The following is a 904,119-nucleotide window of genomic DNA, read 5'->3' on the forward strand; positions in this document are numbered from 1 at the left end:
AGCAGCTCCTTGGAGCTGCGGATGCGCGAGAGGTTGAGGCCGGCGCCGGAGCCGCCCTGGAAGATCTTCCCCTCCTCGCGGTACCAGTTGAGGATCGAGTCCATCGAGTCGTCGACCGAGAGGATGAAGCAGGCCGAGACCTGCTGCGGGCTCTTCGTGCCGACGTTGAACCACACCGGCGAGTTGAACGAGAAGACCTGGTGCAGCAGCGCGTAGGTCAGTTCGTGCTCGAACAGCTCGGCGTCGTCGTCGGAGGCGAAGTACCCGTGCTCCTTGCCGGCCTTGACGTAGGTGAGGACGACGCGGTCGATGAGCTGCTTCAGGCCCGTCTCACGCTGCGGGGTGCCGACGGCGCCACGGAAGTACTTCGTCGTGACGATCGTCGAGGCGTTGACCGACCAGAAGTCGGGGAACTCCACACCGCGCTGCTCGAAGATCGTCTCGCCGGTCTTCCAGTTCTGCTGGACGACGTCGCGCTTCTCCCAGGTCACCTCGTCGTACGGGTGCACACCGGGAGTGGTGTAGATGCGCTCGATCTTCACGCCCTTGCCCCGCGGGCCCTTGCGGGTGGAGGCGCGGTTCGCGGTCTCGGTCATGGTGTGCCCCTTCCCCGGGTCAGGCCGGGTGTCGTGGTGTGTGGTCAGTCTTGCGGGAGGGTCTGACAGCGCTCAGTCGGCTGTCGGAGCGTGCTGGGGCTCGCGGCCCGTGGCCTCGCGCTCGGCGCGCAGGAGGGTGATGGCGGCCTCGAAGTCCTCGAGGGTGTCGAAGGCCTGGTAGACGGAGGCGAAGCGCAGGTAGGCGACCTCGTCGAGCTCGCGCAGCGGCTCGAGGACGGCCAGACCCACCTCGTGGGCCTCGACCTCTGGGCTGCCCTGCTGGCGCACCGTCTCCTCGACCCGCTGGGCGAGGACGGCGAGCTGGTCCTCGCTGACCGGGCGGCCCTGGCAGGCCTTCCGGACCCCGACGAGGACCTTGGCGCGGGAGAACGGCTCCGTCGCACCCGAGCGCTTGACGACGCTGAGGCTCGCGCTCTCGAGCGTCGTGAAGCGGCGGCCGCACTCCGGGCACTGCCGGCGGCGGCGGATCGCGGTGCCGTCGTCGGTGGTGCGGGAGTCGATGACGCGGGAGTCGGTGTGGCGGCAGAACGGGCAGTGCATGGTGACTCCTCTCAGCGTGCGGCAGGGTGGGCGTGACGAGATCGAGGCCGCCTCTCGAGGCGCCTCTGTGGAGAACTCTCGGGACAACAGGTGAACAACCTGTGGAGAACCGGACTTCCCGTGTGGACTAGATGTGGACGACTTACAGCCGTGTAACTACTAGATGTAGGGGTGACAGTACGCCGGGTGTGACGGGCGACGCAAGCGACCCGGCGTGTCCAAAACGGACCAGTGGGGGTACGGCGCGTTGTCGCAGGTCAGGGCGCTGAGGTGGTCCGACGGCCGGGCACGGCGGCGACGAGCGCCTTCGTGTAGCCCTCCTGCGGGTCGGAGAAGATCTGCTCGGGGACCCCGCTCTCGACGACCCGCCCCTCCCGCATGACGTACACCCGGTGGGCCACGAGCCGCACCACGGCGAGGTCGTGGCTGATGAAGAGGAACGACAAGCCGAGGTCGCGCTGGAGCGACACCATGAGGTCGAGGATCTGCTCCTGGACGATGACGTCGAGGGCGCTGACCGCCTCGTCCATGACGACGAGCTCGGGGCGCAGCGCGAGGGCCCGGGCGATGGCGACGCGCTGGCGCTGGCCTCCGGACAGCTCGTGCGGGTGGCGGTCGGCCAGCGTCGCCGGCAGCGCCACCTGCTCGAGCAGGTCGGCGACGGCCTGGCGGCGGGAGGCCGCGTCGCCGATCTTGTGGACGCGGAGCGGCTCGGCGACGACCTGCCCGATGGTGTACCGCGGGTCGAGCGAGGCGTACGGGTTCTGGAAGACCGGCTGGACCGCGCGGCGGAAGGCCAGGACGTCCCGGCCGCGCAGCGCCGTCACGTCCTGCCCCCGGAAGTGCACCGACCCGCCGTCCGGCGTCTCGAGCCGCAGCGCGAGCCGGGCGGTCGTCGACTTGCCCGACCCCGACTCCCCCACGATGGCCACCGTCTCGCCCGGGCCGACGACGAGGTCGACCTCGTCGACGGCGCGGAAGCCCTCGGGCCGGCCGCGCAGGGCGTACCGCTTGACGGCGCGCCGTACCTCCAGCAGTGGAGCGGCCGGCGTCCCGCCGTCCGCGCCCTCGGCGAGCGCGCGAGGCGTGGCGAGGATCTTCGGGTCGGCGAACCCGGGAGCCGCGGCCAGCAGCCGCCTCGTGTAGTCGTGTTGGGGACGGCGGACGACCTGCTCCGCCGGCCCGGTCTCGACGACCTCCCCGCGGTACATGACGACGACCCGGTCCGCGCGCTCGGCGGCCAGCGCGAGGTCGTGCGTCACGAGGAGCACGGCGGCACCGACGTCCGCAGCGAGCTCGGCCATCTGGTCGAGGACCAGCCGCTGCACCGTCACGTCGAGCGCCGACGTGGGCTCGTCGGCGAGCAGCACCTCCGGCCGGCACGCGAGGGCCATGGCGATGAGCACCCGCTGCCGCATCCCCCCGGAGAACTCGTGCGGGTACTGGTGGAAGCGGGGCTCGGCGTCGTCGATGCCGGCGGCCTCGAGCAGCCGGACGGCCTCGTCGTGGGCCGCTCGGCCCCGCGACCGGTCGTGCACCTCGAGGGCCTCGACGATCTGGTCGCCGACCGTCATCACTGGGTCGAGGTTGGTCATCGGGTCCTGCGGGACGAGCCCGATCCGGCTGCCGCGCAACGACGTCATCGTCCGCTCACTCGCCGCGGTGAGGTCGAGCTCCCCGAGCCGGACGACGCCCCCGGTGATCCGCCCGTTGTCGGCCAGCAGCCGGTTGACGCAGGCCACGACGGTGGACTTGCCCGAGCCGGACTCCCCCACGATGGCCACCGTCTCACCGGCGGCGACGTCGAGGTCGACGTGCCGCACGGCCTCGACCTCACCGTGGGAGGTGGTGAAGCTCACACTGAGGTCGCGGATGCTGAGGACCGGGTCGGGCCGGGTCGCGTCCGTGGTCACCGGGGCGCTCCTGTCGTCGAGGGGGTGGCGAGCGCCGACGTCAGGGCGCCGAGCAGGACGGCCTGGATCTCGTCGCCGCTCAGGGTCGCCGGGAGGGTGGCGGCCGTGCCGGCGGGTGGGAGAGGACCGACGACGCCGTGCAGCCGGGTCGCGCCGCCGGCGACGACCGCTCGGGCGGCGGGCACGAGCGCGACGAAGGTGCCGGTGAAGCCGCTGTGGTGCAGGACCGTCGTCTCCTCGCCGTCGACGACGACTCCGCGGCGGAAGCCGAGGGCCTGGCTGGGGTCGACCGGGCTGGGTTCGGCGAACCGCGCAAGCACCGGCGCCGGGACGAGCTCCTCGGTGAGCAGCGCCTCCCCGAGCCGCAGCAGGTCACCGACGCTCGCGAGGAGACCGGCGTGACCCGAGACCCCGCCGAGGGCGTGAGCGGCGTTGCCGTCGTTGGCTTCCCCCACCACCGGGCCGGCGCGCCAGCCGCCGAACGAGTGGCGGTCGAACGGGACGTCGTACGGGGTGTTCGTCTCGACCATCGCCAGCTCGTAGGCGTCGCTGTCCGCGCCGGCCGCCGCTGTGGCGGGGTCGACCGGTCCGTAGCGGGCCCTCAGCCCGAGCGGCTCGGCCACCTCGTCGCGGAAGAGCCGGTCGAGACGCACGCCGGTCACCCGCTCGAGGACGTGGCCGAGGACGACCATCCCGAGGTCGGAGTAGACCCGGGCGGTGCCGGGTGTCCGGTCGAGCGGGAGCGCGAGAACTCGGCGGATCGCCGCGTCTCGGTCCGTCGTCTCGGCGTAGAGCGGCCACCACGGCCGCAGCCCGCCGGTGTGGGTGAGCAGCTGCTCGATCGTCACCGCGCCGACGCCCGCGTCGACGTCGCCGACGTAGCGCCCGACGGGATCCTCGAGCGCGATCGCCCCGGCGGCGACCTGCCGCATGGTGAGGACCGTGGTGACGGCGACCTTGGTCACCGACGCCTGGTCGAGCAGCGTGTCGCTCGACATGGGCCGCCCGGGCGTCTCCCCGGGGAGCACCGCCCAGCCCGTCGCGGCGACGTGCGACCCCGCGGGGGTACGGAGCCCTGCGACCGCGCCGGCGGGGTGGGTCCCCGGACCGCCCAGGGCGATGAGCCGCTCGACGGTCCGCTGCAGGTCGACGCCGCTCACGACGCCGACCCGCTCGGCGTCGATAGCTCGATCCGTTTCGGCCACAACGAGATCGGCTCGACAACAGGAAGCGGCCGGCCCGGTGCGGCGGTGAGGGACCCGAGCACCCGAGGACCGGACGCGCCGGTGCAGCTCGGCACGTTGCCGGGCAGCCCCTGCCGGGTCGCCCAGCCGATGAGAGCGAAGGCGACGGCCTCCTTCTCCCCCGCCGGCACCCCGAGGTCGTCGGTCGTCATGACCTCGACGTCGTGAGCGAGCTCGCCGATCCGCGCCATCAGCACGGGGTTGCGGACCCCTCCCCCGGCCGCGACGACGACGTCGAGCCGCGCGTCGCGCAGGGCGTCGGCGACGGTGACGGCGGTCAGCTCGGTGAGGGTGGCGACGAGGTCGGGCAGGGTCGGTGAGACGCCGGCGCGCCGTACGGCGTCGTCGACGTGACCGAGGTGGAACAGCTCCTTGCCGGAGCTCTTGGGCGGGGTGAGCGCGTAGTACGGCTCGGCGAGCAGCTCGCGCAGCAGGTCGGCGTCGACGTGCCCGGCGGCGGCCAGCGCCCCGTCGCGGTCGTACGTCTGCGCCCCGTCGGAGAAACGCGTGACGACGGCGTCGACGAGCGCGCCGGCGGGGCCGATGTCCCAGGCGACCGGCTCGGTGTCGGGGGCGCAGACGGTGAGGTTGGAGATGCCGCCGAGGTTGAGCGCGCCGGCCCAGGAGCCGTTGTCGCGGAACGGTGTTAGCAGGAGCCGGTCGAGGACGGGCACGAGCGGGGCGCCCTGGCCGCCGGCGGCGAGATCGGCGGCGCGCACGTCGGCGACGACGGGCAGACCGGTGGCCTCGGCGATCCACGCCGGCTGCCCGAGCTGCAGCGTGCCGAGCGCCCGACCCTGCTCGACCCAGTGGTAGACGGTCTGCCCGTGCGAGCAGACGAGGTCGACCTCCGGGGCGCCGGGGAGCACACGCACCGTGTCGACGACGTCGGCGGCGACCGCTGCGAAGGCCTGCCCGATGAGGGTGTCGAGGCGGCACACCTCGTCGACGCTCGCGGGGCGCGGCGGGAGGGCGGCGATGATCCGGGCGCGGAGCGCGGCGTCGTACGGGACCGAGGTGGAGTGCTCGACGACGGCGCGCAGCGTGTCCCCGTCGGTGGTGAAGTCGACGACGGCGGCGTCGATCCCGTCGTGCGAGGTGCCGGAGATCATTCCCAGGACACGGGTCACCGTCGGCCTCCCGTGCGGTGTTCGAGGGCGGCGCGCAGCGTGTCACCGAGCAGGTTGAGCCCGACGACGGCGACGACGAGGGCGGCGCCGGGGAAGTAGAGCATCCACGGCGCGACGCTGGACAGGCTCTGCGCGTCGTAGACCATCCCGCCGAGCGAGGCGGCCGGCGGCGGGGTGCCGAAGCCGAGGAAGCTGAGCGCCGCCTCGGTGAGGATCGCCCACGACAGCGACAGCGTCACCTGCACGACGAGGATGCCGCGCATGTTGGGCACGACGTGCTCGACGAGGGTCGACAGCCGGCTGCGGCCGAGCGCGATCGAGGCGAGGACGTAGTCGGCCGAGCGCAGCGTGAGGACGGGCGCGCGCGCCACCCGAGCGAAGATCGGCATGTAGACGACGGCGATCGAGACGGCGACGGTGAACCAGCTGCGCTGCAGCGTCGCCGCCAGCGCGAGCGCGAGCAGCAGCGACGGGAAGGCGAAGAGCACGTTGGTCAGGACACCGACGACGCGGTCGAGGACGCCCTGGTAGTAGCCGGCCAGCACCCCGAGGACGGTGCCGACGAGACCGGCCGCGGCGACCGAGACGAGCGCGATCCGCAGGCTGTTGGCCAGGCCGGAGGCGACGCGGGAGAAGACGTCGCGGCCGAACTGGTCCGTGCCGAACCAGTGCGCGCCGCTCGGCCCGGTGAGGGCCTGCGCGACGTCCTGCCGGCCCGGGTCGTACGGCGTCCTGCCGGCCAGGGCCAGCAGCGCGAACGCGACGACGACGAGGATGAAGACGGCGCCGATGACGCCGGCCGGGCCGGCGACGGCACCGAGACGGCGTGGCGCGCGGGGGGTCGTCGTACCGACGCTGGTGCCCGTCGTCACCTGCTCCGCGGGGGCGCTCACGAGGCCCTCACCCGCGGGTCGATGAGGCGGTAGGCGAGGTCGGTCAGCAGGTTCACCGTGACGAACATCGCGGCGATGATGAGCACGGTGCTCTGGACGACGGCGTACTCCTTCTGGGTGAGGGCGAGCAGCGTCTGCCGGCCGATGCCGGGGATGGCGAAGATCTGCTCGGCGACGAGCGCCCCGCCGAGGAGGAACCCGAACTGCAGACCGGTCATCGTCGTCACGGGGATGAGCGCGTTGCGCAGGATGTGACGGGTCTGCAGGCGTCTCGTCGGGACGCCCTTGGCGCGGGCGGTACGGATGAAGTCCTCGGAACGGATCGCGAGGATCGCCGTCCGCGTGGTCTGCAGGATCGGCGCGGCGATGCTGATGCCGAGGACGAGCGCCGGCTGGAGCATCTGCTGGAGGTTGAGCCCGGGGTCCTGCCACAGGGTGCGGTAGCCCTCGCCGTTGGGGTACCAGCCGAAGGTGTTGGTCAGCCAGCTCGACACGACCGTGGCGAGCAGGAACGACGGCACCGACAGGGCGAGCAGGCTGCCGAGCTGGGTCGTCGTGTCACGCAGCTTGCCGGGTCGGCTGGCCGCGAGGACGCCGAGCGGCACCCCGAGCAGGAGGGCGACGACGATGGAGAGGACGGCGAGCTCGATGGTGTTGGGCAGCGCCTGCGCGGTCATCGTCGTGACGCTGAGGTGCGAGGTGGTGTCGACGCCGAGGTTGCCGGTGAGCACCCCGCCGAGCCAACCGAGGTACTGCGTGACGAGCGGCTTGTCGAGGCCGTAGTACGCACGGAGAGAGGCGATCTGGTCGGGCGAGAGCTCGCCGGCGGCGGTGCCGTACGCGGCGGTGATCTGGTCGCCGGGGACGACCCGCAGCACGAGGAAGGTCAGCAGCGACACCCCGAGGAGGGTGAGGACGACCTCGCCGACCCGGCGGGTGACGGGGTGGGACGCCGTACGGCGCAGGGTGGTCATCGGCGCTCGACCGCGGCGGGCCGGCGGCTCACGAGACCGTCGCCTTCCACATCGTCGCGAGGCTGGCGTCCGAGCGGGCCTCGAAGTTCTGCACGCCCTTGTTGAGGACGATGAACTCCTTAGGGGTGAACAGCCACACCCAGGCGGCGTTGTCGACGAGGTCCTGGCTGACCTGCGAGTAGATGGCCTTGCGCTTGGCGGTGTCGGTCGTCGCGATGCCCTCGGCGAAGAGCTGGGTCAGCTGGTCGGAGCTGTAGCCGGCGACCTCGTTGTAGGTGCCGGTCGGGGTGAAGTAGCGCGCGTACATCGTGTTGGGGTCGGCGCTGCCACCGTTGGAGGCGATGGCGGCGTCGAAGTCGGCGGCGAGCCAGCGCTTGACGTACTCGCCCGAGTCGAGGGACTCGATGGTGACGGTGATGCCGACCTTGCCCAGCTGGGCCTGAACGGCCTGGGCCTCGTCGACGGCGGTGGAGTACAGGCCCTCCGAGGTCATGACCTTGAGGGCGAAGCCGTTCGGCGTGCCGGCCTTGGCGAGGTACTCCTTGGCCTTGGTCAGGTCCTGGGTCGGGCAAGGCTGCTGCTGCGGGTCGCTGGCGAACTGCGGCGAGGTGATCGGGCCGGTCACCTCGCCCGCGCCGAGGGCGGCGGAGTCGATGACGTCCTTGCGGGAGATGGCGCACTGGACGGCCAGGCGGGCGTTGACGTCCTTGAGGACCGGGGACGTCGCCCGCAGCTGGAGGACGTGGTAGCTGAGCGAGCCGACGGACTCCGTCTTGGTGTTGTTGGACGCGGCGGTCTTGGCGGTGACGGGGTTGGTGAAGACGGCGGCGTCGACCGAGCCGGTCTTGAGCGCCGAGACCATCGACTGGTCATCGGGGATGATCCGGAACTCGACCTTGGCCGCGCCGGGCTTGCCGGCGTAGTACTTCTCGTTGCGGGTGAGGGTGATCGACTGGTTCGGGACGCGGCTCGCGAACTGGTAGGGGCCGGAGCCGTCGGGCTGGGTCGCGAGGGTGTCAGCGGTCTTCTCGGACGGGACGATGCCGGTGGTGACCGCGGTGAGGCCGACGGGGAAGGAGGCGTCCGGCTTGCTCAGGGTGACGACGACGGTCTGCGGGTCGGGGGCGGCGACGGACTTGACCGAGGCGAAGTAGGAGCGGGAGCTGGCCTTGGAGGCCTTGTCCATGATCGTGTCGAAGGTGTGCTTGACGTCGGCCGAGTCGAGGGTCGAGCCGTCGGCGAAGGTGACACCCTTCTTGAGGGTGAAGGTGTACGTCAGCCCGTCGTCGGAGACCTTCGGCAGGTCGGCGAGGCCGGCGGTCGGGGCGTTGTCCTTGTCGGTGTCGAGCAGCGGGCTGTAGATCTGGGAGAGCACCTGAATCGACTGCTCGGAGGTCGCGGTCCACGGCACCATCTGGGTCGGGTCGGCGGTGATGCCGAAGACGAGGGTGCCGGCGCCGTTGGCCGTGCTGCCGGCGGAGCCGCCGGAGCCGGAACAGGCGGTGAGCAGGAGCGCCGCGGCGAGACCGGCGGTGGTCCCGGTGACGAGGGCCGGCTTGCGGGAGGTACGGGGCATCGGGGACTCCTGGCGCGCATCGGTGAGGTGGTGGCTGGCCGGTTACTTCTTACCTCAGCGCGGCAGGGTCATGTGTTTTCTTGTCACTCTCCGGTCGTTGTCCGTGTCGTCCCCAGGTGTTTGACCAGGCCGAGCTGGGGGCGGCCCCACTCGGGGAGGGTGGTGGCGCGGCCGTCGGGCTCGTACCCCTGGGCGGCGTAGAACTGACGGGACGGGAGGTTCTCCGCGAACACCCACAGCTGGCTGCGTTCTGCTCCTTCCGTACGGAGTGCCTCCTCGGCTGCGGCGAGAAGGCGGCGACCGACGCCTCGACCCTGGGCAGTCGGGGCGACGTAGAGCGAGGCGACGTCGCCCAGGTTTTGTGTGGCGAGGGTGAAGCCGACGAAGCCGAGAGGCAAGTCCGGGGTGTCGTCGCGGGCGGGGTCCTCGGCCACCAGCACCTGAGCCCGTCCTTCTGCTGAGCGCTCGAGCAGAGCGGCCATCAGGGCGGTGGCACGGTCGGCGGTCATGGCGGAGACGAGCTCGGCCGGCATGACCCGGGCGTAGTTGACGTGCCAGCAGCCGAGGAAGACGTCCGTGAGGGCGGCGAGGTCGTCGGTCGACGCTGGGCGGAGGCGCGGCTCGGGTGTCGGCACTCGGCGACCGTAGACCCGGGTCGTTACGGGTTGTGGAGAACTCGTGGCCCGACGGGACGTGCCTTGCCATACTGAGCCGCTGAGCCGGCCGATAGGGAGGTCGCCGGCCTGACGAGACAGGGGACGATGTGCGCAAGCGCTGGGCACCGGGTCTCACTGTTGCAGTTGTCGTGGTTGCTGGCTGCAGCACAGAGCCACCAGCTCCCGCGGGTCCAACATTTACGAATCAGGAGACCTCCTCCTCCACGTCGCAGCCTCCCACCTCGACCGTGAATACTCCGTCTCCGAGCTCGACAACGAATCAATCGGCTTACCCAAAAACTGCAGCAGGCGCACAGGCATTCGTGGCGCTGTACTTCGCCCGCGTCAATGAGGCGTGGACCAGACCTCAGGCTGGTCTGATTACGCCGCTGTGCGCGACAAGTTCAAAGAGCTGCGCCAGTGTGGAGCAGGTTGCTCGCGACCTCTTGTCCAAGGGACAGAAGTATGACGGTCCGCCAGTTCGACTTGGCTCGGCGACTGTCTTGGGCCGCTTCGACCCGAGCTCAACCGAGGTCGTTAGTCAGGCTCTTCAAGAGCGCAGAAATATCGTGGATGCTGCTGGTTCAGTTGTCTCCACCGATTCACAGAAGCCTGTCTCGAATGTATTTACAATCTCATGGCAAGAGTCAGGGTGGCAGATTCAGAAGATCGAAGACGTCCAATGAATCTTAAGCGCCCTCTCACCCTTGCCGCGGCCGTCGGCGTCGTGTTGATCGTTGTATCTGCGACACCCGCCACGGCCGACTTCACCGGTAGTAACGGACAAGATGGTGGCCGGGTGAAGGCGACCTTGATGCCGCCGGATCTGCGCCAACAAGCGGCTACATACCGCCCCGTCGGTAGGCCAGCGACCGCAGAGTTCACCACCGCCAGTCCCTGCGGTCAGGGACCAGATTCTCCGAGTGAAGCGACGAACTGCAACTGGGCGATCACTGCGTGCGTCAATGCTCGTGGCGGCGGGCCTGGGCCTCTGTCACGGGTTTATCGGCGGCCGGTCGACACAACCGGTGCGGCAACGGGGCCATGGGAGCTCATAGGTCAGACCTGCTACCCAGACGCCGTACCCGGCGCGCAGCAGCCGCAGCTCACCCTCGCCATGATCATCAACGCGTTCCACCTCACTCCATGGGCGAAGACCCAGATCACGACCCAGCCCGTCGGCAACAAGACCCTGGTCGGCCTGGCCACGTACTACCAGGTCAACTGGTCGACGGCCGGCTACCAGCCTGACGAGGTCAACACGGTCAATCTCCTCGGCTACCAGGTCGACATCCGCCCCCGACTCGACCACTTCACCTATGTGTTCGGCGACGGAGACGAGTTCGGGCCGACAAAGGAGTTGGGCGGCGTCTACCCGTCCGGCACGATCACGCACCAGTACCTCAAGGCCGGCACCTTCACCTCGCGTGTGGACACGACGTTCGGCGCGGACTTCCGCGTCAACGGCGGCGCGTGGACGCCCATCCCGGACACCGTCACCGTGCCGGGCCCCGGGACCGCCATCGAGGTCCACACCGCCGAGAACCGGCTCGTCCAGAACTGATCTCGTCCACAACCCCCGCTGCGAGGACGGGCCGCCAACAGGCCTGTGGATGAACGGATCCGGCGCAGGCCCGAGTCGAGCAGGCTGGTCGCATGACGGATCACGACACCTTCCCGACCACCCTCCTTCCGATGGACCAGATGCCGCCGGTGCGCTCGCAGCACGACCTGCAGCGCACCTGGTCCCTGCTCCTCAGCCCGCTCGGCTTCGCGAGCCCGCAGCTGTGGATGCTCGCCCTGAAGGACGACCGCATCGTCCTCCCGGTCAACATCACCGACCTGCCGCTCGAGCCCGTCCCGTCGGACCTCGAGCTGTTCCAGTCGGTCATCGCGCGCACGTGCCCCACCGACGGCGGCCGCCACGAGGTTGCCCTGCTCTTCGCCCGACCCGGGGCGGGGCCCCGCACCGCCGGCGACCGAGCCTGGGCCAGGGCACTGGCCGACCTCTCCCCCACCCGACCCGTCCACCTCGCCAACGACCACGAGGTCACCGTCGTGGCCCCTGACGACCTCGGCGCCACCGGGTGACCGGGGCGCCGAGGCGGCGTCGTACGGGATCGGCGGCAGCGTCAGCTGAGCTTGCCCAGCCAGTCCGTGCCGTTGAGGGCCCACTCGGCGTTCGTGCCGAGGGTGTCGTTCCAGCCGTCGTACAGGGTGTTGCCCGACTGGCCCGTGCCGTCGTCGACCGGCGACGAGTCGCCCCACAGCATCACGCGGCCGCTGCCGAAGGTCGACACCGCCATGAAGCAGCCGGTGCTGCCGGTGTTGGACACCCCCGCCCGGTAGAGCAGGCACTGCGCCGCGGCGTTGTCGGACTTGTTGAGGTTGAACGTCGTCGCGCCGCGCAGGATCGACTTGCTCGCCTGGCCCCAGGCTCCGTTGACCACCGGGTGGGTCGAGGCGCCGGAGCCGAGGTTGGACGTGTTCTCGCTGCTGATGTTCTGGTAGGCCGCGGTCACGCCGAAGGGGTCGGTGTCGTCCACGCCGTTGCTGCTGAAGAGCTGGTTCGCGATGTCGACCGAGTCGACGCCGTCGTTGTTCCGGTCGGACTGGTCGTGGTCGATGATGAGGAAGAGACCGCCACCGTTCTTGACGAAGGTCATCAGCGCCGTGCGCTCCGCCGACGTGAAGGCGGTGTTCGGCTCGTCGATGACGAGGACGTCGTACTTGCTGAGGTCCTGGGCGTTGCTCGTGCTGCCGTAGGTGAACGCGCGACCGCTGGGGTTGGTGGCCAGCGTGTAGTCGGTCGGGTACTGCGCGAGATCGACGCCCCACGACGACAGCGCGCCGGTCCAGTCGGTCTCGCTCGTCGGGGACGCGTTCTGCGCGTAGGGGTTCGGCTGTGACGTCGAGATGATCCAGTCGGCGTTGCCGGCGGTCTCGGCGTGCGCGTTGTCGAAGAGCACCCGCACGGGGGTCGCCGTCGTCGCGGCCTGGCTCTGGGTCGGTGCGAGGCCGACGAGAGTGGCGGCCAGCGCGCCGGAGAGGGCGAGGGCCGCGGCGGCGCGGCGACGGAACGGGTGGGGGTTGACGCGCATGAGCGCACCTTTCGTCAGCGGGCCGCCCCTGCGGCGGCCCGGGCCGGGAAGATCCTGCGCAAGCCTGCGACGGGCCGGTCCAACGCGGGGAGAACACCGTCACCGGAAACCGTCACCTCCCGGTCAAGCCCCGTCCAGGTCGGCAAAGGCCGCGTCATGTCCACCCGGGCGCGGCGACCCGGTGGTGGGCGGCGGGGCGTCGTACGGGCGGGTGGGGCGACTGCCCGTTCGGGTAGGTCCGGCGCCTTCGGGACGCACCTACTGTCGAGCCCATCCCGTCAACGACGACGCAGGAGGACAGTTCGTGAAGACTCGCGGTGCAGTGGTGAAGCAGGCCCCGGGCAAGTACGAGGTCGTCGACCTCGAGGTCGAGGACCCCCGGCAGAACGAGCTCCAGGTGACCATGACCGCCTCCGGTCTGTGCCACTCCGACGACCACATCGCCACCGGGGACATCCCCGTCGGCGTCTACCCGTTCTGCGGGGGGCACGAGGGCTCGGGCGTCGTCTCCGCCGTCGGGCCCAACACGGTCGGGTTCAAGGAGGGCGACCACGTCGTCTTCTCCTTCCTGCCCGCCTGCGGGCACTGCACCTGGTGCGCCCGCGGCATGTCGAACCTGTGCGACCTCGGCGCCGGGCTGCTCGCCGGCTCCCGCTGGGAGGACCCGACGAGCTACCGCCTCAGCATGGACGGGCAGCCCGTCGGCCAGATGTGCGGGATCTCGACGTTCTCGCAGGTGACGACGGTCGCCGTCGACTCGGCCGTGAAGATCCCCGACGACATCCCGCTGGAGAAGGCCTGCCTCGTCGGGTGCGGCGTCGGCACCGGCTGGGGCTCCGCCGTCAACTCGGCCGAGGTCGCCCCCGGCGACACCGTCATCGTCATGGGCATCGGCGGCATCGGCATCAATGCCGTCCAGGGCGCGGCGATGGCCGGCGCGTCGAACGTCATCGCCGTCGACCCGGTCGCGTTCAAGCGCGAGAAGGCGCAGGAGCTCGGCGCGACCCACGCGGTCGAGTCGATGGAGGAGGCCACCGAGCTGGCCAAGTCGTTCACCAACGGCCAGGGCGCGGACTCGGCGATCGTCACCGTCGGCGTCACCAAGGGCGAGCACCTGGGTCAGGCCATGGCCTCGATCCGCAAGGCCGGCACCGTCGTCGTCACCGGTCTCGGCGACATGACCGAGGTCGGCGCGCCGGTCTCGCTGGCCGACATCACCCTCTTCCAGAAGCGGATCCAGGGCTCGCTCTTCGGGGCGTCGAACCCCAAGACCGACATCCTCAAGATGCTCCGGCTCTACACCGACGGCAAGCTCAAGCTCGACGAGCTCGTCACCCGCACCTACACGCTCGACGAGATCGCGCAGGGCTACGAGGACATGCACGCGGGGAAGAACCTGCGCGGCGTGGTCGTCTACTGACCCACGTGACCGCACTCTCCGGCAGCCCGGCTCCCGAGGCCGGGCTGCCGGTGCTGTCCATGGTGCAGTCGGCCGCGGCCCGGGTGGTCGGCCGCGGCCGGGAGGCCCGGGTCGTGGCGGCGGCCCTCGGCGCGGGACGCAACGTCCTGCTCGAGGGCCCGCCGGGGACGGGCAAGACGACGCTGCTGCGGGCCCTCGCTGACGGGGCCGGGGTGCCGCTCGTCCTCGTCGAGGGCAACGCCGACCTCACACCGGCGCGGCTGGTCGGGCACCACGACCCGTCGCGGGTCCTCACCGAGGACTACCGACCGGAGAACTTCGTCCCCGGGCCGCTGCTGCGGGCCATGACGACCGGGGCTCTGCTCTACGTCGAGGAGCTCAACCGGGTCCCCGAGGACACCCTCAACGTCCTGCTCGGGGTGCTGTCCGAGCGGCGCACCCACGTGCCGCGCGTCGGGGCGGTGGACGCCGCGGCGACGTTCCGCCTCGTCGCCGCGATGAATCCGTACGACGCTGTCGGCACCGGCCGCATCTCCCCCGCCCTCTACGACCGGTCGTGCCGGGTGACGATGGGCTACCAGCACGAGGACGCCGAGGTCGCCGTCGTCGCCGGGGAGACCGGCGGGCCGAAGGCGCTGGTACGACGCGCCGTACGGGCGGTACGGCTGAGCCGGGAGCACCGCGACCTGCGCCTCGGGTCGTCCGTGCGTGGCGCGATCGACCTCGTCCTCGTCGCGGGCCAGCTCGAGCTCCTGGGTGACGCACCCGAATCGGATTCGGCGGGCTCGGCTCGGGTCGTGACGGGAGCCGAGCGGGGCGAATCCGATTCGCAAGGGTTCGACCCTGGGCTGGAGGCCGCACTGGCCGCACTGTCGGGGCGGGTCGTGCTCGCCGAAGGGGCCGACCGCAGCGTCGAGGACGTCGTCACCGAGCTGTGGGCGGCCGCTGCGCCGCGCGACGAGGGGGACGACGCGGGAAAAGCGTGACGCCCGAGACGGCCTCGGGCGCGCCGAACCCGTTCTCCCCCAGCCCACCCCGGGTCCTCGAGCACCCCGACGAGGTCGGCGCGGAGCGACAGCGCCAAGCCGCCCGTACGACGTCCCGCGCCGAGCTGACCCTGCGCCACCCGTCGCTCGACCGCGTCTCCCGCGACGTCGGCGACCTCGAAGAGGCCGCGCTCGGCGACCTGCTGCGGGAGGACCCCGACGAGGCGATGGCCCTGCTCGCCGACCTCGCCCGGGCCACCGACGTGAGGCTGCGCGCGGCCGCACGCCGGCTCGCGCGGTCCATCGCGCTGCGGCCGCCGTCGGCCGGGGCCGCCACCCCGAACGGCCGCCCACGCCTGACCACGCTCCCCCAGCCCGACGGCGGCGACCTCGACCTCGACGCCACGCTCGGGCGGCTCGACGCGACGCCGTACCTGCGGGGTGAGGACCTGCACGTGCGCGACTGGCGGCGGCGCGGCACGGCGTACGTGCTCCTCGTCGACGTGTCCGGATCGGTCGCCGGGGCCCGGCTCGCGACGGCGGTGCTCGCCGCCGGAGCGTTGGCCAGCCGGCTGCGGCCGGGCGACGAGCTGGCCGTCGTCGCCTTCGCCCGCGACGCCCTCGTCCTGCGGGCCATCGACGCCGCCGCTCCCCCGGGTGACGTCGTCGACGCCCTGCTCGACCTGCGCGGGCACGGCACCACCGACGTGGCGCACGGGCTGACCGTCGGGCTGCGGCAGGCGGCCCGGGCCCGCTCGCCGCGCCGCGAGGTCGTCGTCCTCGGCGACGGGGTCGCGACCGCTGGCGGTGACGCGAGCGGAGTGGCGTCCGACGCCGGACGGCTGGGGGCGCGCATCCACGTCCTCGCGGTCGACGACGCCGACGAGGCCCGCACCGCGTGCCGCGCGATCGCCGCCGCGGGCGGTGGCCGGGTCGCGCCGCTGCGCCGCCCCTCCGACGCCGCCGACGCGCTGGCCACCGTCCTCGCTTGAGGCTGTGGACAACCGGGCACTCGCCCGCTCGCGCTTGCCTAGGGTGTTCGCATGCGGGACCACGGCGGAGGCGGCCTCACCTACGAGGTCCTCGTCGAGCAGCTGGGGGAGGCGGCGGGTGACGTCCGCGCCGTCACGCAGCTCGCGCAGGCGGGAGAGGTCGAGACGATGGCGCAGGGGATCGACCTCGGCCACTCCCGCCTGACGCACGTGCTGTGGGAGTTCTGCGGCCGGTGGGACCGCGGGCTGTCGCTCCTCGTCGGCGACTCGACCGCGATGGCCGACGCGCTCGAGTCGACCGCGCAGGACTACGCCGAGGGCGAGGCGGCCACGGCGCAGCTCTACCTCGGGGCGGGCGGCTGACATATCGCTGGACGCTCCGAGCAGTGGTGGTCTACGGTCCCGGCATGCGCCACCAGCAGCTCACGACGACGCCGGACCCCTCCGGCGCCGCGCCATGACCTGACCCGCGCACCCACCAGGCCCCGGAGCGATCTGGGGCCTTCGTCGTGTCGGACGAGACCGGTCGCTTCCTGGGCACCCGCCTCCAGCGACAGGACCGCCCACCATGTCCCACCTCGACCACCGGCAGCTCAACCGCGACCTCGCCGTCTTCGCGACCGACCCGCTCGCCGGCTCCGGCCTGCCCCTCTGGCTGCCCGCCGGCGCCGCGATCCGCGACGAGCTCGAACGCCTCGCCAAGGACCTCGCCCACGCCGACGGGTGCGAGGACGTGCGCACCCCTGTGCTCGGCAAGCGCGCCCTCTTCGAACGGTCCGGCCACTGGGCCAAGTTCTCCGCCGACATGTTCCCCGCCATGCGGCTCGGTGAGGAGGACGTCGTCCTGCGCCCCGCTAACTGCCCCCACCACGCGCTGGTCTACGCCTGCGAGCAGCGCTCGTACCGCGACCTGCCCGTCCGACTCAACGAGCTGGCGCCGATGTTCCGCGCCGAGAGATCCGGCGTCGTCTCCGGCCTCTCCCGTGTCCGGCAGATCAGCCTCGACGACACCCACGTCTTCTGCCGCCCCGACCAGGTGCGCGACGAGGTGGCCCGCGCGCTGCGGTCCGCTCTGGAGGCGCAGCGCATCCTCGGCCTGCCGGTCGACGCCGTACGGCTGTCGCTGCGCGACGACTCCGACGCCTGGCTGGGCTCTCGCGAGCAGTGGGAGCAGAGCGAGGGCGAGCTGCGCGCGGCCGCCGAGAAGGTGCTGGCCGACCGCCCGCTCGACCTGGTCGAGGCGGCGGGTGAGGCCGCGTTCTACGGGCCCAAGCTCGACCTGCAGGTCCGCGACGGCCGAGACCACGAGGAGACCATTGCCACCGTCCAGCTCGACGGCAACCTGCCCGAGCGCTTCGACCTGGGCTACCAGGCCGCCGACGGCTCGCGCGCCCGCCCGGTGATGATCCACCGCGGCACCGTCGGGTCGATGGAACGCGTCACCGCCGCGCTGCTCGAGCGCTACCAGGGCCGGCTCCCACTGTGGCTCGCGCCGACCCAGGTGATGCTGCTGCCGGTCGCCGAGGCGCAGGACGCGGCGGTGGACGACGCCGCTGCGGCGCTCCGGCGCCGCGGCCTGCGGGTCGCCGTACGACGTGACGGCAGCCTCGGGGCGCGCATCCGCGAGGCTCGGCGTCGGCGCGCCGCAGTGGTGGGCGTCGTCGGAGCGTCGGAGGCCGCTGCGGGCGTCGTGCAGGTCACCGACGGTGTCGACGGGAGCCGGCGCGAGGTAGCGGTGGACCAGCTCGCGGAGCGGCTCTCGATCGCCCACCGGGAGCGGGCTGCTCGCGTCCTCTGGTGAGCCTGTGGAGAACTTCCGAGGCGTCGATCCCGTTCTCCCTAGGCTGGTTTCGTGGACGGGACGGAGGAGCCGGCGCTGGCGTCGGGAGCGTCCGTCGACGAGCTCGTCGCCGGTTCCGTGACCGGCATCCTCGGCCTCGCCGAGGCGATGGCGTCGCTCGGGGACGGGCTGGACGACAGCGCCACCGCTCTGTCGCGGGTCGAGGTCACGGGGTGGTACGGCGTCGCGTCCGCCGCCGCCCACGACCGGCTCGGGCAGGAGTCGAGCCGCTGGGTCGCCGCGTCCGGTGCGTTCACCACCGCGGGTGAGGCGCTGCGTCGGTACGCCGCCGCGTTGGCTCCGGCGCGGGCCCTGGCGGGGGAGGCAGTGGCCGCGTACCGGCGCTACCTCGCGCTCGTCGACCTCCTCGTGGCCGCCGTGGCCGTCCCGTCGACCGGGGGGACGACGCCGGTGTCGGGATCCGGCAAGGTCGCGGCCTCAGTCCCCGACCGCGCCCAGGTCGGGCACCGGACCGCCGTCCTGCTCGCCGCTGCCCACGGGGAGGACGCGCAGCTGGCGTACGACGCCGACTCGCTGCGCCGCCGGGCCATCTCGTTGCTGGCCGATGCCCGCGCGCAGGCTCTGGCGGCGGGCGATGCGGCCGCCGACCAGATCCAGGCGGCGATAGCCGACGCACCTCGAGCCCGGACGTTCTGGCAGGGCACCATCCGCAGGCCCGGCGCCGAGGACGCCGGCCACACGTCGCTCGACGTCGTCGGCTTCGTGCCGGGGTGGGTCGGCATGGCGGCGACGGCGGTCAACGTCGGGTGGTACGCGCTCGAGGGCGACCGCGAGGACGCCGGGTACGCGGCGATGGGGTTCGCGCCGTTCGGCATGGGCAAGGTCGGCCACGAGATCGCGGCTGGGTCCAGGGTCTTCAGGCTCACTGACAAAGCCGACGTGCTCGCGCTGACCGGACGCGACCTGTCACAACTCGCCCCCTCCTTGGGCTTGACCGAAGTGAGTCCTGGCGTCTTCACCACCCGCGGGGGACTCACTCTGGAGCTCATCGGGGGGCAGCACCGAGTCCCTCACGTGCTGCTGCACCTCTTTCCCGACGCAACCAAGCGGACACACAGCGTCTTCAATGTGCCCGCGGAGGAACTGTTCTCCACCCTGGACGAGGCTTGGGCCCGGCGGGGTGCGCCCGAGGCGAACGACCCTCTCGCCTACGTTATAGACCTGCATCGCGCTGTAGGCGTGAGTGGCGAGACCAAGGTTCGCATCGTGGTGCGCACCATTGGCTCCGTCAACCGAGTCGTCACCGCATTCCCCTGTTGATGAGGAGACCAGGACGTGTCAACGCTTCCAGAGTGCCCCCGGTGCGGGCAGGACTACGTCCGGACTGCACGCCTCGTCGAGACCGGCGAGCTGTTCCAGCTGTGCGACGAATGCCTCGCTACCTGGCCTTTGGGAGCCGAGGTTGTAAAGGCCACGTTCACCCAGCTCGACGACTTCGCGGAGACGCGCGGGCTGCCTTACAACACGGGCGTGGAAGCGGCTGATACACCCGGCCTCAACTGAGTGAGTGCGCAGGAAGTGGCAACACGTGAGGTCCTGTGTCAGGGGCCGAGGACGCGGTCGAGGTAGCGGTTGGCGAAGACACGGTCGGGGTCGAGTCGGTCCCGCACAGCCGTGAAGTCGGCCATCCGCGGGTAGCGCCCAGCCAGCTCGGTCGCGTCCTGGTAGTGGATCTTGCCCCAATGGGGTCGCCCGTCGAAGGAGCACATGAGGGCGTCGACGGCGCGGAAGTACGGCTCGTGGTCCTCCTTCCAGAACCGGTGGACGGCGACGTACCCGCTCGCCCGACCGCTCGCGGTCGACAGCCACACGTCATCACTGGCCGCGACTCGCACCTCGACCGGGAAGCTGATCGCCCACCCCGACGCCTCGACCAGCTGCCGCAACGCACGCACCGCGTCGGGCACCGCCTCGACCGGCAGCGCGTACTCGCACTCGCGGAACCGCACCCACCTCGGGCTGGTGAACACGCGCGGCGAGACGTCGGTGACGGACCGCTCGCCGTACAGGCGCGTGGCGAGCCGGTTCACCGACGGCACGACCGATGACACGCGGTGCCCGAGCTCGCACACCGCCTGGAGCGCGGCGTTCTCGACGACCTCCTTCTCCACCCACGTCCGCACCCGCGACGGTGGCTCGTGCCAAGTCCCGGCGGGCAGCCGGGTGTTCGCCTTCGTCATGACGACGTCGGTGTGCGGCCACCAGTAGAACTCGACGTGGTCGGTCGACGCCATGAACCCTTCGAACCCGTCCAGCACCTCGGCCAGCGGCAGTGGCCGCTCGACCGCGCGCAGCAGGAACGCCGGCACGCACTGCACCGTCACCTCGACGACAACTCCCAGCGCGCCGAGGGACAGCGCCACCGCGGGCAGGAGATCTGCGTCCGCCTCGCCCCCCGGGGTGTCCCCCACGGCCAGCACCTCACCGGTCCCGGTGACGAGCACCGCGCCGACGACGTTCGCCGCCAGCCCCCGGAAGGCCGCCCCCGTGCCGTGCGTGCCCGTCGACACCGCGCCGGCGATCGTCTGGGCGTCGATGTCGCCCATGTTCTCCAGCGCTAGCCCGTACGGCGCGAGCAGCCGCGGCAGCTCGTGCAGGTGCGTCCCCGCGCCGAGCCGCACCCGCCCCGCCGTCCGGTCCACGCCGAGCACCCCCGACAGCGCCGAGACGTCCACGCTCACCCCGTCGGTCATCGCGATCGGCGTGAAGCTGTGCCCCGCACCGACGGCCTTCACCCGCAGCCCCCGCTCGCGCGCCGACTGCACCACCGCCACGACCTCCTCGACCGACCGCGGTCGCGCGACGTGCGCCGGCGCGGCCGACTCGACCCGCCCCCAGTTGCGCCACCGCTCCCCCGGCCGCAGGACCCCGCCGCCCGTCACCGTCGTCGTCACAGGAAGACCTTTCCCTCGCCCCGGTAGGTCGGCAGCTGGCCGACCACCTCCCCTCGGTGCACCACCGCGAACGACGCCAGGTGCTCGCTCAGCTCCCCCGCCTTGGTGTGCCGCAGCCACACCCGGTCCCCGACCGACATCGTGCGAGCGGCCCGACCGCGCAACGGCGTCTGCACCTCACCCGCCATCTCGCGCGGCAGCATCGACAGCCCCTCCGGCCACGCGACGAGCGGCAGCCGGTCGGCCCCCGGCGGCCCCGAGGCGACCCAGCCGCCCCCCATGAGCGTCACCGTGTCGGGCTTCGGCCGCCGCACCACCGACAGCGCGAAGGCCGCCGCCGGCGCGGGCGTGAAGTGCACGTAGTGGTCGAACAGGTGCGGCCCGAACAGCCCCGACCCCGCGGCGATCTCGGTCACCGACGGGTCTGCCGACGTCGACTCGATCGACCCCGTCCCACCGCCGTTGACGAACTCGAGGTCCGCCACCGCGCGCACCGCCGACACCGCCGCGCTGCGCCGCTGTGTCAGCTCCTCCACCGACGCCCGCTGCAGCGCCCGGATGACCCGGCCACGCCCCGCACCCTCGTTGGTGAGCCCGGCGACCTGCGCCTCGTAGGCCATCATCCCGACCAGCCGGAAGCCCGGCCGGCGCACGATCGCCTCCGCCGCCCGCCGTGCCTGCCCGACGTCGTGGACCGGGGAGCGTCGTACGCCGACGTGGCCGGCCACCGGCGAGCGGTACGACGCGTCGAGCTCGAGGCACACCCGTACCTGCGCCCGCGCGCCCGGCGCCGCGACGGCGTCGACGAGGTCGAGCTGCGCGACGTCGTCGACCATGAGGGTCACCCGCGACGCGAGCCGCTCGTCGGCGACGAGCCGCGCGATGGCCGCGCGGTCGGCGCTCGGGTAGCCGACGACGACGTCGTCGTGGTCCTCCGCCAGCCACAGCGCCTCGGGCAGCGTGTAGGCGAGGATCCCCGCCCACCCCGGCAGCGCGAGCACCGCGTCGAGCACGCCGCGCACCCGCACCGACTTGCTCGCGATCCGCAGCGGCTTGCCCGCCGCCCGGTCGAGCAGGTCGAAGGCGTTGTGCGACAACGCGTCCCAGGCCAGGACGCCGTACGGCGGGTCCATCGCCTCGTTCGCGCGGGTGAGCCCCGGCCACCACTGCGCCGGCGCCTCCCACGGCCGGCCCGACGGCCGCACCAGCGGCGGCACGGACGTCGTCTCGATGGTCGTCATCGCACTCCCCTCACCGGCGCGACGGCCGCCGCACCGAGCGCCGCGGTCAGCGCCGCGACGACGAACAGCCCGGAGAACCCGTCGAAGAGGACGACGAGCCCGGCCCCGAGCAGCGGCCCGACCGCCTGCGGAAGGGCGACCGCGATGTTCATGATCCCGAGGTCCTTGCCGCGGCTCGCCGGGTCGGGCAGCACCTGCGTCGCGAGGGCCTGGTCGACCGACAGGAAGCAGCCGTAGCCGAGACCGAGCAGCCCGGCGGCGACGAGAGCGACGCCGTACGACGGCACGAAGGCGAGCAGCAGTGCCGCCACGCCCTGGATCGCCGACGACATCCAGACGAAGGGCTTGCGCCGCCCCACCCGGTCCGACACTCGACCGAGCCAGACCGAGGCGCCGACGACGAAGACCATGTAGACGAGGGTGAGGACGAGCAGGTCGTCCTCCGCGGTCGTGCGGTTCAGTCCGAACTCGAGGAAGTAGAGCAACAGGGTCGTGCCGAGCGCGTTGCTGATGTTGACCAGGACACGACCGGTGAGGGTCCACGCGAAGTCGGGGTGCTCGTGCGGGTCGATCCACAGCGACCGGACGACGTCCGCTACCGACAGCCGCGATCGCTGGTCGCGCGGCAGCACCTCGTCCGGCATGACGAGCAGCAGCGGCACGGCCAGCGCCACGAGGAGGAGGGCGACGACGACGTACCCCGCGACCAGCCCGGTGAAGAGCGTCGTCACGAGCACGAGCCCGAGGATCGTGCCGATCGCCTGCGGCGCCGACACGAGTCCCGACACGAGACCCCGCTGGTCGACCGGCACCTGGTCGGAGATGACCGCCGTCAGCGTCGCCGTCGTGATGCAGAACCCGATGATCGTCACGCACCACCACACCCCGATGCCGAGCATCGTCCGCTGCATTCCCAGGACACCGAGTCCGACCGCGAAGACCGCGGTGCCGGTGGCGATCCACGGACGGCGCCGCCCCCACCGCGACGTGGTCCGGTCCGAGGCGGCCCCCGCGAGCGGGTAGGCCAGCAGCGTGCAGACCCCGGCGGCGCCGGACACGACGCCGTAGGCGACGACGCTGCGCACCCAGTCCGTGTCGTGGCGCAGGCTGTCGACCTGCAGCGGCAGGAGCAGCTGGATCGGCGTCAGCTGGGCCATCCAGATCCCCAGCCACACCGTCGAGAAGGCAGTCAGCCAGCGCGCGGTGACCCGGCGGGTCGGCTCGGCGAGGGCGCTGGTCCACCCCGCCACAGGCGCAGCGGTCGCGTCCGCGGTGCTCACGGGACCACCGCCGCCCCGGCCTGCGCGAGGACCGCGTGCCCGGCCACCGCGCGCGCCGCCAGCCGTGCGGTCCGCTCGGTCGCCTCCGCGTCGCGGTCGGCCAGCCACGCAAGGGTCAACCCGTCGGTGAGCGCCACGACCAGACGCGCGAGGTCGGCCAGGTCAGCGTCCCAGGTGACCCCGAGCCGTGCCCCCAGCTCGTCGAGGAGCTCGGCGACGAGCGCGTGGTAGTGCGCGTACTGCTCGCCCGCCAGGCCGTCGAGGGTCGGCTCGCGCAGCGCGTGCTGGGTCAGCTCGAACATCCCCTGCTCGCGGCCCGGGTCGGCGACGACGAGGGCGAGGTAGCCGCGCAGGCAGCCGAGGAGGACCTCCTCGACCGCGGCTGCGTCGGGCCGCTCCGCGAGGCCGGCGAGGTCGACGTCGGCCAGCCCGGCGAGGGCCCCCTCGCGCTCCCCCTCGACGACGCCCGCGACGAGGTCGCGCAGCAGCTCGGTGCGCGAGTCGTAGACGTAGTGGAAGCTCGCGAGCTTCATCCCCGCCTCGGCGACGACCGCCCGGGTGGTCACGGCCGCCAGCCCGTCGCGGGCGAGCACCCGCAGCGCGGCGGCGGCGAGCAACGGACGGCGCTCGGTCGCGGGGACGCGGGGCACGGGACCTCCGGTGGTCGGCGTGGGTCGGGCTCGCAGTGGGACACCCGTCCCAGTCGTGAGTGGGACGACTGTCCCACACCGCCGCTCCGCCGACAAGGGGTTCCGTGTGCTCCCCCGGGTGCTCGGGTACACCCCGGCCATGGCGCAGAAGAAGTCGAGCGGGACGACCGGCACCGCGACGGACGGCGAGCCGCAGAAGGACCCCTACACGGGCATCCAGGCCGAGCGGGTGCGCACCCTCCAGGACGGCGATCCCGACGGAGGCGGCCGCTACGTCCTCTACTGGATGCAGTCGTCGGTCCGCGCCGACCTCAACCACGCCCTGGAGTACGCGGTGCACCGCGCCAACGACCTGGAGAAGCCGCTGCTCGTCTGCTTCGGCCTCATGGACGACTACCCCGAGGCCAACGCGCGCCACTACCTCTTCCTCCTCCAGGGCCTCGCCGACGTCGCCAAGGCCCTCGAGAAGCGCAAGATCCCCTTCGTCGTCCAGCGCGGGGCGCCGTACGACGTCGCCATCGAGCTGGGGAGGAAGGCCGCCCTCGTCGTCCTCGACCGCGGCTACCTGCGCCACCAGAAGCAGTGGTACGACAAGGTCGTGGGCGCGCTCGACGTCCCCGTCGTCCAGGTCGAGACCGACGTCGTCGTGCCCGTCGAGACCGCCTCGGACAAGCGCGAGTCCGCCGCGCGCACCCTGCGGCCGAAGATCACCAAGCACCTGACGCGCTTCCTCGTCCCCCTGCCGACGACGACCCTGAAGGACACGACCGCCCCGCGGGTCAAGAGCGAGGACGTGTCCGACCCCGAGGCCTACCTGAAGAAGCTCAAGGTCGACGACTCGGCGCCGCCGGTGCGGCTGTGGGAGGGCGGCAACACCGCCGCCCGCAAGCAGCTCAAAGCCTTCCTGAGTAACAGCTTCTCCAGCTACAGCGACCACCGCAACCAGCCGCAGACCGACGACGTGTCGCACATGAGCAAGTACCTGCACTACGGCCACATCTCCCCCGTCGCCATCGCGCTCGAGGTCGGCGACCGGCACGGCAAGAACGCCGACGACCTGCTGGAGGAGCTCATCGTCCGGCGCGAGCTGCCGATGAACTACGTCTTCTACGAGAAGGACTACGACAAGTACTCCGCGCTTCCCGAGTGGGCCCGCACGACCCTCGACGAGCACCGCGACGACAACCGCGAGCACCAGTACACCGCCGGCCAGCTCGAGAAGGGCGAGACGCACGACGAGTACTGGAACGCGGCGATGAAGGAGATGGTCGTCACCGGCTACCTGCACAACTACATGCGGATGTACTGGGGCAAGAAGATCATCGAGTGGTCCACGACCCCCGAGACCGCGTACAAGACGGCGATCACCCTCAACAACAAGTACCTCCTCGACGGCCGCGACCCCAACAGCTGGTCGAACATCTCCTGGCTCTTCGGCAACCAGGACCGCGGCTGGACCGAACGTCCCGTCCTGGGCAAGGTCCGCTGGATGTCCGCCGGCGGGCTCGAGCGCAAGGCCGACCCCAAGGCCTATGTCGAGAAGGTCGACAAGCTGGCCGAGCAGGTGGAGAGGCAGCGCGCGAAGGGCGCCTGACCGCCGCCGTACGGCGCCCGCTGCGCGGCTACGCTTGCACCGCGCCTCATGAGAATGGTTATCATCCTGCCATTCGTCCTGAGGAGGAGCGCATGCGGACCGGACTGGTCGTCGTCACGGGAGTCGATCCCACCGCCATCGACGCCACCCTGGTGGCCTTGGCCTGGGACCTGCCCCGGGCCGTCACGGTGCGGCACCGCATCGACCCCGAGGAGCAGCTGCTCACCCGCGTCGTCAGCGACGCCACCGGCGTGATCGAGCGACAGGTCACGCACCTCGAGCACGCCTGCGTCACCTGCGCGCTGCGCGAGGACGTCCTGCCGACGATCGGTCGGCTCGCCCGTGACCCGCGCTGGGACACCGTCGTGTCGGCGCTGCCCGCCGGCTTCGGCGCGGACCACCTGTGCGCGGTGCTCGGCCGCGACGCGGGCCTGGCCCGGTGGGTCCGGGTGGCCGGCGTCGTCGCCACCCTTGCCGCCGACGACGCCGAGGACGTCCTGCTCGGGAGCGACCTGCTCGCGGAACACGGCTGGCACACCGGTCCGGACGACCGCCGCGGCCTCGGCGAGGTCGCCTGTGCGCAGGTCGAGCTCGCCGACCTCGTCGTCCTGCACGGCCGGCACCGGGCCGCCGCCCGCGACCTCGTCGCCGCCCTCGCCCGCCCGGACACCCTCGTCCTCGCCGGCGTCGACCAGCTCGACGGACCGGCCCTCGCCGCCCGCCGGCACTCCCCGCGCGAGGCGGCCGCCTGGCGCTCACCCGTCGTCGACGCCCCCGTCCCCCCGCTGCGACGCGGCAGCCTGGCCTGGCGCATCGACCTGTCGACGACCCGGCCGTTCCACCCCGACCGGCTCGCCGAGGACGTCGCCCGCCTCGGTGGTGGCCGGCACCGCTCGCGCGGCTGCTTCTGGGTGCCGACGCGCCCCGGCGACGCCCACGAGTGGAGCGGCGCCGGCGGTCAGCTGAGCATCGGTCACCTGCAGCGCTGGGGGGTGCGCCCTCCGCGCACCCGCCTGCTGCTCACGGGGCTCGGCCGCGTCCCCACCAGCCTCGTCGAGGCGTTCGAGGACCTCCTCGTCCGCCCCGAGGACGAGACCGGCCGCGCCCGCCCCTGGGCCGTCGTCGAGGACGGGCTCGAGCCCTGGCTCGGCGACATCCGCGACGTCGCCTGAGGACGGCCACGTCGCTTCGCCGACAGCAGAACGCCGTACGCCGTGCCGTCCCCGCCCCGCTCGTACCGTGGAGCCATGAGCCTGCTCACCGCGCGACGCGTCCCCCGCGAGCCCCTGTGGCGCCACCTCGTCGGTGACGTCCTGCGCCGGGAGCGGCAGCGTCAGGGCCGCACGCTCAGGGAGGTCGCGGACGCGGCGCGGATCTCGGTCCCCTACCTCTCCGAGGTCGAGCGGGGCCTGAAGGAGGCGTCGTCCGAGGTGCTGGCCGCCGCGGCGGCCGCCCTCGGCCTGCGGTTCGCCGACGTCCTCGTCCTCGTCCACGGCGAGCTGCTCGCCGCGGCCGAGCGCCCGGTGGTGCTCACCGCGCTGGCCCCGGCAACGCCGTACGCCGTCGTCGACCACCCGGCCGGCACGTCGGGGACGGTCGTCGCCCTCGCCGCCTGAGCGGCGCCGTACCGAAGCCGTAGCGTCCGCAACCGTGGGGCACCGGTGCCCCACAGCTGCGGACGCAAGGGGTCACGCGAAGGCGGAGTGGCCCGTCAGCGCGCGACCGATGCTCAGCTGGTGCACCTCGGACGTGCCCTCGTAGGTGAGCACCGACTCGAGGTTGGCCGCGTGCCGGATCGGGCTGTACTCCAGCGAGATCCCGTTGCCGCCGAGGATCGTGCGGCACTCGCGCGCGATGGCGATGGCCTCGCGGACGCTGTTGAGCTTGCCCAGGCTGACCTGCTCGGCGCGCAGCTCGCCCTCGTCCTTGAGCCGGCCGAGGTGCAGTGCGAGCAGCAGCCCCTTGCCGAGCTCGAGGGTCATGTCGGCGAGCTTGGCCTGCGTCAGCTGGAAGCTGCTCAGCGGCCGGTCGAAGACGATGCGGTCGGCGGCGTAGGCCAGCGCCGTGTCGAGGCTGTCGCGCGCCGCCCCGAGCGCGCCGAAGACGATCCCGAAGCGCGCCTCGTCGAGGCACGACAGCGGCCCGCGCAGCCCCGCGACCTCCGGCAGCACGGCGGACGACGGCAGCCGCACCGACTCCAGGACGAGCTCGCCGGTCACCGACGCGCGCAGCGACGCCTTGTGGTGCACCTCGTTGGCGGTGAAGCCGGGGGTGTCGGTCGGCACGACGAAGCCGCGGATCTTCTCGTCGGTCTGCGCCCACACGACGGCGACGTCGGCGATGGGGCCGTTGGTGATCCACATCTTCGAGCCGTCGAGGACCCAGTCGTCGCCGTCGCGCTTGGCCCGCGTCCGCATCCCCGCGGGGTTGGAGCCGTGGTCGGCCTCGGTGAGCCCGAAGCAGCCGATCGCCTCCCCCGCGGCCATCCGCGGCAGCCACTCCTCCTTCTGCTCGTCCGAGCCGAACCGGTGGATCGCGAACATCGCCAGCGACCCCTGGACGGAGACGAGCGACCGCAGCCCCGAGTCGCCCGCCTCGAGCTCGAGACAGGCCAGCCCGTACGCCGTCGCCGACGTCCCGGCGCAGCCGTACCCCTCCAGATGCATCCCGAGGACGCCGAGCGAGCCCAGCTCCTTGGCCAGGTCGCGCGCGGGCAGCTGCCCGTCCTCCCACCACCGGCCGATCTCGGGCCGGATCCGGTCGTCGACGAACGCGCGGACCGCGGCCTGCAGGTCGCGCTCCTCCTCGCCGACGAGGGCGTCGGCGCCGAAGAGCTCGAGCGGGGTCTGGGTGCGGGACGACATCGGCCTACCTCGGGTCGCTGGGGGGCGTGACCCCCCGATCGTCCCACCGGCCCACCCCGGCGGCAGCCGCCGGGGTGAGCGGACTCACCGCCGCGTCACGACGAGGTCGGCCAGGCCGTAGTCGACCGCCTCCTGCGCGGTGAAGACCCGGTCGCGGTCCATGTCGGCGCGCAGCCGGTCCACGTCGTGCGGCACGTGCCGGGCGAGGACCTCCTCGACCTGGCCGCGGATCCGCTGCATCTCGGCCGCCTGGAGGGTGAGGTCGGAGACCGTGCCCTGGGTGCCGCCCGACGCCGGCTGCCCGAGCAGCACCCGCGCGTGCTCGAGGACGAACCGGCGCCCCGGGTTCCCCGCCGCGAGCAGCACGGCCGCCGTGGACGCGGCCTGCCCGACGCACCACGTGGAGACCGGCGCGGCGACGAACTGCAGCGTGTCGTAGATCGCCATGAGCGCGGTCGGCGACCCGCCGGGGCTGTTGAGGTAGAGCGAGATCTCCCGGTCGGTCGACTCCGCCTCGAGGTGGAAGAGCTGCGCGATGACGGTGTTGGCCACGTCGTCGTCGATCGGGGTGCCGAGGAAGACGATCCGCTCGGCGAGCAGTCTCGAGAAGACGTCGTACGCCCGCTCGCCCTGCGGGGTGCGCAGGGCGACGGTCGGGATCGTGTACGACGCCATCACAGCCCCGCCCGTCGCTGCATCATCGCCGGGCGCACGTCGGCGAGGGACTCGACGACCCGGTCGACCATGCCGTAGTCGAGGGCCTCCTGGGCGGTGAACCACCGGTCGCGGTCACCGTCGCGGCGGATCGTCTCCGGCGTCTGCCCGGTGTGCTCGGCGATGAGCTCCTCCATCCGCCGCTTGGTGAACTGCAGGTTCTCGGCCTGGATGGCGATGTCGGCGGCGCTGCCGCCGATGCCGGCCGACGGCTGGTGCATCATCACCCGGGCGTTCGGCAGCGCGTAGCGCTTGCCCTTCGCGCCGACGCAGAGCAGGAACTGCCCCATGCTCGCGGCGAACCCCATCGCGAGGGTCGAGACGTCGTTGGGGACGAGCTGCATCGTGTCGTAGATGGCCATGCCGGCGGTCACCGAGCCGCCGGGGCTGTTGATGACGAGCTGGATGTCGGTGCGCGGGTCCTCGGCCGACAGCACGAGCAGCTGCGAGCAGACCCGGTTGGCCGACACCTCGTCGACCTGGCTGCCGAGCAGGATCATCCGCTGGCCGAGCAGCATCGAGGCCAGGTGGTCGTCGAAACGGGTCGGTGCGGTGTCGGGGTCGGTGTCGGTCACGGTCTCTCCTCGAAGGCGGGGCCCGTACGACGCGTCGTCGTACGGCGTCCTGCCACTGTCACCCCGATCCCGTTGCGGCAGAGCCGTTCTTCGCCCGCGGCAGATCTGCCGACAGGAGAACGAGCGCCGCGGGCGCCCACGGACCGGACCTCCGAGCGAAAGTCGCGGACTTTCACTTCTCTTGTGCTCATTGCCTCTGCACTTACGGGGTCTCTACAGTCCCGATCCAACGCCTCCACCGAGGGAGGCCGGCCGCACGACGAGGAGGTCCCGTGGCGTCGCTCAGCGAGTTCGACCGCGAGCAGGCGATCCTCAGCGAGCTCGACGCGAACGGCCGGGTCGAGGTCAGCGACCTCTCGCACCGCTTCGGGGTCTCGACGGTCACCGTGCGCAAGGACCTCGAGGGTCTCGAGCGCCGGGGCATGCTGCGCCGCATCCGGGGCGGGGCGCTCGTCGCCCCCCGCGTCGACGAGGGTGCCTTCGACGTCCGCCACCGGATCGCCGCCGACGCCAAGCGCGCCGTCGCCCGCCAGGCCGCCGCGCTCGTGCGCCCCGGTGACGTCATCGCCGTGGACTCCTCGACGACCTGCTACTACCTCGCCGAGGAGCTCCTGCGGGTGCAGCCGCTCACCGTCATCACCAACGGCCTGCGCACCTCGAGCCTGCTGCTCCAGCAGTCCGAGGCCGCCGTCATCATGCCGGGCGGCGTCCTGCGCCGGGCGAGCGAGTCGATGGTCGGCTTCCTCAGCGACGTCCTCACCGGACGCGGCCGGGTCGACAAGGGCTTCTTCGGTCTCGTCGGGCTCAGCCTGGAGCGCGGCCTGCTCGACCTCACCCCCGAGGAGGCGCACGCGAAAGCCGCTCTGGCGCAAACGTGCCGACAGGTCTACGCCCTCTTCGACAGCAGCAAGATCGAGCGCTTCGGGACCCACTCGTTCGCGACGATCGACCGCGTCACCCGGCTCATCTCCGACGACGGCGTGCCGAAGGAGGTCCACCGCGAGTGGACCCGCGCCGGCGTCGCCTGGGACCTGGTGACCCCGCAGGCCGAGGAGCCCGCCCGCCCGGCCCGGTGGCGCGGGTGAGCGCCCGGACCCACGTCGCCGCCGTCGACCTCGGCGCCGAGAGCGGACGCGTCGCGTCGGTCGCCTTCGACGGCGAGCGGCTCGACCTGCAGGTCGCGCACCGCTTCACCCACCAGCCGCACGAGGTCGACGGCATCGTCCGCTGGGACCTCGACGGGCTGTGGGGCGGGATCCGTCAGGGCCTGGCCCGGCTCGCCGGCGGCGAGCACGACGTCGCCTCGGTCGGCGTGGACGCCTGGGGCGTCGACTACGGCCTGCTCGACGCCGACGGCGAGCTCGTCGACCAGCCCACCTGCTACCGCGACGACCGCCAGCCGCGGGCCCGCGCCGAGGTGCTCGCGGAGGTCGGCGCCGACCGGATCTACTCCGCCACCGGGGTGCAGGTCATCGACATCAACACGATCTTCGCTCTCGTCTCCGACGCCAGGGAGCACCCGCAGCGGCTCGAGCGCGCGGCGACGCTGCTGATGATGCCGGACGTCGTGCACCACCTGCTGTCGGGCTCGCGGGTCACCGAGCACACCGCCGCGTCGACCACCGGGTTCTACGAGACCGGCAGCAGCCGCTGGACGACCGACCTCCTCGACGAGCTGGGCGTGCCGACGCACCTGCTCCCCGAGGTCGTCGCCCCGGGCACGGACGTCGGTGCCCTCCTGCCCGACCTCGCGACCGGCCGGCTGGCGGGGGCCCGCGTCCTCGTCCCGCCGGGCCACGACACCGCCAGCGCCGTCGTCGGCACGCCGCTGCACGACCCGGGCAGCCTCTACATCTCCAGCGGCACCTGGTCGCTCGTCGGGGTCGAGGTCGACGCCCCCGTCGTCTCCGCGGCCACCCGCGCGGCCAACATGACCAACGAGGGCGGGTACGCCGGCACCGTCCGGCTGCTGCGCAACGTCACCGGACTGTGGGTGCTGCAGTCCTGCCGCCGCTGGTGGCAGCGCCAGGGCACCGAGCTGTCCTACCCCGAGCTCGTCGAGCTGGCCGCCGGCGTCCCCGGCCTGCGCGGCATCGTGAACCCCGACGCCCCCGAGTTCCTCGACGGCCGCCGCACCCCGGAGCGCATCGCCGAGTACTGCGAGCGGACCGGCACCCCCGCGCCGCAGGGGATCGCCGAGACGACCCGCGTCGCCCTCGACTCCCTCGCCCTCGCCTACCGGCACGTCGTCGAGGACCTCGCCGTCGTCACCGGGAGCCGCGTCCCCAGCGTCAACGTCGTCGGTGGCGGCTCGAACAACACCCTGCTCTCGCAGCTGACCGCCGACGCCTGCGGGGTCCCGGTCTTCTGCGGCCCCGTCGAGGCGACCGCCCTCGGCAACGCCGCCACCCAGCTCGCCGCGCTCGGCGAGCTCGGCGATCTGCACGACATCCGGCGGGTCGTCGCGGCGACCGAGCCCGTGACGCCGTACGCCCCCCGGGGCGGCGAGGGCTGGGACGCCGCCTACGAGCACTTCACCCGCCTCGTCGCCCGCGACCGCGAGCGGCAGGGGCTGGGCGTCGCCGCCGGCGACTGACCGGCACCACCGCACCACCGCACCACCGCACCACCGCAGCACCGCAGCACGCACCACCGCAGCACGCACCGCCCCATCACTCCGGCACGTACGCCGGCCCACCAAGGAGATTCGCCGATGTCGTCGATGAAGTTCACCACCACCGCGCGGACGGCGGCCCTCGTCGTCGTCGCCGGCGCCCTGGTCCTCAGCGGGTGCACCAAGAAGAACGACACCACCGCCAGCAGCGGCTCCGGTGGTGGCTCCGGCAGCACCGCCGCCGCCGGCGGGTCCGGCGGCGCGAGCGGCATCAAGGTCGCCTTCGTGCCGAAGCTGCAGGGCATCCCCTACTTCGAGGCGATGAACACCGGGGGCCAGGAGGCCGCGAAGGCGCTCGGCTTCACCTGGCTCTACCAGGGCCCGACGACCGCCGACGCCGCCGCGCAGGCCCAGATCGTGCGCTCCTACATCCAGCAGAAGGTCAACACCCTCATCGTCGCGCCGAACGACCCCGACTCGATGGCGCCGGTGCTGCAGCAGGCCCAGGCGGCCGGGATCAAGGTCCTCACCTCCGACACCGACGCGCCGAACTCCGTGCGTCAGGCCTTCGTCTCGCAGGCCACCGCCGAGGGCATCGGCACCGCGCTCGTCGACGACCTGGCCAAGGTCATGGGCGACAAGGGCAAGTACGCCATCGTCTCCTGCGGTGAGACGGCCGAGAACCTCAACAGCTGGATCGCCGTCCAGAAGAAGGTCACCGCGGAGAAGTACCCGAACCTGTCGATCGTCGACATCGTCTACGCGGGCGAGGACCAGAACAAGGCCACCCAGATGGCCACCGACCTCATGAACGCCCACCCCGACCTCACCGGCCTCGTCGGCGAGTGCACCTCGTCCGCGCCGGGCGTCGCCCAGGCCGTCAAGGACGCGGGGAAGATCGGCAAGGTCTTCACCGTCGGCCTCGGCACGCCGAAGTCGATGGCGCCCTACCTGCAGGACGGTTCCTCGTCCGCCTCGGTGCTGTGGAACGTCCAGAACCTCGGCTACCTCACCGGCTGGGCCGGGCTGCAGGCCGCGCAGGGCAAGGAGTTCTCGGCGACCAACAACGTCTCCTCCGACCTGTCCGCCGTCACCTGGGACTCCTCGACCAAGACCCTCCTGCTCGGCCCGCCGCTGACCATCACCAAGGACAACGTCGGCCAGTTCAACTACTGATCGCCAGGCCCTCACGGGCCGGGGAAGGAAGGAGGTCGGCGTGGTGGACGCCCGTCTCGAGCTCAAGGACGTGTCCAAGCGGTACGGCGGCGTGCGCGCCATCCGCCACGCCGACCTCACCGTCGCCCCCGGCACCGTGCACGCGGTCGTCGGGGAGAACGGCGCCGGCAAGTCGACCCTCATCAAGATCGTCTCGGGGGCCGAGTCGGCCGACACCGGCACGATGACCTTCGAGGGTGCGCCGGTCCAGTTCCGCACCACCCAGGACGCGCTGGCCCACGGGATCCAGACCGTCTACCAGGAGCCGCAGCTCTTCGCCGAGCTCACCGTCTCCGAGAACATCTTCGTCGGCCGCGAGGTCGTGCGCGGCGGCCGGGTCGACTGGGCCGCCCAGCACGCCAAGGTCCTCGAGCTGCTCGACCTGCTCGGCCTGCCCGAGCGCTACGCCACCCGCGCCGTCGGCGACCTGTCGATCGCCGAGCAGCAGCAGGTCTCGATCGCCAAGGCCCTGGCCGGCAACGCCAAGGTCCTCATCCTCGACGAGCCGTCGGCGATCCTCACCGACTCCGAGATCGAGGTCCTCTTCGGGGTCGTCCGGCGGCTGCGCGAGTCCGGCGTCAGCGTCATCTACATCTCGCACCGCCTCGACGAGCTGTTCCGCATCTGCGACGAGGTCACGGTCATGCGCGACGGCGAGACCGTCGGCACGTGGCCGATCGGCGAGCTCAATGTCCGCAAGGTCGTCGAGCTCATGGTCGGCGACACCCTCGACGACGAGCACGCCGTCCGACCGCCCGCGACGGGCGAGGCGCGGCTCGTCCTCGAGTCGCTCACGGCCGAGGGCCACTTCCACGACGTCGACGTCCAGGTGCGTCCCGGCGAGATCGTCGGCCTCTACGGCCTCGTCGGCTCGGGCGTCGCGGAGATCGCCGAGACCGTCTACGGCATGCGCCACCCCACCGGCGGCCGCATGGTGCTCGACGGGACGGAGGTCCGGCCCCGGCACCCCCGGGCGGCGCAGCGGCTCGGCATCGCGCTGCTGCCGGCCAACCGCAAGGCGCAGGGGATGTTCTCCTTCCAGCCCATCTCCTTCAACATCTCGGTCTCGCACCTGCCGCTGCTGTCGCGGGCCCGGGTCTGGGTCGACCGTGGGCGGGAGAAGCAGGTGGCCCGCGACATGATCGGGCGGCTCGCCATCAAGACCCCCAGCGAGGCCCAGCCCATCTCCGCCATGTCCGGCGGCAACGCCCAGAAGGTCGTCCTCGCGCGCCAGCTCGTCGAGCGCCCGCAGGTGCTCGTCCTCGCCGAGCCCACCCAGGGCGTCGACGTGGGCGCCAAGGAGGAGATCCACCGGATCATCACCCAGCTCGCCGACGAGGGGACCGCGGTGCTCGTCGCGACCTCGGACCTCAGCGAGGCCCTGCGCCTGTCCGACCGCCTGCTCATCGTCCGCGCCGGGACGACGACCCGCGAGTTCGGTCCCGGCGCCACCCAGGCCGACGTGCTCGCCGCCGCGGCGGGCGCCGACGAGGAGGTCCCGGCATGACCGCCGCCCCCACCACCGACCCCAGCACCGCGCCCGAGGCGCCGCCCACCCGCGCCGTGACCAAGCGCATCCTCCCCTCCCCCGTCACGGGGCAGGAGGGCGTGCTCGTCGCGATCATCCTCGTGCTGTGGGTCGTGCTGTCGTTCACGACCCCCGCCTTCGGGTCGGCCAGCTCGTGGCAGCCGCTGCTCAGCTCGGTCGCCCCCATCGCCCTCATGGGCGTCGGCATGACGATGATCATCATCACGGCCGGCATCGACGTCTCCGTCGGCGGCGCCCTCATGGTGACCGCCGTGACGACGGCCAAGCTGCTCGTCGACCAGGGGGTGAGCCTCGTCGTCGCCGTGCTCGTCGCCGCCGCGCTCGGGCTCGTCCTCGGCCTCGTCAACGGCCTGCTCATCGCCTACGGGCGGGTCCAGGCCATCATCATCACCTTCGGGACGGCGAACATCTTCCAGTTCCTGGGACGCCAGATCTTCGACAACCAGACGGTCAACGGCATCCCGGGCACGTTGGAGTTCTTCGGCCGCGGGGAGACCGGCCGCACCCTCGGTGTCCCGCACAGCTTCGTCCTCACCCTGCTCGTCGCCGCGGCGGCGTGGTTCTGGCTGCGGCACAGCCGACCCGGCCGGCACCTCTACGCGATCGGCGGCGACCCGGTCGCCGCCCGCCTGGCCGGGATCCGCGTGCAGCGCCTGGTCCTCATGACCTACGCCGTCACCGGCCTGCTCGTCGGCGTCGCCGCGGTCTTCACCGTCGCGTCCGGCACCTCGACCCTGGACCAGTCGGTCGGCTCCGGCCGCGAGCTCGCCGTCATCGCCGCCGTCGTCATCGGCGGCACGTCGATCACCGGCGGCCGCGGCTCCGTCCTCGGCACCGTCCTCGGCGCGCTGCTCGTGCAGATCGTCGCGTCGGGCACCACCCAGCTGGGCTGGCCCAGCCAGCTGAGCGACTTCTTCGTCGGCGTCGCGATCGCCATCGCCGTCGGCTCCGACCTCATCCGCCAGCGCGCGAGGGAGCAGCGATGACCCAGACCGCCACCACCCCGCGGCCGCCCGCCGGATCCCCCGCCGACCGCCCCGCGGAGCACGGCCCCAGCCTCGCGCAGCGCGCCCTGCGCGCGCTGCTCACCGAGCGGATCGTCCTGCTCGCCGTCCTCATCGTCGTCGTCGTCGTGTGGATGACCGCCCTCGACGCCGGTGGCTACCTCACCGGTGCCTACGACCCCGACTACCTGGCCGGGTCCCTCGTCGACGCCGTCCCGCTCGCGATGCTCGCGCTCGCCGAGCTGCTCGTCATCGTCTCCGGCCGCGGCGGCATCGACCTGTCCATCGGCGCGGTCGTGTCCTTGACCGGCATGGTCTTCGGCATCGCCTACGGCCAGTGGCACTGGGCCCTGCTGCCCTCGGTGCTGCTCTGCGTCGCGACCGGCGCCGTCCTCGGCGCCGTCAACGGCGTCATGGTCGCCTACCTGCGCTTCCCCGCCCTCATCGCGACGCTGGCCAGCTACTACGCCTGGAAGTCCATCGCCCTCGTCGTCACGAACGCCTCGCCGGTCTCCGACCCCAAGCTCGCCGAGCTCTACTCCATCACCCGGTCGGTGTCGCTGCCGGTGATCGGCGGCGTCATCCCCGACTTCCCCCTCGGCCTGTTCACCTTCCTCGTCCCGACGGTGGTCGTCGTGTGGCTGCTCATCGCGAGGACGACGTACGGGCGGCGGCTCTTCGCGATCGGCACCAACGACGTCGCCGGCGAGTGGTCGGGTCTCGACGTGCGCCGTACCCGCTTCCTCGCCTACGTCCTCGCCGGCGTCGTCGCCGGTCTCGTCGCGGTCTACATCAGCGGCGAGTTCGCCTCCGCCCGCCCCGACGCCGGCACGAGCGGCAACGGCCTCGCCCTGCCCGCCATCACCGTCGCCGTGCTCGGCGGCGTCGCGATCTCCGGCGGCATCGGCCGCGTCGCGGGCGTCGTCCTCGCCACCTTGCTCATCACCTGGCTCAACGCCGGGATCCTGCTCGCCTTCGAGGGCAACGACGGCACCCAGTTCCAGCTGCTCGCCCTCGGCGCCGTGCTCGTCTTCTCCGCCCTGCTCAACGGGCTCACCACCCGCCGCTTCACCGGGAGCCGATGATGCCGACCACCTGGGACCCTGCGCACGTCGGGGACGACCTCGTCGCCCTCACCCGGCTGCTCGGGGAGCCGCACCGCGACCTCGCCGTCCTCGCCGAGGGCAACACCTCCGAGCTGCTCGAGGACGGCCGGCTCGTCGTCAAGGCGTCCGGCGCCGGGCTGGCGTCGGTCACCGCGGACGACTTCGTCGTCGTCGACGTCGGCGAGGTCATGGCCGTCGTCGAGGACCCGGCCGCGACGCAGGCCGACCTCACCGCCGTCCTCGTCGCTGCGGGGACCGAGCGCAGCGACGGCGGTGGACCACGCCGCGGCTCCATCGAGACGGTCGTCCACGCCGCCGTCCACGCGGTGTCGCCGGACTCACGAGCGACCGCCCGCTTCATCGGTCACACCCACCCCACCGACGTCGTGGGCCTGCTCGCGAGCACGGTCGCGGAGGAGGCGTGGGCGCACCTGGTCTACTCCGACGAGGCCGTCGTCGTCGGCCGCCCGCTCTTCGTCCCCTACGCCACCCCCGGCATCGACCTCGGCCGGGTCTACGTCGAGCGCCTGAGGGCGTACGTCGACGCGCACGGCGCCCTCCCGCAGCTCGTCCTGCTCGCCAACCACGGGATCGTCGCGCTCGCCCCGACGCCGGACGGTGTCGAGGCCGTCTCGACGATGGCGGTCAAGGGCGCCCGGGTCCGCGCGACGGCGTACAGCGTCGGTGGCGTCGCGCCGCTCTCCGACGCGGCGGTCGAGAAGTTCTTCGCCCGCGACGACGTCGCCGAGCGGCGGCTCAACCTCACCCGGGGGCGCTGACCCGTGCCGCTGCCCGAACGCGTCGACGCGGTGTTCTGCGACGTCGGCGGACCGGTCTACACCGACGACAACTTCACCGCCGCGGTGCTGCTCGCGCTCGACGAGATCCGCGTCGAGCAGGGCGGGCCGCCGGTCGACCGCGCCCAGTTCTCCCGCCTGTACGACGAGATGCGCGCCGCCCAGAGCGGCGGGTTCCGCCGGACCCTGGCCCGAGAGCTGCTCGGCGACGAGTCGCTGCGCGGCGAGCTGCACGAGCGGACGGCCGCGCACTGGCGGCACCCGGCGGGGACGGCGTACGACGACGCCCTCGCGCTGTTCCGTGCCCTGCACGGCCACGTCGTCGTCGGTGTGCTCGCCAACCAGGAGGCCGCGACCGTCGACGCGCTGCGCCGCGACGGCTTCGGCGACGTCCTCGACGTCTGGGGCATCAGCGCGCTCGTCGGCCACGAGAAGCCGAGCCGCGAGCTGTTCGAGTGGGCGCTGGCCGAGGCCGGGACGACGGCGGAGCACGCCGTGCACATCGGCAACCGCCTGGACACCGACGTGCGTCCGGCGCGCGCCCTCGGCCTCGGCACGGTGTGGGTGACCCGCGGCGAGGCCCCCGCGCACCCGACGCCGGAGCAGGTCGCCGAGGCCGACGTCACCGTCCCCGACCTCACCACCCTCGCCCCGGTCCTCCTCGCCCGCACGGGAGGCTCCCGTGCCGGCTGACGGCGTCGCCCTCGGCGTCGACCTCGCCACCGCCACCGCGCGGTGCGTCGCCGTCGACCTGCGCGACGGCCGCGTCCTCGCGTCGGCGACGTCCGCGCTCGCCACCCCACGGCGGGGGCCCGGCGGCGCGAGCCGCCAGGAGGCGACGTACGCCGTCGTCGTCACCGACCTGCTCGCCCGCGTCGTCCACGAGCTCGGCCCCGCCGCCGCGGGCGTCGACGCCGTCTGCGCGACCGGCACCTCCGGCACCGTCGTCGCCGTGGACGGCGCCGGGCGGCCGCTCGGCGACGCGCTCCTGTACGACGATCTGTCCGGCGCCGACCTCGCGGCGCGGCACGGGCTGCCCACCGGGTCCATGCTCGCCCGGATGGCGGTGGCCCTGCGCGAGCACCCCGACGCCGCCCGGGTCGTCACCGCCGTCGACACGGTGACGGCCGCGCTCGTCGGCCGAGCGGTGGCGAGCGACACCTCGCACCTGCTCAAGGCCGGGCTCGACCCGGTGACCCGCGCGTGGCCGAGCGCGCTCGGGGCGCTGGGGCTCGAGCGACGGGTCCCCGACGTCGTCGCCCCCGCGACCGTGCTCGGCGAGGTCTCGCCCGACGTGGCCCGCCGGGTCGGCCTGCGCGACGGCGTCGTCGTCGTGAGCGGGATGACCGACGGGTGCACCGGTCAGCTCTCGTCCGGCGCCGTCGGGCTCGGCGACTCGGTCGGCGTCCTCGGGACCACCCTCGTCCTCAAGGCCGTCACCGACCAGCGCGTCGACACGCCCGACGGGACCGTCTACAGCCACCACTCCCCCGACCGCACGTGGTGGCCGGGCGGCGCGTCCAACGTCGGCGGCGGCCTGCTCGCGGGTCGCCGCGGGGACGAGCTGGCCCGGCTCGACGAGGCGGCCGCGGCGCGCGGGCCGGCCGGCGTCGTGTGCTACCCGCTGCCCCGCACCGGGGAACGCTTCCCGGTCGCCGACCCGTCGTTCGCCGCCCGCTGGAGCGGCGAGCCCCGCGACGAGGTCGAGGCGCACCGAGCGCTGCTCGAGGGCGTCGCCTTCGTCGAGCGGCTCGGGCTGGAGACGCTCGCCCGCCTCGGCGCGCCGACCCGGCACCACGTGCTGGCCGGGGGCGGCAGCCGCAGCGACGCGTGGAACCGGGTCCGCGCCGGCGTGCTCGCCCCCGTGCTCGCCGGTGGCCCCGTCACCGTCGCACCCCGGGCGAGCAGCGCCGTCGGGGCCACCCTCCTCGCCGCGCTCGCCCTCGACCCGGCGACCGACCTGCCCGCCGTCGCGACGCGGCTGCTGCCGCCCGGTCACCGCGTCGAGCCCGCCGACTGGGAGACCGACGTCCTCGCGGCGTCGTACGACCGCTTCCTGGGACTGCTTCCCGACATTCACGACCCACGACCCCACCCCGCCGAAGGGACCGCCCGCCATGGCTGACCAGACCACGACCACCTCCCCCGCCGACGAGCTGCCGCAGGGGGTCCGCGACCTGCTCGCCCGCAGCAACCGGCTCGGGTCCGACCCCGCCGTGACCAACTACGGCGGCGGCAACACCTCGGCCAAGGTCACCGTGACCAACCCGGCCAGCGGCGACCCCGTCGAGCTGCTCTACGTCAAGGGCTCCGGCGGCGACCTCGGCACGCTCAAGGCCGGTGGCCTCGCGGTCCTCGAGCGGGACCGGCTCGTGGCCCTGGACCGCGTCTACCGGGGCGTCGAGCACGAGGACGAGATGGTCGGGCTGTTCTCGTTCTGCTCGTTCGGCCCCGGCGGGGCGGCGCCCTCCATCGACACCCCCATGCACGGCCTCGTCGACCACGACCACGTCGACCACCTGCACCCCGACTCGGTCATCGCCCTCGCGTGCGCCGCTGACGGCGAGAAGCTCGTCGAGGAGATCTGGGGCGGGGCCGTCGCGTGGGTCCCGTGGAAGCGACCCGGGTGGGAGCTGGGCAAGGCGATGCGCGAGCTGTCCGCGCGAGAGGGCGTCATCGGCGCTGTGCTCGGCGGGCACGGCCTCACCGCGTGGGGGGCGACGAGCGACGAGGTCGAGCAGCGCTCGCTGCGGATCATCCGCGAGGCGCAGGCCTACCTCGACGAGCGCTCGCTCGCCGAGCCGTTCGGTACGCTCGACCCGGCCCGGGCCCCGCTCGAGGCGTCGGCCCGCCGCGAGCGGGCGGCCGCGCTCTTCCCGCACCTGCGTGGCGTCGCCGCCCGCGACTCGGCCGCCGTCGGCCACTTCACCGACAGCGAGGTCGTCCTGGACTTCCTCGCTCGTGAGAAGTGCCACGACCTGGTCCACCTCGGCACGAGCTGCCCGGACCACTTCCTGCGCACCAAGGTGCGCCCGCTGCTGCTCGACACCGCGCCGGACGCCCCGGTCGAGCAGGTCGTCGCCCGCCTCGCCGAGCTGGAGACGGAGTACCGCGAGGAGTACCGCGCCTACTACGAGCGGCACGCCACGCCCGACTCCCCCGCCATGCGGGGCGCCGCCCCAGCCATCGTCCTCGTGCCCGGGGTCGGCATGTTCTCCTTCGGCGGGGACAAGCAGACCGCGCGCGTCGCCGGCGAGTTCTACGTCAACGCCATCAACGTCATGCGCGGCGCCGAGGGCGTGTCGACCTACGCGCCGGTGCCCGAGGCGGAGAAGTTCGCCGTCGAGTACTGGATCCTCGAGGAGCTCAAGCTGCAGCGTCGGCCGAAGCCCAAGGCGCACGCCGGCCGGGTCGCCCTCGTCACCGGTGGGGCGTCCGGGATCGGGCTGGCCACCGCCCGCGCGCTCGTCGACGACGGGGCGACCGTCGTCGTCGCCGACCTGTCGGCCGACGCCGCCACCGGCGTCGCCGCCGAGCTGGGCGGGCCGGACAAGGCGGCCGGGGTGGCGATGGACGTCAGCTCGCCCGCCGCGGTGGCGGCCGCGATGGTCGAGGCGGTCATCGCCTTCGGCGGCATCGACCTCGTCGTCAACAACGCCGGGATCACCCGCGCGGGATCGCTCGGCGACACGACGTACGAGGACTGGGACCTGCAGTACGCGATCATGCCGCGCGGGTCGTTCGTCGTGGCCAAGGCGGTGGAGCCGGTGCTGCGGGCGCAGGGCCTGGGCGGCGACATCGTCAACATCTGCAGCAAGAACGCCGTCTTCGCGGGTCCGAACAACATCGCCTACTCCTCGGCCAAGGCCGCGCAGGCGCACATGGTGCGGCTGCTCGCCGCCGAGCTCGGCGACCTCGGCGTGCGCGTCAACGGGATCAACCCCGACGGGGTCGTGCGCGGGTCCGGCATCTTCTCCGGCGGCTGGGGCGCGTCCCGAGCCAAGACGTACGGCGTCGCCGAGGAGGACCTCGGCAAGTACTACGCCCAGCGGACCGTGCTCAAGGAGGAGGTGCTCCCCGAGCACTGCGCCATGGCGGTCGTCGCCCTCACCGGAGGGCAGCTCCCGGTCACCACCGGGCTCATCGTGCCGGTGGACTCCGGTGTCCCGCAGGCCTTCCTCCGCTGACGACCACATCCCAGGAGACATCATCATGAGCAACAAGATCGGCGTCCACGCCCTCGTCTGGGTCGGTGGGTGGAGCCCCGAGCAGGCCCGCACCGCCATCGAGTCGACCCGCGAGGCGGGCTACGACCTCATCGAGCTGACCATGCCCGACGAGACCTTCGACGCGGCGATGACCGCGAAGCTCCTGCAGGAGAACGGGCTCGACTCGGCGTTCTCGCTCGGGCTGTCACCCGAGACCGACATCTCCAGCGACGACCCGCAGGTCGTCGCCCGGGGGCGCGAGTTCCTCGCCGGCGTGCTGTCGCTGGTCCGGGACACCGGGTCGTCGTACCTCGGCGGGGTGATCTTCTCCAAGCTGGGCCGGTACGACGCCCCGGTGACCGAGCGCGGGCGCGCCCACTCGGTGGAGTCGATCGCCTGGCTCGCCGACCGGGCCGCCGCCAGCGGGATCACGCTGGGCCTGGAGTTCTGCAACCGCTACGAGACCAACGTGCTCAACACGACCGAGCAGACGCTCGCCTTCATCGCCGACGTCGACCGGCCCAACGTCGTGGCGCACCTCGACGTCTACCACATGAACATCGAGGAGGTGTCGTTCTCCGGCGCCGTCCACGCCGCCGCCGACGCCGGTCGGCTCGGCTACGTGCACCTCGGGGAGTCGCACCGGGGCGCCCTCGGCACCGGCTCGGTGCCCTTCGAGGAGTTCTTCGACGCCCTGCACGAGGTGGGGTACGACGGCACGCTGACCTTCGAGTCGTTCTCCTCGCGGGTCGTGCACCCCACCCTGTCCAGCAACCTCGCCATCTGGCGCGACACGTGGGACGACTCCATGGCCCTGGCCGTGGACGCCCGCGAGTTCATCCGCCGGGGATACGGAGCCTGACGTGACCGACCAGCCCAGCGCCCCTGTCACCGGCGGCGACCCGCTCGCCGAGCTCGACGAGTTCTCGATCGAGCTGCCGTCGTGGGCCTTCGGCAACGCCGGCACCCGCTTCAAGGTCTTCTCCTCGCCGGGGGTCCCGCGCGACCCGTTCGAGAAGGTGTCGGACGCGGCGCAGGTGCACCGCCTCACCGGTCTGGCGCCGCGGGTGTCGCTGCACATCCCGTGGGACCTCGTGCCCGACGAGCGGGGCGGGTTCGACGCCCTGGCCGCGCACGCCCGCGAGGAGGGCGTGAGCATCGGCGCGATCAACAGCAACCTGTTCCAGGACGACGACTACCGGCTGGGGTCGCTCGCCCACCCGGAGGAGCGCGTCCGGGACAAGGCGATCGCCCACCACGCGCAGTGCGTCGACGTCATGCGGGCGACCGGGTCCCGCGACCTCAAGCTGTGGCTCCCCGACGGCACGAACTACCCCGGGCAGGACTCGCTGCGCGCCCGCCAGGACCGGCTGGCCGACTCGCTGCAACAGGTCTACGCGCTGCTCGACCCGGGGATGCGGCTGCTCATCGAGTACAAGCTGTTCGAGCCGTCGTTCTACTCGATGGACATCCCGGACTGGGGCACGTCGCTGACCCACTGCCTCGCCCTCGGCGACCAGGCCGTCGTCGTCCTCGACACCGGGCACCACGCCCCGAGCACGAACATCGAGTTCATCGTCATGATGCTGCTGCGCGCGAAGCGGCTCGGTGCCTTCGACTTCAACTCGCGCTTCTACGCCGACGACGACCTCATGGTCGGTGCGGCCGACCCGTTCCAGCTCTTCCGGATCCTCCACGAGATCGTCGAGCAGGACGCCCACCTGCCGTCGTCCGAGGTCAGCTTCATGCTCGACCAGTGCCACAACATCGAGCCGAAGGTCCGCGGGCAGCTGCGGTCGGTGCTCAACGTCGAGGAGGGGCTGGCCAAGGCGCTGCTCGTCGACGAGCCGGCGCTGCGGGCGGCGCACGAGGCGGGCGACGTCCTCGGCGCGAACGACGTCCTCATGGACGCCTACCGCACCGACGTCCGGGAGCGCCTCGCGGACCGTCGCGAGGCCCGCGGTCTGCCGCGGGACCCGGTGGCCGCATTCACGGCGTCCGGCTACCTCGAGCGGGTCAGCGCCGAGCGCGTCGGCGGGACCCAGGCGTCCTGGGGGGCCTGACCGAGGAGTCGTCCGTCCACCCCGTCCGGCCGTTCGCCCGCGGTCTGGCCGCCGGCGGTGACGGGCCGTGGGCAGCTCGCCGTGAACGCGTCGACGAGCACCTGGTTGGCGGCGACCGCGGACTGCGGGGTCGTCGTGCTGTAGTCCCGCCCGTTGTAGGCCACCGACGCCTGCCGGGTGCCGTCGGTGGAGGTGAAGACCACGGTGAGGGTGCCGAAGGTGGCGCCGTCGTGCCCGAAGAGCAGCTGGGGGCTCCCGTCGGCCGCGGGGCACGGGTCACCGACGGCGTAGATGCCCAGTCCGTAGCGCAGCGGGGTGGTGGTCCGGGGCGTGAGCATCTGCTGCAGGGAGCCCTTCGAGGTGAGCCGTCCTGCCATCAACGCACGGTAGAACCGGTCGATGTCGGACGCGTTGGCCACCACCGCGCCGGCGGAGGAGAACGAGGTCGACCCGAGGTCATCGAGGATGCCGGGCGGGTCACCCCACAGCGCGACGTCGGACAGGTGCGCGCCGTCGTACGTCGGCCCGTTCATCGGAAAGCGCGCGGAGCCCATCCCGGCGGGCGCGAACACCCGTTGGGCCAGCAGGCTCCCGACGCTGCGGTGCGTCGCCGCAGCGAGCATCATCCCGACCACGACGTAGTTGGTGTTGGAGTAGGAGAACGAGGTGCCGGGCGTGAACGACCACGGGTCCGCCAGCGCCGCGGCGACGAGCTGCTGGTCCGTACGACGCGTCGCGAGGACCGTCTCGACCTGCTCCGGGGTCTGCGCCGTGCGCAGCAGGGCCGTGAGGTAGTCGGGTAAGCCGGAGCGGTGGCTCAGCAGCTCCTCCAGGGTGACGTCGCCGTGCGCGCCCAGCAGCCCGGGCAGGACGTCGTCGACCGTCGTCGACAGGCTCCAGTGCCGGCGGTCCACCTCCTGCATGGCGAGGGTGGCGACCATCGCCTTCGTCACGCTGCCGACCCGCACGGTGTCGAACGGCTGGGCCGCCGACCCGGTCGACGGGTTCCGCACCCCGGCGGCCCCCTTCCACCAGTCGCCGCCGCGGGTCGTGCTCGCTGCGACCACGCCGACCGCTCCGGCGTCGACGACCGCCTGCAGGTCCTGCTGCAGACGCGCCTGAGCGGCCGGGCGCCGGTCGTGCGCCGTGGCGGTGCTCGCGGGGACAGCAGGCTTCGGGACCGGAGGCGTCGGCGCCGCGGTGGCCGCCGCCGCCGGGACACCCAGCGCCAGGATCGCGAGCACGGTCACGGCAGAACGCCATCCCCGGCCCCAGGTGCGCGCGGGCCGTCCTCCGGGTGTCGCCGTCATCGTCCTTCTCCCCTCCATCACGGACGGCGGGTGAGCACCCCGCCACCTCCCTTCCTACCGACCGAGGGAGTGCGACGGATCCCTCCCGCGGCGGAGGCGGCTCCCCATCACGAGGGAGGAGCGACGGTGCCGCCCGGTGGGCGGGGCGGCACCGTCTCCCTCAGGGACGTCGTGTCACGGGGTCGAGTCGTGACGCGGTCCCGGGACCCGGCCCTCCGCGCGGACGTCGCGGAGCCCGGGATGAACCGCCGGCAGGGCGGTCGGGTCGAGCAGAGGGGTGGACGAGCAGCGGGGGAGGGTGCTCAGGGCAGGGCCGGGATGGCGAGGCGCTGCCCCGCGTGCACCTGGAGCGAGCTGAGCCCGTTGGCCAGCTGAATCTGCGCGACGCCCTCGTCGACGGGCAGGCCCGGCAGCTCGTGGGCGGCGACCTGCGACAGCGTCTGCCCCGAGGAGACCGTCACGGTGTGGTCGATGGTCGCCGCGGCGGACCCGGCGCCCAGCACGCTGACGAGCAGGACCACTCCCAGGGTGACGGCCGAGGCGAGGACGAGCAGCCGGCCGAAGCGGGTGATCCGCAGCGGGGCGGACGCGGCGCGGGCGGCGCGGCCGGTCGGGACGAGCCGGAGCTCGGGGCGACGCGACGGGGCGCCCACCAGGTCGGTGGCGGGGGCGACGGACCAGACGGCTGCTGCGCTCATCGATAGCTCCTCAGGGGCGGGGACGAGGCCGGTCGAACGGGTGTGCGATCGAACGCCTGTCCAATTTGTAGCACGCGTGTGCGAGAAAGTCGAGACACGCGTCGAACAGGTGTTTGGCACGCTCGTTCGAAGGTCGTAGTCTCTGGCCATGGACGAGAGTCCATCACCGACCACCGACAGAGCACCCCCGCCGGCCGCGTGACCCCGCCCTGACCTGCGGGAACGCGCTCCCCGGCACCGCAGACGAGAGACCGAGGAGCAGGGATGGCACAGGTGCACGAGATGCCCGAGCGGGGCCAGGGCGACGGCCTCACGGTCCGTCAGCGGCGTGTGCTCGAGGTCATCCGCAACTCGGTCGACCGTCGGGGCTACCCGCCGAGCCTGCGCGAGATCGGCGAGGCCGTGGGCCTGACCAGCCCGAGCAGCGTCGCCCACCAGCTGTCGACCCTCGAGCGCAAGGGGTACCTGCGCCGCGACCCGAACCGGCCGCGCGCCATCGAGGTCGTCTCCCCCGACGCCGCCCCCGAGGAGCGGGGCTACCGCTCGGGTGACGCCGGCACCCGGCAGATCATCGACAGCCAGGGGCTGCTCGAGACGCCGTCGGACGAGACGGGCTCGGGGGACGCGCGCCCGGCGGCGTCGTACGTGCCCGTGGTGGGGCGGATCGCCGCCGGCGGTCCGATCCTCGCGGAGGAGGTCGTCGAGGACGTCTTCCCGCTGCCCAAGCAGATCGTCGGCGAGGGGTCGCTCTTCCTGCTCAAGGTCGTCGGCGACTCGATGGTCGACGCGGCCATCTGCGACGGCGACTGGGTCGTCGTGCGGCAGCAGCCGACCGCGGACAACGGCGACATCGTCGCGGCCATGCTCGACAACGAGGCGACGGTCAAGACGTTCAAGCGCACCGACGGCCACGTGTGGCTCATGCCGCACAACCCGGCGTACACGCCCATCGACGGCGACCACGCGACGATCCTCGGCAAGGTCACGGCGGTCCTGCGCCGGGTGTGACGCTCAGGCGACGGCGGCGGCCAGCCTTGTGAGCGTCTCCCCCAAGGGGCCGTGGAGCCGGATGGTCGCCTCGCCGTCGCCGCGGCTGGGGCCGGCCGTGACGATGGCCACCGGCTTGCCGTCGCGGTGGGCCCGCCGCACGAAGCGGTAGCCGCTCATCACCGCCAGCGACGAGCCCAGGACCAGCAGGCCGCGGGCCCGGTCGACCGTGTCGAAGGCGTGGGCGACGGTCTCCTTCGGGACCGACTCGCCGAAGAAGACGACGTCGGGCTTGAGGGTGTCGCGCCCGCAGACGAGGCAGGCCTGCAGGTGGAAGGTCGTCACGAGGTCGTCGTCGAGGACGATGTCGCCGTCGGGCCGGATCTGGCTGGTGACGCGCGAGGCGTCCCCCGCGACGGCGAGCACCCGGTCGGCGAACCCGGGGTTGGCCAGCGCCATCCGCTCGTGCAGCGCCACCCGGGAGCTGCGGTCGCCGCAGGTGAGGCAGACGACCCGATCGAGCGTGCCGTGCAGCTCGAGGACGTCGTGGGCACCGGCCTCCTGGTGCAGTCCGTCGACGTTCTGGGTGACGATCCCGGTGAGACGGCCGCTGCGCTGGAGCGCGGTGACGGCGCGGTGACCGGCGTTCGGGTGCGCGCGGGTGAAGCGCTGCCAGCCGATGAAGCTGCGGGCCCAGTAGCGCTGGCGGGCGGCGGAGGAGCCGCTGAACTCGTCGTACTGCATCGGCATGACGCGCCGGGTGCCGTCCGGGCCGCGGTAGTCGGGGATCCCCGACTCGGTGCTGAGCCCGGCCCCGGTGAGGACGGCGACCTCGCCGGCCCGGACGAGGCCGAGGAGCTCGTCGAACGACCCCGGACCCTCGACCGCGCCCCCCTCCGCCGGTCGCAGCACCCAGGAGGGGCGTGCGGAGGCGGGGCGGATCACCCCCTCAGTATCGCCCGGCACCCGACCCGACGAGGGTCGGCCCTACCGGACCCAATCCCTACCTCCATGACGATCTCGTGGCGAACGGACCGTCGGCATAACGCGGCGTTATAGAATCCGCCCATGATCGACGCCGCCGGACTGAGGGTCATGCGCGCCATCGCCGAGGAGGGCAGCTTCACCGGGGCGGCCACCGCCCTGGGCTACTCGCAGCCCGCCGTCTCGCAGATGGTGCGACGGCTCGAGCAGCGCACCGGAACGGTGCTCGTCGAGCGCATCGGCCGTCAGGTGCGGCTCACCGAGGCCGGCCAGGTCCTCGCCCGTCACGCGGTCGGCGTGCTGGCCGCCCTCGACGCGGCCGAGGAGGAGGTCGCCGCGATCGCCGGACTGCGCTCCGGCCGGGTACGGCTCATGGCGTTCCCGTCGTCGTCGGCGACGCTCGTGCCCCGGGCGCTGTCGCTGGTCAGGTCGCGCTTCCCCGACGTGTCGGTGAGCTTCAGCGAGGCGGAGCCGCCCGAGGCGCTCGCCGCGCTCCGCGCGGGTGACTGCGACCTCGCGGTGACGTTCGCCTACGAGCAGGACGAGGTGCCGGCGTCCGAGGACCTCGACCTGTTCGTCTCGACCGTGCTGCTCGAGGACGAGGTCCGCCTCGCCGTCCCCCGCAGCCACCCGCTGGCCGAGACCGGAGAGGTCGACCTGGCCGACGTCGGCTCCGAGTCGTGGATCGCCGGGTGCCCCCGGTGCCGGGGTCACCTGCTGGCCCTCGCCCGCCGGTCCGGCTTCTCCCCCACCGTGTCCTACGAGACCGAGGACTACGTCGCCGTGCTCGGTCTCGTCGGCGAGGGCCTCGGCGTCGCGCTCGTGCCCGACCTCATCCTCGCCGCCGCCAAGCACGACGGGGTGGCGACCCTCCCCCTCAAGCCCGCGTCGCGACGGGTCATCACCGCGGTGACGACCGAGGACCTCCAGCGCGTGCCCGCGGTCAGGGCCACCCTCGAGGCGCTAGACGAGAGCGCGGCCGCGCACCGCCGGGCCCGCCCCGTCGCGGTGCCGTCGCTCATGCCCGCCCCCGCCTACCACATCTGAGAACCGCTCCACCCGAATCGGATTCGGTCCGCTCGGCTCGTGTCACGACCCGAGCCGAGCGGACCGAATCCGATTCGTGTGGGTCGCGCCGGGGTCAGCGGGAAGTGACGTAGCGCAGCCCGCCGTGGTCGCCGAGGACGGCGATGTCACCCGACTGGTCGGTGCGCAGGACCTGGAAGCCGTCGCCGCGGAGGGCCGTGACGGTGGACGGCGCAGGGTGTCCGTAGTCGTTGTCGGCCCCGACGCTGACGAGGGCGAGCGGGGCGTGGGTGGCGGCGTACAGCTCGTCGTCACGGTTGGCCGAGCCGTGGTGGGCGACCTTGACGACGTCGAAGCCGTCGGCGAGGAGCGCCGGCTCGGTCCGCAGAGCCCGCAGCAGCTCCGCCGCCGCCTCGCGCTCGACGTCGCCGAGGAGCAGCAGCCGCAGCCCGTCGACGTCGACGGTGAGGACGACCGACGCGTTGTTCGGCACCGACCCGGCCCGGATGACCCGGGCCGGCCACCACACCCGCGCCTCGATCCCCGGCCACGCGAGCCGGTCGCCGGCCCACACCCGGGTCACCGGGACCCCCGCGGCACGGGCCTCGGCCACCACGTCGCGCGCGCGGTCGGCGGGTTCGTCGACGGGTCGACGAGCAGGGCGCCCACGGACCGCCCGCGCAGCACGCCCGGCAGCCCGTCGACGTGGTCGGCGTGGTCGTGCGTGAGGACCACGGCGTCGACCCGGGTCACCCCGAGCCGCCCGAGGCACCCGTCGACGGCCGCCGGGTCAGGCCCGGTGTCGACGACGACCACCGTGCCGGCGGCGCTGCGCAGGACCATCCCGTCGCCCTGGCCGACGTCGCACATGACGTAGCGCCACCCCGGCGGCGGCCAGGTCAGCCGGGCCGTCGGCGCCCCGGCGGCGAGCCCCAGGAGGGCGCACGCCGCCACGACCGCCGGCCGGCGGCGGCCGTGGTGCAGCAGCCACGGCCCGGTGAGGACGACGACGAGGCTGAGCGCCGCGAGGCTGAGCGCCCCGCCGGCGCCGCTCGGCCACGGGACGCTGCCCCAGGGCAGTCCCGCCCCCGCCCGGGCGACGGCCGCGATCCCCAGGGTGGGCAGGGCGGGCAGCCAGGCCGCCCACGCGGCGAGGGGTGGCACCACGAGCGCGAGGAGCGCGACGGCGACACCGAGGACCGTCGCCGGGGTGACCAGCGGCGACACGACGAGGTTGGTGAGGACGGCGACGAGCGACACCGACCCCTGCAGGACGACGACCACCGGCCCGCAGACGACCTGGGCGGCGAGCGGGAGGGCGACGGCGGGTCCGAGCCACCTCAGCCGGGGCGGCAGGCGCGCGGCGAGCGCCTCGCCCCACGGTCGGGCGAGCACGAGCAGCCCGATCGTGGCCAGCGTCGACAGCGCGAACCCCACCGACCTCGACAGCCACGGGTCCCAGACGAGGAGCCCGACGACGGCGGCGGCGACCGCCGGCAGCCCCTCGCGCCGGCGGTGGGTGCCGAGGCCCAGCAGCCCGACGCACCCCATCGCCGCCGCGCGCAGCACGCTCGGCTCGGGCCGGACGAGGACGACGAAGCCGAGCAGCAGGGCGAGCGCCACGAGGGGTCGTCGTCGGCGCCGGACGCCGAGCCACCCGCACGCCCAGATCCCGGCCGCGAGGACGATGGTGACGTTGCTGCCGCTGACCGCGCTGAGGTGGGTCAGGCCGCTCGCCTGCATCGCGGTGGTGAGGTCCTGCGGGGCCCGGCTCGTGTCGCCGAGGACGAGGCCGGGCAGCAGGCCGCGCGCGTCGGCCGGCAGGTGCTCGGTCGCGGAGGCGAACCGCCCCCGCACGAGCGCCGCCGTCCGCTCGAGCAGCCCCGGCGCGGAGACGACGGTGACGGGACCGCGCGGGGCGAGCATCGCGACGACGTCGTCGGCGGGGTCGTCGGTCGGCCCGAGGCGACCGGTGAGCCGCACCTGAGCGCGCCACGGCAGCGCCAGCAGCGACGGGTCGCCCAGGACGAGCACGGGGTCCTGCACCGCAGTGGTCCTCCCCCGACCCGTCACCTCGCGGACGTCGAGCACGACCGCGACGAGCGGCTGTCCGCCGTGCCCACCGGCCACGAGGTGGGGGTCGCTCGCGACGCCGGCGGTGACGGTGACGACGGCCCGGTCCTGGGCCAGCTCCGCCACGGGTCCGGCGTCACGCACCGCCGTCCACGCTGCGAGCGCCCCCGTGAGGAGGACGACGACGAGACCGGTGAGGGCGAGCAGAGCGCTGTACGACGTCGGTTCGCCGCCGCCGGGCGGTCGGGTCACCCGACCGGCACCCCGTCGGCGGTGACGCGCGAGCGCGCCGGCGGTGGCCACCCCGGCGAGTCCGGCGGTCGTCACCCGCCAACCGCCGCTGGCTCCGAGCAGCAGCGCCTGGACCACCCAGCCGGCGGCCGCCGGCAGCAGCAGCCTCAGGTCGGCCCGGGCCGGCGCCACCTCGTCCGCGCTCACACGGCGACGAGCGGCCGCAGCGTGCCGAGCAGCTTGTCGCCGATCCCGCTCACCTCCCCCAGCTCGTCGACGGTGCTGAACCGGCCGTGCTGGGTGCGCCAGTCGAGGATCCGTTGGGCGAGGACCGGGCCCACGCCGGGGAGCCCGTCGAGGGCCGCGAGGTCGGCGGAGTTGAGGTCGACCGGCCCACCCGCCCCCACCGCGGAGCCGGAGCCCGGCGTCCCCGCGGCCGTCTCCCCTCCCCCGGCGCTCCCCGTCCCTCCACCCGCGACGACCGGGCCGAGCACGGTGGGCGGCACCTCCCCCGGGCGGGGCACGTAGAGGCGCTCGCCGTCGACGAGCGGCCGGGCCAGGTTGAGGACGGTGAGGTCCGCCGCCGAGCCCGCGCCCCCGGCGCGGGCGAGGGCGTCGGCGACCCGAGCGCCGGCCGGCAGCCGCACCAGACCCGGCCGTGCCACCTGCCCCGCCACATCGACCACGAGCAGCACACCCGAGGTCGTCTGGGCGGTCAGGCCAGACGGGGCCGCACTGCGCGAGGCACCGCTCGGTCCCGACGCCCCGGGCGTCGCGAACGCCGGGGGTGTCCCCGTCCGGGTCAGCGGCGGCGGGGAGGCCGCGGTCTGCGGCTGGGCCGACGCCTGAGCCGAGCCCACCCGCACGGCGAGCACCGCTCCCGCGAGCGCGATGAGCACGGCGACCGCCGCCACCGCCCGCCACGAGACCGATCGTCGCGCCTCGCGCAGCGAGGAGGGCAGCGACCACAGCGGCGGCGCGGCCGCCGCGCGGTGCCGCCCCGCCGTACCGCTCCGCCCCGAGCGTCCACCACGCCCGGGCGGTGGCTCGCCCTCCTCCCCGCTCGCCTCGTCCTGCTCGTCCTGCTCGTCCTGCTCGTGCTCGTCGACCGCCTCGAGCATCCCCGCCTGCTCGGCCACGGGCCGACCGCCGGGACCGTCGCCGTACCCCCGCGCGAGCAGCGCCGCCAACCGCTCCTGCGGATCCGTCCCCACCGGCTCGCCGGCTCGCCGACCGGCCCCGCGGGCGGGGCGGTCGGTCGCAGCGGGTCGTCGGGCCATACGACGACGCTACGGAGACAGCGCCGCCCACCACGTGGTCGACGACCCACCCTGTGGACGACGCCCGCACCGCCCGGGGGTTGTGGACGACGTCAGCGCGAGCGCCGCGCCCGCGACCACCCCTGCAGGTTGGGGCGGTGCCGGGCCAGCACGACCCCCGAGAGGACGACGCCGTACGCCGTCGTCGACCAGCCCACCCCACCGAGCGGACCCGTGCGCCCGAGGCCGGCGAGGACCCCGAGGACCACGAGCGTCCCCGCCGCCGCGACGGACGCGCCCGCCACCCACCGCCCCAGGGCCACCACCGCGACGAAGACGACGACCATGACGAGCGCGAACCACGGCAGCACCCCGAGGACGGCGCCCAGCGCCGTCGCCACCCCCTTGCCGCCGTGCCCCCGCAGGAACGGTGACCACACGTGCCCGAGCACCGCCGCCACCCCCACGACGTACGACGCCCCGTGCCCACCCAGGTGCAGCGCCAGCACCGACGGGACGAACCCCTTCGCCACGTCGAGCAGCCCGACGAGCACGCCCCACCGCGCGCCGAGGACCCGTCCGGCGTTGGTGGCCCCGGGGTTGCCGGAGCCCGCGGTGGCGAGGTCGCGCCCGAGCACCCGCGCGACGATCGTCGCCGGGTTGACCGACCCCAGCAGGAACGCCGCGACCGCCCCGAGCGCGACCGCCACCAAGGACCCCGCCCTCACCGCCGGCCCGCCCGGCTCACGGCCGGCCTACCCGGCTCACGGCCGGCCCGCCCGGCTCACGGCCGCGGCGACACGACGACGGCGACCGTCCCCGGACCGACGTGCGCACCGACCACCGCACCGAGCTGCCCGACCACGACCTCCCCGACCCGGTCGGCCGGCAGGTCCGCCCGCAGCTGCTGGGCCAGCCCCTGCGCCCGGGCCTCCCCGTCCAGGTGCTGCACCGCGACGTCGACGACCCCCGGCGCCCGACCGGCCGCCTCGAGCGCCAGCGCGGCCAACCGGGCCAGCGCCCGCGACGAGGTCCGCACCCGCTCCAGCGGCTCGATCGCGCCCTCGCGGATGGTGAGGATGGGCTTGATCGCGAGCGCCGACCCGAGCAGCGCCGACGCCGCGCCGATCCGGCCGCCGCGCCGCAGGTGCTCGAGGGTGTCGACGTAGAACGCCACCGACGACGCGGCCGCCCGGGCCCGGGCGACGGCCGCGACCTCCTCCGGTCCGGCCCCCCGACCGGCCGCCTGCGCGGCGGACAGGACGGCGTACCCCATCGCCATCCCGAGGGTGCGGGCGTCGACGACTGTGACCGGCAGCGGTGCCTGCCCAGCGGCGAGCTGCGCCGACTGCACCGTCCCGGACATGTCCGCCGACAGGTGCACCGACACGACCGACGTCGCGCCCTCGGCGGCCAGCTGCTCGTACGCCCCGAGGAACGCCTGCGGCGTGGGCCGCGACGTGCTGACGGGGGTGAAGGAGCGCAGCGCCGCCGCGAGGTCGTCCGGCTCGACGTCGCTCTCGCGCCGGTCGAGCGACCCGACGACGACGTGCAGCGGCACGATCGTCAACGGCGTCGCCGCCGCCGCGACCAGCTCCCGCGGCAGGTAGGCCGTGGAGTCGGTGACGACGGCGACGCTCACCCGGGCGAACCTACCGGGGGCGGGTCACGCCGGGACGACGTTGACGAGCTTCGGCGCCCGCACGATGACCGTGCGCACCCCGTCCGGCGTCGCCGCGACGACCTTCTCGCGCGCCAGGACCAGCTCGCGCAGCGCGTCCTCGGTGATGTCGGCCGGCACCTCGACCCGGTCGCGGACCTTGCCCTTGACCTGGATGACGCAGGTGACCTGGTCGTCGACGAGCAGCGCCGGGTCGGCGACCGGGAACGCCGCGTGCGCGACCCCTCCGTCGTGCCCGAGGCGGCTCCACAGCTCCTCGCTCACGTGCGGCGCGACCGGCGCGAGCATGAGCACCATGGCCTCGACGACGTCGCGCGGCGGCGACGCCAGCTTGGTCACCGCGTTGTTCAGCTCGATGAGCTTGGCCAGCGCCGTGTTGAACCGCAGCTGCTCGTAGTCCTCGCGCACCCCGGCGATCGTCTTGTGCAGCAGCACCGTCGTCGCGCGGTCGGCGGGCTCGCCGGTGACGACGACCTCGCCGGTCCGCTCGTCGACGACGTTGCGCCACAGGCGCTGCAGGAAGCGCTGCGACCCGACGACCGCGCGGGTCTCCCACGGCTTGCTCAGCTCGAGCGGACCCATCGACATCTCGTAGACGCGGAAGGTGTCGGCGCCGTAGGCGTCGTACATCTCGTCGGGGCTGACCGAGTTCTTCAGCGACTTGCCGATCTTGCCCAGCTCGCGGGTGACCGGCTCGTCCTGCCAGGTGAAGGTGACGTCGTCGCCGGCGCCGTGCTCGACGACCTCCTTGGCCTCGACCGGCTGGCCGCGACCGTCGCGGTAGGCGTACGCCTGGATGTAGCCCTGCGAGAAGTAGCGCCGGAACGGCTCCTCGCTGCTGACGAAGCCGAGGTCGAAGAGCACCTTGTGCCAGAACCGCGCGTAGAGCAGGTGCAGCACGGCGTGCTCGACGCCGCCGACGTAGAGGTCGACGCCGCCCGGGTCGCGCGTCCCCGCGGGCGCGCCGGCGACCGGCTCGTCCTGCGGCCCGACCCAGTAGGCCTCGTTCTGCGGGTCGCAGAACGCCGCGTCGTTGGCCGGGTCGAGGTAGCGCAGGTAGTACCAGCACGACCCCGCCCAGTTGGGCATCGTGTTGGTCTCCCGGCGGTAGCGGCGCACGCCGCGGCCGTCGCCGAGGTCGAGCTCCACCTCGACCCACTCCGGCACCCGCGACAGCGGCGGCTCCGGCGAGGACTGCGCGTCGTCGGCCTCGAACGTCTTGGGCGCGTAGTCCGGCACGTCCGGCAGCTCGACCGGCAGCATCGACTCCGGGACCGCGTGGACGACACCGTCCTCGTCGTAGACGACGGGGAACGGCTCACCCCAGTAGCGCTGCCGGCTGAACAGCCAGTCGCGCAGCCGGTAGGTGACGGTCCCTTCCCCGGAACCCTTCTCCTCGAGCCAGGCGACGATGCGCTCCTTGGCCTCGGCGACGCCGAGCCCGTCCAGCGAGATCTCGTCGTTGGCCGAGTTGACCGCCGGCCCGTCGCCGACGTACGCCCGGTCCTCCGGGTGGCCCTCGGACGGCTGCACCGTCCGCACGATCGGCAGCTCGTACGCCGTCGCGAAGTCCCAGTCGCGCTCGTCCTGCGCCGGGACGGCCATGATCGCGCCGGTGCCGTAGCCCATGAGGACGTAGTCGGCGACGAAGACGGGGACGCGGACGCCGTTGACCGGGTTGGTCGCCCACGCGCCGGTGAAGACGCCGGTCTTGGCCTTGTCCTCCTTCTGCCGCTCGACCTCGCTCTTGCGCGAGGCGGCGAGCCGGTACGACGCCACCGCGGCCTGCGGGCTGCTCGTGTCGACCCCCGCGGCCCCACCCTTCCAGGCCTCGCGGGTCCCGTCGGGCCAGGCCGCCGGCACGAGCGCGTCCACGAGCGGGTGCTCCGGGGCCAGCACCATGAAGGTCGCGCCGAAGAGGGTGTCGGGACGCGTCGTGAAGACCTCGACCTCGGCGCCGTCACCGGCGCGCTCACCGGAGACCGTCGTCACCGGGAAGCGCACGTGCGCGCCCTGTGAGCGCCCGATCCAGTTGCGCTGCATGGTCTTGACCTTCTCGGGCCAGTCCACGCGGTCCAGGTCGTCGGCCAGCCGGTCGGCGTACGCGGTGATCCGCATCATCCACTGGCGCAGGTTGCGCCGGAAGACGGGGTAGTTACCGCGCTCGGAGCGGCCCTCGTTGGTGACCTCCTCGTTGGACAGCACCGTCCCCAGCCCCGGGCACCAGTTGACCGGCGCCTCGGAGGTGTAGGCCAGCCGGTGCGCGTCGACGACCTCGGCCCGCTCGACCGCGTCCAGCTGCGACCAGGAGCGACCGGCCAGCTCGGGCACCCTCCGCGTCCCCGCCTCCAGCGCCGCGACGAGCTCGGCGATCGGCCGCGCCGCGCCGCGGCCGCCGTCGGCGCGCTCGACCTCCGGGTCGTACCAGGCCTCGAAGATCTGCCGGAAGATCCACTGCGTCCACCGGTAGTAGTCCGGGTCGATGGTCGCGTAGCTGCGCCGGTCGTCGAAGCCCAGCCCCAGGCGCCGCAGCTGGCGGCGCATGACGACCATGTTCTCCTCGGTCGTCTTTCGCGGGTGCTGCCCGGTCTGGACGGCGTACTGCTCCGCCGGCAGGCCGAAGGCGTCGAAGCCGAGGCAGTGCATGACGTTGCGCCCCAGCATCCGGTGGAACCGCGCGTAGACGTCGGTAGCGATGTAGCCCAGCGGGTGCCCGACGTGCAGGCCCGCCCCGCTCGGGTAGGGGAACATGTCGAGGACGACGAGCTTCTCCCCCAGCGCGGCGACCTCGTCCGGCTGCGCCCACGGCCCGGCCGGGTTCGGCGCGCGGAACGTGCCGCGCTCCTCCCAGCGGTCCTGCCAGGCGACCTCGATGTCCTGCGCCAGCCGCGCCGTGTAGCGGTACGGCGTCTCGTCGCCGCCCGCGCCGCCGCTGCCGCTGCTGGTGGTGCCGCTCGTGGTGTCGCTCGTCGTGCTCATGCTCATGCTCGTGCTCCTGACCTTCTCTGCCGGCGCCTGCCGCGTCGGCTGCTCGCCCACCGTGCGCGCCCCGCGGACCCGGGGCAAAAGAAAACCCCTCGCAGGGAGGGGTGGCCGCGCCGAGGTCCGTCCGGGTCAGCGCGGCTGGCGAAGGAGGAGCAGCCGGATCACGCTCCGAGGCTACCGCACCCGCACGGGCCGTCTCTCAGCCGACGAGGTCGGGGCGGACCAGCCCGACCGTCACGAGCGCCGCCGCCCCGTGGTAGGTCACCATCACGGCGACGGGCAGCGCCCGGCCGGCGCGCGGGACCACCGCGAACCGGGCGCCGGCGAGCAGCAGGTCGCTGACGGCGAGCAGCGTGAGACCGGCCGCCGGCAGCACCGCCCCGCGCCACCAGGTCGCCGCGGCGACGAGGACGAGCACGACGCCGTACGCCGTCGCGAGGCCGGCGACCGCGGGCTCGCTCGCCACCGCACGGCGCCGGACCGCGACGACCGCGACCGCGCCCAGCGCGACGACGAGGAGGACCGCGGGCCACCACGCCGTCCGGGCCGGCAGGGCGAGGACCCCGAGCAGCACGGCGACGTGGCCGACGAGGAAGGCGAGCGCCCCGGGCGTGAACCGGTCCGGGGCGAGCAGGAGGACGTCGCCGACGAGCCACGCGAGCAGGGCGAGCAGCAGCCAGCGCCCGGGCACGGTCGCCTCGGCGTGCGCGAGCACCGCCCAGAGCGCCAGCAGGACGGGGACGGCGGGCTTGGCCAGCTGCTCGACGCCGGCGGCCCGGCGCGCGACGGCGACCCAGTCGGCGACCGCGGCGACGGCCGCCGCGGCGAGCAGCACCCAGCCGAAGACGTTCACGGCGTCACCCTCCCGCGCGCCGGCCCGTGCCGGTCGGCGACACACGGGACGTCGGCATCTCGCCGGTCGGGCCGGCCGCCGGGTGGTCGGGCGCGTGCGTACGCTGGGCACCCCATGAGCAGCTACCAGCACGCCGTCACCGACGCCGACACCGCCGAGACCCTCGGCAGCGGCGACCTGCCGGTGCTCGCGACCCCCCGCCTCATCAACTGGTGCGAGCGCGCCGCCTTCGCCGAGGCCCGCGAGGCGCTCCAGGAGGGCCAGACCACCGTCGGGACGACGGTGAAGGTCGACCACGTCAAGGCGACCCCGGTCGGCTCGACGGTGACGGTCAGCTGCTCGAAGCCCAAGAACGACGGGCGCCGGCTGATCTTCCACGTCAGCGTCAAGGACGCGGCGGGCGAGGTCGTGGCGCAGGGCGAGGTGCACCGTGCGGTCGTCGACCGCGACCGGTTCCTCGCGCGCTTCGGTGGCGCCCAGGCCTGACCGGCCGTTCCTGCGCCGTACGGCGTCAGGAGGCCGCGGGAGCCACCGTGGTCGCCGGGTCGGTCGCCGGAGCGCTAGCCGGGGTGCTGGTCGCGTCCGTGGCCGGGGCGGGCTCCGCCGCCTTCTCGGTCGTCGAACCCTCGCCCGACCCGGTCGTGACCGGGGCCGGGTCGGCCGGGACGGCCTCGTCGCTCGAACCGGTCGACTCGGTCGACGGACCGCCCGAGGACGGCTCGGTGACGACGACCGGTGCGGAGTCCGTGCCGTCCGTGGTGCCGGTGGTCGGCTGCTGTGCGGTCGATGACTGGGCCGCCTGGGCCGCGGCGGGCGCGTCGGCCCCGGCCGCGGACGACCCGGGCACCGAGGAGTCGGCCGGCGAGGACCCGGCGGCGCCGGTCGGCGTGGAGGCGGGGGTGCTGTCGGTGCCGTTGGTCGCCGTCCCCGTCGGGAGGGTGATGGGGTCCGTCGGGGTGGGCGCCGGGTCGGTCGCGGTCGCCGTGGGGTCGGGCGACGGGTTCGTCGGGCTGTCGGTCGGCGTGCCCGGCGGCGTCGTCGTGGCCGTGCTCGGCGTGTCCGTCGCGGGGGGCGGCGTCGACGTGGTCGTGGTGGTCGCCGGCGTCTCCGAGGCGGCGGTCGTCACCGCGGCGCCAACGGAGCCACCGGAGCCACCGGAGCCACCGGTGGCGCCCGAGGCGTCGGTCGACCCGGCGGTGGATCCCGCGGCGGCTGCGCCGCCACCGGTGCCGCCGGGCGGGGTGGTGGCGGCGGCGTCGACGTTCCCGCCACTGCCGGTGCTGCCGGTGCTGCCGGTGCTGCCGGTGCTGCCGGCGCTGCCGGTGCTGCCGCCGGTCCCGACCGGGGCGAGGTCGATGACGAGCGCGGCCTGGGTGGACGGGAGGCCGGCGAGCATCGTCACCGCGGTAGCCGCCTCGCCGGGGCTCGTGCAGCTGCTCTGGGCCGATGCCGGCAGGCCGGGGCAGCTCAGCGTCGACTTCGCCGCGACGACGAACGAGACCGGCAGGATGACCCCGTCGCCGACCGAGGTGATGGGCTTGAGGGCCAGCAGGTTGGTCTTCCCGGGCTTCTGCACGCCGGTCAGCGTGTAGGACACCGTGACCGTCGTCGCCGCCGCGCCGAGCGCGACGACCTGCTGGCCCTTGAGGGTGGTGAAGTCGAGGACGACGGTGCGGCCGTCGGCGACGATGACGACGTTCTGGATCCGGACGCTGCTCTGGTCGAAGCCCGTCGGCAGCTGCGGCGGGCTGAGGGTGATGCTCGTGATGGGGCGGCCGGGGCGCAGCGTCTCGCTGACCGTGAGGGCGGTGTTGTCCTTGGTCGGGGCGGCCAGCACGGTGATGCCGGGGCCGGACTGCGGCGCCCCGCCGAGGGTCGGGGCCTTGAACCCGGCCGGGAGCTCCACGACGGTCGAGGTGCGACCGCCCCCGAGCGCCCGATCGCCCCCGGCGGCCACCTGGATGGCGGGGTGGGTGGTGAACACCGTGGTGGACGCCACGAAGCCGGCCGCGAGAGCGACGGCCCAGGCCATCCTCTGCCGCTTCGGCACGCGCACGGACGTCCGCACCACGACTGGTCTCCTTCTTCGCCGGGCCGAGGGATTGGCTCCGACGACGTCCCCTCCCCAGGGACATCTCCAGCATAGGAGCCGCCGCGTGCTCCGCGTCCGATTCTGCCGTTTTCGACCCGAACGGACGAGGAGGTGCGACACGGTCGATGGGCGTCTCATCACGAAGGTCACGGTTCGGCCCGGTCTGGGCATCCTTGGCCCACCCGGTCCCGGCTGGACCACCCCTCACCGGGCGCACGACCTCGTACTGTGAGGGTGCGCCGGATGGCCCGGACCGTGCACGTCAGGAGGGCCCGTGAAGCCTGGTCGCATCGCCGTCGGCGCGGGGGTCGTCGTCCTCGGGATCGTGGTCGCATCCGTCAACGCCTGGGCCTTCCGGGCCTACCCCGACTCATGGGGTGGTCCCGACATCGGCGGTGGGTTCATCCAGCTGTGCGCGTACGCGGCCGTGGTCGTCGGCGCGGTCCTCCTGGCCCGTGGGCTCCGCGGACGCCGGCGACGCCGCTGACGCCGCTGACGCTCCGCCGTCCGTAGGACGGTCCCGCACGACGAAGCGCCCCGGCCGCTTCGGCCGGGGCGCTCTCGTGGTCCCGCTGGTGGAGCTGAGGGGATTCGAACCCCTGACCCCCTCCATGCCATGGAGGTGCGCTACCAACTGCGCTACAGCCCCGTACGAGGTCTCCCTCGCGGGTGGCCGCCGGTCTCCCGTGCGGCCTGCGGAAGTCTAGCGGGCCGCTCGCCCGCCGCCCAAATCAGCCCCCGTCGCGGCCCTCGACCACCGGCGCGGGCTCCGGCACGACTCCCGCGTTCCACTCCTCGAGCCGGTACGCCGGCCCCGCCGGCGCCCCCTCGACGAGGCGCGCCTCGGCGACGGTGGCCCAGTGGCAGTTGCCGAGACCCCACAGCATCCGCGCCGCGAGCATCGGCTCGAGCCCGAGCAGGGACGCGGCGAGCGCCCGGGCGGCGACGCCGTGCGAGACGAGCAGGGCGACGGCACCCTCGGGGAGGTCGGCGAGCACCTCGTCGGCGGCGGCCCGGGTCCGGGCGGCCACCTCGGCGACCGTCTCCCCCGTGCCGCCCCGCCGGACGTCGACGCCGCGCGCCATCTCCTCGAGGGTGGCGGCGTCCTCCTTGCGCACCTGCGCGCTCGTGCGACCGGACCACGCGCCCACGTCGATCTCGCGCAGACGCCGGTCCGTGCGCACGGGCAGCCCGGCGACGCGGGCCACCGCCTCGGCGGTCCGGCGGGCGCGCTGCAGGTCGGACGAGACGACGACGTACGGCGTCCTCGCCGCGAGGACGGGGGCGGCGCGCCGCGCCTGCTCCTCCCCCCGCGCGGACAGGGCGGAGTCGCGGTGCCCCTGCCAGATGCCGGCCGCGTTGTCGGCGGTCTCGCCGTGCCGCAGCAGGACCAGCCGCCTCGGGCCGGCCGGACCGGTCACGGCGCCGACGGCGCCTGCACGCCCGACAGGTCGAGCGTCGGGCAGTCCTTCCACAGCCGCTCGAGCTGGTAGTACTCGCGCTCGTCCTCGTGCTGGACGTGGACGACGATGTCGCCGAAGTCGATGAGCACCCAGCGACCCTCGCGCTCCCCCTCGCGGCGGATCGGCTTGGCGCCGATGTCGCGCATCCGGTCCTCCACCTCGTCGACGACGGCGCCGACCTGGCGCTCGCTGCCGGCGGAGGCGATGACGAAGATGTCGGTGAGGGCGAGGTGGTCGCTGACGTCGATGGCGACGACGTCGCGGGCGACCTTGTCCTCGGCCGCGTCGACGGCGACCTTGGCCAGGCTCAGGGCTCGGGGGGTGGCGCTCACGGCGTGGACATGACCTTCTCGTCGGGGATGCGGGTGAGGGGGGCGGTGCGGGTGGGATGGTGCGCGGCGCCGGGCTCCGACGCGTAGAGCGCGTACTTGTTGATGTACTGCACGACGCCGTCCGGCACGAGGTACCAGACCGGTTGCCCGGCGACGACGCGGTCGCGGCAGGCCGTCGAGGAGATCGCCATGGCGGGGACCTCCTGGAGCGAGATCTTGTCGGTGGGCAGGCCCTTGTCGCTCAGCTCGTGCCCGGGCCGGGTGACCCCGACGAAGTGGGCGAGGTCCCACAGCTCGTCGTGGTCCTTCCACGTGAGGATCTGCGCGAGGGCGTCGGCGCCGGTGATGAAGAACAGCTCGTCGTCCGGCCGCTCGCGGCGCAGGTCGCGCAGGGTGTCGATGGTGTACGTCGTCCCGGGCCGCTCGATGTCGACCCGGCTCACGGTGAAGCGCGGGTTGGACGCCGTGGCGATGACCGTCATGAGGTAGCGGTGCTCCGCGGTCGTCACCTCCTGGTCGGCCTTCTGCCAGGGCTGACCGGTGGGGACGAAGACGACCTCGTCGAGGTCGAAGCGCGCCTGGACCTCGCTCGCCGCGACCAGGTGCCCGTGGTGGATGGGGTCGAACGTGCCGCCCATCACGCCCAGGCGACGGCTCAGCGCCGGCCCCCGGGCTGCTGACCGCCGCGGGCCCCGGCGCCCCCGCGGGCGGCCTCCTGCGCGGCGCGCACCCGCGCCTCGCGGTCGGCGACCTTGGCGGCGGTGTTGCGGAAGGACCACAGCACCCCGAGGCCGAGCAGGAACGCCACGAAGGCGATGAGGCCGAAGGCGATCGGCGGCATCGGCAGCTGGCGGGTCTCCTCGGCCGCGACGAGCACCGGGAGCAGCGACGTGGCGGGCATGCCCCCAGCGTAGCGTCCGGGCCCGACCGCTCCGTCACGGTCCGGCTCCGTCACGGCTGCGTCACGGTCCGGCCACGCTCCCAGCGGGGGCCTACGCGCCGCACAGCCCGGGCCGGACCCGCGCCGTACATTGGCAGGCATGAACCCGGACACGGACCCGGAGCTGTCGGTCGTCATCCCGATGTACAACGAGGAGGAGGTCCTCCCGCTGCTCGTCGACCGGCTGCGCCCGACCCTGGAGGCCACCGGGGCGACGTACGAGGTCGTCGCGGTCGACGACGGGAGCACCGACCTGACCCCGGCCCTGCTGCAGCGGATGCACCGCGACTGGGACGCCGTGCGGGTGGTGCGGCTACGCGCCAACGCGGGGCACCAGGCCGCCATCTCGGCCGGGCTGGTCAGCGCGCGCGGCGACTACGTCGTGACGATCGACGCCGACCTGCAGGACCCACCGGAGGTCATCGGCGAGATGCTCTCCCTGGCCCGCACCGACGGCCTCGACGTCGTCTACGGGGTGCGCAACGACCGCTCGACCGACACGGTGTTCAAGCGGGTGACGGCCCGGGCCTTCTACTCGCTCATCCGGCGCATGTCGGGGACCAGCGCGCAGAGCGACGCCGGCGACTTCCGGCTCATGTCGCGCGCGACCGTCGACGCCATCAACGAGCTGCCCGAGCACAACCGGGTGCTGCGCTTCATCGTCCCCGCGCTGGGCTTCCCCTCGGGCACGGTCGAGTACCGCCGCGAGGAGCGCGCCGCGGGGGTCTCGAAGTACCCCCTGCTGAAGATGCTCAAGCTGAGCGTCGACTCGCTCACCGGCTTCTCGATGGCGCCGCTGCGCCTGGCCACCCTGCTCGGCATCGGCGGTGGCGTGCTCGCGGTGCTGCTGGGCATCTTCGCGGTCGTCGAGAGCGTCATGGGCAAGGTCGTCGCCGGCTGGACCTCGACCGTCGTCATCGTCGCCGCCGTCGGCGCCGCGCAGCTGCTCTGCCTCGGGCTGCTCGGCGAGTACATCGGGCGGATGTACACCCAGATGCAGGGCCGGCCGACGTACTTCATCGCCTACGACTCGCTCGCCGCCCCCGCGCGGCGCGGCCCGACCGACACCCCGCTGCCCCCGCGCGGCGCCCCCACCGCCGGGCGGCGCGGGCCGGTGGCCCGCACGCCCGACGAGCGCGAGGTCCCGCCGGCGGACCCCGTGCTGGAGCCGGCGGACCCGGTGCTGGAGCCGGCGGTCAGGGACGCGGCCGGGCGCTGACGAGCAGGCTCACCCCGGGCAACTGCTTGACCGGCAGGTAGCGCTCGGCGGTGATGACGGCGCGCAGGCCGGCGTTGACGACGGGGTGCAGGTCGTCGAGGTCGCTGCCGCTGCTGGAGCGCCGGCGCAGCGCGACGACAGGGCGCAGCAGGACGTTCCAGCTGTCCATCGAGTCGATGGTGAAGCCGCCGTCGGTGAGCACCGCGCCGAGGGTCTCGCGGGTGTAGCGGCGCACGTGGTCGACGGCCTCGTCGTGCGCGGACCACAGCCGCGGGTCGGCGGGGACGGCGACGAGCCAGGTGCCCGTCGGCCGCAGGACACGGCGCACCTCGGCGACCGCGGCGGCGTCGTCCTCGATGTGCTCGAGGACGTCGAAGGCGACGACGAGGTCCAGGCTGCCGTCGGCGACCGGCAGGGCGGTCGCGTCGGCCCGCACCACGTCGAGCCCGCGCTCCCGGGCGACCCTCGCGCCGTCGGCGCCGTACTCCAGGGCGGCGGGCCGCCAGCCGAGGTCGCGCAGGACGCGGGTGTTGCCGCCGCCGGCGGCGCCGATGTCGAGGGCGTCGCCCGGGGTCATCCCGTCCAGCGCCTTCGCGAGCAGGTGACGGCGCTCGCGGTACCACCAGTGGGTGTCCTCGAGCGCGGCGAGCTTGCGGACCTCGGTGCCCTCCATCCGCGTCACCCTGCCAGCGGGCGGGCTGGCAACCCAAATCCGGCGCACCCCCAGCGTGGCGGGGTCGAGCCAGTGTCGCCTCTCCGACAGGGCTGCGCCGGGGACCGGTCAGGTGCGGACCTGGCCGTCGCCGTCGACGAGCCACTTCGTCGTCGTCAGCTCGGGCAGCGCCATCGGCCCCCGGGCGTGCAGCTTCTGCGTCGAGATCCCGATCTCGGCGCCGAAGCCGAACTCGCCGCCGTCGGTGAACCGGCTGCTGGCGTTGACGACGACGACGGCCGCGTCCACCTCGGCCTGGAACCGCCGGGCGACGCCGCGGTCGCGGGTGACGACGACCTCGGTGTGCTGGGTGCCGTGGGTGCGGATGTGCGTCAGCGCCGCGTCGAGGTCGGGCACGACGCGCACGCCGAGGTCGAGGGAGTACCACTCGCGGGTGAAGTCGCCGTCCTGGGCGGGCAGCACGGCCGCCCCTGCGGCGTCGGCGAACTCGAGGACCTCGGGCCCGGCGTGGACGGTGACGCCGGCCCCGCCGAGGGCGGCGAGCACCTTCGGCAGGAAGGCCTCGGCGACCCGCTCGTGGACGAGCAGCGTCTCGGCGGCGTTGCAGACGCTGGGCCGCTGCGCCTTGGAGTTGAGGACGATCGCGGTGGCCTGGTCGAGGTCGGCTGCCTCGTCGACGTACACGTGGTTGACGCCCGTGCCGGTCTCGATGACCGGGACGGTCGACTCGCGCACGACGGTGGCGATGAGGTCGGCGCCGCCGCGCGGGATGACGAGGTCGACGAGGCCGCGGGCGGTCATCAGCGCGCGGGCGGCGTCGCGGCCGCCGTCGTCGAGCGAGGCGACGGCGTGCTCGTCGAGCCCCTGCCCGCGCAGGGCGGTCCGGATCGCCGCGACGAGGACGCGGTTGCTCGACGCGGCCGCCGAGCCGCCGCGCAGCAGGACGGCGTTGCCGCTCTTGAGCGCGAGCGCGGCGGCGTCGACGGTGACGTTGGGGCGCGCCTCGTAGATCATCCCGACGACGCCCATGGGGACGCGGACCTGGCGGATCTGCAGGCCGTTGGCGAGGGTCGAGCCGCGCACGACCTCCCCCACCGGGTCGGGCAGCGCGGCCACGTCGCGGACGGCCGCGGCGATGGCGGCGATCCGCTGCTCGTCGAGCAGCAGCCGGTCGAGCAGCCCGGCGGCCAGGCCGCGCTCGCGGCCGCGGGCGAGGTCCTCGGCGTTGCCGGCGACGATGTCCGGCGTCGCGGCGACGAGGGCGTCGGCGACGGCGTGCAGCAGCTCGTCCTTGCGGGCCCGGGTCAGCAGGGCCAGGCCGCGCGACGCCGTACGGGCGGCGGTCGCGACCTGCGCGACGTGGGCGACGACCGCGGGGTCGATGGGCGCGACCGGCTCGACGGGGCGCGCGGCGGGGGTGTCGGCCATACCTCGCAGGGTACGGCGGCGCCGCGGCGCGCCCCACGCCCTTTCCGAGCGGCGGGACGCGGCCCGTCAGCCGGCGCGCGGGTCGTCGAGGACCTCGCGCCAGCTGTGCTGGGGCTCGAAGCCGACGAGCCGGCGGGCCTTGTCGATGGAGTAGAACGTGTCGTCGCGGCCCAGCTCCTTGCGGACCTCGACGCCGTCGTAGAACCGCTCGACGACCTCGCTGGTCGTCGCGGCGACGGACATGTCCGCGTTGGCGACGTTGAAGACCTCGTACCCCAGACCGTCGGTGAGCAGGCAGCGCTGGACCATGAGGCCGAGGTCGCGCACGTCGATGTAGGCGAAGATGTTGCGGCGGCGCGTGGCGGGGTCCTGCAGGTAGGCGGGGAACTTCTGCTCGTACTCGTGCGGCTCGATGACGTTGTTGATCCGCAGCCCGTAGACGTCGCGGCCGGTGCGCGACTGGATCCCGCGGGCGGTGACCTCGCCCGAGACCTTGGACTGGGCGTAGGCGTCCTCGGGGACCGTCGGGTGCTCCTCGTCGACGGGGACGTAGAGCGGCTTGCGCTCGCCCTGGGCGAAGCAGACGCCGTACGTCGTCTCGGAGGAGGCGAAGACCACCTTGGGGATGCCGAGGCGGGCGGCCGCTTCGAGGACGTTGAAGGTGCTGACGACGTTGGTGGCGTAGGTGCGGGTGTCGGCCATCTTGAGGATGGCGGGGATCGCGGCGAAGTGGACGACGGCGTCGTACGACGGCTTCTCGGGCAGGTCGAGCTCGTCGCCGTTGGCGAGGCCGGCGAGCGCGGAGTACGTCTCCCCCGCGTCGGTGAGGTCGACGGTGAGGTCCTGGACTCCCGTGTGGCCGAGCGGGACGAGGTCGGCGTTGGTGACCTGGTGGCCCTGGGCGGCGAGGTACGGGGCGACGTGGCGACCGGCCTTGCCGCTGCCTCCGGTGAAGAAGATGCGCATGGCGGGGCCTTACCCGCGCACCGGCTCCGTGACCCGTTCGAGGACCCGCAGCGAGCCGGTGACCGAGCGCTCGACGAAGCCGTCCTGCAGCGCGCGCAGGTAGAGGTGGTACGGCGCCTGGCCCCCGTCGGCGGGGTCGGGGAAGACGTCGTGGACGAGCAGGGTGCCGCCGACGCGGACGTGGTGGGCCCAGCCGTCGAAGTCGGCGCGGGCCGACTCCTCGGTGTGGCTGCCGTCGACGAAGAGCAGGTCGAGGGAGGTCGCCCACCACGCGGCCACCTGGCTCGAGGTGCCGACGAGCACCGTGACGACGTCGTCGAGGCCGGCGCGGCGCAGGGTGCGGCGCAGGTGCGGGAGGGTGTCGATCCTCCCGGTCTCGGGGTCGACGAGGGAGGTGTCGTGGTACTCCCAGCCGGGCTGGTGCTCCTCCGAGCCGCGGTGGTGGTCGAGGGTGACGAGCGCGGCGCCGGCCTGCCGGGCGGCGTCGCCGAGCCAGACGGTCGAGCGGCCGCAGTACGACCCGATCTCCAACCCCACCCGCTGCGTCCGCACCGAGGGGGCACCGGTGCGGTCGCGGTGCGGACGCAGGGCGTGGGAGGCGGCGGCGTGCAGCGCCTCCCCCTCGTCGTCCGGCATGAAGCCGGGGACGTCGTCGAGCAGTCTCACGAGGCCAGCCGGCAGCGGCACGGGGTCTCCTTCTCGCTCCGGTACGGCGCCGCGTGGTGGGCTTCGCGGGCCGCGTCGCGGAAGAGCCCGCCCGCGGCGGTGGCCCCGGCGAGGGCGTCGGCGGCGAGCAGCACGGTGGCGGCGGTCCACGTCGTCCGCTCGACGGGCCAGCGCTTGCCGTCGGCGTGGACGAGGCCGGTCCAGTAGGAGCCGTCCTCGTCGCGCAGGTGCTGCAGGTCGCGCAGGACGGCGGCGGCGCGGGCGGGTCGGCCGGCGGCGTCGAGGGCGAGGGCGAGCTCGGCGCTCTCGCCGCCGGTGACCCACGGGTGGTCGCTGACGCAGCGGACGCCGAGGCCGGGCTCGACGAACTCGGCCCAGCGGGCGTCGAGGTGGGCGGCCGCGCGGGCGCCGGTCAGGGCCCCCGTGAGGACCGGGTAGTACCAGTCCATCGCGTGGGTCGGCTTGGGAGAGAACGCCTCCGGGTGGTCGGCGACGGCGTGGGCGAGCCGGCGCGCCGCGCGGAGCCAGCCCGGGTGCGGGTCGCGGACGAGCTCGCCGAGGGTGGCGCTGTGCCGCAGGCTGAGGGCCGTGCTGGCCGACGCGGTGAGCAGCGCGTCGTCGACCGGGCCGCCCGCGCCGACCGCCCACGGGACGGTGCCGTCGTCCCGCTGGTGCGCCACGACGAGGTCGAGCGCGGCCCGCACCGCCGGCCACGTCTCGTCGACGAGACGCCGGTCGCCGGTCGCGAGGTGGTGGTGGCGCACCCCGGTGGCGAGGTAGGCGCCGAAGCCGAGGTCGGCGTGGGGGTCGAGCACGGTGGTGGCGTCCGGGCCGCCGTACGCCATCGGCCAGGTGCCGTCGCGGCGTTGCGCGCCCGCCGACCAGCGCAGCGCGGCGGCCGCCTCGTCGCGTCGGCCGGCGGCGGTGAGGCCCATCGCGGCCTGCACGTGGTCCCACGGGTCGAGCCGGCCGCCGGGGTACCACGGGATCGCTCCGCCGGGCGTCTGCGCGCGAGCGATCGCGTCGGCGGTGCGCGCGGTCTGGGCGGCGGTGAGGACGCCGGGGACCTCGAGGGGCCGCACGGGTCAGGCCGGCTTCTCGAAGTACAGCGCGACGCTCTTGCCGAGGACCGGGTTCAGCGCGCGCTCGGTGACGCGGGTGACGGCCGGGCCGGACATGAGGTCCCAGACCAGCATCCGGTGGTAGGCGCGGACGGCCGGGTGCTCGTCGTCGTGGACGCCGACGGCGCACTTGAGCCACCAGTACGGCGCGTGCAGGGCGTGCGCGTGGTGCCGATGGACCAGGAGCAGCCCGGTCGCCTCGATCGTGCGGACGAGGTCGCTCGCCCGGTAGACGCGTACGTGCCCGCCCTCGTTGGCGTGGTACTCGTCGGACAGCGCCCAGCACACTCGCTCGGGCCACCAGCGCGGGACGGTGACGGCGAGCATCCCCCCGGGCGCGAGGATGCGGACGAGCTCGGCGACCGCGGCGGCGTCCTGCGGGACGTGCTCGAGGATCTCGGACGCGAGGACGACGTCGTACGACGCGTCGTCGAAGGGCATCGCGAGGACGTCGCCGACGACGACCTCCCCGGTGCCGCCGGGCGGCACCTGGCCCTCGAGCTCCATGGCGGCGAACATCCCCTTGACGCCGTCGAGCTCGCCCTCGTCGAGGTCGTACGCCGTCACGTGCGCGCCCCGGCGCAGCGCCTCGTAGGAGTGCCGGCCCGCGCCCGCGCCGACGTCGGCGAAGCGGGTGCCGTGGCCGACCCGCAGGCGGTCGTAGTCGACGGTCAGCACGACGAGCTCCCTTGTGGCGCAGCGGTTCTGGAGGAGGGGCTGGTGTGCAGGGCGCGCTCCTCCTCGTAGGCGGCGACGGTCCGGCGGGCGACCGAGACCCAGCTGAACCGGTCCTCGGCCCGGGCGCGGGCGGCAGCGCCGAGCCGGGCGCGCTCGGCGTCGTCGTCGAGCAGGTCGCGGACGGCCGCGGCGATCGCCTCCGCGTCACCGGGCGGGACGAGGACGCCGGCGTCGCCGAGGACCTCGGGCAGCGCGCCGGCGTCGGAGGCGACCACCGGGGTGCCGCAGGCCATCGCCTCGACGGTCGGGAGGGAGAAGCCTTCGTACAGGCTCGCGACGACGGCGAGCTGCGCCGACGCGAGCAGGCCGGCGAGGGCCTCGTCGGTGATCCCGGTGTGGACGGTGACGGCGTCCTCGAGCCCGAGCTCGGCGATGCGGCGGCGGGCGGGCCCGCCGTCCTCGAGCCGGCCGACGAGGTCGAGGGTGACGTCGCGCTCGGCGCGCAGCTTGGCCACGGCGTCGAGCAGGTGGCTGACGCCCTTGAGCGGCTGGTCGGCGCTGCTCGCGACGGCGACGAGCCGGCCCGCCGTGCGCGGGCCGGCGGACGGGGCGAAGAGGTCGGTGTCGACGCCGAGCGGGACGACCTGGACCGTGCCCGGCCGCAGCCGGAAGTCGCGCTCGGTGTCGTCGGCGGCCGCGCGGGAGACGCCGAGCAGGACCGGCAGGCGGCGGGTGACGGCGGCCTGCATGGGGACGAAGGCGTACCAGCGGCGCAGCTGGACCCGCCGCCCCCGGGTGGGAGCGGCGGCGAGCTCGAGGGCCAGGTCGCGGCTGATCGGGTGGTGCACGGTCGCGACGAGCGGGATCCCGGCGCGGCGCAGCGCGGGCAGGCCCCAGCCGAGGGTCTGGTTGTCGTGGACGACGTCAGGACGCTGCTCGGCCGGACGGTCGCGCAGCAGCCGGCCGACGCGGAGCGAGAACGCGAGCGGTTCGGCGAAGCAGCCGGTGAGCATGGTGAGCCACTCGAGGACGTCGTACCGGGTCCGCAGCTCGGAGGGTCGCGGCGTGCGGAACGGGTCCGGCTCGCGGTAGAGGTCGAGGCTGGGGACCCGGGTCAGGCGCACCCGCGGGTCGAGGAAGTCGGGGTACGGCGGCCCGGACAGCACCTCGACGTCGTGCCCGAGGTCGACGAGGGCGCCCGAGAGGTGGCGGACGTAGACCCCCTGGCCGCCGCAGTGCTCCGCGCTCCGGTAGGACAGCAGGGCGACCCGCACGCGGACCCCTCCTCCCCGTGCACCGGCCCGGTCCGGCCGTTACCGGTGGGTAGCCCTGATCCAACCACGGGCGACCTACTCGAATCGGATTCGGTCCGCTCGGCTCGGGTCGTGACGGGAGCCGAGTGGGCCGACTCCGATTCGGGTCGGCTCCCCGGGCGGACTTGACGCAGCGTCGAGCCGCTTGACGCGGGGTGCACCCTGCGTCAAGCGGCATGACGCTGCGTCAAGTCCCCCGCAGCGCAGCATGACGCTGCGTCGAGCACGCCCGAGCCCGTACGACGTCGCGCGCTACAGCAGGACGAGGTCGTCGCGGTGGACGACCTCCCGCTCGTACTGCTGACCGAGGTCGCGGGCGAGGGCCTTGGTGGAGCGGCCGAGCATCGGCGGCAGCTCGTCGGAGGCGTAGTTGACCAGGCCGCGGGCGACGGCGCGGCCGTCGGCGTCGACGAGGTCGACCGGGTCGCCCTCGCCGAACGAGCCCTCGACGGCCGTGATGCCCGCCGGCAGCAGCGACTTGCGGCGGCCCACGACCGCACCGACGGCGCCGTCGTCGAGGACCAGCCGGCCGCGCGGGGTCGTCGCGTGCGCCAGCCACAGCAGCCGCGACGGCCGGGGCGAGCCGGTCGGGAGGAACACCGTGCCGACCTCGTCGCCGGCCAGGGCCTCCCCCGCCTTCTCGGCGGACGTCAGCACCGTCGTGATGCCGGCCGCCGTCGCGATGCCGGCGGCCTCGATCTTCGTCGTCATGCCGCCGGTGCCGACCTTCGAGCCCGACCCCTTGACGACGACGCCGTCGAGGTCGGCCGGTCCGGCGACGACCTCCAGCCGCCGCGCGCCCGGCCGCGAGGGCGGGCCGTCGTACAGCGCGTCGACGTCGGAGAGGAGCACGAGCGCGTCGGCGTGCACGAGGTGGGCGACGAGCGCGGCCAGTCGGTCGTTGTCGCCGAAGCGGATCTCGTGGGTCGCGACGGTGTCGTTCTCGTTGACGACCGGCACGGTCCCGAGGTCGAGCAGCCGGTCGAGGGTGCGCCGGGCGTTGGCGTAGTGCGCGCGCCGCGTGACGTCGTCCGCGGTGAGCAGCACCTGCCCCACGGTCAGCCCGTGCCCGCCGAACGCGGACTGGTACGCCGCCACGAGCGCCCCCTGCCCGACGCTGGCCGCCGCCTGCTGCGTGGCGAGGTCACGCGGGCGCGTCGCCAGCCCCAGCGGACCCAGCCCGGCGGCGATGGCCCCCGACGAGACGAGCACGACCGAGGTCCCGGCCAGCCGCCGCGCCGCGACGGCGTCGACGAGCGCCACCAGCCGGGCGGCGTCGATCCGGCCGTCCGGGCCGGTCAGCGACGACGAGCCGACCTTGACGACGACCCGCCGGGCCGCGACGACCGCGTCGCGCACCGCTCAGTCCTCGTCGTCGCCGCGCGCCGTGGCCCAGTGACCGGCGCGGCGCTCGGCCTCGAGCTCGGCCTGGGTGGCCTGCCGGGCGACGTAGCGGTCGCGGGCGGCCTCGCGCTTCTCCCGGGCCGTACGACGCTCGTTGGGGTCGACCCGCAGGTCGCTCCCGCGGGGGCCGAGCAGCTCCGCCCCCGCGGCCATCGTCGGCTCCCAGTCGAAGACGACGGCGTCGTCGGCCGCGCCGATGAGGACGGTGTCACCGGCGACGGCGCCCGCCTTGACGAGCGCGTCCTCGATGCCGAGCCGGTTGAGCCGGTCGGCGAGGTAGCCGACGGCCTCGTCGTTGGAGAAGTCGGTCTGGCGGACCCAGCGGGTCGGGCGCTCGCCGACGACGCGGTACGCGACCCCGTCGCCCACCTGCTCCTTGCGGATGACGAAGCCGGAGTCGTCGACCGCGCGGGGGCGCAGGACGATCCGGCGCGGCGCGACCTCGGGGGCCTCGGCCCGGGCCTGGGCGACGAGCCGGGCGAGGGCGAAGGACAGCTCGCGCAGCCCGGTGCGGGCGACGGCGGAGACGACGTGGACCTCGAGCCCGCGCGCCTCGAGGTCGGGGCGGACCATCTCGGCCAGCTCCTGTGCCTCGGGCACGTCGGCCTTGTTGAGGACGACGACGCGGGTGCGCTCGGCGAGCGGCCGACCACCGAGGTCGGCGTCGGGGACGTAGAGCGACAGCTCGTTCTCGATGACGTCGAGGTCGGTCATCGGGTCCCGGCCCGGCTCGAGGGTCGCGCAGTCGACGACGTGGACGAGGACCGAGCAGCGCTCGACGTGGCGCAGGAACTCCAGTCCCAGCCCGCGCCCCTCGTGGGCGCCGGGGATGAGCCCGGGGACGTCGGCGACCGTGTAGCGCTCGTCGCCGGCGGTGACGACGCCGAGGTTCGGCACCAGCGTGGTGAAGGGGTAGTCGGCGATCTTCGGCCGGGCGGCGGACAGCACCGACACGAGGGAGGACTTGCCCGCCGAGGGGAAGCCGATGAGCGCGACGTCGGCGAGCGACTTCAGCTCGAGAGTGACGTCGAGGACGTCGCCGGGCTCGCCGAGGAGGGCGAAGCCGGGCGCCTTGCGGCGCGGCGACGACAGCGCCTTGTTGCCGAGGCCTCCGCGGCCACCGCGGGCGATGACGTGCTCGCTGCCCTCACCGACGAGGTCGACGACGATCCGGCCGTCGGCGTCCTTGACGACGGTGCCGTCGGGCACCGGCAGGACGAGGTCCTCGCCGTCGGCGCCGTTGCGCTCGTCGCCGGCGCCGGGCTTGCCGTTGGGCGCGGAGCGGTGCGGGTGGCGGTGGTAGTCCAGCAGCGTCGTCGACTGCGCGTCGACGCGCAGGACGACCGAGCCACCGCGGCCGCCGTTGCCGCCGTCGGGCCCGCCCAGCGGCTTGAACTTCTCGCGCCGCACCGAGGCGACGCCGTGCCCGCCGTCACCCGCGCTCACGTGGAGGACGACGCGGTCCACGAAGGTGGTGGCCATGTGTCTGCTCCTGCGGTCGGGGGGCGGGTCGCCGTACGGCGTCCTGCGGGTCGTGCTGAGGGGGTGGCTCCCGGTCTCCCGGGACGCCGCGACGGGGCGGGCCGTGTCGGCCCGCCCCGTCGCGTGATGCTGCGTGGTCTCGCTCGCGCGAGGTGGTGTGCGGTGAGGCTCAGGCCTCGACCGGCTCGGCCACCTGCGGCTGCTCGATGTTGACGGTCTTGCGGCCGCGCTTGGAGCCGAACTTCACGGCGCCGGCGACGAGCGCGAACAGCGTGTCGTCCTTGCCGCGGCCGACACCCTCGCCGGGGTGGAAGTGCGTGCCGCGCTGGCGGACGATGATCTCGCCGGCCTTGACGACCTGGCCGCCGAACCGCTTGACGCCGAGGTACTGGGCGTTGGAGTCACGACCGTTGCGGGTCGAGGACGCACCCTTCTTGTGTGCCATGTCTTAGTGCCTGCCTTCGTGACGGGATGGAGAGGGGGAGCCTCAGGCCTCGATGGCCGTGACCTTGACCTGGGTCAGGTGCTGGCGGTGACCCTGGCGCTTGCGGTAGCCGGTCTTGTTCTTGAACTTGAGGATCGTGATCTTCGGGCCCTTGGCGGGCTTGACGACCTCGGCGGTGACCTTGGCCTTGGCCAGCGCGGACGAGTCGGTGGTCACGACGCCCCCGTCGACGAGGAGCAGCGGCGTGAGGTCGACGCTGTCTCCGGCGGCACCGGGCACCTTGTCGATGAGGAGGACGTCACCCACGGAGACCTTCTCCTGGCGTCCACCTGCGCGAACGATCGCGTACACGTCGAGCTCACTCTCTCCAGTCGGTCGCCGTGAAGCGGCCGGTGTTGTCATGGTGGTGCACGCTCTCGTGGACCGTCACGTAGCGCCGGCTCCGGCATCCGCTCGACGTCTCAGGGAGGCGTCGGGCAGGCCGCGAGGACCGGGGCACAGATCGGTGGGCGCACCGAGGGTCAAGAGTACCGGGACCGGTCGCGTGCGACCAAACCGGCGAGGTCACGACGACGTCTCCGCACCGTCCGTCGGCGCCGGCGGCCCGGCCGGGGCGACGACCCGTCCCCGGCGACGACGTGCGCGGGGCTGGGGCTCGGGCTGGGGCTCCGGCTCCGGTGCGGCCGCGGTCTCGACGACCTCGGCGGTCTCGGGGGCCTCGGGAGCCTCGGGAGCCTCGGGCGCCTCGGGAGCCTCGGGGGCCTCGGCCGTCGTGTCGGCCGCCTCGAGCACCTCGGCCACGGCCTGCTCGACCGCGGCGGTCAGCTCGGCGTCGGCGTGGTCGCCGGCGTCGACCGACCCCGCCCCGTCGTCCGGCACTCCCCCGGTCGCCTTGAGGGCGGCGGCGTGCGCCGCGGCGGCGATCTGCGCGGGCGTGGGTCCGCCGGCGGCCTTGGCCGGCTCGGGCGCCGGCTCCTTGCGGCGCGAGCGCGACGAGCGGCTCGTCGTACCGCCGCCGTTGCCGTTGCCCCCGTTGCCGCCGTTGTTGCCGTTGCCGCCGTTCGCGGACCCGCCCTGACCGTGCTGGTGGCCGTCGTGGTCCCCGGAGTGGCCGCGGTCGACGGGCTCGGTGTGGACGATGATGCCGCGCCCGTGGCAGGCGTCGCACGGCTCGGAGAAGACCTCGATGAGCCCCGACCCGACCCGCTTGCGGGTCATCTGGACCAGGCCGAGCGAGGTGACCTCGGCGACCTGGTGCTTGGTCCGGTCGCGCCCGAGGCACTCGAGCAGCCGGCGCACGACGAGATCGCGGTTGGCCTCGAGGACCATGTCGATGAAGTCGACGACGATGATGCCGCCGATGTCGCGCAGCCGGAGCTGGCGGACGATCTCCTCCGCGGCCTCGATGTTGTTCTTGGTGACCGTCTCCTCGAGGTTGCCCCCGGACCCGACGAACTTGCCGGTGTTGACGTCGACGACGGTCATCGCCTCGGTGCGGTCGATGACGAGCGACCCGCCGGACGGCAGCCAGACCTTGCGGTCCATCGCCTTGGCCAGCTGCTCGTCGACGCGGTGGTGCGTGAAGAGATCCTGCTCCCCCGTCCACCGGGTGACCCGGTCGGCGAGGTCGGGCGCGACGGAGCCGACGTAGTCGGACACCTCGTCCCACGCCTGCTGACCCGCGACGACGAGCGAGGTGAAGTCCTCGTTGAACACGTCGCGGATGACCCGGACGGTGAGGTCGGGCTCGCCGTGCAGGAGCAGCGGGGCGGAGCCGCCCTTGCCCTTGCCCCGGCCCTTGCCGTTCCCGGCGGCCTCGGCCTTGGCCTGGATCTCCTCCCAGGTGCGGGTGAGCCGCTCGACGTCGGCGCGCAGCTCCTCCTCGGAGGCGCCCTCGGCGGCGGTGCGCACGATGACGCCCGCCGAGTCCGGCACGACCTCCTTGAGGATCCGCTTGAGGCGCGCCCGCTCGGTGTCGGGCAGCTTGCGCGAGATCCCGGTCATCGAGCTGTCCGGCACGTAGACCAGGTAGCGGCCCGGCAGCGAGATCTGGGAGGTCAGGCGAGCGCCCTTGTGGCCGATCGGGTCCTTGGTCACCTGGACCAGGACGCTCTGGCCGGAGCTGAGCGCGTGCTCGATCCGCTTGGGCTGACCCGAGCCGAGCCCGGCGGCGTCCCAGTTCACCTCGCCGGCGTAGAGCACGGCGTTGCGGCCCTTGCCGATGTCGACGAAGGCGGCCTCCATCGACGGCAGGACGTTCTGGACGCGGCCGAGGTAGATGTTGCCGGCCATCGAGACGTTGGTCTCGCGCGAGATGTAGTGCTCGACGAGGACCCCGTCCTCGAGGACCCCGATCTGGGTGCGCGAGTCGCGCTCGCGGACGACCATGACCCGCTCGACGCTCTCGCGCCGGGCGAGGAACTCGGCCTCGGTGATGACCGTACGACGCCGCCCGGCCTCCCGGCCCTCGCGGCGGCGCTGCTTCTTCGCCTCGAGCCGGGTCGAGCCCTTGACGCCAATCACCTCGTCGCGCGCGGCGCGCGGCTCCCGGACCCGGGTGGTCACGCCTGGCTCGTCGGCCGCGGCGTCGCCCGCGCCCGAGCCACCGCGACGACGACGGCGGGTACGACGCCGGCTGCCGCCCGCGCCCTCGCCCGCCTCGTCGGAGGTCTCGTCGTCCGAGGCCTCGGCGGCGTCGCCGCCGGTCTGGTCCGCGGGCTCGGTCGCCGCCTGCGCAGCCGCCCCGGACGAGCGCGAACCGCGCCGGCGGCGGGAGCGGCCGGTGGTCGGCGCGGGCTCGCCCTCGCCGGCGTCGGCGGTGCCGGGGGTGCCGGGGGTGTCGGAGGCGTCGGAGGTGCCGGAGGCGTCGGCGCTGTCGGCGCTGTCGGCGCTGTCGGCGCCCGTGGCGGTCCGAGCAGTGGCGGTCGTCCCGCCGTCCGTCGAGCCGGGCTCGGTGTCGCCCTGGTCCGCGGCGTCGTCCGCGCCCTGGTCACCGGAGCCGCCACGCCCGCGGCGGCCCTTGCCGCCACGGCGGCGACGGCGCCGCGGCTGGTCGCCGCCGTCGTGGCCCTCGCTGTCGTCCTGGTCGTCCTGGTCGGCCTGCCCGGTGCCCTCGTCCGACGGGGCGGGCGCGCTCTGCGCGGAGTCCGCGGTGCCGGTGGTCGGCGCCGTGGCGGCGACCTCCTCCTCGGCGACGGGCGTCGGCTGGCTCACGGGCGAGGACGCCCGGCGGGAGCGGCGACGGGTCGGCGGGGCCTGGAAGACGACGCCCAGCGACGCGGCCGGCGCCTCGTCGGCGGTCGCCGACTCCTCGACGACCTCCGCGACCGGCTCATCGGCGAGCTCCTCGTCCGGCTCCTCGGGGGCGACCTGCGCCGCGACGTCGTCCGGGACGCCGGCCTCGAGGGTGGCGTCGGCGACGGTGGCCCAGTCCTGCTCCGCGGAGACGACCCCCGCGGCGGTCGTGGGCTCGGGCTGGGTCTCGGGCTGGGGCTCGGGAGCGGCCACCGGGGCGGTCGCCTTGCGGCTCGCGCGCTTGCGCGGCGTGCGCTTGGCGGCGGGCGCGGCCGCCTCGGCGGCCGGCTCGGCCGGGCTCTCGGCCGGGCTCTCGACCGGGCTCCCGACGAGGCTCTCGGCAGGGGCCTGGGCGGGTGCCTCGGCAGCGGCCGTGGCGGCGGCCGGGGCGGCGGCGGCCTTCTTCGCCGCCCGCTTGCGCGGGGCGGCCTTCTTCGCGGGCGCCTCGGCGCCGTCGGCCGCGGCGGCGGCCTTCTTGGTCGCCCGCTTGCGCGGGGCGGCCTTCTTGGCGGGCGCCTCGGCCTGCTCGGCGGGCGGCTGCCACTCCCCCGTCCAGAAGGTCTGCTCCCCGGTGTCGGGGGTTCCCTGCTGGTCCTGCGGGGTCTGCTCGTTCTCGGACGCCATCGGGCGATCCTCTCCGGCGCCACCCGGCGACGGACCCACACCGGGGGCCCGTGGGCCCCGTCCCTCTCCGTGCGTGCCGATCAGGTGCTCGTCCTGCGGCGGGTGCCGGGGACGGAAGTCGTGTGGTGCGGAGGGCCGGCTCGCGGAGTGCGCGGCACCGGTCAGCCGCCGACGGCCTCCTGCGTGGTGGCCAACGGGTCGGTCACCTCGTGGTGCGCGTCCAGCGGACCCTGGGCCAGTCGGGTCACCAGGGGTGACACCGGCGGCTGCAGGGCCGCGACGGTGCGCAGCGCGGTCAGCAGGTCGTCGGGCCGGACGACAGGTGTGGTGTGCCGTACGACCGCCGTCAGTATCGCACACGGCCCCTCACCGACCGGTAGGCCGACCACCGTGTCCCCACCCGCCGTGACGGCCTCCCGCGTCGTCACCTCGAGCCGGACGACGGCCGAGCGGACGTCGAAGGTGCGGTCCCCCGTCTTGACGCGCCGGGTGACGAGCACCTCGTCCCGCTCGAGCAGCCCCGCGACGGCGCTCTCGAGGTCGGCCGCGTCCAGCCCCGGGAAGGCGACGACCCAGTGGCTGGCCTGCAACCGGTCGGCGAGCGCGCCGGGGGCGGCCTCGACGACCCGGACGACGTCGAGGCCGGGCGGGAGCGCCTCGTCGAGCGCCGCGCGCAGCGCCTCCGGGTCGACGCGCGCGGTGACCGCGATCTCGACGTACTCGGCCTCGCTGGCCGTCCCGGTCGGCGCCGCGTTGGCGTAGCTGATCCGCGGGTGCGGGTGGAAGCCGGCGCTGAAGGCCATCGGCACCCCGGCCCGGCGCAGCGCCCGCTCGAGGGCGCGCTGGAAGTCGCGGGTGGAGGAGAATCGCAGCCGGCCGCGCTTGGCGTAGCGGATCCGCAGCTTCTGGACGGCCGGCTCGGGCGCCGGTCCTTCGGGGACGCGCTGTCGAGCCATGGCGGCAGCGTACGGCGCCCCGCGGTGGCGCACGCCGGGCCCCCGCGTGCAACGGCGGGCGGTCGGGGACGCGTTCGGCACCCATGGCGCTCACAGGTTGTTACCGTCTCCCATCCGCTCGGGGGCGACGGCCTCACCGCGCCGCCCGGGACCCGCCGAACGACGAGGCGCCCCGTGACCCTTCCTGTCCCTGCTCGCCCGCACCGCCGCGGACGACGTCGCACCCCCCTGCTCGCCGGTCTGCTCGGCGCGCTCGTCGCCGCCGCCCTGCTCGGGACCACCCCCGCCTCGGCGGCCCCCGCCGCCCCCGCGGACACGACGGCGGCCGCCTGCGGCACCGCCACGGGCCAGGCCACCGTCAAGCACGTCGTGTGGGTCGTGTTCGAGAACAAGAGCCTCGACATCTTCCAGAAGGCCCCGGCGACGTCCGCGCCGTACCTCTCGCGCCTCACCGCCCGCTGCGGCAGCGCGAGCGCGTACTCGGCGACGCCGTACTACGGCGCCAAGCTGGCGATGACGAGCGGCTCGACCTGGGGCAGCACCGGCGACGTCGTCCGGGTGCCGGGCCCCGACCTGTTCAGCCAGCTCGGCGCCGACTGGACCGTCTACATGGGCGACATGCCCGGCGCCTGCGGCCGCAAGGACACGACGACCTACTTCGCGCGGCACAACCCCGCCCTCTGGTACGACGACAACCGCTCGGCCTGCCTGCGCCGCGACCTGCCGCTGCCGGCGGACCCGAGCCAGCTCGACCTCAGCCAGTCGTTCACCTGGGTCGAGGCGAACGTCCCCGACTCCGGCCACGGCTGCAGCACCCGCACCCTGTGCCCGACCAGCCAGCAGAAGCGGCTCGCCCTCAGCGACGCCTGGGCCAGGACGTGGGTCGAGGGGATCCTCGACTCCCCCGCCTACGCCGCCGGGGACATGGCCGTCTTCGTCGTGTGGGACCAGGCCGGGGCGAACCAGGCGATCGCGCCGTTCATCGTCGCCTCGCCGTGGACGACGCCCGGCTACGTCTCGACGACGGCGTTCAACCACTACTCCCTGCTGCGCGGGACCCAGGACCTGCTCGGTCTGCCGCGGCTGCAGAACGCCGCGACCGTCACGACGTCGGTCGCGAAGGACTTCGGCCTGGGCTGAGCCGGCGCCGGCTCAGATGTTCGTGACCTCCTCGGACCCGCCGCGGACCTCGAGGTCGTCGAAGACGGCCGGCGGCTCGCGCCACAGGTCGGGCAGGGTGCCGTCGCCGGCGCGTCGTACGGCCTCGACGACCCGCTGGGGGGTCAGCGGCATGTCGACGTGGCGCACCCCGAGGTGGCTGAGCGCGTCGACGACGGCGTTGTGCACGGCCGGGGTCGAGCCGACCGTCGCCGACTCGCCGATCCCCTTGGCCCCCAACGGGTTGAGGTGGGTCGGCGTCTCGGTGTTGGCCGTCTCGAAGCTCGGCACCTCGGTCGCCGCGGGGATCCCGTAGTCGGCGAACGTCGCCGTCACCGGCTGGCCGGCGTCGTCGTAGCAGAACTCCTCCCACAGCGCCTGGGACATGCCCTGGGCGATGCCGCCGTGCTGCTGGCCCTCGACGAGGAGCGGGTTGAGGATCCGGCCGCAGTCGTCGACCGCGACGTGCCGGGTCGGGGTGACCAGGCCGGTCTCGGTGTCGACCTCGACGACGCTGACGTGCGCGCCGAAGGGGAACGTCGCGTTCTCCGGGGTGAAGTCGTGGTCGGCGCGCAGCGGCTCGCCGTCCTCGCGCGAGCGCGCGGCGACCTCGCCCCAGCCGATGCTCGGCGTCGGCACGCCGGCCACGTGGAAGCGGCCCTCCTCGAGCCGGACGTCGTCGACCGACGCCTCGAGCATCCGGGCGGCGACCTCGCGGGCGAGGGCGACGACGTCGTCGGCCGCGCCGGCGACGGCGCTGCCGCCGATCTGCAGCGAGCGCGAGCCGCCCGTGCCGCCGCCGCGCGGGACGAGCGCGGTGTCGGACTGCTCGAAGCGCACCTGCTCGAGCGGGACGCCGAGCTTGTCGGCGACGATCATCGAGAACGCCGTCGCGTGGCCCTGGCCGTGGCTCGACGTGCCGGCTCGCACGGTGACCGTCCCGTCGTCGGCGACCTCGACCATGCCGATCTCGCTCGACCCGCCGCCGGTGATCTCGGCGTAGACCGACAGCCCGATCCCCAGCTGGCGCACGTCGCCGCGCTCCCGGCGGGCCGCCTGCTCGACGCGCAGGTCGTCGTACCCGGCCAGCTGGAGGGCCTTGGTGAGCGGGGCGTCGTAGTCGCCGTTGTCGTAGGTCATCCCGGCGAGCGTCGTGAAGGGGAAGGCGTCGGGCTCGATGAAGTTGCGCCGGCGCAGCTCGGCCGGGTCGATCCCGGTCTCGTCGGCGGCGAGGTCCACGAGGCGCTCGAGCATCTCGGCGGCCTCGGGGCGCCCGGCGCCGCGGAAGGCCCCGACCGGCGTGGTGTTGGTGAGGACGGCGACGCCGGCGTAGTCGAGCTTGCCGACCCGGTAGACGCCCGGCGCCATGATGTACGTCGTGCTGTAGGCGAACGACCCGCCGAAGCCGGCGTAGGCGCCGCAGTCGCCGAGGACGCGGCAGCGCAGGCCGAGGAAGTGCCCCTCCTCGTCGAGGCCGAGCTCGAGGTAGTCGACCTGGCCGCGGCCCTGCATCGAGAGCATCGCCTCGGAGCGGGTCTCCACCCACTTGACCGGTCGGCCGAGGTGGCGGGCGGCGGCGATGGCGACGTAGTGCTCGGGCCCGACCGCGGCCTTGCCTCCGAAGGCCCCGCCGACGTGGGGGGCGATGACGCGGACCCGCGCCGACTCCAGGCCGAAGGTCTTGCGCACGAGGGTGCGGGCCAGGTGCGGCATCTGGGTGGCGACGTGGACCGTGAGGTCGTACTCGTCCTCGGGCGACCCGGGGACGGCGAGGACGGCGTTGCCCTCCATCGGGGCGACGGCGAGCCGGTTGTTGACCATCCGCAGCCGCACGACGTGCGCGGCGCCGGCGAGGACGTCGTCCTGGTCGGGCGAGCGGTCGCCGCCGGCGATGTTGCGCGGCGCCTCGTCGAACTGCAGGGGCGCCTCGTCGGCGACGGCCGCCTCGACGTCGACGACGACCGGCAGCTCCTCGTAGTCGACGTCGACGAGCTCGGCGGCGTCGACGGCCTGCGCGCGGGTCTCGGCGACGACCACGGCGACGGGCTCCCCGACGAACCGGACCCGGTCGGTCGCCAGCGGCTGGCGCTGCAGGTCGCCGTTGGCGGTGGCGAAGGGGATGACGGGGCCGAGGTCGAGGTCGGCGCCGGTGAGGACGGCGTGCACCCCGGGGGCGCGTCGCGCCTCCTCGACGTCGATCCCGGTGATGCGCGCGTGGGCCAGGTAGCTGCGCACGAACACCGCGTGCAGCACCCCGTCCACCGTGCGGATGTCGTCGACGTAGGTGCTCCGCCCGGTGACGAGGTCGGGGTCCTCGACGCGACGGACGGCGTTGCCCAGCAGTGATCCGGCCATGCCCTGCACTCTAGGCACGCGGGTCAGCGCTGTGCGCGGTGGAGGCGCTCCTTCTCGTCCAGCTCGGCGGCCCGCTCGGGGGTGGGCGCGTCGCCGCCGAGCCGCGCCGGCAGGAAGACCCGCTCGGCGCCGGTGAGCGGCTCGTAGCGCTCCTGCGCGGCGTGCAGCATCCGGGTCATCACCTCGCGCACCCGCGCCGTCGCTGCGTCCGGGTCCTCGTCGGCACCGACGGGAACGGGGGCGCCGACGTCGATGCTGATGGGGGTGCCCGTCCGGCCGAGGCGCTTGGGGTGGTCCTTGGTCCAGACGCGTTGCGAGCCCCAGATGACGGTCGGCAGCAGCGGGACGCCGGCCTCCTTCGCCATCCGGGCGGCGCCGTTCTTGAACTCCTTGAGCTCGAAGGAGCGCGAGATCGTCGCCTCGGGGAAGACCCCGACGATCTCGCCGCGGCGCAGGGCCTCCACGGCGCTCTGGTACGACGCCGCGCCGGCGGACCGGTCGACGGGGATGTGCTTCATGGCGCGCATGAGCGGGCCGCTGACGCGGTGCCGGAAGACGCTGTCCTTGGCCATGAACCGCACCAGCCGGTGCGCCGGGACGGCGGCGAACCCGGCGTAGGTGAAGTCCATGTAGCCGGTGTGGTTGAGGACCATCACCGCGCCGCCGGTGCGCGGGACGTGCTCGGTCCCGGTGATGGTGAACTTCAGGCCCTCGGCGGCGAAGACGAGGCGCGCGAACCCGATGACCGCGCTGTAGACGGGCTCCATGGCGACAACCTAGTGGCCGTCCGGCTCCCCCGGCCCGGGGGTGTCGACGACCTTGCGCAGCAGGCGCACGAGGTCGGCGCGCTCGCCCGCGGTGAGGTGCCCGAAGAGCGCCTCGGCGTCGGCGCCGCGGGCCGCGTCGACCTCGGCGCCGACCTTCTCCCCCTCGGGCGTCGGGCGCACGAGCGTGGCCCGGCGGTCGGCCGGGTCGGCGACCCGCTCGAGCAGCCCGCGCTCGACGAGGCCGTCGACGACCTCGGTCGCCGACCTCGGCGCGATGCGCAGGTGCTCGGCGAGGTCGCCGAGCCGCAGGTCGCCGTACGACGTCACGACGCGCAGCGCCCGGGACTGGTGCGGGCTGAGGCCCCACGGGCTCAGGCCGTGGGCCCAGCGGCGCCGCAGGCGGCGGCTGACGGCGAGGACCAGGTCGTCGAGGCGCTCGGGGCGCAGCTGCGGCAGGTCTCGGGAATGCACGGGACGAGCCTACCGTTGCTGGGGTAGCCTCATAGTGAGGTAACCTCAGCATTAAACCCCAGTCCCCGACCGATGAGGAGGTGGTGCCCGTGACGAGCACCTTCACCGAACCCGTCCGGACCGCGTCGCGCCTCGGCGAGCGCGGTGGCTCCGGCCGCCTCGGTGGTGGCTCGAGCGGTGGCTCGGGCGGCGGGATGGGCGGGGGCCGGCCGGCCCGCCGCGTCGACCCCGCCGACCGCGCCCAGCTGGCCGAGTCCCCCGTCCCGTGGCCGCGCGTCGCGGCCCTCTTCGCGCCGCACCGCTGGTCGATCGCCGCGGTCATGGCGCTCATCGTCGCCTCGAGCGTCGTCGCGCTCGCGACCCCGTTCCTGCTGCGCACCGTCATCGACGACGCCCTCCCCCGGCGCGACACGCGGCTGCTGCTGCTCACCGTCGGCGGGATGCTCGCCGTCACCGTCGTCACCTCCGTCCTCGGGGTCCTGCAGACGTGGCGCTCGACCCTCGTCGGCCAGGCCGTCATGCACCGGCTGCGCACCGACGTCTTCGCGCACCTGCAGCGGCAGTCGCTCGACTTCTTCACCCGCACCCGCGGCGGCGAGGTGCAGTCGCGCCTGACCAACGACGTCGCCGGGATGCAGTCGGTCGTCACGTCCACCGCGACGTCGATCGCCTCCAACCTCACGACCGCGGTCGGCACCGCCGTCGCCATGGTCGCCCTCAGCTGGCGGTTGTCGCTGCTCTCGCTGCTCGTCCTGCCGCCGGCGATCTGGCTCTCGCGCCGGGTCGCCCTGCTGCGCCGGGACATCACCGCCAAGCAGCAGCGCCTGCTCGCCGACATGCTCACCCAGGTCGACGAGGGGCTGTCGGTCAGCGGCGTCCAGCTGAGCAAGTCCCTCGGCGCCGGGGAGCGGATGTCGGCGCGGTTCGCCACGACCTCGCGCGAGCTGGTCGACCTCGAGGTCGCCAGCCAGCTCGCCGGCCGGTGGCGGATGGCGACGATGTCGGTCGTCTTCGCGGCCATCCCGGCGCTGATCTACCTCGCCGCCGGCTTCCCCGCGACCTCCGGCGGGATGACCATCGGCACGCTCGTCGCCTTCACCGCCCTGCAGACCGGGATCTTCCGGCCGGTCATGGGGCTGCTGGACGTCGGGGTCTCCGTCGTCTCCTCGATGGCCCTCTTCAGCCGGATCTTCGGCTACCTCGACCTCGAGGCCTCGGTGCGCGAGCCGGAGCACCCGGTGGCGCTGGACCGCTCCGCCGTGCGCGGGGAGGTGCGGATCGAGGACGTCTCCTTCCGCTACCCCGGCGCCGAGCGGGACGCCCTCACCGGGGTCACCCTCACCGTGCCCGCGGGCGGGTCGCTCGCCCTCGTCGGCGAGACCGGGTCGGGCAAGACGACCCTCGCCTCGCTCGTCTCCCGGCTCGCCGACCCGAGTACCGGCCGGGTGCTGCTCGACGGGACCGACCTGCGCGACCTCGCGCTCGCGGACCTGTCCTCCGTCGTCGGGGCCGTGTCCCAGGACACCTACCTGCTGCACGCATCGGTCCGCGAGAACCTCCTGCACGCCAGGCCGGAGGCGAGCGACGACGAGCTGTGGTCGGTGCTCGAGGCGGCCCAGGTCGCCCGGCTGGTCCGCGGCCTGCCGGACGGGCTCGACACCGTCGTCGGGGCGCGCGGCATGCGCTTCTCCGGCGGTGAGAAGCAGCGGCTGGCCATCGCCCGCACCCTCCTGCGGGACCCACGCGTTCTCGTCCTCGACGAGGCCACGAGCGCGCTCGACAACGACACCGAGCGGGAGGTCCAGGCCGCCCTCGACGCCGCCGCCCGCGGTCGCACGACCGTGACCATCGCCCACCGCCTCTCCACCGTGCGGCACGCCGACACCATCGCCGTCCTCGACCACGGCCGCGTCGTCGAGCAGGGCTCCCACGAGGAGCTCCTCGCCCGCGGCGGCCGGTACGCCGCCCTCCTCGACGCCGCCGAGCTGCCCGGCGCCCCCGTCCCCGCCTGAGGCGGCGGGCGGGGCGCCGTACGGGGCGTCGTACGGGGCGTCGTACGGGGCGTCGTACGGGAGGCATATCGGGTTCTGGGCGGTGCGGGCGGGATGGGAGACTTCCCGCATGACCACCGACTCGCTGCCGCGCACCACGCGCATCCCCGAGAAGCCCTCCGTCGACGGCCTCGAGGAGAAGTGGGAGCAGGTATGGCGCGAGGAGGCCACCTACAGCTTCGACCGGGAGAAGGCGCTGGCCGGCGGGCGCGAGGGGATCTGGTCCGTCGACACCCCGCCGCCGACCGCCAGTGGCGCGCTGCACATCGGGCACGTCTTCGGCTACACCGAGGCCGACTGCCTGGCCCGCTACCGGCGGATGACCGGGCACGAGGTCTTCTACCCGATCGGCTGGGACGACAACGGCCTGCCGACCGAGCGCCGCGTGCAGAACTACTACGGCGTGCGCGGCGACGCGACCCTGCCGTACGACGCCGCGTTCACCCCGCCCCAGGAGGGTGGCGAGGGCAAGTCCGCCAAGGCCGCCGACCAGGTGCCGGTGAGCCGGCGCAACTTCATCGAGCTGTGCGACGTGCTCACCGTGCGCGACGAGGTGACCTTCGAGGAGACCTTCCGCCGACTCGGGCTGTCGGTCGACTGGGACATCTCCTACCGGACCATCGACGACCGCTCGCGCGCGGTGTCGCAGGCCTTCTTCCTGCGCAACCTCGCCCGCGACGAGGCCTACCAGGCCGAGGCGCCGGGGCTGTGGGACGTGACCTTCCAGACGGCCGTGGCGCAGGCCGAGCTCGAGGCGCGGGACTACCCGGGCGCCTACCACCGGGTGGCGTTCCACCGGGCGGGTGGGGAGCCGGTGCACATCGAGACGACGCGCCCCGAGCTGCTGCCGGCGTGCGTGGCGCTCATCGCGCACCCGGACGACGAGCGCTACCAGGGCCTGTTCGGCACGATCGTGACCTCGCCGATCTTCGGGGTCGAGCTGCCGGTGCTCGCGCACCCGGCGGCCGAGATGGACAAGGGCGCCGGCATCGCCATGTGCTGCACCTTCGGTGACCTCACCGACGTGCAGTGGTGGCGCGAGCTGAAGCTGCCGACCCGCTCGGTCATCACGCGCGACGGCCGGATCCAGCGCGACGTGCCCGAGTGGGTGACGAGCGAGGCCGGCCGCGCGCTGTTCTCCGAGATGGCGGGCAAGACGACGTTCTCGGCGCGCACCGCGGTCGTCGACGCGATCCGCGAGTCGGGGGACCTCGACGGCGAGCCGAAGGCCACGCAGCGCAAGGCAAACTTCTTCGAGAAGGGCGACAAGCCGCTCGAGATCGTCACGTCGCGGCAGTGGTACATCCGCAACGGCGGGCGCGACGAGACCGTGCGCGAGCAGATGCTGGAGCGCGGGCGGGAGCTGGCCTTCCACCCGTCGTACATGCGCAGCCGCTACGAGAACTGGGTCGGCGGCCTCAACGGCGACTGGCTCGTGAGCCGCCAGCGGTTCTTCGGCGTGCCGATCCCCGTGTGGTACCCCGTCGACGAGCACGGCGAGACCGACTGGGAGCACCCGATCGTGCCGGACGAGTCGGCGCTGCCGGTGGACCCCGTGGCCGAGGCGCCCGCGGGCTACGAGGAGGCGCAGCGCGGTGAGCCGGGCGGGTTCGTCGGCGACGCCGACATCATGGACACCTGGGCGACGAGCTCGCTCACCCCGCAGATCGCGGGCGGCTGGCTCGACGACCCGGAGCTGTTCGCCGCGGTCTTCCCGATGGACCAGCGTCCGCAGGGGCACGACATCATCCGCACCTGGCTCTTCGCGACGGTCGTGCGCGCGCACTTCGAGCACGGGTCGCTGCCGTGGCGCAACGCGACGGTCAACGGCTGGATCCTCGACCCGGACCGCAAGAAGATGAGCAAGTCCAAGGGCAACGCGACGACGCCCATCGACATGCTCAAGGAGCACGGCACCGACGGGGTGCGCTACTGGGCCGCGGCCGCGCGGCTCGGGACGGACACCGCGCTCGACACCTCGCAGATGAAGGTCGGGCGGCGCCTGGCCATCAAGCTGCTCAACGCGAGCCGGTTCGCGCTCGGGTTCGGCGCGGTCGACGGGGTGGTGGAGCCGGCCGGGTCGCTCGCCGACCTCGCCGCGCAGGTCACCGAGCCGCTCGACCGCTCGGTGCTCGCGACCCTCGCCGACGTCGTCGACAAGGCCACGGCGGCGTACGACGCCATGGACTACACCCGTGCGCTCGAGGTCACCGAGAGCTTCTTCTGGAGCTTCTGCGACGACTACCTCGAGCTGGTCAAGGACCGGGCGTACGGCGGCCGCGACGAGTCCGCGTCCATCTCGCCCGAGGCGTCCGCGTCCGCGCGGGCCACGCTGCGGGTCAGCCTCGACGTCGTGCTGCGGCTGCTCGCGCCCGTGCTCGTCTTCGCGACCGAGGAGGTGTGGTCGTGGTTCCACGAGCGCACCGGTCGCGACGGCTCCGTGCACCGCGCGGCCTGGCCGACCCGCGCCGAGCTCGGCGCCGGGGTCGACGGTGACCTGGCGGTGCTCGCCGCGGTGGGCGCCGCGCTCGCGGGAGTGCGCAAGGCGAAGTCGGAGGCCAAGGTCGGCATGCGGGCGGAGGTGACGTCGCTCGTCATCGCCGGGCCGTCCGCCGCGCTGGAGGCGGTGCGGTCCGCCGAGGCCGACCTGTCCGCCGCCGGCCACCTCGGCGCCGTGTCGTACGCCGAGGCGGACGCCGTCGAAGTGCGTGACGCGGTCATCGTCCCGCCGCCCCCGCGCGGCTGAACGTTCCTGGACATTATCGGGTCGCCCGATAATGTCCGGCCCCGCCGGAGAACCGTTCTCCGGCGGGGCTCACGTTTCTCCGGCGGAGCGCCGTCGGTCCGGGCGCGCTGCTGACATCCATCAATTGATGGGTTTCAGCGCGCGCCGTGCGGGGCCGCCTGCTGACATCCATCAATTGATGGGTTCCAGCACGCGCCGTGCGGGGCCGCCTGCTGACATCCATCAATTGATGGGTCTCAGCGCACGACGACGCGCACGCCCTCCGGAAGTCCGGTGACCTCCTCGACCGACCCGTCCGCACCCGTGCGCACCGTGACCGACGCGCCGCCGACCCGCAGCCCCCGCACCGTCACCGGACCGAACGTCCGCGACGGCCGCAGCCGCAGCTCGCCGGCCGGTACGTCGGCCTCGACGCCGAGCGCGACGCTCGCGAGCACCGCGGCCGACGCGGCGGACCAGGCCTGGGGGCGGCAGGCGGCGGGGTACGGCGTCGGCGCGTCGCCGAACGGCACGCCCGAGTACAGCTCGGGCCAGCGCCGGCCGAACGACTCCCCCGACGCCACCAGGGTCACGGCGACGCGGCCGGCCTCGTCGGCGAACCCGGCCCGGGCCAGGTTCCACGCGCAGACCGCGGTGTCGTGGGTCCAGATCGAACCGGTGTGGTATCCGATGGGGTTGAAGCCGCCGTTGCCGCGGCCGAGGGTGCGCACGCCGAACCCGTCGAGCAGCTCCTCCCCCGTCAGCGTCGCCGCCACCGCCGCCGACTCCGCGTCGTCGAGCGCGCCGGTGCCGAGCACGTGCCCCATGTTCGAGGCCAGCCCGTCGACCGCGCGCCCCTCGCCGTCGACCGCGAGCGCGAGGTGGCGCCCGGCGTCGGTCGTCACCCAGAACCGTTGCCGCACAGCGTCCTCCAGCTCCACGGCGTGCTTCTCCGCGTCCTCGGCACCCGGCTCGCCGAGCGCCCGCAGCAGCCCGGCCGCCCCCCGCAGCGCCTCGACGGCGTAGGCCTGCGCCTCGACGAGCGCGATGGGTCCCGGCGCGAGCGAGCCGTCGCGACGCCGTACGGAGTCGCCGGAGTCCTTCCAGCCCTGGTTGGCCAGGCCGGTGCCGGTCTCGTCGAGGTAGCGCACCAGCCCGTCGGTGTCGCGGCCCGGCCCGGTCAGCCATCCCAGCGCGGCGTGCAGCGGCTCGAGCAGGTCGCGCACGACCGCCTCGTCCAGCCCCCAGCGCCACGCGTCGACGAGCAGGCTGACCCACAGCGCGGTCGCGTCGACGGTGCCGTAGTAGACCTGCGGCAGCACCATGCCGCTCACCTCGTCGCGGTAGACGTGGCGGCGCAGCTCGTGCGGGATCTTGCCCTGCGCCTCGCCCGTGGCGGGGTCCGTACGACGCCCCTGCCGCCGGGCCAGCGCCCGCAGCGTCCCGGCCGCGAGGTCGGTCCCGAAGGGCAGCACCATCCGCGCGGCCCAGAGCGAGTCGCGGCCGAACAGCGTGAGGTACCAAGGTGTTCCGGCGCCGGCGAAGACGTCGCCGCCCTCGGGGTCGCGCAGCAGCAGGTGGCGCAGGTCGGCCAGGGAGGCCGCCACGAGCGGGGCGACCCGGCGGTCCGCGACGTGCTCGAGCGCCGCCGAGGACCAGTCGACCAGCGACGCCCCCGCGTCGGCGTCGAAGGCCGACGCCCGCCGCCGCGTCACCTCGGCCCGCAGGACGAGGGTGACCTCGCCGCCGGCCGGGACCGACACCCGGGTCGTCAGTGCCGTCACACCGTCGCCGCGCAGCTCGACAGCGTCCGGGGCGGGGTCCTGGCGCAGCCGCGTCGCGTGCCAGTCGTCCTGCCACGAGACGCCGTCGGCCTCGACCTGCGCGGGCAGCAGCGCACCGACCGGCTCCCCCGCCTTGACCTGAGCGAGGTCGAGGCCGTCGGCGCCGGCGAGCCACACGACGTCGGTCTCGACGGGGACGGACGCGCGCGAGCGCACCGTCACCCGCTCGACGAGACCGCCGTCGAGCTCGCGGCGGCGCTCGACCTCGACGGTCGGGTCGGGGCCGAGGTCGCCGAGGCCGCGGGCCGCGCCGAGGAACCCGGCCCCCGACCCGACGACGCGCGACGCGACCGGGCTGGCCGGCTCGCCGCCGACCTCGAGCCGCAGCACGGCGAGGACACGTCGGTCGTCGACGAGCAGCCCCTGGGCGCGCGCACCGTCGGCCTGCGCACCGTCGGCGCGGGGGTCGAGGTCGCCGTCCGGCGCCGAGAGCAGCGTCGCGTTGCCGGCCACGACCACGGCCAGCTCGTGCAGCCAGGGCTGGCGCAGCGGGTCGGACGAGGGGGCGGCAGCGGAGGGCACGCGGGGCCTTTCGGTCGTGACGGGGGTCGCCGGGAGGGTCCGGACACACCGGGAGAGGCGCGGGAGGCTTGACGACCTCCACGACCGTAGAGCATGCTCGACCGCGTTGGAACGTTCAAACGTCGGCGATTTGAACGATCACACCGCACCGACGAGCAGCCACCGCGACGACGCGAGAGGAGGTCCGATGTCCGAGCCGAGCCCCGCCTCGACCGCCTCGACCGCCGCCTCGCGCGCGACCATCGTCGACGTCGCCAAGGCCGCCGGGGTGTCGCGCCAGACGGTGAGCAACGCCCTCAACCGCCCGGACCGGGTCGCCGCCCCCACGCTCGAGCGCGTCCTCGATGCCGTCGAACGGCTGCGCTTCACCCCGATGGTCTCGGCCCAGCAGCTGCGCCGGCAGCGGGCCTCGGCCGCGGGTTTCGAGGTCAACCCCTCGCACCAGGGCCGCCTCGGGCACATCCTCGACGAGTTCCTCGTCGAGCTGACCGTCGACGCCCCCCGCCACGGCATCCACGTCGTCGCCTTCGCGCCCGACCCCACCGACGTCGTCGCCGGCTACCGGCAGACCCTGGCCAGCGGCCTCGTCGACGGCTTCGTCCTGGCCGACACCCGGCACGGCGACCCGCGCCCGGACTGGCTGCTCGCCCACGAGGTCCCGTTCGTCTCCTTCGGCCGGGTCTGGGACCGGCCCGAGCTGACCCGGTGGGTCGACGTCGACGGCCGCGCCGGCCTGCGGGCCGCCGTCGCCCACCTCGCCGACCGGGGCTACGTCCACGTCGGCTTCCTCGGCTGGCCGGCCGGCTCCCCCGTCGGCGACGACCGCCGAGCCGGCTGGGTCGACGGCCTCGCGGCCGCCGGCCTCACCACCTCGCCCGACGAGGCCGAGGAGGCGGTGCAGGACCTCGACGAGGCGACCGGCGCCGCCGGCCGCCTGCTCGACCGGCTGGGCGCCGTACGGCGTCCCGCGGGGAGCACCGCCGTCGTCTGCGCCTCCGACCTGCTCGCCCTCGGCGCGCTGCGCGCGGTCCGGGCCCTCGGCCTCGAGCCCGGCCGCGACGTCGGCGTCGTCGGCTTCGACGACACCGATGTGGCCGCGGCCATGCAGCTGACGAGCGTCCACCAGCCGGTCGCGGACGCCGCCCGCGCGGCCTGGCGGATGCTGCTCGCCCCCGCCGGCACCCCGCCCGTCGCGCAGCTGCTCGAGCCCACCCTCACCGTCCGCGCCAGCAGCACCCCCGGCTGACCACCACCCGACCTCCCCCGACCTCCACACCGCAGCACCCCACCCCGATCCCCCGCCACCCCGGCGGGCCACGAAGGAGACACCATGTCGACGAGGACCCCTCGGCCCCGGACCCTGCGGCTGGCGCTCATCGCCTCCACGGCGGGCGCGCTGGCCCTGACCGCCTGCTCCGGCGGCGGTGGCTTCGACTCCGGCAGCGGCGGCGGCCAGACCCAGGCCGCCGCCAAGGGCCCGGTGACGATCACGTTCATGATCACGTCCAACGGCCCCGCCGACGTCAAGCTCCAGCAGGACGTCGTCTCCGGCTGGGAGAAGAAGACCGGCAACAAGGTCAACGTCGTCGCCGCGTCGGACATCAACCAGCAGCTGACCCAGGGCTTCGCCGCCGGCTCCCCGCCGGACCTGTTCTTCACCGACGCCAACGTGTTCCCGACCTACGCCAAGGCCGGCAACCTGGTGGCCTACGGCGACCAGGTCACCGCCAAGGACGACTTCTACCCCGGCCTGGTGAAGACCTTCACGTACGACGGCAAGTTCTACTGCGCGCCCAAGGACTCCTCGAACCTCGCGCTCGTCGTCAACACCGACATGTGGAAGGCCGCCGGCCTCACCGACGCGGACGTGCCGAAGACCTGGGCCGACCTCGAGACCGTCGCGAAGAAGCTCACGCAGGGCGACCGCAAGGGCCTGGTCATCGGCGACACCCGCGACCGCATCGGCGCCTTCATGAAGCAGGCCGGCGGCTGGATCGTCAACGACGACCAGACCCAGATGACGGCGAACAGCGACGCCAACCTCACCGCCCTCAAGGAGGTCCAGAAGCTCCTGCAGAGCGGCTCCACCGCCTTCCCCAAGGGCGTCGACTCCGGCTGGGGCGGCGAGGCGTTCGGCAAGGGTCGCGCCGCGATGACCATCGAGGGCAACTGGATCAAGGGCGCCCTCAAGTCCGACTACCCGAACGTCAAGTACGCCGCCTACGAGCTGCCCGCCGGCCCCGCCGGCAAGGGCACGCTGAGCTTCACCCAGTGCTACGGCGTCGCGTCGGCCAGCAAGAACCAGGCCGCCGCCATCGACCTGGTCAACTACCTCGAGACCGACGCCCCGTCGCTGCAGCTGGCCAAGGGCCTGGGCGTCATCCCGCCGCTGAAGTCGGCCGAGGCCGGTTACAAGGCCGAGTTCCCCGACGACAACGGCTTCCTCGCCGGCTCGTCGTACGCGCAGGGTCCCGTCACCGTCGCCGGCATGGACCCGGTCCTCAAGGACTTCGACTCGCAGATCGGCTCGCTGCAGACCGGCGACCCGAAGGCCATGCTCGACCGCCTGCAGAAGAACGGCGAGGCCGTCCTCAAGTGAGCCGGACCACCAGCGCCCGAGCGGGCGAGACCCGCTCGGGCTGGCTGTTCGTCACGCCCGTCGTCGTCATCCTCGGGCTGTTCCTCGTCGCGCCGATCCTCATGGCGTTCTGGGTCAGCCTGAGCGACTGGGCCGGCCGGGGCTCGCCCCTCTCGGGCGCCGTCACGTTCGTCGGCGGGCAGAACTACACCGACCTGCTCGGCCAGGACTCGTTGGCGCGCAGCGACTTCGCGACGTCGATCCGCAACAACTTCTACTACGTCCTGCTCGTCGTGCCCCTGCAGACGGTGCTCGCCCTCGGGCTGGCGCTGCTGCTCAACCAGCGCCGGCTCAAGGGTCTGAGCTTCTTCCGGACGTCGTACTACTTCCCCACCGTCACCAGCTCGGTGGCGATCGGCTCGGTCTTCCTCTTCCTCTTCGCCGGCAGCGGCTCGGTCAACGCGCTGCTCAAGCTCGTCGGGGTGTCGGGGCCGAACTGGTTCGCCGACCCGCGCGGGCTGCTGCACCTGCTCCTCGGGGCGGTCGGCGTCGGCAACGGCGACGAGCAGGGCCCGGCGGCCCTCACCGACCACGGGTTCCTCAGCCTCAGCTGGTGGGACTGGCTCGCCGGGCCGTCGGTCGCGATGATCACGATCATCGCGCTCGTCATCTGGGTCTCGGCCGGCGCCTACATGCTCATGTTCCTCGCCGCCCTGCAGAACATCCCGGCCGAGGTCTTCGAGGCGGCGGCCATCGACGGGGCGAGCACGTGGCGCCGTACGGTCTCGGTGACCATCCCGCTGCTCAGGCCGACGCTGTTCACCGTCCTCACCCTCGGCCTCATCGGCACGTGGCAGGTCTTCGACCAGATCTACGTCATGAGCAAGGGCAACCCGAGCAAGACGACCCTCACCCCCGCCTACCTCGCCTACGACTCCTCGATCAACCAGGGCGCGTGGGGCCAGGGGACGGCGATCTCGTTCGTGCTGTTCGCGATCATCCTCGTCATGACGGGGATCCAGTCGTGGATCCTGCGCGACCGCGACAAGCCCCGACGACGCCTCGGCCGCGCCCAGCGCGGCGGCGCCGGCACCGGCGGCGACGTCGGTGGGTACCTCGCGACCGCTGGGAGGCAGCAGCGATGAGCCAGACCACCAGCCGCACGACGCCGTACGGCGACCCGCAGGACGCCGGACCCGCGGCCACCCGCGCGGCGGCACCGCCGCCGGACGAGGCCAAGCGCCGCGTCGGCAAGATCGTCGGCTACGTCCTGCTGACCCTCTTCGCCCTGGTCTACCTCTTCCCCTTCGTCATCCAGGTGGGGACGAGCTTCAAGACCGACCCGGACGCGACGAACAGCCCGCTCAACCCCATCCCGTCGGCGTTCACGACGCAGGCCTACCAGCAGCTCTTCCAGCAGGACTTCGGGCTGTGGTTCACCAACTCGGTCATCGTCGCGGTCGTCGTCACCGCCGGGCGCGTCTTCTTCGACTCGCTCGCCGGCTACGCCCTTGCGCGGCTGCGGTTCCGCGGCCGGCAGGCCATCTCGCTCGGCATCATCGCGACGATGGCGGTGCCGGGCGTGGTCCTGCTCATCCCGAAGTTCCTCATCATCAAGCAGCTGGGGATCTACGACACGTACGCCGGGATGATCGTGCCGCTGCTCGCCGACGCGGCCGGCGTCTTCATCATGAAGCAGTTCTTCGAGACGATCCCGGTCAGCCTCGAGGAGGCCGCCAAGCTCGACGGCGCGGGCATCTTCCGCACCTTCTGGTCGGTCGTGCTGCCGGTGGCGCGCCCCGCGCTCATCACCATCACGATCCTGTCCTTCCAGAGCTCGTGGAACGAGCTGCCGCACTTCCTCGTCTCGAGGCAGAGCCCCGACCTCAACACCCTGACGACCGGGGTGGCGGGGCTGCTGACGGGGGCGCTGGGGGCGGGCAACCGCTACCCGCTCAAGCTCGCGGCCGCCGTGCTCATGACGATCCCCGTCGCCGTCCTCTTCTTCGTCTTCCAGAAGCGGATCATCGGCGGGTCGCTCGAGGGCGCCGTCAAGGAGTGACACGCGCGGGCACCGTCCCGTGACGCTCCCCCGGGGCCGCAGGCCCCGGGGGTAGCGTGCCGCCCATGGGGACCGGGGACGGGGTGCGCGGACCGTCGCGGCTCGACGTCCCCCGCCGTACGGCGGTCCTGGCCGGCCTCGGCGCGCTGGCCCTCCTCCTGCTCGTCCTCGCGGTGGCCGGCGGACCGGTCGACGTCGTCACCGGCTCGGGCAGCCTCGGCGGCACGGCCGCCGCACCACCGCCGGTCACCCCGACGAGCACGACGCAGACCCCCACCCCGACGGCGTCCGGTGGCGACCTCGCCCAGCAGCTGCCGTCGACCCCGCCCGCGCTCGGGGCGGCGATCCGAGCCCTGCTGCTCGTCGCGGTGGTCGTCGCCGCCGCCCTGCTGCTGCGCTGGCTGTGGCGGGTGGTGCCGCGCTACCGCTCCCGCGTCCAGACCGGGACCGTCGCCCTCGAGCCGCCCGAGGCCGACCCCGAGGACATCGTCGCCGGGGCGGACCAGCGCCTCGCGCTGCTGCTCGACGGGGAGCCGCGCAACGCCATCGTCGCCTGCTGGGTCGACCTCGAGACGGCGGTCGAGCGGACCGGGCTGGAGCGTCGCCCGTCCGAGACCCCGACCGAGCTGACCCGTCGCGTCCTCGCCACCTGGGAGGTGTCCCCGCGCCACCTCGACCGGCTCGCCGAGCTCTACCGCGAGGCCCGGTTCTCCCGGCACCCGCTCCACGAGGGCCACCGCGAGGCCGCCGTCCACCACCTCACCGCCCTGCACGACGACCTGCGCCGAGTGGCGCAGCGGCTCGCCGACGAGCGCGAGCGCCGACGGGCGACGCAGGCGGGGGTGGCCGGGTGAGCCGCCGCGTCCTGCGCGTGCGCGGGTGGACCGGCGTGCTCGGGTGGTCGGCCCTGGCCTACGTCGCCACCGTCGTCGTCCTCACCCTGCTCGACGTCCAGGTCTCGCTCGTCCTGCTGGCCGGGGTCGTGGGCGCGCTCGTCAGCGTGGTCGTCTGGGTCGACCACGGCGGGTTCACGACAACGGACCCGACGTGGCCGACGGCCACCGTCTCGACGCGCGGGCTCGGGCGCGGGTCCGACCACCGCACGGCGGCGCGGGGGCAGCGACTGGCCGGCGCCCCCGGCGCCGCGCCGGACGTGCGCGCCCACCTCGCCGCCGAGCTGCGCGCCGACCTGCTGCCGGCCATCGCCTCGCGCAGCCTGCGCGTGCACGGCCTCGACGCGACGAGCGACCCGCGGCTGCTGGCGCTGCTGCCGCCGACCCTCGCCGACGTCGTCGCCCTCCCCGCCGACGAGCGCCTGCTCGACCCGGCGCACCTGGACCGGGTGCTCGCCGACCTCGACGCCCTCACCCCGGAGCGCGCCCACCCGCCGACCCGACCCGACCGACCGACGGAGCAGCCGTGAGCACGCCGTACGCCGAGACCCCCACCCCGACGCCGTACGGGGTCGCCGAGACCACCGCCCTCGCGGGCCGCGTCCTCGACGAGGTGGGCCGCGCCGTCGTCGGCAAGCGGCAGCCGCTCACCCTCGTGCTCGCGGCGGTGCTCGCCGGCGGCCACGCGCTGCTCGAGGACTACCCCGGCCTGGGCAAGACGCTGGCCGCCCGGTCGCTGGCGACGACCCTCGGGCTGGGCTTCACCCGCGCGCAGTTCACCCCGGACCTGCTGCCCGGCGACCTCACCGGGTCCTTCGTCTACGACCAGCGCGCGGGCGACTTCGACTTCCGCCCCGGCCCGGTCTTCACGGGGCTGCTGCTCGCCGACGAGATCAACCGGACGCCGCCGAAGACCCAGTCGGCGCTGCTCGAGGCGATGCAGGAGCGGCAGGTCACCGTGGAGGGGCGCACCTTCGCGCTGCCGCGGCCCTTCCACGTGCTGGCCACGGCGAACCCGGTGGAGTACGAGGGCACCTACCCGCTGCCGGAGGCGCAGCTCGACCGGTTCCTGCTGCGGGTCTCCTTCGGCTACCCCACCGAGACCGAGGAGCTCGACGTGCTGCGCGGGCGGATGGCCCGGCGCCGCGAGGAGGTCGCGCTCGAGCCGGTCACCGACCCCGCCGGGCTGCTCGGCATGCAGGCCGCCGTCGAGTCGGTCGAGGTCGACGACAGCATCGCGCGGTACTGCGTGGCCCTCGCCGGCGCGAGCCGCACCCACCCGCAGGCGCTCATGGGCGCCTCGCCGCGCGGGTCGCTCGCGCTGCTGCTCACCGCCCGGGCGTACGCCGTCGTGTCGGGCCGGGACTACGTCACGCCGGAGGACGTCAAGGCCGTCGCGCCGGCCGCCCTCGCGCACCGGATCACCGTGCGGCCCGAGCTGTGGATGAGCAACGTCTCCGGGGCCAGCATCGTGCGCAGCCTGCTGTCGACGGTCACCGCGCCGGCCGCGCTGGAGGCGCGTCGGTGAGCCGGGGGGTGGGGCGGTGAGCGACGTCCCCGCGGGGTCGGGTCCCCAGGAGCTCCGCCGCGAGCTGCCGGCGTGGGTCCCGACCGCCGCCCAGGGGCGCGCGGTCGCCGTGAGCGGCCTGGGGCTGCTCGTGGCCGTCCTCGCCCACCGCGCCGACGTCCTCGTCCTCGTCACCCCGCTGCTGCTCGTCGCCGCCTGGGCCCGGCTGGCGCGGCCGAGCGGGACGCCGACGGTCGTCACCCGGCTCGGTCGCCGCACCGCCCCCGAGGGCACGGTCCTGCGCTGGGACGCCGCCGTCGAGCTGCCCGCGCACGCCGAGGACGCCGTCGTCGGCCTCGCCCCGTCGCTCTTCGTCGAGGACGGGCTGGTGACCGGGAGCCGGGGCCTGGCCCGCGAGGACGCCGTACCGCCGCCGGACGACCCCGAGCCAGGCGACACGAATCGGATTCGGCCCGCTCGGCTCGCGTCAGGACCCGAGCCGAGTGAAGCGAATCCGATTCGGGTCGACGACGGGACCCGCGTGGTGCGGACGGCGGCGGCGGTCCGGCTGACCCGGTGGGGACGCCGCACGGTCGGGCCGGAGGCGGTGCTCGTCCTCGGCCCGTTCGCCGGCTACCGCAGCGGGCCGGTCGAGCTGACCGCCCGCGACGCCGTCGCCCTGCCCGCGTCGTCGACCTTCGACGGGACCGCCCCGCTCCCCCACCCGGAGGGGCTCGTCGGCGTGCACCGCTCGAGCCGGCAGGGCAGCGGAGGCGAGTTCGCGACGCTGCGGCCGTTCCAGCCCGGCGACCGGCTGCGACGGATCCGGTGGCCCGTCTCGCTGCGCACCGGCACGCTGCACGTCGCGACGACCTTCGCCGACCAGGACACCGCCGTGGTCCTCGTCGTCGACGCCTTCAGCGACCTCGGCCCGCGCGAGGGGGTCGACGGCCGGGCGACCAGCCTCGACCTCACCGTCCGGGCGGCCGCCGCCGTCGCCGCCCACCACCTCGGGGCCGGCGACCGCGTGGGGCTGCGGGTCGTCGGCTCCAGCACGGTGCGGCGGCTGCCGACCGCCTCCGGCTCGCGCCAGCTGCGCCGCGTCCTCGACTCGCTCGCCGCGCTCGAGGCGGCGACCGAGCGCGTCGACGACGGCGAGTGGGCGACCGCGGGGATCCCCTCCGGCGCCCTCGTCGTCGTGCTGTCGCCGCTCGTCGACCCGTCGATGGTCGCCGCCGTCGGGCGGCTGGGCTCGCGCGGTCTCACCACCGTCGTCGTCGACACGATGCCCGAGCACCTGTGGGAGCAGCAGGACGACCCGTACGCCGCCCTCGCCTGGCGGCTGCGACGCGTCACCCGGTCGGCCCAGCTCGACCGGCTCTTCGACCTCGGCGTCCCCACCGTGCCGTGGCGCGGGCCGGGCAGCCTCGACGCCGTCCTGCGCGACCTGTCGCGCCGGACCCGCGCGCCCCGGGTGGCCCGCCGGTGAGCGCGTCGACCGCCCCGCGCCGCGCCGGGTCCGTGCGCCTGGCCCGTCTCGGTCGCTCGTCGGAGTACGCCGGCCACGGTCTCGTCCTCGCGGCCCTCGTCGTCCTCGCCCCCGTCGGGCTGCTGCTGTGCGGGATCGCCGCCGGCGGGTCGCTGCCGTGGTGGACGCTGCTGCTCGCCCCGCTGCTGCTGCTCGTCGTGCCGCGGACGGGGACGCTGCTGCCCGGCGGCGTCGCCGCGCTGCTCGTCGCCCTGTGGGTGGTCACCGTCCCGGGGCCGGTGACCTGGTGGGCGCTGCCGGCCGCCGCCTGCCTGCTGCTGCTGCACCTGGCCGCGGCGGCGCTCGCCTCGACCCCGACGACGCTGACCTGGCCCGCCGCGTCGGTGCGGCGGTGGGGGCGTCGTACGGGCGCGGTGGTCGGCGCGACCGCCGTCGTGGCCGCGGCCGTCGACCTCGTGCACCGGGTCGCGGTCCCCGGGTCGGTCGCCGTCGGCGCGCTCGCGCTGGTGGTCGTCGCCGCCTGGCCGTGGGTGGCGCGCACCCCGGGCGGCGACTGACCCCCACAGCGTCCGCACCCGTGGGGCACCGGTGCCTCGTCGGTGCGGACGTCAGGGGGCGGGGAGCACGACGCACCAGGGCCTCGACCAGCCCGCGACCGCGAGCCGGCCGGCGACGAAGCCCGCGGTGTCGAGCGCGGTCACCGTGCCCGCGGCGGGGTCGTAGAGGTCGGGACCCCCGCCCGCACCGGGCAGCAGGAGGGTGACGTGCCGGGGCAGGCTCCGGCTCCCCACGTAGAGCAGCGCCGGACGGTCGGCGGCGAGCCGCTCCCCCAGCCGGGCCAGCAGCGCCCGCCGTCGACCGCGGCCGACGCGGCACCCCACGACGGCGTACGGCGTCCCGGGCCGCGACGCGCCGTGCTCGAGCTCGCGACGGGCGCCCCACGGCGGGGTGCCGAGCGCACGCGGCCACGGCGGCTGGAGCCGGCCGCCCGGCCCGAGCGGACGGGTCGTGCGCCGCAGCGTCAGCTGCTCGGCCTCGGCGAAGCGGGCGTCCTCGCTGCCCAGCTCGGGCAGGAACGCGGCGCCGCGTCGCTCGCCGGTGCGGACCCAGTCGGCGAAGCGGGGGTCGGCGAGCATCCGCGCGACGGTCAGCGACGCCGACCCGCAGGTCGTGCCGCTGTGCTGGACCGGGGCCGGGTCACCCCTCCTGAGCCGGTACGGCGCCCCGTGGTCACCCACCGTCCGCCACCCGCCTCCCGGTCCTGCGCCTCGCGGCTACGCGCTCTCCTTGCGCTGCGTGCGCCGGGGCCGGCTCGGCACCGCGGCGTCGCGTCGCACGATGGTGGGCAGCACGTTGTCCAGGACCACCTCGCGGGAGACGACGACCTTGGCGATGTCGTCCTCGCTCGGCACGTCGAACATCACGGGGAGCAGGACCTCCTCCATGATCGCGCGCAGGCCGCGGGCACCGGTGCCGCGCAGCAGCGCCTGGTCGGCGATGGCCTCGAGCGCGTCGGTGGTGAACTCGAGCTCGACCCCGTCGATCTCGAACATCTTCTGGTACTGCTTGCTCAGCGCGTTGCGCGGCTGGGTGAGGATCTGCACCAGCGCGTCGCGGTCGAGCGGGCTGACCGTCGTGATGACGGGCAGGCGGCCGATGAACTCGGGGATGAGCCCGAACTTCATGAGGTCCTCGGGCATGACGTCGTGGATCGACTCGGCGAGGTCCTTCGGCGTGTGCAGCTGGCTGCCGAAGCCGAGGCCCTTCTGTCCGTTGCGCGACTCGACGAGCTTCTCCAGGCCGGCGAACGCGCCGCCGACGATGAAGAGCACGTTGGTCGTGTCGATCTGGATGAACTCCTGGTGCGGGTGCTTGCGCCCGCCCTGCGGGGGCACCGACGCGGTCGTGCCCTCGAGGATCTTCAGCAGCGCCTGCTGCACGCCCTCGCCGGAGACGTCGCGGGTGATCGACGGGTTCTCGCTCTTGCGGGCGATCTTGTCGACCTCGTCGATGTAGATGATCCCCGTCTCGGCCTTCTTGACGTCGTAGTCGGCGGCCTGGATGAGCTTGAGGAGGATGTTCTCGACGTCCTCGCCGACGTAGCCCGCCTCGGTCAGCGCCGTCGCGTCGGCGATGGCGAAGGGGACGTTGAGCATCTTGGCCAGCGTCTGCGCGAGGTAGGTCTTGCCGCACCCGGTCGGGCCGATGAGCAGGATGTTGCTCTTGGCGATGTCGACGTGGTCGGCGTCCTTGCGACCCGCCGCCGCCTCGCCGGCCTGGATGCGCTTGTAGTGGTTGTAGACCGCGACGGCCAGCGCCTTCTTGGCGACGTCCTGCCCGACGACGTAGTTCTGGAGGAAGTCGAAGATCTCGCGCGGCTTGGGCAGCTCGTCGAGGCCCAGCTCGGACGACTCGGCGAGCTCCTCCTCGATGATCTCGTTGCACAGGTCGATGCACTCGTCGCAGATGTAGACCCCGGGGCCGGCGATGAGCTTCTTGACCTGCTTCTGCGACTTGCCGCAGAAGGAGCACTTGAGCAGGTCGCCGCCGTCTCCGATACGTGCCACGTGCGGGTCCTCCAGTGCTCGGTGCCGCCGGTCGGACCGACGACGGTGGGCGGATGCGCAGACGGTACTCGTCCGCACGGTGCTGCGTTGTCTATTACACGCGCTCCCCCGACGTGGGCGTACACCGGGGGCGCCGGTTCCGCTGACGGCGGAAGCGACGGGGCGCCGTACGGGAGATCGTCCCGTACGGCGCCCCCTTGAGCAGGTTGCCGCGCCCGTCTCGCCGTACGGCGACGGCGACGCGACCGTGGCGCGGGCGGCTCAGCGCTGCAGCGAGGCCTTGCGCGAGGTGAGCACCTCGTCGATGAGGCCGTACTCCTTGGCCTCGGCGGCGGACATGATCTTGTCGCGCTCGATGTCCTCGTTGACCTGCTCGGGCGTGCGCCCGGTGTGCGAGGCCAGCGTCTCCTCGAGCCAGGTGCGCATCCGCAGGACCTCGTTGGCCTGGATCTCGATGTCCGAGGCCTGGCCGTAGTCCCCGCCACCCAGCGCCGGCTGGTGGATGAGGATGCGGGCGTTCGGCAGCGCGAACCGCTTGCCCGGCGCCCCGGCCGCCATGAGCACCGCGGCCGCGGACGCGGCCTGCCCGACGACGAAGGTCTGGATGTCGGGCCGGATGTACTGCATGGTGTCGTAGATCGCCGTCATGGCGGTGAACGAGCCACCCGGGCTGTTGATGTACATGAGGATGTCGCGGTCGGGGTCGAGCGACTCGAGCACGATCAGCTGGGCGATGATGTCGTCCGCCGACGCGTCGTCGACCTGGACGCCGAGGAAGATGATCCGGTCCTCGAACATCTTCGTGTAGGGGTCGAGGCGCTTCATGCCGTACGAGGTGCGCTCCTCGAACTGCGGCAGGATGTAGCGGCTCGAGGGCGCCGGCACGTGCAGGCCGCCCCGGTCGCGGACGTACGGGAAGGTGCTCATGGGGCTCTCCTGGTCGTTGCGGCCGGTCACTTGGACCCCTCACCGGTGAGCGGGGCGTCGGTGGACGGGCGGCCCTCGGCCTGGGCGGCGCGGGTGAAGACCGCGTCGACGAAGCCGTACTCCTTGGCCTCCTCGGCTGTGAACCAGCGGTCGCGGTCGGAGTCGCGCTCGATCTGCGCGAGCTCCTGGCCCGTGTGCTGGGCGATGAGCTCGGCCATCTGCTTCTTGATGTGCAGCATCTGCTCGGCCTGGATCTTGATGTCGCTGGCCGTGCCGCCGATGCCGCCGGACGGCTGGTGCATCATCACGCGGGCGTGCGGGGTCGCGTAGCGCTTGCCCGGGGTGCCGGCGCTGAGCAGGAACTGCCCCATCGAGGCGGCCATGCCCATGGCGACGGTCGCGACGTCGTTCGGCACCCACTGCATGGTGTCGAAGATCGCCATGCCCGCGGTCACCGAGCCGCCGGGGCTGTTGATGTAGAGCCAGATGTCCTTCTCCGGGTCCTCCGCGGCCAGCAGCAGCATCTGCGCGCAGATGGCGTTGGCGTTGTCATCACGGACCTCGGAGCCGAGGAAGATGATCCGCTCCTTGAGCAGACGGTTGTAGATGTGGTCGTCGAGACCACCGGGCATGCCGTCGCCGGCGGCGACGACGTCACTCATGCGGGCCACTGGGCTCTCTTCTCTTTCTCGGGGCGGTGCTTCCAGTGACCCTAACGTCAGGCCCCGACAGCGGAGTCCCCGAGTCCGGCGGTGTTCGCCCTGAGCGCACTGCGCTCAGGACGACGCCCGCCGGGGCCGTACGGCGGCTGTCCTCAGCGGGCGAGGGCCCGCACCTGCCAGCCGGGGACCGCGTCGACCCAGCCGCGGGCGGACGGGTCCGCGACCTCGGGGTAGGCCTCGAAGGAGCCGACGACGTCGAGCACCGCCTGCATGCGCGGTCCGGCGCCGCCGGCGGCGAGGGCCAGGGACCCGTCCGTGCCGACCTCCGGCTGGACCGGCGTGCTCTGCTGGCTGCCCACCGGGACGGGCACCCCGCCCGGGGCGGGCCCGGCGGGCGCCGCGGCGGGGCCCAGCTCGTCGGAGGGCACCGCCCGCACCTGCCCGGCCGCGGTCCCGGCGGCGCTGCGCGCCCCGAGGGTGGTGAGCGTGCCGACGAGCGCGAAGGTGTCGCCGCCGACCACCGAGGTGTCGGGGGTGAGTGTCGTCGCCGCCGTCAGCGGCCCGCTCGCGCCGAGCCCGACGCGGGTGTCGACGACCCGGCCGACCGGCAGGCTGCGGAAGCGCAGGTCCGGGCCGAGACCGCCGTCGTCGTAGAACCCGACGAGGTCCACGCGGACGTCGGCCCGGTCGGTGAGGGTGCTGGCGAGGACGAGGCGCAGCAGCCCGTCGCCGTCGACGACGGCGGGCACGACGGCGAGGTTGGAGGCCGTCGCCCCGGCGGTGAGGGTGAGCGTCGGCGAGGGCGCGGCGGACGACGCCGCGACCCCGGTCGCGGGGGCCACCTGGGTGGGCTCCCCCGCACCCGGGTCCGCCGCGAGGGTGACGGTGCCCGCCGAGGGCACGACCAGGGCGGTCACCCGCAGCAGCAGCGCGGTGACGTGCGGGGCGGTGGCCGCCCCGAGGTCGAGGGCGACGGCGCGGCGCTCGCCCCCGGCCAGCGGCCGCGCGAGCCCCGTGTCGACGGTGGGCTGCGGGGACGGCGTGGTCGTCGCGTCCGTCCCGCCCGGCCCGTCCCCGGCGCCCCCGGCGTCGGTCGCGTCGCTCGTGTCGCTCGCGTCGCTCGCGTCGCTCGAGTCCGGGGCGGCGGCCCCGGCCCCCGGACCCACGACCCGCACCGCGCTCATCGGCTGGTAGCCACCCGAGGCCCCGAGCGCGGCGACGACCGTGTCGTCGGCCGCGTAGAGGCCGACGAGGTCGACGTGCACGCGGGCGGGCGCCGAGGCGACGGCCGAGAACCCCCCGTCGGGGTCGAGCGGGACGGTGGCGAGGGTGGTGGTCGGACGGCCCGGCAGGGCGGTGACCGAGGTGAGGGGGCTGCCGGTCGCGAGCGGTCCCGCCTGGGGGCGCAGCGCGAGCAGGGCGGCGCGACCGCTCGTCGCCTCGAGCGTGACGTTGACGACGACCGCGGAGACCCCGGCCGGGGGCAGCCCGTCGCGGCCGGTGACACCGACCGTGGTGGTCGAGGCCGCCCCGAGCACCGCGGGTCGGGCGGCGGTGCCGAGCAGGGCGGTCGTCGGGACGGGGTAGAACGCCCCGGCCACCGAGCCGGTGGTGGGCACCGGGTCGGCGGTCGCGGCGACGGCTCCGGTCGTCGGCAGGGCCGCGGGGCCGGCGACGCCGAGCAGCAGGGCGGCGGCGAGGCCCGCGAGGGCCCGACGCGGCGGTCGGCGACGGGACACGGGCACCTCCTGCGGGACGGGTCCCCATCGTAGGGACGAGGGGGGACACGGCGCACCCCCCGCTCGGCCGAGGCCGGGCGGGGGGTGCGGGAGGTGGTGCGGGGGCGCCGGACGACGCCGTACGGCGACCGGTGGTCAGCGCGCCTCGGCGCCCTCGGCCTCGGTGTCCTCGGTGGTGGCCTCGGTGGCCTCGGTGGTCGCGTCGCCGTCCTCGACGAGCTCGCCCTCGACGGGGAGCTCCTCGCCGGGCGCGGTGACCTGCTCGAGGTCGACCGGGTTGCCGTCGGTGTCGGTGACCTTCGCCTGCTCGAGGACGTGGGCGAGCGCCTTGCGGCGACCGACCTCGGCGACCATGGCCGGCACCTGGCCCTGGCCGTCGATGGCCTGGGCGAACTGGTTCGGGTCCATGCCATACTGCTGCGCCGACATGACGATGTACTCGATGAGCTCCGGCTGCTGGACCGAGATCTCCTCGGCCTCGACGATGGCGTCGAGCAGGAGCTGGGCGCGCAGCGCCTTGCGGGTGCTCTCCTGGACCTCGGCGCGGTGCTCGTCGTCCTCGAGGCGGTCCTCGCCCTCGAGGTGGCTGTGCACCTCGGCCTCGACGACCGAGTCGGGCACCGGCACGTCGGTGGCCTCGAGCAGCGCGTCGAGGACGCGGTCACGAGCCTGGATGCCCTGCTCGAAGCGCTTGGCCTGCTCGGCCTGCTTCGCGACGTCGCCGCGCAGCTCCTCGAGGGTGTCGAACTCCGAGGCGAGCTGGGCGAAGTCGTCGTCGAGCTCGGGCAGCTCGCGCTCCTTGACGGCCTGGACCGTCACGGTGCAGGTGGCGTCCTCGCCGGCGTGGTCGCCGCCCGCGAGGGGGGCGGTGAAGGTCGCCGACTCCCCGGCGGACAGACCGGTGACGGCCTCGTCGATGCCCTCGATCATGTTGCCGCTGCCGACCTCGTAGGAGACGCCGGTGACCGCGTCGATCTCCTCGTCGCCGATGACGGCCTTGAGGTCGAGCGAGACGAAGTCGCCCTCCTGCGCGGCGCGGTCCACCCCGGTGAGGGTGCCGAAGCGCTGGCGCAGCGTGGTGAGGCGCTCCTCGATGTCGGCGTCGCTCGCGGCGACGGCGTCGACCTCGACGGCGATGTTGGCGTAGTCCGGCAGGGCGATCTCGGGGCGGACGTCGACCTCGACGGTGAACTTCAGCTCCTGGCCGGTCTCGGCCGGGACCTCGGTGACGTCGACCTCGGGCTGGCCGAGCGGGCGCACCGAGTTCTCGTCGAGGGCCTGGCCGTAGAACTTCGGCAGCGCCTCGTTGACCGCCTCCTGCAGAACGGCGCCGCGGCCGACGCGCTGGTCGATGATCCGCGGCGGGACCTTGCCCTTGCGGAAGCCGGGGACCTGGATCTGCGACCCGATCGTCTTGTAGGCCGCGTCGAGGCTGGGCTGCAGCTCCTCGTACGGGACCTCGACGGTGAGCTTCACCCGGGTCGGGTTGAGGGTCTCGACGGCACTCTTCACTGCGGGGATCTCCAGGCGTGGGTGGGCGAAGTGGATCAGGTCGGCGGTCGCGCCCCGGAGCGCGCCGCGCGGCTGCGCGGGCCCCGGACGACGCCGCACCGACCACGGGCGCGGCGGACGGGCACGACCAACGAGCCATGCTAGCCGCTCGCGGGGGGACGCTCCGAATCGCCGGCGGGCGGCGCCCGCGGCGGTGGGGCGTGGCTAGGGTCCTTCCATGAGCCAGCCGGGACCGCCCGTCACCCCGCAGCCCGCCCTGCGCACCGTCCGCCTCGTCGTCGGCGCGATGGGGGTCGCGCTGCTCGTCATCGCGCTGGCCTGGGCCTTCGTCGTCCCGTTCGCGGCGCCCCCGCTCGTCGCGGTGGTCGCCGTGCTGCTGGCCGCGGCGCTGGCCGCGGCGCTGCTCTCCCGCCAGGGCCGCCGGGTCGAGCCGCTGCCGGCCGGGATGCCCGCCGACCGGGCCCGCGACCGGGCGACGGCCGTCTTCCAGTCCTCGCTCATGCTGCGCGCGGCCTTCGCCGAGATCCCGGCCTTCGTCGCCATCGCCCTGTCCGTCGCCCTGCGCCCCGGGTCGTGGTGGACCCTCGCGCTCGGCGTCGCGGTCGGCCTCGTCCTGCTCGGGCTCTTCGTGTGGCCCCGCCCGGAGGGCATCGACCGGCTCGCCAGCGCGCTGGAGGCGCAGGGCACCCCGTCGTCGCTGCGCGAGACGTTCGGGGTCCCCGCCCGGGGCCCGTACGACGCCCCGCCGTCGGGGTAGCCGGATTCGAACCGGCGGCCTTCCGCTCCCAAAGCGGACGCGCTACCAAGCTGCGCCATACCCCGTCGCCCGAGCGGCCGGATTGGGCGGGCCGCGAGCGCGGGCACTACGCTATCCCCCTGGACGGCGGGCCCTTCGCGGGGCCGCACGCCGTCCGCGCGGGCGTAGCTCAATGGTAGAGCCCCAGTCTTCCAAACTGGCTACGCGAGTTCGATTCTCGTCGCCCGCTCCAGCACGCGAGCCGGTCCCTCACGAGGTGACCGGCTCGCGCCCGTTCGCCCGCAGCCGCGGGTCGGCCCACACGATCAGGGCGGCCAGGGCCAGGAACAGGGCCGTGATGACGACGCAGGCGACGACGACGCCGCCGACGCCGACGCGGTCGGGGTTGAGGAACGGGTAGGGCACCCACCCGGTCACCGGCCGCAGGCCGAGGGTGGCGACGACCCAGACCACCGGCCAGGCGAGCGCGGGCAGGACGTCCGCACGGCCGACGTACCCGCGGGGTCCGAAGGCGACCCAGCCGACGACGACGAGGACGGGCACCGCGATGTGCAGCAGGCGGTCGCACAGCAGCTGCGAGGCCGTGTAGCTCGGCGAGGGCTGCAGGGCGATGGCGGCGACGATCCCCGTGACGGTGATCCCGATGAGGGACGCGAGCCGGAGGACCCGGAAGAGGGGGCCCTCGGTGCGCCGGAACACGATTATCCCCGTCGCCACCGCGCAGAGGATGTTCGACTGGATGGTGAAGTAGCAGAAGAACCGTCGCACCTGCTCACCCAGCGGCGCGGCGGCCACGTCGGTGTCGATGATCGTGTGCCCCCGCAGGATGACCGCGAACTGCAGCACCACCGCGACGACCGCGACGACGAAGGTCACCAGGTGCCAGTACCGCCCCAGCCGTGAGCGCTCCATGGCCGGGAGTGTAGGTGCGCCGGAGCCGTCAGCGGCGGACGAGGCGCAGGTCGGTGACGGTCCGCCCCGCAGCGACGCCCTTGGCCTCGAAGCCGGCCATCGGCCGCCACGCCGGCCGCGGGGTCTCCTGCACGACGAACCCGCCGTGCAGGGCGACCTGCTCGCGCACGTGCTGCGCGTACGACGCGATGTCGGTCGCCACGAGCACCGCCCCGCCGGGGGCGAGCCGGTCGCGCAGCAGGTCGAGGGTGTCGTCGCGCACGAAGCGCCGCTTGGCGTGCCGGTTCTTCGGCCACGGGTCGGGGAAGAGCAGGTGGACGGCCGACAGCTGACCCGGCCGCACGCGGTCCTGCAGGAAGGCGACGGCGTCGTCGCGGTCGACCCGCAGGTTGTCCCCCACGCCCTGCTCGTCGGCGACCGCGAGCAGCCGGGCGAGCCCGGGGACGTGGACGTCGATGGCCACGAGGTCGTGCTCGGGGTGGCTGCGCGCGTAGGCGACCGCCGCCGCGCCGTGCCCGCAGCCGACCTCGAGGACCAGGGGGGCCCGGCGGCCGAACGTCGCCACGGGGTCGAGCACCCCGGCGGGCAGCTGCCGACGCGGACCGTGCTCGTCGAGGCGGGCCCGGGTCAGGTCGCTCATCCGCCCCTGCCGACCGCTGAAGGTCCGCACCCGGTGGGGGTCGGTCGGGCGCAGCGGCTCGGCGAGCGTCTGGGCGGGCGGGTCCTGCGGGGCGGTCGACACGGCGGACCAGCCTAGACAACGACCGGACCCGGCTGCGTACGCTGGTCGCTCCAGCGACGTCCGGCCACGGGCGTCCGCGGACGACCGGGAGCTGCGTCATGGGGATGTTCGACAACCTCAAGGGTCTGGCCGACCAGGCCAGGGAGAAGGCGACAGAGCTGGTCGACCAGCACGGCGACAAGGTCGAGCAGGGCCTCGAGAAGGCCGGGCAGCTCGCCGACGAGCGCACCGGTGGGCAGCACTCGGACAAGATCCGGCAGGGCGTCGACAAGGCCCGCGAGGCCCTCGACGGCCTGGACGGGCAGCAGGACGACCTGCACCGCCCCACCACCTCGGGCTGACCCGCCCCGGCCGGTCGCCCCGAGCGGTGGTCAGTCGCGCCAGACGACGACGACCGCGCGGTCGTCGCTCTCGCCCTCGCGCGCGCTCGCGGTCAGGCGCCGCGCGCCGCCCTCGAACCCGGTGGTGACCAGCCGCTCGGCGGCGCCGAGCATCCGGTCGACGCCGGCGCTGAGGTCGCGGCTGCGCGACTCGACGACGCCGTCCGTGTAGAGCACGAGCGCGTCGCCGCGCCCGAGGCGGCCGCCGATCCGCTCGAAGTGCGGACCCTCGACAACGCCGAGGACGGGACCGCTCGTGCCGGACAGGACCGACCAGCGCGCCGACCCGGCGTGGAACTGGACCGCCGCCGGGTGGCCGGCCGTGCCGATGTCGTAGGCGCCGGTGCGCAGGTCCAGCGAGACGTGCACCGCGGTGGCGAAGCCCTCCTCCCACTCGCGCTGCAGGAGGTAGTCGTTGGCCGCGCCGAGGAAGCGCTGCGGGCTGGTCTCCCCCAGCAGCCCGCCGAGGGCGCCGGAGAGCAGCAGCGAGCGGGTGCCGGCCTGCACGCCCTTGCCGGACACGTCGACGAGGACGACCTCGAGCTCGTCCTGGTTCTTCATCGTCGCGACGACGAAGTCGCCGGAGAACGACTGCCCGTACGCCGACTCGACCGCCGCCTCCGCGTGCCACCCCCCGGGCAGCGTCGGCAGCTCCCCGAGCGCCCGCAGCCGGTCGCGCAGGTCGACGAACATCGACTCGCCGCGGTGCCCCTCGACCCCGACGCGGGCGCGGGCGGCGCTGGCGCCCCAGGCGAGGCCGATGACGAGGAGGTTGGCGACGAGCGCGACCCAGGAGGCGATCGACGCGCCGCGCAGCAGGCTGGTGACGGCGGTGAGCATGACGAGCTCGAGCGCGAAGGTGCCGGCGACGAGGGCCATCCAGTAGGGCTGGAGGTAGAGCGCGGCCACGAGCACGACGGGGGCGTACGAGCTGGGGGGCACGGTGGAGGCGCGCAGCAGGCCGAGGACGAGCATCCCCAGACCCAGGGCGAGGAAGGCCATCCCCCGCGCGACGGGGTGGTAGGACAGGCGTCGCCACGTCAGCCCGAGCGTGGGCAGGCGGCGGCGCGCGCGCACGGGGGCGTGCGCGACGGGGACGTCACCCGTGGCCATGGGTCCAACCTAGGGGCGGGGACCGCTCCGCGCCGCCCGGACGGGCGAACCCCGTGCGTCCGCACGGACGGGGCACCGGTGCCTCGTGCGTGCGGACGCTGCGGGGGTCAGGTCGTCGGCTCGGGCGGGAGCGTCCCGTCCTGCTCGTAGGCGGTGACCATGGCCAGCCGCCGGGCGTGGCGCTCGACCCCGGAGAACGGGGTGGCGAGGAACGTGTCGACGATGGCCAGGCCCTCCTCGACCGCGGTGAAGCGGCCGCCGATGGCGACGACGCGGGCGTCGTTGTGCTCCCGGCCGAGCTGGGCCAGCTCGGGCGTCCACGCCAGCGCGGCCCGCACGCCCCTGACCTTGTTCGCGGCGATCTGCTCGCCGTTGCCGGACCCACCGAGGACGACGCCGAGCGACCCCGGGTCGGCCGCGACGGCCTCGGCGGCGCGCAGCACCGCGACCGGGTAGTCGTCCTCGGGGTCGAGCACGTGCGGGCCGTGGTCGGTCACCTCGTGACCGGCCTGCGTCAGGTGGGCGACGATCGCCTGGTGCAGCTCCCACGCGGCGTGGTCGCCGCCGACGTGCACGCGCATCAGTCGAAGACCGGGCCCTGGTCCCGGGTCCGCTTGATCTCGTAGAACCCCGGCGTGGAGGCGACGAGGAGCGTGCCGTCCCACAGCCGGCCGGCGGCCTCGCCCTTCGGGGCCGGCGTGACGACCGGGCCGAAGAAGGCGGTGTCCTTGACGGCGATGACGGGGGTGCCCACGTCCTGGCCGACGAGCGAGATGCCCCGCTTGTGGCTGCGGCGCAGCGCGGCGTCGTACTTCTTCTGGTGCGCGGCCTTGGCCAGGGTCGCCGGGAGCCCGACGTCCTCGAGGGACCGGGCGATCACCTCGTCGAAGTCCTTCTCGCCGCCGGGGTGGATGCGGGTGCCCATCGCCGTGTAGAGCGGCTCGAGCACCTTGTCGCCGTGCTGCTCCTGCGCGGCGATGCAGACCCGGACCGGGCCCCAGGCCTTGTCCATCATCGCCCGGTACTCCGGCGGCAGGTCGCGGCCCTCGTTGAGGACGGCGAGGCTCATCACCGAGAACTGGATCCGCACCGGGCGGACCTTCTCGACCTCGAGGAGCCAGCGGCTGGTCATCCAGGCCCACGGGCACATGGGGTCGAACCACATCTCGACCTTGTCGCGGCGCACGCGACGGGGGGCGGCGGAGGCGTCTCCGGCGGTCTTCGCAGCAGGGCTCATGACCGGATCCTCTCACCGTGCGTGCGAGGATGACGACCAGGCTGCGCCTCCTCACCGGCGCCCCGGCAGTCCCGCTGCCGGCTCACCTGCCCCACATCTGCGAAAGGCTCGACCAGCCGTGCCCGGAACCAACCTCACGCGGGAGGAGGCGGCCACCCGCGCCGACCTCGTCCGCGTCGACAGCTACGACATCGTCCTGGACCTCACCCGCGGTCCGCGCACCTTCGCGACGACCACGACCGTGCGCTTCGACGCGCGCGAGGGCGCCGCGACCTTCCTCGACCTCGTCGCGGACTCGGTGCAGGAGGTCGTGCTCAACGGCCGGTCGCTCGACGCCGCGGGCGTCTACGCCGACTCGCGGATCGCCCTCGACGGGCTGGCCGAGCACAACGAGGTCGTGGTCCGGGCCACCGGGCTCTACACCAACACCGGCGAGGGGCTGCACCGCTTCGTCGACCCGGTCGACGACGAGGTCTACCTCTACTCGCAGTTCGAGGTCGCCGACGCGCGCCGCGTCTTCGCCGTCTTCGAGCAGCCCGACCTCAAGGCCACCTTCACGTGGACCGCGACGGTCCCCTCGCACTGGCAGGTCGTCTCCGTCTCCCTCACCCCGGAGCCCTCGGAGACGTTCGACGCCGACGGCGTCGCCGCCCGCACCTGGACCTTCGACGCGACGCCGCGGCTGTCGCCGTACGTCAACGCGCTCGTCGCCGGCCCGTACGACGTCGTGCGCGACGAGGCCCGCTCGCGCAAGGGCGCGGTGCCGCTGGCCATCTACGCGCGCAAGTCGCTCATGGCCCACGTCGACGCCGACAACATCTTCTCGCTGACCAAACTCGGCTTCGAGTTCTTCGAGAAGGAGTTCGACTCCGAGTACCCGTTCGCGAAGTACGACCAGATCTTCACCCCGGAGTACAACGCCGGCGCGATGGAGAACGCCGGCTGCGTGACCATCACCGAGGTCTACGTCTTCCGCTCCAAGGTCCCGGACTCGCTCGTCGAGCGCCGCGGGCTGACGATCCTGCACGAGCTCGCGCACATGTGGTTCGGCGACCTCGTGACGATGCGGTGGTGGGACGACCTGTGGCTCAACGAGTCCTTCGCCGAGTGGGCCTCCACCGTCGCGCAGGCCGAGGCCACCGACGTGTGGGCCGACGCGTGGACGACGTTCCAGAGCCACGAGAAGACGTGGGCCTACCAGCAGGACCAGCAGCCCTCGACGCACCCGGTCTACGCCGACATCCGCGACCTCGACGACGTCCTGGTCAACTTCGACGGCATCACCTACGCCAAGGGCGGCTCGATCCTCAAGCAGCTCGTCGCCTACGTCGGCCGCGACGCCTTCACCGCGGGCCTGCGCACCTACTTCCGCAAGTACGCCTGGGGCAACACCCGCTTCGCCGACCTGCTCGCCGAGTTCGAGGCCGGCTCCGGCCGCGACCTGTCGGCGTGGAGCGAGCAGTGGCTCAAGACGACCGGCGTCAACACGCTGACCACCGAGCTCACCGACCAGGACGGCACGATCACCTCGGCCGCCGTCCTGCAGAGCGCGCACCCGGACCACCCGACGCTGCGCCCGCACCGGATCGCGGTCGGTCGCTACGAGGTGCAGGACGGCGTGCTGCGCCGCGTCGGCCGCCACGAGGTCGACGTCGACGGCGAGCGCACCGAGCTGACCGAGCTCGTCGGCCTGCCCCGCCCCGACCTGCTGCTGGTCAACGACGAGGACCTCAGCTACGCCAAGCTGCACTTCGACGACCGGTCGCTGGCGACGGCGCTGGAGCACACCGCCCACTTCGAGGACAGCCTGCCCCGCTCGCTGGTCATCGGCGCGCTGTGGGAGATGGTCCGCGACGGCGACCTCGCCGCCAGCCGGCTCGTCGACGTCCTGCTCGAGTGCGCCGCGGTGGAGCACCAGTCGACGGTGCTGCGCACGATCCTGCAGACCACCAAGCAGATCCCGTCGCAGCTGATCACCTCGGCGACGACGTACTCCACCCCGGAGCGCCGACCGGCGCTGGTGCGCAAGGTCGCCGACGGCCTGCGCGAGCTGGCCGAGAGCGCCGAGCCCGGCAGCGACCGGCAGTTCCAGCTCGTCAGCGCCTACTCGCGGGTCGCGCACGGCGAGCAGGACGTCGCGCGGCTGCGCGGGGTGTACGACGGCTCGCAGCCCTACCCCGGGCTCGAGCTCGACCAGGACCTGCGCTGGACGCTGCTCGGGGCGCTGGCCGCCGCCGGCGCCGTCGGCGAGGCCGACGTCGAGTCCGAGCTGCAGCGCGACGCCACCGCCACCGGCCGCGAGCGCGCCTACTACGCCCGGGCGGCGCTGGCGACGCCCGAGGCCAAGGCCGAGGCCTGGCGGCTCGCGGTCGAGGAGGACGGCCTGCCGAACTCCGTGGTCGAGGCGCTGGCCGGCGGCTTCAACCGCGCGACCGACGCGCCGGCGCTGCTCGGCGGCTACGTCGCGAAGTGGCACGAGATGCTGCTGCCGGTGTGGACGTCCCGCTCGGCCGCCATCCGCGAGCGGATCATCACGTTCTTCTACCCGATGGGTCTCGCGGGCCCCGAGCTCGAGGCGACGACGTCGGCCTGGCTCGAGGCCCACCCGGACGCTCCCCCGGCGCTGCGCCGCCTTGTCGTCGAGCGCCTCGACGGCGTGCGCACCGCCGTCCGGGCCCAGCAGGCCGACGCGCGGGAGGCTGACGCCCGGCGTGGTTGACCAGCTCCTGCTGTCGCTGTCCGGCCTGGTGCGCGCGGCCGCCCCCGACACCGGGGGTACCGGCTTCTGGCACTGGGTGCTCGGGACCCCGTTGCTCATCGTCGTCACCCTCGTGGGGGCGGTGGTGCTGCGCTGGGTGCTGCACCGGGTCATCGACCGCATGGTGGCCGGCGCCACCAGCCGCAGCGCCGCCCGGCTGACGACCATCCCCGGTCGCGCCGGGCGGGCGCTGGCGGCGGCCGCCGGCGCCGCCCACGAGCGGCACGTGCAGCGCACCCAGACCATGGGCTCGCTGCTGCGCAGCATCACGACGTTCCTCGTCTACGGGATCGCGCTGCTGACGGTGATGTCGCTCGTCGGCCTGCCCCTCGGGCCGCTGCTCGCGTCCGCCGGCGTCGGCGGGGTGGCCCTGGGCTTCGGCGCGCAGAGCCTGGTCAAGGACTTCCTCTCCGGGATCTTCATGATCGTCGAGGACCAGTACGGCGTCGGTGACGTCGTCGACAGCGGCGAGGTCGTCGGCACCGTCGAGGAGGTCTCGCTGCGGGTGACCCGGCTGCGCGACGCCAACGGCGTCGTCTGGTACGTCCGCAACGGCGAGATCCTCCGGATCGGCAACAAGAGCCAGGGCTGGTCGACGGCGATCGTCGACCTGCCCGTCTCGGCCCGCCAGGACATCCCCCGGGTCCTCGCCGTCGTCACGCAGGCGCTCGCCGGCCTGGAGGACGAGGAGCCCTGGGACGACTCGCTGCTCGAGGCGCCGAACGTCGTCGGCGTCGAGTCGGTCGTCGGCGGCGTGGCCACCGTGCGGGTCATCGCCAAGTGCGCGCCGAACGACAACTTCGGCGTCCAGCGCGAGATCCGCGAGCGGGCCCTGCGCGCCTTCGAGGAGCACGGCGTCGCCGTGCCGGTCACCGTCCTGCCGCCCGCCCCCTGAGGCGCGCGTCGCCGTACGGCGACCCGTCAGGGCTGGACGGGGGCCTCGTCGCCGAAGGCGTTGACCATCGAGTGGGCGGCGCGCACGAGGTAGTCGCGGAGCACGAGCTCGTGCGCGGCGTCGACGAGCCCCTCGGCGACGACCGCGTCGACCGCGTCGGACATGTGGCGCAGCCACCGGTCGCGCTGGTCGGGCGTGACGGCGTACGGCATGTGGCGCATCCGCAGCCGCGGGTGGCCGCGCTCCTGCGAGTACGTCGTCGGCCCGCCCCAGTACTGCTCGAGGAACCCGCGAAGCCGGTCCTCGGCCGGGCCGAGGTCCTCCTCCGGGTAGAGCGCCTTGAGCGGCGGATCGCCGGCGACGCCCTGGTAGAAGACCTGGACCAGCCGGGCGAAGGTCGGGTGCCCGCCGACCTCCTCGTAGAAGCTCACGCGCCCATGCTGCCACCCGCCCTGCCGCCCGCCGCGCGCCATCCCGCGAGACGGGTGCGGGAGCGATTTGCCGCCGCCGCCCGGCAGGCGTCACGCTGGAGTCCGTGACCCTCACCGACCACCGTCCCGTGACCGCCACGAGCCCCGCCGCCGACAGCCCCGACGAGGGCCGCACGTGGTGGCGGCACGCCGTGATCTACCAGGTCTACCCGCGCTCGTGGGCCGACGGCGACGGCGACGGCATCGGCGACCTGCCGGGCATCACCACCCGGCTGCCCTACCTCAAGGACCTCGGCGTCGACGCGGTCTGGTTCAGCCCGTTCTACACCTCGCCCCAGGCCGACGCCGGGTACGACGTCGCGGACTACCGCGACATCGACCCGCTCTTCGGCTCCCTCGCGGACGCCGACGCCATGCTCGCCGAGGCCAAGCGCCTGGGGCTGAAGGTCATCGTCGACCTCGTCCCCAACCACTCCTCCGACGAGCACCCGTGGTTCCAGGCCGCGCTCGCCGCCGCGCCCGGCTCGCCGGAGCGCGCCCGCTACCTCTTCCGCGACGGCAAGGGCACGGACGGGCAGGAGCCGCCGAACAACTGGCAGTCCGTCTTCGGCGGCCCGGCGTGGACCCGCGTCACCGAGGCGGACGGCACCCCCGGCCAGTGGTACCTGCACCTGTTCGACACGAAGCAGCCCGACTTCGACTGGACGAACCCCACGGTGCGCGACGAGTTCGAGTCGGTGCTGCGCTTCTGGCTCGACCGCGGCGTCGCCGGCTTCCGCGTCGACGTCGCCCACGGCCTGGTCAAGGAGGACGGATTGCCCGACTGGGCCGAGCGCACCGAGATGCTGCACAGCGGCGAGGAGGGCGAGGGCGAGCACCGTCGCGCCCCGATGTGGGACCAGGACGGCGTCCACGAGGTCTACGAGGGGTGGCGCCGCGTCCTCGACTCGTACGGCGCCCCAGACCGCATCCTGTGCGCCGAGGCCTGGGTCGAGCCGGCCGAGCGGATGGCGCTCTACGTGCGCCGCACCGAGATGCACCAGGCCTTCAACTTCGCCTTCCTCGAGAGCCTGTGGCACGCGCCGCAGCTGCGCGAGACGATCGCGCACTCGCTCGAGGCGGCCGCGCTCGTCGACGCGCCGACGACGTGGGTGCTGTCCAACCACGACGTCATCCGGCACGCCTCGCGGCTCGGTCTGCGCCAGGACCGCCGCCGCCCCAACGGGATCGGCGCCGACGACCCGCAGCCCGACGCCGAGGTCGGCCTGCGCCGGGCCCGCGCGGCGACGACGCTCATGCTCGGCCTGCCGGGGGCGGCGTACCTCTACCAGGGCGAGGAGCTCGGCCTGCCCGACTCCACCGACATGCCCGACGAGGTCCGCCAGGACCCCGCCTTCGTGCGCACCGGCGGTGCCGAGAAGGGCCGCGACGGCTGCCGCGTCCCCATGCCGTGGGAGAAGGACGCCCCCGCGCTCGGCTTCAACACGACCGGCGCGACGTGGCTGCCGCAGCCGGCGTCGTACGCCGACCTCGCGGTCGACCAGCAGCAGGGCCGGACCGGGTCGACGCTCGAGCTCTACCGCTCGCTGCTCGCCACCCGCCGCGAGCTCGGCCTCGGGTCGGCGCACCTGCGTTGGCTCGAGGGGTACGGCGACACGGTCGTGGCCCTCGCGTCGGTGGGCGCCGACCGCGCCGACGTGGCCGTCCTGACCAACCTCGGGTCCGACCCCGTGACGCTGCCCGAGGGCGAGGTGCTCGTCGTGTCCGGTGACCTGGACGCGGACGGGCGGCTGCCGCTCGACACCAGCGCCTGGGTGCGGCTGGCCGACTGACCCGCCCGTGACGACCCGGGCCGGGGACCGCTCGGACGGGACGACCGTCTGGGCGACCCCGGCCTGGCGCGAGCGCGCGACTGCGTGGGCGGACGACGAGCTCGCCGCCCAAGGGGTACGCCGCACCGGCGCCGTCGAGCAGCCGCACCTGCGGCCGTGGTCGACGGTGCTGCGGCTGCCGACGAGCGCGGGGTCGGTGTGGCTCAAGGCCCCCGGGCCCGGGCTGGCCTCGGAGGTCGGGCTCTACCCCGTCCTCGCCCGCTGGGCGCCCGAGCACGTGCTCGTCCCCTACGCCGTCGACGCCGAGCGACGGTGGCTGCTGCTGCCCGACGGCGGCGAGGTGCTCGGGCGGCGGCTCACGCCCGAGGCCGCGGACCGCTGGCACCTCGCGCTGGCCGGGTACGCGCGGCTCCAGCAGCGGGTGTCCCGCGCCGCCGACCTGCTCGTCGCCGCCGGCGCGCCGGACCACCGCCCGCAGCGGCTGACCGCGCTGCTCGAGGAGGTCGCCGACGACGCGGCCGCCGTCACGGTCACCGACGAGGAGCGCGAGGTCGTCGCCCGGGCCCGCCGCGAGCGCGGCCGGGTCGAGGAGCTCGCCGGGGTGCTCGCCGACGACGGGACGCCGCCGACGGTGCAGCACGACGACCTGCACCGCGACAACGTCTTCGCCCACGGCCCGCGCGTCTTCGACTGGGGCGACGCGGTCGTCGCCCACCCGTACGCCTCGCTGCTCGTCGCGCTGCGCGACACCGCGGCGCCGTACGGGGTCGGGCTGGAGGACCCGCGCGTGCTCGCCGCGCGGGACGCCTACCTCGCGCCGTACGGCGGCCCGACCGCCGCCACCCTGCGCGTCGTCGAGGCCGCCCGCACGGTCGGCATCCTCAGCCGCACCGCCAGCTGGCTGCGGGCGCTGGCGCCGCTGCCGCCGCACGAGGCGGCCGATGTGCGCGAGGCGCCGTACCGGTGGCTGGCGATGCTCGCCGACGGCGAGAGCCTCTGACCCGCCCCGGTCGGCCGCCCGCCCGTCAGGGCAGGACGGCGCCGGTGAGCAGGGTGCGGACGAGGACGTCGTCGGCCCAGGCGCCGTACCACTGCCCCGAGCCGGGCTCTCCCGGGCGGCAGGCGCCGTCGGACTCCCCCGGGTGCTTGACCCACAGGTAGCCGTCGAGGCCGGGCGTCCCGGTCGTCGCCCCGGGCAGGGCGCCGAGCCGGCGGCCGGACGGGTTGCACCAGTCGAGCGGACCGGTCGGGGCGGGGCCGTTGCCGTTGCGCGAGGTGTCGACGACGAAGTGCGGGTCGGCCGTCGGGACGAGGGCCCGGACCGCGGCGACGACCTTCTGCCCGTAGGCGACCTCACCGGCCGTCGCGTAGAAGTTCGAGACGTCGAGGGTGAAGCCGCGGGCCTTCTGCACGTGGGCGGCGACGAGCCGGCTCGCGGCGGTCGCGGCGGACATCCACCACTCGTGCCCGGCGTCGAGGTAGACCGCGGTCGTGGCGTCGCGGGTGAGGATGTCCACCGCCTGGGCCAGGAGCGCGACGCGGGCGGCGGTGTCGGCGGCCCGACCGGAGCAGGAGCCCTGGGCCAGGGCGTCGGGCTCGACGACGACGACGGTGGGCCGGCCGGCGATGGTCTGGCGGACCATGCGGACCCAGGCGAGGTACTGCGCGTCGGTCGTGAAGCCGCCCGCCGAGTAGCTGCCGCAGTCGCGGCCGGGGACGGCGTAGAGGACGAGGCTGGGCAGCCGGCCGGCGGCCTGGGCCCGGCCCAGGTAGTCGGCGATCCAGGCCGGCTGGTCCTCGGGCCCGATCCACTTGGCCTGCGGGACCCGGGCCAGCCGGGCGGCGCTGAGGCTCCCGGTCCGCATCGCCTGCGTCGTGCTCCAGTCCTGGCTGTCCGCGTAGAGCGAGCGTCCGAGCAGGGGGTTGGGGCGCACCGGGGCGGGCGCGACGGCGACGCCGCGCACGCTGCGGACGCCGGCGCCCGTCCGGGCGGCCGCGACGGGCCGGACCCCGGCGGTGGCCCGGACGGCGACGGTGGCCCGGACGGCCGCGGCGGCGGTCGGGCGCGGGGCGGTCGGGGCCGCCGCGACGCTCGGGACGAACGGCAGGCCGAGGGCGGTGGCGAGGACCGCGACGGTCGCGGCGCGCGCGAGGGGACGGTGGGGGCGGTGCAGGAGGACGCGGGACATGTGGGGTGTCCTTCGTGGGGGGCCGCGGGCGCGCCGGATCGGCGGCCGGTGAGCTCGGCCTCGTGTGGGGTGAGGGCGCGCGAGGGTGCGGCTCGCGCGGTGACGGTGCGGGGGCGCCCGGGCACAGGGGTGCGGGACGCGAGGGCGGACGATCCGGCGCGGGGTGCGCGCGGGTCGGGTGACGGCGCCGGACGGTCCGGGCGCGGTGTGGGGGGCAGGTCGCTCGGCGGGGTGGGGACCGTCGGAGCGGGAGCGGGACCGGGGCGGCGGTCGCCGGGTGAGGGACGTCGTACGGGGTGTCGGCGACGACCGGGGTGGGGACCGGCGTCGGTGGCCCGACATCGTCCAGTGTAGGGACAAACCGGACAAGCGGCAAGCACCCCGGAGCGCCGCCGTGGCGCGCGCCGGACCGGGGGGCGTCAGCCGCGGGCGCGCTCGGTGAGGACCGCGGCCGGGACCTCGCCCTGCCAGTCCACCGGGGTCCATTCCTGCGATCGGACCCATTCGGATCCGCAGCCGGCGCAGGCGAACAGCGGCTCCCCGGCGAGCGTGTCCCCCGTCGCCGACCACGCGCACTCGCGCCGGCAGCCGGTGGCCGCCAACGGGCGGGGGGCGAGGTCGCTCACCCCTCCATGGTGCGCCACGCCCCGGGCCGGTCCCGACCCGGGGGGCGTGGCACAGTGACCCCGTGGCCCGGACGACGACCCCCACGACCCGCGCGGACGACTGGCCGTACCTCGCCGCTCCCCCGCTCGCCCTCGCCCACCGCGGCGGGGCCGCCTGGGGGCCGAACCGCGGGATCGAGAACAGCCTGGCCGCCTTCCGCGCCGCGGTGGGGCTCGGCTACCGGTACGTCGAGACCGACGTCCACGTCACCGCCGACGGGCACCTCGTCGCCTTCCACGACGACGTCCTCGACCGGGTCACCGACGGGCACGGGCGGCTGTCGCGGCTGCCGTGGTCGGCCGTGCGGACCGCCCGCATCGACGGCCGTGAGCCGGTGCCGCGGTTCGCCGAGCTGCTCGAGGAGCTGCCGACGACCCGCCTCAACGTCGACCTCAAGTCCGCCGGGGCGGCCCGCCCGCTGTGGGAGACGATCCGCTCGCACGGCGCCGAGGACCGGGTCCTCGTCGCGTCGTTCTCCGACGAGCGGCTCGCGGAGTTCCGGCGCCTCAGCGGCGGGCGGGTCGCGACGGCGGCCGGGCCGCGCGAGGTGGCGCTGCTGCGGTTCGCGCCGCTGCCCGTGCTGCGCCGGGCGGCGTCGTCGCTGCCCGGGATCGCGCTGCAGGTGCCGGAGGTGCACCACCTCGGCGGCGTGCCGGTCCGGGTCGTCACCCCGGGGCTCGTCGAGCGTGCCCACGCGCTCGGCAAGCAGGTGCACGTGTGGACCGTCGACGACGCCGCCGACATGACGAGGCTGCTCGACCTCGGCGTCGACGGGCTCGTCAGCGACCGGGTCGACACCCTCCAGGACGTCCTCCTGGCCCGGGGGCAGTGGCGCTGAGCCGGTGCCGTACGGCGTCGTACGGCGGCGGGGTCAGCGCACGAGGACGTGACCGGACGAGGCCGTGAGGCGCACCCACCGTCCGGCGCTGAGGACCCGCGCCGTGCCGCCGGGGGCGAGGAAGCCGAGCACGTGCGCGCCGAAGGCCGCGCCGGCGGGGACGGGCGGGGTGGTCCGCGTCAGCCGGGACCAGACGGCCTGGCGCAGCGCGGCGAGGGCGGGCGCTCCCCCGGCGGCGGCGCCGTCGGCCGTCCGCGAGCCGACCGCGACCTCCTCGATGCCGGCGGTCGCGACCTCGCGCAGGTCGTCCTCCGGCACCTCGCCGACCGGCTCCCACCCCGAGCGCGGGGCGCCGAGGCTGGCCCACGGGGCGGACACGACCGTCGGCGGCACGGGCAGCTCGACGCCCTCGGGGTGCCGGGCCAGCCGGTCGGTGAGGGCGGTGAGCGGGACGACGACGTCGAGGTCGACGGGCTCGGCGAGCGCGCTGGCGCGCAGCCCGAGGACGGCGCCCTCGGCGAGCAGCCCGCGCCCCGGCAGGACCTGGACGTGGGCGGCGAGGGTGACGCCGACGGCTTGCAGCCGCATCGCCCCGTCGGGGTCGGCGGTGCGGGCGCGGCGCACGAAGGTCGCGAAGTCGGCGTACCCGCGCTCGTCGTCGAACCGCAGGGAGGTCACGGGCGCCGCCACCGGAAGGCGGGCGCGGGTGCGAGCCGGGCGGTGAGGACGTCGCGCTCGTCCGCGGCGAGCCGGCGCGGCGCGGCGCGGGTGAAGTCGTAGACGACGAGCCCGGTCGCGGCGCGCGCGTAGTGCAGGTCACCGACGCCGTCGGGGTCGCGGACGTCGTACGCGAGGTCGAACGCGGCCGCGGTCACCCGCGTGCACCACAGGTCGACGGCGACGGGGGCGTGCCGGAAGGGCAGCGGCGCGAGGTACTCGATCTCGTGGCGGGTGACGAGGACGCCGTGGTCGAGCAGGTCCTTGCCGAACCAGCGCTCGAACGCGGTGACGCGGGCGTCCTCGAGCAGGCGCAGGAACTGGACGTTGTTGACGTGGCCGTAGGCGTCCATGTCGGACCAGCGCAGCGGCACGTCCACGGTGTCCGGCGAGGGGTCGGGGCTGGGGGGCTCGGCCATGGCGTCATCCTCGCAGCCCGCCGAGCCTAGTCGACGCAGAGGCAGAACGGGTGGCCGGCGGGGTCGAGGAAGACCCGGAAGCTGCTGCCCGGCTGGTGCTCCGCCTTCGTCGCACCCAGGGCCAGGGTCTCCTCCTCGGCCGCGTCCAGGTCGTCGACGACGACGTCGAGGTGCAGCTGCTGCGGCGCGTCCTGCCCCGGCCACGACGGGCGGCGGTAGTCGTCGACGTGCTGGAAGTTCAGCGGCGGCCAGTCGCCCAGCTGCAGCTCGGCCCAGTCGCCGTCGTCGCGCACCTCACCGCCGAGCAGGCCGGCGTAGAACGTGGCCAGGGCCAGCGGGTCGGGGCAGTCGAGGACGACGACGGGGCGGCGGGCGATCGGCATGCCGGAACCGTACGACGCAGTGCCGACAGCGGCCAGCGAGCGTGGTCGCGCTTCCGTCGACCGGCCTCGGCGGGCCTGTGGACGGGCGGTCGGGGCTGTCGGCGGGGCGCCGTACGGTGGTCGCGTGACCTCCTCCCCCGCCGCGACCGCCGCCCTCGCCGACGACGCCCGCGCCGCCCTGCGGCGGCTGGTGGGACGCGACGACGTCGTCTTCCGCGACGGGCAGCTCGAGGCCGTCGAGGCCCTCGTGGGCGCTCGCCAGCGGGTGCTCGTCGTGCAGCGGACGGGCTGGGGCAAGTCGGCGGTCTACTTCGTCTCGACCGCGCTGCGCCGGGCGCAGGGGGCCGGGCCGAGCATCATCATCAGCCCGCTGCTCGCCCTCATGCGCGACCAGGTCGCCGCCGCCGCCCGCGCGGGCATCCGCGCCGTGACGATGAACTCGGCCAACGCGCAGGACTGGGGCGAGGTGTCGGCGGCCCTCGCCGCGGACGAGGTCGACGTGCTGCTGGTCAGCCCGGAGAGGCTGAACAACCCGCGCTTCCGCGAGGAGCACCTGCCCGACCTGGCCCGCCGGTGCGGGCTGCTCGTCGTCGACGAGGCGCACTGCGTGAGCGACTGGGGCCACGACTTCCGACCCGACTACCGGCGGATCCGCGACCTGCTGACGACGCTGCCGTCCGACACCCCGGTGCTCGCCACGACCGCGACGGCCAACGCCCGGGTCGTCACCGACGTCGCCGAGCAGCTCGGCGCCGGCGGGCACGACGTGCTGACGCTGCGGGGGCCGCTGGCTCGCGACTCGCTTCGGCTCGGGGTGCTTCCGCTGGCGGCGCCCGAGCAACGGATCGCCTGGCTCGTCGCGCACCTCGGCGACCTGCCGGGCAGCGGCATCGTCTACACGTTGACCGTGTCCGCGGCCGAGGACGTCGCGGCGACGCTGCGCCAGGCCGGCCACGACGTCCGCGCCTACACCGGGCGCACCGACACGGCCGACCGCGAGCAGCTCGAGGCCGACCTGCGCGACAACCGGGTCAAGGCGCTCGTCGCGACGAGTGCGCTCGGGATGGGCTTCGACAAGCCCGACCTCGGCTTCGTCCTGCACCTCGGAGCACCGTCATCCCCGGTCGCCTACTACCAGCAGGTCGGTCGCGCCGGGCGCGCGACCGCGCACGCCGACGTGCTGCTGCTGCCCGGGCCCGAGGACCGCGACATCTGGAAGTACTTCGCCTCCGCGTCGATGCCCCGCCAGGAGCAGGCCGACGCCGTCCTGCGCGCGCTGTCGGCCTCGCCCAAGGCGATGTCGACGGCGGCCCTCGAGACCGCGGTCGACGTCCGACGCACCCGGCTCGAGCTGCTGCTCAAGGTGCTCGACGTCGACGGCGCCGTCCGACGGGTCAGCGGCGGCTGGGTCGCCACCGGCCAGGACTGGGTGTACGACGCCGAGCGGTACGCCCGCGTGTCGCAGGCCCGCGAGCGCGAGCAGCGGCTCATGGTCGAGTTCGAGCGGACCGACGGGTGTCGCATGGCGTTCCTGCAGCGGGCGCTCGACGACGACACCGCCTCACCGTGCGGGAAGTGCGACCGGTGCGCCGGGCCGTGGGTCGACCAGACGATCCCCGAGGCCGCCGTCGGGGTCGCCCGCGAGCGGCTGCGCCAGGTCGGCGTCCCGCTCGAGCCGCGCGCCCAGTGGCCGACGGGGATGGGGCGGCTCGGGGTCGACGTGTCCGGGCGGATCTCGCCGGACGAGGCGATGCAGCCCGGCCGGGTCCTGGCCCGGCTCACCGACCTCGGCTGGGGTCAGCGGCTGCGCGACCTGCTCTACTCGGCGGCACCCGCCCCGGCCCCGAGCGGGCCGGACCCGTGGGGCGAGCCGCCGCCGGACCCGTGGGACCTGCCGCCCGACCCGATGGACCAGAGCGGCGGCGACCCGTGGGCCGACCCGCCGGCGGGCGCGCCCGTCGCGGCGCCCCCGGAGGAGCCTGCGTCGCGACCGGTGTCCGACGTCGTCGCCGACGAGGCGCTCGTGCTCGCCTGCGCCGGGGTGCTGCGCGACTGGGACTGGGCGCAGCGCCCGGTCGCCGTCGTCGCCGTACCGTCCCGGGCGCGGCCCGGGCTGGGCGCCTCGGTGGCGCGGGAGCTGGCCCGGCTGGGCCGGCTCGAGGACCTCGGCGAGCTCGCGCTCGCGCACGGCGGCCCGACCAACGAGGCCGGAGGCAACAGCGCCTTCCGGCTCGCGGGGGTGTGGGAGCGGATCGTCGTCCCGCCGTCGCTCGCCGCCCGGCTGGCGTCGCTGTCCGGTCCGGTGCTGCTCGTCGACGACCTCGTCGACTCGCGCTGGACGCTGACCGTCGCCGCCCGCGCCCTGCGCCGGGCCGGCGCCGACGCCGTCCTGCCCTTCGCGCTCGCCAGCGCCGGCTGACCCACTGCCCGGACTGCTGCGGAGAAGGGACCTCGACGTCCCTCCCCACACCGGACTGCTGCGGAAGAGGGACGTCGAGGTCCCTCCCCCCAACGGGACTGCTGCGGAAGGGGGACGTCGACGTCCCTCCCCGCACCGAACTGCTGCGCACCCGGGACGCCCCTCCTGCGCAATACCCCGGATGCCGCGGTGACGTCGACATCCCTCCCCCGCAGCAGTCCGGATCCCGGGGTGACATCGACATCCCTCCCCCGCAGCAGTCCGGATCCCGGGGTGACATCGACGTCCCATCCCCGCAGCAGTCCGGATCCCGGGGTGACGTCGACGTCACCTCTGCGCAGCAGTCCGGTCAGCGGGTGGGGCGGGAAGGGAGCGACACGGTCACCCACGGCAGGACCAGCTGGACGACGGGGCCGATGAGCAGGGCGTAGGCCACCGTCCCGATCCCCACCGTGCCGCCGAGCAGCCAGCCGACGCCCAGCACCGCGACCTCGATGACCGTCCGGACGAGCCGCAGCGACCACGGGGTGCGCCGCGCCAGCCCGGTCATGAGCCCGTCGCGCGGTCCCGCGCCGAACTGGCTCCCGATGTAGAGGCCACCCGCCACCCCGTTGAGGACGATCCCCGCGAGGAGCAGCACGAGCCTCCCGACCAGCGACCCCGGCGTCGTGAGGACCGACAGCGCCGCGTCGCTCATCAGCCCGATGACGACGACGTTGCTCACCGTCCCGAGGCCCGGCCACTGCCGCAGCGGCCACCACAGCAGCAGCACCACGGCGCCGACGACCATCGTGACCTGCCCGAAGGTCAGCGGCAGCCGCGACTCGAGTCCCACGTGCAGCACGTCCCAGGGCGCGAGCCCGAGGTCGGCCCGGACCATCATCGCCATCGAGATCCCGTAGACCGCCAGCCCTACGACGAGCTGCGGCAGGCGGCGCCCGAGGCGGCCCGCGGTCAGCTGCTGCCGGGTCGTCAACGGGGTCAGCTCGGTGCGGGTCAGCGTCATGGTCCCATCCAACCCCGCGACTGGCCTTTCGTTCCATAGCCACTTATGGTTCAGTGGCCCGCATGAGCCCGTCCGTCTCCGCACCCCGCCTCGCCGGCCTCCTCACCGGCGGGTCGCCCCGCGGCACCGACGACGGCCCGGCGTACCGCTCCCTCGCCGAGGGCGTACGACGCCTCGTCGCCGACGGGCGCCTGCTCGCCGGCACCCGCCTGCCCAGCGAGCGCGAGCTGACCGCCGCCCTCGGGGTGAGCCGCACGACCGTCGCCGCGGCGTACGGCGTCCTGCGCGAGCGCGGCTACCTGCAGTCCCGCCGCGGCTCGGGCAGCGTGGTCAGCCTGCCCACCGGCCCCGTCCCCGGCGGCCCGCTCAGCCCCGTCGACGGCCTGGCCCCCGACGTCCTCGACCTGACGATCGCCGCGCACGCCGCGACGCCCGGGCTGGCCGAGGCCTACGAAGAGGCCATGGCGGCCCTCCCCCATCACCTGCCGGGCACCGGCTACCACCCCTACGGCCTGCCCGAGGTGCGCGAGCTGCTGGCCGAGCGGTACACCGCCCGCGGCCTGCCGACCGACCCGAGCCAGGTGCTCGTCACCACCGGCGCCCTCGCCGGTCTCGGTCTGGCCCTGCGCGCGCTCGGCTCCCCCGGCGACCGGGCCCTCGTCGAGTCGCCGAGCTACCCCAACGCCATGGCGGCGATCCGCGGCGCCGGTCTGCGCACCGTCGGTCTCGCCCTCGACGAGGACGGTCTCGACGCCGACGGCCTCGACGTCACCCTGCGCCAGTCCGCCGCCCGCCTCGCCTACCTCGTCCCCGACTTCCACAACCCCACCGGCACCCTCGTCGGCGACCCGACCCGCGAGCAGGTGGCCCGGGTCCTGCGCCGGCGCCGCACCACCGCCCTCGTCGACGAGACCCCGGTCGACCTCGCCCTCGACCGGCCGGAGAGCGCGATGCCGGCCCCGATGGCGTCGTACGACGACCGCGTCGTCACCCTCGGCAGCGCGGCGAAGTCCTACTGGGGCGGGCTGCGCGTCGGCTGGCTGCGGGTGCCGCTGGCCGACACCGGCCGCTTCCAGCAGGCCCGGCTCACCCTCGACCTCGGCGCCGCCGTCGTCGAGCAGCTCGTCCTCGCCGCCCTGCTGCGCCGTCGCGACGAGCTGCTCGCCCGCCGCCGCGAGCAGCTGCGCGCGTCCCGCGCGGCGATGGTCTCCGCCCTCGCCGAGCACCTGCCCGACTGGCGCTTCACCGTCCCCGAGGGCGGCCTGTGCCTGTGGTGCCGGCTGCCGGAGCCGCGCTCGTCGGCCCTCGCCGACGCCGCGCCCGCCCACGGCCTGCGGCTCGCCCCGGGCAGCGCCTTCGGCGTCGACGGCGGCCTGGAGTCGTTCTGCCGCCTGCCGATGGCGCTCCCGCCCGACCTCGCCACCGAGGCCGTACGACGCGTCGCCCGCGCCTGGGACGACGCCGTCACCGGCACCCCGGCCCGCAGCGCCCGGCCGGTCATCGTCGCCTGAGCGGCGGTCCTCCTAGGGTGGCGAGGGTGCCCACCGACCCGTACGACGACCTGCACCTCGACACCCTCCACGTCGCCGCCACCCCCGACGACGACCCGCGGCTCGCCCAGTGGCTGCAGGGGGTGGCCCGCGGCTTCCACGAGGGCGTGCTGCCCGACGACCGGCTCACGAGCTGGCTCGTCGAGGCGCGCGAGGACGGTCAGCGGCTGCGCGGGGCCTGGGTCCGCGCCCGGGTGCCGGGCGAGTCGCCGTACGCCGTCGCCACGCTCTGCTCGTGGACCGGCCGGGTCAACCTGGGCGCCGGACGGCTGCTGCCGCTGCACATGGTCAGCGACGTCACCGTGGCGGCGACGCACCGCCGCCGCGGCCTGACCCGGCGGCTGCTCACGCAGGACCTCGCCGACGCCGCCGCCCGGGGGCTGCCGCTGGCCGGGCTGACCGTCAGCGAGGGGACGATCTACGGCCGCTTCGGCTTCGGACCGGCCACGCGGCGTCGCGCCCTCGAGGTCGACCTGTCCGACGGCCTGCCGATGCACCCCGGCGCGCTCGGGTCCGCCGACACCGGCCGCGTGGTCCTCGTCGACCCGGGCGAGGGCTGGCCCGCCGTGCAGCGCGTCCACGGGGCGCACCTGGCGCGCACCCGGGGCGAGGTCGGGCGCCACGGCGCGTACACGACCCGGCTCACCGGCCGCCGGGCGCCCGGTGGCGGCCCGGACCGCTCGCTGCGCCTCGCGCTGCACCTGCGCTCGGACGGGGAGCCCGACGGCGCCGTCCACTACCGGGTGCATGCCCAGGAACGCACTCACGAGGTGGAGGTCCTGGCCCTGGAGGCGGCCGACCCGCGAACCACGTTGCGGCTGTGGGCCTTCCTGGCCGGCCTCGACCTCGTCACCCGCGCCCGCCAGGACCGCGCCCCGGTCGACAACCCGCTCGACCACGCCGTCCTCGACCCCCGTGCGGTGCGCACCACCCGCCTGGACGACGGCACCTGGCTGCGGGTGCTCGACCCCCCGGCCGTGCTCGCCGCCCGCCCGTGGGGGGCCGACGCGTCCTTCGTCCTCGACGTCGCCGACGACCTGGGCCACGCGGCGGGACGCTGGCGGGTGGCCACCCGGGACGGCGCGGCCGAGGTGGCGACCACCGACGACGAGCCCGACCTGCGCCTGCCGGTCGACGTCCTCGGCTCGCTCGTCCTCGGAGGGACCGACCTGCGCACCCTGCGTGCGGCGGGCCGCGCGGACGTCGGCGACGCGGCGCTCGAGCGCGTGGCCCGCGCGTTCGACGGCGGTCCGGTCCCGACGTGCTCGCTCGGCTGGTGACCCTGGTCTGCGGCGAGGAGGGCCGACCGGTCGGGTCGATAGGGTCGCGTCCGTGAGCCAGGAGCCCGACGCCCCGCCCAGGACCCCGTACGACGAGTCGCACGCCTCGCCGCTCGCCCCGCCGGACTCCGCCCTCGCGGAGCTGCTCGCGGTGCTCGACCTGCAGCGCCTCGGCGAGGCCCGGGTGCGCCTCGAGGGCGTCGACGGCGACGACGAGTCCGACCTCGGCGAGTCCGTCGCCGAGGTCTTCGTCGGGCAGAGCCAGAAGATGCCGCAGGGGCGCGTCTTCGGCGGGCAGGTGCTCGCGCAGTCCGTCGTCGCCGCCGGGCGCACCGTCGAGGGCGTCGGCGAGGCACCGCGGCCGATCCACTCCCTGCACGGCTACTTCGTCCGGCCCGGCGACGACAGCCACCCCATCCGCTTCGCCGTCGAGCGGGTGCGCGACGGGCGCTCGTTCTCGACGCGTCGGGTGCAGGCGATCCAGTACGGCAAGCCCATCCTGTCGATGATCGCCTCGTTCCAGGAGCCGGCCGAGGGGATGGACCACCAGGACTCGATGCCCGCGGCGCCGGACCCGGAGTCGCTGCCGAGCCTGTGGGAGCTGGCCCAGCGCACCGAGTCCCCGCGGGCGCGGGCCTTCGCGCAGGCCCGCCCCATCGACCTGCGCCACGTCGAGGGCAACCTCTACCTCGAGCCCGGCCGGCAGCGCGCCGCCCACCAGCACGTGTGGCTCAGGGCCGTCGACCGGCTCCCGGACGACCCGCTGCTGCACGCCGCCGTCCTCGCCTACTCCTCGGACTACTCGCTGCTCGAGCCCGTCATCCGCCGCCACGGCATCGCCTGGTCCGACCGCCGGCTGCGCCCGGCCAGCCTCGACCACGCCATGTGGTTCCACCGGCCCGCGCGAGCCGACGAGTGGGTGCTCTACGCCGAGGAGTCGCCGTCCGCGCAGGGCGGTCGGGGTCTCGCGACGGGTCGGATGTTCTCCGCCGACGGGCGGCTCGTCGCCTCCGTCGCCCAGGAGGGGATGCTGCGGCTCAAGGAGGCGTAGCCCACCACCCGGGCGCAGGTAAGCAAGCGCTCAGTACGATCGGCGACGAGCACCGCCGCTCCACCCCGAGCGCCGTACGGCGCAGCGAAGGAGACCACTCGTGAGCACCACCCCCCGGACCGCCATCGTCACCGGAGCCGCGCGCGGCATCGGCGCCGCGGTCGCCCAGCGCCTCGCCGCCGACGGCCACGCGGTCGCCGTCCTCGACCTCGACGAGGCCGCCTGCGCCGGCACCGTCGAGGCCATCACCGCCGCCGGCGGCAAGGCCATCGCGGTCGGCGTCGACGTCAGCCAGGCCGACCAGGTCGAGGCCGCCGTCCAGCGCGTCGCCGACGAGCTCGGCGCGCCGACGATCCTCGTCAACAACGCCGGGATCATCCGCGACAACCTGCTCTTCAAGATGACCGTCGACGACTGGGACGCCGTCCTCGGGGTCCACCTGCGCGGCGCCTTCCTCATGAGCAAGGCCTGCCAGGCCCACATGACGCAGGAGAAGTTCGGCCGCATCGTCAACCTGTCGTCCACGTCGGCGCTGGGCAACCGCGGCCAGGCCAACTACTCGGCCGCCAAGGCGGGCATGCAGGGCTTCACCAAGACCCTGGCCATCGAGCTCGGCAAGTTCGGCGTCACCGCCAACGCCATCGCCCCCGGCTTCATCCAGACCGACATGACCAAGGCCACCGCCGACCGCATCGGCGTCCCCTTCGACGACTTCATCGCGTTCTCCGCCAAGGAGATCCCGGTGCAGCGCGTCGGCCAGCCGGAGGACATCGCCGCGACGACGAGCTTCCTCACCAGCGACGAGGCCGGCTTCGTCAGCGGCCAGGTCATCTACGTCGCCGGCGGCCCCAAGGACTGACGGCCCGCCCAGCCCAGGACGGCCGGACCCGCTCGGGTCCGGCCGTCCTGTCGTGCCCGGGACGCTTCCCGTACGGCGCCCTCAGAGGCCCAGGTCGCGCCCGATGAGCTCCTTCATGATCTCGTTCGATCCGGCCCAGATCTTCGTCACGCGGGCGTCGCGCCAGGCGCGGGCGACGCGGTACTCGTTCATGAACCCGTAGCCGCCGTACAGCTGCACGCAGGCGTCGAGGACCTCGTTCTGCACCTGCGCCGACCACCACTTGGCCTTCGCCGCGTCGACCGCGGTGAGCCGGCCCTGCGAGTGCGCGAGGACGCAGTCGTCGACGTACGCCGTCGTCACCTCGATCTTCGTCACGAGCTCGGCGAGCAGGAACTTGTTGTGCTGGAAGGCGCCGATGGGCTGGCCGAAGGCCTTGCGCTCCTTGGCGTAGCCGATCGTCTCCTGCAGGATCTGCGCGGCGTGCCAGGTGTTGGAGATGGCCGACCCGATCCGCTCCTGCGGCAGGCGCTGCATCATCGCGACGAAGCCCATGCCCTCCTCGCCGATCCGGTTGGCGTCGGGGACGCGGACGTCGGAGAAGAACAGCTCGGCGGTGTCGGACTCCTCCTGGCCGACCTTGTCGAGCTTGCGGCCCCGGGTGAAGCCCTCCATCCCCGTCTCGAGCACGAAGAGGGTGATGCCCTTGGCGCCCTTGCTCGGGTCGGTGCGGGTCGCGACGATGACGAGGTCGGCGCCGTACCCGTTGGTGATGAAGGTCTTGGACCCGTTGACGACCCACTCGTCGCCGTCGCGCACCGCGGTCGTCCTCAGCGCGGCGAGGTCGGAGCCGCCGGACGGCTCGGTCATCGCGATCGCGCAGACCAGCTCGCCCGAGGCGATCCCCGGCAGCCAGCGCTGCTTCTGCTCGTCGGTCCCGAGGTCGACGAGGTAGGGCGGGCAGACGTCGGAGTGGATGCCGAAGCACGAGGACACCGCGGCGTTGACCTTCGCGATCTCCTCGGCCGCCACGGCGTTGAACCGGTAGTCCCCGGCACCGGCGCCGCCGTACTCCTCGGGGATGTCGAGCCCGAGCAGGCCCTGCTTGCCGGCCTCCTGCCAGACGTCGCGCGGGATCGCCTTGAGCTCCAGCATCTCCTGCGCCCGCGGGGCGAGGGTCCGGTCGACGAACTCCTTGACGCTGGCCCGGAAGGCCTCGTGGTCGTCGTCGTACAGGTGGCGGGGCATGCGGTCCTCCCGGTTCGGTCCACTGACTAAGCGCTTGCTTAGTGTCGTGAGGGTCGGGCATGCTGTCAACGTGACGAGCGCGACCGCGCAGCAGCGTCCCGGGGGTCCCGACGAGCCGTCGACGACGGCCGCCCGGCTGCTCGAGGCCGCCGCCGGCGCCTTCGCCGCCAAGGGGTTCCACGCGACGACGACCCGCGACATCGCCTCCCGGGCGGGGCTGTCCCCCGCCGGGGTCTACGTCCACTTCTCCAGCAAGGAGCAGCTGCTGCACGCGCTCAGCGCCCAGGGGCACGGGCAGGCCCTCGCGGTCGTCCGCGACGCGGCCGCCACCTCCGGCTCCCCCACCGACCGCCTGGCCGCCGTCATGCGCGCCTTCAGCGCCTGGCACGCGGAGCACCACGCGGTCGCCAGCGTCGTCCAGTACGAGTTCCCGCACCTCACCCCCGCCCACCGCGACGAGGTGCTCGGGCTGCGCAAGCAGATCGACGAGGTCGTGCGCGACCTGCTGCGCGAGGGTCGCGCCGACGGGTCGATGACCGTCGACGACGTGCGCGACACCGCCCTCGCGCTGATGTCGATGTGCATCGACGTGGCCCGCTGGTACTCCCCCCACATCGCCCGCACCCCGGCCCAGATCGGCGAGACGTACGCCGCCCTCGGGCCGCGCCTCGTCGGCGCACGGCAGCACTGAGCAGCAGGAGAGGCACGTGCTGTTCTGGGGGTGGGGCCGCGGCTCGGTGCACCGGCAGGTGTCCCCGGACACCACGGTGCTGCGGACCTACCGCTACGTGTCCCTTATGGTCGTCTTCACCGTGACGTGGGGCTACGAGTACGCCCTGTCGACGCTGACGCCGCACGGGTGGGCCACCCGACCGGTGTCGGCCGTCGAGGCGCGCGGACTGCTCGGGGGGCAGGACCTGCAGCCGCACTGGTGGCGGCGCTGGAGCCTGGTCGTCGGGCTCGGTGCGGTGGCCCTGCTCGTCGCGTTCGTGCGCTGACCCGCCCGGTCCGCCCCGGCCGCCTCAGTCGGGCTGGTCGAGACCGACGGCGAGCAGCGCCATCGGCTGGCCGGTGCGACCGCGCAGGTCGAGCCGGGTGACGCCGCCGTCGCGGGCGTAGCCGGTCAGCAGGATGGAGCTGCGGTGCATCGCCATCGCGATGGCGGCCAGCTCGCCGCCCTGCGCGCTGCGGGCCAGGACGACGGTGCCGTCGGCGAAGCAGACCCGGCCGGTCCGCACCCCCGGCGCCGGGCGGATGGCCCGGACCGGCACCTGGCGGGCGACGAGGCCGCGCAGCCGCTGCTCGAGCAGGTCGCCGACGAGGCTGCCGTGGGCGTCGAGGACGGCGGTGAGTGCCTCGTCGAGACCGGGGTCGAGGCCGACCCCGGGGCGCCGGACGCCCTGGGCGGGCGGGGTCGGGTCGGGCGCCGCGCCGGCGTCACGACGCCGGCGCCAGCCCAGGGCCCCGAGCACGCCGACGGCCAGGCCGACGACGAGCAGGAGGTGTCCCATGCCTCACAGTGTGGAGGACGGTGCTCGCCCGCGCATCGGGCGAGCGGACGGCGCAGATCCGCCACCCGGGCCGGGGCTCGGGTGGCGGATCTGCGTCCGGCGCGCGCCGGTGGCTCAGTCGCGGGTGAGCTTGCGGTGGGTGACCCGGTGCGGGCGGGCCGCGTCGGGGCCGAGCCGCTCGACCTTGTTGGCCTCGTAGGACTCGTAGTTGCCCTCGAACCAGTACCACGACGACGGGTTCTCCTCGGTGCCCTCGTAGGCGAGGATGTGCGTCGCGACCCGGTCGAGGAACCACCGGTCGTGGCTGATGACGACCGCGCAGCCCGGGAAGTCCAGCAGCGCGTTCTCCAGCGAGCCGAGGGTCTCGACGTCGAGGTCGTTGGTCGGCTCGTCGAGCAGCAGCAGGTTGCCGCCCTGCTTGAGGGTGAGGGCGAGGTTGAGCCGGTTGCGCTCGCCACCGGAGAGCACCCCGGTCGGCTTCTGCTGGTCCGGGCCCTTGAAGCCGAACTGCGAGACGTAGGCCCGCGACGGGATCTCGACGTGGCCGACCTTGATGTAGTCGAGCCCGTCGGAGACGGTCTCCCAGAGGTTCTTCTTCGGGTCCAGGCCCTCACGACCCTGGTCGACGTACGAGATGTCGACCGTCTCGCCGACCTTGACCGACCCGCCGTCCGGCTCCTCGAGCCCGACGATGGTCTTGAACAGCGTGGTCTTGCCGACGCCGTTGGGGCCGATGACGCCGACGATGCCGTTGCGCGGCAGCGAGAAGGACAGCCCGTCGATGAGAACCCGGTCGCCGAAGCCCTTCTTGAGGTCCTTGACCTCGATGACGGTCGAGCCCAGGCGCGGGCCCGGCGGGATCTGGATCTCCTCGAAGTCGAGCTTGCGGGTGCGCTCGGCCTCCGCGGCCATCTCCTCGTAGCGGGCCAGGCGCGCCTTGCTCTTGGCCTGGCGACCCTTGGCGTTCGAGCGCACCCACTCGAGCTCGTCCTTGAGGCGCTTCTGGAGCTTGGCGTCCTTCTTGCCCTGGACCGTCAGGCGCTCGGCCTTCTTCTCCAGGTAGGTCGAGTAATTCCCCTCGTAGGGGTAGAGCCGCCCGCGGTCGACCTCGGCGATCCACTGGGCGACGTTGTCGAGGAAGTACCGGTCGTGGGTGACGGCCAGGACGGCGCCCGGGTACGAGGCGAGGTGCTGCTCGAGCCACTGCACCGACTCGGCGTCCAGGTGGTTGGTCGGCTCGTCGAGCAGCAGCAGGTCGGGCTTCTGCAGGAGCAGCTTGCACAGGGCGACGCGGCGGCGCTCACCACCGGACAGGACGGTGACGTCGGCGTCCGGCGGCGGGCACCGCAGCGCGTCCATCGCCTGCTCGAGCTGGGTGTCGAGGTCCCACGCGTCGGCGTGGTCGATCTCCTCCTGGAGGGTGCCCATCTCGGCGAGCAGGGCGTCGTAGTCGGCGTCCGGCTCCCCCATCTCGACGGAGATCTGGTTGTAGCGGTCGAGCTTGGCCTTGATCTCGCCCGCACCCTCCTCGACGTTGCCGAGGACCGTCTTCTCCTCGTTGAGCGGCGGCTCCTGGAGCAGGATGCCGACGCTGGCGCCGGCCGCGAGACGCGCCTCGCCGTTCGAGGGCTGGTCGAGGCCGGCCATGATCTTGAGGATCGTGGACTTGCCCGCGCCGTTCGGACCGACGACGCCGATCTTCGCCCCCGGGTAGAACGACATCGTCACGTCGTCGAGGATGACCTTCTCGTTGTGCGCCTTGCGCGCCTTGGTCATGACGTAGATGAACTCGGGCATGACGTCAAGGCTATCGACGCGTCGCGGCCCCACCCAATCGCGGGCCTCGCGGGCCCCCGGGCTCAGCCCGGGGTGACGACGTACGCGTCCGTGTCGGCGTCCTCCTCGCGCAGCTCGCCGGACGACGCGGTGCCCGAGCCGGTCGCCCACGGGTCGCCGTCGAGCGCCTCCTCGAGGTCCGCCACGTCCGGCCCCGGGTCCACCGGCTGCGCCGCGTCGTCGTCGAAGCTCCCGGTGATCACCGGGTCCGCGAGCCGGTCGACCGGCTCGCCCTGCGGCCGGCCGAGCCTGGTCAGCGCGCTGAGCCCCCGGGTGAGGTTGTGCCCCACCGCGTGGGCGTCGACCTCGACCGAGGTGCGCGGCGTGCCGTCGGTCGCCTGGTACTGGTTGACCCGCAGCCGCCCGTAGACGATGACCGGGTCACCCTTCTTGAGGCTGCCCATGACGTTGGCGCCGAGGGCGTTGAAGCCCACGACGTTGACGAAGTTGGTGCTGCCGTCGACGAAGGCGCCCAGGCCCTGGTCGTAGCGGCGGGTCGTCGAGGCGACCCGGAAGGACGCGAAGACCTTGCCCTGCTTGGTCGTGCGGCTCTGCGGGTCGGCGACGACGTTGCCGCACACCGTCACGAAGCTCTCGTTCATCTGCTGCTCCTGCTGCTCGTCGTGGTCCGTCACCACCCGTGGTGGTGACGGGACCAGCATCGGCAGCAGCGCCCCCCGGCCGGCGGCCGGCGAACCGACCCCTGTGGACGACCGCCCGACCCCCGGGGGTTGTGGACGACGGCGCCGCTCGACGCGGGTCGCCGCCGGTCAGCGGGGGTCGGGCAGCGCCGAGTCCAGCCGCGTGCGCACCCGGGCGTGCCGGGCCAGGACCGCCCGCACCGGGTCGACGACCTGCTCGACGGCGACCTCGCCCACCGCCTCGTCGAGGCGCCGAGCGACCAGCCGGCGTCGTCGTACGGCGCCCCGCCCGGCCAGCACCCGCCCGAGCGCGGCGAGCCCCAGCCCACCGACGACGCCGACGACGAGCAGCACGAGCCACAGCGGCAGCGGCCCCAGGTCGACGCCCGGGAGGGTGGGGAGCCGGAACCACGCGACGACGAACACGGCCAGCGCCCACAGCAGCCCGAGCACGGCGGCAGCGCCGAGCCCCCACTGCAGCGCGCCGAGCACCCGCCACGAGAGGGGGTCGGGCACCCGCAGCGAGGTCCCCGTCACCGCCCGGTCGAGGCGCTCCTCCAGCCGGGTGCGGTCCGGTGACGCGGTGTCCTGCACCGCCTGCGCCCACCGCAGCGGCAGCCCCTGCGAGGCCCGGTCGGTGAGGTCCGTCGTCGCCAGCCGCACGGCCGAGCGCGCGCCCGCGGACGGGGCGGGCAGCGACGAGCGGCCGAGCAGGGCGCGGACGTCGCCGCGCACGTCCTCCCCGCGCAGCCCGGCGACCCCGGGGATCGCGCCGACACCGAGGCGCAGCCGGGTCAGGGGGTCCGCGGACAGGTGGCGCCGCCACCGGGTGAACAGCCAGCCGGTGCGGGCGAGCGAGGCCCGCCGGTGGTCGGCCTCGACGGCGTCGAGCACGACCGGCACCCCGGCGGCCCGTCCGAGGGCGGTGACGAGGCCGCCGTAGGACGCCTCCCCCTCCAGGGCGGGCTCGGTGTCACCGACCCCACGGCGCAGCGCCCGGGCGGCGCCGCCGAGGTCGGTGGCGAGGCGGTGGTGGACGACGGCGCGGCCGGCGACGGTGTTGGCCAGCCGCTGACGCAGCTCGTCGACGCCCGCGCCGGTCACCGCCGACGTCGTGAGGACCGCGGTCGGCTCGACCGCGTCGTCGGTGAGGAGCCGGCGCAGGTCGTCGCGGCAGGCCCGCACGTCGTCGGTGCCGCCGAGCCGGTCGGCCTGGTTGAGCACGACGAGCATCGAGGCCTCGTGGTCGGCGAGCCGGCGCACGTAGTCGTCGTGCAGCACCGCGTCGGCGTACTTCTGCGGGTCGGTGACCCAGACGAAGACGTCGCACCGCTCGAGCAGGCGGTCGGTCTCGAGCCGGTGCGCGGTCTCGCGCGAGTCGAGGTCGGGCAGGTCGACGAGCAGCAGCCCGTCGAGCGAACCGACCACGCCGCCGAGCCGGTCGGTCGGGTCGACGCCGTGCCGCCGCTCGATGCCCAGCCAGTCGAGCAGCTCCGCGGCGGGGGCGTCGCCCCACACGGCCGCCGCGGGGGTCGACGTCGTCGGTCGGCGCACCCCGACCGGCGAGACGTCGTGGCCGACGAGCGCGTTGAAGAGCGACGACTTGCCGCTGCCGGTCGCCCCGGCCAGGACGGCGACGACGTGTCCGTCTCCGAGCCGGACCCGGTCGCGGACCTTCTCGACGACCTCCTGCGCGGCGCCGGCGTCCTCGGGCGGCAGCTGGGCCCCGCCGTCGACGACGGCCGCGGCGAGGTCACCGGCGCGGGCGAGCAGCACGCCGGGGTCGGGGGCCGGCGCCGTGCGCGAGCCCATGAGCAGCGGACTCACCGCACCTCCCGCACCGCGTCCACGGCGGCGGTCAGCGCCGCGTCCTGGCCGGCGGGGACGGCGAGCGCCGCCACGGCGGCGTCGTACCGGCTCTGCTCCTGCGCGTAGAGCGTCTCGACCCGCGCGACGAGGGCGCGACGGGCGCGCTCGGCGAGGGTGCGCACGGCCTGGTCGCCGAAGATCGCCTCGAGCAGCCGCTGCCCGAGCACCGCCGTCCCGCCAGCGATGCCGACCTCGGCGGTGGTCAGGCCGCCGGTGGTGGCGAGGGTGACGAGGATGAGCACCGTCCCGAGCGCGTTGACGCCGTACGCCGCCACCCGGGCGCGGGTGCGCCGGTCCTGGCCCTCGGTGCGCACGAGGTCGAGGACGTCGCCCTGCCAGTCGTGCACGAGCGACTCGACCCGCCGGGCGAGGTCGTCCGACGGCCGCGACAGAGCGGGGTCGGCCTCGAGGACGTCGGTCCCGCCGGGCAGCGCCCGCCAGCGCGCGGTCGTGCTCGACACCGCCCCCTGGGCCTCGGCCCGCACGAGCGTGGCGACCCCGCCCTGGAGGGCGTCGCCGAGCCCGTCGGCGCGGTCGGCGCGGCCCTTGAGGGCGCCGACGAGCCGGTCGCGCACGCGCGAGACCGTCGACTCGACCTGCTTGAAGAACTCGCCCGTGCCGACGAACTCCTGCCACCGGGCCAGCACCTCGCCGCGCAGCAGCCGCCCGTCGCCCATCCCGTCGGAGACGGACCGGGCGGCGGCCGCGAAGGCGGTGGCGGTGACGTCGTGCAGCTCGGCGGCCGCGGCGTCCTGCTCTCGCGCGGCGGCCGCCAGCGAGGTGACCCGGGCGTCGAGCGAGGCCAGCGCCCCCTGGAGGGTCTGCCGGACGACCTCGTGCCGCGCGTGCTGGTCGTGGGCGAGCGCGACGAGCCAGGAGCGCAGCGGGCCGACCTGCTCCTCGGGCAGCGCCCCATCGTCGCCCAGGCCCTCGACGACGGTGAAGACGGGGGTGCGCTGCAGGCCCTGCTCGGCGAGCATCGCGCCCAGGTGGTCGCGGATCTCGTCGACCGCCTCGGCGGGGACGCGGTCGAGGACGACCGCCACGGCCGTCCCGCGCTCGCGGGCCTGGTGCAGCAGGTCCCACGGCACGGCGTCGGCGTACCGGGCCGCGGTGGTGACGAAGAGCCACAGGTCGGCGGCGGCCAGCAGCTGGCGCGACAGCGCCCGGTTGGCCGCCACGACGGAGTCGATGTCGGGCGCGTCGACGAGGGCGAGGCCGGCCGGCAGGGTCGGCGCCGCGACGAGCCGCAGCGAGTCGGTGCCCTCGACGGCGTCGGCGCCGCTCACCCGGTGCAGCGCGGGCAGCACCCGGTCGTCGGCGAACCAGGCCCGGTCGTCCGGGGCGTGGACGAGGACGGGTGAGCGGGTGGTGGGGCGTAGGACGCCGGGCGTGGTGACCCGCTCCCCCACGACCGAGTTGACGAGGGTCGACTTCCCCGCCCCCGTCGAGCCGCCGACGACGGCCAGCAGCGGCGCGTCGAGCGAGGTCAGTCTCGGCAGGACGTAGTCGTCGAGCTGGTGCACCAGCTCGTCGCGGGTGCGGGTGGCCGCGGCGGCCGAGGCGGTGGGGACCGGGAACGCGGACGCCGCGACGGTCCCCCGCAGGGCGCGGACGGCGGCCAGCAGCGCCTCGGCCTCCCGTGTCGCCGTCGCCGTCCCCGTCATGCCCCGAATCCTCCCAACAGCCGCGCTTCCCCATCAACCGACGCACCGTCGGGGCGGCTCTGGTCGCCCGATCCTCGCATGTCGGGCCCTCTGCCCCGTTGTCCGCCGCGCCACCCGGGTGGGACGATCCGGGCATGCCCGGCCCGGCCGACGTCGACGCGTACGTCGCCGCGCTGCCCGAGCCGCGCCGGACGGTCGCCGAGCAGGTGCGTCGCACGGTCCTCGACGCGGTCCCCGGCGGCGTCGAGACGATCGCCTACGCGATGCCGGCCGTCGCGGTCGACGGCCGGGTTCCCGTGCACTGGGGCGCGTGGGCGAAGCACCTCTCGCTCTACCCCGTCCCCGAGGCGCTCGCCGAGGAGACGGCGCCGTACCGCGCCCGCAAGGGCACCCTCCGCTTCCCGTACGACGACCTGCCGCTGGACCTCGTCGCCCGGGTCGCCGCCGCCCTCGCCGCGGAGCGCACCGGCGCAGACGTCGGCAGCGGGCACGCGGACCCGCCGGGCGCCTAGACTGCGCGGTCGGCGCGACGCGCCACCAGCCCTCGTAGCACAACGGATAGTGCAGCGGCCTTCTAATCCGCAGGTTGCAGGTTCGAGTCCTGCCGGGGGCGCCGTACCCGGGTCCGGGTCAGCGCCGGGCGAAGGCCGCCGTCCCCGTGAAGGCGGCCCGGTGCGCGACGAGCGAGTCGAGCAGCTCGCGCTCGCGGGTCTGCGCCTGCGGCTCGGCGACGCCGCGGACGATCCGCGAGCGCAGCAGGGCCAAGTCTGAGGCGGCGTCCTGGAAGGCCTTCATCGACGCCAGCGCCGGCGCTCCGCCCGTGGCGCGCGCCCAGGTCCGGGCGTTGCGCCGGGCGGGCAGGGACCCGAGCATGGCGACCTCCTGGTGGCCGAGCCAGCCGGCGTCGGCGTACTGGGACAGGTAGAGCCGGATCTGGCGGCCCTCGCGGGTGCGCGCCCAGACCAGCGTGGCGACGTACCCGAGGAAGATCGGCACCTGGACCAGGACGTAGAGACCGAGCAGGTTGCCGGTCGAGGCGCTGAGGTTCCACAGCGCGTGCAGACCCACCGCGGCGAGGTACCCGGCCAGCCCGGCGAGCACCTTCGTCCCGCGGGTGCGCACGAGCGAGACGGCGACGCCGAGCCCGATCCCGGTCATCGACGTGAACAGCGGGTGCGCGAACGGCCCCATGACGCAGCGCAGGAGGAACAGCGCGGTCAGGCCCTGGGTGCCGTACTCGGCGTACATCCGCCCCAGGTAGAGGATGTTCTCGGTGAAGGCGAACCCCGCGCCGACCATCCCCGCGTAGACGATCCCGTCGACGATGCCGTCGAACTGGCGCCGCCGCACCAGGACGATGAGCAGGATGCCGAGGCCCTTGAGGCCCTCCTCGACGATCGGCGCGCTCACCGTCGCGCCGAGCAGGTCGGCCTGCTCCTGCCCCTCCCCCAGCAGGACGAGGGCGATGGAGAAGAACGTGTTGAGGAAGAGCGCACCGACCGTCGCGCACAGCGCCCCCCAGAGGAAGGCGAAGGCGAGGTAGCGGTTGGGCTCGGCCTCGTAGCGGTCGATCCACAGGTAGGTCGGGATGACGACGAGCAGCGGGATGGCCGCGAACAGGGCGGCGAGCACCGTCGTCTGCAGCCCGAACCCGGTGCTGAACACGCGGCCCAGCACGGCCCAGCAGAGCAGGAAGAGGGCGACGACGACGCCGTACAGCAGCACGCGACGCACCGTCGGACGGGAGGTGACGTTGCCGGCGGTGCTCCACCGCGGGTCCCCTGTCGACATGCCCACGGAGCCTAGTGGGACCCCGTACGGCGCGTCCGGCACCGCGGGGCTGCCGGACGCCACCCCCGCCGCGCCCTACTGTGTCCCCGTGAGCCAGTCCACCGACCGCGCCGGCACCGACCGCATCGTCTGGGTCGACTGCGAGATGACCGGCCTGTCCCTCGAGCGCGACGCGCTCGTCGAGGTCGCCGTCCTCGTGACCGACTTCGAGCTGAACCAGCTGGGCGACGGCGTCGACGTCGTCGTCAAGCCGCCCGCGGCGGCGCTGGAGCAGATGGACGACTTCGTCCGCACGATGCACACCACCTCGGGGCTGCTCACCGAGCTCGACAAGGGCGTCACCCTCGCCGAGGCCGAGGACCAGGTGATGGAGTACGTCGCCCAGTGGGCGCCGGAGGCGCGCAAGGCGCCGCTCGGCGGCAACACCGTCGCCACCGACCGCGGGTTCCTCGCGCGCGACATGCCGCGGCTCGAGGGGCACCTGCACTACCGGATCATCGACGTCTCGTCGGTCAAGGAACTGGCCCGGCGCTGGTACCCCCGGGCCTACTTCAACGCGCCGAAGAAGCACGGCGGGCACCGTGCGCTCGCCGACATCCGCGAGTCGATCGCCGAGCTGCGCTACTACCGCGCCGCCGTCTTCGTCCCCCAGCCGGGACCGGACTCGGCGACCGCGCGCGCGCTCGCCGCGCAGCACGCGGTCGGTCCGGCCGAGTCCTGACCTCGGGGTCCTGACGCGGACCCCTGACGCTTTCTCAGAGGTTTCTGGGAGGTCATCCCCCGGGCAGGGGGCCTTCAAAGGAATCGCCAAGACAGCGCGCCCAGCATCGTTCCTGAAGCCGCTCGCACCGCGCGAGCGCCGCCCCCTCAGGAGCCCGCCATGCCCGCCACCCCCCGCGCCCTGCGCAGCACCCGCCGCTGGACCGCCGGCGTGCTGCTGTCCGCCACCCTCGTCGCCGGCGGTGTCGGCCTGCACCTCGCCTCGGACGCGAGCGCCTCGACGGTCGCCTCGTCGGGGACGACCTCCTCGAGCACCACGTCCGGGACGACCGGCGGCACGACGTCCTCCTCGTCCGACCAGTCCTCGAGCTCGTCGAGCTCGAACGGCTCGACTGGCTCCTCGGGGTTCGGCAGCACCGGGTCGCTGGGCTCGTCGTCCTCCTCGTCGGGCCAGTCGCAGACCAGCGGCTCCTGAGCGGGACCAGGACAGGAGCCCTCCCGTGAACGAGATCCTCTGGTACGCCTCGCGGGCGACCGGCGTCGCGAGCATCACGCTGCTGACCGCCGTCGTCGTGCTGGGCATGCTCACCGCCTCCCGGCGCCCGCCGCGCGGGGTGCGCTCGGCCGTCGTCATCGGCCTGCACCGCTCCCTGGCCCTCGGCGCGAGCCTCTTCCTCCTCGTGCACATCGCGACCGCGATCGCCGAGACCTACGTCAACATCGACCTGGTCTCCGCGCTGGTGCCGTTCACGTCCGGCTACGAGACGGCGTGGGTCGGGCTGGGCACGCTCGCCTTCGACATCGTCCTCGCGCTCGTCGCCACCTCGCTGCTGCGCCACCGCCTGCCGGAGCGCGCGTGGCGCACGGTGCACTGGGCGGCGTACGCCTTCTGGCCGATGGCGCTGATCCACGGGCTCGCGCTCGGGACGTCCTCGGAGCCGCTGCTGCGCGGCACGACCATCGCCTGCGCCGTCGTCGGCGCCGCGGCGCTGGTCTGGCGGGTCGGCGCGACCGACCCCGACCGCGAGCGCCGGTCCGCCGTCCTCGCGCAGGAGTGGTCGTGACCGCCACCGCGGGCCTCGCCCGCGCCACCGGCCGCCACGACCGCGCCGCCCTGGCCGACCTGCTCGAGGCCGCCGGGCTGACCGGCCGCGGCGGCGCGTCGTTCAGCACCGCGACCAAGCTGCGCTCCGCGCTGGACTCCGGCGCCGACATGGTCGTCAACTGCTGCGACGGCGAGCTCGGCGCCGGCAAGGACGCGTGGCTCGTCGCCGAACGGCTCGACGAGGTGCGCCGCGGCGCCGCTCTGGTCACCGGCGGGCGTCCCGCCCGCTGGGCCGCGCACCGCGACTCGCGCACCGCCGCCCGGCTGCACGCGGCCGGCCTCGACGTCCTCGAGGTGCCGCACCGCTACGTCTCCTCCGAGGAGAGCTCGCTCGTCGCGCTCGCGCACGGCGGCCTGGCCCGGCCGGTGACCAAGCACCAGCCGGTCTCCTTCGGTGGCCGCGACAGCGAGGGACGCCGGCTGCGGCCCACCCTCGTCCTCAACGCCGAGACGCTGTGGCTCGTCGCGGGGGTCGCCGAGCGCGGTGCTGCATGGTTCCGCTCCGTCGGGACGGTCGCCGAGCCGGGCCCGCGCCTGGTCGCCGTCGGTGGTGACGTCGCCTCCCCCGGTGTCCTCGAGACCTCCGCCGGCATCGGCGTCCGCGACCTCGTCGAGGCGGCGGGCGGTCCGACCGGTCGCGTCGTGGGAATCAACGTCGGTGGCCTCAGCGGGGGGTGGCTGAGCGCGGAGGAGGCCCGGGGAGCCGTGTGGTCCCGGCAGGGCCTGGCGCCGTACGGGATCGGTCCCGGCCCCGGTGTCGTCCACGTCCTCGCCGACGGCGGGTGCCCCGTGCGGCACGTCGCCGCCACCGTGCGCTGGGCGGCCGGCGAGTCCGCCGGCCAGTGCGGGCCGTGCATGTTCGGCCTGCCCGCGGTCGCCGACGACCTGGACGACCTCGCCGCCGGCTGGCTCGACGCGGCGGGGTTGCGCCGGCTGCGCGGGCGGCTCGGCCTGCTGCCGGGCCGCGGCGCCTGCCGCTTCCCCGACGGCGTCGCCGGCTACGCCGCGAGCGCGCTGCGCGTCTTCGCCACCGAGGTCGACGCCCACCGTCAGGGCTCCTGCCGGTACGGCGCCCCAGCGACCGGAGCCCGGTCGTGAGCCCCCGACCCGCCGCCCCGGCCGTCGTCGTGGACCGGGTGGCCTGCACCGGGCACGGGGTCTGCGCCGGGATCCTCGAGGGCGCCGTGACCCTCGACGAGTGGGGCTACCCGATCGTCCACGCCGGCGTCGAGCCCGACCCGTCCCACGTCGCCACCGCGGTGACGCTCTGCCCGGCGCGGGCGCTGCTCGCGCGGAGGTCGTCGTGACCGCCGTCGCAGCGAGGCCGTCGGTCGCGCTCGGTGACACCGGGATCGGTGAGGACCCGGTGGTGGCCTTCGACGCCATCGGCTGCCACCACCGCGTGCACGTCACGCGGGCCGAGGCGCTCGCCGAGGCGGGTCGGGTGGCCCGTGCCCTCGTCGACGACCTCGACCGCGCCGCCTCGCGGTTCCGCGCGGACTCGGAGGTCCGGCGTATCGCGGCGCTGGCGCCGCTGCCCGGGCTGGCCACCGTCACCGTCCGCGTCTCGGCCCTGCTCGCCTCCTGCGTCGCCGCCGCGCTGCACGCCGCCCGGCTCACCGACGGACTCGTCGACCCCACCCTCGGGCGGGCGATGGAGCGCGCCGGCTACGACGACGACCTCGAGTCCGTACGACGTCGCGCGGCACGACCGGCGCTCGCGCCGGCGCCCGCCCGCTCGATGGCCACTGCGCCGCGGACCCGCCCCGTCCGCCACGCGGCCGACCTGCCCCGGCTCGTGCTGGCCCCGCTCGAGCCGCCGGTGACGTGGCGCGACGTCGTCCTGCGCGGCCGCGTCCTCACCGTCCCCGCCGGGACCCTGCTCGACCTCGGCGCCACCGCGAAGGCCCACGCCGCCGACCTGCTCGCGGCCCGGCTGGCCGAGGGCCTCCCCGGTGGGTTCCTGGTCAACCTCGGTGGCGACGTGGCGGTCGGCGGCGAGGTGCCGCCCGGCGGGTGGGAGGTCGGGGTCCGCGACGCCGAGGGCGTCGTACGCCAGGTGGTCACGACGACCGGGCAGGGACTGGCGACCTCCTCGACGCGGCTGCGGACCTGGCAGGTCGGTGCCGAGCTGCGACACCACGTGCTCGACCCGCGCACCGGCGACACCGCGCCGACGACGTGGGCCCAGGTGTCCTGCGCCGGCGCCACGTGCGTCGAGGCCAACGCCGCGTCGACCGCGGCGATCGTGCTCGGCGAGGCCGCGCCCGCGTGGCTGGGCGCCCAAGGCGTGCCCGCCCGGCTCGACGGCGCCGACGGTCGCGTCACGACGACGCACGGCTGGCCCGACCCGGCCTGACCGACCTACTGGTGCCGGGCCCTCACCTCTCGCGGGATGCGGCGTCCGGGTCGTCCTGCTCGGTGACGGGTCGGAGCACGGCCACCGAGTCCGGCAGCTCCAGCCGGTCCAGACGACGGCCGGGCGCCACCCCCCGGACGTTGGCCCGCCGCACCAGCCGTGCCCGAGCGGCGAGCCGGGCGTAGCCGGGCGGCAGGACCGTGCCGCTGATGTGCTCGCGGGGGTCGATCCTCTCGCCCCTGGCGGCTCGACCCCTCAGCCGTGCGTTCTCGTGGTCGACCCGGGCCTCGAACTCGCCGGCGTCGTCGTACGCCGCCACGACCACGTTCCGGCGCTCGGAGCGCTGCGGGTCGTAGCGGTAGTGGTACACGACGAACCGCTCGATCGAGTCGTCCTCGGGATCGACCTCGGCCACGACGACGCTCAGCCGGCCGCCAGCACGCGCGACAGGAACTGCCGCGTCCGCTCCTCGCGCGGGTCGGTGAGCACCTCGGGGCCGCCCCGCTCGGCGATGACGCCCTGGTCGAGGAAGAGCACCTGGTCGGCGACGTCGCGGGCGAAGCGGATCTCGTGGGTGACCACGACGAGGGTCCACCCCTGAGCGGCGAGGTCGCGGATGACGGCGAGGACCTCGCCGACCAGCTCGGGGTCGAGGGCCGAGGTGGGCTCGTCGAGCAGGACGACCTGCGGCTTGAGCGCGAGCGCCCGGGCGATGCCGACCCGCTGCTGCTGGCCTCCGGAGAGCTGGGCCGGGTAGGCGTCCTCGCGGCCGGCGAGCCCGACCTGCTCCAGCAGGGCGCGGGCGTCGGCGGTGGCGGAGTCGACGTCGCGGCGCTGCACCTGCACCGGGCCCTCGAGCAGGTTCTGCAGCACCGTCTTGTGCGGGAACAGGTGGTGGGACTGGAACACCATGCCGCTGCGCGCCCGCAGGGCCCGGACCTCCTCGCGCCGGGTCCTCGCGTCGGCCCGCTCCCCGAAGTCGACGGAGGCGTCCCCGATGCGGACCACGCCGGCGTCCGGGGTCTCGAGCACGTTGAGGGAGCGCAGGACCGTGGTCTTGCCCGAGCCCGACGGCCCGAGCAGGGTCGTCGCCGAGCCCTCGGGCACGGTGAGGTCGATGCCGCGCAGCACCTCGTTGTCGCCGAAGGCCTTGCGCAGCCCCCGGACCTCGATGAGCGGGTCGGTGCTCATACGGCGTACCTCTCCAGTCGGTGCTCGAGTCTCTTCTGGCCCGACGAGACCAGCCAGCACACGACCCAGTAGTAGAGCGCGGCGAAGAGGTAGAGCGGCAGGAACTGCCCGCTCGGCGCGGCGGCGTTCTGCGCCTCGCGGAACAGCTCGGTGACGAGGATGACCGACGCGAGCGAGGTGTCCTTGATCAGCGACAACAACGTGTTGCCCAGCGGCGGTACGGCGATCCGCGCGGCCTGCGGGAGCACGATGCGCCGCATCGCCTGGCCGTAACCCATCCCGATGGTGGTCGCGGCCTCGTACTGGCCGCGGGGCACCGACAGGATCGAGCCGCGGATGATCTCGGCGGCGTAGCCACCGACGTTGAGGCTCAGCGCGATGACGGCCGCGGGGTAGCTGGGGATCTTCACCCCGATCTGGGGCAGGCCGTAGAAGATGATGAACAGCTGGACCAGCAGCGGCGTGCCGCGGATGAGGGAGATGTAGACGCGGGACGGCCCGGACAGCAACGGATTCGGGGACAACCGCGCGAGGGCCGCGGTCAGGGCGAGGACCATCCCGACGACGAAGCTGATGACCGTCAGCGGGATCGTCCCGAGCAGCAGCCCCTTGAGCATCGGCCAGGCGGTGTCCCGCAGGACCTGGAGGGTGCTGCGGGTGTCGGAGCCGCTGAGCGTCGGGCCGGTGCCGCCGCTGCTCTCGACCGAGACGTCGGCCTTGAAGTACTTCTCCGAGATGGCCTTCAGCGTGCCGTCGGCGGCCAGGGTCTTCAGTGCCGCGTCGGCCTGGTCGCGCAGCGCCGACTCGTCCTGGCGGAAGACCAGGGCCTGCTTGCTGACGTCGGCGCCGGTGTTGCCGACGATCTTCACGTCCTTCGACCCGGTGGAGGCGAGGTAGTCGAGGACGGCGATGTTGTCGTTGACGATCGCGTCGACACGGCCCTGCTTGAGCAGCTCGGCGGCCTGGGCGAACCCCTCCACCGACTGGACGTTCGCGCCGGCGTCGCGGGCGACCTGGGCCCAGTTGCTCGTCTCGGACTCGGCTGCGGTCTTCCCCTTGAGGTCGGCCAGGCTCTTGATGCTCGTGTTGCCGGCGGCGACCACGACGACGCCGCGCGAGTAGGTGTAGGGCTGAGTGAAGAGGTAGCGCGCCTGGCGGTCCGCGTTGATCGTGATCTGGTTGGCCACGGCGTCGATCCGCTTGGCGTCGAGCGCCGGGAAGATCGAGTCGAACGTCGTCTGCTGGAACTGCAGCTGCCAGCCGTTCTTCTTGGCGACCGCCTGCATGACCTCGATGTCGTAGCCGGTCAGCTGCTGCGTGCGCGGGTCGACGTAGGTGAAGGGCGGGTACGTGCCCTCGGTCCCGACCCGGACGACCGGCCCGGTCGCCGACGGCGCGGTCTCCACGGCGCCCCGTACGGCGGCCTGCGCGGACGCCGCCGAGGACGTCAGCGCGCCCAGCACCAGGACGAGCAGGACGAGGAGGCGCCGGGGTGGAGTGATCCGCACCTCACGAGCCTAGTTGCGGCGTGCGACCCTCGCGGGGGCGCGGTCACCGGGGGCGTCCGTCGCGATGGACGGAGCAGTCGCGGACGTGGGCCGGGTGGTGGGGGTCAGCGCGCGCGGAGCCAGGAGTTCAGCTGGTCGAGCTGCCGGCTCATCCGGGTCGAGCCGACGCCGAAGGGGGGCGCCTGGCAGACGTCGAGGTTGTAGGCCGTCCCGTCGCGCAGGAGGGCCATGACGCGGCGCTGGCCCAGACGTCGTCCGCCGTCGGTCCCGGTCCGGAACTCCTCGATCTCCCCGCGAGAGAGGTCCCTGCTGGCCCACGGGTTGTGGACGTGCAGGACCCCGTCCTCTCCACTGCTGACGCCCAGGCGCAGGATCCGGTACCCGAGCGCGACGCCGAAGGCGCACATCACCACCCCGACGACGACCGAGGAGCCGTGGGGGTGGACGACCGTCGTCCAGACGATCGCGCCCACCCAGACCGCGAGGAACGCGGCGACGACCACCCGCAGCGCGAGCGGGAGGCGGATGGCGACCTGACCGGACGGCGTCATGGCTCGATCCTGCCAACCCGAGGGAGGTTTCGCCGTCGTCCGCGGGTCGCGCTCGCCGGACGACGAAGCCCCCGACCTCACGCAGGTCGGGGGCTTCGTCGACGTGGGGTGAGTGACGGGACTTGAACCCGCGACCACCGCGACCACAACGCGGTGCTCTACCAGCTGAGCTACACCCACCATCGGCCGCGCACCGGGGTGCTGCGGCGACGACAACTGTACAAGGTCCGACGGGGTGCTCATGACCGCCTTTCCCGGACCGGCCCGCGCGAGTCGGCGGCGCAGGGCTGACAATGGCCGCATGTTCCTGGGGAGGCAGCGGCACGACCGCGCCGTCGCGCTGGGCCTGGCCGCCGCACTGCTCGGCTCGCTGGTGCTCGGCCTGCTCGTCACGCTCGCCGCCGCGCGGGGCTCCGGCGGCGGCGCCGGCGCGTCGGCCCCCGTCTCGACGCCGCGGACGACACCCTCCCCCGCCCAGACGCTCACCGCCGGCCGCGGCGCCGAGCAGCACGAGGACGCGGGCGACGACGGCCCGCTCGGCATCCACCCAGGCCTGCTCGTCGCGAGCCTCGTCGGGGTGGTCCTGCTCGTCGGCACCGGTCTCGTCGTCCAGGTCGGCGCCCGACGGCGGGCCGAGCGCGGGGATGACCCCGAGGCGCCGTACGGCGAGCCGTGGGACGGGCGCTGGGACGAGACCTGAGGCCGACCACCCTCGCGGCAGAGCCGATTTCGTTCCGCTCCCGCCGCTGGTGTAATCTCGTGCCTCGTTGCGCCGCTGGCGCGACGACCACTGCGCCGCTAGCTCAATGGCAGAGCAAGTGACTCTTAATCACTGGGTTCGGGGTTCGAATCCCTGGCGGCGCACCACCCACGACGGCCCCGGCTCCTCGAGCCGGGGCCGTCGTCGTGCGGGGTCGCTCAGAGGTAGAGCCCGGTGCCCTCGTCCTCCACGCGGCGCGCGGCGACGGCGTGCAGGTCGCGCTCGCGCAGCAGGACGTAGTCCTTGCCGTGCAGCTCGACCTCGCTGCGCTCCTCGGGGTCGAACAGGACGCTGTCACCGACCTGGACCTGGCGCACGGCCGGGCCCGCGGCGACGACCTCGGCCCACGACAGGCGCTTGCCCACCGACGCGGTCGCGGGGATGAGGATGCCGCCGCCCGAGCGGCGGTCACCGCCCTCGCGCTCCAGGGAGACCAGGACGCGGTCGTGCAGCATCCGGATCGGCAGGCGGGAGGCGTCCGCCACGGGAGCCGTCCCCGTCAGCCGCGTCGACGGCGCAGCAGCACCGAGGCGACGACGACGGCCACGACGGCAGCCCCCACCGCGACGAGCCGCTCGACGCGCCAGCCGCCGTCCTGCGTGCGCGTCGCGTCGATGAACGCCAGCCGCGCGTTCTCCTTCTGCCGCCGCGCGATCTCCTTCGGCTGCGTGCGCGTGACGAGCTCGTCGACGCTGACCGCGAGGCGCTCGCGCGCGGCGGCCAGCTCGGCCTCGAGCTCGGCCGCGGTCTTGGGTCGCTGCTCGCTGGTCGCGTCGCTCATGTCGTCGTCCTCACGGGGCGGGTGGTGGTCGCGGCCCTCACAGGCCGAGATCCTTCCGGAGCTTGGCCACGTGCCCGGTGGCCTTGACGTTGTAACGGGCGTCGGCGACCTTTCCGTCCTCGTCGACGACGACGGTGGAGCGGATGACGCCCTCGACGGTCTTGCCGTAGAGCTTCTTCTCGCCGAACGCGCCGTACGCCGTGAGCACCTGCTTGTCGGGGTCGGACAGCAGAGTGATGGTCAGGTGGTCGCGTTCGCGGAACGCGGCCAGCTTCTCCGGCTTGTCGGGGCTGATCCCGACGACGTCGTACCCCGACGCCTGGAGCGCGTCGAGCGAGTCGCTGAAGTCGCAGGCCTGCGTCGTGCAGCCGGGCGTCATCGCCGCCGGGTAGAAGTAGACGACGACCTTGCGCCCGGCGAACTGCGCGAGCGAGACCTCGCGACCGGTGTCGTCCGGCAGGGTGAAGGCGGGGGCCTGGTCTCCCGGCTCGAGCCTGGCGGTCACGTCGGTCTCCTTCTCGTGCTGGCCCGGGCGGTGCCCGTACGACGCCCCGTACGGCGTCTCGCCGACCAACCTAGCCGACCCCCCGCCGCCGTGCGGGACGGCGCCGCCCGGCCGGGAAACCGCTGCCGTCCCCGCGCGGGCGGTCGGTAGCATCGCGTCCCGAGCCAGAGTGGTGGAACGGTAGACACGCGGCACTTAGGATGCCGTGCCTTCGGGCGTGGGGGTTCGATTCCCCCCTCTGGCACGCGGACCCGCGATCCGGGGGGTCAGGGCACGAGCACCGGGGCGGGCAGGACGCGGGCGAGCAGGCTGTGCGCCGCACGCGTGACGACGTCCCGGTCGTAGGTCAGCGCGAAGCCGAACCGCCGCTCGCGCTCGGGCCGGTCGTCCTCCGGGCCGCCGAGGTCCTGCGCGAGGAGCGCCGCCGCGAAGTGCGGGGCGATGACGACGACGTCCCACTCGTCGCGCACCGGGTCGTCGGCGCTCAGGTCGGCACCGCGCACCCCCGGCACCGGCTCGACGGGCAGGCCGGCCCCGAGAGCGGCGACGAACCCGACCCGGTCCGCCAGGGCGGCGTACCGGCGGGCCGTCGCGGCCGTGAACTGGTGGGCGTACTGGAAGGTCGAGACGACGACGCACGTGGAGCCGTGCGCGAGGGCCTCCCGCTCGAGGTGCTTGCTCAGCTCGACGAGCAGTAGCTTGGTGGAGGTGCGCACGTCGGCGGTCGGCGGCAGGCACGCGAACGGTGACGCCGGGGTCGGGCGGGCCTCGCCCGGCGGCAGCCGCAGCGCGGCGCGGGCCCGCTCGGCCGCAGCGCCCGTCGGGACCGGCGGGCGCGGGGCCGGGCGGCCGAAGTGCCATCCCTGCCCCAGCCTCGCCCCGAGGGCGCGCGCGACGGAGACGTGCTCGGCCGTCTCGATGCCCTCGGCCAGGAGGATCGCCCCGCTGCGCTCGGCGTAGGCGTTGACGGCGTTCATGATCGAGGCCACGGCCGGGCCCGGGCGCTGCTGGACGAGGCGCAGGTCCAGCTTGACGATGTCGGGGCGCAGCAGCGGCATGAAGGCCAGCGACAGGTCGTCGGCGCCGACGTCGTCCAGGGCGATCCGCCAGCCCGCCTCGCGCAGGGTGCGCACGCAGGCGAGCAGCTCGGCCGGTCGTGCGCCGATGGCCCGCTCGGTGATCTCGAGGACGACGTCCAGGCCGCCCGGCGCCGTGCGGGCGATGTCGATGAGGGCGTCGAGCGCCTCGGAGTCGAGGACCTCCGGCTCGACGTTGACGAAGAGCCCGAGCGGCGCGCGGATGCCCGCCTGCACGGCGGTGCGCAGGGCCGTCGTCCGGCACAGGGCGTCGAGGTCGGCGAGGCGACCGGCGTCGCGGGCGGCGGCGAACAGCAGGTCGGGCCGCTCGAGCGGTCCCTCCGGGCCGCGGGTCAGCGCCTCGTACGCGACGACGGACGCGTCGTCGAGGCGCACGATGGGCTGGAAGACGCTGCGGACCCGGGCGTGGTCGACGATCTCGTGGACGCGGTCCACGGCGGTCCTCCCTCCTCGTCGGCCGTTGCGAGCGGGGTTGGCCACCGACCGACTCGCCCCCTCATCGGCGAGCGCGGCGACGATCCGAGCAGAACCGTCCCGGCCTGCAACCAAGCCGGGGTCAGGCCACCGTCACCTGGATCGAGTGGTAGCCCTGCGCGCCGTCGGGGTCCGGCGGGGCGGGGGTGGCCGGCTGCGGCTGCCCCGCGGCGTCGTACGCCCGGACGGCGAGGGTGTGCTGGCCGCTGGTCGCCGGCCACTCGTAGACCCACTGACGCCAGGCGTCGACGGTCGGCTCGGCCGCGAGCCGGGCGGCCCGCCAGTCGCCGCCGTCGACCTGGAGCTCGACCTTGCTGATCCCGCGGTGCTGCGCCCACGCGACCCCGGCGACGGCGACCGTGCCGGCCGAGACGCGGGTGCCGTCCTGCGGGACGTCGATCCGCGAGGCCGTCTTGATCGGCCCCTTGGCCGACCAGCCCCGGGGGGTCCAGTAGCCCTCGTCCTGCGAGAACCGGGTGACCTTGAGCTCGGTGACCCACTTGGTCGCCGAGACGTAGCCGTAGAGACCGGGGACGACGAGGCGGACCGGGAAGCCGTGCTCGAAGGGCAGCGGCTCACCGTTCATCGCCACCGCGAGCAGCGCGTCGCGCTCGTCGGTCAGCGCCGTGAGCGGCGTGCCGGCGGTCCACCCGTCGGAGCTGGTCGACAGGACCATGTCGGCGCCGTCCTTCGGCCGCGCCATGGCGAGCAGCTCGCGCACCGGCCAGCCGGTCCAGCGGGCGTTGCCGACCAGGTCGCCGCCGACCTCGTTGGAGACGCAGGTGAGGGTGATGTAGCGGTCGACCATCGGCTTCTGAGCGAGGGTGGCCCAGTCGAGGCTCACCTCCTGCTCGACCTCGCCGGTGACCTTGAGCGACCACGACGACGCGTCGAGGTGCGGGACGACGAACGCGGTGTCGATCCGGTAGAAGTCGCCGTTCGGCACGACGTACGGCGAGACGCCCGGCACGTCGAGCTGGGCACCGGTCACCGCCGGGGCGGGGTCCGCGGCCTTCGGCACGGGGGTCGCCGCCCGCGAGGCCGACGCCGAGCCGACCCCGGAGTCGAGGCGGCTGCCGAGCAGCACCCCGAGCAGGCCACCCGCGCCGAGCAGCACCCGACGTCGGGTGAGGCCGCTGGTCCCCCACGGGTCACGCCGTCGGGTGGTCACCAGGCTGCGCAGGACGACGATCCCCGCGAGCACCCCCACGAACGTCGGCACGACGTCGGCGCCGCCGGAGTCCGGGCGGCTGACCACGGCCCCGGCCGCGAGCACCCCGCCGACCACGAGCAGGACCAGCCCGGCGGTCAGCGCGCGGCGGGCCAGGACCCCCGCGGCGGCCGAGACGAGGACGAGCACGACGACCATCCCGACGAGCAGGGCCGTCTTGTCGTGGGTGCCGAAGGTCGAGACGGCGAGGTTCTTCAGCCACGGCGGCGTCCGGTCGATGAAGGCGCCGGCCAGGGCCGAGAGCGGCGACGGCGTGCCCTGGCTGAGCCCGGACCACGTCATCACCCCGCCCAGCAGCGACGCGAGACCGACGGCCACCGCCCCGGCGACGAGCCCGTCGAGCGCCGCCACCCACCAATGCCCCCGGGCGTCGCCGTCCCGCGGGGTGGGCGGGGGCGTCGTGTCGGGGGTCTGCGGGGCCGAGGTGGTCGTGGCCATGGCGGTCTCTCTCAGGTCTGGCGGGTCAGTGCCGGGTGCTCAACGCCTCCCGCAGCAGCGGCACCATCGCCCGGAAGGCGTTGCCGCGGTGCGAGATCGCGTTCTTCTCCTCGTCGGTGTGCTCGGCGAGCGTGCGGCCGCCACCGAGGGGTGCCAGGGGTTCGTCGCCGGCGCCCTCGGGGATGGGCTCGAAGGCGGGGTCGTAGCCGAACCCGTTCGTGCCGCGCGGCTCGCGGACGAGCCGGCCGCGCACCTCGCCGCGGGTGGTGAGGACGCGCCCGTCGGGCATCGCCAGCACCGCCGCGCAGACGAACGCGGCCCCGCGGTGCTCGTCGGCGACGTCGGAGACCTGGTCGAGGACGAGGCGCAGGTTGGCCCGGTCGCGCTCCTGCCGCGTCGCGTCCTGCGGCACGAGGGATCCGGACCAGCGGGCGCTGAAGACGCCCGGCGACCCGCCCAGGACGTCGACGGTCAGGCCGGAGTCGTCGGCGACCGAGGGCAGCCCGGTGGCCCGCGCGAGCGCGACGGCCTTCAGCCGCGCGTTGCCCTCGAAGGTCACCTCGGTCTCGGGCACGTCCGGCGCGCCCTCGACGTCGCCGGCGCCGACGACCTGCAGGCCGAGGTCGTCGACGAGCTCGGCGAGGATCTGGCGCAGCTCGTGCACCTTGTGCTCGTTGCGGGTGGCCAGGACGAGGGTCGGACCCGCGCCCGGGGCGCCGTACGGCGTCATGCGCGCTCCCGCGCGCTCTCGGCGAGCGCCTGCTGCTGACGCTGCGTGAGCGTCGCGCAGCCGGCGGTGGCGAGGTCGAGGAGCCGGCCGAGCAGCTCGCGGTCGAACGGCTCGCCCTCGGCGGTGCCCTGGACCTCGACGAAGCGGCCGTCGCCGGTCATGACGACGTTCATGTCGGTCTCGGCGGTCGAGTCCTCGGGGTAGTCGAGGTCGAGGACGGGACGGCCCTTGACGACGCCGACCGAGATCGCCGCGACGGAGCCGGTCAGCGGCGTGGCCGAGGACGCGATGAGCTTCTTCGCGCGGGCGTCCTCGATGGCGTCGGCGAGGGCGACGTACGCGCCGGTGATGGCGGCGGTGCGGGTGCCGCCGTCGGCCTGCAGGACGTCGCAGTCGAGGACGATCGTGTTCTCCCCCAACGCCTTGGTGTCGATGACGGCGCGCAGGCTGCGCCCGACGAGGCGCGAGATCTCGTGCGTGCGACCCCCGATCTTCCCCTTGACCGACTCGCGGTCCGAGCGGGTGTTCGTCGAGCGCGGGAGCATCGCGTACTCCGCGGTGACCCAGCCGGTGCCCTTGCCCTTGAGCCAGCGCGGCACGCCCTCGGTGAAGGACGCGGCGCACAGCACCCGGGTGCGGCCGAACTCGACGAGGACGCTGCCCTCGGCGTGGTCGAGCCAGTTGCGGGTGATCCGCACCTCGCGCAGCTGGTCGGGGGCGCGGCCGTCGTGGCGCGGGGTGGCGTCGGGGTCGGTCATGCCTCCCAGGCTAACGAGCACCCGGCCGCCTCCCGACCGTCGGACCTCACGGGAGGCTTACCGCCGCGTCACAGCGCGCAGGTCACAGCTCGTACGTCGTCCCCGGCCGCGCCAGCTCGACACCGAGCCCGGCGCCGTGGCCGGCGGGCCAGTGCTCGGCGGCCTGGGCGCGGCACTGCTCGGGGTCGTTCCAGGCCGGGATGTGGGTGAGCATGAGCCGCCCCACTCCCCCGGCCTCGACGGCGGTCCGCGCGCACTGGGCGCCGTTCATGTGCACGCCGCTCGCCGTGTCGCGGCCGGCGACGAAGGCGCTGTCGGCGAGGACGAGGTCGGCGCCGGTCATCAGCGGGGTGAGCGCGTCGCACACGTCGGTGTCGCCGGTGTAGGCGAGCACGACCCCGTCGACCTCGACCCGGACGCCGTACGCCTCGAGGGGGTGCGAGACGGCGTACGGCGTGACGACGAACGGGCCGATGACGACCGGCTGCCGGTCGACGAGGTCGCGGTAGTCGAACTCGGAGTCCATCGCGTGCGGGTCGTCGAGGCCGTAGGCCTCGCTCATCCGCTTTCCGCTGCCCGTCGGACCGTAGACCGGGAGCGGCCGGTTCGGGCCCTCCGGGTGGTATCGCTGGACGACGTACAGGCCGCACAGGTCGATGCAGTGGTCGGGGTGCAGGTGGCTGAGGACGATCGCGTCGAGGTCGCGCGGGTCGAGGTGCTGCTGCAGCGGGCCCAGCGCACCGGCGCCGATGTCGAGCGCGAGGCTCCAGGTGCGACCGGCGTGCTCGGCGCGCAGCAGGTAGCAGGAGGCGGGCGACGACGGCCCGGCGAACGAGCCCGAGCAGCCGACGACGGTGAGCCTCATGCGGCACCGTCCACGGCCGGGGGTACGGCGACCTGCCCGTCACCGAGGTTGCCGAACACCGTCCCCACCTCCGGACCGAGGAAGCGCCGGGCCAGCCGGCGGAACTCCTCCGGGTCGCCGGTGGTCGAGAACGCGACCTGCGGCGGGCCGAGGTCGTCGGGGCGCAGCAGGTCGTGGTCGGCGAGCACCCGGTAGACGTCCTTGGCCGTCTCCTCCGCCGACGAGACGAGGGTGACGTCCTCGCCCATGACGTAGGAGATGACCCCGGTCAGCAGCGGGTAGTGCGTGCAGCCGAGGACGAGGGTGTCGACGCCCTGCGCCGCGACCGGCTCGAGGTACTCCCGCGCCACCTCGAGCAGCTCCTTGCCCCCGGTGACGCCCGCCTCGACGAACTCGACGAACCGCGGGCACGGGTGGCTCGTGACGGTGAGGTGCGGGGCGGCGGCGAACGCGTCGACGTACGCGCCGGACTGGTGCGTCCCGAGGGTGGAGATGACCCCGACCCGGTGGTTGCGGGTCGCGGCGGCGGCCCGCCGCACCGCAGGCCGGATGACCTCGACGACCGGGACGTCGTACCGCTCGCGGGCGTCGTGGAGCATCGCCGCGCTCGCCGTGTTGCAGGCGATGACGAGGAGCTTGACGCCGTGCTCGACGAGCCGGTCGAGGCACTCCAGCGCGAAGGCGCGGGTCTGCGCGATCGGCCGCGGCCCGTACGGCGCGCGGAGCGTGTCGCCGTAGTAGACGACCGGCTCGTGCGGCAGCTGGTCGAGCACCGAGCGGGCCACGGTGAGGCCACCGAAGCCGGAGTCGAAGATGCCGATGGGTGCGTCCACCACCCGGCCAGTCTAGGAACCCCCGGGGTGCGGTCCCGCCGGGCGTCGCGTCGGCCTGGTCACACGGCACGATGGCGTCATGCAGCTGCACGTCGAGACCCGCGGTCACGGCCCGGTCCGGCTCGCCCTCGTGCACGGCTTCCTCGGCTCCGGCCCGCTGTGGACCGACGTCGTCGACGCGCTCGACCCCGACCGGTTCACGGTCCTTCTCGTCGACCTGCGCGGTCACGGGGCCAGCCCCCGCGCGGACACGGCGGCCGGGGAGCGCTACGGCCTCGCGATGATGGCCGCGGACCTCGTCGAGACGTTGCCGACCGGTCTGGACGCGGTCGTCGGGCACTCCCTCGGCGGCCGGGTCGTCGCCGACGCCGTGGGGTCGCTGCAGCCGCGGCGGGCGGTCTACCTCGACCCGGGGTTCGGGCTCCGCCTCCCCCGGGACGGCGTCCTCGGCACGCTCTTCTGGCGCACCCCCGGCCTCCGGGGCGTCGTGGCGTGGGCGTACGACCGCGTCGACCGGCGGCTCGACGCGGCGAACGCCGCGCTCGTCGACGCGGCGCACCGGCAGTGGGACCGCTCGATGGCCGCGGACGTGCTGCAGGACGTCGCCGTGCACCCGGTGCCGCCGGCTGCCCCGGTCGTCCCGTCGACGCTGGTCCTCTCCGACGACGCCCGGCTCGTCGTCCCGCCCGCGGACGTCGACCGGTTCGCCGCCCTCGGGTGGGAGGTGGTCCGGATGCCGGGCATCCACCACGACGTCCTCCTCCTCGACGGACCTCGCACGGCCCGGGTGATCGAGCAGGCCGTCCTGCGCTGACCCACCGCCCCACAGGTCGCGTCAGACGGCGCGGACCGCGGGCACGACCTCGTCGAGGAAGGACCGGGCGAAGCGGGCGTCGTCGGCGTCCCCCTCGTGCTCGGCGTGGAAGCGGACGGCGTACGACGCCGTCTCCCACAGCCACCACTCGAGCTCGAACAGCTCGACGAGGTCGCCGTCGATCGCGTCGGGGTCCAGGCCCGTGACGGCGCAGTAGGCCGAGAGCGGCTCGGCCCCGTCGGCGCCCCACAGGACGACGCGCAGGTCGCGCTCGCGCGGCGCCCGGCGCAGGCTCTCCCAGTCCAGCAGCAACGGCCCGGCCGCGGTCCAGCGGACGTTGGCGGTGTGCGGCTCGCCGTGGGTCGGCACCCAGGTGCCGCGGCGGGCGACGGCGGCCGCGGCGAGGGTGTCGAAACGGGCGAGCAGGTCACGCAGCAGCGGCGCCTCGGCGCGCAGGGCCTCGCGGACGAGGTCGCCGTACGGGCCGCTCTCCCACGGCTCGTCGAGGCGGCCGAGAAGGTCGAGCAGGTCGTCGCGCTGCGGCGGGCCGGGCACCCAGTCGAGCAGGGTCGGCGGGGCCTCGGCGGCGTGCAGCGCGCCGACGGCGCGGGCAACGAGCGCCCGCTGGTCGTCGTCGGCGAACTCGCCCGGGCCGGACTCCCCCTCGAGGTACGGCGTCACGGTGAGCAGCCGGGCGCCGACCAGCACGCCGGTCTCGCCGCCCGCCGTCGGGACGGTCGCCAGCGCACTCGGCAGGCCGTCCTCGACGAGGGTCCGCGCGGAGTCGTACGTCGCCCGGAGCTCGTCCTCGCGGGTCGGCGTGTCGAGGTCGTCGGCGGTGACGAACCACCGCGGCCGGTGCTTGCCGGAGACCGCCCAGTGGTGCGCGCCGGCGCCCTTCGGCACGTGCGCGCAGGCGTGCGCGGCGTCGTCCCAGTGCGCCCGGACGGTCTCCAGGACGGTCTCGGCGCTGAGGTCGTCGGGGGCGACGAGCATGCGCGCGAGCATAGGCCCGCCGCGGAGGCCAGTGGACTTGACGCAGCGTCAAGTCCACCCCGGGCGAGACCGGGCGAGACCGGGCGAGACCGGGCGAGACCGGGCGAGGCGGAGCGGGGCGAGGCCGCCGCGGGCGGTCAGCCGAAGAGGCCGCGACCCATCAGCGCGCCGGTGAGCGACTCCTGGAGCCAGGTGAGGAACTCGTAGACCGAGATCGCGTAGACGGCCGGGTCGTCGGGGTCGAGGCTCGCAGCGCGCTCGTGCAGCTCGGTCGCGTCCTCGTCGGTGCGCAGCCCCATCCGCTCGCCGAGCAGCAGCCGGGTGTCGGTGAGCGCGACGACGGTGGCGTGCGCCTGCTCCTTGGTCAGCTCGAGCCGGTCCCCGGTCGCCGCCCGCAGCGCCCCGACCGCGACGGCGAGGCCCGCGGCCTTGCGGTCGCGCAGGTCGTGCTCGGTCAGCCGGCGGAACTCGGCCGCGACCTGGTCGTCGCCGCGGTGCGCCGTCGGCAGCAGCCGGTCCAGCGCCGGGTCGCGGTCCTCCGGCGCGGCCGGCGCCTCGGGCACCTGGTCCTCGGCGGCGAGCGAGATCCCCAGCCCCGCGACGAGGTCCTCGAACGGGTCGCCGGTCGAGGGCCGCTCCGGCGGGGCGAGCAGGTCGCGGGTCTGCTCCATGAGCCCGGCGACGATGTTCCGCTCGAGCTCGTCCATCCGGGCGACGTACCGCTCGCCCTTGCGCTTGAAGGCCCGCGCCACTACGCGTCCTTCTCGAACGTCGCCCACAGCCCGTAGCCCTGCAGCGCCTCGGCGTCGCGCTCCATCTCCTCGCGCGAGCCGTGCGAGACGGCGGCCTTGCCCTTCTGGTGCACGTCCATCATCAGCTTCTCGGCCTTGCGCCGCGGGTAGGCGAAGTAGGTCTCGAACACCCACGTCACGTAGGACATGAGGTTGACCGGGTCGTTCCACACGAGCGTCACCCACGGCGTCGCCGGCTCGAGCGCCTCGTCGGCCTTCTCGAGGACCGAGGTGGACTCGGCGGGGGCGATCGACACGGCCTCCACCATAGGCTGTCGCGGGTGACCGACGGGACGACACCCACAGGGGCCGGCTCGCCGCCTCGGCCCAGCACGGCCCTGCTCACCGACCACTACGAGCTGACCATGCTCCAGGCCGCGCTGCGCAGCGGCGCCGCGCACCGCCGGTGCGTCTTCGAGGCCTTCTCGCGACGACTGCCCGACGGGCGCCGGTACGGCGTCGTCGGCGGCACCGGCCGCGTCCTCGACGCCCTCACCGACTTCCGCTTCGACGAGGGCGTCGTCGAGGAGCTGCGCCGCAAGCGGGTCATCGACGACGCGACGTGCGACTGGCTCGCGTCGTACCGCTTCACCGGCGACGTGCGCGGCTACGCCGAGGGCGAGTGCTACTTCCCCGGCTCCCCCGTCCTGGTCGTCGAGAGCAGCTTCGCCGAGGGCGTCGTCCTCGAGACCCTCGTCCTGTCGATCCTCAACCACGACACCGCGATCGCGTCGGCCGCGTCGCGGATGACCGCCGCCGCCGGCGACCGCCCGTGCATCGAGATGGGCTCGCGCCGCACCCACGAGGAGGCGGCGGTCGCCGCCGCGCGGGCGGCGTACGTCGCCGGCTTCCGGGCCACGAGCAACCTGCAGGCCGGGCGCCGGTACGACGTCCCGACGACCGGCACCGCGGCGCACGCCTTCACCCTCCTGCACGACGACGAGCGCTCCGCCTTCGCCGCGCAGGTCGAGGCCCTCGGCGTCGGCACGACCCTGCTCGTCGACACGTACGACGTCCCGACGGGCGTCCGCACGGCGGTCGAGGTCGCCGGCCCCGGGCTCGGCGCGGTCCGGATCGACTCCGGCGACCTGCTCCAGCAGGCCCACGCCGTCCGGGCCCAGCTCGACGAGCTCGGCGCGACGGACACCCGGATCATCGTCACGTCCGACCTCGACGAGTACGCCATCGCGTCCCTGGCCGCCGCCCCGGTCGACGGCTACGGCGTCGGCACCCAGCTCGTCACCGGGTCCGGCGCACCGACGGCGAGCATGGTCTACAAGCTCGTCGCGCGCGCCGGCGACGACGGCGTCCTCGTCCCCGTCGAGAAGCGCAGCAGCGGCAAGGCCAGCGTCGGCGGGGACAAGTGGGCGCTGCGCCGGCTCACCGACGGGGTCGCGGTCGCCGAGGTCGTCGGGGTGGGCCGGCCCCCCGCCGACGACGGCGACGACCGCCCGCTCATGGTCGAGCTGGTCCGCGACGGTCAGGTGCTCGCCCCGCAGGACGCCGCGACCGCCCGGGCCCGGCACGCCGCCTCGCGGGCCGAGCTGCCGCCGGTCGCCCTGCGGCTGCAGCGCGGCGAGCCGGCGATCCCCACCGAGTACGTCACGGCGTAGCAGCGGGGGCGCGGGCTAGGGTCGCGCCGTGCCCGCCCTCCCCCTCACCGCACCGGCTCTGCTCACCCTGCCGCCCACGGGGAGCGACGTCCCCGGCTGGCTGTGGAGCGGGGACTTCTGGAGCAACCTCTTCTCGCTCGACACCACGCCGCTGGTGGAGAAGGTCGTGCGGACCGTCCTCGTCTACGCGCTCATCCTCGTCGTCGTGCGCCTCGCCGGGAAGCGCACGCTGGCGCAGTGGAACTCGTTCGACCTCGTCGTCGTGCTCCTGCTGAGCAACGTCGTGCAGAACGCGGTCATCGGCCCCGACACCTCGTTCCTCGGCGGGGCGATCGGGGCGGTCGTCCTCGTCGCCTTCAACTCGGCGATGGACCGTCTCGGCTTCCTCAACGCCCGCACCGAGCGGCTGCTCGAGGGGACGGCCACGACGCTCGTGCACGACGGCCGGTACGACGAGGCCACCCTGCGCCGCCTCGGGCTGCGTCGCCACGAGCTGGCCCGGGCCCTGCACCTGCAGGGCGCCGACCGGATCGACCAGGTCGAGGTCGCCCGGCTCGAGCCGGGCGGCACGTTCACCGTCCGGCTCAAGGCCGAGGCGCAGTCGGCGACGGTGGAGGACCTGCGCCGGGCCGTGGCCGACCTGCAGGCCCACCTCGACGCCCGGCTCGACGCGCTCGGCGCCCCACCGGTGGACGGCGCGCCCGACCGGCCCTGAGCCTGACTAGAGTTCACGCATGGCCCGACGCGCCCTGGTCCTGGTCGACCTGCAGAACGACTTCTGCGAGGGCGGCTCGCTCGCCGTCGCCGGCGGCGCGGAGGTGGCCCGGCGGATCAGCGAGTACGTCGCCGCGCACGCCACCGAGTACGCGACCGTCGTCGCGACCGCCGACTGGCACGTCGACCCGGGCGAGCACTTCTCCGACCACCCCGACTACGTCGACTCGTGGCCGCCGCACTGCCGGGTCGGCACCGACGGCGCCGACTTCCACCCGGCGGCGGGCCCCGCCGTCGGGGTCGCGTCGGCGGTGTTCCGCAAGGGGCGCGACGCGGCGGCGTACAGCGGCTTCGAGGGGCTGGCCGGGCCCGACTCCTCCCCCATCGGGCTGGCGAAGTGGCTGTGGGAGCAGCAGATCGACGAGGTGGACGTCGTCGGCCTCGCCACCGACCACTGCGTGCGCGCCACCGCCCTCGACGCCGCCGACCAGGGCTTCGCCACCCGCGTCCTGCTCACCCTCACCGCCGGCGTGGCCCGGGACACCACGGAGACGGCCCTGGCCCAGCTCCACGCCGCCGGGGTGACCCTCGAGGGCGAGCCGGTCCTCACCGGCTGAGACGTCCTCGAGAGAAAGTCTCCCCGGGGCTGTCGATCCGGGTCGATGCTGTTCGTCGTGGTGGTGTCGAGAGGCCCTCGACGGCCACCACGACCGGCGACCCGGTCCACCCGAAGGAGACACCCATGGCTCAGTACCTGGTCCTCATCTACGAGGCCGAGGACGCGTACACCCAGGCCTCGCCGCAGGTCCTCGACGACGTCTACCAGGCGCACGGCCGCTTCGCCGAGCGCTGGGGCTCGGCGATCGTCGGCGGCAACGCGCTCCAGCCGTCCGGCACGGCGACGACGGTCCGCGGTGACGTCGTCACCGACGGACCGTTCGTCGAGAGCAAGGAGGTGCTCGGCGGCTACTACCTCATCGAGGCGACCGACCTCGACCAGGCGCTGGAGATCGCCAAGGCCGTCCCGGCGCCGTACGGCGGCGTCGAGGTCCGCCCGGTGATGGTCTTCGGCTGAGCGTGGCCGCGTCGCCGGAGGCGGCGTCCGCGCCGGAGCCGGACGCCGTCGCCCGGGCGCTGGACGACGCGCACCGCCGCGAGTGGGCCCGCGTGCTCGCCGCGACGGTGCGCGTCGCCGGTGACCTCGACCTCGCCGAGGAGTGCACGCAGGACGCCTACGTGCGCGCCCTGGAGGCGTGGGGCCGCGAGGGGGTGCCCCGCAACGCGGGCGCCTGGCTGACCACCGCCGCCCGCCGGCTCGCCCTCGACCGGCACCGGCGGGCCACGACGCTGCGCGGCAAGGTGCCGCTGCTCGTCGAGGACGCCCTGCCGGTGCCCGGCGTCGAGGAGGCCGTGCTCGAGCGGCTGGAGCAGGAGGACGTCGTGGCGGCAGGAGGCGAGGTGCCGGACGACCGGCTGCGGCTGGTCTTCACCTGCTGCCACCCGGCCCTGGCCCGCGAGGCCCAGGTCGCCCTCACCCTGCGGCTGGTCTGCGGGCTGAGCACCGCCGAGATCGCCCGGGCCTTCCTCGTCCCCGAGGCGACGATGACCGCCCGGGTGACCCGGGCCAAGAAGAAGATCGCCGCGGCGCGCATCCCCTACCGCGAGCCGCGGGGCCACGAGCTGGCCGAGCGGCTCGACGCCGTCCTCACCGTGCTCCACCTCGTCCTCACCACGGGCCACACCGCACCCTCCGGCGAGGGTCTCGTGCGCGGCGACCTCGTCGACCGGGCGCTGCACCTGACCCGCGAGCTGCTCCGGCTCATGCCGGACGAGCGCGAGCTACGAGCCCTGCTCGGCCTCGGGCTGCTCGCCCGGGCCCGGTCGGTGACCCGCACCGACGCGGGCGGCGCGTTCGTGCCGCTCGAGGAGCAGGACCGCACCCGGTGGGACGCCGCGCTGGTCGCCGAGGGCGAGGCGCAGGTCCGGGCGGCGCTGCGCGGCGGGCTCCCCGGCCGCTTCGCCCTCCAGGCGGCGATCGCCGCGGCGCACACGACCGCACCGTCGTTCGCCGCGACCGACTGGGCCGAGGTGGTCGTGCTCTACGACCTGCTCGGGCGGGCCTGGCCGTCCCCGGTCGTCGCCCTCAACCGGGCGGTGGCGGTCGCCTTCCGCGACGGGCCGCAGGCCGGGCTGGCGGCGGTCGAGGAGGTGGCGACGGCGTACGGCGACGCCCTGGCCGGCTACCACTACCTGCCGGCCGCCCGGGCCGACCTGCTGCGACGGCTCGGCCGGCGCGGCGAGGCCGCGGCGGCGTACGGCGCCGCGCTGGTCCGCTGCGACAACGAGGCCGAGCGGGCCTTCCTGCGCCGGCGGCTCGCCGAGGTGGGCGAGCCGCCGGCGGCGGGAGGTGCCGTCGGCCGGTGACGCTCAGCCGGTGATGGTGATCGGGCTGCCGTTGCTGGTCAGGCGCCAGTCGACCGAGGAGAAGGTCGCCGGGTCGATGGTGCCGTTGGCCGACACCCACGCGATGAGCAGCTCGCGGATCGGCTGCTGCGCGTTGTAGACGACCGGCGCGGTCGCCACGGCGGGGAAGCCGCCGCCGCCGCTCTGGCGGTAGTTGTTGATCGCCACGGTGAAGACCTGCGCGTCGGTGACGGGGGCGCCGTCGTACGCGAGGTCCTTGATGCGCGAGCCGACCGGCTGGGCGAGGTCGATGTCGTAGGTGAGCGGCGCGTCGAGGCCGCCGACGATGTCGTAGTTGTAGTCCGGGGTGCCGCCCGGCGCCTCGGGCGTGACGGCGTTGGTCAGCTGGTCCGGCGTGAACGGGCCGGTGCCGGAGACCTGCTTGAAGTAGGCCGCCGACTTCTCCAGGTAGGCCCTGAGGTCCGCCCCGGTCATCGTGATCCCGACGAGGGTGTTGTCGAAGATGTAGAGGCCGGCGACGTCGCGCACGGTGACCTGACCGGCGGGGATGGCCGCCGCGCGGTTGAACGGCGCCGCGATCGACAGCACCGGGTTGCTCGCCGCGGGCGTGCCGGCGACGGCCGTCTTCACCGCGTCGGCCTGGACGTCGTTGATGAAGTCGATGGCCGGCGTGTCCTCGTAGCGCGAGGTCGCCGCCGACATCGCCGTCGTCGAGGTGCCGACCACGGAGTTGACGTAGGTGAGGACCTTGGTGTGGGCCGGGCGGATGAGCGCCGCGATCTCGGCGTCCTCGGTCGCGGTGTTGGCGTCGAGCAGGGTCGCGCCGGACGACACGACGCCCCAGCGGGCGCCGTCGTACTCCAGGTTGAGGTCCATGACGGTGACCCGCATGCCCCAGTACTTCGGCTCGCTGAGCAGCACCCGCTGCCCGGTCACCTCGTTCTTGACCTTGCGCATCGGGATCTCCGAGTGCGCGTGGCCGACGAGGATCGCGTCGATGCCGGGCACCTGCGCGGCGAGCAGGCTGGAGGCGTTCTCCGGGTAGGGCAGCGCGTCGCCGTACGACGAGCTGGTGTCCATCCCCGAGTGGCAGGAGACGACGACGACGTCGGCCCCGGCCTTCTTCATCCGCGGGACGTAGACCTCGGCCTGCTCGACGATGCCCGGGAAGCGGACCTTGCCCTCGACGTTGGCCTTGTCCCAGATGGCGACGCCGGGCGTGACGAGGCCGAGGATGCCGACCTTGAGCGGCGGACGGCCCGGGCGGGTCGCGACCTCCTTCATCACCCACGGCCGGAAGACCGGCTCGCCGGTGTCCCAGTCGACCGCGTTGGCGCCGAGCAGCGGGTGGTTGAGCTCCTTGCGGAAGCGGTCGAGGTGCTCGAGGCCGTAGTTGAACTCGTGGTTGCCGAGCGCGGCGGCGTCGTACCCGAGGGCGTTCATCGCCATCGCCATCGGGTGCTTGGTGCGGCCGCCGATGGGCTCGATGTTGGCGTAGTAGTAGGCCAACGGGGTGCCCTGGATGGTGTCGCCGGCGTCGAGGGTCAGGCAGCTGCTCGCGCCGCGCTCGGCCCGGACCGCCTTGACGAGGGTGGCCGCCTTGGCCAGGCCGATGTCGTTGTGGGTCGCGTCGTCGTACTCGGCGTTCTTGTAGTAGTCCCAGTTGTAGACGTTGCCGTGCAGGTCGCTCGTGCCGAGGACGGTGAGTCGGAAGCGGTTGCCGGTCGTCGCGGCCGACGCCGGGCCGGCGTTGGCGGCGGCGAACAGGCCGGCGCCTCCGACCGTGGCGAGGGTCAGCAGCTGGCGGCGCGTGGCGGTGTGGTCGAGCGGCGAGGTCATGTGTCTCCCTGGGACGGTGCTCGTGAGGGGCTGGGTACAGCCCGGGAGACCGTATACGGACCGAGGTGGTCTCGGGAAGAACCTGCGGTGACGTGCAGGTGACCGTGAACCGGCGCCGGGGGTGGTCGTTTGTGGAAGATCTTCGAGAAACGACGCCGCCCGGACCACCCCGCACCGTCCTGGCCGAAGATCTTCGAGAAACGACGCCGCCCGGACCACCTCGCGCCGTCCAGGCCGAAGATCTTCGAGAAACGACGCCGCCCGGACCACCTCAGGCCCTCCCAGCCCAGGATGTTCGAGAAGAGGCACCACCCGACCGGTCAGGCGACGCTCTTGCCAGGGAAGTACCGCCGGAACTCCTCCCGGAACATCTTGGTCGGAGCGCATCCCCGGTCCACGCGGGCCTGCTCGATGCGCAGGAGCGTCTCGAGCGGGTCGTCGAAGAGGCCCTCGTTGATGACCTCGACGAACCGCCATGAGTCCCGGCTCAGCTCCTCGCGACGGGTGATGTCACCGACCCAGATCTTGTCCTGACGCCGGTGGTCCCGCCCCTGGTACTCGATCGCGATCTTCGGCTCCTCGTAGGCCAGTTCCATGCGTCGCAGCAGCGTCCCGTCGTCGTCGTGGATCCGGTAGTCGACCGTCGGCTCGGGAAGACCGGCCAGCACGACGAGCAGGCGAAGACGGGTCTCGGGCGGCGAGTCCACCCCTGGTCGGACCAGGCCGGCCGCCCGTCGGACGGTGCCTCGAGCCCACCCGCGCCACTGCGACGCGGCCTCGACCAGCTGATCCGGCGTCACGACCTTGCGTCGGACGAGCTTGTCGCCGACGACGACCAGCTCGACCAGGTCGAGGACGCTGCCGAGGTCGCAGAAGGTCTGGCTCGGGCTGGTCACGAGCACCCCGTGCCGCCTGCTCGTCGGCGGTCGGGCCGTCCGCTGACGAGCCTTGACCCCGGGCAGGAGCACGACCTGCTTGGGCCGCACCGTGATGGTCACGGAGCTGGTGGCGACGCTGGCTCCCCAGAGCTGAGCCGCGGACTCGTGACTGACCACCGCGTCGTCGTACGGGACCGCCTTGAGGGCCGCACGCGCCCGGACGACGTGCGTCCGAGGCACCTCCCGCGAGATGTAGACCCCATGGAAGACTCGCACGAACGCCGTCGAGCCGAGCTCGTACGGCGTCAGCCCCGCCTTGAGCGCCTCCGCCCGGGTGAAGGGCTGACGGACATCGATCTCGCACGATGGAGTGGACATGGCGCGAGCGTGGCGCGTCGACCGACCGCCGCCGGCGGTTCTCCACAGGTCGCGCCGGCCCGGGCGTGGCAAGGGTCGGCTGTGGACGAGCGAGAACGCCGCCCGGCCGGGACCACGTCGCGTTTCTCGAAGATCTTCGCCCCAGAACGCCGCCCGGCCGGGACCGCGTCGCACTTCTCGAAGATCTTCGAGGAACGACAGCGCTACCCCCGCCGGCCCCCCGTCCACGACCACGCGTACACCCCGTCGTCGACGGCGCGGCCGCCCTCGCCGAGCTCGAGCGGCTTGAACGTGTCGACCATGATCGCCAGCTCGTCGAACGCCTCGACCCCGAGCGCCCCCTCGACGGCACCCGGCTGCGGGCCGTGCGGGAAGCCGCCGGGGTGCACCGACACCGACCCCTTCCCGATGCCCGAGCCCTTGCGCGCCTCGTAGTCGCCGTCGACGTAGAACATGATCTCGTCGCTGTCGACGTTCGAGTGGTAGTACGGCACCGGGATCGCCAGCGGGTGGTAGTCGACCTTGCGCGGCACGAACGCGCAGACGACGAAGTTCCACCCCTCGAAGACCTGGTGCACCGGCGGCGGCTGGTGCACGCGCCCGGTGATCGGCTCGAAATCGGAGACGTTGAGCACGTAGGGGTAGAGGCACCCGTCCCAGCCCACGACGTCGAGCGGGTGGAACGGCAGCACGTGCGCCGACCCGACCACCGCTCCCCCGCGGCCGCGGTGCTTGACGAGCACCTCGGTCTCCTCGTCGGCGTCCGCGCCGATGTCCTCGGCGAGCAGCGGGCCCTGCGGCAGGCGCAGGTCGCGCTCGCAGTAGGGCGAGTTCTCCAGCAGCTGCCCGTAGCGCGAGAGGTAGCGCTTCGGTGGCGCGATGTGCCCGGTCGCCTCGATGACGTAGGTGCGGAACGGCTCGCGCGAGCGCTTCGGCAGCCAGCGGTGGGTCGTCGCGCGCGGGACGACGACGAGGTCGCCCTCACCGACCTCGAGCGCACCGAAGACCGTCTCGAGCCGCCCCTTGCCGCGCTCGACGTAGACGATCTCGTCGCCGATCCCGTTGCGGTACCACGGGCTCGGCCTAGCGGAGACGGCGTACGAGATCCGCACGTCGCCGTTGCCGAGGACGAGACGGCGCCCGGTGACGGCGTCGGCGGTGCGCACGGCGGCCGCGTCGAACAGGTCGTGCAGCTTCAGGTGCCGCGGCACCAGCGGGTGGTTGGGCGTCATCGTCTGGTCGGGCAGCGTCCACTCGCGCACGTCGAGCAGCGAGCTGGGGATCGAGCGGTGGTAGAGCAGCGAGCTGTCGGAGGAGAAGCCCTCCTCGCCCATGAGCTCCTCGTGGTAGAGCGCGCCGACCTTGCCGCGACCAGCCGGCCGCCGGTGCTGCGTGTGCCGCTTCGGCGGCACGCTCCCCATCCGCTGGTAGTGCGCCATCGCTCCTCCGTCGCCCCCGCCGGTGGTCCTCCCGCGCGTCGTCGCGCGGGTCGGGCGGGCCGCCGGCCCACGCTACCGCGCAGGTCCCGGACTACCGTGAGGCCCATGCCGACGACGCCGTACGACGCCCCCGACGCCACCGCCGGGGAGCCCCCGGTCAGCTGGCTGGACCTCGCTCCGGACGACCCCTTCGGCGTCGCCACGCTCCCGTACGGCGTCTTCTCGGCACCCGGTCGCGAGGCGCCCCGGGTGGGGGTCCGGATCGGACCGTGGGTCCTCGACGCGGCCGCGGCCGCCGAGCGCGCCGGCATGGAGTCGGGCGCCGTCTGGGCGGCCGACCGCCTCAACCCCTTCCTGGGACAGGGTCCGCACGCGTGGGCGGCGGCCCGGGAGTGGCTGACGACGGTGCTCACCGACGCGTCGTACCGCGACGCCGTGCTCCCGCACCTCGTGCCGCTGGCCGAGGTGACGACGCACCTGCCGATACGGGTCGCCGACTACGTCGACTTCTTCGCCGCCGAGCACCACGCCCGCAACGCCGCCGACATCTTCCGTCCCGGTGTCGGGCTGTCCCCCAACTGGAAGCACCTGCCCGTCGGCTACCACGGCCGCGCCGGGACGGTCGTCGTCAGCGGCACCGACGTCGTGCGCCCCACTGGGCAGCGCGGCCCGGCGCAGGCCGGGGGGTCGCCGACCTTCGGACCGAGCGAGCGGCTCGACGTGGAGACCGAGCTCGGCTTCGTCCTCGGCGGCGCGACGGCCCAGGGGTCCCGGGTGGCGGTCGGCGAGGCGGCCGACCACCTCTTCGGCGTCGTGCTGCTCAACGACTGGAGCGCGCGCGACCTGCAGGCGTGGGAGGCGCAGCCGCTCGGTCCCTTCCTGGGCAAGAGCTTCGCGACGAGCGTCTCCGCGTGGGTCACACCGATGTCGGCCCTCGCCCACGCGCGGGTCCCCGTGCCCGGACAGGACCCGCGGCCGCTGCCCTACCTGCTCGACGGCGCGCCGGCACCGACGACCATCGGCCTGTCGCTCGAGCTGCGGGTCAACGACCGGCTGGTCACGCGGCCGCACGCGTCCGACCTCTACTGGTCACCCGAGCAGCTCGTCGCGCACCTCACGGTGGGCGGCGCCTCGGTGCGCGACGGCGACCTGCTCGGCTCGGGCACGGTCAGCGGCGCGACGCGGGACAGCCTGGGGTGCCTGCTCGAGCTGACCCACGGTGGGCGGGACGCGGTCGTGCTCGACGACGGCAGCACGCGGACGTGGCTCGAGGACGGCGACGTCGTGACGATGACCGCCGTGGCCCCCGGCCCGGGCGGCGGCCGCGTCGGCGTCGCCGAGGTGCGGGGGCGGGTCGTCCCCGCCCGGTGAGGCGAACGGCCTACGACCTCAGCGGTGCTCGCGCGGCGCCATGACGACGTTGGTGCCGGCGAGCTTGTCGTGCAGGGCCTGGTTCTTCTCGTCCCAGAGCGGCCACAGGTAGTCGAGCAGACCGACGATGCCGGTGAGGTAGCTGATGAGCGGGACGACCTGGATGAGGTTGAGCACCCCCGGCAGCGCGATCCGGCGCAGCACGGTGACGGGGTCGAGCCGGCCCGGCCGGTCCCGGCGCCGCACCCGCATGCCGAGCAGCAGCTTGGCCGGCGTCGCGCCCTTCCACAGCAGGAACGCGCCCTGGTAGACGACGAACACCGCCAGCTGGATGAGGACGATGGGCACGATCGCCCCCTGCACCTGCTCGATGAAGGTGGTCGGGTCCGGGGCGGTCGACCCGGCCTCCCCGGCCCGGAAGGCCTGGTCGAAGTACGACAGGTACGCGTCGGTGACCTGACGCAGCCACGGCAGCGCGAGCAGCGAACCGACGATCGAGGTGATGACGCTGTCGATGAGGTACGCGCCGAGCCGGCGACCCCAGCCCGCGAGGACCGCGCCGTCCGGGGTCGTCTTGACGCCGACGCCGACGTACCCCTGACCCGCCGGACCCTGGTACGGCGCGCCGTAGCCGTACGGCGGCGGTGCGGAGGGCGGGTAGCCGTAGCCCTGCTGACCCGGCTGGCCCGGCTGGCCCTGCTGGCCGTAGGGGTTCTGCTGGCCGTACGGGTTCTGCTGCCCGTACGGGTTCTGCTGGCCCGGCTGCCCGTACGGCGCCTGCGGGGCGCCGTACGTCGGCTGCTGCGGCTGCTGCGGCTGCTGCGACGCGGCCGGCGGCTGCGCGTGACCGATGGTCGACCGCTCGGCCGTCGGCGACTTCTTGGGCTGCCGGTGGTCCGTCCACAGGATGCCGTCGAAGTAGCGCAGCTGGGACGCGTCGTCGGGGTCGTCGTACCAGCCCGCACGTTGGCTCATGCCTCGAAGCATAGGTGGCGCGGCCGGGCGCGACCGCGGAGGCAGGATCCGGCCGGGCGCGGTGACGTGCGGAACCCCCCACCCGGCCCTACCGTGCGGGGATGACCACGACCTCCCGGCGCACGGGCGCCCTGCGGACCAAACCGGTCGAGCTCATCCTGGAGCAGCAAGCCGACGAGGCCGAGTTCGCCCAGGAGAACGGCGGCTCCCTCAGGAAGAACCTCACCTCCCGGGACCTCATGGGCTTCGGGATCGGCATCGTCATCGGCACCGGCATCTTCACCCTCACCGGCGTCGAGGCCAAGAACCACGCGGGTCCCGGTGTCGTCGTCTCCTTCGCGATCGCCGGCGTCGTCAGCCTCCTCGCGGCCCTGTGCTACGCCGAGATGGCCTCGACCGTCCCGACCGCGGGCAGCGCCTACACCTACGCCTACGCCACCCTCGGCGAGGTCGTCGCCTGGATCATCGGGTGGGACCTCATCCTCGAGTTCGCCCTGGGGGCAGCGGTGGTCGCGCGCGGCTGGTCGTCGTACCTGGCGAACCTGCTCAACCTGCCCCGCGAGCTGTTCACCGAGGACGCACCGGTCAACGTCGGCGCCATCCTCATCACCGTCGTGCTCGGCATCGTCGCCCTCGTCGGGGTCAAGGAGTCGGCGCGGGTCACCAACGCCCTCGTCGTCATCAAGGTCGCCGTCTGCCTCTTCGTCGTCGTCGCCGGCCTCTTCTTCGTCAAGGCGGCCAACCTCACCCCGTTCGTCCCGCCGGCCCAGCCGGTCACGTCGGGGACGAGCGGCCTGACCCAGCCGCTGAGCCAGGCGCTCTTCGGCATCCAGCCCACCGCGTTCGGCTTCGCCGGCGTCCTCACCGCGGCCGCGGTCGTCTTCTTCGCGTACACCGGCTTCGAGGCCGTGGCGAACATGGGCGAGGAGACCCGCAACCCCAAGAAGGACCTGCCGCTCGGCCTGCTCGGCACCCTCGGCATCTGCACCGTGCTCTACATCGGGGTCAGCTTCGTCGTCACCGGCATGCAGCAGTACTCCCAGATCGACGAGGGCGCCCCGATCGCGGGCGCGTTCAAGAGCGTCGGGCTCGGCTGGGCCAGCGCGCTGATCTCCATCGCCGCCGTCTGCGGGCTGACCTCGGTCATCCTCGTCGACATCGTCGCCATGGGCCGGATCGGCTTCGCCATGGGCCGCGACCACCTGCTGCCCCCGAGCGTCGCCGCCATCCACCCGAAGTGGGGCACGCCGTGGAAGATCACCCTCGCCACGATCGTCCTCGTCGCCCTGCTCGGCGCGTTCGTCCCGCTCAGCGCGCTCGCCGACATGGTGAGCATCGGCACGCTCTTCGCGTTCGTCGTCGTCTCGCTCGCCGTGCCGATCATGCGGCGGCGCCGCCCCGAGATGGAGCGGCCCTTCAAGGTGCCCTTCTCCCCCGTCATCCCGGTGCTGTCGGCGCTGGCCTGCCTCTACCTCATGACCAACCTCAGCCTCGAGACGTGGCTGCGGTTCGTCGTGTGGATGGCGCTCGGCTTCCTCATCTACTTCGGCTACGGCCGCAGGAACGCCAGCGTCGCGACCTGGGACGACCACCACGGGACGCAGGACGCGCGTCCCGCGGACGCCTGACCGGGAAGCCGCTTCCCTCGCAAGGACCGACGAAGGGCGCCGTACGGGGACCCCGTACGGCGCCCTCCGGCGTGCTGTCGCTCAGAGGTTGCCGCGACGCTCCTGCTCGCGCTCGATGGCCTCGAAGAGGGCCTTGAAGTTGCCCTTGCCGAAGCCGAGCGAGCCGTGCCGCTCGATGAGCTCGAAGAACACCGTCGGGCGGTCGCCGAGCGGCTTGCAGAAGATCTGCAGCAGGTAGCCGTCCTCGTCGCGGTCGACGAGGATCTTGCGCTTCTGCAGCTCCTCGACGGGGACCCGGACCTCGCCGATCCGCGAGCGCAGCTCCTCGTCCTCGTAGTACGAGTCCGGGGTGTCGAGGAACTCGACCCCGTTGGCGCGCAACGCGTCCACGCTGGCGAGGATGTCGTTCGTCGCGACGGCGAGGTGCTGCGCACCGGCGCCGCGGTAGAACTCGAGGTACTCGTCGATCTGGCTCTTGCGCTTGCCGACGGCCGGCTCGTTGAGCGGGAACTTCACGCGGTGGTTGCCGTTGGCCACGACCTTGCTCATCAGCGCCGAGTAGTCGGTCGCGATGTCGTCGCCGACGAACTCGGCCATGTTGACGAAGCCCATGACCCGGTTGTAGAACGCGACCCACTCGTCCATGTGACCGAGCTCGACGTTGCCGACGACGTGGTCGAGGGCCTGGAAGATGCGCTTGGGCTGGCCCTGGCGCGGCTGGTACGAGGAGGTGCGCTCGACGTGGCCGGGCAGGTACGGGCCGTCGTACCGCACGCCGTCGACGACGCGCTGGACGAGGCTGTGACGGGTCTCGCCGTACGTCGCGATGGCGGCGACGAGGACCCGGCCGTGCTCGTCGGAGAGCTCCTGGACCTCCTGGACGACGGTGGCGCCGGCCGTGCGGGCCTGCTCGACGCAGCGGTGCACGTCAGGGACCTCGAGGGCGATGTCGACGACGCCGTCGCCGTGGCGGCGGTGGTGGTCGGCCAGCGGGCTGTCGGGGTCGACGGCGCCCTGGAGGACGAAGCGGATCGAGCCGGAGCGCAGCACGAAGGAGACGTGGTCGCGGTTGCCGGTCTCCGGGCCGCTGTAGGCGACCAGCTCCATGCCCCAGGCGGACTGGTAGTAGTGCGCGGCCTGGGTGGCGTTGCCGACGACGAAGACGACGGCGTCCCAGCCCGTCACGGGGAAGACGTCGGTGCTCTCGTCGTACTCGACGAGGCCGACGAGCTGCTTGAGCTGCTCGACGTCGAGGTGGGCGTCGCGCTCCTGCGCGGTGAGGGTGTCGGTCATGAGCCGAGGGTGGAGGGTGGCCCGCGGCTGGTCAACCGTACCCCGACACGGTGGTCAGCCTGCGCACCCTGTCCCCCACAAGGGGGCCGAGGCTGCACAATGTGTCCATGCCCACCGTCGACGCCCTCGACGCCCGTCTGCTCCAGCTGCTCGCCGCCGAGCCCGACGTCGGCGTGCTCGGCGCGTCGCGCCGGCTCGGCGTCGCCCGCGGCACCGTCCAGTCGCGGCTCGACCGGCTCGTCGCGCGCGGGGTCATCGCCTCGTTCGCGCCCCGGCTCGACGCGGCCGCCCTCGGGTACCCCGTGACCGCCTTCTGCACCCTCGAGATCCGCCAGGGCGGCCGCGGTCACGGGCCCGTCGTCGAGCACCTGCTCGCCATCCCCGAGGTCCTCGAGGCGCACACCATCACCGGCACCGGTGACCTGCTCATCCGGGTCGTCGCCCGCGACAACGCCGACCTGCAGCGGGTCATCGACCTCGTCGTCGACGAGCGGCACGTCGTCCGGGCGGCCACTGCGATCTCGCTGTCGGAGCTCATCGGGCTGCGCCACCTGCCCCTGGTGGACGCCGCTCGACAACAGCAGTAGTTCTAGTTAAAGTAGAACTATGTTGTTCCGGGTCGACCCGACCTCCGCGCAGCCGCTCTTCGAGCAGGTCGCCGGGTCCGTGCGTCGCGCGCTGCACGAGGGCGAGCTGGGGGCCGGCGACCGGCTGCCCCCCGCCCGCGAGGTCGCCGGGTCGCTGCAGGTGAACCTGCACACCGTCCTGCGCGCCTACCAGCAGCTGCGCGACGAGGGTCTGGTCGACCTGCGACGCGGCCGCGGGGCGGTGGTGACCGGCGCCGACCCGGCCGCCCACGCCGCCGTACGGCGCGCCGCCCGCACCCTCGTCGAGGCCGCCCGCACCGCCGGGCTCCAGGTCGACGAGGTCCACCACATCGTCTCGCAGGAGTGGTCATGAGCAGTGTCCCCACCGGCCCGTCGACGCCCGCCGCCCCGGGCTACGGGCGCTTCCTCGCCACCGTGGGCGGCGCCGTCGGTCTCGTCCTCGCCGTCGGGTTGATCGTCGTCGCCACCCGCTGGTCCTCCATCCCCGAGGTGGTCGCCAGCCACTGGGGCCGGGACGGCGTCGACGGCACCTCGAGCCGGGGCGCCCACCTGCGGCTCCTGACCGGCCTCACCGTCGGGCTGCCGCTCGGGCTGGCGCTGCTCGCCCGTGCGGTCCCGGCCGACGGGCGCCGGCTGCTCGCGGCGGTCTGCGGCGCCGTGGTCGTGCTGGTCGCCGCCGTCGGCTTCGGGGGCCTGGCCCAGCAGGCCGGTCTCACCGACCCCCGCCGGGCCCCGGACCCGTGGCCGTTGCTGGTCGGCGGTCTCCTGCTCGGGCTCGTCGTCGGCGCGGTGCTGTGGCGGCTCAACCCACCGGCGGAGACGCGGCGCCGGCCCGGCACCCCACCGCCCGCCGACGCCCCGCGCCTGCCCGACGGGGGTGAGGGCCGGCTCGCCTGGGTCGGGCACGCCTCGCCGAGCCCGGCGGTCAGCGCCGTCGTCGGCGGCGCGCTGTTCGTCGTCGCCGCGGTCGTCGGGCTGCTCAACCCCTGGGGCGCGCTCGTCCCCGTCGTCGTCGGGCTCGGTCTGCTCGTGGCCCTGCACGCGACGGTCACCGTCGACGAGCGCGGGCTGCGGGTCGCGTCCGGCTTCAGCACCTGGCTGCACGTCCCGCTCGACCAGGTCACCGGCGCGGACACGACCACCCTGTCGCCGCTGAAGGAGTTCGGCGGCTACGGGCTGCGCTACGGCACGGGCAAGCGCGGCTACGTCGTCTCGGCCGGCGAGGCCCTCGTCGTCCACCAGGCCGACGGGACGACGACGTACGTCACGACGGTCCACGCCGACCGCGCCGCCGCGACCCTCAACACCCTCCTCGCCCGCCTCCCCTGACCTGCGAGAACCCCACGTGTTGCTACTTCTCGACGCGCGAGCGGGGTGCCCGGGCACCCAGTCGGGCGTCGAGAAGTAGCAACACGTGGGGTGTCGGTCAGCGGCGGCCGACGAGCCACCTGCGGATCGTGTCGATCCGCGCGGCGACCTGCTCGCTCGAGGCGGCCTCGAGGGTCGGGCCGCCGCAGGAGCGCCGCAGGTCGGTGTGCACGACCGCGTGCGGGACGGTCTTCTTGCGCGCGTAGGCGGCGACGAGCCCGTTGAGCTCCTTGCGCTGGGCGGCGAGGGCGCGGTGCGCCGACACCGGCGTCTCCCCCACCCGCTTCGGCCCGGACGACTGCTGCTGCTGGCGCTCGCGCAGCAGCGTCGCGACCTGGTCGGGCTCGAGCAGCCCCGGCAGCCCGAGGTAGTCCTGCTCCTCGACCGACCCGGACTCGGCGTGCAGGCCGAACTGCTGCGCGTCGAAGAGGACGTGGTCGAAGTGGGCGTCGGAGCCGAGGGCCTCGAAGGTCGTCTCCTCCTCGCCCGGCTCGTCCTGCTCCCGATTCGCCTCGGCGAGCAGACCCTCCTCCGGCCCGTACGGCGACTCCTCCGCCGTCGCGGCGAGGGGCTTGCTCAGCACGTGGTCGCGCTGCTCCTCCAGCCGCGCGGCGTGGTCGAGGACGACCGGCACGCTGGGCAGGAACACCGACGCGGTCTCCCCGCGGCGTCGGGCCCGCACGAAGCGGCCCACGGCCTGCGCGAAGTACAGCGGGGTCGACGTCGACGTCGCGTAGACCCCGACGCACAGCCGCGGCACGTCGACGCCCTCGGAGACCATCCGGACCGCGACCATCCACCGCGACGTGCTCTGGGCGAACTCCTCGATGCGCTCCGAGGAGCCGGCGTCGTCGGACAGCACGACGGTCGGCCGCTCACCGGTGAGGCTCGCGAGGATGCCGGCGTACGCCCGCGCCTGGGTCTGGTTCGAGGCGATGACGAGCCCGCCGGCGTCCTCGACGTGCCGGCGCACCTCGGTGAGCCGGGTGTTCGCGGCGGCGAGGACCGAGGGGACCCACTCGCCGGCCGGGTCGAGCGCGGTGCGCCACGCGTGGGCGGTGAGGTCCTTGGTCAGCGGCTCCCCGAGCCGCGCCTCGAGCTCGTCGCCGGCCCGGGTGCGCCAGCGCATGTTGCCGCCGTAGGCGAGGAAGATGACCGGTCGCACGACGCCGTCGCGCAGCGCCTCGGCGTAGCCGTAGGAGTAGTCGGAGGCGGAGATGAGCGCCCCGGCGGTGTCGTACTCGTAGCGCACGAACGGGATCGGCGAGGTGTCGCTGCGGAAGGGGGTCCCGGTCAGGGCCAGGCGCCGGGTCGCCGGCTCGTAGGCCTCGCGGATCGCGTCGCCCCAGGACTTGGCGTCGCCGCCGTGGTGGATCTCGTCGAGGATGACCAGGGTGCGCCGGGTCGTCGTCAGCTGCCGGTGCAGCCCCGGCCGGGCGGCGACCTGCGCGTAGGTGAGGGCCAGTCCCTGGTAGTCCTCCGAGGTGCGCCCGGCCGAGTTGCTGAACTTCGGGTCCAGGTGCAGCCCGACCCGCGCGGCGGCGTCGGCCCACTGGGTCTTGAGGTGCTCGGTGGGGGCGACGACGGTCACCCGGTCGACCACCCTGCGCCCGATGAGCTCGGTCGCCACCCGCAGCGCGAACGTCGTCTTGCCCGCCCCCGGGGTCGCGACCGCGAGGAAGTCGCGCGGGTGCTCGGTGAGGTAGCGCTCCAGCGCCGCGGCCTGCCACGCGCGCAGCGCGCCCGCCGTCCCCCACGCCGCCCGCTCCGGGAAGGCCGGGGACAGGTGCGAGGCGGCTGACGTGCTCATAGGGCCACGAGCCTAACCCGCCCGGCGGGCGCTCCCGGACAGGGACACGGCCCGCGGAGCGTCCGTTCTGTCCGGTACGGCGTGTCGCCACCGGCGTGTCGTCGTCCGCCCGATCCCCTTGTCGGAGAGCACGATTCGCCTACCACACGCCGTACGGCGCCGCGAACCCGCAGGTCAGCGGCGTGCCGCCGCCCATGACGTCCCGAGGCGCCGGTCAGGTCAGCCCGGACGGCCACCGCCGGGCCCCCGGACCCTGGGCGGCGAGGGCGTCGTCGGCGTTCCACGCGGGGCAGCTCGTCGTCGACAGGCAGCCGCAGCCGATGCACTGCCCGGTGGCGTCGCGCAGCGCGACGAGGGCCTCGATGCGGGCGTCGAGCGCCGGCCGCCAGGACGCCGTGAGCCGGCCCCAGTCCCGCCGGGTGGGCACCCGGCCCTCCGGCAGGCTCGCCAGGTGCTCCCGGATCTCGGCGAGCGAGAAGCCCACCCGCTGGGCCGCCCGGACGTAGGCCAGCCGCCGCAGCACGTGCCGCGGGAAGCGGCGCTGCCCGCCGGCCGTCCGGGTCGCGGAGACGAGGCCCACCGCCTCGTAGTGCCGCAGCGCGGGCACGGTGAGCCCGGCCCGGCGGGCCACCTCGCCGACCGGCAGCAGGTCGTGGGACTCCACGCGCCCACGCTAGCGGGCTTGATCTCCAGTGCGCTGGAGGTTCTTCGATGGCAGCATGAGGCCGACCCCGACCAGCAGGACGCAGACCGAGACCGTGAGCGACTCCCCGACCGACACCCGACGCGCCCCGGGCCTGCTCGACCGCGCCCACCTGCCCTTCGTCGTCGCCACCCTCGGCCTGGTCACCCTCGGCGCCTTCGAGAACCGCGCCACCGCCACCGTGCTGCCGGTCGCCGCCCGCGAGCTGCACGGCCTCACCCTCTTCGGGGCGGCGACGGCGGCGCCGCTGGCCAGCTACCTCGTCGCGACGACGGTGGCCGGCCTGTGGGCCGACCGCCGCGGCGCGGTCCCCCCGCTGCGCCTGGGCCTGGTGACGTTCGGTCTGGCCCAGGCGGCCACCGGGTTCGCGCCGAGCATGGCCGTCGTCGCGGTCGGCCGGCTCGTCTCGGGGGTCGCCGAGGGGATGCTCGACGTCTCGCTCACCGTCCTCGTCGCCGCCGCCCTGCCCGAGCGGCTGCGCCCACGGATGTTCGCCGCCATCTCGACGGCGTGGATCCTGCCCTCGGTGGTCGGGCCCGGTCTCGCCGGCGCCGTCGCCACCGCGGCCGGCTGGCGCTGGGTGTTCCTGCTCTCGCTGCTCCTGCTCGGGCCCGCGGTCCTCGCGCTGCGCCCGAGCCTGCGCGCGGCCCGCGACCTGCCCGGCCCGCTCGGCGCCGGCGGCGCGGCCGGCCCCGTCGTGCGCGGCGCCGTCGTCGCGGCGCTCGCGCTCACCGCCCTCACCGCGCTGACCCCGCTCGCGGGGCGGCCCGGCGCGACGCCGTACGCCGTCGTGCTGCTCGTCCTCGCCGCGGCCGTCACGCTCGTGGCCGTGCACCCCACCCTGCCCACGGGGACGTTCGCGCTCGCGCCGGGCGTCCCGGCCCTCGTCGCGCAGAGCGCGCTGCTGGCCGCCGCGTTCGGTCTCGCCGGCACGTACATCCCGCTCATGCTGACGACCGTGCGCGACGTCGGCCCCGGGCTGGCGGGGGCCAGCCTCAGCGTCACCGGGGCGTTCTGGTCGCTGGGGTCGTGGCTGCAGAGCCTGCCCGCCGCCCAGGAGCGCACGACGCCGGTGCAGCGGGTGCGGCTCGGCTTCCTGCTCATCGCGGTCGGGGCGGTCGGGCCGCTGCTGCTGGCCGTCACCGGGGTCCCGCTGTGGGCCGGGCTCGCGCTGTGGGCGGTGGCCGGGACGGGCATCGGGATCTGCTCGCCGACGCTGGCGACGACGACGCTCGCCCTCGTGCCCGAGGACGGCCGCGGCCGGGTGACGGCCGCGCGCTCGATCGCCTCGGCCGTCGGCCAGGGCGTCGTCCTCGGTGGGGCGGGCGCGCTCGTGGCCGCGCACGCCGACGACCTCGGCGGGGGCGACTTCGGGCTCGTCGCCGCGGTCGCCGTCGCGCTCGCCGCCGTCGGGGCGCTGACCGCCGGGCGGGTGCGCCCGCCCGGCTGAGCGGTCCTACTCCCCGCCGTCCTGGGGGGCGCGCAGGCCCTCGTAGATCTCCTTGCAGGTCGGGCAGACCGGGAACTTCTGCGGGTCGCGGCCGGGCACCCAGACCTTGCCGCACAGCGCGACGACCGGCTCCCCGGACAGCGCGGACTCGAGGATCTTCTCCTTGCGCACGTAGTGCGCGAAGCGCTCGTGGTCGCCCGGCTCCTGCAGCTGCTCCTCGGGGCTGGTCTCGGTGCGCTCGAGCACGCCCGTCGACGTGCCCGGCCCCTGCGGCTCGCCGTACGCCGGCTGCGGCTGGGGGGCGAACGGGTCCTGCGGGGGCTGCGTGCTCATGGCGAGGAGTCTAGGCACGCGGCGCCCGCCGCCGGGCCCACCAGCGCCACCGGCGCGGGGGCGCGGGCGGTGCCGCGCTCGCCCCCGCGTCCGCCGCCGGCGAGGCCTCCGTACGACGTCGCGCGTCCTCGGCGCGCAGGGCGCGCCACCGCGCGAGCACCTCCTCGACGTCGACCGTCGGGGCGAGCAGCGGCGGGAGCGGGCCGGTGGCCGGGCGCAGCCGGTCCTCGCGCACCCGCCGGTTGAAGTCCTCGAGCACCTCGCGGGCGTCGGCCTCCCGGGACACGTCCCGCAGGCTCTCGGGGAACCCGGCCGCCTCGCGGCGCAGCGCGAGCGGGGCCGGCAGGGCGGCCGACAGGTCGAGGTGCTCGCGCTCGGCGTAGGCGCGCACCCACCAGTCCGGGTCGTGGGGCGAGTGCGGGTCGCCGAGCCCGGTCAGCGGCTTCCCCGCGCCCGGCAGGTCGTCGAACTCGCCCCGCTCCTGGGCCTCGCGGATCTGCCGCTCGACCCAGGTCTCGCCGTACGACTGCGACACGGGCGGCTCCTCTCGGGGACGGCCCGGAGCGCTCGCGGCGCCCCCGGCCGGGAGGCCCAGTCTAGGTCGGGTCACCCGAGGCGGCGGGTGCCGTGGACCTCCTCCGGCGTGGTGCGCAGCGGGCCGCCGTCGCGGCCGGCGACCGGGACGTCGTCCGCACCGGCGGCACCGGCGGCGAGGCCGGCCGCGGCACCCACCTTCGTCGTCATCGAGGAGGGGGTGAGGTACGAGCCCTGGACCCGCACGGTGAACGTCGTCGCGGTCCGGGCGACGACGTCGATCGTCACGCCGTCGACGACCTGGTGGGTGCCGGCGCCGAGCACGTTGTCGAACGAGTACGGCGTCGTGCTGGCCGGCTCCTGGCGGCGGCAGAGGCCGTAGCCGAGGTCGGTCCAGTAGGCCGGGTTCGACGAGGAGTGGTCGTAGCACCCGCTCGGGCTGCCGGCGACGGCCGTCCCGCTCTGGCGCACGCGGGTGACGACGACACCGTCGTGCGCCTGGTCGAGCATCGTCGGGTCGCAGATCGACGAGCTCGGGTCGCCCGGGTCGGTGACGACGTGGCAGTACTGCCCGTGCAGCAGCCCGTCGGCCGGGCCCGCGTCGGTGCCGTTGGGCCCGGTGACGCCGGCGCGGCCCTCGATGGTCAGGACGCTCCACGGGTCGCGCGGGTCGCGCACGACGACCACCTGGGTGCCGGCGGTGTCCGCGTCGTCGTTGTTGGCGACGTCGAGGGTGTACGTCGTCACGCCGCTGTGCACGACCGACTGCCGCGAGGTCATCCAGCCGGCCGCGAGGCGGTCGAAGGCGAGCGCGCTCTGCGGCTTGCAGGCGTACTGGAAGCCCTTGCCGTCGTCGCACCAGCCGTTGTCCGGGCCGCCGGCCGTGCCGCTCATGAGGTCGACCGGGCTGTCGTACTCGTCGGCGGGGCCGCCACCGGTGGCCGAGTGGTAGGAGTGCGGCCAGTGCAGCGTGTGACCGAGCTCGTGGGCGACGAGGGCGATGTTGCGCTGGTCGGTGGCCGGGGTCGGCGACTGGCCGTAGAAGGCCGGCAGCCCGCCGACGAAGAAGCCGCGCCCGCTCGTGGACGGCGGGCCCTGGTGCAGGACGTCCTGGTTCGGCGAGGACGTCGTCGGCAGGTAACCCGGGCCGCCGAACCCGAACGGCGTCAGGCGGTCGTCGACGACCATGACGTTGGTGTAGGCCGACAGGCCGGTCGAGGCGAGGGCCTTGTCGAGGCAGTCGCCCGGGCCGGTGCTCGACGCGCTCGCCGTGAGGGTCACGGTCTGCAGCGCGTTGTAGAAGGTCGGCCGGTAGGCGTTGCCGGAGACGTTGGCGTAGTAGCGGGCCACGGTGTTGTTGGCCCAGCCGGCGAGCGCGCTGACGTCGGTGCTGGCGCCGGGGATCGCGGTCCACGAGGCGTCGTACCCGGGGTAGTTGTCCGGCACGTGGCACTTGACGATGCCGATCGAGTCGGAGCCGACCACCCGCTGCATCGGCGCGCGGTAGACCAGCGCGCCGCGCACGGCGTCGGGGCTGGTGTTGACCGCCAGCGACGGGCAGGGCGCGGTCAGGCCGCTGGGCCGGGGCGCGGTGAGCGAGCCGGCCACGTCGACGACGAGGTCGGTGGAGACGCCCGCGGTCGTGAGGCAGACGCTGCCGTCCGGGGCGAGCGGGGCGACGACCATGTTGGAGACGACCTGGCCCGGGCCGTAGTTGAGGTTGCTCGTGCGCGGCGCCGTCGGGCCCTGCGGGTAGACGGTGGTGTAGCCGGACGCGACGGGTGCGACGGCGGTGACGTTGAGGACGACGGCGGTCGCCGCACCGAGGCCGACTCGGCCCGCGACGGGCAGGGTGAGGGTGGCGCCGGCCGGCTCGGGGCCGACCCCGGACATCCGGCCGTCGGCGGTGGCCCGCGCGCGGGTGTCGAGCAGCCGGGCGGGGCCGGGCAGCGGGACGAACGTCGTGGACGGCAGGGTGGCGGCGACGTCGACGACGACGTCGGTCACGCCCGGGCTGTAGACGCAGACCTTCCCGGCGCCGGCGCCGCTCGTGCCGAGGCCGGTGACGGCGGCGTTCGCGCGGGTCGTCCCCGGCAGGTAGTTGATCGTCGAGGCGGGCGTCGTCGGCTTGGCGCCGCACGGGTAGACCGAGAGGAACCCGGAGGTGCGGGCACCGACGGCGGTGATGTTGAGCACGACCGCGGTCGCGCTGGTGGGGACGCCGCCGCGACCGGCGACCGGGACGGCCAGCTCGGAGCCCCACACCATCGGGCCGCGACCGGTGACGTCGGTGTCGACGGCCGGGCGGCCCGGCCGGGTGTCGACCAGGCGCACCGGGGACGGCAGCGGCGACGCGCCGCCGGTCGGGAACCAGCCGCTGACGTCGACGACGACGTGGCTGCGCCCCTGCACGAGCAGGCAGACGGCGCCGCCGTTGCCGACCCCGACGAGGGCGGCGTTGGCGACGGTCTGGCCGGGCGCGTAGTTGACCGTCGACGAGACGGGCGCCGGGCGACCGCAGGGGAAGACGCTGACGTAGCCGGAGGTCGTCGACCCGACGGAGGTGACGTTGAGCGAGACCGCCCCCACCCCCGAGGTCGGCAGGCCCGCGCGTCCGAGCACGGGCAGGGTGAGCACCTGGCCGAAGGCCGGCATCGCCCCGGTCCGGGTGTCGAGGAGCCGGGAGGCCGACGCGAGCGGCACGAAGCCGGTCGGCGTCGCGCTGGCCGGGAGGGCGACGCCCCCGAGCAGACCGCCGAGGACGGCCGCGACGGCGGCCAGCCCGATCAGGCGCGGTCGCCGCCCGGAGGGGCGGGGGGCGCCGTACGGCGTCCCGGTGGTGGACCGGGGGCGGTGGCCCCCGGGACGGAGGCTGAGCTCGAGCCGACCCATGTCGCGTTCCTCACGTGAGCGTCCGCGGGCACGGCAGGAGGCCCGCGCCCGCACCATCGGCCGGGGCGGCGGGGACCTGAACGCTTCGGTGCGGGAGGCGCGTCAGTTCATCGAGGGGTCGTCCGGGAAGCTCGCGACGAGCCGCAGGCCGTCGCTCTGGCGCAGCAGCACCTGCTCCCACATCCCCGACGGCTCCGGGGAGAAGGCGTCGCGCGGCTCGTGGTCGACGAGGTACCAGTCGCCGCGGGCGATCTCCCCCTCGAGCTGCTCGCCCGACCACCCGGCGTACCCGGCGAACACCCGCATGCCCGCCACCTCGGGCGCCACGAGCGCGGGCGGCGCGTCGAGGTCGACGAGACCGAGCCCGCCGAAGAGGTGCTTGACCCCCAGCGGCTCCGGGTCGTCGCCGGGGACGGTCACGAGGCCGATGGCCGAGTCGGTCTCGACCGGCCCGCCGCGGAACACGCTAGCCGGCCGGGTCGCGACCGCTCCCCACCCGGGCAGCACCGCGTCGACGTCGGCGGACAGCGGCTGGTTGAGGACGACGCCCTGGGCCCCCCGCTCGTCGTGGTGCAGCACGAGCACGACCGAGCGCCGGAAGACGCCCTCGCCGATCTGCGGGGTGGCGACGAGGAGCCGTCCGGCGTGGAACCTGGACGTGGTCGGCACCCGTCCATCATCACCCGCCGTCCCGGCCCGAGCGGCCCCGGACACGATCGGTCGCCCCCGAGAACGTCGGGCTCCACCCGAGAACCGTTGTCCGGCGGAGGCGGACATTATCGGGCGACCCGATAATGTCCGGCCCCGCAGGAGAACCGTTCTCCGGCGGGGCCTCACCATGTCCGGCGAGGTCGGGGAACGCCGCCGCCCCGCCCGCGCAGGGCGGGACGGGGCGACGACGGGGGCCGTACGACGACCCGGGGTGGCTCAGTAGCGCGGCTCGCGGCGCGAGGCCGTGCGGGGGGCCGGACGACGGCCGGGACCGCCACCGCGCGGGCCGCCGGGGCGACCGCCGCGCGGACGCGCCGGGGCCTCGATGAGCCGGCGGTAGACCGCGTCGGGGACGGGGACGCCGGACGGCTCGGTGGCGCCGGCGGCGACGAGCACCTCGTCACCGGGGGCCGCGGCGACGGGGGCCGTGTCGACGCCCGCCTCGCGCAGCTGGCGCTCCATGGTCCGCTTCTGGTGCGGCAGCGCGAGGGTGACGACGGCGCCCTTCTCCCCCGCGCGCGCCGTCCGGCCCGAGCGGTGCAGGTAGTCCTTGTGGTCGGCCGGCGGGTCGACCTGCAGGACCACGGTGACGTCGTCGACGTGGATGCCGCGGGCGGCGACGTCGGTGGCGACGAGGACCGGCAGCGAGCCGTCGCGGAACGCGCCGAGGACGCGGTTGCGCACGCCCTGGCTCAGGCCGCCGTGCAGCGCGGCCGCGAGGACGCCCTGCTCGCGCAGCTCGCCGGCGACGCGGTCGGCGCCGAGCTTGGTGCGCACGAACACGATGGTGCGGCCGGGACGACCGGCCACCTCGGCGGTGATCCGCTTCTTGTGGTGCGGGTGGACGAGCAGGACGTGGTGGTCCATCGTCGACACGCTGGCCTGCGCCTCGTCGGTCGAGTGCACGACCGGGTCGGTGAGGTAGCGCTCGACGAGCCCGTCGATGCCGGAGTCCAGCGTCGCGGAGAAGAGCAGTCGCTGACCGCCGCCGGGGATCTTGTCGAGGATCGCGGTGATCTCCGGCAGGAAGCCCATCTCGGCCATGTGGTCGGCCTCGTCGAGGACGGTGACGACGACGTCGTCGAGCTCCACGGCGCCGCGCTCCAGCAGGTCGGCGAGCCGACCCGGCGTGGCGATGAGCAGGTCGACGCCGCGCTCGAGGGCGGAGATCTGGTTGGTGTAGCTGAGGCCGCCGGCGACGAGCTTGTGCCGCAGACCGACGACGTGCACGAGCGGCTCGAGCACGTCGGAGACCTGCATGGCCAGCTCGCGGGTCGGCACCATGACGAGCGCGCGGGGGCGGCGGGCGGCCGAGCGGCCGCGCTCGTCGGTGAGGGCGAGCAGCCGGGTGACGACCGGGAGGCCGAAGGCCAGCGTCTTGCCCGAGCCGGTGCGGCCGCGGCCGAGGACGTCCTTGCCGGCGAGGGCGTCGGGGACCGTCGCGGACTGGATCGGGAACGGCGTGGTGATGCCGTCGCGGGCGAGGCGCTCGACCAGCCGCTCGGGCAGGCCGAGGGCGGCGAAGCCGTTGTCCTCGGCCACGGTCACCGGACCCGTGACCACGTGCGCGCTCGTCGCCTTGGTCCAGGTGTCCGCGGCGAGCCGCTCCGACTCGGCGTCCTGGCCGGGACGGGTCGGGTGGCCGGCGGTGTGCGCGTGGCCGCCGTGGCGGGGCGCGTCGTCCCGGCGACCGTGGCGCTCGCCGCGCGACGGCTGGCTGTCCCAGGAGCGGGCCGGGCGCTCCTCGCGGGGTCGGTACGGCGCACGGTCGTCGCGGCCGGCGTAGCCGCCGCGCTCGGCGCGCTCGCCACGGTCGTCGCGGCTGCGGAACGGACGGTCCTCACGGGGGCGGTACGGCGCACGGTCGTCGCGGCCGGCGTAGCCGCCGCGCTCGGCGCGCTCGCCACGGTCGTCGCGGCTACGGAACGGACGGTCCTCACGGGGGCGGTACGGCGCACGGTCGTCGCGGCCGGCGTAGCCGCCGCGCTCGGCGCGCTCGCCACGGTCGTCGCGGCTGCGGAACGGACGGTCCTCACGGGCGCGGTACGGCGCACGGTCGCCGCGCTCGCCACGCTCGTCCCGGCCGCGGAACGGACGGTCCTCACGGGGACGGTACGGCGCGCGGTCGCCACCACGGTCGTCGCGGGAGCGGAACGGGCGGTCCTCCCGGGGCCGGAAGCCGCCGCGGTCACCGCGGTCGTCGGAGCGGAACGGGCGCTCGTCGCGCGAGCGGAACGGGCGGTCGCCGCGGTCGGGGCGGTCGTCGCGGTCGGCGCGGGCGGGACGGTCCTCGCGCGGGCGGAAGGAGCGCGGCTCGGCGCCGTCGCGGTGGTCGGGGCGGCCGCGGCCGGCCGGGGCCTTGCGAGCGGCGCTCTTCTTCTCGGTGCTCCAGCGCGGCTTCTTGGCGGAGGACGGGGAGGTGGACGGGGTCATGACAGCAATCAGCTCACTCACGTGACTCGGGGCGGACACGCCTCGAGCCACGCCTGGTGCGTGACCCCAAGAAGACGAGCCCTCGGGACGTCGGCGCTCCACGCGCCGTACGGGCCGGTGCGCAGCAGGGTGCTGGCCGACCTGGTGGCCCTCTCCGTGTCGGGAATGCTCGGTGACCGGGGACGGTCACCAGGGGCGCGGCTGTGCGCCTCGGAGTCAGGGCACCTTCAGTCTACCAGCGCCGCGGCGCGGGTCCGACCGCGCGAGCGCCGGACCCGGGCGACCAGCGCGAGGACGAGCAGCCCGACCACCAACCCGGCCACGTCGGTGAGCGCGTCGAGGACGTCGCCGTCGCGGTGGGGCAGCACGTAGTGCTGGACGAGCTCGCTCACCGGGGCGTGCACGAGCAGCACGAGCAGGACGGGACGCCACCGACCCCACCACAGCGAGACGAGGACGAGCGGCAGCGCGAAGATCGCCGGGTGGACGAGCTTGTCGGTCCACGTCGTCGGGCCCTCGATCGTCACCCGCGGCCAGTAGAGCGCGGCCAGCTGCAGCGCCACCGCCACCAGGGCCAGGACGCCGAGGAGCGGGGACCGCCGCGTGCTGCTCACGCCTCCCAGCCTCGCACGGCCCGCCGGGGCCGGGACGTCAGGAGCGTCCGGACGCCGAGGGCGCCACCGCGGACGTGCCGGTCCCGGACGGCGTCCCCGTGCCGGTGGTCATCGTGCTGGAGGTCGTGCTCGTCGTGCTCGTCGGGTCGGTCGGGCACCCGGTGGGTGCGCCGGTCGAGGTCGAGGTGCCGGTCGAGGTGGTGGTCGTCGTGGACGGCGTCCCCGTGCCGGTCGTGGTGCCGGTCGTGCCGGTCGTGCCGGTCGTGGTGGACGTGGTCCCCGTCGAGCCGGTCGGCGTCGGGCAGCTGCTCGGGGTCGTCGTCGGCGGCGTGGTCGTCGGCGGCGTCGTCGGCGGCGTCGTCGTGCTCGTCGACGTGCTCGGCGGCGGGGTCGTCGTGGTCCCCGAGGTGCCGGTCGACGAGGTCGGCGTCCCCGAGGACGTCGTCGAGGAGGACGAGGGGGTCGACGTCGTCGACGAGGACGACGACGGCGGGGAGCTCGGGGACGGCGTACCGGAGGTCGCCGGCGGCCCCGGCGGCGGCGACGGGGAGCGCGGCGGGGCGGGGACGTCGCCGCCGGCGTCCTGCGTCGGCGTCACGCCGTCGCGGTACGCCAGACCCCAGGTGACGACGGACCGCAGGTAGGACTGCGAGTAGTTGTAGGACAGCACCGCGGAGGCGATCCCGGCGTCGGTCGCGAGGTCGCGGCCACCGGCGCACAGGTAGGCGCCCGCGCCGAGCGCCGCGTCGAAGACGTTGTTCGGGTCGGCGACGCCGTCGCCGTTGCCGTCGCGGCCCCACGAGCGCCACGTGCCGGGCAGGAACTGCATCGGCCCGACCGCGCGGTCGTAGCTCGGGTCGCCGTCGAGCGCCCCGCCGTCGGAGTCGAGGATGACCGAGGTGCCGGCCCACGAGCCGTCGAGGCGGGGTCCGAGGATCCGGCCCCGGGTCGTGCCGTCGGCGGTGACCCGCCCGCCGCTCGCGTGCCCGGACTCGATCCGGCCGATCCCGGCCAGCAGCCACCAGGGCAGGTGGCACGAGGGGTCCAGCCGGGCCATCGTCGACTCGGCGGACCGGTAGGCGGCGAGCACGGTGGTCGGGATGCCGTCGGCGCCGACCGCGCCGGTCGGTCCGGTCGCGCCGTCGGGGTCGACGGCGTCCTGGGCCAGCAGCCCGGCGACGTCGGCGGACGCCGCGCCGGGATCGATGCCCGGGGCGTCCCAGCCGTCGCGCACGTCCTGGGTGTCGCCGTCGGCGACGACGCGACCCTGCTCGTCGTGCGGCACGAGCACCCGGTCGTCGGCCAGGCCGACGTCGTACCCCACGGGGCCGAGCGCGAGGACCTGCGCCGTGTCGGTCTGCGGGGCCGCGAGGTCGGGCCCGAGCTGCACCTGCGGCAGCATGGCGAGCAGCGCCGCGCCGGTCGCGACGACGGGCAGGCCGACGGCGCGCGAGAGCCGCTGGCCGAGGCGGCCGGTCGCGGGCGCACGACGGCTCACCGCGACCTGGCGCTGCCACTCCACGATCGCGTCGTCGTCCCGTACGACGCCGAACCACACCACGACTGCCACGCCCTTCCCTGCGGACCGGCTCCCCGCGCCGGGTCCCTGCGGACCACCATAGGCACACTTGCGTGCGCCCGCCCCTCGATCATCGGAACCTCGTCGGACGGTCCCCCCACCTTCGGGTGACCACTCCCCCAACCCTGGGTGACGAGCCGGTACGACGCCCCCCGGGCGCCGTACCGTGACGGCATGAGCCACCACCACGAGCACGACCACGGGCCCGACGACGACGGGCGCCGCGTCGAGGTCGTCGGGACCGGGGAGGCCAGCGCCACCCCCGACGTCGTGCGGCTGCGGATCGCGCTGACGGCCCGCGCCGGCGACGTCGCCGCCGCGCTGCGGGCGACCGGGGCCCTCGTCACGGCGGTCGGCGCCGCCGTCCGCGCGCAGGCCGTGGACCCGGCCGACGTCGCCTCGACCGGGGCGCACGTGCAGCCGCACTGGGACCGCGACGGCCAGCGGATCACCGGCTACGAAGCGGGGCACCAGCTGACCCTCGTCGTGCGCGACCTCGACCGCCTCGACCCCGTCGTGGACGCCGTCGCGCAGGCCGCCGGCGACGGGCTGCGGATCGACGACATCGGCCTCGAGGTCGCCGACGCGAGCGCGCTGCGCGAGCGGGCGCGGGCCGCCGCGTTCGCCGACGCCCGCGCCAAGGCGGAGCAGTACGCCGTCCTCGCCGGCGCTGCCCTCGGTCCGGTCCTCGCCGTCGCCGAGGGCGGCGCGCGGGTGCCCGGCCCGCGCCCGATGGCCCGGGAGATGGTGGCGGCCGCCAGCGCGTCGATGCCGGTGGAGGCGGGCCAGTACGGCGTCTCCGCCTCGGTCGCCGTCGCCTTCGCGCTCGTCACCGCCCCGACGGACCGGTCGACGACGCCGGAATGATCCCCGGGTGAGGTCCGTTGACCGACACATGGCCACGACCGAGCTCACCGCCCAGACCTTCCAGCAGACCGTGACGGACAACGACATCGTCCTGGTCGACCTGTGGGCGTCGTGGTGCGGACCGTGCCAGCGCTTCGCCCCCGTCTACGACAAGGCCTCCGAGACCAACGACGGCGTCCTCTTCGCCAAGGTCGACACCGAGGCCGAGCAGGCACTGGCCGCCGCCCTCGACATCTCCTCCATCCCGACGCTCATGGCGTTCCGCGAGGGCATCCTCGTCTTCCGCCAGGCCGGCGCGCTGCCCGCCGATGCTCTCCAGCAGGTCATCGACGGCGTCAAGGGTCTCGACATGGACGACGTGCACCGTCAGGTCGAGCAGGCCCGCGCCGCTCAGGAGGCGCCGACCGCCTGAGCGGCCCGCGACGACGTACGGCGACGGCCCCCTCCCGATCGGGAGGGGGCCGTCGTCGTTGCTCGAGGACGATCCGCACGGTGTGATGTGGCACCACGTGGGTGGTGGAGGTGGCGGGAATCGAACCCGCGTCCGATGACGAGTGGCCAGGACTTCTCCGGGCGCAGTGCGCTATGGCTTTTCTCGGCCCCGGGGCTCGCACGCACACGTCCCCCGACAGGCCCAGCCGAGTAGCAGTCCCGTGTCGCCCCTCGGCATGACGACACGGCAAGTCCTCTAGCTGACGCCGGCTACTGAGACGAGGACGAGCTCAGGCCGACGGACTTCGAGGCTCGCTCAGGCGGCGAGGGCGAAGTCGGTGCGCTTGGAATCGGCACCTATGGTTTTGCACGGAGCGTTTGACGAGATGACCGTGCATCCTCGGCCCGCTTCTCCTGGTCAGGCGACCACCGTCGAAACCGATCACCCCCGCGGGGGTGACCACATCACACTGTGCAGTTGTCAACGAGCGACCGAGACGTCCCGGCGTCCCGATGATGTCATGGGAACGCGGGCCGGTGCACACGTGTTCCTGCGCACCCGCTCCCCCGCCGCCCGTACGACGTCCAGGAGGACCGATGCGCCCCGTCCCGATCACCCCCGGTCCCGGCCAGGAGTCGGTGTGGGCCTACCCGCGCCCGCCCCGGGTCGAGCCGGTCACCGTGCGCCTGACCGTCGAGCTCGCGGGGGTCGTCGTCGCCGACACCGACCGGTGCTCCGGCGAGGGGCCCGCCGAGGTCGCGCACCGCGTGCTCGAGACGAGCCACCCGCCGACGTACTACCTGCCCGCGTCCGCCTTCGCGCCGGGCACGCTGCGGCCGGCGAGCGGGTCGTCGTACTGCGAGTGGAAGGGCGTGGCGTCGTACGCCGACCTCGTCGTGACCGACGTGGGTGGCGCGAGCGTCGTCGCGCGGCGCGCCGCGTGGGGCTACCCCGACCCCACCACCGGGTACGACGTGCTGCTCGGCCAGTGGGCGGTCATGCCCGCCGCGGTCGACCGCTGCACGGTCGGCGGCGAGACGGTCGTGCCGCAGGAGGGCGGGTTCTACGGCGGGTGGGTGACCTCGGCGGTCGTCGGGCCGTTCAAGGGTGGGCCGGGCTCGATGGGCTGGTGACCTCCCGGGATGTGACAGCACTGTTACAGTGCTGTCGTGCCCGACGGTGACGACCTCCTCGACTCCTCCTTCGTCCGCGACCTCGTCCGCCTCCTCCAGGCCTTCGACCGCGAGATCCTCGGCCTGTACGACGCCCTCGACCCCGCCGACGACCCCGTCCTCGCCGAGGCGGCGCGCGGGTTCCGGTCGCACTGGGCCGGTCCGCTGGTGCGGCTGCACCGGCACGGCCCGCTCACCGTGCGCGCCCTGGCCGACCACGCCGACGTCACGCACTCGGCGATGAGCCAGACGGTCACCGCGCTGCGGCGGGCCGGGCTCGTCGAGGACGCCCCGGCCTCGGCGACCCGCGACGGGCGCACCCGCGCGGTGGCGCTGACCGCCCGGGGAGCGCGGCTGGCGCCGTACTGCGCCGCCGAGTGGCGGGCGACCGAGCGGACCTGGCTCGAGCTCGACGCCGAGCTGAGCCACCCGCTGTCGGCCGTCGTCGCCGAGCTGCGGGCCGCCGTCGCCCGCCGGCCGCTCGCGCAGCGGCTGCGCGCCCACCTGGAGGAGCCGGGCGAGGCACCGGTGACCGGTCGCTGAGGTGGCACGCCTGCTGCTCGACGTCACCCCGCTGCGCACCGTGCCGGCCTTCCGCCGGCTGTGGCTCGGCGCCACCCTCTCCGGGGTCGGGAGCCAGCTGACGACGTTCGCGGTCACCCTGCAGGTCTTCCGGACCACGGGGTCGTCCGCGGCCGTCGGCCTGCTCGCCGTCACCACCCTCGTCCCGACCCTCGTGGTCGGCCTGCTCGGCGGGGTCGTCGCCGACTCGACCGACCGGCGGCGGCTGCTGCTCGCGACCGGTGCCGCCCAGACGCTGGTCTCCCTCGCCCTCGTCGGGCAGGCCCTGGCGGGCGGCTCGCTGACGGCGGTCTTCGGGCTCAGCGTCGTCTCGGCCGTGCTGTCCGGCCTGCAGGTGCCGGCCCAGCGCACCGTCGCGCCGGCGCTGCTCGGGGCCGCGTTGCTGCCGTCGGGACTGGCGCTGACCCAGACCTCGTTCCAGCTGGCGCTCGTCGGCGGGCCCTCCCTGGCCGGGCTGCTCACCGCGGCGGGCGGGGTGCGGCTGTGCTACCTGCTCGACGCGGCGACCTTCCTCGCGGCGCTCGTCGCCGTGTGGCGGCTGCCCGCGCTCCCGCCGGCGGGCGGCGCGGCCCGGCGCCGCCCGGCGGCGGTCCTCGACGGCCTGCGCTTCGCCCGCGACCGGCCGGCCGTCGGTGGCGCCCTGCTCAGCGACCTGCTCGCGACCGCGCTGGCCATGCCGTTCTCCGTGCTGCCGGCGCTCACCGCGGCCCGCTTCGCCGGCGACCCACGGGTGCTGGGCCTGCTCGGCTCGGCCCCGGCGGTGGGCGGGGTGCTGGCCATGGGGCTCTCGGGCTTCGTGCGCCACCTCGAGCGACCCGGCCGGGCGCTGCTCGTCACGGGGACGGTCTGGGGGCTCGGGCTCGCCGCGGCCGGGGTGGCTCCGGGTCTTCCGCTGGTCCTCGCGGCCCTCGCCGTGGCCGGCGCCGCCGACACCCTGTCCGTCGTCCTGCGCACCACCGTCGTCCAGCTCTCGACCCCGGACCGGCTGCGCGGCCGGCTCTCCTCGCTCGAGTACGTCGTCGGGGTCGGCGGCCCGCAGCTCGGCAACGCCCGCGGCGGCCTCGTCGCCTCGCTCACCTCGCCCGCGACCAGCCTGGTCACCGGCGGGCTCGCCGTCGTGGTCGCCCTCGCGCTGCTCGCGGGCGGGTGCCGGCCGCTGTCCGCCGCCCTCCCCCGCGACCCGGCCGATACGTGAGGGGCGCGCCGGTGGTGGGATGGGGCCATGGACTACCAGGAGTGGCACCTCGTCCGGCGCCCGCAGGGCGCCCCCGTCGACGAGGACTTCGAGCTCGTCGGCGGTGAGCGTCCCCGTCTCGACGACGACACCGTCCTCGTGCGCAACACCTTCCTCTCCGTCGACCCCTACATGCGCGGCCGGATGAACGACGGGCCGTCGTACGTGCCGGCCTTCCGGCTGGGCGCGCCGATGGACGGCGGCGCCGTCGGCGTCGTCCGCGAGGTCTCGGGCGAGGTGAAGGACAGCACCGGCCGGGCGGTGCAGGTCGGCGACACCGTCCTGCACGGGCTCGGCTGGCGCACGCACGCCGTCCTGCCCGGCCGCGCGCTGCGCGTCGTCGACACCGACGTCGCCCCGTCGCAGGCGTGGCTCGGCGTGCTCGGCATGACCGGCCTGACGGCGTACGCCGGTCTGCTGCGGGTCGCCGGGTTCCGCGAGGGCGACGTCGTCTTCGTCTCCGCCGCGGCCGGCTCCGTCGGCTCGCTCGTCGGCCAGATCGCCCACCTCAAGGGCGCCTCGCTCGTCGTCGGCAGCGCCGGCGGCCCGGAGAAGACCCGCTGGCTCGTCGACGACCTCGGCTTCGACCGGGCGATCGACTACAAGGCCGAGCCGATCGGGAAGGCCCTCGAGGAGGCGGCCCCCGACGGCATCGACGTCTACTTCGACAACGTCGGCGGCGACCACCTCGAGGCGGCGCTCAGCTCGTTCAAGCAGCACGGCCGCGCCGCGATCTGCGGGATGATCCAGCGCTACAACGACACCGAGGCCGCCCCGGGGCCGCGCAACCTCGCCCTCGTCATCGGCAAGCGGCTGCGGATCGAGGGCTTCATCCAGAGCGACCACCTCGATCTGCGCGACGACTTCGAGCGCGAGGTCGGCGGCTGGGTCCGCGAGGGCAAGGTGCAGTGGCGCGAGACCGTCGTCGAGGGGATCGAGGAGGCCGTGCACGGGTTCCAGGCCCTGCTCACCGGCGGCAACACGGGCAAGATGCTCGTCCGGCTGTGACGGACGCCCGACACCCCGCCGAGACGAGCCCCGGGGTCACCGGGGGCTCGTTCGCGGTCGTCGCCCTCGCGTTCGCGGTGACGATGCTCGGCGCGACACTGCCGACGCCGATGTACTCGTTCTGGCAGAAGGACTTCGGCTTCGAGGTCGCCACCGTCACGGTGATCTTCGCGATGTACGCCGTCGGGGTCCTGGCCGCCCTCGTCGTCACCGGCCCGTGGTCCGACGCCGTCGGCCGCCGGCCCCTGCTGCTCGCCGGTCTGGGGCTGTCGCTGCTCAGCGACGTCGTCTTCCTGCTCGCCGGGGCCACCTGGGTGCTCCTGCTCGGCCGCCTCGTCTCCGGCCTCTCCGCCGGGGTGTACGTCGGCTCGGGCACCGCCGCCGTCCTCGAGCAGGCGCCGGAGCGGTGGAAGGGGCGCGCCCCCCTGGTCGCGACCGTCGCCAACATCGGCGGGCTCGGGGTCGGCCCGGTCGTCGCGGCCGGGCTCATCTCCCTCTTCGCGTGGCCGACCGGGCTGTCCTTCGCCGTCCACGTCGTCGCCACCCTCGTGCTGCTCGCCCTGACCTGGCGGGTGCCGGAGACGGTCCGCCCCGAGCCGGGGGCGCGGCTGCGGGTGCAGCGGCCGATCGTCCCGTCCGACGCCCGCTCGACGTTCGTCGCCGCGAGCATCGTCGGGTTCGCCGGCTTCGCGGTCCTCGGGCTGATGACCGCCGTGTCACCGAAGCTCGTCGCCCAGGCCGTCCCGGGCGCCGGGCCGCTGCTGTCGGTGTCGGTGGTCGGGGCGCTCATGCTCGCCTCCGTGCTCGCGCAGGTGCTGCTCACCGCGGTGCCGGTCGACACCGCCGCCAACCTCGGCTGCGCCCTCCTGGCGGTCGGGACCGTGCTGCTCGCCGTCGCGCTGGCCCGCGACGCGCTGCCGCTCATGCTCCTCGCCGCCGTCGTCAGCGGCGCCGGTCAGGGGCTGTCGTTCAGCAAGGGCCTCGCCGCGGTGCTCGGCAAGGTCGACGGCGCCCAGCGGGCGGCGACCATGTCGGCCTTCTTCGTCGTCGCGTACGTCGCCATCTCGCTCCCCGTCGTCGGGGACGGGCTGGCGTCGCAGCGCTGGGGCGTGCAACCGGCCGGGGTCGCGTTCTCGGTCGCCGTCGCCGTCCTCGCCGTCGTGGCGCTGGTCGCCCTCGTCGTCGACCAGCGCCGCACGCGCGCGGCCTGACCGACCGCGTGGGAGGCGCCGTACAGGACGCCGTACGGGGCGTCGTACCGGGCGTCGTACCGGCTGGTGGGCAGCGGGCTGCCCGGGTGCGGAGCGGCGACGTAGGGTGCGGCCATGGCGACGCCGACAACGCACAAGATCCTGCTCGACGAGTCGGAGATGCCGACCCGCTGGTACAACATCATCCCCGACCTGCCGGCGCCGCCGCCCCCGCCGCTGCACCCCGGCACGCTGCAGCCGGTCGGCCCGGAGGACCTCGCGCCGCTGTTCCCGATGGACCTCATCGAGCAGGAGGTGACGACCGAGCGGTACGTCGACATCCCGGAGGAGGTCCAGGACGTCTACCGGCTGTGGCGGCCGTCGCCGCTCTTCCGCGCGCACGCGCTGGAGAAGGCGCTCGGCACCCCGGCCCGGATCTACTACAAGTACGAGGGGGTCTCCCCCGCCGGCTCCCACAAGCCGAACACGGCTGTGCCGCAGGCGTACTACAACGCCAAGGCCGGCGTGCGGAAGCTGACGACCGAGACCGGCGCCGGCCAGTGGGGCACGGCGCTCGCGTTCGCCTGCGCGCAGTTCGGCCTCGAGTGCGAGGTGTGGCAGGTCGGCGCGAGCTACGACCAGAAGCCCTACCGCCGCATCATGATCGAGACCTTCGGCGGCACGGTGCACCGCTCGCCGTCGGAGCTGACGGCGGCCGGGCGGGCCATCCGCGCCGACCGCCCGGACCACCCGGGCTCGCTCGGGATCGCCATCTCCGAGGCCGTCGAGGTCGCGGCGCAGCACGACGACATCCGCTACGCGCTCGGCAGCGTCCTCAACCACGTCCTGCTCCACCAGACCGTCATCGGCGAGGAGGCGCTGCTGCAGCTGGCCAAGGTCGGCGAGCAGGCCGACGTCATCGTCGGCTGCACCGGCGGTGGGTCGAACTTCGGGGGGCTGGTCTTCCCGTTCCTGCGGGAGAAGCTCGCCGGGAAGATGTCTCCCGAGATCCGGGCCGTCGAGCCGGCGTCGTGCCCGTCGCTGACCAAGGGCACCTACGCCTACGACTTCGGCGACACCGCCGGCATGACGCCGCTCATGAAGATGCACACCCTGGGACACGACTTCGTGCCGGACCCGATCCACGCGGGCGGGCTGCGCTACCACGGGATGTCGCCGCTGCTGAGCCACGTCTACGAGCTCGGGCTGATGACCGCGACGGCGATCCCGCAGACCGAGTGCTTCACCGCGGCGGTCCAGTTCGCGCGGACCGAGGGCATCGTGCCGGCGCCCGAGCCGACTCACGCGCTGGCCGCCTGCATCCGGGAGGCGCTGGCCTGCAAGGAGTCCGGCGAGGAGAAGGTCATCCTCACGGCGCTCTGCGGGCACGGCCACCTCGACCTCGCGGCGTACGACGCGTTCCTGTCCGGCCGGATGGTCGACGAGGACGCCGACGACGCGCGGTTCGCGGACGCGCTCTCCCGGCTCCCGCAGGTGCCGGCCGGCGCCTGACGGTGGCGGCCCCCACCGGTCCCCCGCCCACCTCACCCGGCCTCGACGTCACCCCCGCCGTCGGCACCTTCCGCTCGGTCCGGGTCGGCATCCCGCTGCTCCTGCTCACCCTGCTCGCCGCCGTGGCGCTGCAGGTCGGGCAGGACGGCGGGTGCTACCTGGGGTCGGTGAGCGCCTACTGGTACACCGCGGCGCGGTCGGTCTTCGTGGCCGTCCTCGTCGCGGTCGGGGTGCTGCTCGTCGTCCACGAGGGCAACAGCACGTGGGAGGACCACGCGCTGGACTTCAGCGGGGCCTTCGCGCTCGTCGTCGGCTTCGTCCCGCTGCGCCCGCTCGTCGCCGGTGAGCCCGGGGCGCGCTGCCCCGGGGCCGACGTGCCGACGGCGCACCGGCTGGCCGACGCCGTGTCCAACAACGTCCTCGCCCTGCTCGTCGGGCTGACCGGGCTCGTCGTCGTGCGCTGGTACGTCCGCCGGCGCACCGAGCACGCCGCGCGTCGCGGTCGCACGGGACGGGCGTCGCTCGTGGTCGGCACCGTCGTCGTCGCGGTGGGCTGGGTCCTGCAGCTCGTCGCGCCGGCGGTGGTCCGCGAGCACGGCCACGTCCCGGCCGCCGTGCTGCTCTTCGCCGGGGTCAGCGGGGTCGTCGCGCTCAACGCCGTCCCGGCGCTGGCGCGGCGGGCGGGCGCGCCCGTGCCCGGGGCGCCGTACCTGCGCCTCTACCAGGGAGTGCTCGCCGAGCTGCTCCTCGCCTTCGTCGTCCTCGGCCCGCTCGCCGCGCTCGGGATCGGCGAGCACGTCGTCTTCTGGCTCGAGGCCCTGCTCATCGCCGGTTTCGCCGTCTTCTGGGTCGTGCAGACCGCCGAGCTGTGGGACGCGCGCGACCGCAGCCAGCTCGCCGCGCGACCGGCCCGGGCCCGCCGGTGACCGCGGGTCGCACCCGGGTGCGCTGGTGGGGCGACCGCGACGCCGGACCCGTGGTGGCGCTCGTGCCCGGCCTCGGCCTGCCGTCGTACGTCGCCCCGACGGCGCGGGCGCTGGCCGCCCGCGGCTGGGCGTGCGCGGTCCTCGACCTGCCGGGGTTCGGCGCGCCGGGCGCGCTGGTCTGCGCGCCACAGGTCGAGCAGGTCGGCGCGGCGACGGCCGAGTGGACGCGGCGCCTCCCGCCGGGCCGTCCCCTGGTCCTGCTGGGGCACTCGACCGGCGCGCAGTCCGCGCTCGCCGCCGCGCTCGCCGTCCAGGACGAGCGACCGGACGCCGCGCTCGCCCTCGCCGGGCCGACGTTCGCGCCCGGGCAGCGGGGGCTGCTGCGGCTGGCCGCCGCCACCGCGACGGCGTACCGGGAGGACTCGCTGCGCGAGGCCGTCGTGCTCCCCGAGCTGCTGCGCGGTCACGCGCGGGTGGCGGCGTACGTCGTCTCCGGGGTGCGGGACCGCCCCGAGGAGCGGATCCGCGACCTGCGCCTGCCGCTGCTGCTCACCGCCGGCCGCGCCGACACCTACGCCCCCGCCTCGTGGCTCGAGCAGCTGGCGTCCGCCGCGAGCGCGTCACCGCAGGTCGTCACCCGGCTGCTGGGCGGCTCGCACAACAACCTCTTCACCCACGGCGACGACCTGGCCGCCACGGTCGTGGGCACCGGACTTTATCGGGCGACCCGATAACCGTGACCTTCGCCGGACAACGGTTCTCCGGCAGAGGCTGACATTATCGGGTCGCCCGATAATGTCCGGTGTCTCGCTGCCAGGACTGGGTGACGTACCGCGTCTGCCACCCCATCGAGCGGTAGAGGCCGTCGGCGGCGGTGGGGCTGTCGGCGTCGACCTCGAGGGCGACGCGGTCGCGGCCGCGCTCGGCGGCGTCGCGGATCATGGTGTGCAGCAACGCCTTCGCGACGCCGAGGCCGCGGGCGCGGCGGTGCACGCCGATGTAGTCGAGGTACGTGCCCTCCACGCCGGCGGCGTCGGCGGGCAGCACCGACGAGACGAGCGCGCCCCCGGCCATCGGGGCGCCGTCGACCTCGACGAGCGCGAGCCACCAGTGGTCCCAGCGGTGCCCGGGGTCCTCGCGCAGCCGCTGCGCGAACTCGGGGAACGACTCCCGGTAGGAGCCCCAGTGGTCCTCGAACGACTCCTCGAGGACGCGGTGCACGGCCTGCAGGTCCTCGGCGACGGGCAGCGTCGTCCCGTCGGGCAGCTCGTGCACCCCGACCCGGCGGACGACGACCCCGGCGCGCGGGCCGGGCGGGTCCTCCCCCGCCGCGACCGGGCGGCCCATGTTGAGCCAGGTGCGCGTGCACGCGTAGCCGGCGGCCTCGAGCCAGCGCCGCTGCCGCTCGTCGCCCTCGTCGAGCAGGGCGTCGAGCCGGGTCCCGGCCAGGCCGCGCGCGGCGGCGTACTCGAGCCCGACGGTCTCCAGCCACGGCACGAGCCCGGCCGCGACCGCGTCGGCGTCAGGGTCCGGCAGGTCCGGGTCGACGGTCAGCTCGACGACGGTGCGGCCGGCGGCCCGGTCGTGCACGGTCGCCCACCCGCGCACCCGCCCGGCGGGGTCGACCGCGACGGCCTGCCGCCGGGTCCACGACCCGCGCCCGAGCACCTCCGCGGTGACGGCGTCCGGGTCGGCGCTGCCGCTGCCGCGGTTCGCCGTACGGCGCGCCGTCCCCAGCGTCACGAGCGCCGGCAGGTCCTCCGGCGTGGGCACCCGCGCGGACCAGCCGTCGGGCAGCGCGGGCACGGGGTCGAGCGGGAGGGAGACCATCGCCCCATTCTCCCCGGTCACCAGGACCCGGAGCTGCTCCCGCCCACGCCGCCGCCGCCGAAGGACCCGCCACCGAAACCGCTGCCCCCGGAGGACCCGGACGTGGCCGTCGCCGCGAAGGTGCCGTTCGCGCTCGAGGCGAAGTCGCCGGCGCCGTCGGCGATGCGGGTGAAGTCGGGGAACCCGCCGCCGCTCCACAGGTACCAGGAGGGCATGAGCAGCGGCTGCCCGGCGGCGGCCGCCGCCTCGGCGACCTGCTGGAAGGTCCGGGCCCAGCGGTCGGCGCAGCCGAAGACGATGGCGTAGGGCAGGTAGCGGCTGAAGACCGACTGGGCCTCCTCGAACCGGATCTGGTCCGCCTCGGCCGTCTCGAGGTACTCCTTGAAGCCGAGGGCCTGCGCGGTGACGGCGGAGCCCTCCGCGGTGCGCGCCGCCATCCGCTTGCCGAGGACCCGGAAGACGACGCCGGCCAGGATCAGACCGACGCCGAGCACGACGCCCGAGGGGACGCCGAGGTCGAACCCACCCGACCGGTCGATGGCGTAGGTGGCGGCGCCGAGGGCGAAGAGCGAGACGACGCCGGCGCCGATGAGCACGAAGCCGAGCGCCTGCCACCCGGCGCGCTGCGACTGCGGCGACCGACGGAACCAGCCCCGTTGGACGACCTCGTCGTACATCTCGCGCTTGGCCGCGCCGAGGGTCGAGGCGAAGTGGTACTTCAGGTCCGAGAGCCGCACCGGGTTCGACGTCGCGAACAGGCCCTCCAGCACGGTCGACTCGTAACGGGTCAGCGGCGGCTGGGCCGGGTCGGGGACGAGCCGGGTCAGCTCCCAGTCGGTGCGCGAGAAGGCCCCGCCCCTGCTCGTCTCCTCGATCCGCAGGTAGCCGCGGACGGCGAGGTCGATGACCGTCGCCGACACGTCGACGGTGTCCGCGCTCTCGTCCCACAGCACGCCGACCATGCCGGGTTGCACCCCGGCCGGCGGCGTGAACTGCACGGCGACGACGGGGGCGGCGCCTCCGCGCACGACGGGTGCCGGCCCGGTCGCGCCGGTCGCCGCCGGCGACCCCGGGGTCAGGCCGGGCGTGAGGCCGGCGTACCGCTCGTCGCGGCCGCGGGTGGCGACGAGGGTGCCCATGAGGCCGAGCGCGAGGAGCGGCACGAGGACGCCGCCGCCGAGCGCGAGACCGCTGAGCACCTTCGCCTGCTGCGGGCTGTACCCGCTCGTGCCCTGGCGCAGGTCCGGCGTGATGGTGCCGAACCCGGTCCGCGGCAGGCTGGTGGCGATCGTGACGTCCTCGCCGGAGGCGACGTCGGTCGCGGCGAACCGGGCGGTCGTCCCGGCGTCCTGCGTCGCGCACGGGGTGCCCTCGCCCTGCCCGAGGGTGCACCGGGCCTGGGTCACGCTCGTCCCGGACGGACCGGAGACGCTGATGCTCAGCCGGTCCTTCGGGACGCTGTCGTCCTTGAAGACGTTGTAGAACAGCTCGACGTGGTCGCTGAACGCGTTCATCACGTGCGCCAGGTGGTAGCGCACGACGTACTGCTGGGTGCCGTCCACCGTCCTGTCCGCGTCGCCGACCCGGATCCGCTGCACCGACCCCTCGTCCTGCACCGCGACGTCGGCGGCCGCTCCGGTCGGGCTGCTGGCCGTGACGTCGGAGAGGTCGTAGTAGCGGTAGGTGTCGACGTCGGAGCCCTCCACCGCCTGCCGGGTGACGACGGAGCGGAAGATCCCGTGGTGCTCGCCCGGGCCGAAGACGTACGTGATCCGCTCGGTGAAGGTCGCGCCGCCCTCGGCGTCGAGGACGATGTCGACGGCCACGTCGCTCATCCGGTCCTCGCCGGAGGCGGCCGAGCCGACCGAGCCGACCGCGGCCGCCGTACCGGTGGCGGGGAGCAGGAGCAGGAGGAGCGCCGCGCCGACCACCGCGAGGAGGGCGCGGGCGCGGGTCACCGGTGCTCCCGCACGCTCATCGCCCTCTCCGCCTCGCGGCGGTCCTGCCGCTCGCGCAGCGCGTGGCGCTTGTCGTAGAGCTTCTTGCCGGTGGCGATGGCGATCTCCACCTTGGCCCGGCCGTCCTTGAAGTAGACCTGCAGCGGCACGATCGTGCGTCCGCTCTCGCGGGTCGCCGCGTCGATCTTGTCGAGCTCGACCTTGTGCAGCAGCAGCTTGCGGCGCCGCCGGGGGGCGTGGTTGGTCCAGGTGCCCTGCGTGTACTCGGGGATGTGCACGCCCTCGAGCCACAGCTCACCGCCGGTGAACTGGGCGAACCCGTCGACGAGCGAGCACCGGCCGGCACGCAGCGCCTTGACCTCGGTGCCCCACAGCGCGAGGCCTGCCTCGTAGGTGTCCCCGATGAGGTAGTCGTGCCGGGCCTTGCGGTTGCTCGCGACGACCTTGCGCCCCTGTTCCTTGACCACCCCCCGAGGTTACCGGTCGGGGTGGCCGCGCCCCGCCTGCGTTTCCGCCGGCGACGCCGACCGGTGGCTCAGGACAGCCACGTCATGGGGTTGACGAACGAGCCGTTCTCGAGGGTCTCGAAGTGCAGGTGGCAGCCGGTGGAGTAGCCCGTCGTGCCCGAGTAGGCGATGAGCTGGCCGCGGCTGACGTGGCCGCCGGTGACGACGAAGCGGCTGAGGTGGTTGTACGTCGACGCGAGGTCGACGCCGCTGACGATGCCGTGGTCGATGACGATCCGGTTGCCGTCGCCGCCGCCCCAGCCGGCGCTGAGGACGGTGCCGTCGGCGGCCGCGTAGACGGGGGTGCCGCAGGCCATCCCGAAGTCGGTGCCGGTGTGCAGCTTCCACACGTGCAGGATCGGGTGGAACCGCAGCCCGAAGGGCGAGGTGATCGGCGCGCTGCCGGGGCGGCTGAGGAAGCCGGTGCCGCCCTGCACGGCGACGTACGCGCCCTTGGCGCGTGCCGCCGCGGCGGCCGCGGCGGCGCGGCGGGCCTGCTCGACGAGCATGGCCTGCAGCCGGGCCTGGTCGGCCTGCGCCGCGGCGAGGCGCCCCTGCTCGGCGGCCTTCTGCGCGTTGAGCGCGGCGAGCTGGCTGCGCTCGGTGGCCACCAGCCGGTCGAGCGACGCCTTCGCCGAGGCGGCGTCCTCGCGCGCGGTCGTCGCCGCCGCGAGCGCCTGCTGGGCCTGCACCTTGAGGGCGGCGATCTGGGCGCGGACGGAGGTGAGGTACGCCTTCTGGGCCGCGTCCTCGGCGCGCGCGTTCTGCAGGTCGGTGATGGCCGAGTTGGTCAGCGACGTCACGGTGTCGGCCATGACGAGCCGGTCGGCGAAGTCGCCGGCCGACTGGGTGCCGAGCGCGACCGCGAGCTGGGAGTCCCCGCCGCCCTGGAAGACGTCGGCGGCGAAGCCGTCGAGGGCGTCCTGGGTCTGCTGGAGCTGCGCGGCGTTCTGCTGCTGCTGCTCGACGGCCCGGGCCTCGTTGGCCTGGGCGACCGACAGCTGCGCCGCGACGGCGTCGTTGCGCTGCTGCGCGGCCCGCTCGAGCGCCGACGCCGTGTCGAGCTTCTTCTGCGCGGCGGGCAGCTGCGCGGCGGTCGCGTTGTACGCCTTCCAGGCCCCGACGAGCTGACCGGAGATGTCCTCCAGCGCGTTCGCGGCGGCGGCGGCGCGCTGGTCGGCCGCCTTCTTGTCGTCGCCGGTGTCGGCCGAGCCGGCCTGCGGGGCGACGACGCCGAGCACCGCCGCGCCGAGCACCGCGGCGGCCACCGCGGCGGTGCGCCGCCGGACCGTCGACCTCACGGACGCCGTGCGTCCCGCGCGCCCCACCGTCAGACCCTCAGGTAGCGACGCAGGGTGGTCCCGGAGGTGAGCACGGCCAGCAGCACCACCCCCGCGACGACGTACGGGGCGATGGACACGACGTCGGCCGTGCCGATGAAGGCGGTGTCGGTGAGCGCCTTGCTGAGGTAGCCCGCGACGCCGTACTGCACCGTCGCCCAGAGCAGCCCGACCGCGAGACCGGCGCCCACGATGGAGGCGACCACCGTCTCCATGATGAACGGCAGCTGGATCGTGAGGTTGCTGGCGCCGACGAGCCGCATGATCCCGGTCTCGCGCCGTCGGCTGAAGGCGTTCTGCCGGATCGTCGTGGCCATGAGCAGCGCGGCGCACAGCACCATGAGGACCGCGAGGGTGATCGCCGCCCACGACACGACGTTCATGAAGGTGAAGAACTTGTTGAGCAGCTGCTTCTGGTCCTGCACCTTGCCCACGCCCGGCGCCCCGTCGAACGAGGACGCGATGACGTCGAACTTGTCCGGGTCGGTGAGCGAGACGCGGTAGGAGTCGGCGAACGCGCGCTCGGTGGCCTGGTCCCCCAGCGGGCTGTTGCGGAACTGTTCCTTGAAGCGCGCGTAGGCCTGCGCCTGCGACTCGTAGTAGACGTCCTTGACCAGCGGCTTCATCTGGTCGAGCTGGGCCTTGATCGCCGCCTTCTGCTGCGGCGTCGTGGCCGTGTCCGCGCAGGAGGGGTAGAGCGACTTGTCGACGCACAGGAAGATCGAGACCTGCACCCGGTCGTACCAGTAGTCCTTCATGGTGTCGACCTGGCGCTGCGCGAGCAGGCCGAGGCCGAGCAGGAACATCGAGATCATCGTCACGAGGACGACCGAGACCGCCATGGAGACGTTGCGGCGCAGGCCGCCGACGATCTCGCCGAGCATGAAGGTGAGGCGCATGAGGGGTTCTCCGGGTGGGGCGGGCGGTCAGCGACGACGCAGGAAGCCGCGGCGGGCGGGGGCGGCGGGCGCGGGGTCCGGCTCGCGCACCTCCTCGAGCCCGTACGACGCCCCGGCGGCGACGGGCACGAGGTCCTCGTCACCGGCCTCGGCGCCGTCGGGCAGCGGCTCCTCGTGCGGCTCGAGCCAGTCGCCGCGGCGGACGGCCTGCTCGGCGGCGCGGGCCGGGACGGGCAGGACCGAGCCGGTGACCTCGTAGGACCCGCCGGCGACGTCGCGCTGGAGCACGCCGGTCTGCAGCTCGACGACGCGCTTGCGGTAGCTGTTGACGATCTCGTGGTCGTGGGTGGCCATGACGACGGTCGTGCCGCGGCGGTTGATCCGCTCGAGCAGCGCGACGATGTCCGCGCTGGTGGCCGGGTCGAGGTTGCCGGTCGGCTCGTCGGCGAGCAGGATCGCCGGCTTGTTGACGACGGCGCGGGCGATGGCCACGCGCTGCTGCTCACCGCCGGACAGCTCGTGCGGCAGCCGCTTCTCCTTGCCCTCGAGGCCGACCATGGCGAGGGTCTCGGGGACGGTCTGGCGGATCGTCGAGCGCGAGGTGCCGATGACCTGCAGGGCGAAGGCGACGTTGGCGTAGACGGTCTTGCCGGGCAGCAGGCGGAAGTCCTGGAAGACGGTGCCGATCTCGCGGCGCAGCCGCGGGACCTTGCGGTCGGGCAGCCGGGCGACGTTGCGGCCGGCGACGAGGATCCGCCCGGACGTGGGCACGTCCTCGCGCAGCACGAGCCGCAGCAGGGTCGACTTGCCCGACCCGGACTGGCCGACGACGAAGACGAACTCGCCGCGCTCGACCTCGAGCGAGACGTCGTCCAGCGCCGGCCGCGTCGTGCGCGGGTAGGTCTTGCTGACGTGGTCGAAGATGATCATCGGCGGCCTCACGGCTTCGAACGGGGGACGGGCGCGCGCGCTCGTCGTCCGTCACAGCGACCACACGCGCCTCAGCAGGCTACGGGCGGACCCTGTGATCGGTGGGCACCGACGCGCGACCGGCGTGGCGGGGCGTCGAACGGGGCGTCGTACGGGCTGGTCGTGCGGGCGGGTCGGACGGGCGCTCGGTCAGCCGCGGGCGGCGGCCTTCTCCTGCTCGATGCGCCAGCGGATGCCAGCCTCGATGAACCCGTCGATGTCGCCGTCGAACACGGCGGTCGGGTTGCCGGTCTCGACCTCGGTGCGCAGGTCCTTGACCATCTGGTACGGCTGCAGGACGTAGGAGCGCATCTGGTCGCCCCAGCTGGCCTTGATGTCGCCGGCCATCTCCTTCTTCGCCGCGTCCTCCTCGGCCTTGCGCACGAGCAGCAGGCGGGACTGGAGGACGCGCAGGGCGGCGGCGCGGTTCTGGATCTGGCTCTTCTCGTTCTGCATCGAGACGACGATCCCGGTGGGGATGTGCGTCATCCGGACCGCGGAGTCGGTCGTGTTGACCGACTGGCCGCCGGGGCCGGAGGAGCGGAAGACGTCGACCTTGATCTCGTTCTCGGGGATCTCGATGGAGTCGTCGGACTCGATGAGCGGGATGACCTCGACCGCGGCGAAGGAGGTCTGCCGGCGGCCCTGGTTGTCGAACGGGCTGATCCGCACGAGGCGGTGCGTGCCGGCCTCCACGGTGAGGTGGCCGAAGGCGTAGGGCACGTTGACCTCGAAGGTGGCCGACTTCAGGCCCGCCTCCTCGGCGTAGGAGGTGTCCATGACCTTGGTCGGGTAGTCGTGCCGCTCGGCCCAGCGCAGGTACATCCGCATGAGCATCTCGGCGAAGTCGGCGGCGTCGACGCCGCCGGCGCCCGCGCGGATCGTCACGACGGCCTCGCGCTCGTCGTACTCCCCCGACAGCAGCGTGCGCACCTCGAGCTCACCGACGGCCTTCTGCAGCGAGGCCAGCTCGCGCTCGGCCTCGGCCATCGTCTCGGCGTCGCCGCCGTCCTCGGTGCCCATCTCGACGAGGACCTCGAGGTCCTCGATGCGCTGGTCCATCCCGAGGACGCGGTCACGCTCGGCGTTGGCGCGCGAGAGGGCGGAGGTGACCTGCTGCGCGTGCTCCGGGTCGTCCCACAGGTCCTGCGCGGAGGCCTGCTGCTCCAGGTCGCCGATCCGGCGCTCGAGCTGCGACAGGTCGGTCACCTGCCGGACCGACTCCATGGTCGCCCGCAGGCTCTTGATCTCTTCGGGGAAGTCGACGGCCACGATCGGTCAGCCTACGGCAGCGTGGACGACCGTCCCGACGGGCAGGATGGCCCGCGTGAGCGACCTCTCCCCCGACCCGGAGCGCTTCGTCACCGCCCAGGACGAGCACGGCACGTACGACGCCGCCCTCGCCGAGCTGCGCCGCGGCCGCAAGACGAGCCACTGGATGTGGTTCGTCCTGCCCCAGCTGCTAGGGCTCGGGCAGAGCGCGATGGCGCAGCGGTACGGCGTCCGCGGGCTCGCCGAGGCGCGCGCCTACCTCGCCCACCCGGTCCTCGGGCCGCGGCTGCGCGAGTGCGGCGAGGCGCTGCTCGCCCTCGGCACCTCGGACGTCGAGTCGGTGCTCGGCGGGATCGACGCGATGAAGCTGCGCTCGTCGATGACGCTCTTCGCGCACGCGGCGGACGGCGAGGCGGACGTGTTCCGTGCGGTGCTCGACCGGTTCTTCGACGGCGACGAGGACGAGGCGACGCTCGCGCTGCTGGATGGTCGGTCCGGCCTCAGTGGACGTGCTGCAACACCATGAGCCCGCGCTCGGCAAGGCTCGTGCTGCGCTCCGCTTCCTCGAGCAAACCTCCGGTCACCTCGAACCGGGACGGGTCGATCCTGCCGAAACGCGCCTCCAGCCCTGCGCCGATGCGGGCCTCGTCGTACTCGGCCACGGTCTGCCCGCAGCCAGCCGCGTCGCGGCCGTCGCCGAGGGCCGTCGAGACCGTCTTCAGCGTGACGCTGGCGTCCTGCTCGCTCACGTCCTTGGCGATCGAGTAGGCGGCCAAACCGCACGTGGCGACGAGCCGGTAGGCGCTCCCTTTCGGCGGGGCTTCGGCTGCGACGTCGAGGGCCTTCTTGGTCAGCTCCTGCGGGTCCAACCGCGTCACCAGTGCCTCGAGCTGGGCCGCGACGACCGTCCAGCGCTCGTCGATGTGCCACGCGACCTTGGACGGGGAGGCCCCGACCAGCGCCCCTTCGTACGGACCGAGCACGTCCGCCACACCTCCGTCGAGCCGCAGCGGGAGGAACACCGCGGGCTCGTCGGTGGCGTAATACGTGGTGACCTTGCCCGGCGCGGACACCGACCAGGCCGTCGTCCCGATGTTGTTCAGGTAGGTGCGCTGGCCGGTGTCATCGACGCAGGCACCGATCTCGTGGCCGAGCTCGGCCTCGGCCTCCACGGTGGTCACCATGGTCAAGGGGGTCCACGAGGTGGATCCCTCCCACCTGTCAGGAGGACACAGGTCCGCTGGCGTGTCGAAGGTGTAGGTCGGTGGGGTGGTCGTTGACGACGTCATCACGCGCGGGCCAAGAGGTGGGGGGCCTGCACCTTCGTCTCGTGCACCTCCACCGCCCGCGTCGTCGTCGCAGGCCGTCAGCAGGCTCGCGAGAACCAGACCGGCGCTGACGAGGACCGCACGACGAAAGCTGCAGCCTGGGGTGGGTCGACGCATGGTGTCCTCCGCCGCGGAGTGGTGATCGCGTCAGCGTGGCACCGTGACCCCACGTGCGGGGCCATGTCGCACGCCCGACCGGCGCGTGCACGGCACCACATCACCGCAGGCCGGGCGAATCGCCCGGCGGACGATGACCACGAGGCTCGCGAGGGTAGGTCCTCGTCATGACCGACACGGACCCCGCACGCGCCGTCGACCTGGCCTTCGACCGCTCCGGGCCGGTGGGCGCGCCCGCCGTCGTGCTGCTGCACGGCTGGCCGGGCGACCGCACCGACTGGGCGTCGGTGAGCGACCTGCTCGCCGCGGATCACGACGTCGTCGTGCCGGACCTGCGCGGGTTCGGGGCGTCGTACGAGCCGGGGCGGGACGACGGCGCCGACCCGGCGGCGTCGTACGGGGCCTCGCCGCAGGCGGGGTACGTCGCCCGGCTCGTCGAGTCGCTGGGGCTGGAGGGGCCGGTCGTCGCGGGGTACGACGTCGGCAGCCGGGTCGCGCAGGCGCTGGCCCGCGAGCACCCGGAGCAGGTGCGCGCCCTCGTGCTCACCCCGCCGGTGCCGGGGGTCGGGCGGCGGGTGCTCGAGCCGGAGCCGCAGCGCGAGTTCTGGTACCAGGCCTTCCACCAGCTCGCGCTCGCCGAGCAGCTGCTCGACGGGGATGAGCGGGCCGTGCGCGCCTACCTGCGGCACTTCTGGTCGCACTGGTCGGGGCCGGCGCTGCCGGACGACCTCGTCGAGGCGCAGCTGGACCACCTCGCGCCGCTCTACGCCCGGCCGGGCGCATTCACCGCGTCGGTCGGGTGGTACCGCGCCGGCTCCGGCACCATCGCCCGGGCCGCCGTCGAGGACTCCGGCCCGCGGCCGGCGCCGATCACCGTCCCCACGACGGTGCAGTGGCCCGAGCACGACCCGCTCTTCCCGCCGGCGTGGTCGGACCGGCTCGGTGAGACGTTCGCCGACCACACCCTCGAGCACGTGCCCGGCGTCGGTCACTTCGCGCCGGTCGAGTACCCCGACCGGCTGGCCGACGCGATCCGCGCCGCCGCCCGCTGAGCGGTGGTCGCCCCAGCAGCGTCGACTGCCGGTCGGGGCGACTAGCGGCTACTATCGAACAGTAGCCACTGCTAGCCGACCGAGGAGGGGCGATGGCCCTCAAGCGACACCGCGTCGACACGGCGGCCTTCCGCTCCGGACCGACCGGTCCCGGCGTCGAGACGGTCGACGTCACGGTCGAGCCCGACACGACCCGCGACGGCGTCGTCCTGCGGGCCAGGACCCCGGACGGCGAGTCGTGGCACGACGTCGCCCCCGAGCTGCTCGAGCAGGGTCTGGCCGCGATCTTCACCCGGCAGTCCCAGCTGGAGCGGACCGCCGCGCGGTTCGGACTCTCCACGGAGGACCTCCTCGCCGCGCTGGCCCGGTCGGCCGTCGACCTCGCCGACCCGAGCGGGGGGCTCCCGGCCGCGGAACGCGAGGCCCTCCGCCGCGCCGGCATCTCGCTCGACGGATCGCCGCAGGACCCGTCAGGTGCGGGTCAGGTGGCACTCGGTCTCGCCCGGGGCCGGCGGCTGCGCGACGAGGCCCTCACCGTCGCGCAGGCGGCGACGGCCCTGGCGGTCACGCCGGGGCGGGTCCGGCAGCTCGTGTCCACGGGCGCGGTGGTGACGCTGCCGGGCGGGGAGAGCGGCCACCTGCTGCCCGCCTGGCAGATCGTCGACGGTCGCCTCCTGCCCGGGCTGGAGTCGGTGGCGACCGCCGCCGCGGGGCTGCACCCGCTGACCCTGGCGGGGTTCATGACGCGGCCCGACGCGGACCTCGTCGCCGACGGCGAGGCCGTCTCCCCCGTCGACTGGCTGCTGACGGGTGGTGACCCCGACGTCGTGGCGCAGCTGGTCGTCGGGCTGCGCGTGGCCGCGTGACCACCCGCTGCCCCGCACCGCCGTGGACGCTCCCGCCGCTCGACCCGGGTGACGTCCTCGACCAGGTCGACCCCGTCCTGCGGATCTACTCCTCCGCCGGCCCGTACGCCGTCGGCTGGTCCACCCTCCGCTCCCACGGTCCGGTCGCCTCGATGCGGTTCGACCACCACCCACCGCCGGCGCGGATGCATCCCACGCTCGCGGTGACGTACGGCACCACGTCGTGGACGGGCCGCGACGGGCGACCGACCGACCCCTTCGAGGTCGCCGTCGTGGAGCGGTTCCGCAGCAGCGGGGTGCTCGACCGCACCACCGACGGCCCCCGCTTCGTGCTGTGGGCGCCGACCCGGCCCCTGCGGCTGCTGCAGCTCAGCGACTCGACCTGGGTGGCGCGAGCCGGGGGCAACGCCGCCCTGACGTCCGGTGCCCGCGGCACGGCCCGCGCGTGGTCGCGCGCGATCCACCGCAGCTACCCCGACGTCGACGGCCTGCTCTGGTCCTCGAGCGTGCTGCCGCCCGGCCGGTCGGTCGTGCTCTACGAGCGGGCGCGGGACGCGGTGCCGTCGGCGCCGGACAGCGACCGGGCCCTGGCGGAACCGTTCCTGCAGCCGGCTCTCGCGCGGATCGCCGGGCGCTACGGCCTGACCCTGCTGTGACCTCGACGGGCCCGTTCGTCACCGCAGATCGGAGCGGGCGCGGCCGACGACGGTGATCGTCACCGACCCGCCGAGGAAGGACAGCACGCCCGACGCGAAGGGCAGGTCGGCGTCGCCCTGGACGACGACGACCGCGGTGCGCCCGTCCGGGGTCCCCGTCCCCGGGCCGATCCGCCACGACGAGACCCCCTGCGGTCGTGGGGTGCTCGCGAGGTTCGCCGCGGCGGCCGAGGCGACAGTGGCGTCACTGACCGTGACCGAGGTGCCGATCCCCTGCATGTAGGCCTGCTGCTCGTCGATCGCGTCCGCCGCGTCGAGGGCGGCCGCGTCGGCGGCGTCGAGCAGACGGGTGCGCGCCAGCTGCGCGGCCGTCGCGTCCATCCCGCCGAGGATGACGACGAGCACCACGACCATCAACCCGACGACGAGGATCGACAGCTGGCCGCCGTCGCGCCGCCGGCTCCGCAGTCCCGCCAGGCGGCGCCGTACCGACCCGAGCACCCCGCGCACCCTCACCGCCCCGCGAACCGCTCGGCCGTGACGACGTGCGTCGCGCTCACCGGCACCGACGTCGGCAGCGACCCGGCGAGGAAGTCGGGCACCCACGGCAGCGCCACCTGCACCGTCTCGGTCACCGCGATCCGCCCCTCGGGCCGCAGGCACGGCGACCCGTCGCAGCGGTACGTCGTCGCCCCCTGCCCCTCGAACCCGAAGTCCCCCAACGGGATCGACGCTGCGACCTGCGCGCGCCCGGGCGCCTGCATCTCCTGGGGCGCGGTGACGAACGCCCGCCCACCCTCGCGGGCCGCCGCCGAGACGGCGTACGACGCCGCCTGCAGCCGACCGACGACGAGCACGAGGTAGACCATCGGCACGAGCAGCAGCACCCCGACGACGACGAACTCGAGGATCGCGCGCCCCGAGTCCGCCCGCCCCAGCCGGACCCGCAGCCGCAACAGCGCTGCTGGACGCAGACGCGGCCTCACCGCTGCGACTCCAGGAACGCGCGCCCGTGCACGGTCAGCGACCCGGACGGACCGAGCAGCCCGAGCACCGGCAGCGGCGCGACGACGGTGACCTCGACGACCTGGACGCCGTCCGGGGTCGTCACCGTCGTCTGGGTGACGTCCTGCGAGTAGGCGGCCGCGAGCGAGCGCTGCGCCAGGTCGCGCGTGCGGGCCGCCCCCTCCCCCGGCTGCGCCCCCAGCCGGGCGCCGAGCAGCGCCCCCTCGGACGCGCACGAGACGAGCGTGTTGCGCACGTGCAGGACGAGCGCGAGCTGCAGCACCCCCATCCCGATGACGACGACGAGCACCGAGACCATGGCGAACTCCGCCACCGCGTTGCCGCGGTCGCGTCGGGCAGCGGCCCAGCGGTGCCGCGCTCGCGCGCACCACCGGGCGCCGTACGGCGTCACGCCGTCAGGGACCCTTGACGGCGCTGACCGCGCTGCTGAAGACGCCCTTGAGGGCGGGCTCGGCGACGAGCCACAGCGCGGTGACGAGACCCGCGGTCATCACGGTGATGAGCACCCAGCCGGGCACGTCACCCCGCTCGGCCCCGCGCAGGGCCAGGGTGCGGCGCGTCCACGCGCGCAGCAGGTGGTCGGTCAGTCGGTTCATGGGTCTCCCTGTCGTGGTGTGGTTCTCGTGCTCGTGCGGTGCGGCGGGTCAGATCTGGAAGTGCAGGGCGGTCACGCCCGGGTAGATCGCGAAGAGGACCGCCACCGGCAGGACGAGGAAGACGACCGGGATCATGGTTGTCAGCCAGATCCTGTTAGATTTCCCCCATGAGGGCAGCCATCTACGTTCGCCAGTCGCTCGACAAGAGCGGTGAGGCGTTGGCCGTCGGGCGGCAGCTCGCGGAGTGCCTGGAGCTCGTCGAATCCCGCGGATGGGAGGTTGCGGACGTCTACCAGGACAACGACGTCAGCGCCTCGAGCGGCAAGATGCGACCTGAGTGGAGCCGGCTCCTCACGGACCTCGCAGACGGACGCCACGACGTCCTCGTCGCCTGGCACACGGACCGCATGTACCGGCGGCTGCGTGACCTCGTCGAGCTGATCGACATCGTGGAGAAGCGACGTAACTTCAAGATCGCAACGGTGCGCTCGTCCGACATCGACCTGTCAACGCCCGCCGGCCGAATGAGTGCGTCCATGCTGGGATCCGTGGCCGCGTATGAGGTTCAGCAGAAGGGCGACCGTCAACGAGCAGCCAACCGGCAGCGCGCGCAGGACGGTGTCGTCCTGTGGTCGCGCCGCCCCTTCGGCTTTGACCGCGACGGGTCGACTGTCACTGTCGTCAAAGCCGAGTCAAAGGAGATCAAGGCAGCCGCGCGCAAGGTCCTCAAGGGCGCCACGCTCTCATCCATCGCGGCGGACCTCAACGCTCGCGGCATTCCGACGACAACCGGAGGTCGGTGGACCGTCACAGCCGTCCGTCGCACGCTGGTCAACCCACGCACTGCAGGCCGAGTCGTGAGTAGGGGTCAGGACTATGGGGCGACTGGCCCCAAAATCCTTGACGCCGAAACTTTCGACCGGGTCGGGGCCTTGCTGCGCGACCCGGCCCGGAAGTCCGCTCCCCCGTCGACCGCGGTTAAGTACCTGCTCTCGGGGCTCGCGTGCTGTGGTCGAGACGACGAGCCGATGTACGCCACCAGCAACCCACAGGGCGTCATGGTCTACCGCTGCCAGAGCTGTTACATGACCCGCCGCATGGACCTCGTCGACGAGGTCGTCATCGCTGTCGTCATGTCGCGCTTGACCCAGCCGGACGGACTCGGACTGTTCGACCAAGGAGGCGACCTAGTCCAAGTAAGAGGACGCCTACTCGACCTGCAAGAGCGCCGCGACGGACTGGCGTCACTGCTCGCGGAAGGACTACTGACGGCGCAGGCAGTGCGCGAGCAGGCGACCAAGCTGACGGCGGAGATCGACGTCCTCGAGCGACGTATCAGCCAGGCCGACTCAACCACCACCGTGGCACGACTCGCCCGCGCCGAGGACGTTGCGGCGGCGTACAGACGGTTGTCGCTCATGGACCAGCGCAAAGTCATCAACACCCTGTTGTCGGTGCGAATTTTGCCGGCTGGCAAGGGCGTCCGCTTTGATCCGAGCCAAGTCGCCGTCCAGTGGAGATAGCGCAAGCAAGCCCTCATTGACTCCCGCCCTGGACCAACACCCAGGCGTGACGCCCCGCCTCGACGCCGGGTTGTCCCGGGACCAGCTAGTACCCCGCAGCGACCAAGCAAGGAGAGCGCGATGATAGGTATCGCGGCAGACGTCCCTGACGAGCACGCCGGGTGCCCCCCATTGTGTGAGTTGATGACCAGGCCGTCCTTCTCCACGCGATCACGGCTCGTCATACGGTGCATGAGCAAGCCGGGACACACGAGGGTGATCGCCCTGGTCTACGGAGCCCACCTGGTGCACCGGTTCGGGTGCGTCACCTACCCGCCAGCCCGCCACGAGGCCCTCGAGGTCCCCTGTGACAAGTGCCCTCAGGTCTGGTTGATCGACGCAAGGCGGTTAATCGAAGGAGTGCAACAAAAGCGGAAAGTGAGCGTTGCTGACATCGCTAGGCCGCCGAAGCCCAGGGGGGTGACCCAGCCGCCCTCAAGCAACTAGGCTTAGGCTCGTCATCAGACCCTGGATGTCTCGGCATCGGTCTCGACTGCCTCGGCCTACGGCCAACCTGCGAGTGGGCATCGCCTCGAGAGAGGTGTGCCCCCATGTCCGAGGTCCGCAGAGCCAGGTCGCGCCTGGCTAACGAGATTCGCCGCGTCCGCGCCTCAGGCGGCGTTGCGAACGACCATCCTGCAGTTCGCGAGCACCGTCGGGATCTGGCAGCGGCGAAGATCGAGCAGTACGCGAGAGCAGTCCTCCAAGACGCACCGCCGCTCACTGCGGCGCAGCTGACCAGGCTGGCGGCCATCTTCCAGACCACACCCCCGGAACGCCGAGCGAGGCTCGTTTACGGCGGGGAGACCACGCGATGACGCGGTCTGGAGACATCCCCAGCCACACCCGGTGGTCCTTTCACGGCGCACGACGAATCTACCTCGGCCAAGAGCCCCGGCCCAGTGAGTTCATAGTCGCGGGACGCGGCCAAGTAAGCCACACGACCCTCGAGTGCCCCGCCCTTCGAACGGGACGGCGTCGCGCTATGAGTCGGCAGTGGGCGAGCGGGGGCTTCTACGCCGTGACTGAGACCCTCGCCGACCGCTTCGTGCCCAGGTGCCCAACGTGCCAGCGGAGCGTGGCTCGGTGAAAGAGCAAAGAGGCCGCCCCGGATCCGACCCCGGGGCGGCGGTGAGCCAAGTGGTTGCGAACCCCAAGCTCGTCAGCACCATAGGCGACCCCGCCGACACCAGGCCGAGCCCCCGTCAGCCGATGGGGGGTGCGAGGTCTAGCCGAACCCGGTTCGCTGCTACCCCGGGTTCTCAAGCAACAGGGAGTGGTTGGCGACAAGCGGACGTGGAGCAGCTTGTTCAGCTCGGTCTTCCTCTCATACCAGTCGGTCCGCACAAGTCGTCTCTCGTCAGATGGCGCCTTGGGGCTCGTGACTACGTTCATGACCCACCGACGCTTGGGGAGGTCGATGAGTGGGCCGACACGTTAGGCCCTGCCGGCTGGGCTGTGCTGTGCGGTGGTCCGGCCGCCATCGTGGTGCTCGACATCGAGGAGCCGGGGTGGTCGGACCGGGGACCTCAGGGTGAGGGCATCCGTGCAGTCGTTTCGTCGCTGCCGAGCACCTGCCTCCGCACCTCCCCCTCGGGTGGTCGGCACGCTTACCTTCGGGTTCTCGATGGGCCCGCTCCGGATGGCCGCGGCGGCCATCTGGTGGAGCGTAAATCCGAGGGTGACAGCGGGGCGACCACTCTGCTGGCCGAACTACGAGCCGAGCGTCAGTACGCGGTGATCTTGGGGCCGGGGCGTGGCTTCCTTCAGCGCACCTTCATGCCGCATGGCGTGACCCGCGCCCAGCTCGACGACATCATGGCCAAACTGCGGGATCTCTCCGACGGGCAACGTCACACCCCTAGTCGCACGGTGTCGGGAGGATCAGACCCGGTGTCAGGCCGGAACTGGCTCGACCTGCTTCCGCCAGCAGAGCCGTGCCGAGTTGTTCTGGCTCAGACCGAAGTCGTGATGAAACTGCTTGCCGCGGACTCGCTGACACCCGCGATCCTGGCCCCTGTCCTTCGTCTCATCGGTCTGGTGCAGGACGGGCACCAAGGCGTTCCCGAGGAATTGTGCATGCTGCGGACGGAGTTCCTGCATCGGGTGAACCTTCGCGGTACACGTCCTGGGGGGCGTGAGGCCGCCGCAGGGCAATGGGAGCGGTCGATCTCTGGAGCCGTCAGAAAGGTCGAGCCACCGCGGTGGCTGAGCGCCCGGGAACGGCGGGTCTGTGCTTGCTGGGTCGAGCACGTGGTGGCCCTGCACCACTCGGCGCGACCACCCTTAACCAGCAAGGGCAGAGCCCGCACAAGCGAGGAGCTGGTGATTCAGCACGTGGCCTCGTGGGCTACGTCGACGGGACGACCCATCGTCAGGCAGTCACAGCGACAGATCTCGCTGGCAGTCGGCATCGGGCTGAAGTCGGTCAACTCGACGATCCGGCGCATCGAGCAGCAGGGCTGGGTGGTGCGCCACAGTAGGCCGGCCGGTTCCATCGACGGACTCGAGCTAGCAGTCCCCGTGGACCTAAGGGGAACAACAAAGTACTTCTCTGCGGAGCTGCCTTCTGTTGTTCCCCTTATGGACCGTGCGCTGCACCCCCTGTTCGGCTCCCGTGGTCTGGGTCCGGGCCCCGCGGAGACGTTCAGCCACTTGGCGGAACACCACCGACGTCTGATGCGCGGCTATCTCGTTCGGGTCAGTCCGGGGACGATCAGCGACCCGCCAGGCAGGCCACCAAGTGCGCGGCCTCTGCCTGCGGCCGGCAAAGGTCCAGGGCGAACGGTTGCTGAGCTCGTAGAGCTCACGGGGAAGACCCGCAGGACAGTGCGCCACCACCTCCGCCGGCTCAACGAGGTAGGTCTCGCGTTCTGCGACAGCTCGGAGAGGTGGTGGCGCTATCGCGCCCATCCTGACTGGGTCGCTGAGCGCTATCGCATCGGCGACGTCACCCCGGTCAGGAGGGACCTCTACGACCGACAGCGTCGCGCCTGGTTCCGACCCCAGCTCGCATCAGGCCGGGTTAAGCGACTCCACGAGGACGGCGTCCACAAGTACGTCGATCGCGTCAGTGGCGAGATCCGCTGGATCGACACGAATCCGCCAGACACGGGTCCGCGAGCCCAAGGCCAAACCACAAGGACACCGGAATGACCGCCTCCACCCACCAAGGAGATTCGCCGACAATGAGCACATTCTACGGTCAGCTGCACTCGTTCCAGACCGAGGGCGTAGATTTCCTCGTCTCCCGCCGGCGAGCACTACTCGCCGATGACGTCGGTCTGGGCAAGACGGTCCAGATTGCTGCCGCTGCAGCGCGCTTATGGCCTGAGCTGACCGGGCATCCCGGCCTACCTCTCCTGTACACGACCGTGGCAGGGTTGGTCGCACAGACCACGAAGGAACTCCGCTCCCGGCTGCCGTCACTGTCGATCATGGAGGCAAGCACTCTGCGGGGGGCGGGTCATGTCCCACTGCCCGACGTCGTCGTCGGCTCCCATGACTTCCTCCACCGCAATCTGCAGATTGTCTTAGGGTGGAGCCCCCAACTCGTCGTCGTGGACGAAGCGAGTGCTCTCAAGGGCGGCGGGGCGAAGTACGAGTCGGTCCTCGGCGTCTGCGAGCAAGCGCCTAATCGGGTCATCGTGGCCACCGCGACCCCGATCGAGAAGGGACTGCTGACGGTTTGGTTGACATCTGATCTGTGGCGACATCGGTCGCCGCTGGAAGGATGTCGAGCATGCCTGCTGCACACCCCAAGGAGTTCCGCGACGACGTCGTCGCGGTCGCTCGCCGCGGTGACGCCCCGATCGCCGAAGTCGCCAAGGACTTCGGGATCAGCGAATCCTGCCTACGCAATTGGCTGAAGACCGCGGACGTCGAGGACGGTGTCCGTCCGGGCATGACCCGGCAGGATTCTGACGAGCTGCGCGAGCTCAAACGTCGAAACCGGTTGCTCGAACAGGAGAACGAGGTTCTGCGCCGAGCGGCGGCCTACCTCTCCCAAGCGAACCTGAGGCTGGGTCACCACCCAAAATGAGGTACCCGCTGGTCCTTGATCTCGCTGCTGACGGGATCCCCGTAGCGGTGACCTGCCGGGTTCTGAAGTTCTCGCGTCAAGCCTTCTATGCCTGGTGCCGGGCACCGGTCAGCGATCACGATCTCGTCGACGCCTACGCCACGAACGCCGCGTTCGACGTCCACGCCGACGACCCCGGCTTTGGGTACCGCTTCATCGCGGATGAGCTCGACGACGCCGGGCACGCCGTCTCGGAGCGGCGGGTGTGGCGGCTGTGCTCGCAGGCCGGAATCGTCTCCCTCCACGCCCGCAAACGGGGAAAGTCCCGCCGGCCAGGGCCACCGGTGCACGACGACCTCGTCGAACGTGACTTCACCGCCGAGCACCCCAACCGGTTGTGGCTGACCGACATCACCGAGCACTCCACCCGTGAGGGCAAGCTCTACCTGTGCGCGGTCAAGGACGCCTGGTCGCGCCGGATCGTCGGCTATGCCATCGACGACCGGATGACCTCCCACCTCGCCGTCGACGCCCTGACCATGGCCGTCACCCGCCGCGGCGGGGACCAGGCCGTGGCCGGCTGCGTGGTCCACAGCGACCGAGGGTCCCAATTCCGGTCGCGGCGATTCGTCCACGAACTCGAGCGTCATCACCTGCTCGGGTCGATGGGACGCGTCGCCTCCAGCGCCGACAACGCCGCGATGGAGAGCTTCTTCGCGCTCCTACAGAAGAACGTCCTCGACAGCCGCCGCTGGACCACCCGCCATGAGCTACGCCTGGCGATCGTCACCTGGATCGAGAGGACCTACCACCGCCGACGTCGACAACGCCCCCTCGGCAAGCTCACGCCCATCGAGTTTGAGACCATCTACGCAGCCGCTCACGCGGCCTGAACCACCACACCCCGAGTGTCAACCGGATCGTCAGCAGTCCCGATCGAGACGACGCCGTCGAACGTTTCCGCGACGATCCGAACCTGCCCCTCCTGCTCGGAAGCCGCGTCCTCGAATACGGCCTCAACCTGCAATTCGCCAACACTCTGATCAGCGTCGGTGTGAGCTACAACCCGGCCCGTGAGCGTCAGCGGGAGGGCCGGTTACGCCGCATTGGCTCACCCCACCGCACCATCCGGCACTGGGTTGTGCTCCCCGACACGCCGCAGACACGGAGCCAACTCGAGACCCTTGATCGCAAGGGGACGGATGCTGCCTACGTGCTAGGGCCGAGTTTGCGGGGGAGGTGGCAGGAGGTGAGCTTGCCCGTCGGCGGCCCCGCACAGAGAGGGTCGCACGATCGTTCACCGACGCTCGCGATCTTGTTCGCTTCCAACTCGACCCGTCGTCGTACCAGCGCAGCCTTCGATCAACGTGCTGACCTCTGCACTGGCGCCACAGCCACCTGCACCAGTCGCGGGGGGCGGCCACGCCGCACCAGCAAGCCACGACCTGGAGGTTGGGCGTGGGCGACCGTGCCGGGCCACAACTGACCCTCGGAGGGATCGCCGGACAGGACGAGGCCGGGTGAGCCGAGTTCCTTCATCCGCTGCAGCAGAGGTTCGTAGATGGCGCGGCCAGCGCCACCAGCGTGGCGGGCGACGATCAAGTGAAAACCGATGTCCCGCGCGCCGGGCAGGTTGCTCCAGCAGCGGCGCGAGCGGGTTGGCGCTCATTGTGGTGATGAGGTCGACGTCGTCGACGACGCACACGATCCGCGGACCGGACCAGGTGTGTGCGGCGAGCTCGGCCGGGTCGGTCGAGGTGGGCTGGCGCCCGGTCAGCTCGGCGTTGAGCGAGTCGGCGAGCCCGGCGGCGGCCGCCACGTTCGGGGCGTACGCGCCGAGGTAGTCGTCGGGGACTGCGTCGAGCATCCGCCGGCGCGGGTCCACGAGCGTGACAACGACCTACGAGTCGTCGTGGGTCGAGACCAGCTGCGTGATGAGCGACCGCAGCACGGTCGTCTTCCCGGCGCCGGTGTCCCCGAACACGATCAGGTGCTGGTCCTCGCCCGCCAGGTCGAGCTCGACCGGCCCGAGGGTGTCCTCGGCCAACCCCAGCGTGACCGACCAACCACTCCCCGCCCCGACCCCCACCTCGCGGCGAGCCTCGGAGCGTGTCGGCGCCAGATCGCGCACGGAGATCCGTGCCGGCAAAAGCCGGATCGGCTCGACCCCGTTCCCCCCTCGTGCTCGAGCGCGATCGTCTCGATGGCGCTGTGCTGCTGGTCGGCCAGGGGCCCGTGCTGCTCCGGGTGGCTCGAGCCCACGGGAGTAGTCGTGCCGCTGACGCCCGGCGCCCGAGTTGGCGTGAGAGAGGGAAGCGCGAGCTGGTCATCCGCCCGGTCGAGGTCCCCGCTCCCGCCGCCCCCGCTCCACCCCCACCTGAGCCGCTCGCCGCAGCGGCCGGGCCGGCGTCGACGAGGGCGCGGCCCGGGGTGCCGGCGTGGATGTTCGCGGCGAGGCGGCGGTCGATAACGGAGTCGGTCGGGTCGTTCAGGCGCAGCTCGAGCCGGCCGCCGATTGAGGTCTGCAGGGCGGGACGCAGGTCGTGCCAGCGTGACGCCGTCAGGACGACGTGCAGGCCGTAGGCGAGGCCGCGGGTGGCGAGGACGACGAGCTGGTCGTGCAAGTCGTCGTGGTCATTGCGGATCGCGGTGTAGTTGTCGAGCAGGAGGAAGACGTCGGCGTTGGCCAGTCCGGGCAGCTGCCCGCGGGCGTACCGGTCACGCATCTCGTCGGGCGCGTTCACCCCGTGGGCGGCGAACAGCCGCTCACGCCGGTCGAGCTCCGTGACGAGATCCGCCAGGACGCGGCGGGGTCGACGTCGTGTGGATGGGGCGCTCATGGCCTCCGCCGACCGGCGATCTGCCCACGGGCCGCTAGCTGGACCCGGCCGCGGCCAGGCCGCCGAGGGCGTCACCTCGGCGGCCGTCGCGTTGCTACACGAATTGCTACGTACGCCTGTGCACGTCGACGGCGGCTCAGGCCAGGTCGTCGGGCTGGCGCAGCGTCTCCATCTCCTTATAGCCCCACGCCGACGTAGGAGTGCCGGCGATGCCCAGCTGCCCGGCGTGCACCGCCGCCCGCAGCACGAGTGCGAGCGCGGCCGGCTCGATGGCGCCGCTGCGGAGCCACGCGGCAGCGCGCAGGGGGTCCGACCCGCTGGTTTCGCGGAGCAGCTGAAGGACCTCAGCTGGGACCGGTCCGACCGCGGCCACCGTGCCGTACAGGGGGCGGGCAGCCCGGGCAGTCAGCATCGCCCGCAGAGCGGTGTCCCGGTTGAGTGTCAGCTGCGTCTGCAGGGCCGCGTCGGTCGTGGCGCTGACTGCCAGGATGGCCCGCTGGTCCGCCGGTGCGACCTCGCCGGTCTCATCGTCCGGATCCACCCAGGCCAGCAGGCATCCTGCTCCTGGCGGCGGTGCCGTAGTGCTCCAGGTGAGCTGCAGCCCGAGCACGGCGAGCAGCCGTGCCGCGCCAGCTGGGTGTAGCTGCACGACGGTGGTGGGCAGGACCGGCGGACCGTTCCGCTTGCGGGCCAGCTCCGCGAGGGCCCATCCGAGGTTGTCATCGGACCGGTGGACTCGAGCTCGTTGTGCTGACAGCTGGTGGTGAGCCCACAGTTCGCGTACCAGGCGATGACCCGGTTCAGCGTGGCCTCGAGAGACTTCACCGCGCCGCTGAACTGCAGGCGTCCCTCGAGCGGGCGCGTGTCCTTCAGGTAGTCGGCCGCGATGTCCGGATGCAGGCCGCGGTGGCGCACGATCGCTCCCGCCCACAGCACCCCGGACTTGCGGGCGAGGGCCAGACCATGGCCATGCAGGTCGCCACGCCACCGCTCCTCCTCGGCGTAGCAGCGGTCGTAGCCGTCCTGGGCGATGCCCGGGTAGAAGGTAAACCCGCAGAGTTCGCAGGCCCAGACGTAGGCCAGGGCGTCCGGCGGGGTGTCCTTGGCGGCAATCTGCTGGAGGTCCCAGTCCCAGCCCCCCGGCGCGACCAGCTCGGGGAGGTGGCGCGGGTGAACGGAGTGCAGCGTGACGGGGGCCCTCAGACGGGCGTCGGGGACGAACGAGCCGACGCCGCACAGGCCTGCGGTGGGCAGCGCGGTGCTCAGGGTCAGCATCAGCCCTCCTCCCCCACGGGCTCGACGTCGATCTCGACGACAGCGCAGCCGCGGCGCAGGTTCGGCATGGCGGCGCGGTACTCGTCGATGACCGGGAGCGGCTCCCCGAGAGACAGGGCGGCACGGGGACGGGTGGACCCGTCGGCCATCGAATAGACCTCTCCGGGGGCCGGGTATGCGCCCCGCAGCACCCAGGCCGCGACCGGTGCCCCGTGGAAGGCGGCCACCACCCGACCGCAGCCGGCGGCCTTACTGACCGTCGTCGGCCAGGCACGTTCCACGGCGAGCTCGAGTTGCGCGATGGTCATGGTCTGCGCGAAGGACTGTGCGACGCTGACAAACAGTACGGACGGCATGCTGCCACTCCTCTCCGGGCGCTGTCGGCGAACGACTGCACCTACGGCGGGCTCGTGGCGGACACGTGCCCTGGGAGGCGAGACGATAGCAGGAATCTGTCGGTCGTCGTCGTCCGCGCAGTCGACGGACCCCGTACGGGTGAGCCGTCGGCAGGCGCGGCACCGACCGCCAGGTGCCCGGGGCCTGGACCGGACTGTTGGCCGGCGGGCCCTTTTCCTCGATGCGGGTCGTCGACGAAACAGGGCTGCACGGGCCGGTCCCTACGCGGCTTGTTCGCCGGCGAGCACCTCGGCCTGCTCGAGGACGAGCTGGGTGGCCGCCGGCTCCTGGTCCGGCGGGTAGCCGTAGCGGAGCAGCAGGCGCTTGATGGTGGCCCGGAGCTTCGCCCGCACCTGCTCTTTGACGCTCCAGTCGGTCTTCGCGTCGCGGCGGACGATTTCGACGAGGTCGTGGGCGATCTTCTTCAGGGTGTCGTCGCCGAGTTCGAGGACGGCTGAGGCGTTGGTGCAGACCGCATCGTAGAACGCGAGCTCGTCCGACGTGAGGCCGAGCAGTTTGCCCCGATCGGCCTCGCCCTTGAGGTGCTGGGCGAGGGCGACGAGCTCGGCGACGACCTGCGCTGCGTCCAGGGTGCGGTTCTGGTACCGAAGGACGGTCTGCTCGAGCATCTCGGAGAACTGCCGGCCGGTGACGACGTTGCGGCGGCCGACCCGGCGGATCTCATCGGAGAGCAGCCGCTTGAGCAGCTCGATCTGCAGGTTCGGGCGGTTGGAGCGGCGCACCTTCTCGACGAACTTCTCGTCGATGAGGGACAGGTCGGGCTTCTCCAGCCCCGCCTCGGCATAGATGTCGATGACGCCGGTGCCGGTCATGGCGTCGGAGACGATCTGCTTGAGCGCGGTGTCGAGAACGGCGCTGGGGTCGCTGCCCTCGCGGTCGCTGCCCTCCAGCTTCGAGATCTGGGAGCGGACGGCTTCGAAAAAGGCGACGTCCTCGCGGATGGCCAGGGCCTCGTCGGCCGGGACACACATCGCGTACAGCTGGACCAGCCGCCGCGTCTGGGCGAGGAACCGGCACTTGGCGCACGGGGTGTCCTTCGTGCACGGGTTCGCGTCGGTGCCCGGGTGCTGCGCGAGCAGGTAGTCCACGGTGGCCGAGAGCGCGTGCAGGAATGCCTTGTCGCCGCCGGCCGTGAGCTGCTTCCGCCAGTCGAAGCCGTGCAGGATGTCGCAGACGATGCCGTGGGTCTCGAGCAGCGCCGGTAGCGCCTTCGCGCGGATGTCCTGGCCGAGCTCCTGGTTCTCCTGGTCGCGCTGCGTGTAGTCGGCGAGGGCGTCCTTGAGGTCCTCGGCGATGCCGAGGTAGTCCACGACCAGCCCGGACGGCTTGTCCTTGAAGGTGCGGTTGACCCGGGCGATGGCCTGCATGAGCGGCGCCCCGCGCATCGGCTTGTCCACGTACATGGTGTGCATCGACGGGCTGTCGAAGCCGGTCAGCCACATGTCGCGGACGATGACAAGCTCGAGCTCGTCGTCGGGGTCCTTCGCCCGGGACTTCAGTGCGCGCAGCGCCTTCTTGCTGCGGATGTGCGGCTGCAGCAGCTCGTCATCGGTGGCGGCGCCGGTGATGACGACCTTCACCTTGCCGGTGGCGTCGTCGTCGGTGACCCACTCAGGGCGCTGCCGGGCGATCTCGGCGTAGAGGGCGGCCGCGATGCGCCGGGACATGGTGACGACCATGGCCTTGCCTGCGAGCACCTCCCGGCGCTTGTCCCAGTGGCTCAGGATGTCGGTGGCCAGCTCGGTGATGCGCTTCTCCGACCCAACGAGGGCTTCGATGCGCGCCCACTTGGTCTTGAGCTGTTCCCGGGCCTCCTCCTCGGTGCCGGAGGTGGCCGCGGCGAAGGCGTCGTCGATCTCTCCGAGCGCCTCGGCGGGCACCTCGATCTTGGCCAGACGGGGCTCGTAGAGAACCTTCACGGTCGCGCCGTCGGTGACGGCCTGGGTGAGGTCGTAGACGTCGATGTAGTCGCCGAACACGCCGCTGGTCGACCTGTCCCCGGCCTCGATGGGGGTGCCGGTGAACCCGATGAACGCGGCGTTCGGGAGGCCGTCGCGCAGGTGGCGGGCGAAGCCGTCGATGAAGTCGTAGTTGGACCGGTGGGCCTCGTCGACCATCACCACGATGTTGCGGCGCGCCGACAGCGTCGGGAATGCGGTGCCGGCGTCCTTCTCGGCCTGGGAGAGCCCGAACTTCTGGATTGTGGAGAAGATGATGCCGCCGGACTCCCGAAGGCTAAGCAACTCCTTCAGGTGCGCGCGGCTTTCGGCCTGAACGGGGAACTCCGGGAGCGGCGCGCCCGGCCGGGACGCGGCGAAGGTGTCGTCGAACAGCTGGTCGTCGAGGTCGTTGCGGTCGGTGAGGACGACGAGGGTGGGGTTGTCCATCGCCGGGTCGCGCATGACCTTCCCGGCATACCACTCCATCTCCAGGCTCTTTCCGGAGCCCTGGGTGTGCCACACGACGCCGGCGCGGCCGTCCCCCGCGACGGCGGCGATGGTGGACTGCACGGCCTTGGTGACCGCCCAGTACTGGTGGTACTTGGCGGCCTTCTTAACGAGCTTGCCGTCGTCGTCGGCGAACACGGTGAACGAGCGCACGAGGTCCAGCAGCACCTCGGGGCGGAGCATGCCGGAAATGAGGACCTCGATCTGCGGCAGCGCGCCGGGCGCGACGTCGTAGCCGTCGATGGTCTTCCAGGGCGCGAAGTGCTCCCAGGCCGCGGTCAGCGTGCCGGCGCGGGCGATGACGCCGTCGGAGATGACGACCAGCTGGTTGAACGTGAAGGCGTCGGGGATCTTCTGCTGGTAGGTGCGGGTCTGGTTGAACGCGCCGCGCAGGGTCGCGTACTCCTTGCCGGGGCGCTTGAGTTCGAAGAGCACCAGCGGGAGGCCGTTGACGAACAGCAGGACGTCGGGCCGCCGGTCGTCGACGCCGATGACGGTGAACTGGTTGATCGCGAGCAGGTCGTTGTTGGCGGGGTCGTCCCAGTCGACCAGCCGCGCACGGACAGCTCTCACGGTGCCGTCGGTGTCCTGGTACTCGACGGGGACGCCCTGGATGAGCAGCTGATAGCCGCGCCAGTTCTCGGCCAGTACCGACTGGGACTCTGGCCGCAGGACGGTCTTCACCACGTCGTCGACCGCGTCGTCGCGCAGGGCCGGGTTCAGCCGCGCCACCGCGCTGCGCAGCCGACCGGCGAGCACGACGTCGCGGTAGTCGGCGCGCTCGGCGTCCGGCTCGCCCGGGGCGATGTCAGGGCCGTAGACCGGGGTCCAGCCGACCGCCGCGAGCTCGGCCTTGACCAGCCGCTCGAGATCGGACTCCTTCACGCTGCCACCTCCTGCGGCAGCAGGCTGCCGGTCATCAACGGGCCGAGGAGCTCGTCGCGGGTGCGCTCGGCGTCGACGACCTCGTCCCACAGCGCCCAGTACTGCTCTCGGAGGACGTCCGCGGTGGTCGCGGCCGATGCCATCTCGGCGGCTCCGGGGACGTGGACGGGCATGCGGGCAACGTGCGCCCAGGCTGCGCGGGGCATCCGGGTCCCTCCGCTGCCCGCCATCGCGAAGGCGGTGAAGTCCTTGCGGGAGACGACCCACTCCACGAAGGAGGCCGGGACTCCGTCGACCGGGCGGATCACCCACACCTCGGTGCTGCACAGTCCTTCGAAGTTGGGGCGTGCCGTCTTGCGGAAGTAGGGGCGGAGCTTGCCGTACAGGGTGTCGCCGGGCACAAAGACGCTCTTGAGGCTGGTGCTGTCGTCGGCACGTCCGACGCCGAGGAGCCCTTCGCCGTTGTCCGCGAAGTGCTCCAAGCCGAGATACGGCATGCTCGGGTCAACCTCGCCGGGGTTGCGGCGCTCACCGCTCAGCGTGGCGAGGTCACCGAAGGACGTGGTCGTGTCTGCCCCGACGGTCGCCCGGCGCCACACCACGTCGGTCGCCGCGGCCAGCTGGCCCATGAGCCGGCGGTCCGTTTCGATGAGTCTGTCGAGCAAAGTGAGGACGTCGACGATGCGCCGCTGCTCCGCCACCGCGGGCACGCGGAGGCGGAGGTTGCGCAGGTCGCTGGCCCGGATCCCCGCAGCCGCGACCTGCTCCACGATCGACTGGATGGCCGCCTTTCCCGCGGGAGACCGGAAGAAGTAGTAGAAGAACGCCGAGTCGGCTATGCCGGGGTCGAGGCGCACACGGATGATGTGGCTCTCGAAGGTCATGGGCGTGTTGACCTCGGTGACCAGGCAGCACTTGCCCGCGCCCTCCAGCGTCAGGGACTGCCGCGCGAACAGCAGATCGCCCTTCTCCAGCAGCCAGTCCTTGACGGTCGCCCCGGCCGGCACGGGCGCGAGCTCCATGTCCTGGTCGGCGATGAAGTCGTAGGCGAAGACCTCGCGCATGTTCACCAGGCGGACGCCGGCTCCCCTGACCCGCTTGGGTGCCATGAGCCCGTTCTTCGAGGGCTCGAGGAACAGGTCGCCGAAGCGGACCGTCTCCCAGTGTTCAGTCATCACTGCTCACCGAGAGCCCGTCGAGCGCCTCGAGGACTCGCTGCTGCAGCTCGGCGCGGTCGGCGAAGCCGCGGCGGATGACGTCCTGGAGCCGTGCGAGCTTCTCGGTGAGGGGTTCCCCGTCTTTGGCGACCGCTTCGCTGCCCACGTACCGTCCCGGCGTCAGCACGTACCGGTGCTCCCGGATCGCTTCGAGGGTGGTCGCGGCACAGAAGCCCGGGACGTCCTCGTACGGCTTGACGTCGGGGTCGCCGCGCCACGCGTGGTAGGTGTCGGCGATGCGGGCGATGTCCTCGTCGGAGAGCTCCCGGTGGACCCGCGAGGTCATGTTGCCGAGCTGGCCGGCGTCGATGAAGAGCACCTCGCCGCGCCGGTCCCGCTGCGCGCGCTCGGACTTCACCTTGCGGTCGGTCTTGTCCTTGGTCAGGAACCACAGGCAGACGGGGATCTGCGTGGTGAAGAACAGCTGTGAGGGCAGCGCCACGATGCACTCGACGAGGTCCTCGTCGACGAGCTTCTGCCGGATCTCCCCCTCCCCACCCTGCTGGGTGGACAGCGACCCGTTCGCGAGGACGGTGACCATCGTGCCGGTCGGCGCGAGGTGGTGGAGCATGTGCTGGATCCAGCCGTAGTTCGCGTTGCCGGCCGGCGGCGTTCCGTACTTCCAGCGGACGTCGTCCCGCAGCCGCTCAGCGCCCCACTCGCTGATGTTGAAAGGCGGGTTCGCCAGGACATAATCCGCCCGAAGATCGGGGTGGAGGTCGTTGTGGAAGCTGTCGCCCCACTGCGGGCCGAGGTTCGCGTCGATGCCGCGCAGTGCGAGATTCATCTTGGCCAGACGCCAGGTGGTCGGGTTCTGCTCCTGCCCGAACACGCTGATGTCGTTGCGGACACCGCCGTGGGCGCGAACGAACCGGTCGGCCTGCACGAACAGCCCGCCGGAGCCCATTGCCGGGTCGTAGACGCGGCCGTTGAACGGCTCGAGCATCTCGACCATCAGCGTGACCACCGAGCGCGGCGTGTAGAACTCCCCGCCGAGCTTGCCCTCAGCGCTGGCGAACGCCGAGACCATGTACTCGAAGACGCGCCCGAGGACGTCGAGGTTGGCGTGCTCGGCCGCGGTGAGGTCGCCGCGGGAGAAGGTGTCGATGAGCCCGCCAAGGGTCTCGGGCGTCAGCTCCCGGCGGGCGTAGTTTTTCGGCAGCACTCCCTTGAGGCTGGGGTTCTCCCGCTCGATCGCCCGCATGGCCTCGTCGACGCGCTCGCCAATGTCGGTCTGCTTGCCAGCGCGGCGGAGGTCCTCCCAGCGGTGCCCCTCGGGTACCCAGAACACACCCTCGGCCGTGTACTCGTCGCGGGACTCGAGGATGGCCTGGCGGGCGGCCTCAGTCGGCATGTAGTACTCCGACTTCCGGTCCTGCACGGCAGCCTCGAGCTCGGCGCGGCGGACGCCGAAGACGTCGGAGACGTACTTGAGGAAGATGAGCCCGAGGACGACGTGCTTGTACTCGGCGGCGTCCATGTTGGAGCGGAGCCGGTTGGCCGCCTCCCACAGCGAGGCTTCTAGGCCGAGTTGCTGGTCCTTCTTCGCTCGCGGCGGCATGGCGTCTCCCTCGTACCAGTGGTCCGGCGGTCACGCTACCCTGGACCGCTGACATCAGACCGTCACCGGACGCGCGCGTGCCGCATCTGGGTGAACGGTGCGGCGGCGGGGCGCGCAGGCACGGGTCGCCGGCCGGGGTGGCGGCCTCGGCGATGGGCATCGCAGTCCGGTCATCGCCGCGGAGTACGACGAGTCACCGTTCGTTGATGGCGGCCACGTGCTCGGCATCCGCGTCGACGATGTTCACCTGGTGGCCCGAGCGGGCGAGGTGGTGGGCCAGGGTGCCGCCGATCGCGCCCGCTCCGACGACGGCGTGGTGATGGGTTGCGCTCTGGTTCACGGTGCTCCTGTCGTGTTGGTCTGCAGCGGGGTCATGGTCGGAAAGTGCGGGGGCAGATCCCGCGTTCCGGCGGTGGCTCCGCCGTAGACGCGGAGAACCGCTCCGGTTACAAAGGAAGCCGCCGCGCATGCGAGCGACAGCACGGCCGCGGCGAGGCACGGCTCGCATGTGTTACCACCCCGAGGGGAAGCGCTCGAAGCGTGTCCCTCCTACTCGGGCTTTCGGAAAAATTACTAAATCTTATCTCCAGAAAGTCTTCTACGCTCCAATCCTGCCATTAGAATTTTCGCTCTCTAAGCACGGTTTCTAGAATATGCTGCGCCTCAACAGACAGCTCACTTAATGCCTGCCGCGCAAGGCCCAGTCGTCTGCCGTCCGGGGTGCCAGCTACGGCGCGACCCTCGGCAGAATACAGTGCGTCGACCAACTCTCGATGCACTGATCGCTTCTCTCGAGTTTCGTCAACAAGGCGCCATCCCGTGTGGATCTTCTGGGTGTGCGTTAGTTGCATTGCCTCGTCATCTGTTCCAAACAGTAGATGTGCAGCCGGCTCTACCGTCACATGTAGCGGAACAGCAACGTCATCTCTAGACTTACCCGTCAGGAGCGAGACACCCTCGGAGGTGAGCTCTGAAACCGTAACCGTACGAAGCCAAGGACCCCAGCGCAGTTCGACTCGAAGTGGTTTGTCACTTCTCCCCGTAGTCGGTCTAACGAGAATCCACACATCGCCGGAGTGTGCATTGGGAAACGTATGCTGCCAGGTGCTGCGAGCGTGCTGCTCTGTCATACGCAACGCTCCTCCGTTGGCGACCCAAGTAGGGTACATAAGACGCCCGTACTTGTCTGTAAGGTGCCCTTCAGCTCCATAAAGAGCATCCAGTGCTCGTATGATCTCTTGGCGTCCCGCCGCGACACCCTGTTCGAGGCGATGGATCGTCGAACTGGAACTCGCGATTGCCTGCGCGACCTGGTTCAGTGACCGGTGCTGCAGGTTCCGGGCTACTCGCAGTTCCGCGCCGAACGCCTGCCACGCTGCCGTCGTCATAACCAGCATGATCCCAGCAGATCACCCCCGCCAGTAGCGGCTTGTCCCAGATTTGTCCCATGGTCTGGGTAGTCGAGTTCAGAGTCCCTAGGCTTGAAAGTGCAGGGAAGAGCGAGCCGCGGTTGCGGCACGGTCGATCACACAACTGGAGGACATCATGGCGAACGACGGAAGCGTCTTCGAGACGCGAGACCCTCGGTACGACGGCAAGACCGACCACTTCTTCAACGAGTCTGGCAGCTTCGACGACAAGCATGGACACGTCGTCGAGGGTCGGGACTCCACTCCGCAGCAGACCACGTACGACTACGTGCGGGACGCCGACGGCAACGTGTACGTCAACCGCTGATTCTGGGCCTCGCGGGGAGGTTGCTCACCTCGCCGTGCTCGAGAGAAGAGCCGGCCGGTCCCCTGGACCGGTCGGCTCTTCCCATGCCCCCGCCCTGCTGCCCGATGGCCCTGCCTATACGTCACCAGTGCACTCCGGGCGTCTGGGGTCCGGACCGTCCGGACGCGGGTCGCTGGTCGGCCTCGGGGCCGGGCCCGTAGGTATCTGTAGTGGCGCCAGATGAGGTTCGTCGCCCAACAGGGGGCGCGTCGACGCCCGGGCGGCGAGTGACGTCGCGGGCGCGTTGGGCTCGTAGGTCTGCGTGACGGGCCGGGTCACTAGCGGCGCTCTATCACTAGCGGCGCTCTGGCGTCAGGAGAGGCCAGTTAGCGAAGCGCGTGTGGCGGCGAGGCGTTGAGCGGTGACGAACTCACCGCGAGCCCTTTGGGCGTCCTCGACGGCCTCGAGGACCTGCCCGAGCTGGCGCAGCACGGCGTCCCACCCGCTGTGTGCACTCGGAGCGTTGACACGGAGCCCCGCCGTAACGTGCCGCGCGATCAGTTGGGCGTTGCTCGGGCCGGTCCGCCCCGTCTGGGGGCGATTCTTCCTCGAGCGGCATCTGCTCGAGGGGCACCGGCCGGTGGTGCGCTGCTATGCGTTGGTCCGGTCGCTGGGGGGTGAGCAGGGCTTACCGGGTCAGGTCCTGCGCGACGGCGGCGAGGTCAGCCTGGTGCGGCCGGGGCTCACGGTTCCTCGCGACCCGCACGACGTCCTCGCGGAACTCCCTTGGATACGGCTTCGGCATGGTGCACATGCTCTCCTGCGGCACCTCTCGGCACCGCAGATCAGGTGTCACCTATCCGTGCAGCATTCCCAGCCCTGGATTCGTGGTCCTTCGTAGGAGCGGCCCGTGGCTCTCCCAGTCAGCGGGCAGGTCGCGAATCTCCGGTGCGGGTTTTCGTCCACGTTTGAAGCAACATTAAGCAGGCAACGTGCTCCCCAGTTTGGGGGCATCTGCATGGGCAAGGCCCATGGCAACTGTTTCTTGCGGCAGCAGAACTACTGTCCGGCCGGTGTAGGTCGGTTGTTGGCCGTGAACGTCGAGGCCCAACAGCTTGACGCGGGCGAGCACCACACTTGTGGCCACAGCAACCGCGTGAACGTCTCCGCCCATCGCCTTGTCCCAGACGCTGCGCAGCAGGGCGTCGAGGCGGTCGCTCTCTAGTTGTCGCAGCTGGGCGGCCGCGTCATCGTTCTGCTCGGCAAGGGAACTACTCACCAACCGCTGCACAGTGCCGCGGTGGCGATACCCCAACTGTTCCGCGATCTGCTGGTACGTCTTGCCTTCCATTCTCAGCCTGATCGCTTCAGCGCGTCGCGCGGACGCGAGGGAACGGTTCCGGTGACGCCCGGTCACCCTAGGCAGGTCAACGTCAGCAAGACTCAGCGCAGCACCCATGCATTCAGTGTGCGCCAGGCACCGCTTCCGCGAGCGGCTGGTAACCGGGATCAAACGTTGCGGCCCCATTCAAGCGGGGTTGGCGCGAGGGGCAGTTGCTTCAGGGCTTGTTGAAGTACTTCGATGGATGGCGCTCAATGTGCTCACGCTTCCATTGTTGTGCTCGCTTTTGCCCCAGTAGCCGCACATACCATGGAGGGGGCTCCAAGAATGCAAAGCGTATTTCTCCAGGTTGCCGGTGTCGATCTGGGGATACATACTTCAAATACTGCTTAACCGTCCATTTTGCCTGCCGGAACGAGCCTTGGATTCTCCTCCATCTCTTAGCGAACTCATGGTCTGCGATCCATTGCCTTGTTCTAGTGAGTTGCTCTAACTTACCTGAGGGATCCCGAAGCCAGGTGTGCCCGGCATTGTCCCTGTAAAGAACCAACAGGAACATCGCGTGGAGAGGCTCAACTCTGATCTGAGTGGACTCCGCCGGCATCAGTGTGCCAACGCGGCGTGGGCCATCGACATAGCCATTGTCGATAATGCTCAACTGCCCCTCATCGGAGTAGCGCGCGAAGCGGACCGCATAGATGGGCTGGTTGCTGAGGTTGTGCAACGTGTAAGTAAATGGTTCTTCGAAAAAGTACTCCGGCAGAAATTCGAAGCTCGGATCGACCGGCTGGCTGTCTGCCTTGAGTCCGACGAGGGCTACGAGCTTGGCCTGGCTGCGGCGCCTATCGTCAACGTCCTTGCGGTACGAGTTGACCGCCACACCGAGCGCTCCGACCGTGCCGGCTCCAGACGCCCACTCGGCGATGCTGCCCCACGTGTTGGGGTCGTATGCCATCGGTCCATCCCCTTGGGCTCGGTTGTTAAGTGGGGCTGTGACGCTATCGGAGCCGGCGGCGTTCCCCCTGGCGAGAAGGTCTCAACCCGGGAGGTGCCGAACTCGCCAGGTCTAGGCCAGACGCAGTCTGTCCGCATGGACGTGACCTGATTGGCCGTCCCTGTCCACGGAGCGCACCGACATACCCGCCGTCGCGTGCTTTATGCGAACCTGAGCCATTCAGTCCTCGTCGGGCCTCTCTTTCGCACGCGCGTCGCGGACCTCGGCCCCAACTAGAGTTACGAATCCTCATGTTTAACAATTGAATTGACGACTTGCGCCTGCTAAGATAAATGAACGCGAAGGAGGGATAACCACGCCCAAACGGGGCTGGAGAAACCCTCTCGCGGTAGCCCGTCACCAACTAGGTGGCGGGCCTTTTTCATGCCCGGAAGCGGCCTGCGGCCGCCCTGCAAGAGGAGATGCATGTCCCCCAACACCATGACGTTGCGCAATTCGAGAGAGCTGTTGGTCGCTGTCCCATACCTGCTCGGGTTTTACCCGCAGAACAGCCTGGTGGTGCTGACCTTGCGGAGGAGCCGACTGGGACTCACGGCCCGAGTCGACCTTCCCGAACGCGAGCAGCCGCGTGCCTTGCAGCTTTCGGTCGAGTCGCTAATGCCGGCCATCCTGCGTGAGGCCCCGGACACCGCGGTTCTCATTGCTTACGAGGACGCCGCTGGTGATGCCGTCCCGGTGCTCGTCAGGCTCTCCGAGGCTCTGCGCGCCCACGGCGTTGACCTCAAGGATCGGATCGTCGTGAGCAACGGCCGCTGGCGATCCCTGGACTGTGACAACCCAGCCTGCTGCCCGACCGAGGGGACGCCGGTGCCGGCCTCTCGCGACGCCGCTGCGGTGACCGCCGAGTTCGTCGGTGCCGGTGTGGCACCGCACGCGACACGGCAGGACCTTGCTCGCATGGTTGAGGCGAGCGACGGCGCCCGCCCCGTCGGTCGCCTGTTGGGCGCGCCACAATTTGCGGCATCGCCTGCCATGTCACCGGAAGAGGTAGCGGCCGTCATAAAGCGCGTCCTTGTTTCTGGCGGCCAGTGCAGGCGACCTTCTTCGGAGGACGTCGCTCGTGCGGCCCTGGCCGTCCGCGATGTGCAGGTGCGTGACGTCGTCGCGGCCTGGGTCTGTCCTGGCACCGTCGATGCGGAGATGTTCGAGCCGGCGGCCCGAGAGCTCCTGGTGGCTCTAGCAGGCATTAGCCCGTCAGCCGAGCTCAGCGGGGAAGCTCTGCGCGAGCGTCGAGACCGGCTGCTGCAGGTCTGCACGATGCTGCCCGACGCCCACGCCACCGCGTGGCTGACGATCCTCGCCTCCTTCTCCTGGTGGCGGGGCGAGGGAGCGTTGACCCGGGTCGCGCTCGACCGTGCCCTGCGGAGCAACCCCGATTACGGACTCGCGCTGCTCCTCGAGCGCATGGTCGACCTCGGTATCCGCCCACCGGAGTAACACCGAGCCCCGCCTCGACGGCGGGCGAGCACGACTTTCACCTTCCAGGCCTACCGCTTCCTGCGGTGGGCCTTTTGCATGCCCAGACCCCCGCGCGCACCCTGCTGCGCGGTCATGGTGCGCGCCGTCCGACGTGCGCCGACGACGTAAGAAGGAGTCACCCATCGTGAGTACGGCACCATCCCATCTCTACGCCGTTCCACCCCCGACGGGTCGGACCGACCCGCGCAACGCGAAAGAGGGCCTCGACCAGCTATCCCGCATGGGCTGGCTGCTGCGGGCCCGTCAGGCCGCGCGCCGCGCGTTCGACCTCGCCCTGGCGCTGCCTCGGGGAGCCGCCCAGTGGGCGCTGCGTCACGTGCAGAGCGCTTCCGGAATGTTTCGCAGCATCGACCTGCCTGGCCTGGCTGGCGGCGCCTTGCGCGCCGCGAAGGTGCTCGGTGAGCAGGTCGGAGCCGTGCCGCTCGGCCTGACCATCGTCACGGCGCCTCCGGTCCAGCGGCTCCTCGCCCACGGCGTCCGGACCGGCCTTCGCTGGGCCGGCGCCCTGCTGCGGCGCACCTGGGCCGCCACTTCCGCTGCCATTGCTCGGACCGGCAGCCCAGGCAGGGCCCTGCTCAACACCCTGGACAGGTGGACCTCCCAAGCGCGGACTGTGGCGTCCCGCGTTGCCGCGCACCCGGCTGTACCCACGGTTGTCGCCACGGTTCGCCGGGCACTGGGCGCCGTGGCGCCTCTGGTCCGAATGGTCAGCCTGCACCGTCTGCTGGCCACGCTGATCCCTACTCGGTGGGCGCGAGCCCTCGTCGAGACCGCTGTCATGCCCGTCCTCGTGACGGCGGTCGTGCCGGCAACCCTGCTCGCCCCTATGACGGCCCGAGGGAAGGGCACCACGATGGCATGTGACCTCGGCAGCCAGGACCTCGCAGGTGAGGGCGTCAGCCACGTCGAGGATGAGTCGCTGCGGGCTGGCGAGCCCATCGAACGAGCCGACGTCATGACGGTCGATACGGATCGCGCGGATGAAGGTCTGTGGCCTGCGTCCGCTCAGCCCACTAACCGGGCCGAGCGACGGGCGATGCAGCGGGAACAGGCACGAGCCCGTCGGGCAGCCCCGGGCCGGCCGAGCGCTTCATGACGACGACCAGTGATCGTGACGCGGTGAGCGCACGATGTTGATAGTCCTGGGCGTGGCCGCAGCGGCCGCGCTCGTCGTGATCGGGTACCACAGGCTCAGCGAGCGGTCACCCGAGGCCGGAGCGGCCAGCCTGCAACTGGTCCGAGAGCTGGCGGCGGTCGTCCTGGTATGCACGAAGGCCGTCGAAGGCGTCGTCAAAGTGCTCGGACGAAGCGACGTCTTCTCCGGGCCGGCGATGACCTGGGGCAGCGAAAGGCGGGGCAGGTACGACCGGGACGACGACTTCGACGACGCCTGAGGCAAATACGCCTCGTTTGCGCTGAGAACCGCTCCCGCTCTTGTGCGCAGATGCCAAATGGCGAAAGCCCCTGGGGCGGTTGCGCTTCTACGCACCCGCCCCCGGGGTGGCACCCCTCTCAACAACCCCAAGCGATCGCTAGGTCCTATACCGACGGCAGCGCGGCTAGGTCCTATCCCGACGGCAGCGCAGGAAGCTTGGCCCTCAGCTCCTCAAGGGGTCCGGCCGAAGAATCGGCGTCGACGCCAACCCGGGCCGCCAACTCCAAGAGGAGACGAGTGCCGGGGTCACACAGCGTGAGTTCCGTTTCAACAGACTTGACGCGTTGGTCCATCTGACGGTCCCAGAGCTTCTTGGCGCCATACCCCACGGCCGCGGCCGGCCCCAGCATGGCTGCTCCCGCCGCGGCCGAGAATCCAGCGGCGACCGCTCCCGCAGCTCCAGCACCTGTCGCTGCCCCTCCTGCACCTGCAGCAGCGGAGGCGACCTTGCTAATACTCCAGGAAGATTTTTGGCGGATCAGCTTGGTCCGAGATGCTCTGAGCCCATCGATGGCGTCGTTCTGCAGTTTGGCGGCGCGCAACGCTGCTCGCCGAGCAAGGTCCGGTTCGTCCAAGTTCCACCAGCAGGATGCAAGGGCAGCCTCCGCCATGGCTTGGACTATGGGCCCAGCGGCATCGCGAGTACCTACATCGGTGAACTTCGCCCGAGCCTCCTCCAACAACGCTACCCGTCGTTCAAGCGTGCCGGCCGTAGCGGCCTGCTCCAAGCGGGCGAAGCCCTCATGCAGTGGCTGAGTCACAAGGCTTGCCACCTTGGCGTCTAGCCCCTCAAGTGCGTGGTCGGCGCGCGATCGAATGATGCCCGTCGCGGTGGCGGTCTTGACGCTCAGGCTCAGAAGGGCCAGACATAAGGACACCGGCTCCATCGGTTAGACGCGTCCTCGCCAGTTGAGCCCGAAGGGAAGCCGCGCAGACGCTCGCCGACGGCCCCGGGACGACTGAACTCGGAACGAGCCCATACCGACAGAAGTGCCAAGCCCGCGACGGCTGGCTGTGAGTCGAAGCGGTCCTACCCGAATGGTCTTGCGAAACGAGAAGCCCATGGCTGTTCAGCCTAGCCGCAGCCGGCCTTGCCGATCAGTGGATTGCAAGCCGCCGATGTCGACCCCCGGCCTCCGGGCGAACCCCTCGCCGGCTCAGAAACGAACCATTCCGAGACGCCCCGCCGGCTGGTCACCGGGGGGGCGTTTGGACGTCCAGAACTCGCGACCGAAATAAACGTCTCACAAGGAGCGGCAACCATGAGTAATGCGAACCCCGTCGACCACGCGCTCATCGGATACGTACGTGTCTCCACCCTCGAACAGCACGAGGCCCTGCAGGTCGACGCCCTGCGCGCGGCCGGCTGCGCACGCCTTTTCACCGATAAGGCATCCGGCAAGCTCGAGCGCCGGCCAGCCCTCGATGCGCTGCTCGAGCAGCTTCGTCCAGGGGACAGTGTTGTCGTGTGGCGACTCGACCGACTCGGCCGCAGCCTGCGCCATCTCATCGACACAGTGCAGACATTGGAGCATCAGGGCGTCGCCTTCCGGAGCCTGACCGAAAGCATCGATACGACCACCCCCGGAGGGAAGCTGATCTTCCACGTCTTCGGGGCCCTCGCCGAGTTCGAACGAGATCTCATTCGAGAGCGGACCATGGCTGGGCTCACTGCCGCTCGCGCCCGTGGACGTACGGGCGGTAGGCCGACAGTCTGGACGCCAGAGAAGCTGCGGGTCGCCAGGCAGTTGCTCGACAGCCAGGAGCACGACATTGCCGCCATTGCTCGAGTCGTCGGGGTCAGTCGGGCGTCCGTCTACAGGGCACTCCGAAGGACCTAGAGCCAACAAGGACTGGCCCCCTCTCGCAAATCGCGAGAGGGGGCCACGTGGCCCTTTCGTCATTTTAGACAAGGATTGCAGGCGCCTGCCGTTCTTGGGCTGGCGGCGTCTGGGTGGGGGCCGAGTGTCATTTGTTTGCGGCACCTGCCATGTCGAGAGCAATGTCAACGATCATGTCCTCCTGTCCTCCGACGAGGTGACGTCGACCCACCTCGACGAGGATGTCGCGGACTTCGAGGTCGTGCTCGTCAGCGGCTCGCTCGGCGTGACGCAGGAAGCTGGAGTAGACGCCGGCGTAACCCAGGGTGAGCGTTTCGCGGTCGACGCGGACGGGTCGGTCCTGCAGGGGGCGCACCAGGTCCTCAGCGGCGTCCTGCACCGCGAACAGGTCGCAGCCGTGTACCCAGCCGGTGAGGTTCGCGACGGCGACGAAAGCCTCCAGCGGGCAGTTGCCGGCGCCGGCTCCGAGCCCGGTGAGGGACGCGTCGACGCGGGTGACACCTTCCTCGACGGCGACGACGGAGTTCGCCACGGACAGTGAGAGGTTCTCGTGGGCGTGGATGCCGATCGCGGTGCCCGCGTCGAGGACCTCGCGGTACGCGCGAACGCGCTCCCGGACGCCGGTCATGGTCAGTCGGCCGCCGGAGTCCGTGACGTACACACAGTGCGCCCCGTAGGACTCCATCAACGCGGCCTGCCGGGCGAACTCGTGGGCGGGGGCCATGTGGCTCATCATGAGGAAGCCGGAGACGTCGAGCCCGAGGTCGCGTGCGGTGGCGATGTGCTGGGCGGAGACGTCGGCTTCGGTGCAGTGGGTCGCGACGCGGACGGAGCGCACGCCGAGGTCGGCGGCGCGACGCAGGTCCTCGATGGTCCCGATGCCGGGCAGGAGCAAGGTGGTGAGTCGGGCGTGCGTCAGGTGTGCGGCGGCGACCTCGAGCCATTTCCAGTCGGTGTGGGAGCCGGGTCCGTAGGTCAGGCTGCCGCCGGCCAGCCCGTCGCCGTGGGCGACCTCGATGGCGTCGACGCCGGCAGCGTTGAGGGCGGCGACGATGCGGCCCAGGTCGCCGGGGGCAAGCCGGTGGCGCAGGGCGTGCATGCCGTCGCGGAACGTGACGTCCTGCACCGATCGGTGGGCGCGGCAGGCATCAGGCGCGCGCCTCCGCCTCGACGACAGACAGTCCCGTAGTCGTAGTAGGTCCCCTCGGGCGCCGCCCACATCACCATGTGAGCGGTTCTTCCATCGCCGCCCACCGCCCACTCCCCGAATCCGATTTCCTCGCCCATGTCTCACAGGATGCATCACACGGGGGGCCTGACTGCGTCCTGCGGCTCCAGTAGAGCGGCAGCTTCGAGGAGCCTGGCAGCGACCCGTCGTGCCTGATCCGCCGTCAGCTGGGCGTCGTCGGCATACAGCAGGACGCCTGGCCTGTCGCGGTCCGGCGGGTTCTCGACGATCACGTCGACGTGGCGCTTTCCCTCGTCCGCCCGCCACGCCAGGACGACGCGAGTGCACCAGCCCTGGTCTTCCCCTGGCAACCCGCCCGCGTGGGCAGTACAGAAGTTCTCGTGAACCGCCTGCGGTATCCGCGGCGGTCAGCGGGTTCGGGTCACTCCTGAGCGACGCAGGCTCGAGGCTCATCGGCGGCCTCATCGACGGCATCCGCTCGCGGCTGCCCGACGTGGGCGGCGCCGTGAGCAGCATCGCCGGGACTATCAAGGGCTTCTTCCCCGGATCCCCGGTGAAGACCGGACCGCTTAGGTCGTGGAACAACGGCGGCGCTGGCAAGAGGCTCATGCAGCAGGGCCTCATCAGCGGGATGCTCGCGCAGTCCAACGCCGTCGCCGACGCCTCCCGTACGGTCGCCTCGCGCGTCACGGCAGGCACGGCCGGCCTCGGTATCGCCGCCGTCAGTCAGACCACCGGACGAGGCGACGTCATTTTCAACGGCAACGTCGGATGGGACCCCGCCACCGTCGCCCAGCAGATCGAGATCAAGCGTCGCGACTCCGTCGTCGCCAACTCGCTCAGGGTCGCGGTGGGCTGACCTGACCCCCGTCTGGGGCCTCGAAAGGGGCCTCAGGCGGGGTGTGGGGCCAAAAGTCCCAGAGTCGTAGGAAGTGGCGGGAGCCGAACTGAACCGCCCCGGGGTGTCCGGAGACTCCAATCGTTGGGAGAGTTGGAGTCATGCCAGGAGAAACCTCGAGGCGGTACCCGCCTGAGCTGAGGGAGCGGGCGGTGCGGATGTACGGCGAGGTCCGCCCGGAGCATCCGACGGACTGGGCGGCGATGGGGCAGGTCGCGGACCTGCTGGGGATCTCGACTCCGGAGACGGTGCGTAAGTGGGTGCGCCGGGCGCAGGTCGACGAGGGCGTCCGGCCGGGGGTGACGAGTGAGGAGTCGGCCGAGGTCAAGCGTCTGAAGCGGGAGGTTGCCGAGCTGCGGCGGGCCAACTCGATCCTGAAGGCGGCGTCGGCTTTCTTTGCGGCCGAGCTCGACCGGCCCTCCCGCTGATCGTGGACTTCGTCCGCGAGCACGCCGACCGGCGCGAGAGCGCCGACCACGGCGGCCTCAGGTGGGGTGTCGAGCCGATCTGCACCGTGCTGAGCGAGCACGGCCTGCGGATCGCCCCGTCCACGTTCTACGAGCACGTGAGCAGGACCCCGAGTGGCCGGGACCGGCGAGACGCCATGCTCATCAACGAGATCCGCCGAGTCCACGCCGGCAACTACGGGGTCTACGGGGCGCGGAAGGTGTGGCTCGCTCTCAACCGCGAGGGCGTGCCGGTGGCCCGGTGCACCGTCGAGCGGCTGATGCGGCAGGAAGGCCTGGCGGGGGCCGTGCGAGGCAAGGTCAAGCGCACCACGATCCCTGATCCTCAGGGACCTCGAGCGCGCGATCTGGTCCGCCGCGACTTCGCGCCACTTGCTCCTGACCGGCTGTGGGTCGCGGACTTCACGTACGTCTCCACCTGGGCCGGGTGGGCCTACGTCGCCTTCGTCATCGACGCGTTCGCACGCCGGATCATCGGCTGGCGCTGCGGGTCGAGCATGTCGACCCAGCTCGTCCTTGACGCTCTCGAGCAGGCGGTGTGGAGCCGTGAGCGTGAGGGACGACCGATCGATGCCGTTGTGGCGCATACGGATCGTGGCAGCCAGTATCTGTCGCTGCGCTACGGCGAACGCCTCGCCGAGGCCGGGATCAGCGCCTCGGTCGGCGAGGTCGGCTCGTCCTACGACAACGCTCTGGCCGAGACGATCAACGGCCTGTTCAAGACCGAGCTCGTCAAGCCCCGAGCACCCTGGCGGACCCTCGACGCTCTGGAGATCGCCACCGCCGAGTGGGTCGACTGGTTCAACCATCGGCGGCTCTACGAGTACTGCGGCGATGTGCCACCAGTCGACCTCGAAGCCGCCTACTACGCTCACCACCAGGCCCAGCTGACTGCTGTGCCGTCAAACCAGTAAGTCTCCGGACTCCCCGGGGCGGTTCAGACTCGACCGCCTCGTAGGCTGGTGCGCTTCGTGAATACGCACGACGACTGCCAATCTCTATGCTCACTGCGTGATGCAAGATTCATTTCGGAGTGCCGGCGATCTTGACGTCGAGGGCTTGCCTCAGATGTGGCATGGAATGGATCTGCTTTGGCAGCGCGTGTTGGAGCTCAGAGACCCCCCGGCTGATCTCAGGTTGTCCGCACGCCGCTTCGACCTCGCACAGACTGCGGGCCATCGGGTCTACATCGGTGCCGACAGGCATCTGCAGTGCGCCATGGACAACCACCGAGCACTCGTCGGGCTCCTTAACGCGCACGGCGCAACCCCGTGGGCGCCGTGGAATCTCTTACGGCCCAGCCTCGAGGCTGCCGTACTGGCGGCGTGGGTCTTGGAATCGAATGATGGGTTGACGCGTAGAACTCGTGGTCTGCAACTAGAGCTCATCGACAACAGTGAGCGCTCAAAGTATTGGCGTGAGCTCGAGCTTCTTCCCGGTGGAACCGGCAGGGAGGTGGCTCGCCAAATGGCCGCAGCCCAAGCACGTGTTGTCCCGATTTACCGCGCCGAGGCCGAGGATCTAGGGGTCAGTTACGAAAAGTTGTGCCATTCGAACGTGGTCATACGCGACATAATCGGGCAGCTGGGTTATATGAAGTCTGACAAGAGTTTCGCTGCTCTCGCACGCGCCACCTGGCGCTCACTCTCGGGATTTCAGCATGGGCATGGTTATGCCCTGCTGACTGGCTCGGATATGACCGTCGTTGCTCCTACTCAGGGAGGGCAGGTCTCTCACTTGGTGATCAACGACGAAAGATTCGTCACCTGCGCCACGGTGGTTGCCCATGTCATGACAGAGGCTATGCAACTGTGGGTCCGGCGGTCTACACAGATCTGATCTGAGGCCAAGTCGGACGGAAACGGCTGCAACATCCTGCCCCACCGAGTCCGCAAATCCACTTGGCCAACTAAGCCAGTTGCACAAGCCGCGCAACACCCTGATCCTGGAGCGATAAGGACATCAAGGCCTCCGGGGCGCTCGAAGGCGCCCCAAAGGCCCACGAGATCTGGATGTCGGAAGTTCCTCGTCCTGCCTCTGTCGGCGCGCGGCCGTCATCTCGCGACGTGTCTTCTCGATCTCCACAGCGACGTCCTTAACCGCCTTGCGTACATAGTCCAATGTTCCCTCCGGAGCGATGGCCGTGTGCCTCCATTCGGACCAGTTGATGTGGGTCACCACCTGTTCGATCGGACCGAAGGGCCCTTCCGCGTCGAGAGTCAGCGTTCGTCTCTCGAGGTCGGCGCCCTCTGCTAGGAGATCCCACGAAACAGCGAAGGACCACTCCAAGGCGCGGCCTGGCGCGAGGGAGCTGAGCCCTGAGGCGAGGATGGCCTCGGTGTCACGGATGCTGGCCGAGATCGGTCCAAACGTATTGGGCAGCGGAGGCTCGATTGTTACGGTGATGTTCTTGGCGACAGTCGGTCCCTCGTTCTTCAGAATCAGCACGACCAGGCCACCCTGTCTGTTGTCGGGCCGGATGTCGGCCCAGACGGTGGGCTGACTCGACTGCCGCAGGAGGTCCATCTGGAGCTGAGCCTGCTGCCTCGCAGTCTCAGCCTGGATCTTTGCGGCCTTTGCCGCTCGCGCCGTGAAGGGCAGCGAGGCGATAGCAGCAACGGCCGCCACCACGGCCGCGACGGTCGGAGTCAGGGACGTAACGGTGGCAAGGTCCACACCTGTGGGGAGCATGCGGGCATGCTCTCGCCCCGCTCGGTCAACCGCATGCCAAAGTGAGCGAGTGCCCTACCCAGGCCGACCAGTCCTTGACGTCCTGCCCCAGTTCCACGGCACCGCCGGCGTCCGGCAGACGCCCGAGCAGCGCCGGCAACTCCTCGAGTTCGTCGCTGCTGAGTACCCCAGGGTTGCTCGCTGCGGGAGCTGGCCGAGTTGACGGGTCGGACACAGACGGCGATCCGGCGAGCGCTCAACGAGGCGAGCGTCCCGCGTCGGGGTCGTGGGGCACCCTCGTCGCACGATCGACGTGTGAGGTGCTCGGTTGAGTCGCTCCGGCTCCGGCTCCGGCTCGACCTATCGCGTACTAGGAGGAACACGGCTCCAAGCACTCCGAAGCCGATGAAAGCGATGGCCACGATCGAGAAGGGGTTGCCTCGCGCCGCTCCACCCGCCGATGTGCAGATCCCTAGCACGCCAAAGATGAGGAGTAGCCACGCACCACGTCGCTCGGTCACGTCATCTCCATAGCGGCCGCGGGTGGATGCCCCGCCGCCGAGCCGTTAATAGGTAGCGGGACTGGATAACAAACCCGACGACGGCGAACGCAGCGAACAGGCCGCCAACGGCGTACCGGAACGTCGAACCGGCCTCGCCGTCATGAGGGGTTAGAGCGAAGTACACGGCGATCAGGAATCCGACGACGGCCGTGGGAAGAGACGACAGGCACTGCTCGACTTCCAACACCGCGACACGTCGGTCCTCTTCGCTGATCGGTTTGCCCAACTGGACAGCCTTGTGTACGCGCCTCATCTCGTACCCGGCGGTCGCTAACTCCTTCCGGTTCCGCCTTCGCCACCGAACCGTCAGGATGGTGTTCACGACGGCCAAAGCGACCGCCACGAACAGCAACGCTGTCACAGGGCTCCGGCTTTCTTGCCGCTCTTGACCGTAACGATGCCCTCGGCGCGAGCGCCGGTCATCGCGCGCCGTAGCTGCACGAAAGCGACGGCAGACAGCCCGACCGCGATCACCATCAGCGCCACCATGAGCCAGGGGGTTGGTTGGTGGTTGACCACTGCGAGCACTAGTGCCCCGACTCCTAGCAGTAGCAGTGGCGCTAGGAAGAATGGAGCGGTGCGCAGTTGGCGTGCCGCTGAGTTCACGTAGGCCTGAGCGATGGGTCGGTCGCTGTCGGCGAGGGGATCGCCGCGACGAGGCGCCTTGACCACTCGACGGATGTCCTGTCGGTCCCCGCTGGCCATCAACGCGCGGGCCGTTGTCGGGCGATGGAAGAAGCGCCGCCGGACAAACCAGTACTCGACCGGCAGGACCAGGATGAGCACCGCAAGCACCACCCACGGCACCCACGTGGGCAACGGGTGGTGGCCCGGGCGTGGGTGTGGAGGGTTCAGCCGGTCGTTCAGCGTGATGACGACGAACATCACCGGCACCATGATGAGCGGCATGAGCCAGATGCGTCGCCATGCTCGCTTGAGCCGAGCGTTCTGCTCCGGCGTCAGGTCGTCGACGTCGTTGCGCTGCCCCACGGCTACCCCCGGATGAGTAGTTGTCAGCCGAAACGTAGCGACAGCCCAAGCGGTTCGCAGCCAATCGCCATTTCTCGCGACTTGGCAACCCCTGACGCCTACTGTCATGCGCATGCGCGAGACGACGACGCGAGGGCGTTGGGGGTGGGTTTGGCTCGTAGCCGGATCCCTGTACGTGCTGCTGGGAGCCGCTGGCCTGGTGGACCTACTCTTGTGCTCGGACCGCCAGTGGACCTCAGCCGGCTGGGGGCTCTTCTTCATCGGACTTGGCGTCCTGTGGCTGTCCAAGTGGCGAAGTAAGCGGCCCTTTCCTCGTGGCTGAGCGGTGGACTGCTCTCAGTCTCGGCCAGTACCGCCCCGACCGACGCCACAAGGTCAGAGCTGAGCCGGCAAGGCCAACGCTGAGCATCACTAGTCCCGCAAGGGCCGGGAGACCAACACCGATGAGCGGCAACGGTCGACCAGATGGATCCTCCAGGTGGTCGCGCCACACGACGGTAGCTGCGACCCCACACAGGCCGAGCAGGATGCAGAGCACCCACGGCCAGAGTCGATTCCGACGGCTTCTACGTGACATCACGAGCGCCTCCGCGCCACGACCCACCACGCGATGAGGCAGCATCCGACCCCGAACAGCGCGCCCATCCAGAAGTCTAAGGTCACTCGCGCTCGCGATCGCGCACGTCGCGTCGGTTGGCCAAGACGTTCAGAATGTTGCCGGCAGCGACCAGGGCGAGGCCGGTCGGCAGGATCCAGGGCAGACGATGCATTCCGCCCCTAGCGATAAGCACCAACGACACCAGCAGCAGGATCACCCCCGCGATCAGCAGAAGGAACACGAGGCCCCGGCCCTGCAGCCTGAGCCTGGGTGTCGCCATGGGGCGAGGCTACGTGGCGCTTGCGACGGCTCACCAGTGTCCGAGCCGGCGCCTACCATCCCGGTCATGGCCCAGCTCGCGTACTACAGCCTCTGCGACTGGCACCCGTCTGCCGGACCCGAGGGAGAGTGGCTGTCCGCCTGGGCTGAGGCTGGCTGGCTCCCTGAGTGGCCGCCGCCCTACGAGGGCGTCTGGTGCTCGGTCGGCGGGGTGGCGCGCAAGCGGTACTCGATGGTCCGGGCTGGGTCTTTCGCCGACCGATACGCCGATCAACGGCCCCGTCACCGGTTACGGTCCGACCGTGACCCATCAAGAACGGCCCGGAAGGGACCTGCGCTGGCTCGCGATCTACGTCGCTTCGTCTTTCCTTGGTCTGGGCACTGCCCAACTCGTGGTGGGTCTCATCACCGCCTTTGAGGATCACGATGACCGCACACGTACGGGCGCGATCTTCATGATGTTGGGGTGGCTGGTGGTTCTGATCGTCCGGTGGAGAAGGTGGCCCCGCGTCGCCCCTGGGAGGGAGATGCAGCCGGCCGAGGCCAGCCGAGTGGTGTCGATCTTGACTGCGGCCTACGGACTGCTCGCCGCCATCGCCCTCATCGAGGGCGTCGTCAGTCACAGAGGCATAGTGGCGGTGCAAGTCGTCGCGTTTGGGGCTCTGGCGTTCACGGGGGGACGCAAGCTGCAAAGCTGGCGGGCGCAGCGTTGATCTGAAATGCGCCGCACTCCCGACCAGATGGCTGTTGACGCCGAGCGCTGGAAGGCAGCTCGCGAGGCCGGCAAAAGCGTGGCTCAGATCGCTGCCGAGGAGGGCGTCGGGACCGGCACCGTCTCTAGGGCCACGTCAGGACCGGACATGCACGGCGCGTTGCGACAGACACAGGACGCTGCAACAGAGCGGGTCGCCGGCTGGGTCGAGGAACGACGTCGAAGGGTGACAGCTCGCGAGATCGCCGAGCGCGACGGGGTCACCGTGGCCTGGGTGCGGGCGAAGGTGCGGCCCTTTGGGCCATTCCCCGTGCCAGCACGACCAGCGCGGTGGACGGATGAGCAGGCTGCCGAGTGGGCTGAGTGGCGGAGGCGGGGCGAGACGCTGGCTGAGGTGGCTGCGGACGCTGGGGTGCCGAGGAAGTGGGTCGTCGAGGCTGCGACGGGGGGCCGAGGGCCGTTCTGGACCGGTCGGCGACGCCAGCGGTGACATCCAACATTCACACAACGTCGACGGCCGTTGAGTCAGATCGCCTGTAGACGACCCGACATAGGTGAGTTAGCCCGCTCCCAAATAGCCCGCCCATCCGGTAGTGGAATGTCACGTGCGATCAACTAAAGAGGGCTGCGTCCACCGTTCCTTGGAATGCCCCCTACGGCATTGCTTTAAAGATGTAGAGAGTGGTGTCCAAGACTGCCTGCCCGGCCAGCTGACGACCGAGGAACATTGGTTCTTGATCATGATCTATCTCGCGACTGCTTGGCACGGCCGAATCCACGGTTGTGTCGGTCATCTGACGGTGCCCGTTCGAAACAGATGTCGTTGAGCTCGTCAGGTGCATAGGAGTCTTAGTCGGACCGGCACCCAGATACCATTCCAAGCGGGTGCGCACCAGGTCGCTCATGCCGAGATCTTCGAATACCTGCTTGGACCAAGCGTTAGGACCTTCGTTGGTCCACACTGTTACAGGAGGCTGCTTGGGCATGGCTGCGGTTGCCACCTTTCGCCCGCTTGGGCTGAGTAGGTCGAGACTAGAAGGAGCCCGTCGTGGCTGCAACTCGAACGAGGTCGCCGTCACTTAATCTCAGGCTTGCCTCAGGCGTAGTGGTAGGCAAATCAATTCTCGCAAGCGTCGCTGACGCTAACTGCCTGGCCTGATGGGCCCCAAAGTCCCAGATCATGTGCCGGGCCCACGGGCCATAGGTGGACAGCAACTCATCGTCCCCTTCTGGCATATCGCTTTGGTCGCGAAAAGTCATGGGGACTACGACGTCAACACGCACCTGTTTGGTCCCATTACTGGCTGTTATAACCCCTAGTAGAGCCCTCTCGGGTCGTTGGGGTTTCGCAACGCCCTTATGACGTATGCCAAGTGTCCGGATCACAAACTCCAACGAGGGCGATCCTCGCTCTTCTGGCGCGGCCGGTCCAACGCGCGCGTTTACAAGCATCAATCCACCCAGCATCACTGCAGGTGCGTCATCAGGCCAAAGCGGAGCGACGGCTGAATCGCTTCTCGACGCCTTAGTCTTCTGTGTCATCATTAAGCAATAACAAAGTCGGGGTCGAAGTCGTCAACAGGTACCCCAGCGTAGTACTCGCTTGGATCCCGATAGTCTTCAATGAAATATACGTTTGAACAGTCGTCCACGGCAGCTCGCTTGCATGAAAGTTCGTGCGCCAGCGCCTCTTCTACCGCAGTTAAAGACGTGCGACTGTTGGCGACGGGGCGCCCATCAATTGTGTGACCCAACACCACGTCGAGACCCATCGCATAGCGGACAAGCGTCGACAGGCGGGGGTCCCGCGCTCCTGACTCCACCTTGGCCACGGCGCTTTGGCTTATCCCAAGGATCTGCGCGAAGGCCTCTTGGGTGTACCCCTGGGCCCTCCTCAACTCGACAAGCCGGCGCAGCAACTCCTGACTCTGCTCGTAGGTCTCAAACGCACGCTTGTCAGAGGCATCGTCGAGATCGAGTCCGACGGACTGAGCGAGGGAGCGAAGGTCCGTAGTCACCCGCTCAGCATGACCTTTGAGTCATGTCGGCACAAGGGGATGCCACAGATCGAGACACGAGTCACTCAGCTCGACCCTGCCGCGTAGTGCGCATCCATGCGGGTCGCAGCCTCGATAGCATGCAGATCCTGCTCGGACTTGCCCTCCTCGCTTGGCCGCTTCCAGTCGACGTGGAGGCCGAGGAGTCGGTCCGGCTCCACGTCCGGCTCCGTGAAGTAGAAGCGTGTGGCCTGCCGTACGCCCTCGGCTGTCACCTGATCATCGAACCGAAGCTCGAGCACGCGGTGGTCGGTGACCCCCAGCGAGCAGACGGGGCCCTTCTTCTTGCTCTTGGCGAAGGTCAGATTGCCCCTCTCCGCCTCAGCCAGGTGGTAGAGGAACTGGGCAAGTAGGAAGCGCCGGGCTACGGGGACCAGGCCCGAGACGACAGCCTTCATCCGGTCCTCACGGCCTCCCTCGGCCTCCAGCGCCTGACAATCTCCCCACTCGCCCCCCGCCCCTGCCGCCCCGCCATCGGCCTTGCAGGACCGAACTCCCGGCGGCTGAGCTGTCCCGACCCGATAGGTCCTAGCCTTCCCCGACATGTCGGCAACGTAGCCGACCAGCACCGATGATTGAAGCGACCGGACCTACACATCCCGGGCCAGGATGGACCACACCCCCCTCCGAAGGTCGGCCTCGACCGATCCGCTCTAGATTCGGACGGCCGCTAGCACGCAACGCCACGAGCACGACCAAACGACGGCCCCGTGCCACTAACTCGGGCACGGCAAGTCCCACGCCCGAACCTGCTCGCTATGACCGAGCAGGTTCGAGACACCGCGAGACCCCGAGGAACTACTGCCTCCCCGGGGTCTCCTTCTGCGCACTCAGGCCCGCGATGCCCCCTCGAGCACGTCCGCGGCCCTCAGAAGCGCCGCAGCCAGCCGGCGGGCCTCGTCCGGGGCGATCTTGTCGTCCGTGTAGACGTCGATCCCGGCGTCAGCGCTGTCGTGCATCCGGGGCTGGATGTTGACGGACGTGCGGTGAGACCCGTCGTCGGCCCGCTCCTCGAGGAAAGTGTGGTGACACCATCCGGGCTGCTCCGGGTGGTCGTCCTCGGTGCAGTGGTCGCGGCACCAGGGCTGGTGCTGGATGGCGGGTGTGGCGATCATCGAGCGGCCTCCTTACGGGACTCGGCGAGGACCGCGACGTCGGACAGCTTTAGCCCGAGCTGGTCCAGCCCGCTCATGAACGTCCGCAAGGTCGGGTGGTCGACGTCAGGGCACAGGGGCTCGACCCGCCGGCTCACACCCAGGAGCGAGAACCCCAGGTCGTTGAGCGCCCAGCCCAGCCGAGAGCGAAGCCGCCCGGTCATCGGTTCGCCTCCATGACGGTCTCCGCGTCGAACCACGTCCGGCTCTTGAGGGTCGTCATCGCGTTCACGTAGCGCGTGAGCTGGTGCAGGAGCACCTTCGCGTCCTCGGCCGTCAGCCACACACGGAACGGCTCGCCCTCGCGCTCCATCAGGCGGAGGGTCAGGTCGAGCAGCGGCTCCATCTTGCCGGACTCGAGCATGACGAGCTGGGACTCGACGCGGAGGGCGTCCCAGTCGAGGTAGAAGCCCCCCGGCATCCCGATGTGCTCACGCTCGGCCGTCTGGCCGTCGTGCTTGCAGGCGGGCGTGGGCATGCACCACGAAGGGTGAAGGTCGGTCGGGGACACGGTGAGTGGCTTTGCGTGAGACATGGTGGCTGTCGCCTTCCCTGTTCTGAACTAGGACAGGGAGAGGTTGGCATTCGTGACCATCATCGCGATCTCCTTGCGCCCGCCCTCCTCCATCACCTGGCGACGCCCGGCCTCGCGGACGTCCTGGGCCTGCGCGCGCAGCACCTCGGCCAGCGGCGTGCCCCGCTCGACGGCGACGACGATGCCGTCGACGAAGCGGGCGAGGCTCGGCAGCCCCGTGCGGTCGGCCAACCCCTGCAGCGCCACCGGCAGGCTGGCGCCGGCCCGGGCGTCGGCCAGGCAGGCGCCGAGCTCGATCGACAGTTCGCCGGTGGACAGCCGGCAGACGCGGTCCAGGGCGCCGGCCGCGCCCTCGCCCGCGGACACGGCGAGCGCGAGCAGCTCGGCCACCGTGGGGAACTCGGTGAGCATGCGCTTCTCGCGCCGGGTCGCTTCCCGGGACAGCAGCTGGTCGCGCAGCAGCGCGCCGCTGAGGGTGAGGCTGACGACGAGGACGAGGACCGGCAGGACCCCGGCGCCGCGGACGACGACGGCCACGACGCCCAGCGCCAGCCCGGCCAGTGCCCCGATGACCCCGCAGACGACCTGCTCGGCCCGGAACCGCTCGACGTCGGGTGGTCGGCCGGCCCGCTGCAGCCGGCGTCGGACGCTGGCCTGGCCGCCCAGCAACCGGTCGGTGCGACCGGCGAGGTCGGTGAGCAGGATGCCGAGGGTGCGGCCGACCCCGAGCCCGGCGACGCCCGACGACGTCCCAGCCAGCAGCCGCGAGGGGCGCGGGGTGTCGCGCAGGTAGGGTTCGAGCCGCTCCTGCAGCCCCGGTCGCCGACCGGCGGGGGCGCCGTACGCGACGAGGACGAGCCCCACGGCGAGCAGGATCCCGAGACCGGCACCCTCCCAGCTCCAGCCGTGCCCCGGCAGCCCGGGGCTCACCGCAGCACCCGCTCGTCCTCGGGAAGCCGTCCGATCCGGATCATCAGGCGGTAGGCCAGGACCGTGACGCCCGCCCCGACGAGGAGCACGACGACGCCGCCGGGTCGGCTGTACGCCTGCAGCGACGTGCGCTGCAGCGAGAGCATCGCGAGGACGATCCAGGGTGCGGCGACGGCGAGGCGCGCGGCGTTGACCGTCCAGCCCTGCCGGGTCTCCAGCTCGGCGCGCGTGCGGGCGTCCTCGCGCAGGAAGCCGGAGAGCGTGCGCAGCAGCCGGCCCAGGTCGGAGCCGCCGACCTCGCGCGCGATCCGCAGCGACTCGACGAGGCGATCCCCCACCGGGTCGGCCAGCCGGTCCTTGAGCGCGTCGAGGCACTCCTGGAACCGCCCGGTCGTGCGGTAGTCCTGGGCGAAGGCGGCGAACGCCGGACGCAGCTCCTCGGGACCGCGGACGGACAGCTGGGCCAGGGCCTCCGGCAGCGCGAGACCGGCGCGCACGCCGGAGGCGATGTTGTCGACGGCGTCCGGCCACAGGTCGCGCAGGTGCGTACGACGCCGCCGGGCCCGCCCCCGCACGAGGGCCAGCGGGAGCCACCCCGCGATCGCGCCGAAGCACAGCGCCACGGGCGCGACCCCGGTCGTCGCGAGCGCGAAGACGGTGACGACGACGAAGGCGATGACGCAGCCGGCGACGACGTTGCCGGCGGACAGCGACGTCAGCCCGGCCTGGAGCGTCTCCTCGCGCAGCCGGGCCATCGGCCCGGGGCGGCGGCTGCGGGGGCCGGCGGGCTCCTGCGGCCAGAAGGACCACCAGACGCAGAACAGACCGGCGCCGAGCAGGAGCCCGATGACCAGGTCACCCACCGCTCACACCGCCTGGGCGAGCAGGTCGGCGACGTCGTACCCGGCGCGCTCGAACCGCTCGACGTGCGGGGGGAACCCGTCGAGACGGCGCAGGACCTCGCCGCCGCGGCGGCCGAAGAGGTCTGCCACCTCGATGACGTCCTCCTCGGCGCGGCCGGGGACGGCGACGATCTCGCGCACGCGCCGGACGCCGTCGCGCTCGAGGGCCTGGTGCACGACGATGTCGACCGCCGACGCGACGGTGGGCACGACGAACCGGGAGCTGACGTTGTCTCCGGCGAGCAGCGGCAGGGTGCACATCTTGAGGACGGCCTCGCGGGCGCTGTTGGCGTGCACCGTGCACAGGCCGGGCAACCCGGAGTTGAGCGCGATGAGCAGGTCGAGCGACTCGGCCTGACGGACCTCGCCCACGATGATCCGCGACGGCCGCATCCGCAGGGCCTCCTTGACCAGCCGGCGCAGCGGCACCTCCCCGGTGCCCTCGAGACTGGGCTGACGGCACTGCATCGACGCGACGTCGCGCAGCGGGATCTTCAGCTCGAAGACCTCCTCGCACGTGACGACCCGCTCCCGCGGCGGGATCGCGGCGGCCAGGCAGTTGAGCATCGTCGTCTTCCCGGCCTGGGTGCCGCCGGCGACGAGGATGTTGAGACCGGAGACGACCGCGGCCTCGAGGAAGGCCGCCGCCTGCCGGGTCAGCGTCCCGAGCCGGACGAGGTCCTCGAGCCGGTCCGCCTTGACGACGAACTTGCGGATGTTGACCTGCCAGTGCTCCTTGGTGATGTCGGGGATGACGACGTGCAGCCGCGACCCGTCCGGGAGCATCGCGTCGACGAACGGGCTCGACAGGTCGACCCGGCGACCGGAGCTGCGCAGCATCCGCTCGACGAGGTCGCGCACCTCGTCGGCGCCGAGGATCGTCGTCGTCAGCTCGGCCACCCCACCGCGGGCGACGAAGACCTTCGACGGCTCGTTGATCCAGATCTCCTCGACCTCGGGGTCGTCGAAGTAGCGCTGAAGCGGGCCGTAGCCCGCGACGGCGTCGAGCACGGACTTCACCGCGTCCCCGAGGTCGCCCAGGGTCGGCATCCCGCCGTGCATCGAGCGCTCGTCGTAGTCGGTGACGGCGTCGCGGACGAGCCGGCCGACCTCGCCCGACTGGCGCGCAGGGTCCAGCCCCGAGCGGCGGATCAGCTCGCGGACCTCGCCCTCGACCAGCCGGACAGCCTCCGACACGTCCCCTGCCCCCTGCTCACAGCCTCGTACCAGGACGGGCACAGGCTAACCGCGGGATCGCCCCCGATCCGGGGATGCCGGACTTGTCCTGTGGAGAAGCATCGACGGCGAGACGACCCCCTGCGTGGCCGGTTCGCGACACAGGCCACAAACGGCCCCGGCGGAAACTCACCCGAACGGACGATGCGACGATATGACGTCCCACGGCACATTCGTCGCACGACGAACTGGCCCCTCGGGGCCATGGCCCGACCTCCCCCTCGCCATCGTCACCGGCGGGGCGGGGCCCGACAGGCCGCATCGCACCGGGGGGTGCAGCGCGGCGGCGGTGACGACACGCCGGCTGAGCCGTTGCCTGGGGAGGTCGACGGCTCGGCCGGCTCGTCGACGTCCCCGAGCGTCGCCCAGCCCCCGTCGCACCGTCGCTGCGCCGACGTCGTCGGCGACCCGACACCTCCAGGTTGCTCCCAGGAATGTGTCACATACCCGCCCGAACGGACGATGTGGGCATCTGACGTCGTACCTCACAGTCGTCGGACGCCGGATCGGGATCCCCAGCCCCCGGCGCTCTCCCCCACCCCCGGCTGCCCCCGGGCGTGCCTCACCCACTCGGAGGATCCGCCATGCCCGCTACCCGTCACCGCCACGACCCGCCCCGCGCCGCGCTGGACCCGGAGATCGTCGCCCAGGCCCGCCGTCGACGCCGGCGGCGCCGGGTCGCCGCCGCACTCGCCACCATGACCCTCGTCTCGAGCATCAGCACCGTCGCCTACTCGTTCTGGACCAACCCCCAGACCACGACCACCGCCGGGAGCATGGGCCTGGGCACGGTGACCGGCGCGGTCGGTGTCGCCCTCACCGGTGCCGGGTCGCTGCTCATCGGCACGAGCCAGCAGGTCACGGGCACCCTGTCCAACTCCGGCACCACGCCGGTGCACATCTCGCAGGTGACCTTCGCCGTCGCCTCGGTCAAGGACTCCGGCGGGGTCGCCCTGCCGTCGTCCTCGTGCGACCCGACCTGGTTCTCCGTCACGTCCGCCACCGTCAACGCCGACGTCCCCGCCGGCGGCAGCCTCCCGCTGACCTCGTCGATGGGCGGCAGCTTCACGCTGACCAACCTGCCGAGCACCAACCAGGACGGCTGCAAGCTCGCCACGGTCATGCTCTCGGCCACCGCGAGCTGAGCCCGTGCCCCGGACAGCCCCGGGGTCGTCCCCGACCGGCCGTCCGGTCGGCGTACGGCGCCCCGCCCGCCTGCTCGCCACCGGCCTCGCCACCGCCGCGCTCACGCTCGTCTCGACGACCGCGTGGGCGTGGTGGAGCGGGCCGGGGGCGGGCACCGTTCCGCGGTCGGTCGGCGGCGCCCCCGTCCTCGTGGTCGGGTCGGCGTCGCTGAGCGGGGTCCTCACCCCCGGGGTCGCCCGCGACCTCACGGTGACCGTGACCAACCCCGGGCCCGCCCCGGTCACGGTCACGGGCCTGGGCGGCTCCGTCACCGGGACGAGCGCGGGCGGCTGCCCCACGTCATCGGTGACCGTCGCCGGTGCCACCCCCGCCGGCCTCGTCGTCGCCGCCGGGGCCTCGACCACGAGGACCCTCACCGGCGTCGTCACCCTGCTCTCGTCGGCGCCCGACGCCTGCCAGGGCGTCGGGGTCACGCTCTCCGTCTCCGTGACGGGTCGGCTGTGACGGGCCGGCTGTGACGAGCCGGTCGTGACGAGCCCACACCGCCGGGGTCGGGCCGTCGTGCCGGGGCTCGCGGTCGCGGCGGCCGCCGTGGCCCTCCTCCTGGCCCTCGTCGTCGCCGCTCGGCCGGCGGCGGCCTACTGGACCTCCTCGGGCACCACCTCGGTGGCCGCGACGGCGGGCACCCTCACCGCGCCCGCCGCCCCGACCGTCGGGGCGGTGACCGCGAGCAGCATCGCGCTGTCCGGCACGCTGCCCGCCAACCCCTCCGGGACGACGTACGTCGTCACCGTGGCCGGCACGACGGTCTGCGCGCCCACGAGCGCGACCTGGAGCTGCACGGCCACCGGGCTGGGCGCCGACACCGTCGTCTCCGCGACCGTCACCGCCTCCGTCGGCGCCAGCTGGACCGCGACCTCGGCCCCCGCGACGACGCGGACCGCCTGCGGCGTTCCCGACCACCTCGCCGTCACGGCCGCCGGCAGCGTGGTGGCCGGGGTCTCCCTCACCGCCACCGTGCAGGCCCTCGACTGCCGCGACGTGCTCGACACGAGCCGGACCGACAGCGTCACCGTCACCGCGACGCTGCTCGGGGTCCCGCTGACCTCGGCCGGCGCGACCCTCGTCGGGGGGCGCGCCACCGTGACCTTCACCCCGACCGCCGTCGGCCTCGTCACGCTGACCGCGACCGCGCCCGGCCTGACCGCCGGGGCGACCTCGACGACCGTCGTCGCTGGCGCCGCCGCCTTCCTCGTCTGGGACACGCCGACCCGCACGGCGGCCGGGGCGACGACCCCGCTGACGATGGCCTGCGGGGCGCTGCTCGGGTCGCTGCGCACCTGCGTGCAGTCCCCCGCACCGGGCGTCGGGACCGCGACGTGGAGCAGCACGGTGGCGCTGGTCGACGCCTACGGCAACCCCGCGACCGCGAGCACGTCGACGACGGTCTCGGTCGCCGTCGGGGTCGCCGCCCCCGCCACCCTGACCATCCCCGCCGGGGCCACGCGGACGTCGGCGGCGTTCTCGACCGGCCTGACGACGGCGGTCGCCGGGGTGGGCGCGACCATCACGGCGAGCAGCGGCCTGCTCTCGTCGGTGAAGGTGACCAACGCCGGCTGACGACCCGGCGTCAGACGGTGAAGACGACCTTGCCGAAGAGCTCGCCCTGCGCCATCCTCGCGAACCCGTCGCGGGCCTGCGCCAGCGGCAGCACCGAGTCGACCGCCGGCTCCAGGCCGTGCAGCGTGACGAACCGCGCCAGCCGCGCCAGCTCGTCGCGCGAGCCCATCGTCGAGCCGACGACGCGCAGCTGCTTGAAGAAGATCTTCGTCAGCTCGGCCTTGCTCGGGGCGTCGCCCGAGGTCGCGCCGGCGATGACGACGGTGCCGCCCGGGTTGAGCGAGTTGACCGAGTGCGACCACGTCGCCGCGCCCACGGTCTCCATCACCGCGTCGACCCGCTCGGGCAGCCGCTCGCCGCTGCCGAACGCTCGGTCCGCGCCGAGCTCGACGGCCTTGGCGCCCTTGGCCTCGTCGCGGCTGGTCACCCACATCCGGTAGCCCGCCGCGGCGCCGAGCTGGACCAGCGCCGTCGACACGCCGCCGCCCGCGCCCTGCACGAGGACCGTCCCACCGGGCTGCACGCCCGAGTTGGTGAAGAGCATCCGGTAGGCCGTCAGCCACGCCGTCGACAGGCACGCCGCGGACTCCCACGACATCCCCTCCGGCTTGGGCACGAGGTTCTGCTCCGGTACGGCGACCTGCTGCGCCAGCGTGCCGTCGTACAGCTCCGACAGCAGCGTCCGCTTCGGGTCGAGCGTCTCGTCGCCGTGCCAGCCGGGCGAGGCGACGACCGCGTGGACGATGACCTCGTGGCCGTCGGGGTCCACCCCGGCGCCGTCGCAGCCGAGGATCATCGGCAGCCGGTCGGCCGGCAGGCCGACGCCCTTGAGCGACCAGACGTCGTGGTGGTTGAGACCGGCGGCCTTGAGCGACACGGTGACCCAGCCCTCGCGGGCCTCGGGCTCCGGGCGCTCCCCCACCTCGAGGGCGGAGAGCGGGTCGTCGGCGTCGGTCCGGGCGGCGTACGCAGCGAGCATGCTCGTCACCCTAGCCGCGGGTGCGGGCCCGTCGCCGGGCCGCCACCCCCGACGCGAGGAGGATCACGAGGACCGCCAGCGCGCCCAGCGACACGAGCGCGCCGACCCGCAGCCCCGGGGCGGCGTACGCGAAGCGCACCTCGTGCCGCCCCGCCGGGACGGCGACCGCCCCGAACGCGCCGTCCGCCGGGCGCAGCGTCGCCGGGCGCCCGTCGACGGTCACCGACCAGCCGGGCGCCTGGAGGTTGTCGGCGACGACGAGCCAGCCCGCACGCGGGTGGTCCACGCTCGCGGCGACGACCCCGGTGTCGTCGGTGGTCACCGTCACCGCCCCCCAGCCGGACGACGCCCCGCCGTCGCCCGTCCCGTCGTCCCCGCCCGGGAGGACGACCGTGTCGTCCGGCACCCCGGCGGCGAGCGCCGCCAGCGCCGCGCGCTCGTCGGCGACCCGGAGGGCCCGGTCGGCCCAGCGCACCCGCGGCAGCGCCGTGGTCCGCTCCCACACCGTGGCGCCGGGCGCCGCCTGCGCGAGCCGCAGCCCGTCCGCGGCCGGGGCGACGGTGCCGCAGCGCACCTGGTCGCCGCCGCCGTCGAGCGCGCCCGCGGCGATCCCGGTGAAGGTCAGCGTGGCGGCGCCCGCCCCGGTGCGGGTCTCGGCGGGGACCGGGACGACGAGGGCCGTCCCGGCCGGCACGTCGTCCGGCAGCGTCCGCCCGCCGGTGGCCCCGTCGAGCGTGACGGTGACCGCCGCGGGCGCCGTACCGGCCCTCGGGTCGCGGCGCAGCGCCGTCGCCGTCGTGACGACGACCGCGCGCACCCCACCGGCGGCGACCCCGCAGGTCACCGGCCGCCCGGCCGCGACCGCGACCCGGCCCGCGGGGCTGGGCGCGCGGGCCGGTCGGACGGTGCCGGGTACCTCGTCCCCGGGCGCCAGCCACCAGCGCACGGCGAGCCGGTCGAGCAGCGGGGAGCGGCCGACGTCGGCGAGCGGCAGGCTGCGCGAGGAGAAGTCGGTGAGGGTCGGCACGAGCTGCACGCGGGGATCGACGGCGAGCAGGTAGGCCCGCCACGGCTCGGAGAGGAACTGGTGCCCGACGGGCGTGCGCAGCCGGTACCACGGCAGCGTCGAGGGGTAGGCGAGGAAGTCGCTCGAGGCCACCCGGTCGGACCCGGCGACCCCCTGGAGGAACGCGTGCGACGCCGTCACCGGGTAGAACGTCCCCTCCGGCGAGGTGCGCAGCGCCCGGGCGGCGTACGCCGTCCCCTGGCCGGCGACGAGGAGGACGACCACCGCCACCGCGGCGAGCCGGACCGGGCGCCGGCCGGTCCGCAGCGCGACGACGACGGCCACCGCGGCGACCAGCCCCACCCCGGCGGCCCACGCGACCTCGGGGGCGAACAGGTCGACGTACCGCTTCGCGACGGCGTCGCGGACCCCGTCGACGAGCGCGGCGACGGTGACGACCGCGGCGAGCGTGGCGACGGCCGCCGTGAAGGCCCACCGCCGCCGGCGGCGCGGCCCCGCCACCCCCGGCGGGGGCCGCAGCAGCCGCTCGAGCCCGAGCGCGGCGAGCGCGACGAGCAGCACCTCGAGGACGGCACGGACCCGGGCGATGGGGTTGGCGGCCAGGCCGGGCAGCTTCTGCACGAGCCACAGCAGCGGCCCGCCGAGCCAGCCCGCGACGACCGTCACGGCGACCGCGACGACGAGGAACCCGACGACACCGCGCCGCGACCGCGGCCGCCGGGGCGCGAGCGCGCCGACGAGGGCGAGGACGAGGGTGGCGGCGCCGACGTAGGTCACGGACTCCACCGGCAGCACGCCGCTGCTGGGGAGCGACCCGACGCACAGCCCCTGGCTGCCCGGCGCGGCCGCCGTGACGAGGGTGCGCAGGGCCTCGTGGGTGCCGGTGTAGGACTCGCGGTAGGCCAGGTCGGTCTCGCGCAGCCGCAGGACGAACGGCAGCATCGTGAACGCGGTGACGGCGGCACCGAGCGCCACCCCCACGCCGCCCCAGGCCAGCCCGCGACCGACCTCGCGCCACGCGCCCGGGCGGCGCGCCCCCACCAGGTGGCGGGCGGCGAGCCGGGCGACGACGTACGCCCCGGCCGCGTAGACGGCGAGCGCCGTCACCGCGGGGAAGCCGCCGAGCAGCAGCCCGGCGACGACGAGCGCGACGGCGACCGCGCTGCCGCGGTCGCGGCGCTGGACCAGCCGCTCGGCCGCCCAGAACAGCGCCGGGACGAGGGCGCCGACGCGGGCCTGGGGCCACTGCGCCCAGCCGACCATCCACCCCGAGGTGGCGACAGCCGAGCCGGCGACGAGCCCGGCCCCCGTCGGCACCCCGAGCCGGCGCAGCCACGCGAGGGTCCCCGCGACGACGGCGGCCAGCTGGGTGAGGACGAGCCAGGCCGGGGCGAGGGTCAGCGGCAGCACCCACAGCGGGAGCGCGAACGGGCTCCACTGGCCGTAGTCGGGCCCGGCGACCGGCGCGCCGCCGACGGGCCACGGGTTCCACTGCGGGTAGCGGCCGCCCGCCACCTGCCGGCGCAGCTCGGCCATCGTCGGCAGGACGCTGTCGACGATGTCGCTGCGGCACAGGTTGGTCGTCGCGACCCGGGTGCCGTCGGCCGCCGACCACGGGGCGAAGCGGGTCAGCAGCGCCGTGTCGGCGAGCACGCCCCGCCCGAGCAGCGCCGGCCCGAGGACGACGAGGACCGGCAGCGCGACCGCGAGGACGCCGAGCAGGGTCGCCGCCGACGGCCGCCGCGACCGTGCCGGCCGGCGGCCCGGCCGCTCAGTCGCGGGTGGGCTCGGCACCGTGCAGGACGCGCGTCACCCGGCGCGAGAGCTGGTACCGCGCCCACAGCCCGACCTTGAGCGCGACCCGCACCGGCAGCCACGCCGGGCCGGGGTAGTGCCGCGACAGGTAGAGGTACGCGCTGTCGTGGTGCGCCTTGGACATCCCGACGAGGTCGCGCGAGGTCGACGCGCCGCCGTGGTGGCGCACCACCGCGGACGGGACGTAGACGACGTCGTACCCGGCTTTCCCGAGCCGCTCGCACAGGTCGGTGTCCTCGAAGTACATGAAGTACGACGTGTCGAACCCGCCGACCGCCTCGAAGGCGTCGCGGCGCAGCACCATGCAGGCGCCCGACAGCCACCCGGCGCGCTCCTCGCGCGGCTCGCCCCGCTCCCGCCGGTAGGACGCGGTCCACGGGTTGCGCGGCCAGACCCACCCGAGCAGCGCGTGGCCGACCCCGCGCCCGAGCGACGGCAGCTCGCGCGCCGACGGGTAGAGCCGGCCCTCGGTCGTGAGGATGCGCGGGCCGAGCACGCCGGCGCGCGGCCACCGCTCGGCCGCGGCGAGCACCTCGTCGAGGGCGCCCTCGTCGAGGGTGAGGTCGCTGTTGGCGACGACGACCCACTCCTCCCCGGCCCGGGCGACACCGACGTTCGCGCCGCCGCCGTAGCCGAGGTTGTCGCCGGTCTCGACCAGCTGCAGCAACGGCCCCTCGTGCTCCCGGACCCACTCGACGGTGCCGTCGGTGCTGCCGTTGTCGACCACCGTGACCGGCACCGGCCCGGCCGAGGAGGACCTGACCGACTCGACGAGCTCGGGCAGGTGGTGTCCTGGGAACCAGGTGACCACGACGACACGGATGCGGGCGTCAGCCACGGGCGGCCTCCTCGAAGACGCGGGCGTGGCCCGCGGCGCTGGCCTCCCAGGTGTAGCCGGCGGCCCGCTCGACCCCGGCGGTGCGCAGCCGCGACCGCTCGTCGCCGTCGTCGAGCAGGGCGCCGAGCGCACGGGCCAGGTCGGCCGCGCGCGGCGTCGCGGCGTAGGCGACCGCGTCGCCGCCGATTTCCGGCAACGACAGCCGCCGGGTCGTCAGCACCGCCGCGCCGCAGGCCATCGCCTCGAGCACGGGCAGGCCGAAGCCCTCCCCCAGCGCCGGGTACGCGACGACCTCGGCGCCACCGAGCAGCGCGGGCAGCAGGTCGTCCTCGACGAAGCCGGGGCGCACGACGCGCAGGTGGGCGGGCACGGCGGCGAGGGCCGGGGCGACGCCGGTGTCCCACCCGCGCCCGCCGGCGAGGACGAGCGCCGGCGGGTCGGTGCGCCCCTCGCACACCCGCACCCACGCGGCGACGAGGGCGGGGACGTTCTTGCGCGGCTCGAGGGTGCCGAGGAAGGCGACGTACGGCGTCCCGTCGGGCAGACCGAGGCGGGCGCGGACCGCCGCGACCTGCTCCGGCGCCGGCGGGCGGAAGCGGGCGTGGTCGACGCCGTGCGGCACGACGGCGAACTTGCGCTCGTCGCCGCCGACGTGGTCGACGACGTCGTGCAGCGTCGCCGCGCTCGGCACGACGAGCCGGTCGGCGAGCCGGACCGACGCCCTCGTCCACGCCGTGAAGAACCGGCGCTTGGCCGGGAGGTGGACGCTGGGGATGGAGAAGAACGTGCCGTCGTGCAGGGTGACGACGGTCGCCGGCCCGCCGGGCGCCGTGAGCGCGAGCGGCAGCGTGTAGTGCGGCGAGTGGACGACGTCGGGGCGCAGGCGCGCCACGAGGGCGGGCAGGCCGACCTGCTCCCAGGCCAGCCGCAGCGGCGTCGGCGCGACCCGCGCGGGGGCGGCGTGCACCCGCTCCGGCGCGAGGAGCCGGGCGAACAGGTCGACGTCGCGCGCGGTCGACGCGACGTGGGTGTCGAGGCCGAGCCCGGGCAGCCGGGCGACCAGCTCGTCGACGTACCGCCCCACGCCGCCGCGGTCGGCGGGCAGGGCGGTGGCGTCGACGAGCACGGTGGTCACGCGGGCAGCTCCTGCGCGCCGCGGTCCCGGGCCTCCCGGGCCAGCAGCGCCAGGGCCAGCACCCCGGTGAGCGCCGGCAGGACGATGACGAGGCCGACGGTCACCCACGGGTCGAACGGCCCCCAGCGCACGAGCTGGCCCGCGCTGTGCGAGAGGGCGTCCCAGCCGAAGGTCTGCGGCGGCGAGTACCACGTGACGAGGATGGTGACCCAGGCCCCGGCCTGCGTGAGCAGCGCCCCGACGAGGACCCACGGGGCGCACCGGCGCAGCGCCCGGGCGGTGAGCACGGCCGCCCAGCCGACGGCGACCGCGCACGCGGTGACGACGACGAGGTGGAAGAGGTAGCGCCCGGAGGTGCCGGTCACGACGAGGTGCCAGCGCTTGTTGGTGGCCCAGCTGCCGGCGGCGCACACGACGAAGGTCAGCGCCAGCGGCGCCACGAGGAGCAGCAGCCGGCGCCGCTCCCCGCCCCCGCGCCGCACGAGCAGCCCGGCGGCGACCCCGACCCAGGCCAGCCCCGTCCAGCCGAACACGACCATGTCGGTGAGGTCGGGGCTGCGGGGCAGGCCGATGCCGCCCCACGACAGCTCGACGAACTGCCGGAAGAAGGTGGGGACGAAGGTCCAGAGGTTCCCCTTGTCGTCCGGCTGGCCGAACTGCGTGAGGGCGAACCTCGGCCCCGCCCCGTCGGTCTGCACGGTGTGGAAGAGCAGGAGGTTGCGCACCCACCACCACGACCCGGCCGCGACGATGACCGCCGCGATGACCAGCGGCACGAGGACCGGGCGCAGCCCGCGCAGCCCCCCCACGCGCTCGCCGCGACGCACCTGCGCGCGCCAGCCCAGGACGTAGGCGAGCGCCACGACCGGGGGCATGACGAGGGCGAAGCCCTTGGTCATGAGGGCCACCGCGAGCGCGACCCCGACCCCGACCGCCGTCCGACGACGCAGGTCGCCCGTCACCACCCGGGCGAGCAGCCAGCACAGCACCGACCCGCTGAGCAGCAGCAGGCTGTCGTTGTTCACCGACGACTCGTCGCGCGGCATGTTGGGGAAGGTCAGCGGCACGATGGCGGCGAGCAGCCCGACCCGGTGCGCGACGCGCAGCCGCTCGGGCGTCGGCCCCCCGACCGCGCGCCCGCCCCACGCCCACAGGCGCCGCGCGGCGGCGTAGGCCAGCGCGGGCACGGGGATGCTCAGCACGACGCTCAGCAGCCGCAGCAGCCACAGCTGCTGGTCCCAGGCCAGCGACTGCACCCCCGGGACGCGCAGGATCACGGCGCCCATCCAGAAGTAGAGGGGCGGGTGCTGGACCATCTGGTTGGGCGGGAAGTCGGAGCTGACGTGGCTGCCGCCGAGGTCCTCCCAGGTCGGTCGGTCGCCGCGGGCCGGCGTCGAGGACACGGCGAGGGTCTTGCGCTCCGGCGGCGGGTAGCCGGGGAAGAACGCGGCCAGCTGCCGGGCGGCGTCGCTCGTGCCGAGGGTGGCCGGGTCGTGGAAGTCGAAGGGGGCGCGGGCGTAGGCCTGGGCCATGTCGAACTGCGCCGTCTCGTCGTACCCCATCGTCATGGGCCACACGAGGCTGGCGCCGAGCAGCAGCGCCGCCCAGGCGAGGGTGAGGGCGCGTACCGACGCCGGCAGCGACGCCAGCCCCGCGCGCAGCCCGGAGCGGCGCGGCGTCCGGCCGGGGGCCGTGGCGACCGGTTCGACCGTGTCGACGGGTTCGACCGGGTCGACCGGGTCGGCCGGGTCGGCCGGGTCGGCCGGGTCGGCCGGGTCGGCCGGGTGGGGGGTCACGCGGGTGGGTCCTCTCGCAGCAGATCGCGGCAGCTCGCAGCAGGTGGGCCGACGCTACCAACTGCGCCCCGCCCGGCCGGGCGCCGTCGGCCGCGGGCGCGCCTGTGCCATGATCGCGACCCCGGCCCGTCGGAGCACCGGCCCGGGCGACGCGACGAGATCGGAGACCCGACGTTGAGCCTGCAGGACGCCCCGACCGGGACGCCGGCGCCGACGGTGAGCATCGTCACCCGCACCCGCGACCGCGCGGTCCTCTTCGAGCGGGCGCTGCGCTCGGTGCGCGACCAGACGTTCACCGACTACGAGCTCGTCGTCGTCGACGACGCCGGGCGTCCCGGCTCGGTGCAGGAGGTCCTCGACCGGGTCGAGGGGCTGCCGGCGGGCCGTGTCCGGATCGTGCGCAACGAGGAGTCCGGGGGCCGCGAGGCGGCGATGAACACCGGGGTGGGGGCCGCCACGGGCGAGCTGCTCGTCCTGCACGACGACGACGACTCCTGGCACCCCGGCTTCCTCGAGGCGACCGTCGCGCACCTGCGGGCCCACCCGGACCACCTCGGTGTCGCGACCCGCACCGAGCTCGTCGTCGAGCGGCTCGAGGACGGTGTCGTCGTCGAGCAGGACTCCGGGGTGCTCGCCCCGGAGCTCGCGGTCCTCGACCTCGCGCACATGGTCCACCGCAACTACGCCCCGCCCATCTCCTTCCTCTACCGGCGCGCCGTGCACGACGCCGTCGGCCCGTACGACGGCTCGCTGCCGGTCCTCGCGGACTGGGAGTTCATGCTGCGGCTGCTCGCGCACGGCCCGGCGGGCTTCCTGCCCGACACCCCCCTCGCCCGGTGGCACCACCGTCCCGACGACCACGCCGAGACCGGCAACAGCGTCATCACCGCGCAGCTGGAGCACCAGCGCTACGAGGTGCTCATCCGCGAGCGCTACCTGCGCGCCGCCGTCGCCTCCCAGCCGGCCGTCCTCGGGCTGCTGCTCGAGCTGGCCCGCCAGGAGGAGCAAGCGGGGGCGCAGGCCGACGGCCGCGCCGAGCTGCTGCGGGCCGAGGTCATCGCGATGGCGCAGTCGGTGCACGCCCGGCTCGACACCGGCCCCTCCAACGAGCCGCTGGGGTTGGTCCTGCAGCGGCTCGAGGCGGACCTCGTCACCCACGGCAACCGGGTCGCCGCCCGCTTCGACGCCCTCGAGCACCGCCTCGACGAGCTGCGCGCGCTGCAGGTCGCGAGCAGCACCCGGGCGCGCCTGTCGCGGGTCGCGCGCCTCGCCGCCCGCCTCGTCCCGGCCTCCGGCCGGCGCGGCTGAGCGCTCCTCCCCCGGCTCGGCAGGCGGGAGTTCACGGTCCGCGTCGGTACCATCGGGGACCGGCGGGCCTGCGGGCCGGTCAGACCGAGTCACCTGCCGGCCCAGGTCACCCCTGGTGAAGGAGCCTTTCCGCGTGCGCCGCATCGCCATCTACCTGTTCCACGACCGCGTGGGCCGCGTGGACGACTACGTCCCGTACAAGCTGCGGTCGCTGCGGCCCTTCGTCGAGGAGATCTTCGTCGTCTCCAACGGGCCGCTCACCCCCGAGGGCCGGGCGACCCTCGAGGAGGTCGCCGACACGGTGTGGGCGCGCGAGAACGTCGGGTTCGACGTCTGGGGCTACAAGGAGGCGCTCGAGCTCATCGGCCCCGAGCACCTGGCCACGTTCGACGAGCTGATCCTGCTCAACTACACGTTCTTCGGCCCCATCCACCCCTGGGGTCCCGTCCTCGAGCGGATGGACCGCGAGCAGGTCGACTTCTGGGGGCTGACCGCGCACGGCGAGGTCGACCCCAACCCGCACCCCGGGCAGGACGGGCCGCTGCCGGAGCACCTGCAGTCGCACTGGCTGGCCGTGCGCCGCCCGATGTTCACCTCGCTCGAGTGGCAGCAGTACTGGTCGACGATGCCGATGATCACGTCGTACGAGCAGTCGGTGCTCCTGCACGAGGCGCGCTTCACCGCCCACTTCGCCGCCAAGGGCTTCCGGTGGACGACGGCGTTCCCGACCGAGGACTACCCCTCGATCCACCCGATCTTCGACAACACCGTGCTCATGCTCGAGGACGGCTGCCCCATCATCAAGCGGCGGCTGTTCTTCCACGACCCGTGGTACCTCGAGCAGATGGCCATCATCGGCCGCCGGGTGATGGAGCACGTCGAGACGACCGGCTACCCGCCGGCGCTGATCTGGCGCAACATCGTCCGCTCCGCGGAGCCCCGCTCGCTCTACACGAACATGTCGCTGCTCTCGGTGCTGCCCGACGGCCCCGAGGGCCGGGCGCCGCAGGGCCTGCGGATCTGCCTCGTCGCGCACGTGTTCTACGAGGACCTGCTGCCCGAGATGGTCACCCGGATGGAGATGGTCCCGGGCGACCCGGACGTCGTCATCACCACCGACACGGACGCCAAGCGCGAGCGCTTCCTCGAGGTCCTCGGCGACCGCCCGGGCTGGGAGGTCCGGGTCCTGGAGTCCAACCGGGGCCGGGAGACCAGCGCCTTCCTCGTCGGCTGCCGCGACCTGCTCGAGCCGGGTCGCTACGACCTGGTCGGCAAGCTGCACTCGAAGAAGTCGGCCCAGGACGGCTTCATGCCGGGCCAGCTCTTCAAGCACCACATGTTCGACAACCTGCTCTCCTCACCGGGCTACGTCGGCGCCCTGCTCGACCTCTTCGCGCAGGACGAGACCCTCGGCATGGTCTTCCCGCCGGTCGTCAACATCAGCTACCCGACGATCGGCCACTCGTGGTTCACCAACCGCGAGAACGCCCGGGCCCTCGCCGACGAGCTCGGCATCGCGGCGCCGTTCGACGCCTCGACCCCCGTGGCGCCGTACGGCGGCATGTTCTGGTGCCGCCCGCAGGCGCTGGCGCCGCTGCTGCGCCGCGACTGGCGCTACGAGGACTTCCCCGACGAGTCCGGCTGGGGCGACGGCGGTCTCGCGCACGTCATCGAGCGGCTCTACGCCTACTCGGCGGCCGAGGCCGGCTTCCACACCCGGATGGTGCTCAACCACGACTGGGCCGAGATCAACTACGCCTTCCTCGAGTACAAGCTGCAGCTCGTGGCCAGCCGCCTGCCGGCCCGGCCGCTGGAGCAGATGAACTACCTCACCAACGTCACGACCGAGGGCCCGCTGTTGCTGCACCTGAAGAACGAGGTCGACCGCCGCTACCCGCGCCTCGGGCGCGGGGCGCGGCCCGCCTACCGGATCGCGCGCGGCGCGGCCCGGGCCGCGCGCACCCTGCGGTCGGGGCGGTGACGGCGTGAGCACGACCACCGCCACGACCGCCGGCTCCGCCACGAAGCCCGCCGCGCTGCACGGCCCGCTGTCCATCGCGCAGGCCTTCGACCCGCGGCGCAACAGCATCGGCTTCCTGCGCTGGTTCCTCGCGTTCGCGGTGATCTTCTCGCACGCGGGCCCGATCGCCGGGTTCTACGGCAGCAAGAACCTCGGGGTGCAGTGGTCGGACGAGCAGTCCTTCGGCGGCGTCGCCGTCTCCGGGTTCTTCTTCCTCAGCGGCTTCCTCATCAGCCGCAGCCGGCAGGGTCGCTCGACCGTCTTCCGGTACTTCTGGCGCCGCATCCTGCGCATCTTCCCCGCCTTCTGGGCCGCGCTGCTGCTCACCGCGTTCGTCTGGGCGCCGCTGGCCTGGTGGCACGTGCACCACACCCTGCGCGGCTACTTCTCGGCCCAGACCGAGTCCCCGCTCACCTACTTCTGGAACAACATGTTCCTCGAGCTGGGCCAGCGCAACCTCGCCGGGATGGGCAACGAGGTGCCGCTCGCGGTCTGCTGCGGGCGCGACTGGAACGGGTCGGCGTGGACGCTGGCCTACGAGTTCAAGGGCTACATCCTCATCGGCGTCCTCGGCCTCATCGGGTTCCTCGCGCACCGGTGGATCATCGCCACGCTCTTCGCGCTGATGATCGCGCTCAACACGGTGACCTTCCTCAACATCCCGGTGAAGGCCGCGGTGCTGCAGCCGCTGCTCAACGACTTCTTCCTCGTCATGCTGCTCACGCCGTTCGTCACCGGCATGCTCTTCTCGGCCTTCGCCGACAAGATCGTCGTCGACGACCGGGTCGCGGTCGGCGCGGCCGCGATCGCCTTCTACACGTACTTCGTCGCGTCCGGCTGGAACGTCTACGGCCAGTTCGCCTTCCTCTACGTGCTCATGTGGTGCGCGATCCGGCTGCCGCTGCGCAACTGGGAGCGGTACGGCGACATGTCGTACGGCATCTACATCTACGCGTGGCCGATCATGTACCTCGCGACCTTCTTCCACCTCGAGACGCGGGGCTGGCTGGCCTACCACCTCGGCGTCGTCGTCGCGTGCCACATCACCGCGTGGCTCAGCTGGCACCTGCTGGAGAAGCGGGCCCTCGCGCTGAAGAACTGGACCCCGGCGTGGATGGCCCTCGGCCTGCAGCGCCTCTCACCGGTGACCCAGCGGGCCCGCGCCACGCTGGTGGACCCGCGCTTCTCCTCCACCCCGTACGCCGCCCGGCTGCGGCACGAGGCGACCCTCGCCGGTGGCGACCTGGTCTCGCACGACCCCGCCTCGCGGGTGGCCCACGCCGGCACCACACCCGGGACCGCCACCCCGCCGCCGGCGACGCGCGCGCGCACCATCGGCCGGTGGACCGCCCTGTCCGGGCTCGCCGTCGTCCTCCTGCTCGCCGCCCTCGTCCTCCCCCGGGTGTACGACGCCCGCTACTCCCCCGCCGCCCGCGGCGTCGCCCCCGCGGCGGCGGCGGGCGCCTCGCCGTCCTCGAGCCTGGCCGCCGCCACCACCCCCGTGACCGCGACCACCGGCGACGGGGCGGATCTCGCCGGGCTCCCGGCGGCCGCCGCCCACGCGGCGCCGGACCCGGCCACGGTGGCGGCGTGGCAGCAGCACCAGGCCCAGTCGCAGGCCGTCGTCCAGGGCAAGGACGGGATGTCCTTCCTCGGCGAGGCCTACCTGCACAACGTCACCCAGGCCCTCGGCCTGCGCAGCTACTCCCCCGCCGAGGTGCAGCGCGCCGCGGCCTCGCTCGACGCGCAGTCGACCTGGCTGACCCGGCACGGGATCGCGTCCCAGTTCGTCGTCGCGCCCGCCAAGTGGGAGGTCTACCCCGAGGACCTGCCGGACTGGGCCTCCCCGCGCGGAGCGAGCATCCTCGACCAGCTCGTGGGCTACCGCCCCTCCGCGCTCGTCGACCTGCGCCCCGAGCTCGTCGCCGCGAAGGCGAGCGGCAAGCCCTTCTCGCTGAAGAACTCGCACTGGAGCGACTACGGCGCCTACGTCGCCTGGGCGGCGATGGCCCGGCACCTCACCGCCGCCTACCCCACCCTCGGACCGGTCGCCGTGCCCACCCTGAGCGGGACCACGACGCAGGACCTCGACAACGAGTTCACCGCCATCGACGGCGACAAGGGCCCCAACGACTGGCAGGTCCCGCAGTACGCCACCCCGCTGCGCACGCCCCGGCTGGTGGGGGCCGACGGTCGCGCGACCCCGCTCGCGGCCGGCACCCGGATCGACGTCGCCAACGCCCCGATGCACCTGGTGACGCCGTCGGCGCCCAACCGGAAGCGGCTGCTGGTGCTCGGTGACTCGACCGTCACCGCGGTCGCGCCGCTGCTGACCAACGCCTTCGCCGACGTCACCATCGTGCGGCACTACCTCGACCAGCCGGACAAGCAGCCGAGCCTGGCCGCCCTCGTCGCGCGGTACCACCCGCAGGTGGTGCTCACGCTGACGACGCAGCGCAACCTCGACGTCCCGCTCGGGCAGGACCTCGGCGCGCTCCAGGCCGGGCTGCAGTGGGACCGCACGACCGCCACCGGCGAGGCCCGGTGGACCGCCGGCGGGGCGGCCCCGACCGGCGGGCTCGCGGTCGACGGGTCCGCCGACGGCCGCGGCACCCGCACCGTCACGCTGCCCTCGGGCCCCGCGTCCGCCGGCGGCGTCGCCGCGCTCGACCTCACCGCGTCCGCCGGCGGCTCCGTCCGGCTGACCGGCACCACCGCGTCCGGCCCGTGGTCGACCACCGTGCGCGTGGCCCCCGGGACGACGTCGACCTGGGCGCTGCTGGCGGCCGGCCTCGAGGGCGGCCGCGTCACCCTCAGCGCCGGGTCCGGCTCGGGGGCCGACCAGACGCTCACCGCGCTCACGGTCAGGCCCCGAGCCGCGTCGTGAGCGCGGCGGCGCCCGCGTCCCGGAGGGACCGGGTCGTCCTCGGCGCCGGGCTCGTCATCGGCGTGGCCGTCCTCCTCGCGCGGCTGGCCCCCCGTCTGACCGACCCCGCCCTCTTCGCCGAGGACGGGACCGTCTTCTCGATCCAGGCCTGGGTCAGCGGGGCCCCGACCCTGTGGCGCCCCTACGCCGGCTACCTGCACCTCGTCCCGCGCCTCGTCGCGCTGGCCGCCTCGCCGCTGCCGTTCCACGCCCTGCCCGCGGTCTACACGTGGACCGCGACCGTGCTCACCGCGCTGGCCTTCCTGCCCGTGCTCAGCCCCCGGATCGCGGCGGTGCTCCCGTCCCCCGCCGCGCGCGCGACGGCGTACGTCGCCCTGTGCCTCACCCCCCACCTCGCCGAGGCCGGCGGGGTCGTCGCCTCGCTGATCTTCGTGCTGGGGACCACCCAGGTCCTGCTCGCGCTGCTCGCCCCACCGAGCGGCCCGCGCGCCCGGCTGGTGCACGTGGGCGAGGTGCTCGTCCTGCTCGCCTGCGTCCTCAGCGGACCGCTCGTGGCCTTCCTGTGGCCGCTCGTCGTGCGCCGCTGGTGGGTGCACCGCGCCCGCGGCGACCTCGTCCTGGTCGGGGTCGCGCTGGCCGGCGCGGTGGTGCAGGTGCTGGTCCTGCTCGCCTCGCCGCGGCAGGTGCGCGGGCACACCCCCGTCGTCGTGCCCGACGTGCTGCTGCGCCGGCTGGGGGCGGAGTGGGTCCTCGACCAGGCTGTGGTGGTGCGCGACGCGCACTCGCTCCCGCTCCTGGTCGCCGCCGGCCTCGTCCTGCTCGGCGTCCTCGTCGTCGCCGTCCTGCGCCTCGGGCTGCTCGGGCTCTGGCTGGGGCTGACCGCACTGCTCACCCCGGCCGCGGCGGTCGTCGCCTACGGCCCGGTCTACGCGCTCCCCGAGGCCGGCGACCGGCACCTGGTCCTGCCCGGCTGCCTCCTGCTCCTCCTGCTCGTCGCGGCGCTCCTCCCGCCCCCCGACCGCGTCCGGGCGACGCGGGGTCGCCGGCGCCGGTGGGCCACCCCCGCGCTCGCCGCGGTCCTGCTCCTCGCCGGGGCGCCGGGGCTCGTCGCCCACTTCGCGCTCTCGCCCCGACCGGTCGTGCCGACCGGGGCCCGCCTGGACGCCTTCGAGCGCTGCCTCGAGCAGCGCGCGCGGACCTGCAGGATCTCCTACAGCCCGCGCGGCTTCGTGCTCGTCGTGCGACCCCCGACGTCCTCGTAGACCTCCCACAGCCGCCGGGCCGTCGCGGTCCAGGTCAGCTCGGCGGCCCGGTCCGCCGCCCGGTGCAGCCGCTCCCGGGCCCCGGGACCGGGCTGGGTCGCCTCGGCCAGCGCCGCCGCCAGCGCCCCCTCGTCCTCGCGGGGCGCGACGAGCGCGCCGCCCGCCCCGACCTCGACGAGGGCGGGGTCGTCGCTGGTGACGACGGGGGCCCCGGCCGCGAAGGCCTCGACGACGGGCAGGCCGAAGCCCTCGGCCCGGCTCGGCATCACCACGACCGCCGCCCCCGCGTAGAGCGCCGCCAGGTCGGCGTCGTCGACGCGGCCGGTCACGAGGACCCGCGCCGCCACCCCGGCCCGCCGGGCCAGGTCGGCGACGTCGACGTCGCCCCAGCCGGCCGGACCGACGACGACGAGCGCGAGCCCACCCGTGTCCGGCCGGGCCAGCGCGGCGAGCAGCACGTCGAGGCCCTTGCGCGGCTCGGCGGTGCCGACGAAGAGGGCGTACCGCGTCGGCACGCCGCGGGCCGTCCGGCGGGCCGCCGCCTCGTCGGGCGGCAGCGGCGGCAGCGTGCTCACGCCGGGCAGGACCGGGACCACCTCGCCACGGGGCGCGAGCACCCGGCGGACCTGCTCGGCGACCGCGGCGGTCGGGGTGACGACGACGTCGGCGTGCGCGGCCGCCCGCTCCCCCATCCGGTGGTGGAAGGCGACCCCGCGCGGTGTCAGCGTCCCCGGGTGCGTCCACGGGACGACGTCGTGGCAGGTGACGACGAGCCCGACGCCCGGCACGGGCGGGGGCACGAGCAGCGTCGGGGCGTGCACGACCCCGGCGCGGGCGGCCCGCGGCCACGGGGAGCGCTCCCACAGCGGCGGCAGGAGGCGGGCGGGCACCGGGAGACGCCGTACGGGGACCTCGAGGTGCTCCCCCGGCGTGCCCTCCCGCGGGGCGAGGGCGCGCAGCGGCCGACCCTCGGCGGTCGCCGCGAGGGCCCGGACGAGCTCACGGGTGTAGCGGCCCGTGCCGCCGGGCACCCGGGCGGCCAGCTGGGCCGCGACGACGGTCACGGGGGTCGCCGTCCGGGCTGGGGACACCCTGCGCCTCCTCGTCTCGCCCGGCGCGGGTGTCGGGGCCCCGACCGCGGCGCGGGTATCGTGACTCTGCCACACGCGTGGCGCCGAGGACCCGCCCGACCCGGGGCCGGGACGCGCCGGGGCGCGAGGACGGCACGGACGGGAAGGACGAGCAACGGCATGAAGGTGGCCACCCTCGGACGGGCGACGCGCCGGTCCGGGCCGCAGACGTCGCTGCGCGGCGAGCTGGTCGCCCAGCTCGTGCGCAAGGACCTCAAGGTCAAGTACCAGGGCTCGACGCTCGGCTTCATGTGGTCGCTGGCCAACCCGCTGCTGACCCTCGTGGTCTACACGTTCGTCTTCACCGTCGTCTTCCCGTCGCGGGTGCCGAAGTTCGGCTTCTTCCTCATGTCCGGGCTGCTCATCTGGAACTTCTTCAGCCTCGGCGTGTCCGGGGCGGCCACCTCGATCCTCGGCAACGCCGGGCTGGTCAAGAAGGTCCCGTTCCCGCACTCGGCCCTGCCGCTCGCGGCGATCGGCTTCGCCGGCGTCCAGGTCGTCCTGCAGTACGTCGTGCTCATCATCGCCCTGAGCGTGGGCGGCATGGCCCCGCTGCGGCCCGAGCTGCTGCTGCTGGTCCCCGCGACGTTCGTGGCGCTCGTCTTCACCGTCGGGCTCGGGATGTTCGTCGCGGCGACGACGGTGCGGCTGCGCGACACCCAGCACATCCTCGAGGTGGCGCTCTTCGCGTGGCTCTACGTCACGCCGATCATCTACCAGGTCAGCCTCGTCCACGACCGCTTCGGCGGCGGCCTCGTGGAGAAGCTGTACTACCTCAACCCGATGACCGGCGTCGTCATCTCGTTCCAGCGCGCGCTCTACGGGCAGGTCTACTACCCGGGCACGGACAAGCTGCTGCTGGCCAGCGCCGACGACCTCTTCTACCTCAAGGCGCTCGCCGTCGGCTTCGTCGTCTCCGCCGTCGTCTTCCTCGTCGGCCGCTGGCAGTTCCGGCGGCTGTCGGCCGACTTCGCGGAGGAGCTGTGAGCACCTCGCCGACCGGTCAGGCGAACCCGGTCACGCCGGCGACGACCGTGCCCGCGCCCGTGGCCCCGCCGGACGACGCCGAGGTCCTCGTGCGCGCCACCGGGGTGAGCAAGCGCTTCGCCAGCTACTCGCGCCGGGCGACCTCGCTCAAGGAGCGCCTGGTCAAGCGCGAGCAGACCGAGGCGGCCGACTTCTGGGCCCTGCAGGGGATCGACCTGCAGGTGCGCCGCGGCGAGACGGTGGGCCTCATGGGCCCCAACGGGTCGGGCAAGAGCACCCTGCTCAAGGTCCTCTCCGGCATCCTGCGCCCGACCGCGGGCGAGGTGCAGGTGACCGGGCGGGTGGCGTCGCTGCTCGAGCTCGGCGCCGGCTTCGACGGCGAGCTGACCGGCCGCGAGAACATCTACCTCAACGCCTCGCTGCTCGGCATCTCCCGGGCGGAGACCGACCGGCTCTTCGACGAGATCGTCGAGTTCAGCGAGCTCGGCGAGTTCATCGAGTTCCCGGTCAAGCACTACTCGTCGGGGATGTACGTGCGGCTCGGCTTCGCCGTCGCCGTGCACATCGACCCCGACATCCTCATCATCGACGAGGTCCTGGCCGTCGGTGACGCCGCCTTCCAGCAGAAGTGCCTCACCCGGATCGCCGACTTCCAGAAGGCCGGCAAGACGATCCTCTTCGTCTCGCACAGCTCCTCGCTCGTGGAGGAGCTGTGCACCCGCGCGGTGCTGCTCAGCCACGGTCACGTGCTCTTCGACGGCCGCCCGGGCGAGAGCACCACCCGTCTCAACGCGCTGCTCGGCATCGACCGGCTCGAGAGCGAGAAGGACGGTCTGGTCACGATCGCGTCGATGGACGTGCGCGACCCCTCGAGCGGCGAGTCGCTCGAGACCTTCGCGTGCGGCGCCTCGGTCGAGGTGCACGCCGAGATCGAGTGGCACCAGCCGCTCGCCGCCGGCGCCGACCTGTCGCTGCACCTCACGGCGCCCGGCATCCCGGACCCGGTGGTCGTCATCGAGCCGGACTGGACGCCGGTCCCCCGCGAGCAGCTGGACGCCGGCCGCACGACGATCCGCTGGGTCGTCGAGGCGCTGCCCGACCTGCCCGGTGACTACTCGCTCGTGCTGGCCGTCTTCAGCCAGGAGATCCTCGTCGGCCACGGCCGCATCGGCGGGATCCGCCTCGAGGGCGCCACCGCCCGCACGGTGCCGGGCCGGCTGGTCTACGGCGAGCCGGGGGCGCGCCCGAGCGCGACCTCGTAGGCGCGCAGCGTCGCCCGCGCCGTCGCCTCCCACGTGAAGCGCGCAGCCCGCTCGCGCCGGGTCCCCGGGTCGCCGACGGGATCGCGCAGCGCCCGCTCCAGGGCGTCCGCCCACGCCTCGACGTCACCCGCGTCGCCGTACGCCGCCGCGTCGCCGAGCACCTCGCGGGTGACCGGCAGGTCGGAGGCGAGCACGGGGACCCCGCACGCGAGGGCCTCCAGCGGCGGCAGGCCGAAGCCCTCGTCGAGCGAGGGGAAGGCGAGCAGGGTCGCGCCGGCGACGAGCGCGCGCAGGTCGGCGTCGTCGAGGTGGCCGGTCAGCCGCACCCGGTCCTCGGGCGTCAGCGCCAGGCTCTCCCCCCAGCCCTCGCCGCCGACGAGGACCAGCGGCGGCACGTCCTCGCGGCGGGCCGAGAGCAGCCGGTGCGCCGCGACGAGGGTGGCGAGGTTCTTGCGCGGCTCGAGGGTGCCCACCGCGAGCAGGTACTCGCCCGGCAGGTCGAGGCGGCGCGCCACCTCGGGGTCCGGCTGCGCGCGGTGCCAGACCGGGTCGACGCCCAGCGGCGTGACGTGCACCCGGTCGGGGTCGACGCGGTAGGCGTCGAGAACCTGCTCGCGGACGGCGGCGCTCGGGGTGCAGACCGCCCCGGCCCGGGCGATCCCGAGCGGGACGAGCTCGCGGTAGGCCAGGGAGGCCGCGGCGACGGTGGAGCGGTGCCGCAGGTAGGCCAGGTCGTGCACCGTGAGGACGCCGGCCGCGCGGCGGGCCGGCGGCAGGACGAAGTTCGTCGCGTGGAAGACGTCGAGCGGTCCGGTGAGCAGCTCGACCGGGACGGCGCCGGCGGGGCCCCAGGCGCGCCGCAGCAGCCGGGCCGGCACCGGCCGCGAGCGCACCGGCACGCCGTCGGGCAGCCGCGCCGGCAGCGCCCCGGCGCCGCGGACGGTGAAGGCGGTCGCGACGAGCGACGGCGCCTCGCCCGTCGGCAGCGCGGCGAGGGCGTGGACGAGCCGGTGCACGTAGGTGCCGACCCCGGTGAGGCGCCCGACGAGCGGCGTCGCGTCGAGCCCGACGGTGGGGCTGACGGTGGGGCCGGTCACGACTCCTGCCCCCACTCGCGGGCGGGGACGCCGCGCCACTCGCGCAGCACGGCCCGGCGCGAGCGCGTGCGCGGGGCGTCGCGGCGGTCGGCGAGGACCGCGGGCAGCCGGCGGGCGAGGCCGGCGAGGACGGCGAGCCGCAGCCGCGGGTCGTGCACCGCCGCCGTCGAGGCGGTGGCCGGTCGCAGGCGTCGTACGGCGAGGCTGGCGGTGGTGACGACGAACCGGACGAGCACGCGCGCCGCGAAGCCGGCCGGCGCCTCGGCGGCGACCATGAGCAGCCGGTTGCGCTCGGTGTGCACGGCGAACATCCGCGACGCCGGGTCCGAGCTCGCCGCGTGCCGGTGCCGCACGACGGCGTCCGGGGCGTAGCCGATCCGCCACCCGGCCAGCCGCAGCCGCCAGGACAGGTCGGTGTCCTCGTAGTACATGAACCAGTCGCGGAACCCGCCCACCGCGCCCGCGGCGAGCGTCCGCAGCACGGCGGCGCCGCCGGAGAAGCCGAACACCTCGACCGGCCGGTCGTACGGCGCCCCGTCGGGCTCACCCAGGCCGCGGTCGGCGCCGTAGCCGTCGCGCAGGAGGACGACGCCGGCGTTGTTGACGACCGCGCCCCCGGGGGCGTCGAGCAGCATCCGCGCGGTGACCGCGGCCAGGTCGTCGCGGGCCTCGAGCACCCGCAGCGACGCCGCGAGCCAGCCGGGGTCGGCGACCGCGTCGTCGTTGAGGACGGCCACCCAGCGGGTGGTGACGCGGGGCAGGGCGACGGCCATCGCGCCGGCGTAGCCGGCGTTGGTGGGCAGGCGCAGGACCTCGTCGGGGTGCGTCTGCTCCTCGAGCACCTGCGCGGTGCCGTCGTCCGAGCCGTTGTCGACGACGAGCAGGCGCGCCGGACGGGTCTGCGCGCGGACCGAGGCCAGGCACCGGGGCAGCAGCTCGCGCTGGCGCCAGGTGACGACGACGACCGTGACGTCCGGTCGGGCGTCCGGTCGGGCGTCGGGTCCGCTCACGCGGACGGGCCGCCGACGACGTCGTGGACCGCCCGGGCCAGGGCGTCGTCCCAGCGCGGCAGCAGCGGCAGGCCCTCGCGGCGCCACCGGTCGTGCCCGAGGACGCTGTAGGCGGGGCGGGGGGCGGGCGTCGGGTACTGGTCGGTGCCGACCGGCCGGACCCGGTCGGGGTCGTGGCCGAGCAGCCGGAAGACCTCGCGGGCGAGGTCGTACCAGGTCGCCTCCCCCGTGCTCGTGCCGTGGTAGATCCCGGGCGCCGCGTCCTCGCGGACGAGCGCGACGACGGCGTCGGCGAGGTCGGCGGTCCAGGTCGGCTGGCCGCGCTGGTCGTCGACGACGTTGACCGTGTCGCGCTCGGTGGCCAGGCGGGCCATGGTGCGCACGAAGCTGGATCCGCCGGCGCCGTACAGCCACGCGGTCCGCACGATGTGGTGGCGCGGGGCGAGCGCGGCGACGGCCCACTCGCCGGCCGCCTTGGTGCGCCCGTAGGCCGAGCGCGGGGCGGGCGGCGCGTCCTCGGCGTAGGGGGTGTCGGCGAGGCCGTCGAAGACGTAGTCGGTCGAGACGTGGACGAGCCGGGCGTCGACGGCGGCGACGGCGCGCGCCACGTTGGCGGCTCCGACGGCGTTGACGGCGAAGGCCTGCGGCTCGGCGTCCTCGGCGGCGTCGACCTGGGTCCAGGCGGCGGTGTTGACGACGAGGTCTCCGGCGCCGACGGCGTCGGCGACGACCCGGGTGCACGCCGCGGGGTCGGTGACGTCGAGACCGGCGCGGTCGACGGCGGTCACCGTCCAGCCCGCCGTCCGACACGCTTCGACGACGTCACGGGCCAGCATCCCGCCGCCTCCGGTCACGAGCACCCGCATGGGGCCCAAGGCTAGCGGTCGCCGTACGGCGTCCCGACGGCGTCCCGACGGCGTCCCGACGGCGTCCTCGGCGCGCGGCGTCAGCGACCGGTGGGGCTGCTGGTTCTCGTGATGCCGATCCGCCCGGTCCGACCTACCCTCGGACGGTGCCCGTCGGCCAGGGCCCGGGCGCACCCCACACGCCCACACCCCTGCCCGGAGGCTCCGATGCCGACCGTCCCTCGTCCCCACCCGAGCGGCCGGCCCGCGGCCGGACCCCGTGCCCGCCGCCCCTGGTGGGTGCACCTGCTCGCCGGCCTGGTCGGCGCGGCGCTCGTCGCCCTGCCCACCGCGCTGCCCGTCATCACGCCCGTGTGGGCGGCGCCGCACCCCGTCGCCCCGCACGTGACCCGGGTCGACCTGGCGGGCGTCGACGCCGCCGCCCTCGCCGCGGCCCCGGCCGCCCTGGCGCCCCGCGCGCTGCTCGCGGCCGACCGGACGCCGGCGGGCGCGCCGGGTGCGTCGGGCTCGGGTGCTGCCGCACCGGCCGTCACTGCACGGGCCGCGGCGGGTGACGTCCCGGCCGTCTTCACCGGCACGCTGTCGACGCCGCGCTTCACCGCGGCCGGGGTCACCTGGTCCGCGACCGGCGCCCCGGCCGACGTCGTGGTCCAGGTGCGGGTCAAGGAGCGGTCGGGCTGGAGCGGGTGGACGCGGCTGGCCGTCGCCGGCGGCCCCGACGCGGGCAGCGCCGACGCGCGGCGCGCGGCCGGCCGGCGGTCGACGGAGCCGGTGAGCACGGCCGGGGCGACCGGCGTCCAGGTGCGGGTCGACAGCCCCGACGGCACCACGCCGCGGGGCCTGCAGCTGGTGTACGTCGACCCCGGCACGTCCGCCGCCGACGCGAACCCGTCCGGCCGGCCGGCCGCGAGCGCCCAGGGGGCCGCGGTCGGGTCCCGCCCGACGATCATCACGCGGGCGCAGTGGGGGGCCGACGAGAGCCTGCGCGACTGCGACCCGACGTACGCGCCGACGGTCCGGGTCGCCTTCGTGCACCACACCGTGACGACCAACTCCTACGCACCCGGCGACTCGGCGGGGATCATCCGCGGCATCTACGCCTTCCACGTGCAGGGCAACGGCTGGTGCGACCTGGGGTACAACGTCGTCGTCGACAAGTACGGGCAGGTGTTCGAGGGCCGCGCGGGAGGGGTGGATCGGCCGGTCCTCGGGGCGCACACCCTGGCCTTCAACTGGGACAGCTTCGGGGTCGCCGCCCTCGGGGACTACTCGGCGGCGAGCCCGTCCTCGGCGATGCTGGGCTCGATCTCGTCCGTCGTCGGCTGGAAGCTCGGCCTCTACGGGCGCAACCCCGGCGGGCAGGACCGGCTGACCTCGGCCGGCGGCGACGGGGCGAGGTGGCCGGCGGGGACCGTCATCACCTTCAACGTCGTCTCCGGGCACCGCGACGCCTGGTCCACCGACTGCCCCGGCGCCCGCCTGTACGGCGCGCTGGCCTCGATCCGGCAGAGCGCCTACGCCCGGCTCGTGTCGACGACGCGCACCGTCGACGACCTCTACGCCGTCTGGGGCACGACCCAGTGGCCGCCGAGCGGCCGCACCGAGCTGCACGTGCAGAGCGGCGCCAGCGGCTTCGCGGCGCGGGCCGCCGACGTCACGACCAAGTGGGGCACGGGCAACCCCGCCCAGTGGCGCTACTTCATCGGCTCGCGCAGCGGCGACACCCGACCCGACCTCATCGGGGTGCAGACGGCCGGGACGCGCTCCGGCCGGCTCGAGGTGCACGAGGCCAGCTGGGCCAGCGGCTACCAGGACACCGACACCGTGACGGCCACCCCGTTCGCGGCCGGCGCGCAGGCGCAGGTCGCGGTCGGCGGGCCGGGCGGCGGCAACCTCTACGTCGTCTACCCCAACCGGTCGACCGGCCGGGTCGAGATCCACGGGCTGTCGGCCTCCAGCGGGTGGAACCAGTGGGTGCTGCACTCCTCGACCGTCGTCCCGGCGGGCTACTTCGCGTCCACGACCCGGTTCCTCGTGTCCGACAACGGCGACCTGTACGTCGTCCTGCACGGCTCGACCGGGTCGGGGCGCAGCGAGATCCACGTCGCCTCCGCGGTCAGCGGCTACGCCGCCTGGAGCCTGCACGTGGCGACGACGTTCGAGCCGACGTCGGACACCTCGAGCCGCTGGGTCCTCGGCTCGGGCGCCCGGCCGGACGTCTACTGGGTGCCGCTGACCGGCACGTCGTCGGGGCGCGCCGAGGTCTGGCGGCTGAGCGCGGCGGCGTCGTACCGCTCGGCGGGGCGCTACGTCACCTCGCTCCCGACGCTGGCGTTCCCCGCCGCGCAGATCGGGGTGGGCTGAGCGGTCGGCCGCCGCCGCTAGGGTGGCGCCCCATGAAGGGAATCATCCTGGCCGGCGGCTCCGGCACCCGCCTGCACCCCATCACGCGGGGCATCAGCAAGCAGATCATGCCGGTCTACGACAAGCCGATGATCTACTACCCGCTGTCGACGCTGATGATGGCGGGCATCCGCGAGATCCTCGTCATCACGACCCCGCAGGACGTCGAGCAGTTCCAGCGGCTGCTCGGCGACGGGCGCTCGTGGGGCATCGAGCTGTCGTACGCCGTCCAGCCCAGCCCGGACGGTCTGGCGCAGGCCTTCATCATCGGCGCCGACTTCATCGGTGACGAGTCGGTCGCCCTCGTCCTCGGCGACAACATCTTCTACGGCATCGGCCTCGGCACCTCGCTGCGGCGCAACGCCGACCTCGTCGGCGGCAAGGTCTTCGCCTACCACGTCACCGACCCGACGGCGTACGGCGTCGTCGAGTTCGACGACGACGGCACGGTCCTCTCGATCGAGGAGAAGCCGGCGCGGCCGAAGTCGAGCTACGCCGTGCCGGGTCTGTACTTCTACGACAACGACGTCGTGCAGATCGCGCGTGAGCTGGAGCCCAGCCCGCGTGGCGAGCTGGAGATCACCGGCGTGAACGACGCCTACCTGCAGCGCGGGTCGCTGTCGGTCGACGTGCTGCCGCGCGGCACGGCGTGGTTCGACACCGGCACCTTCCAGGGGCTGCTCGAGGCGAGCCAGTTCGTCCACGTCGTCGAGGCCCGCCAGGGGCACAAGATCGGGTGCGTCGAGGAGGTGGCCTGGCGCAACGGCTGGCTCACCGACGAGGAGTTCGACGCGCTGGCCGAGCCGCTGGTCAAGAGCGGGTACGGCGCGTACATGAAGGGTCTGCTGCTCGAGGGGAAGGGACGCTGATGGACATCCGGCCGCTGTCGATCGAGGGGGCGTGGGTCGTCACGCCGCGCCAGTTCCCCGACCCCCGTGGGGTGTTCGCGGAGGGCTTCCGCGCCGACCACCTCGCCGAGGCCATCGGGCACACGATGACCGTCAAGCAGACCAACCTCTCGGTCTCCGTCGCGGGCGCCGTGCGCGGCATCCACTACAGCGACGTGCCGCCGTCGCAGGCGAAGTACGTGCAGGCCATGAGCGGCGCGTTCCTCGACGTCGTCGTCGACATCCGGGTCGGCTCGCCGACCTTCGGGCAGCACGAGGTCGTCCACCTCGACACCGTCGACCGCCGCGCGGTCTACCTGTCCGAGGGCCTCGGCCACGCGCTGGTCTGCCTCGAGGACGGGATGTGCGTCTACCTCTGCTCGGAGGTCTACGCCCCCACCCGCGAGCGCGGCATCACCCCGACCGACCCGCAGATCGCCCTCGCGCTCCCCGACGGTCTCGAGGCGATCCTGTCCGAGAAGGACACCGCCGCCCCGACCCTCGCGCAGGCGCAGGAGCAGGGCCTGCTGCCGTCGTACGACGACTGCGTCGCCTACCGCCGCTCCCTCGCCTGACCGACCCGCCCGGACATTATCGGGTGACCCGATAACGTCAGGCTCCGCCGGAGAACCGTTGTCCGGCGGAGCCTGACGTTATCGGGTCACCCGATAATGTCCGCGCCCTGCACCTCGTCGATCCAGGCGCACAGCTCCTCGAGACCCTCCGGGAGCTCGACGGACGGGGACCAGCCCAGCTCGTCGTGGGCGCGGGTGACGTCGGCCCAGGCGGCGCGGACGTCGCCGTCGCGGAACCGCCCGGTCACCTGCGGCGGCGGGGCGTCGTACCGGGCGGCGACCCGGCGCGCCAGGTCGTGGATGCTCGTCGCGGTGCCGGACCCGATGTCGACGGCCCCCGCCGGTACGGCGTCCTGCGTCACGGCCGCGAGGAGCGCCCGTGCGACGTCGCCGACGTGGACGAAGTCGCGCAGGATGGCGCCGTCCTCGTAGACCGGGATCGCCTCGCCAGCGCGCGCGAGGCGCGCGAAGAGCGGGACGATCCCCGTGTAGGGGTTGCTCAGCGACTGGCCCGCACCGTAGACGTTCTGCAGCCGCAGCACGACCGGCTCGACGCCGACGGCGAGCGCCCAGGCCCGCAGGACGTGCTCCTGCGCGAGCTTCGTCGCGCCGTACACGCTCGTCGGGGCCGGGACCATCCGCGGGTCGCCGGCGGGCAGCGGCCGAAGGCCCTCGGGCTGCCACCGCCCCGCCTCGAGCACGGCGTGCGAGCGCTGCCCGGGCTGGACCGCCTGCCCGTCGGCGCCGACCCAGGTGCCCTCGCCGTAGACGGCGCGGCTCGAGGCGAGGACGACGCGGCGCGGGAGGACCTCGTGCCGCACCAGCGCGTCGAGCATCGTCGTCGTGCCGACGACGTTGACGTGGGCGTGCCGGGTCGACTCGGTGAGCGACTGCGCGGTCCCGGTCTCGGCGGCGAGGTGGACGACGACGTCGGGCCGCAGCCGCTCGAGCAGCCGGTCCCACGTGGCCGCGTCGGTGACGTCGGCGACCTCGAGCCGGGCCCGCTCGTCGAGGGCGGCCGGACGCTCCCGCCGCTCGTGGACCTGCGGGTGCAGGACGTCGACCGCGACGACGTCGTACCCCGCGTCGGCCAGCGGCCCGGACAGGGCGCACCCGATGAACCCGGCCCCGCCGGTGACCACGCACGACCCCGCCGACTGCACCATGGCGCCAACCTAGCGTCCGGGGGCGACCCGAATCGGATCCGGCCCGCTCGGCTCGGGTCGTGACCCGAGCCGAGCGGACAGAATCCGATTCGCGACCCTCACACGGCCGAGGTCACCGCCGCCGCGACCGCCGGCGCCACCCGCGGGTCGAACACGCTCGGCACGACGTGGTCGGGCGTGGGCCGCTCGACGAGGCCCGCGATGGCGTGCGCGGCCGCCAGCTTCATCGCCTCCGTGATGGCGGGGGCCCCGCTGTCCAACGCCCCCCGGAAGATTCCCGGGAAGGCGAGCACGTTGTTGATCTGGTTGGGGAAGTCGGAGCGTCCCGTCGCCACGACGCGAGCGTGGCGGTGCGCGACCTCGGGGTGCACCTCGGGGTCGGGGTTGGCGAGCGCGAAGATCATCGCGTCCGGCGACATCCGCGTCAGGTACGCCTCGGGCACCGTCCCGCCCGACACCCCGACGTACACGTCGGCCCCGTCGAGCGCCTGCTCGATCCCGCCGGCCACACCGCGCGGGTTGGTCAGCCGCACCAGCTCGGCCTTGTGCTCGGCCAGGTCCTCGCGGCCCGCGTGGAGCGTGCCGCGGCTGTCCGTGACGACGACGTCGCGCACGCCGGCGAGCAGCAGGATCTTCGCGACGGCCACCCCCGCGGCCCCCGCCCCGGCGACGACGACGCGCAGCGACGCGAGCTCGCGCCCGACGACGCGGGCGGCGTTGAGCAGCCCGGCCAGCGTGACGATCGCGGTGCCGTGCTGGTCGTCGTGGAAGACGGGGATGTCGAGCCGCTCCTTCAGCCGCCGCTCGATCTCGAAGCACCGCGGCGCCGAGATGTCCTCGAGGTTGATCCCGCCGTACGTCGGCGCGACCCGCGCCACCGCCTCGACGAGCTCCTCCACCGTCCCGCTCTCCATGCACAGCGGCACGGCGTCGACGCCGGCGAAGTGCTTGAACAGCACGGCTTTGCCCTCCATCACCGGCATCGCCGCGAGCGGGCCGATGTCGCCGAGCCCGAGGACGGCGGTCCCGTCGCTGACGACGGCGACGGTGTTGCGCCGGGAGGTGTAGGTCTGCGCGAGCTTCGGGTCGGCCGCGATGGCCAGCGACACCTTGGCCACGCCCGGCGTGTAGAGCAGCGACAGGTCGTGGGCGTCGCGCAGCGGCTGGGTCGCGACCCCGGCGAGCTTGCCGCCGAGGTGGGCGCGGAAGACGGGGTCGGCGGGGTCGACGAGCGGGGTGGGGATGGTGGGGTCGGCGGACGGCACGATGAGCACCCTTCACGGGTCGGGGGCGCCGCCCGAGGACGGGCGGCGCGGGGGCGGAGCGGCACACGCATGGGTGTCTGCAGTTCGCAGGCCGAGGTGGTGGCCACGTCAACGCGGGGACGGCCGACGGGCTGGTGGGCCCTGGCCGTTGGGGCTCATGGTGCCACGGGCGGGCACCGCGGCACGAGGCCCCGCGCCGCAGTGTGACGCGGCTCGCTCCCCCCGCGTGGCCCGCGCCCGGACCAGAATGGCCCGATGAGGTCGCTGCGGGTCGGGGTCGTGCGGGTCACCGGGCGCTCGATGGAGCCGAGCCTGCACGAGGGCGACCGCCTCGTCGTCCTGTACGGCGCCCCGCCGGTCCGCGGCCGGCTCGCGGTGGTGCGTCTGCCCGACGGCCCCGACGGCCCGCGCCCCGTGTCGGTGAAGCGGGTCACCGGGCGGGCTCCCGGCGAGCCAGGGTCCTGGTGGGTCGAGCGGGACAACCACGCCGAGGGCCTCGACTCGTGGACCGTCGGCGGGATCCCCCGCAGCGACGTGCTCGGCGTCGTCGTGGGCCGGGTGCCGGACCGCCTCGTGCGGCTCGCCGCCCCCCGGGTCACCCCCCGTGTCCGCGGCGGACGTCGGGGGTAGGTTGGCGAGGACAGCGCTGCCCCGCGCTGGCCGATTGTCACCGTCACGAAGGGAACGCGTCCGATGTTCCGATCGCTGCTCGCCCGTCTGGTCGAGCCCACCGCCGAGGTGTCCGCGCACTGCGACCTCCCCTGCGGCATCTACGACCCGGTCCAGGCCAAGCTCGAGGCCCAGTCGGTCAAGGCCTGCATGGAGAAGGTCAAGGACAACCAGGACCCCGACTTCGTCGCCCGCGCCCGCACCGTCAAGGAGGAGCGCTCCGACCTCGTCAAGCACCACCTCTGGGTGCTGTGGACCGACTACTTCAAGCCGCCGCACTTCGAGAAGTACCCCCAGCTGCACCAGCTGTTCAACGAAGCCACCAAGCTCGCCGGCGCCGGCGGGACCAAGGCGTCGTGGGACGTCGCCGTGGCCGACCAGCTGCTCGCCAAGATCGACGAGATCGGCGACATCTTCTGGGAGACCAAGAAGGCCGCGGCCTGACCCACTGCGGTCACCACGGCGCACGACGCCGTACGACGTCGCGGGGCGGCACCTGAGCGCAGGTGCCGCCCCGTGGCGCGTCCGGGCTCGGACGCCTCAGCGCGCGGTCGGCTCGGCGACGGGCACCGCACCCGAGCCGTCCCGGCGCAGGTCGAGGACGCGCTCGAGCGCCTCGACGACGGCGGGGTCGTACTCGTAGCCCAGCCCGAGGTGGATGCGTTCGACCGCTGCTGCTTTGCTGGCCGACGTCGGGTGCTCGCCGGCGAGATCGTCGTACGCGTTGGCGACCTTGATGATGCGGGCGGCGAGCGGGATGTTCTCCCCCAGCTCGCGCACATGCCGGTACGGCTTGGCCTGCACCTCGAGAATGTCCGCCACATCGGCCAGTACCCCGGTGGTCCGCACGATCTCGGCACCGTCCCGGGCGATCCGGTCCTGGTCGGCCGGGGCGGCCATCATCGTGGCCCCCTGGGGTATCGGGGTCCGCAGCGCCAGCTGGCCGATGTCGTGCAACAGCGCCGCGTACTCGACCGATGACGCCTCTCGGGACGACACGCCCAGCATTCGCGCCATCGCCACGCTGAGATGCGCCACCCGGGTGGGGTGGTCGGGCCTGGTGTAGCCGCCGAGCTCGGTCAATCGGGACAGGGTGCGGATCGTCTGCCCCTGGGTCTCGCGGATCCCCGCGTAGCGACGGAGCGCGAACTGCGTCAACGCCAGCGGGAGGAGGAACACCGGGATGGCCACGATCCCGATGGCGCGCTCCGCCAGCGCGATCAGCGTGCCCGACGCCGCCAGCGCCGCACCCAGACCCACGATGTCCCCCAACCCGTTCGACACCGCCGCATGCCAGGGGACGCGGTGGTCCACCGCCTCCACGGCAGCGGTGAGCAGGCTCTCGGCGACGATGGCCACCCCCGACACCAGCACCATGGCCACGGCGAGGAGCCAGCGCCGCTCCTCCCAGTCCAGCCGCTCCAGCGGCTGACCCCCGACCAGAGGGAGCCAGCGGAAACCCACGGCGACGACCGCCACGGAGAGGAAGCGGATCGCCACCTCCGTGTAGTGCGGCGCGAGATGACGCCGCAGCCGCAGACCGGTAGCGAGGAGCATCGCCACAGCGGTGGTGAGGAGACAGATCGCGGGACCGAAGGTGACGTGCTCCAGGCCGACCATCGTCGTCATGGCCAGACCGAACGTGCCCGCCACGGACATCGGAGCGCTCTCCCGCGCGCCTGGGAGCCTGATCCGGTTGACCTCTCCCAGCACGATGGTGAGGAGGAACGTGACCAGGACCCACCGCTCCGTCGAGGTGGTGACGGGACGCGGCCCGGGTGTCGACGCCGCGACGAGGGTCAGCCACAGGCAGACGACCACGACCGCGCCCGCGGTCGTGGCGAGGACGGTGGCGAGCCGGCCCCGCGCCCACCGGGCCCTCATGACCTGACCTGCTCCGGGGTCACGACCGGCCCCGGCTGGGGGTCGATCCGGGAGGCCATGAGATCGGAGGCCGCCGGGTCGTCGTGGTCGAGGTAGCCGTCCATCATCAACAGCTCGTCCTCGCTCACCTCGGCCGGGACCCACCGGTGACGTTCGAGGGCGTTGCGCAGTGCCTCGACGATCCTCGGGTCGAACTGGGTCCCGGCTCGGGCCGCGACGGCCTCGAAGGCACGCGACGTGCCGAGCGAAGGGCGCTCGGGGCGACGAGTGGTCAACGCGTCGTAGGCGTCGGCGACGGCGATGACCCGACTGCTGAGAGGGATGTCCTCGCCGGCGAGCCCGTCCGGGTAGCCTCGCCCGTCCCAGCGCTCGTGGTGATGTCGGATGGCGGTCAGCGACGTCTCGAGGAAGTCGATCCCCGACAGCAGGAGGACACCCTGCTCGGCGTGCCGCTTGAGCACCTCGAGGTCGTCCCGACCCACGTTGGCCCCGCGGCGGACGACGAGGGTCGGGAGGGCCACCTTCCCGATGTCGTGCAGCTGGGCGGCGAAGCGCAGGGAGGCCGCCTGGCTCGTGGACAGGCTGAGCGTCTCCCCCATCCACTCGGCCAAGCGAGCGACTCGCTCGCTGTGGCCCCGGGAGGCCGGGTCCTTGATCTCCGCGGCGGTGACGAGCCCGGAGAGCGCGCTCTCGTGCGCACGCACCTCCTCGACGTACTGGTTGATGACCCACTGGGCGACGAAGAGCGGCGCCAGGATGAGCACCGCGCTGAAGGGCCCGACGCGGGCGGGGAACCACAGGGTGACGAAGAGGAAGCTGATGGCGCCGTACCCGAAGTAGGCGAGACCGGAGCTGCTGACCATGCTGAAGAACGTGACCCTGACTGGTTGCGCGGCGTCGGCCCTCAGCACGGCCGCGATCAAGAGGGCGTTGACGGTCATCTGGACGATGTCGGCCGCCAGCAGCGGCAGGGCGACGTGCAGCACCAGCGGCCACGCTCCCTGCAAGGGGATGGTGAGCGTGCCGCCCAGCAGCAGGTACGCCGCGCCCCCGACCCACCCCAGCGTGGCGGCCATGGCCGTGTTGAACACGCGTGTGCGCAGTGCAGAACGCTGCGGCTCGACGACGTAGACCAGGGCACCGACCAGGGACGCCCCGACGGGGCCGACGGTGGGGATGCAGGCGAGAAGGATGATGCTGAGGAACGACAGGGTGACGTTGAAGCCGAGTCCCTGCCCGCGGAGGAAGTGGCTGAGGACCGCCAGCGCGGCGAGGACGCCGAGGGCGACCAGGTCCTTGGGTGGCCCCACGACGGCGAGGTTGACGGCGAACCCGACGACCGCGACGAGGCAGGTGAGACCGACGACGACCTGCACCCGGCGTCGGCGCCCGCGGTCGGTGGCGCGGGGGTCGGCGGGCATGTCTCCCACGGTAGCGACCGGTGGCCGGGCTGTCCGTGGCTGTCCGGTCACGTCGGACAGCGTGCGGGGGGAGCCTGGAGGCTCAGCCGCCCCAACCCCAGATCGAGACGGGACCGGTGGTGCTGGTGCCGGAGTGGGCGACGGCGGTGGTGACGGCGGTGCGGATCACGGCGGGACTCCTGAGAACGAGGGGGGGGTGTCGGTCGGTCGACGAGGTCGGGGGGAGCCTGGAGGCTCAGCCGCCCCAACCCCAGATCGAGACGGGACCGGTGGTGCTGGTGCCGGAGTGGGCGACGGCGGTGGTGGCGGCGGTGCGGATCACGGCGGGACTCCTGAGAACGAGGGGGGGTGTCGGTCGGTCGACGAGGTCGGGGGGAGCCTGGAGGCTCAGCCGCCCCAACCCCAGATCGAGACGGGACCGGTGGTGCTGGTGCCGGAGTGGGCGACGGCGGTGGTGGCGGCGGTGCGGATCACGGCGGGACTCCTGAGAACGAGGGGGGGTGTCGGTCGGTCGACGAGGTCGGGGGGAGCCTGGAGGCTCAGCCGCCCCAACCCCAGATCGACACCGGGCCGGCGGCCGGCTGCTGCGGCGCGGGGCGCACGGGGGCGGAGGCGGAGCCCCAGGTCGGCAGCGACGGGGTGGTCAGCATCGAGTCGGCGAGCTTGGCGAGGGTGCTGAAGCGGTTCATGGCGAAGGACCTCTTTCTCGGCCGTGATCGGGGCACGGCGTCATGGACGGGATTCCGTCGGGTCGGAATGTCCGGGGAGTGGGACGATGTCGCGCGTCCGCGCCATCTGCTGCGCTCTCAATTTCGCAGAGCGAAGGCCTGTGCAGCACGAGAGGTTGTCAGCGGGCGGCGAAATTTGCCAAAACTTGAACCGTAACTGGTCTATTCCGAGGCTATTGTCCTGATATACACCAGGCAGCCTCAGGGACCTTGGGCCCTGCCCGTCCCCCGGCCTCGGGGGGACCGGGGCGGCGGGAGCCCTCGCCCGGTCGTGAGACACTGGGCGGCGGACCAGTCCGTCGCGCCCTGCCGGGGGCGCCTGCACCCGAAGGAGCCCAGATGAGCAAGCGTGCCCGCAAGCGTCGTACCCGCAAGAAGAGCGGCGCCAACCACGGCCGTCGGCCCAACGCCTGACGCCTCCGCGCCGCCTCGAGCGACGCAGCGAGAAGCCCCCGCGACCACCGGTCGCGGGGGCTTCGTCGTCGGGCTCGTGGGGCTCTCAGCCGGCGAGGATCCGGACGGGGCTCTCCTCCTGGGCCTCCGCGGCCGCCACCTCGGCCCGGGCGATGCCGAAGCGCATCTTCTTGGTGTGCTCGAGCGAGTCCTCGATGAGCATCCGGTTGGTGCGGATCAGGTCCGAGACCACGCCGAGCATCGCCGAGAGGAACGAGATCATCAGCAGCGCGATGCCGAGCAGCAGCGACTGGATGTGGTTCCCGCCCGAGTCGGTCTGCAGCAGGATCGCGTAGCGCAGGAACGGGGTCAGCCCGAGGACGCCGAAGACGACGGCGAGCAGCCCGAAGATCGCGTACGGCTTGTACATGATGTACGACCGCACGATGGCCATCCCCGACTTCATGACGTGCTCGCGCGTCGAGGAGAACAGCCGCGACTCGCGCGTCTTGGGGTTGGTCGTCACGGGGATGCTGGCGATCCGCAGCTTCTTGTTGCCCGCCTGGATGATCGTCTCCATGCAGTAGCTGAAGCGCGTGATCGTGTTGAGCAGCATGAGCGACTCGCGCGAGTAGGCGCGGAACCCGCTGGCGGCGTCGGGCAGCTCGGTGCCGGCGGCCCGGTTGACCACGCTGCTGCCCAGCTTCTGCAGGGCGATCTTGCCCCGGGAGAAGTGCTCGACCATGTGCACCTGCCGGTCGGCGATGACGATCTCCGCCTCACCACGCAGGATCGGCTGGACGAGGTCGGTGATGCGCTCCTGCGGGTACTGGTTGTCGCCGTCGGTGTTGACGACGATGTCCGCCCCGAGCTCGAGGGCCCGCTGGACGCCGTCGTGGAACGAGCGCCCCAGACCGCGGTTGCGCGCGTGGCGCACGAACTCCGTCACCCCGTGCGCGCGGGCCACCTCGACGGTGCGGTCGCTCGACCCGTCGTCGACGACGAGGACGACGATCTCGTCGATGCCCGGGATCTCGCGCGGGATCGAGGACAGGACGAGAGGGAGGGTCTCCTCCTCGTTCAAGCACGGCACCTGCACCACGAGCTTCACGGATCCACCTTTCTGACGGATCCACGATAGCCGTCTGCACGCCCTCCCCGGACCCGCGCGTGCGTGGGCTCCCGGAAGCGGTTGCCACGGCGTACTACCATGACCACCGCTCAGCCGGGGCTCAGGAGGCTCCCGGACAGGGGTCGGAAGGGACGAGGCGACGGTGGATGTGACAGGACCGCGACGGTCGGGGGGCGCCTCGGCCGTCGTGCGGGACCAGCATCCCTACCGCCTGGCCTGGGCGGCCGTCGACGCGGTGATCTGGTTCGCGGCGGTGCCGTTGGCCCAGTGGCTGCGCTACGACTTCGCCGCCGCGAAGGCGATCACGACCGGCAGCGTCCTGTGCGGGCTGCTCTGCGCCCTGGTCCACCTCGGCTTCGGCCTGGCCCTGGGCCCGTACACGATCTCCCACCTGCGCGCGTCGTTCGAGGAGGTGCTCGACCTCGCCCGCGCCGTCGTGCTCACGACGGTCGTCGTCCTCACCGTCGTCCTCGTCGCCGGCGCCACCTCCGCCGTCGTCCCCCCGACGACGGTGCCGCGCAGCGTCCCGCTGGTGGCCGGTGCCTTCTCGGTCGGCATCATGCTGGCCGCCCGGATGGCGGTGCGCGCGGTGCGGGTCGCCCGCCGCGGTGGGCGGACCGACGTACGGCGCGTCGTCGTCTTCGGGGCCGGCGAGGGCGGCCGGCAGCTGGTGCGGGCCATGCTGCGCGACCCGCAGTCGACGTACCGGCCCGTCGCCCTCATCGACGACAGCCCGCGCAAGGCGCGGCTGACCATCGAGGGGGTCCGGGTCCGCGGCAGCCGCGCGGACCTCGCCCGCGTCGCGGCGCGGTACGACGCCGACGCCCTCGTCGTGGCCGTCCCCTCGGCCGACGCCGGGCTGCTGCGCGACCTCTCCGAGCGGGCCGCCGCCTGCGACCTGCCCGTGCTCGTGCTGCCCGCCGTCCAGGACATCATCGGCCCCCCGACGTCCCGGGACCTGCGCGACGTCAACCTCGAGGACATCCTCGGCCGGCGGCCCATCGACCTCGACGCGACGGCGATCGCCGAGTCCATCGTCGGGCGCCGGGTCCTCGTCACGGGGGCGGGCGGGTCGATCGGCTCGGAGCTGTGCCGCCAGATCGCGCGCTTCTCCCCCGAGCGGCTGATCCTGCTGGACCGCGACGAGTCGGCCCTGCAGGAGGTGCAGCTGTCGCTCACCGGTCACGGCCTGCTCGACAGCGACGACATCGTCCTCGCCGACATCCGCGACGTCCGCACCATCGAGGGCGTCCTCGAGCGCACCCGGCCCGACGTCGTCTTCCACGCGGCGGCGCTCAAGCACCTCCCCCTCCTCGAGCGCTACCCGCACGAGGCCTGGCTGACCAACGTCCTCGGCACCCTCAACGTCCTCACCGCCTGCCAGCGGGCCGGGGTCGGCACCGTCGTGAACATCTCGACCGACAAGGCCGCCGACCCCACCTGCGTCCTCGGCTACAGCAAGCGGGTCGCCGAGCGGCTCACGGCCTCGTTCGCCGCGACCGGCACCGGCCGCTACGTCTCGGTGCGCTTCGGCAACGTCCTCGGCTCGCGCGGCTCGGTCATCCACGCCTTCACGGCCCAGATCCAGGCGGGCGGCCCCGTCACCGTCACCCACCCCGAGGTCGAGCGGTTCTTCATGCTCATCCCGGAGGCCTGCCAGCTCGTCCTCCAGGCCTCGGCCATGGGCGGCGACGGGGAGGTCATGGTCCTCGACATGGGCCGCCCGATGCGCATCCTCGACGTCGCCCGCACGCTCGTCCGGCGCTCGGGCCGTCACGACGTGCGCATCGTGTTCACCGGGCTGCGCCCCGGCGAGAAGCTGGGCGAGGACCTCTTCTCCACCACCGAGGACGCGGCGCTCACGAGCCACCCCCTGGTCAGCGCCGTCGGCGTCCCCCCGCTGGCCCCGGCCGCGGTGCACGGGACCCCGCCCGCCTCGGCGCAGGAGGCCGGCGCCTGGATGCGGCAGGTGGCGCGCGACCACGACGTCCCTGTCCCCGCCGCGGGGAACCGAGGGTGACCCGGGTCCTGCTCTCCCAGGCCGACGTCACCGTCCGCGAGCGCGACGCCGTCGCCGCTGCCGTGATGTCGGGCTGGGTCGCCCCGCTCGGCCCCGAGGTCGACGCCTTCGAGGCGGAGATGGCCGAGCGCAGCGGCGTGCGCCACGCCCTCGCCCTCTCCAGCGGCACCGCCGCGCTGCACCTCGGCCTGCTCGGGCTGGGCGCCGGGCCCGACACGGTCGTCGTGGTGCCCTCCCTCACCTTCGCCGCCTCGGCCAACGCCGTCACCTACACCGGGGCGACGCCGTACTTCGTGGACTCGCGGGAGGACGACGGCACCATCTCGGTCGACCTGCTCGAGCGGGCCCTGTCCGAGCTGAGGGCGCAGGGCCGGCGCGTCGCCGCCGTCATGCCGGTCGACCTGCTCGGACGGACCGTCGAGCACGACGCCCTGCGGGCCGTCGCGGCCTCCTTCGAGGTCCCGGTGATCGTCGACGCGGCCGAGTCGGTCGGGGCGACGTACCACGGCCGGCCCGCGCCCTCCTTCGGCGCGGTGTCCGCGATCTCGTTCAACGGCAACAAGATCATGACCACCTCCGGCGGCGGGATGCTGCTCTCCGACGACGCCGACCTCGTCGCGCGGGCGCGCTACCTGTCGACCCAGGCGCGCCGGCCCGTCCCCTGGTACGAGCACACCGAGACCGGGTACAACTACCGGCTGTCCAACGTCCTCGCGGCCCTCGGACGCGTCCAGCTCTCCCGGCTCGACGAGATGATGGCGCGGCGTCGCGCCATCCGGCAGCGCTACGCGCGGGCCGTGGTCGACCTGCCCGGGGTCCGCGTGCTCGGGCCCGGGCCCGGCGCCCGTGACGACACGGGCGACAACTGCTGGCTGACCGCCCTCGTGCTCGACGACGGGGCGCGGGCCGACCGGCTGGTCGCCGCCCTCGACGAGGCCGACATCGAGGGGCGGGCCCTCTGGAAGCCGATGCACCTGCAGCCGCTCTTCGCGCAGGCGCCCGCGACGCTCGACGGTACGAGCGAGCGGCTGTTCCGCACGGGCGTCACCCTGCCCAGCGGGTCGTCCCTCGACGACGCGGCCGTCGACCGGGTCGTCGTGGTGCTGCGGCACGTCCTGGGGGGCTGACGTGGACCGCTACCGCGTCCGCGACCTCGTCGTCGCCGTCCCGGCGCTCGTGCTGTCGACCCCCGCGCAGCTGGTCGTCGCCGCCGTCGTCGCCGCGCGCCTCGGCCGGCCGGTGCTCTTCCGCCAGACGCGGGCCGGCCGGCACGGCGAACCGTTCCGGCTGCTGAAGTTCCGCACCATGCTCGACGTCGACGAGGCGGCGGGGCTCCTCACGGACGAGCAGCGGCTGACGCCCACGGGCCGGGTCCTGCGGGCCACGAGCCTCGACGAGCTGCCGGGCCTGTGGAACGTCGTCCGCGGCGACATGGCCCTCGTCGGCCCGCGCCCGCTCCTCGTGGACTACCTCCCGCTCTACTCGCCCGAGCAGGCACGGCGGCACGAGGTGCCCCCCGGCCTCACCGGGCTGGCCCAGGTCAGCGGCCGCAACGCGGTCGGCTGGGCCGAGCGCCTGCGGCTCGACGTCGAGTACGTCGACCGGCGCAGCCTCGCGCTGGACCTGCGCCTCCTCTGCCGTACGGTCGCCGTCGTGCTGCGACGCGAGGGCATCAGCGCCGACGGCCAGGCCACCATGAGCCGCTTCACCGGCGACCCGGGACGGACGGCGTGAGCGACCCCGGGGACGCGCCGGCGCCGGCGACCCCCCTCGTGGTCGTGGGCGCCGGGGGGATGGGCCGTGAGGTCCTCGAGGTCGTGGAGGCGGTCGAGGCCTCGCGGTCGGCCGCGGGCCTCCCCCCCGCGTGGCGCCTGCTCGGCGTCGTCGACGACGCGGCCTCCGCGGCGAACGCGGCCCTGCTCGCCCGCCGCGGCGTCACCCTGCTCGGCCCGACCGCGGTGCTGGACGACCTGGCCCCGGACGTGCACGTCGTCCTCGGGGTCGGCAGCGGTGCCGCTCGGGCGTCGCTCGCCCGCGCCACCGCCGGACGACCCGCGGCGACCCTCGTCCACCCGTCGGCGACGGTCGGCGTCCACGTCGCCCTCGGCGAGGGCACCGTCGTGTGCCAGGGGGCCAGGGTCACCACGGACGCGGTCCTCGGGCGGCACGTCATCGTCAACAGCAACGCGGCCGTGGCCCACGACTGCCGGCTGGGCGACTTCGTCACCGTCAACCCGCTGGCCGCCCTCTCCGGTGGCTGCACGGTGGGCGACGGCGCGACCATCGGGGCCCACGCGGTGGTCCTGCAGGGCCTCGAGGTCGGGTCGGGCGCGACGGTGGGGGCGCAGGCGTGCGTGGTGCGCCCGGTCCCGGTCGGCGCCGTCGTCAAGGGGGTCCCGGCGCGATGACGGCGGACCCCACGACCGGGCGACCCACGGCGGTGGTCACCTCGACCATCGCCATGACGGTCGCCACCTTCCACCGCGAGCTGCTGCGCCAGCTCGCCGACGGGGGGTACGACGTCCTCGTCGTCACCTCCCCCGGTGCCGAGCTCGACGACCTGCGCGACACCGCCGGCGTGCGCACGGCCGGGATCCCCATGGCCCGCGAGATCGCCCCGCGCGGCGACCTCGTCGCGGCGCGGGCCTGGTGGTCGCTGCTGCGCCGCGAGCGGCCCGCCCTCGTGGTCTGCGCGACCCCGAAGGCCAGCCTGCTCGGGTGCGTCGTCGCGGCGGTGGCGCGGGTGCCGCAGCGGCTCTACTACTGCGGGGGCCTGCGCCTCGAGGGCGAGCGGGGGGGCCGGCGCGCGCTGCTCGCCGCCACGGAGTGGGTCACCGGGCGGGCCGCCACCCAGGTCGTCGTCAACTCCCCCTCCCTCGCCGCCCGCGCCGCGCGCCTGCGCCTCTTCCGCCGCTCGACGCTGCGCCGGACGGCGCCGGCCAGCAGCCACGGCGTCGACACCGACCACTTCGCGCCGCGCCCTCCCGACGCGGGGCTGCGCGAGCGGCTGGGGCTGGCCCCCGACGTGCCGACCCTCGTCCTCGTCGGCCGGCTCACCCACGACAAGGGCATCGACGCCCTCCTGCGGGCCCTCGCCCGGCTCGAGGGCCGGGCGGTCCGGGCCCAGCTCGTCGTCGTCGGCCCTCAGGACGAGCCCGACTCGGCGCACTACCTCGACGCCCTCACCCGCTGCCGCACCGTCGTCGTCCCCGTGGACCGGGTCGCGGACGTGCGCCCCTACCTCGCCCTGGCCGACCTGCACGTGCTGCCCTCGCTGCGCGAGGGCTTCCCCAACGTCGTCCTGGAGGCGGGGGCCATGGGCGTGGCCACCGTCACGACCGACGCCACCGGGTGCGTCGACAGCGTCCGGCCGGGGGTGACCGGGCTCGTCGTCCCCGCCGGGGACGGGGACGCCCTGGGCGACGCGATCGCCGAGCTGCTCGCCGACCCCGCCCGACGGGCCGCGATGGGCGCGGCCGCCCGCGACTGGGTGACCGCGCGCTTCCGCCCCGCCGACGTCGTCGCCTCCCTGCTGGGAGACCTCGTGCCGGCCCCGGGCCCGACGAGCCCGGTCCGCTCCCGATGAGCCCCCTGCACACCGTCGCGGCCTACGGGCCCGCGGCCGGCTCGACCCGCGTCCGGCTGCTCGACTGGGTGCGCCACCTCGACCTGCCCGCTCAGCACCACGGCTACCGCGGAGGTCGGGACAACGCCCTCGGCGGGCTGGCCCGCGACCCGCTCGCGACGCTGCGCGCCGAGCGCTCGCTGCACGGGCTGCGGCTGCCGGGGCACCGGGTCCTGCTGTCGCGGGAGGCCTCGCCCCTGTCCACGGGCGCGGTCGAGGAGCGCCTGCTGCGGGACGCCGGGCGGGGCACCTACGACCTCGACGACGCCCTCTTCCACGACGACGTCGGCCCCCGCAGGCTGCTCGGCCGCCCGCGGCGGGCCCGGCGCGCGGCGGCGGCCGCGGACGTCGTCCTCGCCGGCAACCCCTACCTCGCCGACTGGGCCTCCCAGCACGCCCGCGACGTGCGGGTGGTGCCGTCCTGCGTCGAGCCCGGGCGCTACCGTCCCGTCACCGGCTGGGCCGTGGGCGACCGGCCCCGCCTGGTCTGGATCGGCAGCCCCAGCACCGAGGCCCACCTGGCCACGGTGGGACCGGCGCTGCGCGAGGTCCACCGGCGCACCGGAGCCGTGACCCTCGTCGTGAGCGGCGCCGCGCCCACCGCGGCGATGGCGCCGTACGAGGACGTCGTGGAGCGGGTGCCCTGGACCCCCGAGGGATTCGCCGCCGCGCTGGCACAGGGGGACGTCGGGCTCGCCCCGCTGCCGGACACCCCGTGGAACCGCGGCAAGTGCGCCTACAAGCTGCTCCAGTACGGCGCCACCGCCCTCCCCGTCGTCGGCTCCCCGGTCGGCGCGAACGCCACGGCGCTGGAGCGCCTCGACGGGTTCGCGGTCGACGGCGTCGACGACTGGGTCGATGCCCTGGTCGTCGCCCTCACCGGGAGCGAGCAGGAGCGGGCGCGCCGCGGCCTGGCGGCCCGGGCCGCGGTCGAGGACCACTACTCGTTCGCGGCCTGGGCCGACCGCTGGCGGGACGCGGTCCTCGGGGGGTCGGCGTGAGCGCGACCGTGCAGCGCGCCCGCACCGCCCTCGCCCACCCCGCGGCGGGAGCGGCGCTGGTCACCGTCGGGGTGTCCGGCACCCAGGGCCTCATCGGCCTGCTCACCGCGCGGTGGCTCGGACCGACGGACCGGGGGGTCGTCGTCACGGGGGTCACCGCCTCCAGCCTGCTCCTCCTCCTGGGGGGCCTGGGCCTGCCGCCGACGCTGCGGATGACGCTCGCCCGGCCGCAGGGTGGGCTGTCCTTCCGCGGCATGGTCGTCCTCGTCGCCCCGCTCGTCGCCCTCGTCTGCCTCCCCCTGGCGCTCCTCGCGGCCGGCGTCCTGCGGGTCTTCGGCGACGTGCACCGTCCGCTCACCCTGCTCGCCTTCGCCGCCTTCTGCGTCGTGGCCGTCTGCGCCACCCTGCTGCGCGAGGGCCTGCACGGCACCGGGCGGCACCGCTGGGCCGTCGGCGGCGACCTCCTCTCCGCCGTCGTCCTGCTCGGCTCGGTCGGCGTGCTCCGCGCGACCGACCGGCTGGGGGTCGAGAGCTACTTCGTGGCGGCGACCCTCGGCGGCCTGTGCGGCATCGCCCTCCTGCTCACCTGCGGGTGGCGCGACCCGGACCCGCCCGGGACCCGACCGCGGCGGGGGGCGCTGCTGCGCCTGAGCCGGGGGTCGCTCGCGTGGGCCCTGCTGGCCGCCTTCGCGTGGAAGGGCGACCGGCTCCTCCTCGGACTGGTGACCGACCCGACCCAGGTCGGCGTCTACGGGACCGCGGCGACGCTGTCCGACGTGGCGTGGCTCGTCCCGGTGGCGATGTCGACGGTCCTCGCCCGCCGTGTGTCCGCCGAGGACAGCGCCGCGATGGTCCCCCGCTGGCGGCGGCGCATGCTCGGGCTCACGGCTCTCGCGGCGGTGCCCGTCGGCGTCCTCGGCACCGTCGTGCTGACGAGGCTGCTCGGCCCGGGCTACGCCGGCGGGGTCCCCGCGCTGTGGCTGCTGCTGCTCGGTACCCTCGCCCTGACCTCGTACCAGGCGGACCTCGCCGGCTGCCAGGGTCTCGGCCGGTTCCGGGCGGGGTGGCAGTCGGCCCTGGCCGGCTCCGTCACCCTCGTGGCCCTCGCTCCGCCGCTCGCCCTCGCGCTCGGCGGGACCGGGTGCGCCCTGGCCAGCGTGGTCGCCTACGCGGCCATGGCGGTGGTGTGCCGCCGCCAGCTCCTCGCCCTGTTGCCGACCCCCCACCCCCGTGGTCCGGAGACTCCATGACCCCCTCCTCGCCCCCTCCCCCCGAGCCGACCCCGGCGGGCTCCCGGCGCCTGCGGGTGCTGCCGGCGCGCGCCGTCGCGGCCGCCCGCGGTGTGCAGCTGGCCGGCCTGGCCTACGTCCTCCTGCTGCCCGTCAGCCGGACCGCGCTCCTCGCGCTCGTCCTCGCCCTCGTGCTCGCCTCCTCGCTCGTCCTGCTGCTCGACGCCCGGGCCGCCGGCGGACGGCTGGTCGCCCGGGAGCTGCGCTGGGCCCTCCTGCTGTACGTCGCGTTCCTCGCCGCCTGGACGCTCTGGTCGGCGCTGCGCCACGCCCCCGGCCTGACGCACCAGCTCGTCGTGTGGGGTGTCGCGCCCGCCGTGTGGGTCGCGTGGGCGCTCACCCTGCGGGGGGAGCACGTGCGCCGGGTGGTGACGACGATCGTCGTGGGGACGCTCGTCTCGGGTCTGCTGCTGGTCTGGTGGATGCTGCACGCGTACGACGTCCTGCCCTTCCCCGCCGCCGTGGCCCGCGTCCAGGGCGGCGGGAGCACCCTGGTCGGGTCCGCGCTGAGCGTGCGGTGGTACGGGCTGTCCGCCGTGGGTCTCGCGACCCCCGTCGTCGTCGCCGCCCTGGCGATGCGGCGCGAGTCGTGGGCGCCGTCCTGGCGGCTGTCCCTGCCGGCCAGCCTCGTCGCGACGACGGTGTGCATCGGCGCCGGCCGGCGGGCCTTCCTGCTGACGCTCGCCCTCACCGTCCTGCTGCTGCTGGTCGTCCGCGCCCTCGGGCTGTGGACCACCCGCCGGGCCCCGTCGTGGCGCAGCGCCCTGCACCAGGTCCTCGCCCTGGCCGCGGTCGCCGCCCTGCTCCTCACCCCCCTCGGGAGCAACACGCTCTACCAGGTGGGCAGCGCGACGGCGATCGCCGCGCACAAGGTCGGGGTGGCCCTGCCCGCCCCGACGCCGCCGGGCCGCAAGGCCACCCCGACCACCCCGAGCACCCCGGGCACCACGGCCGGGGGCACGACGGCGCCCGGCGCAGGGTCCTCGACCCCCGGCGGCGGGACGCCCGGTGGGTCCGGCGGGACGAGCGGCGACGCGCCGCCGTCCGCCTCGACCCCCGAGGAGCCCGCGCCCGCCCCGGCGCTCAACGAGGACGACGCGATCCGCGCCGACGAGGCGGGCGAGCTGGCCGCGGGCTGGCACGGGAGCCCGGTCCTCGGGCGCGGCCTCGGCGCCGTCCTGCCCGACGGGTACCGGCGCAACGAGGCCCGGCCGTGGGACTTCGAGCTGCAGTACGCCGTCGTGCTGATGAACGTCGGCGTCGTCGGCTCGCTCGTCCTGGCCGCGTGCGCGGCCCTGGTGCTCCTCGCGGCCGTCCGGGCGGCCCGCCGTCAGCCGCGCAGCGCCCTCGTCGCCGGCGCCGCCGCCGCGCTGGGGGTCGTCGTCGCCAACGCGACGAACCCGTACCTGCAGGCCCCCGGCCACCAGTGGACGCTGTTCCTCGGGGCCGGGGTGGCCAACGGGATCCTCGTGGCCGGCCACCGGAGGGGCTCCGACCGCCCGGCGTCGGCGGCGGACTGAGCCGCCGGGGTCAGAGGGTCTCGACGCGTGCGGGGTCGGGACCGTCGGTCCCGCCCGCGGGCCCGGCACCGCGCACGACGCCGCGGGTGTCCAGCAGCACCGTGCTCAGCTCGGCGAGCCGGGCCAGGTCGTACTCGCGGTGCGGCTGCAGGAGCACGACGATGTCGGCCTCCCGCAGCGCGGTGTCGAGGTCGGGCTCGCACGTCCGCGCCGTCGACGGGTCGTGCCGGTGGCGGCGCCAGACGGGCACGTGGGGGTCGTGGAAGCGCACGTCGGCCCCCCACGCGGCCAGCTGGTCGGCCAGGGGCTCGGCCGGGCTCTCGCGCAGGTCGGCGATGTCGGGCTTGTAGGTGACGCCGAGCAGGAGCACCCGCGCCCCGTTGACCGCGAGACGGCGGCGGTTGAGGGCCTGCTGGACCCGCCGCGCCACGTAGAGCGGCGCCGCGGTGTTGATCTCCTCGGCGAGCTCGACCATCCGGAAGGCGTAGCCGAGCTTGGCCCGCACCCGGTGCGAGAGGTACGACGGGTCCACGGGGATGCAGTGCCCGCCGACCCCGGGGCCGGGGCGGAAGGCCATGTAGCCGAAGGGCTTGGTGGCCGCGGCGTCGATCGCGTCCCACAGGTCGATGTCGAGCTCGCGCGAGAACCGCACCATCTCGTTGACGAGCGCGATGTTGACGTGCCGGAAGGTGTTCTCCAGCAGCTTGGCCATCTCGGCCTCGCGCGCGCCCTTCGTCGTCACCACGGAGTCGACGAAGCGGGCGTAGAAGTCGCGCGCCGCGAGGGTGCACGCCTCGGTCAGGCCCCCGACCACCTTCGGGGTGTTCTGCACGCCGTACGTCGCGTTGCCCGGGTCGATCCGCTCGGGGGAGAACGCGATCCGCACCTGGGTGCCCAGCTCCCACCGGTCGCGCAGCACGAGCGGGGCGAAGACCTCCTCGGTGGTGCCGGGGTAGGTCGTCGACTCGAGCACGACGAGGGTGTCGGCCGTGAGGTGGTCGCCGATGGCCCGCGCGGCCGACTCGACGGGGCGCAGGTCCGGTCCCCCGTCCTCGCTGAGCGGGGTCGGGACGCACACGAGGACGACGTCGGCGTCGGCGATGACGGCCGGGTCCTGCGTCGCGCGGTAGCCCGCGGCCAGGCCGCGGGCGAGCTCGGCGTCGTCGACGTCGTCGATGTGCGACCGGCCGGCGTTGAGGGCCTCGACCACGGCGCCGTCGGTGTCGAGCCCGGCGACCTGCAGCCCGGCGGCGGCGGCGCGCAGGGCCATCGGCAGGCCGACGTACCCCTGCCCGATGACGACGAGACGGGTGGGGTTCATCGGCGCTCCTCGAACCAGCGGACGGTCTCCACGAGACCGTCGTCCAGGGGGGTCGGCTCGAGGTCGGGCAGCAGCTCGCGCAGCCGGCTGTTGTCGGCCTGCGAGGCCCGGACGTCGCCCGGCCGGGAGGGGTGGTGCTCGACCCGGGCCTCGCGCCCGGTCACCCCCTCCATCCGCCGGACGAGCTCGAGCAGGGTGGTGTTGGTCCCGAAGGCGAGGTTGACCGGCTCCGGGTGGGACACCCGGCGCTCGACGGCCGACATCAGCGCCCGGCAGACCGTGCCGACGTACGTGAAGTCGCGCGACTGCGACCCGTCGCCGTGCACGGGCAGGGGCCGGCCCGAGAGCAGGGCGTCGAGGAAGATCGGGACCACCGCCGCGTACGCGTGGCCCGGCTGCTGGCGGGGGCCGTAGACGTTGAAGAAGCGGAAGGCGAGGGTGTCCAGACCGAAGGACTGCTGGTACGCCAGCACGTACTGCTCGGTGGCGAGCTTGGACACGGCGTACGGGCTCAGCGGCCGGACCCACTGCCGCTCGTCCTTCGGCAGGGCCGGGTTGAGGCCGTAGACCGAGGACGAGGACGCGGCGACGACGTGCCCCACCCCGGCCGCCCGGGCGGCCTCGAGCAGGGCCAGGGTGCCCGTGGCGTTGGCGTGGTGGCTGCGCAGCGGGTTCTCGAGGCTGCGCGGCACCGAGCCGAGCGCGGCGAGGTGGACGACCGAGTCCGCTCCCTGCACCGCGGCCTCGAGGACGGCCGGCTCCAGCAGCGACCCCTCGTGCAGCTCGACCCCCAGACCGTCGAGGTTCTCGCGGCGGCCGTTGGACAGGTCGTCGAGACCGACCACCTGGTGGCCGGCCGCGAGCGCGGCCCGCGCGAGGTTGGACCCGATGAAACCAGCTGCGCCGGTGATGAGCAGGCGCACCCGGCTCCCCCTTCGTGACGTCGACACCGGGTGGTCGTCCCGGTCCGGGCCGTCACTCTAGTCCCGGTCCGCACCCACCCACGCCAACCCCACGCGCGGGCGGACCGGGACCCGCCCGTTAGCATCGGCCCCCCAGCGGGAGAGGAGGCTGAGTGGACTCGCCCGTGGCCGTCGCCGCGGCGGTGACGGCAGGCGTGGTCGTCGTCGTCCTCGGCATGCTCGTCCTGCTCGCGTGGGGCGCCCGCGCCGGCGTCGCCGCCCTCGGCGCCGCCCCGCTGGTGTGCGGGGTGGTCGCGGCGTACGCCTTCTCGGGGCCGGTCACCCGCGCGCCCTTCACCCTCCTCGGGGTCGGCGTGGCCCTCGTCCTCGTGGCGGCGACCGGGTACGCCGCCCGCCGCGCCGCCGGTCTCCTGCGGCGTCGGCGCGCCGCGCCCGACCCCGAGCCGCCCGGCGTTCGGGAGGCGCTGACCGACCCCGTCGCCGTGCTCTACGTGCTGCTGGGCACGCTCCTGCTCGCGACGACCGTGTTCCTCGTCGCCACCCGCGGGGACCTCTCGCTGCCCTCGCAGACCTTCGACTCGCTCAACCACCAGAGCCTGGCCCGGCACATCGTCGAGGGCGGCGCCGCCGACCCCTGGACGGCCAACCGGTTCCTCGACCACCGCGACACGTCGTTCTACCCCACCGCCTTCTCCGCCCTCGCCGCCACCGTCTGCCTGCTGCTGCGGGTCGACGCGGTGGTCGGGTGCAACCTCACCGCCGTGCTGATGGCCGGTCTGGTGTGGCCGAGCGCCATGATGCTGCTCGCGCGACAGCTGCTCGGCCGGTCCGCCGTCGTCGTCGGCGCGGTCGGCGCGCTGTCGATGACGGCGTGGGGCATGCCGTGGGCGCCGCTGGGGTGGGGGGTGCTGTGGCCGACGATGGCCGCGGCGGCGTACGTCCCCGTCGTGCTCCTCGGCCTCGTGCTCGTCCTGGGCATCGGCGAGCGGCGCCCCCGGCGGGCGCTGGGGTCCGCCCTCACCGTCCTCGGCGCCGTCGTCGGCTCCATGTACCACCCCCGGGGGCTGGTGCTCGCCGCGCCGCTGCTGCTCGTCGTCGGCTTCTGCTGGCTGGTCCGCCGCGGCCTGCGCCACCGGGCGCGGCCGTGGTCGATCGCCCTCGGCGGCCTCCTGCTGGCCGCGACCTCGCTCTGGGACCTCGTGGCGGTGGCCACCCTGGCGGGCGTCGACCACCGCGTCCTCGCGGTCGACTGGCCCGTGCGCGAGGACGTGCCCACCGCCGTCGTCTCCGCCCTCACCGGCTCCGGCGACCACACCGTCCCCAGCGTGGTCCTCACGCTGCTGGCCGCCGTCGGGCTCGTCGTCGCCGTCCGCTCACCGCGGCTGGCGTGGCTCCCCGTGGCCCTCGTCGTCCTGGTCGCGCTCGACGTGACGACCGCGTCGGTGCGGACCTCGTGGAGCGGGGACCTGACGCGCTACTGGTACTCCGACCGCTACCGCAGCGCGACGGCGACCCCGGTCGTCCTCGTCCTGCTCGCCGGCGTCGGGGTCCGCTCCCTCGTGCGGCGGGCGTCCCCCCGGACGGCGCCCGAGGCGGATGGGGCGGCTCCGGCGCCCCGCACCCGACGCGAGCGGCGGGTGCGGCGAGCGGCGACGGGCCGACCCCGGCTCGGCTCCACCACGGCGGTCACGACCGCGGTCGCTGTCATCAGCGTCCTCGCCGTCGCGGCGTCGACCCCGATGTCGATGGGCTACCTCACGCGGTGGTACGCGACCCTCGCCGGGCAACCCACCCACGGGCTCGCCAGCGCCGAGGAGGTCGCCGACCTGCGGACCATCGGGACGATCGTGCCCCGCACGGACATCGTGCTCAACAACCCGCTCGACGGGTCGGCCCTGCTCTACCCGGTCGCCGGCGTCCGGGTGAGCAACTACACGAGCTCCAGCGAGGCCACCCCGCACGCCAACGCCCTGCGGTCCACGCTCATCGTCGACGGAGACCACGACCGCATCTGCGGCTGGTTCCGGTCGGACGGCATCCGGTGGGTGGTCAACGGCGGACCGACGTACTCGACCTGGGCCACGGCCCCGAGCCCGGCGCCGTACATGCAGATCCCTGAGGGGTTCTGGGCCACGACCCTCGTGTTCTCGCACGGCGACCTCAAGCTGTACGAGGTCACCGGCTGCCCCGGTCTGTGAGCCCGCCGGGGCCGGTGCTCAGCCCTCGGAGGAGCCGGTCACCCGGATCATCGTCAGCCGCTGCAGGATCGTCGCCCGCAGCTCGACGGGCGCGGCCTCGGCCCGGCAGGACCGCTTGACGACGGCCTTGAGGGCCTCGTCGAGGTGGTACTGCTGCAGGCAGGCGGCGCAGTCGTCCAGGTGGGCCTGGATCTTGGCGCAGTCGGCCGGGCTCATCTCGCCGTCGAGGTACTCGTACACGCGCAGCAGCGCCTCGGAGCAGTCGGTGGCGATCCCGCTGCCGCCGGCCGCGAGCTGACCGCTCGCCCCGGTGGCGTGCTGGTGGCCGCCGTGCTCGTGGGAGTGTCCGGTCGTCATCGTCCGGCTCCTTCCGTCACCGTCTCGCTGGACGTGCCCGCCTGGGGCGCCCTGAACCCGCGCTCGGCCGCGTAGCCGGACAGCCGCTCGCGCAGCTGGCGCCGGCCGCGGTGCAGCCGCGACATCACGGTGCCGATCGGCGTCTGCATGATCTCGGCGATCTCCTTGTAGGCGTAGCCCTCGACGTCGGCGAAGTACACCGCGAGGCGGAACTCCTCCGGGATGTCGAGCAGGGCCCGCTTCACGTCGCTGTCGGGCAGGTGCTCGAGCGCGACGTCCTCGGCGGAGCGCAGCCCCGACGACGAGTGCGACTCGGCCCGGTGCAGCTGGTAGTCCTCGATGTCCGAGGCGTCCGACTGCTGCGGCTCGCGCTGCCGCTTGCGGTACGTGTTGATGTACGTGTTGGTGAGGATGCGGTACATCCACGCCTTGAGGTTGGTGCCCGGCCGGTACTGGTGGAAGGCGCCGTACGCCTTGGCGTAGGTCTCCTGCACCAGGTCGTCGGCGTCGGCCGGGTTGCGCGTCGTGCGCAGAGCGGCGGAGTACATCTGGTCCAGCAGCGGCATGGCCTCGCGCTCGAAACGGGCCCGGCGCTCGGGCTCGCTCTCGCTGGCGACGTCGACGGTGTGGTCCGCCTCGCGCTGGGCGGCCGCCATCGCCTCGTCGAGGTCGAGGACGTCGGCGCTGGTGCCGGCCTGCGCGGCCGTGGTGTCGTCGGTCATCACCCCCCAGCCTAGTCGCGGGGAGCGACCGGCTCCCCCGGCGAGCGGTTCGGCGAGGACGAGCACGGGACCTCCTGGCGGACGGGGCAGTGTACGGCGCGAGGGATGGCGCGTCCCTCGTGGTTCCCTGGCGTGAACGCCCCTCCCCCGACCCCCATTCCCCGCGCCGCCCGGGGACGGCTCAGGCGGTCAGCGACGCCGCGAACCCGGCGACGACCTCGCGCACCCGGCCCGCCGCGCCGCGGGCGACCGTGTGCGTCCCGGCGACCGGCTGGACGCACCCCACGGGCACGTACGGCGCCACGTCGTCCGGCCCGCCGAAGGGGTCCCGCTCCCCCTGCACGACGAGCACGGGGGTGCCGGCGTCGACGACGAGCGCGAGCTCGCCCGCCCGGGATCGGTCCGGGCGCCCCGGCGGGTGCAGCGGGAACGACAGGCACAGCACGGCGTCGGCCCCCAGCGCGGCCGCGGTGCGGCAGGCCACCCGCGCCCCGGCGCTGCGCCCGCCGAGCAGCAGCGGGCCCGGCACCCGCGCCATCCGACCCCGACCGCGGGTCAGCGCGGTGACGACGGGGACCCAGGCGGCGTCGAGCGTCGGGGGCGGCGTCGCGACCCGGCGTCCGGCGACCAGCCACGGCTGCTCGACGAGCACGGTCGCCCACCCGCCGTCGTGCAGCGCGTCGAGGGCCGCGCGCAGGTCGACCGACCCGAGCCCGCCCCCGGCCCCGTGCCCGAGGACGGCGGTGCCGCGGGCCCCGCGGGGGCGCCGGACGTGCGCCCGGGCGACGCCGTACGGCGTGTCGAGCCCGTGCACCTCGGCGCCCGGCACCACGGCGTCGGCAGCGCCCGTCCCGGAGGCCGTCACGACCCGACGACCTCCCCCGTCACCGGGTCCACGACACCGTGCAGCTCCTCGCGCGGGATCGGGAGCAGCAGCTGCTCGCCGTTGTTGCGCGTCGCGCCGACGGCCGGGCCGACCGGGTAGGCGTCGAAGCGGCCGGGCCGCTCGTAGGCCAGCAGCGCGGCGACCTCGTCCTGGCTCGTGCCCTCGGGCGCCAACCAGGTCGCCCAGTCCTCGCGCTCGAGGACCAGCGGCTGCCGGTCGTGGATGCGGTCCAGGCCCGGCTCCGCCGCGGTGGTGACGATGGTGAACGTCGTCAGCCACGCGGCGGGGTCGCCCTCGTCGGCGACGTCCCGGTCGCGCCAGAACTCGTAGAGGCCGGCGAACGCGACGACGTCCCCGTCGACGCGGTGCATGAAGAAGGGCTGCTTGCGCGGCTTGCCCTTGGCGTCGGTCGCGGTCGGCGAGACCTGCCACTCGTACCACCCCTGCGCGGGCACGAGGCAGCGCCGGGACGCGGCCGCCCGGGCGAAGCCCGGCTTCTCGAGGACCGTCTCGGCGCGGGCGTTGACCATCCGCAGCCCGACCTTGGCGTCCTTGGCCCAGGACGGCACCAGGCCCCAGGTCAGCAGCCGCAGCTGCCGCACGGCGGCCGCGTCGGGGCCGGCGCCCCGCGGGGCCCGGGTCAGCACGACCGGGGCCTGCTTGGTCGGGGCCATGTTGAAGTCCGGCTGCCCCGGCGGCGGCACCTGCGGTCGGGCGAGGACGCTGCGCGTCGGCTCGGCCGTCGCGTCGAGCTCGATGTCCAGCTCGAGGACGAGCTCGGCCACGTCCTTGCTCGCCGCGTAGCGCCCGCACATGAGCGCCACCCTAGGGGGGTACGACGACGCCCACCCCATCCCGACCAACTACGGTGGACGCGTCTCGCACCCGCCACGAGAGGACCACCCAGCATGTCGATCGTCCGCCGGATCGCCCGCCCGATGCTCGCCGCCATCTTCGTCTCCGGAGGGATCGAGCAGCTGCGCCACCCCGGCAGCAAGGTGCAGAAGGCCTCCCCGCTGCTGGAGAAGGCGATCCCGGCCCTCGGGCTGCCGGACGACAAGGAGATGCTGGTCCGCGCCAACGGCGCCACCATGGTCGCCGCCGGCGCGCTGCTGGCCACCGGCCGCCTCCCGCGCCTCGGCGGGTTGCTCGCCGCGGCGTCGCTCGCGCCGACCACCGTGGCCGGGCACAACTTCTGGGAGGTCAAGGACCCCAAGGAGAAGGCGCTCCAGCGCACCCAGTTCCTCAAGAACCTCGCCATCGTCGGAGGCGCGCTCCTCGCGGCCGTCGACACCGAGGGTCGCCCCGGCCTGGCCTGGCGGGCCCGCAACGCCGGCCACGTCACCAAGCGCGAGGCCCGCCACGCGGCGAAGTCGGCCCGGCGGGAGGCCAAGCTGGCGGCCAAGCAGGCCCAGCTGCAGGTCCAGGACGCCCTGCACTGAACGACCCCGCACCGAGCATGACTCCCCCCGGCGGTGACTGGCCCGCCCCCACCGCCCCGCGACGGCTGCAGGCCGTCGTCCCGCTGCCCGGCAGCAAGTCGCTGACCAACCGCTTCCTCGTCCTGGCGGCCCTGGCCAACGACCGCTCGCGACTGCGGCTGCCGCTGCGCTCGCGCGACACGCTGCTCATGGCGCAGGCGCTGCGCGCGCTCGGTGTCGGGATCCAGGACGTGCGCGCCGAGGGCGCACCGGTCTCCGCGCCGGCCACCGACTGGCTCGTCACGCCCGGCGAGCTGCGCGGCGACACCCGGCTCGACGTCGGACTGGCCGGGACCGTCATGCGGTTCGTCCCCCCGGTCGCCGCCCTGGCCCACGGCCCGGTCGAGCTCGACGGGGACGCCGGGGCGCGGGTGCGCCCGATGGGGCCGGTCGTCGACGCGCTGCGCGTGCTCGGCGCCGACATCGACGACGGCGGCCGCGGCTGCCTCCCGCTGACCGTCCGCGGTCGGGGCGGACTGCGCGGAGGCCCGGTGACCCTCGACGCCTCGTCCTCCTCGCAGTTCGTGTCCGCACTGCTGCTCGCGGGCGCCCGCTACGACGAGGGCGTCACCGTGCACCACGACGGCAAGCCGGTGCCGAGCGAGCCGCACATCGCGATGACCGTCGAGACCCTGCGCGACGCCGGCGTCGACGTCGACGACGCCGAGCCGAACACCTGGCGGGTCGAGCCCAGCGAGATCAGCGCCCTCGACGTCCAGGTCGAGCCCGACCTGTCCAACGCCGGTCCGTTCCTCGCCGCCGCCCTCGTCGCCGGCGGGTCCGTCCGCGTGCCGGACTGGCCGCAGCACACCACCCAGGCGGGTGACGCGCTGCGCGACATCCTCGACGCGATGGGGGCCGACGTCAGCCTCGACCGCGAGGGCCTGACGGTCAGCGGCGACGGGTCGGTCGGCGGTCTCGACATCGACCTGCACGACGCCAGCGAGCTGACGCCGCTCGTGGCCGCCCTCGCCGCCCTAGCCGACTCCCCCACCTGGATCCGCGGCGTGGCCCACATCCGCTTCCACGAGACCGACCGGCTCGCGGCCCTCGCCAGCGAGCTCAACGCGCTCGGCGGCGACGTCACCGAGACCGAGGACGGGCTGCGGATCCGGCCGGTCCCGTTGCGGGGTGGGCGTTTCCGCACCTACCACGACCACCGGATGGCGACCGCCGGCGCCGTCGTCGGGCTGCGCGTGCCCGGTGTGCAGGTCGAGGACGTCGCGACGACGACCAAGACGCTGCCCGACTTCCCCGGCCTGTGGGCGAGCATGCTCGCGCAGACGCAGGTCGCCGAGCACCCGGCCTCGGGGGACTGACGCCCGTGCCGTCCCGCTGGCGCGACCTCGACGAGTCCGACGTCCGCGTCCGCCCCAACCCGCGCGGCTCGCGGCGGCGCACCAAGGAGCGCCCGGCGTTCGAGGACGCCGTCCCCGGCTTCGTCGTCGCCGTCGACCGCGGTCGCTTCACCGTCCTCGTCGCCGCCGGCGACGGCGGGCACGGGACGCCGGAGCGGACCGTCACCGCCGTCAAGGCGCGCGACCTCGGCCGCAAGGGCGTCGTCGTCGGTGACCACGTCGGCCTCGTCGGCGACGTCACCGGGAGCCCCGACGCGCTGGCCCGCATCGTCACGCAGGAGCCGCGGGTCTCGGTGCTGCGGCGCACCGCCGACGACACCGACCCGGTCGAGCGCGTCCTCGTCGCCAACGCCGACCAGCTCGTCGTCGTCTCCTCGCTGACCAACCCCGAGCCCCGCCCGCGCCTCATCGACCGCTGCCTCGTCGCCGCGTACGACGCCGGGCTCGACCCGCTACTCGTCCTCACCAAGGCCGACCTCACCGACCCGGCGCCCTTCCTGGCGTCGTACGCGCCGCTGCAGGTGCCCCACGTCGTCACCGCCCGCGAGGGCGACGTCGTCGCGCACGCCGAGCAGGTGCGCGAGCGCCTCGCCGGCCGCGTGTCGGTCCTCGTCGGGCACTCGGGGGTCGGCAAGTCGACCCTCGTCAACGCGCTCGTGCCCGACGCGCTGCGCGCCGTCGGACGGGTCAACGACGTCACGGGCCGCGGGCGGCACACCTCGACGTCCGCGGTCGCGCTGCGGCTGCCGTCGGCCGACGGGACGGGCGACGGCTGGGTCGTCGACACCCCGGGGGTGCGCTCCTTCGGCCTGGCCCACGTCGACCCGGCCCGGATCATCACCCACTTCCCCGACCTCGAGCCGGGGACGGAGCAGTGCCCGCGCGGCTGCACCCACGACGAGCCCGAGTGCGGCCTCGACGACTTCGTCGCCTCGGGCGCGGCCGGCCCGGCCGGTCCGTCGCGCCTGGACTCGCTGCGCCGGCTGCTGCGCGCCCGGACCGGTCGTGACGAGCGCGACGAGCGCGGCGAGGACGCCGGCGACGCGTCCGACCCCGCCTGAACCACCCCAGCCCCGGGGGCGTCTCCCCCGGTACCCCCTCCCCCGGACCCGAGGAGACCTGGTGACCATCACCGGACTGCCGCTGCACCCGCTCGTCGTGCACGCCGTCGTCGTCCTGCTCCCGCTCATGGCCCTGCTCACGGTGCTCGTCGCCGTCCGCCCCGCGTGGCGCGTCAAGGCGTGGTGGGTCGTCGTCGGCAACGCCCTCGTCGCCGGCGCGTCGCTGCTGGCCAAGGAGAGCGGCGAGTCGCTGCAGGCCTCCCTCGGCGGTCAGGTCGCCCGCGAGCACGGGGAGCTCGGTGAGGTCCTGCCGTGGTTCGCCGTCGCGCTGCTCGTGACGTCGGCGGCGCTGGCGCTGCTGCGCTCCCGGCGCACCCCCGCGCTGGTCTCCGCGGTCGTCACCGTCGTCGCGGCCGTCGCCGCGGTGTGGTGGACCGTGCGCACCGGCGACTCCGGCGCCCGCGCCGTCTGGCAGCGCTGAGCGGGGCGCTCCCGGACGGGGCACCCCCGGCCCGCTAGCGTGTCGCAGGTGAGCGGCGCGACGACGTACGACGACGACCTGCGCCTCGCGCACGTGCTGGCCGACGCGGCCGAGCGGGTGACCATGCCGCGCTTCCGGGCCGCCGACCTCGTCGTCGAGACCAAGCCGGACCTCACCCCGGTGACCGACGCGGACCGCTCCGCCGAGGAGGCGCTGCGCGCGCAGCTGCACCGCACCCGGCCCCGCGACGCGGTCCACGGCGAGGAGGGTGAGGACACCGGTCACGGCCCCCGGCGCTGGGTCATCGACCCCATCGACGGCACGAAGAACTTCGTCCGCGGCGTCCCGGTCTGGGCCACCCTCATCGCGCTCGTCGACGGCGACCGTCCCGTCGTCGGCCTCGTCGCGGCGCCGGCGCTGGGCCGGCGCTGGTGGGCCGCGGCGGGCTCCGGGTCCTGGAGCGGCCGCTCGCTCACCGGCGCCCGGCGCAACCGGGTCTCGCAGGTCGCCCGCCTCGAGGACGCGTCGATGTCCTACTCGTCGCTGTCGGGCTGGCGCGGCATCGACCGCCAGCGGCAGCTCGTCGACCTGCTCGACACCTGCTGGCGCAGCCGGGCGTACGGCGACTTCTGGTCCTACGTGCTCCTCGCCGAGGGCAGCGTCGACCTCGCCGCCGAACCCGAGCTGGCGCTGCACGACATGGCCGCCCTCGTCCCCGTCGTCACCGAGGCGGGCGGGCGGTTCACGTCCCTGGCCGGCGAGGACGGCTGCTGGGGCGGCAACGCGCTGGCCAGCAACGGCCTCCTGCACGAGGCCGCCCTCGCCCGTCTGGGGACGGGCCCCTCGGGCCAGGAGGCCCCCGCCGTCACGCCGTGACGACGGTGACCTCGCCGAGCCCGAGCCCGCGGATCCCCTCGGCGTGGGCGCTCGCGTCCCCCACCACGACGACGGTCCAGCGCCCGTCGACGGCGGCGCGGTAGGCGGCGTCGAGGTCGTCCACGCCGAGCCCCCGGATGCGGGTGAGGTTCTCGGTGGTGAACTGCGTGTCGAGCCCGTCGAGCGCCATCGTCACGGCCTCGTCGGCGACGGCGTCGGCCGTCGCGTACCGCGCGGGCGCGGTGAGCGAGACGAAGTCGACCCCCGAGCGCACCTCCTGCTCGGTGAAGCCGTCGCGCGCGCCCCCGAGGATCTCCACGAGGGTGCCGAGCGCCTCGACCGTGCTGTCGGCCCGCACGCTGCCGCTGGTGACGAACAGCCCCTCGCGCCGCCGCGGCCGGAAGGCCGAGCGGATCCCGTAGGTGAAGCCCTTCTGCTCGCGCAGCACCGCGTCGATCCGCGCGTTGGGGCCGCCGCCGAGGACGAACGACAGGACGGGGTACGGCGCCCAGCCGCCCGCCACCCGGCGGTCCGGGCCGGGGGCGGCGACGACGAGCTCGGTCTGGACCGAGCCGGGCCGGTCGAGCAGGACCACGCGGGCGCGGTCCTCGGCGTAGGCGGGGGCGGGCGGCGGGGTGGGCTCGCCACCCTCGCCCGACCACGCCCCGAGGGCCTGCTCGACCTCGCCGACGGCGTCGAGGCCGCTCAGGTCACCGGCGAGGACCAGCGTCCCGCCGGCGGGACGCACGTGCGCGGCGTGGAACGCGGCGACGTCGTCGCGGGTGACGCCGGAGACGCCCTCGCGGGTGCCGGCGGTCGGGCGCGACGCGCGGCTGCTGCCGTCGAAGAGCGTCGCGACCAGCTCGATCGCGGCCCGCTGCGCCGGCACCGCCCGCTCCTGCTCGATCTCGGCGAGGCGCTGCTTGCGGTGCCGGTCGACCTCGTCGGGGGGGAAGGCGGGCTCGGTGAGGGCCTGGCGCAGCAGGTCGAGGGCGTAGCCCAGGTGGCGCTTGGCGACGTCGACGTCGACGACGAGCCCGCTCTCGGAGACGCCGGCGCCGAGCGCCACGCCCTTGCGCTCGAGCAGCTCGGCGAACTCGGTCGAGGACCAGCGGGCGGTCCCCTCGTCGAGGGTGCGCGCCATGAGCGTCGCCACGCCCTCCTTGTCGCGCGGCTCCAGCGACAGCGGGACGGGCAGCGCGAGCCGCACGGACAGGACGTACTGCCCGGGGACGTCGTACGCGAGGACGGTCAGCCCGTTGTCGAGGGTGACCCGCCGCGCCGCCGGGAAGGCGTACGGCGCCGGCGGCGCCACCGCCGGCCGGGGCACCGGCACGTCGGTGGTGGGGTCGGTCGTCGTCGTCACGCGCTCTCCTCCTGGACCTCGTCCTGCTCGTCCTGCTCGTCCTGCTCGTCGGCCTGCTCGGCGCGGAACTCGACCACCGCGCGGGCCGACGGGGCCAGCCAGCGGGCCGCGGCCTCGCGCACCTGCTCGGGCGTGACGGCCGCGATCCGGTCGAGGAAGGTGTTGACGAAGGTCGGGTCGTCCGCCAGCAGCGCGTAGTGGCAGATGGCGTCGGCCCGCTCGTCCATGCTCGCGAGCGAGCTGAGCCAGGACCGCTCGGTCTCCGCCAGCGCGGCCTCGGTCTCGGCCGGCGTCGGTCCCTCCTGCGCGAAGCGCTCGAGCTCCTCGACGACGGCCGCCTCGACCGCCTGCGGGTCGGCGCCCTCGGCGACGTCGAGCGAGACCAGCCCCAGCGAGACGCCGTCGACGAGCCCCATCGCGTGGGCGGACAGCCCGGTGACGACCTGCTCGTCGCGCACCAGCCGCTTGGTCAGCCGCGACGTGGCCAGCCCGCCGACCGCGTCGAGGGCGAGGGCGCACGCGTAGTACTCCGGCGTGCCGTCGACCGGCAGCCGGAAGGCCAGGTAGAGCCGCTCGTTGGGCACGGCGGCGCGGCGCACGAGCCGGGCCGGCTCGGTGAGCGGCTCGAGCGCGGCCGGCGGTCGCGGGGTCGGCACCGTCGTGGCCGGCAGCGGCCCGAAGTACCGCTCGACGGCCGCGAACGCCGCCTCCGGCTGGACGTCGCCGACGACGGTGAGGACGGTGTTGCCCGGGCCGTACCAGGTGCGGAAGAAGGCGTGGACGTCGTCGAGGCTGGCGGCGTCGAGGTCCTCCATCGACCCGATCGTCGGGTGGTGGTAGGGGTGGTCGTCGGGGAAGACGGTGGCGTAGACGTCGAGCAGCGCGGTGCCGTAGGGCACGTTGTCGTAGCGCTGGCGCTTCTCCTCCTTGACCACGTCGCGCTGGTTGTCCAGGTTCTCCTGCGTCACCGCGTCGAGCAGGTGCCCGTGCCGGTCGGCCTCGAGCCACAGCGCGAGCTCGAAGGCGCCGGTCGGCACCGTCTCGAAGTAGTTGGTCCGGTCGAACCACGTCGTCGCGTTGAGCCGTCCGCCGTGCGCCATGAGGGCGGTGAAGTGCTCCCCCGAGGCGACCTGGCGCGAGCCCTGGAACATCAGGTGCTCGAAGAGGTGGGCGAAGCCGGTGCGGCCCGGCGACTCGTGCCGCGAACCCACCCCCACCCACAGGTTGACGGTGACGGTCGGGACGGCGTGGTCCTCGGAGACCACGACGCGCAGCCCGTTGGCCAGGGTGCGCGTCGCGATGGGGTAGGCGACCGTGGTCGCGGTGTCGCTCACGCGCCGACCCTACGCGACGCCTCCGACGGCGTCAGGCGCGGCGCGAGTCCCCGAGCCGCTCCGGGTCCTGGCCCATGGACTCCAGCTGCTGGATGGCCTGCCGACCGAAGACCTGCTGCTCGGTGATCGTCCGCTCGGCGCGGCCGCGCCCGACGAAGCTGACCGCCCAGTGCAGGAGCGTCGTCACCCGGTTCTTGAAGCCGATGATGTAGACGATGTGGACCCCGAGCCACAGCAGCCAGGCGACGAACCCGCCGAAGCGCAGCCTCCCGACGCTCGCTACCGCGGAGAACCGCGAGACCGTCGCCATCGACCCCTTGTCGAAGTAGTGGAAGCGCTCCTCGGTCGGCTGCCCGGCCGCGCGGCGCAGGATCTGCTTGGCCGAGAAGCGCGCTCCCTGGATGGCCACCTGCGCCACCCCGGGCAGCTTGTCGAGCGAGATCATGTCGCCGACGACGTGGATCTCCGGGTGGCCGGGCAGGGTGAGGTCGGGCAGCACGGCGATGCGCCCGGAGCGGTCGGTGTCCGCCCCGGTCTGGTCGGCGAGCTGCTTCCCCAGCGGGCTGGCCTGCACGCCCGCCGCCCACACCTTGCAGACGGACTCGACCCGGCGCACGTAGCCGGAGTCGACGTCCTTGAGCTCGATGCCGGTGGCGTCGACGTCGGTGACCATGCTCCCGAGGATCACCTCGACACCCATCTTCTCCAGCCGGCGCTGGGCGATCTCGCCGAGCCGGTCGCCGAAGGCGGGCAGCACCTGCTTCGCGCCGTCGACGAGGGTGACGTGCGCGGTCGAGGGGTCGATGTGCCGGAAGTCGCGGCGCAGCGTGCGCAGCGACAGCTCGGCGATCTGGCCGGCCATCTCGACGCCGGTCGGGCCGGCGCCGACGACGACGAAGCTGAGCAGCCGCGAGGCCTCGTGCTTGTCGCCGCGCAGCATCGCCAGCTCGGCGAGCTCGAAGCAGCCGAGGATGCGCCCGCGCAGCTCGAGGGCGTCGTCGATGCTCTTCATCCCCGGCGCGAACTGCGAGAAGTGGTCGTTCCCGAAGTAGGACTGCCCCGCGCCCGCGGCGACGACGAGGTCGTCGTACGGCGTGACGAGGGTGCGCCCGAGGTGCTCGGAGCTGACCGTGCGGGCCTCGACGTCGATGTGGGTGACGTCGCCGAGGATCGTCGTGACGTTCCTCTGCTTCGCGACGACCTCACGGACCGCCGGCGCGATCTCGCCCTCGGAGAGGATGCCGGTCGCGACCTGGTAGAGCAGCGGCTGGAAGAGGTGGGCCGTCGTCTTCCCGACGAGGGTGATGTCGACGTCCGCGCGGCGCAGTGCCCGCGTGGCGAACAGCCCGCCGAAGCCGGTGCCGACGACGACGACCCGGTGACGACCGCCGGCCTGGGTGGGTGCGCTGCTCATGACACCACTATTCCCCGTCGGCGCCCCCCTCCACCGTCCAGGGTGCTCCCGACCTCGTCACAGCCGGTGGCCAGGGGGTAGGGGGCGTACCGGGGGTCAGGACGGGAAGCGCACCAGCCGCAGGTAGTCGACCACCACGGAGTCGCCGTGGTCGTGGACCCCGTTCGTCACTCGGTCGCGGGCGGCGGGGTCGGGGTCGGTGACCAGGAGGGCGACGGTGTGCGGGCCGGCCGTCAGGTGCACCAGCCCGCCCGAGGCGTACTGCTCGACGTGCTGCGGGGTCGGCGCGTAGAGGTCGACGACCAGCGGGTCCCCCTGCCCGTCGAGCTGGAGGACGCCGTCGACGAGCACCTGCACGCGCCCGCGGTGGTCTCCGGCGAGGGCGCCGAGCTGGAGCCCGTAGTCGGCCTCCGCCGCGACGGGCAGCGTGAGCCGCACCTGCTGGCCCGGACGGGAGGTCGCGACCTCGAGCTGGGCCCCGCCGGAGAGCCGGACGTCGCGCTGGACCCCCGCGGGGGCCGAGGCCGGCGTCCGCGCGACGAGGGACTCCCCCTCCACGCGGTCGGCGCCGGGCCGGTACCCGGCGACGTACGGCGCCAGGGAGAACCTCCGCGTGAGGACCTCGCCGGTGTTGCCCACGGCGTCGACGCCGCGCACCGACACCGTGTGCGGACCGGTCGTCAGCGTGGCCGGGATCGGCAGCACGACGCGGCCCTCGACGACCGGGACGACGCCCGGTCCGTCCACCCCGCAGCCGGTGATCACCGAGAACCAGGGGTCCCACGAGACCTGGACCAGGGAGACGCCGCGCGGTGTCGTCACGACGATCGACCCGGGGCTGCCGAGGACCGGGTCGCTCGCCGACCAGGACGTCGCGGCGGGGGCTCCGTACGGGTCGAAGAAGTCCCCGAGGGGGACGTCGAGGCTGTCGGCCCCCGTCGGGGCCGGCGGGGGCGTCGTGTCGACGGTGAACCGCCCGGACCCCGTCCAGGCGCCCCACGCCCCGAGCCCTCCGGAGGCGTCGAGGCTCGCCTCGCGGACCCGGAAGGAGTAGCTCCCGTCGGTCAGCGCCGCCGGGGTCCAGCGCGACCCGGTCCCCGCGACCGTGTCGACCCGCGCCGTCCCGACCGTCGCGCCGGCGCCGGAGCGCACCTCGAACTGCAGGGCGACCTGGTCACCCGGCGACCCGGTCGCCGTGGCGAGCAGGGTCGGGGTGGCGGAGAAGACGAGGGCGCGGCCCGCGCAGACCTTCTCCTCGACCACGCTCAGCGCTGTCGGCACGGCTCCGGCCGGCGCCGCGGTCGCCGGGGTCGCCGCGGAGGCCGCGCCTCCCGCGAGCCCGGCCGCGAGCGGCGCCACCACGGCGAGCGCCTGGAGCGGACCCGTCACCCGCCCAGCCCGCCGAGCCCACCGAGCCCGTCGCGTGCGCGCGCTTCCCGTCCCCACCATGTCCGCTCCCGTGCCCGTGGTCGGCGCGCCGTCCGCGCCGGGGCGACTCTAGGGGCCGGGGGCGACACCGGGGGCCGGTTCCGGCTCGCCCGCCGTCAGCGGGGTCGGACCGGGCTCGCCCTCGCGGGAGCCACCGGCGACGCGCTCGTCGCGGGCCGTGATGACCGCGGCGGCGTAGGTGGCGGCGAGCAGGGGGACGACGAGGACGAGCAGGGCCGTGAGGACCGGCGGCAGCGGCGAGACGTCGAGCAGGACGCCCCACCCGGCCACCAGGTCCTTCGGGGAGGTCGCGGAGCCGGGGACGAACCACGACGTCAGCAGCATCGTCCACGTCGAGGCGGTGGTGGCGAGCACGGCGCCGAGCAGGCCCAGCAGGCCCGCGCGCACCCGGCGCGGGGCGCGCGGCGCGCGCAGCCGCTCGGGCAACAGGGCCGGCAGCCGCAGCAGGGCGACGGCCACGCCGGCCCCGACGGCGGCGGCCATCCCGTAGAGGTAGCGCCCCTGCGCGCCGGTGATCGTGTCGCCGGAGCGGCGGTACTCGGCCAGCGAGCCGGCGGCGACGACCCCGAGGACGAGGAGCACGGGCAGGACGGCGACGAGGAGCACCCGCCTCCGGCCGCCCCGACGGGCCGCCGGCACGAGCGAGCCGACGAGCAGGGCGACCCCGACGGCGATGGGCCAGCCCCACAGCACGAGCGGCGAGGGCAGCGGCAGGTCGGGCAGGCCGACACCGCCCCAGGTCCGCACGAGCAACAGGTGCCGGAAGCCCTCGAGGAAGTCCAGGACGGTGCCCGGCGGCGCCGGGGTGCGCGGGTCCACGCCCGCGCCGTTGGTGCCGTCGACCTGGACGGTGCCGAAGAGGAGCAGGTTGCGCAGCCACCAGCTGCCGCCGACGACGCAGCCGCCGAGCACCCAGGCGATGGTGCCGGCCCGACGCCGTACGGCGTCCCGCCACCCGCCGGGCCCGCGGTCGGCGGCCACCGCCCACGCCAGCGCCACGAGGACGACGAGCGGCAGGACGAGGGCGAGGCCCTTGGTCCACAGCGCGACGGCGAGGCCGACCCCCACCAGCGCGCCCGTCCGGGTCCCGGGGTCGCGGGTGACGAGCCGGGCGACGCCGAGCAGGACGAGCGAGGTCGACAGGAACAGCAGGGCGTCGTTGCCCGCGGACGAGCCGACGCGGGCGAGGTTGGGCAGTGAGAGCGGCACGAGCGCGGCGACGACGGGGACCCAGGTGGGCACCGCGTGACGGTCGGCGCCGGCGAGGCGCCGCGCCGTGGCGGCTGCGAGGGCGGGCAGCGGCGCGACGAGCAGCACCGAGAGCAACCGCAGCAGCCACACCTGGGCGTCCCAGGTCAACGCCCCGACCCCGGGGGCGCGCAGCACGAGGGCCTCGAGCCAGTAGGCCAGCGGCGGGTGCTGCACCATCTGGTTGAGGTTGGCCGACGGGGCTCCGGGCAGCGCGTCGAGCCGGGCGAAGGAGACCCGCTCGTCGCGCGGGCGCGGCGGGAGCCCCGAGTACGGCGTGATGGCCGGGTCGACGGGGACTCGGGCCACGAGCACCGTCATGGCGTGGCTGATCCGCAGACCACCCGGGTCGTGGAAGGCGAAGGGCGCCGCGGCGTAGGCGCGGGCCATGTCGACGTGCTCGGCCTCGTCGTACCCCTGCAACGGCGGCCAGAGCAGCGACGCGCCGAGCAGGAGCGCCACCCACAGGCCGGTGACCGCCGCCACGGGGCCGGGGCGCCGGCCTCGGTCTCGGGGACGGCGCGGCACCTCTCCAGTATGGCGACGCTGCCTGTGCGACGCGGGCGCGGTCGCCCAGGCGGCGTCGTGGCTGCTGCTGGAGCTACTTCTGGAACGGCGTCTTGTCGTCCGCCGCCTCCGGCGAGGTGTAGGCCTCCTGCTCCACCAGCTCGAGACCGCCCTCGACCTTGGCCGGCTTCATGAGGAAGACGCTGCGGGTCGACGGTGCGCCCGGCTGGGTGACGTCGAGCTCACCCGGGGCCACGCCCCCGGTGTCGACCTTGGTCTTCGCCCGGGCCGCGAGGATGCCGGCGCGGGTGAGGTCGCCCGCGTCGCAGGCGGTCGTGAGCACCTCGCCCCAGGTCTGGCCGAAGGTGTACCCCACGAGCGGGCCGAAGGTCGGGGTGTCCTGGTACGTGGCCCAGTAGCGGCCGGCCAGCGCCTTGACCACCAGCGCTCGTGAGCTGGGTGACGGCCAGCGGCTCGTGAGGTGACGCGCGTCTCGTCCGTCCCCGGGGGTCCGCGGGACTGACCGGCCCTCGACCGGGTAGTCCACCGCCTCGCCCGCCGTCCGAAGGAGCCCCGTGAGCACCACCCACCCCAGTCCATCCTGTTCGCCCGAGGTGGCGGATCTGCCTGTGCGGCAACGCGACTGGGCGCGGTCGGGACTGGCCGAGGCGCCCGACGCAGAGGTCCGGGCGACCCTCGAGGAGATGGTGCTGCACCCGGACTACCCGTGCCTGGGCGCCCGCTCGGTGTTCCGCCGCGAGGGTCTGCGGCACGTCGTCCTCGACGACCTCGACGACCCGGCGGTCGTCCCGGTGCTCACGCGGCAGCTCGCCGCCTTCGAGCGCGAGGTCGTGCCCACCCCCGGCTTCCACAGCTTCATGGCCACCTTCCGCGGCCCGGTGCACACCGACGAGGCCGCGTTCGAGCGCTCGCTCTTCACGCTGCTGCAGCGACTGCACGACAACGACGAGGCACCCTGGGCCCCCGGCGTGGGGTCGGACCCGGCCGACCCGCACTTCGCCTTCAGCGTGGGCGGGGCGGCGTACTTCGTCGTCGGGCTGCACCCGGCGGCGTCGCGCGTGGCCCGCCGCGCCCCGCTGCCGACCGTCGTGCTCAACCCGCACGAGCAGTTCGAGCAGCTGCGTCGCGACGGCCGGTTCGAGGGGATGCGCTCGCGGATCCGCGCCCGGGACGAGAGCCTGCAGGGCAGCGTCAACCCGATGGTCGCCGACCACGGCGACTCGAGCGAGGTGCACCAGTACTCGGGGCGGTTCCACGGCCCGGAGTGGGTACCGCCCCTGGACATCGACGGAAGGACCTCCGCATGACCGACGCACCCGCCGACGGCTTCCGCCGGCTCGCCCCGCAGACCGGGACGGCGTTCCTGCTGCCGCGCGGGGCCCGGCTCACCGTCGTCGACCCGACGGGTGAGCAGGTCGCCGACGTCTTCGCCGTCATGGCCGACGACCGCCGCGAGTGGTTCTCCTCCGGCCGCACCATCGACTACGCGAACTCGACCACGGTGACGACGGGCAGCCTGCTCTACAGCAACCGCAGCCGGGTCATGGCGGTCGTCGAGGAGGACACCTGCGGTCACCACGACCTCCTCCTGACGCCGTGCTCGCAGCAGACCTTCGACCTGCTCTACCCCGACCTGGACGGGGCGGAGCACCCGAGCTGCTTCGCCAACCTCGCCGGTGCCATGGCGGGGTACGACGTCCCGCCGGACACGATCTCGACGACGCTCAACGTCTTCATGAACGTCTGGACCGAGCGCGACGGAACGCTGCACATCGACCCGCCGACGTCGGTCGCCGGCGACCGGCTCGTGCTGCGCGCCGAGGCCGACCTCGTCGTCGGCCTCACGGCGTGCTCGGCGGAGAAGTCGAACAACGGGGTGTGCAAGCCGATCGACTACCGGGTCACCCCGGCGGGCGGCTGAGGCGGGTCGCCGTACGGCGTCACGCCAGGTGCGGGGTGAGGAACCGCACCGCGGTCGGGGCGGTGGCGCGCCAGTACGCCGTCGTGTGACCGCCGGGCGTGAAGCGCGAGGCCGGCGGCGGGGTGGAGCCGTCGACGAAGGCGTGGTCGGCCCTGACGAACGGGTCGCTGTCACCGCACGCGACGAGCAGGGGGACGCGGGCCAGCACCGGTCGCAGGGCGAAGACGTCGTGCGCCCGGAAGTCCTCGGCGTCGTCGAAGGCGCCGGGCGCGCTGTCGCCGGGGGCCGTCCACAGGGCGGCGCTCATCGTCGCGACGGCCCGCACCCGGCCTCGCAGCAGCGTCGCGGCCAGCAGCAGGGCGCCGTACCCGCCCATGGACCAGCCGAGCAGGGCGAGCCGCGAGGGATCGAGGCCGGCGTCGGCGAGCCGCGGCAGCAGCTCGGTCGCGACCATGGTCCCGGCGTCGACCCCGTCGCGGCGGTGGTGGAAGTAGGTCCCTCCCCCGTCGACGGAGACGACGGCCACCGGGAGGTCGCCGCGCGCGCCGGGCAGGTCGAGCGCGTCGAAGGCGTCGGTGTGGTTCCCGCCCTTGCCATGCAGCGCGAGCAGGACCGGCGGGCGCGCCGTCCCCGGCGCGGACGGCCGGCTGACCGCCCAGGTGACGTCGTCCCGCACCGCCGACGAGCGGAAGGTGCGGGTCTCGACGGCGGCCGTACCCCTGGCCCGCAGGGCCACCGCGGCTCCGCCGGCGAGCAGCGCCGCGCCCGCCGACCCGGTGAGGACGGCGCGCCGGGTGGGCCGGGGGGCGGTGGCCACGGGTCAGTCCTGAGCCGGTGCGAACAGCCCGCGCAGGGCCTCGCCGTCACCGCCGGAGGCCGTGACCGCGTGCGTGCCGTAGACCAGCACGAGCAGCCAGTAGCCGAGCAGCGTCAGGGCGAGCAGGACCACGAGCGCCGTGATCCTCCACCGTCGCGTCATCGGGACCTCTCGCCTCGAGCGCGGACGGACCCCTCCGGCCCCCCATCGCCGCGAGGAGCCTAGGGCCGCGGCGGGTCGGTCGTGACCGCTTCCGCTCCGCGCGAACGGAACCCGTCCCGTTGGCCCGTTTCGTCACCGGCGACGGGCGTCGTCACCAGCGTTCGAGGTGCACCACGTCGGCGTAGGCGCGGCGGTCGGGGCGCGTGATGACCGCCAGAGGCCGTCCGGCGGGGTGACCCAGCGACAGCATGAACGCGAGGAACCGGCCGTCGGGGAAGCCCAGGACCTCCTGGGCCGCGGCCTGGTCCTGGGCGGCGGAGTGCGCGGTTCCGATGCCGAGGTCTGCCGCCACCAGGGCCATGAGCATGGTGGCCTGGCCGAGATCGAACGCCAGGATCGAGCGCTGCTCGTCGTCGGCCGGCACCAGCGCGACGAGCGCCACGGCGGCCTGGGCGCCCGCGACGTGCCCGGCCCCCTGCCGGACCGTCGAGAGCGCGCGGAGCCGGTCGCGGTCCCGGACGAGGACGAAGTCCCACGGCTGCAGGTTGCCCGCGGACGGCGCGCGGCGACCGGCCTCCAGGACGCGCTCGAGGTCGGCGTCGTGCAGCGGGGTGTCACGGAACTCGCGGACGTCGCGTCGGGCCCGCACCGCATCCCAGGTCTCCATGGGGCATGGTCCTCCCGTGCACCCCAGCGGCGCCGGAGCCGGGTCGCCCTCGGGTCGAGCGGGGTGCGCCGTCAGGGCACCTGCGGACTGGCGCGTGTTCCAGCTGGTCTCGTCCGCCCAGTTCGGGTCGACCTGCCACCAGTGGGGGCCGTCGTCGGCGGCGACGTGCAGCGTCGTCCCGTGGACCCGCCAGACACGGGTGGGCATGTCGTAGCAGGACGTGGAGATGCCTTGTCCGACAGGAGAAAAGTTCGTTCCCAACACGCGTCACGCTCTACGCGTCATCAGGCGAACGAACCTCTCGTGAGGTGACCTGGTGTTCTCCGTCCTGTCACACCGGCAGCGGGGTTCCATGTCGTCGGCGAGCCCCGTCGTCGACCAGCCGACGGACCAGGGCCGCGAGGACCGCCAGCAAGACCGCCGGCACCTCGACCCCGGACCACGCGAGGAAGACGGTGGGGCTCTGTTCGGGGGCCAGCGCGACCGAGACGGCCACGAAGGCGGCGAGGAGGTAGACCGCCAGCACCGCGAAGGTGTCGCGCAGCATCGTGAGCAGCGCGAGCGTCTCGGCGGAGGATGCCGCTCGCCGGGCGGCCAGCGTCGCGAACCGCCGCAGGGCGACGAGCGCGACGGCCACCGGCACCCCGGCCCCCAGGGCGGCGAGGAAGAACGGCAGCCTCAGGTGAGCCTGGGCGGGGTAGGTCGCGGCGAGGTCCTCGCTGACGACGTACAGAACGCCGTACGCCAGGGCGCCGCCGGCCGCGAGGAGCAGGACGAGGACGCGCAGCGCAGTGCCGAGGAGCCGCATCCTGGGAGGTTACGCGTCGAGCAGCGCCCCGAGGGCGGCGTCGACCTCGGCGACGTACGACGCCTCGAAGCCGAACAGGCCGAAGTGGCCGGCGATGCTGTGCAGCCGCGTCACCGTCGCACCCGGGGTGAGGGCGGCCTCGGCCTCGCAGTCGCGCGGCGGGAAGAACATGTCCTGTTCGATGGGCAGGACGACGACCCGGGCGGTGATCCGGCCGAGCGCGGCCGCGAGGTCGCCGTCGGCGAGGCGCGCCACGTCGCCCCGCTGCCACTTCCAGCCCATGCAGAGCAGGGCGTCGGGGTCCATCGAGCAGAAGAGGAACCGGATGAAGTTCTGCTGGAACTCCTCGTAGGTGGAGAAGGAGAGCGCCGGGTCGAGCGGGGGGATGCCCCGCCAGAACTCGGTCTTCCAGAAGTCGGTCGTCAGGCCCATCACCGCCCAGATGTCGGCGTGACGGGCCAGTCCGTCGCGGACCTGCGTGTGCGACGTGTACTCGCCGCCGTTCCACCCCGGATCGCTCGTGATGGCGTCGAGGAGCGTCCTGGTGAAGAGGGTGTCGTGCGGCGTGTTCTGCGCGGTGCCGGCGATCGGCGCGGCCCGCAGCACCTTGTCGGGGAAGCGGACCGCCCACTCCCAGGTCTGCTGGGCGCCCATCGACCCGCCGACGACGAGGGCCAGCCGCTCGATCCCGAAGACCTCCCGCAGCAGCTGCTCCTGCGCCCGGACGTCGTCGCCGATGCGCACCTTCGGGAAGCGGGACATGGCGATCGACGGGTCGTCGGTCGTGTGCGGCGACGTCGACAGGCCGCCCCCGATCTGGTTGACCACGACGATGAACCAGCGGCTCGGGTCGAGCGCGTGCCCCTCGCCGATGTAGACCTGCCACCACGTGGCGTGGGTGCCGGAGAACCAGGTGGGCACGAGGATCGCGTTGTCCTTGGCCTCGTTGAGCTCGCCGTACGTCGCCACGGCGAGCTGCAGGTCCTCGATGACCCCGCCCTCCTCGAGCTCGAACCGACCGATCGAGAGCAGCGCGTAGTCCCCCTGCGCCTGCGCGGAGTAGAACGGGTTGTCGATCGGCACGGTGACCTCCTCGTCACGGTGGGCCGCGGCGGTCCGGACCCGTGAGCAGGCTAGGACGGCGCCGACGACGCCCGCACCTGCCCGGGTGGGCAGTCACGAGCCCGCCCCGCGCCGGTGCGCCCGACGCGCACTCGGGCGTCGATGCCCGTACGGTGACCTAGCCACACGGGTGAGACGACGGGGGACAGATCGTGACGATGACGTGGAGGACGGCGGCCGCGGCGTCCCTGTCGGCGAGCGTGCTGCTCGCGCTGGGGGCCACGGGAGCGCAGGCCGACGACGGGTCCACCGGGACACCCACCGGCGCGACCGGCGCGACGGCCCCTGCGGCGTCGACCACCCCGGTGCCGTCGTCCACCAGCACCCCTGCCCCCTCGACGACGACTCGGACACCCCGGACACCCCGGACGACACCCGCGACGTCCTCCTCGACGTCGACGTCGTCGACACCGTCGGCGGGCACCACGACCCCCGCGACCACGACCACCACGACCACCACGACCACCACGCCGGCGAAGCAGGGCGCCCCCACCGACGCCGGCGACGCCCCGATCGAGGCCCGGTGGCAGGCCCTCGGCGGGGCGGCCGGGGTCCTGGGCGCCAAGGTCGGCACGGGGGTGGAGGTCGGCGCCGGGCAGTACCAGCAGTACGCCAACGGCCGCATCTGGTGGAGCGCGGCCACGGGGGCGTGGGAGACCCTGGGCACGACGGCCGCGCGCTACCTGGCGCTGGGCGGGGCCGCCGGGACGCTCGGCTTCCCGAGGTCCGCGGCGCAGCCGATCGCCGGCGGGACGTGGCAGTGGTTCACCGGCGGCACCATCTGGGCCAGCGCCGCGACCGGCGCGTGGGAGACGACCGGCGCGACCAACGCGCGGTACCTGGCCATCAGCGGCCCGTGGGCCCTCGGGTTCCCGAAATCCTCCGTGCAGCCGATCGCCGGCGGGACCTGGCAGTGGTTCACCGGCGGCAACATCTGGGCCAGCGCGACGACCGGGGCGTGGGAGACGAAGGGCACCACCAACGCGCGCTACCTCGCGCTGAGCGGCCCGTGGGCGCTGGGCTTCCCGCGGTCCGCGGCGCAGCCGATCGCCGGTGGGACCTGGCAGTGGTTCACCGGGGGCAACATCTGGGCCAGCGCCGCGACCGGCGCGTGGGAGACGACCGGCGCGACCAACGCCCGGTACCTCGCCCTCAGCGGCCCCTGGAAGCTGGGCTTCCCCACCCGCGCGAACGCCGTCATCGCCGCCGGGCGGTGGCAGTGGTTCTCGGCCGGGGTGATCTGGTGGAGCCCCGCGACGGGGGCATGGGAGACCACGGGCGCGATCAAGACCCAGTACACCGCGCAGAGCGGCCCCCTCAGCTGGTACGGCTTCCCCACCGGCGCCCCGCGCAGCTACTACGGCGGCGTCCGGCAGGACTTCGTCGGGGGCTCGCTGCTGGCCGGCGTCCAGGCGGTCCTCGACCCCGTGCGCTCGCCGGTCACCGCCCGTGACGTGTGGGCGACGTGGCGGCCGGGCTGCCCGGTCGGCCCGGAGTCCCTCACCCTCATCCGGCTCAACTTCTGGGGCTTCGACAACCAGGTGCACCGCGGCGAGATCATCGTGCGGTCGGACCTCGCGCCCCGGGTCGAGTCGATCTTCGGCTCGGCGCTCGCCGAGCGGCAGCCCATCCGGTCGATGTGGCGCGTCGACTACTACGGCGGCAGCGACCCCGCGGCGATGGCGGCGGACAACACCTCGGGCTTCAACTGCCGTCAGGTCACGGGCGGCTCGGGGCTCTCGCCGCACTCCTACGGCATCGCCATCGACATCGACACCCTCGAGAACCCGTACTACGCGGGCGGCCGCTGGTGGCCCACCACGCAGTACGTCAACCGCGCCGACCTGCGCTGGGGGATGCTGTATTCCTGGTCACGCACCACGCAGGCGTTCGTCGCCAACGGCTACGAGTGGGGCGGCAGCTACCTCGACTACCAGCACTTCGAGTTCGTCGGCTGAGGCGGCTCAGGCCGCGGGGCGCAGGGTCACCGCGTCCTGCGCCGTGCGCGTGACGGTGAACCGTCCGACGATGGCGACCTTCCCGCCACCCGCGTCGCGCACCGCGGCGCCGTCCGAGACGGTCACCCGCAGGCCCTGACCCCTCGTGGCGCACCGGCACGTGCCCAGGAGGATCTCCGACGGCCGCCCGGCGGTCACGGGTGAGTCGGGCGCAGCGATCACGTCGAGGGTGACGGGCTCCTGGTGCAGCGCCCCGCGCAGCAGCAGGTTGGAGAACGGGTCCTGCCTGGCCTGCTCCACCGTGACGGCTCCGCTGAGGCTGTAGCCGCCGGTGGCCGGCGGCGTGAAGAAGGTCGGCGCGGGAGTGCTCGTGCCGGACGTGGGGGACGTCGTGGGGGTGCCGCTCGTGCTCGTCGGCGCTGAGGACGCCGTCGCCGTCGTCGACGACGTCGGAGCGGATGACGACGAGGCGGACGGCGACGACGTGGTGCACCCGGCGAGGGCGACCGTCACCCCGAGAGCCACGACGCACCCGGATCCGGCGCGGCCGCAGCGGCTGACGAGTCCCCGGGGCTGCCTCATCGCCCCATGCAACCACGACGGTCCGGCCGCGCGCGCGACGAGCCGGTCAAGGGGATGAGGGGGCGATCGCCCCGACCCGTGCCCGGACGGCCGGAGCCAGGGCGGCGGCCACGGCCAGCAGCGCCGCGACGATCCACAGCGCGTCCAGGAGGCCGACGCGGTCGGCGACCAGTCCGACGACCGGGGGCCCGACCAGGCTGGAGGTGTAGCCGATCGCGGCCACGACGCTGACCCGGGCGGCGCTGTTCGGCCCGCTCTCGGCGGCGGCGGACATGCCCAGCGGGAACCCCATCGACACCCCGATCGCCCACAGCACGGTCCCGACGGCGGTCAGCCACCAGGCGTCGGTGGTGATGAAGACGACCATCCCGACCACCCCCGCGCTCGCGGTCACGCGCACGACGGCGACCCGGCCGAAACGGTCGACCAGCGAGCTGCCCAGGAGGCGCGCGCTCATCTCCCCCACCGCGAAGAGCACGAAGTACGACGCCGCGACGGCGTCGCTGTGGTGGTGCTCCGCCCTCGCCGCGAGGGTGAGCCAGCTGTTCGCCGAGCCCTCACCGAACTCGGCCCCGAGCATGACCAGGCCGATGAGCAGCAGCCGGACGCTGGACCAGGTGCGGCACCACGCGAGGAACCGGTCACGGCGGGACCCGATCTCGGCGGGGCGAGCGTCCACCTCGACCGCCACCGCCGGCAGCCCGCGGACCACGTAGACCGCCGCGCCGACGACGGCGGCGCCCTCCAGCGCGAACTGCAGGTGGGCGGCGAGCCCGACCGCCGCGGACAGCGCGCCGAGCGCCCCGCCGATCACCGCGCCGCCCGACCAGGCCGCGTGCAGCAACGGCATCAGCGTACGGCCGGCAGCCCTCTCGAGCGCTGCCCCCTCGACGTTGATGAGGACGTCGAGCGTCCCGGTGCCGAGCCCGACGAGGACGAGCCCCGTGGTCACCCCGACCACGGAGCGCGCCAGATCGGCGCTCATCCCGATGACGCCCAGCCCGAGCGCCGAGACGACGAGGGAGGCCCCGACACCCCGTCGCGCACCGAAGCGCGCGTGGATCCAGGCCGCGGCGCTGAGCCCGGCCAGGGCACCGAGCGTGACCCCGGTGATGGCCGCGCCGAGGACGGCCTTGGAGACGTCGAGCGAGGACTGGATGCTCGGGAGCCGGGAACCGAAGGCGGCCACGACGACGCCCCCGAGGGCGAAGGCGACCAGCTCCGCGTTGCGCCACCGGGTGAGTGCTCCTGGTGCAATCCCCGACTCTCCGGCAATGGACTCGGACGGTGCGCTCACGACCGCACGCTACACACGGCGCCCATCGACCTCCGCCGCACGACGAAGGCCCGGACTCGATGAGTCCGGGCCTTCGTGAACCGAGCGGTTCCTGCGTAGCGGGGGCAGGATTTGAACCTGCGACCTCCGGGTTATGAGCCCGGCGAGCTACCGAGCTGCTCCACCCCGCGTCGGTATGCCTCAACCTTAGACGAGACGACGCCGGGGTCCAAATCGCCTCAGCCGGTGGGGGTCCCGCTCGAGGTCGCCGTCCCGGTCGGGGCGGTGGTCGAGGTGCCACCGGGCGTGAGCGTCGCCGAGCCGGACGGCTCCGCGGCGACGGCCCTGGCGATGGCCGCCTTGAGGGCGTCCTGCGCCTTGCCGTAGGCCGTGAAGTCACCCGCCTTGAGCGCCTCGTCGGCCTGCGTGATCGCCGTCTGCGCCTCGGCCAGCGCCTGCTTCAGCGCCGGGTTGTTCGACGCCGAGCCGCCACCCGTGCTGCCGCTGCCGCCGGTGCTGCCCGACCCGGAGCCCCCCGACCCGGTGCTACCGGTGCTGCCGGTGGTGTCACCGGAGCTCGCCCCGGAGTCCCCGCCGAAGAGCGCGTCGAGCGCCCCGTCGAGCGAGCCGGCCCAGGCCAGCTTGTCGCCGAACGTCACGACGACGGCGCGCAGCAGGGGGTAGGAGGTGTTGCTGACGCCCTGGACGTAGATCGGCTCGACGTTGAGCACGCCCTTGGCGACGGGCAGGGTCAGCAGGTTGCCGAACACCACCGACGACCCGCCGGAGCGCTGCTGGTTGAGGTAGGTCGACAGCGCGAGTCGCTGACCGTCCGGACTGGTGATCGGGGACGAGTTGAGGTCGTTCTGCACCTGTCCCGGGCCCCGGACCCCGTCGGAGGGCAGCTGCAGCAGCCGCAGCGTGCCGTAGCCGGAGGCCTTCTTGCCCTCCTGACTCCCCGCGTTCGAGTCGACGGCGAGGAACCCGGACAGGTTCTCCCGCGAGCCGTAGGGCTTGAACGTCGTCGTCAGCGAGAAGTCCGCCGCGGTCGTGCCCGGCATGGCGATGCTCAGGTAGTACGGCGGCTGGTCGGTCGTCCGGCTCTCCTGCGTCGGGTCGGCGGGCACCGTCCACAGGTCGTTGCTGCGGAAGAAGTCGGACGGGTCGGTCACGTGGTAGCGCGCGAGGACCTTGCGCTGCACCTTGAACAGGTCCTCGGGGTAGCGCAGGTGCGCCATGAGGTCGGCCGAGATGTCCGAGGTCGGCTGCACCGTGCCGGGGAAGACCCCCGACCACGCCTTGAGCATGGGGTCGCTCTCGTCCCACGCGTAGAGGTGCACGCTGCCGTCGAACGCGTCGACCGTCGCCTTGACCGAGTTGCGGATGTAGTTGATCTGCCCCGCGTCGATCGCCTGGACCGAGGTGCGGCTCGTCGTGATCGAGTCCGAGGTCGCCGCGTCGATCGAGGTCAGCGTCGAGTTCGGGTACTGCGCGGTGGTCGTGTAGCCGTCGAGGATCCACTGGATCCGCCCGTCGACGACCGCCGGGTAGGCGTTGCCGTCGAGGGTCAACCAGGGCGCCACCCGCTCGACGCGCTCGCGCGGCGTGCGGTGGTCCAGCAGCCGGGAGTCGGCGTTGACGGCGTCGGAGAGCAGGAAGTTCGGCTCGCGGTAGGTGATGGCGTAGGCCAAGCGGCGCAGCGACGAGCCGATGGCCACGCCCCCGGTGCCCGAGTAGGTGTTCTGCACCTGCTGCTGGCCCGTGCTGTCGGCCGGGTAGTCGAACTCGCGCGGGGACGCGCCCGTGGGAGCCCCCGCGACGGCGTACGTCGTGCTCTGCTCGCCGAAGTAGATGCGCGGCTCGTACTCGCCGAGCTTGCTGTCCTTGGAGACCGGCACCGAGCTCTCGAAGAAGACCGGGCGGCCGTCGGCGTCCTTGCGGTTGCCGTACGCCGCGACGACGCCGTACCCGTGCGTGTAGACGGTGTGGTCGTTGATCCAGTTGCGCTGGCCGGCCGCGATGCCGTCGAGGTCCATCTCGCGGGCCCCGATGACGGTGTCCTGGGTCTGCTTGTCGATCGGGTAGCGGTCGACGTCGAGGATGTCGGGGAACCGGTAGAAGTTCCGGCCCGCCTGCAGCTGCTGGTAGGTCGGCGAGACGACGTTGGGGTCGATGAGCCGGATCCCCGGCACCGAGGCGGCGTCACCGCGCAGCTGGCCCTGGGTGGCGGTCGCCGTCGCCGAGTAGGTCTGGTCCTGGACGCCGGCGACCCCGAAGGCGGCCCGTGTCGCCGCGATGTTGTTCTTGAGGTACGGCGTCTCCAGCGACAGCTCGCTCGGCTTGACCTTGAGCGACTGGATGAGCGCCGGGACGACGCCCCCGGCGACGATGGCCACGACGACGAGCCCGACCAGCCCGATCAGCGGGATCCGCCACGAGCGCAGCCAGATCGTCGTGAGGAAGAGCAGCGCGACGATGATCGAGGCGATGGTGAGGATGATCTTGGTCGGGATGACCGCGGTGGCCTCGGTGTACTGGATGCCCGTCATGAGGTCGCTGGTCTTCGTCGTCAGGTCGTAGCGGTCGAGCCAGTACGTCGCCGCGCGGAGCAGGATGATCACCGCGACGAGGACCGACAGGTGCACGCGCGCCGCGTGCGTCGTCGACCGGTTGCCCGGGGTGAAGTGCAGCGCCCCGAAGACGTAGTGGGTGAACGCCGCGACGACCAGCGCGATGACCAGCGCCGTCGTCAGGAGGCCGACCACGACCTCCAGCCACGGCAGGGTGAAGACGAAGAAGCCGATGTCGAGACCGAACTGCGGGTCCTTGGTGCCGAACGACTGCCGGTTGAGCCACAGCAGCCACGTCTGCCACTGCGAGGAGGCGCCGAGCCCCGTCAGCAGACCGATGACCGCGGGCACCGCCCACGTCGCGACGCGGCGCAGCGGCTCGATGGCTTCGCGGTAGCGCTCGAGCGCGTCGGTCTCCGGGTTCGGCACGTAGATCGGCCGCGACCGGTACGCGATGACGAGGCTCGAGGCGACCAGCGCCGCGGTGAGCACGCCGGTGACGAGGCCGAGCAGCAGCTTGGCCCCCAGCTGGGTCGTGAAGACCGACCGGAAGCCGACCGAGTCGTACCAGAGCACCTCGGTCCACACCTGCGCCGCGATCGTCGCGGCGACGATCAGGGCCAGCAGGGCCAGCACGGTCGGCACGAGCGGACCCCGCCGGCGCTCCCGCGGACCCGCGGCACCGCGCGGACCCCTCGGACCTCGCGGCTCCGCCGGGCCGTCGCCCTCGTCGCCCAGCCACCCTCGTTCGCTCACGCTCGACCTTCTCCGCCGTCTGTCCCTGGTCCGGCCCCGGCACCGGTGGTGGCAGCCGTGAGGCTGCGACGTCCCGCGGGGGCCCTCAATATACGGACGGGCGCTGACACGGGTTCCCCCCGGCCCACCGCCGGGACGGGCGCGGTCGCCGGGATGGGCGAGGATGGCCCCGTGAGCGACCAGCCCTCCCGGCCCTCCGAGCCGACGACCGACCCCCTCGCCATCGCCGCTCTCGACACCGAGCGCCACGTCGCCCGCAGCGGCTGGGACCAGCCGCCTCGGCTCTTCGCGCTCGTCCCCACCGCCGAGCTCGTCGCCCACGAGCCGCAGCTGCGCGCGACGCTCTCCGCCGCCGACCTCACCGACGGGGCGCTGTCGGCCGTCGAGCAGGAGAACCTGCCCCGCTCGGCCGACCTCGAGTCCGTCCTCGGCCGCATCGCCTGGCCCGAGGGCGTCACCGGCTGCGCGTTCGCCGTCGAGCGGATGGTCGTCCCGCCGGACGCCGAGCGCGACCTGCCCCGCGACCCCGACGCCGCGGTCGAGCGCCTCGCCGCCCACCCCGACCGGCGCGACGTGCGGCTGCTCGTCGCCGTCACCCGCGACGGCCGCTCGATCTGCCTGCTGCGCCAGCGCGCCCACGACGCCGACGACCAGGTCGCGACCGGCCCGGACCTCGCGCCCGGCCTCGTCGCCGCCCTGCGGGCGACCTTCGACGCCTAGCCCGTACGGCGCTCCGTACGCGCCTCAGCAGTGCGGCAGCGACGCCACCTCGTTCTCCCCGATCGCCGTGACGGCGGCCTCGGCGTCGTCGAAGGTGTCGACCTTGACGGCGGTCATGCCGTCGGGGACGTGGCCGACGACCTCCGAGCAGTTGTCCTTCGGCGCGAGGAACCACGTCGCGCCGGCCTCCCGGGCGCCGGCCATCTTCTGCCGGATCCCGCCGATGGGTCCCACGGTGCCGTCGGCCGCGATGGTGCCGGTGCCGGCGACCTTCTGCCCCCCGGTCAGCGAGCCGGGCGTGAGCAGGTCGTAGAGCCCGAGCGAGAACATCAGGCCCGCCGAGGGCCCGCCGACGTCGCCGGCGTCGATGGTGACCTTGAACGGGAAGTCGTACGTGACGCCGAGGTTGATGCCGAGGACGGTGCGGCCGTCGCTGGCGCCGGTCCGCGCCTGGACGGTGGTCGGCGTCCCGCCGCGGGTGACGCCGACGGCGAGCACGGCGCCCGGCTTCGCCTTCTGGATGGCCGCCCGCAGGGCGTCGGTGCTCGTCACCTTGACCCCGCCGACGCTCGTGACGACGTCGCCGACCTGCAGGGCGTCGCCGGACGGCGCGTCCTTCGCGACCCGTCCGACGGTCACCTGCTCCGGCACGGTGATGCCGAGGTGACGCAGGGCGACCGCGGTGGCGATCTCCTGGGAGCCGGTCATCTCCGCCTGGTTCTCGGCGGTGACGTCCTGCTGGGACTGCGAGGGCGGGAAGATCGCGTCGACCGGGTACACGTCCTGGGTCGGGCTGAGCCAGGCCTGGACGACGTCCCAGACCGAGACGGGGTAGCCGGGCCCGCCCTGAACCCGGACGGTGGTGAAGTCGAGCGCTCCCCCGTCGGCGTAGGTCTGGCGGCCCGCCACGGTGATGAGCCGCGCCTTGCCGTCCTCCCCGCCGCCGGTCGCCCCGAGGACGTTGGTCGCCGGCCCCGGCGACATGACGGCGTACGGCAGGTGCACGAGGTTGGCGGCGGCACCGACGAGCAGCCCGATGAAGACCGCCACGAGCAGCGCCACCGCTCCGCGGGAGGCCTTGGGGGTCGGCGGCGGCGCCCCGGCCGGGTCGTCGTACGGCGACACCGGCTCGCCCGGCGGGACCGGCGGCGGGGGCGTCGTCGACGTCGTCACGGCAGCCCCACCCACTCGTCGGACCCGTCGGTGAAGGTCTGGTGCTTCCAGATCGGCACCGTCGCCTTGAACTCGTCGACCAGCGCCCGGCACACCTCGAACGCCTCGGCCCGGTGCGCCGCGCTCACGGCGGCGACGACGGCGAGGTCGCCGACCTCGAGGTGTCCGTAGCGGTGCACGACCGCGATCCGCAGCACCCGGCCGTCGGCCGCCATCCGTGCCGCGAGGTCGGTCGCGACCTGCGCGGCGCTCGGGTGCACCTCGTAGTCGAGGACCTCGACGGGCTCGCCGTGGTCGTGGTCGCGCACGTGACCGACGAACAGGCACGTCGCCCCCGCCCGGCGGTCGCGCACCGCGGCGAGCAGCTCGTCGACCGAGAGCGGCGTGTCGCGCACCTCGGCGAGGACGACCTGGCCGGGGTCGGTCATGGGCTGCTCCATCGGGTCGGGACCGGGGTGCCTCCGGGCGCCCCGCGCAGACATTGTCGCCCGCCCCTCGCGTGCGCGCACGGGGTGGGTCGCGGGAACTCGCCGCGACGTGGTTCGGTTGACCGGGAGAGCGCACGCCCGAGCCGGGCGTGCCGGCGCGAGGAGAGCGACACCATGGCACCGACGACCGACGACCCGGACGAGCGCCCCGAGGACGACACCCCGCAGGACGCCGCGCCCGACGCCCCCGAGGACACCCCGCACGACACCCCGAGCGACACCCCCCGCGACACCCCCCACGAGCCGCCGTACGGCGCCCGCGCCCCCATGGGCTTCTCGAGCCCGGGGGCGCCGCCCCCCGCCCGCCGCGACCCCGCCCAGGACGAGGAGGACGGGCTGCCCGACCTGTCGGCGCTCCTCGGCGCCCTCGGCGGCTCCGGCCCGATGCCCGACATGGCGCAGCTCGAGGCGATGATGCGCCGGCTCGGCGGCGCCGGCGGGATGCCCGACCTCGGCCAGCTCGAGGCGATGATGCGCCAGCTCGGCGTCACCCCGCCCGCACCCGGGCAGGCGCCGATGGGCGCCTTCGCCGTGCTCCAGCAGCAGCTCCAGCAGATGTTCACCCCGCAGACCAGCGAGTCACGGGCGGCGATGGCGACCGACGTGGCCCGCAAGACCGTCGCCGCGGCCGGCAGCGACGCCGCCGTCACCGACGCGCAGCGCCGCGAGGTGTCCGAGGCGGTCCAGGTGGCCCACCTGTGGGTCGACCCGATGACCGCGTTCGACGCGCCGACCGGCCAGGGGGTGGCGTGGAGCCGCGCCCAGTGGGTCGAGGCGACGATGCCGACGTGGACCGAGCTCGTCGAGCCGGTCTCGGCCGGCGTCACCCGCGCGGTCACCGCCGCGCTCCAGGAGCAGCTGGGCAAGCTCGGCGAGCAGCTCGGCGACTCCCCCGAGGGGCTGGCCGGGCTGCCCGGTCTCGAGGGCCTGCAGGGCCTGGGCGGGCTGCAGAACCTCGACCTGGACGCCCTCATGGGCCAGGTCGCCCCGGCGATGGAGCAGATGGCGGGCACGATGTTCTCCGCGCAGCTCGGCCACGGGGTCGGCGCGCTCGCCGACGACGTCCTGTCCGGCACCGAGGTCGGCCTGCCGCTCGTGCGCTCCGAGGACGTCGCGCTGCTGCCGGCCAACGTCGACGCCTTCACCGAGGGCCTCGGCATAGACCGCGGCGAGGTGCGGCTCTACCTCGCCGTTCGCGAGGCCGCCCGCGCCCGGCTGTTCGCCGAGGTCCCGTGGCTCGGGCCGCAGCTCGAGGCCGCCGTGCGCGACTACGCCTCCGCGATCCGCATCGACACCGACGCGATCGAGGAGGAGATCCGCGGGATGGAGCCGCAGCAGGGGATGCAGGGCTTCGCCGAGCTGCAGGACAAGCTGCGCGACCGGCTCTTCTCCCCCACCCCGACCCCGCAGCAGCAGGCCGCGCTGGCCCGCCTCGAGACCTCGCTCGCCCTCGTGGAGGGCTGGGTCGACCTCGTCACCGACCAGGCCGTCGCCGGTCACCTCCCGCAGGCCGCCGCCCTCGGCGAGGCCGTACGACGCCGCCGCGCCGGTGGCCCGGCGCAGAAGGCGTTCGCCGGGATGGTCGGCCTGGAGCTGCGCCCGCGGCGGCTGCGCGACGCCCGCAACCTGTGGGCCGCACTGGAGGACGCCGGTGGCCTCGGCCTGCGCGACGGCGCCTGGTCGCACCCGGACATCGCCCCGACCGCCGCCGACCTCGACGACCCGCTGGGGTACGTCGAGAAGCGCCAGGGCCGCGGCGCCGCGCAGCAGCGCGACGAGATGGACGAGGCGCTCGAGCAGCTCCTGCGCGAGTCCGAGGGCGGCTCCGAGGGCGGCTCGGAGGGCGGCTCGGAGGGCGGCTCGGGAAACGGCTCCGACAGCGGGCGCGGGTGACCGACGACGGCGCTCCCCCCGGCACGCCGTACGGCGTCCTGCACGCGGACGCGGTGCGCGTCCTCACCGCCTGGGAGCCACCGGCGGCGGCGCGCGGGCCCCAGGAGCTGCTGCGCCGGGACTTCCTCGACCACCTGGCCCGGCACCCCGACGGGGTGGCCAAGGCCGGCCCGCCCGCGCACCTGACCGCGAGTTGCGTCGTCCTCGACGCCGACCTCGCCCACGTCCTGCTCACGCACCACCGCAAGGCGAGGCAGTGGTACCAGCTCGGCGGCCACGTCGAGCCGCTCGACCGGTCGCTGCGCGCCGCCGCCGAGCGCGAGGCGCGCGAGGAGGGCGGCATCGAGGGCCTGCGGGTCACCCTCGCCCCCGTCCAGCTCGACCGGCACCGGCTCGTCGGCGCGTTCGGCCGCTGCGCCGAGCACCTCGACGTGCGCTACGCCGCCGTGGCCCCCGCCGGCGCCCGGCCGGTCGTCAGCGCGGAGTCGCACGACGTGCGGTGGTGGCCGGTCGACGACCTGCCGCCCGGCACCGCGGCCGAGCTGCGTGCCCCGGTCGACCTGGCCCGGGCCGCGCTCGCCGCGGACCCGGCGCGTGGACGGTAGGTGACGCTAGAGGGCGATCGCGTCGTCGGCGGCGTCGTCCGGCACGACGTCCTCCGGGGTGTCCGCGGTGTCGTCGAGGTCGAGGCCGGCGGTGGCCGACACCCCCTCGAGGTAGCCGCGGGCCCGCTCGAGCCGCGGGTAGCCCTCGATGAGCCGCCAGAAGGCGCGGTCGTGGCCGGGGTGCAGCAGGTGCGCGAGCTCGTGCAGGAGCACGTAGTCCAGGACGTAGCCCGGCATCCCCTTGACCCGGTCGCTGATCCGGATCGTGCCGTCGGCCGGGGTGCACGAGCCCCAGCGGGTGGTCTGGTTCGCGACCCAGCGCACCGACGTCGGCCGCGCCAGACCGCCGAGGTAGCGGGTGGACAGGTCGGCAGCGCGGGCGGCCAGCTGGGTGTCGCTCGGGCGACGACGGCGGTCGCCGTCGGCGAGGCGCACGAGCATGGCGTCGACCCACTGCCGCTCCTGCGCCGGGCTGAAGCCGGCGGGGATGAGCACGACGGTCCGACCGCCCTCGCGGTAGGCGCTGACGGTGCGCCGCCGCCGTCGGCTGCGACGGACCTCGACGGCCTCGTGCGCGCCGTGGTCCTCGAGTCCGCTGCGTCGCGCCTCGACCATTCCTCGAGGGTACGACGCCCCGTCCGCCCGGGCGGGGACGCGCGCCGCCGCGCGCCGATGTGCGGTCCGTCCCCCCTGCTGGTCTAGGGTTGAGCGAGTCCTGCGCCGCCCCTTGCGGCGCAGCCGGACGCAGATGGACAAGGAGACAACCCCATGGCTGACCAGAAGACTGCCACCGAGACGGGTGAGACCTACTCGGGCGAGTTCTACTGCGTGAAGTGCAAGGAGAAGCGACAGGCCGAGGGGAAGGTCGTCGTCAGCGAGAACGGCCGCCGCATGGCCAAGGGCCAGTGCCCGGTGTGCGGGACCAACCTCAACCGCATCCTCGGCAAGAGCTGACTCCCCGGCGCCCGGCGCACCACCCCACGGCGGGCGGTCGCGCCGCGCCCGGCACCGACGCGTGCCACACGACGGGCGGGACCCCTCGGGGTCCCGCCCGTCCTGCGTCCCCAGCCCCCCGCCGCTCGCCGCTCCCCGTGCGGGGCTGTGGATGGCCGCGTGCGCGGTCGACGCCCTGTGACAGCCTCGCTGGGACGGGCCCGGGTGGCGGAGCGCGGGTCGGCGGAGGAGGCGACGGTGGACGAGCAGGAGGTCGCCCGCGGAGCGTGGCGCCGCGGGCGGGACGTCGTGCAGGTCGGCTGGTCCGGCGCGGACGGCCTGGTCCTGCACGGGCTCGAGCCCCGCGAGGTCATCGCGCTCACCACTCCGCAGACGCTGCAGGCGGGCCGGCTCGACGCCGCCGCCCTGGCCGGCACGGCCCGCACCGTCGGCATCCCCCGACGCCGGCTCGGGCTGCTCGTCGAGGTGCTCCGGGCCCACGACCTCGTCGGACCGGGCGAGCGGGGTGCGGCCGGTCGAGGGCCGTCCGGCCTCGGAGACCGGTGGGTCGTCGTCGGCGGGTCCGGCAGCCTGCCGTGGCAGACGGCGAGCCTGCTGCGCACGGCGGGGGTCGGTCGCGTCGACCTCGGCCACGAGGCCGTCGACGACCTCGACCACCGCCTCGGTCCCCCCGCTCCCCCGGCTCCACCGGCCACGGGAGCGGCCCGCCCCGACCTCGTCGTCCTCGCCGCCCAGCACCTCGTGCCCGCCCGGTGGGGCGACCCGTGGCGGCGGCGCGGGATCGCGGTGCTGCCCGTCACCCTCGAGCGGCGCCGGGTGCTCGTCGGCCCGCTCGTGCTCGACCCGGCCGGCCCCTGCCTGCACTGCCTCGACCTCGTGCGCACCGACCTCGACGGGGGCTGGCCGGCCCTCGTCGCCCAGGCCGACGACGGCGTGGACGCCCCGCGGGCGGGGCGGTCGCTCACCCCGCCGCCGGAGCCCGACGACACCGACCAGACCCTCACCGCGCTCGCGGCCGCCGTGGTGGCCCTGCTCGTGCGGTGTCACCTCGAGGGGCGCCCGCCCCCGGCGGGGGTGTCGGTCGAGGCCACGCTGCCCTGGCCACGGCTCGACCACCGGCGCTGGCCCCGCCACCCGGACTGCCCGCACCATGAGGACCGCTCGCACCACGGCGAGCGGGTCGCGGCGCCCACGTGCGCCACCCCACACCCGCGAACCGCGGCCGGCCGAGGGACAATGGAGGCGTGAGTGACCTCCCCCGCAACGCCGTGACGAGGGCCGCCAAGCTGGCGACCCTGCCCGCCGGGATCGCCGGCCGGGCCGCGTGGGGTCTGGGCAAGCGGATCGGGGGCAGACCCGCCGAGGTCGTCGCCGCCGAGCTGCAGGCCCGCACCGCCGAGCAGCTGTTCAAGGTGCTCGGTGAGCTCAAGGGCGGGGCGATGAAGTTCGGCCAGGCCCTGTCGGTGTTCGAGTCGGCGCTGCCGGAGGAGTTCGCGGCGCCGTACCGCGCCATGCTGACCAAGCTGCAGGACTCCGCTCCCCCGCTGCCCGCCGCGACCGTCCACGAGGTGCTGGCCGCCGAGCTCGGCCCCCGCTGGCGGCGCAGCTTCACCGAGTTCGGCGACACCCCGGTCGCCGCCGCCTCGATCGGCCAGGTGCACAAGGGCGTCTGGCGCGACGGCCGCGAGGTCGCGGTGAAGATCCAGTACCCCGGCGCCGGCAAGGCGCTGCTGTCCGACCTCAACCAGATCTCCCGGGTCGCCCGGGTGGCGACGGTGTGGGTGCCGGGCATCGAGATCGGCCCGCTCCTCGACGAGCTGAAGAGCCGGATGACCGAGGAGCTCGACTACGACCTCGAGGCCAAGGCCCAGGCCAAGTTCGCCAAGGGCTTCGACGGCGACGAGCGGTTCGCGCTGCCCAAGGTGATCAAGCACAGCGAGCACGTCATCGTCAGCGAGTGGCTCGAGGGCACCCCGCTCTCGCGCATCATCGACAAGGGGACGAAGAAGCAGCGCGACCACGCCGCCGCGCTCTACATGGACTTCCTCCTCGAGGGCCCGGACCGGGTGGGGCTGCTGCACGCCGACCCGCACCCCGGCAACTTCCGGATCACCCCCGACGGGCGGCTGGGCGTCATCGACTTCGGCGCCGTCAACCGCCTGCCGGGCGGCCTCCCGCCGGAGATGGGCCGGTTCCTCATGTGGGCGCTCGCCGGCGACGCGCAGGGCACCCTCGACGGGCTGCGCGACATCGGCTTCGTCCGCCCGTCGGTCGACCTCGACCCCGACCGGCTGCTGGAGTACCTCCAGCCCTTCGTCGACCCGCTGCGCACCGACCGGTTCCGCTTCACCCGGCCGTGGATCCGCGACGTCTTCAGCCACATCAACGACCCGCGCAAGCCCAACTACACGGTCGGGATGAAGCTCAACCTCCCGCCGGACTACCTGCTCATCCACCGTGTGTGGATCGGCGGCATCGCCGTGCTGTGCCAGCTCGGCGGGGAGGTCGAGGCCCGCGCGATCGTCTCGCGCCACCTCGTCGAGGCCGAGCTCCCGCCCGTCGGGAGCTGACGGCCCGCGAGGAGGGGCCTCACCACCAGGCGCTGTCGAGCTTTCCCTCGATGCTGCGCAGGTGGGTGCGGCTGCACGTGTCGCAGGTCCACACGGCCCGTCCGTTCTCCACGCTGCGCACCCAGGTCAGCCGGGCACCCGCGACGTCGTCGCCCACGACGGTCCGCCCGCACACCCCGCACGTGAGGGCCTGGTCGGCCACGCTCAGGCCTTCGCCTTCGCCGCCGCCTTGGCCTCCTTCTTGAAGGCCCGCACCTTCTCCAGCGACTCCCCGTCGACGACGTCGGCGACCGAGCGGAACGACCCCGTCTCGCCGTACGGCGTCGTCGCCGCCTCCCACCCGTCGGGCCGCACGCCGAGCTGCTTGGCCAGCAGCGCGACGAAGATCCGCGCCTTCTGGTCGCCGAAGCCGGGCAGCGCCTTGACGCGGGCGACGAGCTCACGGCCGGAGCCGACCCCGGTCCAGATCCGCTCGGCGTCACCGTCGTACTCGTCGCGGACGACGGCGGCGACGGCCTGGATCCGGGCCGCCATCGAGCGGCCGTAGCGGTGGATGGCCGGCGGGGTCGCGCAGAGGTCGGCGAACGCGTCCGGTTCCGCGGCGGCGATGCGGCCCGGGTCGAGGGTGCCGAAGCGCTCGAGCACCTTCGCCGGCCCGGCGAAGGCCCGCTCCATCGGGAACTGCTGGTCCAGCAGCATCCCGACGAGCAGGCCGAACGGGTCGGTCCCGAGGACCTCGTCGGCGGCCGGGTCCTGCGCGATGGTGAGCGACGCCTTCATGGCGCCAGCCTAGGCCGACCCGACCGGCCGGCGACCCGGACGCTATCCTCGGTGGCCGATGTCCCGGTGGGGGCCTCGTGCCAGCCGAGAGGAGAGCCCAGGTGACGACCGTCCTCGTGACCGGTGCCGCCGGGTACGTCGGACGACACGTCGTCACCGCCCTGCTCGAGCGTGGGGTGGCGGTGCGCGCCGTCGTCCGGCCCGGGTCGCGCTCGGACGTCGACCCCCGCGCCGACGTCGTCGCCCTCGACGTCCTCGCGCCCGACGCCGACCTCGACGCGCTGCTCCCCGACCCGGTCGACGCGGTCGTGCACCTGGCCTGGCAGGACGGCTTCAACCACCAGGCCCCCAGTCACGTCGCGCGCCTGTCCGACCACTACCGCCTGCTCACCGCGCTCGTCGACCGGGGCGTCCCCCGGGTCGCCATCCTCGGCACGATGCACGAGGTCGGCTACTGGGAGGGGGCGATCGACGAGCACACCCCGACCGACCCGCGCTCGCTGTACGGCGTCGCGAAGGACGCGCTGCGCCGCGCCACCCTCCTCGGGCTCGCCGACCGCGCCGAGGTCCAGTGGCTGCGCTGCTTCTACATCACCGGGGACGACCGACGGAACCAGTCGATCTTCACCCGCCTGCTCGAGGCGGCCGACCGCGGCCAGCGCGAGTTCCCCTTCACCTCGGGCGTCAACCGCTACGACTTCATCGACGTCGCCGACCTCGGGCGGCAGATCGCGGTCGTCGTCACGACCCCCGGGGTCACCGGGGTGGTCAACTGCTGCAGCGGCGACCCGCGCAGCCTCGGCGAGATGGTCGAGGACTTCATCGCCCGGCACGACCTCGGGATCACGCTCCAGTACGGTGCCTTCCCCGACCGGCCCTACGACTCCCCCGGGGTCTGGGGCGACGCGACCCGCATCCACGAGATCCTCGCCGCCGACGCCCGCTGAAGCACGGCCGGCGTCAGCGGACCCGACCCGGACCCGAACGCCCTCCGGACACGGACGAGGGCGGGGAGGCCGTCGCCCTCCCCGCCCTCGTGAACCCGGCGGTGCTGGTCGTGCTGGTCGTGCTGGTCCTGCTCCGGCGCTCGGCCGTCACTGCCGGTGGCCGGCCTCGCGCGAGCGGTGGATCTCGAGCTGGATCAGCCGAGCCCCCCGCCGGATGCCGCGGACGCGCTGCGTCCGCTGTCGCTGCGCGACGGTGTGCCGCGCGATCTCGTAGTGCTGGGCCTGGTACATGCCCGGTCTCCTTCTGCTGGTGTCGCTGACGATGTGGTGATGAGGGTGTCGGCTCAGGCCGCGTAGACCGCGTCCTTGCGCGGCCGGCCCCGGGGCCGCTTGCGGGCCACGACGACGCCCTGGACGAGCAGCTGCCCGCCCCAGACGCCCCACGGCTCGCGCCGCTCGAGGGCCCCCTCCAGGCACGAGGCCCGGAACGGGCAGTCCTGGCAGAGCGCCTTGGCGTACTCGACGTCGCTCGGGCGCTCCGCGAACCAGAGCTCCGCGTCGTAGTCCCGGCACGGGATGCCGCTCTCCTGCGCCGGCCGGCTCGCGACGGCGCTCGTGAGCGTGCTCAACGTCATCGGTGTCACCTCCCCTTCTCCTGCGGCGCCGCGGTGGCGGTGCCGCTCCTGTGGTCCTGTCCCTGGTGCGGGTCGTGCGGGTCGTGCTCCTCCGGGCCGGCGGGTGGCCGGTGACCGGTGGTCTCGTGGGTGCTGCGGTGGTGCTGAGGCGTGCTGCTGCGTGACGGTCATGTCTTCCTCGGCGTCGACCGCGGCCCCTCCCGCCCCGGCACCTGCCGGGGGATACAGAAAGGCCGCGGATCCCGTTGATCGGGTTCCGCGGCCTGGAGTGGAGGACCGGTTGTCTGGAGAGTCAGACAGGCGGTCTGCCGGCGCGGAACCGGTGCTGCGCGATGGACTTGTGAGCGGACGTGCCGACGAGGGCGGAGCCGAAGCCCAGGCCCCCGGCGACGGGCAGGGTCATCCCCTGGACCGGACCGGCGATCGGCGCGAGGAGGCGCAGACCCGGGCACGGACGCACGACGACGTCGTACCGACGACGCGTCGGGACGACGTTCCAGGTGGTGGTCATCTCCATGGGGGCTGCCCTCCTCTCGGGCTCGTGGGTGGCCGACGGTTCCGTCGGCTGACGAGGAGTCAGACTACGCGGGTGCCCGCGAGGCCGACAACTTCTTTTACGGGAAATTTCCAGAATTCACCGCGGGGGCCGCGGGTCAGGCGGATCCCGTTGCGGCAGAGGCGTTCTCGACGACCTCCTCGGGCGCCGCACCCCCCAGGACCTGCAGGACGGAGGCGCCGTACGTGTCGAGCTTGACCGCCCCGACCCCCACGATCCGGCTCAGCTCGGGCAGCGACGTCGGCGCGGCCTCGGCCATCGCGGTGAGCGTCGCGTCGGTGAAGACGACGTACGCCGGCACCGCCGCGGCCTGCGCGACGAGGCGGCGCCAGGTGCGCAGCGCCTCGAACACCGCCTCGTCGTAGGTGGGCGGGCAGTCGTCGCAGCGGCCGGTCTTGCGCTGCGCGGCGGAGACGAGGTCGGTCCCGCAGCCGCGGCACCGCACGGGCGCCTTCGGGACGACGGCCTCCTGGCGCCCGCGACCGCCGGAGCGCCCGCCGGCGCGCTTGGGCTGCGACCGGGCCCCGTCGCCCAGCACGCTGGCCGTGGCGTCGAGGAACCGAGAGGGCCGGCGCGAGGCGCGACCCCCGGGAGTGCGCGACGCCGACCACGACAGGTGCAGGGCGCGGCGCGCGCGCGTCATCCCGACGTAGAGCAGCCGCCGCTCCTCCTCGATCGCCTCGGCGCCCTCGGCCATGGTGATGGGGATCAGCCCGTCGCTGCAGCCGACGAGGAAGACGGTGTCCCACTCCAGACCCTTCGCCGCGTGCAGCGAGGCGAGGGTGACGCCCTCGACGACCGGCGCGTGCTGCGCGCTCGCCCGCTCCTCGAGCTCGCGGACCAGGTCGGGCAGCCGCGCCCCGGGGGTCGTCGCGACGAGGTCCGCGGCGAGCTGCACCAGCGCCTGCAGCGACTCCCACCGCTCCCGTACGGCGCCCCCCGACGACGGCGGCTGGGGGGTCCAGCCCGCCCCGCCGATGACGTCCCCCACGACGTCGACGAGCGGCCGGTCGAGGTCGTCGCTGCGCGCGGCCCCGCGCAGGAGGAGCACCGCCTGGCGCACCTCGGAGCGGGAGAAGAACCGCTCGCCGCCGCGCACGAGGTAGGGCACCCCGGCGTCGGCGAGCGCCGCCTCGAGCCCCTCGGACTGCGCGTTGGTGCGGAACAGGACGGCGATCTCCGAGGCCGGGTGGCCCTCGGCGACGAGCCGGGCCACCTGCGCGGCGACCGCGGCCGACTCGGCCGGGGCGTCGGCGTGCGCGGTCAGCTGCGGGCGGGGACCGGCCTCGCCCTGGGCGACGAGCTCGACGTACCCGCTCGCCGACGGGCCGGTCGCCGCGCGGGCGGCGGCCTTGACGACGAGGTTGGCCAGCCCGACGATCTGCGGCGAGCTGCGGTAGTTGCGCACGAGGCGCACGGTGCGCGCCTGCGGGTGCCGCCGCGGGAAGTCGAGCAGGTGCCGCGGCGTCGCCCCGGTGAACGAGTAGATCGTCTGGGCCGGGTCCCCGACGACGCAGACGTCGCTGCGCTCCCCCACCCACAGCTCGAGCAGCCGCTGCTGGAGGGCGTTGACGTCCTGGTACTCGTCGACGACGAAGTGGCGGTACTGCGCGCGCACCGTCCGGGCGACGTCCTCGTGCTCGTCGAGGATGCCCGCCATGACGAGCAGGACGTCCTCGAAGTCGATGACGCCCCGGTCGGTCTTGGCCGACTCGTAGGTGTCGAAGAGGCGGGCCATCGCCGTCGCGTCGACGCCGGCGGGGTCCCGGCCGAGGCGGCGCGCGGCGGCGGCGTACGTCTCCGGGGTGAGGAGGTTGACCTTGGCCCACTCGACCTCGGCGGCGAGGTCGCGCACCGCGGTGCGGTCGAACTGCATCCGCAGCCGCGAGGCGGCCTCGGCGACGACCGACGCCTTGTGCGGCAGGATCTCCGGCGCCGCGCCGCCGATGGCCTGCGGCCAGAAGAAGTGCAGCTGGCGCAGCGCGGCGGCGTGGAAGGTGCGCGCCTGCACGCCGGGGACGCCGAGCCCGCGCAGCCGGGTGCGCATCTCCCCCGCGGCGCGGGCGGTGAAGGTCACCGCGAGGACCCGCTGCGCCTGGTAGGCGCCGGAGTGGACGCCGTACGCGATGCGGTGGGTGATGGCGCGGGTCTTGCCCGTGCCCGCGCCGGCGAGCACGCACATCGGGCCGAGCGGGCTGGCGGCGACCTCGCGCTGCTCAGGGTCGAGGGCCTCGAGGATGGCGTCGGGCGAGACGGGGGCCCCGGGGGTCGGGGGGAGGACGGCCGCGCTCATGACCGGTCCACTCTAGGTCGCCGAGGCGACGGGAAGGTTCGCCGGCCGGGCGGGGTTGTGGACGGCATGACGTCCTCCACCGCCCCCGCCAAGCCCGAGGCCGGCTCGGTCACGATGTACACGACGAGCTGGTGCGGCTACTGCGCCCGCCTGAAGTCCCAGCTCGGCCGGGAGGGCATCCCGTTCGCCGAGATCGACATCGAGCGCCAGCCCGGTGCGGCGGACTACGTCGAGTCGGTGAACCGCGGCAACCAGACGGTGCCGACCGTCGTCTTCCCGGACGGCTCCGCGGCGACCAACCCGAGCGTGGCCGAGGTCAAGGTGCGCCTGGGCCTCTGAGGGGCGCCCGGGCCGGCGTCACCACTCGACGCGGCGCCATGCTGCTCCGGCGGCGGCGACGGCGTCCTCGATGCGCGCCCCGAGCCAGTGCTCGATGATCCGCTGCGCGATCGAGATCCCGCCCGGGACCCGCAGCTCGCCGGTGACCAGCGCGTCGACGTACTGCTGCCTGGAGAACCAGCGGGCCTCGGCCATCTCGACGGGGTCGAGCGTCAGCTCGGTCGAGCGGGCGTGGGCCGAGAAGCCGATCATCCCCGAGCAGGGGAACGGCCACGGCTGGTTGCCGAGGTAGGTCACCTCGTCGACGTCGATGCCGACCTCCTCGCGCACCTCGCGCGCGACGGCGGCCTCGAACGACTCCCCCGGCTCGACGAACCCGGCGAGCACCGAGAAGCGGCCCTCGGGCCAGGCCGGTGATCGGCCGACGAGCAGCCGCTCGTCGTCGTCGAGGACGCCCATGATGACGGCGGGGTCGGTGCGCGGGTAGTGCTCGCTGCCGTCGGCCGTGCAGCGGCGCACCCAGCCCGCCGAGTGCGGCTCGGTCCGCGCCCCGCAACGGGGGCAGTGCGGGTGGGCGCGGTGCCAGTTGGCCAGGGCCTGCGCGGTGGTGAAGACGCCGGCGTCGCGGGGCGCGAGGGTCAGGCCCGCGTCGCGCAGGGTCGGCCAGCCGTCCTCGGCGCGCGGCTGCGGGTCGACGACGGCGACGTACGACGTCCCGCCCTCCTCGCCGAGGAACACGGCCAGCGTGCCGGCGGCGCGGTCGGCGTCGACGGGCGCCCGGTAGGCCAGACCGCGGCCCGTCGGCGACGTCGGGTCGTCCTCGAGGGCGATGCGCTGGTCGGCCGAGATCACCGCGACGCGGGTCGCGGGGTCGCCGAGCAGCCGGGGCAGCAGCCCGTCGTCGGCGCGGCGGTGGGCGGCCCGGTCGAGGGTGCCCCGGGAGAGCGCGAGGTCGGTGAGCACGTCGTTGGCGAGGGCCACCTCGCCACCCTAGAGGCGGCGTGCGGGCCCGTCCCGGGTGGCCGGGTCCGTCGCCGGCCGTGGCGGTCCCCCGGTGGCGGGGCCGGACGTCCTACCGTGGGGCGGGTGACCCGGACCGCCATGCAGCTGGCCGCCCTCGCGAGCTCGGCCGTCCCGGGCCTGGACCCGGTGTCGGTGCGGGCCGTCGCGACGCACCCCGAGTCGTCGTACGACGTCGCGTTCGTCACCGACGCGCAGCACCGCGAGTGGGTGGTGCGGGCGCCGCGGACCGCGGCCGCCGGCGCGCAGGCCGACGCCGTCGCGCCGTTCCTCGCCCTCGCCGCGCGGCGGCTGCCGTTCTCGGTGCCGACGGCGCGCGGGCACGTCGCCGTCGCCGAGGGGCGCGTCGGGGTGCACCCGTACGTCGCCGGGCGGGCGCTCGACCTGGGGTCGGTCCCGGCCGGTCCGGGTCTCGCGGCCGACCTCGGCGCCGTCGTCGCGGCGGTGCACGACCTCGACCGCGGCCTCGCCGAGGAGGCCGGGCTGCCGATGTACGACGCCGAGGCCCACCGGGCGCGCAAGCTCGCCGACCTCGACCGCGCGGCCGCCACCGGTCACGTGCCGACGACGCTGCTGGCGCGGTGGGAGCGGCGCCTGGAGAACGTGTCGCTGTGGCGCTTCGCCCCCGCGACGGTGCACGGCTCGCTCGAGGGCCGGCACCTGCTCGTCGCCTTCGAGGACGAGGAGGACGCCGCGACCGGTCGCGTCCGTGCGGTCACCGGGTGGGAGGCGGCCAAGGTGGCCGACCCGGCCGAGGACCTCGCGGCGCTCGTCGCCGAGTGCGACCCGGCGACGCTCGAGACGGTGCTCGAGGCCTACGCGCACCACCGGGTCGAGCGGCCGGACCCGCACCTCGTCGCCCGGGCCCGGCTGGCCGCCGAGATGCGGCTGCTGAGCCGGCTGCTGGCCGCGGGCAGCGCGGGCCGACGCGACCTCGTGCGGGCGCTGGCCTCGGAGCTGCGGGCCCTCGACGAGCGCACGGCCGACGAGGACGACGACGAGACCACCAGCCCCGACCCGCTCGCCGGCGGCCGGGCGCAACGGTGGGCCGCCGAGCACCAGGCGACCGCGGGCGCCACGGTGGCCGGCACGGCGACCGTGGCGGCCACCATGGCGGATGCGGAGCCCGGCGAGGAGGTCCGCGACGAGGAGGGTCACGACGGCGAGACCGACGAGCCGGAGCCGGCGGACGACGACACGGTGGCCGTGCCCGCCGAGCACCTGCTCGACGACAGCGCCCACACCGAGGTGCTCAGCGAGGCCGACCTGGCGCAGGCGCGCGCGTCCTTGCCGTCCCGTCCCGAGCCGGAGGACCACGACGCGGACGACCTCGGCGCGACCCAGCCCGTCGCCGTGACGCCCGTCGACGAGGAGGACGACGGCCGGGCGGCGGACGAGCAGCGCTGACCGGCGCCGCCGCCGTCTCTCGAAGATCTTCGCCCCCGACGCGCCCGGGCTCAGTCCTCGGCGTCCGCCTCCGGGACGCCTCGGAGCAGGGCGACGAGGTCCTTCTCGCGCGGCAGCCGGGGGCGGACCGTCCGGCCGGTGCCGGCGTAGTAGAACGCGGCGTCGACCTTGCTCGCGGGCAGGCCGCGCAGCCGGGCCAGTGCGAGCGCGTACGTCGCCAGCTGGAGCGCCCGCGTCCTCGCCTCCTTGCCGCTGGGCTCGGCCCCGGTCTTCCAGTCGACGACGGTGACGCCGCCGTCGTCGCGGGGGAAGACCGCGTCGACGCGCCCGCGGACGGCGATGCCGTCGACGATCGTCTCGACGGAGGTCTCGATGGCCTCCGGCACGCGGTCGGCCCACTCGGAGGCGAGGAACAGCTCGCGCATCCGCGGGAGCGCGTCGTCCTCCCTCGCGTCCTCGTCGGCGCTGCCCGGCAGGTCGAGCAGATCGACGAGCCCGGCGCGGGCGTAGTGCTGCTCGACCCACGCGTGGAACGCGGTGCCGCGGCGGGCGGCCAGCGCGGGCTCGCTCGGCATCGGCCGGCGCAGCTGGGCGGCGAACCGCTCGGGGTCGCTGGCCAGCTGCACGACGGCGGACGCCGACAGGTGGCGCGGGAGCAGCGCGACCTGCTCGGTGCGGGCCGACTGCCGCTCGCGCTCGGTGAGCAGCAGCCGCAGCTGGCGCTCGGTCTCCGGCTCGAGCGGACCGGGGGCGAGGCCGGCCCCGACCCGGGCCATCGCCTCGGTGACCTGGCGGCGTCGCGACTCCAGGGGGTCGGCCGGCCACTCGTGCTGCTCGGGCTCGGCCGTGCGCGGGTTCTGCGGCTTCTCGCCGTCGGTCGGCGGCAGGTCGACCCACGGACCGGTCACCACCGGCAGCGAGCCGGCCCCGGCCGCGTCCAGCAGCTCGTGCAGGAACGCCGAGGTGACCTTGGGCGTCTGCCCCTCCCCCCACACGCACGCGGTGAGCAGGGCGCAGCGTCGGGCGCGGGTGAGGGCCACGTACGCGAGCCGTCGCTCCTCGGCGAGGGCGTGCCGCCCGCCGTCCTCCTGGAACCGGGTGAAGGCGTCGCGCACGTCGACCCAGTCGCCGTCCGACGGCCAGGTGAGCGCGGGCAGACCCTCGCGGTCGCCCCGCAGCGGGTAGGGCAGACCGTCGGCGCCGACGAGCCAGCCCTTGTCGAGGTGGGGGCCGACGACCCACTCCCCGTTCGCGACCTTGCTCTGGACCCCGCCCTCCCGCGCGGGGAAACCGCCCTCGACGAGCCCCGGCACGGCGACGTGGTCCCACTCCAGGCCCTTGGCCGCGTGGACGGTGAGGACCTGCACCGCGTCGACGTTGGCCTCGACGGTCGGCAGGTCCAGGCCGCGCTCCTCGACCAGGGCCGCGTCGACCCAGGACAGGAAGCCCAGCAGGCTGGGCCGGTCGGCCTGGACGGCGAACTGCGCGGCCACCTCGGCGAAGGCGTCGAGGTGCGCCCGCGCCGTCGTCGGCGTGTGCTCCGGCCGGGCCAGCACCTCGACGTCGAGCCCGATGGCGCGCTCGGCCTCGCCGACGAGGTCGGCCAGCGGCAGCCCGGTCAGCCCGCGCAGCTCCGCGAGCACCAGCCCGAGCGCGCGCAGCCGCTCCAGCCCCGCCTCGGACACCCCCTGGCCCTCGGGGCCCCGCCAGTCGGGGGTCGGCAGGTCGTCGAGCGCCTCGACGATGCTGGCCCGTTCCGAGCTCTCGGGCGCCTGGTCGCGGGCGACGTCACGAGGGGGCACGACGGCCATGCCGGACTCGTCGGCGTCGCGGCTGTCGACGGCGTCCTCGCGCGGGTCGTCCCACTGCGGCGTCGCCTCCTCGAACCCGGGGAGGGCGACGACCGACATGCCCCGCGGGGCCTGCTGGCGGGCCCGCGCCCACGCGGCCAGGCCGTCGAGGTCGGCCGCGCCCAGCCGGCACAGCGGACCGGTGAGCAGCCGCATGAGCCGGTCGCCCCGCGACGGGTCCTGCACCACCCACAGCAGGCTGACCAGGTCGCTCACCTCGGGGGTGAGCAGCAGCCCGCCGAGACCGACGACCTCCACCGGCAGCCCGCGCTCGCGCAGCGCCGCGACGACGGTCGGGAACTGGGCGCGCTTGCGGCACAGCACCGCCGCGCTGTCGCCGGTGCGGCGACCGCTCGGGCTCCACCACCGTCCGGCCACCCAGCCGGCGACGTACGACGCCTCGTCCTCGAGCCGCTCCAGCCGCGCCGCCTCGAGGTGCCCGGGTCCGGCGCCGGCTCGCGGGGCGAGCGGCTCGGCGTCGACGCTCGCGCCCGCCCGGAGCGGACCGGCGACGAGGTTCGCGGCGTCGAGGATCGTCACGTCGTTGCGCCAGCTCGTCGACAGCGGCACCTGCCGGGCGAGCCCGTCCGGCGAGCCCGGGTCGGCGAACTCGCGGCGGAACTGGGCCAGCCCGGTCGCGCTCGCCCCGCGCCACCCGTAGATCGACTGGTGCGGGTCGCCGACCGCGGTGACGCCCGGCCGGTCGTCCCCCGTGCCGAAGAGCCGCGACAGCAGCACCATCTGCGCGGTCGAGGTGTCCTGGAACTCGTCGAGCAGGACGGCCCGGAACCGCTGCCGCTCCAGCTCGCCCACCGCCGGCACCTCGCGGGCCAGCCGCGCCGCGAGCGCCATCTGGTCGGCGAAGTCGAGCGAGTCGCGCGAGCGCTTGAGGTCGAGGTAGGCCCGGACCATCGGCAGGATCGCGCGGCGGTTGCGCAGCACGCCCCGCTGCGCCTTGAGCGGGTGGACCTTGAGCCGGTTCTGCCCCTGCGGGACGGCGTCCCACCGCACGAGCTCGGTGTCGATGAGGTCCACGACCTCCTCGGGCGTGCGCAGGTGCTCGGCCAGCTCACCGGCCAGCGACGTGACGGCCCCGACGATGGTCGACTCGGCCGACGTGACGTCGGTGACGTCGCCGTCGTAGCGGGCGACGGCCTCCGCGGCGAGCTGCCAGGCCGCCGCCTCCGAGAGCAGCCGGGACTCGGGCTCGTGCCCCAGCCGCAGGGCGTGCTCGCGCACGAGCCGGCCGGCGTAGGAGTGGTACGTCGACACGACGGGGATCCCCCCGAGCGCCTCGGCGCCCTCGTCGTCGAACGCCCGCGGGGTCCACAGCCCGCTGCCCTCCAGCGTCGCCAGCCGGCGCGCGATCCGCTCGGCCAGCTCGGACGCGGCCTTGCGGGTGAAGGTCAGGCCGAGCACCTGGTCGGGGTCGACGTGCCCGTTCGCGACGAGCCACACCACCCGGGAGGCCATCGTCTCGGTCTTGCCCGAGCCGGCGCCGGCGACGACGAGCAGCGGACGGTCCGGGGCCGCCTCGATGACGACGGTCTGCTCGTCGGTCGGCGGCGGGTTGCCGAGCGCGGCGGCGATCTCCGCGGCGGTCAGGGTCCGCGTCGTGGTCGTGGGCGCGGTCACGACAGCACCCGCCCCTCGGGCTGCAGCGGGCAGGACGTGCGGACCGGGCAGAACTGGCAGTGCTGGCCTGCGGTCGCGAGCACGCTCGCGCCGGCCATGCCGTCGGCGACGCGGTGCACGACCTCCTCGGCCCAGCCCGGGTCGTCGTGCTCGGCGAGCGGCCGCTGGACGATGGGCGGGTTGTCGGCCGGTGCGTTGCGGCCCAGCCGCAGGATGGCCGCGCCGGCGGACTCGGTGCCGTGCTCCTCGAACCCGCCCTGCTCGACGGCGAGCTGGTAGACCGCGAGCTGGAGGTGGTCGTCGATGGTGCGCTGCGACGGGGTGGTCGACCCGGTCTTGTAGTCCAGCACCCGCAGCCGGCCCTCGCCGTCGCGCTCGAGCCGGTCCACGCGCCCGGCGACGACGGCGCGGCCGACCTCGGCGCGCATCCCGACCTCGGCGCCGGCCAGCGTCCACCCCTCGCGGTCCGCCCGGTCGTAGTAGTCGACGAGCCGGGTGACCATGCCGTGGGCCTCCTCGCGCAGTCGCTCGGTCGCCCACCCCGAGGGCAACCCGAGCCGGCCCCAGCGGCGGTCGACCTCGGCGACGAGGGTGGTGACGTCGACCTCGTCGCCGAGCTCGGCGGCGATGTCGTGGACGAGGGTGCCGAGGTTGGCCCGGCCCTGGCTCGGGCTGTCGCCCCCCGCGGTGGTCAGGAGCCAGCGCAGCGCGCACGTCTCGAAGCTCTCGACCTTGGACGGCGAGACCCGCACGGGTTGCTCCGGCGCGCGCAGGGGGCGGTCGTCGCTCAGCCCGCGCAGCGCCCACCAGTCGCGCGGGTCGGCTCCGGGCACCCCGGCCTCGACGAGCCGCTCGAGCCCCGCCCGTGCGGAGCGCGCCTGCGCCACCGTGCCGACCAGCAGCTCGCGACGCAGCCGGGCCACGAGGGCGGGCAGGGTGAGCGGGGCCCGGACGTCGCTGATCCGGCGCACCTCCCGCTCGACCGCGCCGCCGACGTCGCCGTCGGGCGCCTCGGGGGGCGGGTCGACGACGTCGAGGTAGGGCGACGGCTGCTCGTCCTCGCTGCGCACGGCCGTGACGAGCACGCGCCGTCGGGCGCGGGACACGGCGACGTGCAGGAGCCGGGTCTCGTCGTACCGGACCGCGGCCTGGGCCGCCCGGGTCGACGCGCCGCGCCCGGTGACCACCGCGACGAGGTCCTCCGAGCCGAGCAGCGAGCCGCGCAGCCGCAGGTCGGGCCACACCCCCTCCTGGACCCCGGCGACGACGACGAGGTCCCACTCCAGCCCGGCGGCGGACGCGGGGGTGAGCACCGAGACCGCCTGCCCCTGCGGCGCCCGCGGGACGAGGGTGTCTCCGGGGACGTCCTGCCCGCGCACGTGCTCGAGGAACGCGTCGGGCCCGGCGGCCGGCAGCCGGTCGACGAACGCGCCGACCGCCCCGAAGAGCGCGACGACGGCGTCGAGGTCGCGGTCGGCCCGCTGGCCGCGCGGCCCCCCGCGCAGCGCCCGCCGGCGCCAGGGGTCGGCGACGTCGAGGCCCTGCCACACCGCCCAGAGGATCGTCTCGGCCGTCACGCCCGGGGCCCACCCCGGCCGTCCGGTCACCGGGTCGACCGCCGTCCGCGCGGCGTCGACCCCGGCCGCGACCCCGGCCGCGAGCCGCCGCAACGGCGCCCCGTCGAGCCCGAGCGCGACCGCGCCGCCGAGGTCGAGCACGCCGTCGGCCAGCAGCTCGTCGCTCGTGCGCGTCCCGCCCTCGTCGAGCTCGGCCCGGCGCAGCAGCCGGCGCAGCCGCCGCAGCCGGACGGCGTCGCACTCCCCCAGCGGCGAGAGCAGCAGGTCGACCGCCTGCTCCGGCGTGGGCCGGGCCCCCGGGTCGCGGGCGACCCGCAGGACGAGGTCGAGCAGCTCGAGCAGCGGCCGGACGGCGACCTCGTCGCGCACCGGGATCTCCGCCGCCCCCGACGCGACCGGGACACCCTGTGCGGTGAGGGCCCGCCGCAGCGCCGCGTCGCGCGAGCGACCGCGGACGATGACCGCCATCCGGTCCCACGGGACGCCCTCGAGCAGGTGGGCGGCCCGCAGCTCGGCCGCGACGTGCGCCGCCTCCTGCGTCCCCGCCCGCAGCAGGGCCACGTCGAGCCGCCCGTCCGCGGGCCCCGCGGCCAGCGCCGAGCGCTGCGCCCCGCCGCCGAGGGCGCCGATCCGCCGGGCGACCGCCGCGGTCGCCGTCCGCAGCGCGGGCCCCTGCCGGTGCACGGTGCCGAGGACGACGGTCGGCGCCGGGTCGCCCGCCGGCGCGAGCGCGGCCCACCCGGTGGCGACCAGCCGCGGGTCGGCCCCGCGGAAGGTCTGCACGGCGCTGTCCGGGTCGCCGAGCAGGACCAGCGACACCCCCGCGCGGGCGAGGACGCGCAGCACCCGGGCGGCGGCCGGGGTGAGCTCCTGGGCGTCGTCGACGACGACGAGCCGCACCTGCTCCACCGTGCGGGCCAGCGCCTGCGGGTCGTCCTCCAGCCGGTCCGCCGCCGCCGTGAGGATCCACGCCGGGTCGTAACCGCCGGGGCGCGAGAGGGCGGTCACCTCGTCGTACTCGCGCAGCACGTCGGCAGCGGCGACCCACTCGGGCCGCGCGTGCTCGCGCCCGAGCCGCGCCAGGTCGGGCGGCTCGAGACCGAGCTCGACGGCGCGCATGAGCAGGTCGCGCAGCTCGGCCCGGAAGCCGCGGCGGTTGACGGCGGCCTGCACGTGCGGCGGCCAGACCGGCCCCGTCACGTCGCCGGAGGCGTGCCCGGCGAGCAGGTCGCGCAGCACGACGTCCTGCTCGGGCCCGCTGAGCAGCCGCGGAGCGGGCTCCCCCCTCAGCGCCGCCTCGCGGCGCAGGACCCCGAACCCGAAGGCCTGGTGGGTGCGCGCGAGCGGCTCCGTCGTCGTCCCCCCGACGCGGGCCGTCACCCGGTCGCGCAGCCGCGCGGCTGCGGTGCGGCTGGCCGTCAGCAGCAGGCAGGCGTCGGGCGACAGCCCGTCGCGCGCGACCCGGTCGACGACGACCTCGACGGCGGTCGTCGTCTTGCCGGTGCCGGGGGCGCCGAGCACGCGCAGCAGCGCTCCACGGTGCTCGACGGCCCGTCGCTGGTCGCCGTCGAGCACCGGCGCCCCCACAGCGGGGGCCGGAGCGCGGCGCAGGTCGACCATGCGCGTCATCCCATCACGCAGGGGTGACAGCGCCCCCGCGCAGCCGCTCGAGGCGCGCGGCGAGCAGGTCCACGCGGTGCGCGTTGCCGCGCAGGGCGACGTACCGCTCGCCGTACCGCGCCAGCAGCGCGTCGTCCAGCCGCCGGACCGCGCCGGCCGGGTACTTGTAGCCCATCGCCGTCGTGACGGCCGCCTCGTCGACCGGCGCCAGCGCGTGGTCGAGCTCCTCGAGCGAGGCCAGCCCCAGCTCGAGGACCAGCCCGGCCATCCACGCGTAGTGGTCCGTCCTCGACCAGCCCGCCTCCGGGTAGCGGCCGATGAGGAAGGCGGCGAGGTCCGAGGGGTCGACCCGCGGGTCGTCGTCGGCGCCGTCCGCCCGGGTGTCGCGCACGGCCTCCTGGAGCCGGTCGCGGATGGTCGAGAACTCCCGGTCGGCCAGCTCGAGCAGGCCCGCCGCCAGGGTGAAGCGTCGGTCCAGGTCGGGCACCTGCGCCGCGGGCACGGTGCCCTTGTAGCGGATGTCGTGCTCGAACTCGGCCCACGCGTGCTGGAGCACGGTGCGGATCTGCAGCGAGAGGGGGTGCCGGGCCAGGACGTCGTACGACGGCTCGCCGGCGACGCCCTCGTCCGCCTGCACCCGCAGGTGCCGGCTGGCGTAGCCGAAGCGGCCCTGGCTGGCCGTCTCGAGCCCGAGGTCGCGGTCGTCGACGACGTCGAGCTGCTCGGCCACGAGCCCGGCGACGGCGGCGACGTCGCGGTGCAGGTAGGTGATGACCCGCACCCCCACCGCGTCGGTGATCTCCGCGGCCGGGTCCGGGGCGCCCTGCGCCCGCAGCCGGGCCGCCTTCCCCGCGTACGACGTCACCGACTTGGTCCGCCCGTCGACCGAGAGGTAGTTGATGCCGGCCTCGTCGAGGATCCGCCGCACCAGCGCGGTCCACGCCTCGCCGGTCGCGATGAGCGCCGGGCGCGCGGCCGCGTACTCGGCGACGGCGGCGCGGGCCACCTCGTCGAAGGGCGGGCGGCGCTCGTCGGGGCTGGCGGGACGGTCGGTCACGACCGTGATTCCACCACCTGCCGGCGACCGACCGGGGGAGGTCAGCCCGCGACGAGCTCGACCTCGAAGCCTGCGGCGTCCTCGAGGTAGGCCGCGTAGTGCCCCGGTCCGCCCGCGAACGGGTGCCGGTCGACGTACATCAGCGACCAGCCGTGCGCCGGCGCGGCGCGCACGAGCCGGTCGACGTCGGCGCGCGAGCCGGCGTGGAAGGCCAGGTGGTTGACCCCGGCGCGGCGCCGGTCGTGCGGCCCGGTGACGTCGGACCCGGCCTCGAGGACGACGTACGTCGCCCCGAGCTCCCAGCTCTCCCCCACCGACCCGTCCTGCGGCCAGCGGTCGGTGCGGCGGTAGCCGAGCTCGCCCAGCAGCCACCCGAGCGAGCGGCGCGCCTGCGTCAGGTCGCCCACCCACACCTCGACGTGGTGCAGCGACCCGCGCGCGCCCGCGGACGGCCGCTCGGGCCGGGCGTCGTCGTCGGTCGGCTCCCAGCGCGCCCGGGCCAGGTCGACGCGCAGCCCGTCCAGGGTGCCGCGCACGAGCGGCGTGCCCTCGGCGCGGTAGTGCTCCAGCGCCACCTCCTCGTGCCCCTGCGGCGGCCACCCGCCGGCGCGCACGACCCGCCACCAGGGCACGTCGGCGCCGTACCGGCCCAGGACGTTGCCGGGCCAGCGCGGCCCGCGCCCGACGAGCGCCCCGACGTCGCCGTACGTCGCGACCTTCCCCTCCGGGATGCGCGCGACGACCTCGAGGACGCGCTGGGCCGCCTCCGGCACGACGCCGTACGGCGCCCCCATCAGTAGCCCGGCAGGCTCGGGTCGACGTCGCGGACCCAGGCGAGCACCCCACCGTCGAGGCTGCGCACGTCGTCGTACCCGCGGGCGAGCAGCAGCCGGGTGGCCTCCGCCGAGCGGGCGCCCGACTTGCAGTGCACGACGACCGGCAGGTCGAGGATCCCGAGGTCGGGGCGCCGGAAGGCGCGACCGTCGCGGAACTCCTCGAGCGGGATCGCGACCGCCCCGGGGATGGAGACGATCGCGCGCTCGTCCTCGCCGCGCACGTCGACGAGCACGGGCGCGTCGAGGCCGGCCAGCGAGTCCGCCAGCTCGGTCGCCGACACGAGCGGCACCGACGGCGCGGCGACCGCACCCGCCGGCGGCAGCCCGCAGAACGCGTCGTAGTCGACGAGCCCGGTCTCCCGGGTGACCGTGGGCGCGTCGCCGCACACCGCGCAGCCGGGGTCGCGGCGCACCGGCACCTCGCCCCAGGTCATGGCGAGCGCGTCGTGCACGAGCAGCCGCCCGATCAGCGGGTCGCCGACCCCGAGGAGCAGCTTGAGCGTCTCGGTCACCTGGACCGACCCGATCGCGGCGCACAGCACGCCGAGGACGCCGCCCTCGGCGCACGACGGCACCGCGCCCGGCGGCGGCGGCTCGGGGAACACGCAGCGGTAGCAGGGCCCGTGGCCGGCCCACCAGACGCTCACCTGGCCGTCGAAGCGGTAGACCGAGCCCCACACGTGGGGGATGCCGAGGAGCGCGCAGGCATCGTTGACCAGGTAACGGGTGGGGAAGTTGTCGGTGCCGTCGAGGACGACGTCGTAGCCCCCCAGGACCTCGAGCGCGGTCGAGGAGTCCAGCCGTACGGCGTGCTCGACGACGCGCACGTGCGGGTTCACCCGGGCGACGGCGTCGGCGGCCGACGACGTCTTCGGCCGGCCCACGTCGGCGTCGCGGTGGACCACCTGGCGCTGCAGGTTGCTCGTCTCGACGACGTCCGCGTCGACGACGCCGATCGTGCCGACGCCCGCGGCCGCGAGGTAGAGCAGGGCGGGCGACCCCAGTCCGCCCGCACCGACGACGAGCACCCGCGCGGAGGCGAGCCGCTCCTGGCCCTCCATCCCCACCTGGGGCAGCAGCAGGTGCCGGGCGTAGCGCTCGACCTCGGGTCGCTCCAGCCGCCGCGCGGGGTCGGCGAGGGGGGACGTGCTCACCCGCCCGACGCTACGCCAGGCGCGCGCCCCCGTGACCGGTCGGCGGGGCTACTCGTGGGTAGAGTGTGCCGCCAGCGCCGCGGGGGCGGCGGACGGCACAGCGCAGCCGGCGGGAGCCGGGGGGGTCAGGGAGGCGACGACGATGTCGGTGGCAGAGGGCGCACGCCCACGGGGCCAGCGCCTGCCGCGGTCGGCCCGGCGGGCGCAGCTGCTCGAGGCGGCCCAGGCCGCCTTCGTCGAGTCCGGCTACCACGCCGCCGCCATGGACGACATCGCCGAGCGGGCCGGCGTGTCCAAACCCGTGCTCTACCAGCACTTCCCGGGCAAGCTCGACCTCTACCTCGCGCTGCTCGACCAGACCCGCCAGGAGATCGAGCAGGCCGTCCGCGGCGCGCTCACCGGCACCACCGACAACCGTCAGCGCGTCCTCGACTGCATGGCCGTCTACTTCGACGTCGTCTCCCGCGAGAGCGCGCCGTTCCGGCTGATCTTCGAGTCCGACCTCAGCAACGACCCGGCCGTCGCCGAGCGGATCGAGGGGGTCGCGACGACGTGCGGCGACGCGCTCGCCGAGGTCATCGCCGCCGACACCGAGATGTCCGACGCCGACGCGCACCTGCTCGGGATGGCGCTGACCGGGATGGCGCAGGTCGCTGCGCGCTACTGGCTCTCGCAGGGGGCGAGCGTCCCGCGCGACGAGGCGGCCCGGCTCGTGGGTCAGCTGGCGTGGCGCGGCATCGGCGGCTTCCCCAAGGTGGGCGGCCCCGGCGCGGAACAGGACCCCGCCTCCTAGGGTTGGACCGGTGCGGGGCCGACCGGGTCCCGTCAGCAGCACGCAGCACGACGAAAGGCACTTCCGTGGAGGTCAGGATCGGCGTCCAGAACGTCGCCCGCGAGATCGCGTTCGAGTCGAACCAGAGCGTCGAGGACGTCGAGTCGGCGGTCAGCAAGGCCATCGCCGACGGCGGCGTCGTCACCCTCGTCGACGAGAAGGGCCGGCGCTACCTCGTCCCGGCCGCGAACATCGGCTACGTCAACATCGGGGAGCAGGAGAAGAGCCGCGTCGGTTTCGGCGGCTGAATCCGGGTACTACCTGCTCGACGACGGTGCGTTCGCACCGCCCGAGACGGCCACCCGGCCACAAAGGAGACGACAGTGATCAGTTCCATCATCGGCGCCATCATCGTGGGCGCGATCATCGGTGCGCTGGGACGGTTGATCCTCCCCGGCAAGCAGAACATCTCGCTCGTCGCGACGATCGTCATCGGCATCATCGCCTCGCTCATCGGCGGCGTGATCCTCGGGGCCACCGCCTACCGCAACGCCAACGGCGGCATCCCGTGGCTCGCCTGGATCGTCGGTGCCATCCTCGCCGCCATCGGCATCACCCTGTACGGCCGCATGACGGGTCGCGGCTCGCGCGTCTGACCGACCAGCACCCCGTACGACGTCACGGGCCCGGCCACCCAGGCCGGGCCCGTCGCCGTGCCGGGGTGCGCGCTCGCATCCGCGTTCGGATCCGGCGGGGTCAGGCCGACAGGCCGAGCCGCTGCATCCGGTGCGTGTGCTCGTCGGTGATGCGCGCGAACATCCGCCCGATCTCGGCCAGGTCGGCGCTCGGGCCGCCCGCCCCGCCGACGAGGATGAGCGTGAGCGAGTCGCGCTCGACCGCCACCCGCTGCGCCTGGGTCAGGGCCTCGCCCACCAGCCGCCGCCCCCACAGCGCGAGCCGACCCGTGAGCCGGGGGTCCTCCCGCTGCGCCGCCCGCACGCGGCTGACGACGAACTCCGCCCCGCCGACGTCGGACATCGCCGCCTCGACGAGGCTGCGGGTGTCGGCGTCGACGTACCGCGAGATCTCCCGGTAGAAGTCCTGAGCGATGCCGTCCCCGACGTAGGCCTTGACCAGCCCCTCGAGGAAGGTGCTGGGGCGGGTCCGCGCGTGGAAGGCGTCGAACGACTCGACGAACGGGGCGACGGCCGCCCCCGGGTCCTCCCCGAGCTCGCGCAGGCGCGCCGTGATGACCTCGTAGTGCTGGAACTCGGCCACCGCGAGCCGCGCGACCGCCGCCTTGTCGGTGTGCGTGGGCGCCATCTCCGCGTCCTTGGCGAGCTCGCTGAAGGCCATCAGCTCGCCGTACGCCAGGGCGCCGAGGAGGTCGACGACCGCCGGCCGGTGCGCGTCATCGCTCATGGCCGCCACCCTACGGGTACCATGGGCGGGTTCACGGTGCCCGGTCGGCCCCGACAGCTTCCGCCGAGTGGCTCGGCGACAGGACCCTCTCCGATCGGCCCGCACTCCCGTCAGGGACGACGGCCCGACCTCGCCGGCTCCGCCGGCGGTCGCCCGGCGTCCGGACCCGACCGAGAGACCACACCCCATGACCGACCTCACCGAGGCCACCGACCAGACCGACGTGGCCGAGGCCGCCGACGCCCCCCAGGGCGCGGCCGTGCCGGCGCCCGAGCCCACCTTCGCGGACTTCCCCGTCCACCCCGACATCGTCGCCGCGCTCGCCGAGCACGGCATCGTCACCCCGTTCCCCATCCAGGCGATGACCCTGCCGGTCGCGCTCGGCGGCCACGACATCATCGGCCAGGCCAAGACCGGCACCGGCAAGACGCTGGGGTTCGGCGTGCCGCTGCTGCAGCGCGTCGTCAGCCCCGCCGACGAGGGCTTCGACGCCCTCCCCGCCCCGGGCAAGCCGCAGGCTCTCGTCGTCGCCCCCACCCGCGAGCTCGCGGTGCAGGTGTCCGGCGACCTCGAGCGGGCCGGCGCCAAGCGCGGCATCCGCGTCCTCACCGTCTACGGCGGCCGGGCCTACGAGCCGCAGATCGAGGCGCTGAAGAACGGGGTCGAGGTCGTCGTCGGCACCCCCGGCCGCCTCATCGACCTGGCCAAGCAGAAGTACCTCGACCTGTCCCGGGCCCGCACCGTCGTCCTCGACGAGGCCGACGAGATGCTCGACCTCGGCTTCCTGCCCGATGTCGAGACGCTCATGGCGCAGACCTCGCCGCAGCGCCAGACGATGCTCTTCTCGGCGACGATGCCCGGCGCGATCGTCGCGCTGGCGCGCCGCTACATGAGCCAGCCGACGCACATCCGCGCGATGGGTGACGACCAGGAGAACGCGCACACCGTCAAGGCGGTCACCCAGCACGTCTACCGGGCGCACGCCCTGGACAAGGTCGAGATGCTCGCGCGCATCCTCCAGGCCGACGGCCGCGGGCTGGCGCTCGTCTTCACCCGGACCAAGCGCACGGCGGCCAAGGTCGCCGAGGAGCTGACCGAGCGCGGCTACGCCGCGGCGGCGATCCACGGCGACCTCGGCCAGGGCGCCCGCGAGCAGGCGCTGCGCGCCTTCCGCAACGGCAAGGTCGACGTCCTCGTCGCGACCGACGTCGCCGCCCGCGGCATCGACGTCGACAACGTCACCCACGTCGTGAACTACCAGTGCCCGGAGGACGAGAAGACCTACGTCCACCGCATCGGCCGTACGGCGCGCGCCGGCAACACCGGCACCGCGGTCACCTTCGTCGACTGGGACGACATGCCGCGCTGGGGGCTGATCAACCGCCAGCTCGACCTCGGCATCCCGGAGCCGGTGGAGACCTACTCCTCCTCCGAGCACCTCTACACCGACCTGTCCATCCCCGCCGACGCCAAGGGCCGGCTGCGCCGCTCGGAGCAGACCCGCGCCGGGCTCGACGCGGAGGAGCTCGAGGACCTCGGCGAGACCGGCAAGGGCGCGGGCCGTCGCGGCCCGAGCGCCCGCGGGGGTCGCGGCGAGCGGACCGAGCGCAGCGAGCCGTCCGAGCGGCCTCAGCGCGCCCCCCGGGAGCGCTCGCGTCGCCGCACCACCCGCGTCGACGGTGCCGTCCTCGCCGAGGGCGGCGAGGCCGGCGAGGTCACGGCGCAGAGCGCCCCCCGCACCGACGGCGTCGACGCCGAGGGCGGCTCGGGCGACGCCCCCAAGCGCCGCCGCCGCCGCGGCGGTCGGGGCCGCTCCGGCAAGGGTGCGGGCGAGGCCGCCGCGCCCGCCGAGGGCTGAAGCCCGCCCGCAGGACTCCGTACGGACGACGGCGCCGGCCCCCGCGAGGGGACCGGCGCCGTCGGCGTCGTGCGGTGCGGCGTCAGGACGCGGGGGCGTCCTCGAACTTCTCGCCGTCGGTGGGGATCGTCGCGGTGTCGATGACGACGCGGTAGCGCACGTCACCGGCGACGACGCGGTCGTACGCCTCGTTGACGTCCTTGGCGTCGATCGTCTCGATGTCGGCGCCGAGGTGGTGCTCGGCGCAGAAGTCGAGCATCTCCTGGGTGGCGGGGATGCCACCGATGTTGGACCCCGCGAGGATGCGGCTGCCGCCGACGACGGAGAACGGCGCGACCTCGTACGGGTTGGTCGGCAGGCCGACGTTGACCAGCGCGCCGAGCGGCTTGAGCGTGGCGAGGTAGTCGTTCATGTCGAGGTCGGCCGAGACCGTGTTGAGGACGAGGTCGAACGAGGAGCGCAGGCCCTTGAACGCGCCCTCCTCGCCGGTGGCGACGTAGTGCTGGGCGCCGAGGGCGAGGGCGTCGTCCTTCTTGGCCTGCGAGCGCGACAGGACGGTGACGTCGGCACCCATCGCGACGGCGAGCTTGACGCCCATGTGGCCGAGGCCACCGAGGCCGACGACGGCGACCTTGGTGCCCTGGCCGACCTTGAAGCGACGCAGCGGCTCGTAGGTGGTGATGCCGGCGCACAGCAGCGGCGCGGCGACGTCGAGCTCGAGGCCGTCGGGGATCCGGACGGCGAAGCGCTCGGAGACGGTGACGGCCTGGGCGTAGCCGCCCTTGGTCGGCGTCTTGTCGTGGCGGTCGCGCGCGTTGTACGTGCCGGTCATGCCCTTGGCGCAGAACTGCTCCTGGCCGTCCTTGCAGTACTCGCACTCACCGCACGAGTCGACCATGCAGCCGACGCCGACACGGTCGCCGACCTTGTACTTCGTCACGGCGGAGCCGACCTCGGCGACGACGCCGGCGATCTCGTGGCCGGGGACGAGCGGGAAGATCGCGCTGCCCCACTCCTCGCGGACGGTGTGGATGTCGCTGTGGCAGATGCCGGCGAACTTGACGTCGATGCGGATGTCGTCGTCGCGCAGGGCACGGGGCTCGTAGGTGGCCGGCTCGAGGGGACCGCCGGACTGTCGGGCGGCGAGGGCGGCGATGCTCATGCAGAAGCTCCTGTGGGGTGGTCGGACTGTCGTTCGTCGTGGGCGGGCACCCGGGAGCGCGGTGGCGGTCGGGGGCCCGTCAGGTGACAAGTACCCGCGACCGGGCGGGCATTCCCGCCGGACGAGGTGGCGGGGATGTGACGAAGATCAGATCCGCGAGAGGAGCGAACCCGCGACGTCGCGGTAGGCCTGCGCCGCCGCCGAGCTGCGCGCGGTGGCGAGGATCGAGCGGCCGACCGCCGGGGCCTCGGCGAAGCGGATGGTGCGCGGGATGGGAGGGTCGAGCACGGGCAGGCCGTAGCGCTCCCCCACGTCGGCGAGCACCGCCTGTGCGTGGTGGCTGCGGCCGTCGTACATCGTCGGGAGGATCCCGAGGATCTCGAGGTCGGGGTTGAGGATCCTCTTCACGTCGGCGACGGTGTCGAGCAGCTGCCCGACGCCGCGGTGGCTGAGCATCTCGCACGGCATCGGCACGACGAGCCCCTGGCTCGCGGTCAGGGCGTTGAGCGTGAGGACGCCGAGGCTGGGTGAGCAGTCGAGCAGCACGACGTCGTACGACGCCTGGACCGGCTCGAGCGCGGTGCGCAGGACGTACTCGCGGCCCGGGCGCGGGAGCAGCTGCGCCTCGGCGCCGGCCAGGTCGATGACCGACGGCAGGAGGTCGACCCCGTCGTCGGTGGGCTGGATCGCGTCGGCGGCCGGGGCCGTGCCGAGCAGCACCTCGTTGACCGACGTCTCGACGCTGTCCGGGTCGATGCCGAGGCTGAAGGTCAGGCAGGCCTGGGCGTCGAGGTCGACGAGGAGCACCCGCTTGCCCAGCTCGGCGAAGGCGGCCCCGAGGCTGGCCACCGACGTCGTCTTGGCCACGCCGCCCTTCTGGTTGGCGACGGACACGACGGTCGCGCCGGAGCGGGTGGGTCGCTTCTTCCTGGGCGGCACCCGGCCATCCTCCCAGACGCGGCGGTCGGCCCGGTCAGGGCCGCAGGACGGGCGTGGTCCCGCTGCTGCGGCGCTCGATCTCGGCGAGCACCTCGGGCCGGGTCGTGTTCTCCCCCAACAGGTTCCGCTTGCCCGACCCGTGCCAGTCGCTCGAGCCGGTGACGAGCAGGTCGAGGTCGGCCGCGAGCGCGAGGGCGCGCCGTACGGCGTCGTCGTCGTGGTCGCGGTGGTGCGCCTCGAGACCGCCGAGCCCGGCGGCCGCCATCTCCTCGACGAGCGCCTCGGGCACCTGCCGGCCGGGCTTGCCCGTGAAGGGGTGCGCGTGGACGGCGACCCCGCCCGCCTCGACGACGAGCCGCACCGCGTCGACCGGGTCGGGGGCGTGGTGGCCGACGTAGAACGGGCTGTCGTTGGCCAGCCACTCGGCGAACGCCTCGTCGCGGTGGGCCACGATCCCCTTGCGCACCAACGCGTCCGCGATGTGCGGACGCCCAGGGGTGGCGCCGGGCGGGACCGCGGCGAGCACCTCGTCGTAGGTGAGGTCGATGCCGGCGGCGGCCATCCGCTCGACGATCCGGCGCAGCCGGCCGACGCGGGAGTCGCGCGAGAGCGCGAGCTCGGCCGACAGCCCCGCGGCGGCGGGGTCGGTGAGGTAGCCGAGCAGGTGCACCGACGTGCCGCGCCGACCGCAGGAGATCTCGATCCCGCGCACGAGCGCGACCCCGGTGGTCGCGACGGCGTCGGCCGCCTCGGCCCACCCGTGGGTCGTGTCGTGGTCAGTGATGGCGACGACGTCGAGCCCTGCCGCGGCGGCGGCCGCCACGAGGCCGGCGGGTGACTCGGTGCCGTCGCTGGCCGTCGAGTGCGCGTGCAGGTCGATGCGGGGCCTCGGCGCCGTCACGAGCGGGCCCGTCGGCGGGCCAGAGCGCGCAGCACGGTCGCGGTCAGCCAGGGTCCCAGGCCCCAGACGACGTACGCCCACGCGTGCAGGACGAAGGCGAGCGGGATGGACAACGCGAAGGGGACGAGGAAGGCGAACGTGCGCCGGCGGCTGTGCGCGAGCAGGTCCCCGGGCGCCTCGAGGTCGACGACCCCTTCACGGCCCATGACCCGGGCGGCCATGAGGGTCGCGACGCCGGAGAGGACCTGCACGACGGCGTACAGACCGAAACGGTAGGGGAAGGACGGCTCGTCAGACGAGCCCTCGGTGAGCACCTTGGTGACGAAGGGGATGAGCACGATCGAGAAGAGCCACAGGCCGTTCCAGCGCACGAGGGCCGGCGGCGCGTCGGTCAGGTAGCGGTAGAGCCGGTGGTGTCCGTTCCACAGCAGGAAGATCACCGCGAAGCTGATCCCGAAGGCGAGGTACTCGGGGAACCCCTCCCCCAGCGAGTCGAGCAGCGCCGACCCGGTCGCGCCCCGTGGGACCGGCAGCTCGATGGCCAGCAGGGTCAGCGCGATCGCGACGACGGCGTCCGAGAAGAAGACCAGCCGCTCCGCCGCGCTGCGGGCGCCCTCCTGCGTCACCGAGTGCCCCGGGCGCGGTGTGCTCCCCCCTGTCATGGGCGCCACTGTACGGACCGCCTCCCGCGCACGGCGCTCAACCTTCCACCGCCCCGGCGCGTAGAGAAGGTGACAGGCTCCCGCCTGAGGCGAAGGGAGGACCGGTGCGACCGAGCAGGAGCGAGCGCGACGCCGCGTTCGGGAGTTCGTGGTCCAGGCGCAGCCCAGCCTCGGCCGGACGGCGTACCTGCTGACCGGCGACGCCGACGCGGCCCGCGAGCTGGTGCAGGCGGCGCTGGTCAAGACGTACCTCGCGTGGTCTCGGGTGCAGCCCGGGACGGCGCTGGGCCTACGCCCGCCGCGCCCTGGTCAACCACCGCATCGACGGCCTGCGCCGCGGTTCGCGCGTGACGACGACCCCGGCGTACGACGCCGCCGCCCCGCCCGACGACCGCGTCGACGACCGGGACGAGATCGTCCGGCTGCTCGCGACGCTGCCCGAGCAGCAGCGCAAGGTCGTCGTCCTGCGCTACTACGCCGACCTCAGCGAGCAGCAGGTCGCCGACGCCCTCGGGGTGTCGGTTGGCACGGTCAAGTCCACCGCCAGCCGGGCGCTCGCGACGTTGCGCGAGCGCCACCCGTCGCCGAGGAGCACCCGATGAGCACCGTCCTGGACCCGTTCGAGCAGGCGCTGCGCGACGAGCTGCGGGCGGTCACGCCCCCCGACGGGGTCACCGTCGGCCCGGGTGCCGTCGTCGCCGCCGGACGGCGCGTCCGGCGTCGGCGCCTGGTCCTCACCGGCGGCACGGCCGTGGTGCTCGTCGCCCTCGTCGTCGCGGTGACGACGACGCTGACCGGGGGCCGCCGGCCGACCGCGCCGGCCGGCCCGGTCGCACCGGTGGGGCTCACCGAGGTGACCGCGCCGCCCGGCGACCCCGCGGCGACGTACGGCGTCACCGTGGGCGGCGTCGGCACGTCGGCCACGGTGTGGACCCGCGGCACCGGGGGCTGGACCCGCGCCGTCGACGTCGCCCTCGACCCGGAACACCGGCGGTCCGCGTCGGTGGTCCTGCCCGGGTCGACCACCCTGGTCGGGTTCGTCCCGTCCGGGGCCGCGCGCCGCGCCGTCGTCGCGAACACGGACCTGGGCGGGATCGCCTCCCGTCCGGCGGCGACCCCGGTGGTCGGGTCGTCGTGGTCGGCCTTCGTCACCGTCCCCGGGTGGACCTCGACGCAGCGCGTGGGGCCCACGGACCTCGTGTGGTGGGCCGCCGACGGCGTCCCGGTGGACGCGGACGGCCGGCGCGGCTGGTCGACGTCGGTGGACGGGGTGGCGTACTGGCTCGACGCCCGGTCCCGGCTCTGGGGCCAGCAGGACACCGACGAGGTCGTCGCGCTGACGGCCCGGGTGGGCGTCGTGACCGGGGTCGGGCGGACCGGGCCGGACGGGGTCCGGCAGACGTGGTCCACCCTCGTCCCGGCGTCCGTCCCGGCGGGCCCGGTGCGGGTCGTCCTCGGCGGGGGGTCGCAGGTGACCGGCGCCGTGGGGCGGCTGGGTCCGCTGGGCGTCCTCGTGGCGCGGGCGTCCGACCCGCAGGATCCGCCGACCCGGCTCGAGTGGACCGCGGTCGACGGCCGGGCGAGCACGTACCCGCTCGGCTGATCCGCGAGGGCACCCCGGCCTGGCAACCTTTCCGGGGCCACCGTCCGTAGGAGTGGTGACGGCGGCCCCGACCGGGGCCGGGACGACAGGGTGGTGACCCGATGGGTTTCAGAGGTGGTGGCGGCGACCGCGACGCGGAGTTCACCGCGTTCGCGCGCCAGGCGCAGGACCCGCTCCTGCGCACGGCCTGGCTGCTGACCGGCGACGGTCAGGCGGCGGCCGAGCTCGTCCAGGCGGCGCTGGTCAAGACGTACGTCGCGTGGCCGAAGGTCCGCCAGGGCACGGCGCTCGCCTACACGCGCCGCGTGATGGCCAACCACCACGTCGACGCCTGGCGCTCGACGCGGCGCGAGGTCCTCGCCGACGAGGTCCCCGAGGGGCCCGTCGGCCCGGCGCCCTCGGGGGCGTCGTACGACGACCGCGACGAGATCCGTCGCTGGCTCGCCACCCTGCCCGAGGCGCAGCGCCGGGTCGTCGTGCTGCGGCACTGGTGCGACCTGTCCGAGAAGGAGACCGCCGAGACGCTCGGCATCTCGCTCGGCGCCGTGAAGTCCCTCGGCTCCCGCGGCCTCGCCGCCCTGCGGCAGGTCGCCGAGCACCCCGCCCGTCCCACGGAAGGAGCCCAGCGATGAGCCCGACGATCCCGTCCCCCGAGTCCGACCTGCACGACCGCCTCGGTGGCGCGCTGCCCGAGTCCTACCCCGGCGTCGACCTCGACGCCGTCCTCGCCTCCGGCCGCCGTACGGTGCGCCGTCGCCGGGTCGGCGCGCTCGTCGCCGGCGTCGCCGCCGCCGCGGTCGTCGCCGTCGGCGCCACCCAGCTGGTCACCGGTCCGCCGAAGGCGGCCCCGCAGCCCGCGCAGTCCGTGACGACCCGGTCGGCGACGCTGACGATCGGCGAGTTCACGGACAACGGGACCCAGCAGGGCGACACGACGTACGTCGTCACCCTCTCGCCGATGGACGCCTCGACCTACAAGGTCGACTACGCGACGAAGGGCCCGAACGGCACGGTCGGCATCGCCGGCTCCGCCGTCGACCTCCACGACCGGCGCACGACGTGGGGCAACGGCGACGGGTCCCGGTTCATCATCGGCCTCGTGCCGTCGGAGCGGGCGCAGCCCCGCCAGCTCGTGGTCCGGGCCGACCGCGACTACGGCGGTGAGTCGTCCGACGTCGAGCCCATCCCCGGCACGGGATACTCCGCCTTCGTCGTCGGCTTCGAGAAGCCGCTCGTCGGGGACACCCCGGTCCGGGACGTGTGGTGGTTCGACGTGGACGGCCGACCGGTCGACAAGGACGGGCGCGCGGGGGCGTCCGCGAGCATCGACGGGCACACGCTGTGGCTGGCTCCCGACGACAGCCAGTTCGGCGACCTGTCGGTCGGCTACACCTCGACCTCGGGACGCCCGGCGGGCTCGGTCCCGGTCCTGGCCACCGGCCGGGGGGACGGCGGCAGCTCGGCGACGATCACCTCGTGGCAGGTCTCGGCCCTGCTGCCGGCCGGCGCCCGCACGGGGTCGTTCCTGCTCGGTGACGGGCGCACGCTCGCCTTCACCGCGGTCCCGCTCGGCGCCGACCACAGCGTCGCGCACGTGTCCCCGAAGGACGTGGGCAGCCAGCCCCTCAAGGTCACGTCGGTGACGTGGACGGACGCCGCCGGCACGACGCGAACCGCTCCGACTCCCTGACGGGTCAGTCCCGGGCGGCCGGCTCCTTCGGGACCGGCCGTCCGGGCTGCTCGCCGCCGCGGGCGTCGAGGTACGACTGCTTCGGCACCATGACCTTGCGCCGGAACACGCAGACCAGCGTGCCGTCCTGGTTGTAGCCGCGGGTCTCGACGTGGACGACGCCGCGGTCGTCCTTGCTCGTCGACTCCCGCTTGTCCAGGACCGTCGTCTCGCCGTAGATCGTGTCGCCGTGGAAGGTCGGGGCGACGTGCTTGAGCGACTCGACCTCGAGGTTGGCGATGGCCTTGCCGGAGACGTCGGGCACGGACATGCCGAGCAGCAGCGAGTAGACGTAGTTCCCCACGACGACGTTCCTGCCGAACTGCGTCGAGCCCTCCGCGTAGTGCGCGTCGAGGTGCAGCGGGTGGTGGTTCATCGTCAGCAGGCAGAACAGGTGGTCGTCGTACTCGGTGACCGTCTTGCCGGGCCAGTGCTGGTACGTCGCGCCGACCTCGAACTCCTCGTAGCTGCGCCCGAACTGCATCGGCCCTCCTCGGCTCACCGCCCGGCTCTCGGGCGCGCCCCATCCTGCCGACTGACGCCCGTACGGCGCACCGCCCCGGCCACGTGCGGTGCGTCACCCGTCAGGCGCGCGCCCCCGGGGCCCGCCGACGGCGGCGGCCCTTGCGCGAGTCCTGGACCAGCCGGGCGACGTACGTCCCGAAGGACACGCCGGCGGCGAGCCCGATGCCGACTCCGGCCGCCTCGAACAGGGTCGAGAGCCCTTGGTAGAAGCCGGGACCGGCCGAGTCGGACACGACCTGGAAGATGCCCTGGTAGAGCGTGCGGCCCGGCAGCAGCGCGACGATGCTCGACGTCGTCACCGCGAGCGCGGCGATCTTGAGGCGGCGGGCGGCCAGCTGCGCGGTGACACCGACGACGAAGGCGGCGACCGCGCTGGAGCTGGGGCGTCCGGCGCCGAGGCCGCGCACGGCCTCGTACACCAGCCACCCGACGCCGCCGGCGAGCCCGGCGACGACGACGGTGCGCACCCCGGAGTAGTTCGAGACCCCGAAGGCGACGGCGCTGACCATGGCGGTGCCGACCGCGAGGGCGGTCCCGGTCGCCGACGGAGCGGGCGCGTCGCTGATCGACAGCGAGACCCCGAGCTTGTGGCTCAGCGCGAGGACCACGGTGATCCCGACGACGATGCCGAGGGTGAGCACGAGGACCTCGAAGACCCGCGCCCCGGCGGTGACGTAGAACCCCTCGATGGCGTCCTGGGCTGCTCCCACCGCGGAGAGGCCGGCGAGCAGCACGACCACCGCCGAGGCCACGAGGACGGACGGGACGACGCCGTCGAGCCACCCCGTCCGCGACTGCAGGACGGCGACGAGTACCGCGAGGACGGTGGGGACGGCGGCCGCCACCGCCTGCGCGAAGAACGACTCGACGCCGTACCCCGCCAGCTTGTGCTGGGTGACGGCGATGAGCGCCGCGGCCACGAGGGTGAGCGCGACGATGAGCGGCCCCCCGCCGAAGCCCGCCGCCGCCGACGCGCCGAGCACCCCGGTCGCGAGCGTCGTCACCCAGCGGCGGTAGGGGTACGGCATCGCGATGACGGCGTCGAACCGGCGCCGCGCCTCGGGCACGGGTACGGGGTCGCGGGACAGCTCGACGACGAGGCCGCGCAGGGCGTCGAGCCGTTGGAAGTCCGAGGAGCGCGAGCGGACCGTGCGCAGCAGCGTGATCGGGTCGGCGAGCGGCCCGCGGTGGTAGGAGATCGCCACCGAGCTGAAGGTGACGTCGACGTGCACGCCGCGCAGGCCGTAGGTGCGTGAGAGCAGCAGCGCGGTCGCGACGACGTCCGAGGCGGGCGCGCCGGTGGCCAGCAGCGCGGCCGAGACCCGCATGGCGAAGTCGACGACCGACCTCGCCGTGTCCTGCTCCACCCCGTCCGGCCCCGTCCACACGACGGGGATGCCCTCGGTCGGTGGCCCCGAGGGCTGCAGGGCGTGGCGGGTGCGGCGCAGGGCCTCCCCGGCGATGGGACGGCCCGACCGCGGGGCACGTCTCGGCCGGGGGCGGGGGGTCTCGTCGGCCACGGCCCCAGTGTGGCAAACCGGGCCGTGGACCCGGGTCGCCTCACCGTGACCGTTCCGTGATGTGGCGCGGAGCAACCTCGGCGCGTGGCTGCGCGACCTCCTGACGAGCGGGCCCGACGCCCCGCTCCTGGCGCTCGGGGCCGGGAGCGGGGCGTCGTGCTGCCCTGGCCCAAGACCGTTGCGTCACAACGAGATCGGCCGTGACCTGATCGTGACGATCGGCCGGCAACATCAAGACCCCGCCGAGCGACATGACCGATGAGACCGGCCGACGGAGGCCGGTCCACCCTGACTCGGGAGACCACGATGACCACGCCCCACCGCCGCCGCCGCGCCGCCGCCTTCCTCTGCGCGACGGTCGCCGTCGCCGGCCTCGCCCTCGGCGCCTGCAGCGCCTCCCCGCACCTCGCCCCGGTCGCCGACAAGGCCCCGGCGACCCAGAGCGTCACGGTCCCCGCGACCACGCCGGCGCCCGCCCGCAGCGCCACGACGCCGACCACCCCGGCCACCCCGGCCACAACGGGTCCGCGGGCCACGGTCGTCCCGGCGGCGCGCCCGGCGACCCCGGCCGACCCGGCCGGCATCCCCTGGTCCTCGGTCCGCGCGGGCTGGACGGTCGTCGAGACCGGCCAGTCGCCGAGCAACCCGACCACCGGCCGGCTGCAGCTCGTGTCGCCGTACGGCGCCCGCTACACGCTGGCGACGCTCCCGTGGGTGGACCTGCAGGACGTCAGCCCCGACGGCCGCCGGCTGCTGGCGACCCGCGACGGCGCGCTGCGCGAGATGGACCTCGTGAGCCGCGCGTGGCGCACCATCCCGTCCCCGAAGGGCGGCTACGGCTTCCGCTACACCCGGCCCAGCGGGTCGCAGATCATCGCCCGGGTCGGCGTCGGCTCGGGCCTGCCCTCGTTCATCCGGTTCGACCGCGCCGGTCGCACCACGCTGAGCCTCGACCTCCAGGACGGCGCGTACGCCCCCAGCGGCGACGGTCGATTCCTGGTCACCGGCTGGTTCCACCAGCCGCTCGTGGTGCGGGACAACGCGACCGGCGCGGTCCTGCGGACGGTGCCCACCCCCGGTGGCTATCACGACTGCGTCCCGGCGGGCACCTACTCCGCCCCGACCACCGTCGCCGTGCGCTGTGACAAGAACGCACCGAACCAGGCCTACGTCTCCGACGTGTTCCTCCTCGACGCGAGCACCGGCGGCCTGCGGGCCGTCACCCACGCCACGGGCACCGGCGACGAGACGTACGGCTACGTCGCCGCGCTGGCCACCTCGCAGGGCACCCTCGTCATGCGCGGCACGGGCTGCGGCCCCGGCGACACCGGGCTGGTCACCGCGTCCGGTCACCTCGGCACCGCCCTGGTGTGGCCGCAGGCCGTCCAGACCCCGAGCATCGCGGGCGCCGTCGGCCGCACGGTCTACGCGACCTACACGACCTGCAACGGCGACGACGTCACCCTGCGGGCGCAGGACCTCGTCACGCACCAGGTCCGCACCCTCGTCACCGCCCCCTTCCTCCAGGCCCGCGTCATCGAGGACTGAGCGACCCGGGGGCGCCGTACGGGCAACTTCCGGGGGCCGGGGGGAGTCAGGACGGGTGGGAGCAGGCCCCGGCCACGTCCTCATCCCCCGACCCACCTCCCAGGAGCCTCGATGCACCCCGTACGCCGCCGCCTGCTCGCCCTGCTGCCCGGCGCCTGCGCCGCGCTCCTGCTCGCCGCCTGCGTCACACCGGCGGGCCACGCCACCCCGGCGGGCCACGCCACCCCCGTGGGCCACGCCACCTCGGTGGCGCCGGTCCCGACGACGGCGCCCGGGGCCGGTCCCGGTGCGGGCGTGCCCGCCGGGGGCACCGACGCCGCCGGCCCGCCGTGGGCGCAGGTGGGTCCGGGATGGAGCGTGGTCGTGCACACGAGCGTCCCGAGCTCCGGCGCCGACCACGCCGACCCCGTCGGGCCGTTCGCCGTCGACCTGGTCTCGCCGTCGGGGGGACGGTGGCGGGTGGGCACCAGCGTCGTGCAGGTCGACCTGCGCGACATCACCAGCGACGGTGCCCACGTCCTCGGCGTGCGGACCGACGCGAATCGGCCCGAGGTGGTCGAGCTCGACACCCGCACGGGCCGCTGGCGCGACGTCGCCCCCGGCGACGGCCTGACCGACCTGGCCTACACCCGCCCCTCCGGTCGCCAGGTGTGGGTGGGGCGGACGACCGCGTACCGCTCGGACGGGAGCACGGGTGCCACCACGCTCCTGCGGCTCGACCGCACGGGCGGGGTGACCCTGCGGCTGGAGGGATCGGACGCCGGCGGCCTCGTCCCCACGGCCGACGGGCTGCTCTTCACCACCGGGGGACCCGACGGCGTCGAGGTGCACGACAACGCGACCGGCGCCGTCGTGCGCACGGTCGGACTGCCGGCGGGCCACCGCTCCTGCAGCGACGCGCACGCCTGGTCCGGCTCGGTGCTCGCCATGACCTGCACCCTCGACCCGGCGGACGACAGCACCGACGTGCTCCTGCTCGACGCGTCGACGGGCACCTGGACGCCGCTCACGCACGCCCTCCCCGGGGTGCACGACGGGACCATGGGCTACCGGACGGCCTGGCCGGTCCCCGGCGGCGCCCTCGCCGTCGCGCAGGTCGGCTGCGGCGTGGGCCCGAGCGGGCTCCTGGGTCCTGACGGCCGGGTCGGCCGCTGGCTCGCCTGGCCGGGCGCCGACGCGTCGCCCGACATCGTCGGGGTGGCCGGGTCGACGGCTTACGCGCAGTACGTCGACTGCTCGTCCCCGGCGCAGCGGCTCGTCGCCCAGGACGTGCGCACGCACCGCGTCACCACGCTCCTGACCGCACCGTGGATGAGCGCCGTCGTGGTCGGGGACCGCTGACCGGTGCCGGCCGCAGGCCCGTGGCACGATGCGGGGGTGAGCGAGCAGCAGCAGAAGTCCGAGAACCGCGAGCGCAAGACCACCGACGCCCTGCGGGAGTTCATCAGCCGCGGGTGGACCCCGCGCCCCGAGGGCACCCCCGACCGGGCGCCCGTCGCCGACTTCGCCGCCGAGCGGCGCGCGCGGCTCGGCGAGGAGTTCGCCGGGGAGCGGCTCGTCGTCCCGGCCGGCGGGTTCAAGGTGCGCACCAACGACACCGACTACCGCTTCCGGCCGCACACCGCGTTCGCCTGGCTGACCGGCTTCGGCGGCGACCAGGAGCCGGACGCCGTCCTCGTCCTCGAGCCGCTCGAGGGCGGCGGCCACGAGGCCGTCCTCTACTTCCGTCCGTACGGCGGCCGCGAGGGCGACGAGTTCTTCTCCGACGCCCGGTACGGCGAGTTCTGGGTCGGCGCCCGCCCGACGCTCGCCGACGTCGAGGCCGAGTACGGCCTCACCGCGCGTCACATCGACGAGCTCGCCGACGCGCTGGCCAAGGACGCGGGCACGGTCGTCGTCCGGGTGGTGCGCGACGCGGATGCCGACGTGGCGGCCCTCGTCGACAAGGTGCGCCAGGAGGCATCCGAGGAGAACACCTCTCAGGAAGAGGAATCGCGGGAGGTCGACCTCGACCACGAGCTGGCGGCCCGCCTCTCGACGCTCCGACTGGTCAAGGACGCCTTCGAGGTCGAGGAGATGCGCAAGGCCGTCGACGCCACGCAGCTCGGCTTCGACGAGGTCGTCGCGCGGCTGCGCGAGGCGCTGGAGAAGGAGCGGGGCGAGCGCTGGGTCGAGGGGCTCTTCGCGCTGCACGCGCGTCACGAGGGCAACGGCGTCGGCTACGACTCGATCTGCGCCTCCGGTGACCACGCCTCGACACTGCACTGGATCAAGAACACCGGGGCCGTCGAGCCGGGCGTCCTCCTCCTGCTCGACGCCGGCGTGGAGGTCGACTCGCTCTACACCGCCGACATCACCCGGACGCTCCCGGTCGACGGCACCTTCACCGAGGCCCAGCGCAAGGTGTACGACGCCGTCCTCGAGGCGCAGGAGGCGGCGATGGCCGTCATCAAGCCGGGGGTGCCGTTCTCCGCCATCCACGACGCGGCGATCCGCGTCATCGCCGAGACCGTGCACGAGTGGGGTCTGCTGCCCGAGGGCGTCACGCTCGAGCAGACGCTCGACAAGGAGGAGGGCCAGTTCCACCGGCGCTGGATGGTGCACGGCACCAGCCACCACCTCGGGCTGGACGTCCACGACTGCGCCCTCGCCACCCGCGCCGACTACATGGAGGCCGACCTGCGGCCCGGGATGATCCTCACCGTCGAGCCCGGCCTGTACTTCAAGGCCGACGACGAGCTGGTCCCCGAGGAGCTGCGGGGCATCGGCGTGCGGATCGAGGACGACGTCCTCGTGACCGAGGACGGCTACGAGCTGCTCTCGTCCCGCATCCCGCGCACCGCGGACGACGTGGAGGCGTGGATCGCCTCGCGCCAGGGCTGATCCGCCACCGTGACCGCGCACCGCTCGACCCGGCCGCCGGGTCGGGCGGTGCCGTCGTGGCAACGGCCGGCCGCCTCCCACGACCTCGTCGACGACGACGGGCCGGTGGGTGTAGGGCCGGGTCGGGGTCCGCCGAGACCTCTTGACCTCGTTTCGAACATGTGTTCGAATAGTTGTCAGGAGGAGCAGATGACGATCACTGCCGCACACCGGTCGCCGACCCCGGCCGCGACGAGCCTGGAGCCCACAGGGACCTACCTCCCGGACGACGTCGTCGCGGCCCTCTGCCTGCTCGCCGTCCCCGCGTCCCGCCGCGACGCCCACGCCGCGTCCGTCGAGGCCGTCGCTCAGGACGCCGGCACCAGTCCCACGGTCACCGGGTCTACCGCGGTCACCGGGTCCACCGCGTCCACCAAGGCCACCAAGGCCACCAAGGCCACCGGCGGAGCGCGGGCGCGTGGCCCTCGTGATCGCCGCCCCCCGCTCCCCCACGAGTTCGCCCCTCGGACCTGGGAGGTCATCCCCCGCGAGCTGACCGAGGCCGGGTTCACCGTCCTCCTCGACGAGCTCGCCGGTCGCCCGCCCCGCGAGGAGGCGCGCAGCAAGGTCGCAGCCGAGGAGCTCGCCGTCATCGAGGCGACCGAGCGGGTCCACGCGTGGCTCGACCTCATCGCGCTCGGCGCCGTGCGGCGGTTCCGCGAGGCGGTCGGTCACGAGGTCGACCAGGCTGCGGCACGGGTGTTCATGGCCGGCGGCAAGCCGTTCGACGAGCAGGCGGAGGGGGACGCCATCGCGGTCGACGAGATCGCCCTCGTCACCGGCCACACGATCTCGGCGACGAGCAGCCGGCTGCGCCTCGCCTGCCTCGACGACGGCCGGGCGACCGTCGTGCTCGCCCGGCTGGCCGAAGGACGCACGACGCTCGACCGGGCGACCCGCATCCTCGACGCGACGGTCGACCTCCACCCCGAGACCGTGCGCATCATCAGCGACCGCGTGCTCGCGCCCATGACCGACGGGAGCCTGGCGCCGCACCGGGTGTTCGTCCGGCGCCTGCACCGGCAGATGGTGCTCCACCAGATGGACCGGCGCACCCGGCACGCGAGCGCCCTGCGTCGCCGGACCGCCTTCGGCGAGCTCCACGACGACGGCACCGGCACCCTCACCGTCGTCGGCGACGGTCCGCGGGTCACTGCGGCCCTGGACCGGGTCGAGGACATCGCCCGCTCGCTCAAGGCTGGTGGCGACCAGCGTTCGCTGGACGCCCTCCGCTCGGACGTCACCCTCGATCTGCTCCTCGTCGGCTGGCCGGTCGCGCCGCCCACGCCGGCCCGTCCGACAGGAGCGGCCAGGCGAGACGACCGCCCCGCTGACGCGCCGGGCCCCGACACCGACATGTCGGGGGCGCCCGACCCCAGGGACACCAACGACACGACCGCCTCGCCCACGGACACCCGCACGCCCGCCGACGTCGCCACGGACACCCGCACGCCCGCCGACGCCGCCACGGACACCCGCACGCCCGCCGACGCCGCCACGGACACCCGCACGCGCGCCGACGTCGCCACGGACACCCGCACGCCCGCCGACGCCGCCACGGATACCCGCACGCCCGCCGACGCCGAGAAGCACGGCGTCGACCAGGACCCAGAGCCGGGTGACCTCGTCGACCTCGGACCCTGGTGGGCCCTTGCCGTCGCCCCACCCGCGGTGGTCCACGTCGTGGTCTCGCTCACCTCGCTCCTCGGCGTCGAGGACGGCACCGCCGAGCTACCGGGCCACGGGTTCGTCACCGCCGAGGTCGCCCGCCAGGTCGCCCTGGCGGAGGGCAGCGTGTGGCGTCGCCTCGTCACCGACCCGCTCACGGGGACCGCGCTCGACCTGTCGACCCAGCGGTACCGCCCGACCCCCGCCATGGCCGAACGCGTCGCCGCCCTCGACGGTCACTGCCGTGCCCCGGGCTGCACCGTGCCCGCCGACCGGTGCGACCTCGACCACCTCACGCCCTGGCCACGGGGGGAGACTTCCGTACGCAACCTGCGCGCCACCCACCGCCGGCACCACAACCACAAGACCCGTGGTCTGTGGCGCTCCGACGAGCCCGACGACGGCGCCCTCGCCGTGACCGGGAAGGGCGGGTCACGATGGCGGACGGTCGGCGGACGCGAGTACCTCACGGAGCGTTACCGCTACGAGGACCCCGCGCACCACGAACCCGGCGACGACGAGCGTGCCAGAGTCACCGACATCGAGCCCCCGCCGTTCTGAGACGTGCGGGCCGCAGGCCCGGCGACCGAGCCCCGGCCGATCAGGTCAGCGTCGGACCGACGACACCCTCACGGGCCAGGATCTCGCGCGCCTGCTGGGCGACCTTGTGCTCGCAGAGCACCTCGAACCGGCTCGGGACGATCTGGCTGACCGAGCTGAAGTCACGCCGGCCACCGGTGGCCGCGTAGCCGATCGCGCTCCACACCAGACCGAAGAGGGCACCCACGAGGACCGTCGACAGCACGAGCGCCAGCACGTTGTTCTGGCTGTCGAAGAGGGCGAAGATGAAGCCGACGAAGAGCCCGAGCCACACGCCGGAGAGCGCACCCGCCGCCAGCACCCGACCCCACGTGAGCCGGCCGGTGATCCGTTCGAGCTGCTTGAGGTCCGTGCCGACGATGAGGCAGTTCTGCACCGGGAACTGCGCGTCGGACAGCGTGTCGATGGCCTTCTGCGCGGCGTCGTACGTGTCGAAGGTGCCCAGCGACATCGGGTACTCCAGCGACAGACGGGCCCGTACGGCGCTGAGGGAGTTCGGCTGGCTGCTCATGGTCCCAGTGTCGCAGATGGGCCGCCACCCGGTCCCGGACGGAACGCGCGTCCCACCGGGGCGCACAGCGGCGGCACCTACGGTGGAACCATGATCTCCGACGAGGAGTACCGGCGGCTGCTGACCTTCCGCACCCGGCTGCGCGAGTTCCACGCGTGGAGCCAGCAGGCGGCGGCCACCCAGGGGCTGACGCACGCCCAGCACCAGCTCCTGGTCGCGGTCCGCGGGCACGAGGACCCGGCGGGCCCGACCATCGGGGACGTCGCGACGTACCTGCTCGTCAAGCACCACACCGCATCCGGCCTGGCCGACCGGACCGAGCGGCTCGGTCTCACCGAGCGCACCCGCGACGAGCACGACCAGCGGGCGGTCCGCCTGCGCCTGACCGGACACGGCGCCGAGGTCCTCGAGGCGCTGTCGGAGATCCACCTCGAGGAGCTGCGCCGGCTCGCCCCGGTCCTCGACGCGCTCTGAGCCGCAACCCCTGAGCCGCAACCCCTGAGCCGCAACATCGCTCAGCCCTTGAGCTTGTACTCCTCCAGCAGGCGCCGGCCGATGATCATCTTCTGGATGTCGGCGGTGCCCTCGCCGATGAGCAGCATCGGCGCCTCGCGGTAGAGCCGCTCGATCTCGTACTCCTTCGAGTAGCCGTAGCCGCCGTGGATCCGGAACGAGTCCTCGACCACCTGGGCGCAGTACTCGCTGGCGAGGTACTTGGCCATCCCGGCCTCGAGGTCGTTGCGCTTCCCGGCGTCCTTCACCGTGGCCGCCTTGACCATCATCTGGTGCGACGCCTCGACCTTGGTCGCCATCTCGGCGAGCCGGAACATCACCGCCTGGTGCTCGGCGATCTTCTTGCCGAAGGTCTCCCGCTGCTGCGCGTAGGCCACCCCGAGCTCGAAGGCGCGCCGCGCCACCCCGCACCCGCGCGCGGCGACGTTGACCCGGCCCACCTCGACGCCGTCCATCATCTGGTAGAAACCGCGGCCCGGCTCGCCGCCGAGGATCTGCGCCGTGCTCGTCCGGTAGCCGTCGAGGACCAGCTCGGTCGTGTCGACGCCCTTGTAGCCCATCTTGTCGATCTTCCCCGGCACGGTGAGGCCCGGCGCGGTCTCGCCGAAGCCGGGCTCCTTCTCGACGAGGAACGTCGTCATGTTCTTGTAGACGGACTCGGCGCCGGTGTCGGTCTTGACGAGCACCGCGACGAGCGTCGACGACCCACCGTTGGTGAGCCACATCTTCTGGCCGTTGATCGTCCACTCGTCCGAGCCCTCGGCCCGCACCGCCTTCGTCGTGATGCCGGAGACGTCGGAGCCGCAGCCCGGCTCGCTCATCGAGAACGCCCCCCGCACCTCACCCGTCGCCATCCGCGGGAGGTAGCGCTGCTTCTGCTCCTCGGTGCCGTGCTGCAGCAGGAGGTAGGCGACGATGAAGTGCGTGTTGATGATGCCGCTCACCGACATCCACCCGCGCGCGATCTCCTCGACGCACAGGGCGTAGGTGAGCAGCGACTCCCCCAGCCCGCCGTACTCCTCGGGGATCATCAGCCCGAAGATCCCCATCTCCTTCATCGCCTCGACGATCTTCTCCGGGTACTCGTCGGCGTGCTCGAGCGCCGTCGCCACCGGGATGATCTGCTCGTCGACGAACTGCCGCACGAGGGCGAGCAGCTCGGTCTGCTCCTCGGTGAGTCCGTCGGTCTGCTGCAGTCGCGCCATGGCCCGAGTATGCCGACGGGCCCACGGCCCGGCCCCGGCGTCGGCCTGTGAGACCTGCCACCTGTGGCGCCGCGCACAGCCCGTACGACGTCGCTACGCGCCCTTCAGCGTCGCGTCGAGGAAGGCGTGCCAGGTCGGCTGGCCGTCGGTGAGCGCGCCGCCGCGCCCGATCCGGGTGAGGACGCGCCCGCTCGCCGCCCGGGTGGCGTCGTCCCAGACGCCGCCGGTGTCGACCGGCTCGTCCCACACCCAGGTGAGCATCCCCTGCACCGCCTGCACCTGCGCGCGCGACCGGGTCCGCAGCTGGGAGCCGCCCTCGCCCACCCGGCCGTCGTCGACGTGGACGTGGCTGTGGTGCAGGTCGTTCCACAGGTGCGTGAGGACCGAGTCGAAGTCGCGGTGCAGCCCGGCGACCGTGCGCCAGTAGCGGGTTCGCGCCGTCGTCAGCTGCTCGCCGGCGAACCGCGACCACAGGTCGTAGCGGCAGGACACGACGACCTGACCCGACGCGTCGACGAGCCGGGTGAGGTCGAAGGCGCGCCCGGCGTTGTGCCACGACGCGCACCCGCCGGCGCTGTCGACGCTGCCGTCGGCGGCCACCCCCGTCCCGTCCGGGTCACCCTCGATCCACGTGCCGAGGCTCCACACCTGCGCCACGGCCGGCAGACCGGACGTCGACCGGTGCCGGGCGAACCACGCCTCGAGCCGGCCCCCGAAGCGCGGCTCCAGCCGGAACGACGTCGGCTCGCCGTTCTCGTCGTAGACCAGCGGCAGCCCGCCGAGGGTGCGCTGCGTCGACAGCGCGGTCGCGGCCACGCAGGTCGGGCGACCTCCGGGCAGCGGCGGGTCGGCAGGCCCCGTCACCCGCTCGGCGACGGCGCCGGGCCCGCCGAGCTCGCGGACGCCGAGACCGAGACCGACCGCGCCGGCCACGCCGAGACCCCCGAGGACGAGGGCGCCCCGGCGGGTCAACCGCACCCCGGGGTCGCCGTCCACCCCTGAAGGGTAAGGGGGTTGTGCCGAGCCCGCGGTGCCCGCCACGCTTGGCCCGATGAGCACCGACGACGCCCGCACCGACCCGCGGCCCTTCGACGGCGACGAGCGTGCCACCCTGCTCGGCTTCCTCGCGGGCCAGCGCGAGATCCTGCGCCGCAAGTGCGCCGGCCTCGATGCCGACCAGCTCGCCCGTACCCTGCCGCCCTCCACGCTGACCCTCGGTGGTCTGCTCAACCACGCGACCCTCAACGAGAACTGGTGGTTCGTCGTCCGGCTCGGCGGCGGGGCCCCGCACCCCGCGTTCGCCGAGGTGGACTTCGACGCCGACCCCGACTTCGAGTTCCACGAGGCGGCGCACCTCTCGCCGGAGGAGCTCCGGTGCCGGTACGACGACGCGTGCGCCGCGAGCGACGCGGTCCTGGCCGGGATCGACGACCTGTCGACCCGCACCGTCGCCGCGACCCGGGACGGCGAGCGGATGAGCGCGCGCTGGGTGCTCCTGCACATGGTCGAGGAGACGGCCCGGCACGCGGGCCACGCCGACCTGCTGCGCGAGGCCGTCGACGGCGCGACGGGCGAGTAGCGGCTCGGCCCCCGAGGTCGCGGGTTCAGCCCCGCGCGGCGACCGCCTCGGCCATCGCGAGGGTCCGGCGCGCGCTCTCGACGTGCAGGTTCTCGACCATCCGGCCCCGGTGCGTGACGACGCCGCGACCCTGCGCCGACGCCTCCTCGAAGGCGGCGATGAGCTCGCGGGCGTCGTCGACCGCCGCCTCGTCGGGCGCGAACACCCGGTTGGCCACCTCGACCTGCCCCGGGTGGATGAGCGTCTTGCCGTCGAAGCCGAGGTCACGCCCCTGCCGGCACTCGGCCTCGAAGCCCTCGAGGTCCTTGACGTCGTTGTAGACCCCGTCGAGCACCGCGACCCCGGCCGCGCGCGCCCCGAGCACCGCGAGCGACAGGGCGGTGAGCAGGGGCGCCCGGCCGGGCACGTGCGCGGCGTACAGCTCCTTGACGAGGTCGTTGGTGCCGAGGACGAGAGCGGCGAGCCGCGGCGAGGCCGCGGCGACGTCCCGGACGTCGAGCACCGCCTGCGGCGTCTCGACCATCGCCCACAACCGCGTGCGCTCCGGCGCCCCACCGGCCTCCAGGGCCGCGACGAGCGCGCGCACCTGGTCGGCCGAGCCGACCTTCGGGACGACCACGGCGTGCGGTCCCGCGGCCGCGGCGGCGGCGAGGTCGGCCGCGTGCCACGGCGTCCCGACGGCGTTGACCCGGATGGCGACCTCGCGGTCCCCGTACGCGCCGGATCGCACGGCGGCGCAGGCGTTCTCGCGCGCGGCGTCCTTGGCGTCCGGCGCGACGGCGTCCTCGAGGTCGAGGATGAGCGCGTCGGCAGGAAGGGTGCGCGCCTTCTCCAGCGCGCGCTCGTTCGACGCCGGCATGTAGAGGACGGACCGCCGCGGGACGAGCCCGCCGGTCACGAGGCCGCGCCGTACAGCCGGGCCAGCTCGGGGTCGGTCGCCGCGAGCTCCTCGGCCAGGCCGAGCAGGACCCGGCACTGCTTGAGCGACGCGTCGTCCTCCATCCTGCCGTCGAGCATGACCGCCCCCGTCCCGTCGCCCATCGCCTCGACGACGGCGCGCGCGTGCGCGACGTCCTCGGCGCTCGGGCTGAACACCCGCGTGGCGATGGGGATCTGGACCGGGTGCAGCGACCACGCCCCGACGCAGCCGAGCAGGAACGCGTTGCGGAACTGGTCCTCGCAGGCCACGACGTCGGCGATGTCGCCGAACGGCCCGTAGTACGGCTGGATCCCCGCGGCGACGCACGCGTCGACCATCCGCGCGATCGTGTAGTGCCACAGGTCCTGCTGCGCCGTGGACCGCGGCGACCGCTCGCCGTGCACGTCGCCGTCGACCGGGTCGGTCCGCACGAGGTAGCCCGGGTGCCCGCCCCCGACCCGCGTCGTCTTCATCCGCCGGGACGCCGCGAGGTCGGCCGGCCCCAGCGACAGACCCTGCATCCGCGGGCTCGCCGCGCAGATCTCCTCGACGTTGGTCATCCCGCGGGCCGTCTCGAGGATCGCGTGCACGAGGATCGGTCGCTGCAGCCCCGCCTTCGCCTCGAGCTGCGCGAGCAGGCGGTCGACGTAGTGGATGTCCTGCGCGCCCTCGACCTTCGGCACCATGACGACGTCGAGCCGGTCGCCGATCGCGGGCACCAGCGTCGTGAGGTCGTCGAGCAGCCACGGGCTGTCGAGCGAGTTGACCCGCGTCCACAGCTGCGTCGGCCCGAAGTCCGTGGCCCGCGCGATCTCCACGAGGCCCTCGCGCGCCGCGACCTTGCTGTCCGCCTTGACCGCGTCCTCGAGGTTGCCCAGCAGCACGTCGACCGTGCCGACCATGGCCGGCACCTTCGCCGCCATCCTCGGGTTGCTCGGGTCGAAGAAGTGGATGGCCCTCGACGGCCGGGCCGGCACCTCCCGCAGCGGGGCCGGGGCGCCGACGGCGAGCGGGGCGTAGAAGTCCTTCGGGTGGCGCACGGCGCGACGCTAGCAGCGGGTGGCGCGCCCCCGTTATGACGCAGGACACCCCTGGCGCGGACCCTGGCTAGTCTCGTGCCATGGCCGACGACCCCACGGACGACCCCCTGCTCGGGGCGGCGATGACCCGCTCCGGGGTGCTGTGGGTCGACGTCCCGGGCGACCGGGCCCGGCCGGCCTGGTTCGCCTGGTCCGAGGGGACGGCGTACGTCGTCAACGGTCCCGGCGAGCAGTACCTGCCGTGGCTCCCCGAGTTCGTCGACCTCGTCCTGCGCAGCCAGGACACCGGGGGCCGGCTGCTGCGGGTCCGCGCCCGCACCCGCGTCCTCGACCCCCGGGGCGTCGAGTGGGGCCCCGCCGTGGAGGCGCTCGTCGCCGAGCGGCTCAACGCCACCGGCGACGTCCGCGAGCGCTGGCGGCGCGAGTGCGCGGTCACCGCGCTCACCCCCGTCGGGGAGCTCCTCGAGCGCCCCGGCACGTACGACGACGCCTCGGGCGCCACGCCGCCCGCCCCCACCCGCGCGACGACGACGACCTGGCGCCCGCGCCACCTGGGCGGACGCCCGGCCCGTCGGCGCGGGACCCGGTGAGCGCCCAGGGCCGGCCGATAGCCTGACCGGGTGCCGCCCACCACCCGCGTCTTCGTCGCGCGCCTCGCCGAGCTGAGCGTCTTCGACCCGCTCGGTGAACCGGTGGGCCGCGTGCGCGACGTGGTCGTCACCTTCAGCGCCTCCCGGCGCGAGCCGCGGGTCATCGGCCTCGTCGTCGAGGTCATCGGCCGGCGCCGCGTCTTCGTGCCGATGACCCGGGTGACGTCGGTCGAGGGCGGGCAGGTCATCACGACCGGCCTGGTCAACATGCGCCGCTTCGAGCAGCGCAGCAACGAGAGCCTCGTGCTCGCCGAGCTCGTCGAGCGCCGGGTCACCGTGACGCTCCCCGACAGCCAGCCGCCCGAGGTCTTCGAGGCCACCGTCGAGGACGTCGCCCTCGAGCGCCGTCAGCGCGGCGACTGGGTCATCGCCAAGGTCTTCTGCCGCAAGGTCGACGCGGCGCCCGCCCGCGGGCTGCGCCTGACCCGCCGGCGCGGGGAGACCTTCGTGGTGGACGTCGCCCAGGTCACCGGACTGCAGCTGCGCGGCGCCGACCAGGGGGCGGCCCGGCTGCTGGAGAACTACGAGGACCTGCGCACCGCCGACCTCGCCGAGGTCATCCACGAGCTCGACCCGCAGCGCCGCGCCGAGGTCGCGGCCGCCCTCGACGACGACAAGCTCGCCGACATCCTCGAGGAGCTCCCCGAGGACGACCAGGTCGAGATCCTCGCCGGCCTCGACACCGAGCGGGCCGCCGACGTCCTCGAGGCGATGGAGCCCGACGACGCCGCCGACCTGCTCGCCGAGCTGTCCGAGGACCAGCAGGAGCAGCTGCTGCGGCTCATGGAGCCCGACGAGGCCGCGCCGCTGCGCCGGCTGCTCACCTACGACGAGAAGACCGCCGGCGGTCTCATGACGACCGAGCCGGTCGTCCTCGGCCCGGAGGCGACGATCGCCGAGGCCCTCGCCGTGGTCCGGCGTGAGGAGATCATCCCCGCGCTGGCCTCGACCGTCTTCGTCTGCCGCCCACCGCTGGAGACCCCGACGGGCCGGTTCATCGGTCTGGTCCACCTGCAGCGGCTGCTGCGCGAGCCCCCGCACGGGTCGGTCGGCGCCGTCGTCGACCGGACCATCGAGCCGCTGCCCGCGTCCGCCCCGCTCGAGGCGGTGACCCGGATGCTCGCGACGTACAACCTCGTCGCCCTGCCCGTCGTCGACGACGAGGGGCACCTGCTCGGCGCGGTGACCGTCGACGACGTGCTCGACCACATCCTCCCCGAGGACTGGCGCGAGGACCGGCACGAGGTGACCCGTGGCTGAGCGTCCCCCGCTGCGGCGCCGCGACGACCGCGGGCCGCGGCTGGACCAGCCGCGCGAGAAGAGCCGGCGCTTCGTCCCCTCGGGCGGCTTCGTCCCCGGCATGAACCAGGAGACCTTCGGGCGCTGGTCGGAGGACTTCGCCCGGTTCATGGGGACCGCGCAGTTCCTCATGGCCATGACGGTGTTCGTCCTGGTGTGGATCCTCGTCAACATCCTCGGCCCGGAGCGCTACCACTTCGACGCCTACCCGTTCATCTTCCTCACGCTCATGCTCAGCCTCCAGGCGTCGTACGCCGCGCCGCTCATCCTCCTCGCGCAGAACCGCCAGGCCGACCGGGACCGCGTCGCCCTCGAGCAGGACCGGGCCCGCGACGAGCGCAACCTCGCCGACACCGAGTTCCTCACCCGCGAGGTCGCGGCGCTGCGGATCGCGCTGCGGGACGCCGCCACCCGCGACTTCGTCCGCTCCGAGCTGCGCAACCTCCTCGAGGAGCTCGAGGAGCGCAGCCTGCTCGCGCCGCCCGCCCGCGCCGAGCGGGGCGAGAAGGGCGCGTCCGGGTCGCCGTAGGCCAGCACCTATCCTGGACACATGTCCACGCAGGCCCTCCCCACCCACGACGCGCTGCTGTCGGCGCTCGCCACGGTCGACGACCCCGAGATCCGCAAGCCGATCACCGAGCTGGGGATGGTCAAGTCGGTCGAGGTCGACGAGGCCGGCCGGGTCGCCCTCGCGATCTTCCTCACCGTCGCGGGCTGCCCGATGAAGGACACGCTCACCACGGAGACGACCGCCGCCCTCATGCGGGTCGAGGGCGTCAGCTCCGTCTCGGTCACGCTGGACGTCATGAGCGAGGAGCAGCGCGCGACGCTGCGCCAGCACCTGCGCGGTGGCCAGGCCGAGCGCGAGATCCCCTTCGCCAAGGCCGGCTCGCTCACCCGGGTGTACGCCGTCGCGTCCGGCAAGGGCGGGGTCGGCAAGTCCTCCGTCACGGTCAACCTCGCCGCCTCGCTCGCCGAGCAGGGCCTGCGGGTCGGGGTCCTCGACGCGGACGTCTACGGCTTCTCCGTGCCGCGGATGATGGGGGTCGAGCACGCCCCCACCCAGGTCGACGACATGATCCTGCCGCCGGTCTCGCACGACGTGAAGGTCATCTCGATCGGCATGTTCGTCCCCGGCAACCAGCCGGTCGTCTGGCGCGGGCCGATGCTGCACCGCGCCCTGCAGCAGTTCCTCGCCGACGTCTTCTGGGGCGACCTCGACGTCCTCCTGCTCGACCTGCCGCCCGGCACCGGCGACATCGCCATCTCCGTGGCCCAGCTGGTGCCCAACGCCGAGATCCTCGTCGTCACCACGCCGCAGCAGGCCGCGGCGGAGGTGGCCGAGCGCGCCGGGGCCATCGCCCTCCAGACGCACCAGCGCATCGTCGGTGTCGTCGAGAACATGTCGTGGCTCGAGCTGCCCGACGGCACCCGCCACGAGCTCTTCGGGGCCGGCGGCGGCCGCGCCGTCGCCGAGTCGCTCACCCGCGCGGTCGGGTCCGACGTCCCGCTGCTCGGTCAGGTGCCGCTCGACACGCAGCTGCGCGAGGGCGGCGACTCGGGCACGCCGGTCGTCCTCGCCCACCCGGACTCCGCCGCCGCCGTCGCGCTGCGCGGCGTCGCGCGCGGGCTGGCCACCCGGGCCCGCGGCCTGGCCGGCCGCTCCCTCGGGCTCTCGCCCGCGGGTCGCTGACTCAGGTCGCCTCGGCGTCCCAGGGGACGGGCTTGCTCGGGTCGAAGACCTGGGCCGGCGCGACCGCGGCCATCGTCGCGGTCACCGGCTTGTCATCGTCCTGCGGGTCGCCGCTCTCGAACGGCTCGAGCAGGGCCTCGCGCACGATCCGCCGCGGGTCGTAGCGCCGCGGGTCGTACTGCGCCCAGTCGATGTCGTCGAACTCCGGCCCCATCTGCTCACGCAGCGACTCGCGCGCGCCGCTGGCCATCCCGCGGGCCTGCTGCACGAAGCGCGCCAGCTTCGCGGCGTACTCCGGCAGGCGCTCCGGCCCGAGGACGACGATGCCGACGACGAGGAGGATGAGGAACTCGTAGCCGTTGACGTCGAAGATGCCCATGGTGGTGGTGGCGACCCTCTCAGCGGCCGGTGCGGTCGGACGACGTCGGCAGCCGGACGGCCGTGCTCGACGCCGCAGGCACGGGCGCGCGCAGCGCCGCGGGGACGGCGGTCGCGCCCGGCGTGACGACGACCCGGGCCGATGACGTGACCGGCGACGTGACCGGTGACGTGACCGGTGACGTGGCCTGCGAGGTCAGCTGCGCGGCCCCGCCGGGCAGGCTGAGCGATGCGCTGCCCGCCCGCGCGCCCGACGGGCGCAACGGCGAGGCCGGGACCGCGCCCGGGCCGGCGGCGGCCAGGCCGATGGCCGCGACGGCGGACGCGGTCGCCGCGAACCCCGCGAGGGCGGCGGCGCGCCGCGGGGAGCGGTGCAGCGGAGGTGCGGCCGGGGCCACGGTGGGGACGAGGGCGCGCACGGCGGGCGGGGCCGACGGCACCGGCGGGTGCGCGGCCAGCGACAGCAGCGACGCCTGCAGGCTCGTCGGGACGCCCGGGGCGGCGTGGCGCAGGGAGGCGAGCAACCGACGCTCCTGGTCCGCCGTGTGCCGGCAGACCTGGCACGCGACGAGGTGGCGGTCGAAGGCCAGCAGCGTCGCCGGGTCGAGGGAACGGTCGACGTAGGCGCTCACCTGCAGGCCGAGGTGCTGAGCCATGCCGCCTTCCTCCGTGCTCTCGCGTGCTGTCGTCAGGGTGTCGGGACGCCGTGGACGGGCGCCGACCCTCCCAACGCGCGGGCGGCGGCGCAGGTGCCCGACCCCGACCCTATCCGGTCAGCGCACGACGGGCGTGAGGGTCGGCACGACCCCGCGCACCCCGGCCGACGGCGCGGCGGTCGTGGCCGCCGCGGCCTCGCGGGCGGCGGGCGAGCGGTGCGCCAGCGCCTCGCGCAGCAGCGCCCGGCCGCGGTGGATCCGCGAGCGCACGGTGCCGAGCTTGATGTCGAGCGTCGCGGCGATCTCCTCGTACGACAGCCCCTCGATGTCGCACAGGACGACCGCGGCGCGGAAGTCCGGCGGCAGCGCGTCGAGCGCCCGCTGGACGTCGTCGTCGAAGTGGGTGTCGGAGTACCGCTGCTCCGGACCGGGGTCGCGGCTGGCCATCCGGGCCGCCGCGTCGTCGGGCAGCGCGTCGAAGCGGATCCGCTGCTTGCGGCGCATCCGGTCGAGGAACACGTTGGTCGTGATCCGGTGCAGCCAGCCCTCGAAGGTGCCGGGCGTGTAGGAGTGCAGCGAGCGGAAGACCCGGATGAAGACGTCGTGGGTGAGGTCCTCGGCGTCGTACGGGTTGCCGGTGAGCCGGTACGCCAGGCGGTAGACCCGCGGCGAGTGCTGGGTGACGATCTCCTCCCACGAGGGCGGCGTCCACTCCCCGGCCGCCGGGGGGGCCGTGGTCGCGGAGGTCGGGATCGGGTCGGTCACAGCGGGCCTCTCACCGTCGTCGGCCACGGCGCTCTACCGTGGCGGTGCGCCCATGCTCGTCGCGGAGGGCACGAGACCACTGTGCCCGACCTGTGCCCCCGCTATCCATCGGGGTCGACCCTGAGGGACCCCCCAGCATGGCCCCGGGTGCCTCGGGGGACCGCCGGTGCGGGCCCGCTCGGTAGGGTCGGTCCATGAGCTCACAGAAGCCGGCCAGCCGGGCCTACGCCGAGGACTTCGCCGTCGAGGACGAGGTGCTCGCCTCCGCGCGCCGGCGCGGCGAGGAGCTCGGCTGCACCCCGGTGTCGGCCGCCGTGGGCGCCACGCTGCGCGCCCTCACCGCGGCCACCGCGGCCCGGGCCGTCGTCGAGATCGGCACCGGCGCGGGCGTGTCCGGCCTCTGGCTGCTCGGCGGGATGCCGTCCGACGGCGTGCTGACGACGATCGACGTCGACGCCGAGCACCAGCGCGCGGCGCGGGAGGCTTACGGCGCCGCCGGGTTCCCCCACCAGCGCACCCGCGTCATCCAGGGCCGCGCCCTCGACGTCCTCGACCGGATGACCGACGGCGCCTACGACCTCGCCCTCGTCGACGGGGAGAAGTCGGAGTACCCGGAGTACGTCACCCAGGCGACCCGGCTGCTGCGCGCCGGCGGGGTCCTCGTCGTCGACAACATGCTGTGGCACGACAAGGTCGCCGACCCGGCCGCCCGCGACGACGTCACCCGCACCCTGCGCGACCTCGGCAAGCAGCTGCGCGACGACGCCGCCTTCACCACCACGCTGCTCCCGGTCGGCGACGGCCTGCTCGTCGCCGTCAAGCGGGGCTGACGCCCGTGGCGCACCTCCGCGCCTCGCACCGCCGGCCGACCCGGTGGGAGACGGAGATGACCGGCGAGGCGTGGGAGCGCTACGTCGCCCGCTTCGACGCCGCGGCCGACGCCGGTGACGACCTCGAGGGCGAGGCGCGGTTCGTCGACGCGCTCGCACCCCGTCGCGCTCGCGTCCTCGACGGCGGGGCGGGCACGGGCCGGGTGGCGGCGGCGCTGACCCGGATGGGCCACCGGGCCCTCGGGGTCGACCGCGACGCCGGGCTGGTCGCGCACGCGCGCCGGCGCTACCCCGGGGTGCCCTACCTCGCCGCCGACCTGCTCGACCTCGACCCGGTCGTGCTCGCGGACGAGGGCTTCGGTGACCCGTTCGACGTCGTCGCGCTGCCCGGCAACGTCCTCGTCTTCGTCGCCCCCGGCACCGAGCGCGACGTCCTCGCGGTCGCGCACGGCCTGCTCGCCCCGGGCGGCCGGCTCGTCGCCGGTTTCGCCACCGACCGCCCGTACGACGTCGCCGCGCTCGACGCCGACCTCGTCGCCACCGGCTTCGTCCGCGAGCACCGGTTCGCCACCTGGCACCTCGACCCCTGGCACAACGACGCCGACTGGCAGGTCACCGTCGCGCGCCGACCCGTCTGAGAGGCGACGAGCCGGCCCGGGACGCGACGACGCCCCCGGCCGGTGGCCGGGGGCGTCGTACGGGTGGAGCGGTGGAGCGGGACGTCAGCCGACGCCCTCGCAGCCGGCGATGGCGTCGCGCAGCGCGGCCGCCTCGCCCGGGGTCATCTCGACGACGAGGCGACCGCCGCCCTCGAGCGGCATGCGCAGGACGATCCCCCGGCCCTCCTTGGTGACCTCGAGAGGGCCGTCTCCGGTCCTGGGCTTCATCGCCGCCATGGGCTCCCCTTCCGTCATGGGCTCCGGCGGGGGCGACGTCGGACCGTCACCACCTGACCCGCCAGGGCAGGAGACCATTATCACGCAGCGGAGCGCACGGACGGAAATCGCCTGCGGCACGATGGGTCCCGTGACCGACACCCCGCTGCGCACCGAGCACGCCGACGGCGTGACGACGCTGACCCTCGCCCGGCCCGACGCGATGAACGCCTTCGACCACGCGCTGAAGACCGCCCTGCTGGCGGAGCTCACCGCGGCGGCGGAGGACCCGGCCGTGCGCTGCGTCGTCCTCACCGGGGAGGGCCGCGCCTTCGGGGTCGGGCAGGACCTCAAGGAGCACGTCGCCGAGCTGCGCTCGGGGCAGCGGCTGGGCGACACCGTCCTGCAGCACTACAACCCCATCACCACGCTGCTGGCGACGATGGACAAGCCGGTCGTCGCCGCGCTCAACGGCGTCGCCGCCGGGGCGGCCGCGTCGTTCGCCCTCGCCGCCGACCTGCGCTACGCCGCCGACACCGCCGGCCTCAACACCGCGTTCGCCGCGATCGGGCTCTCCTGCGACAGCGGCGCCTCGTGGTACCTGCCGCGGCTGCTCGGCACCGCGAAGGCCAAGGAGCTGCTGCTGCTCCCCCGGACGCTGAGCGCGGGCGAGTGCCTCGAGCTCGGGCTCGTCACCGAGGTCGTCCCCGCCGCCGACCTGGCCGCCCGGGTGCACGAGGTCGCCGCGCGGCTGGCCGCCGGCCCGACCTTGGCCTACGGCTCGATCCGCCGCGCCGTCGCCTACAGCGCGGCGCACCCGCTCGCCGACTCGCTGGCCCACGAGGCCCGGCTGATGGACCTCACCGGGCGCAGCGCGGACCACGAGCGGGCCGTCGAGGCGTTCCTGGCCAAGGAGAAGCCGGTCTTCTACGGCGGGTAGTCGGTCGGCGGGACGAAGCGCCACAGCACGTCGACCCAGTACCACTGGGCGACGACCCCGGCGACGACGAGCACGACGGCCCGCGCCCACGTCCAGCCCCGGTGTCGGCGCGGGCCGGCCACGCCGAGCAGCACCGCGCAGAGCGGGAAGAGCGGGATGAGGTAGCGGAAGACCGACGTGAACGGGTCGAGGACGACGAACAGGTAGCCCGGGTAGGCGAGCGACCACGCCCGCAGCTGCGGGCCGAGCCGGGTCGCCCACGGCCCGAGGGTCATGACGAGGACGAGGACGACGAGGACGGTGAGCCACACCGGGCCCCACGTCTCCCCCGCGACGTACCGCGAGATGTCCAACCACGGCCGCAGAGGGACGATCTCGTGGCCGGACCGCCAGGACCCCATGGTCTGCTCGTAGGCGTCACGGCGGCCGGTGACCCACCAGGCCAGCGCCGGCCACAGGAAGCCGGCCACCCCGCACGCGACCAGCGCGCCCAGCCCGCCGAGCGCCTCCGACCGGGTGACCGGGTCGCGGTCCCGCCGCCGCCAGCGCACCCACAGGGCCACGAGCACGACGACGCCGAGCGGCACCGCGATGGGCCGGGTCAGCCCCAGCAGGACCGCGAGCAGCGCCGCCCACCACCAGCGCTCGCGGCTGAGGGCGAGCAGGACGAGCGCGAGCAGCGCCATCGCCGCCGACTCGGTGTAGGCCACCTGCAGCGTCGCCGTGGCCGGGCCGCAGGCCCACACCGCGACGGTGAGCAGCGCCGCGAGCGGCCCCAGCCGCTCGCGCAGGAGCACGGCCAGGGCCGCCGCCGCCACCACCCCGAGCACGGTCGCGACCACCGCCCCCGCGACGGCGAAGGAGGCGCCGCTGAGCTCCATGGCGAAGCGCGCCAGCAGCGGGAAGAGGGGGTAGAAAGCCCAGGCGTTCTGCTGGACCACCCCGAGCCCGTCGGTCGGCAGCACCCGGGGGTAGCCCTGCTCGGCGATCTGCTGGTACCACTGTCCGTCCCACTGGGTGGTGAAGGACCAGTAGCCGACGTGGGCGGGGACGGGGTCGCCGTTCCAGCCGGTCGGCACCTGCCGCTCGGCGACGACGGACAGCACGACCGCGGTGACCAGCCGGCAGGCCAGGTAGACCAGGACCACCAGCGGGACGAAGCGCCCGAGCCGCGACGCGGTCGTCGTCCGGCTCACGCGACCGCCCGGTGGCACCCGGCGAGGTGGTCGTCGACCAGCCCGCAGGCCTGCATGGCGGCGTACGCCGTCGTCGGGCCGACGAAGACGAGACCGTGCGCCTTGAGGGCCCGCGCGAGGGCGACCGACCCGGGGGTCGTGGCCGGGACGTCGGCCCACCGCTGCGGGCGGGCGTGGTCGACCGGCGCGAAGGACCAGAGGAGGGCGTCGAGGCCTCCTTCGTCGCGCAGGCGGACCACGGCGGCGGCGTTGGCGATCGCCGCGTCGACCTTGCGCGCGTTGCGCACGATGCCGGCGTCCGCCATCAGCCGCTCGCGGTCCGCCGGTCCGAAGGCGGCGACCACCTCCGGGTCGAAGCCGGCGAACGCGGCCCGGAAGGCGGGCCGCTTGCGCAGGATGGTCAGCCAGGACAGCCCGGACTGGAACGCCTCGAGGGTGAGCCGCTCGTAGAGCGCGGCCTCCCCGTGCACCGGCCGGCCCCACTCGTCGTCGTGGTAGGCGACGTAGTCCGGTGCCGACAGCGCCCAGGCGCACCGTGGCACGCCGTCGGCGCCGAGGGCGACGCCGTCGTCCTCCATCAGGCCGGCCGCCCCGCCTGCGCGGCCTCGGCGGCCATGGCGTCGACGGCCCGCCCGAACAGCCGCTCGGTCAGCGGGTCGGCGACCGCGGCGAGCAGGCGGCCGACCGCCACCGGCCGCGGGACGATCTCCTCGGTCCAGGTCAGCTGGGTGCGGGTGCCGGCGTCGCGCGGCTCGAGGACCACGTCGGCCCAGCCGGCGAGGACGTAGCCGGTCTTGCGCACCGAGAAGGTCGCCCGGGAGACGCCGTCGGCCGGCGGCTCCCAGACGGTGACGAGCATGCTGTCGAGGAAGCCGACCGGGCCGAGACCGGTGAACCCGCCGAACTGCCAGCCGACCCGGGGCTCCCCCGGGTCGGTGCGCATCCGGGTCAGCGGGATCCACCGCCCGTACCCGGCGAAGTCGGTGACGGTCGCCCACACCCGGTCCACGGGGGCGTCGACGGTACGGCGCACGACGGCGGCCACGCTCAGTCCTCCTCGGTGGTGGGGTCGGGCCGGGCCTCGGCGCGCAGGCGACCCACCTCGTCCTGCAGGTCCTCGACCTCGCGGCGCAGCCGGTCCAGCACCCGGTCGACCTGGGCCATGCGGTACCCCCGCAACCCGGTGTCGAAGCGCAGGTCCTCGAGGTCACGGGCCCGCAGCGGCCCGTCGGGCAGCGGCTCGTGGGCCAGCGTCGAGGTGGGCTCGGCCAGCGACCCGTCGACCCGGCCGAGCACCGCGGCGGTGGTCAGCACGACGAGGACGACGACGAGCGCCGCGACGAACCAGGTCACGCGCCGATGCTCCCACGCCCCGCTGTGGGGTCCTCGGAGCGGCTGGCGACGACGACGGCCACCGCCTCCGCGGGGTCGTCCGTCAGCTGCACCCGCTCGAGGTCCGCCGGTGAGATCGTCCCGCGCTCGAGCGCGGTCGACCCGAGCCAGTCCAGCAGCCCCGACCAGTAGTCGACGCCGAGCAGGACGACGGGGAACGAGGTGATCTTGCGCGTCTGGGCGAGGGTGAGCGCCTCGAACAGCTCGTCGAGGGTGCCGAACCCGCCGGGCAGGACGATGTAGCCCTGCGCGTACTTGACGAACATCGTCTTGCGGGCGAAGAAGTAGCGGAAGTTGACCCCGAGCTCGACGTACCGGTTGAGGCCCGACTCGAAGGGCAGCTCGATGCCGAGGCCCACCGAGCGGCCGCCCGCGCGCTGGGCACCGAGGTTGGCCGCCTCCATGGCGCCCGGCCCACCGCCGGTGATGACGGCGAAGCCGGCCTCGGCCAGCAGCCGGCCCACCTCCACCCCCATCCCGTACGCCGGGTCGTCGGGCCTCGTGCGGGCGGAGCCGAAGACGCTGACGGCCGGGCCCAGCTCGGCCAGCGCGCCGAAGCCCTCGACGAACTCGGCCTGGATGCGCAGCACCCGCCACGGGTCGGTGTGCAGCCAGTCGGCCTCCTGGTCGCTGTCGAGCAGCCGCTGGTCGGTCGTCGTCGGCGGGACCATGTGGCCCCGGCGCAGCACCGGGCCCGTCCGGCGCTCGTCGTGCGGGTCCTGCTCGTGGTCGCTCACGCCAGCCACCGCCGCAGGGCCGCCTCGGCGTCGACGTACTGGTGCACCGGGCAGTGCTCGTCGTCGGTGTGGGCGAGGTTGGGGTCGCCGGGGCCGAAGTTGACCGCGGGGACGTCGAGCGCGCTGAACCGGGCCACGTCGGTCCACCCCTCCTTGGGGCCGACCGGGACCCCGAGGGCCTCGACGAAGGCCTGCGCGGCGGGCCGGTCGAGACCGGGCCGGGCGCCGGGGGCGTTGTCGCGTACCGTGACCGCGAACCCGTCGAAGACCTCGACGACGTGCGCGGCGGCCTGCTCCGGGCTCTTGTCCGGCGCGTAGCGGTAGTTGACCGTCACGGTGCAGCGGTCCGGGATGACGTTGCCGGCGATGCCGCCGGTGATCCCGACCGCCTGCAGCGCCTCGTGGTAGTCGAGGCCGTCGACGTGGACGGTGCGGGCGTCGTACGCGACGAGCCGGCCGAGGACGGCCGCGGCGCCGTGGATGGCGTTGTCCCCGTTCCACGGTCGCGCCGAGTGGGCGGCGACGCCCGGCACCTCGACGTCGACGCGCAGCGTCCCCTTGCAGCCGCCCTCGACGGCGCCGTCGGTGGGCTCGAGCAGGACGGCGAAGTCGGCGGCCAGCACGGCCGGGTCGTCGGCGGCGAGGTGGGCCAGGCCGTTGAACTCGCCGTCGACCTCCTCGGCCTCGTAGAGGACGTAGGTGACGTCGCGGTTGGGCTCGACGAGGTCGTGGGCGAGGCGCAGCTGGACGGCGACGCCGCCCTTCATGTCGACGCTGCCGCGCCCGACGAGCACCTCGTGCGCCCCCTCCCCGCGCCGGGTCGTCGGCAGGTTGGGCGGGTCGGTGAGCGGCACGGTGTCGAGGTGGCCGGCGAGCAGCACCCGCTCGGCGCGCCCGAGGTCCGTGCGCGCGACGACGGTGTTGCCGTGCCGGGTCACCGTGAGGTGCGTGAGCGGCCGCAGGGCCGCCTCGACGGCGTCCGCGAGCGGTCCCTCCTCGTGGCTGACCGAGGCGAGGTCGCAGACCGCGGCCGTGAGGGTGACGACGTCGGCCGTGAGGTCGAGGGTGGCCGGGGGGCTCGACGCGCTCGGCGCGGTCGGGGAGGGCATGCGGGAAGGCTATATAGGCTGGTCCGCATGAGCGAGGCCACCGACCCGACCCGCCGCGCGTGGGGCTACGGCCTCGCCACCGTCACCGGGGACGGCACCGTCCTCGACGTGTGGTTCCCCGAGCCGCGCCTCGGCGACGAGGTCGACACGGCGCGCCCGGTGCCCGCCGAGCTGCGCGCCCTCGAGACCGTCGACGCCGACCGGGGCGTCGAGGTCCGCGCAGTGCTCGTCGTCGCCGACCTCGACCAGCCCCCGGCCGGCGCGGCCGACGGCTACCTGCGCCTGCACCTGCTCTCGCACCGGCTCGTCCGGCCCAACACGCTCAACCTCGACGGCCTCTTCGGTGTCCTCGCCAACGTCGTGTGGACCAGCCACGGCCCCTGCTCCCCCGACGGCTTCGAGGCGACCCGGACCCGGCTGCGGCGGCGCGGCCCCGTCCAGGTGTTCGGCGTCGACAAGTTCCCGCGGATGACCGACTACGTGCTGCCCTCGGGCGTGCGCATCGCCGACGCGGACCGGGTCCGGCTCGGCGCCCACCTCGCCGAGGGCACGACGGTCATGCACGAGGGCTTCGTCAACTTCAACGCCGGCACGCTCGGCACCTCGATGGTCGAGGGCCGCATCGTCCAGGGCGTCGTCGTCGGCGACGGCTCCGACATCGGCGGCGGCTCCTCGATCATGGGCACGCTCTCGGGCGGCGGCACCCAGCGGGTGAGCATCGGCGAGCGCTGCCTGCTCGGGGCGCAGGCCGGTCTCGGCATCGCCCTCGGCGACGACTGCGTCGTCGAGGCGGGCCTCTACCTCACGGCGGGCACGAAGGTCACGCTGCCGGACGGCACCGTCGTCAAGGCGCTCGAGCTGTCCGGGCGCAGCAACCTGCTCTTCCTGCGCAACTCGGTGACGGGGGCCGTCGAGGCCCGGGACCGCTCGGGTCACGGCATCACGCTCAACGCCGCGCTGCATGCCAACACCTGAGCGGCGCCGCAGCCCGTGGCGGTGGGTCGGCCGCGGCGTCCTCGCCGCGGTCGTCGTCGCGCTCGTCGTGGGCGGCTGGACGGCGTACCGGGCCGCGCAGCGCGCGCTGTTCAGCCCCACCTGCCGGGCCACCGCCTCCGGGACGTCGTTCACCTTCACCCCGGAGCAGTCGGCCAACGCCGCGCTCATCTCGGCGGTGGCGGTGCGGCGCGGGCTGCCGCCGCGGGCGGCCACCATCGCCCTCGCCACCGCGCTGCAGGAGAGCAAGCTGCGCAACCTCACGTACGGCGACCGCGACTCGCTCGGGCTGTTCCAGCAGCGTCCCAGCCAGGGCTGGGGCACGGCCGAGCAGATCCTCGACCCCGTGCACGCCACCAACGCGTTCTACGACGCCCTGGTCAAGGTCCCCGGGTGGAGCACCGGTGACGTCACGAAGGTCGCGCAGGCGGTGCAGCGCAGCGGCTACCCGGAGGCGTACGCCGACCACGAGGGGCAGGGCCGGGTGCTCGCCAGCACCCTCACCGGGCAGTCCCCCGCGGGGTTCGGCTGCCGGCTCGCCGACGTCGCCCGCAGCGGGGACCTCGGCGCGGTGACCGCCGGGCTCGACGCCCAGTTCGGCTCCGGGGTCGGCGCCGGGGCCCAGCGGTCCGGCTCGACGCTGACCCTGACGGCCGGCGACGGCGCGCGCGCCTGGGCGATGGCGCAGTGGGCCGTCGCCAACGCCGACGGCTACGGCCTGACGGCCGTCGAGGTGGCCGGGCAGCGCTGGGCGCGCGGCACCGGCGACGACGCGCTCGCGTGGAGCGCGGGCGGGGCGGCCGGGGCGACGACCGTCGTGCTGCGCACGACCTGAGTCCGCCCCGGCCGGGAGCTCAGCGGGAGCCGATCTCCTGGTAGTCGCGCTCGGTGGCGCCGACGTAGACCTGGCGCGGGCGACCGATCTTGGTCTCCGGGTCCTCCATCATCTCGCGCCACTGCGCGATCCAGCCCGGCGCGCGGCCGAGGGCGAAGAGGACGGTGAACATCTTGGTCGGGAAGCCCATGGCCTTGTAGATGAGGCCGGTGTAGAAGTCGACGTTCGGGTAGAGCTTGCGCTCGATGAAGTAGTCGTCGTTGAGCGCGATCTCCTCGAGCCCCTTGGCGATGTCGAGCATCTCGTCGTCGCCGCCGAGCTTGGCGATGATCTCGTCGGCCGTCTTCTTGATGATCGCCGCGCGCGGGTCGTAGTTCTTGTAGACCCGGTGGCCGAAGCCCATGAGGCGGACGCCGTCCTCCTTGTTCTTCACCTTGTCCATGAACGTCTTGACGTCGTAGTCGGCGTTCTGGATGCGGCCGAGCATCTCCAGCACGGCCTGGTTGGCGCCGCCGTGCAGCGGGCCGGACAGGGCGTGGATGCCGGAGGAGACCGAGGCGTAGAGGTTCGCCTGCGAGGAGCCGACGAGGCGCACGGTCGAGGTCGAGCAGTTCTGCTCGTGGTCGGCGTGCAGGATGAGCAGCAGGTCGAGCGCCTTGACGATCGTCGGGTCGAGCTCGTAGGGCTCGGCCGGGAAGCCGAACGACATCCGCAGGAAGTTCTCGGTGAGGCTCAGCGAGTTGTCCGGGTAGAGGAACGGCTGGCCCACGCTCTTCTTGTGCGCGTAGGCGGCGATCGTCGGCAGCTTGGCCAGCAGGCGGACCGTGGAGAGGTCGATCTGCTCCTGGTCGTGGATGTCGAGGCTGTCCTGGTAGAAGGTCGACAGCGCGGACACCGCGGAGGACAGGACGGGCATCGGGTGCGCGTCGCGCGGGAAGCCGTTGAAGAAGGCCTTGAGGTCCTCGTGCAGCATCGTGTGGCGGCGGATGCGGTCCTCGAAGGCGGCCAGCTCGGTGGCCGTCGGGAGCTCGCCGTAGATGAGCAGGTAGGACACCTCGAGGTACGACGACTTCTCGGCCAGCTGCTCGATCGGGTAGCCCCGGTAGCGCAGGATGCCGGCGTCGCCGTCGATGTAGGTGATCGCGCTCTTGCACGACGCGGTGTTGACGAAGCCGGCGTCGTAGGTGACCATCCCGGTCTCCTTGAGCAGCGAGGAGACCCCCAGCGCGTCGCTCCCGTCGGTCGCGGCCACCCGGGGCAGCGTGAGGTTCTTGTCGGCCAGGCTCAGGCTGGCCTCGGAGGTCTGCGTCGTCATGCTGCCGACGCTACCCCAGCGGACCGGGCCCCCGGGGCGCGGGCCGCTCACCGTGCGAAGAGGGTCACAGCCCGGGTCGTCGGCGGGTCAGAGCCGGTCGGCCGCCGCGGCGATCCGCTCGTCGGTGGCGGTCAGCGCCACCCGGACGTGCCGCTCCCCCGCCGCACCGTAGAAGCTGCCGGGGGCCACGAGGATCCCGCGGTCGGCGAGCCGCGCGACGCTGTCCAGCGCCGGCTCGTCGCGGGTCGACCACAGGTAGAGCCCGGCGCCGGTCGCCGCGACCTCGAAACCGGCCCGCTCGAGCGCCGGGCGCAGGACGGCCCGCCTCGCGGCGTACCGCTCGCGCTGCGCCACGACGTGGGCGTCGTCGTCGAGGGCGGCGACGGTCGCGGCCTGCACCGGGCCGGGGACGATCATCCCGGCGTGCTTGCGGACCTCGAGCAGCCGCGCCACGAGGGCCGGGTCGCCGGCGACGAACGACGCGCGGTAGCCCGCGAGGTTGCTCTGCTTGGAGAGCGAGTAGACCGCGAGCAGGCCGCGGTGGTCGCCGCCGCAGACCCGCGGGTCGAGGATGCTCGGCGCCGGTCCGGGGGCGTGCGGGCCGTCGAAGACGAGCTCGGCGTAGCACTCGTCGGAGGCGACGACGACGTCGTGGCGGCGGGCCCAGGCGACGACCTTGGCCAGGTGCTCGACCCCGAGCACGGCGCCGGTCGGGTTGCCGGGGCTGTTGAGCCACAACAGCTTCGGCGCCGTCGCGGTGGTGAGCGGGCCGAGCGCGGTGAGGCCGTCGACGACGACCGGGTCCGCGCCCGCGAGGCGCGCACCGACGTCGTACGTCGGGTAGGCGACGGCCGGGATGCCGACCCGGTCACCGGGTCCGAGCCCCAGCAGCGTCGGCAGCCAGGCGACGAGCTCCTTGGAGCCGACGGTGGGCAGGACGCCGGCGGGGTCGAGTCCGGTCACGCCGCGGCGGCGGGCGAACCAGCGCACCACGGCCTCGCGCAGCGCCGGGGTGCCCGCGGTCAGCGGGTAGCCCGGCGAGTCGGCGGCGGCGGCGAGCGCGGCCTGCACGACCACGGGCGTCGGGTCGACCGGGGTGCCGACCGACAGGTCGACGATCCCGCCCTCGTGCTGCTGCGCCGTGCGCTTGTACGGCGCCAGCGAGTCCCAGGGGAAGTCGGGCAGCGACCTCGTCACTCGTCGTGCGACTGCGGGGGCAGCGCGGAGACCAGCGGGTGGTCCTTGGCGATGACGCCGAGCTTGGCCGCGCCGCCGGGGCTGCCGAGGTCGTCGAAGAACTCGACGTTGGCCTTGTAGTAGTCGGCCCACTCCTCGGGGACGTCGTCCTCGTAGTAGATCGCCTCGACGGGGCACACCGGCTCGCAGGCGCCGCAGTCGACGCACTCGTCCGGGTGGATGTAGAGCGAGCGCTCACCCTCGTAGATGCAGTCGACGGGGCACTCCTCGATGCAGGCCTTGTCCTTGAGGTCCACGCAGGGGAGGGCGATGACGTAGGTCATGGGCCCTAGTATGCCGACCGATGTCCCCCGACGAGGCCCCACCCCGCCCAGTGCCCGCCCGACCCTCCCCGATCGGGGTCGGCGAGCTCGAGCGGGTGATGGCCCGGGGCTGGCCCGCGGTCGAGACCGACGGCCTCGGCGACTGGGTCCTGCGGGCCTCGTCCGGCTTCACCGGCCGCGGCAACTCCCTGCTCCCGTACGGCGACCCGACCCTGCCCCTGCCGCTGGCGGTCGACCACGCGACCCGCTGGTACGCGCAGCGCGGGCTGCCGCTGCGGGTGCACGTCGACCTGCCGCGCGGGCTCGGCGGCACCCCGTCGCTCACCGAGGCCGTGGCCGCCGTCCCGGTCGGCGCCGAGCTGCTGTCCCGGGGGCACGTGGCCCACCAGCCGACGCTGACGATGGTCGGGGCGAGCGCCGACGTCCCGCCGCCCCCGGACCCGCCCGCCGCTCCCCCGGTGACCGTCGACGCCCGGCTGACGACGGACTGGCTGCAGGCGTACGCGCGGCAGCGCGACCTCGTCCCCGGCGTGACCGAGCAGGTCCTCACCGGGTCGGCCGGGCAGCTCTTCGCGTCCGCGGGTGACCCGCGCCGCCCGGTCGCCGTCGCGCGGATGTCGGTCGAGCCCGGCTGGGCCGGCGTGCACGCGATGTGGGTCGACCCCGAGCACCGGCGGACCGGCGTCGGGTCGGCGGTCCTCGGCGCGCTGGCGCTCCTGGCCCGCGAGCACGGGATGCCCGGGATGGTCCTCCAGGTCGAGGCCGGCAACGTGGCCGCGCGGGCGCTCTACGAGCGGCTCGGCTTCACCGTCCACCACACCTACGCGTACGTCGACGCGCCCGCTCAGGACAGGTGACCGAACCGGCCGCGGTAGAAGGTCAGCGCGTCGCCGGTGTGGTCGGGCAGCCCGACGTGCAGCACCTCGGCGAGCAGCACGGTGTGGTCGCCGGCGGGCACGACCTGCTGCGTGCGGCACTCGAGGGTGGCCAGGGCGCCGGACAGCAGCGCCACCCCGGTCACCGGTCCGCGCTCGACGTCGACCCGGGCCAGCTGGTCGTGCAGCGGCCGGCCGCGGGTGGCGAGCCACTGCGCGGTGGCCCGGTCCTGCTCGCCGAGGATGCTCACGCCCCACACGCCGGCGGCGAGCACGGCGTCGTGCCAGCGCGCCTCCTGCTCGACGCACAGCAGCACGAGCATCGGGTCGAGCGAGACGGAGACGACGGCGTTGGCGGTCATCGCGTGGTCGAGGCCGCCGGCGAGGGTCGTCACGACGGTGACGCCGGTGACGAAGCGGCCCATGGCCTGACGGAGCTCGTCGCTCGTGGGGCCGGTCACCCCGTCAGTCTGCCCCAGCGGTGTCCCTCGCTCCGGGCGGGGTCGAGCGGCCACGGCGCCCACGTGGCGGGGTCGACCCGGGCGAAGCCCTCGCGGCCCGGCAGCCGGGCGGCGACGTCGTTGCTGAGGGCGTAGAACGGCACCACCGGCCCGTCCCCCGGGAGCGTCTGGAGGACGGTCAGCTGGGTGACGTGCTCGCGCAGCGCGGCGGCCTGCCGCGCCACCGCGGTGGGGTCGACCACCTCGTGGGTCACCATGGCGTCGTCGACCACCCCGACGGGGTACGGCGCCGCGTCGTCCAGCAGCTGCAGGGTCCGCCCGGGCGGCTCGCCGTGCCGCCCGGGGTGCACCCGCTCGCGCAGCCACGCCCGGTCCTCCTGCGCCCACGAGCGCGGGGTGCGGATCTCGAAGACGCGGGACGGCCGGTCCCGGGCCGGGAGCCCGAGGACGGCGGTGCGGGTGGCCTCGTGGGTGCGGACGTGGTCGGGGTGGCCGTAGCCACCGCCGGCGTCGTACGTGACGAGGACGTCGGGGCGCAGGCGCGCCACCACCCTCGCGACGGCGGTGGCCGCCTCGCGCAGCGGGGCGGCGGCGAAGGCCTGCGGGTGGTCCGCGGCGGAGGTGCCGGCCATGCCGCTGTCGCGCCACCGCGACGTCGCCCCGCGGTCGTCCTCGCCGAGCACGTGCGAGGTCACCCCGAGGACCGCGAGGGCCCGCGCCAGCTCGCCGCGGCGGTAGGGGCCGAGCGGGTCACCCGGCGCGCCCTGCAGGTGGGCGAGGTGGCGCGGGACGACCTCGCCCTCCTCCCCCAGCGTGCAGGTGAGCACGTGCACCTCGTCGCCACGGGCGACGTGGTGGGCCATCGTCACCCCGCAGGTGAGGGTCTCGTCGTCGGGGTGGGCGTGGACGAGCAGCAGCCGGGACACGGGGGGCTCAGATGACCTGGCGCACCTCGGGGAAGTGGCACGCGACCCGGTGGCCGGGCGCGACCTCCACCGGCAGCGGCACCTCCGCGGCGCACTTGTCCTGCGCCTTGGGGCAGCGGGTGCGGAAGACGCAGCCGCTGGGCGGGTTCTGCGGCGAGGGCAGGTCGCCCTTGAGCAGGATCCGCTCGCGCTGCGCCCCGGCGTCCGGGTCGGGCAGCGGCACGGCCGACATCAGCGCGTGCGTGTAGGGGTGCTGCGGGGCGCCGTACAGGGTGTCGCGCGGGGCCTCCTCCATGATCTTGCCGAGGTACATGACGACGACGCGGTCGGAGATGTGCCGCACGACCGACAGGTCGTGGGCGATGAAGACGTAGGCGATCCCCCGCTCCTCCTGGATGTCCTCGAGGAGGTTGATGACCTGGGCCTGGATCGAGACGTCGAGCGCGGAGACCGGCTCGTCGCAGACGACGAGCTGCGGCTCGAGGGCGATGGCCCGGGCCACGCCGATGCGCTGCCGCTGGCCGCCGGAGAACTCGTGCGGGTAGCGGTTGTAGTGCTCGGGGTTGAGGCCCACGCGGGACATCAGCTCCTGCACCGTCCGGCGCACGCCCTTCTCGGGCTTGATGCCCTGGATGGTGAACGGGGCCGCGATGATCGAGCCGACGGTGTGCCGCGGGTTCAGCGAGCCGTAGGGGTCCTGGAAGACCATCTGCATCTTCCGGCGCAGCAGCCGCAGCTCGTTGCCGCCGACCGAGGTGACGTCCTGGCCCTCGAACTCGATCCGGCCGCCGGTCGGGTCGAGCAGGCGCAGCATGGTGCGGCCGGCCGTGGACTTGCCGCAGCCGGACTCGCCGACGAGGCCGACGGTCTCGCCGGCGCGCAGCTCGAGCGAGATGCCGTCGACGGCCTTGACCGGTGCGTCGGGGCGGCGCACGAGGGTCTGCTTGTACTGCGGGAAGTGCTTCTGCAGGTCGGTGAGCCGCAGCAGCGGCGTGCTGTCCTGCGTGCTGAGATCGGTGCTCATAACGGTGGTGCGGGTCCTTCCGTCGGGCCGTGAGCCCTAGAGGCGGGGCTTGACCTTCTCGTTGAACAGCGTGGCCTTCTGCTCCGCCGTCAGGTGGCACCGGTCGAGGTGCCCGGGCGTGGTCTCGCGCAGCTCGGGGACCTCGCTGCGGCAGGCGTCGCCCGGCACCTGGTCCCGGAACGCGCACCGGGGGTGGAAGGCGCAGCCGCTCGGCACGTTGATGAGCGACGGCGGGTTGCCGGGCACGGGGTCCAAGCGGCCCTTGCGGTCGCGGTCGAGCCGCGGCATCGAGCTGAGCAGGCCCCACGCGTAGGGGTGGGTCGGTCGGTAGAAGACGTCGTCGACCGAGCCGTACTCGACCGCCTTGCCGCCGTACATGACGAGGATGTCGTCGGCCATCTCGGCGACGACGCCGAGGTCGTGGGTGATCATGATGATCGCCGACCCGAACTCGCGCTGCAGGTCGCGCATGAGGTCGAGGATCTGGGCCTGGACGGTGACGTCCAGCGCCGTCGTCGGCTCGTCGGCGATGAGCAGCGACGGGTCGTTGGCCAGGGCCATGGCGATCATCGCGCGCTGGCGCATGCCGCCGGAGAACTCGTGCGGGTACTGGTCGACGCGTCGGCCGGGGCTGGGGATGCCGACCCGGCCGAGCAGGTCGACGGCGCGCTTCTTGGCGGCCGACTTCCCCATGTCCGAGTGGTGCACGAGGATGCCCTCGACGATCTGCGACCCCACCGTGTAGTACGGGTGCAGGGCCGACAGCGGGTCCTGGAAGATCATCGCCATCTTGCTGCCGCGCAGGTGGCGCAGCCGCTCGTCCTTGGCGGTCATGAGGTCCTCGCCGTCGAGGACGATCTGCCCCGACGCCTTGGCCCGCGAGCGGCGGTGCAGGCCGAGGATGGCCTGGCTCGTCACGGACTTGCCGGAGCCGGACTCGCCGACGATGCCGATGGTCTTGCCGCGCTCGAGGTCGAAGCTCAGCCCGTCGACGGCCTTGACCAGGCCGTCGTCGGTCGGGAAGTGCACCTTGACGTCGCGCAGCGACAGGTACGCCGTGTCGCCGTCGCGCGGGGCGTCGGCCCGCCGGTCGGCGGGAGCGGTGGTGGTCACGGGGTGCCTCCTCAGGCGAGTCGCACGCGCGGGTCGATGACGCCGTAGAGGACGTCGACGATGAGGTTCGCGATGACGATGAAGAACGCGGCCACGAGCACGACGCCCACGGTCGAGGGCAGGTCGGTCTGCTGGATCGCCACGATGGCCATCTTGCCCAGACCCTGGATGTTGAAGACCTGCTCGGAGATGATCGCGCCGCCGAGCAGACCACCGAGGTCGAGGCCCGCGGCCGTGACGATCGGGGTGAGCGCGGCGCGCAGGCCGTGCCGGCGGATGACCGTGCGTTCCTTGACGCCCTTCGCGCGGGCGGTGCGGATGTAGTCCTCGGACAGGGTCTCGAGCATGTAGGCGCGGGTGAGCCGCACGTACGACGCCGCGTAGACCGCGGCGAGGGTCAGCGCGGGCAGGGTGATGCCCACGGCCCAGGCGATGGGCCCGTTGTCGCCGATCGGGAAGTACCCGACGTTCGAGATGGGGATGATCCCCCACTGCACCGAGACGAAGACGTAGAGCAGGGTGCCGATGAAGAAGGTCGGCAGCGAGTAGCCGACGAGCGACACCCCGACGAGCAGCCGGTCCTGCCATCGTCCCCGTTTGAGGGCGGCGATGATGCCGAAGCCGACGCCGAAGACGATCCACATGACGAAGGCGGCGATGGCGATGGACGCCGTGGCCGGGGCGGCCGTCTTGACCATGTCGGTGACGCCCTGGGTGCGCAGCGCCGAGTAGCCGAGGCACGGGGCGTCGCAGACGAACACCGCCTGCGGGTTCGTCTTGCGCAGCTCCGGGTCGTCGGGGAAGTAGCGGGTGGTGACGAAGCCCTTGAGGAAGTTCGCGTACTGCACCGGGATCGGCTTGTCGTAGCCGAGCTTGACCCGGTTGCCCTCGATGACGGCCGGGGTGCAGTTCTTCGAGCAGGTCAGGCTCGCCGGGTCGATCGGCGAGGCGAAGAAGAGCAGGTAGGTCGCCAGCGTGATGACGAAGAGCATGGCGACGGCCGAGATGAGCCGGCGGATGATGTAGAAGAACATGGGCTCGGGCGCCGGTGGGCGCACGACCTCCCTTCCGGGCGGTGGACCGGGGTCGTGCCGGGCGGACATCGTCCGCCCGGCACGACCGTGGTGGTGCGGTGCACGCTACGGGAGCGTCACACGGGTGCTGCGAGGTGGTGCTGGTGGAGCGTGGTCAGTCGGTCACTGCGCCGCGAGCGTGGCGAAGTCGACGTAGCCGCCGAAGGCCGCGTTGATCGTGTAGCCCTTGACCTTCGAGCCGCGCAGGAAGACGAACTTCTGGTTGACGAGCGGCACGACGCCACCGTCCTTGTTGATCATCTCGTCGATGTCGCCCCAGGCCTTCTCGCGGGCGTCGGCGTCGGAGATCAGGTAGGCCGCGTCAATGGCCTTGTTGACCTCGTCGTTGTTGAAGTAGCCGTAGTCCTGGTTGCTGCTCGTGGGCGTGATGTTGATGCGCCCGTCGAACAGCGGCGGGATGTCGGTCGAGCCCGAGGGCCAGTCCGCACCCCAGCTGGCGAAGAAGACGTCCTTGCTCTTGCTCGCCGCGCTCGAGATGGTCCGGTAGTACTTGTCCTGGATGCCCTCGAGGGTGGTGTTGAAGCCACCCTGGTCCCAGGTCTGCTTCAGGGCCGAGAAGGCCTTGTCGCGGGTCGCCGTCTTGCGGTAGACGACCGTGATGTTGACCGGGGTCGTGATGCCGGCCGCCTGCAGCGTGGCCTTGGCCGCGCTCGGGTCACCCGAGGTGGGGGTGTTGAAGGGGTTGAAGTCCTTGTAGCACTTCAGCGCCTTGTTGCAGATGGCGTAGGTCGGCGTCATGATCTGCGACCCACCGTTGGCCTGGATGTAGGCGTCGCGGTTGGTGGCCTGGGCGAAGGCCTTGCGGATCGCCGGGTTCTTCATCGTGGCCGACTGGTAGTTCGGCGTGAGGTAGTCGACGTACGGCGCGACCGGGTTGGACAGGCGGTCCTTCTTCGCCACGACGTTGGCCAGCTGCGCCGGCGGGGCCGAGGTGTAGGTGATGGCCGTCTGGTCGTTGCCGGAGTCCGCGATGAGCCGCTGGTACTGCTGCTCGGACGCGATGCCCTCCTGGATGACGATCTTGTCCGGGTAGGCCTTGCGCACCGGGTCCTTCGACGCGTCCCAGTTGGGGTTGCGCACGAAGGTGCCGCCGGTGTTCTGGTCGAACGTGCCCTGGAGCATGTACGGGCCGTCGGAGAACGCCTCGAACAGGCTGTTGGCGCCCTTGTCCTTGTCCTTGCGGAACGCGTTGAACGAGGCGAGCGAGGCGGTGGCCTGGTTGAAGTCGGCCCACGGCTTCTTGAAGTGCAGGGTCAGCTTCTCGCCCTCGCAGGTGATCGCCTTGTCGAAGGCGGCCTGGCCGGCGGCGTCCGTCTTGTAGGGGCCCTTGTAGATCGGGGCGCCGTCGGAGTCGGACGGGACGTCGAGGAACGACAGGATGTACGTCGGACCGTTGGAGATGACGTCGGTCGCGAAGGTGCGCGAGATGCCGTACTTGATGTCGTCGCAGGAGACGGTCTTGCCGTCCTGCCACTTGGCGTCACCCTTGAGGGTGAACGTCCAGGTCTTGCCGCCGTCCGACATGGTGCCGGTGTCGGTCGCCAGGTCCGGGACGAGCTTGGGGTCGGAGTCCGCGCTCCAGGTGACGAGGCTGCGGGAGTACGCGCGGCTCGCGAACTCGAGGTCGGCACCGACGTAGCTCTGCTGCGGGTCGAGGCCGTTGTGCGGGCCGAGGTCGAGGACGTAGATCGTCCCGCCCTTGGTGGGGGCCGAGCCGGCGGAGCCGGAGGCCGAGCCGCCCGAACCACCGGACGAGCTGCAGGCGCCCGCGGCGACGGCGACGACGGCGCCGAGGGCCACCGTGAGGGCTCCCCTCCTGGTGCGCATCATGTGTTCTCCTTGTGTGCACTGGTCTCCGCCGCCCCTGTGGTGGCGGCAGGCCTCCCCGCGGCGGTCGCCGCGAGGTCTGCGCGGGTGGACGCCCGCGACAACTGGGGGGCTCGGCTCACGAGCGGCCGGCCTTGGGGTCGAGCGCGTCCCGCAGCCCGTCACCGAGCAGGTTGAACGCCAGGACCAGGATGAAGACGGTCAGACCCGGGAAGAGGAAGTACGCGAAGTCGCTCTGGCTGTAGTTGACCGCGTCGGTGAGGATCGCGCCCAGCGAGGCGGTCGGCGGGTTGATGCCGACGCCGAGGTAGCCCAGGGCCGCCTCCGCGGCGATGTTCGCCGGCATGACGAGCGTGGTGTAGACGAGCAGCGGCGCCCACAGGTGCGGGAGGAGCTCGACGAAGTAGATCCGGCTGCGCTTGGCACCGAGCGAGCGGGCCGCCTCGACGAACTCGCGCTCGCGCAGCGAGAGGACCTGACCGCGGATGATGCGCGCGAAGTACGGGAACCCGAAGAACCCGAGCACGAGGATCATGAAGACGATCTTGGCGCTGGGGTCGGTGTCCTGGGCGCCGATGCCGCGGGCGACGAGCGGCACGAGGACCGACTGCAGCGACAGCAGCATGAGCGTCGAGGGGAAGCTCAGCACGAGGTCGAGGAACCGGCTGAAGAGCCAGTCGACGAACCCGCCGGCGAAGCCCGAGATGATGCCGACGACGGTGCCGACGACGACCGAGAAGATCGTCGCGCAGACCGCGACGATGAGCGAGGTCGTCAGCCCGGCGACGATGCGCGAGCCCAGGTCGCGGCCGGTGCCCGGCTCGACACCGAGCAGGTGCGACCACGACACCCCACCCGCGAAGCCGTCCGGGATCGAGCCCAGACCCGCAACGAGGTCGGGGTGGGTGAGGTTGGGCTTGAGCACGCCCAGCGCCTGGAGCACCGGCGAGATCGCCCCCACGACGAGGAAGAGGACGGAGACGACGAGGGCGACCATCGTCACCTTGTCCCGCTTGAGCCGGGACCAGACGATCTGCCACGGAGAGCGCCCCTTGATGGCGACGGCGCCGTCGAGCGCCGCGTCGTCGATCTCGGAGCGACCGGCGGTGTCCTCCTGGCCGGGGGCGATGGTCATGCGGTTCGGACCCTCACTTCGTGGAAAAGACCCCGCGCAGCGGGGCGGACCGACGAAACCTTAGACCAGCGCATCCCACATCCTGAACCGCCCCGCCCCCGGCGTCGCCGGATCGTGACCCACGGCGGGCCGGGCTGGGAGCGCGCTGGGAGGGGTCCGGTCCGCCTCCGACGGCTCAGGGGCGGGCGAGCTGGAGTCGCGCGAGGTCGGGGTAGCCCCCGAGGTCGGCGCTGTCGGCGTACCCGACGACCCCGGAACCGTGGACGAGGACGCGGGTCGGCTGCGCGAGGGCGACGTACGCCCCGGAGGTGGCGAGGGCGCGGTCGAGCGCCGCCCAGGCCTGCCCGCGGGCGGTGGCCGCCTCGGTGGTCTCGGCGGCGGCGAGCAGCCGGGTGACGGTGGGGTCGGTGGACCAGCCCGGGGTGCGGGCGACGAAGACGGGCAGCAGCGTGGAGGCCGACGGCCAGGCCGCCGTCCACGCCTGCTCGCTCACGTCGACCCCGGCGGGCGCGGTCGCGCCCTCGGCGAGCGGCACGAGGGTCACGGCGAAGCCGGCCCGCTGCCACCCCGCACGGAGGGCCGCGAAACCGGCGTCGGCGAGGGCCGAGGACCGGTAGGCCACGCGGATCGGGACGGGCAGCGTCAGGCCGGACCCGGCGAGCAGCGCTCGGGCCGCGGTGGGGTCGCCGGCGGCCGGGGCGCCGTACGGGTCGGTGGTGCTCGTGCCGGCGACCGTGGAGGGCAGCAGCGAGGTCGCGGCGTCGAGGGCGGTCGGGCCGCCGGACGCGGCGACGAAGGCCGTGCGGTCGGTCGCCACGGCGAGCGCGCGCCGGGCGGCGGCCGAGCGCATGACGGGGCTGCGGGTGTCGGGGACGAGCACGTCGACCGTCGGGGTCGGCACGCTGGTCGTGCGCCCGGCCAGGGCGGGGTCGTCGAGCAGCCGCGCCTGCAGCGCCGGCGGGGTGTCCGCGACGGTCACCCCGAAGCGGTCCGGGCCCTGGTCGTCGACGAGCCGCTGCACCGCGGTCGTCGTGTCGAGCCCCTCGTGCAGGGTGACCGAGTCGGGCAGGGCGCGCCGGACGAAGTCCGACAGCGGGGTCCAGGTGCGCGTGCGCACGAAGCGGCCGCCCACCCCGGGGACGTACTCCCCCTCGAGCATGTACGGACCGCAGGAGAAGACCATGAGGTTCATCGCGCCGCGCAGGTCGTGGTCGCGGCGCACGGGGGCGAACGCGGGCAGGGCCACGGTCTGGTCGAAGTCGTACGCCGGCCGCTTGAGGTGGAAGGTGATCGTGCGGCCCGAGCAGGTGACCGCCCGGTCGTAGAGCGCCTGACCGGTGCCGCGGTAGGGGCCGGCGTACGCCGAGACGGTGCGCCCCTGCGCGTCGGTCGTCGACGGGATGTCGAGCAGCGAGGCGGCGTACGCCGGCGCGCCCGTGAGCACGTCCGTCGCGAAGGCGCGCGAGACGCCGTACCGGACGTCCTCGCAGGTCACCGTCCGCTCGTCCTGCCACTCGACGTCGGTGCGCAGGGTGAAGGTCCAGGTGCGCCCGCCGTCGGTGGCGGTCCCGGTGGTCGTCGCGAGGTCGGCCTGGACGGGGCTGCCGTCGACGCCGGGGGCGCCGCCGTTCGTCGTGGTGAGGGTGCGGACGAACATCCGCACGGCGAGCGCCGCCTCCGGGCCGCCGTCGATGCGCTGGGGGTCCCAGTGCCGCACGTCCTGGTCGAGGAGGACCTCGAGGGCGCCGCCGCGGTCGCGGTTGGCCGCCGCGACCGCCGCCGACGGCTTGCGCGACGGGGCCGAGCACGCCGCGGCGACCAGCGCCGCGAGCAGCAGCGGGACGACGAGGGCGACCCGGGTCGGACGACGCGGCATGACGGTGTCGAGGAGGCGGAGGGTGCTTACTGCGCGGAGGCCTTGGCGGCCGAGCGGGCGCGCGACGCGGTGCGGGCGCGCTCGGTCGCGTCGAGCACGACCTTGCGGATGCGCACCGCCTCCGGCGTCACCTCGACGCACTCGTCCTCCCGGCAGAACTCCAGCGACTGCTCGAGGCTGAGCGCCCGCGGCGGGACGATCTTCTCGAAGTTGTCCGACGAGGAGGCGCGCACGTTGGTGAGCTTCTTCTCCTTGGTGATGTTGACGTCCATGTCGTCGGCGCGCGAGTTCTCGCCGACGATCATGCCCTCGTAGACCTCGGTCGTCGGCTCGGTGAAGAGGACGCCGCGCTCCTGGAGGTTGACCATCGCGTAGGCGGTGACGACGCCGGAGCGGTCCGAGACCAGCGAGCCGCTCGTGCGGGTCGTGATCGTGCCGTGCCACGGCTCGTAGTCCTCGAAGACGTGGTGGGCGATGCCGGTGCCGCGGGTCTCGGTGAGGAACTCGGTGCGGAAGCCGATGAGGCCGCGGCTGGGGACGAGGAACTCCATCCGGATCCACCCGGTGCCGTGGTTGGTCATCTGCTCCATGCGGCCCTTGCGGGCGGCCATGATCTGCGTGATCGTCCCGAGGTGCTCCTCGGGGGTGTCGATGGTCAGGCGCTCGACGGGCTCGTGGAGCTTGCCGTCGACCTCGCGGGTGACGACCTGCGGCTTGCCGACGGTCAGCTCGTAACCCTCGCGGCGCATCTGCTCGACGAGGATGGCCAGCGCGAGCTCCCCACGGCCCTGGACCTCCCAGGTGTCGGGGCGCTCGGTCGGCAGGATCCGCAGCGAGACGTTGCCGACGAGCTCCTTGTCGAGCCGGTCCTTGACCATCCGGGCGGTGACCTTAGAGCCGCGCACGCGGCCGACCATCGGGCTGGTGTTGGTGCCGATCGTCATGGAGATGGCCGGCTCGTCGACCGTGATGAGCGGCAGCGGGCGCGGGTCCTCGGGGTCGGCAAGGGTCTCGCCGATGGTGATGTCCGGGATGCCGGCGACGGCGATGATGTCGCCGGGGCCGGCGGACTCGGCCGGCTTGCGCTCGAGGGCCTCGGTCATGAGCAGCTCGGTGATCTTCACCCGGGTCTGCGAGCCGTCGTGGCGGCACCAGGTGACCTGCTGGCCCTTGGTGATCGTGCCGTTGAAGACGCGCAGCAGGGCCAGGCGGCCGAGGAAGTTGCTCGAGTCGAGGTTGGTGACGTGCGCCTGCAGGGGCGCGGCGTCGTCGTACACCGGCGCGGGGATCGTCGACAGGATCGTCGAGAAGAGCGGCTCGAGGTCGTCCCCGTCGGGCATGCCGCCGTCCTCGGGACGGGTCAGCGACGCGCGACCGGCCTTGGCCGACGCGTAGACGATGGGGAACTCGATCTGGTGCTCGTCGGCGTCGAGGTCGAGGAAGAGCTCGTAGGTCTCGTCGACGACCTCGGCGATGCGGGCGTCGGGGCGGTCGACCTTGTTGATGCACAGGATGACCGGCATCTTCGCGGCGAGCGCCTTGCGCAGGACGAAGCGGGTCTGCGGCAGCGGGCCCTCGGAGGCGTCGACGAGCAGGACGACGCCGTCGACCATGGACAGACCGCGCTCGACCTCGCCGCCGAAGTCGGCGTGACCGGGGGTGTCGATGATGTTGATCGTCACGCCGTCGGCCAGCCCGGCCTCGCTCGCCGCCTTGCCGCGGTAGTGCACCGCGGTGTTCTTGGCGAGGATGGTGATGCCCTTCTCGCGCTCGAGGTCGCCCGAGTCCATCGCTCGCTCGTCCACGTGCTGGTGCTCGCCGAACGCGCCCGACTGCCACAGCATCTTGTCCACGAGGGTGGTCTTGCCGTGGTCGACGTGGGCGACGATGGCGACGTTACGGATGTCGTCTCGGGTCCTGCTGGCCATGCCACCAGTCTCTCAGGGTTTCGGGGCGCCGCCGACCACCTCGCGCAGCGCCCGCACGACGGGCAGGTCGGCGGGCAGCCAGGCGACGTCCTCGAGCCGGTCGGCGGTGAGGACGCGCAGCGCGTCGTGGTCCTCCAGGGGGGCCGGCTCGCCCTGCGTGACGACGGCCAGCCAGACGAGCATCCGGTAGCGCTCCCCCAGCGGCCAGGCGCCGTCGGGCAGCGGCCCGGGCAGCGGGGCGCCGAGCCCGACCTCGACCCCGAGCTCCTCGCGCAGCTCGCGGCGCAGCGCCGCGCGCGGCTCCTCCCCCGGCTCGACCTTGCCCCCCGGCAGCTCCCACCCGCCGGCGAGCGCCGGGGGCTCCGTACGGCGGGCCGCCAGCACCGTGGTGGGGCGCGCGAGGTCGTCGACGAGGGCGGCCCCGACGACGAGGCGGGTGGTGCTTCGGTTTGCCTCACCTTCGGTGCGGCCCGGGTCGCTCGCCGGGAGGATGGGGGGCATGGCACGCATCCTCACCCAGGAGGAGGTCACGCGACAGCTCGCGGACCTCACCGGCTGGCGCCAGGAGGGCACGTCCCTCGTGGCCACGTACACCTCCCCGGACTTCCCGGCGGCGGTCCGCCTCGTCGACGATGTCGCCGAGGTGGCCGAGCAGATGCAGCACCACCCCGACATCGACATCCGCTGGACGTCGACGACGTGGGTGCTCAGCACCCACTCCGAGGGCGGCCTGACCCAGCTCGACGTCGAGCTCGCCCACCGGGTCGCCGAGGCCGCGCGGGCCGGCGGAGCCGTCGTCGAGGCGGCGTCGTGACCGAGACCCTGCCCACGCACGCCGCCGAGCCGCACGCGGAGGCCGCGAGCGGCCGGCTCAACTGGCTGCGCGCCGCCGTCCTCGGCGCCAACGACGGCATCGTCTCGACGGCCGGCGTCATCATCGGCGTCGCCGGCGCGACGACCGAACGCGGGCCGATCACCACCGCCGGGGTGGCGGCGCTCGTCGCCGGCGCCCTGTCCATGGCCGTCGGCGAGTACGTCTCGGTGAGCACCCAGCGCGACACCGAGCAGGCCCTCATCGCCAAGGAGACCCGCGAGCTGCGCGAGTTCCCGGAGGAGGAGCTCGAGGAGCTGACGCAGATGTACGAGGCCAAGGGCCTCGAGCGCGGGCTCGCCGAGCAGGTCGCGCAGCAGCTCACCGAGCACGACGCCCTCGGGGCGCACGCGGAGATCGAGCTCAACATCGACCCGGACGAGCTGACCAACCCGTGGCACGCCGCGTTCGCGTCGATGGCCGCCTTCACCGTCGGCGGGCTGGTGCCGTTCCTCGCCGCGCTGCTCGCGTCGGCGAGCCTGCGGGTGCCGCTGCTGCTCGTCTTCGTCGTCGTCGCGCTGGCCCTCACCGGCGCGACGAGCGCGCGGCTCGGCGGCATGCCGCCCGGGCGGCAGGTGGCGCGCAACGTCGTGGGCGGCCTGCTCGCCATGGTCGTCACCTACGGCATCGGGCACCTGGTCGGGCGCGCGCTGTAGGCCGTCGCGCTCTGGCACCATCGCGGGGTGATGGTCCAGCTGCGCCTCAGCGTGCCGCCGGCGCTGCGGGACACCGTCCTGCCGCTGCTGTACGACGACCCGGCCGTGCGCAACGTCGTCGTGCTCCGCGACGCCGCCCGCGACCCGGACGGCGACGCCGTGCTCGCCGACGTCGCCCGGGAGCGCGCCGGCGGGCTGCTCGCCCACCTCGACGAGCTGGGCCTGGCGCGGTCCGGCGCGGTGAGCCTCCAGGAGCTCACCGCGGCTCCGTACGCCGGCGCGGTGGCGGCCGAGCGCGCGGCGCCGGGCAGCCCGGAGGACGGGGTGATCTGGCGGGTCGTCGAGGACCAGGCGCAGGCCGCCGTCCGGCCGGGGTGGGGCTTCCACGCCTTCCTGTGGCTCGCGGTCGCGCTCGCGGCGGTCGCGGTCGTCACCGACTCCAGCATCCTCGTCGTCGGTGCCATGGTCGTCGGGCCGGAGTTCTCCCTCGTGGCCGCGGCGTGCGTGGGCCTGGCGCTGCGCCGGCCGCGGTTGGCCGCGCGCGCCGCGGTCGTGCTCGTCACCGGTTTCGCGCTCGCCGTCGCGGTGGTGACCGTCCTCGCCCTTCTGGCGCGGGTCGGCGGCTGGGTCACCGTCGACGACGTGCTCGCGCCGCGACCGCTGACCGGGTTCATCTGGCGCCCGGACCGGTGGTCGCTCGTCGTGGCGCTCCTCGCGGGGATCGCGGGGGTGCTGTCGACGACGTCGGGTCGGGCCTCGGCGCTCGTCGGCGTCTTCATCTCGGTGACGACCGTGCCGGCCGCGGGCAACCTCGCGCTCGGGCTGGCCGTGTGGTCACCCGCGGAGATGGGCGGGTCGCTGGCCCAGCTCGGGCTCAACCTCGCCGGGATGGTCGTGGCCGGGACCGCGACGCTGCTGGGGCAACGGGCCTACTGGTCGGCGATGAGTTCCCGGCGGACGGCGCGTCTACCTCGGTGACGGCCCGGACCGACCGGGCCCCGCACACCAGGAGCACCTCATGAGCCGCACCGTCCTCGCCCACCAGTTCAGCAGCCTGGACGGGGTCGCCCAGTCCCCGCACCTGTTCCAGTTCGGCGCCTTCGGCGCCGAGGAGGGCGCGGCCATGGAAACCGCGCTCGCCGGCGTCACCGACGTCGTCATCGGCCGCGTGCTGTGGGAGGAGTGGAAGGCGTTCTGGTCCTCCGCCGACGCCGACGACCCCTTCGGCGCGTTCATCAACCCGGCGCGCAAGCACGTGGTCTCGAGCACCCTCGAGGCCGGGCCCGACGGCGAGCTGGACTGGAACAGCACCCTCGTCGGCGGCGACCCGGTCGAGTACGTCCGGGCGCTCAAGGAGTCCGACGGGGGCGGCATCAACGTCGTCGGTGGGGTGCGCACCGTCCGGTCGCTCTTCCTGGGCGGCGTCGTCGACCGGCTCATGGTCACCATCCACCCGGCCCTCGCCGGGGCCGGCGAGCGCCTGTTCGACGACAGCGTGCCGGTCACCCGGCTGCGGCTGCTCGAGGGCGCCGTCACCCCGGCGGGCAACGCGCTGATGACCTACGCGCGGTACGAGGGGTGACCCGGCATCGTGCTCGCTACGCTCCCGCGGGTGAGCGCGCCGACGGTCGACGAGCTGGCCACCTTCCGGCCCGAGCTGGTGGCGCACTGCTACCGGTTCCTCGCCTGCTACGCCGAGGCCGAGGACGCCGTGCAGGAGACGATGACCAAGGCCTGGCGGCACGCCGAGGGCTACGAGGGTCGGTCGTCGGTGCGCACCTGGCTCTACTCGATCGCGACCCGGGTCTGCCTCGACATGCAGCGCGCGCCGCAGCGCCGGTCGCTGCCGATGGACCTCGCCTCCCCCGGGCAGGTGCCGACCGACCCGACCACGCTGCGACGTCTCGACGACGCCCCGTGGGTCGGGCCGGTCGCGGACGCGCACCTGCCGGCCGCGGCCGACCCGGCGGAGGTGGTGGGCGTGCGTGACTCCGTACGGCTCGCCTTCGTCACCGCGCTCCAGTCCCTGCCGCCGCGGCAGCGGGCGGCCCTGCTGCTGCGCGACGTCCTCGCCTTCTCGGCGCAGGAGTGCGCCGAGCTGCTCGGCACGACCACCGTGTCGGTGAACTCGGCGCTCGTGCGGGCACGCCGGACGCTCGGCGAGCTGGACGCCCTCGAGGCGGGCGGGCGCGACACCGAGGTCGAGGGCGCCGTCCTCGCGCGCTACGTCGAGGCCTTCGAGGCGTACGACGTCGAGCGGCTCGTCGGGCTGCTGCGCGACGACGTCGTCTTCAGCATGCCGCCGTTCCCGCTGTGGCTGTCGGGGTCGTCGTCGGTCGAGCAGTGGTGGCGCGGGCCCGGCGAGGTGTGCCGCGGGTCGCGGGTGCTCACCACGGCCGCCAACGGGTCCCCCGCCGCGGCCGTCTACCACCCGGTCGCGGCGGGGCGGTGGGAACCGTTCGCGCTGCACGTCCTCGACGTCACCGACGACGGACGGATCGCCGGCATCACGCACTTCATGGACACCGCGGTGTTCGCGGAGTTCGGGCTGCCGGCGTCCCTCAGCCGAGGGTCGCGACGAGGACGGCCTTGATCGAGTGCAGGCGGTTCTCGGCCTGGTCGAAGACGAGCGACGCCGCCGACTCGAACACCTCGTCGGTGACCTCGAGCTCGGTGAGGCCGAACTGCTCGTGGACGTCGCGACCGACCTGCGTGCCGAGGTCGTGGTAGGCGGGGAGGCAGTGCAGGAAGCGCACGTCCGGGTTACCGGTCGCCTCGAGCAGGGCGCGGTCGACCCGGTACGGCGTGAGCAGCGCGATCCGCTCGGCCCACACCTCCTTCGGCTCCCCCATCGAGACCCACACGTCGGTGTGGACGAAGTCGACGCCCTCGACCCCGACGGCGACGTCGTCGGTGACGGTGACCCGGGCGCCGGTGCGGGCGGCGAGCGCGCGGGCCTGCTCCTGGACCTCGGCCCGCGGCTGGAGCTGCGCCGGGGCCACGATGCGCACGTCCATGCCCATGAGGGCGCCGAGGACGAGCAGCGAGTTGCCCATGTTGAAGCGGGCGTCGCCGAGGTAGGCGAAGGCGACCTGCTCCGCCGGCTTGGTCGTGTGCTCGAGCATCGTCACCGCGTCGCACAGGGCCTGGGTCGGGTGCCAGTCGTCGGTGAGGCCGTTCCAGACCGGGACGCCGGCGTGCTGCGCGAGGGTCTCGACGGTCTCCTGCGCCGTCCCGCGGTACTCGATGCCGTCGTAGAACCGGCCGAGGACGCGGGCCGTGTCGGCGACCGACTCCTTGTGGCCGATCTGGCTGCCCGACGGGTCGAGGACCGTGACGTGCGCGCCCTGGTCGTAGGCCGCGACCTCGAACGCGCAGCGGGTCCGGGTCGAGGTCTTCTCGAAGATCAGCGCGATCGACCGGCCGGTGAGCCGCGGCGTCTCGCGTCGCTCCCGGCGCTCGGCCTTGAGCTCGAGGGTGAGGTCGACGAGGCCGCGCCACTGCTCGGGCGTGAGGTCGAGCTCCTTGAGGAAGGAGCGGCCGGACAGGCCGAGGGCGCGGGGGTCGGTCGCGAGGCTCACCTTCGTCATCGTAGGGACGACCCCCCGGCGGGGCCGCCGGCCGTCCCCCTGTCGGACGTCCGGGAGGACGGGTCGGCCACCCGGACCACGACGACTAGTCCACCCGGACCATTTCCGGGGTGTATTCCGGCGAGCCTGCTGCGCTCCTCACGATGTGGTGAGAACGTTGTTTCACGCCGCTCGACACGGAAACGTCACGAGAGCGGCACACCTCGAAGACTTCAGACGGTTGGCCCGTTGTGGTACGTGAACCGTCACCCGGCCCGGTCCCGGTGGGACCGGGCATCTTCGTGTCCGGGGCAGGTCAGGTCGTGAGGTCGAGGACCATGACGTGCAGGCCGACGTACCCGTGCCGGGGGTGGTCGAAGGCGCCGGGGACCGTGCCGACGACGCGGAAGCCGAGCGAGCGCCACAGCCGCACGGCCGGCTCGTTGGTCTCCACGACGGCGTTGAACTGGATCGCGCGGTAGCCGCTCGCTCGGGCCCACTCGACGACGTGCTCGCCGAGGGCACGGCCGACGCCACGGCCGGCGTGGACCGGGTCGACCATGAAGCTCGCCGTCGCGACGTGGGCCCCGCGACCCGGCCGGTTCGGGCCCGTCTTGGCGCTGCCGAGGACCGTGTCGCCGTCGACCGCGACGACGGTCCGCCCCGGTGGGGTCTCCATCCACCAGCCGCGCCCCTCCTCGAGCCCGAGGCCGGCGGGGAAGGCGTAGGACTCCCCCGCCGCGACGATGGCGGAGAAGAACGGGTGGATCGCCGGCCAGTCGGCGTCGGTCGCGTCGCGGATCAGCACGGCGACACCGTACGGCGACGGGTCAGCGCACGAGGTCGTGCAGCAGCCGCGCCGCGGCGCCGAGCGCCGCCTCGGCGGCGGGCTGCACGGTGGCCGGGACGCGGGAGGTGCTGAGCGCGACGACGACGACCCGCGCGCCGTCGGCGTGCTCGACCACGCCGGCCTCGTGCCGCAGGTTGAGCAGGGTCCCCGTCTTGGACGCCCAGCGGGCGTCGTCGGAGGCGAGGTCGGGGGCGAGGCGGTGCCGGGCGACGGAACCTCGCAGGTGCTCGCGCAGCCGCGCGGCGACAACCGGCCGCAGCCCGCGTCCGGTCCAGACCCGCTCGAGCAGGTCGGCGACGGACCGGGCGGTGACGACGTTGGTGCGGGCCACGTCGAGCTGCCGGATCGGGTGCCCCTGGGCGGGGGTGCTGCCGCGGATGGCGAGGGTGTGGGCCAGGTGCGCCTCGTGCGGCGGCAACCGGTCGAGGGGGGTGTCGGACAGGTCGCCGAAGGGGTGGCGCAGCACCATCGGCCCGATCCCGAGGCGCTCGAGGTCGGCGCCGACCTCGTCCGGCGGGACGAGCCGCAGCAGGGCGTCCGCGGCGGCGTTGTCGCTGATCGTGAGGGCGAGACCGACGAGGTCGTCGACGGCCACGACCGCGGGGTGGCGGAAGCGACCCAGCCCGGGCGTGACCTCGCCCGGGTCTCCGGCGGGGACCTCGACGGGCCGGGCACCGTCGAGGCGACCGTCGTCGACCCGGGTGAGGACGGCGAGGGCCAGGGGCAGCTTGGCCAGCGACGCCGCCGGCGTGAGGACGTCCGCCTCGACGTCGGCCTCGCGGCCGGTCCCGAGGTCGCGGACCAGCAGGCCGGCGACGAGGCCCGCCTCGGCGAGGTCCGACCGCACCCGGGCCCGCGCCCGCGCGAGGCCGGCGCGCTCAGCCACGGCGCGCCCCGAGAGCCCCGAGAGCCCCGAGAGCCCCGGCGAGCTGCGCGCCGGCGGCGTCCCGCAGGGCGCTCACGTCGTCGGCGCTCTCCCCATCGAGCCGGTGGCCGCGCGCCAGCCCGAGCCCGGCGAACGGACGCCACGCCAGTCCGAGGTCGTCGGCCTCGAGCGCCGAGCACAGGAGCAGGTCCCCGTCGGCGAGCACGCCGGCGACGGCCGCGGTGCGGCTCCGGTCGACCGGCAGCTGTCCGGGGGTGAGACCGGCGGCGGCACCCGCGCGGACGAGGACGTCGCGCACGTGCGGCACCTCGTCCTCCGGGGTGGTCCGCAGCCGGGCACCGGCCAGCGCCCCGCCGCGGGGGCTGCGCGAGGCGCGCAACCGCTCGAGGCGCAGCGGCGACGACCCCGTACGGCGTCCTCCCGCGGCCCCCAACGGCGTCCGCCAGGTCGCGCCGTCGGCGGGGACCGCGAGCAGGCCGACCCGGACCGCCTGCCGCGCCACGAGGTCCGCGCGGTCGGCCGGGCCGGCGGGCAGCAGCTCGACGTGCAGGCCCGCGCCCCGGGCCACCGCCGCGACCGCCGCGAGGTCCCGGTCGGCGCAGGTGTCGGGGACGGCGACCGTCAGGGGGCGCAGCCGCGCCCGCTCGGCGTCGAGCTCGAGCTCGTCGGCGAGCGCGACCAGCCGCCGCGCCGTCGGGACGAGGTCGCGGCCGTACGCCGAGAGGACGGAGCGCCGCGAGCGCCGTTCGAGCAGGGTCGCGCCGAGGTGCCGCTCGAGGGCGGCCAGGCGTCGGCTCGCCACCGACTGCGCGACGCCGAGGGCGCCCGCCGCCCCCGTCACGCTGCCCCGCTCGTCGACCTGGACGAGGACGCGGCAGGCGGCGAGCAGGTCCACGCCGCCACCGTACGGCGCCCCGCGGCGCTGACCCATGCCCGATCGGCATCGACCGGCGCGGTCGCGCACTCGACCGCATGCGCCAGGGCGGTGACGGTGTCCTCATGGCACCCACCCGACGCTCACTCCTCGCCCTGCCGCTCCTCGCGTTCCTGGCTCTCGGTCCGGCCACCGCGGCCGCCCCCACCTCCACCACGGCTCCGGCCGCGTCGACCGACCGGGCCTTCGCCGCCCTCGAGCGGACCCACGACGCCACGCTGGGGGTGACGGCCGTCGACACGGGGACGGGCCGCACCGTGTCCTGGCGGCCCGGCACCCGGTTCCCGTTCGCCTCGACGAACAAGACGTTCATCGCGGCCGCGGTGCTCGACCGCTCGAGCGAGGCGGACCTCGACGTCGTCGTCCGCTACACGCGGGCCGACCTGCTGGCCTACGCGCCGATCACCAGCCGCTTCGTCGACACGGGGATGACGGTGCGCGAGCTGCTCGACGCCGCGCTGCGCTTCAGCGACAACACGGCCGCGAACCTGCTCGTCGAGCGGGTCGGCGGTCCCGCGGCGGTGCAGGCCTGGCTGCGCGCGCACGGCGACCGGGTCACCCGCGTGGACCGCGTCGAGCCGGGGCTCAACGAGGCCCTGCCCGGCGACCCGCGCGACACGACGACGCCGGCGCAGTTCGCGCAGGACGTGCGCGACGTCGTCCTCGGGTCCGACCTCGCCCTGGCCGACCGGACGCTGCTGCGCGACCTCATGCTCGGTTGCACCACGGGCGACGGCACGGTCCGCGCCGGCGTCGACCCCGCGTGGCCGGTGGCCGACAAGACCGGGACGGGCGAGTACGGCGTCCGCGACGACGTCGCCGTCGTCTACCCGGCGGGTCGGGCGCCGGTCGTCGTCACCGTGTTCACCCGTCAGGACGCTCCGGACGCCACACCCGCCGACGCGCTCGTGGCGGCGGCCACCCGGGTCGCCGTCGACCGCCTGGTCGGCGGGGCCGGGCGGGCGGGCTAGCGCAGCAGGGCGGCGATCTCGTCGGCGACGGCCTGCGGGGCGGCGAGGGGGATGCCGTGGCCGACGCCGTCGAGCGGCACCTCGCGGGTGGTGCCGCCGGCGGCGGCGTACCGGCGCAGGACCGCCCGGGTCTGGGCGGCCATCGGCTGCGGCGGCATGACGTCGGCGCCGGGCCACCCGGGCACGGCGCCGAGCTGCCCGAGGGTCGCCAGGTCGAACATCGACGCGTCGCCGACGACCTGGTCGGCGGTGCCGTGGACCCAGGTGACCGGCGGCTTGGGCTCGACGTCGACGATGCCCGAGGCGTCGTACCAGCGCGGCGACATGGCGTTGAGGATGCCGCGGGTGCCCGGCGCGAAGCCGGGCCAGTGCTCCGAGGTCGTCGAGTCGCCCGGGTAGTGGTCCTCGCCGAGGGCGACCCGCAGCATCTCGTCGACGAGCAGGTCCTCGTCGACCTCGTCCGCGCGGTCGCCGGCGCCGAAGAAGGCCCGGTGGACCGCGCGGGCGCTGTTGGGGTCCTCCCCGCCGCGGTCGCCGGACCGGACGCTGGCGACGAAGGCCGGGGAGGCGCCGCCCCCACCGGTGCCCGCGGCATCGTCGGTGCACGGCTCGCCGTCCTCGCCCCTCGTGCCCCCGAACCCGTACGGCGACAGCGGCGCCACGAGCACGACGCCCGCCAGGTCGCCGGGGTGCAGGAGCAGGTGCTGCTGCAGCACGCCGCCGCCCATCGACCAGCCGGCGGCGACGACGTCGTCGCGGCCCGTCCAGCCGACCGCCTCGAGGAGGGCGTGCAGGTCGTCGCAGAGGTCGCCGAGACCGCGGGTGGCGTCGACCGGCGCGCTCTCGGTGCGGCCGAACCCGCGAAGGTCGGGCGCGAGGACGCGGGTGTCGGCGGGCAGCAGCGTGGCGACGTCGCGCCACCAGCCCCCGCTGACGAGGTTGCCGTGGACGAGCAGGACCGGCCGCCCGTCCTGCGGGCCGCCCGCCCAGACGTGCGTCGTGAGGCGGCTGGTCGGGACCGTTTGGGGCTCGAGGCTCGGCACGACCGCAGTCTGGCAGCGCCGCGCCGCTCGTGGGTGGGATCGGTGGGGTCAGGACACCACCGATCCCACCCACGAGGGCGTCATCGCTCGAAGGTCACGTGGACCGTGCCGCTCTCCGAGACCTCGCTGCGGACGGTGTGCTCGGGGGTGAGCAGCCGTACGTCGTCCCACAGCCGGCCACCGCGCCCCAGGACGACGGGCGCGAGCGCGACGTGGAGCCGGTCGACGAGTCCCGCGGTGAGGAACTCCCGCACGACGCCGACCCCACCCCCGACGCGGACGTCCTGCCCGCCGGCGAGCTCCTCGGCGCGCGCGAGCGCCTGCTGCGCGGTCGCGTCGAGGAACTCGAACGACGTGCCGTTGGCGAACTCGACCCGCTCCCGCGGGGTGTGCGTGAGCACGAGCACGGGGCAGTGGAACGGCGGCTCCTCGCCCCACCAGCCGCGCCAGTCCGGGTCGTCGGGGAAGGAGTGCAGGCCGAACATCGCCGCCCCCATGACCTCCGCGCCGACACCCTCGAAGTACGCGGCGGCGTACCGGTCGTCGATCCCCGTCGTGCCCCGGCCCTCGCTGTCGCCGAGGACGCGGGTGCGGAAGGTGCGCGTGCCGACGTAGGCCGCCGTGATGAGCCCCCAGTCGGCGCCCATCGGGTTCTCCGGGGTGGGGTCCGCCGGCGCGGCGACGCCGTCGAGCGAGAGGTTGAGGTCGACGCGGACGGCCACGGGTTCTCCTGGAGGGCGGTGCGGGTGGGGTGGGCGACCACTGTGGCACCGACCGGCGACACCGACCTCGCTATCGTTCCCTCACCGCGGACGGCGGTGGGGACGAGGGGGCGTCGGATGAGCGGGTCCGTGCAGAGGTCGGGCGGGGCGTCCCGGTGGGGCGGGCGCGACCTCGACGGCGAGCTCGCCGAGCGGTACGTCGCCCGGGTCAACCTCGCGGGGATCCTCCTCGGCGTGGGTCTGGTCTACGTCGTCCTGCTGGCCCTGTGGTTCGTCTCCAGGTCGACCTTCTCGCTGCTCGTCGCGGGCCCGATGGGCCTGACGATCCTCTTCGTCTCGGGCTTCTCCCAGTCCGGCGCCTTCATCACCGGGTCACGGTCGGACCTGCCGACGGTCCGGTCGCTGCGTCGACGGCTGCGAGCGGGCGGCCCGCTCTCCGACGAGGACGTCCGGCTGGCCGAGGCGCTCGCCCGCGCCACCCTCGGCGCCAGGGTCCGCCGGGGACTCGTGCTCGGGATCGCCGGGGGCCTCGCGGCGGCCGGAGCGGTGGCCGTCTGGTGGGGCGTGAGCGGAGGGCACCCGTTCCGCGTCGCCGCGTACGGCCTGTTCGCGTTCGCCTTCGTCGTCCAGCTCGTGGTCGTCACCGTCGTCGCGGGCCGCATCGGCCGGGAGGCCGCGCACGTGTCGCCGTACGGTCGGGGAGACTAGGGAGCCCGACCGTCGTCTCGACTAGGAGTCACCCGTGCCCGAAGGAACCGTCCGCTGGTTCGACACCGACCGGGGCTTCGGCTTCATCGCGCTGGGCGAGGGCGAGGAGGACCTCTTCGTGCACGCGTCCGAGATCCTCGGCGGCGACGCGACGAGGGTGCTGCGCGAGGGGCAGGTGGTCGAGTTCGAGATCGGTGAGGGTGACCGTGGCCCGCAGGCCCGCCGGGTCCGGGTCGTCGGCGACCTGGCGGCCGACGCACCGCTCGGCGAGCTCGGCACCGTCGCCTGGTACGAGCCGGCCAAGGGCTACGGCTTCGTCACCCCCGACGGCGGGAGTGACGAGGTCTTCCTGCACAGCTCGGCCATCGTGACGGGCGGCGTGGTGACGGAGGGGCAGCGCGTGGCGTTCCTCGTCGTCGACGGGGAGCGCGGACCGCAGGCCGACCACCTGCTGCCCCTGGGCGCCGAGGCCGCCGCCTCGCCGGTCGCGGCCTCCGACGGGGCGGACGGCACCGTCTCCTGGTTCGACGGCGACAAGGGCTTCGGCTTCCTCACTCCCCTCTCGGGCGGCCCGGACGTCTTCGTCCACGTGCGCGAGCTGGCCCATGGGCTCCCCGAGCTGCGCGAGGGGGACCGGGTGACGTACGACGTCGTCGAGGGGGACCGCGGCCCTCAGGCCCGCGGCGTGCGCCTCGCGGGCGGACCGGCGCCCCGAGGAGGGTCGGCGGCCGCGGCGCCCCGTGGTCGCTCGGGGCACCGGGAGGGATCCCGTACGCCGGCGCGCGGCGGCCAGGGCGTGGTCGCCCGCTACGACGCGGACCGCGGGTTCGGCTTCATCACCCCCGACGCGGGCGGCGAGGACCTCTTCGTGCACGTGTCCGTCGTCCGGGGCGGCGAGGAGCTCTACCCGGGCGACCGCGTCCGCTACCAGGTGAGGCAGAGCGACCGCGGTCCGCAGGCCGACCGCGTCGAGCGGGTCTGAGCCGGTCAGCCCGCGCGGAGACCGCCCACCTTCGCGGCGCGTGCTGACAGGTCGCGGATGCGCTGCCACACCAGTGCCCGGGGCGCGTCGACCTTGAGGCACGGAGGCAGTCGCCGAGACGGTGCGGGCGGTCGCGCAGGTGGGTGATGGCCTTGTCGAGGCTCTTCCCCACCGTCGTGCCGTAGGCGTCGACCGCCTTGCGAGCTCCGCCCTCCAGCTCGGCCGTGTCCGGCTTCATCATGGCGCCGTCGATGAGGTCGCGGCTGAAGGTCGACGTGTCGGCCCAGCGGTCGTCGTTGGCGAGGAGCGTGCTCGCGACCTGGTCGGTCCGCGTGAGGACCCGGACGCCGCAGATCTCCTGCTCCGGAGAGGGGGTGTCGAGGTCGATGCGTCCCTCGTGGATGACCTCGAGCTTGATCGCGACCCCGGAGACGAGCACGGAGGTCCGGATGCGCCACGACAGCGGGTCGGAGACCAGGAAGTCGATGTCGACGGACTCGCGGAACTCGTCGTTCGCGAGGACGATCGCGGTGCCGCCGCCGAACCAGCAGTGGTGCTCGGCCAGGAGTCGTCCGTCCAGGGTCAGCGGGATCCGTCGCCGTCCTGGCACCGACGACGCCGGCGTCACGAGGCTCGGAGATAGGTCGACAGGGATGCCAGGGGCCTCACCTCGCTGCATGGAGCTGGTCGTTCTGCACGCCCCGCCGTGGCAGGCCTGGGTGGTCGACAGCGGGACGGCGCCGTACGCGCTGTCCGCGCTCTACCCCGACGAGCCGCGACCGCCGGGTCCCGAGCCCACGCTCCCGCTGCCCCACCAGCTCCTCGTCGCCACGTCGGGGGACCATCTCGTCCTGGTCGACACCGGCCTGCCCGGCTCACCGCCACCGGTCGTGGCGGCCCTGCGGCGCCTGGGGCGCACGCCGTCGGAGGTGACCGCCGTCGTCCTCACGCACCTGCACCCGGACCACCTCGGCGGGCTGCTACCCGGTGACGACGGCGGCCCTCCCGCCCTTCCCGACGTCCCCGTCCTGCTCTCCGACCGCGAGTGGGCGTGGGCCACCGACGACGACGCGCTCGAGCGGCACCGCGGCCGCGTGGCCGATGCCGTCCGCGCGGTCCGGCCGCTGATCGCCGACCGGGTCGAGCTGCTCCCCGACGACGCGACGCCGTACGCCGGTCTGCGCACGCGGCTGGCGCCCGGGCACACCCCGGGGCACCTCGTCGTCGACCTCGGCGAGCCCCCGGTGGTGCGCTACGTCGCCGACCTCGTGGCCGAGCGACGACAGCTGAGCGAGCCGGCTCTGCGGTCGGGTTTCGATGCGGACGACCACGAGGCGAGGCTGACGGGCGAGCGGGTGCTGGACGAGACCGCCGCGCTGGGCCTGCGGCTCGTGGGGGCGCACCTGCCGCCCCCGCCGTCGTCGACGAGATCGGTCAGCCCAGGTCATCCGTGAGGGCCCGGTTGACGCGTAGGAGCCGCGGCTCCGAACGGGTCACAGAGCGACAGCCTCACCCAGCACTCGCTCCCTCAGATCGGCAGGGCACCGTCAGAGAAGCAGCCTCGCCAGGGAGTAGTCGGCGACGAACCGTCAGACGTTGAAGCGGAACTCCACGACGTCGCCGTCGGCCATGACGTAGTCCTTGCCCTCGATGCGGACCTTGCCGGCCGACTTGGCGGCGGCCATCGTGCCGGCCTCGACGAGGTCGTCGTACGAGACGACCTCGGCCTTGATGAACCCGCGCTGGAAGTCGGTGTGGATGACGCCGGCGGCCTCGGGGGCGGTGGCGCCCTGCTTGATCGTCCAGGCGCGCGACTCCTTGGGGCCGGCGGTGAGGTAGGTCTGCAGGCCGAGGGTGTGGAAGCCGACCCGGGCCAGCTGGTCCATCCCGGACTCGGTCGCGCCGACGGACTCGAGCAGCTCCATGGCCTCGTCGGGCTCGAGCTCGGTGAGGTCCATCTCGAGCTTGGCGTTGAGGAAGACGGAGTCGGCGGGGGCGACGGACGCGGCCAGCTCGGTCTTGAGCGCCTCGTCGGTCAGCTGCTCCTCGTCGAGGTTGAAGACGTAGATGAACGGCTTGGTCGTCAGCAGCCCGAGCGAGCGCGCCTCGGCGAGGTCGACGCCCGCCTCGGCCCCGGCGGAGAACAGCGTGTCGCCGGCCTCGAGGACCTTCTGCGCGGCCTGCGCCTGCTCGAGCGCGGGACGCTTCTCCTTGACGGTCCGCGCCTCCTTCTCCAGCCGCGGCATCGCCTTCTCGAGGGTCTGCAGGTCGGCGAGGACGAGCTCGGTGTTGATCGTCTCGATGTCCGAGGACGGGCTCACCTTGCCGTCGACGTGGACGACGTCGTCGTCCTGGAAGACGCGCACCACCTGGCAGATCGCGTCCGCCTCACGGATGTTGGCCAGGAACTGGTTTCCCAGTCCCTCCCCCACCGACGCGCCGCGGACGATGCCGGCGATGTCGACGAACGACACGACAGCCGGCACGACCTTGACGCTGGCGAACAGCTCCGCCAGCTTGTCCAGCCGCGGGTCGGGCAGCGGGACGACGCCGACGTTGGGCTCGATGGTCGCGAAGGGGTAGTTCGCGGCGAGCACGTCGTTGCGCGTCAGGGCGTTGAAGAGGGTGGACTTGCCGACGTTGGGCAGTCCGACGATGCCGATGGTGAGGGCCACGGGATCAGGAGTCTAGTTCCGGTACGGCGCCCCGCGGACCGCCGCCCGCGCGGCGACCCTCCTCCCCTACGATCCGGGGCCATGCCGACCTCGACGCTGCACGACGCCCTCCTCACCCCCGAGCGCCGCCCGCAGGCGGTGGACGCCCTCGTCGGGGTGGTCGACGCCGAGGTCCAGAGCAAGTCCGGTCTCGGTGGTGCGGCCATCAAGACGGCGTACGGCGCCTCGAAGAAGATCGACGCGCGCCTGGCCCACAAGGCCGTCGGCCGGATGCTGCCCGACTTCCTCGCCGCGCTGGAGCCCTACTGGGCGCAGTCGACCGGCGACTTCGGCGCGACGCTGGTCGCCCGCCAGGACGAGGTCGCCGAGTCGCTGCTCGCCGTCACCGACCAGCGCGCCGACAACCCGGCGCACGCCGCCGTCGCCAAGGTCTACGGGATGATCCGCCCGAAGGCGAAGCAGCACGTCACCGCGGCGCTCCCGCGGCTCGGCGCGACCCTGCAGTCGCTGGCCGGCTGAGTCACCCGGCCGGGGCCCACCCCTCCGGCACCCGCACCCCGCACAGCTGGCGGGAGTGCGCCACGAGCCGGCCGCTCGAGTCCCACACCCGCGCGTCCTCCTCCATCGTCGCGTCGGAGAGGACCTCGCTGGTCACCTCGACCCGGAGCCACCCGGGCGCGGGCCGCGCCCAGACGTGGGCGGTCAGCTCGAGCGTCGGCGCCCACCCGGGGATGCCCAGCTCGAAGGCGACCGGGGGCAGGCCGTCGAGGGCCAGGAGCAGCGACGTCGGGTCGGGCTCACGACCGTCGGCGAAGCGGAACCAGCCCCGCATCACCCCGCGCCCGCTCGGCCGCCCCACGGCCCAGCCCACGCACGAGGGGTCCAGGCGCAGGTCGAGGCGCTGCAGCAAGGTCGAGGAGGCCAGGCCCCCGGGCGGCGCGTCGCCGCTGCCGACGCAGTCCTCCGGGGCCGGCAGGTCGACCGGCGGTGGCTGGCGGCGCGCGGGGGTGCCGGTGAGGGCGCCGACGCTGACCAGGGAGCGCATCCGGGGCACCGGCGTCCCGTCCTCCCCGGGCTGCTGGAGGGACACCTGGCCGGTGGTGAGGGTGCGGCCGGGCCGTAGCACCTCGGTGTCGACGACCACCGGGCCGGGCTGGGAGGCGGTGAGGAAGAAGGCGCTCACGGCGACGAGGTCGGGGTGGGCGGCGTCACCCTGCTCCGCCAGCTGTCGGTGCAGCGCCTCGACGGCGACGGCCATGACGAGGCCCCCGTTGACCGCCTGGCCGATCGACCAGCCGTCGGAGAACCGGCCCGCCCAGCGGCCGGGCACCTCGGCGGGGGTCAGGTCGAGGGCGGCGTCGTACTCGCTGGTCACGGCGCCATTGCTACCACGCGGCGCGGCAGGAGGACCGCTGTCGGTGGGGCCTGTCACGCTGCCGCCATGGGGACGACGGCTCTGCTCATCATCGTGGTCGCGCTGCTCGCGCTCGGGCTCGGCGCCACCGCCGGCTGGACGCTCGCGCAGCTGCGGGCCACGGCGGCGTACGGCGCCCGCACCGCCGCCGCGGAGGCGGAGCGCGACGTCCTGCGCGAGCGGGTCGTGGACCTGGAGGCCTCGCTCGGGGAGACCTCCGAGACCGCCGCCCTGCTGGCGCCGCTGCGCGCCAGCCTGGACACGGTGGCCCGGCAGGTCCACGACCTCGAGCGCGACCGCGGCGACCAGTTCGCCCGGGTCGCCACCGAGCTCTCGCGGGTCCGCACCTCGACCACCGAGCTGGGCGAGCGGACGGCGACCCTCGTCGGCTCGCTGCAGGCGTCGTCCGTCCGCGGCGCCTGGGGGGAGGTGCAGCTGCGCCGCGTCCTCGAGCTGTCCGGCCTGCTCGCGCGGTGCGACTTCGACGAGCAGCCCACCCTGGCCGCGTCGGACGGTCGCCGGCTGCGCCCCGACGTCGTCGTCCACCTGCCCGGCGGCAAGCACCTCGCCGTCGACGCCAAGGCGCCGATGTCCTCGTTCCTCGCCGCCCAGGCCGAGGGCCTCGACGACGCCGAGCGCCGCCGGCTGCTCGGCGCCCACGCGAAGGCCCTGCGGGGGCACGTGGACACCCTCGCCGAGCGGGGGTACTGGGCCGCCCTCGACGTCTCGCCCGAGATGGTCGTCTGCTTCGTCCCGACCGAGGCGATGCTCACCGCGGCGCTGGCCGCCGCCCCGGGGCTGCACGAGCACGCGATGCGGCGCCGGGTCGTGCTCGCCTCCCCCGCGACGCTGTTCGCGCTGGTGCGCACCGTCGCGTTCGCCTGGCAGCAGGAGGCGCTCGCCGGCAACGCCCGCGAGCTGCTCGCCGTCGGTCGCGAGCTGCACGACCGGCTCGGGCAGCTCGGACGCCACACCGCGGCGCTCGGGGGCGCGCTGCGGCGGTCCGTCGAGAGCTACAACGCGTTCGTCGGGTCGCTCGAGTCGCGGGTGCTCGTCAGCTCGCGCCGGATGCAGGAGCTCGGGCTGGTCGGCGAGTCCCACCCCGTCCTCGAGCCGGTGACGTCGGCGCCCCGACCGCTCACCGCGCTCGAGCTGCTCGAGGCGCTCGAGCCGGACGTCGCGCGACCCGAGCTCGAGCTGCCCGCCGACGGGACGACCGGCGGCGGGGAGTCGCGGACCGCCTGACCCGCCGTCCGGCTCAGTGCAGGTGACCGGCGGCGGGGTCGTGGCGCAGCTGCTCCGGCTCGGCGCCGGAGCGGGCCTTGAGGTCGCGCCGCAGCTCGGTCGGCAGCGCGAAGAGCAGCGACTCCTCGGCGGCGGTGATCGTCTCGACGTCGCCGTACCCGCGCTCGGCCAGGTGCGCGAGCACGTCGCGGACGAGGACCTCGGGCACGCTCGCGCCGGAGGTCACCCCCACCGTCGCCACGCCCTCGAGCCACGCGTCGTCGATCTCGTCGGCGTAGTCGACGAGGTACGAGGCCCGGGCGCCGTGCTCGAGCGCGACCTCGACGAGGCGCACCGAGTTCGACGAGTTGCGCGAGCCGACCACGATGACGAGGTCGCACCGGTCGGCCATCTGCTTGACGGCCTGCTGGCGGTTCTGCGTGGCGTAGCAGATGTCGTCGCTCGGCGGGTCCTGCAGCGCGGGGAAGCGCTCGCGCAGCCGGCGGACCGTCTCCATCGTCTCGTCGACCGACAGCGTCGTCTGCGACAGCCAGACGACCTTCTCCGGGTCGCGCACCTGCACGTTCGGCACGTCGTCCGGGCCGTCGACGAGGGTGATGTGCTCGGGAGCCTCGCCGGCGGTGCCGACGACCTCCTCGTGGCCCTCGTGGCCGATGAGCAGGATGTCGAAGTCGTCGCCGGCGAACCGGACCGCCTCACGGTGGACCTTGGTGACGAGCGGGCAGGTCGCGTCGATGGTCTTCAGCCGCAGCCGGGCCGCCTCCTCGTGGACGACGGGGGCGACGCCGTGGGCGCTGAAGACGACGGTCGCGCCCTCCGGCACCTCCTGCGTCTCGTCGACGAAGACCGCTCCGCGCTTCTCCAGCGTCGAGACGACGTGGCGGTTGTGGACGATCTGCTTGCGGACGTAGACCGGCGGGCCGTAGAGCTCGAGGGCCTTCTCGACGGTGACCACCGCCCGGTCGACGCCGGCGCAGTAGCCGCGCGGGGCGGCGAGCAGGACCTGGCCGGTGGAGGGAGCGGACATGTCTCCATCGTACGTTTCGGCCACGGCATACTGCCCGGGTGACCCCGCCCGCCGAGCGCCGGCCGCTCCCGGAGAGGGCCGCGGACACCACCGCCGAGGAGCCGTGGCCGCTGCGGCTGCTCACCCTGAAGATCCAGGACTACGTCGAGAAGATGTCGGTCGTCTGGGTCGAGGGCCAGGTCGTGCAGCTCGACGTGCGCGGCACCCGGGCCTACCTCGTCCTGCGCGACGCCGACGTCGACATGTCGATGAGCGTGGGCATCTCGGTCAACGCCCTGCGGGCCATGCCGCCGCTCGCGCCGGGCGCCCGGGTGGTCCTGCAGGCCAAGCCGTCGTACTGGACCAAGCGCGGCTCGCTCAGCCTCGACGCCCGGCAGATCCGCCCCGTCGGGGTCGGCGACCTGCTGGCGCGCGTCGAGCAGCTCAAGCAGCTGCTGCACCAGGAGGGCCTCTTCGCCGCCGAGCGCAAGCGTCCGCTGCCCTTTTTGCCCCGCCGCGTGGGCCTCGTCACCGGACGCGAGAGCGCGGCCGAGCGCGACGTCGTCGAGAACGCCCGGCGGCGCTGGCCGTCGGTCCGCTTCGAGGTCCGCGAGGTCGCGGTGCAGGGCGTGACGACGGTGACCGAGGTCGTGCGGGCCCTGCAGGAGCTGGACGCGCACCCGGAGGTCGACGTCATCGTCGTCGCGCGCGGTGGGGGCTCCGCCGAGGAGCTGCTGCCCTTCAGCAACGAGACGATGCTGCGCGCCGTGGCCGCCGCCCTCACCCCCGTCGTCAGCGCCATCGGCCACGAGGTCGACCAGCCGCTGCTCGACCTGGTCGCCGACTGGCGCGCCTCGACCCCCACCGACGCGGGCAAGGCCGTCGTCCCCGACGCCGCCGAGCAGCACGCCCTCGTCGAGGCCCTCCTCGGCCGGGCCGGCCGCGCCCTCGTCGGCCGGCTCGCGCACGAGCGGCACCGGGTCGACGCCCTGCGCTCGCGGCCCGTCCTCGCGGACCCGGGGGCGCAGCTCGTGCGCCACCGCGCCGACGTCGTCGCCCTGCGCGACCGCGGCCGCGAGCGGCTGCGCGGCCGGCTGCACCGCGCGCAGGACCAGGTCGACCACCTCGCCGCCCAGGTCCGCGCCCTGTCCCCCCAGTCGACCCTCGAGCGCGGGTACGCCGTCGTGCAGCACCCCGACGGCCGGCTGGTCACCGACCGCGCCGACGTCGAGGTCGACGAGCTGCTGCGGGTGCGCGTGGCCCGGGGCGACTTCGGCGTCCGCGCCGTAGGGACGGCTTGACCGCCGGTCTCGACCCAGATCGCTCGCACAACGAAGAAACTGGTCAGGCGGCCGGTCGCGCGGCCGATCACCCGAGGGTCACCACGACCCTCGGAGCCACGCCCATGACCGCAAGCGTCCAGACCGACGTCACCGCCGCTGCCCGCGCCCACGCCCGCGGGACCGCAGCGCAGGCCGTCGCCTCGGTCACGGCGCAGCTGCGCGGTGCGCTGGACGGGGTCGAGGCCGCAGTCGTCCTGTACTTCGCCTCGGCCGCGTTCTCCCCCGCCGACCTCGCCGCGCCGCTGGCGGCCGCCTTCGCCGAGGCCACGGTCATCGGCTGCTCGACCGCCGGCGAGTTCACCGACCAGACCGACGGCGTGGGCGGCCTCAGCACGTTGGCCCTCCCCGCCGGGCTCGTCCGGGCCCACCCGGCCGTGCTCGCCGACCTCCACGACCCCGTCATCGGCGCCCGGGCCGCGTTGGCCGACCTGGCGGTGCTCGCGGGAGAGGACCTGCGTGACCTCGACCCGACGCAGTGGTTCGGCCTGCTCCTCGTCGACGGCGTCCACGGCGCCGAGGAGAGCGTCAACGAGGAGATCGACGCCGCCGCCCCCCTGCTCGAGGTCGTCGGCGGCTCCGCCGGGGACGACCTCGCCTTCGAGCGCACCTGGGTCGCGGTCGGCGACCGGGTCAGCGAGTGCGGGATGGCCCTCGTCCTCGTCCACGCGACGGTGCCGTTCCGGGTGCTCCGGACCACGTCCTGCACCTCCACCGGGCGCCCTCTGCTCGTCACTCGCTGCGACGTCGCGACGCGGACGGTCCTCGAGCTCGACGGACGCCCGGCGGCGGAGGTGTACGCCGCCGCGGTGGGTCACCCACGCGACGCCGTCGACACCCTCGACACCGTGTTCCCCCGGCACCCGGTCGGCCTGATGGTCGACGGGGACCCGTTCGTCCGCAGCCCCCAGCGGGTCGTCGCCGGGGGCGGCATCCGCTTCTCCTGCCAGATGGTCGAGGGGATGCGGGTCGACGTGCTCGACGCCGGCGACGTCGTGGCCGACACCGCGGCGGCGGTCCTGCAGGCGCGGGACGCCTTGGGCGCCGTCAGCGGTGCGGTGTTCTTTAACAGCGTCCACCGTCGTCTCGTCCTCGCGGAGACCGACCGTCCCGGTGACTTCGTGCGCGCCCTGGGCGGGATCCCGTCCGCCGGGTTCCACACGTACGGCGAGAGCTGGCTGGGACACCTCAACCACACCCTCACCGGCATCGTGCTCGGTCGCCCCTGAGCGGTCGGCAGAGCCGGCCGGACGCCGGGTGGGCCCCGCATCGGCGACACGCAGTAGCGTCGTGGCCCATGACCCCGCCTCCCCCGCCGACCTCGCGGCGTGCCGCCGCCCGCTCCACGGGACCGCTCGCCGAGCCGGCGGCCGAGGAGCTCGCCGACGTCGCGGGGCTGGGCTACGAGCAGGCTCGCGACGAGCTGGCCCGGATCGTCGCCGGGCTCGAGGGTGGCCAGGTGCCGCTCGAGGAGAGCATGCGGCTGTGGCGGCGCGGCGAGGCGCTCGCGGCGCACTGCACCGCCTGGCTCGACGGCGCCCAGCGCCAGGTCGAGGCGGCCACGACCGGCACGCCGCCCGACGGCGACGACGCCGAGGACGACGACCCGGACGACGACCCGGACGACGACGCCGAGGACGACGCCGACGACGCCGGGGGCGACGAGGCCTGATCAGCCCGCGGCGGGCTTCAGCGCGTCGACGAAGGCCGTGAGGTTCCCCGGGTCGCCCTTCGCGGTGACGACGGTCGTCAGGGCGGGCTGCTGGTCGACGAGGCTGGTCTGGTCGTGGGTGGCGTCGTACCGCTTCTCCCAGGTGCGCCCGGCGAGCTGCTCCGAGCCGACGACCGTGCCGCCGGTCGTCGCGGCGGAGATCCAGCCCGGGGAGACGTCCGCGGCCTGGCGCAGCAGGACGAACCCGTCGTCGGGGGTGGTCCAGCCGGTCTGCCAGGTGAGGATCTGGTCGGTGGTCGGCTGCAGCTGGGCCGTCGTCGGCGTCCAGCCCGACGGCAGACCCTGCGGCACGAGCAGGGCCAGACCGGTGCTGCGGGCGGCGTCACGGGCGACCCCTGCCGCGTCGACGCTCGGCCGCGGCACCGAGGTCACCCGCGGCACGATGGCGACGAGCACGGCCACCAGCCCGAGGATGACGAGCAGGGAGCGGACGAGGTTGGAGGACGAGCCGAGGCTGTAGCGCGAGCGGCCGGCGGCGGGCTGCTGGGTCACCCCTCCATCGTCGCACCCCGGCGTCGTGGGCCCGGAAGCCCGCCCGCGACGGTCCCCTAGGCTGCGGGCATGAGCACGCCGTCGTCGCCGCCGTCGTCGCAGCCGGTGGAGCTGGACCGTCCCGACCGCAACCTGGCCATGGAGCTCGTCCGGGTGACCGAGTCGGCCGCCATGGCCGCCGGGCGCTGGGTCGGGCGCGGCGACAAGAACTCGGCCGACGGCGCCGCCGTCGAGGCGATGCGCCGCCTCATCAACGGCATCGCCATGGACGGCACCGTCGTCATCGGCGAGGGCGAGAAGGACGACGCGCCGATGCTCTACAACGGCGAGAAGGTCGGCGACGGCACCGGCCCCGCGGTCGACATCGCGGTCGACCCCGTCGACGGCACCACCCTCACCGCCAAGGGCATGAGCAACGCGGTCTCGGTCCTCGCCGCCGCCGAGCGCGGCACGATGTTCGACCCGTCCGCCGTGTTCTACATGGACAAGCTCGCCACCGGCCCCGAGGCGGCCGACGTCGTCGACATCCGGCTACCCGTCGGGGAGAACATCCGCCGGATCGCCAAGGTCAAGAAGGAGCACCCCTCCGACGTCACGGTCGTCATGCTCGACCGCCCCCGTCACGCGCGGCTGGCCGAGGAGATCCGCGCGGCGGGCGCCCGGCTGTTCTACATCAGCGACGGCGACGTCGCGGGCGCGGTCATGGCCGCCCGCGAGGACACCGGCGTCGACCTGCTCGTCGGCACCGGCGGCACCCCCGAGGGCATCATCGCCGCCTGCGCGATCACCTGCCTCGGCGGCGTGATCCAGGGCCGGCTCGCCCCCGTCGACGACGACGAGCGGCAGCGCGCCCTCGACGCCGGCCACGACCTCGACGCGGTGCTGTCGACCGGTGACCTCGTGCGGGGCGACTGCTTCTTCGTCGCGACCGGCATCACCGACGGCCAGCTGCTGCGCGGCGTCCGCTACGGCTCGCAGGCCGCCACCACCCACTCGCTCGTCATGCGCTCCCGCAGCGGCACCATCCGGGTCATCGAGGCCCGGCACTCCTTCGCCAAGCTCGCCGCCTACAGCGAACTCGGCTTCCTGCAGACCTTCGAGGACGGACCCCGATGACCGCACGCACCCTCGTCCTCGGCGAGGCCCTCATCGACATCGTGCGCCGCGCCGACGGGGCGAGCAGCGAGCACGTCGGCGGCAGTCCGCTCAACGTCGCGCTCGGCCTGGCCGCGCTCGGCGAGACGGTCGACTTCGCCACCCGGTACGGCGCCGACGAGCGCGGCCACCGCATCGGCGCCACCATCGCGGACGGCGGGGTGCACCCCGTGCCGGGCAGCGACGGTGCCGACCGCACCTCGACCGCGGCCGCCACCCTCGACGCGGGCGGGGCGGCGACGTACGCCTTCGACCTGGTCTGGGACCTGCCGCCGACCCCGGTGTCGGACGACACGGGGCACCTGCACACCGGCTCGATCGCCGCCGTCCTCGAGCCGGGCGGCGAGCAGGTCGTCGCCGCGCTGCGGGGGGCCCGCGCGCGGGCCACGATCTCCTACGACCCCAACGTGCGGCCGCAGATCATGACCGACCTCGACGCCGCGCGGGTGCGCATCGAGGAGGTCGTCGCCCTCAGCGACGTCGTCAAGGCCAGCGACGAGGACGTCGCCGCGCTCTACCCCGGGACCGCCGTCGAGGACGTGCTGCGCCGCTGGGGGGCGATGGGCCCGGCGCTCGTCGTCGTCACCCGGGGCGGCGACGGCGTCCTCGTCGGGGTCACCCGCACCGGCGAGACGACCTCGGCGCCGACCCGCGCCACTCACGTCGAGGACACCGTCGGGGCCGGTGACTCGTTCATGGCCGGGCTGCTCTCGGGGCTGCTCGAGGCCGGTCTGCTCGGTGGGGCGCAGGCGCGCGGGCGCCTGGCGACCGCCGACCTCGCCGCCGTCATGCCGGCCCTCGAGCGGGGGCTCGCGACCAGCGGGCTCACCGTCGGCAGGTCGGGTGCCTACGCGCCGACCCGCGCCGAGATCGGTGCCTGAGAAGCAGGTTCTCAGCTCAGGCGACGTCGGAGCACGACGCTCTCCCACGGGCGGAGCGTGCCGACGTCCGCCGGCCCGTCGCCGTGCGAGGGCACCAGGGCGTCGTACGGGGTCCATCCGGTGAGGTCGAGCTGGACCTGCGCCTCCTGCGACGAGCAGTTGGCGATCACGAGCAGCTCGGTGACCGGCGTCGTCCGGGTGAAGGCCCACACCTGCTCGTGGTCGGGCAGCAGGAGCGCGAAGCGACCCTCGACGACGGCCGGCTCCTCCTTGCGCAGCCGGATGAGCCGCCGGTAGTGCGCCAGCACCGAGTCGTCGTCCCCCTGCTGGGCGGCGACGTTGACGGTGACGTTCTCCGGGTTGACGCCGATCCACGGTGTGCCGGTGGTGAACCCCGCCGTCGGCGAACCGTCCCACGGCATCGGCGTCCGCGCGTTGTCGCGGCTGGTGCGGCGCAGCGCCACGAGCACGTCGGCAGGATCCTGCCCGGCCGCCACCGCGGCCCGGTAGTGGCCCCGCGACTCGATGTCGCGGTAGTCCTCGATCCGCTCGAACGGCACGTTGGCCATCCCGAGCTCCTCGCCCTGGTAGACGTACGGCGTGCCCCGGTGCAGGTGCAGCACGGTCGCGAGGGTCTTGGCCGAGGCCACCCGGTGCGCCGGGCCGTCGTCGCCGAACCTCGACACGGCGCGGGGCTGGTCGTGGTTGTCCCAGTACAGCGAGTTCCACCCCGCGTCGGCGAGGCCCTCCTGCCAGCGGGCCAGCGACGCCTTGAGGACGGGCAGGGCGAGCGGTCGGTGGTCCCACTTGCCGTCGCCGTGGTCGAGGTCGACGTGCTCGAACTGGAAGACCATGTCGACCTCGCGGCGCTGCGGGTCGGTGGCGAGGACGGCCTCCTCGACGGTGATGCCGGGGCACTCCCCCACCGTCAGCACAGGGTGCTCGCGCCCGGCGAAGACCTCCTCGTGCATCTCGTGGAGGAACTCGTGCAGGCGGGGCCCGGTGATGAAGGCGGCTGACCCGTCGGCCAGGGTCGGCTCGGCCGTCCCGGCCGATCCGGGGACCCCATCGGGCAGGTGGCCGTCCGGGCCGACCGTCTTGGAGATCATGTCGATGACGTCCATCCGGAAGCCGTCGACCCCGCGGTCGAGCCACCAGCGCATCATCGCGTGGACGGCCGAACGCACCTGGGGGTTCTCCCAGTTGAGGTCGGGCTGCTTGCGGGAGAACAGGTGCAGGAAGTACTCACCGCTCGCCTCGTCCCACTCCCAGGCCGGCCCGGAGAAGAACGAGACCCAGTTCGTCGGCTCGGCCCCGGGCTCGCCGCCGACGTGGCCGGGCCGTGGGGGCGCCCACCAGTACCAGTCGCGCTTGTCGCTGGTGCGCGACGAGCGGGACTCGACGAACCACGCGTGCTCGTCGGACGTGTGGTTGACGACGAGGTCCATGACCAGCCGGATACCGCGCTCGTGGAGCGCGGCGACCAGCGCGTCGAGGTCCTCGAGCGTGCCGAAGACCGGGTCGATGGCCTGGTAGTCGCTGATGTCGTAGCCGTTGTCGTCCTGCGGCGAGGCGTAGACCGGCGACAGCCAGACGACACCGACCCCGAGGTCGGCGAGGTGGTCGACGTGCTCGAGGATGCCGCGCAGGTCGCCGATGCCGTCGCCGTCCGCGTCGGCGAACGAGCGCGGGTAGACCTGGTAGACGACCTGGTCGCGCCACCACGCGCCGCTCATGCCGGCGCCCCCGTCGAGCGGCGGACGACGAGCTCGGTGGGCAGCAGGATGCGCTCCGGCACTGGGGGCTCGTCGGGACGCGAGCGGCCCGTCCCGAGCGAGGCCATGAGCAGGTCACCGGCGCGCTCGGCGACGGCGCGGACGTCCTGGCGCACCGTCGTCAGGCCGAAGGTCTGCGCCATGGGGATGTCGTCGACCCCGGTGATCGACAGGTCGCCGGGGACGGAGAGCCCGAGCTCGACGGCGGCGGCCAGGACGCCCAGCGCCATCTCGTCCGAGCCGGCCACCACGGCGGTCGGCCGCTCCTCGCGCGAGAGCAGCTCGCGGGCGTCCCGGGCGGCGTCGTACGACGTCCAGTCCGAGGTGCGCACCCACTCGCGCCGGACGGGGATGCCCGCCTCCTCGAGCACCGTCCGGAAGGCGCCGAAGCGCTGCCCCGGGACCTCGCCGTACGCGGCGTCCTCGGCGACGTCGCCCACGTAGGCGATGTCGCGGTGACCGAGCCCGACGACGTGCCGGGCGGCCGCGTCGACCGTGCCGCTCTCGTCGATGCCGACGGAGGACCAGGCGTCGTACGAGCGCCCGACGGTGACCACCGGCAGACCGAGGTCGTGCAGCACCTGCTCCTCCTGGGGGTCGAGGACCATGTTGAGGACGAGGACGCCGTCGACGCGCTTGCCCACGAGGTCGTGGCTGACCGAGCGGCGGCCGCTGGCCGACTCCTCGAGGTCGAGCAGCAGGACGTGGTGGGCGTGGTCGCGGATCGACTTCTCCACGCCGCTGATGAGGGTGGAGAAGTACCACCGGTCGGAGAACGGGGTGACGACGCCGATGATGCGGGTGCGTCCGGAGGCCAGGGAGGCGGCCGTCGGCGAGGCGACGTAGTTGAGCTCGCGGGCGGCGGCGAGGACCTTCGCGCGCGTCGACTCGCTCACCCGGTCCAGCCCGCGCAGCGCGCGGGAGACGGTGGCGACGGAGACGCCGGAGGCCTGGGCGACGTCGAGGATGGAGGCCATGGCTCAATCGTGACGGGTGGAGGGCGGCGCGGCCCGCAGGCCGCGCCGCCCGGAGCCGTCAGCCCTTGACCGCACCCGAGGTGAGACCGCGGATGAAGAAGCGCTGCAGCGAGAGGAACACGATGATCGGCACGATGATCGAGATGAACCCGGCCGCCGGGATGAGCTCCTTGCCCTGACCCGTCTGGCCGAGCAGGCCCTGCGCCGCCACCGTCACGACGGCGTTGTCGCCGCGACCGAGGAAGAGCAGCGCGACGAGCAGGTCGTTCCACACCCAGAGGAACTGGAAGATCGCGAACGACGCCAGTGCCGGCAGCGACATCGGGATGATGAGCCGCCAGAAGGTCGTGAAGTGGCTCGCGCCGTCGATCTTGGCCGACTCGATGACCGCGTTCGGCAGCCCCGACATGTAGTTGCGCAGGATGTAGACCGCCAGTGGCATGCCGAAGCCGATGTGGGCGAGCCACACCGCCGGGAAGGTCCCGTTGAGGTGCACGGCGCTGTAGAGCTTGAGCAGCGGCACGAGCGCGACCTGGTTGGGCACGACGAGCAGGCCGACGATGACGACGAACATGACGTCGCGGCCCCGGAAGCTCATGAAGGTGAACGCGTAGGCCGCGAAGGCGGCGATGAGGATCGGGATGACCGTCGCCGGCAGGGCGACCGCGAACGAGTTGACGAACGCGTTGCCCATGTTGACGCCACCGGGCTGGTCGCTGAGCACCTGCTGGTAGTTGCTCAGCGTCCACTTGGTGAAGTCCAGCGGGCTGGCGATGACGGTCCACCAGCCCTCGGAGAACTGGACGTCGCGCGGGCGGAAGCTGTTGATCAACAGGGCGATGGTCGGGATCGTCCACAGGAGCACGATGATCCCGAGGCCGATCTTCACCCCCGTCGAGGCGCTGCCCTGTCCGCGGCTGGGTCGGCTGTGCTTGATCTTCTGCGCGGGGACGGTGTCGTCGGGCAGGTTCGGCGTACCCGTCCCCACCTGGATGTTGGTGGTCATCGAGCGGCCTCCTCGGCGCGGAAGTGACGGACCTGGTAGACGAGCACGGGGATCACGGCCACGAGGAGGATGACGACGATGGTCGAGGCGTAGCCGTTGTTGCGGAAGGTGAAGAGCTCGTCGTAGAACCGGCGGCCGATGACGTCGGTGTTGAACTGGCCGTTGGTCAGCACGTAGACGATGTCGAAGACCTTCATCACCCCGATGAGGACGGTGATGAAGACGGTGACGATCGTGCCCCAGATCTGAGGGACGATGATGGAGAAGAAGATCCGGCGCTCACCGGCGCCGTCGATGCGCCCGGCCTCGACGGTGTCCTCGGGGACCCCCTTGATGGCGGCCGAGAGGAGCACCATCGCGTAGCCGACCTGGCTCCAGACGAGGATGAGCATGAGCAGCAGGCTGTTGAGGTGCAGCGTGTCGGTCTGCAGCCACGAGAGGGGGCCCTTGTCGAAGAGTCCGAGGATGGCGTTCCACAGCCCCGTCTGCGGGGTGCCCGCGGGCTGGTAGTCGAACACGGTCGTCTTCCAGATGACCGAGGCCCCGACCATGGAGATGGCCATGGGCAGGAAGATCAGCGTCTTGGAGAACTTCTCGCCCCCCGGGTTGAGCCGGTCCGCGAGCACCGCGACGCCGAGACCGAGGACGACCGTGGCGGCCGGCACGATGATGATCCACAGCACGTTGTTGAACAGCGCCTGCAGGAACGTCGAGTCCGTGAGCAGGTCGACGTAGTTCTGGACGCCGACGTACGCCGTCGTCTGGTCGTTGGCGAACGAGTACTGGATGGTGACGATCGCCGGGTAGATGAGGTAGACGCCGATCGCGAGGATCGCGGGACCGGCGAACATCCAGGGCTTGACCCGGTCCTCCCACTTCCCCTTGAGCGACTCCGCCAGCTTGTTGAGGATCCAGAAGATGATCATCGCGCCGCCGATGCCGCCGATGATCGCGATGAGCGCGTTGAGGATCTTGATGACCATGGGCCGTCTCCGATGCGAGAGAAGGAGGGCGACGTCGTCGTCGCGTGGTCGTGCGCGGAGGAGGGGGTCCGCGTCCCCGGTGGAGCGGGAGGGTGCGGGTGCGGGGGTGGTCCGACCGGACCACCCCCGCACCTCACCTCGTCAGGAGCTGGTCTTCGGGAAGCTCTTGTCGATGTTGTCGAGCATGGTCGTCTCGTCCTCCTGGCCGGAGATCCACTTGACCGGTTCCGTCCAGAAGGTGCCGGCGCCGACCTTGGCCGGCATGAGGTCCGACCCGTCGAAGCGGGCGACCGACGCCTTGTAGAGGACGTCCGTGGCGATCGTGCGGATCGTGTTGTTCGGGTAGAGCGAGGCGTCGAAGGTCTTGTGCGGCGAGAAGTAGCCCGCCTTGCCGACCTCGGTGCCGTTGTCCTTGCTGGCGATGAAGTTGCGGATCTTCAGCACGTTGGCGTCGTTGTTGAACGCCGCCGCGAGGTCGCCACCGGCCTCGACCGGGTTGTCGCCTGCGGTCTTGGCCGGGAAGGCGGTGACGCCGACCGTCTTGTCGAGGTTGGCCACGACGTTGTCCGGGAAACCACCCTTGGCGGCGATGAAGGTCGCCTGCTTGAACAGGTAGCAGCCGGGGGGCTGGGTGAACAGGCCGTTGCCGCCGGTCTGGAAGTTCGTGGCGACGATGGCCTTGGTGCCACCGCGGACGTTGCCGTCGGTGAAGGCGATCTTCTGGAAGTAGTCGAACGCCGGCTTGATCTCGGGGCTGTTGAACTTCAGCTCACCCTTGACCCACTTGTCGTAGTTGTCCGGCCCGGCGTAGCGCAGGACGAGGTCCTCGATCCAGTCGGTGATGGGCCAGCCGGTCGCCTGACCGGACTCCGCCGCGATGCACCAGGGGGTCTTGCCCTCGCCACGGATCTTGTCCGTCAGGGAGGTCAGCTCGTCGAGCGTCGTCGGGACGGTGTAGCCACCGGCCTTGAAGGCGGCCTGGTCGTACCAGAGGAGCGACTTCACGCTCACCGAGGACGGCAGGCCGTAGACCTTGCCGTCGGCGCAGGTGCCCGCGTCGACGAAGCCGTTGACGAGGGTCTCCTTGTCGGTGCTGACCGTCGCGTCGTCGTACGGGATGAGCTTCTGCTGCTTGGCCAGGTCGCACATGAGGCCCGGCTGCGGGAAGAGGCCCACGTCGGGCGGGGTGCCGCCGGAGACGCGGGCGTTGATCTCCGTGTCCCAGGAACCGGCCTTGGTGAACTTCACCGTCACGCCGATGGACTGGGCGTACTTGTTGACGTCCTTCTGGAAGGCCGTCTCCTGCTCGTTCGAGAAGCCGTACATCACCTCGACCGTGCTCTTGCCGGCTCCCGAGGCGGCCGCCCCGTTGTTGGAGCTCGTCGACGGGGTCGACGAGAGGCATCCCGAGGCGAGGCCGGCCACGGCGGCCGCGGCGATCGCGGCTCCTGCTGCCCTGCGCGTGATCATTCCAGTGCTTCTCCTTTGAAGGCCGGGCCGCAGCCCGCTGTGACGAAGATCGGCGTCAGCCGACCGTGGTGTCCACCGGTCGATGAGACCGAACAGTAACCACGCCCGTGCGGTTTGGACATGACCGCGGGCGTGCCGAGACCTCACCGAGACCTACCGGCCCGCTCCGTGACCACGGGGCGCCGCCTGCAGAGAAGTAAAAACGTTTTTACCCCGGGGCGCAAGATGGTGCTCGAGGTGGAGCGGTCACGGTTGCGTAACGCCCGTCGCGGCCCCGGCCGGGCCCCGTCGGTAGGGTGACGGGGGCGCAGCCCGCGCCACCGACCGACCCAGGAGCACGACGACACCGTGGCCGAGTTCGCCTACGAGGACCTGCTGCCCATCGGCCCCGACGAGACGTCGTACCGGCTGCTGACGACCGAGGGGGTGCGCACGGTCGAGGGCCCGGGTGGGCGGACCTTCCTCGAGGTCGACCCGGAGGCGCTGCGGCTGCTGACCGCCGAGGCGATGCACGACATCGCGCACTTCCTGCGCCCCGCGCACCTCGCGCAGCTGCGCCGGATCGTCGACGACCCCGAGGCGAGCGACAACGACCGCTTCGTCGCGCTCGACCTGCTGAGGAACGCCAACATCGCGGCGGCCGGCGTCCTGCCGATGTGCCAGGACACGGGCACCGCGATCGTCATGGGCAAGCGCGGCCAGCACGTCCTCACCGAGGGCACCGACGAGCGCGCGATCGCCCACGGGGTGTACGACGCCTACACCCGGCTCAACCTGCGCTACTCGCAGATGGCGCCGGTGACGACGTGGGAGGAGCGCAACACCGGCTCCAACCTGCCGGCCCAGGTCGAGCTCTACGCCGACACCGAGCCGGGGCACGAGACGACGTACAAGCTGCTCTTCATGGCCAAGGGCGGCGGCAGCGCCAACAAGTCGTTCCTCTACCAGGAGACGAAGGCGATCCTCAACGAGGAGAGCATGATGCGCTTCCTCGACGAGAAGCTGCGCTCGCTCGGGACGGCCGCCTGCCCGCCGTACCACCTGGCCATCGTCATCGGCGGGACGAGCGCCGAGTTCGCCCTCAAGACGGCCAAGTACGCGTCGGCGAAGTACCTCGACGCCCTCCCGACGACGGGCGACGCGGCCACCGCGCGCGGCTTCCGCGACACCGCGCTCGAGGAGAAGGTGCTCGAGCTGACCCGGCGGATGGGCATCGGCGCGCAGTTCGGCGGCAAGTACTTCTGCCACGACGTGCGCGTCGTGCGCCTCCCCCGGCACGGCGCCTCGCTGCCCGTCGCGATCGCCGTCTCCTGCTCGGCCGACCGGCAGGCGCTGGGGAAGATCACGGCGGAGGGTGTCTTCCTCGAGGAGCTCGAGCGCGACCCGGCCCGCTTCCTGCCCGACACGACCGCCGAGTCGCTGGGCCGGGAGCAGGACGACGTCGTCGCCGTCGACCTCACCCGGCCGATGGACGAGATCCTCGACGAGCTGACCCGGCACCCGGTCCGCACCCGCCTGTCGCTCACCGGCCCGCTCGTCGTCGCGCGCGACATCGCGCACGCGAAGATCAAGGAGCGCCTCGACGCCGGCGAGGAGCTGCCGTCGTACCTCAAGGAGCACCCGGTCTACTACGCGGGCCCGGCCAAGACGCCCGAGGGGATGGCCAGCGGCTCCTTCGGACCGACGACGGCGGGCCGGATGGACTCCTACGTCGCCCAGCTGCAGGCCGCGGGGGGCAGCAAGGTCATGCTCGCCAAGGGCAACCGCAGCAAGCAGGTCACCGACGCCTGCGCGACGTACGGCGGGTTCTACCTCGGCTCGATCGGCGGCCCGGCCGCGCGCCTGGCGCAGGACTGCATCACCAAGGTCGAGGTCCTCGAGTACCCCGAGCTCGGCATGGAGGCGGTGTGGCGGATCGAGGTCCGCGACTTCCCCGCCTTCATCGTCGTCGACGACAAGGGCCACGACTTCTTCGCCGCCCTCGCGCCCGGCACGACGCCGGTCGCCACCACCATCCCCGTCCGCCCCGGTGCCTGAGGAGACCGCGTGACCGAGACCCCGCACGACCCCGCCTTCGACGACCTGCTCGACGCGAACCGCGAGTTCGCCGACCACTTCGCCCTCGCCGGCTTCGACGGCATCGCCCGCCGCGGCGTCGCGATGCTCACCTGCATGGACAGCCGCATCGACCCGCTCGGCATGATCGGGCTGACGGCGGGCGACGCGAAGTTCGTCCGCAACCCCGGCGCCCGGCTGACGCCGGTCGCCCTCGAGGCCATGGTCCTCGGCGTCCACCTGCTCGGCGTCGACCGGATCCTCGTCGTCCCGCACACCCGCTGCGCCGTCGCCTCGAGCACGACGCAGGAGATCACCCAGCGGGTCGCCGAGCACGCCGGGGTCGCCGAGTCCGGCCTGGGCATGGAGTTCCACACCGTCGACGACCAGCTCGCGGCGCTCGAGGACGACGTCCGCACCCTGCGCGAGCACCCGCTCGTCGCCGGTCGGGCCCAGGTCGGCGGGTTCCTCTACGACGTCGACACGGGCCTGCTGCACCGCAAGGCCTGAACCCCCTCGCCGGTCCCTCACCGGTCCCTCACCGGTCCACGACGAGCACGCACCACCCGGTGAAGGGCGGCAGGTCCACGACGACCTCGCCGCCGCCGGGTGCGGCGTCGTCGCCGTCCACTCCCGGTACGGCGTCGCGCACCGGCGCCTCGTGCAGCGCGGGGCCGCCGCCCGGGTGACCGACGACGGCCCGCGGGCGCTCGGCGACGAGCCGCAGCCGCAGCCGCAGCCCGGTGGCCGGCTCGAGGGCCTCGTGCGGGGCGTCCCACCGGGTGTCCGCCTGCCCGCGCAGGTCGAGCAGCGAGACGACGAGCCGGCCGTCGACCTCGCTCGGGCGGACCCAGACCTCGCCCGCGCGCGGCGACGGGCCATGGGGCACCTCGCCGTCGGCGCCGAGGAGGACGACGTCGCGGTTGACCCCGCCGACGAGGACGGGACCGAGGTCGCGGGCGCCCGGGTCGTCGAGCACGTCGGCGGTGGCGACGGCGAAGTCGGTCCACGCCCGCAGCGCGGCGACGGCCGCGGCGTCGAGGCTCCCGTGCCGCGGGTAGTAGGGGTCGGTGAGGACGCCGGCCACCTCGCCGAGCAGGAGCGACTGCCCGCCCGAGAGCCACACCGTGGCGAGCGCGAGCTGGGCGCCGGCCACCTCGCGCGGGCCGCTGCCGCGCGCGAACGGCGTGAGGTAGGCGGCGAGCACCACCGGCCGCCCGGGGGCGCGCTCGCGGCCGTCGGCCACGAGGGCCGCGAGGTCGACCAGCCCGGTGCGGGGCGGCCACACCTCGACGTACGTCGCGTCCTGGGCGGCGGCGGCGGTCGACCACACCGGGAAACCACCGACGTTGTTGAAGACCAGGGTGGTCCGCGGCAGCCGGTCGCGCACGGCGTCGACGAGCGCCGGGAACGCGGCCGCGAGGTCCACCACCCGGCCCCGCGCGTCGAGGGCCACCTTGGGGTCGCCGTACTGGTCCAGGTGCAGGCCGTCGAAACCGACCGCCTCGACGGCGGCGCCCATCTCGCGCACGACGTGGCGCACCCAGGCCGACCCCGGCGAGACGTCCATGACCCACAGGAAGTCGGCGAGGGTCCACGGCGCGCCGCCCCGGCGTCGCAGCACCTGCTCGGGGTGGGCGGTGGCGTACTCCCGACCCGCCCCGTAGACGGCGGCGTAGGCGATGCTGCGCCCTCCCACCGCGCGCACGGTCTCGACGACGGCGCGCACCGTGGCGAGCGAGAGCGGGCGGCCGAGCGCGTCGTCGTACGCGGGGAGGGTGTGCGCGTCGGGCGGGAGCAGCGCGGCGTGCCGGTACATCCAGTCGTAGAGCTGGACGTGGGTCAGGTGCGCGGCGCGCAGCCAGTCGGCGAGGTCGTCGAAGTCGTCGCGGCCGGGCCGGAAGTCGGCGACGAACCCGTAGCGCAGCCGCCGCGCCCGGTCGTCCAGCACGTCGAGCCCCGTCGTGAGCGCGACCCCGGGCCCGCCCACCGCGACGGCGTACGACCCCGCGGGCAGCGGCCCCAGCGCGACCCGCCGCCGGCCGCGCGCGTCCGCCGGCCCGGGGGCGAGCTCGGTGTCGAGCACCGGCTCCCCCAGGTGGGTGACCCGCACCCGCAGCGATCCGTCGCCCTCCGGCCCCGCCAGCAGGCCGTCGAGGAGGAGCACCACGTCGTCCCCGGGGGTGAGGGCGACCCGCTCGGTGAGCAGGTCGAGCCGGGCGGTCACGACGCCGGGACGGGCCCGGGCTGCACGGCGGCGTCGAGGAGCAGCGTCGTCACGGCGACGGCGGAGCCGACCTCGGGCTCGGTGCCGCGCAGCAGGTGCGAGTACATCATCGAGTCGGCGACCCGGACGATGGCGCGGGCGAGCACCTTCGCGTCGAGGCCGGGGCGTTCCTGGAGTCGGTCGCCGAGCCGTTCGAGGACGAGCTCGTGGACGAGCGCGGTGGCGGTGTCCTCCACCTCGCCCGGTCCCATGACGGTCCGCACGAAGAGCACCGGGTCGCGCTCGATGAGCCCGCGCAGCGCCTGCGAGCCGGTGACCGCCTCGACGAAGGCGACGAGGTGCGCGACGACGCCCGCGGTGCCCTCGGCGGTCACGGCGGGGCGGACCGCCCGCCAGGTCAGCTCGGTCTGCCGGGCCAGCACCGCCCCGAGCAGCGCCTCGTGGTTGCCGACCCGCCGGTAGAGGGTGGCGCGGCTGATGCCGAGGTCGACGGCGAGCGCGGACATGTCGATCGGGCGTCCGGCGAGGTAGTGGCCGGTGGCGGCGACGACGACGTCGGTCGGGGCGACGCGACGCAGGGCGAGGTGCTCCACGGCCGCATCATCCTCCGTCGCGCCCGCCCCTGTCCGGTGCGGCTCGCCCGTCGGACCGAACGGCCGAGGGGGGGTCAGCCGGTCAGCGAGAGGTGCGTGCGCACCGAGTCGGCCAGCCGGTCGGCGACGGCCTGGGCGCGCTCCTGGTCGACGGCCTCGACCATGACGCGCACGATCGGCTCGGTGCCGGACTTGCGCAGCAGCACCCGCCCCTCGGAGCCGAGCTCGTCGACCGCGGCGGCGAGGTCGGCCTGGACGCGCTCGTGGGTCTCGACGGCGTCCTTGTCGACGCCGCGGACGTTGACCAGCACCTGCGGCAGGCGCGTCATCACCCCGGCCAGCTCGGCCAGGGGGCGACCGGTCTGGGCCACCCGCGCGGCGAGCATGAGCCCCGTGAGGACCCCGTCACCGGTGGTGGCGTGGTCGAGCAGGATCACGTGGCCGGACTGCTCGCCGCCGAGGGCGTAGCCGCCGGCGAGCATGTCCTCGAGGACGTAGCGGTCGCCGACGCCGGTCTGGCGCACGGTCACGCCCTGCTCGTCCATCGCCCGCAGCATGCCGAGGTTGCTCATCACCGTCGCGACGACGGTGTCGCCGCGCAGGTCGCCGCGCTCGCGCAGCGCGAGGGCGAGGACGGAGAGGATCTGGTCGCCGTCGACCACCTCGCCGCGGTGGTCGACCGCGAGGCAGCGGTCGGCGTCGCCGTCGTGCGCGATGCCGAGGTCGGCGCCGTGCGCGAGGACGGCGTCGCGCAGCGGCTCGAGGTGGGTCGAGCCCACCCCGTCGTTGATATTGAGCCCGTCGGGGCTCGCCCCGATGACCTCGACGCGGGCCCCGGCCCGGCGGAACGCCTCGGGGCTCACGACGGACGACGCGCCGTTCGCGGCGTCGACGACGACGTGCAGGCCGTCGAGGCGGTGCGGCAGGACGTCGAGCAGGTGCGTGACGTAGCGCTCCCCGCCGTCCTCGAGCCGGCGCACCCGGCCCACGCCGGCACCCGTGGGCCGGGTCCACGGCTCGCGCATCCGCGCCTCGATGGCGTCCTCGACGTCGTCCGGGAGCTTGTGCCCGCCACGGGCGAAGAACTTGATGCCGTTGTCGGGCATGGGGTTGTGCGAGGCCGAGAGGACGACGCCGAGGTCGGCCCCGAGGTCGGCGGTGAGGAAGGCGACGGCCGGGGTCGGCAGCACCCCGGCGTCGAGGACGTCGACCCCCGCGGAGGCGAGGCCGGCCACGACGGCCGCCGAGAGGAACTCCCCCGAGGCGCGCCCGTCGGTGCCGACGACGGCCACCGGCCGGTGGCCGGCGAACTCCCCCGCCTCGCCGAGCACGTGCGCGGCCGCGACGGCCAGGTCCAGGGCGAGCTCCGCGGTGATCGCGGTGTTGGCCTCGCCGCGCACCCCGTCGGTGCCGAAGAGTCGAGCCACGGGTGGTCCTCCCTTTCCGGGGACAGCAGGACGGCGGCCCGGGGTCCCCCGGGCCGCCGTCTGGTGGTGCTGGTGGCTGCTCGCGCAGCCGCGTCGGTCGATCAGCGCTTGCTGTACTGCGGCGCCTTGCGCGCCTTCTTCAGACCGGCCTTCTTGCGCTCCGGGACGCGGGCGTCACGGGTGAGGAAGCCGGCCTTCTTCAGCGCCGGGCGGTTGAGCTCGGGGTCGACGCCGTTGAGCGAGCGGGCGACGCCGAGGCGGACCGCACCGGCCTGGCCGGAGGGGCCACCGCCGTGGACGCGGACGAGGACGTCGTACGCGCCGGCGAGCTCGAGCACCGTGAGGGGCTCGGCGACGATCTGCTGGTGCACCTTGTTGGGGAAGTACCCCTCGAGGGTGCGGCCGTTGATGGTCCACTGGCCGGTGCCGGGGACGATGCGCACGCGGGCGATGGCCTGCTTGCGGCGACCGGTCGCGGCACCCGGGGCCGACGCGGACGGGCGGGGCGCGTCGGCGCCACCCTCCACGGGGCCGGTGGACTGCGAGGTGTACTCCGAGACCTCGGGCTCGTCGGTGTCGAGGACGTCGACGTCGTTGATGTCAGTCACTGGGGTTCCTTACTGCGCGACCTGGGTGATCTCGAACGGGACCGGCTGCTGGGCCGCGTGCGGGTGGGTGGGGCCGGCGTAGACCTTGAGCTTGGTCAGCTGCTGGCGGGCCAGGGAGTTCTTGGGGAGCATCCCGCGGATGGCCTTCTCGACGGCCTTGGTCGGGTTCTTCTCGAGCAGCTCCGTGTAGGAGGTCGACTTCAGACCGCCCGGGAAGCCCGAGTGCCGGTAGGCCAGCTTCTGCGCGGCCTTGTTGCCGGTGAGGACGACCTTGTCGGCGTTGACGATGATGACGAAGTCACCGGTGTCGACGTGCGGGGCGAAGGTCGGCTTGTGCTTGCCGCGCAGCAGGACGGCGGTCTGGCTCGCGAGGCGGCCGAGCACGACGTCCGTCGCGTCGATGACGTGCCACGAGCGAGTGACCTCGCCGGGCTTGGGGGTGTACGTGCGCACGATGGTCCAGCTTTCGGATCGGGACGTGGTGGAGCGTCAGGGGTGGCGGTGCGCCGAGGCGCTCCGCGGTCGTCCTGGGAGCCCGCGCCCGAGGGCGGGACGGTCTCCGCTGCCCACAGGGGGCTCCGGATGACGACACCCCAGTCTAGAGGGCGCGGGGAGGGTGCCCCAAATCCTCCCGTACGACGCCCCGCACGCCCCTGACCTGCGATGACTCCCCGTACGACGCCCTCCGGAGCAGTCCCCGCCACGGGTGTGCAGCCGAACTGTGCACAGGTAGTGTGCACCTATGGCCGGTCCCGACCCCTCCTCCGCGCGCCTCGACCCGTCCGCGGTCAAGGTGCTCGCCCACCCGCTGCGCTCGCGGCTGCTGGCCCAGCTGCGGCGCTCCGGGGACGCCACCGCGACCGCCCTGGCGGGCGCGCTCGGGACGAACTCCGGGGCGACGAGCTACCACCTGCGCCGGCTCGCCGAGGTCGGGCTCGTCGTCGACGCGGGACCCGGTCGCGGCCGGGAGCGGGTGTGGCGCGCCGCTGCCGAGGGGCACTCGTGGGCGGCCGGCGACCTCGACGGCGACGAGGACGCCGTCACCGCGCTGGGGTGGATCGAGCGCGACTACGTGCGGCACTTCACGACGCGGGCCGAGGAGTGGCTCGAGGTGGCGCCGTCCTGGCCGGCCGGCTGGTCGGAGCACCTGGGCCTGACCGACCACCTCGTCCTCGTCACGCGCGAGCAGCTGGCCGCCCTGCAGGCCGAGCTGGCGGAGGTCCTGCAGCGCCACCGCCGCGTCGGTCAGGGCAACCCCAGCGCCAAGCGGGTGGCGGTCTACGGGTTCGCCTACCCCGTCGACCTCGACAACGTGCCCGCCCGCGAGGGCTGAGGTCGGCCGCTCACCGGGCTCACTGGGGGCGGATCTCGTCGATCCGCCAGGTGCTCCCCTGCCGCACCGCCCCGACGGCGAGCTGGGCCGCCGACGTCGCGCGCGTCCCGTCCGACGCCCGGGTCGAGGTCTGGTCGAGGAACACGAGCAGCCGCGCGTGGTCCTCGCCCAGCGTCTCCACCCCGGCCAGCTGCACCGTGGCCGTCATCGTCAGCTGCTGGCCGGCGGCCTTCTTCTGCAGCGTGTCGAAGAGCGTGCGGTACTGCGCCGACGCGTCGCCGACGAGCAGCCGGGTGGCCGCCTGCGACGTCGTCGCCGGGGTCCGGTAGTCGTAGGTGAAGACGGCGGCGAGGGCCGCGTCGACCTGACTGACGACCTCGTCGGTGCGGTCGGCGTCGACGAGCGCGAGGTTGCGCGCCGCGTCGGTCGAGCGCAGCCGCTGGGCCTGCACCCCCGCGGCGACGCCACCGGCGGCGGCCAGCACGCCGACCGCGAGCAGGGCGGCGACGACGAACCGGCCGCGGCCGGCCGGCGGCGAGCCCGGCTCGGGCTGCTCGGGCTGCTCGGGCGGCTGGGTCGGCTCGGGTGACTCGGGCGGCTCAGGCGGCTCGGGCGTCCGGGTCGGGTCGGTCGGCTGCGTCGCCTCGGGGGCCGGCACCGGCTCGTCGACCGGTGCGGTCGGGTCCGTCACGGGGGCGACGGCGCGCCGGGGGCGCCGCGGGGCCGACCGCGGGGTCGGGCTCGTCGTCGAGGTCGTCACTGGGCCACTCCCACCTGCTGCAGCTGCGACAGCTTCCACCGGCTCCCGTCGAGCGAGAGGTCGGCGGTGAACCGGTTGCGCTTGACGGTCCGGCTGCCGTCCTTCGCGACGACGGTCAGCTCGACGGCGGCGATGAGCCGCCCGGTGCCGGCGCGCTCGTCGAGCTCGGTGAGCGCCCCGTCGACGACGCGGGCCGTCGTGGAGGCGCCGGAGTCGACGAGCATCGAGCGCTGCTGCTGCGTCAGCTGGGCCAGCTGGTCGTGCAGCACCCCGGTCGTCGCGTCGAGCCAGGCCCGGTACGACGCGTCGAAGCCCTTGGCGTCCAGGCTGTTCATCACGACGATGTCCTGACGGCCCTGGAGGGTGGCCTGGTCCCGCAGTGCCGCGTAGCCGAGGGAGTCGTCACCCGCGGTGACGCGCCACCAGGCGACGCCGGCGACGAGAACGGCCACGCCGAGCGCGGCGACGACGCGCGCGAGCACCCGCAGCCGGCGCGAGGGCCCGCGACGGGTGACGCGCGTCGGGGGCGGGGCCGGCGTCGTCGCCGGACGGGTCGTGGTGCTCATCCTGCTCATCATCCCCCGCCGAGCAGGTCCGCGAGCGTGGTCGCGCCGGAGACGGTCCCGATCGGCAGGCGGGTGCGGTCCGCGGCGGCCAGCGCGGCCTGCGAGCCGCGCACGTCGCTGTCCGGGGAGGTCGGCACGCAGGCGGCGCCGGCGTTGACGCCCGGGCCGGCGCTGGTGTCCGTCGGGGGGCGCGCCGTCGTCCCGCCGTACCCGTTGGTGCACGGGAGCGGCTGGAAGAAGGAGGTGACGAGACCGACCTTCAGCCCGTCCTGGCCGACCACCGCGTGCGCGGCGCTCACCGCCGCGGGCAGCCGCACGTAGACGCCTTGGAGCCCTGCGGAGTTGGCGCTGAACACCTGGGCCGTCGTCACGAGGTTGCCCATGAGGACCCCGAGCGGGGCGCCGACGTCGTCGACGAGGCCCTGGACCTGGGCGGCGGCCCCCGGGGCGGTGCCGATGAGGGCCCGCAGGTCGCCGTCCGAGGACTGCAGCTGCGCGGAGATCTGGGCGAGGTTCGAGGAGAAGGTGGTGATGTCGCCGGCGCTGCGCTCCTGGGTGGCGAGCACCGTGCCGCTCGAGTCGATGAGCTGCTCGGTGACCTGGAGGTTCTCGGTGGCCCCGCGGGTGAAGGCGCGACCCGCGTCGATGAGCCGCTGCAGGTTCTCGCCGTTGTCGCGGGTGGCGGCGTCGAGCTCGTCGACGACGGTGCGCAGGTCGTCCTGCGGCACCGATCGGATGGCCCGGTCGCTCGCCGCGAGCACGGACTCGACCGACGGCGGCAGCTGGTCCGCCGAGACCCGCACGTGCGCGCCGGCCGCGAGCCACGGTCCGTCGACCCCGGGGTCGACCCGGGGTCGCAGGTCGACGTACTGCTCCCCCACCGCGGAGCGGTTCGCGACGACGACCGAGAGGTCGGAGGGGATCCGCGGCGCGCTGCCGTCGATGTGCAGGTCGGCCTGCGCCCCGTCGGCGGTGAGCCGGATGTCGCCGACGCGGCCGACGGAGACGCCGCGGTAGGACACGTCGGCGTCGGTGTAGGCGCCGCCGGTGTCCGGCAGGTCGAGGGTGACCGTGTAGCCGCTGAGGCCGAGCACGCGCGGCAGCTGCACGTAGCGGACGGCGATGACCGACAGGCCGACGACCGCGACGAGGACGAACAGCGCGATCTGCGTCGTCACCTTGCGGCCCATCAGCCCCGCCCCCCGGTGCGGGTGGGCGTCGGTGAGGGCGTGGGCGTGGGGGTCGGCGTGGGCGTCGACGTGACGACCGGCGTGGGCAGGCCGGGGGCGACCGAGGAGGTCGGCGGCAGCAGCATCGGGGGCGGGCCGATCGTCGTCGTGCCCGTGCCCGTGCCCGTGCCCGTGCCGGTAGCCGCGCCGGTGCCCGTGCCGGTCGACGAGGACGGGACGGGCGCGGGGGTGCCGCAGCCGGCGAAGGGGACGTCGGTCGCGCAGGACCCGGGGTAGGCGCTGGGCCAGCCCGCCCCGGAGGTGTCGTTGGGGATCGTCGTCCCCGGGGTCGAGAGGTTGGTGACCAGGAAGGTGTTGACGTAGTCGCCCTTGATGGCGCCGAGGACGCTGTCCGGGAAGGGGAAGGTCGCGAGGATCTGCAGCGACGCGGGCAGCGACTGCCCGGCGGCGGCCAGCTGGCCGAGGATGGGGTCGAGTCGCTGCAGGTCGGCCACCATCGCGTCGCGGCTGCGGTCGAGCGTGCTCACGGTGACGGTGGACAGGCGGTCGAGCGCGGCCAGCATGGCGACGAGCTGCTGCCGCTGGTCGGCGATGACCTGCAGCCCCGGGGGCAGCTTCGCCAGCGCCGTGGTCAGCTGCGTGGTGTTCGCGTCGAGGGTGCGACCGAGCCGGTCGAGGCTGTCGAGCGCCGAGGTGATCGAGGCCTTGCGGGTGTCGAGCGTCTTGACGAAGGAGGCCATCTGGGTGAGGAAGGCGCGGATGTCGGCGTCCCGCCCGGAGGACACCGCGGCGAGCTCCTTGCTGATCTCCTGGAACTGCGCGAGCCCACCGCCGTTGAGCAGCAACGAGAGCGCGCCGAGGACGCGCTCGGCGTCCACGGCCTCGGACGTGCCCTCGACCCCGATCCGGCGGGTCGAGCGCAGCGATCCCGTGGCGGCGGACGAGGGGCGCGACAGGGCGACGTACTTCTCGCCCAGCAGGCTGGTCTGGGTGATCCGGGCCGTGGTGTTGGCCGGGAGGTCGACGTCCCCGCGCAACAGGAGGGTGACGTCGGCGACCTTGCCGTCGGTGCCGAGGCCGATGTGCGAGACCCGGCCGACCGGCACGTCGTCGAGCTTGACCGCCGCCTGCGGGACGAGGTCGAGCACGTCGGAGAACTGCGCCGTCACCTCGTAGCCGTCGCGGCCGACGGCGACGCCGCCGGGCAGCGGGACGTCGTACACCCCCTGGGTGCCGAGGCTGCAGCCGGCGAGACCGAGCAGCGCGAGGACGGCCACGGCGAGGGCGAGCGGTCGACGGGTGCTCACCGCGTGCCTCCCGTCGCGCCGGTGACGGACGGCAGGAACGTCGGGGGGGCCGCCGCGGCCGCCGCCCCCTGACCCCAGACGCCGATCTCGTTGAGGTCACCGCGGCTGTTGAGGGTGCCGGTGCTCGGGTCGTAGGCGTCGAGGAAGTTCTGCAGGTCGGTCGGGACGGTCGCGGAGATCTTCTCGAGCGCCGCCTTCTGCGCGGCCAGGGTGGCCGCGGTCCGCTGGAGCCCGTCGACACCGCCCTTGATCGACGCCCGGTTGTCCCGGACGAACGTCTCGACGAGGGCGAGCGCCTGACCGAGCTGCTGGACGGCGGCGGCGTAGTCGGCCTTGTCCTGGGCGAGCGTCGTCGACACCTGCGCGAGCCGGTCGTTGAGCGTCGCGACCCCCTGGTCGTTCTTCACCAGGGTGTCGTTGAAGCCCTGCAGGTTGCTCACCGTGCCGAAGAGGTCGCTCTGCGAGCCGTCGAGCGTGGCGGCGGCCTTGCCCAGCTCGGTGACCGCCTGCCCGAGGTCGGCGCCGTTGCCGTCGAGGTTGCGCGCCGAGGTGGTGAGCAGCCGCGACAGGGAGCCCTGGCGGTTGGCCCCGTCCGGCCCGAGGGCGGTGCCGAGGTCCTTGAGCGCGGCGTACATCTGGTCGAGCTCGACGGGGGTCGCGGTGCGCGAGACCGGGATCGTCGTCCCGCTCGCGATGGTCGCCGCCCCGCGCCGGGCCGGCGTGAGCTGGACGTAGCGGTCGCTGACCAGGCTGGGGGCGATGGCGACCGCCGAGGAGTCGGCCGCGACCCGGGTGCCGGGGTCGAGGCTCATCCGCACGGTCACGGTGGTGCCGGTCGGCGTGATCGAATCGACCGTCCCGACCTTGACCCCGAGGACCCGCACGTCCGAGCCCTCGTACACCCCGATCGTCGTCGGGAAGACGGCGCTGACGCGGACCGCGTCGTCGCGGGTGCGCAGGAACGCGACGACCCCGACGGCGAGCACGAGCACGAGGACGCCGGCGACGGAGAGCACGCGGCGCAGCGGGAGGGTCATCGCTTCGCCCCCGTCGTGGGCGCGCAGGTGCGCTGGGCCGTTGCGTCGAGCACCGGCGCCCCGCTGCTGTCGAAGAGCCCGCAGATGTAGCCGTCGAGCCAGCGCCCGTTGCCCGTCGCGTCGGCGAGCATCGCGTAGTACGGCGCCGCCAGCGACAGCGCCCGGGCCAGGTCGGCCTGGTGCCGGTCCAGGACCGCGGCGACCGCCTGGAGCTTGTCGAGGGCGGGCTGGAGCGTGGCCTGGTTGTCCGTGACGAGGCCGCGCACCTGCTGGGCGAAGGTCTGCGTGCTGCGCAGCAGCGTCGTGATCGCCTCGCGCCGCTGCTGGAGCTCACCGAGCAGGAGGTTGCCGTCCTGCACGAGCGCGGCCACCTGCGGGCCGCGCTCGTCGAGGGTGGCCGAGATCTGACGGGTGTTCTTCAGCAGGGTGGCCAGCTGGGCGTCGCGCGAGCTGATCGTGCGCGACAGCGCGGTGAGACCCTGCAGCGCGCCCCGCACCGAGGCGGGCGTGTCGGCGAAGGCGTCGGACAGCACGTCGAAGCTCTGGGCCAGCTGCGCCGTGTCGATCTGCTCGACCGTGGTCGTCAGGCCGCTGAGCGCCTGCTGCACGTCGAAGGGCGACGTCGTGCGCGAGGCGGGGATGGCCACGGACGGGTCGAGCTCCTGGCTGCCCAGCGGGTCGACGGCGAGGTACTTCTGCCCGAGGGCGGTGCGGATCTTGATGGCCGCGGTGCTGCGGTCGCCGACCCAGGCGTCCTTGACCTGGAAGTCCACCTCGACGACGTCGTCCTGCAGCGACACCCCGCTCACCTGGCCGACCTTGACGCCGGCGATGCGCACCTCGTTGCCGGTGCGCAGCCCGGCCGCCTCGGTGAAGTACGCGCGGTACGTCGTCCCCGCGCCGACGAGGGGCAGGCTGCTGGAGTAGAAGACGAGCAGGCCGACGACGGCGAGCACGAGCAGCCCGACGACCGCGACGACGACGGGGTTGCGCGACGAGAACGAGCGCCTCATCCGCGGCACCTCGCCTCGACCGGCTTCGCGCCGACGCCTCCGTAGTAGCCCTGCGGCACGGGGATCCGGCCGGTGACGGAGCAGAGGTAGAAGTTCATCCAGGACCCGTAGCTGGTCGTGCGACCGAGCGCGTCGAGCTTGACCGGGAGCGTTCCCAGGAACTGGTCGAGCTGCGGGGTGGTCGACAGCGTCCCCGACACCGCCCCGAGGCCGTCGATGGAGGATCGCAGCGGTGCGCGGCTGTCCTGCACGAGGCCGCCGACGCTCGTCGTCAGCGAGCCGATGCTGCTGATGGCGCTGCCGATCTGCGCCCGGTCGGCCGCCAGGCCCGACGTCAGCTGCTGGAGGGTGACGAGCATCGCGGACAGCTGCTCGCTGCGGGCGTTGACGGTGGTGAGCACGGTGTTGAGGTTGTCGATGACCTGACCGATGACCTGGTCCTTGCTCGCGAGCGTCTGGGTGAAGGTCGCCGTCTGGCTCACCAGCGTCTGCACCGAGCCGCCCTCGCCCTGGAAGACCTGGATGATCTCGTAGGACAGCGAGTTGACGTCCTGCGGGGACAGCGCGGTGAAGAGCGGCTGGAAGCCGTTGAAGAGGACGGTGAGGTCGAGCGCCGGCTGCGTGCGGTCCAGCCCGATGGTCGAGCCCACCGGCAGCGCGTCCGCGGGCGACCCCGATCCCTGGTCGAGGGCGACGTACCGCTGCCCGACGAGGTTGCGGTAGCGCAGGATCGCGCGCACCGTCCGCGCGAGGCGGACGTCGGGCTCGACCGAGAGCCCGACCCGGGCGGTGCGGTGGTCCTGGATCGTCACGTCGGTGACGGTGCCGATGCGCACCCCGGCCATCCGCACGTCGTCGCCGACGTTGAGGCTCGTCGCGTCGCTGAACAGGGCGACGTACGACGACCCGCCACCGGACGAGCCGTTGGCGATGACGACGGCCAGCACGCCGGTCGCGAGGACCGTGACGACGACGAAGGCGATGCTCTTGAGCAGCGGCCCGGTGATCGACCTCATCGGCGCGTCACCACCGAGCCGCGCAGCGCGGGGCCGAGCAGGAGCGAGGAGAACCCGGGGAAGGCCTGCGGCGACGTGCCGGCGTCGGGGGCGACGAGCTCCGCGATCCAGGCGTTCTCGGCGGGTGAGTTGGCCAGGCCCAGGCCGGCCGCGGCCGACGGGAGCGCCACGCCCGCACCGGTGCCCGAGGCGGCCGGGGCGGCGTACGCCTGGGTCGTGCCGTCGGGGGCGACGACCGACCGACCGGTCGGCACGTAGGGGCAGCGGGGCCCGCCGGCGGCGGTGGGGACGACGGCGTCGCGCCCGCTGACGTACCGCCCGCGCGAGGGCACGATGCTGAGGGTGCCGTGGACCCCCGGCTGGTCGGTGCCCTTGCCCAGCGCCCGGTCCATCGGTCCGACGAGGGCGGTCAGCGCGGCCAGCGTGCAGGGGAACTCGCTCGCGTAGCGGGCCGTCGTGTCGAGCGCGGGGAGGCTGTCGCGCGACAGCGCGATGATGGTCGAGGAGTTGTCGCCGACCCAGCCACCGGTCGTGTTGGCCGACGAGACGACCGTCGCGTAGAGCGAGGCGAGCTGCTGCTGCTGGTCGACCTGCGTCTGCGCGAAGGTCGTGAGGTCGTCGAGCGCGGCGAGCAGGTCCGGCGCGGCCTGCGTGTAGGTGTCGGCCACCGACGACAGCGCCTGGAGGTCGTCGGCGATCCTCGGCACCCGGGGCTGGAGCCGCTGCACGTAGGCACCGAGCTCGGACAGGGACGAGCCGAGGTCGCGACCGCGTCCGCGCAGCGCGCCGGACACCTCGCCGAGGGTCGACGCCAGCTTCTCCGGCTGCACGGTCTGCAGCAGCGGCAGCAGGTCGTCGAGGACGCGCTGCAGCTCGACCGCCTCCGCCGACCGGTCCTCGTGGATGGTGGCACCGGCCGCGATCATCGGCCCGGACGCCGCCCCGCCACCGGGGACGACGAGGCTGACGTAGCGCTCCCCCAGCAGGGTCTTGGGCAGCAGCCGCGCCTGCACGTCGGCGGGGACCTCGCCGGTCTGCGCCGGGTCGAGGGCGAGGTCGAGCACCGCGCCGGTCGCCGAGGCGGAGATGCCCGTGACCCGTCCCACGAGCACGCCGCGCATCTTGACGTCGGCCCCGGCCCGCATGGCGTTGCCCGCCGTCGACGCGGTGAGGGTGACGGCGACGGTGCGCTCGAAGGTCTTGCCGTACGCCGCCGCGACCCCGGCCAGCAGCAGGGCGAGGACGAGCAGGTAGACGAGCCCGGCGACGACGTCGCCCCGGCGCAGCGCGGTCATCCGGCGATCCGCACCGTCGTCGTGGCGCCCCACAGGGCCAGCGAGAGGAAGAAGTCGATGACGGCGACGGTGACGATGCTGCGGCGCACCGCGGTGCCGACGGCGATGCCGACCCCCGCCGGGCCGCCGCTGGCCTTGAAGCCGTAGTAGCAGTGGATGAGGATGACGAGGACCGCGAAGACGACGACCTTGACGAAGGACAGCAGGATGTCGACCGGGGGCAGGAACAGGTCGAAGTAGTGGTCGAAGGTGCCCGCCGACTGGCCCTTGAAGACGACGGTGACCAGCCGCGAGCCGGCGTACGACGTCAGCAGCCCGACGACGTAGAGCGGCACCACCGCGATGAACCCGGCCACCATCCGGCAGGTCACGAGGTAGGGGATCGTCGCGACGCCCATCGCGTCGAGGGCGTCGATCTCCTCGCTGATCCGCATCGAGCCGAGCTGGGCGGTGAAGCCCGAGCCGACGGTGGCGGCGAGCGCGAGCGCCGCGACGAGCGGCGCGATCTCACGGGTGTTGAAGTAGGCGGAGATGAAGCCGTTGAGGGTCGACGTCCCGATCTGGTCGAGGGCGGCGTACCCCTGGAGACCGACGACGGTGCCGGTGAACAGGCTCATCGCCACCATCACGCCGATGGTGCCGCCGATGACCGCGAGCGCCCCGGAGCCGAAGCTGACCTCGGCGAGCAGGCGGACGACCTCCTTGGGGTAGCGGCGCAGCGCCACCGGCGTGAGCCCGACGGCCCGCAGGTGGAAGCGGACCTGGGCGCCGAGGCCGGCGACCCAGCGCACGGGGTGCCCCCAGGGCGACTCGAGCAGCAGGTCGGGGCGGGTCGCCATCAGGTGCCCTTGGCCGGGACGACCTGCAGGTACAGCGTCGTCACGACGAAGTTGACGAAGAAGAGCAGCAGGAAGGTGATGACGACGCTCTGGTTGACCGCGTCGCCCACGCCCTTGGCGCCGGGCGCCGGGTGCAGACCGCGGTAGCAGGCGACGACGCCGGCGATGAAGCCGAAGATCAGCGCCTTGAGCTCACCGACGTAGAGGTCGGGCAGCTGGGCCAGCGCCGAGAAGCTCGCGAGGTAGGCACCGGGGGTGCCGCCCTGCAGGACGACGTTGAAGACGTAGCCGCCGACGACACCGACGACCGACACCATGCCGTTGAGCAGGACCGCGACGAGCATCGAGGCGAGCACCCGGGGGACGACGAGCCGCTGCACCGGGGAGACCCCGAGCACGGTCATCGCGTCGATCTCCTCGCGGATGGTCCGCGCGCCGAGGTCGGCGCAGATCGCCGCTCCCCCGGCGCCGGCGATCATCAGCGCGGTGACGATCGGGCTGGCCTGCTGGATGACGGCGAGCACGCTCGCCGCGCCGGTGAACGACTGCGCCCCGAGCTGGACGGTGAGGCTGCCGAGCTGGAGGGCGATGACGGCACCGAACGGGATGGCGACGAGGGCCGCCGGCAGGATCGAGACGGAGGCGACGAACCAGAACTGCTCGAGCAGCTCGCGCCACTGGAACGGTCGCGCGAAGGTCAGCCGGACCGCGTCGAGCCCGAGGGAGAAGAGCTGACCGGTGCCGGTGAGGGCCCGCTCGAGCACGCCGCCGGGCGGTGCGGGGTAGGGGATGTCGTCGTCGTCCGCGGGCAGGACGGGGTCGAGGCCGAACGCGGTCACGGGACCGCCGTCCCGGCCGCGTGGAGGTCGCGCCAGCGGGCCGCCTCCGGGGCGGGCGCCGCGGCGAGGATCTCCTCGCGCTGGCGCGCCGGGAGAGCGTGCAGCAGATCGGTGACGCGGTGGGCGCGGCGGGCCTCGCCGGGCCGGTCGGGCAGCCCGCGGCTGGGCCGCATCTGCGGCACGAGGCCGCGGATCGTCTCGTCGTCCTCCTCGATGGTCTCGGCCTCGAGGGCGGCCGTCGCGGCGTCCTTCTCCTCGGACATGCCGATGGGGCCGAGTCGGCGGCCGTTGAGGAACTGCTCGACGACCGGCTCGTCGCAGGTGAGCATGACCTCGCGTGGCCCGAACATCACGAGCCGGCGGTTGAAGAGCATGCCGAGGTTGTCGGGCAGCCGTCGGGCCAGCTCGATGTTGTGGGTGACGATGAGGATCGTCGTGTCGAGCTCGGCGTTGAGGTCGACGAGGGTCTGGGCGAGGTAGCTGGTGCGGACCGGGTCGAGCCCGGAGTCCGGCTCGTCGACGAGGATGATGTCCGGGTCGAGGACGAGGGCCCGGGCGAGGCCGGCGCGCTTGCGCATCCCCCCGGAGATCTGGCCGGGCAGCTTGGCCCCCGCTCCCGCGAGCCCGACGAGCTCCATCTTCTCCTCGACGATCCGCCGGATCTCGCTCTCGCCCTTGCGGGTGTGCTCGCGCAGCGGGAAGGCGACGTTGTCGTACAGCGAGAGCGAGCCGAAGAGGGCGCCGTCCTGGAAGAGGACGCCGAAGCGCTTGCGCACCTCCTGCAGCTCCCGCTCGCCGCAGGAGATGACGTCGACGCCGTCGACGCGGACGGTGCCCCGCTCCGGGCGCACGAGACCGATGAGGGTCTTGAGGAAGACCGACTTGCCGGTGCCCGACGGTCCGAGCAGCGCGCTGATCTCCCCGGCGGGCAGGGTGAGCGAGACGTCGTGCCAGATGTTCTGGCGACCGAACGACTTCGTGAGGTGCTCGACCTCGACGGTCGCCCCCATCGCACCTCCTCTGCCACCTGCCCCGCTGACCTGACGGAGAGTAGGCAGCGCCCGCACCCCCGGGCAAGCAGTCCGGTCAGGTCCCTACCGGGCGGTAGCAACGTCCGGTCATCCACACGGTGTCCAGGAGGCGACCGGGTGCAGATGACCGGACGGACCGGTCACGTGATCCGGTCAACTGGCCGGATCCGTCCAGGCGCCTATGGTCAAATGGTCAGGTCCCGCGCAGACGCGGGGCCGCCGGCCGGTCCCCGCGCCCGGCCGAGCCAGGAAGGACCCCGATGAGCACGGTCACCCGGCCGGTGCGCGACCCGCGCCGCCATCCCGTGTCGGCTCCGCTGCCCGACCGGGCCGCGCAGATCCACGCGTGGTACCTCGCGCTGCCGGCCGTCGACGTCGAGCGCCTCGTGCACGACGTGGACGTCCTCGTGCGGGACGTCGCGCCCGCCTTCACGGACCAGGCGAACCGCCGGAGCAACTCGACGACGGAGTTCGTCGAGCGGGCCTTCACCTCGTTCACCACCTACCTCGCCGACCCGCAGAGCGCGGCCGCCGAGATCGGGCCGGTCTTCGCGGGGGTCGGGCGCCAGATGGCCGTCGACGGCGTGACCATCGAGACGATGCAGCGCACGCTCGAGGAGGCGTCGGGCCTCATCGTCGGGCGCCTCGAGCACATGATCGACCGGCACCCGCTCAAGGCCTCGCTCGCGCTGCACCTCGTCGCCATGCTCACCGACTACCTGGCCCGGCTGCGCGAGCACGTCGAGGCGGGGATGCGCAGCATCCAGCCCGACGACCCGGGCGGTCCGCGCCGCGACCGCGCGATGATCTTCCGCTTCCTGCGCACGGGGGTGACCCGCGACGCCGTGCAGGCGTTCACCGACCGCACCGGCATGGTCGTGCCACCCCGGGTCGCGGCCGTCTGCGTCGTCGGGGCCCGGGAGCCGCTCGCCACCCTCGCGCCGCTCGACGAGCTGGGCTACCTGCCGGCGACGGGCCCGCTCAGCGAGCTGCTGCTCGTCCCCGAGGACCTGCCCGCCGTCGAGGTCGCCGCGCGCGGGCTGCGCCCCGGCGACCGGATCGTCGTCGGCCCGACCGTGCCCGCGACCCGCGCCGTGGAGTCCTTCGCGGTCGCCCGGGCCGCCCGCAGCCACCTCGACAGCCCGACGCTGCCGCGCACCCCCGTGCTGCGCTGCGACGAGCACCTCGTCGAGCTGCTGCTGCTCGGCGACCACGTCAGCCCCGCCTCCCTGGTCGAGCGCCGGCTCGCGCCGCTCGCGCAGGTGCCCGAGAAGGACCGCGAGCAGTACGCCACCGTCCTCTACGCCCTGCTGGCCAGCGGCAAGTCCGTGCGCCAGCTGGCGCGCGACCTGCACTACCACCAGCAGACGCTGCAGGCCCGGGTCAACCGGCTGCGGGCCGCCTACGGTCCGGAGCTCGACGACCCCGACGTGCGGCTGGAGATCATGCTGGCCCTGCGCTGCGTCATGGGCGGTCGCTGACCGGGCGGCCGCTCTCAGGGTGCCGGCGCGTCCGCGTGCGGCAGCAGCGGCAGCGGCGCGGGGGGCAGGTTCGGCGTCCACGACGGCGGCTGCGACGGCACCTGGCCCGGCTGCGACGACACCGGGCTCGGCCGCTGGCAGGCGAGCACGGGCTGCGGGGTGCAGCCGAGGAAGCCCTGCCCGAGGGCGCCCTGGTTGAGGTGCACCGCGTTGGACGGGCCCGACAGGGCGTTGGTGAACAGGGGTGAGAGGTCCTCCCCGCCGGCGCCCCGGCAGCCCGTGAACGGCGGGATCGCCAGGGTGCCGTAGAGGTCGCCCCCGAAGATGGGGCTGTAGAAGCCGGGCGGCCGGGTCGGGTCCGGCTGACCGAACTTGGACACGACCGAGACCGTCACCGGCGTCGTCGTCGTGCACGCGCTGCCGACGTCGAGCGGCTTGCCGTCGACGAGCACGTCGCGCAGGGTGAGCAGCAGCTGCCCGGTCATCGTCACGTCGTACTTGGTGTCGTTCGGGCAGACCCCGCCGCAGGCCGAGGTGTCCTCGTAGACGTTGACGACGAGCGGCACCGGGGTGCCGAGCGGCTCGGCGGCCGTGCGGTTCTCACGCGGCTGCGCGAGGGACACGGTCGTGCGGACCGGCACCATGCCGAAGGCGAGGGTCGTCGCCGTGAGCGGCGGCAGGACGCCGTACGGCGGGTCGGTGCCGGCCGGCGAGTGGACGTAGACGAGGTTGACGTAGTTGAGGACCGTCTGGAAGTGCTTGATCTTCTTCACCGGCGACGGCACCTGGTAGCGCTGGTGGCTGACCTGATCGACGTCGACGAGGCTGATCGGGAGGGACACCGCGAGCTTCGGGCGGCCGGCGTCGACCGCCCCGGCGACCAGGGCGCTGTCGGTCGTGCCGAACTGGATGTCGGTGACCTTGTTCGGGTTCTTCTCCCCGAGCGGCAGCTGAGTCTGCACCTGGTGGAACAGCGGCAGGCCCGGCGCCGGGGCCGTGTCGGCGGCCGCGCTCGTCGGCAGCAGCGAGCCCCCGACCGTGGCCGCGAGCGCGACGACGAGGGCCGTCGCGGCCCGCCAGCGCCGTGCCGTCACGTCCACCTCCAGCCGACCGGGCCCCTCGTCGGGCGCGCCGCGCTCCCGGCGCGGCGTGCGGGGATCGTACGGCGACGCCGGGCAGCCGGGCGAGCGGGCGGCGCCGAGCCGGCCCGCCCCCGTGCGGGATCCGTGCACCTGAGCCACCTGGTCGCCGCCCGGCCGCGCAGGTGAGTGGACTTCGGGGCGGGTTCCCGCCGCCCCCTCCCCCGGCGGCGCCCGACGCTCCTAGGGTCACGCCACCGGTCGCACGACCGATCGCACACCTTCGAACGACGATGTTGGGAAGGAACCCTCCATGCTCCGTCGCACCACCCTCCTGGTCGGCACGCTCGCCGGCGCCTCCGCCGTGGTCCTGTCCGCCGGCCCCGCGCTCGCCGCCACCACCTACACGGTCAAGGCGGGCACCACCACCAGCGGCTCGACCGCCTACTCCGCGGCCACCACCGGCGCCGGTCAGCAGATCAAGTTCACGACGTCCAAGGGCCTCAACCTCGGCTGCGACTCGGGCACGGCGTCCGGGTCGGTCAAGCTCGGGTCCAAGCTCTCCGGCACCGGCCTCGGCACCATCTCCGGCTCCACCTGGACCAACTGCATCGGCCCGGCCGGTCTCAAGCTGGCCGTCACCCAGGTCGGCACGTGGAGCATCAACGCCAAGGGCACGACGACCGCGACCGGCGTGACCGCGGGCACGATCGGCAACATCGTCGCCAACGTCGGCGACGCCGCCGGCGCCTGCAAGTTCACCGTCTCCGGCACCGTCAAGGCCGCTGTCACGGCGACCGCCACCAAGCAGCTGCTCAAGGTCAAGCCGACCACCGGCGCGCTCACCATCAGCAACGTCGCCGGCTGCTTCGGCGCCGTGGCCAACGGTGACACCGCCTCGTTCGCGGCGACGTACAAGATCACCGCCGCCGCCGGCAAGCTGTCGATCTCGAACCCGTGAGCGCCGCGACCCGGTCCACCCGGGGTCGGCGCGTCCCGCGCCGGTTCCTCGTGGGAGCGGTCGCCGGCTCGGTCGCCGCGGGGGCGCTCGCCCTCGCGGCGGCCCCCGCCCAGGCGGCGGGAGGGCCGACGATCACCGTGCTGTACGACGCGGTCGGCTCCTCGACCGTCAGGAGCACCGGCAGCGTGGTCCCGCTGGGGCCGACCACGCTGACGACCGTCGTCTCCGGCGACGGCACCTTCACCGGCTCGCTCCCGCTGCCCCCGCAGCGCACCTCCTTCAAGGCCCTCGGCCTCCTGCCGGTGACGGCGACCGTGACCTTCGAGCCCGCCGGCGGCAAGCGGCAGGTCACCGGCACGCTGCTGCCGGGCAAGGTGCGCTCGAAGGCGCGCTACTACCTGCGGCTCAGCGACGTCACCGTGGCGGGGCTCCCGGCCTTCGTCGGCGACAGCTGCCGCACCGTCGACCCGGTCGTCATCCCCGCCACCACCCCGAAGGGGCAGACGTTCGACCTGACGAACGGCGGCACCCTCACGGGCACCTACACGATCGGGCAGTTCGCCACCTGCGGCCTGCAGACCCCGATCATCAACGCGCTCATCCCGGGCGCCGGCAACACCGAGACGATCACCCTCACCAACGGCAGGGTCGTCTCACCTCAGTGACCCTGCTCGCCGGCCGTCTCGGCGAGGAGGGCGAAGGAGACCAGCCAGTGGGTCGACATGAAGTCGCCGCCGGTGATCTCCTGCTCCACCTGCTCCACGCGGGCCCGGGTCGTCCCCTCGACCCGGGCCCGACGCGCGTCCGCGTCCGCCGCGTCGACGCCCGGCAGGGACGGCGCCAGCCCGCGCAGCTGCCAGGCGCGCGAGAGGCTCAGGCCGTGCAGGTGCACCGCCTTGCCGTCCGTGGGGTCGAGCACCCGGGTCGGCGCCAGGAGCGGGTCGTCGGCGGAGCCCAGCCCGGGGAGGAACCCGGCCAGCCAGGGCCGCAGGTCGGCCGGGGTCAGGACCCGGCGCAGGAGGTCGGCCTCGCTGAGCGCCGGGGAGAGGAAGTCGCTCCCGCCGGGCTCCCACGCGACCGGGTAGTCGCGGTCGGCGCCGTACCAGTCCGCAGCCCGCTCCCCCACCGCCGCGACGACGTCGTCCCGACCGAGGACGCCGGCGGCCTCGTGGACGAGCGCGAGACCGAACGCGGTGTTGGCGTGCTCACCGCTGCGCACCGGGTAGGCCAGCCGCGGCAGCCAGTCGAGGACGAGGTCGGCGACCGCGTCGGCGAGCGGCCGGGTCGCCTCCGCCCACGAGGCCGCCTGCGGCACGGCGCTGCTCGTCGTCGCGGCCGCCAGCATCATCGCCCACGCCCAGCCGTAGGGGCGCTCGAAGTGCGGGTGCGCGCGCAGGTAGTCCGCCTCGACCGTGACGTGCGCGGGGGTGAGCCGGGCGTCGAGCTCGGCGACGAGCTCACGCCGTACGGCGTCCTCGAGGTGCTCCCCCGCGAGGTCGAGCAGCCGCACGCCCGACCACTGCATGTGCACCGACGAGTGCCAGTCGAACGAGCCGTGGAAGGACGGGTGCAGCCGGGTCGGCGTGACGTCGACGTCGTCCGGTCCGCGCGCGACGTGCTGGGCCGCATAGGGGTACGTCGTGCGCAGCACCTCGACGACGGTGCGGGCCCAGCCGGGCGCTCGGTCCCGGCGCCAGTCGCTCATCGCGGGAAGGCCGCGAGGGCCATGACCGCGGTGGTGCCGACCCACAGCGGGACGGCGGTGGGCAGCTGCGCCTTGATCGGGCCGTACTGGTCCTTCAGCTCCAGCAGCGCGGCGGGGACGAGGTTGAAGTTGGCGGCCATCGGCGTGACGAGCGTGCCGCAGAAGCCGGCGAGCATCCCGATGGCGAAGACCGCGGGCGGGTTGCCGTGGTACTGCTGCACGAGCACCGGCCAGCCGATCGCGGCGGTCATCACCGGGAAGGCCGCGAAGGCGTTGCCCATGACGATGGTGAAGACGGCCATCCCCAGGCAGTAGACGACGACCGCGAGCAGCCGCTGGCCGTCGGGCAGGACGGCGTGGGTGACCCTGCCGACGGCGTCGCCGACGCCGGCGGTCGTGAAGAGCAGGCCGAGGGTGGCGAGGAACTGCGGCAGGATCGCCGCCCACCCGATGTGCCCGAGGAGCCGGTCGCCCTCGCGGAACGGGACGACGACGCTGCGAGGGCGGAAGATCGCGAGGGCCACCGCCACCCCGACGAGGGCGGCGGCGCCGAGACCGATGATGGTCTCGGACTTCGGCTCCAGCAGCGGCCGCCCGCCGAGGCTCACCTTGGCCAGCACCGCCCCGAAGAGGACGGCGACGACGGGGATGACGAGCGCGGGGACGAAGAGCCGGTTGCCGAAGCGCTCGGCGAGCCCGACCCGCTGCTCGTCCGTGGTCGTGTCGGTGGAGCCGCGGCCGGGGAACCCGAGGGCGGCGAGGACGACGAGGACCAGGACGGCGACGCCCTCGATCACGGGCGGGGCGGTCTTCGCGACGACGTACGTGCCGTAGACGAAGGTGAAGGCGAGGACCGCCCAGAAGGCCGCGCTGCCGAGCCGCTTGGGGTCGCTCCGGTCGCTCAGCCGCAGGACGGCGACGACGAGGAAGACCGCGGCGACGAGCCAGTAGACCCACTCGACCTTGATCACCGGGCCACCTCCCCGGCCGGGGCGGGCTCGGGTCGCTCGGCCGCCACCCAGCGGCCGAGCACCCGGTCGAGCCAGAGCATCCGGGTGCCGTGGACGACGAGCGCGATGACCGCGCTGGGGATCGCCCACAGCGCGATCTGCAGGGCGTCGAGCTTGAGCCCGTACGTCGTGTCGACGAAGCCGGTGATGAGCAGGATCGAGCCGACGGCGACGAAGATGTCCTCGCCGAAGAACAGCCCGACGGTGTCGGCCGACGCGGCGTAGGAGCGGACCTTCTCGCGCGCCCGTTCCGGCAGGGGCCCGTGCACGCGCTCGGCGGCCGCCTCGGTCATCGGCGCCACGATGGGCCGCACCGCCTGCGCCGGGCCGCCGACCGCGGTCAGCCCGAGGGCCGCGGTCAGCTGGCGCACGAGCAGGTAGGCGGCGAGCAGCCGGCCGGCGGTCAGACCCGCGAGCCGGCCGATGAGGCGGCGGGCCTGGTGCTGCAGGCCGTAGCGCTCGACGAGCCCGATGACCGGCAGGACGACGACGAAGACGGTGACGGACCGGCTGCCGGCGAAGCCGGTGCCGAAGGCCTCGACGATCCGCAGCGGGCTGAGGTGCGCGATGAGGCCGGCGACGACCCCCGCGACGGTGACGACGAGCATCGCGTTGAGCCGGAGGGCGAAACCTACGACGACGACCGCGACGGCGAGAAGAACCCACATGACGCGGCACTCTAGGAGTTGTTCAACAACCCTGACAAGAGGTCGGGGTCAGGAGTCGCTCGCGTGCAGTCCGACGAGGTGCCGCTCGGCGCGCAGCAGGTACTCCTCGAGGACCACGGCGGCCCGGACCAGCTCGCCCGCCGCGACGAGCGCCGCGATCCGGGCGTTGTCCTCCAGGTAGGGCTCGTGGACGGCGCGCGCCCCGGCCACGTCGACGAAGAGCAGCCGCATCTCGGTGAGCAGCCCGCGCAGCGTGCGGTCGACGACGTCGTTGCCGGCGAGCCGGGCGAGGGCCAGGTGGAAGCGACCGTTCGCGGTGCCGACCGCCTCCCACTCGCCCGTCGCCCGGGCCTCCTCCCCCGCCGCCACCGCGCCACCGACGTCGGCCAGGACCGGCACCCACTCGGCGTGCAGTCGTTGCGCCCGCACGGGATCCGCGGCCACCTCCGCCGCCCGGACGGCCGCCTCGCGCAGCGCACCGCACTCGAGCAGCCGCCTCGTGGCGTAGACGTCGCGCGCCTCGCGCGCCCCGAGCCGGCGCACGAAGACCCCCCGGTGCGGACGGTGCTCGAGCAGGTGCTCGTGGGCCAGGACGCGGAAGGCCTCGCGCAGCGTGTTGCGGCTGACCCCCAGCTCGCGCCCGAGCCGGGTCTCGTCGAGGCGGTCGCCGGGGCGGCGCAGCCCGTCGAGGACGGACTGGCGCAGCCGGTCGACCACGGCGTCGAGGGCGGGAGGGCCCCCGGGGGGCGGCGTCGGCACGGGCGACATCTTGACAGGCGCGATCTTGTTGAACAATCCTCCCGGGATGACGTCACCCGGCGCGCTCATCGACCTCAACGCCGACCTCGGGGAGTCCTTCGGCCGCTGGCGGCTCGGGGACGACGACGCGCTGCTCGAGGTGGTGACGAGCGCGAACGTCGCCTGCGGCTTCCACGCGGGCGACCCCGCGACCCTCGTCGCGACCTGCCGCGCCGCCGCGCGGCGGGGCGTGGCCGTCGGGGCCCAGGTCGGCTACCGCGACCTGGCCGGCTTCGGCCGCCGGTTCGTCGACGTCTCCCCCGACGACCTCTTCGCCGACGTGCTCTACCAGCTCGGCGCGCTGGACGGGATCGCCCGCTCCTGCGGCACGGCCGTCACCTACGTCAAGCCGCACGGGGCCCTCTACAACACCGTCGTCCACCACGAGGAGCAGGCCGCCGCCGTCGTCGCCGCGGTGGCCGCCCACCCCGGCCGCCTCCCGCTCCTCGGCCTGCCCGGCTCGGTGCTGCTGGAGCGGGCCGCCGGGGCCGGGCTGCGCGCGGTCCCCGAGGCCTTCGCCGACCGCGGCTACACCGCCGAGGGCACGCTCGTCCCCCGCTCGCTCCCCGGCGCCCTCGTCGAGGACCCGCGGCAGGTCGCCGACCGGGTCGTGCGCCTCGTCACCGAGGGGGTCGTGCGCTCCGTCGACGGCGTCGACGTCCCGGTGGGGGCCGCGTCGGTGTGCCTGCACGGCGACACCCCCGGCGCGGCCGCGAGCGCCCGGGCGGTGCGGGCCGCCCTGGAGGCGGCCGGGGTGACCCTGCGCGCCTTCGCGCGCCCGTGACCGGCGACGTCGTCGCCCTGCGCCGGTGCGGCGAGGACGCCGTGCTCGTCGAGCTCGCCGACGGCCGCGCCCGGCGCCGCTGGGAGGCCGCGGTCCGCGCGGCGGCGCTGCCCGGGCTCGCCGAGGTCGTGCCGGGGGCGGTGACCGTGCTCGTCCGGGCGGACCGGCCGGCGGCCCTGTCGGCGCTCGTCGACGCCGTACGGCGCCTGCGCCCCACCGACGCCCCCGAGCCGCCGGCCGCCGACGTGCTCACCGTCCCGGTCCGGTACGACGGCCCCGACCTCGCGGACGTGGCGCGCGTCCTCCGCGGTGACGTCGCGGACGTGGTCCGGCGCCACACCGGGCAGGAGTGGGAGGTCGAGTTCTGCGGGTTCGCCCCGGGCTTCGGCTACCTCGTGCCCGTCGACGGCGCGCGCGCCCGGGTCTGGACGAGCGACCCCGTCCCCCGCCGGCCGACCCCGCGCACCCGCGTCCCCGCCGGCGCCGTCGCGCTGGCCGGGCCGTGGTCGGCCGTCTACCCGGGCGCCTCGGCCGGCGGGTGGCAGCTGGTCGGCACCACGGACCTCGCCGTCTGGGACCCCGACCGCGACCCGCCCGCGCTGCTCGTGCCCGGGCGCCGGGTCCGCTTCGAGGCCGTCCGGTGAGCGGCGCCCTCGAGGTGCTCGCCGTCGGGCCGCAGGTCCTCGTCCAGGACCGGGGCCGTCCGGGCCACGCCGCGATCGGCGTCCCGGTGGGCGGCGCCGCCGACCGGCGGTCCGCCGCGCTGGCCGGGCGCCTGGTCGGCGACGACGCGGGCCGCCCCCTCCTCGAGGTCCTCCTCGGGGGGCTCGCCGTGCGGGCGCGCGGCGCGCAGGTGGTCGCCGTCACGGGGGCGCCGGGGCCGGTGACGGTCGACGGGCACCCCGCCGCGTTCGCCGCCCCGGTCCGGCTCGCCGACGGGCAGGTCCTCGCCCTCGGCGCGCCCGTCGCCGGGCTGCGCAGCTACCTCGCCGTCGCCGGCGGCCTCGACGTCGCCCCCGTCCTCGGCAGCGCCGGCACCTCACCCGTCCCCCGGCTCGGGCCGCCCCCGGTCGCGGCGGGGGACGTCCTCGCGGTCCGCGGGCCCCGCAGCACGCCGCCGTACGGCGACCCGTCCGTCGCCGCCGCGGGTGGCTGGACCCCGCCACCGGGCGGGGTGACGACGGTGACCGCGATCGTCGGGCCACGGCACGACTGGTTCGCGCCCGGCGCCCTCCCGCTGCTCGGTCGCACCCGGTGGGTGGCCGGCGACGGCGACCGGGTGGGCGTGCGGCTCGACGGGCCGGAGCTCCCCCGGGCACGCACCGACGAGCTGCTCAGCGAGCCGATGGTCCCGGGGTCGGTCCAGGTGCCGCCGGACGGGCGGCCGATCGTCATGGGCCGGGACCACCCGACGACCGGCGGCTACCCCGTCGTGGCCGTCCTCACCGGGTCCTCGGTGGACCGGATGTCGCAGGTCAGACCGGGCGAGACCGTCCGAATCCTTCTCCACGAGGCATGTTTCTGACGGATTTCGTGCCGTGAGTCTCCCCACGCAAGGGATTGCGGGTCTACGCTCCACCCACCGGCCGAGCCCCCGACCTCGGCAGGAGGAGGAGACATGACCGCCACCGCCCCCGTGGCCACCGCCGGCGAGAGCCGGGCGAGCAAGGGCCTCAAGGTCGGCGCCCTCGGCCTGCTCGGCTCGATCGTCGTGGGCGTCGCCTCCACGGCGCCCGCCTACAGCCTGGCCGCCAGCCTCGGCTTCGTCGTGACGACGGCCAACGGTGACGGCATCGTCGGCGTCAAGGCGCCGCTGATCATGGTGCTGGCCTTCGTGCCGATGTACTTCATCGCCGTGGCCTACGCCGAGCTGAACAAGGCCGAGCCCGACTGCGGGACCACCTTCACCTGGGCGGCCCGGGCGTTCGGCACCCGGGTGGGCTGGATGGGCGGCTGGGGCATCATCATCGCCGACGTCATCGTCATGGCGAACCTCGCGGCGATCGCGGGCTCCTACTCCTTCACCCTCGTCGGGCTCGACTCGCTCGCCGCGGACACGACGTGGTCGACGGTGGCCGGCGTCGTGTGGATCGTCATCATGACGTGGATCTGCTGGCGCGGCATCGAGGTCTCGGCCCGGCTGCAGTACGTGCTGCTCGGTCTCGAGGTCGTCACCCTCATCGCCTTCGCCGGCTTCGCCCTCGTCAAGGTCTACGCCGGCGGCGCGCCGTCGGGGCTGCGCCCATCGCTGGACTGGCTCTCCCCCGCCGGCCTGACCGGCAGCGCCTTCGTCACCGCGATCCTCATCGCCGTCTTCATCTACTGGGGCTGGGACTCCGCCGTCGCGGTCAACGAGGAGTCGGACGACCCGGCCCGGACCCCGGGGCGCGCCGCGATCATCTCCACGGTGCTGCTGCTCCTGACCTACGCCCTGGTCTCGGTCGCGACGATCGCCTTCGCCGGCGTCGGTGACTCCGGGATCGGCCTCGGCAACGCCGACAACGCCGACGACGTGTTCGCGGCGATGGGGCACGACGTCTTCGGCGGCGGCGCGGTGGGCTGGATCATGGTCCACCTGCTCGCGATCTGCGTGCTCACCTCCTCGGCCGCCAGCACCCAGACGACGATCCTGCCGACCGCGCGGACCGCCCTGTCGATGGCCGCGTTCAAGGCGCTGCCCGAGCGCTTCGCCCGGATCCACCCGCGCTACCTCACCCCGACCGACTCGACGCTGTGGATGGGCGCGGTCTCGATCGCCTTCTACGTGGGGCTGACCCTCGTCAGCGACAAGGTCCTCGGTGACACCATCGCCGCGGTCGGGCTGATGATCGCCTTCTACTACGGCCTGACCGGCTTCGCCTGCGCGTGGTTCTACCGCCGCACGATGTGGTCGAGCCCGCGCGACATCGTCATGCAGGGCGTCTTCCCGCTCCTCGGCGGCCTGCTCCTGCTCGGCGCCTTCGTCGTCGCCTCCGTGCAGTACGCCGCCCCCGACTACGGGTCGACCACGTTCTTCGGCATCGGTGGCGTCTTCGTCATCGGCATCGGCTCGCTGCTGCTCGGCGTGGTGCTCATGGTGGTGTGGAACGCTCTCCAGCCCGACTACTTCCGAGGCGTGACCCTGCCCCGGCGCAAGGACGGCGACCTCGTCCTCGTCGGCGGTGGCGGCCGCCCCGTCGGCACCCGGCTGCCGGACACGGTGGAGCGCACGGTCATCGCGCCGGACCTGTCCAACCTCCCGCCCGGCGCGACCGCGATCGACCCGGTCACCGGCGTCGAGTACCACCGCGACGGCCCCCCTCCCCGCGGGCACGACGGCTCCCGCGACGACGAGCGCTGAGGGGCACTGATCGGCGCGCCGGCGACCCGTGGGGGGTCGCCGGCGCGCTCGTGACACCGGGATGACAGTGCTGTCCGATTAGTGGCTTTCAAGCAGGAGGTCCGGGACCATCGAGGGGCGTCGTCCTCCCCCTCGTCCCGACGTCGCTCCCCTCCCCACCCCACCGGAGCCCTCCGTGCGCCGTCCCCCGCGCCCCCGCCCCCTCGTCGCCCTCGTCGCCCTCGTCGCCCTGGCCGCGCTCGTCGCGCTCGACGTCCCCGCCGCCCGGGCCACCACCTCCACCACCTCGGCACCCCCGGCGCAGCGCGAGACGCGCACGCTCGTCACGAGCGACTGCGCCGCCGCGGCGACCGGCGGCACCGGCACGACGACGACGACCACGCAGGTGCGCCGCCGCCGCTGGGTCCTCGACGCGACCGGTCAGTGGGTGCCCGCCCCGAGCTGGTCCCCGTGGCGGATCACCACGACGACGACCCGGGCGGCGAGACCGCGGAGTGCCCGCCCCCGGCCCCGCCCCCGGTGACCGTCGCGGTCTCCTGGTACGTCCAGGAAGGGGCCTGCCCGGGCGGGACCCCCGGCCCCGCGATCCTGTACGGCGTCTCGCAGGCCGGCCTGCACTGGTGGGTGGACGGCGTCGACGTGCTGGACGGGCTGGGCACGGTGGACGTCGTCCTGCCCCGCGGCCGGCACCTCGTCGAGGTGACCGCCGACCCGGGCATCGTCCTCGTCGGCCCGACGTCGGCCACCTACGACGTGGGCGACCCCTGCGCCTGACCGCTCACCGGCGTCGGACGACCCGCGTCTCGTCCCAGACCGGCTCCGGGGTCTCGACGACCCGGCCGTCGGAGCGGAAGACGAGGAAGCGGTCGAACCCGCGGGCGAACCACCGGTCGTGGGTGACCGCGACGACGGTGCCGTCGAAGGCCTCCAGGCCCTCCTCGAGCGCCTCGGCCGAGTCGAGGTCGAGGTTGTCGGTCGGCTCGTCGAGGAGCAGCAGGGTCGCCCCGGACAGCTCGAGCAGGAGGATCTGGAAGCGCGCCTGCTGACCGCCGGAGAGCTGGTCGAAGTGCTGCTCCCCGGCGCGGGCCAGCTCGTAGCGGTCCAGCGCCCGGGCCGCCTCCTCGCGCGGCTTGCCGTCGCGGTGCTCGTCGCCGCGGTGCAGCACCTCGAGCAGGGTCCGCCCGAGCAGCGTCGGGTGGGCGTGGGTCTGGGCGAACCAGCCCGGCCGCACGCGCGACCCGAGCCGCACGACGCCGGTGTGCGCGACCGGGTCCGGGCGCACGTCGCCGACGGGCCGGTGCTCGCGGTCCGGGTCGCTGCCGCCGGCGGCGAGAAGCCGCAGGAAGTGCGACTTGCCGGAGCCGTTCGAGCCGAGCACGGCCACCCGCTCGCCGTACCAGACCTCGAGGTCGAAGGGCTGCATGAGGCCGGTCAGCTCGAGCCCCTGCGCGACGACTGCGCGCTTGGCCGTCCGACCGCCGCGCAGCCGCATCGTGACGTTCTGCTGGCGGGGCAGCTCCTCCGGCGGCCCGGCCTCGACGAACTTGGCGAGCCGGGTCTGCGCGGCCTGGTAGCGCGAGGCCATCCCGTCGTTGAAGGCCGACTTCGTCTTGTACATCAGGACGAGGGCCTTGAGCTTGGCGTACTCCTCGTCCCACCGCTTGCGCAGCTCCTCGAGCCGGGCCATCCGGTCCACCCGCGCCTGGTGGTAGGTCGAGAAGGGGCCGGGGTGCACCCACAGCCGCGAGCCCGCCGCCCCCGGCTCGAGGGTGGCGACGCGGGTCGCGACCCGGCCGAGCAGCTCGCGGTCGTGGCTGATGAAGAGCACCGTCTTGGGCGAGGCGACGAGCTGCTCCTCGAGCCACTGCTTGCCGGGGACGTCGAGGTAGTTGTCCGGCTCGTCGAGCAGCAGCACCTCCTCCGGCCCCCGCAGCAGGGCCTCGAGGACCAGCCGCTTCTGCTCGCCGCCCGACAGGGTGGTGACACCGCGCCACTGCGCCTTCTCCCACGGCACGCCGAGCGCGGCGACGGTGCAGGTGTCCCACAGCGTCTCGGCCTCGTAACCGCCGGCGTCGCCCCAGTCGGCGAGCGCCTGGGCGTAGGCCATCTGGACCGCCTCGGTCTCCTGCTCCATCATCAGCAGCTCGGTGCGGTCGACCTCGGCGGCCGCGCGGCGGATCTTGTCCGGGGCGACGGTGAGCAGCAGGTCGCGCACGGTGGACTCGTCGCGCACCTGCCCGACGAACTGACGCATGACGCCGAGACCGCCGCTGCGGGTGACCGCGCCCTCGTGGGGCACCAGGTCGCCGGAGACGATCCGGGTCAGCGTCGTCTTGCCGGCGCCGTTCGGTCCCACGAGCGCGACGCGCGCGCCCTCGCCGACGCGCAGCGAGACGTCGTCGAGCAGAGGAGTGCCGTCCGGCAGGGCGTAGCCGATCCCGGCCAGGTCCACGTGTCCCACGACCGGTCAGTCTCACAGACGACGGGGCGCCCCGCCCACGGCATTTCGTCGGTGGTCGGCCGGGTCGCCCTCACAGCGTCCGTACGGCGCGCGCCTCCCGCGCCCGGGCGGCCAGGTCACCGTCGGGCGGGTAGACGACCTCCTCGAGGCTGAGGCCGTGCGGCGGCATGACGACGACCCCGGTGTCCCGCACGCGGGCGCCGAGCACCCGGGCGGGCCAGCCGGTGGGTCTGCGCCCCTCCCCCACGGGCACGACGGCCCCGACGAGGGCGCGCACCATGGAGTGGCAGAACGCGTCGGCCACGACGGTGCCGACGAGGACGCCGTCGTCGTCGCGGGCCCAGCCGTAGGTCAGCAGGGTGCGCACGGTCGTCGCGCCCTCACGGCGCCGGCAGAAGGCCGCGAAGTCGTGCAGCCCGAGCAGCGCCCGCGCCGCCTCGTCCATCGCGGCGACGTCGAGCGCTCGGCGGTGCCGCACCGTGTCCAGCCGGCGCAGCGGGTCGTGGAGCGAGTCGGGGTCGGCGAGCCGGTAGGCGTACCGGCGCGACGTCGCCGAGAAGCGGGCGTCGAAGCCCTCCGGGGCCGGTGCCGTCCGGCGGACGACGACGTCGGGCGGCAGCACCCCGGCGAGCCGGGTCACCGCGGCGTCCTGCGGTGCGCGGTCCGAGCGCCCCGGCAGCGCCGCCCAGGCCTCGGCGTCGACGTCGGCGTGGGCGACCTGCCCACGGGCGTGCACGCCGGCGTCCGTGCGCCCGGCGACGGTGAGCCGCACCGGGTCCGGGGCGCGCAGGACCGTCGTGAGGGCCTCGCCGAGGACCCCCTCGACGGTGCGCAGACCCGGCTGCGCCGCCCACCCGGCGAACCCGGTGCCGTCGTACGCAAGGTCGAGCCGGACCCGCAGGGTGGGGTCGCCGGCCGTCACCGCCGGTCGAGCAGCCCGCGCACGTAGGCGGCCTGGCCGACGTGCTGCGTGACGTCGCCGAGGACGCTGGCGACCCGGACGAGGACGGTGACCGGCGGGTCCCAGTCCTCGTCGACGACGCGCTCCCAGTCGTCACGGCCGAGCGCGCGCAGGAACGCCTCGGTGCGCTCGTGGACGGCGCGGTGGTAGTCCAGCAGCAGGTCGGCACCCACGCGGACGCGGGCGACCTCGTCGGCCGACATCCCGTAGCCGACCGCGTCACCGACCCCGAGGTCGAAGCGCTCGGCGAAGCCGTCGTGCCAGGCCTGTCCGGCGTGGTCCTCCATCCCCAGCGCCTGCGCGGAGCCCGCGACGTGGTCGTCCTGGACCCGGCTGAGGTGCCACACCAACCAGCCGACGGGGTTGGCCTCGGCGTCCGGGCGCCAGGCGAGCGCGTCCTCGTCGAGGCCCTCGACGGCGGAGCGCACGAGCTCCGGCACCCGGCCGAAGGTCTCGAGGAACACGGTGGTGGCGTCCATGTCCTCCACCGTATCGTCGCCGTCCGTGGACCGCCCCCGCCTCGAGCACGCCCAGCAGGACCGGGACCGGGTACTCGCCGCGTTCCTCGCCCCCGACGGGTCCCTGCGCGACATCCCCACGCGGATCGGCAAGCGGCTGGTCGTCCTCGACCACCTCGCCCAGCGCTTCGCCATCGGCCGCACCTACGAGGAGAGCACCGTCAACGCGGTGCTGCGAGCGTTCCACCCCGACGTCGCGGCGCTGCGCCGCTACCTCGTCGAGGAGGGCTTCCTCGAGCGCCGCGACGGGCGCTACTGGCGCGCCGGCGGCACCGTCGAGCTCTAGACGCGGCGACGCCCCGCCCGGTGACCCGGGCGGGGCGTCGTCGTCGTGCGGAGCGTGTCAGCCCTCGCTGCCGGCCTTGGTGAAGCCGGCCTTCTCGGCGGACTCGGCCGTGTCGAAGTAGACCTCGGCCACGGTCTGGGCGAACCACTGACCGTCGGGCTCGTGGTACTTCATCGAGTCCTTGTTGCCCTTGACGGGGTAGCCCTCGGGGGCGGAGCCGTCCTCGAGCGGGGCGGCCGAGCCCTCGCCGTACTCGGTCGCCTCGGCGTCCTGCGGGGCGCCCGGCGCCTCGGCGGCGGCCTCGTCGACCTGCGCCTCGGTGACGGGGGCGTCCTGCGTGGTGGCCGCGCGACGGGTGGCCGCCTCGGCCTCCTTCACGGCCGCCTGCTTGGCCGACAGCGGCTCGCGGACGAGCTCGATGACGGCCATGGGGGCGTTGTCACCCTTGCGGGGACCCACCTTGGTGATGCGGGTGTAGCCACCGGGGCGCTGCTCCATGTCGGGAGCGATCTCGGTGAAGAGGCGGTGGACGACACCCTTGTCCCGCACGACGGTCAGCACGCGACGACGCGAGTGCAGGTCGCCGCGCTTGGCGAAGGTGATGAGCCGCTCGGCCAGCGGGCGCAGCCGCTTCGCCTTGGCCTCGGTGGTCGTGATCTGGTCGTGCTCGAACAGCGCGGTGGCGAGGTTCGCCAGCATGAGCCGCTCGTGCGCGGGACCGCCACCGAGACGGGGGCCCTTGGTGGGCGTGGGCATGGGTTACTCCTGTTACCGAAGGTCTGGGGACGAGGTCGGGGGAAGGCGCGTCAGAGCTGCTCGTCCTCGGCGAAGGCGCGGCCGTCGTCCGAGGCGTCGTAGTCGTCGTCGTCGCCGTAGCCGTCGACGATGGCGCTGGGGTCGAACCCGGGCGGGCTGTCCTTGAGGGCCAGACCCATGCCGACGAGCTTGGCCTTGACCTCGTCGATCGACTTCGCACCGAAGTTGCGGATGTCGAGCAGGTCGGCCTCGCTGCGGCCGACCAGCTCGCCGACCGTGTGGATGCCCTCGCGCTTGAGGCAGTTGTAGGACCGGACCGTGAGGTCGAGGTCCTCGATGGGCAGCGCGAGGTCGGCGGCCAGGGCGGCGTCCGTCGGCGACGGGCCCATGTCGATGCCCTCGGCCTCGACGTTGAGCTCGCGGACGAGGCCGAAGAGCTCCACCAGCGTCTTGCCGGCCGAGGCCATGGCGTCGCGCGGGAGGATCGAGTTCTTGGTCTCGACGTCGACGACGAGCTTGTCGAAGTCGGTGCGCTGCTCGACGCGGGTGGCCTCGACGGCGTACTTGACCATGAGCACCGGGCTGTAGATCGAGTCGACCGGGATGCGGCCGATCTCGGCGTCGCCCGACTTGTTCTGCGCGGCCGAGACGTAGCCGCGACCGCGCTCGACGGTCAGCTCCATCTCGATCTTGCCCTTGCCGTTGAGCGTCGCGATGTGCAGGTCGGGGTTGTGCACCTCGACACCGGCCGGGGGCTGGATGTCGGCGGCGGTGACGTCGCCGGGGCCCTGCTTGCGCAGGTACATCACGACCGGCTCGTCGTGCTCGGAGGAGACGACGAGGGTCTTGAGGTTGAGGATGACCTCGGTGACGTCCTCCTTGCAGCCCGGGATGGTCTGGAACTCGTGGAGGACACCGTCGATGCGGATCGAGGTGACGGCCGCGCCCGGGATGCTCGAGAGCAGGGTGCGGCGCAGGGTGTTGCCGAGCGTGTAGCCGAAGCCGGGCTCGAGCGGCTCGATCGTGAAACGGCTGCGGTTCTCGCTGACCGTCTCCTCGGAGAGCACGGGACGCTGTGCGATGAGCACTGTTCTTCTTCCTTCCCACGGCGACCGCCATATGACGCCGTGTGCGACACCGCCCCCGCTCGGTCCGGGGGGCGGCGGGTGACCACCGCGCGCCGTGCGCCCCGGGGGGCGCACGGCACGTCGGGGGTCAGTTCTTCGAGTAGTACTCGATGATGAGCTGCTCGGTGAGGACCGTGTCGATCTGGGCCCGGGTCGGCAGCTGGTGGATGAGGATCTGCAGCGTGCCCTCGACGACCTGCATCCAGGCCGGGATCGGGCGCTCGCCGTACGTCTGGCGGGCCAGCTCGAACGGGAAGGTGCTGCGGCTCTGCTCGCGCACGGTGACGATGTCGAACTGCTCCACGCGGTACGACGGGACGTCGACGCGGTGGCCGTTGACCTCGAAGTGGCCGTGCGTGACGAGCTGGCGGGCCGCCCGGCGGGTGCGGGCGAGGCCGGCGCGGTACACGACGTTGTCGAGGCGCGACTCGAGGATGGTCAGCAGGTTGTCGCCCGACTTGCCGGGGCGGTTGGCCGCCTCCTTGTAGTAGCGGACGAACTGCTTCTCCATGACGCCGTAGGTGAAGCGGGCCTTCTGCTTCTCCTGCAGCTGGGTCAGGTACTCCTTCTCCTGGATCCGGCGGCGGCCGTGCTGGCCGGGCGGGAAGGGACGGAGGTCGAAGTTCTTGTCGCCGCCGACGAGGTCGACCTTGAGCCGTCGGGACTTCTTGGTGATGGGGCCGGTGTAGCGGGCCATGGCTTAGTCCTTGTCTCCGGGTCGGGCGTCAGACGCGACGGCGCTTGGGCGGGCGGACGCCGTTGTGCGGCGAGGGCGTGACGTCGCTGATCGCGCCGACCTCGAGGCCGGTCGCGGTGAGCGAGCGGATCGCGGTCTCGCGACCGGAGCCGGGGCCCTTGACGAAGACGTCGACCTTGCGCATGCCGTGCTCCATGGCGCGGCGGGCGGCGGCCTCGGCGGCCATCTGCGCCGCGAACGGCGTCGACTTGCGCGAGCCCTTAAAGCCGACCTGGCCGGCGGAGGCCCACGAGATCACGGCCCCGGTCGGGTCGGTGATCGAGATGATCGTGTTGTTGAACGTGCTCTTGATGTGGGCGTGCCCGTGAGCGACGTTCTTCTTCTCCTTGCGGCGGACCTTCTTGGCCCCGGCCGCAGCACGCTTCTGCGGAGGCATTACTTACCAACCTTCTTCTTGCCGGCGACGGTGCGCTTCGGACCCTTGCGGGTGCGCGCGTTGGTCTTGGTCCGCTGACCGCGCACGGGCAGGCCACGGCGGTGCCGCAGGCCCTCGTACGAACCGATCTCGACCTTGCGACGGATGTCGGCGGCGACCTCGCGCCGCAGGTCACCCTCGATGCGGAAGTTGCCCTCGATGAAGTCGCGCAGCGCGACGAGGTCGCGCTCCTCGAGGTCCTTCACGCGCGTGTCCGGGTTGACGCCGGTGGCCGCGAGCGCCTGCTGCGACCGGGTACGACCCACTCCGAAGATGTAGGTCAGGGCGACCTCGACGCGCTTGTCGCGCGGGAGGTCGACACCAACGAGACGTGCCATGGTGGAGCTTCTCCTGTCGGGATCCGGAGGTCTGGGGCAAGCACCGGTCCGGCCGACGCCGCACCCTGTCGGGCTGCGGGTCCGGCCCCGCTCTCGGGGCCTGTCCGGTCCCCGGCCTCCGGGCCGGGGGTGACGTCCTGGGCCGGCGTTGCCGGTCCGCAGGGGTCGGGTGCTGCGCTATCTGGTGGTGCTGCGCGTGTCGGGAGTCCGGCGACGCGTGCGTGGTGCGGTGCTTCTGGTCAGCCCTGGCGCTGCTTGTGGCGCAGGTTCTCGCAGATCACCATGACCCGGCCGTTGCGGCGGATCACCTTGCACTTGTCGCAGATCTTCTTGACGCTGGGCTGGACCTTCATCTGCCTGCTTCTCGTCGATTCTGCGGGGTGGGGCTCAGCGGTAGCGGAAGACGATACGGCCGCGGTCGAGGTCGTACGGCGAGAGCTCGACCACCACGCGGTCCTCGGGGAGGATCCGGATGTAGTGCTGTCGCATCTTGCCCGAGATGTGGGCGAGCACCTTGTGACCGTTCGAGAGCTCCACGCGGAACATCGCGTTCGGGAGCGCCTCCACGATCGTGCCCTCAATCTCGATGACACCGTCCTTCTTGGCCATGTCCTCCGTCAATCCGTCGAGTGCGTGCTCAGGACAACGAAACCGGGTGTCGGAGCACACGACACCCAACGGACCATGTTACGGGAGGGCCCGCGCCCCGACCTAATCGGCCGGGCTCAGTCCAGCGGCGCGTACGGCGCCCCGAGGGCGGTCAGGCGCGCCTGCCCGCCGTCGAGGGCGGTGAGCACCGTGAGGCCCGCCTCGGTGACGGCGACGGAGTGCTCCCAGTGCGCGGCGCGCGAGCCGTCCGTCGTGACGACCGTCCAGTCGTCGGCGAGCACGCGGGTCTCGGCGCTGCCCCAGGTGAGCATCGGCTCGACCGCGCCCGTGAAGCCCGCGCGCACGAGCGGCCCCTTGTCGCGCACGGCGTAGTTCGGGATCTGCGGGTCCTCGTGCATCGTGCGGCCGATGCCGTGCCCGACGTACTCCTCGACGATGCCCAGCTCGTGGCCGTCCCGGGCCCCGCGCTCCTCGACGAGCTCCTGCACGGCGTCGCCGACGGCGTAGAGCCGCTCGCCGACCGCGAGGGCGGTGATGCCCGCCCACAGGGCCTGCTCGGTCACCTCGACGAGGGTGCGGTCGGCGTCGGTCCCGGCCTGCGGCCCCCCGACGACGAGCGACACCGCCGCGTCGCCGTTCCAGTCCGCGAGCTGCGCGCCGCAGTCGACCGAGAGCAGGTCGCCGTCACGCAGCACCCGCTCACCCGGGATGCCGTGCACGACCTCCTCGTTGACGCTCGTGCACAGCGTGTGCCGGTAGCCCGGCACGAGCTGGAAGTTGGGCACCGCGCCGTGGTCGCGGATGAACGTCTCGGCGAGGGTGTCGAGCTGGAGCGTCGTCATCCCGTCGCGCACCTCGCGCTGGAGCAGCTCGAGCGTGCGCCCCACGAGCAGCCCGGCCGCGCGCATGAGGACGAGCTCCTCCGCCGACTTGGCGGGGGTCTGACGTCGACCGAACACGGGCGGGGTCAGTCCCGCTCGCCGGTGCGCGCGTCGATGGCGGCGACGAGCCGGGCCGTCACCTCGTCGACGTCGCCCATGCCGTCGACCTCGAGGACGAGGCCCCGCCCGCCGTACGTCGCGAGCAGCGGGGCGGTCTCCTGGCGGTAGATGGCCTGCCGCTCGCGGATGACGTCCTCGGTGTCGTCGGTGCGCCCGTCCGTCTCGGCCCGCTTGAGCAGCCGCTGGACGACCGCGTCCTCGTCGACGGTGAGCGAGACGACGGCGTCGAGCGACGCGCCCGCGGCGCTCAGGGTGCCGTCGAGGAAGGCGACCTGCCCACCGGTGCGGGGGTAGCCGTCGAGCAGCCAGCCCGGGGCGGTGTCGTCCCAGGTGAGCCGGTCGCGGACGATCTCGTTGGTCAGCTCGTCGGGGACGTAGCCGCCGGAGGAGAGGATCTGCTCGACCTGCTGCCCCAGCTCGGTCCGCTCCTTGATGTTGGTGCGGAAGATGTCGCCCGTGGAGATGGCGGGGATGCCGTACTGCGCGGCGATCTTCGCGGCCTGCGTGCCCTTGCCGGCGCCGGGCGGACCCATGATGAGGAGACGCATCAGCGGAGGAACCCTTCGTAGTTGCGCTGCTGGAGCTGGGCCTGGATCTGCTTGACCGTCTCCAGACCGACGCCGACGATGATGAGGATCGACGTCCCGCCGAAGGGGAAGCTCTGCGACGCGGTGCCGCCGAACGCCTTGAGCGCCAGCAGCGGGATGAGCGAGATGACGGCGAGGTAGAGGGCGCCGGGCACGGTGATCCGGGTCAGCACGTAGTCGAGGTACTCGGCCGTCGGACGTCCCGCGCGGATGCCCGGGATGAAGCCGCCGTACTTCTTCATGTTGTCGGAGACCTCGACCGGGTTGAACGTGATCGACACGTAGAAGAACGTGAAGAACAGGATCAGCACGGTGTAGATGAGCATGTAGATCGGGTGGTCGCCGCGGGTCAGGTTGTTCTGGATCCACTGCACCCAGCCCGCCGCGGGGGTGCCGTTCTGCGGGGTGTTGAACTGCGCGACGAGCGCGGGCAGCGACAGCAGCGAGCTGGCGAAGATGACCGGGATGACACCGGCCATGTTGACCTTGAGCGGGATGTAGGTCGACGAGCCGCCGTACATGCGGCGTCCGACCTGGCGCTTGGCGTACTGCACCGGGACGCGGCGCTGGGACTGCTCGACGAAGATGACGGCGGCCATGATGACGAAGCCCATGAGGATGATGCCGATGAAGACGTCCCAGCGGCCGTCGCGCTGCTGGATCTGCCACAGCGAGCTCGGGAAGCCCGAGGCGATCGAGGTGAAGATCAGCACGGACATGCCGTTGCCGATGCCGCGGTCGGTGAGGAGCTCGCCCATCCACATGATGAGGCCGGTGCCCGCGGTGAGCACGAGGACCATGATGAGGATCGTCGGGATCGACTCGTCGTTCATGATCGAGGTGCAGCTGGGGCCGAAGATCTGCTCCGGGTTGCGCGCGAAGGTGATGAGCGTCGAGCTCTGGAGGATCGCCAGGCCGATGGTCAGGTAGCGCGTGTACTGCGTCAGCTTGGTCTGACCCGCCTGGCCCTCCTTCTTGAGGGCCTCGAACCGCGGGATGACGACCGTGAGCAGCTGGATGATGATGCTGCTCGTGATGTAGGGCATGATCCCGAGCGCGAAGATCGACAGCTGCAGCAGCGCCCCTCCGCTGAAGAGGTTGGCCAGGCCGATGAAGCCCGACTGCGGGTCGGCCCCGTCGAGGCAGGCGCGGACCTTGCTGTAGGACACCCCGGGCGTCGGCACGGCGGTGCCCAGCCGGTACACCACGATGATGAACAGGGTGAACAGCAGCTTCTTGCGCAGGTCCGGCGTCCTGAACGCGCGGACGAATCCGGCAAGCATCGACTTCCTCCTGATGGCGCGCGCCTGCGCGCATCGTGCGATCACCCGGGGGTGAAGGGGCCGCCGCTCCCGATCGGGCGTGCGACCCCGTGAGGATACCCCGCTCCCCCGGCGCCACGGCGCCGGTCGGGACGGGGGTCACGCCGAGCGGTACGGCGTCCTCGGTGGACGGGGCGGGGACGACGGCGGCCGGCGCCCCGAGGGGGCGCCGGCCGCGCGTGTCGTCCGCCGGGTGGCGTCAGAGCGCCGTGGTGCTCCCGCCGGCCGCCTCGATCTTCTCCCTGGCGGAGGTCGAGAAGGCGTGGGCGGTGACGTCGACCTTGACGGTCAGCTCGCCGGTGCCGAGCACCTTGACCAGCTGGCCGCCGCGGACGGCGCCCTTGGCGACGAGGGACTCGACGGTCACGTCGCCGCCCTCGGGGTAGAGCGCCGAGATGCGGTCGAGGTTGACGACCTGGTACTCGGTGCGGAACGGGTTCTTGAAGCCGCGCAGCTTGGGCAGGCGCATGTGCAGCGGCATCTGACCGCCCTCGAAGCGCTCCGGCACCTGGTACCGGGCCTTGGTGCCCTTGGTACCGCGACCGGCGGTCTTGCCCTTGCTGCCCTCACCGCGACCCACGCGGGTCTTCGGCGTCTTCGCGCCCGGGGCCGGGCGCAGGTGGTGGACGCGCAGGGTCGAGCCCTCGCCGGCGTCCGCGGTGGCCTTGGTGTCGGCCATGCTCACTCAACCTCCTCGACGGCGACGAGGTGGGTGACGGTGCGGACCATGCCGCGGATCTCCGGGCGGTCCTCCTTCACCACGACGTCGCCGATGCGCTTGAGGCCGAGGGTGCGCAGCGTCTCGCGGTGGTTGCGCTTGCCCCCGATCTCGGAACGGGTCTGGGTCACCTTCAGGCGCGCCACGTCAGGCACCCGCCTTCGCGTCGGCCTTCTCCGCCCGGGCCGCGGCCTGGGCGCGCAGCATGGCGGCGGGGGCGACGTCCTCGAGGGGCAGACCGCGGCGGGCCGCGACGGCCTCGGGACGCTCGAGGCCCTTGAGGGCCTCCCGCGTGGCGTGGACGATGTTGATGGCGTTCGACGAGCCGAGCGACTTGCTCAGGACGTCGTGGATGCCGGCGCACTCGAGCACCGCGCGCACCGGGCCACCGGCGATGACACCGGTACCGGGAGCGGCGGGGCGGAGCATGACGACACCGGCGGCCGCCTCACCCTGGACGGGGTGCGGGATGGTGCCGGCGATGCGCGGGACCTTGAAGAAGTCCTTCTTGGCCTCCTCGACGCCCTTGGCGATCGCCGCGGGCACCTCCTTGGCCTTGCCGTAGCCGACGCCGACGGTGCCGTCACCGTCGCCGACGACGACGAGGGCGGTGAAGCTGAAGCGACGACCACCCTTGACGACCTTGGCGACGCGGTTGATGGTCACCACGCGCTCGACGTACTGGCTCTTCTCGGCGTCGCGCGAGTCGCGGCGGTCGCGGCCGTCGCGGCCACGCCCGTCGCGGCGGTCGCCGCGCTCGTTGCCGCCGGCACCGGTGGCGCCGGTGCCTCGACGCTGGGGTCCGGGCATCAGAGGTTCCTCATCTCGCTGGTGTGGTTCTCGTTCACGGTCACGGCGGGGGTCACAGCGCCAGACCGCCCTCGCGGGCGCCCTCGGCGATGGCGGCCACCCGGCCGTGGTACTTGTTGCCGGCACGGTCGAAGACGACCGACTCGACGCCGGCCTGCTTCGCGCGCTCGGCGACGAGCTCGCCGACCCGGCGGGCCTTGGCGGTCTTGTCGCCCTCGAGGGCGCGCAGGTCCGCCTCCATCGTCGAGGCCGACGCGAGCGTCTTGCCGACGGTGTCGTCGACGACCTGGACGAACAGGTGGCGGGTGCTGCGCGACACCACCAGGCGGGGGCGCTCGGTCGTGCCGGCGATCTTCTTGCGGCCACGGACCTGGCGGCGCACGCGCGCCGCGGCCTTGCTCGTGCCGCGCTTGACGATGCTCTTGCCTGCCATGGCTTACTTACCGGCCTTTCCGACCTTGCGACGGATGTGCTCGCCCGCGTAGCGCACGCCCTTGCCCTTGTACGGGTCCGGCTTGCGCAGCTTGCGGATGTTGGCGGCCACCTCGCCGACCTGCTGCTTGTCGATCCCCGCCACCGTGAAGCGGGTGGGGTTCTCGACGGTGAAGGAGATGCCCTGGGGCGGCTCGACGGTGATCGAGTGGCTGTAGCCCAGGGAGAACTCGAGGTTGCTGCCCTTGGCGACCACGCGGTAACCCGTGCCGTGGATCTCCATCTTCTTCTCGTAGCCCGCCGTCACGCCGACCACCATGTTGTTGATCAGCGAGCGGGTGAGGCCGTGCAGCGAGCGCGAGGCGCGCTCGTCGTCGGGGCGGGTGACCTCGACGACGCCGTCCTCGCCGCGGCCGACGGCGATGGGCTGCGGGACCGCGAGGGCGAGCTCGCCCTTGGGGCCCTTGACGGTGACGGCCTGGCCGTCGATGGTCACGTCGACCCCGGTGGGGACGGTGACGGGAAGTCGTCCGATTCGCGACATGTCAGTGTTCTCCTCGTACCTGTCCGCTCACCAGACGTAGGCGAGGACTTCCCCGCCGACGCCCTTCTGCGCGGCCTGCTTGTCCGTCAGGAGACCCGAGGACGTCGAGATGATGGCGACGCCCAGACCACCGAGGACCTTGGGCAGGTTGGTCGACTTCGCGTAGACCCGCAGGCCGGGCTTGCTCACGCGGCGGACGCCGGCGATGGAGCGCTCCCGGTTGGGGCCGTACTTGAGGTCGATGGTCAGCGTCCGGCCGACCTCGGCGTCCTCGACCTTCCAGCCGGCGATGTAGCCCTCGGCCTGGAGGATCTCGGCGATGTGGGACTTGAGCTTCGAGAACGGCATGGACACCACGTCGTGGTGCGCCGAGTTGGCGTTCCGCACGCGGGTCAGCATGTCCGCGATCGGGTCGGTCATGGTCATGGGTTGGGCCTTCGCCCTTCCTCAGGACGGTTTCCCTCCCGGCGGGTGCCGGGGGGACCTGTCCTGTCAGCAGTGGTGGGGGGTGGTGTTACCAGGAGCTCTTGGTCACGCCGGGCAGCTCGCCCCGGTGGGCCATCTCGCGCAGGCAGATCCGGCACAGGCCGAACTTGCGGTAGACCGAGTGCGGGCGGCCGCAGCGCTGGCAGCGCGTGTAGGCGCGGACCTTGAACTTCGGCTTGGCGTTCGCCTTGTTGATCAGAGCGGTCTTGGCCATCGGTCAGTTCTCCTTGAACGGGAAGCCCAGCGCCTTGAGCAGCGCGCGTCCCTCGTCGTCGTTCGCCGCCGTGGTGACCACGGTGATGTCCATGCCGCGGACGCGGTCGATGCGGTCCTGGTCGATCTCGTGGAACATCGACTGCTCGTTGAGGCCGAACGTGTAGTTGCCGTGACCGTCGAACTGGTTGCCGTTCAGGCCGCGGAAGTCGCGGATGCGCGGCAGCGCGATGGACACGAGGCGGTCGAGGAACTCCCACATGCGGTCACCGCGCAGCGTGGTGTGCGCGCCGATCGGCATGCCCTCGCGCAGCTTGAACTGCGCGATCGACTTGCGGGCCCGGGTGACGACCGGCTTCTGGCCGGTGATCGCCTCGAGGTCGCGCACGGCGCCCTCGATGAGCTTGGAGTCGCGAGCGGCCTCGCCGACACCCATGTTGACGACGACCTTGACGACGCCCGGCACCTGCATGACGTTGCCGTAGCCGAACTGCTGGTGCAGGGACGACTTGATCTCGTCCTGGTAGCGCGCCTTGAGGCGCGGAGCGGTGGCGGTCGCCATCACAGGTCCTTCCCGGAGCGCACGGCGACGCGGGTACGGCGGGCCTTGGTGCGCCCGTCGCGCTCGACATCCTCCACACGCGTCCTGACGCGGGTCGGCTTCTTGGTCTCGGGGTCGACGACGGCCACGTTGCTCACGTGGATCGGCGCCTCGGTGTGGACCAGGCCGCCGGTGCGGGTGCCACGGTCGGTGGCCCCGGACTTGACGTGCTTGGTCACCCGGCCGACGCCCTCGACGAGGACGCGCTGGGTCTCGGGGTAGACGGCGATGACCTTGCCCTGCTTGCCCCGGTCGCCGCCGTTCTTCTGGCTGCGGCCGGAGATCACCTGGACGAGGTCGCCCTTCTTGATCTTCATCTTCGGCTTCGTGGTCGCCATGGTCAGAGCACCTCCGGCGCCAGCGAGACGATCTTCATGAAGCGCTTGTCGCGCAGCTCGCGACCGACCGGACCGAAGATGCGCGTACCGCGCGGGTCCCCGTCGGCGCGCAGGATCACCGCGGCGTTCTCGTCGAACTTGATGTACGAGCCGTCCGGACGCCGGCGCTCCTTGACGGTGCGCACGATGACGGCCTTGACGACGTCACCCGACTTGACGTTGCCCCCGGGGATCGCGTCCTTGACCGTGGCGACGATGGTGTCCCCGATGCCGGCGTAGCGCCGACCGGACCCACCGAGCACCCGGATGCAGAGGATCTCCTTGGCACCGGTGTTGTCGGCGACGCGCAGTCGCGTCTCCTGCTGGATCACTTGGCCTTCTCCAGAATCTCCACGACTCGCCAGCGCTTCGTCGCCGAGAGCGGGCGGGTCTCCATGATGAGGACGCGGTCGCCGACCGAGGCACCGAAGGCCTCGTCGTGCGCCTTGATGCGGCTGCTGCGGCGCAGCACCTTGCCGTAGAGCGCGTGCTTGACGCGGTCCTCGACCTCGACGACGACGGTCTTGGTCATCTTGTCGCTGACGACGTAACCCTGTCGGGTCTTGCGGTCGCTGCGCACCGAGGACTCGGAGGAGTCCTGCGCCGCGGCGCTGTCCTGGGTGTTCTCGCTCATGCCTCGTCCTGCGCCTTCTTCGACTTCTTCGCCTTCGTGGTCTCGGTCGGCTCCTCCGCCGGGGCGGCGGGGGCCGAGCCGATCCCGAGCTCGCGCTCGCGCATCTCGGTGTAGATCCGCGCGATGTCGCGACGGACGGCACGGAGCCGGCCGTGGTTGTCCAGCTGGCCCGTGGCGGACTGGAATCGGAGGTTGAACAGCTCCTCCTTCGCCTTGCGGAGCTCGTCGACGAGACGGTTGTCGTCGAAGCTGCGCAGCGAGTCAGGAGCGAGGTCCTTGGTCCCGACGGCCATCAGATGTCACCACCCTCACGGCGGACGAAGCGGCACTTCATGGGGAGCTTGTGCATCGCCAGGCGCAGGGCCTCGCGGGCCACGGGCTCGGAGACGCCGGACAGCTCGAACATGACGCGGCCGGGCTTGATGTTGGCGATCCACCACTCGGGCGAACCCTTGCCGGAACCCATGCGGGTCTCGGCCGGCTTCTTGGTGAGCGGACGGTCCGGGTAGATGTTGATCCAGACCTTGCCGCCACGCTTCATGTAGCGGGTCATGGCGATACGAGCGGACTCGATCTGGCGGTTGGTGACGTAGGCCGGCTCGAGGGCCTGGATGCCGTAGTCACCGAAGGAGATCGCGGTGCCGCCCTTGGCAGCGCCCGAGCGACCCGGGTGGTGCTGCTTGCGGTGCTTGACTCGACGGGGGATCAACATGGCTCAGCCCTGCTCGGTGGTGCTGGACGGGGTGGCCGACTCCGCCGAGGCCTCGGCGGGAGCGGCGGTGGCGTCGCCCGCGGGGGCGGCGTCGCGGTCACGGCGGGCGCGGGTCGGGCGCTCGGCGCCGTCGCGGCGAGGACCACGGGGCGCGCGCGGCGCGGTGGCCTGCTGCTGGGCGAGCTCACGCGCGGTGACGTCGCCCTTGTAGATCCACACCTTGACGCCGATGCGGCCGAACGGCGTACGGGCCTCGTAGAAGCCGTAGTCGATGTTGGCGCGCAGCGTGTGCAGCGGGACGCGACCCTCGCGGTAGAACTCCGAGCGCGACATCTCCGCGCCGCCGAGGCGGCCGGAGCACTGCACGCGGATGCCCTTGGCGCCGGCGCGGGTGGCCGACTGCATGCCCTTGCGCATGGCGCGACGGAACGTGACGCGGGCGGCGAGCTGCTCGGCGATGCCCTGGGCGACCAGCTGGGAGTCGACCTCGGGGTTCTTGACCTCGAGGATGTTCAGCTGGACCTGCTTGCCCGTGAGCTTCTCGAGCTCGCCGCGGATGCGGTCGGCCTCGGCGCCGCGGCGGCCGATGACGATGCCCGGGCGCGCCGTGTGGATGTCCACGCGGACGCGGTCGCGGGTGCGCTCGATCTCGACGCGCGAGATGCCGGCGCGCTCCATGCCCGTGGACATGAGCTTGCGGATCGCGACGTCCTCCTTGACGTAGTCGCGGTAGCGCTGACCCGTCTTGGTGGAGTCGGCGAACCACCGGCTCTGGTGCTCCGTGGTGATGCCGAGGCGGAACCCGTGCGGGTTGACCTTCTGACCCATCAGCGGCCTCCTGCCTTGCTCGTGGACTTCTGGGACTGCGCGACGACCACCGTGATGTGGCTCGTGCGCTTGTTGATGCGCGACGCGCGGCCCTGGGCGCGGGGGCGGAACCGCTTCATCGTCGGGCCCTCGTCGACGTACGCGGCCTCGATGACCAGGCGGCGCTCGTCGAAGGCGACCGAGTCGCGGTCGGCCTTGACGCGGGCGTTGGCGATGGCGCTCTCGACGACCTTGCGCACGGGCTCGGCGGCCGACTGGGGGGCGAAGCGCAGGGTGGCGACGGCCTCGGTGGCGGCCTTGCCGCGGATGAGGTCGACGACCCGGCGGGCCTTCATCGGCGTGACGCGCACGTGGCGCGCGCTGGCCTGGGCCGACACGGGGGTCTCCTTGGTGGTGGCGTTCGGGGTGGCCATCAGCGACGACGCCCCTTCTTGTCGTCCTTCACGTGACCCTTGAAGGTGCGCGTGGGGGCGAACTCGCCGAGCTTGTGGCCGACCATCGACTCGGTGACGAACACCGGGACGTGCTTGCGGCCGTCGTGCACGGCGAGGGTGTGACCGAGCATGTCGGGGCTGATGACCGACCGACGCGACCAGGTCTTGATGACGTTCTTCGTGCCGCCTTCGTTCTGGGCGTCCACCTTCTTCTGAAGGTGGTCGTCGATGAAGGGGCCCTTCTTCAGGCTACGAGGCATGGTTCAGGCTCCTCAGCGCTTCTTGCCGGTACGACGGCGGCGGACGATGAGCTTGTCGCTCTCCTTGTTGGGGCGACGCGTGCGTCCCTCCGGCTGACCCCACGGGCTCACCGGGTGGCGACCACCGGAGGTCTTGCCCTCTCCACCACCGTGCGGGTGGTCGATCGGGTTCATGGCGACACCGCGGACGGTCGGGCGCTTGCCCTTCCACCGCATGCGGCCGGCCTTGCCCCAGTTGATGTTCGACTGCTCGGAGTTGCCCACCTCGCCGACCGTGGCGCGGCAGCGCAGGTCGACGTTGCGGACCTCGCCGGACGGCATGCGCAGCTGCGCGTAGGGGCCGTCCTTGGCGACGAGCTGGACGCGCGAGCCGGCGGAGCGGGCGATCTTGGCGCCGCCGCCGGGCTTGAGCTCGATGGCGTGCACGACCGTACCGACCGGGATGTTGCGCAGCGGCAGGCTGTTGCCCGGCTTGATGTCGGCCGAGGGGCCGTTCTCGATCCGGTCACCCTGCTTGAGGCGGTTCGGCGCCAGGATGTAGCGCTTCTCGCCGTCGGCGTAGTGCAGCAGCGCGATGCGCGCGGTGCGGTTGGGGTCGTACTCGATGTGGGCGACGGTCGCGGGGACGCCGTCCTTGTCGTGGCGACGGAAGTCGATGACGCGGTAGGCGCGCTTGTGACCGCCACCGATGTGCCGGGTGGTGATGCGGCCCGAGGAGTTGCGGCCACCGCTCTTGGTGAGCGGGCGGACCAGCGACTTCTCCGGCGTCGAGCGCGTGACCTCGACGAAGTCGGCGACCGACGAGCCGCGACGGCCCGGCGTGGTCGGCTTGTAGTTACGGATACCCATGGTGAATTTCCCTTGTCGTCCTCGTCAGCTCAGGCGCTCGCGCCGAAGATGTCGATGGACCCTTCCTTGAGGGTGACGATCGCGCGCTTGGTGTCCTTGCGGCGACCGATCCCGAAGCGGGTCCGGCGGGCCTTGCCCTGGCGGTTGAGCGTGTGGACCGACTCGACCTTGACGCCGAACACCTGCTCGACCGCGATCTTGATCTCGGTCTTGTTCGAGCGCGGGTCGACGAGGAACGTGTACTTGCCCTCGTCGAGCAGGCCGTACGACTTCTCCGACACCACCGGGGCGATGAGGATGTCGCGGGGGTCCTTCGCGTGGATGCTGCTCACTTGCCGTCCTCCTGCACGTCGGCCGCGGCGGCCTTCGGGCCGGCGACGAAGGCGTCGAGCGCGGCCTGGGTGAAGACGACGTCCTCCGCGCAGAGCACGTCGTACGTGTTGAGCTGGTCGACGGCCAGGACGTGGACGTCGCTGAGGTTGCGCACGCTCTTCCAGGCCACCTCGTCGGTGCGGGTCAGCACGACGAGGAGCGAGGCGCGCTCGGTGAGACCCGAGAGCGTCGCGCGGGCGGCCTTGGCCGAGGGGGCCTCGCCGGTGACGATGCCGTCGACGACGTGCACGCGGCCGTGGCGGGCCCGGTCGGACAGGGCCCCGCGCAGGGCGGCGGCCTTCATCTTCTTGGGGGTCCGCTGGCTGTAGTCGCGCGGCTGCGGGCCGTGCACGACGCCACCACCGGTGAACTGCGGCGCGCGGGTCGAGCCCTGACGGGCGCGGCCGGTGCCCTTCTGCCGGTACGGCTTGGCGCCGCCACCGCGGACCTCGCCGCGCGTCTTGGTCGAGTGCGTGCCCTGGCGGGCCGCCGCGAGCTGCGCGACGACGACCTGGTGGATGAGCGGGACGTTGGTCTGGACGTCGAAGATCTCCGCGGGGAGATCGGCGTTCGTGGTCGCCATGGACTCAGGCTCCCTTCGCGGCCGTGCGGACGAGGACGACCGCGCCGCGGGGGCCGGGGACGGCACCCTTGACGAGCAGCAGGCCCTTGTCGGCGTCCACGGCGTGGATCGTCAGGTTCTGGGTGGTCTGGCGCACGCCGCCCATGCGGCCGGCCATGCGCATGCCCTTGAAGACGCGACCGGGGGTGGAGCACCCGCCGATCGAGCCCGGCTTGCGGTGGTTGCGGTGCGCACCGTGGGAGGAGCTGACGCCCTTGAAGCCGTGACGCTTCATGACACCGGCGAAGCCCTTGCCCTTGGTCGTCGCCGAGGCGTCGATCTTCTGGCCGGCCTCGAAGGTCTCGGCGCTGAGCTCCTGGCCGAGGGCGTACTCGCCCGCGTCGGCCGTGCGCAGCTCGATGAGGTAGCGGCGCGGGGTCACGCCGGCCTTCTCGAAGTGGCCCTTCATGGGCTTGTTGACCTTGCGCGGGTCGATGTCGCCGTAGGCGATCTGCACCGCGCCGTAGCCGTCGGTGGCCTCGTCGCGCAGCTGCGTGACGACGCACGGGCCGGCCTTGATCACCGTGACGGGGACGAGGCGCCCGGCCTCGTCCCAGACCTGGGTCATGCCCAGCTTCTCGCCGAGCAGGCCCTTGACGTTCTTGACAGTCGTGTCAGTCATCGTGGCCTCAGAGCTTGATCTCGATGTTGACGTCGGCGGGCAGGTCGAGCCGCATGAGCGAGTCGACGGCCTTCGGCGTCGGGTCGATGATGTCGATCAGCCGCTTGTGCGTGCGCATCTCGAAGTGCTCGCGGCTGTCCTTGTACTTGTGGGGCGACCGGATGACGACGAAGACGTTCTTCTCCGTGGGCAGCGGCACCGGGCCGACCACCGTGGCACCGGCACGGGTCACCGTGTCAACGATCTTGCGCGCCGAGCTGTCGATGACCTCGTGGTCGTACGACTTCAGCCGGATGCGGATCTTCTGTCCCGCCATCTGAAGTGGGTCTCTCTCTCGCCGAACATCTGCCTGGGGTCCTGCTCGCCTGACCACCGACCCCCGCGGTCGGGTGTGTCGCACCTGCTCCGCGGCCCGGCGACCGGCATGGAGGAGCCCGGTCGCTGGGTGGTTCGTCGTGGCCCGGCCGAGCCGGGCGCCTGCGCTTCCCCCGGGCCACCTCGGGTGTCCGGGCGGGGGCGGCGGGACCGAACGGGTCGGTCCCACGCGACAAGCAACCTGACCAGTGTGCCAGAGGGCTCCGCACAGGCCAAATCCCGGCCCCCGCGGTCGGGCGCGCCGCGGCTCCTCCCCCGTCGGGACGACGCTCAGGGGACCGGCGCGACCGCTCCCGTGAGGGGGTCGCGCCCGGTGAGACAGTACGTCGCCCCGACCGGGTCCACCAGGACCGTCCACCCCGGGGTGTCGCGCACGACCGTGGCCCCGAGGGCCACGTGGGCGGCGACGGCGCGACGCCGTACGGCGGGGTCGCTGCCGGCCGCGAGGTCGAGGTGCGCCCACGGCGCCCTCCCCCGCTCGTCCTCCCCCAGGCTGTGCAGCAGCAGCCGCACCGGCACCCCGCGCTGGGGGGCGGGACCCGCCCCGAAGCCCTCCGGGCGCAGCACGGCGAGCTCGGGGCGCCGGCCCACCACGCGCTCCCAGCCCGTGAGGCCCGCCCAGAAGGCCGCGTCGACCTCGGCGCGGTCCGGCGGCAGGTCGAGGGCGAGCTGGTCGACGCGCGTCGGCGGCTCCCCGGTCGGGTCCGGGCGGGCGTCGCCCGTACCCTCCCCGTCGCCGGTGACGCAGAGGGGCTGCCCACCGGGGGTCGCGAGGACGACCACGCCGGGACGCCGCCCGACGACCCGGGCCCCCCGGGCGCGGGCGTGGGCCACGGCCCGCTCCGGGTCGCCGACGCGCAGGTCGGGGTGCCAGCCGACGGGTCCGTCGTCGACGGCCTGCAGCCGCAGCACCGGCCGCCCGGCCGGCGGCACGACCGTGACGAAGCGGCCGTCGTCACGCCACGGCGACAGGTGCCCGCCGGTCGCCGCCGCCCAGAAGCCCGCGGCCCGGCGGACGTCGGCCCGGGGCACGTCGAGCGAGACGTCCACCCAGCGCAGGTGCAGGCCCGACGTCGCGTCCACGGACGTCACGCTAGGGCACGGTAACCGCGGACGACGCCCGCGCGTCTACGCTCGTCGACCGTGCTCGATGACTCCGCCGTCGACCGGCTCGTCCGGGACCTCGCCTCCCCCGACCCCGTCGTGCGCGACGACGGCGCGGCCACCGCGGTCGGCGCCGCCCTGGCGCAGGGCGACCTCGACGCGCCCCACCGACGGCGGCTCGGCGACGCCGCGTGCGCGCTCCTGACGCACCCGCGGGCCGAGGCCCGCTCCTTCGGCGCGCTGACCCTCGCCATGCTCGGCGCGCACGAGCCGCCCCGGGAGGCCTGGGTCGACGCGCTGCTCGCGTGGTACCCGACGGAGCCGGACCAGCGCGGCTGGGACGACGACCTCGGCTGGGTGCACGCGGTCGCCCACGGCGCCGACGCCCTCGGCGCCTGGGGCGTCACCCGGGCGGTCGCACCGACGCGGCTTCTCGAGGCCGTCGCCGACCGGCTGACCACGCCCTCGGACGCGGTGTGGCGCGACCAGGAGGACGACCGTCTGGCCTGCGCGACCGCCCTCGTGCTCTCCCGATGCGAGGACGAGCAGGTCGCCACGACCTGGCTGGCGCCGGTCGTCGAGCTGCTCGCCGACGGCGAGCCGGGGCCGGTGCCGGGCCACGTCAGCAACGCCCTGCGCACCCTGCGCGGCCTGTACGTCACCCTCGACCAGCAGCCGCTGCAGGACGGCGCGCCGCTGGCCGTACCGCACGCCGCGGCCGTCCGCGGCGCCCTCGCCGCGGCGCTCGAGCCGCCGACGGCCTGGGCCTGGCGGCGGGCCTGACGCGCGGGGTCGGCGGGCGGGGTCAGCGGGCGGGGTCGGCGGGCGGGGTCAGCGCGCGGGGACGAGGAAGGCGGCCAGCGCGGCGGCGTACGGCGCCACGGCGTGCGCGGCCATCAGCTCGCGGCAGCTGTGCATCGAGAGCATGGGGGCGCCGACGTCGACGGTCAGCGCCCCGGTGACCGCGGCGGTCATCGGACCGACGGTGCTGCCGCACGGCAGGTCGGTGCGGTGGATGTAGGTCTGCATGGGCGTGCCCGCCTGCTCGCAGGCCAGCCGGAACGCGCCCGCCCCCATCGCGTCGCTGGCGTAGCGCAGCTGCGCGTTGAGCTTGAGGACCGGACCGCCGTCGGCCCGCACGTGGTGCGAGGGCTCGTGGCGCTCGGGCCAGTTCGGGTGGGTCGCGTGCGACATGTCGCCTGAGGCGACGACCGTCCCGGCCAGGGCCCGCAGCAGGTCCTCGCGGCCGCCGCCGCGGGAGGCCACGACCCGCTCGAGGACGGTGGGGAGCATCGTCGACTGGGCGCCGCGCTCGCTCGTGCTGCCGACCTCCTCGTGGTCGAACAGCACGAGGACCGGCACGTGGCCCGGACGGTCGCCCGGTGCGGCGACGGCCTCGACGAGGGCCCGCGTGCCGGCGTACGACGTCCCGAGGTTGTCCAGTCGCGGGGCGGCCAGCAGGTCGCCCGACCGGCCCAGCCGCGCCGAGGGCTGGGTGTCGTGGGTCATGACGTCCCAGCCGAGGACGTCCCGGCGGGCGACGCCCACCTGCTCGGACAGCCACCCGACGACGTCGCCGGGCGCCTGCCCGAGCCCCCAGACCGGCGCGAGGTGGCGCTGGCGGTCGAGGGTGAGCCCGTCGTTGGCGGTGCGGTCGAGGTGGATGGCGAGCATGGCCACCCGCAGCAGCGGGTCGCTGCCGGTAAGCAGCCGGTGGCCGACCCCGCCCGGGGCCTCACGGTCGCGCACGGCGACCCGGCCCGAGAGGCCGAGGTCGCGGTCCAGCCAGGTCGGCAGCAGCGGGCCGCCGTAGACCTCGACGCCGAGCTGCTGCCAGCCCACGCACGAGGAGTCGGCGTTGGCCTTGAGGCGCAGGTTGGGGCTGTCGGTGTGCGCCGCGACGACGCGGAACGGACTCGACGGCGCGAGCTGCGCGTCGGTGCTCCACGCGACGAGCGACCCGCCGCGCACGAGGTAGAACCGGCCGGCGACGGTCGGGAACGGGTCGCTCTCGTCGACCCGGACGAAGCCGGCCTCCTCGAGCAGCCACCCCGCCTGCACGACGGCGTGGAACGGGGTCGGGGAGGCGTCGACGTACGCCATGAGGCCGGCGGCCTCGGTGTCGAGGTCGAACCGGGGGTCGAGCGACAGCGCCATGTCCCCGACTCTAGGGGCGGGCGGTGACGGTCAGTCGCCGGGGGCGACGGTGGGTGCCGCGACCGGGACGGTGTCCGGGTAGACGAGCCCGCTGCCGGTGTTGAGGACGAGCACCTCGTCGTCCTCCCCCAGCCAGCCGCTCGCCCGCAGCCGGCGCACGGCGCTCACCGTGGCCGCCCCCTCCGGCGAGGCGAAGAGGCCCTCGAGCTCGCCGACGAGCCGGAGGTCGGCGAGCAGCTCCGCGTCGTCGACGGCGACCGCGGTGCCGCCGCTGTCGCGCAGCGCGTGCAGGACGAGCCGGTCGCCCAGCGGCGCCGGGACGGTGATCCCGAAAGCCACGGTGCGCGGCGCGGCCCACGGCCGCACCTGCTCGGCGCCGGCGTCGAAGGCCTCGACGACCGGCGCGCAGCCGGTGGACTGGACGGCGACGAAGCGCGGCACGTCGCCCGTGACCCACCCCAGCTCGAGCAGCTCGTGGAACGCCTTGTGCATCCCGATGAGCCCCACCCCGCCGCCGGTGGGGTAGACGACGACGTCCGGCATCCGCCAGCCGAGCTGCTCGGCGACCTCGAGGGCCATCGTCTTCTTGCCCTCGATGCGGTACGGCTCCTTGAGGGTCGAGACGTCGGTGACCCCCTCCGGGCGGTGCCGGGCGAGCCAGCCGCCGGCCTCGCCGATGTGCCCGTCGACGAGGGTCAGCCGCGCCCCGGTCGCCGTCACCTCGACCCGCGTGACGGACGGCGCGTCGAGCGGCATGGCGACGTGCAGCGGCAGCCCGGCCCGGGCGGCGTACGCGGCCCACGCGGCCCCGGCGTTGCCGTTGGTCGGCATGGACAGCGCGGTGGCGCCGAGCTCGGCGGCGCGGGAGACGCCGACGGCCGCCCCGCGGGCCTTGAACGAGCCGGTGGGCAGCAGCCCCTCGTCCTTGACCAGCAGGCGCCGGACGCCGACCCGCTCCCCCACCCGGGGCAGCGGCAGCAGCGGGGTCATCCCCTCGCCGAGGGTGACCACGGCCCCGGGCGACTGCACGGGCAGCACCTCGTGGTAGCGCCACAGGTCGGGCGCCCGACCGGCGAGCGCGGACGGCGCGTAGCTCGCGCGCACCAGCCCGGCCAGGTCGTAGCGCACGAGCAGCGGGCTGCCGCAGGGGCACAGGCCCTGCAGGACGTGCGCGTCGAGCTGGCGCCCGCAGCGCGGGCACTCCAGGTGGCTGAGGGCGCTGTACGGCGCCCCGTCGGCGCCGTCAGCGGCGGGCGTCCTGGAGGTCGGCGGTGGGGTCGGCACCTCTCGATCCTGCCCCACCGGCGCGGCCGCGGCGCGCGCGGGCGACGCCGACGACGACCGCCAGCGCCGCCCCGACCAGCAGCGGGGTGGCACTGAGCCTGAGCAGCTCGCCGAGGTACGGCGCCCCGCCGGCGCGCAGGAAGTCCAGGGCCGGCTCGGCGACCCGACGGACCGCCTCGGACAGCGCGTCCGGGTAGCCGCTGCCGCGGCGCACGACACCCCAGCCGTAGACGAGGGCGAAGGCAAGCGTGCGCACCCCGAGGAAGAGCGCCACCGCGAGCACCCCGGTCGTGACGGCGCCGCCGACCCCGTGCGGTCGGGCCGGCCGGACCGAGAGGGCCGCGACGACGAGCCCGAGCGCGACCAGCCACACCGCGACGGCGTCCTGCGTGCCGACGGCGGCGACGAGCGCCAGGCCGAGCGCGCAGCGGCGTGGGCCGCGGCGCAGCAGCGTCCCCAGCAGCAGGCCGAGCGCCTGCCCCGGCAGGAAGAGGGCCAGCAGCACCACGCGCTCGAGGGGCACGCCCGGGGGCACCTCGACCAGCACCCAGAACAGCGCCGAGGCGGCGAGGAGCACGAGCAGCCGCGCCCACCAGTCGCGCACGACGAGCGCGGCGCCGAGGCCGGAGCCGGCCGAGCCGAGGACGACGAGGTAGCCGTAGATCAGCTGCACCGGCGGCAGCGCCCCGCCCAGCCCCCAGAAGCGCGAGCCCGGCCAGCCGCCGGCGGGGTACCAGACCAGGAGCCCCAGCAGCGCGCTCGCGACCCCCCACCACGCCGTACGGCGCCACGCGCCGCCCTCGTCCCGCCCGCGCAGCGGCTCCCCCGCGACCCCCGTCATGCCCGGGATCCTAGAGGGACGCCGGAAGGGCCCGGACCGGTGTCGGTCCGGGCCCCTCGCGGGTACCGCTGGTGCCGCCCTCAGGCGGCGGGTGTCACTTGCTGATCTTGGTGACGGTGCCCGCACCGACGGTGCGGCCGCCCTCGCGGATCGCGAACTTCAGGCCCTCCTCCATGGCGATCGGCTGGATCAGCTCGACGCGCATGTTGGTGTTGTCGCCCGGCATGACCATCTCGGTGCCCTCGGGGAGGTGCACGACGCCGGTCACGTCGGTGGTCCGGAAGTAGAACTGCGGACGGTAGTTGTCGTAGAACGGCGTGTGCCGGCCACCCTCGTCCTTGGACAGGATGTAGGCCTGCGCCTCGAACTCGGTGTGCGGGGTAATCGAGCCGGGCTTGACGACGACCTGGCCGCGCTCGACGTCCTCGCGCTTGGTGCCGCGCAGCAGGAGGCCGACGTTCTCGCCCGCACGACCCTCGTCGAGGAGCTTGCGGAACATCTCGATGCCGGTGACGGTCGTCTTGGCGGCCGGGCCGGTGTGGATGCCGACGATCTCGACCTCCTCGTTGACCTTGAGGATGCCGCGCTCGATCTTGCCGGTGACGACGGTGCCACGACCGGTGATCGTGAAGACGTCCTCGATCGGCATGAGGAAGGGCTGGTCGACGGCGCGCTCGGGCTCCGGGATCGCCGTGTCGCAGGCGTCCATGAGCTCGAGGACGGTCTTGCCCCACTCCTCGTCGCCCTCGAGCGCCTTGAGCGCCGAGACCTTGACGACCGGCAGGTCGTCGCCCGGGAAGTCGTAGGACGACAGCAGCTCGCGGACCTCCATCTCGACGAGCTCGAGGATCTCCTCGTCGTCGACCATGTCGGCCTTGTTGAGCGCCACGACGATGTAGGGGACGCCGACCTGGCGGGCCAGGAGGACGTGCTCCTTCGTCTGCGGCATCGGGCCGTCGGTCGCCGCGACCACGAGGATCGCGCCGTCCATCTGCGCCGCACCCGTGATCATGTTCTTCACGTAGTCGGCGTGGCCCGGGCAGTCGACGTGCGCGTAGTGGCGCTGCTCGGTCTGGTACTCGATGTGCGCGATCGAGATCGTGATGCCGCGCTGCTTCTCCTCAGGCGCCTTGTCGATGTCCTCGAAGGCGAACTGCGGGTTCAGCGTGGGGTACTTGTCGTGCAGGACCTTGGAGATCGCTGCCGTCAGCGTCGTCTTACCGTGGTCGATGTGACCGATGGTGCCGATGTTGACGTGCGGCTTGGTCCGCTCGAACTTTGCCTTCGCCACTGGGGTCCTCCTCAGGACTTTCTCGTTGACGCCCGAACCTCGGTGGGACGTGGCGCGTGTGGATCTCTTGCAGGTGGTACGTGGTGCCGCGGGGGGTCTCGCCCTCCGCTGCGGCCGTCCCGCCGGGATCGTTCCGGCGGGACAGCCTACGGGACGGACGGTCTCGTCACTCCCCGCGGGTCTTCTTGATGATCTCCTCGGCGACGGCGCGGGGCACCTCGGCGTAGGAGTCGAACTGCATGGAGTAGTTGGCCCGGCCCTGGGTCTTCGACCGCAGGTCGCCGACGTAGCCGAACATCTCCGACAGCGGGACGAGGCCCTTGACGACCTTGGCGCCGCTGATGTCCTCCATGGCCTGGATCTGCCCGCGGCGCGAGTTGATGTCGCCGATGACGTCGCCCATGTAGTCCTCGGGCGTGCGCACCTCGACGGCCATCATCGGCTCGAGCAGCACGGGGTCGGCCTTGCGGACGGCCTCCTTGAGCGCCATCGACCCGGCGATCTTGAACGCCATCTCGGACGAGTCGACGTCGTGCGACGCGCCGTCGAGCAGCGTGGCGCGGATGCCCACGAGCGGGTAGCCCGCGAGCACGCCGTACTGCATGGCGTCCTGGATCCCGGCGTCGACCGAGGGAATGTACTCGCGCGGGACGCGGCCACCGGTGACCTTGTTCTCGAACTCGTACAGCTCGCCCTCGGAGGTGTCCAGCGGCGCGATGGTGATCTGGATCTTCGCGTACTGGCCGGACCCACCCGTCTGCTTCTTGTGGGTGTAGTCGTACTTCTCGACCGAGCGGCGGATCGTCTCGCGGTAGGCCACCTGCGGCTTGCCGACGTTCGCCTCGACCTTGAACTCGCGCCGCATGCGGTCGACGAGGATGTCGAGGTGGAGCTCGCCCATGCCGGCGATGATCGTCTGGCCGGTCTCCTCGTCCAGGTGGACCTGGAACGTCGGGTCCTCCTGGGCCAGCTTCTGGATCGCCGTGCCGAGCTTCTCCTGGTCGCCCTTGGTCTTGGGCTCGATGGCCACCGAGATGACCGGCTCGGGGAAGGTCATCGACTCGAGGATGACCTGGTCCTGCAGGTCGCTCAGGGTGTCACCGGTGGTGGTGTCCTTGAGGCCGATCATCGCGTAGATGTGACCCGCCGACGCCTCCTCGACCGGGTTCTCCTTGTTGGCGTGCATCTGGAAGAGCTTGCCGATGCGCTCCTTGTTGCCCTTGGTCGTGTTCATGACCTGGGTGCCCGCGGAGAGCTTGCCGGAGTAGACCCGCACGAAGGTGAGCGTCCCGAAGAACGGGTGCGAGGCGATCTTGAAGGCCAGGGCCGAGAAGGGCTCGTCGGTGGCCGGCTTGCGGATGACCTCGACCTCCTCCTTGCCCGGCTTGTGGCCGACCATCGGGGGCACGTCGAGCGGCGACGGCAGGTAGGCGACGACGGCGTCGAGCATCGGCTGGACACCGCGGTTCTTGAACGCCGAGCCGCAGAAGACGGGGTAGAGCTCCGACTTCACGGTGAGGGCGCGCACGCCGGCCTTGATCTCGGCCTCGGTCAGCTCCTCGCCGCCGAGGTACTTCTCCATCAGGGCGTCGTCGGCCTCGGCCACGCGCTCGATGAGGTGCGTGCGGTACTCCTCGGCCTTGTCCTGCAGGTCGGCCGGGATGTCCTGGACCTCGTACTTCGCGCCCATGGTGACGTCACCCTTGGCGTCGCCGGGCCACACGAGGGCCTTCATGGTGACGAGGTCGATGACGCCGACGAAGTCGTTCTCCGAGCCGATGGGCAGCTGCATGACGAGCGGCTCCGCACCGAGGCGGTCCTTGATCGTCTGCACGGTGAAGTAGAAGTCCGCGCCGAGCTTGTCCATCTTGTTGACGAAGCAGATGCGCGGGACGTCGTACTTGTCCGCCTGGCGCCACACCGTCTCGGACTGCGGCTCGACGCCCTCCTTGCCGTCGAAGACGGCGACGGCGCCGTCGAGGACGCGCAGCGAGCGCTCCACCTCGACGGTGAAGTCGACGTGCCCGGGGGTGTCGATGATGTTGATCTGGGTGCCGTTCCAGAAGGAGGTGACGGCGGCGGAGGTGATGGTGATCCCCCGCTCCTTCTCCTGCTCCATCCAATCGGTCGTGGAGGCGCCGTCGTGCGTCTCACCGATCTTGTGGTTGACGCCGGTGTAGAAGAGGATGCGCTCCGTCACCGTCGTCTTGCCGGCGTCGATGTGCGCCATGATGCCGATGTTGCGGACCTTGGTCAGGTCCGTCAGGACGTCGAGTGCCACGTGTGCCTGCTCGATTCTCGTGTCGTGGGCGAAGTCGTCGTGCGGGTCGGCCCGCGGACGCCGGCGCCGGCCGCCTCGTGGTGCTCAGCGGCGGCCGGGCCGGCGACGGGTCACCAGCGGTAGTGCGCGAAGGCCTTGTTGGACTCGGCCATCTTGTGCGTGTCCTCGCGGCGCTTCACCGCGGCACCCAGGCCGTTGGAGGCGTCGAGGATCTCGTTCATGAGGCGCTCGGTCATCGTCTTCTCGCGACGCTGACGCGAGTAGCCGACCAGCCAGCGCAGCGCGAGGGTCGTGCTGCGGTTCGGCTTGACCTCGATCGGCACCTGGTAGGTGGCGCCGCCGACGCGGCGGGACTTGACCTCGAGCGCCGGCTTGATGTTGTCCAGCGCGCGCTTGAGGATGACGACCGGGTCGGAGCCGGTCTTGACGCGGCAGCCCTCGAGGGCGCCGTACACGATGGTCTCGGCGACGGACTTCTTGCCGTCGAGGAGGATCTTGTTGACCAGCTGCGTGACCAGCGGCGAGTTGTGCACCGGGTCGACGACGAGCGGCCGCTTCGGGGCGGGTCCCTTGCGAGGCATCAGGCCTTCTCCTTCTTCGCGCCGTAACGGGAACGGGCCTGCTTGCGGTTCTTGACGCCCTGGGCGTCGAGCGAGCCGCGGACGATCTTGTAGCGGACACCGGGGAGGTCCTTCACGCGGCCACCGCGCACGAGCACGATGGAGTGCTCCTGCAGGTTGTGGCCGACGCCCGGGATGTAGGCGGTGACCTCGATGCCCGAGGTGAGCCGGACGCGCGCGACCTTGCGCAGCGCGGAGTTCGGCTTCTTCGGGGTCGTGGTGTAGACGCGGGTGCAGACGCCGCGGCGCTGGGGCGAGCCCTTGAGCGCCGGGGTCTTGGTCTTGTCGACCTTGTCCTGCCGGCCCTTGCGCACCAGCTGGTTGATCGTGGGCAACCTGTTCTCCGTACTTCGTGGCGGGTGGTCCGCCCGGCCGGTGGCCGGGCTCCTTGTCATGCCCCGTACCGACCCCCGTGGTCGGGCGTGTCGTACGCCCTGGAGGGGGCCGAGGCGGGGTGCTCTCCCCTGCACTTCCCACGCGGCGGCGATCCGGCGGACCGGTCGACGAGGGTGGGCTGCCCGGCGAGAGGGGCGAGCCTGCTCCGCCCGGGGACGCGCCCCGGTGGACATGCTCAGGTGCCCGGCGGACCGGACACGTGTCACTACGATACCGTCCGGCGCAGGCGCGCCCAAATCAGATGGACCGGGCCCGGCGCAGGGCCCGGTGCACGGCTCAGCGACCCGGCCAGCGCTCGGGCACGCGGGCGAGGTCGGCGAGCCACGCGTCGGGCTTCGCGTCCGAGGGCATCCGCCAGTCCCCGCGCGGCGACATCGTGCCCCCGGGTGACACCTTGGGCCCGTTGGGCAGGGCCGAGCGCTTGAACTGGCTGGCGAAGAAGCGGCGCAGGAAGACCTCCAGCCAGTGCCGCACCTGCCCGAGGTCGTACGACGCCCTCCCCGCCTCCGGCAGCCCCGGGGGCCAGTCCCCCGCGGCCGCGTCGTGCCACGCGTGGTGGGCGAGGAAGGCGACCTTGCTCGGCCGGTACCCGCGGCGGAGCACCTGGAAGAGGGTGAAGTCCTGCAGCGCGTAGGGCCCGACGCTGTCCTCGGTGGCCTGGGCCCTGGCGCCCTCCACCGTGGGGACGAGCTCCGGGGTGATCTCCTGCTCGAGCACCTCGCGCAGCACGGCCGCGGTGTCGGCGTCGACCTCGCCGGAGTCGGCGACCCAGCGGATGAGGTGCTGGACGAGGGTCTTGGGCACCCCGGCGTTGACGTTGTAGTGCGACATCTGGTCGCCGACGCCGTACGTGCACCAGCCGAGGGCCAGCTCGGACAGGTCGCCGGTGCCGACGACGATCCCGCCGCGCTGGTTGGCCAGGCGGAAGAGGTAGTCGTAGCGCAGCCCGGCCTGGACGTTCTCGAAGGTGACGTCGTAGACCGGCTCGCCCCGGCCGGCCGGGTGGCCGAGGTCCGCGAGCATCTGCGTCGCCGCGGGGCGGATGTCGAGGGTCTCGAAGGTCACCCCGAGGGCCCGCGCCAGCCGGGTCGCCAGCGAGCGCGACGTGTCGCCGGTCGCGAACCCCGGCATCGTCCAGGCCAGGACGTCGCTGCGCGGCCGGCCGAGGGCGTCCATCGCCCGGCAGGCGACGATGAGCGCGTGGGTCGAGTCGAGGCCGCCCGAGACGCCGATGACGGCCTTCGGGGACCCGATGGCCGCCATCCGGCCCACGAGGCCGTGGACCTGGATGTGGTATGCCTCGTAGCAGTCCTGGGCCAGCCGCCGCGGGTCGTCGGGGACGAACGGGAAGCGGTCGACCGCCCGGCGCAGGCCGATGTCGCCCGCCGGGGGCGCGAGCTCGAAGCCGACCTCGCGGAACGTGCCCACGCGGTCCGCGTGCGTGCGGCGGTTGTCGTCGAAGGTGCCCTGGCGCAGCCGGTCCTGGCGCACCCGGTCGAGGTCGACGTCGGCGACCGTGCGGACGGCCCCGGCGGGGAAGCGCTCCCCCTCGGCCAGCAGGTCGCCGCTCTCGTAGACCATCGTCTGCCCGTCCCAGGACAGGTCGGTCGTCGACTCCCCCGGCCCGGCGGCGGCGTACACGTACGCGGCGGAGCACCGCGAGCTGGCGCTGCGCACGAGCAGGCGGCGGTCCTCGGCCCGGGCGACGGTGATCGGGCTGCCGGACAGGTTGAGCAGGACCGTCGCCCCCGCCAGCGCCGCCTCGGCGCTCGGCGGGACGGGCACCCACAGGTCCTCGCAGACCTCGGCGTGCACCACGAGGCCGGGCACGTCGTCGGCCCGGAAGAGCAGGTCGGGCCCGAAGGGCACCCGCTCCCCGAGCAGGACCAGCGTCTCGCCGCGGCGGTCGTCGCCGGGGGCGAAGTGGCGCCGCTCGTAGAACTCGCGGTACGTCGGCAGGTAGGACTTCGGCGCCACCCCGAGGACGCGGCCGCGGTGCACGACGACGGCGCAGTTGAGGACCCGGTGGCCGTGCACGAGCGGCGCGCCGACGACGAGCACGGGGCGCAGCTCGGCGCTCGCCGCGACGACGGTGCGCAGCCCCTCGAGCACCGCGTCGAGCAGCGGGTCGGCCAGCAGCAGGTCGTCGATGGCGTAGCCGGACAGGCCCAGCTCGTTGAAGACGGCGACCGCCACGCCCTCGTCGTGGCAGGCGCGGGCCTGCTCGACGAGTGCCGCCGCGTTGCGCGCCGGGTCGGCGATGGCGACCGGCACCGCGCACGCGGCGACCCGGGCGAACCCGTGCGCGTAGGCGGAGGCGAAGTCCACCTCAGCCCACCCGCCAGTCCCCGGCGTAGAGGTGCAGGACGGGCAGGCCGAGCTCGTCGCGGGCGCGGCTGGCCCAGTCGGCGTGGAAGGTGTCCTCGACCGCGTGCGGCTCGGTGACCACGACGACCTCGCGGGCGTGCAGCCGCCCGACCTCCGTGCGCAGCTGCGGCAGCGGGTCGTCGGCGACGACCTCCCCGGTGGCGGTGCGCCCCACCGAGGCCAGCGAGGCGATCGAGCGCTCCAGGGCCTCCCCCGCCTCGGCGCGGGCCTCGGTGCGGTTCACCGGCTTGAGCGCCTGCAGGACCTCCTTCATCCGCAGCAGCGCGAGGCCGTCGAGCAGGGTGACGAGCAGGCTGCGCCTCGTGTCGGCCGGGACGAGGACGCGGTAGGCGATGTCCTCCCCCTCGTGCAGCCCGACGATCCGGCGGGCGTCGGCCTCCAGCAGCGGCTCCTGCGTGAGGACGACGATCGTGTCGGGGCCGGGGTGGGGGCTGGCGTCGGGCGTCGCGTCGGTCACCCGGGCAGCGTACGGCGCCGGCACGCCGGAGGGCGGGCGCCCCCTCCTGGGGTGCGCCCGCCCTCGCGGTGTCGTGCTGGTGTCAGCTGTCCGAGAAGCCCAGGCTGACGTCGTCCAGGCGGATGGCCTCGGGCGAACCGAACGACGCGTAGTCGTAGGCGTCGTAGTTCGGCATCGAGTACATCGCGGCCTTGGCCTCCTCGGTCGGCTCCACCGTGATGTTCCGGTAGCGGGGCAGGCCCGTGCCGGCGGGGATGAGCTTGCCGAGGATGACGTTCTCCTTGAGGCCGAGCAGCGGGTCGGACTTGGCCTCCATGGCGGCCTGGGTGAGCACCCGGGTCGTCTCCTGGAAGGACGCGGCCGACAGCCACGACTCGGTCGCGAGCGACGCCTTGGTGATGCCCATCAGCTCCGGGCGACCGGCGGCGGTGCGACCGCCCTCGGCCATGACCCGGCGGTTCTCCTCCTCGAAGCGCGAGCGCTCCGTGAGGTCACCCGGGATGAGGTGGGCGTCACCCGACTCGATGACCGTCACCCGACGCAGCATCTGCCGGACGATGACCTCGATGTGCTTGTCGTGGATCGACACACCCTGCTGGCGGTACACCGACTGCACCTCGTCGACCAGGTGCGTCTGCGTGGCCCGCGGGCCGAGGATCCGCAGCACCTGCTTGGGGTCGATGGCGCCCTGGATGAGCTTGGTGCCGACCTCGACGTGGTCGCCGTCCGCGACGAGCAGGCGCGAGCGCTTGCTCACCGGGTAGGCGTGCTCCTCGGAGCCGTCGTCCGGGGTGAGGACGATCCGACGGGTCTTGTCGGTGTCCTCGACCTGGACGCGGCCGTTCGCCTCGGCGATCGGCGCGACGCCCTTGGGCGTACGGGCCTCGAAGAGCTCGACCACGCGCGGCAGACCCTGCGTGATGTCGTCACCGGCCACACCACCGGTGTGGAAGGTGCGCATCGTCAGCTGGGTGCCGGGCTCGCCGATCGACTGGGCGGCGATGATGCCGACCGCCTCGCCGATGTCCACGAGCTTGCCGGTGGCCAGCGAGCGCCCGTAGCACTTGGCGCAGGTGCCCACCTTGGAGTCGCAGGTGAGGACCGAGCGGACCTTCACCTTGTCGACGCCGGCGGCGAACAGCGCGTCGATGACGACGTCGCCCAGGTCGATCCCGGCCTGGGCCAGGGTCTCGCCGTCGACGACGACGTCCTCGGCCAGGGTGCGGGCGTAGACGCTGGTCTCGACGTCCTCGTGCAGCACGCGGTTGCCGGCCGGGTCGGTGTCCCGGATCGGCTGGGTCAGGCCGCGCTCGGTCCCGCAGTCGTCCTCGCGGACGATGACGTCCTGCGAGACGTCGACGAGACGACGGGTCAGGTAGCCCGAGTCCGCCGTACGGAGCGCGGTGTCGGCCAGACCCTTGCGGGAGCCGTGGGTCGAGATGAAGAACTCGAGCACGGTCAGACCCTCGCGGAAGTTCGCGCGGATCGGACGCGGGATGATCTCGCCCTTCGGGTTCGACACGAGGCCGCGCATACCGGCGATCTGGCGCAGCTGCATCCAGTTACCACGCGCACCGGAGGAGACCATCTTGTAGATGGTGTTGGTGGCGGGGATGTTGCGACGCATCTCCTCGGCCACCTTGTTGGTGGCCTCGTTCCAGATCTCGATGAGGTCCTCGCGACGCTCGTTGTCCGTCATCGCGCCGCGGTCGTAGAGCTTCTGGACCTTGGCCGCACGGTCCTCGTACTCCTCGAGGATCTGCGTCTTGGTCGGCGGCGTGACGACGTCGGAGATGGCGACCGTGGCGCCCGAGCGGGTCGCCCAGTGGAAGCCGGCCTCCTTGAGCGCGTCGAGCGACGCGGCGACCTGGACCTTGGAGTAGCGCTCGGCGAGGTCGTTGACGATCGTCGAGAGCTGCTTCTTGTCGACGGGGGCGTCGACGAAGGGGTAGTCCAGCGGCAGGGTCTCGTTGAACAGCGCCCGACCGAGCGTCGTCTCGAGGACGAGCGAGGGGTAGATGCCCTGCTCGTTGGCGGCGTCGGGCTCGTCCGCCTCGAAGCCCGCCATCGGCACGACGTCCGTGAGGCGGATCTTGACGACCGACCCCAGCTGGATCTCGCCCGCGTCGAACGCCATCCGCGCCTCGGCCGGCGAGGTGAACGCGCGGCCCGCGCCCGTGCCGTCCTCGACGGCCGACGTCAGGTGGAACAGGCCGATGATCATGTCCTGGGTGGGCATGGTCACCGGTCGGCCGTCCGCCGGCTTGAGGATGTTGTTGCTCGAGAGCATGAGGATGCGGGCCTCGGCCTGCGCCTCCGCGCTCAGCGGCACGTGCACGGCCATCTGGTCGCCGTCGAAGTCGGCGTTGAACGCCGTGCAGACGAGCGGGTGGATCTGGATGGCCTTGCCCTCGACGAGCTGCGGCTCGAAGGCCTGGATGCCGAGGCGGTGCAGCGTGGGCGCACGGTTCAGCAGGACCGGGTGCTCGGTGATGACCTCCTCGAGGACGTCCCACACGACCGGCTTGCTGCGCTCGACCATGCGCTTGGCCGACTTGATGTTCTGCGCGTGGTCGAGGTCGACGAGCCGCTTCATGACGAAGGGCTTGAAGAGCTCCAGCGCCATCTGCTTGGGCAGGCCGCACTGGTGCAGCTTGAGCTGCGGGCCGACGACGATGACCGAGCGGCCCGAGTAGTCGACGCGCTTGCCGAGCAGGTTCTGACGGAACCGGCCCTGCTTGCCCTTGAGCATGTCGGACAGCGACTTCAGCGGCCGGTTGCCCGGACCGGTGACCGGGCGCCCGCGGCGGCCGTTGTCGAACAGCGAGTCGACGGCCTCCTGGAGCATCCGCTTCTCGTTGTTGACGATGATCTCGGGCGCGCCGAGGTCGAGCAGCCGCTTGAGGCGGTTGTTGCGGTTGATGACGCGGCGGTACAGGTCGTTGAGGTCCGACGTCGCGAAGCGGCCACCGTCGAGCTGCACCATCGGGCGCAGGTCCGGGGGGATGACCGGGACGCAGTCGAGCACCATGCCGGTCGGGCTGTTGCTCGTCGTCGTGAACGCGGTGACGACCTTGAGGCGCTTGAGGGCGCGGGTCTTCTTCTGGCCCTTGCCGGTGGCGATGATCTCGCGCAGCAGCTCGGTCTCGGCGTCGAGGTCGAAGGTCTGCAGACGCTTCTGGATCGCCGCCGCACCCATGCCGCCCTCGAAGTAGAGGCCGAACCGGTCGCGCATCTCGCGGTAGAGGATCTCGTCGCCCTCGAGGTCCTGGACCTTGAGGTTCTTGAACCGGTCCCAGACCTGCTCGAGGCGCTCGACCAGCTGGTCTGCCCGACGGCGGATCGCGTTCATCTCCCGCTCGGCGCCGTCGCGGACCTTGCGCTTGGCGTCGCCCTTGGCCCCCTCGGCCTCGAGCTCGGCCAGGTCGGACTCGAGCTTCTTGGCCCGGGCCTCGACGTCGGCGTCGCGACGGTTCTCGATCTCCTTCTTCTCGACCTGGATCTGCGCCTCGAGCGAGGGCAGGTCGGCGTGCCGCTGCTCCTCGTCGACGGACGTGATCATGTAGGCCGCGAAGTAGATGACCTTCTCGAGGTCCTTCGGGGCCAGGTCGAGCAGGTAGCCCAGTCGGCTCGGGACACCCTTGAAGTACCAGATGTGGGTGACCGGCGCGGCCAGCTCGATGTGGCCCATCCGCTCACGCCGCACCTTGGCGCGGGTGACCTCGACGCCGCAGCGCTCGCAGATGATGCCCTTGAAGCGGACCCGCTTGTACTTGCCGCAGTTGCACTCCCAGTCCCGGGTGGGCCCGAAGATGCGCTCGCAGAACAGACCCTCCTTCTCCGGCTTGAGGGTGCGGTAGTTGATGGTCTCCGGCTTCTTCACCTCGCCGTGGCTCCACCGGCGGATGTCGTCCGCCGTGGCCAGGCCGATACGCAGCTCGTCAAAGAAGTTGACGTCGAGCACGTGGTTCCTTCTCTCGCTCGTTGCTCAGAGTTCAGTCGTGTCGTGTGGTGGGTGTCAGACCTCTTCGACGCTGCTCGGCTCGCGCCGCGACAGGTCGATGCCCAGCTCCTCGGCCGCCCGGAAGACGTCCTCGTCGGTCTCGCGCATCTCGATCGCCTGGCCGTCGGAGGACATGACCTCGACGTTGAGGCAGAGCGACTGCATCTCCTTGAGGAGGACCTTGAAGGACTCGGGGATGCCGGAGTCGGGGATGTTCTCGCCCTTGACGATCGCCTCGTAGACCTTGACGCGGCCCGGGACGTCGTCCGACTTGATGGTGAGCAGCTCCTGCAGGGTGTACGCCGCGCCGTACGCCTCGAGCGCCCACACCTCCATCTCGCCGAAGCGCTGGCCGCCGAACTGCGCCTTCCCGCCCAGCGGCTGCTGGGTGATCATCGAGTAGGGGCCGGTCGAGCGGGCGTGGATCTTGTCGTCCACGAGGTGGTGGAGCTTGAGGATGTACATGTAGCCGACCGACACGTCCTCGGGGAACGGCTCGCCGGAGCGGCCGTCGAAGAGGCGGGCCTTGCCGGAGCGGTCGATGAGGCGGACCCCGTCGCGCGTCTCCAGCGTCGAGTCGAGCAGGCCGGTGATGACGTCCTCGCCCGCACCGTCGAAGACGGGGCTGGCGACGCGGCTGCCGGCGGGCGCCTCGTGGGCGTCCGGCGGGATGACCTGCGACCACTCGGGCTCGCCCTCGATCTTCCAGCCGCGGCTGGCGGCCCAGCCGAGGTGGAGCTCGAGGATCTGGCCGATGTTCATGCGGCCGGGGACGCCGAGCGGGTTGAGCACGACGTCGACGGGGGTCCCGTCCTCGAGGAACGGCATGTCCTCGACCGGCAGGATCTTCGAGATGACGCCCTTGTTGCCGTGGCGGCCCGCGAGCTTGTCACCGTCGGTGATCTTGCGCTTGTTGGCGACGTAGACCCGCACGAGCTGGTTGACGCCCGGGGGCAGGTCGTCGCCCTCGTCCTTGTCGAAGACCTTGACGCCGATGACGGTGCCGGTCTCGCCGTGGGGCACCTTGAGCGAGGTGTCGCGCACCTCGCGGGCCTTCTCGCCGAAGATGGCGCGCAGCAGGCGCTCCTCCGGGGTCAGCTCGGTCTCGCCCTTGGGCGTGACCTTGCCGACGAGCAGGTCGCCGTCGCGGACCTCGGCGCCGATGCGGATGATGCCGCGCTCGTCGAGGTCGGCCAGCACGTCCTCGGAGACGTTCGGGATGTCCCGGGTGATCTCCTCGGGGCCGAGCTTGGTGTCGCGAGCGTCGACCTCGTGCTCCTCGATGTGGATCGAGGAGAGGACGTCGTCCTGCACCAGGCGCTGGCTGAGGATGATCGCGTCCTCGTAGTTGTGACCCTCCCACGGCATGAACGCCACGAGCAGGTTGCGCCCGAGCGCCATCTCGCCGCCGTCGGTCGCGGGACCGTCGGCGATGACCGAGCCCTTCTCCAGGCGGTCGCCCTCGTTGACCAGGACGACCTGGTTGTAGCAGTTGCCCTGGTTGGAGCGGTCGAACTTGGCGATCCGGTAGGTCTGGTGCGTGCCGTCGTCGTTGGCGACGGTGACCAGGTCGGCGCTGACCTCGGAGACGACACCCGGCTTCTGGGCCAGGACGACGTCACCGGAGTCGAGGGCGGCGCGGTACTCCATGCCGGTGCCGACGAGCGGCGCCTCGGAGCGCACGAGCGGGACGGCCTGGCGCTGCATGTTCGAGCCCATGAGCGCGCGGTTGGCGTCGTCGTGCTCGAGGAACGGGATGAGCGCGGTGGCCGCCGAGACCATCTGGCGGGCCGAGACGTCCATGTAGTCGACCTCGCCCGCGGGGACCAGCTCGACCTCGCCGCCCTTGGTGCGGACCAGGACGCGCTCCTCGGCGAAGTGGCCGTCGTCGGTCAGCGCCGCGTTGGCCTGGGCGACGACGAACTCGTCCTCCTCGTCCGCCGACAGGTAGGCGACGTCGTCGGTCACCTGACCGGCGACGACCTTGCGGTACGGCGTCTCGACGAAGCCGAACGCGTTGATCCGGCCGTAGGAGGCCAGCGAGCCGATGAGGCCGATGTTCGGGCCCTCGGGGGTCTCGATCGGGCACATGCGGCCGTAGTGCGACGGGTGGACGTCACGGACCTCCATGCCGGCGCGGTCGCGGGAGAGACCACCCGGGCCGAGCGCGGACAGGCGGCGCTTGTGGGTCAGGCCGGCCAGCGGGTTGTTCTGGTCCATGAACTGCGAGAGCTGGCTGGTGCCGAAGAACTCGCGGATCGAGGCCACGACCGGGCGGATGTTGATCAGGGTCTGCGGCGTGATGGCCTCGACGTCCTGGGTCGTCATCCGCTCGCGGACGACGCGCTCCATCCGGGACAGGCCGGTGCGGACCTGGTTCTGGATGAGCTCGCCGACGCTGCGCAGGCGGCGGTTGCCGAAGTGGTCGATGTCGTCGACCTCGACGCGGACGTCGACCTCGGCGCCGTCGCGGTGGCCGGCCATGGCGGCCTCACCCGAGTGCAGCGTGACGAGGTACTTGATCGTCGCGACGATGTCGTCGATGGTCAGCGTCGAGGCGCCGAGCTCGGCCTCGATCCCCAGCTTCTTGTTGAGCTTGTAGCGACCGACCTTGGCCAGGTCGTAGCGCTTGGGGTTGAAGTAGAGGTTGTCGAGCAGCGTCTGCGCGGCCTCCTTCGTCGGCGGCTCGCCCGGGCGCAGCTTGCGGTAGATGTCGAGCAGCGCGTCGTCCTGGCCCTGGGTGTGGTCCTTCTCCAGGGTCAGGCGCATGGCCTCGTTGTCGCCGAACTCCTCGAGGATCTGCGCCTCGGTCCAGCCGAGCGCCTTGAGGAGCACGGTGACCGACTGCTTGCGCTTGCGGTCGACGCGCACGCCGACCATGTCGCGCTTGTCGATCTCGAACTCGAGCCAGGCACCGCGGCTCGGGATGACCCGCGCCTGGAAGACGTCCTTGTCGGACGTGCGGTCCGGGGTGCGCTCGAAGTAGACGCCCGGGCTGCGGACCAGCTGGGAGACGACGACGCGCTCGGTGCCGTTGATGATGAAGGTGCCGCGCTCGGTCATGAGCGGGAAGTCGCCCATGAACACCGTCTGGCTCTTGATCTCACCGGTGTTGGTGTTCATGAACTCCGCGGTGACGAACAGGGGCGCGTCGTACGTCTGGTCGCGCTCCTTGCACCACTCGATGGTCTTGCGGGTCTCCTCGAAGCGGTGGTCGCGGAAGGAGAGCGACATCGACCCGGAGAAGTCCTCGATGGGGGAGATCTCCTCGAAGATCTCCTCGAGGCCGGACCGGTCGGGGACGTCGGTCCGCCCCTCCGCCTTGGCCGCCGCGACGCGCTCCTGCCAGCGCTCGTTGCCGAGCAGCCAGTCGAAGCTCTCCGTCTGCAGGGCGAGGAGGTCGGGGACCTCCAGCGGCTCCTTGATCTGGGCGAATGACAGACGGCCCGAGGCCGTCCGTGCGGTGGAAACTTTCTGGGACGCGGTGCGCGAAGCAGCCAACGAGAGTCCTTCCACAGGCCTTACTGAGCAGAGACGATCACGCCGACCGACAGGCCCCGGGCACAGCAGCCAGCACGAGGCATCACGGTGAGCGGACACGATCGGCAGGACCGGATCGTCACCGCAAGCGCTCGGCTGGAGGAGTGGGCACAGGACAAGGGCAGCGCAAAGCGATAGCGTACCCCCCTTGGGCATGCATGTCCAGTCGAGTCAAGCCCGTCGGTGGGCGCGGATCGCGCCAGCACCCCGACGAGCCCGTCGAGCACCGGATGAGCGTGACGCACAACGGGCGCGTCGTCAAGGGACGACGCGCCCGTGCTCGGGTTCCCCGGCGGACCGGTGGCTCAGAAGGCCTGCAGGTCCGAGACCAGCCAGCGGCCCCCGGGGCCCCTGGTCATCGTCGCGACGACGCGGTTCTGGTCGATCTGCGGGTCCGGCTGGGCCGCGGTCGTCGTCGCCTGGTTGACGAAGGCCAGGACCCGCACCGTGCTCGACGTCGTGTCCATGACGCCGGTGCTCAGCACCCGCGCCTGGACGACGGTCCGGTTCTGCTGGGCCAGCGCCTTGAGACTGCCGCCCGCGGCGCTCGCGTACTGCCCCTTGAACGGCTCGGCGAGCTGCGGCTCGACCTGGGCGACGTGGTCGTCGAACGAGCCGTAGCTGTAGCTCAGCAGCTGCTCCAGGGTGGTCGAGGCGGCGCCCGCGGCCGCGACCCGGTCCGCGCGCGAGGCCAGCGCGGGACGGTTGCGGGTCCAGACCAGCACCGTCGCCAGCAGGACGAGGGCGACGACGACGGCGGTGAGCGCCGCCCACGGGGTGCGGGCGGGGCGCCGTACGGCGGCGGTGGGGGCCGTCACCCCGACCGGCGCGGCGGGGCGCTCCCGCTGCCCGCCCTCGGTGCTGGCGGCCCGGCGCAGCCCGAGCCGGGGGCGGCGCGCGGGCGCGACCGCCGGGGGCGCGGTGGTGGCGTCCACGGCGCGCTCGCGGGCGCGCTGGCCGGCGACGCGGCGGACGGGGCGGTCAGCTGACGTAGGCAAGGTCGGTCACCTTCCATCGGCCGGAGACCTTCGACAGCTTGAGGTCCATCCGGTAGGTCTTGGTCACCCCGTCGGGGGCGGCGGTGTTGGTCGTGCTCGCGACGACGCCGACGAGGACCTCGGCCGAGTCGGCGTCGGCGCTGACGAGCGCCGCCTCGGTGCGGGTCGGCGTGCTCGTCGCCTTGTTGCCGGTGACGAGCGACTTCAGCCGGCTGCTCTCCGTCGCCCACTGGTCGTGGAACGAGCCGGTCGAGCCGTCGAGGACGCGCTGCTGGTAGGCGTCGAACCGCTGGTAGTCGAGGGTCGAGTAGTTCACGGCCATGGCCCGGCCGGCCGCGAGCGCGGCGGCGTCGCTCGCGCGCTGCTGCTCGAGCTGGTGGGCGGGCCAGGCGACCTTCCACGCCAGCCCCGCGGCGACGAGCAGGAGGGCGGCGGCGAGGGTCCACAGCAGCAGCGGACCCCGGCGGCGCCCGCCCGCGCCGGGTCCGGTCGCGTCGGGTCCGGTCGCGTCGGGGGGCGTCGGCTCCGGCTGCTGCCGGTCGCGCGTCACCGCCGGTCGGCGGTCGGTCGTCGTGGTCATCGAGCGGCCTCCTCCATCATCCAGGTCCAGGCGTCGGCGCCGGTGGCCCCGGGCGGCGCGAGGGGGGTCTGCACGGTCAGCGGCTGGTCGCCGACGACCGCGGTGGTGCCGAGCGGCACCGGCTGCGTCCCGAGCGCGATGGGGTACGACGACCCCGCCTGGTCGCTCGGGGGGCGGGGGGCGTTCTGCGCGCCCCGGACGTCGCTCGCCGACCCGCGCGGCAGGCGGCAGCCGGCGGTGGTGTTGGTCGGCGTGCCCGGGTCGGTCGAGTACGTGGGGTCCTTCGTCGTGCCCTCGTAGCCGCGGGTGCAGGCGGGCGGGTCGTCGGCGTTGAGGACGAAGCCGAAGTGGGCCGTGTCGTCGCCCGGCACGACGGTGTAGCCGCCGGCGACGACGTCGGGGTAGGTGACGAGCAGCTGCGTGATGCCGCCCAGCCGGGTCGTCGTGACGTTGCCGACGGTGATGAGGTTGGCGAACAGCTGGCTCAGCGAGGACTGGTTCTCCTTGATCAGCCCGTTGAGCTGCTGCGAGGCGAGCACCCCGCGGTCGAGGACCATGCGCAGGTCGCCGTCGTGCTGCTGCAGGGTCTGGGCCAGGTCGGCGACGTTCCTCACCGTGACGGTGACCTGGCCGGACGTCGCCCGCTGGGTGTCCAGGACGATCCGGCCGTCGTCGATGAGCTCGACCGTCTGCGGCAGCGCGGCCTGCGCCGACGCGGTGAAGGTGGTGGCCGAGTCGAGCAGCCGCTGCAGGTCGGCGGCGCCGCCGTCGGAGAAGGCCGTGCCCAGCTCGTCGACCGTGGTGACGAGGTCGTCCTTCGGGACCGAGGAGACGGTCGTGTCGGCGTGCTGGAGCAGGTCCTGGACGGGCAGCGGGGTGCGCGTGGAGGCCCGGGCGATCCCGTCGCCGTCGGCGAGGAAGGGTCCGGTCGAGACCGACGGCTGCAGGTCCAGGTACTGCTCTCCCACCGCCGAGCGGTTCTCGACGACGGCGAGCGTGGCCCGCGGGACCTCGGTGCCCTTGTCGAGGGTGGCGACGACGTCGACCCCGTCCTCGGTCAGCTCCAGGTCGGTGACCTTGCCGACGGTGACCCCGCGGTAGGTGACCTCGCTGCCGACGAAGATCCCGCCGGACGCGGCGAAGTGGGCGGTCACCCGGAAGCGGCCGCCCTCGATGGCGTCGGTGAGCCCGACGAACCGGGCCGAGAGGATCGAGACCGTCAGCAGCGTGATGAGGGCGAAGACGGCGAGCTGGATCTTCACGGTGCGCAGGATCATCGGGCGCCTCCCGTCGGGAACAGCGTGGCCCAAGAGGGCACGGACGACCCCGCCGAGCCGGTCGACGGGAGGGTCGGGACCGTGGGCGCTCCCGGGACCCCCGGCAGCGTCGGCAGGCCGGGTAGCTGCGGCAGACCGGTGCCGGTCGGCTTGCCGAGGCCCGTGGACAGGTTGCCCAGGACGTCGCCCAGGTTCGCGTCGAGGCTGAGGTGCAGGTTGACGTAGTCGCCCTTGATGACCTGGAGCGCCTGGTCGGGGAACGGGTAGGTGAGGAAGAGCTGCAGCGACGTCGGCAGGTCGTCGCCGGCCGCGGCGAGCTGGCCGAGGATCGGGCCGAGCGAGCGCAGGTTGGCCTCGAGGTCGTCCTTGGACGCCGCGATGACCTTGGTGCCGACGGCGCCGAGGTCGGACAGCGCCTTGAGCAGCCGGGTCAGCTGCTCGCGCTGGTCGGCGAGGATCTTGAGGCCGACCGGGATCTGGTCCAGCGCCTGCCCGATGAGGTCCTTCTGCGCCGCGAGGGTGCCGCTCAGCTTGTCGATGTTGTCGATGGCCCGCACGATCTCGGACTTCTGCTGGTCCAGCCCGCCCACGAAGGTGTTCAGCTGGGTGACGAGGTCGCGGATCGCGCCGGAGTTGCCGCGCAGCGCGTCGTTCAGCTCGGTCTCGATGATCTTCAGCTGACCGACGCCGCCGCCGTTGAGCAGCAGCGAGAGCGCCCCGAGGACCTCCTCGACCTCCGGGTTGCGCGTGGTCCGGGCCAGCGGGATGTCGTCTCCGTCGGACAGCGTGCCGGTCGCGCCGGTGGCGGGCGGCGCGAGCTGGACGAACTTCTCGCCAAGCAGCGAGGTCTGGCGCAGCTCGGCCGTGGCGTTGTCGGGGAGCTTGAGCGACGCCGGCAGCCGCATCGTCACCCGGGCCACCCAGCCGCGCACCTCGATCCTCTCGACCGAGCCGACGGTGACGTCGTCGACCTTGACCGACGACTGCGGGACGAGGTCGAGGACGTCCTCGAACTCCGCGGTGATCCGGAAGACCGGGCCCGAGTTGGCCGCGCCGCCGGGCAGCGGCAGGTCGTACGCGCTCGTGCACCCGGCCAGCGTGAGCAGCGAGGCGAGGCAGGCGAGGACGACCGCGCGGGGCGCCGTACGGCGGCTCATCGGTCCCCTCCCAGCAGCCCACCGAGGGTCGGGTCGGCGCCGCGGACGTGGACGAGCGCGTCGCCGGCGGGCACCGCCGTCGGCGACGTCGTCGGCGCGGCGGTGGTGAGCGCGGACGGGACGGCGGACGGCAGCCCGATGCCCGGGATCGGCAGCTGGCCGAGGATCGGGAGGGTCTTGAGCAGGTCGAACAGCTGCGTGCACGCGGCGCCGCCCTGGGGCAGGTGGCTGAGCACGCCGCACAGCAGCAGCCGCGGGTCCGTCAGCTGCGGCGTGTTGTTCCGGGTGTCGAGGGTGCCCGTCTCCGGGTGGTACGCGTTCTGCAGGTTCGACAGCGCGACCGGCGCGTCCTCGAGGGTCTCGGCCAGCGCGTCGCGGTTCTTGACGATCGTCGACGTCGTCCTGGTGAGCTGTGCGAGGTCGCTCTTGAGCACGGTGCGGTTGTCCTGCACGAAGGTCGAGATCTCGGTGAGCGCGGTGGCGAGGTTGGCCAGGGCGCTGCCGAGGTCGCCGCGCTCCCCCTCGAGCTGCTGGGAGACGGTGGCGAGGTTGGCGTTGAGGTCGCGCACCTGCTGGTCGTTCCGGGCGAGCAACGTCGTGAAGGACTGCAGGTTCTTCACCGTCGCGAAGAAGTCGTCGCGACCCCCGGAGAGCGTCTGCAGGGCGAGGCTGAGGTCGTGGGTCGTGTCGTGCAGGTTCTGACCCTGCCCGCCGAGGTTGGCCGCCGAGGTCTGCAGCAGCCGCGAGAGCGAGCCCTCCTTGTTCGCGCCGTTCGGGCCGAGCGCGACGAGCAGGTCGTCGAGGCTCTGCGAGATCCGGTCGAGCTCGACGGGCACGGCCGTGCGGTCCAGCGGGATGGTCGCCCCGTCGGCGATCCGCGGGCCGGTGGTCCACGCCGGCAGCAGCTGGACGTAGCGGTCGCTGACCAGCGACGGGGCGACGATGGCGGCCTCGGCCGACGCGGGCACCGGGACGGTGTCGTCGACCTGGAACGTGACGTCGACGCGGTCGCCGGCGGGCACGACCATCGTGACCTTGCCGACGGCGACGCCGAGGATGCGGACGTCGGAGCCCGGGTAGAGCCCGACCGCGCGTGTGAACTGGGCGGTGAGCGTCGTCTCGCCGTGCTTCGGCCAGAAGGCGTAGACGCCGGCGGCGAGGGCGACGACGACGAGCACGGCGACCACGCGGGTGGCGGTGGAGCCGAGGCCGGGGACGCGCGGGCGGCGCAGCACGGCCGGCACGGCGGGCGGCGAGGGCAGGGTCGGTCGGGCCATCGTCAGCCTCCCACGTTCGGCAGCGGGCTGGTGAGGTTCGCGACGTAGACGTCGAACCAGCGGCCGGTCCCCAGCGTGCTGGCGAAGACCCGGTAGAACGGCGCCATCGCCTGCAGCGTGTTGCTGAGGTCCTGGTCGTGCTCGCGCAGCACCGCGAGCACCTGGTTGAGCTGGTCCAGGGCGGGCTTGAGCTGGGCCCGGTTGTCCTGGACGAGCCCGGTCACCTGCTGGGCGAAGGCCGACGTGTTGGTGAAGAGCGTGTGGATCGCCTCCCGGCGCGCGTCGAGCTCCTGCAGCAGCAGGTCGGCGTCCTTGATCAGCTGCTCGAAGACGGCGTTGCGCGAGGCGACCGTGCCGCTGACGTTGTTTGCCGCGGCGAGCAGGTCGCGCAGCTTCTCGTCGCGCGAGGCCACCGTCTCGGACAGCCGGCTGAGGCCGGACAGCGCGGCCTTGACGTTGGCCGGGGTGTTCCGGAACTCGGTGGCCAGGGTGTTGAGCGACGTCGAGAGCTGGTTCACGTCGATCTGCTCCGTCGTCGTCGCGAGGTCGCCGAAGGCGTCCACGACGTCGTACGCCGACACGGTGCGGGTGCGCGGGATGGTCGCGCCGGCGGGCATGGTGTCCGAGCCCTTGGGCTCGAGCGAGAGGTACTTCTGGCCGAGCAGGGTCTGGATGCGGATCGACGCCCCGGTCTGCGAGCCGAAGGTCGCGCGGGCGTCGGTGACGGTGAAGTCGACCTCGACCTGGGCGCCGTCGAGGGAGATGTCGGTGACCTTGCCGACCTTGACGCCGGCGAGCCGGACGTCGTCGTCGGGCTTGAGGCCGCCGGCCTCGCTGAAGTCGGCGTGGTAGGTCGTCCCGCCGCCGATGAAGGGCAGCGACTGCGCGTTGAAGGCCAGCACGAGGATGATCCCGATGACGAGCAGACCGACGAGGCCGATGGGGACGGGGTTGCGCTCGCGGAAGGGGATCACGGGGTGCACCTCGCTCCGCCGACGTCGTAGCTGAGCGGGGTGTTCGGCAGGATCGGGGCCTTGGTGTCGAAACGGCAGAGGTAGAAGTTGAACCACGAGCCGTACGTCGCCGTGCGGGTGATCGTGGTGATCTTCTTGGCGCTGCCGGAGAGGAACGTCTCGAACGTCTTGGTGTTCTGCGGCTTGTTGAGGTTGCCCGCCAGCGAGCGCAGCCGGGCCACGTCGTTCTTGACGTCGGGGCGCGCGGTCTGCAGCAGGTCGGCCGTGGACCGGGTCAGCGAGTTGATGTCGTCCAGCGAGTCCCCGATGGTCTTCCGGTCGGCCGAGAGGCCGGAGATGAAGCGCTGGAGCTGGTCGATGAGCGCCTTGAACGCGTCGTCGTGGGCGTCGACCGTGCCGAGGACGGTCGTGAGGTTGTCGATGGTCCGGCCGATGACCGCGTCGCGGTCGGCGAGGGTGGAGGTGAGCGAGGCGGTCTTGCCCAGCAGGTCGTCGATCCCGCCGCCTTCGCCCTGCAGGGTCTGGATGACCAGCCCGGACAGCTCGTTGACGTCCTTCGGCGACAGCGAGGCGAACAGCGGCTTGAACCCGTTGAAGAGCAGCGTGAGGTCGAGGGCCGGCTGGGTGCGGTCGACGGGGATGGTCGAGCCCGGCGGGAGCACCGCGGTCGAGCCCGTGCCCTGGGTCAGCGCGATGTAGCGCTCGCCGACGAGGTTGCGGTACTTGATCGTCGCGTCGGTGCTGCGGGTCAGGGCGCTCGTCGTGGCCACGGCGAACGTCACCAGGGCCGTCGTGCGGTCGGTGTTGACCGTGATCTCGTCGACCTCGCCCACCCGCACGCCGGCGATCCGCACGTCCTGCCCGACGGCGAGACCGGTGACGTCGGTGAAGACCGCCCGGTAGGTCGAGCGGTCGCCGGTGCCGACGTTGGCGATCGTCGCCGCGAGGACGGAGAACGCGACGCCGGTCACCGCCGCGAAGGCGACGAGCTTGACCAGCGAGGGCCAGGTCCTCATCGGGCCACCTCCTGCCGGGTGGGGGCGGTCGGGCCGGTCGTGCTCACGCTGCCGCCGCGCAGCGTCGGGCCGGCCAGCAGGGTCTGGATGGCCGAGGGAGCCGGCGTGACGTCGCCGCTGGCCAGCAGGGCGGCGACGACCTGCTGCTCGGCGGCGGTGCCGGCCAGGCCGGAGTCCGGGCTGACGGCGGCGGTGAGGCCGGTGAGGGCAGCCGGGACGGCCGAGGCCGCTCCCCCGTCCGCCGGCTTCGTGCCGTCCGAGAAGTGCACGCCCGGCTTGGGGTCCGCCTGGCTGCCGGAGGAGCTCGGGAGGCCCTCGCAGCTGGGGCCGCGGTCCTCGCCCCAGGCCGGCTCCTCCCCCGGCCGGTAGGCCGGGCGCGGCGGGACGAGCTCCATCGTGATGTGGAACGACGCCCCGGAGAACACCTTCTCGACGCGGGGGACCCAGTTGGTCAGCGCGGTCGCGAGGCAGGGGTACTCGGGCGAGTACCTGGCCAGCACGGCGAGGGTGGGGCGCTGGACCCGGCCGACCTGGATGATCCGGTCGCTGTTGGCCGACAGGAACGCCGTCGCCGTGTTCGCGAACCCCGCCGTCCCCGCGAGGAACCCCGCCAGCGTGTCCTGCTCCTGCACCACCGTCGCGTTCGGGATGAGGATCGCCCGCACCCCGCGCAGCAGGTCCGGCGCCAGCCCCGCGTACTCGCTGGCCAGGTCCGCCAACCCCGAGATGTCCGCCTGCAGCGTCGGCACCGACGGGTTCAACCCTCGGAAGTACGTGTCCGCCACCACGAGGGTCTTCCCGATCTGCGTGCCGCGCCCCTCCAGCGTCGACGCGATCGCGCCCAGCACCGACGCCAGCTTCTGCGGCTGCACCGTGCGCAGCAGCGGCAGCAGGTCGTCGAACACCTTCTCCAGCTCGATCGCCGCGCTCGACCGGTCCTGCGGAATCACGTCCCCCGCCGCCAACGCCCGCACGCTGCGCCCCGCCGCGTCCTTCCCGCCCACGACCACCCCCGCCGGCGGCACCAGGTCGACGAACCGCTCCCCGAACAACGTCTTCGGCAGCAGCCGCGCCGACACGTCCGCCGGCACCTGACCCACGAACGCCGGGTCCAGCGCGAGGGACAGCCGGGCGCCGTCGACCCGGCCGGTGCGCGGCGCCCCCGTGACCTCGATGTCACGGACCTGGCCGACGACGAGACCGCGGACCTTGACGTCGGAGCCGACCTGCAGCTGCGTGCCGACCTTGTCGGTCAGCAGGGTGACCGCCACGACGGGCGTGAAGCGCTGCTGGAAGGCGGCGATCGACAGGCCGACGAGGACGGCGACCAGCACGAGGAACGCGACGCCGTACGCACGGGTGCCGAGGGCGGTGAGGACGCCGCGCCGGCCGGTGGTGGCCGTCATCCGGCGATCCGCACGGTCGTCGTCGCGCCCCACACGGCGAGGCTGAAGAAGAAGTCGACGAGGTTGATGGCGACGATCGAGGTGCGCACGGCCTTGCCGACCGCGACGCCCACCCCGGCCGGGCCACCGGACGCGGTGTAGCCGTAGTAGCAGTGGATGAGGATGATGACGACCGCGAACACCATGACCTTGACGAACGACCAGAAGACGTCGATCGGCGGCAGGAACAGGTGGAAGTAGTGGTCGTAGGTCCCCTCGGACTGCCCGAAGTACTGCGTCGTGATGAAGCGCGTGGCGCCGTACGACGACAGCAGGCCCAGCACGTAGAGCGGGATGACGGCGACGAAGCCGGCGATCATCCGGGTCGTCACGAGGAACGGCAGCGACGGGATGCCCATGACCTCGAGCGCGTCGACCTCCTCGGAGATCCGCATGGCGCCGAGCTGCGCGGTGAAGCCGCAGCCGACCGTGGCGGCGAGCGCGAGCCCGGCGACCAGCGGGGCGATCTCGCGGGTGTTGAGGTAGGCCGAGATGAAGCCGGTGAAGGCGCCGGTGCCGAGCTGGTCGAGCGAGGAGTAGCCCTGCAGACCGACCTCGGTGCCGGTGAAGAAGGCGAGGAACGCGATGACGCCGACCGTGCCGCCGATGACCGAGAGCGCGCCTGTCCCGAGCGAGACCTCCGCGAGGAGGCGGACCACCTCCTTGCGGTAGCGGCGCAGGGTGCGCGGGGCCCAGCCGAGCGAGGTGACGTAGAAGCGCATCTGCTCGCCGAGCGCGTCGAGGGCCCGGCCCGGGCGGGCGGCGGTGGCCAGGACTCGTCGCGCGGCCGCGGTGCGGCGCAGCGCGTCGAGGCGCCCGGCGGTGTCGGTGTCGGTGGTCACGGCGTCAGATCTTCTGGGGGACGACCTGGAAGTACACGGCCGTGGCGACGAAGTTGACGACGAAGAGCAGCATGAAGGTGATGACGACGCTCTGGTTGACCGCGTCGCCGACGCCCTTGGGGCCGCCACCCGCGGTCAGCCCCTTGTACGACGCGACGACGGCGGCGATCGCCCCGAAGAGCAGGGCCTTGATCTCGCCCACCCACAGGTCGGCGGTCTGGGCCAGCGCGGTGAAGGAGGCGATGTAGGCCCCGGGCGTCCCGCCCTGGATGACGACGTTGAAGACGTACCCGCCGACGACCCCGACGACGGAGACGAGGCCGTTGAGCAGGACCGAGACGAGCATGGCGGCGATCACCCGGGGGACGACGAGGCGCTGGATGGGGCTGATGCCGAGCACCTCCATCGCGTCGATCTCCTCGCGGATCTTGCGCGAGCCGAGGTCGGCGCAGATGGCCGAGCCGCCGGCGCCGGCGATGAGCAGCGCCGTGACGATCGGCGAGGCCTCGCGGATGACGGCGAGGACGCTGGCGGCACCGGTGAACGACTGTGCGCCGAGCTGCCGGGTGAGCGTGCCGAGCTGCAGCGCGATCACCGCACCGAACGGGATGGAGACGAGCGCCGTCGGCAGGATCGTCACGCTGGCGATGAACCACGACTGCTGGATGAGCTCGCGCGTCTGGAACGGCCGGCGCGGCAGCGCGCGCAGGACGTCGAGGAAGAGGGCGAAGAGCGAGCCGGTCTGGCGCAGGGCGCCCTCGACGGGGTTGCCCATCACGCCCCCACGGGCTCGGGCGCGGTCCCCGTGGCCCGGCTCACGCCGGGGACCCCGGCGTGCGAGGAGGCGAACGACCCGGGGGGCGGCGTAACGCCGTTCTCCCGGCACCAGGCGCCGGGCTCCTTCTCCCCCTGGCGCGGACGGCCGTCGCTCGTGCCGAGCTGGAGCGCGATGGGCGGCAGCGGCGGCAGCTCCATCCCCGACTCGGCCGCGAGCTCGGTCGCGTCCTTCTCCTCGGACATGCCGATCGGGCCGACGGTCTGCGCGTTGAGGAACTGGCGCACGACGGGCTCCTCGGACGACAGCAGCATCTCGCGCGGCCCGAACATGGCGAGGTGCTTGTGGTAGAGCAGGCCGATGTTGTCCGGGACGGTCCGGGCGGTGTTGATGTCGTGGGTGACGATGAGGAACGTCGCGTCGATCTGCGCGTTGAGGTCGATGAAGAGCTGGTTGATGTAGCTCGTGCGGACGGGGTCCAGGCCCGAGTCCGGCTCGTCGATGAGGAGGATCTCCGGGTCGAGGACGAGGGCGCGGGCGAGCCCGGCGCGCTTGCGCATCCCCCCGGAGATCTCACCGGGCAGCTTGCCCTCGGCGCCCTGGAGGCCGACGAGCTCGATCTTCTCCATGACGATGTCGCGCACCTGCGACTCGGGCTTCTTGGTGTGCTCGCGCAGCGGGAAGGCGATGTTGTCGAAGAGGTTCATCGACCCGAAGAGCGCGCCGTCCTGGAAGAGGACGCCGAAGAGCTTGCGGACCTCGTACAGCTGGCGCTCGCGCAGCGTCGTCAGGTCCTGGCCCTGGATCCAGATCGACCCCTGGTCGGGCTTGAGCAGTCCCACGAGGGTCTTGAGGAAGACCGACTTGCCGGTGCCCGAGGGGCCGAGCATCACGCTGATCTCGCCGGCGGGCAGCGTCAGCGAGACGTCGCGCCAGATCGCCTGGGAGCCGAAGTGCTTCGTGAGCCCTTCGACCGTGACCTCGACACCCATGTCCGTCCCACCGTTCCCGTCGAGGGGCCACCGGCCGCCGGAGAGGGTGTCCGGCGGGGGTCGGCGGCGGACCGCGACGACGTACCGTCCGCGTGCCCGTGAGGTGGCACGGCGGGTTGCGTCGGGTCCAACGAGCCCGGTGGGCGGAGGTTACGGGTCGTGCCGGGCGGGTGACGGATCGGTGACGGATCGGCCACGGACGCACGCACGCCCCGCCCGGGGGACCCGGACGGGGCGTGCGAGGAGTGAGCGTCCCGGGGCGAGGCCCCGGGGCGGGTCACTTGAGGGTGACGGTGGCGCCGGCGCCCTCGAGCTGCTCCTTGGCCTTCTCGGCCGCGGCCTTGTCGACCTTCTCGAGGACGGGCTTGGGGGCGCCGTCGACGAGGTCCTTGGCCTCCTTGAGGCCGAGGCTGGTGAGCGCGCGGACCTCCTTGATGACCTGGATCTTCTTGTCGCCGGCGGCCTCGAGGACGACGTCGAACTCGTCCTGCTCCTCGACCTCCTCGACGGCGGCGGCGGCGCCGCCGGCGGCCGCGACGGCGACCGGGGCGGCGGCGGTGACGCCGAAGGTGTCCTCGAACTGCTTGACGAACTCGGAGAGCTCGATCAGGGTCATCTCCTTGAAGGCGTCAAGGAGCTCGTCGGTGCTGAGCTTCGCCATGGTGGCGTTCCTTCCTGTCAATGCCTACTCGTACCTGAGAGTGGCGCGGGTGCGGTGGTGCGACCGGGGGCCGGGTGGCCTCCGGTCAGTTGTCGCCACCCTCGGCGACGTCCTGGGGGGCGGAGTCCTGCGACTCCGCGTCCTGCGGTGCGGCGTCCTGCGGAGCCGCGGTGTCCTGCGGGCCCTCGGCGTCGACCTTGTCGCGCAGGGCGGCGACGACGCGCGCGGTCTGCGAGAGGGGGGCGGCGAAGAGGTAGACCGCCTTGCTGAGCGAGGCGTTCATGGCGCCGGCCAGCTTGGCGAGCAGGACCTCGCGGGACTCGAGGTCCGCGAGCTTGGTGATGTCGGCCGCCGTGAGGGGCTTGCCGTCCAGCACGCCGCCCTTGATGACGAGCAGCGGGTTGGCCTTGGCGAAGTCGCGGAGCGTCTTCGCCGCCTCGACCGGGTCGCCGCTGACGAACGCGATGGCCGAGGGACCGGTCAGCTGCTCGTCGAAGGCGGTCACGCCGGCCTCGGTGGCCGCGCGCTGGGTGAGGGTGTTCTTCACCACGGCGTACGTGGCGTGCTCCCGGAGGGACGACCGCAGCTGCGTGAGCTGCTTGACGGTCAGACCGCGGTACTCCGTCAGCACGGCCGCACCCGAGGTGCGGAAGCTCTCGGTGAGCTCGGCGATGGCGGCGTTCTTCGAAGCGGTGGCCATCTCGCCTCCTTCCGTGTCGGTGTCGACCGCGGCGGGCCCCGGGCCCACGAGGAGAGCCCCGGCGCAGGGCGCACGGGGCTCGGAGTCGACACGGGCGGAGCCCGGACGAAGGAGTCGTGACGGCCTGCGCTGGACGCCCGCATCGCGGGACCTTCGGCCGGTCCCTCTCGGGCCCGGCGACCGGCGGTCATTGGTCGTCCACAGCCTACGGGCGACGGGCCCCCCGGGTCAAAACGGGGCCCGCCGCCCGGACGGCGGCGGGCGGTCAGCCCATCGCGCCCGTCGAGCCGAGCGAGCCGAGGGAGCCGAGCGAGGTCGTCACCTGCGAGGCCGGCGGCGCGGTCACGGTGACCGGGGCGCCCCAGTCGGAGTACGTCGCGTCGAGGGTGCTGCCGGCGACCTGGCCGGTGAACCTCGCCGGCCTCCCCTGCGCGTCGAGGTAGGCCTGCACGGTGCCGGCCCCGACCCCGCTGGTGGTGATCGTGTAGTGCCGCAGCGCGTTCTCCTCACCGACGTAGACGACCTCGGCCGTGGAGAAGGACTTCGCGATCGCGGTGGGGTCCGGGGCCACCGAGGCGCCACCGGTGGGGAGCTTGACCCAGGTCTTGCCGCCCACCGCCTTCGGCAGCTTGACGTACGACGCCCCGTCGACCACGACGACCTCGGTCCCCGTGGCGCCGGCCGCGCCGCCGCCGAGGGTGGCGTGCGCCTGCATCGCGCCACCCGGGCCGACGGCGAACTCCATCGTCAGGGCGGTCTTCGCGCTGCCCCGCGTGATCGTCATCGTCGCCCTGCCGCTCTTCGCCTTCTCCAGCGCGGAGACCATCCGCGTCCCGAAGGTCGCGCCCGGCACGGTGCTCCCGGCGGCGGGCGCGGCGCCCGAGGAGCCGGTCGAGCCGGCGTCCGCGGTCGACGAGGTCGTCGCCGAGGAGGTCGTCGCCGCGGAGGTGGACGCGCTGGAGGACGACGAGGTGGCGCTGCTCGAGACGGCCGCGGACGTCGTGGTCCCGCTGCTGCAGGCGCCGAGCGCGAGCGCCCCGCCGAGGGCGAGCGCCGCGAGGGCGGGTCGGGTGGGCGTGCGCATGATGGGTCCCCCTGAGGTCGCCGCGGCCGCTCCCGGTCGGGTCGGCCGCCTCGACCGTACGGGTCGGGGCCCCGTTCCCCCACCCTCGCGGGCGGGGGCGGCGCACCGTTCGGGGAACGTCCGGCCGGTTCTCATCGACCGTTCGGACGATCCCGGACGAATCGCCCCGCGGACCCGCGGGTGGCGGGACTAGCGTCGGAGACGTCGAACACCCCCCACCCCGCTCCCCGCGGACGGTCCCCGTACGGGGCCCCCGCCGGCCGACCCGGTCTCCCCCACCGGTGCGGCCTCGACCTTCGGCGCTCCCCCGCCCACCGGAGGCGACACCTGCAGCCCGGGGGCGCCGGTCCCCCCACCCAGGCGCCACCGGGCTGCCGTGCGTCCCGGCCCCTCACGGCGACGCGCCCGGACCCCTGAGGGGACCCGGGCGCGTCGTACCGGCGAGGTGGACCGTCAGGCGGTCGCCTCGTCCTCGGCGAGCAGGTTGCGCGTGCGACGGAAGTCGAGCGGGATGCCCGGGCCCATCGTCGTCGTCATGGTCGCCTTCTCGATGTAGGCGCCCTTCGAGGACGACGGCTTGAGACGCAGGATCTCCTCGAGCGCCGCGCCGTAGTTCTCCACCAGCTGCTTCTCGTCGAACGAGGCCTTGCCGATGATGAAGTGCAGGTTCGCGTGCTTGTCGGTGCGGAACTCGATCTTGCCGCCCTTGATGTCCGTGACGGCCTTGGCCACGTCCATCGTCACCGTGCCCGTCTTCGGGTTCGGCATGAGGCCGCGCGGGCCGAGGACCTTGCCGAGCCGGCCGACCTTGCCCATCATGTCCGGCGTCGCGACGACGGCGTCGAAGTCGAGCCAGCCGCCCGACACCTTCTCCAGCATGTCGTCGGAACCGACGTGGTCGGCGCCGGCCTCACGGGCGGCCTCGGCGCGGTCGCCCGCGGCGAAGACGAGGACGCGGGCGGTCTTGCCCGTGCCGTTCGGCAGGTTGACCGTGCCGCGGACCATCTGGTCGGCCTTGCGCGGGTCGACGCCCAGGCGGAACGCGACCTCGACGGTGGCGTCGTACTTCGTGCTCGTCGTCTCCTTGGCGAGGCGGACGGCCTCGAGCGGGGAGTACGCCCGGCCGGCGTCGATCTTCTCGGCGGCGGCGCGGTAGGACTTGCTGCGCTTCATGTGCTGCTCCTTCTTCAGGTGGAGTCGTGGTGCGGGCCAGCGCGACCCTCCCACTGGTGAGGCGGGTGCCTCGGGGCTGACGCCTCGGGTCAGATGCCCTCGGTGGTGATGCCCATCGACCGGGCGGTGCCGGCGATGATCTTGGCGGCGGCCTCGACGTCGTTGGCGTTGAGGTCCTCCATCTTCTGCTGCGCGATCTCGCGGACCTGGTCGGCCGTGAGCTTGGCGACCTTGGTCTTGTGCGGCTCGGCGCTGCCCTTGCCGACGCCGGCGGCCTTCTTGATCAGCTCGGCGGCCGGCGGGGTCTTGGTGACGAAGGTGAAGGACCGGTCCTCGTAGACCGTGATCTCCACCGGGATGACGTTGCCGCGCTGGGACTCCGTCGCGGCGTTGTACGCCTTGACGAACTCCATGATGTTGACGCCGTGCTGGCCGAGGGCCGGGCCGACGGGCGGGGCGGGGGTGGCCGCTCCGGCGTTGATCTGCAGCTTGATGAAGCCGGAGACGCGCTTCTTCGGGGGCATGGTGTGCCTGCTTCCTTCTCGGGGTGGGCCGACGCCGAGGGGCGATGACCCGGTTGCCTGCCGCCCGACGGTCGTCGGGCGGCGCCGGTGCGGCTCAGATCTTGGCGACCTGGCCGAACGACAGCTCGACCGGGGTCTCCCGGCCGAAGATGGAGACGAGGACCTTGAGCTTCTGCGTGTCCGGGTTGATCTCGGAGATCGTCGCCGGGAGCGTCTCGAAGGGGCCCTCCATGACGGTGACCGACTCGCCGACCTCGAAGTCGACGACGGTGACGTCGCGCGGGGCGGCCCCGCCGGTCGAGCCGCCGCCGGCGGCCGCCGCCTCGGGGGTCTCGAACTCGGGGGCCAGCATGGTGAAGACCTCGTCGAGCGACAGCGGCACCGGCTGGTGCGCGTTGCCGACGAACCCGGTGACGCCCGGCGTGTGGCGCACGGCGCCCCACGACTCGTCGGTGAGGTCCATCCGCACGAGGACGTAACCGGGCATCCGGACGCGGCGGACGAGCTTCTTCTGGCCGTTCTTGATCTCGGTCACCTCCTCCATGGGGACCTCGATCTCGAAGATGTAGTCCTCCATGTTCAGCGACACGATGCGGGTCTCGAGGTTGGTCTTGACCCGGTTCTCGTAGCCCGCGTAGGAGTGCACGACGTACCAGTCGCCCGGGCGGGCGCGCAGCTGCGCCTTGTACTCGGCCACCGGGTCGACGATGACGTCGTCGCTGGTGTCGTCGAGGTCGCGGACGTCCTCGCGGCCGTCGGCCCCCTCGAGCTCGTCGGCGTGCTCGTCGGTGTGCTCGTCGTCGTCGGTGTGCTCGTCGTCGTCGGCGTGGCCGTCGGCGTCGACCGGGGTGTCGAGGTGCTCGTCGAGGTCGTGCTCCCGGTCGTCGTACGCCGCGGCGGCCTGCGCGTCGGCGTCCTGGACGGTCGTCTCGGCGGTCTCGGGCACGTCGGTGACGTCGTACTGGTCCTGGTCGGACACGGGTGGGACCTACTTCCTGCGGATGTCTGCGAGGTGGGACGGGAGGAGCCGGACGGCCGCGTCAGCCCGCCAGGACGAGGAGGGCGAGCTTGTGGAACACGAAGTCCAGGCCCGACACGATCCCCATGATCACGAGGACGAACACGATGACGACGAGCGTGTAGTTGAGCAGCTCCGGACCCGTCGGCCGCACGACCTTGCGCAGCTCGTCGATGATCTGGCTGACGAACAGCACGAGCGAGCGCCAGGCACGGCTGACCGGGTTGCCCTGCCGACGCCGGTCGCGCTGCTGGGCCCGACCCGCCTCGCGGTGGTCCGCGCTCGTCTCGGTCACGATGGCTCGTCCTTGCTCTGGTCGCTGTCTGCTGCCGTGCGGGGCCCGTCCGGTGCTCGGCCGGGCCGCCGCGGTGCGCAGGGCACGAGGGACTCGAACCCCCAACCCCCGGTTTTGGAGACCGGTGCTCTGCCAGTTGAGCTAGTGCCCTTCGTCCGGCCGGAGCCGGACGGGTGACGACGCCGGGCATGCCGCAGCATGGCGGCCGTCAACCACCGAGGGGACAGCATACGTGACCCGGCGGGGGGCACGCGAACCGCGGACCGGACGCCCGCCCGGCGCCCGCGCCCGCGGTGGGAGGATGAGGGGCGTGACGACGACCCAGCCCACCGCCGCCCCGCTCGCCTCCCTCGCCCGCGAGGAGCAGGAGGCCTTCCTCGCCGCCAAGCGGGAGGAGTACGCCGCCCTGCAGGCCGAGGGGCTCACGCTCGACCTCACCCGCGGCAAGCCGAGCAGCGCGCAGCTCGACCTCAGCGACGCCCTGCTGCACCTGCCCACGACGACCAAGGACCGGTCGGGGGCCGACGTGCGCAACTACGGCGGGCTGGAGGGGCTCACCGAGCTCCGCGAGATCTTCGCCGACCTGCTCGGCGTCGAGGTCGCCCAGGTCGTCTGCGGCGGCAACTCGAGCCTGACGATGATGCACGACACCCTCGTCCACCTGCTGCTGCACGGGGCCCCGGAGTCGCCGCGGCCGTGGAAGGACGAGCCGGTGGTGAAGTTCGTGTGCCCGGTGCCGGGCTACGACCGCCACTTCACGATGCTCGCCGACCTCGGCATCGAGATGGTCACCGTCGACATGCGCGAGGACGGCCCCGACGCCGAGGCCGTCGCGGCCCTCGTCGCCGACGACCCGAGCATCAAGGGCATGTGGATCGTGCCGACCTACGCGAACCCGACCGGGTCGGTGTGCTCCCAGGAGGTCGCGGCCCGGCTGATGTCGATGCCGACGGCCGCGCCGGACTTCCGGGTGTTCTGGGACAACGCCTACGCCTTCCACCACCTCACCGAGGAGGAGGCCAAGAGCGCCGACGCGCTGTCGCTCGCCTCGGCGTCGGGCCACCCCGACCGGCCGGTGATGTTCGCGTCGACGTCGAAGATCACCTTCGCCGGCGCGGGCGTCGCGGTCCTCGCCACCTCGGTGGCCAACAAGACGTGGTTCCTCCGGCACCGCGCCATGGCCTCGATCGGGCCGGACAAGATCAACCACCTGCGGCACGTCGAGTTCTTCGGCTCGCCCGACGGCGTGCTCGAGCACATGCGCAGGCACCGCGAGATCATCGCGCCGAAGTTCGCCGCCGTCGACGAGGCGCTGACCACCGCGCTCGGCGGGCTCGGGATCGCGACGTGGACCCGCCCGACCGGCGGCTACTTCGTCAACCTCGACGTCCTCGACGGCACGGCGACCCGGGTGGTGCGGCTGGCCAAGGAGGCGGGTATCGCGCTCACCCCGGCCGGGTCGGCGTTCCCGCACGGCCGGGACCCGCACGACCGCAACATCCGGCTCGCCCCGACCTTCCCGGGGCTGGCGGAGGTGCGCACGGCCATGGCCGGGGTCGCCACGTGCGTCGCGCTGGCCGCCGCCGAGCAGCTGGTCGGGGCGGGCCCCGACCAGGCCTGACCGCCGCGCCGCCGGATGGCAGAGTGGCCGGTATGAGCGACGAGAGCTACGCCGGCGAAGAGCTGAACACCGACACCGGCTCCTACTCCCTGGACGACGAGGACCAGCTGCAGCCGGAGGAGACGCTCGACGACCGCGGCGTCGAGGACGCGCTCGACGAGGGGTACTCCCCCGCCGAGAAGCCGCGCGGTGTCGACGCCTGGGGGACGACGGCCTGGGAGCAGTCCCAGGACGAGACCATCGAGCAGCGGATCAAGCAGGAGGTCCCCGACCCCGACTCCGCGTACGGCGCCCCCGACAACGAGAGCGGCCTCGACCGCCCCGACGAGGACCGCGTCGGCGGGGACGACCCCGACTCGATCGACGCGCGCGACGACTTCCTCGGCGACGGCGGCGCGCGCAGCGGCCGCCTCGTCGCGCCCGACGAGGGCGTGCGCGGCGACGCGGAGAAGGACGCCGTCGGCGAGGACGTCGGCATCGACGGCGCCGGCGCGTCCGCCGAGGAGGCGGCGATGCACGTCGAGGCGGACAGCGCCCAGGACGGCGTCGACGACGACCTGTCCGACCCCGTCGGCGACGACCCGGCCGACGCGGTCATGCACGCCGGCGACCGTCCCGAGGAGCTCGAGGACCTCGACGGCATCACCGACGTCGAGGACGACGACCTGCAGGTCTGAGCCCGTCCACCCCGTGACCCCGGGCCCCGTCGCTCAGCGGCGGGGCCCGAGCCGTACCCGGCGGCGCAGCTCGGCCAGGCCCTCGGGGCCCGGCGGCAGGTCCCACCAGCTCTCGACCCACCAGGTCGCCCCGGCGTCCTCCCACGGCGCGGCCGGGCCGCGGATGTCGCCGAAGCCGCCGTGGCTGTCGCCCTCGACGACGACGTCGTACCCCTCCCACGGCAGGCCGAGGCGCTCGCGCTCCGCGCGGACCCGGCCCAGCAGGTCGCGCAGCAGCGACGGGGTCAGCGGCGTCGACCCGTCCTCCTGCCCCGGGGTGACGACCGCGGGGACGACGCCCTGCCATCGGGCGGCCCGCTCGAGCGAGCGCTGACGATCGCGTCCGGGGACCAGCGCGCCGACCACCCACACCGGGGGGTGCGGCCGCTGCACCGGGTCGAGCGGGGGGATGTCGGTGACCGGGCGGACGGCGTACCGCTCGCCCTCGTGGGTGTAGTCGCCGCGCGAGCCGGCCGTGAGCAGCCCGCGGTAGACCTCGAGGACCTCGTCGACGAGCCGGGCCCGCTGCGCCCGACCCTCGTCGGGCTCGAAGGCCAGCCAGTTGCCGTTCGGTGCCCCGAGGCCGACGCCGAGCGTGACCCGGCCGGCGCTGAGCCGGTCGACCGAGCCCACGACGCGGGCCAGGTCCCACGGGCGCCACCGCGACGCCGGGGTGAGCATCGTGCCGAGCCTGATCCGGCTCGTGCTCAGCGCGGCGGCGCCGAGCGCGACCCAGGCGTCGTGCCGCAGCACCGCCTCCCAGCTGAGGACCATGTCCCAGCCGTGCTCCTCGCCGAGGACCGCGAGCTCGACGAGCTCGCGCTCGGTGGTCATCGGGACGACGAAGGCGTGTCGGAGCACCATCGAGGCACCGTACGACGCCCCACCGACAGGCGGCGGCCGACCGGGGACCGGGTTCTGGCAGGGTGGGGACATGACGGGCGGACCGGTCGGCGGGGGCTCCGGACGCGACCTGGCCGCGCTGCCCAAGGCGCACCTGCACCTGCACTTCACCGGGTCGATGCGGCTGAGCACCCTGAACTCGCTGGCCGAGCACCACGGGGTGCGGCTGCCCGAGTCGCTGCGGGTGGAGGGGCGCGAGCAGGACTGGACGCCGCCGCGGCTGCACGCCACGGACGAGCGCGGGTGGTTCCGGTTCCAGCGGCTCTACGACCTGGCCCGGGCCTGCGTGCGCGGCGAGGCCGACCTGCGCCGGATCGTGCGCGAGGCGGCGGAGGACGACGCCGCGGAGGGCTCGCGCTGGCTGGAGATCCAGGTCGAGCCGAGCAGCTACGCGCCGTACGTCGGCGGGCTGACCCCGGCCCTGGAGATCGTCCTCGACGAGGCGGCGAGCGCGTCCCGTGCCACCGGGACCGGGGTGGGCGTCGTCGTCGCCGCGAGCCGGATCCGGCACCCGCTCGACGCGCGGACGCTGGCGCGGCTGGCGGCCCGGTACGCCGGCGAGGGTCCGGGCACGGTCGTGGGCTTCGGGCTGTCGAACGACGAGCGCCGCGGGGTGCTGGAGGAGTTCGCCCCCGCATTCGACATCGCCCGCCGGGCCGGGCTCGCGCTGGTGCCGCACGCCGGGGAGCTGCTCGGGCCGACGATGGTGCAGGAGACGCTGTCGCTGCTGCGCCCCGACCGGCTCGGCCACGGCGTGCGCAGCGTCGAGGACCCGCGGGTGCTCGCCGAGGTGGCCGCCGCCGGCGTCACGCTCGAGGTCTGCCCGGGCAGCAACGTCGCCCTCGGGGTGTACGACGCCCCGCCCGCCGTGCCGCTGCCGTCGCTGCTCGAGGCGGGTGTGCCGGTGGCGCTCGGGGCCGACGACCCGCTGCTCTTCGGGACGCGGCTGGTGGCGCAGTACCGCCTGGCGCGCGAGGCGCACGGGCTCGACGACGCGGCGCTGGCCGACCTCGCGCGGGCGGCGCTGCGCGGGAGCCGGGCGCCCGCGCCGGTGCGCGACCGGGCGCTGGCGCAGGTCGACGACTGGCTGGCGGCGCCGGCCCCGCCCGCCTGACGATTTGGCCGCGGCGACGGGCGGCAGGCACCCTGGAGAGCGTGTCGAACCCGCCGCACCGCGTCCTGCGACCCGCCGTCCGGCGCGTGGTCCCCGTCCTCGCCGGCCTCGCGACCCTCGTCGGGATGGCCGCCTGCGCCGAGCCGGCACCGGTCGTGACGAGCGGCGGGACGGTCGCGCCGTCCGGCGCCGCCACCCCGGGCGGGACCTCGTCGAGCACCTCCGCGTCGCCGTCGTCGAGCGCGACGACGAAGGCCGCGGCCTGGCCGACCGCGCCGATCACCGTCTCGGCCACGATCACCGACAGCGCGCTCGGGCACAAGATCACCGCCGACAAGGTCCTGCGCGGGATCCCGTGGCCGGCCGGGTACGACGCGACGTCGCAGGCCTACGAGCTGGTGGCGGTCGAGATGACGTGGACGCCGAGCACGACGTACACCGCGCCGCTGCGCAAGCAGGACTTCTCGATCCGCACCGGCGCGCAGTTCCCCAGCCGCCCCATCACGCTGGTCGACGCGGCGATGGCCGCGCACGGGCTGAAGGTCCTCCCCGACCAGGTGGCCAGCGGCTCCTCGGCGACCGGCTGGGTGGTCTTCAAGGTCGAGCCGAAGGGCGCCGGCAACCTGTCCCTCGTCTTCACCCGGCCCAAGGCCGCGGTGTCCGGCAGCAACCAGGTCTTCGACGCGCAGGCCTTCGGCGCCGTCCTCGTCGGCAGCCCGGTCCCCACCTCCTGACGACGCCGTACGGCGGACTGCTGCGCGAGCGGGACCTCGACGTCACCCCCACAACCGGACTGCTGCGCGAGCGGGACCTCGACGTCACCCCCACAACCGGACTGCTGCGCGAGCGGGACGTCGACATCACCCCGTACGGCGGACTGTCCTCCAGCCGGGACGTCGTCGGATCTCACGGACGAGCCGCAGTCCGAGAACCCGGAGGGACCTCCACGTCCCGGATCCGCAGCAGTCCCGGAGCCAGGGGGACCTTGACGTCCCGGATCCGCAGCAGTCCCGGAGCCAGGGGGACCTTGACGTCCCGGATCCGCAGCAGTCCCGGAGCCAGGGGGACCTTGACGTCCCGGATCCGCAGCAGTCCCGGAGCCAGGGGGACCTTGACGTCCCGGATCCGCAGCAGTCCGGTGGTGGGGGTGACGGTCAGAGCGTGGTGCCGACGAGCACGGGCTCGTTGACGAGAGTGACGCCGAAGGTGTCGCGGACACCGTCGCGGACCTCGCGGGCGAGCGCGACGACGTCGGCGGCGGTCGCGCCGCCGCGGTTGGTCACGGCGAGGGTGTGCTTGGTCGAGAGGGAGGCCGGGCCGGGCAGACCGTGGCCCTTGCCGAAGCCGGCCCGCTCGATGAGCCAGGCGGCGCTCGTCTTGGTCCGCTCCCCCGGCTCCGCCCACGACGGCGGGTCGACGTCGGCGCCGAGCCGCTCGTGGACGCGCTCGAGCAGCGCCGCCCACGCCCGCGCGCCGAGGACCGGGTTGGTGAAGAACGACCCGCAGGACCAGGTGTCGGGGTCCGCGTCGTCGAGGACCATGCCGCGCTTGCGGCGCTGCGCGAGGACCGCCTCGCGGACGTCGCCGAGCGGCGCCCGGGCCCCCTCGGCGACGTCGAGCTGGCGGGCGAGGTCGGCGTAGCGCACCGGCTCGCCGAGGTCGGCGATCCGCAGCTGGAACAGGACGTCGAGGACGACGTACCGGCCGCCGGCGCCGTCCCCGGACTTGAACCGGGAGTCGCGGTAGGAGAAGCCGCAGGTCGGGCCGAAGAAGGTCTGCACCCGCTGCTCGCGCCGGTCCCAGACGCGCACCTGGGCGACGGTGGTGGCGACCTCCTGGCCGTAGGCGCCGACGTTCTGGACCGGGGTGGCGCCGGTCGAGCCGGGGATCCCGGACAGCGCCTCGATGCCGGCCCAGCCCTCGGCGACGGCGCGGGCGACGAGGTCGTCCCACGGCTCGCCGGCGGCGACGCGGACGTTGGCCCCGCCGCACGAGTCGTCGGACTCGACGGCGACCCCGCTCGTCGCGACGTGCACGACGGTGCCGGGGAAGCCCGCGTCGGGCAGGACGAGGTTGGAGCCGCCGCCGACGACGAGCAGCGGCTCGTCGGCGTCGTCGACCTCGCGGACGGCGTCGACGAGCTCGTCGGTCGTCGTCGCGGTGACCAGGCGCGCGGCGGGGCCGCCGACGCGCATCGTCGTCAGGCCCGCCAGCGGTGCGTCGTGCTCCTCCCGCACGGCCTCAGCCGAGCCGGACGACGGCGAGGGCGCGGCCGAGCACCTTCTCGCCGCGGCAGACCGCGGTCAGCTCGACGGTGGCCGTGCCGGCCTCGTCGTCGACCTTCTTCACGACGCCGGAGTACTCGACGTCGGCGCCCTCGTCGTGGCTGACGACGACGGGCTTGGTGAACCGCACGCCGTACTCGAGGACGCGCGAGGGGTCACCGGCCCAGTCGGCGACGTACGTCGCGCCGGCGCCCATGGTGAACATGCCGTGGGCGATGACGTCGGGCAGGCCGACGGCCGTCGCGAACCGCTCGTCCCAGTGGATGGGGTTGCGGTCGAGCGAGGCCCCGGCGTACTGCACCAGCGTCGAGCGGGTGACGTGGACGGTGCGCGGCGGCAGCGTGTCGCCGACGGCGACTGGTGTGAGTGTCACGGCAGGAGCCACGTCACTCACTGCCCCGGACGACGATCGTCGAGGTGGCCGTGCAGACCGCCTCGCCGTCGACGCTCAGCTCGGTGCGGGTCGTGACCATCGAGTGGCCGCCGGCCTCGCGGACGGTGTCGACGTGCAGGACCCCGACGACCTCGTCGCCCGCGGTGAGCGGGCGGTGGTGGGCGAAGCGCTGCTCGCCGTGGACGACGCGGCTGTAGTCGATCCCGGCCTCCGGGTCGGTGATGAGCTGGGCGTCGCACTGCTGGGCGATGAGGACCGCGAAGGTCGGCGGCGCGATGACGTCGCGGTGCCCGGCGGCGCGGGCGGCCTGCGGGTCGAGGTGCAGCGGGTCGCTGCTGCCGACCGCCTCGGCGAACTCGCGGATCTTGGCGCGCCCGACGGAGTACGGCGCGGTGGGCGGGTAGCTGCGCCCGGCGAAGGCGGCGTTGACCGGCATGCCGTCACCCTAGCCTCGCTCGGTGAGGGTGTCCGTCGGCACGTCCGCGTCGGCCGGGACGACCGCCGCGGCGTCGTACCGGCGGAAGGGCCGCACGAGCAAGCCGGCGACGAGGACGACGGCCACGCAGGCCAGGCCCCCGCCGACCCACGACGTCGTCGCGCCGGTCAGCGCCGCGGTGCCGCCCGCGCGGACGTCGCCGAGGCGGGGACCGCCGGCGACGACGGCGATGAAGACGCCCTGCATCCGGCCGCGTATCTCGTCGGGGGCGTAGGTCTGCAGGATGGTCTGCCGGTAGACGGCCGAGACGAAGTCGCAGGCGCCCGCGACGGCGAGCAGCAGCACCGCGAGCCACAGCGAGTGCGCGAGGCCGGACGCGGCGACGGCCAGGCCCCAGCCGGCGATGGCGACGACGAGGGCGACGCCCTGGCGCCGGACCCGTCCGACCCAGCCGCTGGACAGGCCGGCGACGACCGCGCCGATGGCGATGGCGGCGTAGAGCGGGCCGACGTTCCCGCCGAAGCGCTCGTCCGCGACCTCGGGGAAGAGCGAGCGCGGCATGGCCAGCACCATCGCGGTGATGTCGACGACGAAGCTCATGAGCAGCACCGGGCGGCTGCCGATGAAGCGCAGCCCCTCGAGGACCGCGCCGGCGCCGGGTCGCGACCGCGCGCCGTCGGGCGGCACGGGCGGCAGCCGGAACGCGGACCACAGGGCGGCGGTGAAGAGGACCGCGTCGGCGCCGTACGCGAGCGCGAAGCCCCCGGACTGGACGAGCAGGATGCCGGCGAGCAGGGGGCCGGCGACCTGCCCGACGTTGCCGACGGTGAAGTTGAGGGTGTTGGCCGCCGGGACGAGGTCGAGCGGGACGATGCGCGGGATGATCGCGCCGCGGGCCGACCCGGCGACGGCGAAGGCCCCCGACTGGACGACGACCAGGCCGAGGATGAGCGGGATGCTGCCCGCCCCGACGAGGGTCTGGGCGAGCAGGCCCAGGGTGACGAGCCAGCCGACGAGCGAGCTGGCGAGGTAGAGGGCGCGGCGGTCGACGACGTCGGCGATCGCGCCGCCGTACAGGCCGAAGCCGACGATCGGCAGGAGCCCCGCGAGGCCGACGTAGCCGACGTCGAGGCTGGAGCAGCTGATCGTGTAGACCTGCACGGGGACGGCGGTCTGGGTGAGCATCGAGCCGATGAAGCTCGTGCCCTGCCCGACGAGCAGACGGCGGTACGGCGCCACGGCGAGCGGTCGCGTGTCGATCGCGTGGCGGCGCAGCAGCCGACCGAGGCCGCGGGCGTCCTCGGCGGCGAGCGCGGGGTCGGGACGGTCGAGCCCCGCGGGCCCGGGATCACCACTCACGTCGGTCGAGTGTGTCATGCAACCATCAGCCGGCGCACAGAGGACGACGAGACGGCCGCCGCCCCGGGTGGGGGCGACGGCCGTCGGGCGTCGTGCTGGTGCGCGCGGGGCGCGGACCTCAGCGGGTCTCGCGGTGCTCCGTCTGCTTGCCGCAGTTGGGGCAGAACTTGTTCAGACCCAGGCGGTCGGGGTCGTTGCGACGGTTCTTGCGCGTGATGTAGTTGCGGTTCTTGCAGTCCACGCACGCCATGGTGATCTTCGGGCGGACGTCGGCGGTCTTGCTGGCCACGGTGAACCTGCTCTCGGTACTGACGGGTGGGCGGCGACGGGCGGCTGTCGCCGGGACGGGCGGCGCTCGGCGGTCCGGGAGGACCGGGCGCACGCGAGGAACCACGATACGCGACCGGATGTTCCCGAGAGAAATCCTCCGGGAGCGGCCGACGCGACGCGGCTGTCGTAGCGGGAGCGGGGCTCGATCCCGCGACCTCACGATTATGAGTCGTGCGCTCTAACCAGCTGAGCTACCCCGCCGTGAGGGCCCTGTCCACCGGAGCACCGGAAGGAGGACCGGAGCCCCTTTACGGAATCGAACCGTAGACCTTCTCCTTACCATGGAGACGCTCTGCCGACTGAGCTAAAGGGGCGTGGGACCGAGGTCCCGGTCGGCCAGGCCGACGTCGTGGAAGCGTACACGGTCGCGGACGGCGGTGCGAAATCGCCCGGTCCGGGGGCCGGGGCGCGCCGGTCAGGACCGCTCGACGGCGCGGTCGCGCACCCCGGCGACGAAGGACGACGTCTCCCCCAGGAAGGGCAGGATGACGGCCTGGTACGCGTGGTACGTGTCCGGCTTGCCCTCCCAGACGTGCGAGCTCGGCCGGTTGTCCTGGTCGAGCTCGTGGCGCCACGAGCCGCGCTCGGCGTCGACGAAGAGCGCGTCGACGTGGGCGCGCCAGCGCTGCCAGTCCTGCCCGTACGACGCCTCGCCCGTCACCACCGCGAGCGTCCAGGACGTCGCCATCGCCTCGGCCGCGACCCAGTGCAGCCGGTCGCGCACGACCGGGGCTGCGTCGAAGTCGGTCGTGTAGACGAACCCGTCGCGGCCGTCGACGGCCCAGCCGTCCTCGACGCCGCGGGCGGTGAGGGCCATGGCGTCCTGCAGCAGCCAGTCCGGCACGTCCGCGCCGGCGCGGGTGAGCGCGGTGCGCACGTGCAGCGCCAGCCTGGCCCACTCGAGGAGGTGACCGATGGTCACGCCGTACGGGCGGAACTTGTCGGCCGGGTGGTCGCGGTTGTAGTCGAGCCGGCGGTTCCACTGCTCGTCGTAGTGCTCGGGCAGCCGGTACCCGTTGCTGGCGGCGAACTCGTGCACGACGCGGCCGGTGATCCGCAGGGCCCGCTGCAGCGGCACCGGGTCGCCGGTGACGTCGTGGGCGGCGAGCAGCGCCTCGACGCTGTGCATGTTGGCGTTGACGCCGCGGTAGGGGTCGAGGGTGGTGAAGGTGCGGTCCCAGACGTCGGCGGCCAGGCCGTCCTCCTCCGACCAGAAGCGCTCCCAGGTGGCGAGGGCCTCGTCGAGCAGCGCGGGGGCCTGCGGGTGGCCGACGGCCGTGGCGGTGGCCGCGGCGAGGACGACGAACGCGTGCGCGTAGGCCTGCTTGGTGTCGTCGGCGGGGCGCGAGGCGCCGTCGGGGCCGGTCTCGACGGCGGCGTACCACCCACCGTGCTCGTCGTCGTGCAGCCGGCCCCGCAGGGCGCGGACACCGTGGTCGACGAGGTCGCGGGCGCCCTCGTCGCCGGCGATGGCGGCGAGGCCGAGGACATGGGTCATCCGGCAGGTGATCCACAGCTCCACCGGGCGACCCGCCTCGACGCGGCCGTCGTCGTCGAGCCAGCCGAAGCCGCCGTCCGGGTGGGCCGCACCCCGGGTGAAGTCGAGCAGCGAGGCGGCCTGCGCCTCGAGCCAACGCTGGTCCTCGGGCGGGAGGGCGGGGGTCGACGAGGGGGACGCGGGCATGGGAGGAACCTAGCGCCGCCCGCCGGGACCGGCCCGACGGCCCGGCAGGCGGACGGCCGTCAGCCGACGACGACCACCACGAGGGTGCGCGGGCCGTGGACGCCCTCGACCCGGTCCAGCTCGATGTCGCTCGTCGCGCTCGGGCCGCTGACCCAGGTGAGGGGACGGGTCGGGTCGGGCAGGGCGGCGACGGCGTCGGGGACGTCGGCGACGACCTGGTCGGTGCGGACGACGCACACGTGCCGGTCGGGCACGAGGGTGAGGGCCCGGCGCCCCTGCCCGGCCCCGTGGTCGAGGACGATGGTGCCGGTCTCGGCGATGCCGACGGTGGCGGTCGTGACGACGGCGTCGACCCCGTCGAGCGCGGCGGCGGTGAGGGGGGCGGCCGGGTCGTCGGTGACCCGCCGGGCGCCGTCCGGGAGCGCGAGCAGGTCGTCGGGGAAGCCGGCCGGGACGACGACGGACCGGCTCGCGGCGAGCCCGTCGCGGACCGCGGCCGCCGCGCCCGCGGCACCGGTGCGCACGACGACCGCGCGGTAGTCCTCGACCCGCTCGACGAAGAGCGTGACGAGGTCGACGACGTCCGCCCCGTGGCCGCCGCCCGGGGCCTGCTCGTCGGCCCCCTCGCCGGCCGGCCCGTCGGCGCGGGTGGGGGCGCCGCGCAGGGCGGAGCGGACGCGGGCGAGGACGTCCTCGCGGGCGGTGCTCATCGGCGCTCCTCCTGGGCTGTGCGCGTGGTCGTGGCCTCGTCGCGGCCGCCGTGGGTGCGCGTCCACCAGGCGCGGAAGGTGTCGGTGGGTGGGGCGGGCAGGTCGCGGGCGTCGGTCCAGCCGCCTCCGCCGGGGACGCGACCGAGGGCGCCGCGGCCACCGGGCAGCGCCCGTCCGCGCGCGCCGCCCCCGAGCCGTCCGCGGGTCGCGCCGAGCACCCGGCCGGCGAGCGCCGTCCCGCGGGCGGCCCAGGCCATCCGCCGGCCGTCGCCGAGGACGAGCGCGGCCCCGCGCATCGCCAGGTCCAGCGGCGTCGGCGGGCGCCAGCCCAGCCCTCCCCCGCCGACGGTGTCGCGGTGCGCGTCGACGACCTGGCTGCGCAGGTGGACGAGGACCTCGGGGATGTCGATCATCACCGGGCACACCTCGTAGCAGCGCCCGCACAGCGAGGAGGCGTAGGGCAGCGAGTCGACCTGCTCGTCGTGTCCGACGCCCTTGAGCATCGGGGTGAGGATCGCGCCGATGGGGCCCGGGTAGACCGAGCCGTAGGCGTGGCCGCCGGTGCGCTCGTAGACCGGGCAGACGTTGAGGCAGGCCGAGCAGCGGATGCAGCGCAGCGCCTGCCGGCCGACCTCGTCGGCGAGGACGTCGGTGCGGCCGTTGTCGAGCAGGACGACGTGCACCTCCTGCGGGCCGTCGCCGGGCGTGACGCCGGTCCACATCGAGGTGTAGGGGTTCATCCGCTCCCCCGTGCTGGAGCGGGGCAGCAGCCGCAGGAACGTGTCGAGGTCGGCCGTGGTCGGCAGCACCTTCTCGATGCCGACGACGCTGACGAGCACCTCGGGCAGCGTCAGGCACATCCGCCCGTTGCCCTCGGACTCGACGACGACGAGGGTGCCGGTCTCGGCGACGGCGAAGTTCGCCCCGGAGACGGCGACCGTGGCGCGCAGGAACTTCTCGCGCAGGTGCAGCCGCGCCGCGGCCGCCAGCTCGCGCGGCTCGTCGGTGAGGTCGGCCGGGGCGGGGCGTCCCGCGGCGGCCATCCGGTCGAGGAAGATCCGTCGGATCTCCGCGCGGTTGCGGTGGATCGCCGGCACGAGGATGTGCGAGGGCAGGTCGTCGCCGAGCTGGACGATGAGCTCGGCGAGGTCGGTCTCCCACGCCGCGATGCCCTCCTGCGCCAGCGCCTCGTTGAGGCCGATCTCGGCCGTCGCCATCGACTTGACCTTGACGACCTCGTCGGCGCGGTGGTCGCGCGCGACCTGCGCGACGATCGCGCACGCCTCGGCCGCGTCGCGGGCCCAGTGCACCACCGCGCCGCGTGCCGTCAGCTGCTCCTCGAGCCGCACGAGGTGCTCGTCGAGGTGGGCGAGCATGTCGTCCTTGATGCCAGCGCCCTTGCGGCGCAACGCCTCCCACTCGTCCACCTCGGCGACGACGGCCGCACGCTTGTCACGGATGGTGTGCGTCGCGTGCCGCAGGTTGGCCCGCAGCTGCGGGTCGGCGAGCGCCGTCCGCGCCGCCTGAGGGAACGGCGGCATCCCGACGAAGGTGGCGGTCACGACCGCGCCCCCCGGGCTGCGGAGGTGCGCTCCAGGAGCGTCGGCGCGGTGAGCACGGACGCCGGCTGGTCCTCGGTGCTGGCGAGGATCTCGGCCAGGTGCATGACCCGCATCCCCGCCCGCTCGCGCGAGAGCAGCCCGCCGAGGTGCATGAGGCACGAGTTGTCGGACGCGACGAGGACCTCGGCGCCGGTGCCGACGGCGTGCCGCACCTTGTCGGTGCCCATCGCGACCGACGTCTCGGCGTTCTTCACCGCGAACGTGCCCCCGAAGCCGCAGCACTCCTCCGCGGCCGGCAGCTCGAGCAGCCGCAGCCCGCGCACGTGGCGCAGCAGCCGCGCGGGGCGGTCGCCGACACCGAGCAGCCGCAGCGAGTGGCACGTCGGGTGGTAGGTCACCGAGTGCGGGAAGGACGCGCCGACGTCCTCGACCTCGAGGACGTCGAGGAGGAACTCGGTCAGCTCGTGGGTGCGCGGGGCGAGACGCCGTACGGCGTCCTGCAGGGCCGGGTCGCCGGCGCGGCGGGCGACGAGACCGTGCTGGTGGCGCACCGACCCGGCGCACGAGCCGGACGGGACGACGACGGCGTCGTACCCCTCGAAGGCCGACGCGAAGGCCCGGACCGCGGGGACGGCCTCGTCGAGGTAGCCCGTGTTGGTCATCGGCTGCCCGCAGCAGCTCTGCCCGGGCGGGAACTCGACGTCGACCCCGAGCCGGCGCAGCAGCCGCACGACCGCCTTGCCCGTCTCGGGGAACATCGCGTCGTTGATGCACGTGAGCATGAGCGCGACCCGCACCGGCGCCTCCTTGGTGACCAGGCCCGCCGCGTCGCCGCGGGCGGGTTCCAACCTAGCGGCCGACCCCGACAGGCCGACCCGGGGTCACGGCACCATCCAGGACAGCACGGGGGTCGACTGGAGCAGGACGATGACGCACATGAGGGCGAGGAACACCAGCGACCAGAGCAGGACCCGCCGGAAGATCTCCCCCTCCCTCCCGGACAGGCCGACCGCCGCCGCGGCGATGGCGAGGTTCTGGGGGGAGACCATCTTCCCCAGCACCCCGCCGGAGCTGTTCGCGGCGGCCATGAGGAGCGGGTCGAGGCCGGTCCGGGCCGCCGCCTGCACCTGGAGCGCGCCGAACAGGCTGTTGGACGAGGTGTCCGACCCGGTCACCGCGACCCCCAGCCAGCCGAGCACCGGCGACAGCAGGGCGAAGAGCGCGCCGGACCCGGCGAGCCAGCTGCCGAGGGTCGCGGTCTGCCCCGACGCGTTCATCACGTAGGCCAGGCCGAGGACGGCCATGACGGTGACGATGGCCGGCAGCAGCTGCCGGTACGTCGCGCCGTACGCGCGCAGCGCCCGACCGGGCCGGATCCCGATGACCGGGATCGTGATCAGCCCCGAGACGACCATGAGCGTGCCCGCCGCGCCCAGCCAGCCGAGCTTGAAGACGGGCAGCGTGGACGGCTTGCCGCCGGCGGTCTCGAGGTGCAGCCCCGGCCACGAGAAGGACGGGTTGACCGCCTTGGCCGCGAGCAGGTCCTTGATGCCGGGCAGCTGGCTGAGGACGAAGACGAGGACGATGACGACGTACGGCGCGTAGGCCCGCACCACGTCCGCGCGGGTGTCGCGGGCCGCGGCGTCGCGGGCCTCGACCTCCTGGAGGCTGCGGGCGCCCGCGTCGGGGGCGTGGTCGCCGCCGCCGGTGCGCCGGGCCGGGGCCTCGGCGCCGACCGACCCGCCGGCGGGGACGAGCTCGGGCTCGTCGGTCTCGACGTACGACGACGCGGGCCGCCAGACCCGCAGCAGCGCCACGACGGCCAGCGCGCCCACGAGGGCGGCGACGATGTCGGTCAGCTGGGTGGAGACGTAGTTCGACGTGACGAACTGCGCGACGGCGAAGGCGACCCCGCAGGTGAGCGTGGCGGGCAGCGTCTCGCGCACCCCGCGGGCCCCGTCGATGATGAGGACCAGGGCCATCGGGACGACGACGGCGAGCAGCGGCGTCTGCCGGCCGACCATCTGGGCGAGGGCGTGCTCGCTCTGGTTGCTCACGGTGGCCAGCGTGGTGATGGGCACGGCGAGCGCACCGAAGGCGACGGGGGCGGTGTTGGCGACCAGCGCCACGGTGGCGGCCTTGAGGGGGCGGAAGCCGAGGGCGATGAGCATGACGCTCGTGATCGCCACCGGGGTGCCGAAGCCGGCCAGGGCCTCGAGGAGCGCCCCGAAGCAGAAGGCGATGATGACCGCCTGGATGCGCTGGTCGTCGCTCACCCGGGCGAACGAGCGCCGCAGGACGTCGAAGTGACCGGTCTCGACCGTCATGTTGTAGACCCAGATGGCGTTGATGACGATCCAGAGGATGGGGAAGAAGCCGAAGGCGGCGCCCTCCGTACCGGAGAGGACGGCCTGCCCGACCGGCATCCGGTAGGCGAGGACGGCGACGAGCAGGCTGACCAGCAGGCTGACCAGCGCGGCCTTCCAGGCGGCCATCCTGACCACCCCGAGGAGGACGAAGAGGACGAGCAGCGGCAGCATCGCGACGAGCGCGGTGAGCAGCAGCGATCCTCCGACGGCGTCGAGGACGGGTCGGTACATGGGGTGCTCCTAATGGCCGGCGTCGTCGTCGGCCGTGGGTGCGGTGGTGTGAGGGCGCGTGCGTGGGTCGGGACCGGGCGGTGGGTCAGGGGGTGAGCAGGCGGGTCACCGGCAGCCCGCGGATCGAGGCGTCGAGGACCTGCACGGTGTGGGCGAGCGCGATGTGCTGGCCGGCCCGCTCGAGCGAGGTGGCGACCTGCATGAGGCACCCCGGGTTGGCGGTGACGAGCAGCTGCGCGCCGGTCGCGGCGACGTTCGCGGCCTTGCGGTCGCCGAGCTCGCGGGCCGGCTCGGGGTTGAGGATGTTGTAGACGCCGGCGCTGCCGCAGCAGATGTCGGCCTCGCGGATCTCGCGCAGCTCCAGCCCCGGGATGCCGCGCAGCAGCGCGCGCGGCTGGGCCCGGATGCCCTGGGCGTGCCCGAGGTGGCAGGCGTCGTGGTACGCGACGGTCACCGGCAGCGGGTGGTACGTCGCCCGCGGGCCCGCCTCGGCGATGATCTCGGCGACGTCGCGCACCGTGGCCGCGAAGGCCGCCGCCCGCGGCCCCCACTCGGGGTCGTCGGAGAGCAGGTCGGCGTACTCCTTCATCGACGAGCCGCAGCCGGCGGAGTTGACGACGACGTGGTCGACGCCCGCGTCCTCGAACTGCGCGACGAGGTCGCGGGCGAAGGCGCGCGCCTCCTCCTCGCGCCCCACGTGTGCCGACAGCGCACCGCAGCAGCCCTGCGAGGCGGGGGCCAGGACGTCGTACCCCTCGGCGGCGAGCACCCGGGCGGTCGCGGCGTTGACGTCGGGGAAGAACGCGCGCTGGACGCAGCCGAGGAGCATCCCGACCGTGCCGCGCCGCTCCCCCACCGCCGGCGTGCGCTCGGGCACGTCGGGCACCGAGCCCAGCTCAGGGGCGAGCGACTCCATCGCGGCGAGCGTCGGCGACAGCTTCTCGAGGACGCCGCTGCGTCGCACCAGCCGGCCGAGGCCGCTGCGCTGGTAGAGCCGCAGCGGTCCGCGCGCGGCCTTGAGCCGCGCCGGGTAGGGGAAGAGCGCGAAGATCGCCTCCCTCATCGCCTTCTGCGCGCGGGGCCGCTCGTGGTGGCGCTCGACCTGCGCACGGGTCGCCTCGATGAGCCGGTCGTACTGCACCCCCGACGGGCAGGCCGTCACGCAAGCCATGCAGCCGAGGCAGGCGTCGACGTGACCGACCATCGTGTCGGTCATCGGCGCGCCCTGCGAGACCTGGTCCATGAGCAGGATCCGGCCGCGCGGGCTGTCCATCTCCTCGCCCCACAGCACGTAGGTCGGGCAGGTCGGCAGGCAGAACCCGCAGTGCACGCAGTCGGCGAGCAGGGCCGGGTCCGGCGGCCGGTGGTCGTCGAAGCCCCGCACGACCGGGGTGGGCAGGTCGGTCATGATCAGATCCCTCCGACGAAGCGTCCGGGCGCGAGCACGCCCGTGGGGTCGAGCCGCTCCTTGACGCGGCGCATGAGGTCGAGCCCGCGCACCGGGCCCCAGACGTCGACGGCGGCCCGGACCGCGGCGGGGGCGTCGCGCACGACGACCGCGCCGCCGAAGCGGTCCGCGGCGCCGCGCAGCGCGGCGAGGACGGCGGCCACCTGCGCGGGGTCCGACCCGTGGCCGGACCCGCCCAGCCCGACGGTGAGGGTGCCGACGGCGGCCGACCCGCGCACGTCGAGCGGGAGCCCGACGGCGGCGGACGCGTCGTCGACGGCCTCGAGCAGGACGGCGAGGCTCGCCGGCTCGTACGACGCCTTGAGCGTCACCCCGTGCGCGGCGGCGTCGAGGTCGCGTCCCCACCAGGCGGGCGCGGTGTCGCTCACCTGCGCGCCGGTGCCGAGCAGCGCGGCGGTCTGCTCGGCGCGCGCGGCGACGCCGGGCGCGATCCCGTCGAGGCGGACGGCGAGCTGGGCCCGCCCCTCGCCGGGCCGGTCGAGCTCGGCGGCGTCGGCGACCACCTGCGCGTGGAGCACGCCCTGGACGAGGGCGCTCGCGTGCCGGGCCGAGGCGACCGGGACGGTGACCCAGGCGCCGGCCTCCGCGACGGGGTGCAGCCGCAGGGCGACGCGGGTGAGGACGCCGAGGGTGCCGAAGGACCCGGTGAGCAGCTTGCCCAGGTCGTAGCCGGCGACGTTCTTGACCACCTTGCCGCCCGAGCGGGCGACGACGCCGTCGGCGCGCACCACCGTGGCGCCGATGACGAGGTCGCGCACGGGTCCGCGCCCCAGCCGGGCCGGTCCGGCGTCGGCGGAGGCGACGAGCCCGCCGACGGTGCCCTGGCGGGCCGGGTCGACGGCGAGGCACTGGCCGGCCCCCGCGAGGTCGCGCTGGAGGTCCTCCAGCCGCCGCCCGGCGCCGGTGACGACGACGAGGTCGCCGGCTGCGTGCTCGACGAGCTCGTCGAGTCCGCCCGTCTCGAGGACGACGTCGAGCCGGCGTGGCGGGGCGCCCCAGCCGAGCTTGGTGCCGGCGCCGCGGACGACGACGGCGAGGCCGTCGGCGTGCGCCGTCCGCAGCACGGCGGCGACCGCCTCGGTCGCCCGCGGGCCGGTGGGCGCGACGACGTAGGGCGGCACCAGGCCGTCGACGGCGTCGGCGACGCCTCCCTCGCGGGCGTGCCCGCCGCTCGCCTCGAGCAGGCGCGGCAGCGCATCGGTCACGGTGGTCATCGGCTCCCCCTCACGTCCGGTCGCGTCAGAACTGGTCGGCGAGGCCGGCCTCGACGAGCGGGTGGGCACCCTCGGACGCCGTACGGCGCCTCGGCACCTCACCGCACAGCCGCGGCGTCGGGAAGATCTTGCCGGGGTTGGCGATGCCGGCCGGGTCGAAGGCGCACCGGACCAGCTGCATCGTGTCGAGGTCGTCCTCGCCGAACATCCGCGGCATGTACTTCGCCTTGTCGGACCCGACGCCGTGCTCACCGGTGATCGAGCCGCCGAGCTCGATGCACAGGTCGATGATCGCGCCGGACGCCTCCTCGGCCCGCTCGGCCTCGCCGGGGACGGCGTCGTCGAAGAGGACCAGCGGGTGCAGGTTGCCGTCGCCGGCGTGGAAGACGTTGGCGACCCGCACGCCCCGCTCCCCCGCGAGCGCCTCGATGCGGGTGAGCGCCTCGGCGAGCCGGGTCCGCGGGATGACGCCGTCCTGGACGATGTAGTCGGGGCTGATCCGACCGACCGCGGCGAAGGCCGACTTGCGGCCCTTCCAGATGAGGGCGCGCTCGGTGTCGTCGGCGGCGACCCGGATCTCGAACGCGCCGGCGTCCTCGCACATGCCCTTGACCTGCTCGAACTGGTGGGCGACCTCGGGTCGCGGGCCGTCGAGCTCGACGATGAGCACGGCGCCGGCGCCGGCCGGGTAGCCGCAGTGCACGGCCGCCTCGGCGGCCTCGATGGCGAGGGCGTCCATCATCTCGATGGCGGCGGGGACGACCCCGGCGGAGATGACGGCGGAGACCGCCCGGCCGGCCGAGTCCGTGTCGGGGAAGCCGGCCAGCAGCGTCTCGACCGCCTCGGGGGTCCGGGTGAGCCGCACCGTCACCCGGGTCGCGACCCCGAGCGTCCCCTCGGAGCCGACGACGGCGCCCAGCAGGTCGTAGCCGGGCAGGTCGGGGGCCTTCCCCCCGAGCTCGACGAGCTCGCCGGCCGGGGTGACGAGCTGCAGCCCGGTGACGTGGCCGGTGGTGAAGCCGTACTTGAGGCAGTGCGCGCCGCCGGAGTTCTCCGCGACGTTCCCGCCGACCGAGCAGACCTGCTGGCTGCTGGGGTCGGGAGCGAAGTAGTAGCCGTCGGGGCGGGTCAGCGCGGACAGCTGGAGGTTGACGACGCCCGGCTGGACGACCGCCCGCTGGTTGGCCCGGTCGACCTCGACGACGTCGCGCATCCGCGAGAGGACGACGAGGACTCCGTCGGCGTGCGGCAGCGCCCCGCCGGACAGGCCGGTGCCCGCGCCGCGCGCGACGAAGGGGACGCCGTGCTCGGCGCAGGCCCGCACCACGGTCGCCACCTGCTCGGCCGTCTCCGGCAGCACGACGACGGCGGGCACGACCTTGTAGTGCGCGAGGCCGTCGCAGGCGTACGTCGCCAGCTGCACCGGGTCGATGATGACCGCCCCGGCCGGCAGCCGGTCCGCCAGCCACGGCGCCAGTCCCCTCGCGTCCACGTCGACCCCTTCGTCGATCCTCGTCGTCCTGCTGCCTACTGTGCCCGGCTCCTACGACATCCGCTCGTAGGCGGGGAGGGTGAGGAACTCGGCGAACTCGTCGGCGACCGCGACCGAGAGGAAGGTGTCGCGCGCGGCGGCGTACTGCTCGGGGTCGCCCGGGAGCTCGGCCACCTCCTCCTCGACGAGCCGGTCGACGAGCTCGCGGGTGACGACCTGGCCGTCCTCGAGCTCGATGTCGTTGTGCAGCCACTGCCAGACCTGGGAGCGGCTGATCTCGGCGGTGGCGGCGTCCTCCATGAGGCCGTTGATGCCGACCGCGCCCTGCCCGCCGAGCCAGGCGTGCAGGTACTGGATGCCGACCGAGATGTTGCCCCGCAGGCCCGCCTCGGTGACCTGCCCGGGTGTCGAGGCGACGTCGAGCAGCTGCTCGGCGGTGACGTGGACGTCCTCGCGCTTCTCGTCCAGCTGGTTCGGGCGGTCACCGAGCACGGCGGTGAAGGCCTCCTTGCACGTCTCCACCATGCCGGGGTGCGCCACCCACGAGCCGTCGAAGCCGTCGCCGGCCTCGCGGCCCTTGTCCTGCTCGACTTTCTCGTACGCCGCCGCGTTCGCCGCCTCGTCCTTGCTCGGGATGAACGCCGCCATCCCCCCGATCGCGTGCGCGCCGCGCTTGTGGCAGCTGCGCACGAGCAGCTCGGTGTAGGCGCGCATGAACGGGACGGTCATCGTCACCTGCGCGCGGTCGGGCAGCAGGAAGTCGCGCCCGCGGGTCCGGAACTTCTTGATGACGCTGAAGATGTAGTCCCAGCGGCCGGCGTTGAGCCCGCTCGAGTGCTCGCGCAGCTCGAAGAGGATCTCCTCCATCTCGAAGGCGGCCGGGTAGGTCTCGACGAGGACCGTCGCGCGGATCGTCCCGCGCGGGATGCCGAGGGCCTCCTGGGCGCGGACGAAGACGTCGTTCCACAGCCGCGCCTCGAGGTGGCTCTCCATCTTCGGCAGGTAGAAGTACGGGCCCTTGCCCGCGTCGAGCTGCCGCTGCGCGCAGTGGAAGAAGTACAGGCCGAAGTCGAAGAGCGAGCCCGACAGGCGCTCGCCGTCGACGAGCACGTGCTTCTCGGTCAGGTGCCAGCCGCGCGGGCGGACGACGATCGTGGCCAGCGGCGCGTCGGTGCGCAGCGCGTAGGACTTGCCGGTGTCGGCGGTGAAGTCGATGGTCCCGTCGAGCGCGTCGCGCAGGTTGAGCTGGCCCTGGACCGCGTTCTCCCAGGTCGGTGTCGAGGCGTCCTCGAAGTCGGCCAGCCACACCTTCGCGCCGGAGTTGAGCGCGTTGATCGTCATCTTCCGGTCGACGGGGCCGGTGATCTCGACGCGCCGGTCCTCCAGACCGGGGGCGGGCGGGGCCACCTGCCAGTCGCCGTCGCGGACCTCCTGCGTCTCCGGCAGGAAGCCGAGGGTGCCGCCGGCGGCGAGCGCGTCGTACCGGGTGTCGCGCGCGGCGAGCAGCTCGCGGCGGCGGCCGTCGAAGCGGCGGTGCAGGTCGGCGAGGAAGGCCAGCGCCTCGTCGGTGAGCACCTCCTCGAAGCCGGGCTGGAGGGGACCGGTCACCTGCACGCCGTCGGGGGTGGGCATGTCTGCTCCTTCGCTGACTCTTTCACCATGCGGAAGACTTCTCCCGCTGGACGGAAACCAGACTGCCCACCCCGACCGGCGAGGTCAACCCCCTAGGAACCGGAGACCTCGGACGCGAGGGTCGCGAGGGAGTCCTCGAGCTGGTCCTTGCTCACCAACGGGAAGCCCACCTTCTGCAGCAGGGCCTTGTCGGTGACCTTGGACCAGTCGTAGGTCAACGAGACCTCGGTCGCGTCCGGGCCCTGGGCGACGAGCTCCCAGACCCACTCCCACCCGGGCGGCTCGGTGCCCGCCGGTGCGGTCTGCCAGGCCAGGAGCGTGTTGCGGTCGTAGCCGGTCACGTGGTTGTCGGTCTTGTACTCCCCGCCCATGTGGTCGCCCTCCATGTTCATGGTGAAGACCTGGCCGGTGCCGGTGATCCGGTCGCCGTGGTCGACCGAGACCACGAAGCCCGAGCCGTCGAGGTCGACGTGGCGCTCGGGGTTGCTGAGGACGTCGAAGACCCGGTCGGCCGGGGCGTCGATCGCGCGGGTGACGGTGAGACTGGTGTCTGCCATGTCCGCCGGGTACCCCGGGCGACCGGGGCGGACACCCGCCCGTGGGAGGGGGCCGTGCGGGGCGCCGTACGGGGAGGCCGGACGGGGGGCCGGACGGGGTCCGCTCAGGGCGGAACCGGACCGACCGGTGTCGGTGGAACCCGGTAGGTTGACCGGACGTCTGGTGGGGTGGGCCGAGGCCGGTCCTCCTCGCACCGATCTCAGGGGAGCACAGATGTTTGGGGAGCACCGATGACGGACCAGCCCGCGCCGACCGATGCCGCCGCGGCGGTCGCCCCACTGGCCCCGCCCCAGCCGACGGCCACGCTGACGCTGGCCCCACCGGCCCCGACCACGGCGGTGAGCGAGACCGCGGCGCCCAAGATGGCCCCGCAGGTCCCCGAGGCCGCGATCGCCGGCCTCGACGCCAAGGTCGACGGCTACCTCGAGGCGCTGCTCCAGGCGCAGGCCAAGAGCCCGACCTTCGAGGCCAAGGCGGCCGACGTCCGCACGATGGGCGACGACGAGATCCGCCGTGCCGCGGAGTCGAGCAACCGGCTGCTCAAGACGCCGGTCAAGGCGCTCACCGACGGCGGGCTGTCCGAGGGCTCGAAGGTGAGCAAGACCCTGCTCGACCTGCGCCGCACCGTCGAGGACCTCGACCCCGGCCAGGCCAAGGGGGGCAAGAAGGTCCTCGGCATGATCCCGTTCGGCGACAGGATCACCGACTACTTCCGCAAGTACCAGTCGGCGCAGAGCCACCTCGACGGCATCCTGCACGCGCTGCGCAGCGGCCAGGACGAGCTGCAGCGCGACAACGTCGCGCTCAACCTCGAGAAGCAGAACCTCTGGGACTCGATGGGCCGGCTCAACCAGTACGTCTACATCGCCGAGCGGCTCGACGCCCGGCTCACCGCGCAGATCGCGACGCTCGAGGCCACCGACCCGGAGAAGGCGACCGCGCTCAAGCAGGACGTCCTGTTCTACGTGCGCCAGAAGCACCAGGACCTGCTGACCCAGCTCGCCGTCTCGATCCAGAACTACCTGGCCATCGACATCGTCATCAAGAACAACCTCGAGCTCATCAAGGGCGTCGACCGGGCCTCGACGACGACGATCTCGGCGCTGCGCACCGCGGTCATCGTCGCGCAGGCGCTGGGCAACCAGAAGCTCGTCCTCGACCAGATCACCGCGCTCAACACGACGACGAGCAACCTCATCCAGAGCACCTCGGAGATGCTGCGCGACAACTCGGTCGCCATCCAGCAGCAGGCCGCGTCGGCCACCATCGGGCTGCCCCAGCTGCAGGCCGCGTTCGCGAACATCTACCAGACGATGGACGCCATCGACACCTACAAGGTGCAGGCCCTCGACACGATGTCGCAGACCATCGGCGTGCTCGAGTCGGAGGTCGGCAAGTCCCGCGCCTACCTCGAGCGGGTCAACCGGGCCAACCCGCAGGTGCAGATGGGCTCGCTCGACCTGGGCCGCTGAGCCGCTGACAGGCGTCACGGCGCCGCACGACACCTTCGGGAGACGATCGAGGACATGGGCATCGGTGCGTGGTTCGGCTTCGGCCGGCGCTCGACCGAGCCCGCCGAGCCGGTCGCGACGACCCCGAGCGCGCCCACGGCCGCCGACCTCGTCGAGTCGGTCGACCGCGTCGAGCAGCAGGCCCGCGAGGGCAAGGTCCCGGCCATGGTCCAGTCGCGGCTCGGCCGGGTCTGCCGGGTGGTGCGCGACACCGTGCCCCGGCTGGACAGCCTGGGGGCCGGCAGCCCGATGGGGTACGACGTCGTCGCCACCGCCACCAACTACCTGCCCGACGCCATCGGCGGGTACCTGCGGCTGCCGCGGGCGTGGGCCGACTCGCGGCCCGTCGACCGCGGGCGCACCCCGCTCATGCTGCTCATCGACCAGCTCGACCTGCTCGGCGCGACCATGGACGACGTCTTCGACGCGGTCTGCCGCGCCGACGCGCAGGCGCTCGTGGTCCACGGCCGGTTCCTCGAGGAGCGGTTCGGGGCCGGGGCCTCGGGGGGCGCGCTGACCCTGGGTGCGACCCCCTCGACGCCGATGCCGCCGACGACCGACCTGCTCGGGGACGTCGCCGACATCCGCCCGCTCAGCCCGCCGTCGGGGAGCGGCCGGTGACGACGACCACCCACGACCTCACCGGGGCGCTCGACGCCCTCGCCGAGGTCGCGCGATCCGTCGGCGTCGACCCGCAGGAGGCGCGCCGCGAGGGCACCGCGCTGGCCGCCACCGTCTGCGAGCCGGCCACCCCGCAGTACGTCGCCGCGCAGGCCTGGGCCGCCGCCACCGGCCGCGCCGACGCCGCGGACGTCGCCGCCGCCACGACCGCCTTCTTCGACGCCGCCTCCTCGGCCCGCCGGTGGCGGGTCGACCCGACCGACGCGCTCGCGCGGCTGCGGGCGGGAGGCGGCGACGCGACGTCGTACGCCGACGCGCTCGTCGCGGTCGTGCAGGCCTGCGCGACCCTGCCCGGCGCCGGGCCGCGGGTCGTCGACAACGTCGTGACCGTCTCCGCCGCGCAGCGGGGCGCGGTCGCACCCCTGCCCGGCCTGCCGCCGTCGACGCGGTCCGTCGCACCGCCGGGGGCGCCGTCGTTCATGAACGGCGCGGGCGTCGACGAGGCGACCCAGCGGTCGGCCCAGCTGGCGCAGATGCTCGACGTCGTCCGGCGGGGGCTGCCGGGGGTGGTGCCCGGTGAACCGGGCCCCGTCGGGACGCCGCCGGCGACCCCGCCGGAGCCCGCCGTCCCCGCCGTCCCCGCCGAGCCCGCCGAGCCCGCCCAGCCCGCCGAGCCCGAGCCGACGGTCGAGGAGCTGCTGGAGCGTCTCGACGCGCTGGTCGGTCTGGCCGGGGTCAAGCGCGAGGTGCGCCAGCAGGTCGCCATGCTCAAGGTCGAGGCGCGCCGCGCGGCCGCCGGGCTGCGCAACCCCGACATCACCCGCCACCTGGTCTTCGTCGGCAACCCCGGCACGGGCAAGACGACGGTCGCCCGGATGGTCGGCGCGATCTACAAGGCGCTCGGGCTGCTCGACGGGGGCCACCTCGTCGAGGTCGACCGCAGCGAGCTCGTCGCCGGGTTCCTCGGGCAGACCGCCGTCAAGACCGCCGAGGTGTGCGCGAAGGCGGTCGGGGGCGTGCTGTTCATCGACGAGGCGTACTCGCTGACCGGCGACCAGTACGGCGCCGAGGCGGTCAACACCCTGGTCAAGGAGATGGAGGACCACCGCCGCGACCTCGTCGTCATCGTCGCCGGCTACCCCGACCCGATGGTGGCCTTCATCGGCCAGAACCCGGGGCTGGCCAGCCGGTTCAAGACCACGGTCGAGTTCGAGGACTACTCCGACGACGAGGTCGTCGCGATCCTGCACAAGCTCGCGGGCGACGCCGACTACGACGTCTCCCCCGCCGGCGAGGCGCACGTCCGCGAGGTCCTCGCCCGCACCGAGCGGACGACCGCGTTCGGCAACGGCCGGTTCGCCCGCAACCTGCTCGAGGAGGCCATCGGGCGGCAGGCGGTCCGGCTCCAGGACGTCGAGGACGCCGGCACCGAGCAGCTGCGGACGCTGACCGCCGCCGACCTCGGCGCCGATCCCGGCCCTGACCCGACGGAGCCGAGCGACCCCCTCGTGACGTCGGAGGAGCACCAGGACCCGACCCCCGAGCAGGAGCCCCGATGAGCCAGGCCGTCGCGCGAGCGCAGCCGCCCGCCCCGAGCGGCTCCCCGGCGCCGACCGGGCGCCCGGCCCCGATGCCGGCGCCGCGGGTGGGCGGCACCGTCGTCCCACGCCGTCGCGGGCCGGGCGCGCTGCTGCGCGCCTCGCTCGAGGGCACCCCCGGTCGGCTGCGGCTCGTCGCCGCGGCCGCCGCCGTCGTCTGCGCGGTCCTCGGCCTCGTCGGCGGGGAGGCGCTGTGGTCCTCCTCGGCCGCCCTCACCCGTGCGCAGGCCGACGTCGCCCAGGTCGTCCGGGTCGAGCAGGTCCGCTCCGACCTGCTCGCGGCCGACGCGGCGGCGACGACCGCGTTCCTCCAGGGCGGGCTCGAGGACCCGGCCCGCCGGCAGGCGTACGACGCCGCCATCGACCGGGTCGGGCGCACCATCGCCACCGCGGCGACCGAGCAGCCCGCCGACGGCACCGCCCTCGGCGTCCTCAACACCCAGGTGCAGCAGTACGTCGCCCTCGTGGAGCAGGCCCGCGCCGACAACCGCCAGGGCCTTCCGCTCGGGGCGACGTACCTCTCCCAGGCGAGCGCCGGGCTGCGCAGCGGCACCGTCCCCGTCCTCGACGCCCTGTCGCAGGCCAACACGACGCGGGCGGACGAGGAGCTGGCCCGCTCGTCCGGCGGCACCGCCCTGGCCCTCACCGGCGCGCTCGCCGTCGTCGTGCTGCTCGCGACGATGGTGCTGCTGGCGCGGCGCAGCCACCGCTACCTCAACGTGCCGCTGGCCGTCGCGACCGGACTCGTCCTCGTGGCCCTGGTCGCCGGGTCCGTCACCCTCGCCGGCGTCCGGTCGTCGGTCCAGGACGCGCAGGACCAGCAGGTCGCGCAGGTGCTGCGGCTGACGACGCTGCGCTCGGCCGCCTACGACGCCAAGGCCAACGAGAGCCTCGCCCTGGTCAACCGGGGCAACGGGGCGTCGTACGAGGCGAAGTGGAAGGACGACAGCGCAAGGGTGCAGGACACCGCCGGGAGCCTGCGCGGCGACCTGTTCACCCGGTGGAGCACGTACGTCACGCGGCACCAGGCCATCCGCAAGGCCGACGACGACGGCAACTGGCCCGCCGCGGTGAAGCTCGCCACCGCGACCGACGGCGACTCGGCCGACGCGGCCTTCGCCGTCGTCGTCACCGGCGCCGGGAGCCAGCTCGACAGCGCCCAGACGGCCGCCGCCGACGCGATCACCGCCCCCGGCACCCGCACCACCGTCCTCGGCTGGGTCCTGCTGCTGCTCTGCCTCGGCGCGGCGGTGCTGGCCGTCCGGGGCGTGGGCCAGCGGCTGGAGGAGTACCGGTGACCCGCCGCCCGCTGCTCGCCGCGGTCGGCGCCGCCACCGCCGCCCTGCTCCTGGCCGCCTGCGGCGGGGTGCAGTACGCCGACACGCCCGTCCCGGCCGCGCCGCCCACGACCACCGCCCCGGCGCCCACGGCCGCCGCGACCTCCTGCTCCCCCAGCGCCGTCACGTCGTACGCGCCCCTGCCGTCGACGGACCCCTCGCAGCTGCCCGCGTCGGTGCGCCAGAAGGGCAGGCTCAGGGTCGGCGTCTCCGCCGACACCCTGCTCATGAGCGCGCGGAACCCGTTCACCGGCCAGATCGAGGGCTTCGACATCGACGTGGCCCGGCAGATCGCCAAGGCGATGTACGGCAGCGAGGACGCCCTCGTGCCGGTCGTCGTCACCAGCGCCGACCGCATCCCGAAGCTGCGGTCCGGGAGCGTCGACATGGTCGCGCGGACCCTGTCGATGACCTGCGACCGCTGGTCGCAGATCGCCTTCTCGGCCGAGTACTACCAGGCGGGCCTCGAGCTGCTCGTCCGCAAGGGCTCGTCGGCCACGACCTTCGCGCAGCTGGCGGCCTCGCCGGACGCGGTGGACAAGAAGGTCTGCGCACCGACCGGCACGACGACGTACGCCGCCGTGGTCGCCCAGCAGGGCATCACGCCCGTGGGGGCCGCCACCCACACCGCCTGCCTCGTCCTCTTCCAGGACGGGAAGGTCGGCGCCATCGCCGGGGACGACACCGTGCTCGCCGGGCTCGCGGAGCAGGACCCCTACGCGTTCGTCCCGACGACCCAGAAGCCGCTGACCTCCGAGCCCTACGGCCTGGGGTTCCGCAGCGACGACGTGACGACGGCCCGCTTCGCCAACGCCGTCCTCGACGCGATGAAGAAGGACGGCCGCTGGCAGGCGCTCTACGACCGGTGGCTCGCCCCGCGTCTCGGCGCCGGCTCGCCGCCGGCGTCGGTCTACGGACGGCCGGTGCCGTGATGTCCTCGCTCGACCTGCCCCCCTCGACCTTCGGCGGCGCCGCCCCCGCGTCGGGCGCCGCCGCGCCCGCCGGCCCCCGGCCCGGCGTCACCGCGGGTCTGGCCGGCTCGGCCCCCGAGGCGCCCGGTCGGCTCGGGGCGACGCTCACCCCGGAGCAGGCCTTCGCCTACCTGCGCGACCTGGACCTGTGGCGCGGCCGCCGGCGCAGCGAGCTCGACGCCCTCGACGCCGCCGCCCTCGCCTCGAGCGACCGCGACGCCTTCAGCCGCGACATGCTCGTCTCGATGGCGTTGTGGAAGGCCATCTCCGACCGCTACGACCTGCTCGAGGTCGCCTTCGCGGGCGGGCGCGTCGGCCCGGCCGAGCTGACTCGCGTCTCGGCCCTCGTCTGGGGCCGGCTCGACGTGGCCCCGGGCTCGGCCGCGGGCGCCATCGCCCCGTCCACCTCGGGGGCGCTCGCGCTCTCGCTGCCGGAGGCGTGCCGGCTGTCCGACGCGATGACCTCCTCGCTGCGCGCCCGGCTGAGCCTCGAACCGTCCGGGGCGGAGGTCGGCACCCGCCTCAAGGACGTGCGCGAGACGGTCGAGCGGATCCGCGACCAGGTCGGGATGACGCCCGTCGGGTCGGAGCGCGACGCGGCCCGCACCCTGCTCGTGCGCCTCGAGCAGCGCCTGGCCGACGTCACCGAGCGCGCCAAGCGAGGCGCCGACGTCGGCGGCCTGCTCGCCCCGCTGGAGTTCGACGCCTCGAGCGCCGAGCGCGACCTCATCGTCGGCGCCGGCCAGCGGCTCGACGACGCCCGCGACGCGGCCCGGGCGGCGGAGCTGCGCCGGGAGCTCGTCGCCCGCGGCGAGGCCATCGGGCTGCTCGCCGACCAGTGCGTCGCCGCCGTCACCCCCGCCCCGCGCCTCGGGGTCCCCGACGCCCGCGCGCTCGGCGAGGTCCCCACCGACCCCGTCGCCGTCGACCGCTACCTCGAGCGGCTCGACGCCGTCGGGCGGGCGCTGACGACCGCGCACGCGGCGTACGCGGAGGCCCTCGCCGAGCGCGAGGAGGTCCTCGGGCTGGTCGGTGCCCTCGGCGCCCAGGGCCGTGCCGTCGGGGTGCCGGCCTCCGACCTCGTCGCGCTCACCGCGCCGCTCGAGCAGCTCTTCCGGGCGACGCCGACCGACATGCGACGCGCCCGCGCCCTCACCGCCGCGCTGCAGGCCTACCTGGCGACCTGGTCGCTGCCCGGCGCCCGACCCACGAGCGGGGGACCGCGATGACGACCACGACGCTGCGCTGCACCCAGCCGGGCTGCACCGGCACGATCCTCGACGGCTACTGCGACGTCTGCGGATCGCCGGCCCCCGCCACGCCCACTGCCGCACCCACCGCTCCGGCCAGCGCGGGCGGCTGCACCCAGCCGGGCTGCCCGGGCACCGTCGTCGACGGCTACTGCGACGTCTGCGGCACCCCCGGCGCCGGCGGCACGAGCACGGCGGTCCCGACGGCGACCGTCGGCGGGTCCCCCGGCGGGGCGTCGTACCCCGCGGGGTACGGCGTCGACCCCGACGGCGACGACGGGTCGGGCCTGCCCCCTGCGCGCCAGCAGGTCATCACCTCCGACGTGCCCGACGGCACCCCCTGCCCCCAGCCCGGCTGCGGCGGGCACCTCGTCGACGGGTTCTGCGACGTGTGCGGCTCCTCGGCGCAGGCCGTGCCGGAGCCGGCGGGGGTCGCCTCCCCCGGGTCGACCGCGTCCCGGGCCAGCAACCGGCTGGCCTCCACGGCGCTCGGGTCGGTCCGCGCTCGACAGACCGGCAGCCGCGCCACCCGGCGGGTCGGCGCCGGCTCGCAGCGGATGCGCAGCGCGCGGCTCGGCGCCGGGCTGACGACCATCCCGCCGGTGGCCGCCATCGACGCGTCGACCGCGGTGATGGACGACCCGGTCGTCCCGGAGCCCAAGCGCTTCTGCTCGACCTGCGGCACCCCGGTCGGCCGCGGGCACGACGGCCAGCCGGGCCGCACGACCGGCTTCTGCCCCAAGTGCCGCCAGCCGTTCTCCTTCGACCCCAAATTGCGGCCCGGCGACCTCGTCGCCGGCCAGTACGAGGTCGCCGGGTGCCTCGCGCACGGCGGGCTCGGCTGGGTCTACCTGGCCCGCGACCGCAACGTGTCCGACCGCTGGGTCGTCCTCAAGGGCCTGCTCAACTCGGGCGACCCGGACGCCCTCGCCGCGGCGATCGCCGAGCAGCGCTTCCTCGCCCAGGTCTCGCACCCGCACATCGTCGAGATCTACAACTTCGTCACCCACGACGACGCCGGCTACATCGTCATGGAGTACGTCGGCGGCACGTCGCTGAAGTCGCTGCTCAAGCAGCGGATGCGCAAGGCCGGCCGCTACGACCCGATCCCGGCCGACCAGGCGCTGGCCTACGTCGTCGAGATCCTGCCGGCGTTCCAGTACCTGCACGACCTCGGGCTCGTCTACTGCGACTTCAAGCCCGACAACCTCATCCAGGTCGGCGACGACCTCAAGCTCATCGACCTCGGCGGCGTGCGCCGCATCGACGACGACGAGTCGGCCATCTTCGGCACCGTCGGCTACCAGGCCCCTGAGGTCGCCGAGCAGGGCACGACGGTCGCCTCCGACGTCTACACGATCGGGCGCACGCTCGTCGTCCTCATGACCGAGTTCCGCGGCTACCAGTCGACGTACGTCGCCTCGCTGCCCGCGGTCGCGGACACCCCCCTCTTCCAGCGCTACGACTCCCTCCACCGGCTGCTGGCGAAGGCCTGCGCGCCGTCCCCGGACGACCGCTTCGCCTCGGCTGACGAGCTGCGCGTGCAGATGATGGGCGTGCTGCGCGAGGTCGTCGCGCAGGACCGCGCCGAGCGGGCCCGCGACGGCCGCGGCGGGCGGGCGACCGGGTCGGCCTCGTCGCTGCTCTTCGAGAGCCCGGCCATCGCGACCGACCGGCTCGACTGGCAGACCCTCCCCGCCCTGCGGGTCGACCCGAGCGACCCGCACGCCGGCTGGCTGGCGGGGCTCGAGGGGCTGCGACCGCTCGAGCGGCTCGAGGCCCTGGCCGGGGCGCCGACCCCGCCGTCGCCGGAGGTGCGGCTCGAGACGTGCCGCACCGCGCTCGTCGCCGGGCGCCCCGACGTCGTCGACGCGACCGCCGACCAGCTGCTGCGCGAGGACCCCTGGGAGTGGCGCGCGGTGTGGATGCAGGGGCTGGCCGCGCTCGCGCGCGGCGACTGGGCCGCCGCGCAGAGCGCGTTCAACGCCGTCTACGGGCAGGTGCCCGGCGAGCTCGCGCCCAAGCTCGCGCTCGCCCTCGCCTGCGAGGCGAGCGGCGAGTCGGACGTCGCGATGGGTCTGTACGCCGCCTGCGCCCGCACCGACCTCGGCTACACCCCGGCCGGCGCGTTCGGGCTGGCCCGGCTGCGCGCCCGCGCCGGCGACCTGCGCGGCGCCGTCCTCGCGCTCGACCTCGTCCCGTCGACGTCCGGGGCGCACGCGCTGGCCCGTCAGACCCGCGCCGACCTGCTCGCGCAGCCGGGCGCCGGGCTCGACGCGCTGGCCGCGGCCCGGGCCAGCGTCGAGGGCGTCGTCATGGAGCCCGCCGACCGGGCCCGGCTCGACGTGCGGATCTACGACAACGGCCTGCGTGCCGTCGTCGAGCGCGGCGAGGACCCGGCGCTGCGGATCGGCCCCCACCCGGCGACGGCCAAGTCGATGCGGCTCGCGCTCGAGGACGCGCTGCGGCGGCTGGCGTCGCTGACGCCCGACAAGCAGGAGCGGGTGCGGCTGGTCGACCAGGCCAACACGGTGCGGCCCTGGTCGCTGCGATGACCCCCCTGACGACCGGCGACGAGGACGAGGACGGGACGACGATGACCACAGGGGTGCGGACCTGCCCGCAGTGCGGGACCGAGCGGATCGAGGGCGCGCTCTTCTGCGAGGCGTGCGCCCACGACTTCACCGCCGACGACCTGGCGGCGGGGGTGACGCCGCCCGCGCCCGCGGAGGTGCCCGCCGCCGGGCACGCGCAGACCGAGCCGACCCCGGCGGCGACCCTGGCCGGCACCCCGCAGGCGGCCCCGCCCGGGCAGGAGTCCCCGCTCGACGTCGGCTGGACCGGCCCGACCGTCGTCGGGGAGGCCGCGGCGCCGCAGAGCGGGGCCGGGTCAGGGCCCGGGTCGGCGCAGGAGGGGAGCGCGTGAGCGTGACGACGGAGGCGGGCACCTGCCCGGCGTGCGGGGCGTCGTACGGCGTCGGGGCGCAGTTCTGCGAGGCCTGCGGGACCGACTTCACCGGCGGGGCCGCCGGGGCGCCGGCGGCTGCCACCCGCACCGTGCCCGCCGACCCGGTGACCGCCGAGGCGGGCGAGGAGTCGCCCCTCGACGTCGGCTGGACCGGCCCCGTCTCGCGCCGGAGCAGCAGCGAGCTGACCGGACCGGTCGCCGCGCCGGCCGCGGTGTGCGCCGCGTGCGGCGAGGGGCACTTCGAGGACGGCTACTGCGACGTGTGCGGCGCCAAGGAGCCGGACCCGCGCGACCACTACGAGGAGGCGCCCGCCGCGTGGGTGGCCGGGGTCTGCGACATCGGCCGGCGCCACCACCGCAACGAGGACGCCCTCGCGCTCGACGCCTCCCCCGAGCCGTTGCGCCGGGCCGCCCTCGTCGTCTGCGACGGGGTGTCGAACTCGGTCGACTCGCACGTCGCGAGCCTCGCCGCGAGCCGCGCCGCCCGCGACGTCCTCGACGACCCCGTGCCGCGGGGGGCGGGGACGCGGACGGCGTTCGTGGCCAACGCGGTCCAGCGCCTGACCGACGCCGTGCTCGCCGCGCGCGATGCGGTCGTCGCGACGGCGGCGCCGACCGAGACCCCCCTCGACAGCCCGCCGTCGTGCACGCTCGTCGCCGCCCTCGTCGGCGACGGCGTCGCCGTCGTCGGCAACGTCGGGGACAGCCGGGCCTACTGGCTGCCGGACGACCCGGCCGGGGACGCGCGGCAGCTGACCCGCGACGACTCCTTCGCCGCGGAGCAGATCGCCGCCGGCGTCCCGCGCGAGGAGGCCGAGACCGGCAAGGGGGCGCACGCGATCACCCGGTGGCTCGGCGTCGACGCCCCCGAGGACCTCACCCCGCACACGGCCGACCTCGACCTCGACCGCGACGGCTGGCTGCTCGTGTGCAGCGACGGGCTGTGGAACTACTGTTCCGACGCGGAGGCCCTGCGGCTGCTCGTCGCCGACACCGTCGCCGACCTCGGCGCCGACGGGCACCACCCGCCGACGCTGGCCCGGGCCCTGGTGGACTGGGCCAACGACCGCGGCGGCATCGACAACATCTCGGTGGCGCTCGCCCGGGTCGGCCCGACGAGCGCGCCCGACCAGACCGACCCGATCGACGACACGAAGGACACGCCCTGATGGCACAGTTCACCGCCGAGGTCTTCCAGAACGAGTACCTGCCCGACGGGGGCACCGACGTCCACGCGATCGTCCGGGTCACCTGCCGCGACGCCGGGACGGCCGGCTCGGGGACGGCCGACGCGGCCGAGGTCATCATCGTCGACACCTCGGGGTCGATGGGCGAGGCTGGCATCGCCCAGGGTCGGCACGCGGCGACCGCGGCGCTGACCGAGATCCTCGACGGCACCTGGTTCGCGGTCATCGCGGGCAACCACGTCGGCACGCTCGTCTACCCGTACGCCGCCCCCGGGCAGCCGCAGATGGCGCGGATGGACCCGGTCACCCGGCAGCAGGCGATCGCCGCGATGGGCGCGTTCCGCGCCGACGGCGGCACGGCGATGGGGACGTGGCTGACCAAGGCCACCCAGGTCTTCGACTCCGTCCCGCAGGCGACCCAGCGCCACGCGATCCTGCTCACCGACGGCACCAACGAGCACGAGACCCCCGAGCAGCTGACGGCGGCCATCGCCGCCGCGAGCGGGCGGTTCCAGTGCGACTGCCGGGGGCTCGGGTCGCGCTGGCAGATCGACGAGGTGCGCCGGATCTCCTCCGCCCTCATGGGCACCGTCGACCTCATCCCGTCGGCGGGCGACATGGCCGCCGAGTTCAGCTCGCTGGTCCGGCGCTCGATGGCCCGCGGCGTCGCCGGCGTCGACCTGCGGGTGTGGGCGCCGCAGGGGTCGCAGACCCTCTTCGTCAAGCAGGTCGCCCCGACCCTGGAGGACCTGACGGCACGCCGCACGCAGGTCAACCCGCTCACCTCCGGCTACCCGCTCGGGGCGTGGGCGGACGAGAGCCGCGACTACCACGTCGCGGTCCGGCTGCCGGCCAAGTCGGTCGGTCAGGAGCAGCTCGCCGCCCGCGTGCAGGTCGCGCTGGGCTCCGAGGTGCAGACCCAGGCGCTGGTCAAGGCCACCTGGTCGGCCGACGAGTCGCTGACCACGCGGATCGACGACCACGTCGCGCAGTACACCGGCAAGGCCGAGCTGGCCCAGGCCATCCAGGACGGGCTGGCCGCCAAGGCCGCCGGCCGCGACGACGAGGCGACCTCCAAGCTCGGCCGCGCCGTCCAGCTGGCCACCGCCGGCGGAGACGCGGAGATGACCTCGCGACTGCGCAAGGTCGTCGAGATCGACAACGCCGAGACCGGGACGGTGCGGCTGAAGAAGGGCACCGACAAGCTCGACGAGATGGCCCTCGACACGGCCTCCACCAAGACGACGCGGGTGCGCAAGTGATCTGCCCGAACGGCCACGAGTCGCAGGCCGACGACTTCTGCGACACCTGCGGCGCCCCGATCGACCGGGAGCACCAGCCCGTCGGGTCGGTGACGTCCGCGTCGGCCGAGCCCGCCGCGGCGTCGAGCCAGGCGTGCCCGCACTGCGGCACGACGAACCTGCCGGACGCACTGTTCTGCGAGGCGTGCGGCTACGACTTCACCACCGGGGCGCTGCCCCGGGGCGAGCGGGCCCCCGGGGCCGCCGCCGAGGGTGAGGGGGACGGCCAGGGCGTCGTACCGGCGTCGTCGGAGGGGCCCGACACCGAGCCCGACGAGCCGGTCGCCGCCCCGGCGCCGGCCGAGCCGGTCGTGCAGTGGGTGGCCGAGGTGTGGGTGGACCCGGCCTGGTACGAGGGCCAGGAGGCCGAGGAGCCGCTGCCCTCCCCCGGGCTGCCGACCGTCGTGCCGCTGACCAAGCGCAGCAACCTCGTCGGGCGGGTCTCGGCCAGCCGCAACATCGTCCCCGACGTCGACTGCACGAGCGACACCGGCGTCAGCCGCCGTCACGCGCAGCTGACGACGGACGGGCGGCGCTGGTTCGTCGAGGACCTCGGCTCGTCGAACGGCACGTACGTCGGCCCCGCCGCCGGCCCGCTGCCAATCGACCCCATCGCCGTCGGCCCGCGCACCGAGCTGAGCGACGACGACCGGGTGTACGTCGGCGCGTGGACCCGGATCGTCGTCCGCGAGGCCACCGAGGAGGAGCGGGCCACCCCCTGACCCGACTGCTGCGGAAGCGGACGTCGACGTCACCCCCCGCAACCCGACTGCTGCGTGAGTGGGACGTCGACGTCAACCCCGGATCCCGACTGCTGCCCGGACGGGACCTGGGCAGCGCCTGGGAGATCGGTCAGGGCCCGGTCAGGAGGGGGTCAGCGTTCGACCGAGCGCGTCGACGACGAGGGCGAGCGCTCGCGCGGCCTGCCTAGCGTCGAGCCATCCGCCCGGTCCCTCGCCGGGCCCACCGGAGGGCACCACCATGTCGCACACCACCACGCAGTCCGAGACCACGATCCGCCCGGCGAGCGCGCCACGCAGCACCGCCTTCTCCGTCCTCGTCGGCGTGACCAGCCTCGTCGTCCTCCTCCAAGGGCTGTGGGCCGGGCTGTTCATCCACGAGGGCAAGGACTACACGGAGTCGTGGGTCGAGGTCCACGCCCGTGGCGCGGACCTGGCCATCCTCCTCGCGTTCGTCGCCACGGTGGTCGGCGTCGTGAAGCTGCGCGCCCGGCGCGACCTCGTCGTGGGCTCGGCGGCGCTCCTCGTCCTGCTCGTCCTCGAGGCGTACCTCGGCGGGCTCATCGGCGATGCCGCGTCGATGACCGCCATCCACATCCCGCTGGCGATGGCGCTCATGGGCCTCGTCGTCTGGCTCCCGCTGCGCGCCCGCCGTTGACCGCCGTGGGGTGACGTCGAGGTCCCTCACCCGCACCAGTCCGGGTCACGGGGGTGACGTCGACGTCCCGCCCCCGCAGCAGTCCGGGTCACGGGGGTGACGTCGACGTCCCGCCCCCGCAGCAGTCCGGGTCACGGGGTGACGTCGACGTCCCGCCCCCGCAGCAGTCCGCGTCAGCCGGCGACCCGGACCTCCTGCCAGGTCCGGCCTGCGTCGGCGCTGCGCCAGAACGACCCGTTCGGGACCGCGGGCAGCGCCAGGTAGGTCCCACCGCCGGACGCGCCCAGCCAGCCGAACCCGCCGTCCGGCGGGTGCAGCGAGGCGGGGGCGGCCCAGGTGGCGCCGCCGTCCACGCTGACCTCGACGTCCGAGGCGCCGCCGCCCGACGCCCCCGCGGCGACCACCAGGCGCGTGCCGTCGGCGGCGGCCGCCGACAGCAGCGGGGCGTCGGGAAGGGCGACGGAGGCCCCGGACGGGCCGGGGGTCCAGGTGGTCCCGTCCGCGCTGGTCTGCGGCGCGAGCAGGTGCGCGCTCCCCGCGCTGCCCGGACCGCGGCAGAAGCCGAGCAACCGCGAACCGTCGGCCGCCGCCACGACGAGGGCGCCGCCGTCCACGGACGCGCCGCAGTCCGGCCCACCGAGCGGCGTCACCGACGTCGTCCCGACCTGCACGGGGACCGACGCCTGGCTGCCGCCGACGACGGCGACGTACGCCGTCCGGGCCCGCCAGGCGACCTCGAGCCCCGCGTAGCCCTGACCGACGCCGTACGGCGCCCCCACCGGCGCCGCCGACGCGTCGGCCACCGCCGCGCGCGAGACGGTGACGTCGCCGGTGCACGTCGCGGCGGTGCAGCGGTCGGCGGCGGCGAGGACGACCTCGCGCCCGTCGGTCTCGAGCCCGAGGACCGGTCCGCCCCCGTGGGCGTACGTCGTCCAGGTGCGCCCGCCGTCGGTCGTGCGCAGCACCTGCGCCCCGAAGACCCAGCCGGTGCGGTCGTCGGCGAAGCGCACGTCCGTCACGTCGGCGGCGGCGCCCACCCCGGCCGCCCCACCGGAGACGGGGCGCGCGGGACCGGCGGTGACGCCGGGCACCGTGCCGGCGACCGACCAGCTCGTGCCCCTGTCGGTCGAGGTGACGACGAGGGCGCACGGCGTCCCGGCGCAGGTCGCGGAGCCGAGCCCCCACAGCCGCCCGCTGGCGACGCTGGAGACCGACACGAGGCGCAGGTCCGCCGGCACCCCGGCGCGGGTCGTCGTCGCCGGGGGCGCGGAGGTCGAGGGGCTGCTCGGGGTCGCGGCGGTCGGGTCCGCGGCGGTCGGGGACGGGTCGACGTACACCGTCCGGGTCACCGTCGGGCGCGGCGCGGACGCGACGGTCTCGCTCTGGTGCCGCCCGACGAGGCCGGCGACCCCTCCGCCGACGACGAGGACGGCGGCCGCGGCGGCCACCCAGCGCAGCGGTCCCTGCCGACGGCGCGAGCGCGCCTCGCGGGTGATCCGCTGCCACCGCACCTCGTCGGCGGCGAGCGGTCGGACGTCGTCGCGCTCGGCGGCGAAGAAGGCGGCGACGGGGTCGACCGCGTCCCGCGGCTCACCGGACCCGTGCTCACCCCACCCGTGCTCCCCCGACCCGTGCTCGTCGGGCGCACCGGACGCCGCCGACCAGCCGTCGGCGTCGTACGGGTCGTGGGGGTCGCGCGGGCCGCTCGGGGGCTGGCTCATCGGGCCTCCTCCAGGAGTGGGGCCAGCCGTCGGCGGGCGTCGAAGAGGTCGCGCTTGACCGCGCCGTCGCTCTTGCCGAGCTGGGCGGCGACCTGCGCGACGGTGAGGTCGGCGAAGTAGTGCAGCAGCACGGTCGTGCGCAGCCGCTCGGGGAGGGACTCGACCGCCTCGCGGACGCTGACCCGGGTGGCGACGTCGACGCCGGGCGCGGGGTCCCCGTCGCCGGCCACGCCGAGCTTGCCGTAGGCGACGTGCTCGCGGCCGCGCTTGCGCCAGGTGTCGCGCACGAGGTTGGCGGTGACGCCGTACAGCCAGGGACGGGGGTCGTCGACCTCGTCCCAGTGCCGCACCAGCCGGACGAAGGCCTCCGTGGCGAGGTCGTGGGCCAGGTCGCGGTCCTCGACGAGCTTGGTCGTCCACCCGGCCAGGCGGCCGTAGTGCGCCTCGTAGACCTCGCGGACCTGCTCGTCGACCGACGCCACGGCGCGCGCGGGCGCCATCCCCACCCCCCTCGTCGCCCGACGGGCGGGCAGCGTCACGATTGTCACGACCCCAGGACGCCGCAGCGGCACGCGCGGTTGGGGCCCTCGCGCGTCATTGTGCCCGAGGCAGGAACCCGGGCACGCCGACGACCCCCGGAGCGGAGGACCGGGGGCCGTCAGGGCGCCGACGTCGCCGTCGGCACGAGGCCCAGGGGGTCAGACCCGAGGGGGGCGGGTCGCGAGAGCCTCCCGAGCCGGGGCACCCGGCTCCCCCGCAGGGGCAGGCGGGGGGAGCCGGGTGAGCACGACGCCACCGGCACCGGGGGCGTCGCGCAGCAGGTGGGTGAGCAGGGCGACGCCGTCGCCGGCCCGGAGCCGGTCGACGACCGGGTCGGCGCCGGGAGCCCCGACCGGGCCCCCCACGAGGTCGGCGACGCCGCGGGGGGCGTCGAAGGCGGCGTCCGTGAGGACGACGAGCCGGTCACCGGGGGCGAGCACGACCGTCCCCGGGGTGCCTGGGACCTGCGGCACGAGCTCGACCGGGCCGGGCCGGACCCGCACGAGCAGGGCGGGCGGCGCGAGGCGGGTCCGCACGGTGACGACGCCGTCGTCGTGCGCCCAGAGGGTGGTCGCCGAGTCGGGCACCCGCAGCGGGACGTCGTCGGCGAGCGGCCCACCGGGGCCGCCCGGGCCGCCCTGCTGCCCGACGACGGCGCCGCAGCGGCGCAGCCCCGGCAGCAGCCGCACGGTGCCACCGGGCCCGGGGGCCCACCGCACGACGTCGTACCCGGCGACGAGGTGCCGGGCGACGCGCCCGGGCAGCGGCGTGGCGTCGACGAGGGCACGGGCCCGCGGAGGGGCGTGCAGCACGGCGGTCACGACGCCGCCACCTGCAGCACCTGGCCCAGGCCCGTACGACGCAGCTGGTCGCGGCTGCGACCGCCGGCCCCGACGAGCACGAAGACGACGTGGCGGGCCGTGCAGGCCCGGCGCACCCACAGCAGGGTGGCGATGCACCCGGACGAGAGGTGGTCCAGCTCGCTGACGTCGAGGTGGACGGTGTGGGCGGAACCGGGGACCAGCTGGCCGAGCCGCCACCGCAGCTCGTTGAGCCCTGCCGCCAGCTGGTCCCCACGGAGAGCCACGGTCACGACCCCGTCCCCACGGTCCGTGACCCGCACTCCCACCGGGGCCGAGCAGGCCGGCACCGTCGCACCCGATGCCGTCCGCGTCGTCCCCAGGTCCATCGCTCCTCCTCCGTGTCCCTCCTGCTCCGGCCCGGACGAGCGGTCCGGACCGGTGCCGGTCGGGTCACCCCGTCCGGCTGACCCCACTGTGGCAACGCGGTGTTGAGGTGGTCCGGCGATTCTCTTGCGGTTGCGTGACATCTCGCCGCCGACCCCCGTACGACCCCCTCGGCGGGGCCGTCGGTGCCCGCGGCGCTGGCAGGATGGGCCCGTGGTCACCCTGCTCGTGCTCGAGGACGACGACGGCATCCGTGCCGCCATGGCCCTGGCCATGGAGGACGAGGGGTACGACGTCGTCGAGGCGGCGAGCGCCGAGGCGGCCCTCGTCCTCGTGGGCCGCACCCCGCCCGACCTCATGCTCGTCGACCTCATGCTCGGCGGGATGGACGGGCTGTCCTTCATCCGCCAGGTGCGCCCCTTCAGCCAGGCGCCGATCATCGTCGTCAGCGCCCGCCGCGACACCGACGACATCGTCGCCGCGCTCGAGGCGGGCGCCGACGACTACGTGACCAAGCCGTTCCAGGTCGTCGAGGTGACCGCCCGGCTGCGGGCCATGCGGCGGCGCCACGCGGCCCCCGTGGGCGGGCCGGACGCGGGGCCGCGCGGCGACGGCGTGGTCCTCTCCCCCGACGGGCCGCTCGTCCTCGACGTCGCCGCGGGCGTCGTCCGGCGCGGCGGCGAGGAGCTGTCGCTCACCGTCACCGAGTTCCGGCTGCTCACCGAGCTGGCCACCCACCCCGGCCACGTCCTGTCGCGCCGCGCACTGCTCGAGCGGGTCTGGGACCGGGACTACTTCGGCGACGAGCGCATCGTCGACGTCCACGTGCGCCGGCTGCGCACCAAGGTCGAGCGGGACCCCAGCGCACCCGCCGTCGTCCTCACCGTGCGCGGCCAGGGGTACCGCGTGGACGTGCCGTGAGCCGGGCGTGAGCGGTGGGTGAGGCCGGCGTGAGGGCCGCGTGGCGTCGTGCGGTCGGCCGGGGCGCGGCCGCGGTGGTGCGCCGGCCGATCGGGCTGCGCGGCACCATCACGCTCTCGTTCGCCGTCGGGGGGCTGCTCCTGTCGCTGCTGCTGGCCGTCGGCACCTACCTCGCGGCGCGGCACTACCTCGTCGAGCAGCGCGAGCAGGTCGCCCTGCGGCAGACGTACGTCGACGCGGCGGTCGTCGTCGACAACCTGCGGACGTCGGGGGTCCGGGTGCAGGAGGACGTCCTCGGCGCGGCCGGCTCGTCGGCCGACTCCGACCTCCTCCTCGAGCGCGGGGGCCGGTGGTACACCTCCTCGCTCGACCTCGGCCCGTCGGCGGTCCCCCCGCAGGTCGTCGCAGGGGTCGACCAGGGGTCGGTCACCTACGCGTGGACGCGGGTGCGGGGGCGGCCGGCGGTGGTGGTCGGGGTGCCGCTGCGCGAGTCCGGCGCGCGGTTCTACGAGGTGTCCACGACCGACGAGCTCGCCTCCACGCTGTCGACGCTGCTCGTCGTCCTGCTCGCCTTCGCGGTCCTCGGGACGGCGGCCGGCGCGGCGGCGGGCCGGCTCGCCTCCGCGCGGGTGATGGCCCCCCTCGACGACGTCGCCGGGGCCGCCGCCCGGATCGCCGCCGGCGGCCTGCAGACCCGCCTGCCCCCGACGAGCGACCCCGACCTGGCCACCATCGTCGGCTCCTTCAACAGCATGGTCGAGGCGCTCGAGGAGCGGATCCGGCGCGACGCGCGCTTCGCCGCCGACGTCGGGCACGAGCTGCGCTCCCCGCTCACCACGCTCGTCGCCAGCGTCGAGGTCATCCGGCGCCGACGCGACGAGCTGCCGGAGCGGACCCGGCGGGCGCTCGACCTCGTCGACGGCGAGCTCGACCGGTTCCGGCGCACCCTCGAGGACCTGCTCGAGCTGGGCCGGCTCGACGCGGGCGTCCGCGGCACCGTCGTGCCGCTCGACGCCGCCGAGCTGCTCGCGGAGACCCTGGCGGCCAGCCACCGCGACCCGGGCCTGCTGCACGTCGAGGGCGGGCCCGTCCCGCCGGTCGTCGTCGCGGACCGCTGGCAGCTGTCGCGCGCCGTCGTCAACCTGCTCGACAACGCCGACCGGCACGGCGGCGGGGCGACCCGGGTGCGCGTCGGCGTCGTCGGTGACGCCGTCCGCGTCTGCGTCGAGGACGCGGGACCGGGGGTGGCCCCGGACGAGCGGACCCGGGTGTTCGAGCGGTTCGTGCGCGGCGGGTCGAGGGGGAGCCTGCCGGGCAGCGGCCTCGGCCTGAGCCTCGTCGCCGAGACCGCGGCGGCGTACGGCGGGCGGGTGTGGGTCGAGCCCGCCTCCGCCGACGGCGGGGCGCGGTTCTGCCTCATGCTGCCGCTGCAGGTCGACGCGGCGGCCCCGGCGGGGGCGGCGTGAGCGGCGCGAGCGGCGCGGGACCCCGCACGGGCCGGGCGGCGGCGGGCGCGGCGGTCGTGCTCACGGTCGCGCTGCTGGCCGGCGGGTGCGGGCTGCCCGGCGACGGGCGCGGGCAGCGGGTCCCGCCGGAGCAGGTGCCGTCGGGGCTGCTCGGCCCGACGTCGACCTCGACGACGACGCCGACGTTCTCGACGGCGCGCGCGTCGGTCTACCTCGTGGACGACCAGCAGCAGCTCGTCCCCGTCGCGATCGGGCTCGATAACGCGCCGGTGCGGCCGCTGCTCCAGGACCTGCTCACCCGGCTCGCCGTCGGCCCGAGCGAGCGGGACCGGGCCCGGGGGCTGCTCACCGACCTCTCCCCCGGCACCGTCCTGTCGCTGCGCTCGCTCGAGGGCGGCACGGCGACGGTGCAGATCATCAGCCAGCAGGACCCGGCCCCCGGACGGCTGCCGGTGGCGGTCGCACAGGTCGTCCTCACCGCGACGTCCGTCGAGGGGGTCGAGCGGGTGCAGTTCGTCCAGGCCGACGGCCAGCCGCAGGGCGTGCCGGTCGCGCAGACCGGGGACCTGTCGACGCAGCCCGTCACGGCGTCCGAGGTGGCCGCCCTGGTCGCCCCGGACAGTCCGCCGCGGGTCAGCGTGACCCCGCTGCCCGGGGACGCCCCGGCGTCCGCGCCCGCGACGACGACCGCCGGCCCCTGACCCACGACGCGAGCGGTGGCCGCGGCGGCCGACCGGTGGTGTGATGTCGCTGTGCCGACCTCCTCGCCCGACGCCGCCCGTCCCTGCGAGCTCGTGCCCGCCGACGCGCTGCGGCCGGCCGACCCGACACCCGGCATGTCGCGCGAGATGGCCCTGTCCACCGGCGGGATGTGGAGCGGCACCGTCGACACCGAGCCGGGTTCGGTCACCGGCTGGCACCACCACGGCGAGCACGAGACGACGCTCTACATCGTGTCGGGGACGTTCCGGCTCGAGTCGGGTCCCGGCGGGTCGCACGTCGTCGAGGCGCGCGCGGGCGACTTCCTGCACGTCCCGGCCGGCGCGGTGCACCGCGAGTCCAACCCCGCGGACGAGCCGTCCCGCGCGGTCGTCGTGCGCTGCGGCAGCGGGGTCCCGACGGTCAACGTCGAGGGCCCCGCGCCGACGGCACCGGTGGCGTGAGCGAGGCGGTCGCGCGGGCGCTGACCTTCGGGTCGGTCGCCGAGCGCTACGAGCGCTACCGGCCCGGCTACCCGCAGGTGGTCGCCGACCTCGCGCTGCGCGGTCTCGGCGCCCCGGAGGGCCTGCGCGGCCTCGAGATCGGGGCCGGCACCGGCAAGGCCACCCGCCTGCTCGCGGGGCGCGGCGTCCGCACGACGGCCGTCGAGCCCGACCCGGCGATGCGGGCCGTCCTCGAGCGGACGACGGCGGGGCTGCCGGTCACGGTGGTCGCGGCGACCCTCGAGACGCTCCCCCCGTCGGCCGCCGGGACCCCGTACGACGTCGCGTGGGCCGCGGCGGCCTGGCACTGGACCGACGTCGCGACCCGCTGGGACCGGGTCGCCGCGCTGCTGCGCCCCGGCGGCGCCGTCGTCGGCGTCGGGGGCCCGACCGAGCTCGTCGACGACGACCTGCGGGAACGGGTCGCACGGCTGCGCGACGAGGTCATGCCGGGCGACGACGTCCCCTCGTGGAGGGTGGGCGAGCCCGAGGACGACCTACGCTGGCCCGGCACCGACTGGCGCGCCCACCCGGCCTTCACCGACGTCGAGCAGCACGACCTGACCTCGACCGGGACGGCGAGCGCCGACGACCTCGTCGGGCAGCTGGGCACGGTGTCGGCGTACCTCGTCCTCGACGCCGCCGTGCGCGAGGGGTTGCTCGCCCGGATCCGGGCCGCCCTCCCCGACGAGGTCGCGGTCCGCCACGAGGTCGTGCTGCACCGCGCCGTCCGCGTCTGAACGGGACTAGATCGCCTGCCAGGTGGTGAGGCGGTTGAGCGCGAACCAGCCGAAGGGGATCGGCAGCCAGTACGTCGCGAGCCGGTAGAGCAGCACCGACGACACCGCCGTGCCGCTGTCGACGCCGATGGCGATGAGCCCGGCCGAGATGGCCGCCTCGATGCCGCCGAGGCCGCCCGGGGTGGGCACGGCGGAGCCGATGATCGCGCCGGCGAAGTAGACGACGGCGACGGCCGCGACCGGTGGCTCGGCGCCGAAGGCCCGGGTCGCGCAGACCAGGCTGGCGACGAACGAGGTGTCGAGCAGCATCGCGCCGCCGAGCAGCTGGGCCACCTTGCCGGGGTGCTGGAAGACCCCGAGCACCTGCGGCACGACGGCCCGCACCTGCGGCAGCACCCGCGAGGCGATCGCCTTGCGGACCTTCGGGACCGCGAGGAGCGCGAGCACGACGAGGACGACGACCGGGATGGCCGCGACGAGCGCGGCCGGCGGGGTGAACGACGCTCGCGGCCCGGTCCCGGCGAGCACGCCGGAGACGAGCAGGAGGATGACGTAGGAGCAGAACTGCGCGACCTGGGCGAGCCCGACGCTCGCCGCGGCGACGCCGGGCGCGACGCCCGAGCGCAGCAGGAAGCGGGTGTTGAGCGCGAGGTTGCCGATGACCGCCGGCGCGACGAGCCCGCTGAACGCGACGGCCAGCTGGGTCATGTAGGTCCGCACGAAGCTCAGCCGGATCGTCACCGACCCCGCCAGCACGGTCGACGCGCCGGCGAAGGTCAGCGCGGCGGCGACGACGGTCGCGACGGCCCACGTCCAGCGCGCCTCACTGACGACGCGGCCGACGTCGACCTTGGCCAGCTGGGTGAGGATGAAGTAGCCGGCGACGCCGAGGCCGGCGACCGTGACGACGCCGCGGCCGGTGACCCGGCGCAGCTGCAGCGGCTCGACCTGCTCGGCCTGCGGCCGCACGCGGGTGATCTCGTCGCGCAGCCGCCCGAGCAGCTCCTTGTCGCGCCGCAGCGCCGCGCGGGTGGAGGTCGTGAAGACGATCGGCTGCAGCAGCGGCAGCGCCGAGACGACGGCGTCCTCGCCGAGCCGCGCGATCGCGGTGCGCACGGTGCGCTCGGCGCCGGCGGCGAGCGCGACGGTGACGAGCAGCTGCGCCGCGTCGATGCGCAGCGCGAGGTCCGCGGCGGCGACGTCGCCGCCGCCGACCCGCCGCAGGACGCCGTACGGCGCCCCGTCGTCACCGTGGGCGACCATCACCACGTCCGGACCCAGCCCGCGGTGCGCGAGCCGGCGGCGGCGCAGCGTGGCGAGCAGCTCCCACACGGCGGCCAGCTCGTCGTCGGTGAGGGCCTCGCCGACCTCGGCGAGGGTCCGCCCCTGCGGGTCGGTGTAGGCCAGGCAGGCCGAGAACGGGCCGACCTCGCAGACCGCGAGCGCCCGCGGGGCGCGGACCCCGGCGTCGGCGAGCGCGAGCGCGACCAGCGCGCGGTGCTCGACCTCGGCGCGCAGGTTGAGCGCCGGCGCCCGGGTGCTCGCCCCGCGCAGCCGCAGCATCCGCCAGAACCGTCGCCCGGTCGCGAACCCGAAGGTATCCCGGTCAAGGACCTGCACGTCGAGCTCGCCGGTCGGGGTGACGGCGCGGTAGGAGCGCTCCCCCGAGTCGTCGGGGTCCTCGAGCAGCAGCCGGCGCACCTCGAGCCCGGCGCCCTGGAGGGCGAGGGCGACGTCGCTGCCCGGCGGCCGGGTCGGCACGGCGCCGAGGCCGTAGCGCACGGCGAGCCCGACGCTCCAGCCGAGCAGCAGGGACACGACGACGGCCAGGCCGGTGCTCTGGCCGGAGGCGAAGGTCGTCACGGCCGACGAGACGATGATGACGGCGGCCGTGGGCTGCACCCACCGGCGGCCGCCGACGTCGGCGACGGTGATGAGCGCCGTGAGCGAGACGAGCACGGCGTCGGCCGGGGACGAGCGGCCGTCGACGGTCGGGCGGGTCAGCGCGCTGAGCAGGCTGGCCACGTGCCCCTCGAGGACGAGGGTGCGCAGCGCGAGGACGAGCAGCGCCCCGACCCCCGCGGCGACCAGCGCCTCGACGAGCTGGCGCGGCCGCGAGCGCCGCAGCAGGTCGGCGCCGATGACGAGCGGGAGCAGGACGACGGCGAGCCCGGCGACCCACGAGACGACCTGGAGCAGCAGCCGCGGGGCCCCGGTGGTGGCGAGGCTGAGGTCCTGCTCGAGCGCGCCGGCCGTCCCGACCGCGAGGTCGGCGAGGGCGATGACGACGACGAGGACCGCGACCGAGACGACGAGGCGCAGCAGGTCGGCGGGGCGTCGTACGCGCTCGGGGCTGGGCGGCTCGACCACCTCGGCGCGGGGGTGACCGGCCGGGTCGGCGGCGAGCAGCGCGGCGACCTCCGGGGTGACGACCGGGGCCCCCTCCACGTGCACCGCCGGGCGGCCGTCGGCGTCCTGCTGGCCGGGTGCGTCGACGGCCCGCCCGGGCACCCCGGGCGTGCGGGAGGCGGGGGCCTCGCGTGCGCTCACCGACCCATCCTGCCGCACCGCGACGGGTCGTCCCGGGAGCCGGCGGACCCCGGGTGTGGTGGGGCTCGCGCGCGGCCCGCCGCTGACGACACAATGCCGGGATGGACGCCACCGTCGACGAGGCCGCCCGCAAGGCCAACGACCACCCCGCGGTCGAGGCGGGCGCGCGCCTGGGCTACGCCGCCTCCGGGGTGCTGCACCTGCTCATCGCCTGGATCGGGCTCCAGCTCGTCCTCCACGAGGGCGTCGCCGCGTCGGCCGACCAGTCCGGCGCGCTGTCCTCCCTGGCCGGCAACGGACTCGGCCGCGCGCTGCTGTGGGTGATCCTCCTCGGCTTCGCCCTGCTCGGGCTGTGGCAGGTCACCGAGGTGTTCCTCCAGCGCCAGGCGTCGGGGAAGGTCAAGGCGGTGGCCAAGACGGTGACGTACGTCGTCCTCGCCGTCACCACCGGCCGCTACGCCGTCGGCGCCGGCGGGCGGTCCGGCGCCGACCAGAGCGCCGACCTGACCCGCACGCTCATGCAGCAGGCCTTCGGCCGGCTGCTCGTCGCCGTCGTCGGGCTCGTCGTCCTCGGGGTGGGCGCCTACCACGTCTACAAGGGGTGGAAGCGCCGGTTCCTCGCCGACCTCGAGGAGCACCCGGGCCGCCCGGCCGAGGTGGCCGGGCGCTACGGGTACGTCGCCAAGGGCGTGGCCCTCGGCGTCGTGGGGGTCCTCTTCGCCCTCGCCGCGCTGCACGCCGACCCCGCCGAGGCCCGCGGCCTCGACGGGGCCCTGCACACGATCCTCGAGGCGCCGGGCGGCCAGACCATGCTCGCCGTCGTCTCCCTCGGCATCGCGGCGTACGGCGTCTACTCCTTCTTCCGCGCGCGGCACGCCCGGGTCTGAGGGCCCGAGCGCGCGGCGTCAGCGCGTGCGGCGCTCCCGCAGGTAGCCCCACGCCAGCGTCGCGCAGACGATGCCGTTGACCAGCCCGACGAGGACGTCGGTGAGGTGGTGCATGCCGCGGTACAGCCGCGCGTACAGCACGAGGAGCGGGATGACGACGCACACCGCGGTGAGCACCCGGCGCAGCAGCGGGTGGCGGACCCGCTGCGCCAGCAGGGCGAGCGAGAGGTAGAGGGCCGTCGAGGCCCCGACGTGCCCGCTGGGGTACGACGACGTCGGCGGCGCCGGGTCGAGGTGCGGCACGTCGGGACGCGGCCGCCCGACGATCTCGGTGGCGACGACGAAGACGGTGGCCTGCAGCGAGATGGCGATGGCCGGCACGAGGGCGATCGACCAGCGCCGGGTGAGGGCGAGGACGACCCCGACCATCACGACGCACACCCCGATGACGATCTCGGTGTTGCCGATGTGCGACCACACGGCGGTCACCGCGTCCCAGGTGCTGGTGCGGGTCGACTGCAGCGCCCGGTTGACCGCGCTCTCGGACTGGAAGGAGTGCAGCCCGTCCTGGATGAGGAAGCCGACGGCGAGGATCGCCAGCCACAGCACGAGCGCCGGCAGCAGCAGCCGCCTCCCCACGTCGCGGACCACGTCGCGCCACGGCGGCACGGTGAGGTCGTCCCAGCGGTGCACCCACTCGGAGGTCCAGGGGCGGTCCGCCCCCTCCCGCCGTGACCTCGGGCGGCTCCCGTCGACCAGTGCCATCACTGCTCCTCCGTTCGGTGCTCGCCCCTGGCTGCGCCCGGGCGACGGCCCCAGGCGCGGAAGCCGACCCACGAGGAGAGGACCAGTCCCGAGCCGACGAGGACGCCCGCGACGGTGTCCGAAGGGTAGTGGACGCCGAGGTAGACCCGGTCGAGCGCGGTGAGCCCGACGACGAGGGCGACCACCGTGACCGCGCCCCCGCGGGCCGCCCGCCCGGGCAGCAGCGGCCACAGCAGGACCAGCAGCGCCGTGCCGGCGGCGGCCGCGTTGGCCACGTGCCCGCTGGGGAAGCTGTAGCCCGGGGCGGTCGAGACCGGGTCGTCGACGACGGGCCGCACCCGCTGGACGACGTACTTGAGGTCGAGGGCGACGTTCCAGGCGACCATCATCGTGAGGAAGCACCACACGGCGCGGGCGCGGTGGCCCGTGCGCCACCAGACGAGCAGGCAGACGAGCGACGCGACGACGTACACCGGCAGCGGCTGGAGCGCGGTCTGCCAGACGAGCAGCGCGCTCCGCAGGCCCGGGTGGTCCCGGGTGACGCTCGTCGCCGCCGCGATGGCCGCGTGGTCGGCCTCGACGAGCTCGCTGCGCGAGCCGCGGACGACGAGGGCGAGCACCGTCACCGGCACGGCGAACCCGATGGCGGCGAGCAGGCCCCAGCCGATGGCGGCGAAGCGGTGCCGGGGCACGCCGACCGGCGCGCGCGAGGAGAGCACGTCGGGGGCCGGGGCGTTCACCGGTGTGACGTACCCCGCTCCCCCGCCACCCATCCCCACCGCGCGGGGCGCAGCGACCCGGCCTACCGTTGCAAGAGGCAACCATGTGCTCGGGGACGGCAGGAGGGAGCTCGACAGATGTGTGGCATCACCGGCTGGGTCGCGTTCGACCGCGACCTGGGCTCAGCAGGCGACGGCGGCGACGTCCAGCGGACGATCGACGCGATGACGGCGACGCTGTCGTGCCGCGGACCGGACGACTCCGGGACCTGGCGACGCGGGCACGCCGCGCTCGGGCACCGGCGGCTCGCCGTCATCGACCTGCCCGGCGGGCGCCAGCCGATGGTCCTCGAGACCGACGACGGCCCGCTCGTCATCACCTACTCGGGCGAGACCTACACCTTCGAGGCGCTGCGCTCCGAGCTGCGCTCGCGCGGCCACCGCTTCGGGACCGACAGCGACACCGAGGTCGTCCTGCACGGCTACCTCGAGTGGGGCGACGGTGTCGCCGAGCGGCTCACCGGCATGTACGCCTTCGCCGTCTGGGACGGTCGCCGGGGCCGCGAGCGCCTCGTCCTCGTGCGCGACCGCCTCGGCGTCAAGCCGCTCTACGTCCGACGCACCGCCGACGGCGTCCTCTACGGCAGCGAGCCCAAGGCGGTCCTCGCGCACCCCGACACCCCGCGGCGCGTGACGCTCGACGGGCTGCGCGAGCTGTTCGCCTTCACGAAGGCCCCCGGCTGGGCGCTGTGGGAGGGCCTGGAGGAGGTCCTCCCCGGCCACGTCGTCACCGTCGACCGCGACGGGCTGCACGACCGCGCGTACTGGCGCCTCACGGCGCAGGAGCACACCGACGACACGCCGGCCACGGTCGCCCGGGTGCGCGAGCTGATGACGGGGATCGTGTCCGAGCAGCTGGTCGCCGACGTCCCGCGCTGCGTCCTGCTCTCCGGCGGACTGGACTCGAGCGCCGTCACCGGGCTCGCCGCGGCCCGGCTGCGCGAGCAGGGCGAGCGGCTGCGCACCTTCGCGGTCGACTTCGTCGGCCAGGAGGAGCACTTCGTCCCCGACGCGATGCGGGCCACCCCCGACGCGCCGTACGTGCGCGACGTGGCCCGCCTCGTCGGCTCGGCGCACGAGGACATCGTCCTCGACGCGGAGACCCTCTCCGACCCGGACGTACGGCGCCGCGTGGTCACCGCCCGCGACATCCCCGCCGGGCTGGGCGACATGGACGCGTCGCTCTTCCTGCTGTTCAAGGCCATCCGGGAGCACTCCACGGTCGCCCTGTCCGGCGAGTCGGCCGACGAGGTCTTCGGCGGCTACGCCTGGTTCCATGACGAGGAAGCGGTGTCGGCCGACACGTTCCCGTGGATGGCCGCGGTGCGGCGCATGGGTGGCGACCGCAGTGGCTTCCTGCGACAGGACCTGCGCGACGCGCTCGACCTGCCGGGCTACGTCGACGCGCAGTACCGCACGGCGCTCGCCGAGGTGGACCCGCTGCCCGGCGAGGACGCGCGGACGGCACGGATGCGCGAGGTCTCGCACCTGCACCTGACTCGCTTCGTGCGGATGCTGCTCGACCGCAAGGACCGGATGAGCATGGCCGTCGGGCTGGAGGTGCGGGTGCCGTTCTGCGACCACCGGCTCGTCGAGTACGTCTACAACGCCCCGTGGGCGCTCAAGACGTACGACGGCCGCGAGAAGAGCCTGCTGCGCGCGGCCACCCGGCACGCGCTGCCCGACTCCGTCGCCGAGCGGGTGAAGAGCCCCTACCCGTCGACGCAGGACCCGCGCTACGCGGCGAGCCTGCAGCAGCAGGTCAAGGGCCTCCTCGCCGAGCCGGACGCCGAGGTCTTCGCGCTCGTCGACCGGGGCGCGCTCGAGCGGGCGCTCGACGCCGACCCGGCCGGCCTCGACCAGGGTGGCCGGCAGGCGCTGGAGAAGGCGCTGGACCTGCAGACGTGGATCGAGGAGTACCAGCCCGAGCTCGACCTCACCGGGTCGGACTGACGTCCTCCAGCGGGACGCGGACGAGCAGGGCGGCGGGGAGCACCCGGGTGGCGAGGCCGTAGCGCTGACCCATCGGGTCCCCGTCGACCTGCGCCTCGATCCGCTCCTGCGTGACCACGGTGATCGACCGCCCCGCGAGCGGGAGGAAGCGCTTGTGGCCGCGGCGGTGGTGCGTCACGACGTCGGCCCCGAGCGCGGCCCAGCTGAGCGGGCCGCGCGGGGCGAGGATGGCCCCGTCGAGCCGGCCGTCGTCGAGCCGCGCGTCGGGCAGCACCTCGATCCCGCCCTGGAGCTTGCCGCAGTTGCCGATCAGCACCGTCTTGGCGCGCTGGACGCGCGGCTGCGGCAGGCCACCGGAGACGCGGACCTTGAAGCCGCGCCGCCACATCCGGGTCAGCCCCGACAGCACGTAGGCGGGCCAGCCGAGGACGCCCTTGACCTTCTCGCTCGTGCCCGCCATCACCTCGGCGTCGACCCCGATACCGCACATGACGAGGAAGATCTCCTCGTCCTCGCGGCGCGGGTCGTCGTCCGCCGCGTCCTCGTCGCCGAGCAGCGCGTCCGGCGACGGCGACTCCGGCAGGAGGCGCACCAGGCCGACGTCGACCCGCCGGGCGGTGCCGCTGAGCGCGACGCGCAGGGCGTCGGTCACCGAGTCGATGGGCAGCCCGAGGTTGCGGGCCAGCAGGTTGCCGGTGCCGCCGGGCAGCAGCCCGATCGGGGTGTCCGTGCCGACGAGGCTGGTCGCGACGGCGCGGACGGTGCCGTCCCCGCCCAGCGGGCAGACGAGGTCGACGCCGGCGTCGACGGCCTCCTTGGCCTGACCGACGCCGGGGTCCTCCGCGCTGGTCTCGATGAGCCAGGGGTCCTCCCAGCCCTCGTCGTGGCACACCTGCTGCAGCTCGTCGCGGACCTTGTCGAGGTCGTCGAACTTGGTCGGGTTGACGACGACGGCGACGCGACGGCGCGTGGCGGCGCCGGAGTCGCCGGTGCCGGGAGGGGTGGACATGGACCGACCCTAGTGGCCGGGCGGGGCGCCGTACGGCGTCGTCCGGCGTCGTCCGGCGTCGTCAGCCGGTCGTGGAGCGGTCCGCGACCTCGAGCGCCTCGTCGAGGATGGCCAGGCCCTCGCGGACCTCGTCGGCGGTCGTCGTCAGCGGCGGCACGACGTGCGTGGTGTTGAAGTGCACGAAGGGCAGCAGCCCACGCTCCTTGCAGGCGGAGGTGAAGGCGGCCATCGGCGCGTTCGCCTCACCGGTCGCGTTGTAGGGCACGAGCGGCTCGCGGGTGGTCCGGTCGCGGACCAGCTCGAGGGCCCAGAAGACGCCGAGCCCGCGCACCTCCCCCACCGACGGGTGGCGCTCCATCAGCGCGCGCAGACCGGGGCCGATGACGTCGGTCCCGAGCGCGCGGGCGTGCTCGACGATGCCCTCGTCCTCGTAGATCCCGATCGACGCGATCGCGCTCGCGCAGGCCAGCGGGTGCCCCGAGTAGGTGAGGCCCCCGGTGAACGGCCGGGTGCGGAAGGTGTCGGCGATGGCCGGCGAGATCGCGACGCCGCCGAGCGGGACGTAGCCGGAGTTGACGCCCTTGGCGAAGACGAGCAGGTCGGGGACGACGCCCCAGTGGTCGACGGCGAACCACTCGCCGCACCGGCCGAAGCCCGCCATGACCTCGTCGCTGATCATGACGATGCCGTGCTCGTCGCACAGGTCGCGCACGCCCTGCAGGTAGCCGTCCGGCGGCACGAGGATGCCGTTGGTGCCGACGACGGTCTCGAGCAGGATCGCGGCGATGCTGGCCGGCCCCTCGACCATGAGCACGTCGCGCAGGTGCTGCAGCGCGCGCTCGCACTCCTGCTCGGCGCTCTCGGCGTGGAAGGCCGAGCGGTACGGGTACGGACCCCAGAAGTGCACGACGCCCGGCATCCCCGGCTCGGTCGCCCACCGGCGCGGCTCACCGGTCGCGGCCATCGAGCCGGCCGTCCCGCCGTGGTAGCTGCGGTAGGCCGCCAGCACCTTGTGCCGGCCGGTGTGCACGCGCGCCATCCGGATCGCGTTCTCGTTGGCCTCGGTCCCGCCCGTGGTGAAGAAGACCATGTCGAGGTCGCCCGGGGTGCGCTCGGCGATGAGCCGCGCGGCCTCCGAGCGCACGTCGACGCTGTACGCCGGCCCGAGCGTCGCCATCCGCGCGGCCTGCTCCTGGATGGCCGCGACCATCCGGGGGTGCTGGTGGCCGAGGTTGGCGTTGACCAGCTGGCTGGTGAAGTCGAGGTAGCGGCGGCCCTCGGTGTCCCAGAGCCACGAGCCCTCGGTGCGGGCGACCGACATCGTGTCGGCGCCGGCGAGGCCCCAGGCGTGGAAGACGTGGTCCTTGTCGTGGCGACGGACCGTCTCGCCGTCGGTGGGCGCGGAGAACGTCGTCGGCTGAGGCATCGTCGTCGGGCGGTCGTCCAGCTGGGTCATCGCCGGTCTCCTCAGATCTCGGTCAGTCGCGGGGCCACCTGCTCGCCGAAGCGCGCGACGTAGCCGGCCGGGTCGGGGGTCACCGCGCGCAGGTGGATGTGCTCGACGCCCAGGGCGGCGTAGGACTCGGCGACCCGGAGGAAGCCGTCGACGTCCTCGAGCGGGTCGACCTGCGGGCCCATGACCGTCTTCTCGATGGTGTCGTAGTCGCGCCCGAGGGTGTCGCAGTGGCCGCGCAGGACCTCGAGCTTGTGCTGCAGGGCGTCGGCGCCGTCGACGATGAGGTTGGTCGCGTCGCCGTACTGCGCGACGAGCCGCAGGGTCTTCTTCTCGCCCGAGCCGCCGATGACGATCGGCGGGTGCGGCTTCTGGATCGTCGTGGGGACGTTGATCGTCTCGGCGAGGTGGTAGTGGGCGCCGTCGTACGGGCCCTCGTCCTCGCCCCACATCTGGTGGAGGATCTGCAGGGTCTCCTCGAGCCGCTCGAAGCGCTCCTTGACCGGCGGGTAGGGGACGCCGAGCGCGAGGTGCTCGCGCTCGTACCAGGCGGCGCCGATGCCGAGGAACGCGCGGCCCTCGCTGAGGACGTCGAGGGTGCTGCCGATCTTGGCCAGCAGCCCGGGGTGGCGGTAGGTCACGCCGGTGACGACCGTGCCGAGCCTGATCCGCTCGGTCACCGCGGCGACGTACCCCAGGGTCGTGTAGGCCTCGAGCATCGGGTCGTGGGCGGTGCGGAAGAACTCCATCTGGAACCAGTGGTCCATCACGGTGAACCAGGAGGCGCCGGCCGCCTCGGCGTTGACCGCGGTGGCCCGCAGGGCGGGGGCGTACGACGCCGGCCCGTCCGGGAGGTTGAAGTCCATGAAGTGGAAGCCGAAGCGCATGACCCCAGTCTGCACCCGGGCCGTGGAAGCATGACGGTGTGACGTCTCCCGTGCAGACCATCGCCTACCCCTCCCCCTCGGCCCGACCGCGACGCGACTCCCGCAGCGGGCTCGAGCCGCACGTCATCGTCCTCTTCGGCGCCTGCGGCGACCTGGCCCGGCGCAAGCTGCTCCCGGGCATGGCGCACCTCGTGCTGTCCGCCCTGACGCCCGACATCCGCGTCGTCGGCACCTCGCTGGAGGAGATGGACGACGAGGCGTTCCGCACCTTCGCGGGCGCGGCCGTGCGCGAGTTCGGCGACCAGGGCCTGACCGACGAGCAGTGGGCCGACTTCGCGTCGAAGCTGCACTACGTCCCGACCAGCGCCGGCGCCGAGGGTCTGCGCGAGGTCGTCACCGCCGTCGAGGCCGAGCTGGGCGAGTCGACCCGGCGGCTGCACTACCTCAGCGTCCCGCCGAAGGCCGCGCCGGTCGTCATCCAGACCCTGCGCGACGCGCAGCTGGTCGAGCGCTCTCGGGTCGTCATGGAGAAGCCGTTCGGCACCGACCTCGACAGCGCGATCCTGCTCAACGACCAGGTGCACGAGACCTTCGACGAGAGCCAGATCTTCCGGATCGACCACTTCCTGGGCAAGGAAGCGGCGCAGAACATCCTCGCGTTCCGTTTCGCCAACGGGCTGTTCGAGCCGATCTGGAGCCGCACCTTCATCGACCACATCCAGATCGACGTCCCCGAGACGCTCGGGCTCGACCGGCGGGCCGGGTTCTACGAGTCGACCGGCGCCTACAAGGACATGGTCGTCACCCACCTCTTCCAGGTGCTCGCCTTCGTCGCGATGGAGCCGCCGACCGCGCTGGAGCCGCGGGCGATCAGCGAGGAGAAGAACAAGGTCTTCCGCTCGCTCCTGCCGATCCAGCCCACCGACGTCGTGCGCGGGCAGTACACCGGCTACCGCGAGGAGGAGGGCGTCGCGCGCGACAGCGACACCGAGACCTTCATCGCCCTCAAGTGCCACATCGACAACTGGCGCTGGGCCGGCGTGCCCTTCTACCTGCGTACCGGCAAGAAGATGGCCGAGGGGCAGCGGATCATCTCCATCGCCTTCCGCGAGGCGCCGAAGTCGATGTTCCCCGCCGACTCCGGCGTCGGCACCCAGGGCCCGGACCACCTGACCTTCGACCTGGCCGACGAGTCGAAGGTGTCGCTCTCGTTCTACGGCAAGCGCCCCGGGCCGGGGATGAAGCTCGACAAGCTGTCGATGCAGTTCTCCACCCGCGAGAGCGTCCACGCCGTCGACGTGCTCGAGGCCTACGAGCGGCTCATCCTCGACGCCATGCGCGGCGACCACACGCTGTTCACGACGGCCGAGGGCATCGAGTCCCTCTGGGAGCGCTCGATCCCGCTCCTGGACAACCCGCCCGCGGTCAAGCCGTACCCGCCGGGCAGCTGGGGACCCAACGCGGTGCACCAGCTCGTCACCCCGCACGCCTGGCGGCTGCCCTTCGAGCGGGCCTGGCGCGACCACAAGTGAGGTCGTCCGGCCTGTCAGGTGGCGCTCAGGGAAACCGCAGGCAACCCACACCGCAAACCCCTTAGGTGCGCGACGGAACCGACCTAGCGTCGGGGCACCCGAAACATTTCCTGTCGTCGGGCGCAGGGGGTCTGCACAGGATCTCGCGCGCCCGGCGGCCTTGACGCGAGGATGTTCATGAGCTCTGCCTTCTCGCGCGCTTCGGCGCGCCGGGCGATCGTCGGCTCCACGGCCCTGGCGCTGTGTGGCCTCGGCCTCGCGGCGGCCCCCCAGGCCGACGCCGCCGGTCAGCACACCGCGATCGCGAACACCGTCCCCCGCTGGTTGGGCCACGCCCAGCAGCAGGCCACTCCCGCCGCCGCCTCCGCGGCCCGCCACGAGGTGCGGGTCTACCTCGCGCCGCAGGGCGGCCTCGACGCGGTCAAGGCGAAGGTCGCCGCGCTGTCCGACCCGCAGTCGCCGCAGTACCACCAGTGGCTGACCACGGCCCAGTACGACCGGCAGTTCGCACCGACCGCGGCGCAGGCCGACCAGGTGTCGTCGTACCTGCGCTCGCAGGGCCTGACGGTGACCGGGGTCGGCACCGGCCGCCGCTACGTCACCGCCACCGGCACCGCCCGGCAGCTGGGCGCCGCGTTCGGCACGAGCATCGCCACCTTCCGCCACGACGGGCAGACGGTCACGGCCAACACCTCCGCCGTCAGCCTGCCCTCGTCGGTCGCCGGTGCGGTCCTCACGGTCACCGGCCTCGACTCGACGGTCGCCAAGAAGACGCCCGACCACGTCGTCCCCGGCGCGAACGCCGCCGCCGACGCCGCCAACGCCACGAACCTCGCGCCGAACGTCAAGCCGCCGGCCGGGTTCGTCAACGCCCGCCCGTGCGCGATCAACTTCGGCACCCCGCTCGCGACGTACCAGGCCGACTTCAAGACCCCCCTGCCGCAGTTCATGGGCAAGACGCTGCCGTACGCCGTCTGCGGCTACACCGGCCCGTCGTACCGCGCCGCCTACGAGGGCGGCAGCACCCTGGACGGTGCCGGTGTCACCGTCGCCATCACCGACGCGTACGCCTGGCAGAAGATGGCCAAGGACGCCAACACCTACGCCGTCAACCACGGCGACGGCGCCTACGCCCCCGGCCAGTACACCGAGAGCCTGCCCACCGACTTCACCCACCAGGCCGCCTGCGGCCCCTCGGGCTGGTCCGGCGAGGAGAGCCTCGACGTCGAGGCCGTGCACGCCATGGCCCCGGCGGCGAAGATCCGCTACTACGGCTCGTCCTCGTGCTTCGACAGCGACTTCGCCGACACCCTCGCGCGCGTCGTCGACGAGAACAAGGCGCAGCTCGTCACCAACTCGTGGTCCGACGTCGAGGCCAACGAGTCCGCCTCCAGCATCGCGACGTACGAGCAGGTGTTCCTCCAGGGCGCGACCCAGGGCATCACCTTCCTGTTCTCCTCCGGTGACAGCGGCGACGAGCTCGCCAGCACCGGCATCAAGCAGGTCGGCTACCCCTCGTCCGACCCGTACGTCCTCGGCGCCGGTGGCACCTCGACCGGCATCGCCAACGGCACCGTCGTCTCGCAGACCGGCTGGGGCACCGAGAAGTACACGCTGTCCGCGGACGGCAAGAGCTGGAACCCGGTCGGCTTCGTCTACGGAGCGGGTGGCGGCTACTCGGCCCTGTTCAACCGCCCGACCTACCAGGACGGCGTCGTCTCCTCCAGCAACCGCGCGGTCCCGGACATCGCCATGGACGCGGACCCGACGACCGGCATGCTCGTCGGCCAGACCCAGTCCTTCCCCGACGGGGTCCACTACGGCGAGTACCGCATCGGCGGCACGAGCCTGGCCTCCCCGCTGCTGGCCGGCATGATGGCGCTCGCCGTCCAGAGCTCCGGCTCCGGTCTCGGCTGGGCCAACCCGACGCTGTACAAGCTCCAGTCGACGGCGTTCACCGACGTGACGCCGAAGACGGCCAACGGGGTCAAGGGCGCCGTCCGCGTCGACTACGCCAACGGCTTCGACGCCTCGAAGGGCCTGCTCTACACGGTCCGCACCTTCGACCAGGACTCGACGCTCTTCACGGCCAGGGGCTGGGACGACGTCACCGGCCTCGGCGTGCCGAACCCGGCGCTCTTCGCCGCGGTCAAGTAGTCGCGAGCAGATCAGCACGACGGGCGGGGCGTCCCCTTCGGGGGGGCGCCCCGCCTTCGCGTCCCCGGGGCGCGCACCGGACGGCCGGGTCGGCGAGCGGTCGCACCGGACGGACCGACAGGCAGTGCGCGTCGCCGTACGCCGCCGGACGCTCAGCGCGACCGCGGACGGGCGGCACTGCCTGTCCGTGCGGACACGACCCCTTTCAGGCGCCCGGACCAAGTCCCGTCCGGCTGTCAATCGCCCCGTCGGACGCCTGCGCTGAGCACGGACCGTCGCCCCACGCGGCGCCATTGACAGCCGGGCGGGACGGGGCGACCCAGACGCGGTCGCACCGGACGGACCGACAGGCAGTGCGCGTCGCCGTACGCCGCCGCGCGCTCAGCGCGACCGCGGACGGGCGGCACTGCCTGTCGGGGCGGACGCGCACCCGCCCAGGGACGACTTCTTGCTGCGGATGCGCCGTTCCGGGGCGCCGGACCGCCCAGGACGGGCACGTCCGGAGCACGACGTCGTCCCCTCAGGCGCCCGTACGACGCCCCGCCCGGCCGAGCAGGGCCCCGCCCAGCGCGAGCAAGGCGTCGACGACGATGAGGACGACGCGGGAGCCGACGATGACGGCGACGACGGGGCCGGACGGGATGAGCGTGCCCAGCGCGAAGCCGAGGACCACCTCGCGCATGCCGGCACCGGCGGGGGCGGGCAGGAAGAGCACACCGGCGCTGACCGCGAGGCCCATCGCCCCGATGCACAGGGCCAGGGTGCGCCCCGACAGGTCGCTCACCGCGGACGCCAGCACGAGCAGGTGCAGCCCGAGGAAGACCCACGACACCGTCGCCCACGCCGACGCGCGCAGGGTCGCCCGCCCGGTCATCCGCAGCCCGATCGGGGGCCGGCGCAGCAGCCGCAGGACGGCGTCGAGCAGCCACGGCAGGGTGCGCGGCAGCGCCAGCACGACGACGAGGGGCAGCGCGGCCAGGGCCCACCAGAACCGGCCCAGGGCCTGCGGCGACGAGAACGGCAGCAGCAGCCCCGCGACCACGAGCCCCGATGCGAGGCCGAGCACGAGGGTGACGAGGTTGGCCGCGACCATCGTGCGCCGGCTCGCGCCGCGGCTGCGGCCGGCCTCCATCTGCATGACGATCGGCCACACCGACCCGGGGAGGTACTTGCCCAGCTGGCTGACGAAGAAGACGCTGGCGGCGTCGCGGCGGGACAGCTCCACCCCGAGCCCGGCGAGGACGGCCCGCCACTGCAGCGCCGTCGCCCCGATCCCCAGCAGCCCGCACACGACGCTCAGCGCGAGGCCGCCCGGGCCGACCCGGTCGACGGTGTCGACGAAGGACTGGCGGTTGCGCACGACCGCGACGACGAGGGCCGCGACGACGAGGAGCAGCAGGGCGATGCCGACGAGGCGTCGTGCGCGCGACGGTCGGGGGGCGGGGTCGCCGCCGGTGCCCTCGGGGCCCGTGAGCGCCACCGTTCTCCTCTCCCTGCCGGACGTGACACCCTACCGCCATGCTCATCGCCGGCTTCGGCACCTACGACCGTGACCGGCACCCGCGGACCGGGATCGTCCTGGACGGCTTCCGCGACCTCGGCGACGAGGTGGTGGAGCTCGACCGCCCGCTCGGCTTCAGCACCGCCGAGCGGGTCGAGATGCTGGGCAAGCCGTGGCTCGCGCACCGGCTCGCGACCCGGCTGGTCCGTCGCTGGGCCCAGCTGACCGGTGACCGCCTGCGCCTGCGCGGCCGGCGTCCCGACGCGGTCGTCGTCGGCTACCTCGGTCACTTCGACGTCGTCCTCGCCCGGCTGCTCTTCCCCCGCACCACGGTGGTCCTCGACCTGCTGATCTTCGCCGCCGACACCGCCTCCGACCGGGGGGTGCGCCCCAGCGCGAAGCTGCGGCTGCTCGGGGTGCTGGACCGGCTGGCCGTCCGCTGCAGCGACGTCGTCCTCGTCGACACGCAGGAGCACGCCGTGATGCTCACCCCGACGGAGCGCCGCAAGGGAGTCGTCGTGCCCGTCGGCGCGCCCGACGCGTGGTTCGCGCCCGAACCCCCGCCCGCGGGGGGCGCGGACGGTCCGCTGCGCGTCCTCTTCTACGGACTCTTCACCCCGCTGCAGGGCGCGCCGGTCATCGGGCGCGCGCTCGCGCTGCTCGCCGCGCGCGGGGCCGACGTGCAGGTGACGATGGTCGGCGGCGGCCAGGACCTCGAGCGCACGCGCGAGCTGGCCGGACCGGACAACCCGCTGGTCACCTGGCACGAGTGGGTCGAGCCCGACCGGCTGCCCGTCCTGGCCCGCGAGCAGGACGTCTGCCTCGGCATCTTCGCCGACTCCGGCAAGGGCCTGCGGGTCACGCCCAACAAGGTCTACCAGGGCGCCGCCGCCGGGTGCGCCGTCGTCACCTCCCGCACGCCGCCGCAGGAGCGGGCCCTCGGCGACGACGCGCTGCTGGTCGCGCCGGGCGACGCCGACGCCCTGGCGGAGGCGCTAGGGTCGCTGGCAGCCGACCGGGCGCGGGTGCTCGAGCTGCGCCGTCGCGCCTGGGCGCGCGCCGACCGCGACTTCCGTCCGGCCCGGGTCGCCGCCGCCGTCCGGCCGGCCCTGACCCGCCCCTGACCCACCCCCACCGATCGACCCCCCGAGGACCGCGTGAGCACGACCCCGCCCGCCCCGCTCCCCCCGAACGCCCGGCTGCGCTGGTCGGTCGTCGACGCGGCCGTACGGCGCCTGGCCCCCGCCTCGATCCTCGAGATCGGCTGCGGGCAGGGCGCGTTCGGCGCCCGCCTGGCCCCCCGGGCCGACTACCTCGCGGTCGAGCCCGACCCGACGTCGTACGCCGTCGCGCGGCGGCGCATCGAGGCCGCCGGCGGGCGGGTGCTCAACAGCACCGACGACGGGGTCCCGGAGGGTCGTCAGGTCGACCTGCTGTGCGCCTTCGAGGTCCTCGAGCACCTCGAGGACGACCGGTCGGCGCTGCGCTCGTGGGTCCGCCACGTCCGCCCCGGCGGGCACGTGCTCGTCTCGATGCCGGCCTTCCAGGAGCGCTTCAACCCCTGGGACACCCTCGTCGGGCACTACCGGCGCTACTCCCCCGACCAGGTGCGCGAGACCTTCACCGCCGCCGGGCTCGAGCCGGTCGAGGTGACCGTCTACGGGTGGCCGCTCGGCTACGCGCTCGAGGGGGTGCGCGGCATCGTGGCCAAGCGCAAGGGCGTCGGCGCGGAGCACGGCGGCCCCGCCGACGACATGGCGCAGCGCACCGCCGGCAGCGGGCGCATCCTGCAGCCCAAGGCGCTCGTCGGGACCGCGGTCAGCGCGGCCACCGTGCCGTTCACCTGGCTGCAGCGGGTGCGGCCCACCGCCGGCACCGGGGTCGTCGGCCTCGCCCGCGTCCCCTCCTGACCCTCGTCGGCCCCGCCGGCCCCGCCGGCCCCGCCGGCCCCGGTCGACCCGGTCAGCCCGGCGCCGAGTCGTCCCCGGTCCCGCCGGCGGTCTCCCAGCCCCACGCCTTGATCTCCGGCAGGTCGTCGCCGACGGTCCGGACGTAGCGCCGGTGCTCGATGAGCGCGTCGGTCCACCGCTCGCGCGCGTGCCCGCCGACGTCCCGCAGCCGCGGCACCCGGTCGACGACGTCGATGGCGAGGTGGAAGCGGTCGATCTCGTTGAGCACCGCCATGTCGAAGGGCGTCGTCGTCGTGCCCTCCTCGCGGAAGCCGTGGACGTGGATGTTGGCGTGGTTGGTGCGCCGGTAGGTCAGCCGGTGCACGAGCGTCGGGTAGCCGTGGAAGTTGAAGACGACGGGCTTGTCGCGGGTGAAGAGGGCGTCGAAGGCCGCGTCGGACAGCCCGTGCGGGTGGGCGCGCTCGTCCTGCAGCCGCATGAGGTCGACGACGTTGACGAAGCGGACCTTGAGGTCGGGGAAGGCCTGCGTGAGCAGGCGGGTGGCGGCGAGCGCCTCCATCGTCGGGACGTCGCCGGCGCAGGCCATGACCACGTCGGGCTCCACCCCGGTGTCGGTGCTGGCCCAGTCCCAGACGCCGATCCCCTTGGTGCAGTGGGTGATCGCCTCGTCCATGGACAGGTACTGCAGCGCCGGCTGCTTCCCGGCGACGATGACGTTGACGTACTGCCGCGAGCGCAGGCAGTGGTCGGCCACCGAGAGCAGCGTGTTGGCGTCCGGCGGCAGGTAGACCCGCGCCACGCTGGCCTTCTTGTTGACGACGTGGTCGAGGAAGCCGGGGTCCTGGTGCGAGAACCCGTTGTGGTCCTGGCGCCAGACGTGCGAGGTCAGCAGGTAGTTCAGCGACGCCACCGGGCGTCGCCAGGGGATGCCGTTGGTCGTCTCGAGCCACTTCGCGTGCTGGTTGACCATCGAGTCGACGATGTGGACGAAGGCCTCGTAGCAGGAGAAGAACCCGTGCCGCCCGGTGAGCAGGTAGCCCTCGAGCCACCCCTGGATCGTGTGCTCGGAGAGGATCTCCATGACCCGGCCATCGACCGCGAGGTGGTCGTCGTCCTCCTCCGTGCGGGCGTTCCACGCACGGTCGGTCACCTCGAGCACGGCGTCGAGCCGGTTGCTGTTGTTCTCGTCCGGTGAGAGCACCCGGAAGCTGTCCGGGTTGTCGCGCATGACGTCGCGCAGGAAGCGGCCGAGGACGCGGGTCGCCTCCTCCTGGTCGACACCCGGCTCCTTCACCTCGACCGCGTGCTCGCGGAAGTCGGGCAGCCTCAGCGGCTTGAGCAGCAGACCCCCGTTGGCGTACGGCGTCGCGGACATGCGCCGCTCGCCCTCGGGGTGCAGCCCGGCGAGGTCGGGCCGTGGGGCGCCGTCCTCCCCGAAGAGCTCCTCGGGACGGTAGGAGCGCAGCCACTCCTCGAGCAGCCGCAGGTGCTCGGGGTTCTCGCGGACGGCGGCGAACGGCACCTGGTGCGAGCGCCAGTAGCCCTCGGTGCGCTTGCCGTCGACCTCCTTGGGCCCGGTCCAGCCCTTCGGGGAGCGCAGCACGACCATGGGCCAGCGCGGCCGGTCGCGGCCGTCCTCGGGGGCGTCGCCGGCGCGGGCCGCCTGCTGGATCTCGTGGATGCGGTGCAGGCAGTGGTCGAAGGTGGCGGCGAGCTGCTGGTGCATCGTCGCCGGGTCGTCGCCCTCGACGACGTACGGGTCGTGGCCGTAGCCGCGCAGCAGCGACAGCAGCTCGTCCTCGGGGATGCGGGCCAGGACGGTCGGGTTGGCGATCTTGTAGCCGTTGAGGTGCAGGATCGGCAGGACGGCGCCGTCGCGCCGCGGGTCGAGGAACTTGTTGCTGTGCCAGCTCGCGGCGAGCGGCCCGGACTCGGCCTCCCCGTCGCCGACGACCGCGGCGACGACGAGGTCGGGGTGGTCGAAGGCGGCGCCGTACGCGTGGCTGAGCGCGTAACCGAGCTCGCCGCCCTCGTGGATCGAGCCGGGGGTCTGCGGGGCGACGTGGCTGGGGATGCCACCGGGGAAGGAGAACTGGGTGAAGAGGCGCTTCATCCCCGGCTCGTCGTACGTGATCTCGGGGAACACCTCGCTGTAGGTCCGCTCGAGCCACGCGCACGCGACGGCGGCTGGGCCGCCGTGACCCGGGCCCATGACGTACATCATCTGCTGGTCGCGCTGCCGGATGAGCCGGTTGAGGTGCGTGTAGAGGAAGGTCAGGCCCGGGGTCGTCCCCCAGTGGCCGAGCAGCCGCGGCTTGACGTGCTCCGCCCGCAGCGGCTCGCGCAGCAGCGGGTTGTCCATGAGGTAGATCTGCCCGACCGAGAGGTAGTTCGCCGCGCGCCACCAGGCGTCGAGGCGGGCCAGCTCGTCGGGGTCGAGGGGGGCCTGGTCGGCGAGGGTGGTGGGCATGACGGCCTTCCATCGGGGTGGTCGCGGGACGACGGGCAGGTCGGGCGACGACGTTCTCCTACCCCCTCCCGCGCACGGCTCACCGGGGCGGGGGTGTCCGCCTGATGGCGCGCACGGGGACGAGCAGCCACACGACCAGGAACAGGATGAGGGCGCACCCGGAGGCCACGACACCGACCAAGGTCCCGCCGACGAGCCCGTAGATGAGCAGGACGACCGCGACGACGGTGAGGGCGAGCGCGACGAGCCCGGCCTTGGCCAGGCGGTCGGCGTCGCGGACGAGCACGTCCTTCTCGTGGCGCCGGAACAGGATCCGGTGCGCGCTGACCGGGGCGACGACGAGGACGGTCGTCGTCGTCGACAGCGCGACGGCGACGAGGAAGACGCCGTGCAGGAAGGGGGACAACGAGGCGAAACGCTGCTGGAAGGGCAGCGTCAACAGGAAGCCGGCGAGGACCTGGATGCCGGTCTGGGTGACCCGCAGCTCCTGGAGCAGCTCGCTCCAGTTGCGGTCCAGCCGCTCGGTCGGGGTCTCGTCGCGGCCGTCCCCGTCCGGGTCGGGTGCGCCCTCAGGCACCGTCGACCGGCCGGGCCTCGTGGTGCTCACGGCCGTGGGTGCGACGGTCCTCCTTCATCTCCGCCTCGAAGAGGTGCCGCTTGCCCCCGACGAGCTGCTCTCGGGCGGCCCGTTCGTGCTCGCGGAAGGCCGTCCAGTAGCCGTCGTCGTACTCCTCGACGACCTGGAAGGTCCAGCGGCCCTGGATGACGTTGCGTCCCACGAGGTCGGTCTCGATGCTCTCCGCGAGGTCGGCGTGCCCGGCCTCGCGCAGCAGGTCGACGGCCTCACCGAGGGCGAGGTCGGCCGACCCGCTCATCCGGTGGAAGGCGTAGAGGTGGCCACGGGCGTCCTCCACCGTCTCCAGGGCCTCGGAGAGCTTGCCCAGCGCCTCGACGGTCGTGTCGTCGACGCCGTCGGGGCGGGTGTGCGCCGCGTCGGGGCCGTCGGGCGCGTCGCTCACGTGAGGTCGACCGTGTCGCTGTCACCGGCGTCCGGGGTGGAGCCGGTGACCCGGGCCTTGAGCATCGAGACGAGCATCCGCGCGCGGCCGGGGCTGTCCCAGTACTGCGCCGACTCGCCCTCGACCTTGACGGCGACGACCGCCGGGTCGTCCTTGCCGTCGGGGAACCAGGCCTCGGTCATCTCGTTCCACAGCTCGTCCTTCTTCGCCGCGTCCTCGACCACGCTGGCGGTGCCGGCGACCGACAGCCACGCCGTCGCCCCGGCCCAGGTGACGTTGACCTTCGGCTGCGCCTGCAGGTTGGTGACGGTCTCCGACTCGCGGTGCACGAGGAACCAGGCGTCGCCGTCGAACTCCGCCTCCTGCGTGGTCATGGGCGCCGCGTGCAGCGCGCCGTCAGGCGCCACCGTGGTGAACATCGCGGTGCGCTCGGACTTCATGATGTCGCGCACGGTGGTCAGGTCCTGGTCGTCGCTCATGCGTCCTCCTCAGCTGTCGCGCAGCGCGTGGATGAGCTGCGACTTGGTCATGGTGGAGCGCCCGGAGATGCCGATCTCGCGGGCGCGTTCGAGCAGGTGCTGCTTGGTCCAGTCCTCGTAGTCCCCGCTCCGGCCGCCCTTGCGGCCGACGCTCGAACGGGAGGTCGCCGCGGCGGCGTTGGCGATCCGCGCGGACTTCTGCTTGCTGTTGCCCTCGTCGCGCAGCTTCTCGTAGAGCTCCGGGTCCTTGACGGACGGGCCGGGGGTCTCCTTCTTCGGCACCTGGGCCTCCTCGTGACGCTGGGTCGGGGACGAACCGGGTGTACCCCGGTGACCGCCCGGGCACACCAGGGCGGTGCCGACACAGGAACCGCCCGAGGCGACGCCGTGCGCGCGCCGGCCCGGGGTGATCCGCGTCGGGACCTCGGGCTGGCGCTACCGCGCCTGGCGCGGCGACTTCTACCCGGCGGGGCTGCCGCAGCGGCGCGAGCTGGAGCACCTGGCCGAGCACACGGACGCCGTCGAGCTCAACGGCTCGTTCTACTCGCTCCAGCGACCGGGCAGCTGGGAGGCCTGGGCGCGGGCGGTGCCGAAGGACTACCGCTTCGCGGTCAAGGGCAGCCGGTTCGTCACCCACCTCAAGCGACTGCACGACGTCGGGCCGGGGCTGGCGAACTTCTTCGCCTCGGGCGTGCTGCTCCTCGGCCCACGGCTCGGACCGCTGCTGTGGCAGCTGCCGCGGACCCTGCCCGCGGACCTGCGGCTGCTCGACGCGTTCGCGGACACCCTGCCGCGGACGACCGCCGAGGCGGTCGGGCTGGCGCGCGGGCACACCCTCGCCGACGACCGCGTGGGCTGGCCGACGACCGGGCGCTCGCATCGGCTGCAGCACGTCCTCGAGCCACGGCACGCGTCGTGGGCCGAGCCGTCCGTGGTGCGCCGGCTGCGTCGCCGGGGCCTGACCGTCGCCGTCTCCGACAACCCCGGCCAGTGGCCGGTCCTCGACGTCGACACGACCCGGGTGCGCTACGTGCGCCTGCACGGTCACACCGACCTCTACACGAGCGGGTACGACGCCCCCGCCCTCGGCGAGTGGGCCCGGCTGGCCCGGGCGTGGGCCGACGCCGGGCAGGACGTGTGGGTCTTCTTCGACAACGACGCGCGGGGCCGGGCGCCGCACGACGCCGTCGCGCTGCGTCGCGAGCGCGGCCTGCCCGGTGCCATGCTGCCCCCGTGAGCGACGAGGAGAGCCCTCAGGACGTCCCGCCGGCGCGGTTCACCCGCGAGTTCTGGGACGCCCGCTACGCCGGGTCGGACCGGGTGTGGAGCGGGCGGGTCAACGCGCGGCTGGCGGAGCACGCCACCGACCTTCCCCCGGGCCGGGCGCTCGACGTCGGGTGCGGCGAGGGCGCGGACGCGATCTGGCTCGCCGGTCGCGGCTGGCACGTCGACGCGGTCGACGTCTCGCCGGTGGCGCTGGACCGTGCCGCCGAGCACGCGGCGCGGGTCCTGTCGGACGGGGCCGCGGCGCGGATCGCCTGGCAGGAGCACGACGTGCTCGCCTGGGCGCCGGACGAGGCGTCGTACGACCTCGTCAGCGCGCAGTTCCTGCACCTGCCGCGCGAGCCGCTCCAGGCGGTGCACCGGCGGCTCGCCACCGCGGTCGCCCCGGGTGGGCGGCTGCTCGTCGTCGGCCACCACCCGGCCGACGCGCACGGACCGCACGGGTCCGACGCGTGGCGACCGACGGCGGACGAGGTGCTGGTCGCCCTCGCGCCGGATCCCGCCGGGTGGGAGGTCCTCGTGCGGGACGCCCCCACCCGCGAGCACGCCGGCGGTGACGGTGGGGTCGTCACGCTCACCGATGCGGTGCTGCTCCTGCGGCGTCGAGACCCAGCCCGCGACGACCGGTCGCGTTGAGCTCGGCCTCGGTGAACCGGCCGACCCAGTCGCGCTCGTAGTCCTCGGCCGGGAAGTCCGAGGGGCTGGAGCCGGTGGCGAACGCCTCGCGCACCGAGGCGGCGTACGTCTCGTTGCGGGGGCACCACGGCGCGGCCGGGATGTACATGACGTTGCCCCAGCCGCGCTGGTCCTGGACCGACGCGACGCTGTGGATCATGTCGCAGTGCCACCAGACCGAGTCCCCGGCGCGCACGTCGGGGATCCCGGACAGCGCCTCCATGAGCAGGCCGTGGTACTTGTCGCCGGCCGGGAAGACCTGGTTGACGGTGACGCCGCACATGTCCTCGTCGTCGACGTCGTCGAGCAGCGGGCGGAGCATGAGGTAGCCCATCGCCTCGGGGATCGGCACGGTGTGCAGCACGCCCTGGTCGTGGGCCATGTCCGACAGCGCCGTCCAGCCCTGGAAGGTGCGGAACGCCGAGCACATCGTCGACCCGGGGTACTGCGGGCCGGCGGTGCGGTACGCCGCGTCCCACGGGTCGTACTGCTCGACGCTGCCGTCGAAGAGGTGCCGGAAGGCCTGCTGGTAGGCCTGCGTCATCCACAGGTCGAGGGTCCCGGGGTCGAGGTGGGTGCCGAGGCCGGCGCTGTCGGCGCCCTCCGGCCGCCGACGGATCCGGTCCGGGTAGAGCGAGTCGCGGTCGGGGTCGAACCAGCGCCTGCCCTCGGAGTCGTAGCGCCACAGGTGGTTGAGGAAGGACTGGACCCGGGCGGTGCGCTCGCTCTGCCGGGCCAGCATCTGCGGGCGCGACCAGTAGATCGGGTAGATCTCGGGCTTCGAGCCGACGCTGCCGAAGAAGTCGTCGCCGGGGCCGCGATAGGTCTCGAAGAAGCGGTTGGTCTCGACGTAGTCGACGACGTCGCGGTCCCAGGCCAGGGCCTGCTCGTGCTCGACGTGGCCGCGGACGACGAGGCAGCCGCGCCGCGTGACGTGGGCGACCTGCTCGGGCGTGACCCGCCCGGCCTCGAGGTCGGCGTAGGCGATCTCGGGCCAGACCTGCTCGCCGCGGGCCTTCGTCGCGACGACGTCGTCGACGGCAGCCCGCACGCGCGCCTCCATGACGGCGAAGACCTCCTCGACCGTGCGGCCGGACGCCTCGATCCGGGCGCGGATGGCGGCCTTGACCTCGCGGGTGGCTTCGCCGAGATCGCTGGGGGTGCTCTCCCAGTGCGGCAGCTGCGGCAGCCGGGTCGTCGTCGTGGCGGTCATCGGGCTCTCCTCTTCCGGTAAAGTACTCTTACTCGATGGCGAGGATAGCGCGTGTCGCGCGATCCAGGAAGAGTCCCTTACCGGACGCTAGGCTGCTGTCGTGGCCCCCGACGACCGCCCCTCCCCCGCCGTCCTGCGCGGGATCACCGACGAGACCGTGCTGCGGGCCCTGCTGGGGGCCGGGCGGGCGACGCGGGCCGGGCTCGCCGCGACGACGGGGCTGTCCAAGCCCACCGTCGCCGACGCCGTACGACGCCTGGCCGAGCTCGGTCTCGTCCGCGACACCGGTGAGCGCACGACCGGACGCGGTGGGGTCGGGACCTACTACGAGGTGGACGACGCGGTCGGCTCGGCGCTCGCCGTGACCATCGCCCCCGAGGGCGTCGTCGCGCTCGCCGTCGACGTGCGGGGGCGCGTGCGAGGGCGGGGTGAGCGGGCCGTCGAGCGCCCGGCGCCGGCCGCCGCGGTGCGGCGGCGACTGACCTCGGCCGCGCGGGCCGCGGTGGCGGACCCGACGGGCGGCTCCGCCCGGCTGGCCGTGGTCAGCGCGGCGGACCCCGTCGACCGGGCCACCGGACGACTGGTCCACCTGCCCGACGCCCCCTTCCTCGTCGGCGACCTCGACCCGGTGGCGGCGCTCCGCCCGGTCGTCGAGGGCGAGGTGTCCGTCGACAACGACGTGACCTGGGCGGCCCGGGCCGAGGTCGCCGCCCGGCGCGCGGCCGGCCGGCCGGGCGACCACCTGGCCCACCTCTACCTCGGCGAGGGCCTGGGCGCCGCCGTCGTCGCCGACGGCGAGGTGCGTCGGGGTCGGGACGGTCTGGCCGGCGAGGTGGCGCACCTCGTGACGACCGGGCCCGGGGGGCGGGCGATGCCCCTCGTCGAGGTCGTCGGCCGGCTCGGGCTGCACCGCCCGGGGACGACGACGGTCGACCTCGACGCGGCGCGCGCCGCCCTGCGCGACGCCCGGTCGCGAAGGGCCCTCGCGACCGCGCTGGCCGGGGTCGTCGCCGCCCTCGTCGCGGTCGCCGACCCCGGCACGGTGGTGCTCGCGGGGCCGTGGGGCGCGGACCCGCGCCTGCAGGACGCCGTACGGGCGGCGGTGGGGGCGAACGCCCGCCCGGTCGCCGTCGAGGGGCCGGTCGCCGCGCCCGGCGCCGCGCAGGAGGCGCTGGTCGCCGCCGCCGTCACCGCGCTGCGCGACGACCTCGCCCGCCGCGCCCGCGCCTGACCGACGTCTTCTTGCTCCGGATGTGCCCGGATCGGCGTCGCCGACGGCGGATCCGGGCACATCGGAAGCAACAAGACGTCTCTCGGACCGCAGCAGAAGGGCCCCGGCGCGACGCGTCTGCGTCGGACCGGGGCCCTTCGTCGTGCCGGTGGCGGGTGGTCCGCCTGACCCCCTGCAAGGTTTGCGACGCGTCTTCACGGCTGACGCTCGGATCCCCAGGTCCTGCCCCGGGTCGTTCCCCAGATCTGCACGCGCCACGGACCACCAATCTCGACAATGGGCTCAACAAACGGGCACCCTCCTTGACCCGATCGAAGCACACGGGAAGGAAGCCGCGATCGAGGCACCCGTAAAGGGCCTGCCCCAGAGGGCAGGCGACCCGGCAAAACGTCCGCGCGTGAAACTCCCCATCGTGCCTAAACGACGGGCCGGCCCCGAAGGGCCTGCGACGCACAGCGTCGGCCTGGCTCGCCGTCATCTACCAGGACCGGCCCCAAGGAAGGGCCCACCCCAATGGGCCGGCGACCACCAGCCCGGGACGAGTCGAGGGTCATGAAGACGCCTCAGTGAAGGGCCTGCAACCTCATGCCAGCTGGTCCTCCTGGTCCGAGACGACGCCTCAATGAACGGGCGGACCTGGAGGGCAAGCGCCCCTCTATCGCGTTGCGTTTGCACGCGCCGATCACGCCTCAATAAAGGGCCGGCCCCTAGGGGCCAGCGACCACTCGCGAGGGCGACAGCAGGCCGTGCGACTGCAAGCCTCAATGAAGGGCCGACCCCCGGGGGCCGGCGACGTTAGTTGCACTACACGACAGAGCCAACATCTTCCCGCCTCAATGAAGGGCCGACCCCAAAGGGCCGAGGACAGCTGACCGGCGACAGGCCGGATGCGCGCCGGCGCGACCTCGTCGAGGGCCGTACTCGACGGCGGTGCCGGTGTCCCGTTCGTCCTTGATGCGCCGGTGTCCGCGCCGGTAGCGGGTCGCGGTAGTGTCGATGAATGCTGGCCCGGTCGGGGTCCGCTCGAGGTTCTGGAGTTCGTGGAGTCTCACTGAGCCCGTGTCTGGCCTGTCGGGGGAAGCGATTGAACCCCTGCAGGGTTCTCCCCCTGGAGGAGTTGAGTGAGCGGCATGACGGGCGAGACGGTCGGCTCGGTCGGAGGTTGGTAGAGCATGTCCCCGAGGGCTTCTCTGGCAGCGAGGTAGTCGGGTGTCGGTCCCTGGTAGGGGTCGATCATCCGCCAGTAGTAGAAGGCGCGGCGGTCGGAGGCGAGGCGTTCGAGGTGGCCCGGCTCGAGGTCGAGGGCAAGTAGCGACAGGCCAGTGGCAAAGGGGGTGACGGTCCAGCCGTCGAGGGTGCCGGCGCGGGCGAGGTGTCGGTCGGTGACGATGAGGTAGGGGCTGACCTCAGGGACCTGGTCTCGGAGGGCGTCGCGGTTGAGCCATCCGTCCCAGTCTTCGGCGCCGTTGATGGCAGAGTTGAACGCGGTGCCGGGGTAGATCGCCCCGCCGTCGAGGTCGGGCGCGAACCTGGCGGCGACGGCGAGAAGGCACTGGATCTTGGCGGCCGCGGTCGCTGGTCCGTGATGGACCCAGCTGCAGATGCCTCCCGCTCGGAACGCGACGCCGCTGGCGCAGGCGTCGGGGGCGTCGTTGATCGTGCTGGCGGAGTGCGTGCTGGTGCGCAGCTCGACCAAGTGGATGCTCAACAGCTCCAGAGCCTCCCGCAGCGCCGCGGGGGCATCGGCCCGCAGGACGCGGGTAGCGCGGAAGTCCTCCAGCAGCATGGCACCGAACGGCGTGGCAAGGATCTGCTCGGGGGTGGGGGCACCCCAGGCGGGGTCGAAGACGAACTCGGTGGCGGCGGCCGTGACCTTCTCGGTCATGGCGTCCGAGGCGCGCCACGTCATGAGGGGGGCGCCCCATTCGTTGCGGGGTCCCTCGGCGAGGGTCGACGTCATAGGAAGCGCCAGGACGAGGGCCGGCGTGCTGGGTAGCCGATGAAACCCGTCCTCGGGGAACCTCGCCGCCTGCATCGACACCACCAGCCGGCCCCCGACGTTGGCGAGCTGTGGGGCATCGGTGAGGGCCTGGACGATCCGTTCGAGTCGCTCGCGCCAGGGTGTGTCCAGCCATACCGACAAACCCTCGGACGTGATGTGCAGGGCCCTCGTGGGCCAGATCGCCGACCCCTCCCCTTGACCGACGAGGCCGGCGTCGAGGATGACCTCACGAACCGCTCGTGTCAGCGACGGGGCCGGCGCCCCGTCGATTTCTCCGGTGATCACCACATCGATCGCGTCCCCGACAATCCGCTTGGCTACCCGCCCACGCCTCCGCGCCAGCTCGTCCCAGTCGACAACCACGTCCACAACCTCATCCTCCCAAGGCCTTGTCCACCTCTTGACACTGTTTGTCCATTATGTCATGTTTCAGGCGCTAGCACCTGGACTGGATCAGGTGCGTGATCAGGGGGCCCGGATGACGTTCAGGACTCGCGCGACATGGACTGCGCTTCTCGCGTTGATTGCATTGGTCGCGAGCCTTGCGATTCAGCAGCCAGCGTTCGCGCTCCCCAGTGCGGATCTCAGCGAGATTTGTACAGAGGGTAATACCCTGTTGTCGACCACGGCTCGACAGAGCGCATCTGCCGGCACTTGTGTTGCTGGCCATGTTGCTGGAACGCGTGGACGCTTGCAGCAAGACTGCCTCTTGAACATCATGGGCGTAACCCTGGGCGTGTCGTATAAATCGAACGAATGCTACGGTGGTGACTCGGAAGACAAGAGGTACCCGGAGGCAATCGCCCAGGCCCGGTTCATTAACCGCATGAACCGTCTCGGGGTACATGGGTCCGTGCCTGCGGGGCTGTCGGCGCCGACTGTGGGTGGAGTCACGCCCAATATTCAATGGGAAGTTCGTATTCGTGACAGTATCACGCCGAGAAAGCCAGAAGACACCAAGCTTTACGACTTTCGCCTCGATGTTGTCCTGTATAACGCGGCTGTTAAGTATGGTGAAGTTTCAGTCGTTGAACTTAAGGCCGCTCCTCCGGCCGGCGATGGTTTTGAGGCTGCGCAGCGGCAGGTGAGTGCCTATGTGCGGCAATTGAAGAACTACCAGGTCCCCGCGGTACCCGCGGACTTTTTCGCGGCCGCAAATCCATGGTTTAACTACCTTGACAACTTCCGGATTGTCACCGTGGCGTGCGGGCATAACGGGAGCTTGGTCGAGGAGTCAACCAACTACGTCGTGCACCCTGTGGGTGACGATCCTTCGGTGAACAAGGACGGTAAGGGCGTCCTGATGATCGACTACCAGGACGAGACTCGGGTCTGTAACCCCAGTAACCAGCCTCCGGGGCCGCCGATCGTGAAGCGTCAGTCAGACGGTTTGCGTAAACCGGAGCCAACCGACATCGGTAACCACCCGTCGTGGGCGGACTGCATGCGGAACGCTGGCGGGCTTGTCGTGAATGGCGCCGCGCACGCTGAGGATGTCATTGCGGAATCGACGTCCTATGCTTCTGAAAGCCTAGGTATTGCGGCGGCGAGTACCTTGCCTGTCGGAGCGACGCTCGAGGGGATAGCGGCTGGAACGGAAACGGTTACCGCTGGCGGAGTCATCACAGCAGAGGCAGGGGGTGCCGCGGCCGCCGCAGCAATACCCGTTGCAGTCGTCGCAGCGGGAGTGACTCTGGGGATTGCGGGTTCCTGCGCGATCAACCCAAACGTGTTTGGTGACCCGCACCTCATCACACTCGACGGGCTCCCGTACGACCTTCAAGGGGTCGGCGAGTACCACCTGCTCGAAGCGGGAAACGGCTCCCTCGATGTGCAGGCGCGGTACGTGCCCATGGCCGGGAGTGACTCCATCTCCGTTCTTGGCGGCATCGCCATCCGCTCGCACGACCAAACGGTGGAGATCCAGCCGGGCGGCACAGTGCTCATCGACGGCTACAGCAGCGACCTGGCCTCGGACGGCATCGAATCCTTGGACGACGGCCTTCTGGTCATCAAGTCTGGGGACACGGTCACCGTGGTCTCGAGCGACCCCGGCCTGATCATGCGCTGGTCCGGAAACACGTTCGGGATCAAGCCGATGGATGGTGTGGCCACCAAGGGGTTACTGGGCAACCACGACGGTGACCCCTCGAACGACATGGTCTCGGCCTCGGGTGAGCAGTTCTCCAGGGACACGCCGTCGCACTCGTTCTACGCGGACTACGCGGACTCGTGGCGCATCACCGACGCCGAGAGCGCGTTCACGTACCCGGGCGGGGCGTCAACGAGCACCTACACCAACGTCAAGTTCCCGGCCAACGTCAAGAAACTGGCCGACTTCAGCCAGTCCGTGGTCAGCGCCGCGACGCAACAGTGCCGCACCAACGGTGTCACCTCGCCGTCAGCGCTCGAAAGCTGCGTCTACGACCTTGCCACCACCGGTGACGCCTCCTTCGTCAAGGCCGCCGCCGCCGTGCCCGAGTCCGTCACCGATGGCAACCAGCCCACGTTCGACGCCAACGGCACCCTCAGCGAGGACTTCCAGGCGCCCGTCCCCGCCGCGCTGGCCGCCAACACCTACCTCACCCCCGCCGCGGCCGGTAGTGGTGGCTCGGGTGGCTCGGGTGGCGGTCGTATCGCCGGGCCCTTCTTCGATGACGCCCCGTACAACGTCGCGCTCGTCAACGTTCCCCGACACGACGCCCTGACAGTAGGGTTCACGGCCCACCTCATCGGAGCGCTCACCGACGCTTCGACGCCGCAGTCGATGACGTTGACTGTTGGGGACCAGCCCGCGGGGACGGTGACCTTCCACGACACCTCCGCCGACGCTGCCGGGCCTGCCAGCGGGTCTGGAGCGCAAGGGGCGCAGGTCACGGCGCAGTTCAACTCGGTACAGACCCTGCCCAACGGGCAGACCGACCACGTCTACAAGATCACGGCAGCGCTAGCGCACACCGCGACCAGCCTGCGCTTCTCCCTTCAGACCATCGGGATCCACGGCGTCACCAGCTCCGGTCTCGGCGTCAGCGACCTCAGCTTCCACGTCACCGCTCCCCCGGCTCAGGTCATGGACGTCACCCTGCCGGCGACGGTGCAACCGGACGTGCCAGCCCCGGGGGCCGGCCGCATCGAGACCGGGGGCGCTGAGGACGACTACCGCTTCAACCTCGGCACCGACGACGCCACCCGCGGACTCGTCGTCGACACCTCCTGTGACGTCGCGCCGTACCTGCACCTCGTGTCGGACGCGACAGGGCAGGTCTTCTCCGGGGCCGGCCACGGCGGTTGCGGCACCCAAACCTTCGCCACGCTCAGCCCCGGCAGCTACCACCTCGCTGTCGCCGGCCTCGGCCGGACCTTCACCTACTCACTCAAGGCCTACCTCTGGCCGGCGCCGCAGTCGTTCTCGTACCAGGTCGGTCAGTTGGTGGAGCCGGGCAAGATCGGTGGTGTCGCCGCTGACGGGGCGGGTGCCTTGGAGACCTCAACGTCGAAGGACTCCTACACCTTCACCGTGCCGGCGGGTGGTCAGAGCGTGGTGTTCGACTCGGGCTATGAGAGCCAGCCGGGGTTGGGGTTCTCGCACCTGATCCGGCTGGCCGACGGCAAGGACTACGGGCCGGTGGACGGGCACCGGGTGTTCTCGTTGGACCCGGGTGACTACCGCATCGATGTGGAGCGGGCCGGCTGGATCGGCACCTACTCCTTCGTCACCACCCTCAAGGCGGCACCGCAGTCGTTCTCGTACCAGGTCGGTCAGTTGGTGGAGCCGGGCAAGATCGGTGGTGTCGCCGCTGACGGGGCGGGTGCCTTGGAGACCTCAACGTCGAAGGACTCCTACACCTTCACCGTGCCGGCGGGTGGTCAGAGCGTGGTGTTCGACTCGGGCTATGAGAGCCAGCCGGGGTTGGGGTTCTCGCACCTGATCCGGCTGGCCGACGGCAAGGACTACGGGCCGGTGGACGGGCACCGGGTGTTCTCGTTGGACCCGGGTGACTACCGCATCGATGTGGAGCGGGCCGGCTGGATCGGCACCTACTCCTTCGTCACCACCCTCAAGGCGGCACCGCAGTCGTTCTCGTACCAGGTCGGTCAGTTGGTGGAGCCGGGCAAGATCGGTGGTGTCGCCGCTGACGGGGCGGGTGCCTTGGAGACCTCAACGTCGAAGGACTCCTACACCTTCACCGTGCCGGCGGGTGGTCAGAGCGTGGTGTTCGACTCGGGCTATGAGAGCCAGCCGGGGTTGGGGTTCTCGCACCTGATCCGGCTGGCCGACGGCAAGGACTACGGGCCGGTGGACGGGCACCGGGTGTTCTCGTTGGACCCGGGTGACTACCGCATCGATGTGGAGCGGGCCGGCTGGATCGGCACCTACTCCTTCGTCACCACCCTCAAGGCGGCACCGCAGTCGTTCTCGTACCAGGTCGGTCAGTTGGTGGAGCCGGGCAAGATCGGTGGTGTCGCCGCTGACGGGGCGGGTGCCTTGGAGACCTCAACGTCGAAGGACTCCTACACCTTCACCGTGGCCGGTGGAGCTCCGTCGGGTCAGGGGGGTCAGGCGGACCCGACCCCGCAGACGGTGGTGTTCGACTCGGGCTATGAGAGCCAGCCGGGGTTGGGGTTCTCGCACCTGATCCGGCTGGCCGACGGCAAGGACTACGGGCCGGTGGACGGGCACCGGGTGTTCTCGTTGGACCCGGGTGACTACCGCATCGATGTGGAGCGGGCCGGCTGGATCGGCACCTACTCCTTCGTCACCACCCTCAAGGCGGCACCGCAGTCGTTCTCGTACCAGGTCGGTCAGTTGGTGGAGCCGGGCAAGATCGGTGGTGTCGCCGCTGACGGGGCGGGTGCCTTGGAGACCTCAACGTCGAAGGACTCCTACACCTTCACCGTGCCGGCGGGTGGTCAGAGCGTGGTGTTCGACTCGGGCTATGAGAGCCAGCCGGGGTTGGGGTTCTCGCACCTGATCCGGCTGGCCGACGGCAAGGACTACGGGCCGGTGGACGGGCACCGGGTGTTCTCGTTGGACCCGGGTGACTACCGCATCGATGTGGAGCGGGCCGGCTGGATCGGCACCTACTCCTTCGTCACCACCCTCAAGGCGGCACCGCAGTCGTTCTCGGCCGATCTGGCGATGAACAAGACCGCGACCCAGTCCTCAACAGGCTGGGGAGGGGATCCCTCACGTGCGGTCGACGGCAACACGAGCGGCAACTTCAACGATAATTCCGTGACGCACACGCAGTACCAGGCCAACCCTTGGTGGCAGGTCGACCTCGGCTCCAGCCAGAGCCTGTCCGACATCCGCGTCTGGAACCGGACCGACTGCTGCTCGACCCGCACGACCGACTACTGGGTGTTCGTCTCCAACACCCCGTTCGACACCAGCCTCTCCCCCGCGCAGCAGGCACGGGTGCCCGGAGTGTGGTCCAGCCACCAGACCGGCCAGATGATTTCACCCACCGACGTGACTCTTCCCGGGTCCACCCAAGGGCGATACGTACTGGTCCAGCTTAACGGCAGTGATTACCTGCACATCGCGGAGGTTGAAGCGTTTGGATAACCCCCGCCCTCAGCAAGAGTGAACAAGGAGCCCGTAGGGAGTTACCGTTCCCCCGGGTCACGGAGCCGTCAGCGCCGGCGAAGCACGGGCGGCTTTCACGGCGCTGAACAGGCCGACGAGGAGGACACCTACGAAGTCAACGACCCCGACCCACACGAGCCACGGGCGGATGGCCCCGAGCGCTCCAGCGACGACGTAGGCCGCCAGGAACGCAGCGATCGCAGCGAAGGTGGGCAGCTGCCGCCTCAACGACCGTCGCAGGATCAGCGGGCGACCGAGGTCGGGTGAGGTCCCGCGTTGGTCGAACCAGAGCCGACCAGCCGTCGCCGCTGTCGACGGCCGCAGCTGTCGACGTCCCGGATGGGGCAGGGACCGCCGTCGCGGCGACGGCCCTACGTTCGCGTCCAGGCTGTGCAGCATCAGGAGCCCTGGCGACAAGGGCTCCTGCGCTCCCACGCCGTCGATGGGCGCGCCCTCAGCCGGGGACAGTCCAGCAGTCGGCGCGGGCGAGGTCTCGGGTCGGTGATCGCGACGGAAACGGGTACGGTCCGCGCATGACGGGGGATCGGGCTGGCGCTGGGACGCCACGCAGCCCGTTCCGGCTCATCATCGGCCCTCTGTTCCTCGCCCAGGGCTCCTTCTACCTCGTCGTCGGGCTCATCGGGCTGGGTGACGACCCGAGCACGTACACGGTCATGGGTGCCGTCTTCGTCGTGCTGGGCGTGACGCTGATGATGGTGACCCGTCGCAGCCTGGCCGGACGTCGCCGGTTCGCCGCCGACTTCGGGGCGGAGGCCGCGGAGGCCGCGGCGAAGAGGACGCGGCAACGCCGCACCCTCGCCGTGGCGGGGCTCGTGTACGCCGGACTCGCCGTGGCCTCCCTCGTCCACGAAGTGGTGACCGGGAACAGGGTCGACCTCGTGCAGGTCGCCGCCTTTGGAGCTCTCAGCCTCTCGGCGCTCTATCTGTGGCGCAGAGTGCGTCGTCTTGCCCGGCGTTCGCGAGCTCATGCAACGAGCTGATGACGCTGACCAGCCCCCTGCGGTCGGTCCGTCTCGAGTGAGAGTCGAGCCGGCCGGGCGGTCGGCGCGTGGCTCGATGGACTGGTCCAGGACGGATGGTGGTTGTCCCTCTCATGGACACCCACCATCCTCGTCGCGGCATCGGGCACGTTCGGCCCGGTCGAAGGCCGCTGGGGTCATCATGCCCAGTCCGCGGTGCGGGCGCTCGTTGTTGTACAGATCGATCCAGCGGCCGATGACGACCTTGCTCTCAAGGACGGAGTAAGAGCTCGCCGCTGAGGAGCTCGTCGCGCATGATCCCGTTGAACCGTTCGACGTAGCAGTTCTGCTGCGGGCGGCCTTTGCGACCTGGACCGCCGCGATGCCCTGCGTCGCGAGCCAGATGACCAACTCGGAGGAGGTGAACTCCTTGCCGTTGTCGCTGCGGATCAGCGCCGGCGCCCCGCTGCGGTCGAGGCGCCCGGAGGACCGCTGCTCGGCCAGCAGCCGTTCCATGACCTGCCGGACCCGGCGGTTCCCGATGGAACGGGCGACGTCGAACCCGACCGCCATCCGCGTGTACTCGTCGACGACATTCAGCACCCGCAAAGAGCGGCCGTCCTCGGTGCGTAGCGAGACGAAGTCGTAGGACCAGATGTGACCCGGCCGCAGCGCCGGTCTGGCCCAGGCACTGTTACCTGCCTGGCCGATCCCTCTGCAGTTGGGGCGGTTTCGACGCCGTGTCATCAGCAGGCGGGACTTTCAATCCCTCGGCCCGCCACAGCCGCTCGATCCGTTTGACGTTGACGGCCCAGCCGTCGTCGACCAGGAGCCGGTGGATCTTGCGGTAACCCCACCAAGGGTGCGCCTGCGCCTGCGCGTGCATCGCCTTGACGAGCCGGTCCTCGAAGTCCCGTTGGCGAGCACGGGCCGACGGCGTACCGCTGCGTCGAGCGGTGCTGCCCCTCCACGGTGCAGGCTCGTCGTTCCGAAACGCCGTGCCAGCGACGGAGATAGCCCACTGCGGCCCGGCGGCGAGCCGGGCTCAGAAGTTTCCCCGTTGCAGGTCCTTGAGCATCGAGATGTCCAGGGCCTGCTCCGCGACGACGACGCGTTTCAGCCGGGCGTTCTACTGCTCCAGCGCCCGCAGCCGGTGCGCCTCGTCCTCCTTCAATGCGCCGTACTTCATCTGCCACCGATAGAGCGTCTGCTCCGACACCACGAGCTTCTTGCACACCGCGGGGGGGACTGCTGACGATCCGGTTGACACTCGGGGTGTGGTGGTTCAGGCCGCGTGAGCGGCTGCGTAGATGGTCTCAAACTCGATGGGCGTGAGCTTGCCGAGGGGGCGTTGTCGACGTCGGCGGTGGTAGGTCCTCTCGATCCAGGTGACGATCGCCAGGCGTAGCTCATGGCGGGTGGTCCAGCGGCGGCTGTCGAGGACGTTCTTCTGTAGGAGCGCGAAGAAGCTCTCCATCGCGGCGTTGTCGGCGCTGGAGGCGACGCGTCCCATCGACCCGAGCAGGTGACGACGCTCGAGTTCGTGGACGAATCGCCGCGACCGGAATTGGGACCCTCGGTCGCTGTGGACCACGCAGCCGGCCACGGCCTGGTCCCCGCCGCGGCGGGTGACGGCCATGGTCAGGGCGTCGACGGCGAGGTGGGAGGTCATCCGGTCGTCGATGGCATAGCCGACGATCCGGCGCGACCAGGCGTCCTTGACCGCGCACAGGTAGAGCTTGCCCTCACGGGTGGAGTGCTCGGTGATGTCGGTCAGCCACAACCGGTTGGGGTGCTCGGCGGTGAAGTCACGTTCGACGAGGTCGTCGTGCACCGGTGGCCCTGGCCGGCGGGACTTTCCCCGTTTGCGGGCGTGGAGGGAGACGATTCCGGCCTGCGAGCACAGCCGCCACACCCGCCGCTCCGAGACGGCGTGCCCGGCGTCGTCGAGCTCATCCGCGATGAAGCGGTACCCAAAGCCGGGGTCGTCGGCGTGGACGTCGAACGCGGCGTTCGTGGCGTAGGCGTCGACGAGATCGTGATCGCTGACCGGTGCCCGGCACCAGGCATAGAAGGCTTGACGCGAGAACTTCCGAACCCGGCAGGTCACCGCTACGGGGATCCCGTCAGCAGCGAGATCAAGGACCAGCGGGTACCTCATTTTGGGTGGTGACCCAGCCTCAGGTTCGCTTGGGAGAGGTAGGCCGCCGCTCGGCGCAGAACCTCGTTCTCCTGTTCGAGCAACCGGTTTCGACGTTTGAGCTCGCGCAGCTCGTCAGAATCCTGCCGGGTCATGCCCGGACGGACACCGTCCTCGACGTCCGCGGTCTTCAGCCAATTGCGTAGGCAGGATTCGCTGATCCCGAAGTCCTTGGCGACTTCGGCGATCGGGGCGTCACCGCGGCGAGCGACCGCGACGACGTCGTCGCGGAACTCCTTGGGGTGTGCAGCAGGCATGCTCGACATCCTTCCAGCGGCGACCGATGTCGCCACAGATCAGATGTCAACCAAACCGTCAGCAGTCCCGAGCAGGTCCGAGGAGTGCTGCGCGAGCATCGCGAACAGCTGGCTGTTGAACTGCTGGGAGGGGTCGGCCGTGTCGAGGTTCTCCTCGACGCTATACAGCCGCACCCCCGCCTCACGCATCTGATCGAGCGTGGTCAGGACGGTCACGACGTTGCGGCCGAAACGGTCGATCCGGTAGACGACGACGACGTCGTACTCAGTCAGCCGCGCCATGATCTGCCGCAGCAGACGGTGATTCCCCTTCCCCCGCCACGCCGAGACGATCTGCCGGTAGACGTCGCCGCCGTCCTCCGCCAGCCGCAGGTCACACGACCAGCTCCCCGCTGGCAACGAGTTCAGCCAGCGCAGGCACGTGTCGTGCTGCACCTGCAGACTCTTGGTGTCCGGGTCGTCCTTGCTTCGCCGCTCCAAGATCGCCACCCGCATCGGACGCCCGTACACACGGACCCAGTCCGCGATCGGCACAAACCTGCGCGCGCTCATCGCCGACCACCCTTGGTCGGGTGACCGGCTGCGGTCGCCAGCAGCATGTTGAGCACGGCAAACTCGGCCGCCGCGCTCGCGACATCGTCGGCCCCACCGATGGAGGCGACCCCGATGCCGACGAGGCTTGGGGGACGGGCCACCCCGCCGGACAATGGCATTGGACCGGCACCGACCGCATCCGCGACGAGCACCCGGACGCCACCGTCCTCCAGGCGTCGCAGAATGGCGACCAGCCGCTGAGTCGACCGGCTCAGGCGGGACAGGTCCTGGATAAGCACCTGGTCGTAGCAGGAGAGGGCGTCAAGCATCTTGTCGCCGATCCCCCACCCTCGGGTCTCAGCCAACACGTCCTTCACGTGCCAACCGCACTCGTCCGCACGCGAACGCAGCCGTCCCTCCTGCTGTGTCAACCCGATACTCGTCGGGTCCGCGACCCGCGCGTAGATCGCCACGCGCGGCTCACCAGCGTGTAGCTGTTTCATCGGTGTCCTCCTGGTCTGGTCATCGGCCATGACCGGCACAGTGCGCAGCCCCGCCCTGCGCGCAATCACCTCAACATGACCTACGGCGGTCTTCGTTCACGGTGGCCAGACTGGTCGACCACCCCACCCGACGAGGACCCAGATGCAATTCGACGGCGGATCAGCGGTTCGGTACGGCACGCCACATGCGCCCAGAGAAGAACCAAATGCGACCTGTTAACGACGGGTATCGGTATCGTCGCTTCGCGCGGACCCAAGCGTCGACTCGCTGTGTGATCCTTAATCAGTCGACACATCGACACCGGCGCTCGGAGCCAATCCTGACACGCCGCTCGGCCCGGCCTTCGCCGGCACTGCGGGATCCCCGACGAAGATGTATCGCTCTAGACGGACCCCACGTTTCGTGGAGGCCCGGAATGAGCGAATGTTCGACTACGTAGCGATATAATCGGTCAATGGACTTGCTAAAAGCGACCGAGCCCCTGGCAGCGCACGTTTCGTGGGCAGTCTGGCCCGAGGTCGACCTCAGTCGACCACTTGACGATCTCGACCTCTCCACACCCGATTTAAAAGCAAGTCAAGTTCATGTGAACGCCGTGATTGTTGGACTTAATCGCAGCAAGGAGATTGGAGACACCTTCCTTAAATGGGGGAACTTTCACACTGCTGCGAAACACAACGATCATGTCCTCGCGGGAGCATTCGTAGGAACGCCCTTCGAGGGTGCGCTCATGGTCGACCTTGTCGATGCGGTCGAAGGCAACTCAACCAACGTCCCTGTAACCGAGACGGACGTGACTAAACTTGGAGAGTTCGTCAGGAGCTTGGGCTCCGACGACCCAGTATTTGTTGGCCTTGGCTCCAAAGTCTATGCCGGCCTGCACCAACACCGCGTCTCACTTTCACGAATAATGACTCAGTCGCCGGACAACTGGGCCGACCCTACTGGCGGCGAGCGGATCGTGCCCGAGACGCGGATTGTCAAACTCCCTCACTATTCGAGCCAAAATCATCGATCGCACTACTCGCACCCAGCCACCTACCGTGCTCGGGCCCACGCAGCGCTTGATGAAGCATTCACTGCCGACGGCTGGGGTGACTGGCGTCAACCGGGTCTGCCGCGATCCACTCGCACCTAACTTCACCAACCGATCGAGGCGCGGGGTGAGGCATCTCAAAGTCGAACTTCATCGATGGGACACTCTGACCACGCCCGGGAAGCTGAAGTCGCGCAAAGTGGCTTCGCTCAGGGCTGTGCTCAAGATGTCGTTGACGATGCAGTCAGGTGTAGACCTGCCGCGCACTCCAAGCAACTCCGGAACCCGCACCAATCCGACCCAAAGGACAGCCCCGATCTCGGCAGCCGGCGCAGACGTGCGCGGAAGCAAGGCCCCGTCGCAACAGTCGGCTAAAGCTACGTAACTCCTGGTCAGACTGTTGCTGACGAGGAGGAATCTGCAACTGGTGAGTCCGCAACGTCAGAAGGAAGTTCGGGCATTGCGGCGGGCGGTCCATCCGAACGGCTGACCCCGCCGCTGCGGCCTACCGTCCGGTACACGAAGTTGTCCCCTGAATGAAGGGCCGGTCCCGAAGGGCCGGCAATCGTGCCCGCCTGGAGCTCGCCGCTGGGCTCGTCCCAGCCTCAATGAAGGACCGGCTCCGAAGCGCCGGCGACGAGGGTCAGGCGCCGGGCTCGACCCGCACCTACCAGACGCCTCGATCAAGGGCCGTCCCCGAAGGTCCGGCGACCCGTCACCGGGCTCTACAACACCCCGGGCGTGCAGAAGCCTCAATGAAGGACCGGCCCCCGAAGGGCCGGTGACTGTCGGACAACGTCGTGGGTCAGGCCATGGCTTTCGTGCCTCAATGAAGGGCCGGTGACAGGGGTCAAGATTCTCATGGCTCTGACTTGGGGTGATGCCCACCCGTGCGATGCCTACGATTGGGCTGGGGGGGTGCTGCCCGCACGTACGACCCTCCAGCAGCCGTTCATTGTTCGGTCAACATCGATCCCGGACGGCTGGGACTCGCGCACGCCCCCGACAGAAGCGATGGCTCGAACAAGTCGACACGTGGCATCGGAAACGATCAGTGACCGCGTCGCAACCGATGCCTACCCCTTGCCTGGTACTTCTCCAAGCTCAGCCGGGTGACGGACTGGACGCCACCGTGGAAGCGATCGTCCTCCTGGAGCTGACCGTGCCTGATCAGGGTCTTGACGCTCGCGACGCTGATGCTGAGCTGCTTCGCAGCGTCGGGCATACGGATCGCGCGCTCGGCAAGGGCACGCTGCGCCAGGAAGTAGCTGCGCACATGGTTGGCAACCTCATCTGACATCTGGTGATCGCGTACACCATCGCGTGCCACGCAGCTGAGGTCAGGGTGACGGGTGATGTACTGACGGATCTTGTCGTAGGGCTCGCCGAGCTCGTGGGCAAGCTCGCGCATACTGGAGCCGGCGCCAAGCTCGTCGGCCATCCGTAGCAGCCCCTTGACGTCGACTAGGTAGCGGAAGCCGGCCTGATCAGCGCGCAGGGCCTTCATGCTCTCCAGGCGGCCGTTGCGAATGTCGTCCAGGATCTGAGCAGTGGTCACTCCCCGGAGCTCAGCGGCCTGGGCCACGGACAGCCAATCTCCGTCCGGGATCTGCTCGACGAACCATCCCAGGTCGATGAGCTTGGCGTCGACTTCCGCCGCGCGTCGCGCGAGTGCCCGTTGCCGACCGGTCGTACACGAGGTGGCAGTGGGGACCATGAGACCGTCCGGAAGGCGGGTCACGATCTGCTCAGTCATCGTGGCGGCCACATCGCGTTGCGGTTTCATCTCGAGGTCCTCGAGAAGGTAGTGCTGGTGGATGACCTCGGTGCCGCGGCGGTGCCCCATGTACGCCCGGATGTTCTCCACGACCTCACGGTTGGCCTGCAGGGCGGTCGCGAAGGACTGGCGCATGCGTTGCGGAGTCGGCGCGACCGTCACCATGCCCTGCCGGGCCCGCAGCTTCGTGTCTTCAAGGCGCATATTGAGCCCCTCGGCCGCGGCCGCACCGGTAAGGGCGTTCCGGAATGCCGATTGCCCACCCGTGTCGTCGGCTTGCAGTCCCGGGACGAGCCGCGCCTTTGTGTGGACGTGTCCGGCGGGGTCGGTGTGGAACACGTCGATCACCACTCGGATCAGGTCCATCAGGGGCGCCGGCACCACCAGGATGCGCCAGGAGTCGGCCTTGGTCTCGTCGACGTGATCGGTGGTCACTCTCGCGCCATCGGGTCCGCGACGGTGGAACTTCCGACCGCCCTGCGACTGGACGGTCAGGATGCCCGGCCGGCCGGCGCCGGCGTCGACGACGTCCTCGACCAGCAGTCCGTACGCTTCGGACACCAGCAGACCGAGCAGGCGAAGCAGCCAGAGAACCAGCTGGTGCACGACGTGCAGGCGTGCCGCCACGCGGCCGGTCTCCTCCAGCGTCACCGCCCGGGTGGTAGTCTTCGGGACGGTGTTCTTCGGGATCTCGGCGGCGCGGACCTGAGGCTGGAGCGCGATTCCCTCACTCTCGGCGTAGGCGAGGACGGCTCGGAAGGTGCGCCGGACGTCCTGCAGGGTGCTGTGGGCGTAGCGCGCCCCGTCGCTCGGCGCGCTGGTGGCCAAGCCCGCCTGGGGCTCGAACAGGTCGCCGAAGCGGTAGAGGTTGGCGGTGCCGCGTCTTCCGACGGGCTTGATGCGTCCGGTCCTCCGGGCGCGCTTGAACGTCGAGGTCGAGCATGGGCGACCGGCTTCGGCGAGCAGGGCGCGGCCCTGATCCATGGTCCCGACGGCGTCCGGGTTCTCGTGCGTCGGGAAGTCCGCCGTGGTGCGAGCGGTCGGGACCTTGAGCAGGTGCTGGTACATCCGCCGGGCGTCCTGGCGGGTGATCGCCTCGAGGCTGAGGTGGTGGTCGACCAGGTAGGAGTCGATGACGTTCACGTAGCCCCGGACCTGGGTCTCACGGCCGATGTCGCCGTGGCCGTCCTCGACGTAGCGCTCCTGGACCCATCGCTCGGCGACGCTCTTGAACGGGGTTCCGCTGCCGCCGGCGCCCGGTGACCTGTGACCGTTCGCCGGGGGGATCGCGCGGCCCGCGGTGCGGGCCTCGATCGCCCGCCGCAGCCACTGCTGAGCCTCGCGCCTGGTCGAGAAGGTGGCCTGCGGCCGGGTCGTTGAGCCGCGGTCCGCCGGAAGGGATGCGGTGAAGGTGCCTGAAGCGTTGGCCCTGATGCTGCCGGTCAGCGGGCGGCTCACCGGACGGCTCCGGACGGCACGGCCAGGGCGAGGACCCGATGCAAGGCCTCGAGGGCGGTCTGCCGCTCGGCGGCGAGGGCGGCTGTGACCGCGAGCTGGGACTCGAGCTGGCGGATACGCTCGCGAAGGTCGCTGACCTGCCTCGACTCCCGCAGCGTCTCCAGGGTGGCGGCGACCTCGATGACGTGACTGGGATCGAGGTCGCCTGCGTCGACCAAGTCCTGGACCGGGACGGTCCACTCCTGGCGGCCGGTCAGCGCCTTGTCCGCGTGCGGGTACCGACCGGCATGGATCCACCCCGCGACGGTCTTGCGGTCCCTGGGCCTGCCCGGCTTCCCGGTGAGGTGGCAGACCTCCCGCATCGAGAGCATCGTGGTGCTGGTGAAGGTGGTGGCCTCCGCGGCCGCGGACGTGCTGGTGGGTGTCATGCCGGCGGACCGTCCGGCCCTCACCGGGACCGGCAATCCCCGCCTGCACCGACCCCGGTTCCCTCAGGTCGCCCCGGGTCACCGGCGCCCTCGCCCAAGGACCACCCGCCGCACGACCGCTCGGAACCCGCCATCTGGGCCGACCTGGGGACACCTGCGGAAACCTCGGGTCGGCGCCTGCCACGGCGCACAATGACCTCGATAAACGGTGGTCGGGGGGCCGCAATCGTCCGGCGGTCGCCTCGGATCGCCGGAAAATCTCCCGCAAACGCACCTGACCCCCGCATTAAGCGGGGGTCAGGTGCCGGATGGCTGTGCCATCTCGTGGCGGGTGAAGGATTCGAACCTTCGTAGCTTTCGCGACGGATTTACAGTCCGCTCCCATTGGCCGCTCGGGCAACCCGCCGTGCTGGCGCATGGAAGGATAGCAAGGAGTGCACGGGGCACCGAATCCGGTTCCGGAGACGGCTCCCCGGCCCCGTCCCCCGCAGTCCACCCGCAGTCCAGCCCGCAGTCCAGCCCGTAGTGAGGAAGTGCCCGGCCATGGCCGACTCGTCGTTCGACATCGTCTCCAAGCTCGACCACCAGGAGATCGCCAACGCCGTCAACACCGCCGCCAAGGAGGTCGCGACCCGCTACGACTTCAAGGGCGTCGGCGCCTCGCTCGAGCTCTCCGGCGAGTCGATCCTCATCAAGGCCAACTCCGAGGAGCGCGCCCTGGCCGTCCTCGACGTCCTGCAGACCTGGCTGGTCAAGCGCAAGGTCTCGCTCAAGCACCTCGACTACGGCAACGACGACAACACCCCGACCCCGAGGGTCTCGGGCAAGGAGTACCGCCTGCAGGTCGGCCTCAAGGAGGGCATCTCGCAGGAGGTGGCCAAGAAGATCGGCAAGCTCATCCGCGACGAGGGCCCCAAGTCGGTCAAGAGCCAGATCCAGGGCGACGAGCTGCGGGTGACGAGCAAGTCGCGCGACGACCTGCAGGCCGTGCAGCGGCTCATCCAGGGCGCGGACCTCGACACCGCCCTGCAGTTCACCAACCGCCGCTGACGCGGGGCCCCGGACGACGACGCGCGGCGTCAGACCCGCCGCAGGGCACCCCGTAGGGCCCGGCGGGCCACGGGGCCGAGGCCGTCGATGCTGCGGGCGAGGTCCTCGAGCCGGTCGAGCGCCTCGATCGTGCTCGGCACGTTCTCGCCCTCGCGAGTGGGGACCATCAGCTCGAGGCCGATGAAGGCGGAGGTGACGACGTCGGCGAGCAGCCCGGGGGCGACGAGCTCGTCGAACGGTGAGCCGGCGAGCAGCCGGGTGAGGGTGCGCTCGATCTCGGTGCGCCACAGGCCGAGCGACTCCCCCGTCGCCGCCGCGAGCGCGGGGTTGGCCTGCGACCCGGCGAGGGTCTGGGCGAGGACCGTGACGTTGCCGAGGGCGGCCTCCTCGTCGTGGATCTCGCGGCCGAGGGCGACGAGCCCGGCGAAGGAGGGCACCGCCTCGAAGCGCGGCCGGAAGTTCTCGACCCGCTCGCGGGTCGAGGTCACGCAGGCGTGCGCGACGAGGCTGTCGACCGTGCCGAAGTGGTAGAAGACCAGCGCCTGGTTGACGTCCCCGGCCGCCGCGATGGTGCGGGCCGACACCTTGGCGATCCCCTGCGTGCGGATGGTCTCCATCGTCGCCTCGACGAGTCGGCGACGGGTGCTCTCGGTCCTCGTGTCCTCAGGCACGGCACTCCTCGCGGTAGGGCTTGACCGCCGAGGGCACCTCACCCCCGGCGGCGACCAGGTCGAGGTAGCGGACGGTGAACGACCCGTCGTACCCGAAGACGGGCCCGACCACGGCGTTGCGGACCTCGACGTGGATCCGGAAGCATCCTGCCGCGTCGTCGTACGACTCGCGCACGAGGGCGTCGGCCGCGAGCACCCGGGGCAGCCGGACCCCGAGCCGGCCCTCGTAGAAGCGGAACCCGCCGCTGCGGACGACGAGAGCGCCGTCGCGGTCGACGTGCAGGTCGAGGTCGGCGGCCACGTGCTGGTGGGTGCCGAGGTAGTCGACGACGCGGCCGCGCTCGGGCGAGAAGACCATCGTCGCGTCGAACCGGCGCCTCCGCCCCGGGCGCACCTCGAAGGTCCGCACGAAGGTGAGCGTCTCGCGACCGAAGGAGTCGCGGTAGGCGTAGTTCTCGATGGTGAACGGCACGTCGGTGCCGGCCTCGGGGAACAGCAGGTTGCGGGTCGCGCCGAGCCGCAGGCACGGGGTGAGCGCAGGGCTCCCCCGCCAGACCCGCTGCATGACGCCCGTGCCGACGCAGGCGACGCGGTCGTCGCTGGAGAAACCGAACCGCCGCTGCAGCTGCGGGTGCAACCGGTCGAGGTCGAGGTCGAGGGCCTGGGCGAAGACGGAGCTCATGGCGTGGCCTCCCGGGAGGTGGTGGGGCGCGGCTGCCGGCGGCAGCGGAGGGCGCTGGGGACGAGGCGGTGGTGCGGGGTGCGGACGGCGGCGACGACGAGACCGGCTCCGAGAGCGGCGGCGCCCACGCGGAGGACCCCCTCGAGCAGGGCGTTCCGTCGCGCGGTCTCGGGCGGGAGACCCTCGTCGACCCACAGCCGGAGCCGGTCGAAGGACCAGGCGGTCGCCCATCCGAGCAGCGGGCGCACGAGCCGGTCGGCGGGTCCCCGCGGGGTGTAGTCGTAGCCGGTGAGGAACCGGGTGCCCCCGTCGTCGGTCGGCACGTAGCGCCAGTAACCGCGGCCCTCGCGCAGCGGCGAGCGCACGTCGTCGCAGCGGAAGCGGAGCGCCGACGTCGCCGACCCGTCGGCGTGGTGCCGGTCGGCGCTCGTCACGCCGACCCCGGCGACCGGCCCGACCGCGTAGGTGAAGGTCCGCGGCGACCCGGGCGTCGGGCCGGCCGCGTCGAGGTCGATGCGGGTGAAGCGCAGGTCCCAGCGCGCGTGCGCGACCGGGTCCTGCGTCCGGCGCCACACCTCGGCGACGGGCGCCCGGGTGGTGGTCTCGACGTACAGCGGCCGGCCGCTCATCGGCGGAGCCCGCAGACCCGGGACCGTCGACCGGGCCGACGGGCAGGGGTGGCGCGGTGGCCCAGCCGCACGACGTCGAGGACGAGCGGCCCGGAGGCGATGACCACGAGGACGAGGACGGAGTGGCTCGGGTCGCGCCTCGAGAGCTCGGCGACGGCCACCGGGGCGAGCAGGGCGACGGCGATCGTCGTCAGCGCCGTCTCGCCGGGGGGCCGGTCCAGCCGGCGGCAGGTGGCCAGCGCCACCGCGCCGCATGTGCCGACCGCCAGCCCGACCGCCGTCCCGACCAGCAGGCCGACCAGCCCCACGAACAGGCCGAAGGCCAGCGCGCCGGGGCCGCGCACCCCGACCGTCGCGAGCAGACCGAGGAGGACGGGTAGCCCGAACCCCACTCCGGCCCCCCACGCGATCCCGTCGACGACCAGCGCCCAGGCCGGGTCGCGCTGCTGCGAGAACCACCTCATGCCACTCTCCTCCGCGTCGTTGAGCGATCGCTCAAATCACACGGTAGAGCATATTGAGCGATCGCTCAAGAGGGTGAGGCCGGGGCACGGCACGGCGCCCGCCCTCCGGGAGGAGGACGGGCGCCTGGGGAGGTGCCGGACGCCGTACGGCGTCGTGCTGGTGCGGTCAGGCGCGGGGCTTGACCGCGAGGACGGGGCAGTCCGCCTCGAGGAGGACCTGCTGGGCGGTGCTACCGGTGAGCAGCTTGCCGACCGGCGAGCGGCGACGGATCCCGATGACGATGAGGTCCGCCTTGGTCTCCTCGGCGGCGGCGAGGATCGTCGTCGCCGGACCGGACCCGTCGAGCGGGCGGCGGATCTCGTGCTCGAGCCCGGCCTGCGCGAGCTGGGCGTCGAGCGCGTCGATGTCCTGCTCGGTCGCGAAGGACGGGTGGGCGTAGTCGCCGTGGTACGACGTGTTGACGACCACCACCCGCGCGCCGGTGCGCTGGGCGGCCTCGACCGCCGCATCGACGGCGGCCGAGCCCTCGGGGGTCGGCACGTAGCCGACGACGACGGTCACCCCGCCGCCCTCCCGGACTCGACGCCCTCGACGGTCATCGCCCCGGTCATGATCGCCACGCCCTCACCCATCGTGTGCGACTGCGGCGTGATCACCGCGGCCCGGCGGGCCAGCCGCTGGATGTGGATCCGGTCGGCCACCTCCCACACGTGGGGCATGTTGTGGCTGATGACGATGACCGGCACGCCGCTCTCGCGCAGCTGCTTGATCATGTCGAGGACGGCGTTGCCCTCCTTGACCCCCAGCGCGGCCGTCGGCTCGTCGAGGATGACGACCTTGCTCCCGAAGGCGGCCGCGCGGGCGACCGCCACCGCCTGCCGCTGACCTCCGGACAGGCTCTCGACCGCGACCCCCATGTTCTGGATGGTCTGGATGCCGAGGTTCTGCACCGAGGTGCTCGCCCGGTCGCGCATGCCCTTCTTGTCGAGCATCCGGAAGACCGAGCCCAGGATCCCGGGTCGGCGCTCCTCCCGCGCGAGGTAGAGGTTGCTCGCGATGTCGAGCGCCGGGATGACGGCCAGCTGCTGGTAGACGGTCTCGATCCCGGCCTCGCGGGCGTCCTGCGGCTTGCTGAACTTCACCGTGTGCCCGTCGAGGGTGAGCTCGCCGGCGTCGATGGTGTAGGCCCCCGAGAGGCACTTGATGAGGGTCGACTTGCCGGCCCCGTTGTCGCCGATGACGGCGAGGACCTCGCCCGGGTAGAGCTCGAGGTCGACCCCGTCGAGCCCGATGACCCGGCCGAAGGTCTTGACCAGACCCTTGCCCTGGAGGATCGGGGCGTTGCCCCGCTCGGACGGCGGGACCGACGAGGACGGGACCGCGTCCTGGCTGGTGCTCACGACTTCACCTTCCTGATCCACTGATCGACGGCGACGGCCGCGATGACGAGGATGCCGACGGCGAGCAGCCGGTAGTTCTGGTCGACCCCCGCGAGCGAGAGCCCGGTGGCGAAGGCCTGGACGATGAGCGCGCCGATGAGGGTGCCGAGGACGCCGCCGCGCCCGCCGAAGAGGCTGGTGCCGCCGATGACGACCGCGGTGATGCTGTTGAGGTTGGCGTCGACGATCCCGTTGGGAGAGGCGACGGAAGCGCGACCGATCTGGCACCAGGCGGCGATGCCGAAGATGAGGCCGGCCACCGTGTAGACCGACAGCAGCACGCGCTTGCTGGCGATGCCCGAGAGGCGGGCGGACTCGGCGTCGTCCCCGACGGCGTAGACGTGCCGGCCCCAGGCGGTCTGGCTGAGCGCGAACCCGACGACGAGGTACATCAGCAGGACGATGACGACGCCGTTCGTCACCACGAACCCGGCGATCGAGAAGCTGTTCCCCGTCCAGTTGAGCAGGTCGGGCATCTGGTCGGCCCCGATGCTCTGACCGTTGGAGTACAGCAGCGCGAGCGCGGTGAAGATGCTCAGCGAGCCCAGCGTGACGATGAACGGCGGCAGGTTGAGCCGCGTCACGAGGAACCCGTTGAGCGCCCCGGCGAGGGTCCCGAGCGCGACCCCGATGAGCAGCGCGACGGGTCCGGGGACCCCGTTCTTCGCGGCCACCGTCGCCATGACCATCATCGAGAGGATGGCGATCGCGCCGACCGACAGGTCGATGCCGGCGGTGAGGATGACGAGCGTCTGGCCGATGGCCAGGGCGGCCACGATCGCGGTCTGCTGCACGAGCAGCGACAGCGAGTTGGCCGACGCGAAGCGCGAGTTGAGCAGGGAGAACACGACGACGGTCAGCACGAGGATGATGGCCGGGCTGATCGCCGGGTTGGAGTGCAGCACGTGCTGCAGACGCTGGGCCGGGCTCTGCGCCCGGCGGGAGAGCTCCGCCTGGGCGGCGCTCTCGCGAGCGCCGCCCTTCGTCGCGGAGGACGTCACGACGCCGAACCCCAGCAGACCTTCGAGCCCTCGTCGCTCGTGATGCTCGTGACCCCGTTGGCCGGCTTGTCCGTCACCAGCTGGACGCCGGTGTCGAAGAAGTCGAGGCCGGGCGAGGTGGAGGGCTTGGTGCCGTCCTTGGCGTACTTCGAGATCGCCTCGACGCCGAGCTGGGCCATCTTCAGCGGGTACTGCTGGCTCGTCGCGCCGATCACGCCGTCCTTGACCTCCTTGACGCCCTGGCAGCCACCGTCGACCGAGACGATCGTGTAACCGGTCTTCTTGGCGGCCTTGAGGGCCGCGTCGGCGCCGGTCGCCGCCGGCTCGTTGATCGTGTAGACGAGGTTGATGTTCGGGTTCTTGGTGAGGCAGTTCTCCATGGCGGTGCGCCCGCCGTCCTCCGCGCCCTGGGTGGGCTCGTTGCAGACGATCGTGTAGGTGCCGCCGTCGTAGTTGCCGGTCTTCGCCTCGTCGCCGTTCTTCTTCTTGTCGACCGTGTCGATGCCCATGCCGCTGAGGAAGCCCTGGTCGCGGTTGTAGTCGACCGAGACGACCTTGTCGTTGAAGAGGTCGAGCAGGGCGATGACGGCGGGCTTGCCGCCCATCTGCGCCTTGGCCCACTGGCCGATGAGCTCGCCGGCCTTGAAGTTGTCCGTGGCGAAGGTGATGTCGACCGTGTCGGCCGGGTCCGGCGGGGTGTCGAGGGCGATGACGTAGAGGCCCTGCGCGCGGGCCTTCTTGATCGACGCGTTGACGCCCGGGCCGTTGGGGGTGATGAGGATGCCCTTGTCGCCCTTGGCGATCGAGTTCTCGATGGCGGTGATCTGGCCGGCCTCGTCGCCGTCCTTGCTGCCGGAGGCGACGGTCAGGTCGATGTTGCCGGCCTTCTGCGCCTCCTGCTTCGCACCGTTCTGCATGGCGACGAAGAAGGGGTTCGTGGAGTCCTTGGTGATGAGCGAGACGCCGATCTTGTCTCCGGAGCCGCCGGAGCTGCCGGAGCTGCCGGAGCCGGAGCCGCTGTTGCCTCCGCAGGCCGACAGGCCCAGCGCGAGGCCGGCGACGGAGAGGGCGACCGCCGCGCGGGTGCGGCGGGTCGAGACGGTGCTGAGCATTGGGGTTTCCTCCCGGTGAGACAACGTTGTCCCGGCCATTTACAGCCACCTCTTGTACTCAGGTCAAGGCTGTTGTCTAATCTGAGACCATGTCCGAGACAACGATGTCCGAGCCGGTCGGCGGTCTTCCCGTCGCGCCGGTCGGCGACCGCGCGACGATGCGTGACGTCGCGGCGCTGGCGGGCGTCAGCCTCAAGACCGTCTCCCGGGTGGTCAACGGCGAGACGACCGTCGCCCCCGAGCTGGCCGAGCGCGTGCAGCGCGCCGTGGCGCGCCTGGCCTACCGACCCAACCGCACGGCGAGCAACCTGCGGCGGGGCTCCGCCCGCACCGGGGTCATCGGGGCGCTGCTGCAGGACGTCTCCAACAGCTTCTCGGCCGGGCTGCTGCGCTCGCTCGAGGACCAGGCCCGCGCCCGCCGGGACGTCGTGCTGACCGCGAGCCTCGACGAGGAGGCCGAGCGCGAGCACCTGCTCGTCTCCGACCTGGTCGGGCGCCGCGTCGACGGGCTGGTCATGATGCCCGCCTCGGTCGACCAGTCCTACCTGGCCGCCGACGTCGCCGCCGGGCTGCGCGTCGTCTTCGTCGACCGCCAGCCCCGGGGGGTGGCCGCCGACTCGGTCACCGTCGACAACCGGCGGGGCGCCGTCATGGCGACGAACCACCTGCTCTCCCTGGGGCACCGGCGGATCGCCTTCCTCGCCGACCTGACGAGCATCGAGACCTCGCGCGAGCGCCGTCTCGGCTACGAGGCCGCGCTGCGCGAGGCGGGGGTCGACCTCGACCCGGACCTCGTCGTCACCGGGCTGCGTACCCCGGACGCGGCCGAGGAGGCCGCCATCGGTCTGCTCGACGGCAGCGCGCACGCCCCCACCGCCGTGTTCGCCGGGCGCAACGTCGTGACCATCGGCGTGGCGCGGGCGCTGCGGACCCTGGGCCTCTCGCACCAGGTGGCGCTCGTCGGCTTCGACGACTTCCCGCTCGCCGAGCTGCTCGTCCCCGGCCTGACCGTCGTGCGCCAGGACGTCGCCCGGCTCGGCCGCGAGGCCGCGGAGCAGCTCTACGCCCGGATCGAGGGCGACACCTCACCGCCCCGCGCCCGCGTCATCCCGCCGCGGCTCGTGCTGCGCGGCTCCGGCGAGATCGCTCCCCGCCGTCGCTGACGCGACAGGTCGAGCGGACCGGTCGAGCGGACCGGGCTCAGGCGCGGTAGCCGGCCATCTGCTCGAGCCGCGCGATCCGCTGGTCCATCGGCGGGTGCGTCGAGAAGAGCCTGGAGACGTCCTGGGCCCGGAACGGGTTGGCGATCATCATGTGGCTGGCGTTGACGATCTGCTGCTGCGGCTGCAGCGGCGCGGCCGCCGTCCCGCGCTCGAGCTTGCGCAGCGCCGAGGCCAGCGCCAGCGGGTCACCGGTCAGGCGGGCGCCGTCCTCGTCGGCGTCGTACTCGCGGGTGCGGCTGATGGCCAGCTGGATGACGGTCGCCGCGAATGGCGCGAGCAGCGCGAGGACGAGCAGCGCCAACGGGTTCGGGCGGTCCTCGTCGTCGCCGCCCATCCCCCCGAACATGCCGGCGAACATGAGCATCTGCGCGACCGAGGTGATGACGCCGGCGATGGCCGCGGCCACCGAGGACGTGAGGATGTCGCGGTTGTAGACGTGCTGCAGCTCGTGCCCGAGGACACCGCGCAGCTCGCGCTCGTCGAGCAGCCGCAGGATCCCCTCCGTGCAGCAGACCGCCGCGTTCTGGGGGTTGCGGCCGGTGGCGAACGCGTTGGGCGCCTCGGTCGGCGAGATGTAGAGCCGCGGCATCGGCTTGCCCGCCCGGGTCGACAGCTCGCGGACGATCCGGTACATCGCGGGGGCCTGCGCCTCGCTCACCGGGTAGGCCTGCATGGCCCGGATGGCCAGCTTGTCGCTGTTCCAGTAGCCGTAGAACGTCGTCGCGACGCCGATGAGCGCGAAGACCCAGATGAACCGCCCGCCGGCGACGAGCGCGCCGATGACGAGCAGCAGGGCCCAGATCGCGCCGAAGAGGCCCGCGGTCTTGAGTCCGTTGAAGTGCCGGTGCATGACGGATGAACGCCGACGCCGCTCGGCCCGTTCCCCGCCTCGCGCGGACCGGACCAACCCCGGCGAATCGGATTCGGCCCGCTCGGCTCGGTGTGCGACCAGAGCCGAGCGGGCCGAATCCGATTCGCGGGCGTCCTCCCTCAGCCGAGCAGACCCAGCAGCAGCTGCGGCTGCACCGACAGCGCGACGAGCAGGACCCCGCTGACGACGACGGCGACGCGGTGCAGCGGCGCCGCCTCGGCGAGCACCGGCCCCGGCGCCCCCGCACCCCCCGGTGCGCCCTCGGGTCGCTGGAGCAGCCGCAGGAACCACCGCAGGTAGACGGCCACGCCGAGCACGACGTTGAGGGCCGCGACGACGGCCAGCGGCCACCACCCCTCGGCCACGACGGGCTCGAGGACGACGACCTTGGCGACGACCCCGAGCACGCCCGGCGGGACGCCCGCGAGGACGGTGAGGGCGAGGGCGAGGACCCCACCGAGGAACGGGTGCGCGCGGACCAGACCGGTGTACGACGTCAGCCGGCGACCGGCGCGCCCGCGGGTCCCCCGCACGACGACGGCGACGACGGCGAAGGCGGCGACCGTCGCGACGACGTACGTCAGCAGGTACGACGCGCTGGCCCGCGCGCCGAGCGAGCTGACGCTCACCAGGGGCAGGACGACCCAGCCGGCCTGCGCGACCGTCGACCAGGCCAGCAACCGGACGGCGTCGTCCTGGCGCAGCGCGACGAGGTTGCCCAGCGTCATGCTCACCAGCGCGACGGCGGCGGTCGTGACGATCGCGGCCCGGCCCAGCGACTCGAGCGCGGTGACGACGACGAGCAGCGCGCCGAGCGCGGCGACCTTCGAGGTCGCCGAGAGGAAGACCGCGACCGGCAGCGGGGCGCCGGCGTACGCCGTCGGGGTCCACGCGTGGAAGGGCGCGAGCGACAGCTTGAAGCCGACCCCGGCGACGACGAGGACGACGGCGAGCCCGAGGACGACCTTCTGGGCCGTGCCGGTGACGCCGAGCACCGCCGCGCCGGTCAGCGACGGCGAGCCGGTGGCGGCGTACCAGCACGCGGCGGCCAGGGCGAGGACGGCGAAGGAGACGAGCGAGGTGAGCAGCAGCTGGACGGCTCCCGCGACGGCGCGGCGGGTGGCGGGCAGCGCCGCGAGCGCGACGACCGGCAGGGTCGCCAGCTCGAGGGTGACCAGCCACGAGCCGAGGTCGCGGGCGGACGCGACGCCGGCCGCCCCGCTCGTCGCGGCCAGCAGCAGCGCGACGGTCACCGCGGTGCGGTCCTCCTGGCCGCCGGTCGGGTCGAGCGGCGCGGCGAGGAGCAGCACGACGACGGCCGACAGCAGCGCCCCCAGCTGGAGCGCGGCGCTGACCCCGGTCGTGGTCCAGAAGCACGGCCCGCCGTCCGGCAGGCACAGGGTCGAGCGCCCGTCGCCGCCGGGCTGGCGCAGGGTGAGCACCGCGGCCCCGGCCCCGACGACGAGGGCGACGAGCCCGACGACCTGGTGCACGAGGGCGGTGCGGGGCACGACCGCGTCGACGACGAGGACGAGCAGCGCGCCGAGCGCGGGGGCGAGCGCGGGCAGCAGCAGCGCCGCGTCGAACGAGGACACCGAGGTCACCACGTCACCCACCCCCCGTGAGGTGATCGCGCACAGGGCCGGTGCCGCCGACGACCGAGCGCGCGTCGTCGGCGGTCACGCCGAGCAACGGCTTGGGCAGGACGCCGCCGGCGACGGCGAGGACGCAGAGCAGCAGGACGACGGCCCACTCGCGCCGGCCCGCGTCGGGCGTCGGCGCAGCGCCCTCCGCGTTCGACGAGCCACCCGCGGTCCCGCCCGCCCAGACCAGCCGCAGCACCCGCAGGCCGTACGCCGCTGCGAGGACCATCCCGAGCAGCCCCGCGACCGCGCAGGCCCGCAGCACCGGCAGCGGGCGTCCGTCGGCCGGGGTGAACGCCGCGTAGACGGCCAGCACCTCGCCCCAGAACCCGATGAGCCCGGGCAGCCCGAGGGCGGCGGCGAACCCGACGACGAGGGCCCACCCGAGCCGGGGCGCGGTGTCGCGCAGCGCCGGGCGGGCGACCCGCAGGTCGGCGCTCCCCCACCGCTCCTTCAGCCCGCCGACGACGAGGAAGAGCAGGGCGGAGACGACGCCGTGGGCGATGTTGGCGAAGAGCGCGGCCTGCAGCCCGGTCCACGTCCCCGACGCGAGGCCGAGGGCGACGAAGCCCATGTGCGCGACCGAGGAGTAGGCGACCAGCCGCTTGAGGTCGGTCTCGACGAGGCAGGCCAGCCCTCCCCAGAGGATCCCGACCGCGCCGGCGACGGCGAGGTACGGCGCCGCGGCGGCCACCCCGGCGGGGACGACCGGCAGGGCGAGCCGCACGACGCCGTACGTGCCCATCTTGAGCAGGACGGCGGCCAGCAGCACGGACCCCGCGGTCGGCGCGACGGTGTGCGCCGGCGGCAGCCACGGGTGGGCGGGCCACAGCGGGATCTTGATCCCCAGGCCGACGAGCAGCAGGGCGGCGGCCGCCACCTGGGTGCCGTGGTCGAGGCCCTCGCCGCGGGCCTGCGCGAGGAGCACGAGGTCGGTCGTGCCCGCGCGGACCGCGACGAGGAGGATGCCGAGCAGCATGAGGGTGCTGCCGAGGACGGTGAAGAGGACGAACCGCGCGGCGGCCGAGGTGCGCTGCGCCTCGGTGGCGTGCTCGTCGCCGAACCGCCCGACGAGCACCCACATCGGCACGAGGACGACCTCGAAGGCGACGAAGAAGACGATCGCGTCGCGGGCCAGGAACGTCGCGAGAGCGCCGGTCTCGACGAGGAGCAGGCACGCGTAGAAGGTGCCGAGCGAGCGCTCACCCAGCGTCGCGCGGGCCGGCTCACGGCCGCGCGAGTGGACGACGACGACCACGCCGAGGACGGCGGTGAGCAGCACGAGCGGCACCGAGATCCCGTCCGGGCCGAGGTGCCATCGCACCCCGAGCGCGGGCACCCACGGCACGTCGACGTCGGGCCGGGCCAGCGCGACGACGACGGCGAGCAGGAGCGCGACGACGCTCGAGCCGAGGGCGACGGCGTACGTCGACCCGTGCCGCTCGGCCCGGTCGGTGCGCGCGACGGCGAGCAGCCAGACGGCGGCGAGGCCGGGCACGAGGAGGAGCAGCGTGAGCGCCGCCTGGCTCAGGACCACAGGGTCACCCCCAGGGCGGCGAGGACGACGACGCCCGTGACGACGGCGACGAGAGCGGTCGACGGCGTGCCGCGGTGCCGGGCGGCGGCGCTGCGGCCGACCGTCCCCGCGGCGCGGGCGAGGAGGCGGGGGTAGGCGTCGAGCGCGACCCGGTCGACCCGGACGACACCGTGGGCGAGGGCGGTGACGGCGCGGCCGACCCCGGCGTACGCGCGGTCGACGCCGAGGCCGTCCTCGGCGGCGACCCGCAGCCGCGGCGGGAGGACGTCGGCCGGGTCGGCCCCGCCGGCGCCGCGGCGGTGGACGAGGACGACCGTGCCGACCACGAGGACGACGGAGAGGACCGCGGTCATCCACCCCAGCTGCCAGCCCCACTCGAAGCCGAGCAGCAGCAGACCCCCGAGCACGGTGAGGACGGCGAGGGCGCTGACGGTGAGGGCGGCAGGGAGGGTGACGGGACGGGCCTCGTGCTCTCCGGTCGGGCCCTCGTCGCCGGCCGGGGCCGCGGGCTCCGGGTCCTCGGCCTGCCCCTCGGCGGCCTCGAGCGCGGCGAGGCTCGGCTCGGTGGTCAGCAGCAGCCAGGCGCGGGTCGAGTAGGCGGCGGTGAGGACGACGGTGACGAGCAGGGCGACGAGCAGCAGCCACGCGGTGGGACCGTCGCCGAGCGACCGCTCGACGACGGTGACGACGCCGTCCTTGGCGAGGAAGCCCACGAGCGGGGGCACGCCGGCGAGCGACGCGAGGCCGATGGCGAGCGACCACTGCAGGGCGCCCCGTCCGCGGGCGCGGCCGCGGAGCACGGCGACCGCGGTGCCGCCGGCGAGGACGGAGAGCCAGCCGATCGCGAGGAAGAGCAGCGACTTGAAGAGGGCGTGCGAGACGAGCTGCTCGAGGCCGGCGTCGGCGGCCGACGACGGGCCGCTCTCCGGGACGACGGCGAGCGCGGCGAGCATGATCGCGACCTGGCTGAGGGTCGAGTAGGCCAGCAGACGCTTGAGGTCGGCCTGGGCGAGGGCGAGCGCGGCGGCGTAGACCATCGTCACGGCGGCGAGGACGCCGAGCAGGGTGCGGGCGGCGGTGTCGGCGGCGAGCAGCGGCTCGAGCCGGGCCAGGACGACGGTGCCGGCGGCGACCATGGTCGCCGCGTGGATGAGCGCCGAGGCCGGCGTCGGCCCCTCCATGGCGTCGGGCAGCCAGTCGTGGAAGGGCACGAGACCGGACTTGCCCGCCACCCCGACGACGAGGCCGACCAGCCCGAGGGTGAGCAGCGGGGTCTGGGCCATGAGGTCGGTCTGGGTCGGGACGCCCCCGGAGGAGAACCAGCCGCGCTCGCCCAGCAGGCCGGCGATCCGCGTCGTCCCGAACGAGTGCGCGAGGGCGACCGTGCCGAGCACGAAGCCGACGTCGGCGAGCCGGGTGACGAGGAAGGCCTTGTGCGCCGCGCGGCGGGCCGACTCGCGCGCGCTGGTGTGGCCGATGAGCAGCCACGAGCACCAGCCCATGACCTCCCACCCGACGAGGGTGAGCAGCAGGTCGCCGGAGTGGACGACGAGCAGCATCCCGGCGAGGAAGAGCGAGACCTCGGCGGCGAAGACGGCGTACCGCGGGTCGTCGGCGAGGTACCAGACGGAGAAGACCTGGACGGCGAGCCCGACGAGGGTGACGGCGAGCGCGACGAGCGCAGTGGGCCGGTCGAGCAGCAGGGTCAGCGGCACCGTGAGGTCGCCGGCGGCGAGGCCGCCGATCGTCCCGACCTGCGTCGGTACGGCGCCCCGGTCGGTCCCCACCACCTCGGCCACCGCGAGGAGCACGCCGAGGCCCGCGGTGACCGTCGCGACGGCGGCCGCGGCGGCGCGGCGGCGGACGAGGAGCAGCCCGGCGAGGGCCGCGAGCGCCGGCAGCAGGACGACGAGGCGGACGACGACGCTCACGCGCCGCTCCCGGCCCGCGTCCGGGCGGCGGTGTCCTCGGTGCGCGGCTCCTCGCTCACGTCGACGTGGCCCTGGAGCCGGAACAGCGCGAGGACGACGGCGAGCGCGACGCAGATCTCCGCGGCGGCGAGGGTGATGACGAAGAGGGTGAGCACCTGCCCGGTCTGCAGGGCGGGCAGCGCGGTCGCCCCGCTCGCCCCCGTCGAGCCGCGGGCGCCGAGGGTGACCAGGAGCAGGGTGGCCGAGGCGAGGACCAGCTCGACGCCGACGAGGACGAGGACCGCGTTGCGGCGGGCGAGGACGCCGTACAGGCCCGTGCCGGCGAGGACGGCGGCGAGGGCGACGGGCAGCCAGAGGTGCATCACGACGGGTCCCGCGTGGGGCGTGCCGGGCCGCTGACCCGGACGACGGCGACGGCGCCGACGAGGGCGACGAGCAGCAGGAGCGACAGCAGCTCGAACGGCCACACCCAGGCCCCGAAGAGGGCCGCGGCCACCGAGCGGGTGTCGCCGTTCTGCGGGGTCGTGGCCTCGGTGCCCACGAGCGGGACGAGGGCCACGAGCAGGAGCCCGGTGGTGGCCGCCCCGAGGACGGCGGCGGCGACCCGCTGCAGCCGGGGCGTGCCGAGGCCGTCGTTGCGGCCGATGGGCGCGCGGGTGAGCATGAGCGCGAAGAGGACGACGACGACGACCGCCCCGACGTAGACGAGCAGCTGGACGAGCGCGACGAGCTCGGCGCCGAGGACGACGTAGCAGCCGGCGAGGGTGCCGAGGCAGACGACGAGCCACAGGGCGGAGTGCACGACCTGGCGGGTGGTCACGGCGAGCACCGCGCTGGCGGCGCAGACCAGCCCGACGAGGAGGAAGGCGAGGTCGCGGGCGGTCACGAGCCGGCCCTCGGGGGGCGGGTGGCGCGCTCGGGCCGCGCGGTGCGGGCGGGTTTCGCGGCCTGCGCGACCTCGGCCGGCTCGGCGGCGTGGTCGTCGAGCGCCGGCGGCACCGGCACGGTCTGCATCCACTCGCCGAGCCGCTCCTTCTCGTGGAGCAGGTCGCGGATGTCGGTCTCGGCGTACTCGAACTCGGGGCTCCAGTGCAGCGCGTCGAAGGGGCAGACCTCGATGCAGATGCCGCAGTACATGCACAGCGAGAAGTCGATGGCGAAGCGGTCGAGGACGTTGCGCTGCCGCTCGCGGCCGCCCTCGGTCGTCGCCGGGACCGTCTCCTTGTGCGAGTCGATGTAGATGCACCAGTCGGGGCACTCGCGCGCGCAGAGCATGCACGAGGTGCAGTTCTCCTCGGTGAGCGCGATGACGCCGCGCGAGCGCGGCGGCAGGGCGGGCGCGACGTCGGGGTACTCGGCCGTGTGGCTCGGCGTGACCATCGTGCGGGCGGTCGTCGCGAGCCCCTTGAGCAGGCCGGGGACGAGACCCTTGCCGCCCGGCGGGGTGGGGGGTGTCGTGCTCATCGGGTGGCCACCACGACGACGCCGGTGAGCGCGACCTGGGCGAGGGCGGTCGGGACCAGCGCACCCCAGGCCAGCCGCTGGAGCTGGTCCTCGCGCAGCCGCGGCCACGAGACCCGCAGCCAGATGACGACGACGGCCACGAGCGCCCCCTTACCCAGGGTCCAGAGCCACCCGAGGACCTCGGGGGCGGGGCCGCGCCAGCCGCCGAGGAAGAGGACGGCGAAGAGCAGCGACATGACGACGATGCCGGCGTACTCCGCGAGCAGGAAGAACGCGAAGCGCAGCCCGGTGTACTCGGTGTAGGCGCCGAAGACGATCTCCGAGTCGGCGACCGGCATGTCGAAGGGCGGTCGCTGCAGCTCGGCGAGCGCCGCGGTGAGGAAGACGAGGGCGCCGGGCAGCTGCCACAGCAGCCACCACGGGCTCCACTCGGTGACGATCCCGCCGAGCGAGAGGGTGCCGGCCGCGAGCGCGACCGACGCGACGGCGAGGACGAGCGGCAGCTCGTAGGAGAGCAGCTGCGCCGCCGAGCGCATCGCGCCGAGCAGCGAGTACTTGTTGGCGCTGGCCCAGCCGGCCATGAGCGTGCCGAGGACGCCGACCCCGGCGACCGCGACGACGAAGAGCGCGCCCGCGTCGACCGGCGCGCCGACGACCGACGGGCCGAGCGGGATGACCGAGAGCGCGACGAGGTAGGGGACGAGGGCGACGGCGGGCGCCGCCTTGAACACCCACCGGTCGGCGGCGGCCGGGGTGACGTCCTCCTTCTGGACGAACTTCACCCCGTCGGCGACGAGCTGCGCCCAGCCGTGGAAGCCGCCGGCGTACATCGGCCCGAGGCGGCCCTGCATGTGCGCCATGACCTTGTGCTCGGCCTGGCCGACGACGAGCGGCAGCACGAGGAAGGCGACGAGGACGACGACCGCGCGGACGACGACCTCGGCCCAGCTCACCGAGCCACCTCGCGGGTGCGGAGGGCTGCCACACGCCGGGCCCCTCGCCCGGCTGTCGGGAGCACGAGCGGGCGGCCGTCCATGGGGCCTCACCCTAGCGAGACCCGCCGCCCCGTCCGGCGGACCTACGCCTCGCGGGACGTCACGGGGGCGGCGAACCGTCCGTCAGCGGGTCGTGGGCGGCCAGGCCCAGCGCACGCGCCACGGTCAGCATCGTGCGGTCGTGGCTGGTCACGACGACGTCCTCGATCCCGCTGCGCAGGGCTGACGCCAGGTGAATGGCGTCCAGGGTCTTCACGTGCGGTCCGATCGCCTCCGCCTCCACGAGGACGGTGTGGTCAAGGAGGACCGTGCCCAGGTGGTCCAGCACGGCCTCCCGACGTTCCAGGGGTTGACCGAGCCGGCGCAGGGTCCGGGTCAGCTCGGTCCGCAGCAGGCGGGACGACAGCACCTCGTGCACGCCCGAGGCCGTGACCTCGTCGAACCACGACGTCGCTCCCGGGTGCCCGAGCAGGACGTGTATCCCGACCGAGGTGTCCAGGTAGAAGCTCGTCACCACTCGCCCTTGAGCTCGTCGACGAGCAGGTCGATGGTCAGCCCCTCGGGCAGGGGAACGGGCGGCAGGTCGGCGGTGCGGGCAGGCCCCGGCGCCTTCGGGGGGACGACCCACGGGGACGAGGAGGCCGGGACGACGCGCGCGACCTCACGGTGGTGCCGCGTCACGGCGTAGGTCTCGCCGGCGGCGACGTCGGCGAGCATCGCCGTCGGGTTCTGCCGCAGCTCCCCCACCGAGATCGTCTTCATGCCTCGATCGTAGACAGATTGTCTACGACTGTCGACGGGCTGGCGGAGGACGGTTACCGCGGCCCCCACTCGGGCCCGGGGACCCCGGGCGCCTGGACGCGGCGGCGGCCCGGGGCGCGGGTGCTGTCGTGCCCCTCCCCCGGCTCCTTCGCGCCGGGCCACGGCTTGCTCGCGCGGGCGGCGAGGACGAACGACTTGCGCAGCGGGTGGCCCTCGAACCCGTCGGGCAGCAGCAGCGGCCGCAGCCCGAGCCCCGACCCGTCGTCGAACCCGTCGACGTCGAGGCCGAACATCTCGTGCGTCTCGCGCTCGTGCCAGGCGACGCCGCGGAAGACCCCGGTGAGGCTGGGCAGCGGGGTGCCGACGGGCAGCCGGGTGCGCAGCATCGTCGTGCGCAGGGCGCCCGGGGTGGCGACGTCGAGCAGGTGCAGCACGACGTCGTACCCGGGCCGGTCGGGGCGGTCGGTCTCGTCGACGGCGCTCAGCCAGTCGAGGAAGGTGAAGCCCTCCTCGCGCAGCGCCGTCGCCGCCGCGACCCACTCCCCGGGCGCGACGTCGCGGCAGGCCTCGGGCGGGGTGGTGCTCACCGCGGACCCTCCGGCCCGTCGCCGCCGTCGTCGGGGCGCTCCTCGTCCTCGGCGAGCTCGAAGATGTCGTCGGCGAGGGTCCGGCGCGGCTCCGTCCGCTCCCTCAGCGGGGTCGCCGTACGGCGGGCCGCCGGTGCCGGTCGCTGCTCGGGCGGGACGCCGTACGCCGCGGGGTCGGCGACCGCGGGCAGCGTGCGGGTCGGCGGAGCGGCCGACGCCTCGGGGCCGCTCGGCGCGACGGGGACCTCGGCCGGGCCCACGGGCAGCGGCCGGGTGTCCGGCTCGGTGGGGATGGCCTGCGTCGGCGGCGCGGTGCCGCCCGCGGGGGCAGTCGTCGGCGGGGCGGCGGCCCCCGGCCGCGGGGTGAGCGCGTCACCGCGACCGGGCAGCGGCTGGGGCCCGGGCTTCTCCGGGCGCTTGACGAGGCGTCGGGTGACCTCGGCCGCGGTGGCGAGCCGGCCGCTGGCGTACCGGCGCTCGAGGGTCTCGCCCACCCGCTCGGCGGCGATCTTCTCCTGGAGCTTGACGATCCCCTGGAGCAGCGCCTCCGGCCGCGGCGGGCAGCCGGGGACGTAGACGTCGACGGGGATGATCGTGTCGACGCCCTTGGTGACGCTGTAGGAGTCCCAGTAGGGGCCGCCGGAGTTGGAGCAGGCGCCGAACGAGATGACGTACTTCGGCTCGGGCATCTGGTCGTAGAGCCGGCGGACGGCGGGCGCCATCTTGTCGGTGACGGTGCCGCTGACGACCATGAGGTCGGCCTGCCGCGGGCCGGGCGCGAAGGGGATGACCCCGAGCCGGATGAAGTCGTGCCGGGCCATCGACGCGGCGATGAACTCGATGGCGCAGCAGGCGAGCCCGAAGTTGAACACCCACAGGCTGTAGCGCCGGCCCCAGTTGAGGACGACCTTGACCGGCTCCGGCGCGTGGGCGGCGACCGGCCCCAGCGCGGGGCGCACGGTCGGCAGCGGCAGGTCGGTCGTCATCGGCGCGGGTGGGTCAGAGCCAGCGCAGCAGGCCGCGGCGGGCGACGTGGACGAGGCCGACGACGAGCACGAGGACGAAGATCCCCATCTCGACGAGCGACGCCACGGCCAGGTGCGCGTCGCGGATCACGGTGGCCCACGGGAAGAGGTAGACGGCGTCGACGGCGAAGATGACGTAGAGGAACGCGAAGACGAGGTAGCGCACGTTGGTCTGCGCCCAGTCGGTGCCGACCGGGTCGACCCCGGACTCGTACGTCGCCCGCTTGGCCGCCGTCGGCACGCGCGGAGCCAGCGACCGGCGCGCGAGCGCCGCGGCGAGGACGAGCACGACCCCGCTCACGACGACGGCACCGACGGTGACGTAGGGCTCCATGGGGCCACCCTAGCGACCGGCCCGTACGACGCCCCTCAGACCAGCAGCGCGGCCGCCGAGACCCCGGACGCGACCAGGACCAGCACCTCGAAGCGGGCCTGGCTGATCCGGCCCAGCGTCCACCGGCCGAGCAGCCCGCCGGCGACGACGGCCGGGACGAGGGCCAGCGCGCGCACCACGTCGGTGCCCGAGACGAGGCCCAGGCCCGCCGAGAACGGCACCTTGACGAGGTTGACGACGAGGAAGAACCAGGCGTTGGTGCCGACGAAGCGACGCTTGTCGACCTGCGCCGCGCTGAGGAAGAGGGTCATGACCGGGCCGGCCGCGTTGGCCGTCATCGTCGTGAAGCCGGCCGCTCCCCCGGCCGCCCAGGAGGCGACCCGGTGGGGCTGCGTGGACGGCCCGGTCGTCCGGCGGGTGCGCAGCCACAGCTGCAGGACGAGGAGGACGACGAGGACGACGCCGATGCTGCGGCGGAGCACCTCGTCGGAGACGATGTGCAGGAAGAGGGTGCCCAGGACCAGACCCGGCAGCACCGCGGGCAGCAGCCGCCGGACGAGCGCCCAGTCCGCGTCGCGCCGGTACGTCGTCGTGGCGACGAGGTCGCCGACGATGAGGACGAGCAGCACCGCCCCCGTCGACGCCCGGGCCGGTAGGACCGTCGCGAAGATCGCCACGGCCGCGACCCCGAGACCGCCGACCGCCGTCTTGGAGAACCCGACGACGACGCCCGCGAGCGCGAAGAGGGCGAGCACGGCCGGGGTCACGGGCGCCAGCCTGCCGCACTCCGCGCCGGGGTCAGCGGCTGCGGGTCGCCGGCGGGACGGCGGCGAGGGTCTCGGGGATCCGGGCGAAGCCGCCGAGCTGCGCCGTGCTCGGGAAGAGCTGGACCCGGGCGGAGACGTCGGAGACGACGTCCGTCGGCCCGGCGAGGGAGTACAGGTCCTCGGAGCCCCCGGCGGACAGGCCGGTGAGGACCGTCGCGGCGCAGGGCGACGGCGGCGCCGCCAGCAGCGAGCTCGTGCCGGGTCGTGGGGTCCCGCTCGGGTACGCCACGAGCCACGTGGGACGGGTCGGGATCGCGGTGACGTTCTGCAGGACGCCCCAGGTGTCCTGGTCCCGCAGTGACGAGGAGACCGGCAGCGACCGCGCCGCGCCACCGGGGAGCGTCCCGATCCCGAGACCGCGACGGGAGTCGGCGATCCGGACCGGACCACCCGGCAGCGGGACCGCCACCACGCCGGACGGGCTGTAGCCGTCGTCGACGACCGCCGTCACGTCGACGACGACGTGCACGGGTGCGCCGAAGACGGTGACCGGGAGCTGCTCGGACGGCGACCCGTCCATCCAGGCGAGGACCGTGTTGCTCGTCGTCTCCCCTGCGGCGTAGGTGACGCTCGAGGTGCCGTCGGGGCCGCCGAGCCGGACCCAGCCCGCGGTCGCGGGCGACACGACCGTGACGGTGGCCAGCACGGCGGTGGCGGGGTTGCCGAACCTCGGCAGGCGCAGGCCGAGGAGGGTCTGCCCGACCGGCAGCGGACGCGCCCCTCCGGCCGTGGTGCGGGTGTCGAGGACCCGGGACGGTGGCACCGGGTGCAACCGGGCGGCGACGACCCCGCGAGCGGCGAAGGGCTGCTCGTCGCGGGGCAGCGTGACCCCCGCAGGTCGGCGACCACGTCGAGGGGCCGTGGGGAGGCGTTGCGCACGTGGGCGTAGCCGGCCGCGTCGATCGGCGCCAGGACGAGGTTGCTCGTCGTGCGGCCGGCGGCGAAGCTGACCGCCGAGGTCGTGGTGGGAGCCGTCGACGAGGGCAGGACGCTGAGGTACCCCGCGGCGGCAGGGGCCACCGCGGTGAGGTTGAGCAGGGCCAGCCCGCCGGACAGGCCGGGGGTCGGCGAGTCGGCGAGCTCGCCCACCGGGACCGCCACCACGGCGCCGGCCGGCACCTGGCGCGGCGGGGAGGACCCGCTCGGCTTCCTGGTGTCCAGGGCTCGGTTGGTGACGGCCAGGAGGGAGCCCCTCAGGTCGGTCCTGGGTGCCTGCTCGTCCCAGCTCACGGGCACGCGCGCGACCACCGCGCCGTCCGTGTCGTGGAGCAGGAACGACGGGAGGGCCTGCCCCGTGCCCACCGGTCGCATCTGCACCGAGGTGCTGCACCGATCGCCGTCGGACAGGGTGCGACCCGAGCAGCTGTCGACCGGGTAGCGGAACAGGTAGGGGAAGGGGTGGTAGTTCTCCTCGACGACCTGGGGTGACGCCACGGCGACCGACCCGGCGCCGACGTACCGCACGGGGACGGCGACGGGCGTGCCGGCCACGCCGATCACCGGTGAGCCGAGGCCGACGGTGTCCGTCGGGACGTCGAGGCCGCCGTACGGGGTCGAGGCGCCCAGCCGGAGGTGGACGTCGAGCTGCTGACGGTCCGAGGTGTCGTCGACCTGGCAGGACCCGGTGAGGTCGACGGACAGCACGTCCGGCCGACCCGTCGTCGGGTCGAGGTGGTACTCGGTGACGACGACCGGGGCGTCCGTCCCGGACGTGGTGGTCGCGCAGAACGTCGTGCCGAACCGCAGCGAGGCGGACATCCCCGGCAGCCCCGGGCCGATCCGCGGTCCCCTGACCAGGAGGGCGACCGGCGACCCCTCCCGGGGCGAGAAGGTCACCGCCCACCACTCCCACGTGGCCGTGTGCGCGCGCCGGTGACGGTCACCGGACCGTCGCGACCGTCGACCGCTCGGGTCGTCTGCCTCGGGGCGGGGCTGACCGCGCCCCAGGCCCGGGCGGTGAGGCCGGTGTAGGGCCCGATGAGGTCGACCGACGTCGCCGCCGACGCGACCGGGACGAGGACCCCCAGCAGCAACCCGGCGAGGGCCACGACGAGACCCCACCGGGTGCGACGACGAGCACCACGGACCACGACGACCCCCCTGACCTCCACCGGTGGCGGAGCGACGCGGCCGCCTGTCGTGGCCGTCCGCCGAGACGGTCCGACGACGACGCCGCTCTGGGCCGGTATGCACCTCGTTCACAGCCGACGTCCAGGCGGTGGGTCCGGAACACCCGCTCGTCCCCTCGCTGTTGCAGCGGCATGAGCACACGCATCGTCACGGCCGCGGACTTCGGCGGCCCCGAGCAGCTGCGGCTGCAGACCGTCCCCACCCCCGAGCCCGGTCCCGGCGAGGTCCGCGTCGCCGTCCGCGCGATCTCGGTCAACCCCGTCGACTGGAAGCTGTACGGCGGGATGTTCGGCCGGGACCCGGGCCTGCTGACCGGCTTCGGCGCCGAGGTGGCCGGCACCGTCGACGCCGTCGGTGACGGCGTGACGTCGTACGGGCCGGGAGACGCGGTCGTCGTCCGCTCGGTGCCGGGTGGCGCGTACGCCGACCACGTGCTCGCGCCCGCCGACCTGCTCACCGCCAAGCCCGCGGGCGTCTCGTGGGAGGCCGCCGCGAGCGTCCCCGTCGTCGGCGGCACCGCCGTCCACGCCCTCGAGGCCGTCCACCTCGGCGAGGGCGAGAGCGTCGTCGTGCACGGCGGCTCGGGCGGCGTCGGCCGCCTCGTCGTCCAGCTCGCGGTGCGCCGCGGCGCCCGCGTCGTCGCCACCGCGAGCGAGCGGCACCACGACGACCTGCGCGCGCTCGGCGCCGAGCCGGTCGCCTACGGCGACGGCCTGCTGGAGCGGCTGCGGGCCGCGGCCCCGGACGGGCGCTTCGACGCGGCCGTCGACACGGTCGGCACCGACGAGGCCCTCGACAGCTCCGTCGCGCTCGTCGCCGACCCGCAGCGGGTCGTCACCATCGCCGGGTTCGCACGCTTCCAGGAGCTCGGGATCAAGGCCATCGGCGGCGGCCCCGGCGCCGAGCCGGGCGAGGACGTGCGCGCCGCCGCCGTGCCGCAGGTGCTCGACCTCCTCGCGCGCGGCGAGGTGACCATCCCGATCGCGCGGACCTTCCCGCTCGAGGAGACCGCCGAGGCGCACCGGCTCAGCCGGGACGCCCACCCCGGCGGCAAGCTCGTCGTCCTGCCGTGACGGCGGGGTGAGCCCCGGCCGACCCTTCGCGGTCTCCACCGGTCCGGCACACTGCCGCCATGAGCGACGGTGACCTGCGGGTCGGGCTGGTGGGGGCCGGCCCCTGGGCGACGATGTTCCACGCGCCGATGGTGGCCGGGGCCGCCGGCGCCGAGCTGACGACGGTGTGGGCGCGGCGGCCGGAGGCCGCGCAGGCGCTGGCCGACCGCTTCGGCGCCACGGCGACGACCTCGTACGACGAGCTGCTCTCCCGCGTCGACGCCGTCGCCTTCGCCGTCCCGCCGGCCGTCCAGGCGGAGATGGCGACGCGGGCCGCGGAGGCGGGCAAGCACCTCATCCTCGACAAGCCGCTGGCCTTCACCCTCGAGGACGCCGTGCGGCTCGAGGCCGCCGTCGACGAGGCCGGCGTGACGTCGATCCTCATGCTGCGCAACCGGTTCGAGCCCGAGGTCGTGCGGCTCCTTGACGCCGCGCAGGAGGTGCGTCCCCGCGGGGTGCTCGCGCGGATGCTCACCGGGGCGGCCCTCGAGGGCAGCGACTTCGCCACGCCGTGGCGCATCGAGCGGGGCGCGCTCTACGACATCGGCCCGCACACCCTCGACCTCGTCGAGGCCGTGCTCGGTCCGGTCGTCGAGGTGAGCGGGGTCGGCGACCCCACCGACTGGGTGGGGGTGACGACGCGGCACGAGTCGGGCGCCGTCGGGCACGTCTCGCTCAGCCTCACCGTGCCCGGCGACACCGGGGGCTTCCGGTTCGAGGTCGTCCACGAGGGCGGCACACTGGTGCTGCCCGAGCTCGGCGGCGACGGCCACGACGGTGAGGACGCGGTCGCGACGGCGATCATGGCGGCGTTCCTCGAGGGCGTGCGCACCGGCCGGAGCCACCCGTTCGACGTGCACCGCGGCGTCGTCGTGCAGCGGATGCTGCACGACGCGGGCGCGACCGGCTGAGGTCGGTCACCCACGACAGCGCGTCCGGCCCGTTCCCCGGAATGGGGACGGACCGGACCCGAGGCTGTCCGGAGGACCGGCGGTCAGCCGGAGAAGGCGTCCAGCGCGCGGCGCAGGTCGTCGGCGCTCGTCGGGGACGACGGCGGCATGATGCCCTTGGCCGGGTCGGCCTGGGAGGCGTTGGCGCTGGGGTCGAAGTACGGGGCGCCGTACGCCGGCGTGTTGGGCTCGAAGCGGCGGCCCTCGGCGAGCGCACCGGCGTCGAGGGTGTCGTAGCCGAGCTCGTCGAGCAGGCCGGTGACGGTGGCCTTGGCGTCCGCGTCGTCGCCGGCGATGACGAGCGCGCTGCGGTCGTCGGCGCCGCTCGGGCGGGCCAGCTCGGCCAGGTGCGCGAAGTTGATGTTGTTGAAGGCCTTGACGACCTTGCTCTGCGGCAGGTGGCGCTGCAGCAGCTCGCTCGAGGTCGTCGACCCGTCGTCGAGGGCGGCGATCTGCCCGTCGCGCTGCGGGTAGTAGTTGTTGGTGTCGATGACGACTTTGCCGACCAGCGGCTCGACCGGCACCGACTCGTAGGCCTTGAGCGGGATGGTCACGACGACGACGTCGCCGGCCTGCGCCGCCTCGAGCGCCGTCGCGGCGCGGGCGTGCGGGCCGAGCTCCGCGACGAGGTCGGCGAGGGTCTCCGGCCCCCGCGAGTTGGAGAGCACGACGTCGTGGCCCGCGGCCACCGCCAGTCGTGCCACGGTGCTGCCGATGTGTCCGCTGCCGATGAGGCCCCAGGTGGTCATGCCGGGTCCAAGGCGGAGGGTCCCGCCGGTATTCCGCCCCGCGGGGGCGGGCGGGGCGCCGTACGCTCGCGGGCATGGCCAAGGCGAGCAGCCCCGCGGTGGAGCTGGAGGTCGGCGACCGGACGGTGCGCCTGAGCAACCCCGACCGCGTGTACTTCCCGGACCACGGCTGGACCAAGCTCGACCTCGCGCAGTACTACCTGTCGGTCGGCGACGGCATCGTCCGGGCACTGCGCGAGCGGCCCTGCATGCTGCACCGCTTCCCCGAGGGGCTGGCCGGGGAGAAGGTGCATCAGAAGCGGATCCCGCACGGCGCACCGCCCTGGCTCGAGACCGTGCGGCTGCACTTCCCGCGGTGGAACCGCACCGCCGACGAGCTGTGCGTCACCGAGCTCGCGTCCGTGGTCTGGGCGGTGCAGATGTCGACCGTCGAGTTCCACCCGTGGAACAGCCGTCGCGCCGATACCGAGCGCCCCGACGAGTGGCGCATCGACCTCGACCCGATGCCGGACTGCGACCTCGCGACGGTCAAGCGGGTCGCGCACGTCGCCCACGAGGTGCTCGACGAGCTCGGCATCACGGGCTACCCCAAGACCTCCGGAGGCAGCGGGCTGCACGTCTACGTGCGGATCGAGCCGGAGTGGCCCTTCGGGGACGTACGACGCGCCGCCCTCGCGTTCGCGCGCGAGGTCGAGCGCCGCGCCGACGGCGAGGCGACGACGACGTGGTGGCGCAAGGACCGCGACCCGTCGACCGTCTTCGTCGACTACAACCAGAACGCCCGTGACCACACCATCGCCAGCGCCTACTCGGTGCGCGGCGTGCCGGACGGGACGGTGTCGACGCCGTTCACCTGGGACGAGCTCGACGGCATCGAGCCGCGCGAGTGGACGCTGGCGACCGTGCCCGCGCGGTTCGCCGAGCTCGGCGACCTCATGTCCACGATCGACGACGAGGCCTTCCGGCTGGACACCCTGCTGGAGTGGGCCGAGCGCGACGAGCGCGACGGCGCCGCCCCACCCCCCGACCCCGACTGAGCGACGACCGGGAGAACCCCACTTGTTGCTACTTTTTGACGCCCGCCGTGGGTGCCCACCACTTTGGTCGCGCGTCAAAAAGTAGCAACAAGTGGGGTGTTCGGCTCCGAGGTTCGACTCCTGGAGTTCGACGTCCTGGTCAGGTCGTCGTCGTGACGTGGCCGGCGTCGACGTGCCAGCGCTCGTCGAGGCGCACGTTCTCGAGCAGGCGGCGGTCGTGCGAGACGAGCAGCAGCGCGCCGTCGTACGCCTCGAGCGCCTCCTCGAGCTGCTCGATCGCGGGCAGGTCGAGGTGGTTGGTCGGCTCGTCGAGGACGAGGAGGTTGACGCCGCGGGCCTGGAGCAGCGCCATGGCGGCGCGGGTCCGCTCCCCCGGTGAGAGCCGGCCGACGAGGCTGGTCACCTGGTCGGCCTTGAGGCCGAACTTCGCCAGCAGGGTGCGCAGCTCCGCCGGTGCCTGGTCGGGGACGGCCTCGCCGAACGCGTGGCCGAGCGTGAGGTCCTCGCGCAGCCCGGACCGCGCCTGGTCGATCTCGCCCACGGCGACGCTCGCGCCGACGGACGCCCGCCCCTCGTCCGGTGCGAGCCGCCCGAGCAGCAGCTGGAGCAGCGTCGTCTTGCCGGCGCCGTTCGGCCCGGTGATCCCGATGCGTTCCCGGGCATCGACCTGGAGAGACACGGGTCCGAGCCGGAACTCACCCCGGTCGACGACCGCGCCGTCGAGGGTGGCGACGACCGAGCTCGACCGCGGCGCGGCCGCGATGGCGAAGTGCAGCACCCACTCCTTGCGCGGTTCCTCGACCTCGTCGAGCCGCGCGATCCGCGACTCCATCTGACGGACCTTGCGGGCCTGCTTCTCCGACGAGTCGATGCTGGCCGCCCGGCGGTTCTTGTCGTTGTCGGGGCTCTTCTTCATGGCGTTGCGCACGCCCTTGCTGCTCCATTCGCGCACCGTCCGCGCCCGACCCTGCAGGTCCGCCTTCGTGGAGGCGAACTCGTCGTACGCCTCCCGCGCGTGCCGCCGGGCGACCTCGCGCTCGACGAGGAACGACTCGTAGCTGCCGTCGTGGACCGACACCTTGTGCTGCGCGAGGTCGAGCTCGACGATGCGCGTGACGCACCGGGCGAGGAACTCGCGGTCGTGCGAGACGAGGACGACGCCGGCGCGCAGCCCCTGGACGAACGACTCGAGCCGCTCGAGCCCGGCGAGGTCGAGGTCGTTGGTCGGCTCGTCGAGCAGCACGACGTCGAACCGGCTGAGCAGCAGTGCCGCGAGCGCGACCCGCGCCGCCTGCCCGCCGGAGAGCGACGTCATGAGCGCGTCCGGGCCGACGTCGAGCCCGAGCTCACCGAGCACCGCCGGCAGCCGGTCCTCGAGGTCCGGGGCCCCGCTGGCCAGCCAGTGGTCGAGCGCGACGGCGTACGCGTCGTCGGCTCCGGGCTCGTCGGACCCCAGCTTCGCGGCGGTCGCCTCCATCGCCTCCGTGGCGGCGGTGGCGCCGGTGCGCCGCGCGACGTGGTCGACCACCGTCTCCCCCGGCACCCGCTCGTGCTCCTGCGGCAGCCACCCGACGAACGCGTCCGACGGCGCCGTCGACACCGTGCCGCCAAGGGGTGCGTCGACCCCGGCGAGGATCCGCAGCAGCGTCGACTTGCCGGCCCCGTTGGCGCCGACGACCCCGACGACGTCGCCCGGGGCGACGGTGAGGTCGAGCCCCTCGAAGAGGGTCCGGTGGGCGTGCCCACCGGCCAGGTCCTTGGCCACGAGGGTCGCGCTCACACCCCGCAGCGTACGGCGCCCCGACCGCCTCCTCCCGCGCGCTGGACACCCGTCAAGCGTTCAACGAGCCCGACCTACCATGGGAGGAAGGGCGTCCGGACGGGACGCCGTACCGATCCCCGATCGAGGCTCCTCCCGCATGACCGCGACCATCCAGCAGCTCGCCCGGGTCGTCATCCGCTTCGCCGGGGACTCCGGTGACGGGATGCAGCTGACCGGCGACCGCTTCACCAGCGACGCCGCCGTCATCGGCAACGACCTGTCCACCCTGCCCAACTTCCCCGCCGAGATCCGTGCCCCCCAGGGCACCCTGCCGGGCGTCTCGAGCTTCCAGCTGCACTTCGCCGACCACGACGTGCTGACGCCGGGCGACGAGCCGGACGTCCTCGTCGCGATGAACCCGGCCGCGCTCAAGGCCAACCTCGCGGAGCTGCCGCGCGGGGCCACGGTCATCGTCGACACCGACGAGTTCACCAAGCGCAACCTCGCCAAGGTCGGCTACACCGCCTCCCCGCTCGAGGACGGCACGCTCGAGTCGTACGCCGTCCACCGGGTTCCGCTCACGTCGATGACCGTCGAGGCCCTCGCCGGCACCGACCTGTCCCGCAAGGACAAGGAGCGGGCGAAGAACATGTTCGCCCTCGGCCTGCTGTCGTGGCTCTACACGCGCTCGACCGAGCCCACCGAGCGCTTCCTCGCCGCTAAGTTCGGCAGCAAGCCGGACGTCCTCGCCGCCAACCTCACCGCGCTCCGCGCGGGCGTGAACTACGGCGAGACGACCGAGGAGTTCGCCGTCCGCTACGAGGTCGGCCCCGCGCCCATGCCGGCCGGTCGCTACCGCAACATCACCGGCAACCTCGCCCTCGCCTACGGCCTGGCGACCGCCGCGCACAAGGCGGACCTGCCGCTCGTCCTCGGCTCGTACCCCATCACCCCGGCGTCGGACATCCTGCACACCCTCAGCGGGCTCAAGCGCTTCGGCGTCACGACGATCCAGGCCGAGGACGAGATCGCCGGCGTCGGCATCGCCCTCGGCGCGGCGTTCGGCGGCGCGCTCGGCGTGACGACGACCTCCGGCCCGGGCCTCGCCCTCAAGGCCGAGACCATCGGGCTCGCCGTCTCGCTCGAGCTGCCGCTGCTCGTCGTCGACGTCCAGCGCGGCGGCCCGTCGACCGGCCTGCCGACCAAGACCGAGCAGGCCGACCTGCTCCAGGCGCTCTTCGGCCGCAACGGCGAGTCGCCCGTCGCGGTGATCGCGCCGCAGTCCCCCGCCGACTGCTTCGACGCCGCACTCGACGCGACGCGGATCGCGACGACGTACCGGACGCCGGTGATCCTGCTGTCCGACGGCTACCTCGCCAACGGCTCCGAGCCGTGGCTGGTCCCGTCGGTGGGCGCTCTGCCGGGCGAGAAGGTCGAGCACACCACCGAGCCCAACGCGCAGGCGGCGGACGGCAGCCCGCTGTTCCAGCCCTACCTGCGCGACCCGGAGACCCTGGCCCGCCCGTGGGCCGTCCCCGGCACGCCCGGCCTCGAGCACCGTATCGGCGGCATCGAGAAGGCCGACGTCACCGGCAACATCTCCTACGACCCGGCCAACCACGACAAGATGGTCCGCCTGCGGCAGGCCAAGATCGACGGCATCGAGGTCCCCGACCTCTCGGTCGACGACCCGTCGGGCGCCGCGCGGGTCCTCGTCGTCGGGTGGGGGTCGACGTACGGCCCTATCGCCGCCGCGGTGCGGCAGCTGCGCGAGCAGGGGTACGACGTCGCGCAGACCCACCTGCGCCACCTCGCCCCGATGCCGGCCAACACCGGCGACGTGCTGCGCGCCTACGACCGGGTCGTGCTGCCGGAGATGAACCTCGGCCAGCTGGCCCTGCTGCTGCGCGGGCGCTTCCTCGTCGACGTCCGCTCGCACACCGCCGTCCGCGGCCTGCCCTTCACGTCGGCCGAGCTGGTCGACGTCCTCCGCACCCACCTCACGGAGGTGTCCGCATGACCACCACCACCCGCACCGCCCCGCCGGTCGACCTCGGCATGCCCGCCGGCTTGGCCGGTGTCCCGCGCCTGCCCGACGACGCGACCCCGCACACCCGCAAGGACTTCACCTCCGACCAGGAGGTGCGCTGGTGCCCCGGCTGCGGCGACTACGCGATCCTCGCCGCGGTCCAGGGCTTCCTGCCCGAGCTCGGGCTGCGCCGCGAGAACGTCGTCTTCGTCTCGGGCATCGGCTGCTCGTCGCGCTTCCCGTACTACCTCGACACCTACGGGATGCACTCGATCCACGGCCGCGCCCCGGCCATCGCGACCGGGCTCGCGACGACGCGACGCGACCTCAGCGTCTTCGTCGTCACCGGCGACGGCGACGCCCTGTCGATCGGCGGCAACCACCTCATCCACGCGCTGCGCCGCAACGTCAACCTCACGATCCTGCTGTTCAACAACGAGATCTACGGGCTGACCAAGGGCCAGTACTCCCCCACCTCGCCGGTCGGCCTCGTGACGAAGTCGACCCCGGTGGGCTCGGTCGACCACCCGTTCAACCCGGTCAGCCTCGCGCTCGGGGCGGAGGCGACGTTCGTCGCGCGGACCATGGACTCCGACCGCCAGCACCTCACCTCGGTGCTGCGCGCCGCGACCGCCCACCGCGGCACGTCGCTGGTCGAGATCTACCAGAACTGCCCGATCTTCAACGACGGCGCCTTCGACGTCCTCAAGGACCGCACCCAGGCGCAGGCCCGCATCCTGCACCTGCGCGACGGCGAGGAGATCACCGCCGGCGACGGCGACGAGCAGACCGTCGTCGTGCGCACCGACGCCGGCGGCCTCGCCGTCGTCCCGCGCGCCGAGGCCGACCCGGCGCGCGTCGTCCGGCACGACGTGGCGGCCGACGACCCGACGCAGGCCTTCGCGGTCTCGCGGCTCATCGACCCCGAGCTGACGCACGTGCCGATGGGCATCTTCCGCGACGTCTCACGGCCCACGTACGACGACCTGGTCCGCGACCAGGTCGACGCGGCGGTCACGGGGCTGCACGGCCCCGACGGCGACGGGTCGGTCACCCCGGCCGGCGACGCCGACCTCGAGGAGCTGCTCACCGGTCGCGACTCCTGGGTCGTCGGCGAGGGCGCCGGCAGCGCGTGAGCGCCCCCGACGAGCCACGCGACGAGGTCGCGCGCGGGGCGGCGTACGGGCTGCTCGCGTACGGCGTCTGGGGCGTCTTCCCGCTGTACTTCCACGCCCTGCAGCCCGCCGGGCCGGTCGAGGTGCTGGCGCACCGGATCGTGTGGACGCTGCTCGTGTGCGTGGCCGTGCTGCTCGTCCGGCGCGACCTGGCCTGGGTCGGGCCGCTGCTGCGTCGGCCGCGCCTGCTCGGTGGTCTCGCGCTCGCGGCCGTCGCCATCGCCGTCAATTGGGGCGTCTACGTCGGGGCGGTGGTGAGCGACAACGTCGCCGACGCCTCGCTCGGCTACTTCCTCAACCCGCTCGTCACGGTCGCGCTCGGGGTGCTGCTGCTCGGCGAGCGGCTGCGGCGGCTGCAGTGGGCGGCCGTCGTCGTCGGTCTCGTCGCAGGAATCTACCTGTCCGTGGCGGGCGGGCACCTGCCGTGGGTGTCGTTCGTCCTCGCCGCGAGCTTCGCCTCCTACGGGCTGCTGAAGAAGCGGCTCGGCGCCGAGCTGCCGGCACTGCACGGGCTCACCGTCGAGACCGTCGTCCTCGCGCCGTTCGCGACCGTCGCGCTCGTCGTCCTCGGCGTCACCGGGCAGCAGACGTTCACCCACGACGGCGGCCTGCACGCCGTGCTCCTGGTCCTCGGCGGCGTCGTCACCGCGGTGCCCCTGCTGCTCTTCGCCTCCGCCGCCCGGCGGGTCCCGCTGGTGACCATCGGGCTGCTGCAGTTCGTCACGCCGGTGCTCCAGCTGCTGTGCGGGGTCCTGCTCCTCGACGAGCACCTCTCCCCCGCGCGGTGGTTCGGCTTCGGCATCGTCTGGGTCGCGCTCGTCCTGCTCACCCTCGACTCGTTCCTGGCCCGCCCGCGCCGCGGTCGGGGCGGTCCGGAGCCGGCGCCCGTCGTCTGAGGCCGGTAGGCGTCAGCGCAGCCGCTCGCGCACCCGCATCAGCGCGAAGCCGAGACGGTTGCGGCCGCGCCAGGTGCGGGGGTCCTGCGCCTTCGGGTTGGCGGCCCCGAGCCCGATGCCCCAGATGACGTCGCGCGGTGCGGCCTCGACGAGGACGGCGTCCCCCGTGCCGACGAGGACGTCCCGGAGCGGTGGGTGCGCCGCGAACTTGGCGAGGTTCCCCTCCACCACCACGCGGGAGGACTCGGCCGTCCACGCGTCCTTCTCGAAGTCCCGCACGGACCGCCCCACCTTCTTGGCGACCGCCGGGTCGTCCTCGAGCAGGACGCGGGACGCCGCGTCGGCGTCCCCGAACAGCCGCGCCTTGCACCACATCATCCAGTGCTCGGCGGTCGCGAAGCGGCGGCCGTCGACCTCGAACGGGGCCGGCCACCACTGGCTCAGGCACCCCAGCCCGACCGAGCCGTCCGGCTCGGGGCGGTGACCGTAGAACAGCACGAGCTCGGGCCGCTCCCCCGCCTCGAAGGCGGCCACCAGGTCGTCGTACGACGTCGTCACGCGTGGACCTCAGGCGTGGCTCGCCACCGCGGCCCGGGCCTGCGCCAGGGTCTCCGGCTCGAGGTCGTCGGCGGCGACGAGCAACCCGGGCAGCAGGTCGTGGCGGGTCATCGTCGCGAGGAAGACGTCCGAGCTGCGGACGCCGTGGTCGGGCCGGTGGACGACCTCGACGGTGTCACCGGCCCGGACCGGGCCCGGCTCGACGACGCTGAGGTAGGTGCCGGTGCGGTTGCGCTCGGTGAACGTCCGCAGCCAGCCCTTGCGCCCGAGGTGGGCGCGGAAGGTGCTGCACGGGATCCGCGGTGCGGTGACCTGGAGCACGAGGCTCTCGCCGACCCGCCACCGCTCACCCACGAGCGCGTCACTGACCTCGAGGCCGCTCGTCGTGAGGTTCTCCCCGAAGGCGCCGTTCGGCAGCTCGACCCCGAGCAGCGCCTCGTACGCGTCGAGGTCCTCGCGGGCGTAGGCGTAGACCGCCTGGGTGACCCCGCCGTGGTGCTCGACGTCGCCGATCGCGTCGCCGACCAGCCCGCTGCCGAGCCCACCGTGCTTCGGGCCCGGATCGCGCACCTCGACGGGCCCCTCGACGGGCTGCTTGCGGATCCCGGTCGGGAGGTCCTTGCCGGAGTCGATCGGCTCCAGCCGGCCGACGTTGACGGTCAGCACGCGTGCGGTCACGGCCGCCACCCTAGCGTCCGCATCGTCGGGGCACCGGTGCCCCGACGGTGCGGACGTCAGCCGACGCGGTCGGTGACCGAGATGACGAGGGTCTGCAGCGCCGTCCGGGCGTCGGACTCCGGCAGCCCGTCGAGCAGGGCGGCAGCCTCGCGGCCGACCTCCTGGGTGTCGCGGTGCGCCTGCTCGAGCGCCGGGTGGGCGCGCAGCAGCCGCAGCGCCTCGTCCAGGAGCGCCGGGTCGCGCAGGTCCTCGTGGCGGGCCGGGTCGAGCAGCGCGCGCAGCCGCCCGCTCCCCTCGTCGGTGGTCGCGAGGGCGTGCAGCACCGGCAGCGTCGCCTTGCCCTCGCGCAGGTCGGTACCGGGCACCTTGCCCGACTCCTCGGCGTCGGAGGCGACGTCGATGAGGTCGTCGGCGAGCTGGAAGGCCACGCCCAACCGCTCGCCGTACGACGTCAGCAGGCTCACCGTCCGCTCGTCGGCGCCGCCGAACATCGCGCCGTACCGCGCGGCGGTGGCGATGAGGGCCCCCGTCTTGTCGGCGAGGACGCCGAGGTAGTACCCGACCGGGTCGGCGCCGGCCGGCGCGGGCCGGTCGTCGCGGATCTGCCCCGAGCACAGGCGCACGAAGGTGCGGGCCTGGATGCGGACCGCCTCCGGTCCGAGGTCGGCGACGATCTCGGACGCCTTGCCGAAGAGCAGGTCGCCGACGAGGATCGCCGTCGAGTTGTCGTAGCGGGCGTTGGCGCTGGCCACCCCGCGGCGCACGGACGCCTCGTCCATGACGTCGTCGTGGTAGAGCGAGGCCAGGTGGGTCAGCTCGACGCCGGCCGCGGCGGCCACGACGTCGTCGGAGGCCGGCGCGCCACCCGCCGGGCCGAGCTCGGCGGCGAGGAGCGTGAGCAGCGGGCGGACCCGCTTGCCGCCGGCCAGGGTGAGGTGGGCCGAGGCCTCCGCGATGAGCGGGTCGTCGTGGTCGACGACCTGCCGCAGGAGCGCCTCGACCCGCTCCAGCCCGTCCTGCAGCCGGTTCGCCAGGGCCGGGGTGACCCCGGGCAGGGCGAGGACGGGCGGGGTGGCGGGGGTGGTCGTCACCGGATGAACTGCGAGGCGTCGTTCGCCAGCTGGAGCAGCTGGCTGGGCCACACGCCCAGGACCAGCGTGAGCGCCGCGCCGAAGGTGATGGCCACCGTCGTCATCGCCGACGGGCTGACGACGGCGACGTTGTCGGCCGCGCCGTCGGCCCGGTCGGTGAAGTACATGAGCACGATGACCCGGGCGTAGACGAACACCGTGATGGCGCTGCAGACGAGGCCGACGACGACCATCGTCGTGCCCATCCCGCCGGACCTCAGGGCCGGGGCGAAGACGGCGAACTTCGAGGTGAAGCCCGACGTCAGCGGGATGCCGGCGAAGGCGAGCAGCAGGAAGGCGAACGCCGTCGCGGTCCACGGGTGGCGCTTGCCGAGCCCGGCCCACTGCGACAGGTGCGTGGCCTCCGCGCCGTCCGCGCGGACGATCCCGACGATGCCGAAGGCGGCGATCGTGGCCAGGCCGTAGGCGACGAGGTAGAACATCACGCCGCCGACGCCGACCTTGTCGAAGGCCAGGACGCCGGTGAGGATGAAGCCCGCGTGGGCGATCGAGGAGTAGGCCAGCAGCCGCTTGACGTCCGTCTGCGTCACCGACAGGACCGCGCCGACGACCATGGTGAGGATGGCGACGGCCGCGATGCCCGGGGCCCAGCTCCACCGGTCGCCGGCGATGCCGACGTAGACCAGGCGCAGGATCGCGCCGAACGCGGCGAGCTTGGTCGCAGCGGCCATGAAGCCGGTGACCGGGGTCGGGGCGCCCTGGTAGACGTCCGGGGTCCAGGCGTGGAACGGGACGGCGCCGACCTTGAAGAGCAGGCCGACGGCGACGAGCACGACGCCCGGCAGCAACAGGCCGTCGAGCTGCGAGCCGCTCGTGCCGATCGCCTCGGCGATGTCCGGCAGGTAGACCGAGCCGGCGAAACCGAAGAGCAGCGCCGAGCCGAAGAGGAAGAACGCGGACGAGAACGCGCCGAGGAGGAAGTACTTGAGCGACGCCTCCTGCGACAGCAGCCGCCGCCGCCGGGCGAGCCCGGTGAGGATGTAGAGCGGCAGCGAGAGGACCTCGAGCGCGATGAACATCGTCAGCAGGTCCCCGGCGGCCGGGAACAGCAGCATGCCGACGACCGCGAAGAGGGTCAGCGGGAAGACCTCGGAGGTCATCGCCCCGGCCCGGTCGGCCAGCGCCTCGGCCGGGGAGCCCGGCGTCGCCGCGCCCATCGGGGTGAAGGCGTCGGCGCCCCGACCACCGAGGCGCTCGGCCATCGTCAGCACGCCGAGGACGGCGAAGACGAGGATCGTGCCCTGGAGGAAGAGGGCCGGGCCGTCGACGACGACCGAGCCGAGGATGACGCCGGTGCTGCCCTTGACCCCGGCCGTCGCCGTCTGGTGGTGCACCGACAGCAGGACGAGGACGAGGAAGGCGGCGACGAGGCCGACGAGGGTCAGCGCGACCTGGGTGACGTAGCGCGCGGCGCGCGGGACGAAGGCCTCGACGAGCACGCCGAGCAGCGCGGTGCCGACGACGACGAGGACCGGCGCCAGCGCGGCGTAGTCGATCGACGCCGTCGTGAACGTCGCGGCGGGGAGGGCGGGCATCACTTCGAGGCTCCTTCGGCGGACCCGGGCACCACCGGCGCCGGGTCGCTGACCTTGACGTACCCCAGCGTCGTGGAGATCGCCGGGTTGACGATGTCCGTGACCGGCTTCGGGTAGAAGCCGAGCACGAGGAAGATCGCGATGATCGGCGCGACGACCCACTTCTCGCGCAGGGCGAGGTCGGGGGTGCCGTCCAGGCCCTCCGGGCGGGGACCGGTCATCATCCGCTGGTACATGAGCAGGATGTAGAGCGCGGCGAGGATGATGCCCACCGTCGCGATGACCGCCGGCGCCGGGTAGCGCTGGAAGATGCCGATGAGGGTCGTGATCTCGGCGAGGAACGAGCCCATGCCGGGCAGCGCGAGGCCGGCGAGCCCGGCGACGAGGAAGACGCCCGCGAGCGCCGGCGTGAGCCGCTGCCAGCCGCCGTAGTCCTCGATCCGCTTGCTCCCCCGCCGGCTGACGAGCATGCCGGCTACGAGGAACAGGGCGGCCGTCGTGAAGCCGTGGTTGACCATGTAGAGCGTCGCCCCGGTGCCGCCGGTCGTCGTCATGGCGAAGATGCCGAGGACGATGAAGCCGAAGTGGCTGATCGAGGTGTAGGCGATCAGGCGCATCGCGTCCTGCTGACCGATGGCCAGCAGGGCGCCGTACAGGACCGAGATCACCGCGAGCGTGATGACGACCGGGGTGGCCCACTTGCTGGCCTCGGGGAACAGCTGGAGGCAGAAGCGGATCATCCCGTAGGTGCCGACCTTGTCCAGGACGCCGACGAGCAGCGTCGCCGTGGCCGGGCGGGCCTCGGTCGCCGCGTCGGGCAGCCAGGTGTGGACCGGGAACATCGGCGCCTTGACCGCGAAGGCGAAGAAGAATCCGAGGAACAGCCAGCGACCCGCCTCGACGCTGAGCGGGAGACCGGTCAGCTTGGTGACGAGGAAGCCGTCCGGGCCACCCGGGCCCTGGACGTAGAGGCCGATGACGGCGGCGAGCATGATGAGCCCGCCGAGCAGCGAGAACAGCAGGAACTTCACCGCGGCGTACTGCCGACGCTGGCCGCCGTACTGCCCGATGAGGAAGTACACCGGGATGAGCATCGCCTCGAAGAAGACGTAGAACAGGAAGACGTCCGTGGCGGCGAAGACGCCGACCATGAAGGTCTCCAGCACGAGCATGAGGGCGAAGTAGCCCTTCTCGCGCGTCGTGCCCTGCTCCTCGACGGGCAGGTCGCGGAAGGCCGCGAGGATGCAGATCGGGGCGAGCACGACCGACATGAGGATGAGCGCGAGCGCCAGCCCGTCGACGCCGAGCGCGTAGCTGACGCCGAACTGCGGGATCCACTGGTGCTGCTCGGTGAGCTGGAACTGCTGGCTGGAGCCGGTCTTGAACTGCGTCGCCGCGACGACCGACACGACGAGCGTCAGCAGCGAGAAGGCGAGCGCGGTGACCTTGGCCCGCGCGGCGGGCAGCAGGACGACGGCGACGGCACCGACCAGCGGGACGGCGCCCATGATCGTGAGCCAGGGGACGTTGGACATCACTGCATCACCCACAGGGCTCCGAGGACGACGACGACGCCGGCGAGCATCGTCAGGGCGTAGGAGCGCACGTAGCCGTTCTGCACCTTGCGCAGGCGGGCCGACGTCCCCCCGATCAGGGCGGCGAGGCCGCCGGCCGCACCGTCGATCCCGCGGTTGTCGGTGAACACGAGCGAGCGGGTCAGGTGCAGGCCCGGGCGCATGAGGATCCCCTCGTTGACGGCGTCCTGGTAGAGGTCGACGCGGGCGGCCCGGGTGGCGAGGCTGCCGCGCGGCGCGGTGGTCGGCACGCTGTCGCGCCAGTAGCGCATCCAGGCCAGGCCGGCACCGGCGGCGACGAGCACCAGGGTGAGGACGGTGATGACGATGGGTGCGAGGACCGGCTCGTGCTCGGCCGACTCGCTGACCCCCAGGGCCGGGTCGAGCCAGCCGGTGATGATCCCCGTCGGGCCGAGGGCCGCACCGAGGAAGGCGGAGCCGACCGCGAGGACCATCATCGGGACGGTCATCGTCAGGGGCGACTCGTGCGGGTGGACGTCGTCGGTCCACCGCTTCTTGCCGTGGAAGGTCATGAAGAACATCCGCGACATGTAGAACGCCGTGATGCCGGCGCCGACGAGCGCGGTGAGGCCGAAGACCCAGGGGCGCCAGCCCTCGCCGACGAAGGCCGACTCGATGATCTTGTCCTTGGACCAGAAGCCGGACAGGAGCGGGAAGCCGATGATGGCGAGGAAGCCGAGGCCGAAGGTCGCCCAGGTGATCCGCTGCACCGTCCACAGCCCGCCGAAGCGGCGCATGTTGACCTGGTCGTTCATGCCGTGCATGACCGACCCGGCCCCGAGGAACATCCCGGCCTTGAAGAAGCCGTGCGTGAGCAGGTGGAAGATCGCGAAGGCGTACCCGACCGGGCCGAGCCCGGCGGCCAGCATCATGTAGCCGATCTGGCTCATCGTCGACGCGGCGAGCGCCTTCTTCAGGTCGTCCTTCGCGCAGCCGACGATCGCCCCGAAGACCAGCGTGATGGCGCCGACGATGACGACGAGCAGCTGCGCGGTGGGCGCGCCCTCGAAGATGACGTGGCTGCGCACGACGAGGTAGACCCCGGCGGTGACCATCGTCGCGGCGTGGATGAGGGCCGAGACCGGCGTCGGGCCGGCCATCGCGTCGCCCAGCCAGCTCTGCAGCGGGAACTGCGCCGACTTGCCGCAGGCGCCGAGCAGCAGCATGAGGCCGATGACGGTCAGGCCCGCCTGGCTCGCCTTGTCCGCGTTGGCGAAGACCGACGCGTAGTCGACCTTCCCGAACTGGAAGACCATCGTCATGATCGCGATGGACAGGCCGAGGTCACCGACGCGGTTGGCGACGAACGCCTTGTTGGCCGCGGACGCGTAGCTCGGGTTGTAGTTCCAGAACCCGATGAGCAGGTACGACGCGAGACCCACGCCCTCCCAGCCGACGTACAGCAGGAGGTAGCTGTCGGCCGTGACGAGCAGCAGCATCGCCGCGACGAAGAGGTTGAGGTAGGCGAAGAACCGGCGCTTGTCCTTGTCGTGCTCCATGTAGCCCAGGGAGTAGACGTGGATGAGCGAGCCGACGAACGTGATGAGCAGGACGAACACGACCGAGAGCGGGTCGAGCAGCTGCCCGGCGTCGAGGGTGAAGGAGCCGACCGAGATGAACGGGAACAGGTGCAGGTGCATGGCCCGGTCGCCCTCGGGGCGGCCGGCCATCGCGATGACGACGAGCAGGCCGACGACGAAGGCGCCCCAGGAGAGCACGGTCGCGAGGTAGGGACCCCACGAGTTGGTGCGCCTCCCCCCGAGGAGCAGGATCGCGGCCCCGAGCGCCGGCAGGGCGACGAGGAGCCAGGCGTACGACGTGACGCCTGACGCGGTGATGGTGTGCAAGCCTCGGCGCTCCTTCTACAGCTTCAGCAGGTTGGCGTCGTCGACCGAGGCCGACCGGCGGGCGCGGAAGATCGCCATGATGATCGCGAGGCCGACGACGACCTCCGCGGCGGCGACGACCATGACGAAGAGGGCGATGACCTGCCCGTCCAGCGACCCGTGGATCCGCGCGAAGGTGACGAACGCGAGGTTCGTCGCGTTCAGCATGAGCTCGACGCCCATGAACACGATGATCGCGTTGCGGCGCAGCAGGACCGTGGCCCCGCCGATCGCGAAGAGGATCGCCGACAGGTAGATGTACCAGATGAGGTTCACCGGGTGATGCCTTCCTCGATCTCGGCCTCGATGGCCGCCTCGGCGGCGTGGTAGTCGTCGGGGCGGGAGACCTGGTCGCGCGAGACGAGCACGCGGGAGACCGACAGGGCGGACGGGGTGCCGTCCGGCAGCAGGGCGGGCGTGTCGACGGCGTTGTGGCGCGCGTAGACGCCCGGCGCGGGCAGGCCGGCGACGAACTTGTTCTCGCGGACGCGGCGCTCGGCCCACTCGCGCTGGCCGAGCTTCTCGCCGAGCCGCTCGCGGTGGGCGAGGACCATGGCGCCGATCGCGGCGGTGATGAGCAGGGCCGAGGTCAGCTCGAAGGCCCAGACGTACTGGCCGAAGATCAGCTGGGCGACACCGGAGACGTTGCCGCCACCGCTGCCGTCGGCCGGGTTGTTGACCGCGTCGAGCCCGACGGCCGTCGGCAGGGTCGCCGTGCGCAGCGAGGCGAGCATGAGGACGGCCAGGCCGACCCCGAGCACCCACGCCCAGGTGCGCTGGCCCTTGATCGTCTCGACGACCGAGTCGGCCGAGTCGACGCCGACGAGCATGAGGACGAAGAGGAAGAGCATCATCACGGCGCCGGTGTAGACGAACACCTGGACGACGCCGAGGAACGGCGCCGACTCCATGACGTAGAGCACGCCGAGGTTGACCATGACGAAGGCCATGCACAGGGCCGCGTGGACCGCCTTGCGGGCGAAGATGAGCCCGAGGGCGGCGACGACCATGAGGATCCCGAGGATCCAGAAGGCGACGGCCTCACCGGTGGACGCCATCAGGACCTCCTCCTGCTCGCCGCGGAGTCCGTGGGCTTCGCGGGCTCGGTGCCGACGAGGCCGGTGACCTCGTCGGCGTGCTCGGCCACCCAGGTGCGCTGCTCGTCCGAGGCCGCCGTGACCTTGCCCTGGTAGTAGTCGCGCTCCTCCATGCCGGTCACCATCGGGTGCGGCGCGGGGAGCATGCCCTGCTGGACCGGGGCGAGCAGCTGGTCCTTGGTGAAGATCAGGTCGGCGCGGTTGTCGTCGGCCAGCTCGTAGTCGTTGGTCATCGTCAGCGCGCGCGTCGGGCAGGCCTCGATGCACAGGCCGCAGAAGATGCAGCGCAGGTAGTTGATCTGGTAGACGCGGCCGTAGCGCTCCCCCGGCGAGAAGCGGCCCTGGCCGCCCTCGGAGATGGGGGTGTCGTCGTTGTTCGCGCCCTCGACGAGGATCGCGTCGGCCGGGCAGGCCCACGCGCACAGCTCGCAGCCGACGCACTTCTCGAGCCCGTCGGGGTGACGGTTGAGCTGGTGACGGCCGTGGTAGCGCGGCGCCGTGGGACGCGGCTTCTCCGGGTACTCCTCGGTGAGGACCTTGCGGAACTGGGTCGCGAAGGTCACGCCGAAGCCGCCGACGGGGGCGTACCACGGGGGTCGCTTCTCGTCGGTGCCCGACGTGCTCGAGGCGGCCGACGCGCGCCCGTCCCCGGCGGAGGGGACGGGGCGGCGTACGGGACGCTCGGCGGGCGGCTGGGGCGGGGTGGCGTCGTCAGCCACGACCGTCCTCCTTGGCTCGGGGGATGGGACGGGTGGACGTGCCGCCGGCGCCGACGGCCGGCGTGCTGCTCGAGCCGACCAGGCCGGCGGTGACCGGGCGGGCGGGCTCGACGAGGCGCTGGCCGGGCAGCGGCGGGACGGGGAAGCCGCCCGCGAACGGGTCGACCTCGGTCGGGGGCTTGCGCGCCGCGAGCTGCTCCTCCTGCTCGGCCCGCTTGAGGTCCCAGACCCAGGCGCCGGCGAGGGCCAGCACGGCGATGATGCCGACGACGAAGAGCGTCGCGGTCTGGAACTGCAGGGCGCCGAGGACGAAGGTGCCCTGGCCGAACCAGCCGTTCTGGGCCCCGCGGATGAAGGCGACGACGACGACCCAGACGAGGGTGCCGGGGATCATCACCTTCCAGCCGAAGCGCATGAACTGGTCGTAGCGCACGCGGGGCAGCGAGCCGCGGACCCACACGAAGCCCCAGATGAAGAGCCAGAGCTTGGCGGTGAACCACAGGACGCCCCACCAGCCCTCGTTGAACATGCCGCCGTTGATCGACGAGATCCCGATCGGGGCGCGCCAGCCGCCGAGGAAGACGGTGGTGGCCAGCGCCGACACGACGAACATGTTGATGTACTCGCCGAGGAAGAACATGGCGAAGCGCATCGAGGAGTACTCGGTGTGGAAGCCACCGGTCAGCTCGCCCTCGCCCTCGGCGAGGTCGAAGGGCAGCCGGTTGGTCTCGCCGAGCATCGTGACGACGTAGACCGCGAAGGACAGGAACGCCGGGATGAAGTACCAGAAGCGGTCCTGCGCGGCGACGATCTGCGAGGTCGACATCGAGCCGCTGTAGAGGAACACGGCGACCAGCGCGAGGCCCATGGCGATCTCGTAGGAGATGACCTGGGCGGTCGAGCGCAGACCACCGAGCAGGGGGTACGTCGACCCGGACGACCAGCCCGCGAGCACGATGCCGTAGACGCCGACCGAGGCGACGGCGAGCACGACGATGACCGCGACCGGCAGGTCGGTGACCTGCAGCGGGGTCAGGTGCCCGAACATCCAGGCCTTGTCACCGAACGGGATGATGGCGAAGGAGACGAAGGCCATCGTCGCCGAGATCAGCGGCGCGAGCGTGAACACCACCTTGTCGGCGTTGGCCGGGGTGATGTCCTCCTTGAGCATGAGCTTCGCGCCGTCGGCCAGGGTCTGCAGGAGGCCGAAGGGGCCGGTGCGGTTCGGGCCGGGACGCTGCTGCATGCGACCGATGACGCGACGCTCGAACCAGATGACGAGCAGCGTGCTCAGCAGCAGGTAGACGAACGCCATCAGCGCCTTGACCAGCGACAGCCACCAGGGGGTGTCGGTGAAGTCGGCCTTCGGCGCCTCCACGCCCGGCAGCGTCGGGAGCGACGAGACCAGGGTGGGGGCGAGGGTGGCGAGCTGGGACATCAGCGAGCCTCCTGCTGGTGGGTGGCCGTCGGCCGGGTCGCCGTCGGCAGGGTCGCGGTGGGCACGGCGGCGCCGGCGACGCGGGTGACGGTGACGGGGTCGCCCCCCACCGCGCCGAGGGTGGCCCGGACGGCGCAGCCGGCGCTGTTGGTGGGCAGCCACACGACGCCGGGCACGAGGTCGTCGGTGAGGAGGGCCGGCACGCGCACGCGTCCGCTCCCCCGGCCGGTGGTGACCTCGACGACGTCGCCGTCGGCCACGCCGAGGGCGGCCGCGTCGGTCGGCGAGAGCCGGGCGACGGCGCGCGGCGCCGTCCCGGCCAGGTGCGGCTCGCCGTCCTGCATCCGGCCCTTGTCGAGCAGGGTGGCCCAGGTCGCGAGGACGAGCTGGCCCTCGGCCGGGGCGGCGGGCGCCGGCGCGTGGCCGTCGGTGAGGACGGGACGCTCGCCCGACCACGGACCGAGCGCCTCGAACTGCGCGTGGATCTGCGCCTGGGTGCGCGTCTCGAGGAAGACGTTCATCTCCGAGGCGAGCATGTCCAGGACCCGGTGGTCGCTGAGCGCGTTGGTCTCGAGCGCCGCCGCGAAGGGCCGGAGGCGACCCTCCCAGTCGACGAACGTGCCGGCCTTCTCGGCGGTCGGCGCGACCGGGAGGACGACGTCGGCGACCTCGGTCACCGCGGAGCGACGGACCTCGAGCGAGACGACGAACGTCTTGGCCAGCGCCTCCTCGATGCCCGGCTGCGCCAGGTCGTCGGGGTCGACGCCGCCGACGACGAGGGCGTCGACCGCCCCCCGGCAGGCCGCGGCGACGATGCCGGCCGTGTCGCGCGCCGGCGAGTCCGGCAGCCCGACGACGTCCCACACCTCGGCGACCTGCGCGCGGGCGGCGGTGTCGGTGACGAGGCGTCCGCCCGGCAGCAGCGAGCCGAGCGCGCCGGTCTCCAGCGCACCCCGCTCGCCCGAGCGGCGCGGCACCCACGCGAGGCGCGCGCCGGTGCGGGTCGCCAGCTCGGCGGCCGCGGTGAGCGCCCCCGGCACGGTGGCCAGGCGCTCGCCGACGAGGATGACCCCGCCGTCGGCGAGGGCGGCCTCGGCGGCCGCCCCGGCCTCGGTGACGCCGAGCGCGGTGAGGGCCACGGCCTCCTGGCCGGGAACCGTCGGCACCAGCGAACCGTTGAGCTTGCGCAGGCCCCGCGAGGTGTACGGCGCGATCGCCGTGACCTTCTGGGCGTGGCGACGGACCGCCTTGCGCAGGCGCAGGAAGACGATCGGGCTCTCGTCCTCGGGCTCGAACCCGACGAGCAGGACGGCCGGGGCGTGCTCGAGGTCGTCGTACGTGATCCCGCCGGCGTCGGGGCCGGTCGAGACGACGTGCGCGGCGAGGAAGTCGGCCTCCTCGGCCGAGTGCGGCCGGGCGCGGAAGTCGATGTCGTTGGTCTGCAGGGCGATCCGCGCGAACTTGCCGTAGGCGTAGGCGTCCTCGGCGGTGCCGCGGCCGCCGACGAGCACGCCTGCGGCCTTGGCCCGGCGCAGCCCGGCGGCGGCGACCTCGAGGGCCTCCGGCCACCCGGCGGCCCGCAGCTGGCCGTCCTCGTCGCGCACCAGCGGGGTCTCGAGACGGTCGGCGAGGGTCGGCCACTGGAAGGCCCAGCGACCCTTGTCGCAGTTCCACTCCTCGTTGACCGCCGGGTCGTCCAGCGCCATCCGGCGCAGCACGACGCCGCGGCGGTGGTCGGTGCGCAGCGAGCACCCGGAGGCGCAGCCCTCGCACACCGTCGGCGTGGAGATGAGGTCGAACGGGCGCGAGCGGAAGCGGTACGCCGCCCCGGTGAGCGCGCCGACCGGGCAGATCTGGACGGTGTTGCCGGAGAAGTAGCTCTCGAAGGGCTGCTCCTCGTAGATGCCGACCTGCTGCAGCGCCCCGCGCTCGACGAGGGCGATGAACGGGTCACCGGCGATCTGGTCGGAGAAGCGGGTGCAGCGGGCGCACAGCACGCAGCGCTCGCGGTCGAGCAGCACCTGGGCCGAGATGTGGATCGGCTTGGGGTAGGTGCGCTTGACGTCCTCGAACCGCGACACCGCGCGGCCGTTGCTCATCGCCTGGTTCTGCAGGGGGCACTCGCCGCCCTTGTCGCAGACGGGGCAGTCGAGCGGGTGGTTGATGAGCAGCAGCTCCATGACGCCGTGCTGCGCCTTGTCGGCGACCGGGCTGGTGTTCTGCGTCTTGACCGCCATGCCCTCGGACACCGTGATGGTGCACGAGGCCTGCGGCTTGGGCATCGGGCGCAGCGAGCCGTCGGGGCCCGGGGTCGCGACCTCGACGAGGCACTGGCGGCAGGCGCCGACCGGCTCCAGCAGCGGGTGGTCGCAGAAGCGCGGGATCTGGATCCCCACCTCCTCGGCGGCCCGGATGACCAGGGTGCCCTTGGGCACCGAGACGGGGATGCCGTCGATGGTCACGGCGACGCCGTCGGCGACCGCCGGCGCCTGGGCGTTGCCGCCGGTGCTCACCGAGTTGCCGCCGGACGACGGGCTGTTCGTCGTCGGGCCCACCGCGGGCGAGACGGGTGTCGTCGTCATGCGGACGCGGTCTCCTTGCTGGTCGAGCCGGCGAAGTACACCGACGCGTCACGGTCGAACGGGCAGCCGTCGACGTCGAGGTGCGCCTCGTACTCCTCGCGGAAGTACTGCAGGCTGCTGGTGATCGGCGAGGTGGCACCGTCACCGAGGGCGCAGAACGAGCGGCCGAGGATGTTGTCGCAGATGTCGAGCAGCTTGTCGAAGTCGGCGCGCGAGGCGGCGCCGGCCGGGCCGTGCTCGAGGCGCTCGAGGATCTGCGCCAGCCACCACGTTCCCTCGCGGCACGGCGTGCACTTGCCGCAGGACTCGTGCTTGTAGAAGTCGGTCCACCGCTCGACGGCGCGCACGACGCAGGTCGTCTCGTCGAAGATCTGCAGCGCGCGGGTGCCGAGCATCGAGCCCGCCGCGCCGACCGACTCGAAGTCGAGCGGCACGTCGAGGTGCTCGTCGGTGAAGAGCGGCGTCGAGGAGCCGCCCGGGGTCCAGAACTTCAGCCGCTTGCCCTCGCGCATCCCGCCGGCGAGGTCGAGCAGCTCGCGCAGCGTGATGCCGAGCGGGGCCTCGAACTGGCCGGGGCGGGTGACGTGGCCGGAGAGGCTGAAGATGCCGAAGCCGGTCGACTTCTCGGTACCCATGGCCTTGAACCAGTCCGAGCCGTGCAGCAGCAGCGGCGGGACCGACGCGATCGACTCGACGTTGTTGACGACCGTCGGGCGCGCGTAGAGGCCGGCGACGGCCGGGAACGGCGGCTTGAGGCGCGGCTGGCCGCGACGGCCCTCGAGCGAGTCGAGCAGGGCCGTCTCCTCGCCGCAGATGTAGGCGCCGGCGCCGGCGTGCACGGTGACGTCGAGGTCGAAGCCCGAGCCGTGGATGTTCTTGCCGAGGTGGCCGGCGGCGTACGCCTCCTCCACCGCGCGCAGCAGGCGGCGGTACACGTGCACGAGCTCGCCGCGCAGGTAGATGAAGGCGTGGTCGCAGCCGATGGCGTACGACGTGATGGCGACGCCCTCGATGAGGAAGTGGGGGGCCGCCATCATCAGCGGCGTGTCCTTGCACGTGCCGGGCTCGGACTCGTCGGCGTTGACGACGAGGTAGCGCGGGCCGCCGTCCGGCGGGGGCAGGAAGCCCCACTTCATGCCGGTCGGGAAGCCGGCGCCGCCGCGGCCGCGCAGGCCGGAGTCCTTGGTCAGGGCGACGAGGTCGGCCTGGGACATCCCCAGGGCCTTCTTCAGGGCGTCGTACCCCTCGTGGTCCTCGTAGGTCGCGAGGGTCCAGGACTGCGGGTGGTCCCAGAACTTCGTGAGGATCGGGGTCAGCCGGGTGCTCACTGCTCGCCCTCCTTGCGGGTCGAGGTGGCCTCGCCGGGCTTCTCGTCCGGCGCGTTGGCGTGCGAGTCGGTCGACTCGCGCAGGCCGTGGGCGAGGCCGCCGGCCTCACCGACGGGCGACGCGTCCTGGGCGGCGTGCTCGCGCGCCTCGTCGGCGGACGCCGGGGCGCTCCAGCCGCGCTCGTGGGCGATCTTCAGACCGAGGACCGAGGCCGGCCCGGCCCCGACGCCCTCGTCCGCGCGCCCGTCGAGGAAGCCCGCGAGGACCCGCGAGACCTGCTTGAAGGTCGCGACCGTGTCGGCGCCGCGGGTGGGGACGACCTCGCGGCCGGCCTGCAGGTCGTCGACGAGGCGGGTCGCGGACTCGGGCGTCTGGTTGTCGAAGAACTCCCAGTTGGCCATGACCACCGGGGCGTAGTCGCACGCCGCGTTGCACTCGACGCGCTCGAGGGTGATCTTCCCGTCGGGCGTCGTCTCGTCGTGGCCCACCCCGAGGTGCTCGGACAGGCGCTCCCAGATGAGGTCGCCGCCCATGATCGCGCACAGCGTGTTGGTGCAGACCCCGACGGTGTAGTCGCCGTTGGGGTGGCGCTTGTACTGCGTGTAGAACGTCGCCACGCCGCTGACCTCGGCCGTCTCCAGCTCGAGCAGGTCGGCGCAGAGCGCGATCCCGCGACCGGAGACGTAGCCGTCCTCGGACTGCACGAGGTGCAGCAGCGGCAGCAGCGCCGAGCGCTTGATCGGGTAGCGCGCGATGACCTGGGCGGCGTCGGCGCGCAGCCGGGCCTCGGTCGCGGCGTCGTACGGCGCCTTGCTCTCGGCCGGGACGCGCAGGTGGCCCTCGGCGGTCTGCGGGGTGTGGAGATCGGACGCGGACATCAGCGGTCCACCCCTCCCATGACGGGGTCGATCGAGGCGACGGCGACGATGACGTCGGCGATCTGGCCGCCCTCGCACATCGCGGCCGTGGCCTGCAGGTTGTTGAAGGACGGGTCGCGGAAGTGCGCGCGGTAGGGGCGCGTGCCGCCGTCGGAGACCAGGTGGCAGCCGAGCTCGCCCTTGGCGCTCTCGACGGCCGCGTAGGCCTGGCCGGGCGGGACGCGGAAGCCCTCGGTCACCAGCTTGAAGTGGTGGATGAGGGACTCCATCGACTCGCCCATGATCTCGCGGATGTGGTCCAGAGAGTTGCCCTGGCCGTCCGACATGACGGCGAGCTGGGCCGGCCAGGCGATCTTCTTGTCCTGGACCATGACCGGCTGGCCGGCGGTGGCCTCGAGGCGCGGGATCGTCTGCTCGATGATCTTCAGCGACTCGTGGATCTCGTCGATGCGGATCCGCAGTCGCCCGTAGGCGTCGCAGCTGTCGCGGGTGATGACGTCGAAGTCGTACGTCTCGTAGCCGCAGTACGGCTCGGCCTTGCGCAGGTCGTGCGGCAGGCCGGTCGAGCGCAGCACGGGACCGGTGATCCCGAGGGCCATGCACCCGGTGAGGTCGAGGTAGCCCACGTCGACGGTGCGGCCCCGCAGGACCGGGTTCTCGGTGAGGAGCAGCTCGAACTCGTGCAGGCCGCCGCGCACGCCCTCGACCATGTCGCGGATCTCGGAGACCACGCCGTTGGGCAGGTCCTGCGCCACGCCGCCGGGGCGGATGTAGGCGTTGTTCATCCGCAGGCCGGTGATGAGCTCGATGACCTTGAGGATGCGCTCGCGCTCGCGGAAGCCGACGGTCATGACCGTCGTCGCGCCGAGCTCCATGCCGCCGGTGCCCATCGCCACGAAGTGGGAGCTGATCCGGGTCAGCTCCATCATGAGGACGCGGATGATGCTCGCCCGCTCCGGGACCTGGTCGGTGATGCCGAGGAGCTTCTCGATGGCCAGGCAGTAGGCCGTCTCCTGGAACATCGGCGTGAGGTAGTCCATGCGGGTGCAGAACGTCACGCCCTGGGTCCAGGTGCGGAACTCCATGTTCTTCTCGATGCCGGTGTGCAGGTAGCCGATCCCCGCTCGGGTCTCGGTCACCGTCTCGCCGTCGAGCTCGAGGATGAGCCGCAGGACGCCGTGGGTCGACGGGTGCTGCGGGCCCATGTTGACGACGATGCGCTCGTCGTGCAGGGCCGCGGCCTCCTCGACGAGGTCGTCCCAGTCGCCGCCGGACGCGTTGTAGACGCGCGCGCCCTCGGTGTCGTCCGACCCGGTGGCGGCGTAGGGGTCGCCGTACCCGTCGGTGGTCTCGTTGGTGCTGCTGGTGGTGGTCATCAGGAGTACGACCTCCGCTGGTCCGGCGGTGGGATGGTGGCGCCCTTGTACTCGACGGGGATGCCGCCGAGCGGGTAGTCCTTGCGCTGCGGGTGGCCCGGCCAGTCGTCGGGCATGAGGATCCGGGTCAGGGCCGGGTGGCCGTCGAACTGGATCCCGAACATGTCCCACGTCTCCCGCTCGTGCCAGTCGTTGGCCGGGTAGACCTCGACGATCGAGGGGATGTGGGGGTCGGCGTCGGGGGCGGTGACCTCGACGCGCAGCCGGCGGCTGCCGTTGGTGATCGACAGGAAGTGGTAGACCGCGTGCAGCTCGCGGCCGGTCTCCTGCGGGTAGTGCACGCCCGAGACGCCGAGGCAGATCTCGAAGCGCAGCGCGGCCTCGTTGCGCAGGGTGCGGGCGACCTCGACGAGGTGCTCGCGGCGCACGAAGAGGGTCAGCTCACCGCGGTCGACGACGACCCGCTCGACGGCCTCGCCGAACGAGGCGGAGCCGCCGACGAGCGCCCGCTCGAGGGCGTCCGCGGCCTCGTCGAACCAGCCGCCGTAGGGGCGCGGCGAGGCGCCGGGGAAGAGCACCGGCGCCTGCAGGCCGCCGTACCCGCTCGTGTCCTCGCCCTGGCGCGGGCCGAACATGCCCGTGCGGTGGGCGATCTGGACGGGGGTGGTGTCGACGGCGCCCGCGTAGGCGGTGACGCCCTGCTCGAGCGCGCCCTCCTGGCTGTCGGCGTGCTCCGTCGTGCCCGGGGTCCCCTCGGGGCGCGGGGTGGTCTGGTCGGCCATCAGGCGAGCAGCCCCTTCATGGCGTGGGTCGGGGTGGCCTCCATCGCGGCGCGCTCCGCGGCGCGGGCGGCCTGGACGCGGTCGACGCCGAGCGGCATCTCGAGGATCTGGTCGTGCAGCGTGAGGATCGCGTTGAGCAGCATCTGCGGGCGCGGCGGGCAACCCGGCAGGTAGACGTCGACCGGGATGACGTGGTCGACGCCCTGGACGATCGCGTAGTTGTTGAACATGCCGCCCGAGCTGGCGCAGACGCCCATCGAGATGACCCACTTCGGGTCGCTCATCTGGTCGTAGACCTGGCGCACGACGGGGGCCATCTTCTGGCTCACCCGGCCGGCCACGATCATCAGGTCGGCCTGGCGCGGGGTCGCGGCGAAGCGCTCCATGCCGAAGCGGGCGATGTCGTAGTCGGGGGTGCCGACGGCCATCATCTCGATGGCGCAGCAGGCCAGCCCGAAGGTGGCGGGCCACATCGACGACTTGCGCATGAAGCCGGCGAGGTTCTCGACCGTCGTCAGCAGGAAGCCGGCGGGCAGCTTCTCCTCGAGTCCCATGTGATTCTCCTAGTCCCAGTCCAGCCCGCCCCGACGCCAGACGTAGGCGTAGGCGACGAACACGGTGAGGATGAACAGGACCATCTCGACGAGCGCGAACAGTCCGAGCTGGTTGAAGGCCACGGCGAACGGATAGAGGAAGATGCTCTCCACGTCGAAGACGATGAACAGCATCGCCGTGAGGTAGTACTTGATCGGCACGCGGCCGCCGCCCCGCGCGTGCGGGGTGGGCTGGATGCCGCACTCGTAGGCCTCCAGCTTGGCGCGGTTGTAGCGCTTGGGGCCGACCACGAGGCTCGTGCCGATCGACAGCGCCGCGAACCCGAAGCCGAGGGCCAGGAGGAAGAGGAGCGGGATCCACTGGTTCACGGGGTGCCTCCGGGGGAACGGTCTCGGCGGTGGTGCGGCAGCGTGGGGGCGGGCGTCGTCCGCACGGGCCGTCCCATCCTAGGGGTGACGGTACGGGGGCGCCGTACGGCGGGGTCAGGCATCGGGGGCCAGTCGCGAGATGGTCCGCACGAAGGCGTCGTCGACGCCGCCGCCCCGCTGCTGCGGGAGGTTGGCCATGACCTTGAGCAGCACCCGCATGAGCGGGGTGACCGGCAGGCCGTAGCGGGTGGCGAGGCGCATGACCTCGGGGTGGCCGATCGCGTGGGCGAACCAGCGGCCGAGGGTGAAGTAGCCGCCGAGCTCGTCCTTCATCACGCGCGGGTAGCGGGCGAGGACGCGCTCGCGGCCGGCGTCGGTGCGCCGGGCGTGCGCCTGGGCGACGACCTCGGCGGAGACGCGGGCGGCCTGGAGGGCGTAGTCGATGCCCTCGCCGTTGAACGGGTTGACCATGCCGCCGGCGTCGCCGACGAGCAGCAGCCCGTCGGCGTAGAGCGGGGCGCGGTTGAAGCCCATCGGCAGCGCGGCGCCGCGGATCGGGCCGGACGACTCGTCGTGGGTCAGGTGCCAGTCGGGCTCGATGTCCTCGACCCACTTGCGCATCACGTCCTTGTAGTCCGTGTTGCGGAAGGCGGGCGTCGTGTCCAGCGTGCCGAGGCCGACGTTGGCGCGGCCGTCCTCGAGCGGGAAGATCCAGCCGTAGCCCGGCATGAGGATCCGGCGGCCGTCGTCGCCGCGGGTCCACAGCTCGAGGTGGCTCTCGAGGTAGTCGTCGCGCCGGGGCGTCGAGTAGTACGCGCGGACGGCGACGCCCATGACGCGGTCGGTGCGCTTCGGGCGGCCGGCGGCCGTCGCGAGGCGGCTGGAGACACCGTCGGACGCGATGACGACGGGGGCTCGGTAGGTCACCTCGACGGGGCGGCCACCCCCCTCGGGGGTACGACGCGCCGTCACCCCTCGGACCCGGCCGGCGGCGTCGTGGACCGGGCCGGTCACGGCGGTCCGCTCGTGCAGCTGTGCACCGCGCGCCTGCGCGTGCCGGGCGAGGGCCTCGTCGAGCTGGCCGCGGGTGCGGACCAGGCCGAAGCCGGGGAAGGTGTCGGTCTCGGGCCAGTCGAGCTGCAGGGTGCGCCCGCCGCCCCTGATCCGCAGGCCCTTGGTGCGCTGCCACCCGGTCGTGTCGACGCCGAGGGAGATGAGCTCCTTGGTCGCGCGCGGGGTCAGGCCGTCGCCGCAGATCTTGTCGCGGGGGAAGGTCGCCTTGTCGAGCAGGACCACGTCGAGGCCGTGGTCGGCCAGGTAGGCGGCGGTGGCACTGCCCCCGGGGCCGGCTCCGACGACGACGACGTCCGCGTGCACCGTCTCGCGCGCGGTGTCGCGCGCGTCGCGGGTGCCGGTGGTGGTGCTGGGGGACATCGGGGGAGTCGCCTTCGCTTGCTTGTGAAGATCTTCACGAACTCCTGGCGAGTCTATGCCCGTGCTGTCGGGACCGCAGTTGAGGCTGTCCTAAGTCGTGACCCTGCGTCCGCGCCGCCGGGGCACCGGGGCCTCGACAGTGCCGACACCGCGCGTCAGGCGACCGGCTTCGTCGCGCGGTGGAGGGCGACGATGCCGCCGGTGAGGTTGCGCCACTGCACGTCGGACCAGCCCGCCTCCTCGACCGTGCGGGCGAGCCCGCGCTGGTCGGGCCAGGCCCGGATCGACTCGGCGAGGTAGACGTAGGAGTCGGGGTTGCTCGAGGTGCGCCGCGCGATCGGCGGCAGCGCCCGCATGAGGTAGTTGACGTAGACCTGGCGGAAGGCGCCGTTGGTCGGCTGGCTGAACTCGCAGACCACCAGCCGCCCACCGGGCCTGGTCACCCGCAGGAACTCGCGCAGCGCGGCGGCCGGGTCCTCGACGTTGCGCAGCCCGAAGGACATCGTCACGGCGTCGAACGAGTCGTCGCCGAAGGGCAGGTTCATCGCGTCGGCGGCGGTGAACGGCAGGTCGGGGCGGCGGCGGCGGCCGACGCGCAGCATCCCGACGGAGAAGTCGGCGGGGACGACCTGCACCCCGGCGTCGGCGAACGGCTCCGAGCTGGTCCCGGTGCCGGCGGCGATGTCGAGCACGGCCTCCCCCGGCCGGGCCCCGACGGCGCGCACGGTCGCCTTGCGCCACAGCCGGTCCTGCCCGAGCGAGAGGACGTCGTTGGTGACGTCGTACTTCTCGGCGACGGTGTCGAACATCCGCGCGACCTCGGCGGGCTGCTTCTCCAGGCTGGCGCGGCTCATGCGCCCATCCTCCCAGGCCGTGACGCATCTCGCGGTGGGCCCCCGGCGACCGCCCCGGTGCGGCCGCCGGGGTCGCCGTACGCTGGAAAGCGTGTCGACCGCCGCGCTCCCGACGCCCTCCGACCCGGCCGCCGCCCCCGGCACGCCACTGGTCGTGCGCAGCGTCCCGCTCGAGGACCCCGGCCCGCTCCTCGCGCTGCTGCCGGCGGGGCTGGCCGCGTCCGAGGTCGTCTCCTGGGTGCGCCGCGGCGAGGGCCTGGTCGGCTGGGGCGTCGCCGCCGAGTGCCGCACCCGCGGCCCGCAGCGCTTCGCCGAGGCCCAGGACTGGTGGTCGGCGGTGGCCGCGCACGCCTCGGTCCGCGACGAGGTCGGGCTACCCGGCTCCGGTGCGGTCGTCTTCGGCTCCTTCCCCTTCGCCGACGACTCCGCCGAGGAGGCGCGGCTCGTCGTGCCGGCCGTCACCGTGGGGCGACGCGGCTCGCGCTGGTGGGTGACGACGGCGTACGCCGGCGCGGGGGCCTCGCGCCTGCCGGTGGTCGCCCCCGCCCCAGCGCCCGAGGCGCCGTACGACGTCGCGTTCGCCGACGGCGCGCAGGAGCCGGTGCAGTGGGCCGGCTCGGTCGCCGAGGCCGTGCGCCGGATCAACCGCGGCGACGTCGACAAGGTCGTCCTCGCCCGCGACCTGCTGGCCGTGGCGCGGCGGCCCGTCGACGCGCGCTGGGTGCTGCAGCAGCTGGCCGCGCGCTACGACACGACGTGGACCTTCGCCGTCGGCGGGCTCGTCGGCGCGACCCCGGAGCTGCTCGTGCGCCGCGACCAGGGCCTCGTCACGTCGCGGGTGCTGGCCGGGACGATCCGCCGCACCGGCGACGACGTCAAGGACCTGGCCCTCGCCGGTGGCCTCGCGCGGTCGAGCAAGGACCTCGAGGAGCACGAGTACGCCGTGCGCTCGGTCGCCGACGCGCTCGCCCCGCACTGCTCGTCGATGAACGTGCCCGAGTCGCCGTTCGTCCTGCACCTCAGCAACGTCATGCACCTCGCGACCGACGTCACGGGCGTCAGCGCCGACGCCGTCAGCTCGCTCGGGCTCGCCGCGTCGCTGCACCCGTCGGCGGCCGTCGGCGGGACCCCGACCGCCGAGGCCGTCGCCCTCATCGCCGAGCTGGAGGGGATGGACCGCGGGCGGTACGCCGGACCGGTCGGCTGGATGGACCGCAGCGGCGACGGCGAGTGGGGCATCGCGCTGCGGTGCGGCCGGATCGACGACGACGACCCGCGTGCCGTGCGGCTCTACGCCGGGTGCGGCATCGTCGCCGGGTCGGTCCCCGAGGCCGAGGTGGCCGAGTCCGACGCCAAGCTCGTCCCCATGCGCGACGCCCTCACCGCCACCGCGAGCTGACGACACCCCACGTGAGGTCCTCGGGCGTTCAGACCTGCGGCATGACCTCGGCGGCGACGAGCTCGAGGTGGTCGCGGTCGGCGAGGTCGAGGACCTGCAGGTAGGTCCGCTGCACCCCGACCTCGGCGTAGGCGCCGAGCCGGTCGACGACCTCGGCGGGGGTCCCGGCGACGCCGTCGCGACGCAGCTCGTCGAGGTCGCGGCCCATGGCGTCGGCGCGGCGTCGTACCTGCGCGTCGTCGCGCCCGCAGGCGACGGTGACGGCCACGGACCAGTCGAGCGAGCCCGGGTCGCGGCCGGCGGCCTCGCACGCCGCCCGGACCCGCGCGAACTGCTCCCCCACCTTCTGCGGGGTGGTGAAGCCGACGTTGAACTCGTCGGCGTAGCGCGCCGCGAGCGCGGGCGTCCGCTTCTTCCCGCCGCCGCCGACGATGATCGGCGGCCCCTGCGGGGTGGCGGGCTTGGGCAGGGCCGGAGAGTCGGTGACCGACCAGTGCCGCCCCGCGTAGGAGAACCGCTCCCCCACCGGCGTGCGCCACAGCCCCGTGACGATGGCCAGCTGGTCCTCGAACCGGTCGAAGCGCTCACCGAGGGGCGGGAACGGGATGCCGTACGCCGCGTGCTCGGCCTCGAACCAGCCCGCCCCGAGCCCGAGCTCGACCCGGCCGCCGCTCATCACGTCGACCTGGGCGACCGCGACGGCGAGCGGCCCCGGGTGGCGGAACGTCGCGCTCGTGACGAGGGTGCCGAGCCGGATCGTCGAGGTCTCGCGGGCCAGCGCCCCCAGCGTCACCCACGAGTCCGACGGCCCGGGCAGCCCGTCACCGCCCATCGCGAGGAAGTGGTCGCTGCGGAAGAACGCGGCGTAGCCGCACTCCTCGCTCGCGCGGGCGACGGCCAGCAGGTCGTCGTACGACGCCCCCTGCTGGGGCTCGGTGAAGATGCGCAGCTCCATGCCGTCAGCCTTCCACGCCGGCCGCGGCGGCGGGGGCCACGGCCGCGGGGCGGCGCCGGGCGCGGGAGAATGGGGGCCGTGACCTCGGCCGACCGTGCGGTGACCCTCCTGCGCGCCCTCGTCGACGGCGGGGTGCGCGACGTCGTCCTCTCCCCGGGGTCGCGGTCGGCGCCGCTCGCCCTCGCCCTCCACGCGGCCGACGCCGCCGGCGACCTGCGGCTGCACGTGCGCCTCGACGAGCGCAGCTCCGGGTTCCTCGCCCTCGGGCTGTCGGTCGGGTCGCGGCGCCCCGTCGCCGTCGTCACGACGTCCGGCACGGCCGTGGGGAACCTGCTGCCCGCGGTGATGGAGGCGCACCACAGCGGCCGGCGGCTCGTCGTCGTCTCGGCCGACCGGCCGGCCGCGCTGCGCGGCACCGGCGCCAACCAGACCACCGAGCAGGAGGGCCTGTACGGCGTCTTCGCCCCCTGCGCCGACCTCGCCGTCGACGCGGGCGAGCAGGAGGTCCGGGCCGCCGCGCTCGCGGCGACGCAGCGACCGGGCCCGAGCCAGCTCAACCTGCAGCTCGGCGAGCCGCTGCTGCCCGAGCCCGCCGGGGTCTGGTGGCCGGGCGGGGGCGCGCCCGACGAGGAGGCCCCGCGGCGGCGTCGTACGGACGCGGCGGAGCCGCTGCCGGTCGGCCCGCGGACGGTCGTCGTCGCCGGCGACGACGCCGGCCCGGGGCCGCGGGTGCTGGCCCAGGCCATGGGGTGGCCGCTGCTGGCCGAGCCGACGTCGGGCTCGCGCGCGGGGGCGAACGCGATCCGCACCTACCGGCTGCTGCTCGGCGGACCGCTGGGCGCCGAGGTGGAGCGGGTGCTCGTCACCGGTCACCCGACGCTGTCCCGGCCGGTCACCCGGCTGATCTCCCGCGCCGACCTCGAGGTGCTCGCGGTCCCCGGAGCCGGGGGCGTCGTGACCGACCCGGCGCGGGTCGCCCGGCACCTGCCGGGCCTGCCGGCCGTGCCCGAGGGCGTCGTCCCGGCGCCCGAGGACGCGGCCTGGCTCGCGCGCTGGCAGGCGGCCGACGCGGCGCTGTCGGCCCGGCTCGACGCCCTCGTCGACGGGCTGCCGGGGCTCGACCCGCTGCAGGTCGCGCGCGAGGTCGGCGCCGCCACCGGGCCGGGCTGCACGCTCGTCGTGGGGTCGTCCAACCCCGTGCGCGACCTCGACCTCGTGCTGGCGCCGTACCCGCCCGGTGAGCACCGCCTGGTCGTCGGCAACCGGGGTCTGGCCGGCATCGACGGGACGGTCTCCACCGCGCTGGGGGTCGCGCTCGGCCGCCCCGCGGCCCCCGACGGGCGCCGCCCGCGCAGCCTGGCGCTGCTCGGCGACGTGACGTTCCTGCACGACGCGAACGGGCTGGTGCTCGGGCCGGACGAGCCGCGTCCCGACCTCACCCTCGTCGTCGTCAACGACGACGGCGGCTCGATCTTCGCCGGTCTCGAGCAGGGGGCGCCCGGCTACGCGCGAGCCTTCGAGCGGGTGTTCGCGACGCCGCACCACGCCGACCTGCGGGCGCTGTGCGCGGCGAGCGGGACGCCGTACGGGCTCGTGACCGACGTCGCGGGGCTGCGCGCCGCCCTCGCCGACGACCGCCCGGGCCTGCGGGTCGTCGAGGCGCGGGTGGGACGGGCGGACCGGCGTGCCACCGCCGCCCGGATCGCGGCCCTGATGGAGGATTGAGCGATGACCTCCGCACCGACCGACGGCGCCCGCCCCGTCGACCCGGTCGACCCGCCGACCGGGTCGACCCCGGTCGTCGAGCAGGACGCGGAGCAGCAGCCGCAGACGTCGGTCGCCCGCGGCAGCCTGGCCATGGCGTCGGGGACGATCGTCTCGCGCGTCCTCGGGGTCCTGCGCCAGTCGCTCATCGTCTCGGCCGTCGGCGTCGCGCTGGCCGGTGAGGCGTTCACGGCGGCCAACACGCTGCCCAACGTCATCTACATGATCATCGCCGGCGGGGTGCTCAACTCCGTCCTCATCCCGCAGCTGGTCAAGGCGGCCAAGAACCCGGACGGCGGGCGGGAGTTCACCGACCGGATCCTCACCGTCGGGGGTACGGCGATCCTCGTCGTGACCATCGTCTGCACCGCGGGAGCCGCCCTGCTCATGCGGGTGATGACCGACTTCTCCGGGCGCACGCTCGAGCTGGCCGTCTTCTTCGCGTTCCTCACGCTGCCGCAGATCTTCTTCTACGGCGTCTACGCGCTGCTCGGACAGGTCCTCGGCGCGCGCGGGCGCTTCCTCGCCTTCGGCTGGTCACCGGCGATCGCCAACGTCGTGGCCATCGCCGGGCTCGTGTCGTTCCTCGTGCTCTTCCCGCGCCAGGTCGCGCCGGACCAGTGGACCCCGTCGATGGTCTGGTGGCTCGGTGGGACGGCGACCGCATCGATCGCGGTGCAGGGCATCGTGCTGCTCGTCCCCCTGTGGCGCAGCGGGTTCCGCTTCACGCCCCGCTGGGGGCTGCGCGGGGTCGGGCTCGACCAGGCGTCGAAGATCGCGCGCTGGGCCTTCGCCGCGCTCGCCGTGTCGCAGGTCGGGTTCGTCGTCGCGTCGAAGATCATGACGACGGCGTCCGACCAGCAGACCGCGGCGAACTTCATCCCGGGGGTGACGGTCTACTCGAACGCGCTGCTCGTCTTCCAGATGCCGCACTCGTTCGTCGCCCTGTCGTTCATCACCGCGATGTACCCGCGGATCGCGGCGGCCGCCCACCGCGGTGACCACCCGGCCCTGCGCCGCGACTACGTCGCCGGGCTGACCGTCCCGACCGCGCTCACCCTGCCGATGTCGGTGGTGCTGCTCGTCTTCTCGGTCCCGATCTGCCAGCTGCTCTTCCACGCGCACGTCGGCGCGTCGGCGCTCGTCCTCGCGACCATGGCCCTCGGCGTCGTGCCGTTCGGTGTCGACGTGCTCAACCAGCGCTACCTCTACGCGCACGACGACGGCCGGACCGCGTTCGCCGAGCAGTGCGTCCTCACCGGGTCGGCGACCCTCGTCAACCTCGCCGCGCTGCTGTTCGTGCCGGTGGAGTACGTCGTCCCGGTCATCGGCGGCGGCATCGTCGTGAGCAACGTCCTCTCCTCGCTCTTCGGGCTGTGGTTCATCCGGCGCCGGATCGGCCGGCTCGGCGGGATGCGCGTCGTGCGCGCCTGGCTGCGGATCGGCGTGGCCTCGGCCGTCGCGGGCGGGGTGGCCTGGCTGGTCGTCCTCGGCTGCCAGCGGTTCCTCGGTGACAGCCGGCTCGACGCCCTCGTCCCCCTCGTCGCGGGCGGCGCCGTCTTCGCGTTCTTCTACTTCACCGTCGCCGCGCTGCTCGGCATCAAGGAGGTCGGCGAGGTCGTCGACCCGATGGTCCGCACCGGCGCGCGGCTGGGCTCCTCGGTCCTGCGCCGGGTGCGCCGGACCGCGTAGCCCCCGCGAATCGGATTCGGTCCACTCGGCTCGGGTCGTGACCCGAGCCGAGCCGGCCGAACCCGATTCGCCGGACCTGGCTCGGTGAGACACGGGACACGGTTGACGCAGGGAGCGCCGTGCGCGAGGGTAAGCAAGCGCTTAGCAGCGCCCGCTCGACCCCCGACTCGACGAGGAGACCGAAGGATGCGCCGCTTCGACGGCAGGACCGCGATCGTCACCGGAGCCAGCCGCGGCATCGGGCTGGCGATCGCCCAGCGGCTCGTCGACGAGGGCGCCAAGGTCGTCGTCACCGCTCGCAAGCAGGAGGCCCTCGACGAGGCGGTCGCGGCCCTCGGTGGGCCGGAGCATGCGCTCGCCGTCGCCGGTCGCGCCGACGACGCCGACCACCAGGACGAGACGATCGCGAAGGCCGTCGAGACCTTCGGCAGCGCCGACCTGCTCGTCAACAACACCGGCATCAACCCGGCCTACGGCCCGCTCATGCAGCTCGACCTCGACGCCGCCCGCAAGATCGTCGAGGTCAACTGCATCGCCGCCCTGTCCTGGGTCCAGAAGCTGCACGCGGCCTGGCTCGGCGAGCACGGGGGCGCCGTCGTCAACGTCGCCTCGGTCGCCGGGCTCAAGCCGGCCCCGGGCATCGCGTTCTACGGCGCGAGCAAGGCGATGCTCGTCCACCTCACCGAGGAGCTCGCCGTCGAGCTGGGCCCGCGCACCCGCGTCAACGCCGTCGCCCCGGCGGTCGTCAAGACCCGCTTCGCCACCGCGCTCTTCGAGGGCCGCGAGGAGGAGGTCTCGGCCGCCTACCCGCTCAAGCGCCTCGGCGAGCCGGAGGACATCGGGTCGGTCGTCGCGTTCCTCCTCTCGGATGATGCTTCCTGGATCACCGGCCAGACCGTGACGATCGACGGCGGCGTCACCCTCACCGGCGGCGTGTGATGACCTCCGGTACGACGCCCCTGCCCCGCACCGCCGTCGTCACCGGCGCGGCCGGCGGCATCGGCGCGGCGATCGCCGCCCGGCTCGTCGCCGAGGGCGTCCGCGTCCTGCTCGCCGACCGCGACCGGGCGGTCGAGGAGACCGCCCGGGCGCTCGGTGGGAACGCGTCGTCGTACGTCGGCGACTGCGCCACCGAGACCGGGGTCGAGCTGCTGCTCTTCGAGGCCGACGAGGTCCTCGGCGAGGTCGACCTGTTCTGCGCCAACGCCGGCGTCGAGGGCGGCCGCGGCCTGGAGTCGTCGGAGGCCGACTGGGCCACCGCGCTCGAGGTCAACGTCCTGGCCCACGTGCGGGCCGCCCAGGCCCTCGTGCCGCGCTGGGTCGAGCGCGGCCACGGCCGCTTCGTCGTCACCGCGTCGGCGGCGGGCCTGCTGACCATGCTGGGGAGCGCGCCGTACAGCGTCACGAAGCACGGCGCCGTCGCCTTCGCCGAGTGGCTGCGAGCGACTTACGCGCACAAGGGGATCGTCGTCCAGGCGATCTGCCCGCAGGGCGTGCGGACCCGGATGCTCGACGACTCCGGCCCGCTGCGGGAGCTGCTGTCCCGCGACCGCGCGCTCGAGCCGTCCGAGGTCGCCGACCGGCTGTGGGAGGCCCTCCAGGACGACCGGTTCCTCGTCCTGCCGCACCCCGAGGTGGCGGACTACTACGTCGCCCGCGCCACCGACCCGGACCGCTGGCTGGCCGGGATGAACCGTCTGCAGCGCAAGCTCGAGGAGACCCGATGAGGGCCTGGCAGGTCGACCGGCTCGGCGAGCCGGAGGACGTCATGCAGTTCGTCGACGTCCCCGCGCCGACCCTCGCCGACGGGCAGCTGCGGGTGCGCGTGCGCGCCGCCGCGGCCAACTTCCCCGACGTGCTCATGTGCCGCGGGCTCTACCAGGTCAAGCCCGACCTGCCCTTCACGCCCGGCGTCGAGCTGTGCGGCGAGGTCCTCGAGGTGGGCCCCGGCGCGCAGGGTCGCGTCGGCGACCGGGTCATCGGCGGCTCCGTCCTGCCGCACGGCGCCTTCGCCGACGAGGCCGTCGTCGACGCCGCCGCCGTCCTGCCCGCCCCCGACGGGCTCGACGACGCGCAGGCCGGCAGCTTCTTCATCGGCTACCAGACCGGCTGGTTCGGCCTGCACCGCCGCGCGCACCTCCAGCCCGGCGAGACCCTGCTCGTCCACGCCGCCGCGGGCGGCGTCGGCAGCGCCGCAGTCCAGCTCGGCAAGGCCGCCGGCGCCCGCGTCATCGGCGTCGTCGGCGGTCCCGCCAAGGCCCAGGTCGCCCGCGACCTCGGCGCCGACGTCGTCGTCGACCGGCACGGCGAGGACTTCGTCGAGGTCGTCAAGCGCGAGACCGGCGGGCGCGGCGCCGACGTCGTCTACGACCCGGTCGGCGGCGAGACCTACGACCGCTCGACCAAGTGCATCGCCTTCGAGGGCCGCATCCTCGTCATCGGCTTCGCCGGCGGCACCATCCAGACCCCGCCGCTCGGGCACGCGCTGGTCAAGAACTACTCCGTCGTCGGCCTGCACTGGGGTCTCTACGCCAAGGTCATGCCGCAGCTCATCGGCGAGTGCCACGCCGCGCTGACCCGGATGGTCGACGAGGGCCGCATCGACCCGCTCGTGTCCGAGCGGCTCCCCCTCGACGCGGTCGGCGACGGCGTCCAGCGCCTCGCCGACGGCACGACGACGGGCCGCGTCGTCTACGACGCGGGCGTCGGCGCGTGACCGACCCCGAGGCCCCGTACGGCGACCCGCCCGGCCTCGACCTCACCGCGCTGCGCCGGTGGCTCGACGACGCCGCCCCCGGGCTGCTCGACGGGCCGCTGACCGCCCAGGTGGTCGCCGGCGGCAAGAGCAACCTCACCTACCGGGTGACCGACGGGACCACCCGCGTCGTCGTGCGCCGCCCGCCGCTCGGCCACGTCCTCGCCACCGCCCACGACATGGGCCGCGAGCACCGCGTGATGACGGCCCTCGCGCCGACGCCGGTGCCGGTCCCGCGCACCTACGCGCAGTGCACGGACGACAGCGTCGTCGGGGCGCCGTTCTACGTCATGGAGCACGTCGACGGGACGCCGTACCGCACCCGCGAGGAGCTGGAGGCGCTCGGCCCCGAGCGGACCCGGGCGATCAGCGAGCGGATGGTCGACACCCTCGCCGACCTGCACCTCGTCGACCCGGACGAGGTGGGCCTGCGCGACTTCGGCCGCCCCGAGGGCTTCCTCGCCCGCCAGGTCCGGCGGTGGGGCCAGCAGCTCGACGCGTCCCGCAGCCGCGAGCTCGCCGGCTCCGACGCCCTGCGCGCCCGGCTCGCCGCCGGGGTGCCGCGGGAGACCCCGCCGGCGATCGTCCACGGTGACTACCGCCTCGACAACATCCTCACCGACGACGCCGACCGGATGGCCGCCGTCGTGGACTGGGAGATGGCGACCCTCGGCGACCCGCTCACCGACGTCGCCCTGCTGCTCACCTACCAGCGGGTCGCTGCGCGCGGCGCCGGTGGCGTCTCGACCGTCTCGCTCGCCCCGGGCTACCTCACCGAGGACGAGCTCGCGCAGCGCTACGCCGCCCGCACCGGCCGCGACCTGGACCACCTCGGCTTCTACGAGGGCCTGGCCTGCTTCAAGCTCGCGGTCATCCTCGAGGGCATCCACTACCGCTTCGTCCAGGGCCAGACGGTCGGCGAGGGCTTCTCCCGCGTCGGCGAGATGACCGAGCCGCTCCTGGCCCTCGGCCACGAGGCGATGGACCGCCTCGACGCCGACCACTGACCACCGACCGCACGCCGCACGCCGCACGACGCCGTACGGCGTCCCGAAGGGAAGGTTCTCCGGAATGGACTTCACCCCCGACCCCCACGCGCAGGAGCTCGTCGCCTCGCTCGAGGAGATGATGCGCGAGCACGTCCTCCCGGCGCAGCAGCGGTTCGAGGAGGAGCTCGACGCCTCCGACGACCACTGGGCGTGGTCCCGGGTCCCCGTCCTGCAGGAGCTGCGCGACGAGGCCCGCCGCCGCGGGCTGTGGAACGCCTTCCTGCCCGGCGAGGAGGGCGCCGGCCTGACCAACCTGCAGTACGCCGCGCTGGCCGAGGTCACCGGGCGCGCCCTCGACCTGGCTCCCGCCGCGCTCAACTGCGCCGCCCCGGACACCGGCAACATGGAGGTGCTGGCCCAGTTCGGCACCCCCGAGCAGAAGGAGCAGTGGCTCGCGCCGTTGCTGCGCGGGGAGATCCGCAGCGCCTTCGCGATGACCGAGCCCGACGTCGCCAGCTCCGACGCGACGAACATCGCGACGAGCATCCGCCGGGACGGGGACGACTACGTCGTCAACGGGCGCAAGTGGTGGATCACCGGGGCGATGAACCCCGACGCGAAGGTCCTCATCGTCATGGGCAAGACCGACCCGTCCGCGGAGCGCCACCGCCAGCAGAGCATGATCCTCGTCCCGCGCGACGCGGAGGGGGTCGAGGTCGTGCGCGGCATGCACGTCCTCGGCTACGACGACCACGCGCACGGCGGGCACGCCGAGCTCGCCTTCCACGACGTCCGCGTGCCGGCCAGCAACCTCGTCGCCGGCGAGGGCGAGGGCTTCGCCATCGCCCAGGCCCGCCTCGGCCCCGGCCGGATCCACCACTGCATGCGCTCGATCGGGGTCGCCGAGATGGCCATCTCGCTCATGTGCGAGCGGGTCTCCAGCCGGGTCGCCTTCGGCCGACCGCTCTCCGAGCAGGGCGTCATCCGCGACTGGATCGCCGAGTCCCGCGTGCGCCTCGAGCAGCTGCGCCTGCTCGTCCTCAAGACCGCGTGGCTCATGGACACGGTCGGCAACAAGGGCGCCCACACCGAGATCCAGGCCATCAAGATCGCCACCCCGGCGACGGTCGAGTGGATCCTCGACAAGGCCATCCAGGCCCACGGCGGTGGCGGGCTCAGCCAGGACTTCCCGCTCGCCGCGGCCATCGCCGGCATCCGCACCCTGCGCTTCGCCGACGGCCCCGACGAGGTCCACAAGAACTCGCTGGCCAAGGCCGAGCTGAAGCGGCAGGCCGCCGCGCGCGGCTGACCCGCGAGCGCCGTACGGCGTCCTGCCCCCCAGGGCGGGACAATGCGTCGTGCTCTCCAGCCAGGCCGCCGTCGTGCTCAACCTCGTCGGCATCTTCGCCTTCTCCCTCTCCGGCGCCCTGCTCGCGCTGCGGCAGGGGTACGACGTCGTCGGCATGGCCGTCCTCGCCACGGTCACCGCCCTCGGCGGCGGGATGCTGCGCGACGTGCTGCTGGGGGTGCGGGTGGCCGCGCTCGACCACCCGTGGTGGCTGCTGCTGCCGCTCGGGGCGACCCTGGTGGCGTTCTTCTTCCACCCCGCCGTGACCCGGCTGCGCCGCGCCGTCGAGGTCGTCGACGCGGTCGGGCTCGGCCTGTTCTGCGTCACCGGCACCCTCAAGGCGCTCCAGCTCGGCGCCGGGCCGGTGCCGGCCGTGCTGCTCGGCAGCATCACCGGCGTGGCGGGCGGCCTGGTGCGCGACGTGCTGGCCCGCGAGACGCCGACGCTCTTCCGTCCCGACTCGCGCCTGTACGCCGTCCCCGCGGTCGTCGGCTGCGCGCTGCTCGTCCTCCTCGCCCAGGCCGGCGTGACGAGCGACGTGGTCGGCGTCGGCGCCGCCGCCCTCATCTGCGGGGTGCGCCTGCTCGCGCTGTGGCGCGGCTGGACGGCGCCGGTGCCGCGCGAGTCCCGGCTGCGGTAGCCCGGACGCGGAGACCGCCCGGCTGGAAGGATGGGCGGCATGCCGGACGAGGTGCGCGCCCACTCCCCGCAGGAACGGCGGATCGGCGAGCGCGACCTCACCGCGTGGCCGACCGCGGCCGGCCGCGGCCTCGCGCGCGGCGCGCTCTGGCTGGGCGGGTGGGCCGGCGAGCACGTCGTCCTGCTCGTCACCGCGCTCGTCGGGCTGCTCGTCGCCGTCGGGGCGACGGTCGGCGCGGGCGAGGTCTACGAGGGGGTCCTCGAGGGCGCCGACCTGTCGCGGTTGGACGTGCCCGTCCTCGACGCGATGGTCCGGCTGCGCTCCCCGGGCCTCGACCGGGCCGTCACGGGGCTGACCGACCTCGGTGGGACGGTGGGGATGCCGGTCATCGCCCTCGTCGCGGTCGCCGTCATGACCTGGCGCTGGCGCGCCTGGACCCCGCTCGTCCTCACGGCCGTCGCCGCGGCCGGGTCGGTGGCGATGACCGTCGCCGGCAAGGACCTCGTCGGCCGCGCGCGGCCGCCGCTCACCCTCGCGGTGCCGCCGTACGAGACGTCGCCGTCGTTCCCCAGCGGGCACAGCCTCAACGCGGTCGTCATCGTCGGCGTGCTGGTCTACCTCGTCCTGCCCCACCTGCACCACAAGCGGACCCGCACCCTGCTCGTCGTCGCCGGGACCGTCTTCGCGGCCGCCATCGGCCTGAGCCGGGTCTTCCTCGGCCACCACTGGCTCACCGACGTCGTCGCCGGCTGGCTCCTCGGGCTCGGCTGGCTCGCCGTCGTCGTCACGGCCCACCGGCTGCAGCTGACGGCCCGCCGGCACCGCGCGACCGCCGAGGCCTCCGCGCACGCCGCTTGACGCAGCGTCGAGCCGCTCGACGCCCTGTGCACAGGGCGTCGACCTGGATGACGCTGCGTCGAGCCATTGACGCGCACTTACTCTGCGGTGCAGAGTTCTCTGCACCGACGACAGGAGTGCGAGATGACGACGAGCCCGACCCCCGCCGCGGACGACGCCGGACGAGCCCGCGCCGCCGCCGAGGTCCTCGCGGCCGCCGACCGGGCGCGGCGCACGGCCCGCGCGGACCGTCAGGGTCTGGCCATCCCGCTGCTCGTCACGGGCGTGCTCGTGCTGGGGTACGGCGTCCTCGTCCTCGCCCACGAGCGGTGGATCGCAGGCCTGCTGGCCGCGAGCCCCACCGGCTCCATCGCCCTGACCCCCGACCCCTGGTCCGTCGTCCTCGACGGCTACTGGTCGCTCGGCGGAGCGCTGGCCCTGGCCGTCACGGGGGCCTGGCTCGGACTGCGCGCGCGCCGGGTGGGGGTCGGCGAGACCGGGGCGGCCTGGGCCACCGGGGTGCTCGCCCTCGTCCTGTTCGGGTACGCCCTCGCCGGCTTCTTCCTCCCGATCCCCCTGGCGGTCGTCACGATGCTGTCCCCGGCGGCGCCGTACTGCCTCGCGCTGCTCGTCGTGGCCGCGAAGCGCCACGACCGGGCCCTCGCGGTCTGGGCCCTGGTGGTGGGGCTCCTCGTGACCCTGGACCGGCTGGGGTGGCTGGCCAACCGGGTCTACGACGTCTACCGGCTGGTGGGCGTCCCGGCCGAGCAGATCACGTGGTGGGTCGCACCCGGGTTCTTCGACGTCGTCACGGGGGTCGTCGTCGTGCTCGTCGCCGCCCTGCGGATGCGCGCCGATCGGCGTGAGGCGGCCCGGCAGCACGCCGTCGGCCCGGTCGTGGCGTGAGCGCACCCGCCCGGCCGCTCGAGCCCGCCGGGGACGGCTCCGACGGGGCCCCGGACCTCGCCCACCCGACGTCCGGTCTCGACGACACGGTCCACCAGAAGGCGCGGCTCGGCGTCCTCGCCGTGCTCGCCGAGGGCGGCCACGCGGACTTCCCCTACCTCAAGGAGGTGCTCGGGCTCACCGACGGCAACCTCGGCCGGCACCTCGAGGTGCTCGCCGGCTCGGGCCTGGTCCACGTGGAGAAGGGCTTCGCCGGACGCCGCCCGCGCACGCGGGTGACCATCACCCGCGCCGGGCGGGCCGCCCTCGAGGCGGAGCTGCGGGCGATGCGGGAGCTGCTGCGCCGACTCGGCGGCTGAGCACCCGAGCACCGCCACCGCCCGCGCGCCCGAAGTTGCGGGGGCCAACGTCTCAGGTCCGCCACGCGGCTGGCGATAGGACCGGACAACACCCAGGGGGAGGCGGCCGCGTGGTCCGGAGCAGTGGGTTCTCGTTGCGCAGGTTGACGCTGTCGAGCATGACGTGGTGCGCGACCGTGCCGGTCGGCTGGGCCCTCATCCTGCTCGCGGTCCACCACGTCGTGACGGTGGGCGCCGTCGAGCAGCCCGCCGCCTTCGTCATGACGGCCGGCCTGCTCGTGCTGCTCGAGCTGTTGCCGCTCGTCGCCGGTCGCGGGCACGACCCGCAGGGCGTCGTCATGTCGACGGCCTTCCTCATGGCCCTGCTCTTCCTCTGGGGCGTCTGGCCCGCCATGCTCGGCGTGGGCATCGCCTCGCTCGCGGCCGACCTGCGGGCGCGCAAGCAGTGGTGGAAGGTGCTCTTCAACCCCGCCCAGTACGCCGTCTCGGTGGGCGCCGCGTACCTGGTGATCCTCGCCGTGCACGGCTCGGTCGGTCTCGACCACGCGCTGCCACGACTCTCCCCCGACGCCCTGTTGTGGATCCCCTTGGCCTGGGTCGTCTACTACCTGGTCAACATGGTCGTCGTCTCCTGCGTGCTGACCTACACCGGGCCGCTGCGCGCCCTGCTGCTCGACGACGTCGTGCACACGACCCTCATGACGTTCGCGGTCATGGCGGTCTCACCGATCGTCGTCGTCGTCGCGCTGCACTCGTGGTTCGTCATGCCGCTGCTGCTCATCCCGCTGCTGCTGCTCTACTACACGGCCTCGATGTCGCTGGAGCGCGAGCACGCGGCCGGGCACGACGACCTCACCGGGCTGCCCAACCGCAAGACGCTGCGCTTCGAGCTCGACGAGGCCCTCGAGACGTACGAGCGGGAGGGCACCCCGTTCGGGCTGATGCTCATCGACATGAACGACTTCAAGCGGGTCAACGACACGCTCGGTCACCAGGTCGGGGACCGCCTGCTCATCGAGTTCGCGGCCCGGCTGCGCGAGCGGGTCCGCCCGGGCGACTTCGTGGCCCGGCTCGGCGGCGACGAGTTCGCCATCATCGTCCACGACACCGACGAGGCGGCCGGTCGCGCGATCGCCCAGCGGGTGTGCACCTCGATCTCGCACTCGATCGACGTCGGCGCCCTCGCGCTGGAGACGGAGGCCTCGGTCGGCATCGCCATGTGCCCCGACCACGGCACCGACGGCGGGACGCTGCTGCGGCGGGCCGACGTCGCGATGTACACCGCGAAGGCGGCCCGCACCGGCGTCGAGGTCTACTCCCCCGCCCGGGACACCAACTCCGCCGACGCGCTCGGCCTGCTGAGCGAGCTGCGCCAGGCCCTCGCCGACGACGAGCTCGAGCTGCACTACCAGCCCAAGGTCGACACCGCCGACGGGACGCCCATCGGCGTCGAGGCGCTGGTGCGCTGGCGGCACCCGGTCCGCGGGTTCGTCCCCCCGGACGAGTTCATCCCGCTCGCCGAGGGCTCCGGCATCATGCCGCGGCTGACCGAGCGCGTCGTCGACCTCGCCCTGGCCCAGATCGCCCGCTGGCGCGACGAGGGGATGTCGGTCCCCGTCGCGGTCAACATCTCCCCCACCGACCTCACCGGCTCGGAGCTGCCGTGCGTCGTCGCCCGCGGGCTGCGCGCGCACGACCTCCCGCCGGGGATGCTGCAGCTGGAGATCACCGAGCGGATCGTCACCCACGCCGTCGACGACGCCAAGCGCAACCTCGCCGAGCTGCGCGGCCTCGGCGTCTCGATCAGCCTCGACGACTTCGGTACCGGCTACTCCTCGCTGCTGCGGCTCAGCTCGATGCCGGTCGACGAGATCAAGATCGACCGCGGCTTCATCTCCGCGATGTCCGAGGGCGAGCGCGCGGTCGGGATCGTCCGCGCCCTCGTCGACCTCGCCCACACCCTCGGCATGCCGTCGATCGCCGAGGGGGTCGAGACCGCCGAGGAGCTGGCGATGCTCGAGACGCTCGGCTGCGACGGAGTCCAGGGCTGGCACATCGCCCGGCCGATGCCGGCCGAGCAGGTGACCGCGTGGCTGCACGAGCGCGTCCCGGCCGGGCCCGCCCTGCCCGAGCTGCGCGCCGTCTGACCCGCTGCCGTACGGGGCCCCGCACGGCCCGAGCCGGACGGGACGCCGTACGGCGTCGTGGGTCAGCTGCCCCAGGTGGGGCGCAGCGAGAAGCCGCTCGTGCCGTCCTGGGTGGTCTTGCTCGCGAGCACCTGGTGCAGCTGGATCCGGTTGCGCTCGAAGGAGAGCGAGGACCCGGCGAGGTAGAGGCCCCAGACGCGGGCGGTCCCGACACCGACCTCCTCGACGCACTCCTCCCAGTGCTTGGACAGGTTGCGGCACCAGGCGCGGGTGGTGAGCGCGTAGTGCTCGCGCAGGTTCTCCTGGTGGCGCACCTCGAAGCCGGTGTCCTCCATCGTGCGCACGATGTCGCCCGAGCCGGTCAGCTCGCCGTCGGGGAAGACGTACTTGTTGATGAAGCCGTCCTTGGGGATCCCCGGCTCGGTGTTGTCCGGCCGCGTGATGCAGTGGTTGAGGATCCGGCCGCCGGGCTTGAGCCGCTCGTGCAGGAAGCGGAAGTAGGACGGGTAGTTCTTCACACCGATGTGCTCGGTCAGGCCGATCGAGGAGACGGCGTCGAAGCCGGTCTCGGTGACGTCGCGGTAGTCGGCGTGGACGACGCGCGCGCGGTCGCCGAGGCCGTCGGCCTCGATCCGCGCCTGCGCCCACGTCGCCTGCTCCTTCGACAGGGTCGCGCCGAGCGCGGTGACCCCGTAGTGCTGGACGGCGTGGCGGACCATGCCGCCCCAGCCGCAGCCGACGTCGAGCAGGCGCATCCCCGGCTCGAGGCCGAGCTTGCGGCAGACCAGGTCGAACTTCTCGTACTGCGCCTCCTCGAGCGTCGACTCGGGCGTCGGGTAGCAGGCGCAGGTGTAGGCCATCGACTCGCCGAGCACCAGCTCGTAGAATCGGTTGCTGACGTCGTAGTGGTGGTGGATCGCCTCGGCGTCGCGGCGCCGGCCGTGGGTCAGGCCGTGCGCGAGCCGGTGCAGGTTGCCCGGGGTCTCCTGCGGCGGCAGCTGCGGCAGCCGCGGCGGGTGGGCGCGCAGGAAGGACAGCAGCTCCGGCAGCCTGGCCAGGCCCGGCCGGGAGGGGGTGAGAGCGTCCTCGAAGAAGACGAGGACGTCGTACGGATCGGCCTCGTCGATGGGGTCGACGACGAGGTCGCCCATGAGGTAGGCCCGCGCCATCCCGACCGAGCCGGGCGAGGTCAGCAGGTAGTTCAGCCCTCGCTCGCTGCGCAGGTCGACGTGGTACGCGGCGTCCTCGGGACCGGTCGCCGAGCCGTCGTACGCCGTGAACCGCACCGGGGCCGTGGCCCCGAAGAGCATGCGGAAGGCCTCCGCCACACTCATCGTCATCGTGCTCGTACCGCCTTGTCGTAGAGCGAGGGCAGCCGTCCTCGCGGGTCGTACCTTTTCTTGACGAGGGCGTAGTCGGCGCCGCCGTACAGCGCGGCGAACGTCTCCTCGTCGTAGTAGGCGTCGGAGTAGAGCGACTTGTGGCCGCCAAGCTCGTGCACCTGGTCCTCGATGGCCCGGTTGGTGTCGCCGTCGCGGCGTCCGGGCAGGATCGGCACCGTCGACCAGAAGCCGACGTTGACGTACGGCGTCCCGACCTCCATCGGGTAGAGCGGCCACGGCGAGCTGCCGGTCACCGGCGCTTCGCCACCGCGCAGCGGGTCCGGCCGCAGCTGCACCGGGCACAGCCACAGCGGCTCGACCGGGACCTCGCGCAGGAACCAGTCGAGGAACTCGGCGGTGCGCGACAGCGGGATCTCGACGTCCTGGACGACGCGCTCGCGCGCCGGCCTCCCGCGGCGCTCGTCGAGCCGGGCCATGACCTTGTGACGGTTCTCGAAGGCGACGATCTTCCAGTAGACGTCCGAGCGGAGCCGGCTCTTGGGCCACAGCCGCCGCACGAGCGGGTGCTGGGCGCCGAACGCGCGCGAGCACCAGAACCAGTCGGTGTCCCACCGCCACAGGTAGTCGCGCACGGTGAGCAGGTCGCGCTCGCGCTGCTGCAGCGAGCGGTAGAAGACCTGCTGGCCCGTGTAGTCGCTGGGGCGGGTGCCGGGACCGTCGGGGTGCTCGTCGAGCGAGTCGGCCCACCGGCCGAGGGTCAGGTACGCCTCGTCGCGGGAGAAGACGACGCCGTCGAGGAAGTCGACCGGCTCGCCGTCCCAGCGCCGCTCGCGCATGATCGCGGCGATCGCGTCGGTGACGGCGCTGAGGTCGTGGAAGGGGACGTGCCGCAGGGCGACGTACGGGTGCACGCGCTCGACCTCGATGGTGAGCGAGAGCGCGTAGCCGAGCGAGCCGTAGCTGTTGGGGAACGAGCGGAAGAGGTCGGCGTGCTCGCCGTCCGGCGTCGCCGTGACGACCTCGCCGTCGCCGGTGAGGACCTCGGCCTCGAGCACCGACTCGTGCGGGAGGCCGTTGCGGAAGGACGTCGACTCGATGCCGAGGCCGGTGACCGCGCCGCCGAGGGTGATCGTCTTCAGCTGCGGGACGACGAGCGGCGTGCAGCCCTGGGCGAGGGTGGCCTCCACGAGGTGCTCGTACGTCGTCATGCCCTGAACCCGTGCGGTGAGGCTCACCGGGTCGACGTCGATGGCGCGGTCGAAGGCGCCGACGTCGAGGCCGGGGCCGACGGCCGCGGCGCGGGGGCGGAACAGGTTGCTGGTGCGCTTGGCGAGGCGTACCGGAGCGTCCTGCGGGAGGCTCGCGTACTGCGCCCGCACCTCGCGGGTCGCCGACGCGTGCTCGGCGGGAGTGGCGAGACGGGCGTGCGGCACAGCCAGCATCAAACCACTACTCGCCGGTACGACGCCCCACGGGCCCGGGACGCGGTGCCGTCGCCACCCGGTACGCCCGATACTTCGGGAGTGAGCACCGCCGCGGTCCCGCCCGCCCTCGACTACCCGTGGCCCGCGGACGACCTGACCGACGGGGTCGTCGTCGTGCGCGCCGCCCGGCCGGGCGACGAGGAGGCCTGGATGTCGGCGCTGACCGACCCCGAGGCCCGGCGCTGGAGCCCCCCGCTCGTGCGGGACGAGGCGCAGTGGCGCGACCGGTTCACGACGATGCTCGGCCAGACCGCCACGGACGCGGTGGTCGACCGGGTCGTCGCCGACCCCGGCGACGACCGGTTCCTCGGGCTGGTCGACTGGCGTCGTACGGGCCCGGAGCTGTTCCGCTGCGTCGACGTCGGCTACGTGACGGCGCCGGGCGAGCGCGGGCGGGGCGTCGCCTCGCGCGGGCTGAGCCTGCTCGTGCCGTGGCTGCTGGCCGCCGACGGGCTCGGCCAGCACCGCGTCCAGCTCGACCACGCCGTCGAGAACGTCGGCTCGTGCCGGACCGCCGTGCGCGGCGGGCTGCGGCGCGAGGGCACGCGGACGTCGTTCCTGCCGCTCGCGGAGGCGGACGGCGTCGTGGTGTTCCACGACATCTGCCAGCACGGGGTCGTCGGGGCGGACTGACCCGGTCCGTCTTCTTGCCGGTCAGGTGGTGGCGCCGCCGGCCAGGGCCTGGGTCACGAGGGAGGCGTTGTCGGTGACCCGCAGACCGTGCTCGTCGAGCAGCGTGTCCTCGAGACCGATCCGTGTGTCGTGGCCCTGGCGCTGCGCCCACCGCAGCACCGGCCAGGTCCACTGCTCCTCGCCGTGCACGAGGAGGGGGCACGGGACCGGCCCCAGGGCGGCGATGATGCGCTCGGCCGCCCAGAGCCCTTCGGCGCCGGGGGTGGTGCCGGGGATGGCCTCGACGAGGACGCGCAGCACTCGCTGAGGCCACCGGCTCTCGGCGAGGGCGGCGGCAGCGAGCGGCGTGAAGAGACCGGCCTCGATGCCGATGCCGTTCTCGTGCAACGCCTGCGCCACCTCGACGGCGCCGTCCTCGTGCCAGTTGACGCTGGCGTGGTCGGGGCCGCCGTCGGCGGGGCCGGGCCATCGCCGGACCGCCGCGAGCCGCGCGACCGGCTCGGGCTCGATCGCCTCGTGCGTGCTCACCCCCACCGGGACGCCGGGGGCGGCCTCGCGGATCGCGGCGAGGACGAGCCGGTGCAGGTCGCCGTCGAGCGTCTCGGCACCGCCGTCGGCCCGCGGGTGCACGTGGATGCCGTGGGCGCTCGCCGCGACGGCGGCGGCGGCCTGCGCGGCCAGCCGGGCCGCGGTGACCGGTACGCCCTCGAAGGGACGCCGGGCGCCGTTGAGGCAGACCTGCAGCACGACCTATCCCCCCGCCGCCAGGACCGCGTGGCAGGCGGCGAGCCGCTCGTGCCACCAGGCGACGCGGTCGGGCGGCGCGGCGAGCCGCTCGAGGGCGTCCTCGTCGACGTCGGGGGCGCCGACCGGGATGTGTCCCGCGACCGGGACGAGGGGGTTGGTGACGACGTCGTCGGTCAGCAGCTCGACGGTGCCGAGGCCGCAGTCGTGGGGCAGGTCGGGCAGGGCGGCGGCGAGGGCGGCGCCGGCGGCGATGCCGACGCTGGTGTCGATGGCGGAGGAGACCACCGCGGGCAGGCCGCAGGCCTGCACCACCTCGAGGGCGCGGCGGACGCCGCCGAGCGGGGCCACCTTGACGACGACGAGGTCGGCGGCGCCGAGGCGGGCGACGCGGACCGGGTCCTCGGCCTTGCGGACCGACTCGTCCGCGGCCACGAGGACGTCGATGCGCTTCTGCCGCAACGACTCCCGCAGGGCGACGAGCTCCTCGACGCTCACGCAGGGCTGCTCGGCGTACTCCAGCCCGTACGGCGCCAGCGCCGCCAGCGCCGTCGTCGCCTCGCCGACCGACCAGCCACCGTTGGCGTCGACCCGGACCCGGGCGCCCGGGCCCATGACGTCGCGGACGGCGGCGACGCGGGCGACGTCGTCGTCGAGGGTCTGACCCTTCTCGGCGACCTTGACCTTGGCGGTGCGGCAGCCGTCGTAGCGGGCGAGCAGGCCGGCGACGTCGTCGGCGGGGAGGGCGGGGACGGTCGCGTTGACCGGGACGGTGTCACGGAGCGGGACGGGGAAGCCGTCGTACGCCGCCTCGACCGCGGCGGCGAGCCAGCGGCTGGCCTCGGGGGCGTTGTACTCGAGGAAGGGGGCGAACTCGCCCCAGCCGGCGGGGCCGCGCAGCAGCAGCGCCTCACGGTGCGTGACGCCGCGGAACCGCACACGTAGCGGGATGCTCACGAGGCGGGACGCCTCGCGCAGCTCGCCCAGCGGTGGGAGCGGCGCCGTCATCGCGTGAAGACGGTCTCGGGGGCGTTCGCGAGGGCGAGGCGCACGCGCTCGGCGTGCCGGTCCGACATCGGCGGCAGCGCGTCGACGGGGAACCAGCGTGCGTCGACGGACTCGTCGTCGCCGACGGCGGGCTCGCCGGAGACCCACGAGCAGCGGAAGACCAGCTCGAGGTACTGCGACTCGTCGCCGTTGGCGTAGGTGATGACGGGGCTGACGGTGACCCAGACGAGCCGGTCGGCCCGGGCGACGACGCAGGCCTCCTCGAGGCACTCGCGCACGGCGGTGACGGCCGGCTCCTCCCCCGGGTCGACGATGCCGGTGACGGGGGTCCACTCGAGGGTGTCGCTGCGCTGCACGAGCAGGACCTCCTCACCGCCTGCGTCCTGGCGGTCGCGGACCACGACGGCGGCGGCGCCGCTCAGCCACAGCGGCATGGTGCCGACCTTGTCGCGCAGGGCGAGGATGAAGTCCGGGGTGGGCACGGGTCGAGCCTAGGCTGTCGGTCGTGAGCGAGCCCGTGCAGCGCAGCGTCAGCGAGACCTTCGACCCGTCAGCGTGGACGGCGGTGGAGGGGTTCGAGGACCTCACCGACGTGACGTACCACCGGGCGGTCGGCCTGGGCGCCGTCAGGGTCGCCTTCGACCGGCCCGAGGTGCTCAACGCGTTTCGGCCGCACACGGTCGACGAGCTCCACCGCGTGCTCGACCACGCGCGTCGTACGCCCGACGTGGGGTGCGTGCTGCTGACCGGGAACGGGCCGGGGCCGGAGGGCACCGGGTCGGCCGGGAAGTGGGCGTTCTGCTCCGGCGGCGACCAGCGGATCCGCGGGCGGTCGGGGTACCAGTACGCGACCGGCGAGACCGGCGACACCGTCGACGAGCGGCGGGTCAAGGCCGAGGGCGGGCGGCTGCACATCCTCGAGGTGCAGCGGCTGATCCGCACCATGCCGAAGGTCGTCGTCGCCGTCGTGAACGGCTGGGCCGCCGGCGGCGGACACTCGCTGCACGTCGTCTGCGACCTGACCATCGCCTCGCGCGAGCACGCGCGGTTCAAGCAGACCGACGCCGACGTGGGCTCGTTCGACGGCGGCTACGGGTCGGCGTACCTCGCGAAGATGGTGGGGCAGAAGCGGGCTCGCGAGATCTTCTTCCTGGGAAGGACCTACTCGGGAGAGGAGATGCGCGAGATGGGCGCGGTCAACCTCGTCGCCGACCACGCCGAGCTCGAGGCCACCGCGCTCCAGGTCGCGCGCGAGATCATGGGCAAGAGCCCGCAGGCCCAGCGGATGCTGAAATTCGCCTTCAACCTCCTCGACGACGGGCTCATGGGCCAGCAGGTCTTCGCCGGTGAGGCGACCCGGCTGGCCTACATGACCGACGAGGCCGTCGAGGGGCGCGACCAGTTCCTTGAGAAGCGCGACCCCGACTGGTCACCGTTCCCCTGGTACTTCTGAGGCACCCCACCTGTTGCCACGTTCTGCGCGGTGACGGCGTGCTCAGCGAGAGCAAAGCCGCACCTTCAATATCGAAGACCCCTCGCCGGTCGTCAGCAGGAGGCCTAGAGTCGAGCGGCATGGGGGAAAACGATCAAGATCGTCTGTCCGCGACTGCTCTTCAGACCATCGGCGCAGTCTCCAAGTTGCCATTGGTCAGAGTCGACCGTGATGCGTTTCTTCGGAGACAGTTCGGCAAGTCGGAACATCTGGACGCCGTCATCAGTGAGGGCCCCCACGTCGTCTACTCGGCCAAGTCGCTGCGGAAAATGGCCGACGGCCTTATTCGTCGGAGCGCCACGCGAACGTCACTCGCCTCGTTCGCCTCTGGAATTCCTGGCAACCCTGTCGTCATGGTGGCGGCAGGCGGTGCGGACGTAGCTCAGTACTTCGGCTTTGCTATCAACCTGGCGCAGCAGATTGCGTATCTCTTCGGTGAGGACGACTTGTTTGACGGAGGAGGCGAACTCAGCGAGGAAGCCCAGATGCGCATCATCGCCTACCTCGGGGCCATGTTCGGCGCCGCCGGCGCCGCCGCCCTTGTGTCGCAGACCTCGAAGGTGGCGGGCGAGAACATCGGCAAGAAGCTGGCCGCTCAGGCCCTGACCAGAACGGCCTGGTACCCGCTAGTCAAGAAGGTGGGTGCGGCTATCGGCGTCAAGATCACGAAGAAGACGGTGGAGAAGACAGTGACTAAGGCCGTGCCCGTCGTCGGTGGTGTCGTGTCCGGTGGTCTCACCTACTTCACGTTCACGCCCATGGGGCATGGGCTGGCCGACACTCTCTATCGCAACGCGCTCGGCGAGTTCGACGAAGCGATGGATCTGAACCCTGGGTTCGTCGCTGATCAGAGCAGGGCAAAAGACCAAGACCGAGAGTAGGGCCCTGAGGCAGTTCTCGGCCCGACAGGCCGGACGGATCGCACGCCGACAACGATTTTCGCGGTCCACGGCGAATTCTCGTGCATGCGCCGGATGGTCCGCGCGTCACACAGCGGCCCGGACTCAGCGGGCTCGGCGGGCTCGGCGGGCTCGGCGGGCTCGGCGGGCTCGGCGGGCTCGGCGGGCTCGGCGGGCTCGGCGGGCTCGGCGGGCTCGGCGGGGCCAGCATGTCAGCGCTGGCGTCGCCGAAACGTCAGTCCTCATCAACGACGATTGCGTCTGACTCCGGCGTCAGCTCGAACACGACACGCTCAGGAAATTCGACCTCCTCGACGAGCACCCGAAGCGCGTACCGGCCGACAGTGGCGTCCAGCTGCTTGGCGTCATCATGGGCCGCGTCGGCAAGGGTCACGACTCCAGATGCGGTGACGAACTCTCCCTCGTACACGCACGTCAGCTCGTCCGGGCAGCGACCCACCCACACCTCGGCCGTCGCCTCCCCGTCGACCTCGTGCTGGATGCGCGCCACCACGATCGAGCGGGCAGCGGCGACCCCCCGGTCGTCCAGGAGCGAGGGCACCTGTTCTCTCGATGAGGGATCACCCATCACCGTCAAGCCCCAGGGCCAGTCGCGGCGAACAAGCAGCACCTGTCGTCCCTCGGGCATGCGCACAGTATGGGCGGCCGGTAGGGACCGCCGCGCGGAAAGTGGCAACAAGTGGGGTCTTGCAGGCGGACACTCCGCGGGGTGTCGTCAGTCGCCGGCGAGCGAACGCAGGTACTCGGCGTTCCCGCGCAGCGCGGCGGCGTACCGCTTCGCGTCGTCAGCCTCGCCACCCTCGGCGCTCGAGGCGACCGCCTCGAGGAGAAGCGCGACCGCCTCGTCGAGCCGTCCCGCCGCGTGCAGCGTCAGCGCCTCGAAGGCCATGAGCGACACCGACTCCGGGTACGCCTCGCGGGCCTGCGCGAACACCACGAGCGACCTCTCGGTCTCGCCGAGGTTGCGCAGCGTCGAGCCGTACTGCACGCCGCATCGCCGCAGCACGTCGCCCTCGAGCCCGGCGTCGAGCGCGCGCTCGTAGAACCCGCGGGCCACCTCCTCCTCCCCCGCGGTGTCGTGCGCTCCCCCGACCTCGTAGAGCACGCGGGCGTCGTCCGGGTGCTCTACGAGGACCCGGTGCAGCGCCTCGATCGTCGGCTGCATGGCGTCCCGGTCGCGCGCGGCGACGATCCGGTCCAGCTCGGCGTCGAGCTCGGCCCGCGCCGGGTCCGTCGCCCCGCCCACCGGCGGCGCCCAGCCCGGGCGCGGGACGAGGCAGAACGGGTGACCGGCCGGGTCGGCCCACACGTGCGCCGCGGCGTCGAGAGACCGCGCCCCGAGACGCCGTACGGCGTCGTCCGCCGCCTCCACGTCGTCCACCATGACGTCGAGGTGGACCTGCTGCGGCACACGCGGATCCGGCCACGTCGACGGCGCCAGGCCCGGTGCGCGCTGGAACGCCCACCCCGACGTGGTCGTGTCCTGCGACACGACCACGAAGTCGTCCGAGGAATGGGTCACCGGGAGACCGAGCACCTGCGACCAGAACTCCGCCGCAGCGGACGGGTCGGGGGCGTCGAGGATCACGTGGTGCGCGCGGCCGATCACGGACCCCACCCTGCCGCTACCGTCGCCCCGTGCGCGACCTCGTGGCCGAGTGGACCTCCCCGCAGGGGGTCGAGGACCTGACCGGCTGGGTCGACGACGTCCTCGTCGCCCGCGGCGAGCACCGCCGCGGCCCGCTCGACCCGATCCGGGTCCGCTTCTGGTCGGCCGTGTTCCGCCTCGACACCGACCACGGCCGGCGCTGGGTGAAGCTCGGCAACCCGGGCCAGGCGTTCGAGGGCGCGCTGCTGCGGCAGCTCGGCGCGCTCGTCCCCGACGAGGTGCTGGCCCCGCTCGCCGTGGACGAGACCGCCGGCCGCTGGCTGCTCCCCGACGGCGGTCCGACCCTGCGCGACGCCGGCGCCGAGTCCGTCGCCGACCGCGCCGCGCTGCTCGTCCAGGTGGCCGACCTGCAGCAGCGCACCGCCGGGGAGCGGCACCGGCTCACCGCCGTCCCCGCCCTCCCGCAGGCCGACACGACGCCGTACGTCGTCGCGCTGGTCGACCGGCTCGCCGCCCTCCCCCCGGACGACCCGCAGTCGGTCACCGCCGAGCAGGTCGCCCGGTGGCGCCGTGGCCTCGACGCCCTCGACGCCGCGGTCGCCCGGCTGATCGCGCTCGGGCTGCCCGACACCCTCCAGCCGGCGACGTCCACGCCGACAACGCCTGCGTCCCGCTCCACCCGGGCGGTCCCGCGCGGCTGCTCGACCTCGGCGACGCCGTGTGGGGCCATCCGTTCGGCGTGCTGCACCTGCCGCTGCGCCAGGCCGTCGGGGCCCGGCTCACCGACCCGCTCCCCGAGGGCGACGCCGTCACCGCGCTCGCCGGCGCCTACTCGACCGGTGGCCGGCCGTCCCTCGCGACCCGGGCGAGCGGCGCCGGCTGCTCGACGACGCCGACCGGGTCGGCGCCATCCACCGGGTCGCCTCCTGGGAGCGGCTGCTCGCCCCCGTCGACCCGGCGTCGGTCCCCCCGCCCGTGCCGCGCCTCGCGGACTGGGTGCAGCAGGCGTGCCGGACCTGGGAAGCGGCTGGGTGGTGCGAGCGGCGCGGGACGACCCGGCGCGGGCGGGTCTAGCGTCCGGGAGATGACGACCCCGATGACCCGGCGACGCCGGTTCCGCATCTCGAGCGTGGCCCGCCTCGTCGTCTCCGGCCTGGTCGGCCTCGTCGCCGGCGGGGTCGTCGGGCTCCTCGTCGACGCGCCGTACGGCGTCCTCGCCGGCTGGATGGGCGCGGCCGGCACCTTCCTGATCTGGACGTGGCTGCTCGTCGGGCGCATGGACGCCGACCGGACCCGGCGGCACGCGAGGTACGACGACGCCGGGCGGCGGGTCACCGACGCCGTCGTCCTCGTCGCCGCCGTCGCCAGCCTCGGCGCGGTGGCCCTGCTGCTCACCGCGAGCAGCTCGGGCTCGAAGGTGCTCCAGGCGCTGCTCAGCGTCGTCTCCGTCGCCGTGAGCTGGTTCGCGGTCCACACCATCTTCACGCTGCGCTACGGCGGGCTCTGGTACGGCGACGGGCCGCACGGTCCCGACGGGCCGCCCGCCGGCGGGATCGGCTTCAACGAGGACGACCCACCGCGGTACGCCGACTTCGCCTACTTCGCCTTCACCGTCGGCATGACCTTCCAGGTCTCCGACACCGACATCTCCCGCACGGACATCCGGGCGCTCGTCCTGCGGCACGCGCTGCTGTCCTACCTGCTCGGCGCCGTCGTCGTCGCGGCGACGATCAACCTCGTGTCCGGGCTCGCGCACTGACCTCCCCGGCTCCTCGTGACCCGCGCCACAGGCGCAAGATGGGAGGCATGAGCAGCGACGCGACGCCGTACCGCATCGAGCACGACACGATGGGCGAGGTGCGCGTCCCGCGCGACGCGCTCTACCAGGCGCAGACCCAGCGCGCCGTGGAGAACTTCCCCATCAGCGGGCGCCCGATCGAGCCCGCGCTCATCGCCGCGCTCGGCCGCGTCAAGGGCGCGGCCGCCCGCGCCAACGCCGAGCTCGGGGTCCTGCCGCAGCCGGTCGCCGACGCCGTCGTCGCCGCCGCGGCGCGGGTCGCCGCGGGCGAGCTCGACGACGAGTTCCCCATCGACACCTTCCAGACCGGGTCCGGCACGTCGAGCAACATGAACACCAACGAGGTGGTCGCGACCCTCGCCACGCGGTCCCTCGGCGACCGGGTCCACCCCAACGACCACGTCAACGCGAGCCAGTCGAGCAACGACGTCTTCCCCACCGCGGTCCACCTCGCGACGACGCAGGCCCTCGTCGAGGACGTCGTCCCGGCGCTCACCCACCTCGCGGAGTCGTTGGAGCGCAAGGCCGCCGAGCTCGGGCACGTCGTCAAGGCCGGGCGCACGCACCTCATGGACGCGACGCCGGTGACGATCGGCCAGGAGCTCGGCGGGTACGCCGCCCAGGTCCGGCACGGCATCGAGCGGGTGCGGGCGACGCTCCCCCGGGTCGCCGAGCTGCCGCTCGGTGGGACGGCCGTCGGCACCGGCATCAACACCCCGAAGGGGTTCGCGGAGAGGGTGATCCGCCTGCTCGCCGACGAGACCGGGCTGCCGCTGACCGAGGCCCGGGACCACTTCGAGGCGCAGGGCGCGCGCGACGGGCTCGTCGAGGCGAGCGGGGCGCTCAAGACCGTCGCCGTGTCGTTGACCAAGATCTGCAACGACCTGCGCTGGATGGGCTCCGGCCCGCGCGCCGGCCTCGGCGAGATCGCCATCCCGGACCTGCAGCCCGGCAGCTCGATCATGCCCGGCAAGGTCAACCCCGTCATCTGCGAGGCGACGCTCATGGTGTGCGCGCAGGTCATCGGCAACGACACGACCGTCACCGTCGCCGGGATGCAGGGCGCCTTCGAGCTCAACGTCATGATGCCGGTCATGGCGCGCAACGTCCTCGAGTCGGCGCGGCTGCTGGCCGCCTCCGCCCGGGTGCTGGCCGACCGGTGCGTCGACGGGATCACCGCCCACGAGGAGCACGCGCGCGAGCTCGCCGAGTCCAGCCCCTCGATCGTCACGCCGCTCAACCGGTACATCGGGTACGAGAACGCGGCCGCCGTCGCCAAGACCGCGCTGAAGGAGGGCAAGACGATCCGGCAGGTCGTCGTCGAGAAGGGCTTCGTCGCCGACGACGGCGGGGAGGGCACGCTCACCGAGGCGCAGCTCGACGCCGCCCTCGACGTGCTGTCGATGACGCGGCGCCCTTGAGGCGTCGCGCGGCCGTTCACCTGCGGGACACCCGCCCGGCCTAGGGTCACGAGGATGACGACGGTGCGTCCCCTCGCGGTGCCCACGGGCCCGCGCGTCGCGCAGGTGCTGCCCGCCCTCGAGGCCGCTCTGCGCGGTGGCGCCCCGGTGGCGCCGTACGGGCCGGCGGAGCCGGCCCCGCACCTGCCCGAGCCCGACCGGCTGCCGGACGGGCTCGCCCTCTGCGTCGGCACGTCGGGGTCGACCGGACGGGTCAAGCGCGCGATGCTCACCCGCGACAACCTGCTCGCGTCGGCCCGTTCCACCCACGAGGTCCTCGGCGGCGACGGCACCTGGCTGCTCGCCATGCCCGCCCACCACGTCGCCGGGCTGCAGGTCCTCGTGCGCTCGCTCGTCGCCGGCACCACCCCGGGCGTCCTCGACCTCGGGGGCGGCTTCACCGCCGCCGGCTTCGTCGCCGCGACGGCCGCACTGACCGGCGCGGGGCGGCGCTACACCGCCGTCGTCCCCACCCAGCTCACGCGCCTGCTGGAGGACCCCGCGGGGGCCGCGGCGCTGGCGTCGTACGACGGCGTCCTGGTCGGCGGGGCGGCGACCCCGCCCGCCGTGGTGCGCGCCGCGGCCGCGGTGGGGGTGCGGCTCGTGCGGACGTACGGCGGCAGCGAGACCGCCGGCGGGTGCGTGTACGACGGCCTGCCCCTGCCGGTCAGCGAGGTCCACATCGACAACGACGGTCACGTCGTCCTCGGCGGCGTGACCGTCGCGCACGGGTACCTCGGCGAGCCGGCGCTGACCGCCGACGCGTTCGCCGTCGACGCCGACGGCACGCGGTGGTTCCGCACCGACGACCTCGGGCGGCTCGACGACGAGGGGCGGCTCGAGATCGTCGGGCGCGCCGACGACGTCATCAACACCGGTGGGCTCAAGGTCACGCCGGGCACGGTCGAGGACGCCGTCTCGCGGTTCGTGCCGGGGGTGCGCGACGTCGTCGTCGTCGGGACGCCGCACCGCACCTGGGGCGAGGCGGTGTCGGCGGTGGTGACCCTGCAGCGGGGCGCGCCGACGCCGTCCCTGCGCGACGTGCGCACCGCGCTGCGCGGCGTCGTCCCCGACCACGCGCTGCCGCAGCGGCTCCTCCTTCTCGACGCGCTGCCGCTGCGCGGGCCGGGCAAGCCCGACCGGCGGGCCCTCGTGCAGGTCTTCGCGGACCAGGACGAGGCGGATGAGACACTGGTCGCTCGACGCACGGACGCGGGGCCCGGCTGAGGGTCCTCGCGAGAGGAGGGAGCCACGGTGCTGCGGGTGGTGCTCACGCTGGCGAGCCTGGCGCTGACCATCTACGCGCTCATCGACTGCCTCCAGACCCCCGACGACCAGGTCAAGCACATCCCCAAGCTGTTCTGGGCGCTGCTCGTCCTGCTCGTGCCGTGGGTCGGGCCCATCTCGTGGCTCATCGCGGGGCGCACCCGCTCGCTGCCGCCGCGCGGCCGGCCCACCGGGCCGAAGGGGCCGGAGGACGACCCCGACTTCCTGCGCGGCCTGTGACCGGCCCGCTCCGCCCGCCCTGCCCCTGCGCACCGAACCCGAAGGTCTGACCCCGCCCGTGGCCACGTTCTCCCAATGGGTCGCCGGTGCGCGACCCCGCACGCTCCCCGCCGCCGTCGCCCCCGTCGCCGTCGGCACCGCCGCCGCGCACGCGGTCGGTCGGGCCGACGCGAGCGGTGCGCTGCTGGCGCTGCTGGTCTCCCTCGCGCTCCAGGTCGGCGTCAACTACGCCAACGACTACTCCGACGGCATCCGCGGCACGGACGCGGTCCGGGTCGGTCCGGTGCGGCTCGTCGGGCAGGAGCTCGCCGACCCGGCCGAGGTCAAGCTGGCCGCGTTCCTCAGCTTCTTCTTCGCCGCGCTCGCCGGGCTGGCGCTGGTCGCGGTGTCGCAGCAGTGGTGGCTGCTGCTCGTCGGGGTGCTCTGCGTCCTCGCGGCCTGGTACTACACGGGCGGGTCGCGGCCCTACGGGTACGCCGGGCTCGGCGAGGTCATGGTCTTCGTCTTCTTCGGGCTCGTCGCGACGCTCGGGACCCAGCTGACCCAGGCCGGTCGCGTCACGTGGGCGGGGCTGCTCGGCGCCGTCGGCGTCGGGGGGCTGGTGACGGCGATCCTCGTGGCCAACAACCTGCGCGACATCCCCACCGACCGCGAGCAGGGCAAGCTCACCCTCGCGGTCCGGCTCGGGGACCGCGGCACGCGGGTGCTGTACGTCGCCCTCGTCGTCGTCAGCGCCGCCGCGGTCGTCGGCTGCGCGGCGCTGCAGGTGTGGTCCGACGCCGACCGCACCGCGCTGCTCGGCCACCCCGGCTGGCCCTGGGCGCTGCTCGGCCTGCTGTCCCTCCCCCTCGCCGTCCCGCTCGTGCGCGGGCTGCGCTCCGGTGCGACGGGTCGCGACCTCGTCCCCGTCCTCTCCGGCACCGGCCGCCTGACGCTCGTCTACGCGCTCCTGCTCGGCGTCGGCCTCGTCCTCTAGCAACCAGACACAGGAAACCCCACGTCTGCGCGGGCTACGGTCACGGCGGACGTGGGGTTTCCTGTGTCCAGTCGTGGTGGTGGTGGTGGTGGTGGACCGTCCGGGTCACCCGCGCGAACGGCCAGTGCAGGATGACGAACGCGCCGAGGAGGAAGCCGGTGTCGTACGCGTGCCCGTCGTGGACGGAGGCGTCGAGGCCGACCGACGGGCGGAACAGGGAGACCACGAAGGCGATCGGCAGCAGCAGCCCGTGCCAGAACCCCCACAGGAACCCGGGTGGGTCACCTCCCGATGCTCCTGGGGCCGCCGGCGCGAACCCGAGCCGCGTCGTCAGCGCGACCACCAGGGCCAGCACGCCGAGGTTGACGACGGCCGCCAGGAGGAGGAGACGTCCCCACGGCAGCCAGGCTCGGGGCCCGCGCCACACCCATCCGCTCATCAGTTCCTCGCCTTCGTCGACCAGACACAGGAAACCCCACATCTGCCCGTCGCGGTGGCGCTTCGGACGCGGGGTTTCCTGTGTCCGGTTGGGGTTGGGGTGACCTGTCCACAGGGGGTACCGGCCAGATGTCGTCCACAGGCCCGGCCCGCGGAGGCGCGCGCCGGCGCCGACCGCGTGCACCGTGGAGCGATGCACCTGCCGGAGCTGCCCACCTGCTTCACCACCGCGGACGCGCTCAAGGCCGGCCTCACCGAGGCGAGGCTCACCCGGGCGGTGGCGCGGGGCCGCCTGGTGCGGGTACGGCGGGGCGTCTACCGGCTGCCGGGCCAGTCCGCTCCGCACGAGCGGGGCACGCATCACGTCGCGCTGCTCGGCGCGGTCCTCGCCGACCGCGACGACACCGTCGCCGCGAGCCACCTGTCCGCGGCGGCCGTGTGGGGACTGCCGCTGCCTCTCGGGGGGGTGCACGAGGTGCATCTGCTCCGTCTGCGCGGTGCCGACCGGACTCGCGTCACCACGGGCCGGGTCCGCGTCCACCACGCCGACTCGGTCGAGCCGTCACTGGACTCCGTCGCCGGGGTGCTCGTCACCAGCGCTGCCCGGACGGTCGCCGACTGCCTCGTCTCCTTCCCGCCCCGGGTGAGCGTCCCCGTCGCCGATGCCGCGCTGCACCGCGGGTTGACCAGGCCCGGGCAGGTCGCCGACGTCCTCTCCGAGATGCGCCACTGGACCGGTCGGCGGCGGTTCGCGGCCGTGTCCGTCCCGCTCGTCGACGGTCGCCGGGAGTCCTGGCTCGAGTCCTACGCCGCGGTGCTCTTCGACGAGTGGGGCCTCGACCCGGCGGTCCCCCAGCTGGTGGTGGTCGACGCGGAGGGTCGTTTCGTCGCCCGGGTCGACGGCGGGTGGCCGGGCCAGGCGACGGTGCTCGAGCTCGACGGCAAGGCCAAGTACGCGTTGCCGGGGACGGACGGGGCTGTGCAGCCCGAACGGCGGTGGGACGAGGAGAAGGCCCGCTACGACCGGCTGGGCAACCTGGGCCTGGAACGGGTCCGGTTCGGGCTCGACGACCTGCTGCACCGGGGCGGTGGGGTGCGCAGCGAGGTGACCGCGCGACGTCGTACGGGCTCGGCCGTCCGCTTCACCGGGTGCTTCCAGGAGGTCCCGTCGCTGCGACTCCCCCTCTGAGCCGACCGGACACACGAAACCCCACGATCCGGCTAAGCAGGAGCCTGGAGGACGTGGGGTTTCCTGTGTTCGGTCAGCGGTCGAGCTCGGCGTCCTCGGCGTCCTCGTCCTCGCCCTGGACCCGGCGCCGCTCGGAACGCCGCTCGGCCCGGGTGGCGAGGGCGTCGGTCATGACGTCGCGGTCGCGGCGCAGGAAGAAGAACGAGACGGCGGCCGAGGCGACGGCGGCGAGGACGAGCAGCCACGGCTGCTGCGCCTCCGAGCGCAGGCCGAGCAGCCAGAAGAGGATGAGGAAGCCGAAGAAGATCAGCAGCCGCAGCAGGGTGTAGCGCACGACGACGCCACCGACCGGCGGCTTGCGGGGCGGCATCCCGCCCTCGGGCGTGGTCTCGTCGGTCACTTCAGCCCCGAGTAGCTGTGCAGGCCGGACGCGTAGAGGTTGACGACGGTGAAGTTGAGCAGCACGCAGACGTAGCCGGCGAGGGCGATCCAGGTCGCCTTGCGCGGCTCCCAGCCGGCGGTCGCGCGGGCGTGCATGTAGGCCGCGTAGATGACCCAGATGACGAAGGTCCACACCTCCTTGGGGTCCCACGACCAGTAGGTGCTCCACGCCTTCTGCGCCCAGATCGCGCCGGCGATGAGGGTGAAGGTCCACAGGATGAAGCCGACCATGTTCCACCCGTAGGCGGTGCGCTCGAGCCGGGCGGCCGACGGCAGCGTCTCGAGGAAGCTGCCCTTGCCCATCCCCTTCTCCTCGCGCCGCTTCTTGGCCAGGTAGACGATCCCGAGCGAGAACCCGATGGTCATCACGCCGATGGCGAGGATGGCGACGGTGACGTGGATGACCAGCCACACGCTGCGCAGCGCCGGGACGAGCTCGGCGGCCTCGGTGTAGAACGCGAAGAGCGCGAGGCCGAGGGTCAGCAGGACCGGCCCGACGACGAAGAGGCCGAGCCACTCCCACTTGTTGCGCTTGGCCAGCGCGCTGTAGACGACCGCGACGGCGGCGGCGCCGGCCACCGCGAACTCGAACATGTTGCCCCACGGCGGGCGCATCACCGCGACCCCGCGCAGCACCACGGACGCGACGACGAGCGCCGTCCCGAGGTAGGTGACCGTGAGCGCCGTACCCGCGCTCTTGCGGGCGCGCGGCGACGGCTCGGCGGCGACCATCCCGTCGTCGTCCCCCTCCCCCGCCCGTACGGCGTCCTGCGACGGCCCGTCGGTGGGAGCCCCCGCCCCCACCAGCTCGCGGCTGCGGCGCCGGGTGCTCCCGCGCGACCCGGCGGCGCTGCGCTCGACCCGCTCCGGCCCGAGCGCCGCGAGGTGCGCGGCGAAGAGCAGCATGGCGATGGTGAAGACGGCCATCGCCGAGTAGAGGGCGAGGTTGGAGTACCCGACCAGCGTCGTGGACACGGTCGGGTCGACGTCGACCGCCGGGGTGGCGGTGAGGACCTCAGCGAACATGGTTCCGTCCTTCGGAGAGCTCGTCGCGCAGGCCGGCCAGCATCGGGCGCAGGCCCGGGTCGGCGTTCTTGGCCAGCCCGCCGATGGTGACCACGGTACGTGGTCGGGCTGGGGGGTCGGGAGTCGAGTCGGTCCCGGTCGTCGTCCCGGTTATCGTCCCGGCCGTCGTCGTGGGTGCGGGCTCGGCCCGGACGAAGACGCGCCGGCGGCGCACGAGCAGCGAGCCGAGCAGCCCGAGCAGGGCGGCGAGGGACGCCACGAGGGTGGGGCCCTTGCCGGGGTCGACCCGGGCCGAGAGCCCGGCCCACCGGTCGACCTTGTCGAAGGTCACCGTCCCGCGGCCGCCGGGCAGCTGCACGGTCTGGCCGGGCTTGAGCCGCAGCAGCAGCGGCTTGCCCTGCGCGTTGGGGACCTCCGTGAGCCCGCTCGTGTCGAGCGAGTAGACCGACTGCGGCCGGCCGCCGGGGAACAGGTCGCCCTCCCACACCGACATGACGAGCTCGGGGTCGAGCAGGTCGGGGAAGCGCGACTGCGGCCCGTTGGCGAAGGTCTCGTCGGCGGTCGGGGTGAAGACCCCGCTGAAGCCGAGCTGCTGCGGCGACGCGGCGTTGACCTTGACCGCGCCGGTCGACGTGTAGTTGTTGTCCTGGGCGAGGAACGGCGTCGGCTGGCTGTAGAGCACCTCCCCCTTGGCGTCGCGCACGGTGATGACGGGCGAGTAGCCGTTGCCGAGGAGGAAGACGTCGACGCCGTCGAGGGTGACCGGGTGGTTGGGGCTGATGGTCTCCGCGACCGGCTTCTGCCCGGGCTGCTGCGTCGTGTCGACGTACGCGGTGAACTCGCGCGGCGCGCCGAACTGGGCCCCGCGCACCTGCTCCTCGAAGCGGACCTCGAGCTTCCTCAGCGCGATGGAGAACGGCGGGATCGACGACAGGTCGGTCAGCGGCGCCGGAGAGACGGTGTTGTACGACGACACGCTGCTGGCGAAGGTGTCGCCCTCGCTGACGATGACGTCGCCGCGCCAGCCGAAGAGGTGGCTGATGGCGACGCCGACGATGACCGCGCAGAGCGCGACGTGGAAGACGAGGTTGCCGGTCTCGCGCAGGTAGCCGCTCTCGGCCGACACGGCGCCGTCGCGCACCTCGACCCGGTAGCGCCGGCTCCTCAGCAGCGTGCGGGCCTGCTCGAGCGCCTCGTCGGGGGTGCCGTCCAGCTCGAACCGCACGTGGTCGTCGAGCCGCTCCAGCCGCCGCGGCGCCCGCGGCGGCCGCGAGCGCAGCGCCCGCCAGTGCAGCCGGCTGCGGGGGATGATGCAGCCGAGCAGCGAGACGACGAGCAGCAGGTAGATCGAGGCGAACCACGGCGAGGCGTAGACGTCGAAGAACCCCATCGCGTCGAGGACCGGACCGAGGGTGCGGTGTGCGTCGAGGTAGTCGGTGACCCGGACGGCGTCGATGTCGCGCTGCGGGAAGATCGACCCCGGCACCGCGGCGACCGACAGCAGGAGCAGCAGGAAGAGCGCGGTGCGCATCGACGTCAGCTGGCGCCAGGCCCAGCGCAGCCACCCCAGCGGTCCGAGCCGGGGCTGGGTGATCGGCTCCCGCGGCGGTACGGCGCCCCCGGGAGGGCCCCCGGAGGACGGTGCGGTGGAGCCGCGCGTCGACGTGCTCGTCATGACCGCCTCACAGCGCCGTCTCGAAGGTGCCGACGAGGTGCGCCTGGACCCAGGTCGTCACCTCGGTCCAGGTGCCGGTGACCATGAGCAGCCCCAGCACGAGCAGGAGCGCGCCGCCGAACAGGTGGATCCCCTTCTGGTGCCGCCGGATCCACGACGCCTTGCCCATCCGCGCCCACCCGGCGGCGATGGCGAGGAAGGGCAGGCCGAGCCCGAGCGAGTAGGCGACGGCGAGGACGACCCCCCGTCCGACGACGCCCGCCCCGGCGGCCAGCGGCTGGAGCGCGAGGATCGCGGCGAGGGTGGGACCGGTGCACGGCGCCCACCCGAGGGCGAAGACGGCGCCGAGGACCGGTGCCCCGAGCAGCCCGGCCGGCGCGCGCCAGCGGGGCGCGAGCGTGCGCTGCGCCCCCCACCGCGACCCCATTCCCAGGAAGACGAGCGCGAGGACCAGGACGACCCCGCCACCGACGCGCGTGAGCACGTCGAGGTGGTCGCGCAGCGCGTAGCCGACCGCCGACGCGACGACGAAGAGGGCGAGGAAGACGAGCGTGAAGCCGAGGACGAAGAGCAGCGCCCCGAGGACGAGCCGTGAGCGCCGGCGCTGCTCGAGCGTCGCGTCACCGAGGCCGGTGACGTAGCCGAGGAAGCCGGGCACGAGCGGCAGCACGCACGGCGAGGCGAAGGAGACGAACCCGGCCGCGAGCGCGACGAGCACCGCCAGCGGCAGCGCGCCGCTCGCGATCGTCCCGCCGGGGCCCACGGCCTCAGGCCTTCTCGGCCAGGACGTCGTCGACGACGCCGGTGAGGGTCGACTGCGAGGTGCCGCCGAGGACGCGGGCGGCGATCCGGCCCTGCCGGTCCAGGACGAGCGTCGTCGGGGTGGCGGTCGCCTTGCCCTGCAGCGCGAGCATCGGCTGGCCGCTGCTGGCCTGGTCGTTGATCGAGGGGTAGGTGACGCCGAGCCGCTGCAGGTACGCGGCTCCGGTCGCGGACGACTCCCGGGTGTCGATGCCGACGAAGACGACGTCCTTGCCGGCCTTCTCGTAGGCCGACCACGCCGACTGCAGGTGCGGCAGCTCCTCGGTGCACGGCCCGCACCAGGTCCCCCACACGTTGACGACGACGACCTTGCCGTCGCCCTCCTTCGCCATCGACCACGAGCCGCCGGTCACCGTCGTCCCGGACAGCTGGACGGCCGGTCCGCGCTGGCCGGCGGTCAGCTGCTCGACGCTGCCGTCGCCGGCGACGAAGCCCTTGTTGTCGCCCGCCTTGGCCTGGGCCGCCACGGAGTTCGGGTCGTCGGTGCAGGCGGCGAGCCCCAGCGCGAGGGCGCCGGCGACGAGCGCGCCGAGGCCGCGGCGCGTCGTACGGACGCCGAGGAGGCCGCTCATGCGCCCGCCGTCGTCGCCGCCCGCGGCAGCAGGGCCGCCGCGGGCTCGCTGTAGGTCACCGAGCGCAGGTCGTCGTCGGCGTACTCGAGCGACGTCAGCGAGGCGAGCGTGCACTCGCGCGAGCGGGGGTCGTGCCACAGGTGCTTCCTCTCGACGCGGCGACGGGCGGTCCACACCGGCAGCTGGTGCGAGACGAGGACGGCCTCGTGACCACGGGCGGCCTCGCGCGCGTCGGCGACGGCGGCGAGCATCCGCTCGGCGATCTCCTCGTAGGGCTCGCCCCAGCTGGGCTTGAACGGGTTGACGAGCCGTGGCCACGTGCCCGGCCGCGCGAGCGAGCCGGCACCGACACCGAACTGCTTGCCCTCGAACCAGTTCCCCGCCTCGATGAGCCGCGGGTCGGAGCCGACGGGCAGGTCGAGCGCCTGAGCGAGCGGCGCCGCCGTCTCCTGCGCGCGCTCCAGCGGCGAGGCGAGCAGGACCGTGACGTCGTGCGCGGCCAGGTGGTCGGCGACGACCTGCGCCATCCGGGCGCCGAGCTCGCTGAGGTGGTAGCCGGGCAGCCGCCCGTAGAGCACGCCCCGGGGGTTGTCGACCTCGCCGTGCCGCAGCAGGTGGACGACGGTGCGGGTGCTCACGACCCGCTCACCGCCGCGGCGGCCCGGGCCGCCTCGGGCAGCGCGGCGAGCACGTGCTCGACCGCCGCGTCGTCGTGGGACGCGCTGACGAACCACGCCTCGTAGGCGCTCGGCGGCAGGTGCACGCCCCGGCTGAGCATCGCGTGGAAGAAGGCCCGGAAGGCCTCGGTGTCCTGCGCCTTCGCGTCGTCGTACGACGTCACCGGGGCGTCGCGGAAGAAGACGCTGAACATCGAGCCGGCCCACTGCACCCGGTGCGGGACGCCGGCGGCGGCGAGCGCGTCGGACGCGCCGCCGGCGATGGCCTGCGAGACGACGTCGAGCCGCGCGTAGACCTCGTCGGTGCACCCGCGCAACGTGGCCAGGCCGGCCGCGGTGGCGACCGGGTTCCCCGAGAGGGTGCCCGCCTGGTAGACGGGGCCGGTCGGCGACAGCAGGGCCATGAGGTCGCGGCGGCCGCCGAAGGCCGCCGCCGGGAAGCCGCCGCCCATGACCTTGCCGAAGGTGAACAGGTCGGGGGCGCCGCCGTCGTACGGGCCCTCGAGGCCGTACCAGCCCGAGCGCGAGCAGCGGAAGCCGGTCATCACCTCGTCGGAGATGAGCAGCGCGCCGTGCGCGCGGGTGACCCGGCGCAGCGCCTCGGTGAAGCCGGGCAGCGGCGGGACGACGCCCATGTTGCCCGGCGAGGCCTCGGTGATGACGCAGGCGATCTCGTCGCCCCGGGCGGCGAACGCGGCCTCGAGGGCGGCGACGTCGTTGTAGGGCAGCACGATGGTCTCGGCGGCGGCGCTGGCCGGCACCCCGGCCGAGTCGGGCAGGCCGAAGGTCGCGATACCGGAGCCGGCGGCGGCGAGCAGCGCGTCGACGTGGCCGTGGTAGCAGCCGGCGAACTTCACGACGACCGAGCGGTTCGTCGCGCCGCGGGCGAGGCGGATCGCGGTCATCGTCGCCTCGGTGCCCGAGTTGACCAGCCGCACCTCCTCGACCGGGTCGACGCGGGAGACGATCTCCTCGGCGAGGGCGACCTCGTTCTCGCTGGGCGTCCCGAAGCTGAAGCCGCGGGTGGCCGCGTCGGTGACCGCCGCCAGCACGTCCGGGTGCGCGTGCCCGAGGATCATCGGGCCCCACGAGCAGATGAGGTCGACGTAGCGGCGGCCGTCGGCGTCGGTCAGCCACGGGCCCTGCGCCGAGGCCACGAAGCGCGGGGTGCCGCCGACGGCGCGGAACGCGCGGACGGGTGAGTTGACCCCGCCGGGGATCACCTGCTGGGCCCGCTCGAACAGCGCCTGCGAGGCCGGGGCGTCCATCGGGTACGACGGGGCCGGTGCGGTCTGGTCGGACGTCACCGGTGTGGTCATGGGTCCATTGTCGCAAGACCCACTGTGAGCACGGTGCGGGGCGGGCACCCGGGGTGACCGACCGCACAGCGGCGGGTCGGCGGGCGCCGTACGGGCGGGTCGGTCAGGCGCCCTCGGAGCAGCGGTCGGTGTCCGGGGCGGCGGTGACGACCTTGTCCATCGCGACGCCGAGGGCGGCGAACTCCTCGGTGCTCATGACGTCGACGAGGTGCCGCCGCACGCTCGCGACGTGCGCCGACGCCGCGTCGGCGATGACGTCGCGACCGGTGTCGGTGAGCACGAGCTCGACGCCGCGGCGGTCGCTCTCGCACGGCTGGCGCACGACCCAGCCGCGCTTCTCGAGGCGGGTGGCGGTGTGGGTGAGGCGGCTGCGCGACTGGACGACGATGTCGGCGAGCTCGGACATCCGCAGGCGGCCGCCGGGGGTCTCGCTGAGCATCGAGATGATCTCGTACTCGCTCAGCTGCAGGCCGTGCGCCTGCAGGTCGCGGTCGAGCGCCTCCTCGAGCATCCGGGTGCCGCGCAGGTAGGCCCGCCAGGCGCGCTGCTCGTCGGTGTCGAGCCAGCGGGTCGTCGGGAGGGCGGTGGTGGGCTGGGTCATGGGGACCTCCGTCGTCGTGATCGCCGACTTGTGGGCCGGGGCGGAATGATTTAATGTTCAACTGAGTTCGACGGAGTGTCAAGTCGCCGCCAGGCTAGCGAGCCCGGCCCGTCGGACCACGGACCTCACACCCACCCACCTCGACCTTCGGGAGCTCCCATGACCAGCATCAACGACCTGCCCGCCGGCACCTGGACCGTCGACCCGGCCCACTCCGAGCTCGGCTTCACCGCCCGCCACCTCATGGTGAGCAAGGTGCGCGGCAAGTTCGCCGACTTCACCGGCACCGTCGAGGTCGCCGACCCGGTCTCCGGCTCGAAGGTCACCGCCGCCGCCAAGCTCGCCTCCGTCGACACCGGCTCCGCCGACCGCGACGGCCACCTCAAGAGCCCCGACTTCTTCGACGTCGAGAACAACGAGGAGATGACCTTCGTCTCGACCTCGGTCTCCGACGACGAGCTGGTCGGCGACCTCACCATCAAGGGCATCACCCACCCGGTGACCTTCGACCTGGAGTTCAACGGCGTCCAGACCGACCCGTGGGGCAACACCAAGGCCGGCTTCGAGGCCACCGCGGACATCAACCGCAAGGACTGGGGCCTGAACTGGAACGCGGCCCTCGAGGGCGGCGGCGTCCTCGTCTCCGAGAAGATCAAGATCACCCTCGACATCCAGCTGCTCAAGACCGCCTGACGGTCCCATCGCCCGTACGGCGCCCCGCGGCGTCGTACCCCCTCGGCCGCGGCCGCGTCGTCACCCCCTGGACGGCGCGGCCGCTCCCGTCTCCCGGGACGACTTCTTGCTCTTAATGTGCCCGTCCTCACGCCGTTCAGACCCGGTTCGGGCAGGTCGGAAGCAAGAAGTCGTCTCTGGACGGCGCCGGGCTTCGCGCCGAGCGCGCGGCGGTCGCGTCGTCCACAGGCCCCGGCCCGTACGACGTCGTCCACAGGTTGCCGACCGCGGCGATCAGCGCCCGCCCCGGCGCGGCCACGCTGCGGACGGTGATCGATCTCGACGCCCCCCTCGCCTCTTTGGGGACGCTATTCACGTCGGCCGACGCCGCCGCGGCGGGCCTCTCGGCCAAGGTCCTGCGCCGCGCGGTCGCGGGCGGCCACGTCCGACGCCTGGCTCCCGGGCACTACGTCGTGACCGCCGCCTGGGACGCGACCCCGCCCCTCGCGCAGCACCTCGTGCTGGCGCGGGCCGCCCAGCGTCAGCGCCCCTGGGGCGTCGTCAGCCACCTGACGGCGGCCGCGGCGCACGGACTGCCTGTGCCGTCGGTGCTGCCGACGACCATCACGCTGACGACCGACCACGACACCGGCACCGCCAACGGGGGGATCGCGCGCCTGGAGCCGGCCGCGCTGTCCTCGTCCGCCGTCGTGGACCTCGACGGGCTCACCGTCACGAGCGTCGGGCGCACGGTGGTGGACTGCCTGCGCACCCTCCCCCTCGCGGACGGTGTCGCCCTGGTCGACGCCGCGTTGGCCTCCGGTGCCGTCACGGTGGCGGACCTGGAGCGGGAGCGAGCGTTCCAGAAGGGGTGGCCGTGGATCGGCGTCGCCGACTGCGGGCTGTGGCTGGCCGACCCCGTGAGGGAGAGCTGGTTCGAGTCGGTCAGCTTCACCCAGCTGTGGCTCGACGGGATCCCGGTGCCGCAGCACCAGGTCACCGTGCTGGACCACCGGGAGCGCTTCGTCGCCCGCGTCGACGGGCTGTGGGAGGGCAGGGCGTCGTCGGTGAGGCCGACGGCGCCGGCAAGTACCTGGGCCGGTACGACGGCTCCAAGCCTGACCCGGAGTCCGCTGCCCGCATCGTCCTGGACGAGAAGCGGCGCCAGGACCGGCTGTCCGAGCTGGGCCTCGAGGTCGTCCGGTGGTCACCGACCGATCCGCTCGTCGAACGGGCGGATCGGGTGCGCTGGGCGCTGGGACGGACCCCGCGCCCGTTCTCCGGCACGTTCGTCCCGGCCGAGCGGTCTCGCCACGGCTGGCGGACAGCGGTGGACGAGCCGGCACGCCGTACGGGCTGGAGACGCCCTCGCCCCACCTAGGAGGACGACTTCTTGCTTCTGAAGCGCCCCAATCGGCCCTCACGAGAGCAAAAACGGGCACTTCAGAAGCAAGAAGGCATCCTTGTCAGAGCCAGGTGGTGGCGGCCTCGAGGGCGTAGTAGGTGAGGATCACGCTCGCGCCGGCGCGCTTGATGGAGGTCAGGGACTCCAGGGCGCAGCGGCGGCGGTCGACCCACCCGTTGGCGGCGGCGGCCTCGATCATCGCGTACTCCCCCGACACCTGGTAGGCGGCGACGGGGACGTCGGCGACCTCGCGGGCGGCGGCGACGACATCGAGGTACGGCAGCGCGGGCTTGACCATGACGAGGTCGGCGCCCTCCTCGAGGTCGAGACGCAGCTCGCGCAGCGACTCGGTGAGGTTGGCGGGGTCCTGCTGGTACGTCGCGCGGTCGCCCTCGAGCGAGCTCTGCACGGCCTCGCGGAACGGCCCGAAGAACCCCGAGGCGTACTTCGCCGTGTAGGCGAGCACGACGACGTCCTCGAAGCCGGCGTCGTCGAGCGCCTCGCGCACGACGGCGACCTGGCCGTCCATCATCCCGCTCGGCCCGACGACGTGCGCCCCCGCGCGCGCCTGCGCCACCGCCATGTCGGCGTACCGCACGAGCGTCGCGTCGTTGTCGACGCGGCCGCGCTCGTCGAGCACGCCGCAGTGCCCGTGGTCGGTGAACTCGTCGAGGCACAGGTCGGCCATGAGGACGAGGTCGTCGCCGCACGCCTCGCGCACCCGGCGCAGCGCGACGTTGAGGATCCCGTCGTCCTCGGTCGCGCCCGACCCGACCGCGTCCTTGCCCTCGTCGCGCGGCACGCCGAAGACCATGAGCCCACCGACCCCGACCGCGACGCACTGCCGCGCGACGTCGACGAGCGAGTCGAGCGTGTGCTGCACGACCCCCGGCATCGAGGTGATCGGCGTGACCTCGGTGGCGCCCTCCTTGACGAAGACGGGCAGCACGAGGTCGCGCGGGTGCAGCCGCGTCTCCGCGACCAGCGCCCGCATCGCCGGAGACTGCCGCAGCCGCCGCGGCCGCACGACCGGTCGGGTCATCGAGCGACCCGACCCCTCGCCGTACGGCGTGCTCACTTGGCCTTGCGCCGGTTCGCCGGCTTCTTGTCGCTGGGCCGGCGCACCGGCTCGCCCGCCTCGGCGGCCGCGGCCGCGAGGCCGAGACCGTGCGCGGCGAGCGCGTCGACGAGCGCGTCGGACGACGCCTCGGGAGCGAGGACGTCGACCCGCAGCCCGTGCTCCTGCGCGGTCTTCGCGGTCGCCGGGCCGATGCAGGCCACGACGGTCGACGGGTGCGGCTTGCCGGCGATGCCGACGAGGTTGCGCACCGTCGAGCTCGACGTGAAGACGACGGCGTCGAAGCGCCCGGACTTGATCGCGTCGCGGACCTCGGCGGCCGGCGGGGCGGCGCGCACGGTCCGGTACGCCGTCACGTCGTCGACCTCCCAGCCCATCTCCACCAGACCGGCGACGAGGGTGTCGGTCGCGATGTCGGCCCGAGGCAGGAAGACCCGGTTGATCGGGTCGAGCAGCGCGTCGTACTCCGGCCAGTCGGCCAGCAGCCCGCCCGCCGACTGCTCGCCGCTGGGGACGAGGTCGGGGACGATGCCCCACGCCCTGAGCGCCTCGGCGGTGACCCCGCCGACGGCGGCGATCTTCAGCCCGGAGAAGGCCCGCGCGTCGAGCCCGAACTCGTCGAACTTCTCGCGCACCGCCCGCACCGCGTTGACCGACGTGAAGCCGACCCACTCGTAGCGACCGGTGACCAGACCCTTGACGGCCCGCTCCATCTGCTGCGGCGTGCGCGGCGGCTCGACGGAGATCGTCGGCACGACCTGCGCCGAGGCGCCGTACGTCGCCAGGCGGTCGATCGTCGCGCCCGCCTGGTCCTTGGTCCGGGGCACGAGCACCTCCCAGCCGAAGAGCGGCTTGGTCTCGAACCACGACAGCTCGTCGCGCATGGCGACGGTCGGGCCGACGACGGCCAGGGCCGGGAACTCGACCGAGGTGCCGTGCAGCACCGCGTCGACCTCGCCGAGGGTGCTGACCATCGTCGTCTGCCCGGTGGTGGTCCCGCGCTCGGTGATCGCGACCGGCGTCTGCGGCGACCGGCCGGCGGCGCGCAGCTCGGCGAGCGCCCCGCGCAGCGTCTCGGGCATCCCGAGGACGACGACGGTGACGTGGTCGGCGACGCCGGGCGTCCAGTCGCGGTGCGCCTCGGCGGCGTTGACGACGTGGACGGCGGTGGCCACCTTCGAGGTGAGGGGCACGCCGGCGTACGTCGGCACGGCCGTCACCGCGGTGACGCCGGGCACGACGTCGTAGCGCACGTCCGCCTTGCGCAGCGCCTGCGCCTCCTCGGCGAGCCCGTTGAACATCGACGGGTCGCCGTCCATGAGGCGGACGACGAGGCCCTGCTCGCCGACCTGCTTCGCGCAGCGCACGAGGAGCTTGGCGCGCGAGGCGCGGGTCAGCTCCTCGCCGTGCTCGCCGTGACCGGCGTCGACGACCTCGACGTCGGCGCGGGCGTGCCGGGCGAGCAGCTCGTCGCGGTGCATCTGGTCGGTGACGACGACGTCGGCGGCCGCGATGAGGTCGCGGGCGCGCAGGGTGAGCAGCCCGGGGTCGCCGGGGCCGGCGCCGACGAACGCGACCCGGCCGGGTCGGGTCCCGCGGGCGGCGCTCTTGCGGGCGGTGGGGGTGGTGGTGCTGGGGGTCACGTCACGTGCTCCGGGTGCTGGTCGGGTCGTGCAGGCTGGACGTCTCGCGGGGCGCCACCGGACGGGTCACCGTCCGGCAGCCCGGCTGGTCGCGACGGTGGCTCGCCGTCGAGGGGCCCCTCCACGAGCTCCTCGGCGAGCTCCTCGGCGAGGCCCTCGGTGAGGTCGGCGGCGCCGTCCTCGAGCAGGACGGCGGCGAGCCGGCGTCCGAGGTCGCCGGCGTCGGCCAGGGGCGCGGCCTCGCGCAGGGGGCCGACGAGCGAGCGGCGCAGGTCGGCGCTGCCGTCGGGGGCGGCGACGACCGCGCGCAGCGAGAGCTCCGCTCCGTCCTCGCCTTCGACGACCTCGGCGAGGGCGCCGACGGGGGCGGTGCACCCGGCCTCGAGGGCGGCGAGCAGGGCGCGCTCGGCGGTGACGGCGGCCCGGGTGTCGGGGTCGTCGAGGGCGGCGAGGACCGCCTGCAGGTCGGCGTCGTCCTCGCGGCACTCCACCGCGAGGGCGCCCTGGCCGGCGGCGGGCAGCACCTGGAGCGGGTCGAGGGTCTCGGTGACCTCGTCGAGCCGTTCGAGGCGGGCCAGCCCGGCCCGGGCGAGCACGACGGCGTCGTACTGGCCGGAGGCGACGAGCCCGAGGCGGGTGTCGACGTTGCCGCGCACCGGCCGCACGTCGAGCCCGAGGTCGAGGGCGCGCAGCTGCGCCGCGCGGCGCGGTGACCCGGTGCCGACGAGCGACCCGGCGGGCAGCTCGCCGAGCGTGAGCCCGTCGCGGGCGACGAGCGCGTCGCGCACGTCCTCGCGCACCGGGACGGCAGCGACGACGAGCCCCGGCTCGGGCGCGGTGGGCAGGTCCTTGAGCGAGTGGACGGCCAGGTCGACCTCGCCGTCCAGCAGCGCCCGGCGGATCGCCGCGGCGAAGACGCCCGTGCCGCCGATGGTCGTCAGGTGCTCCCGGCTGGTGTCGCCGTGGGTGGTGATCTCGACGAGCTCGACCTCGTGGCCGAGCTCGCGCAGCCGGGCCGCGACCCACGACGACTGGGTGGTCGCGAGGGCGCTGCGGCGGGTGCCGAGGCGCAGGACGGTCATCGCTCGCCTCCCCCGTCGGGCGCGGCGGCGGCGGGCTCGGGGGCCGGGACCGGCACCGTCGGCGGCGCGGACACCGACGCGACGTCGTGCGGGTCGAGGTCGAAGAGCTCGCGCAGGGCGGCCGCGTAGTCGCCGCCGTGCCCGTTGCTCGTCAGCTCCTTGATACGCACCGTCGGCGTGTGCAGCAGCTTCTCGACGATGCGGTGCACACCGCGGTGCACCTCCGCGCGGGTCTGGTCGTCGAGGTCGGGCAGCCGCTGGTCGAGGCGGGACAGCTCGGCGTCCATCACCCCGTGCGCCCGCGAGCGCAGGGCGGCGACGGTGGGGACGACGGACTGGGCCATCCGCCCGGTGAGGTACGACGCCACCTCGGCGGTGACGAGGTCGGTCACCGCCTGCACCTGCGGCAGCGAGGAGGTGGACGCCCCGGCCATCCGCCGACCGAGGCCGTCGAGGTCGACGACGGTGACCCCCGGCAGGTCCGCGACGGCGGGCTCGACGTCGCGGGGCAGTGCGAGGTCGAGCAGGACGAGCGGGCGCTCGGTGCGGCCGGCGGTCGCGGCGGCGACGAGGTCGCGGGTGAGCAGGTGGCCGAGCGACCCCGTCGAGGTGACCACGACGTCGGCCGCGGCCAGCGCGTCGGGCAGCTCCCCGAAGGGCCGGGCCTGCGCGTCGAGCGACGTCGCGAGCCGCTGCGCCTTGGCCGCCGTGCGGTTGACGACGGTGAGGGTGCCGGCGGCGTGCCGGGCGACGGTCGTGGCGGCGAGGCTGCTCATCCCGCCGGCGCCGACGACGAGCACGTCCGCGCGCCCGAGGGCGCCGACCCGCTCGACGGCGGCGTCGAGCCCGGCCTCGACGAGCGAGAGCGACACCTGGTCGATGGCCGTCTCGGCGTGGGCGCGCTTGCCGACCCGCAGCGCCTGCTGGACGAGCGAGTTGAGCGACGGGCCGGCGGTGCCGGACCCCTGTGCCGTGCGCAGGGCCGACCGCAGCTGCCCGAGCACCTGCGCCTCGCCGAGGGCCATCGAGTCCAGCCCGCAGGCGACGGTGAAGGCGTGGGCGACGGCGCGGTCCTCGTAGTGGACGTAGAGGTGGCGGCTGAGGTCGCCGATGGCCGCGCCGCTGGCGTGGGCCAGGGCCTCGCCGATCGTCGCGACGGCGCCGTGGAAGGTCACGACCTCGGCGTAGACCTCGAGCCGGTTGCAGGTGCTGAGGACGACGGCCTCGGCGACGCCCTCGCCGGCGACGACCCGCCGGGCCAGCGCGGCGGCGTCGGTCGTGGCCGCGGCCTCGAGCAGCTCGAGGGGCGCGGTGCGGTGCGACAGCCCGATGACGAGGACGCTCATCGCCCTACTCCTACCCCGTGGCCGACGTCCTGCCCCTGACCGGCGGCCAGCTGCTTGCGCTGCTCGTGGAAGGCCAGCACGTGCAGCTCGGTGGACAGGTCGACCCGGCGGACGTCGACGTCGCCGGGGACCGACAGCACGAGCGGCGCGAAGTTCAGCACCGACCGGACGCCGGCGCGCACCAGCGTGTCGCAGACCTGCTGCGCCGACCCGGCGGGGGTGGCGATGACGCCGATGCTGACGCCGCGGTCGGCGACGAGCCGCGGCAGGTCGGCCATGGGCTCGACGAGCACGTCGCCGATCCGGGTGCCGACGAGCGCGGCGTCCTCGTCGAAGAGGGCGGCGACGTGGAAGCCGCCGGTCGCGAAGCCGCTGTAGGCCGCGAGCGCGCGGCCGAGGTTGCCCATCCCGACGATGGCGACGGGCCAGTCCTGGGTGAGCCCGAGCGCCCGGCTGATCTCGAGGGCGAGGTGCTCGACGTCGTACCCGACCCCCCGGATGCCGTACGACCCGAGGTGGCTGAGATCCTTGCGCAGCTGCGTGGGTCGCACCCCGGCCGCCGTCGCGAGCTCCTCGGAGGAGACCGAGAGGACGCCGCGGTCGGCCGCGTCGGACAGGGCGCGCAGGTACTCCGGCAGGCGGGCCACGGTCGCGTCGGGGATGTCCCGGCGGGACGTGGGGTCGGCAGACATCGGGTGGCTCACCGGCTCCTTCCAGGTCAGCCGCGCGGCCGCCCACGAGGGGCGGTCCCCCGCGGGACGGGAGCGCTCAAACACCCCTCAGCGTAGGCGTTTGTGAACGCAGGCACAAAGTGAGCGAGGGGCTCCGAGGAGCGTGACGAACACCGCGTCCGCCAGGGTGGCGCGGGGCCGTCAGACGTGCTCCTGGCCACCCCGCGAGCCACCCCGGGCGGGGCGGGCGAGGGCGGCCCTCAGCCGGCTCTCGGAGACCCGCCAGAAGTCGTGCTGGACCCCGTCGACGAAGGTCACCGGCACCTGCTCGGAGTACCGCTCGCGCAGCCGCGGGTCGGCGTCGACGTCGACCTCGCGCCAGCCGACGCCGAGGTCGTCCGCCACCGCCGCGACGACGGTCCGCGCCTCGTCGCACAGGTGGCACCCGGCCCGCCCGAGGAGGGTCACCCGCGCCCGGTCGGCCCCCGCGCCCGGCAGGAGGTCGTCGTCGCGGCCCTCGCGCTGCTCGTCCATCCGGCCAGTCTCCCCCGGGTGGGACCCGACGGACGACCCCACCACCGCGGACGAAAGGGGCGAACGCCACGGATCGCCGCCCGTCCGACGCGACATCCCCGGGGCGGTGTCGCACACTGGGGCGGTCATGCTCGGCCCCACGCCCCTCCGTCGGACCGGATCCCCTCGGCGCACCGCCGCCCCGTGGTCCGTGCCGGGCGTCCGCGTCCGCTCCGCCGGGGCGCCGTACGGCGTCGTCGCCGTCGACTCCCTCGGCACCGGTGTTGCCGGGAACCTCGCCCTCCTGCGCGACCTGATCCTGCTCGCCTCGCTCGCGGACGGTGGGGGCGCCGGGGCCCCCGGCGGGCCCGCCCCGGCGCGGCCGGGTGAGCGCCCGGAGGGGTCGGAGCGGGTGGCCGCCCTCGTCGAGCTCGCCCAGCAGGGCGACGCGGAGGCCTTCGGCCAGCTCTACGCGCTGTACGTCGACACGGTCTACCGCTACGTGTACGCGCGGGTCGGCTCGCGGGCCACCGCCGAGGACCTCACCTCGGAGACCTTCGTGCGCGCGCTGCGCCGCATCGACTCGTTCAGCTGGCAGGGCCGCGACATCGCGGCGTGGTTCGTCACCATCGCGCGCAACCTCGTCATGGACAACGCCAAGTCGGCGCGGTTCCGCCTCGAGGTGAGCACCGGCGAGATGTTCGACGCCGACGAGCACGAGCCCGCGCCGGACCTCGAGGTCCTCGACCGGCTGCGCGACCGCCGGCTGCTCGAGGCGGTGCGCACCCTCAAGCCCGACCAGGCCGAGTGCGTCGTCCTGCGCTTCTTCCAGGGCCTCAGCCTCGCCGAGGTGGCGCTCGCCATGGGCCGCAGCGAGGGGGCGGTCAAGCAGCTGCAGCTGCGCGCCGTCCGGTCCCTGGCGCGCGAGCTGGGGGACGAGCTGCGATGAGCCCCCGCCCCTCCGAGAACGTTCTCGCACCCAGGTCCCCGAGCGGCGTAACCGCGACCGGCACCCGTCGTTGTGAGGGTGTGGGCGCCGTCGTCGCGTCCACCCGACCCGCCGCCGAGGAGGTGCCCGCATGGCCGGTCCGAGCCTCGGCCTGAGCGCGTGGCGCCCCGGTACGGCCGACGCGCTCGAGCGCGCGCTGTCCGGCGATCGCGCGGCCGCGGCGGACCCGCGGGTCGCCGACCTGCTGCCGACGGCGACCGCGCTGCGCGCCCTGCCGGACCTGCCCGGGCCGGACCCGGAGTTCGTCGCCGCGCTGGCCGCGCGGCTGGCCACCCAGGCGGCCACCCAGGCGGCCGCGCTCGCCGCCGCCTCCCCCGCCGGGGCGACGACGGGCCGCCGTACGGCGTCGCGCCCCGCCACCCCCGCACGGCGCCCGTCCGGCCGGCCGGTCGTCCTCGTCGTCGGCCGCTCGGTGCCCCGGCTCGCGGCCGGGCTGGTCGCCTCGCTCCTCGTCGTCGCCGCCGTCCTCGGGGTCGGCGCGCAGGGCTCGCTGCCCGGCCAGCCGCTCTACCCGGTCAAGCAGGTCGTCGACGCGGTCCAGGTGCAGCTGGCCGGGACCGATCTCGACCGCGGCACGGTGCAGCTGGCCCAGGCCGCCGACCACGTCGGCGAGGCCCGCCGGCTCGTCGCCGACGGCGCCCGACCGTCCGCCGACGACGTCGACACCGCGCTGCGGCTGGCCGCCGACCGCACCCGCGACGGCCGGACGTCCTTCCAGGCCGTGCCCGCCACCGACCGCGGAGAGGCCCTGGCGGCCCAGAGCCGCTTCCTCGAGCAGGTCGTCCCGCAGCTCGAGGACCTGCGCGCAGTGGTCCCGGACGGGTCGCTCGACAGCCTCACCGCCCTGCGCGGCCTGCTGGTCGGACTGGCCACCCAGGTGCGGCAGGAGCTGGCCGCCTGCCAGGGGTGCGCACCGCCGCTCCAGCTGGCCTCCGGGTTCGGCGACGCCGGCCCGGGCACCCGACCGGGGTCCGCGACGGCGGGCGCCGGTGCCGGTGCGTCGGGGGCGACCGGGTCGGCCGGGTCGGGGGTGCCCGCCCCGGGCGGCGGCTCCGTCGTCCCGGGGGCACCGGGCGCGACCGCGCTGCCGACCCCCGGTGCCACGAACCTGCCTTCGCTCGGCCTCGGGAACGGGACGCTGGGTGGCGGGGTGCAGGTGCCCGGGGTCGGTGCCGGGTCCTCGGGCGCGTCCGTCGGTGGCGGTGGCGTGGGGGCGACCCTGCCCGGGGTGACGGCGACCGTCGGCGTGCCCACCGTGACCGTCGGCAGCGGCGGGGTCGGGGTGGGTGGCGGCGGGGTGACGGTCGGCGGGTCCGGCACGTCCACCCCCGGGATCACCCTGCCCCTGCCGGGCGTGACGCTGGGCGGCTCGAGCGGCAGCCCCACCCTCGGGGTCGGGGGCGTGCCGGTGGTGAGCAGCACCTGCGTGCTGGGGATCTGCCCGCCCTGACGGGTCGCCGTACGGCGGCGTCTAGAAGAAGACCGAGCGGCGCTGCATGAGCAGCGAGTAGAGCGTCTGCTGGATCGTCTCGCGGATCTGGTCGGTGAGGTCGAAGACGAGCATCGGGTCCTCGGCGGCGCCGGGGCCGAGGTCCGCGGTCTCGACCGGGACGCCGAACTCGATGATCCACTTGCTCGGCAGCGGCACCATGCCGAGCGGACCGAGCAGCGGCCAGGTGGGGGTGACGGGCGCGTACGGCGACCCGAACAGCCGGGCGAGCGTCTTGAGGTTCCCGAGCAGCGGGTAGATCTCCTCGGCGCCGACGATCGAGCACGGGATGATCGGGACCCCGGCGGACACGGCCGCCGAGACGAACCCTCCGCGGCCGAACCGCTGGAGCTTGTAGCGCTCGCTGAACGGCTTGCCGATGCCCTTGAACCCCTCGGGCCAGACGCCGACGAGCTCACCCTCGCGCAGCAGCCGCTCCGCGTCGGGGTTGGTGGCGAGCGTCGAGCCGGACTTGCGGGCCAGCTGGCCGACGACCGGGGTGGAGAAGACGAGGTCGGCCCCGAGCATCCGCAGGTGCCGGTGCGTCGGGTGCTCGTCGTGGACGGCGACCTGGGTCATCAGCGCGTCCATCGGCAGCGTGCCGGAGTGGTTGGCGACGACGAGGCCGCCGCCCTCGGTGGGCAGGTTCTCGATGCCCCTGACCTCGACGCGGAACCAGCGCTGGTAGAGCGGGCGCAGCAGCGGCAGGTAGACGTGGTCGGTGAAGTCGCCGTCGAAGCCGAACTCGTCGACGGTGAACTCGCCGCTGAGCCGGCGCCGCAGGAAGGCCAGGGTCGCGGCGACCTGCTGCTCGACCTCCTCCGGCGTGACCCCGGTGGCGGCGACCACGGTGCGCAGCGCGGCGACCCCGGCCTGGAGCAGGTCCTCCAGGCCCGGGCGGATCCCCGCCGCGCCGGCGCTGTCGCCACCGACGGTCCGGGTCGTGGGTGCGACGCCGGCCGTCGCCCCGGGGCGCGGACGCGTGGGACGCCGGTCGGGCGTGCCGGTGGCACCGGGGGCCGGGACACCGAGGGCGTCGGGGGCGAGGTCGGGGACGGCGCGCAGCGGGCGGCGGGCGCGGGCCGCGGCCCGGCTGGCCACCCGGGCGCTGCCGGTGCGGGCCGGCCCGTCACCGGTGCGGCCTCGGCTGTCCACCCGGCTGCCCGAGCGGGCCAGCACGCCCGGCGAGGGGCGGGCCGGCAGCTCGGGGGCGGGCTGCGGGCGGTGCTTGCGGGCCCGGGACGGCGCGTCGGTGCCGGCCGCGGCGGGCGCGGGCGTGGTCGGCTCGGCCCCGTCCGAGGGCGGGCTCGCCGGCAGCTCGACCTCCTGCTGCGTCGAGCGGTCGAGGACGTCGGCGCCCGCGGCGACCGGTCCCGCCGGGGCGGCGGCCGGCAGCAGCGGGGTGCGGGTACGACGCGCCCGCTCGCCGCTCGCGCGGCGGGCGCCGGCCGCGAAGGCGTCGCGGCGCGGCGGGGCGGCCGACGGGGTGGCCGACGGGGTGGCCGGCGGGGCGGCCGGCGGGGTCGAGGCGCTCGCCGGCGCCTTCGTCGCCGCGGCCTTCGTCGTCGCCCCCTTCCCCCTCGTCGCGGCCTTCGTCGCGGAGGTCCTGGTCGTCGAGGCGGAGCGCGCGGTGGCGCCGGAGCCGGCAGCCATCAGTCGGTCCTCCCGGGGGTGAGGGCGTGGGTGAGGGCGGAGGCGGCGCTGGCCGCCGAGCCGGCGGCGGCGCCGGCGGCCTGGCCGACCGCGCCCGAGCCGGGGATCGGCCCGCCGACGTGGCCGGCGAAGGCGGTGAAGGCGGCCCGGGTCGTGTACGTCGGGTCGAAGCCGAGGACCTGGCGCATCCGCGTCGTGTCCAGTCCCCGGCCGTGGGCGAGGAACTCCATCTGGTCGGCCGAGAAGTCGGCGAGGCCGACCTGCCGGGCCAGGCCGCCGACGAGACCGGCCGCCGCCATCGGCAGCGGCAGGACGGGACGGCCGACGAGCGCGGCCGCCTGCAGGACGCTGATGACGCCGTCGCCGGCGACGTTGACGATGCCGCAGGCCTCGTCCGCCGTCGTCGCGGCGACCATGGCCGCCGTCGCGTCGGTCTCGTGGACGAACTGCAGCCGCGCGTCGAACCCGAACGGCACCGGCACGACCGGCAGCGAGAAGTAGTCGGTGAGCGCGGTGCGGATGCCGGGGCCGATGACGTTGGCGAAGCGCAGCATCGCCACCCCGACCTCGGGGCGGCGCCGTGAGAACCCGCGCACGTAGCCCTCGACCTCGACCGAGTCCTTGCCGAAACCGTTGCGGGGCATGGACTTCGGCACCATGTCCTCGGTGAACATCGCCGGGTCGCGCGGCGACGAGCCGTAGACCGCGGCCGAGGACTTGACGACGAGCCGCTGCAGGTCGGGCGCCTTCTGGCACGCCGCGAGCAGCTGCATCGTGCCGATGACGTTGATCTCCTTCTGGGAGGTGCGTCCACCGGCGGTGACGGGCGTGGCGATGACGTTCATGTGCACGACCGTGTCGACCCGCGCCTGCTGGATGATCTTGCCGATCATCGGGTTGCGGATGTCGGCGCGGACGAACTCGGCCCGGCCGATCGAGTGCGGCGGCGCGATGACGTCGACGCCGATGATCCGCTCGATCTCGCCGACACGGCTCAGCGCCTGCGCGAAGGCTCCGCCGAGGTAGCGCGAGACCCCCGTGACGAGCACCACCGACGCCACGAGACCTCCTGGCTGGCCGGACCGACGGACCCCGCCACCCTATCCGGCGACCCGGCGCGTCGCCTCCGCCCGGTGGTGGCGGTCACCGCCGAGCGCCCTCCGCCCGTCCCTCAGGGGGTACGGCGACGCCGCAGCGACCACATCTGCGGCGACCGCTCCAGCTCGACCGCGACGTCCCACGGCACCCCACCCGGGGCGGTCTCGCGCCGGAAGCTCGCGACGAGGTGGCGGGCCAGGGCGGGATCGCGGGCGACCCGGCTCGCGAGGGCCATCGCCGTCCCCTCGACGTCGGCGTCGTCGACGGCCGCCCAGGCCATGCCGAGCGCGGCGGCCCGCTCGCCGTCGACCTCCTCGCCGAACACGCCCATCGCGGCGGCGGCCTCCCTCCCGGCCGCCCGGTGCAGCAGGGTGAAGTGCCCGCCGCCGGGGTGGATCCCGATCTGGGCGAAGCCGGGCAGCAGCCGGGCGGTGCGCGAGACGACCCGCAGGTCGGTGGCGAGCGCCAGGTTGAGCCCGGCGCCGACGGCGGCGCCGCGGACGGCGGCGACGGTGGGCACCGTGGCCGTCCCGACGCGGGTGAACGCCTCGTAGACCGCGCCGAGGGCGCGGTAGCGGCCGTCCTCGACCGGGTCCTCCCCCGCGTCGGCGAGGACGCTCCGCTCGGCGCCGGCGCAGAAGTGGGGCCCGCCGGTCACGACGACGGCCCCGACCGCCGGGTCGCCGTCGGCCCGCGCGACCGCCGCGGCCAGCTCGCCGGCCATGGCGACGCTCAGCGCGTTGCGGCGCGACGGGGCGTCGAGGGTGAGGACGGCGACGCCGTCGACGACGTCGTACCGGACCTCGGGGACGGGTGCCTCGCTCATGCGCCCCACCTTGCCAGCCGCAGGACCCCGGTGGACGGCGCGAGGGCCCGGACCGTGGCGGTCCGGGCCCTCGCGGGTGATCTGGGGTTACTTCTTGTTGCGACGCTGGTGACGCGTCTTGCGCAGCAGCTTGCGGTGCTTCTTCTTCGCCATCCGCTTGCGGCGCTTCTTGATGACAGAGCCCATGGGACCGTCCTTCGTGCGTTGGGCCCGCACCCGTCAGGGGCGGGCGATCCGTGTCGAAACCCGGCTTCGACGGGGACACGGGTCGTGACGCACTCGCCGATCAGGTACTTCAGCCCCCAGGGTACCGTCCCGCGGGGCGGCTCCCAAACAGCGTGGGGCGGGTGGTGCGGTGGCCGGTCGGGGGCTCAGGCCGAGTCGACGTACGACGCGCGCAGGTAGCGGTCGACGGCGTCCTCCGGGACGCGGAAGGAGCGACCGACGCGGACGGCGGGCAGCTCGCCCGCGTGGACGAGCCGGTAGACGGTCATCTTCGACACCCGCATGATCGAGGCGACCTCGGCGACCGTCAGGAACCTCACCTCGGCGAGCTGGCGCTCGGGGGACATGGACACCTCGTTCTGTTGGTGCGCGTGCGGCCGCCGGCTTCCCCTCCGGCGGAGGAGCCACACCGCGCACTGCTGACTCTAGAGGTTCCTGTGACGGATGGGGAAGCGGTGAGTAGGTCCCGAGGGTCCGCTGCAAGGCGACACGCCGTACGCCGTCCCGTTTTCCGGCCGTTCGGACGAGCCGCGCCGAGGGGGGCGGGGGCGTCAGTCGAACCAGACGTCGAGGCCGTGCAGCGGGAAGACCGCCTGACGGGTCGCCATGACGGCCCGGTCCAGCGGGTCGTCGGGGTCGTAGCCGACGTCCCACGAGCGCCACCACAGCGGGCCTCCCCCGACGGGCAGGTCGCCCATCCGCGAGGGGCCGGGACGACCGGTGAGGTGCTGGACGTGCTCGCGCCACTCGGTGGGGACGGGTTCCTCCACGGCGATCGGCCGGTGCGCGGCGATCGCGGTCAGGTGGGTCCACGTGCGCGGGACGACGTCGACGACCTCGTACCCGCCGCCGCCCAGGGCGACCCAGCGGCCGTCGCACAGCTGGTGGGAGAGCCGGTGCAGCTCCTCCGCGGCGGCACGCTGCGCGTCGACCGACAGCGCCAGGTGGGCGAGCGGGTCGTGCGCGTGGGTGTCGCAGCCGTGCTGGGTGACGAGGACCTGGGGCTGGAAGGCGCGCAGCAGCGGCACGACGCTGGAGTGGAACGCCCGCAGCCACGCGCCGTCGCCGGTGCCGGGGGGCAGGGCGACGTTGACGGCGTAGCCCTGCGCGTCGGGGCCGCCGATGTCGGTCGGGAAGCCGGTTCCCGGGAAGAGGGCTCGGCCGGTCTCGTGCAGCGAGATCGTCAGCACGCGGGGGTCGTCCCAGAACGCGCGCTCGACCCCGTCGCCGTGGTGGACGTCGGTGTCGACGTACGCGACGCGCTCGACGCCCTGGTCGAGCAGCCAGCGGATGCCCACGGCGATGTCGTTGTAGATGCAGAAGCCGGCGGCGGCGCCGGGCATCGCGTGGTGCAGGCCGCCGCAGAAGTTCACCGCGTGCGCGGCCTCGCCGGTCCAGACCGCCTCGCAGGCGTCGCGGGTGCCCGCGCAGATCCGGGCGCTCGCCTCGTGCATGGCCGGGAAGGCCGGGTCGTCGTCGGTGCCGAGCCCCCAGGTGCCGTCCGCGTCGTGCGGGTGGGTCGACAGGTCGCGCACCGCGGCGACGTAGTCGCGGTCGTGCACCGTGGTCAGCAGCGCGTCGTCGGGCACCTCGGGCTCGTGCACCCGCACCCCCTCGCCGCCGAGCAGGCCGAAGGCGTCGCAGAGCCGCGCGGTCAGGTCGAGCCGGACCGGCGACATCGGGTGGCTGGGACCGAAGTCGTAGCGGGTGAAGCCCGGGCTCCAGACCACCAGCGCCTGCGTTGGCATGATGGGGACGCTACCCGTCCAGCCCAGGAGTGCCGCCCATGGCCCGCAACAAGCTCTTCACCGAGCCCGTCGCCGTCATCGGCCTGGGGCGCTTCGGCACCGCCTGCGCCCTCGAGCTGGCGCGCGTCGGCCACCCGGTGACCGTCGTCGAGAAGGACCCCGTCGTCGCCGAGGCCTTCCACGGCCGGGTCGACAAGGTCGTCGTGCGCGACGCCACCCAGCCCGCCGCCGTCCAGGCCGTGCGGCAGGCGGGGACGAAGATCGCCGTCGTCGGGATCGGGTCGTCGGTCGAGGCGTCGGTCCTCGCGGCGGTCAACCTCGTCGACGCGGGCGTGCCGACGATCTGGGCCAAGGCGATGTCGCCCGAGCACGGCCGGATCCTCGAGCGGATCGGCGTGCACCAGGTCGTCTACCCGGAGGGCGAGTCGGGTCAGCGCACCGCGCACCTGCTCAACGGCCGGCTGCTGGACTACCTCGAGTTCGACGACGACTTCGTCATCGTCCGGATGCGCCCGCCCGCGGAGGCGGTCGGCTTCACGCTGACCCAGAGCGCGCTGCGCAGCAAGTACGGCGTCACCGTGGTCGGGGTCAAGGCGCTCGGCGAGGAGTTCGCCTACGCCGAGGCGCACACGAAGATCCGCGCCGACCACGAGCTCATCGTCTCCGGGCCGCCCGGGCTCGTCGAGCGGCTCGCGGCGCGGCCGTGAGCGGTCCCTCGTCCGTGCCGCTGCCGACGACCGAGGGCGCGCAGGTCGTCGTCCCGGCGCCCGGACCGGGCCCGGGGTCCTGGGCCGGCGCGGCGAGCGCCACCCTCGTGGACGGCGTGGTCTGGCTGGCCTACCGGGTACGACGCCCCCTCGGCGAGGGGCGTGGCGTGGCCGTCGTCGTGGCCCGCTCGGACGACGGCGTGGCGTTCGAGACCGTCGGCGAGGTGCGGCGCGAGGCGTTCGGGGCGGAGTCGTTCGAGCGGCCGGTCGTCGTGCGCCGCCCGGACGGCGGCTGGCGGCTCTACCTCTCCTGCGCGACGCCGGGCAGCAAGCACTGGTGGGTGGAGGCGCTCGACGCGGACCGGCCGCAGGACCTGGCGGCGGGTCGTCGTACGCGCGTCCTGCCGGGCAGCGACGTCGAGGGCGTCAAGGACCCCGTCGTCCTCGTCGGGGACCCGGCGACCGGGCGCCCGTGGCGGATGTGGCTGTGCGTGCACCCCCTCGACGTCCCCGGCCACGAGGACCGGATGACGACGCACCACCTCACCAGCGACGACGGTCTGGACTGGCGCTCGGACGGGCCGGTGCTCACGCCGACCCCGGGCACCTGGGACGCGCGCGGTGCGCGGGTGACGGCGGTGCTCTCGGCCGACCCGCTCGTCGTGCTCTACGACGGCCGGGCGAGCGCCGAGGACAACTGGCACGAGGTGACCGGCGTCGCGCGCGAGGTCGGTCTCGGCTCGGCGCTGGTCGCCGACCCGGCCGGCCCGGCGGCGCGCTCGCCGTGGTCGGACGGGGCGCTGCGCTACGCGAGCGCCGTCCCCCTGCCCGACGGGCGGACCCGGTTCTACGTCGAGGCGGCCCGCCCCGACGGGGCGCACGACCTGCTCACCTGCGTGGTCGGCTGACGGCCCGCCCGCGGGCGGATCGGGGCATACTGCGCGGGTGACCGGGGGCCGGACGACGCGCCGCGCGCTGCTCGGCGGCGTGGGCGCCCTCGGGCTGGCCGCCGTCGGCGGCGGCGCCGTCCTGCGCGCCCGGGCCGAGGACTCCGGCCCCGCCGACCTGCCGCTGCGCTCGGTCACCGTCGCGCTGTCGGCGCCCGGGACGCCGGTCGAGGTGCCCGTCGCCGACGCCGCGCGGGTGGTGCCGGGCACGCGGGTGCTGCGGGGAGCCCGCGACGAGCGGTCCCTCGTCGCGGCCCAGCGCGCGAGCCTGGTGGCCGCCCCGGCGTGGGTCCGCGCGGGTGACCGCTGGGGCGCCCTGGCCCGGGACGCGCTGCTCGACCTGCAGGTCCTCGCCCTGCCCGACGGCGCGCACGTGGCCGGGTGGACCCCGGCCTGGCGCTACGTGTGGCCGCGCGACTCCTCGCACGTCGCCGCGGCGTACGTCGCCACCGGGCGGGCCGCGCAGGCCGCTCCGCTCGTGCGGTTCCTGGTCCGCGTCCAGTCCGACGACGGGTGGTTCGAGGCGCGCTACCGGCCCGACGGGTCGGGGCCGCCGGACGACCGCCAGCGCCAGCTCGACGGGACCGGGTGGGCGCTGTGGGCGGCCGCGACCGTGTCGACCGCGCTCCCCCGCGCCGAGGGCGCAGCGCTGGCGGGCGAGTGCCGCCGGATGGCGCGGCGCGGGCTGGCGCTCGTCGACGGGTCGACCGACGGCGGCCGCAGCCTGCCGCCGGCGTCGCCGGACTACTGGGAGGTGCCCGAGCGGTCGGTCACTCTCGGGACGGTCGCGCCGCTCGTGCTCGGGATGCGCTGTGCGGCAACGGTGCTGGCCGGTCTGGGCGACGACCGCTCGGCCGCGCGGGCCCGGGCGGTGGGGGCCGCGCTCGCCTCGACGCTCGAGGCGTCGTACGGGCCCCAGGGGTACCCGCGGCACCTCGACGACGACGACCCGGACGCGGCGGTCGGGTTCCTCGCCCCGCCGTACGCCGCCGCCCCGGTCGCCCGGGTGACCGCTGCCCTGCCGGCGAGCGAGGCGCGGATGCGTCGTCGTGCGGGGGGCGTCGCGCCGGGCGCGTCGTGGCGCGACGACGGGATCAGCTGGACGCCGGAGACGGCGCTGCTCGCGCTGGGGTACGCCGGGTCGGGCCGCACCGCCGACGCGTGGCGGCTGCTCGACTGGGTCGAGCGTCACCGGACCGCGGTCGGGTCGCTCCCCGAGAAGGTGCTGTGGGACGGCCGCCCGGCGTCGGTCGCGCCGCTGGGCTGGACGGCCGCCCTCGTCCTGCTCACCCTCGAGCGGCTGCGGGGCTGACCCGAATCGGATTCGGCCCACTCGGCTCGGGTCGTGACGGGAGCCGAGCGGGCCGAATCCGATTCGCGGGCGTCAGCGCGGGGCCATCCGCAGGGCGCCGTCCATCCGGATGACCTCGCCGTTGAGGTAGTCGTGCTCGACGACCATGGTCACGAGGCGCGCGTACTCCTCCGGCCGGGCCAGGCGCTGCGGGAAGGGGACGCCGGCGGCGAGGCCGGCGCGGAACTCCTCGGACACCGTCGCGAGCATCGGGGTGTCGACGATGCCGGGGGCGATGGTGCAGACGCGGATGCCGTACTGCGCGAGGTCGCGCGCGGCCGGGAGGGTGAGGCCCACGACGCCGCCCTTGCTCGAGGCGTACGCCGCCTGCCCGACCTGCCCGTCGTAGGCCGCGATCGAGGCGGTGTTGACGACGACGCCGCGCTGGCCGTCGGCGTCCGGCTCGGTCTGCGCCATGGCCTCGGCGGCGAGCGCCATGACGGTGAACGTGCCGACGAGGTTGATGCTCACGACCTTGGCGTAGAGCGCGAGGTCGTGGACGCCCTTCCTCCCCAGCACCCGCATGGACGGGCCGATGCCGGCGCAGGAGACGACGGTGCGCAGCGGCACCCCGAGCCCGGTGGCGGCGGCGACGGCCTGGCGCACCTCCGACTCGGAGGTGACGTCGGCGGCGACGTACCGCACGCCGTCGACGTCCGGGGCCTGGTCGATGGCCGCGGCCAGGTCGACGGCGACGACCTGCGCACCGCGCTGCGCCAGCGCCGTCGCGGTGGCGGCCCCCAGGCCGGAGGCCCCGCCGGTGACGAGGGCGGCGGTCGAGGTGAGGTCCATGCTCAGGCTCCTTGCTTGGCGAGGTCACGGCTGATGACGAGCCGCTGGATCTGGTTGGTCCCCTCGAAGATCTGCATGACCTTCGTCTCGCGCATGTAGCGCTCGACGGGGAAGTCCTTGGTGTAGCCGGCGCCGCCGAGGACCTGGACGGCGTCGGTCGTCACCCGCATGGCGTTGTCGGTGGCGACGAGCTTGGCGATCGACGCCTGCCGCCCGTAGGGCCGGCCGGCGTCGCGCAACCGGGCGGCGTGAAGGTACGTCGCCCGGGCGGACTCGACCGCGGCGGCCATGTCGGCGAGCAGGAAGCCGAGCCCCTGGTGGTCGATGATCCTCTTGCCGAAGGCCTCGCGCTCCTTCGCGTAGCGGACCGCGACATCGAGGGCGCCCTGCGCGACGCCGGTGGCGACGGCGGCGATGCCGAGCCGGCCGGCGTCGAGCCCGGCGAGCGCCAGCCCGAGGCCCTGCCCCTCGTCGCCGATCCGCCGCTCGACCGGGACGACGACGTCCTCGAACAGCATCGAGGCGGTCGTGGAGCCCATCAGCCCCATCTTGTCCTCGGGGGTGTCGGCGGTGAGACCGGGCGCGTCGGCCGGGACGAGGAAGCAGCTGATGCCGCGGGCGCCGGTGTCGGCGGTGCGGGCCATAACCGTGTAGAAGTCGGCGTGGCCGCCGTGGGTGACCCAGGCCTTGGCGCCCTTGAGGACGTACTCGTCGCCCCGCCGCGTCGCGGTCGCCCGCATCGCCGCCGGGTCGGAGCCGGCGTGGGCCTCGCTGAGGCAGTAGGCGCCGAGCAGGTCGCCGGACAGCATCTCGGGCAGCCAGCGCTCGCGCTGCTCGTCGGTGCCGCCGGTGAAGAGCGGGAAGCACGACAGGGCGTGGACGCTCACGCCGACGCCGACGCTGGCCCACGCCGCGGCGATCTCCTCGAGGACCTGCAGGTAGACCTCGTACGGCTGGGCGGCGCCGCCGACCTCCTCGGGGTAGGGCAGGCCGAGCAGACCTGACTTCCCGAGCGTCCGGTAGACGTCGCGCGGGAGCTCGCCGGAGCGCTCCACGCCGTCGACGAGTGGGCGCAGCTCCTTGTCGACGATCTCGCGGGTGAGGGCGACGAGATCCTCGCCCTCCTCGGTGGGCATCAGGCGGTCGGCGGGCACGGGCACCTCCGGGTGGGAGTCGAACAACGGCGGTCGGTACGGCGAACTGTACCCCAGTCCGTCCCCTGGTACTGTCCGGCGTATGCCCCCGACCACCGCCGCCGCCACTCCGCGGACCGGCGCGCTGCTCGACGAGCTGGTCGAGCTCTTCCTCGCCGAGGGGTTCCGCGACCTCAACCTCGCGGCGCTGGCGGCCCGGCTGCGGTGCTCGAAGTCGACGCTCTACGCGATCGCCCCGAGCAAGGAGCAGCTCGTCGTCACCGTGGTCCGCGCGTTCTTCCGCCGCGCGGCCGAGCGGGTCGAGGCCCGGCTGGCCCGCGCGCGACGCGACCGGCGGATCGGCACCTACCTGCTGGCCATCGCCGAGGAGCTCGCGCCGGCCTCCGAGCGGTTCTTCGCCGACGTCGACGCGTTCGCGCCGGCACGCGAGATCTACACCCGCAACACGCAGTTCGCCGCCGACCGGGTGCGCGAGCTCGTCCGCGAGGGCACGACCCGCCGCGGTGTGGACGCGACCTTCGTCGGCGTCGTCGCGGCGTCGGTGATGGAGGCGATCAACGCCGGCCGGATCGGCGCGGCGACCGGGCTGGACGACGCGGCGGCGTACCGGGCGCTCGCCGACCTGCTCGTGTCGGGCGTCTCCCCGCGCTGAGCCCCTCCCGCTCAGCCGTAGGTGGGGTACTGCGGCCAGCCCTCGGGGCTGTCCTCCCAGTCCTGCTGCCGCCCGTAGACCGTGCGGTCCATGATGTGCGCGACGGGCAGGATCGCCTCGGTGCCGCGGGCGCCGGTCATGTAGGTGAGGTACGGCGTCCCGTCCTTCAGCAGGTAGTACGAGTAGCCGGGGACCGGACCCTGGTAGTCGCCGTGGTCGAGCGTCCACCCCCAGTCCTGGTGGTACGTCGTCGCCCCCGAGGACACCCACCGGTGCGGCCAGCCGCGCTGCCGCCGCCACGCCTCGAGCTTCTCCACGGGCGCCTGCGAGATCATCGCGAAGGCGATGCCCTCGTCGTCGAGCCGCGACATGGTCGCCGGCAGGTTGTCGACCGCCCACGTGCAGCTCGGGCAGCCCGCCTCCCAGTCGACGCCGTACATGACGTTCTGCACGAGCAGCAGGTAGTGCTCCCCGAACAGCTCGGTGAGCCGCACCGGGCCGTCGACGCCCTCGAAGACGTAGTCCTCCACCTCGACCATCGGCAGCCGCCGGCGCGCCGCCGCGGCACGGTCGCTCGCCCGGGTGACCTCCTTCTCGCGCACCACCTGCTCGGCGAGCGCGGCGTCGAAGGCGGCCCGGTCGACCACGGGCGGAGCCGCCTCGGGCTGGTGGGCCTTGGGGTTCGCGGTCATGCGTCCTCCTCGTCGAGGGTGGCCGCGGCCGGCAGGAGCCGGCCGGTCAGAGGCGGGTCGGCGCCGCCCGGTCGTCGCCGAGCGGCAGGACCATGGCGATCTCGGTGTCACCGAGCTCGGTGCCGTCGGGCAGCCGCATCGGGCGGCGGAAGTCGGTGGGGCGGAAGCCCATCCCGGAGGCGAAGGCGACCGCCTTGCCGTTGTCGGTGCCGACCCAGAAGGTCACGTGGCTCAGGCCGTCCTCGCGGGCCCGCTCGGCCCCGGCCTTGATCAGCCGGGTCGCGACGCCGCTGCCGCGGGCGTCGGGTGCCACCCACAGCCCGAAGATCTCGCCGACGCCGGGGACCTCCCCGTCGTCGTCGTGGGCGCGGCCGAGGCAGACCAGCCCGAGGAGCTGCTCCGTCGACTCGGCGACGAACCGGGTGGACCGGCGCAGCCGCAGCTTCCAGAAGTCCTCGTCGAACCCCTGCTCCTCGCTCAGCTTGGCGGCGAACGCCTCGGGCGACTCGGTGAGCGCCTGGAGCCGGATGCCGCGGAACTCCTCCCAGTCGGCCTCGCCCAGGGCCCGGACCATGACGTCGCTCATGCGCCCATCGTGCACGACGGTCCCGGGTCCGTCATCCCGGGGCCACCGGCAGCATCCGGCCGCCGCTCGCGCACCATGGCCTGCTCGTGCAGCTCGGGCCGGCGCGGGTGCGGGGTCGTCGCGCCGGTGGCCGTGAACCCGCACCGCTCGTAGAGCCGCCTCGCGCCGTCGTTGGAGCTCGTCACCTCCAGGACCACCCGGGCCAGCCCGCGGCGGTCGGCCTCGTCGAGGACGGCCCGCACCAGCCGCTCCCCCACCCCGCGTCGGCGGGCGGAGGGGGCGACGTACATCGCGACGAGGAAGGCCTCGTCCGGCGGGCCGTCCAGGGGTCCGTCCCACAGCGTCACCGAGCCGGCGGATCCGCCGGACACCTCGGCGAGGTACGTCGTCGCCGAGCCGAGGCGCGAGCGCCAGGTCGCCTCGTCGTGCGCCGCCGCCTCGGCGTGCGTGGTGAGGAACGCGTCGGGGGCGTCGAGCAGCATCTCGAGCCGGATCCGGCGGTAGGCCCCCCAGTCGTCGGGCCCGAGCCGCCGTACGGCGACCCGCGGCTCGGGGGGCTCGCTCACTGGGTCCCGGCGGCGAGGTCGTGCGAGCGCTGCGCCGCCGCCTCCATCGCGGTGATGAACGCGGCCCGGACCTTGTGGTCGTCGAGCTGGCGCAGCGCCGCGACCGTCGTCCCCCCGGGCGAGGACACCCGCTCGCGCAGGACCGTCGGGTGCTCGCCCGTCTCCTTGAGCATGGTCGCGGCGCCGTACAGCGTCTGGACGACGAGCTCGGACGACGTCGCCCGCGGCAGGCCGAGGACGACGCCCGCCTCGACCATGGCCTCGACGACGTAGAAGATGTACGCCGGCCCGCTGCCGGAGATCGCGGTCACGGCGTCCTGGTGCTTCTCCGGGACCTCGACGACCTTGCCGCACGACTCGAGCAGCGAGCGCGCCTCGGCGAGGTGCTCGGGCGAGCAGTGCTGACCCGCCGACACCGCGGCCATCCCCTCGTCGACCAGCGCCGGGGTGTTGGGCATGACCCGCGCGACCGCCACCCCCTCCGGCAGCCGGGCCTCGAGGAAGGCGGTCGTGATGCCCGCCGCGAGCGAGACGACGAGGTCCCCGGGCCGCACGTGGTCGTGGATCTCGGCCAGCAGCCCGTCCATGTCCTGCGGCTTGACGACGAGGACGAGCACGTCGGCGAGGTCGGCGGCCTCGAGGTTGGTGAGGACGCGGACGCCGTACCGCTCGGCCAACGAGGCCGCGTGGTCCGGGCGCCGCTCGGTGATGACGAGGTCCTCGCGCGGGCGCCCGGCCCGGACCAGCCCGGACAGCAGCGTCTCGCCCATCACGCCGGCACCGAAGATCGCGGTCGTCGTCATGGGGCCAGTATGTCGGCCGCGCCGGGCCGGACCGGGCCTGACCTTTTCCTGACCGAAACCTGGGGGAACGCCGACGGGCGCCCTGTCCCGACCTGCCCGGAGCCGACGTAGGAAGGACGGCAGGGGCACCGACCACAGGAGGACCACCCATGGCACGACCGTCGCGCACCCACCGCGCCACGATCCTCACCGCCGCCGCGCTCGCCGCGGCCGTCGCCGGCGTCACGCTCGGGACGACGGCGCAGGCCGCACCGGCCGGCACCCCCGCGCCGCGGGCGCTCGGCACCCTCGCCGTCGACGCGGCCGGGCTCGCCGAGCTCGCCCCCGGGGCGGCGCAGGCGGTCGCCGCGCAGCCGGCCGGCGCGGCGTTCGGCGCCGGGCAGGCGCTGACGGCGACCCGCGCGCTCGCCGACGGCGACGGCACCACGCACGTGCGGATGACCCGCACCTACCGCGGGCTGCCGGTCCTCGGCGGCGACCTGGTCGTGCACCGGGCGCCCGACGGCACGCTGCGCTCGGTGAGCCAGACGCTGCGGGCACCGCTGCGCCTCTCGACGACGCCCACCGTCACCCCCGCGTCGGCGAGCGGCGCCGCGGCCGCCCGCCTGGGCGCCGGCCGGTCGCTGACCCGGGGCGACGTCCCGTCGCTCGTCGTCGACGCCACCTCCGCCACCCCGCGGCTCGTCTGGGCGGTCCGCAGTGGCGGGACCCAGCCCGACGGGACGCCGAGCCGGCTGACGACGTACGTCGACGCGACGACCGGCGCGGTGGTGCGCTCGGAGGAGGGCATCCAGACCGTCGACGGGCAGGGCACCGGGCTCTACACCGGGACCGTGCCGCTGCAGCTGACCCTCGGCGGGTCGACGTACCAGCTCAAGGACGCCACCCGCGGCGGCACCTACACGACCGACATGGCGGGCAAGCAGGACTCCTACGGCTGCCAGCTGCTGGGGATCGGCTGCTCGACGGGGACGCTGTTCACCAGCGCCACCCCGAGCTTCGGCAACGGCAGCAGCGCCAACCGCGCGACGGCCGGCGTCGACGCGCAGTACGGCACCGACGTCACGTGGGACTTCTACAAGAACACCTACGGCCGCAACGGGATCTTCGGCACCGGCAAGGGCTCGTTCAACCGGGTCCACTACGGCAAGAACTACGTCAACGCCTTCTGGGACGGCACGAAGATGACCTACGGCGACGGCGACGGCAAGCAGTTCGGCCCGCTCGTCTCGCTCGACGTCACCGGGCACGAGATGAGCCACGGCGTGACCGAGAACAGCGCCGGGCTGACGTACTCCGGGGAGTCCGGGGGGCTCAACGAGGCGACCTCGGACATCTTCGGGACGATGGTCGAGTTCTCTGCCGCCAACCCGAAGCAGCCGGGGAACTACCTCATCGGCGAGGCGTTCGACTCGACCCACCAGGGCTTCCGGCGGATGGACGACCCGGCCAAGGACGGCGCCTCGCTCTCCTGCTACGGCCCGACCGCCCCGACGGTCGACGTGCACTACTCCTCGGGCATCGGCAACCACTTCTTCTACCTGCTGTCCGAGGGCTCGGGCACCAAGACGGTGAACGGGTTCTCCTACAGCTCGCCGGTCTGCCAGGGTGGCGCCGTCACCGGCATCGGCCGCGACGCGGCCTCGGCGATCTGGTACCGCGCGCTGACGGTGTACATGACCTCGAAGACGGACTACCGCGGCGCCCGCGCCGCCACCGTCTCGGCGGCGAGCGACCTGTACGGCGCCTCGTCGGCGCAGGTCGCCGCGGTCAAGGCCGCGTGGACGGCGGTGGCGGTCGGCTGACCCCTGGCGTTCGCACCGTCGGGGCACCGGTGCCCCGGCGGTGCGGACGCTGCTGGCCGCTCAGGCGCCGACGGCGTCCAGCCAGGAGCGCGCGAGCAGCGCGTGGCCGGCGGGGGTCGGGTGCACCCCGTCGTGCAGCAGCGCCTCGGGTGCGTCGCCGGCCGCGGCGTCGAAGGCCGCCTGCGCACGCACGACCACGGCGCCGTACGACGCCCCGACCCGGGCCACCGCGGCGCGACGGCCGGCGAGCTCGTCGTCCCACTCGCTCGTCACCGGGGGCACGTGGAGCGCGAACGGCTCGACGAGGACGAGCCGCTCGACGCCGGCTAACCGGGTGCGCTCGAGGAGCCGTCGCAGTGTCGCCTCGTAGTCCTCGACGCTCGTGGGGTCGGCGGCGTCGAAGCGGCGCCAGGTGTCGTTCACCCCGACGAGGACGCTGACGACCACCGGCCGCTCGGCGAGCACGTCGTCGTCCCAGCGTCGCTCGAGGTCGACGGCCCGGTCACCGGCGACGCCGCGGTTGCGGACGGCCAGGCCGGGGTGGGTCGTGGCGAGCGCGGCGGCGACGTCGCGCACCCAGCCCTCGCCGAGGCCGCCCGGGTCGGTGCGGTCGCGGCCGGCGTCGGTGACCGAGTCGCCGACGAGGACGAGGGTCCCGGCGGCGGGCAGGAACGGGTCAGCCACGCGTGGCGACGCCGCGCAGGAAGAACCCGACGTTGGCGGGGCGCTCGGCCAGGCGGCGCATGAAGTAGCCGTACCAGTCGTCGCCGTACGGGACGTAGACGCGCATCTGGTCACCGCGGTCGGCGAGCCGCTGCTGCTCCTCGGGGCGGATGCCGAAGAGCATCTGGTACTCGAAGGAGTGCGGGTCGCGGCCGTGCTTCGCCGCGAGCGCCCCGGCGATCTCGATGAGGCGCGGGTCGTGGCTGGCGACCATCGGGTAGCCCTCGCCGGCCATGAGGACCTTGAGGCAGCGCACGTAGGAGCGGTCGACGTCGGCGCCCTGGAACGCGACGGAGGCGGGCTCGTTGTACGCGCCCTTGCACAGCCGCACCCGCGAGCCGGCGTGGGCCAGGTCGCGGCAGTCGGCCTCGGTGCGGTGCAGGTAGGCCTGGAGCACGGCGCCGACCCACGGGAAGTCGACGCGGATCTCGCGCAGCGCCTCGAGCGTCGCGTCGGTCGTCGTGTGGTCCTCCATGTCGAGCGTGACGGTCGTGTCGGCCGCCGCGGCCGCCTCGCACACCTCGCGGGCGTGCTCGAGGGCGATCTTGCGCCCGTCGCCGGGCAGCAGCTGGCCGAGAGCGGTGAGCTTGAGCGAGACCTCGGCGCGGCCGCCGGCCGTGGCGCCGGCGTCGGACAGCCGGCGCAGGACCGTGAGGTAGGCGTCGCGGGTGGCCTGCGCCTGGGCGAGGTCGAGGGTGTCCTCGCCGAGGAAGTCGAGGGTGACCATCCGGCCGGTCGACTGGAGCTCGGCCGTCGCGCGGACGGCGTCGTCGGTGCTCGAGCCGGGCACGAACCGCTTGACGACGCCCCGGGTCACGGGGGCCTTCTCGACGGCGTCGCGGACGGTGCCGGACTTGGCGAGCTGGAGCAGGGACGTCCGCAGGGGTGTGCGGATCAGGTCGGTGGGACGCACCCGGGCACAGTACCGCCGCCCGGGGACACCGCCCGCCGGGCGGCGGGTGGGACGCCCTCAGGGCGTACGACGCCGCAGGGTCGCCGACCCGAGGACCAGCGCGGCGACGACGAACCCGAGCACGACGACCAGGTCGCGGCCCGCATCGCCGGCGGCACCCTGAGCGGTGGTGCGGGTCGCGATGGTCGTCATGGCGTCGACGGCGTAGGACAGCGGCAGGACGTCGCTGACCGCGTGCAGCACCGCCGGCAGCTGCTCGCGCGGCACGAGCAGCCCGCAGAGGAGGAACTGCGGCAGGACCACGGCGGGGAGGAACTGCACGGCCTGGAACTCCGTGCGGGCGAAGCCGCTGACGAGGAGCCCGAGCGCGGCGCCGAGGACCGCGTCGGCCACGGCGACGACGACGAGCAGCCCGACCGGACCGGCGACGTCGACCCCGCAGACGAGCACGGCGAAGGCCGTCGCGAGGACGGCCTGGACGACCGCGGCGGCCCCGAAGGCGAGGGCGTACCCGCCCACGAGGTCGCCCCGCCCGAGCCGGGTGGTGAGCAGCCGCTCGAGGGTGCCGCTCGTGCGCTCGCGCAGCGTGGTCACGCTCGTGACGAGGAACATCACGACGAAGGGGAAGACCCCGAGCAGCGCCGGGCCGACCCGGTCGACGACCGGGCCGCCGTCGTACACCCACGCGAGCAGGCCGATGAGCACGCAGGGGACGACGAGGAGCAGCGCGACGGTGCGGCGGTCGCCGCGCAGCTGACGCAGCACGCGGGCCGCGGTGACGAGGGTGAGCCGCGGGGTCACGGCATGGTCCCCGGGGCGCCGCGGGGCGCCCCCTCGACGAGCGCGAGGAAGGCCGCGTCGGCGTCGGTGGCGCCGGTCCGGGCGAGCAGCTGCGCGGGTGTCTCGTCGGCGAGGACGCGACCCTCGCGCAGCAGGACGAGCCGGTCGCAGCGGGTGGCCTCGTCCATGACGTGGCTCGAGACGAGCAGCGTGCGCCCCTCCCCCGCCAGCCGCGCGAAGAGCGCCCACAGATCGCGGCGCAGCACCGGGTCGAGGCCGACCGTGGGCTCGTCGAGGACGAGCAGGCGCGGGTCGCCGACGAGCGCGCAGGCCAGGGAGAGCCGCGAGCGCTGACCGCCGGACAGGGCCCGGGCGCGGGACGCCGCGACGGGTCCGAGGTCGACCTCCTCGAGGACCTCTGCGGCGCGGTCGCGGCCCGCCCCGGCGAGGTCGGCGAAGTAGCGCACGTTGTCGGTGACGCTCAGGTCGTCGTACACGCTCGGCTGCTGCGTGACGTAGCCGACGAGTCGGCGCAGCGGCGGGGAACCCGCCGGGTGGCCGAGCACGGTGACCCGCCCGGACGCGACGACCTGGACGCCGACGACCGCGCGCAGCAGCGTCGTCTTGCCGGAGCCGCTGGGGCCGAGGAGGCCGACGACCTGGCCGGCGGGGACGACGAGGTCGAGGTCGGGCAGCACCTCGCGGCCCCCGCGGACCACCCGCAGGTGCTCGACGACGACGGCCTCCGGGGTCGGGCCCACGCGGTCAGTGTGGCGCGGGCGGACCGCGCCGGGAAGGGCCCTGGGCCCCCGACAGGACGACGCCCTCCCCGCCGGGGGCGGGGAGGGCGTCACACCGGGTGGCTGCGGGTCAGGCGGCGGGCTTGCCGAAGACCTGGAGCTCGGTCATGTCGGTGAACGTGCACCCGCCGAAACCGCCGGAGGGGCAGTTCGTCGCGAAGTCGGGGACCTGGTTGCCGAGGATCCAGAACTTGACGTAGGCCACGCCGGCCTTGCCGGCCGTCGGGGTCACGACGTTGTAGATCCCCCGGTTCGCCGTCCCGAAGGTGCCGGAGGCCGCGGTGGTCCACGTCGTGCCGTCGACCGAGGTGTCGATCCGGTAGGCGCCGGTGGCGGAGCTGCCCGGGTCGCCGCAGGTGTTCGACGGGTCGACCGCGAAGGTCTCGACGTCGACCGCCGACGGGAGCTTGACGACGATGAACTTCGGCACGAACACGTTGGTCGGCGTCCCGGCGTCGTCACCGGTCGTCGAGCCCCAGCCGGTGCCCTGGCTGCCGTCGATGGCCTGCGTCGGGCCGCAGTTGAAGGTGCTGAAGTCGGGGCCGTTGAAGGCCGTGACCGCCCCGCCGCCGCTGGCGGCGGCCCAGTCGCGGCGGACCGAGAAGTCGACCGGGGCCCCGCTGCCGACGGTGACGGACGTGCTCACCGTCTCGTAGCCGGGAGCGATCACGACGACCTTCGGGTAGGTGCCGTCGAGGACGCCACCGATCGAGTACGCGCCGGCCGCGTTGGTCGTCGCGGTGTAGTCGCTGCTGAACCCGGAGTCGTGGCCGGTGATCCGGACGACGGCGCCGGCGACCGGCTGTCCCGTCGTCGGGTCGGTGACGGTGCCCGACACGGTCGAGCGCGGGGCCTGGGGGCGCGGCGGCAGGTTGAAGTCCTGCGCCGGCTGGGCGTCGGCGGAGCCGAGGCTCCCGGCGAACCACCCCATGCCGCGGTTGGCGAAGACCTTCCACAGCGTGCTGCGGTGGGTGTCGCCGTAGACGACCTGGTCGGCCTGGAGGACGGCGTTGCGCATGTCGAGCATCGACGGGTCGGCCGGCGAGAGCGACATGGCGCGGGTGATGAGGCTGTCGGCCAGGCGCGAGCCGAGACGGGTGCGCAGGTCCCACAGGGTCTGCGCCCAGACCTCACCGGAGGCGTGGACCTCCGGGGCGCCGCCGATGAGCGGCAGGTCGCCGTACGTGTAGCCGCCGGGGCCGGCGACCGGCCCCTGGCAGGGCGCGGCGGTGCTGCCCACCGGGCAGTCGATCGCCTCGGTGCGGAAGAGGCCCTGGCCGCCGAGGGTGTACGTCGCCGCCTGGACGTCGCCGTCCTTCGCCGAGTCGGTGATGAACCCCTGGGAGACGAGGAAGTCGAGCGCGTAGTAGTCGCTCCACGCCTCGCCCATCGACCCGGCCTGCAGGCTGTTGAGGGTCGAGACGCCGGTCGCGTCGACGACGAGCCGGTTGGACAGCCCGTGGGTGTACTCGTGGAAGAGGATGCTCGCGTCGAAGGCGCCGCTCACCGCGAGGAACGGGTCCTGGCGCGACGTCGTCCCCGGCTGGTGCCAGAGGTACATCTGCATCGTCGGCGGCGTGCCGTCCGGCGGGGTGCTCATGTTGGCGTTGTCGATGTGGTTCGCGTCCGGCAGCCCGTCCGCCGTGTCGGCGCCGTCGAGCGCGTTGAGCAGGACCGGGTCGCCCCCGTTGGCCTGGAAGTTGCCGGCCTGCGGGGTGAACCCGATCGGCGCGCCCTCCAGGTGGTCGTGGAAGACGTTGCCGAGGTAGAAGGCGTTGGTGACGTCGGCGTTCGCGTTCTTGCGCCAGCTGTCGGCGACCCGCGGGTTCCACGTGCACACGTAGGCGGCGGAGCAGCCGGGCTGCGCGCCGTCGAAGGCCTTGAGGTCGAAGGTCGTGCCCGCGGCCGGGCCGGGGGTCTTCTCGCCCTTGCCGACGAGGTTGTCGTCGTCGACGTCGGCCCAGGCGACGACGTTCTTGCCGTTGAGCCAGGTGGCCGACGGGCTGATCCACCCCCGCGCGACCAGGTCGACGGCCTTGGGCTGCCCGCCCTTGGGCGCGCCCGGGTAGTAGTCGTAGACCTTGGCCGTGGCGTTGTCGTGGTCGACGGTGGAGCGGCGGAAGAGCACGGCGCCGCTCGAGGCGTCGACGACGTGCTGGTACGCCGACGTGGCGCCGGTGGTCACGTAGGTCGACCAGCCGCGGCGCAGCCCCGACGGGGTGAGGAACCAGACCTGCTTGGCGAAGTCGTGGTTGGACCAGGTCGTGTCGCCGGACGCGGCCTTGCCGCTGACGGTCGCCGACGCGGAGGCGGAGCCGCCGACGTCCTTCGCCGCCGCCGCCCGGGCGCCGGGGGCGTCGAGGGCGGGCGAGCCGGCGCGGGCCGCGAGCGCGGCGAGGCCGTGCACGGGCGAGCCCTGGACGGAGATCAGCCGACCGTCCTTCGCGACGTTGGCCTTGAGGCCGTTGCCGAAGACGGGGACACCCCGGACCGACTGCGTCCACGACAGGTGGTGGATGCCCTCGACGTCGACGTAGTCCTTGGCGCTCGAGAGCGTCGCGAGGTCGGCCTGGTCGAGGCCGAGCGCGGCGAGGTGGGAGCGCACGTAGCCCAGCGCGACGTCGGCCGCCGGCGCCGCGCTGGGCCCGGTGAGGTAGCCCTGGAGGACCGTGAGGTTGCGCGGCGTCAGGGTGAGCGGGTCGAGGTCGACCGAGGCGGAGCCGAGCCCGGCGGCCTTGCCGGCCGCGCTGAGCGAGGCGGTCGCCGCGGCCTTCGCCCCGGCGCGACCGGACTGCTGGCGGGCGTCGTAGTAGCCCTTCTCGTCGCCGCGCGCGCCGGCCGTCGGCGAGGGCGCCGCGGCGTCCGGGCCGGAGGCGGGTGCGGTCGCCGCGAGCCCCGGCAGCGCCGTGAGCCCGATGACGGCCACGGCGCCGGCGGTGGTGGCCGCCAGTCGGCGCGATGGCCGGGTGGTGCGTCGTGCCATGGTTCGTGTCCCTTCCGACCGGCCGTCCGCCGGCGTGTGACGACCCGGGCGGTGGCCCGGGTGCGCGAGTGGTGCGGGTCCTGCGGGTGCTGCGCCGACCGCCCCTGGGAGCCCGCGGGGAGGATCCTGCGAGATCGGCGGGAGGGCCCGACAGGTGGACAGTAGGGGCCAGGTCCGACACCCGCCACCCGGTGCCCGGGATGTCCGATCCGTAGGGCTGACAACGGGTCTCGTCCCCGGAGTCGGCTGCGCGGTGTCGGCCCCTCCTCCTAGGCTGCGGGCGTGCCCGCCCGTCTCGACCTCGACGCGTACGGCGACGCCCTCGGCGACGCCGCCACCGTGCTGCGCGAGAACGCCCGCCTCGCGGGGGCCGGGGCACCGGTCCCGACCTGTCCGGGGTGGACCGTCGGCGACCTCGTCCTGCACACCGGTCTCGTCCACCGGTGGGCGGCGGCGATCCTGCGCGGGGCCTCACCCCGGGACGCCGGGCCGATCGACGTGCCGGCCGACGGCGCCGGCGCGGCCGCCCTGGCCCGCGACGCCGGCCTCACCGGCGACCCCTACGAGTGGTACGACGCGCAGTGCGCCGACCTGCTCCAGGCGGTCGTCGACACCGACCCGGACGCCGACGTCTGGTTCTTCCTGCGCGACGCACCGCCGCCGCGGCTGGGGTGGACCCGCCGGCAGGCGCACGAGGTCACCGTCCACGCCGTCGACGCGATGGCCTCCCGGCTCGGGCGGGCGCCGGCGGTCCGCGAGCTGTGGTTCCGCTCCGCGCTCGCGGTCGACGGGGTCGACGAGCTGCTCACCGGGTTCGTGCCGCGCCCGAGCGCCCGGCTGCGCTCGGCGACGCCGTACCGGCTGCTCGTCGAGGCGGCCGACACCGGTGACGGCTGGCTGCTCGAGGTGGCGCAGGAGCCGGTGGTCACGACGCCCCTCGCACCGGGCGAGTCGCGGCCGGACCACGACGAGCGGTTCACCGCCGACGCGGTGCCGCTCTACCTGCACCTGTGGAACCGCGAGCCGGACGGCTCCGTGCTCGACTGCACGGACCCGGCCGTCCTCGCGCGGTGGCGCGAGCAGCTGCGGGTCGTCTGAGGCGGATCAGGCGGCGTCGACGGGAACGCTCGACTCCTCGACGTCGTCGAGCCGGGCGGCCGGCGCGCCCGGGCGCCACGCGTCGGCGAGATCGAGCAGCCGAGGGATCTCGCTGGGCCACAACGGTTCCCGGCCGTCGGTCGGGAGCGGGTCGGGGTCGACGGCGTCGAGCTCGGCCCGGGTCCACCAGCGGTGCGAGGTCATCGTCAGCCGCTCCTCGTCGGTGTGCCCGGCGGTGTCGATCTCGCCGGCCGGGACGCGGACGACCCAGAACAGCTCGTCCTGGTGGGTGACGACGTCGCTGAACCCGTGCACGACGGTGCGCGAGGCGAGCGGGCCGACGAGCTCGTCCTCGGTGACGACGAACCCGGTCTCCTCGGCGACCTCGCGGACGGCCGCCTGCTCGTCGCGCTCCCCCGCGTCGACGCCGCCGCCGGGGGTGATCCACCAGTGCGGCACCGGGTCGAGGCCGAGGTCGCTGTCGCGGAAGAGCAGGACCCGGCCGACGTCGTCGACGACGAGGACGCGCATGGCGCGGCGGGCGCGGTGCGGGCGCTGGGACGGCGGGACCTGGGTGGGGTGGTCGTGCGTCACGGCCCCGACGCTACCCGCCCCCCGCCCGCGTTCCGGACTCACGTTCTGCCGGCTGACAACGCTGTCATCGCCGGCGGAGGCGGCAGAACGTGAGTCCGGAACGCGCCGAGGGGTGGCGGCGGATCGCGGCGAGGGGCCCTGTCCGACCGCGCCGGCTCACCAGCTGCGGCCTCCCTTCGCCGTTGAGGGGAGGCCGCGAGCCGTCGGGATGTCCACCACCAGCTCGCTCGAGCTGCCCCCCACGGGCACCTGGCGCGAGTCGGGTGGTCGCCCGGGGCGACGAGGCCTGACCGGTACGCCTCGCGCTGGGCTGGGGAGCACGACGTCGAAGCCACCCGAGCGCGCTTCGTCGTCGAGCACCACTTTCCTCACCCCGCCCCGTCGTGGCACGTCCTGACGTATGACGATCAGGTGTCCGGGCGACACAAGAGTCAGCGGGACGAGGTGAGGATCTCCTTGCTCTTGGCGATGGCGAAACCCCAGGCCTGACCGACCTTCGGCTTGGGCGGGACCGAGATCTCGTCGGGGTTGGTGACGACGTCGAGCAGGGTCGGGCCGTCGTGGGCCAGCGCCCAGGCCACCGCCCCCTCGACGTCCTGCGGGTCGGTGACCCGGCGCGCCTGCAGCCCCATGGCCGTCGCCACCGCGGCGATGTCGGGGTTGTCGAGCTGGGTGCCGAACTCGGGCAGCCCGCCCTGCTCCTGCTCGAGCTTGACCATCCCCAGACGGGAGTTGTCGAAGACGACGACGGTCACCGGGAGCCGGTAGGTGACGGCGGTGCGCAGGTCGCCGAGGAGCATCATCAGGCCGCCGTCGCCGGCGAACGCGACCACCGGACGGGACCGGTCGAGGGCCTGGGCACCGAGCGCCTGCGGCATCGCGTTGGCCATCGAGCCCAGGTTGTAGGAGCCGACCAGCCGCCGGGTCCCGCGCATCATGACGAACCGCGAGAGCCACACCGTCGACATCCCCGTGTCAGAGGTGAAGACGGTGTCGTCGGGCGCGAGCCGGTCGAGCACCGCCGCGACGGCCTCGGGCCGGATGAGGTCGTCGGGGTTGTCGAAAACGGAGCGGACCTTGCCGACGAGCGAGTGGTCGTGGTCTGGTCTCGTGAGCCGTTCCTGCCCCTCGCGCCAGTCGGCGTACGACGACACGGCGTCCTCGAGGTGCCCCCGCTCCTCCTGCCGCGGCAGCCGCGCGAGCAGGTCGCACAGCGTGGCCCGGCTGTCGCCGACGAGGGCGTGGTCGACCGAGATCCGGCGGCCGATGTGGGCCTGGCGCACGTCGAGCTGGACGACCGTCTTCCCCTGGGGATACCAGTCCCGGTAGGGGAAGTCGGTGCCCACCATGAGCAGCACGTCGCAGCCGTCGAGCGCCTCCGCCGCGGCGGGGTTGCCGATGAGCCCGGACTGGCCGACCTCGTACGGGTTGTCGCGCTCGAGGCCCTCCTTGGCCTTGAGCGAGAGGACCATCGGGGCGCCGAGCCGCTCGGCCAGCTCGAGCACCTCGTCGCGCGCGTGCTTGGCGCCGCAGCCGACCAGGAGGGTGACCTTCGCGCCCGACAGCACCTCGACGGCCGCGTGCACCTGGTCCTCGGGAGCGCCGGCGAACGCCGGCGGCGGGGCGAACCGCGGCGCCGGGGTGTCCTTGGCCAGCTCGAGCCCGCCGAGGTCGCCGGGCAGGGTGAGGACGGCGACCCCCTGCGCGGCGTAGGCGGCGTTGACCGCCTGCTCGAGCAGCTGGGGCATCTGCGACGCTGAGGTGACGGTGCGGTTGAAGACGGCGACGTCGGCGAAGAGCCGGTCGTTGTCGACCTCCTGGAAGAAGTCCGACCCCATCTCCTCGCTCGGCACCTGCCCGCAGATGGCGAGGACGGGGGCGTGCGACTTGGCGGCGTCGTACAGGCCGTTGAGCAGGTGCACCGAGCCGGGGCCCACCGTGCCCATGCAGACGGCGATCCTCCCCGTCAGCTGGGCCTGCGCGCTCACCGCGAAGGCGGCCGCCTCCTCGTGGCGCACCCCCACCCACTCGATGTCCTCGCGGTCCTTCCCCCGGCGGCGGATGGCGTCGGTGACGGGGTTGAGGGCGTCGCCGACGACGCCCCACACCTGGCGCACGCCGTGGTCGGCGAGCGCGTCGACGATGCTCTCGGCGACGGTGGTCATGCGGTCCTCCTGCTGGTCGGGTGGGCGGCGCGGAAGGTGTCGGGGCGGGCGGCGGCCCAGTCGGCCGCCCACGACGGTCGGGGGCCCTCGAGCAGCTCGCCGGGCTCGAGCCAGTCGTGAAGCTGCGCGTACGACGCCTGGTGGCGCACGTCGACGTTGACCCGCAGCTGGTGCGGCGTCAGCTCGGCCGGGCTGTGCACGCCCATCGCCGCCATGAGGGTGACGGCCTCGGCGACGGTGGCCTGCTGGTAGCGCTGGACCCGCTGCGCCTTGTCGCCGACGTCGAGCGCCAGCGCCCGGGCGTGGCTCTGGGTGGCGACGCCCACCGGGCACTTGTCGGTGTGGCACTTCTGGGCCTGGATGCAGCCGACGGCCATCATCATGGCCCGCGCCGAGTTGGTGTAGTCGGCGCCCTGGACGAGCCGCTTGACGATGTCGCTGGCGCCGACGACCTTGCCGCTGGCCCCGAGCCTGACCGTGTCCCGCAGGCCGGCGCCGACGAGCGCGTTGTGCACCGTCATCAGGCCGTCGGTGAGCGGCATGCCGACGTGGTCCTCGAACTCGAGCGGCGCCGCGCCGGTGCCGCCCTCGGAGCCGTCGACGACGATGAAGTCCGGTGCCGTGCCGACCTCGAGCATCGCCTTGACCATGGCGAGGACGTCGGTGCGCGAGCCGACGCACAGCTTGAACCCGGCGGGCTTGCCGCCGGCGAGGTCGCGCATCCGCGCGATGAACTCGATGAGCTCGACCGGGGTGGAGAAGACCTTGTGCTGCGCAGGGCTCACGCACTTCTGGCCCTGCGGGACCTCGCGGATCCGGGCGATCTCCTCGCTGACCTTGGCCGCGGGCAGGACGCCGCCGATGCCGGGCTTGGCGCCCTGGCTCAGCTTGAGCGACACGCACTTCACCCGGTCGTCGGCGGACTTGTCGGCGAACTGCCGTTCGTCGAAGTCGCCGTCCTTCGTGCGGGTCGAGAAGTACCCGCTGCCGACCTCCCAGACGAGGTCGCCGCCGTGCTCGAGGTGGTACGGCGACAGCCCGCCCTCGCCGGTGTCGTGGGCGAACCCGCCCATCTTCGCGCCCTTGTTGAGCGCGCGGATCGCGTTGGCGGACAACGCCCCGAAGCTCATCGCCGACACGTTGAGCAGGCTCATCGAGTAGGGCTTGCTGCAGTCCGGCCCGCCGATCAGGACCCGGTGCGGCTCCTTCGGCTCGGCGACCGGGACGGTCGAGTGGACGAGGAACTCGTAGCCGACCTCGTTGACGTCGCGCTCGGTGCCGAACGGCTGCTCGGTCATCGTGCCCTTCGCCCGCTCGTAGACGAGCGACCGGGTGTCGCGGTCGAACGGCCGCCCGTCCCAGTTGCGCTCGATGAAGTACTGCTGCAGCTCGGGACGCAGGTCCTCGAGCAGGAAGCGCAGGTGCCCGACGACGGGGTAGTTGCGCAGGACGCTGTGGCGACGCTGGAGGACGTCGTACAGGCCGAGGGCGCCGAGGGCGCCGGCCCCCGCGGAGAGGGCGGCACGGGTTCGGCTCATGCGACGACGAGTGCCCGATCGGCCCCGCGGCAAACGGCCGCCGGAGACCTTGCCAGCCGGCTCTCAGGCGGCGGCCGTCGTGCTGTCCTCGCGTCGGGTCGGGGCGCCCCGGCCGGTCCACGGCCGCAGGTCCTGGGTGAAGCGGCCGCGCAGGTTGACGACCCGGTCGACCACGTAGTTCTGCGGGATGGTCCACGGGGCGCGGTCACCCTGGTGCGGGAACGCGGAGATCGCGCGCCTGACGTAGCCCGACGTGAGGTCGATGACCGGGCGCTTGCCCAGACCCGCCGGAGCGACCGGGGCGACGGCCCGCAGGCCCTGCTCGTCGAGGTGGGTGAGGACCTTGGTGACGAGCTGCGCGGTGAGGTCGGCGCGCAGCGTCCACGACGAGTTGACGTAGCCGACGACGAAGGCGAGGTTCGGGATGCCCTCGATCATCGCTCCGCGCCAGACCGCCCGGCTGCTGAGGTCGACCGGCTCGCCGTCGACGACGACCTCGATGCCGCCGGCCATGAGCAGCTGCAGCCCGGTCGCGGTGACGACGACGTCGGCCGGCAGGGTGCGGCCGCTGCGCAGCCGCACGCCCTCGGGCACGAAGCGGTCGACGTGGTCGGTGACGACGTGGGTGCGCCCGTCGGCCAGCGCCCGGAAGAAGTCCCCGCCGGGGGCCGCGCAGATGCGCTGGTCCCAGGGGTTGTACGGCGGCGTGAAGTGCTCCCGCACGACGTCGGCCCCGACGGTGCGGCTGGCGCCGGCCAGCAGCGCCCGGCGGGTGAGGGCCGGGAAGCGGCGGGCCAGCGCGTAGGTGACGATCCGCTCGCCGATGTGCTTGGCCCGCAGGATCCTGTGGGCGACCTGCTCGGGGACGCGGCCGCGCAGCTTCTCCACCCAGGCCTCGCGCGACGGCACGGCGGCGATCCACGTGGGGGTGCGCTGGAGCATCGTCACGTCGGCGCCGAGGTCGGCCAGCGCCGGCACGAGGGTGATGGCGGTCGCGCCGGAGCCGATGACGACGACGCGGCGGCCGGCGACGTCGAGGTCCTGCGGCCAGTGCTGGGGGTGGACGACCTGCCCGGCGAACTCGTCGCGACCGGCGAACTGCGGCGTGAAGCCCTCGTCGTAGCGGTAGTAGCCGGTGCAGAGCAGCAGGAAGGAGCAGGTGAGGGTGCGGCGCTCCGTCCGGCCGTCCTGGGTGACCTCGAGGTCGAGCTCCCACCGCGCGGCGTCGCTGTCCCACGACGCGCGGGCGACCCGGTGCGCGTAGCGGATGTGCCGGTCGATGCCGGTCTCGCGCACCGCCTCCTCGATGTACTCGCGGATCTGCGTGCCGCCGGCGAGCAGCGCGTCACCCTTCCACGGCTTGAAGGGGAAGCCGAAGGAGAAGATGTCCGAGTCGCTGCGGATGCCGGGGTAGCGGAACAGGTCCCAGGTGCCGCCGAGCGCGGCGCGGCCCTCGAGGACGGCGTAGGTGCGGCCGGGGTGCTGCTGCTGGACCCGGTACGCCGCGTCGACGCCGGAGATGCCGGCGCCGACGATGACGACGTCGAGGTGCTCGGGGCGCTCGGGCTGCGTGGTGCTCATACCCCCAGGATGCCCGGACCGGGCCGCGGGTACTTGGCCGGGGGCGACAGCCTTTTGTCCCTGCGCGACAGGTGGGCGGGGTCAGCCGGCGCGGCGGACCTGGGTCGGCGTGCTCCCCCACCACCGCCGCGCGGCGCGGGTGAGCGCCGCCTGCTCGGCCAGCCCGAGCGCCGAGGCGACCCGCGCCATCGGCAGGTCGGTCGTCGTCAGCAGCCGGCGCGCGGTCTCGCGGCGCACGTCGTCGAGGACGGTCGCGAACGTCGTCCCCTCGGCAGCGAGGCGGCGCTGCAGGGTGCGCGGGTGCAGGGCGAGCAGCCGCGCGACGGCGCCGATCTCGAGCCGGGTCGTGCCGATCGACTGGGCGAGGGTCGCGTGCACCAGCGCGGTGGTGGACGTCAGTGCGGCGGCGCCCCGCCGTTGCAGCAGGGCGAGCGCGATCCGGCGGGTGTCCTCGTCGCCGCTCACCGTCGGCGTCGCGGCGAAGCCCGCGACCACGCGCAGCCGCGCGACCGGCTGCCCGGGGTGCACCGGGGCGCCGTACAGCTCCTCGTACGGCGCGAGCCCGGCGGGCGGGTCGTAGGGCAGCTCGACCGAGCGCAGGCCGTAGGGACCGCCGACGAGGTCGAGCGCGGCGCGGTGGACGAAGGCCATCGTCAGGTCGGTGCCCTGGACGGGGTAGGAGCCCTCGGCGGTCATGTCGAGGCGCAGCGCGACGACGCCGCGGGCGCCGCGGGGGTCGGGCTCGACGGTCAGCCGCATGACGTCGCTGTGGACGAAGAGGTAGCGCGAGGTGCACTCCAGCGCCTCCCCCAGCGTCGGGCTGGAGCGGATGGCGAGCGCCAGCGGGCCGAGCATGGCGATCTCCTGGCGGCGGGCGACGCGCAGCGCGAGGTCGGGGCAGGCCAGCTCCGCGGCGGCGGTCTCCAGCAGGACGGCCATGGCGACGTCGGAGACGAGCAGGTCGTCGGAGTCGAGGGCCTCCGGCGGCAGACCGCTGCGCCGGGCCAGGTCGTCGGCGTCCCCGCCGAGCTCGGCGACGACCGAGCGCAGCCCGCGGATGCCCGCCGACCGGATGACCGTCACGCAGGCGAGCGTACGGCGCCGTCCCGTCTCAGCACGGTCTCAGCCGCGCCCGGGACCATGGTCGGGTGACCGAGCCCGTCGCCGACCGCCGCCCCCGCGTGCCCGCCACCCCGATCGCCTCGGGCGTCAGCCGCGTCGCGCTGCCGACCGTCGGCTTCTGGGTCGCCAAGGCGCTGTCGACCGCGATGGGCGAGTCGGTCTCGGACTGGTCGACGAAGGCGGTCGACCCGGTGCTCGCGGTGCTGGCCGGCTTCGCCCTCTTCGTCGTTGCGCTGGCCTGGCAGCTGACCCGGCGGGCCTACCGGCCGTGGGCGTACTGGACCGCCGTCGCCATGGTGGGCATCTTCGGCACGATGGCGGCGGACGTCGCGCACGTGGCCCTCGGGCTGCCGTACGCCGTCTCGTTCGTGCTCTGCGCGGTGCTGCTCGGCGGGCTCTTCGCGCTGTGGAAGCGGACCGAGGGCACGCTCGACGTCCACGACGTGACGACGACGCGGCGCGAGCTGCTCTACTGGGCCGCGGTCGTGCTGACCTTCGCCATGGGCACCGCGCTCGGCGACCTCACCGCGACGACGCTCCACCTGGGGTACGTCGCCTCGATCGTCCTCTTCGCGGTGGCGATCCTCGTGCCCGTGGTCGGCTACCGCCGGTTCGGCTGGGGCGCGGTGCCGTCGTTCTGGACGGCCTACGTCCTCACCCGCCCGGTCGGTGCGTCCGTCGCCGACTGGCTCGGGAAGCCGGTGCGCGAGCACGGCGTCGGGCTCGGGTCCGGCCCGGTGGGGCTCGTCCTCGTCGTCGCGCTCGTCGTCGCCGTCGCGGTCACCGCCCGCCGCGACCCCACCTCCTGAGGAGACCCGGGCGGAACACCGGCCCCGCGTCACCGGGTCACGTGGTGGGCGGCGCGAAGAGGTGCAGGCGGGCGAAGGCGAGGGACTCGGCGAGGTCGACCTCTCGCTGCGCCGGCCCGGCCTTGCGGGTCGACACCTCGACGACGACGTCACCGCGGAAACCGCTGTCCGGAGCCGCGATCCGCTCGAGCAGCTCGGCGCAGGGCTGACCCCCGCGACCGGGCACCAGGTGCTCGTCGCGGGTCGAGCCGGACCCGTCGGCGAGGTGCACGTGGGCGAGCCGCGGGCCGAGCGCGGCGGCCTGGGCGAGCGCGTCCGACTGCGCCGTCGCCGTGTGCGACAGGTCGAGCGTCACGTGGTCGTAGGGCTGGTCGACCGGGTCCCAGCCGGGCAGGTAGGCCATCAGCTCGCGCCGGCCGGCGCGCCACGGGTACATGTTCTCGACGGCGATCCGCACCCCGGAGTCGTGCTCGCGCAGCGCCACCCCGTCGGTGAACTCCTCGGCGTAGTCCTTCTGCCAGCGGAACGGCGGGTGCACGACGACGGTCGGCGCGCCCACCGCGAGCGCCAGCTCGACCGACCGGTCGACCTTCGGCCACGGGTCGGGCCCGAACACCCGCTGGGTGACGAGCAGGGTCGGGGCGTGGACGGCGAGGACGGGCAGCCCGTGCCGCTCGGACAGGGCCCGGATCGCCGCGGCGTCCTGGGAGACCGGGTCGGTCCAGACCATGACCTCGACGCCGTCGTACCCCAGCCGCTGCGCCGTCGCGAAGGCCGTCGCGCACCCGTCCGGGTAGACCGACGAGCTCGACAGCCCGACCCGCGGCTCGTGCGGTGACGCCGGATCGGCCGGGGCGGGCACGGCCTCAGACCTCGAGGTGGTCGAGCCGCCGCAGGATGATTCCCTCGCGCAGCGCCCACGGGCAGACCTCGAGCGCCTCGACGCGCAGCAGGTCGAGGGCGGCGTCGGCGACGAGCGCCCCGCCGAGCAGCTGGTGGGCCCGGCTCGGCGAGACCCCGGGCAGCAGCGCGCGCTCGGCGGCGGTCGCCGACGCGAGCCGGGGCACCATCGCGGCGACGTCGGCGGCGGTGAGGTGCCGGGGCACGTACGGGCCGTCGTCGCGCGGCGCCGCGCCGGCGATCCGGGCCAGCGAGCGCAGGGTCTTGCTCGTCCCGACGACCCGGTCGGGCCCGCCGCCGACGAGCAGCGGACGCAGCTCGCGGGCGAGCACCGTGCGCACGTGCCGGCGTGCGGCGGCGACGGCCTCGGGCGACGGGGGGTCGCCGGGCAGGTGGTCGCGGGTGACCCGGCCGGCCCCGAGCGGCACGCTGACCGCCGCGTCGGGCTCCTCGTCGATGCCGGTCGCCAGCTCGAGCGACCCGCCGCCGATGTCGACGACGAGCAGCCGCCCCGACGACCAGCCGTACCAGCGCCGCACGGCGAGGAAGGTCAGCCGGGCCTCGTCGCGCCCGGACAGCACGTCGAGCGCCACCCCGGTCTCGGCGCGCACCCGGTCGAGGACGGCCTCGCCGTTCGGCGCCTCGCGGATCGCCGACGTCGCGAACGCGACGAGGTCCTCGACGCCCTGGTCCTCGGCGAGGGTGAGGCACTCGCGGACGAAGGCCACGAGGCGCCGTACGGCGTCCTCCCCGATGGAGCCGTCGGCGAGCATCCCCTCGGAGAGGCGCAGCTCGACCTTGTGCGAGCTCGCGGGCAGCGGCTGGGCCCCCCGGTGGGCGTCGACGACGAGCAGGTGCACGGTGTTGGAGCCGATGTCGACGACCCCGAGGCGCATGCGGTGAGGGTATCGGTCGCCGTACGGCGTCGCCGGTGCGCCTCTCGCGCGCGGCCCACCGGACTCCACCTAGGGTGTGCGCGTGCCCGAAGTCGCCCTCGACATGCCCCGCCTGTGGGTCGAGTTCACCGACCCCGAGGACGACGGGCAGCGGTTCCGCTGCGACCTGACCTGGCTGACGTCGAGCTGGACGTGCATCTACGGCAACGGCTGCCAGGGGATCTACGCCGACCGGCCCGACGACGGCTGCTGCACCCTCGGCGCGCACTTCACCGAGGACGCCGACCTCGAGCGGGTCCGCGCGGTCGCCGGCGAGCTCGGCCCCGACGAGTGGCAGCTGCGCGACGAGGCCGTCGACGCCGGTGGCGGGCTGCCGCTCGACGGCTGGACCGAGCTCGAGGACGGGGTGCGCAAGACCCGGGTCGTCGACGGCGCGTGCATCTTCCTCAACCGGCCCGGTTTCCCCGCGGGACAGGGCTGCTCGCTGCACCAGCACGCGGTGCTGCAGGGCAAGCCGGCGACGATGCTCAAGCCGGAGGTGTGCTGGCAGCTGCCGATCCGCCGCGCCTACCGCACCGTCGAGCAGCCCGACGACAGCAGCTACCTCGAGGTGACGATCACCGAGTACGACCGGCGCGGCTGGGGCCCCGGCGGGCACGACCTGGACTGGTACTGCTCGGGCAACCCCGAGGCGCACGTGGGCCGCGAGCCGGTCTACCGCAGCAGCAAGGCCGAGCTCGTCGAGCTGATGGGCGAGGGCGCGTACGAGCAGCTCGTCGTGCGCTGCGAGGCGCACCTGCGCTCCGTGCAGGCCGCGTGGCGGACCGGCAACCGCAAGCTCCTGCCGCTGCTCGTCCACCCGGCGACGCTGGCCGCGCAGGACGAGGCCGCCGCGGGCGGTCCGGCCCGCAAGGCGGCGATCCGGGCGGCCGCCGAGAAGGCGGCCAAGGGCAAGCCCGGCAAGGCCGGCAAGGCGTCCAAGCGCCGGTGAGCGCACCGGTGGAGGGCGTCATCCCCAGCCCGAACATCTGGTCCTCACCCGACGTCTACGAGCTGGAGAACACCGGCGTCGACCGGTCGGGCGTCCTCGACGCCGCGCTGCGCGAGGTCGCCGACTGGACGGGGCGCGACGTGCTCGACGTCGGCTGCGGCGCCGGGTTCCACCTGCCTCGCCTGGCCGCGACCGCCCGGTCGGTGGTCGGGGTCGAGCCGCACCCGCCGCTGGTGGAGCGCGCCCGGGCGCGCGTCGCGGGACTCCGTACGGCGACCGGTGGGCCGGTCCGCGTCGTGGCCGCCGGCGCGGCGGCGACCGGGCTGCCGGACACGTCGGTCGACGTCGTGCAGGCGCGGTGGGCGTACTTCTTCGGGCCGGGCTGCGAGCCGGGGCTCGCCGAGCTGGCGCGGGTGGTGCGCCCGGGCGGGACGGCGTGCGTCGTCGACGTCGACGCGACCCGGTCGACCTTCGGTGGGTCGTTCCGGCGGACCTGGCCGGACTACGACCCCGACGCCGTCGACCGGTTCTGGCGGCGGCAGGGGTGGACGACCGACCGGCTGAGCGTCGACTGGTCGTGGCCGACGCGGGAGCAGTTCGAGGCGGTGCTGCGCATCGAGCTGTCGCCGGAGGCGGCCGACCGGGTGCTCGCCGAGGACCCGGAGCGGACGGGGTGCGACTACGGCGTCGTGCTGCGGTGGCGGCGGTACTGACCCGTCCCAGGTCAGCACACCTAGGCGAGGTCGTCGACGAGCTTGGCGATGCGGCGCGCGCGGGTGGCGTCCTGGACGGCCGTCTCGACGGCGTGCGCAGCCGACGCCGCTCGGCGGGGCGACGCGCCTCGAAGGCCGCGCGCCGGCCGGCGTCCTCCAGCGCCTCGCGGACGTCCTCCGGCACGGGCACGACGTCGGGGTCGACCGGCCGCAGCCGGCAGCGGACGACCGCGCCCGGCTCCTCCCCCAGTCGGCGCTGCAACCACGGCCCGGCGTAGAGGAAGGCGTCGTCGACGACGTCGGCGCGGTTGAGCCCGAGGTTGACCTCGACGTCCTCGATGCGGCCCTCGACCCGGCGGGTCCGCTCGGCGCGGCAGGCGGCGTCGAGGTCGGCGGGCACCCGGACGACCGGGTACGCGCTGCGACCCCACGCGAGGACCTCGAGGGGCGCGTCGAAGGTCACCCAGCCGCCGCTCACGCCTCCACTGTGCGGGGACCGGCGGGCGGGTCGCCACCGTGCCGCCGGCAGGACGCCGTACGGCGTCGTCGGGGGTCACCGCGGGGGGTCTGTCGGCGCCGTCGCCTAGCCTTCCGCGCATGGCGACGAGAGCGGCGACGGGGAAGCGGACGAGCGGGTACCGCTGCTCGGAGTGCGGCTGGGCGACCGTCAAGTGGGTCGGGCGGTGCGGCGAGTGCCAGGCCTGGGGGACGGTCAGCGAGATCGGGGCCGCGGCGACGCGCACCACCGCGGCCGCGGCCCCGACCCGGCCCGCCGTGCGGATCGGGCAGGTCGACGCGGCCCGGGCCGCGGCGCGGCCGACCGGGGTGGGCGAGTTCGACCGGGTGCTCGGCGGCGGGCTGGTGCCCGGCGCCGTCGTCCTCGTGGCCGGCGAGCCGGGGATCGGGAAGTCGACGCTGCTGCTCGACGTGTCGGCGCGGGCGGCCCGCGACGGCGCGACGGTGCTCTACGTCAGCGGCGAGGAGTCCGCCGCGCAGGTGCGGATGCGCGCCGAGCGGATCGAGGCGATGGCGCACACCCTGTTCCTCGCCTCCGAGACCGACCTGGCCACCGTGCTCGGGCAGGTCGAGCAGCTCCAGCCCGACCTGCTCGTCGTCGACTCGGTCCAGACCATCGCCAGCGCCGAGGTCGAGGGCGCCGCGGGCAACGTCTCGCAGGTGCGCGAGGTCGCCGCGACCCTCATCGCCGCCGCGAAGTCGCGCGGCACCGCGGTCCTGCTCGTCGGGCACGTGACCAAGGACGGCTCGATCGCCGGGCCGCGGCTGCTCGAGCACCTCGTCGACGTCGTCGTCGGCTTCGAGGGCGACCGGCACTCGCGGCTGCGGCTCGTGCGGGCGGTGAAGAACCGCTACGGCCCGACCGACGAGGTCGGCTGCTTCGACCTGTCCGACGTCGGCATCGTCGGGCTCGCCGACCCGAGCGGGCTCTTCATGACCCGGCGTGAGGAGGCCGTCCCGGGCACGTGCATCACGGTCACCCTCGAGGGGCGCCGCCCGCTCGTCGCCGAGGTCCAGGCCCTCGTCGCCGACACCAAGCTGCCGCAGCCGCGGCGCACGACCAACGGGCTCGACTCGGGGCGGGTGGCGATGACGATGGCCGTCCTCGACCGGCGCGTCGGGGTCAAGGTCGGCGCGATGGACGCCTACGTCGCCACGGTCGGCGGGGTGCGCCTCACCGAGCCGGCCGCCGACCTCGCCGTCGCGCTGGCCGTCGCGTCGTCGGCGGCCGACCGGCCGCTGCCACCGCTGTCCGTCGCGTTCGGCGAGGTCGGCCTGGCCGGGGAGATCCGGCCGGTGACCGGTATCCCGCGCCGGCTGGCCGAGGCGGCCCGGCTCGGGTTCCGCACCGCCTACGTCCCCGTCGGGGTGATCGGGTCCGGGCCGATGCCGGAGGGGATCCGCGTCGTCGAGCTGCCCGACCTCGGCCGTGCCGTGTCGACCGCGCTGATGCCCGCCGTGCGCTGACGGTCGAGGATCTCAGCCGTGTCCGAGGCGCAGGTCGCGACCAACCGCACGATGCTGCGGGTCCGCGACACCATCGACCGCGACTATGCGAGCGAGCTCGACCTGCCGGCGCTGGCCCGGGTCGCGCACGTCTCTCCCGACCACCTCGTGCGGACCTTCAAGCGCGTCTTCGGCGAGACCCCGCACCGCTACCTCCAGCGCCGCCGCGTCGAGCGGGCGATGTTCCTGCTGCGCACGAGCGATGACGACGTCCTCGCGATCTGCCACGCCGTGGGGTTCAGCAGCCTCGGCACCTTCGGGCGCACCTTCGCCCAGGTCGTCGGGGAGACGCCGACGCAGCACCGGGCGCGCGGTCCGCTGCCGCCCGCGCACGGGTGCTTCGCGATGGCCTGGACGCGACCGGCGTCGTACGGCGCGTCGTCCGGGGCGTCGCACGGCGGCTCGTCGGTTTCGGAGAAGCGGGAGGCGACCGGTGACTCGTAGCGTCCTGGCCATGAACCTCTCCTTCACCCGCCTCAGCTCGATCTACGTCCTCGACCAGGACCGCGCCCTCGACTTCTACGTCGGTGTGCTCGGCCTCGAGAAGGCCAGCGACGTCGACTTCGGCGTCATGCGCTGGCTCACCGTCAAGGTGCCCGGCGACGAGCGCGAGATCCTGCTCGAGAAGCCCGGGGCGCCGGCCCACGACCCGGCGACCGCCGAGACCGTGCGCGAGCTGGTCGCCAAGGGCGCCGGCGGCGGCTGGCTGGCCTTCCAGGTCGAGGACGTCGACGCCGTCCACGCCGAGCTCGTCGCCGCGGGGGTGGAGATCACCCAGCCGCCGACGGACATGCCCTACGGGCGCGACTTCGGGGCCCGCGACCCGTTCGGCAACACCCTGCGCTTCGGCAACGTCCACGCCTGACCGGGCACAGGGAACCCCACGTCCTGCGGCGGGCGCCCGCATCAGGACGTGGGGTTCCCTGTGTCCGGAGCGGCGGGCGCGGCGGCCCCTGGCTCCCGGGAGCCCCGGTTAGACTCGCGCACGCCCGCCGTCCGCGACCGAAAGCGACCGACCCCTCCCCATGGAACGCAGCGACGACGACCTGCTCCGCGCCACGCTCGCGGCCGTCGCCCCCGGCACGCAGCTGCGCGACGGGCTCGAGCGGATCCTGCGCGGACGCACCGGTGCCCTCCTCGTGCTCGGCCACGACCGGCTCGTCGAGTCGCTCAGCTCCGGCGGCTTCCCGCTCGACATCGAGTTCTCCGCCCAGCGGCTGCGCGAGCTGAGCAAGATGGACGGCGCCGTCGTGCTCGACCGCGACGGCTCGCGCATCGTGCGCGCCAACACCCAGCTCGTCCCCGACCCGGGCATCGAGACCTCCGAGTCGGGCACCCGGCACCGCACGGCGCAGCGCATCGCCATCCAGACCGGCTACCCGGTCGTCTCGGTGAGCCAGTCGATGCGGATCATCCAGCTCTACGTCGGCCACCGCCGCCACGTCGTCGAGGACAGCGCGGCGATCCTGTCCAAGGCCAACCAGGCGCTGCAGACCCTCGAGCGCTACAAGGCCCGCCTCGACGAGGTCACCGGCACGCTGTCGGCCCTCGAGATCGAGGACCTCGTCACCGTCCGCGACGTCGCGAGCGTCGTCCAGCGCCTGGAGATGGTGCGCCGGATCAGCGAGGAGATCACCGGCTACGTCGTCGAGCTCGGCACCGACGGACGCCTGCTCGGGATGCAGCTCGAGGAGCTGACCGGCGGTCTCGGCAACGACCGCGAGCTCGTCATCCGCGACTACCTGTGGGCGACCAAGTCCGAGCGCTCCCTCGACGAGGTGCTGCTCGAGCTGATGGCCCTCGGCAGCACCGAGCTGCTCGACCTCGCCGCCCCCGCCCGCGCTGTCGGCTTCTCCGTCGTCGGCGACTCCCTCGACAGCGCGGTGAGCCCCCGCGGGTTCCGGCTGCTGACCAAGGTGCCGCGGCTGCCGGGCGCCATCGTCGACCGGCTCGTCGACCACTTCGAGTCGCTCCAGCGGCTGCTCGCGGCCAACCTCGAGGACCTCATGGCCGTCGAGGGCGTCGGGGAGAACCGTGCCCGCGCCGTCCGCGAGGGTCTGTCGCGCCTGGCCGAGTCGAGCATCCTCGAGCGCTACGTCTGACGTGCACGCGCTGGCCCCCGACCTCGGCGCGCTGCACCGCCGGGTGCTCGACTGGTACGCCGGCGCCTCGCGTCCCCTCCCCTGGCGCGAGCCGGGGACGACGCCGTACGGCGTCCTGCTGTCCGAGGTGATGAGCCAGCAGACCCCGGTCGCGCGGGTCGCGCCGATCTGGCGCGAGTGGCTGGAGCGCTGGCCGACGCCGGCCGCGCTGGCGGCGGCCTCCCCCGGCGACGTCGTCCGCGCCTGGGGCCGGCTCGGCTACCCGCGCCGCGCACTGCGGCTGCACGAGGCCGCGATCGCGATGGTGCAGCGGCACGGCGGCGAGGTGCCGTCGACGCCCGAGGAGCTGCGGGCCCTGCCCGGGGTCGGCGACTACACCGCCTCCGCCGTCGCCTGCTTCGCGTACGACGCCCCCGTGCCGGTCGTCGACACCAACGTCCGCCGGGTGCTCGTGCGCCTGCTCGACGGCGAGGCGCAGGCCGCCCCGGCGCTCACCCGCCACGAGCGCGACCTCGCCCTGGCCGCACTGCCCGTCGCCGACGCCGACGCGGTGACCTGGGGCGTCGCGGCGATGGAGCTGGGGGCCCTGGTCTGCACGGCGCGCACACCCCGGTGCGAGGAGTGCCCGGTCGAGGACCTGTGCGCGTGGCGGGCGGCGGGCAGCCCGCCGTACGCCGGGCCGGTCAAGCGCACCCAGCGCTGGGAGGGGACCGACCGGCAGGCCCGCGGCGCGCTGATGGCGGTCCTGCGCGAGGCCCCCGGGCCGGTGCCGGCCGAGCGGCTCGCCCTCGCCTGGCCGCAGGAGGCGCAGCGCGACCGCTGCCTGCACAGCCTCGTCGTCGACGGGCTCGTCGAGCCGCTCGACGGGGACCGCTACCGCCTCCCCGCCTGACCGCTCCACCCCTGCTGCGTTCCGGACTCACGTTGTGCCGCGACAGGGCACGGCTGAACCGGTTCGGATGCGGTACAACGTGAGTCCGGAGCGCGACACCCGGGGACGGACGGCCGGTCAGGGGGTCGGGTGCTCCACCGGTGCGGCGAGGCCGAGGGCGAGGACCACGGCGTCGAGGACCGCCTCGGGCGAGCCGTCGCCGGGGACGGTGACGCCGGGCTCGTCGGGCTGCAGCGGCTCGAGGGTGTCGAGCTGGCTGGTCAGCAGCGACGCCGGCATGTAGTGGTCGGGGCGGTGCTCCATCCGGTCGTGGATCTTCGCGGCCGGTGCCGTGACGTGGCAGAACCGCACGCTCGGATGGCCCTCGCGCAGCAGGTCGCGGTACTCGCGCTTGAGCGCCGAGCAGGTGACGGCGGCCGGACGGTCGGCGGCCTCCTGCTCGCCGATCCAGTCGGCGACGGTGCGCAGCCAGGGCCAGCGGTCCTCGTCGGTGAGCGGGGTGCCGGCGCGCATCTTCGCCACGTTGGCCTCCGGGTGGAAGTCGTCGCCCTCGGCGAACTGCCAGCCCATCCGCTCGGCCAGCCCACGGGCGACCGTGGTCTTGCCCGAGCCGGAGACTCCCATGACGACGACCGTGTCCACGCGATCAGCCTAGAGCGGGACGCCGTACGGCGGCGCGGCCGTCCAGATGGGCGTCCCACCCCTGCGCCCTGACTTGACGCAGCGTCGAGCCACTCGACGCGGGGTGCACCCTGCGTCGAGTGGCATGACGCTGCGTCAAGCACACCCCCCGCCCACCCTCACCGACCCCCGCGCTCGGGCGTGGCGGAACGCGTTGCGCAGCAACGGGATCCGGGCTAGGTTCTCGCTCTTGTGCGCGCACTCACGGGGGGAGTGGCCGGGGGACCGGTCGGTGAGCTGCGCACCCTCGGCCTGCTCGTGCGGGCCGGCTTCCGCCGGGAGACGACGTACACGGCGGCGATGTTCGCCGGCCTGTTCACCAACGTCGTCTTCGGCTTCATCCGCTCGGCCATCCTGCTCGCCGCCGTGGCCGCGGCGGGCGGCACCCTCGCCGGGTACGACGCCGGCTCGGTCGGCGCCTACGTGTGGCTCTCGCAGGGGCTCATCGGCGCCGTCACGCTGACCGGGACGGCGGAGATCGCCGAGCGGGTGCGGACCGGCGACGTCGCGGTCGACTTCGTCCGGCCGGTCGACGTCCAGCTGGCGCACCTGGCCACCGACCTCGGCCGGGCCGCCTACACGACCATCCCGCGCGGTCTGCCCAGCGTGGCCGTCGGCGCGCTCACCGTCGGTCTGGTCATGCCGGCCCAGGTGCTGCCCTACGTCCTCGGCGCGCTCAGCGTCGTCCTCGCCGTCACCTTGAGCTTCCTCGTCCGGTTCGCCGTGAACCTCGTCGGGTTCTGGGTCGTCGAGACCCGTGGCATCACCACGCTGTTCACCGTCGCGTACGGGTTCCTCTCCGGGCTCTACGTCCCGGTCCACCTCTTCCCCGGATGGCTCGGCGTCGTCGCGACGGCCACCCCGTTCCCGTCGATCCTCCAGTCACCCATCGACGTGCTCTCCGGCCGGGTCCTCGACGGCGACGCCGTCCGGGTCCTGCTCGTCCAGGTCGGCTGGGTCGCCGCGGCGGCCCTGCTCGGCCAGGTGCTGCTGCGCGCCGGTCGACGCAAGCTGGAGGTGCAGGGTGGCTGAGCCCCACGCGGTCACGGCGGACCCGCGGCCCGGCCGCCTCGCGCCGTACGTCGACGTCCTGCGATCGCGCGTCCGCGCGCAGCGCAGCTACCGCACGTCCTTCGCCTTCGACCTGCTCGGCTCGCTGCTCGTCGGGCTGACCGAGCTCGGCGAGGTGTGGGTCGTCTTCCACAACGTGCCCGTCCTCGGCGGCCTCGACTTCCACGGGATCCTGCTCGTCTTCGGCCTCTCGAACCTCGCGTTCTCGCTGGCCGACATGCTCTTCGGCCACCTCGACCGGGTGCCGACCTACGTGCGCACCGGCACCCTCGAGGCGTTCTACCTGCGCCCGCAGCCGGTCCTCGCGCAGCTGATGGTCAGCGACCTGCAGCTGCGCCGACTCTCCCGCGCCGCGGTCGCGCTCGCCGCGCTCGTCGCCGGCCTGACCCTCAACGACATCGCGTGGTCGCCGCTCACCGCGCTGCTGCTCGTGCTCAGCGTGCTCAGCGGGACGGCGATCTTCGGCGGCCTCTTCGTCTCCGCGGGCGCGCTGCAGTTCCGGCTCGTCAACGGCGCCGAGGTGACCAACAGCTTCACGTACGGCGGCTCGTACGCCTCCGCCCAGCCGGCGGCCATCTACCCCACCGCGCTCAAGGTGACCTTCGGCTACCTCGTCCCCGTCGTCTTCGTCGCCTATCTTCCGGCGCTGCTCCTGCTCGGGCAGCCCGGTCCGTCGCTGCTGCCGGCCTGGCTGGGGTGGTGCACGCCCGTGGCCGCGCTGTGGGTGTGGGGCACGGCCCTGCTGCTCTGGCGCGACGGCACCCGGCACTACCAGTCAGGAGGAGGCTGAGATGTCCCAGGAACCCGCTTCTCACGATCTCGTCATCGAGCTCGACGGGCTGACCCGGACGTTCGTGCGCCGCAGCGGACCGCTGCTGCGTCGGCGCCGCACCGACGTCACCGCGGTCGCCGACATGACCTTCACCGTCCGCGCCGGCGAGTCGGTCGGCTACATCGGCGCCAACGGCGCCGGCAAGTCGACGACGATCAAGATGCTCAGCGGCATCCTCGTGCCGACCTCGGGGACGGTGCGCACCTGCGGTCTGGACCCGCTGCGGCAGCGGCGCGAGCTGGCCCGGCACATCGGCGTCGTGTTCGGGCAGCGCTCCCAGCTGTGGTGGGACCTGCCGCTGCACGAGTCGTTCGCCGTGCTCGCCTCGATCCACCGGCTCCCGTCCGGCGAGGCCCGCGCCCGGACCGCCCAGCTCGTCGAGCAGCTGGAGATGGGCGACACCCTCGACACCCCCGTGCGCCAGCTCTCGCTCGGGCAGCGGATGCGCGCCGAGATCGCCGCCGCGCTGCTGCACCGGCCGCGGCTGCTCGTCCTCGACGAGCCGACGATCGGCCTCGACGTCCTGTCCAAGCAGCGGCTGCGCGAGTTCCTCGTCGCCGAGCGCGCCGAGCACGGCACGACGCTGCTGCTGACCACGCACGACATGGGCGACGTCGAGCGGCTCTGCGAGCGGGTGCTCGTCGTCGACCACGGCCGGCTCGCGTACGACGGCTCGCTGCCCGGTCTCGCCCGCACCGTCGGCGCCCGGCGGGTGCTCGTCGTCGACCTCGCCGAGCCGGTGCCGGACCTGGGCCCGCTGCTGCCCGGGTCACCGGTCGAGCACCTCGGCGACGAGGGCGGCGGTCTGCGCCACCGCATCGCCTTCGACGCCGAACGGGTCACCGCCGCGCAGCTGCTCGCCGCCGTCGGCGCCCGCGCCGAGGTGCGCGACCTGTCGGTCGAGGAGCCCGACATCGAGGACGTCGTCCGGCGGATCTACTCGGCCACCCGGTGAGGGCACCGGGGCGCCGTACGATCGGGGCGTGAGCACGCCCCGGGCGGGCGGGATCCCCGCCGACGCCGTCGCCTTCTACGCCGAGCTGGTCCAGCACAACGAGCGCGCGTGGTTCCAGGCCAACAAGGCGCGGTACGCCGCCTCGGTGCGCGAGCCGCTCGTCGCGCTCACCGACGCGCTCGCCGACGAGTTCGGCGAGCCGAAGGTCTTCCGGCCGCAGCGCAACCTGCGGTTCTCGGCGGACAGGACGCCGTACAAGGACAGCCAGGGCGCGATCCTCCAGGTGGTCGAGGGGCTCGGCTACTACGTGTCGGTCGGGCCGGACGGCCTGACCACCGGCGGCGGGATGATGCACCTGTCCCCCGACCAGCTGCGGCGGTTCCGCGCCGCGGTCGACGCCGTCGACAGCGGCGAGCAGCTCGCCGGCATCGTGGAGTCGTTGCGCCGCCAGGGCTTCGGGATCGGCGGGGAGGTGCTCAGGAGCCGCCCGCGCGGCGTGCCGGCCGACCACCCACGCGTCGACCTGCTCGCCCACAAGAGCCTCATCGTGTGGGTCGACCACGGCACGCCCGCGTGGATGTCGACGCCACAGGTGGTGACGACGGTGCGCGCCCAGTGGCGGCTCGTGCGCCCGGTCGTCGAGTGGGTCGCCGAGCACGTCGGCGACGCGCAGGAGCCGCACACCAGCCTGCCCCGCTGACGGGACGGCTCAGCCGAGGAGGTCGGCCACGCGCCACCGCTCGACGACGTCGTCGCGGCCGGCGGCCCTCAGGCCGAGGACGGCCGCGCCGATCCGACCCGCCTCGGTCCCGAGCGGCGAGAGCCGCACCGGCGGCGCGTCGCGCCACGCGAGCAGCCCGGCGAGCCGGGTCCGCAGCGGCTCGAGCAGCCGGTCCCCCGCACGCGAGAACCCGCCGGTGAGGACGACGACCCGCGGGTCGAGCAGCAGGGTCACCGTCGCCAGGCCCTGCGCGAGCGCGCGGACCGCGTCGTCCCAGACGCCCGCCGCGACCGGGTCCTCGTCCAGCCGCGCGACGACGGCGGCGGCGTCGAGGCCGGGGAGCCCACCGGCGGCGGCGTACCGGCGGGCGAGGCCGGCCCCGGAGCAGTAGACCTCGAGGCAGCCGCGCTGCCCGCAGGTGCACGGCTCGCCGTCCTCGACGACGGGGATGTGGCCGAGCTCGCCGGCGGTGGTCTGCGCGCCGGTCACGGCGTGGCCGCCGGTGAGGATGCTCGCGGCGACGCCGGTGCCGATGGAGACGAGCACGGCGTCGCCCTCCCCCGCCGCGGCGCCGAACAGGCTCTCGGCCAGGCCGGCCGAGCGGACGTCGTGGCCGACGGCGACCGGCAGCCCGAGCTCGTCCGCGAGCCGCGGCCCGAGCGGCAGGTCGCTCCAGCGCAGCGTCGAGGCGTAGCGGACCACCCCGGCCGGTTCGTCGACCATGCCCGGCGTGGCGACCCCAGCGCCGAGGACGACCAGACCGCGGTCGGTCGCCTCGCGGCGCAGGGCGAGGAGCAGGTCGGCCAGGTGCCGGTACGACGCCTCGCCGCTGTCCCCCGAGCGGGCGTCGCGTCGGACGACGACGCGCCCGCGGTCGTCGACGAGCGAGGCCTTGAACGCGGTGCCGCCGGCGTCGACGGCGAGGACGGCCCACGCGTCGGGTGCGGGGGCGGCGCGCGGGGTGGGGGCGGGCCGACCGACGGCGGCGACGAGGGCGCGGACGACGTCGACGTCGGTGTCGAGGGTGCCGTCGCCGCGGTCCGACGGGGCCTGCGCGCGCAGGTGGACCTCGCCGACGCCGGTGCCGGCGACGAGCGCGGCGACGGTGCCGGGTCGCACCGCGCCGCCGGCGAGGACGGCCGGCCCACCCGCGCGCGAGCGCTCGACGAGCCGGGCGAGGGTCGTGGCCCCCTCGGCCGCGGTGGCGGCGCCGCCGGAGGTGAGGACGCGGACGACGCCGAGGTCGCGCAGGGCGTCGTACGTGCGCTCGAGGTCGGGGGTCTCGTCGACCGCCTTGTGCGCGGTGACGGGGAGCGGCGCGGCGGCCTCGACGAGCCGCCGCATCGCGGCGACGTCGAGCGAGCCGTCGGTGGTGAGGACGCCGGTGACGACGCCGACGGGGACCCGCGCCCCCGCCGCCGCCGCCCGCAGGTGGGCGACGTCGGCGAGCATGACGTCGAGCTCGGCCCGCGAGTAGGCGAAGTCGCCACCGCGGGGGCGGACCATGACCTGGACGCCGACGCGGGTGACGGCGGCGAGGACGGCGCGGACCATCCCGGCGCTCGGGGTCGTGCCGCCCCGGCCGAGGTCGGCGCACAGCTCGACGCGGTCGGCGCCACCGACCTCGGCGGCGAGCGCGCCGGCGACGTCGTCGACGCACACCTCGACGAGCACCCGCACCGGATCGCTCACAGCGACAGCAGCATCCGGGTGTTGCCGAGCGTGTTCGGCTTGACGCGCTCGAGGTCGAGGAACTCGGCGACGCCCTCGTCGTACGAGCGCAGCAGCTCGGCGTAGACGGCCGGTTCGACAGCCTGCCCCTCGATGACGACGAAGCCGTGGCGGGCGAAGAAGGCGGTCTCGAAGGTGAGGCAGAAGACCCGCTCGACGCCGATGGCGCGGGCGTCGTCGAGCAGCGCGGTGAGGACGGCGGAGCCGACGCCGCGGCCGTGGACCTCGGGCGTGACGGCGAGGGTGCGGACCTCGGCGAGGTCCTCCCACATGACGTGCAGCGCGCCGCAGCCGACGACCTCGCCGTCGAGCTCGGCGACCCGGAACTCGTGGACGGCCTCGTAGTAGGCGACCGCGTCCTTGGCGACGATCCGCCGGGTCTGCGCCTCGGGCGCGACGATCCCGCGGATCGTGCGCACGTCGGGGGTGCGGGCGCGGCGGACGACCAGGGAGTCGGGGGCGGCGGGGCTCACGGTGGCCCAGCATCCCAGAGCCGGCGCGGCACCCCGGAAGGCGCCCCGGTCGGGTCGGTCGAGCCCCGCGAATCGGGTTCGGCCCGCTCGGCTCGGGTCACGACCCGAGCCGGGTGGGCCGAATCCGATTCGGGTCGGTCAGCGCAGCGCGTCGAGCGCGGCGGCGGCACCCGCGGCGGTGGCGGCGCGGTCGGTCGTCACGGCGACCCAGTCGAAGCCGAGCTCGCGCAGCCGGGCGGCGCGGGCCGGCTCGCCGGCGTAGGCCCCGGCGCGGACACCGGCGGCGCGGCACGCGGCGACGACCCGGGGCAGCGGGCCGTCGGGACCGTCGTCGGCGAGCAGCGACGCGACGTCCGTGCCGAGGGCGAGCGACAGGTCGAACGGGCCGACGAAGACGACGTCGACGCCGTCGGTGGCGGCGATCGCCTCGACGTCGTCGAGCGCACCGCGGGTCTCGACCATGACGGCGAGCAGGGTGCCGGCGTCGGCGGCGGCGAGGTCGCCGAGGACGCCGTACGCCGCCCGGATGGGGCCCATGCTGCGCCGGCCGCGGGGCGGGTAGCGCACCGCCTGCACGGCGCGCTCGGCGTCGGCGGCGTCCTCGACGAGCGGGACGACGACGCCACCGGCACCGGCGTCGAGCGCCCGGCCGACGAGCCCGAGGTCGAGGGCGCGGACCCGGACGAGGACCTGCGCCGCGCGGTCCTGGAGGAGGTCGAGCGCGCCGAGGACGCGCGCGTCGTCCCACCGCCCGTGCTGCGCGTCGAGGCAGACCCAGTCCAGGCCGCCGTCGAGCAGGTCGCCGGCGGTGACGGCGCTGTCGCCGAAGCAGAAGGCGCCGTACGACGGCTCGGGCATCAGGCCCGCTCCGCCTCGAGGGCGGTGCGCAGCAGGTGGACGAGGGCGTCGAGCTGGACCGAGTCGCCGGTGCCGACCTCGACGTCGTGGCCGTCGAGGGCCCGTGCGGCCAGGCCCTGCTTGGCGTCGATGAGCTCGGCGATCCGGCTGTCGATGGTGCCGGCGGCGAGGATCCGCCAGGCGGTCACCGGCTCGTCCTGGCCGATGCGGTGCACGCGGTCGATGGCCTGCTGCTGCTCCGCGGCGGTCCAGGACAGCTCGGCGAGGACGACGTTGGAGGCGGCGTGCAGGTTGACCCCGACGCCGGCCGCGGTGAGCGAGCAGACGATGACGCCGACCTCGGGGTCCTTCTGGAACGCGTCGATGGCGACCTGGCGCTGGTTGGTCGAGTGGTCACCGCGCAGGGAGACCGACTTGACGCCGCTGTCGCGCAGCATCTCCTCGGCCCGGTCCATGACGTCGATGTGCTTGGCGAAGAAGACGACCTTGCCGACCGAGCGCGCCAGCTGCGCGGCGTAGTCGGCGGCGAGCGTCGCCTTGCCCTGGCCGATGCGGCGGACCATCGAGAAGACGTTCTCGCCCTTCTCGCCGGGGGTGCCGTTCTCCAGCTCGCCAGCGGCGACGCGGCGCATGAGCGCCTCGTCGGGGGCGACGCCGTACTCCTCGCCGTGACCGGCCTCGAGCAGGCGCTTGTACGTCGCCACGAGGCGGCGGGTGAGCTCGCGCTCGGCGGCGCGGATGCTGCGGCCGACCTCCTCGTCGAGCTCGACGGGCAGGTCGACGACTCGCTTGTCCGGCAGGTCCTTGGCGACGTCGACCTTGCGGCGCCGCACGATGCCCATGGAGACGACGGCCTGGCGGGCCTCGGGGTAGAAGCCGCGCTCGGCGGGGGTGCGGCCGATGGCCTCGAGCTTGTGGACGAGCTCGGCCGTCGGCTTCTTGTCGCCGACCCAGCCGAGGAAGCGCCAGATGGCGTGGAAGTCCTCGACGTCGTTGATGAGCGGGGTGCCGGTGAGGGCCATGAGGAGCGGGTTGCCGCCGGGCGTGCCCTCGCGGATGCGGTCGGCGAGGGTCAGCACGTGCTGCGAGCGCTGCGAGCTGAGGTTCTTGATGAAGTGCGCCTCGTCGACGACCATGCCGCGGAAGCCGAGGCTGGACAGCCAGGAGAGGTGCCGGTCGAGGACGGCGTAGTTGACGATGAAGACGTCGGCGAACGCGTCGACGTCGGCCCCGTCGCCGCTGATGAGGGTGACCTTGCGCTGCGGGGTCCAGCGCTTGACCTCGCGGGTCCAGTTGATCTTGACGACGTTGGGCACGACGCACAGCAGCGGGTAGGCGCCGGCGACGGACGCGGCGATGACGGACTGGGCGGTCTTGCCCAGGCCGGGCTCGTCGGCGAGCAGGAAGGTGCGGTGGCCCTGCCGGACCTTCTCCACCAGCTGCGCCTGGTGCTTCATCAGGTGCTGGCCGGGCGGGGAGAAGTGGTCGAACTCGGGGACGGGCGGGAGCGCCATCGTCGCGGCCGTGCCGCCGGCGCCCTCCTCGAAGGCCCGGTACAGCGGGTCCATGAGGTTCCAGCCGGTGAGCACGCCGCCGGCGTCGGCCTCGGTCGGGCGCGGCTCGAGGTCCGGCGCCAGGAACGGGGTGGCGAGGGCACGGGCGGGCACGGAGCGGGGCACGACCTGCTTGGCCGCCAGCTCGGCGGAGACCGGCGGGGCCTTGCGCGGCTGCGGGGTCTCGATGACGAGGTCCTCGGGCGCGAGCTGGGCGCCGGACTCCAGCAGCCAGTCGCGGCGCATCCGCTGCGCGGCCGGGCCGGGGGTCGCCTTCTCGTCGAGCAGGGCGATGAGGCTGGTGTCGCGGGCGGCCGTGCGGGCGAGGATCGTCGCGATGCCGTCGAGGCGCTTGAGCAGCTCGGCGCGGACCGCGCCGGGCAGCTGCGTGCTCTCGCGGATCCAGGCGCGCTGCTCGCGCACGAGCAGGGCGATGACCTGGAACTTCGTGCGGTTCGTGGGGCCGACCTTGCCGCCGCCCGCCTTGGCCTCGACCTCACGGACGCGGCGGGCGAGGACGGGGATGATCGGCGCGGGGTCGGCGCCCTTGTACCCGGAGCCCTGGGAGGCTCGCTGGCGGTCGATGGTCGGCATGTTCCTCCTGAGCGGGCCGGGACCCCCGAGGGGCCCGGCGAGAACGACCGTGGGCCGACCGACGTGGTCGGACCGCTCCCGCCGGCGGTGCCGTCCGCGGCGAGGTGCGTCCCCGGCGGTCCCGGCGCCGGGGTGGACCGTTCCGGGCGGTCGCGCATCGAGGGACGCGGACCAGGCAGGACCGGAGACGGACGGCCAGGGCCGAGTCGATCGGGTGCCCTGTGCCACCTTCAATGTACCCGCTCCGGGCGCCCGGACCTACCCGGACCCACCGAACGGGACAGCCCCTGCCTGGCCGGGCGGCGGGGTCGGCGCGGCGACACCGGGAGAGCGCGAGGCCTCCCCGGGCGCGCTATGCCGTGCCCCACCCCCTGGGGCACGGCATAGTCGCCGCAGGTCAGGGGCCCGCGAGCGGTCGCCACGCGCGCCTGCCGGGGACGCGACGACGCCCCCGGCCGGGGGCCGGGGGCGTCGTACGAGGTGGTGCCGGTGGCGTCAGGCCGAGGCCGCGCCCGAGGAGTCCTGCGGTCCGCCGACGGTGTCGATCGGCGGGGTGTCCGGGATCTCCGGGAGGGTGTCCTCGCGCTTGCTGCCCTCGAACGTGAAGGTCGCGTCCTTCTCGTCGCCGGTGGCGCCGACGAGGACGAACTCGCCCGACTTCAGCTCGCCGTAGAGGATCTTCTCGGACAGGACGTCCTCGATCTCGCGCTGGATGGTGCGGCGCAGCGGCCGGGCACCGAGCACGGGGTCGTAGCCCTTCTTGGCCAGCAGGTTCTTCGCGCCGGTCGTCAGCTCGATCCCCATGTCCTTGTCCTTGAGGCGGACGTCGAGCTTGGCGATCTCGAGGTCGACGATCGAGACGATCTCCTCCTGGCTCAGCTGCGGGAAGACGATGATGTCGTCCACGCGGTTGAGGAACTCCGGGCGGAAGTGCTGCTTGAGCTCGTCCTGGACCTTGGCCTTCATCCGGTCGTACTCGCTGCGCGAGTCCGGGCCGGCGGAGAAGCCGAGGGCGCCCTTGGAGATGTCCCGGGTGCCGAGGTTGGTCGTCATGATGATGACGGTGTTCTTGAAGTCGACCATCCGACCCTGCGAGTCGGTGAGGCGGCCGTCCTCGAGCACCTGCAGGAGCGAGTTGAAGATGTCCGGGTGGGCCTTCTCCACCTCGTCGAAGAGGACGACGGAGAACGGCTTGCGGCGCACCTTCTCGGTGAGCTGGCCACCCTCCTCGTAGCCGACGTACCCGGGCGGGGAGCCGAAGAGCCGCGAGACGGTGTGCTTCTCGCTGAACTCCGACATGTCGAGCTGGATGAGGCTGTCCTCGTCGCCGAAGAGGAACTCGGCGAGCGTCTTGGCCAGCTCGGTCTTCCCGACGCCGGTGGGGCCGGCGAAGATGAACGAGCCACCTGGACGACGCGGGTCCTTCAGGCCGGCGCGGGTGCGGCGGATCGCCTGGGACAGCGCCTTGATGGCGTCGTCCATGCCGACGATGCGCTTGTGGAGCTCGGCCTCCATGTTGAGCAGGCGGCTGGACTCCTCCTCGGTCAGCTTGAAGACCGGGATGCCCGTCGAGGCGGCGAGCACCTCGGCGATCAGCTCCTCGTCGACCTCGGCGACGACGTCCATGTCACCGGACTTCCACGCCGCCTCGCGCTCGGCGCGCTGGGCCACGAGGGTCTTCTCGTCGTCGCGCAGGCGCGCGGCCTTCTCGAAGTCCTGCCCGTCGATCGCCGCCTCCTTCTGGCGACGCACGTGCGAGATCTTCTCGTCGAACTCGCGCAGGTCCGGCGGAGCGGTCATCCGGCGGATGCGCAGCCGCGCGCCCGCCTCGTCGATGAGGTCGATCGCCTTGTCCGGCAGGAAGCGGTCGTTGATGTAGCGGTCGGCCAGGTTGGCCGCGCTCACCAGCGCGCCGTCCGTGATCGAGACGCGGTGGTGCGCCTCGTAGCGGTCGCGCAGGCCCTTGAGGATCTCGATGGCGTGCGCGAGGTTCGGCTCGGCGACCTGGATCGGCTGGAAGCGCCGCTCGAGGGCCGAGTCCTTCTCGATGTGCTTGCGGTACTCGTCGAGCGTCGTGGCACCGATGGTCTGCAGCTCGCCGCGGGCCAGCATCGGCTTGAGGATGCTCGCCGCGTCGATCGCGCCCTCGGCGGCACCGGCACCGACGAGGGTGTGGATCTCGTCGATGAAGATGATGATGTCGCCGCGGGTGCGGATCTCCTTGAGGACCTTCTTCAGCCGCTCCTCGAAGTCACCGCGGTAGCGGCTGCCGGCGACGAGCGCGCCGAGGTCGAGGGTGTAGAGTTGCTTGTCCTTGAGGGTCTCCGGGACCTGGCCGCGCACGATGTCCTGCGCCAGGCCCTCGACGACGGCGGTCTTGCCGACGCCGGGCTCGCCGATGAGGACGGGGTTGTTCTTCGTGCGGCGCGACAGGACCTGCATCACGCGCTCGATCTCCTTCTCGCGCCCGATGACCGGGTCGAGCTTGCCCTCGCGCGCCGCCTGGGTGAGGTTGCGCCCGAACTGGTCGAGCACCAGCGAGCCGGCCGGGGTGCCCTCGGCCTGCTGGCCCTGGCCGACGCCGGCGCCCGCCTTCTCGGCCTGGCCGCCCTGGTACCCGGCGAGGAGCTGGATGACCTGCTGGCGGACCTTGTTGAGGTCGGCGCCGAGCTTGACGAGGACCTGGGCGGCGACGCCCTCGCCCTCACGGATGAGGCCGAGCAGGATGTGCTCGGTCCCGATGTAGGTGTGGCCGAGCTGGAGGCCCTCGCGCAGCGAGTACTCCAGCACCTTCTTGGCCCGCGGCGTGAAGGGGATGTGCCCCGTCGCCGCCTGCTGGCCCTGGCCGATGATGTCCTGCACCTGCTCGCGCACCGCGCCGAGCGAGATGTCGAGGTTCTCGAGGGCCTTGGCCGCCAGCCCCTCACCCTCGTGGATGAGGCCCAGCAGGATGTGCTCGGTGCCGATGTAGTTGTGGTTGAGCAGGCGGGCTTCCTCCTGCGCCAGCACCACGACCCGTCGGGCCCGGTCGGTGAATCGTTCGAACATCGCCAAAGCTCCCTACCCTTGTCGAGATACCTGAATGGTATCCGTGACGACTGACAGGCCCACCCGTCGTCCCGGTCCGTGAGGACCGGAGGGGGCCGGGTGGCTGCACACCACGCAACGAGGGCCTGGGACAGCCTGTTCCGTCCCTGAGCCGAACGGGCGCAGGTTTCGCCCTGGGCGGATTAACCGCCACCCCGGGCCCGCCCCCGCGTCGACCCCTCGACAGCCCTGGTTACCGAGAGTAGGTTCCGGTCATGGCCCTCCCGACCGCCGCCGCCCAGGCCGTCCGCGCCCCCGTCGCGCCCGTGCAGCGCCGCCTGCGCTGGGTCCTCCAGCACGGGGTGCTGCGCTACGGGCTGGCCCGCGGCACCCGCGCCGGCAACGTCGCCGCCCGCGTCATGTACGACCCGGCCGTCGTCGCGGACCCGTACGCCGCCTACGAGCACCTGCGCGGGCAGGCGCGGCTGGTGAGCAACGGCCTCGTCCGCAGCGCGCACGACCACGACCTCGTCGCCGCCGTGCTGCGCAGCCCCGACGTCGTGACGATCGGCGGCTTCCGGCCCCCGCCGCTGCTGCGCGGCCTGACCCGGCTGGCCGGCCGCGGCCCGGCCGGGCCGGTGGAGAAGCCGTCGCTGCTCGCCGTCGACGGCCTCGACCACGCCCGGATGCGCAAGATCGTCATCCGCTCGTTCTCCGCCAAGGCGGTCGCGCGGCTGCGGACCCGCACCGAGGCGATCGCCGCGGACCTGCTCGACGGGCTGGAGGCCGCCGGCGCCCGCGGGGGCGCCGACCTCGTGCGCGACTACGCCGGCCTGCTCCCGGCGACGGTCATCGCCGAGATGCTCGGCGCGCCCACCGACATGCGCGCCCAGTTCCTGCACTGGGGCGCCGGCGCCGCCTTCTCGCTCGACCCGGGCATGGTCTACCCCGACTTCCGCCGCTCCGAGAAGGACATCGCCGAGTTCGAGCGCTGGATGCGCGGCCACGTCGAGCGGGTGCGGCGCGACCCGGTCCCCGGCACGATCCTCGCCGACCTCGTCGCCGCGAGCGACGAGCAGGGTGCGCTCGACGACACCGAGCTCGTCGGGGTCGCCATGCTGCTGCTCGCCGCCGGCTTCGAGACGACGGTCAACCTCATCGGCAACGCGGTCGTCCTGCTCCTGGCCGACCCCGACCAGCTGGCCCTGCTGCGGGAGCACCCCGAGCACTGGGAGAACGCGGTCGACGAGGCGCTGCGTCTCGAGTCCCCCGTGCAGCGCACCGCCCGGGCCGTCGTCCGCGACACCGAGGTCGCCGGCGAGCAGCTGCGCGCGGGGCAGCTCGTGGGCCTCGTCCTCGCCGCGGCCAACCGCGACCCGCGGGTCTTCGAGGACCCGGCCCGCTTCGACGTCACCCGGGCCAACGCCGCCGCCCACCTCGCGTTCTCGGGCGGCCCGCACTACTGCCTCGGTGCGGGGCTGGCCCGGATGGAGGCCGAGGTGGCGCTCCGCGCGCTGCTCGACCGCTTCCCCGACCTCGCCCTCGACGGCCCGCCGCGGCGGCGCCGTACCCGCGTCCTGCGGGGGTACGACGCCATGCCGGTGCGGCTGCGCGGCTAGGCCCCGCCGACCGGGCGCCGGCTCAGCGGCGCCGCTGGCAGCGGCCGCACCAGAACAGGTTGCGGCCGGCCACGATCCGGGTGCGCACCCGCGACCCGCACACGACGCACGGCTCCCCCGCGCGCCGGTAGACGTGGTAGCGCCGCTCGAACCCGGCCGTCGCGCCGGCGTCGTCCTCGTCGAGGCCGGCGCCCTCGCTGTCGTCGGCGAGGTCGGCGGCCGACTCGTCGGACACCGCGGCGGCGAGCACCCCGGCCGGCCCGGACATCACCCGTCGGGCCGAGTCGGTGTGGACGGCGACGAGCACCGGCACCTCGTCGCGGGCGACGAGCTCCTCGGCCTCGAGGACCTGGTCCTCCATGGTGAGGATCTGGTTGAAGGCGACGCCGAGCGGCAGCAGCCGCACGAGGTCGTCCCAGATCGCGCGCCAGGTCTCGGGGCGGATCTGCCGGCCGGGACGGAACGGGTCGACGCGGTGCCGGAAGAGCACCTCGCACCGGTAGACGTTGCCGACGCCGGCGAGGACCGACTGGTCCATGAGCAGCTCCGCGACGGACCGGCCGGAGCGGTGCAAGCGGGTCCACGCCTGCTCGGGGTCGGCGTCGGCGCGCAGCGGGTCGGGCCCGAGCTTGGCGACGATCGCCGCGACCTGCTCCGGCGTGACGACCTGGCACACCGTCGCCCCGCGCAGGTCGGCGACGTGGGTGTCGGTGAGCAGCCGCAGCCGCACCGCACCCCACACCGGCGGCGGGCCGGACGGGGCGTCGTACCGCTCGACGGAGAACTTGCCGATGAGCCCGAGGTGGACGTTGGTCGTCAGCCCGCCCTCGTGGTCGAGGAAGAGGTGCTTGCCGTACGCCGTCGCCCGCTCCAGCCGGCGCCCGTCGACGAGCGCGGCGCCGTCGGCGAACCGTCCCTGGGGTGAGGTGGCCTGCGGCCGGGAACCGGCGAAGGCAGCGTCGAGGGCCTGCGCCAGCCGGTGCAGGGTGTGGCCTTCGGGCACTAGCTGGCCTTCTTGGCGGCGGTCTTCTTGGCGGTCGTCCTCTTGGCCGCCGTCTTCTTCGCCGCGGTGGTCTTCTTCGCCGTCGTCGTCTTCGCCGGCTTCTCCTCGCGGTCGGCGACGGGCTCGCCGCGACCGGCCTTGGCCCGGTCGACGGAGCGCTGCAGCGCGGTGAGCAGGTCGACGACCTCGCCCGAGGTCTCCGGCGCGGCCGGGCGCTCGGTCACCTCGCCACCGTCGAGCTTGGCCTTGACCATCGCCTCGACGGCCTGCGCGTAGTCGTCCGCGAACTCGCTCGGGTCCCAGTCGCCGGCCAGCGACTCGACGAGCATCGTCGCCATCGCCAGCTCCTTCTCGGTGGCGTGGCCGACGTCGTCGAGGCTGCCCATGAAGTCGGTCGCACGGATCTCGTCGGGCCACAGCATCGTCTGCAGGACGATCGCGCCGTCGCGCACGCGCAGGACCGCCATGTTCTTGCGGCTGCGGATCGCCACGGTGACCAGGGCCATCCGGTCGGCCGCCTCGAGCGCGTCGCGCAGCAGCGCGTAGGCCTTCCCGGCACCCTTCTCCGGCTCGAGGTAGTACGGACGGTCGAGCAGCAGCGGGTCGACCTGCTCGCTGGGGACGAACTTCTCGACCGCGATCTCCTTGCTGCTCTGGTTGGGCAGCTCGCGCAGGTCCTCGTCGGTGATGACGACGACCTGGCCGTCCTCGGTCTGGTAGCCCTTGGCGATGTCGTCGTACGCGACCTCCTCGCCGTCGATCGAGCAGACGCGCTTGTAGCGGATCTGCCCACCGTCCTCGCGGTGGACCTGCCGGAAGGAGATGTCGTGGTCCTCGGTGGCCGAGTAGAGCTTGACCGGCACGTTGACCAGGCCGAAGGAGACGGCCCCCTTCCACATCGCGCGAGGCATCGGCTCGCCCTTTCCCCCACGCCGGCGGCGGCGCGAGGCTCCCAGCATCCCCCACGGCGCCGACACCGCTCAACACCTCGGGCCCCGCACGTGCGCCCGTCCCCACCCGACGCCGTACGGCGACCCGTGGCAGGGTCGGGCGCGTGAGCGCCCCGCCCGCGACCATCGCACCCCTCGAGCCCCGGCACTGGCCGGCCGTCGAGGCGATCTGGGCGGCCGGGATCGCCGGCGGCCACGCCACCTTCGAGCCCGCCCCGCCGACCTGGGGGGCCTTCGACGCGGGTCGGCTCCCGGGCCAGCGCTGGGTCGCCCTCGACGGGCACGACGAGGTGCTCGGCTGGGTCGCGGCGTCCCCCACCTCGACCCGCCCCGCCTACCGCGGCGTCGTCGAGCACAGCGTGTACGTCGCCCCCTCCGCCGCCGGTCGCGGCGTCGGGCGGCTGCTGCTCGAGGCGCTCGCGGCCTCCACCGAGGCGGCCGGGATCTGGACGGTCCAGTCGGCGGTGTTCCCGGAGAACGCGGCCAGCCTGGCGCTGCACGCCCGGTGCGGCTTCCGGGTCGTCGGCCGCCGGGAGCGGGTCGCGCTCATGCCGGTCGGCCCGCTCGCCGGGCGCTGGCGCGACACCGTCCTCGTCGAGCGGCGCAGCCGGGTCGTCGGGGTCTGACCCCCGAGTCGGGCACGGGCCCGTCGGCCCGGTGTTGGATGGGGCCATGCGCCCGATGCTCGCGAGCCCGTCGCCGCGGGTGCCGCGCGGGGCGCAGTGGGTGCACGAGGTCAAGTGGGACGGGATGCGGGCGCTGGCCGACGTGTCCGTCCCCGCGGCCGGCGGCCCGTCCCGGCTGCGGCTCGCGACCCGGACCGAGCGCGACGTCACCGTCGCCTTCCCCGAGCTGGCCGGGCTCGCCGACACCTTCGAGGACATGCTGCTCGACGGCGAGGTCGTGCTGCTGCGCGGTGGGGTGCCGTCGTTCCAGGCCCTCGCCGAGCGGTTCCACGTCACCAGCGCCCGACGCGCATCGACGCTCGCCGCCCGGGCACCGGTCACCTTCATGGTGTTCGACCTGCTCCGCCTGTACGGCGTCCCGCTGCTCGACCGCACGTGGGAGGAGCGGCGCGCCACCCTCGAGCGGCTCGAGCTGGCCGGGCCGCACTGGCAGGTGCCGCCGGTCTTCGACGACGGCGAGCTGCTGCTGGACGCCACGCGCGAGCAGCACCTCGAGGGCGTCGTGAGCAAGCGGCGCGGGTCGCCGTACCGGCCGGGGGTGCGCAGCGAGGACTGGCTCAAGCTGCCGCACCGCACGGCGGTGTCGGTCGTCGTCGGCGGCTGGATGCCGGAGAAGGGGTCGCCCCGGCTCGGGGCGGTGCACGTCGGCGTGCCCGGTCCGGACGGCCTGGTCTACCTCGGGCGGGTCGGCAGCGGCCTGGCCGGGAAGGTCGGCGAGGCCCTCGCCCGCGAGCTCGCGCCACTGACCCGGGAGGCGTCGCCGTTCAGCGGCGAGCTGCCCCGCGAGGACCGGGTCGGCGCGACCTGGGTGGAGCCGGTGCTCGTCGCCGACGTCGAGGCGCTCGCCGTGACCACCCAGCCGCGGCTGCGCCAGCCGTCGTGGCGGGGGCGGCGGCCCGACCTCGAGGCGGGCGACGTCGACCCGGCCGACGTGCTGGAGGGGCTGCGCCGTGCCTGAGGCCCAGAAGGTCACCGTGGAGGTCGCGGGTCGGCGGCTGGCCGTGAGCAACCTCGACAAGGTGCTCTACCCGGCGACGGAGACGACCAAGGGCGAGGTGCTGCACTACTACGCGCAGGTCGCGCCGACGCTGCTGCGCCACCTCGGCCGGCGACCGGTGACCCGGATCCGCTGGCCGCACGGGGTGGAGGGGCCGAGCTTCTTCGAGAAGAACCTGCCGTCGGGGGTGCCGTCGTGGCTGCCCCGGGTGACCCTGTCGAGCCACGGCCGCGACGCGTCCGCGCACCCGGACCGCGACTCCGTCACCTACCCGCTCGTCCTCGACCTCGCGGACCTCACGTACCTGGTCAACCTCGCTTCGCTCGAGCTGCACGTGCACCAGTGGCAGGTCGACGACGACGGCGCGCCACGGCCGCCGGACCGGCTCGTCATCGACCTCGACCCGGGCACGGGCGCCGGGCTGGAGGAGTGCGCGCGGGTCGCCCTGTGGGCGCGGCCGCTGCTGGCCGACATGGGTCTGACCCGGCTCGTCCCGGTCACCAGCGGCAGCAAGGGGATGCAGGTGTACGCCGCCCTGCCCGGCACCCACGACGCGGACGACATCCGGGCGCTGGCCCAGGCCCTCGCCCAGGAGATGACGGCCGCGCACCCCGATCTCGTCGTGTGGAAGATGACGAAGTCGCTGCGCCCGGGCAAGGTCCTGCTCGACTGGAGCCAGAACACCGCCGCGAAGACGACGGTCTGCCCCTACTCGCTGCGGGGGAAGGCGGCGCCGTACGTCGCCGCGCCCCGCACCTGGGACGAGGTGGAGCAGGGCGCGGCCGGCCGGCGGTTCGAGCAGCTGCTCATGGACCAGGTGCTGGAGCGGGTGGCGGAGCACGGCGATCTCGCGGCCGAGCTCTTTCCGGGCGGATAGTCCGCGGGGTCCGTGACGGTCCATGACGATCCGTGTCCGGACGAAAGACACGGAAAAGGGTGCCGCGCTCGGAAAGCGGCACCCTTTTCCGTCGAGAAGCGGCGAGACGTCAGCCGTGGGCCTTGTCGTAGGCCTCCTGGACCTGGGCCGAGACGCGGCCGCGGTCGCTGACCTCGTAACCGTTGGACCGGGCCCACTCGCGGACCTCGGACAGGTCGGTGCGCTTCGGGGAGGACCCCGCCGAGGAGGTCTTGCGGCCGCCTGCCGCCTTGCGGGCACCGCCGCTGCGCCGGGCGTGCCCGACCCAGGTGGCCAGCGCGTCGCGCAGCTTGCCCGCGTTGTCGTCGTTGAGGTCGATCTCGTAGTTGACGCCGTCGAGGCCGAACAGCACCGTCTCGCTGGCCTCGCCCCCGTCCACGTCGTCCTCGAGGACGACCTGCACACGCTGAGCCATTGACGAACCCCTTTTCCTGAGAATTCTCGGAGATGGTTTCTTCCGGCACCAAAAGGCCAGAAGTGATCCCGGTGGCGGGGATCACCAGGAGCGTAGCAAAGAATGAATAGCGAATGCTATTCGTTCGACTTCTGCGGGGGATTTCCCTTTTTCTCCTCGTCCGCGTGCTCGCGTTCCCACTGGGCATGGGCGATGCGTTCACTGCGGTCACCCTCGAGGATGTTCTTGATGAGGAAGTAGAAGAGGACCGTCACCGCGACGGTGGGGAACAGCGCCGCGATGTAGGGGAAGGCCGCGTCCCACATCTCAGCGGCCCCCGCCCGGCAGCGGCTTGAGCAGGGGGAAGAGGATCGTCTCGCGGATGTTCGCGCCGGTGAAGAGCATGACCATCCGGTCGATCCCCAGGCCCAGCCCACCCATGGGCGGCGCCCCGAGCTCGAGGGCGCGCAGGAAGTCCTCGTCGAGCTGCATGGCCTCCGGGTCACCGCCGGCGGCGAGCAGGGACTGGGCCGTGAGGACCTCGCGCTGCACGACCGGGTCGACGAGCTCGGAGAAGCCGGTGCCCCGCTCGACGCCGCCGATGATGAGGTCCCACGCCTCGATGAGGCCGGGGGCGCTGCGGTGCGGGCGGGCCAGCGGCTGCGCCGAGGCCGGGTAGTCGCACAGGAACGTCGGCTGGAGCAGCGTCGGCTCGACGAGCTCGCCGAGCAGCTCGAGGGCGACCTTCTCGGCGCCCCACGCGGGGTCGAGCGGGACGTCGTGGGCGGCGGCGTGGCGGCGCCAGTCCTCCAGCGGGGTGTCGATGGTGACGGTCTCGCCGAGGGCCTGGGACAGGCCGTCGTACACCGGCAGCCAGCGCCACTCGCCGTCGAGGTCGACGGTGCCGGCGGGGGTCTGCACCTGCCGGGAGCCGAGCCGGTCGGCGACGGCGAGGTAGAGGTCGCGCATGAGCGCGGCGATGGAGGTCTGGTCGCCGTACGCCTGGTAGGCCTCGAGCATCGTGAACTCGGGGCTGTGGGTGGAGTCGGCGCCCTCGTTGCGGAAGATGCGCCCGAGCTCGTAGACGCGGTCGACGCCGCCGACGACGGCCTTCTTGAGGTTGAGCTCCAGCGCGATGCGCAGGGTCATGTCCTGGTCGAAGGCGTTCATGTGCGTGCGGAACGGGCGCGCGGCGGCCCCGCCGTGGATGAGCTGCAGGACGGGGGTCTCGACCTCGACGTAGCCCTGCTCGTCGAGGGTCGCACGGACGGCGGCGTTGACGCCGGCGCGCAGGCGGACCATGTCGCGGGCCTCCTGGCGCACGACGAGGTCGGCGTACCGCTGCCGCACGCGGGACTCCTCGGACAGGTCCTTGTGCAGGACCGGCAGCGGGCGCAGCGCCTTGCTGGCCATCGCCCACGAGGTGGCCATGACCGACAGCTCGCCGCGGCGCGAGGAGATGACCCGACCGGTGACGGCGAGGTGGTCGCCGAGGTCGACGAGGGCCTTGAAGTCGGCGAGCGACTCCTCCCCCACCTCGGCGAGGCTGAGCATGACCTGCAGGCGGGTGCCGACGCCCTCCTGGAGCGTGGCGAAGCACAGCCTGCCGCCGACGCGGACGAAGACGACGCGGCCGGCGACCGTGACGACGTCCTGGGTCTCCTCGCCGGGCTCGAGGTGGGCCCACTGCTCGCGCACGTCGGCGAGGGTGTGGGTGCGGGCGACGTCGACGGGGTACGGCGCCGTGCCGGCGTCGAGCATCCGCTGCCGCTTCTCGCGCCGGACCCGCAGCTGCTCGGGCAGGTCGCTCGCCTGCTCGACCGGGGCGTCGGTGGTGGTCACGTCGCTCACCCCTCCAGGCTACGGGGCCGGGCCGGGTGGTCCGGACGGGGCGTCGGCGCCCGGGTCGAGCCGGGCCGAGCGGAACGGCGAGGCGGCGAGCAGGGCGGCCGAGAGGGCGAAGGCGGCCGCGGCGACCAGCAGGACGGGGCGCGGGCCGATCCGGTCGGCGGCGACGCCGGCCAGCGGCGCGCCGACAACGAGGACGGCCCGGTTGAGCGAGCGCATGGTCGTGTTGGTGCGGGCCTGCAGGCCGTCGGGGGTGAGGGCCTGGCGCCAGGCCATCTCGTGGCTGTTCGACGTGCCGATGCCGAACCCGTGCAGGGCCTGCGACGCGGCGAGGACCGCGAGCGCCGGCCAGCCCGCCGTCCCGACCCCGGCCAGGACGAGGGTCAGCGCGCCGGCCGTCGAGACGAGGTGGGCGGCGACGACGGCGCCGCCGGTGCCGAGCCGCCGGCCGACCGCGGTGGAGCCGAGGGCGCCGGCGAGAGCGCCGAAGCCGGCGGCCGACCCGGCCAGCCCCAGCTGGGCGGGGCTGAGGGCGAGGTCGCGCAGGACGTACGGCGCGAGCACCGCCGCCATCGCCGCCGCCCCGACGAACCACACGTGGGTGGCGATCGCGAGGGTGCGCAGCCCGCTGTCGGCGTAGACCCACCGCAGGCCCTCGACGACCTCGCGCCGCAGGCGCGGGAGCGGCCGTTCGCGCCGGTCCGCGGGCCCCTGACCTGCGGGGACTATGCCGTGCCCCACCGGGTGGGGCACGGCATAGCGCGCTCCCGACCCCTGTCCCGACCCCTGTCCCGCCCCCTCGTCGACCCGCAGCCGGGCGAGCAGCCCGGCCGAGACGACGTACGACGCCACGTCGACGAGGACGGCGAGCGGCGCCCCGACGGCCTGGACGAGCAGGCCGCCGAGGGCGGGGCCGGCGTTCTGCGCGACGGCGTCCGCCCCGTCGACCCGCGCGTGCGCCCGCTGCAGCTGCCCGCGCGGGACGAGGCGGGGCACGAAGGCCATCGACGCCGCCCCGTTGACGAGCGACACCGCCCCGTAGAGCAGGACGACGACGAGCACGACCGGCAGCGTGAGCCGCCCCAGCCACCACGCGAGCGGCACCGCCAGCAGCAGCACCCCCTGGGCCAGGTCGGTCGCGACGAGCACGGTCCTCCGCCGGCGGACGCGGTCGACGAGGGCGCCGACGACCAGCCCGAGGACGAGGTACGGCAGCCACCGCGACGCGGTCAGCCACCCGACGGCGGTCGCGTCGCCGCCGAGGTCGACGACGACGAGCGCCTGCAGCGCCAGCAGCGTGACCGAGGTCCCGACCCCCGACACGGCGTCGGCCAGCCAGAACCGCCGGAACGCCGCGGGCAGCCGGTGGGTCACGTCTGCGGCGGCCCGAGGGTCACGGCGCCGTCGGCAGGTCGTAGGTGACGAACGGGGTGGGGCTCGCCCCTTCGCGCTCGTAGAACGCCCGCGCCCGCGCGTTGGTGTCGCTGGTCAGCCAGCGCACGGCCCGCCAGCCGCGCTGGGCCCCGAGCCGGCGTACGGCGTCGAGCAGGGCCGTGGCGGCGCCGCTCCCCCGCGCCTCGGGGTCGACGAAGAGGTCGTCGAGGTAGCCGTCGACCCGGGCGTGCAGCATCCGCACGACGGGGCGGACGTGGGCGATCCCGACGACCCCGCCGTCCTGCTCGGCGACGAGGCCGACCAGCCCGTGCTCGTGCGCCAGGAGCCAGCCCCAGACCCGCTCGCGGGCCTCGTCGCTCGTGGGCACCTCGTAGAAGTCGGTGTAGCCGCGGTGCAGCTGGGCCCAGCGCTCGCGGTCCCCGGGTCGCAGCTCGCGCACCGTCGTCGGCTCGCTCACGGCTGAGCCTCCGGCGTGAGGTCCAGGGCGATGTCGAGGATCGGCGAGGAGTGGGTGAGGCCGCCGACGCTGAGGTAGTCGACCCCGGTCAGCGCGTAGTCGCGGGCCACCTCGAGGGTCAGGCCGCCGGTCGCCTCCACCTCGACCCGCTCGCCCGCGGCCCGCTCGCGCAGCGCGGCGACGGTCTCGCGCAGCAGGTCGACCGGCATGTTGTCGGCCATGACGAACCGCGCGCCCGCGTCGTAGGCCTCCAGCGCCTCGGCCACCGTTGTCACCTCGACCTGGACCTCGACGTCGGGGTAGGCCGCGCGGACGGCGTCGTACGCCTCCCGCACGCCGCCGGCGGCGACCTTGTGGTTGTCCTTGACCATCGCGACGTCGTACAGGCCCATCCGCTTGTTCGTGCCGCCGCCCGCGCGGACGGCGTACTTCTCCAGGTGGCGCATCCCGGGCGTCGTCTTGCGGGTGTCGAGGACGAGCGCACCGGTGCCCTCGAGGACGTCGGCCCAGCGGCGGGTGTGCGTCGCCACCCCGGACAGCCGCGAGAGCACGTTGAGCAGGGTCCGCTCGGCGACGAGGACGACCCGCGTGCGGCCGGTGACTCGCGCGAGGACCGTCCCCCGGGTGACCCGGTCGCCGTCGGCGACGAGCGTCTCGACGGCCGGGGCGGGCAGGCCGAGCAGCGCCGCCACCTGGTCGAGCACGAGGGCGACGACGTCGAGGCCGGCCACGACACCGTCGGCCCGGGCGACGACGTGGGCCGTGCGCTCCTGCTCGGCCGGGATCGTCGCGAGCGTCGTCACGTCGAGGTGCCGCGGGCCGAGGTCCTCGAGCAGGGCGCGGGCCACGAGGTCGGCGGCGTCGGCGGCGGGGAGGGCGAGGTCGCTCATGAGGGCAGGTCCAGGTGCTGGTCGGGGACGGGGTGGTACGACGTCGCGACGGTCCCGTCGGGGCCGCGGACGGCGCGCAGGTGGCCGCGCCAGTGCTCGTCGTCGCGGCGCGGGAAGTCGTCGCGCACGTGGCCGCCGCGGGTCTCCTCCCGCAGCCCGGCCACGTGCGTGAGCAGCCGACCGAGGTGCAGCAGGTTCGTCGTCTCCCAGGCGCGGGGGCCGGCCGTCCGGCCCGCGGCGTCGGCGTCCGCGGCGAGCGCGGCGAGGGTCGCGGCGGTGGCGGCGGTCGAGCCGGCGGAGCGCACGGCGCCGGACCCGGCGGACATGGCCTGCTGGACCGCGTGGCGGTGCCGCGGCCGCAGCAGCACACCGGACTCGCCGTCCGGCGGGGCGGGTGTCGTGGGCGGCAGCTCGCCGCGGGCCAGCCGGTCGCTGACGTCCTGCGCGATCCGGTGGGCGAAGACGAGACCCTCGAGCAGCGAGTTGGAGGCGAGCCGGTTGGCCCCGTGCACGCCGGTGCACGAGCACTCGCCGCACGCCCACAGCCCCTCGAGCGACGTGCGGCCGACGAGGTCGACGGCCACGCCGCCGCTCGCGTAGTGCTGGGCCGGCGCGACGGGCACGAGGTCGGTCACCGGGTCGATGCCGTGCGACCGGCAGGCCGCGAGGATCGTCGGGAAGCGCCGCTCGAGCTTCTCGCGGCCGAGGTGGCGCGCGTCGAGGTACACGTGGTCGCTGCCGGTGGCGCGCATCCGGGCGACGATGGCGCGGGCGACGACGTCACGGGGCGCGAGGTCGCCCATCGGGTGCACCCCCGCCATCACCCGCTCGCCCGCGGCGTCGACGAGCACGGCGCCCTCGCCGCGCACGGCCTCGGAGATGAGCGGCTGCTGGCCGCCCGAGTCCGCCCCGAGCCACAGCACGGTCGGGTGGAACTGGACGAACTCCAGGTCGGCCATCACCGCGCCGGCCCGCAGGGCGACCGCCATCCCGTCGCCGGTCGAGACCGACGGGTTGGTCGTGGCGCCGTACACCTGGCCGAGTCCGCCGGTCGCGAGCACGACGGCCCGGGCGTGGGCGGCGCCGACCCCGTCGACCTGGCCCTCGCCGATGACGTGCAGCGTCACCCCGCACACCCGCTCGTCCGCGTCCTGCAGCAGGTCGACGACCAGCGCGTGCTCGACGACGCGGATGCCGGGGTCGTCCTGGACGCGGTGCAGCGCGGCGATGAGGGCCCGCGAGATCTCCCGGCCCGTGGCGTCGCCCCCGGCGTGCGCGATCCGGTCGCGGTGGTGCCCGCCCTCGCGGGTCAGCAGGATCTCCCCGTCCGGGCCGCGGTCGAACTCGGCGCCCAGCGCGACGAGCTCGCGCACCCGGCCCGGGCCCTCGCGCACCAGCGCGGTGACGGCGTCGACGTCGCAGACGCCGACGCCCGCGACGAGGGTGTCGTGCAGGTGCTCCTCGGGGGTGTCCTCGGGGGCCAGCGCCGCGGCGATCCCGCCCTGCGCCCACGCGGTCGAGCCCTCGTCGAGGACGGTCTTGGTGACGAGCAGGACCGACTCGACGTGGCTGCGCAGCGCCAGCGCGGTGGTCAGGCCGGCGATCCCCGACCCGACGACGACGACGTCGGCGGTGAGACTCCAGCCGGGCTCCGGGGCGAGCAGCCGCCGCGGGAGGCGCAGCGGCTCAGCCACGGCCGCCGGCGGTGTCGGGGAGGTCCGGGCGCGAGAACACGGCGAGCGCCCCGCCCCCGGGCCCGACCCGCACCGGCAGGTTGTCGATGAGCCGGGTCGTGCCGACGCGGGCGGCGACGGCGAGCAGGGCCTCGCCGTGGAACCACTCGGGCACGTCCTGCAGCGTCTCGGGGTGGACGAGCACGAGGTAGTCGACGAGCGCGAGCGGCTCGTCGACGAGGACGGCGCGGGCGGCCCGCCGTACGGCGCTCGGTCCCTCCGCCGCCGCGGCGGCGCCGGCCCGCAGCGCCCGGGACAGGGCGAGGGCGGCCTCGCGGTCGGACGGGGTGAGGTAGGTGTTGCGGCTGGACATCGCCAGGCCGTCCTCCTCGCGGACGGTGGCGACGGGGACGACGTCGACCGGGACGTCGAGGTCGCGGACCATCCGGCGGATGAGCAGGAGCTGCTGCGCGTCCTTCTGGCCGAAGAAGGCGTGCCGCGGGGCGGTGAGGTGCAGGAGCTTCGCGACGACGGTGAGGACGCCGTCGAAGTGCCCCGGGCGCGTCTGCCCCTCGAGGACGGTGCCGAGGGCGCCGGCGGCGACGGTGACGCCGGGGTCGCCGTCCGGGTAGACGACGTCCGGGGTCGGGGCGAAGACGAGGTCGACACCCGCCTCGGCGCACAGGGCCAGGTCGGACTCGAACGTCCGCGGGTAGCGCGAGAGGTCCTCCTTGGGCCCGAACTGCAGCGGGTTGAGGAAGATGGTCACGACGACGTGCTCGGCGGCGGCGCGGGCCTCGCGGATGAGGGTGGCGTGCCCCTCGTGCAGCGCGCCCATCGTCATGACGACGGCGACGTCGTCGCCGAGGGCGGCGCGCGCGGCGCGCAGCTCGGCCCGGGTGCGGGCCACGACCGGGATGGGGTGGGCCGTGGCCGTGGTGTCGCTCACGGGGTCTCCTCCTGCTCGAGGACGGCCTCGACGCGGTCGGCGAGGTCGGGGCGCAGCCGGCCGGCGGCGCGGGCGCGGCGCGCGGTCTCGCGGGCGAGGGCGAGGTACGTCGGCCTGACGTCGGGGTGCGCCGTGAGCGCCGTCAGGTGCTCGGCGAGGGTCCCGGCGTCGCCGCGCGAGACCGGGCCGGTGAGCGCGGCGTCCCCGGAGCGCAGGGCGTTGTCGAGGGCGGCGGTGAGGATGGGGCGCAGCACGCGGGCGGGGTCCTCGATGGCGGCGGCCTCGAGCAGCTGTCGGCCCTGCGCGACGAGGGTGACGAGGTGGTTCGAGGTGTGGCAGAGGGCGGCGTGGTAGAGCGCACGGTCCTCCTCCTCGACCCAGACGGGCTCGCCGGCCATCTCGAGGACGAGAGCCTCCCCGACGGGGCGCAGCTCACGGGTCGTCGTGACGGCGAAGCAGCAGCCGACCAGCCGGTCGAGGTCGAGCGCGGTGCCGGTGAACGTCATCGCCGGGTGCAGCGCGAGCGGCAGCGCGCCGAGCCGGGCGGCGGGCTCGAGGACGCCGATGCCGTGCCGACCGCCGGGGTGGACGACGACCTGGCCCGGGCGCAGGGCACCGGTGTCGGCGAGCCCGCGCACGAGACCGGCGAGGTCGTCGTCGGGGACGGCGAGCAGGACGAGGTCGGCGGCGCGGGCCACGTCGGGCACCTCACGGACCGGGACCCCCCGCAGGAGCGTCGCGGCCCGGTCGAGCGAGGCCTGGCTCACGGCCGAGCAGGCGACCACGTGGTGGCCCGCGGCGGCGAGGGCGGCGCCGAGGACGGCACCGACGCGGCCGGTCCCGACGACGCCGACCCGCAGGCGGGCCGGGGCTCCCGGGGGCTGGCTCACGAGGGGAGAACCTACCGGGTCATGTCTCGGCTCCCGCTGGGTAGGTTCGGCGGCGTGACGAGCGCCGCACCCGTGTCCCCGGCCGTTCCGTGGGCGCAGGCGTGGGGACGGTCGCTGTACGGCGAGCGCGGGTTCTACCGGTCCGACGTCGGGCCGGCGGGGCACTTCGCGACGGCGACGCACGGGGCCACGGGCCGGGTCCTGGCCCGCGCCCTGCTGAGGCTGGCCCGTGAGCGCGGCTGCACCGGTGGCGTCGTCGACGTCGGCGCGGGCCGCGGCGAGCTGCTGCGGCACCTGCGCGAGCTGGACGACGCCGTACCGCTGCTGGGGGTCGACGTCGTGGACCGCCCTGCCGGGCTGGCGCCGGACGTGGCCTGGCTGTCGTCCCCCGGGGGCGCGTCCCTGCCCGAGGACCTCGCCCCGCGCGACGCGCTCGTCGTCGCCCACGAGTGGCTCGACGTCGTGCCGTGCACGGTCGCCGAGGTGGACGGCGGGGGGACGCTGCGCGAGGTGCTCGTCGACCCCCTCGGCGGGGGCGAGACGCTGGGGGCGCCGCTGGACGGCGCCGACCTGTCGTGGTGCGCCGAGCACTGGCGGGAGGCGCTGGACGCGAGCGCCGTGCCCGGCGACCGGGTCGAGGTGGGGCGCAGCCGGGACGCCGCCTGGGCGGACCTCCTGGGCCGGCTCGACGGCGGGCTGGCCCTGGCGGTCGACTACGGGCACCGCCGCGGGTCGCGGCCACCCGGTGGGACGTTGACGGCCTTCCGCGAGGGGCGGGAGGTGTCGCCGGTGGCCGACGGCTCGTGCGACCTCACCGCCCACGTCGCCGTCGACAGCCTGCGGGCGGACGAGGTGCTGCGCCAGCGGGACGCCCTGCACCGGCTGGGGGTCAGCGGTCGCACCCCCGAGCACGGCCTCGCGTCGCGCGACCCGGCGTCGTACCTGGCCGGGCTGGCCGAGTCGGGCGCGGCCGGCGCGCTGCTGGACCCCACGGGGTACGGCGGCTTCTGGTGGGTCCTCGCGCGGGGGTGACCTCAGGGTGGGAGCGGGCGGCACAGGTGGTGGGGCGCGTCGCCTACCCTCGGGGGTGATGTCGAGCCCGGCGAGCGGTGTGCTGAGGCTGACCCGCGCCGCCGTCCTCGGGGCCGCGACGGTCGGCCTGTCGCTCGGCGCCCACGTGGCGGCCGGGGGCGGTGCGCCGACCCCGGTCGGGCTGGGCCTGTTGTCGCTGCCGGTGCTGGCGGTGACACTGGTCGCCACCGGGAGGCGGCTGTCCGGGCCGGCCCTCGCGGCCCTCCTGGGGCTCGGGCAGGTGGGTCTGCACGTCGGGCTGACCGCCCTGACGGCCGAGCCCGCTCTGGTCGCGACCGACGGGTCGGGACCGGCGCCGACGGGCGGTCACCACCTGCTGCACCTGGCGCTCGGGTCTCCGCTCACGGCGGGGACGGCGGGCACGGTGGGTGCGGCCGGCGGGCCGGCCCTGATGACCCTGGCGCACCTGGTCGCCGCGGCGCTCGTGGCGCTGCTGCTGACGCGGGGCGAGCACGCACTGTGGGCCCTGCTGGCCTGGCTGCTGCCTCGGCTGCCGGGAGCGGCGCACCCTCGGGAGGCGGTCGGGGGCGCGTCCGTCCCGGCGGACGCTCCGCTCCACCCGTCACGGCGAGCGCGCCGCCGTCGCTCACGCGCTCCGCCGGTCGCCCCGGCAGCAGTGCTCGCCCGCCCGTCGCACGGTCCGGCCGGACCGTCCGCGGCCATCGCGTAGGTCCCTCGCCGGGGGACGGACGTCGAGCCACGCTGCACCTGCGCCCGCTCGACCCCTTCCCCGCTCGTCAGGAGACCCTCCATGCCCGTATCCACCGCAGCCACGGCGTCGCTGCCCTCGTCCTCCCCGGCTCCGACCGGTCGTCACGCCGACCCGCGCAGAGCCACGTCGCGCCGGCCGTCCCTCCCCGCCGCGCTCCTCACCCTCGTCGGCGCCGCCCTGCTCGCGGTGGGCGGCCTCGTCCTCGGAGCCGGCCCCGCCCAGGCGCACGACGCGTTCACGGGGTCGAACCCGGCCGACAAGGCGACCGTGGCGACCACCCCCGACGCCGTGACCCTGGACTTCGAGGAGCCGCCGACGACCATCGGGCTCACCGTCAAGGTGACCGGTCCGTCGGGTGACGTGCAGGACGGCGCCCCGCGGATCGACGGCAGCACGGTCGTGCAGCCGCTGCTGCCCGCCGCGCCCGCCGGTTCGTACCGGATCGCCTGGCGGGTGACGTCGGACGACGGCCACCCCGTCTCGGGCGAGCTCACCTTCACGAGCAGCGCCGCGAACGCCCGGCAGTCGACCGCGACGCCGCTGAGCCCGACCACGCCCTCGTCGGCGACGTCCTCCGGCTCCCCGACGACCGCGCCTGCGGCCAGCCCGCCGGCGACCCCGGTCGCCGCCTCCCCCGCCTCGGCCACCGACAGCGGCGACAGCCCCGTGCTGCCGATCGTGCTGGTGGCGGTCGTCGTCCTGCTCGGCGGCGCCGTCGCTGTCGTGCTACGCCGCCGCCGCCCCTGACCGGCCCGGTGCCACCGCCGACGGCGGTCGGCCACCCCGCCTGACAGTGATGATGGGTGCGGGCCCCCGCGCCGGGTCGGTCCTGACTCGCCGCCTGACTGACTTGAGGTCTTCAACGGGATCTGTCGGTCGGTCCCGGCGCGGGGTCTCACGGCACTCATCGTCCGAGGGTTGTGACCTCATAGGAGCCTGTGCCAGCAGGCACCCATCACTGTCTTGTCCACTCGTTCGGATGGTGCATGCCGCCCACCCACCGTTCGAGAGTGAGAGAGGACGGCGATGACCACCATCGCACGCGGCACCACGACAAACCATCGGCGAGACCAGCAGGCGGATCCGGATCCGCAGCTGGACCAGCAGCGCGAGCCCGGTCAGGTGGTTGGTGGGGTGGACACCCACCTTGACACCCACACGGCGGCCGCGCTCGACCCGGTCGGGCGGCTGCTCGGGCATGCCACGTTCCCGGCCGACCCGGGCGGGTACGCGGCGCTGCTGGCGTGGCTGCGGTCGTTCGGGACGGTGGTGGTGGTTGGGGTCGAGGGCACCGGCGCGTACGGCGCCGGCCTAACCCGCCACCTGCGGGCCGAACAGGTGCAGCTGCTCGAGATCGACCGTCCCGACCGGCGGGCGCGCCGCAGCGCCGGCAAGTCCGACCCGCTCGACGCCGAAGCCGCGGCCCTGACCGCGTTAGCGCGCACCCGCACCGGGGTCCCGAAAGTGCGCGACGGGCGGGTCGAGGCGCTGCGGAACCTGCGCGTGGCCCGGCGCAGCGCGATCGACCAGCGCGCGGACTGCCAGCGACGGATCAAGACCCTCATCGTGACCGCGGCCGAGCCGCTACGCGCGCGACTGCGGGGCCTGCCGACGCGGCAGCTGCTGGCAGCGTGCGCCGGGCTGCGCCCGGACCTGACCCGGGTCGGTGACCCCGAGCAGGCCACCAAGACCGCGCTGCGGGCCTTGGCCCGCCGCCACCACGCCCTCAGTGAGGAGATCACCGACCTCGACGCGGTCATCGACCCCCTCGTGGCCGCGATCAACCCCCAGCTCGTCGCGTTGAACGGCGTCGGCGCCGACGTGGCCGGTCAGCTGCTGGTCACCGCCGGAGAGAACAGCGACCGGGTCCACTCCGAAGCCGCGTTCGCGATGCTGTGCGGCGTCGCGCCGATCCCCGCCTCGTCCGGGCGGACCCACCGCCACCGCCTGAACCGGGGAGGGGACCGTCAGGCCAACGCCGCCCTGTACCGGGTCGTGCTGTGCCGGCTGAGATGGGACCCACGCACCCAGGCCTACATGCACCGCCGAACCGAGCAAGGCCTGAGCAAGAAGGACATCATCCGCTGCCTCAAGCGCCTCATCGCCCGGGAGATCTACTACGTCCTCAACCCACGACTTCAGCCGTCGCCGGCCCTACAGACCATTTGACATCCATAGGAGCATCCCGCGCTATGCCGTGCCCCACCCGGTGGGGCACGGCATAGCGCGCCTCGGAGGTGGGGTGGGTGGTGCGGTCGTCCACAACCCCCACCTGTTCCGGAGTCGTCCACAGGGGTGGACCCGCGCGGAGCGGGGGTGGGGGCCGGCGGGGCACGGTCGTCGGCATGATCGAGGTCGCGGGGAGCTTGGGGGCGCAGCTGGGGGCAGCGCTGCGCACCGAGCGCTTCCTGCGGTCCACGAGCCAGCGGGCACTGGCGCGCGAGCTGGGGGTCAGCAAGTCGTTCATCGGGCGGCTGGAGAGCGGCGACCTGACCGGGAGCGCGGCCGCCGTGGCCCGGCTCGTCGAGCGGCTCGGCCTCGCCTTCGCCATCGTCGTGCCCGACGAGGACCTGGGCGCCGCCATGGTCGACGACTCCCCGCAGGCGCGCGAGCTCGCCGAACGGTGGCGACGCTCGGCCTCGGCGCGTCACGACGGCGGGTCCTGCCAGGGCGATGACCCCGTCCCCGACGAGGACGGCGCGCAGGTCGGCGGCCAGGGTGGCGGCGCGGGTGGCGGCGCGGGTGGCGGCCAGGGTGGCGGCGCGGGTGGCGGCGCGGGTGACCCTGCAGGAGCCGAGCACGACCGGCCGGCCCCGGGCCCGCACCCACCGCGCCGTGACGACCCGGGGATCGAGCGGGCCCCCGAGGGGCCGCCGGGCTGGCTGCTGTCCTCCCGGCACCCGGAGGAGCTGACCGTGCCCGGGCAGCCGCCGCCGACCCGGGCGGGGCGGCGGGTCGTGGTCGGCACCCCCGCCGCGTGGCGGTCGCTGCGCCTCGACCGGTTCTACGACGACCCCGTGGCCCAGGTCGTCGCCGAGTCCTGGCAGCGCCGCGCCGAGGCCGAGCGCGTACGGGACGCGGCCGGACGGCGGATGCCGGCCCACGTCGTCTGCTTCCCCCTCCAGCTTCCGCGGATGTGGTGGCCGTGTCGGCACATCGGCTGGGACTGGCGCCGACGACCGATCTGGAGCTGGCGCCGCCACCCGTTGTGGGTCGTCGAGGTCCTCGTCACCGGCCCGAACCCGCCGCCGGTCGGGGCGCACCCGTTCGGCGGGTGCCCGCTGCAGGGGCACCCCTCCGAGGACACCCGCGGCGACTGGCCACCCGACCCCTCGCGGCGCGCGGACCCGCAGCGGCGACGCCGACGCCCCGGCACGCCGAGCGGGGAGGGTGGGGCACACTGGCCCGCATGACGACGACCGACGCGGCCCGCCGCGAGCTCACGGTCGGCGTCGGGGCCGGGGGCCTCGCCACCGCCGAGATGGTGCTCAACATCGGCCCCCAGCACCCCGCCACCCACGGCGTCCTCCGGCTCAAGGTCGTCCTCGACGGCGAGCGCCTCGTCTCCGCCGAGCCGGTCGTCGGCTACATGCACCGCGGCGCCGAGAAGCTGTTCGAGGTCCGCGACTACCGCCAGGTCGTCGTCCTCGCCAACCGGCACGACTGGCTCTCCGCCTTCGCCAACGAGCTCGGCGTCGTCCTCGGCGTCGAGCGGATGCTCGGCATGGAGGTCCCCGAGCGGGCCGTCTGGGCCCGCACCCTGCTGGCCGAGCTCAACCGGGTCCTCAACCACCTGATGTTCCTCGGCTCCTACCCCCTCGAGCTCGGCGCGATCACCCCGATGTTCTACGGGTTCCGCGAGCGCGAGGAGCTCCAGGCCGTCATGGAGGAGGCGTCCGGCGGCCGGATGCACTACATGTTCAACCGCGTCGGCGGCCTCAAGGAGGACCTGCCCGCCGGCTGGCTCGGCCGCACCCAGGCCGCTGTCGACGCCGTCACCCGCCGCCTGCCCGACCTCGAGAGCATGCTCGTCGGCAACGAGATCCTCGCCGGACGCACCCGCGGCGTCGGGGTCCTCAGCCCCGAGACCGTCCACGCCTACGGCGTCTCCGGCCCCATCGCCCGCGCCAGCGGCGTCGACCTCGACCTGCGCCGCGACGCGCCGTACCTCGCGTACGGCGAGCTGTTCGGCCCCGGGGGGCCCGGCCGGGTCGTCACCCGCACCGCCGGCGACTGCCTCGCCCGCCTCGAGGTGCTCCTCGAGCAGACCCGGGTCTCGCTCGCCCTCGCGACCGCCTGCGTCGACCGCCTGCGCTCGCTGCCCGCCGGCCCGGTCAACGTCAAGCTGCCCAAGGTGCTCAAGGTCCCCGAGGGCCACCTCTACACGGCCACCGAGAACCCGCTCGGCCTCAACGGCTACTACCTCGTCTCGCGCGGCGAGAAGACCCCGTGGCGGCTGAAGCTGCGCTCGGCGTCCTTCAACAACGTCGCCGTCCTCGCCGAGATGCTCCCGGGCACGCTGGTCGCCGACATGGTCGCGATCCTCGGGTCGATGTTCTTCGTCGTCGGGGACATCGACAAGTGACCCGGGGCCGCGTCGCCACCGCGCTCACGGGGCTCGGGCTGGTCGCCGTCCCCGTCCTCGTCGGCTGCGCCTCGCACGACGGCAGCACCCCGCCGCCGTCGACGACCAGCACCGCCTCCCCCACGACGTCCGGCGGCTCGCCGGTCGACGGGACGCGGATCACCTCGCTCGGCGACCTCGCCGCCGCCTTCGGCTGCCCGACGAGCGTCACCCCCATCACCATCCCGCCGACGACCACCCCGGCGCCGCTGCCCCCGCCGGTGACGAGCGGCACGGCCACGGTGCAGCCCCCGGCGACCGGCACCCCCACCGTCAGCCCGGCCGCGGTCGTCTGCGCCAGCCGGTACGCGGGCGGCGAGGCGCTCTACCTCTGGTACGCCCCCACACCGGCCGACCGCGACGTCGCGGTCCGGGCCGCGCTGGCCCGAGCCAAGTACGTCCACGCCGGACCGAACTGGGTCGCCGGTGGCGACGTCGACCCGAAGATGGGCTCCGTCGGCGGCGAGGTCTACCGCTGACGCTCGCGGTGGTCGTCGTCGCGGGACCCGCCGCGCCGGTCCCGCTCGTCCCGCTCGTCCCGGTCGTCGTCGACGCGGCACCAGTGCTGCACGAGCAGCCCGGCGGCGGACACGAGCACCGCCCCGAGGCCGAGCACGGCGAGGACGAGCACGTCCTGCTGCTGCGAGGGCACGTCGACGTCGGGCAGCAGCCGCACGACCTGGGCGGCGTACCACCCGAGCACCGCCGCCCCGGTCAGCGCCGCCGCCTGGGCCAGCGACAGCACCCGCGCGGCGTACAGCGGGTGCACCGGCTTGGTCGCCGTCCCCTGCACGAGCCGCCGCACCGGCCGGCCCGCGAGGACCAGCCCGACCGCGACGGCGAGCAGGATCGGCGCGGCCGCCCACGACGCGGACGGCACCTGCCGCCCGCTCTGCCCCCACAGCGTCAGCCCCACCCACGACACCAGCCCGGCCACGAGCGCCACAGCGAGCAGCAGCCGCACCCGCACCCCGTGCGGCGTGCTCACCACCACGCACCCCCGTCGGACCCCTCGGACCCGTCGGCCGCGCCCGGCCACGCCGGCCCCGGCCGCACGCCCTCGTCCCCGACGTCGGCCAGCAGCTCCCGGACCGGACGCACCGCCCCGGCCCCGTCCCGCGCGACCGCGTCCGTGTCGGCGGCGAGCCACGGCACGAGGACGAAGCCCCGCTCGTGCGCCCGCGGGTGCGGCAGGGTGAGGTCCGGGTCGTCCGAGCGCACCTCGCCCGGCGTCCCCGCCCGACCGACCTGCAGCAGGTCGAGGTCGAGCGTCCGCGCGCCCCAGCGCACCTCGCGGGTGCGACCGTGCGCCACCTCGACCCCGTGCAGCGCGGCCAGCAGCGCCGCCGGATCGAGGGTGCTGTCGGCCAGCAGCACCGCGTTGAGGTAGACCGGCTGCTCCGGCCCGCCGACCGGGTCGGTCTCGACCAGCGGCGACACCGCGCGCACCCGCACCCCGCGCAGCGCCGCGACCTCGCGGACGGCCGCGGCCAGCGTCTCCCCCGCGTCACCGAGGTTGGCGCCCAGCGCGACGACGACCGGCCGGCCCCGCTCGCGCCGGACGTGCACGGCGACGTCCGAGAACGGCTGCCCGACCGGCGCCTGCGGCTTGTGCACCGTCACCTCGACCGCGTCGACGAGCGGTCGCGCGAGGCAGTCGTCGGCGACGACCTCGGCCAGCCGCTCGATGAGGTCGTACGACGGCCCGGTGACCCGCGCGACGACGTCGGTCGCCACCTCGGCGTACGACACCGTGTGCGCGAGGTCGTCGCTGCGCCCGGCCCGGCCGAGGTCGAGCTCGAGCACGACGTCGACGACGAACGTCTGGCCCTGCTCCTTCTCGAAGGCCAGCACGCCGTGGTACCCGAAGGCCTCCACACCGGCGAGCAGGATCCGGTCGGTGCCGGACACCGCTCGGAACGAGGACGTCATCTCGGGTCTCCTGACCGTCGGTGGCTGGCGGTGCTGGCGAGGACGGCGAAGGCGTCACGGGTGCCGGGCACGTCGTGCACCCGCACCCCCCACACCCCCGCCTGGGCGGCGAGGACGCTCGTCGCCGCGGTGGCGGCGTCGCGGTCGGTCGGCGCCCGGGACGGGCCGCCGGGCAGGACGGCGACGCGGCCGAGGAAGGTCTTGCGCGAGGCCCCGAGCAGCAGCGGCTGGCCGAGGGCGACGAGCTCGTCGAGGTGGGCCAGCAGGGTCCAGTTGTGGTCGGCGTCCTTGGCGAAGCCCAGCCCCGGGTCGAGGACGAGCCGGTCGGCCCGCACCCCGGCGGCCAGCAGCGCGTCCCGCCGCTCCCCCAGCTCGCGCACGACGTCGGCGACGACGTCGTCGTACACCGCCCGGGACTGCATGTCCGTGCTGTGCCCGCGCCAGTGCATGGCGACGTACGGGCACCGGAGCTCGGCGACGAGCGGCACCATGGCCGGGTCGGCGAGGCCGCCGCTCACGTCGTTGACCATGGCCGCCCCCGCGAGGAGCGCCTGCTCGGCGACCTCGGCGCGCATCGTGTCGATCGACACGACGGCCCCCTCGGAGGCGAGGGTGCGCACGACCGGCACGACCCGGCGCAGCTCCTCCTCCACGCTGGGGCGCTCGGCCCCGGGGCGGGTCGACTCGCCGCCGACGTCGACGACGTCGGCGCCGGCGGCCCGCACCTCGCGCCCGTGCCGCACGGCCGCCTCGGTCTCGAACCACTCGCCGCCGTCGCTGAACGAGTCCGGGGTGACGTTGACGACGCCCATGACGACCGGGCGCCCCGCCGCGACGGGCAGGGGCTGCAGCCGGAAGGCGCTCACGCCTGACCCTCCCGCAGCCGGCGCCACGTCGGCCAGACGAGGAAGGCCTCAGCCTCGAGGGCGGCGAGCGAGACCCGCGGCAGGTCCCCCGGCCCCGGGTAGAGCAGGAACCGGCTCTGCCACTCGGGCTGGAACTTGGCGTTGAAGCGGTAGAGGCTCTCGATCTGGAACCAGCGCGAGGCGACGATGAGCACCGAGCGGCGCAGCCGCAGCAGCGGCCCGGCCCCCAGCCGCTCGCCGCGCTCGAAGACCGCGCGGAACGCGGCGAAGTTGAGGGACACCCGCGTCACCCCGAGCCGCGGGGCCGCCTCCATGACGGCGGCGACGAGCAGCTCGTTGACGCCGGGTGCGGCGTCGACGTCGCGCCGCATGAGGTCGAGCGAGAGCCCGTCCGCACCCCACGGGACCAGCTGCACCATGGCGCGCACGGTGCCCTCGTGCCACGCGGTGACGAGGACCGCGTCGGGGTCGCGCGGGTCGGCGACCCGGCCCAGCGCCATGCTGAAGCCGCGCTCGGTCTCCGAGCCCCGCCAGGCGGCGGCGTCGGCGAGGACGGTCGCCCGCAGCCCGTCCTCGAGCTCGCCGACCCGGTCGACCCGGGTCTCGTAGCCGTGCCGGCGCACCCGGGAGACCATCTGGCGCACGTTGCGCATCGGCCGGCCCTCGAGGGTGAAGTCCTCGGTCGTCAGCACCGCCTCGTCGCCGAGCTCGAGCGCGTCGAGCCCGGCGTGCTCGGCCCACGCCTCGCCGGCCTGCTCGGAGCAGCCGAGGACGGCGACGGTCCACGCGTGCGCCGCGGCCTGCTCCTGGAAGGCGAGGATCGCCTCGGGCCAGGCGTCGCTCGGCCCGACCGGGTCGCCGCTGGCCAGCATGACGCCGCCCACGACGCGGTACCCGACGGCGGCCCGGCCGGACGGGGACCACAGCACGGCCTTGTCGGTGCGCAGGGCGAAGTAGCCCAGCGAGTCCTCGCCCCGGCGCAGCAGCGGCCGCAGCCGCTGGGCGTCGTCGTCGGAGAGGACGGCGCGCGGCTCGGGGCTGCGCAGGACGACGTACGCCGTCGCGGCGAGGGTGAGCAGGCCGAGCCCCGCGAGCACCGTCCCGACGAGGTCGGCGGCGCGGTGGGTGGCGAAGCCGACCGGGCCGTCGAGGCCGACGAGCCCCGCGGCGACCTCGCTGAGCGCGGCCGCGAGCGACGGGGCCCCGCCGACCTCGAACCGCTCGGCGGCGTAGACAACGGCGGTCCCGACGACGAGGTCGGCGAGCAGCAGCCCGAGGAACACCCGCACCGCGCGCCAGCGGCTCTGCGGGTCGCCCTGGGCGCGGAAGTCGCCGCGGCGCACGACGAGGACGACGAGCAGCGCCACCGAGACGACCGCGTGGACGGGGCTGAGGTGCACCGCCCCCGCGGCCGCGCTGACCGCGAGCAGGACGACGACGGCCCGCCAGGCGCGCCGTTTGCGCCGGCGCAGACCGTGCCCGAGGACGAGCAGCGCCAGCCCGGTGAGGATCGAGGCCGACACCGAGATGGTGACGACGCCGGGCAGGAGCGCGCCGACCTCGTGCAGCCGGGGTCGCCACAGCCGCACGAGGGTGCCGACGAGGTCGACGAGCCCGACCAGCGAGGTGAGCAGGCCGAGGACCCGCGGGGTGCGGGCCCGCAGGTCCGCCGCCCGCGGACCGGCGGACGCCCCCTCGGGCGCGTCCGTCCGGGGGGACGGGCGGCCCGGCGGGGGCGCCGGGGCGGAGGCCGACGCCGAGGGCGACGGTCGGGTGCTCAGGACCGGCCGCCTCGCAGCAGCGACATGGCCTCGGCGCGGGTGGCGGCGTCGCGCAGCTGCCCGCGCACGGCCGACGTGATGGTGCGCGAGCCGGGCTTGTGCACCCCGCGCATCGACATGCACAGGTGCTCGCACTCGACGACGACGATGACGCCCCGCACGCCGAGGTGGTCGACCAGCGCGTCGGCGACCTGCGTCGTCAGCCGCTCCTGCACCTGCGGGCGTCGGGCGAAGACGTCGACGAGCCGGCCGATCTTCGACAGCCCCGTGACCTTGCCGTCCTTGGCCGGGATGTACCCGACGTGGGCGAGCCCGTGGAACGGGACGAGGTGGTGCTCGCAGGTGCTGTAGACCTCGATGTCGCGCACGATGACGAGCTCGTCGTGGTTGATCGCGAAGGTCTTGTCGAGCACCATCGACGGCGTCATGTCGAGACCGGCGAAGATCTCGGCGTAGGCCCGGGCCACGCGCCCGGGCGTCTCACGCAGCCCCTCGCGGTCGGGGTCCTCCCCGACCGCGAGCAGCAGCTCGCGGACCGCGGCCTCGGCCCGCTCCTGGTCGACGGCCACCGGTCAGTGCCCTCCCTGCTCGTACGGGCTCTGGGGGGTCTGCGGACCGGGCTGCTGGTGCGGGTCGACGTACGGCGCCGTCTCGCCCTCGGCGGCCGGGTGGGCCCCCGCCTGCGCGGCGTCGTCGATGCGCCGGCCGAGCTCCGGGTCGCCGGAGGCGTCCTGGGGGGCGTGGCCGTTGGCGTAGCCGTGCGAGCCGTTCGAGCCGTTGGCGCCCGGGGCGCCGACGGAGGCGAGCGCCGCCTGCTCGGCGGGCGTGAGGACCGGCGGGCGGTCGCTCAGCAGCCGGGACTCGCTGGAGAGCCAGGTCGGGCGCAGCGGCCGCTTGACGACGTTGCTGAAGATCTCGGCGAGCTCCTTGGCGTTGAGCGTCTCCTTCTCCAGCAGCTCGAGGACGAGCCGGTCGAGGACGTCGCGGTTGTCGTTGACGACGTGCCAGGCCTCGTCGTGGGCGTTCTCGACGAGCTTGCGCACCTCCTCGTCGACGATGCCGGCGATCTCCTCGGAGTAGTCGCGCTGGTGGCCCATGTCGCGGCCGAGGAAGACCTCGGAGTTGGACTGGCCGAGCTTGATCGCGCCGACCCGCTCGGACATGCCGTACTCGGTGACCATCTTGCGGGCCATCGCGGTGGCCTTCTCGATGTCGTTCGACGCGCCGGTGGTCGGGTCGTGGAAGACCATCTCCTCGGCGACGCGGCCGCCGAGCGCGTAGGCGAGCTGGTCGAGGATCTCGTTGCGCGTGGTCGAGTACTTGTCGTCCTGCGGCATGACCATCGTGTAGCCGAGGGCGCGGCCGCGCGGCAGGATCGTCACCTTGGTCACCGGGTCGGTGTGGTTGAGCGACGCGGCGACGAGGGCGTGGCCGCCCTCGTGGTAGGCCGTGATCTTGCGCTCCTTGGCCGACATGATCCGGGTGCGCTTCTGCGGGCCGGCGATGACGCGGTCGATGGCCTCGTCGAGCGCCTTGTCGTCGATGACCTTGCGGCTGCTGCGCGCGGTGAGCAGCGCGGCCTCGTTGAGGACGTTGGCCAGGTCGGCGCCGGTGAAGCCGGGGGTGCGGCGGGCGACGGCGAGCAGGTCCACGTCGCCGGCCATCGGCTTGCCCTGCGCGTGCACCTCGAGGATGCGGTGGCGACCGAGCATGTCGGGGGCCTCGACGGCGATCTGGCGGTCGAAGCGGCCCGGGCGCAGCAGCGCCGGGTCGAGGATGTCGGGGCGGTTGGTCGCCGCGATGAGGATGACGTTGGTCTTGACGTCGAAGCCGTCCATCTCGACGAGCAGCTGGTTGAGCGTCTGCTCGCGCTCGTCGTGACCGCCGCCGAGCCCGGCGCCGCGGTGCCGGCCGACGGCGTCGATCTCGTCGACGAAGACGATGGCCGGCGCGTTGGCCTTGGCCTGCTCGAACAGGTCGCGGACGCGGGAGGCGCCGACCCCGACGAACATCTCGACGAAGTCCGAGCCGGAGATCGAGTAGAACGGCACCCCGGCCTCGCCGGCGACCGCACGGGCCAGCAGCGTCTTGCCGGTGCCGGGCTGGCCGTAGAGCAGCACGCCCTTGGGGATCTTGGCGCCCACGGCGAGGAACTTCGCGGGCTCCTGGAGGAACTCCTTGATCTCCTGCAGCTCCTCGACGGCCTCGTCGCACCCGGCGACGTCGGCGAAGGTCACCTTGGGGGTGTCCTTGGTCGCGAGCTTGGCGCGGGACTTGCCGAACTGCATGACCCGGCTCCCGCCGCCCTGCATCTGGCCCATGAAGAACCAGAACAGACCGAGGATGAGGATGATCGGCAGGATGCTGAACAGCAGCGAGCCGAACCAGCTGGGCTCGTCGATCTGGTCGGTGTAGCCGTCGGCCGGCGCGGCCTTGTCGAGCGCCGCGACGACGTCCGCCCCGCGCGCGTCCGAGTAGAACGCGAAGACCTTGGTGGCGTCCTTGACGTCGTTGTCGCTGTACGGCGACGTCAGCGTCAGCTCCATCCGCTCGTTGTTGAGCAGGACGGCCGACTTGACCTTGCCCTCCTGGACGAGGGTGAGCGCCTTGCTCGTGTCGATCCGCTGGTACCCGTCGCCCCCGGAGAGGTTGAGGGCCACGATGATCGCCACGACGGCGACGAGGATCCACACCAGGGGGGTGCGGACGATGCGCTTGATGTCCATATCAGTGCAGGGCTACGCCCCGACCTTCCGCTCGGATCTGCTGGGATGACGATTCACGCTCAGGGGACGATTCTCGCAGGTCAACGAGCGTCGGTCTCGCCGTGTTCCGGTCCCGGCTGTGGGGGTGCTGTGCGCCGCGCCGCCCCTCAGGCGTAGACCGCGGGCGCCAGCGTGCCGACGCAGCGCAGGTTGCGGTACCGCTCGTCGTAGTCGAGGCCGTAGCCGACGACGAACTCGTTGGGGATGTCGAAGCCGACGTACCGCACGTCGATGTCGACCTTGGCCACCTCCGGCTTGCGCAGCAGGGTGCAGATCTCCACCGACGCCGGGTGCCGCGACTCGAGGTTGGCGCGGATCCACGACAGGGTCAGGCCCGAGTCGATGATGTCCTCGACGATGAGCACGTGCCGGCCGCCGATGTCGGTGTCGAGGTCCTTGAGGATCCGCACGACCCCGGAGGACTTGGTCCCCGAGCCGTACGACGACACCGCCATCCAGTCCATCGGCACGCTGCCGGGCAGCGCGCGCATGAGGTCGGCCATGACCATGACCGCGCCCTTGAGGACGCCGACGAGCAGCACGTCCTTGCCCGCGTAGTCGGCCCAGATCTGCTCGGCCAGCTCCTGGAGCCGCCCGAGGATCTGCTCCTCGGTGAGGAGCACCTCCTTCAGGTCGGCCCCCATGTCGGCGGCGTCCACGGTGCTCCTTCGGTCCAGCGTCGGTTCGGGGTGGGGAGGGCGCGGCTATTCAACCGGAACGAGGGCCTCGACGGACACGCAGTCCCCCGACCGCGACGCCCGCACGTGCCCGGGCAGCTGCAGCGGGCCCTGGCCGTGCCACGAGGTGAGCAGCGCGTCGAGCGACTCGACGTGCGCCATCGACAGCTGGCCGGGGGGCGAGCCGGCCTCGACGGCGAGCAGCCGCCACAGCCGGGTCCGCAGCGCCCGCGGGACGGCGGCCAGCTGCGCGACGAGCCAGGGGCCCCGGCCGAGCCCGGCGCGCAGCGCGGCCGCCTCGTCGTCGAGGTGGTCGGCGTCCTCGCGGATCATCTCGGCGCTGCGCGCCAGCGCCGCCTTCACCCCGGGCCCCAGCTCGCGCTCGAGCTCGCCGAGCAGGGCGCGCGCCCGCACCCGGGTGAAGGAGGTGTCCTCGTTGTGCGGGTCCTGCCAGGGCACGACGCCGTACGCCGCGCAGGCGGCCTCGGTCTCGGCGCGGGTCACCCCGATGAAGGGCCGCACCAGCCGGCCGCGGCGGCGCGGCATCCCCGACAGCGAGCGCGAGCCGGAGCCGCGGGCGAGGCCGAGCAGCACCTGCTCGGCCTGGTCGTCGCGGGTGTGCCCGACGAGGATCGCGCAGGCGGCGTGCCGCTCGGCCGCGTCCTCGAGGGCGGCGTACCGCGCCATCCGGGCCGCCTCCTCGAGACCGCCGGCGGCGCGCTCGACGGTGACCCGGACGACCTCGACGTGGGCGAGCCCGAGGGCCCGGCAGTCCGCGGCCGCCCGCTCGGCGACCTGCGCCGACCCGGGCTGCAGGCCGTGGTCGACGACGACGCCGACGGCCGGCCGCTGCGCCTTGCCCGCCTCGAAAGCGACGGCGGCGGCGAGGGCCAGCGAGTCCGGGCCGCCGGAGCAGCCGACGACGACGGTGCCGCCGACCGGCAGCAGCCCGAGCTCCCCCCGGACGGCGACCCGGGTCGCCGCGACCGCGGGCGCGGGGCCGCTCACGGACCCGCCACCGGGGCCGGGCCCGCCGAGGAGCCGATGGGGGCCCGTCCGTGGACGCGCTCGACCCAGGCGCGCGGGGTGAGCACCTCGTCGGGGGTCGGCAGGGTCTGCGGGGAGGTCCACACGGCGTTGAACCCCTCGAGCCCGACGTCGGCCACCACCCCGCGCACGAAGCGGGCGCCGTCGCGGTACTGGCGCAGCTTGGCCTCCATGCCGAGCAGGCGGCGCAGCACCTTCTCCAGCCCGGAGACGCCGTTGCGCCGGCCCTGGAAGCGGCGGCGGATGTCCTCGACGGTGGGGATGACCTGGGGGCCGACCTCGTCCATCATCACGTCGGCGTGGCCCTCGAGCAGGCTCATGACGGCGGTCAGCCGCCCGACCTCCTCGCGCTGCCGGGCGGTGAGGAACACCTCGCCGAGACCCTGGCTGCCCGAGCGGAAGGCCTCCGGCAGCCGGCGGCCGAGGTCCTGCAGCCGGGCGCTCAGCTCCTCCGGCGTCGGCGCGAGGTCGGTGGTGAGCGAGCGCGAGCGCTCGAGCAGGTGCTCGCGCAGCCACGGCACCGCGGTGAACTGCACGCGGTGCGTCTCCTCGTGCATCGCGACCCAGCGGCGGAAGTCCTCCGGGTCGACGCCGAGGTCGCGCTCGACCTGGACGATGTTGGGGGCGACGAGCAGCAGCCGGGGCGTGCCCTCGGGCGCGAGGTCGTACTGGCCGAGGACCTTGCTGGACAGGAAGGCCAGCAGCGCCCCCGCCTCGCCGCCGGCGACCTTCCCGCCGACCGCGGTGACGACGCCGGGCGAGCCCGAGCGCCCGCCCTCGGTGACCTTCTCGATGACCGCGGCCATGAGCGAGCGCATCGAGTCGACGTTGGCGTCGACCCACCCACCGCGGTCGACGACGAGGGCCGGCGGCGCGTCACCCGGGCTGCTCAGGCCCGTGGTCCGCGCGATCGGCTCGTGGGCGGCGACGGCGGCCGCCCGCAGCGACGCGACGACCGAGGCCGCCTCGTCCCGGCTGACCCGCGGCCCGGGGGCCGCCAGCCGCCGGCCCGTGGCCTTGGCGAAGTCCCAGTCGACGTACGCGTCGCTCCCGCTCATCCGCGGATCCCCTCTCGTGTCGCGCTCCCTGCACCTGCGGCCACCCTGTCACGGCCTCAGCGGCAGCCACACCCGGCGAGGGTGGTCACGACCTCGTCCAACGCCTCCTGCGCACCCGGGGTTCCGGTCGCCGACGGGACGTCGTTCGCGAGCAGCGCGAAGGTCAGCACCCGCCCGTCGGCGGTGCTCACCGTCCCGGCGAGCCCGCTCACGCCGGTGAGGGTGCCGGTCTTGCCGTGCACCACCCCCGCGCCGGCGCGGGTCGCGGGGTCGTCGTACCGGCCGGCGAGGGTGCCCGACAGGCCGCCGACGGCGAGGTCGGCGACGGTGCCGCGCAGCGACGGCAGCCGACCGGATCCGGTCGCGGCGAGGCCGAGGACGTCGCCGACGACCCGGGCCGGCACGCGGTCCTCGCGCGAGAGCCCGCTGGCGTCGACCGTGCTCACCCCGGTGGTGTCGACGCCGAGCCGGCCGAGGGTCGCCCGGACGAAGGCCGCCACCTGCGGGAAGCCCGTGCCGCCGCCCGATCGCGCGGACGCCTGCCGCGCCAGCGACTCGGTGAGGGCGTTGTCCGAGTCCCGCAGGGCCAGGGCCAGCTGGTCAGCGACCGGAGCCGAGATGACCGCGCCGAGCGCGGCGGCCCCGGCCCCGGCCCGGGCCGGCGCCGGGTCGACGGCGACGGTGAGCCCCGCCCCCCGCAGGGCGGCGGCGAAGGCCTGCAACGACGCCGCCCCCGGGTCGGCCGGTCCCGGGCGGCCCGGCACCGCGCGCTGCGTCGACAGGCCGATCGCGGCGACCGCGCCGGTGATCCCGCTGGGCCGGTAGTCCGGCGCCCAGGTCGGCGCCGTCGTCGCCCCGGCGGCGTACGACGCGTCGAGGGCGACGGTGACGCGCGCGGTGCCGCCTGCCCGCAGCGCCGCCGCGACCTGGCGGGCGAGGTCGCCGAGACCGGCCCGGCCGGCGACCGCCGACGGGTCCCCGCGGCCCGGCGCGAGGAGCGTGTCGCCGCCGGCGACGAGGACGACCCGGTCGGGGGCGCCGCCGGCGACGGCGCGGGTGGTCAGCCGCGCCCCGGCGGGGAAGGTCGCGTCGACCGCGGCCGCCGCGAGCAGCTTGACCGTGGAGGCGGGGATGCGGGGGGTGGTCGCGTCCAGGTCGAGCAGGTGCTCCCCCGTCGCCGCGTCGCGGACGGTCGCGCCGAGCGACCCGAGCCGCGGGTCGGCCAGCCGGGCGGCGAGCGCCGCGCGCAGCCCGGCCGGGGTCGGGACGGGGGCGGTGGACGCGGCCGCCAGTGGTCCGGCGGCGTCGACCGCCCGCGGCTGGGTCACCGTCGGCGCCGGGCTGGGGCGCGGCGCGGCCACCGGGAGCGGGGCGCGGGTGAGCGGTCCGGGCACGCGGTCGGCGACGTCGAGGGCGCCGTACCCGAGCAGGACGACGGCGAGCCCGGCGGCCACCGCGGCGACGGTCCGGCCCCTCACCGCCCCCTCCTCGCCACGTGCCCGCCCTCCCCGCTTTGTGACCGACCCCCCGGGTGCGGGAGGATCGACCCGCTCGTCCGGGCCCGTCGGCCGCCCGAGCCTAGGTCATCGTCCGGCGCGCCATCCGGGGCGCGCGCCACCACCCGCCAAGGGGAGCCATGGAGTTCTACATCACCGTCGAGATCCCGAAGGGCGCTCGCAACAAGTACGAGGTCGACCACGTCACCGGGCGGATCCGCCTCGACCGGCTGCTCTTCACCTCGATGACCTACCCGGCCGACTACGGCTACATCGAGGACAGCCTGGGCGAGGACTCCGACCCGCTCGACGCCCTCGTCCTGCTCGACGAGCCGACCTTCCCGGGCTGCCAGGTGCTCGTGCGGCCGATCGGCATGTTCCACATGCGCGACGAGGCCGGCGGCGACGACAAGATCATCTGCGTCCCGGCCGCGGACCCGCGCCAGCAGCACATCAGCGAGCTGGACCACATCAGCGAGTTCGACCGGCTCGAGATCCAGCACTTCTTCGAGACCTACAAGGACCTCGAGCCCGGCAAGTCCGTCGAGGGCGCGCACTGGGCGGGCCGCGAGGGCGCCGAGCAGTGCGTCCAGGAGGCCTTCGCCCGCGCCCGCGAGACCGGCTTCACCACCAACCGCTGGCCCGGGCCGACGCCGAGCCACTGACGTCGGGCGGGCGAGCGCCCGCACCCCCGCGACGGCGGGCGAGACGACGCCGTACGGCGTCCTCGCCCGCCGTTATCGTCCCCCCATGACCGTGCGCCGCCCCACCCGCCCGACCCGCCCGGCCGCCCTGCGCGCCGTGCTCGCCCTCGCCCTCGCCGCCGGCCTCGCGGCCTGCGGCGCCCCCCGCGACAGCTCGTCCGGCACCGCGGGCGGCGCGTCGGCGGGGGCCACCGGGTCCGCCGCCTGCGACAAGGCCTCGCTGCGGACCGTCACCGCGGGCACGCTGACCGTGGCCACCGACAAGCCGGTCTACGAGCCGTGGTTCTCCGGCGACGACCCGACCAACGGCAAGGGCTTCGAGTCCGCGGTCGCCTACGCCGTCGCGGCGAAGCTGGGCTACGACAAGGCCGAGGTGACGTGGACCCGGGTGCCCTTCGACTCGGTCGTCACCCCGGGCACCAAGGCCTTCGACCTCGACTTCAACGAGTTCTCGATCACCGACGAGCGCAAGAAGGCCGTCGACTTCTCCAGCGGTTACTACGACGTGAGGCAGGCCGTCGTCACCTACCAGGGCAGCCCGATCGCCGGCGCGACGAGCGTCGCGGCGCTGGCGTCGTCCCGGCTCGGGGCGCAGGTCGGCACGACGTCCCTGACGGCGATCACCGACCAGGTGAAGCCGAGCAGCGCGCCGATGGTCTACAACACGAACGACCTCGCCGTGCAGGCGCTGAAGAACAAGCAGATCGACGGGCTGGTCGTCGACCTGCCGACGGCGTTCTACGTCGTCTCCGCCCAGCTCGACGGCGGCGTCATCGTCGGCCAGCTGCCCGCGGCGGGCGGCACCCCCGAGCAGTTCGGCGCGGTCCTGGCCAAGGGCTCGCCGCTCACGGCCTGCGTCTCCTCCGCCGTGGACGCGCTGCGCGCCGACGGCACGCTGGGCAGGCTCGAGACGCAGTGGCTCGCCGGCCAGGGCGCGCCCGAGCTGAAGTGACCCCGGCGTGAGCACGAGCACCTCCACCGACCGCTCCGCCGCTCCCCCGCCCGGAGCGGGCTGGACCCCGTCGCCGGTGGAGCGGGAGCGGGCGGCGTACCGGTCCGCGCGGGCCCGGCGCTCCCTCCTCGCCTCGACGGGCAGCACGGTCGTCGTGCTCGTCGTCGCCGCCGTGCTGCTCGTCACCTCCCCCGGGTGGCCCCGGGTGCGCGACACGTGGTTCTCCTGGGACAAGGCCGTGGAGTCCTTCCCCGCCGTCCTCGACGGGCTGTGGCTCAACATCCGGCTCATGGTCGTCTGCGCGGTCGCCATCGTCGTCCTCGGCCTGACCCTCGCCGTCCTGCGGACCCTGCGCGGCGCGGTCTTCGCCCCGCTGCGGATCTTCGCGACGGTGTACGTCGACCTGTTCCGCGGCCTGCCCCTGCTGCTCGTCCTGCTCCTGCTCGGCTTCGGCGCCCCGGCGCTCGACCTCACCGGCCTGCCGACCTCCGTCCTCTTCTGGGGCGCGACCTCGCTCGTGCTGTCCTACTCCGCCTACGTCGCCGAGGTCTTCCGGGCCGGTATCGAGACCGTCCACCCCTCGCAGCGGGCGGCGGCGCGCGCCCTCGGCCTGACCTACGCCCAGTCGCTGCGCTTCGTCGTCCTGCCGCAGGCCGTGCGGCGGGTCGTCCCGGCCCTGATGAACGACCTGGTCTCCCTGCAGAAGGACTCGGGTCTCGTCTCGGTGCTCGGCATCACCGACGCGATCCGCGCGGCCCAGATCTCGACGGCCGAGGACTTCAACTACACCCCGTACGTCGTCGCCGGCGTCGTCTTCGTCGCCCTCACCATCCCCATGGCCCGGGTCGCCGACCGCGTCTCCCGGCGCCGGGGCCAGGGACCGGTCGGGGGGCACCTGTGACCGCCGTCCCGGTGCCGGTGGATCCGGAGCCGCTCGCCCCGCCGGTCCTCGCCGTCGAGCACCTGCGCAAGGCGTACGGCGACCTCGTGGTCCTCGCCGACGTCGACCTCGAGGTCCGGCGCGGCGAGTGCGTCGTGCTCATCGGCGCCTCGGGGTCGGGCAAGTCGACCCTGCTGCGCTGCGTCGACCTGCTCGAGCAGGTCGACGACGGGGTGGTGCGGCTGGAGGGCCAGGACGTCACCGACCCGCGGGTCGACGCGGACGCGGTGCGGGCCCGGCTGGGGATCGTCTTCCAGGGCTACAACCTCTTCCCGCACCTCAGCGTCCTGGACAACCTCACCCTCGCCCCGGTGCGGGTGCACAAGGTGGCGCGCGACGAAGCCCGGGACCGGGCGCTCGAGGCGCTCGACCGGGTCGGTCTGCGCGAGAAGGCCGGGGCCCGTCCCGACGACCTGTCCGGGGGCCAGCAGCAGCGGGTGGCCATCGCGCGCGCCCTGGTCACCGACCCCGTCGTCCTGCTCCTCGACGAGGTCACCTCGGCGCTCGACCCCGAGCTGGTGGGGGAGGTCCTCGACCTGCTGCGCGAGCTCCAGGCCGACGGGACGACGATGCTCGTCAACACGCACGAGATGGGGTTCGCCCGTCAGGTCGCCGACCGGGTGTGCTTCCTCGGCGCCGGCCGGATCCTCGAGCAGGGCCCGGCCGCGCAGGTCATCGACGACCCGCAGGAGGAGCCGACCCGCCGCTTCCTCGCCCGGCTGCACGGCTGACGTCCGGACGCGTCCGCGCGGCCCTCCCCGGGTGGGGGAGCAGAGAGGGCCGCGCAGAACAGGATCACCGCTCGTCCGCGGGGGGAGGGGGACGACGGTGCCGGCGGTCGGGGGGAGAGCCGACCCGGGGGGCGAGGCCTCCAGCGCCTCGCTCGCAAGATGATTGTGCCCTAGGTAAGTGCGGGAGGGCAAGTACCTTCCGCAACGACATTGTCGGCGAACGGACGACCGACGACGGATCGCCGTCCGTGGTCCGGGAGGAGGGGGCCAGGCCCCCCGCCCCCACCGCGGGATCACGGGGTCAGGGACGACCGCCGTACGGCACGAGGTCGGACATCGAGTAGATCGAGGCGATCTTCACGACCGTGCTGGGGTTCGGCGCGTGGATCATCATCCCGCCCCCGATGTAGAGCCCCACGTGGTGGCTGTCGAGGCCGCTCGTGCCGTAGAAGACGAGGTCGCCCGGCTGGAGCTGGCCGATCGGCACGCGCGCCGTCTCCGCGTACTGCGCGCCGGTGTAGTGGGTGAGGCTGACGCCCGCCTGGGCCCAGGCCATCATCGTCAGCCCGGAGCAGTCGAACGAGCCCGGACCCGAAGCCCCCCACACGTAGGGCTTGCCGAGCTGCGCCCGCGCGTAGGCGAGGACGGCCGAGACCCCGCCGCTGGACGGCGGCGGCGGCGGGGGCGGCGTGGGGGCCGGCGTGGGCGTCGGGGTGGGGGCCGAGCCGCCCGAGGAGCCGCCCGAGCCGCCCGAGGACCCGCCCGAGCCGCTGGTCGAGCCGCCGTTCGAGCCGCCGTTCGAGCCGCCGCCCTGGGCCTGCTGCTGCTGGCGCGCGGTCGTCGCGGCCTGCGCGGCGGCGCGCTGGGCGGCGGCCCGCTGCGCGGCCTGCGCGGCGGCCTGCCGAGCGGCCGCGGCGGCGGCGGCGGCCGCGGCGCGCCGGTTGGCCTCCTCGCGGGCGCGCTCGGCCGCGGCGGCGAGCCCGGCCTGACGCTGCTGCTCCAGCGCCACCGACGTCTTCTGCAGGGCGGCGAGCCGGGCCGTCACCTGGGTCTGCTGGGCCTGCAGGCGGGCGGTCTGCGTCTGCGCGGTGGCGACGGCCTGCTGGGCCCGGTCGGCGGCGGCCTGGGCGGCCGCGGCCGCGGTGGCCTGCCGACCCCGGGCCTCGGCGGCGGCCTGCTGAGCGGCGGCGGCGAGGTGGTCGGCCTCTCCCGCCCGGTCGACGAGGTCGGCCTGCTCGGCCCCCACGGCCTCCACGCCGGCGGCGCGGTCGAGGACGCTCTGCGGGCCGCCGTCGCCGAAGAAGACGTCGAGCTGGCCCGTGCCGCCGCCGCCGGAGGCGTAGACGTCCGCGGCGAGCCGGGACAGGTCGAGACCGGCCTGGTCGGCCTGCGCCTTGGCCGTGCGGGCGGCCGCCTCGGCCGACCGCGCCTGGGCGGTCGCCCGGGCGAGGGCGAGCCGGGCCCCGCTCGCCGCCTCCATCGCGTCGGCGGAGCCCTGCGCGAGCTCGGCGACCATCGCGCGGGAGGCCGCGAGCTGCTGGTCGAGCGCGGCGACCTGGCCGGCGGCGGCACCGGCGGCGGCCTTGGCCTGGTCGACCTGGGTCTGCGAGGGGAAGACGGGCGAGGGGTCCGCGTGCGCGGCCGGGGAGACCCCGGCGAGGCCGGTGAGCGCCGTGAGGCCGACCAGGCCCACGCAGACGAGGCGGTGGGGACGCCGCCGCCAGGGTCGGAGCCGGTCGGTCTCCGCAGGGCGCTGGGTGGGGGTCACGTGGCCGCATCCTTCGTCGGGGGCCGGGTGGGGGCCGGCAGGGGTCTCGGGGGTCCCCCGCGCCACGGGCCGGCGGCGTGTCACGGGCTCGGGTGCTCGACACCGGCGCGCAGGACGACCGCAGCCCCTCGGGGAGGGCGTGGTCGAGGTTAGGTCCCATTCGTCACACGCGAAACAGGGCGACCACGAATCCCGTTGCCACCACGCGTGATTCGCCGCCCCATGCGTCGTACGGCGCGAATGACACCGGTGTTTTTCCGCACGTCGGGACCGGGTTCCGTACACCCGTGCGGAACAGGTCACGGTTTGGTGACGATCGCCCGGTCGAGGCGTCCCGGGGGCCCCGTACGGCGTCCTGGACCCCCCGGCCGGCCCGGGCGTCAGCGGGTGGCGAGGGCGCCGTACGTCAGGGCGAGGGCGACGAGGAAGGCGGCCAGGGCCCACAGCGCGACCAGCCGGGCCGGCCACCGCCCCGGTGGGGCCGCGGGGGTGGCGGGTCGCGCCGGGCGGCGCTCCTGCACCGACTCCCCCGCCGCCGCCCGGTCGAGCAGCCGGGCGAAGGCGGCGGCGCTGGCGGGCCGCCGCGCGGGGTCCGGGTCGAGGGCGGAGGCGAGCAGCCCGTCCACCTCCGCCGGCAGCCCGACGGACAGGGCGACCGCCGCCGGGGGGTCGGTCCGCAGCGCGACGTCGCGGACCGACGCGTGCTCGAAGGGGGGTCGCCCGGTCAGCAGCGCGTAGGTCACGGCGGCGACGGCGTAGACGTCCGCTCGGGCGTCGAAGCCGCCGCCGCGCACCTGCTCGGGCGCCATCCACGCGGGCGTCCCGGCGGTGAGGGTGAGCCCGGACGCCTCGGCCAGCGACTTGGCCATCCCGAGGTCGGCGACGACGACGCGCGGCCTCCCGTCCGCCCCGCGGGCGATGAGCAGGTTGGACGGCTTGACGTCGCGGTGCACGACGCCGTGGTCGTGCAGCACCTGGACGGCCCGGGCGACCTCCCCCGCGAGGGCGACGGCCCGCCCGGCGTCGGGACGCGTCGCCGCCTGCTCGACGACGTCGGCCAGGGTGCCCCCGTCGGCGAGGTCCATGACGAAGTAGGGCTGGTCGCCGTCGGGCACCGTGCCGATGTCGTGCACCCGGACCACGCGCGGGTCGTCGATGCGGCGCAGCAGCCGGGCCTCGGCCAGGAAGCGCTCGCGCACGCCGGCGTCACCGGACCAGTTGTCGGCGAGCACCTTGAGCGCGACCGACACCTCGAGGTCGTCGTCGCGGGCCAGCCACACGGTGGCGAAGGCCCCGGTGCCGAGCCGCTCGAGCAGGCGGTAGCGTCCCAGGCGTCTCATCGCCCGTTATTGTGCGGCACCGACGCCACCGCGCGCCGCGCCGGTGCCCGGACGGCGCGGAGGGGACAGCACGGGACAGCACGAGAACGGCACGGGTCCGGCACATCGACGGCACGGCCGCACTGGGGGACACGACATGGACGACCACGACGACCTGCTGCCGCTCGTCGAGCGCGCCCGCGACGGCGACCGGGACGCCCAGCACGAGCTGCTGACCCGGCTGCAGCCGCTCGTCATGCGGCGCTGCGCGCGGATCCTGCCGCACCGGGCCGACGCCGAGGAGGCCGCGCAGGACGCGCTGCTCGCGGTCGCCACCAAGCTGCACACCTGGTCCGGGTCCGGCTCCTTCCTCGGCTGGGTGACCGTCGTCGCCGCCAACAGCGCCCGCTCGACGTACCGGTCGCTGTGCCGCCGCTCCGAGACGACGGTGGAGTACCTGCCCGAGCGCCCCGACCCGCGCACGACGAGCGTCATCGCCGGGTCGCGGCTGGACCTCCTCGACGCCGTCGAGCAGCTCGAGGCGGAGCGCCCGGTCCTGGTCGAGGCCTTCGTGCTGCGCGACCTCGGCACCCTGTCGTACGACGAGATCGCCGAGCAGCTCGGCGTGCCGCTGGGCACGGTCAAGGCGCGGATCCACGACGCCCGGGCCTTCGTGCGAGACCGTCTGCTCGGTGTGGGCTGAGGACCGGGCGGTGCCCGTCCCGAGAACGTCACCGCCGCGGGGCAACCCCCGGCGGTCCGTCGGCGTCCTCACCCGTGTGAGGGCCCCCCACCCGCGCCGACCCGGAGCCGTCCGCTGCCACGTGACGGCGGCCCCCGGTGGCGCTCCCGTGGGGGGAGGACCGTGAGACGGACGGCCGGCGTGGTGGTCGTCGTCGCCGGGGCGGTGCTCGGCGTCGGGTCGGGGGTCCTCGCGTACGGCTGGGCGCAGCGCTCGACCGAGGAGGTCGTCCGGACCACCGACGCTTCCGGCGGCCTGCGCACCGACGGGGACCCCGGCGGTCCGCCGACCGCCCCGGGGACGGGCCCCGCGACGACTCGCACCGGCACCCCGGCCACCTCGACGACGTCCGGGGCGCCCGACCCCGCGGCGGCCGTGACGCCGGCGCGGCTGCTCGGCGTCCGGGACCTGGCCACCGCCGGGTGGGACACCCGCGCGGTCGTGGCCCGCACCCAGACCGGCGAGGGGGCCGCCCCGACCGGGGTGTGCCAGCGCGAGTCGCTCGTGGCCCGCCCCGGGGCGGGCACCCGGGTCCGGGTCGACCTGGTGGGTCGCGTCACCTCGGTGCACGAGGTCGCGTCGACCTTCGCCACCCGGGCGCGCGCCGAGGCGGCGTACGACGTCCTCGTCGGCGACCTCACGGCCTGCCGGGCCGGCGGTGCCGACCCGGGCGGCTCCCGGGTGCAGGTCGGCCCGCCGGTGCGGGTCGGCGTCCCCACGGGCGACGACCGCGGGGTCTGGTCGACCGTCGACCCCGTCGACCCCGTCGACCCCGTCACGCCGGTCGAGACGGTGCCGTCCGGCACCGGCACCGCACCCGCGACCTCGACGACGTCCGCGACGTCCTCGGCCGGTCCACCGGCGGGCGTCATGGGGGTGCTGCTCGTCGGGCAGCGGGTCGCCGTCGTGCAGGTCGACGACGCCTCGCCGCGGCCGGCGACGGTCGGCACGATCCTGTCCCTGGCGGCCCGTCGGCTCGCCGGCTGACCCGGCCCGCCGCCCCCGCGGCGGGCCCGTCCCGTCAGGCCGTCGGGAGCGCGTTCATCCGGCCGGTGGCCGGGTCCTCGGCCTGCGGGCCGGCGATGGCCCGCGCCACCGTCTTGGCGATGTCCGGGTCGAAGACGCTGGGGATGATGTAGTTCGGGTTGAGCTGGTCGTCGCCGACGACCGAGGCGATGGCGTCCGCCGCGCGGATGAGCATCTCCGTCGTCACCTGGGTGGCCCGGGCGTCGAGCAGCCCGCGGAAGACGCCGGGGAAGGCCAGGACGTTGTTGATCTGGTTCGGGTAGTCCGAGCGGCCGGACGCGACGACCGTCGCGCGGCGGCTGGCCTCGGCGATGTCGACCTCGGGGTCGGGGTTGGCCAGGGCGAAGACGATCCGCTTGGGCGCCATGTCCTCGATCCAGGCCGGGGCGAGGACGTCGGGGGCGCTCACCCCGATGAAGACGTCGGCGCCGGTCACGGCGTCGTGCAGGTCGCCGCGCACGCCGCGCGGGTTGGTGCGGCCGGCCAGCTCGCGCTTGGCCGGGGGCAGCGTCTCGTCGTCGCGGTGCAGGATCCCCTCCTTGTCCCACACGACGACGTCACGGGCCCCCGCCGAGAGCAGGAGGGAGACGATCGCCGAGCCGGCGGCGCCCGCCCCCGAGACCGCGATCCGCGCGTCCTCCAGGCGCCGGTCGATGCAGCGCAGGGCGTTGCGCAGCGCGGCCAGGACGACGATGGCGGTGCCGTGCTGGTCGTCGTGGAAGACGGGGATGTCGAGCCGCTCGCGCAGCTTGGCCTCGACCTCGAAGCAGCGCGGGGCGGCGATGTCCTCGAGGTTGATCCCGCCGAAGCCGGGGGCGATGAGCTCGACGGTGCGCACGATCTCGTCGACGTCCTGCGTCGCCAGGCAGATCGGCCAGGCGTCGATCCCGGCGAACCGCTTGAAGAGCGCCGCCTTGCCCTCCATCACCGGCATCGCGGCGGCCGGGCCGATGTTGCCCAGGCCGAGGACGGCGCTGCCGTCGGTGACGACGGCGACGCTGTTGCCCTTGACGGTGAGGCGCCGCACGTCCTCGGGGTGCTCGGCGATGGCCATGCTGATCCGGCCGACGCCGGGCGTGTAGGCCATCGACAGGTCGTCGCGGGTGCGCAGCGCGACGGTCGGCTCGACGCTGATCTTGCCGCCGAGGTGGAGCAGGAAGGTCCGGTCGGAGACCTTGTGCACCGTGACGCCCGAGACGTGCCGCAGCGCCTCGACGACCTCGTTCGCGTGGTCGCCGTTGGAGGCCGAGCAGGTGAGGTCGACGACGAGCCGGTCGTGGCGCGACTCGACGATGTCGAGCGCGGTCGTGATGCCGCCGGCGTCCGACACCGCGGTCGCGAGCTGCCCCACGACCGCCGGGTCGGTGCCGGTGTGCAGGCGCACGGTGATCGAGTAGGACCCGGTCGTCGCCCGAGCCCGCTGGATCGTGTGCGACCGGGTGGTCGCCTCCGCGTCGTGCTGGACGTCGGGCTGGACGTCGGGCTGGCTCTCGTCCGTGCTCACCTCAGGCATGACGGGCATCCTGCCACTGCCGCGCGGGCCCACCCGCCACCCGCGCGGGTCGGGCGACGTGACCTACGACCACTACTCGTCGGTACGGCGCCCGGCGTCCACCACGAGCGGCAGCCGGGTCAGCGCGGCGTGCAGCGTCGGTCCGGTTGGGCCCGCCCACCCCTGCGCGGCCAGGTCGTGCACGGCGAGCCAGGCCGCCCCCCCGGCCCCGCTGCCCCCGCGCAGCACCGGGGCGTCGGGCCACGCCCGCCGCAGCCGGGCGGTCAGCGCGCCGAGCAGCACCTCGGAGGAGAACAGCCCGCCGACGAGCACGACCGGGGTGGTGTCACCGGCGCGTCGTACGGACGCGACCGAGCGCTGCAGCAGCCGGGCGGCGTCGACGAGGACGCGCACCGCGTCCGGGTCGCCGTCCCGGGCCAGGCCGACGACGACCGGCGCGAGCGTGGAGAGCAGGAGCGGCGAGCCGGCGTACACCGTCCGGACGAGGTCCTGCCGGTCCCCGTCGGGGCGACCGAGCAGGGCCCGCCGCACGGCGACGGCGAGCGGGTCCTGCGGCGCCGGGCCGGGCCGGATCGCGTGCCGGACGGCCTCGCGCCCGACCCACTGGCCGGACCCGTCGTCGCCGAGCAGCCACCCCGCGGCGTCGCGCACGAGCCCCTCCCGCAGGTCGCGGACCTCGACGGCGCCCGAACCGGTCCCGCCGAGCACGATGGTGCCGTCGCGGGCGGGGGTGCCGGCGCAGAAGCCGACGAGGGCGTCGCCGACGAGGCGGGGCCGCACCCTCAGGCCGGTCGCGTCCCACACCCGGCCGAAGTCCTCGCCGAGGTCGGCGTGCGCGGCGAAGCCCGCGGCGCCCATCACCGCGGCGGCCACCCGGGCCGGGTCGAGGCCGGAGAGCGCGGCGGTCACCGCGGAGCCGACGTGCGCGAGCGCGGTGGCCATGCCGACCGCGTTGGGGTTGGCGCCGGGCGCGGCCCCGGTCCCCAGCCGCCGGCCGCCGGTCGTGGCGACGAGGCAGCGCACGCTGGTCCCGCCGACGTCGAGGCCGAGGACGAGCGGCTCGTCCCCGGCGCCGGGGGGCGCCTCGTTGCGCTCCGTCACCGGGCCCCGCTCAGAGCAGCCGCCGCAGGCGGCCGGCGTACCGCTCCTCCAGCCCGCGGTTGTGCTCGTCGCCGCCGGGGATGTTCGCCGAGAGGTAGACCGGCGGGGTCACCCCGCGCTCCAGCAGCAGCGCGATGGCGTCGGCGACGACCATCTGGGCGAGCAGCGCCGCCGTGATCGAGGAGATGCCGCAGGCGGCTCCCCCGCCGGGCAGCGGCAGCACCGCGTCGCCGTACGGCGCCCCGTTGTCGAGGACGACGTCGGCGAGCTCCCAGAGCTTGCGCCCGCTGGGGTGGCGCGAGGTGATGCCCTGCGTGTGCTGCATCGAGGTGACGGCGACGAGCGGGTGGCCGCGGTCCTTCACGATCCGCGCGAGCTCGACGATGCTGCCGTTGCCGCCGGAGTTGCTGGCGATGAGGAAGACGTCGCCCGGGCGGGCGCCGACGGCCTGCGCGTAGATGTGCTCGGCGGTGCCGGGGTCGCGCTCGAGGAACTGGTTGGAGACCGCCTTGCCCTCGGGGTCGAGGAGGGCGACGTCGCGCAGGCTGAGCCGGTTGGTCGGGATGAACCCGCCGGCGCGCCCGGCGACCTCCATGGCGAAGGCCTCCGAGTGGCCGGTGCCGAAGGCCTGCAGGACGCCGTCGGCGGCGATGCAGTCGGCCACGAGCGCGGCCGCCCGGGCCACCCCGTCGCGCTGGGCGGCGGCCACGTCGCGGACCGCGGCCGACGCGGCGGCGGCGAAGGCCTCCGCCGACGGGAGCGGTGCGGACGGGGTGCCCGTGGACGGGGCGGGGTCTGTGCTCATGGTCGGCGGGTCCTCCGGGGTCGGCGGGCGGGCCGTGCGCCGCGGGACGACGACGTCGCTGCGTCGGTGCGTCACTGCGTCACGGCCCGGGTCTCGTGGGCGTCATTCTTGCCCACCCGGGAGGACGGGAGGGCCGCGGTCCGGCCTGTGGCGGCTCAGGGGGCCGAGGGGGTCCCGACGCCGAGGGCCGTGTCGATCTCGTGGTCGGGCAGGCGGTGGGCGCTGCCGGACGCCGCCGCGACGAGGGCGCCCACGAGCTCGATCTCCTGCGAGAGCGCGCGGTCGGTGAGCTCACCGAGGCCGAGGTCGTGGTCCATGCCGCCACCGTAGGTGACCGGGCCGTCGCCGCGGACGCCGACCCGTCGGAGGCCGTCCGCTCGGTGCCGGGTCCCGTCCGTTCGGTGGAGCCGTCCCGCCCGTGGGGCGGGCGGGGCGGACGGGCGGTGAACGTCGTTCACCTTGGCTGTGTACGGTCGGCGACCGACGCCTGAACTTCGCCGGAGCGGCAACGGTCCCCACCGCCGCGGTCGCCCCGGCACGCGCACGACCCCGAGGACACCATGGCCAGCGCCGCACCCCCGCTCGACCAGCTCTACAAGCTCTCCCGCGACCGGTTGGAGGTCGCCCTCGACGACGAGGGCCTCACCGGCGTCGACGACCTGGCCGCCTGGGTGGAGGTCTGCGAGCACCTCCACGCGCTCGACCCCGCGCGCAACCCCCGACGGCTGGCCGCCTCGCTCTACCGCATCGCCCAGCAGCTGCTGCTCGGCGCGGACGCGGTGCCGCGCGAGGACGTCGCCGGGCTGGCCCGGGCGACCGGCGCCGCGCACCGGGCGCACGACCTGCTCCGGCGGCTGGGCGACTGAGGGGCGCCGTACGGGCCCTGGCGGGGTCAGCGGCGGATGACGAGGGTCTGCAGCGGGTCGGTCTGCTGCAGGTCGTGCAGCTCGACGGTGAAGTCGCCGGACTGCGGGAGCAGGACGGTCACCTGCTCCGACGAGCCGGGGGCGACGGCGACGAGCGGGTAGCTGACCTCGGCGCCGTTGCCGACGAGCGTGCGCACCTCGAGGCGACCGGTCGCCACCGGCGACCCGATGACGATGGTGACCTGGGTGCCCGACACCGAGGCGACGCTCATCCACGGCCCGTCCCCCGGCGCGACGCTCGGGGAGCTGCGCACGACGAGCGGTCGCGGCCCCCCTCCCGGCAAGGTCGAGGGCGAGGAGGCGGTGGACGGGGCCGCCGACGGGGTGACGGACGGGGCGGCCGACGCGGTGAGGGACGGAGCGCTGGACGGGGTGGGCGCCGGGGTGACCGCCGGGGTGGCGGGGGTGCTGACGGTGGGTCCGGCCCCGTCCGCCACCGCGGGGACCGGGCGCGCCCCGACGACGACGGCGTCCGCGACGACGACGAGCGCGAGGACGACCCAGGGCACGGCGCGCAGCACCCGCAGGTGCGTGGGGCGGGTGTAGCGGGGGGCATGGGGGCGCGGCAGCAGGGCGGCGAGGCCCGTGGCCGCCAGGGCGAGCGCGGCCAGCCCCACGCGCCAGCCCGTGACCCCGTCCTCCCCGTCGGTGACGACGGAGGCCCGGACCACGCCGGTGACGACGACGGCGACGAGCGCGCTCCCGACGCAGCGGACGAGGACCTCGAGCGGGCTGGCCGACCGCCACCGACCGAGCCGCTCGCCGGCCAGGAGCAGACCGGCGACGGCGAGCACGGCCGCGGCGACGCCCACGCGCGGGGCGACCTCCGGACGGCTCGAGGCGGCGGCGAGGAGCAGGGCGAGGGCCGAGGCCCCGGCGGGCGCGGCCAGGTCGCCGCGTCCGCGCAGGGACGTGGGCGGCCGGGGCGTCGGCCCGTCGCCGCGGACCCCGGTGCCGGAGGCGGCGAGACCGGCGAGCAGACCGAGCACCAGCGCGGCGACGGCGACGAACGGCAGCGCCGAGCCGGGCGGCCACGGCAGCAGCGCGACGGCGACCGAGGCCGCCCAGGCGAGCGCGAGCGCCGGGAGGGTCCGGCCGGAGAGCTCGCGCACGAGCAGGCCGAGGGTGAGGGCGAGCACGACGGTGGTCGCCACCCAGCTCAGCACGGCGGACCACGGGGCGGGGACCCCGAGCAGCTGGCCGGCGGCCGCGGCTCCCGAGGGGTCCACGAGACCCCGTACGGCGGCCAGCCCCGCCGCCCCGGCGGCGACGAGGAGCAGGCGGGACGCGGAGCGGACGCGGGTGAGGAGCACCCCCGCGAGGCCGACGGCCGACGGGACCAGGAGCGCGAGGACACCGGCGAGCGAGGCGCCTGTGGGGCCGCCCGACCCGACGAGGGGGATCCCGTCGCCGCCGGCGTCCGCGCCGCGCAGCGCGACGGCGGCGAGGGCCGGTCCGGCGGCGGCGAGCACGAGCGCGGGCCCGGGCCCGATCCCGCGCAGGCTCGGCGCGGGCTCCGTGGTCGCCGTCGACGACAGGTCCGGCGCGGCCGCCGTGGTCGTCGGCGGGGCGGGCGGGACCGGTGGCGCGGCGGGCGGTGCGGCCTCGCCGACGGGTTCCGCGACCCGCTCGGTGACCGGCTCGGCGACCCGGTGGGCGACCGGCTCCGCGACCGGCTCCGCTTCCCGCGGGCGGACCGTTGGGGCGACGGGCTCGGCGACGGGCTCGGCGACGGGCTCGGCCACGGGCTCGGCGATCGGCGCCGGGGTGGGGGCGGCGTCAGGGGCGGCCACGCCCATGAAGGTCCGACGGGCGGCGCCGTCGCCGCGCCGGCGCGGGGGCTCGTCCGGCGGGTGCCGGCGCGCGCCCGTGCCCCGGGAGACGGTGCTCACGGCCGTCCCGTCGCCAGGACGCTCACCGTCGCGCGCGGACGCGGACGCGGACGGGCCGCCGACGGGCGGCGGACGCGGCGAGCGCCAGGGCCGCCCCGGCGCCGGCGAGCGCCAGGGCCACGCCCGCCCGGTTCACGGCGGGGGCGGCGGGGGCGGGGTCGACCAGTCCGCCCTCGCCGGTGCGGGCCCCGCCGACCGGGAGGGCGGAGGAGCCGACGGCGTCGGTGACGAGCTTGACCGCGACGGAGGTCGAGCCGGTGTCGAGGACGACCGCCGTGTAGACGGTGCCTGCGGCGAGGGAGACCGTCTGGCTGGCCGAGGCGGACGCCCCGGAGAGGGCGAGCGGCCACGCTCCCCGCGGGACGGTGGTGTACGACGTCACCTGGCCGAGGACCGCCCCGGAGGCCAGCGTCGGTCCGTTCTGCGCCTGGACGGTGAGGGTGGGCGTGCGCGAGGCGGCGGCGAGCACGCGGACGCGGGCGTCTCCGGCCGGCGGCGGGGTGAGGTCGTCGGTGAGCACGCTGAGCCGGGGGGCCGACAGGGTGCCGATCGCGGCGACGGTGCTGGCGGAGCCGGCGGTGAGGGTGAAGGTGCGCTCGAGCAGCGGGGCGGTGTCGGTCCCCTGCCCGGCCAGCCGGAGGGTGACGGTGTACGGGCCGGGGGCGACCTTCTGGTAGCCGGTGACGTCGCCGTACGTCGCGTCCGGCGACATGACGATGCCGGTCGAGGCGCCGGAGCCGGGCGTCAGGTCGATGCGTCCCGCCCCGAAGCCGGGGACGAAGTGCCCCGCCCGGATCCACGCGGCCCCGGGGGCCTGGACGGCGGGCGCGGTCGGTGCGCCCGCGCGGCCACCCGCGACGGCCGGCACGGTGGCCAGGGCGAGCAGGGCCACGGCCAGCGACGCCGCGGCCAGCAGCCGTCGGGGGCGGCGGAGCCGCGGGTCGGCCGGGCGGCTCCGGTGGGTCCGGTCGGCACGGCGGCGCGAGTGGGTGGCGGGGTGCGGGTCGGTCACGGTGGCGTCCTCGGCGGGCTCGGGTGAGGGCCGGGAGAGCGACGGAGCCCCTGCCGCCGACGGTCCCCCCGGACCTCGGTGTGCTGCCCTTGATACCCCGCCGGGAGGGGGCTGGGACACCTTCGCGGCCCAATTGGTGGGCGCAACCGGGCCGTACCCGGACGAATGCCCTCCCTGTTGCGGGAGCCGGTCCCCGCCGCAGCAGGGGCCGGGGGTCAGCTCGCGAGGGCGGTGACGGCTTCGCGCATGGACCCGACGACCTCGACGTGCAGGCGCGCCGGCAGCACCGGGATCGAGGTCCAGCCGGGACCCCCGAGGACGACGTGGACCGGGGCCTCGAGGCCGATGAGGCGGTCCCACAGGACGTCCTGAGGCCGGCGCGAGATCGAGGCCCACAGGAACACGCTCGTGGCGTGGGTGCGGGTGATGGCGCGGGCGAGGGCCGACGACGGCAGCCGGGGACCGAGGTACATGGTCGCCTGGCCGTGGCCGGCCAGCGCCGCCTCGAGCGCCAGCAGCGGCAGGTGGTGCTGCTCCTCGTCGGCCGCGCCGAGCAGGATCGGGGTCGCGGCGACGCGCAGACCCCCCGTGCGGGCGACGGCCCGCAGCTCGCTGCCGAGCAGCTCGCTCACCAGGTGCTCGGCGTCGACGCCGAGCTCACCGAGCTCCCACATCCGCCCGATGGCGCGCAGGGTCGGGGCCAGGACGTCGTCCCAGGCGGCCCCCACCTCGTGACGGCGCAGCACCTGACGGGTCAGGTGGGCGATGGTCGGTGCGTCCAGGGCGCGCGTCGCCGCGAGGAGGGCTCGGACGGTGGGGTGGTCGACCAGGTCGGACCCGTCCAGTCGGACAGGTGTCTCGCGGGCCTCGCGCTCCTCGGCCGCCGCCGCCACCTCGTCGTCGACGTCGGCCACATGCAGGCGTCGGGGAGCGCCGTCGCCGGCAGCCGGGTCGGCGGTCGTGACGGTGGAGCGGGCCGTTCCCCTCGCTGCGGAGGACGAGGCGGACCTGGCCACCCCGGCGCCGGCCGCCGAGCGGTCGCGAGGGCCCGCCGAGGCGATGAGCGGGGCGTCGCGGTTCTCCTCGAGGAGGTCGTCGTCGGTGAGCGACAGGACCGAGGTCGCTGCCGCCTGCGCCGGCACGCCCTGCCCGATGAGCCGACCCATCGTGAGCACGCGGAGCACGTCGAGGTGGGTGTATCGGCGGTGGTTGCCGTTGGTGCGGTCGCTGGGCCCGACGCCGTACCGGCGGTCCCACGAGCGCAGCGTCGACGGGGTCGTCCCCGCCCGCTCGGCCACGACGCCGACCGGCCAGCTGAGCTCGGGAGGGGGGGCGGCGGCGACCCGGGGTCGGGGTCCGCCGGTGGTGGAGGAGGGGTCGCGAGGGTCGCGCGACGTCTGGTCTGAGGCCGGCGACGGAGTCATCCCCGATGCCGCGGACCTCCTGCTGTCGCCTTGAGTCGTCATGTGTGCACCTGTCCCTGTCGGTGCCGGACCCGCTGTCTTCGGCCCTGTGCGCATCGACCACTCCACGATAGGACGGGGCCGCCACTTGTGCAATGCACAAGTCTTGCGCAAGTTTGAACCCGGCATTCCGGACGGCGACGGTGTGCGTCGACGACCGGACGGGTAGTCCGGCGACGTGACGACTTTCGGATACACACTCATGACCGAGCAGAGCGGACCGCGCGAGCTGGTGCGGTACGCCACCGCCGCCGAGCGGGCGGGCTTCTCCTTCGCGGTCTCGAGCGACCACTACTCCCCCTGGCTCTCGGCCCAGGGGCACGCGCCGTACGCCTGGACCGTGCTCGGCGCCGTCGCCCAGGCGACGACCGACCTCGAGCTGATGACCTACGTCACCTGCCCGACCATCCGCTACCACCCGGCGGTCGTGGCGCAGAAGGCGGCGACGCTCGGCGTCCTCAGCGACGGGCGCTTCACGCTCGGTCTCGGGGCCGGCGAGAACCTCAACGAGCACGTCGCCGGGCAGGGGTGGCCGTCGGTCGACGCCCGCCAGGAGATGCTCGTCGAGGCCATCCGGATCATCCGCGAGCTGCACGCGGGCGAGCTGGTGACCTTCCACGGCGACTACTTCGACGTCGAGTCGGCCCGGATCTGGGACCTGCCCGAGGGCGGCGTCCCGATCGGGGTCGCCACGAGCGGGGAGAAGTCCATCGCGCGGTTCGGCCCGCTCGCCGACCACCTCATCGCCGTCGAGCCCGACGCCTCGCTCGTCGAGGGCTGGAACGCGCTCGAGGGCAAGCCGCGGATCGGCGCGGGCGCGCGCGCCATCGGGCAGATCCCCATCTCCTGGGGTCCGGACCGGGACGAGGCGGTGCAGCGGGCGCACGAGCAGTTCCGCTGGTTCGCCGGTGGGTGGGCCGTCAACGCCGACCTGCCGACCACCGCGGGGTTCGCCGCGGCGACCCAGTTCGTGCGGCCCGAGGACGTCGCCGAGAGCATCCCCTGTGGGCCCGACCTCGACGCGGTCGTCGAGGCGGTCAAGCCCTACTGGGAGGCCGGGTTCACCGACATCGCCCTCGTCCAGGTCGGCGACGAGCTGCAGGAGCGGTTCCTCGCCGAGGCGGCGCAGCCGCTGCTGGAGAAGCTGCGGGCGGCGGCCCCGTCGGCCTGAACGACCCTCCCCGCCGCCCCCTCGTGAGCGGTCGCGTGCGCGCTGTGCCGTGCCCCACCCCGTGGGGCACGGCATAGTCGTCGCAGGTCAGGGGCCCGGGCCGACCGCCCGACCGCTCCGTCGACCGGGCTCAGCCGCGGCGCACGACCTCGCGCCGGGTCCCGTCGAGACGGCGGGTCCAGCCGCGCCGGTCGAGGTGCTCCAGCAGCGGGATGGCGACCCGGCGGGTGGTCGCGAGCGCCTGGCGCGCCTCGCTCGTCGTGAACGGCTGCTCCAGCCCGGCGAGGACGCGCATGGCCCGCGCCGGGCCGGTGGGCAGGAGGACGACGTCGTCGCCGAGCCGGACCAGCCGGCCCACCCGCTCGGCGGCGGCCAGCTCGCGCGGGCCGAGCCCCCACTCGTGCAGCTGCGGGCGCTCGGGCGCCGCGAAGGGGTCCGCCGTCAGCACGGCCTCCAGGGCGGCCATCCCGGCCTCGGCGGCGCCGAGGTCGGCGACGACCCCGGGTCGGCGGACGCGGCCGTGGTCGAGCAGGAGGCCGGCGGCGTCGGCGACGGGGCGCAGCAGCGCGGCGTCGGGGAGGCCGGCGGCGTGCCGCGCCTCCTCGGCGGGGACCACCGGGTCGAGCGGGCGCGACGCCGCCCGCGCGTCGGCGGTGGCGGTGAGGTCGCGCACCCACCCGGACCAGCGCTCGTCGCTCACCCACCAGCCGGCGACCCGCCGCAGCCCGGCGGGGGCCGTCGTCGGAGGCTCGACGCCGAGCGCCCGCAGCCGCACCTCCGGTACGGCGCCGCGCCGCTCCACCTCCCGGCGCAGGTCCGGCGCCCCCTGGACCCCGGCCAGCTCCCCCGCCCACCGGGCGGCGGCCCCGCGGCGCCGCAGCGGCGGCGGGTCCGCGTCGAGGACGACGACCCCGGCGGCGACGGCGTGCCGGCCCGGGTCGCGCAGGACGGCGCGGTCCCCCGCACGCAGCGGCAGGGCCGAGGCCAGCCGCAGCCGGGCGAGCGGCTCCCCCGGCACGAGCGGACGCACCCGGACGGGGACGGACGCCGTCCCGACGTGCAGGACCAGCTGGGCGGGCAGCGACGCCGCGTCGACGCCGGGGCCGTCCGCGTCGTCGGCGGCGGCGTCCAGGGGCGCCCGCAGCCGGACGTCGACCTCGCCCGTGGTCGGCCACGCCCCCGGGGTGAGCAGCACGTCGCCGCGCGCGACCGCCTCGCGCGCGACCCCGCGCAGGTTGAGCGCGGCCCGCGCGACCCCGGTGACCGACGTCACCGGGGCCCCGAGGGCCTGCACCCCGCGCACGACCACCCGTTCCCCGCGCAGCTCGAGCTCGTCCCCGGCGGTGACCGTGCCGGCCCCCAGGGTGCCGGTGACGACGGTGCCGCTGCCGCGCACGGTGAACGCCCGGTCGACCCAGAGCCGGACCGGGTCGTCCGCGGCGGGCTCCGGCAGCCGGGCGACCAGCCGGTCGAGCGCCGCGCGCAGCTCGTCCAGTCCCTGACCGGTGGCCCCGGAGACGGCGACCGCCTCGACGTCGCCGAGGCTGCTGCGCGCGATGGCCGCCCGCGCCTGCGCCGTCGCGGGGCCGGGGTCGGCGAGGTCGCTGCGGGTGACGGCGAGCAGCCCCCGGTCCAGGCCGAGGGCGTCGACGGCGGCCAGGTGCTCGGCGGACTGGCGCCGCCAGCCCTCGTCGGCGGCGACGACGACGAGCACCGCGGTGACCGGACCCACGCCGGCGAGCATGTTGCCGATGAACCGCTCGTGCCCCGGGACGTCGACGACGGCCAGCGTCCGCCCCGACGGCAGGGTCGTCCACGCGTAGCCGAGGTCGATGGTCATCCCCCGCCGGCGCTCCTCGGCCCACCGGTCCGGTTCCTGCCCGGTCAGGGCGCGCACGAGCGTCGACTTGCCGTGGTCGACGTGCCCGGCGGTGGCGAGGACGTGCACTCAGCCCTCCGCGCCGGTACGGGCCAGGGCGGCGACGACGGCGGCGACGAGCCGCTCGTCGTCCGCGTCGGGCACGCACCGCAGGTCCAGCAGCGTCCGGCCGCGCTCGACGCGGGCGACGACGACGGGGTCGCCCGTGCGCAGCGCCGGGGCCAGCTCCTCGGGCAGCGCGACGGCCCAGCCGGGCAGCACGAGCCCGGGCGCTCCCCCGCCGCCGACGGCGCCGGCGCAGGGGACGACCTCGACCTCCGGGTGGGCGGGGGCGAGCCGGCGGGCCAGGGACTCCGTACGGCGACGCAGCGTCCCACCGTCGGCGTGCAGCGCGAGGTGCGCCGGGGTGGCCGGGCCACGCAGGGTGGCCTCCATCGCGGCGAGGGTGAGCTTGTCGACGCGCAGGGCCCGGGCGAGCGGGTGGCGGCGCAGCCGCTCGACGACCTCGGCGGTGCCGAGCAGGAGGCCGGCCTGCGGACCGCCGAGCAGCTTGTCGCCGCTGCCGGTGACGACCGAGGCGCCGTCGGTGAGCGCCGTGGTCGCGTCCGGCTCGTCGGGCAGCAGCGGCTCGGGGTGCAGCAGGCCGGACCCGACGTCGACGACGACCGGCACGCCGAGCATCGACAGCTCGCGCACCCCGACGGCGGAGGTGAAGCCCTCGACGCGGAAGTTGCTCGGGTGCACCTTGAGGACGCAGCCGGTGTCGGGACCGAGCGCGGCGGCGTAGTCGGCGAGCGACGTGCGGTTGGTCGTGCCGACCTCGCGCAGCCGCGCCCCGGTGGAGGCGATGAGGTCCGGCAGCCGGAAGCCGTCGCCGATCTCGACCATCTCGCCGCGGCTGACGACGACCTCGCGCCCGGCGGCGAGCGCGGTGGTGGCGAGCACGAGCGCGGCGGCGCCGTTGTTGACGACGAGCACGTCACCCGCGGCGGGGACGGCGGCCCGCAGCGCGGCGAGGGCGCCCCGGCCGCGACGGGCGCGGCGGCCGGTGGCGACGTCGTACTCGACGTCGACGTAGCCGGCGGCCGCGGTGACGGCCTCGACGGCGGCGGGCGACAGCGGGGCGCGCCCGAGGTTGGTGTGCAGGACGACCCCGGTGGCGTTGAGGACGGGGCGCATCGAGGCCGGCCGGGTGGGCAGCGCGGCGAACGCGGCGTCGGCGACGTCCTCCGGGGGCAGGGCGCCGGCGCGGGCCCGCTGCTGGGCGGCGGTCACCGCCTCCTTGACCGGACCCGGACCGAGCCGCCGCACCGCCTCGACGAGCCGCGGGTCGGCGAGCAGGACGTCGGTGCGCGGGACGCGTCGGCGCGGGTCGTCGTCGGGCACCCGCCGATCGTACGAGCGGGTCGCGGGGGCCGAGCGGGCGGGAGCGGAGGCGGACGGGAATCGAACCCGCCTGACCCGGATCCCGGGTCACACCGGTGTTGAAGACCGGGGGGGCCACCAGGCACCCGTACGCCTCCCCGGCGCCGGGCCGGCCGGGGCCGGCGGACGTCGCCGCGCGCCCATCCTCGCAGAACGGCGCGACCCGGTCCCGGGGGGTCGGGCCCGGGGTCGACTGGTTACCGTGCGGGTCAGTGTCAGGGTGACTGTCGCCGCTCACGCGGTGGTTGGATCCTGAGCACCTGGTGTCTGGCTCGTAGCGTGCCTGTCGCCTTCGGTCCCCGAGGGCTGATGTCCATGCGTTGTGCCGGCACCGGGTGTGAAGGAGCCGGCCGGCGTGACTTGATAGGAGCGTGGCGTCGCCCCCACTGAGATGTGTCCGCCGACCGGCCCAACCGTCCAGTCACTGAGCAGATGCACCTATCGGATCAGGTGCATCGGGTGAGAGGAGGCAACCTCCATGGTTGTTGTTGGCGCGGATGTGCACAAGCGCACGCACACGTTCGTCGCAGTCGACGAGGTCGGCCGCCAGGCCGGGCAGCGCACGGTCGAGGCCACCACCGCCGGGCACGCGCAGGCGTTGCGGTGGGCGCGGGAACGGTTCCCCGGTCAGGACCTGACCTGGGCGGTCGAGGACTGCCGGCACCTGTCGGCTCGGTTGGAGCGGGACCTGCTCAGCGCTGGTCAGAAGGTGGTGCGGGTGCCACCGAAGATGATGGCCGAGCAGCGTCGGGTGGCGCGGACCCGGGGCAAGTCCGACCCGATCGACGCGTTGGCCGTGGCGCGGGCGTTCCTGCGTGAGCCGTCGCTGCCGGTGGCCTCGCACGACGAGATCTCCCGCGAGGCCAAGCTGCTGGTCGACCGACGAGAGGCGTTGGTGGGTACCCGGACCCGCACGATCAACAGCCTGCTGTGGCGGGTGCACGAGCTGGACCCGGCCCACGCCCCGAAGGAGCGGTCGTTGGACAAGGCCAAGCACCAGCAGACGCTGCGGGCGTGGCTGCTCACGGTGCGCGGGATCGTGGCCGAGCTGGCGTTGGACGAGCTGGACGACGTCATCGCGCTGACCGTGCGGATCAAGGAGCTGCAGCGCCGGATCGGGGCCCTGGCCCGCCGGCACGCCCCGAGCCTGCTGGCGATGCCCGGGTGCGGGGAGCTGTCCGCGGCCAAGCTGCTGGGCGAGTCCGCCGGGGTCACCCGGTTCAAGAGCGAGGCCGCGTTCGCCCGCCACGCCGGTATCGCGCCCATCCCGGTGTGGTCCGGCAGCACCGCCGGCCGAGTGCGGATGACCCGCTCGGGCAACCGCCAGCTCAACGCCGCCATCCACCGCATCGCGATCACCCAGGCCCGCATGCCCGGCACACTCGGCCGGGCTTACTACGAGAAGAAGCTCGCCGAGGGCAAGTCGAAGACCGAGGCCCTGCGCTGCCTCAAACGCCGCCTGGCCCGCGTCGCCTTCCACCACCTGACCACCGACCACCACAACCGTCACCACGCTGCCCTCCCGGCAGCGGCTTGACATAGGAGCAACGCATGACGACCACGACCGGCCCCGGCGTCCCGGCCCCCACCACCCGGCGGTTGACCCAGTACGCCGCCGGCGGGGGCTGCGCGTGCAAGATCCCCCCGGGCGAGCTGGAGGGCATCGTCGCCGGGTTGGCGGGCCCGGCCGACCCGGGCCTGCCCACGCTGCTCGTCGGCCTCGACGACGGCGACGACGCGGCGGTCGTGCGGCTCGACGAGCGCACCGCGGTCGTCACGACGGCCGACTTCTTCACCCCCGTCGTCGACGACGCCTACGACTTCGGCCGGATCGCCGCGACCAACGCCCTCTCCGACGTCTACGCGATGGGCGGGCGGCCGCTCGTCGCGGTCAACCTCGTCGCGTGGCCGCGGGAGCGGCTGCCCGTCGAGGTGCTCGGCGAGGTGCTGCGCGGCGGCCTCGACGTGGGCCGCGCCGCCGGCTGCCACGTCGCCGGCGGGCACAGCATCGACGGACCCGAGCCGACCTACGGGATGGCCGTGACCGGGACCGTGGACCCCGCGCACCTGCTGCGCAACGACGCCGCCGAACCGGGGCTGCCGATCAGCCTCACCAAGCCGCTCGGCGTGGGCGTCCTCAACAACCGGCACAAGAGCACGGGCGAGGTCTTCGCCCAGGCGATCGCGTCGATGACGACGCTCAACGCCGCGGCCTCGCTCGCCGCCGTCGCCACCGGGGCCCGCGCCGCCACCGACGTCACCGGGTTCGGCCTGCTCGGCCACCTGCACAAGATGATGCGCGCCTCGGGGACGACGGCCGTCCTGGACGCGGCCGCCGTGCCCTACCTCGACGGCGCCCGGGAGGCGCTGCGCGACGGCTACGTCAGCGGCGGCACGCGACGCAACCTCGACTGGGTCCGGCCCCACCTCGAGGCCGGGGTCGGGGAGGACGAGCTGCTCCTGCTCGCCGACGCCCAGACCTCGGGCGGGCTGCTGGTGGTCGGTGAGGTGCCCGGCTCGCCGGTGGTGGGCGAGACCGTCGCCGCCCGCGACGGCGTCACCGTGGTCGTGCGCTGAGCACCCGCTTTCCCGGCACCTGTCGTCCGGGAAGCGGGATCCCGGTCAGGGGGTCGTGGAGCGGGTGCGGGCGTCCATTCGCTCGCGCTGCGGCACGACCGTGTAGCGCGGGTCCTTGGCCGACTCCTGTCCGGCCTCGAAGATCCCGAACCGCAGGCAGGCCGACCCCGCCACGAGGGCGGCGCCCGACAGGGCTGCGGCGACGCGGCTGCGCCGGCCCAGCGTCGCCGCCCCGAGCGCCCCGGCGGCGGTGAGCAGCTGGCTCGCCCGCACGAGCGTGCCGGGCCGTCCCTGGTGCAGGGGCTCGGCCGTGATCCCCATCGAGGACTCCATGACCCGGGACGCGGCGAGGTCGAGCGCGGCCCCGCCGACGGCGAGGCGCCGGGCGGGCCCGGCCTGGTCGACGGGGCTGCAGATCATCGCCATCCCGCCCGACGCCGCGGCGGCGGACCCGACGAAGACGAACGGCAGCTCGCGGTGGGCCTCGTGCCAGGTCGGGGTCGCGGTGTCCGAGAGCAGCACGGCGGTGTACGACGCCACGGCCGGCGCGACGAGCGCGGCCGCGAGCCCGGCGGGTCGACCGGCCCGCTCGGCCAGCCCGAGCAGCCCGTCGTGCCGGGTCACGGTGCGACCGCCCGCGGCAGCGGCGGCGCGCATCAGCGCGGGACGTCCCCCCGGCAGCAGCCCGGCGACCTCGGCGGCGGCGGCCAGCCCGGCCGCGGGCCCGTAGGCGCTGAGGATCCACGTGCCGACCGACATGGGCGAGGTCGGTTTGGCCACCCGGAGCATGTTGGTGAACCGCGACGGTTTCCCGAGGTCGTGCACGAGAGCGGCGAACGACAGCCCGATGGCCCCGAGGGCCGTGACCCGGCCCGCCCGACGCAGGGTCGGGCGGTCGGTGAGGTCGGCGCCCGCCCCGAGCAGCGAGGACCCGGCGGCGAGCCCGCCGAGGAAGAGGTAGGCCGGGATGTCGGCCTCCCACGGCGACGGCTTGACGACGGGCCGCCCGTAGTACGAGGTGAACTCGGCGTCGGGCACCATCCGGCGCTCGCCCCCGCGACCGCCTCCGCGACCCCGACGCCGTCCCGCGCCCGCCCCGCGGCGCTCGGCGTCGCGACGACCCGCTCGGGTCTCCTCGACCGCGCTCATCGCCGCCGGCCCAGGAACGACGCGGCGGCCCCGGCGAGCAGCGCGAGCGCGGCCAGCCCGGCCCGCCCGGCCATCGCCGGCAGGTCGCGGGTCGTGACGACCGGGTCCGGCGGCAGGCCGTAGACCTCGGGGTCGTCGAGCAGCAGGAAGAACGCGCCGGCGCCGCCGACCCCGTCCTGCGGGTCGGCGCCGTACAGCCGCGCGTCCGTGACGCCCTGCTCGTGCAGCGTCGCCACCCGCGCGGCGGCCCGCTCGCGCAGCTCGTCGACGTCGCCGAACTGGATCGACTGGGTCGGGCACGCCTGCGCGCAGGCCGGCGTCGCCCCCGCGCCGATCCGGTCGTAGCACAGGGTGCACTTCTGGGCGATCCCGACGTTCTTCAGGCCCTTCGGTCCGGTCCGGCGCTCGATGACGCCGTACGGGCAGGCGGGGACGCAGTAGCCGCAGCCGTTGCAGATGTCGTCCTGGACGACGACGGTGCCGAACTCGGTGCGGAAGAGCGACCCGGTCGGGCAGACGTCGAGGCAGGCCGCGTGGGTGCAGTGCTTGCAGACGTCGGAGGACATCAGCCAGCGGAAGTCCTCGCGCTCCGTGGTCGGCGCGGCCGCGTCGTCGGCGCCGGCGTCGCGCAGCGTCGGCATCCCCAGCGCGACGGGCTCGCGGACGAGCCCGGCCTCCTGCTTCCCGGCGCTGCGGGCCGGCTGCTCGACGAAGGCGACGTGCCGCCAGGTGCTCGCGCCGAGCCCACCGGTGTTGTCGTAGGACTGACCGAGCAGCGACAACCCGTCCTCGGGGACGCCGTTCCACTCCTTGCACGCGACCTCGCAGGCCTTGCAGCCGATGCAGATCGTCGTGTCGGTGAAGAACCCCTTGCGCGGCTGGGCCTGCCAGCCCGCGTCCGGTCCGGGGTCGCTCGGTCCCGACAGCTGGTCGGCCAGGCTCGTCATGCGGGTCCTCCACCCTCGTGCACCCCGTGCTGGACGTCGGGACGGGCCGGCGTGCGTTGCTCGTTGCCCGTCTCGACGGTGATGCCCGCCCGCCGCTGGTAGGCGGCGACGTAGTCCAGCAGGGCCGGACCCGTGGGCCGGCGACCGGGCTGGATGTCGCACGAGGCGACCTTCGACTCCTGGATGTGGACGTTGGCGTCCAGCGTCACCCCGAAGAGGTCGTTGGCCGAGTCGCCCGAGACGAGGGCGCCCTCGCCGCCGACGCCCCAGTGGTAGGGCAGCCCGACCTGGTGCACCGTGCGCCCGCCGACGGTCAGCGCGCTCATCCGGTCGGTGACGAGCACGCGCGCCTCGATGGCCGTGCGGGCCGAGACGATGGTCGCCCACCCGAGGTGCTCCAACCCGCGCTCGCGCGCCAGCTCCGGGGAGACCTCGCAGAAGAACTCCGGCTGGAGCTCGGACAGGTAGGGCAGCCACCGGCTCATCCCGCCCGCCGTGTGGTGCTCGGTGAGCCGGTACGTCGTGAAGACGTAGGGGAAGACGTCGGCGTGCGGCTCGGTGCCGGACGGGTTCTGCAGGTTGTCCGTCCGCTTGAAGACCTGCCGCGTCGGGTTCGACTGCTGGGAGTACAGCGGGTTGGCGACCGGGGACTCCTGCGGCTCGTAGTGCGCCGGCAGCGGCCCGTCGAGCAGCCCGCTCGGGGCGAAGAGCCACGCCTTGCCGTCGGCCTGCATGATGAACGGGTCGTCGCCGGCCAACCCCTCGGGGCCGCCCTGCCCCTCCCGCGGCCGGTACGACGGCGCCTTGTCGAGGACGAAGTCGGGCACGTCGTGGCCGGTCCAGGTCCCCTTCTCCTCGTCCCACCACACGTAGGCCTTGCGCTCGCTCCACGGCCGGCCCTGCGGGTCGGCGGAGGCGCGGTTGTACAGGATGCGCCGGTTGGCCGGCCAGGCCCAGCCCCACTCGGGGGCGACCCACGACTGCTCGCTGCCGGGCTTGCGACGGGCCGCCTGGTTGACCTCGTCCGCGTAGACGCCGGTGTAGATCCAGCAGCCGCCGGCGGTGCTCCCGTCGGCCTTCATGTCGGTGTACGACGCCAGCGCCCGCCCGGCCTTCTCGCCGGTCAGGTGCGTGCCGTTGACCTCGCGCAGGACGGCGTCGGCGGACGGGTCTCCGTGCTCGTCGACGGGGTAGTCCCAGGTGAGGTCGAGGACGGCGCGGTCGCGCTCCAGCTCGGAGCCGGCCAGCCGCTCACGGATCTTCCGCCCCAGCGTGTAGAAGAAGTGCAGCTCGCTGCGGGCGTCGTCCGGCGGCTCGATCGCCTTGTGGTGCCACTGAAGCATCCGCTGGGTCTGGGTGAACGAGCCGTCCTTCTCGACGTGCGAGGCGGCCGGCATGAAGAAGACCTCGGTGCCGATGTCCTCGGTGACCATCTCCCCGGTGGCGATCTCGGGACCGTCCTTCCAGAAGGTCGCCGACTCGATGAGCGCGAGGTCGCGCACGACGAGCCACTTCAGCTGCGCCATCGCCAGGCGCTGCATGCGCCCGTGGGCCGAGCCGACGGCCGGGTTCTGGCCGAAGATCATGTAGCCCTCGACCTTCCCGGCGAGCATGTCCATGACGGTCTGGTAGGTGCCGTGGTCACCGGTCAGCCGCGGGAGGTAGCCGAAGCCCCACTCGTTGTCGGCGGTGGCGTGATCGCCGTACCAGGACTTGAGCAGGCTGACCGTGTAGGCGTCGGCGGAGGTCCAGAAGCCCTTCTGGTACGGGCTGCTGATCGTCTCCAGGTAGGCGTCGAGGTCGTCGTGCTCCCCCGCCTTGGGCATCGGCAGGTAGCCCGGGAGCAGGTTGAACAGCGTCGGGATGTCGGTCGAGCCCTGGATGCTCGCGTGGCCGCGCAGCGCGAGGATCCCGCCGCCCGGGCGGCCCATGTTGCCCAGGAGCAGCTGGATGATCGCCGAGCCGCGGATGTACTGCACGCCGACCGAGTGGTGGGTCCAGCCGACCGAGTAGACCCACGCGGTCGTGCGGTCGCGCCCGCTGTTGGCCGTCACGGCCTCGCAGACCTCGAGGAAGAGGTCCTCGGGGACGCCGCAGATGTCGGCGACGACCTCGGGCGTGTAGCGGGCGTAGTGCCGCTTGAGCACCTGGAAGACGCAGTGCGGGTCCTGCAGCGTGTCGTCGCGCTTGGTGCGGCCGTGCTCGAGGCTCGTGCCGTGCCCGCCGAGCTCGTGGCCCGCCGCCCGGTCGGACTGCGACCCCTCGTGCTCGTCGCCGGACTGCTGGCCGCCCCCGCCGCCCTTCTTCGCCTCGTCCGGCTCGCGGCTGGACCCGGCCGCGGCGAACTCCGCGTCGTCGGCGCCGTCGTACCCCCACGTCGTCGTGTCGTAGGTGCCCGTCTGCGGGTCGTAGCCGGAGAAGACGCCGTCGAGGTCGTCGGTGTCCTGGAAGTCCTCGCGCAGGATCGAGGCCGCGTTGGTGTAGGCGACGACGTACTCCCGGAAGTACTTCTCGTTCTGGAGGATGTAGTTGACGATGCCGCCGAGGAAGGCGATGTCACTGCCCGCGCGCAGCGGCACGTGCGTGTCCGCCACGGCCGAGGTGCGGGTGAAGCGCGGGTCGATGTGGATGACCTTGGCGCCGCGCGCCTTGGCCTCCATGACCCACTGGAACCCCACCGGGTGGCACTCGGCCATGTTGGAGCCCTGGATGACGATGCAGTCGGACTTCTCCAGGTCCTGCACGAAACCGGTGGCGCCGCCCCGGCCGAACGAGGCCCCCAGACTGGGGACCGTGGCGCTGTGTCAAATACGCGCCTGGTTCTCGATCTGGATGGCGCCGAGCGCGGTGTAGAGCTTCTTGATGAGGTAGTTCTCCTCGTTGTCGAGGGTCGCTCCTCCCAGCCCGGCGAAGCCGCGGGTACGGCGCAGCGGTCGCCCGTGCTCGTCGCGGTCCTCCCAGGTGCGCGCGCGGGTCTCGACGACGCGGTCGGCGATCATGTCGGTCGCCGTCTCCAGGTCGAGGCTCTCCCAGCGGGTGCCGTGCGGCCGCCGGTAGAGCACGGTCGTCTGGCGGCCCGCGCTGTTGACCAGCTGCTCGCTCGCCGACCCCTTGGGGCACAGACGACCTCGCGAGATCGGCGAGTCGGGGTCCCCCTCGATGTGGGTGACCCGCCCGTCCTGCACGTAGACCTTCTGGCCGCAGCCGACGGCGCAGTAGGGGCAGACGCTCTTGACCACGGAGTCGGCGTCCTGCGTGCGCGGGCGCTCGGCGCTCGTCGTGGCGGAGCGGACGGCGGCGCCGCGCCCGAGGGGGTCGCCGCCGGTCAGCTGGCGCACCACCGGCCAGGAGAGGAAGGTCCTGCCTGCCACGCGTCCTCCTTGCTCCGGCCGGCCGCCCCGGGACGGGGCGGCGGCGGTCCGTCCGTTGCCGCGGCCAACCTACCCCGCACCTCGCGGGGTCACACCTGCGCCGCCCGGCTCCCAGGCGGTTCCCAGGTCCGGTGCGCGCCCGGTCAGGACGTCGCCGGTGGTGCGGGACGCACCCAGGTCGCCCGGATCCGCGCCCGGGCGGAGCCGGACAGCTCGCCGTACCGCTGGAGACCGGTCGTGGCCGGCGGGACCTGGGCGAGCGCCTCGACGAGGACGGTGCGACCGGCGGCGTCGAGGTGCGGCAGCAGGGCGGGCAGCTCGACGTCGCTCTGCGCCCGGAAGTGCGACTCGGCCGTCTCGGCGACCAGACCCGCCTGGACGAGGTCGACGCCGTCCGTGGGGCTGACCGTCTGCAGCTGCTCGGTCTGCTGCTGCAGCAGCGCGCACTCGGTCAGGCTCGCCTCGACGGCGCGGCGGGCGGCCTCGTCGCCGGTGACGAGCGGGAACAGCTCGTGGTGCAGCGCGTCGTGGACGGCGAGCAGCCACAGCGCGGGCCCGAGCGGGTCGGTGGGCGCCGGGTCGCGCTGCAGCCGGTCGAGGGCGTCGAGGACGCGACGGTGGTCGAGCGCCACCGCGTCGAGGACGGCCGCGTCGTCGGGTGCTCCTCCGCGCCGCGGGTCGGGGTGCCGGTCCACGTGCGGGTCCGTGCGGTGGTCGTGACGGGGGTCGGGCTGCGGGGGCGGCACGGTCTCCTCCGGGAGGGTCGTGGCGGCGACGCCGGTCGGCGCCACCGTGTCGAACTGGGGGTCCAGCTGGGGGTCGGGGTCGGCGGCGGTCTCCCGCAGCGGTCGGCGCACCCGCAGCCGGGGGCCGTTGCGCGGGCGGGTGGGCATGGTCCGCAGCCCGTAGCCGGCGGGGCCGTCGAGGTCGGCCTCCAGGTCGGCCAGCGTGCGGAGCGCGTCGGCGAGCAGCAGCACGGTGACCGGCTCCCCGGGGCAGCGGTGCCCGTGGGCCGGGTCGCCGCCCCCCTGGGGCACGAGGTCGAAGGGACCGGGCGCCTGCTCGCGGAAGCGGTCGGGGTCGAGCACGCCGGGGCGCGGGTAGCGACCGGGCAGGTGGTCGGTCCCGTATACGTCGAGCACCAGCCGCTCCCCCCGGTGCAGCGTCGGGCCGTCGGGGCCGAGCCGTACGTCGCGCCGGGCGATCGCGGCGAGCGCCGGGACGAAGGGGCAGAGCCGGCGCAGCTCGTGGGCGAGGGCGACCCGGTCGGCGTCGGTGCCCGTGGCGGTCGCCAGCCGGGGCCGCAGGTCCCGGTGCTCGGCCAGGGCCTGTGCCGCGAACGCGACGAACCAGGCGACGGCCACGGTCGGGCGCACGAGGTTGAGCAGCTCGACGCCGGCCGTGCGCACGTCGAGCCGCCGGCCCCGCTCGTCGCGCGCGACGGCCAGCCGGCGCACCGGCGTCAGCGGGGCGTCGTCGGGCAGGGTGCGCGCCGCGAGGATGCTGCGGCGCGCCCACACCTCGCTGCGCCGACGGGCGAGGCGGCGGCGCAGGGCCTGCCGCGGCCCGAGCGAGCCGAACCCGTCGACGATGCCGGCCAGGTCGCGCGACCAGGCGTCGACGTCGTCGGGGCGCACGCTCGACCCGCACCACTCCAGTGCCCCGCGCCCCAACGCGGTGACCGCCTCCGTGAACACGTCGTGCCGGGAACCGGCTTCCCAGGACGAGACCGTGCGGCGCCACGCGTCGGCGGTCCGCTGCGCGAGCGCCGCGACGGAGGAGTGGTCGAGCACCTCGAGGAACACCGCCTTGCGGAAGCGGTGCGGGTCGCCGTCGAGGCCGTGCACGGCCCCGCGTCCGAAGAGCGGGTGCGCGACGACGGCCGGTACGGCGCCCGTGCGGGCGAAGCGCTCGGTGTCGTAGAAGGTCCGGGCGCCGTCCGCGCCACGGACGACCGCGGCCGGCCTGCCGAGGAACCGCACCGGCAGCGCCGTCGCGTCCGGCTCGTGCCGCCACGCCGACGCCATCCCCTCGTAGCCACGGAGGGCGAGGAGGAGGGCGAGGTCGGTGCGCAGGGCGCGGTCGGTCGCGCGGGCGGCACGGGTCGTCAGCGACATCGCCGCCCGCTACCCGGGGGCCGCGGCGGCAAACGCCGCCGGCGCTCCCCTCAGGTGCCGAGCAGCCGCTTCGGGTGACGGGGCAGGCGCCGGCGCGCGACGTCGTACGCCGCCACGGCGTCCCGGGCGGCGACGCGCTGCTCGCCGTCGAGCCGACCGAGGAGGAAGCCGGCCCGGGCCGCCGCGCCGGGGGCCGCGAGCCTCGGGGAGCGCGGTACGGCGGCCAGCAGGTCGCGCACGGCGGCCCGCGCGACGACGGCGTCCTGGTGCTCGCCCAGGGCCTCCTGCACCGCACGCGCCCGACGGGACAGCCGCGCCGCCCGGCCGCCGAGGACGGGGCGGGCCGCGTCGGCGGCGTAGCGCAGCCGCTTGGCCTTCTTGCGCGCCTCGTGCAGGGCGGTGTCGCGCCCCGCACCCGGCGCCGTCGCCCCGGCCGCGTCGACGGCCCGGCCCAGCCGCCGCACGTCGCGCCGGACGAGCCGGGCGACCTCGTGGCGGACCGCCGCCGCGTCGTCGTCCTCGGGACGGGGCGGCACGGCGAGCTCGTCGAGGGCTGCGAGCAGAGCGCGGTAGCGGGCGGAGGCCAGGGCGCGGTCGACCCGGCGCGCCGCGACGGCGCGTCGCTCGCCCAGGACGTCGTCGACGAGCCCGGTGACGGCGAGGACGACCGGCCTCGGGTCGCCACCCTCGTCGGTCCCCGCCCGCAGGTCGGCGTGCAGCCGGGTCCGCAGCACCTCGGCGTCGCGGAGCGCCCCGAGCTCGGCGCCGAGCCAGCGCAGCTCGGCGCCGACGTGGGCGAGGGGGCCGTGCGGGTCGTCGTGGCGGCCGGGATCGAGGGCGGCGCCGTACGTGCGCAGGAGCGAGCGCAGCCGGCGCACCGTCGTGCGGAACCGGTGGACCGAGGGACCGTCGGGCCGCTCACGGACGGCGGGGTCGGCCGTCCGCCAGCGCAGGTCCTCGGCCCGCAGCCGCTCGACGAGGTCGCCGACCCGCAGCGCGGCCAGCTCGTGCGCGGAGCGCGGACGGCCCGTCCACGGCTGCGGCAGCGGCAGGTCGCCGACGGCCCGCCGCAGCTTCGACGTCGTCGGCGAGTCCGTGGCGCCGGCCCCGCGGAGCGCGGCGACGAGCGCGTCGAGACGCGCGCCGTCCTCGTCGGCCGCACCCTCCCCGGGCCCGCCCTCCGCGAGCTCGACCTCCCACTCGCGCCAGGTGACGACCTCGGGGTCGTCGCCGTGCCGGGCCCGCTCGCGGTGCGCCGTCACCGTGTCGTCGGTGAGGGTGGCCCACCGGCGACCGGTCTCGTCGAGCAGCGGCACCGCGACCCGGTGCGTGTCGAGCACGGCGACCGGGCCGAGCGGCTCGTCGAGCACGAGCGCGGTGACGAGCCGCCGCAGCCCGCGCGGGACGGCCTGCGAGCGCGCCGCGACGGGTTCGTGGTGCTCGTCGCGGCTCACCAGGCCGTGCGCGCCCCCGCCCCCACCCGCACCGCCGGGCCGGGCGCCGGAGGAGGGGACCTTGAGGTGCCAGCCGGCGTCGTCGCCGCCGGTGCGGCGGCGCAGCGTCAGGCCGCGCCGCAGCAGCGCCCAGGTCGGCGAGTCGACGTACGTCGCGTGCAGGTCGTGGACGCGGACGCCCCCGCGCCGGGTCCCCCGGACGGCGTCGAGGTCCGGCAGTACCACCCCGTCGGGCACGGCCAGGGTCAGCTCGCGCTCCAGGATCGCGGTCGGTCGGGCGGCACGGCTCACGGGTCCTCCTCCTCGCCGGCGCCGCGCGTCGCGGCGCCGTGCAGGACGTCGTACCCCCGGCGGCGACCCCGCCACCCCCCGTCCGCTCCCCGCGCCGCCGGACGGGGTGTGCGGGCGGCCGGACCGGGTAGAAGATCGGGGCTGTGCCGGCTGAACCCGTGGTGCCCCGAGACCGACCGGGCCCCAGCGCGCCCGAGGGCGGCCCCCGCGGCGTCGTCGGGTGGTACGCCCACCACGCGGGGTCGGGTCACGTCACCCGGGCCCTCGCCGTCGCCGCCCACACCCGGCACGAGGTCGTCGTCCTCGGCAGCGCCCGTCGCCCGAGCAGCTGGCCGGCTGAGCGGTGGGTCGCGCTGCCGGACGACGCCGCCCCGCTGGGCGCCGACCCCACGGCCGGGGGCGCGCTGCACTGGGCGCCCACGGGCCACCCCGGCTTCACGGCCCGGATGCGCCGCTTCGCCGACTGGGTGGTGCGCGTCCGCCCGGTCGCGCTCGTCGTCGACGTGTCCGTCGAGGTCGCCCTGCTCGGGCGGCTGCTCGGGGTCCCCGTCGTCGTCACGGTCATGGCCGGCGACCGCTCCGACCGCGCCCACCGGCTGGGGTACGACGCCGCCACCGCCCTCGTCGCCGCCTGGCCGGCGGCCGTCGGGCCCGCACCGGTGCGCGGCTGGCGGCCGGAGTGGACACCGCGCACGCACTTCACCGGGGCCCTGTCCCGGCTCGACGACGTCCGGCCCGGTCCGCCGCCTCGCGCGGCGCACGGCGGCGCGCGCACCGCGCTGCGGCTCGGTGGCGCCGGTGCGGGGGGCTGGTGGGCCCACGAGCCCGCCCCGGTCGACGGCTGGCGGTGGACCCGGCCCGCCGGCGACGACCCGCGCTCCGTCGCCGACGCGCTCGCCGCCGCCGACGTCGTCGTCCTGCACGGCGGGCAGAACGCGCTCGCCGAGGTCGCCGCGACCCGGCGCCCGGCCGTCGTCGTGCCCGACGCGCGCCCGCACGACGAGCAGCGCGCGCTCGCCGACGCCGTCGCCGGGCTCGGGGCGGCCACGGTGCTCGACGACCCGTGGGCGGCCGGGCCGGCGGGCTGGGCGGCCGCTCTCGACGACGCCCACCGGCGCGGCGGCGAGGGCTGGGCGGCCTGGTCCGACCGGCGGGGCGCGCGGCGCTACGCCGCCGTCGTCGACGCGGTCGCCGACCAGGGCGCCGACGAGGGCGCGACCTCGGCGTCGCCGACCCTGCTCGAGGAGCCCGAGGCCTCGTGACCGTCGCCGTCCTCGTGCCGGTCCACGGCCGGCACGCCCACCTGCGCGGGGTGCTCGCGCGGTTGCCCGACCAGGTCCGCACTCCCGACCTCGTCGTCGTCGCGGCCATGGGCGACCCCGAGGTCGCGGGCGTCGTCGCCGAGGTGGCGGCGGGGCCGGCCTGGCGGGCGGCCATGCCGACCGTCGTCCCCGAGGTCCTCGACGTCCCCGTCGACGCCCGCGGCCTGCCGCTGGCCCGGGCCCGCAACACCCTCGCCGCGCACGCGATCGGGCGCGGCGCCGACGTGCTCGTGCTGCTCGACGTCGACTGCCTGCCCTCCCCCGCCCTCGTGGCGTCGTACGCCGACGCGGTGGCCGGGCTGCGCGCCGAGCGCGGCGACCGGCCGGTCGTCGCCGCCGGCCCCGTGCACTACCTGCCCCCCGCCCCGCCCGGTGGGTACGCCGACGCGGACCTCGCCGCGTCGTCGCCCCACCCCGCGCGCCCGGTGCCGTCCGGCACCCGGGCGCAGGCGGACGACCTCATGCTGCTGTGGTCGCTGTCGCTCGCCGTCGACGCGAGCTCCTGGCGCGCCGTCGGCGGGTTCGACGAGGCCTACGTCGGCTACGGCGGCGAGGACACCGACTGGGCCATGCGACTCGACCGCGCCGGAGGCGAGCTGTGGTGGGTCCGCGACGCCGTCGCCTTCCACCAGCACCACCCGGTCGAGTCACCGCCGGTGCGGCACGTCGACGCGATCGTGCGCAACGCCAACGTGTTCCACGACCGCTGGGGCTTCTTCCCGATGGGCGGCTGGCTCGAGGCCTTCGCCGAGGCGGGGCTCGCCGAGCTCGACGAGCCCGTCACGCCGTCAGGTGGTCCTCCGCGGTGGCGCCGGCGAGGATCCGGCGGTACAGGTCGACGTACGCCATGACGGTCCGCTCGATCGACAGGTGCCGGACGGCGTGCCGACGCACCGTGTGCCGGTCCAGCCGCACGACCCGCGGGACCGCCGCCGCCATCGCCGCGACGTCGTCGGGCGCGACGAGCTCGCCGACGTCCGGGTCGTGCAGCGCCTCGGCGATCCCGCCGCGGCGGAAGGCGATGACCGGCGTGCCGCAGGCCATCGCCTCGGCGACGACGAGCCCGTACGGCTCGTCCCACTGCGGCGTGACCAGCGCCGCCGCGGACCGGCCGACGACCCGCGCCAGCTGCGCCCGGGTGAGGTGACCCAGGTGCAGGACGTCGGGACCCAGGTGCGGCGCGATCGTCGCGGCGAAGTAGTCGCGGTCGTGGACGGGGCCGGCGAGGACGAGCGGCAGCCCGGCGCGGCGGGCCGCCTCGATGGCCAGGTGCGGCGCCTTCTCCGGCACGATCCGCCCCGACCAGACCAGCTGCCGTCCGCCGGGGCCGGGCTGCCAGGTGTGCGTGTCGACGCCGTTGGGCACGACGTGCAGGACCTCCGGGGGCAGGGGCCACTCGGCGGCGATGAAGCCGCTGACCGCGGCGAAGGCGCCGACCCGCCCGGGGGCGGCGTGCACGGCCGACTCCAGCCACGGGGTCGGCGGCGTGTGCAGGGTGGTGAGCATCGGCACCGGCAGCGTCGGGGCCATGGCGAGGGGCAGGTAGTGCAGGGAGTGGTTGTGCACGAGGTCGAACGAGCGTCCCATCGGGCCGCCGAGGGCGAGCAGGAGACGCAGGTGACGGTGGTGCTCGGTGAGGAACCCGGCCTCGGGCATGGAGACGTCCCGGCTGGCCGCGGCGCTCGGCGTCCAGTCCTCGCCCGCGAAGCCGTAGTCCGGGTGCGCCCCGTCGGAGCCGTCGGCGGCGAAGAGGGTCACGTCGTGCCCGTCGTCGCGCAGCCCGCGCACGAGGTGCCAGACCAGCGACTCCAGGCCACCGGCGAACGGCTCCCGCAGCGGGTGTCTCGAGGGTCCGATGACCGCCAGGCGCAACGGGGACCGGCCCCATCGCCGCCCGGGCACGGTCTCGGCCGGGGTGACGCGACTCATGGGCGCCCCCCTACCCTCTCTCGGCCCGGACATGCAGGGACCTCCTGCCCCAGCGGCGGGAGGTCCTCGTGAGCACGTTACCGGCAGGAGGGGCCGCCGGTCCGGTGCGGTTGCTCAGCATCCCCGCGCGGCACCCGTACGTCGACGCGGTGCGCCCCGTCGACGCGCTCGCCGTCCGTCCGCGCCGCACGACGGGGTGGGAGCCGGACCCGGCGCTCGAGCCGGACGGTGTCGGGGGCGAGGACGGGTGGGGCGCCTTGACCGACGTCGTGCACCTGCACTTCGGCTACGACCACTGCGACGCCGCCACCCTGCGGGCGTGGACGGACGCCGTCCACCGCGCCGGCGTCGCGCTCGTGGTCACCGTCCACGACCTGCGCAACCCGCACCACGACGAACCGGCCGCGCACGACGCGGCGCTCGGTGTGCTCGTGCCCGCCGCGGACGCCGTGCTCACCCTCACCCCGGGGGCGGCCGCCGAGATCCGGGCCCGGTTCGGCCGCGAGGCGACCGTGGTGCCGCACCCGGCGCTGGCCGACCCGCGCCGCACCGAGCACGTGCTCACCGAGGTGGGACTGGTCCTCGTCCCGCTGAAGTCGTTGCGGCGCAACGTCGCCGACCCGGTCGAGGTGCTCGAGGCGGTCGCCGCGGGGGCGGCCCGCAGCGGGGGGCGGGTGCGCGCCGACCTCCACCCGGGCGTCGAGCGCGACCCCCGGCTGCAGGGGCTGGCCGACCTCGTCCGCCGCGCCCCGGTGGACGTCGTGCGCCACGAGCGCTACGACGACGACCGGCTCGAGGCGGTGGTGCGCCGGGCCCACGCGACGGTGCTGCCCTACCGCTGGGGCACCCACTCCGGGTGGCTCGAGCTGGCCCGGGACCTCGGGACCCGCGTCGTCGCTCCGAGCGGCGGCCACCACCGGGACCAGTCCCCCGACGTCCTCACCTACCGCTACGACGAGGCGCACGGCCTCGACGCGGGCTCGCTCGCCGACGCGGTCGCGCTGGCCTGCGCGCAGCCGCCGCCCCCACCGCTGGACCCGGCGTGGCGCGACGAGCAGCGCGAGTGGCTGCGCGACCAGCACGCCCGCCTCTACACGAGGGCGCGGGCCGCGGCCCGGGGCGCCCGGTGACGGGCACCGGCGGGCCGCGCGTCGTCCACCTCGTCGTGGGCCCCGAGCGGCACGGCGTGGTCCGGCACGGCCTGCTCGTCGCGCGCACCCTCGGTCACGAGGTCGTCCGGGCCGAGCCCGGTGAGGACCTCCCGGTCCGCGCCGGCACCGACGTCCTGCACGTGCCGGTCACCGACCGGCTCTTCGCCCCCACCGCCGAGGCCAGCGCCGACGAGCTCGAGCGGCTCGTCGCCCCGTGGCTCGCGGCCGGGGCGGCGCTCTCGGTGACGCTGCACGACCTGCCCGACGTCGGCGCCTCGCCCCTGGACGACCGGCGGGCCGCGGCGTACCGGCGGGTGCTGCGCGGGGCCCGCGGCGTCGTCGTCAACAGCCTGCGCGAGCTCGAGCTCGTGGCCCCGCTCCTGCCCGAGGACGGGGTGGCGAGCCTGCGCGGCCTCCCCCTGCCCCTCGTCCCGACCGAGGCGGACCACGACGACGGCCCGTCCGATCTCCCGCAACCTTCATCGCAGGAATGGTCTCGCAGCGTCGTCGTCCTCGGCTTCGTGTTCCCCGACCGCGGCTACGAGCACGCGCTGCGTGAGCTCCCGCCCGACACCGGTCTCGTCGCCGCCGGCGGTGCGGCGGCCGGGCACGAGGACCTGCCGGGGCGGCTCGCCGCCGAGGCGTCCGCCGCCGGGCGCCGGTTCTCGACCACCGGCTACCTGCCGGGGGCCGCTCTGCCCGGCGTCCTCGACGCCGCCGGGGTCCCGCTCGCCCCGAACCGGCGGGTCGGCGCGTCGGCCTCGGTGCTCAGCTGGGTGGCGCGCGGTCGCCGCCCACTGGTGCCGGCGTCGCCGTACGGGCTCGAGCTGGCGGCCCGGATGCCCGGCGCCGTGCGGCTCTACGACCCCGACGAGCCCGGCGCGCTGCGGCGGGCGGTGGCGCAGGCCCTCGAGGACCCGTCGCTCACCCGGGTCGCCTCGCTCGAGGGGGTCCCGACGCTGGACGAGGTGCGGACCGGGTACGACGAGCACCTGCGCACCGTCGCGCCGTCCCGCCCGCACCCCGTCGGCGGGGGCCGGTGGTGGGTCCCCGGCAACCGGTGGGACCTGCTGCACGACGTCCGACCGGTGCGGCCGCCGTCGGTGAGCGTCGTCGTGCCGCACTACGGCCCGGACGGGCCGGGGGGCACCGCGCAGCGACGGCTCGACCTCGTCCTCGGCGCGCTCGCCGGGCAGGACCACGACGGCCCGCTCGAGGTCGTCGTCGCCGACGACGGCTCGCCCGTCGCCCCGGGCACCGGTGCCGCCGGCGACCTGCCGGTCACCGTCGTGCGCCAGGAGCGGGACGGCTTCCGGGCCGCGGCCGCGCGCAACCTCGGCGTCGCGGCGAGCAGCGGCGAGGTGCTGCTCCTGCTCGACGGCGACACCGTCCCCGAGCCGGGGTACGTCGCCGCGCTGTCCCGGCTGCCGGCGCTGCTGCCCGACGCGCTCGTCGTCGGCCGGCGCCGGCACGCGGACCTCACGGGGTGGACACCGGACGCGGTGGCGGCGTGGTTCGCCGGCGCCGGCTCGCCTCCTGAGGAGCTCGAGGAGCCGGGCTGGCTGCGCGACGCCTACGCCGACTCCGGCGACCTGCTCCGCGTCGACGCCCGCAGCTACCGGCACGTCATCTCCGCCGTCCTCGGGCTCCCCCGGTCGCTGTGGGACGAGCTCGGCGGGTTCGACCCGACGTTCCGCGCCTACGGCGGCGAGGACTGGGAGCTCGCGCACCGCGCCGCCTGCGCGGGGGCCGTCCTCGCGCACGTGCGCGACGCGGTCGCCTGGCACGACGGCCCCGACTGGGGCGTGCGCGAGGAGGGGGACGAGGCCCTCGCGACGAAGAACGCCGAGGTCCTCGCGCTCAGCGCCCGGCTGCCCGACCCCGTCTCGCGCGGGGGCGGGTCGTGGGACCGGCCGTGGGCGGTCGTGGTGCTGCGCTTCGCCGACCCGGTCGCCGTGCAGGCCACCGCCCGCGCCCTGCTCATGACCGGCGTCGACGCCGGCGTGTGGGTGCAGCACCCCGACGCGTCGCAGGTCGTGCCGTCCCTGGGCGACCGCCGGGTCCTTGCCGGGGCACCGCCCGCGGACGTCCTGGCGAGCGCCGTCGCGGTGCTCGAGCTCGACCGACCGGCCGTGCTGGGTGACCTGGTGACGATCGAGGACCTGGTCGGCGAGGCCGTCCGGCTCGGGGTGGTCGGGCTACCCGCCGGGCGGGTGGTCGCGTCCTGGGCCCGCGCGCGTGCCGAGCGGCTGCGCCGGTCCGACGCCGTCGGGGGGACGTCCGCGGGCGTCGCCCTGGCCGGGGTGTCCCGGCGGGCCGACCGGGCCCGGCCGCTGCCGCTGCGCGACCTCGACCTGGCCCGGGTGCTCGCTCAGGCCGGGCGGTCGGTCCGGCGCTCGTAGACCCCGACCTCGGTGCCGAGCCACCACTCGCCGATGCCGTCGAAGGCCGCGAGGACCCCGTCGTGGTCCCAGTCGTCGACGACGTGGTGCTCGTGCGGGTTGCCCTCGATCGAGCCCTGCGGGTAGTGCACGACGGGGATCGACAGGTAGACGGCGTGGGCCGCCGCGGCCGCCGCCCGGGCCCACAGGTCGAGGGCCTCCTCGCGGGTCATGTGCTCGGCGACGTCGCCGAGGACGACGACGTCGGCGGCCGGCAGGTCGACCTCACGGGCGTCGCCGACGACCACCTCGTCGTAGTACTCGTGCAGCCGGTACGTCGCGACGTACGGCTCCCAGATCTCGAGGCCGGTCAGCCGCGACACCTGCGGGCCGGCCAGCAGCTTCGCGTAGGTGCCGACCCCGGGACCGATGTCGAGGACCGAGAGCGGGGCACCGACCTCGGCGGCCAGCGCGTGGACCCGGTCACGGGTCCAGTCCTTGCCCTCGGCGGACGACATCGGCACGGGCGGCTCCGTTCAGGAGGACGGACGGGAATGGGGTTGTGGTGGGAGGCCCGGGCCGCGGCCCGTCGGCCGGTGGTGCGGTGGGGGCCTCCCACCCCGCGAGGAGCGCTCCGGACTCGAACCGGCACGCCTTGCCGCCGTACTCCTCGCGCGGGATCCCTGCGGCTTCGCGACGCTCGTACCCGCAGGGTGGCCGTCCCATTCCCGCCACCCCGCGCGCTCCGCGTGACCCCCGTCACCCTCTTCGGGACCACTTCTTGCTGCCGATGTGCCCGTCCGCGACCCCGGGACGGCCGATCCGGGCACATCCGGAGCAAGAAGTCGTCCTGTCGTGCCGGAGCGGGGTGGGGGGAGGGCGCTCGGGGTAAGCGCGGGAGGTGCCCGAGCGCCCGAGCCCCCGCCCCGAGCCCGTCCGCGACGAGGACGGGTACGCCGACCTCGCGTCGTACGCCGCCATCGGCGACGGGCGCACCGTGGCCCTCGTCGCCCGCGACGGCCGCGTCGACTGGCTGCCCGTCCCGGAGCTGGACTCCCCACCGCTGTTCGCGGCGCTGCTCGACGCGCCGCACGGCGGGGTGGTCGAGCTGGCGCCGGACGAGCCGTTCACGGTGGAGCGGGAGTACGTGCTGGGCACCAACGTCCTCGCGACGACCTTCACGACCGCCTCGGGCTCGGTGCGGGTGACCGACTCGCTCGACACCGGGGTCGCCGGCCGTCTGCCGTGGCTCGAGCTGTCGCGCCGGATCGACGGGCTGACCGGGTCGGTGCGGCTGACCGGCCGCATCGCCCCCGGCACGTGCTTCGCCACCCTCTCGCCGTGGGCGCACGGCACCGTCCACGGCACGGTGCTGCGGGCGGGCGACGTCACCCTCGCCCCGCGCACCCTCGGCGACGCGGGCGTCGAGCTCGGGCCGGCCGACGTCACCGTCGCCTACACCACGCGCCCGGGCTCCCGTCACCTGCTCGGCCTCGTCGCCACCCGCGACGAGCCGCTCCTGCTCCCCCGCCCCGAGGACATGGACGCGTCCGTGGACCGCACCGTCGCCGCGTGGCGGCAGTGGACCGACGCGGTGGCGTACGACGGCCCGTGGCGCGAGCAGGTGACCCGCAGCGCCCTGCTGCTCAAGCTGCTCATCTACGCGCCGTCAGGAGCGGTGGCCGCCGCGGCGACGACGTCGCTCCCGGAGACGACGGACGGCGAGGGGGCCTGGGACTACCGCTACGCCTGGGTCCGCGACGTCGCCTACAGCCTCACCGCGCTCTTCCGGTTCGGGGTCCGCGAGGAGACGCACGCGGCGATCACGTGGATGCTGCGCACCATCGGCGTCGACGGCGACCCGGCCGTCGTCTACCGGCTCGACGGGCGGCCGACCGACCGCACCGAGCACGTCCTGCACGCGCCGGGGTGGCGCGGCGCCCGGGTCGTCGCCGGCAACCGGGCGGCCTCGCAGCTGCAGCTCGGCGTCTTCGGAGACGTCTTCAGCATCGTCCAGCTCTACGTCGACCACGGCAACGTCCTCGACGACCGCACAGGCCGGGCGCTCACGGGGATCGCCGACCGCGCGGCGGACCTGTGGCGGCAGCCGGACAGCGGCATGTGGGAGCTGACCGAGCTGCGGCACTACACGACGTCCAAGCTCGGCTGCTGGCAGGCGCTCACGCAGGCCGCCCACCTCGCCGACCAGGGGCAGCTGACCGGGGACGCGCGGCGGTGGCGCCACGAGGCCGACGCGATCCGCGCCTGGGTCGACGAGCACTGCTGGGACGAGGAGCAGGGCGCCTACACCTGGTACCCCGGAACGGACGGTCTCGACGCGTCCATCGTCCTGCACGCCATCAGCGGCTTCGACCGCGGCCCGCGGATGTCCTCGACCCTCGACGCCCTTCGGAGCCGCCTCGGCGCCGGCCCGCACCTCTACCGCACCAGCGACCACGTCGGCGTCGAGGGCGCGTTCGTCGCCTGCGGCTTCTGGACCGTGTCGGCCCTCGCCCTGTGCGGGCGGCTGGACGAGGCCGAGGCCCTCATGGAGGACCTGCTGGCGGTCTGCCCCAACGACGTGGGAGTGCTCGCCGAGATGGTCGACCCCGACACGGGTGCCTTCCTGGGCAACCTCCCGCAGGGCCTGAGCCACCTCGCCCTCGTCCAGGCCGCGCTGACCGTCGACGACGCCCGGCGCGGCTGAGTCAGCCGCCGCTCCCGCCGGCGAGGCCGCCGACCGCTCGCGCGACGACGACCAGCGACGTGAGCAGGGCCGCGGAGGCCTCGGTGCCCATGAGCACCTTGGCCCGGGACGTGAGGGGCATCGTGTCGGTGGGGCTGAAGGCGCTGGAGTTCGTCAGCGAGACGTAGAGGTAGTCGACGAACACCGGCACCCAGCCCGCGTGGCGGCTCGACCCGCGCGAGACCTCGTCGACCGTGTCGTCGTCCTCGTCCTGGGAGAAGCGGAAGTCGGCGGCGGGCAACTGGGAGCGGGGCCGCTCGCGGCGGGACACCGGTCCGCCCCGGTCGAGCTCCCAGTATAGCAGCGCGAACCCGACGACGTTCGTCGCCCACACCTGCAGAGCGGCGACGAGCAGTGACGAACCGGGCGTGCTCTCCCGCGAGGCCTCACCGACGAGGAGCCCGAGGGACACGAGGTTGGTGACGACCATGACCACGGCCAGCGCCATCGCGGCCCACCGGGACCACCGGGTCTCGCGGACCAGCCGCACCGGGTTGGTGACGACGAGGGCGACGAGGAGCGCGGCCTCGACCGCCGGGACGACGTACCGGGGGCCGACGACCAGGCTGCTCGGCAGCAGGGCGTAGAGCAGGCCCGCGGCGCCGACCGCCACCGCCGGGGGAAGGCGGTGCTCGCCCTCCCCCGTACGCCGTCCCTGCGTCCCTCCCACGGATCGGCGGCGACGGTGGCCCGTCAGCCGGTGACCTTCCGGATCGCGTCACGGGTCCGGTCGACGAGCGAGGCGACCGGTCCGACCGCCCACTGCGCGACGGGCGAGCCGGCGACCGAGGGGTGCGGGCGCGTGGGCGCGATGGCCTCGGCCGCCGTGAGGCGCTGCCCCAGTCGGCGCCGCTCCTCGGGGTCGTGGTGCGCGAGGACGATCGGCAGCTCGTCGCGCTCCTCGGCGGCCGCGTGCGCGAGGACCATCGCCGTGAAGCCGACCAGCTGCCGCTCGAAGTCCACGGAGTCCAGGTCGAGGTGCTGCAGCTGCGCGAGGACGACGTTCGACTCCTTCTCCTCGGCGTTGCGCGCCGCGGCGACCTCGCGGCCACCGGCCAGCTCGGTCACCGGCCGCAGCACCATCTCCTCCGCCGTCTCGTGGACGGCGAGGAAGGCGCGCAGCTCGTCGAACGCGTGACGCCGTGCCTGGCCGTGGGCCGCCGCCACCACGCCGAGCAGGTCGGTGACCCGGTCGTGCTGCGCCAGCAACAGGGTCACGACGTCGTCGTGAGCGAGGTCGGTGCGGTCCCGCACCGGGGCGGGGACGGCGGCCGGGTCGAGCGTCATGTGGTCTCCTGGGAAGGTTCTCGGTCGTGCGGTCGGGTTCAGCGGGAGGCGGTTCCGAGCTCGGCGTCGGAGCCGCGGGTCCACGTCCTCAGCCCCCAGCCGGCGGCGAGCATGACGATGCCGAGTGCCGCGTGCAGCCAGTTGTCGGCGCCGTTGACGGGCACGACGTCCCCGCTGTGGCCGCCGAGCACGAGCCCGTAGACGAGCAGCAGCAGGTAGATCGCGCCGCCCGCCAGCAGGTAGGTCCGTGACGCCCGCGCCCTCGCGGAGACGGCGATGCCGACCACCCCGAACAGCAGGTGGACGACGTTGTGCAGCACGGACACCTGGAACAGCCCGAGCAGCAGGGCATCGGAGTCGGTGCCGGCCATCTTCAGGTCGCTCGGGGAGAGCAGGCCGGGGACGAAGCCGGCGATGCCGACGAGCAGGAAGACGATGCCGAACACCAGGGCGACGATCGACACCGGGGACCGCGCTGGCCCGCGGACGTCGGTGCCGGTGGTCGGGGGGAGGGCGGGGTCACGGCGCGACATGGTCGGGCCTCTCGGTCGGTGCGCCGCGGGTTCGAGCGCGTCCCCCCGTTGCCCGGTGGGACCGGGACGAAACGGGGGGCCGACCGGGAGGGCGTCGTGACCCCGGTCAGGACGCCGTACGGCGCAGCTGCGGCAGCACCTCGCGCCCGTAGGCCCGGATCATGTCCGCGTAGTGCGGCCCCATGTTCGCGACGTACACCTCGTCGAACCCGGCCTCGAGGAACGGCTGGAAGGCCTCGACGTGGTCGGCCGCGTCGGGCCCCGCGGCGATCGACCCGGCCGTCGCCTCCCGGGTGACGAGCGTCGAGGCCTGCTCGAAGTGCTCGACCGTCGGCAGCACCTGGGCCAGCTCGCCGGGCAGGCCGGCGTTGGGCCAGATCCGGTGCGCCGCGTCGATCCCCTCGTCCCGCGTCGGCGCCCACGCGACCTTGTAGCCCGCCTGGGTCCGCGCCCCGTGCCGGGCCTGCGAGCGGAAACGGTCGAGGAGCTCGCGGTCGGGGGACGTCGTGACGTAGCCGTCGCCGATCCGGGCCGCGAGGTCCACGGCCTTGGGACCGAACCCGGACACGAGGATGTCCGGCGGGGTCTCGGGACGGGTGTAGATCCGCGCGTTCTCGACGGTGTAGTGCCGGCCCCGGTGGCTGACGACCTCGCCGGTCCACAGCGCGCGGATGACCTCGACCGCCTCCTCGAGCATCTCCAGGCGCACCGACGCCTCGGGCCACGGGTCGCCGTGCACGTGCTCGTTGAGCGCCTCGCCGGAGCCGACGCCGAGGGTGAACCGCCCCTCGCCGAGCAGGACCGCGCTGGTCGCCGCCGCCTGGGCGACGATCGCCGGGTGGACCCGGATCGTCGGGCAGGTGACCGCGGTCGACACCGGCAGGTCGCACACCTGGGAGACGGCGCCGATCATCGACCACACGAGGGGGCTCTGGCCCTGGGCCTTGGTCCACGGGTGGAAGTGGTCGCTGATCCACAGCCGGTCGAACCCCGCCTCCTCGGCGAGGCGGGCCTGCTCGAGCAGCTGGTCGGGTGCGTACTCCTCGCACGAGAGGAAGTAGCCGATGTCGGGGACCTGGGGCACGGGGACCTCCGGTGGGTTCGGGCGCCGGGGACGGCGCGGGCGGGGCTCACCGCCGTACCCGGACGCGGGGCCGGCAACCCTTCACGGTTGCCACCTGTCGGCGCCGTGTGCTTGTGTGGCAGGGCGTCACCCACCTGCAACACCTCGGGTGGTCCAGCGATTGGGGATCTCCCATGAGCACTGCGTGCCGTATCGACGACGAGGACCGCGAGGCCCGGACGACCGAGCTCCTCCACCAGGCCCTGCACTGCGAGGACGACGACACCGTCCGCGACCTCCACCACCGGGCGGTGGTCCTCAACCGGGACCTGGCCCTCACCCTGTCGCGTCATTTCCGGGGCCGCGGCATCGAGGTGGACGACCTCGAGCAGGTCGCCTACGTCGGCCTGTGCAAGGCGGTCGCGGGATACCGCGAGCCGTGCGTCGGCTTCACGCCGTACGCCGTCCCCACCATCCGCGGCGAGCTGCGCCGCCACTTCCGCGACCACGGCTGGCTCGTGCGGCCACCCCGCTCCGCACAGGAGGCCGACCTGGCCGTGCGGACGGCGACGCCGCACCTGACCCAGACGCTGGGGCGGGAGCCCAACGACACCGACCTGGCCGCGCACCTGGGTCTGACCCGCGAGGAGGTCACCCGCTCGCGGATCGCCGACCGCGCGTTCCACGGAGTGGCCATCGACGCGCCGCTCGGCGGGTCGACGCTGACCCTCGGCGACCTGCTCGGCAGCGACGACGACGACCTCTCGAGTGTCGAGTGGCGCCTCGACCTGCGCCGGGCGCTGACCACCCTGTCGGACCGCCACCTGCTGGCCCTGCGACTGCGCTTCGAGAAGGACTGGAGCCAGCGCGAGATCGGCGAGGTGCTCGGCGTCAGCCAGATGCAGGTGTCACGGATCCTCACGAAGGCGCTGGGGTTGCTCCGGGCCCAGCTCGAGGACCCGACCGACGCTCCCCGACCGGTCCCCGCCGCACGCGAGCTCGTGGACCTGCCCGCCCTGCCGGCGGCGTAGGTCCGGGACGGGCGGGGCCCGCGTCGCCGGACGACACGCCGCGAGACCTTCCCGCGACGGTGCGGACCCCCTAACCTGGGAGCTGCCCGAGGGGCCTCCGACCCGGACGCCCTCGGAACACGACCCTGAGGACCACCCACATGGTCGACAGCCGCCCCACCACGATCACGCCACCGCGTCACGCCCATCCGGTCGTGCGGCCGGCTCCTGACGCCTGCGAGGTGCTCGAGCAGCGGGTCGACAACCTGCAGCGAGCGCTGCACCACAGCCGCCGGATCGGCGCCGCCACCGGCATCCTCATGGCCCTCCAGGGCTGGCGCTACGAGGAGGCCTTCGAGTGGCTGCGCCGCACCAGCCAGTCGAGCAACCGCAAGGTCAGCGACCTGGCGGACGAGATCGTCCTCACCGGCACGGTGGAGGTGGAGCGGGGCGCCGGCAACTCGTCGGGAGCCTCACGCCCCCGCCCCGCCTGAGCCGGTCGCCAAGCGCTCCAGCAGGGCGGGCAGGCCCGCGAGGAGCGCCGCAGGGTCGGCGTACGTCGCGACGGCACCGGCGTCCTGCAGCTCGGCGGCGCTCGTGCCCCCGCACTCGAGGCCGACGCACGGCATGCCGAGCCGACCGGCGGCCTCGACGTCCCACACCGCGTCCCCGACGAAGAGCGCCTCCCCCGGGCCTCGGCCGATCCGGTCCAACGCGACCTCGAGGATGTCGGTGTCCGGTTTGCTGCGCTCGGCGTCCTCGCTGCTCGTCACCTCGTCGACCGCGTCCTCGACGTCGAGCACCCGGCGGAGCGCGGCGAGGTCGCGCTCGCCCGCGGAGGTGCACAGGACCGTGACGAGCCCGGCGTCGTGGCACCAGCGCACGAGCTCGCGAGCCCCCGGCAGGGGCACGAGCCGCTCGTGCCAGGTCGACACTAGGGCGTCGTGCGCGGCCGCGACCGCGTCGACGTCGACCTCGTCGGCCGGAGCGGTCACCCCCGGGACGTCCTCGTCGTCCGGCGCCTCCCGCAGCAGGTGCTCGACGATCTTGTCCGAGCCCAGCCCGATGGCCCGGTGGACGGTCGCCATGGGGACCAGGCGGCCGTGCTGCCGCAGCGCCTGCCACCAGCAGAGCGTCTGCACGTAGGTCGTGTCGACGAGCGTGCCGTCGACGTCCAGCAGGACCGCCGCGACGCCCTGGGGGGCGCTATCACCGTCCCGGGTCATACCGGGTTCTCCCGCAGCGCGCGCACGTCGTCGGCCCGCACCTGCACGCGGCCCTGGTGCTCCCGCACCTGCAGCACCGGCGCGGGGCGCGTCGCCGGCCCTCTCTCGACCCGGCCGCCGGCGGCCGGGTCGAGCGCGAACAGCGAGGCGTGCCAGGGGCACTCGATGCAGCCGTCGACCAGCCGTCCCTCGTGCAGCGGCGCGCCACGGTGGGTGCAGCGGTCGAGCACCGCCGTCAGCCGACCGGCGTGCCGCAGCAGCATGACCGGCAGCCCGCCGGCGTCGCGCCCCTGCGGCTCACCATCGGTGAGCGTCGCCAGGGGGCCGGCGTCGGTCCAGTCGTCGGGCAGCGCCGTGAACGCCGTGGTGTCGACGCCGACCCCGAGCGCGTAGGCGAGGTGCCCGCCCAACCAGCCGCCGACGCCGAGGACCCCGACCGTGGCGGTGAGCCAGGTGCGGCGCCCGGTGTCCGAGCGCGCCGCCCAGGCGGCGGTGGCCGCCCCGACGGCGAGCACGTTGACGCCGGCGTGGACCAGGCCGACCCGCCGCTCGGCCCCCTCGGTGTCGTTCCAGTCGCTCCAGCCCGTGATCGCCGTCGGCGCCACGGAGAGCACCCCGAGCCCCGTGAGCCACCGGGCCGCCGGGGCGGCCCAGGGGGCTCGGACGAAGGACAACGCGGCCGCCCCCACGAGGGTGCCGATGGGCACGGTGACGAGGACGGGGTGCAGGGGGTGCCCGGCGACCCGGCCGGAGAGGACGTCGGCGACGGGCGCGGCCCGCAGCGCCCCCGTCACGCGGCGGACCCCGTCGGCCGGCTCGTCCAGCCAGGTCGCCCGCTCGAGGGCGTCGGTGACCCGGTCGGGGAGGGCGGGGACGGACGATCCGGCACGGGATCCGTTAAGGGGCAGGCGCATCACCGCGTCCTACCCGCGCCGTCGCCGCGCATTCCGTGTCGATGCGGTGTCCCCCGGGTGCCCACGGTCCGCGACGCGCATGGGCCCCCCGGACGCCGGGTAGCGCCGGGGCTCCGGCCGGACGCCCACGGCGTCGGCCCAGCGCGTTCGCGCTCCACGCCCCTGGACGAGAGGTCCCGATGAGCACCGACACCCCCGACGCCCCCGTCCCCGGAGCCCCGTCGAGCGAGACGCCGTCGTACGGCGAGCCGACGAGCCCCCGGTCGCCGCTGCCCCCGACCCCCGACCAGGCCGCCCCGGCGCCGGTCTCGGCGACGGGCGCGTCGGCGACGGCCCCGGACGGCGTCCGTGCGCAGCAGGGCGAGTGGTTGACGACCGCGGGAGGCACGCCGCTCGCGCAGACCGACCACTCGCTGCGCGCCGGCCGGCGCGGACCGGTGCTCCTGCAGGACCACCACCTGCGCGAGAAGACGATGCACTTCGACCACGAGCGGATCCCGGAGCGGGTGGTCCACGCCCGGGGGGCCGCCGCCCACGGCACCTTCCGCTCGTACGGCGCCGCCGACGGGCTCACGTCCGCCGCGTTCCTCGCCGAGGGCGTCGAGACCCCGGTGTTCGTCCGGTTCTCCACCGTGCTGGGCTCGCGGGGGTCCGCCGACACCGTCCGCGACACCCGCGGTTTCGCCACGAAGTTCTACACCTCCGAGGGGGTGTTCGACCTCGTGGGCAACAACATCCCGGTCTTCTTCATCCAGGACGCCATCAAGTTCGCCGACGTCATCCACGCCGGCAAGCCGCACCCGGACCGCGAGATCCCGCAGGCGCAGAGCGCCCACGACACCTTCTGGGACTTCGTGTCGCTGCACACCGAGGCCCAGCACCACGCGATCTGGAACATGTCCGACCGCGGCATCCCGCGGTCCTACCGGACGATGGAGGGCTTCGGCGTCCACACCTTCCGGCTCGTGGCCGACGACGGCTCGACGCGCCTGGTGAAGTTCCACTGGAAGCCCCGCGCGGGGGTGCACTCGCTGGTCTGGGAGGAGGCGCAGCTGCTGGCCGGGCTCGACCCCGACTTCCACCGCCGCGACCTCGCCGACGCCATCGAGTCCGGCGCGTTCCCCTCCTGGCAGCTCGGCGTCCAGGTCATGCCGGACACGCCGGACCAGACGTTCGAGGGCATCGACCTGCTCGACCCCACCAAGCTCGTCCCCGAGGAGCTCGCCCCGGTGCACCTGCTGGGCGAGATGACGCTGGAGCGCAACCCGACGAACTACTTCGCCGAGACCGAGCAGGTCGCCTTCCACGTCGGGCACCTCGTGCGTGGCATCGACGTCACCGACGACCCGCTCATGGCCGGGCGGATGTTCTCCTACCTCGACACCCAGCTGACCCGGCTCGGTGGCCCGAACTTCGAGCAGATCCCGATCAACCGGCCCCGGTGCCCGGTCAACGACCTCCTGCGCGACGGCCACCACCAGGACGCCGTGCACACGGGCGTCGCGCCGTACCACCCGAACTCGCTCGACGGCGGCAACCCGTTCCCCACCCCGGCGGAGCGGGCCTTCGTCGAGACCCCCGCCCCGGTCGCGGCCGGGGAGAAGGTCCGCGGACCGCACACGAGCGTCGACGACCACTTCAGCCAGACGCGGATGTTCTGGCTCAGCCTCACCCCGGTGGAGCGACGGCACGTCGTCGACGCCTACGCGTTCGAGCTCGGCAAGTGCTACGAGCAGGTGGTCAAGGAGCGACAGCTGGCCTGCCTCGCCCGGGTCGACGAGGAGCTGTGCCGGGCGGTCGCCGTGCGGCTCGGCCTCGGCCGCCCGGACGGCGAGGTCGCGGCGGACGTGGCGCCCAGCCCGTCGCTCAGCCAGCTCGGGCTGCGCTGGCCGGTGGCCGGCCGGGTCGTCGGGGTCGTCGTCGACGTCACGATCCCGCTGGCCCCGGTGCTCGCCCTGCGGGCGGCGCTGCAGGCGCAGGGGGTGCGCACCCTCGTCATCGGCCCTCGCGGCGGGGTGCTCGTCGGCACCGACGGGACCGAGCTGATGACGCAGCGCTCGCTCGACACGACGCGGTCGGTGGAGCTCGACGCCGTCGTCGTCGGAGCGGCGCCACCGCCGCGCCCTGACCTCGTCCCCGTCGAGGGCGCAGGCCTCGACCCCCGCCTGGACCTGCTGCTGGAGGAGGCGTGGCGGCACGGGAAGGCGATCGTCGGCTGGGGCGCCGGGGCCGCCGTGCTCGAGCCGTACGACGCCCAGCCCGGCGTGCTCGTCACGGACTCGGCCTCGGACGTCGCCGGCCCCCTGCTCGAGCGGCTCGAGCAGCACCGGGTCTGGGAACGGCTCCACCCGACCGGGTGAGCGACCCACGGGCCGAACGTATCCGACAGGGCGCGAGGGCGCAGGACGAGGAGGCGGCGGACGTGGTCGAGCGGTCCGAGGTGCTGCTGCCGCTCCTGCGCGTCCTGGCGGCGGACACCGGGGGCGGGTCCGCGTCCGAACGCCTGTGCCGCGCGGCCGTGCGGCTGCTCGGGGCCCGCGGCGGAGCCCTGTCCCTGGGGGCCACCGAGGACCGGGTGGTGGTGGCGGCGACCTCGACGACGGCCCGACGGATGGAGGACCTGCAGGACCTGCTCGGGGAGGGTCCGTCGTTCGAGGCGTTCGCCCACCGACGCCGTCGGGACACCCTGACCTCGAGCGTCGCGTCGGTGCACGTCGCCTTCGAGACCGCGGCGTACGGACTGCTCGGCGACGTGCGCGTCCTCGCCTTCCCGTTCCCGGTCGACGACGCGCGGGCCGTCGGCACCCTCACCGTCTACGCGGACCCGGCCCCGTGGTCGCGGACCCGCCTCGAGGTGGGCACGAGGACGGCGGCCCTGCTCGGGGTCGTGCTGCTCGAGCAGGAGTCGTTCGAGGAGATGCTGCACGGGACGCCGTGGCAGCACCGCGTCCTGGTCCACCAGGCCACCGGGGTCGTCATGACGACGCTGCACGTGCCCGCCGCGGAGTCTCTCAGCCTGCTGCGGGCCCACGCCGTCGCCGAGGACGTCGCGGTCGTCACCGTCGCCCGGGGGGTCGTCGAGGACGGTGACACGGCGTGGCTCGGTGCCCCGTCACCCCGTCCGCGCCCCGGGTCCGACGGCCGATAGGTCCGACCCCGGGAGCGGCTCCGGCCTCCGAGGGTTTGGGTCGGCCGGGACGGGGAAGGACCCCGCCCCGGCCGTGTCGTCCCGTCACGGCCCCGACGGTGACCGGGCCGTGACCGTGACCGGATCCGGCCGCCTCCGTATTCACCATGAACCCCTCAGAGCAGGCACAATCGGACGAGGTCGCCGGGGACATCGGGATCCCCACCACCGCCACGGCCGTCAGGCGCGGGGGCGTCGTGGGAGCGACGAGGAAGGAACGACGACCATGCGGACGACAACGACGTCGACCCCGACCGGAGCCCTCCAGTGGGTGCACCAGCCCCTGCTGGGTCTGACGGTCCGCGACCTGCTGCGGCGGCTCACCGTCGTGGAGGACGAGCTGCGAGGGCTGCGCCAGCGCGACGGGCGCACGCCCGAGGGAGAGCAGGCCCAGCTCGAGCACTACGCCCGACGGCTGTGCGAGGAGCTGCGCCGCCGGCGTCGCTGAGCGGCCCGGGGCAGCGACCACACCTCACCGTGGTCGTCCGTGCCGGCCCCCGGGACCGGCACCCCCAGGGTCCTCGTCCCCCGACGACCTCCACCGGGGGTGCCGGCGGGAGCATGCCCACCTGACGGTCGAGCCGATGGGTGCTGCGTCCCGTCCCCGGTCTACCCACCACCTCGCGTCCCATGCACGCCGTCGCGGCCCGGTGGGACGGACGACGACGGAGCCGGGGCCCGGTCAAGAGCCGAGGTCGGCGCGCAGCCCACCGGCCGTCGCGACGGACGCGGCCCCCTGCCGCGCGAGGACGGCGATACGCACGTCGTCGTCGCCGTAGTCGGCGAGGACCCGCAGCCCCGGCGTACGCTCGAGGGCGTCGTGGACCTCGTCGCCGTCCTGGTGGTACTCGGGCACCCGCGGGCGCCAGTGCGACGCGAGGACGTGCCCGTCGTCGGAGAGCCGCTCGAGGACCCGCTCGACGAGGTCGCGCTGCTCGTCCGCGTGCAGGTAGTAGAGGCACTCGCTGAGGACGACGAGGTCGACCGGCCCGTCGGGCAGCGGGTCGCGCAGGTCGCCCTCCCCCAGGGTGACCCTGGTCGGGTCGTCGACCTCGCGGTGGACCCGCTCGCGCGCCCGCTCGACGGCGACGGGCACGAGGTCGCTCGCGACGACCTCGTCCGCCCGCTCGGCGAGCCGGACGGTGAGCACGCCCACGGAGCAGGCCGGTTCGAGCACGCGCCGGTAGCGCGGTCGCGGCAGCATGGCAAGGCACAGCCCGTACTTGCGCTGCTCGTACCACCGGGACGCGAACTCCCAGGGGTCCTCGGCGGCGTCGTACATCCGGGTGAAGTAGGCGGTGTCCACGTCAGTCCTCCGGGCGGGGGTCGGTGGGGAGCAGCAGGGTCTCGCGGTCGGTGACCAGCCGCTCGAGCACCGCCGGCGGCAGCACCGGGCTGCGGCCGGCCGGCGCGGTGACCTGGCTGACGAAGCAGCGCACCGCCTCCCGCTTGGCCTCCTGCTCGTCGTGCGTCAGCGGGACGACGGCCGCGCGGTGCCAGGGAACGGCGGGGTCCGCGGGCGCGGACCAGTGCCAGGCCCACACGGGGAAGTGCACCACCACCGCGCCCGTACGACGCCCCGCGGCCAGCGCCGCGCGGCCCACCGCCTCGTGGTCGGGGTGCCCGTCGCCGTCCCAGGTGGCCAGGCACACCGTGCCCGGCCCCAGCCGGGCGGCGAGCTGCTCGACGAGGACGTCCTCGTGCTCGGCGACGTGGCCGTCGGGGATGCGCAGCCGCTCGGCGACGGGCAGCCCGAGCAGCGCCCCGGCGAGCCGCGACTCGTGGACCCGCAGGTCCGCCAGGGCGGCCCGGCCCGCGGCGTCGGCCTGCGGGTCGGCGCCGTCGCCGTCGGTGACGGCGACGACCGACACGGCGTGCCCCGCGGCACTCAGCCGGGCCAGCAGCGCACCGACCCCGAGCACCTCGTCGTCCGGGTGGGGGGCGACGGCGACGACCCGGGGCCAGGTCGTCGGGTCGACCACGGGGAAGCGGGACCAGGCCGGCCAGGCCCGCCAGGTCGCGAGCGGCGTCCCACCGTGGTCGTCGTCGACGACCCCGAGGCGGTCCCCGTTGCCGCTCGGGGCGCCTCGCCGGGTGCCGGCGGCGGTCGTGCTCATTGCGGGAGCTCGCCGACGAGCAGCCGGCCGAGGCCCTCGAGGTCGCGTTCGGCGTGGCTCTGGCGCACGTAGACGGTGACGTCGGCGACGGCGGCCGCGTGGTCCCCGTCGAGGCACAGCGGCGTCGCCCCGAGCGCGCGGCCGACGTGGTCGACGGTCGTCGTGACGGCCTGCTCCGCGACGGCCCGCACGCGCATCGTCCGCACCTGCGCGGCGCGGCGGCTCGTCGGGGCCTCGTCGAGCTCGCGCGCCGCGGCGTCGAGCACCCACCGCGCCCCCGCGAGGGCCGCGTCGACCGCGCCGAGGTGGGCCAGGGCGTGCGCCTCCGGCCGGCGCTCGACGGCCTGGCGCAGGGTCCGGGCGACGCGCTCCGCGCCGCCGACCCAGCACGCGGCGACCCCTGCCCCGCCGTGCCAGAAGCCCGGCCGGTCGAGGTAGTCCGCGTGCGAGCCGACCCGACGCGCGGTGACGCGGTCGAGGTGGACGGTGCCGGTGCTGCTGCGCCGCATGCCGGCGGCCCGCCACGTCGACGGCTCGCCGCGCACGTCGTCGCCGCGCAGGTCGACGGCGAACAGAGCGACGCCGTCGTCGGTGTCGGCGGTGAGCAGGGCATGGGTGCACAGGCCGGTGCCCGAGCACCACGCCTTGGCGCCCGACAGCAGCCACCGATCCCCCTCCGGGGTGGCGGTGACCCGGGGCGACGGCGGCTCGGCCGCCCACACGCCCCACCACTCACCGCGCCGGGGCCGCTCCTGGCCGAGCTCGGCGAGGATCGCGTCGGCGTCGAGGTGCGCCTCGACGAGCCGGGCGACGACGACGTCGTCGGCGGCCGCCGCCCGCAGGCGGTCCCAGCGCTCGGCGGTGCCGCCCGAGCCGGGGAGGGGGACGGGCTGCCGCAGCAGCGAACGGACGGCGGCCGTCAGCAGGCGACGCTCCTCCTCCTCGGTCCGATCGGTGTGCGCCGACCCGGTGCCGCGGCCGGCCAGGGTGGTGGTGGACGTCATGACGCGAGCTCCCCCTCGAGGCGGTCGAGATGACCGGAGAAGCCGCCCGGGGTCCGGGAGGACCGTCGGGCGGCGGTGGTGACGGGCGCCCGCCTGGTGCGGCGGACGACCAGTCCGGCGGCGACGCAGCGCTCGACCAGCGCGACGTCCTCGTGCTCGCGGACGGCGCGGAACCCGCCGACGCGCCAGTACGACGACGCCCGCAGGCCGAGGCTGGCCCCGTGGACGTGCGGGTGGGACGGGTCGGTGGCGAGGTCGGTGGCGGGGTCGGTGGCGGGGTCGGCCGGGTCGACGGCGTACGCACGGTCCCAGGCCTCGCGCACCCCGGCGGGGCGCTGCGACCAGTCGGCGACCGCGACCGTGCCGACGAAGACGTCGGCGACCAGGGCGGTCGCCAGCTGCTCGGCGCACCACGACGGCGGGACGCAGGTGTCGGCGTCCGTCGTCGCGTACCACCACCCCGGGTCGGCCGGCTCCCCGACGAACCCGGCGGCGCGCGCGAGACCGACGACGCCGTGCCGGACCTCGACGGTGCGCACGGTCGGCGGGACGACGTCGGCCGTGCCGTCGCGGCAGTCGTCGAGGACGACGACGACGCGGACCGGCGGGGCGACGTGGACGGCGGCGACCCGCAGGGCCTCGAGGCAGGCCGGCAGCAGCTCGCGCTCGTCGTGCGCGGGCACGACGACGGTCAGGCCGCGGGCGGGCCGCTGGGCGCGGGGGGGCGTCACCGGAGCGGACTACCCGGGCCCCCCCGATCCATGCACCCGGGCCCGGCCCCCCGGCGCCCGGTCAGGCCTGGGCGCCCTCGGACCGCTGCTGCAGCCAGCCCGACTCGACGACCTCGGCGGCGACGTCGCGCAGCCGCCGGTTGCGGCGCTGGCTGGCGATGGAGAGCAGGTCGAAGGCCTGCTCGCGGGTGACCTTGTGGGCGCTCATGAGGACGCCGACGGCGGCCCCGATGTCGCGGCTGCTCTCCAGCGCCTTCTGCAGGTGCGACATCTTCCGCCCGGCGATGACGGCGGCGGCCCGGGTGGCGACGAGCAGGCCGCGGGCGACGGACGTGTCGTCGTACGCCCCCGGCTCGTCGGCGTAGAGGTTGAGGCCGCTGACGACCTCGTCGATGCCGGTGTGCAGCCGGTAGGAGAGCAGGCTGCGGTAGCCCTCCTCGTGCGCCACCCGCGAGCCGAACTCGGGCCAGCGGCCGTCGGTGAGCAGGTCGTCGGGGTGGTAGATCGCGTCGTCGAGCACGGCGTCGACGCACGGTCCCGAACCCAGGTCGTACTGGAGCGCGTCGGCGCGGCGGACCCGCTCGTCCGTCGCGGCGTCGGTGGTGAAGTGCGCTCCGCGGTACGACGTGATGCTCGCGCCGGCGGTGCCCGGCACCCACTTGGCCGCGACGTCGACGACGTCGCCCAGGCTCGCGGCCTCGGCGCGCAGGAGGTGGCCCAGCTCGTCGCTGAGCGCGGCCAGTCCCGACGGGTCGGAGAGGGGGGACGGCGACACGGGTCCTCCTGGATGAGGGGCAGGGGGCGAAGGGGCCGGGTGGTCGGGTGGTGCTCCTGCGCAGGATAATCTCCTCCCGGCGGACCACCTCGAACCACTGGGGCACGGTCCGTCGCGCGTCCCCGAGAGGTCCCCGGTGTCCGATGGCGCCCACTCCCCCCGCGACGACTCCCCCGCGACCGAGGTCGTGCTGCGCCGACAGGTCGAGCAGCTCACCCGGCGGGTGGAGCAGCTGACGACCCAGGTCGGCAACCTGCGCCTCGCGCTCGACAGCAACCGGCAGATCGGGATGGCCGTGGGCATCCTCATGGCCCTGCGCGGCGCGACGGAGTCCGATGCCTTCGACGACCTCGTGCAGGTCAGCCGGACCACCAACCGCAAGGTCCGCGAGGTCGCCGCGGACGTGGTGCAGACCGGCGAGCTCCCTCCGGCCGACCCGCACCCGGGCAACTCCTCCGGGCGCTGACGGCAACCCTCAGCCGACGTCCTCGCGGGCGATGCCGACGAGCTGGCGGACCGGGCCGGCCGGGGGCTGCGCGCTCCCGGACCACACGGCCCGGAAGGCCCGGCGCAGGTCGAGCCCGGCCACCGGCACCCGCACCAGCCGTCCCTCGGCGAGGTCGCGGGCGACCGCCCGGGCCCCGAGGACGGCGGGTGGTCCGCCGGCGGCCACGGCCTCGCGGACCGCGGTGGCCGTGGTGAGCTCGACGGCGACCCGGGGCTCGAGCCGGTGCCGCCGCAGGGCGCGCTCGAGCACGGCCCGGGTGCCGGACCCGGGCTCGCGCCCGGTCGTCGTCAGCGCGGCGACCTCCGCCGGCTCCACGGGGGTACGACGTCGCGCCAGCGGGTCCCCGGGGGCGGCGACGAGGACGAGCTCGTCGTGGGCGACGACGGTGCTGCGCAGCCCGGCCGGTGGCGCGGCGCCCTCGACGAAGCCGAGGTCGGCCGTGCCGTCGCGGACGGCGGCGGCGACCTGGGTGCTGTTGGCGGCGGTGAAGCGGACGGCGGTCGGCGCGAGACCGTCGGCGGACCGCCGCTGGCGCAGCAGGACGAGCCAGCGCGGGAGCAGCCCCTCGGCGACGGTCATGCTGGCCCACACCGTGAGCCCGCGGTCCCGGTCGCCGCGCAGGCCGTCGATGGCCAGGTCGATCTCGTCGGCGAGGTCGAGCAGCCGCCGGCCCCACCCGGCGACGACGACCCCGGCGTCGGTCAGCTCGGAGCCGCGGGGACCTCGGCGCACGAGCGGCAGACCCACCGTCCCCTCGACCGACCGCAGCCGCTCGGACGCCGACTGCTGCGTCGTCCCGACGGCGCGCGCCGCCCCGCCGATGCTGCCCGTGCGACCCACGGCGTCGAGCAGCCGCAGCGCGTCGAGGTCGGGCACGCGACTGGTCACAGGGACGACCTTAGTCCCGACACAGGTTCGACCTGTGGATGGACAGGGCGGCACCGGCTACCGCGTCGCGGCGTCCGGGCCGACCCTGGAGGGGTGACGACCGCCGCCCCGACGACCACCCTCGTGACCTCGACGACCCCGCCCGGACGCCTCTGGTTGCGGGCGGTGGCCCCCAACTGGTTCGCCGCCGTCATGGGCACGGGGATCGTCGCCAACGCCGCCGCGACCCTGCCCTGGCACCCGCCGCTGCTGCTCGACGCGGCCCGGGTCGTGTGGCTGCTCGACGCCGCCCTGCTCGTCCTCGTCGTCGCGGCCACCGTCCTGCAGTGGCGCCACGAGCGCGGCACCGCCCGCGGTCACCTGGACGACCCGGTCCTCGCGCCGTTCTACGGCGCCCCGGCGATGGCCCTGCTCACCGTGGGGGCGGGCGCCCTGCTCGTCGGGGTCCCGGTCGTCGGGCTGCGCACGGCGGTCGTCCTCGACGCCGTGCTGTGGAGCGCCGGCACGGCGCTCGGCCTCGCGACCGCGGTGCTCGTGCCACTGCGCCAGTTCACCCGCGGCCCTTCCGCCCCGGACGCGGCGGTCGGCGGCTGGCTCATGCCGGTCGTGCCCCCGATGGTCAGCGCGGCGACCGCTCCCCTGCTCGTGCCGCACCTGCCGGTGGGCGCGTGGCGCCAGGCCCTGCAGCTGCTCGGCACGATGATGTTCGGCGCCGCGCTGCTGGCCAGCCTCGTCGTCATCACGATGGTCTGGAGCCGGCTGGCCCTGCACGACGTCGGACCCACCGCGGCGGTGCCCACGCTGTGGATCGTCCTCGGCCCGCTCGGGCAGTCGGTCACCGCCGCCCACACCCTCGGCGCCACCGCGCCGTCGGTCCTGCCGGCGCCGTACGGGACCGCCTTCGAGGCCCTCGGGCTGGTGTACGGCGTGCCGGTGTGGGGCTTCGCGGTGCTGTGGCTGGCGATCGCCCTCGGCCTCACGGTGCGGACCGCGCGCTCGAGCGTGTCGGGGCTGCCCTTCTCGCTGACCTGGTGGTCGTTCACCTTCCCCGTCGGGACGGTCGTCACCGGGACGTCGGCGCTGGGCGCGGCGACCGGCGCCCCGTTCCTCGCGGTCGTGGCGTGCGTCCTCTACGCCGGTCTGGTCGGCGCGTGGGGGGTCGTGGCGGTCCGGACCGTCCGCGGGCTGCGCCGCGGGACGCTGCTCAGCCCGGTGCGCTGACCGCCCGCCCGGCGACGGCGTCGTCGAGGAAGCCGGTGACCAGCTCGGCGAAGAGGGCGGGCTGCTCGTAGAAGGCGAAGTGCGAGCCGCCCTCCTCGCTGGTGAGGACGCGCAGCCGGGCGCCGGGGATCTGCCCGGCGATCCACTCCTGGGACGTGGGCACGACGTGGCTCTTCTCGCCCCCGACGACGAGGGTCGGTACGTCGAGGTGGGGCAGCACGTCGCGCCAGTCCTGCATGATGTGGTCGAGGAGCAGCTTGGCGGCGAACGGCATCCGGCCCTGGAGGTTCTCCTGCTCGAGCCAGTCGACGTCCTCCGGCGGCAGGTCGGGTCCGATCATCGACTCGAGGAACGCCCGCCGGGCGGCCGGGCCGTCCGCGCCGGCCACGGCGGTGACGAAGTCGTAGGCGCCGGGGAAGTCGACGATGGCGCCGACCGTCGACGCGTCCTCGGGCGCGAGCCACGGGACGAGCGCGCAGACGCTGGGCTGGTCGACGAGGACGAGCGAGCGGACCGAGCCGGTGCCGTGGGCGTCGACGTACGAGTAGAGGACCGAGCAGCCCATCGAGTGGCCGAGGAAGTGGGCCGAGTCGACACCCAGGTGCTCGAGGAGCTCGCGCAGGTCGGCGGCGAGCGAGGCGATCCGCGCGCCGCGGTCGGACCCGCCGGAGACGCCGTGGTTGCGGTAGTCCCAGGAGACGACGCGGTAGCGGTCGCCGGCCGGCTCGAGGGCGGCGAGGAGGCGGTCGAAGGTGGCCCGGGTCTGCGACCAGCCGGTGAGCAGCACGAGCGTCTCGGGGCCGGAGCCTTGGTCCTCGTAGTGGATCCGGCAGCCGTCGCGGGTGGTGAAGTCGCCCATCGGTGACCCTCCTCCTCTCCTCGGTCGTCGTCGACCGTCGGGTGCAGCATCGGCCCGTACGACGCCCCGCTTCCACCGACGCCCGCCGCAACCCGGTCCGGGCGCGTCCTACACCTGTCGAAGCCCTGCCGGGTCGAGCAGCTCGCGCAGCCGCAGGCCGGCGTGCAGGGCGAGCCGGGTGCGGCCGTCGTCGAGGTCGAGACCGGTCGCCTCGCGGATCCGCTCGAGCCGGTAGTACAGCGTCGTACGGTGCACGTGGAGGGCGTCGGCCGCGGCGGGGGCCGAGCCCGCGTGGTCGAGGAAGGCGAGGACGGTCGTCACGGCGGTGCCGTCCCGGTCGTGCGCCAGCAGCCGGCTCACCTCGTCGGGGAGCGCGTCGACGCCGGGTCCGTCGGGGCCGGCGAGCCGGTCCAGCGGCAGCCGCAGCAGCACGGCGTACTCCCCCAGGCCGCTCCAGCGCACGACCGGGCCGGGGCGGACCCGGCCGGCGGCCGAGGCCGCGGTCCGCGCCTGGCCGATGACGGCGCGGGCCTGCTCGAGGCCGTGGCCGGCCCCTCCGACCCCCGCGACGCACCGCAGCCGCCCGGCCCCCACGGCGTCGACGCGGGCGACGAGCCGCTCGGCGAGCCCGGCCACCGCGTCCTCGCCCGGGTCGGTGCGGGCGGTGACGAGGACGGTGGCCCGGTCGTCGCGCACGCTGGTCAGCAGGCCCCAGGCGGGCGGGGCCACGACCTCCCCCGACAGCGCGTAGCGCAGCGCCGCGGCCGGGTGGCCGGGTGAGCCGCCCTCGGCCGCCGCCTCGTCGCGGCAGACGAGCACGACCGCCCGCAGCGGCAGCTCGGCCCGCGGGCCGAGCCGCGCCCCGAGGTGGCGCAGGGCCGAGCGTCGTACGGACGGCTGGTCGGCGGCGAGGTCCTCGAGCGCCTCGGCGTCGTCCTGCGCGGCGGGGTCGAGCTCCGGACGGCGGTCCTCGGCGAGCAGGGCCGCCAGCTCGTCGGCCCCCGCGGCGATGCGGGCCACCTCGTCCGGCCTCAGCGTGCCGTCGGCGTCGACGACCATGAGCAGCCCGAGCAGGGTGCCGCGCCAGCGGACCGGGACGCACAGCCGGGCGCGCAGCCCGAGCTCCTCGGCGGCGGGGATGGTGCCCGGTCGGCTCCAGGAGGCGACCCCCTGGGCGAGGACGTAGCCCACGATCTCCGGGCCGGCGTCGCGCTGCAGCACGGCCCGGCGCCGGACGTCGTCCTCGTCCCCGTAGTGCCGGCTCGCGTGGAGCAGGCGCACCTGGGGGTCGTCGACGACGACCGAGCGACGCAGCCCGGCGGCGAGGGTGTCGACGAGGTCCTGGACGGCGCCGGTGCTCACGGGCCGATCCTCGCCCGGTTCGACAGAGCGAGCAAGGCGGTGGGCGGCCTCTCACCCCCGGTGGTGGTCGCGCCGCCCGTCCCGCGCGCAGGGTGGGGGTGCCGCCGACGAGGGCGGCCCGACCGGCGAGGAGGAGCCGCGTGCCCCTGTCGCTCGACCTCTCCGGGCGTGTCGTCCTCGTCGTGGGCGCCGGCTCGTCCGGCGCGGGCCTCAGCAACGGCGAGGCCGCCGCCCTCGCCTACGCCGACGCCGGGGCCGCGGTCGTGGCCCTCGACCGCGATCCGGACGAGGCGCAGCGCGTCGCCGACGAGGTCGTCGCCCGCGGCGGCGAGTCGCTCGCGGTCACCGCCGACGTCACGGACGAGACGCAGGTCGAGCGCGCGGTGGCCGAGGCCGTGGCGGCGTACGGCGCCCCGTCCGTCCTGCACCACAACGTGGGCGCCGTGCGCCAGGGGTCCGTCACCGACCTCGACCTGGCGGGGTGGGAGGCCGCGTTCCGGCTCAACGTCACGAGCGCCTACCTCACGACGCGGCACGTGCTGCCGCACCTGCTCGCCGCCGGCCGCGGGGTCGTCACGACGGTGTCCTCGGTCGCGGCCATCCGCTCCACGGGCTACGTCTACCCGGCCTACAGCGCGTCCAAGGCGGCCCTCGACCAGCTGACGGTCAGCCTCGCGCTGACCTACGCGGACCGGGGGATCCGGGCCAACGCGATCCTCCCCGGCCTCATCGACACCCCGCTCGTCACGGCCCAGCTCGCGCACGACCCGGCCGCGCTGCGGGCCCGGCACGCGGCGAGCCCGACGGGGCGGATGGGCAGCCCGTGGGACGTCGCGCGGGTGGCCGTCTTCCTCGCCAGCCACGCGGCGTCGTACGTCAACGGGGTGTGCCTGCCGGTGGACGGCGGCCTCTCCGCCCGCTGCCTCTGAGCGTCAGCCCTCCTCGGCGAGCAGCTCGCGCACCCGCGGCACGACCTCCTCGCCGTACAGGCGCACGGACTCCAGGCGCTGCGCGTGCGGCAGCCCGCCGACGGCGTACTTGAGCTGGAAGCGGGACAGGCCGAGCGTGCGCACCGCCCAGGCGATCTTGCGGGCGACGGTCTCGGGCGAGCCGACGAAGATCGCGCCCTCCCGCGAGGCGGACTGCTCGAAGGCGAGCCGGGTGTACGGGCCCCAGCCGCGCTCGCGGCCGATGCGGCCGAAGGCCTCCGCCTGGTGCGGGAACATCTGCTCCCGGGCCAGCTCGTCGGTCGCGGCGACGTGCCCCGGCGAGTGCATCCCCACGGGGAGCTCCGGCAGCCCGAGCTCGGTGAGCGCCCGGCGGTAGAGCTCGGCGAACTGGACGAAGCCGCGCGGCGAGCCGCCGATCACGGCGAGTACCAACGGCATCGCGTAGCGCGCGGCCCGGATCACCGACTCCGGTGACCCGCCGACGGCGACCCACGCGGGCAGCCGCCCGGCGGCGGTCGTCGGGTAGACCTGCTTGCCGTCGACCGGCGGGCGGACGGTGCCCTGCCAGTGCACCGGCTGCTCGCTCTGCAGGGCGGCGAAGAGGTCGAGCTTCTCGGCGAAGAGCCGCTCGTAGTCGGCGAGGTCGAGCCCGAAGAGCGAGAACGACTCCACGAAGGAGCCGCGTCCGAGCTGGACCTCGGCCCGGCCGCCGGAGACGGCGTCGAGGGTCGCGAAGCGCTCGTAGACCCGGATGGGGTCGTCGGAGGACAGCACGGTGACGCCGGTGCCGAGCCGGATCCGCTCGGTCCGTCCCGCGATCGCCGCGAGCACGACGTCCGGCGCGGAGACGGCGTAGTCGGCGCGGTGGTGCTCCCCCAGCCCGAGGTAGTCGACGCCGAGCCGGTCGGCCAGCACCGCCTCCTCGACGACCTCGCGGATCGTCGCGGCGTGGTTGCCCGGCGCCCCGTCCAGGGGCGCGTCACCGAAGGTGTCGAGCCCGAGCGTCGGCCGCTCGCGCGTCCCCAGCACGTCGTACGACGGCGCGTCCGGCGCCGGTCCCGTCGTCGTCACGTCGACCTCCCGCGTAGTTGAACTCGCAACCACCTTAGCCGACGCCGCGCCGCCCCTCCCGTGCCCGGGACGCGGCCCGGGCCCCGGCCGCGGCCCAGACCGTCGCCGACACGGTGTCGACGACCCCGGCCCGTCGCCGCGTGGGGTCGAGCGCCGCGAGGCCGGCCGCGGTCGCCGCGTGCAGGACGTCGACGACGACCCCGAGGGCCAGGCCGGCCGGCCGTGGCGTCACGAGCGTCGCCCCGGCCTGCACCAGGTGGCGCGCCCCGAGGACGCGGGCGACCACGAGGCTGCGCTCGTCGACGCGGACGCCGTGCACGTGGGTGAGCACGGTCCGGGGGGCCAGCAGCAACGTCGCGCCCCATGCGGCGCGGGCCGCCTCGACGAGGCGGACCCGCCGCCGGGAGGACCGCGCCGTCGCCGGGGCCGTGGGGCCCGCCGTCGGGACCGTCATCGGGTCCGGCGCCAGGTCGCCAGGACCCCGGCGAGGGCGGCCACGCCGGCGGCCACGGTCGCGGCCCGGTGCTTGGCGACGAAGGAGACCGGGTCGTGCTCCGAGGCCTTGTCGGAGAAGGCGCCACGGGCACCGCGGTCCGCCTCGTGGTCCTGGGGCTCGAACACGTTGGAGCCGTAGCGCGGCGCGTCCTGCGACGTCTGCTGCGACCCGACACCCGTCCGGCCCAGGTACCAGTCGACGAAGCGTGGGGCGACCCGGTTGCCGAGCACGGTGTAGGCCGTCGAGATGCCGACCCACATGTTGCGCCGGGGGTGCTCGGCCGAGAAGCGGATCGCCCGGGCGCACACCTCGGGCTGCACGATGGGCGGCACCGGCTGCGGGTGCTGGTCCATCTTGTTGAGGTTCCAGTCGAACTGGGTCGTGTTGACCCCGGGCAGGGTGACGAGCCCGACCGTGACGTGGCTCCCGGTCGCCCGCAGCTCGGTGATGACCGACTCCGTCATCCCCTTCGTCGCGTGCTTCGCGCCGCAGTAGGCGGACTGCAGCGGGATCGAGCGGTAGGCCATCGCCGAGGAGACGTTGACGATGGCGCCCCGGTCACGTGGGCGCATGACCCGCAGCGCCGCCCGGGTGCCGTTGACCTGGCCGTAGTAGGTGACGGCGGTCATCCGCTCGTACTCCCGCGGCGTCGTGTCCCAGAACCACGACAGCGCGCCGACGAACGCGACGTTGACCCAGACGTCGATGGGGCCCAGCTCGGCCTCCACCCGGTCCGCCGCCGCCTCGACCGCCTCGTGGTCGGCGACGTCGGTCTGGACGGCCAGCCCCCGTCGACCCTCGCGCTCGACGTCGGCGACGGCGGCGTCGAGCCCGGCGCGCCCGCGGGCCAGGACCGCCACGTCGTAGCCCGCCCGGGCGAACTCCCGCACCGTCGCCCGGCCGATGCCGGCCGACCCTCCGGTCACCACCACTGTCCTGCTCATCCGCTGCATCCTTTCCGTCGTCGGGGATCGACGTCCTTCCCCGTGGGGCCGAGGTCACGCACCGTGGCCGCGGCGTTGATGTGGGCGAGGTGGCTGAGGGCCTGCGGCAGGTTGCCGACGAGCTGCCCCGTGCGGGCGTCGACCATCTCCGACATCAGCCCCGTCGGGGGCACGAGGTCGCCCAGCCGGCCGAGGCGGTCCCGGGCGTCGTCGAGCCGGCCGGTCAGGGCCAGTGCCTCGACGAGCCAGTAGGCGCAGGCCAGGAACGTCTCCTCCTCCGCCGAGACCGCGGAGTACCGGTAGACCAACGGCCCGGCGCCCAGCTCCCGCTCGACCGCCCGCACGGTCGACGCCATCCGCTCTCCCGTGTCGAACCCGAAGCGCGCGCCCAGCAGCACCGAGGCGTCGAGGTCGTCGCTGCCCGCGTAGAACGTGTAGGCCTGCTTCACCGAGGACCAGCAGTGCTCCTGGACCCAGTCGGCGACGGCCGCGGCCTCGCGCCGCCAGCGACCGGCACGGTCCGGCAGGTGCCCTGCGTCGGCCAGGCGGGCGGCGGCGTCGAGGGCACGCCAGCAGTTCATCTTGGACGAGGTGTAGGGACGCTCGTCCTGCAGCTCCCAGATGCCGGCGTCGTCGTGGCGCCAGCTGTCGGCGCAGCGGTCGGCCAGGTCGGCCAGCTCGCGGGCCGAGCGCAGGTCGAGCACGTGGCCGTCGTCGACCCAGTCCGCGACGGTGCCGAACAGGTCGCCGTACACCCCCAGCTGGGTCTGCGACGTCGCGCCGTTGCCGACCCGGACCGGGCGGCTGCCGCGGTAGCCGGGCACCGGCGGCTCCGTCGTGTCCGGCGCCAGGCCGCCGTCGAGGTCGTACACGACGTGCACGTCGGGCCCGTGCGCCCGGATCGCCCGCAGGAGCCAGACGACGCTGGCGTGCACCTCCTCCTGCATCCCGCAGACGCTCATCGCGTCGATGGTGAAGGCCGCGTCGCGGATCCACGCCAGCCGGTAGTCCCAGTTCTTCGGCCCGCCCACCCGCTCGGGCAGCGAGGTCGTCGCGGCAGCGGCGATGGCGCCGGTCTCGGCGACGATGACCGTCTTGAGGGCCAGCGCGCTGCGCACGACCCGGTCGCGGTCCGGCCCGTCCCACCGGACCTGGCGCGACCACTGGCGCCACCGGTCGGTCGTCAGGTCGATGCGACTGGCGATCGCGTCGAGGTCGGTCAGGTAGAGCGGCTCGCCGTTGCTCGCGACGACCGCGGCGACACGCCGCTCACCCTCCACGACGGTGACGCGGCTGCGCACCAGCCGGTCCTCCGGCTGGTGCCCGACCGGCCACGACGTGCGCACGGCCAGGACGACCTCGCCCGCGTGCAGGAGCGTGGGACCGTCGCCGGTCGCCTCCCGGTCCGCCCAGGCGCTCCACTCCCGCAGCCCGGTGCCCGGGGCGACGACGAGCTCGAGCTCGACCTCCCCCTGCTGCCCCTCGAGGCGCCAGGCCAGCTCGGTCCACGGCAGCCGCCCCGCGTTGCCGACGTCGAGGGAGGTGAGGACGCTCACCCGACCCGACCCCGTCGCGAAGGTCGTCACCAGCTGGTTCGTGCCGTCGAGGTAGCGCATCTCGCTCGTGGCGTCCGGGTCGGTCGGCCGCAGGGCGACGAACCCGCCCTGCCCCGGGTCCACCAGCGCGGCGAAGGCCGGGCGGCTGTCCAGGCGCGGCACGGGCCACCAGTCCACCCGTCCGTCCCGGGCCAGCAACGCCACCGTGCGCCCGTCCCCCAGGACGCCGTACGACGAGATGTCGGCCTCGCCGCCGTCGTCGCGCACCACGCGGACCGGCTCGAGCCCGGTCACGGCAGCGACCGCCCGGTCGCGGGCCAGACCTGCTCGGCCGCGGCCGCGAAGTCGGCCATGGCGGCAGCCACCGCGTCGCGACGGTCGGGGTCGAGGCGCTCCAGCACCGCCCGCAGGTCCCGGCGACGGCGCTGGGTCACGGTGCGGACCACGCGGCGGCCGGCTGACGTCAGGGCGAGGCGGGTCTCGCGCCGGTTCTCCGGGCGGACGCTGCGCTCGACGAGGCCGGCGGCGACGAGCCGGTCGACCATCCGCAGGGCCGTGGAGGGGGCGACGTCGAGCTGGCCGGCCAGGCCGGTGAGGCTGTCCTCCGCCTCGGACAGCACGACGAGCATGCGGAACTGCGGCAGCGTCACGCTCTTGGCCCCGGCGATCGAGCGCGCCGACACGGCCACGAGGGCTCTGGACCCGTCGAGCACCGCGTCGACGATCGCCGCCAGCGGGTCGTCCGAGGTCGTCCCGCCCGGGTCGCCGATCGGTCGTCGCGTCACCACCCTCCGACCATAACCCACATTGACGTGCATACAGCAACTATTGCAGTATGCAATGGTGACGGCACTGACGATGCGTGTGGACTGGGCGCGGGCCCGTGGGCTGCGATCCCGGCGGCTGGGGCTGCTCCTGCTCGCCCTCGGCGTGGGGGTGGGGGCCGGCCTGGGCGCCGTGGCGTTCCGCTACATGATCGAGGGGCTGACCCACCTCTTCACCGGGTTCTCCGACTACGCGGGCCACCCCGGAGCCGCCAACCCGCAGCTGCCCGCCCTCGGGCGGTTCTTCGTCGTCCTCACCCCGGTCGTCGCCGGTCTGGTCTACGGGCCGCTCGTGCAGCGCTTCGCCCGCGAGGCCCGCGGCCACGGCGTCCCCGAGGTCATGGTCGCCGTCGCCCGCCACGGCGGCCGGATCCGGCCGCAGGTCGCGCTGGTCAAGGCCGTCGCCTCGGCCCTGTGCATCGGCGGCGGCGGCTCGGTCGGCCGCGAGGGCCCCATCGTCCAGATCGGCTCGGCCCTCGGCTCGACCCTCGGTCAGTCCTTCAAGCTCGACGAGCGCCGGGTGACCCTGCTCGTCGCGTGCGGCGCGGCCGGCGGAATCTCGGCGACCTTCAACGCGCCCCTCGCCGGCGTCTTCTTCGCGATGGAGCTCATCCTGCGCCAGTGGGCCGCGGAGTCCTTCGGGATGGTCGTGCTCTCGTCGGTGACGGCCAGCGTCATCGGCCGCGGCGTCCTGGGTGACTCGCCCTTCCTCGTCCTGCCCGCCTTCCACGTCGACCACCTCGCGCAGTACCCGCTCTTCGCTCTCCTCGGCGTCCTCGCCGGGCTCGTCGGGGTCGGCTTCTCGCGCGTCCTCTACGCCGTCGAGGACGCCTGCGACTGGGCCTGGCGCGGCCCGGAGTGGCTTCGTCCCGCCACCGGCGGCCTGCTGCTCGGCCTCGTCCTGCTCGTCCTCCCGCAGATGTACGGCGTCGGCTATCCCGTCCTCGGCCGCGCGGTCGACGGCGGCTACGGCATCGCGTTCCTGCTCGTGCTGCTCGTCGGCAAGCTCGTCGCCTGCAGCCTGACCATCGGCATCGGTGGCTCGGGCGGGGTCTTCGCCCCGAGCCTCTTCGTGGGGGCCATGGCGGGGGCGGCGTTCGGTGAGGTCGTCCACTCGGTCGCCCCGACCTCGGGGGGCTCGGTCGGCGCCTACGCCCTCATCGGGATGGGCGCCGTGTTCGCCGGGGCCGCCCGCGCGCCGATCACCGCCGTGGTCATCCTCTTCGAGCTGACGGGCGAGTACTCGATCATCCTGCCGCTGATGCTGGCCATCGTCCTCGCCACCGGCATCAGCCAGGTCGTGTCCCGGGACACGGTCTACACCCGCAAGCTGCTGCGTCGCGGCATCGACATCGACGAGCCCGCCGACGCCGCCGTACGACGCCGCCCCGCCGCCCCCTTCGTCACGCCGGCCCCCGCACCGCTGCGGGTCGACGACACGCTCGAGGCCGCGGCGGCGCGGTTCGCCGCCGGCACCGACGCCGAGCTGCCGGTCGTCGAGGCGGACGGTCGGCTGCACGGCACGGTGACCGCGACCGACGTCGTGCGGGCCCTGTCGGCCGGCGACGACACGCGCGTCGGTGCGCTCGCCTCGCCGGCCGACCCGGTCCCCGACACGGCGACCGTGGGCGACGTGCTCACGGCGCTCGGCCACGCCCGCTCCGTCGTCCCGGTCGCCGACGCCTCCGGCGCGGTCGTCGGGTGGGTCCGCGAGCGCGACCTGCTGGGCACCACCGGGCTGGGCCGCGGCTGACGGTCGCGAGCGCCCGGGCGGTCACGCAGGCTGGGGCCATGCCGATCACGCCCACCGGGTACGCCCACGTCCGCCTCACCGTCACCGACATCGAGCGGTCGCGCGCCTTCTACGACGCCGTCTTCGGGCTGCCCGTCGCCTTCGAGCTGCCCGCCGACGCGGACGAGGCGACCCGTGACCAGCTGTCGTTCCTCTTCGGCGGGGTGATCTACCGGCTGGGCGAGAGCTCGCTGCTCGGGCTGCGCCCGGTGGCGCGCGACCGGTTCGACGAGGACCGCACCGGCCTCGACCACGTCGCCTTCACCGTCGGCGCGGTCGCCGACCTCGAGCGGGCCGTCGAGGTCCTCGACGGCTTGGGCGTGGCCCACGAGCCGGTCAAGGACATCGGCGCCGGCCACATCCTCGAGTTCCGCGACCCCGACGGCGTCGCCCTCGAGCTCTTCGCCGCCGCCTGAGCCGGCGGGCTCAGGGGGTCGCGGGCGGCTCGTGGTCGCCCTTGACGACGAAGAACGACCCGCGGATGGTTCCGGCCAGCGTCGACCTCTGACGTGCGAACGTGAACTTCCCGTCGAGCTCCTCGGGGACCTCCATGCCGTCGGACAGCTTGAAGCCGACGGCCCGCTTGCCACCCTCGGCGAGGGTCCACAGCACGTTGACGACCAGTCCGGACTCGTAGAACACGTGCGTCCACCGGATCCCGTCGACCTCGCAGCTCGACGCCTCGAGCGGCCGTGAGCCGATGACGACGTCACGCTCGGCCAGCACGCGGGCCACGTACTCGACGAGCTGCGGCACCTCGTCGGCCGGGTGGGTGGTGAGGGCGTGCCCGTACTTCGTCGAGAAGTACCGGGCCTCGTTGGCCCGCAGGCCGGCGAGGGCCGGCCCCACGGGCGAGCTCTCGAGCCCGCTCGTGCTCACGGTGCGGAAGTCGACGACGGTCACCGGGGCCTCTCCATGACGCGGACGGGTCGGGGACACCGTACGTCGTCGCCGACCTGCCCGCCCGTCCTCGGGCGATGTGACTCAGCCACGCCCTACGCCGTCCGCCCGTCAGTAATTCCGTCGATTGAACCTCTTGTACTGCGAACGAAAGCGCTCTTACACTCGTGGGGCCTGAAGCGGCGCCTGTGGGGGCGCGCGTGACGGGTGGGAGCCGTCCCGACGGCTCCGGTGCACGACGGTCCGCCCTGCGGGCCGCTGGTTCGGACGGGGCCCGCCCGTGTGGGGGCGGGTCACCGCCCGGACCCCCGCACCTGATCCGCACCTGATCCGCAGCGGATCCGCATCGGGTCTCGTCGCGCAGCGACCCCGCCACCTCGTCGTCCCAGGCCTCGAGCAGCTCGCGTACGGCGGACGGCCAGGCCCCGGCGCTTGACTGGGGGGCGACGGACCGCGGCGTACCGGCCGCCCGGGCCGGCCGCCCCGACGAAGGAGCGGACCCACCGGATGACCGACACGAGCGACGACCTCGAGCTCCTCGACCGCCGCCTGGGTCAGGGGATCCTCGCCCCCGGCCGGGACCCCCGCGTCGCCCTGGTCCGGGCTGCCATCGTCGTCGGGGCCCTGGCCGTCCTGGGGTTCCTCCTGCGGTGGCAGCCCCTCGACGGCGGGCTCTCGCGCCGGCTGAACGGCGCGCGCACGGGCGTCGTCGGGTCGCTGTCCACGACGGTGTACCACCTCTTCTCGCCCGCTCCGGCGATCGCCCTCACCGTCCTCGCCACCGCCCTCGTGTGGTGGTGGTCGCACCGGCTCCGGGTCGCCGCGGCGTTCGCGGGCACCGTCGCCGTCACGTGGATCCCCTCCGATGTGCTCAAGCTCGTCGTCGACCGACCGCGGCCCGACGTGCACCTGCTGCCGCACCCCTTCCTGCCCTCGCCCGCGGACCCGTCCTTCCCCAGCGGGCACACGGTCTTCGTCACCGCGTTCGTCCTGGCGGTCCTCCTCGTCGTGCGCGGCACTGCCCTGCACCACCCGATCGCCATCGCGGGAAGCATCATCGTGGTCATCGTCGCGCTGTCCCTGTCGGTCGACGCGGTCCATTACCCCACCGACGTGCTCGCCTCCGTGGCGTGGTCGGTCGGCGTCGCCCCCGCCGCGCGGTGGGTGTGGGTGGACGTCGTCCTCGGCCGGTTCGCCGGACGCCGTACGGGGTCCCGCCGGCGAGGCTGAGGTCCGTAGCCTGGCCCCATGGGCATCGACCGGTCACACCGCTGGTGGACAGGGACCGAGGCGGCCGACCTCGGCGAGTACCTCACGGCGTACACCGCGGCCGGCTACCCGGCGACCCGGGTCGTCCACGCCCGGTGCGCCCGGTGCACCGGCGCGACCTTCCGCCTGCGGGTCGACGACGAGGAGGGCTGCGCCGAACGCACCTGCACGGCGTGCGGCGACGTCCGGCTCATGCTCGACTCCGGCGACGTGATCGAGGAGGCCGACCTCGGCGAGGCCGAGTGCCCCTGCGGCGGGGCCGTGTTCGAGGTCGCGGTGGGGTTCGCGTTCACCGCGGAGCAGGACGTGCGGTGGGTGTACGTCGCCCTGCGCTGCACGGCGGACGGGGTCCTCGGCGTCTACGCCGACTGGAAGATCGACGACAGCCCGGGCGACCACCTGCTCACCGAGGTGTGACCGGCCGACCGGCCGGATCCGTCCGGGCTCGGACGTGGAGCGAGGGGGCCCACCCCACGTGGGCCCCCTCGGGGGACATCCCACACAGCGGTGGCCGCGGATGACGCTGGTCGCCCCCACGGCGGCCGGTCTTCGGGTCCAAGAGACCTGCGAGCAGGTCTCGCCAAGACACCTCGCGGTGCTTGGACGTTGTGTCCAGGTCGGGCACTCCTCCGTGCCCGATACGAGAATAATACACCCAAAGTCCGGTTCCGCACCAGCCCCAGGGAGCAGGTCGACACGGCGGAGCCGGGTCCGACGGCGCGCTCCCCGGGCACGAGGACGGGCCCAGGTCGCGTGACCTGGGCCCGTCCGGTGGAGCCGCCTGTCGGAATCGAACCGACGACCTATTCATTACGAGTGAATCGCTCTGGCCGACTGAGCTAAGGCGGCGTGCGCCGAGGCGCGGGGCACGAGTATACGGACAACCCCGCCGGCCGCCTAAACGGCCCGGCCGGCCCGACGGGGTCAGCAGCGCAGCCCGTCCTCCGGCACCGTGCCGTCGAGGTAGTAGGCGTCGATCGCGTCGTCGACGCACGAGTTCGAGCGCTTGTAGGCGGTGTGGCCGTCGCCGTCGAAGGTCACGAGCGAGGCGTTCGCCAGCTCCTGGCGCAGCCGGACCGACCACTCGTACGGCGTCGCCGGGTCGCGGGTGGTCCCCACGACGACGATCGGGCCGGAGCCCTGGGCGGTGACCTTGTGCGGGGTGCCGGTCGCCTTGACCGGCCACACGCCGCACGGCACGGAGCCCCAGGCCAGGAGCGGCCCGAAGGTGGGGGCCGCGGCCTCGATCTTCCGGGCGTTGGCCTCGACGGTCGGGATGTCGGCGGTGTCGGGACGGTCGAGGCAGTTGACGGCGTAGATCGCCTCCATGATGTTGCCGGTGTACTGCCCGCCGGGGGTGCGCTCGACCATCTCGTCGGCCAGGCGCATGAGCAGGTTGCCGCTGCCCTGAGCGGCCTGGGTGAGGGCCTGGCTGAGGGTGGGCCACAGCGACTGGTCGTACATCGCCTGGGCGATGCCGTTGGCGGCCCAGGTCTGCCCGAGCTCGGTGACGCGCGCGTCGTCGGTGACCGGGACCGGCTGAGTGTCGGTGCGGGCGAGGAAGTCGCGCAGCCACTGCATGCCCTGGTCGACCGTGCGCCCCACCGGGCAGTCCGAGCGCGTGACGCAGTCCGCGACGTAGGCGCGGGCGGCGGTCTCGAAGCCCTGTGCCTGGCCGAGGTTGATCTCGTACGACGTGAGGTCCGGCGGCACGACGCCGTCGAGGACCATGCGGCCCACCTTGGTGGGGAACAGGTCGGCGTACGTCGCCCCGAGGAAGGTGCCGTAGGACTTGCCGAGGTAGGTCAGCCTCGCCTCCCCCAGCGCCGCCCGCAGGACGTCCATGTCCTTGGCGGCGTCGACGGTGGAGACGTGCGGGAGCAGCCGGGCGCTGCGCTGCTCGCACCCGTCGGCGTAGGTCTTCGCCTCGGCGACCCAGGCCTGCGCCTCCGCGGTGTCCTCCGGCGTCTGGTCGGTGTCGAAGAACCGGTCCATGCCCTCGTCGGGCAGGCAGTCGATCGGGGCCGAGCGGGCCACGCCGCGCGGGTCGAAGCCCACGACGTCGTACCGGGTGCGCACCCCCGAGCCGACGATCTGGCCGGCCGCCTTGGCGTAGTCGACGCCCGAGCCGCCCGGGCCGCCGGGGTTGACCACGAGGGAGCCGATCCGGTTCGACGCCGAGCGCGCCGGCACCTTGAGCAGGGCCAGCCCGATCGTCGCGCCGTCGGGCTGCGCGTAGTCGACCGGCACCGTGAGGGTGGCGCACTGCCCGCCCTGGCAGTCCGACCAGGCGAGCGTCTGCGTGTAGAAGCGCGCGAGCCCGCTCTGCCCGGCGGGCGGCGTCTGGCTGCCCGGCGCGGGGGTCGTCGAGACCGGGGCGGAGTCCCCGGAAGACAGGAACGGCAGGCTCGCGCAGGAGGAGAGCACCAGCGCGCTCACGAGGGCCGCACCGGCCAGGGCGGCAGGACGCCGCAGTCGGGTCATGGGGTACGGCGCTCCTCCGGTCGCGGCCGGGTCGGTGGCCGTCGGTCAGGTGCGAGCACGGTACCCCGCGCACCTGGGCCGCGCCCGGGGGCGCGGCCCAGGCCGGGGACGTCACCGCTGGTAGCGCAGCACCTTGCCCGGTCCGACCGGCGCTCCCGTGTCGTCCGTCTGCGCGATGGTCGAGACGTAGACCGAGCCGCCGGCGACCTCGACCCCGAGCGGGCCGGCGACCTGGGCGAAGGTCGTCACCCGGCCGTCCTGGACCTTGGCGATCCGGCCGCCGAAGAGCTCGGCGACGAAGACGGCCTTGGCGTCCCGCCCGGAACCGACGGCGAGGTTGGTGGCGCCGAGGAAGCCCGTGGCCACCTTGAACGCCGACCCGCCGGAGGCGTCGAGCCGGTAGAGCGAGCCGCGGGCGCCCAGCTCCGGGCCCTCGGGGCCACCCGGGAGCGTCGTCACCCAGAGCCGGCCGTCGGGGGCCTGCTCGACGTCGGTCGGCACCGGCTCGAAGCGGTACGTCGTCCCGACGATGCAGGTCGGCGCCCCGAGCGCGGCGGCCTGCTCGGCGGTGATCGTGATCGGCTGGGGCGGCAGCACGGCCATCGTGCTGACGGTGCCGTCCGTCGTGATCCGCAGGATGTCGTTGCCGCCTGCGTCGGCGACCGCCCAGGTCCCGTCGGCGAGCGCCGCGACCGAGTACGGGTGGGCGTCGAGCAGCCCGGTGTAGCGGGCCGGGCCCTGGGTAACCTGGCGGAAGAAGGCCTTCGCGCACGCGTTCGCGCTGGGCAGGACGCCGTACGTGTTGACGGAGTCGGGGTTGTGCATCCGCTCGTAGCCGCTGAGGTCGACGACGAGGTCGTCCGCCCCCGGCCGGTGCAGGACGAAGGCGGCGTTGCCGCTGTCGTCCGTCGTCGTGTAGGCGAAGGACGAGCCGTCCGTCGACCACTCGACCCCGGCGGCGCCGGGGGCGTTCGTGACGACCGGCACCGAGTGGCCGTCCGTCACCCGGGACACCAGCCCGGTGAAGCCGTCGGCGACGAGCACGGCGTCGCCGCGCACGGCGAGGTTGAAGGGCCCCACGACGTCGCGCGCGAGGACCTCGCGGGACGTGGACCCCGTGGCCGTCGCCGTGGACGCGGCGGCGGAGGTGGTCGTGAGCGGCGCGAGGGTCAGGGCGAGGGCCCCGGACGCGACGGCGACGACGATCGAACGAGCTCTGCGAAGCATCGGTTCTCCTGGTGGCAAGGCGGTACCCGTCCCCCCGCGGGTGCGTGGACACCCGGGCGCAAGGCCGGACGGCGTCTCCCTGCCGATGACGGCGCTGTCGGTCTGCCCGGCAGTGTGCTCCGCTCCCAGGTGGCGCGCACCGGTTTTCCCGAGAACTGTCAGGCGGCCGGCCCGGTCGGCCCGGGCAGCGGGCCGATGGCGAGCGTCACGGTCATCGCCTCGAGGGCGAGCAGCGGCGGCACGTTGCTCGCGATCCGCTCGCGGGCCTCGCCGATGGCGTCCATCGCCTGGAGCAGCCGCTCGGGCGAGCGGGCGGCCGCCAGCGCCCGGACCACGTCGACGCTGTCCTCGTTGACGAGGTCGACCGGCGGCCCGAGGTGCAGCACGAGCGCGTCGCGGTGCACGGAGAGCAGGTCGACGAGGGCGCGGTCGACGACGTCGCGGGCGAAGCGGGTCGCCCGCGCCTTCTGCTCCCGCTCGAGCGAGGCCAGCTGCGCCCGCACGTGCGGGGGCTGGGTGCGGGCGCCGGGCTCGGCGCCGAGGGTCTCCAGCAGCCGGGTCCGCTCGGCGACGTCGCGCTCCGCCGACGCCGCGGTCGTCTCGTCGTCGGCGATCGAGGCCAGGTCGGCGGCGGCGCCGACGGCGTCGCCGACGCCGTGGATGCGCGCGGGCATGGTGATGACCTCGCGGCGACGGATCCGCGCGCCCTCGTCGCGGGCCAGCCGCCGGGCCAGGCCGACGTGCGACTGGGCGGCGCGGGCGGCGTACCGCGCCATGGTCGGGTCGACCCCGTCGCGGCGCACGAGCAGGTCCGCGACCGCCTCGGCCGGCGGGGTGCGCAGCCGCACGTGCCGGGTGCGGGAGCGGATGGTGACGATGACGTCGTCGAGGCTCGGGGCGCAGAGCACCCACACGGTGCGCGGCGTCGGCTCCTCGAGCGCCTTGAGCAGGACGTTGGCCGGGGCGTCGCTGTACGACGTCAGCCGGTCCGCGTCCTCGACGACGATGACCCGCCAGCGCCCGACCGACGGTCGCAGCCCCGCCTCCTGGACGAGCGCGCGCATGTCGTCGACCTTGAGCGAGAGGCCCTCGGTCGCGACGAGGCGCACGTCGGCGTGCGACCCCTTGAGGGCGGTGCGGCACTCGCGGCACTCGCCGCAGCCGCCCCGCGGGCACTGCAGCGCGGCGGCGAAGGCGCGCGCCGCGACCGAGCGGCCGGACCCCGGCGGGCCGGTGAGCAGCCAGGCGTGGGTCATCGCCCCCGGGTGGGTGGCGGCGTGGGCGAGGGTGGCGACGGCGTCGGGCTGGCCGACGACGTCCCCCCAGACGCCTTGCGCGACAGCGGTGCTCACGCCTGCACCCCTAGCCGGTCCAGGGCCTGCCCGACCCGGGCGAGGACGAGCGCGTGCGCCTCCTCGGGCGGCAGGGCCGCGTCGACGACGACGTACCGCTGCGGGTCGGCCTGCGCGAGGAGGAGGAAGTGACGGCGTACGGCGTCGTGGAAGTCGTCGCCCTCCGCCTCGAGCCGGTCGGCGGCCCCCCGGGCGCCGCGCCGCTCGCGCCCCGTCGCCGCGGTGACGTCGAGCAGGACGGTGAGGTCGGGCAGCAGGCCGCCCACGGCCCAGTGCTGCAGCCGCGTGACGTCCTCGACGCCGAGGTCGCGACCGGCGCCCTGGTAGGCGACCGAGGAGTCGACGTACCGGTCGGTGACGACGACCCGGCCGGCCGCGAGCGCGGGGCGCAGGACGAGCTCGACGTGCTGGGCCTTGTCGGCCGCGTAGAGCAGCGCCTCGGCCCGCGGGGCGACGTGGTCGCCGTGCAGGACGAGGTCGCGCAGCGCCTGCCCCAGCGGGGTCCCGCCCGGCTGGCGGGTGACGAGGACGTCGTCGACGCCCCGCCGCGCGAGGGCCTCGACGAGCAGCCGGACCTGGGTCGACTTGCCGGCTCCGTCGCCGCCCTCGAAGGCGACGAACAGTCCGCCGCGGGCGGCGTCGGTCGAGGGGGTCGGCACGGCCGCCAGCCTAGGCCAGCCGGCCGACACCCCTCGGGCCGTCGTCCTCAGGCGCCCGTCGCCTCGTGCCGGTCGGCGTTGGCGTGGATCGCGTCCCGGGTGAACCGCGCGAGCCCCGGCGCGACGTCCTCGTACGTCTGCGTGAACCGCTCGTCGGCGACGTACAGGTCGCCCAGCCCGCGGTGCATGGCGTAGGGCACGTCGTAGAACCAGCGCTCGATGTGCCGGCGGTGCGCCTCGGCCGCGTCCATCGCCGCCTCGCTCGTGGCCGGCTCGCCCGAGCCCAGCGCGGCGGCGAGCCCGTCGTTGACGGCGTCCATGTCGGCCTTGATGGCGACCCAGTCCTCCTTGCCGTACGACGACGTGCGGTCGCGCGACTGCTTCCACGCGTCGGTCTCGCCCCAGCGCTCCTGCGCCTCGGCGCTCCACTCCTGCTCGTGGTCGGCGAAGCGGTCGCCGAACAGCTCGCGCTGCTCCTGCCTGCTGATGCCCATGCCCGTGCTCTCCTTCTCGATGGCTGCGTCGATGGCGTCCACCAGGTCGTGCAGCTCCGACAGCCGGCCGACCACCGCCGCCCGCTGCCGCCGCAGGTGGCCCTCCAGCTGCGCCCCGGACGCCCCCAGCAGCGCGCGGATCTCCTCGAGGGGGAAGCCGAGCCGCCGGTAGACGACGACGGTGGTCAGCCGCTGCAGGTCCGCCTCGGTGTAGAGGCGGTAGCCGGCGGCGGACCGCTCGCTCGGGCTGACCAGCCCGATCCCGTCGTAGTGGTGCAGGGTGCGCACGGTGACGCCCAGCTCGTCGGCGACCTGGCCGACGGTGAGCGCCCGGTCACGGGGCGCGCCGGTGGTGGTGGTGGTGGTGGTGGTGGTCCGGTCGGTGGACATGGGAAGGAGCCTCCGGCCTCACGTCGGGTGAGGGTCAAGCCCATTCTGCGGGACGCCCGTCCGGGGGCGGCATAGCCGACGCCGGCGCGCGGTTGGTCACGACGACACCCGTCCCCGACCGGAAGGCCCCCCGTGCGCGCCGTCGTCCTCACCCAGCCCGGATCCAGCGACGTCCTGCAGGTCGTCGAGCGCGAGCCCGCCGAGCCCGGCGCCGGCGAGGTCCGGGTCCGCGTCGTCCGCTCCGCCGTCAACCCGACCGACTGGAAGTCGCGCTCGGGGTCGACCGGAGCGGGCCTCGCCTTCGCGGAGGTGGTCCCCCACCAGGACGGCTCCGGCGTCGTCGACGCGCTCGGCGAGGGGGTCGAGGGTCTCGCCGTCGGCGACCCGGTGTGGGTGATGCTCGCCGCGCACCAGCGCCCGACCGGCACCGCCCAGGAGCTCACCGTGCTGCCGCGCGAGCGCGTCGTGAAGCTGCCCGACGGGGCGCCGTACGACGTCGGGGCGGACCTCGGCGTGCCCGCCGTCACCGCGCACCGCGCGCTGACCACGAGCGAGGGCGGGCCGACCCGGCTGTCCCCCGGCGCGCTCGCCGGGCGCACCGTCCTCGTCCAGGGCGGCGCCGGCGCCGTCGGTAACGCGGCGATCCAGCTGGCCGCCTGGGCCGGCGCGACCGTCGTCACGACGGTCTCCTCCGACGCCAAGGCCGCGCTGGCCCGTGCGGCCGGCGCCCACCACGTCGTGGACTACCGGGCCACCGGCCCCGAGGGCACCGTCGCCGCCGTCCGGGAGGCCGCCCCCGACGGCGTCGACGTCGTCGTCGAGGTCTCCCCCGCGCGCAACCTCGGGCTCGACCTGCAGGTCATCGCCCCCCGCGGGACCATCGCGATCTACGCCAACGACGGCGGCGACGAGGTGAGCCTCACGGTCCGAAAGACCTTCACCACCAACGCGCGGTTCCAGTGGGTGCTGCTCTACACGGTCGGGGCCGAGGCGCTGGCCGCCGCCGCGGAGGACGTCACCGCGGCCGTCGCGGACGGGGCCTTCGGGGTCGGCGAGGAGCACGGGCTGCCGCTGCACCACTACCGGCTCGAGGACGTCGCCGCGGCGCACGAGGCCGTCGAGGGCGGCGTCGTCGGCAAGGTGCTGCTCGACGTGTCCGACCCGGCCTGACGGGCCTCGTCGAGCACGCCCCGCAGGCGGTCCGCGACCTCGTCCGGCAGATGACCGGACGGCCCGCGGCACTTCCGTGCACGTGAGCGCTTGGTGTCACCGGGCCGCTGAAACCTGCGCAATCGACCACCGATGTTGCGCTCATGGCCTAGTGTGGCAACATCGCTTCCGCCGAGACCACCTGGTGGAGGCATCCCGACGGGCCCCAGGGTCCGTCGGCCCGTGAGCGCGGCGCCCATGACGAGACCCCCCGAGCCGTCGTGGGCGCCGCTTCACGTGCCGGGCCGGTCCGCCACCTCCCCCCTGGCGTCGACCGGGCCCCCCAGCGCACCCTGCTCCAGCGCGAGCAGGGTGCGCTTGGCGTCCGCGCCCCCGCGGTAGCGCCCCGGCGTCCCGTCCGAGCGGACCACCCGGTGGCACGGCACGAGCAGCGGCAGCGGGTTGGTCGCGCAGGCGGTGCCGACCGCGCGGACGGCGCGGGGGCTGCTCGTGCGGGCCGCCAGCTCGCCGTACGTCGCGACGGCGCCGTACGGGACGTCGGTGGCCAGGCGGTCCAGGACCTCGCGGCGGTAGCCGGAGCTGAGGCGCCGGTCGAGCGCGACGCCGGTGGCGGCGTCGAGGCGCCGGCCGGCGAAGTAGGCGTCGAGCCAGCGCGCGGCCGGGTCGAGCCGGCGCGGGGCGAGAAGCACCCGCGGGCTGACCCGCCGGGCCAGCTCGTCCTCGACGGCGTCGAACCCCTCCCCCTCGAAGGCGATCCGCACCACCCCCGCGGGGGTCGCGGCGAGCAGCAGGGGCCCGACGGGGCTGTCGAGGGTGCGGACGGCGACGTCGAGGGTGCCGTCGCGCTCGGCGGCGTCCGCGAGCCGGTCGCGGAGCCGGTCGAGGTCGGAGGGCGGGGTGGTCATGCGGGCTCCTCGGGGTCGAGACCGGCGCGGCGCAGGGCGGCGACCCCGTCGGCGGCGGACCGGCGCACGGCGGCCGCGCTGCGGCCGGTGAGCCGGGCGACCTGGGGGTGCGGCAGCCCGGCGAGGTGGTGGTAGGCGACCGCCTCGCGCTGGCGCGGCGGCAGGGCCGCGACGGCGGCGACGAGGTCGAGGGCGTCGACGTGGGCGGTCGACCCGGCGGCGGGGGCCCCCACCGCCGCCGTACGACGCCCCGGCTCGGGCGGCTCGGCGACGACCGTCCCGCGCCGGGCCGACGCCCGGACGACGTCGACCGCCTTGCGGTGGGCGATGGTGACGAGCCACCCGGCGACATCGGCGTCCTCGGGCAGGTCGGGCCAGGCCCGCAGGGCGCTGAGGAAGGTCTCGGACCACGCGTCCTCGGCGTCCGCGCCGGGGCCGAGGACGGCGCCGACGACCCGCAGGACGCGGGCGCCGTGGGCCTGCACGGCGCGCTCGAAGGGGGCCTGCACGGGGCGGGATCAGAGGGCGAAGAGCGCCGGCTGCCCCGCGGCCGGGACGACGCTCTCCCCCATCGCGAGCACGCCCTCGAGGGTGAGCAGGTGCCGCTTGCGCTCCAGGCCGCCCGCGTAGCCGGTCAGCGACCCGGTGGCGCCGACGACGCGGTGGCAGGGCACGAGGACCGAGACCGGGTTCGCCCCGACGGCGTGCCCGACGGCGCGGGGGTGGGCGGGGCCGCCGCCGAGACGGGCCGACAGGGCGCCGTACGTCGTCGTCGTGCCGGTGGGGATCTCGCGCAGCAGGTCCCACACCGCGCGCTGGAACGGGGTGCCGGCGACGTGCAGCGGGATGTCGAAGGTGGTGCGGACCCCGGCGAAGTACTGCTCGAGCTGCGCCGCGAGCGCGGCGAAGCCGTCGTCGGCGGGGGCGCCCCACCGGCTGCGGTCGGGGGTGCGCGAGTGGCCCTCGAAGTAGAGCCCGGTCAGCCCCTGCTCGTCGCGGACCGCGGTGAGCGGTCCGAGCGGCGAGGGCAGGGTCGTGTGCCAGGTGGCCGGGGCGTCGGCGGTGGTCATCGGCGGTCCTCCTGCGGTGAGTGTGTCACCAGGAGGACGCGCGGGAGGGCCGGAGTGTGAGGTGGGGACTCAGCGCAGGTGGCTGGCGCCATTGAGGTCGACGACCGCGCCGGAGAGCCACTCGGCGCCGGGGTCGGCGAGCGCGACGACGGCGTCGGCGACCTCCTGCGGCCGGGCCACCCGGCCGAACGGGCTCTGGCCGCGGATGGCGTCGCCCTCCGGGCCGTCGAGCAGGGCCGCCGCCATGTCGGTCGCGACGAAGCCGGGGGCCACCGACACGACGGCGATCCCCACGGGCGCGAGCGCGACGGCCATCGACTGGCCGAAGGCGTGCAGCCCGGCCTTGCTCGCGCCGTACGCCGGCACGTCGGGCTCGCCGCGGTAGGCGCCGCGGGAGCCGACGTTGACCACGCGCCCGACCGGGAGGCCGTCGGCCGGGGGCACGGCCCCCATGTGCCGGGCGACGCAGAAGGTGAGGTTGGCCGGACCGAGGAGGTTGGTGGCGAGGGTCGCCTGCCAGGCGGCGACCCACGCCTCGTAGGAGACGTCGGTGACCCGGTGGTCGCCGCGGCGGCTGCCCTCGCCCGCGTCGGCGGGGTCGAGGAAGCGGGCCGCGTTGTTGACCAGGACGTCGACGCGGCCCAGCCCGGTGGCGGCCTCGTCGGCGAGCCGCGCGACCTGCTGCGGGTCGGCGAGGTCGCCCTGCACGAGCAGGTGCCCCTCCCCGGGCAGGTCGGCCAGGACGGCCCGGGCCTGCTCCTCGCCGGAGCGGTAGTGCACGGCGACCCGGTCACCCCGGGCCGCGAAGGCCTGTGCCGTCGCCGCCCCGATCCCCCGGGACGCGCCGGTCACCAGCACCCCGCGCCCACCCGCTGCTCCCATGGCCGACACCGTACGACGTCGCGGAGCTCGCCCCGGCAGCGCCCCTCACCCCTCCCCCTGTCGCGTTCCGGACTCGCGTTGTGCCGCATCCGGAGCCGGGCGAACCGGTTCAGGAGCGGCAGAACCTGAGTCCGGAACGCGGAGGGGTCAGCGCCAGCCGGCCTCGTCGACGCCACCGGGGACGTCGCGGGCGTCGTCGTACGGCTCCCGGGTGTAGCGGAAGGACGCGAGGTCGAGGTGGCTGACGGCGCCGGTCGCGTCGCGGACCACGACGAGCGGCTCGTCGGCGTAGTAGCCGTCGAGACCGAGCCAGCGGTCGTCGCCGACGCGGCGGAAGCGCGAGCCGCGGCCGACGCCGGGCTCGCCGAGGACGAGCAGGCCGCCCTGGGCGCGGACCTCGCTGCGGGCGGGCCCCCAGTGCCAGGCGCCGACCAGCTCGAGCGCCTCGGGGAGGACTCCCCCGGCGTGCCACGGGGCCGGCTCGGCGGGCTCGCGGTCGGCCAGCTCGGCGAGCAGGTCGCGGGCCAGCGGACCCATGCCGCTCGTGGCGTTGGCGAAGGCGACGACGCCGTCGCCGCTGGCGAGGTCGACCTGGAGGGCGGCGAGGAAGCCGGGCATCGACCCGCCGTGGCCGCCGTAGCGCCGGCCGTCGACGTTCCACACCTGCCAGCCGAGACCGTGCGCCGCGGTCCACGGCTGGCCGGGCAGGTCGGAGACGACCTGAGGCTCGAGCATCTCCTGCAGGGTGTCGGCCGACAGCAGGCCGCCGGTGTCGCCCGCGAGGAACGCCGCCCAGCGCGAGAGGTCCTGCACCGTGGACCAGAGCTGGCCCGCGGGGGCCATCGCCCCGGCGTCGTGCTCGGGCTCGGGCAGCAGGAGGTCGGCGAGCGGGTGGACGGCGAGCCCGGGGGCCGCGACCCCGCTCGGGCGCGACGACGTCCGGCGCATCCCCAGCGGCTCGAGCAGGTCGCGCTGCACGACCTCGAGCCACGAGGCGCCGTGGAGGCGGGCGACGAGCTCGCCGAGGGCGCCGTACCCGGTGTTGCTGTAGTGGTAGCGCCGGCCGGCGCGGCTGCGCTGGACGGGGCGCGCCGGGCCGACGAGGTCGTCCCAGCCCCCGCCGGGGGTGCGCTCCCACCACGGCCCGTCGGTCTCGGACTGCAGGCCCGAGGAGTGCGACAGCAGCTGCGCGACGGTGACCCGCCCGAAGGCGCTGCCCGGCACGTGCTCCTCGAAGCGGTCGTCGAGGTCGAGCCGGCCCGCGTCGCGCAGGCGCATCACGGCGACGGCGACGAAGGTCTTGGTGATCGACCCGATCCGGTACTGCGTGTCGGCGTCCGACGCGCGACCGTCCGCCCGACCGTCGAGGGTGCCGGCGGCGTCGGCCCACACGAGCCGGCCGCCGCGCACGACGCCCGCCGCGACGGAGGGGAGCCGGTGCTCCGACTGCTCGGTGAGCAGCCGGTGGCGCAGCGCCCGGGTCGTCGTGGGCAGCAGGGCGCCGGTCGGGTCGGTGCTCACGTCGGGGCTCAGGCCTTCTTCGCCGTCGTCTTGCCGGCGGTCTTGCGGGCCGTCGCCTTCTTCGCGGTCGTCTTCTTCGCCGCCGCCTTCTTCGTCGTCCGCTTGCGCGTCGTCGGGCCCTTGGCCCGCTTGTCGGCGAGCAGCTCGAAGCCGCGCTCGGGGGTGATCGCCGTCGGGTCGTCGTCGCGGCGCAGCGTCGCGTTCGTCTCGCCGTCGGTGACGTACGGGCCGAAGCGGCCCTCCTTGACGACGACCGGCTTGCCGGACACCGGGTCCGCGCCGAGCTCCTTGAGCGGGGGCGCGGCCGCGGCCCGCCCGCGCTGCTTGGGCTGCGCGTAGATCGCGAGCGCCTCCTCCAGGGTGACGTCGAAGAGCTGCTGCTCGGTCTGCAGCGACCGCGAGTCGGTGCCCTTCTTCAGGTACGGCCCGTAGCGGCCGTTCTGGGCGGTGATCTCGACGTCCTTGCCCTCGTCGTCCTGGACGACGCCGACGACGCGCGGCAGCGAGAGCAGCTTCAGCGCCGTCTCGAGGTCGATGCTCGCGAGGTCCATGTCCTTGAACAGCGAGGCGGTGCGCGGCTTGACCTTGTTCTTGCCCTTGCCGCTCGTCTCCTCCTCGGGGAGGACCTCGGTGACGTAGGGGCCGTAGCGCCCGGCCCTGGCGACGACGTCGTGGCCCGACCCGGGGTCCTTGCCCAGGACACGACCGTCGTCGGCGGCGGCCTCGAGCAGCTCGCGCGCCTTGGCCGGGGTCATCTCGTCGGGGGCGATGTCGTCGCTGATCGTCGCGCGGCGCGGGGTGGTGTCGCCCTCGGCGACCTCACCGGTCACCTCGCCGGTGGTGGGGTCGATGCCGTCGGGGACGGTCTGCTCGACGTACGGGCCGTAGCGCCCGACGCGCACGACCATCCCCTCCCCGAGCGGGATCGTCGAGATGCCCTTGGCGTCGATGTCGCCGAGGTCCTCGACGAGGTGGCGCAGGCCCTCGGCGGAGGCCGCCTCGTCGCCGAAGTAGAAGCGGCGCAGCCACGCGACGCGCTGCTCGTCGCCGGAGGCGATCCGGTCGAGGTCCTCCTCCATCGAGGCGGTGAAGTCGTAGTCGACGAGGCGCGGGAAGTGCTGCTCGAGCAGCTGGGTCACCGCGAAGGCGAGCCACGTCGGCACGAGCGCGTTGCCGCGGTTGACCACGTAGCCGCGGTCGGCGATGGTCTCGACCATCTGCGCGTACGTCGACGGGCGGCCGATCCCCTTCTCCTCCATGGCCTTGACGAGGGTCGCCTGCGTGTAGCGCGGCGGCGGGCTCGTCTCGTGGCCGTCGGCCTCGGTGCGCAGCACCGCGAGCGGGACCCCGACGGAGACCTTCGGCAGGCGGCTGCCGCCCTCGCCCGCGTCCTCGCCGCGGCGGGTCGGGGCGACGTCGTCCTTGCCCTCCTCGTAGGCGGCGAGGAAGCCCTTGAAGGTGATGACGGTGCCGCTGGCGCTGAACTCGGCGGTCGTGGCGACGTCGGTCGCGGCCTCGCCCGACAGGGTCGCCGTCAGCCGGATCGTCGCGGTGGAGCCGCTGGCGTCGGCCATCTGCGAGGCGACCGTGCGCTTCCAGATCAGCTCGTACATCGCGTACTCGTCGCCGCGCAGCTCGCCGGCGACCTGGGCCGGGGTGCGGAACCGGTCGCCGGCCGGGCGGACCGCCTCGTGCGCCTCCTGCGCGTTCTTCACCTTGGAGGCGTAGACGCGCGGCTCCTGCGGGACGTACTCGGCGCCGTACAGGTCGCGGGCCTGGCTGCGGGCGGCGGTGAGCGCCGACTGCGACAGCGTCGTGGAGTCGGTGCGCATGTAGGTGATGTAGCCGCCCTCGTAGAGGCGCTGGGCGACGCGCATCGCGTTGCGGGCGTTGAGCCGCAGCTTGCGCGAGGCCTCCTGCTGCAGCGTCGAGGTCGTGAACGGCGCGGCGGGCCGGCGGGTGTACGGCTTCTCCTGCACGTCGCTGACGGCGACGGACGCCTGCGGTACGGCGGCGGCGACGGCGCGGGCGACCCGCTCGTCGACGTGGACGACCGAGGTGCTGCGCAGCTGCCCGGCGTCGGTGAAGTCGCGGCCGGTGGCGACGCGCTTGCCGTCCAAGGAGGACAGCCGCGCGGTGAAGGTGTCGGAGGCGACGACCTCGCCCTGCTGGTCGCGGGTCGAGAAGTCGCCCTCGACGTCCCAGTACGACGCCCGCACGAAGGCCATCCGCTCGCGCTCGCGCTCGACGACGATGCGGGTGACGACCGACTGGACGCGGCCGGCGGACAGGCCCTGACGGACCTTGCGCCACAGCACCGGCGAGACCTCGTAGCCGTAGAGCCGGTCGAGGATGCGGCGCGACTCCTGCGCGTCGACGAGGTCCTTGTCGAGCTCGCGGGTGTTGTTGACCGCGCGCTGGATCGCCTCGCGGGTGATCTCGTTGAAGACCATCCGCTTGACCGGGACGCGGGGCTTGAGCGTCTCGAGCAGGTGCCACGCGATGGCCTCGCCCTCGCGGTCCTCGTCGGTGGCGAGGTAGAGCTCGTCGGCGTCCTTGAGCGCGCGCTTGAGCTCGGCGACCTTCTTCTTCTTGTCCGCGTCGACGACGTAGTACGGCTCGAAGCCGTTGTCGACGTCGATGGCGAACTTGCCGAACGGGCCCTTCTTCATCTCCGCCGGGAGCTCCGACGGGTTCGGCAGGTCACGGATGTGCCCCACCGACGCCTCGACGTCGTAGTCCCCGCCGAGGTACCCCGCGATCGACTTCACCTTGTTGGGCGACTCGACGATGACGAGCTTGCGCCCCTTGCCTGCGGCCACGCCAATCCCTGCTTCCTGCGACACGATGTGCAGCGGATTCGTCGCTGCGTCGGACACGGTGCCGCGCAGCGGAACCATAACGCGTGCGGCGGGGCGTCGCTCCCAGGCGCCCACCGACCCCGACGCACTAGTTGAATGTTGTACTAACAGACGCTACGCTGGGCCCATGACGACCCAGCCGGTGCTCTACCTCAGCCACGGGGCTCCCCCGCTCGCCGACGACGCGCGGTGGACCGCCGAGCTCGCCGGCTGGTCGGGCGACCTCGTCGCCACGGCGGACAAGCCGGCGAACGTCCTCATGGTGTCCGCGCACTGGGAGGAGGCGCCGCTCGCGCTGTCGTCGACGACCGGCGCGCCGCTCACCTACGACTTCTGGGGATTCCCGCAGAAGTACTACGACGTCACGTACGACGCCCCGGCCGCGCCGGCGCTCGCCGCCGACGTCGAGAAGCTGCTGCACTCGGCCGGCACCCCGGTCCAGCGCGACGAGGCCCGCGGCCTCGACCACGGCGCCTACGTGCCGCTCGTCGAGATGTTCCCCGAGGCCGACGTGCCCGTCCTGCAGATGTCGATGCCGACCCTCGACCCGCGCGAGCTCTTCGCGATCGGCCAGAAGCTCGCGCCGCTGCGCGACCAGGGGACGCTCATCGTCGGGTCCGGCTTCACCACCCACAACCTGCGCGAGTTCGACCCCCGCAAGGGCTCGGACTCGACGCCGCCCTCGTGGAGCCTCGAGTTCGACCAGTGGGCCAAGGAGGCCATGGAGCACGAGGACGTCGACGCGCTCCTCGACTTCCTCGACAAGGCTCCGGCCGCGTCGGTCGCGCACCCGCGCACCGAGCACTTCGCGCCGCTCTTCGTCGCGCTCGGGGCGGCGTACGCCTCCAGCGGGAAGGGGCCGATCGAGAGCCGCTCGGTCATCGACGGGTTCTGGTTCGGGCTGTCGAAGCGGTCCTGGCAGCTGGGCTGAGCCGGGGCCGGGCTGCGGGGCGCCGTACCGGCGGGAATGAGTCGGCCTCCGCTTCCCTTGGCCCCCTCGTGACCGACCCGACCACGACCGCGCCGGCCGGTGTCGGGCTGCGCTCCGAGCGCGGCCCCATCCTGCTGGCCCTCATGGTGTCCACCGGCCTCATCGCCATCGACGCGACCATCCTCGCGACGGCGGTGCCGTCGGTGGTCAAGGACCTCGGGGACTTCTCGCTGTTCCCGTGGCTGTTCTCCGTCTACCTGCTGGCGCAGGCGGTGTCGGTCCCGGTCTACGCGAAGCTGGCCGACACCTTCGGGCGCAAGCCGCTCATGCTGCTCGGCATCGGCCTGTTCCTCCTGGGCTCGCTGCTGTGCGGGGTGGCGTGGAGCATGCCCGCGCTCATCGCCTTCCGCGTCGTGCAGGGCCTCGGCGCCGGCGCGGTGCAGCCGATGGCGATCACCATCGCCGGCGACATCTACACGGTCGAGGAGCGGGCCAAGGCCCAGGGCTACATCGCCAGCGTCTGGGCGGTGTCGTCCGTCGTCGGCCCGACCCTCGGCGGGGTCTTCGCGCAGCTCGGCATCTGGCGCTGGATCTTCCTCGTCAACGTCCCGCTCTGCCTCGTCGCGGGTGCGCTCATCTGGCGCTCGTTCTCGGAGAGCATCGAGCGGCGGTCGCACCGGGTCGACTACGCCGGCGCCACCCTGCTCACGGTCGGGCTCAGCCTCGTCATCCTCGGCGTCCTCGAGGGCGGGCAGGCGTGGGCGTGGGGCTCGCCGCTGGGGATCGGCGTCTTCGTCGCGGGCGTGGCCCTGCTCGCTGGGTTCGTCGCCGTCGAGCGCCGCGCCGCCGAGCCCGTCCTGCCGCTGCACCTGCTCACCCGCCGGCTGCTGCTGACGACGAGCCTGCTCTCGCTCGGCGTCGGCGCGATCCTCATCGGGCTGACCTCGTTCGTGCCGACCTACCTGGAGAACTCGCTCGGCGTCAGCCCGCTCGTCGGCGGACTCGCGGTCGCGGCCCTCACCCTCGGCTGGCCGGTGGCGGCGACGCTGTCCGGCCGGCTGTTCTACCTGCGCTACGGCTTCCGCCCGACCGTCCTCGTCGGGATGGGGCTGACGCTGCTCGGCACGCTCGGGCTGGCCGCCACCGGGCAGCGTCCGTCGGTCGCCGTCGTCGCCGTCACCTGCTTCGTCACGGGGCTCGGGCTGGGCCTCGTCGCCACGCCGTCGCTCATCGCCGCGCAGGCCAGCGTCGACTGGGCCGAGCGCGGCGTCGTCACCGGGCTCAACATGTTCTCCCGCTCGATCGGGTCGGCGGTCGGCGCGGCGATCTTCGGGGCCGTCGCCAACCACGTCGTGTCGGCCAGCCGCCGCCCGGAGACCGACCCGGCCACCGCGACGTCGTCGGGCTCGGCCGTGTTCTGGGCCGTCCTCGTCGCCACCGTGCTCTCCGTGGCCGCCGGGATCGCCATGCCCCAGGTGCGCGCCGACGACGGCGTCGGGGCGCGCACCGGGGACGGGCCCGACGACGACGTCGACGCGCAGGCCGCCGCGGCCTGACCGCCGTCGCTAGGGTGCGCCCATGACGGTGCGCGTCGGGTTCCTGCGGGCGGTCAACGTCGGCAAGCGGCGCGTGGCCATGGCCCGGCTGCGCGAGGTCACCGAGGGCCTCGGGCACACCGACGTGTGGACCCACGTCAACAGCGGCAACGTCGTCTTCGACGCGACCGGCCGTCGCGACGCGCTCGAGACGTCTCTCGAGGCGGCGTACGAGGACGCCTTCGGGTTCGAGTGCACGACCTTCGTGCGGACGGCCGCGGAGGTCGACGCGGTGCTCGCCGCGACGCCGTTCGAGGTCGGTGACGGCGACACGCACTTCGTGACCTTCCTCAAGGACGCGCCGTCGGCGGCGGCCCGGCGCGACCTCGAGGCGCTGTCCGGCGCGTTCGACACCCTGATCGTCGACGGCCGCGACGTGCACTGGCTCATGCACGGGAGGTCCACCGAGACGCAGATCCCCAAGCGCGACTGGGAACGCGTCCTCGGCCGGAACTCCTCCACGAGCCGCAACACGACGATGCTGCGCGGCCTGTCCGCCAAGATCGCCGCTCGCGCCTGACACCCCACCTGTCGCTGGCTCTGGACCGGCCCACCACGGTCCAGAGCCAGCAACATGTGGGGTGTCGGTCGGGGCGTCGTACGGAAACCCGGTGGGCACCGGCCCCACCGACCTGCCACGCTGTCGGGTCGTGAGCTGGCGAGAACGACTGCGGGCGGTGCGCGTCGACACGACGCCGTTGGGGCACCGCGACTTCCGGCTGCTCTTCGTCGCGGGGACGGTGTTCTACCTCGGCGGGATGGTCTCGTACGTCGCCGTGCCGTTCCAGGTCTTCGCGCTCACCGGGTCGAACCTCACGGTCGGCCTGCTCGGGCTGGTCGAGCTCGTGCCGCTCGTCTTCTTCGGCCTGTACGGCGGCGCGCTGGCCGACCACGTCGACCGTCGCCGGCTGCTCGTGGCGACGGGGGCCGCGCAGGCGCTGCTCACGGCCGGGCTGGCCTGGAACGGGTTCCGCGAGCACCCCAGCCTGCCGGTGGTCTTCGTCCTCGCCGCGCTGCTCGCGGCCGCCGGGTCGCTGCAGCGGCCGTCGCGCGAGGCGCTCATGCCGCGCACGCTGCCGCACGACAGGATCGTCGCCGGCAACGCCCTGACCAGCCTCGGCACCCAGATCGGCGTCCTCGCGGGCCCGCTGCTCGGCGGGGTCCTCGTCGCCTCCGTCGGCGCGGGCTGGTGCTTCGTCGTCGACGTCGCCGGGCTCGTCGTCGCGACCGGTCTCTACGCGGCGATGCGGCCCTACCCGCACCGCTCGGAGACCACCCCGCCGAGCCTGGCCGGTATCGGCGAGGGGATCTCCTACGCGCTGCGCCGCCGGGACCTGCTCGGGACCTACCTCGTCGACATCGTCTGCATGCTGCTGGCCATGCCGGTCGTGCTCTTCCCGGCGCTGGCGCAGGAGGTCTTCCGCCAGCCCCAGCTGCTCGGGCTGCTCTACTCCGCCGAGACGGTCGGGGCGCTCGTCGCGACGGCACTCTCGGGGTGGACCGCGCGGGTGAGCCACCACGGGCGCGCGATCGTCCTCGCGGCGGCGACGTACGGGCTCTTCGTCGGGCTGGCCGGGCTGATGCCGAGCATCGGCCTCGTCGTCGTCTGCCTGGCCTGCGCCGGCGCGGCCGACATGGTGTCGGGGGTGTTCCGCGGCACCGTGTGGAACCAGTCGATCCCCGAGTCGATGCGCGGGCGCCTCGCCGGGATCGAGATGCTGTCCTACTCGGTCGGTCCGCTCGGCGGGCAGGTCCGGGCCGGCCTGACCGCGGACCTGTGGTCGGTCCGCGGCTCGATCGCCTCGGGCGGGTTCGCGTGCGTCGCCGGGGTCGCGCTGACCGCCGCGTGGCTGCGCGACTTCTGGCGGTACGACGCCTCGACCGACGAGCACGTCCTCGCCGAGCGCGCCGTCCGGGCCGCGCACGGCGAGCCGGTCACCGACGCGCCCGGGCCCGCTTGACGCAGCGTCATGCCGCTTGAGGCAGGGTGCACCCTGCGTCGAGTGGCTCGACGCTGCGTCGAGTCCACCCCGGCAGGCGGCTCAGGGGGTCGTGAGCGGGTCCGCCCAGCGCACGACGTAGCTGCGCGGCGTCGCGTGGACGGGGGCCGAGCCGTCGTCGTCCACGACCGCCCACGTGGTCCCGCCGTGCCCGACGACGCCGGCGACCCGGTCGTACGGCAGCCGGTACGTCGTCCGCGACGCGCCCAGCGCCTGCTCGACCGCTCCCCCGGTGGTCGTCAGCCAGCCGCGGTCGGCGGCCGCCGCGTCGACGAACCGGCCGAGGCCGAGGTCCCAGCGCAGCGGCGCGGTGTCGCCCCACGCCACGACCGAGCCGGTGCGGGTCGCCGGCACCCGGCCGACCTCCCGCAGGTCGTTCGGCCGGTGCCGCACGGCGGTCCACTGCTCACCGCTCGCCGGCGTGCCGGTGCGCGCGAGGGTCCACACGTCGCCGCCGCGGATGGTGACGACGTCGGTCGGCCCGAGGTGCACGACCCGGACCAGCCGGTGCCGGTCGTCGAGGACGGCCGCGGTCCCGGCCGAGTCGACGGCGTACGACGTCGTGCCGGCGGTCACCGAGACGGTCGTCCCCCGCCCGAACCCGGTGACCGGGACCGGCTTGCCGAGGTCGGTGACGAGGAGCAGCTGCGGCAGCGAGCCGGGGGTGACGACGAGGGCCCCGGCCGCCTTCGGCAGCGGGGCGACGACGGCGGCGGGGACCGACGCGGCGCCGTACGCCCCGGTGCGCGGGTCGAGCGCGACGAGCCGGTGGTCGCGGGTCAGCACCCAGGTGGCGCCCCCGGGGGCGGCGAAGGCGGAGACGGCGCGCGCCGGGAGCGGCGTGACGTCGGAGACCCGGACGTAGTCGACCTCGTGCGCGTGCGGGTCGCCGACGACCGCCCGCTGGCCGAGCGACAGCACGGTGAGGCCGAGGACGCCGAGGACGGCGCTGACGACGAAGAGGTGGCGGGCCCACGGAGCGTGCCCGGTGACGAAGGAGCCGAGCGAGCGCAGCGAGCCGTCGGCGGGCAGCCGGCGCCGCTCGTCGAGGTCCTCCTGCGGCTCGAGGCGCAGCAGGTCGGGCAGCTCACGCACCCACGGCAGCAGGGTGACGAGCGTCGCGCCCGCGGCGGTGGCGACGGGCAGGACGAGGACGAGCGCGGCGAGCAGGGCGACGACGAGCAGCCCGAGCGGCACCCCGAGCCGGGCGCCGCCGACGACGACGGCGAGGGCGGTCACCCCGGTGCCGACGACGCTCGTCCCGCAGGCGACGACGGCGCAGAGCAGGGCCACCCGCTCGAGGCGACGCACCGACGGCCGGGTGGCGCGCCACGCGGCGGCCAGGGCGACGGCGTACGGCAGCCCGGTGCCGAGGGTGACGAAGGCGGTCACCGCGTCGCCGTGGGCGGGGTCCACGGGGTTCCCGGCCGCGCCGAGCCAGCCGACGAGCAGCCGGGCCCCGCCCCAGGTGCCCGGGTCCGCGACGTAGACGTGGCCGAGCGCGCGGGCGAGGACGGTCGCGACGAGGACGGCCGGGACGAGGAGGACGGCCGTGGCGGTCCACAGCCGCAGGTCTCCGCGGGCGAGCAGCAGCACGCAGGCCGCGGTCCCGAGCGCGAGGGGGTGCAGCGCCGACCAGGCCTGGGAGTGCGACGCGGCGACGAACCCGACTCCGGCGACCCCGGCGACGACGAGGACCGAGGCGGTGAGCCGCAGCAGCCGCCGCGCGTCCGTCCCGAGCCGGGCTCGCGGACGGCCGTCCGCCCGACCGGTGAGCAGGCTGCTGGTGCCCGTGACGACGAGCAGCGGGATGGCGAGCACGGCTGCCGCCGCCGCCACCGTGGTGGTCCATCCGAGCACGGCCCGTCCCCCTCCGACACTGGAGCCTGGGGGGATTGTCGGGCCTGGCGGGCCCGGAGGGAAGACCTCGTCCGGCACCGCGACGGCATCGTGACCCGCGCCGGTTGCGCGGCGCACCTAGGGTGGCCGGATGGCCCGCCTGCTCCGCGACGCGTACGGCGTGCCGCACCTCGTCGCCGCCTCCCTGCCCGACCTGCTGCGCGCGCAGGGGTGGGTGACCGCGCACGACCGCACCTGGCAGCTGGAGCACCTGCGGCGGCGGGCGAGCGGCACCCTCGCCGAGCTGCTCGGCCCCGGCCGCGGCGGCTCGGTCCTCGCCGCCGACGTCCTCGCCCGCCGGGCGGGCGTCGTCGAGCAGGCCCGGCGGGCGTACGACGCCCTGCGCGAGGACACCCGCGCGGCGCTGGCGTCGTACGTCGAGGGGGTCAACGCGGGCCTGCGGTCCGACGCCGCCGAGCTGGTCGCGCTCGGGGCGACGCCGGGGCGGTGGGAGCCGTGGACGCCGCTGGAGACCTTCCTCGTCCAGCACCTGCTCTTCGCCCGGCTGCCCGGCAAGCTGTGGTCCGCGCGGCTGCGCGAGGTGCTCGGCGACGACGCGCGGCTGCTCTCGAGCGAGGGACCGAGCCCGAGCGGGTCGAACGCGTGGGCGGTCGGTGGGGAGCGGACGGCGTCGGGGCTGCCGCTCGTCGCCGGCGACCCGCACCGGGACCACGCGTCGCCGGGGCCGTACCTGCAGGTGCGGCTGCGCAACGAGGACCCGGCGGATCCCTTCGACGTCGTCGGCTTCTCCTTCGCGGGGGTGCCGGGGGTGCAGCACTTCGCCCACGCCGGCGAGGTGGCGTGGGCGATCACCAACGGGCAGGCGGACTACCAGGACGCGTTCCGCGAGGAGCTGCGCCGGACCGCTGACGGCGGGGTCGAGGCGCGCGGGCCGCGCGGGTGGGAGCCGGCGACGGCGCACCGCGAGACGGTGTCGGTCGCGGCCGGCGAGCCCGTCCAGGTCGAGGTCGTGCGGACCGCGCGTGGACCGGTCTTCCACGGGGAGGTCGGCGGCTCGGGTGGGGCGCTGTCGCTGCGGGCGGCGTCGGACGTCGTGGGCGAGCTCGGGTTCGACGCGCTGCTGCCGCTGCTGCGGGCGCGGTCCGTCGCCGACGTCGAGGCGGCCCTGGGGCACTGGGTCGAGCCGGTCAACAACCTCGTCGTCGCCGACCGCGCGGGCGCGGTCCGCTACGCGCTCGTCGGGCGGGTGCCGCTGCGCGACGACCGCAACCGCCGCGGACCGGTGCCGGCCTGGGAGGCCGGTCACGAGTGGACCGGCTGGCTCGACGGCGCGCGGTACGACGTCGCGCCCGACGGCGTCGTCGTCACCGCCAACGAGCGACGCGGCGCCGAGAGCGACCTCGTCGGGACGGCCTTCGCGTCGCCGCACCGGGCGGGCCGGCTGCGCGAGCTGATGGACGGGAGGACCGGGCTCGACGTCGAGGACATGGCAGCGCTGCACGCGGACGTGCGCGTCGGGGTGCACGGGAGTGTCGTCGCGTTCCTGTCCTCGCTCGACGACGCCGGGCTGTCGGACGCGGGGCGGGAGCTGCGCGCCGCCGTGCTGTCGTGGGACGGCGAGGCGTCGGTGGGGTCCACCGGGGTGACCGCGTTCGCCCGGTGGCGGGCGGCCTTCGCGCGCCGGGTCGCCGACGAGCCGGTCTTCGCCGCCCTGCGCGAGCCGGTCGACCTGCCGGCGCCGCTCGCGGCGGTGCACGACCTGCCGCACCAGGTCGCGCTCGGGCTCGGGTCGCTCCTGTCCGACGCGGCGGGGCCGGCGCCCTTCGGCCTCGACCTCCCGGCGCTCGCCACGGCGGCGCTGGAGGACGCGGCGGCCGAGGGCCCGCTGCGGCCCTGGGGCGAGGTGCACACGCTGTCGCCGGCCCACGCCTTCGACGCGGTCGACGGGCTCGAGGCCCCGGGCGTGCCGCGGCCCGGGCTGCGCGGCGACGTCGAGACGGTGTGCTGCGAGGGGTCGTGGACGCCGTACAGCGAGGTCGCCTACCGCGGCTCGGTCGCGCGGTACGCCTGGGACCTCGCCGACGTCGCGCGCAGCGGGTGGGTCGTCCCGCTCGGCGCCGACGGCGACCCGGCGGGCGCGCACCACGGCGACCAGGCGACGCCGTACGCCGACGTGCGGCTGCTGCCGGTCGTCACCGACCTCGCCGCGCTGCGCGAGGAGCCGCTCGGCTGAGCGGCCCCTCGCGCGTCACGCGGACGGGCGCGGGGCCATCCGGGCGCCGGCGAGGACTGGGCCCGCCTCGGCACCCGGGTCGACCTCGGCCGCCGCGCCGGCGAACTGCGCGGTGTACAGCCGCGCGTAGGCGCCGTCGCGCGCGAGCAGGTCGTCGTGCGTGCCCTGCTCGACGATGCGGCCGTCCTCCATGACGAGGATGACGTCGGCGTCGCGGATCGTCGAGAGGCGGTGCGCGATGACGAAGCTCGTCCGGTCGCTGCGCAGCGCCCGCATGGCCTGCTGCACGAGCAGCTCGGTGCGGGTGTCGACCGAGCTCGTCGCCTCGTCGAGGATGAGCAGGTCGGGCCGGGCGAGGAACGCGCGGGCGATGGTGACGAGCTGCTTCTCGCCGGCGCTGATGTTGCCGGCCTCGGAGTCGAGGACGGTGTCGTAGCCGTCGGGCAGCGAATGGACGAAGCGGTCGACGTACGTCGCCCTGGCCGCCTCGAGCATCTCGTCCTCGGTCGCGTCGGGGCGCGCGTAGAGGATGTTGTCGCGGATGGTGCCGGCGAAGAGCCAGGTGTCCTGCAGCACCATGCCGATCCGCGACCGCAGGTCGTGGCGCGACATCCGCGTGATGTCGACGCCGTCGAGGGTGATCCGCCCGCCCTGCAGCTCGTAGAACCGCATGACGAGGTTGACCAGCGTCGTCTTGCCGGCGCCGGTCGGGCCGACGATGGCGACGGTCTGGCCGGGCTCGACGCGGAGGTCGAGGTGCTCGATGAGCGGGCGGTCGGGCACGTAGGAGAACGACACGTCCTCGAAGGCGACGCGGCCGCTCGCGCGGGTCACCGGCTCCGTCGTCGAGTCGGGCACCTGCTCGTCGGCGTCGAGGATCTCGAAGACGCGCTCCGCCGATGCGACGCCGGACTGGAGCAGGTTGGCCATCGACGCGACCTGGGTGAGCGGCTGGGTGAACTGGCGCGAGTACTGGATGAACGCCTGAACCTCGCCGAGGGTCATCCCGCCGCTCGCCACGCGCAGGCCCCCGACGACGGCGATGACGACGTAGTTGAGGTTCCCGATGAACATCATCGCGGGCATGATGATGCCGCTGATGAACTGCGCGCCGAAGGCCGCCTGGTAGAGCTCGTCGTTCTTCCGGTCGAACGCCGCCTGGGCCTCCTTCTGGCGGCCGAAGACCTTGACCAGACCGTGCCCGGTGAAGGTCTCCTCGACGATCCCGTTGAGCGCGCCGGTGTGGCCCCACTGGGCGACGAACAGCTTCTGCGAGCGCTTGGCGATCAAGGTGGTGACGAGCATCGAGATCGGGATGGTCACGAGGGCGATGAGCGCCAGCATCCACGAGATCGAGAACATCATCGCGAGCATCGCGACGACGGTGAGCAGCGAGGTGAGCAGCTGGCTGAGCGTCTGCTGCAGCGACTGCTGGACGTTGTCGACGTCGTTGGTGACGCGGCTCAGCAGCTCGCCTCGGGGCTGGCCGTCGAAGTACGGCAGCGGGAGGCGGTTGAGCTTGGCCTCGACCTGGGCGCGCAGGTCGTAGACGACCGTCGTGACGGCGCGGGCGAGCAGGCGGCCGGCGACCCACTGGACGAGCGCCGAGACGACGTACAGGCCGATGACGAGGAGCAGGACGTCGCGCAGGGCGGTGAAGTCGATGCCGCGACCCGGCACGAGGTCGATTCCCGAGATGAGGTCCGCGAGCTGCCCCTGACCCTGCCCGCGCAGCTGCTCCATGACCTGGTCCTTGCTGACCCCGGACGGCAGCCGCTTGCCGAAGTAGCCGGCGAAGATCAGGTCGGTCGCGTTGCCGAGGATGCGCGGGCCGAGCGCGCTGAGCACGACGCTGACGACCGACATGACGACGACGAGGAGGACGGTGGCCCGCTGGGGACGGAGCCGCCCGAGCAGCCGCTTGGCCGACGGGACGAAGTCCTTCGACTTCTCGCCGCCCATGGCCATGCCCATCGGGCCGCGGTTCGCGCCGGCGGCGCGGGTCGGTCCGCGGCGCGCCTCGGCGGCCTTCTCCTCGGCGCTCTTGACGCCCTCCGCCTCGCTCACGCGACCACCTCCTCGCTCGCGGCGCGCTGGGACAGCACGATCTCCTGGTACGTCGGGCAGTGCTCGAGCAGCTCGTCGTGGGTGCCCTGACCGACGACCACGCCGTCGTCGAGGACGACGATGTGGTCGGCGTCGACGATGGTCGACACGCGCTGGGCGACGACGATGACCGTCGCGTCGCGGGTGACCGGCCGCAGCGCGGAACGGAGGCGGGCGTCGGTGCGCAGGTCGAGCGCGGAGAAGCTGTCGTCGAAGAGGTAGACGCCGGGGCGTCGTACCAGCGCTCTGGCGATGGCCAGGCGCTGGCGCTGGCCGCCGGAGACGTTGGTGCCGCCCTGGGCGATCGGGGCCTCCAGCTGCTCGGGCATCTCGCGGACGAAGTCCTCGGCCTGCGCGATCCGCAGCGCCTCCCAGAGCTCGTCGTCGGTCGCCTCGGGGTTGCCGTAGCGCAGGTTGCTCGCGACGGTGCCGGTGA

Annotated in this window: 865 protein-coding genes, 14 tRNA genes, 1 other RNA gene and 9 pseudogenes (2 of these 889 running past the window's edge); 335 read left to right on the forward strand and 554 right to left on the reverse strand. The window is 74.0% G+C overall.

The features are described from left to right. The 9 genes from FB458_RS00240 to FB458_RS00280 all read right to left on the reverse strand — a co-directional run. Positions 1-596, reverse strand: partial view of a vitamin B12-dependent ribonucleotide reductase gene (locus tag FB458_RS00240; RefSeq protein WP_141845746.1) — the 5' portion only. 2,326 nt of this gene lie to the left of the window's left edge; 596 of the gene's 2,922 nt are visible here — the first part of the coding sequence; it begins with the start codon at positions 594-596; the stop codon falls past the left edge of the window. Between the two features lie 72 nt (positions 597-668). Further along, complete coding sequence (gene nrdR / locus FB458_RS00245; protein WP_141845748.1) at positions 669-1,157, reverse strand: transcriptional regulator NrdR; 489 nt, start codon at positions 1,155-1,157, stop codon at positions 669-671. Positions 1,158-1,414: 257 nt separating this feature from the next. Next, a complete protein-coding gene (locus FB458_RS00250) occupies positions 1,415-3,070 on the reverse strand; it encodes a dipeptide ABC transporter ATP-binding protein (RefSeq protein ID WP_141845750.1) in 1,656 nt (551 codons plus the stop codon). Beyond that, positions 3,067-4,230: a serine hydrolase domain-containing protein gene (locus tag FB458_RS00255; RefSeq protein WP_141845752.1), complete on the reverse strand. Its 1,164-nt coding sequence runs from the start codon at positions 4,228-4,230 to the stop codon at positions 3,067-3,069. Before FB458_RS00255 ends, FB458_RS00250 begins: the two co-directional genes overlap by 4 nt. Next, positions 4,227-5,444 (reverse strand): anhydro-N-acetylmuramic acid kinase, encoded by a 1,218-nt coding sequence (locus FB458_RS00260; protein ID WP_246060982.1) that lies wholly within the window; start codon positions 5,442-5,444, stop codon positions 4,227-4,229. The genes FB458_RS00255 and FB458_RS00260 overlap by 4 nt, the downstream gene beginning before the upstream one ends. Further along, complete coding sequence (locus FB458_RS00265) at positions 5,441-6,337, reverse strand: ABC transporter permease (RefSeq protein WP_211355878.1); 897 nt, start codon at positions 6,335-6,337, stop codon at positions 5,441-5,443. The genes FB458_RS00260 and FB458_RS00265 overlap by 4 nt, the downstream gene beginning before the upstream one ends. Beyond that, positions 6,334-7,311, reverse strand: a complete 978-nt coding sequence (locus tag FB458_RS00270; protein WP_141845754.1) for an ABC transporter permease — start codon at positions 7,309-7,311, stop codon at positions 6,334-6,336. The genes FB458_RS00265 and FB458_RS00270 overlap by 4 nt, the downstream gene beginning before the upstream one ends. Before the next feature lie 28 nt (positions 7,312-7,339). Next, entirely contained in the window at positions 7,340-8,887 is a 1,548-nt protein-coding gene (locus FB458_RS00275) for an ABC transporter substrate-binding protein (RefSeq protein WP_141845756.1), read from the reverse strand. An 83-nt stretch (positions 8,888-8,970) separates the two neighbouring features. After that, the gene (locus FB458_RS00280; protein WP_141845758.1) at positions 8,971-9,522 is read right to left on the reverse strand and encodes a GNAT family N-acetyltransferase; all 552 of its coding nucleotides are present in this window, start codon (positions 9,520-9,522) and stop codon (positions 8,971-8,973) included. A 344-nt stretch (positions 9,523-9,866) separates the two neighbouring features. Between FB458_RS00280 and FB458_RS21145 the strand changes: the two genes are divergently transcribed. From FB458_RS21145 to FB458_RS00290, 3 genes are all read left to right on the forward strand, one after another. Then, positions 9,867-10,229 (forward strand): hypothetical protein, encoded by a 363-nt coding sequence (locus tag FB458_RS21145; RefSeq protein ID WP_170185513.1) that lies wholly within the window; start codon positions 9,867-9,869, stop codon positions 10,227-10,229. Positions 10,230-10,660: 431 nt separating this feature from the next. After that, positions 10,661-11,107 (forward strand): hypothetical protein, encoded by a 447-nt coding sequence (locus FB458_RS00285; protein WP_141845761.1) that lies wholly within the window; start codon positions 10,661-10,663, stop codon positions 11,105-11,107. Between the two features lie 92 nt (positions 11,108-11,199). Continuing rightward, positions 11,200-11,634: a hypothetical protein gene (locus FB458_RS00290; RefSeq protein WP_141845763.1), complete on the forward strand. Its 435-nt coding sequence runs from the start codon at positions 11,200-11,202 to the stop codon at positions 11,632-11,634. A 41-nt stretch (positions 11,635-11,675) separates the two neighbouring features. Here the strand turns inward: FB458_RS00290 and FB458_RS00295 are convergent, their stop codons facing one another. Further along, complete coding sequence (locus FB458_RS00295; RefSeq protein ID WP_141845765.1) at positions 11,676-12,644, reverse strand: hydrolase; 969 nt, start codon at positions 12,642-12,644, stop codon at positions 11,676-11,678. On the opposite strand from FB458_RS00295, the gene FB458_RS00300 reads away from it, so the two are divergent. The 6 genes from FB458_RS00300 to FB458_RS00325 all read left to right on the forward strand — a co-directional run bounded on the left by FB458_RS00300 (position 12,643) and on the right by FB458_RS00325 (position 19,163). Beyond that, the gene (locus tag FB458_RS00300; protein WP_281286068.1) at positions 12,643-14,064 is read left to right on the forward strand and encodes an NDMA-dependent alcohol dehydrogenase; all 1,422 of its coding nucleotides are present in this window, start codon (positions 12,643-12,645) and stop codon (positions 14,062-14,064) included. The two genes, FB458_RS00295 and FB458_RS00300, sit on opposite strands and share 2 nt — an antisense overlap. 5 nt (positions 14,065-14,069) lie before the next feature. Continuing rightward, positions 14,070-15,050, forward strand: a complete 981-nt coding sequence (locus tag FB458_RS00305) for an AAA family ATPase (RefSeq protein ID WP_246060984.1) — start codon at positions 14,070-14,072, stop codon at positions 15,048-15,050. Continuing rightward, positions 15,047-16,042 carry a vWA domain-containing protein gene (locus tag FB458_RS00310; RefSeq protein ID WP_211355879.1) on the forward strand — a complete coding sequence of 332 codons (996 nt, stop codon included), beginning with the start codon at positions 15,047-15,049 and terminating at the stop codon, positions 16,040-16,042. Before FB458_RS00305 ends, FB458_RS00310 begins: the two co-directional genes overlap by 4 nt. Positions 16,043-16,093: 51 nt before the next feature. Then, entirely contained in the window at positions 16,094-16,405 is a 312-nt protein-coding gene (locus tag FB458_RS00315) for a hypothetical protein (protein WP_141845769.1), read from the forward strand. 205 nt (positions 16,406-16,610) lie between these two features. Then, positions 16,611-17,843 carry a threonine--tRNA ligase gene (thrS, locus tag FB458_RS00320; protein WP_141845771.1) on the forward strand — a complete coding sequence of 411 codons (1,233 nt, stop codon included), beginning with the start codon at positions 16,611-16,613 and terminating at the stop codon, positions 17,841-17,843. Between the two features lie 51 nt (positions 17,844-17,894). Continuing rightward, positions 17,895-19,163 carry a putative T7SS-secreted protein gene (locus FB458_RS00325; RefSeq protein WP_141845773.1) on the forward strand — a complete coding sequence of 423 codons (1,269 nt, stop codon included), beginning with the start codon at positions 17,895-17,897 and terminating at the stop codon, positions 19,161-19,163. Between the two features lie 281 nt (positions 19,164-19,444). Here the strand turns inward: FB458_RS00325 and FB458_RS00330 are convergent, their stop codons facing one another. From FB458_RS00330 to FB458_RS00345, 4 genes are read right to left on the reverse strand one after another with little or no spacing between them, the layout of a single operon-like run. Further along, positions 19,445-20,797: a D-arabinono-1,4-lactone oxidase gene (locus tag FB458_RS00330; protein WP_246060985.1), complete on the reverse strand. Its 1,353-nt coding sequence runs from the start codon at positions 20,795-20,797 to the stop codon at positions 19,445-19,447. Next, positions 20,794-22,038 carry an alanine racemase gene (locus tag FB458_RS00335; protein ID WP_141845775.1) on the reverse strand — a complete coding sequence of 415 codons (1,245 nt, stop codon included), beginning with the start codon at positions 22,036-22,038 and terminating at the stop codon, positions 20,794-20,796. The genes FB458_RS00330 and FB458_RS00335 overlap by 4 nt, the downstream gene beginning before the upstream one ends. Beyond that, the gene (locus FB458_RS00340) at positions 22,035-23,318 is read right to left on the reverse strand and encodes an MFS transporter (protein WP_246060986.1); all 1,284 of its coding nucleotides are present in this window, start codon (positions 23,316-23,318) and stop codon (positions 22,035-22,037) included. Before FB458_RS00340 ends, FB458_RS00335 begins: the two co-directional genes overlap by 4 nt. After that, complete coding sequence (locus tag FB458_RS00345) at positions 23,315-23,968, reverse strand: TetR/AcrR family transcriptional regulator (RefSeq protein WP_170185514.1); 654 nt, start codon at positions 23,966-23,968, stop codon at positions 23,315-23,317. Before FB458_RS00345 ends, FB458_RS00340 begins: the two co-directional genes overlap by 4 nt. A 118-nt stretch (positions 23,969-24,086) precedes the next feature. On the opposite strand from FB458_RS00345, the gene FB458_RS00350 reads away from it, so the two are divergent. From FB458_RS00350 to FB458_RS00360, 3 genes are all read left to right on the forward strand, one after another. Then, the gene (locus tag FB458_RS00350; protein WP_211355880.1) at positions 24,087-25,562 is read left to right on the forward strand and encodes a deoxyribodipyrimidine photo-lyase; all 1,476 of its coding nucleotides are present in this window, start codon (positions 24,087-24,089) and stop codon (positions 25,560-25,562) included. A gap of 92 nt (positions 25,563-25,654) precedes the next feature. Then, positions 25,655-26,734 carry a GTP-binding protein gene (locus FB458_RS00355; protein WP_141845780.1) on the forward strand — a complete coding sequence of 360 codons (1,080 nt, stop codon included), beginning with the start codon at positions 25,655-25,657 and terminating at the stop codon, positions 26,732-26,734. A gap of 75 nt (positions 26,735-26,809) precedes the next feature. Further along, positions 26,810-27,178: a helix-turn-helix domain-containing protein gene (locus FB458_RS00360; RefSeq protein ID WP_141845781.1), complete on the forward strand. Its 369-nt coding sequence runs from the start codon at positions 26,810-26,812 to the stop codon at positions 27,176-27,178. A gap of 72 nt (positions 27,179-27,250) precedes the next feature. Here the strand turns inward: FB458_RS00360 and FB458_RS00365 are convergent, their stop codons facing one another. From FB458_RS00365 to FB458_RS00375, 3 genes are all read right to left on the reverse strand, one after another. Next, positions 27,251-28,426 carry an acyl-CoA dehydrogenase family protein gene (locus FB458_RS00365; protein ID WP_141845783.1) on the reverse strand — a complete coding sequence of 392 codons (1,176 nt, stop codon included), beginning with the start codon at positions 28,424-28,426 and terminating at the stop codon, positions 27,251-27,253. A gap of 84 nt (positions 28,427-28,510) precedes the next feature. Further along, positions 28,511-29,101 (reverse strand): ClpP family protease, encoded by a 591-nt coding sequence (locus FB458_RS00370; RefSeq protein ID WP_141845784.1) that lies wholly within the window; start codon positions 29,099-29,101, stop codon positions 28,511-28,513. After that, positions 29,101-29,715 (reverse strand): ClpP family protease, encoded by a 615-nt coding sequence (locus FB458_RS00375; protein WP_281286069.1) that lies wholly within the window; start codon positions 29,713-29,715, stop codon positions 29,101-29,103. The genes FB458_RS00370 and FB458_RS00375 overlap by 1 nt, the downstream gene beginning before the upstream one ends. Positions 29,716-29,987: 272 nt before the next feature. Here FB458_RS00375 and FB458_RS00380 point away from each other — a divergent pair, with 272 nt between their 5' ends. The 12 genes from FB458_RS00380 (at position 29,988) to rhaI (ending at position 44,271) form a co-directional block, all read left to right on the forward strand. After that, a complete protein-coding gene (locus FB458_RS00380) occupies positions 29,988-30,800 on the forward strand; it encodes a DeoR/GlpR family DNA-binding transcription regulator (RefSeq protein WP_170185515.1) in 813 nt (270 codons plus the stop codon). Next, positions 30,797-32,311 (forward strand): rhamnulokinase, encoded by a 1,515-nt coding sequence (locus tag FB458_RS00385; RefSeq protein ID WP_170185516.1) that lies wholly within the window; start codon positions 30,797-30,799, stop codon positions 32,309-32,311. The genes FB458_RS00380 and FB458_RS00385 overlap by 4 nt, the downstream gene beginning before the upstream one ends. Positions 32,312-32,428: 117 nt before the next feature. Further along, the gene (locus tag FB458_RS00390) at positions 32,429-33,505 is read left to right on the forward strand and encodes an autoinducer 2 ABC transporter substrate-binding protein (protein WP_211355881.1); all 1,077 of its coding nucleotides are present in this window, start codon (positions 32,429-32,431) and stop codon (positions 33,503-33,505) included. 40 nt (positions 33,506-33,545) lie between these two features. Further along, the gene (locus tag FB458_RS00395) at positions 33,546-35,051 is read left to right on the forward strand and encodes a sugar ABC transporter ATP-binding protein (protein ID WP_141845788.1); all 1,506 of its coding nucleotides are present in this window, start codon (positions 33,546-33,548) and stop codon (positions 35,049-35,051) included. After that, complete coding sequence (locus FB458_RS00400; RefSeq protein ID WP_141845790.1) at positions 35,048-36,079, forward strand: ABC transporter permease; 1,032 nt, start codon at positions 35,048-35,050, stop codon at positions 36,077-36,079. The genes FB458_RS00395 and FB458_RS00400 overlap by 4 nt, the downstream gene beginning before the upstream one ends. After that, positions 36,076-37,182 carry an ABC transporter permease gene (locus FB458_RS00405; RefSeq protein WP_141845791.1) on the forward strand — a complete coding sequence of 369 codons (1,107 nt, stop codon included), beginning with the start codon at positions 36,076-36,078 and terminating at the stop codon, positions 37,180-37,182. The genes FB458_RS00400 and FB458_RS00405 overlap by 4 nt, the downstream gene beginning before the upstream one ends. Beyond that, entirely contained in the window at positions 37,182-37,982 is an 801-nt protein-coding gene (locus FB458_RS00410) for a class II aldolase/adducin family protein (RefSeq protein WP_141850229.1), read from the forward strand. The genes FB458_RS00405 and FB458_RS00410 overlap by 1 nt, the downstream gene beginning before the upstream one ends. 3 nt (positions 37,983-37,985) lie before the next feature. Then, positions 37,986-38,693 carry an HAD family hydrolase gene (locus FB458_RS00415; protein WP_141845793.1) on the forward strand — a complete coding sequence of 236 codons (708 nt, stop codon included), beginning with the start codon at positions 37,986-37,988 and terminating at the stop codon, positions 38,691-38,693. Then, positions 38,683-40,125 (forward strand): FGGY-family carbohydrate kinase, encoded by a 1,443-nt coding sequence (locus FB458_RS00420; RefSeq protein WP_141845795.1) that lies wholly within the window; start codon positions 38,683-38,685, stop codon positions 40,123-40,125. Before FB458_RS00415 ends, FB458_RS00420 begins: the two co-directional genes overlap by 11 nt. After that, a complete protein-coding gene (rhaD, locus tag FB458_RS00425; RefSeq protein ID WP_141845797.1) occupies positions 40,118-42,187 on the forward strand; it encodes a bifunctional rhamnulose-1-phosphate aldolase/short-chain dehydrogenase in 2,070 nt (689 codons plus the stop codon). The genes FB458_RS00420 and rhaD overlap by 8 nt, the downstream gene beginning before the upstream one ends. A gap of 25 nt (positions 42,188-42,212) precedes the next feature. Next, positions 42,213-43,070, forward strand: coding sequence for a sugar phosphate isomerase/epimerase family protein (locus tag FB458_RS00430; protein ID WP_141845799.1), 858 nt, complete (start codon positions 42,213-42,215; stop codon positions 43,068-43,070). Between the two features lies 1 nt (position 43,071). Continuing rightward, positions 43,072-44,271 carry an L-rhamnose isomerase gene (gene rhaI / locus FB458_RS00435; protein WP_141845801.1) on the forward strand — a complete coding sequence of 400 codons (1,200 nt, stop codon included), beginning with the start codon at positions 43,072-43,074 and terminating at the stop codon, positions 44,269-44,271. Here the strand turns inward: rhaI and FB458_RS00440 are convergent. Beyond that, a complete protein-coding gene (locus FB458_RS00440; RefSeq protein WP_170185517.1) occupies positions 44,211-45,521 on the reverse strand; it encodes a serine hydrolase domain-containing protein in 1,311 nt (436 codons plus the stop codon). The two genes, rhaI and FB458_RS00440, sit on opposite strands and share 61 nt — an antisense overlap. A 362-nt stretch (positions 45,522-45,883) precedes the next feature. Continuing rightward, positions 45,884-46,279 (reverse strand): LysM peptidoglycan-binding domain-containing protein, encoded by a 396-nt coding sequence (locus FB458_RS00445; RefSeq protein ID WP_141845805.1) that lies wholly within the window; start codon positions 46,277-46,279, stop codon positions 45,884-45,886. 264 nt (positions 46,280-46,543) lie between these two features. On the opposite strand from FB458_RS00445, the gene lexA reads away from it, so the two are divergent. Further along, entirely contained in the window at positions 46,544-47,287 is a 744-nt protein-coding gene (gene lexA / locus FB458_RS00450; RefSeq protein WP_141845807.1) for a transcriptional repressor LexA, read from the forward strand. Positions 47,288-47,290: 3 nt separating this feature from the next. Here the strand turns inward: lexA and FB458_RS00455 are convergent, their stop codons facing one another. Further along, positions 47,291-48,175 (reverse strand): Sir2 family NAD-dependent protein deacetylase, encoded by an 885-nt coding sequence (locus FB458_RS00455; protein ID WP_141850230.1) that lies wholly within the window; start codon positions 48,173-48,175, stop codon positions 47,291-47,293. Positions 48,176-48,334: 159 nt separating this feature from the next. Here FB458_RS00455 and FB458_RS00460 point away from each other — a divergent pair, with 159 nt between their 5' ends. Next, complete coding sequence (locus tag FB458_RS00460; RefSeq protein WP_141845809.1) at positions 48,335-49,297, forward strand: LysR family transcriptional regulator; 963 nt, start codon at positions 48,335-48,337, stop codon at positions 49,295-49,297. Between the two features lie 94 nt (positions 49,298-49,391). On the opposite strand, the gene FB458_RS21515 is transcribed toward FB458_RS00460, so the two are convergent. The 7 genes from FB458_RS21515 to FB458_RS00490 all read right to left on the reverse strand — a co-directional run bounded on the left by FB458_RS21515 (position 49,392) and on the right by FB458_RS00490 (position 58,358). Then, positions 49,392-49,859 carry a ComEC/Rec2 family competence protein gene (locus FB458_RS21515; RefSeq protein ID WP_211355882.1) on the reverse strand — a complete coding sequence of 156 codons (468 nt, stop codon included), beginning with the start codon at positions 49,857-49,859 and terminating at the stop codon, positions 49,392-49,394. Continuing rightward, positions 49,856-51,787: a ComEC/Rec2 family competence protein gene (locus FB458_RS00465; RefSeq protein WP_211355883.1), complete on the reverse strand. Its 1,932-nt coding sequence runs from the start codon at positions 51,785-51,787 to the stop codon at positions 49,856-49,858. The genes FB458_RS21515 and FB458_RS00465 overlap by 4 nt, the downstream gene beginning before the upstream one ends. Beyond that, positions 51,784-52,860: a ComEA family DNA-binding protein gene (locus FB458_RS00470; protein ID WP_246060988.1), complete on the reverse strand. Its 1,077-nt coding sequence runs from the start codon at positions 52,858-52,860 to the stop codon at positions 51,784-51,786. The genes FB458_RS00465 and FB458_RS00470 overlap by 4 nt, the downstream gene beginning before the upstream one ends. Before the next feature lie 92 nt (positions 52,861-52,952). Continuing rightward, the gene (locus FB458_RS00475) at positions 52,953-53,549 is read right to left on the reverse strand and encodes a glycerol-3-phosphate acyltransferase (protein WP_246060989.1); all 597 of its coding nucleotides are present in this window, start codon (positions 53,547-53,549) and stop codon (positions 52,953-52,955) included. Between the two features lie 74 nt (positions 53,550-53,623). Further along, positions 53,624-54,481: a DegV family protein gene (locus FB458_RS00480; protein WP_141845813.1), complete on the reverse strand. Its 858-nt coding sequence runs from the start codon at positions 54,479-54,481 to the stop codon at positions 53,624-53,626. A 24-nt stretch (positions 54,482-54,505) separates the two neighbouring features. Next, positions 54,506-57,499 (reverse strand): leucine--tRNA ligase, encoded by a 2,994-nt coding sequence (gene leuS / locus FB458_RS00485; protein ID WP_141850232.1) that lies wholly within the window; start codon positions 57,497-57,499, stop codon positions 54,506-54,508. A 205-nt stretch (positions 57,500-57,704) separates the two neighbouring features. Next, the gene (locus FB458_RS00490) at positions 57,705-58,358 is read right to left on the reverse strand and encodes a lysoplasmalogenase family protein (RefSeq protein ID WP_170185518.1); all 654 of its coding nucleotides are present in this window, start codon (positions 58,356-58,358) and stop codon (positions 57,705-57,707) included. Positions 58,359-58,472: 114 nt separating this feature from the next. Here FB458_RS00490 and FB458_RS00495 point away from each other — a divergent pair, with 114 nt between their 5' ends. Next, positions 58,473-58,844: a thioesterase family protein gene (locus FB458_RS00495; RefSeq protein ID WP_141845817.1), complete on the forward strand. Its 372-nt coding sequence runs from the start codon at positions 58,473-58,475 to the stop codon at positions 58,842-58,844. 25 nt (positions 58,845-58,869) lie between these two features. On the opposite strand, the gene FB458_RS00500 is transcribed toward FB458_RS00495, so the two are convergent. Further along, positions 58,870-60,429, reverse strand: a complete 1,560-nt coding sequence (locus tag FB458_RS00500; protein ID WP_141845819.1) for a hypothetical protein — start codon at positions 60,427-60,429, stop codon at positions 58,870-58,872. A 295-nt stretch (positions 60,430-60,724) separates the two neighbouring features. Between FB458_RS00500 and FB458_RS00505 the strand changes: the two genes are divergently transcribed. Continuing rightward, positions 60,725-60,937, forward strand: a complete 213-nt coding sequence (locus FB458_RS00505) for a hypothetical protein (protein ID WP_141845821.1) — start codon at positions 60,725-60,727, stop codon at positions 60,935-60,937. 86 nt (positions 60,938-61,023) lie between these two features. On the opposite strand, the gene FB458_RS00510 is transcribed toward FB458_RS00505, so the two are convergent. The 5 genes from FB458_RS00510 to FB458_RS00530 all read right to left on the reverse strand — a co-directional run bounded on the left by FB458_RS00510 (position 61,024) and on the right by FB458_RS00530 (position 63,146). Further along, positions 61,024-61,099 (reverse strand) — tRNA-Ala (locus FB458_RS00510). Between the two features lie 82 nt (positions 61,100-61,181). Next, positions 61,182-61,871 (reverse strand): histidine phosphatase family protein, encoded by a 690-nt coding sequence (locus FB458_RS00515; RefSeq protein ID WP_141845822.1) that lies wholly within the window; start codon positions 61,869-61,871, stop codon positions 61,182-61,184. Next, positions 61,868-62,245 carry a ribosome silencing factor gene (rsfS, locus tag FB458_RS00520; RefSeq protein ID WP_141845824.1) on the reverse strand — a complete coding sequence of 126 codons (378 nt, stop codon included), beginning with the start codon at positions 62,243-62,245 and terminating at the stop codon, positions 61,868-61,870. Before rsfS ends, FB458_RS00515 begins: the two co-directional genes overlap by 4 nt. Next, on the reverse strand, positions 62,242-62,883 hold the full coding sequence (gene nadD, locus FB458_RS00525) for a nicotinate-nucleotide adenylyltransferase (RefSeq protein WP_141845827.1): 642 nt from the start codon (positions 62,881-62,883) through the stop codon (positions 62,242-62,244). Before nadD ends, rsfS begins: the two co-directional genes overlap by 4 nt. A 17-nt stretch (positions 62,884-62,900) precedes the next feature. Further along, on the reverse strand, positions 62,901-63,146 hold the full coding sequence (locus FB458_RS00530; RefSeq protein WP_141845829.1) for a hypothetical protein: 246 nt from the start codon (positions 63,144-63,146) through the stop codon (positions 62,901-62,903). 139 nt (positions 63,147-63,285) lie between these two features. Between FB458_RS00530 and FB458_RS00535 the strand changes: the two genes are divergently transcribed. After that, complete coding sequence (locus tag FB458_RS00535) at positions 63,286-64,404, forward strand: glycosyltransferase family 2 protein (protein WP_141845830.1); 1,119 nt, start codon at positions 63,286-63,288, stop codon at positions 64,402-64,404. On the opposite strand, the gene FB458_RS00540 is transcribed toward FB458_RS00535, so the two are convergent. The 9 genes from FB458_RS00540 to obgE form a co-directional block, all read right to left on the reverse strand. Beyond that, a complete protein-coding gene (locus FB458_RS00540; protein ID WP_141845832.1) occupies positions 64,382-65,077 on the reverse strand; it encodes a class I SAM-dependent methyltransferase in 696 nt (231 codons plus the stop codon). The genes FB458_RS00535 and FB458_RS00540 overlap by 23 nt on opposite strands. A gap of 108 nt (positions 65,078-65,185) precedes the next feature. Then, the gene (locus tag FB458_RS00545) at positions 65,186-66,505 is read right to left on the reverse strand and encodes a glutamate-5-semialdehyde dehydrogenase (RefSeq protein ID WP_141845834.1); all 1,320 of its coding nucleotides are present in this window, start codon (positions 66,503-66,505) and stop codon (positions 65,186-65,188) included. A gap of 66 nt (positions 66,506-66,571) precedes the next feature. Further along, on the reverse strand, positions 66,572-67,471 hold the full coding sequence (locus FB458_RS00550; protein WP_141845836.1) for an NAD-dependent epimerase/dehydratase family protein: 900 nt from the start codon (positions 67,469-67,471) through the stop codon (positions 66,572-66,574). 9 nt (positions 67,472-67,480) lie between these two features. Further along, complete coding sequence (locus FB458_RS00555) at positions 67,481-68,158, reverse strand: class I SAM-dependent methyltransferase (RefSeq protein WP_246060991.1); 678 nt, start codon at positions 68,156-68,158, stop codon at positions 67,481-67,483. After that, entirely contained in the window at positions 68,134-69,219 is a 1,086-nt protein-coding gene (locus tag FB458_RS00560) for a glucosidase family protein (RefSeq protein ID WP_211355884.1), read from the reverse strand. The genes FB458_RS00555 and FB458_RS00560 overlap by 25 nt, the downstream gene beginning before the upstream one ends. 3 nt (positions 69,220-69,222) lie before the next feature. Further along, positions 69,223-69,936, reverse strand: a complete 714-nt coding sequence (locus FB458_RS00565; protein WP_141845838.1) for a class I SAM-dependent methyltransferase — start codon at positions 69,934-69,936, stop codon at positions 69,223-69,225. Further along, complete coding sequence (locus FB458_RS00570; protein ID WP_141845840.1) at positions 69,930-71,210, reverse strand: glycosyltransferase family 4 protein; 1,281 nt, start codon at positions 71,208-71,210, stop codon at positions 69,930-69,932. Before FB458_RS00570 ends, FB458_RS00565 begins: the two co-directional genes overlap by 7 nt. 291 nt (positions 71,211-71,501) lie before the next feature. Next, a complete protein-coding gene (gene proB, locus FB458_RS00575) occupies positions 71,502-72,608 on the reverse strand; it encodes a glutamate 5-kinase (RefSeq protein WP_141845842.1) in 1,107 nt (368 codons plus the stop codon). 3 nt (positions 72,609-72,611) lie between these two features. Further along, complete coding sequence (gene obgE, locus FB458_RS00580) at positions 72,612-74,135, reverse strand: GTPase ObgE (RefSeq protein ID WP_141845845.1); 1,524 nt, start codon at positions 74,133-74,135, stop codon at positions 72,612-72,614. On the opposite strand from obgE, the gene FB458_RS22000 reads away from it, so the two are divergent. Then, positions 74,134-74,262, forward strand: a complete 129-nt coding sequence (locus FB458_RS22000; protein ID WP_281286071.1) for a hypothetical protein — start codon at positions 74,134-74,136, stop codon at positions 74,260-74,262. The genes obgE and FB458_RS22000 overlap by 2 nt on opposite strands. A 42-nt stretch (positions 74,263-74,304) precedes the next feature. On the opposite strand, the gene rpmA is transcribed toward FB458_RS22000, so the two are convergent. From rpmA to FB458_RS00600, 4 genes are all read right to left on the reverse strand, one after another. Continuing rightward, positions 74,305-74,580, reverse strand: coding sequence for a 50S ribosomal protein L27 (rpmA, locus tag FB458_RS00585; RefSeq protein ID WP_141845847.1), 276 nt, complete (start codon positions 74,578-74,580; stop codon positions 74,305-74,307). A gap of 42 nt (positions 74,581-74,622) precedes the next feature. Continuing rightward, complete coding sequence (rplU, locus tag FB458_RS00590) at positions 74,623-74,931, reverse strand: 50S ribosomal protein L21 (protein ID WP_141845850.1); 309 nt, start codon at positions 74,929-74,931, stop codon at positions 74,623-74,625. Between the two features lie 213 nt (positions 74,932-75,144). Then, a complete protein-coding gene (locus FB458_RS00595; RefSeq protein ID WP_141845852.1) occupies positions 75,145-78,498 on the reverse strand; it encodes an Rne/Rng family ribonuclease in 3,354 nt (1,117 codons plus the stop codon). 161 nt (positions 78,499-78,659) lie between these two features. Further along, positions 78,660-79,454, reverse strand: coding sequence for a TIGR03936 family radical SAM-associated protein (locus FB458_RS00600; RefSeq protein WP_141845854.1), 795 nt, complete (start codon positions 79,452-79,454; stop codon positions 78,660-78,662). Positions 79,455-79,628: 174 nt separating this feature from the next. Between FB458_RS00600 and FB458_RS00605 the strand changes: the two genes are divergently transcribed. Continuing rightward, positions 79,629-80,594 carry an alkaline phosphatase family protein gene (locus FB458_RS00605; protein ID WP_141845856.1) on the forward strand — a complete coding sequence of 322 codons (966 nt, stop codon included), beginning with the start codon at positions 79,629-79,631 and terminating at the stop codon, positions 80,592-80,594. Between the two features lie 12 nt (positions 80,595-80,606). Here FB458_RS00605 and FB458_RS00610 read toward each other — a convergent pair whose 3' ends face one another. Genes FB458_RS00610 through FB458_RS00620 form a run of 3 tightly spaced genes read right to left on the reverse strand, consistent with a single transcriptional unit; the run spans position 80,607 to position 84,205 of the window. Next, positions 80,607-82,967 carry a xanthine dehydrogenase family protein molybdopterin-binding subunit gene (locus FB458_RS00610; RefSeq protein WP_141845858.1) on the reverse strand — a complete coding sequence of 787 codons (2,361 nt, stop codon included), beginning with the start codon at positions 82,965-82,967 and terminating at the stop codon, positions 80,607-80,609. A gap of 23 nt (positions 82,968-82,990) precedes the next feature. After that, positions 82,991-83,734: a lysophospholipid acyltransferase family protein gene (locus tag FB458_RS00615; protein WP_141845860.1), complete on the reverse strand. Its 744-nt coding sequence runs from the start codon at positions 83,732-83,734 to the stop codon at positions 82,991-82,993. A 9-nt stretch (positions 83,735-83,743) separates the two neighbouring features. After that, complete coding sequence (locus tag FB458_RS00620; RefSeq protein ID WP_246060992.1) at positions 83,744-84,205, reverse strand: MarR family winged helix-turn-helix transcriptional regulator; 462 nt, start codon at positions 84,203-84,205, stop codon at positions 83,744-83,746. A gap of 194 nt (positions 84,206-84,399) precedes the next feature. Here FB458_RS00620 and FB458_RS00625 point away from each other — a divergent pair, with 194 nt between their 5' ends. After that, positions 84,400-86,217 carry an ABC transporter ATP-binding protein gene (locus FB458_RS00625; RefSeq protein WP_141850235.1) on the forward strand — a complete coding sequence of 606 codons (1,818 nt, stop codon included), beginning with the start codon at positions 84,400-84,402 and terminating at the stop codon, positions 86,215-86,217. Positions 86,218-86,326: 109 nt separating this feature from the next. Then, positions 86,327-89,002 carry a valine--tRNA ligase gene (valS, locus tag FB458_RS00630; protein ID WP_141845862.1) on the forward strand — a complete coding sequence of 892 codons (2,676 nt, stop codon included), beginning with the start codon at positions 86,327-86,329 and terminating at the stop codon, positions 89,000-89,002. Positions 89,003-89,238: 236 nt separating this feature from the next. Here the strand turns inward: valS and FB458_RS00635 are convergent, their stop codons facing one another. Then, entirely contained in the window at positions 89,239-91,347 is a 2,109-nt protein-coding gene (locus FB458_RS00635) for an amylo-alpha-1,6-glucosidase (protein ID WP_141845864.1), read from the reverse strand. Between the two features lie 187 nt (positions 91,348-91,534). On the opposite strand from FB458_RS00635, the gene FB458_RS00640 reads away from it, so the two are divergent. The 9 genes from FB458_RS00640 (at position 91,535) to FB458_RS00680 (ending at position 100,433) form a co-directional block, all read left to right on the forward strand. Further along, a complete protein-coding gene (locus tag FB458_RS00640) occupies positions 91,535-92,593 on the forward strand; it encodes a LacI family DNA-binding transcriptional regulator (RefSeq protein WP_141845865.1) in 1,059 nt (352 codons plus the stop codon). 84 nt (positions 92,594-92,677) lie between these two features. Next, positions 92,678-93,946 carry a sugar ABC transporter substrate-binding protein gene (locus FB458_RS00645; RefSeq protein ID WP_141845867.1) on the forward strand — a complete coding sequence of 423 codons (1,269 nt, stop codon included), beginning with the start codon at positions 92,678-92,680 and terminating at the stop codon, positions 93,944-93,946. After that, the gene (locus tag FB458_RS00650; protein ID WP_246060993.1) at positions 93,943-95,070 is read left to right on the forward strand and encodes a carbohydrate ABC transporter permease; all 1,128 of its coding nucleotides are present in this window, start codon (positions 93,943-93,945) and stop codon (positions 95,068-95,070) included. Before FB458_RS00645 ends, FB458_RS00650 begins: the two co-directional genes overlap by 4 nt. Further along, entirely contained in the window at positions 95,067-95,987 is a 921-nt protein-coding gene (locus tag FB458_RS00655) for a carbohydrate ABC transporter permease (RefSeq protein ID WP_141845869.1), read from the forward strand. Before FB458_RS00650 ends, FB458_RS00655 begins: the two co-directional genes overlap by 4 nt. A 65-nt stretch (positions 95,988-96,052) precedes the next feature. Continuing rightward, complete coding sequence (locus FB458_RS00660; protein WP_141845871.1) at positions 96,053-96,841, forward strand: DUF4129 domain-containing protein; 789 nt, start codon at positions 96,053-96,055, stop codon at positions 96,839-96,841. After that, positions 96,838-97,410 (forward strand): hypothetical protein, encoded by a 573-nt coding sequence (locus FB458_RS00665; protein ID WP_141845873.1) that lies wholly within the window; start codon positions 96,838-96,840, stop codon positions 97,408-97,410. Before FB458_RS00660 ends, FB458_RS00665 begins: the two co-directional genes overlap by 4 nt. Further along, positions 97,407-98,408 (forward strand): AAA family ATPase, encoded by a 1,002-nt coding sequence (locus FB458_RS00670; RefSeq protein ID WP_141845875.1) that lies wholly within the window; start codon positions 97,407-97,409, stop codon positions 98,406-98,408. Before FB458_RS00665 ends, FB458_RS00670 begins: the two co-directional genes overlap by 4 nt. A 16-nt stretch (positions 98,409-98,424) precedes the next feature. Then, a complete protein-coding gene (locus FB458_RS00675; RefSeq protein ID WP_141845877.1) occupies positions 98,425-99,876 on the forward strand; it encodes a DUF58 domain-containing protein in 1,452 nt (483 codons plus the stop codon). Beyond that, a complete protein-coding gene (locus FB458_RS00680; RefSeq protein ID WP_141845879.1) occupies positions 99,873-100,433 on the forward strand; it encodes a hypothetical protein in 561 nt (186 codons plus the stop codon). Before FB458_RS00675 ends, FB458_RS00680 begins: the two co-directional genes overlap by 4 nt. 51 nt (positions 100,434-100,484) lie before the next feature. On the opposite strand, the gene FB458_RS00685 is transcribed toward FB458_RS00680, so the two are convergent. The 6 genes from FB458_RS00685 to tig form a co-directional block, all read right to left on the reverse strand. Then, positions 100,485-101,114 (reverse strand): hypothetical protein, encoded by a 630-nt coding sequence (locus FB458_RS00685; protein WP_141845880.1) that lies wholly within the window; start codon positions 101,112-101,114, stop codon positions 100,485-100,487. A 36-nt stretch (positions 101,115-101,150) separates the two neighbouring features. Further along, positions 101,151-102,443 carry an ATP-dependent Clp protease ATP-binding subunit ClpX gene (clpX, locus tag FB458_RS00690; protein ID WP_141845882.1) on the reverse strand — a complete coding sequence of 431 codons (1,293 nt, stop codon included), beginning with the start codon at positions 102,441-102,443 and terminating at the stop codon, positions 101,151-101,153. Between the two features lie 261 nt (positions 102,444-102,704). Beyond that, positions 102,705-103,370: an ATP-dependent Clp protease proteolytic subunit gene (locus FB458_RS00695; protein WP_141845884.1), complete on the reverse strand. Its 666-nt coding sequence runs from the start codon at positions 103,368-103,370 to the stop codon at positions 102,705-102,707. A 26-nt stretch (positions 103,371-103,396) separates the two neighbouring features. Beyond that, on the reverse strand, positions 103,397-104,032 hold the full coding sequence (locus FB458_RS00700; RefSeq protein ID WP_281286072.1) for an ATP-dependent Clp protease proteolytic subunit: 636 nt from the start codon (positions 104,030-104,032) through the stop codon (positions 103,397-103,399). A gap of 152 nt (positions 104,033-104,184) precedes the next feature. Then, on the reverse strand, positions 104,185-105,771 hold the full coding sequence (locus FB458_RS00705; protein WP_141845886.1) for a hypothetical protein: 1,587 nt from the start codon (positions 105,769-105,771) through the stop codon (positions 104,185-104,187). A 135-nt stretch (positions 105,772-105,906) separates the two neighbouring features. Then, entirely contained in the window at positions 105,907-107,283 is a 1,377-nt protein-coding gene (gene tig / locus FB458_RS00710) for a trigger factor (protein ID WP_141845888.1), read from the reverse strand. A 217-nt stretch (positions 107,284-107,500) separates the two neighbouring features. Here tig and FB458_RS00715 point away from each other — a divergent pair, with 217 nt between their 5' ends. Then, complete coding sequence (locus FB458_RS00715) at positions 107,501-108,040, forward strand: hypothetical protein (RefSeq protein ID WP_141845890.1); 540 nt, start codon at positions 107,501-107,503, stop codon at positions 108,038-108,040. On the opposite strand, the gene FB458_RS00720 is transcribed toward FB458_RS00715, so the two are convergent. After that, positions 108,032-108,105: transfer RNA gene (locus FB458_RS00720), tRNA-Pro, on the reverse strand. The genes FB458_RS00715 and FB458_RS00720 overlap by 9 nt on opposite strands. A 93-nt stretch (positions 108,106-108,198) precedes the next feature. Here FB458_RS00720 and FB458_RS00725 point away from each other — a divergent pair. Then, a tRNA-Gly gene (locus FB458_RS00725) sits at positions 108,199-108,272 on the forward strand. A 17-nt stretch (positions 108,273-108,289) separates the two neighbouring features. On the opposite strand, the gene FB458_RS00730 is transcribed toward FB458_RS00725, so the two are convergent. Both FB458_RS00730 and trmB read right to left on the reverse strand, forming a co-directional pair. Next, entirely contained in the window at positions 108,290-108,952 is a 663-nt protein-coding gene (locus tag FB458_RS00730; protein ID WP_141845892.1) for a Pr6Pr family membrane protein, read from the reverse strand. A 28-nt stretch (positions 108,953-108,980) separates the two neighbouring features. Then, complete coding sequence (gene trmB / locus FB458_RS00735) at positions 108,981-109,694, reverse strand: tRNA (guanine(46)-N(7))-methyltransferase TrmB (protein ID WP_246060994.1); 714 nt, start codon at positions 109,692-109,694, stop codon at positions 108,981-108,983. 98 nt (positions 109,695-109,792) lie between these two features. On the opposite strand from trmB, the gene FB458_RS00740 reads away from it, so the two are divergent. Then, positions 109,793-110,035, forward strand: coding sequence for an antitoxin (locus FB458_RS00740; RefSeq protein WP_141845894.1), 243 nt, complete (start codon positions 109,793-109,795; stop codon positions 110,033-110,035). A 30-nt stretch (positions 110,036-110,065) separates the two neighbouring features. On the opposite strand, the gene FB458_RS00745 is transcribed toward FB458_RS00740, so the two are convergent. The 3 genes from FB458_RS00745 to FB458_RS00755 form a co-directional block, all read right to left on the reverse strand. Then, on the reverse strand, positions 110,066-111,187 hold the full coding sequence (locus FB458_RS00745) for a PP2C family protein-serine/threonine phosphatase (protein WP_141845895.1): 1,122 nt from the start codon (positions 111,185-111,187) through the stop codon (positions 110,066-110,068). Between the two features lie 107 nt (positions 111,188-111,294). Then, entirely contained in the window at positions 111,295-111,768 is a 474-nt protein-coding gene (locus tag FB458_RS00750) for a ribose-5-phosphate isomerase (protein WP_141845897.1), read from the reverse strand. Further along, on the reverse strand, positions 111,768-112,424 hold the full coding sequence (locus FB458_RS00755) for a mycothiol-dependent nitroreductase Rv2466c family protein (protein WP_141845899.1): 657 nt from the start codon (positions 112,422-112,424) through the stop codon (positions 111,768-111,770). The genes FB458_RS00750 and FB458_RS00755 overlap by 1 nt, the downstream gene beginning before the upstream one ends. Positions 112,425-112,542: 118 nt before the next feature. Between FB458_RS00755 and pepN the strand changes: the two genes are divergently transcribed. Both pepN and FB458_RS00765 read left to right on the forward strand, forming a co-directional pair. After that, complete coding sequence (pepN, locus tag FB458_RS00760; RefSeq protein ID WP_141845901.1) at positions 112,543-115,143, forward strand: aminopeptidase N; 2,601 nt, start codon at positions 112,543-112,545, stop codon at positions 115,141-115,143. Continuing rightward, complete coding sequence (locus FB458_RS00765; RefSeq protein WP_246060995.1) at positions 115,136-116,077, forward strand: mechanosensitive ion channel family protein; 942 nt, start codon at positions 115,136-115,138, stop codon at positions 116,075-116,077. Before pepN ends, FB458_RS00765 begins: the two co-directional genes overlap by 8 nt. Positions 116,078-116,103: 26 nt before the next feature. On the opposite strand, the gene FB458_RS00770 is transcribed toward FB458_RS00765, so the two are convergent. Beyond that, the gene (locus FB458_RS00770; protein WP_141845904.1) at positions 116,104-116,508 is read right to left on the reverse strand and encodes a globin; all 405 of its coding nucleotides are present in this window, start codon (positions 116,506-116,508) and stop codon (positions 116,104-116,106) included. 104 nt (positions 116,509-116,612) lie between these two features. On the opposite strand from FB458_RS00770, the gene FB458_RS00775 reads away from it, so the two are divergent. After that, positions 116,613-118,340, forward strand: a complete 1,728-nt coding sequence (locus tag FB458_RS00775; RefSeq protein WP_425460830.1) for a glycoside hydrolase family 13 protein — start codon at positions 116,613-116,615, stop codon at positions 118,338-118,340. 7 nt (positions 118,341-118,347) lie between these two features. Continuing rightward, positions 118,348-119,340: a phosphotransferase gene (locus tag FB458_RS22005; RefSeq protein WP_170185519.1), complete on the forward strand. Its 993-nt coding sequence runs from the start codon at positions 118,348-118,350 to the stop codon at positions 119,338-119,340. Positions 119,341-119,365: 25 nt separating this feature from the next. Here FB458_RS22005 and FB458_RS00785 read toward each other — a convergent pair whose 3' ends face one another. After that, complete coding sequence (locus FB458_RS00785) at positions 119,366-120,529, reverse strand: glycoside hydrolase family 6 protein (protein ID WP_141845910.1); 1,164 nt, start codon at positions 120,527-120,529, stop codon at positions 119,366-119,368. A gap of 419 nt (positions 120,530-120,948) precedes the next feature. Then, entirely contained in the window at positions 120,949-121,155 is a 207-nt protein-coding gene (locus FB458_RS00790) for a hypothetical protein (RefSeq protein WP_211355887.1), read from the reverse strand. Positions 121,156-121,217: 62 nt separating this feature from the next. Here FB458_RS00790 and FB458_RS00795 point away from each other — a divergent pair, with 62 nt between their 5' ends. Then, positions 121,218-122,033 carry a glycerophosphodiester phosphodiesterase family protein gene (locus FB458_RS00795; RefSeq protein WP_141845912.1) on the forward strand — a complete coding sequence of 272 codons (816 nt, stop codon included), beginning with the start codon at positions 121,218-121,220 and terminating at the stop codon, positions 122,031-122,033. A gap of 33 nt (positions 122,034-122,066) precedes the next feature. Here FB458_RS00795 and FB458_RS00800 read toward each other — a convergent pair whose 3' ends face one another. Genes FB458_RS00800 through FB458_RS00810 form a run of 3 tightly spaced genes read right to left on the reverse strand, consistent with a single transcriptional unit; the run spans position 122,067 to position 123,552 of the window. Further along, positions 122,067-122,711, reverse strand: coding sequence for a DUF8185 domain-containing protein (locus FB458_RS00800; protein ID WP_141845914.1), 645 nt, complete (start codon positions 122,709-122,711; stop codon positions 122,067-122,069). Then, the gene (locus FB458_RS00805; RefSeq protein ID WP_141845916.1) at positions 122,708-123,169 is read right to left on the reverse strand and encodes an acyl-CoA thioesterase; all 462 of its coding nucleotides are present in this window, start codon (positions 123,167-123,169) and stop codon (positions 122,708-122,710) included. Before FB458_RS00805 ends, FB458_RS00800 begins: the two co-directional genes overlap by 4 nt. Positions 123,170-123,195: 26 nt before the next feature. Then, positions 123,196-123,552, reverse strand: coding sequence for a VOC family protein (locus FB458_RS00810; RefSeq protein ID WP_141845918.1), 357 nt, complete (start codon positions 123,550-123,552; stop codon positions 123,196-123,198). A 124-nt stretch (positions 123,553-123,676) separates the two neighbouring features. On the opposite strand from FB458_RS00810, the gene FB458_RS00815 reads away from it, so the two are divergent. Further along, the gene (locus tag FB458_RS00815; RefSeq protein WP_246060996.1) at positions 123,677-125,971 is read left to right on the forward strand and encodes a RecQ family ATP-dependent DNA helicase; all 2,295 of its coding nucleotides are present in this window, start codon (positions 123,677-123,679) and stop codon (positions 125,969-125,971) included. 349 nt (positions 125,972-126,320) lie between these two features. On the opposite strand, the gene yczE is transcribed toward FB458_RS00815, so the two are convergent. Continuing rightward, positions 126,321-126,977, reverse strand: a complete 657-nt coding sequence (gene yczE / locus FB458_RS00820; protein WP_141845922.1) for a membrane protein YczE — start codon at positions 126,975-126,977, stop codon at positions 126,321-126,323. 62 nt (positions 126,978-127,039) lie between these two features. Here yczE and yczR point away from each other — a divergent pair, with 62 nt between their 5' ends. From yczR to fabG, 4 genes are all read left to right on the forward strand, one after another. Next, on the forward strand, positions 127,040-128,488 hold the full coding sequence (gene yczR, locus FB458_RS00825; RefSeq protein ID WP_211355888.1) for a MocR-like transcription factor YczR: 1,449 nt from the start codon (positions 127,040-127,042) through the stop codon (positions 128,486-128,488). A gap of 26 nt (positions 128,489-128,514) precedes the next feature. Next, positions 128,515-129,807 carry a GNAT family N-acetyltransferase gene (locus FB458_RS00830; protein WP_170185521.1) on the forward strand — a complete coding sequence of 431 codons (1,293 nt, stop codon included), beginning with the start codon at positions 128,515-128,517 and terminating at the stop codon, positions 129,805-129,807. Between the two features lie 52 nt (positions 129,808-129,859). Then, positions 129,860-130,858 carry an acyl-CoA thioesterase gene (locus tag FB458_RS00835; RefSeq protein ID WP_141845928.1) on the forward strand — a complete coding sequence of 333 codons (999 nt, stop codon included), beginning with the start codon at positions 129,860-129,862 and terminating at the stop codon, positions 130,856-130,858. Positions 130,859-130,958: 100 nt separating this feature from the next. After that, complete coding sequence (fabG, locus tag FB458_RS00840) at positions 130,959-131,717, forward strand: 3-oxoacyl-ACP reductase FabG (RefSeq protein ID WP_141845930.1); 759 nt, start codon at positions 130,959-130,961, stop codon at positions 131,715-131,717. Between the two features lie 81 nt (positions 131,718-131,798). On the opposite strand, the gene FB458_RS00845 is transcribed toward fabG, so the two are convergent. Next, positions 131,799-132,944 (reverse strand): acyl-CoA dehydrogenase family protein, encoded by a 1,146-nt coding sequence (locus tag FB458_RS00845; RefSeq protein WP_141845933.1) that lies wholly within the window; start codon positions 132,942-132,944, stop codon positions 131,799-131,801. A 70-nt stretch (positions 132,945-133,014) separates the two neighbouring features. Between FB458_RS00845 and FB458_RS00850 the strand changes: the two genes are divergently transcribed. Together FB458_RS00850 and FB458_RS00855 are read left to right on the forward strand one after the other, a co-directional pair. Next, positions 133,015-133,635, forward strand: a complete 621-nt coding sequence (locus FB458_RS00850) for a TetR/AcrR family transcriptional regulator (RefSeq protein ID WP_246060997.1) — start codon at positions 133,015-133,017, stop codon at positions 133,633-133,635. Positions 133,636-133,651: 16 nt separating this feature from the next. Further along, positions 133,652-133,942 carry a hypothetical protein gene (locus FB458_RS00855; RefSeq protein ID WP_141845937.1) on the forward strand — a complete coding sequence of 97 codons (291 nt, stop codon included), beginning with the start codon at positions 133,652-133,654 and terminating at the stop codon, positions 133,940-133,942. Positions 133,943-133,966: 24 nt separating this feature from the next. Here the strand turns inward: FB458_RS00855 and FB458_RS00860 are convergent, their stop codons facing one another. The 5 genes from FB458_RS00860 to FB458_RS00880 form a co-directional block, all read right to left on the reverse strand. After that, on the reverse strand, positions 133,967-134,455 hold the full coding sequence (locus tag FB458_RS00860; protein ID WP_141845939.1) for a hypothetical protein: 489 nt from the start codon (positions 134,453-134,455) through the stop codon (positions 133,967-133,969). A 114-nt stretch (positions 134,456-134,569) separates the two neighbouring features. Then, on the reverse strand, positions 134,570-136,252 hold the full coding sequence (gene ettA, locus FB458_RS00865; protein WP_141845941.1) for an energy-dependent translational throttle protein EttA: 1,683 nt from the start codon (positions 136,250-136,252) through the stop codon (positions 134,570-134,572). Positions 136,253-136,314: 62 nt separating this feature from the next. Beyond that, positions 136,315-136,926 (reverse strand): single-stranded DNA-binding protein, encoded by a 612-nt coding sequence (locus tag FB458_RS00870; protein WP_170185522.1) that lies wholly within the window; start codon positions 136,924-136,926, stop codon positions 136,315-136,317. Positions 136,927-137,061: 135 nt separating this feature from the next. Then, the gene (locus FB458_RS00875; RefSeq protein ID WP_246060998.1) at positions 137,062-138,759 is read right to left on the reverse strand and encodes a GTPase; all 1,698 of its coding nucleotides are present in this window, start codon (positions 138,757-138,759) and stop codon (positions 137,062-137,064) included. Continuing rightward, a complete protein-coding gene (locus FB458_RS00880) occupies positions 138,756-140,468 on the reverse strand; it encodes a dynamin family protein (protein ID WP_141845945.1) in 1,713 nt (570 codons plus the stop codon). The genes FB458_RS00875 and FB458_RS00880 overlap by 4 nt, the downstream gene beginning before the upstream one ends. A 134-nt stretch (positions 140,469-140,602) precedes the next feature. Here FB458_RS00880 and FB458_RS00885 point away from each other — a divergent pair, with 134 nt between their 5' ends. Continuing rightward, a complete protein-coding gene (locus FB458_RS00885) occupies positions 140,603-140,980 on the forward strand; it encodes an iron chaperone (protein WP_141845947.1) in 378 nt (125 codons plus the stop codon). A gap of 28 nt (positions 140,981-141,008) precedes the next feature. Continuing rightward, positions 141,009-141,081: transfer RNA gene (locus FB458_RS00890), tRNA-Arg, on the forward strand. A gap of 17 nt (positions 141,082-141,098) precedes the next feature. On the opposite strand, the gene FB458_RS00895 is transcribed toward FB458_RS00890, so the two are convergent. After that, positions 141,099-142,259 (reverse strand): PrsW family intramembrane metalloprotease, encoded by a 1,161-nt coding sequence (locus FB458_RS00895; protein ID WP_141845949.1) that lies wholly within the window; start codon positions 142,257-142,259, stop codon positions 141,099-141,101. An 88-nt stretch (positions 142,260-142,347) separates the two neighbouring features. Between FB458_RS00895 and orn the strand changes: the two genes are divergently transcribed. From orn to FB458_RS00925, 6 genes are all read left to right on the forward strand, one after another. Continuing rightward, positions 142,348-142,980, forward strand: coding sequence for an oligoribonuclease (orn, locus tag FB458_RS00900; protein WP_281286073.1), 633 nt, complete (start codon positions 142,348-142,350; stop codon positions 142,978-142,980). A 159-nt stretch (positions 142,981-143,139) separates the two neighbouring features. Beyond that, the gene (locus tag FB458_RS00905; protein ID WP_141845953.1) at positions 143,140-143,454 is read left to right on the forward strand and encodes a hypothetical protein; all 315 of its coding nucleotides are present in this window, start codon (positions 143,140-143,142) and stop codon (positions 143,452-143,454) included. 25 nt (positions 143,455-143,479) lie between these two features. Further along, entirely contained in the window at positions 143,480-144,043 is a 564-nt protein-coding gene (locus FB458_RS00910; RefSeq protein ID WP_141845955.1) for a ferric reductase-like transmembrane domain-containing protein, read from the forward strand. Further along, positions 144,040-145,182, forward strand: coding sequence for an NADH-ubiquinone oxidoreductase-F iron-sulfur binding region domain-containing protein (locus tag FB458_RS00915; RefSeq protein WP_141845957.1), 1,143 nt, complete (start codon positions 144,040-144,042; stop codon positions 145,180-145,182). The genes FB458_RS00910 and FB458_RS00915 overlap by 4 nt, the downstream gene beginning before the upstream one ends. After that, entirely contained in the window at positions 145,179-145,391 is a 213-nt protein-coding gene (locus FB458_RS00920; RefSeq protein ID WP_141845959.1) for a ferredoxin, read from the forward strand. The genes FB458_RS00915 and FB458_RS00920 overlap by 4 nt, the downstream gene beginning before the upstream one ends. Further along, complete coding sequence (locus FB458_RS00925) at positions 145,388-146,443, forward strand: FAD:protein FMN transferase (protein WP_246060999.1); 1,056 nt, start codon at positions 145,388-145,390, stop codon at positions 146,441-146,443. Before FB458_RS00920 ends, FB458_RS00925 begins: the two co-directional genes overlap by 4 nt. Before the next feature lie 22 nt (positions 146,444-146,465). Here the strand turns inward: FB458_RS00925 and FB458_RS00930 are convergent, their stop codons facing one another. The 5 genes from FB458_RS00930 to FB458_RS00950 form a co-directional block, all read right to left on the reverse strand. Further along, the gene (locus tag FB458_RS00930; protein WP_141845961.1) at positions 146,466-146,858 is read right to left on the reverse strand and encodes a hypothetical protein; all 393 of its coding nucleotides are present in this window, start codon (positions 146,856-146,858) and stop codon (positions 146,466-146,468) included. An 8-nt stretch (positions 146,859-146,866) separates the two neighbouring features. Further along, positions 146,867-147,634 carry an amino acid ABC transporter ATP-binding protein gene (locus FB458_RS00935; protein WP_141845963.1) on the reverse strand — a complete coding sequence of 256 codons (768 nt, stop codon included), beginning with the start codon at positions 147,632-147,634 and terminating at the stop codon, positions 146,867-146,869. Then, complete coding sequence (locus FB458_RS22115; RefSeq protein ID WP_342778000.1) at positions 147,631-149,142, reverse strand: ABC transporter substrate-binding protein/permease; 1,512 nt, start codon at positions 149,140-149,142, stop codon at positions 147,631-147,633. The genes FB458_RS00935 and FB458_RS22115 overlap by 4 nt, the downstream gene beginning before the upstream one ends. 104 nt (positions 149,143-149,246) lie before the next feature. Beyond that, entirely contained in the window at positions 149,247-149,693 is a 447-nt protein-coding gene (locus FB458_RS00945) for a hypothetical protein (RefSeq protein ID WP_141845965.1), read from the reverse strand. Positions 149,694-149,797: 104 nt separating this feature from the next. Continuing rightward, a tRNA-His gene (locus FB458_RS00950) sits at positions 149,798-149,873 on the reverse strand. Positions 149,874-149,994: 121 nt separating this feature from the next. Between FB458_RS00950 and FB458_RS00955 the strand changes: the two genes are divergently transcribed. Together FB458_RS00955 and FB458_RS00960 are read left to right on the forward strand one after the other, a co-directional pair. After that, positions 149,995-150,393: a hypothetical protein gene (locus tag FB458_RS00955; protein ID WP_141845967.1), complete on the forward strand. Its 399-nt coding sequence runs from the start codon at positions 149,995-149,997 to the stop codon at positions 150,391-150,393. Between the two features lie 92 nt (positions 150,394-150,485). Then, positions 150,486-150,560: transfer RNA gene (locus tag FB458_RS00960), tRNA-Lys, on the forward strand. Between the two features lie 51 nt (positions 150,561-150,611). Here the strand turns inward: FB458_RS00960 and FB458_RS00965 are convergent. The 3 genes from FB458_RS00965 to bcp are packed head-to-tail and all read right to left on the reverse strand — an operon-like array spanning position 150,612 to position 151,739. Then, positions 150,612-150,908 carry a GroES family chaperonin gene (locus FB458_RS00965; RefSeq protein ID WP_141850244.1) on the reverse strand — a complete coding sequence of 99 codons (297 nt, stop codon included), beginning with the start codon at positions 150,906-150,908 and terminating at the stop codon, positions 150,612-150,614. Positions 150,909-150,952: 44 nt separating this feature from the next. Continuing rightward, complete coding sequence (locus FB458_RS00970; protein WP_141845969.1) at positions 150,953-151,234, reverse strand: DUF3618 domain-containing protein; 282 nt, start codon at positions 151,232-151,234, stop codon at positions 150,953-150,955. Between the two features lie 37 nt (positions 151,235-151,271). Next, the gene (bcp, locus tag FB458_RS00975; RefSeq protein ID WP_141845971.1) at positions 151,272-151,739 is read right to left on the reverse strand and encodes a thioredoxin-dependent thiol peroxidase; all 468 of its coding nucleotides are present in this window, start codon (positions 151,737-151,739) and stop codon (positions 151,272-151,274) included. 163 nt (positions 151,740-151,902) lie between these two features. Here bcp and FB458_RS00980 point away from each other — a divergent pair. Then, positions 151,903-151,983: transfer RNA gene (locus FB458_RS00980), tRNA-Leu, on the forward strand. 22 nt (positions 151,984-152,005) lie between these two features. Here FB458_RS00980 and FB458_RS00985 read toward each other — a convergent pair. The 6 genes from FB458_RS00985 to murI form a co-directional block, all read right to left on the reverse strand. Further along, positions 152,006-153,271, reverse strand: coding sequence for a sensor domain-containing phosphodiesterase (locus FB458_RS00985; protein ID WP_141845973.1), 1,266 nt, complete (start codon positions 153,269-153,271; stop codon positions 152,006-152,008). A 121-nt stretch (positions 153,272-153,392) separates the two neighbouring features. After that, complete coding sequence (locus tag FB458_RS00990; protein ID WP_246061000.1) at positions 153,393-154,979, reverse strand: molybdopterin-dependent oxidoreductase; 1,587 nt, start codon at positions 154,977-154,979, stop codon at positions 153,393-153,395. A 25-nt stretch (positions 154,980-155,004) separates the two neighbouring features. After that, positions 155,005-155,709 (reverse strand): non-canonical purine NTP pyrophosphatase, encoded by a 705-nt coding sequence (locus tag FB458_RS00995; protein ID WP_141845975.1) that lies wholly within the window; start codon positions 155,707-155,709, stop codon positions 155,005-155,007. Next, the gene (gene rph / locus FB458_RS01000; protein ID WP_141845977.1) at positions 155,706-156,467 is read right to left on the reverse strand and encodes a ribonuclease PH; all 762 of its coding nucleotides are present in this window, start codon (positions 156,465-156,467) and stop codon (positions 155,706-155,708) included. Before rph ends, FB458_RS00995 begins: the two co-directional genes overlap by 4 nt. A gap of 82 nt (positions 156,468-156,549) precedes the next feature. After that, the gene (locus FB458_RS01005) at positions 156,550-157,332 is read right to left on the reverse strand and encodes an MBL fold metallo-hydrolase (protein ID WP_141845979.1); all 783 of its coding nucleotides are present in this window, start codon (positions 157,330-157,332) and stop codon (positions 156,550-156,552) included. Continuing rightward, positions 157,329-158,168: a glutamate racemase gene (murI, locus tag FB458_RS01010; RefSeq protein ID WP_141845981.1), complete on the reverse strand. Its 840-nt coding sequence runs from the start codon at positions 158,166-158,168 to the stop codon at positions 157,329-157,331. The genes FB458_RS01005 and murI overlap by 4 nt, the downstream gene beginning before the upstream one ends. A 76-nt stretch (positions 158,169-158,244) precedes the next feature. Between murI and FB458_RS01015 the strand changes: the two genes are divergently transcribed. Then, the gene (locus tag FB458_RS01015; RefSeq protein ID WP_141845983.1) at positions 158,245-158,979 is read left to right on the forward strand and encodes an alpha/beta hydrolase; all 735 of its coding nucleotides are present in this window, start codon (positions 158,245-158,247) and stop codon (positions 158,977-158,979) included. 21 nt (positions 158,980-159,000) lie between these two features. Here the strand turns inward: FB458_RS01015 and FB458_RS01020 are convergent, their stop codons facing one another. From FB458_RS01020 to clpS, 3 genes are all read right to left on the reverse strand, one after another. Further along, entirely contained in the window at positions 159,001-159,975 is a 975-nt protein-coding gene (locus FB458_RS01020) for an aminoglycoside phosphotransferase/kinase family protein (RefSeq protein ID WP_141845985.1), read from the reverse strand. Between the two features lie 137 nt (positions 159,976-160,112). Further along, complete coding sequence (locus FB458_RS01025) at positions 160,113-160,727, reverse strand: DUF2017 domain-containing protein (RefSeq protein ID WP_141845987.1); 615 nt, start codon at positions 160,725-160,727, stop codon at positions 160,113-160,115. Then, positions 160,727-161,023, reverse strand: coding sequence for an ATP-dependent Clp protease adapter ClpS (clpS, locus tag FB458_RS21520; RefSeq protein WP_425460831.1), 297 nt, complete (start codon positions 161,021-161,023; stop codon positions 160,727-160,729). Before clpS ends, FB458_RS01025 begins: the two co-directional genes overlap by 1 nt. Positions 161,024-161,047: 24 nt before the next feature. Here clpS and FB458_RS01030 point away from each other — a divergent pair, with 24 nt between their 5' ends. The 5 genes from FB458_RS01030 (at position 161,048) to FB458_RS01050 (ending at position 165,517) form a co-directional block, all read left to right on the forward strand. After that, complete coding sequence (locus tag FB458_RS01030; protein ID WP_281286074.1) at positions 161,048-162,379, forward strand: nicotinate phosphoribosyltransferase; 1,332 nt, start codon at positions 161,048-161,050, stop codon at positions 162,377-162,379. 28 nt (positions 162,380-162,407) lie between these two features. Continuing rightward, positions 162,408-163,094 carry a DUF421 domain-containing protein gene (locus FB458_RS01035; protein ID WP_211355891.1) on the forward strand — a complete coding sequence of 229 codons (687 nt, stop codon included), beginning with the start codon at positions 162,408-162,410 and terminating at the stop codon, positions 163,092-163,094. Positions 163,095-163,113: 19 nt separating this feature from the next. Next, the gene (locus FB458_RS01040; protein ID WP_141845991.1) at positions 163,114-163,710 is read left to right on the forward strand and encodes an isochorismatase family protein; all 597 of its coding nucleotides are present in this window, start codon (positions 163,114-163,116) and stop codon (positions 163,708-163,710) included. Positions 163,711-163,835: 125 nt separating this feature from the next. Next, complete coding sequence (locus FB458_RS01045) at positions 163,836-164,168, forward strand: YciI family protein (protein WP_141845993.1); 333 nt, start codon at positions 163,836-163,838, stop codon at positions 164,166-164,168. A 2-nt stretch (positions 164,169-164,170) separates the two neighbouring features. Beyond that, positions 164,171-165,517, forward strand: a complete 1,347-nt coding sequence (locus FB458_RS01050; RefSeq protein ID WP_211355892.1) for an RNA polymerase sigma factor — start codon at positions 164,171-164,173, stop codon at positions 165,515-165,517. 3 nt (positions 165,518-165,520) lie between these two features. Here FB458_RS01050 and FB458_RS01055 read toward each other — a convergent pair whose 3' ends face one another. From FB458_RS01055 to FB458_RS01065, 3 genes are all read right to left on the reverse strand, one after another. Then, positions 165,521-167,356: a bifunctional metallophosphatase/5'-nucleotidase gene (locus FB458_RS01055; protein ID WP_141845995.1), complete on the reverse strand. Its 1,836-nt coding sequence runs from the start codon at positions 167,354-167,356 to the stop codon at positions 165,521-165,523. A 320-nt stretch (positions 167,357-167,676) separates the two neighbouring features. Continuing rightward, the gene (locus tag FB458_RS01060; protein ID WP_141845997.1) at positions 167,677-168,612 is read right to left on the reverse strand and encodes a hypothetical protein; all 936 of its coding nucleotides are present in this window, start codon (positions 168,610-168,612) and stop codon (positions 167,677-167,679) included. Between the two features lie 203 nt (positions 168,613-168,815). Continuing rightward, positions 168,816-170,051 carry a homogentisate 1,2-dioxygenase gene (locus FB458_RS01065; protein WP_141845999.1) on the reverse strand — a complete coding sequence of 412 codons (1,236 nt, stop codon included), beginning with the start codon at positions 170,049-170,051 and terminating at the stop codon, positions 168,816-168,818. Positions 170,052-170,156: 105 nt separating this feature from the next. On the opposite strand from FB458_RS01065, the gene fahA reads away from it, so the two are divergent. Beyond that, entirely contained in the window at positions 170,157-171,422 is a 1,266-nt protein-coding gene (gene fahA / locus FB458_RS01070) for a fumarylacetoacetase (RefSeq protein WP_141846001.1), read from the forward strand. Positions 171,423-171,440: 18 nt separating this feature from the next. On the opposite strand, the gene FB458_RS01075 is transcribed toward fahA, so the two are convergent. After that, positions 171,441-172,397: an RDD family protein gene (locus tag FB458_RS01075; RefSeq protein ID WP_170185523.1), complete on the reverse strand. Its 957-nt coding sequence runs from the start codon at positions 172,395-172,397 to the stop codon at positions 171,441-171,443. Between the two features lie 101 nt (positions 172,398-172,498). Between FB458_RS01075 and FB458_RS01080 the strand changes: the two genes are divergently transcribed. Continuing rightward, on the forward strand, positions 172,499-174,025 hold the full coding sequence (locus FB458_RS01080) for an amino acid permease (RefSeq protein ID WP_141846005.1): 1,527 nt from the start codon (positions 172,499-172,501) through the stop codon (positions 174,023-174,025). 81 nt (positions 174,026-174,106) lie between these two features. Here FB458_RS01080 and hppD read toward each other — a convergent pair whose 3' ends face one another. Beyond that, positions 174,107-175,318: a 4-hydroxyphenylpyruvate dioxygenase gene (hppD, locus tag FB458_RS01085; protein ID WP_141846008.1), complete on the reverse strand. Its 1,212-nt coding sequence runs from the start codon at positions 175,316-175,318 to the stop codon at positions 174,107-174,109. Between the two features lie 107 nt (positions 175,319-175,425). Here hppD and FB458_RS01090 point away from each other — a divergent pair, with 107 nt between their 5' ends. Genes FB458_RS01090 through FB458_RS01100 form a run of 3 tightly spaced genes read left to right on the forward strand, consistent with a single transcriptional unit; the run spans position 175,426 to position 177,255 of the window. Further along, a complete protein-coding gene (locus FB458_RS01090; RefSeq protein WP_141846010.1) occupies positions 175,426-175,905 on the forward strand; it encodes an Lrp/AsnC family transcriptional regulator in 480 nt (159 codons plus the stop codon). Between the two features lie 19 nt (positions 175,906-175,924). Beyond that, the gene (locus FB458_RS01095; protein ID WP_141846011.1) at positions 175,925-176,278 is read left to right on the forward strand and encodes a GntR family transcriptional regulator; all 354 of its coding nucleotides are present in this window, start codon (positions 175,925-175,927) and stop codon (positions 176,276-176,278) included. Then, positions 176,275-177,255 carry a DUF1648 domain-containing protein gene (locus FB458_RS01100; protein WP_141846013.1) on the forward strand — a complete coding sequence of 327 codons (981 nt, stop codon included), beginning with the start codon at positions 176,275-176,277 and terminating at the stop codon, positions 177,253-177,255. Before FB458_RS01095 ends, FB458_RS01100 begins: the two co-directional genes overlap by 4 nt. A 97-nt stretch (positions 177,256-177,352) precedes the next feature. Here the strand turns inward: FB458_RS01100 and FB458_RS01105 are convergent, their stop codons facing one another. Both FB458_RS01105 and soxR read right to left on the reverse strand, forming a co-directional pair. Next, positions 177,353-179,104: a DEAD/DEAH box helicase gene (locus FB458_RS01105; protein ID WP_141846015.1), complete on the reverse strand. Its 1,752-nt coding sequence runs from the start codon at positions 179,102-179,104 to the stop codon at positions 177,353-177,355. 214 nt (positions 179,105-179,318) lie between these two features. Continuing rightward, positions 179,319-179,768: a redox-sensitive transcriptional activator SoxR gene (gene soxR / locus FB458_RS01110; RefSeq protein ID WP_141846017.1), complete on the reverse strand. Its 450-nt coding sequence runs from the start codon at positions 179,766-179,768 to the stop codon at positions 179,319-179,321. A 94-nt stretch (positions 179,769-179,862) separates the two neighbouring features. Between soxR and FB458_RS01115 the strand changes: the two genes are divergently transcribed. Continuing rightward, a complete protein-coding gene (locus FB458_RS01115) occupies positions 179,863-181,257 on the forward strand; it encodes an MFS transporter (RefSeq protein ID WP_170185524.1) in 1,395 nt (464 codons plus the stop codon). A gap of 6 nt (positions 181,258-181,263) precedes the next feature. On the opposite strand, the gene FB458_RS01120 is transcribed toward FB458_RS01115, so the two are convergent. The 7 genes from FB458_RS01120 to FB458_RS01150 all read right to left on the reverse strand — a co-directional run bounded on the left by FB458_RS01120 (position 181,264) and on the right by FB458_RS01150 (position 190,344). Then, positions 181,264-181,590, reverse strand: a complete 327-nt coding sequence (locus FB458_RS01120) for a DUF3039 domain-containing protein (protein ID WP_141846021.1) — start codon at positions 181,588-181,590, stop codon at positions 181,264-181,266. Positions 181,591-181,600: 10 nt separating this feature from the next. Next, a complete protein-coding gene (locus FB458_RS01125) occupies positions 181,601-182,125 on the reverse strand; it encodes a DnaJ family domain-containing protein (RefSeq protein ID WP_141846023.1) in 525 nt (174 codons plus the stop codon). Positions 182,126-182,196: 71 nt separating this feature from the next. Beyond that, positions 182,197-185,016, reverse strand: a complete 2,820-nt coding sequence (locus FB458_RS01130; protein ID WP_141846025.1) for a hypothetical protein — start codon at positions 185,014-185,016, stop codon at positions 182,197-182,199. A 102-nt stretch (positions 185,017-185,118) separates the two neighbouring features. After that, positions 185,119-185,685 (reverse strand): YqgE/AlgH family protein, encoded by a 567-nt coding sequence (locus FB458_RS01135; RefSeq protein WP_246061001.1) that lies wholly within the window; start codon positions 185,683-185,685, stop codon positions 185,119-185,121. Positions 185,686-185,943: 258 nt separating this feature from the next. Continuing rightward, complete coding sequence (locus FB458_RS22010) at positions 185,944-188,160, reverse strand: DEAD/DEAH box helicase (protein WP_141846029.1); 2,217 nt, start codon at positions 188,158-188,160, stop codon at positions 185,944-185,946. Positions 188,161-188,387: 227 nt separating this feature from the next. Further along, positions 188,388-188,774, reverse strand: a complete 387-nt coding sequence (locus tag FB458_RS21150; protein WP_170185525.1) for a VanZ family protein — start codon at positions 188,772-188,774, stop codon at positions 188,388-188,390. Between the two features lie 37 nt (positions 188,775-188,811). Next, positions 188,812-190,344, reverse strand: a complete 1,533-nt coding sequence (locus FB458_RS01150; protein WP_211355893.1) for a lytic murein transglycosylase — start codon at positions 190,342-190,344, stop codon at positions 188,812-188,814. Positions 190,345-190,527: 183 nt separating this feature from the next. Here FB458_RS01150 and FB458_RS01155 point away from each other — a divergent pair, with 183 nt between their 5' ends. Together FB458_RS01155 and trxA are read left to right on the forward strand one after the other, a co-directional pair. Then, entirely contained in the window at positions 190,528-191,220 is a 693-nt protein-coding gene (locus FB458_RS01155) for an SIMPL domain-containing protein (RefSeq protein ID WP_141846033.1), read from the forward strand. A 28-nt stretch (positions 191,221-191,248) separates the two neighbouring features. Next, positions 191,249-191,632 carry a thioredoxin gene (gene trxA, locus FB458_RS01160; protein WP_141846035.1) on the forward strand — a complete coding sequence of 128 codons (384 nt, stop codon included), beginning with the start codon at positions 191,249-191,251 and terminating at the stop codon, positions 191,630-191,632. A 102-nt stretch (positions 191,633-191,734) separates the two neighbouring features. Here the strand turns inward: trxA and ssrA are convergent. After that, positions 191,735-192,102: a transfer-messenger RNA gene (ssrA, locus tag FB458_RS01165) on the reverse strand. A 147-nt stretch (positions 192,103-192,249) separates the two neighbouring features. Here ssrA and FB458_RS01170 point away from each other — a divergent pair. The 8 genes from FB458_RS01170 (at position 192,250) to FB458_RS21160 (ending at position 200,011) form a co-directional block, all read left to right on the forward strand. Then, positions 192,250-192,786, forward strand: a complete 537-nt coding sequence (locus FB458_RS01170; RefSeq protein ID WP_141846037.1) for a DUF427 domain-containing protein — start codon at positions 192,250-192,252, stop codon at positions 192,784-192,786. A 36-nt stretch (positions 192,787-192,822) separates the two neighbouring features. After that, positions 192,823-193,368 carry a MarR family winged helix-turn-helix transcriptional regulator gene (locus FB458_RS01175; RefSeq protein WP_141846039.1) on the forward strand — a complete coding sequence of 182 codons (546 nt, stop codon included), beginning with the start codon at positions 192,823-192,825 and terminating at the stop codon, positions 193,366-193,368. A gap of 1 nt (position 193,369) precedes the next feature. Next, positions 193,370-194,602 carry an MFS transporter gene (locus FB458_RS01180; protein WP_141846041.1) on the forward strand — a complete coding sequence of 411 codons (1,233 nt, stop codon included), beginning with the start codon at positions 193,370-193,372 and terminating at the stop codon, positions 194,600-194,602. A 27-nt stretch (positions 194,603-194,629) separates the two neighbouring features. Beyond that, positions 194,630-195,649 (forward strand): NADP-dependent oxidoreductase, encoded by a 1,020-nt coding sequence (locus FB458_RS01185; protein ID WP_141846043.1) that lies wholly within the window; start codon positions 194,630-194,632, stop codon positions 195,647-195,649. Next, positions 195,646-196,860 (forward strand): MFS transporter, encoded by a 1,215-nt coding sequence (locus tag FB458_RS01190; RefSeq protein ID WP_141846045.1) that lies wholly within the window; start codon positions 195,646-195,648, stop codon positions 196,858-196,860. The genes FB458_RS01185 and FB458_RS01190 overlap by 4 nt, the downstream gene beginning before the upstream one ends. Positions 196,861-196,974: 114 nt before the next feature. After that, positions 196,975-198,351 (forward strand): TrpB-like pyridoxal phosphate-dependent enzyme, encoded by a 1,377-nt coding sequence (locus FB458_RS01195; protein ID WP_141846047.1) that lies wholly within the window; start codon positions 196,975-196,977, stop codon positions 198,349-198,351. 2 nt (positions 198,352-198,353) lie between these two features. Continuing rightward, positions 198,354-199,277 (forward strand): hypothetical protein, encoded by a 924-nt coding sequence (locus FB458_RS21155; protein WP_170185526.1) that lies wholly within the window; start codon positions 198,354-198,356, stop codon positions 199,275-199,277. Further along, on the forward strand, positions 199,274-200,011 hold the full coding sequence (locus tag FB458_RS21160) for an alpha/beta hydrolase (RefSeq protein ID WP_170185527.1): 738 nt from the start codon (positions 199,274-199,276) through the stop codon (positions 200,009-200,011). Before FB458_RS21155 ends, FB458_RS21160 begins: the two co-directional genes overlap by 4 nt. 43 nt (positions 200,012-200,054) lie before the next feature. Here the strand turns inward: FB458_RS21160 and FB458_RS01205 are convergent, their stop codons facing one another. From FB458_RS01205 to prfB, 7 genes are all read right to left on the reverse strand, one after another. After that, on the reverse strand, positions 200,055-201,107 hold the full coding sequence (locus FB458_RS01205) for a GNAT family N-acetyltransferase (RefSeq protein WP_141846051.1): 1,053 nt from the start codon (positions 201,105-201,107) through the stop codon (positions 200,055-200,057). Between the two features lie 17 nt (positions 201,108-201,124). Continuing rightward, complete coding sequence (locus FB458_RS01210) at positions 201,125-203,065, reverse strand: DUF2207 domain-containing protein (RefSeq protein WP_141846053.1); 1,941 nt, start codon at positions 203,063-203,065, stop codon at positions 201,125-201,127. Continuing rightward, the gene (gene smpB, locus FB458_RS01215; protein WP_141846055.1) at positions 203,062-203,532 is read right to left on the reverse strand and encodes an SsrA-binding protein SmpB; all 471 of its coding nucleotides are present in this window, start codon (positions 203,530-203,532) and stop codon (positions 203,062-203,064) included. The genes FB458_RS01210 and smpB overlap by 4 nt, the downstream gene beginning before the upstream one ends. A gap of 68 nt (positions 203,533-203,600) precedes the next feature. Continuing rightward, positions 203,601-204,872 carry a M23 family metallopeptidase gene (locus FB458_RS01220; RefSeq protein WP_141846057.1) on the reverse strand — a complete coding sequence of 424 codons (1,272 nt, stop codon included), beginning with the start codon at positions 204,870-204,872 and terminating at the stop codon, positions 203,601-203,603. A gap of 29 nt (positions 204,873-204,901) precedes the next feature. Next, positions 204,902-205,810 (reverse strand): permease-like cell division protein FtsX, encoded by a 909-nt coding sequence (gene ftsX, locus FB458_RS01225; protein WP_141846059.1) that lies wholly within the window; start codon positions 205,808-205,810, stop codon positions 204,902-204,904. Positions 205,811-205,837: 27 nt separating this feature from the next. Then, complete coding sequence (gene ftsE / locus FB458_RS01230) at positions 205,838-206,740, reverse strand: cell division ATP-binding protein FtsE (protein ID WP_141846060.1); 903 nt, start codon at positions 206,738-206,740, stop codon at positions 205,838-205,840. Positions 206,741-206,929: 189 nt separating this feature from the next. Beyond that, a complete protein-coding gene (gene prfB / locus FB458_RS01235) occupies positions 206,930-208,051 on the reverse strand; it encodes a peptide chain release factor 2 (protein ID WP_141846062.1) in 1,122 nt (373 codons plus the stop codon). 55 nt (positions 208,052-208,106) lie between these two features. Between prfB and FB458_RS01240 the strand changes: the two genes are divergently transcribed. Continuing rightward, positions 208,107-208,577, forward strand: coding sequence for a DUF1810 domain-containing protein (locus FB458_RS01240; RefSeq protein WP_246061002.1), 471 nt, complete (start codon positions 208,107-208,109; stop codon positions 208,575-208,577). Here the strand turns inward: FB458_RS01240 and FB458_RS01245 are convergent. After that, a complete protein-coding gene (locus FB458_RS01245) occupies positions 208,552-209,235 on the reverse strand; it encodes a hypothetical protein (protein ID WP_141846066.1) in 684 nt (227 codons plus the stop codon). The two genes, FB458_RS01240 and FB458_RS01245, sit on opposite strands and share 26 nt — an antisense overlap. Before the next feature lie 428 nt (positions 209,236-209,663). Here FB458_RS01245 and FB458_RS01250 point away from each other — a divergent pair, with 428 nt between their 5' ends. The 3 genes from FB458_RS01250 (at position 209,664) to FB458_RS01260 (ending at position 212,070) form a co-directional block, all read left to right on the forward strand. Beyond that, entirely contained in the window at positions 209,664-210,548 is an 885-nt protein-coding gene (locus tag FB458_RS01250) for an alpha/beta fold hydrolase (protein WP_141846068.1), read from the forward strand. Positions 210,549-210,640: 92 nt separating this feature from the next. Further along, complete coding sequence (locus FB458_RS01255) at positions 210,641-211,414, forward strand: hypothetical protein (protein ID WP_141846069.1); 774 nt, start codon at positions 210,641-210,643, stop codon at positions 211,412-211,414. Beyond that, the gene (locus FB458_RS01260; RefSeq protein ID WP_141846071.1) at positions 211,411-212,070 is read left to right on the forward strand and encodes an RES family NAD+ phosphorylase; all 660 of its coding nucleotides are present in this window, start codon (positions 211,411-211,413) and stop codon (positions 212,068-212,070) included. The genes FB458_RS01255 and FB458_RS01260 overlap by 4 nt, the downstream gene beginning before the upstream one ends. 18 nt (positions 212,071-212,088) lie before the next feature. On the opposite strand, the gene FB458_RS01265 is transcribed toward FB458_RS01260, so the two are convergent. The 4 genes from FB458_RS01265 to FB458_RS01280 are packed head-to-tail and all read right to left on the reverse strand — an operon-like array spanning position 212,089 to position 213,692. Then, on the reverse strand, positions 212,089-212,580 hold the full coding sequence (locus FB458_RS01265) for a pilus assembly protein TadG-related protein (RefSeq protein WP_246061003.1): 492 nt from the start codon (positions 212,578-212,580) through the stop codon (positions 212,089-212,091). Positions 212,581-212,582: 2 nt separating this feature from the next. Continuing rightward, positions 212,583-213,056, reverse strand: coding sequence for a pilus assembly protein (locus tag FB458_RS01270; protein WP_246061004.1), 474 nt, complete (start codon positions 213,054-213,056; stop codon positions 212,583-212,585). Further along, positions 213,053-213,487, reverse strand: a complete 435-nt coding sequence (locus FB458_RS01275; protein ID WP_342778002.1) for a TadE family protein — start codon at positions 213,485-213,487, stop codon at positions 213,053-213,055. Before FB458_RS01275 ends, FB458_RS01270 begins: the two co-directional genes overlap by 4 nt. 4 nt (positions 213,488-213,491) lie before the next feature. Further along, positions 213,492-213,692 carry a hypothetical protein gene (locus FB458_RS01280; RefSeq protein ID WP_246061005.1) on the reverse strand — a complete coding sequence of 67 codons (201 nt, stop codon included), beginning with the start codon at positions 213,690-213,692 and terminating at the stop codon, positions 213,492-213,494. Positions 213,693-213,859: 167 nt separating this feature from the next. Between FB458_RS01280 and FB458_RS01285 the strand changes: the two genes are divergently transcribed. From FB458_RS01285 to FB458_RS22180, 5 genes and pseudogenes are all read left to right on the forward strand, one after another. After that, positions 213,860-215,215, forward strand: a complete 1,356-nt coding sequence (locus FB458_RS01285; protein WP_141846075.1) for a recombinase family protein — start codon at positions 213,860-213,862, stop codon at positions 215,213-215,215. A gap of 1,524 nt (positions 215,216-216,739) precedes the next feature. After that, on the forward strand, positions 216,740-218,410 hold the full coding sequence (locus FB458_RS01290) for an ArsR/SmtB family transcription factor (protein WP_170185528.1): 1,671 nt from the start codon (positions 216,740-216,742) through the stop codon (positions 218,408-218,410). Positions 218,411-218,442: 32 nt separating this feature from the next. Beyond that, positions 218,443-218,934: pseudogene (locus tag FB458_RS22175) on the forward strand (DEAD/DEAH box helicase); the annotation flags it as partial. 62 nt (positions 218,935-218,996) lie between these two features. Next, positions 218,997-220,168: pseudogene (locus FB458_RS01295) on the forward strand (IS3 family transposase). 26 nt (positions 220,169-220,194) lie between these two features. After that, a complete protein-coding gene (locus FB458_RS22180) occupies positions 220,195-220,761 on the forward strand; it encodes a C-terminal helicase domain-containing protein (RefSeq protein ID WP_425460868.1) in 567 nt (188 codons plus the stop codon). 414 nt (positions 220,762-221,175) lie between these two features. On the opposite strand, the gene FB458_RS21165 is transcribed toward FB458_RS22180, so the two are convergent. The 10 genes and pseudogenes from FB458_RS21165 to FB458_RS22190 all read right to left on the reverse strand — a co-directional run bounded on the left by FB458_RS21165 (position 221,176) and on the right by FB458_RS22190 (position 231,314). Then, positions 221,176-221,322, reverse strand: a complete 147-nt coding sequence (locus FB458_RS21165) for an FtsK/SpoIIIE domain-containing protein (RefSeq protein ID WP_170185529.1) — start codon at positions 221,320-221,322, stop codon at positions 221,176-221,178. Positions 221,323-221,746: 424 nt separating this feature from the next. Continuing rightward, positions 221,747-222,115, reverse strand: a pseudogene (locus FB458_RS22185) (FtsK/SpoIIIE domain-containing protein); the annotation flags it as partial. A 136-nt stretch (positions 222,116-222,251) separates the two neighbouring features. Then, positions 222,252-222,527 carry a hypothetical protein gene (locus tag FB458_RS01310; RefSeq protein ID WP_141846082.1) on the reverse strand — a complete coding sequence of 92 codons (276 nt, stop codon included), beginning with the start codon at positions 222,525-222,527 and terminating at the stop codon, positions 222,252-222,254. A gap of 29 nt (positions 222,528-222,556) precedes the next feature. Beyond that, positions 222,557-223,390, reverse strand: coding sequence for a hypothetical protein (locus tag FB458_RS01315; protein WP_141846084.1), 834 nt, complete (start codon positions 223,388-223,390; stop codon positions 222,557-222,559). Beyond that, complete coding sequence (locus FB458_RS01320) at positions 223,390-223,746, reverse strand: hypothetical protein (RefSeq protein ID WP_141846086.1); 357 nt, start codon at positions 223,744-223,746, stop codon at positions 223,390-223,392. Before FB458_RS01320 ends, FB458_RS01315 begins: the two co-directional genes overlap by 1 nt. A 261-nt stretch (positions 223,747-224,007) precedes the next feature. Further along, positions 224,008-227,139, reverse strand: coding sequence for a type I restriction endonuclease subunit R (locus tag FB458_RS01325; protein ID WP_141846088.1), 3,132 nt, complete (start codon positions 227,137-227,139; stop codon positions 224,008-224,010). After that, positions 227,136-228,314, reverse strand: coding sequence for a restriction endonuclease subunit S (locus tag FB458_RS01330; RefSeq protein ID WP_141846090.1), 1,179 nt, complete (start codon positions 228,312-228,314; stop codon positions 227,136-227,138). Before FB458_RS01330 ends, FB458_RS01325 begins: the two co-directional genes overlap by 4 nt. Next, the gene (locus FB458_RS01335; RefSeq protein WP_141846092.1) at positions 228,307-229,917 is read right to left on the reverse strand and encodes a class I SAM-dependent DNA methyltransferase; all 1,611 of its coding nucleotides are present in this window, start codon (positions 229,915-229,917) and stop codon (positions 228,307-228,309) included. Before FB458_RS01335 ends, FB458_RS01330 begins: the two co-directional genes overlap by 8 nt. Positions 229,918-230,110: 193 nt before the next feature. Continuing rightward, entirely contained in the window at positions 230,111-230,257 is a 147-nt protein-coding gene (locus tag FB458_RS21525) for a 2-dehydropantoate 2-reductase N-terminal domain-containing protein (protein ID WP_211355894.1), read from the reverse strand. Positions 230,258-230,534: 277 nt separating this feature from the next. Further along, positions 230,535-231,314, reverse strand: a complete 780-nt coding sequence (locus tag FB458_RS22190) for a helix-turn-helix domain-containing protein (RefSeq protein WP_141846096.1) — start codon at positions 231,312-231,314, stop codon at positions 230,535-230,537. Between the two features lie 148 nt (positions 231,315-231,462). Here FB458_RS22190 and FB458_RS01350 point away from each other — a divergent pair, with 148 nt between their 5' ends. Then, positions 231,463-231,654, forward strand: a complete 192-nt coding sequence (locus tag FB458_RS01350) for a hypothetical protein (RefSeq protein WP_141846099.1) — start codon at positions 231,463-231,465, stop codon at positions 231,652-231,654. A 958-nt stretch (positions 231,655-232,612) separates the two neighbouring features. Here FB458_RS01350 and FB458_RS01355 read toward each other — a convergent pair. Together FB458_RS01355 and FB458_RS01360 are read right to left on the reverse strand one after the other, a co-directional pair. Next, positions 232,613-233,161, reverse strand: coding sequence for a helix-turn-helix domain-containing protein (locus FB458_RS01355; RefSeq protein ID WP_141846101.1), 549 nt, complete (start codon positions 233,159-233,161; stop codon positions 232,613-232,615). Positions 233,162-233,192: 31 nt separating this feature from the next. After that, the gene (locus FB458_RS01360; RefSeq protein WP_141846103.1) at positions 233,193-233,930 is read right to left on the reverse strand and encodes a hypothetical protein; all 738 of its coding nucleotides are present in this window, start codon (positions 233,928-233,930) and stop codon (positions 233,193-233,195) included. A 465-nt stretch (positions 233,931-234,395) separates the two neighbouring features. Between FB458_RS01360 and FB458_RS01365 the strand changes: the two genes are divergently transcribed. From FB458_RS01365 to FB458_RS01375, 3 genes are all read left to right on the forward strand, one after another. Further along, complete coding sequence (locus FB458_RS01365) at positions 234,396-235,427, forward strand: DUF4192 domain-containing protein (RefSeq protein WP_170185531.1); 1,032 nt, start codon at positions 234,396-234,398, stop codon at positions 235,425-235,427. 262 nt (positions 235,428-235,689) lie between these two features. After that, the gene (locus FB458_RS01370) at positions 235,690-236,565 is read left to right on the forward strand and encodes a hypothetical protein (RefSeq protein WP_141846107.1); all 876 of its coding nucleotides are present in this window, start codon (positions 235,690-235,692) and stop codon (positions 236,563-236,565) included. Positions 236,566-236,617: 52 nt separating this feature from the next. Then, complete coding sequence (locus FB458_RS01375) at positions 236,618-236,863, forward strand: hypothetical protein (RefSeq protein ID WP_141846109.1); 246 nt, start codon at positions 236,618-236,620, stop codon at positions 236,861-236,863. A 172-nt stretch (positions 236,864-237,035) separates the two neighbouring features. On the opposite strand, the gene FB458_RS21175 is transcribed toward FB458_RS01375, so the two are convergent. Both FB458_RS21175 and FB458_RS22195 read right to left on the reverse strand, forming a co-directional pair. Next, positions 237,036-237,791, reverse strand: coding sequence for a hypothetical protein (locus tag FB458_RS21175; RefSeq protein ID WP_170185532.1), 756 nt, complete (start codon positions 237,789-237,791; stop codon positions 237,036-237,038). 3 nt (positions 237,792-237,794) lie between these two features. Continuing rightward, positions 237,795-237,968: a DUF4236 domain-containing protein gene (locus FB458_RS22195; RefSeq protein ID WP_141846111.1), complete on the reverse strand. Its 174-nt coding sequence runs from the start codon at positions 237,966-237,968 to the stop codon at positions 237,795-237,797. Between the two features lie 198 nt (positions 237,969-238,166). On the opposite strand from FB458_RS22195, the gene FB458_RS01390 reads away from it, so the two are divergent. Then, the gene (locus FB458_RS01390; RefSeq protein ID WP_141846113.1) at positions 238,167-238,745 is read left to right on the forward strand and encodes a recombinase family protein; all 579 of its coding nucleotides are present in this window, start codon (positions 238,167-238,169) and stop codon (positions 238,743-238,745) included. 127 nt (positions 238,746-238,872) lie between these two features. On the opposite strand, the gene dmpG is transcribed toward FB458_RS01390, so the two are convergent. After that, positions 238,873-239,964: a 4-hydroxy-2-oxovalerate aldolase gene (dmpG, locus tag FB458_RS01395; protein ID WP_246061006.1), complete on the reverse strand. Its 1,092-nt coding sequence runs from the start codon at positions 239,962-239,964 to the stop codon at positions 238,873-238,875. 475 nt (positions 239,965-240,439) lie between these two features. Between dmpG and FB458_RS01400 the strand changes: the two genes are divergently transcribed. From FB458_RS01400 to FB458_RS01410, 3 genes are all read left to right on the forward strand, one after another. Beyond that, positions 240,440-240,793, forward strand: a complete 354-nt coding sequence (locus FB458_RS01400; RefSeq protein WP_141846115.1) for a hypothetical protein — start codon at positions 240,440-240,442, stop codon at positions 240,791-240,793. A gap of 140 nt (positions 240,794-240,933) precedes the next feature. Next, positions 240,934-242,213, forward strand: a protein-coding gene (locus FB458_RS01405; protein ID WP_141846117.1) for an IS3 family transposase whose coding sequence is annotated in 2 segments (ribosomal slippage) — positions 240,934-241,231 and positions 241,231-242,213 — 1,281 coding nt in all. Because the reading frame shifts where the segments join, the coding sequence is not laid out codon by codon here. 97 nt (positions 242,214-242,310) lie between these two features. Then, on the forward strand, positions 242,311-243,138 hold the full coding sequence (locus tag FB458_RS01410) for a hypothetical protein (protein ID WP_141846119.1): 828 nt from the start codon (positions 242,311-242,313) through the stop codon (positions 243,136-243,138). Positions 243,139-243,261: 123 nt separating this feature from the next. Here the strand turns inward: FB458_RS01410 and FB458_RS01415 are convergent, their stop codons facing one another. After that, a complete protein-coding gene (locus FB458_RS01415; RefSeq protein WP_141846121.1) occupies positions 243,262-243,990 on the reverse strand; it encodes a hypothetical protein in 729 nt (242 codons plus the stop codon). 180 nt (positions 243,991-244,170) lie between these two features. Here FB458_RS01415 and FB458_RS22200 point away from each other — a divergent pair, with 180 nt between their 5' ends. After that, the gene (locus tag FB458_RS22200) at positions 244,171-244,503 is read left to right on the forward strand and encodes a hypothetical protein (RefSeq protein WP_425460869.1); all 333 of its coding nucleotides are present in this window, start codon (positions 244,171-244,173) and stop codon (positions 244,501-244,503) included. On the opposite strand, the gene FB458_RS01420 is transcribed toward FB458_RS22200, so the two are convergent. The 3 genes from FB458_RS01420 to FB458_RS01430 form a co-directional block, all read right to left on the reverse strand. Further along, a complete protein-coding gene (locus FB458_RS01420) occupies positions 244,492-244,893 on the reverse strand; it encodes a hypothetical protein (protein ID WP_141846123.1) in 402 nt (133 codons plus the stop codon). The genes FB458_RS22200 and FB458_RS01420 overlap by 12 nt on opposite strands. Beyond that, a complete protein-coding gene (locus FB458_RS01425; RefSeq protein WP_141846125.1) occupies positions 244,890-245,522 on the reverse strand; it encodes a hypothetical protein in 633 nt (210 codons plus the stop codon). The genes FB458_RS01420 and FB458_RS01425 overlap by 4 nt, the downstream gene beginning before the upstream one ends. A gap of 659 nt (positions 245,523-246,181) precedes the next feature. Next, positions 246,182-246,400, reverse strand: coding sequence for a hypothetical protein (locus FB458_RS01430; protein ID WP_141846127.1), 219 nt, complete (start codon positions 246,398-246,400; stop codon positions 246,182-246,184). Between the two features lie 301 nt (positions 246,401-246,701). Here FB458_RS01430 and FB458_RS01435 point away from each other — a divergent pair, with 301 nt between their 5' ends. Further along, entirely contained in the window at positions 246,702-247,112 is a 411-nt protein-coding gene (locus tag FB458_RS01435) for a hypothetical protein (protein WP_141846129.1), read from the forward strand. A 652-nt stretch (positions 247,113-247,764) separates the two neighbouring features. Here the strand turns inward: FB458_RS01435 and FB458_RS01440 are convergent. The 8 genes from FB458_RS01440 to FB458_RS01475 all read right to left on the reverse strand — a co-directional run bounded on the left by FB458_RS01440 (position 247,765) and on the right by FB458_RS01475 (position 253,886). Beyond that, positions 247,765-248,016 (reverse strand): hypothetical protein, encoded by a 252-nt coding sequence (locus FB458_RS01440; RefSeq protein WP_141846131.1) that lies wholly within the window; start codon positions 248,014-248,016, stop codon positions 247,765-247,767. Between the two features lie 639 nt (positions 248,017-248,655). Further along, positions 248,656-249,129 (reverse strand): helix-turn-helix domain-containing protein, encoded by a 474-nt coding sequence (locus FB458_RS01445; protein WP_141846133.1) that lies wholly within the window; start codon positions 249,127-249,129, stop codon positions 248,656-248,658. Between the two features lie 65 nt (positions 249,130-249,194). Further along, positions 249,195-249,566, reverse strand: a complete 372-nt coding sequence (locus tag FB458_RS01450; RefSeq protein ID WP_141846135.1) for a hypothetical protein — start codon at positions 249,564-249,566, stop codon at positions 249,195-249,197. Between the two features lie 432 nt (positions 249,567-249,998). Next, on the reverse strand, positions 249,999-250,283 hold the full coding sequence (locus tag FB458_RS01455) for a hypothetical protein (RefSeq protein ID WP_141846137.1): 285 nt from the start codon (positions 250,281-250,283) through the stop codon (positions 249,999-250,001). Between the two features lie 199 nt (positions 250,284-250,482). Next, entirely contained in the window at positions 250,483-250,800 is a 318-nt protein-coding gene (locus FB458_RS01460; RefSeq protein WP_141846139.1) for a hypothetical protein, read from the reverse strand. Between the two features lie 84 nt (positions 250,801-250,884). Then, positions 250,885-251,787, reverse strand: coding sequence for a type II secretion system F family protein (locus FB458_RS01465; protein WP_141846141.1), 903 nt, complete (start codon positions 251,785-251,787; stop codon positions 250,885-250,887). After that, entirely contained in the window at positions 251,784-252,650 is an 867-nt protein-coding gene (locus tag FB458_RS01470) for a type II secretion system F family protein (protein WP_141846143.1), read from the reverse strand. The genes FB458_RS01465 and FB458_RS01470 overlap by 4 nt, the downstream gene beginning before the upstream one ends. 3 nt (positions 252,651-252,653) lie before the next feature. Further along, on the reverse strand, positions 252,654-253,886 hold the full coding sequence (locus FB458_RS01475; protein WP_141846145.1) for a TadA family conjugal transfer-associated ATPase: 1,233 nt from the start codon (positions 253,884-253,886) through the stop codon (positions 252,654-252,656). A 623-nt stretch (positions 253,887-254,509) separates the two neighbouring features. On the opposite strand from FB458_RS01475, the gene FB458_RS01480 reads away from it, so the two are divergent. The 3 genes from FB458_RS01480 to FB458_RS01490 are packed head-to-tail and all read left to right on the forward strand — an operon-like array spanning position 254,510 to position 256,691. Continuing rightward, complete coding sequence (locus FB458_RS01480) at positions 254,510-255,070, forward strand: hypothetical protein (RefSeq protein ID WP_141846147.1); 561 nt, start codon at positions 254,510-254,512, stop codon at positions 255,068-255,070. A gap of 4 nt (positions 255,071-255,074) precedes the next feature. Next, the gene (locus FB458_RS01485) at positions 255,075-255,575 is read left to right on the forward strand and encodes a hypothetical protein (RefSeq protein WP_141846149.1); all 501 of its coding nucleotides are present in this window, start codon (positions 255,075-255,077) and stop codon (positions 255,573-255,575) included. Positions 255,576-255,599: 24 nt separating this feature from the next. Further along, positions 255,600-256,691: a hypothetical protein gene (locus FB458_RS01490; RefSeq protein ID WP_141846151.1), complete on the forward strand. Its 1,092-nt coding sequence runs from the start codon at positions 255,600-255,602 to the stop codon at positions 256,689-256,691. 10 nt (positions 256,692-256,701) lie between these two features. Here the strand turns inward: FB458_RS01490 and FB458_RS01495 are convergent, their stop codons facing one another. The 5 genes from FB458_RS01495 to FB458_RS22015 are packed head-to-tail and all read right to left on the reverse strand — an operon-like array spanning position 256,702 to position 264,281. Next, entirely contained in the window at positions 256,702-257,670 is a 969-nt protein-coding gene (locus tag FB458_RS01495; RefSeq protein WP_141846153.1) for a zinc-binding dehydrogenase, read from the reverse strand. A gap of 10 nt (positions 257,671-257,680) precedes the next feature. Beyond that, complete coding sequence (locus FB458_RS21530; RefSeq protein WP_211355895.1) at positions 257,681-260,491, reverse strand: YfhO family protein; 2,811 nt, start codon at positions 260,489-260,491, stop codon at positions 257,681-257,683. After that, complete coding sequence (locus tag FB458_RS01505) at positions 260,469-261,350, reverse strand: glycosyltransferase family 2 protein (RefSeq protein ID WP_141846155.1); 882 nt, start codon at positions 261,348-261,350, stop codon at positions 260,469-260,471. Before FB458_RS01505 ends, FB458_RS21530 begins: the two co-directional genes overlap by 23 nt. After that, positions 261,343-262,485, reverse strand: a complete 1,143-nt coding sequence (locus FB458_RS01510; RefSeq protein ID WP_246061008.1) for a glycosyltransferase family 4 protein — start codon at positions 262,483-262,485, stop codon at positions 261,343-261,345. Before FB458_RS01510 ends, FB458_RS01505 begins: the two co-directional genes overlap by 8 nt. Further along, complete coding sequence (locus FB458_RS22015; protein WP_141846157.1) at positions 262,482-264,281, reverse strand: glycosyltransferase family 39 protein; 1,800 nt, start codon at positions 264,279-264,281, stop codon at positions 262,482-262,484. The genes FB458_RS01510 and FB458_RS22015 overlap by 4 nt, the downstream gene beginning before the upstream one ends. 174 nt (positions 264,282-264,455) lie before the next feature. On the opposite strand from FB458_RS22015, the gene FB458_RS01520 reads away from it, so the two are divergent. The 4 genes from FB458_RS01520 to FB458_RS01535 all read left to right on the forward strand — a co-directional run bounded on the left by FB458_RS01520 (position 264,456) and on the right by FB458_RS01535 (position 271,758). Continuing rightward, entirely contained in the window at positions 264,456-265,589 is a 1,134-nt protein-coding gene (locus tag FB458_RS01520) for a glycosyltransferase family 2 protein (protein ID WP_170185533.1), read from the forward strand. A 133-nt stretch (positions 265,590-265,722) separates the two neighbouring features. Continuing rightward, a complete protein-coding gene (locus FB458_RS01525) occupies positions 265,723-267,570 on the forward strand; it encodes a rhamnan synthesis F family protein (RefSeq protein ID WP_141846161.1) in 1,848 nt (615 codons plus the stop codon). A gap of 4 nt (positions 267,571-267,574) precedes the next feature. Then, positions 267,575-270,496 carry an acyltransferase family protein gene (locus FB458_RS01530; RefSeq protein WP_141846163.1) on the forward strand — a complete coding sequence of 974 codons (2,922 nt, stop codon included), beginning with the start codon at positions 267,575-267,577 and terminating at the stop codon, positions 270,494-270,496. Then, complete coding sequence (locus tag FB458_RS01535) at positions 270,493-271,758, forward strand: hypothetical protein (protein ID WP_141846165.1); 1,266 nt, start codon at positions 270,493-270,495, stop codon at positions 271,756-271,758. Before FB458_RS01530 ends, FB458_RS01535 begins: the two co-directional genes overlap by 4 nt. Here FB458_RS01535 and FB458_RS01540 read toward each other — a convergent pair. Then, entirely contained in the window at positions 271,707-272,849 is a 1,143-nt protein-coding gene (locus FB458_RS01540; protein ID WP_211355896.1) for a glycosyltransferase family 4 protein, read from the reverse strand. The two genes, FB458_RS01535 and FB458_RS01540, sit on opposite strands and share 52 nt — an antisense overlap. 159 nt (positions 272,850-273,008) lie before the next feature. Here FB458_RS01540 and FB458_RS01545 point away from each other — a divergent pair, with 159 nt between their 5' ends. Next, a complete protein-coding gene (locus tag FB458_RS01545; protein WP_141846167.1) occupies positions 273,009-273,875 on the forward strand; it encodes an ABC transporter permease in 867 nt (288 codons plus the stop codon). After that, positions 273,872-275,137 (forward strand): ABC transporter ATP-binding protein, encoded by a 1,266-nt coding sequence (locus FB458_RS21535; protein WP_246061009.1) that lies wholly within the window; start codon positions 273,872-273,874, stop codon positions 275,135-275,137. The genes FB458_RS01545 and FB458_RS21535 overlap by 4 nt, the downstream gene beginning before the upstream one ends. Here FB458_RS21535 and FB458_RS01555 read toward each other — a convergent pair. The 3 genes from FB458_RS01555 to rfbD are packed head-to-tail and all read right to left on the reverse strand — an operon-like array spanning position 275,098 to position 278,110. After that, positions 275,098-276,234 (reverse strand): glycosyltransferase family 4 protein, encoded by a 1,137-nt coding sequence (locus FB458_RS01555; RefSeq protein WP_141846169.1) that lies wholly within the window; start codon positions 276,232-276,234, stop codon positions 275,098-275,100. The two genes, FB458_RS21535 and FB458_RS01555, sit on opposite strands and share 40 nt — an antisense overlap. Continuing rightward, positions 276,231-277,244, reverse strand: a complete 1,014-nt coding sequence (locus FB458_RS01560) for a glycosyltransferase family 2 protein (RefSeq protein WP_170185534.1) — start codon at positions 277,242-277,244, stop codon at positions 276,231-276,233. Before FB458_RS01560 ends, FB458_RS01555 begins: the two co-directional genes overlap by 4 nt. Further along, entirely contained in the window at positions 277,241-278,110 is an 870-nt protein-coding gene (gene rfbD, locus FB458_RS01565; RefSeq protein ID WP_211355897.1) for a dTDP-4-dehydrorhamnose reductase, read from the reverse strand. The genes FB458_RS01560 and rfbD overlap by 4 nt, the downstream gene beginning before the upstream one ends. A 207-nt stretch (positions 278,111-278,317) precedes the next feature. Here rfbD and FB458_RS01570 point away from each other — a divergent pair, with 207 nt between their 5' ends. From FB458_RS01570 to FB458_RS01580, 3 genes are read left to right on the forward strand one after another with little or no spacing between them, the layout of a single operon-like run. Then, the gene (locus FB458_RS01570) at positions 278,318-280,474 is read left to right on the forward strand and encodes an N-acetylmuramoyl-L-alanine amidase (RefSeq protein WP_141846176.1); all 2,157 of its coding nucleotides are present in this window, start codon (positions 278,318-278,320) and stop codon (positions 280,472-280,474) included. A 32-nt stretch (positions 280,475-280,506) separates the two neighbouring features. Then, on the forward strand, positions 280,507-281,382 hold the full coding sequence (gene rfbA, locus FB458_RS01575) for a glucose-1-phosphate thymidylyltransferase RfbA (protein ID WP_141846178.1): 876 nt from the start codon (positions 280,507-280,509) through the stop codon (positions 281,380-281,382). Beyond that, the gene (locus tag FB458_RS01580; protein WP_211355898.1) at positions 281,382-281,975 is read left to right on the forward strand and encodes a dTDP-4-dehydrorhamnose 3,5-epimerase family protein; all 594 of its coding nucleotides are present in this window, start codon (positions 281,382-281,384) and stop codon (positions 281,973-281,975) included. The genes rfbA and FB458_RS01580 overlap by 1 nt, the downstream gene beginning before the upstream one ends. An 86-nt stretch (positions 281,976-282,061) precedes the next feature. Here FB458_RS01580 and FB458_RS01585 read toward each other — a convergent pair whose 3' ends face one another. Together FB458_RS01585 and FB458_RS01590 are read right to left on the reverse strand one after the other, a co-directional pair. Further along, positions 282,062-283,141 (reverse strand): NAD-dependent epimerase/dehydratase family protein, encoded by a 1,080-nt coding sequence (locus FB458_RS01585; protein WP_141846180.1) that lies wholly within the window; start codon positions 283,139-283,141, stop codon positions 282,062-282,064. 98 nt (positions 283,142-283,239) lie between these two features. After that, complete coding sequence (locus tag FB458_RS01590; protein ID WP_246061010.1) at positions 283,240-284,406, reverse strand: NAD(P)-dependent malic enzyme; 1,167 nt, start codon at positions 284,404-284,406, stop codon at positions 283,240-283,242. 255 nt (positions 284,407-284,661) lie between these two features. Here FB458_RS01590 and FB458_RS01595 point away from each other — a divergent pair, with 255 nt between their 5' ends. Beyond that, on the forward strand, positions 284,662-285,036 hold the full coding sequence (locus FB458_RS01595) for a S26 family signal peptidase (protein WP_141846182.1): 375 nt from the start codon (positions 284,662-284,664) through the stop codon (positions 285,034-285,036). 63 nt (positions 285,037-285,099) lie between these two features. Further along, positions 285,100-285,519 (forward strand): superoxide dismutase, Ni, encoded by a 420-nt coding sequence (gene sodN, locus FB458_RS01600; RefSeq protein ID WP_141846184.1) that lies wholly within the window; start codon positions 285,100-285,102, stop codon positions 285,517-285,519. A 96-nt stretch (positions 285,520-285,615) separates the two neighbouring features. On the opposite strand, the gene FB458_RS01605 is transcribed toward sodN, so the two are convergent. From FB458_RS01605 to FB458_RS21180, 3 genes are all read right to left on the reverse strand, one after another. Next, positions 285,616-286,896, reverse strand: coding sequence for an HD-GYP domain-containing protein (locus FB458_RS01605; protein ID WP_170185535.1), 1,281 nt, complete (start codon positions 286,894-286,896; stop codon positions 285,616-285,618). Between the two features lie 59 nt (positions 286,897-286,955). Beyond that, the gene (locus tag FB458_RS01610) at positions 286,956-288,380 is read right to left on the reverse strand and encodes an HD-GYP domain-containing protein (RefSeq protein ID WP_141846188.1); all 1,425 of its coding nucleotides are present in this window, start codon (positions 288,378-288,380) and stop codon (positions 286,956-286,958) included. Positions 288,381-288,919: 539 nt separating this feature from the next. After that, positions 288,920-289,069, reverse strand: a complete 150-nt coding sequence (locus tag FB458_RS21180) for a hypothetical protein (RefSeq protein WP_170185536.1) — start codon at positions 289,067-289,069, stop codon at positions 288,920-288,922. Between the two features lie 378 nt (positions 289,070-289,447). On the opposite strand from FB458_RS21180, the gene FB458_RS22205 reads away from it, so the two are divergent. Beyond that, entirely contained in the window at positions 289,448-289,522 is a 75-nt protein-coding gene (locus FB458_RS22205) for a 50S ribosomal protein bL37 (protein WP_425460870.1), read from the forward strand. Between the two features lie 85 nt (positions 289,523-289,607). On the opposite strand, the gene FB458_RS01625 is transcribed toward FB458_RS22205, so the two are convergent. Next, entirely contained in the window at positions 289,608-290,612 is a 1,005-nt protein-coding gene (locus FB458_RS01625; protein ID WP_141846192.1) for a glycosyltransferase family 2 protein, read from the reverse strand. A gap of 208 nt (positions 290,613-290,820) precedes the next feature. Between FB458_RS01625 and FB458_RS01630 the strand changes: the two genes are divergently transcribed. Genes FB458_RS01630 through FB458_RS01665 form a run of 8 tightly spaced genes read left to right on the forward strand, consistent with a single transcriptional unit; the run spans position 290,821 to position 300,088 of the window. Then, positions 290,821-292,653, forward strand: a complete 1,833-nt coding sequence (locus FB458_RS01630) for a polysaccharide biosynthesis protein (protein WP_246061011.1) — start codon at positions 290,821-290,823, stop codon at positions 292,651-292,653. Next, on the forward strand, positions 292,650-293,780 hold the full coding sequence (locus FB458_RS01635) for an aminotransferase class I/II-fold pyridoxal phosphate-dependent enzyme (RefSeq protein WP_141846194.1): 1,131 nt from the start codon (positions 292,650-292,652) through the stop codon (positions 293,778-293,780). The genes FB458_RS01630 and FB458_RS01635 overlap by 4 nt, the downstream gene beginning before the upstream one ends. A gap of 1 nt (position 293,781) precedes the next feature. Continuing rightward, positions 293,782-294,387, forward strand: coding sequence for a sugar transferase (locus tag FB458_RS01640; RefSeq protein WP_141846196.1), 606 nt, complete (start codon positions 293,782-293,784; stop codon positions 294,385-294,387). After that, positions 294,384-295,061, forward strand: a complete 678-nt coding sequence (locus tag FB458_RS01645; RefSeq protein ID WP_246061012.1) for a NeuD/PglB/VioB family sugar acetyltransferase — start codon at positions 294,384-294,386, stop codon at positions 295,059-295,061. Before FB458_RS01640 ends, FB458_RS01645 begins: the two co-directional genes overlap by 4 nt. Beyond that, positions 295,058-296,239, forward strand: a complete 1,182-nt coding sequence (locus FB458_RS01650) for a glycosyltransferase (RefSeq protein WP_141846198.1) — start codon at positions 295,058-295,060, stop codon at positions 296,237-296,239. Before FB458_RS01645 ends, FB458_RS01650 begins: the two co-directional genes overlap by 4 nt. Further along, positions 296,236-297,279, forward strand: coding sequence for a glycosyltransferase (locus tag FB458_RS01655; RefSeq protein WP_141846200.1), 1,044 nt, complete (start codon positions 296,236-296,238; stop codon positions 297,277-297,279). The genes FB458_RS01650 and FB458_RS01655 overlap by 4 nt, the downstream gene beginning before the upstream one ends. After that, positions 297,276-298,529, forward strand: coding sequence for a lipopolysaccharide biosynthesis protein (locus FB458_RS01660; RefSeq protein ID WP_170185537.1), 1,254 nt, complete (start codon positions 297,276-297,278; stop codon positions 298,527-298,529). The genes FB458_RS01655 and FB458_RS01660 overlap by 4 nt, the downstream gene beginning before the upstream one ends. Then, positions 298,526-300,088, forward strand: a complete 1,563-nt coding sequence (locus FB458_RS01665) for a hypothetical protein (RefSeq protein WP_141846204.1) — start codon at positions 298,526-298,528, stop codon at positions 300,086-300,088. Before FB458_RS01660 ends, FB458_RS01665 begins: the two co-directional genes overlap by 4 nt. 10 nt (positions 300,089-300,098) lie before the next feature. Here FB458_RS01665 and FB458_RS01670 read toward each other — a convergent pair whose 3' ends face one another. Both FB458_RS01670 and FB458_RS01675 read right to left on the reverse strand, forming a co-directional pair. After that, positions 300,099-301,409: a nucleotide sugar dehydrogenase gene (locus FB458_RS01670; protein ID WP_141846206.1), complete on the reverse strand. Its 1,311-nt coding sequence runs from the start codon at positions 301,407-301,409 to the stop codon at positions 300,099-300,101. Continuing rightward, on the reverse strand, positions 301,406-302,332 hold the full coding sequence (locus tag FB458_RS01675; protein ID WP_141846208.1) for an NAD-dependent epimerase/dehydratase family protein: 927 nt from the start codon (positions 302,330-302,332) through the stop codon (positions 301,406-301,408). The genes FB458_RS01670 and FB458_RS01675 overlap by 4 nt, the downstream gene beginning before the upstream one ends. A gap of 152 nt (positions 302,333-302,484) precedes the next feature. Here FB458_RS01675 and FB458_RS01680 point away from each other — a divergent pair, with 152 nt between their 5' ends. Next, a complete protein-coding gene (locus tag FB458_RS01680; RefSeq protein ID WP_141846210.1) occupies positions 302,485-304,530 on the forward strand; it encodes a DUF6541 family protein in 2,046 nt (681 codons plus the stop codon). 18 nt (positions 304,531-304,548) lie between these two features. Here the strand turns inward: FB458_RS01680 and rsrA are convergent, their stop codons facing one another. From rsrA to FB458_RS01700, 4 genes are all read right to left on the reverse strand, one after another. Next, a complete protein-coding gene (gene rsrA / locus FB458_RS01685; RefSeq protein WP_141846212.1) occupies positions 304,549-304,887 on the reverse strand; it encodes a mycothiol system anti-sigma-R factor in 339 nt (112 codons plus the stop codon). Next, positions 304,884-305,543 carry a sigma-70 family RNA polymerase sigma factor gene (locus tag FB458_RS01690; protein ID WP_170185785.1) on the reverse strand — a complete coding sequence of 220 codons (660 nt, stop codon included), beginning with the start codon at positions 305,541-305,543 and terminating at the stop codon, positions 304,884-304,886. Before FB458_RS01690 ends, rsrA begins: the two co-directional genes overlap by 4 nt. Before the next feature lie 247 nt (positions 305,544-305,790). Then, on the reverse strand, positions 305,791-306,474 hold the full coding sequence (locus FB458_RS01695) for an alpha/beta hydrolase family protein (RefSeq protein WP_246061013.1): 684 nt from the start codon (positions 306,472-306,474) through the stop codon (positions 305,791-305,793). After that, entirely contained in the window at positions 306,471-307,310 is an 840-nt protein-coding gene (locus tag FB458_RS01700) for an SOS response-associated peptidase (protein ID WP_141846216.1), read from the reverse strand. The genes FB458_RS01695 and FB458_RS01700 overlap by 4 nt, the downstream gene beginning before the upstream one ends. Before the next feature lie 93 nt (positions 307,311-307,403). Here FB458_RS01700 and FB458_RS01705 point away from each other — a divergent pair, with 93 nt between their 5' ends. From FB458_RS01705 to hisN, 5 genes are all read left to right on the forward strand, one after another. Then, positions 307,404-307,937, forward strand: coding sequence for a DoxX family protein (locus tag FB458_RS01705; RefSeq protein ID WP_170185538.1), 534 nt, complete (start codon positions 307,404-307,406; stop codon positions 307,935-307,937). Positions 307,938-307,954: 17 nt separating this feature from the next. Next, entirely contained in the window at positions 307,955-309,295 is a 1,341-nt protein-coding gene (gene aroA / locus FB458_RS01710; RefSeq protein WP_141846218.1) for a 3-phosphoshikimate 1-carboxyvinyltransferase, read from the forward strand. A 5-nt stretch (positions 309,296-309,300) separates the two neighbouring features. Beyond that, positions 309,301-310,395, forward strand: a complete 1,095-nt coding sequence (gene rsgA / locus FB458_RS01715) for a ribosome small subunit-dependent GTPase A (protein WP_211355899.1) — start codon at positions 309,301-309,303, stop codon at positions 310,393-310,395. Between the two features lie 61 nt (positions 310,396-310,456). Then, the gene (locus tag FB458_RS01720; RefSeq protein WP_246061014.1) at positions 310,457-310,876 is read left to right on the forward strand and encodes a DUF2231 domain-containing protein; all 420 of its coding nucleotides are present in this window, start codon (positions 310,457-310,459) and stop codon (positions 310,874-310,876) included. Positions 310,877-310,924: 48 nt separating this feature from the next. Beyond that, positions 310,925-311,752 (forward strand): histidinol-phosphatase, encoded by an 828-nt coding sequence (hisN, locus tag FB458_RS01725; protein ID WP_141846222.1) that lies wholly within the window; start codon positions 310,925-310,927, stop codon positions 311,750-311,752. Here the strand turns inward: hisN and FB458_RS01730 are convergent. From FB458_RS01730 to FB458_RS01755, 6 genes are all read right to left on the reverse strand, one after another. Continuing rightward, the gene (locus tag FB458_RS01730) at positions 311,742-313,118 is read right to left on the reverse strand and encodes a M16 family metallopeptidase (RefSeq protein WP_246061015.1); all 1,377 of its coding nucleotides are present in this window, start codon (positions 313,116-313,118) and stop codon (positions 311,742-311,744) included. The two genes, hisN and FB458_RS01730, sit on opposite strands and share 11 nt — an antisense overlap. Continuing rightward, on the reverse strand, positions 313,115-314,452 hold the full coding sequence (locus FB458_RS01735) for a M16 family metallopeptidase (protein ID WP_141846225.1): 1,338 nt from the start codon (positions 314,450-314,452) through the stop codon (positions 313,115-313,117). Before FB458_RS01735 ends, FB458_RS01730 begins: the two co-directional genes overlap by 4 nt. A 31-nt stretch (positions 314,453-314,483) precedes the next feature. Further along, on the reverse strand, positions 314,484-315,866 hold the full coding sequence (locus FB458_RS01740) for an NAD(P)/FAD-dependent oxidoreductase (protein WP_141846227.1): 1,383 nt from the start codon (positions 315,864-315,866) through the stop codon (positions 314,484-314,486). A 96-nt stretch (positions 315,867-315,962) separates the two neighbouring features. Beyond that, positions 315,963-317,255 (reverse strand): hypothetical protein, encoded by a 1,293-nt coding sequence (locus FB458_RS01745; RefSeq protein ID WP_141846229.1) that lies wholly within the window; start codon positions 317,253-317,255, stop codon positions 315,963-315,965. 108 nt (positions 317,256-317,363) lie between these two features. Further along, a complete protein-coding gene (locus FB458_RS01750; RefSeq protein ID WP_141846231.1) occupies positions 317,364-319,091 on the reverse strand; it encodes a DUF2142 domain-containing protein in 1,728 nt (575 codons plus the stop codon). Between the two features lie 73 nt (positions 319,092-319,164). Continuing rightward, the gene (locus FB458_RS01755; protein WP_141846233.1) at positions 319,165-319,512 is read right to left on the reverse strand and encodes a hypothetical protein; all 348 of its coding nucleotides are present in this window, start codon (positions 319,510-319,512) and stop codon (positions 319,165-319,167) included. Positions 319,513-319,699: 187 nt separating this feature from the next. On the opposite strand from FB458_RS01755, the gene gntA reads away from it, so the two are divergent. Continuing rightward, positions 319,700-320,398, forward strand: coding sequence for a guanitoxin biosynthesis heme-dependent pre-guanitoxin N-hydroxylase GntA (gntA, locus tag FB458_RS01760; protein WP_211355900.1), 699 nt, complete (start codon positions 319,700-319,702; stop codon positions 320,396-320,398). Further along, positions 320,395-321,012, forward strand: a complete 618-nt coding sequence (locus tag FB458_RS01765) for a DUF1989 domain-containing protein (RefSeq protein WP_141846235.1) — start codon at positions 320,395-320,397, stop codon at positions 321,010-321,012. Before gntA ends, FB458_RS01765 begins: the two co-directional genes overlap by 4 nt. Positions 321,013-321,031: 19 nt before the next feature. On the opposite strand, the gene FB458_RS01770 is transcribed toward FB458_RS01765, so the two are convergent. The 5 genes from FB458_RS01770 to FB458_RS01785 form a co-directional block, all read right to left on the reverse strand. Continuing rightward, positions 321,032-321,829, reverse strand: a complete 798-nt coding sequence (locus tag FB458_RS01770) for an alpha/beta hydrolase (protein ID WP_141846237.1) — start codon at positions 321,827-321,829, stop codon at positions 321,032-321,034. A 3-nt stretch (positions 321,830-321,832) separates the two neighbouring features. Continuing rightward, positions 321,833-321,991 (reverse strand): hypothetical protein, encoded by a 159-nt coding sequence (locus FB458_RS21185; RefSeq protein ID WP_170185539.1) that lies wholly within the window; start codon positions 321,989-321,991, stop codon positions 321,833-321,835. A 151-nt stretch (positions 321,992-322,142) separates the two neighbouring features. Then, positions 322,143-322,865 (reverse strand): nitroreductase family protein, encoded by a 723-nt coding sequence (locus FB458_RS01775; RefSeq protein ID WP_246061016.1) that lies wholly within the window; start codon positions 322,863-322,865, stop codon positions 322,143-322,145. Between the two features lie 124 nt (positions 322,866-322,989). Beyond that, positions 322,990-323,466: a DUF2975 domain-containing protein gene (locus tag FB458_RS01780; protein ID WP_141846238.1), complete on the reverse strand. Its 477-nt coding sequence runs from the start codon at positions 323,464-323,466 to the stop codon at positions 322,990-322,992. A gap of 9 nt (positions 323,467-323,475) precedes the next feature. After that, complete coding sequence (locus tag FB458_RS01785; RefSeq protein WP_141846239.1) at positions 323,476-324,549, reverse strand: alpha/beta fold hydrolase; 1,074 nt, start codon at positions 324,547-324,549, stop codon at positions 323,476-323,478. Between the two features lie 197 nt (positions 324,550-324,746). Between FB458_RS01785 and FB458_RS01790 the strand changes: the two genes are divergently transcribed. Continuing rightward, positions 324,747-326,546 carry a M15 family metallopeptidase gene (locus FB458_RS01790; RefSeq protein ID WP_141846241.1) on the forward strand — a complete coding sequence of 600 codons (1,800 nt, stop codon included), beginning with the start codon at positions 324,747-324,749 and terminating at the stop codon, positions 326,544-326,546. A 6-nt stretch (positions 326,547-326,552) separates the two neighbouring features. Here the strand turns inward: FB458_RS01790 and FB458_RS01795 are convergent, their stop codons facing one another. The 4 genes from FB458_RS01795 to FB458_RS01810 all read right to left on the reverse strand — a co-directional run bounded on the left by FB458_RS01795 (position 326,553) and on the right by FB458_RS01810 (position 331,619). Continuing rightward, positions 326,553-327,128: a hypothetical protein gene (locus FB458_RS01795; RefSeq protein WP_141846243.1), complete on the reverse strand. Its 576-nt coding sequence runs from the start codon at positions 327,126-327,128 to the stop codon at positions 326,553-326,555. Between the two features lie 46 nt (positions 327,129-327,174). After that, positions 327,175-328,425 (reverse strand): MFS transporter, encoded by a 1,251-nt coding sequence (locus FB458_RS01800; protein ID WP_141846245.1) that lies wholly within the window; start codon positions 328,423-328,425, stop codon positions 327,175-327,177. A gap of 96 nt (positions 328,426-328,521) precedes the next feature. Then, a tRNA-Met gene (locus tag FB458_RS01805) sits at positions 328,522-328,595 on the reverse strand. Between the two features lie 48 nt (positions 328,596-328,643). After that, a complete protein-coding gene (locus tag FB458_RS01810; RefSeq protein WP_246061017.1) occupies positions 328,644-331,619 on the reverse strand; it encodes a UPF0182 family membrane protein in 2,976 nt (991 codons plus the stop codon). Positions 331,620-331,883: 264 nt separating this feature from the next. On the opposite strand from FB458_RS01810, the gene FB458_RS01815 reads away from it, so the two are divergent. After that, on the forward strand, positions 331,884-332,450 hold the full coding sequence (locus FB458_RS01815; protein WP_141846247.1) for a PPA1309 family protein: 567 nt from the start codon (positions 331,884-331,886) through the stop codon (positions 332,448-332,450). A gap of 24 nt (positions 332,451-332,474) precedes the next feature. On the opposite strand, the gene FB458_RS01820 is transcribed toward FB458_RS01815, so the two are convergent. Both FB458_RS01820 and FB458_RS01825 read right to left on the reverse strand, forming a co-directional pair. Beyond that, positions 332,475-333,623 (reverse strand): YlbL family protein, encoded by a 1,149-nt coding sequence (locus FB458_RS01820; protein WP_246061018.1) that lies wholly within the window; start codon positions 333,621-333,623, stop codon positions 332,475-332,477. After that, entirely contained in the window at positions 333,620-334,051 is a 432-nt protein-coding gene (locus tag FB458_RS01825) for a molybdenum cofactor biosynthesis protein MoaE (RefSeq protein WP_211355901.1), read from the reverse strand. The genes FB458_RS01820 and FB458_RS01825 overlap by 4 nt, the downstream gene beginning before the upstream one ends. Before the next feature lie 174 nt (positions 334,052-334,225). Between FB458_RS01825 and FB458_RS01830 the strand changes: the two genes are divergently transcribed. Next, a complete protein-coding gene (locus tag FB458_RS01830; protein WP_246061019.1) occupies positions 334,226-336,004 on the forward strand; it encodes a zinc-dependent metalloprotease in 1,779 nt (592 codons plus the stop codon). Then, complete coding sequence (locus tag FB458_RS01835; RefSeq protein WP_246061020.1) at positions 336,001-336,609, forward strand: NUDIX hydrolase; 609 nt, start codon at positions 336,001-336,003, stop codon at positions 336,607-336,609. The genes FB458_RS01830 and FB458_RS01835 overlap by 4 nt, the downstream gene beginning before the upstream one ends. Before the next feature lie 6 nt (positions 336,610-336,615). Here the strand turns inward: FB458_RS01835 and FB458_RS01840 are convergent, their stop codons facing one another. After that, complete coding sequence (locus FB458_RS01840) at positions 336,616-337,224, reverse strand: YgjP-like metallopeptidase domain-containing protein (RefSeq protein ID WP_141846251.1); 609 nt, start codon at positions 337,222-337,224, stop codon at positions 336,616-336,618. Between the two features lie 153 nt (positions 337,225-337,377). Here FB458_RS01840 and FB458_RS01845 point away from each other — a divergent pair, with 153 nt between their 5' ends. The 3 genes from FB458_RS01845 (at position 337,378) to FB458_RS01855 (ending at position 340,133) form a co-directional block, all read left to right on the forward strand. Then, on the forward strand, positions 337,378-337,563 hold the full coding sequence (locus FB458_RS01845) for a DUF5679 domain-containing protein (RefSeq protein ID WP_141846253.1): 186 nt from the start codon (positions 337,378-337,380) through the stop codon (positions 337,561-337,563). A gap of 237 nt (positions 337,564-337,800) precedes the next feature. Continuing rightward, positions 337,801-338,811 carry a hypothetical protein gene (locus FB458_RS01850; RefSeq protein WP_141846255.1) on the forward strand — a complete coding sequence of 337 codons (1,011 nt, stop codon included), beginning with the start codon at positions 337,801-337,803 and terminating at the stop codon, positions 338,809-338,811. Beyond that, on the forward strand, positions 338,808-340,133 hold the full coding sequence (locus FB458_RS01855) for an ABC1 kinase family protein (protein ID WP_141846257.1): 1,326 nt from the start codon (positions 338,808-338,810) through the stop codon (positions 340,131-340,133). Before FB458_RS01850 ends, FB458_RS01855 begins: the two co-directional genes overlap by 4 nt. 19 nt (positions 340,134-340,152) lie before the next feature. On the opposite strand, the gene FB458_RS01860 is transcribed toward FB458_RS01855, so the two are convergent. Both FB458_RS01860 and FB458_RS01865 read right to left on the reverse strand, forming a co-directional pair. After that, positions 340,153-340,335, reverse strand: a complete 183-nt coding sequence (locus FB458_RS01860) for a hypothetical protein (RefSeq protein WP_141846258.1) — start codon at positions 340,333-340,335, stop codon at positions 340,153-340,155. Between the two features lie 2 nt (positions 340,336-340,337). Then, positions 340,338-340,913: an HhH-GPD-type base excision DNA repair protein gene (locus FB458_RS01865; protein WP_141846260.1), complete on the reverse strand. Its 576-nt coding sequence runs from the start codon at positions 340,911-340,913 to the stop codon at positions 340,338-340,340. A gap of 101 nt (positions 340,914-341,014) precedes the next feature. Here FB458_RS01865 and FB458_RS01870 point away from each other — a divergent pair, with 101 nt between their 5' ends. Then, positions 341,015-341,860: an NAD-dependent epimerase/dehydratase family protein gene (locus FB458_RS01870; protein ID WP_141846262.1), complete on the forward strand. Its 846-nt coding sequence runs from the start codon at positions 341,015-341,017 to the stop codon at positions 341,858-341,860. A 147-nt stretch (positions 341,861-342,007) separates the two neighbouring features. Here the strand turns inward: FB458_RS01870 and FB458_RS21190 are convergent, their stop codons facing one another. The 4 genes from FB458_RS21190 to FB458_RS01885 all read right to left on the reverse strand — a co-directional run bounded on the left by FB458_RS21190 (position 342,008) and on the right by FB458_RS01885 (position 345,344). Beyond that, a complete protein-coding gene (locus tag FB458_RS21190) occupies positions 342,008-342,151 on the reverse strand; it encodes a hypothetical protein (RefSeq protein ID WP_170185540.1) in 144 nt (47 codons plus the stop codon). A 53-nt stretch (positions 342,152-342,204) separates the two neighbouring features. After that, the gene (locus tag FB458_RS01875; RefSeq protein ID WP_141846264.1) at positions 342,205-342,495 is read right to left on the reverse strand and encodes a WhiB family transcriptional regulator; all 291 of its coding nucleotides are present in this window, start codon (positions 342,493-342,495) and stop codon (positions 342,205-342,207) included. Positions 342,496-342,787: 292 nt separating this feature from the next. Continuing rightward, positions 342,788-343,012 (reverse strand): hypothetical protein, encoded by a 225-nt coding sequence (locus FB458_RS01880; protein ID WP_141846266.1) that lies wholly within the window; start codon positions 343,010-343,012, stop codon positions 342,788-342,790. 136 nt (positions 343,013-343,148) lie between these two features. Further along, positions 343,149-345,344: an ATP-dependent DNA helicase UvrD2 gene (locus FB458_RS01885; protein WP_141846268.1), complete on the reverse strand. Its 2,196-nt coding sequence runs from the start codon at positions 345,342-345,344 to the stop codon at positions 343,149-343,151. A gap of 66 nt (positions 345,345-345,410) precedes the next feature. On the opposite strand from FB458_RS01885, the gene FB458_RS01890 reads away from it, so the two are divergent. Then, a complete protein-coding gene (locus tag FB458_RS01890) occupies positions 345,411-345,683 on the forward strand; it encodes a mycoredoxin (protein WP_141846270.1) in 273 nt (90 codons plus the stop codon). Between the two features lie 18 nt (positions 345,684-345,701). Here the strand turns inward: FB458_RS01890 and nudC are convergent, their stop codons facing one another. Then, complete coding sequence (nudC, locus tag FB458_RS01895) at positions 345,702-346,664, reverse strand: NAD(+) diphosphatase (RefSeq protein ID WP_141846272.1); 963 nt, start codon at positions 346,662-346,664, stop codon at positions 345,702-345,704. Positions 346,665-346,769: 105 nt separating this feature from the next. Here nudC and FB458_RS01900 point away from each other — a divergent pair, with 105 nt between their 5' ends. Further along, complete coding sequence (locus tag FB458_RS01900; RefSeq protein WP_141846274.1) at positions 346,770-348,110, forward strand: phosphotransferase; 1,341 nt, start codon at positions 346,770-346,772, stop codon at positions 348,108-348,110. Positions 348,111-348,160: 50 nt separating this feature from the next. Here the strand turns inward: FB458_RS01900 and FB458_RS01905 are convergent, their stop codons facing one another. From FB458_RS01905 to moeB, 5 genes are read right to left on the reverse strand one after another with little or no spacing between them, the layout of a single operon-like run. Further along, the gene (locus FB458_RS01905) at positions 348,161-351,595 is read right to left on the reverse strand and encodes an ATP-dependent helicase (RefSeq protein WP_141846276.1); all 3,435 of its coding nucleotides are present in this window, start codon (positions 351,593-351,595) and stop codon (positions 348,161-348,163) included. Beyond that, a complete protein-coding gene (locus FB458_RS01910; protein WP_141850270.1) occupies positions 351,592-354,792 on the reverse strand; it encodes an ATP-dependent helicase in 3,201 nt (1,066 codons plus the stop codon). The genes FB458_RS01905 and FB458_RS01910 overlap by 4 nt, the downstream gene beginning before the upstream one ends. A 13-nt stretch (positions 354,793-354,805) precedes the next feature. After that, complete coding sequence (locus tag FB458_RS01915) at positions 354,806-355,849, reverse strand: GTP pyrophosphokinase (protein WP_281286076.1); 1,044 nt, start codon at positions 355,847-355,849, stop codon at positions 354,806-354,808. Between the two features lie 41 nt (positions 355,850-355,890). Next, positions 355,891-356,643, reverse strand: coding sequence for a VOC family protein (locus FB458_RS01920; protein ID WP_141846278.1), 753 nt, complete (start codon positions 356,641-356,643; stop codon positions 355,891-355,893). After that, the gene (gene moeB, locus FB458_RS01925) at positions 356,643-357,839 is read right to left on the reverse strand and encodes a molybdopterin-synthase adenylyltransferase MoeB (protein ID WP_141846280.1); all 1,197 of its coding nucleotides are present in this window, start codon (positions 357,837-357,839) and stop codon (positions 356,643-356,645) included. The genes FB458_RS01920 and moeB overlap by 1 nt, the downstream gene beginning before the upstream one ends. A 142-nt stretch (positions 357,840-357,981) precedes the next feature. Here moeB and FB458_RS01930 point away from each other — a divergent pair, with 142 nt between their 5' ends. From FB458_RS01930 to FB458_RS01940, 3 genes are all read left to right on the forward strand, one after another. Beyond that, entirely contained in the window at positions 357,982-358,632 is a 651-nt protein-coding gene (locus FB458_RS01930; RefSeq protein ID WP_141846282.1) for a TetR/AcrR family transcriptional regulator, read from the forward strand. Between the two features lie 65 nt (positions 358,633-358,697). Further along, a complete protein-coding gene (locus tag FB458_RS01935) occupies positions 358,698-358,919 on the forward strand; it encodes a DUF3107 domain-containing protein (protein ID WP_141846284.1) in 222 nt (73 codons plus the stop codon). A gap of 75 nt (positions 358,920-358,994) precedes the next feature. After that, positions 358,995-359,267 carry a GlsB/YeaQ/YmgE family stress response membrane protein gene (locus FB458_RS01940; protein WP_141846285.1) on the forward strand — a complete coding sequence of 91 codons (273 nt, stop codon included), beginning with the start codon at positions 358,995-358,997 and terminating at the stop codon, positions 359,265-359,267. 100 nt (positions 359,268-359,367) lie between these two features. Here FB458_RS01940 and FB458_RS01945 read toward each other — a convergent pair whose 3' ends face one another. Next, on the reverse strand, positions 359,368-360,033 hold the full coding sequence (locus FB458_RS01945) for a ferritin-like fold-containing protein (RefSeq protein WP_211355902.1): 666 nt from the start codon (positions 360,031-360,033) through the stop codon (positions 359,368-359,370). Positions 360,034-360,220: 187 nt separating this feature from the next. Between FB458_RS01945 and FB458_RS01950 the strand changes: the two genes are divergently transcribed. Beyond that, entirely contained in the window at positions 360,221-361,891 is a 1,671-nt protein-coding gene (locus tag FB458_RS01950; RefSeq protein ID WP_141846288.1) for a DEAD/DEAH box helicase, read from the forward strand. Positions 361,892-361,973: 82 nt separating this feature from the next. On the opposite strand, the gene FB458_RS01955 is transcribed toward FB458_RS01950, so the two are convergent. From FB458_RS01955 to FB458_RS01970, 4 genes are all read right to left on the reverse strand, one after another. Continuing rightward, positions 361,974-363,053, reverse strand: a complete 1,080-nt coding sequence (locus tag FB458_RS01955; protein WP_141846290.1) for an NAD(P)-dependent alcohol dehydrogenase — start codon at positions 363,051-363,053, stop codon at positions 361,974-361,976. 147 nt (positions 363,054-363,200) lie between these two features. Next, a complete protein-coding gene (locus FB458_RS01960; protein ID WP_141846292.1) occupies positions 363,201-363,992 on the reverse strand; it encodes a ParA family protein in 792 nt (263 codons plus the stop codon). A 34-nt stretch (positions 363,993-364,026) separates the two neighbouring features. Continuing rightward, complete coding sequence (locus FB458_RS01965; protein ID WP_141846294.1) at positions 364,027-364,893, reverse strand: PHP domain-containing protein; 867 nt, start codon at positions 364,891-364,893, stop codon at positions 364,027-364,029. Beyond that, a complete protein-coding gene (locus FB458_RS01970) occupies positions 364,890-365,555 on the reverse strand; it encodes a TMEM175 family protein (RefSeq protein ID WP_141846296.1) in 666 nt (221 codons plus the stop codon). Before FB458_RS01970 ends, FB458_RS01965 begins: the two co-directional genes overlap by 4 nt. 347 nt (positions 365,556-365,902) lie before the next feature. Here FB458_RS01970 and FB458_RS21735 point away from each other — a divergent pair, with 347 nt between their 5' ends. The 4 genes from FB458_RS21735 to FB458_RS01990 all read left to right on the forward strand — a co-directional run bounded on the left by FB458_RS21735 (position 365,903) and on the right by FB458_RS01990 (position 368,848). Beyond that, positions 365,903-366,157: a sigma-70 family RNA polymerase sigma factor gene (locus tag FB458_RS21735; protein ID WP_246061021.1), complete on the forward strand. Its 255-nt coding sequence runs from the start codon at positions 365,903-365,905 to the stop codon at positions 366,155-366,157. After that, on the forward strand, positions 366,154-367,158 hold the full coding sequence (locus FB458_RS01980) for a hypothetical protein (RefSeq protein WP_141846298.1): 1,005 nt from the start codon (positions 366,154-366,156) through the stop codon (positions 367,156-367,158). The genes FB458_RS21735 and FB458_RS01980 overlap by 4 nt, the downstream gene beginning before the upstream one ends. 101 nt (positions 367,159-367,259) lie before the next feature. Continuing rightward, a complete protein-coding gene (locus tag FB458_RS01985) occupies positions 367,260-367,790 on the forward strand; it encodes a SigE family RNA polymerase sigma factor (RefSeq protein ID WP_141846300.1) in 531 nt (176 codons plus the stop codon). Beyond that, the gene (locus FB458_RS01990) at positions 367,787-368,848 is read left to right on the forward strand and encodes a hypothetical protein (protein ID WP_141846302.1); all 1,062 of its coding nucleotides are present in this window, start codon (positions 367,787-367,789) and stop codon (positions 368,846-368,848) included. Before FB458_RS01985 ends, FB458_RS01990 begins: the two co-directional genes overlap by 4 nt. 4 nt (positions 368,849-368,852) lie before the next feature. Here the strand turns inward: FB458_RS01990 and FB458_RS01995 are convergent, their stop codons facing one another. Further along, a complete protein-coding gene (locus FB458_RS01995; RefSeq protein WP_342778007.1) occupies positions 368,853-369,389 on the reverse strand; it encodes a MaoC family dehydratase in 537 nt (178 codons plus the stop codon). 82 nt (positions 369,390-369,471) lie between these two features. After that, positions 369,472-370,932: a threonine/serine exporter family protein gene (locus tag FB458_RS02000; protein ID WP_141846306.1), complete on the reverse strand. Its 1,461-nt coding sequence runs from the start codon at positions 370,930-370,932 to the stop codon at positions 369,472-369,474. A 306-nt stretch (positions 370,933-371,238) separates the two neighbouring features. Between FB458_RS02000 and FB458_RS02005 the strand changes: the two genes are divergently transcribed. The 4 genes from FB458_RS02005 (at position 371,239) to FB458_RS02025 (ending at position 377,631) form a co-directional block, all read left to right on the forward strand. Continuing rightward, a complete protein-coding gene (locus FB458_RS02005; protein WP_141846308.1) occupies positions 371,239-372,480 on the forward strand; it encodes a hypothetical protein in 1,242 nt (413 codons plus the stop codon). Between the two features lie 111 nt (positions 372,481-372,591). Then, positions 372,592-373,821, forward strand: a complete 1,230-nt coding sequence (locus FB458_RS02015; RefSeq protein WP_170185541.1) for a hypothetical protein — start codon at positions 372,592-372,594, stop codon at positions 373,819-373,821. 36 nt (positions 373,822-373,857) lie between these two features. After that, positions 373,858-375,363, forward strand: coding sequence for an aminopeptidase P family protein (locus FB458_RS02020; protein ID WP_141846313.1), 1,506 nt, complete (start codon positions 373,858-373,860; stop codon positions 375,361-375,363). A gap of 189 nt (positions 375,364-375,552) precedes the next feature. Continuing rightward, a complete protein-coding gene (locus FB458_RS02025) occupies positions 375,553-377,631 on the forward strand; it encodes an HNH endonuclease signature motif containing protein (RefSeq protein ID WP_141846315.1) in 2,079 nt (692 codons plus the stop codon). 40 nt (positions 377,632-377,671) lie between these two features. Here FB458_RS02025 and FB458_RS02030 read toward each other — a convergent pair whose 3' ends face one another. Then, positions 377,672-378,181: a YflT domain-containing protein gene (locus tag FB458_RS02030; RefSeq protein WP_141846317.1), complete on the reverse strand. Its 510-nt coding sequence runs from the start codon at positions 378,179-378,181 to the stop codon at positions 377,672-377,674. 90 nt (positions 378,182-378,271) lie between these two features. Between FB458_RS02030 and FB458_RS02035 the strand changes: the two genes are divergently transcribed. Further along, positions 378,272-378,655: a MarR family winged helix-turn-helix transcriptional regulator gene (locus FB458_RS02035; protein WP_141846319.1), complete on the forward strand. Its 384-nt coding sequence runs from the start codon at positions 378,272-378,274 to the stop codon at positions 378,653-378,655. A 41-nt stretch (positions 378,656-378,696) separates the two neighbouring features. Here FB458_RS02035 and FB458_RS02040 read toward each other — a convergent pair whose 3' ends face one another. Together FB458_RS02040 and FB458_RS02045 are read right to left on the reverse strand one after the other, a co-directional pair. Then, positions 378,697-379,899 carry an acyl-CoA dehydrogenase family protein gene (locus FB458_RS02040; protein ID WP_141846321.1) on the reverse strand — a complete coding sequence of 401 codons (1,203 nt, stop codon included), beginning with the start codon at positions 379,897-379,899 and terminating at the stop codon, positions 378,697-378,699. A 93-nt stretch (positions 379,900-379,992) separates the two neighbouring features. Continuing rightward, positions 379,993-380,895, reverse strand: coding sequence for a hypothetical protein (locus FB458_RS02045; protein WP_141846323.1), 903 nt, complete (start codon positions 380,893-380,895; stop codon positions 379,993-379,995). 55 nt (positions 380,896-380,950) lie between these two features. Here FB458_RS02045 and FB458_RS02050 point away from each other — a divergent pair, with 55 nt between their 5' ends. After that, positions 380,951-381,478, forward strand: a complete 528-nt coding sequence (locus FB458_RS02050; RefSeq protein ID WP_141846325.1) for a DinB family protein — start codon at positions 380,951-380,953, stop codon at positions 381,476-381,478. Between the two features lie 25 nt (positions 381,479-381,503). Here FB458_RS02050 and FB458_RS02055 read toward each other — a convergent pair whose 3' ends face one another. Both FB458_RS02055 and FB458_RS02060 read right to left on the reverse strand, forming a co-directional pair. Next, positions 381,504-382,376 (reverse strand): HpcH/HpaI aldolase/citrate lyase family protein, encoded by an 873-nt coding sequence (locus FB458_RS02055; protein WP_281286077.1) that lies wholly within the window; start codon positions 382,374-382,376, stop codon positions 381,504-381,506. Continuing rightward, positions 382,373-383,437: an HpcH/HpaI aldolase/citrate lyase family protein gene (locus FB458_RS02060; protein WP_141846327.1), complete on the reverse strand. Its 1,065-nt coding sequence runs from the start codon at positions 383,435-383,437 to the stop codon at positions 382,373-382,375. Before FB458_RS02060 ends, FB458_RS02055 begins: the two co-directional genes overlap by 4 nt. A gap of 80 nt (positions 383,438-383,517) precedes the next feature. Between FB458_RS02060 and FB458_RS02065 the strand changes: the two genes are divergently transcribed. From FB458_RS02065 to FB458_RS02080, 4 genes are read left to right on the forward strand one after another with little or no spacing between them, the layout of a single operon-like run. Continuing rightward, positions 383,518-384,027 carry a hypothetical protein gene (locus tag FB458_RS02065; protein ID WP_141846329.1) on the forward strand — a complete coding sequence of 170 codons (510 nt, stop codon included), beginning with the start codon at positions 383,518-383,520 and terminating at the stop codon, positions 384,025-384,027. A 30-nt stretch (positions 384,028-384,057) separates the two neighbouring features. Further along, positions 384,058-385,347, forward strand: a complete 1,290-nt coding sequence (locus FB458_RS02070) for a magnesium transporter MgtE N-terminal domain-containing protein (protein WP_141846331.1) — start codon at positions 384,058-384,060, stop codon at positions 385,345-385,347. Continuing rightward, positions 385,340-385,915 carry a DUF1003 domain-containing protein gene (locus tag FB458_RS02075; protein WP_246061022.1) on the forward strand — a complete coding sequence of 192 codons (576 nt, stop codon included), beginning with the start codon at positions 385,340-385,342 and terminating at the stop codon, positions 385,913-385,915. Before FB458_RS02070 ends, FB458_RS02075 begins: the two co-directional genes overlap by 8 nt. Before the next feature lie 21 nt (positions 385,916-385,936). Beyond that, positions 385,937-387,079 carry an Mrp/NBP35 family ATP-binding protein gene (locus FB458_RS02080; RefSeq protein ID WP_141846333.1) on the forward strand — a complete coding sequence of 381 codons (1,143 nt, stop codon included), beginning with the start codon at positions 385,937-385,939 and terminating at the stop codon, positions 387,077-387,079. A gap of 1 nt (position 387,080) precedes the next feature. Here FB458_RS02080 and FB458_RS02085 read toward each other — a convergent pair whose 3' ends face one another. The 3 genes from FB458_RS02085 to sigE all read right to left on the reverse strand — a co-directional run bounded on the left by FB458_RS02085 (position 387,081) and on the right by sigE (position 388,878). Continuing rightward, positions 387,081-387,452, reverse strand: coding sequence for a twin-arginine translocase TatA/TatE family subunit (locus tag FB458_RS02085; RefSeq protein ID WP_141850274.1), 372 nt, complete (start codon positions 387,450-387,452; stop codon positions 387,081-387,083). Positions 387,453-387,477: 25 nt separating this feature from the next. After that, on the reverse strand, positions 387,478-388,113 hold the full coding sequence (locus tag FB458_RS02090) for an anti-sigma factor family protein (protein ID WP_141846335.1): 636 nt from the start codon (positions 388,111-388,113) through the stop codon (positions 387,478-387,480). Positions 388,114-388,230: 117 nt separating this feature from the next. After that, a complete protein-coding gene (sigE, locus tag FB458_RS02095) occupies positions 388,231-388,878 on the reverse strand; it encodes an RNA polymerase sigma factor SigE (protein ID WP_141846337.1) in 648 nt (215 codons plus the stop codon). A 194-nt stretch (positions 388,879-389,072) separates the two neighbouring features. Here sigE and FB458_RS02100 point away from each other — a divergent pair, with 194 nt between their 5' ends. Both FB458_RS02100 and FB458_RS02105 read left to right on the forward strand, forming a co-directional pair. After that, complete coding sequence (locus FB458_RS02100) at positions 389,073-389,708, forward strand: O-methyltransferase (protein ID WP_141846339.1); 636 nt, start codon at positions 389,073-389,075, stop codon at positions 389,706-389,708. 56 nt (positions 389,709-389,764) lie between these two features. After that, positions 389,765-390,346, forward strand: a complete 582-nt coding sequence (locus FB458_RS02105; protein ID WP_141846340.1) for a class I SAM-dependent methyltransferase — start codon at positions 389,765-389,767, stop codon at positions 390,344-390,346. Positions 390,347-390,430: 84 nt separating this feature from the next. Here FB458_RS02105 and FB458_RS02110 read toward each other — a convergent pair whose 3' ends face one another. After that, positions 390,431-390,604, reverse strand: a complete 174-nt coding sequence (locus tag FB458_RS02110; protein WP_141846342.1) for a DUF3117 domain-containing protein — start codon at positions 390,602-390,604, stop codon at positions 390,431-390,433. A 121-nt stretch (positions 390,605-390,725) separates the two neighbouring features. Here FB458_RS02110 and FB458_RS02115 point away from each other — a divergent pair, with 121 nt between their 5' ends. Beyond that, positions 390,726-391,523 carry an enoyl-CoA hydratase-related protein gene (locus FB458_RS02115; protein ID WP_211355903.1) on the forward strand — a complete coding sequence of 266 codons (798 nt, stop codon included), beginning with the start codon at positions 390,726-390,728 and terminating at the stop codon, positions 391,521-391,523. On the opposite strand, the gene FB458_RS02120 is transcribed toward FB458_RS02115, so the two are convergent. From FB458_RS02120 to dapE, 6 genes are all read right to left on the reverse strand, one after another. After that, the gene (locus FB458_RS02120; protein ID WP_141846346.1) at positions 391,511-392,719 is read right to left on the reverse strand and encodes a glycosyltransferase family 39 protein; all 1,209 of its coding nucleotides are present in this window, start codon (positions 392,717-392,719) and stop codon (positions 391,511-391,513) included. The two genes, FB458_RS02115 and FB458_RS02120, sit on opposite strands and share 13 nt — an antisense overlap. Continuing rightward, positions 392,716-393,297: a DNA-3-methyladenine glycosylase I gene (locus tag FB458_RS02125; RefSeq protein ID WP_141846348.1), complete on the reverse strand. Its 582-nt coding sequence runs from the start codon at positions 393,295-393,297 to the stop codon at positions 392,716-392,718. The genes FB458_RS02120 and FB458_RS02125 overlap by 4 nt, the downstream gene beginning before the upstream one ends. Beyond that, complete coding sequence (locus FB458_RS02130; protein ID WP_170185543.1) at positions 393,297-393,764, reverse strand: SRPBCC family protein; 468 nt, start codon at positions 393,762-393,764, stop codon at positions 393,297-393,299. The genes FB458_RS02125 and FB458_RS02130 overlap by 1 nt, the downstream gene beginning before the upstream one ends. Positions 393,765-393,766: 2 nt before the next feature. Next, positions 393,767-394,072, reverse strand: coding sequence for a DivIVA domain-containing protein (locus tag FB458_RS02135; RefSeq protein ID WP_141846352.1), 306 nt, complete (start codon positions 394,070-394,072; stop codon positions 393,767-393,769). Further along, positions 394,069-394,782: an LOG family protein gene (locus FB458_RS02140; RefSeq protein ID WP_211356133.1), complete on the reverse strand. Its 714-nt coding sequence runs from the start codon at positions 394,780-394,782 to the stop codon at positions 394,069-394,071. The genes FB458_RS02135 and FB458_RS02140 overlap by 4 nt, the downstream gene beginning before the upstream one ends. 62 nt (positions 394,783-394,844) lie before the next feature. Next, entirely contained in the window at positions 394,845-395,957 is a 1,113-nt protein-coding gene (gene dapE / locus FB458_RS02145) for a succinyl-diaminopimelate desuccinylase (protein WP_141846354.1), read from the reverse strand. Between the two features lie 27 nt (positions 395,958-395,984). Between dapE and dapD the strand changes: the two genes are divergently transcribed. Together dapD and FB458_RS02155 are read left to right on the forward strand one after the other, a co-directional pair. Continuing rightward, positions 395,985-396,932, forward strand: coding sequence for a 2,3,4,5-tetrahydropyridine-2,6-dicarboxylate N-succinyltransferase (gene dapD / locus FB458_RS02150; protein ID WP_141846356.1), 948 nt, complete (start codon positions 395,985-395,987; stop codon positions 396,930-396,932). Further along, positions 396,919-397,785 (forward strand): hypothetical protein, encoded by an 867-nt coding sequence (locus tag FB458_RS02155; RefSeq protein ID WP_170185544.1) that lies wholly within the window; start codon positions 396,919-396,921, stop codon positions 397,783-397,785. The genes dapD and FB458_RS02155 overlap by 14 nt, the downstream gene beginning before the upstream one ends. Before the next feature lie 19 nt (positions 397,786-397,804). Here the strand turns inward: FB458_RS02155 and FB458_RS02160 are convergent, their stop codons facing one another. From FB458_RS02160 to fdxA, 3 genes are all read right to left on the reverse strand, one after another. Next, positions 397,805-399,100, reverse strand: coding sequence for a citrate synthase (locus FB458_RS02160; protein WP_141846358.1), 1,296 nt, complete (start codon positions 399,098-399,100; stop codon positions 397,805-397,807). A gap of 87 nt (positions 399,101-399,187) precedes the next feature. After that, positions 399,188-400,297: a succinyldiaminopimelate transaminase gene (gene dapC, locus FB458_RS02165; RefSeq protein ID WP_141846360.1), complete on the reverse strand. Its 1,110-nt coding sequence runs from the start codon at positions 400,295-400,297 to the stop codon at positions 399,188-399,190. Further along, positions 400,294-400,620 (reverse strand): ferredoxin, encoded by a 327-nt coding sequence (fdxA, locus tag FB458_RS02170; protein ID WP_141846362.1) that lies wholly within the window; start codon positions 400,618-400,620, stop codon positions 400,294-400,296. Before fdxA ends, dapC begins: the two co-directional genes overlap by 4 nt. 20 nt (positions 400,621-400,640) lie before the next feature. On the opposite strand from fdxA, the gene FB458_RS02175 reads away from it, so the two are divergent. Further along, a complete protein-coding gene (locus FB458_RS02175; RefSeq protein ID WP_141846364.1) occupies positions 400,641-401,477 on the forward strand; it encodes a GNAT family N-acetyltransferase in 837 nt (278 codons plus the stop codon). Here the strand turns inward: FB458_RS02175 and FB458_RS02180 are convergent. The 10 genes from FB458_RS02180 to FB458_RS02225 form a co-directional block, all read right to left on the reverse strand. Next, entirely contained in the window at positions 401,465-401,956 is a 492-nt protein-coding gene (locus FB458_RS02180) for a flavin reductase family protein (RefSeq protein ID WP_246061023.1), read from the reverse strand. The two genes, FB458_RS02175 and FB458_RS02180, sit on opposite strands and share 13 nt — an antisense overlap. Beyond that, positions 401,953-402,882, reverse strand: a complete 930-nt coding sequence (gene mshB, locus FB458_RS02185) for an N-acetyl-1-D-myo-inositol-2-amino-2-deoxy-alpha-D-glucopyranoside deacetylase (RefSeq protein ID WP_141846366.1) — start codon at positions 402,880-402,882, stop codon at positions 401,953-401,955. The genes FB458_RS02180 and mshB overlap by 4 nt, the downstream gene beginning before the upstream one ends. A gap of 7 nt (positions 402,883-402,889) precedes the next feature. Beyond that, positions 402,890-403,906: an ABC transporter ATP-binding protein gene (locus FB458_RS02190; RefSeq protein ID WP_141846368.1), complete on the reverse strand. Its 1,017-nt coding sequence runs from the start codon at positions 403,904-403,906 to the stop codon at positions 402,890-402,892. 36 nt (positions 403,907-403,942) lie between these two features. Beyond that, a complete protein-coding gene (locus FB458_RS21740) occupies positions 403,943-405,019 on the reverse strand; it encodes an ABC transporter ATP-binding protein (RefSeq protein ID WP_141846370.1) in 1,077 nt (358 codons plus the stop codon). A gap of 11 nt (positions 405,020-405,030) precedes the next feature. Beyond that, entirely contained in the window at positions 405,031-406,077 is a 1,047-nt protein-coding gene (locus FB458_RS21745; RefSeq protein ID WP_246061024.1) for an ABC transporter permease, read from the reverse strand. A gap of 138 nt (positions 406,078-406,215) precedes the next feature. After that, the gene (locus FB458_RS02205) at positions 406,216-407,943 is read right to left on the reverse strand and encodes an ABC transporter substrate-binding protein (protein WP_141846371.1); all 1,728 of its coding nucleotides are present in this window, start codon (positions 407,941-407,943) and stop codon (positions 406,216-406,218) included. Between the two features lie 115 nt (positions 407,944-408,058). After that, positions 408,059-409,075: an ABC transporter permease gene (locus FB458_RS02210; protein WP_141846373.1), complete on the reverse strand. Its 1,017-nt coding sequence runs from the start codon at positions 409,073-409,075 to the stop codon at positions 408,059-408,061. Between the two features lie 175 nt (positions 409,076-409,250). Continuing rightward, the gene (locus FB458_RS02215; protein WP_141846375.1) at positions 409,251-410,951 is read right to left on the reverse strand and encodes an ABC transporter substrate-binding protein; all 1,701 of its coding nucleotides are present in this window, start codon (positions 410,949-410,951) and stop codon (positions 409,251-409,253) included. Positions 410,952-410,977: 26 nt separating this feature from the next. Continuing rightward, entirely contained in the window at positions 410,978-412,879 is a 1,902-nt protein-coding gene (gene typA, locus FB458_RS02220; RefSeq protein WP_141846378.1) for a translational GTPase TypA, read from the reverse strand. A 12-nt stretch (positions 412,880-412,891) separates the two neighbouring features. Continuing rightward, the gene (locus tag FB458_RS02225) at positions 412,892-413,380 is read right to left on the reverse strand and encodes a (deoxy)nucleoside triphosphate pyrophosphohydrolase (RefSeq protein WP_141846379.1); all 489 of its coding nucleotides are present in this window, start codon (positions 413,378-413,380) and stop codon (positions 412,892-412,894) included. Here FB458_RS02225 and FB458_RS02230 point away from each other — a divergent pair. The 5 genes from FB458_RS02230 to FB458_RS02250 are packed head-to-tail and all read left to right on the forward strand — an operon-like array spanning position 413,379 to position 416,999. After that, positions 413,379-413,693, forward strand: a complete 315-nt coding sequence (locus FB458_RS02230; RefSeq protein ID WP_141846381.1) for a 4a-hydroxytetrahydrobiopterin dehydratase — start codon at positions 413,379-413,381, stop codon at positions 413,691-413,693. The genes FB458_RS02225 and FB458_RS02230 overlap by 2 nt on opposite strands. Next, a complete protein-coding gene (locus tag FB458_RS02235; protein WP_141846383.1) occupies positions 413,690-414,406 on the forward strand; it encodes a VIT1/CCC1 transporter family protein in 717 nt (238 codons plus the stop codon). Before FB458_RS02230 ends, FB458_RS02235 begins: the two co-directional genes overlap by 4 nt. A 30-nt stretch (positions 414,407-414,436) precedes the next feature. Next, complete coding sequence (locus tag FB458_RS02240) at positions 414,437-415,384, forward strand: DUF389 domain-containing protein (RefSeq protein WP_246061457.1); 948 nt, start codon at positions 414,437-414,439, stop codon at positions 415,382-415,384. Between the two features lie 40 nt (positions 415,385-415,424). Further along, positions 415,425-415,988 carry a dihydrofolate reductase family protein gene (locus FB458_RS02245; protein ID WP_141846387.1) on the forward strand — a complete coding sequence of 188 codons (564 nt, stop codon included), beginning with the start codon at positions 415,425-415,427 and terminating at the stop codon, positions 415,986-415,988. Positions 415,989-416,018: 30 nt separating this feature from the next. Continuing rightward, positions 416,019-416,999 (forward strand): sigma-70 family RNA polymerase sigma factor, encoded by a 981-nt coding sequence (locus FB458_RS02250; protein WP_141846389.1) that lies wholly within the window; start codon positions 416,019-416,021, stop codon positions 416,997-416,999. Here FB458_RS02250 and argF read toward each other — a convergent pair. The 4 genes from argF to FB458_RS02270 all read right to left on the reverse strand — a co-directional run bounded on the left by argF (position 416,968) and on the right by FB458_RS02270 (position 420,606). After that, positions 416,968-417,987, reverse strand: a complete 1,020-nt coding sequence (gene argF, locus FB458_RS02255; protein ID WP_425460832.1) for an ornithine carbamoyltransferase — start codon at positions 417,985-417,987, stop codon at positions 416,968-416,970. The two genes, FB458_RS02250 and argF, sit on opposite strands and share 32 nt — an antisense overlap. A gap of 304 nt (positions 417,988-418,291) precedes the next feature. Continuing rightward, positions 418,292-418,783 carry a GNAT family N-acetyltransferase gene (locus FB458_RS02260; protein WP_141846391.1) on the reverse strand — a complete coding sequence of 164 codons (492 nt, stop codon included), beginning with the start codon at positions 418,781-418,783 and terminating at the stop codon, positions 418,292-418,294. A 22-nt stretch (positions 418,784-418,805) separates the two neighbouring features. Continuing rightward, a complete protein-coding gene (locus FB458_RS02265; protein ID WP_141846392.1) occupies positions 418,806-419,711 on the reverse strand; it encodes a serine hydrolase in 906 nt (301 codons plus the stop codon). Beyond that, entirely contained in the window at positions 419,704-420,606 is a 903-nt protein-coding gene (locus FB458_RS02270) for a helix-turn-helix domain-containing protein (protein WP_170185545.1), read from the reverse strand. Before FB458_RS02270 ends, FB458_RS02265 begins: the two co-directional genes overlap by 8 nt. A gap of 104 nt (positions 420,607-420,710) precedes the next feature. Between FB458_RS02270 and bla the strand changes: the two genes are divergently transcribed. Beyond that, a complete protein-coding gene (gene bla / locus FB458_RS02275) occupies positions 420,711-421,616 on the forward strand; it encodes a class A beta-lactamase (protein ID WP_141846395.1) in 906 nt (301 codons plus the stop codon). On the opposite strand, the gene FB458_RS02280 is transcribed toward bla, so the two are convergent. Both FB458_RS02280 and FB458_RS02285 read right to left on the reverse strand, forming a co-directional pair. Beyond that, positions 421,613-422,659 carry an alpha/beta fold hydrolase gene (locus tag FB458_RS02280; RefSeq protein ID WP_141846398.1) on the reverse strand — a complete coding sequence of 349 codons (1,047 nt, stop codon included), beginning with the start codon at positions 422,657-422,659 and terminating at the stop codon, positions 421,613-421,615. The genes bla and FB458_RS02280 overlap by 4 nt on opposite strands. A gap of 80 nt (positions 422,660-422,739) precedes the next feature. Continuing rightward, positions 422,740-423,381 carry a dihydrofolate reductase family protein gene (locus FB458_RS02285; RefSeq protein ID WP_141846400.1) on the reverse strand — a complete coding sequence of 214 codons (642 nt, stop codon included), beginning with the start codon at positions 423,379-423,381 and terminating at the stop codon, positions 422,740-422,742. A gap of 117 nt (positions 423,382-423,498) precedes the next feature. Between FB458_RS02285 and FB458_RS02290 the strand changes: the two genes are divergently transcribed. Both FB458_RS02290 and FB458_RS22020 read left to right on the forward strand, forming a co-directional pair. Further along, positions 423,499-424,089, forward strand: coding sequence for a hypothetical protein (locus tag FB458_RS02290; protein WP_141846402.1), 591 nt, complete (start codon positions 423,499-423,501; stop codon positions 424,087-424,089). A gap of 34 nt (positions 424,090-424,123) precedes the next feature. Continuing rightward, a complete protein-coding gene (locus tag FB458_RS22020) occupies positions 424,124-425,071 on the forward strand; it encodes a cold-shock protein (RefSeq protein WP_141846404.1) in 948 nt (315 codons plus the stop codon). A 481-nt stretch (positions 425,072-425,552) separates the two neighbouring features. On the opposite strand, the pseudogene FB458_RS22210 reads toward FB458_RS22020, so the two are convergent. After that, a pseudogene (locus tag FB458_RS22210) lies at positions 425,553-425,750 on the reverse strand (hypothetical protein); the annotation flags it as partial. Between FB458_RS22210 and FB458_RS02305 the strand changes: the two are divergent. Continuing rightward, positions 425,749-426,525, forward strand: coding sequence for an MBL fold metallo-hydrolase (locus FB458_RS02305; RefSeq protein ID WP_170185546.1), 777 nt, complete (start codon positions 425,749-425,751; stop codon positions 426,523-426,525). The pseudogene FB458_RS22210 and the gene FB458_RS02305 sit on opposite strands and share 2 nt — an antisense overlap. Positions 426,526-426,660: 135 nt before the next feature. Here the strand turns inward: FB458_RS02305 and ychF are convergent, their stop codons facing one another. Then, positions 426,661-427,746, reverse strand: coding sequence for a redox-regulated ATPase YchF (gene ychF, locus FB458_RS02310; protein ID WP_141846407.1), 1,086 nt, complete (start codon positions 427,744-427,746; stop codon positions 426,661-426,663). Between the two features lie 81 nt (positions 427,747-427,827). Here ychF and FB458_RS02315 point away from each other — a divergent pair, with 81 nt between their 5' ends. After that, positions 427,828-428,265: a DUF6918 family protein gene (locus tag FB458_RS02315; protein ID WP_141846409.1), complete on the forward strand. Its 438-nt coding sequence runs from the start codon at positions 427,828-427,830 to the stop codon at positions 428,263-428,265. A gap of 1 nt (position 428,266) precedes the next feature. Here FB458_RS02315 and FB458_RS02320 read toward each other — a convergent pair whose 3' ends face one another. Then, positions 428,267-429,121 (reverse strand): thioesterase family protein, encoded by an 855-nt coding sequence (locus tag FB458_RS02320; protein WP_211355905.1) that lies wholly within the window; start codon positions 429,119-429,121, stop codon positions 428,267-428,269. Between the two features lie 66 nt (positions 429,122-429,187). On the opposite strand from FB458_RS02320, the gene FB458_RS02325 reads away from it, so the two are divergent. After that, positions 429,188-430,405, forward strand: coding sequence for a DNA recombination protein RmuC (locus FB458_RS02325; protein WP_141846413.1), 1,218 nt, complete (start codon positions 429,188-429,190; stop codon positions 430,403-430,405). Between the two features lie 13 nt (positions 430,406-430,418). On the opposite strand, the gene FB458_RS02330 is transcribed toward FB458_RS02325, so the two are convergent. Further along, a complete protein-coding gene (locus FB458_RS02330; protein ID WP_141846415.1) occupies positions 430,419-431,432 on the reverse strand; it encodes a 4-hydroxy-3-methylbut-2-enyl diphosphate reductase in 1,014 nt (337 codons plus the stop codon). Positions 431,433-431,470: 38 nt separating this feature from the next. Here FB458_RS02330 and xseA point away from each other — a divergent pair, with 38 nt between their 5' ends. The 3 genes from xseA to FB458_RS02345 all read left to right on the forward strand — a co-directional run bounded on the left by xseA (position 431,471) and on the right by FB458_RS02345 (position 434,423). After that, positions 431,471-432,712, forward strand: a complete 1,242-nt coding sequence (gene xseA / locus FB458_RS02335) for an exodeoxyribonuclease VII large subunit (RefSeq protein ID WP_141846417.1) — start codon at positions 431,471-431,473, stop codon at positions 432,710-432,712. 104 nt (positions 432,713-432,816) lie between these two features. After that, on the forward strand, positions 432,817-433,980 hold the full coding sequence (locus FB458_RS02340; protein WP_141846419.1) for an FIST signal transduction protein: 1,164 nt from the start codon (positions 432,817-432,819) through the stop codon (positions 433,978-433,980). Positions 433,981-434,048: 68 nt separating this feature from the next. Continuing rightward, on the forward strand, positions 434,049-434,423 hold the full coding sequence (locus FB458_RS02345; protein WP_141846421.1) for an exodeoxyribonuclease VII small subunit: 375 nt from the start codon (positions 434,049-434,051) through the stop codon (positions 434,421-434,423). Here the strand turns inward: FB458_RS02345 and FB458_RS02350 are convergent, their stop codons facing one another. Beyond that, positions 434,424-434,975, reverse strand: a complete 552-nt coding sequence (locus tag FB458_RS02350) for a DUF4245 domain-containing protein (RefSeq protein ID WP_170185547.1) — start codon at positions 434,973-434,975, stop codon at positions 434,424-434,426. A gap of 69 nt (positions 434,976-435,044) precedes the next feature. On the opposite strand from FB458_RS02350, the gene glpX reads away from it, so the two are divergent. Together glpX and FB458_RS02360 are read left to right on the forward strand one after the other, a co-directional pair. Then, positions 435,045-436,091: a class II fructose-bisphosphatase gene (gene glpX, locus FB458_RS02355; protein ID WP_141846425.1), complete on the forward strand. Its 1,047-nt coding sequence runs from the start codon at positions 435,045-435,047 to the stop codon at positions 436,089-436,091. Then, complete coding sequence (locus FB458_RS02360; protein WP_141846427.1) at positions 436,088-437,011, forward strand: PfkB family carbohydrate kinase; 924 nt, start codon at positions 436,088-436,090, stop codon at positions 437,009-437,011. Before glpX ends, FB458_RS02360 begins: the two co-directional genes overlap by 4 nt. An 11-nt stretch (positions 437,012-437,022) precedes the next feature. Here the strand turns inward: FB458_RS02360 and FB458_RS02365 are convergent, their stop codons facing one another. From FB458_RS02365 to FB458_RS02385, 5 genes are all read right to left on the reverse strand, one after another. Then, positions 437,023-438,747 carry a glycoside hydrolase family 13 protein gene (locus tag FB458_RS02365; RefSeq protein WP_141846429.1) on the reverse strand — a complete coding sequence of 575 codons (1,725 nt, stop codon included), beginning with the start codon at positions 438,745-438,747 and terminating at the stop codon, positions 437,023-437,025. Further along, the gene (locus FB458_RS02370; protein WP_141846431.1) at positions 438,744-439,763 is read right to left on the reverse strand and encodes a LacI family DNA-binding transcriptional regulator; all 1,020 of its coding nucleotides are present in this window, start codon (positions 439,761-439,763) and stop codon (positions 438,744-438,746) included. The genes FB458_RS02365 and FB458_RS02370 overlap by 4 nt, the downstream gene beginning before the upstream one ends. A gap of 58 nt (positions 439,764-439,821) precedes the next feature. Next, positions 439,822-440,769: a carbohydrate ABC transporter permease gene (locus FB458_RS02375; RefSeq protein WP_141846433.1), complete on the reverse strand. Its 948-nt coding sequence runs from the start codon at positions 440,767-440,769 to the stop codon at positions 439,822-439,824. After that, positions 440,766-441,752 (reverse strand): carbohydrate ABC transporter permease, encoded by a 987-nt coding sequence (locus FB458_RS02380; protein WP_141846435.1) that lies wholly within the window; start codon positions 441,750-441,752, stop codon positions 440,766-440,768. The genes FB458_RS02375 and FB458_RS02380 overlap by 4 nt, the downstream gene beginning before the upstream one ends. Before the next feature lie 141 nt (positions 441,753-441,893). After that, positions 441,894-443,222 (reverse strand): ABC transporter substrate-binding protein, encoded by a 1,329-nt coding sequence (locus FB458_RS02385; RefSeq protein WP_141846437.1) that lies wholly within the window; start codon positions 443,220-443,222, stop codon positions 441,894-441,896. 348 nt (positions 443,223-443,570) lie between these two features. Between FB458_RS02385 and FB458_RS02390 the strand changes: the two genes are divergently transcribed. Together FB458_RS02390 and FB458_RS02395 are read left to right on the forward strand one after the other, a co-directional pair. Continuing rightward, complete coding sequence (locus tag FB458_RS02390) at positions 443,571-445,259, forward strand: fumarate hydratase (RefSeq protein ID WP_141846439.1); 1,689 nt, start codon at positions 443,571-443,573, stop codon at positions 445,257-445,259. A 9-nt stretch (positions 445,260-445,268) separates the two neighbouring features. Then, complete coding sequence (locus FB458_RS02395) at positions 445,269-445,787, forward strand: beta-class carbonic anhydrase (protein WP_246061025.1); 519 nt, start codon at positions 445,269-445,271, stop codon at positions 445,785-445,787. A 28-nt stretch (positions 445,788-445,815) separates the two neighbouring features. On the opposite strand, the gene FB458_RS02400 is transcribed toward FB458_RS02395, so the two are convergent. From FB458_RS02400 to rplM, 5 genes are all read right to left on the reverse strand, one after another. Next, complete coding sequence (locus FB458_RS02400; RefSeq protein WP_170185548.1) at positions 445,816-447,504, reverse strand: glycoside hydrolase family 66 protein; 1,689 nt, start codon at positions 447,502-447,504, stop codon at positions 445,816-445,818. Continuing rightward, positions 447,501-448,097, reverse strand: coding sequence for a QsdR family transcriptional regulator (locus FB458_RS21195; RefSeq protein WP_170185549.1), 597 nt, complete (start codon positions 448,095-448,097; stop codon positions 447,501-447,503). The genes FB458_RS02400 and FB458_RS21195 overlap by 4 nt, the downstream gene beginning before the upstream one ends. Positions 448,098-448,171: 74 nt before the next feature. Further along, positions 448,172-449,524: a phosphoglucosamine mutase gene (gene glmM / locus FB458_RS02405; RefSeq protein ID WP_141846443.1), complete on the reverse strand. Its 1,353-nt coding sequence runs from the start codon at positions 449,522-449,524 to the stop codon at positions 448,172-448,174. Positions 449,525-449,625: 101 nt separating this feature from the next. Further along, complete coding sequence (gene rpsI / locus FB458_RS02410) at positions 449,626-450,132, reverse strand: 30S ribosomal protein S9 (protein WP_141846445.1); 507 nt, start codon at positions 450,130-450,132, stop codon at positions 449,626-449,628. A gap of 9 nt (positions 450,133-450,141) precedes the next feature. After that, positions 450,142-450,585: a 50S ribosomal protein L13 gene (rplM, locus tag FB458_RS02415; protein WP_141846447.1), complete on the reverse strand. Its 444-nt coding sequence runs from the start codon at positions 450,583-450,585 to the stop codon at positions 450,142-450,144. A 289-nt stretch (positions 450,586-450,874) separates the two neighbouring features. Between rplM and FB458_RS02420 the strand changes: the two genes are divergently transcribed. After that, the gene (locus FB458_RS02420) at positions 450,875-451,465 is read left to right on the forward strand and encodes a helix-turn-helix domain-containing protein (RefSeq protein ID WP_141846450.1); all 591 of its coding nucleotides are present in this window, start codon (positions 450,875-450,877) and stop codon (positions 451,463-451,465) included. 19 nt (positions 451,466-451,484) lie between these two features. Here FB458_RS02420 and FB458_RS02425 read toward each other — a convergent pair whose 3' ends face one another. The 11 genes from FB458_RS02425 to FB458_RS02475 all read right to left on the reverse strand — a co-directional run bounded on the left by FB458_RS02425 (position 451,485) and on the right by FB458_RS02475 (position 462,337). Beyond that, complete coding sequence (locus FB458_RS02425; protein WP_141846452.1) at positions 451,485-452,156, reverse strand: hypothetical protein; 672 nt, start codon at positions 452,154-452,156, stop codon at positions 451,485-451,487. Between the two features lie 65 nt (positions 452,157-452,221). Further along, entirely contained in the window at positions 452,222-452,791 is a 570-nt protein-coding gene (locus tag FB458_RS02430) for a hypothetical protein (protein WP_141846454.1), read from the reverse strand. Positions 452,792-452,799: 8 nt separating this feature from the next. Continuing rightward, entirely contained in the window at positions 452,800-453,969 is a 1,170-nt protein-coding gene (locus FB458_RS02435) for an MCE family protein (protein WP_170185550.1), read from the reverse strand. Between the two features lie 11 nt (positions 453,970-453,980). Continuing rightward, the gene (locus FB458_RS02440) at positions 453,981-455,288 is read right to left on the reverse strand and encodes an MCE family protein (protein ID WP_141846458.1); all 1,308 of its coding nucleotides are present in this window, start codon (positions 455,286-455,288) and stop codon (positions 453,981-453,983) included. Further along, positions 455,285-456,325 (reverse strand): MCE family protein, encoded by a 1,041-nt coding sequence (locus tag FB458_RS02445; RefSeq protein WP_141846460.1) that lies wholly within the window; start codon positions 456,323-456,325, stop codon positions 455,285-455,287. The genes FB458_RS02440 and FB458_RS02445 overlap by 4 nt, the downstream gene beginning before the upstream one ends. After that, positions 456,322-457,338: an MCE family protein gene (locus FB458_RS02450; RefSeq protein ID WP_141846462.1), complete on the reverse strand. Its 1,017-nt coding sequence runs from the start codon at positions 457,336-457,338 to the stop codon at positions 456,322-456,324. The genes FB458_RS02445 and FB458_RS02450 overlap by 4 nt, the downstream gene beginning before the upstream one ends. Next, positions 457,335-458,354 (reverse strand): MCE family protein, encoded by a 1,020-nt coding sequence (locus tag FB458_RS02455; RefSeq protein WP_141846464.1) that lies wholly within the window; start codon positions 458,352-458,354, stop codon positions 457,335-457,337. Before FB458_RS02455 ends, FB458_RS02450 begins: the two co-directional genes overlap by 4 nt. Then, positions 458,351-459,649 (reverse strand): MCE family protein, encoded by a 1,299-nt coding sequence (locus FB458_RS02460; RefSeq protein ID WP_141846466.1) that lies wholly within the window; start codon positions 459,647-459,649, stop codon positions 458,351-458,353. The genes FB458_RS02455 and FB458_RS02460 overlap by 4 nt, the downstream gene beginning before the upstream one ends. Further along, a complete protein-coding gene (locus tag FB458_RS02465; RefSeq protein WP_141846472.1) occupies positions 459,646-460,488 on the reverse strand; it encodes an MlaE family ABC transporter permease in 843 nt (280 codons plus the stop codon). Before FB458_RS02465 ends, FB458_RS02460 begins: the two co-directional genes overlap by 4 nt. Next, positions 460,488-461,327, reverse strand: coding sequence for an MlaE family ABC transporter permease (locus tag FB458_RS02470; protein WP_170185551.1), 840 nt, complete (start codon positions 461,325-461,327; stop codon positions 460,488-460,490). Before FB458_RS02470 ends, FB458_RS02465 begins: the two co-directional genes overlap by 1 nt. Continuing rightward, positions 461,324-462,337, reverse strand: a complete 1,014-nt coding sequence (locus FB458_RS02475; RefSeq protein ID WP_141846475.1) for an ABC transporter ATP-binding protein — start codon at positions 462,335-462,337, stop codon at positions 461,324-461,326. The genes FB458_RS02470 and FB458_RS02475 overlap by 4 nt, the downstream gene beginning before the upstream one ends. Before the next feature lie 281 nt (positions 462,338-462,618). On the opposite strand from FB458_RS02475, the gene FB458_RS02480 reads away from it, so the two are divergent. After that, complete coding sequence (locus FB458_RS02480) at positions 462,619-463,839, forward strand: helix-turn-helix domain-containing protein (RefSeq protein ID WP_141846477.1); 1,221 nt, start codon at positions 462,619-462,621, stop codon at positions 463,837-463,839. Positions 463,840-463,853: 14 nt separating this feature from the next. Here FB458_RS02480 and FB458_RS02485 read toward each other — a convergent pair whose 3' ends face one another. Further along, a complete protein-coding gene (locus FB458_RS02485; protein WP_141846480.1) occupies positions 463,854-465,071 on the reverse strand; it encodes a hypothetical protein in 1,218 nt (405 codons plus the stop codon). Between the two features lie 160 nt (positions 465,072-465,231). Between FB458_RS02485 and FB458_RS02490 the strand changes: the two genes are divergently transcribed. Both FB458_RS02490 and FB458_RS02495 read left to right on the forward strand, forming a co-directional pair. Next, the gene (locus FB458_RS02490) at positions 465,232-465,879 is read left to right on the forward strand and encodes a hypothetical protein (protein WP_141846482.1); all 648 of its coding nucleotides are present in this window, start codon (positions 465,232-465,234) and stop codon (positions 465,877-465,879) included. Then, a complete protein-coding gene (locus FB458_RS02495) occupies positions 465,876-466,544 on the forward strand; it encodes a hypothetical protein (protein ID WP_141846483.1) in 669 nt (222 codons plus the stop codon). Before FB458_RS02490 ends, FB458_RS02495 begins: the two co-directional genes overlap by 4 nt. Here FB458_RS02495 and FB458_RS02500 read toward each other — a convergent pair. Genes FB458_RS02500 through FB458_RS02515 form a run of 4 tightly spaced genes read right to left on the reverse strand, consistent with a single transcriptional unit; the run spans position 466,538 to position 470,021 of the window. Further along, positions 466,538-467,584 (reverse strand): DUF2891 family protein, encoded by a 1,047-nt coding sequence (locus FB458_RS02500; RefSeq protein ID WP_141846485.1) that lies wholly within the window; start codon positions 467,582-467,584, stop codon positions 466,538-466,540. The two genes, FB458_RS02495 and FB458_RS02500, sit on opposite strands and share 7 nt — an antisense overlap. Continuing rightward, positions 467,581-468,555 (reverse strand): DUF979 domain-containing protein, encoded by a 975-nt coding sequence (locus tag FB458_RS02505; RefSeq protein ID WP_141846487.1) that lies wholly within the window; start codon positions 468,553-468,555, stop codon positions 467,581-467,583. The genes FB458_RS02500 and FB458_RS02505 overlap by 4 nt, the downstream gene beginning before the upstream one ends. Then, entirely contained in the window at positions 468,552-469,262 is a 711-nt protein-coding gene (locus FB458_RS02510; protein WP_141846489.1) for a DUF969 domain-containing protein, read from the reverse strand. Before FB458_RS02510 ends, FB458_RS02505 begins: the two co-directional genes overlap by 4 nt. Positions 469,263-469,310: 48 nt before the next feature. Continuing rightward, entirely contained in the window at positions 469,311-470,021 is a 711-nt protein-coding gene (locus FB458_RS02515) for a GntR family transcriptional regulator (protein WP_170185552.1), read from the reverse strand. Positions 470,022-470,067: 46 nt separating this feature from the next. On the opposite strand from FB458_RS02515, the gene FB458_RS02520 reads away from it, so the two are divergent. From FB458_RS02520 to FB458_RS02545, 6 genes are all read left to right on the forward strand, one after another. Next, positions 470,068-470,844 (forward strand): LamB/YcsF family protein, encoded by a 777-nt coding sequence (locus tag FB458_RS02520; protein WP_141846493.1) that lies wholly within the window; start codon positions 470,068-470,070, stop codon positions 470,842-470,844. Beyond that, positions 470,841-471,488, forward strand: coding sequence for a 5-oxoprolinase subunit B family protein (locus tag FB458_RS02525; RefSeq protein WP_141846495.1), 648 nt, complete (start codon positions 470,841-470,843; stop codon positions 471,486-471,488). Before FB458_RS02520 ends, FB458_RS02525 begins: the two co-directional genes overlap by 4 nt. Further along, positions 471,485-472,369, forward strand: a complete 885-nt coding sequence (locus FB458_RS02530) for a 5-oxoprolinase subunit C family protein (RefSeq protein WP_141846497.1) — start codon at positions 471,485-471,487, stop codon at positions 472,367-472,369. Before FB458_RS02525 ends, FB458_RS02530 begins: the two co-directional genes overlap by 4 nt. Positions 472,370-472,462: 93 nt before the next feature. Continuing rightward, the gene (locus FB458_RS02535; protein ID WP_141846499.1) at positions 472,463-474,184 is read left to right on the forward strand and encodes an APC family permease; all 1,722 of its coding nucleotides are present in this window, start codon (positions 472,463-472,465) and stop codon (positions 474,182-474,184) included. A gap of 175 nt (positions 474,185-474,359) precedes the next feature. Further along, complete coding sequence (locus FB458_RS02540) at positions 474,360-474,707, forward strand: hypothetical protein (protein WP_141846501.1); 348 nt, start codon at positions 474,360-474,362, stop codon at positions 474,705-474,707. After that, the gene (locus tag FB458_RS02545) at positions 474,704-474,958 is read left to right on the forward strand and encodes a hypothetical protein (RefSeq protein WP_141846503.1); all 255 of its coding nucleotides are present in this window, start codon (positions 474,704-474,706) and stop codon (positions 474,956-474,958) included. The genes FB458_RS02540 and FB458_RS02545 overlap by 4 nt, the downstream gene beginning before the upstream one ends. A gap of 4 nt (positions 474,959-474,962) precedes the next feature. On the opposite strand, the gene FB458_RS02550 is transcribed toward FB458_RS02545, so the two are convergent. The 3 genes from FB458_RS02550 to FB458_RS02560 all read right to left on the reverse strand — a co-directional run bounded on the left by FB458_RS02550 (position 474,963) and on the right by FB458_RS02560 (position 478,085). Continuing rightward, the gene (locus FB458_RS02550) at positions 474,963-476,645 is read right to left on the reverse strand and encodes an ABC-F family ATP-binding cassette domain-containing protein (protein ID WP_141846505.1); all 1,683 of its coding nucleotides are present in this window, start codon (positions 476,643-476,645) and stop codon (positions 474,963-474,965) included. A gap of 70 nt (positions 476,646-476,715) precedes the next feature. Then, on the reverse strand, positions 476,716-477,546 hold the full coding sequence (truA, locus tag FB458_RS02555; protein WP_141850281.1) for a tRNA pseudouridine(38-40) synthase TruA: 831 nt from the start codon (positions 477,544-477,546) through the stop codon (positions 476,716-476,718). Between the two features lie 17 nt (positions 477,547-477,563). Next, positions 477,564-478,085, reverse strand: a complete 522-nt coding sequence (locus FB458_RS02560; protein ID WP_141846507.1) for a mycothiol transferase — start codon at positions 478,083-478,085, stop codon at positions 477,564-477,566. A gap of 25 nt (positions 478,086-478,110) precedes the next feature. On the opposite strand from FB458_RS02560, the gene FB458_RS02565 reads away from it, so the two are divergent. Then, positions 478,111-478,410, forward strand: a complete 300-nt coding sequence (locus FB458_RS02565) for a DUF2087 domain-containing protein (protein ID WP_211355906.1) — start codon at positions 478,111-478,113, stop codon at positions 478,408-478,410. Between the two features lie 57 nt (positions 478,411-478,467). Here FB458_RS02565 and rplQ read toward each other — a convergent pair whose 3' ends face one another. The 32 genes from rplQ to FB458_RS02725 form a co-directional block, all read right to left on the reverse strand. Beyond that, a complete protein-coding gene (gene rplQ / locus FB458_RS02570) occupies positions 478,468-479,166 on the reverse strand; it encodes a 50S ribosomal protein L17, sunset domain variant (protein WP_141846511.1) in 699 nt (232 codons plus the stop codon). 50 nt (positions 479,167-479,216) lie between these two features. After that, the gene (locus FB458_RS02575; RefSeq protein ID WP_141846513.1) at positions 479,217-480,254 is read right to left on the reverse strand and encodes a DNA-directed RNA polymerase subunit alpha; all 1,038 of its coding nucleotides are present in this window, start codon (positions 480,252-480,254) and stop codon (positions 479,217-479,219) included. 127 nt (positions 480,255-480,381) lie between these two features. After that, positions 480,382-480,990, reverse strand: a complete 609-nt coding sequence (rpsD, locus tag FB458_RS02580) for a 30S ribosomal protein S4 (protein WP_141846515.1) — start codon at positions 480,988-480,990, stop codon at positions 480,382-480,384. Positions 480,991-481,018: 28 nt separating this feature from the next. Beyond that, complete coding sequence (gene rpsK, locus FB458_RS02585) at positions 481,019-481,426, reverse strand: 30S ribosomal protein S11 (protein WP_141846517.1); 408 nt, start codon at positions 481,424-481,426, stop codon at positions 481,019-481,021. Next, positions 481,426-481,803: a 30S ribosomal protein S13 gene (gene rpsM, locus FB458_RS02590; protein ID WP_141846519.1), complete on the reverse strand. Its 378-nt coding sequence runs from the start codon at positions 481,801-481,803 to the stop codon at positions 481,426-481,428. The genes rpsK and rpsM overlap by 1 nt, the downstream gene beginning before the upstream one ends. 239 nt (positions 481,804-482,042) lie before the next feature. Continuing rightward, positions 482,043-482,156 (reverse strand): 50S ribosomal protein L36, encoded by a 114-nt coding sequence (gene rpmJ, locus FB458_RS02595; protein WP_006592630.1) that lies wholly within the window; start codon positions 482,154-482,156, stop codon positions 482,043-482,045. A gap of 34 nt (positions 482,157-482,190) precedes the next feature. Continuing rightward, positions 482,191-482,412, reverse strand: a complete 222-nt coding sequence (gene infA, locus FB458_RS02600) for a translation initiation factor IF-1 (protein WP_141846521.1) — start codon at positions 482,410-482,412, stop codon at positions 482,191-482,193. A 116-nt stretch (positions 482,413-482,528) separates the two neighbouring features. Next, positions 482,529-483,371 carry a type I methionyl aminopeptidase gene (gene map / locus FB458_RS02605; RefSeq protein ID WP_141846523.1) on the reverse strand — a complete coding sequence of 281 codons (843 nt, stop codon included), beginning with the start codon at positions 483,369-483,371 and terminating at the stop codon, positions 482,529-482,531. An 8-nt stretch (positions 483,372-483,379) separates the two neighbouring features. Beyond that, positions 483,380-483,961, reverse strand: a complete 582-nt coding sequence (locus FB458_RS02610; RefSeq protein ID WP_141846525.1) for an adenylate kinase — start codon at positions 483,959-483,961, stop codon at positions 483,380-483,382. Continuing rightward, positions 483,961-485,283, reverse strand: coding sequence for a preprotein translocase subunit SecY (gene secY, locus FB458_RS02615; RefSeq protein ID WP_141846527.1), 1,323 nt, complete (start codon positions 485,281-485,283; stop codon positions 483,961-483,963). The genes FB458_RS02610 and secY overlap by 1 nt, the downstream gene beginning before the upstream one ends. A 238-nt stretch (positions 485,284-485,521) precedes the next feature. Beyond that, positions 485,522-486,001, reverse strand: a complete 480-nt coding sequence (gene rplO / locus FB458_RS02620; RefSeq protein WP_141846529.1) for a 50S ribosomal protein L15 — start codon at positions 485,999-486,001, stop codon at positions 485,522-485,524. A 2-nt stretch (positions 486,002-486,003) separates the two neighbouring features. Then, positions 486,004-486,186, reverse strand: a complete 183-nt coding sequence (rpmD, locus tag FB458_RS02625) for a 50S ribosomal protein L30 (RefSeq protein WP_141846531.1) — start codon at positions 486,184-486,186, stop codon at positions 486,004-486,006. 1 nt (position 486,187) lies between these two features. Beyond that, entirely contained in the window at positions 486,188-486,850 is a 663-nt protein-coding gene (rpsE, locus tag FB458_RS02630) for a 30S ribosomal protein S5 (RefSeq protein WP_141846533.1), read from the reverse strand. A 52-nt stretch (positions 486,851-486,902) separates the two neighbouring features. Further along, positions 486,903-487,283: a 50S ribosomal protein L18 gene (gene rplR / locus FB458_RS02635; RefSeq protein WP_141846535.1), complete on the reverse strand. Its 381-nt coding sequence runs from the start codon at positions 487,281-487,283 to the stop codon at positions 486,903-486,905. A 3-nt stretch (positions 487,284-487,286) separates the two neighbouring features. Next, positions 487,287-487,826 (reverse strand): 50S ribosomal protein L6, encoded by a 540-nt coding sequence (gene rplF, locus FB458_RS02640; protein ID WP_141846537.1) that lies wholly within the window; start codon positions 487,824-487,826, stop codon positions 487,287-487,289. A 27-nt stretch (positions 487,827-487,853) separates the two neighbouring features. After that, positions 487,854-488,252 (reverse strand): 30S ribosomal protein S8, encoded by a 399-nt coding sequence (rpsH, locus tag FB458_RS02645; RefSeq protein ID WP_141846539.1) that lies wholly within the window; start codon positions 488,250-488,252, stop codon positions 487,854-487,856. An 88-nt stretch (positions 488,253-488,340) separates the two neighbouring features. Beyond that, the gene (locus FB458_RS02650; protein ID WP_141846541.1) at positions 488,341-488,526 is read right to left on the reverse strand and encodes a type Z 30S ribosomal protein S14; all 186 of its coding nucleotides are present in this window, start codon (positions 488,524-488,526) and stop codon (positions 488,341-488,343) included. Between the two features lie 3 nt (positions 488,527-488,529). Then, complete coding sequence (gene rplE, locus FB458_RS02655; RefSeq protein WP_141846543.1) at positions 488,530-489,087, reverse strand: 50S ribosomal protein L5; 558 nt, start codon at positions 489,085-489,087, stop codon at positions 488,530-488,532. Then, on the reverse strand, positions 489,087-489,464 hold the full coding sequence (rplX, locus tag FB458_RS02660) for a 50S ribosomal protein L24 (protein WP_211355907.1): 378 nt from the start codon (positions 489,462-489,464) through the stop codon (positions 489,087-489,089). Before rplX ends, rplE begins: the two co-directional genes overlap by 1 nt. Before the next feature lie 2 nt (positions 489,465-489,466). After that, positions 489,467-489,835, reverse strand: coding sequence for a 50S ribosomal protein L14 (rplN, locus tag FB458_RS02665; protein WP_141846545.1), 369 nt, complete (start codon positions 489,833-489,835; stop codon positions 489,467-489,469). Further along, positions 489,832-490,137, reverse strand: coding sequence for a 30S ribosomal protein S17 (gene rpsQ / locus FB458_RS02670; RefSeq protein WP_141846547.1), 306 nt, complete (start codon positions 490,135-490,137; stop codon positions 489,832-489,834). The genes rplN and rpsQ overlap by 4 nt, the downstream gene beginning before the upstream one ends. After that, positions 490,134-490,430: a 50S ribosomal protein L29 gene (gene rpmC, locus FB458_RS02675; protein ID WP_141846549.1), complete on the reverse strand. Its 297-nt coding sequence runs from the start codon at positions 490,428-490,430 to the stop codon at positions 490,134-490,136. The genes rpsQ and rpmC overlap by 4 nt, the downstream gene beginning before the upstream one ends. Then, complete coding sequence (rplP, locus tag FB458_RS02680) at positions 490,430-490,849, reverse strand: 50S ribosomal protein L16 (RefSeq protein ID WP_141846551.1); 420 nt, start codon at positions 490,847-490,849, stop codon at positions 490,430-490,432. The genes rpmC and rplP overlap by 1 nt, the downstream gene beginning before the upstream one ends. 3 nt (positions 490,850-490,852) lie before the next feature. Then, positions 490,853-491,677 (reverse strand): 30S ribosomal protein S3, encoded by an 825-nt coding sequence (gene rpsC, locus FB458_RS02685; RefSeq protein WP_141846553.1) that lies wholly within the window; start codon positions 491,675-491,677, stop codon positions 490,853-490,855. Next, entirely contained in the window at positions 491,677-492,054 is a 378-nt protein-coding gene (rplV, locus tag FB458_RS02690; protein WP_141850283.1) for a 50S ribosomal protein L22, read from the reverse strand. The genes rpsC and rplV overlap by 1 nt, the downstream gene beginning before the upstream one ends. Before the next feature lie 35 nt (positions 492,055-492,089). Then, positions 492,090-492,371 carry a 30S ribosomal protein S19 gene (rpsS, locus tag FB458_RS02695; RefSeq protein ID WP_141846555.1) on the reverse strand — a complete coding sequence of 94 codons (282 nt, stop codon included), beginning with the start codon at positions 492,369-492,371 and terminating at the stop codon, positions 492,090-492,092. A 12-nt stretch (positions 492,372-492,383) separates the two neighbouring features. Next, a complete protein-coding gene (gene rplB / locus FB458_RS02700) occupies positions 492,384-493,220 on the reverse strand; it encodes a 50S ribosomal protein L2 (RefSeq protein ID WP_141846557.1) in 837 nt (278 codons plus the stop codon). Positions 493,221-493,249: 29 nt separating this feature from the next. After that, positions 493,250-493,552 (reverse strand): 50S ribosomal protein L23, encoded by a 303-nt coding sequence (gene rplW / locus FB458_RS02705; protein ID WP_141846559.1) that lies wholly within the window; start codon positions 493,550-493,552, stop codon positions 493,250-493,252. After that, entirely contained in the window at positions 493,549-494,175 is a 627-nt protein-coding gene (gene rplD / locus FB458_RS02710; RefSeq protein WP_141846561.1) for a 50S ribosomal protein L4, read from the reverse strand. Before rplD ends, rplW begins: the two co-directional genes overlap by 4 nt. 4 nt (positions 494,176-494,179) lie before the next feature. Next, positions 494,180-494,836, reverse strand: a complete 657-nt coding sequence (gene rplC, locus FB458_RS02715) for a 50S ribosomal protein L3 (RefSeq protein WP_211355908.1) — start codon at positions 494,834-494,836, stop codon at positions 494,180-494,182. Between the two features lie 7 nt (positions 494,837-494,843). After that, positions 494,844-495,152: a 30S ribosomal protein S10 gene (rpsJ, locus tag FB458_RS02720; protein ID WP_019146773.1), complete on the reverse strand. Its 309-nt coding sequence runs from the start codon at positions 495,150-495,152 to the stop codon at positions 494,844-494,846. Positions 495,153-495,481: 329 nt separating this feature from the next. Then, on the reverse strand, positions 495,482-496,303 hold the full coding sequence (locus tag FB458_RS02725) for a VOC family protein (protein ID WP_141846563.1): 822 nt from the start codon (positions 496,301-496,303) through the stop codon (positions 495,482-495,484). A gap of 51 nt (positions 496,304-496,354) precedes the next feature. Here FB458_RS02725 and FB458_RS02730 point away from each other — a divergent pair, with 51 nt between their 5' ends. Next, positions 496,355-497,098 carry a DUF2785 domain-containing protein gene (locus FB458_RS02730; protein WP_141846565.1) on the forward strand — a complete coding sequence of 248 codons (744 nt, stop codon included), beginning with the start codon at positions 496,355-496,357 and terminating at the stop codon, positions 497,096-497,098. A 48-nt stretch (positions 497,099-497,146) separates the two neighbouring features. Here FB458_RS02730 and FB458_RS02735 read toward each other — a convergent pair whose 3' ends face one another. The 30 genes from FB458_RS02735 to FB458_RS02880 form a co-directional block, all read right to left on the reverse strand. After that, positions 497,147-498,472: a M18 family aminopeptidase gene (locus FB458_RS02735; protein ID WP_141846567.1), complete on the reverse strand. Its 1,326-nt coding sequence runs from the start codon at positions 498,470-498,472 to the stop codon at positions 497,147-497,149. Between the two features lie 30 nt (positions 498,473-498,502). Next, complete coding sequence (locus FB458_RS02740) at positions 498,503-499,756, reverse strand: threonine synthase (RefSeq protein WP_141846569.1); 1,254 nt, start codon at positions 499,754-499,756, stop codon at positions 498,503-498,505. Then, positions 499,716-500,597: a hypothetical protein gene (locus FB458_RS02745; protein WP_141846571.1), complete on the reverse strand. Its 882-nt coding sequence runs from the start codon at positions 500,595-500,597 to the stop codon at positions 499,716-499,718. Before FB458_RS02745 ends, FB458_RS02740 begins: the two co-directional genes overlap by 41 nt. Before the next feature lie 94 nt (positions 500,598-500,691). Further along, entirely contained in the window at positions 500,692-501,888 is a 1,197-nt protein-coding gene (gene tuf / locus FB458_RS02750) for an elongation factor Tu (protein ID WP_141846573.1), read from the reverse strand. Positions 501,889-502,054: 166 nt separating this feature from the next. Beyond that, a complete protein-coding gene (fusA, locus tag FB458_RS02755) occupies positions 502,055-504,169 on the reverse strand; it encodes an elongation factor G (protein WP_141846575.1) in 2,115 nt (704 codons plus the stop codon). 110 nt (positions 504,170-504,279) lie between these two features. Then, on the reverse strand, positions 504,280-504,750 hold the full coding sequence (rpsG, locus tag FB458_RS02760) for a 30S ribosomal protein S7 (protein WP_141846577.1): 471 nt from the start codon (positions 504,748-504,750) through the stop codon (positions 504,280-504,282). Beyond that, positions 504,750-505,124: a 30S ribosomal protein S12 gene (gene rpsL, locus FB458_RS02765; protein ID WP_141846579.1), complete on the reverse strand. Its 375-nt coding sequence runs from the start codon at positions 505,122-505,124 to the stop codon at positions 504,750-504,752. Before rpsL ends, rpsG begins: the two co-directional genes overlap by 1 nt. 337 nt (positions 505,125-505,461) lie before the next feature. After that, positions 505,462-507,513, reverse strand: coding sequence for an NAD(+) synthase (locus FB458_RS02770; RefSeq protein WP_141846581.1), 2,052 nt, complete (start codon positions 507,511-507,513; stop codon positions 505,462-505,464). A 1-nt stretch (position 507,514) separates the two neighbouring features. Next, positions 507,515-508,030: a hypothetical protein gene (locus FB458_RS02775; RefSeq protein WP_141846582.1), complete on the reverse strand. Its 516-nt coding sequence runs from the start codon at positions 508,028-508,030 to the stop codon at positions 507,515-507,517. 82 nt (positions 508,031-508,112) lie between these two features. Next, on the reverse strand, positions 508,113-511,994 hold the full coding sequence (locus FB458_RS02780) for a DNA-directed RNA polymerase subunit beta' (RefSeq protein ID WP_141846583.1): 3,882 nt from the start codon (positions 511,992-511,994) through the stop codon (positions 508,113-508,115). A gap of 54 nt (positions 511,995-512,048) precedes the next feature. Beyond that, positions 512,049-515,534, reverse strand: coding sequence for a DNA-directed RNA polymerase subunit beta (rpoB, locus tag FB458_RS02785; RefSeq protein WP_141846584.1), 3,486 nt, complete (start codon positions 515,532-515,534; stop codon positions 512,049-512,051). Positions 515,535-515,878: 344 nt separating this feature from the next. Then, positions 515,879-516,571, reverse strand: a complete 693-nt coding sequence (locus FB458_RS02790) for a hypothetical protein (protein ID WP_141846585.1) — start codon at positions 516,569-516,571, stop codon at positions 515,879-515,881. After that, a complete protein-coding gene (locus FB458_RS02795; RefSeq protein WP_141846586.1) occupies positions 516,555-517,151 on the reverse strand; it encodes a hypothetical protein in 597 nt (198 codons plus the stop codon). Before FB458_RS02795 ends, FB458_RS02790 begins: the two co-directional genes overlap by 17 nt. Next, positions 517,148-518,428 carry an MCE family protein gene (locus tag FB458_RS02800; RefSeq protein ID WP_141846587.1) on the reverse strand — a complete coding sequence of 427 codons (1,281 nt, stop codon included), beginning with the start codon at positions 518,426-518,428 and terminating at the stop codon, positions 517,148-517,150. Before FB458_RS02800 ends, FB458_RS02795 begins: the two co-directional genes overlap by 4 nt. Further along, on the reverse strand, positions 518,425-519,585 hold the full coding sequence (locus tag FB458_RS02805; protein WP_141846589.1) for an MCE family protein: 1,161 nt from the start codon (positions 519,583-519,585) through the stop codon (positions 518,425-518,427). Before FB458_RS02805 ends, FB458_RS02800 begins: the two co-directional genes overlap by 4 nt. Further along, on the reverse strand, positions 519,582-520,862 hold the full coding sequence (locus tag FB458_RS02810) for an MCE family protein (protein ID WP_141846591.1): 1,281 nt from the start codon (positions 520,860-520,862) through the stop codon (positions 519,582-519,584). The genes FB458_RS02805 and FB458_RS02810 overlap by 4 nt, the downstream gene beginning before the upstream one ends. 2 nt (positions 520,863-520,864) lie before the next feature. Further along, on the reverse strand, positions 520,865-521,836 hold the full coding sequence (locus FB458_RS02815) for an MCE family protein (RefSeq protein WP_141846593.1): 972 nt from the start codon (positions 521,834-521,836) through the stop codon (positions 520,865-520,867). Continuing rightward, on the reverse strand, positions 521,833-522,852 hold the full coding sequence (locus FB458_RS02820; RefSeq protein ID WP_141846595.1) for an MCE family protein: 1,020 nt from the start codon (positions 522,850-522,852) through the stop codon (positions 521,833-521,835). The genes FB458_RS02815 and FB458_RS02820 overlap by 4 nt, the downstream gene beginning before the upstream one ends. Then, a complete protein-coding gene (locus tag FB458_RS02825) occupies positions 522,849-524,258 on the reverse strand; it encodes an MCE family protein (RefSeq protein ID WP_141846597.1) in 1,410 nt (469 codons plus the stop codon). The genes FB458_RS02820 and FB458_RS02825 overlap by 4 nt, the downstream gene beginning before the upstream one ends. Then, positions 524,255-525,139: an MlaE family ABC transporter permease gene (locus FB458_RS02830; RefSeq protein ID WP_246061027.1), complete on the reverse strand. Its 885-nt coding sequence runs from the start codon at positions 525,137-525,139 to the stop codon at positions 524,255-524,257. Before FB458_RS02830 ends, FB458_RS02825 begins: the two co-directional genes overlap by 4 nt. Before the next feature lie 4 nt (positions 525,140-525,143). Then, positions 525,144-525,914: an MlaE family ABC transporter permease gene (locus FB458_RS02835; RefSeq protein WP_141850286.1), complete on the reverse strand. Its 771-nt coding sequence runs from the start codon at positions 525,912-525,914 to the stop codon at positions 525,144-525,146. Further along, positions 525,914-526,906 carry an ABC transporter ATP-binding protein gene (locus FB458_RS02840; RefSeq protein WP_141846599.1) on the reverse strand — a complete coding sequence of 331 codons (993 nt, stop codon included), beginning with the start codon at positions 526,904-526,906 and terminating at the stop codon, positions 525,914-525,916. Before FB458_RS02840 ends, FB458_RS02835 begins: the two co-directional genes overlap by 1 nt. A gap of 277 nt (positions 526,907-527,183) precedes the next feature. Next, positions 527,184-527,567 (reverse strand): 50S ribosomal protein L7/L12, encoded by a 384-nt coding sequence (rplL, locus tag FB458_RS02845; protein WP_141846601.1) that lies wholly within the window; start codon positions 527,565-527,567, stop codon positions 527,184-527,186. Positions 527,568-527,652: 85 nt separating this feature from the next. Next, entirely contained in the window at positions 527,653-528,267 is a 615-nt protein-coding gene (rplJ, locus tag FB458_RS02850) for a 50S ribosomal protein L10 (RefSeq protein ID WP_141846603.1), read from the reverse strand. 265 nt (positions 528,268-528,532) lie between these two features. After that, a complete protein-coding gene (locus FB458_RS02855; protein ID WP_141846605.1) occupies positions 528,533-529,351 on the reverse strand; it encodes a hypothetical protein in 819 nt (272 codons plus the stop codon). 453 nt (positions 529,352-529,804) lie between these two features. Further along, positions 529,805-530,524, reverse strand: a complete 720-nt coding sequence (rplA, locus tag FB458_RS02860; protein ID WP_141846607.1) for a 50S ribosomal protein L1 — start codon at positions 530,522-530,524, stop codon at positions 529,805-529,807. Positions 530,525-530,613: 89 nt separating this feature from the next. After that, positions 530,614-531,048 (reverse strand): 50S ribosomal protein L11, encoded by a 435-nt coding sequence (gene rplK / locus FB458_RS02865; protein WP_141846609.1) that lies wholly within the window; start codon positions 531,046-531,048, stop codon positions 530,614-530,616. 94 nt (positions 531,049-531,142) lie between these two features. Next, positions 531,143-532,027 carry a transcription termination/antitermination protein NusG gene (gene nusG, locus FB458_RS02870; protein WP_141846611.1) on the reverse strand — a complete coding sequence of 295 codons (885 nt, stop codon included), beginning with the start codon at positions 532,025-532,027 and terminating at the stop codon, positions 531,143-531,145. 61 nt (positions 532,028-532,088) lie between these two features. Further along, entirely contained in the window at positions 532,089-532,361 is a 273-nt protein-coding gene (gene secE, locus FB458_RS02875) for a preprotein translocase subunit SecE (RefSeq protein ID WP_141846613.1), read from the reverse strand. Between the two features lie 78 nt (positions 532,362-532,439). Beyond that, a tRNA-Trp gene (locus FB458_RS02880) sits at positions 532,440-532,512 on the reverse strand. A gap of 159 nt (positions 532,513-532,671) precedes the next feature. On the opposite strand from FB458_RS02880, the gene FB458_RS02885 reads away from it, so the two are divergent. Continuing rightward, positions 532,672-533,982 (forward strand): aspartate aminotransferase type Ic, encoded by a 1,311-nt coding sequence (locus tag FB458_RS02885; RefSeq protein ID WP_246061028.1) that lies wholly within the window; start codon positions 532,672-532,674, stop codon positions 533,980-533,982. A gap of 32 nt (positions 533,983-534,014) precedes the next feature. Then, positions 534,015-534,659 carry a DUF5709 domain-containing protein gene (locus tag FB458_RS02890; RefSeq protein ID WP_246061029.1) on the forward strand — a complete coding sequence of 215 codons (645 nt, stop codon included), beginning with the start codon at positions 534,015-534,017 and terminating at the stop codon, positions 534,657-534,659. Between the two features lie 33 nt (positions 534,660-534,692). On the opposite strand, the gene FB458_RS02895 is transcribed toward FB458_RS02890, so the two are convergent. Next, a complete protein-coding gene (locus tag FB458_RS02895) occupies positions 534,693-535,562 on the reverse strand; it encodes an LLM class flavin-dependent oxidoreductase (protein WP_141846617.1) in 870 nt (289 codons plus the stop codon). Between the two features lie 70 nt (positions 535,563-535,632). Between FB458_RS02895 and FB458_RS02900 the strand changes: the two genes are divergently transcribed. Next, on the forward strand, positions 535,633-536,715 hold the full coding sequence (locus tag FB458_RS02900; protein WP_141846619.1) for an adenosine deaminase: 1,083 nt from the start codon (positions 535,633-535,635) through the stop codon (positions 536,713-536,715). Between the two features lie 41 nt (positions 536,716-536,756). After that, complete coding sequence (locus FB458_RS02905; protein WP_141846621.1) at positions 536,757-537,449, forward strand: hypothetical protein; 693 nt, start codon at positions 536,757-536,759, stop codon at positions 537,447-537,449. Between the two features lie 420 nt (positions 537,450-537,869). Here the strand turns inward: FB458_RS02905 and FB458_RS02910 are convergent, their stop codons facing one another. The 17 genes from FB458_RS02910 to FB458_RS02990 all read right to left on the reverse strand — a co-directional run bounded on the left by FB458_RS02910 (position 537,870) and on the right by FB458_RS02990 (position 554,438). Then, positions 537,870-538,952: a UDP-N-acetylmuramate dehydrogenase gene (locus FB458_RS02910; protein WP_141846623.1), complete on the reverse strand. Its 1,083-nt coding sequence runs from the start codon at positions 538,950-538,952 to the stop codon at positions 537,870-537,872. 4 nt (positions 538,953-538,956) lie between these two features. Continuing rightward, positions 538,957-539,373 (reverse strand): MaoC family dehydratase, encoded by a 417-nt coding sequence (locus tag FB458_RS02915; protein WP_246061030.1) that lies wholly within the window; start codon positions 539,371-539,373, stop codon positions 538,957-538,959. A gap of 13 nt (positions 539,374-539,386) precedes the next feature. After that, the gene (locus FB458_RS02920) at positions 539,387-539,830 is read right to left on the reverse strand and encodes an FAS1-like dehydratase domain-containing protein (RefSeq protein WP_141846627.1); all 444 of its coding nucleotides are present in this window, start codon (positions 539,828-539,830) and stop codon (positions 539,387-539,389) included. 9 nt (positions 539,831-539,839) lie between these two features. After that, the gene (locus tag FB458_RS02925; protein ID WP_246061031.1) at positions 539,840-541,189 is read right to left on the reverse strand and encodes an MFS transporter; all 1,350 of its coding nucleotides are present in this window, start codon (positions 541,187-541,189) and stop codon (positions 539,840-539,842) included. Positions 541,190-541,307: 118 nt separating this feature from the next. Beyond that, a complete protein-coding gene (rpmG, locus tag FB458_RS02930) occupies positions 541,308-541,478 on the reverse strand; it encodes a 50S ribosomal protein L33 (RefSeq protein ID WP_141846631.1) in 171 nt (56 codons plus the stop codon). Positions 541,479-541,646: 168 nt separating this feature from the next. After that, positions 541,647-541,720, reverse strand: a tRNA-Met gene (locus FB458_RS02935). A gap of 40 nt (positions 541,721-541,760) precedes the next feature. Then, positions 541,761-541,833 (reverse strand) — tRNA-Thr (locus FB458_RS02940). A 101-nt stretch (positions 541,834-541,934) separates the two neighbouring features. Then, positions 541,935-543,203, reverse strand: coding sequence for an AGE family epimerase/isomerase (locus FB458_RS02945; protein ID WP_141846633.1), 1,269 nt, complete (start codon positions 543,201-543,203; stop codon positions 541,935-541,937). Positions 543,204-543,262: 59 nt separating this feature from the next. Next, complete coding sequence (locus tag FB458_RS02950; RefSeq protein ID WP_141846635.1) at positions 543,263-543,913, reverse strand: LutC/YkgG family protein; 651 nt, start codon at positions 543,911-543,913, stop codon at positions 543,263-543,265. After that, the gene (locus FB458_RS02955; protein WP_141850287.1) at positions 543,910-545,454 is read right to left on the reverse strand and encodes a lactate utilization protein B; all 1,545 of its coding nucleotides are present in this window, start codon (positions 545,452-545,454) and stop codon (positions 543,910-543,912) included. The genes FB458_RS02950 and FB458_RS02955 overlap by 4 nt, the downstream gene beginning before the upstream one ends. 17 nt (positions 545,455-545,471) lie before the next feature. Further along, the gene (locus tag FB458_RS02960; protein ID WP_141850288.1) at positions 545,472-546,257 is read right to left on the reverse strand and encodes a (Fe-S)-binding protein; all 786 of its coding nucleotides are present in this window, start codon (positions 546,255-546,257) and stop codon (positions 545,472-545,474) included. Between the two features lie 99 nt (positions 546,258-546,356). Beyond that, positions 546,357-548,075, reverse strand: coding sequence for an L-lactate permease (locus FB458_RS02965; RefSeq protein ID WP_141846637.1), 1,719 nt, complete (start codon positions 548,073-548,075; stop codon positions 546,357-546,359). Between the two features lie 85 nt (positions 548,076-548,160). Then, positions 548,161-549,483, reverse strand: coding sequence for a (Fe-S)-binding protein (locus tag FB458_RS02970; protein WP_141846639.1), 1,323 nt, complete (start codon positions 549,481-549,483; stop codon positions 548,161-548,163). 2 nt (positions 549,484-549,485) lie between these two features. Further along, positions 549,486-550,757: an FAD-binding oxidoreductase gene (locus tag FB458_RS02975; RefSeq protein ID WP_141846641.1), complete on the reverse strand. Its 1,272-nt coding sequence runs from the start codon at positions 550,755-550,757 to the stop codon at positions 549,486-549,488. Positions 550,758-550,782: 25 nt separating this feature from the next. Next, positions 550,783-552,249, reverse strand: coding sequence for an FAD-binding oxidoreductase (locus tag FB458_RS02980; RefSeq protein WP_211355909.1), 1,467 nt, complete (start codon positions 552,247-552,249; stop codon positions 550,783-550,785). A gap of 51 nt (positions 552,250-552,300) precedes the next feature. After that, complete coding sequence (gene aceB, locus FB458_RS02985; protein ID WP_141846645.1) at positions 552,301-553,881, reverse strand: malate synthase A; 1,581 nt, start codon at positions 553,879-553,881, stop codon at positions 552,301-552,303. A gap of 92 nt (positions 553,882-553,973) precedes the next feature. Then, positions 553,974-554,438 (reverse strand): SRPBCC family protein, encoded by a 465-nt coding sequence (locus tag FB458_RS02990; protein WP_141846647.1) that lies wholly within the window; start codon positions 554,436-554,438, stop codon positions 553,974-553,976. 231 nt (positions 554,439-554,669) lie between these two features. Here FB458_RS02990 and FB458_RS02995 point away from each other — a divergent pair, with 231 nt between their 5' ends. From FB458_RS02995 to FB458_RS03050, 12 genes are all read left to right on the forward strand, one after another. After that, positions 554,670-555,911, forward strand: a complete 1,242-nt coding sequence (locus FB458_RS02995) for a toxic anion resistance protein (RefSeq protein WP_141846648.1) — start codon at positions 554,670-554,672, stop codon at positions 555,909-555,911. 54 nt (positions 555,912-555,965) lie between these two features. Further along, positions 555,966-556,571: a hypothetical protein gene (locus FB458_RS03000; protein ID WP_141846650.1), complete on the forward strand. Its 606-nt coding sequence runs from the start codon at positions 555,966-555,968 to the stop codon at positions 556,569-556,571. Then, positions 556,568-558,130 carry an AAA family ATPase gene (locus FB458_RS03005; protein ID WP_141846652.1) on the forward strand — a complete coding sequence of 521 codons (1,563 nt, stop codon included), beginning with the start codon at positions 556,568-556,570 and terminating at the stop codon, positions 558,128-558,130. The genes FB458_RS03000 and FB458_RS03005 overlap by 4 nt, the downstream gene beginning before the upstream one ends. Beyond that, positions 558,127-559,467, forward strand: coding sequence for a hypothetical protein (locus FB458_RS03010; RefSeq protein WP_141846654.1), 1,341 nt, complete (start codon positions 558,127-558,129; stop codon positions 559,465-559,467). Before FB458_RS03005 ends, FB458_RS03010 begins: the two co-directional genes overlap by 4 nt. After that, positions 559,464-560,438, forward strand: coding sequence for a glutamate ABC transporter substrate-binding protein (locus tag FB458_RS03015; protein ID WP_141846656.1), 975 nt, complete (start codon positions 559,464-559,466; stop codon positions 560,436-560,438). The genes FB458_RS03010 and FB458_RS03015 overlap by 4 nt, the downstream gene beginning before the upstream one ends. Continuing rightward, positions 560,438-561,706, forward strand: coding sequence for a hypothetical protein (locus FB458_RS03020; protein ID WP_211355910.1), 1,269 nt, complete (start codon positions 560,438-560,440; stop codon positions 561,704-561,706). The genes FB458_RS03015 and FB458_RS03020 overlap by 1 nt, the downstream gene beginning before the upstream one ends. Further along, positions 561,703-564,282 carry a serine/threonine-protein kinase gene (locus FB458_RS03025; RefSeq protein ID WP_141846658.1) on the forward strand — a complete coding sequence of 860 codons (2,580 nt, stop codon included), beginning with the start codon at positions 561,703-561,705 and terminating at the stop codon, positions 564,280-564,282. The genes FB458_RS03020 and FB458_RS03025 overlap by 4 nt, the downstream gene beginning before the upstream one ends. Next, complete coding sequence (locus FB458_RS03030) at positions 564,279-564,653, forward strand: zinc ribbon domain-containing protein (protein WP_141846659.1); 375 nt, start codon at positions 564,279-564,281, stop codon at positions 564,651-564,653. Before FB458_RS03025 ends, FB458_RS03030 begins: the two co-directional genes overlap by 4 nt. Then, entirely contained in the window at positions 564,650-565,864 is a 1,215-nt protein-coding gene (locus FB458_RS03035) for a PP2C family protein-serine/threonine phosphatase (RefSeq protein WP_141846661.1), read from the forward strand. The genes FB458_RS03030 and FB458_RS03035 overlap by 4 nt, the downstream gene beginning before the upstream one ends. Further along, complete coding sequence (locus FB458_RS03040; protein ID WP_141846663.1) at positions 565,864-567,144, forward strand: VWA domain-containing protein; 1,281 nt, start codon at positions 565,864-565,866, stop codon at positions 567,142-567,144. Before FB458_RS03035 ends, FB458_RS03040 begins: the two co-directional genes overlap by 1 nt. Further along, complete coding sequence (locus FB458_RS03045; RefSeq protein ID WP_141846666.1) at positions 567,141-567,905, forward strand: double zinc ribbon and FHA domain-containing protein; 765 nt, start codon at positions 567,141-567,143, stop codon at positions 567,903-567,905. Before FB458_RS03040 ends, FB458_RS03045 begins: the two co-directional genes overlap by 4 nt. Before the next feature lie 259 nt (positions 567,906-568,164). Next, a complete protein-coding gene (locus tag FB458_RS03050; RefSeq protein ID WP_141846668.1) occupies positions 568,165-568,581 on the forward strand; it encodes a hypothetical protein in 417 nt (138 codons plus the stop codon). A 173-nt stretch (positions 568,582-568,754) separates the two neighbouring features. On the opposite strand, the gene FB458_RS03055 is transcribed toward FB458_RS03050, so the two are convergent. The 4 genes from FB458_RS03055 to FB458_RS22120 form a co-directional block, all read right to left on the reverse strand. After that, entirely contained in the window at positions 568,755-570,302 is a 1,548-nt protein-coding gene (locus FB458_RS03055) for a beta propeller repeat protein (protein ID WP_141846669.1), read from the reverse strand. Next, the gene (locus tag FB458_RS03060) at positions 570,299-570,802 is read right to left on the reverse strand and encodes an RNA polymerase sigma factor (protein ID WP_141846671.1); all 504 of its coding nucleotides are present in this window, start codon (positions 570,800-570,802) and stop codon (positions 570,299-570,301) included. Before FB458_RS03060 ends, FB458_RS03055 begins: the two co-directional genes overlap by 4 nt. A 198-nt stretch (positions 570,803-571,000) precedes the next feature. Further along, on the reverse strand, positions 571,001-571,663 hold the full coding sequence (locus tag FB458_RS03065; protein ID WP_141846673.1) for a hypothetical protein: 663 nt from the start codon (positions 571,661-571,663) through the stop codon (positions 571,001-571,003). After that, positions 571,660-572,304 carry an STAS domain-containing protein gene (locus FB458_RS22120; protein WP_141846675.1) on the reverse strand — a complete coding sequence of 215 codons (645 nt, stop codon included), beginning with the start codon at positions 572,302-572,304 and terminating at the stop codon, positions 571,660-571,662. Before FB458_RS22120 ends, FB458_RS03065 begins: the two co-directional genes overlap by 4 nt. Here FB458_RS22120 and FB458_RS03075 point away from each other — a divergent pair. From FB458_RS03075 to FB458_RS03095, 5 genes are read left to right on the forward strand one after another with little or no spacing between them, the layout of a single operon-like run. After that, complete coding sequence (locus tag FB458_RS03075; RefSeq protein WP_246061032.1) at positions 572,243-572,950, forward strand: response regulator transcription factor; 708 nt, start codon at positions 572,243-572,245, stop codon at positions 572,948-572,950. The two genes, FB458_RS22120 and FB458_RS03075, sit on opposite strands and share 62 nt — an antisense overlap. A gap of 29 nt (positions 572,951-572,979) precedes the next feature. Then, complete coding sequence (locus FB458_RS03080) at positions 572,980-574,416, forward strand: sensor histidine kinase (RefSeq protein ID WP_211355911.1); 1,437 nt, start codon at positions 572,980-572,982, stop codon at positions 574,414-574,416. After that, positions 574,413-575,117, forward strand: a complete 705-nt coding sequence (locus tag FB458_RS03085) for a GerMN domain-containing protein (RefSeq protein ID WP_141846677.1) — start codon at positions 574,413-574,415, stop codon at positions 575,115-575,117. Before FB458_RS03080 ends, FB458_RS03085 begins: the two co-directional genes overlap by 4 nt. Positions 575,118-575,168: 51 nt before the next feature. Next, positions 575,169-575,579, forward strand: coding sequence for a cupin domain-containing protein (locus FB458_RS03090; RefSeq protein ID WP_246061033.1), 411 nt, complete (start codon positions 575,169-575,171; stop codon positions 575,577-575,579). After that, positions 575,576-576,358 (forward strand): class I SAM-dependent methyltransferase, encoded by a 783-nt coding sequence (locus FB458_RS03095; RefSeq protein WP_141846679.1) that lies wholly within the window; start codon positions 575,576-575,578, stop codon positions 576,356-576,358. Before FB458_RS03090 ends, FB458_RS03095 begins: the two co-directional genes overlap by 4 nt. Before the next feature lie 6 nt (positions 576,359-576,364). Here FB458_RS03095 and FB458_RS03100 read toward each other — a convergent pair whose 3' ends face one another. Next, complete coding sequence (locus FB458_RS03100) at positions 576,365-578,908, reverse strand: lysylphosphatidylglycerol synthase transmembrane domain-containing protein (RefSeq protein WP_246061034.1); 2,544 nt, start codon at positions 578,906-578,908, stop codon at positions 576,365-576,367. Positions 578,909-579,009: 101 nt separating this feature from the next. Here FB458_RS03100 and FB458_RS03105 point away from each other — a divergent pair, with 101 nt between their 5' ends. Beyond that, positions 579,010-579,795, forward strand: a complete 786-nt coding sequence (locus tag FB458_RS03105; protein ID WP_141846682.1) for a DUF1206 domain-containing protein — start codon at positions 579,010-579,012, stop codon at positions 579,793-579,795. A gap of 18 nt (positions 579,796-579,813) precedes the next feature. Here the strand turns inward: FB458_RS03105 and FB458_RS03110 are convergent, their stop codons facing one another. Together FB458_RS03110 and FB458_RS03115 are read right to left on the reverse strand one after the other, a co-directional pair. Further along, a complete protein-coding gene (locus FB458_RS03110) occupies positions 579,814-580,560 on the reverse strand; it encodes a phosphatase PAP2 family protein (protein ID WP_141846684.1) in 747 nt (248 codons plus the stop codon). Next, positions 580,560-581,300 (reverse strand): phosphatase PAP2 family protein, encoded by a 741-nt coding sequence (locus FB458_RS03115; protein WP_246061035.1) that lies wholly within the window; start codon positions 581,298-581,300, stop codon positions 580,560-580,562. The genes FB458_RS03110 and FB458_RS03115 overlap by 1 nt, the downstream gene beginning before the upstream one ends. 117 nt (positions 581,301-581,417) lie before the next feature. Between FB458_RS03115 and asnB the strand changes: the two genes are divergently transcribed. Next, positions 581,418-583,292, forward strand: coding sequence for an asparagine synthase (glutamine-hydrolyzing) (asnB, locus tag FB458_RS03120; RefSeq protein WP_141846688.1), 1,875 nt, complete (start codon positions 581,418-581,420; stop codon positions 583,290-583,292). Here asnB and FB458_RS03125 read toward each other — a convergent pair. The 3 genes from FB458_RS03125 to FB458_RS03135 all read right to left on the reverse strand — a co-directional run bounded on the left by FB458_RS03125 (position 583,276) and on the right by FB458_RS03135 (position 586,641). After that, positions 583,276-584,301 carry a diacylglycerol/lipid kinase family protein gene (locus FB458_RS03125; protein WP_141846690.1) on the reverse strand — a complete coding sequence of 342 codons (1,026 nt, stop codon included), beginning with the start codon at positions 584,299-584,301 and terminating at the stop codon, positions 583,276-583,278. The genes asnB and FB458_RS03125 overlap by 17 nt on opposite strands. 61 nt (positions 584,302-584,362) lie before the next feature. Further along, positions 584,363-585,757 (reverse strand): aspartate aminotransferase family protein, encoded by a 1,395-nt coding sequence (locus tag FB458_RS03130; protein WP_425460833.1) that lies wholly within the window; start codon positions 585,755-585,757, stop codon positions 584,363-584,365. Between the two features lie 11 nt (positions 585,758-585,768). After that, positions 585,769-586,641: an LLM class F420-dependent oxidoreductase gene (locus tag FB458_RS03135; RefSeq protein ID WP_141846691.1), complete on the reverse strand. Its 873-nt coding sequence runs from the start codon at positions 586,639-586,641 to the stop codon at positions 585,769-585,771. 125 nt (positions 586,642-586,766) lie between these two features. Here FB458_RS03135 and zwf point away from each other — a divergent pair, with 125 nt between their 5' ends. Together zwf and FB458_RS03145 are read left to right on the forward strand one after the other, a co-directional pair. Continuing rightward, entirely contained in the window at positions 586,767-588,173 is a 1,407-nt protein-coding gene (gene zwf / locus FB458_RS03140) for a glucose-6-phosphate dehydrogenase (RefSeq protein WP_211356139.1), read from the forward strand. Positions 588,174-588,350: 177 nt separating this feature from the next. Further along, positions 588,351-590,330: a S53 family peptidase gene (locus FB458_RS03145; protein ID WP_141846695.1), complete on the forward strand. Its 1,980-nt coding sequence runs from the start codon at positions 588,351-588,353 to the stop codon at positions 590,328-590,330. Positions 590,331-590,850: 520 nt separating this feature from the next. Here the strand turns inward: FB458_RS03145 and FB458_RS03150 are convergent. Further along, entirely contained in the window at positions 590,851-591,810 is a 960-nt protein-coding gene (locus FB458_RS03150; RefSeq protein ID WP_141846697.1) for a lysylphosphatidylglycerol synthase domain-containing protein, read from the reverse strand. Positions 591,811-591,848: 38 nt separating this feature from the next. On the opposite strand from FB458_RS03150, the gene FB458_RS03155 reads away from it, so the two are divergent. Together FB458_RS03155 and FB458_RS03160 are read left to right on the forward strand one after the other, a co-directional pair. Beyond that, a complete protein-coding gene (locus FB458_RS03155) occupies positions 591,849-592,955 on the forward strand; it encodes a glycosyltransferase (protein WP_170185554.1) in 1,107 nt (368 codons plus the stop codon). 33 nt (positions 592,956-592,988) lie between these two features. Then, positions 592,989-593,741 (forward strand): class I SAM-dependent methyltransferase, encoded by a 753-nt coding sequence (locus FB458_RS03160; RefSeq protein WP_141846698.1) that lies wholly within the window; start codon positions 592,989-592,991, stop codon positions 593,739-593,741. A 52-nt stretch (positions 593,742-593,793) separates the two neighbouring features. Here FB458_RS03160 and FB458_RS03165 read toward each other — a convergent pair whose 3' ends face one another. The 5 genes from FB458_RS03165 to FB458_RS03185 all read right to left on the reverse strand — a co-directional run bounded on the left by FB458_RS03165 (position 593,794) and on the right by FB458_RS03185 (position 597,991). Beyond that, positions 593,794-596,211, reverse strand: a complete 2,418-nt coding sequence (locus tag FB458_RS03165) for a phosphoketolase family protein (RefSeq protein WP_141846700.1) — start codon at positions 596,209-596,211, stop codon at positions 593,794-593,796. A 79-nt stretch (positions 596,212-596,290) separates the two neighbouring features. After that, on the reverse strand, positions 596,291-596,818 hold the full coding sequence (locus tag FB458_RS03170) for a DUF6328 family protein (protein ID WP_246061036.1): 528 nt from the start codon (positions 596,816-596,818) through the stop codon (positions 596,291-596,293). Continuing rightward, a complete protein-coding gene (locus FB458_RS03175; RefSeq protein WP_141846705.1) occupies positions 596,781-597,230 on the reverse strand; it encodes a hypothetical protein in 450 nt (149 codons plus the stop codon). The genes FB458_RS03170 and FB458_RS03175 overlap by 38 nt, the downstream gene beginning before the upstream one ends. Then, positions 597,227-597,709: a pyridoxamine 5'-phosphate oxidase family protein gene (locus tag FB458_RS03180; protein WP_141846706.1), complete on the reverse strand. Its 483-nt coding sequence runs from the start codon at positions 597,707-597,709 to the stop codon at positions 597,227-597,229. The genes FB458_RS03175 and FB458_RS03180 overlap by 4 nt, the downstream gene beginning before the upstream one ends. A gap of 9 nt (positions 597,710-597,718) precedes the next feature. Next, positions 597,719-597,991 carry a DUF7218 family protein gene (locus FB458_RS03185; protein WP_141846708.1) on the reverse strand — a complete coding sequence of 91 codons (273 nt, stop codon included), beginning with the start codon at positions 597,989-597,991 and terminating at the stop codon, positions 597,719-597,721. Between the two features lie 73 nt (positions 597,992-598,064). Here FB458_RS03185 and FB458_RS03190 point away from each other — a divergent pair, with 73 nt between their 5' ends. Next, positions 598,065-598,946: a DUF72 domain-containing protein gene (locus FB458_RS03190; RefSeq protein ID WP_246061037.1), complete on the forward strand. Its 882-nt coding sequence runs from the start codon at positions 598,065-598,067 to the stop codon at positions 598,944-598,946. Then, a complete protein-coding gene (locus tag FB458_RS03195; RefSeq protein ID WP_170185504.1) occupies positions 598,943-599,629 on the forward strand; it encodes a class I SAM-dependent methyltransferase in 687 nt (228 codons plus the stop codon). Before FB458_RS03190 ends, FB458_RS03195 begins: the two co-directional genes overlap by 4 nt. Here the strand turns inward: FB458_RS03195 and FB458_RS03200 are convergent. Beyond that, positions 599,568-600,881, reverse strand: coding sequence for a YbiU family protein (locus FB458_RS03200; RefSeq protein ID WP_141846712.1), 1,314 nt, complete (start codon positions 600,879-600,881; stop codon positions 599,568-599,570). The two genes, FB458_RS03195 and FB458_RS03200, sit on opposite strands and share 62 nt — an antisense overlap. Before the next feature lie 100 nt (positions 600,882-600,981). Here FB458_RS03200 and FB458_RS03205 point away from each other — a divergent pair, with 100 nt between their 5' ends. Then, positions 600,982-602,112 carry an ROK family protein gene (locus tag FB458_RS03205; RefSeq protein WP_141846714.1) on the forward strand — a complete coding sequence of 377 codons (1,131 nt, stop codon included), beginning with the start codon at positions 600,982-600,984 and terminating at the stop codon, positions 602,110-602,112. A 1,048-nt stretch (positions 602,113-603,160) separates the two neighbouring features. On the opposite strand, the gene FB458_RS03210 is transcribed toward FB458_RS03205, so the two are convergent. Next, positions 603,161-604,483, reverse strand: coding sequence for a hypothetical protein (locus FB458_RS03210; protein ID WP_170185555.1), 1,323 nt, complete (start codon positions 604,481-604,483; stop codon positions 603,161-603,163). Positions 604,484-604,832: 349 nt separating this feature from the next. On the opposite strand from FB458_RS03210, the gene FB458_RS03215 reads away from it, so the two are divergent. Together FB458_RS03215 and FB458_RS03220 are read left to right on the forward strand one after the other, a co-directional pair. Next, positions 604,833-609,683, forward strand: coding sequence for a galactose-binding domain-containing protein (locus FB458_RS03215; RefSeq protein WP_246061472.1), 4,851 nt, complete (start codon positions 604,833-604,835; stop codon positions 609,681-609,683). A 554-nt stretch (positions 609,684-610,237) separates the two neighbouring features. After that, on the forward strand, positions 610,238-610,705 hold the full coding sequence (locus FB458_RS03220) for a hypothetical protein (protein WP_141846720.1): 468 nt from the start codon (positions 610,238-610,240) through the stop codon (positions 610,703-610,705). Between the two features lie 111 nt (positions 610,706-610,816). On the opposite strand, the pseudogene FB458_RS22215 reads toward FB458_RS03220, so the two are convergent. The 8 genes and pseudogenes from FB458_RS22215 to FB458_RS03245 all read right to left on the reverse strand — a co-directional run. After that, positions 610,817-610,960: pseudogene (locus FB458_RS22215) on the reverse strand (integrase core domain-containing protein); the annotation flags it as partial. Then, complete coding sequence (locus FB458_RS22220; RefSeq protein ID WP_425460871.1) at positions 610,956-611,087, reverse strand: integrase core domain-containing protein; 132 nt, start codon at positions 611,085-611,087, stop codon at positions 610,956-610,958. The gene FB458_RS22220 and the pseudogene FB458_RS22215, both read right to left, overlap by 5 nt. Next, a pseudogene (locus tag FB458_RS22225) lies at positions 611,075-611,431 on the reverse strand (DDE-type integrase/transposase/recombinase); the annotation flags it as partial. The pseudogene FB458_RS22225 and the gene FB458_RS22220, both read right to left, overlap by 13 nt. Continuing rightward, positions 611,379-611,699: an IS3 family transposase gene (locus FB458_RS22230; RefSeq protein ID WP_425460872.1), complete on the reverse strand. Its 321-nt coding sequence runs from the start codon at positions 611,697-611,699 to the stop codon at positions 611,379-611,381. The gene FB458_RS22230 and the pseudogene FB458_RS22225, both read right to left, overlap by 53 nt. Before the next feature lie 114 nt (positions 611,700-611,813). After that, positions 611,814-611,954, reverse strand: coding sequence for a transposase (locus FB458_RS22300; RefSeq protein ID WP_484177333.1), 141 nt, complete (start codon positions 611,952-611,954; stop codon positions 611,814-611,816). A gap of 15 nt (positions 611,955-611,969) precedes the next feature. Further along, positions 611,970-613,141 (reverse strand): annotated as a pseudogene (locus FB458_RS03235) (IS3 family transposase). 39 nt (positions 613,142-613,180) lie between these two features. Beyond that, positions 613,181-613,693 (reverse strand): recombinase family protein, encoded by a 513-nt coding sequence (locus FB458_RS03240; RefSeq protein WP_141846726.1) that lies wholly within the window; start codon positions 613,691-613,693, stop codon positions 613,181-613,183. After that, positions 613,690-614,208, reverse strand: a complete 519-nt coding sequence (locus FB458_RS03245; RefSeq protein WP_141846728.1) for a recombinase family protein — start codon at positions 614,206-614,208, stop codon at positions 613,690-613,692. Before FB458_RS03245 ends, FB458_RS03240 begins: the two co-directional genes overlap by 4 nt. Positions 614,209-614,633: 425 nt before the next feature. Between FB458_RS03245 and FB458_RS03250 the strand changes: the two genes are divergently transcribed. Beyond that, a complete protein-coding gene (locus FB458_RS03250) occupies positions 614,634-615,317 on the forward strand; it encodes a hypothetical protein (protein WP_141846730.1) in 684 nt (227 codons plus the stop codon). Between the two features lie 949 nt (positions 615,318-616,266). Here the strand turns inward: FB458_RS03250 and FB458_RS03255 are convergent. The 3 genes from FB458_RS03255 to FB458_RS03265 form a co-directional block, all read right to left on the reverse strand. Continuing rightward, complete coding sequence (locus tag FB458_RS03255) at positions 616,267-618,450, reverse strand: hypothetical protein (RefSeq protein WP_141846732.1); 2,184 nt, start codon at positions 618,448-618,450, stop codon at positions 616,267-616,269. Next, positions 618,447-618,878, reverse strand: a complete 432-nt coding sequence (locus tag FB458_RS03260; RefSeq protein WP_141846734.1) for a hypothetical protein — start codon at positions 618,876-618,878, stop codon at positions 618,447-618,449. The genes FB458_RS03255 and FB458_RS03260 overlap by 4 nt, the downstream gene beginning before the upstream one ends. Before the next feature lie 325 nt (positions 618,879-619,203). Continuing rightward, a tRNA-Tyr gene (locus tag FB458_RS03265) sits at positions 619,204-619,284 on the reverse strand. Between the two features lie 137 nt (positions 619,285-619,421). Here FB458_RS03265 and FB458_RS03270 point away from each other — a divergent pair. Beyond that, positions 619,422-619,928, forward strand: a complete 507-nt coding sequence (locus FB458_RS03270) for a YajQ family cyclic di-GMP-binding protein (RefSeq protein ID WP_141846736.1) — start codon at positions 619,422-619,424, stop codon at positions 619,926-619,928. 29 nt (positions 619,929-619,957) lie between these two features. Here FB458_RS03270 and FB458_RS03275 read toward each other — a convergent pair whose 3' ends face one another. The 8 genes from FB458_RS03275 to FB458_RS03310 all read right to left on the reverse strand — a co-directional run bounded on the left by FB458_RS03275 (position 619,958) and on the right by FB458_RS03310 (position 625,927). Continuing rightward, the gene (locus tag FB458_RS03275; protein ID WP_246061038.1) at positions 619,958-620,599 is read right to left on the reverse strand and encodes a TetR/AcrR family transcriptional regulator; all 642 of its coding nucleotides are present in this window, start codon (positions 620,597-620,599) and stop codon (positions 619,958-619,960) included. Beyond that, positions 620,592-621,281 carry a DUF4166 domain-containing protein gene (locus tag FB458_RS03280; protein ID WP_141846738.1) on the reverse strand — a complete coding sequence of 230 codons (690 nt, stop codon included), beginning with the start codon at positions 621,279-621,281 and terminating at the stop codon, positions 620,592-620,594. Before FB458_RS03280 ends, FB458_RS03275 begins: the two co-directional genes overlap by 8 nt. Beyond that, entirely contained in the window at positions 621,278-621,910 is a 633-nt protein-coding gene (locus FB458_RS03285; RefSeq protein ID WP_141846739.1) for an SRPBCC family protein, read from the reverse strand. The genes FB458_RS03280 and FB458_RS03285 overlap by 4 nt, the downstream gene beginning before the upstream one ends. Beyond that, positions 621,907-622,374, reverse strand: a complete 468-nt coding sequence (locus FB458_RS03290; protein WP_141846741.1) for a hypothetical protein — start codon at positions 622,372-622,374, stop codon at positions 621,907-621,909. Before FB458_RS03290 ends, FB458_RS03285 begins: the two co-directional genes overlap by 4 nt. 166 nt (positions 622,375-622,540) lie before the next feature. Then, positions 622,541-622,936, reverse strand: coding sequence for a universal stress protein (locus FB458_RS03295; RefSeq protein ID WP_141846743.1), 396 nt, complete (start codon positions 622,934-622,936; stop codon positions 622,541-622,543). Continuing rightward, positions 622,933-623,775: an ATP-binding cassette domain-containing protein gene (locus FB458_RS03300; RefSeq protein WP_141846745.1), complete on the reverse strand. Its 843-nt coding sequence runs from the start codon at positions 623,773-623,775 to the stop codon at positions 622,933-622,935. Before FB458_RS03300 ends, FB458_RS03295 begins: the two co-directional genes overlap by 4 nt. Beyond that, complete coding sequence (locus FB458_RS03305; RefSeq protein WP_141846747.1) at positions 623,772-624,815, reverse strand: ABC transporter permease; 1,044 nt, start codon at positions 624,813-624,815, stop codon at positions 623,772-623,774. Before FB458_RS03305 ends, FB458_RS03300 begins: the two co-directional genes overlap by 4 nt. Further along, entirely contained in the window at positions 624,812-625,927 is a 1,116-nt protein-coding gene (locus FB458_RS03310) for a substrate-binding domain-containing protein (protein ID WP_141846749.1), read from the reverse strand. The genes FB458_RS03305 and FB458_RS03310 overlap by 4 nt, the downstream gene beginning before the upstream one ends. A gap of 89 nt (positions 625,928-626,016) precedes the next feature. Between FB458_RS03310 and FB458_RS03315 the strand changes: the two genes are divergently transcribed. Continuing rightward, a complete protein-coding gene (locus tag FB458_RS03315; protein ID WP_246061039.1) occupies positions 626,017-627,090 on the forward strand; it encodes a LacI family DNA-binding transcriptional regulator in 1,074 nt (357 codons plus the stop codon). A gap of 37 nt (positions 627,091-627,127) precedes the next feature. On the opposite strand, the gene htpX is transcribed toward FB458_RS03315, so the two are convergent. The 15 genes and pseudogenes from htpX to FB458_RS03390 form a co-directional block, all read right to left on the reverse strand. Further along, entirely contained in the window at positions 627,128-628,000 is an 873-nt protein-coding gene (gene htpX / locus FB458_RS03320; protein WP_141846751.1) for a zinc metalloprotease HtpX, read from the reverse strand. Positions 628,001-628,140: 140 nt separating this feature from the next. Then, positions 628,141-629,625 carry a proton-conducting transporter transmembrane domain-containing protein gene (locus tag FB458_RS03325; protein ID WP_246061040.1) on the reverse strand — a complete coding sequence of 495 codons (1,485 nt, stop codon included), beginning with the start codon at positions 629,623-629,625 and terminating at the stop codon, positions 628,141-628,143. A 4-nt stretch (positions 629,626-629,629) separates the two neighbouring features. Next, a complete protein-coding gene (locus tag FB458_RS03330; protein ID WP_246061041.1) occupies positions 629,630-631,201 on the reverse strand; it encodes a complex I subunit 4 family protein in 1,572 nt (523 codons plus the stop codon). Continuing rightward, positions 631,192-633,132: an NADH-quinone oxidoreductase subunit 5 family protein gene (locus tag FB458_RS03335; RefSeq protein ID WP_141846752.1), complete on the reverse strand. Its 1,941-nt coding sequence runs from the start codon at positions 633,130-633,132 to the stop codon at positions 631,192-631,194. Before FB458_RS03335 ends, FB458_RS03330 begins: the two co-directional genes overlap by 10 nt. Then, positions 633,129-633,494 (reverse strand): NADH-quinone oxidoreductase subunit NuoK, encoded by a 366-nt coding sequence (locus FB458_RS03340; RefSeq protein ID WP_170185787.1) that lies wholly within the window; start codon positions 633,492-633,494, stop codon positions 633,129-633,131. The genes FB458_RS03335 and FB458_RS03340 overlap by 4 nt, the downstream gene beginning before the upstream one ends. Next, positions 633,494-634,018, reverse strand: coding sequence for an NADH-quinone oxidoreductase subunit J family protein (locus FB458_RS03345; protein WP_141846756.1), 525 nt, complete (start codon positions 634,016-634,018; stop codon positions 633,494-633,496). Before FB458_RS03345 ends, FB458_RS03340 begins: the two co-directional genes overlap by 1 nt. Then, on the reverse strand, positions 634,015-634,596 hold the full coding sequence (locus FB458_RS03350) for a NuoI/complex I 23 kDa subunit family protein (RefSeq protein ID WP_141846758.1): 582 nt from the start codon (positions 634,594-634,596) through the stop codon (positions 634,015-634,017). Before FB458_RS03350 ends, FB458_RS03345 begins: the two co-directional genes overlap by 4 nt. Then, positions 634,593-635,549 carry a complex I subunit 1/NuoH family protein gene (locus FB458_RS03355; RefSeq protein WP_141846759.1) on the reverse strand — a complete coding sequence of 319 codons (957 nt, stop codon included), beginning with the start codon at positions 635,547-635,549 and terminating at the stop codon, positions 634,593-634,595. Before FB458_RS03355 ends, FB458_RS03350 begins: the two co-directional genes overlap by 4 nt. 142 nt (positions 635,550-635,691) lie before the next feature. Then, complete coding sequence (locus FB458_RS03360; RefSeq protein WP_342778011.1) at positions 635,692-636,219, reverse strand: PIN domain-containing protein; 528 nt, start codon at positions 636,217-636,219, stop codon at positions 635,692-635,694. Continuing rightward, positions 636,102-636,353 carry a type II toxin-antitoxin system Phd/YefM family antitoxin gene (locus FB458_RS03365; protein WP_141846763.1) on the reverse strand — a complete coding sequence of 84 codons (252 nt, stop codon included), beginning with the start codon at positions 636,351-636,353 and terminating at the stop codon, positions 636,102-636,104. Before FB458_RS03365 ends, FB458_RS03360 begins: the two co-directional genes overlap by 118 nt. 53 nt (positions 636,354-636,406) lie before the next feature. Next, complete coding sequence (locus FB458_RS03370; RefSeq protein ID WP_141846765.1) at positions 636,407-636,940, reverse strand: NADH-quinone oxidoreductase subunit C; 534 nt, start codon at positions 636,938-636,940, stop codon at positions 636,407-636,409. A 404-nt stretch (positions 636,941-637,344) separates the two neighbouring features. Further along, positions 637,345-637,926: pseudogene (locus FB458_RS03375) on the reverse strand (NADH-quinone oxidoreductase subunit B); the annotation flags it as partial. 13 nt (positions 637,927-637,939) lie between these two features. Beyond that, a complete protein-coding gene (locus FB458_RS03380; protein ID WP_141846767.1) occupies positions 637,940-638,299 on the reverse strand; it encodes an NADH-quinone oxidoreductase subunit A in 360 nt (119 codons plus the stop codon). Positions 638,300-638,334: 35 nt separating this feature from the next. Then, positions 638,335-639,066, reverse strand: a complete 732-nt coding sequence (locus FB458_RS03385; RefSeq protein ID WP_141846769.1) for a sulfite exporter TauE/SafE family protein — start codon at positions 639,064-639,066, stop codon at positions 638,335-638,337. Positions 639,067-639,097: 31 nt separating this feature from the next. Continuing rightward, positions 639,098-639,889 (reverse strand): hypothetical protein, encoded by a 792-nt coding sequence (locus tag FB458_RS03390; RefSeq protein WP_141846771.1) that lies wholly within the window; start codon positions 639,887-639,889, stop codon positions 639,098-639,100. Between the two features lie 918 nt (positions 639,890-640,807). Between FB458_RS03390 and FB458_RS03395 the strand changes: the two genes are divergently transcribed. From FB458_RS03395 to FB458_RS03405, 3 genes are all read left to right on the forward strand, one after another. Continuing rightward, positions 640,808-641,002: a hypothetical protein gene (locus FB458_RS03395; RefSeq protein ID WP_141846773.1), complete on the forward strand. Its 195-nt coding sequence runs from the start codon at positions 640,808-640,810 to the stop codon at positions 641,000-641,002. Between the two features lie 385 nt (positions 641,003-641,387). Further along, on the forward strand, positions 641,388-642,329 hold the full coding sequence (locus tag FB458_RS03400; protein ID WP_141846775.1) for an NADP-dependent oxidoreductase: 942 nt from the start codon (positions 641,388-641,390) through the stop codon (positions 642,327-642,329). Between the two features lie 59 nt (positions 642,330-642,388). Next, positions 642,389-643,279 carry a Gfo/Idh/MocA family protein gene (locus FB458_RS03405; protein WP_141846777.1) on the forward strand — a complete coding sequence of 297 codons (891 nt, stop codon included), beginning with the start codon at positions 642,389-642,391 and terminating at the stop codon, positions 643,277-643,279. Positions 643,280-643,362: 83 nt separating this feature from the next. Here FB458_RS03405 and FB458_RS03410 read toward each other — a convergent pair whose 3' ends face one another. Then, a complete protein-coding gene (locus tag FB458_RS03410) occupies positions 643,363-644,067 on the reverse strand; it encodes an NADPH-dependent F420 reductase (protein ID WP_141846779.1) in 705 nt (234 codons plus the stop codon). Between the two features lie 74 nt (positions 644,068-644,141). On the opposite strand from FB458_RS03410, the gene ligD (FB458_RS03415) reads away from it, so the two are divergent. After that, the gene (gene ligD, locus FB458_RS03415; protein ID WP_141846781.1) at positions 644,142-645,104 is read left to right on the forward strand and encodes a non-homologous end-joining DNA ligase; all 963 of its coding nucleotides are present in this window, start codon (positions 644,142-644,144) and stop codon (positions 645,102-645,104) included. 139 nt (positions 645,105-645,243) lie between these two features. Here ligD (FB458_RS03415) and FB458_RS03420 read toward each other — a convergent pair whose 3' ends face one another. Further along, positions 645,244-646,884 (reverse strand): ABC-F family ATP-binding cassette domain-containing protein, encoded by a 1,641-nt coding sequence (locus FB458_RS03420; protein WP_141846783.1) that lies wholly within the window; start codon positions 646,882-646,884, stop codon positions 645,244-645,246. 139 nt (positions 646,885-647,023) lie between these two features. On the opposite strand from FB458_RS03420, the gene FB458_RS03425 reads away from it, so the two are divergent. The 3 genes from FB458_RS03425 to rarD are packed head-to-tail and all read left to right on the forward strand — an operon-like array spanning position 647,024 to position 650,966. Beyond that, on the forward strand, positions 647,024-648,886 hold the full coding sequence (locus tag FB458_RS03425; RefSeq protein ID WP_141846785.1) for a 2-oxoacid:acceptor oxidoreductase subunit alpha: 1,863 nt from the start codon (positions 647,024-647,026) through the stop codon (positions 648,884-648,886). Then, complete coding sequence (locus FB458_RS03430; protein ID WP_211355912.1) at positions 648,883-650,031, forward strand: 2-oxoacid:ferredoxin oxidoreductase subunit beta; 1,149 nt, start codon at positions 648,883-648,885, stop codon at positions 650,029-650,031. The genes FB458_RS03425 and FB458_RS03430 overlap by 4 nt, the downstream gene beginning before the upstream one ends. Beyond that, entirely contained in the window at positions 650,028-650,966 is a 939-nt protein-coding gene (rarD, locus tag FB458_RS03435; RefSeq protein ID WP_141846787.1) for an EamA family transporter RarD, read from the forward strand. The genes FB458_RS03430 and rarD overlap by 4 nt, the downstream gene beginning before the upstream one ends. Positions 650,967-650,978: 12 nt before the next feature. On the opposite strand, the gene FB458_RS03440 is transcribed toward rarD, so the two are convergent. From FB458_RS03440 to FB458_RS03530, 19 genes are all read right to left on the reverse strand, one after another. Next, positions 650,979-651,524, reverse strand: a complete 546-nt coding sequence (locus FB458_RS03440; protein ID WP_141846789.1) for a riboflavin biosynthesis intermediates N-glycosidase — start codon at positions 651,522-651,524, stop codon at positions 650,979-650,981. 9 nt (positions 651,525-651,533) lie between these two features. Beyond that, positions 651,534-652,202 carry an MOSC domain-containing protein gene (locus FB458_RS03445; protein ID WP_141846791.1) on the reverse strand — a complete coding sequence of 223 codons (669 nt, stop codon included), beginning with the start codon at positions 652,200-652,202 and terminating at the stop codon, positions 651,534-651,536. 56 nt (positions 652,203-652,258) lie between these two features. Beyond that, positions 652,259-653,293, reverse strand: a complete 1,035-nt coding sequence (locus tag FB458_RS03450; protein ID WP_141846793.1) for a polyprenyl synthetase family protein — start codon at positions 653,291-653,293, stop codon at positions 652,259-652,261. After that, positions 653,290-654,888, reverse strand: a complete 1,599-nt coding sequence (gene nuoN / locus FB458_RS03455) for an NADH-quinone oxidoreductase subunit NuoN (protein ID WP_141846795.1) — start codon at positions 654,886-654,888, stop codon at positions 653,290-653,292. Before nuoN ends, FB458_RS03450 begins: the two co-directional genes overlap by 4 nt. Continuing rightward, complete coding sequence (locus FB458_RS03460) at positions 654,888-656,423, reverse strand: NADH-quinone oxidoreductase subunit M (protein ID WP_141846797.1); 1,536 nt, start codon at positions 656,421-656,423, stop codon at positions 654,888-654,890. Before FB458_RS03460 ends, nuoN begins: the two co-directional genes overlap by 1 nt. Next, positions 656,423-658,330, reverse strand: a complete 1,908-nt coding sequence (nuoL, locus tag FB458_RS03465) for an NADH-quinone oxidoreductase subunit L (RefSeq protein ID WP_141846799.1) — start codon at positions 658,328-658,330, stop codon at positions 656,423-656,425. Before nuoL ends, FB458_RS03460 begins: the two co-directional genes overlap by 1 nt. A gap of 15 nt (positions 658,331-658,345) precedes the next feature. After that, a complete protein-coding gene (gene nuoK, locus FB458_RS03470; RefSeq protein ID WP_141846801.1) occupies positions 658,346-658,645 on the reverse strand; it encodes an NADH-quinone oxidoreductase subunit NuoK in 300 nt (99 codons plus the stop codon). Further along, complete coding sequence (locus tag FB458_RS03475; RefSeq protein ID WP_141846803.1) at positions 658,642-659,427, reverse strand: NADH-quinone oxidoreductase subunit J; 786 nt, start codon at positions 659,425-659,427, stop codon at positions 658,642-658,644. The genes nuoK and FB458_RS03475 overlap by 4 nt, the downstream gene beginning before the upstream one ends. Further along, the gene (gene nuoI, locus FB458_RS03480; RefSeq protein ID WP_246061474.1) at positions 659,427-660,029 is read right to left on the reverse strand and encodes an NADH-quinone oxidoreductase subunit NuoI; all 603 of its coding nucleotides are present in this window, start codon (positions 660,027-660,029) and stop codon (positions 659,427-659,429) included. The genes FB458_RS03475 and nuoI overlap by 1 nt, the downstream gene beginning before the upstream one ends. 148 nt (positions 660,030-660,177) lie before the next feature. After that, on the reverse strand, positions 660,178-661,623 hold the full coding sequence (gene nuoH, locus FB458_RS03485; protein WP_141846807.1) for an NADH-quinone oxidoreductase subunit NuoH: 1,446 nt from the start codon (positions 661,621-661,623) through the stop codon (positions 660,178-660,180). Further along, positions 661,623-664,205, reverse strand: coding sequence for an NADH-quinone oxidoreductase subunit G (locus tag FB458_RS03490; protein WP_141846809.1), 2,583 nt, complete (start codon positions 664,203-664,205; stop codon positions 661,623-661,625). Before FB458_RS03490 ends, nuoH begins: the two co-directional genes overlap by 1 nt. Further along, positions 664,202-665,533 (reverse strand): NADH-quinone oxidoreductase subunit NuoF, encoded by a 1,332-nt coding sequence (nuoF, locus tag FB458_RS03495; protein ID WP_141846811.1) that lies wholly within the window; start codon positions 665,531-665,533, stop codon positions 664,202-664,204. Before nuoF ends, FB458_RS03490 begins: the two co-directional genes overlap by 4 nt. Continuing rightward, entirely contained in the window at positions 665,530-666,411 is an 882-nt protein-coding gene (gene nuoE, locus FB458_RS03500) for an NADH-quinone oxidoreductase subunit NuoE (protein WP_141846813.1), read from the reverse strand. The genes nuoF and nuoE overlap by 4 nt, the downstream gene beginning before the upstream one ends. Continuing rightward, positions 666,411-667,787 (reverse strand): NADH-quinone oxidoreductase subunit D, encoded by a 1,377-nt coding sequence (locus FB458_RS03505; protein WP_141846815.1) that lies wholly within the window; start codon positions 667,785-667,787, stop codon positions 666,411-666,413. Before FB458_RS03505 ends, nuoE begins: the two co-directional genes overlap by 1 nt. After that, positions 667,787-668,569, reverse strand: coding sequence for an NADH-quinone oxidoreductase subunit C (locus tag FB458_RS03510; RefSeq protein WP_141846817.1), 783 nt, complete (start codon positions 668,567-668,569; stop codon positions 667,787-667,789). The genes FB458_RS03505 and FB458_RS03510 overlap by 1 nt, the downstream gene beginning before the upstream one ends. After that, on the reverse strand, positions 668,569-669,123 hold the full coding sequence (locus FB458_RS03515; protein WP_141846819.1) for a NuoB/complex I 20 kDa subunit family protein: 555 nt from the start codon (positions 669,121-669,123) through the stop codon (positions 668,569-668,571). The genes FB458_RS03510 and FB458_RS03515 overlap by 1 nt, the downstream gene beginning before the upstream one ends. Positions 669,124-669,132: 9 nt before the next feature. Continuing rightward, complete coding sequence (locus FB458_RS03520; protein WP_141846821.1) at positions 669,133-669,492, reverse strand: NADH-quinone oxidoreductase subunit A; 360 nt, start codon at positions 669,490-669,492, stop codon at positions 669,133-669,135. Positions 669,493-669,606: 114 nt separating this feature from the next. Then, the gene (locus FB458_RS03525; RefSeq protein ID WP_141846823.1) at positions 669,607-670,926 is read right to left on the reverse strand and encodes a geranylgeranyl reductase family protein; all 1,320 of its coding nucleotides are present in this window, start codon (positions 670,924-670,926) and stop codon (positions 669,607-669,609) included. 155 nt (positions 670,927-671,081) lie between these two features. Then, on the reverse strand, positions 671,082-671,780 hold the full coding sequence (locus tag FB458_RS03530) for a demethylmenaquinone methyltransferase (protein ID WP_141846825.1): 699 nt from the start codon (positions 671,778-671,780) through the stop codon (positions 671,082-671,084). Between the two features lie 91 nt (positions 671,781-671,871). On the opposite strand from FB458_RS03530, the gene FB458_RS03535 reads away from it, so the two are divergent. Next, positions 671,872-673,179 (forward strand): isochorismate synthase, encoded by a 1,308-nt coding sequence (locus tag FB458_RS03535; protein ID WP_246061043.1) that lies wholly within the window; start codon positions 671,872-671,874, stop codon positions 673,177-673,179. Positions 673,180-673,207: 28 nt separating this feature from the next. Here the strand turns inward: FB458_RS03535 and FB458_RS03540 are convergent, their stop codons facing one another. Then, the gene (locus FB458_RS03540) at positions 673,208-674,134 is read right to left on the reverse strand and encodes a TIGR03560 family F420-dependent LLM class oxidoreductase (RefSeq protein WP_141846829.1); all 927 of its coding nucleotides are present in this window, start codon (positions 674,132-674,134) and stop codon (positions 673,208-673,210) included. A 69-nt stretch (positions 674,135-674,203) separates the two neighbouring features. Between FB458_RS03540 and menD the strand changes: the two genes are divergently transcribed. The 12 genes from menD (at position 674,204) to FB458_RS03600 (ending at position 687,571) form a co-directional block, all read left to right on the forward strand. Next, positions 674,204-675,859 carry a 2-succinyl-5-enolpyruvyl-6-hydroxy-3-cyclohexene-1-carboxylic-acid synthase gene (gene menD, locus FB458_RS03545; RefSeq protein WP_141846831.1) on the forward strand — a complete coding sequence of 552 codons (1,656 nt, stop codon included), beginning with the start codon at positions 674,204-674,206 and terminating at the stop codon, positions 675,857-675,859. A 3-nt stretch (positions 675,860-675,862) separates the two neighbouring features. Continuing rightward, positions 675,863-677,590: a murein biosynthesis integral membrane protein MurJ gene (murJ, locus tag FB458_RS03550; protein WP_141846833.1), complete on the forward strand. Its 1,728-nt coding sequence runs from the start codon at positions 675,863-675,865 to the stop codon at positions 677,588-677,590. A 186-nt stretch (positions 677,591-677,776) separates the two neighbouring features. After that, positions 677,777-678,529 (forward strand): SDR family oxidoreductase, encoded by a 753-nt coding sequence (locus tag FB458_RS03555; RefSeq protein WP_141846835.1) that lies wholly within the window; start codon positions 677,777-677,779, stop codon positions 678,527-678,529. Continuing rightward, positions 678,529-679,317, forward strand: coding sequence for an SDR family NAD(P)-dependent oxidoreductase (locus tag FB458_RS03560; RefSeq protein WP_141850302.1), 789 nt, complete (start codon positions 678,529-678,531; stop codon positions 679,315-679,317). The genes FB458_RS03555 and FB458_RS03560 overlap by 1 nt, the downstream gene beginning before the upstream one ends. Then, the gene (locus FB458_RS03565) at positions 679,314-680,306 is read left to right on the forward strand and encodes an NADPH:quinone oxidoreductase family protein (protein WP_141846837.1); all 993 of its coding nucleotides are present in this window, start codon (positions 679,314-679,316) and stop codon (positions 680,304-680,306) included. Before FB458_RS03560 ends, FB458_RS03565 begins: the two co-directional genes overlap by 4 nt. After that, positions 680,303-681,352, forward strand: a complete 1,050-nt coding sequence (locus FB458_RS03570) for a phosphotransferase family protein (RefSeq protein ID WP_141846839.1) — start codon at positions 680,303-680,305, stop codon at positions 681,350-681,352. Before FB458_RS03565 ends, FB458_RS03570 begins: the two co-directional genes overlap by 4 nt. Before the next feature lie 64 nt (positions 681,353-681,416). Continuing rightward, on the forward strand, positions 681,417-682,643 hold the full coding sequence (locus tag FB458_RS03575; RefSeq protein ID WP_141846841.1) for an acyl-CoA dehydrogenase family protein: 1,227 nt from the start codon (positions 681,417-681,419) through the stop codon (positions 682,641-682,643). 49 nt (positions 682,644-682,692) lie between these two features. Then, a complete protein-coding gene (locus FB458_RS03580) occupies positions 682,693-683,322 on the forward strand; it encodes a trimeric intracellular cation channel family protein (protein ID WP_211355913.1) in 630 nt (209 codons plus the stop codon). Positions 683,323-683,361: 39 nt separating this feature from the next. Next, positions 683,362-684,180: a phosphatase PAP2 family protein gene (locus FB458_RS03585; RefSeq protein ID WP_141846843.1), complete on the forward strand. Its 819-nt coding sequence runs from the start codon at positions 683,362-683,364 to the stop codon at positions 684,178-684,180. A 123-nt stretch (positions 684,181-684,303) separates the two neighbouring features. Beyond that, positions 684,304-685,065 carry a hypothetical protein gene (locus FB458_RS03590; RefSeq protein ID WP_141846845.1) on the forward strand — a complete coding sequence of 254 codons (762 nt, stop codon included), beginning with the start codon at positions 684,304-684,306 and terminating at the stop codon, positions 685,063-685,065. After that, on the forward strand, positions 685,062-685,424 hold the full coding sequence (locus tag FB458_RS03595; protein ID WP_141846847.1) for a winged helix-turn-helix domain-containing protein: 363 nt from the start codon (positions 685,062-685,064) through the stop codon (positions 685,422-685,424). The genes FB458_RS03590 and FB458_RS03595 overlap by 4 nt, the downstream gene beginning before the upstream one ends. A 158-nt stretch (positions 685,425-685,582) precedes the next feature. Further along, positions 685,583-687,571: a putative bifunctional diguanylate cyclase/phosphodiesterase gene (locus FB458_RS03600; RefSeq protein ID WP_141846849.1), complete on the forward strand. Its 1,989-nt coding sequence runs from the start codon at positions 685,583-685,585 to the stop codon at positions 687,569-687,571. Between the two features lie 62 nt (positions 687,572-687,633). On the opposite strand, the gene FB458_RS03605 is transcribed toward FB458_RS03600, so the two are convergent. Next, complete coding sequence (locus FB458_RS03605) at positions 687,634-688,911, reverse strand: class I SAM-dependent methyltransferase (RefSeq protein WP_141846851.1); 1,278 nt, start codon at positions 688,909-688,911, stop codon at positions 687,634-687,636. Next, complete coding sequence (locus FB458_RS03610) at positions 688,908-690,347, reverse strand: FAD-binding oxidoreductase (RefSeq protein ID WP_246061045.1); 1,440 nt, start codon at positions 690,345-690,347, stop codon at positions 688,908-688,910. Before FB458_RS03610 ends, FB458_RS03605 begins: the two co-directional genes overlap by 4 nt. A 90-nt stretch (positions 690,348-690,437) precedes the next feature. Here FB458_RS03610 and FB458_RS03615 point away from each other — a divergent pair, with 90 nt between their 5' ends. After that, positions 690,438-691,031, forward strand: coding sequence for a GNAT family N-acetyltransferase (locus FB458_RS03615; protein ID WP_141846855.1), 594 nt, complete (start codon positions 690,438-690,440; stop codon positions 691,029-691,031). A 21-nt stretch (positions 691,032-691,052) separates the two neighbouring features. Here FB458_RS03615 and FB458_RS03620 read toward each other — a convergent pair whose 3' ends face one another. From FB458_RS03620 to FB458_RS03630, 3 genes are read right to left on the reverse strand one after another with little or no spacing between them, the layout of a single operon-like run. After that, positions 691,053-691,778: a 3-keto-5-aminohexanoate cleavage protein gene (locus tag FB458_RS03620; protein ID WP_141846857.1), complete on the reverse strand. Its 726-nt coding sequence runs from the start codon at positions 691,776-691,778 to the stop codon at positions 691,053-691,055. A gap of 3 nt (positions 691,779-691,781) precedes the next feature. After that, a complete protein-coding gene (locus tag FB458_RS03625) occupies positions 691,782-692,783 on the reverse strand; it encodes an o-succinylbenzoate synthase (protein ID WP_141846859.1) in 1,002 nt (333 codons plus the stop codon). After that, positions 692,780-693,265, reverse strand: a complete 486-nt coding sequence (locus FB458_RS03630) for an NUDIX hydrolase (RefSeq protein ID WP_141846861.1) — start codon at positions 693,263-693,265, stop codon at positions 692,780-692,782. Before FB458_RS03630 ends, FB458_RS03625 begins: the two co-directional genes overlap by 4 nt. A 23-nt stretch (positions 693,266-693,288) precedes the next feature. On the opposite strand from FB458_RS03630, the gene FB458_RS03635 reads away from it, so the two are divergent. Then, a complete protein-coding gene (locus FB458_RS03635; RefSeq protein ID WP_211355914.1) occupies positions 693,289-694,236 on the forward strand; it encodes a 1,4-dihydroxy-2-naphthoyl-CoA synthase in 948 nt (315 codons plus the stop codon). A 119-nt stretch (positions 694,237-694,355) separates the two neighbouring features. Further along, the gene (locus FB458_RS03640; RefSeq protein WP_141846863.1) at positions 694,356-695,156 is read left to right on the forward strand and encodes a hypothetical protein; all 801 of its coding nucleotides are present in this window, start codon (positions 694,356-694,358) and stop codon (positions 695,154-695,156) included. A 253-nt stretch (positions 695,157-695,409) separates the two neighbouring features. Here the strand turns inward: FB458_RS03640 and FB458_RS03645 are convergent, their stop codons facing one another. Then, positions 695,410-695,823, reverse strand: a complete 414-nt coding sequence (locus FB458_RS03645) for a hypothetical protein (protein WP_141846865.1) — start codon at positions 695,821-695,823, stop codon at positions 695,410-695,412. An 87-nt stretch (positions 695,824-695,910) separates the two neighbouring features. Beyond that, positions 695,911-696,804 carry a tetratricopeptide repeat protein gene (locus FB458_RS21550; RefSeq protein WP_246061046.1) on the reverse strand — a complete coding sequence of 298 codons (894 nt, stop codon included), beginning with the start codon at positions 696,802-696,804 and terminating at the stop codon, positions 695,911-695,913. A gap of 29 nt (positions 696,805-696,833) precedes the next feature. On the opposite strand from FB458_RS21550, the gene FB458_RS03660 reads away from it, so the two are divergent. From FB458_RS03660 to FB458_RS03685, 6 genes are read left to right on the forward strand one after another with little or no spacing between them, the layout of a single operon-like run. Beyond that, on the forward strand, positions 696,834-697,892 hold the full coding sequence (locus FB458_RS03660; protein WP_141846867.1) for a hypothetical protein: 1,059 nt from the start codon (positions 696,834-696,836) through the stop codon (positions 697,890-697,892). Continuing rightward, complete coding sequence (locus FB458_RS03665; protein ID WP_211355916.1) at positions 697,889-698,563, forward strand: DUF1345 domain-containing protein; 675 nt, start codon at positions 697,889-697,891, stop codon at positions 698,561-698,563. Before FB458_RS03660 ends, FB458_RS03665 begins: the two co-directional genes overlap by 4 nt. 38 nt (positions 698,564-698,601) lie before the next feature. After that, entirely contained in the window at positions 698,602-700,023 is a 1,422-nt protein-coding gene (locus tag FB458_RS03670) for a class II fumarate hydratase (RefSeq protein ID WP_141846868.1), read from the forward strand. 54 nt (positions 700,024-700,077) lie between these two features. Continuing rightward, positions 700,078-701,289 (forward strand): o-succinylbenzoate--CoA ligase, encoded by a 1,212-nt coding sequence (gene menE, locus FB458_RS03675; RefSeq protein WP_141846870.1) that lies wholly within the window; start codon positions 700,078-700,080, stop codon positions 701,287-701,289. Between the two features lie 36 nt (positions 701,290-701,325). After that, complete coding sequence (locus tag FB458_RS03680) at positions 701,326-701,568, forward strand: PLD nuclease N-terminal domain-containing protein (RefSeq protein WP_342778012.1); 243 nt, start codon at positions 701,326-701,328, stop codon at positions 701,566-701,568. A 58-nt stretch (positions 701,569-701,626) separates the two neighbouring features. After that, positions 701,627-702,544, forward strand: a complete 918-nt coding sequence (locus FB458_RS03685; RefSeq protein ID WP_141846874.1) for a 1,4-dihydroxy-2-naphthoate polyprenyltransferase — start codon at positions 701,627-701,629, stop codon at positions 702,542-702,544. 40 nt (positions 702,545-702,584) lie between these two features. On the opposite strand, the gene FB458_RS03690 is transcribed toward FB458_RS03685, so the two are convergent. Then, positions 702,585-702,983, reverse strand: a complete 399-nt coding sequence (locus FB458_RS03690) for a hypothetical protein (protein WP_141846876.1) — start codon at positions 702,981-702,983, stop codon at positions 702,585-702,587. A gap of 192 nt (positions 702,984-703,175) precedes the next feature. On the opposite strand from FB458_RS03690, the gene FB458_RS03695 reads away from it, so the two are divergent. After that, positions 703,176-704,171 (forward strand): type IV toxin-antitoxin system AbiEi family antitoxin domain-containing protein, encoded by a 996-nt coding sequence (locus FB458_RS03695; protein WP_141846878.1) that lies wholly within the window; start codon positions 703,176-703,178, stop codon positions 704,169-704,171. 73 nt (positions 704,172-704,244) lie between these two features. Here the strand turns inward: FB458_RS03695 and FB458_RS03700 are convergent, their stop codons facing one another. From FB458_RS03700 to FB458_RS03735, 8 genes are all read right to left on the reverse strand, one after another. Beyond that, positions 704,245-704,571, reverse strand: coding sequence for a DUF4229 domain-containing protein (locus tag FB458_RS03700; RefSeq protein ID WP_246061047.1), 327 nt, complete (start codon positions 704,569-704,571; stop codon positions 704,245-704,247). Beyond that, entirely contained in the window at positions 704,568-705,638 is a 1,071-nt protein-coding gene (gene ccsB, locus FB458_RS03705; protein ID WP_141846880.1) for a c-type cytochrome biogenesis protein CcsB, read from the reverse strand. The genes FB458_RS03700 and ccsB overlap by 4 nt, the downstream gene beginning before the upstream one ends. Next, on the reverse strand, positions 705,628-707,313 hold the full coding sequence (gene resB, locus FB458_RS03710; protein WP_141846882.1) for a cytochrome c biogenesis protein ResB: 1,686 nt from the start codon (positions 707,311-707,313) through the stop codon (positions 705,628-705,630). The genes ccsB and resB overlap by 11 nt, the downstream gene beginning before the upstream one ends. Before the next feature lie 7 nt (positions 707,314-707,320). Then, positions 707,321-708,076, reverse strand: coding sequence for a cytochrome c biogenesis CcdA family protein (locus tag FB458_RS03715; RefSeq protein WP_141846884.1), 756 nt, complete (start codon positions 708,074-708,076; stop codon positions 707,321-707,323). 4 nt (positions 708,077-708,080) lie between these two features. Beyond that, a complete protein-coding gene (locus FB458_RS03720) occupies positions 708,081-708,707 on the reverse strand; it encodes a TlpA family protein disulfide reductase (protein WP_141846886.1) in 627 nt (208 codons plus the stop codon). Next, positions 708,704-709,345: a histidine phosphatase family protein gene (locus FB458_RS03725; RefSeq protein ID WP_141846888.1), complete on the reverse strand. Its 642-nt coding sequence runs from the start codon at positions 709,343-709,345 to the stop codon at positions 708,704-708,706. The genes FB458_RS03720 and FB458_RS03725 overlap by 4 nt, the downstream gene beginning before the upstream one ends. Continuing rightward, positions 709,342-710,652, reverse strand: a complete 1,311-nt coding sequence (hemL, locus tag FB458_RS03730; RefSeq protein WP_141850307.1) for a glutamate-1-semialdehyde 2,1-aminomutase — start codon at positions 710,650-710,652, stop codon at positions 709,342-709,344. Before hemL ends, FB458_RS03725 begins: the two co-directional genes overlap by 4 nt. Before the next feature lie 154 nt (positions 710,653-710,806). Beyond that, a complete protein-coding gene (locus FB458_RS03735; RefSeq protein WP_141846890.1) occupies positions 710,807-711,304 on the reverse strand; it encodes a MarR family winged helix-turn-helix transcriptional regulator in 498 nt (165 codons plus the stop codon). A 159-nt stretch (positions 711,305-711,463) separates the two neighbouring features. Between FB458_RS03735 and FB458_RS03740 the strand changes: the two genes are divergently transcribed. Further along, entirely contained in the window at positions 711,464-711,997 is a 534-nt protein-coding gene (locus FB458_RS03740) for a YceI family protein (RefSeq protein ID WP_141846892.1), read from the forward strand. A 308-nt stretch (positions 711,998-712,305) separates the two neighbouring features. Next, positions 712,306-713,379, forward strand: a complete 1,074-nt coding sequence (locus tag FB458_RS03745) for a type IV toxin-antitoxin system AbiEi family antitoxin domain-containing protein (RefSeq protein ID WP_170185557.1) — start codon at positions 712,306-712,308, stop codon at positions 713,377-713,379. Between the two features lie 63 nt (positions 713,380-713,442). On the opposite strand, the gene hemB is transcribed toward FB458_RS03745, so the two are convergent. From hemB to FB458_RS03775, 6 genes are all read right to left on the reverse strand, one after another. Further along, positions 713,443-714,423, reverse strand: a complete 981-nt coding sequence (gene hemB / locus FB458_RS03750) for a porphobilinogen synthase (protein WP_141850308.1) — start codon at positions 714,421-714,423, stop codon at positions 713,443-713,445. A 32-nt stretch (positions 714,424-714,455) separates the two neighbouring features. Beyond that, positions 714,456-716,102 carry a bifunctional uroporphyrinogen-III C-methyltransferase/uroporphyrinogen-III synthase gene (locus tag FB458_RS03755; protein ID WP_141846896.1) on the reverse strand — a complete coding sequence of 549 codons (1,647 nt, stop codon included), beginning with the start codon at positions 716,100-716,102 and terminating at the stop codon, positions 714,456-714,458. Beyond that, a complete protein-coding gene (gene hemC, locus FB458_RS03760) occupies positions 716,099-717,184 on the reverse strand; it encodes a hydroxymethylbilane synthase (RefSeq protein WP_141846899.1) in 1,086 nt (361 codons plus the stop codon). Before hemC ends, FB458_RS03755 begins: the two co-directional genes overlap by 4 nt. Beyond that, on the reverse strand, positions 717,181-718,530 hold the full coding sequence (locus FB458_RS03765) for a glutamyl-tRNA reductase (protein WP_141846901.1): 1,350 nt from the start codon (positions 718,528-718,530) through the stop codon (positions 717,181-717,183). Before FB458_RS03765 ends, hemC begins: the two co-directional genes overlap by 4 nt. Continuing rightward, entirely contained in the window at positions 718,527-719,222 is a 696-nt protein-coding gene (locus FB458_RS03770; RefSeq protein WP_141850309.1) for a redox-sensing transcriptional repressor Rex, read from the reverse strand. Before FB458_RS03770 ends, FB458_RS03765 begins: the two co-directional genes overlap by 4 nt. Before the next feature lie 180 nt (positions 719,223-719,402). Beyond that, a complete protein-coding gene (locus tag FB458_RS03775) occupies positions 719,403-719,735 on the reverse strand; it encodes a glutaredoxin family protein (RefSeq protein ID WP_141846903.1) in 333 nt (110 codons plus the stop codon). 190 nt (positions 719,736-719,925) lie between these two features. Here FB458_RS03775 and FB458_RS03780 point away from each other — a divergent pair, with 190 nt between their 5' ends. Together FB458_RS03780 and FB458_RS03785 are read left to right on the forward strand one after the other, a co-directional pair. Next, the gene (locus FB458_RS03780; protein WP_246061048.1) at positions 719,926-720,663 is read left to right on the forward strand and encodes a sigma-70 family RNA polymerase sigma factor; all 738 of its coding nucleotides are present in this window, start codon (positions 719,926-719,928) and stop codon (positions 720,661-720,663) included. A gap of 130 nt (positions 720,664-720,793) precedes the next feature. Continuing rightward, entirely contained in the window at positions 720,794-722,173 is a 1,380-nt protein-coding gene (locus FB458_RS03785; protein WP_141846907.1) for a DUF5667 domain-containing protein, read from the forward strand. A gap of 21 nt (positions 722,174-722,194) precedes the next feature. On the opposite strand, the gene FB458_RS03790 is transcribed toward FB458_RS03785, so the two are convergent. The 6 genes from FB458_RS03790 to FB458_RS03815 form a co-directional block, all read right to left on the reverse strand. Further along, on the reverse strand, positions 722,195-723,865 hold the full coding sequence (locus FB458_RS03790; RefSeq protein WP_141846909.1) for a lysophospholipid acyltransferase family protein: 1,671 nt from the start codon (positions 723,863-723,865) through the stop codon (positions 722,195-722,197). Further along, the gene (locus FB458_RS03795) at positions 723,865-724,926 is read right to left on the reverse strand and encodes an NAD-dependent epimerase/dehydratase family protein (protein ID WP_141846911.1); all 1,062 of its coding nucleotides are present in this window, start codon (positions 724,924-724,926) and stop codon (positions 723,865-723,867) included. The genes FB458_RS03790 and FB458_RS03795 overlap by 1 nt, the downstream gene beginning before the upstream one ends. Positions 724,927-725,036: 110 nt before the next feature. After that, complete coding sequence (locus FB458_RS03800; protein ID WP_141846913.1) at positions 725,037-725,789, reverse strand: enoyl-CoA hydratase-related protein; 753 nt, start codon at positions 725,787-725,789, stop codon at positions 725,037-725,039. 87 nt (positions 725,790-725,876) lie between these two features. After that, positions 725,877-725,975, reverse strand: a complete 99-nt coding sequence (locus FB458_RS03805) for a 30S ribosomal protein bS22 (protein ID WP_003792170.1) — start codon at positions 725,973-725,975, stop codon at positions 725,877-725,879. Between the two features lie 185 nt (positions 725,976-726,160). Next, a complete protein-coding gene (locus FB458_RS03810; protein ID WP_141846914.1) occupies positions 726,161-726,361 on the reverse strand; it encodes a helix-turn-helix domain-containing protein in 201 nt (66 codons plus the stop codon). A gap of 204 nt (positions 726,362-726,565) precedes the next feature. Beyond that, positions 726,566-727,762, reverse strand: coding sequence for an acetoin utilization protein AcuC (locus FB458_RS03815; protein WP_141846916.1), 1,197 nt, complete (start codon positions 727,760-727,762; stop codon positions 726,566-726,568). Between the two features lie 38 nt (positions 727,763-727,800). Between FB458_RS03815 and FB458_RS03820 the strand changes: the two genes are divergently transcribed. The 3 genes from FB458_RS03820 to FB458_RS03830 are packed head-to-tail and all read left to right on the forward strand — an operon-like array spanning position 727,801 to position 730,728. Further along, positions 727,801-728,469, forward strand: coding sequence for a potassium channel family protein (locus FB458_RS03820; protein WP_141846918.1), 669 nt, complete (start codon positions 727,801-727,803; stop codon positions 728,467-728,469). Then, positions 728,466-729,377 carry a glycoside hydrolase family protein gene (locus FB458_RS03825; RefSeq protein ID WP_141846920.1) on the forward strand — a complete coding sequence of 304 codons (912 nt, stop codon included), beginning with the start codon at positions 728,466-728,468 and terminating at the stop codon, positions 729,375-729,377. The genes FB458_RS03820 and FB458_RS03825 overlap by 4 nt, the downstream gene beginning before the upstream one ends. 37 nt (positions 729,378-729,414) lie before the next feature. Next, entirely contained in the window at positions 729,415-730,728 is a 1,314-nt protein-coding gene (locus tag FB458_RS03830) for a glycoside hydrolase family 15 protein (protein WP_141846922.1), read from the forward strand. 72 nt (positions 730,729-730,800) lie between these two features. Here the strand turns inward: FB458_RS03830 and FB458_RS03835 are convergent, their stop codons facing one another. After that, complete coding sequence (locus tag FB458_RS03835; protein WP_141846924.1) at positions 730,801-731,559, reverse strand: SDR family NAD(P)-dependent oxidoreductase; 759 nt, start codon at positions 731,557-731,559, stop codon at positions 730,801-730,803. Positions 731,560-731,561: 2 nt separating this feature from the next. Continuing rightward, on the reverse strand, positions 731,562-732,713 hold the full coding sequence (locus tag FB458_RS03840) for an acyl-CoA dehydrogenase family protein (RefSeq protein WP_141846926.1): 1,152 nt from the start codon (positions 732,711-732,713) through the stop codon (positions 731,562-731,564). Positions 732,714-732,795: 82 nt separating this feature from the next. Between FB458_RS03840 and FB458_RS03845 the strand changes: the two genes are divergently transcribed. Continuing rightward, a complete protein-coding gene (locus tag FB458_RS03845; RefSeq protein ID WP_141846927.1) occupies positions 732,796-733,365 on the forward strand; it encodes a TetR/AcrR family transcriptional regulator in 570 nt (189 codons plus the stop codon). Between the two features lie 11 nt (positions 733,366-733,376). Here FB458_RS03845 and FB458_RS03850 read toward each other — a convergent pair whose 3' ends face one another. The 4 genes from FB458_RS03850 to proC are packed head-to-tail and all read right to left on the reverse strand — an operon-like array spanning position 733,377 to position 736,012. Continuing rightward, entirely contained in the window at positions 733,377-734,057 is a 681-nt protein-coding gene (locus tag FB458_RS03850) for a DUF899 family protein (RefSeq protein ID WP_141846928.1), read from the reverse strand. A gap of 46 nt (positions 734,058-734,103) precedes the next feature. After that, positions 734,104-734,643 carry a GNAT family N-acetyltransferase gene (locus tag FB458_RS03855; RefSeq protein ID WP_141846930.1) on the reverse strand — a complete coding sequence of 180 codons (540 nt, stop codon included), beginning with the start codon at positions 734,641-734,643 and terminating at the stop codon, positions 734,104-734,106. Further along, the gene (locus FB458_RS03860; RefSeq protein WP_246061049.1) at positions 734,640-735,209 is read right to left on the reverse strand and encodes a GNAT family N-acetyltransferase; all 570 of its coding nucleotides are present in this window, start codon (positions 735,207-735,209) and stop codon (positions 734,640-734,642) included. Before FB458_RS03860 ends, FB458_RS03855 begins: the two co-directional genes overlap by 4 nt. Further along, on the reverse strand, positions 735,206-736,012 hold the full coding sequence (gene proC, locus FB458_RS03865; protein ID WP_141846932.1) for a pyrroline-5-carboxylate reductase: 807 nt from the start codon (positions 736,010-736,012) through the stop codon (positions 735,206-735,208). Before proC ends, FB458_RS03860 begins: the two co-directional genes overlap by 4 nt. Before the next feature lie 149 nt (positions 736,013-736,161). Between proC and FB458_RS03870 the strand changes: the two genes are divergently transcribed. After that, a complete protein-coding gene (locus FB458_RS03870; RefSeq protein WP_141846934.1) occupies positions 736,162-737,817 on the forward strand; it encodes a M4 family metallopeptidase in 1,656 nt (551 codons plus the stop codon). 60 nt (positions 737,818-737,877) lie between these two features. Here the strand turns inward: FB458_RS03870 and FB458_RS03875 are convergent, their stop codons facing one another. From FB458_RS03875 to FB458_RS03895, 5 genes are all read right to left on the reverse strand, one after another. Continuing rightward, entirely contained in the window at positions 737,878-738,501 is a 624-nt protein-coding gene (locus FB458_RS03875) for a GDSL-type esterase/lipase family protein (protein ID WP_141846936.1), read from the reverse strand. After that, positions 738,494-739,453, reverse strand: a complete 960-nt coding sequence (locus FB458_RS03880; protein ID WP_246061050.1) for a proline dehydrogenase family protein — start codon at positions 739,451-739,453, stop codon at positions 738,494-738,496. The genes FB458_RS03875 and FB458_RS03880 overlap by 8 nt, the downstream gene beginning before the upstream one ends. 57 nt (positions 739,454-739,510) lie before the next feature. Next, positions 739,511-740,254 carry an ABC transporter permease gene (locus FB458_RS03885; protein ID WP_141846938.1) on the reverse strand — a complete coding sequence of 248 codons (744 nt, stop codon included), beginning with the start codon at positions 740,252-740,254 and terminating at the stop codon, positions 739,511-739,513. Then, positions 740,251-740,994 (reverse strand): ABC transporter ATP-binding protein, encoded by a 744-nt coding sequence (locus FB458_RS03890; protein WP_141846940.1) that lies wholly within the window; start codon positions 740,992-740,994, stop codon positions 740,251-740,253. The genes FB458_RS03885 and FB458_RS03890 overlap by 4 nt, the downstream gene beginning before the upstream one ends. Positions 740,995-741,103: 109 nt before the next feature. Then, complete coding sequence (locus tag FB458_RS03895; RefSeq protein ID WP_141846942.1) at positions 741,104-744,016, reverse strand: M36 family metallopeptidase; 2,913 nt, start codon at positions 744,014-744,016, stop codon at positions 741,104-741,106. Positions 744,017-744,298: 282 nt separating this feature from the next. Between FB458_RS03895 and FB458_RS03900 the strand changes: the two genes are divergently transcribed. Next, the gene (locus FB458_RS03900) at positions 744,299-745,114 is read left to right on the forward strand and encodes a maleylpyruvate isomerase N-terminal domain-containing protein (RefSeq protein WP_141846944.1); all 816 of its coding nucleotides are present in this window, start codon (positions 744,299-744,301) and stop codon (positions 745,112-745,114) included. Positions 745,115-745,120: 6 nt separating this feature from the next. Here the strand turns inward: FB458_RS03900 and FB458_RS03905 are convergent, their stop codons facing one another. The 5 genes from FB458_RS03905 to FB458_RS03925 all read right to left on the reverse strand — a co-directional run bounded on the left by FB458_RS03905 (position 745,121) and on the right by FB458_RS03925 (position 752,075). Next, the gene (locus FB458_RS03905; RefSeq protein ID WP_246061051.1) at positions 745,121-745,708 is read right to left on the reverse strand and encodes an NUDIX hydrolase; all 588 of its coding nucleotides are present in this window, start codon (positions 745,706-745,708) and stop codon (positions 745,121-745,123) included. A gap of 431 nt (positions 745,709-746,139) precedes the next feature. Next, positions 746,140-747,873 (reverse strand): thiamine pyrophosphate-dependent enzyme, encoded by a 1,734-nt coding sequence (locus FB458_RS03910; protein ID WP_141846946.1) that lies wholly within the window; start codon positions 747,871-747,873, stop codon positions 746,140-746,142. Further along, a complete protein-coding gene (locus FB458_RS03915; protein ID WP_141846948.1) occupies positions 747,870-749,411 on the reverse strand; it encodes an FMN-binding glutamate synthase family protein in 1,542 nt (513 codons plus the stop codon). Before FB458_RS03915 ends, FB458_RS03910 begins: the two co-directional genes overlap by 4 nt. Before the next feature lie 63 nt (positions 749,412-749,474). Beyond that, entirely contained in the window at positions 749,475-750,992 is a 1,518-nt protein-coding gene (locus FB458_RS03920; protein WP_141846950.1) for a flavin-containing monooxygenase, read from the reverse strand. 81 nt (positions 750,993-751,073) lie between these two features. Next, positions 751,074-752,075 (reverse strand): AraC family transcriptional regulator, encoded by a 1,002-nt coding sequence (locus tag FB458_RS03925; protein WP_141846952.1) that lies wholly within the window; start codon positions 752,073-752,075, stop codon positions 751,074-751,076. A gap of 65 nt (positions 752,076-752,140) precedes the next feature. On the opposite strand from FB458_RS03925, the gene FB458_RS03930 reads away from it, so the two are divergent. After that, entirely contained in the window at positions 752,141-752,923 is a 783-nt protein-coding gene (locus FB458_RS03930) for a COG4705 family protein (RefSeq protein ID WP_246061052.1), read from the forward strand. 37 nt (positions 752,924-752,960) lie between these two features. On the opposite strand, the gene FB458_RS03935 is transcribed toward FB458_RS03930, so the two are convergent. Together FB458_RS03935 and FB458_RS03940 are read right to left on the reverse strand one after the other, a co-directional pair. Further along, positions 752,961-753,785 (reverse strand): sugar phosphate isomerase/epimerase family protein, encoded by an 825-nt coding sequence (locus tag FB458_RS03935; RefSeq protein WP_141846954.1) that lies wholly within the window; start codon positions 753,783-753,785, stop codon positions 752,961-752,963. A 4-nt stretch (positions 753,786-753,789) separates the two neighbouring features. After that, entirely contained in the window at positions 753,790-754,719 is a 930-nt protein-coding gene (locus FB458_RS03940; protein ID WP_141846956.1) for a Ppx/GppA phosphatase family protein, read from the reverse strand. 82 nt (positions 754,720-754,801) lie between these two features. Between FB458_RS03940 and FB458_RS03945 the strand changes: the two genes are divergently transcribed. The 7 genes from FB458_RS03945 (at position 754,802) to FB458_RS03975 (ending at position 761,439) form a co-directional block, all read left to right on the forward strand. After that, positions 754,802-755,710 (forward strand): DUF3109 family protein, encoded by a 909-nt coding sequence (locus FB458_RS03945; protein WP_246061053.1) that lies wholly within the window; start codon positions 754,802-754,804, stop codon positions 755,708-755,710. Then, on the forward strand, positions 755,707-756,423 hold the full coding sequence (locus FB458_RS03950; protein ID WP_246061054.1) for a class I SAM-dependent methyltransferase: 717 nt from the start codon (positions 755,707-755,709) through the stop codon (positions 756,421-756,423). The genes FB458_RS03945 and FB458_RS03950 overlap by 4 nt, the downstream gene beginning before the upstream one ends. A gap of 597 nt (positions 756,424-757,020) precedes the next feature. Next, positions 757,021-758,406, forward strand: coding sequence for a DNA repair protein RadA (gene radA / locus FB458_RS03955; RefSeq protein WP_141846958.1), 1,386 nt, complete (start codon positions 757,021-757,023; stop codon positions 758,404-758,406). Between the two features lie 18 nt (positions 758,407-758,424). Then, positions 758,425-758,889 carry a helix-turn-helix transcriptional regulator gene (locus FB458_RS03960; protein ID WP_246061055.1) on the forward strand — a complete coding sequence of 155 codons (465 nt, stop codon included), beginning with the start codon at positions 758,425-758,427 and terminating at the stop codon, positions 758,887-758,889. A 10-nt stretch (positions 758,890-758,899) separates the two neighbouring features. Beyond that, a complete protein-coding gene (locus FB458_RS03965) occupies positions 758,900-759,310 on the forward strand; it encodes a VOC family protein (RefSeq protein ID WP_141846962.1) in 411 nt (136 codons plus the stop codon). A 160-nt stretch (positions 759,311-759,470) separates the two neighbouring features. Beyond that, positions 759,471-760,547 (forward strand): DNA integrity scanning diadenylate cyclase DisA, encoded by a 1,077-nt coding sequence (disA, locus tag FB458_RS03970; protein ID WP_141846963.1) that lies wholly within the window; start codon positions 759,471-759,473, stop codon positions 760,545-760,547. Position 760,548: 1 nt separating this feature from the next. Further along, positions 760,549-761,439, forward strand: a complete 891-nt coding sequence (locus FB458_RS03975) for an HhH-GPD family protein (RefSeq protein ID WP_425460834.1) — start codon at positions 760,549-760,551, stop codon at positions 761,437-761,439. Positions 761,440-761,556: 117 nt separating this feature from the next. On the opposite strand, the gene FB458_RS03980 is transcribed toward FB458_RS03975, so the two are convergent. Then, on the reverse strand, positions 761,557-762,081 hold the full coding sequence (locus FB458_RS03980; RefSeq protein ID WP_425460835.1) for a gluconokinase: 525 nt from the start codon (positions 762,079-762,081) through the stop codon (positions 761,557-761,559). Between the two features lie 231 nt (positions 762,082-762,312). Here FB458_RS03980 and FB458_RS03985 point away from each other — a divergent pair, with 231 nt between their 5' ends. From FB458_RS03985 to FB458_RS04000, 4 genes are read left to right on the forward strand one after another with little or no spacing between them, the layout of a single operon-like run. Further along, positions 762,313-763,152: an ABC transporter permease gene (locus tag FB458_RS03985; protein WP_246061056.1), complete on the forward strand. Its 840-nt coding sequence runs from the start codon at positions 762,313-762,315 to the stop codon at positions 763,150-763,152. Continuing rightward, on the forward strand, positions 763,145-763,981 hold the full coding sequence (locus FB458_RS03990) for an ABC transporter permease (protein ID WP_141846966.1): 837 nt from the start codon (positions 763,145-763,147) through the stop codon (positions 763,979-763,981). The genes FB458_RS03985 and FB458_RS03990 overlap by 8 nt, the downstream gene beginning before the upstream one ends. Before the next feature lies 1 nt (position 763,982). Beyond that, positions 763,983-764,978 (forward strand): ABC transporter ATP-binding protein, encoded by a 996-nt coding sequence (locus FB458_RS03995; RefSeq protein ID WP_141846968.1) that lies wholly within the window; start codon positions 763,983-763,985, stop codon positions 764,976-764,978. A gap of 28 nt (positions 764,979-765,006) precedes the next feature. Next, the gene (locus FB458_RS04000; protein WP_141846970.1) at positions 765,007-765,678 is read left to right on the forward strand and encodes a DUF2461 domain-containing protein; all 672 of its coding nucleotides are present in this window, start codon (positions 765,007-765,009) and stop codon (positions 765,676-765,678) included. Positions 765,679-765,687: 9 nt separating this feature from the next. Here the strand turns inward: FB458_RS04000 and FB458_RS21765 are convergent, their stop codons facing one another. The 5 genes from FB458_RS21765 to FB458_RS04025 form a co-directional block, all read right to left on the reverse strand. Then, complete coding sequence (locus FB458_RS21765; protein WP_246061057.1) at positions 765,688-767,391, reverse strand: copper homeostasis protein CutC; 1,704 nt, start codon at positions 767,389-767,391, stop codon at positions 765,688-765,690. Beyond that, entirely contained in the window at positions 767,388-767,903 is a 516-nt protein-coding gene (locus tag FB458_RS04010) for an amino-acid N-acetyltransferase (protein WP_141846971.1), read from the reverse strand. The genes FB458_RS21765 and FB458_RS04010 overlap by 4 nt, the downstream gene beginning before the upstream one ends. A gap of 138 nt (positions 767,904-768,041) precedes the next feature. Further along, positions 768,042-768,761 (reverse strand): HpcH/HpaI aldolase family protein, encoded by a 720-nt coding sequence (locus tag FB458_RS04015; RefSeq protein WP_141846973.1) that lies wholly within the window; start codon positions 768,759-768,761, stop codon positions 768,042-768,044. After that, positions 768,761-770,908, reverse strand: a complete 2,148-nt coding sequence (locus tag FB458_RS04020) for a DEAD/DEAH box helicase (protein WP_141846975.1) — start codon at positions 770,906-770,908, stop codon at positions 768,761-768,763. Before FB458_RS04020 ends, FB458_RS04015 begins: the two co-directional genes overlap by 1 nt. A gap of 495 nt (positions 770,909-771,403) precedes the next feature. Then, entirely contained in the window at positions 771,404-773,956 is a 2,553-nt protein-coding gene (locus tag FB458_RS04025) for an ATP-dependent Clp protease ATP-binding subunit (protein WP_141846977.1), read from the reverse strand. A 254-nt stretch (positions 773,957-774,210) separates the two neighbouring features. On the opposite strand from FB458_RS04025, the gene FB458_RS04030 reads away from it, so the two are divergent. Continuing rightward, positions 774,211-775,554, forward strand: a complete 1,344-nt coding sequence (locus FB458_RS04030; protein ID WP_141846979.1) for a cytochrome P450 — start codon at positions 774,211-774,213, stop codon at positions 775,552-775,554. 22 nt (positions 775,555-775,576) lie between these two features. Here the strand turns inward: FB458_RS04030 and FB458_RS04035 are convergent, their stop codons facing one another. Both FB458_RS04035 and ku read right to left on the reverse strand, forming a co-directional pair. After that, a complete protein-coding gene (locus tag FB458_RS04035) occupies positions 775,577-776,557 on the reverse strand; it encodes an Fpg/Nei family DNA glycosylase (RefSeq protein ID WP_141846981.1) in 981 nt (326 codons plus the stop codon). Further along, positions 776,557-777,468 carry a non-homologous end joining protein Ku gene (gene ku / locus FB458_RS04040; RefSeq protein WP_141846983.1) on the reverse strand — a complete coding sequence of 304 codons (912 nt, stop codon included), beginning with the start codon at positions 777,466-777,468 and terminating at the stop codon, positions 776,557-776,559. The genes FB458_RS04035 and ku overlap by 1 nt, the downstream gene beginning before the upstream one ends. Positions 777,469-777,611: 143 nt before the next feature. On the opposite strand from ku, the gene FB458_RS04045 reads away from it, so the two are divergent. Genes FB458_RS04045 through ligD (FB458_RS04055) form a run of 3 tightly spaced genes read left to right on the forward strand, consistent with a single transcriptional unit; the run spans position 777,612 to position 780,067 of the window. Continuing rightward, positions 777,612-778,133: a GNAT family N-acetyltransferase gene (locus FB458_RS04045; RefSeq protein ID WP_141846985.1), complete on the forward strand. Its 522-nt coding sequence runs from the start codon at positions 777,612-777,614 to the stop codon at positions 778,131-778,133. Between the two features lie 46 nt (positions 778,134-778,179). Continuing rightward, positions 778,180-779,151: a non-homologous end-joining DNA ligase gene (gene ligD, locus FB458_RS04050; protein ID WP_141846987.1), complete on the forward strand. Its 972-nt coding sequence runs from the start codon at positions 778,180-778,182 to the stop codon at positions 779,149-779,151. Then, positions 779,144-780,067, forward strand: a complete 924-nt coding sequence (gene ligD / locus FB458_RS04055; protein WP_141846989.1) for a non-homologous end-joining DNA ligase — start codon at positions 779,144-779,146, stop codon at positions 780,065-780,067. The genes ligD (FB458_RS04050) and ligD (FB458_RS04055) overlap by 8 nt, the downstream gene beginning before the upstream one ends. Positions 780,068-780,176: 109 nt before the next feature. Here the strand turns inward: ligD (FB458_RS04055) and FB458_RS04060 are convergent, their stop codons facing one another. The 9 genes from FB458_RS04060 to FB458_RS04100 form a co-directional block, all read right to left on the reverse strand. Beyond that, positions 780,177-780,521, reverse strand: a complete 345-nt coding sequence (locus FB458_RS04060) for a histone-like nucleoid-structuring protein Lsr2 (protein ID WP_141846991.1) — start codon at positions 780,519-780,521, stop codon at positions 780,177-780,179. A 116-nt stretch (positions 780,522-780,637) separates the two neighbouring features. Next, entirely contained in the window at positions 780,638-780,826 is a 189-nt protein-coding gene (locus FB458_RS04065; protein WP_141846993.1) for a lysyl-tRNA synthetase, read from the reverse strand. A gap of 1 nt (position 780,827) precedes the next feature. Then, entirely contained in the window at positions 780,828-782,351 is a 1,524-nt protein-coding gene (gene lysS, locus FB458_RS04070) for a lysine--tRNA ligase (protein ID WP_141846995.1), read from the reverse strand. A gap of 9 nt (positions 782,352-782,360) precedes the next feature. Then, positions 782,361-783,722 carry an MFS transporter gene (locus FB458_RS04075; RefSeq protein ID WP_141846997.1) on the reverse strand — a complete coding sequence of 454 codons (1,362 nt, stop codon included), beginning with the start codon at positions 783,720-783,722 and terminating at the stop codon, positions 782,361-782,363. A 19-nt stretch (positions 783,723-783,741) separates the two neighbouring features. After that, the gene (locus FB458_RS04080; protein WP_211355917.1) at positions 783,742-784,200 is read right to left on the reverse strand and encodes a GNAT family N-acetyltransferase; all 459 of its coding nucleotides are present in this window, start codon (positions 784,198-784,200) and stop codon (positions 783,742-783,744) included. Then, entirely contained in the window at positions 784,197-785,090 is an 894-nt protein-coding gene (nadC, locus tag FB458_RS04085) for a carboxylating nicotinate-nucleotide diphosphorylase (RefSeq protein WP_141846999.1), read from the reverse strand. The genes FB458_RS04080 and nadC overlap by 4 nt, the downstream gene beginning before the upstream one ends. Continuing rightward, a complete protein-coding gene (locus FB458_RS04090) occupies positions 785,087-786,784 on the reverse strand; it encodes an L-aspartate oxidase (protein WP_211355918.1) in 1,698 nt (565 codons plus the stop codon). Before FB458_RS04090 ends, nadC begins: the two co-directional genes overlap by 4 nt. Continuing rightward, entirely contained in the window at positions 786,777-787,712 is a 936-nt protein-coding gene (gene panC / locus FB458_RS04095; protein WP_141847001.1) for a pantoate--beta-alanine ligase, read from the reverse strand. The genes FB458_RS04090 and panC overlap by 8 nt, the downstream gene beginning before the upstream one ends. Beyond that, complete coding sequence (locus FB458_RS04100) at positions 787,709-788,602, reverse strand: Rossmann-like and DUF2520 domain-containing protein (RefSeq protein ID WP_141847003.1); 894 nt, start codon at positions 788,600-788,602, stop codon at positions 787,709-787,711. The genes panC and FB458_RS04100 overlap by 4 nt, the downstream gene beginning before the upstream one ends. Positions 788,603-788,656: 54 nt before the next feature. Between FB458_RS04100 and FB458_RS04105 the strand changes: the two genes are divergently transcribed. The 7 genes from FB458_RS04105 (at position 788,657) to FB458_RS04135 (ending at position 795,509) form a co-directional block, all read left to right on the forward strand. After that, complete coding sequence (locus FB458_RS04105) at positions 788,657-789,634, forward strand: SAM-dependent methyltransferase (protein WP_246061058.1); 978 nt, start codon at positions 788,657-788,659, stop codon at positions 789,632-789,634. 58 nt (positions 789,635-789,692) lie between these two features. Beyond that, positions 789,693-790,364 carry a hypothetical protein gene (locus FB458_RS04110; protein ID WP_141847007.1) on the forward strand — a complete coding sequence of 224 codons (672 nt, stop codon included), beginning with the start codon at positions 789,693-789,695 and terminating at the stop codon, positions 790,362-790,364. A gap of 81 nt (positions 790,365-790,445) precedes the next feature. Further along, complete coding sequence (locus FB458_RS04115; protein ID WP_141847009.1) at positions 790,446-791,153, forward strand: copper resistance CopC family protein; 708 nt, start codon at positions 790,446-790,448, stop codon at positions 791,151-791,153. A gap of 279 nt (positions 791,154-791,432) precedes the next feature. Continuing rightward, the gene (locus FB458_RS04120; RefSeq protein ID WP_246061059.1) at positions 791,433-792,575 is read left to right on the forward strand and encodes an IS110 family RNA-guided transposase; all 1,143 of its coding nucleotides are present in this window, start codon (positions 791,433-791,435) and stop codon (positions 792,573-792,575) included. 176 nt (positions 792,576-792,751) lie between these two features. Then, complete coding sequence (locus FB458_RS04125) at positions 792,752-793,819, forward strand: helix-turn-helix domain-containing protein (RefSeq protein ID WP_141847011.1); 1,068 nt, start codon at positions 792,752-792,754, stop codon at positions 793,817-793,819. Continuing rightward, positions 793,816-794,991 (forward strand): NADH-quinone oxidoreductase subunit D, encoded by a 1,176-nt coding sequence (locus FB458_RS04130; RefSeq protein ID WP_141847013.1) that lies wholly within the window; start codon positions 793,816-793,818, stop codon positions 794,989-794,991. The genes FB458_RS04125 and FB458_RS04130 overlap by 4 nt, the downstream gene beginning before the upstream one ends. After that, the gene (locus FB458_RS04135) at positions 794,988-795,509 is read left to right on the forward strand and encodes a hypothetical protein (RefSeq protein WP_141847015.1); all 522 of its coding nucleotides are present in this window, start codon (positions 794,988-794,990) and stop codon (positions 795,507-795,509) included. The genes FB458_RS04130 and FB458_RS04135 overlap by 4 nt, the downstream gene beginning before the upstream one ends. Here FB458_RS04135 and FB458_RS04140 read toward each other — a convergent pair. The 10 genes from FB458_RS04140 to FB458_RS04185 all read right to left on the reverse strand — a co-directional run bounded on the left by FB458_RS04140 (position 795,500) and on the right by FB458_RS04185 (position 806,634). Next, on the reverse strand, positions 795,500-796,018 hold the full coding sequence (locus tag FB458_RS04140; protein WP_170185558.1) for a DUF3180 domain-containing protein: 519 nt from the start codon (positions 796,016-796,018) through the stop codon (positions 795,500-795,502). The genes FB458_RS04135 and FB458_RS04140 overlap by 10 nt on opposite strands. Next, positions 796,015-796,962: a 2-amino-4-hydroxy-6-hydroxymethyldihydropteridine diphosphokinase gene (folK, locus tag FB458_RS04145; protein WP_141847018.1), complete on the reverse strand. Its 948-nt coding sequence runs from the start codon at positions 796,960-796,962 to the stop codon at positions 796,015-796,017. Before folK ends, FB458_RS04140 begins: the two co-directional genes overlap by 4 nt. Next, positions 796,959-797,774: a dihydropteroate synthase gene (gene folP, locus FB458_RS04150; protein ID WP_141850321.1), complete on the reverse strand. Its 816-nt coding sequence runs from the start codon at positions 797,772-797,774 to the stop codon at positions 796,959-796,961. Before folP ends, folK begins: the two co-directional genes overlap by 4 nt. 50 nt (positions 797,775-797,824) lie before the next feature. Continuing rightward, the gene (locus FB458_RS04155; RefSeq protein ID WP_246061478.1) at positions 797,825-799,609 is read right to left on the reverse strand and encodes a phosphatidylglycerol lysyltransferase domain-containing protein; all 1,785 of its coding nucleotides are present in this window, start codon (positions 799,607-799,609) and stop codon (positions 797,825-797,827) included. Next, on the reverse strand, positions 799,606-800,178 hold the full coding sequence (folE, locus tag FB458_RS21770; RefSeq protein WP_141847022.1) for a GTP cyclohydrolase I FolE: 573 nt from the start codon (positions 800,176-800,178) through the stop codon (positions 799,606-799,608). The genes FB458_RS04155 and folE overlap by 4 nt, the downstream gene beginning before the upstream one ends. Positions 800,179-800,181: 3 nt before the next feature. Continuing rightward, a complete protein-coding gene (gene ftsH, locus FB458_RS04165; protein WP_141847024.1) occupies positions 800,182-802,335 on the reverse strand; it encodes an ATP-dependent zinc metalloprotease FtsH in 2,154 nt (717 codons plus the stop codon). Between the two features lie 146 nt (positions 802,336-802,481). Continuing rightward, positions 802,482-803,033: a hypoxanthine phosphoribosyltransferase gene (hpt, locus tag FB458_RS04170; protein WP_141847026.1), complete on the reverse strand. Its 552-nt coding sequence runs from the start codon at positions 803,031-803,033 to the stop codon at positions 802,482-802,484. Between the two features lie 45 nt (positions 803,034-803,078). Beyond that, positions 803,079-804,059: a tRNA lysidine(34) synthetase TilS gene (tilS, locus tag FB458_RS04175; RefSeq protein WP_141847028.1), complete on the reverse strand. Its 981-nt coding sequence runs from the start codon at positions 804,057-804,059 to the stop codon at positions 803,079-803,081. After that, positions 804,056-805,156, reverse strand: a complete 1,101-nt coding sequence (locus FB458_RS04180; protein ID WP_141847030.1) for a zinc-dependent metalloprotease — start codon at positions 805,154-805,156, stop codon at positions 804,056-804,058. The genes tilS and FB458_RS04180 overlap by 4 nt, the downstream gene beginning before the upstream one ends. Positions 805,157-805,212: 56 nt before the next feature. Further along, positions 805,213-806,634 (reverse strand): D-alanyl-D-alanine carboxypeptidase/D-alanyl-D-alanine-endopeptidase, encoded by a 1,422-nt coding sequence (locus tag FB458_RS04185; RefSeq protein ID WP_141847032.1) that lies wholly within the window; start codon positions 806,632-806,634, stop codon positions 805,213-805,215. A gap of 158 nt (positions 806,635-806,792) precedes the next feature. Here FB458_RS04185 and FB458_RS04190 point away from each other — a divergent pair, with 158 nt between their 5' ends. The 4 genes from FB458_RS04190 to FB458_RS04205 all read left to right on the forward strand — a co-directional run bounded on the left by FB458_RS04190 (position 806,793) and on the right by FB458_RS04205 (position 809,979). Further along, positions 806,793-807,317: an inorganic diphosphatase gene (locus FB458_RS04190; RefSeq protein WP_141847034.1), complete on the forward strand. Its 525-nt coding sequence runs from the start codon at positions 806,793-806,795 to the stop codon at positions 807,315-807,317. A gap of 85 nt (positions 807,318-807,402) precedes the next feature. Then, the gene (locus FB458_RS04195; protein WP_141847036.1) at positions 807,403-808,308 is read left to right on the forward strand and encodes an ABC transporter substrate-binding protein; all 906 of its coding nucleotides are present in this window, start codon (positions 807,403-807,405) and stop codon (positions 808,306-808,308) included. Between the two features lie 7 nt (positions 808,309-808,315). Further along, positions 808,316-809,209, forward strand: a complete 894-nt coding sequence (locus FB458_RS04200; protein WP_141847038.1) for an amino acid ABC transporter permease — start codon at positions 808,316-808,318, stop codon at positions 809,207-809,209. After that, the gene (locus FB458_RS04205) at positions 809,206-809,979 is read left to right on the forward strand and encodes an amino acid ABC transporter ATP-binding protein (RefSeq protein WP_141847040.1); all 774 of its coding nucleotides are present in this window, start codon (positions 809,206-809,208) and stop codon (positions 809,977-809,979) included. The genes FB458_RS04200 and FB458_RS04205 overlap by 4 nt, the downstream gene beginning before the upstream one ends. A gap of 301 nt (positions 809,980-810,280) precedes the next feature. Here FB458_RS04205 and FB458_RS04210 read toward each other — a convergent pair whose 3' ends face one another. Together FB458_RS04210 and FB458_RS04215 are read right to left on the reverse strand one after the other, a co-directional pair. Beyond that, positions 810,281-811,747, reverse strand: coding sequence for a C40 family peptidase (locus FB458_RS04210; protein ID WP_141847042.1), 1,467 nt, complete (start codon positions 811,745-811,747; stop codon positions 810,281-810,283). Positions 811,748-812,127: 380 nt separating this feature from the next. Continuing rightward, a complete protein-coding gene (locus tag FB458_RS04215) occupies positions 812,128-813,087 on the reverse strand; it encodes a serine/threonine-protein kinase (RefSeq protein WP_141847044.1) in 960 nt (319 codons plus the stop codon). A 136-nt stretch (positions 813,088-813,223) separates the two neighbouring features. Here FB458_RS04215 and FB458_RS04220 point away from each other — a divergent pair, with 136 nt between their 5' ends. Both FB458_RS04220 and FB458_RS04225 read left to right on the forward strand, forming a co-directional pair. Next, entirely contained in the window at positions 813,224-813,769 is a 546-nt protein-coding gene (locus FB458_RS04220) for an RNA polymerase sigma factor (RefSeq protein ID WP_141847046.1), read from the forward strand. Positions 813,770-813,931: 162 nt separating this feature from the next. Beyond that, positions 813,932-814,795, forward strand: coding sequence for a hypothetical protein (locus FB458_RS04225; RefSeq protein ID WP_141847047.1), 864 nt, complete (start codon positions 813,932-813,934; stop codon positions 814,793-814,795). Positions 814,796-814,829: 34 nt separating this feature from the next. Here FB458_RS04225 and FB458_RS04230 read toward each other — a convergent pair whose 3' ends face one another. The 4 genes from FB458_RS04230 to FB458_RS21205 form a co-directional block, all read right to left on the reverse strand. After that, the gene (locus FB458_RS04230; protein ID WP_141847049.1) at positions 814,830-816,347 is read right to left on the reverse strand and encodes an NAD-dependent malic enzyme; all 1,518 of its coding nucleotides are present in this window, start codon (positions 816,345-816,347) and stop codon (positions 814,830-814,832) included. 72 nt (positions 816,348-816,419) lie between these two features. Beyond that, complete coding sequence (locus FB458_RS04235) at positions 816,420-817,448, reverse strand: N-acetylglucosamine kinase (RefSeq protein WP_141847051.1); 1,029 nt, start codon at positions 817,446-817,448, stop codon at positions 816,420-816,422. A gap of 10 nt (positions 817,449-817,458) precedes the next feature. Continuing rightward, positions 817,459-818,253, reverse strand: a complete 795-nt coding sequence (locus FB458_RS04240) for a sugar isomerase domain-containing protein (RefSeq protein WP_141847053.1) — start codon at positions 818,251-818,253, stop codon at positions 817,459-817,461. A gap of 155 nt (positions 818,254-818,408) precedes the next feature. Then, the gene (locus tag FB458_RS21205; protein WP_170185560.1) at positions 818,409-818,570 is read right to left on the reverse strand and encodes a hypothetical protein; all 162 of its coding nucleotides are present in this window, start codon (positions 818,568-818,570) and stop codon (positions 818,409-818,411) included. 243 nt (positions 818,571-818,813) lie between these two features. On the opposite strand from FB458_RS21205, the gene FB458_RS04245 reads away from it, so the two are divergent. After that, the gene (locus FB458_RS04245) at positions 818,814-819,119 is read left to right on the forward strand and encodes a hypothetical protein (RefSeq protein ID WP_141847054.1); all 306 of its coding nucleotides are present in this window, start codon (positions 818,814-818,816) and stop codon (positions 819,117-819,119) included. A gap of 26 nt (positions 819,120-819,145) precedes the next feature. Here FB458_RS04245 and FB458_RS04250 read toward each other — a convergent pair whose 3' ends face one another. From FB458_RS04250 to FB458_RS04260, 3 genes are all read right to left on the reverse strand, one after another. Next, positions 819,146-821,071, reverse strand: a complete 1,926-nt coding sequence (locus FB458_RS04250) for a hypothetical protein (RefSeq protein WP_141847056.1) — start codon at positions 821,069-821,071, stop codon at positions 819,146-819,148. A gap of 22 nt (positions 821,072-821,093) precedes the next feature. After that, the gene (locus FB458_RS04255) at positions 821,094-822,083 is read right to left on the reverse strand and encodes a DUF4397 domain-containing protein (protein ID WP_141847058.1); all 990 of its coding nucleotides are present in this window, start codon (positions 822,081-822,083) and stop codon (positions 821,094-821,096) included. Positions 822,084-822,298: 215 nt separating this feature from the next. After that, entirely contained in the window at positions 822,299-823,381 is a 1,083-nt protein-coding gene (locus tag FB458_RS04260; protein WP_211355919.1) for a MerR family transcriptional regulator, read from the reverse strand. Between the two features lie 343 nt (positions 823,382-823,724). On the opposite strand from FB458_RS04260, the gene FB458_RS04265 reads away from it, so the two are divergent. Beyond that, a complete protein-coding gene (locus FB458_RS04265; RefSeq protein ID WP_141847061.1) occupies positions 823,725-824,717 on the forward strand; it encodes an LLM class F420-dependent oxidoreductase in 993 nt (330 codons plus the stop codon). 130 nt (positions 824,718-824,847) lie between these two features. Here FB458_RS04265 and selB read toward each other — a convergent pair whose 3' ends face one another. The 3 genes from selB to FB458_RS21210 all read right to left on the reverse strand — a co-directional run bounded on the left by selB (position 824,848) and on the right by FB458_RS21210 (position 828,119). Further along, the gene (gene selB, locus FB458_RS04270; RefSeq protein WP_141847063.1) at positions 824,848-826,665 is read right to left on the reverse strand and encodes a selenocysteine-specific translation elongation factor; all 1,818 of its coding nucleotides are present in this window, start codon (positions 826,663-826,665) and stop codon (positions 824,848-824,850) included. Continuing rightward, positions 826,666-827,982: an L-seryl-tRNA(Sec) selenium transferase gene (gene selA, locus FB458_RS04275; protein ID WP_141847065.1), complete on the reverse strand. Its 1,317-nt coding sequence runs from the start codon at positions 827,980-827,982 to the stop codon at positions 826,666-826,668. A gap of 44 nt (positions 827,983-828,026) precedes the next feature. Then, positions 828,027-828,119: transfer RNA gene (locus tag FB458_RS21210), tRNA-Sec, on the reverse strand. Positions 828,120-828,499: 380 nt separating this feature from the next. On the opposite strand from FB458_RS21210, the gene FB458_RS04280 reads away from it, so the two are divergent. Together FB458_RS04280 and selD are read left to right on the forward strand one after the other, a co-directional pair. Next, positions 828,500-829,558 carry an IS110 family RNA-guided transposase gene (locus tag FB458_RS04280; RefSeq protein ID WP_141847067.1) on the forward strand — a complete coding sequence of 353 codons (1,059 nt, stop codon included), beginning with the start codon at positions 828,500-828,502 and terminating at the stop codon, positions 829,556-829,558. A gap of 14 nt (positions 829,559-829,572) precedes the next feature. Further along, positions 829,573-830,589 (forward strand): annotated as a pseudogene (selD, locus tag FB458_RS04285) (selenide, water dikinase SelD); the annotation flags it as partial. Between the two features lie 54 nt (positions 830,590-830,643). Here the strand turns inward: selD and nrfD are convergent. The 5 genes from nrfD to FB458_RS04315 form a co-directional block, all read right to left on the reverse strand. After that, on the reverse strand, positions 830,644-831,639 hold the full coding sequence (nrfD, locus tag FB458_RS04290) for an NrfD/PsrC family molybdoenzyme membrane anchor subunit (protein ID WP_246061061.1): 996 nt from the start codon (positions 831,637-831,639) through the stop codon (positions 830,644-830,646). 104 nt (positions 831,640-831,743) lie between these two features. After that, on the reverse strand, positions 831,744-832,694 hold the full coding sequence (locus FB458_RS04295) for a 4Fe-4S dicluster domain-containing protein (protein WP_141847073.1): 951 nt from the start codon (positions 832,692-832,694) through the stop codon (positions 831,744-831,746). Continuing rightward, positions 832,691-836,065 carry a formate dehydrogenase gene (fdh, locus tag FB458_RS04300; protein WP_211355920.1) on the reverse strand — a complete coding sequence of 1,125 codons (3,375 nt, stop codon included), beginning with the start codon at positions 836,063-836,065 and terminating at the stop codon, positions 832,691-832,693. Before fdh ends, FB458_RS04295 begins: the two co-directional genes overlap by 4 nt. A 143-nt stretch (positions 836,066-836,208) precedes the next feature. Continuing rightward, positions 836,209-838,182, reverse strand: a complete 1,974-nt coding sequence (locus tag FB458_RS04310; RefSeq protein ID WP_141847077.1) for a cytochrome P450 family protein — start codon at positions 838,180-838,182, stop codon at positions 836,209-836,211. A 50-nt stretch (positions 838,183-838,232) separates the two neighbouring features. Next, a complete protein-coding gene (locus FB458_RS04315; protein ID WP_170185561.1) occupies positions 838,233-839,927 on the reverse strand; it encodes a CYTH and CHAD domain-containing protein in 1,695 nt (564 codons plus the stop codon). Between the two features lie 158 nt (positions 839,928-840,085). Here FB458_RS04315 and FB458_RS04320 point away from each other — a divergent pair, with 158 nt between their 5' ends. Then, positions 840,086-841,189 (forward strand): glycosyltransferase, encoded by a 1,104-nt coding sequence (locus tag FB458_RS04320; protein ID WP_141847081.1) that lies wholly within the window; start codon positions 840,086-840,088, stop codon positions 841,187-841,189. Beyond that, complete coding sequence (locus FB458_RS04325; protein WP_141847083.1) at positions 841,186-842,100, forward strand: glycosyltransferase family 2 protein; 915 nt, start codon at positions 841,186-841,188, stop codon at positions 842,098-842,100. The genes FB458_RS04320 and FB458_RS04325 overlap by 4 nt, the downstream gene beginning before the upstream one ends. On the opposite strand, the gene FB458_RS04330 is transcribed toward FB458_RS04325, so the two are convergent. Next, the gene (locus FB458_RS04330) at positions 842,030-843,178 is read right to left on the reverse strand and encodes a glycosyltransferase (RefSeq protein ID WP_141847085.1); all 1,149 of its coding nucleotides are present in this window, start codon (positions 843,176-843,178) and stop codon (positions 842,030-842,032) included. The two genes, FB458_RS04325 and FB458_RS04330, sit on opposite strands and share 71 nt — an antisense overlap. A gap of 68 nt (positions 843,179-843,246) precedes the next feature. Between FB458_RS04330 and FB458_RS04335 the strand changes: the two genes are divergently transcribed. Together FB458_RS04335 and FB458_RS04340 are read left to right on the forward strand one after the other, a co-directional pair. Beyond that, entirely contained in the window at positions 843,247-844,308 is a 1,062-nt protein-coding gene (locus FB458_RS04335) for a hypothetical protein (RefSeq protein ID WP_141847087.1), read from the forward strand. Next, positions 844,305-846,731, forward strand: a complete 2,427-nt coding sequence (locus FB458_RS04340; RefSeq protein WP_141847089.1) for a glycosyltransferase — start codon at positions 844,305-844,307, stop codon at positions 846,729-846,731. The genes FB458_RS04335 and FB458_RS04340 overlap by 4 nt, the downstream gene beginning before the upstream one ends. Here the strand turns inward: FB458_RS04340 and FB458_RS04345 are convergent. After that, positions 846,701-847,228, reverse strand: a complete 528-nt coding sequence (locus FB458_RS04345; RefSeq protein ID WP_246061479.1) for a class I SAM-dependent methyltransferase — start codon at positions 847,226-847,228, stop codon at positions 846,701-846,703. The genes FB458_RS04340 and FB458_RS04345 overlap by 31 nt on opposite strands. A 383-nt stretch (positions 847,229-847,611) precedes the next feature. Between FB458_RS04345 and FB458_RS04350 the strand changes: the two genes are divergently transcribed. Continuing rightward, the gene (locus FB458_RS04350) at positions 847,612-849,417 is read left to right on the forward strand and encodes a glycoside hydrolase family 15 protein (protein ID WP_141847093.1); all 1,806 of its coding nucleotides are present in this window, start codon (positions 847,612-847,614) and stop codon (positions 849,415-849,417) included. Position 849,418: 1 nt separating this feature from the next. Here FB458_RS04350 and FB458_RS04355 read toward each other — a convergent pair whose 3' ends face one another. The 4 genes from FB458_RS04355 to FB458_RS04370 form a co-directional block, all read right to left on the reverse strand. Further along, the gene (locus FB458_RS04355; protein ID WP_141847095.1) at positions 849,419-850,126 is read right to left on the reverse strand and encodes a hypothetical protein; all 708 of its coding nucleotides are present in this window, start codon (positions 850,124-850,126) and stop codon (positions 849,419-849,421) included. 23 nt (positions 850,127-850,149) lie between these two features. Further along, entirely contained in the window at positions 850,150-850,743 is a 594-nt protein-coding gene (locus FB458_RS04360) for a hemerythrin domain-containing protein (RefSeq protein WP_141847097.1), read from the reverse strand. 38 nt (positions 850,744-850,781) lie between these two features. After that, entirely contained in the window at positions 850,782-851,276 is a 495-nt protein-coding gene (locus tag FB458_RS04365) for a DUF4383 domain-containing protein (RefSeq protein WP_141847099.1), read from the reverse strand. Between the two features lie 106 nt (positions 851,277-851,382). Continuing rightward, positions 851,383-852,360, reverse strand: a complete 978-nt coding sequence (locus FB458_RS04370; protein WP_211355921.1) for a TIGR03557 family F420-dependent LLM class oxidoreductase — start codon at positions 852,358-852,360, stop codon at positions 851,383-851,385. A 173-nt stretch (positions 852,361-852,533) separates the two neighbouring features. On the opposite strand from FB458_RS04370, the gene FB458_RS04375 reads away from it, so the two are divergent. Together FB458_RS04375 and FB458_RS04380 are read left to right on the forward strand one after the other, a co-directional pair. After that, entirely contained in the window at positions 852,534-853,370 is an 837-nt protein-coding gene (locus FB458_RS04375) for a sigma-70 family RNA polymerase sigma factor (RefSeq protein WP_141847101.1), read from the forward strand. Between the two features lie 140 nt (positions 853,371-853,510). After that, the gene (locus FB458_RS04380; RefSeq protein WP_141847103.1) at positions 853,511-853,843 is read left to right on the forward strand and encodes an ANTAR domain-containing protein; all 333 of its coding nucleotides are present in this window, start codon (positions 853,511-853,513) and stop codon (positions 853,841-853,843) included. On the opposite strand, the gene FB458_RS04385 is transcribed toward FB458_RS04380, so the two are convergent. Both FB458_RS04385 and FB458_RS04390 read right to left on the reverse strand, forming a co-directional pair. Continuing rightward, on the reverse strand, positions 853,823-854,575 hold the full coding sequence (locus FB458_RS04385) for an HAD family hydrolase (RefSeq protein ID WP_141847105.1): 753 nt from the start codon (positions 854,573-854,575) through the stop codon (positions 853,823-853,825). The two genes, FB458_RS04380 and FB458_RS04385, sit on opposite strands and share 21 nt — an antisense overlap. Next, complete coding sequence (locus tag FB458_RS04390) at positions 854,572-855,489, reverse strand: Rieske (2Fe-2S) protein (protein ID WP_141847107.1); 918 nt, start codon at positions 855,487-855,489, stop codon at positions 854,572-854,574. The genes FB458_RS04385 and FB458_RS04390 overlap by 4 nt, the downstream gene beginning before the upstream one ends. A gap of 179 nt (positions 855,490-855,668) precedes the next feature. On the opposite strand from FB458_RS04390, the gene FB458_RS04395 reads away from it, so the two are divergent. The 3 genes from FB458_RS04395 to FB458_RS04405 all read left to right on the forward strand — a co-directional run bounded on the left by FB458_RS04395 (position 855,669) and on the right by FB458_RS04405 (position 859,124). Then, positions 855,669-857,849, forward strand: coding sequence for a catalase (locus FB458_RS04395; protein WP_141847109.1), 2,181 nt, complete (start codon positions 855,669-855,671; stop codon positions 857,847-857,849). A 62-nt stretch (positions 857,850-857,911) separates the two neighbouring features. Beyond that, positions 857,912-858,637 (forward strand): GAF and ANTAR domain-containing protein, encoded by a 726-nt coding sequence (locus FB458_RS04400; protein WP_141847111.1) that lies wholly within the window; start codon positions 857,912-857,914, stop codon positions 858,635-858,637. A 265-nt stretch (positions 858,638-858,902) separates the two neighbouring features. Next, positions 858,903-859,124 (forward strand): hypothetical protein, encoded by a 222-nt coding sequence (locus tag FB458_RS04405; protein ID WP_141847113.1) that lies wholly within the window; start codon positions 858,903-858,905, stop codon positions 859,122-859,124. Positions 859,125-859,358: 234 nt separating this feature from the next. On the opposite strand, the gene FB458_RS04410 is transcribed toward FB458_RS04405, so the two are convergent. From FB458_RS04410 to FB458_RS04430, 5 genes are all read right to left on the reverse strand, one after another. Continuing rightward, on the reverse strand, positions 859,359-859,982 hold the full coding sequence (locus tag FB458_RS04410) for a class I SAM-dependent methyltransferase (protein WP_211355922.1): 624 nt from the start codon (positions 859,980-859,982) through the stop codon (positions 859,359-859,361). A gap of 1 nt (position 859,983) precedes the next feature. Next, positions 859,984-860,793, reverse strand: a complete 810-nt coding sequence (locus tag FB458_RS04415) for a PIG-L deacetylase family protein (protein WP_141847115.1) — start codon at positions 860,791-860,793, stop codon at positions 859,984-859,986. Further along, positions 860,790-861,797: an acyl-CoA dehydrogenase family protein gene (locus tag FB458_RS04420; RefSeq protein WP_211355923.1), complete on the reverse strand. Its 1,008-nt coding sequence runs from the start codon at positions 861,795-861,797 to the stop codon at positions 860,790-860,792. Before FB458_RS04420 ends, FB458_RS04415 begins: the two co-directional genes overlap by 4 nt. Then, positions 861,794-862,528, reverse strand: a complete 735-nt coding sequence (locus FB458_RS04425) for a glycosyltransferase family 2 protein (protein ID WP_211355924.1) — start codon at positions 862,526-862,528, stop codon at positions 861,794-861,796. The genes FB458_RS04420 and FB458_RS04425 overlap by 4 nt, the downstream gene beginning before the upstream one ends. 61 nt (positions 862,529-862,589) lie before the next feature. Next, entirely contained in the window at positions 862,590-863,303 is a 714-nt protein-coding gene (locus tag FB458_RS04430) for an ANTAR domain-containing protein (protein WP_141847117.1), read from the reverse strand. 136 nt (positions 863,304-863,439) lie between these two features. On the opposite strand from FB458_RS04430, the gene FB458_RS04435 reads away from it, so the two are divergent. Then, positions 863,440-863,769: an ANTAR domain-containing protein gene (locus FB458_RS04435; protein ID WP_141847119.1), complete on the forward strand. Its 330-nt coding sequence runs from the start codon at positions 863,440-863,442 to the stop codon at positions 863,767-863,769. Positions 863,770-863,778: 9 nt separating this feature from the next. On the opposite strand, the gene FB458_RS04440 is transcribed toward FB458_RS04435, so the two are convergent. Further along, positions 863,779-864,699, reverse strand: a complete 921-nt coding sequence (locus FB458_RS04440; RefSeq protein WP_141847120.1) for a LysR family transcriptional regulator — start codon at positions 864,697-864,699, stop codon at positions 863,779-863,781. A 93-nt stretch (positions 864,700-864,792) separates the two neighbouring features. Here FB458_RS04440 and FB458_RS04445 point away from each other — a divergent pair, with 93 nt between their 5' ends. Then, positions 864,793-865,920, forward strand: coding sequence for a TDT family transporter (locus FB458_RS04445; protein ID WP_246061062.1), 1,128 nt, complete (start codon positions 864,793-864,795; stop codon positions 865,918-865,920). Here the strand turns inward: FB458_RS04445 and FB458_RS04450 are convergent. Together FB458_RS04450 and FB458_RS04455 are read right to left on the reverse strand one after the other, a co-directional pair. After that, positions 865,904-866,779, reverse strand: a complete 876-nt coding sequence (locus FB458_RS04450) for an alpha/beta fold hydrolase (RefSeq protein WP_141847122.1) — start codon at positions 866,777-866,779, stop codon at positions 865,904-865,906. The two genes, FB458_RS04445 and FB458_RS04450, sit on opposite strands and share 17 nt — an antisense overlap. Before the next feature lie 108 nt (positions 866,780-866,887). Further along, complete coding sequence (locus FB458_RS04455; RefSeq protein WP_141847124.1) at positions 866,888-868,141, reverse strand: PucR family transcriptional regulator; 1,254 nt, start codon at positions 868,139-868,141, stop codon at positions 866,888-866,890. Positions 868,142-868,281: 140 nt separating this feature from the next. Here FB458_RS04455 and FB458_RS04460 point away from each other — a divergent pair, with 140 nt between their 5' ends. Continuing rightward, entirely contained in the window at positions 868,282-869,070 is a 789-nt protein-coding gene (locus FB458_RS04460; protein WP_211355925.1) for an SDR family NAD(P)-dependent oxidoreductase, read from the forward strand. A gap of 3 nt (positions 869,071-869,073) precedes the next feature. On the opposite strand, the gene FB458_RS04465 is transcribed toward FB458_RS04460, so the two are convergent. The 5 genes from FB458_RS04465 to FB458_RS04485 form a co-directional block, all read right to left on the reverse strand. Then, complete coding sequence (locus tag FB458_RS04465; RefSeq protein ID WP_211356149.1) at positions 869,074-870,117, reverse strand: LLM class flavin-dependent oxidoreductase; 1,044 nt, start codon at positions 870,115-870,117, stop codon at positions 869,074-869,076. A gap of 79 nt (positions 870,118-870,196) precedes the next feature. Beyond that, positions 870,197-870,616: a hypothetical protein gene (locus FB458_RS04470; protein WP_141847128.1), complete on the reverse strand. Its 420-nt coding sequence runs from the start codon at positions 870,614-870,616 to the stop codon at positions 870,197-870,199. Further along, positions 870,613-871,602 carry an SDR family oxidoreductase gene (locus FB458_RS04475; protein ID WP_141847130.1) on the reverse strand — a complete coding sequence of 330 codons (990 nt, stop codon included), beginning with the start codon at positions 871,600-871,602 and terminating at the stop codon, positions 870,613-870,615. Before FB458_RS04475 ends, FB458_RS04470 begins: the two co-directional genes overlap by 4 nt. Further along, entirely contained in the window at positions 871,599-873,452 is a 1,854-nt protein-coding gene (locus FB458_RS04480; RefSeq protein WP_246061063.1) for a glycoside hydrolase family 15 protein, read from the reverse strand. The genes FB458_RS04475 and FB458_RS04480 overlap by 4 nt, the downstream gene beginning before the upstream one ends. Beyond that, positions 873,449-873,946: a MarR family winged helix-turn-helix transcriptional regulator gene (locus FB458_RS04485; RefSeq protein WP_211355926.1), complete on the reverse strand. Its 498-nt coding sequence runs from the start codon at positions 873,944-873,946 to the stop codon at positions 873,449-873,451. Before FB458_RS04485 ends, FB458_RS04480 begins: the two co-directional genes overlap by 4 nt. Positions 873,947-874,001: 55 nt before the next feature. Between FB458_RS04485 and FB458_RS04490 the strand changes: the two genes are divergently transcribed. Further along, positions 874,002-875,735, forward strand: coding sequence for a chloride channel protein (locus tag FB458_RS04490; RefSeq protein WP_246061064.1), 1,734 nt, complete (start codon positions 874,002-874,004; stop codon positions 875,733-875,735). 38 nt (positions 875,736-875,773) lie between these two features. Continuing rightward, entirely contained in the window at positions 875,774-876,190 is a 417-nt protein-coding gene (locus tag FB458_RS04495) for a VOC family protein (RefSeq protein WP_141847137.1), read from the forward strand. 10 nt (positions 876,191-876,200) lie between these two features. On the opposite strand, the gene FB458_RS04500 is transcribed toward FB458_RS04495, so the two are convergent. Continuing rightward, on the reverse strand, positions 876,201-876,677 hold the full coding sequence (locus tag FB458_RS04500) for a phage tail protein (RefSeq protein ID WP_141847139.1): 477 nt from the start codon (positions 876,675-876,677) through the stop codon (positions 876,201-876,203). 504 nt (positions 876,678-877,181) lie between these two features. Here FB458_RS04500 and FB458_RS04505 point away from each other — a divergent pair. After that, positions 877,182-877,904 (forward strand): phosphatase PAP2 family protein, encoded by a 723-nt coding sequence (locus FB458_RS04505; protein WP_141847141.1) that lies wholly within the window; start codon positions 877,182-877,184, stop codon positions 877,902-877,904. A gap of 18 nt (positions 877,905-877,922) precedes the next feature. Further along, entirely contained in the window at positions 877,923-878,360 is a 438-nt protein-coding gene (locus FB458_RS04510; RefSeq protein WP_141847143.1) for a hypothetical protein, read from the forward strand. 355 nt (positions 878,361-878,715) lie between these two features. Here the strand turns inward: FB458_RS04510 and FB458_RS04515 are convergent. The 6 genes from FB458_RS04515 to FB458_RS04540 form a co-directional block, all read right to left on the reverse strand. Beyond that, positions 878,716-878,792 (reverse strand) — tRNA-Thr (locus tag FB458_RS04515). A 75-nt stretch (positions 878,793-878,867) separates the two neighbouring features. Beyond that, positions 878,868-880,427 (reverse strand): alpha/beta hydrolase, encoded by a 1,560-nt coding sequence (locus tag FB458_RS04520; RefSeq protein WP_141847146.1) that lies wholly within the window; start codon positions 880,425-880,427, stop codon positions 878,868-878,870. Positions 880,428-880,538: 111 nt separating this feature from the next. Next, positions 880,539-881,654, reverse strand: a complete 1,116-nt coding sequence (locus tag FB458_RS04525; RefSeq protein WP_141847148.1) for a ScyD/ScyE family protein — start codon at positions 881,652-881,654, stop codon at positions 880,539-880,541. Between the two features lie 158 nt (positions 881,655-881,812). Next, positions 881,813-883,006 (reverse strand): DNA polymerase III subunit delta', encoded by a 1,194-nt coding sequence (locus tag FB458_RS04530; RefSeq protein WP_141847149.1) that lies wholly within the window; start codon positions 883,004-883,006, stop codon positions 881,813-881,815. Beyond that, complete coding sequence (tmk, locus tag FB458_RS04535; protein ID WP_170185563.1) at positions 883,003-883,665, reverse strand: dTMP kinase; 663 nt, start codon at positions 883,663-883,665, stop codon at positions 883,003-883,005. The genes FB458_RS04530 and tmk overlap by 4 nt, the downstream gene beginning before the upstream one ends. Positions 883,666-883,712: 47 nt before the next feature. Next, positions 883,713-884,549: a MerR family transcriptional regulator gene (locus tag FB458_RS04540; protein WP_141847151.1), complete on the reverse strand. Its 837-nt coding sequence runs from the start codon at positions 884,547-884,549 to the stop codon at positions 883,713-883,715. Positions 884,550-884,681: 132 nt separating this feature from the next. Between FB458_RS04540 and FB458_RS04545 the strand changes: the two genes are divergently transcribed. Next, positions 884,682-885,719, forward strand: coding sequence for an NADPH:quinone reductase (locus FB458_RS04545; RefSeq protein ID WP_141847153.1), 1,038 nt, complete (start codon positions 884,682-884,684; stop codon positions 885,717-885,719). 272 nt (positions 885,720-885,991) lie between these two features. Here FB458_RS04545 and FB458_RS04550 read toward each other — a convergent pair whose 3' ends face one another. From FB458_RS04550 to topA, 6 genes are all read right to left on the reverse strand, one after another. Then, the gene (locus tag FB458_RS04550; protein ID WP_141847155.1) at positions 885,992-886,624 is read right to left on the reverse strand and encodes a methylated-DNA--[protein]-cysteine S-methyltransferase; all 633 of its coding nucleotides are present in this window, start codon (positions 886,622-886,624) and stop codon (positions 885,992-885,994) included. After that, positions 886,621-887,133 (reverse strand): RNA polymerase sigma factor, encoded by a 513-nt coding sequence (locus FB458_RS04555; RefSeq protein ID WP_141847157.1) that lies wholly within the window; start codon positions 887,131-887,133, stop codon positions 886,621-886,623. The genes FB458_RS04550 and FB458_RS04555 overlap by 4 nt, the downstream gene beginning before the upstream one ends. 9 nt (positions 887,134-887,142) lie before the next feature. Continuing rightward, positions 887,143-887,694: a methylated-DNA--[protein]-cysteine S-methyltransferase gene (locus FB458_RS04560; RefSeq protein WP_141847160.1), complete on the reverse strand. Its 552-nt coding sequence runs from the start codon at positions 887,692-887,694 to the stop codon at positions 887,143-887,145. Positions 887,695-887,763: 69 nt separating this feature from the next. Continuing rightward, positions 887,764-888,576: an SDR family NAD(P)-dependent oxidoreductase gene (locus FB458_RS04565; protein ID WP_141847161.1), complete on the reverse strand. Its 813-nt coding sequence runs from the start codon at positions 888,574-888,576 to the stop codon at positions 887,764-887,766. Positions 888,577-888,723: 147 nt separating this feature from the next. Beyond that, a complete protein-coding gene (locus tag FB458_RS04570; RefSeq protein ID WP_246061065.1) occupies positions 888,724-890,097 on the reverse strand; it encodes a serine hydrolase domain-containing protein in 1,374 nt (457 codons plus the stop codon). 8 nt (positions 890,098-890,105) lie between these two features. Then, complete coding sequence (gene topA, locus FB458_RS04575) at positions 890,106-892,919, reverse strand: type I DNA topoisomerase (protein ID WP_246061066.1); 2,814 nt, start codon at positions 892,917-892,919, stop codon at positions 890,106-890,108. A 166-nt stretch (positions 892,920-893,085) separates the two neighbouring features. Between topA and FB458_RS04580 the strand changes: the two genes are divergently transcribed. The 4 genes from FB458_RS04580 (at position 893,086) to FB458_RS04595 (ending at position 897,445) form a co-directional block, all read left to right on the forward strand. Continuing rightward, entirely contained in the window at positions 893,086-893,889 is an 804-nt protein-coding gene (locus tag FB458_RS04580) for a dioxygenase family protein (RefSeq protein ID WP_141847164.1), read from the forward strand. 143 nt (positions 893,890-894,032) lie between these two features. Continuing rightward, on the forward strand, positions 894,033-895,445 hold the full coding sequence (locus FB458_RS04585) for an MFS transporter (RefSeq protein WP_141850332.1): 1,413 nt from the start codon (positions 894,033-894,035) through the stop codon (positions 895,443-895,445). Positions 895,446-895,467: 22 nt separating this feature from the next. Continuing rightward, positions 895,468-896,004, forward strand: a complete 537-nt coding sequence (locus FB458_RS04590; protein ID WP_141847166.1) for a DUF1697 domain-containing protein — start codon at positions 895,468-895,470, stop codon at positions 896,002-896,004. A 130-nt stretch (positions 896,005-896,134) separates the two neighbouring features. Further along, positions 896,135-897,445, forward strand: coding sequence for an MFS transporter (locus FB458_RS04595; protein WP_141847168.1), 1,311 nt, complete (start codon positions 896,135-896,137; stop codon positions 897,443-897,445). Positions 897,446-897,526: 81 nt separating this feature from the next. On the opposite strand, the gene FB458_RS04600 is transcribed toward FB458_RS04595, so the two are convergent. Continuing rightward, positions 897,527-899,344 (reverse strand): hypothetical protein, encoded by a 1,818-nt coding sequence (locus FB458_RS04600; RefSeq protein ID WP_141847170.1) that lies wholly within the window; start codon positions 899,342-899,344, stop codon positions 897,527-897,529. A gap of 130 nt (positions 899,345-899,474) precedes the next feature. Here FB458_RS04600 and FB458_RS04605 point away from each other — a divergent pair, with 130 nt between their 5' ends. After that, positions 899,475-901,577, forward strand: coding sequence for a penicillin acylase family protein (locus tag FB458_RS04605; RefSeq protein ID WP_141847172.1), 2,103 nt, complete (start codon positions 899,475-899,477; stop codon positions 901,575-901,577). Positions 901,578-901,592: 15 nt separating this feature from the next. Here the strand turns inward: FB458_RS04605 and FB458_RS04610 are convergent, their stop codons facing one another. Further along, positions 901,593-903,545, reverse strand: a complete 1,953-nt coding sequence (locus FB458_RS04610; protein WP_211356151.1) for an ABC transporter ATP-binding protein — start codon at positions 903,543-903,545, stop codon at positions 901,593-901,595. Positions 903,546-903,640: 95 nt separating this feature from the next. After that, a protein-coding gene (locus tag FB458_RS04615) for an ABC transporter ATP-binding protein (RefSeq protein ID WP_141847174.1) crosses the window boundary here: on the reverse strand, positions 903,641-904,119 show its 3' portion. The gene runs 1,261 nt beyond the window's last position; 479 of the gene's 1,740 nt are visible here — the last part of the coding sequence; the start codon falls outside the window, past its right edge; its stop codon occupies positions 903,641-903,643.

Source organism: Lapillicoccus jejuensis, assembly GCF_006715055.1.
GTDB lineage: Bacteria > Actinomycetota > Actinomycetes > Actinomycetales > Dermatophilaceae > Lapillicoccus > Lapillicoccus jejuensis.

Bases quoted from the DNA above. Each gene is read 5' to 3' on its own strand.
- nrdR (WP_141845748.1), bottom strand. From the start codon at position 1,157: ATGCACTGCCCGTTCTGCCGCCACACCGACTCCCGCGTCATCGACTCC.
- FB458_RS00270 (WP_141845754.1), bottom strand. From the start codon at position 7,311: ATGACCACCCTGCGCCGTACGGCGTCCCACCCCGTCACCCGCCGGGTC.
- FB458_RS00275 (WP_141845756.1), bottom strand. From the start codon at position 8,887: ATGCCCCGTACCTCCCGCAAGCCGGCCCTCGTCACCGGGACCACCGCC.
- FB458_RS00285 (WP_141845761.1), top strand. From the start codon at position 10,661: ATGATCATCAACGCGTTCCACCTCACTCCATGGGCGAAGACCCAGATC.
- FB458_RS00290 (WP_141845763.1), top strand. From the start codon at position 11,200: ATGACGGATCACGACACCTTCCCGACCACCCTCCTTCCGATGGACCAG.
- FB458_RS00300 (WP_281286068.1), top strand. From the start codon at position 12,643: ATGAGCGCACCTTTCGTCAGCGGGCCGCCCCTGCGGCGGCCCGGGCCG.
- FB458_RS00295 (WP_141845765.1), bottom strand. From the start codon at position 12,644: ATGCGCGTCAACCCCCACCCGTTCCGTCGCCGCGCCGCCGCGGCCCTC.
- FB458_RS00315 (WP_141845769.1), top strand. From the start codon at position 16,094: ATGCGGGACCACGGCGGAGGCGGCCTCACCTACGAGGTCCTCGTCGAG.
- thrS (WP_141845771.1), top strand. From the start codon at position 16,611: ATGTCCCACCTCGACCACCGGCAGCTCAACCGCGACCTCGCCGTCTTC.
- FB458_RS00335 (WP_141845775.1), bottom strand. From the start codon at position 22,038: ATGACGACCATCGAGACGACGTCCGTGCCGCCGCTGGTGCGGCCGTCG.
- FB458_RS00355 (WP_141845780.1), top strand. From the start codon at position 25,655: ATGCGGACCGGACTGGTCGTCGTCACGGGAGTCGATCCCACCGCCATC.
- FB458_RS00360 (WP_141845781.1), top strand. From the start codon at position 26,810: ATGAGCCTGCTCACCGCGCGACGCGTCCCCCGCGAGCCCCTGTGGCGC.
- FB458_RS00365 (WP_141845783.1), bottom strand. From the start codon at position 28,426: ATGTCGTCCCGCACCCAGACCCCGCTCGAGCTCTTCGGCGCCGACGCC.
- FB458_RS00370 (WP_141845784.1), bottom strand. From the start codon at position 29,101: ATGGCGTCGTACACGATCCCGACCGTCGCCCTGCGCACCCCGCAGGGC.
- FB458_RS00390 (WP_211355881.1), top strand. From the start codon at position 32,429: ATGTCGTCGATGAAGTTCACCACCACCGCGCGGACGGCGGCCCTCGTC.
- FB458_RS00400 (WP_141845790.1), top strand. From the start codon at position 35,048: ATGACCGCCGCCCCCACCACCGACCCCAGCACCGCGCCCGAGGCGCCG.
- FB458_RS00405 (WP_141845791.1), top strand. From the start codon at position 36,076: ATGACCCAGACCGCCACCACCCCGCGGCCGCCCGCCGGATCCCCCGCC.
- FB458_RS00410 (WP_141850229.1), top strand. From the start codon at position 37,182: ATGCCGACCACCTGGGACCCTGCGCACGTCGGGGACGACCTCGTCGCC.
- rhaD (WP_141845797.1), top strand. From the start codon at position 40,118: ATGGCTGACCAGACCACGACCACCTCCCCCGCCGACGAGCTGCCGCAG.
- FB458_RS00430 (WP_141845799.1), top strand. From the start codon at position 42,213: ATGAGCAACAAGATCGGCGTCCACGCCCTCGTCTGGGTCGGTGGGTGG.
- FB458_RS00445 (WP_141845805.1), bottom strand. From the start codon at position 46,279: ATGAGCGCAGCAGCCGTCTGGTCCGTCGCCCCCGCCACCGACCTGGTG.
- lexA (WP_141845807.1), top strand. From the start codon at position 46,544: ATGGCACAGGTGCACGAGATGCCCGAGCGGGGCCAGGGCGACGGCCTC.
- FB458_RS00460 (WP_141845809.1), top strand. From the start codon at position 48,335: ATGATCGACGCCGCCGGACTGAGGGTCATGCGCGCCATCGCCGAGGAG.
- FB458_RS00470 (WP_246060988.1), bottom strand. From the start codon at position 52,860: ATGGCCCGACGACCCGCTGCGACCGACCGCCCCGCCCGCGGGGCCGGT.
- leuS (WP_141850232.1), bottom strand. From the start codon at position 57,499: ATGAGCACGACGAGCGACACCACGAGCGGCACCACCAGCAGCGGCAGC.
- FB458_RS00495 (WP_141845817.1), top strand. From the start codon at position 58,473: ATGAGCAGCTACCAGCACGCCGTCACCGACGCCGACACCGCCGAGACC.
- nadD (WP_141845827.1), bottom strand. From the start codon at position 62,883: ATGGGCGGCACGTTCGACCCCATCCACCACGGGCACCTGGTCGCGGCG.
- FB458_RS00530 (WP_141845829.1), bottom strand. From the start codon at position 63,146: ATGCCCGCCACGTCGCTGCTCCCGGTGCTCGTCGCGGCCGAGGAGACC.
- FB458_RS00535 (WP_141845830.1), top strand. From the start codon at position 63,286: ATGAACCCGGACACGGACCCGGAGCTGTCGGTCGTCATCCCGATGTAC.
- FB458_RS00540 (WP_141845832.1), bottom strand. From the start codon at position 65,077: ATGGAGGGCACCGAGGTCCGCAAGCTCGCCGCGCTCGAGGACACCCAC.
- FB458_RS00545 (WP_141845834.1), bottom strand. From the start codon at position 66,505: ATGGCCGACACCCCCGCCGCGCGCCCCGTCGAGCCGGTCGCGCCCATC.
- FB458_RS00550 (WP_141845836.1), bottom strand. From the start codon at position 67,471: ATGCGCATCTTCTTCACCGGAGGCAGCGGCAAGGCCGGTCGCCACGTC.
- FB458_RS22000 (WP_281286071.1), top strand. From the start codon at position 74,134: ATGTGTCTGCTCCTGCGGTCGGGGGGCGGGTCGCCGTACGGCGTCCTG.
- obgE (WP_141845845.1), bottom strand. From the start codon at position 74,135: ATGGCCACCACCTTCGTGGACCGCGTCGTCCTCCACGTGAGCGCGGGT.
- rpmA (WP_141845847.1), bottom strand. From the start codon at position 74,580: ATGGCACACAAGAAGGGTGCGTCCTCGACCCGCAACGGTCGTGACTCC.
- FB458_RS00595 (WP_141845852.1), bottom strand. From the start codon at position 78,498: ATGGCGTCCGAGAACGAGCAGACCCCGCAGGACCAGCAGGGAACCCCC.
- FB458_RS00600 (WP_141845854.1), bottom strand. From the start codon at position 79,454: ATGGCTCGACAGCGCGTCCCCGAAGGACCGGCGCCCGAGCCGGCCGTC.
- FB458_RS00610 (WP_141845858.1), bottom strand. From the start codon at position 82,967: ATGGCCGGATCACTGCTGGGCAACGCCGTCCGTCGCGTCGAGGACCCC.
- FB458_RS00615 (WP_141845860.1), bottom strand. From the start codon at position 83,734: ATGGAGCCCGTCTACAGCGCGGTCATCGGGTTCGCGCGCCTCGTCTTC.
- FB458_RS00625 (WP_141850235.1), top strand. From the start codon at position 84,400: ATGGGCGGGGGCCGGCCGGCCCGCCGCGTCGACCCCGCCGACCGCGCC.
- valS (WP_141845862.1), top strand. From the start codon at position 86,327: ATGACCACCGACTCGCTGCCGCGCACCACGCGCATCCCCGAGAAGCCC.
- FB458_RS00640 (WP_141845865.1), top strand. From the start codon at position 91,535: ATGTCCGAGCCGAGCCCCGCCTCGACCGCCTCGACCGCCGCCTCGCGC.
- FB458_RS00645 (WP_141845867.1), top strand. From the start codon at position 92,678: ATGTCGACGAGGACCCCTCGGCCCCGGACCCTGCGGCTGGCGCTCATC.
- FB458_RS00655 (WP_141845869.1), top strand. From the start codon at position 95,067: ATGAGCCAGACCACCAGCCGCACGACGCCGTACGGCGACCCGCAGGAC.
- FB458_RS00660 (WP_141845871.1), top strand. From the start codon at position 96,053: ATGGGGACCGGGGACGGGGTGCGCGGACCGTCGCGGCTCGACGTCCCC.
- FB458_RS00695 (WP_141845884.1), bottom strand. From the start codon at position 103,370: ATGAGCACCTTCCCGTACGTCCGCGACCGGGGCGGCCTGCACGTGCCG.
- FB458_RS00700 (WP_281286072.1), bottom strand. From the start codon at position 104,032: ATGAGTGACGTCGTCGCCGCCGGCGACGGCATGCCCGGTGGTCTCGAC.
- FB458_RS00715 (WP_141845890.1), top strand. From the start codon at position 107,501: ATGAGCCAGCCGGGACCGCCCGTCACCCCGCAGCCCGCCCTGCGCACC.
- FB458_RS00730 (WP_141845892.1), bottom strand. From the start codon at position 108,952: ATGGAGCGCTCACGGCTGGGGCGGTACTGGCACCTGGTGACCTTCGTC.
- FB458_RS00740 (WP_141845894.1), top strand. From the start codon at position 109,793: ATGGGGATGTTCGACAACCTCAAGGGTCTGGCCGACCAGGCCAGGGAG.
- FB458_RS00745 (WP_141845895.1), bottom strand. From the start codon at position 111,187: ATGGCCACGGGTGACGTCCCCGTCGCGCACGCCCCCGTGCGCGCGCGC.
- FB458_RS00750 (WP_141845897.1), bottom strand. From the start codon at position 111,768: ATGCGCGTGCACGTCGGCGGCGACCACGCCGCGTGGGAGCTGCACCAG.
- FB458_RS00755 (WP_141845899.1), bottom strand. From the start codon at position 112,424: ATGAGCCCTGCTGCGAAGACCGCCGGAGACGCCTCCGCCGCCCCCCGT.
- FB458_RS00785 (WP_141845910.1), bottom strand. From the start codon at position 120,529: ATGTCCCGCGTCCTCCTGCACCGCCCCCACCGTCCCCTCGCGCGCGCC.
- FB458_RS00805 (WP_141845916.1), bottom strand. From the start codon at position 123,169: ATGGCCGAGCCCCCCAGCCCCGACCCCTCGCCGGACACCGTGGACGTG.
- FB458_RS00810 (WP_141845918.1), bottom strand. From the start codon at position 123,552: ATGCCGATCGCCCGCCGCCCCGTCGTCGTCCTCGACTGCCCCGACCCG.
- yczE (WP_141845922.1), bottom strand. From the start codon at position 126,977: ATGACGCTGACCCGCACCGAGCTGACCCCGTTGACGACCCGGCAGCAG.
- yczR (WP_211355888.1), top strand. From the start codon at position 127,040: ATGAGCCCGTCCGTCTCCGCACCCCGCCTCGCCGGCCTCCTCACCGGC.
- FB458_RS00845 (WP_141845933.1), bottom strand. From the start codon at position 132,944: ATGCCCCGCCACCTGTACGACGACGACCACGAGGCCTTCCGGGCCAGC.
- FB458_RS00860 (WP_141845939.1), bottom strand. From the start codon at position 134,455: ATGGGACACCTCCTGCTCGTCGTCGGCCTGGCCGTCGGCGTGCTCGGG.
- ettA (WP_141845941.1), bottom strand. From the start codon at position 136,252: ATGCCCGAGTTCATCTACGTCATGACCAAGGCGCGCAAGGCGCACAAC.
- FB458_RS00880 (WP_141845945.1), bottom strand. From the start codon at position 140,468: ATGACGGGGACGGCGACGGCGACACGGGAGGCCGAGGCGCTGCTGGCC.
- FB458_RS00885 (WP_141845947.1), top strand. From the start codon at position 140,603: ATGCCCGGCCCGGCCGACGTCGACGCGTACGTCGCCGCGCTGCCCGAG.
- FB458_RS00895 (WP_141845949.1), bottom strand. From the start codon at position 142,259: ATGTCGACAGGGGACCCGCGGTGGAGCACCGCCGGCAACGTCACCTCC.
- FB458_RS00905 (WP_141845953.1), top strand. From the start codon at position 143,140: ATGCCCGCCACCCCCCGCGCCCTGCGCAGCACCCGCCGCTGGACCGCC.
- FB458_RS00935 (WP_141845963.1), bottom strand. From the start codon at position 147,634: ATGAGCACCGACCCGCTCATCGAGGTCCGGGGGCTGCGCAAGGCCTTC.
- FB458_RS00945 (WP_141845965.1), bottom strand. From the start codon at position 149,693: ATGACGCCGTCCGGTCAGGTCGCCATCCGCCTCCCGCTCGCGCTGCGG.
- FB458_RS00955 (WP_141845967.1), top strand. From the start codon at position 149,995: ATGTTCCTGGGGAGGCAGCGGCACGACCGCGCCGTCGCGCTGGGCCTG.
- FB458_RS00965 (WP_141850244.1), bottom strand. From the start codon at position 150,908: ATGCTGCACGACCGCGTCCTGGTCTCCCTGGAGCGCGAGGGCGGTGAC.
- FB458_RS00970 (WP_141845969.1), bottom strand. From the start codon at position 151,234: ATGAGCGACGCGACCAGCGAGCAGCGACCCAAGACCGCGGCCGAGCTC.
- FB458_RS00990 (WP_246061000.1), bottom strand. From the start codon at position 154,979: ATGGCCACGACCACCTCGGCCCCGCAGACCCCCGACACGACGCCCCCG.
- FB458_RS00995 (WP_141845975.1), bottom strand. From the start codon at position 155,709: ATGACGCCGTACGGCGCCCCGGGCGCGGGTCCGACCCTCGTCCTGGCC.
- rph (WP_141845977.1), bottom strand. From the start codon at position 156,467: ATGACCGACCCCGACGCCACCCCGCGCCACGACGGCCGCGCCCCCGAC.
- FB458_RS01005 (WP_141845979.1), bottom strand. From the start codon at position 157,332: ATGAGGCTCACCGTCGTCGGCTGCTCGGGCTCGTTCGCCGGGCCGTCG.
- FB458_RS01015 (WP_141845983.1), top strand. From the start codon at position 158,245: ATGCAGCTGCACGTCGAGACCCGCGGTCACGGCCCGGTCCGGCTCGCC.
- FB458_RS01020 (WP_141845985.1), bottom strand. From the start codon at position 159,975: ATGCTCGTCGCCCCCGACGACCTCAGCGCCGAGACCGTCCTGGAGACC.
- FB458_RS01040 (WP_141845991.1), top strand. From the start codon at position 163,114: ATGGCCCGACGCGCCCTGGTCCTGGTCGACCTGCAGAACGACTTCTGC.
- FB458_RS01045 (WP_141845993.1), top strand. From the start codon at position 163,836: ATGGCTCAGTACCTGGTCCTCATCTACGAGGCCGAGGACGCGTACACC.
- FB458_RS01055 (WP_141845995.1), bottom strand. From the start codon at position 167,356: ATGACCTCGCCGCTCGACCACACCGCCACGCGCCGCCAGCTGCTGACC.
- FB458_RS01060 (WP_141845997.1), bottom strand. From the start codon at position 168,612: ATGTCCACTCCATCGTGCGAGATCGATGTCCGTCAGCCCTTCACCCGG.
- FB458_RS01065 (WP_141845999.1), bottom strand. From the start codon at position 170,051: ATGGCGCACTACCAGCGGATGGGGAGCGTGCCGCCGAAGCGGCACACG.
- fahA (WP_141846001.1), top strand. From the start codon at position 170,157: ATGCCGACGACGCCGTACGACGCCCCCGACGCCACCGCCGGGGAGCCC.
- FB458_RS01075 (WP_170185523.1), bottom strand. From the start codon at position 172,397: ATGAGCCAACGTGCGGGCTGGTACGACGACCCCGACGACGCGTCCCAG.
- FB458_RS01080 (WP_141846005.1), top strand. From the start codon at position 172,499: ATGACCACGACCTCCCGGCGCACGGGCGCCCTGCGGACCAAACCGGTC.
- hppD (WP_141846008.1), bottom strand. From the start codon at position 175,318: ATGACCGACACCCTCACCGCGCAGGAGCGCGACGCCCACCTCGACGTC.
- FB458_RS01090 (WP_141846010.1), top strand. From the start codon at position 175,426: ATGCCCACCGTCGACGCCCTCGACGCCCGTCTGCTCCAGCTGCTCGCC.
- FB458_RS01095 (WP_141846011.1), top strand. From the start codon at position 175,925: ATGTTGTTCCGGGTCGACCCGACCTCCGCGCAGCCGCTCTTCGAGCAG.
- FB458_RS01100 (WP_141846013.1), top strand. From the start codon at position 176,275: ATGAGCAGTGTCCCCACCGGCCCGTCGACGCCCGCCGCCCCGGGCTAC.
- FB458_RS01105 (WP_141846015.1), bottom strand. From the start codon at position 179,104: ATGAGCACGTCAGCCGCCTCGCACCTGTCCCCGGCCTTCCCGGAGCGG.
- FB458_RS01120 (WP_141846021.1), bottom strand. From the start codon at position 181,590: ATGAGCACGCAGCCCCCGCAGGACCCGTTCGCCCCCCAGCCGCAGCCG.
- FB458_RS01130 (WP_141846025.1), bottom strand. From the start codon at position 185,016: ATGGGTCGGCTCGAGCTCAGCCTCCGTCCCGGGGGCCACCGCCCCCGG.
- FB458_RS22010 (WP_141846029.1), bottom strand. From the start codon at position 188,160: ATGACCCCGTCCACCTCCCCGTCCTCCGCCAAGAAGCCGCGCTGGAGC.
- FB458_RS01155 (WP_141846033.1), top strand. From the start codon at position 190,528: ATGAGCCACCACCACGAGCACGACCACGGGCCCGACGACGACGGGCGC.
- trxA (WP_141846035.1), top strand. From the start codon at position 191,249: ATGGCCACGACCGAGCTCACCGCCCAGACCTTCCAGCAGACCGTGACG.
- FB458_RS01170 (WP_141846037.1), top strand. From the start codon at position 192,250: ATGCGCCCCGTCCCGATCACCCCCGGTCCCGGCCAGGAGTCGGTGTGG.
- FB458_RS01185 (WP_141846043.1), top strand. From the start codon at position 194,630: ATGGACTACCAGGAGTGGCACCTCGTCCGGCGCCCGCAGGGCGCCCCC.
- FB458_RS01195 (WP_141846047.1), top strand. From the start codon at position 196,975: ATGGCGACGCCGACAACGCACAAGATCCTGCTCGACGAGTCGGAGATG.
- FB458_RS01205 (WP_141846051.1), bottom strand. From the start codon at position 201,107: ATGGTCTCCCTCCCGCTCGACCCCGTGCCCGCGCTGCCCGACGGCTGG.
- ftsX (WP_141846059.1), bottom strand. From the start codon at position 205,810: ATGCGCCTCACCTTCATGCTCGGCGAGATCGTCGGCGGCCTGCGCCGC.
- ftsE (WP_141846060.1), bottom strand. From the start codon at position 206,740: ATGATCATCTTCGACCACGTCAGCAAGACCTACCCGCGCACGACGCGG.
- FB458_RS01245 (WP_141846066.1), bottom strand. From the start codon at position 209,235: ATGGTGACCACCGTGGAGGCCGAGGCCGAGCTCGGCCACGAGATCGGT.
- FB458_RS01250 (WP_141846068.1), top strand. From the start codon at position 209,664: ATGACCGACACGGACCCCGCACGCGCCGTCGACCTGGCCTTCGACCGC.
- FB458_RS01255 (WP_141846069.1), top strand. From the start codon at position 210,641: ATGGCCCTCAAGCGACACCGCGTCGACACGGCGGCCTTCCGCTCCGGA.
- FB458_RS01280 (WP_246061005.1), bottom strand. From the start codon at position 213,692: ATGAACCGACTGACCGACCACCTGCTGCGCGCGTGGACGCGCCGCACC.
- FB458_RS01285 (WP_141846075.1), top strand. From the start codon at position 213,860: ATGAGGGCAGCCATCTACGTTCGCCAGTCGCTCGACAAGAGCGGTGAG.
- FB458_RS01310 (WP_141846082.1), bottom strand. From the start codon at position 222,527: ATGCTGACTGCCCGGGCTGCCCGCCCCCTGTACGGCACGGTGGCCGCG.
- FB458_RS01315 (WP_141846084.1), bottom strand. From the start codon at position 223,390: ATGCTGACCCTGAGCACCGCGCTGCCCACCGCAGGCCTGTGCGGCGTC.
- FB458_RS01320 (WP_141846086.1), bottom strand. From the start codon at position 223,746: ATGCCGTCCGTACTGTTTGTCAGCGTCGCACAGTCCTTCGCGCAGACC.
- FB458_RS01330 (WP_141846090.1), bottom strand. From the start codon at position 228,314: ATGACTGAACACTGGGAGACGGTCCGCTTCGGCGACCTGTTCCTCGAG.
- FB458_RS01335 (WP_141846092.1), bottom strand. From the start codon at position 229,917: ATGCCGCCGCGAGCGAAGAAGGACCAGCAACTCGGCCTAGAAGCCTCG.
- FB458_RS22190 (WP_141846096.1), bottom strand. From the start codon at position 231,314: ATGCTGGTTATGACGACGGCAGCGTGGCAGGCGTTCGGCGCGGAACTG.
- FB458_RS01350 (WP_141846099.1), top strand. From the start codon at position 231,463: ATGGCGAACGACGGAAGCGTCTTCGAGACGCGAGACCCTCGGTACGAC.
- FB458_RS01355 (WP_141846101.1), bottom strand. From the start codon at position 233,161: ATGGGGCCGCAACGTTTGATCCCGGTTACCAGCCGCTCGCGGAAGCGG.
- FB458_RS01360 (WP_141846103.1), bottom strand. From the start codon at position 233,930: ATGGCATACGACCCCAACACGTGGGGCAGCATCGCCGAGTGGGCGTCT.
- FB458_RS01365 (WP_170185531.1), top strand. From the start codon at position 234,396: ATGTCCCCCAACACCATGACGTTGCGCAATTCGAGAGAGCTGTTGGTC.
- FB458_RS01370 (WP_141846107.1), top strand. From the start codon at position 235,690: ATGGGCTGGCTGCTGCGGGCCCGTCAGGCCGCGCGCCGCGCGTTCGAC.
- FB458_RS21175 (WP_170185532.1), bottom strand. From the start codon at position 237,791: ATGGAGCCGGTGTCCTTATGTCTGGCCCTTCTGAGCCTGAGCGTCAAG.
- FB458_RS22195 (WP_141846111.1), bottom strand. From the start codon at position 237,968: ATGGGCTTCTCGTTTCGCAAGACCATTCGGGTAGGACCGCTTCGACTC.
- FB458_RS01390 (WP_141846113.1), top strand. From the start codon at position 238,167: ATGAGTAATGCGAACCCCGTCGACCACGCGCTCATCGGATACGTACGT.
- FB458_RS01415 (WP_141846121.1), bottom strand. From the start codon at position 243,990: ATGCTCCCCACAGGTGTGGACCTTGCCACCGTTACGTCCCTGACTCCG.
- FB458_RS01430 (WP_141846127.1), bottom strand. From the start codon at position 246,400: ATGGCGACACCCAGGCTCAGGCTGCAGGGCCGGGGCCTCGTGTTCCTT.
- FB458_RS01440 (WP_141846131.1), bottom strand. From the start codon at position 248,016: ATGAGCGACCTGGTGCGCACCCGCTTGGAATGGTATCTGGGTGCCGGT.
- FB458_RS01450 (WP_141846135.1), bottom strand. From the start codon at position 249,566: ATGAAGGCTGTCGTCTCGGGCCTGGTCCCCGTAGCCCGGCGCTTCCTA.
- FB458_RS01455 (WP_141846137.1), bottom strand. From the start codon at position 250,283: ATGATCGCCACACCCGCCATCCAGCACCAGCCCTGGTGCCGCGACCAC.
- FB458_RS01460 (WP_141846139.1), bottom strand. From the start codon at position 250,800: ATGCCCACGCCCGCCTGCAAGCACGACGGCCAGACGGCCGAGCGTGAG.
- FB458_RS01480 (WP_141846147.1), top strand. From the start codon at position 254,510: ATGCCCGCTACCCGTCACCGCCACGACCCGCCCCGCGCCGCGCTGGAC.
- FB458_RS01495 (WP_141846153.1), bottom strand. From the start codon at position 257,670: ATGCTCGCTGCGTACGCCGCCCGGACCGACGCCGACGACCCGCTCTCC.
- FB458_RS01545 (WP_141846167.1), top strand. From the start codon at position 273,009: ATGAAGGTGGCCACCCTCGGACGGGCGACGCGCCGGTCCGGGCCGCAG.
- rfbD (WP_211355897.1), bottom strand. From the start codon at position 278,110: ATGCGGGTGCTCGTGACCGGAGGCGGCGGGATGCTGGCCCGTGACGTC.
- FB458_RS01570 (WP_141846176.1), top strand. From the start codon at position 278,318: ATGCCGACCGTCCCTCGTCCCCACCCGAGCGGCCGGCCCGCGGCCGGA.
- rfbA (WP_141846178.1), top strand. From the start codon at position 280,507: ATGAAGGGAATCATCCTGGCCGGCGGCTCCGGCACCCGCCTGCACCCC.
- FB458_RS01580 (WP_211355898.1), top strand. From the start codon at position 281,382: ATGGACATCCGGCCGCTGTCGATCGAGGGGGCGTGGGTCGTCACGCCG.
- FB458_RS01585 (WP_141846180.1), bottom strand. From the start codon at position 283,141: ATGGTGCAGTCGGCGGGGTCGTGCGTGGTCACCGGCGGGGCCGGGTTC.
- FB458_RS01595 (WP_141846182.1), top strand. From the start codon at position 284,662: ATGAGGTCGCTGCGGGTCGGGGTCGTGCGGGTCACCGGGCGCTCGATG.
- sodN (WP_141846184.1), top strand. From the start codon at position 285,100: ATGTTCCGATCGCTGCTCGCCCGTCTGGTCGAGCCCACCGCCGAGGTG.
- FB458_RS01610 (WP_141846188.1), bottom strand. From the start codon at position 288,380: ATGCCCGCCGACCCCCGCGCCACCGACCGCGGGCGCCGACGCCGGGTG.
- FB458_RS21180 (WP_170185536.1), bottom strand. From the start codon at position 289,069: ATGAACCGCTTCAGCACCCTCGCCAAGCTCGCCGACTCGATGCTGACC.
- FB458_RS01650 (WP_141846198.1), top strand. From the start codon at position 295,058: ATGACGGCGGACCCCACGACCGGGCGACCCACGGCGGTGGTCACCTCG.
- FB458_RS01655 (WP_141846200.1), top strand. From the start codon at position 296,236: ATGAGCCCCCTGCACACCGTCGCGGCCTACGGGCCCGCGGCCGGCTCG.
- FB458_RS01665 (WP_141846204.1), top strand. From the start codon at position 298,526: ATGACCCCCTCCTCGCCCCCTCCCCCCGAGCCGACCCCGGCGGGCTCC.
- FB458_RS01670 (WP_141846206.1), bottom strand. From the start codon at position 301,409: ATGAACCCCACCCGTCTCGTCGTCATCGGGCAGGGGTACGTCGGCCTG.
- rsrA (WP_141846212.1), bottom strand. From the start codon at position 304,887: ATGACGACCGGACACTCCCACGAGCACGGCGGCCACCAGCACGCCACC.
- FB458_RS01690 (WP_170185785.1), bottom strand. From the start codon at position 305,543: ATGGCGGCCGCCCAGCGCGAGGCGGACCACACCGTCGACGTCGCCAGC.
- FB458_RS01700 (WP_141846216.1), bottom strand. From the start codon at position 307,310: ATGTGCGGGCGCTACGCGGCGAGCAAGGACGTGGCCGAGCTCGTCCTC.
- FB458_RS01705 (WP_170185538.1), top strand. From the start codon at position 307,404: ATGTCGATCGTCCGCCGGATCGCCCGCCCGATGCTCGCCGCCATCTTC.
- aroA (WP_141846218.1), top strand. From the start codon at position 307,955: ATGACTCCCCCCGGCGGTGACTGGCCCGCCCCCACCGCCCCGCGACGG.
- FB458_RS01740 (WP_141846227.1), bottom strand. From the start codon at position 315,866: ATGAGCAGCGCACCCACCCAGGCCGGCGGTCGTCACCGGGTCGTCGTC.
- FB458_RS01765 (WP_141846235.1), top strand. From the start codon at position 320,395: ATGACCGACGCACCCGCCGACGGCTTCCGCCGGCTCGCCCCGCAGACC.
- FB458_RS21185 (WP_170185539.1), bottom strand. From the start codon at position 321,991: ATGACGCGACGGTGGAGGATCACGGCGCTCGTGGTCCTGCTCGCCCTG.
- FB458_RS01775 (WP_246061016.1), bottom strand. From the start codon at position 322,865: ATGCCCACCCGTGTCTGGCGGGTCCACGGGACGACGCTGCACGTCGCC.
- FB458_RS01780 (WP_141846238.1), bottom strand. From the start codon at position 323,466: ATGCGGCTCCTCGGCACTGCGCTGCGCGTCCTCGTCCTGCTCCTCGCG.
- FB458_RS01790 (WP_141846241.1), top strand. From the start codon at position 324,747: ATGACGTGGAGGACGGCGGCCGCGGCGTCCCTGTCGGCGAGCGTGCTG.
- FB458_RS01795 (WP_141846243.1), bottom strand. From the start codon at position 327,128: ATGAGGCAGCCCCGGGGACTCGTCAGCCGCTGCGGCCGCGCCGGATCC.
- FB458_RS01815 (WP_141846247.1), top strand. From the start codon at position 331,884: ATGGGCGAGGATGGCCCCGTGAGCGACCAGCCCTCCCGGCCCTCCGAG.
- FB458_RS01825 (WP_211355901.1), bottom strand. From the start codon at position 334,051: ATGACCGACCCCGGCCAGGTCGTCCTCGCCGAGGTGCGCGACACGCCG.
- FB458_RS01830 (WP_246061019.1), top strand. From the start codon at position 334,226: ATGGCACCGACGACCGACGACCCGGACGAGCGCCCCGAGGACGACACC.
- FB458_RS01840 (WP_141846251.1), bottom strand. From the start codon at position 337,224: ATGGTCGAGGCGCGACGCAGCGGACTCGAGGACCACGGCGCGCACGAG.
- FB458_RS01845 (WP_141846253.1), top strand. From the start codon at position 337,378: ATGGCTGACCAGAAGACTGCCACCGAGACGGGTGAGACCTACTCGGGC.
- FB458_RS01865 (WP_141846260.1), bottom strand. From the start codon at position 340,913: ATGAAGGCGTCGCTCACCATCGCGCAGGACCCGGCCGCCGACGAGGTC.
- FB458_RS21190 (WP_170185540.1), bottom strand. From the start codon at position 342,151: ATGTACCAGGCCCAGCACTACGAGATCGCGCGGCACACCGTCGCGCAG.
- FB458_RS01875 (WP_141846264.1), bottom strand. From the start codon at position 342,495: ATGACGTTGAGCACGCTCACGAGCGCCGTCGCGAGCCGGCCGGCGCAG.
- FB458_RS01880 (WP_141846266.1), bottom strand. From the start codon at position 343,012: ATGGAGATGACCACCACCTGGAACGTCGTCCCGACGCGTCGTCGGTAC.
- FB458_RS01885 (WP_141846268.1), bottom strand. From the start codon at position 345,344: ATGAGCGCGGCCGTCCTCCCCCCGACCCCCGGGGCCCCCGTCTCGCCC.
- FB458_RS01890 (WP_141846270.1), top strand. From the start codon at position 345,411: ATGACGTCCTCCACCGCCCCCGCCAAGCCCGAGGCCGGCTCGGTCACG.
- FB458_RS01910 (WP_141850270.1), bottom strand. From the start codon at position 354,792: ATGGTCGACCTGCGCCGCGCTCCGGCCCCCGCTGTGGGGGCGCCGGTG.
- FB458_RS01920 (WP_141846278.1), bottom strand. From the start codon at position 356,643: ATGGGGGCGCCGTACGGCGTCGTGCCGGAGGCGGCCCAGCGCGTCCTC.
- FB458_RS01930 (WP_141846282.1), top strand. From the start codon at position 357,982: ATGTCGGTGGCAGAGGGCGCACGCCCACGGGGCCAGCGCCTGCCGCGG.
- FB458_RS01945 (WP_211355902.1), bottom strand. From the start codon at position 360,033: ATGAGCGATGACGCGCACCGGCCGGCGGTCGTCGACCTCCTCGGCGCC.
- FB458_RS01950 (WP_141846288.1), top strand. From the start codon at position 360,221: ATGACCGACCTCACCGAGGCCACCGACCAGACCGACGTGGCCGAGGCC.
- FB458_RS01955 (WP_141846290.1), bottom strand. From the start codon at position 363,053: ATGAGCATCGCCGCCCTCGCCGCCCGACAGTCCGGCGGTCCCCTCGAG.
- FB458_RS01970 (WP_141846296.1), bottom strand. From the start codon at position 365,555: ATGACAGGGGGGAGCACACCGCGCCCGGGGCACTCGGTGACGCAGGAG.
- FB458_RS01980 (WP_141846298.1), top strand. From the start codon at position 366,154: ATGAGCACCGTCCTGGACCCGTTCGAGCAGGCGCTGCGCGACGAGCTG.
- FB458_RS01985 (WP_141846300.1), top strand. From the start codon at position 367,260: ATGGGTTTCAGAGGTGGTGGCGGCGACCGCGACGCGGAGTTCACCGCG.
- FB458_RS01990 (WP_141846302.1), top strand. From the start codon at position 367,787: ATGAGCCCGACGATCCCGTCCCCCGAGTCCGACCTGCACGACCGCCTC.
- FB458_RS02005 (WP_141846308.1), top strand. From the start codon at position 371,239: ATGACCACGCCCCACCGCCGCCGCCGCGCCGCCGCCTTCCTCTGCGCG.
- FB458_RS02015 (WP_170185541.1), top strand. From the start codon at position 372,592: ATGCACCCCGTACGCCGCCGCCTGCTCGCCCTGCTGCCCGGCGCCTGC.
- FB458_RS02025 (WP_141846315.1), top strand. From the start codon at position 375,553: ATGACGATCACTGCCGCACACCGGTCGCCGACCCCGGCCGCGACGAGC.
- FB458_RS02030 (WP_141846317.1), bottom strand. From the start codon at position 378,181: ATGAGCAGCCAGCCGAACTCCCTCAGCGCCGTACGGGCCCGTCTGTCG.
- FB458_RS02035 (WP_141846319.1), top strand. From the start codon at position 378,272: ATGATCTCCGACGAGGAGTACCGGCGGCTGCTGACCTTCCGCACCCGG.
- FB458_RS02040 (WP_141846321.1), bottom strand. From the start codon at position 379,899: ATGGCGCGACTGCAGCAGACCGACGGACTCACCGAGGAGCAGACCGAG.
- FB458_RS02050 (WP_141846325.1), top strand. From the start codon at position 380,951: ATGAGCACCGACGACGCCCGCACCGACCCGCGGCCCTTCGACGGCGAC.
- FB458_RS02065 (WP_141846329.1), top strand. From the start codon at position 383,518: ATGGCCGACGACCCCACGGACGACCCCCTGCTCGGGGCGGCGATGACC.
- FB458_RS02080 (WP_141846333.1), top strand. From the start codon at position 385,937: ATGTCCACGCAGGCCCTCCCCACCCACGACGCGCTGCTGTCGGCGCTC.
- FB458_RS02090 (WP_141846335.1), bottom strand. From the start codon at position 388,113: ATGGCTCAGCACCTCGGCCTGCAGGTGAGCGCCTACGTCGACCGTTCC.
- FB458_RS02100 (WP_141846339.1), top strand. From the start codon at position 389,073: ATGAGCTCACAGAAGCCGGCCAGCCGGGCCTACGCCGAGGACTTCGCC.
- FB458_RS02105 (WP_141846340.1), top strand. From the start codon at position 389,765: ATGACCGGCGAGGCGTGGGAGCGCTACGTCGCCCGCTTCGACGCCGCG.
- FB458_RS02110 (WP_141846342.1), bottom strand. From the start codon at position 390,604: ATGGCGGCGATGAAGCCCAGGACCGGAGACGGCCCTCTCGAGGTCACC.
- FB458_RS02115 (WP_211355903.1), top strand. From the start codon at position 390,726: ATGGGTCCCGTGACCGACACCCCGCTGCGCACCGAGCACGCCGACGGC.
- FB458_RS02125 (WP_141846348.1), bottom strand. From the start codon at position 393,297: ATGGAGGACGACGGCGTCGCCCTCGGCGCCGACGGCGTGCCACGGTGC.
- FB458_RS02140 (WP_211356133.1), bottom strand. From the start codon at position 394,782: ATGGTCCCGCCGACGACGACCGACCAGCGGCTGCTCGACAGCGACCAG.
- dapE (WP_141846354.1), bottom strand. From the start codon at position 395,957: ATGCCCTCCCCGACCGCGCCGAGCGCGTCGAGCCCCCCGGCCACCCTC.
- dapD (WP_141846356.1), top strand. From the start codon at position 395,985: ATGAGCGAGGCCACCGACCCGACCCGCCGCGCGTGGGGCTACGGCCTC.
- FB458_RS02155 (WP_170185544.1), top strand. From the start codon at position 396,919: ATGCCAACACCTGAGCGGCGCCGCAGCCCGTGGCGGTGGGTCGGCCGC.
- FB458_RS02160 (WP_141846358.1), bottom strand. From the start codon at position 399,100: ATGACGACGCAGACCTCCGAGGCCAGCCTGAGCCTGGCCGACAAGAAC.
- fdxA (WP_141846362.1), bottom strand. From the start codon at position 400,620: ATGACCTACGTCATCGCCCTCCCCTGCGTGGACCTCAAGGACAAGGCC.
- FB458_RS02175 (WP_141846364.1), top strand. From the start codon at position 400,641: ATGTCCCCCGACGAGGCCCCACCCCGCCCAGTGCCCGCCCGACCCTCC.
- FB458_RS02190 (WP_141846368.1), bottom strand. From the start codon at position 403,906: ATGAGCACCGATCTCAGCACGCAGGACAGCACGCCGCTGCTGCGGCTC.
- FB458_RS02205 (WP_141846371.1), bottom strand. From the start codon at position 407,943: ATGATGCGCACCAGGAGGGGAGCCCTCACGGTGGCCCTCGGCGCCGTC.
- FB458_RS02210 (WP_141846373.1), bottom strand. From the start codon at position 409,075: ATGACCATCGCCCCCGGCCAGGAGGACACCGCCGGTCGCTCCGAGATC.
- FB458_RS02215 (WP_141846375.1), bottom strand. From the start codon at position 410,951: ATGCCGCGTCGTCCGACCCGGGTCGCCCTCGTCGTCCCGCTGCTGCTC.
- typA (WP_141846378.1), bottom strand. From the start codon at position 412,879: ATGGCCAGCAGGACCCGAGACGACATCCGTAACGTCGCCATCGTCGCC.
- FB458_RS02230 (WP_141846381.1), top strand. From the start codon at position 413,379: ATGGCACGCATCCTCACCCAGGAGGAGGTCACGCGACAGCTCGCGGAC.
- FB458_RS02225 (WP_141846379.1), bottom strand. From the start codon at position 413,380: ATGCCCCCCATCCTCCCGGCGAGCGACCCGGGCCGCACCGAAGGTGAG.
- FB458_RS02240 (WP_246061457.1), top strand. From the start codon at position 414,437: ATGGTCCAGCTGCGCCTCAGCGTGCCGCCGGCGCTGCGGGACACCGTC.
- FB458_RS02245 (WP_141846387.1), top strand. From the start codon at position 415,425: ATGAGCCGCACCGTCCTCGCCCACCAGTTCAGCAGCCTGGACGGGGTC.
- bla (WP_141846395.1), top strand. From the start codon at position 420,711: ATGGCACCCACCCGACGCTCACTCCTCGCCCTGCCGCTCCTCGCGTTC.
- FB458_RS02290 (WP_141846402.1), top strand. From the start codon at position 423,499: ATGAGCGGGTCCGTGCAGAGGTCGGGCGGGGCGTCCCGGTGGGGCGGG.
- FB458_RS02305 (WP_170185546.1), top strand. From the start codon at position 425,749: ATGGAGCTGGTCGTTCTGCACGCCCCGCCGTGGCAGGCCTGGGTGGTC.
- FB458_RS02315 (WP_141846409.1), top strand. From the start codon at position 427,828: ATGCCGACCTCGACGCTGCACGACGCCCTCCTCACCCCCGAGCGCCGC.
- FB458_RS02325 (WP_141846413.1), top strand. From the start codon at position 429,188: ATGGGGACGACGGCTCTGCTCATCATCGTGGTCGCGCTGCTCGCGCTC.
- FB458_RS02330 (WP_141846415.1), bottom strand. From the start codon at position 431,432: ATGTCCGCTCCCTCCACCGGCCAGGTCCTGCTCGCCGCCCCGCGCGGC.
- FB458_RS02340 (WP_141846419.1), top strand. From the start codon at position 432,817: ATGACCGCAAGCGTCCAGACCGACGTCACCGCCGCTGCCCGCGCCCAC.
- FB458_RS02345 (WP_141846421.1), top strand. From the start codon at position 434,049: ATGACCCCGCCTCCCCCGCCGACCTCGCGGCGTGCCGCCGCCCGCTCC.
- glpX (WP_141846425.1), top strand. From the start codon at position 435,045: ATGAGCACGCCGTCGTCGCCGCCGTCGTCGCAGCCGGTGGAGCTGGAC.
- FB458_RS02360 (WP_141846427.1), top strand. From the start codon at position 436,088: ATGACCGCACGCACCCTCGTCCTCGGCGAGGCCCTCATCGACATCGTG.
- FB458_RS02365 (WP_141846429.1), bottom strand. From the start codon at position 438,747: ATGAGCGGCGCGTGGTGGCGCGACCAGGTCGTCTACCAGGTCTACCCG.
- FB458_RS02370 (WP_141846431.1), bottom strand. From the start codon at position 439,763: ATGGCCTCCATCCTCGACGTCGCCCAGGCCTCCGGCGTCTCCGTCGCC.
- FB458_RS02375 (WP_141846433.1), bottom strand. From the start codon at position 440,769: ATGACCACCAACATCCAGGTGGGGACGGGTACGCCGAACCTGCCCGAC.
- FB458_RS02380 (WP_141846435.1), bottom strand. From the start codon at position 441,752: ATGGTCATCAAGATCCTCAACGCGCTCATCGCGATCATCGGCGGCATC.
- FB458_RS02385 (WP_141846437.1), bottom strand. From the start codon at position 443,222: ATGATCACGCGCAGGGCAGCAGGAGCCGCGATCGCCGCGGCCGCCGTG.
- FB458_RS02420 (WP_141846450.1), top strand. From the start codon at position 450,875: ATGGCCGGTCCCGACCCCTCCTCCGCGCGCCTCGACCCGTCCGCGGTC.
- FB458_RS02430 (WP_141846454.1), bottom strand. From the start codon at position 452,791: ATGAGCACCACGACCCGTCCGGCGACGACGCCGGCCCCGCCCCCGACG.
- FB458_RS02445 (WP_141846460.1), bottom strand. From the start codon at position 456,325: ATGACCCTCCCGCTGCGCCGCGTGCTCTCCGTCGCCGGCGTCCTCGTG.
- FB458_RS02450 (WP_141846462.1), bottom strand. From the start codon at position 457,338: ATGAGGCGCTCGTTCTCGTCGCGCAACCCCGTCGTCGTCGCGGTCGTC.
- FB458_RS02455 (WP_141846464.1), bottom strand. From the start codon at position 458,354: ATGAGGTCGATCACCGGGCCGCTGCTCAAGAGCATCGCCTTCGTCGTC.
- FB458_RS02460 (WP_141846466.1), bottom strand. From the start codon at position 459,649: ATGACCGCGCTGCGCCGGGGCGACGTCGTCGCCGGGCTCGTCTACCTG.
- FB458_RS02465 (WP_141846472.1), bottom strand. From the start codon at position 460,488: ATGGCGACCCGCCCCGACCTGCTGCTCGAGTCGCCCTGGGGGCACCCC.
- FB458_RS02475 (WP_141846475.1), bottom strand. From the start codon at position 462,337: ATGGGGGCGACCGTCGAGGTCGAGCACCTCACGAAGTCGTTCGGTCGC.
- FB458_RS02480 (WP_141846477.1), top strand. From the start codon at position 462,619: ATGAGCACGGTCACCCGGCCGGTGCGCGACCCGCGCCGCCATCCCGTG.
- FB458_RS02490 (WP_141846482.1), top strand. From the start codon at position 465,232: ATGCTCCGTCGCACCACCCTCCTGGTCGGCACGCTCGCCGGCGCCTCC.
- FB458_RS02500 (WP_141846485.1), bottom strand. From the start codon at position 467,584: ATGAGCGACTGGCGCCGGGACCGAGCGCCCGGCTGGGCCCGCACCGTC.
- FB458_RS02510 (WP_141846489.1), bottom strand. From the start codon at position 469,262: ATGTGGGTTCTTCTCGCCGTCGCGGTCGTCGTCGTAGGTTTCGCCCTC.
- FB458_RS02520 (WP_141846493.1), top strand. From the start codon at position 470,068: ATGACGTCACCCGGCGCGCTCATCGACCTCAACGCCGACCTCGGGGAG.
- FB458_RS02535 (WP_141846499.1), top strand. From the start codon at position 472,463: ATGACCGCCACCGCCCCCGTGGCCACCGCCGGCGAGAGCCGGGCGAGC.
- FB458_RS02560 (WP_141846507.1), bottom strand. From the start codon at position 478,085: ATGGACGCCACCACCGTGTTCCTCGAGACCTTCGGCCGGGTGCCGGAG.
- rplQ (WP_141846511.1), bottom strand. From the start codon at position 479,166: ATGCCCACGCCCACCAAGGGCCCCCGTCTCGGTGGCGGTCCCGCGCAC.
- rpsD (WP_141846515.1), bottom strand. From the start codon at position 480,990: ATGGCCCGCTACACCGGCCCCATCACCAAGAAGTCCCGACGGCTCAAG.
- rpsK (WP_141846517.1), bottom strand. From the start codon at position 481,426: ATGCCTCCGCAGAAGCGTGCTGCGGCCGGGGCCAAGAAGGTCCGCCGC.
- rpsM (WP_141846519.1), bottom strand. From the start codon at position 481,803: ATGGCACGTCTCGTTGGTGTCGACCTCCCGCGCGACAAGCGCGTCGAG.
- rpmJ (WP_006592630.1), bottom strand. From the start codon at position 482,156: ATGAAGGTCCAGCCCAGCGTCAAGAAGATCTGCGACAAGTGCAAGGTG.
- infA (WP_141846521.1), bottom strand. From the start codon at position 482,412: ATGGCCAAGAAGGACGGTGTCATCGAGATTGAGGGCACGATCGTGGAG.
- FB458_RS02610 (WP_141846525.1), bottom strand. From the start codon at position 483,961: ATGCGTCTCCTCATCATGGGTCCGCCCGGCGCCGGCAAGGGCACGCAG.
- secY (WP_141846527.1), bottom strand. From the start codon at position 485,283: ATGCTTGCCGGATTCGTCCGCGCGTTCAGGACGCCGGACCTGCGCAAG.
- rplO (WP_141846529.1), bottom strand. From the start codon at position 486,001: ATGGCCGACACCAAGGCCACCGCGGACGCCGGCGAGGGCTCGACCCTG.
- rpsE (WP_141846533.1), bottom strand. From the start codon at position 486,850: ATGCCCGGACCCCAGCGTCGAGGCACCGGCGCCACCGGTGCCGGCGGC.
- rplR (WP_141846535.1), bottom strand. From the start codon at position 487,283: ATGGCAGGCAAGAGCATCGTCAAGCGCGGCACGAGCAAGGCCGCGGCG.
- rplF (WP_141846537.1), bottom strand. From the start codon at position 487,826: ATGTCGCGAATCGGACGACTTCCCGTCACCGTCCCCACCGGGGTCGAC.
- rpsH (WP_141846539.1), bottom strand. From the start codon at position 488,252: ATGACCATGACCGACCCGATCGCGGACATGCTGACCCGCGTGCGGAAC.
- FB458_RS02650 (WP_141846541.1), bottom strand. From the start codon at position 488,526: ATGGCCAAGACCGCTCTGATCAACAAGGCGAACGCCAAGCCGAAGTTC.
- rplE (WP_141846543.1), bottom strand. From the start codon at position 489,087: ATGGCGACCGCCACCGCTCCGCGCCTCAAGGCGCGCTACCAGGACGAG.
- rplX (WP_211355907.1), bottom strand. From the start codon at position 489,464: ATGGCGACCACGAAGCCGAAGATGAAGATCAAGAAGGGCGACCTCGTC.
- rpsQ (WP_141846547.1), bottom strand. From the start codon at position 490,137: ATGAGCGAGAACACCCAGGACAGCGCCGCGGCGCAGGACTCCTCCGAG.
- rpmC (WP_141846549.1), bottom strand. From the start codon at position 490,430: ATGGCCGTCGGGACCAAGGACCTCGCTCCTGACTCGCTGCGCAGCTTC.
- rplP (WP_141846551.1), bottom strand. From the start codon at position 490,849: ATGTTGATCCCCCGTCGAGTCAAGCACCGCAAGCAGCACCACCCGGGT.
- rpsC (WP_141846553.1), bottom strand. From the start codon at position 491,677: ATGGGTCAGAAGGTCAACCCGCACGGGTTCCGCCTCGGCATCACCACG.
- rpsS (WP_141846555.1), bottom strand. From the start codon at position 492,371: ATGCCTCGTAGCCTGAAGAAGGGCCCCTTCATCGACGACCACCTTCAG.
- rplB (WP_141846557.1), bottom strand. From the start codon at position 493,220: ATGGGTATCCGTAACTACAAGCCGACCACGCCGGGCCGTCGCGGCTCG.
- rplD (WP_141846561.1), bottom strand. From the start codon at position 494,175: ATGGCGACCACGAACGCCGATCTCCCCGCGGAGATCTTCGACGTCCAG.
- rplC (WP_211355908.1), bottom strand. From the start codon at position 494,836: ATGACTGACACGACTGTCAAGAACGTCAAGGGCCTGCTCGGCGAGAAG.
- rpsJ (WP_019146773.1), bottom strand. From the start codon at position 495,152: ATGGCGGGACAGAAGATCCGCATCCGGCTGAAGTCGTACGACCACGAG.
- FB458_RS02735 (WP_141846567.1), bottom strand. From the start codon at position 498,472: ATGGCGCTGTCGCTCGACCCCCGGTTCGACCTCGACACCGAGGCCGCC.
- FB458_RS02745 (WP_141846571.1), bottom strand. From the start codon at position 500,597: ATGACGGGGGTCGCGGGGGAGCCGCTGCGCGGGCGGGACGAGGGCGGC.
- rpsG (WP_141846577.1), bottom strand. From the start codon at position 504,750: ATGCCTCGCAAGGGACCCGCCCCGAAGCGGCCGCTCGTCGTCGACCCG.
- FB458_RS02795 (WP_141846586.1), bottom strand. From the start codon at position 517,151: ATGACCACGACGACCGACCGCCGACCGGCGGTGACGCGCGACCGGCAG.
- FB458_RS02800 (WP_141846587.1), bottom strand. From the start codon at position 518,428: ATGATCCTGCGCACCGTGAAGATCCAGCTCGCCGTCTTCGCCCTCATC.
- FB458_RS02805 (WP_141846589.1), bottom strand. From the start codon at position 519,585: ATGAGCCGCCGTACGGCGCCCCGCGCGGTCGTCCTCGCCTGCCTCGCC.
- FB458_RS02810 (WP_141846591.1), bottom strand. From the start codon at position 520,862: ATGGCCCGACCGACCCTGCCCTCGCCGCCCGCCGTGCCGGCCGTGCTG.
- FB458_RS02820 (WP_141846595.1), bottom strand. From the start codon at position 522,852: ATGAGGACCTGGCCCTCGCTGGTCAAGCTCGTCGCCTTCGCGGCGGTG.
- FB458_RS02825 (WP_141846597.1), bottom strand. From the start codon at position 524,258: ATGACGGCCACCACCGGCCGGCGCGGCGTCCTCACCGCCCTCGGCACC.
- FB458_RS02835 (WP_141850286.1), bottom strand. From the start codon at position 525,914: ATGGGCAACCCCGTCGAGGGCGCCCTGCGCCAGACCGGCTCGCTCTTC.
- FB458_RS02840 (WP_141846599.1), bottom strand. From the start codon at position 526,906: ATGGGTGTCGAGGTCACGGTCGAAGGGCTCACGAAGCACTTCGGCTCC.
- rplL (WP_141846601.1), bottom strand. From the start codon at position 527,567: ATGGCGAAGCTCAGCACCGACGAGCTCCTTGACGCCTTCAAGGAGATG.
- rplJ (WP_141846603.1), bottom strand. From the start codon at position 528,267: ATGGCCACCGCTTCGAAGAACGCCGCCATCGCCGAGCTCACCGAGAGC.
- FB458_RS02855 (WP_141846605.1), bottom strand. From the start codon at position 529,351: ATGCGCACGCCCACCCGACCCGCCCTCGCGGCGCTCGCCCTCGGCGGG.
- rplA (WP_141846607.1), bottom strand. From the start codon at position 530,524: ATGAAGCGCAGCAAGTCCTACCGCGCCGCCGCCGAGAAGATCGACGCC.
- rplK (WP_141846609.1), bottom strand. From the start codon at position 531,048: ATGCCCCCGAAGAAGCGCGTCTCCGGCTTCATCAAGCTGCAGATCAAC.
- FB458_RS02890 (WP_246061029.1), top strand. From the start codon at position 534,015: ATGAGCGACGAGAGCTACGCCGGCGAAGAGCTGAACACCGACACCGGC.
- FB458_RS02895 (WP_141846617.1), bottom strand. From the start codon at position 535,562: ATGGTGCTCCGACACGCCTTCGTCGTCCCGATGACCACCGAGCGCGAG.
- FB458_RS02900 (WP_141846619.1), top strand. From the start codon at position 535,633: ATGACGGGCGGACCGGTCGGCGGGGGCTCCGGACGCGACCTGGCCGCG.
- FB458_RS02920 (WP_141846627.1), bottom strand. From the start codon at position 539,830: ATGCCGGTCAACGCCGCCTTCGCCGGGCGCAGCTACCCGCCCACCGCG.
- FB458_RS02945 (WP_141846633.1), bottom strand. From the start codon at position 543,203: ATGCCCGCGTCCCCCTCGTCGACCCCCGCCCTCCCGCCCGAGGACCAG.
- FB458_RS02950 (WP_141846635.1), bottom strand. From the start codon at position 543,913: ATGAGCACCGCCCGCGAGGACGTCCTCGCCCGCGTCCGCTCCGCCCTG.
- FB458_RS02955 (WP_141850287.1), bottom strand. From the start codon at position 545,454: ATGCCGCCGTTCCCTCAGGCGGCGCGGACGGCGCTCGCCGACCCGCAG.
- FB458_RS02960 (WP_141850288.1), bottom strand. From the start codon at position 546,257: ATGCTCACGTGCATCAACGACGCGATGTTCCCCGAGACGGGCAAGGCG.
- FB458_RS02965 (WP_141846637.1), bottom strand. From the start codon at position 548,075: ATGTACCGACCCGTCCTCGACGCCGTCGGAGGATCGCTGCTGCTCACC.
- FB458_RS02970 (WP_141846639.1), bottom strand. From the start codon at position 549,483: ATGACCGACCTGCCCACCCCGGTCGTGCGGGGCTTCGACGACCACCGG.
- FB458_RS02975 (WP_141846641.1), bottom strand. From the start codon at position 550,757: ATGACCACCGTGACCGATGCGCTGCCGCGCCTGCTCGAGGCGAGCGGC.
- aceB (WP_141846645.1), bottom strand. From the start codon at position 553,881: ATGCCCACCCCCGACGGCGTGCAGGTGACCGGTCCCCTCCAGCCCGGC.
- FB458_RS02990 (WP_141846647.1), bottom strand. From the start codon at position 554,438: ATGGCAGACACCAGTCTCACCGTCACCCGCGCGATCGACGCCCCGGCC.
- FB458_RS02995 (WP_141846648.1), top strand. From the start codon at position 554,670: ATGACGGACCAGCCCGCGCCGACCGATGCCGCCGCGGCGGTCGCCCCA.
- FB458_RS03000 (WP_141846650.1), top strand. From the start codon at position 555,966: ATGGGCATCGGTGCGTGGTTCGGCTTCGGCCGGCGCTCGACCGAGCCC.
- FB458_RS03010 (WP_141846654.1), top strand. From the start codon at position 558,127: ATGAGCCAGGCCGTCGCGCGAGCGCAGCCGCCCGCCCCGAGCGGCTCC.
- FB458_RS03020 (WP_211355910.1), top strand. From the start codon at position 560,438: ATGTCCTCGCTCGACCTGCCCCCCTCGACCTTCGGCGGCGCCGCCCCC.
- FB458_RS03025 (WP_141846658.1), top strand. From the start codon at position 561,703: ATGACGACCACGACGCTGCGCTGCACCCAGCCGGGCTGCACCGGCACG.
- FB458_RS03030 (WP_141846659.1), top strand. From the start codon at position 564,279: ATGACCCCCCTGACGACCGGCGACGAGGACGAGGACGGGACGACGATG.
- FB458_RS03040 (WP_141846663.1), top strand. From the start codon at position 565,864: ATGGCACAGTTCACCGCCGAGGTCTTCCAGAACGAGTACCTGCCCGAC.
- FB458_RS03050 (WP_141846668.1), top strand. From the start codon at position 568,165: ATGTCGCACACCACCACGCAGTCCGAGACCACGATCCGCCCGGCGAGC.
- FB458_RS03055 (WP_141846669.1), bottom strand. From the start codon at position 570,302: ATGAGCCAGCCCCCGAGCGGCCCGCGCGACCCCCACGACCCGTACGAC.
- FB458_RS03060 (WP_141846671.1), bottom strand. From the start codon at position 570,802: ATGGCGCCCGCGCGCGCCGTGGCGTCGGTCGACGAGCAGGTCCGCGAG.
- FB458_RS22120 (WP_141846675.1), bottom strand. From the start codon at position 572,304: ATGGCCAGGGCCATGGCGGCACGGATGCCGTCGTCGTCCTCGAGCACG.
- FB458_RS03105 (WP_141846682.1), top strand. From the start codon at position 579,010: ATGGACGCCACCGTCGACGAGGCCGCCCGCAAGGCCAACGACCACCCC.
- FB458_RS03110 (WP_141846684.1), bottom strand. From the start codon at position 580,560: ATGGCACTGGTCGACGGGAGCCGCCCGAGGTCACGGCGGGAGGGGGCG.
- asnB (WP_141846688.1), top strand. From the start codon at position 581,418: ATGTGTGGCATCACCGGCTGGGTCGCGTTCGACCGCGACCTGGGCTCA.
- FB458_RS03125 (WP_141846690.1), bottom strand. From the start codon at position 584,301: ATGTCCACCCCTCCCGGCACCGGCGACTCCGGCGCCGCCACGCGCCGT.
- FB458_RS03130 (WP_425460833.1), bottom strand. From the start codon at position 585,757: ATGACCCAGCTGGACGACCGCCCGACGACGATGCCTCAGCCGACGACG.
- FB458_RS03135 (WP_141846691.1), bottom strand. From the start codon at position 586,641: ATGCGCTTCGGCTTCCACTTCATGGACTTCAACCTCCCGGACGGGCCG.
- FB458_RS03145 (WP_141846695.1), top strand. From the start codon at position 588,351: ATGAGCTCTGCCTTCTCGCGCGCTTCGGCGCGCCGGGCGATCGTCGGC.
- FB458_RS03155 (WP_170185554.1), top strand. From the start codon at position 591,849: ATGCTCATCGCCGGCTTCGGCACCTACGACCGTGACCGGCACCCGCGG.
- FB458_RS03165 (WP_141846700.1), bottom strand. From the start codon at position 596,211: ATGCCCACCACCCTCGCCGACCAGGCCCCCCTCGACCCCGACGAGCTG.
- FB458_RS03180 (WP_141846706.1), bottom strand. From the start codon at position 597,709: ATGAGCGACGACCAGGACCTGACCACCGTGCGCGACATCATGAAGTCC.
- FB458_RS03200 (WP_141846712.1), bottom strand. From the start codon at position 600,881: ATGACCGCCACGACGACGACCCGGCTGCCGCAGCTGCCGCACTGGGAG.
- FB458_RS03215 (WP_246061472.1), top strand. From the start codon at position 604,833: ATGGGCGTAACCCTGGGCGTGTCGTATAAATCGAACGAATGCTACGGT.
- FB458_RS03220 (WP_141846720.1), top strand. From the start codon at position 610,238: ATGACGGGGGATCGGGCTGGCGCTGGGACGCCACGCAGCCCGTTCCGG.
- FB458_RS03240 (WP_141846726.1), bottom strand. From the start codon at position 613,693: ATGAGCGCGCGCAGGTTTGTGCCGATCGCGGACTGGGTCCGTGTGTAC.
- FB458_RS03245 (WP_141846728.1), bottom strand. From the start codon at position 614,208: ATGGCCGATGACCAGACCAGGAGGACACCGATGAAACAGCTACACGCT.
- FB458_RS03250 (WP_141846730.1), top strand. From the start codon at position 614,634: ATGGACTTGCTAAAAGCGACCGAGCCCCTGGCAGCGCACGTTTCGTGG.
- FB458_RS03260 (WP_141846734.1), bottom strand. From the start codon at position 618,878: ATGACACCCACCAGCACGTCCGCGGCCGCGGAGGCCACCACCTTCACC.
- FB458_RS03270 (WP_141846736.1), top strand. From the start codon at position 619,422: ATGGCCGACTCGTCGTTCGACATCGTCTCCAAGCTCGACCACCAGGAG.
- FB458_RS03280 (WP_141846738.1), bottom strand. From the start codon at position 621,281: ATGAGCTCCGTCTTCGCCCAGGCCCTCGACCTCGACCTCGACCGGTTG.
- FB458_RS03285 (WP_141846739.1), bottom strand. From the start codon at position 621,910: ATGAGCGGCCGGCCGCTGTACGTCGAGACCACCACCCGGGCGCCCGTC.
- FB458_RS03290 (WP_141846741.1), bottom strand. From the start codon at position 622,374: ATGAGGTGGTTCTCGCAGCAGCGCGACCCGGCCTGGGCGCTGGTCGTC.
- FB458_RS03310 (WP_141846749.1), bottom strand. From the start codon at position 625,927: ATGCTCAGCACCGTCTCGACCCGCCGCACCCGCGCGGCGGTCGCCCTC.
- FB458_RS03315 (WP_246061039.1), top strand. From the start codon at position 626,017: ATGTCCGAGACAACGATGTCCGAGCCGGTCGGCGGTCTTCCCGTCGCG.
- htpX (WP_141846751.1), bottom strand. From the start codon at position 628,000: ATGCACCGGCACTTCAACGGACTCAAGACCGCGGGCCTCTTCGGCGCG.
- FB458_RS03340 (WP_170185787.1), bottom strand. From the start codon at position 633,494: ATGCACCTCTGGCTGCCCGTCGCCCTCGCCGCCGTCCTCGCCGGCACG.
- FB458_RS03350 (WP_141846758.1), bottom strand. From the start codon at position 634,596: ATGAGCACGACACCCCCCACCCCGCCGGGCGGCAAGGGTCTCGTCCCC.
- FB458_RS03365 (WP_141846763.1), bottom strand. From the start codon at position 636,353: ATGAAGACGATCTCGGTGGGGGAGCTGCGGCAGAACCCGACGGCGATG.
- FB458_RS03380 (WP_141846767.1), bottom strand. From the start codon at position 638,299: ATGGAGCCCTACGTCACCGTCGGTGCCGTCGTCGTGAGCGGGGTCGTG.
- FB458_RS03400 (WP_141846775.1), top strand. From the start codon at position 641,388: ATGAGCACACGCATCGTCACGGCCGCGGACTTCGGCGGCCCCGAGCAG.
- FB458_RS03405 (WP_141846777.1), top strand. From the start codon at position 642,389: ATGAGCGACGGTGACCTGCGGGTCGGGCTGGTGGGGGCCGGCCCCTGG.
- FB458_RS03410 (WP_141846779.1), bottom strand. From the start codon at position 644,067: ATGACCACCTGGGGCCTCATCGGCAGCGGACACATCGGCAGCACCGTG.
- ligD (WP_141846781.1), top strand. From the start codon at position 644,142: ATGGCCAAGGCGAGCAGCCCCGCGGTGGAGCTGGAGGTCGGCGACCGG.
- FB458_RS03425 (WP_141846785.1), top strand. From the start codon at position 647,024: ATGACCGCGACCATCCAGCAGCTCGCCCGGGTCGTCATCCGCTTCGCC.
- FB458_RS03430 (WP_211355912.1), top strand. From the start codon at position 648,883: ATGACCACCACCACCCGCACCGCCCCGCCGGTCGACCTCGGCATGCCC.
- nuoN (WP_141846795.1), bottom strand. From the start codon at position 654,888: ATGCCCGCCCTCCCCGCCGCGACGTTCACGACGGCGTCGATCGACTAC.
- FB458_RS03460 (WP_141846797.1), bottom strand. From the start codon at position 656,423: ATGTCCAACGTCCCCTGGCTCACGATCATGGGCGCCGTCCCGCTGGTC.
- FB458_RS03475 (WP_141846803.1), bottom strand. From the start codon at position 659,427: ATGGCGTCCACCGGTGAGGCCGTCGCCTTCTGGATCCTCGGGATCCTC.
- nuoH (WP_141846807.1), bottom strand. From the start codon at position 661,623: ATGTCCCAGCTCGCCACCCTCGCCCCCACCCTGGTCTCGTCGCTCCCG.
- FB458_RS03490 (WP_141846809.1), bottom strand. From the start codon at position 664,205: ATGACGACGACACCCGTCTCGCCCGCGGTGGGCCCGACGACGAACAGC.
- nuoE (WP_141846813.1), bottom strand. From the start codon at position 666,411: ATGTCCGCGTCCGATCTCCACACCCCGCAGACCGCCGAGGGCCACCTG.
- FB458_RS03505 (WP_141846815.1), bottom strand. From the start codon at position 667,787: ATGACCACCACCAGCAGCACCAACGAGACCACCGACGGGTACGGCGAC.
- FB458_RS03510 (WP_141846817.1), bottom strand. From the start codon at position 668,569: ATGGCCGACCAGACCACCCCGCGCCCCGAGGGGACCCCGGGCACGACG.
- FB458_RS03515 (WP_141846819.1), bottom strand. From the start codon at position 669,123: ATGGGACTCGAGGAGAAGCTGCCCGCCGGCTTCCTGCTGACGACGGTC.
- FB458_RS03525 (WP_141846823.1), bottom strand. From the start codon at position 670,926: ATGTCCCCCAGCACCACCACCGGCACCCGCGACGCGCGCGACACCGCG.
- FB458_RS03530 (WP_141846825.1), bottom strand. From the start codon at position 671,780: ATGAGCCGCGCCAGCCTGGAGAAGCAGCCCGCCGAGGTCGCGCGGATG.
- FB458_RS03540 (WP_141846829.1), bottom strand. From the start codon at position 674,134: ATGGAGCTGCGCATCTTCACCGAGCCCCAGCAGGGGGCGTCGTACGAC.
- menD (WP_141846831.1), top strand. From the start codon at position 674,204: ATGGGGGCCGTGACCTCGGCCGACCGTGCGGTGACCCTCCTGCGCGCC.
- murJ (WP_141846833.1), top strand. From the start codon at position 675,863: ATGACCTCCGCACCGACCGACGGCGCCCGCCCCGTCGACCCGGTCGAC.
- FB458_RS03555 (WP_141846835.1), top strand. From the start codon at position 677,777: ATGCGCCGCTTCGACGGCAGGACCGCGATCGTCACCGGAGCCAGCCGC.
- FB458_RS03560 (WP_141850302.1), top strand. From the start codon at position 678,529: ATGACCTCCGGTACGACGCCCCTGCCCCGCACCGCCGTCGTCACCGGC.
- FB458_RS03565 (WP_141846837.1), top strand. From the start codon at position 679,314: ATGAGGGCCTGGCAGGTCGACCGGCTCGGCGAGCCGGAGGACGTCATG.
- FB458_RS03575 (WP_141846841.1), top strand. From the start codon at position 681,417: ATGGACTTCACCCCCGACCCCCACGCGCAGGAGCTCGTCGCCTCGCTC.
- FB458_RS03585 (WP_141846843.1), top strand. From the start codon at position 683,362: ATGCCGGACGAGGTGCGCGCCCACTCCCCGCAGGAACGGCGGATCGGC.
- FB458_RS03590 (WP_141846845.1), top strand. From the start codon at position 684,304: ATGACGACGAGCCCGACCCCCGCCGCGGACGACGCCGGACGAGCCCGC.
- FB458_RS03600 (WP_141846849.1), top strand. From the start codon at position 685,583: ATGACGTGGTGCGCGACCGTGCCGGTCGGCTGGGCCCTCATCCTGCTC.
- FB458_RS03605 (WP_141846851.1), bottom strand. From the start codon at position 688,911: ATGACGATGAGTGTGGCGGAGGCCTTCCGCATGCTCTTCGGGGCCACG.
- FB458_RS03625 (WP_141846859.1), bottom strand. From the start codon at position 692,783: ATGACGGCGCCGCTCCCACCGCTGGGCGAGCTGCGCGAGGCGTCCCGC.
- FB458_RS03640 (WP_141846863.1), top strand. From the start codon at position 694,356: ATGGGGGAAAACGATCAAGATCGTCTGTCCGCGACTGCTCTTCAGACC.
- FB458_RS03645 (WP_141846865.1), bottom strand. From the start codon at position 695,823: ATGCCCGAGGGACGACAGGTGCTGCTTGTTCGCCGCGACTGGCCCTGG.
- FB458_RS03665 (WP_211355916.1), top strand. From the start codon at position 697,889: ATGACGACCCCGATGACCCGGCGACGCCGGTTCCGCATCTCGAGCGTG.
- FB458_RS03670 (WP_141846868.1), top strand. From the start codon at position 698,602: ATGGGAGGCATGAGCAGCGACGCGACGCCGTACCGCATCGAGCACGAC.
- menE (WP_141846870.1), top strand. From the start codon at position 700,078: ATGACGACGGTGCGTCCCCTCGCGGTGCCCACGGGCCCGCGCGTCGCG.
- FB458_RS03690 (WP_141846876.1), bottom strand. From the start codon at position 702,983: ATGAGCGGATGGGTGTGGCGCGGGCCCCGAGCCTGGCTGCCGTGGGGA.
- FB458_RS03695 (WP_141846878.1), top strand. From the start codon at position 703,176: ATGCACCTGCCGGAGCTGCCCACCTGCTTCACCACCGCGGACGCGCTC.
- ccsB (WP_141846880.1), bottom strand. From the start codon at position 705,638: ATGTTCGCTGAGGTCCTCACCGCCACCCCGGCGGTCGACGTCGACCCG.
- resB (WP_141846882.1), bottom strand. From the start codon at position 707,313: ATGACGAGCACGTCGACGCGCGGCTCCACCGCACCGTCCTCCGGGGGC.
- FB458_RS03720 (WP_141846886.1), bottom strand. From the start codon at position 708,707: ATGAGCGGCCTCCTCGGCGTCCGTACGACGCGCCGCGGCCTCGGCGCG.
- hemL (WP_141850307.1), bottom strand. From the start codon at position 710,652: ATGGACGCCCCGGCCTCGCAGGCGCTGTTCGAGCGGGCCCAGCAGGTG.
- FB458_RS03735 (WP_141846890.1), bottom strand. From the start codon at position 711,304: ATGACCCAGCCCACCACCGCCCTCCCGACGACCCGCTGGCTCGACACC.
- FB458_RS03740 (WP_141846892.1), top strand. From the start codon at position 711,464: ATGACCAGCATCAACGACCTGCCCGCCGGCACCTGGACCGTCGACCCG.
- hemB (WP_141850308.1), bottom strand. From the start codon at position 714,423: ATGACCCGACCGGTCGTGCGGCCGCGGCGGCTGCGGCAGTCTCCGGCG.
- hemC (WP_141846899.1), bottom strand. From the start codon at position 717,184: ATGACCGTCCTGCGCCTCGGCACCCGCCGCAGCGCCCTCGCGACCACC.
- FB458_RS03765 (WP_141846901.1), bottom strand. From the start codon at position 718,530: ATGAGCGTCCTCGTCATCGGGCTGTCGCACCGCACCGCGCCCCTCGAG.
- FB458_RS03770 (WP_141850309.1), bottom strand. From the start codon at position 719,222: ATGTCTGCCGACCCCACGTCCCGCCGGGACATCCCCGACGCGACCGTG.
- FB458_RS03775 (WP_141846903.1), bottom strand. From the start codon at position 719,735: ATGGACGAGCAGCGCGAGGGCCGCGACGACGACCTCCTGCCGGGCGCG.
- FB458_RS03785 (WP_141846907.1), top strand. From the start codon at position 720,794: ATGGCCGGTCCGAGCCTCGGCCTGAGCGCGTGGCGCCCCGGTACGGCC.
- FB458_RS03790 (WP_141846909.1), bottom strand. From the start codon at position 723,865: ATGGCTGCCGGCTCCGGCGCCACCGCGCGCTCCGCCTCGACGACCAGG.
- FB458_RS03800 (WP_141846913.1), bottom strand. From the start codon at position 725,789: ATGAGCGAGGCACCCGTCCCCGAGGTCCGGTACGACGTCGTCGACGGC.
- FB458_RS03805 (WP_003792170.1), bottom strand. From the start codon at position 725,975: ATGGGCTCTGTCATCAAGAAGCGCCGCAAGCGGATGGCGAAGAAGAAG.
- FB458_RS03810 (WP_141846914.1), bottom strand. From the start codon at position 726,361: ATGTCCCCCGAGCGCCAGCTCGCCGAGGTGAGGTTCCTGACGGTCGCC.
- FB458_RS03815 (WP_141846916.1), bottom strand. From the start codon at position 727,762: ATGCCAACGCAGGCGCTGGTGGTCTGGAGCCCGGGCTTCACCCGCTAC.
- FB458_RS03820 (WP_141846918.1), top strand. From the start codon at position 727,801: ATGGCCCGCAACAAGCTCTTCACCGAGCCCGTCGCCGTCATCGGCCTG.
- FB458_RS03835 (WP_141846924.1), bottom strand. From the start codon at position 731,559: ATGGACCTCACCTCGACCGCCGCCCTCGTCACCGGCGGGGCCTCCGGC.
- FB458_RS03845 (WP_141846927.1), top strand. From the start codon at position 732,796: ATGCCCCCGACCACCGCCGCCGCCACTCCGCGGACCGGCGCGCTGCTC.
- FB458_RS03850 (WP_141846928.1), bottom strand. From the start codon at position 734,057: ATGACCGCGAACCCCAAGGCCCACCAGCCCGAGGCGGCTCCGCCCGTG.
- FB458_RS03855 (WP_141846930.1), bottom strand. From the start codon at position 734,643: ATGAGCGACGTCATGGTCCGGGCCCTGGGCGAGGCCGACTGGGAGGAG.
- proC (WP_141846932.1), bottom strand. From the start codon at position 736,012: ATGACGACGACCGCGATCTTCGGTGCCGGCGTGATGGGCGAGACGCTG.
- FB458_RS03870 (WP_141846934.1), top strand. From the start codon at position 736,162: ATGGCACGACCGTCGCGCACCCACCGCGCCACGATCCTCACCGCCGCC.
- FB458_RS03895 (WP_141846942.1), bottom strand. From the start codon at position 744,016: ATGGCACGACGCACCACCCGGCCATCGCGCCGACTGGCGGCCACCACC.
- FB458_RS03910 (WP_141846946.1), bottom strand. From the start codon at position 747,873: ATGACCACCGTCGCCGAGAGCATCGTCGACGCGCTCGCCGACCACGGC.
- FB458_RS03915 (WP_141846948.1), bottom strand. From the start codon at position 749,411: ATGAGCCGAACCCGTGCCGCCCTCTCCGCGGGGGCCGGCGCCCTCGGC.
- FB458_RS03920 (WP_141846950.1), bottom strand. From the start codon at position 750,992: ATGAGCACCACGCAGCCCGAGCGCCCCGAGCACCTCGACGTCGTCATC.
- FB458_RS03940 (WP_141846956.1), bottom strand. From the start codon at position 754,719: ATGCGCCTCGGGGTCGTCGACATCGGCTCCAACACCGTGCACCTGCTC.
- radA (WP_141846958.1), top strand. From the start codon at position 757,021: ATGGCGACGAGAGCGGCGACGGGGAAGCGGACGAGCGGGTACCGCTGC.
- FB458_RS03965 (WP_141846962.1), top strand. From the start codon at position 758,900: ATGAACCTCTCCTTCACCCGCCTCAGCTCGATCTACGTCCTCGACCAG.
- disA (WP_141846963.1), top strand. From the start codon at position 759,471: ATGGAACGCAGCGACGACGACCTGCTCCGCGCCACGCTCGCGGCCGTC.
- FB458_RS03995 (WP_141846968.1), top strand. From the start codon at position 763,983: ATGTCCCAGGAACCCGCTTCTCACGATCTCGTCATCGAGCTCGACGGG.
- FB458_RS04015 (WP_141846973.1), bottom strand. From the start codon at position 768,761: ATGCCCGAGCCGTCGTACGGCGCCTTCTGCTTCGGCGACAGCGCCGTC.
- FB458_RS04020 (WP_141846975.1), bottom strand. From the start codon at position 770,908: ATGCCGACCATCGACCGCCAGCGAGCCTCCCAGGGCTCCGGGTACAAG.
- FB458_RS04025 (WP_141846977.1), bottom strand. From the start codon at position 773,956: ATGTTCGAACGATTCACCGACCGGGCCCGACGGGTCGTGGTGCTGGCG.
- FB458_RS04030 (WP_141846979.1), top strand. From the start codon at position 774,211: ATGGCCCTCCCGACCGCCGCCGCCCAGGCCGTCCGCGCCCCCGTCGCG.
- ku (WP_141846983.1), bottom strand. From the start codon at position 777,468: ATGCCTCGCGCGATGTGGAAGGGGGCCGTCTCCTTCGGCCTGGTCAAC.
- ligD (WP_141846987.1), top strand. From the start codon at position 778,180: ATGCGCCCGATGCTCGCGAGCCCGTCGCCGCGGGTGCCGCGCGGGGCG.
- FB458_RS04060 (WP_141846991.1), bottom strand. From the start codon at position 780,521: ATGGCTCAGCGTGTGCAGGTCGTCCTCGAGGACGACGTGGACGGGGGC.
- FB458_RS04065 (WP_141846993.1), bottom strand. From the start codon at position 780,826: ATGTGGGACGCGGCCTTCCCCTACATCGCGGCGCTGTTCCCCACCGTC.
- nadC (WP_141846999.1), bottom strand. From the start codon at position 785,090: ATGAGCGACCTCGCCCTCCCCGCCGCCGACGCCGCCGACCTCGTGGCC.
- FB458_RS04110 (WP_141847007.1), top strand. From the start codon at position 789,693: ATGTCGAGCCCGGCGAGCGGTGTGCTGAGGCTGACCCGCGCCGCCGTC.
- FB458_RS04115 (WP_141847009.1), top strand. From the start codon at position 790,446: ATGCCCGTATCCACCGCAGCCACGGCGTCGCTGCCCTCGTCCTCCCCG.
- FB458_RS04120 (WP_246061059.1), top strand. From the start codon at position 791,433: ATGACCACCATCGCACGCGGCACCACGACAAACCATCGGCGAGACCAG.
- FB458_RS04125 (WP_141847011.1), top strand. From the start codon at position 792,752: ATGATCGAGGTCGCGGGGAGCTTGGGGGCGCAGCTGGGGGCAGCGCTG.
- FB458_RS04130 (WP_141847013.1), top strand. From the start codon at position 793,816: ATGACGACGACCGACGCGGCCCGCCGCGAGCTCACGGTCGGCGTCGGG.
- folK (WP_141847018.1), bottom strand. From the start codon at position 796,962: ATGACGTCCTCGTTCCGAGCGGTGTCCGGCACCGACCGGATCCTGCTC.
- folP (WP_141850321.1), bottom strand. From the start codon at position 797,774: ATGGGCGTCGTCAACGTCACCCCGGACTCGTTCAGCGACGGCGGCGAG.
- ftsH (WP_141847024.1), bottom strand. From the start codon at position 802,335: ATGGACATCAAGCGCATCGTCCGCACCCCCCTGGTGTGGATCCTCGTC.
- FB458_RS04180 (WP_141847030.1), bottom strand. From the start codon at position 805,156: ATGAGCGGGAGCGACGCGTACGTCGACTGGGACTTCGCCAAGGCCACG.
- FB458_RS04190 (WP_141847034.1), top strand. From the start codon at position 806,793: ATGGAGTTCTACATCACCGTCGAGATCCCGAAGGGCGCTCGCAACAAG.
- FB458_RS04195 (WP_141847036.1), top strand. From the start codon at position 807,403: ATGACCGTGCGCCGCCCCACCCGCCCGACCCGCCCGGCCGCCCTGCGC.
- FB458_RS04215 (WP_141847044.1), bottom strand. From the start codon at position 813,087: ATGAGACGCCTGGGACGCTACCGCCTGCTCGAGCGGCTCGGCACCGGG.
- FB458_RS04220 (WP_141847046.1), top strand. From the start codon at position 813,224: ATGGACGACCACGACGACCTGCTGCCGCTCGTCGAGCGCGCCCGCGAC.
- FB458_RS04230 (WP_141847049.1), bottom strand. From the start codon at position 816,347: ATGCCTGAGGTGAGCACGGACGAGAGCCAGCCCGACGTCCAGCCCGAC.
- FB458_RS04240 (WP_141847053.1), bottom strand. From the start codon at position 818,253: ATGAGCACAGACCCCGCCCCGTCCACGGGCACCCCGTCCGCACCGCTC.
- FB458_RS21205 (WP_170185560.1), bottom strand. From the start codon at position 818,570: ATGGACCACGACCTCGGCCTCGGTGAGCTCACCGACCGCGCGCTCTCG.
- FB458_RS04245 (WP_141847054.1), top strand. From the start codon at position 818,814: ATGGCCAGCGCCGCACCCCCGCTCGACCAGCTCTACAAGCTCTCCCGC.
- FB458_RS04280 (WP_141847067.1), top strand. From the start codon at position 828,500: ATGGTTGTTGTTGGCGCGGATGTGCACAAGCGCACGCACACGTTCGTC.
- nrfD (WP_246061061.1), bottom strand. From the start codon at position 831,639: ATGGTGCCCGACGCCGAGTTCACCTCGTACTACGGGCGGCCCGTCGTC.
- FB458_RS04295 (WP_141847073.1), bottom strand. From the start codon at position 832,694: ATGACGAGCCTGGCCGACCAGCTGTCGGGACCGAGCGACCCCGGACCG.
- FB458_RS04310 (WP_141847077.1), bottom strand. From the start codon at position 838,182: ATGTCGCTGACGACCCGTGCCGCCCGCGCGACCGACCGCGCCCTGCGC.
- FB458_RS04330 (WP_141847085.1), bottom strand. From the start codon at position 843,178: ATGAGTCGCGTCACCCCGGCCGAGACCGTGCCCGGGCGGCGATGGGGC.
- FB458_RS04345 (WP_246061479.1), bottom strand. From the start codon at position 847,228: ATGTCGTCCGCCGAGGGCAAGGACTGGACCCGTGACCGGGTCCACGCG.
- FB458_RS04360 (WP_141847097.1), bottom strand. From the start codon at position 850,743: ATGACGCTCGACCCGGCCGCCGTCCCCGCCCCGGTGCGGGACCGCACC.
- FB458_RS04365 (WP_141847099.1), bottom strand. From the start codon at position 851,276: ATGTCGCGCCGTGACCCCGCCCTCCCCCCGACCACCGGCACCGACGTC.
- FB458_RS04375 (WP_141847101.1), top strand. From the start codon at position 852,534: ATGAGCACTGCGTGCCGTATCGACGACGAGGACCGCGAGGCCCGGACG.
- FB458_RS04380 (WP_141847103.1), top strand. From the start codon at position 853,511: ATGGTCGACAGCCGCCCCACCACGATCACGCCACCGCGTCACGCCCAT.
- FB458_RS04385 (WP_141847105.1), bottom strand. From the start codon at position 854,575: ATGACCCGGGACGGTGATAGCGCCCCCCAGGGCGTCGCGGCGGTCCTG.
- FB458_RS04390 (WP_141847107.1), bottom strand. From the start codon at position 855,489: ATGCGCCTGCCCCTTAACGGATCCCGTGCCGGATCGTCCGTCCCCGCC.
- FB458_RS04395 (WP_141847109.1), top strand. From the start codon at position 855,669: ATGAGCACCGACACCCCCGACGCCCCCGTCCCCGGAGCCCCGTCGAGC.
- FB458_RS04405 (WP_141847113.1), top strand. From the start codon at position 858,903: ATGCGGACGACAACGACGTCGACCCCGACCGGAGCCCTCCAGTGGGTG.
- FB458_RS04415 (WP_141847115.1), bottom strand. From the start codon at position 860,793: ATGAGCACGACCGCCGCCGGCACCCGGCGAGGCGCCCCGAGCGGCAAC.
- FB458_RS04420 (WP_211355923.1), bottom strand. From the start codon at position 861,797: ATGACGTCCACCACCACCCTGGCCGGCCGCGGCACCGGGTCGGCGCAC.
- FB458_RS04450 (WP_141847122.1), bottom strand. From the start codon at position 866,779: ATGGGCGACTTCACCACCCGCGACGGCTGCCGGATCCACTACGAGGAC.
- FB458_RS04470 (WP_141847128.1), bottom strand. From the start codon at position 870,616: ATGACGGTCCCGACGGCGGGCCCCACGGCCCCGGCGACGGCGCGGTCC.
- FB458_RS04475 (WP_141847130.1), bottom strand. From the start codon at position 871,602: ATGAGCAGGACAGTGGTGGTGACCGGAGGGTCGGCCGGCATCGGCCGG.
- FB458_RS04495 (WP_141847137.1), top strand. From the start codon at position 875,774: ATGCCGATCACGCCCACCGGGTACGCCCACGTCCGCCTCACCGTCACC.
- FB458_RS04505 (WP_141847141.1), top strand. From the start codon at position 877,182: ATGACCGACACGAGCGACGACCTCGAGCTCCTCGACCGCCGCCTGGGT.
- FB458_RS04510 (WP_141847143.1), top strand. From the start codon at position 877,923: ATGGGCATCGACCGGTCACACCGCTGGTGGACAGGGACCGAGGCGGCC.
- FB458_RS04520 (WP_141847146.1), bottom strand. From the start codon at position 880,427: ATGACCCGACTGCGGCGTCCTGCCGCCCTGGCCGGTGCGGCCCTCGTG.
- FB458_RS04525 (WP_141847148.1), bottom strand. From the start codon at position 881,654: ATGCTTCGCAGAGCTCGTTCGATCGTCGTCGCCGTCGCGTCCGGGGCC.
- FB458_RS04540 (WP_141847151.1), bottom strand. From the start codon at position 884,549: ATGTCCACCGACCGGACCACCACCACCACCACCACCACCACCGGCGCG.
- FB458_RS04550 (WP_141847155.1), bottom strand. From the start codon at position 886,624: ATGACCACCCCGCCCTCCGACCTCGACCGGCTCCGCGACCGGCTCGCG.
- FB458_RS04560 (WP_141847160.1), bottom strand. From the start codon at position 887,694: ATGACCACCGCCGACGCCCCGGCCACCTGGCACACGACCCTGCCCTCG.
- FB458_RS04565 (WP_141847161.1), bottom strand. From the start codon at position 888,576: ATGGGAGCAGCGGGTGGGCGCGGGGTGCTGGTGACCGGCGCGTCCCGG.
- FB458_RS04580 (WP_141847164.1), top strand. From the start codon at position 893,086: ATGACGACCCAGCCGGTGCTCTACCTCAGCCACGGGGCTCCCCCGCTC.
- FB458_RS04585 (WP_141850332.1), top strand. From the start codon at position 894,033: ATGGTGTCCACCGGCCTCATCGCCATCGACGCGACCATCCTCGCGACG.
- FB458_RS04590 (WP_141847166.1), top strand. From the start codon at position 895,468: ATGACGGTGCGCGTCGGGTTCCTGCGGGCGGTCAACGTCGGCAAGCGG.
- FB458_RS04605 (WP_141847172.1), top strand. From the start codon at position 899,475: ATGGCCCGCCTGCTCCGCGACGCGTACGGCGTGCCGCACCTCGTCGCC.
- FB458_RS04610 (WP_211356151.1), bottom strand. From the start codon at position 903,545: ATGGCCATGGGCGGCGAGAAGTCGAAGGACTTCGTCCCGTCGGCCAAG.